Here is a 900,011-nt window from a genome sequence, read left to right on the forward strand (position 1 = left end):
GCCCTGCTGCTGCGCCCGCGCGTGCTGCAGCACTGAGCCGGTACGGCTGCGACAAAAGTCCGGGTTGAGTGCGGGCAAGGCGGCTGGCAGGATCGAAGCCAGTTTCTGCCGGAGTCTCCGCATGTCCGCTGCCTATGGCATCCACACCATCGACACCGCGTTCCAGCGCGATCACTTCGATGCGGCCTACCTGATCGTGCAGGATGGGCGCGGCGCGTTCGTCGATTGCGGCACCACACATTCCCTGCCGAATCTGCTGGCCTGCATTGCGCAGGCGGGGTTGACGCCTGCGGACATTGATTGGCTGATCGTCACCCATGTGCACCTGGATCATGCCGGCGGTGCCGGTGCGTTGATGCAGCAGTTGCCCAATGCAAAGCTGGTGGTACACCCGCGCGGCGCCCAGCACATGATCGATCCGACCCGGCTGATTGCCGGTGCAACGGCGGTGTACGGCGAAGCCGAGATCGCGCGCAGCTATGGCCGGATCGTGCCGGTGCCGGCCGAGCGTGTGGTGGTTGCCGAGGATGGGCATCGGGTGTCATTGGCAGGCCGTGAGCTGGTCTGCGTGGATACGCCGGGGCACGCCCGGCATCACTTCTGCGTGTGGGACGCAGCCAGCCGCAGCTGGTTCACCGGCGATACTTTCGGTCTGTCGTACCGCGAGCTGGACCATGCCGGTGGTGCGTTCATCATCCCCACCTCGTCGCCGGTGCAGTTCGAGCCGGAGGCGATGCATGCTTCGATCGAACGCTTGATGCGCGAATCACCCGAAGGGATGTACCTGACCCATTACGGCCGCGTCGAAGAAACCGCGCGATTGGCCAGGGACCTGCACGAACAGATCGACGCAATGGTGGCGATCGCACAACGCTGCAACGGCGAGCCGGAGCGGCATCGCCTGCTGGTGGACGCGCTGGGTGGGTTGTACGTAGCGCGGTTGAGGTTGCAGGGCAGCCCGCTGGACGCGGCAGTGGTGCTGCGCGTGCTGGCGATGGACATCGAACTCAACGCGCAAGGTCTGGCCTGCTGGCTGGACCGCGACAAAAACCGGTAGTGCCGAGCCATGCTCGGCAGGGGCCTTCCCGGTGGAGCGCCTGCCGAGCATGGCTCGGCACTACAGCGCTGTCGCGCCTACCAAGGCAATGGCGGTTAGAATCTGCCATTCATTCTGTCGTTGGTAGTTGCCGTGAACCCGATGCGCATCCTGCTGCTGTCCTCCTGCCTGTTCGTGGGCGGTATCGCCTCGGCGGCCAATGACCTGCCCGGCGGTGGCATCGATCCGGAAGCATTGTCGCGACATGTGCGCATCCTCGCCTCGGACGAGTTTGAAGGCCGCGCCCCGGCCTCGGCCGGTGAGCAGCGCACGGTGGACTATCTGGTCGACGAATTCCGCAAGGCCGGCCTGCAGCCGGGCGGCAAGGACGGCAGCTGGGTGCAGGAAGTGCCGCTGGTCCGCGCGACGGTGGATGGCCCGGTACAGGCCAGCCTGAGCTTGAACGGCAAGTCGGTGCCCCTGGTCAACGGTGAGGACATCACCCTGCAGAGCCTCAGCCCGTTCGGTGTGGTCGACCAGCAGGACACACCGCTGGTGTTCATCGGCTACGGCATCTCCGCGCCGGAACGGCATTGGGACGATTACAAGGGCCTGGACCTGAGCGGCAAGATCGCCGTCGTGCTGATCAATGACGCCGACTTCGAAACCGAAGCGCCGGGTGCGTTCGACGGCAAGGCGGTCACCTATTACGGCCGTTGGACCTACAAATTCGAGGAAGCCGCACGCCGCGGCGCCGAGGGCGTGCTGATCGTGCACGAGACCGCTCCGGCCGCCTATCCGTGGGCAACAGTGAAGGCGTCCGGCACTTCGCCGCTGTTCGATATCGAACGCAGCAACGACGAGGCCCAGGCCGCGCATACGCCGGTACGCGGCTGGATGCAGCGGGCGCTGGCTGAGCGCATCTTCAGCGCCGCTGGCCTCGATTTCGAGACCGAGAAGCGCAAGGCGATGAAGGCCGACTTCCGTCCTGTCGAGCTGGGCGACGCGAGCCTCACCACCAGCTTCTGGGTCAATCGTGAGCGCGTGGTCACCCGCAATGTGGTGGCCAAGCTTGAAGGCAGCAGCCATCCGCAGGAATCGGTGATCTTCTCGGCGCACTGGGATGCCTTCGGCGTCGGCCAGCCGGACGCAAGCGGCCAGACCGTGCGTCACGGCGCCATCGACAACGCCACCGGCGTGGCCTCGGTGCTGGAGTTGGGCCGCGTGTTCGCCGCCGGCCCGCGCCCGCAGCGCTCGCTGTACTTCATCGCGTTGACGGCCGAAGAGAAGGGCCTGCTTGGTGCCAGCTATTACGCCGCGCACCCGCTGGCACCGCTGGAAACCACCGCGGCGGTGTTGAACATCGAGATGTTCAGCCCGGACGGTGAAACTGCTGATATCGCGACCTGGGGCAATGGCCGGGTTTCGCTGGAAGACGATGTGCAACGCGTTGCACAGGCACGTGGCCGTCGCTGGTCACCGGATCCGAACCTGGAGGCTGGTTTCTTCTACCGCGCCGACCACTTCGCGTTTGCCCGCAAGGGTGTTCCGGCGATCACTGTCGGCGCTGGGCTGGACAAGCTGGACGGCGGCGTTGCCGCCGGCCGCGCGCTGCGTGATGCCTATTTCGCCAAGTGCTACCACCAGGCCTGCGATGCGTGGTCGCCGCAGTGGGATGCGCGTGGTCTGGCCGCCGATACCTTGCTGGTTTATGACATGGGTCTGGAGCTGGCCAACAGCCGGAAGTGGCCGACCTGGCAGAAGGGCGCGGAGTTCGAGGCTGCGCGTGAAGCGAGTGATTCCGCTCGGCGTTGAATGGCCTTGTTCTGCACTGAGTGATGAGAAGGCCGGCGGACTTGTTCCGCCGGCTTTTTTGCTCTCATCCAAGCCCCAAGCCACGTCGGCTCCATTGCTTGTACTGCCTTATCGGCGCGTACCATCCAACCAGTTCGGCCCCTTGTTCTCCAGAAAGAACACATAGACCACCAGCGACACCGCAATCACCGCCGTCACGTAGATCGCAAACGTATCCACATGCCCGGTCTTCAGCGCGCCCTGGTACAGCAACGGCGCAGTACCGCCGAACAGTGAATTAGCCATCGCGTAGCCAAAGCCCACACCCAAGGCACGCACATGTGTCGGGAACAGCTCGGCCTTCACCACTGCATTGATCGAGGTATAGCCGGTCAGGATGACGAAGCCGACTGCCAGCACCAGGAAGGCCATCAGTGGATCATGCTGCTGCGGAAGCTGGGTGATCATGTACCAGCTGTAGAGCACGCCGCCGACGCCGAAGAACACCAGCAGGCTCTTGCGGCCAACGATGTCCGACAGCCAGCCACCCACCGGTTGCAGCAGCATCAGGAAGGTGAGCACGCCGAGGTTGATCACGGTCCCGGTCATTACGTCGTTACCCGCAAACGCGCTCTGGATCATCTTCGGCCCGTTCACCGAGTAGGTGTAGAAGGCAACCGTGCCACCTGCGGTGATCAGGAAGCACAACAGCAACGGCCGCCACTGGTGCACGAACAGTTCGTACATCGAGCCGGATGCCTTGGCGCGGCCATCCTTCGCGGCTTCGATGGAATCGGAGGTCAGTGATTCGTCCATGCTCCGGCGCAACCAGAACACCACGATGGCGGCGATGCCGCCGATGCCGAAGGCGATGCGCCAACCCCAGGCGGAAATCTCGGGCTTGTCCCACAGCAGCAACATGCCGAGCAGGGTCAGCTGCGCCAGTACGTGGCCGCCAACCAGGGTGACGTAGTGGAACGAGGACAGGAAGCCGCGCCGGCCGGGGATCGCCGCTTCGGACATGTAGGTGGCGCTGGTGCCGTACTCGCCACCGGTGGCGAAACCCTGTGCCAGCCGCGCGAACAACAGGATCAGCGCCGCCGCGCCACCGATCTGCGCGGCGGTCGGGGTGATCGCGATCAGGAACGAGCAGGCCGCCATCACCGTCACTGAAACCGTCAGTGCGCGGCGGCGGCCATAGCGGTCGGCGAAACGGCCGAAGTACCAGGCGCCGATCGGCCGCATCAGGAAGGTGGCCGCGAAGATCGCCCACACGTAGATGGTGGAGTTCTTGTCGGCGGCCGAGAAGAACTGCGACTCGAAGTACACCGCGAACACCGAGTACACATAGACGTCGTACCACTCGACCAGATTGCCGGCCGAGCCCTTCAAGGTATTGGAGATGGAGCGGCGCAGGGCGGCGCGGTCGGAGGCTGCCGGTGCGCTGGCGGTGACGGTGTTCATGCAGGAGCTGTCCTCGCTTGATGGCCAAGGGCCGGACGACGCACGCCGTGGTGACGTTGTGCTTGCCTCCACGCTACCGCAGTGCGTGTATGGATGATGTAGGTAGCTTGCCAAACGAATACAGCATGCTGTTTTTCAGACTGATCTCGGCGCCGCTGTGCCCTAGAATTCACCTTCCCCCGAATGGTGGCACCGCCTCATGTCCTCCCCCGTATCCACGCCGGCTGCTCCTCCCAGGGGTGGCCTTGTCGTTTTGGCCTTGTTCCTGGTCTACGTGGTGTGGGGGTCGACCTATCTCGGCATTCATCTCGCGCTGGAAAGCGGGCTGCCGCCGCTGACGGTGATCTCCGGCACGCGCTTCCTGCTCGCCGGCAGCCTGCTCTATGCCTTCCTGCGCTGGCGTGGCGTCGCCGCGCCTACCCGCGCGCAGTGGAAGACCGTGGCGGTGATGGGGGTGTGCCTGCTGTTCCTCGGCAATGGCATGGTGGTGCTGGCCGAACGCGATGTGTCGTCCGGTCTGGCAGCGGTGGCGGTGGCCTCGGTGCCCTTGTGGATGGCGCTGTTCTCGGCCATCCGTGGCGAGAAGGCCACGCTTGGCGAGTGGCTGGGCATCGCCATTGGTTTCGTCGGCGTGGTCTGGCTCAACGCCGGCAGCAGCCTGACCGCGACGCCGACCGGGCTGATTTTGTTGCTGATCGCGCCGCTGGGCTGGGCCGGTGGCTCGATCTGGTCGCGCAGCCGCGACCTGCCATCGCCGTTCATGACGGCCGCCGGGCAGATGCTGTGTGGTGGCGTGGTGCTGATCAGTGTTGGCCTGCTGCGCGGTGAACGCATCAGCGCGCTACCCAACCTGCAGGGTCTGTTGTCGGTGAGCTACCTGACCGTATTCGGCTCGATCATCGCCTTTACCGCCTACGTGTGGCTGCTGCACAACGTGCGCCCGGTGCTGGCCAGCAGCTATGCCTACGTCAATCCGGTGATTGCCGTGGCGCTGGGCGCGTGGATCGCGCATGAGCGTTTCAGCATTTCCGATCTTGGCGCGATGGCGGTGATCCTGGCCGGCGTCGTGGTCATCACCCTTGCAAGGCTGCGTCGCGCATGAACAGCAACAGCGAAACCCGCAACGGCCTATGGGCCACCACCCTGGCCTTCGTCATCTGGGGCCTGTTCCCGCTGTACTGGCACCTGCTCAAGGAGGTGCCGTCGTTCCTGATCATTGCCCACCGCATTGTCTGGAGCGCGGTGCTGCTGGTCGGTGGGCTGGGCATCATGCGCGGCTGGGGCTGGTTGACCGAGGTATGGGCCACGCCGCGCCGGTTCTGGCTGCTGGGCCTGTCCAGCCTGCTGATCGCGCTGAACTGGAGCCTGTACATCTGGGCGGTGAACGCCGGCCACGTGGTCGAGACCAGCCTTGGCTACTTCATCAACCCGCTACTGAGCGTGCTGCTCGGGGTGATGGTGCTCGGTGAGCGGCTCGGCAAGCTGCAGTGGTTGGCGGTGGCGCTGGCAGCCCTGGGCGTGGCCTGGCTGACCTGGCAGAGCGGCCGTCCGCCGTGGATCGCGATTGGCCTGTCCATCACCTTTGGCCTGTATGGCCTGCTGCGCAAGCTGGTGGTTGTCGATGCGGTGAGCGGGCTGGGTGTGGAAAGCCTGTTCATGGTGGCACCGGCGCTGGCTTATGTGATCTGGGCCGAGGCCGGCCATGGCGGCGGTTTCATTTCCGGTTGGGGCGTTGGCAACGACGTGCTGCTGGTGCTGGCCGGCGCGGTCAGCGCGATCCCGCTGATTGCCTTCGCCTTCGGCGTGCGGCGGGTGCCGCTGACCGTGGTCGGCCTGCTGCAGTACATCGCGCCGACCCTGCAGTTCCTGGTCGGGGTGCTGGTGTTCCGTGAAGCCTTCAATGCCAGTCAGCTGGTCGGCTTCTGCCTGATCTGGGCTGGCCTGGTGGTGTTCGCGGTGGCGGGTGTGCGCAAGGCGCGCATGGCACGTGCGCAGGCACCGGCGGCATAAGCAGCACCCACGGTAGCCCGGGTAAGCGCTGCGCACCCGGGGCTGTTGGCGCATAGGGTGCTGACCGCCGTATCTCCTGCTCCCGGGTGCGCTGCGCTTGCCCGGGCTACGCCACTCAGCGGTTGATGACGGCTTCGATGCGGTGCCCGTCCGGGTCGATCAGAAACGCTGCGTAGTACAGCGGCCCATAGTCCGGGCGCAGGCCCGGCGCACCGTTGTCGCTGCCACCGATGGCCAGCGCGCTCGCATGGAAGCGATCAACCGCAGGACGATCCGGCGCGGCGAAGGCCAGATGAAAGCCTGCACTGGCTGCGCTGGCATCATCGCGCAGCTTCAGGCAGAACAGATCCTCATCGTCGACCAGCCCATAGCCGATGGCGGTGTCGTCCTCGAAAACGCGGCGGAAGCCCAGCGCGCCCAGCGCGGCATCGTAGAACGCGCCGCCCAGGACAAGGTCGCGTACCGGGAAGGAAACGTGGTGCAGCATTTCGAGCGACCTGCGGGTTGGCGGGGTAGTGCTGACGTTAGCGGCTCTGCATCAACGTGTCTGCTGCTGATTGGTGCGTAGCGCCTTACAGGTATCAACACAAACAAGAACGGCGCCCAAAGGCGCCGTTCTCTCGATCAGCAGCGGCTTACTTGGCCGTGTTGCTGTCCTTGTTCTTCATCATCGCGTCGCGGTTGGCCTTGAACGGGTTGCCTTCGTACCAGTTCGGCCAGGCGTCGCCGCCGGCCAGCTGCTGGCCAACGCCGTACAACAGTTCCAGGTCCTCGACGACGCCGTCGAGCTTCCAGGTGGCCGGATCGTACTCGTCCTTCGGGCCGTGGTAACGGTCCTTGCCATAGGCTTCGGCCGCACGCTTGCCAGCCTCGACGCCGCCGTCGATCAGGTCTTCGCCGCCATCGGCATACAGCGCCGGCACGCCGGCCTTGGCGAAGTTGAAATGATCGGAGCGGAAGTAGAAGCCGCTCTGCACCGAGCTTTCCGCGTGCAGGGTACGGCCCTGCTTGGCGGCCAGCGGCTTGAGCAGGTCTTCCAGCTCGGAGCTGCCAAAGCCCGTCACGGTGAGGTCACGTGCACGACCATTGACCGACATCGCATCGATGTTGATCACGCCGGCAATCTTGTCCAGCGGGAAGGTCGGGTGGTTCACGTAGTACTGCGAACCGAGCAGGCCCGATTCCTCCAGCGTCACCGCCAGGAACACCACCGAGCGTTCCGGCGGGGTCTGCTGATGGGCAAGCGCGTCGGCTACTTCAAGAATGCCGGCCACGCCGGTCGCGTTGTCGACCGCACCGTTGTAGATGTTGTCGCCTTCCTCGCCCTCGTGCTTGCCCAGATGGTCCCAGTGCGCCATGTACAGCACGGCTTCGTCGGCACGCTTGCTGCCCGGCAGTACACCGACCACGTTGCGTGACTTCTTCTGCGCGATGGTGCTCTTCAGGTCCAGCGACAGCTGCGCGTTCAACGGTGCCGGCTTGAAGCCACGCTTGCTGGCGTCCTTGTAGGCCTTGTCCAGGTCCAGCCCCGCATCTGCGAACAGCTTGCGTGCGGCCTCGGCGCTGAGCCAGCCCTGTGCCTGCAGGCGCGGCTGGCTGTCTTCCGCTGCAGGCAGGTCGTACTGCGCACCGCCCCAGGAGTTCTTCACCACGTCCCAGCCATACGAGGCACCAGCGCTGTCGTGCACGATCAGTGCGGCGGCGGCGCCCTTGCGCGCGGCTTCCTCGAACTTGTAGGTCCAGCGCCCGTAATAGGTCATGCGCTTGCCATCGAACAACTTGGCGTCGTCGGTGTGGAAGCCCGGGTCGTTGACGAACATCACCACCGTCTTGCCCTTCCAGTCCTGGCCGGTGTAGTCGTTCCAGTTCTGCTCGGGTGCATCCACGCCGTAACCAACGAAGACCAGATCGCTTTTGTCGATCTTGATTTCCGGCTGGCCGCTGCGGGTGCCGATCACCATGTCGGTGCCGAACGCCAGGTCACGGTTGGTACCGCCCTGCTCGATCTTCAGCACGGTGCCTGGATCTGCCGTGGTTTCGGTCATCGGCACTTCCTGGAACCAGCTGTCGCCGTTGCCCTGCTGCAGGCCGATGCGCTGCATCTGGTCGCGGATGTAGTTGACCGTCAGTTCTTCGCCATTGCTGCCCGGGGCGCGGCCTTCGAATTCATCCGAGGCCAGGGTCTTCACCAGCTCGCCGAAGTCGGCGGCATTGATGCCACCAGCAAAGGTATGGGCCGGCGGCGGTGCAGGGGCGGGCGCGGAGGCCGCCGGTACCGGTGCCTCCTGCTTGCAGGCGGCCAGGGCCGCGGTCGCGGCCAGGCACAACAACAGTTTGCGTTGCATGAGAACTCCGGATTGCAAGGTCGAACCCGGATTCTAGGCAGGAATGGCCTGCAATGCGCGTTCAGCGAGGCGCGGTTTCGCTGTCGAAACGCTGCGGCGTGGCACCGGTCACAGGACCGATCTTTGCCGAGTCGTGCACCAGCAGCACGACTTCGCGCTCGAACACCAGCTGGCCTTCAACCACCGCGTTCGGGCCGATCACGATCCGCGGCTTGCGCGGTGCCGTCAGCGAGATGCCGAACGAGGGGCGATTGACCTTGATGCCACCTTTGACAACTGAATCGATGCCAACGGTGATGTCGCCGTTGACGGTTTCGATGTCGCCTTCCACCTGGGTGGCGACCAGGCCGATGCTGCCGTTGACGGTTTCAACACCGCCGCCGATGCGGCCGCCGCGGTCCACGTAGATGCCACCGTTGACGGTGACCAGGCCACGGCTGATGACCAGGTTGCGGCCCGCGCGGATCGCACCATTGACGGTTTCGATGTTGCGCGCCTGCACGTTGTCTTCGGTGCGCACGCCGCCATTGACGGTTTCAACGCCGCGCGCCTGCACATTGCTGGCCAGCTGGATGCTGCCGTTGACCGTGTCCAGGTCGCCGTAGGTGGTGTTGCTCTGGGTCTGGATGCTGCCGTTGACCTTGCTGATGTCGTCGCTGGCCAGTGCCAGCGGGGCATTGGCGCTCAGCAGCAGGAGCAGAAATAGACGTTTCATGAGATCTCCACTGTGGAAATGCCGATGGACTGGGTGGCATGGCAACACGCTTGGGTACAATCCGCATCTGCCTGAAGTCACTGGAACCTCTTTGCGCCAGCCCAGTCACCAGCCCCGTCCCCATCGGCTTGCGGCCTTGCCGCAGTGGCGTGGCAGTTGCCTGCTGGTCCTGGCCTTGCTGGCCGGGCCGCTGCTGGCGCAGAACAATTCGCGTGATACCGAGAAGAAGCTGCAGCAGCTGCGCGGCGAACTCAAGAGCGTGTCGCAGGAGCGGCGCCAGCTGGAAGGGCAACGTGGCGAAGCCAACCAGCGCCTGCGTGAAGCCGACCAGAAGGTCGCCCGCAGCGGCCGAGCGGTGGCCGAGGCCGAAGCCGCCGTGCAGCGCGAACAGCAATCGCTGAACGCACTGCAGCAACAACGGGCCACGCTGGAAAGTGGCCTGGCCCAGCAGCGCCAGCAACTGGCAACCTTGCTGCGCGGCGCTTACCAGCTCGGCAACCACGCACCATTGAAGCTGCTGCTGTCGCAGGACACCGTCGCCGACGCCAATCGCGAGCTGGCCTATCACCGCTATCTGCAGCGCGAGCGGGCGCGTGCGATCACCAGCCTGACCACCGACCTGCAGGCGCTGACCACCACCGAGCAGCAGATCGTCGCGCGCAGCAAGGAGCTGGAGCAGGCCCGCGAACAGCAGCGTCAGCAGGCTGTTGCCCTGGCCCAGGACCGTCGCCAGCGCGCCAGCGTGCTGAGCGAACTGGACAGCCGCTATCAGGATCGCAGTGAGCGCGAGCAGGCGCTGGGCAAGGATGCACGCGCGCTGGAGCAGGTATTGGCCAGCCTGCGTGCCGCCGCTGCCCGTGCCGAGGCCGAGCGCCGAGCAGCCGCCCGTCGTGCCGCCGAGCAGGCGCGGCAGGCCGCAGCCGCCAACAGCGGCACCACGCGCAGCCCGGCCCGGGCTGCGCCGGGCAAGGTGCCGCCGCGGGTGGTCGCCAACGCGCCGGCGCCGCGGGTTGGTGGCCTGGGTTGGCCGCTGTCAGGCAACCTGTTGGCCCGTTATGGCGGGCGTCTACCCGACGGCCGCAACAGCGCGGGTGTGCTGATTGGCGCGCCGGCTGGCAGTACGGTGACCGCCGTGGCCGATGGCACGGTGGTGTTCTCCGACTGGATGACCGGCTACGGCATGATCCTGATCGTCGACCACGGCAACGGCTACATGAGCCTGTACGCACACAACGACACCTTGCTGAAGGATGCCGGAGCCACCATCAAGCGCGGCGACGCGGTAGCCAAGGTCGGCAACTCCGGTGGCCAGGGCGTGACCGCGCTGTATTTTGAACTGCGCCGCAACGGCCAGCCGGTGGATCCTGCGACCTGGCTGCAGCGGCAGTAACCCCCGCTGAGTGCCGGCGCAGCAGCCTGCGCTGGTTCAACAAGAATTTAGCCGGGCTTCGCGCATAATCGGGGCCTGCGTGTTTGCTGCGCACCCGTTTTCTCATGGAGTGGTTCATGCGTGTAGCCCGTCTTGCTGCTGCCCTGCTGTTGGCCCTGTCACCGGCTGTTGCATTGGCCCAGAGCGCCCCGGACAAGGTGTCCAAGGCGGACGATCCCGATGCCAAGGAATCGGTCACCTCACGCGTGCCGCTGGATGAGATCCGTCGTTTCGTCGGCGTCTACAACGCCGTGCGCGCGGCCTACGTGGATCCGGTGGATGACAAGAAGCTGATGCAGTCGGCCGTGCGCGGCCTGCTGCTGGAGCTGGACCCGCACAGCACCTACTTCGACAAGGAAGACGCCGAAGCCTTTGACGAGCAGACCAGCGGTGCCTACGAAGGCATCGGCGTGGAGGTGCTGCAGCAGGACAACACCTTGAAGGTGGTATCGCCGATCGACGACACCCCGGCCGCACGGGCCGGGCTGCAGGCTGGCGACCTGATCGTCGCCATCGACGGCACTCCGATCAATGCCATCGACGCCAGCGAACCTCTGCGTGGCAAGGCTGGCAGCGCTGTGGTGCTGACCATCGCCCGTGGCGATCAGAAGCCGTTCGATGTCACCGTGATGCGCGAGACCATCCGCGTCACCAGCGTGCGCAGCAAGATGCTGGAGCCGGGTTATGGCTATATCCGCATCAGCACCTTCCAGGCCGATACCGGCGCTGATTTCCAGAAGCAGTTGAACCAGCTGCAGGCGCAGGCCGGCGGCAAGTTGAAGGGCCTGGTGCTGGACCTGCGCAGCAATCCGGGCGGCCTGCTCACTGCCGCCGTGCAGGTGGCCGATGATCTGCTGGAGAAGGGCGGCATCGTCAGCACGCGTGGCCGCATCTCGATCAGCGACGCCAGGTTCGACGCCACCCCGGGCGACCTGCTCAAGGGCGCGCCGCTGGTGGTATTGGCCGACGCCGGCTCGGCCAGCGCCTCGGAAGTGCTGGCCGGCGCACTGCGTGACAACGGCCGCGCCCGCGTGGTCGGCAGTCGCAGCTTCGGCAAGGGCTCGGTGCAGACCGTGCTGCCGCTGGACAATGGCGACTCGGTCAAGCTGACCACCGCCCGTTACTACACGCCCAGCGGCCGCTCGATCCAGGCCACCGGCATCGTGCCGGACGTGGAGCTGACGCCGGATCCGGCCAACACCCCGAACGACCTGCCGGCCAGCCTGAGCGACTACAGCGAAGCCAAGCTGCCGGGTCACCTGCGTGGCGATGACGAAGCGGTAGGCAGCAAGGCCGGCGTGGTGCTGCCGGGCGACGCCCCGATCCAGTCGGCGCTGCAGGAACTCAAGCATCCGGGCTCGGTGGCGGCGGCGCAGGCTGCAGCGGCGGCAAAGGCGAAGCCTGCTGCAGAAGCGAAGCCAGCTGCACCGGCGGAAGCCGGGAAGCCAGAAACCAAAGAAAAGCCTGCAGCGGAAGAAAAGCCTCTGTAGTGCCGAGCCATGCTCGGCAGAGGCTTTCCCAGCGGTATTGCCGAGCCATGCTCGGCAGAGGCTTCACCGGTAAGGCCTCAGCCGAACATGGTTCGGCTCTACCTCAACACCCGCCCACCCGCGATCTGATGGATCGCGGGTTTCGCGGCTGACGCCGCTCCTACAAAAACCCTAAAACCCCTTGCGCTTGCGCAGACGCCGGGCGATCGCGGCACGCACATACAGCCCGTACGCCACGCCAAACAGAAAGCCGGCCACATGCGCCGACCAGGCCACCATGCCGAAGCTGGGGCCGATATAGGCGAACACCACCTGCAGGGCCGCCCACACGCCGATCAGCAGGAAGGCCGGCGCACGCACGAACTCCAGGAACAGGCCCAAGGGCAGCACCACGCCCAGCTTGGCGCGCGGGAACAAGGTCAGATACGTGCCCATCAAGGCCGACACCGCGCCACTGGCACCGATGATGGTGCGTTCGGGCGAACCGATCACATACAGCGCCGCCAGGTTGGCGATGGCGCCGCCGAACAGGAACAGCAACAACAAACGCCACGGCCCCAGCACCCGCTCGGCCGGCAGGCCGAAGATCAGCAGGAACACCAGGTTGCCCAGCAGGTGCGACCAGTCGGCATGCAGGAACAGCGCGGTGAACAACCTTAATACGCTGCCATCGCTCAGCGCCGCCCACCAGTCGCGGCCGCTGCCCAGGCCCGTGGCCAGTGCGCCCCAGTCCAGCCACAGCGAGCGTCGCGCCTCATCCGGGCGTGAGATCGACCAGAGGAAGGCGGCCAGCAAGGTCAGGCACAGCAAGGGCACTGCCCAGCGCAGGCCTGACTTATTTCTGGAAGGAATGGAGACGAACATGAGTCCGGAAGCCTAACCCGGGACCGCCCGTGAAGGGCTGGGAATATGTCTTTCGTCGTTATTGTTTAGTTAACCAGCGTGGGTGATACTGCATACGGCGTCGTATGTCGGGAGGGGACTCCGGCGCACTGTCAAGTAGCTGGCTACTTGGGAGTGCAGGCGCAAAAACGACCATTACCGTTTACGGAGAGAACTTCCAATATGACCGCTTCTGCTATCGCTCGCGTAACTGCCCTTGCTGTCGGTATTGCCGGCGCCCTGGCTTTCAGCCACGCCGATGCTGCTGCCTTCCAGCTGAAGGAAAACAGTGCCAAGGGCCTCGGCCGTGCTTTTGCTGGTTCCACCAGCGCATGGGGCGACGCTTCGGTCGTCGCCACCAACCCGGCCTCGATGCGCCTGCTCGACGGTCGCCAGTTCCAGGCTGACCTGAGCGCCATCAGCTTCTCCGCGGATTTCACCAAGGCCTCTGGCCGTAACTCCGGCCCGGGCGGCCCGGGTACCGGCACCGAGATCACCGGTGGCAACGGCGGCGACGCCGGCATGATCGCGCCGGTCCCGGCTGCGTATTTCCACCTGCCGTTCGGTGAGAACGACAACATGCATTTCGGCCTGTCGCTGACTGCACCGTTCGGCTTCAAGACCGACTACGACAAGAACTGGGTGGGCCGCTACAGCGGCGTGACCACCGACCTGAAGGCCATCGACCTGGGCGCGGCGTTCTCTTACGACGTCAACCCGTATGTGTCGTTCGGCGCCTCGGTGTTCGTTGAGCACCTGACCATCGAACTGTCCAACGCCCTGGACATGGGCGCTGTCGTCAACGGTGCCGCCCAGCAGCGTGCCGCCGCAGCTGCCGCTGCCGCTGGCCGCACCCCGGCGCAGATCGCTGCCGCCGCTGCCGCTGCTGGTCAGCAGGCTGCTCTCGGTGGTTTCTCGCCGGGCAGCGCTGATGGCTTCGTCACCATCGAAGGCGACAACAATGCCGTCGGTTACGTGCTCGGCACCACCTTGAGCCCGACCGAAGACACCAACATCGCCTTCAGCTACCGCTCCAAGGTCGAGCACAAGATCACCGGCGGCAAGGCCAACTTCACCGTTCCGCAGAACGTCTCGGTTGCCCTCGGCCAGCCGGGCAGCGGCCTGTTCGTGGACACCTCGGGCAAGGCCACGGTGACCCTGCCGGCCTCGCTGTCGATGAGCGTCACCCACCGCGTCAACGATCGTTGGACCGTGATGGGCGACGTGTCGCGCACCGCATGGAAGACCGCGTTCGATGAAGTCACCGTCGACTTCGCATCGAACCAGCCGGACTACACCCTGGGCTTCCACTACAACGACACCACCTTTGCCTCGCTCGGTACCGAGTACAAGCTGTCCGACACCATCACCCTGCGTGGCGGTGTGGCCTATGACGAGTCGCCGACCAGCATCGAGCACCGTGACGTGCGCGTGCCGGACGTGACCCGCAAGTGGCTGTCGGTCGGCCTCGGCTGGACCCCGTCGGAGAAGACCGAGTTCAACTTCGGTTACACCCACCTGTTCACCAATGAGCCGAGCATCAACTTCACCTCGGCCACTGGCAACGTGCTCAAGGGCAAGTACGACGTGGGCGGCGACATCCTCGCTGCTTCGATCAACTACAAGTTCTAAGTGAACCTGTAATTGATGCATGCAGAAAGCCCCGCGCAAGCGGGGCTTTTTGTTTGGGCTGCTTTATTTGTGGGAGCGGCGTCAGCCGCGAAGCTGGCGTCATCGAAACTAACGGCATATCTGCAATCTGACAGACCATCTGTTTCGCGGCTTACGCCGCTCCCACAGGAACCACACGGCTGTCGCACTACCGGGAAAGCCTCTGCCGAGCATGGCTCGGCACTACGCTCCCTCCCTTTCGCGCAGCGAAGGGGAGGGTTGGGGAGGGGTAGGCTTTTCGCAGGGCAAAGAAAAACCCCGCTTGCGCGGGGCTTTCCTCAATCACGTCACTGCTGGAATCAGTCGCCCAGGGTCAGCAGCGAGGCATTGCCGCCGGCGGCGGTGGTGTTCACCGTTACCGTCTTCTCGGTGGCGAAGCGCAGCAGGTAGTGCGGGCCGCCGGCCTTGGGGCCGGTGCCGGACAGGCCCTGGCCGCCGAACGGCTGCACGCCGACCACGGCGCCGATCTGGTTGCGGTTGACGTAGACGTTGCCGACGTTGACGCGCGAAGCGATGCGATCAACGGTTTCGTCGATGCGCGAATGCACACCCAGGGTCAGGCCGTAACCGGTGGCGTTGATCTGGTTGATCACCGCATCCAGCTGATCAGCCTTCCAGCGGATCACATGCAGCACCGGCCCGAAGATTTCCTTGTGCAGCTGGTTCAGGTCCTTCAGCTCATACGCACGCGGGGCGAAGAAGGTGCCATGCGCGGCGGCTTCGGACAGCGGTGCGGCGGCGATCAGGCGTGCCTCGGCGTCCATGCGCACGGCGTGGTCCTTGAGGATCTGCAGTGCATCGGCGTCGATGACCGGGCCGACGTCGGTGGACAGTTCGCCCGGGTCGGCAACCTTCAGTTCGGCCATCGCGCCGGACAGCATGCCCATCACCTTGTCGGCGATGTCGTCCTGCACGAACAGCACGCGCGCTGCCGAGCAACGCTGGCCGGCGGAGGTGAAGGCCGAACCGATGGCGTCCTTGACCAGCTGTTCCGGCAGCGCCGAGGAGTCGGCGATGAAGGCGTTCTGGCCACCGGTCTCGGCGATCAGCACGCCGATGGCGGCATCGCGTGCGGCCATCGCGCGGTTGATGGCGCGGGCGGTCTCGGTGGAGCCGGTGAAGGCCACGCCTGCCACGCGCGGGTCGGCGGTCAGCGCGGCGCCGACGGTGGCGCCATCGCCCGGCAGGAACTGCAGCACGCCTTCCGGCACGCCTGCGTCGAGCAGCAGCTTCACTGCGTAGTAGCCGATCAGGTTGGTCTGCTCGGCCGGCTTGGCGATGACGCTGTTGCCGGCGGCCAGGGCGGCGGCCACCTGGCCGAGGAAGATCGCCAGCGGGAAGTTCCACGGGCTGATGCAGACGAAGACGCCACGGCCGTGCAGCTGCAGCTCGTTGCTTTCGCCGGTCGGGCTCGGCAGCTTCTCGGCGGTGCCGAACTGCTCGCGTGCCTGCTTGGCGTAGTAACGCAGGAAGTCGACCGCCTCGCGCACTTCGGCGACGCCGTCGGGCAGGCTCTTGCCGGCTTCCTTCACGCACAGTGCCATGAACTCGGCGATGCGCGCTTCAAGCTGGTCGGCGGCGTGCTCGAGGATGGCGGCGCGGCTGGCGGCCGGGGTGCGGTTCCAGGCCGGCTGTGCGGCAACGGCATTGGCCAGCGCCTTCTGCACGGTGGCGGCATCGGCAGCCTGCCAGTGACCGACTACCTGGCGGTTGTCGGCCGGGTTGACCACCGGCTGCGACGGCGTGCCCGGGGCCACGCCCTGCACCAGCGGCGTCGCCTGCCAAGGCTTGATGGCGGCGTTGAGTTGCTCGGCCAGGGCGCGCAGTTCGTTGTCGTTGGCGAGGTTGATGCCCATGGAGTTGGTCCTGTCGTGGTTCTGGCTGCGCAGCAAATCAACCGGCAGCGGGATCTTGGGGTGCGCGATGTTGGATGGAGAGATGGAAGCGAACGAAGACACGGCTTCGACCGGATCGCGGATCAGGTCGTCGATGGACACGTCTTCATCGGTGATGCGGTTGACGAAGCTGGAGTTGGCGCCGTTTTCCAGCAGGCGACGTACCAGGTAGGGCAGCAGGTCTTCGTGCGAGCCGACCGGCGCGTATACGCGGCAGGGCACGTTCAAGCGGTCAGCCGGAATCACTTCGGCGTACAGGTCATCGCCCATGCCGTGCAGCTTCTGGTGCTCGTACACGCCGCCCTTGGCGATCTGCTTGATCGTGGCGATGGTGGCCGCGTTGTGGGTGGCGAACATCGGGTAGATCGCATCGGCATGGCCGAACAGGCGCTTGGCGCAGGCGATGTAGGAAACGTCGGTGTTCTGCTTGCGGGTGAACACCGGGTAGCCGGGCAGGCCTTCGATCTGCGCGCGCTTGATTTCCGCATCCCAGTACGCGCCCTTGACCAGGCGCACCTGCAGCTTGTGGCCGATGCGGCGGGCCAGGTCGGCGAGGTAGTCGATCGTGTACGGCGTGCGCTTCTGGTAGGACTGCACGACGATGCCGAAGCCCGCCCAGCCCTTCAGCGACGGATGGCTGACCACCTGCTCGATGATGTCCAGTGACAGTTCCAGGCGGTCGCTTTCCTCGGCGTCGACGGTGCAGCCGATGCCATAGGACTTGGCCAGCTGTGCCAGTTCCAGCACGCCCGGCACCAGGTCCTTGAGCACGCGCTCGCGCTTGGCATGTTCGTAGCGCGGGTACAGTGCCGACAGCTTGATCGAGATGCCGTGCGATTTGGTCACGTCACCATCGGCCTTGCCGCCGCGGGCGATGTTGTCGCTGCCGATCGCGTGGATGGCGCGACGGTAGTCTTCCAGGTAGCGCAGCGCGTCCTTCATGGTCAGCGCGCCTTCGCCGAGCATGTCGAAGGAGTAGCGGTAGTTGCTGTTGTCGCCCTTGTGCGAACGCGACAGCGCTTCGTCGATGGTGCGGCCCATGACGAACTGGTGGCCCATGATCTTCATCGCCTGACGCACGGCCAGGCGGATCACCGGCTCGCCAACGCGGCCGATCAAGCGCTTGAAGGCGCCATGCACGTCGCGCTTGGTGGCATCGGCCAGGTCAACCAGATGACCGGTCAGCATCAGGCCCCAGGTGGAGGCATTGACCAGCACCGAGTCGGACTGGCCCATGTGGCGCTTCCAGTCGGCTTCGCCCAGCTTGTCGCGGATCAGCTTGTCGGCGGTTTCCTGGTCCGGAATGCGCAGCAGGGCTTCGGCCACGCACATCAGCAGCACGCCTTCCTCGCTGCCGAGGTCGTACTGGCGCATGAAGGCTTCGATCGCGCCCTGGTTCTTGGAACGGGCGCGCACGCGGCGCACCAGGTCGGCGGCGGTGGCCTGTACCTGTGCCTGTTCGGCGGCCGGCAGGCGCGCCTGCTCCAGCAGTTCGAGGACGTGGCTGGTTTCGTCCTTGAGCCATGCATCGGTGATGGCCTGGCGCAGCGCGGGCGGCGCCGGCGGCAGCTCAGGCGTCAGCAGCGGCGGGGCCGGCGACGTTGGGGATGCGACATCAGGAGAAGGTGTTGCGTTCATGCGCTCGGCCACAGTTGGATTCGGCCATTTTAATCTTCGGTGGCGGATTTCCTAGTCCCCTGGGGGCATCTGTTTGCAGCGTGAAAGCACTGGCCTACGGGCGCTTTCGCAATAATTAACGGTTGAAGTTAAATTGTGCCGATTCCGGCAAATAAATCGACGTGCTTGGACGGTATGGACACAGTTTTGATGTGCACTGCAGCATTCTCGACGTTGATGAATGGAAGCTTGCCGGGCGTGCGTGGGCAGGGCTACCATCGAACTCGATTTCCGCGGAATGGACGCGGCTGTGATGATCCAGGTGCTTCGGCAAGATTCCGATGGCTCAGGGACGCAGCTGCTACTGCACCCCCCACGGGCACTCAGTGCTCGGCAGTTCGTCCAGTTGTTTGCAGCGTTGGCAGGATTGATGGTGTTCGCGGCCGGCCTGGCTTGGCTGTCCGGCAACCGCCTGGCCCCTGTCTTCGCGTTGTTGCATGGCTTTCTGGTGGCGGCTGCACTTCGCGCATGTTGGCGCAGCAGCAATCGCCGGGAAGAGATCCGGGTAGGACCGGACTGCGTGGAAGTGATTCCCGCGGCCGGAGTTTCGCCGGTATTCCACGCACACCCTTACTGGGTGCGGGTGGTGACCGGGAAGGAACGGGTCCTGCTGGTTTCCAGCGGCAAGTGGGTGGAAGTGGGGAGTTTCCTCGCGCCCGTGGAACGTCGGGAACTTGCGGTGACACTTGAAGGCTTGCTCGCAGCCAGCAATGGCAGCAACCGATGACGTCAAGGGTCTAGGCAATGAAGCAAAGCAGCGTGTGGGGCGCGAAGTTGAAACACGGTTTGGCAGCGGCAGCGATGATGCTGTCGGCGCAGGCAGCATGGGCGCAATCGGCCGATCCCAAGGAATGGCAACTCAACATGGGCAAGGGCGTCACCCATACCTCGCGTATGGCGTGGGACGCGCACATGGTGGCGTTGTGGGTGTGTACCGTCATCGGCGTGCTGGTGTTCGGGGCAATGGCCTACGCCATGTTCAAGTTCCGCAGGTCCAAGGGTGCGGTGGCCAAGCAGTTCAGCCACAACACCAAGGCGGAGATCATCTGGACCGTCATTCCCATCGTCATCCTGGTGGTGATGGCCTGGCCGGCCACGGCCAAGCTGATCGCCATGTACGACACCCGCGATTCCGAGATGACGGTGAAGATCACCGGCTATCAGTGGATGTGGAAGTACGAATACCTCGGTGAGGACGTGGTCTTCACCAGCCGCCTGGACCGCAAGTCCGACGAAGTGCGGCAGAGCGGCAGCGTGCCGACCATGGCCAGCGATCCGCATTACCTGCTCGACGTGGACAACCCACTGGTGCTGCCGGTGGATACCAAGGTGCGTTTCGTCATCACCTCCGACGACGTGATCCATGCGTGGTGGGTGCCAGCACTTGGTTGGAAACAGGACGCCGTGCCTGGCTTCATCAACGAGCGCTGGACCAACATCGAAACCGAAGGCGTGTACCGCGGCCAATGCGCGGAACTGTGCGGCAAGGACCATGGCTTCATGCCGATCGTGGTCAAGGCCGTGTCCAAGGACGAGTTCAAGGCCTGGCTGGCCTCGCGCAAGCCGGCGCCTGCCGCGCCTGCAGAAGCCGCGCCCGCGCCTGTCGCCGAACCGGCACCCGCCGCGGCGCCTGAAGCAACGCAACCGGAAGCAACCCCCGCCGCACCCGCGGCGGCCGCTGCCTGATACCACTGCGTGCCGGTGCCACCGGCGCGATGCCTGAAAACGCATAACGAGGTGTAGTTGCAATGGCGAATACCGCAGTGGACCACTCCGATCACCACGGCCACCAACAGGGCTTCTTCGAGCGCTGGTTCTTCTCCACCAACCACAAGGACATCGGCACGCTGTACCTGCTTTTCAGCTTCACGATGTTCATCATCGGTGCGGCGATGAGCGTGGTGATCCGCTTGGAGCTGGCGCAACCCGGCCTGCAGTTCGTCAAGCCCGAGTTCTTCAACCAGATGACCACAGTGCATGCACTGGTGATGATCTTCGGTGGCGTGATGCCGGCCTTCGTCGGCCTCGCCAACTGGATGATCCCGCTGCAGATCGGCGCGCCGGACATGGCGCTGCCGCGCATGAACAACTGGTCGTTCTGGTTGCTGCCGGTGGCCTTCGGCATGCTGCTGGTGACCTTGTTCCTGCCCGGTGGCGCGCCGGCCGGTGGCTGGACGCTGTATCCGCCGCTGTCGCTGCAGGGTGGCTACAACGTCGCCTTCAGCGTGTTCGCCATCCACGTGGCCGGTGTCAGCTCGATCATGGGCGCTATCAACATCATCGCCACCGTGCTCAACATGCGCGCACCGGGTATCGACCTGCTGAAGATGCCGATCTTCTGCTGGACCTGGCTGATCACCGCCTTTCTGCTGATCGCGGTGATGCCGGTGCTGGCTGGCGCGGTGACCATGCTGTTGACCGACAAGTTCTTCGGTACCAGCTTCTTCAATGCCGCCGGTGGCGGTGACCCGGTGATGTTCCAGCACATCTTCTGGTTCTTCGGGCACCCCGAGGTCTACATCATGATCCTGCCGGCGTTCGGCGTGGTCAGCGAGATCCTGCCGACCTTCAGCCGCAAGCCGCTGTTCGGTTACCAGGCGATGGTCTATGCGACTGCCGCCATCGCCTTCCTGTCGTTCATCGTGTGGGCCCACCACATGTTCACGGTGGGCATGCCGTTGGGTGGCGAGATCTACTTCATGTTCGCCACGATGCTGATCTCGATCCCGACCGGTGTGAAGGTGTTCAACTGGGTCAGCACGATGTGGGAGGGCTCGCTGACGTTTGAAACGCCGATGCTGTTCTCCATCGCCTTCGTCATCCTGTTCACCATCGGCGGTTTCTCCGGCCTGATGCTGGCCATCGTGCCGGCCGACTACCAGTACCACGACACCTATTTCGTGGTGGCGCACTTCCACTACGTGCTGGTGACCGGCGCGGTGTTGGCGCTGATTGCCGCGGTCTACTACTGGTGGCCGAAGTGGACCGGTCGCATGTACAACGAGTTCTGGGGCAAGTTCCATTTCTGGTGGACGATGGTGTTCGTCAACCTGCTGTTCTTCCCGCAGCATTTCCTCGGCCTGGCCGGCATGCCGCGACGCATCCCGGATTACAACCCGGTGTTCGCCGACTGGAACCTGATCAGCTCGATCGGTGCATTCGGCATGTTCGCCACGCCGTTCATGATGGCGGCGATCCTGCTGTCCTCGCTGCGCAACGGCAAGCGTGCCGAAGCGCGTGCCTGGGAAAGCGCCAAGGGCCTGGAGTGGACCATTCCGTCACCTGCGCCCGCGCACACCTTCACCGTGCCGCCTGTGATCAAGCCGGGCGACCTGGCGCATGACGACGTGACCCATTGAGGAGGCCGGCAATGAGCAGCAACGACCATTTCCAGGCTGAAGAGTTGGCCCTGCGCAGGCGCCGTTCGCGGCGCACCGCGCTGGTGGTCGGCCTGATCGCGGTGGCGGTCTACGTCGGCTTCATCCTGTCCGGGGTGCTGGCGAGTTGACCGCGCCGGCGCCCGCACCCAAGCCCAATGCCGGCCTTGGCCGGCTGATTGGCGTGGCGTTCGCGGTGTTCGTGCTGACCTTCTCGCTGGTGCCGCTGTACCGCATCGCCTGCGAAAAAGTATTCGGCGTGCGCCTGGAGCGTGGCGCGACCACGCACGAAGCCAATGCACATGCGACCACCGGCAAGCGCACCGTGCGGGTGGAGTTCGATGGCGGCGTCAATTCCAAGCTGCCGTGGGCCTTCCATCCGGAAAAGCTGACGATGGACGTGGTGCCGGGTGAGTTGAACGAAGCCCTGTATTACGCCCGCAACGACAGCGACCGCGCGTTGGTTGGCAGCGCGGTGCCGTCGGTGGCACCGGCCCGTGCCTCGGGCTACTTCAACAAGACCGAATGTTTCTGCTTCACCGCCCAGACCCTGCAGGCCGGTGAGAAGCGCGACATGCCGGTACGTTTCATCGTCGACCCGGACCTGCCGGCCGACGTCAACACGATCACCTTGTCCTACACCTTCTACAAGAATGATGCGCTGACCGAACAGCTGGCCCCGGCAACTGCCGCAGCCGCTGCGCATGCAGCTCCCTGATCACGGACCCGGAAGCAACGCCATGGCCCATAACACCCCTGATCCCAACGTCTACTTCGTGCCAAGCAGCAGCAAATGGCCGTTTGTAGGATCGATCGCGATGCTGGTGATGATGGTCGGGGTAGCCAGTTGGCTCAACGACGCCAGCTGGGGCCGCGCGGCCTTCTTCATCGGCGTGGCGATGATGGTGTTCACCCTGTTCCTGTGGTTCGGCGATGTCATCCGCGAATCGGAGGGGGGCAACTACAACCGGCAGGTGGATGGCTCGTTCCGGATGGGGATGATCTGGTTCATCTTCTCGGAGGTGATGTTCTTCGCTGCCTTCTTCGGCGCGCTGTTCTATACCCGCAACATGGGCCTGCCCTGGCTCGGCGGTGAAGGCCATGGCGTACTCACCAACGAATACCTGTGGGATGGCTACTCGGCGGCGTGGCCGACCAATGGCCCGGCCGATATCGGTGGCGCCTTCCAGACCATTCCGGCCTGGGGCCTGCCGCTGCTCAATACCTTGATCCTGCTGACCTCAGGCGTGACCCTGACCATTGCCCACCACGCACTGAAGGCCGGCAACCGCAAGCAGTTGCTGATCTGGCTGGGGGCAACAGTGCTGCTGGGCTGCGTGTTCCTGTTCTTCCAGGCCGAGGAGTACATCCACGCCTACAAGGAATTGAACCTGACGCTGGGTTCGGGCATCTACGGTTCCACCTTCTTCATGCTGACCGGCTTCCACGGTGCGCACGTGCTGCTGGGCACCATCATGCTGATCGTGATGTGGTTCCGTGCGGCCAAGGGCCACTTCACCCGCGACAACCACTTCGGCTTTGAAGCGGCCGCGTGGTACTGGCACTTCGTCGACGTGGTGTGGCTGATGCTGTTCCTGTTTGTGTATGTGCTTTGAAGGCGGGGATTGGTGATTCGGGATTGGGGATTGGAAGATCGCGCGGCGCTGCTTTGCTAATCCCCAATCCCCACATTCCTAATCCCTGCTCCATCAACCGCCAACACCATGCGGCTTGATCCAGCCCATGTAGATGCTCAGCGCAACCAGCAGGATCAGCACCACTGACAGCGCGATACGCCGTGTCAACGCATTGACCGTCCGTTTGGTCTGGCCGCGATCGATCATCAGGTAATAGAGGCCGGCACCAAGATTCCAGACGATGACGATCAAGAACGCGATTACCAGCAAGGTCTTCAACGAATCATTCATGCGTGGCTCGAAGGGTGGAAGGGCAGTGCTATATCACCCGCTTGGCGGCAGCTTGTCATGACGCGACAGCACACGGCCATCTTCGGCTGGGCGATGGCGGTGCTGGTGGCCGCGTTGTTCTGCGCGCTGGGTACCTGGCAGCTGCAGCGCATGCATCAGAAAGAGGCCCTGCTTGCGCAGTTGCCGCCGACCCGCGCGGCCGCCGTGTCGCTTTCCCAGGCCGCATCCACGCCGGACTCCCTGCATTGGGTGGACGACCAGCTGCAGTTCCTGCCCGGCAGCGTACTGCTGGACAACCAGCTGCGCGAAGGCCGCGCAGGCATCAAGGTCTACCAGCCTGCGCGCGCTGCCACCGGTGTGGTGGTGCTGGTCGACCTCGGCTGGCTGCCGTTGCCCGCCGACCGCAGCTTGCCGCTGATCCGCGCGGAACAGGGCACACAGGCGCTGCAGGGCCTGTGGGCACCCGCGCCGGCAACCGGCATTGCCTTGGGCCCGGCATTGACTGCGGCCAGGCAACCGCAGACCTGGTTGGCGACACGGATCGACCTGCCGGCGATTGCCGCGCAGCTCGGGTTGGGCGGCGCTGAGTTGGCGCCAAAGGTGTTGCGACTGGACCCGGCCTTGCCGCTGGGCTATGCGCGTGACCTGGACCTGCTGCCCAATACCTTGCCGCCTTCGCGGCATCTTGGGTATGCGGTGCAGTGGTTCGCGATGGCTTTGGCTGTGTTGTTGATTGCGTTGGTGTTGCAGTTCAAGAAGCGGCGGAAGTCGGGAGCTGGGAATGGGGGGTAGGTTGGAGCTGGTTCTAGGCCAAAGCCAAAGCCAAAGCCAAAGCCAAAGCCAAAGCCAAAGCCAAAGCCAAAGCCAAAGCCAAAGCCAAAGCACCCCTCCCCAACCCTCCCCTGCGCTGCGCGCAAGGGAGGGGGCAGATTGCAGCGCGGTCGCTCCAGCTTTTGCCGTTGAATTTCCCCCTCCCTTTCACCGAAGGTGAAGGGGAGGGCCGGGGAGGGGTGTTTTCAGCCTTTGCTCCTGCTCCAGCTCCAGCTTTCGCACCCAGCCACTCCCCATCGCCAGCTCGAAAAGACCCCAGCCATGAACGCACTCACCCCCGACCAGCTCGCCACCCGCAACCGCGGTCGCCGGGTCTTGCTGCTGATCTTCGCCATGTTCTTCGGTTCGATGGCGCTGGCTGGCATCCTGCGCTTCTCCGGTTGGACGCCGCAGATCAACCGCCACCACGGTGAATTGCTGCAGCCGGCATTGGACCTGCGCAGCGAGCAACTGCACCTGGCCAGCGGCCAGGCCTATGACTGGAACCCGAGCGAGCGCCACTGGCGCATCCTGCTGGCACCGCCGGCTGACTGCGCACCGGCCTGCGTCACTTTGTCGCAGCAATTGGACAAGGTGTGGCAGTTGTTCGGGCATAACGCGGATAATGTCGAGATATTGTGGCTGGGTACGCCGCCTGCGCAGGTGGCTGCGACGCCGGCACTGAAGGTGCTGCAGCCCCAGCCTGCGTTCCGGGGCAAGCTGCCGGGGGTTGATGACCCGGCCGGCACCCCGGTGTATGTGATTGATCCCAATGGCTTTGTGGTATTCCGCTATGCGCCGGGTTTTGAACCGGGTGGACTGCGGGCTGATCTATCCAAGCTGTTGAAACTGATGTGAGTTCCGTTCGATGAATGCCTCCGCGCGTCCGGCGCTGTACCGCAATTTCCACCGACTGGCGTGGTTCGCACTGATCATGACGGCGAGCACGATCATGTTCGGCTCGTTCGTGCGCCTGTCCGATGCCGGCCTGAGCTGCCCGGATTGGCCCACCTGCTATGGCCGAGTGACCTGGCCGCAGACGCAGATGGAAGCCGCCCAGCACGTTGCCAGCGAGATCCGTCCGCTGGAGACCCACAAGGCCTGGCGTGAGCAGGTGCACCGTTTCCTGGCTGGCCTGCTCGGCGTTGAAGTGCTGACCCTGGCATTGCTGGCGGCACGCCGGCGCAAGCGCGGCATCGCCCAGATCATCACCGCCTCGGCGCTGGTGGCCTTGGCCATTCCCTTGTACATGCGCGGCGAACACGTGGCTTCCAGCGTGCTCGCCATCGGTGGTGAAGCGATCCTGCTGCTGGCGGCGCTGCGCTGGTCCAACATCGATCTGGCGCGTGCTGCCGTGCTGACCTTGGCGGTTGTGGTGTTCCAGGCCCTGCTGGGCATGTGGACGGTCACCTGGCTGCTCAAGCCCATCGTGGTGATGGGCCACCTGCTCGGCGGCATGCTGATGTTCGGCATGCTGGTGTGGATGGCGTGGAAGGCGACGCATCTGCCGATTACCCTGGCCGAGGAGCCTCGCCTGCGCTGGTGGCTGCGCGGTGCGGTTGCCCTGGTCGTGCTGCAGATCGCGCTCGGCGGTTGGGTCAGTGCCAACTACGCGGCACTGGCCTGCGGTGGCGGTAGTGCCTCGCTGGACAACTTCCCGCGCTGTGTCAGCCAATGGTGGCCGCAGCAGAATTACAGCGAAGGCTTCACCCTGTGGCGTGGCATCGGCGTGGATTACGAAGGCGGCGTGCTCGATGGCGCCTCGCGTATCGCCATCCAGATGGCGCACCGGATGTTCGCGGTGCTGGTGGCGCTGTATCTGCTGGTGCTGTCGGTGCGCATGTTCCGCCTGCCGGGCATGCGCGGTTGGGCAAGCGCCGTGATCGTGCTGTTGTTGCTGCAGGTCACGCTGGGCGTGCTCAACGTCAAGCTGGCATTGCCGCTGGCCGTTGCAGTGATGCACAGCGGCGGTGCGGTTGCCCTGTTGTTTGTATTGGTCACGCTGCTGGCGCGGCTGCGCGCCCCGGAGTGAATGATGCGTACAACATGGCGTGATTATTGGGACCTGACCAAGCCGAAGGTGGTGGCACTGATTGTGTTCACCGCCCTGGTCGGCATGTGCCTGGCCATTCCGGGCCTGCCGACCACCGCGCAGGTAGTGACGGGGCTGCTCGGTTTCCTTGGCATCTGGCTCTCGGCCTCGGCCGCGGCGGCAATCAACCAGCTGCTGGACGCGCGCATAGACGCGCAGATGGCGCGTACCTCGTGGCGCCCGCTGGTGGTCGGCAAGGTCTCGCCGCGGCAGGTGCTGGTGTTTGCCGGCGCGCTGACCGCGCTGTCGATGACCATCCTGGTGCTGTGGGTGAACGTGATCACCGCGGTGCTGACCTTCGCTTCGCTGATTGGCTATGCGGTGATCTACACCGTCTACCTGAAGCGCGCGACCTCGCAGAACATCGTGATTGGTGGTTTGGCTGGCGCGACGCCGCCGCTGCTGGGCTGGGCGGCGATCACCGGCATGCAGGGCAGCTCGGATTGGGCCTACGCCTCGTTGCTGGTGCTGATCATCTTCATTTGGACTCCGCCGCACTTCTGGGCGCTGGCGATCTTCCGCCGCGTCGATTACGCCAAGGCCGAGATCCCGATGCTGCCGGTAACCCACGGCGTGCCACATACCCGCAAGCAGATCCTGGCGTACTCGGTGGTGCTGGCGGTGGTGACGCTGTTGCCAGTGGCCATCGACATGAGCGGCATGTTCTACCTGGGTGGCGCAACGGTATTGAACATCGTGTTCCTCTGGTACGCATGGAAGATGCAGAACCCGCCGGACGAGATGTTCAACATGAAGATGTTCGGCTATTCCATTGTGTATCTGATGGCGCTGTTCGCCTTCCTGCTGGTCGACCACTGGCTGTTGCCCTGGTTGTGATCGAGCAACGAAAAGGCCGGCATTAGCCGGCCTTTTTTGTAGGAGCGGCGTAAGCCGCGAAGCTGATGGTCGTTCCGGCTGCGGCAGGAACTGCAACCATGGAATGTTTGATTGCGGTGTGCATGCGCATCGAGTGCATTGGTGGCTTCGCGGCTCACGCCGCTCCTACAGCAACCGCAGGCCTGCATGATCACGGGCAACGCCCCTGCCGAGCATGGCTCGGCACTACCAACTTCGGTGTCGATTATTGCTGGGTTGATCCGGCATTCTGCTTCGCATACCGCTGCGCCACCATCGAGCAGACGATCAGCTGGATCTGGTGGTAGATCATGATCGGCAACACGATCGCGCCGAGGCTGCCGCCGGCAAACAACACCTTGGCGATCGGTACGCCGGTGGCCAGGCTCTTCTTGGAGCCGCAGAACATGATGGTGATCTGGTCAGCGCGGTTGAAGCCCAGTCGCCGTGCCAGCCAGGTGATGCCAGGCATGGCGATGGCCAGCAATACCACCGCAACCAAGGCCGCAGCCAGCAAGGACAACGGCGGGGTCTTGCTCCACAGGCCTTCGCTCACCGATTCGCCGAAGGCGGCGTAGACCACCAGCAGCACCGTGCCCTGGTCGGTGTAACGCAGCAGGCCGCGGCGCTTTTCGATCCAGCCACCAATCCACGGCCGCAGCAGGTGGCCAAGCACGAATGGCACCAGCAGCTGCAGCATGATCGCGCCGACCGCATGCAGCGGGTTGGCCATGCCGCCCTGCGAGCCGGCAAGCACGGTCATCAGCAACGGGGTCAGGAACACGCCGAGGATGCTCGACAGCGAGGCTGCACACACCGCTGCTGGCACGTTGCCGCCGGCAATCGAGGTGAAGGCAATCGAAGACTGCACGGTCGAGGGCAGGGCGCACAGGAACAGCACGCCGATGTAGAGTTCGGGCGTCAGTGCCCAGCCGGCCAACGGTTTCATCGCTAATCCCAATAGCGGGAACAGCACGAAGGTGCAGGCGAGGATGGTGATGTGCAGGCGCCAGTGCAGCAGGCCGGCGACGATGGACTCGCGTGGCAGGCGCGCGCCGTGCAGGAAGAACAGCGCGGCGATGGCGATATCGGTGAAGTGGTCGAAGCCCCTGGCGGCGGCGCCGGTAAGCGGCAGCACGCTGGCCAAGGCGACGGTGGCGAGCAGGGCGAGGGTGAAGTTGTCCGGTCGCAGTCGCGACCACCAGCGTGTCATGTCAGCAATGCCTCGATCAGGGGGTGGGGTTTTCCAATGCGGCGCGTGCGGCGGGCTCGAGTGAAGTCATGCCCGCATCGCGGCCGAACTTGAGTGCGTCCTCCACCGATGCGCCATTGATGCGTGCGTCGATCACCGACAGCAAGGCGCCAGCGCGATTGGAGGAGGCGCAATGCAGCAGGGTCTTGCCGCTGTCCTGCTTGAGCAGGCGGTCCAGCGTGCGCGCGTTGGCTTCGGTGATGTCGCTGGGGCCGGCGATGGGCAGGCGCACATAGCGCAGTCCGAGTTGTTCGGCCAAGGCGGCTTCGTCGTAGCCGCGATCTTCATCGGCGCGACGCAGATCAATGACGGTGGTGACGCCATTGGCAGCGGCGTCGCGCAACTGTTGTGCACTGGGCTGGCCGGCGGTGATCAGGTCCGGGCGCGGCTGGCGCAGGGGCAGTTCACTGGCAGATGCAAAGTTCGTCAAGAAAAATATCAAGAGACAGCATGTGCGAGTGAACATTCTCTATTGGTCCCTTCTTGCAGACTTGTGCGTTTCCCTGCGGGCTTTGAGAAGCTCGCGCAGTTCGTATTTGTCGGTGTCGTCGAGGCCCTGCTGGCGTTGCTTGGTCTGCAGCTCTTCCAGCCGTTGTTGTAGGAGCTGTTTTTCCAATTGTTCAATGGCGTCTTGAAGTTCCTTTGACCACAGCTCCTCATCACTTGGCAGGGCCATAGCTACGAGCTTCTGCAGAGCCGCTTGTTCCTCTCTTCCGTTGAAGTGCTCTAGAAGTGCCCCAGTACTAATATCTGGTCTCTGTTGAACAAGCGTGAGCATCTCCAATAGAAGGTCGATACCAGGTAATCGCAGGCCGTTGATCGCATGGTGTCCTTCCAGTTCAAGAGCCAAAGAAGGCTTTTGCAGAAGAATTGATATTGCTTCTCGCACCAGGCTGCGCTTCTGCGCCGGCACCGCGTTGTTGCGCATCGGCGGGCGTGCTGCCGGGGCTGCGGCTGTCGCGGTGCTGCCGATGCCGGTCAAGCGCGCCAGCTCCTGCTTCATCAGGTCGCCGAAAGCGCCATCGGGAATCTGCGCCAGCATCGGCTTCGCGCGTTCGGCCAGGCGTGCCTTGCCATCCAGTGTGCCGAGGTTGATCTCGCGGCTGAGCTCGTCGAAGAAGAACTGCGACAGCGGCGTGCCCTGCTTGAGCCGTGCATCGAAGGCGTCAGCGCCTTCCTTGCGCACGATGGTGTCCGGGTCCTCGCCATCGGGAAGGAACAGGAAGAAGGCCTGGCGGCCATCCTTCATGCGCGGCAGCACCGACTCCAGTGCGCGCCAGCCAGCGCGGCGACCGGCGGCATCACCGTCGAAGCAGAAGTACACATCGGGCGCATTGCGGAACAGCAGCTCGGCATGGTCCGGCGTGGTCGCCGTGCCCAGCGTTGCCACCGCCTGGGTGACGCCGAACTGGAACAGGCTGACCACGTCCATATAGCCTTCAACCACGATCAGGCGTTCGATCTTCTGGTTGGCCTGGCGCACCTGCCACAGGCCGTACAGTTCGCGGCCCTTGTGGAACAGCGCGGTTTCCGGCGAGTTGAGGTACTTGGGGCCGTCGTCCTTTTCCATGACGCGGCCGCCGAAGGCGATGACGCGGCCACGGCGGTCGAAGATCGGGAACATCACCCGGTCGCGGAACTTGTCGTAGACGTGGCCGCGGTCGTTCTTGGAGAACAGGCCGACGCGTTCGAGCAGCTTCATGCGCCGCTCGTCCTTGCCCAGTGCGTCCTTCAGCGCGCTATAGCCATCCGGCGCATAGCCGATGGAGAAGCGTGCGCGGGTATCGGCATCGACGCCACGGCCATCCAGATAGGCGCGGGCCTTGTCGTTGCCCTCCAGCTGCTTCTGGAAGAAGCGGGTAGCGGCATCCAGCGCTGAGTACTGGTCGCGGCTGTCGTCCTGCTGCTGGGGTGTGCGCGCGTTGGTCTCGCGCGGGATTTCCATGCCCACGCGCTTGGCCAGTTCATCCACCGCATCGAGGAACTCGAGGCGGTCGTAATTCATCAGGAAGCTGATCGCGGTGCCGTGCGCGCCGCAACCGAAGCAGTGATAGAACTGCTTGGTCGGCGAGACCGTGAACGAGGCCGAGCGCTCGTCGTGGAACGGGCAGCGTGACGCGTATTCCTTGCCCTGGCGCTTGAGCGGCACACGTGAGCCCACCACTTCGACGATGTCGGTGCGGGCCAGCAGGTCGTCAATGAACGCGTCGGGAAGTCGGGCCATGCAGCAAATCGATAGCGCCGCCGGTTGGCGGAGCGCGATGAAAGGGGGGAAGGGGAGTGTACTAGGCTGGGCTGGTGCTGGCTGGCTGTTGGGCTTGATGGTTTTCAGTCAACGGCTTGAAGCTACCCCTCCCCGGCCCGTCCGGCCCGAAGGCATGGCCTTCGGTCGTTCATCAGGTCGCGCGGCAGTGCCGCGCAAGCAGACCTTCTTCACCCCCTTGCCTTCGGCAAAGGGCGGGAGCGAAGCCGCCCCCTCCCTTTCGCGTAGCGAAGGGGAGGGCTGGGGAGGGGTGCTTTTTGCTCCTGCTCTTGCCGTCAGTCCAAAGCCCCAACATCAACCTCGGCCTCAGCCGCCACCTTCCGCCGCGCATACGCCCGCTCGTCGATCACCGCGGTAATCAGGGCGCCACCAAAGAACACCACGCTGGCGTAGTAGATCCACACCAGCATGATCACCAGCGTTCCCATCGAGCCGTAGGCGCTGCCCGGCGCGGCGTTGGCGATGTACAGGCCGATCGCATAGCGGCCCAGGGTGAACAGCACGGCGGTGATCACGCCGCCGAGGAAGGCCTGGCGCCAATCCACCGGCCGGTCCGGCAGGTAGTGGTAGAGGAAGGCAAAGCCCAGTGCGTACAGCAGCAGGGTGGTCACATAGCCAACCGCCGGCAGGGCGGAAGGCAGGTGCGAGAAGATCACCTGCAGGGCGGTGGTGGCGACCATCGACACGATCAGCAGGAAGCCCAGCGCCAGCACCACACCGGCCGAGAACACCCGCTTCTTCAACCAGCCGAAGATGCCTTCGAAGCGCTTGGAATCGGTACGGAAGATCAGGTTCAGTGCCGCCTGCAGCTGGGCGAATACCACCGTGGCGCCGATGAACAGCAGCACCAGGCTCCAGATGCCGGCGAACGAGCCCAGGTCCGGCTGCTCGCTGGCATTGGTGATCACCGTACGTGCCACCTCGGCCACGCTGGGGCCGGCCAGCGAGCCGATCTGGTCGATAAGTGTCTGTTGTGCTGGTGGGTACAGTGAGGCGGTGAGCCACAGCAGCAGGACCAGCAGGGGCGCAAGCGACAGCAAGGTGTAGAAGGCCAGCGACGCGGACTGGGTCATCACGTCGGTTTCGACGAAGCGGCGCACAAGGGCGGCCGGCAGGCTTTGCTGGAGCATCTCCAGCCGGGATTTGAGCGAATGCAGGGTGGGGTGGGGTGCAGGCATCAGATGGATCGCGTGAAGTCAGGGCTCTGTTCTAGCAAAGCCGGGCTTCGGGGCGGGTGAATGGGGCGGGCGCCGGCGGCCATTCGGCCCATACCCGTAGTGCCGAGCCATGCTCGGCAGGGGCCTTCCCGACAATGCCTGACGATGTGGGAGCGGCGTAAGCCGCGAAGCTAAATCCAGATCAGAAGCGGTGAAGCCAACCCCTCCCCAGCCCGTCCGGCCCGAAGGCACAGCCTTCGGTCGTTCATCAGGTCGCGCGGCAGTGCCGCGCAAGCAGACCTTCTTCACCCCCTTGGCCTGCGGCCAAAGGGAGGGGGCGGAGCAGGTAGTGCCGAGCCATGCTCGGCAGGGGCCTTCCCAACAATGCCTGACGATGTGGGGGCGGCGTAAGCCGCGAAGCCACAGATTCATCAGATTGCAGGCCGGCCGGTGATTCCAGCGCTGCCAGCTTCGCGGCTGACGCCGCTCCCACAAAGACAGAAAGGCAAAAAAACAAAGCCCGCACGTGGCGGGCCTTGTCGCGCAACCTTGGCAGCCAGGATCAGCCAGCCAAAGCCTGCTTGACCAGCTTGGACACCAGGCCCATGTCGGCCTGGCCAGCCAGCTTGGGCTTGAGCACGCCCATCAGCTTGCCGATGTCGGCAGCGCTGCTGGCGCCGGTTTCGGCCTTGGCGGCGGCGATGGCGGCCTGGATCTCGGCTTCGCCCATCTTGGCCGGCACGTAACGCTCGATGACCACGATCTCCTCGCGCTCGACCGAGGCCAGGTCTTCACGGTTGGCGGCTTCGTACTGGGTGACCGAGTCCTTGCGCTGCTTGACCATCTTGTCCAGCACGGCGATCACGTCGGTGTCGGTCAGCTCGATGCGCTCGTCCACTTCGCGCTGCTTGATGGCGGCATTGATCAGGCGGATCACGCCCAGCGAGTGCTTGTCGCCGCTCTTCATGGCGGCCTTCATGTCTTCGGTCAGCTGTTGCTTCAGGCTCATGGAGCACCTCTTTGGGTCGGGAATATGGGGAGGAGACGTCGGTATTACCGGCGCCTGGAACGCAAAAAGCCGGCTACGCTTGCGCGTGCCGGCTTTCACCCCAGTACGGAAGGCCGGAGCCCCCCGTTCAGGAGTTGCGTACGATCAGTACAGGCGCTGACGCTTGGTGACGTCGCGCGAGGAACGACGCAGCTGGCGCTTCACGGCTGCAGCAGCCTTGCGCTTGCGTTCCTGGGTCGGCTTTTCGTAAAACTCGCGCTTGCGGGTTTCGGCCAGCACACCGGCCTTTTCGCAAGTGCGCTTGAAGCGGCGAAGAGCAAACTCAAAGGGCTCGTTCTCGCGGACTTTAACGCTGGGCATGGAATCTCCGGGGACTCTGTAGAAAACCGGGACACACCCGGTGAGCCGCGCATTATAGTCCCTTTGCGCGGACGTGCAACCCCCGGGATTTGGCGGGGGCGTCAGAGAGGTCCACAATACGCCTTATGAAAGTTCTTGGCATTGAATCATCCTGCGATGAGACGGGCGTAGCCGTCTACGACACCTCGCTTTCCGGGGTCGCCGCGCTGCGTGCGCACGCCGTCTACAGCCAGATCGCGCTGCATGCCGAATACGGGGGCGTGGTGCCGGAACTGGCCAGCCGCGACCACGTGCGCAAGACCCTGCCGCTGATCCGGCAGACCCTGGACGAGGCCGGTATCGCCATCTCCGAGATCGAGGGCGTGGCCTATACCGCCGGCCCCGGCCTAGTCGGCGCGCTGCTGGTCGGCGCAGGTGTGGCCCGTTCGCTGGCCTGGGGCCTGGATGTGCCCGCCATCGGCGTACACCATATGGAAGGTCACCTGCTGGCCCCGCTGATGGAAGACGACCCGCCGGAAGCGCCCTTCGTGGCCTTGCTGGTCTCGGGCGGGCACACCCAGCTGATCGCGGTGGACGCCATCGGCAAGTACCGCCTGCTCGGTGAGACCCTCGACGATGCCGCCGGTGAGGCCTTCGACAAGACCGCCAAGATGATGGGCCTGCCGTATCCGGGCGGCCCGCAGCTGGCCAAGCTGGCCGAGATCGGTACCCCGGGGCGCTACAAGTTCACCCGGCCGATGACCGACCGGCCGGGGCTGGACTTCAGCTTCTCCGGCTTGAAGACCCAGGTGCTGATGGCCTGGCGCGACAGCGACCAGACCGAGCAGACCCGCGCCGACATCGCCCGCGGCTTTGAAGACGCGGTAGTCGACACGCTGGTGATCAAGTGCGGCCGCGCGCTGGATGCGGCCGGTTGCGACGTCTTGGTGGTGGCCGGCGGCGTCGGCGCCAACAAGCGCCTGCGCGCCAAGCTGCAGGATGACGCCCAGCGCCGCGGCGGCCGGGTCTGCTTCCCGCGCCCGGCACTGTGCACCGACAACGGCGCGATGATCGCCTTCGCCGGTGCCTTGCGCCTGCAGGCCGGCCAGCACGGGCCGGCCGAGATCAAGGTGACGCCGCGCTGGGATATGGCCCTGCTGCCGCCGTTGCAGGGCTGAAAATCAGGCCTGCCGTGCTCGTCCACGGCAGGCTCAGTCTGCTGCCGTTACCATGTCGTATTCATTCAATGCGACAGATGCAATGGACAAGGTATTCATCGAAGGGCTCGAGATCGACGCCCTGATCGGCATCTATGACTGGGAACGGCGCATCCGCCAGACCCTGGTGTTCGATCTGGAAATGGGCTTCGACAACCGCAAGCCCGCGGCCAGCGACGACATCGTCGACACGCTGAACTACAAGGCCGTCAGCAAGCGTCTGATGGAATTCGTGCGCGCTTCCGATTTTGGTCTGGTGGAAACGCTGGCCGAGCGCTGCGCGCAGATCGTGCTGGACGAGTTCAACGTGCAATGGCTGCGACTGAAGCTGAGCAAGCCCGGCGCAGTGCGTGGCGCGCGCGCGGTTGGCGTGATCATCGAACGCAGCCGCGCCGAGGCTTGAACCTGCTGCAATCAGGCTGCGCACCTTCGCGGTGGGCGGCCTGGGCTTTCTCCTGTCCGCTGGATTTCTGCAGCCGGGCAGGGCGTTTCTGCAACACAGTTGAAAGGAAGAATGCGCGATGGCGGTAATGGGAATTCGTTGGTTGGACCAGCTGGAGAACGTGCTGGCACCGTATCCGATGGCCTACCCGGCGGTGGTATTGGCGGGCCTGTTGTTGGTGGCATGGCTGGCCAACTTCGTCACCAAGCGCATTTTGCTGAGCGGCCTGCGTTCGATGATCGAACGCTTCTCCGGCCCCAATCACAACGCCAAGCAGCCGCTGCGGGTGATCGCGCGGCTGTCCAACATCGTGCCCTCGGTGGTGCTTGCTGCGGGCTTGAGCATCGTGCCGGAACTGCCGCCGGGCCTGGTGACGGGTTTGAAGGCGCTGTGTCATGCGTGGACGGTGCTGACCATCGCGATGGCGGTGTCGCACGCGCTGGATGCATTCAACGATTTCTATGAGCGCCGCGCCGACGCGCGCAACAAGCCGATCAAGGGCTACCTGCAGGTCGTCAAGATCGTGGTGTTCGTGTTTGCCGGCCTGTCGATCGTGGCGATCCTGGTCGGCGTGGAACTGCTGCATCTGGTCACCGGCCTGGGTGCGGCCACGGCAGTGTTCATGCTGATCTTCCAGGACACCATCCTGTCGCTGGTGGCCAGCGTGCAGATCAGCGGCGATGGCCGCGTGCGCATCGGCGACTGGATCGAGATGCCCAGCCAGAACGCCGATGGCGATGTGATCGACATCGCCCTGCACACCGTCACCGTGCAGAACTGGGACAAGACCGTCACCACCATTCCGACCAAGAAGCTGGTCACCGAGTCGTTCAAGAACTGGCGTGGCATGCAGGAATCGGGTGGTCGCCGGATCAAGCGTTCGATCTACCTGGACCAGCACAGCGTGCGCTTCCTCGATGCGGGCGGGTTGGAACGGTTGGGACAGATTGCGCTGCTGGATGACTACCTGGCGGGCAAACAGCAGGAACTGCAGCAGTGGAATGCGCAGGTGGCGCAGGCGCACCCGGAGCCGGTCAACTCACGTCGGCTGACCAACCTGGGTACCTTCCGCGCCTATGTGGAGCTCTACTTGCGGCACAACCCCGGCATCCACCAGGACATGACCCTGCTGGTGCGGCAGATGGCGCCGACCCCGCAGGGCCTGCCGCTGGAGATCTACTGCTTCACCTCCTCGACCGCCTGGGCCAAGTACGAAGCCATCCAGTCGGACATGTTCGACCACCTGCTGGCGATGCTGCCGGAGTTCGGCCTGCACGTATTCCAGGAATCCAGCGACGCCATGCTGATGACCGCCCGCGAGCAGCGCATCTGACGCACTGTAGTGCCGAGCCATGCTCGGCAAGGGCTTCACCAGCGAAATGCTGCCCTCACCCCAACCCCTCTCCCGCAAGCGGGAGAGGGGCTTTGAGCAAGAGCTCGGCACTACCGATGCAGCCGTGCGGCAGCCGCTTCACGCTCGTAGCGCTAGAATCACCCGCTTGAAATCGTTTACATGAAGGACTGCCGGTGGCCCCCGACCGCATTGAATCCCTGATCGCCCGCATGACCGTCGACGAGAAGGTCGGCCAGCTGAGCGTGTTTGCCGACATGGTTCGCCCGTTCGCCCCGGACGTGAATCCGGAGGCCAACGTGCGCAATGCCGAGCAGGTGCTGGAGCAGGTGCGCGCAGGCCGCGTTGGCTCCTTGTTCAATGGCGTCGGTGCCGAGCTGGGCCGGCGTATCCAGCAGGTGGCGTTGGAAGAAAGCCGTCTGGGAATCCCGGTGATCCTTGCCTCCGACGTGATCCACGGCATGCGCACCGTGTTCCCGATTCCGCTCGGCGAGGCCGCCAGCTTCGAGCCGGACCTGGCCCGCCGCACCGCCCGCGCCACCGCCATCGAAGCCACCGCTGCCGGCATCCACTGGACCTACGCACCAGCCGTGGATATCGCCCGTGACCAGCGCTGGGGCCGCGGTGCCGAAGGGGCAGGCGAGGACGTGGTGCTGGGCTGCGAATTCGCTGCCGCACGCGTGCGTGGTTTCCAGGGCGATGATCTGACAGCCGCCGATTCGCTGCTTGCCACGCCCAAGCACTTCGCTGCCTACGGTGCGGTCGCTGCAGGCATGGAGTACGCGCAGGTCGATATCTCGCCGCAGACCTTGCGCGATGTGCACCTGCCACCGTTCAAGGCGGCGTTGGATGCTGGTGCGCTGTCGCTGATGAGCGCCTTCAATGACATCAATGGCGTGCCGGCCAGTGCCAACCGCGCGCTGTTGACCGATCTGCTGCGCAAGGAATGGAAGTTCGAAGGCGTGGTGGTTTCCGACTACACCGCCGACATGGAACTGATCGCCCACGGCTATGCCGCCGATGAAGTGGATGCCACCCGCAAGGCCTTCCTCGCTGGGCTGGACCTGAGCATGCAGAGCGGTTTCTACGACCAGCACCTGGCCGGGCTGGTGCATGCAGGTGAAGTGCCGATGGCGGTGCTGGACGAATCGGTACGCCGCATCCTGCGTTTGAAGGACGCGATCGGCCTGTTCGACAACCCCTACCGTTCGCTGGACCCGGCGCGCGAAGCTGATCAATCGCATATCGCCGAACACGATGCATTGGCGCGCGATACCGCGCGCCGCTCGGTGGTGTTGCTGAAGAACGAAGGCGATCTGCTGCCGCTGAAGAAGCAGGGCCAGAAAATCGCATTGATAGGCCCCTTCGTACAGGATCGCGACAACATCGAAGGTTGCTGGACCTTGTTTGGCGACAAGTCGCGCTACGTCACGCTGGAAAGCGGCGTACGTGCTGCTCTTGGCGATGCTGCCGCGCTGGAAGTTGTGGCCGGTTGCGATATGGAGGCAGCACTGGAAGGTGGCATCGAAGCCGCGGTCGCCGCCGCACAGCGTGCCGACGTAGTGGTATTGGCTGTCGGTGAACCGCAGCGCTACAGCGGTGAAGCGCAATCGCGGGTGGAGATCACCTTGCCGCCCGCGCAGCAGGCGTTGGCCGAAGCCGTTGCTGCCACCGGCACGCCGCTGGTGGTATTGCTGCGCAATGGTCGTGCGTTGGCACTGCAGGGCGCGGTGCGAGACGCACAGGCCATTGCGGTTACCTGGTATCTGGGTACGCAGAATGGCCATGCCCTGGCCGACATCCTGTTTGGCGATTACAGCCCGTCGGCGCGTCTGCCGGTCAGTTTCCCGCAGGCATCAGGCCAGCAGCCGTATTTCTACAACCATCCGCGCAGCGGCCGCCCGGAGCTGCCGAGCATGTCGGAGTTCAAGTCACGCTGGCGCGAGTTCCCGAACACGGCGCTGTATGCATTCGGTCATGGCGTCGGCTATGCACGCTTCGAGTACGAAGCACCGCGTTTGAGTACGCCGCAGTTGGCTTGGGATGGTGAGCTGGTGATTCGCACCACGCTGCGCAATACCAGCGCGGTGGCGGGTGAGGAAGTTGTGCAGCTGTACGTGCACGACCGCGTCGCCAGCCGGGTACGCCCAGTGCGTGAGTTGAAGGCGTTCCGTAAGGTTGATGTAGCTGCCGGTGATTCGGTGGAGGTGGAGTTCCATCTGGACCGCCAGCAGCTTGCATTCACCGGTGTGGATGGTGATTACACCGCCGAGCCGGGACTGTTCGACGTCTGGGTATGCGCTTCGTCGGTGAGCGGTGAAGCGGTGAGTTTCGAGCTGCTGTCCCCCTGATCAGGGCGCAGTGCTCCTTCCCTTTGCCGCAGGCAAGGGAAGGGTTGTGGAGAGGTATGCTGTGCTGTGCTTCATGTAGTGCCGAGCCATGCTCGGCAGGGGCTTTAGCGGCAAGGCCTCTGCCGAGCATGGCTCGGCACTACGCTCCCTCCCTTGCGCCGCAGGCGTAGGGGAGGGTTGGGGAGGGGTTGGCTTTTGAAGCTTTGCCGATAAAGCCTCTGCCGAGCATGGCTCGGCACTACAGGCGCGGTTTTTGCGTTACGGATGTCTGGTTCATTGTCAGCTTCGCGGCTTACGCCGCTCCTACAACACGGGGACGCTTCATGCCTGCTGCATTGCCTGTCTACATGCCTTGGTTGATGACGGCCGGTTTCGGCTGGTTGTATTACCGGCGTATCCGCCGCCACTTCGGCTGGCAGCCATGGCGGCCCGTTCGCAATGGCATCCGTATCGGCATTCTGTCGCTGGTGAGTGCTGCGTTGGTGGCTGCAGCGATATATATCCCACATGTCGCGTTGGGCATTGCTGCAGGGGCGGTTGCCGGCATTGGCTTGGGCTTGTTCGCACTCAAACACACGTTGATCAGTCCGCGCGATGGGCGGCTTGGCTATACGCCGAATCCCTGGATCGGCGGTGCGCTGGCGGTGCTGTTGATCGGGCGCTTGGCCTGGCGCTGGTATGGCGGCGCTTTCAGCCAGGGCATGGGACCGGGCATGGGCAATGCCAGTCCCTTGACCTTGGGACTGGCGGCCGCGCTTGTCAGTTATGGCTTTGTGCAGGCGATAGGCTTGGCCGTACGCCTGCGCTGACGGCTGTAGTGCCGAGCCATGCTCGGCAAGGGGCTCTACTGGGAATGCCTCTGCCGAGCATGGCTCGGTACTACAGGTGGGGCTTTACTGGTAAAGCCCCTTGCCGAGCATGGCTCGGCACTACAGGGGCGGGAGCGTCAGCCTGCCTTCGGCGTCAGTTTCAACAGCTTTGCGTTGGCGCCATCTTCCAGCAGCCACAGTGCGCCGTCCGGGCCTTGCTCCACTTCGCGGATACGTTGGCCCATGTCGAAGCGTTCGGCTTCGCGGGCCTTGTCGCCGTCAAAGGCGACGCGCACCAGCGACTTGGACGACAGGCCGCCAATGAAGCCACTGCCCTGCCACTGCGGGAACTGCTTGCCGTTGTAGATGATGAAGCCGGCCGGCGAAATCACCTGGCGCCAGGTCACCACCGGGGCGATGAACTCCGGGCGGGTGTCGTGATCGGGGATCGGGCGGCCGTCGTAATGATCGCCATTGGAGACGATCGGGTAGCCGTAGTTGCCGCCGCGCTGGATCAGGTTCAGCTCGTCGCCGCCCTTCGGCCCCATCTCGTGTTCCCACAGCTTGCCGTTGCCGTCGAAGGCGATACCCAGCACGCTGCGGTGGCCAAGCGACCACACCTGGTCAGCCGGTGAACCCTGTGCCACGAATGGGTTGTCGGCCGGCACGCTGCCATCGTCGTTGAGGCGGATGATCTTGCCCAGGTTGGTTTTCATGTCCTGCGCCGGGTCGAACTTCTGCCGCTCGCTGGAGCTGATCCACAGCTTGCCATCCGGGCCGATGGCCAGGCGGTGGCCGTAATGGCCGCGACCGGTGACCTTGGGCGTCTGCCGCCAGATCACCTGCGCATCGCTCAAGGTGCCGCTGCCATCGGCATTCAGGACCAGCTTGGCGCGGGCGACGGCGGCACCACGGGTATCGTCTTGGCCGTCTTCGGCATAGCTGTAATAGACCAGCCCATTGCTGGCGAACTGCGGGTGGGCCAGTACGTCACCAAAGCCGCCCTGGCCGCCATAGGCCACGGTCGGGACGCCGCTGATGTCGCCGCGCTTGCCACTGGCCGGGTCGAAGTGGACCAGCTTGCCGGCCTTCTCGGTGACCAGCAGGCTGCCGTCGGGCAGGAAGGTCATCGCCCAGGGTTCATCAAAGCGAGCCGTCTCGGTGGCGGTGAACGGCCATTGCGCGGGCTTCACCGCGGCTTCGGCGGCCGGGTCGGGATCAGCGGCGCAGGCGCTGGTGAACAGGGCGGGGGCCAGGGCCAGGCTCATGCTGAGCAGGAGGGTACGGGGCATGGAGGTCTCCGGAAGCGGGATGCGATACCAGTGCAGGGTTGTACACCATGGCGGCCGATGCTGTCCGTTTGAGGGATGGGACTGGCGCACGGAATCGCTTACCGTAACGGCCGAGCGCCCGTGGAACTGGGCCCTTGCATCCACAAAAAAGGAGTTTTCATGTCGAAACAACAGATCTACCGCCCCTCCGCCGCGTTCATCGCGTCCGCATGGACGGCATTGTTGCTTGGGGCGGTGGCGTATCTGGTCGGCCTGTTCAATGCCGAGATGCTGCTCAACGAAAAGGGCTATTACCTGACCCTGCTGCTGTTCGGCCTGTTCTCGGCGGTGTCGCTGCAGAAGAGCGTGCGTGACCGCCTGGAGGGCATCCCGGTAAGCAGCCTGTATTACAGCCTGTGCTGGTTCGCGCTGCTGTGCGCGCTGTTGCTGCTGCTGGTCGGCCTGTGGAATGCGACCCTGCTGCTCAGCGAGAAAGGCTTCTATGGCATGTCGTTCGCACTGTCGCTGTTCGGTGCCGTCGCGGTGCAGAAGAACACCCGCGACGTGATGGCGGCCGACGCCGCTTACGGCACCCCGCCGCTGCCTCCGCAGGAATGATTGAACGCCACTCCCGCCGCTGGCGGGAGTGGCTGCAGGCAATCAGCTGTCGCTGGTCTGGTCCTGCTCCGGGTGCTGTGCCGTATGCCGGGCAACGATACCGGTGGCAGTGACGCCGCCAGTGGCATTGCCGATGGTGCAGAACACATCGGGAATGGTGTCCACCGCCAACAGTACGCCCAGCGGTTCCACCGGCAGCCCCAGGCTCTGGGTGATCGGCATGTTGTTGGTCATGAAGTTGGCCTGGCCGGGCAGGCCGGTTGAGCCCATGCTGATTGCTGCCGCCAGCAGCGCCGCGACCGCATATTGCGAGGCATGCACGTCGATGCCGTACAGCCAGGCGATGAAGCTGGCCACGGCGATGTACTGCGCCGGGCTGGTGATGCGGAACAGCGACACCGCCATCGGCAGCACCAGCGAGGTCAGTGCCGCCGGGTAGCCAAGGCGGTTGCGCGCGCTGTCGATCATTGCCGGCAGCGAGGCCAGTGAAGACTGCGTGCTGCCGGCAATCACCTGCACCGGTACCAGCGCACGGGCAAAGCGGCCGAACGGTTCGCCGGCAGCGAAGCGGGCAACCAGGTACAGCAGCAGGGTGATCAGGATGTAGATCACGCACATCAGCACGATGTAATAGCCCAGCACGCCGATGATGCTCATCCCAACTTCGGCGCAGACCACGAATACCAGCGCGAACACGCCCACCGGTGCCGCCCACAGCACCCAGCGGACGATGGTGATCATGGTGTCGGCGATGATGCGGATGATGTCCAGGATGCGATCGCGGCGCTCCGGTTCCTGCCGGCTCAGCGCAAAGCCGAAGAACATGGCGAAGGCCACCAACGGCAGCATGGCACTGGATGCGGCCGCTGCCAGTGCATTGCTGGGAATCAGCGAGCTGATCCACTGCGCAGCGCTCAGCGGTGTGGCGGCGGTGGTCGGGGAACGCAGTGCATCGCGGAAGGCCTGGATGTTGTCGGCGTCGCGCGGCAGCAGGTCCAGCAGGAACGGGGTGATGACCGCGGAGAACGCGGCCGAGCCGACCAGCAGGATCAGGAACACGATGATCGCGTTGCGCGCGGTACGCCCGGAGGCGGCGGCATTGCTGGCGGTATTGACGCCGACGATGACCAGTGCGGTCACCAAAGGCACCACGGTCATCTGCAAGGCATTGAGCCAGAGCCGGCCGATCGGCCGCAGTACGTCGGCGATCTTCAGCGCCAACGACTGGTCATAGGCGGTGAGCGACAGGCCGACAATGGCGGCCAGCACCAGCGCGATCAGCACCTTGACCGGTGCCGAGACCTTGGAAGATTTTGCGGTTGCGCTGTCGGTCATGAAGGGATGGCTTGGCTAAAGAGAAGGGAAGATGCCCGGAACCGGACAAATGCTCAACGAGCAGTTTCTGAAAGTGCGGGCAAATCCCAGCTCCGCTGCAGCCGCTGGTACTCGGCATCGGGAAGCAGCACGAACAACGGCTTGGCCTCGGGTGAAAGCCATTCCAGCAAGGCCGACATGCGCTCCGGCTCCATCGCGGTGCAGCCAGCGGTCGCTTCGCCGGGTTGGCGCCACAGGTGGGCGAAGATGCAGCTGCCCTGGCCGGGCACCGCAGCGGGGTTGTGCTCGATGACGAAGCCTTCGCGGTACCGACGGTCGCCGTTGTTGTGCAGATCCAGGCGCATGGCCTCGGTGGAACCCTTGACCGCGGCTTCGCCGACCTTGGCGGCATCGACGATCTGGTTGTACAGCGGCGAGGCAGGTACATCCATGCAATAGCTGCTGGCCAGCATCGGCTGGTAGGGCATGGCGCTGGTGACATGCTCGGCATAGCCGAACGCCGGACCGATATTGAAGATGCCGGCCGGGCTGCGACCATCACCTTCCTGCTTCTGGGGGCCATCCTTCTGCTGCGGATGGACGCCGATACCCCAGGCGCTGCCGCTGCGGCCGAGGCTGACATCGAAGCCGGCATCGCGTGCTTTCCAGCCGCTGTTGGTGCGTTCAAAGGCCTGGAGATGAGCGTTGGTCGCGTCCCACGTGGGCGCAGTGACCACGATCAGCTGGCGGGCTTCGCTCACTGGTGCGGCGAGCGGCGCAGCGATGCAGGCCGGTGCGATGACCATCAATACGCAGCCCAGCAGGTGTCGGAAGTTGCGTTGGAACAAGGTGAGCATGGCGGCGGTTCCTGCGGTCAGATGTCGATCAGGTGCTGGATGCGTTCCTGGTTCAATGCCAGCTGTCGTTGCCGATCAGGATTGGTCTGGCACAGCAGGACGAACACGAAATCCAGCAGGTATTGCAGCGAACTGCGGTAGAGCAGCTGCGCGATGGGCGGCTGCGGGTCATGCGCGCAGATGGCCAATGAGGCATCTGCGTGCGCGCGTAGCGGATTTGCGGTATGGCGGGTAATCGACACGACTTTGCCACCGACTTCCTGGAACTGCCGCGACAACTGCCACAACTGCGGCAACTTGCCGAACTCGGAGAACACCAGCAGCACGTCGCCGGTGCGGGCGGCGGAGAGGTTGGCGGTCATCAGGATGGGATCGGCCTGCTGCACGGTGAGGATGCCGAGCAGTGACAGGCGCATGGCGAATTCACGCGCGTACAGACCGTCGTCGCCGAGCCCATAGATGAAGACCTTTGGAGCGTTGTCGATCAATGCGATGACGGCCTCGACGTCGGCCTGCGGGTTGGCGGCCATGGTTTCTTCTTCGGCAGCGGCTTTGGCGCGGCGCAGGGTTTCGGCAACCAGCAGGTAGCCACCGGGTTGGTCCTCCGGCGGCCAGTTGGTGCTTTCGCCATTGCCGGCAGCGGCGACGGCGGCGCCTACCGAGTATTTCAAGTCTGGATAGCCTTTGAAGCCGAGTTTCTGGCTGAACTTGACGACGCTGGACTGGCTGATATCCAGGGCATTGGCGAGCTGCTGCGAGGAGTAGTCGCGCAGCAGGTGTGCGTTGTCGAGGATGAAGTCGGCGATGCGCCGTTCGATGGCCGACATCTGTTCGCGTTCGGAGCGGATTTTTACCAGAGGTGGCATGGGCGTATGGGTGTTTATCTGCTGAAGACTTTAAGGGATTGCGTTGAAAAGAGGAGCGTAGCTGCTGCTTTGGCTGTTGCTTTGGCTGTTGCTCCATAGCCCCTCTCCTGCGAAGCGGGAGAGGGGTTGGGGTGAGGGCGCTTTTGCTTTTGCTTGTGCTGTTGCTTCAGCTTTTGATCTACCGGGTCCCCTTCCGCAGCGACGGAGCTGGCAGACAAGACCCCGAACGGGGCGACGCACAAGGATGTGCGTCGTTTTTTGACGATACAGGGATGTATCGTCGAAAAATCCTGCCAGCGGAGTGAACCGGGAGCGCGCAGCGCGGAGGGCGCGTAGGCAGGGTGTGCTTGACCAGCCATTCGGCTGTTGAAAAAGCACTTCTTTTGGTTAGCTTTTCTTTGCACAAGCAAAGAAAAGTAACTCGCTCCCCGAAGGGGAGAGAAAGCCTTTGCTCTGGCTTTTGCTGTTTTCTGCAAGTTGGAGCGAAAGCTGAGGCCAAAGCCAAGGCAAGAGCTTTCGCTCCCCTTCGGGGCGCGAGCACACCTTTCTTTGCTTGTGCAAAGAAACGTGGCCCAAAGAAAGCACACCCTGCCTACGCGCCCACGACGCTGCGCGCCGCGGGTCCACTCCGCCGCCGGGATTTTTCGACGAGACGTCCCTGTCTCGTCGAAAAACGACGTGCATCCATGCACGCCGCCCCTGCGGGGTCTTGTCCGTCGGCTGCGTCGCTGCGGAAGGGGACCCGGTGGGGCAAAAGCTGGAGCAACAGCAACAGCAACAGCAACAGCCGAAGCCGAAGCCGAAGCTACCCCTCCCCAACCCTCCCCTGCGCTGCGCGCAAGGGAGGGGGCTGGAGCAGAAGCAGAAGCAAGAGCGATTCCCGCCTTCGCGGGAATGACTGTGTCCTGGTGCGTTGGATGGCTGGAAGACCATCTCCAAAACAAAACAGCACCGGACTTTGCCGGTGCTGTTGTTTGCGCATGCGCGAGCACGGCGGCGGCAACCGAGGAGAGACCGGTTGCCGCCTGCGTGATCACGGCTTGATCATCTCCAGCCCGCGTACCTCGATGATGCCCAGGCCTGGCGCATCGGTGATGCTGATTTCCGATTCGTTGAAGATCACGCCGCCCACCACCGGATTGAACTGGCTCAACGACGGGCCATCCAGATCCACCTTGCTGATCGCGCCGGACTTGGCCACGCCCAGATGCACCGCCGCCGCCACGCTGATGCTGGATTCCAGCATGCAGCCGATCATGCACGGCACGCCGTACAACGAGGCGATGTCGGCGATCTTGATCGCATTGGAAATGCCGCCGGTCTTCATCAGCTTGATGTTGATGATGTCGGCTGCACCCTGCTGGATCAGGTCGAATACCTGGTGCGGGCTGAACACGCTTTCGTCTGCCATCACCGGTGTGTTGACGCGCTCGGTGACGTACTTCATGCCGGCGATGTCGGCAGCTTTCACCGGCTGCTCCAACAGCTCCAGCACGACGCCAGCGTTCTCCAGCACGTTCATTGCATACACCGCCTGTTTGGCGGTCCAGCCCTGGTTGGCATCCAGGCGCAGCAGGGCGCGGCCTTCGACGGCGGCGTGGATGGCCTTTACCCGTTCGATGTCCAGGCCGATGTCCTTGCCTACCTTGATCTTCAGCGACTCGAAGCCGCGCTCCACCGCTGACAGCGAATCGGCCACCATCTTGTCAATGTAGTCGACGCTGATGGTGATGTCGGTGGTGATCACCGGGTCGCCGCCGCCGAGCATCTGGTACAGCGGTGCCTTGTGCAGCTGCGCCCACAGATCGTAGATGGCGATTTCCACCGCCGCCTTGGCGCTGGTATTGCGCTCCAGCGAGGTCTGGATCAGGCCGCAGATGCGGTTGAGGTTGCTGATGTCCTCACCGATCAAACGTGGCTTGATGAATGTGTTGATGGCCTCGATGATCGAGCCGTGCGTATCGCCGGTGATCACCGCAGTGGCCGGTGCCTCGCCGTAACCGGTATTGCCGGTGTCGGTGCGCACCATCACCACGATGTCTTCCACCGTTTCCACGGTACGCAGCGCGGTCTTGAACGGGGTTTTCAGCGGCACGCGGAGCATGCCAAGTTCGATGTCGGTGATCTTCATTTGGTGTCTTGCAGGCGGATGCGCTGGATGTTGGTCATGCGGTCGATGTAGCTGGCGGTGTCGCTGGCCATCATCGGCTGCAGCGGGGTCACCGATACGCCGTTGAGGCTGGCATGCACGCGTTTGCCGCTGGCATCGAACCAGCTGCCACCGGAGGTATCGTGGATCACCCAGGTCATGCCATTGGCTTCACCGAGCATCATCATCACGTGGCCGGGGATGTAGATCAGGTCACCGACCTGCAGCTTGGCGATTGCATCACTGCGCTTGGCCTTGCTGTCCTTGTCGGTGAAGGGCACGCGGTTCAAGGCCGGGCTGATTGCCTGCGCGCTGGTGTTGCGCGGCAGCAGCGCGCCGAAGCTGCGGTAGATCTCGGATACGAAACCACTGCAATCGCGGGTGTCGTAGGAGTGGCCCCAGCCATAGCGTTCGCCGAGGAACTTGAAGGCCTGGGTGATCAGGTTGGCCTGGGTCAGCGGCAGGTAGTCGCTGGACGAATCCTGCGTGCGTGGCAGCAGGGCCGGCACCAGCGCCAGGCTGCCGTCGTCATTGCGCACCGGCAGCTGGATCACATGGCCGCCATGCGCCTGCTGGCCGTTGACCGGAGTCATTACTGGCCAGTCGGCCAGCACCGGCACGCGCACGCCCATTTCCAGCTGCAGGTCGGAGACGCGCGGCTCTTCCGGGGTGTGTGCGGTGAAGGCCTTGCCAGCGGTGATCACCCGGTACGGGCCCTTGGCGCCGTAGCCGAAGACCTGTTCGGCGCTGCCGACGCCGACGAAGCGCTTCTCCATCCACGCCGCATAGCGCTCGCTGGCGACGAACACCCACTTGCCGTCGGCGCTTTCATGCAGCACCGCGACCGCGTCGCCGGGGAACAGCGCCGACTCCTGGAAGCGGTCGATATCGGTATCGCCCTGGCTGCTGAATACGCGCAGCTCGGTGGGGAAGGCGCGCAGCGCGGCACGGTGCACAACCAGGCCGTACTGGATCGGGCGGTTGGCCGGGATCGCATCCAGGCCCAGGTTGGCGGTCACCGCCTGCAACTGGGCCGGCGTGACCTGCTTGCCGTGCACGTCGTACAGAGTGCGGGTCGGGGCCTTGGAGATGCCGGCGATCTGCTCGCGGACCAATACTTGTGGCAGTAGCGCGGGCAGCTTGTGCAGGTCGATGATGGAGGCGTCGAGCTGGCGCATGCGCGCGTTCTGCGCCTCGATGGCGGCGCGGTCCAGGATCACGGCGTCGGCGTTTGGCAGCCTGCTGATCCAGGGCTGCGGCGTCAGCAGGGCTTCTTCCAGCCCGATGATGCCTGCGTAGCCCGGTGCGACCGTTGCAACCGGTGGCGGCGACAGCGCAAAAGCCGGCCCGGTGCACAGCGCCGTGGCAAGGATCAAAGCCCGCGCAAGCGGGGCAAAGCGTCGGCGCTGGTACAGCGGCGGCAAAGCAAGCATTGGGAAGCTCCCCTCGTTGATGCTCAGGAATATTTATTCCTTTCGCCGTCGAAAGCAAGAATAAATTATTGACCGGCTATCGGGTGCGTGTTACACAGCGTTAACCACCCTGCACGTGGAAGTGTTGCCGTGGCATCAAACGCCGATTCTGCCCGCTTTGCCCGCGTACCGTTCGCCCGCAAGGTCCTCGCCTCTGCCCTGTGCATGAGCGTGGCCTGGATCGCCTTTGCCGGTGAGGCACCGTCGACGGCGCTACCGGCCCTGGAGTCGCGTGTGGACCGCGGTGACTTTGCCGGTGCGCAGGCCGAGATCGACAAGGCACTGGCAGCACCCGGCACCGATGCCGACAGCCGCGCCGCCTACCTGTTCCAGCAGGAGCGCATGCGCCGCATCCGCCTGGATTTCACCCTGGACGAAGCGCAGGCCAAGGCCGCCGTGCGCAGGTCGGTGCCGGATCTTCGCGACGAAGAGTTCAAGGCCTGGGATGATGCCGGCCTGATCGAGCACCTGGACATCGACGGCCAGCGTCGCTGGTTCAAGCGCGCGCCGAACAACCTGTTCCTGTTCAGTGCCGAAGCCTCCAACCGGCGGCCGCCGGACAAGCGGGTTTCCCGCCCGGGTCCGTACGAGCGGCTTGGCTCGCACCATGTCGAGGTGATCAAGGCGTCGGAGCAGAGCGGCCAGACCAGCATCAGCCCGCGTCGGGTGCGTATCACCCAGTCTATCAAGGTCGATGCCGATGCGGTGCCGGCTGGAAAGACGGTGCGCGCCTGGCTGCCGTATCCGCGGTCCATACCCGGTCAGCAGGACAACATCCAATGGCTGGGCAGCGTGCCGCAGGGCGCGCAGATCGCACCCGAAGACACGCTGCAGCGCACCGCCTACCTCGAGCGCAAGGCCGTGGCCGGCACGCCCACCGAGTTCTCGGTGAGTTACGAGCTCACCATCTCCGCGCGTCGTTTCATCATCGACCCGGACAAGGTGCTGCCAACGCCGCGGGACCCGGCGCTTGCGCCATATCTGGCCGAGCGCGCACCGCATGTGGTGTTCACTCCGGCCATGCGTGAGTTCTCGCGCAAGGCGGTGGGCAATGAAACCAATCCCTACCGCGTCGCCAAGAAACTGTTCGATGCGGTCGATGCGATTCCGTGGGGCGGGGCCCGCGAGTATTCGACGATCAGCAATATCTCCGACTACGCCCTGCATGCAGGTCATGCAGACTGCGGCCAGCAGACCTTGCTGTTGATCTCGCTGCTGCGCATGAATGGAATCCCGGCGCGCTGGCAGTCGGGCATGGTGTATTCGGACAACGAGGTCGGCTACAACAACCTGCACGATTGGGGCGCGCTGTACCTAGCGCCCTACGGCTGGGTGCCGATGGATGTAAGTACGGGTGCACTGGACAGCGACCAGCCCGAGCAGCGCAATTTCTATTTCGGCGGGCTGGATGCCTACCGCATCGCGTTCAACGATGACTACTCACGTGCGTTCGTGCCTGCCAAGCAGCACTTCCGCTCGGAGACCGTTGATCTGCAACGAGGTGAGGTTGAGTGGGAAGGGGGGAACCTTTACTTCAACCAGTGGCAATACGACTTCCAGTCGCAGGTTCTGGCGCCGGAGTCCAAGTAATAGAACGTCGTAACCGTTGTCTTACTTACCGATCTACATCTGCAGGAGAGAGCAGGGGATGAACAGGAAAATGTTGAAAAGGGCGGCGCTGACCGTCGCATTGGGTGCCTGTCTGGGCGTGATGGCGCCGAGCGTGATGGCACAGAGTGCGAACGGTGCAATTGCCGGCCGTGCAAACTCCGGTGACCAGATCACCGTAGTAAACAAAGCGACGGGTTTGACCCGTACCGTAACCGTGGGCGCTGACGGCTCGTATCGCCTGAGCCAGCTGCCGGTGGGCGACTACAGCCTGCAGGTCAAGCGGGACGGGGAAGTCGACAAGGAGCCGGTGGCGGTCAACGTGTCGCTGGGTGGTACTACCAACGTCAACCTTGGTGGTGGCGCGGGTAACGCGGTGACCCTGGACTCGGTGCAGGTCACTGGCTCCAAGATCGTCAACCGGGTCGACGTCTATTCGACCGAATCCTCGTTCAACATCAAGCGCGAAGAACTCGCGCGCATGCCGGTCGACCAGAGTGTAGCCGCAGTCGCCTTGCTGGCCCCCGGCGTGGTGGACTCCGGCTCGAGCTTTGGCGGCTTGAGCTTCGGTGGCTCGTCCGTGGCCGAGAACGTGGCCTACATCAACGGCTTGAACGTTACCGATCCCTACCGTCGCCAGGGCTTCTCGACGGTTCCCTTCAATTTCTATGAAGAATTCCAGGTCAAGACCGGCGGTTACTCGGCCGAGTTCGGTCGCAGCACTGGTGGCGTCATCAACGCCATCACCCGTTCGGGTGGCAACGAGTTCAAGGGCGGCGTGCAGGTCACCATGGAGCCGTCGGCATGGGCTTCGGAAAAGAAGGATCATTTCCACCGCGATGGCACCATCGATGAGCGTGACCGCACCAGTCGCGATCGCGCCCCGCTGACGAAGACCAATGTGTGGGCGTCCGGCCCCATCCTGCAGGACAAGTTGTTCTTCTTCGCGATGTACGAGAACCGCGACAGCAAGTCGCAGGATATCGATACCTCCGAAGCCTTGAAGACCAAAAGCAATAACGACTTCTGGGGCACCAAGCTCGATTGGCGCATCAACGATAACCACTTGCTGGAGTTGCTCGCCTTCTCCGACAAGGCCGATTCGGTGACCACCAGCTATGACAATTACGATTGGGACACCAATGTTTTTGGCGAGTCGGGCGGCCAGAGTAGTGGCTCCTCCGGTGGTGACAACTGGTCGCTGACCTACACCGGGCACCTGACTGACAACTTCGTCGCCAAGGCGATGTACGGCATCAACAAGCGCAGTGCCGTCAGCGATAGTCCGATGGATGCTGAGTGCAGCATCATTACCGTTGCGTCCAGCTTCACCCAGAAGTACGGCCAGCAGAACAACGTGGGCTGCCACCCAACCAATACCGCCATCAGCAGCCGCGCCGACAAGCGCGAAGCCGCACGCCTGGACTTTGAGTGGACGCTTGGAGATCACCTGGTCCGCTTCGGTCTGGACCAGGAAGTAATGGATTCCGACAGCTCGACGGTCTATCCGGGCGATGGATTCATGTACCAGGTGCTGTCGGTGAGCGCGGGCAGCTCCGTCAATGGCGTGGTGCTGCCTGCAGGTGTCACCGATATCGTCGACGCACGCTACAAGGTCACCGGCTCGCCGGTCAGCACCAAGGCACAGGCGTTCTATCTGGAAGACAACTGGAACGTCACCCCGAACCTGCTGTTGAACCTCGGCGTGCGTTTCGACCAGTTCCACAACAAGCTGGCTTCCGGTGCGACGTTCGCCAAGACCAAGTTCAACGACATGATCTCGCCGCGCCTCGGCTTCAGCTGGGACGTGAGGGGCGATGGTTCGATGAAGGTGTTCGGTAACGCAGGCCGCTACTACACCCCGCTCACCAACAAGATCGCCGACTACTTCGGTGGTGGTACCACCGACGAGCACACCTACTACGCGTTCAATGGCTGGGCACAGAACCAGAGCTCAACCGGCGATACCTACAAGGAGCCTGTGTTGGGCCAGCAGATTGGCCCGGTGAACACCGATGGCAATGCGCCGGCTCCAACCGACGTGCGCACCGCGGTGGCGCGCGATCTGAAGCAGGTCTTCCAGGATGAATTCATCCTCGGCTTCCAGCAGGCGATCAACGAGGAGTGGTCCTACGGCGTCAATGCAACGTATCGTCGCATGACACGCGCGGTGGAAGACGCACGCATCAACCATGTGGACGGCTGCGACTGGTACTCGGGTGACTGGCCAATCATCAACCCGGGTGAAACCAACCAGCTGTGGTGCCCGGATACCAATAGCTGGGTGACGCTGGACTCGTCCAAGGATGGCTACAAGGCCCTGGGCAGCGGCAACATCATGGGTTACAAGCGTCCCAAGCGTACCTACAAGGCGCTGGAATTCCAGATCGACCGCGCATGGAATGACAAGTGGTCGTTCAACGCCAGCTACCTGCTGTCGAAGAGCGAAGGCAACATCGAAGGGCCGGTGAACTCCGATACCGGTTACAACGACACCAACCTGGTGCAGTACTACGATCACCCGGCGGTCAACGAGCGCTTTGGCGTGACCTTCAACGATGCCCGTCATCAGTTCAAGCTGCGCGGCACCTTCAAGCTCAACGAGCAGTGGTCGTTCGGCAGCACGCTGTCGGCACGTTCCGGTGGTCCGATCACCGCGTTTGGTGTGGTCTGGCCGAATGACAACCGCAACGCCGGTGGTCCAGGCGAGTTCAGTGGTGGTGGTTCGGGCTGGCTGTGCAAGGCAAACTGCTCGACGTGGGCGACCCGTGAGCTGGTGTACTCCGAGCGTGGCGCATTCGGTCGCATGCCGTGGGTGGTCGACCTCGGTGCGAGCGTGATGTGGACCTTGCCGGTGGAGGGCATCGACCTGACCGCACGACTGTCGGTCTACAACCTGCTCAATCGCCAGACGGTGGTCAATGTGCACTCCCGCTACGAGAGCACGCCGGGCACCAAGATGCCTTACTTCGGCGAAGGCACGCATTGGCAGGCTCCGCGTTACAGCAACCTGGTCGTAACCTGGAACTTCTGATGTAGTGTTTGAGAACGGCCCGCTTCGGCGGGCCGTTCGCTTTTGTGGAGAACGATGACGATGCGACTGAAACTGTTGTTCGCCGCTGTTGCCATGTTGCTGGCGAGCCCTCTGTTGGCGGCGGACGCCGATACTGCGCGGATGGATGCTCTGGTTGACCAGGCGATGCAGCGCTATCAGCTGCCCGGCATTGCGGTGGGCGTGATCGAGGATGGCAAGGTGGTGCGGCGTATCACCCGCGGCGAGCTGGCCGTGGGCGAGGGCGCAGCGATCAACGACGACAGCCTGTTCAAGATCGCCTCCAACACCAAGGCGATGACCGCTGCGGTACTTGCGCGCTTGGTACAGGCCGGCAAGCTGCATTGGGATGACCCCGTCACCAGGCATCTGCCGCAGTTCCGCATGCAGGACCCGTGGGTGACGCGCAACATGCAGGTGCGCGACCTGTTGATCCACAACAGCGGCCTCGGCCTGGGCGCTGGCGACCTGATGCTGTGGCCCGAACCGAACAACTTTGATCGTAGCGACATCATCGCCGGCTTGGCGCATCTGAAGCCGACCGGTAGTTTCCGTAGCGAGTACGCCTACGACAACCTGATGTATGTGGTGGCCGGTGAAGTCGCTGCTGCTGCAGGTGGAAAACCGTACTCGCAGCTGGTGCGCGAGGAAATCTTCCAGCCGCTGGGTATGCAGCGCTGTCAGGTAGGCGCGTGGTCGCCGACGGCAGTTGGCAATGTCGCCCGGCCGCATCGCCGTGACGGCAAGCGCAATATCGCTGCCGAACCCGATCCCGCGCAGGTCACCGATTTCCCATCGATGGCGGCGGGCGGCATCCGCTGCAGCCTCAACGACATGCTGCGCTGGATGGACGTATTGCTGGATCCTTCGCAGGCGCCGGGCTGGTTGGATGCGACCCAGCGCCGCGCTTTGTGGACCGCGCATATGCCGATGCCGGTCAGCCAACGCCTGCGCGACTGGGACAACACGCACTTCCATGCCTATGGCTATGGCTGGCGTCTGTCAGACATGGATGGGCAGTGGAAGGTCGCGCATACCGGAACCTTGTCCGGCATGTACTCCTCTCTGGCCTTGCTGCCGGACCGTAAAACCGGCGTGGTGATCCTGATCAACGGTGAAGCTGAGGACGCGCGTACCGCATTGATGCAGGCCATGCTCAAGCAGTACACCGAACCGACCGCGAACAATGACGTGCTGCATTACGCAGGCTTGATCGACGAGGCCGCCGCGCAGCGGCGCTCAGCTGGGCATGTGCGCCCGGGGTTGCCGAAGGCGCGTGCGGCCACACCAGCGGAATTCGGCGACAAGGCCGGCATCTGGCAAGACCCGTGGTTCGGCGAGGTGTCCTTGTGCCCGCGTGATGGCAAGCTGCAGTTCGCCTCGGTCAAGTCGCCGCGCATGACCGGGCAGGTGATGCGTGCCGGCGAGCGCTGGTATGTGTCCTGGCAGGGATTGGGCGAAGATGCCGATGCCTGGCTGGAATTTTCCGCCGACACGCAACAACCGCTGCTGCATCTACGTGCCATCGACCCGGATATCGACTTCAGCTATGACTACCCCGATCTGGAATTCCAACGCCGTGGCGATTGCCGCTAAGTCGCTGCCGTTGTTGCTGGCGCTGTTGCCGTTCACCGCGCTTGCCCAGCAGGTGCAGGTATCACCGGCAAAGACGCCGGCACAGGCCGGCATCGTAGATGTCACCACGCTGGCCCCGGACATCGCCCTGGATATCCGCTACGCCGGCACCGACAACTTTACCGGCCGCGTCGTCCCGGGCTATGAAGCGCCGCGTTGCTATCTATTGCAGCCGGTCGCGCAGGCCTTGGCACGGGTGCAGCGCGGGCTGCGCGCGCAGGGCTATCGACTGCAGGTGTTTGACTGTTACCGGCCGGTGCATTCGGTGACCTCGTTCGTCACCTGGGTACACGACGACAAGGATCAGATCGCCAAGCAGCGCTATTACCCCAACATCGACAAGAGCCGCCTGCTCGATGGCTATATCGCCGAGACCTCTGGCCATAGCCGCGCCGCCACGGTCGATCTGGGCGTGCTGGATTGCCGCAGTATGCCGTGCACCCCCTTGGACATGGGTACCGGCTTCGATCGCTTCGATCCGCTGGCGCATACCGCCAACCCGGATATCAGCGCGCCGCAGAAGCAGAACCGGCAGCTGCTGCTGGATGCGATGCAGGCGCAGGGTTTCGCCAATTACGCGATGGAATGGTGGCACTACACCTTCAAGCCCGAGCCCACCCCGACCACGGCCTACGACTTCCCGGTACGTTGAGCGGCGCAGGGGCGGGTAGACTGCGGTTCCCTGAATGGAGCGCAGCGCGCCGATGAATCTGGTTCTGCATTACGGCCTGCTCGGCTCGTTGGAAGCGGGGCTGATCGCCCTGGCGATTGGCTTCGTGGTGTTTGCGCTGTGGTGGCAGGTGTGCCGACGCACAGGCCTGCGCCACGGCCACGCCATCGCCTATGCCGCGTTGATCGCGGCGGCCATCGCAGCCGGTGTGGACAGCTGGAAGCTGTTTTCGCTGGGCATGGTCAACCTGCAGTCGCCGCTATACGCCAAATTGGCGCTGGCATCGATCCATGATCCGGACCAGCTCGGCACGCGCGTGCTGTTCGAGTTGATTGGTGTGGCGGTTGGCGTCGGCTTGGGTTGGTTGTTGTTCAGTTCGCGGCAGCCGCTGGCTGACGTCACGCATGATGCTTGAGGCGGCTGCATCGTGTTGATAAGCACGATGGGTGGAACGCTCTAATCATCGGCTTACGTTCGTTTCATGCACGGCTAACGTCGGCGGTAACCGCTGGATTGGCACAAGTGGTTAACAGGATGTTTGTCGTGGTTCTGCGGGGTGCAAGCGATTCAGTCGCCGCTTGTCAGGGTTGGGGTGTGCGGAATTTCCGCGCTTTTGCCAACACACGAGGAAGACCTGATGACCGTACGTAATCGCACCCCGCTGTTCGCCCTGGTTGCCATCGTTGGTTCCGCACTTGCACTGCCGGCCATGGCCCAGGACGCACAGGATCAGGCCGCCGCCGCGCAGGCACAGGCTGCAGAAGCACAGGATTCGGCCGCACAGGCGCAGAGCGCTGCAGCCAGCGCATCAAGCAGTGCAGCCAAGGCTTCGGCCGCGGCCGGTGGCGGCCAGAGCTGGGCCGATGTTGATGACGATGGTGATGGCACCATCAGCAAGACCGAGTCGCAGGCCAATGCCGGCCTTGCACAGGTATTTGATGAGGCCGACAGCGACAAGGATGGCAAGCTGACGCCGGAGGAATACCGGGCTTATGCGGCTGCGCATAAGAAGTAACTGGTAACCGGGTAAGGCTCGAAGAGCACCCCTCCCCAACCCTCCCCTGCGCTATGCGCAAGGGAGGGGGTAAAAGCGGCATTGCGCGATGAACCAGCAGTTCGCGCGGTCCGCTCCCTCCCTTGCACGCAGTGCAGGGGAGGGCTGGGGAGGGGGGCTCCTGCCGTTGCACTTTGCTCGAGCTGTCAAACGAGCCAGCAAACCGCGCCTTCCAGACGCAATCCCCTATTCACCGCAGGGCAGATTGCTATCCTGTGCGGCATGAACATGCAGACTTCCCCCTCCGCCATCGGCCTGGTCGGCTTCGACGGCGATGACACGCTCTGGAAGAGCGAAGACTATTACCAGAAGGCCGAGCACGAATTTGGCCTGATCCTCAGCAACTACATCGACCTGCACGATGCCGGCACCGCCCAGCATCTGCTCAAGGTGCAGCGGCGCAACCTGGCCGTGTTCGGCTACGGTGCCAAGGGCATGACCTTGTCGATGCTGGAAGCCGCCATCGAGCTCACCGATGAGAAGATCTCCGCGCACGACCTGCGCCAGATCGTCGAGATCGGCCGCCGCACGCTTGAACATCCGGTCGATGTCATCGATGGCGTCCGTGAAGCCGTGGCGGCCATCGCCGCCGAATACCCGGTAGTGCTGATCACCAAGGGCGATCTGTTCCATCAGGAGCAGAAGATCGAGCGTTCCGGCCTGCTGGACCTGTTCCCGCGCATCGAGATCATCTCGGAGAAGGACCAGTCGACCTACGCCAAGGTGTTGGCCGAGTTCAACATGCCGGCCGAGCGTTTCGTGATGGTCGGCAATTCGCTGCGCTCGGATATCGAGCCGGTGCTGGGGCTGGGCGGCTGGGGCATCCACACCCCGTACGCGATGACCTGGGCGCATGAGGCCGAGCACGGCGTCTCCGCGGAAGAACCGCGCCTGCACCACGCCGATACCGCCCACCAGTGGCCGGAAGCGGTGCGTGCCGTCGCCGCGCAGGCTGCAGCGGCACAAGGCAACTGAGGTGAGCGCGGCAGGCTCCTGGCAAGCCCCACGTCGCGCAGGCTTGCTGCTGCGGCTTGGATTGCTGGCAGCTACCGTGCTGCCACTGCCGTTGTTGGCCCAGCAGCCAGCAACGGCCGTAGTGGCCGAGGCCTACGCGCCGGCCACCGGTGATGCCTGGGTGGACAAGCAGCTGGCCGACATCAACGCCTATGCCGCGCGCTACCCGGAAGCCTTCGTCGATGAGCTGGCGCGTTATGCCAGCGCCCGCCCGGGCTATGTGCAGGCCTTGTTGCAGGACCATGGCTGGAAGCCCGGCGATGTCTATCTGGCCTGCTTCTGGGGCAAGCTCAATGGCAGCAACTGCCGCACCGCGGTGAAGGCCCGCGCGCAGCAGCCCGAGGCCAGCTGGAAGGACGTGCTGGCAGGCCTGCAGCCGCCACCGGACAACCTGCGCTGGCGCGCCCTGCGCCACGCCATCGTCGCCAGTTTCGACCACTGGGACAGGCCAATCACGCTGGACCCGCTGCTGCAGCGCCAGCTCGGCGACCGCGCCCAGCGCGAGGCAGCAGCGCGCAAGAGTGACGCGGAGTAAACGGCGGCAGTAATTGCTGCAGGGCGGATAGGCGCGGCGGTCGATTCCGGGCGAAAATGGCGTTCCTTCGATTTCGCGTCAAAGCGCTTTGTCATGACCGCCGACCGTTTCGTTTCGCCCGATCACATCCGCAGCCTGTTCTCGCAGGCGATGTCGCATATGTACCGCACCGAAGTGCCGTTGTACGGCACGTTGGTGGAACTGGTTGGCGCGATCAACGCCGACGTCCTGGCCGCGCAGCCGGAGCTGGCCGCGCAGATGCAGCGCAGCGGCGAGCGCGAGCGCCTGGACGTCGAGCGCCATGGCGCGATCCGTGTCGGCACCGCGCAGGAGCTGGCCACGCTTGGCCGCCTGTTCGCGGTGGTGGGTATGCAGCCGGTGGGTTATTACGATCTGTCGGTGGCCGGCGTGCCGGTGCATTCCACCGCGTTCCGGCCGGTGGATGGCGAGTCCTTGAACCGCAACCCGTTCCGCGTTTTCACCTCGCTGCTACGCCTGGAGTTGATCGAAGACGCCGCACTGCGCGAGCAGGCCGCCGAGATCCTGGCCCGCCGCAATATCTTCACCGCTGGCGCGCTGCAGCTGATCGAGCAGTGCGAGCGTGATGGCGGTTTGAGCGAAGACGATGCCTGGCGCTTCGTCGTTGAGTCACTGGAAACCTTCCGCTGGCACAACGAAGCCACCGTGTCGCTGGAGACCTATCACGCCCTGCACGGTGCGCACCGTCTGGTTGCCGACGTGGTCAGCTTCCGTGGCCCGCACATCAACCACCTCACCCCGCGCACGCTGGACATTGATGCCGCACAGGCGGCGATGCATGAACGTGGTCTGGCGGCAAAGGCCGTGATCGAAGGCCCGCCGCGTCGCAACTGCGCCATCCTGCTGCGCCAGACCAGCTTCAAGGCGCTGGAGGAGATGGTGCATTTTCCGTCGGGAGCCGACAACGAAGCTGGTACCCATACCGCGCGCTTCGGTGAGATCGAACAGCGCGGTCTTGCGCTGACGCCGAAGGGTCGTGACCTGTATGACGTCCTGCTTGCGCAGGCACGTGGCGGCGAAGGCAGTGCCGGTGGCGACTACATGCAGCGCCTGCAGAGTGCGTTTGCCGCGTTCCCGGATGACCATGCAACGCTGCGACGCGAAGGCCTTGGTTATTACCGTTACAGCCTGACCGATGCCGGTCTTGCCGCTGATGCGGAAACCCGTGCCTTGCCGGCGGAAGTACTGATCGAGCGCGGCCTGGCCAGCGCTGACCCGATCATCTATGAGGATTTCCTGCCGGTGAGTGCGGCGGGTATTTTCCAGTCCAACCTCGGCGGCGGTGAGCAGCGGGCCTATGCCGCGCGTGCCAACCGCGATGCCTTCGAGCAGGCCCTGGGCGCGACGGTCAGCGACGAGTTCGCAATCTACGAGCGCCTGCAGGCCGAGTCGTTGGCAGCACTGAAGGCTTGATGCATTGCTCCCTTCCTTGGGGAGGGGCAATGCCGTCTGTAGTGCCGAGCCATGCTCGGCAGGGGCTTCACCGGTAGAGCCCCAATGCCGAGCATGGCTCGGCATTACAGTTTGTGCGGCTTTACCGGTAAGGCCCCTGCCGAGCATGGCTCGGCACTACCAAAGGCAGAAGCCTGACTCAACTACCGTAACGCGTCTTCAACATCGCCCACGCCGAGCGCAATGCCAGCGCCTCACCACCGGCCGGGCGCCCCGGGCGTTCGCCGTCGTTCCAGGCGTAGACGTCCAGATGTGCCCACACCTGGCCTTCGTTGATGAAACGCTCCAGATACAGCGCTGCGGTCACCGAGCCAGCCATGCGCGAGCCGGCGTTGGCGAGATCGGCGATGCCGCTGTTGAGGTAGCGCAGGTAGGGACGCCACAAGGGCATGCGCCACACCGGGTCGCGGGTGCTGTCGCCAGCCTGCAGCCACTGGTTGGCCAGGGTGTCGTCATTGGCGAACAAGGCCGGCAGATCCGGGCCCAGCGCGATACGTGCAGCACCGGTGAGGGTGGCGAAATCGAGGATGGTGTCCGGGTTCTGCTCGCTGACGTAGGTGAGCGCGTCGCACAGCACCAGGCGGCCTTCGGCGTCGGTGTTGTCGATCTCCACGGTGAGGCCCTTGCGAGTGGTGATCACTTCGCCGGGACGGAAGGCATCCGGACCAACTGCGTTTTCGACTGCAGCCACCACCAGGGTCAGCTGCACCGGCAGCTGCTGCGCCATCACCAGGCCCGCCAGGGCGATGGCGTGGGCGGCACCGCCCATGTCCTTCTTCATGTTGCGCATGCCGTCAGCCGGCTTCAGATCCAGGCCGCCGGTGTCGAAGCACACGCCCTTGCCGACCAGTGCCAGATGCGGCGCACCCGCGTTGCCCCAGCGCAGCACGATCAGGCGCGGTGCGCGGTGCGAGGCGCGGCCAACGGCGTGGATGGTCGGGAAGTTCATTTCCAGCAGTTCGTCGCCGGCAATCACTTCCAGCTCGCCGCCATGGGCTTCGACCAGATCGCGCGCGGCGTCTTCCAGCTGCTGCGGGCCCATGTCTTCGGTCGGTGTGTTGACCCAATCGCGCACGCGCAGGCAGGCGGTCACCACGTCCAGCACTTCGGCGGCAGGCGTTGCCAGCAGTTGCGCGGCCGGGCGCGCCAGCTTGCGGTAGCGGTCGAAGCGGTAGCTGCCCAGGCCCCAGCCGATCTGCAGGTTGGCGCTGCTGCTGGCGTCCAGTTCGTTGGCAACCTGCCAGGTTGTGCCGGCCGGCAGTGCGAACGGTGCGTGCGCGTAGGCGTAGGCATCAGCATGATCGCCAACGCCGAGCACGGCGCCGGCAATGCCGTTGTCGCCGGGCAGCAGCAGCACGCTGGTCGGTGCGGCGTTGAACTGCTGCGCTGCGGCCCAGGCCTGCACGGCGGCCGGCTGCTGTGCCTTCCACGCGGCAAAGCCGTCGCGGTCCAGCACGTATAGCGGCAGGGCGTTGGTGGAATCGGTGGTGTAAGCGGTAATCGGGGTCATGGTGTTCTCTTGCGTCTGCTGGCGGCCGTGGGCTTAGCGCTGCGGGTTGGAGGCGTTGCCATCCAGCCAGTCGGCCAGTCCGGTCAGGGTGTCGAACTGCAGGTCGGGCTGCAGTTCGGTGTGGGTCCATGAATGTTCTTCGCGGTTGATCCAGCAACCACGCAGGCCGGCGCGCATCGCACCGGCTACGTCCATCTCGGCGTGGTCGCCGACGTGCAATACATGCGCGTGCTCAACGCCGAGGCGCTCGCAGGCGGCATGGAAGATGCCCGGGTCCGGCTTGGCCGCACCGAACTCGCGCGAGCCCAGCTGGAAGGCGAACAGCTCGCCGATGCCAATGCGCTGCAGGTCTGCATTGCCGTTGCTCACCGCAGCCACCGGCACGCGCGCGGCGATGCGGCGCAGTGCGGCCAATGCATCGGGGTAGAACTCGACCTGGTTACGCGCTGCATAGAAGGCTTCATAGGCCGGATCCAGCAGGTCCATGCTGGCGCCGCTCTTCTCCAGCGCCTCGGCCAGGGTCAGTCGGCGCAATGCGCTCAGGTCGTAGTGCAGGTGCGGGTTGTCGCGGAACGAGCGTTCACGCAGTTCACGCATGGCCGTGACCGGGTACATGCTGGCGGTGGCCGGGCTGTGCTCCAGCATCCAGTCATGCAGCACCTGATCGATGCGGGCGCCGATGGGAGCGAACGGCCACAGGGTGTCGTCCAGATCGAGGGTGATGGCGAGTACGGGGAAGTTCATCCGGGCATTTTACGCCAAGCCCATGAGCCGGGCCTGTAGGGGCCGTGGCTGCCCGATCTTGCTTGTGGGAGCGGCGTCAGCCGCGAAGCCGGCACATCATCAGCGGCGTAGCCCGGGTAAGCGCAGCGCACCCGGGAGGTGGGCGCGTGCTGATGTCTGGAGTTGTCTGCAAACGGCCCCGGGTGCGCTGCGCTTACCCGGGCTACGTTGCTGATTCCGGCAGCATCATCAGCTTCGCGGCTGACGCCGCTCCTACAAAAGCGGTGCTTACTCCAGCAGCTTTGCCCAGCCATGCATGCCGTCCACGCGGCTCAGCACCAGCTTCACGCAGACCAATAGCGGCACTGCCAGCAGCAGGCCGATCATGCCCCACAGCCAGCCGAACAACATCAGCGCCAGGATCAGCATCAGCGGCGAGATCGCCATGCGGCGGCCGAGCACGATGGGCGTGATCAATTGCCCCTCCAGCGTATGCAGGGCCAGGTAGGCCAGCGCCGGCAGCAGGGCGGTCAGTGGATCGCGGAATTCGACGAAGCCCATCAGCAGCATCAGCACGATGCCGATCAGCGGCCCCACGTACGGGGCGAAATTCAGCAGCGCGGCCACCGTGCCCCATAGCAGGGCCTCGGGCAGGGCGACGCCGAGCAGCATCAGCACGCCGGACAGGATCAGGCCCAGGCCGACATTGATGATGGTGATGGTCAGTACGTAGCGCGACAGCTCGCGCTCGATCGAGCGCAGGATCTCCGCGGTGAAGCGCTTTTGCTGGCGGTTGGGCAGCAGCGCAATCACGTGCCGCTGCAGGTTTTCGCCATAGATCATGAAGAACAGGGTCAGCAGCACCACTGCCAGCGCCGAGGCGGCCAGCTTGGGCGTGCGCACCAGTGCCTTGTAGGGATCGTCGAGCTGGGTGCGGATCACCTGCACCTTGCGGTTGCCTTCACCGCCAGCGGCGCGGGCGAAGCTCTCCGCTGCCAGGTTGGCCTGTTGCACCGGTTTGACGAAGTCCTGCACCTGCCGCGAGATCTGCCGCATCTGCTGCGGTGCTTCCTGCACCCATTCGGTGGCCGGGCCGGCCAGCTGCACGGTCAGCGCGGCGCTGCCGGCCAGGCCTGCCGCCAGCACCAGCAATGCGCCGAGGAAGCGTGGCAGGTGCAGTTTCTGCAGCAGACGGATGATGGGGTTGCCGATCAGCGCGAAGAACATCGCCAGTAGCACCGGCAGGATCACTTCCTGCGCGGCCCACAGCGTATAGCCCACCGCCAACGTCGCCAGCACCACCACGGCGACGGGTGCGCGCGGGCGCGGTGCAGGGGCTTCGGCAGGGCGGGGTGTGGCTTCGGGCAACGGGTCAGACATGCGGGCAGCGCTCCGTGAACGGAACGGCGCGCGCTGGCGCCGTGCTCAGGATTCTGACAGTTCTGTCGCCGCTTCGGCGGGACGGGGCGGTGTGCTGTTGTTGCGCGGGTTGGCGGAAGCCGATTGCGGCGGCGGGGCGTCGTCGTTGTCGCCTTCGTCGTCGGTGCCTTCATCGGTATCGGCTGCAGCCTGCCCGGCCATCACCCCGGCTGCTGCCGCAGCGGCGGCAAAGGAGGCGACCGAGGCCTGCGCGCTGCTGACCAGCCCGGACACCGAGCCGATCATCTGCAGCCAACGGCTGCCGCTGAAGGCACCGCCGGGTTCCAGCTTGCCAGCCAGGAAGCCGCCGGCCAGGCCGACCACCACGATGCGACCGGGCGTCCATGCACTGCGCCAGCTCTGGTTGAGCTGGTCCCAGTGCTGGGTGGCTTCCTCGCCACGCACCTGCACCACGGCTTCGGCGCGGCGCACTCGGCGTTGCAGGGCTTCGAAATTCACGGTGTGTTCTCCCCGGGGATCTTCACTTCGGCATCGGGGTCTTCGCCATTGGGCTCATCAAACAGGCCCAGCCGCGACAACTGCCGGCGGGTGGCATGCATGCCGGTGTGGTGGAAGAAGTACGACACCCGCCATACCGCATAGCCGGTGACGGCCAGGCTGGTCAGGGTGGGGATCAGCAGCGAGACGAACAGCGACAGGCCCATGTATTGCAGCATCGCCACTGCCGTGGCTGCCAACAGCAGCCAGGCCGAGGCACCGAATACGATGGCCACGCCGCTCCATGCCAAGGAACGACCAAACGCGCTGCGCGCCAGGGCCAGGTCGGCCGAAGCCAGCCGGCGCAGGGAGCGCAGCGTGTTGGAAGCCGAGTCCAGCGTCTGCCGGCCGGCTGCGCCAACCTGACGGATGCTTTCTTCCAGCCCGGGCGCCTGGCCCGGGGTGGAATCGTCGCCAGTGGGCGGTGTTGCGTTATCGCTCACGCCGATCAGTCGTTGCTGCGGGCGAGCTTGGCAATGATCCAGCCAGCGGCGAAGGCCACGCCGAACGAAGCCAGCGGACGCTCACGGATGAGGTCGGCGGCGCTGTCGATCAGGTCCTTGCCCTTGTCCATCAGTGCATCGACCTGTTCCTTGGCAGCGGCACCGCCAAGTTCAGCGGCGGCCAGGCCAGACAGCGCGCTGTCGGACAGTTCGGCCTTCATGTTGGCCTTGCCCAGACGCAGTTCGTCGCCGGCAGCACCGGCAGCGCCCTTGACGGCCGAGCCAGCGGCGGAAGCGGCGGACTTCAGGTGTGCGCCAGCCTCGCCCAGGTGTTCCTTCATGTTCTCGGTATTGGTGGGGCTCATCGTGATCTCCTGGTTTCAGCGGGTGCGCCGGATGGCGCGCGGTTGCAACAGAACTCAACAAATAGCAGTTGCCGGGTGTAAACAACGTTACGCCGGCACAACAAGTTGCTCACTTGAGCATCATCGCATCATCAATTGGCCACGCTGGCTGCCGCCGCGCAGGATGCTCAACACCAGCTGCGGCGGGCGTTGGCCGAAGCTGGCGCGCCAACCGGCGAGGTCGGTGAAGGCGCCGCTGCTGGCGGCGAGAATCACATCGCCACCGGCCAAGCCTGATTGCGCAGCGCGGCTGCCGCGCGCCACTTCGCTGACCAGCACGCCGTTGATGCCGGCCTGGCGCAGCGATTCGGGCAGGTCGGCAAAGGTGGCGCCGCTCAGGCGCGGATCGAGCGTGTCGCCGGCCACCGCGCGTGGTTGTTCCTTCAAGGTGGCCTTGAGCTGCAGCGGCTTGCCGTCGCGGCGCACTTCCAGGTCAACCGTGCGGCCGACCGTGGAGAGACCTTCAAAGTTGTGCAGGGCCTGCGCGCTGTCCACGCGCTGGCCGTTGATCGCGGTGACCACGTCGCCCGCCTTCACCCCGGCCGCTGCCGCACCGGAACCGGCCAGCACGCGCGTCACCAAGGCGCCGCGGGCTTCTTCCAGGCCCAGGCCCTGGGCGATCTGCGGCGTCAGGTTCTGCGTTTCCACGCCCAGCGTGCCACGCACCACCACGCCCTTGGTGATCAGCTGCTCGACCACGTCGCGGGCAAGATTGGACGGAATGGCCAGACCCAGGCCGATGTTGCCGGCCATGCTGCCCTGCGGGTTGTAGCTGGCGGTATTGATGCCGACCAACTGGCCGTTGAGGTTGACCAGTGCGCCGCCGGAGTTGCCGGGGTTGATCGAGGCATCGGTCTGGATGAAGTTCTGGTAGCCCAGCCCGCGGATGCCGCTGCGGCCCACCGCCGAGACGATGCCCGAGGTGACGGTCTGGCTGAAGCCGAAGGGGTTGCCGATCGCCACCACGAAGTCGCCGACGCGCAGCTGGTCGCTGTTGCCCAGCGGCAGCGCGGTGAGCTTTTCGGCGGGGATGCGGATCAGGGCGATGTCGGTGTCGCGGTCCGAACCAAGGAACTCGGCCTTGACCGTACGGCCATCGGCCAGGGTGACCTGCACGTCGTCGGCGTTCTCGACCACGTGGTGGTTGGTCAATACATAGCCGCGCGCTGCATCGATGATCACGCCCGAGCCCAGCGACTCGTTGATGCGCTCCTGTGGCACCTGCGGGAACAGGCGGCGGAAGAACGGGTCGTCGAAGTAAGGGTTGCGGACCCGCACCACCTGCTTGGTATTGACGCTGACCACGGCCGGCATCGCCTGATCCAGCATCGGTGCCAGCGACGGCACCGTCTGCCCAGCGACCGCGGCCGGCAGCGCGGCGGTGGTGGGCAGCACCGTGCCCAGCGTGGCGGCGTCGGCGCGGTTGTCCAGGTGGGCATTGATGGCGGTGGCGGTGAAGCCGCCAAAGGCGGCGGCCAGGGCCAGGGTCAACAGGGTCGGGATGGGTCGCATTGCCGGGGGTTCCATGCGTGGGCGCCTGTGGCGCACCGGTGTGGGGCGGGTTGCTGAACACGAGTGTGGCGGCGGCCACCTAAATCGGCAATGAAACCTCTGCGGCGCCGCAATCCCAAGAGGCCCAAGCCCTGCACGGAATGCAATAGTCGAACGGTAGATTTTTCGTTTGACATCACCCCGTGGGTGGGTAAGCTTGGTCTGGTCATCACCCACTAGATGTTGGGTTGATGTGAACAGCGTCCCCAAGCAGTAGGGTTTAGTGCTCGGGGTGCAAGCACCCCAACGGAAGGCGTGCAATGACCGCGACAGTGATGCAGAAAACCGGTAATTCCCGGAATCCCCTCATCCCGCCGACAGGCGCGTAAGTACGCGCCTGCGCGTCGTTGTCTTTGCTGCCCGGCCTGTTTGGGAAAAGAAAATCGCACCGCAAGGTGCCCCAGGAGAGTTTCCACAATCATGAGTACGGTGCGTCTGGAAGTGGTCAGCAATCAAACCAAGTCGGACATGATCCCTCTGCAACCTGCCTCGCAGGACATCTGGGAAAAGAAGTACCGCCTCACGACCAAGGCGGGCGAAGCGCTGGACGCCGATATCGACGGCACCTACCTGCGCGTGGCCCGCGCCCTGGCTGACGCCGAGGCGACCGACGACAAGCGTGCCTACTGGTATGAGCGTTTCGCCTGGGCCCTGCGCCGTGGCGCGATCCCGGCTGGCCGCATCACCTCCAATGCCGGCGCGCAGCAGCACAAGCCGGCCACCAGCACCATCAACTGCACCGTGTCGGGCACCATTACCGACTCGATGGACGGCATCCTGGAGAAGGTCCACGAAGCGGGCCTGACCCTGAAGGCCGGCTGCGGTATCGGCTACGAGTTCAGCACCCTGCGTCCGCGCGGTGCCTTCGTCGCCGGCGCCGGCGCCTACACCTCCGGGCCGATGTCCTTCATGGATATCTACGACAAGATGTGCTTCACCGTGTCCTCGGCCGGTGGCCGTCGTGGCGCGCAGATGGGCACCTTCGATGTGTCGCACCCGGACGTCAAGGACTTCATCCGCGCCAAGCGCGAAGACGGCCGCCTGCGGCAGTTCAATCTGTCGCTGCTGATCACCGATGGCTTCATGGAAGCCGTCAACACCGATGCCGACTGGCAGCTGGTGTTCCCGATCAACACCAAGGAACAGGCCGAGCTGGACCCGTCCAGCGGTGAGGAAGTGGTATGGCGCGAATGGCCGACCCACGAGAACTACATCGTCCGCGACGACGGCCTGGTGGCCTGCAAGGTGTACGGCCACATCCGTGCCCGTCACCTGTGGGACATGATCATGGTCTCCACCTATGACTATGCCGAGCCGGGTTTCATCCTGATCGACCGCGTCAACGAGATGAACAACAACTGGTGGTGCGAGAACATCCGCGCGACCAACCCCTGCGGCGAGCAGCCGCTGCCGCCGTACGGCGCCTGCCTGCTGGGCTCGGTGAACCTGACCAAGTTCGTGCGCGACCCGTTCACCGACAAGGCCTCGTTCGACTGGGACGAGTACAAGGAAGTGGTGCGCGTGTTCACCCGCATGCTCGACAACGTGGTCGAAGTGAACGGCCTGCCGCTGGAACAGCAGCGCAACGAGATCATGCGCAAGCGCCGCCACGGCATGGGCTTCCTCGGCCTGGGCAGCACCATGACCATGCTGAAGATGAAGTACGGCAGCACCGAGTCCTGCGAGTTCACCGAAGCCATCGCCCGCGACATGGCCGTGGCTGGCTGGGAAACCGGCCTGGAGCTGGCCCGTGAGAAGGGCGCCGCCCCGATCATGGAAGAGCAGTTCGACGTCACCGCCGCGATGCTGCGCCAGCGCCCGGAGATGAAGAAGGACGGCTGGAAGGTCGGCCAGAAGATCGCCGGCAAGGTGCTGCACGCCCGCTACAGCCGCTACATGCAGCGCGTGGCCACGGTGGCCCCGGAGCTGGTGGAAGAGCTGGCCACGGTCGGTTCGCGCTTCACCCACCACAGCTCCATCGCCCCGACCGGCACCATCAGCCTGTCGCTGGCCAACAACGCCTCCAACGGCATCGAGCCCTCGTTCGCGCACCACTACAGCCGCAACGTGATCCGCGAAGGCAAGAAGTCCAAGGAAAAGGTGGACGTGTTCTCGTTCGAGCTGCTGGCCTACCGCCAGCTGGTCAACGACAAGGCCATGCCGTTCTCCGACGAGGCTGACGCCCAGCTGCCAGAGTACTTCATCAGTGCCGACGACATCTCGCCCAAGGAACACGTGGACGTGCAGGCCGCCGCGCAGAAGTGGGTGGACAGCTCGATCTCCAAGACCGCCAACGTACCGACCGATTATCCGTACGAGCAGTTCAAGGACATCTACCGCTACGCCCACGAGCAGGGCCTGAAGGGCTGCACCACCTTCCGTTTCAACCCGGCCGCCTTCCAGGGCGTGCTGGTCAAGGAAGCGGATCTTGAGAACACCACCTACCGTTTCGAGCTGGAAGACGGCCAGGTGGTGGAGGTCAAGGGCAACGAACAGATCGAGTACGACGGCGAGATGCACACCGCCGCCAACCTGTTCGACGCCCTGAAAGAAGGCTATTACGGCAAGTTCTGAGTGCCTTCATCGCCCTCCCGGCCGCGCGCTGGGAGGGCATGACGGTGGCTTCGCCGCCACCTTCCTGTTGCGCGCTTGTTTCACGTTGCATCGGCTTCGATATAGCATCGCCACATTACAGACCCGATGCCCTTAGGAGGGCTTTATGAGCAATGGTAATGGTGTGACCGCGACCGTAACCCAGGTTGCCGAGGACGTGAAAGAAACCGTCAAGGAAACCGTCGCCCACGCGGGCGAGAGCATCGCTGCAACCGCCAGCGAGGCTGTGGTCGCAGTGAAGGCCAGCGCAAAGAAGGTTGAGGCCGGCGCCAAGAAGCAGGTTGCCAAGGTCAAGAAGGCTGTAAAGAAGGCCGAAAAGGCCGTCAAGAAGGCTGAGAAGGTCGTCGCCAAGAAGGCCAGCGCGGCCAAGAAGGAAGTAAAGAAGAAGGTCGCCTCGGTCCGCCAGAAGCTGGAAGCCGCCAAGGCCAACGCCAAGGCAGAAGCCACCGAGCTGAAGAAGAAGGGCGCCGGCAAGCGTGCGGCGACCAAGAAGGCCATCGCCAAGGTCGAGAAGAAGGCCGCCACCAAGGTCGCCTCGGCCAAGAAGACGGTGAAGGCTGCCGAGAAGAAGGTCGCCAAGGCCGTCGGCAAGAAGGCTGCTGCCGCCAAGAAGTCGGTGAAGGCCACCGAGAAGAAGATTGCCAAGGCTGTCGTCAAGAAGACCACCGCTGCCAAGAAGGCAGTGAAGAAGGTCGAAAAGAAGGCCGCCAAGAAGGTCGCCGCCGTCAAGAAGACGGTGAAGGCCACTGAAAAGAAGGTCGCCAAGAAAGTAGCCGTCAGCAAGAAGACGGTTGCCAAGAAGGTTGCCCTGACCAAGAAGAGCGTGGCCAAGAAGGCCGCTACCGCAAAGAAGACGGTTGCCAAGAAGGCCACCGCAGTGAAGAAGGCCGCCAAGAAGGCGACCCGCAAGTAAGCCGCACCGCGCACCCCGTCCCGCAGGGGCGGGGTTGCTGCCAAACCGTATAGCAACGCATAACCAGGATTCGTACCATGGCCGTCAAGATCGACAAGAAAATCAAGGGTTACTCCGTCGTCACTCCGGACGACAAAGCCCGTGAAGCAGCAGCGGCCAAAGCCCCGGTCACGGTGGCCCAGGACGAATCCCCGATCGACAACATCGTGCACATGCACGAGCGCATCGAGCGCCCGGAAGTGCTGATCGGCAGCACCTACAAGATCAAATCGCCGCTGGTGGAGCACGCCTTCTACGTGACCATCAACGACATCGTGCTCAACCAGGACACCGAGCACGAGCTGCGCCGTCCGTTCGAGATCTTCATCAACTCCAAGTCGATGGAGCATTTCCAGTGGATCGTGGCGCTGACCCGCATCATGTCCGCCGTATTCCGCAAGGGCGGCGACGTCACCTTCATCGTTGACGAAATGAAGGCCGTGTTCGACCCGAAGGGCGGTTACTTCAAGGCCGGCGGCGTGTACATGCCGTCGCTGGTGGCCGAGCTCGGCTCCATCGTCGAAGACCACATGAAGTCGATCGGCCTGCTGCACGACCCGGAAATGAGCGCCCACCAGCGCGCCCTGATCGCCGAGAAGCGCAAGCAGTTCGAAGAACGCTCAAAAAAAAACAGTGAAGTAAACGCAGCGCCGGCCACGCCGAGTGCAGCTGCAGCCCGCTCCCTTTCGCAAAGCGAAGGGGAGAGTCAGGGAGGGGTAGCTTCTGAGGTTTTCGTTCTCGAAGCCGACCCGGAAAGCGCCGACAACGGCAGCTTCCCCGCCGCCGCCACCATGTGCCACAAGTGCAGCACCAAGGCACTTGTGATCATGGACGGCTGCCAGACTTGCTTGAATTGTGGGTATAGCAAGTGCGGGTGACAGGTTTGGGATTGAGGTGAAAGATGGGCCCAGCATGGGGACCCATGCAGGGCATTGGCTGGGTCCACAGCAGGTTCCAGTGAATTGAAGTCGGAGCACAAAGGGCCGCCCTCTGGGGAGGCCCTTTGCCATATTTGTCGTGGTGATGCCGCTGGTTGCGCCATGGCGCTGGTAGGTCGGCAGTTGGGGGCATCGATCTCAGCGGGTAAGAGCGGCCCGTATCTGCGCTATGCCTTGGGCATTCGGCCACCCCTCGAATGTCTGCACGACATGGTCGCCTTGCATCAAATAGAACGTCGGAGTGTCGAGACGGGTGAGTTGCTGCCAATCATTCCATGTATACATCCGCTTCATCGACAGATCAGGGTGCGCATTGTTCCAGTCCAGGATTCCTCTTCCAGGTAGCGACGGGTCTGGGGGGACAAGCAGTAGCAGGCGTTCACGCAGCCAGCGCAGATCCTCGTTTGATCCGATATCGGTCAGAGCGCGAGTCGAGAAGGCACAGGCGGGATGGACAACGGCGATGACCTGCAGGCGCCCGGCCACGGGCGTCCAGGCACCGATGGTAGCTGTATGGTTCTCATCCAGTGACAGGTATCGCCATGGTCCGCTCGGTGTGAGGCTGGAGGCGGACGTGATGTGGGGCAGAAAGCCTGCGTGCCCACCTTCGACTTGTGCCAAAAGGCGGTTGGCATCGTCGAAGCGGGCGACTGTGACGAGAGCTCCCGCATAGGTGCGGGTATGCCAGTCGGTGGCTCTGCCGTCCGTCAACAGCTCCCGATACAGACAACCCAGAGTATCCACGTCGGCTTCCGCCAGGGAGTAGAACTCTGCGAAGGCGTTAGCCCTGAAAAAGTCGTCGGCAATTGCCGTGTCAGCTATAGGGTGAGAGCAGACCGAGCTGCCTGCGGCGAGCTCTCGATAGGTCGAAATGATGGCTGCCGAACGTCGTTCCCCACTTTTATCGCGTAATTGAACATTTAGCTCAATCAAGCGGCTGTATAGCGAGGTACTTTCTTTGGTTGGTGGATTTGCCATCAATCCGAAGACAGGAAACACCGCCATCCAGAAGATGGCGGTGCGAATTGGTGCATGAACCTGCATCAACAACCACTCATGCAAATGGAGCCGACATCTCTGGAGCAAGTAGCACGGCCGGAGCACCAATAGTTCTCGTGATCCGCCATGATTCTGGATGCTGTCTCACGACCAAATGCAGACATGATCTGCTTGTCTTCTTGCGTAGTTGCTCGAAGTTTTGGCATGACGGACAGCGTGCTTTGCAGCCCAAATATCGAAAGGAGCTCGTAAGCCTGGCTGCTGGAGAGCTCTGATTCTATATCGGCGTAATAGAAAGAAGTGACGCCGGCTTCGTTGAACCGCAGCGAGTCAACAAAGCGTGCTTTTGCTGCAGGGGATAGTGCATTGATAGGAGATTCTGTGCGTGTAGTTCTGGCAAGGAAGGCCGCCAACTGCACCGCGGAATGTACTGGGGCGTTTCTTCGTACTATCTGCTGCTGTTCAACATAGGAGCTGGCCAGTTGCATGGCAATCGTTTCATCTGCCCCGCGGTCTGGCTTGTCGTTTGCCGATGCGGTGCGATTCGATAGAAGCCCAAGTGTTGATATGACCAAGAGTGCGAGTAGATGTGATCTCATAGAAAATTCCTTTTAATGTGATGACATCAGGTTGCGCTGCTTACTTACGTGTGCGCGACAACGTTTTTAGTACGGTTGAAGTGGTACTGCAAATAAGGAAAAGCCGGGGTCAGAGTCGGGTTTCCGCTCTGGCCCCACTTCGTGAGATCGGTCCTGGGGCTTCCGGAGTCGGGATCGGCGTTGAGGGGAAGTGTTGGTCGGCCAGAAGAGCGAGATTGAACTATTCCCATGCAGCCGGCCCGAAAGCTGCCGCGCTGGCGAACGTTTACGGCGGCATGTTCCTATCAGGCGCAGGGCTGAGTGGCCATTGCATCGCCGCCCACAGCGTGGGCAATTGTGTGGAAATCTGGCTCGCATGCTCTGGTGCGAACGTTGAACTGAGGCGCAGCACCCAATCGCCGCGTATGGCGGTCCAGCGATAGTGCAGAAGGCCGGAATCGACTTGGGATGGCGTGCGCGTTATCTGCTTGGCTTGAATAACGCCGGGAAAGGGAAGCTCGGGCAGGTTCTCGCCGCCATCAACTGGATCGTCGTAGAGTGATACAAAGGACGCGGTGGCGCGTGCCCTGATGTTCTCTTCGTTCAATCCATGAAGGGCGCTGTCATGGCGGATGCCGATCTGCACGTCCGCTGCTACACCATCTGCTGCTACGTATACGTAGTGGTAGTAGGTATTCTGGCTCGCCTCCGGAGCAGGGTTGATTTTTATGAGTACCCACGCGCCGGCGGCAAATGGCACCCCAATCTGCGAAGTTCGATCTGATAAGTAATTCTGTTCGACGCCCCACTGCCACTGGGTAGGGAGAACACCGGCGTACTTCAACATCAAGCGCTGATAACGTTGCAGGGCCTCGTTGTCCTCAGCGAGCCTGGCGCTGATAAGCCCTTCCCGTATCAGTATCTCCATCTGATCCGCTACCGGCCCGCGGCTGGACGCAGTGACCTTGGCCAGGACCTGATCAATGGCCTGTATGGATGCAGCGTGTAAACGCTGGTGCCGCTGGGTCAGAAGCAGGAGATTGAGTGCGCCCATATGTTCGTACGCATTGGGTATTCGGAAGGATGTCTCCAGTAGATCCATCGCTTGAACGTTGGCTTGATACCACTGGCCGGAATTTATCGCCTCCGCAACGGTGCTGCGAAGGTGCAGATACTCAGCGTATTGCGTCTGAGTGAGAGGCTTGCTGTCTACTGCATTGGCCGATAACGATGCCGCCAGCAGGAGTGTTGCCCCGACTGCTTTCAGTGCCAGATAGAAGCCGATATGCCGTTCCATGTGCATTGCCCGGGTATTCGAAGCGGAAACTGGAGGATAGCTGATGCGTCGAGCACGCAAGTATCACGACGATGGTGGCGAAGCCCTGTGGGAGCGACGTGAGTCGCGAAGCCGCTGATGCTTCCAGTCAGACCAGGCCCTCTGCTGCGAGTGTTGCGGAAGCAATAGTCGGAGTGGGTCCGTCACTGCGATGAAGCTGGGTTACTCAGTAATTGGCTGTACATCAAGCATCACTTCAACTTACGCACCCGCGTATCCGCCGCCACCAACAGCGCCCCATCCGAACCCTGCATGGGAAACAGGGGGCAGAGTCGGGTTTCCGCTCTGGCCCTGGATCGTTGCCGGGTCTTGAGTCTCCAGGACCAATTGGCCCTGCCGCAGAAAGAGCGCGATATCGATAGAGAATCGTAAAGAAATGATCCGGTAGTGCTGCTGGAGTGTTGATTAATATGTATGTAGATCAGTATATTGCAGCGGGTTGAGCTATGAAGTATCGTTTTTGAATCGTAAAGAAACGAGCTCTGACCATGGCCCGTCCTCCCTCAGCTAGCGTCCTGCAACTGCTTGATCTGCTTCAAGGCGGCGATCCGGTGCCGGCCGGCGAGTTGGTCGAGAAGCTGGCCGTCTCCCGTCCCGTCCTGTCGCGGTTGGTCACGGAGGCCGGTGATCAGGTGCGCCGGGTTGGCAAGGCGCGCGCCACGGCTTACGTAGCCACTGCGCTGGTCCGGCCCAATATGTGGCCGCTTTACCGGATGGGCGCGGACGCGAACATGGAAGAGCTGGGCACCCTGCACGCGCTGCGTGGAGACAGCTTTCTTTTTGAACCCTCGGGTGATCGTCCGAACCTGATGCGCGCAGTAGATGGCCCGGCGGGCTACTTTCCGGGGCTGCCCTGGTTTCTGGATGATGTGCGTCCGCAAGGCTTCCTCGGTCGTTCCCTGGCGCATCGTTTGGGGCGGACATTGGGTGTGCCTGAAGACTTGAAGAGCTGGCAGTCGCGCGACAACCTGCTCGGCATCCTGCATGGCGGCACCAGTGTCGGCGATTTGTTGTTGGGACAGGCTGCCATCGACCGTGCGTTGCTGGATGTGGATGCGCCACTGGATCGCGTGGACGTAGCCAGCCGGCACGACGACTACGCTATACGCGCAAAGGAAGCCCTGGATGGCGAGGAAGTTGGTTCGTCTCCAGGTGGCGAGCAGCCCAAGTTCACCGCGACTGTTGTTACTACTACTGGTCGCTACGCTGCCTTGGTCAAGTTCGCGTTGCCGTCGTTGAACCCGTTGGGCGCGCGTTGGGCGGATCTGCTCGTATGCGAGCATCTGGCCTTATTCACGCTGCGCGAGGCCGGCTTTCCGGCTTCGTGCACGCAGCTGCTGCGCAGCGACGAACATGTATTCCTTGAAGTGGAGCGGTTTGATCGCACTGCGGACGTACTGGGTCGCCGCGGTTTCGTTTCGTTGTTGGCGCTGGATGCGGCCTTTATCGGTGAGGGACCACGTGACTGGGGTCTGGCCGGTGAACAGCTTGTTGACGAGCGATTGATCACTCACGACACCGCCGAGAACATGGCCCGGCTGCATTGGTTCGGCCGGCTGATCGGCAATACCGACATGCATCTTGGCAACATCGGTTTCCATCTGATCGACGATGGCCCGCTACCCTTGTGTCCTGCATACGACATTCTGCCGATGTATATGGCGCCATCCGCGCAAACCGGAAATATTCGCGCACTCGCACCGATAAACATCAATGCGCCCAGCAGAGCCGGGCAAGCACCATTCATTGCCTGGGCCGCACAGCTGGCCATGCGGTTCTGGCAGCGGGTAGCGGAATCGGAGGTTGCCCCGGAGATTCAGGCCGTAGCGCAGCAGAATATCGACGTAGTCAGCCGTTACGCCCAACGCTTCGGCAGCTGAAAGAAAACCGGGGTCAGGGTCGGGTTTTGGATGTTCTGCAGCACGTAGTTCAAAGCCACATCCACGGCATCACTTCAACTTGCGTACCCGCGTATCCGCCGCTGCCAACACCGACCCATCCGAACCCTGCAAGCGCATCAACGGAACCGGCTTGCCGGTGCGGTTGTCGAGCAGTTGCGAATGCCGCTCGCCGCGTTGGTACAAGTGCTGCTCGCCCCACTGTCGCAGGGCGACGAGGATGGGGAACAGGCTCTCACCCCTCGGGGTGAGTACGTACTCCTGATACGCCGTGCCGTCCGATGCGGCATGCAGCTGCAGGATGTCCGCATCCACGAGTTTGCGCAGGCGGTCGGTGAGGATGTTGCGGGCCACGCCCAGGCCGCGCTGGAAGTCTCCGAAGCGGCGGACGCCATCGAAGGCATCGCGCAGGATAAGCAGTGACCAGCGATCGCCGACGAGGTCGAGGCTGCGTGCTACCGGGCAGGGTGAGTCGGATTCGAGGCTGCGGCGGGACATGACGGCTCCTGTGGCTGCGGTCATTGTAGTTGCATTTTAAAACCACTGTCCGCTAGCATCTATCTGGTTGCGATTTGCAACCAGATTGGGTCCGGTAGTGAATCTGCCCTCGCAAAGCGCTCTGGAACAGCGCGAGACCATTGCGCCCTTGGCGGGCGATGCGTTGCCGGCGGGTCTGATATGGCTGTTCGCCATCGCCAGCGGGCTATGCGTGGCCAATGTCTACTACGCGCAGCCCTTGTTGGACCTGCTTGCCGCATCGTTGGGCATCAGCCTGGCGGCTGTCGGCGGCGTGGTGACCGCAACCCAGGTCGGCAGCGCCTTGGCCCTGCTGTTGCTGGTGCCTTTGGGCGACAGGTTGGAGCGGCGCCGCTTGATGCTGGCCCAGCTGCTGGCCTTGGTGGTCGCGTTGTTGTGGGTGGCCTCGGCACAATCGCCTTGGCTGTTGTTGCTGGGCATGCTGGCGGTTGGTCTGCTCGGCACGGCGATGACGCAGGGGCTGATTGCCTATGCCGCCAGTGCCGCTGGCGACAACGAACGTGGGCGGGTGGTCGGCGCCGCGCAGGCCGGTGTGTTCATTGGTCTGTTGATGGCGCGCGTGGTCGCTGGCGGCGTCGCCGACCTGGGCGGCTGGCGCAGCGTCTATGTCGTCTCCGCGCTGGCAATGCTGCTGCTGGCTGGTCTGCTTCATCGCAGACTTCCGCGCTTGCCTACGGCACCAGTGACGCTGGGTTACCTGCAGCTGGTCGGCTCCATGGCACGTCTGCTGCGAGAGGAGCGGGTGCTGCAGATCCGCGGAATGCTGGCACTGCTGATGTTCGCTGCGTTCAATATCTTCTGGAGCGCACTGGTGCTGCCGTTGAGCGCGCCACCTTATGGCTACTCACACACGGTGATCGGCGCATTCGGCTTGGTGGGTGTGGTCGGCGCATTGGGCGCTGCCGGTGCGGGTCGCTGGGTGGACAAGGGGCGCGGCCAGGCCGTTACCGCGATAGCGCTGTTGGTGCTGTTGCTGGCGTGGTGGCCCTTGTCCTTGATGTCGGTCTCCCTGTGGGCGCTGGCGTTCGGCATTGTGTTGCTGGACCTCGGTGGGCAGGCACTGCATGTGAGCAACCAGAGCATGATTCTTCGCTTGCGGCCTGAGGCGCATAGCCGGCTGGTTGGTTTGTACATGCTGTTCTATGCAGCAGGCAGCGGGATGGGGGCGATTGCCACCACGGCAATCCATGCGCGCGCAGGGTGGAGCGGCGTCTGTGTGTTGGGCGCTGCTACGTGTGGCGTTGCACTGCTGTTCTGGTTGGCTACCCGGCGGTTCATGCCAGTGCAGTTGCAATAGCGGAGCAGTGAAGCGTGCTGGTTTGAGAGTGCTTGCGATTGAGTGGGGGCGAAGCTGTTTTGTAGGAGCGGCGTAAGCCGCGAAGCTGGTGGAGTATCCGTGGGTAAGTGCATTTTGGCGGTTTCAGTTTCCCGGCTTCGCGGCTTACGCCGCTCCTACAACAGCCGGGTGTGGCGTTGTTGCTGGGGACAGAAGCTACAATCGGCAGATTCCCGCGGCATTGCCGGGAATGACATGGACGCAATGTGCTGATTACCTGGGGTGGTAAATGAAGTTACGGATTTTGTGGGTGGCCCTGGCGATGGGTTCACTGCTGGGTTGCAAGCAGGCTGCCGCGCCTGCGGCTGATGGCGCAGCCGCTGATGCCGTAGCGGTGCAGGAGCCGGCTGCATCCGCCAGTGGTGACACGAACAATGAGCCTGAAGACACCGCGTCCGCGCCGTATGAGGAGGGTGACAGCGATGTCCCCACGCCGGCAGGCTTCGATTACGAGCCGAGCTGCGAAGAGAACCCGCTGGCCACTTACTTCTTCACCCTGGTAGGCGGCAACAGCGTGGACAACTGTGGGCGCGCCGACGCCAAGGTGACCGCAGCATTCGACGAGTTGCTGAAGGAAGCTGCGCAGGGTGATATCACCGATCCGGATGTGCCTTCGCAGCGCGACCGTCTGCTCAGCGGCCCCAGCGCTCCGGGCGTCCCGAAGCTGCTGGGCCAGGAAACATGGTGGTATTACACGGCCTGTCAGGCGCACCAGTGCGGTACGCATCAGTTGGCGATGCTTTACCAGCCTGAGCAAGCCAGAATGGTTGGCCGCCTGGTCTCGCGCTGCCAGGTGTGGTGGTTGGGTGATCCCACGGCGGAGCAGCGTGCGCTCATCGATGCCACTTCGCCGGTCGATCCCGCGCTAACCAAGGATGAGGCCACATGTGAGGCGGAATCCTGAAATCGCTGGAATGCGTCGTTACTTTTCGTCGCGAAGGGGCGGCGTGCAACGGCAGCAGGGGCAACGAAGTTCGATAACAGGGTTGATTGACTGAGCCGAATGTTGAAGGCGCCCTGGACTGTTCGACAGTCCAGGGCCACATAGGGAGATGTGGAATGACCGGGATTCGTCTTCGCCACTTGTCTGGCATCTGTGCGGCGATTGCGCTTGCTGCAGTTGCATTGCCCGCACTGGGGATTGGGCAACAGTCAGCCTCAATGCCGGCTGCATTGGCACCGCCTCCAGCGCACCCCGACGAATCTGCGGCACGCCAGACCGCCCAGCGCTATCAACAGCTGCTTCCGCTTTACCGCTGGCGTTTGCTTGCTGCGGTGGACAAGGACGGAATGCCGCGAACCTGGTTCGGCGAGGGCGCGGATGCGCCGCAGCTGCAATTCGGTGTCGAGGATAAGAGCCCGTCAGCGGAACCGTCTCTGCTAGTGCATAGCGAGCTATGCAAGCGGCAGGTGGATGGCGAGGTGGTGCTGCGGCGCTATCAGGTGCAGGGCGCTGATTCGCAGCGCGAGGTGGCCTGGCAGCTGAACCTGCACAGACAGCCGCATGAGCGAGCGCCTGCATTGACCTGCCAGAAGCCGGCGTACACCGCTGAGCAGCGCCTGCTGCAGATGTTGTCCGGCGGGCACGCGCTACGCATGCGCGTTGATCAGGCGAAGAAGGACCGGCCACAACTGGAGCTTGGCGACGCATTTGGCGGGGTATTGCGTTTCGAAGGAATGCCGCTTGCGCAGGGCGCGCGCTACGGTCTGCAGGGAGCGGAACGACTGCTGCAGATCAAGGAGGCATCGGCTGCATGCGCGAACAGCTGGCTGCCCGGTAATCGCTGCCTGCTGTTCCGCGAGGTGGCGCTGGATGGTGGGGAGAATGCTGCATCCGATTGGAACGGTGACGTCCTGGCGGTAGACGGCTATAAACACAACGCCGGGACCGACGTGATGTTGCTGGCCCGGCACTATGGAAGCACGGGTGACGGCCACGCAGCGCCGATGAGCTATCGCGCGGAACGCCAGTTGTGGGCACGAGGCTATGCGGCAGGGCCGGGCATGATGGCGAGCGTAGCTGGCGTGCGTGCGGATGCGGTGCTTGAGCCCGAGCAGGCAACGTTCTACCCGAAGTTGCTGGCGCGATTCATTGGCCGTGATCGTGGTCTTGCAGGTACTGAGTTCGCCCATCTGTATTACGGCGCATGGTTGCAGCGCAAACTCGGGCCGAAACCCGCCGAAGGTATTTCGCCATTCACCGGCGCCGACGAGCTGATAGCGGCCGAGGCCTATCTCGAACTGCGCAGGCAACTTGCTGCGTTGGACGGGGCGGGCGACTCCGCTGGCGCGCGCCTGCAGCTTTACCAGGATTTTCTCGGGCGATATCCCCTGCATTTGAATGCGCTGGAGAGTCTCGCTGGCGATGATGAGGGCGTGCGCTTCGGGTTTGAAGGCTTGTTGCAGGCCATCATGGCGAGTGGCGATGGCAACAGTTGCCAATCGCCGTGGATCGTAACGGCGTCTGGGGATATCGGTGTGGTGTTCCGGCATCTGGCGCTGGATCGGGATTATGCGCTGGATCGGAAGGAGGACGATGGCTGCTTGCGGGTTGGCTCCGGGAAGGATGAGAGGTATTTCCTCGTGCTGGGCTCGCGGTAGCAAGGGTTTTTGTAGGAGCGGCGTGAGCCGCGAAGCAGATGATTCCAGACGGCTTATATCCGTCGTGCATGCAACTTGGATGGGTGGTCAGCTTCGCGGCTTACGCCGCTCCTACAAAGTGGGATCTGTCGCGCTCTCGGATCGAGATGGAATTATCAGATGGAAATATTCAGGCACAGGTAGACGAAGCAGTATGAAATTCTTCTTGATTCTTGCTCTGCTGCTGGGACAGAGCATCGGCACTTCCTTGGCCGCTCCTGTTGGTAATGCGCATGCAGCGCCGCTACAGATTGAAGCCGTATCGCCGTTGGTTGTGGCGGCTGTACACGCCGGTCCGTTCGTTGATGACAGGGAAAAAGGAAAGGACGCACTCTATGCGGTGGCGTTCTTCCTCGTGGTCTTCATCCTGATTGGTTGGCTGGCAACGCACCTGTCGCGCGAAAAGAGGTCTGCGAAAGTCGCGCCATTGCCGCGTGTGCCGGTGCGCATGCATTGGTATGACGGCACCCAACTGCCAATCGCGGACTGGGACCGTATCAGTGAGGACGCGCCGGCGGGATTGGATGCCGACGCCACGCATATCCACCGCACCTCGGCGGCCAAGGAGTGGCTGGAAGCACTCAACCAGCAGTTGGGGGAGCATTACCGTATTACCGAGTCCGCCGACTTCCTGCTGCTGTCGAACCTGATGGACAGGCCCGGCGAGGTATTCCTCGCGACCTGCCAGCGCCTGCTGTCGCGGATCAATCGCAGCCTTGGCGATCTTGCAGTCGCGCCTGGCCTTGGCAAGCATGTGGTGATGGTGTTTGCCGACCAGGAGGATTATTACGCCTACGTATCGCATTACTACCCGGATGGCGGCGAGTACGCGATGTCCTCGGGCATGTTCATCAAGGCGGGATACGGGCACTTCGTGATGCCGTTGGAGATCCTCGATTCGATGGAGCCGGTGATTGCCCATGAGCTCACGCACTGCCTGCTGCAACACCTGCCGATTCCGGCGTGGTTGAACGAGGGCCTGGCGGTCAACACCGAGCACACCTTGTATCCACATCTGGCGGCCCCTGGCGCACAGATGTACTTCCCGCACGAGATTGCCGCGCAACATGCGGCTTACTGGAACGAAGAGAGCATCCAGGCGTTCTGGTCGGGGAAGTCATTTCTGGCTGCGGACGATGGCAACCGGCTCTCCTACGATCTGGCGAAGAAGATCACCGCGCTTGCGGCCGGTGATGAGCGTGCATTCCGCAGGTTCGTGGTGGCAGCGCAGATGAATGATGGCGGTTTGGCCGCCGAGCAGCACCTAGGCTATCCCATCCAGAACCTGCTCGAGGCGGTATTGGGTGAAGGTGACTGGACGCCGCGGCCGGAGTCGTGGAAGCAGGGTGTGGAGCGGGGGCAGTTCTAGGTTGGCTCGGTAACGGGCCGAGCAATCGCACAAGGCGATGCACGCCTTGTAGGAGCGACGTGAGTCGCGAAGCTGGATATCGTTGCGCGCCCGCGTGCCATGCAATTGCATGGACTTGGCGGCTTTGGGATTGCCAGCGTCGCGGCTTACGCCGCTCCTACAAACAGCAGGATCAGGCTGCGGCGTTGTACGGCGGGTAGTCGATGTAGCCCTTGCTGGTGCCGCCGTAGAAGGTGCTTGGATCGGCCTTGGCCAGCGGGTGGCCGTGGCGCAGGCGCTCGACCAGATCCGGGTTGCTGATGAACGGTACGCCGAAGCCGGCCATGTCGATCAAACCATCTTCGATCAACGTCTCGGCTGATTCGCGGTCGAGTCCACCGGCCAGGATCAAGGTGGTTTCCGGCAGTTTGCTGCGGATGGTCTTGAGCAGGTTGTTGAAGCCGGCCTGGCTGGGCGCGCTGCTCGAGTAACCGGCCTGGTTCATCAGGTGCACGAAGCCCAGCTTGCGCTTGCCGATGGCGTCGGCGAGTGCGGTGTAGGTTTCATCGGTCTGCGGGTAGGCCGGCATGTCGAAGATGTTGCCGTAGGGCGAAAGGCGGATGCCGGTGCGATCCGCACCGATGCGCGCGACGATGGCGTCGATCACTTCCAGGGTGAAGCGGATGCGGTTCTCCAGCGTGGCCGCCGAGTACTGATCGCTGCGGTCGTTGACCAGCGGGTTGAGGAACTGCTCGTGCAGGTAGCCGTTGGCACCATGGATTTCCACACCGTCAAAGCCCGCATCAATCGCGTTCTGCGCGGCCTGTGCAAAGTCGTTGACCACGCGCGCGACTTCCTCGGTGCTCAGTTGGCGCGGCGCGGGTGCATCGACCATGCCCGGCTGGCCTTCTTCGTTGTAGCCGAAGGCCTTGGCGTTCGCAGGCTGCTTGCTGCTGGCGCTGACCGGCGTGCGGCCGTCATGCTGGATCGATGGATGCGACATGCGGCCGACGTGCCACAGCTGGGCGACGATCTTGCCGCCAAGCGCGTGCACGGAATTGGTGGTCAGGCGCCAGCCTTCGATCTGCTCGGGGGTGTAGATGCCGGGGTTGAACAGATAGCCCTGGCCTTCGCGCGAGATCGGCGTGCCTTCGCTGACGATCAGGCCGGCCGTGGCGCGCTGCGCGTAATAGAGTGCAACGCGCTCGTCGGCGATATCGTCCGGCGCGCGTGCGCGGGTCATTGGCGCCATGGCGATACGGTTGGAGAGCTTGGTGCCTGCGAGGTCGTAGGACTCGAATAGCTTGGTCATGTAAGTGTTCCAGGTGGATCTGAGCGGGGGAGGGCGGTGGTTCGCAGACCGCTGCAAGCAAGCAGCGGTCGCAGCATGTATGGCCAAAACATGGGCACCGGAGCGAACTGCCACAACCGGACACCGTGGGAAACAGAGTTGCGGTTTGTGCAACGTCTGCGGGTCTAAGCCGATGTTGTGGGAGCGACGTAAGTCGCGAAACTGGTGGTGGTTGACGGGCTCGCGGTGGCTGAGATCGCCTGTGCTGCGGCATTTTCGGCTTCGCGGCTTACGCCGCTCCTACAAGCTGGTGGCTCGCGCCTGCCGGGCCAGTTGGGAGGTATCCCCCATCGATCTTGCCTATTCAGGGCGCAGCCCATACGCTCCACGCACCATACACAGGGGATGTTGCATGGCTGTTCGTGGATTTCTGTTTTCCGCTTTCGTCGTCTTGGCCTTGTCATCCTGCGGTGCGATCGAGGCATCAGCGCCGGCGTTGCCCAATGCCAATGCGGGCCAATGCCAGAAGGACACCGATTGCAAGGGGGACCGGATCTGCGAGCAGGGCGCCTGTGCTGCACCGGCTACGACGGTAGCCGAACAGGCTGCAGCACCCACCCAGGCCAACCTTTCCGCAGCGCATATCTCAGCTGATGATGAGAAGGCCGCGCTCGCGCAGGCCGTCGCTGCTTACATCGCACAGAGCAAGGCCGAAGCCATCGAGACCTCGCTGATCGAGTCGGAAGAGTTCCGCAAACTGGTGCGTGGCGACATCAACGGTGATGGTTTGGCCGATCTGGTGGCGAGCACCTTGTTTGCGATCGAAGGCAGCAATTCGGACTTCCAGCAGCTGTTCGTCTTCGAGCAGCGCGATGGCAAGCTGGTGTTGGTCGACAGCAGCGCAGCGGAAGCGGGCAAGCTGGCCGACTTCGATATCGCAGGTGGCAAGCTGCAGGTCAGCTATCTGGATTACGCCGACGACGATTCGCGGTGCTGCCCGAGCATCGAGTACAAGAAGCAGTTCGTCATTGCCGCTGGCAAGCTCGCGCAGCGCGGTTGAGAACGAGGCCAGAGAGCGGCCGCTGACTTTTGTGGGAGCGGCGTAAGCCGCGAAGCCACTGATGCCTGGCGCAGCGGTGCGCCCATCCGAACTGTTGGATCATCAGCTTCGCGGCTTACGCCGCTCCCACAACAGCGTTGGTCAGTCACGTCTTTGCTGGAACAACCAGTCGCGCCACCAGTTGCCAGGGTGGATGTCGGCCGGCGGTGCGTGCGGCAGTGCTTCGTACTCCCTGAGCTGTATCTGCTCGCCACCGGCTGCAAGGACCGCCGCGACAAAGCGCTTGTCGGCGGTGATCGGGTTCTCTTCATCGGCATTGCCATGCATGGCCAGCACCGGCAGGTTCTTGAAGGCGGCGGCATGTTCGTCGGCAGGCGCGATGCCGGAGATCGGCACGATGGCGGCCAGCAGGTCAGGCTGCAAGGTGGGCAGCAGCCATGCCGCTGACCCGCCCATCGAGAATCCAAGCGCATAGATCCGCGTGCTATCGACGGGATTGTCGGAGGTGATTTCATTGGCCAGCTCGAGCGCGGCGCTGAGCACCGGTGATGCTTGCGCATGTTGATCCGCTGACGCAGGGCCGTAATTCGCGCTGCGCTCAGGGAACTGCGGTACCAGCACGTAGGCGGGGTAGTGCAGCCGGATTTCAGGCATCGCCCAGCTCTTGGCCAGACGGTCGAGCTGGCTGCTGTTGTCCCTGCCTATGCCGCCGGAGCCGTGGAGCTGGATGACCAATGGGTAGGTCGTGCCCGCTTGCAGTGCCGAAGGGCGCAGCAGTCGATAGGGAATGACCGTTCCGTTGCCCGAGGTGAAGTTGCCGGTCTCGAATTGGCGGGTATCGACCGACGCAACTACTTCCTTGCCCAGCGGTGCGACACCGACGACCAGCTCGGCAGCGGCGCTGCCGTGCGCGCTCGCAGCGAGCAGGCCGAAGGCGAGTGCCAGGTGACGGTTGCGCATGTTTGATCGTCCCGGTTCGAGTGCCGGTCATTGTAGGGCCGACATTTCGAGCGGCGCCGCGAGATTTACTCATGGCAGCCATGAATCGCGTGGGACGTTGTAGGAGCGACATAAGCCGCGAAGCTGGTGATCCAGACTCCAAGGCATGCCCGTGTACAGCGACGGCAGGATCACCATCTTCGCGGCTAATGCCGCTCCCACAGGCGTGGCATTGAGCTAGCATCTGCACCATCGGATGCCCAGGGACTGGAAAGCATGAGAAGTGCCGTGATGCGCGGGCTGCTGCTGGCCACGCTGCTACATCTGGGCTGTGCGCCTGCATTGGCTGCGCCCGGCAAGCTGCTGGAGGCGATTGCCACTGACGGTGCGCCTGCAGGCGCCAAGGCCTGGCGTATCCGTTACGAGACCACCGATGTCGATGGTGACCCCACGCAATCCACTGGCGTGCTGATTGCACCGGACGGGCCAAGCCCGGTGCAGGGGCGCGACATCGTTGCCTGGGCGCACGGGACGGTGGGCATCGATTCGGCCTGCACACCGATCCGCACCCTGGACCAGATCCCCGGGCTGGCCGATATGCTGGCGCGCGGCTGGGTCGTCGTGGCCAGTGACTACCCGGGGTTGGGTACGCGCGGGCCGCACGCCTATCTTGCTGGCGATGCTGCCGCTGCCGCGGTATTGGACTCGGTGCGCGCAGCGACCGGTCTCGTCGCCGCCGGTGCAAGCCGCAGCTTCGCGGTGTGGGGACATTCGCAGGGCGGGCATGCAGCATTGTTCAGCGCGCAGCGTGTGCGCAGCTATGCGCCGGATCTGCAGTTGCAGGGCGTTGTCGCGGTGTCGCCACCCACCGATCTGGCGGCCAATATGCAGCGCGCCGATGCGACGGTACGCGGGTTGTTGACTGCGTTTACCGCCAGGAGTTGGTCCAAGGTATACGGTGCCGATCTCTCCACCATCGCCAATAAAACCACCCGCGGGGTGATCGAGCGTGCCACCAGCGGCTGCGAGGGCGATCCGTTCTCGGCGGCGGCGCTGGTGCGCCTGCTGCGCTTGCGCGCGCGCCTTGGCAGTCTGGATCTGAGCGGTCGCGCACCTTGGGATGGTTTGATGGCACGCAATTCGATCACGGCGCTGGCCGCCGGTTCGGCACCGCTGTTGCTGGTGCAATCCGATGCAGACGGCCTGGTGGCGACGCCGGTCACTTGGAACTTCTTCGAGCAGACCTGCAAGCGCGGTGCTGCCGTGAACTACCTGCGACTGTCAGACACTGGCCATGCAACCACGGCGATTGCCTCGGCGGATCGTGCCATCGCCTGGATCGCCGAGCGCTTCAGCGGGCAACCGGCTGGCAGCGACTGTGGGCTGGCGATGAGCGCCGGCACCGCTGCCAGCGGATAATGCGGACTGCATGCGGTCAAGAGCTTGTCCTGGCAGCGCGGTATCCCGCTGCGATTCCAATCACGGAGACTTCGTCATGTCGCTGCTGCTCTACGGTCATCCGTTTTCCTCGTATACGCAGAAGGTGCTGATTGCGCTTTACGAGAACGCCATCGCCTTCGAGTTCCGCGAGCTCGGCCCCGACACGCCAGAGCACATCGGCCAATGGCTGCAGCATTGGCCGCTGGGAAAATTCCCGCTGCTGCTCGACGGCGAGCGCAGCATCGTCGAAACCAGCATCATCATCGAATACCTGCAGTTGAAGCATGCCGGGCCGGTGCGATTGCTGCCCGAGGATCCGATGCAGGCGCTGGATGTGCGCTTCCGTGACCGCTTCTTCGACCTGCATGTGATGAGCCCGGTGCAGCATGCAGTGAACGGCGCGCTCAGTGGCGACGATGGCAAGCGTGACGAGGCACGCGCCTTCAGCGTGCAGAAGCTGGAACTTGCCTACGCTTGGCTGGAAACCCAGCTGCCGGGCCGTCGATGGGCCTGTGGTGAGGCGTTCTCGATGGCCGACTGTGCCGCAGCGCCTTCGCTGTTCTACGCCGATTGGACGCACCGCATCAGCGATGACTACCCGCTACTGCTGGACTACCGCCAGCGCCTGCTGCAGCGACCGTCCTTCGCGCGCGCTGTGGATGAGGCTCGCAGCTACCGCCATTTGTTTCCCTTGGGGGCGCCTGATCGTGATTGATTCCCCGCGCCGAGCTTGGTACTCGCGTTACCCGTGGTCGGTTGTGATCCGCATTGCTGCTTTCATCACGCCCTTGCTGGCGCTGCTGCTGTACGCGCGCATGGCCGTCGCTTATGCGTCCACGCAACAACATCGCGGCGATACCGGCTTGGGCATCGCCTTGCTGTTGGGCGCTGTTGCACTGCTGATGCTGGTGGGATTCTTGGTGGACGTGGTGTTGCAGCTGGTGCGCCGACGGCACTGGAACTGGATCACCGATGCGCTGATCCTGGGCTTGCTGTTGATGCCCTTCGGCTGGGTGGCCTGCAACTGGTTCGGCGTGCATGAATCGCTTGCCTGTCGCGCGCCGATCAGCCTGTTTGGCGCCGTGCTGGAGCTGCTCTCGCTCTGAATCCGGGCAACCCGCATTGTCAGCCAGCTGGCGGAATCAAGCGCTACCGAGCTTGGCCCAGCGCCCACCTTCACGCAGCGACACCTCGAAGCGCGCCCACTGCCGCAGTTCCGCGGCAGTTGCGTGGCCGATATCGCCGATGCCGTCGCCGGCCACCACCGCAAACACCAGGCGGTCAGCGGAAGGGCCGGAGAGTGCTGGTGTTACCGAAACACGGCGCACGCTCCAGGCGCGCCCCAGGCGGCCATTGCTGTAGCAGCGGCCTGGCTCGATCAGTTCCGGGTGCAAGGCATCGCGTTCGGCGTGCTGTTTGGCCAACTCCAGCAGCTCGGTCAGGTTCTCGTCGGTGATGTCGACGAAGGAATTGAGCTGGCCGATGGCGGCGTGGAAGTCTTCCTGGGTCAGATCCACATGGCGTTGCGAGGACGGCATGGTCGCAGTCTGCTGGCGGCGCCGATGCAGGTGCACCGGATAGCGGCGCCATGCGAAACAGGCGTTGAACACAACCCCAGCCAGCAGGATGGCGGCGACATTGATCGCCACCGGCGTGAGCAGGTAGTGGTAGCCGAGTGCATGCACATCGGCGCCGCCAATCACAGCGGCAAGTGCGGTGGCACCGCCTGGTGGATGGATGCAGCGCAGGTAATGCATCGCACCGACCGCCAGGCCCACGGCCAACGCACCGGTCCAGGCCTGTTCGGGGAACATCAGCTGGCAGCTGACGCCGATGAAGGCCGATACCAGATGGCCGGCAATCACCGCCCAAGGCTGTGACAAGGCGCCATGCGGTACGGCGAACACCAGCACCGCGCTTGCTCCCATGGATGCCAACAGGATTGCGCCACCGGCATGGTTGAAGCCACCCGGGAAGAGCGAATGGGTGATCTGGTAGACCACGCTGATACCGATCAGCGCACCCAGTGCCGAGATCCATTTCTCTCCGTGACTGGTTTGGTTGCGCTCGATGCTCAACCAGCTACGGAGGGGATGCAGGGGCTTGCTGCTGGACGTCATGGCGGTGGAGGGGCTCAGGGGAGGCTATTTTGACGGGTTTCCTGCTTGTCGCATGAGTCCGGATGAGCTCTTTGGCCGTTGGCTGATGTGGATTTGTTTGGTCGTTATGCCTTGGTTGCAGGCGTCGGAGTGCTGAGGCGTTACGATGCCTTGCCTTCCTTCGCATGTTTGTACTGATGATCTTTGGACCGGTGATCTCGTGGCCATTCCTGCTGCTGGTGTTCGTGCTGCCGTTGGTAGGCGCCGCAGTCGCGATAAGCCTGCTGGTGCAGGCCTTTTTTTTCCATAGACACGGCGAAGGCGGCTGGGGCGCATTCTTCAGCTGGAAGGTGCGGATAAGTACTGGATTCGTCCTGCTGGTCGCGGCTTGGGTGGGTCTGCTCGGCTACAAAACGGCGCAGTTCAAACGGGAATTCGACATTGAGAGCTGGCAGCGGCAGAGCCGCGCACAGTTCGTGCTGGAGCGGGATTTCCAGTACGGCGAGTTCCTTGTCCCCAAGGGCAGCTTGGTCAATCGCTACGACCCATTCGACAACGGCGATCCGCAACGCACATTGGGCCTGCGTGGCTTGGACGCCCTGCAGTTCAAAGCTCCGGTGCTGTTGGCCGGACTCTGGGTCGAGGCATTGGAGATAGCGCCCGGGCGGATGCGGCTGGCCATCGATCAGCGCATCAGCCCGGTATATCGCACCGACCCGGACACTGGTGATTGGGTCATCGACCAAGCGCGTCCCTTCATTGACTGCAAGGCTGGTGAGAACGTCTGGTTCAATGCGCCGTTGATCGACTATGACATCCAGGCCGAGTTCCTCGTCGGCGAGCCAGACGGCGCGACGGCGCGCTTCAAACCCAGCCAATGGCAGTTCAAGCATTGTGAGAGCGATTGGCTGCCGATGGAGATCAAACCGGCGTTTGCCGAGCCGATGCCGGCGGGAGCGACGCGGCAGGTGTTCCGCGACGAGGATTGAGAGCTACGGTTTTACGTAGATTTGATGCTGCGGCCAGTCTGTCGCTATCGTCGGTTTATGCCCGGGGCGTGAACAATTCCGCATCGCCGCGCAGTTCGCGCGGCCGCATTCGGACAGTCCATGAAACGCTCACGCTCTTCGCTGTATTTCGTTGCATTTGTTGCCCTGACCGCCAGTGCGAATGCATTGGCCCTCGACACCAGCGGCAGCGCCGCCTTGACCAGCGACTATGTCTGGCGCGGTTCCACCCAGAGCCAGGGTGACGCCGCCGTGCAGGCCGGTTTCCGCGTTACCGGCGCTAGTGGTTTCTACGCTTCGGCCTGGGGCTCCAACGTGGAGTTCGCACCGGAAACACATGCCAGCAGCGAGCTGGACTTCGTCGTTGGCTGGAATGGGAAGCTGGCGGATGACTGGGCATTGGATGCCAATCTGCTGCATTACCGGTATCCGGCAACGACCGTCGATCTGAACTGGACCGAGCTGAACACCACGCTGACCTGGAAGGATAACTACTGGCTGTCGCTGGGCTGGTCGCCGGAGGCGCTGGGCACCAAGCAGGATGGTTTGTACACCCAGCTTGGCGCACGGATGCCGCTATCACCGCAGTTGCGCCTTGAGGCCGCCGTCGGTTGGTATCAGCTGCAGGATGCCGTGGGTAGTGGTTATGCGCACGGACAGGTCAATGCGATCTGGGCAGTGGCAGCGCCGATCGAACTGCGGCTGAGTGGGCACTTCACCGATCAGCACGCGCGTGATCTGTTCGGCGATCAGGCCGCGGGCACACGTTGGGAAGCAGCCGTGCAAGCGGCGTTCTAACAGCCCCAAGCTCTGTGAGCGCGCGCCGCTCTTGTAGGAGCGGCGTAAGCCGCGAAGCCGAGGGTCGTTGGCAGCCAGTTGCTCTGCGATCTGACGGTGTGTGAGCTTCGCGACTGACGTCGCTCCTACAAGAAGGCGGGGTGCCCTTGTAGGAGCGGCGTAAGCCGCGAAGCCGGGGATCGTTGGCAGCCAGTTGCCTTGCGATCTGACGGTGTGTGAGCTTCGCGACTGACGTCGCTCCCACAAAAGCAGGTTGGTTACGACGCTTGTGGAAGCGGCATCAATGAGCAGCCATACCAACTGCGATCTGTTGATCCATCAGCTTCGCGACTTACGTCGCTCCTACAAACGGCGTTGGTGCCGATCCGTCACCGGCTTTCGGCTGGTGCATGCGCTTTGATGCTGCTTCGACGGTGCTTCCTGCTACCGGCAAAGGTCAATGAGAGATGGACGCAGGCGATGAGCGCGATGACCATGGCAGCTTCGCCGCTGCTGGCCAGGAACGCCATAAGCAAACCAATGAATCCAAGAATGGAAAGCGCGTCGAATAGCAAGCGACTGAAACGCCATGCCGCGAGCAGGATCAGCAGATACATGGCCGCTGGTAGTGCTGGCGTCCGGGCCATGAAGTAGAGAATTTCCATCTCGGGAACGCATGCTTGTTGGACTGGTAGCGGCAAATTCTAGGTGCGCCGCATGTGCTGGATATGCGCCCAATGTGAAGCGAATTTGAAGTGGTGAAAGCCTGCTGTTGGCACCAAAAAAGTTCTGGAAAATCATCGCCAGCAGCTGTTAGCTTTCGCCATCCAGCACACACTGCCAAGGCGAACTTTGACTTCTTCCGAACGAACCAATTGGCCGCGTAAACTGCGCATCGTCCTGCTCTTGGCGGTGCTGGCTTTGGCCTGCAGCTGGCTTTGGCAGCAACCCTTCAGTGTGGTGGCCCGCGAAGGCTGGAAGCTTTCACGTCTGCCAGCACCAACTGCGATATCCGTACCGGTGCAGGGCATCAGGCCGCGGCAGATCGCCGATACCTTTGGTGCACCGCGTGGCCGTGACCGCAAGCACCATGGTGTGGATATCTTCGCCAAACGCGGTACACCGGTTGTCGCTGCCACCCAGGGCGTGGTGGCTGCGGTGCGCGATAGCGGCCTGGGTGGCCGCCAGGTGTGGGTGATCGGGCCGGCTGGGCAGCGGCACTACTACGCCCATCTTCAGGATTGGGCACCGGGGCTGGCCTATGGGCGCATCGTGAAGGCCGGTGATGTGCTGGGCTTCGTGGGTGACAGCGGCAATGCACGTGGTACGCCGCCGCATCTGCATTACGGCATCTACGGCGGTGACGGCCCCTTCGATCCGCTGCCGCTGATGCATGCAGGGCAGCCGCGCAAGCGGTAAGGTACGCCCCCTGCAAGCCGCCTTCCCGCGGCGTGGCCTGTGCTGAACGATGCTGATTGATCAATTCGACCGTGAACACCTGTGGCACCCCTATAGCGCCCTGGGCAGCCCGGTGCCGGTGCTCAAGGTTGCCCGCGCCGATGGCGTGCTGCTGCAGCTGGAAGATGGCACCCAGCTGATCGACGGCATGGCCTCGTGGTGGTGCGCCATCCATGGTTACAACCATCCGCAGCTGAACCAGGCGGTGGTTGAGCAGCTCGGCCGCATGTCGCATGTGATGTTCGGCGGGCTTACCCACGAGCCCGCCATCGCGCTGGGCAAGCAGCTGCTGCAGATCGTCCCCAAGGGACTGGATGCGATCTTCTACGCGGACTCCGGTTCGGTGTCGGTGGAGGTCGCGCTGAAGATGGCGATCCAGTACCAGGTGGCGCGCGGCAAGCCTGGCAAGTGCAATATCGCCACCACGCGTTCGGGCTATCACGGCGACACCTGGAACGCGATGTCGGTATGCGATCCGGTTACCGGCATGCATGGCCTGTTTGGCACTTCACTGCCGACACGCCGTTTCGTGCCTGCACCGCAGACGGGTTTCGGCGAGGAATGGGATCCGGCCGATATCGCAGCGCTTGAGCAGCTGTTCGCCGAGAGCGCGGATGAGCTGGCCGCCTTCATCATCGAGCCGGTGGTGCAGGGTGCAGGTGGCATGCGCTTCTACCATCCGCAGTACCTGCGCGAGCTGGCACGCTTGTGCCGCGAGCACGATGTACTACTGATCTGCGATGAGATCGCCACCGGCTTCGGCCGCAGCGGGCGATTGTTCGCCTGCGAGCATGCAGGTATCAGCCCGGACATCCTGTGCATCGGCAAGGCACTGACTGGCGGCTACATGACGCTGGCGGCCACGCTGTGCACGCGCGAGATTGCCGATGTGATCGCCAGCGCCGAGCCGGGCGTGTTCATGCACGGCCCGACCTTCATGGCCAATCCGCTGGCCTGCGCGGTCGCACTGGCCTCGGTGCAGCTGCTGCTGTCGCAGGACTGGCAGGGCAGGGTGGCGGCGATCGAACAAAGTCTTGAACGCAGCCTCGCGCCCGCGCGCAGCTTGCCACAGGTGGCCGATGTGCGCGTGCTTGGGGCCATCGGCGTGATCGAATTGAAGGCATCGCTGCGGCTGGAACGCATCCAGCAGCGGATGTTGGAGCATGGCATCTGGATCCGGCCATTCGGCCGACTGGTCTATGTGATGCCACCGTTTGTTATTGACGATGCACAGCTGCAGCAGCTGTGCGAAGCCATGGTCGCGCTGGTGGCCAGCCTGCAGGAAGAGGATATGCGCGCATGAGCGGCAAGGTGGTATTTGTCAGTGGCATCGATACCGAGATCGGCAAGACCGTAGTCACCGGTTGGCTGGCGCAGCAATGGGCGGCGCAGGGCGAGGACGTGATCACCCAGAAATTGGTGCAGACCGGTTGCGTGGCCGCTTCCGATGACATCCTGTTGCACCGGCGCATCATGGGCACTGGCTTGTTTGAAGAGGACCGTGACGGCACCACGATGCCGGCGCTGTTCGCCTATCCGGCATCGCCGCATCTGGCTGCGCGTCTGGAGCAGCGGGTACTGGATCTTTCTGCAATCGAAGCCGCTACGGCGCGTTTGTGCGAGCGCTACGGAACTGTATTGATCGAGGGTGCCGGTGGTTTGATGGTGCCGCTGACCGAGCAGCTGCTGACGATTGATTACGTTGCCGAAAAGGGCTGGCCGGTGCTGCTGGTGACCTCCGGGCGGCTGGGTTCGATCAACCACACGCTGTTGTCGTTGGAAGCGCTGGTTGCGCGCGGTATTGCCTTGCACGGTGTTGCCTGGAACAGCCGTGACGACAGCAGTGACGAAGTGATTGCGGCGGACAGTCGCGGTTTCATTCGCGACTGGGTGATGAAGAGGTTCCCGGATGCGGTCTGGTATGACGTGCCGCGGATTGATCTGGGCTGATTGGGGTCTTTGCGAAAGGCACCCCTCCCCAACCCTCCCCTTGCCTTCGGCAAAGGGAGGGAGCACGAGCAACAGTTTGAGCGCTGCGCCATCTGCCCCCTCCCTTGCGCAATGCGCAGGGGAGGGTTGGGGAGGGGTGCTTCTGCTCCTGCTCCTGCTTCACTCGCAGAAGCCTCTACTTCTTCAACTTGTACGCCAACACATAGTCGCCAGCCTTGGTACCGGTCGAACCATGACCGCCAGCCACCAGCAGCACCATCTGCTCGCCCTGGCTGTTGAGGTAGGTCATCGGCGTTGCCTGTCCGCCGGCCGGAATACGCACATCCCACAGCACCTTGCCGCTGGCCAGATCGTAGGCGCGGAAGTTGTCGTCGGTGGCCGCGCTCATGAAGGCCACGCCGGTCGCGGTCAACATCGGTCCACCAATGCCGGGCACGCCGATGCGGATTGGCAGTGGCACGGGTGAAAGGTCGCGGATGGTTCCGTTGCGGTGCTGGTAGGCGATCTTGCCGGTGCGCAGGTCAGCGGCGGCAATCGTGCCCCACGGCGGCACCTGGCAGGGAACACCAATCGGCGACATGAAAGGTGTCATTTCCACGGCGTAATCGGCGCCTTTGTTCTCGTTCAAGCCATGCTCACCCTTGTTCATTTCGCGGCCGCTGGTTTCATGCTTTGGCACCAGCTTCGACACAAAGGCCAGGTAGGTGGGCATGCCGAACATCACCTGCCGCTGCGGATCCACCGCCACGCTGCCCCAGTTGAAGGTGCCGAAGTTGCCCGGATAGATCAGGCTGCCCTGCAGTGTTGGCGGCGTGTAGCGGCCTTCGTAGCGCAGCTGGCGGAACTGGATGCGGCACAGCATCTGGTCGATGAGGCTGGCGCCCCACATATCGGCTTCACGCAGCGGCTTGGGCTCGAAGCTCAACGCTGACGCTGGTTGCGTGGGCGCGGCGAATTGGCCGGGTATGTCCACGTACTGCGGTGCGGTGCGTTGGCTGATCGGCAGCAAGGGCTTGCCGTCACGGCGGTCCAGCACATATACGTCGCCTTGCTTGGTCGGCTGCACCAGCGCTGGTACGCGGCCCTGCGGTAGATCCAGATCCAGCAGCACCGGTTGCGCCGGGGTGTCCATGTCCCACAGATCGTGGTGCACGAACTGCTGCACCCAACGGACCTGGCCACTGGCGATATCCAATGCCACTACCGATGAGGCGTAGGTTTCCTCGGCCGGGCTGCGGTACATGCCGAGTTGGTCGGGAGTGCGGTTGCCCATCGGGAAGTAGGCCAGCCCCAGTGCTTCGTCGGCGCTGGCCACCGACCAGCTGTTCGGCGAGCTCGGCGTATAGACCTGGTTGGGATTGTTCGGGTCCAGCGGCGCGGTCTGGGTGGGGTTGCCCGAATCCCAGTTCCACAGCAGCTGGCCGCTGTGCACGTCGTAGGCGCGGATCACCCCGGAGGGCGAGTTGATCGCATAGTCGTCGTTGACCGCGCCGGCGACGATCACCTTGCCACCTGCTATCAGCGGCGGCGAGGTGGAGTAGTAATAGCCGGCTTGCTTGAACGGCATGTTGTGCAGCAGGTCGAGCACGCCCTTGTTGCCGAAGTCCGGGCAGTGCTGGCCGGTCTGCGCATCCAGTGCATGCAGCTTGGCGTCGGCGCTGGGCAGGAACACGCGGCTGCTGCAGATGGCCACGCTTGTTGCTGCCGCAGCCGGGCTGGCAGCCGGCTCGGTGTAATACGACAGCCCGCGGCAGGTCTGGTGCTGGCGTTGCGGTTCCATGCCTGCGGCAGGATCAAACTTCCACAGCACCTTGCCGCTGTCCGCATCCAGTGCGAACGCCAGGCTGTGCGGGGTGCACAGATACAGCGTGTTGCCGATCTTCAACGGGGTGACTTCGTAGGTGGTCTCGCCCACGTCCTGCGGCAGGCGCACGTCACCGGTCTGCATCTGCCAGGCCAGCTGCAGCTGACCGACATTGGCCGGGGTGATCTGCGCCAGCGGCGAGTAGCGTTGGCCGTAGCCGCTGCGGCCGTAGGCCTGCCATTCGCCCTCCGGCTGCGGGGTGTCGCCCAGCGCCGGAGTGGCGTTGACGATGTCCATCGGCAGGCGGCCATCGGTCTCATGCAGGTGCCGCGGGATGCCGGCGAAGGCGACCGCCGCCACGCCCAGCGAGGCCAACAACACCGGCCAGCCGGCCGGGCCGGTGTAACCACGCGGGCTGGAGCGGCGCGAGCCCGGCAGGGCCATGAGCAGGCCGAGCAGGGCGGGCAGGCCGACGCGGGTGGCCAACGGCCACCAGTACAGGCCAGCCTCCCACAGCGACCAGCCCAGCAGCACCAGCAACCAGCCGGCGTACAGCCAGGTCGGCCAGCGCCGGTGTCGCCACAGGCCCCATGCCACGGCCAACAGCAGCAGGCCGCTGAGCAGGTAGAACGGGCTGCCGCGCAGGGCCAGCAACCAGCCGCCGCCTACCGCCAGGGCCAGGCCGAACAGGGCGGTCAACAACAGGGTCAGAACACGCATGGCGTCCCCGCAGCTCCAGAAGATGCGGCCATGCTGCGCCACGGCATGTCTGCATGGCGTCACGCGCGTTCTTAACATTCCCGCCGTAGAATCAGAGCCTTGTCGACTGGGGACTGAGCATGAGCATTCTGGATTTCATCAAGAAGGAACTGATCGAGATCATCGAGTGGACCGATGACTCGCGTGACACGCTGTCCTACCGTTGGCCGGACGAGGATCGCCAGATCAAGAATGGCGCGCAGCTGATCGTGCGCGAGTCGCAGACGGTGCAGTTCGTCGCGGCCGGCCAATACGCCGATCTGTTCGGCCCCGGCAAGCACACGCTGAGCACCCAGAACATCCCGGTGCTGTCGACCATCCTGGGCTGGAAGTACGGCTTTGAATCGCCGTTCAAGTGCGATGTCTATTACCTCAACACGCGCCTGTTCACCGGCAACAAGTGGGGCACGTCCAATCCGGTGATGATGCGCGACGCCGATTTCGGCGTGGTCCGCCTGCGTGCGTTTGGTACCTACGATTTCCGCATCGTCAACCCGCCGAAGTTCCTCAAGGAAGTGGCTGGTACCGACCAGAATTTCCGCCTGGATGAGTTCGCCGACACCATGCGTTCGCGCATCGTCAGTGTGTTCACCGAGGCCCTGGCAAAGGCAGGCGTGCCGGCTCTGGATGTGGCCTCGCGCTACTCCGAGCTGGGCGAAGCCCTGCTGCCGATCATCAACCCGGCGATGACCGACAAGTACGGCATCGAGATCACCAGCTTCATCCTGGAGAACGTGTCGGTGCCGCCGGAAGTGGAGCAGGCCATCGACAAGCGCTCCAGCATGGGCGTGATCGGCAACCTCAACGACTACGTGAAGTACCAGATGGGCCATGGCATGGGCGAGGGTGGCGAAGGTGCCGCTGCCGCTGCGGTGCCGGCTCAGATGGCGATGGGCTTCGGCATGGCGCAGGAAATGATGCGCAACATGCAGACCGGCGCCCCGGTGGTGCCCGGCGCGGCGGTACCACCGCCGTTGCCTGGTGCTGGTGATGCAGTGGCGCTGGACGTACTCACCCCCGAGCAGGCTGCACAGGCCTTGTCGGTATCGGTCGAGGACGTGATGGCGTCCATTGCTTCCGGTGACCTGAAGGCACGCAAGATCGGCAATGCCACGCGCATTGCCCGTTCGGCACTGGAAGAGTTCCTGCGCGGCTGATGAACAACGCAACAGTTGGCAAACATCCCTGCCCGGAATGCGGCGGGGATCTGCAATGGAATGCCGCCAAGCAAGCCTTGGCCTGTCCCTACTGCGGCACCATCGTGCCGCTGTCGGAGGCGGCCGCAGGCGTGGGCGATGGCAGTGGCGGCGTGGTCGAGCAGGATCTGCTGGCCGCCTTGAAGCGACTGCAGGACGAGGCGGCGCTGCCGCCGCCGTTGCCGCCGAAGCCGCAGGGCGGCGTGGTCGGCATGCTGCAGAGCATGGCCGCCACCCCGGCCGAGCAACGCGGCTACGGTGCGCAGCCGCGTGAGGTGCAATGCCAGAGCTGTCATGCGATCTCGGTGTTCGTCGACCGCAAGGTCGCTGATCGCTGCGAGTTCTGCGGTTCGCCATCGATCATCGACCACGAGTCGCTGGGCGATGCGATTACCCCGCAGAGCGTGCTGCCGTTCAAGATCAGCGACGGCCAGGTGCGTGACATCATCCGCAAGTGGTACGGCACACGCTGGTTTGCGCCGAGCAAGCTCAAGCGTGCGGCACTGACCGATACGCTCAAGGGCATGTATCTGCCGTACTGGACATTCGACGCGCATGTTGCCGCGCGTTGGACTGCCGAGGCCGGGCATTACTACTACGTCAGCGTCAGCTACCGCGACTCCAAGGGCAACACCCAGACCCGGCAGGAGCGGCGCATACGCTGGGAACCCGCATCCGGTTCGCTGCAGCACTTCTTCGATGACGAGCTGGTGCCGGGCACGGTTGGTGTGCATCCGGAGCTGCTGGGCAAGATCGGCCGCTTCCCGACCACCAGCGACCTGAAGCCGTATACCCCCGAGTTCGTGCGTGGCTGGACGGTGGAGCGTTACCAGGTGGATCTGCGCCAGGCTGCGCAGCAGGGCGAGCAGCAGATGCAGGAGCAGACCCGCTACCTGTGCTCGGAGCAGGTGCCCGGCGATACCCAGCGCAACCTGCAGGTGCAGGCCAATTACAGCAAGCGCACCTTCAAGCACATCCTGGTGCCGGTGTGGCTGGTCAGTTACACCTATGGCGCACGTAGTTTCCAGGTGCTGGCCAATGGCTATACCGGTGAACTGGCAGGTGAGCGACCTTACAGCGCGTGGAAGATCTTCTTTGCGGTGTTGGGTGGTGTGCTTGCGCTGCTGGTGCTGATGTACGTGTTGGGGATGGCGCAGTAAGCAGGCGCTTTTCGCTCAGGTAAACCTGCAACCTCGTAGCTCGGGTGTTCTGGCACCTGGCTTTTTGTGGGAGCGGTGTAAACCGCGAAGCAGGCACATCATCAGTTGGCATTGATGCCGATTGTTTGAAGACCATCAGCTTCGCGGCTTACGCCGCTCCCACAAACGGGTAGCGGTGCAGCCCGATCATCCCTGCACGTTTCTCATCTCCAGTGAGCTGCGCGCAGCGATTTACTCGCCCAGGTGCAGCACTGGCACGAAACCACCGTAGACCAGTCGCTTGCCGTCGAACGGCATCGGGTTGGTGGCCGGGTCCATGCGTGGGTCTTCCATCATTTTCTGCATGCCGGCATCGCGGGTTGCCTTGTCCGGCCACTCTATCCACGAGAACACCACCGCTTCATCGTCCTTGGCCTGCACCGCGCGGTAGAAGTCGGTCAGGGTTCCGTGTGGCACATCATCGGACCAGCATTCGGTGACGCGCAGCGCGCCGAACTCGATGAACAGGGCATCGGCGATATGTGCGTGCTCGATGAACCGGGCTTTGTTGGCCAGCGGTACGGCGGCCAGGAAACCATCGACGTAGGACATGGCGGACCTCGCGGGAGCGGCAGCCGTGGTGGCCACCTTCGGTGGAGACGGCGGATTTCTCAGAACCCGATTCAGCAGAGTTGGATTCTGCGCCCGGGAATGTTGCGGCCGTGCAAAATCCGCCGCTGCGCGCGTACCGGCCCGGCTGTTGGCTGCCGTTATGCGGGCTGGCGCACAGATAGTGGGTAACAACGCGCGTGTCCTGCAGGGAATGGAGGACGATTCCCGCCGGATTGACTTACATCAGGGTCGCGCCGCCGATGCTTGCCGACAATGGTGTTGTTCACAAAGGCGAGGGGCATGAACAGGCTCGTTGAAGCAGATCCGCAGGAAATCGTTACCGGCATTCCCGCGCGCCCGGGGGCTGCAGTGACGGCGGGAACGATGGTTCCTGCAGCCTCGGGACAGCTTGGTGTGGCTGAACCTGGGCGGATGAACGGCAGCCGTTCAATGATTGGCGATTGCCGCCGCTATCGGGGAGTGCCTAATCCAGCGCTGGTGGCGTTTACGCCGCACGGCTACCTGGGGGCTTCCTTGTTGAAACACGTCCTGACCAGGGCGCTGCCTGCCAGCGCTCGCGAATGGCGGACGGGCGTAGTTCCCCGCATGCACTACCCGGCTGTGTCGCCAGGGCCGATCATCGGCGCTACGACAGCGGCTTGCGGTGCAGGCGATTGACCGTGTACCGCCAGCTGAGGCTGGCATCAGGAGAGTTGTGATGCAGTGTGTTTCCCGTAATGCATTGGCCGCCGCGCTTGCCGCACTTTGCCTGCCAGCACTGGCTTGGGCACAGGACGCAGCGCCGGCCACCAAGGTGTCGGCGCAGATTTTCATCAATGCCAGCCAGCTCGATCGCGATGGCGTGACCACCGACGATGAAGGCCTGGCGATGGAGTTGAAGCGTACCTTCATCACCGTGGATCATCGTTTCAACCAGAACTGGACGGCGCAGGTGACCACCGATGTGCAGTGGCTGCGCAACAGCGACCCCACCGACGTGTGGTTGCGCCATGCTTACCTGCAGCGCAGCTTCGGCAAGGGCAACTGGCTGCGGCTGGGCAACGCGCCGCTGCCGTGGATCCAGCAGGAGTCGTCGCGTGATGGTTATCGCTATGTCGACGGTGCGTTGATCACCCGCAGCAAGATGGGCAACGCGGCCGATTACGGCGTGCACGGCCAGTACACCCGCGGTGATTTCACGTACGCCGCCTCGGTGGTTACCGGCGGCGGCTACCAGAAGCCGCGCCTGGGCGATCACCCGGATGTCGAAGTGCGGGTCGGCTGGGCAGCGGCCAAGGGCGTGGAGTTGGCGCTCGGCGGTTATCGCGGTACCCGTGCACTGGATTCCGGCGACATGCCGCGCGAGCACACCGCACAGCGCTGGAATGCGATGGCCAGCTGGGTTGGCGAGCGCGGCAGGATTGGTGCGCAGTATTTCTATGCCGAGGATTGGACCCGCGTGGTCAAGCCGGGCAGTGATGACCAGCGTGGTTGGTCGGTATGGGGCAGCTACCAGATGAGCCCGCAGTACGCCGTGTTCACCCGTCACGAAGAAACCCGGATGAGCCTGGATATCAATCCGCTCAACCGCGAGCGTTATCACATGGTCGGCGTGGAGTGGAAACCGAACAAGTACCTGCGCCTGGCAGCAGTAGGCAAGCAGGTGACGCAGGAAACGGCGACCAGCCGCAAGGAAAGCCACGAAGCTGGCCTGTGGGCGCAGCTGGCGTTCTGAGGGCATTGGAGCAACAGCTGCACGCTTGGTAGCAGCACGTAGGGTGGCTGCCTTGCTCCTCCCCTTTGGCGCAGCCAAGGGGGAGGTTGGGAGGGGGTTGGGTTTTGCTTGAGGTTTTGGGGTTGCTGCTAAAAGCACCCCTCCCCAGCCCTCCCCTTCGCTACGCGAAAGGGAGGGAGTAGGGCGGCGGCTACGCGCTTCGCTCCTCCTCTTTGGCGCAGCCAAGGGGGAGGTTGGGAGGGGGTTGGTTTTTGCTTGGGGCTTTGCGGTTGCTGCCAAGAGCACCCCTCCCCAGCCCTCCCCTTCGCTACGCGAAAGGGAGGGGGCAGGGCGCTTACTCGCCCTGGTATTGCTTCTCTTCAACCAAGGCCGAACCGGCTACGCGGTTGATCTCATTCTTGACCACGATGCGCTCGCCGTTGGTGCCGTATACACCGCGCGCCAAGGTGATGAAGTCGGCGCCGAAATCCTGCGCAGCTTCCTTCTCGCGCAGGCGGTCCTGGATTTCCCACATGCGCTCGTTGATCGCCTTGAGCTGGTCCTTGAGTGCGCTCAGTGACGGGCGTGCTTCCTGCTGCGTCAGCCACAGCGGCCACAGGCCCTGCAGCTCGGTGCGGACGTTGGCCAGCTTGGCGGTATCGGTGATGCGCTCGGCCTTGATTTCGAGGATGGTGATCTTGTCGATCAGTTCGCCAATCGATACCGGGGTGAGTAGGGTCTGCACGAGGTGGCCGCCGTTGATTGCTGTAATGCCGCAATGATAGCGCCCCGGAAAAGGTTGCCAATGAACTGGTAATGGCGCGGAGACGGCGGCAATGCGCACAATGCGGTCCCGTGCCGATCAGGAGTTGCCGATGCTGCTGCGTTCTTTCGCCACCGCTGTATTGATGCTGGGCGCTGCCAGCGCGCAGGGCGCCGATGGCCTGCAGGGTGCATGGCAGCTGCAGTCCGGGGAGTTCATCAATCCGGAAGGGGCCGTCGTGGATTACGCCAGCCAGAAGCTGGCCGGCACCAAGGTCCTGGCCGATGGCCGGTTTGCGTTCACCACCACCAGCGATGGCAAGTTCTGGGCTGGCGGTTCCGGCACCTACCGCAGCGGCGACGGACAGTACGTGGAGACGCCGTTGATGGCCTCGTATCCGCTGGAAAACGGCGGCAGCTACAGCTTCCGTTACACCCTGGAAGGCGATGTGTGGACCTTGGAGCGCTGGGACGGCGAGCGCCGGGTTGAGCGCGAAGTGTGGAAACGCGCGCGCTGAGGGAGTTCGAGGCTGATGGTTTTGTGGGAGCGGTGTAAACCGCGAAGCAGATGGTCCATGGCGATCCGGCAATTCCATGCGCCGGAGATCCATCAGCTTCGCGGCTTACGCCGCTCCCACAAGCCACAAAGCATGAATGCGGCGGTTACTTCGCCGGGAAGCCCACGTCTTCCAGCGCCTTGGTGAAGCTGTCCAGTGGCTGGCTGGATTCGATCTTCACGTTCCTGCCGGGCAGGTCGATCTCGACCGTGGCGGTCGGGTCCACGGCCTTGAGCGCGGCGGTGACGCTGCGAGCGCAGCCGCCGCAGCTCATGCTTTCGATATGCAGTTTCATCGGGTTTCTCCGTTGGGGAGGACACAGCGTGGACCTTCCCATGATGGCAAGGTCAAGCGCCTGATCCGCGCTTGACCCTCCCATCGTTGGAAGCTTTAAGGTGGCTCCATTCATTGAAGTGGAGACCTGCCGATGAGCAGCAGCGCCAGCCCGGCCAAGCACACGCCCGGCCCCAGCAGCGAAGACCTGACGATCGAAGGCATGACCTGCGCGTCCTGCGTGGGCCGCGTCGAGCGTGCGTTGAAGGCCATCCCCGGCGTCACCCAGGCCAGCGTCAACCTGGCCACTGAACGCGCCAGCGTTCATACCGACGGCAGCGTGCCGCGCGAGGCGTTGGTGCAGGCGATACACAAGGCCGGCTACGAGGTCAGCGCACCGGCCGCGCAGGAGCTGCTGATCGAAGGCATGACCTGCGCGTCCTGCGTAGGCCGCGTCGAGCGCGCGCTGAAGGCGGTGCCGGGCGTGCAGTCGGCCAGCGTCAACCTTGCCACCGAGCGCGCCAGCGTGCAGGGCACAGCCGATCCTGCCGCGTTGTTGGCGGCGATCGAGAAGGCCGGCTATGCGGCAAGCGTGGTCGGCAGCGCCGGCAGCAACGAGGACCAGCAGGCGCAGCGCCATGCCGATGAACTGCGCCTGCTCAAGCGCGACCTGTGGCTTGCGGCGGCCTTGACCCTGCCGGTCTTCCTGCTGGAAATGGGCGGGCACCTGGTGCCCGCCTTCCACCATTTCATCGCAGGCACGCTGGGCACGCAGAACAGCTGGCTGCTGCAGTTCGCGCTGACCACGCTGGTACTGGTGTTCCCGGGTCGCCGCTTCTACCAGAAGGGCATCCCGGCGCTGCTGCGCGCCGCACCGGACATGAACTCGCTGGTCGCGGTAGGCACCTTGGCCGCGTTTGGTTTCTCGCTGGTGGCGACCTTCCTGCCGCGCCTGCTGCCGGCCGGTACGGTGAATGTCTATTACGAAGCGGCGGCGGTGATCGTCACCCTGATCCTGCTCGGCCGCGTGCTGGAGGCCAAGGCCAAGGGCCGCACTTCAGAGGCGATCAAACGCCTGCTCAAGCTGCAGGCCAAGACCGCACGCGTGCACCGCGACGGTGGTGTGGTTGAACTGCCACTGGCGCAGATCGCCAGTGGCGATGTGATTGAAGTCCGCCCGGGCGAGCGCATCGCGGTGGATGGCGAGGTCATCGATGGCGACAGCTACGTCGACGAGTCGATGATCAGCGGCGAACCGGTACCGGTGCAGAAGGCGCCGGGCAGCAATGTCATCGGCGGCACCGTCAACCAGACCGGTGCGCTGGGTGTGCGTGCCACCGCCGTGGGCGGAGCGACCGTGTTGGCGCAGATCATCCGCCTGGTTGAGCAGGCGCAGAGTGCCAAGCTGCCGATCCAGACCCTGGTTGATCGCATCACCCTGGTGTTCGTGCCGATCGTGATGGGCCTGGCCGCACTGACCTTCGTGGTATGGCTGATCTTCGGGCCGGATCCGGCGCTGACCTTCGGCCTGGTCAATGCGGTGGCGGTGCTGATCATTGCCTGCCCGTGTGCGATGGGCCTGGCCACGCCAACCTCGATCATGGTCGGTACCGGCCGTGGTGCCGAGCTGGGCGTGCTGTTCCGCAAGGGCGAGGCGCTGCAGCTGTTGAAGGAGGCGCAGGTGGTGGCGGTGGACAAGACCGGCACGCTGACCGAAGGCCGCCCGCTGTTGACCGATCTGCAGTTGGCGGCAGGCTTCCAGCGCAGCGAGGTGCTGGCACGCGTGGCAGCAGTGGAAGACCGCTCCGAACACCCGATTGCCCGCGCCATCGTCACTGCCGCACAGCAGGAAAACCTGCCGTTGCCGGCCGTGGATGCCTTCGAATCGGTGACCGGCTACGGCGTGCGTGCAAATGTGGACGGCGTGCGGGTGGAAGTGGGTGCTGACCGCTTCATGCAGCAACTCGGCCTGGACGTGGCGGTGTTTGCGGCCGACGCACAGCGGCTGGGCGAAGAGGGCAAGAGCCCCTTGTACGCGGCGTTGGATGGCCGTCTGGCAGCCATCATCGCGGTCTCCGATCCGATCAAGCACGACACCCGTACCGCCATCGCCAGCCTGCACGCGCTGGGCCTGAAGGTGGCGATGATCACCGGCGACAACCGCCGCACCGCCGAGGCCATCGCGCGCCAGCTCGGCATCGATGAAGTGGTGGCCGAAGTGCTGCCGGAAGGCAAGGTAGATGCAGTGCGCCGGCTCAAGGCCAGCCACGGCCGCCTGGCCTATGTTGGTGATGGCATCAACGACGCGCCGGCGCTGGCCGAGGCCGATGTAGGCCTGGCAATCGGCACCGGTACCGATGTGGCGATCGAGGCGGCCGACGTGGTGCTGATGTCGGGCAGCCTGCAGGGCGTGCCCAATGCCATCGCGCTGAGCAAGGCGACGATGGGTAATATCCGCCAGAACCTGTTCTGGGCCTTCGTCTACAACACCGCCTTGATCCCGGTCGCGGCCGGTGTGTTGTATCCGGTCTGGGGCATCCTGCTGTCGCCGGTGTTCGCGGCCGGGGCGATGGCGCTGTCGTCGGTGTTCGTACTGGGCAACGCGCTGCGCCTGAAGCGCTTCCGTGCACCACAGAGCGAGGCTTGAGGAGCGATGATGATGGATGAAGGCATGAACATCGGCCAGGCCGCCAAGGCCAGCGGCATCTCGGCCAAGATGATCCGCTACTACGAAGAAACCGGCCTGGTCGGGCCGGTGGCACGCACCGATGCGGGCTATCGCGTGTATACGGCGCGGGACATCCACACGCTGGGTTTCATCAAGCGCTCGCGTGACATGGGCTTCAGCGTGGAGCGCATCGGCGAGCTGCTGGAACTGTGGCGCGACCGCTCGCGGCACAGCGCCGATGTGAAGCGGATGGCGCTGGAGCACGTACAGGTGCTCCAGCAACGCATCGCCGAGCTGCAGGACATGGTGCAGACGGTGCAGGCACTGGCCAGCTGCTGCGCAGGCGATGACCGCCCGGATTGCCCGATCCTGCGCGACATCGAGACCGGCGTACCGCTGCATGACACCGCATTGCCAACCACGTTTGGCGGCGTTGCGGCGGGCAAACGCACGCGCTGATTCTTGCGCGCATTTGCGTAAATGAACGGGATGCGAAGTGCGCGCGCGCCGCGCGTGCCAGGAAACGCCTGAATAAAAGCCAAAAATCGGCGTTTTATTGCAGGCGTGGTTTCAGGGTTTGTTGGGGCGACTAACGGAAAACTTACATCCGGACGCAGACAGCTGTTTGCTGTCGTGCCATCAAGCTCAGTAATGCAGAGGTAGTACCCATGAAGACTTCGTTGATTGCCCTGGCGCTGGTTGCCGCCCTCCCGTTCGCCGCTTCGGCCGCCGACGGCCTGTCCTACAACTATGCAGAAGCCGATTACGCCAAGACCTCGGCCGACGGCAAGGCAGAAGGTTGGGGCGTAAAGGGTTCCTACGGGTTCCTGCCGAACTTCCACGCTTTCGGCGAATACACCCGCCAGGAAATCTCGCACACCAACCTTGATATCGAGCAGTGGCGCGTTGGCGCCGGCTTCAACAAGGAAATCGCCCCGACCACCGACTTCGTCGCTCGCGCTGCTTACGAGAAGTACGACGAAAAGTTCGCCCAGGGCCTGGACTTCAACGGCTACAGCGCTGAAGCCGGTATCCGCACCGCATTCGGCAAGCACGCCGAAGTGTATGCAATGGCTGGCTACGAAGACTTCAGCAAGAAGCACGGCATCAGCCCGGAAGGCGACTTCTACGGCCGTCTCGGTGGCCAGGTGAAGTTGAACCAGAACTGGGGCATCAATGGCGACATCAAGATGTTCAACAACGGTGACAAGCAGTGGACCGTGGGTCCGCGCTTCAGCTGGTAATACGCGCTGACGCCTTGGCGTGATGCTGCGAAGGAAGGCCCGGCTATGCCGGGCCTTTTCTTTTGCCGAAGGTTTGGGGTTGAGATCTTGCGCTAGAAGCTTGCCCTCACCTCAACCCCTCTCCCGTAAACGGGAGAGGGGCTAGTGCACTAGCAGCCGACGCGATCCGAGCCCCTCTCCCGCCTGCGGGAGAGGGGTTGGGGTGAGGGGAAGCTTTTAGCAAGCAGCCCCCAAGTTTCCTGTAACACCACTGCAACCAAACTGCAGCAAAGTGCGCCTCAACCGGCATCGGCCGGAAGGACCTTGAGAATGAAGACCCGCCTGCTGCTCGCTGCAATGCTGTTGTCGACAACCCCGTTGGCCTGGAGCCAGCAGCGCGACTACCTGCCGCTGGAGCAGCGCCTGAGCGCCGAACAGCTGCAGCAGGTCGGCCTGAGCGCGCAGCAGCTGCAGCTGCTCAACCGCATGCTCAGCGAAACTGCGCCGGTCACAGCAGTTGCCGCCGCACCCACACCTGCGCCCATGCAGATCGGCCTGGAAGAAGGCCCTGTGCACAGCAGCGTGCAGGGAACGGTGGAAGGTTGGGAGCCGGGCACGGTGTTCGTGCTGGCGAATGGCCAGCAATGGAAGGTGCTGAAGGGCCAGATGCGCCTGCGCACTGCCTTGCAGTCGCCGGAAATCGAAGTGATCCCGGGCATCGCCGGGCGCTGGTTCCTGCAGGTGGACGAAGACCTGCCGAAGGCGCGGGTTTACCGGATTCTGTAAGCGCTGATCGCGCGGAGCGCATCTGGCTTTTGTAACCCTTGTGGGAGCGGCGTAAGCCGCGAAGCCACAGTTGTTTCCGAAGCAGCGGTCAACACCATACCGGCCGAGGAGAATCCCCGGCCGCGCATGCATTGTCAGCTTCGCGGCTTACGCCGCTCCCACAAGGGAGCTGTCGCTCCCACATCTCACAGTCGCCTTACGCCGGCCGTACGCGCTGGGTCAGGCCCTTGAGGAAGTTGCGCAGGGCCTGGTCGCCGCATTCGCGGTAGTTCTTGTGGTCCGGCTGGCGGAACAGTGCCGACAGCTCCGGCTTGGACATCGGGAAGCCAGCCGCCTCGAAGATCGCGTGCATGTCGACATCCTTCAGCTCGAAGGCCACGCGCAGCTTCTTCAACACGATGTTGTTGGTGATGCGCTTTTCCGGCGGACGCTGCGGCTGCGAATCGTCGCGGCCACGGTAGTGGTAGATCAGGCCGTCCAGGAAGCGCGACAGCACCGCGTCCGGGCAGGCTTCAAACAACGGCTCGTCGTCCTTGCGCAGGAAATCGTGCACCTGTGCCGCATCCACTTCAAAGCTGGAATCGGCCAAGTGAATGGTATCCACCACCATGCTGTCGCTGAGGTCGAGCATGTAGCGGATGCTGCGCAGTACGTCGTTGTTGATCATTGCCACTCCGGAACCACCGCGGCGGAACTGCCGGCGGGGGCATAGTGTAACGCCGCACCGGCGGGGCTCCGGCCTACAATCGGGGCTGGTTCAGCAAAGTCCGCGCGTATGCAGGTTCCCGCTGTTGTCCCCGTCAGGCCCGCCAGGGCTGGTTTTGCCGTGTTGCCGCTGGCGGCACGGCGATGAGTTCACGCGCGATCCTGCACCTGTGCCTGCATGTGGCGGTGCCTGCACTGCTGGCCTGGCTGTTCTGGCGGCCGCAGTTCGGCAAGGCCTGGCTGTTGCTGCTGCTGGGCTGGGTGATCGACCTGGATCACCTGTTGGCCGACCCGATCTATGCCCCCAACCGCTGCAGCATCGGCTTCCACCCGCTGCATACCGCGCCGGCCATCGTGCTGTACGCGGGTTTGACCCTGCCCAAGCGGACCCGCCTGTTCGGCATCGGCCTGCTGGTGCATATCGCGCTGGATGCGCTGGATTGCCTGTGGATGCACGCCGGCCGCTAGACGGCGTGGAATCGGCTGCGCAGCTGTTTGGAGAGGCTTGGCAGCCGCTCGGCAAGATCGGAGCGGCTTAGCAGCCGCTCAGCTGGATATGGGCGGCTTACCAGCCGCCCCAGGGGCCAGGGCCAAAACCCGGGCCCGGGCCGTAGCCATAGGGGCCGGGGCCGTCGCTCTTGCTCATATGGATGTTCAGGTTCACCCGACGGCTTTCGCCCTCGTCGGTGTTGTAGTTCTTGCCCAGGTTCAGGTCCACGGCCTGCCAATTGCTGTTGCCGTAGGCCTTGGAATAGCCGATACCGGCGCTGACCGTGCCATGCACCTGCAGCTTGTCGTCCATCACCTCGGCGCCTGGGCTGCTGTCCTTCTTGGCCAGGCCGCGGCCGCTGTGGTCGCCGTAATAGGTGCCCGGTGCGTCGCCCTTGTAGGTGTCGCCCAGATAGCGCACCGGTGCCTGCGGCACGCTCAGGTCCAGGCCGCCGGCAGCGCTGGCGGCATCATCGTGCGCCATGGCAACGGCGGGGGCCAACAACAGGACGGTGATCAGGGATGTGCGGATCATGTTGCAGGCGCTCCGGAACTGGGACCACGCCGTGCTGGCGGGCAACATGGACGCTAACAGAAAACCGTTGAACGATGGCTGTCGATCACCGTTGCTGCGGGGGAACTTTCAAGCCAGGCGCCGGAAGGAGAACAGTTCCGCCAAGCTGTGCCGGCGGCCTTCGATGGCAGCGCGGATCAGGCCGGCACCCAGCATCGAATAGGTGATGCCATTGCCGCCGTACGCCATGGCGAACTGCACGCGCGGCCCCCACTGCCGGTGCGCACCGAAGAACGGCAGGCCGTCTTCGGTCTCGGCAAAGGTGCCTGCCCAGGCGAAGCTCGGCGTAATCGCCAGTTGCGGGAACAGTTTGCCGACCTTCGCAGCCAGCCGCCGTGCCTTGCGATCCACCTGCGCATCGCGGCGCAGCGGCAGGTCGACCGCATCGTCCTCGCCACCGACCAGCAGGCGCTGGTCGGCGGTGGTGCGCAGGTAGAGGTAGGGGCGTGCGGTCTCCCACAGCAGGGTGTCGCGCAGCTGCGCCAGCGCATTTGCCGGCAACGGCTCGGTGACGAAGGCATAGCTGCTGCGGTTGCGCGCCACGCGTTGCCGCAGCCAATGCTGTGCCGCGTAGCCGGCGGCGACCACCAGATGCTTGCACTCGATGCGCAGGCCATCCGCGGTGCGTAGATGCACTCGTTGGGTGCTGGTTTCGACGGCGTTGATGTGGCAGCGGTCATGGATCTTCGCGCCCTGCGCCAGCAACCGCATCAATAGCCGGTAGCTCATCCGGTACGGGTCCATGCTCGCCGCCGGTGTGCTGAGGATCGCGCCGGGCGCGTTGAAACCGAATTCTGCTGCAACGCCCTCGGCGTCCAGCCAGTCCACCGCGAATCCGTGCTGGCTGCGCAGCTCGAACTCCTCCAGCAGCGGCCGCAGGTGACGGCGATGGCTGGCGTAATACAGGCTGCGCGCATTGCGGAAATCGACGTCATCCACCTGCCTGGCAAGCGCCTGCAGTTCATCGATGGCCTGCGCGCAGGCACGGTAGGCCAGCAATGCCGCATCCAGCCCATAACGCTTGGCGAGCTCGCGCAAGGGCGTGTCGATTTCGTATTGCAGCAACGCGGTGCTGGCAGCAGTGGAGCCCCAGCCGATATCACGCTGCTCGATGACCGCGACCTCATGGCCATGCTGTACCAACTCATCGGCGATCAGCGCGGCAGTGATGCCACCGCCGAGCACCACCACCTCGCAGCGCAGGTCCTGCTGCAGCGGCGGAAAGGCATGCATCAGGCCATTCTTGATGGCCCAGAACGGGTAGCCACTCTTCAGGTCCATGCGCGCCTCCGCTCGCCGCTGCAGCTGTCAGCCAGTCGGATGGCCGGTATGTGGCGTGTAGATCAAGGGCTTGGTGTCAAAGCCTTGCTGCTGTGCATAGGCGATGTAATGGTCACGGGTGGTGGCGTCCATCCGTGGCAGGCGTGCCAGCAGCCACAGGTATTTGCGGTCGGGGCTGCCGACCAGCGCAGTGGTATAGGCCGAGTCCAGCTGCATGATCCAGTAGTCGCCTTTGGTGAAGGGAATCCAGCGCAGGCCCTCCGGCAGGAAGCTGACTTCCAGCTTGCTGTTGCTGTCATCGACCGCGGTTGCCTGGCCGATCGATTCTTCCAGGTCGCCGTTGTGCAGGCAGCGGTTCTGCACGCGCACGCTGCCATCGTCGTTGAGCGAGTAGTGGGCACTGACGTCGGTGGCATCCTCGGGCTCATGGCGCATCGGCAGGCGCGCCACTTCGTACCAGGTGCCCAGATAGCGTTGCAGGTCCACGTGCGGAACGGTTGCCAGGGAGGAGTGTTGCGTCATGGTTGACCTCTTCGGCGGTGGCGCGGGCGCGCCGGGGCCACAGCTATAGGCCACTGCCGGTTAAGGGACTGTGCCTGCTGGGTTGATTTGCCATTCACTGAATCGCTGCCATCGGTGGCAACGCTTTTTCGCGCCGGACAAATCGGGCTGCGCTAGGCTGGCGGCATCCGAAAAACAGGAGTTCTCCATGTTTGTCGTGATCCTGCTCAAGGGGCAGAACCGCTATGCGCGCGAGCGCTGGGAGCAGCTGCCGGAGGTGGTCGAGTACGAGGGGCAGGGTTTCTGCCTGCGTGTAGGCCCACGCCAACCGCAGCCAACCACGCAGGTGTGGGAGCCGGTGGCGATCTACGCGCCGCACGAGTTGACCGAGGACGAGTTCATGGAGATCTATGAGCTCAACCGCCACCACATCGTCGAGCTGGCACTGGAATACTGAAGATCGGGCACGGTTTTGCAGGATGTGAACGCGCTCTGACATATAGTTCCCGGCAGGCGCGGTGGTCCGCGCGATCCGGTGCCCCGTCTTGCTTGCCCAACGTTTTTCGCATCCGCTGCGTGCACTGCTGTTTGTTCTCCTGGTTGGCCTGGCTACCAGCAGTGCGGCCTGGGCCGCGCCAGATGGAGCGGCGGCCGACATCAGTCCGCAGACCCGTATCGAACAGGCCTCGCGCACGGTTGCGGCGGTCAAGCGCGCAGTCAACGATGCCGACGCACCGGAAACACTGAAAACCCTGGCTGAGCGTGCCAGCCAGGCGCAGCGTGAGGCCGAGGCCAGCGTCGCCGCGCTGCAGCCGGAGCTGACCCAGCTCGACGCCCGCATCGAACAGCTGGGGCCGGCACCCGAAGGCGGCGAAGACGCCGGCATTGCCCGCCAGCGCAAGCTGCTGGACCAGCAGCGCAGCCAGGTCGATGCCGACATCAAGCGCGGCAAGCTGCTGGCCGAGGAGGCCAAGCAGGCCAACGAAGCCATCGAGAAGATGCGCGCCCAGCAGTTCGGCGAGCAGATGGGGCGCAAGGTGGCCTCGCCGTTGTCGCCGGCACTGTGGCGGGAATTCGGTGAGCATGTGCCGGATGATCTTGCGCGGTTCCAATCGCTGTACCGGCAGGCCCACGATGCCCTGCTGAAGGCGGCCGGCAAGCAGGGCTGGGGCATGCCGCTGCTGGGCGCCTCGCTGGCCTTGCTGATGCTGTTCCCGCTGCGCATCTGGCTGCGCCACCTTGGGCGCCGCTATGCCGCTTCCGAACGTGCCCCGGACGGACGCCTGCGTCGTACCGGTCTTGCGGTGTGGCTGCTGTTGGTCGGCACCTTGCTGCCCGGGCTGGCGGCGACGGTACTGGTGGCCAGCCTGCGGGCAATCGATGCCATCGCACCGCGGCTGGAATCGGTGGCCGACATGTTCGTTGTCGCCACCTTCGTGGCGGCCTTCATTGGTGCGGTGGCAGCCAGCCTGCTGGTGCCGTCGCGGCCCACCTGGCGCCTGCTGGACATCGATGATGTCGCTGCCGCCCGCCTGCGACGCTTTGCCTGGGGTGCGGCCAGCCTGACCTGGCTGACCATGCTGCTGCGCGACGTCAATCGCGCGGCGCGGACCTCGGCGGTGGGTACGGTGACCTTGGATGGCCTGATCGCACTGACCTACGTGGTGTTGATCATGAGCATGCTGGCGACCTTGGCTGGCCTGCATCGACGCCGTGCGGCAGCGGCCGCACAGGCCGAAGCGGAGAACACCAGCAGCGGCCGCTCGCCGCGGGCGCCACGCAGTGGCTGGCTGATCGTGGCGCGCCTGGGTGGCTACCTGAGCATCTTCGCCGCGCTGGTGGCGACCTTGCTGGGCTACCTCAACTTCGCCATGTTCACTGCCCAGCAGATGGTCTGGGGCACGGTGATCGTGCTGGCGACCACCTTGCTGACGCGTTTCGCCGATGATTTCGCGTTGTGGCTGCTGGCGCCGGAAAGTGCTGCCGGGCGCATGTTGCGGCTGTCGACGGGCTTGTCTGCCAGTCGCCTGGAACAGGCCGGTGTATTGCTGTCGGCCACCTCACGGCTTGCGCTGGTGATGCTGGGCATCACCGCCTTTGTTGCACCGTTCGGCAACGTCAGCGCCCTGTACGGCTGGCTGGAGCGTCTGTCGGCCGGCATCAAGATCGGCGGCAACCTGCTGACGCCGGGCTCGATCATCAGCGCGGTGCTGGTGCTGGTACTCGGCCTTGCGCTGATGCGGGTGGTGCAGCGTTGGCTGGTGGATACCTATCTGCCCAAGACCGAACTGGATATCGGCGCACGCAATTCCATCAGCACCGTTGCCCACTATCTGGGCATCGTGCTGGCTGCTTTGTGGGCCTTGGCAGCGTTGGGTATTGGCTTTGAAAAGGTGGCCTTGCTGGCCAGCGCGCTGTCGGTTGGTATCGGTTTTGGTCTGCAGGCGATCACCCAGAACTTCGTTTCCGGCCTGATCCTGCTGGCCGAGCGCCCGGTGAAAATTGGTGACTGGATCAAGATCGGCGACCAGGAAGGCGACATCCGCCGCATCTCGGTGCGTTCCACCGAGATCCAGGTGGGCGATCGTTCCACGCTGATCGTGCCGAACTCGGAACTGATCACCAAGACCATCCGCAACATGACCATGGCCAATGCGCTGGGGCGCATCCAGGTGCAGTTCTCGGTGCCGCTGGGCACCGACATGGGCAAGTTGCGGGCATTGCTGCTGGGGATCTATGCCGCCAACGAAACGGTGCTGATCGATCCGGCGCCGTCGTTCTTCATTGATTCGATCAGTGGCGGCCAGGTGGCGGTGAACAGCTTCGCCTATGTGTCCTCGTCGCGGAGCGTTTACGGCACCCGCAGCGAGGTATTGTTCGCCCTGTTGGAACAGACAGCCGCCGCTGGCATCGCCCTGTCCACCCCGACCGACATCCACCTGGTACGCGATCCCCCGCAAACCTAGGTAGTGCCGAGCCATGCTCGGCAGGGGGAGGTCCGCATGTAGTGCCGAGCCATGCTCGGCAGGGGCTTTCCCGGTGATTTGTAGGAGGGCGCAAGCAGCGAAGCTGATGGTCCGCCAGATTGCGGCTGCAATAGCGACTGCAGCATTGCCAGCTTCGCGGCTGACACCGTTCCTGCAAAAGCAGCAGCGTTACGACCTCGGATGCTCGCTGGTCGGCACCAGCGCATAGTCGTCCACGGCCAACTGCTCGGCATGATTCAACCAGGCGCGGATCTCCAGGTCGTCGATCTCCTGGTCCACGCCCAGCGGCATGCGGATGCGGCCATCGGCATCGGGCTGCACCCATTGCTGGGCCACCACCACGTTGCGCTTGGACGCCACTGCTTCCACCCAGAAGCCACGCTCGGGGCGCTGCGCCGCATACAGCTCCAGCACGTATTGGCCGGGACTGGTGTGGCGCGGTTGGCGGCTGATCATGCGTGACTGACGCACGCTTGGGCGCGGCCCGCTGAACGCCTGCAGCGGCGCATCCACGGCGATGCCTCGGCGCAGCTGCGCATCGCGGTACAGGCGCATGCCCTGGTCACTGTCCAGCAGCAGCGCGCACCACTGGCCGTCGGCCGAGCCATCTTCAAACGCAGTGCAGCGGTCGACATAGGCCAGGCGATGCTGCGGATCGGCTTCCTCGAACTTGCGCGAGGTATTTTCCAGGTACACCGATTTCAGGTCCCACTGCTGGTCGTATTCCAGCAGCACCGGCGGCTGCACCTTCTGCACGCCGACCAGCACCTGATCCTCGTCCAGTCTGAGCATGCGGGTCTGTTCGCCCAGCCACAGTGAACGTGCGAACGCGCTATAGCGTGCGTACGTCCTTGTATCACCGCTGGTAGCCGCGACGCTGGCACTGGCCGCAGGGGCAGGCTTCAACAGTGAGCGGCCAAAGCCGATTGCATCGATCGCCGGATCCAGCAGCTGCAGCGCGGTAGCGCCCGAGTCCAGCGTGGTGCCCGCCTGGGCAACAATCTGCTGCGGTTGCAGCTTGTTGCCCAGGAACAGCAGCAGGTTCTCGCGCTTCTGCTTTTCCAGCACATGGCTCAGGTCATTGGGCATGGCCAGGTGATCGGAGGCCACCACCACCAGCGTGTTGTCGGCGAACTCGCTGCTGCGGATGCGATCCACAAGGCGCGAGATCAGCCGATCACTGCATTTGAGTGCATTGAGCAGGCCGATATTGCCGTGCACGCTGCGATAGCGCGTGTTCTTGCAGGCCACCGGCAGATGCCCGGCCGGATGATGGGTGTCCATGGTCAAGGCGGTCAGCATGAACGGCTGGCCGCTCGCTGACAGCTCGAGGAAACGTTCGTAGGCGCGCTCCAGCAGCACGTCATCGTGCACGCCCCAATTGGAAAAATGGCGTTTGGCGATGTTCTGCTGCTGGAACCATTCCAGATCGCGCACGTCGTCAAAACCGTGCGAGTTGAGGAAGTCGGCCTTGGCCGCGAACTGCCCGTTGGCTCCGCCCATGTAGTGGTTGCTATAGCCCTGCTGCTTCAGGTAATCACCAAGGCAGAAGGCTTCAGGCAAGAAGCGGCCCATCCGCCCCATGCTGTTCTCATCGCCTTGCGCGGTGGTCAGCGGCACGCCGCACATCGACGACACCAGGCCGGCGATGGTCCAGCCACTGCCGTCGGCGGAGGCGATGTTGCGGAAATCCAGGCCTTCACCAGCAAGCCGGGTGAGGTTGGGCATAAGGCCGGGGAATACGCTCTGGTCAAAATACGTACGTTCCAGGCTCTCGCCGTAGATCCAGACGATGTTGGGCCGCTGCGCCAATGGCTTGGATGGCAGCTGGTACTCGCCAGCCACCGCGCTGTAGTCCACCGGCTGCATCTGCAGGTAGATGCGCTTGCCGTCGGCGTACAAGGGACTGAGCATCAGCGTGGACAGCAGCAGCGCCGCGAACCCTGCGAATACCGGCAGACCATGGCGTGGCAGTTGCAGGCGGCGCATGCGCAGCAGCAACAACGGTGTCAGCGATAGCAGGACCAGGCCGATGAAGCCGATGATGTAGGCGCTGAAGTCACCAACACCGGCGCCTTCCATGTCGCTGCGCAGGTGGTAGAGCGTGGCGGAATTGATGCCATCGCCGCTGAGTTTATCGATCAACCACCAACTGCTCAGTGCCAGCAACAGCAGCGATAACAGACCTGCCTTCAACCGGGCCAGGGTGGGTGACAACATCAACAATACGAACAGTGCTGCCAGAGACAGCCAGATGATCCAATGCATGCGGTCACGTGGGTAGCGGAGACAGGGTCAACGGCTGCGGCCGTCGGCGCTTTGCAGGCACGCTGTATGGGCGATGCGGCGAAGCATCTGGATCTTGCCTGCCGTAACCTGACTGAAATGTTTGGACAGCGCTGTCGTATTCATCATCAGCGGATTGCGGCGTTTTGCGCGTGAGACAGGGTGAGAGAGTGTGCTTTTCAGGCTGATTTATTGATGTTCGCGCCTACTGGCGTCAGTGCGTTGAAGCGACATCACGTAGCCCGGGTAAGCGCAGCGCACCCGGGATGGCAACGATAGAAGCAATGCAGCTTGCGCGTGGCTGTGCTGCTCCAGCTGTGCGCGCACCTGCAATGAGGCTTGCAAGGTTCGTCGGCGGTGCTGTCATCGCGTGGATGCACGCCACGCGTGGTCCCGGGTGCGCTGCGCTTACCCGGGCTACAGTTGTTGCGTTCTGGCTTAGCGGTGGCCGCGCTCTTCGCGTGCCCGCGCTCTGGTGCGGCGATCGAACAGTAGTGAGCTGACAATCAGGCCCAGGCCGATGAACACACCGAGCAGGAACAGCAGCATCGCGAAGGCCGGGTAACCAAGCAGCGTCCAGCGTGTTGGTACCCGCATCAGCAGGGTGGAGGACAGCAGCAATGCAGCGGTGATCAAGCCCGCCGCGATGCGGTTGGCGACTTTCTGGATGTTCTCCATCAAGCGCGATTCATCCAGGCCGGTCACCTTCATCTGCAGCCTGTTCTCGGCTACCAGACTGAGGATGTCGGACATGCGTCGTGGCCCGTTGCGCAGCAGCTGCTGCACTTCCATCGCCTCGCTGGCCAGGTTGGCGGCCGACAGCGACTTGCGGAAGTGCGCGCGCATCACATGCTGCAGCTGTTTCTCGACCACACGCCGGGTCTTCATCTCGGGGGCGAGGAAACGACAGACGCCTTCCAGATTGAGCAGGGCCTTGCCGAGCAGGCTCAGTTCCGGTGGCGTGCGCAGATTGCTGGCAGTGGCGATCCGCACGATCTCCAGCACCACGTGGCCTTCGGACAAGGTGCCGTTGGCGGCGTAGCGCGCAATCATCTGCCCGGTCTCACGCAGGTAGCGCTCTTCGTCGTAGTCCTCAAGCCGGGTGCTGATGCTGATGATTTCATCGGCCACTTCCTCGCCGCGTCCGTCCACTGCGGCAAACAGCACTTTCAGCAGGCGCTGGCGCAGCCGTGGCGGCACATGCGCGACCATGCCCAGGTCGAAGATCGCCAGCTGGCCCTCCGGCGTCACCCGCAGATTGCCCGGGTGCGGGTCGGCGTGAATCTCGCCATGTACGAAGATCTGGTCCAGGTAGCCACGCACAAGTGCGGCGGCCAACGGCACCATCGACTGCTCGGTGCGGCGGACCTGCGGGATGGCATCCACGCGCACGCCATGCACCAGTTCCATGGTCAATACCCGGCGGCCACATAGATCCCAGACCGGCTGTGGCACCCACAGCTCCGGGTACGGCGCCAGATGCTGGCCGAAGCGCGCCAGGTTGGCGGCCTCGGCTTCATAGTCCAGCTCCATGCGCAGGGTCTTGGCGAACTCGCCCAGCCAGTCGGAGAAGCGCACCTTGCGACCAACCCGGGTGAGGTGGTCGGCGGCGGTGGCGAAGCTGCGCAGCACGCCGATGTCCGAACGCAGCTGGGCAGCGATATCGGGTTTCTGCACCTTGATGGCGACCTGCCGCCCGTCATGCAGCTCGGCCTGGTGGACCTGGGCGATGGAGGCGCAACCCAGCGGTTCCGGGTCGAACCAGGCAAACAGCTTGCTGACCGGTACACCGAGGTCGTCCTCGATCACCGCGCGGATCTGCTCGACCGGGATCGGCGCAACCTGTTCCTGCATGCGCTCAAGCGCGGCCACGTATTCGGGCGGAATCATGTCCGGGCGGGTCGACAGCACCTGCCCGAGCTTGACGAAGGTGGTGCCCAGCGCCTCCAGGTCGGCGACGAACTGGGTGGGATTGCCGGCGGCCGGTGGCCGGCCCAGGCGCGGGATTTCGCCATCCAGCGAGATCCCGGAGAACACCCCCGAATTACGGTAGCGCAGCAGCAGCCGCACGATCTGCTGGCGTCGGCTGTTGCCGCCGACGGTGGTCGGGGCATCGCTGCTGGTCGGTTCCATCAAGCGGGTATCTCCGTGGTGGCACGGGTGCAGTGTGGCCGCAGCCGGGTTGCAGGTGGGTGAATGCGTGGGCGGATATCCCGATGACGCCACGAATGAGTGAGAATCCCTCTTCCCCCTGTCCCACGACCTGACGGTGACCCATGGCTGGAGCCAGCCTGTTTGCCCTGCTCGACGATATTGCTGCATTGCTGGATGACGTCTCCATCCTCACCAAGGTTGCCGCCAAGAAGACCGCTGGCGTGCTCGGCGACGATCTGGCGCTGAATGCCCAGCAGGTGACCGGCGTCAGCGCCAACCGGGAGTTGCCGGTGGTGTGGGCGGTGGCCAAGGGCTCACTGGTCAACAAGGCGATCCTGGTGCCGGCGGCGCTGGCGATCAGCGCATGGCTGCCGTGGGCGATCACCCCGCTGATGATGATCGGCGGTGCCTTCCTCTGCTACGAAGGGGTGGAGAAGCTGGCGCACAAGTTCCTGCATTCCAAGGATGAGGACGACGCGCACAAGGCCGAGCGCTTGAAGGCCATGGCTGATGAAAAGGTGGATCTGGTTGCGTTCGAGAAGGACAAGATCAAGGGCGCGGTGCGTACCGATTTCATCCTGTCGGCGGAGATCATCGTGCTGTCGCTGGGGGTGGTTTCGAACCAGCCGTTCGCACAGCAGGTGGCGACCCTGATCGTGATCGCGCTGGGCATGACGGTGTTCGTCTACGGACTGGTTGCCGGCATCGTCAAGCTCGACGATATCGGCGCCTGGTTGCTGGACAAGGGCCGCGCGCTGGCAGCGCTTGGCCGTGGCCTGCTGTATGCCACACCGTGGTTGATGCGCGGCCTGTCGATTGCCGGCACCGCGGCGATGTTCCTGGTGGGTGGCGGCATCCTGGTGCACGCGATCCCGGCCCTGCATCACTTCATCGTCGGCCTGGCGCCGGCCAATCTGGAATGGCTGGCCAATGCGGTGGGCAGCGTGGTGGTAGGCGTGATCATTGGTGCAGTGGTACTGACCGTGGTGACCTTGTTCCAGCGTATGCGTGGGGCGAAAGCCGCGCATTGAGTTGATTTTGTGGGAGCGGCGTAAGCCGCGAAGCCGATAGACCAACCGTTGTGGGAGCGGCGTGAGCCGCGAAGCAGATGATGTCACCGGCACCAATTGAGTGCTGGCATGACAGTAATCTGCTGGATTGCCAGCTTCGCGGCTGACGCCGCTCCTACAAAACAGCAACGCGGCTGCAGTTACTGCAGGCCTTGCTGCAACTCCTGCAGCTGCCGCTGGGCACGGGCCAGCGATTGCCCGGACAGGCTGTCCAGCAGTCGCTGCCATCGATGATTGGTTGGCACGCGCCGCATCGCCCAACGTGCCGCTGCGACGCTGACCAGCATCAGCACCACGCCGAATCCCAGGGTGCCGAGGAACCACGCCGGCGCCATCGCGTACAGGTCCAGTCCCAGCCACTGCACGCACAGGCATTGCAGCACCAGCAGCCATAGGCAGAACCACGGCAGGCCCAGGCCAAGTTCGCTGAGCGCGGTGAAGCGGCGCAGCTTCGCCAGGCGTTGCTGCTGGATCAACACCGGCGCCGAGGCCATGTCCACATGCACGGCAAGCAGGGCGCGGGTAACCGATACCCAGATCGCGGCGATGCCGTAGACATGCAGGGCCAGCCCGCTCAGCAGCAGCTGCGGCAGCTGACGGTGCTCGATCCAGAAGCCGGCGGCCAACACGGTGACCGCGATCCACACCAGCAACCAGCCCAGCTGCAGGCCGCTGAACCAGCGCAGGCGGCGGCGCACGCCGGCCTGGCGTGGCTGCTGCCATGCCTGCAGGGCCAGCACTTCCAGTTGGTCGATACGTTGCGCCTGCTGTGCCCAGGCGGCTTTTAGTTGGTCGAGTTCCATGCGGTCAGCCTCGTGTGTCGGTGGGGTCGAACTGGCTGCGCAGTTGCTGGCGCAGTCGGTGCAGGCGGGTGGCGGCATTGCTGGCGCTGATGCCCAGTACATCGCCGATCTCGCGGTGGCTGCAGTCGTCCATGTGCAGCAACAGCAGGGCACGGTCCAGCGCTGGCAGGCGGTGGATCAAGGCATTGAGCTGGGCCAGGCTGGCGGTGTCCTCGGCGTTGTCGGCAACACTGGCCAGGTCATCGTCCAGCGCGCTATCGCTGTGGTATTGCCGTCGCAGTTCGCGGCCACGCAGTTGCGAGATGGCGATGTTCAAGGCGATGCGGTACAGCCAGGTGCTGAAGCGCGCACGCTGCGGATCGAAGTCAGGGAAGGCACGCCAGGCCTGGGTGCTGATTTCCTGGATCAGGTCGCGGCGGTCTTCAAGGTGCGCGCAATAACCACGCGCAACCTTGAGCACGATGCCCTGGTGCTGGGCCAGCAGCAGGGCAAAGCGTTGTTGCAGATCGGCGATGGGGGCGGTCGCAGTGATGTCCATGCCAAGGTGATTCGCACCAGCGCAGGAAATATCACAGCCGCGGGCGGAATTCCGCTCGGGCGATGGCTCAGTTGGCCGGCAGGACCTGGTTGCGGCCTACCCGCTTGGCTGCATACAAGGCCTGGTCGGCCCGTTGCAGGAGAGCCTGCAGGGCTTCGCCGGGCTGGGCCTGGGCGACGCCGGCGCTGAAACGCACCTGCACGCGCTGGTCGCCATGCAGGAATGGCCGCTGCGCCATCTGCTGCTGCAGCTGTTGCAGGGTTTCCAGCGCGGCGGCGCGGTTGAGGCCGGGCAGCACCAGCACGAACTCGTCGCCACCGAGGCGGGCGATGCAGTCGCGCCCGCGCAGGCGTTGCTGGATCACCGCCACCAGATGGCGCAGGGCCTGGTCGCCGCCGGCATGGCCGTGCTGGGCATTGGTCTGGCCGAAGTGGTCCAGGTCGAGCATGGCCAGGCTGAGCGGCGTGCCGTGGTCGGCCAGCAACTCGCCCAGCTGCTGCTCGAGCCCGCGCCGGTTCAGGGCGCCGGTCAGCGGATCGGTACGCAGCTGGCTGCCGGCTTCTTCCAGCTCGCGTTCGAGTTGCTGCACGCGCTGCTCGGCGGCCTTGGCCTCGGCACGGGCATTGGCCAGATGGTCACGTGCACGTGCGGCCTGTTCCTGTACCCGTGCGGTGTCCTGCAGCACGTCCTGCAGCAGTTGGGTCAGGTCGGAGATGCTGCGGGTCTGGCGTACGGCAATGGCATAACTGGCAATGCGGTCGTGGTATTCGCCGGTTTCGGTGACCATACCGTCCACCTGCGTCACGAAGTCCACCATCAGGTCTTTCATCGCCTGCTTGGACTGGTCGATGCCATCACGCAGCAGGCCTTGGCGGTAGATCACCTCGCGCAGGTCGTTGCGGGTCTGCTCCAGCGAGTTCGCATCCAGCGGCCCGGCCAGCAACTGCCGGATCGAGCGGATCTGGCCCTGCAGCCAGCTGTCGCCATCGAGCAGTTCGGAGATGTTTTCCAGCAGCATGTCGAACAGGTTGAGCAGCAGGTCGCGCTGTTCCTGCAGGCTGCTGCTGCGCACGCCGACCTGGTGGCAGAGCTCACGCAGATGTATGGCCACCGGCTGCAGCGGCTGGCCGCTGCGCCAGCTGCGCAGTTCCTCACCCATGCGCTGGGCCTGCTGTTCCAGTTCCGGTGACTGCTGCATCAGGCTGGCCAGCACCGCGCCCAAGGTGTCGCGCAACATGTCGCGCAGCTGCTCGGCCTGGCTGTTGCTGGTGGTGGAGGCTTCCAGTTCAACCGTGCGGATGTATTTGTCGATCAACTGCCGCAGCAGGCGCCCGTAGCGCTCCCAGTCCTTCTCGGCGTGGGCGCTGTGCAGGCGCTGGCCCATGTCGCCAAGCTCGCCGGGCAGGGTGCACATGCCCTGGGCGAAGGCCGCCAACACCGGTTCCGGCGCGTTGGCACCGATGAACAGGCGCTGCAGCATGGCCATGCCGCCGCCCCCGCTGGCCACGACCTCGCCCGCCGCAGTCGCTTGCGGCGCGCTGCGCCGGGCGAGGATGCGGCCCAGGCCGCCCCTGCGGGAGGTAGAGGAGTCGTCGGGGCTGTCGGCCATTGCGCAGGGATCCGGGCGGGTTGTGGCTGCGCCTGTGCGCAACCGGAGGTGGTGTCCAAGCCCCATTATCGGCAAGGTAGCAGCCGGCTTGAATGGCAGCCGCTCACAGGAGGACATCATGCGGGTATTGCTGGCTGGCGCGACCGGGCTCGTCGGGGCGCAGGTACTGCAGCGGTTGCTGGCCGACCCGCGTTGCAGCGGGGTGATCGCACCCACCCGCCGCGCGCTGCCGCTGACCGACGCCAAACTGTTCAATCCGGTGCTGGATTTCGCCGCGCTGGCGACCGTGGCACAGGGCTGGCAGGTGGACGCGGTGATCTGCGCGTTGGGTTCGACGATGAAGCAGGCCGGCTCGCGCGAGGCCTTCCAGCAGATCGACCATGGCTATCCCCTGGCGATCGCGCAGGCGGCACGGGGCAACGGTTGCGAGGTATTCGCGTTGAATTCGGCGGCCGGCGCCAATCCGCGCTCGTTGGTGTTCTACAGCCGGGTCAAGGGCGCCTTGGAGCAGGATCTGCGCGCGCTGGGGTTTGCTTCGTTGACGCTGGTTCGCCCGGGATTGATCGGCGGCGAGCGCGCCGAACGTCGCACCGGCGAGCATCTGGCCAGCGTGGTGCTGGGCGCGCTGGCGCCGGTATTGCCGCGCGCGTGGCGGATCAATCCGGCCCCGCGGATTGCCGACGCCCTGGTGGAGGCGGCATTGAATCCACAGCCTGGCGTTCGGGTGGTTGGGGCGGCGGATTTGGTGTGAGCCTTGGTTGAGCTTGGTTGGGTTGTGGGAGCGGCGTAAGCCGCGAAGCTGGCGATCTGTAAGTGCACCGGCTTCGCGGCTTACGCCGCTCCTACAAACAGCGGCTCCCACAACGTTGTTACGCTGGCAACGACTGCCCGCCATCCACCGCCAGTACCTGGCCGGTGATCCAGCGCGCTGCAGGCGAGCACAGGAATACCGCGGTATTGGCCACATCCTCGACATTGCCGAAACCACCGAACGGGATCTTGTTGCGGATCTGCTCGTACAGCTCGGGTGCGTTGCTGCGCCGCTGCTCCCACAGCCCGCCGGGGAATTCGATCGAGCCCGGTGCCAGTGCGTTGACCCGGATGCGCTCGCGCGCCAGTTCGGTGGCCAGACTGGTGGTGTAGTAGTTCAACGCTGCCTTGGCGGCGGAATAGGCGGCCGCGCGCGGCGTCGGCACCGAGGCATTGATCGAGCTGATGTTGAGGATGGCCGGCAAGGTGCTCAGGCGCAGATGGGGCAGGGCGGCACGGTTGGCGCGCACCGCGGCCATCAGGTCGATATCGAAACCGGCCTGCCAGCTGGCATCGTCATTGCCGTTGCCATAGCCGGACGCATTGTTGACGAGGATATCGATACCGCCCAGCTCGGCGGCAGCAGCGTCGATCCAGGCCTGGATCTGCGCCGGATCGGCGAGATCGCATTGCTGTGTGTGCGCGGTAGCCGCGCCGTCGCGAAGCAGTACATCGGCAGCCTGCTGCAGCGTGGGCGCGCCACGTGCGCAGATGCTGAGCTTCGTGCCTTCGCGGGCAAAGCCCTGGGCGATGGCCAAGCCAATGCCCCGGCTGCCACCGGCAACCAGGACACGTGCCCCGTGTAGAGAAGCAGAGGATGGATTCATTGCTGCGGTTCCGGTGGGCGGAGACCGCGCATTATCGCTGCGTCTTGGCTTACGGGCGAAGAACGCGGTGTTCCGTCATCACGGCAGGCCAGGCACGTTCAAGGTCGCGAACAGGTTGTTCTGCGCCTTCTTGGCCATCGAACGCGGCAGTTTCGCGATGAAGGTATCGCCGGTGAGCGCCATGTCACCGCGGAGGATGAAGCCGTTGATCTGCGTATAGCTCTTGACGGTGTACTTGTTTCCATCCTTGGTGACTTCCATGTACATCGGTGAAGTCAGGATGTTGTTGCCCTTGCGATAGACGCGTGTGCCATCGATGTCGCGGACTAGGCGATAGCCATGTTCGTTTGCCCAGGCATCGACCTTGGCCAGCACGTCCTCATCGGAACTGAAGGTGGTGAGGTCATGCGGCGTACCGCTGTTCTTCGCAATCAGCGCCAGGATGTTGATGGCAGCCAAGCCACCCAGACCGCCCACGACCATTCCGGTGATCAAACCCATGCTGTTCACTCCTTGATTTGGACCGGCATTCCAACACATCGCAACGCAGGCTGTCGTGAAAAAAATGTATCAATCCCAGGTATTGGGCGTTGCGCCACGTTCTGGATGGTGCATCTGCACGATGCAGAAGCGATGGCCGGTGGGTGCTTCCATCACCCACCAGCGTTTGATCCTGGCAATGCGACGTGCGCCCAATGCTTCAAGCCGGTCGGCTTCTGCATCGATATCGTCGGACTCGATATCCAGATGCACGCGTGAAGCGTGATCGACGCGCTGCACTTCCACATGCAGGTCAGCGGGTGCACCCAATAGCTCGGCGTACTGCGCGCCATCGTTCTCGGTATGGCCGGGCTTGGCGGTCAAGCCCAGAGCGGGCGCCCAGAACGCGGCGGCGGCATCGCTGTCGGTGCCTTGGCAATCAATGATGAAACCTGCAAGACGGCTGCGGTGGCTCATGCGGATGCTCCGGTGGCAGAGGAGCGCAGCGTACACCCGCTATCCGTGGTTGCGTGTTATCGCGCTGTCGGCACAGCTGTTGAAATACTCAGTCGCCATGCAGTGATGCATAGCGCGCTGTATACACTCCATTCGGCCAGACGTTGCAGCAGCCCGCGCAAGGGTTGCAGTGGTTCCAGTCCCATCAATACGAACAGCAGCAACCAGAGCCCTGCCAGCGCGATCCACAACACGCGCGTAGCTGGGCGCAATGTCGGCGCGGTTGCCAACAACACCAGACCGAGTGCTGTGCCCAGATAGGTGAACACGCCGAGCAGGGTGTGCAGAGACTGCGACAGGCTGCCGCCGATCGGGCAGCCGAGATCGCAAGGTGCCAGCGCGGAACCTATCCACGCCAGCGGCTCGAACATCAGCAGCCAATAGCCGAAGTGACTGGCACCGCTTACTGGAGCTAACCGTGCGAACGCGAACAGCAGCAATGCGGCCAGTACGCCGACCGGAATGAAGCCGAACAGGCTGATCGCCTGCGCATGTGCGCTGCCGGTCGCGCCGAGTTCACTGATGTATTGCGACAGCGGCGAATAGCCAGGCTTGAGCGCGGCACCACCGAGCAGCATCAGCAGGTACATCGCCACGAACAGCAGGATCAGGCAGCGCTGGTAACGCATCGTTGGCCCTTCGATGCGTGCGCTGCTCAGCGTACGCGATTGGACAGGAACAGCTCGACCTTGCCGCAACCCGGGCAGGCGTGCAGATCGAACTCCTCGCGGTTGACGAACAGCTCACCGAGATCGCCGAGCAGGAAGGGCATTGCCTGCGAGCCTTCGTGGAAGCGCTTGCGGCCGATGAATTCCATGCGCATGCCGGGGCAGCGCGGGCAGTCGATCAGGCGCGGTGGTTGGGTCCAGTTGCGGCCGTCATCGGGCTGATAGTCGCGCGGCGGCGGTGCGCCATCGGCGTGGGTGCCGCATTTCCAGCATTGATCGAAGTTGTCTTCGTTTACTTCCTTGCAGTTGCTGCAGGTCCAGGTGCCCATGATGGTTTTGGTGGCGGTGTGGGATTGAGCAATCGTAGCGCTGGAATCGTGGGTTGGCGTTACAGGTGGGTGATGTTTTTTTGTGCGGTGAGGTTTGGTGAAAGATCAAAGGCAGGAGCTGCCCTCACCCCAACCCCTCTCCCGCACGCGGGAGAGGGGCTAGGATCGCGGCGGCTCGTAGTGCACTGAGCCCCTCTCCCGCCTGCGGGAGAGGGGTTGGGGTGAGGGGAAGCTTCTAACAAGCAGGCCCAAAGCAAAGTTCGAAGCAAAAAAGAGCCAAAAAAAGGCCCGCATCGCTGCGGGCCCCAAAATCACACAGCCAACAAATCTGTCAGTTGACCTTGGCCAGATCATCGATCAGCACGCGCAGGAAGCGCGCGGCTTCGCCGCCGGTGCAGGCGCGGTGATCGAAGGTGACCGACAAGGGAATGACCTTGTGGGTCTCAATGCCGCCCATCACCGGGGTGACCTGGAAGCGGGCACGGCCTGCGGCGACGATGGCCACGCACGGCGGCACCACCACCGGGGTGGCGTAACGGCCTGCGAACATGCCGAAGTTGGACAGGCTGATGGTGTAGCCGCTCAGCTCCGACGGGGCGATCGAGCGGTCTTCGACCTGCTGGCGCAGACGGTTGATGCCTTCGCGCACGCCGCGTGCATCCAGCATGTCGGCATTGCGCAGGGCCGGTACGAACAGGCCATCGTCGGTGTCCACGGCAATGCCGATGTCGACCTGGGCATGCAGGGTACGGGTGAGGTTGTCACCGTCGAACCAGGCATTCATTGCCGGCACGGCCTGGCAGGCGCTGACGATGGCGCGGACCAGACGCGAGGTCATGTCGTTGCCCGGCGCCCAGGCGTGGATGTCGGCGTCGTCGCTGAGCGTGGTCGGCACGACCTTGCTGTGCGCATCGGCCATCACCCGCGCCATGTTGCGACGCACGCCCTTCAGTGGTTCCGGCTGGCCCTTGGCGACCACGCCCGGAGGGGCGGTACGCATCGGCTTGCCGGCGGCGGACAGCGGGGTGCGGGCACTTGAGCCCCTCTCCCCCTGGGAGAGGGGTTGGGGTGAGGGTACGGCGGCTGCAGTAGCGATCGAACCCCCGGCCACTGTCCCGGTGGGAGAGGGGAGCAACGCTGACGGGTTTGCCGCCGCCTGCTTCACATCATTCATCGTCACCGCGCCTTCGGCGCCGGTGGCACGGACGCGGGCCAGGTCGACGCCGAGCTTGCGTGCCATCGCACGCACGGCCGGTACCGCCTTGACGCCACCGACGGCCACGGCCTGTTCGGTGTGCACGGCGTTGGAGCTGACCATCGCGCCAACCACGGTGCCTTCGTCTGCACGTTCGGCGGCAGCGGCAGCCACCGGTGCCGGTGCTGCAACAGGTGCGGGCGCGGCTTCGGCCGGGGCGCCGTGGTGATGGCCGGTGTCCTGGCCATCGGCACGCTGCGGCAGGTTCGGGTCGAGCTCGAAGCTGGCCAGTACGTGCCCGGTCACCACGATGTCACCGGCGGGGCCTGCCAGCTTCAGCACCTTGCCGGAGAACGGCGAGGGCACTTCGACCACGGCCTTGGCGGTTTCCATCGCCACCAGCGGTTCGTCGAGCTTGATCACGTCGCCTTCCTTGACGAACCACTCAACGATGGTGGCGTCCGGCAGGCCTTCGCCCAGGTCGGGCAGGTTGAAATTCTTGGTCTGGCTCATGTGAGTTTCTCTTCCAGCAATTCGAGTTCGCGTGCCGGCAGCCAGCCCTGCGCGCCATCGGCGCGCTCGGACCACCACCAGCCACCATGTTCGTGATGCAGCCGTACCTGCTCGCCGCGGTCCACGTCCAGCTCGCGTGCGCTGTAATCACGCAGCGCTTCGGCGCGGCCATCGTCGAGCACCTGCAACCAGGCCACCGGCGCCCAGCCGGCGCCACCTTCGCTGGTTTTCACCCAGGCGAAGGCCGGCCATTCTTCGTCGCGGACACCGAGCTCGACGATCTGCCCGGTACGGAACTGCAGGGGGTTACGGTATTGGCTGCGGTAGCTGCCAATCAAGCGTGCCAGCATGTCAGCCCACCGCCACCGCGCGCTTGGCGGCGGTCACGATCCGCTCCACGCTTGGCAGGTACTTCATCTCCAGGCGGAACAGCGGGATGTGGGTGTCATAGCCGGCGACGCGCTCGACCGGTGCCAGCAGGTCGTACATCGACTCCTCGGCCAGGCGTGCGGCGATCTCGGCACCGAAACCAGCGGTCTTCGGCGCTTCCTGCACGATCACGCAGCGGCCGGTCTTGGCCACCGACTCGGCGATGGTGGCGAAGTCCAGCGGGCGCAGCGTGGCCACGTCGATGACTTCGGCGCTGATGCCTTCGCCGGCCAGCTTGTCGGCTGCTTCCAGTGCTTCCTTGACCTGTGCACCCCAGGTGACCAGGGTCACGTCGGTGCCGTCACGCAGCACGAAGCACACGTCCAGCGGCAGTGCCTCGCCGTCGTTGACGACCACTTCCTTGTACTGGCGGTAGATGCGCTTGGGCTCCATGTAGATCACCGGATCCGGCTCGCGGATCGCGGCCAGCAGCAGGCCGTAGGCACGCTGCGGGCTGGACGGCAGCACCACGCGCATGCCCGGCACATTGGTGAAGATGGCTTCGTTGGCTTCGCTGTGGTGTTCCGGCGCGCGGATGCCACCGCCCCACGGCACGCGCAGCACCATCGGGCAATGCAGGCGGCCACGGGTACGGTTGCGCAGGCGTGCGGCGTGGCAGATCAGGTGATCGACCATCGGATAGACGAAGCCGTCGAACTGGGCTTCGGCCACCGGCTTCATGCCCTGTGCGGCCAGGCCGACGGTCAGGCCGGCAATGGTGGTTTCATCCAGCGGGGTATCGAGCACGCGCTCAGGGCCGAACTGCTGCTGCAGGCCGGCAGTGGCGCGGAACACGCCGCCGTTGACGCCCACGTCTTCGCCCAGCACCAGCACCGAGGGGTCGTGTTCCATTTCCCAGGCCAGCGCCTGGGTGACGGCTTCGATGAGGGTGATCGGGGTGGCTGTCATCGGGGTGTCTCCGCTGTTGCTCGCCGCGCTGTGCGCGACGCCGTGATCGTGGCTGGCCGAGGTGACGGCAGCATTGCGCTTGATGTCATCCATGGCGCTGCTCCAGGGCGATGGCGGCAGCTCGCTGCGCCAGCAGGTCCGGCGGCGGATCGGCATACAGATAGTCGAACATCGCCTCGACCGGCTGCACCGGGCAGTTGAGGTAGGCGTTGACCTCCTCGTCGACGCGGGTGCCGCATTCGGCGATCCAGTTCTTTTCTTCTTCTTCGCTCCACACACCCTGCGCGGTGAGGTACTTGCGCAGGCGGATCAGCGGCTCCTTCAACCAGGCCGACTTCACCTCGGCGTCGTCGCGGTAGCGGCGGGCGTCGTCGGCAGTGGTGTGGTCGGACAGGCGGTAGGTGAGCAGTTCCAGCACCGTGCCACCTTCGCCGGCCAGGGCGCGCTCGCGCGCCTGTTCCATCGCGGCCAACACGGCGATCAGGTCATTGCCGTCCACCTGCAGGCAGAACAGGCCGCCAGCCAGGCCCTTCTGGGCCAGGGTTTCGGCGCCGGTCTGGGCCGAGCGGGGCACCGAGATGGCCCAGCCGTTGTTCACCACGCACAGGATCAGCGGCAGCTTGTAGGCGCCGGCCGAGTTCACCGCGGCGTAGAAGTCGGTCTTGGAGCTGCCGCCGTCGCCGCAGACGCTGACCGCGACCTGCGGCATGTTGCGCAGCTTGAACGACAGCGCCGAACCGGCCGCGTGCAGGCACTGGGTCGAGATCGGCACGCAGATGGGGAAATCGCGGACCGCATCGCTTTGGCGGTCGTAGTCGCTGCCGCGCTCGTCGCCGCCCCAGTACATCAGGACGTCACGCGGGCGCACGCCGCGCATGAACATGGCGCCGTACTCGCGGTAGCTGGGGGCGAACACGTCACCGCTCTTCATGGCCGCGCCGATGCCGACATGGGCCGCTTCATGGCCCAGGCAGGAGGCAAAGGTGCCGAGCTTGCCGGTGCGCTGCAGCGCCACGGCCTTGGTGTCGAACACCCGCGTGGCCAGCATCTGCTTGAACATCGGCAGCAGCGAGCGTGGGTCACGCAGCGAGGCGGGGAGGTCGTCACGTACCAGGTTGCCGTCGGCATCCAGGTACTGCAGGTAATTGATTTGGAACTGGGCGGAAACCGTCATTGCAGCAACACCTTGGACAGATGGTTTCAAATGATAGGAATTACGCATGGTAAGGACTCAGTCCGAAAAAGCCGTCCTGCGCCGCAACAAGATTGACCGGACACAGGGCGATTTTGTTCCGCAGGGCGCGACTCGGGTGAGCAATTCCAACGTATTCAGTCTGAAGCAACAGGAACGGCACATTGTCGCGCCGCTGGGCTTTGCGCGTGTTTCGATTCCGTTTGCGCGGGAGCCAGAGCCAGCGCACCCCTCCACGCCCCCTCCCCTTGCCTGCGGCAAAGGGAGGGGTGTAGTGCCGACCCATGGTCGGCAGGGGCTCGACCAGGAACGGCCCATGTAGTGCCGACCCATGGTCGGCAGAGGCATTACCGGTAAACCCCTGCCGACCATGGGTCGGCACTACAGGAGGTGCAACCCTGCGTTACCCTTGCCGCCCCATCCGATGGCCAGGCCGATGACCGTAGAAAAGAACCAGCGTGAGCTCGAAGCCGGTATCCATACCGACCTGCAGGGCAGGCTCACCTACGGCGGCTACCTGCGCCTGGATCAGCTGTTGGCGGCCCAGCAGCCGCTGTCCAACCCGCCGCACCACGACGAAATGCTGTTCATCATCCAGCACCAGACCTCGGAGCTGTGGCTCAAGCTGCTGGCCCATGAACTGCGCGCGGCGCGCGGCCACATGCAGCGCGACGAGGTCTGGCAGTGCCGCAAGGTGCTGGCCCGGGCCAAGCAGGTGCTGCGCCTGCTGACCGAACAGTGGGCGGTGCTGGAGACCCTGACGCCCTCCGAGTACATGGGCTTCCGCGACGTGCTGGGCCCGTCCTCGGGCTTCCAGTCGCTGCAGTACCGCTATATCGAATTCCTGCTCGGCAACAAGAATGCCGACATGCTCAACGTGTTCGCCCACGACCCGGAAGGGCAGGCGCAGCTGCGTGAGGTGCTGGAAGCGCCCAGCCTGTACGAGGAATTCCTGGCCTACCTGGCGCGCTTCGGCCATGCCATCCCGGCGGCCTACGAAGGCCACGACTGGACCCAGTCGCATATCAGCGACCCGGCCTTGCGCCAGGTATTCGAGAACATCTACCAGGACACCGACCGCTACTGGCGTGAGTACTCGCTGTGCGAGGACCTGGTGGACCTGGAAACCCAGTTCCAGCTGTGGCGCTTCCGCCACATGCGCACGGTGATGCGGGTGATCGGCTTCAAGCGCGGCACGGGCGGTTCCAGCGGCGTGGGCTTCCTGCGGCAGGCACTGGAGCTGACCTTCTTCCCCGAGCTGTTCGAAGTGCGTACCACCATCCGCGGCGATGCCTGAGCCCTTGCTGTGGTTGAAAGTTCAACCTATTCAGAAACTTGCATTGCATCATGGGCCGGTCTCAAAGGGGCCGGCCCCGGCATGGCGCAGCGGTTGGTTGCAGCAGTATGTATTTGACGTGAAGCCGATGCTTCTGTGATCCTCGCCCGTCGCGCCGGTTCCGGCCGACTTGCTTGCATTACTTACCCAACGAATTATCAGGGGACACCGCATGAGCGCTGCCGCGCCGAATTCCGCACCAACCCCGGCGCCCGTGCCGGAGTTCAACAACCTGCTCGGTCACCCGCGTCCGCTGTGGATGCTGTTCATGACCGAGTTCTTCGAGCGATTTGCGTTCTACGGTATCCGCTGGGCGTTGACGCTGTACATCGTGGCCCAGTTCTCCGAGAGCCAGGCCGGTGCCAGCAAGCTCTACGGCGCCTATCTGGCGCTGGTGTATGCGGCGGCCCTGTTCGGCGGCTTCGTCGCCGACCGGATCATCGGTTACCAGCGTTCTATCCTGATCGGCGCGGCGGTGATGTCGCTGGGCCTGTTCCTGATCGCCATCCCCAACGATCAGGTGTTCCGTATCGGCCTGGCCACGGTGATCGCGGGCAACGGCTTGTTCAAGCCGAACATCTCCAGCATGGTCGGGCAGTTGTACGGCATCAACGACTCGCGGCGTGATTCGGGCTTCACCATCTTCTATATGGGCATCAATGCCGGTGCGCTGGTCGCCCCGGTGTTGACCGGCATCCTGGCCGAGAATGTGTTCGGCACCGAAGCCATGCCGGCCTACAAATACGTGTTCATCGCCTCGGGCGTCGGCATGCTGATCAGCCTGGTGTGGTTCTGGTTTGGCCGTCGCCAGCTCGGCGAAATCGGCAAGCCGCCGGCCGGTGGTGAAGGCATGGGTCGCACCATCGCTGTGCTGGTGGGTTCGCTGGTGGCGGTGCCGGTCGCCTATGCGCTGCTGTCCATCGATGCCGGCATCCTTGGCTGGATCCTGGGCGGCCTGTTCACCGCGCTGTGCGTGATGATCCTGGTCGAGGGCATCCGCGAGGGCAAGGTAGCGCGTGACCGTGCCATCGCCATGCTGATCATCTTCGTGTTCAACGTGCTGTTCTTCATGTTCTTCGAACAGGCGGGCAGCTCGTTCAACTTCCTGGCGCAGAACATCGTCAACCGTGACCTTGGGGGCTGGACCTTCCCGATTGGTTGGTTCCAGTCGGTCAATTCGGTCGCCATCTTGGCCCTTGGCCCGATCTTCGTCTGGCTGTGGACCGCGCTGGGCAAGGCCAACCCGTCCATCCCGCGCAAGTTCGGCCTGGGTCTGATCTTCAACGGCCTGGCCTTCCTGCTGCTGATGTACGCGCTGTCCTCGCTGGTCGACGGCGCTGGCAAGATCCCGTTCTGGACCCTGTTCATGGTCTATGTGATCCAGACCGTCGGTGAGTTGTGCCTGTCGCCGATCGGTCTGTCGATGACCACCAAGCTGGCCCCGCTCAAGGTGGTGGGCCTGGCGATGGGCGGCTGGTTCCTGTCCACCGCCATCGGCAACAACCTGTCGGGCATTTTCGCCGCGGTGGTCAGTGGCGAGAGCGGCATGACGGTGGAATCGGCCCTGAAGGGCTATACGTTCGGTTTCTGGTCGCTGCTGGGTGCAGGTGTGCTGCTGTTCCTGATCGCCCCACTGGTGCAGAAGCTCATGCACGGCGTGAAGTAAGGAGTCATGCGATGAAACTGCTGTTCGGAACGCTTCCCCTGTTGCTCACCGTGGCGCTGGCTGGCTGCAATCAACCGCCGCCTGCCAAGCCTGAAAAGGTGCAGCCACTGGACACGTCCGAACAGAAGGCACCGGTGGCTGATACCAGCCAGCCGGTAGCATCGGGCAATACCCCCACCGCAGCGGACATCGCTGCGGTGGCCGGGCTCAATGCGCAGTTCGACCCGGCCCGCGACCCGGTTGCGGATCTGGAAACGGCCAAGGTGGAAGCCCAGCGCGGCGGCAAGCGGATCATGTTGGATGTGGGCGGCGAGTGGTGCTCCTGGTGCCATCTGCTGGACGCGTTCATGGAAGGTGATTCGGAGCTGCGCCGCTTCCGCGACGCCAACTACGTGTGGATGAAGGTCAACTACAGCGAAGAGAACGAGAACGCGGCCTTCCTGTCGCGCTTCCCGGAGATCAAGGCCTACCCGCACCTGCTGGTGCTGGATGCCGAGGGCAAGTTGCTGCATTCGCAGTTCACTGGCGATCTGGAGAAGGGCAAGGGCTACGACCGCGCCAAGTTCGATGCCTTCCTGAAGGAATGGGCGCCGCCGGCGAAGTAAGCCTGCGATGTGCTTGAACGAAAACGGCGCCGAAAGGCGCCGTTTTCGTTGCCCCCTCCCTTGCGCGCAGCGCAGGGGAGGGCCGGGGAGGGGTGCCTTTGATTCTGATCTTTGCTGTCAGCTCTCGGCTGGAAGCAAAGCCAAAGTCAAAGCTAAAGCTAAAGCCAAAGCACCCCTCCCCAACCCTCCCCTGCGCTATGCGCAAGGGAGGGGGCAGAGCCACAGCCTTCATCTTCATTTTGTTCGCCTGCGGCCGCTAACGAATCAATCCCTCTGCATCCGGCGCCTTGCCCTCTCTCACCATGCAGCCAGCTGCCAGCCCCGATTCCAGCACCGCAACCGTCGAGCAGGACCTCGCCAGCACCAGCTTGCCCACGGTGGACGAACTGCTGGACGAGAGCGCGGCAGCAGAAGAATCCGCGCCGCCGCCGCGCTACCGGCTGCCGCAGGCTTCGGTTCCGCCCAACATCATGTTGCAGTCGGCCGTCACCCGGTTGGTCGAGCAGAAAGAACAGATCGATCAGCTGGCCCGCAACGGCTTGTTGGCCGGCCTGCTGCCGCCGGAGTGGAGTGCATCGCCCGGCAACGAGCTGCGCGCCTTCGTCGCCAGCGTGGTGCCGTTCGCCTCCGACAGCGTGCGCGGCGAGACCGTCGCTGCACGCGTACCGCTGAAATTCCTGCTTGGTCATTCGCAGCGCTGGGGCAAGCCCGATGTGGCCGAACCCAATTCCCTGTCGGCCTTCCTGGCCAGCGACGAGCGCGCCAACAGCGGTGCCAGCGATCACGCCGAAGTCATGCTGCTATCGCCGCTCGGCATCGGTTGGGCGCAATCCGGCCGCAGTCGTGTCGGCTTCCTGCGCGCGATGGGCATGGAATCGATGGCCGCGCGGGTCACGGCCCTGCCGTATCCGGCGCCGGAACAGCTGGCGCTCTACCAGGTCAGCCATGAAGGACAGACCCAGTTCTGGTGCGTAATGGACAAGCGCCGGCTGCGCGCGCTGCCGGTGCCGGCCTTGTCGCTGCCGTTGTTGACGGCTTATGGCGTAGAGGCGCCGCAGGCTTGGCCATCGAATTGGCCGGCACCCGCCGAAGTTGACGCGGCACTGGCCTTGGCACGCATGGGCAAGGGCGCTGCCGAAGTCGATCTGGTCAAGCTTGTGGACAAAATCGGACGTGACCAAGCCAACGATGCCTGGACCGGCGCCAGCCTGATGCAGCTGCACACCTGGGTGCCGCGCTGGCGGTTCTTCCTGACCTCGTTCATCGGTCTGCCGGCCGGCCTGCTGTTGCTTGCAGCATTGGCCTTGCCCGGCCGCATTGAGGCGGCAGCGGTGGCGGCGGCATTGGGTTTTGCAGGTGGTGCGATCGCGGCCCTTGCCGCGCCGTGGATCTATGCGCGGCGCAAGCACCTGAGTTGATCGTCGGCGACGATCAACCCTCGTTCATGCGCTGCAGGCCGGCATCGGCCAGGCGCGTGATCAGGCGTTCGAGCACCTGTTCCTCGTCCTCGGTGAGCGCCGACATCAGGCGCCGTTCCATCTCGATCACCATCGGCGCGATGGTCTCGTAGACCTCGAAGCCTGCGGCCGACAAGGCCAGCACCGAGCGGCGACGGTCATCGCCGTGGGTCTCGCGTTTGATGAAGCCGCGCTCCAGCAGGCGCGCAACGGCGCGGCTGACCGCCACCTTGTCCATCGCCGTGCGCTCGGACACTTCACTGGCCGAGGAGCCCGGGTACAGCGCCAGGATGGTGATCACCCGCCATTCGGGGATGGCCAGGCCGTAGCGCTCGCCGTACAGCCGGGCGATGTTGCCGCTGACCCGGTTGGACAGGACGCTGATGCGGTAGGGCAGGAACTGCTCAAGGTCCAGCAACACGTGAGAGGCGCGGATGCTGGTGGACTTGCTGTAATCGGAAGAGCTCATGCTGCAGTGCACCTTGATGGTGGTTTCATGTGAAACTATAACCTTCGGTCCAGACCCGCTTTTTGCGGCGGATCTCCCTGTTTTCATCGCCGGCACCCCGGCGTCCGCCAAGCTCCCGGAGGCAACCCATGAACACCCCTACTGCATCCAACGCGCCCAACCTGGGCATGCAGGTCACCACCTTTGAAAACCCGATGGGCATCGATGGTTTTGAGTTCGTCGAATTTGGCGCGCCGGCCGGGCAGGCTGCCCAGCTGCATGCTTACTTCAAGAACATGGGGTTCACGGCCGTCCTCCGCCACCGGCAGCGTGCTATTACCGTCTACCGTCAAGGCGGCGTCAACTTTCTTGTAAACGAGGAGCCAAACTCGTTTGCCGCCGACTTCGCCGCCAAGCATGGCCCGAGCGCCTGCGGCTTCGCCATCCGCTTCCAGAAGCCGGCTGCCGAGGTGCTGTCGGCGGCGCTGGGCAACGGTGCCGAGGAAGTCGAGCTGCTGGCTGAAACCCGCGCCGTGTCGGCGCCGGTGATCAAGGGTATCGGCGACTGCATGCTGTACCTGGTGGATCGTTACGGCGGTGCCGGAAGCATTTACGACACCGACTACGAGCCGATCGAAGGCGCCGACCAGAACCCGGGCGGCTTCGGCCTGACCTTCATCGATCACCTGACCCACAACCTGTACCTGGGCAACATGCAGCAGTGGTCGGATTACTACGAGCGCCTGTTCAACTTCCGCGAGATCCGCTACTTCGACATCAAGGGCGCAAAGACCGGCCTGGTGTCCAAGGCGATGACCGCGCCGGACGGCGTCGTGCGCATCCCGCTCAACGAGTCGTCCGACCCGAAGAGCCAGATCAACGAATACCTCGATGCCTACAAGGGCGAGGGCATCCAGCACATCGCCTGCTTCACCGACAACATCTACGACACCGTCGAAGCGATGCGTGCGCAGGGCATTGAGTTCCTGGACACGCCGGACACCTACTTCGACGTGGTCGACCTGCGCATCCCGAACAATGGCGAAGACGTGGAGCGCCTGCGCAAGAACAAGATCCTGATCGACGCCGACCCGGAAACCAAGCAGCGCAAGCTGCTGCAGATCTTCACCAAGAACTGCATCGGCCCGATCTTCTTCGAGATCATCCAGCGCAAGGGCAACGAAGGGTTCGGCGAAGGCAACTTCCAGGCCTTGTTTGAAAGCATCGAGCGCGACCAGATGGATCGTGGTGTGCTGTAACAAGCTTTGCTTGAGGCCTTTGCTTGAAGCCTTTGCTCAAAGCCCCTCTCCCGCCCGCGGGAGAGGAGTTGGGGTGAGGGCAGGCCCTTGCAGTTGCTGTTGATTTCCGCAGCCACCAACGCAGCCAATTGCCTTAGGATCAAGTCAAAAGCTTCCCCTCACCCCAACCCCTCTCCCGCAGGCGGGAGAGGGGCTCAATCGCAAAACATAGGCCGTCACCATGGTCAGCAACGCTTATCAATCCGGCTTCGGCAATGAGTTCGCCACCGAGGCTGTGCCCGGCACCTTGCCGGTGGGTCGCAATTCGCCGCAGCAGGTGGCGCACGGGCTGTATGCCGAGCAGCTGACCGGCACCGCATTCACCGCGCCGCGCGGCAGCAACCGCCGCAGCTGGCTGTACCGCATCCGCCCGGCGGCGATGCACGGTGAGTTCACCCCGTTCGAGCAGCCGCGCCTGCACAGCGATTTCAGCAAGTCGGCGGCCTCGCCGAACCAGCTGCGCTGGGACCCGTTGCCGCTGCCCACCGAACCCACCGACTTCATCGATGGCCTGTACACGATGGGCGGCAACGGCTCGGCCGAAGCCCACACCGGTGCCGGTATCCATCTTTACGCCGCCAATGCCGACATGCAGGGGCGCTACTTCTACAACGCCGATGGCGAGCTGCTGATCGTGCCGCAGCTGGGCCGGCTGCGCCTGCGCACCGAGCTGGGCGTGATCGAGATCGAACCGCAGCAGATCGCGGTGATCCCGCGCGGCGTGCGCTTCGCGGTCGAGTTGCCGGACGGGCAGGCACGCGGCTATGTCTGCGAGAACTTCGGCGCGCTGCTGAAGCTGCCCGATCTCGGCCCGATCGGCAGCAATGGCCTGGCCAACCCGCGTGACTTTGAAACGCCGGTTGCCGCCTATGAAAACCTCGACGGCCAATTCGAGCTGGTCGCCAAATTCCAGGGCCGCCTGTGGCGCGCCGATATCGGTCACTCGCCGCTCGACGTGGTCGGCTGGCACGGCAACTACGCGCCGTACCGCTACGACCTGCGCCACTTCAACACCATTGGCTCGATCAGTTACGACCATCCGGATCCGTCGATCTTCCTGGTGCTGCATTCGGCCAGCGATACCCCGGGCACCAGCAATCTGGATTTCGTGATTTTCCCGCCGCGTTGGCTGGTAGCGCAGAACACCTTCCGCCCGCCGTGGTTCCACCGCAACATCGCCAGCGAGTTCATGGGCCTGATCCACGGCGCCTACGACGCCAAGGCCGAAGGCTTCGTGCCGGGCGGTGCGTCCATGCACAACTGCATGACCGGCCATGGCCCGGATGCGGCCACCTTCGACAAGGCCTCGCATGCGGACCTGTCCAAGCCGGACGTGATCCGCGACACCATGGCCTTCATGTTCGAGACCCGCGGCGTCATCTGCCCGACCGAACAGGCGATGGATGCCGGGCACCGCCAGCGCGGCTACCAGGCCTGCTGGAGCGGGCTGCGCAACAACTTCACCGCACCCAAGGCCTGACTCAGGCCGGCAGCGGTGCTGCGTCCAGCACCGCTGCCAGATGCGTTTCGGGCAGCACTTCCTGCAGGCGTCCACGCACGCGCTGGGCATAGCCGTCCGAGGTCATTGCCGGCAGATGGCTGAGTGCCAGCTTCAGCGCCTGTACGGTATCGCCTTCCTCGCGCGCTGCCTGCACAAGCTTGTGCAGCTGTGCGGCAGTGGGATTGCGTTGCAGCGCGAGGATATCCAGCACATAGATGCGCGCGGCGACCATTGAGCGGCGCCGTTCGACGGGCGCCTGCTGCGGGACCGTTGCGGGCGCTGTATTGTGCGGCTGCTGCGCCGGTGCGGGATCGGCAGCCTGTGCTTTTGCGACCGGCGCCGTGGGCGCTTCCACCTGCAGGTAGCCATCGCGCTGCAGCTGTGCGATCAGCTCGGGCACGTCGTTGCCGAGCATGCCGCTGAGCTCGGCCAGGCTGCGCTTGCCGTCGCACAGGATCAGCGCCCGCCGCTGGCGCAGGTCCAGCGCGGCGCGGTGCGTCTGCAGCACGGTGTGGCCAAGTTCGGTCTTGTGCGGTTGCATGGGCGTTGGGCACGGGCGACGTAGGCGCCCAGCCTGTCGCCGGCAAGTGAAACCACGATGACAGCCCGGCCTTCGCGCCTGCCATGCAGGGATGCCGCTAGACTCGGCCGCGTACCCGCCTGGAGCTGCCGCATGAACCGTCTTGCCCTGCCTTTGTCACTGATTGCCGTGCTGTTGGTGGCCTGCCAGCGCACGCCGCCGGCCGAGCCCGCAACCGCTGAACCGGCTGCGGCACCAGCACCCGCTGCGGCGCCCGCCCCGGCACCGGCCGCCCCGGTTGCTGCCAGCGATGCCGACTGGCAGGGCTATGGCGCGGCACAGCTCGGTATCGACGCCGAGCAGCTGCGCACGGTATGGACGGGAGAACTGCAGGGCGATGCAGCGGCCGATGGCGGCTGCTACTACCTGTCCCCCGGGGCGCATACCGAGGGCGGGCCGTTCTTCATGCTCGAAGAGGGCAAGTTCGTACGCTATGACGTGCGTGGCGGCGATACCGCCGCGCCGGGTGGCGGCAAGATCGGCATGGACCTGGCCCAGCTGCAGGCGCTTTACCCGCAGGCCGAGCCGGTGCAGCCGCACAAGTACGTGGAGGGGGGAAAGGTACTGCGAGTACCGGCAACGGACGGCAGCCAGGGCGCGTTGGTGTTCGAGCTGGGTGCTGACGGCAAGGCCACGATGTGGCGCGTTGGCCTGCCGCCGCAGGTGGATTACGTGGAAGGCTGCGGCTGATACCCTGCTGCGGCTACAGGCGATAGTGCGGGTACACGTCCGGCTATCGTCGCCAACAATGTCGGGAGGGAGGCGCAATGTTCGAAGCGATCGCATGGTTTGTCCTTGGGCTGGTGTTGCTCGCCCTGGGCGGTGATTCCATCGTCAAGGCCGCCTCCGGCCTGGCCCAGCGCTTTGGCGCCTCGCCGTTCGTCGCTGGTTTGTTGCTGGTCGCCTTCGGCACCTCCTTGCCGGAGCTGGTGGTCAATGCCCGTGCCTTTGCAACCGGTGCGCAGGAACTGGCGCTGGGCAATGCGGTCGGCAGCAACATCGTCAATGTCGGCCTGACCCTGGGCTTGGCTGCGTTGGCTTTCCCGTTGATGGTGCGCACGCGCCTGTTGTCGCCGTTGCTGGTGCTGCTGGCGGTGGCGACGCTGGCCTTGATCGTGTTCGGGCTGGATGGCGCCATCAGCCGCATCGAAGGCATCGTGTTGCTGCTGGGCTTTGTCGGTGTGCTGGCCTTCCTGCTGAAGCGGGCACGGCATGAGCCGGCGGAGCTGCAGGAAAGCATCATCAATTACGCCACCACCCGCACCGTGCTCGGGCTCAACATCATCCGTGTCCTCATCGCCGCGGTGGTGCTGTATTACGGCGCGCGTTTCGTGGTGCAGGCTGCACCGGTGATCGGTGCTGGCTGGGACATGTCGCCGTTGCTGGCCGGTTTGTTGCCGGTGGCCATCGGCACCGCCTTGCCGGAAGTCGCCGCAGCCATTGCTGCCGCGCGACGCGGTCAGGGCGACATGGTGGTTGGCCACGTGATCGGCTCCAGCCTGTTCAACGTGCTGGTGGTGATCGGTGGCATGGCGGCACTGCGGCCGATGCCGCTGCCCGCCTCGTTCGTACGCCTGGAGTTGCCGGCGGCGATCGTGTTCGTGTTGATGCTGTACCCGATGCTGCGTGGCGACCTCAAGGTCAGCCGTGGCGAAGGCGCGGTGCTGTTCATCGCGTTCCTGGCGTGGGTAGGCCTGGAGCTCGCGCTGTTCGCCGTGTAGGAGCGGCGTAAGCCGCGAAGCTGGCACAGCTGAAAGCGCCGGGTTTTATGCAATTACATGCCATGTTGCCGCTGCTGTTGCAGTGGCTTCGCGGCTGACGCCGCTCCCACAGGTCAGCTGGCGCTGCTGCATATAGGGAGTCTGTCTCTTGCATTGATTGCCCGTGCTGGGCTTGAATCAACGGTTCCAAGTTGACAAGGAGTCGAGCATGCGTGGGTTTTTGTTGATGGCTGTGGCTTGCATGGGCTTGGCGGGATGTGCGCATGTCGGCCGTGGCAGCACATGGGTGGATCCATCCATGGCGGTGCAGCTGGCGGCTGCGGCTGGGCCGCAGCGCGGGGTAGATGGCGTGTTTGCGCTGACGGTGCGTGCCAGTGGCAATGCCGATGGCAGGTTGTACCTGAACTCCCAATCGGACTACCGCGATCCGCGCAATCTGAGCATCAGCATCGGGCCCGATGCGCTTCAGGAGATGGTGGCGCAATACGGGGCGGATCCCGGCGCAGCCTTGAAGGGACGCGCGATTCTGGTGCGGGGTACCGCACGGTTGGTGCGTATCGGGTTCGTTGCTGATGGCAGGCGCGTCAGCGACAAGTATTACTACCAGACGCATGTACGGGTCGATGACGCCACGCAGCTGCAGCTGCGCTGAAGCGTGCCTGTAGTGCCGAGCCATGCTCGGCAGGAGCTTTCCCGGTAAGGCTCCAGCCGAGCATGGCTCGGCACTACCGGTGGAGCTTGTGCCCGGCACTATTCCTTCGGCGGCTCGGGCCGGCTTTCCATCATCAGCGACAGTGCGGCCTTGGCCATCAGGTGGGCGCTGATCGGTGCGGTGATGAACAGGAACACGGTGATCAGCAGCTCACGCGGCTGCGGGTCCTGGCCGAGGAAGATGTGGTACGCCACCGAGCACACCAGTACGCAGCCCACGCCCAGCGTGCTGGCCTTGGTCGGTGCATGCAGGCGTTTGAAGAAATCGGAAAAACGCACCAGGCCCAGCGCGCCGACCAGGATGAAGAAGCAGCCAAAGGCCAACAGCGCCGACAGCGCGATCTGCAGAAACGTGATCATTCGACGATATCCCTGCGCAGCACGAACTTGCTCAGCACCACCGTGCTGCAGAAGCCGAGCATGGCGATGATCAAGGCAGCCTCGAAGTAGATGGCCGAGTCCAGGTACATGCCGAACAGCATCAGTTCGGCGATGGCGGTGACCGACAAGGTGTCCAGCGCGAGGATGCGGTCTGGCACGGTGGGCCCGCGCAGCAGCCGCCACAAACCCAGCAGCATGGCGATGCCGACCACGTGCATGCACACGATCAGCGTGGTTTCGAATATCTGGTAACCGTTCACGGGAAGATCTCCATCAGCGGCGCTTCGTAGCGGCTCTTGATCTCGTTGATCAGGGCATTGGCATCTTCAAGGTGCAGCACATGCACCAGCAGATGGCGGCGGTCTTCGGACAACGCCGCCGACACCGTGCCCGGGGTCAGGGTGATGAAACTGGTCAGCGCGGCGATGCCGTGGATGTTGGCGATATCCAGCGGCACCCAGATGAAGCCGGGCTTGAGCTTCTCTTCGCGGCCCAGCACCTGCGCGGCGACGCGCAGGTTGGACACCAGGATGTCCCACAGCACCACCGCCAGCAGCTTGGGCACCGGCCGCAAGGTGCCGAGGCGGGCGAACTCGCGGTCCAGGCGCGCAGCGAACAGCGGAATCACCACGCCCAGCAGCAGGCCGAGCACGAGTTGGCCCAGATCGAAGCTGGACGACATCACCATCCAGAACGCGACAACGGTGATCGACAGCGCAGGCGAGGGGAAGATGCGGCGCAGCAGGGGGCGACGGTCGCTCATGGCTGCCTCACCTGCGGCGCGGTGCCGCGTACGTCATGCAGGTATTGGTCCGGCGCCAGCAGCTGGGCGGCGATGGCATCGGTCTGGCGCATCAGTGGCGCGGCGAACACACTCATCAACACCACATAGCCCAGCAGCAGGCAGGTTGCGGCGGTCTCGAATGGCCGCGCTGGCGCATCCACCGGTTCGGGTTCGGGTATGGCGGCATCATCGTCGCCGGGCACGCGCCAGAACAGGCGGATGCCGGTGCGTGCCAGGCCCATGATCACCAGCAGGCTGCTGCCCAGCACGGCGCTCCAGACCACCGCGGTATGCGCATCCGGAACCGCCGACAGCAGTGCGGCCTTGGCGAGGAAACCGGCCAGCGGCGGCAGGCCGGCCACCGCCACAGCGCCAATCAGGAAAAGCAGACCTGGCACGGTACGGCTCGGCAGCACGGCGCTGAGCTCGTGTTCGCGGCGGCGGTCGGCCTGCACGCGGCGACGGCGCATCAGGTCGGCGATCAGGAACAGCGCGGCGGCGGCGAAGGTGCTGTGCGGCAGGTAGTACAGGCCGGCGGAAATGGTGCCAGCACTGCCCAACGCGAAGGCGATGAACAAAGTCGCGGCCGATACGACAACCAGATACGCCACCAGCACGCTCATGCGTGTTGCTGCCAGCGCACCCAGCGCGCCAACCACCAGTGTCGCGATGCCGGCCCATAGCAGCCAATCGCTGCCGTAGCCGCTCATTGCACCGGCGTCGGCATCGAACCACAGCGAGGTCACCCGCAGCACCGAATACAGGCCGACCTTGGTCATGATCACGAACAGCGCGGCAACTGCAGCCGGTGCGCGTGCATAGGACTCGGGCAGCCACAGGTACATCGGCAGCAGTGCGGCCTTGGAGCAGAACACCAGCAGCAGCAAGCCCAGGGCGGCCTTGGCCAGCTTCAGGTGCGAAGGCGGCAACTCGGCGACGCGCTGGCCGATCTCGGCCATGTTCAAGGAGCCGAGCGTGGCGTAGAGCATGCCCAGCGCGATCAGGAACAGCGTGGACGCAGTGACGTTGAACACCACGTAATGCAGGCCGATGCGCATGCGCAGGCCGCGCCCGCCGGACAGCAGCAGGCCGTAGGAGGCGATCAGCATCACCTCGAAGAAGACAAACAGATTGAAGATGTCGCCGGTCAGGAAGGCACCGTTGAGGCCAACCAGCTGGAACTGGAACAACGCATGGAAGTGCGGCGCGCGCCGGTCCCAGCCGGTGCAGGCATACAGCAGGCAGGCGATGGCCAGCAGCAGGGTGGTGACCAGCATCCAGCCGGCCAGGCCATCGGCAACCAAGGCGATGCCCAGGCGTGCCGGCCAGTCACCGAGCAGGTAGGCCGAGATCTGGCCCTGGCTGGTTTGTGCGAACAGCAGTGCCACCACTGCTGCCAACGCCGCCATGCTGGCCCAGGCCACCGTGCGTTGCACCTTGGGTCCGTAGCGGCGGTGCTCGATGAACAAGGACAGCGCTGCGCCGAGCAGGGGAATCAGGATCGGCAGGATCACCAGATGATTCATGCGCCGCCCCCCGACTTGGCCGCGTCATCAGCCGGCAGTTCAGGCTCGTGCGCGTCCACATGATCGCTGTGGTTGTCGCTGCGGCTGCGCATCGCCAGCACGATGGTGACCGCAGTCATCGCGAATGCAATCACGATGGCGGTCAATACCAGCGCCTGTGGTAGCGGGTCGGTGTAGTGGGCGAGGGTGGTTGCCACGCCATCCTTGAGCACCGGTGCCTTGCCGATCACCGGCCGCCCCGCGCTGAAGATCAGCAGGTTGGTGGCATAGGACAGGAAGGTCATGCCCAGGATCACATCGAAGCTGCGCGCGCGCAGCAGCAGGTAGATGCCGATGCCGGCCAGTACGCCGATGGCGCTTGCCAGTGCCAGTTCCATCAGTGCATCTCCCCGGTGCGTGCCGAACGGCGGTGGATATCGATTTCGCCGTTGCGGGCATTGCGGGTGCGCGAGGGCTTGATGGTGCCCATCATCGACAGGATCAGCATCACTCCGCCGAACACCACCAGGTAGACGCCGGTATCAAAGCCAATCGCACTGGCCAATGGCACCGTGCCGATCAGCGGCAGCTCAAGGTCCAGATGGCCGCTGGTCAGGAACGGCACGCTGAACAGCATCGAGGCCGCGCCACTGAGCAGGGCGATCAACAGGCCCAGGCCGATGCAGCGGATGTAGTCGAAGCCGAAGCGTGACTCCACCGAGACGGTGCCCTGGATGACGTACTGGATCAGCAACGGCACCGCCAGCACCAGGCCGGCGATGAAGCCGCCGCCTGGCGCGTTGTGGCCGCGCAGGAACAGGAAGATCGATACCGTCAGCGTCAGCGGAAACATGATCTGGGCCAGATCGGCCGGCACCGGCAGCTTGATCGGCGGGCCAGGCATGATCTGCTCCGGCGCCATCCGCGTGCGTCGCAGCATCGCGTGCACCACCAGCGCGGCGATGCCGAACACGGTGATCTCACCGAAGGTATCGAAGCCGCGGAAGTCGACCAGGATCACGTTGACCACGTTGTGGCCATAGGCCTCGGGCAGCGAGCGCAGCAGCATCTCGCCGGCCATGGTGTTGGGCGGCAGCGTCATCAGCGAGTAGGCCAGCGCGGCGATGCCACCGCCAGCAACGATGGCGAGCAGCGCATCGCGGCGCTTGCGCCAGCGCGAGTGTTCCGGCGGCGACTGCGTTGGCAGGTAGTTCATGCCCAGCAGCATCAGCGCCAGCGTCACCATCTCCACCATCAGCTGGGTCAGGGCCAGGTCGGGTGCGGACAGGAATACGAAGGTCAGCGCCACCATCAAGCCGGTGCCGCCCATCACGATCACCGCCAGCAGGCGCTGCTGGTACAGGAACAAACCGGCGAAGGCGCAGGCCAGCATCACCAGCCACAGCGTCCAGCCCAGCAAGGGCATGGACTGCGGGGCCGGCCACACCGGCATCACCGGGCTGGCGACATAGGGTGCAGCGGCAACGATCACCGCCACCAGCACCAGCGCGAACAGCATCCGCTGCAGGCTGCCGTTGGCCAGTGCGGTGGTGACGCGGTGGGCGAAGCCGAACAACACATCCAGGCCGCGGTGGAACAGGTGCTTGCCAGTCGGCCGATTGCTCGCGGCATACAGGTCGGTGAAACGGCGCAGGCCGAAATACAACAGCACACCGCCGACCACGCCAATCGCGCTCATCGCCAACGGCAGGTTGAAGCCGTGCCAGACCGACAGGCTGTATTCCGGCATCGCGGCGCCAAGGATCGACGCCGCAGCGGTCTGCAGTACCGGCGCGATGGTCAGCGCCGGGGCAATGCCGACGGCCAGGCAGATCACCACCAGTACCTCCACCGGCACCTTCATCCAGCGCGGCGGCTCATGCGGCACCACGTCGATATCGACTGGTCCCTTGCCGAAGAAGGTGTCGTGGACGAAGCGCAGGCTGTAGGCGACGCCAAGGATGCCGGCCAGCAGGGCGGCGGCACTCATTGCCGAGCGCATCCAGTCCGGGCCCTGCGTCGCCAGTGCTTCGGCGAACAGCATTTCCTTGGACAGGAAGCCGTTGAGCAGGGGGATACCGGCCATGGCCAGCGAGGCGACGATGGCCAGTGCGCTGGTGATCGGCATCAGCTTGCGCAGGCCGCCCAGCCTGCGCATGTCGCGGGTGTGGGTCTCGTGGTCGATGATGCCGGCGGCCATGAACAGCGAGGCCTTGAAGGTGGCATGGTTGAGGATGTGGAACACGCCGGCCACCACCGCCATCGGCGCGGACAGGCCGAACAGCAAGGTGATCAGGCCCAGGTGCGAGATCGTCGAATAGGCGAGCAGACCCTTGAGGTCATGCTGGAAGATCGCGTTCCAGGCACCGATCAGCAGGGTGAGCGCACCGATGCCACTGACCACGTAGAAGAACAATTCGGTGCCGGCCAGCGCCGGGTGCAGCCGTGCCAGCAGGAACACGCCGGCCTTCACCATCGTTGCCGAATGCAGGTAGGCCGACACCGGCGTTGGCGCAGCCATCGCCTGCGGCAGCCAGAAGTGGAACGGGAACTGCGCGCTCTTGGTGAAGATGCCGGCCAATACCAGCAGCAATGCCCAGGGGTACAGGGCGCTGGCGCGGATCAGATCGCCCGAGGCCAGCACCACGTCCAGGTCGAAGCTGCCGACGATGCGGCCGATCAGCAGCACACCGGCCAGCAGCGCCAGGCCGCCACCGCCGGTGACGATCAAGGCCATGCGCGCGCCCTCGCGGGCGTCCTTGCGGTGCGACCAGAAGCCGATCAGCAGGAACGAGCTGATGCTGGTCAGCTCCCAGAACACCATCAGCAGCAAGAGGTTGCCGGCCAGCACCATGCCGAGCATCGCGCCCATGAACAGCAGCAGGTAGCTGTAGAAGCGCCGCGCGCTGTCCTTGGCTGACAGGTAGTAGTGCGCATACAGCACCACCAGAGCGCCGATACCGAGCACCAGCCCGGTGAACATCCAGGCCAGTCCGTCCAGTCGCAGGCTGAAGTCCAGGCCTATCTGCGGCAGCCACTGCCAGCTGTTGCGGACGATCTCGCCATCGAGCACGGCCGGGCTGGCGCTGCCGAGCAGGGCCAGACCCAGAACAGGCGCCGCTGCTGCTGTCCATGCGGCTGCACTGCGCGACAAACGGCCATTGAGAGCGATGGCCGCTGCCAGCAGAAAAGGCAGCGCAAGCAGTAGCAACAGGACTGGCGTCATGTAGGGGCGCGGTTCAGAAAGGGGTTTTGCAGTCTAACAGGCGATTTTTTCGATCCGCGAGCTTTTATGAATGATCCGTTCGGATTAGATCGCCCGAGCCAGCGCTGCCAGTGGCTCAGCCCGGGAAACGCGGAAGTGCGGCGGACTTCCGGTCGGCGGCAGCAGGCCTGAAGCTTGTGGGAGCGGCGTGAGCCGCGAAGCTGACGAACGTTCTGCCGCGGCAACAGCGACGGCGCAAGTCCAAGGCACCCCTCCCCAAGCCGTCCGGCCCGAAGGCATAGCCTTCGGTCGTTCATCAGGTCGCGCGGCAGTGCCGCGCAAGCAGATCTTCTTCACCCCCTTGCCTACGGCAAAGGGAGGGGCAAATGCTGCAGGTTTGTAGGAGCGGCGTAAGCCGCGAAGCTGGCGCAGGATCAGATGGCAAAGCTTCCGAGGGCTTCAGCAACATCTGCTTCGCGGCTTACGCCGCTCCCACAACCGGCGCTCCCAGCGTCCCTACGGCGCGATGCTCAATCCCGCCAATGGCTGCGGAATCAGGCCTGCTTCGCCTATCCTTCCGCGCATGGAAAACGATATTCGCAGCGCAGCGGAGCAACGCCGCGCGCTGGTATTTGGTGGCAGTGGCCAGATCGGCAAGCGCCTGCTGGCGAATCTGGCGGCCGCAGGCTGGCAGGTGACCGCGGTGACCCGGCAGGCGCGTGAGCCCATGCCTGGCGTGGCTTGGCAGCTGGGCGATCTGTCCAGTACCAATCTGCCGGAGCAGGCCGTGGATGCGGTTTTCAGCTGTGGCCCGCTGGACCACTTCGCGCGCTGGTATGCGACATCGGCCAGCGCTGCGCCGCGCGTGGTCGCCTTCGGCTCCACCAGCGTCGATGTAAAGCAGGATTCGTCCGAGCCTGCCGAGCGCGATGTCGCACGACGTCTGCGCGAAGCCGAGCGTCTGTTGTTCGACAGTGCAGCGGCGCGGAACGTGGCCGCGACGGTGCTGCGGCCAACCCTGGTCTACGGCGCTGCCAGCGATAAAACCCTGACCAAGATCGCGGCACTGGCCACGCGCACTGGATTCTTCGTGTTGCCGGCCAATGCCAATGGCCGGCGCCAGCCTGTGCACGTGCAGGATCTTGCCGATGCGGCGATGCAGGTGCTGGCGCATCCGGCAACCGCTGGCCAAGCCTACGCACTGGGCGGTGGCGAGGTGCTGGCTTATGCGGAGATGGTGCGGCGGACGCTGGCTTGCCTGCCTGCGCGCCCGCGCCTGCTGCGGGTACCCGCACCGTTGTTCAAGCTGGCGTTGCGGCTGGCCCACGCTGGTGGTCGCCTGCAGGGCATGAATGCAGCGGCGTTGGCGCGGATGACCGAGCCGCTTGCGTTCGATATTGAACCGGCACGGCGTGATTTCGGCTACGCACCGCGCGCCTTCGTTGCCGAGGCGGCGATGTTCAGTGCGCCGCCGGGATCAGCACAGGCATAGCCTGTTCGCCGGGAGGTGTGTTCCTGCGTGCCGGCTCAGGTGGGCAGATGGTGCGGCGGATGTATCCGCCGCACTCAGTAGCGCCAGCCGAACTGCCGGAACAGCTTGGACAGCACCCAGATCGGTCCGATCAGCAGATAGGTCAGGTCGGTGAGGAAACTCGGCCGGCGGCCTTCGATCTTGTGGCCGATGAACTGTGCTATCCACGCCACCACGAATACGCCGATGGCGACATACAGCAGCATCTGTATGCCGAGCCGGTCTTCCAGCAGCCGGCAGATGCAACCGAACACGAAGAAGATGATCAGCATGCCGATGCCCAGCGGGCGTGACAGGCGGTTGTAATAGGCCCAGGTGCCGAACATGGCGAAGGCGGCCCAGATGCCGTGCTGGAACCACGGCACCAGTGGCGGGATGCACCACAGCAGGGCGATGACCGACCACAGGATCGCGGGCACCGCGATGACGTGGATGGCCTGGTTGGTGTGGTTGACGTGATCGCCGGAGTAGCTGGCGAAGTAACGATCCACCGGTCGCGCGATACTCATTCCAGCTACCCTCCCAGGTTGACCGGCAGAGCATAGCGCGGCTTCCCTACGGATGCGCACGGTGGCGTGCGCATCCGTGATCCAGCTTGCAGGATCAGTCGATGCGGATGCCGGCCAGCTTGTCCAGCGCTTCGGCGTACTTGGCGCGGGTGCGTTCGATCACCTCGGCCGGCAGCGCCGGGCCCGGGGCGGTCTTGTCCCAATCCAGCGTTTCCAGGTGGTCGCGCACGAACTGCTTGTCGTAGCTCGGCGGGCTGATGCCCACCTGGTACTCGTCGGCCGGCCAGTAACGCGAGGAATCCGGGGTCAGCATCTCGTCCATGATGTACAGGCGGCCGTCGGCGTCGGTACCGAACTCGAACTTGGTATCAGCCAGCAGGATGCCGCGCTCGGCCGCGTATTCGGCGGCGAACTTGTAGATGCGCAGGGTGGCATCGCGCACCTTCTCGGCCATGTCGGCGCCAACCGCCTTGACCATCGCGTCGAAGTCGATGTTCTCGTCGTGGTCGCCCACCGCCGCCTTGGTGGACGGGGTGAAGATGGCTTCGGGCAGCTTCTCGGCCTGCTGCAGGCCGTCGGGCAGGGCGATGCCGCTGATCTTGCCGGTGCGCTGGTAGTCCTTCCAGCCGCTGCCGATCACGTAGCCGCGGGCAATGGCCTCGACGGGTACCGGCTTGAGCTTCTTGGTCACCACAGCGCGCTTGGCGTACAGCGCCGCGTCGACGCCTTCGGGCAGCACGCTGGCCACGTCGATGCCGGTCAGGTGGTTGGGCATCAGGTGCGCGGTCTTGGCGAACCAGAAGTTGGACACCTGGCACAGCATCTCGCCCTTGCCCGGGATCGGGTCGGGCAGTACCACGTCGAACGCCGACAGGCGATCGGTGGCAACCATCAGCAGGTACTCGCCCGGGGGTGTTCCGGCTGGCAGACGTTCGCGCGGGATATCAAACACATCACGCACCTTGCCGCGATGGCGCAAGGGCAGGCCGGGAAGATCGGATTGCAACAGCGTGGTCGGCACGGGCACTCCTGGGACTTGGCAATGAATGCCGCCGGCTTGGAGGACCCGGGTCTGGAGGACCCGCAGGGCCCGCGGCTGGTCGGCGGGCGGCCTAGTGTACGGCCGGATTGGGCCGCTGTGGCATAAAATGCGCGTCTTGATTGTCCACAGGCCATTCACCCACCCATGCGCTGGTACGGAAAACTGTTCGGCTTCATCGCCGGGGCCCTGCTTTTCAGGCCCAACCCCTTGTTTGGCGGGATAATTGGCCTGTTGCTGGGGCATGCCTTCGACAACGACTGGTTCAAGCTGGGCAAGGACCTGCCGTACCGTGAACTGGGGGTTACCCGCGACGCCACCGATGCCGAGATCGACCTGGCCTACCGCCGCCTGATGTCCCAGTACCACCCCGACAAAGTGGCCGGCGCCGCGCCCGAACTGCGCGCCCAGGCCGAAAGGAAGTCGCGGCAGATCAACGCCGCCTACGACCGCATCAAATCCCTGCGTAAACGCTGAAAGGCTCTGTCATGTCCAACTGCATCATTGCCCCGTCCATTCTCTCGGCCAATTTCGCCAAGCTCGGCGAGGAGGTCGACAACGTGTTGGCCGCTGGCGCCGATTGGGTCCATTTCGACGTGATGGACAACCACTACGTGCCCAACCTGACCATCGGCCCGATGGTCTGCCAGGCCCTGCGCAAGCATGGCGTCACCGCGCCGATCGACGTGCACCTGATGGTCGAGCCGGTCGACCGCATCGTGCCGGACTTCGCCGAGGCCGGTGCCAGCATCATCAGCTTCCACCCGGAAGCCAGTCGCCACGTGCACCGAACCATCCAGCTGATCAAGTCGCACGGCTGCAAGGCCGGCCTGGTGCTGAACCCGGCAACCCCGGTCGAGGTGCTGGACTGGGTGCTGGAAGACCTGGACCTGGTGCTGCTGATGTCGGTCAACCCGGGTTTCGGCGGCCAGGCCTTCATCCCCTCGACCCTGGACAAGCTGCGTGCGGTGCGGGCGATGATCGACAAGCTCGGCAAGCCGGTGCTGCTGGAAGTGGACGGCGGCGTAAAGGCCGACAACATCGGTGAGATCGCTGCTGCCGGTGCCGATGCCTTCGTTGCCGGTTCGGCCATTTTCAATGCGCCCAACTATGCCGAGATGATCAGCAAGATGCGCGGCAATGTCGCCGCGGCGCGAGGCTGAGTGATGAGCGCGGCTGAAGTGCAGATTCGTCCGGCCATCGCCGATGACGCAGGCCTGATCCTGCACTTCATCCGCGAGCTGGCCATTTACGAGAAGGCCGAATCCTCGGTGCAGACCGACGAGGCCGGCATTCGCGCCAGCCTGTTTGCTGCTGATGCGAAGGCGCAGGCGCTGATCTGCGAACGCGACGGCAAGGCGATTGGTTATGCCGTGTTCTTCTACAACTACTCGACCTGGCTGGGCCGCAACGGCATCTACCTGGAAGACCTGTACGTCAGCCCGGAAGCGCGTGGTAGCGGTGCCGGCAAGGCCTTGCTGCAGCACATCGCCAGGTTGGCGGTGGAGCGGGGCTGCGGTCGTTTCGAATGGTCGGTGCTGGACTGGAATACGCCAGCGATCGACTTCTACAAGGCCGCCGGTGCAGTAGCGCAGGACGAATGGACGGTCTACCGCCTGCAAGGCGAAGCGCTGCACAAGTTCGCCAAAGGCGACTGAACTGTAGTGCCGAGCCATGCTCGGCAGAGGCTTCACCTGTGATCTTTGGAATTCCCCGGTAATGCCCCAGCCGAGCATGGCTCGGCTCTACAGGTGAAGCAAAAAAAAGCCGCGACGTTGCCGTCGCGGCCGGGGAATATGCCGGAGGCTGATCCTGCCTCCATCCGTCGTCCTTGCTATGGACTTCCATTCTCCGGATGCGCTGTGACAAGGCGGTGACATTCACCTGGATGCAGCAATCCACTTGCTAGGCTGCGCGCCTTCAATGGAGAACCGCATGCACCCAGCGCCCTGTTACCTGATCCTCAATGGCAAGTCCGCAGGCGACGATGCCGTGCGTGATGCGGTTGCGCAGTTGCGCGGGCAGGGCCAGGACCTCAAGGTGCGGGTGACCTGGGAAGCAGGTGACGCCGAGCGTTATGTGCGAGAAGCCATCGCTGCACAGGCGCAGTTGCTGATCGCTGGCGGCGGTGACGGCACCTTGAGCGAAGTTGCCGAGGCGCTGGCGCACACCGGTCAGGATGCATCCCGATTGCCGGCTATGGCCTTGCTGCCGCTCGGCACCGCCAATGACTTCGCCACCGCCGCCGGCATTCCCGTCGAACCGCTCGCGGCATTGCAGCTGCCAGCACATACGCAGGCACGCGCCATCGATTTGCTGCGCGTGGAAGGCGATGGCAAGGTGCACTGGTGCGCCAACCTGGCCAGCGGTGGCTTTGGCACCGAAGTGACGGTGGAAACCCATGAAGGCCTGAAGAAGATGCTCGGCGGCCTGGCCTACGTCATCACCGGGATCGGCAAGCTGGGGCGGATCGAGCCGATCCAGGCACGCATCCGTGGCGAGGATTTCGAGTGGCAGGGCGGTTTCATCGCACTTGGTATCGGCAATGGCCGCCAGGCCGGTGGCGGCCAGCAGCTATGCCCGGATGCATTGCTCGATGATGGCTTGCTGGACCTGAGCATCATCCCTGAGCTGTCCGGCGAGCTGATGGCCACCCTCGGGACCTTGTTCAGCGAGGGCAAGCACGCCGCACTGGAGCAGGTGGCTGAACGCGCCCGCCTGAGCGAGTTGTGGATCGAGGCCGAGCAACTGCTCACCCTGAACCTGGACGGTGAACCGCTGCAGGCCCGGCGCTTCCATCTCCAGTGCGTGGAAGGCCGGGTACGCATGCATCTTCCGGCGGAAACGCCACTGTTTGGCGGCTGAATCGTTGCCACTGCAAGCATCTGATCATGTTGCAGATGCACACCGGGCGCCGTTCTTGCGGTAGAGTTGCGCGGTGCCCATTCTGACGACCAAGCGTTCCCTTTCTTCCGCTCGCCGCTGGTGGCGATGGTGGCCCGTTGCCGTCGTCCGTACCGCCACCGTCGATTCCCGGAAGGAAAGCCGTCTTGATCACGCAAGAGCAGTTCCAGCAGCTGGCCGCTGAAGGCCACAGCGCACACCCGCATAATTTCGTACCCGTCGTCCGCGAAGTGCTGTCCGACCTGGACACGCCGCTCTCGGTCTACCTGAAGCTCGCCGACGGTCCGTACACCTACCTGTTTGAATCGGTCGAAGGTGGTGAGCGCTTCGGGCGCTACTCCATCATCGGCATGCCCGCGCGCCGCACGTACAGCTTCCGTGGCCACACGCTGGAAGTCAGCGAGCTGGGCGAAGTCGTCGAGCGCCGCGAGGTGGCTGATCCATTGGCCGAGGTCGAAGTGCTGCGCAAGCAGTACTCGGTACCGCAGCTGGAAGGCCTGCCGGGCTTCACTGGCGGCCTGGTCGGCTGGTTCGGCTTTGAGTGCATCCAGTACATCGAGCCGCACCTGGGCGCGGGCGAAAAGCCTGATGAACTCGGTACGCCCGACATCCTGCTGATGCTGTCCGAAGAGTTGGCGGTGTTCGACAACCTCAAGGGCCGCCTGTACCTGATCGTGCACGCTGATCCGGCGCAACCGCAGGCCTGGGCACGCGCGAACCGTCGCCTCGATGAGCTGGCGCACCGTCTGCGTCAGGGCGGTGCCGGTTACCCGCAGTCGCAGGTGTCCGACGCCATCGACGAGCAGGATTTCCAGTCCTCGTTCACCCGCGAGGAATACCATGCGGTGGTGCGCAAGGCGCAGGAATACGTGCGTGCCGGCGATATCTTCCAGGTGGTGCCGAGCCAGCGCCTGCGCGTGCCGTTCCGTGCGCGGCCGATCGATGTCTACCGCGCGCTGCGCGCGTTGAATCCGTCGCCGTACATGTATTTCATCGATGTTGGCGGCACCCAGGTGGTCGGCTCCTCGCCGGAGATCCTGGCGCGGCTGCGCGATGGCATCGTCACCGTGCGCCCGATCGCCGGCACCCGCCCGCGCGGCGCCACGCCGGAGCTGGACAAGGCACTGGAAGTCGAGCTGCTGGCCGATCCCAAGGAGCGCGCCGAGCACGTGATGTTGATCGACCTCGGTCGCAATGACGTGGGCCGCGTCGCTGAACCGGGCACGGTCAAGGTCGGCGAGCAGTTCGTGATCGAGCGCTACAGCCACGTCATGCACATCGTCAGCGAAGTCACCGGCACCTTGAGGGCCGGCCTGAGCTATAGCGATGTGATGCGTGCGACCTTCCCGGCCGGCACCGTCAGCGGCGCGCCGAAAATCCGCGCGCTGGAGATCATCCGCGAGCTGGAACCGGTCAAGCGCAATGTCTATTCCGGCGCGGTCGGCTACATCGGCTGGAACGGCGATGCCGATACCGCCATCGCCATCCGTACCGCGGTGATCCAGGACGGTTACCTGTACGTGCAGGCAGGCGGCGGCGTGGTCTACGACTCCGATCCGGATGCCGAATGGCAGGAAACCATGAACAAGGGCCGCGCGCTGTTCCGCGCGGTGGCGCAGGCGGCGAAGGGGCTGTGATGCACTTCGTGCCGGCTCCTGATTGCCGTGCCTTGCAGGTTCGAGACGATGTCTGACTTCACCAAGGAGATGGGTTGATGCGCCAGATACTGCCGCGTGCGTTGGTTCTGCTGTTGTCGCTGGTTCCATTGGCTGTGATGGCGCAGGCCAACAGCCTCCCGTCGCAACCGCATCTACTGGTGAAGGGTCAGGCGCAGCGTGAGGTTGTGCCTGACCAGTTCGCTATCAACGTGACGCTGCGTTCGGTCGACAAGGATCCGGCCCTTGCCCGCGAACGTGCACAGGCCAACGCGTCGCAGGTACTGGCCGCGTTCAAGGCGCAGCATGCGCTGAATGACAGCGTGCAGGCATCGGCATTGAGCATCAGCCCAGAGTACCGGTACGAGAACAATGCGCAGGTGTTTGCCGGCAGCAAGGTCGAGCGTTCGCTGTCTGCCCGGTTTGCGTCCCTGGAGGAAGTACGCCGCTTGCTCGGCAGCTTGAAGACCAGCGAAGAATTGCAGGTATCGGGCATCACCACCAGCTTCAAGGATGAGGCCGCAGTGCGGGCCGAGTTGAAGCGCCAAGCCGCGCAACAGACACGGGACACGGCGCAGAAGCTGGCTGATTCCTATGGAGTGCGCCTGGGCGGGCTGTACACCATTTCCGAAGTTGCACCGAATTTCGCTTACGGCATTCAGGCGGGGACGTGGCCGGGAGCGCGCGGTTCACAGGGCCTGCCAGCGCCACCAGTGCCTCCTGTCGACATACAGGCTAATGCTCGGTCGGCTGATGGCTTCTTCGCTGAATCGCTGGAAGCTGGCAGCATCACACTTTCCGAAAACGTCTACGCGATCTTCCTGATCGCCCAATGAGTTCCTGACCATGCTGTTGATGATCGACAACTACGACAGCTTCACCTTCAACCTCGTGCAATACCTGCAGATGCTGGGTGCCGAAGTGAAGGTGGTGCGCAATGACGCGATGAGCGTCGCTGAAATCGCCGCGCTCAAGCCTTCGCACATCGTGGTATCGCCCGGCCCGAAGACGCCGAACGAAGCCGGTGTGTCGCTGGAGGTGATCCGCCAGCTCGGCCCGAACATTCCGCTGTTCGGCGTGTGCCTGGGCCACCAGGCCATCGGCCAGATCTATGGCGGTGACGTGATCCGTGCCAGCAACATCATGCATGGCAAGGTGTCGCCGATCCGGCATGAAGGCAAGGGCGTGTTCGCCGGCCTGCCGGACCGCTACGAGGCCACCCGCTACCACTCGCTGGTGGTGGACAAGAACACGCTGCCGGCAGCGCTGGAAATCACCGCCTGGACCGAGAATCCGGACGGTTCGATGGAAGAGATCATGGGCCTGCGCCACCGCGAGTATCCGGTCGAAGGCGTGCAGTTCCATCCCGAATCCATCCTCACCCAGCACGGTCACGCGCTGATGAAGAACTTCCTGGACCGCACATGTTGATCGAACCGAGTCAGTTGCTGTTGTTCATGCTCGCGGGCTGGTTGTTGAACCTGACACCGGGCCCGGATGTGCTGTACATCATCAGCCGCTCGCTGCGTGGTGGTCGTCGCGCCGGTTTCGCTGCGATCGCCGGCATCAGTGCCGGTTGTCTGGTGCACGTCGCACTGGCCTCACTGGGCCTGGGCGTGCTGCTGGCGACCTCGGCCACCTTGTTCACCGTGATCAAGTGGATCGGCGCAGCCTATCTGCTGTGGGTGGGCGTGCGCCTGCTGCGCAATACCGGTGAGTCGACCCTGCAGGCCGATATCGCCGCCAGCGGTGGCAGCGCTGGTTCGTGGTGGCAGGTATTCGCCGGTGGCTTCCTGACCAATGTGCTGAACCCGAAGGTGGTGCTGTTCTTCCTGGCCTTCCTGCCGCAGTTCATCGCGCCGTCGGTGCAGAACAAGCCGTTGGCGTTTGCACTGTTGGGCCTGATCTTCATGGTCAACGCGCTGCCGATCAACGCGGCTTACGTGTTGGCGGCCGATCGTGTGCGCAGCAGCCGTTGGGCTGCGCGTGGCATGCAGTGGCTGGACAAGCTGGCCGGCGTGCTGTTCATCGGCTTCGGCCTGCGGTTGGCACTGACTGCGAGGCCGACGCCGTGAGCCTGGAAGATTTCCGTCTGTTCGTGGTGATGCTCGGCGGTCGCCATGCGCGCGCCAATACCGAGGTGCACGACGTGGTGTTCGCGGTTGGTCCCAGCATCGAGCACACCTATCCGCAGCTGCGCCAGCAATGGTTCGGCGAGGCTGCAGGCCTGCATCTCGATTCGTGGATGACGGTCGATGGTGTCGACGACTGGCAGGTACGCATTTCCGATGACGTGCCTGCGGCTGACGCGCCGACGCTGTTCTTCGTCAACCTCGGCGGTTACGTCGAAGGCGAGTTCGGCGAAGCACATCGCTACCTGCTGGTGGTTGCCGCCGATGCAGTCGAAGCCAAGCGCAAGGCGCTGGCGCAGGCCGAAGCGCAGTGGATCAAGCCGCACCGCGACGCCCTGCTGGAGGTGGACAACTGCCTGCCGGTCGGGCCGATCGGTGGCCTGCACGTGCAGTTGCTACGTGGCGCACACGCCGGCATCCACAGCCAAAGCGACTACATCGTTATTTCCTGATTCTGGAGTTGTCATGACCATCACCGCGCAGGAAGCCCTGCAACGCACCATCGAGCACCGCGAGATCTTCTTCGACGAGATGGTCGACCTGATGCGGCAGATCATGCGTGGCGAAATCTCGCCGACCATGACCGCCGCCATCCTCACCGGCCTTCGCGTGAAGAAGGAAACCGTTGGCGAAATCGCCGGTGCCGCCACGGTGATGCGCGAGTTCGCGCGCCCGGTGCAGGTTGCCGACAAGACCCATCTGGTCGACATCGTCGGCACCGGCGGCGATGGCTCGCATACCTTCAACATCTCCACCTGCTCCATGTTCGTGGTCGCTGCTGCTGGTGCCAAGGTCGCAAAGCATGGCAACCGAAGCGTGTCGTCGAAGTCCGGCAGTGCCGATGCGGTGGAAGCGCTGGGCGCGGTGATCGAGCTGCAGCCCGAGCAGGTGGCACAAGCCATCGAGCAGACCGGCATCGGTTTCATGTTCGCGCCCATGCACCACCCGGCAATGAAGGTGGTTGCGCCGGTACGCCGCGAGATGGGCGTGCGCACCATCTTCAACATCCTCGGCCCGCTGACCAATCCGGTTGGCGCCACCAATATCCTGATGGGCGTGTTCCATCCGGATCTGGTCGGCATCCAGGCACGCGTACTGCGCGAGCTGGGCGCTGAGCGTGCGCTGGTGGTGTGGGGCCGCGACAACATGGATGAGATCTCGCTGGGCGCTGGCACCCTGGTTGGCGAGCTGCGCGACGGCAAGGTGCGCGAGTATGAGATTCATCCGGAAGATTTCGGTATCGCCATGTCCGCCAGCCGCAACCTCAAGGTGGAGAATCCGGCGGAGTCCATCGCCATGCTGCGCGCGGTGCTGGATAACCAGTCGGGGCCGGCCAACGATATCGTCGCGCTCAATGCCGGTGCCGCGCTGTATGTGGCCGGTGTCGCCGACAGCATTGCCGATGGTCTGGCCCGCGCCCGCGCGGTGATCGCCGATGGCAGCGCACGCGCGCGCATGCAGCAGTACGTCGATGCCAGCCGCGTGCTGGCCGGCAATCCCTGATAATCCCCCAATCACCTGCGTCAGCAACGCCCGTCTTCCAGGAAGCAGATCCATGAGCGACATCCTCAACACCATCCTCGCCCGCAAAGTGCAGGAGGTAGCCGAGCGCAGCGCCCGCGTGCCGCTGGCCGAGTTGAAGGCGCGCCTGGCCGATGCCTCGCCGGTACGCGGCTTTGCCAATGCGCTGAACGCGGCGATTGCCAATGGCGACCCGGCGGTGATTGCCGAGGTCAAGAAGGCCAGCCCCTCCAAGGGCGTGATCCGCCCGGATTTCCACCCGGCAGATATCGCGGTGAGCTATGAGTTCGGCGGCGCCAGCTGCCTGTCGGTGCTGACCGATGTGGACTTCTTCCAGGGCGCGGATGCCTACCTGCAGCAGGCCCGCGAAGCCTGCACGCTGCCGGTGCTGCGCAAGGACTTCGTCATCGACCCCTACCAGGTGGTCGAAGCGCGTGTGCTGGGCGCTGACTGCATCCTGCTGATCGTGTCGGCGCTGGATGACCGCCAGCTGGCCGAGCTGTCCGACCTAGCGATGCAGCTGGGCATGGACGTGCTGGTCGAAGTGCATGACATCGACGAGCTGGAACGTGCCATCCAGGTGCCGGTGCCGCTGGTCGGCATCAACAACCGCAACCTGCGCACCTTCGAGGTGTCGCTGGAAAACACGCTGTCGATGAAGGATGCGGTGCCGCGCGACCGCCTGCTGGTCACCGAAAGCGGCATCATGGGTCCGGCTGACGTGGCCCTGATGCGCAGTGCCGGGGTCAATGCCTTCCTGGTAGGCGAGACCTTCATGCGCGTGGAAGAGCCGGGCGAGGGTCTGCGTCAGCTATTCTTCCCGGCATGACTGATCCCTACCCGAACCCGCGTGACGACGCGCAACTGGTCGTCTTCGACTTCGATCACACCCTGTACGACGGCGATTCCGGCAGCCACCTGTTCGCCTGGCTGATCAAGCGCAATCCGCTGCGCCTGCTGGTGGCCATCCTCGCCACGCCGCTGCTGGGGCCGCTGGTGGCGATGCTGCCGACGCGCCGCTTCGGCATCTCAGGCTACGTCTGGATCGCCACCTTCGGCCTGCACCAGGCACGTGAGTTCAACAAGGTGATCGACCAGTACGTGCTCAAGCACGAGGACGAGATCCGCCAGCACCTGTTGCCACACGCCCTGCAGGTATTCGCCGCGCACCGCCGTGCCGGCGACCGGGTGATCGTGGCCACCGGCGCACCGCCGGAGCTGGCCCGCGCCATCCTCGCCTTCGTGGCCGAGCAGGGCGTGCCGGTGATCGGCAGCGAGGTGGGTCCGCGACTGGGCGCGATGGGCGCCACCCGCCACTGCCACAACGAAGAAAAGATGCGCATGCTGCGCGAGCGCGGCTATGGCGACATCGCCATCGCCTACTCCGACAGCACCGCCGACCTGCCGCTGCTCAAGGCCGCCAAGGCGCCGGTGGTAGTGAACCCCAAGCATTCGCGCGTTGAATACTTCGGCAAGGTACTGCCGGCCGGCACCCCGATCCTCAACTGGGGCTGCCCGGGCCGCGGCGGCAAGCCGCTGCGGCAGTAATCTAGCCGGAGCCAGCATCCCTTCTCCCGCAAGCGGGAGAAGGTGCCCGGAGGGCGGATGAGGGGGCTTGTAGGGCTTTAAGGCAAAAGCCGCCCTCACCCCAACCCCTCTCCCGTAAACGGGAGAGGGGCTATTAAGAGCAACATCGCCTCACGCGGCTCAAGCCCCGCGCAGCTTCACCACCGCCATTCCAATCTGGAACAGGCTGATCGACAGCACCAGCACGCCGACGGCGATCAGTACCCAGCGTTCCTTGACCCGCTTGACCAGCAGTGCCGCTACCGGCGCGGCCATCATCCCGCCGACCAGCAGGCCGGCGACGATGGACAGGTGCTGCAGGCCCATCGACAGCAGGAAGGTTGCCGAGATCGACAGGGTGACCACGAACTCGGCCGCGTTTACCGAGCCGATCGTGGTGCGCGCCTGGCCGCCACGGGCCAGCAGGGTGGAGGTGGCCACCGGCCCCCAGCCACCGCCGCCGGTGGCGTCCAGCAGGCCGGCGAAGAAGCCCAGCACCGGCACCCGCTTCACTTCCTGCTTGGCCATGAACTTGCCGGCCGCCCGAGCCAGGATGAAGATCGCCAGTACCAGCAGGTAGAGGTAGATGAAGGGGCGCACCACGTCGCCGGGCAGCTGGGTCAGCACATAGGCGCCGATGGCACCGCCGACGGCACCGGGTATCGCCAGCCGAAAGAACAGGCGCTTGTCGACATTGCCGGCCGCCAGGTGCGAGACCCCGGAGGCGCCGGTGGTGAACACTTCGGCGGTATGGATGCTGGCGCTGACCGCCGCCGGTGGCAGTCCCATGCTCAGCAGCACCGAGGATGAAATCAGCCCGAACGCCATGCCCAGTGCGCCGTCCACCAGCTGCGCGCCGAGGCCGATCAGGATGAACCAATAAAATTCGTTGCCAAATTCCATCCGCCAAGCCTGCGGGCCGGGGCAGGGCAGGTCAAGGAAAGCTACATCGGAAAGTAATGGTTTAGGTTGAATCCTGACCAATATCAGCGCCGAACGGTCGCTAATTCGCCGTTATGTCGGCGATATGGTTGCTCGCGGGGGGGGGCGCGGAATGGCGATCTGGCCTGGCATCGAGCACGACGTGGACCAGGAATTCGCAATGGCGAATGAGATTTCTGGCCCCGACAGACATCACACTTCAACACCGTAGCCCGGGTAAGCGCAGCGCACCCGGGACGTCGATAAACATCACTCTGCTGGGGGCGCCTGAGGGCGTGGCCACCAACGCGCGAAAAGCCCCGGGTGCGCGCCGCTTACCCGGGCTACCAGATCGCAGGCAGCGGGCTTTCCCGAGGTAAATCAAGCCAGATAGCCCCCTTTGGTAAAGGGGGCGCGCCGACAGGCGCGGGGATTTGGGAGCTGATAAGCCGGGGCCCATGGTTTGCTCCGCAAACCATGGGGGTAACACCCGCTGAGCGGGTGCTACCGCGTCCCGTAAAGCACCACGGTCTTGCCGCGGGCATGCAGCAGGCCATCGGCCTGCAGCTTCTTCAGCACGCGGCCGGCCATTTCCCGCGAGCAGCCCACCAGTCGGGCGATTTCCTGGCGGGAAACGCGCAGCTGGGTGCCCTGCGGGTGGCTCATCGACTCCGGTTCCTTGGACAGATCGTGCAAGGTGCGGATGATGCGGTCGGTCACGTCCAGGAAGGCCAAGCGGCTGGCCTTGCGGCTGGTGTGCAGCAGGCGCCGGGAGATCTGCGAGCCGATGGCGTACAGCAGCTTGGGCGCATCCACTGACAGCGGGCCCAGGAACAGCTGGTGCAGGCGCTCGTAGCTGATCTCGGCCAGCTCGCAGGGGGTGCGGGTGCGGAGGATGACTTCGCGCTTGTCCGATTCGATGAATAGGCCCATTTCGCCGACAAACTCGCCTGCGCCGAAGTAGCCCAGCACCAGTTCCCGGTCGTCGTCTTCCTCGGCAATGATGCTGACCGAGCCGCTGATCACGTAATACATCGTCCCGGCAGGGTCGCCAGGGCGGAACACGTCGGTCCGCGCCGGGTACCGGCGGCGGTGGCTGTGGGCCAGGAATCGGTCGATGGTAGCGATATCCAGCGCCAGCGGGCTGGAGGCAAGACGCACGTTTGACACGGTGTTGGCGTTACCTGGGCTCATGATGGCGTTCACAGTTTGGATGAACTTGCTTAATGAGCAAGCTTAACGAGGCCGAGCATAAGGGGCAAACGGGCGTGACGGTGCAAGTATCACAGCGACCCACTTTGCCCCATACTTCCTCCTTTCCCACCATCTACAGGATCGACCGCCGTGGTCAAGCCGTTGCCTCGCCTGAGGTTGCAAGGATTCAACAACCTCACCAAGGCCTTGAGCTTCAACATTTATGACGTCTGCTATGCGCGTACCGAAGAGGAGCGCCAGCGTTATATCGAGTACATCGACGAGGAATACAACGCCGATCGACTCACGCAGATCCTCACCGATGTCGCAGAGATCATCGGTGCGAACATCCTGAACATTGCGCGTCAGGATTACGACCCCCAGGGTGCCTCGGTCACAATTCTCATTTCCGAGGAGCCGGTGATCGACAAGAAGCAGGCCGGCAAGGAGTTGATCTCCGACGCCGTGGTTGCGCATATGGACAAGTCGCACATCACCGTGCACACCTATCCGGAAACGCATCCGCAGGAAGGCATCGCTACCTTCCGCGCCGATATCGACGTGGCAACCTGCGGTGTGATCTCGCCGTTGAAGGCGCTGAACTACCTGATCGAGAGTCTGGAATCAGACATCGTGATCATGGATTACCGCGTGCGTGGCTTCACCCGTGACATCAAGGGCAAGAAGCACTACATCGACCACAAGATCAATTCGATCCAGAACTTCCTGGCCAAGAACATCAAGTCGCGTTACGAGATGTTCGACGTCAATGTCTATCAGGAAAACATCTTCCACACCAAGATGCACCTGAAGGACTTCGACCTGGACCAGTACCTGTTCGAAGAGAAGGCCAAGAACCTGTCGTTCAAGGAACGCATGAAGATCGAGGCGCTGCTGCGCCGCGAGATCGAAGAGCTGTTCCACGGCCGCAACCTGGCCGAGTAAGTAAAACCGCGCAGGTCGGCATGCCGATCTGCGCAAAAACAGGCGGGACGGCCCGCCCTGCAGCAATGCAGACGTTTGTCGACGGCGGCTCGGTGCGAAATCACCGGGCCGCTGTCTTTTTTGTTGAGGAAATTGCGATGCCCTGGATTTACCTGCTGCTTGCGGGCCTGTTCGAGATTGGATTCGCGCTGGGCCTGAAGTTCAGCGAAGGCTTTACCCGGCTCTGGCCGAGCGTGTTCACCGTGGTGTTTGCCGGCATCAGCCTGTGGCTGCTGACCCAGGCGCTGCGCACCATTCCGGTCGGTACCGGCTATGCGATCTGGACCGGAATCGGCGCCGTTGGCGTGGCGATTGCCGGGCTGGTCATGTTCGGCGACAGCGCCAGTTGGCCACGCCTGCTGTGCATCGGCCTGATCGTGACCGGCGTGATTGGCCTGAAGCTGGTCAGCTGAGGTAGCCAAGGTAGTGGCGAGCCATGCTCGGCAGGGGCTCTACCGGTAATGCCCCAGCCGAGCATGGCTCGGCTCTACAAGTGAAGCATTCCCTAGCCGAGCATGGCTCGGCACTACAGGTGAAGCGTTCCCCAGCCGAGCATGGCTCGGCACTACAGGTGAAGCGCGCCCCGGCCGAGCATGGCTCGGCTCTACGGAAGGGGTGTTACATCCGGTAGGCCACGGCCTTCATTGCCTTGGACGCGAGCGCCATTACCGATGGGATCGGGAACGGCAGCTTGCGCGCGCCAGCATGTTCGGCGTGCTCGGCGTGGCGTGCTTCGTCGAGCTTCATCACCTTGAGGATCTCGCGGCTGCGCTGGTCGGCGGGCGGCAAGGTCTCCAAGTGCTCATCCAGGTGTGCTTCCACCTGGCGCTCGGTCTCCACCACGAAGCCCAGGTTCCAGCCGTCACCGCGCAGGCCGGCCAGGGTGCCGATGGTGTAGCTGCCGGCGTACCAGAGCGGGTTGAACAGGCTGGGGCGGCTGTCCAGTTCGCGCAGGCGGTCCGCGCACCAGCTCAGGTGATCGGTCTCTTCCTGCGCGGCGTCGAGCAGGTGCGCGCGCGTGGCCGGGTCACGCGCGACCGCGGCCTGGCCGAAGTACAGGCCCTGCGCACAGACCTCGCCGACGTGGTTGATGCGCATCAGCCCGGCCGCGTGGCGGACTTCGGCTGGCTCCAGGACCACCTCGGGTGTGTCACCGGCCGGGTTGGGGCGGGCGGCCGGCGGATTGCCGAACACCGTATCCAGGGCGCGTTGGGCTTCGGTCAGCAGGTGGTCCAGCGGCGTATGTACGCGGGCGGTGATCATGGCGGGCAGTGCAGTGGGGTATGCCCGATTCTCGCCGCTGGCTGCGAAGCTGCCAAGGCCGGAGCAGGGTGCCCGTTCAGCCGTCGGGTTGCGCCGGGGCCGTACGGCCAGTACAATCCCGCCTCTTCTGTTTCACCTTCACAACGCGTGGCAAAGTTCCGGTGGTTCATCTCGCCGCAACCAGCCCGACCTACCTGAGTTCTTTATGAGCACTTTCACTGCAAAGAACGAGACCGTCCAGCGCGACTGGTACCTCGTTGACGCCGCCGGCAAGACGCTGGGTCGTCTTTCCACCGAGCTGGCTCGCCGCCTGCGTGGCAAGCACAAGCCGGTTTACACCCCGCATGTTGACACCGGTGATTACCTGGTCGTCATCAATGCCGACAAGATTGCTGTTACCGGCAAGAAGCTGAAGGACAAGAAGTACCATCGCTTCACCGGTTACATCGGTAACCTGAAGACCGAAACCCTGGAGCAGGCGCTTGAGCGTCACCCGGAGCGCGTCATTGAGACCGCCGTGAAGGGCATGCTGCCGAAGGGCCCGCTGGGTCGTCAGATGTACCGCAAGCTCAAGGTCTATGCAGGCACTGAGCATCCGCACGCAGCACAGCAGCCGCAGGTTCTGGATATCTAATCATGGCTATCACTCAAAACTACGGCACTGGCCGCCGCAAGTCCTCGACCGCCCGCGTGTTCCTGCGCAAGGGCACTGGCAAGATCACCGTCAATGGCCGTCCGCTGGACGAGTTCTTTGGCCGTGAGACCGCACGCATGATCGTGCGTCAGCCGCTGGAACTGACCCAGAACACCGAAAGCTTTGACATTCTTGTCACTGCTGCTGGTGGCGGCACCACCGGCCAGGCCGGTGCGATCCGTCTGGGCATCGCCCGTGCGCTGGTCGAATACGACGAAACCCTGAAGTCCGAGCTGCGCAAGGCTGGCTTCATGACCCGTGACGCCCGTGAAGTCGAGCGTAAGAAGGTCGGCCTGCACAAGGCACGTCGCGCCACCCAGTTCTCCAAGCGTTAATCGCTTCGGGGTGGGATTCTTCGGAATCCCACTGGGAAAGCAAAAGCCCGGCTCCGGCCGGGCTTTTGTCGTTTCTGGGGTTGGAGTTGGGGGTTGGTGATTCGGAATTGGTGATTCGCCAAAGCCAGGGTCAAAGCCAGGGCTACGGCCAAAGCCAGAGCCAAAGCCAAAGCCAAAGCCAAAGCCAAAGCCAAAGCCAAAGCCAAAGCCAAAGCCAAAGCCAAAGCCAAAGCCAAAGCACCCCTCCCCAACCCTCCCCTGCGCGGCGCGCAAGGGAGGGGGTGGATGGCTGCGCCCGATGCGCATCCGGCGCGGGAAGTGCGGCACTTGTCCCCTCCCTTGCGCGTAGCGCAGGGGAGGGTTGGGGGGGGGCTTTGGCTCTTGGGCCTTTGCTCTGCTCATCCCAGGCCCAAGCCCGGAATCCAGAATGCCAGACACAAAAAAGACCAGATCTTTCGATCTGGCCTTTTATAAATGGCAGCCCCGGAAGGATTCGAACCTCCGAATGTCTGAGTCAGAGTCAGATGCCTTACCGCTTGGCGACGGGGCTATGGTGCGTGAAGATTATCGCACATCCGGCCTATTGGTTGTCCTGGCTGTGGCGGGATGGAATAGAAAAAGGCCTGATCTTTCGATCAGGCCTTTTGTGTTTGGCAGCCCCGGAAGGATTCGAACCTCCGAATGTCTGAGTCAGAGTCAGATGCCTTACCGCTTGGCGACGGGGCTGTAGTGCAGGCAAAACCTGCGTCCCATGGTGGCTATGGGTGGACTCGAACCACCGACCCCAGCATTATGAGTGCTGTGCTCTAACCGGCTGAGCTACATAGCCTTGGGAGCCGGTAATTCTGGTGGTGTTGCGCCACATTGTCAACAGGTTTTTCTCTGCTTGTGGCATGACAGCAGCCATGGCAGAGTCCTCGACAGTAGAAATTTTAGGAGTCCGCATCGTGATCGATCCGGACGGCTATCGACCGAACGTCGGCATAGTGCTGATGCGGGAAGACGGGCAGGTGTTCTGGGCACGACGTGTGCGCCGGGATGGCTGGCAGTTCCCGCAAGGTGGCATGAACACCGACGAAACCCCGGTCGAGGCCATGTATCGCGAATTGCAGGAAGAAACCGGCCTGCTGCCTGAACACGTCGAAGTCCTGGGAGCGACCCCCGGTTGGCTTCGCTACCGCCTGCCCACGCGGGCCATCCGCCATACCGAGAAGCAGGTCTGCATCGGCCAGAAGCAGGTCTGGTTCCTGCTGCGGCTGACCGGCGACGAGGCGCATGTACGTCTGGATGAAACCGACACGCCGGAGTTCGATCACTGGCGCTGGGTGGATTTCTGGTACCCGGTGGAGCATGTGGTGATCTTCAAGCGCGGCGTTTACGCACGCGCCTTGCGGCATTTGGCGCCGTTGGCGCGGGGTATAGCTGGCCAGGGCGTGCAGGCGATGCCTGCGTCCGCACAGGAGGCGTGGATGCCTGGCAGCAGTGCTGGCCACGACCGCCCGCGCAAGCGTCCGCGGCGCCCGGGAACCTGGCGCGGGAAGAAGATTAATAATGATTAACGTCCGAAATTGACAACCATTCGCATTTGCGATTGAATGCTGACACGGCCGCTACGTGCCGGGTTCAGGGGCGTCAAGCCGTGTACGTTTGCATCTGCAATGGAGTTACCGATCACCAGATCCGTGAAGCCGCGCTTGCCGGATGTGACACGGTGTCCGAGCTGACCATGCGTACCGGCTGCGGCTCCAACTGCGGCTCCTGCCTGGACATGGCCGCCGGCCTGCTGGAGCAGGCCCGCGCTACCCGCGAGCTGCCGCTGCCCTTGCTACGGGCAGCCTGAGCAGGCCTTGCTGCCACCGCCAACGGCGGTGGCTAATGATCACGATTCGCGTTCCTTCATTGTCTGCCGGCAACCGGTAAAGTGCGCTCGTTCCCCTAGTCGGAGTCAGCGCCATGAAAGGCGACGCCAAGGTCATCGAATTTCTCAACAAGGTCCTCTACAACGAGCTGACCGCCATCAACCAGTACTTCCTGCACGCCAAGATGCTGAAGAACTGGGGCTTGAACGAGCTGGCCGAACACGAATACAAAGAGTCGATCGACGAGATGAAGCACGCGGACGTGCTTTCTGATCGCATCCTGTTCCTTGAAGGCCTGCCCAATTTCCAGGCGCTGGGCAAGCTGCGCATCGGCGAAAACCCCACCGAGATCCTCAAGTGCGATCTGGCGCTGGAGAGCGAAGCGGCGGCGGTGCTGCGCGATGCGGTTGCCTACGCCGAATCGATCAGCGATTACGTCAGCCGCGAGCTGTTCGTGAAGATCCTCGATTCCGAGGAAGAGCACATCGATTGGCTGGAAACCCAGCTTGATCTGATCGAGCGCATCGGCGAGCCGAACTACCTGCTCAGCAAGCTCGAAGACTGATCCGGCGCCAGCCGGATCAGTGAGGTGCCGGCGCCTGGCCGAGCTGATTGGCCAGGTAGTCGGTCAGCGCCACGCGCGCACGGCCGAACTCGGCCACGATCAGTGCCACCATCACCGTCGGCCGCTCCAGCGTGCCATTGCGCGCGCCGTGCTCAAGCCGGCGCGCGGCCTCGGACAGGGCCAGTACACCGACATTCGCGCTGGAAGATTTCAGGCTGTGCGCAAGTTGGCCCAGTCGCTGCAGATCGGGCATCACCGCTGCTTCCTGCAGATCCCGCACCAGCTGCGGGGTTTCTTCCAGGAACACGCTGATGATGGCGCTGATCTCCTCACCGGCGATCTCGAACAGTTCGTCCAATACGCTGCGCTCCAGTACCGAGGCGGTGATGCCGTCGGTGTGTGCGGTGGAGGCGGCAGCCAGTGCATTGGCGGAGAGGTCGGTGGTGGGCATGCTGTTAACCAGATCGGTAGTTGCGGCTGACGCGGGCTTGAAGGCCAGCAGGCAGCTCAGGAGTTGCGGGCGGGAGATGGGTTTGGACAGGTATTCGTCCATGCCGCTGTCCAGGCAGCGCTGGCGGTCGCCAGCCATGGCGTTGGCGGTGATGGCGATGATCGGCAGCCGGGTATCGGCGGCAGTGCTGGCTTCGTGTTCGCGCCAGCGGCCGGTGGCGGCAAAACCATCCAGTACCGGCATCTGGCAGTCCATCAACACCGCGTCGTAGCGCTTGGCGTGCATCTTGTCGATGGCGATGGCGCCGTTCACCGCGGTGTCGACCTCGCAGCCTAATATCTTGAGCAGCTTCTGCGCGACCATCAGGTTGACCGAGTTGTCCTCGACCAGCAGTACCTGCATGCCTGCCAGTTCCGCGCCGCTGGCCGGGCTGGCCGTTGTGCGTGCTGCTGCAGGTGCAACGGCAACAGCGGTGGCCACGGCAGTATCGGCAGTGTCGGCGAATGCGCCTGCCGGTGCGGTGCTGCGTGCAGGCGCGGCTGTTGTGACCGCAACCGGCGCATTTTCGCCCCACAGCGCCAGCGTCGGGTCTGGGCTCGGTGCTACCTGCACGGGCTCGGCCAGCGCATTGCGCAGCTGGGTGTCGGGCAGCTGCCGCGGCAGCAGGGTAGCGCCGTCGCGCAGCACGTCGGCGATCGGCGCGTCGCCGTACAGCCACAGCAGGCGCGGGCGCTTGTCATCCATGCGTTCAAGGGCGCGCTGCAGCGCCGGCGCACTGTTGCGCAGCGGTTCCAGGTCGCCGATCACCGCATGGAAGGCACCGGAGATGCTGGGTTGGCGCAGGCGTTCCAGCGCCTCCTGCAGGTTGTTGGCGACCACCGGCTGATAGCCCCAGTTCGGCAGCACCAACTGCAGCCGTTGGCGCAGGCGTGGCTCCGGGGTAACCAGCAACACCTGGCGGCTGCGCATGTGTTCGGATTGGCGCAGGTCGCCGATGACCTTCAGCAGCGGAATCTCGAACCAGAACACCGAGCCACGCAGCGGCTCGGACTGCACGCCGATGCTGCCCTGCATCAGGTCGATGATGCGCTTGCAGATGGCCAGGCCCAGACCGGTGCCGCCATACAGGCGGGTGGTGGACGCGTCGGCCTGGGTGAAGGCATTGAACAGGCGCTGCGCCTGGCCGGCATCCAGGCCGATGCCGGTGTCGCGAACTTCGAAACGCAGCAGGTGCTGTGCAGCGGTCTCGCCCAGGCGCTTGACGTGGATGTTGATCTCGCCGCGCTCGGTGAACTTGATCGCGTTGACCAGCAGGTTGCCCAGCACCTGGCGCAGCCGCACCGGATCACCGCGCACCGACAGGCGCACGGCCGGGTCGATCAGCAGGGACAGGCGCAGGCCTTTGTGTTCGGCCGCGCGCTGCATCAGCCGCATCATGCCGTCCAGGGTTTCGCGCAGGTTGAAGGTGGTGATTTCCAGCTCCAGCCGGTTCGCTTCCAGCTTGGAGTAGTCGAGGATGTCGTCGACGATGCGGAACAGCTGCCGCGAACTGTCGGTCGCAGTGTCCAGCATGTTGCGCTGTTCCAGGCTCAGCGGGCCCTGCGCGACCAGCTCCAGCATCGGCAGGATGCCGTTGAGCGGTGTGCGGATTTCATGGCTCATCGTGGCCAGGAACTCGCCCTTGGCGAGGGTGGCGGCTTCGGCGGCCTGCTTTGCCTGCAGCAAGGCCTGTTCCAGCGTCTTGTGGTCCTGTGCAGCAACCAGCAGGCGCTTGTTCTCCAGCACGCCTTCTTCGATCTGCAGCTGCATGGCGTGCGCCAGGCGCATCTGCCGGCCGGCACTGATCGCCGCCAGCAACGCGGCGATCGCGGCGGCGCCAGCGCTGGCGCTGGTGGCAATGGCGGGTACTGCCGGCACAAAGCTGCCTGCGCAGCTGGCTGCGGCGCAGCCTGCCGCAAGCAGCGCCCAACCGCGCGTAGCCGCCGATGCAGCCATGCTCACAGCACCGCGTTCTGGAAGTCGAAGTTGAGTTCGCTGCCCGCGCGCTGCACCACGTTGCCCTGGATGAAGTCGATGCCGCCCATCCACATGGCGGCGGCGGCCTGCGGATCCTCGATCTGCTGGCCGATGATCTGCAGGTTGGCGCGGTGGGCAAGATCAATCGCGCCGCGCAGTTCGTCGCGCAGCTTCTGGTTGGTATGGCTTTCGGCGTAGCGGGCGGCCATGCGCACGAAGCTCAGCGGCAATTGGGTCAGCAAGGCATTGGCCTCGGCGCCGGGCTCGAACTGGCTCAGGCAGAACTGCACGCCGGCCGGCATCAGCTGTGCGCAGAACTGCTGCAGGCTCACCGCATGCACCAGTGCATCGGACAGGCGCACGTCGATGACCAGGCCGTTGCCTGCCACCTCGCGTTCCCGCATTGCATTGAGCAGCCATTCCGCATAGGCACTGCGCGACAGCGTGCGCATTGATTGCGAGATGAAAAGGCGCATCGGCGGCTGCGCGAACTGGTACAGGTGCAGCAGCCCCAGCGCGTGTTCGACCACCTGCTGGTCAAGGTCGGCGATGCGCCCGGCCGCTTCGGCGGCGGGAATCACCTGGCCGGCTGACAGCAGTGCGCCATTGCTCTGGCGCAGCCGCAGCAGCAGCTGGTACTGCGCGGTATCGCCGCCGGCGACGGCGACGATGGGCTGGTAGGCCAGTTCGATCTGGCCATCGAGCAGGGCCAGGTGTTCGTTGTTGATGGCGACGTCGTCGCTCTCGTAGGCGGCAACGCCGGTGGTGCTCAGGCGCGCCTGCAGGGCGGTGCGCTCCACCGCTTCCAGTGCGGTATCGGCATCGTTGAGGTCCTGCGACAGGGTGGCGTAGCCGACCACGCAGCGCAGGAACACCGATTCGTCCTCGCGCGGCGCAAACGGCTGCGCGGACAGACCGTCACGCACCTGCTGCGCCAAGGCCGGCACGGCGGCTTCCTCGATGCCGCGGCTGAGCAGCAGGAAACTGTTGTCGTTGAGGCGTGCCAGCTGGTGCGGGCGCAGGTTTTCGGCCAGGCGCTGGCCGGCCTGCACCATCAGGCGCTCGTAGCTGGCGTAGCCGTAGCGTTCGCGCAGGCCCAGGGCGCTGGCGATCTCGATGAACATCAAACCAGCCGGCTGCCGCTCGACGATGGCGGTGCGCAGCTGCTGCAGCACGTTGTGGCGGGTCGGCAGGCCGGTCTCGGGGTTGTTCATCAACGGGCCGGCCTCGGCCTTGCCCGGGCCCTGCATGCGATTGCGACGGATGCGGTTGGCGACCGCCGCGACCAGGTGGCGCGGGCGGATCGGCTTGACCAGCACGTCATCGGCGCCGCAGTCGAGTACTTCGAACTGGCGGTCCGGGTCGGCTTCGCCGGTCAGGAACACGATCGGCAGCAGCTGCTGGTGCGGCTGCTGGCGGATCATCGCGGTCAGCCGCATGCCGTCGAGCCCCGGCATGTGCAGATCCATCAGGATCAGGTCGGGGCGGTGTTCGCTTATGGCCTGCTGCACGCCTTCCACTTCCATCTGCACGAAGGCCTGCATGCCTGCGCCGTGCAGCACGCTCTGGGCGAACAGGGCCTGCGAGCGGTTGTCCTCGACGATCAGCACCCGGTACGGCGTGTCATCGCCGACATCACTGGCCATGGCGGTCGCGCCGCTGTCGGCGTCGGCCTTGAGCTGTGCCTGCACCGCTTCGGTGGGCGGCGCATTGCGCACGCTCCAGCGCTGCCAGTAATCGGCCGGTGGGGTTTCCGCGCGTAGCGGGCGGGCAGGTGCGTTTGGAGTGTCGGTGCTGGCCATCAGTGAATTATGGTTCAGGGGGCGGGCGGCAGCGAGCGATCGCCGGGCGATGACGTTGCCGATGCTGGCGCGTTGATGTCGGTGCCGGTAGTGCCGAGCAGGCGTTTGAGCCCACGCCACAGCATGCGCCACACCAACCATACGGCGAGGGCGCCGATGATGCTGGCGCTGAGTACGAAGATAAGCGCCAGCCATGGATGCGCCAGTGCCAGCGCCAATGCGCCGATCACCACGCTGTCCTCGGCAAATGAGGCCACCCAGTTGCTGGCGGGTTCTGGTGAGGTGTTGAGCAGGGCGCGTGTGCCAGCCTTCAGGCCGTGACTGGTCAGCGCGATACCGGCGCCTGCAGCCAAGGCGCCAGTGCTCAATTCACCGCTCGGGGACAGCGCGGCGGCGGCGAGGAAGGCGCCAGCCGGGACCCGAGCCAGGGTCTGCAACAGATCCCAGATCGAATCCACGCCCGGGATCTTGTCGGCGAAGAACTCGGCTATGGCCAGGGCGCCGGAGGTGCCCAGCACCCACCAGGACTCGGTGGCCTGCAGCGCGGGGGGCAGGTCCACCCAGCCCATCAGCCCGGCCATGCCGACGCCGAACACGGTCAGGTAGACACGGATGCCGGCCAGCCAGGCCAGCAAGATGCCGATGACGAATACATGGGCTTCGGTCATGGGGGAGTCCGGCCGGGGTACTGTGAGCAGGATCGCAACTATCGAGCATGCCTGCAGTGAATGCCAGCTGCCAGCGTGCAAGCGCGTGTGCATTGCTGTCGTTTACACTGGACCGTCGTTTCAGACGGAGCACAGGTGTCGCCCTCCCGCGAACACTGGAGCCTGCCATGACCCACCGACCTTCTTCACGTTTCCAGATCACCCCGCGCGGCGGCGCGAGCACGCGCCCAGGCTGGGTGCCGATTGCCGTGCTGGCCGGCGCCTGGCTGCTGTCGCTGCTGCTGGTCGGCTGGCTGGCCTCGCGCTACGCCTCGCCCGATGCCGGTGGCCTGCGCGAGAAGCTGCGGCAGAGCGAGGCAGTGGTCAGCCAGCAGCGCGGCCAGCTGGAAGAGCTGCGCCAGCGCCAGGCCACGCTGGAGGCCTCGGACAAGATCAGCCGCGCCGCCAACAACGAAGTGCAGACCTCGCTGGGCGAGCGCGACGAAGAGATCGCTGGCCTGCGCGCCGACGTCGCCTTCTATGAACGGTTGGTCGGTTCCACCAGCCAGCGCAAGGGCCTGAACGCCCATTCGGTCGAATTCGCCCCGGAAGCGGCCGGCAGCTGGCATTACAGCGTGGTGCTGACCCAGAACCTCAATCGCGGTGCGATCAGCCAGGGCCAGATGCGGTTCTCGGTCGAGGGTGTGAAGGACGGAAAGCTGACGACCGTCAGCTGGGATGACCTACATCAGCGCAAAGGGGCGCCGGGGCAGGATTATTCCTTCCGTTATTTCCAACAACTGGACGGTAGCGTGATGCTGCCCCGGGATTTCACACCGCAACGTGTGCGAGTCTCCCTGTCCGGATCCGGGGGGGGCTCCAACCAGACATTCGATTGGAAACTCGCCGGCAACGGCAGAGGGGAATAAGCATGTTCAAAAGCAAGTCCAAGCACGATACCGACCTGTCGGTAGACGCCCTCATCGGTTCGCAGGTGGAAATCCGCGGCGACGTGGTATTCAGCGGCAGCCTGTACGTGGAGGGCCGCATCATCGGCAAGGTGATCGCCGAGGAAGGCGCCAAGGCGATGCTGACCCTGGCCGAGCACGGCCGCATCGAAGGCGAAGTACGCGCCGCCGTGGTGGTCCTCAGCGGCACCATGGAAGGCGACGTCCACGCCAGCGAGCGGATCGAGCTGACCCCCAGCGCCCGTGTCACCGGCAATGTGCATTACACCGTGGTGGAAATGAGCGCCGGTGCCCAGCTCAATGGTCGCCTGCTGCACACCGCCGCGATGGCTGCGTTGCCGGCGCCCGATGCCAAGGGCAACGAGAAATCCAAGAAAGCTGAAGCCGCTGCGGCTTGAAACAGGGGCTTCACGCCCCCATCCTGAGCGCCATGAGCACCCTAGTTTCCCTGCCCGGCGTTCAGCCGGCGCCTGATTACCAGTCCCTGGACCGTCCACTGAATTTCACCCCGGCGGCGGCCTCCAAGGTGCGTGAGCTGATCCAGGACGAGGGCAACGCTGCACTCGCCCTGCGTGTCTACATCCAGGGCGGCGGCTGTTCCGGCTTCCAGTACGGCTTCGAGTTCGATGAGAACCGTGCCGAGGACGACTTGGCTGTCATCACCGAGGGCGTCACCCTGCTGGTCGACCCGCTGAGCCTGCAGTACCTGATGGGCGCCGAGGTGGATTACAGCGAAAGCCTGACCGGCGCGCAGTTCGTGATCCGCAACCCCAATGCCCGCACCACCTGCGGCTGCGGTAGCAGCTTCTCGGTTTAAGACAGATCCGGCCGCATTGCGGCTGGCTGCGCTTGCGATGGCGGCGCTTTGTCGTCAGGCTCTGGCGGATGCTGAATCCTGAATCCCGTTTTGCCGGGCACGCTTTTGCTGGTGCGCCGCTGGACCGTTCCGATGCCTTGCGCGGCGATGCCGATGCACTGGCGGCCTTGTGGCCGACCGCGCAGGTCTTGGTGTTGGATGCCGATGGCACCGCGTTCGCCGATGATCAAGGGCGGCCTGCGCTGTTCAATGGTCTTGAGCTGGGCGGTGGCCCGGGCGTGGCGATCTTCCTTGGACTGCGCGAGGGCCGCGCCTGGTTTGCCGCCGAGGCGGCAACGCTGACCGTACAGGCACCGCAGCGCATGGATCTGCGGCAGGCAGCGGTGCACTGGCCGGCCGAGGTGGCCGACGTGTTCTGCTACGCGCGCGGCATGTCGTACTGGCATTCGCGCAACCGCTTCTGTGGCGTCTGCGGCTCGCCAGTGCGCTTTGGCCGTTTTGGTTTCATCGGCCATTGCGACCAATGCCGGACCGAGCACTATCCGCGTGTGGATCCGGCCGTCATCGTCGCCGTCGAGAACAATGGCCGGCTGCTGTTGGGCCGGCAGAGCAGCTGGATCGCGCGCCGCTATTCGGTGCTGGCCGGTTTCGTCGAGCCCGGCGAAACCTTTGAGCAGACCGTTGCCCGCGAGGTATTCGAGGAAGCGCGGGTGCGGGTGATCCAGGCCCAGTACCAGGGCACCCAGCCATGGCCGTTCCCGGGCGCCTTGATGGTGGGCTTCCGTGCCAGTGCACACGATGACGTGCCGACCGTGGATGGCGAGCTTGAGGACGCGCGCTGGTTCAGCGTCGATGAGGTCGGTGCGGCCCTGCAGCGCGATACCGACGATGACGGGCAGGGCATCCTGCTGCCGCAACGGCTGTCGATTGCACGCACGCTGATCGAGCAGTGGTACCAGAGCCAGCCTCGGTGAGCGCGATCTGCGCGCTGGCGGGTGCGGCCCGGCAGCGCCGGCAAGGCCTACAATTGCAGGCCGGAGGAGCCGCATGTTCACAACCTTGGTAGCGGTAATCGCAGCATTGGTGCTGGGCCATCTGGCGCCCGCGCTGATGGCTGCCCTGCGCGACTGGCGCTGGTTCGGAGGCTGCCTGGGCGGCTTGCGTGCGCAGCTGGGTGAATCGTCGGCACGCTACACGGTGCTGCTGGCGATCGTGCCCTGCGTGCTGTTGGTGGGCTTGCTGCAATGGGCGCTGGCTGGACGACTGTTCGGCCTGCCCTCGCTGTTGTTCGGGGTGGTGGTACTGGCATTGTGCTGGGGGCCGCGCGACCTGGACCGTGATGTCGAAGCGGTGATCGATGCCGATGACGGCGCTGCCGCCGAGCTTGCGGTGTCGAAGCTGCAGGCGGCCGGCGGCAGCCTGCGCGAGGATGCGCCGGGGCTGGTCGAAGCGACCACGCTCAATGCCCTGCGGCGCTGGTTTGCGCCGCTGTTCTGGTTCCTGTTGCTGGGGCCGCTGGGTGTGGTGTTGTACCGCCTGTTGGCGCAGACCGCGCAGGGACCGCAGGGCGTGCAGTTGTCCGACGAGGAGCGGCGATCCAGCGATTGGCTGCTGGCGGTGCTGGAGTGGCCGGTGGCGCAGCTGATGACGCTGTCGATGGCCTTGGTAGGCAATTTCGATACCGTGTTCACGGCCTGGCGCCGTGCGGCAGGCAATCGCTGGGCGCTGCAGCTCGGCTTCCTGACCGAGGCCGCACGTGCCAGCGTGGGTGCCGAGCTGGTTGAAGAGGCCGAAGAAGCGCGGCTGGCCGGACAGGTGCCGGTTGATGAGCGCTACCCGGAGCTGCGCGACGCGATGAGCCTGGTCTGGCGCACGCTATTGCTGTGGATGGCGCTGTTGGCGCTGCTGGTGATCGCCGGCTGGGTAGGCTGAGCCGGCCAGGCCTTTGTAGCCCGGGTAAGCGTGAGCGCACCCGGAGACCGGGAGTCCAGTGAGGTTTCAGGCTGTCTGCGGAGTGCCCCGGGTGCGTTGCGCTTAACCCGGGCTACCTGATTGCGTGGCGCATGAGGCGGCTTTTCAGCCCGGCGCGAGCAGGTTGAACGGATACCAGGGCAGGTTGCGCAGCAGCCAATAGGAGACGATCACCACCAGCCATGGGATCGGTCGCGCGAACAGGCGTACCGCCCATTGCAGTCGTGCTGGCCATAGTCCTGCCCCATGCAGGGCCATCACCAGCACCGGCACGATCGAGACGATCAGCAGGGGGTTCATTGCCATGGCCTGGGGCAGGTCCAGGTGGACCAGTGCGTGCAGGCAACGGGTGCTGCCGCAGCCGGGACACCACAGGCCGGTCAGCGCATAGAAGGGGCAGGTTGGCAGCGGATTGCCCGGCGTATTGGGGTCGATCCGGCTCAATACCGCCGCAGCGCCCACGCCGATACCGGCAATCGCGGCCAAGGGCATGTAACGCAGCAGGTGTTGCGGGAACTGCATGTCAGGACAACAACAGGCCGGCCGGATCCGGCCGGCCTGTCGGATTCATCAGTAGCTCGAAGCGCCGCTCATCGCGCCGCCGAGGCCGAGCACCATGACCAGCACGATGTACAGGATGGTGACGACGATGCCCGCACCAGCCGCATAGATGGCCCACTTCTTGGCCTTGTCGGCGGCATCACGTGCACCGGCGACATCGCCAGCGGCCAGCAGGCCGTTGACCTTGGCTGCGTGGACGATGGAGACGATGCCCAGCGGCAGGCAGCAGAACAGGGTGGACAGGATTGCCCAGACGAGGTTGTTGGATACGGCGGGACTGCTTGTATTCACGTAAAACTCCTTGTTGAAAAATCAGCGTGACTTGCAGGCATTCGCCGCAGTCAGCGGCGAGATGATCATTGTGGCGATCCAGCATAGGGGCCACGTGATGAAACCGATGAAGACAAAGCACAGCAGGAAGTTGACGAAGGCCACCGCCCAGTAGCCGAACATGATGATCAGCCCGGTGACGACGTTGCCCGCGTACAGATGACCAATGCCGAAAACCTGGAAAAACCCCGGCAGCACTTCCAGCAGCGCCGCTATCCCACCTGACTTCTGCGGGTGGTAGTAGTGGTGCACCTGCTGCGGCGCCGAGGGCGGCGCAGGCGGTGCGGCTGGCAATGATGGCGTGGCGTTGTCCATATATCCCCTTGCTCCTGAGCTGTGCTGCGGTCCCCAGCAGACACATAGGACGCTAGCCTAGCCACTTGTCCTATTTCTGGAAAGGGCTCTTTCCTACTCAGGCCTCATCGCCACGCAACTTGCGGACCAGAGTTTCCAGCTGGGCGGCGTCGGTCTGGGCGCCATCCACCGGTATCCCGGCAACCACCTCGATGTGCGCGCGGAAGCGGCGCGGCACCCGCATCTGCCCCAGCCGGCTGTCACGGCGGCTCCACATGCTGGACCACATGCCCTTCAGCGCCATCGGCACGACAGGCACGGGGCGCCGGGCCAGGATCTTCTCCACGCCGGACTTGAAGGCTGCAATCTCGCCGTCCTTGGTCAAGGCGCCTTCGGGGAAGATGCAGACCAGCTCGCCCTCGGCCAGCGCCGCATCCACCTCGTCGAAGGCGCGCTGCATCAGCGCAGCGTCCTCCTTGGGGCTGGCGATAGGGATGGCCTTGGCGGTCTTGAAGATCCAGCGCATCACCGGCACGTTGAAGATCCGGTAATACATGACGAAGCGCGCCGGACGCGGGATCACCGCCGACAGGATCAGCGCATCCATGTAGCTGACGTGGTTGCAGACGATCAGCGCTGCACCTTCGTCCGGAACATTGTCCTCCACGCCCTTGACCCGCAGCCGGTACAGGGTGCGCACCATCAGCCAGCTGAGGAAGCGCATCAGGAACTCGGGCACGATGCTGAAGATGTAGACCGCGACCACGATGTTGGCGATGGCCAGCGCCAGGAACAGCTGCGGGATGCTCCACTTGAGCACGCTCTGGGTGATCAGGCCGAGCACCGCCGCCAGTACGATGAAGCCGGAATTCTGGATGTTGAGCGCGGCGAACACCCGCGACATCTCCGATTTCGGAGTGCGGCTCTGGATCAACGCGAACAGCGGGACCACGAAGAAGCCGGTGAACAGGCCGATGCCGAGCAGGTCGATGATGATGCGCCAGCTGCCGGGCTGCTGGATGAAGCCGGCGACATCCAAGCCGGTGACGCTGACCACGCCGGTACGTGCGAAGTACAGGTCCAGCAGGAACGCGCTCATGCCGAACGCGCCCAGTGGCACCAGGCCGATCTCGACGATGCGCCCGGACAGCTTTTCGCATAGCAGCGAGCCGACGCCGGTGCCCAGCGAGAACAGCGCCAGCGCGAAGATGTACAGCACCTCGTCGCCGCCCAGGTTCACCACCGCATAGGTCGGCAGCTGCGAGGTGAGCACGGTGCCGAAGAACCAGAACCAGGACACGCCGAGGATGGCGTTGCGTACCGCCTTCTGCTTCTTGGCCAGGCGCAGCACCGCCAGCGATTCGCTGATCGGGTTCCAATTGATCTTCAGCTCAGGCGCACCGGCGTCCACGCGTGGAATCATGCGTGCGGTGATGTTGCCGATCAGCGCAAGCGCAATGATGGCAACCGCGGCGACGATGGGGCCGTACGCACCGGCCAGCGCGAAGATCATGCCGCCGGCGATCATGCCGGTGAGGATGGAAATGGAGGTGCCCATCTCCACCAGGCCATTGCCGCCGGTCAATTCCTCAGGCTTGAGGATGGACGGCAGCACCGAGTATTTGACCGGACCGAACAAGGTTGATTGCAGGCCGGTGCAGAACAGCGCTACCAGCAGCACCGGCATGTTCTGGGTAAGGAAGCCGACCGCGGCCAGCGACATCACCACGATTTCCATGGTGGTGGTGATGACGATGAGTTTCTGTTTTTCCAGTTTCTCGGCGATCTGCCCGGCAAGTGCCGAGAACAGGAAGTAGGGCAGGATGAACAGCGCCGGTGCCAGGTTGGTGTACAGCGTGCGTTCTTCGCTGCTGACACCGACATAGAACAGCAGGCCGATGATCGCCTGGCGATAGATGTTGTCGTTGAACGCGCCCAGCGCCTGGACGATGAAGAACGGGAGGAAGCGGCGCTGCTTGAGCAGGGCGAACTGGTTGTGGCCGGACATCGTGACTCCTCGGTGCTGCGCGGCACCTTAGCAGAACGGCATGATCGGTTTGGTCAAGCCGGGCGTGCAGTGCAGAGGTTTCTCAGCCCTCGCCTGCAGGCAAAAGGCTGAGCAATGCGCGCGCGGCCGGGGTTGGGTCGGCTCGCCACACCGCACAGGTACGGAAGCGGAACGGCTCGACCAGCGGACGCACCACGGTGCGCTGCATCCGTGCAGCCATGCTGTCCGGCACCACCGCTACCGCCAGCCCGGCGGCGACCAGCTGCTGTTGCAGTTCACTGTGGGTGACCTCGTATTGCAGCTGCGCCTGGATGCCGCGTTCGCGCAGGGCGTCATCCACCATCCGGCGCACACCGGCACCGGGTACGAGGGCAGCCAAGGGCAGACCTTGCAGTGCCTGCAACGGGATGGCGGTGTGACTGACCAGCGGATGATCGGTGGGCATGACCAGTGACAGGCCTTCCTCGTGCAGCAGGCGGTGCTGCGGCGGCAGGGTGATCTGCGGGCCCACGCCGACCAGCGCCACGTCCAGGCTGCCCTGCTCCAGTTCGGCCAGCAGCACATCGCTCATGCCCGCTTTGAGGTGGACCTCGACGGCCGGGTGCGCTGCCCGGAACGCAGCCAGCAAGGCCGGCACGTCGACCACATTGAGCGAGGTGATCTGGCCGATATTGATGCGGCCACGCACCGTGCCCAGCGTCAGTGCCATTTCCTCCTGCAGGCGCGCTGCCGCCTGCAGGGTCAGCCGGGCGTTGTGCAGGAACACCTCGCCGGCGGCGGTAGGCCGCACCCGGCGGTGGCTGCGCTCGAACAGGCGCGAGCCGAAGGCATCTTCCAGCCGGGCGATCTGGTGGCTCAACGCCGATTGAACGGTATGGCAGCGGGTGGCCGCGGCGGTGAAGCCGCCTTCCTCGGCCACGGCGACGGCGAATTCGAGCTGGCGCAGGGTGAACATGCCATCACTGAAACAGATGGATGGGATGAAAACAATACATTGGCGTCATTGATGGGGCAGGCCCAGACTTGCCCCTGTTCCCCCGTGGCCTCTCCCATGACAACCCCTGCATCCCCGTCCCACCACCGTCCCTTGAGTCAGCCGCAGGTCCTGCTGCTGGCCGCGGCTACTGGCCTGATCGTGGCCGGCAACTATTACGCGCAGCCCTTGTTGCAGATCCTGGCCGAGGCCTTCCGGATCGGTGCCGACGAGGCAGGCTGGGTGGTCACGGCGGCGCAGCTGGCCTATGCCGCCGGCTTGCTGCTGATCGTGCCGCTGGGTGACCGCGTGGAGCGCCGGCGCCTGATCGTCGCCCTGTTCGTGTTGGCGGCGGTGGGCCTGGCGATCAGTGCCACCGCGACGCACTTCGTGCAGTTGCTGGTGGGCACGGCGCTGTCCGGTCTCAGTGCGGTGGCGGCGCAGGTGATCGTGGCGCATGCGGCAGGCTTGGCCGAGCCGGAGCATCGCGGGCGGGTGGTCGGCACCATCATGGCCGGCCTGCTGCTGGGCATCCTGTTGGCGCGCACCGCCTCCGGCGTGCTGGCCGGCTTGGGTTCCTGGCATACGATCTATTGGGTCGCCTGCGTTGCCTTGCTTGTGCTTGCGGTGGTGCTGGCACGCCTGCTGCCGGCGCATCAACCCAGCGCGACGCTCTCCTATCCGCGTCTGATCGGTTCGGTGCTGGCTTTGCTGCGCGATGAGCCGCTGCTGCGCCAGCGCTCCGTGCTGGGCGGGCTGCTGTTTGCCGGCTTCAGTGTGTTCTGGACGCCACTGGCCTTCCTGTTGTCGGGCCCGGCTTATGGTTACTCGATTGCCACCATCGGTTTGTTTGGTTTGATTGGCGCGGCAGGTGCGTTGGCTGCCAGCAGCGCAGGCAGGCTGACCGATCGCGGCCATGGCCGCGCGGTGGCGCTGGGTGGCCTGCTGATGATGCTGCTGTCGTGGTTGTTGCTGGCGTTCGCGCCGGTGTCGCTGGCGGCACTGATCGTGGGCGTGCTGTTGCTGGATATCGCCGTGCAAGCAGTGCACATCAACAACCAGAGCGTGATCTACCAGTTGGATGAAAGCGCCCGCAGCCGCATCACCTCGGCCTACATGACCTGCTACTTCATCGGCGGTGCCAGCGGTTCGGTACTGAGCACGATGGCGTGGACGCGGCATGGCTGGAACGGCGTCTGCGCGCTGGGCGGCGTGTTCGCAGTGATCGGCCTGTTGGTGTATTTCATGCCAGCCCGCAAGCAAGCCGCAAAGAATGTGGGAGCGGCGTAAGCCGCCAAGCCGATGATGATTCCGCTGAAGGATTGCCGGCACCATCATGCACTTGTGGGAGCGGCGTAAGCCGCGAAACCGGCAATCGTTTCGCTGGCGGATCACCTGGGCACTGGGCTGTAGATGGGTGGTTGGGGCATGACGCCAAAGCCAAAGCCAAAGCCAAAGCCAAAGCGTCCCCCCATCCGCCCTTCGGGCACCTTCCCCCGCAGGCGGGAGAAGGGATAGCAACAGCCACAGCCACAGCCACAGCCACAGCTAGATCCGCAGCCAATCACTTGTAGGAGCGGCGTAAGCCGCGAAGCTGGCGATGGTGACGTTTTTGGATCGCCTGCGATCTGAGCGGCTGGGTTCTATGCCTTGTGGCAAAGGCAAAGCGCAAAATCAACGGCCCCCCTCCCCAACCCTCCCCTGCGCTCCGCGCAAGGGAGGGGGTAGAAGCAACGCCAACTGCCACAGCCACAGCAACTACGCCGGCAGCATCGCCTCTTCCGCTGCTGCCCTCAGCTTCGGCAACAGCCGCAGCATCAAGGCCAACTGGGTACGCACCAGTCGCGACTTTTCATCGATCTCATCCTGCATCTGCTCCAGCGCATCGGCCAGTGCGATCTCGTCTTCCTGCGGCTCCGCCGGCTGGCGCTTGGCCAAGGCTTCAGACAATGCAGCCAGGGACTGCTGCAGCTGCCGATGCCCATCTGCAACCTGGGCATCCTCATTGACTGCATCCGCCCGCGCGCGATGTGCGCCCAGCGCCGACAGATAGCCGAGCAAGGTATTGGACAGCCCAAGGAAACGAAAACCTGCATCCAGGTTGCCACGCGCGTAACCGGGCTCGCGCAGCATGTTGGCCAGCGCCACCGACAGCGCGACGTCGGCGTTGTGCATGTCGCGGCGGGCAATGCGGTAGGGCAGGTCGTCGCGCATGCCGCTGCGGTACTGGCCAAGCACCTCATCCAGATAGGCGGTGCTGGTCGCGATCACCTGCGCCATCACCTTATGCAGGCGCCGGCCTTCCCAGTCGGGCAGGATCAGCAGCGAGGCGATGGCGGCGATGATGCAGCCGATCAAGGTGTCGAGGAAACGCGGCCAGATCAGCACGAAGCCGTTGCCGATCAGGTTGAAGCACAGCAGTGCCATCACCGTGATTGCCGCTGTCGCCAGCAGGTAACGGTCGGTACGGGTAAAGAAGAACAGCAGCGCTGCCGCCAGCGCCAACAGCAGCTGCAGGCCGGTGCCGGGGAACAACTGCATCAAGGCCCAGGTCACGCCCAGGCCGAGCAGGGTGCCGGCGATGCGTTGCACCAACCGCAAACGGGTTGCGCCGAAGTTTGGCCGGCAGACGAAGACGATGGTCAGCAGGATCCAGTAGCCGTTGTCGGGGTGCACCAGTTTCAGCAGCGCGTAACCGGCGATCAGCGCCAAGGCGATGCGCACGCCATGGCGGAACAGCAGCGAGCCCGGTGTCAGCGCCTGGCGCAGGCGCGTGCCCATCTCGCGCAGGGTATGCGGTGAGGAATCACGCAGGCGGGTATCGATGCCTTCCAGCGGCGTATCCGCCAAGGCGGCTTCGGACAGCTGCCGCTCGATGCTGGTCAGGTTGGTGGCCAGCAGCTGCAGCGAGCCAAGCAGGCGTGTCCACTGCGGATTGCGTTGTTCGCGCAGGTATTGCAACGAAGACTGCAGGTCCTGGCCGGCGACGCGGGCGCGCTCGCCATAGTCGAAGGGCTGGCGCAGGCGGATGGCCTCTCCCAGCGACTGGCAGGCCTTGCCCTGCAACGACAGCAGGCGCCGGCAGCGGTACAGCACGTCGCTGTGGAAGAAGGCGTCGGCCAGGGCTTCATATGGATAGTGCGAGGAGCTGGCGCGCTCGTGGAAGTCCTGCGCCATGTAGTAAAGGCGGAAGTACAGGCCCGACTGCACGCCGGGGCGGCCTGAGCGACCGAAACGGCTGAGGATGGCGGTCTTGGCGATGTTCAGTGCCTGCACCACGCGCACGTTCTGTTCGGCCAGCGCCAGCCGCCGAGCTTCCAGATCGCCCTGACGCACCGGCTCGAACAGGTCGGCCTTGAGCTGCAGGTACTGGCCAAGTTCGAAGAACAGCCGTGCCAGGCGCTCGCGAACCGGGCGGTTGGCGAACATCGCCGTCCACAGTATCGACAGCAGCCCGTACCAGCTGGCGCCAACCAGCAGTGGAATCACCTCGCGCAGCGCCTGTTGCTGGCTGACGTTGTGGTGCTGGTCCATCGCGATCATCGCGTAGATCGCCAGCGTCACCGTGGCCTGGGCGATGGAGGCATAGCGCTCGCCGAGCGCGCCAAGCAGGGTCAAGCCGAAGGCGGTCAACGCCAGTGCGCTGATGAAGGGGATGGGGTGTGGAAACAGCACGATGACCGCCGCCGCGGCAGCGACGAAACACAGCAGCGACAGCAACACCGATTTGGTGCGGCCCCACCAGTTGTCATCGGTCTCGGCGATGGCGCTGGCAATGATGCCCAGGAACAGGCCGGGAATCGCTTCGATGTGGCCGTCGTACCAGCCATAGGCGATGGCCACGGTGAGTGCGATGAACACGCGCAGCCCGTAGCTGGCTTTTTCGTGGGCCCAGAGTTGGCCGAGGTGGCGGTCGAGACGGCGCATGCCGGAAGCGGGTACTCGCTGTGATCAGGCTGTCAGCTTGCGGTGCCGCTGCGATGCAGGCAAGCGCGATCCGTCTGCAAGTACGCCGGAATCAAGCTGCAGCGTTGGCCGCCCGCATGAAATCGAGGAACACGCGCAGCTTGGGTGCCAGCTGCTCGCGCGAGGGGTAATAAAGATGGAAGCCTGCATAAGGCGCTTGCCAGTCATCCAGCAGTCCTTGTACGCGACCAGCGTCGATGTCGGTGCGGGCGATGGCTTCGAATATCTGCAGCAGGCCTAGGCCTTCGCGCGCTGCCTGCAAGGCCAAGGTGCTGTCGTTGAGCAGCAGCGGCCCGCCGACATCGAGGGTGAAGTCGCGGCCCTCACGGCTGAACTCCCAGGGCATCACCCGGCCATTGCTGTTGCGGTGGCGGATGCAGGCATGGCCGATCAGCGCTTCAGGCGTTTGTGGTGTGCCGTGCCGTTGCAGATACTCCGGTGCGGCGACCACCGTCCAACGCATTGGCGGCCCCAGCGGCACCGCGATCATGCCGTCGGCCAGCGCTTCGCCCAGGCGGATGCCGGCATCGAAGCCCTCGCCGACCACATCGACCAGCGCTGCCTGCATCGACAATTCCACTTCCACCTGCGGGTAGGCGGCATGGAAGGCGGGCAGGTGTGGCAGCAACAGGTACTCGATGGCGAAACGCGGCGCGGTAATGCGCAGCTGGCCGGTGGCGACGTCGCGGTTGGCTTCCACTGCGTGCAGGGCCTCGCCGATGCGGGCCAATGCCGGTGCGGTGTCCTGCAGCAGGCGCTGGCCGGCCTCGGTCAGGCCAACCCGGCGCGTGGTCCGTTGCAGCAGGCGGGTGCCCAGCCGGCGCTCCAGGTTGCGGATGGTCTGCGACAAGGCCGATGGCGAGACCCCGAGTTCGATAGCGGCATGGCGGAAGCTGGCATGCCTTGTAACGCAGGCGAAAGCCGCCAGCGCGGGCAATAGGGAGGGCTCTACTGTGAAGTCTGGCTTCATGGTCAGTTCGGAGTATCCATCTTTATCGGCATAGTGGCGAGCGCCTACAGTTACTCCCGTCCTTAGCGAGCTGGAGTTGCCAATGAAAACCCGAGTGCTTGGCCGTAATGGCCCGGTTGTTTCCGCGTTGGGCCTGGGCTGCATGGGCATGAGTGCGTTCTATGGCGGCCGTGGTGATGACGCGGCCTCGATTGCGGTCATCCACCGCGCGCTGGAGCGTGGCGTGACCTTGCTGGATACCGCCGACATGTACGGCCCGCATACCAACGAGGTGCTGGTCGGCAAGGCGATTGCCGACCGCCGCGAGCAGGTATTCCTGGCCACCAAGTTCGGTGTGCGGTTGGATGCCAATGACCCGCAGGCGCGCGGCGTCGATGGTCGCCCGGAATATGTGCAGTCGGCCTGCGAGGCCAGCCTGCAGCGGCTGGGCGTGGATCATATTGATCTGTACTACCAGCACCGTGTTGATCCCTTGGTGCCGATCGAGGACACCGTGGGTGCGATGTCGCGTTTGGTGGAGCAGGGCAAGGTGCGTTACCTCGGCCTGTCCGAAGCGGCACCGGAGACCATTCGCCGCGCACATGCGGTGCATCCGATCACTGCACTGCAAACCGAATATTCGCTGTGGTCGCGCGAACCGGAGCAGAACGATGTACTGGCGACGGTGCGCGAGCTGGGCATTGGCTTCGTGCCGTACTCCCCGTTGGGCCGCGGCTTCCTGACTGGTGCGATCCGCAGCCCGGCGGATTTCGAGGACGGTGATTACCGGCGCAATTCACCGCGCTTCCAGGGTGAGAACTTCGATCGGAACCTGGCCTTGGTGGAGCAGGTCAATGCGATTGCCGCCGACAAGGGCGTGACGCCGGGGCAGTTGGCCTTGGCCTGGGTGCTGGCGCAGGGCGATGACCTGGTGCCGATTCCGGGCACCAAGCGCCTGCCGTATCTGGAAGAGAACCTGGGCGCGCTGGATGTGGTGCTCAGTGCCGAGGACCTGGCGCGGATCGACGCGGTGTTCCCGGTGGATGTGGCTGCGGGCATGCGTTACCCGGCGGCGAGCATTGGTAGCGTGCACCGGTAGAGCCGAGCTCCGCTTCAAATGTAGAGCCGAGCCATGCTCGGCTGAGGCCTGCAAATGTAGAGCCGAGCCATGCTCGGCTGAGGCCTGCAAATGTAGAGCCGAGCCATGCTCGGCTGAGGCTTTCCCTATAAGGCCCCTGCCGAGCATGGCTCGGCACTACGCTGGGCATGACCGGTAGAGCCTCTGCCGAGCATGGCTCGGCACTACCTTTTGCGTTCCGCTTATTGCTGTTCGCGTGCGATCGCGCGCCAGCCGATGTCGTTGCGGTGGAACTCGTTGGCCCAGTGGATCTTGGCGACACCTGCGTAGGCATGCTTCTGTGCATCGCCAACGCTGTCACCCAGCGCTGCAACACACAACACACGGCCGCCGGCGCTGACCACATTGCCGTCAGCATCAAGCGCCGTACCTGCATGGAATACCTTGGCACTGGCCGGCACATCACCCAAACCGCTGATCACATCACCGGTGATCGGCGTTTCCGGGTAAGGCTTGGCCGCCAACACCACACCCAGCGATGGACGCGGATCCCACTGCGCTTCCACACCTGCCAGGGCGCCATCAATGGCGGCCTCAACCAGATCGAGCAGATCCGACTGCAGGCGCAGCATCACCGGCTGGGTTTCCGGGTCGCCGAAGCGCACGTTGAATTCGATCACCTTCGGCGCGCCGCTGACATCGATCATCAAACCGGCATACAGAAAGCCGGTGAATGGAACGCCATCGGCGATCATGCCGGCCACGGTCGGTTCAACGACTTCACGCATCACCCGCGCATGCACGTCCGGCGTCACCACCGGTGCCGGCGAGTAAGCGCCCATGCCACCGGTGTTCGGGCCGGTATCTCCATCACCAACACGCTTGTGGTCCTGGCTGGTGGCCATCGGCAGCGCAATGCGGCCATCGACCATCGAGATGAAGCTGGCTTCCTCGCCTTCGAGGAATTCCTCGATCACCACGCGCGCACCGGCATCGCCGAAGGCATTGCCGCTGAGCATGTCGTGCACGGCAGCTTCGGCTTCTTCCATCGTCATCGCCACGATCACGCCCTTGCCGGCGGCAAGCCCGTCGGCCTTGATCACGATGGGCGCGCCCTTCTCATGCAGGTAGGCCAGCGCCGCATCCACTTCCGTATGCACGGCGTAGTACGCGGTGGGAATGCCATGACGGGCCAGGAAGTCCTTGGCGAAGGCCTTGCTGCCTTCCAGCTGCGCGGCAGCGGCAGTCGGGCCGAAGATGCGCAGGCCTGCCTCGCGGAAGCGATCTACCACGCCCAGCACCAGCGGTACTTCCGGGCCGACCACGGTCACGCCCACGGCCTCGTCCTGCGCCAGCTTCAGCAGGCCTTCGATGTCGGTGACCTTGATCGCGACATTGCGGCACTTGCCTTCAGTGGCAGTGCCTGCGTTACCCGGGGCAACGATCACTTCGCTCACGCGCGGCGATTGCGCCAGCTTCCATGCAAGTGCGTGTTCGCGGCCGCCAGAGCCGATGACGAGGATTTTCATGGGGTCAGTTCCTGTGGGGCATCAATGGGGAATGCAATCGGAGGCTTTCAGCGTGGCTTCGAAGAACACCGCGTCATTGGCATCCACGAAGCGCCGCGTAACGCCGCCGCCGGCGTCGTGGAGCGGACGCAATACCGGGTCCTGGCATAGCTCGGTGATCGCTTGGTGCTCGTCGAGGCGCAATGCCTCGAACACCTCGGGTTTGGCTTTGGCCATGGCAACGGTGGCGTCGGCGAAACGCACGACCAACACGATGTCATTTGCCTGCTTGTGCGCCGACTCGGTGATCAGGCCATCGCGGTAGGGGGTTGGCAGCTGTTTGCTGAGCTTGGCAAGGGCATCGGCCTGCACGTCGCCGAGCTTGTTGTTTCCGCAACTGGCAAGAAGTGCTGCACAAATGCAGGCGACCACTGCCGGTGTGACGTTGCGCATCAGTTGCAAGCCTCAATCTGCATGGTGGGAGGAATCAGATAGCGCGACTGCGCATCGTCATAGGCGATGTCATGGCGCTTGTTCACCGCACCGGCGCAGCCCCGGCCTTTTTCCTGCACGTGCAGCGGCCAATAGGCCAGCTGCGGCTGGCTGTTGTCAGGAGCTGCGTCGAAGTTCAGGTCCAGGCGGCCGTGCGAGCAGTTGCCCGACGCGTTGCAGTCGATGGCGTTGCGATCATCCAGGTGGCTGCGCAGCCAGCCTGCACTGGTCAGCTTCTTGTCGCCATCGAACACATACCAGGCGCGGTTGCGCATCGCTGCGCCAACCACCACCAGTTCGTCTTCGACCTGGAAGCCCCAGGCGTTTGCGCCCATCTGCAGCGTGCTGACCGTGCCCGGCTTGCCACCGGTGCCGCTGCCCTGGCCGAGCAGTTCGGCGGCGACGCTGACGCCGTCATCGGCGGCGCGCTGCAGGACGATGAAATCGGTGCTGCCCAGTTCGATCGGGCTGGCGTCGTCATAGCTGGTGCAGATTGCCAGCATGCGGTAGTTGCCGTTCTGCACCTTGATGCTCTGGTCGGCGCAGATATCGCGATGCACCGGACGTGCCTGACCCAGATCGGCATCACTCAGTTGCTGCGTCCATTGCCCCTGCAACTGCACGGTGCTGCCATAGCGTTCCTGCAGTACGGCCATCACCCCGGCCTCGTAGCTGAGTTTCGGCTTTGCTGCTGGAGCGTCGCCCTGTGCGGGCGTGCCCTGCTGGCACGAAGCCAGCAGGGCGACGGCGAGCAGGGAAATCAAACGCGGGAAAACCCTGGTCGCCATGTGCCAGCTCTCGGTAACGGAATCAGTGACGGAAGTGACGCACGCCGGTGAACACCATGGCGATGCCATGTTCGTCGGCAGCAGCGATCACTTCGTTGTCACGCATCGAGCCGCCCGGCTGGATCACTGCAGTGATGCCTGCTTCGGCAGCGGCGTCCAGGCCATCACGGAATGGGAAGAACGCATCCGATGCCATCACCGAGCCCGGCACGACCAGGCCTGCATCCGCCGCCTTGATGCCTGCGATGCGTGCCGAGTAGACACGGCTCATCTGGCCAGCGCCCACGCCAATCGTGCGCTCGTCCTTGGCGTAGACAATCGCGTTGGACTTGACGTATTTGGCCACGCGCCAGGCGAACAGCAGATCGCGCGTTTCAGCGGCGGTCGGCGCGCGCTGGGTGACGGTCTTCAGCTCGTCAGCGCTCATGCCGCGGTTGTCGGCGCTCTGGATCAGCAGGCCCGAACCGATGCGCTTGGTGTCGTAGTTGTTGCGTGCATCACCGGCCGGGATGCGCAGCACGCGCACATTGGCTTTCTTGGTGGCGTAATCCAGTGCAGCCGGCTCGTAATCCGGTGCGATCAGCACTTCGACGAACTGGCGGTCGAGGATGGTCTTGGCGGTGGCTGCGTCCAGCGTGCGGTTGAAGGCGAGGATGCCGCCGAAGGCGCTGGTCGGGTCGGTGTTGTAGGCCATCTCGTAGGCGGCGCCGACATCGGCAGCGACCGCGACGCCGCACGGGTTGGCGTGCTTGACGATGACGCAGGCCGGCACCTCGAACTGACGCACGCATTCCCATGCGGCATCGGCATCGGCCAGGTTGTTGTAGCTCAGTTCCTTGCCCTGCAGCTGCACGAAGGTCGCCAAGGTGCCCGGCACCGGATACAGGTCGCGGTAGAACACGCCACTCTGGTGCGGGTTCTCGCCGTAGCGCAGGTCCATGACCTTGATGAAAGAAGAATTCATCTGCGCCGGGTATTCATTGCGCACCGGCACCGAAGCGCTGGAGTCGGTCACGGCGGACAGGTAGTTGCTGATCGCGGCGTCGTACTGGGCAACGCGATTGAACGCGGCCACCGACAGTTCGAAGCGCTTGGCGGCGGACAGCTTGCCGTCGTTGCTGGCCAGTTCGGCCAGCAGTGCGTCGTACTGGTCCGGGCTGGTGGCGACGGCGACGCGGGCGAAGTTCTTGGCCGCGCTGCGAAGCATCGCCGGGCCGCCGATGTCGATGTTCTCCACTGCGTCGGCGAGCGTGCAGTCGGCCTTGGCGGTAACCGACTCGAACGGATACAGGTTCAGCACCAGCAGGTCGATCGCGGCGATGCCGTGTTCTGCCATTACCGCGTCATCGGTGCCGGCGCGGCCGAGCAGGCCGCCGTGCACCATCGGATGCAGGGTCTTGACCCGGCCGTCCATCATCTCCGGGAAGCTGGTGACATCGGACACGTCCTTGACCGGCAGGCCGGCCTCACGGATCGCCTTGGCGGTGCCGCCGGTGGACAACAGCTCGACGTTGCGGGCAGCCAGGGCACGGGCCAGATCGATCAGGCCGGTCTTGTCGGAAACGGACAGCAGAGCCCGGCGTACGGGCAGCAGATCAGAAGACATGGGGAGGCAGGGGGAAGCGGAAGCGGGCCCATATTGTAGCCGCGCGGTCACACAGAAGCAGGGTGTAGTGCCGAGCCATGCTCGGCAAAGGCCCTCCCAGGCAATGCAATGTAGTGCCGAGCCATGCTCGGTAGAGGCCTTCCAAGCAATGCAACCGTAGTGCCGAGCCATGCTCGGCAGGGGCCTTCCAAGCAATGCAATGTAATGCCGAGCCATGCTCGGCAAAGGGGCCTTCCCAGCAATGAACGACGGCGGGGATTGCCGGTAGCGCTTCTGCCGAGCATGGCTCGGCACTACAGACAGCGCGGGGCTTACGCCAGCCCGTATTCCTTCAGCTTCTTGCGCAGGGTGGCGCGGTGGATGCCCAGCAATGCCGCGGCGCGGCTCTGGTTGCCTTCGCAGTGATTCAACACTTCCACGAACAACGGGATTTCCATCTCGCGCAGCACGATCTCGTACACATCGTCGGCGTCACAGCCGTCCAGATCGCGCAGGTAGCGCCGCACGGACTGGGCAACGTGTTCGCGAAGCGGCGGCTTGGGAGCGCCACGACTGGTGTCAGGACGGGTGGGGGCAGCGTTCAAGGAGAGTTCCCGGATTCAGCAAAGTCGGGCGTGTTGGCCCGGCGTGGGGATGGGAGTCTAGCGCGTGGGCCGTCGGCCTGCCACGCCATTGTCCAGCGGTTACTGAAATTCGAAGCTGAAGGCGACGGTGGCGGCGGCTGGTTCGCGCAGTCGGAATGACACCTGCGCACTCTGCCCGGGCTCCAGTCGTGCCAACGGATCCGCGCCAGCGCCGAGGTATTCGGCCGGCTGCAGGGTACGGCGGCCGATCACCCGGCCATCGGCATCGGACAGCGACAGGCGCAGCGCGGGCCAGGCCTGGGCCCAGCGCGCATCGTTGCGGAAGCTGGTCTGCACCTGCAGCGCACCTGCCTGCCCGGGTACCGGACGGATGTCGCGGCTGAGCATGCTGTAGGCGCTGGGTTCGTGCCACGGCGGCAACGAGCAGCGCAGCACGCTGCACAGGCCGCTGACCAGCGGCCGGGTGCCGGCATCGGCGGCCAACTTGGCGCGGTCGGCCAGGATGATCTGCAGGCCAAGCAGCAGGGCCAGTGCCAGTACCAGTCCCCATTGCCAGCGAGGCGTGTCGGCCGGCGCTGCCGCATGCGCGCGGTTCGCGCGCGCGAAGCTGGGTGCGAGGACAGCGGACGATGCGCTGTCTTCCGTCGGTTCCGTGTCTTCGCTGCCGGCGTTGCCGCCGATGACGGCAGCTTGCGGCAGGACGAGCTCGGGTTGCGCCGCTTCCAGCTGCGGTACTTCCGCGTGCTCGGCTGCCACGTGCTCGGCTGCAGCCGGTTCAACTTCAGCCCGCTCTACCTCGACATGTTCGAGTTCGGCTTGTGTGACCCCAGCACGCTCGACATCAGCCTGCACCGGTTCGGCCTGATCCGCCTGCGACGGCAGATCAAGCGCCAGCGTCGCCTGCGTGTCATCGCTCGCCGCCGCAGCAGGCGCACCTTCCGGCGTGCCTTGCTTGGGCGTACTCGGCTTGGCCGGACCTTGCAGGAAGGTGGCCAGGGAAGGCTGGGTCGGCGCTGTTTCGTCAGTCATGGCTGGGCTGGCTGAGGCACTGGCCCCATTCAAGCACGGCGCACGCCGGTGATGCGCATCCAATCGCCATCCTGGGTGGCTTCAAGCTGGTCGAACCAGGCGGCGTAGCGTTCCAGCAGCTCGTCTTCCTGACCGTGCAGGATGCCGGACAGGGCAATCTGCCCGCCTGCGGCGACGCGCGCAGCCAGCAGTTCGGCCAGGGCGTCCAGCGCCGAGGCCAGGATGTTGGCGACCACCACCGGGTAGGTGGCAACCGGCTCGTCTTCCGGCAGGTAGGCGGCGATATGCACGCCGTTGCGTTCGCCATTGTCGTGGGTGGCGATCAGTGCCTGCGGGTCGTTGTCCACGCCCACGGCATTGGCGGCACCCAGCTTCAGCGCGGCCAGCGCGAGGATGCCCGAGCCGCAGCCGAAATCGAGCACGGTATTGCCGTCCAGCTTGCCCTCGGCCGAGAGCTGGTCCAGCCAGCGCAGGCACAGTGCGGTGGTCGGGTGGGTGCCCGAGCCGAAGGCCAGGCCCGGGTCCAGCCGCACGATGGCGGCATCGGCCGCCTGCGCGGCTTCCGGCAGCTCATGGTTCCACGGCACGATCCAGGTGCGCTGGCCGAACTGCATCGGCTGGAACTGGTCCAGCCAGGCGCGTTCCCAGTCTTCGTCCTGCACCGCGCGGAAGCTGGCGGTGGTCCATTCCAGACCCGGGTCGAAGGACTCCAGCGCGGCCAGCAAGGCCAGCGCATTGGTATCGGCGGGGAAGAGCGCGCTCAGGGTCAGCTCGTTCCACAGCGGGGTTTCACCCACGCCCGGCTCCAGGATCGCGCGCTCGTTGCTGGTGTCAGCGTCGGCGTCGAGCATGGTCACCGCCAGCGCGCCGACGTCGTCGAGGGCGTTCTCGTAACGGGGCTGGGTGGCTTCGGTGCAGCGCAGGGTCAGTTCAAGGAAGGGCATGGCGGCGTACGGCAACGGCGGGACAGGGCACGCATCCTAGACGAGGCGGGCGCCGATTGCGCGTTCAGCTGGCTGGTTCAGCCGAGCCGGCTCTGGGTCTTGATAGAATTCCCGACCTACAACCCTGTAACCGGCTGACGCCTTCCCATGCTCTCCTTGCTGGCCAGAAAACCCTGGTATCTGTTGGTGCTGCCTGCGGCAGTGCTGATGGCTGCGCTGGGCGCTCGTAGTGGCAACCTGCTGCATGGCGATACGGCGGAGGTGGCTGCGGCAAGCAATACCGGCCCTGCCGAGCTAGGTGCGCAGCTGCTGGCTGCCCCTGTGGTGGCAACGGAGCCCGTGCAATCCACCGCGGTTGCGGCGGGTTTGCCGCTGGACCTGCGCGCCGCCTTCGAGAACGGCACAGACCTGTTTGCCTATGCCCACCAGCTGCAGGCCGCCGCCGACGCAGGCAATGCCGAGGCCGGCTGGATGGCCAGTCGCATCTACGACTATTGCGGCGTATTCGCGATGGATCCATCCGGCTACGCGCTGGACAGCGCCGCATTGCAGCGCATGGACCTGGGTGCGATCTCGGCGATGCTCACCGCGCGCGGCAAGGTGCGCCAGGGCTGCGCCGGTTTCACTGCCGCCGATGGATTGGGCCGCGCGCGCCTGTTGCAGCAGCGCCTGGCTTCGGCCAAAGGTGGCAATCTGGCGGCCGAGGCAGCGCTTCTCTCGATGGGCGAGCCCCTGAGTGACACGCCCGAATACCGCCGCGGGCTGGTGGAGCGCGTGCAGTCCTCGCAGGACCCGGAAGCCTTCCTGGCGATCTCCGGCGCGATGGGTACCGCAGCGGCCGGTGACGACGCCTACCGGGGCATGGTTGCCGGCAGCCAGTTCAGCCAGTTGGCGTGGCAGGTTGCAGCGTGCCAGCTGGGCCTGGCATGCGGACCGGGCAGTGCATTGATGGTGGCGTATTGCGCCAATGGTGGGATCTGCTCGCGCGATCCCCAACAGGATTTTCAGTCTTTCGTTTACGACGCAGCGGTACCGCGCCAGGGTATGGAAAAAATGAACGAGATGGTCAACAGCTTGCGCGATGCGCGCCGAGGTGTGCGATGAATTACAAACGCTTCCTGCATGGGGCAAAGTTCTGGGTCTGGGTCGTGTTGTTTGTGGCCTATTCGGCGGGCGCGGTCGGCGTGGTGCTGATCGATACCTATGAAGATCGCTACCGGGCGCTGTCCAAGATCAAGCTGACCACTGTCAAATCCGACGAAGACCTGCGCCGTGCGGGTGCCACCCAGGCGGCAGCGGTGTACCGCGCGCAGAGTGGCATGCCGTTCAACACCTTGCAGCCGGGCAGCAGCTTCCAGATCGTCTGGCCGGATGGTTCGGTGGAAACGGTGACGGTGGTTGATCCGAGTTCGCCGCTGGGCACCGAGCCGCTCAAGGGCAGTGCGGTGGGCGCCGAGTAAATCGGCGTTTTCACCAGACACAAAAAAGGCGGGGATTCCCGCCTTTTTTGTGCGCGTTTGCTTCTGCAGTGCCGAGCCATGCTCGGTACTGCGAGCCCCTCTCCCGTGTACGGGAGAGGGGTTGGGGTGAGGGCTGGGGCTTTACCGGTAAAGCCTCTGCCGAGCATGGCTCGGCACTACCGGTGCCACCCTCAATCAGGTCAACGCGATCGAACGGGTCTTGCGCTCGGCCAGACGCTTTTCCAAGTAGTGGATGTTCTGCCCACCGGCCTGGAAGCCCTGGTCGCGCATGATGCGCTGCTGCAACGCGACGTTGGTCTTGATGCCGTCCACCACCATCTCGCTCAGCGCCACCCGCATGCGGGCAATGGCGGTCTCGCGGTCCGGGCCGTGCACGATCAGCTTGCCGATCATCGAGTCATAGTTCGGCGGCACCTTGTAGCCAGCGTAGATGTGCGTATCAACGCGCACACCCGGGCCACCCGGCGGATAGAAGCCGGTGATCAGGCCGGGGCTGGGAATGAAGGTTTCCGCGTCCTCGGCGTTGATGCGGCATTCGATCGCGTGGCCGTGCAGCACCACGTCGCTCTGCTTGATGCTCAGCTTCTGGCCGGAGGCGATGCGCAGCTGCTCGGCAACCAGGTCGATGCCGGTCACCATCTCGGTCACCGGATGTTCCACCTGCACGCGGGTGTTCATTTCGATGAAGTAGAACTTGCCGTCTTCGAACAGGAATTCGAAGGTGCCGGCGCCGCGGTAGCCGATGCGGATACAGGCTTCCACGCAGACCTTGCCGATCTGCTCACGCAGTTCGGCAGTGATGCCCGGTGCCGGTGCTTCTTCCACCACCTTCTGGTGGCGACGCTGCATCGAGCAGTCGCGCTCACCCAGGTGGATGGCGTTGCCCTGGCCATCGGCCAGCACCTGGATTTCCACGTGACGCGGATTTTCCAGGTACTTCTCCATGTAGACCTCACCGTTACCGAATGCCGCCTTGGCTTCGGACTTGGTGGTCTCGATGGAGGCCTTCAACGCGCCTTCGGCATGCACGACGCGCATGCCGCGGCCGCCACCGCCACCGGAGGCCTTGATGATGACCGGGTAGCCGATCTCACGGGCGATCTTGGTGTTGGTGACGATGTCTTCGCCCAGCGGGCCGCCCGAACCGGGCACGCACGGCACGCCGGCGGCCTTCATCGCGCGGATGGCTTCAACCTTGTCGCCCATCAGGCGAATGGTTTCCGCACGCGGACCGATGAAGATGAAACCGGACTGCTCAACGCGCTCGGCGAAGTCGGCGTTCTCGGAGAGGAAGCCGTAACCCGGGTGGATGGCTTGGGCGTCGGTGACCTCGGCCGCGGCGATCAGTGCCGGGATGTTGAGGTAGCTTTCCGACGAAGGTGCCGGGCCAATACAGACCGACTCGTCGGCCATGGCCACGTGCTTGAGATTGCGGTCAACGGTGGAATGCACCGCGACCGTGCGGATGCCGAGGGAGTGGCACGCGCGCAGGATGCGCAGCGCGATTTCACCTCGGTTGGCGATGACGACTTTATCCAGCATGGCCGGCGCCTCAGGCAATCACGAACAGCGGCTGATCGAATTCAACCGGGCTGCCGTTTTCGCCGAGGATGGCGACCACGGTGCCGGAGACTTCGGCTTCGATCGGGTTGAACATCTTCATCGCTTCGATGATGGCCAGGGTCTCGCCGGCCTTGACGGTCTGGCCAACGCTGACGAAGGCCGGCTTGTCCGGCGAGGACGAGGCGTAGAAGGTGCCGACCATCGGCGCGCGCTGCACGTGGCCTTCCGGCAGGGCATTGCCCGGCTTGGCGGTGCCGCCGGTGGAGGCTTCGGTCGGGCCGCTCATCGGCATGGCCGGGGCAGCGGCAGCAGCCGGAGCTGCGGCATACACCGGCGCCGGCGCAGCGACGAAACCGCCGACCGGGTTGCGCGACAGGCGCACGGACTCTTCGCCTTCCTTGATCTCGATTTCAGCCAGGTTCGACTCTTCCAGCAGGTCGATGAGCTTCTTGATTTTGCGCAGATCCATGAGGGCCTCTTTGGTTGCAGTAAGTCAGTAAGGAGAAGGCGCGGTGCGCCCGGGTCAAAGTTCGTAGAAATCGCGCAGCTGCCGGGTACGGTCCTGCGCGTGGGTGGTAAGACAGTGCATCTGCGCACCATTGCGCGATGTACCGTCGGCATTGAAGGCGTAGACCGCGTCGCAGTCCTTGTCGCGCAACTGGATCCAGGCGCGTTGCGCCTCAATCAATTGCTGCTCGGCAGCGCCGCAATGCGTGCAGCTGCCATCGGCGGCCTGCTGCTGTAGTTGGCGGCGGGCGAGCTTGTACGTGGTGTTCAAGACCGTATCAGCGTCGGTGGCGCGATCGGAGGCGCACAGGTCGCTCTCCATCGTGCTGGTGACGTTCGCACAGTCGATGCCTTCGGCAGCACGATCCAAGTTCTGCGCATGGGCAGCGGCCAGCGGCAGGCACGCCATGGCCATAGCCGACAGCAAGCGCGGTAGCGTGTTCACGCAGCCGCTCCCACGCGCGCCAGGGCAGCGTCCATCGCATAGCGGTAGCTGTCGGCGCCGAAGCCGCAGATCACGCCGATAGCTTTGTCGCTCAGGTAGCTGTGCTGGCGGAAGGGCTCGCGCGCATGCGGGTTGGACAGGTGGATCTCGATGAACGGAATTGCCACCCCGGCCAGCGCATCGCGCAGGGCCACCGAGGTATGAGTGAAGGCCGCGGGGTTGATCAGGATGAAAGCGGTTCCATCGGCACGCGCAGCCTGCACCCGGTCCACCAGCACATGCTCGGCGTTGGACTGCAGGTGTTCGCTCTGGTGCCCCTGCGCCTGTGCCTGTGCAGCGAGCGCAGCGTCGATCTGGGCCAAGGTGGTGTGGCCGTAGACGTCGGGCTCGCGTGTGCCCAGCAGGTTGAGGTTGGGGCCGTGAAGGACCAGCAGTTTTGCCATGTGCCAAGGGTCGGCGGGGAAGGGCGGCAGTGTGAGGGAAGCGGGGAATGCTGTCCAGTTCGGCGAAATTAGCAGTGTTTTAATCGTTTGTTTGAAATTTGGGGCTTTGCTGGGGCAGCCCGTGGTGCGGTGCTTCACGGCTGTCTTGGTAAATCTTGGAGACACCCGCAGCAGCCTGGCCAAGAGTAGTCCGCCTGCGCGATGCGCGGAACTTGCGGGGAAATGAGCGAAGTTGGGCCTTCCCCAAGACCCAAGACGACCAGAGCCCCTCTCCCGCCCGCGGGAGAGGGGTTGGGGTGAGGGCAGAGCGAAGCAGCAATCTTGGATTCCCAGGAAACCATCCGCAACTGGCTTTGAGCGATGAAGCCAAAGCTCCCCTCATCCGCCCCTTCGGGGCACCTCGCTCCGCGCCCCGGCCCCGCGTAGCACGCGGGGCGTACGAACAGTCACGTGCCTACGGCCCGTAAACGCCTGTTCTTAACCCCGTCAGCGGGAGAAGGGACGGCTGGCGTTCCCCGCCTCCCAGTAATCACCCATTAATAGACGACCGGTCTATTCGAAGTAAGCTCCACCCCATGAACCTCTCCCCAAAAGCCCAAGCCACCCGCCAGCACATCCTGGACACCGGCTACCGGCTCGTCCTGCAGAAGGGCTTTGCCGCCCTCGGCCTGCAGGAAATCCTCAAGGCCTGCGCCGTGCCCAAGGGCTCGTTCTATCACTACTTCGCGTCAAAGGAAGTGTTCGGCTGCGAGCTGCTGCAACAGTACGTAGACGGCTACGGGTGCAAGCTCGAGCAGCTGCTGGCCGAACCCGGCAACGGTCGCGAGCGGTTGATGCGCTACTGGGACGCCTGGGCGCGTGACCCGGCCGATCCGGCGCAGGGTTGGGCCGAAGAGTGCCTGGTGGTGAAGCTGGCCGCCGAGGTGTCCGACCTTTCCGAGGACATGCGTCGCGTGCTCGACAAGGGCGTGCAGCGTCTGCTGCAACGCATCGCCGCACTGGTCGAAGAAGGCCGCGCCGACGGCTCGCTGCCGAACGGCAAGCCCGCACTGGATGTCGCCCGCGTGCTGTACCAGATGTGGCTGGGTGCGGCCCTGCTGTCCAAGCTCAGCCAGGACCGTCTGCCGCTGCTGCAGGCCCGCGAAGCCACCGAACACCTGCTGTTGTGCGGCAACACCGTCGCACTTTCCACCCCCACCAATTGAAGGCAAAGCCATGAATGTTCTGTTCGTACTGACCTCGCACGACCAGCTCGGCGACACCGGGCACAAGACCGGCTTCTGGCTGGAGGAATTCGCCGCCCCGTACTACGTGTTCAAGGATGCCGGCGCCAACATCACCCTCGCATCGCCGGCTGGCGGACAACCGCCGCTGGACCCGCGCAGCGATGAGCCCGATGCACAGACTCCGGCCACCGACCGTTTCCGCAGCGACCGCGATGCACAGAAGCAGCTGGCCACCACGCTGCCGCTGAAGCAGATCGACGCCGCCCAGTTCGACGCGGTGTTCTACCCTGGCGGCCACGGTCCGCTGTGGGATCTGGCCCGCGATGCCGACTCCATTGCCCTGATCGAAACCTTTGATCGCGCCAACAAGCCGCTGGGGCTGGTCTGCCATGCCCCTGGCGCGCTGATCGCCGCACGCGCTGCCGACGGCAAGCCGCTGGTTGCCGGCCGCAAGGTCACCGGTTTTTCCAACAGCGAAGAAGACGCCATCGGCCTGAGCGCGGTGGTGCCCTTCCTGATCGAGGACGAGTTCACCCGCCTCGGCGGCAACTACAGCAAGGGCCCGGATTGGGCGCCTTACGTGCTCAACGACGGCCACCTCGTCACCGGCCAGAACCCGGCTAGCTCCGAAGCCGTGGCCAAAGCCTTGCTCGCACAACTGGCCTGAGCGCCATAACCCCGTAGCCCGGGTAAGCGAAGCGCACCCGGGAAACAAGCAGTCAACAAACGGTTCCACATCTGCTTTCAACCGACGTACCCAAAACACTCCCACAAGGAATCGGCAATGAAGATCTTCTACAAAACCCGCGCCACCGCCACCGGTGGTCGCGCCGGCCGTACCGCACTGGACGACGGCAGCCTCGCCCTCGATCTGGCCCTGCCGGGTTCCAACAAGGCAGGCGCAAACCCCGAGCAGCTGTTCGCCCTCGGCTACGCCGCCTGTTTCGACAACGCCCTGCCGGTCGCTGCCAAGCAGCTGCAGTTGCAGCCCGCCGGCACCGCCACCTCGGTGGAAGTGGGCATCGGCCAGACCGCCGAAGGCGGCTACGCACTGGATATCGACCTGCACGTTGAAGTGAAGGGCCTGGAACAAGCCGACGCCCAGCGTCTGGTCGAAGCCGCGCACAAGATCTGCCCGTACTCCAACGCCACGCGCGGCAATGTGGATGTGCGGCTGCATGTGACTGCGGCCTGATTCGAGATCAAAAGCCAAGTCAAAACCGGGGTCAGAGTGGAGTTTCGTTCCGAAACCCCACTCTGACCCCGGTTTTGACCCGCAACAGGAGACAACTATGCGCAGCGCCATCCACACCACCTTCGGTGAGCCAGCCGAAGTACTGGCCTTGGGCGACAGCCCCATCCCGCAGCCCGGCCCCGGCGAAGTCAGGATCAAAACCCTGCTCGCATCCATCCATAACCACGACCTGTGGACCGTGCGCGGCAAGTACGGCTACAAGCCCACCTTGCCAGCCATCGGCGGCAGCGAAGCAGTAGGCATCGTTGAGGCACTGGGCGAGGGTGTCGAAGGCATCACCATCGGCCAGCGCGTCATGGCCGCCTCGGTGCACGGCACCTGGGCCGAATACTTCATCGCACCCGCACGCATGGTCATCCCGGTACCGGACGGCATCGTCGATGAAGCCGCAGCACAGCTGATCGCCATGCCGCTGAGCGCGCTGATGCTGCTGGAATTCCTGCAGGCTGAGCCTGGCCAATGGATCGTGCAGAACACCGCCAACGGCGCCGTCGGCAAGACCCTGGCCATGCTGGCCGCCGCACGCGGCGTGCACGTGCTCGGGCTCGTACGTCGCGATGCGGGTGTCGACGAACTCAAGGCACTGGGCATCGACAACGTGCTGTCCACCACCCAGCCGGATTGGAAGGCGCGCGCACAGGCGTTGCTTGGCGACACACTGGCACACGCGGCAGTCGATTCCATCGGCGGTCAGGCCAGCGCGGATCTGGTGTCACTGCTAGGCGAAAACGGCACGCTGGTTTCGTTCGGCACCATGGCCGGCGAAGCCATGCAGATTCCCTCAGGCGACCTGATCTTCAAGCAGGCCACGGTGAAGGGTTTCTGGGGCAGCAAGGTCAGCCAGCAGATGTCGGTTGAGAACAAGCGTCGACTGGTAGGCGAGCTGCTGCAGCGCGTGCTGAGTGGCGAACTGGAACTGCCGGTGCAGGCGATCTACGGGTTGGGTGATGTTGCCGAAGCGGTGACGGCGAGCTTGTTGCCCGGACGCAAGGGCAAGGTGTTGTTGCGGCCCTGATGGTTGGTCAAAACCGGCAAAACCGGGGTCAGAGTGGGGTTTCGTTCCGAAACCCCACTCTGACCCCGGTTTTGCCCCGGTTCCCTGAAGGCCTCAGCGCTTCGAAGCAGCCGGAGTATACGGATCAGGCGTGCCCATTTTGATTGGGGGATATCTCTTGAGGCTGGCTTCCCAGTCGTACACCACCTTCATCATCGGCGTGGCGAGCCAGGACACCTTGACCCCGACATCGCGCTCTTCTTTAAGGTCGGTAAGCAGATTGATGATCTTGGGCTCCGCCAAGGTGACCGGTGGGTCATACATGTTTTCCTGCCAGATGAAATGCATCTTCCAGTCATGCCACTTCACTGCCGACAACCGGTCGGCGACATAGGCAGGAAAGCCCTCGCGGTTGGAATGCGGCTGCTTGCCCTCGAAGAACGCAAGCTGGTTGACGCCGTCAATGGCGCGATCGCTGGGTACTTTTGCGCCAGCTACTTCGGCCAGCGTGGGAAACACATCAACGATGTGCACGATATCGTTGCTGACCGTGCCGGCCGGAATCCTGCCCGGCCAGCGGATGATGAAAGGTGCACGCAGTGATGCTTCGGTTGCGGTGAAATAGGTGCCGCGCCACGGACCACTGTCGCCTTGCCATGGGTCGGTGGCCTCTGGGCCATTGTCGCTGGCGAAAACAACGATGGTGTTGTCCTCGATGCCTGCATCACGGATGGCATCGAGAATCTGGCCGGTGCGAGCATCCATCTCGGCCAGACAATCGGCCCAATCGCCATTACCGGTTTTGCCGACGAATTCCGGGTGGGGCAGTACCGGCATATGTACCATCGACGAGGAGACATAGGCGAAGAATGGCGTGCCTTCGCGCGCGTTCTTCTGGATGAAGGTCACGGCATGGTCGGTAATCTCGGCCTCCATTGTGCGCCGCGCCTGTAGATTCAAAATGCCAACCTGACGCGGCTTCTGACCCTTGCGGGCTTCGTAGATGGGTTCCGGGGCGACCACCTCGGAATTCCAGCCATGTCTGTTGCCAAACGAGGGCCACAAGCCGTCAGCTTCATTCTGCGCGGACCACATGGCTTCATCGTAGGTGCGCGGAATCCCATACCACTCATCGAAACCTTGCCCAGTCGGCAAGCGTGCTTCGGCGCTGCCGAGATGCCACTTGCCCCACATGCCGGTTTTATAGCCTTGCCCGGACAACAGCTCGGCAATGGTTATTTCCCACAGCGTCAAACCATCGGCTTGGCCGCCTACCGGCACCGCATAGGTGCCGGAGCGCATCGAGAAACGCCCGGTCATCAGCGCAGATCGGCTCGGTGAGCACTGTGCTTCAACGTTGAAGTTCAGCAGGCGCATGCCCTGGCCTGCCAGCGCATCGATCCTCGGCGTCGGCGCACCACGCAGAATGCCGCCGCCGTATACGCCAAGCTCGCCGTAGCCGAGGTTGTCGGCAAGAATGAAAACGATGTTGGGCTTGGCACTGTTGGCTGCCGGTGCCGTGCCCGCACACAGCGGCAGGGCGAGTGCGAGGCTGGAAACCAGCGCTCGGCGCATCACCGAGACCCTGTTCCAGTTTGATGGGTTCAAGCGCTGCGGCTCGGTCGCCATGGCTCACCTCGAAGTGAAATATGCGGCATGAGTCGCTGCGGGAGCTTTCAGCACGTCGCGACATTCAGTCTAGGAATTTCCAGTGCCGCGTATCTAAGTAATGAGACTTGCGTGCGAACAGTATTTCTACTGACGGAACTCGGAGCGAGGTTCAAAACCGGATCAAAACCGGCAAAACCGGGGTCAGAGTGGGGTTTCGTTCCGAAACCCCACTCTGACCCCGGTTTTGCCGGTTTTGATCCGGTTTTGCCGTTATCCCCGAAACCGCTCAAGAACCCCACCCGGATAATCCCGCTGAAACGGCAAATCCTTGCGGTGCGCATAACCGATATAGCAATCACAACGCTGGTTCGGGCAGCCGCGCGGACGCAGCTGGGCCGCAAAGCTGCCGTCATAAAGATTGCCCAGTGGCTCGGCGACGAAGTGGCAGCGTTTGACGTTGCCGTCGCCATCCACTGACACCACGTTCTCGCCGGTGAAGCAGGGCGCGCCGAGGCTTGCCGAGGGTTCGAGGTTGAACAGGAAGTGCGGGTCCACGCGTTGCAGCTGTTGAATCTCGGCATCGCTGTAGTAACCGGCAGGGCGCTCATCGTAGGCGTTGATCCACATCGGCACGTTGTCTGGCAGCTCCTCGCGCAGCAATTGGATCTCTTCCAGATGTTCACGCATCGCCACCATGCCAACCGTGTAACGCACGCCGCGCCGCGCCAGTTCATTGCAGCGGGCCAAGAAGGCGGCGCGGGTTACCTGTCCCGGGTGGTAGGTGCACCACAGCGCGAAGCTGTCGAGATTGACCTCATCCAGCCAGCGCGTGCCGATGCACAGGTTGGTCTGTATCACCACGCGACGGACATGCGGCATATGGCTCAGCTGCACCATCGCCTCGCGGTAGTGGCGGCGCACCAATCCCTCGCCCCACGGCGTGAACAGCACCGACAACTCCATCGTCTGCCGCTCCGCCCAGTCGACGAAGCGCGCAAGGTCCTCGGCGTCGCGGCGCAGGGCGGCGCGGGTGTCGTAGGTCTTGGCGAAGGGGCAGTACGGGCAGTCGTAGTTGCAACTGCTCAGCCGCCCGCGATAGAGGATGGAAAGATGCATGCGCGGCTCAATCCAATTGATAGTCGCGCATGCGCTCGGCCACGCCCGCGGAGATCAGCCAAGGGCCGATGGTGTCGGCGCGGGCAAGACCAGTGTCGTTCAAGGCAACCAGTGCATCCTCGCGCGTGGCCAGGCCCTGCTCGAACAGCTCATCCAGCTGCGGCAGGTCGTCGAAACACTCCGTGCCGAAGCGCTCACGGTATTGCGCAAGATCCAGGCCCGGCTGCGCCAGCAGTGACTGGATGACGAAGCGGCGACGGCGCTCGTCCTCATCCAACCGCACGCCGTAGTCGATGCGGGCGAAAGAGGCCTCATCGCGTTCCAGGTAATGCGCAAGAATATCCGCCACCGAGCGGCGGCTGACACCGTATTCGCTGGAGTAGTGCAGGCCGCTGGTATACGAGCGGGCGCCGCAGCCGATGCCAACCATGCCGTCGCTCTGGCAGCAGTACGCCGGCCCACCGGAATCCGGCGCGTTGGCCGCGCGGAACATGCGCATCGATACCTGCTCATAGCCCGCGGCCAGCAGACGCTCGCGGCCGGCGTCATATAGCGCCAGGCGGTTGTCCACCGATTCGGGATGAATGACGAACGAGCGCTTGCCGCCTTCCTTCGCACCGATGCGATCCAGCCCGGTATGCGGGCGCACGTATAGCGGATAGAGGTAAAGCTCTTCCGGCTGGAAGGCGAGGGCGCTGTCGATCGAGGTCAGGAAGCTGGCCACGGTCTGCCCGGCGATGCCGTAGATCAGGTCCAGGTTGAGCGTTGGAATGCCGGCTGCACGAATCTGCGCGATGGCTTCCTCGACCACCGCGCGTTGCTGCGGCCGCACCAGCGAGCGCACTTCCGCATCGCTGAAGCTCTGGATGCCCATGCTGACGCGGTCGATGCCGGCGTCGCGGCAGATTTTCATCTTCGCCGCGTCCACGGTTTCCGGCGATACCTCGATGCCTGCGGGAATCGAATGCAGGTCGATATTGGCGTGGCGCTGCACGAAGTCGAACAGCCGCTGCAGTTGCGGCGCATCCAGATAGGTAGGCGTGCCGCCGCCCAGCGCGAAGCGCACGAAGCGGTGTTCACCCAGAGCTTCGGCTGTCACCCGCAACTGCTTCTCCATCTGCGCCAGATAGGCTTCCACCTGTGCCGGCGCTGGCCGCGCCATTGCGAACAGATTGCAGAAGCCGCAGCGGTAGCTGCAGAACGGCACGTGCAGGTACAGGAACAACGCATCACGCGGTTCACTCGCCCAGGCATCGGCAAGCAGCGGCGGCTGGGTGATAGGCCGGTACGCGGACTTGTGCGGGTAGGAGTAGGAATAGGCCTGGTAGGGCTCGAGCCGCAGCAGCTCTGACAAACGATGGACGGTCATGGGCTCAACACAAAATGCGCATAGGGGACGTTCATCACCGTCTCGTGGGCGAGGCGGTGGCCGTGGAAGCCATCCTCACCGTAAGCGGTGCCATGGTCGGAACAGATGATCACGAAGGCCGGCCCACGCGCGCGCAAGGCCGCGAACAGCGCCGCCAACTCGCCATCAACGTAGCGCAGTGCGGCGCAGTGGCTGTCCAGTCCATCCGCGTCGCAGCCAGGCTGGTAATGCCGGTTCGGCTGGTGGATGGCCGAGACATTGATGAAGAGGAAGCAGCGCTGCTCGCCCGCTGCCTGCAGGCGCTCGCAGGCCAGTGCCACCTGGCGCTCGGTGGAGTCGATCGCGGTCACGCCGAGCTCGGGCTGCCAGTGGCTTTCCTCGAACAGGCCTGGCAGTTGCGAGCCCAGCGCATTGCGGCGGTTGAAGAAGCCAACGCCGCCAATGCAGATGGTGCGGTAACCCTGATCACGGAAGCCGCCGACGATATCGGCACGGCCGGAGAACACGAACGTCTCCGGCACGATGGTCTCGCTGCCTTCAAACTCCAGCGCGAACAGGCGCGGATGCGGCCCTGGCAGCGCAGGCGTGGGCAGGAAGCCGGCAAAGAACGCCGAGTGCGCCGCATAGGTGAAGCTGCCCGGCGTATGCCGCAGCTCCCAGCCATCGGCCGGCAGGTGCGGCGCAAGCACCGGCAGCTCGCCGCGCTCGAAGCAGCGCTGGGCCGCATCGAAGCGCAGCGCGTCCAGGGTGATCATCACCACGTCATGGCTGCCGACGATGCGGTGCATGTCGGGCAAGCGGGTCTCAAGCATGGGCGTACTCGTTGATGGCAGAACGCGCAGGCGCCAACAACGCCTGGTCTTCATAAGTGGTGCGCCCGGCATGGCGCAGGTCCAGCAGCAGGTCGCCGAAGCCATTGGCTTCCAGCACCCAGCTACGCGTGCCGCGCACGATCAGGTCGAAGCCGATCATGCGGCTGGCGGGGAATGCAGCCGCGGCCTTCACCGTGGCAGCTTGCAGATGGCGGATGGCGTCGGCATCCAGCAGTGCTTCCAGTTGCGTGCGCGCATTGCCCAGGTGCAGGTTGGTCAGCGCGCCCGCGCTCATCCGCGCCACCCGCTGCCGTGGCTGGCCATCGAGTGCGACCACGCGCACGTCATAGCGGCGGCCATCGCTACCCGGCACGGTGGGCTTGGGAATCCAGCGCTCGATGTAGGCGCCTTGCTCGGCAAGCAGGTCCACCAACCGTGCGATATCGCCGTGCCGGTCGTACCGACGCTGCCGCAGCGAATTGAAAACCCGCCAGCGGCCGTCCTGTTCCACGAGCTCCGCCGAACCATAGGCCACCTCGCGTCCATCGCGGTTGCGCGCGTAAGCCAGCACGCCAGCACCGGACGAACCGTAACGGGCCTTGATGAAGACACGCTCGCAGGCCGCATCGCGCAGCCGTGTGCACAGATCCTCGTAGCCGCTGATCGCCCCAAACAAAGGCGGTACTGCCACGCCTGCATCGGCCAGCAGGTGCTGGCAGCGGAGCTTGTCCGACATGCAGGCAAGATCGGCCGGTGCATTGAGGTAACGCGGCCCCGCCGGAAGCGACGCCAGCACATCGGCAAAGCCGGCATACCAGAACTGCTGATGCACCAGCTCACCATGCGCGGCAGGCAAGGGCGCATCGCCAGCAGCGCCGGACAGCTCCCAGCCACGCAGCACCAAGGCCTGATGCAGCGCAGGCGCTTCGCCGGGTGACTCCAGTTTGACGATGGCATCGGGCGCCTGCGCGAGTGCCTCAAGCAGGCGCGCAGGCTCGGCGAGCAGGGTTTCGTAATCGAACACATGCGCGGCAGGCGCACCCTGATCGTGCAGGGCACGCTGCAGCCACCCGATACGGCGGCTGCCGCGCGGGCCGATCAACAGCCAATTGGCCATCTTCGCCTTACTCGGACACCGCCACGTAGCGGTCGCCGTCGTCTTCTTCTTCCGGATCGTCCAGCACCACCGTGCACGGCAGCGCTTGCAGCTTCTGCTGCCAGGCCTCGGAAATGTAGTGGTGGCTCAGGTCGATGCGCTGCAGGCTGCCCAGGTTCGGGCTCTCGCACAGCGCCTGCGCGCCGACGTCGCCGATGGTGCCCAGCGACAGGTCCAGCGTCTGCAGCGTGCCCAGCCACGGCTCACCGGCCAGCCACACCGCCAGCTCGTCGCTGATCATGGCGTTGCGCAGGCCCAGGTAATGCAGGCGCTCCGGCCCGATCGCCAACAACAATCGCTGGTAGACCGCCACATCGCCATCGAAGCCATAACCATCATCGCCAAGCCACAGCTCAAGATGGCGCAGGGCCGGCAGCGTGGAGTTGGCGATGGCGATTACGATCTCGTTCGGCAGGCCACCGCTCTCGATCGCCAGTTCCTGCAGCGACGCATGCGTGAAGGGCTGCAGCTCAAGCTCGGAGGTGCCACGGATACGCAGCGACTCCAGGCCCGGGAAGGCTTCCAGCAGCGGGTTGTAGGAGATCTGGTTGATCCACGACATCTCGCAGTCTTCGTAGGTCATGTCGCCCACGAACAGCGCCTTCAGGTTGCCCAGCTCGGCACGGCGCGCAATCAGCCCATCGATCAGGCCCTGCGGGCCGTCACTGGAAGCCTCATCCCATGCGCCGATGACCAGCACTTCAATCGACTTCGGATCAACCTGCTCGAAGAAATTGGCCAGCAGTTCCTCCTGGCTCTCGTCGCTGTCGTATTCCTGCATCAAGCGGTAAGCGACATCGCCGGCTACGGCCGAGCCACCCATCTTGAAGTCAACGACTTTCTTGCCACGATAAACCTGCGTGTATTCGCCAATGGTCACGGTACGTCCTTGCCGGAATGGTGCCGTAGCATAACCGAGAGGATGCGAATGCTGGCAGCAATGCATCACGTTCGATGGAAGGCATACAGCCTTCGCCATTCCGTAACGATGCTGTGCTAACGCAGCAAGCAAGCGCAAACAAGTAAGCGGAAGAACCAAGCGAAGCCAGCTCAACCCCCTCCCTTGCGCGCAGCGCAGGGGAGGGCTGGGGAGGGATGCTCTTCGCAGCAAGCCAGCAGCGCAAACATTCCCAGCTTCGCGGCTCACGCCGCTCCTACAAAAGCGCGCCAGCCACGCAGCGGCGACAAGCGAAGCCAGCTTCAACCCCCTCCCTTGCGCAAAGCGCAGGGGAGGGCCGGGGAGGGGTGCTCTTCGCAACAAACCAACACCTCAAGCACCCCAGCTTCGCAGCTAACGCAGCTCCCACAAAACCAAACAACCAGCTTCAGACCTACATCGAACTACAAACAGCCACATAATTCCCCTGGCTGATATTCAAATACTTGACCCCGTTGTAGTACTTGTACCCAACCCCCATAACCCGATGCCCACTCTCGGTAGGGAACACCACAAACTCATACTCATCCCCAAACAGCGGATCAGCAGGCGTAAAGCTCAGATTGACCTTGTCGCCAAGATCATCGTGCTTCCGCTTCCAGGTCATCTTCCCCTGCAAGTCCTCGCCTAGCAGCTTCACCTGTGCCCGCTGCGTCTTGGTGTCCCAGGAGATCAATTCCGGGCCAATTGAATCACCCTCGATCTTGCAGATGGTCGTCTCGGCAAAAGCCGGCGCAGCAACGCCCAACAGAAGAAGGGCAGCCAGGCGAGATGGTTTGAATCGCATTGTGTAAGTCCAGTAGTTCGGGCCAGCGTTGCTCCGCAACGCCGTGCCGCGTTGTACCAGACCCACCCAGTTGAAAGCCATCGCCAAACCACCCCGGGCGATCACCCCGCCAGATACGCATCCGTAGCAAGCACCCGCCCATACCCGAACTCAAACGACGCCATCATCGCCGCATGCACCTGCGCAGCCGGCGCCACAACGCCGTTGAATTCCAGGTCACGCGTGGCGCAGGCGTCGTGCAGCACGGTGACCGCATAGCCCATGTCGGCGGACGCACGCACCACCGCGTCCACGCACATATGGCTCATCGCACCAACCACAACCACGTCCTCGATCCCACGCGCCTCAAGCTGCTGCTTCAGATCGGTATCGCGGAACGAATTGACGTGGTTCTTGACGATCACCGGCTCATCGCCAACGGGCGCGACAGCGGCCATGATCCGTACCCCGTCCGAGCCCCGCACGAAGATCGGTGCATCACTGCTGGCGGATTCATGGCGGACATGCAGCACCGGCACGCCCTTGGCCCGTGCATCGGCGATCACGCGCACCGCATTGGCGGTGGCGGCATCAATGCCTACCAAAGGCAGCTTGCCGGTGGCGAGGTATTCATTCTGAAGATCGACGACGATAATGGCGCGCTTGGTCATGTATGGCTCCGTGATGGGTGGTTGAATGGTGTGGGAGAAGTCTCCGCGACCGGCCTGCCACCACGAAGAGGCGCTACCGACATTCTTGAGGGCTATACCGACAGATGCGCACCGACGGTCACATCCAAGTGGGAATCCTGCTGTATCCCGGCGCCCAGCTGGCGGCGGTGCTCGGCCTGACCGACCTGTTCGCCCTGGCCTGCAGGCTCGCCAGCGAACGCGCAGCACCCGCCGCGCCCGAACTGCAGGTCACGCATTGGCGCATCGAAGCGCCCGGCCAAGCGCCGCAGGCCGTCTACAGCTCAAGCCAGCCGCCAAGCGGAACACCGCAGGTAATGATCCTGCCGCCCAGCATGCAGCCGCCGATTTCCACCGAAGCCGCCGCGCCCTACTTGGGCTGGCTGCGTGCACTGCACGACGACGGCACCACGCTCGCATCGGTCTGCGCCGGCGCATTCCTGCTAGCCGAAACCGGGCGCTTGGCCGGCCGCACCATCACCACCAACTGGCAGTACGCCGAACTGCTGGCCGCACGCTTTCCGGACGTAACGCTGGACGTGGACCAGATGCTCATCGACGGTGGCGACATCTTCAGCGCTGGCGGCGCCATGGCCTGGACCGACCTCGGCCTGCGGCTGGTGGACCGCTACCTCGGCGCCGCAGTGATGCTGGATGTCGCACGCACGCTGTTGATCGATCCACCCGGCCGCCAACAGCGCTACTACAGCAGCTTCTCGCCACGACTGACACACGGCGACGCCGCAGTGCTGGCCGTGCAGCAATGGCTGCACGACACCCATGCCAAACAGGTCGCATCCGCCGAACTCGCACAACGTGCAGGGCTTGAAGAACGCACCTTCCTGCGCCGCTTCCAGAAAGCCACCGGCATGACCGCCACCGAATACTGCCAACGCGTACGCGTGGCCCGTGCACGCGAGATGCTGCAGACCAGTAACGTGCCGCTGGAGCGGATTGCCTGGGACGTGGGTTACAGCGACCCGGGTTCGTTCCGGAAGGTCTTCAGTCGGGTTGTGGGGTTGTCGCCGGGGGAGTATCGGAGGCGGTTTGGTGGACGGTGAAATCATGATCGGCTAATAGCTCTCCTAGTCGATTCGTTTGGCGAGCTACTCGCTGATCAATGATTCCCCTGGTCTAAAAAGCGATGAAAACTTCGCGATAGAGATGCATACTCTCTTGAATCCTGAAGTTCGTTCTCAAAGTCTTTCTCGAGGATTATTCTCAAGTCCGAGGGAGCACCGGAAATTATTTTCCTCAGGGCTTGCAAGTTCTCGATTTTCTCTGTTCGTCGGCCGAGTAGTTCCGGTCGATTTAAATCGAGCCTTCTCAGTGTTAATTCGGCTTCATTGTCGCCAGCTTTTGGGATTGCGGCGGGTCCAAAAAAAAGTATTCGTTCCTCTGGTTCTGACATGTATGGATCGATAACGCTGTTCTCCGCCTTCTTCGTGTTGCAAACATCGCATGCGACAGTCAAGTTGTCCCATTCAAAGGTTGCCTCAGGGCTGGAAGCCTTGGCCGTCATGTGCTCTATATCGCCATAAGTGACATGTCTGAGTAGGCTTTCGCAGTACGCGCATTTTCCATTGGTTTCTTTTAATAGTGCGGTTTTTATGTCTGGATGACGGTATCTCGATTTTATAGAATTTGCTGTCTTTTTATGTGCGTCGCCGAGTCCAATTGCATGAATGAGATCTGCCGTCCATGCGGCGGCATTTGCACTAAGTATCTCGGGCTTTGGGCCCTTGGTGAGCTTAATCATGCTTCTTAACCAGTTGTGCCAACGCGCTGGGATACATGTCTTCATATCCAAGCTCGGCGAGGTCCTTGCGTAGGTAGGTCAGCGCTTCGTTGGTTAGCGGGGTATCCGCGTATCGTGCGGCGATTTTTTGGACATCAGTGACAACCCATTCCGGAATCGTAGCTTCGACACCTAGTACTTCCCTAAGTATCTGATTCGCGCTCGCGGCTCTGTTTACTGTGTCAAGTCTTTCGCTGATGACTCTGCTTTCTGTTGTCTCTGGTACGGCCTCACCATCATGTCTTTCGCCGGTGCTAGTGCGATATCGAAGGACATAGACGTTTGAATCCTTCACGGACGAAACGATAAATGGACTGTGGGTTGCAACTATGAATTGCGCAAGCGGAAATGCTTCAAGTAATCGATTGAGTAGAGATCGCTGCATGGACGGATGAAGATGGTTCTCTGGCTCGTCCATGGTCACAACAAAGGCCGGGTTTGTTAGACTGAACATGTACAGTCTCCACGCTATATCGAAAAGCGTAGATACTCCGCCCGATGCGGCGTCAAGCATAAAGGATCCGCTTCGAGTTTTGACAACGATTTCGTTGTGTCTAATCTCTAGGTCGATGAATCCGATGGAAGGGGGGAGGACTTTTCGTAGGATATCAATAAATCCGTTTAGCGCATCAACGAGTACAGGGTTCCCAGCTGCTCGCGATGTTTTCTCTCCAAACATTATCATCGATATAATCGACTCCTTCATTCTATAGATGGGGGAGCCGCCGCTATGGTAGCCGGAGTAAATGTTTCGAACTTCGTTGTTGTAGTGGTTGAGTATTTGTTCGGGCGTGGTCAAATGCGCAGGAACGGAGGATACAGGCTGGTATGTCAGAACCGCGTGGTGCGAATCAACGTGAAGTCCTGGGATTCCTGACATCTGGCTGAAATTGAGGTGATACTGTGCGCCGTTTGCACTGGGGACTGAAAGATCGGCATGTAAGCCGTCAGTATACTCAAGTCTTCCAATTCCAGGGTCGGTGTCTGCTCGTGAGAATAGGTTGCCTAGTTTTCCTAGCCAGCGAGCTAGCACTCCCTCTGAATAACTGAGGCGTCCTTCGACGAGTCTTGGGGTGGATAGATAGGGCTTGTCGAACCCGAAATGTCTAGAGAAAACTCTTAGTATAGAGCTCTTCCCGGAGCCGTTCGCGCCGGTAATTATAGTAAGCCGAGGGTGGAGTTCGATCTCGATATTATCGAATTGGCGCCAGCCTTCGAGTTTTAGGGACTTAAAATAATTACTGTACATAGTTTTATCCATTATTGGGGGGGGCTGGGCTGACTTCCCTGGGGGGCGCCGTCTATTTCGCTGTCGGAAATCGATCTTCCTTTGCGGGATCGTTGCCCTGCCTCCAAAAGCCTGTCTCTCCGCGTCCGATGCAATTGTCGGCTCTCCGTTCGTATTGTCCCAATAGCGCCTCCATGATCGCTCTTCCCGTCCGCATCCTTTGCTGGTGCCTTGTGTCAATAGTAGACCACGAATAGGGTTGGTGGTTATTAGCGAGCTATCTGAATCCCGTGGGATGAAGCGGCTTCGCGCATTGATGTTGGTTCTAGGAAAATTGTTCGCATAAAGATCTCTGTTCCCTTCGCGAAACGTGGATGCAGTGCGGACATCTTTGGCCAGTCGCCACTTTCAATAATTTCAGCACGCTGACAACCAAATAGAATAGTAGTCCGGAAAGCACTAAACTCTGCATTGGTGCTTATGTTATGTAATTGCCGGCGAGCTATCTGCCCTTGGTTCTCGCCAGATGCCGCTCCCTGAGCAACAAGAACAGTGGCAATGCTATTGATGGACCGACCACGATGCTGGACAGTGGCAACCACAAACGACGCATTCGGAGCCTGCGTCCCTCAGCACAAATGAGCGCAATAGTCGCAAGCGCGGAGATCAGTACATCCGCCCAAGCGAATGCTGCGATGTTGCTGGATGTCGCCTGCTGTAGCAGGAGCGGCACATTGAGGCCGTTGGCGGACAGCCATGGCACAAACTGGGCGAGGGGCAGGGCGGTGCCTGCGATGCAGAGAAGTAGGTAGACAAACCGCATGTTGCTCTCCGGCTGATTCGATTGGCTATCTCTGGCGTGGATTATCGCTTGAACCAAGGAATTCTGGGCCTTGTTGAGTGGCGAGCTCAGGAGTTTCAGTGCGATCGAGGAAGTCCAATCCACAATTATTTCCGAAGCCCGTAAGAGCTCAGCGGCACCAAGCAACACCGAGGCGCGCTCAGCCCGCTATCCCCCATTACCGATGGACATTCCCGCCACCCCAAGTCACTGGCATGCTGTCGCCTGCTCATCAGGGGATGAAAGTCGATGTTTCGATCTGTTGTTCTGGCGGCCGCACTATTTGCAGCACTTCCCGCGTGCGCGGAGCTGGCTTTCGAGGCGCCGGTGGCCTGCGCCGATGCGGATTCGTCTCGTGCGCTGAAAGGCAGCCTTTGTGTCAGCACCCATGTTCCGCTGCGGCATGAATCGCCGGCCGATGGTTCGCTGAAGCTGTTCGTGCGGTGGTTTCCCGCTGAGGCTGCAGAGCGGCGCGGGGAGGTTTGGCTGTTGGCCGGTGGGCCTGGTGAGTCCGGGGCGTCCTTGTATCCGGTGGTTGCGACGTTCCGGCGTGCGTTTCCCGGTTATGACCTTGTGATTCCGGACCATCGCGGCGTGGGCCGGTCGGAGCGCATCTGCCCGGTGCAGGAGGCGGCGGACAGTGCCGATGGTGTTGCACTGGCTGGGGACGAGTGGGGCGGCTGCATTGGTGCGATGTATGCGGATGCGGCGCGCACGCAGGCGTTCTCGGTGACCGAGGCGGCGCAGGATGTTGCGCTGCTGATGTCGCGCTATCGCGGCAGTGGGCCGACCTATCTGTATGGGGTGTCGTATGGCACGCAGTTGGCCCTTCGTGCGCTGCAGGTGGCGCCGATGCCGCTGGACGGTTTGATCCTGGATGGACTGGTGCCGCTGGAGACCACCGAGCAGTGGGACCTGAGCCGGCGCACGGCGCTGGTGGATGCGGTGGGGCGTGCGGTGCTGGGCGAGCAGAAGGTGGCGGTCTATCAGGGGGTGCTGACCGCTGCGCCGACGGCGCCGTGGAAGGACGAGGTGCCGGGTGGTGATCTGCGCCGGTTGCTGGGCTCGCTGCTGAACTTCCCGGCGCTGCGTGCGCGTATTCCCGACATTCTTGATGGGCTGGCGGTGGACGATACGTCCGCGCTGCTGGCGACGGTGGCGGAGTTGAAGACAGCGATGGCCGGGATGGGGCAGGGCGGTAACAACCAGCCTTCGTTGCCGCTGGTGATGTTGATCTCGGCGTCGGAGAACAATGCGCGGCCGGGGCTTACGCGCGAGTTGGTGGAGCAGGAGGCTGCTGGGGCCTTGTTTGTCAGTGCAATCCCGGGGTTTCTGGTGGGGGCGCCTGTGCCTGCTTATGCCAAGGATGCTTGGTTTGGGAAGTCGCCTGGGGTGCTACCGAGGACTTTGGTTGTGCATGGGACCTTGGATCCGAATACGGCGTATGCGGGGGCGGTGGAGCATGCGGCTGTGCTGGGGAAGGCTGGGAAGGTGAGTTTCAGTACGGTGGAGGGTGGGGCGCATTTGCTGTCTTACTTTGCGCCTGGGTGTTTTGTTGAGGCGGTTGGGGTGTTTGTTGGGGGTGGGGAGGTTGGTGGTAGGTGTGTTGAGCGGTGAGGTTGGTTGGGTTTTACGGCTGAGGTTGGTTGGGGTTTTGGAGGTTTGGGGTTTAGGGTTTTGTTCTGCCCTCACCCCAACCCCCGCTCCGCGCCCCGGCCCTTGCGCTGGCGCAAGGGCGTTCGAAGGGCTGCGAACCTTTGGTTCGCAAGCAGCCCTTCTCACCCCGCGGGCGGGAGAGGGGCTTTGGTCATGCGGGGCGGGGCTATCCGGTTGTGTCACAGATTGCTGGGTTGGGGCGTGTTGGCTCCAGCGTTAGTCGCTGCACATCTGAAAACAGCTGCTCTACTGGCATGCCGTAGGGCGCAAACAAACGCAGCCGTCCTTGGCGATCGAATACGTAGCCGCCTGCGGTGTGGCTCATTGAGTAGGCGCCGGGGTGCTTGCCTTCTTCGCGGTCGTAGAAGGCTTTGAACGATGCTGCCATTGCGGCCAGTTGCTGGTCGTTGCCAACCAGCGCTGTAGCGGTCGGGTCAAACGCTTTTACATAAGTCTCGGCAACAGCAGGTGTGTCGCGCGCCGGGTCGACGGTGACGAAGATCACCTGCAGTTTGTCGGCGTCCGAGCCCATCAGGTGCTTTACGCGGTTCAACTCCACCATGGTGGTGGGGCAGACGTCCGGGCAGCTGGTGAAGCCGAAGAAGAGATACGTCACTTTGCCGTTGAGGTCGGCCGGGCTGCGGCTTACGCCTGTGCTGTCTGGCATCGTCCATTGCTGGCCGAGTGCTTCGCAGGCGATGTCCTTGCCGTAGAAATCCACCTTGGGCTTTGCCGCGCAGGCTACCAGCAGCAGGGTGGCTGCGCTTATCGCGATGGTGGACAGGTGCAGTTTGCGGGCCAGTGCGGCGAGGCCGGTGGCGGGAGTGTTGGTGCGGGACATGGCTATGGTCGATGAAGGACGGACAGCCGAACTACATGCAGCGGGCCGGCAGTGTGTGCCGGCCCGTTGCGTGCGTCAGTTGACCATCATGTGGAAGTGCATGCTCCAGATGATCCAGATGGAGAGCGCTACCACGATGAAAAGAATGACCAGAGTGAAAACAAAACTGGCCAGGTTCCAGCCGCCCTCCGAGGAGCGGTTCATGTGCAGGAAGTACACCAGCTGCACGATGATCTGCACGACGGCAAAGCCGACCAGCAGGGCCATCGTCAGTGGCCGCGACAGCGTCGGGTTCATCACCAGCATGAAGGGGATGACGGTGAGCACGGCGCAGATCACGAAGCCGATCAGGTAGGACTTGGTGGAGCCATGTCCGCTGCCGGCGCGGGAGGTGTCGTTGTCGGACATGGTCAGAACACTCCAATCAGATAGACAAAGGTGAAGACGCAGATCCAGACCAGGTCCAGGAAGTGCCAGAACAGGCTCAGGCAGGAGATGCGGGTGACATTGGTCGGGGTGAGCCCGCGACGCTTCACCTGGTGCATCACCACCGCCATCCAGATCAGGCCGCTGGCCACGTGCAGGCCGTGCGTGCCAACCAGCGCGAAGAACGCGGACAGGTAGGCGCTGGTGGTGGGGCCGGCGCCAATGTGGATGAGGTGGTTGAACTCATACACTTCCATGCCGATGAAGCCGGCACCGAGTGCGAAGGTCACGCCCAGCCAGGTCAGTACCGCGCGCTTGTCCTGGCGGTGCATCGCCAGCACGGCCTGGCCGTAGGTGATGCTGGAGACCAGCAGCAGGAAGGTCTCCACCAGCACGAACGGCAGCGAGAACAGCTCGGCACCGGTCGGGCCGCCTGCGTACGCGTTGCTGAGCACCGCGTAGGAGGCGAACAGCGAGCCGAACAGCACCAGGTCGGACATGAGGTAAACCCACATGCCGAAGACCTTCATGCCGCCCTGGTCGTGGCCATGGTCGTCATGGCTGTGCTCGGCCGCCTGTGCGTTGTCTACGGCGACGTTGGACATGATGTTCATGCAATCACCCTGTGCTGCTTGAGCTTGTTCTGGTGTTGGTTCTCGATGGCGGCGACTTCTTCGGCGCTGACGTAGTAATCCACGTCCTCGTCGTAGGAGCGCACGATCAAGGTGACGATCATCGCCACGAAGCTCGCACCGGCCAGCCACCAGATGTGCCAGATCAAGGCGAAGCACAGCGCCAGGATCCAGATGTTGAGGATCAGCGGCACGCCGGTGTTACGCGGCATGTGGATCGGTGCGTAGTGCTTGGGCGGCTTGGGCAGGCCTTGTTTCTTGGCTTCGTGGAAGGCGTCCAGGGTGTCGGCCTTGGGCACCACGGCGAAGTTGTAGAACGGCGGCGGCGAAGGCGTCTGCCATTCCAGCGTGCGCGCATTCCACGGGTCGCCGGTGATGTCCTGGTTCTGCTTGCGGTCGCGGATGCTGACGTAGATCTGCACCAGCATCAGCACGATGCCTGCGAACACGAACAGTGCGCCGACGAAGGCGGCAATAAGGTAGGGCGTCCACGCCGGGTTGTCGTACTGGTTCATGCGCCGGGTCATGCCCATGAAGCCGAGCATGTAAAGCGGCATGAAGGCCAGGTAGAAACCGATGATCCAGCAGGCGAACGACCACTTGCCCAGGCGCTCGTTGAGGGTGAAGCCGAACACCTTCGGGAACCAGTAGACGAAGCCGGCCAGGTAGCCGAACAGCGCGCCACCGATGATGGTGTTGTGGAAGTGGGCCACCAGGAACAGGCTGTTGTGCAGCAGGAAGTCCGCACCCGGGATGGCCAGCAGCACGCCGGTCATGCCGCCGATGGTGAAGGTGACCAGGAAGGCGATGGTCCACAGCATCGGCACGCTGAACTCGACGCGGCCGCCGTACATGGTGAACAACCAGGTGAAGATTTTCACGCCGGTCGGGATCGCGATGATCATCGTCATGATGCCGAAGAAGGCATTGACGCTGGCACCGGAGCCCATGGTGAAGAAGTGGTGCAGCCACACCACGAACGACAGGATGCCGATCGCCAGCGTTGCACCCACCATCGACTTGTAGCCGAACAGCTTCTTGCGCGAGAACGTGGCGGTGATCTCGGAGAAGATGCCGAACGCCGGCAATACCAGGATGTACACCTCCGGGTGGCCCCAGGCCCACACCAGGTTGACGTACATCATCGGGTTGCCACCCAGGTCATTGGTGTAGAAGTTGAAGTCCAGGTAGCGGTCCAGGGTGAGCGCGCCGAGGGCGACGGTCAGGATCGGGAACGCGGCAATGATGATCACGCTGGTGACCAGCACGGTCCAGGTGAACACCGGCATCTTCATCAAGGTCATGCCCGGCGCACGCATGCGCAGGATGGTGATGAACAGGTTGACGCCGGTCAGCAATGTGCCGACACCGGAGGCCTGCAATGCCCATATGTAGTAATCAACACCCACCCCTGGACTGAACTCGATGCCGGACAACGGCGGATACGCCACCCAACCGGTCATCGCGAATTCGCCAAGGCCCAGCGAGATCATCATCAGCGCCGCGCCGACCACGAAGATCCAGAAGCTGAAGGCATTGAGGAAGGGGAAGGCCATGTCGCGCGCACCGATCTGCAGCGGCACCACGATGTTCATCAGGCCAACCACGAACGGTGTGGCCACGAAGAAGATCATGATCACGCCATGCGCGGTGAAGATCTGGTCGTAGTGCTCCGGTGGCAGGAAACCATCGCTGCCGGGGCCAGCCGCGGCCAGCTGCGCGCGCATCATCAGTGCGTCGGCAAAGCCACGAACCAGCATCACCAGCGCCACCACGATGTACATGATGCCGATCTTCTTGTGGTCCACGGTGGTGAACCAGTCGCGCCACAGCACGCCCCACAACTTGAAATAGGTGACGGCGGCGAGCAATGCGATGCCGCCAAGCACCATGCCCGCCAATGTCACCACGACGATCGGGTCGTGCAACGGCACGGCGTCCCACGTCAACTTACCGAACATGCTCATTACTCCTGGGAGGCCTTGGGTTCTGCGTTGTGGCCGGACGTGGCCGCGGTGTTCTCACCCACGCCGATGAACTGGTCGATGACCTTCTTGAACAGCAGCGGCTCGACGCTGGCGAAGTGGCGCACCGGTTCTTTACGCGTCGGCGCGGCCAGGCGCTTGAATTCGTCGAAGCTCAGTTGATCCGGCGACTGACGGACTTCTGCAACCCAGTCATCGAACTGCGGCTGGCTCATCGCGGTGGCGACGAACTTCATGTTGGAGAAGCCGTGGCCGCTGTAATTGCCCGACATGCCGTCGAACTTGCCTTGCTCGTTCGCCACCAGGTGCAGCTGCGTGCGCATGCCGGCCATCGCATAGATCTGCCCACCCAGCTGCGGGATGAAGAAGGTATTCATCGTCGAGTTGGAGGTGATGTCGAAGGCCAGCTGCTGCCCGGCCGGGAAGTTGAGCTGGTTGACCGTGGCGATGCCCAGGTCCGGGTAGACGAACACCCACTTCCAGTCGGTGGCGATCACTTCCACATGCAGCGGCTCGCCGGGGATATCCAGCGGCTTGTAAGGGTCAAGCTCGTGGGTGGATTTCCACACGATAACGGCGAGCACGGCGACGATGATCAGGGGCACGCCCCAGACCACGATTTCCACCTTGGTGGAGTGCGCCCAATCGGGCATGTACCTGGCCTTGGTATTGCCGGAGCGGTAGCGCCAGGCAAAGACGAAGGTCAGCACGATGGCCGGTAGCACCACGATCAGCATCAAGGCGATGCAGATGATGATCAGGTCGCGCTGGGCAATGCCCACGTCGCCCTTGGAGTCCAGTAGTACCCAGTTGCAGCCAGACAGGCCCACGCATGCCAAAGCGGCCAGCGCTGGGCGGATGCGTTTCCAGCAGATATTCATTGAAGGTCGACCCTGTTGAAGGAGCTCTTGAGCGGGGACCGCCGATGCCCGGCGCATAGGCCGGGAGCGGCTACACTGTCCGTACGGCGGTGCCTACAAAAGGATTGCCGATCCAGTCAAGTCCATACAAGATACATCATTGTATGGGTTGGTGCACGTACAAAGCAGGGAAGGTTCACCCGATGCAGCAGCCAGCCGCAGGCCGACGCCTGAAAAAGCCCAACCGGACCTGGGTCCGTCCCTTTGCCGAGGGCACCGGTCCGCTCTACCTGCAGATTGCCCAGCAGGTACGCGATGCCGTGGACGATGGCGTGCTGCAACCCGGCGACCGCCTGCCGCCGCAGCGCGACCTGGCCCAGCTGATGGGCGTGGACCTGACCACGGTTACCCGTGCCTACGCCGAGCTGCGCCAGTCCGATCTGCTCGACGCGCAGGGCGCCGGCGGCACCTTCATCGCCATGTCGGCCGGCAACAGCGCCACCTCGGTCGACCTGAGCATGAACATCCCGCCGCTGCTGGGCAGCAGCCCGTTCGCGCAGAGCATGGAGCGCGGCTTCCAGCAGCTCAGCCAGCAGCTGGGGCAGGGCGAGTTGATGAGTTACCACGTCGGCGCCGGCTCCCGCGATGACCGTGCCGCCGCCGTGCAGTGGCTGGCGCCTATCCTCGGCAACGTCTCCGCCGAGCGGGTGGTGATCTGCCCCGGCGCGCAGGCCGCGCTCTGCGCCATCGTGCTGGCCAAGACCCAGCCGGGTGACCTGATCGCCGCCGAACAGCTGACCTATCCGGGCCTGCTGGCCGCCGCGCGCGTGCTGCAGCGGGGCATCGTCCCTATCGCCATGGACGCTGAAGGCATGCTGCCGGACGCGCTGGAAGCGGCCTGCCAGCAGCGCAAGCTCAGCCTGATCTATCTGATCCCAACCATCCAGAACCCGACCACCGCGACCATGTCGCAGGCCCGCCGTGCCGCCATCCTGGCCATTGCCCGCCGCCATGGCATAGCCGTGGTGGAGGATGATCCCTACTGGCTGCTGGCCGCCGATGCGGCGCCGCCGCTGGCGGTGGATAGCCACCCGGATGCCCCGGTCTACTACGTTTCCACCCTGTCCAAGTGCCTGGCGCCGGGCCTGCGCACCGCCTATCTGGTGGTGCCGCCGGGCGAGCCGATGGAGCCGCTGCTGGACGCCCTGCGCTCGATCGCGCTGATGCCGACCCAGTCGATGGTTGCGGTGGCCTCGCACTGGATCCGCAGCGGCCAGGCCGATGAGATGGTGCGCCGCTTCCAGCAGGAGCTGCGCCAGCGCCAGCAGATCGCCGCGCGCATCCTGCCCAATCCCTATCAGGCGCAGCCGTCCGGCCTGCATGTGTGGTTGCCGCTGCCGCCGCGGCTGGACCAGTACCGGCTGATCCAGGCCGCGCAGGCACAAGGCCTGGGCATCGCCAGCTCGGAGGCCTTCAGCATCGAGGAGCAGGCCGGCAATGCCATCCGTCTGTCCCTGGGCGGGGCAGTCGACCAGCACAGCCTGGCGGCGGCATTGACCAAGCTGACCGAGGTTATCTCGGCAGCACCTGAGACGCGGACGCAAGCGATCGTTTGACCGCGCTCCGGCCATATCCATACAAAATTGATACATTGCATATCTTGTATGGATATGCGGGTAGCTGCTGTGCGTCGGGACAAGCTGAAGTTTCATCTGGTGATGCTGGGCTGCGCCGGTTTCGTGGTGCTGGCGCTGGCGTCGCTGGTCTATGTCTGCTCGCGGCCGCAGACCGCCGATGTGCAGGCCAGTGAGCGCGCGGCCATCGAGCAGTGCCTGCAGCGCAGCCGCGCGCCGGAGCGCACCGAAATCTACCGCCGCGCCCAGGCCGATTCCTGCGCCGAGATGCTGGAACAGTACGAGCACAAGTTCGGCGCGGACGCCGCCTCGTGAGCCCGCCCAACGGCGCATCACCGCGCCGGCGCGGGATGCGGTTGTGGATCGCAGCGGGCTGCGTGTTGATGGCCGGTATCGCGATAGCGCTATGGCAGTACTTCGGCCTCAGTGAGCAGGCCACGTTCGCCGAGCAGGCCATCGTCTTCGACGACACCCAACTCAAGCTGCCGCCGGAACTGGCCGGTGCGAATGGGCGCATACGCGTCGTGCATTTCTGGGACCCGGCCTGCAAGGTTTGCAACCGCGAAACCGGCGCGCATCTGAGCTACCTGATCAGCATGTACCGCCGCGCCAACATCGATTTCTATGCGGTGCGCCGCCCCGGCACGACAGGTGAGCTGCCCCAGTATCTGCGTGGTCGTTTGACGGAACTGCCGACGATTGAAGGCGCCGAACATATCCCGGCCAGCCCTGCGGTTGCGATCTGGGACAGGGCAGGGCATCTGGCCTACGCCGGCCCGTACAGCATCGGTATGGTGTGCAATTCGGCCAATAGTTTTGTCGAACCGATTCTCGACAAGCTGGTCGATGGCCAGACGGTGCGCCCACGCGGGTTGCTGGCGGTGGGCTGTTACTGCCCTTGGCAAAACAAATCTTGATCCGCTGCTGATGAATCTGCATGCGCGCCAGCGTGCGTGGACGTTCTGTCCGCGCACAAAAAACAGCGGGCACCCGCTCCAACCGACCGATGGTTGTGAGCAGGCACCCGCCGCTGATGTAAACAATACGTGGCTACATCGTCCATACATGGTGCGACAGGATGTCGCAGTTTTTGCGGGTAAACATGGGGTTTGGCGATGAACTGGATGGACAGCGCGCTGCGCAGCAACGGCCCGATCTACCTGCGCATCGTCAACAGCATCGAGCGCAGCATGAACACCGGCGAGCTGGTGCCCGGTCATCGCCTGCCATCGCAGCGAGCATTGGCCAAGCAGCTCGGCATCGACCTGACCACGGTGACGCGCGCGTTTGATGAAGCACGCCGACGCGGCCTGATCGAAGCGCGCGGACCGCAAGGCAGTTTCATCGCACCGCCGAAAGCCGCCTTCGGGCAACCGGTCGACCTGAGCATGAACGTGCCACCGGTACCGGATGCGTTGGCTTTGAACGATGCTTTGCGACGCGGTGCAGCCGCCGTGCTTGCACGCAGCAATGCGCCGAACCTGATGACGTATCACCTCGCTGGCGGCAGCCCGACCGACAGGCATGCGGCGACGAGCTGGCTGCAGCCGATGCTGGGCGATATTGCCGATGCAGGTCTGGTGGTTGCCGAAGGTGCACAGTCAGCGCTGGCCTCGATCCTGATCAGCCAGACCCAGGAAGGCGAGGTGATTCTTTGTGATCACCTGGTGTATCCGGGGCTTCTGCAGGTAGCCAAGTCGTTGGGGCGACGCTTGCTGCCGGTTGATGGCGATGCGGAGGGAATGCACCCGGATGCGCTGGAGCGTGCTTCTAGGCAGAGCGGTGCACGTGTGGTTTACCTCAATCCGACCTGCAACAACCCGACTGCACTGACGATTCCACCGCAACGTCGAATCGAGTTGGCGCGTGCGCTGCAGGGGCTGGATCTACTAGCCATCGAGGATGATCCGTATTGGCATCACGCTGCGAAAAAGCCAACGCCAATTGCGGCGCTGGCGCCGACGCATGTGTATTACGTATCAACCTTGTCGAAGGCGATCAGCCCAGGCCTGCGCACTGCATTCGTGCGCTGTCCATCGGAGCAGCATGCAGAAGCACTGGCGATTGCATTGCGCTCGATCTGCCTGATGGGGCATCCACTGGTGATGGCGCTGGTAAGCCAGCTGCTGTTGGATGGATCGGCGAACGCATTGTTGAATCAGGTGTTGGATGAAGCCCGCGAACGCACCGCACTGGCCGCTCATCTGCTGGTGCCTGCGTTGAAAGTGCAGGCAGCCGGATTGCATGCCTGGTGCACCCTGCCGGAGCAAAACCGGCAAAACCGGGGTCAGAGTGGGGTTTCGGAACGAAACCCCACTCTGACCCCGGTTTTGCCCTGGACCGACACCAGCTTCGCCCGCGCCGCTCAACTGCAAGGCCTGGCAATCACGCCCTCATCGGCATTCAAACCAGATGGCGCGCAACGCAGCCAGGGCTTCCGCCTCTCGCTGGGGCAAGCAGGCAATCGCCGTCAGCTGCAGAGCGCGTTGGGGCGAATCAACCAGCTGGTGGATGCGTGAGTCAAAACCGGTTCAAAACCGGGGTCAGAGTGCGGTTTCGAAACGAAACCGCACTCTGACCCCGGTTTTGACTCCGGTTTTGCTGGTCTTGACCTGCTGTGCTTCATCTTTTCAAAGCATACGCACCAAACGTGGCGCCGATGAATCCACCCGCGGTGTCGGTACTGAGCAGGCTCGCATCAAGCGCATCACCGATGCGTTGCCATTGCCCGGGTTGTGCTGAGAACCATGCCTGCGCACGTGCACCATCCAAGGTGAATCGCAGCCCCGTGCTATCGCCAGCGCCGGCTAAGTCCTTCTGCGCCAACAGTCTCCCCGTCTCCGGTGAATCCTTCCCGGCACGCAGATACAGAACTACCCGACGCGCACCGTTGCTGGCTTCAATGCCCAGGACATAGTGATAGCGCTCGTTCTGCAGCAAGGCCAATCCAGCCAGCTCACCATCTTCAACAGACGCTGCCGACAACTGCATGTCCAGAGTAGCGCGGTGATGCTGCAGACGATGGCCAAGATAATGGGCCTGTTCCTCCGCACCCTCGGCGCCCAGCGGTGTCGTGCCGGCTTGCAGCTTCAAACCACCAGCGCCCGTGCTGAACCAAGCGCTCTTTGGCGGATGCAAGGTTAGCCACTGCGGCGACAGCTTGTCGGCACTGAAGCTCTCCGTCCAGCTTGATACGGCGCTGTCGGTGACTGGCGCAGATGCATCCGCCAGCTGCGGGCGCGGCAGCTGCAGCGGCAACGTGGCGCCACGCGGCAGCACCTGCGGCCAACCTTGGTGCCATTGCACCGGCAGCAGGAAAGTTTCGCGGCCGAGGTTGTACTGGTTGCCACGGTACGGGCGGGTGGCGAGGAATACCGTCCACCAGCTGCCGTCAGCCAGTTGCACGAACTGCGCATGCCCAGCCGAGGTAACCGGGCTGGCACGCTTGGGGTCCAGGTCGCGCTGGGTAAGCACCGGATTGTTGGGGCCTGCGTGATACGGACCCGTCAGGCTGCGGCTGCGCCAGATCATCTGCGCATGCTGCTCGCCGGTGCCGCCTTCTGCGGCGGTCAGGTAATACCAGCCGTCGCGCTTGAAGATATGCGGACCTTCGATGTGTTCGGGCTTGCTGGCCGGGTCGGCGCCGCCATCCACCAGGAGACGGCGCTCGCCAATGGCCTTGCCGCTGGCCAGGTCAATCTGCTGCAGCCAGATCGCGCGGTGGCCGTCATAGCGCAGCTCGCCATCGGGTACATCGTTATGGACTACCCAGCTGCTGCCATCGGCGTCGAAGAACAGCGAAGGATCGATGCCGCGTACCTGCAGCCAGATCGGGTCGGACCATGGTCCGGCAGGGTTGTCTGCGTGGATCAGGAAGTTGCCGCCGTCGCAGTAGAAGCAGGTGTTGACGATGTAGAACCGGCCGTCCTTATGACTGATGGAGGCAGCGAACAGGCCGCGGGTCAGCTCATCCTTGCCGTAGTTGATCTGGCTAGGGCGGTCGATGGCATTTCCGATCTGCGTCCAGTTGACCAGATCGCGGCTGTGGTGGATCGGCAGGCCGGGGAAATAGCCGAAGGTGGAGTTGACCAGATAGAAGTCATCGCCGGCGCGCACGATCGATGGGTCCGGGTAGAAGCCGGGCAGGATCGGGTTGCGGTAGTTGCCGGGTGCCAGCGCTGTTTGCCGGTCGTTGCCTTGGTAACTGATCGAGTGCACCAGTACTTCCGCATTGCTGGCAGGGGCGGCCAGGCAGAGCAACATCCACAGCAGGCGATTACGCATCGGCGGGCATGTCCAAGCTCGGAGTGAGCTATGGAATCTAACAGCTAACGTGGCAAAACCGGGGTCAGGGGCAAAACCGGGGTCAGAGTGGGGTTTCGATACGAAACCCCACTCTGACCCCGGTTTTGCCCCTGACCCCGGCTTTGCTTGCCGCTTTCAGCTCTGCTTGAACAGCTTGCGCTTGCCGGTGAGTACCTTTTCCTTCGGGGTGAGCTTTGCCACGCCGGGGATCAGGAAGTCGGTGGCGGTCAGGCCGAAGCGGATCTTGGAGGCCAGCCAGAGTGGCATCTTGCCGCGGCCGGTCCAGGTGTTCCAACGGTTCTCGGGATCGCGGTACTTGGGTTTGACCTTGGGCCCCTTGCGCCGGGCAGGCTTGCTCTTGGCTGCGACGAGGTCCGCGCCAGCGCCGAAAAGCTCCTCGATCGTATAGCCGGTCTGCTTGGCCAATGCGGTGAGTTTGCGCCTGACCTTTTCCGCAGGTTGACGTTGGGTGAGCGCTTTGTGCCTGTCCTGTGCGGCGCGGATGAGAGTGTTGAGCTCTCGAAGATCAAGAGGGGTAAGGTCGATACTCATTGCGTAAGCGTCTGTTCTTGGCTCAGGGGTGTCAAGCCGCCGCTGTGGGTTATTGACGTTGGCAGGGCGCTAGTTGGTGCTTGGGGCACTGCCAGAAGGAGGGAGGGCGGGTTGGCCCGGCTGCCCCTTCGCCCGGGTAAGCACAGCGCCCCCGGGGCTGCTGGCGGCGAGGTTCCTGCATCACCAGTTGCCTGTTCACCGGGTGCGCTGCGCTTACCCGGGCCACCTCATCGGTGGCGACGCACACAAAAAACCCGATGGCCGAGGTCCGGCATCGGGTTTGAAGTTGCTCGAGCGCGGGCTTTACCGCGATCAGCGGTGATTGCGTGAAAGCACCATCGAGTACGCAAACCGGCCAGGCGGATGCAGGCTGGTCGCGACCAGCAGCAGGCGGCCGTTGGCATCGCGGTAGCGGCGCTGCACGCGCATTGCCGGCTCGCTCTTCTTGATATCCAGCAGCTTGGCGTCGGCTGCTTCGAACGAGGCGGCATCGAATACCTGCTCAACCCGCGACAGCTTGGCCGGGTCCAAGAACTTGGCCAGGGCGCGGGCGGCACCGGCTACTTCCAGCAGTTTGTCGGTAGGTACGCCGGTGCGCACCGGGATCAACATCTCGGTGACGGCGATCGGCTCGCGGCTCTGTTCTTCCAGTCGCAGGCAGTGCAGGCGCAGGTATTCCTTGCCTTCGTGGATGTCCAGGCGCTGCGCCATCGCATGGTCGGCCAGCTTGCGCTCGGCTTCCAGCACCTGCAGGCGGGTGCTGTTGCCGTATTGCATCAGCAGGTCGACGGTGTCGATCTCGTGTTCGTAGCGCATCGCCGAGTTCTGCGCGATCACCCGCGTGCCAGCGCCGGGCCGGCGCTGCACCAGGCCGGCGCTGATCAGCTGCGCCAGCGCCGCGCGTGCGGTATGGCGGCTGACGCTGAAGCGCTCGCACAGCTCCAGCTCGGTAGGTAGCAAGGTACCAACGGCGTACTCGCCCTTTTCGATTGCCGCCTGCAGTAGATCGCCCAGTTCGGCATAGCGGGGCTTGCTGCGTCGCGTACCAGTCATATGTACAGATCCTTGTTCAAAGTCTGAGCGAGAGTTCCTGCCAGCTGCGCTGCAGGGGTTCACGGTGTTCGGGTGCGGCGATGGAAATCAGGGCCTGGGCCCGTGCATGGACGTCGAGATGGCGTAGATCGGCTACGCCATGTTCGCTGACGATGCAGTCGGCATCTACGCGGGCAAGGCTTACGGGACCGGCGGGTAGCATCGGCATGATCCTGCTTTCGCCCTTCGGGGTACTGGCAGGGAGTGCAATGATGCCGCGACCAGCGGTCGATTGGCGAGCGCCTTGCAGGAAATCAGGCAGGCCACCCACCCCACTCAGTTGGCGTCCAGACAGGAACTCACCGTTCACCTGGCCCAGCAGATCCACCGATAACGCGCTGTTGATGGCGGTCAGGCGCGGAATTGCACCCAATACGTTGTGGTCATGGGTATGGCCGACTTCGCGGAAGCTGATGTTGCGCGGTGCAGCGTCATACAGCGCCTGTGTACCCAGCGCCACACCAGCCACCACCGCATCCGGTGCCGCTGATAGTGCGCCGGATTCGAGCAGGCCCAGCAGCCCGTCGGAGACCATGCCGCTGTGGATGCGCAGGTTGCGCCGCTCGCGCACCGCGCGCAGTACGGCTGATTGCAGGCGACCCAGCCCGAGTTGCAGGGTCGCGCCGTCTTCCACCAGAGTGGCCACCTGCGCCGCCACCGCGTCCATTGCGGCATCGGCAGGTGGATCGGGAATATCCAGCAGCGGTGCGTCCTGCTCGATGGCTGCGGTAATCCGCGACAGCGGGATCGACGGCCCGCGCGTGCGCGGCATGCGCGGGTTGATGTGCGCCAGCACCCGCGTTGCCCGTGGCCATGCCGCCGGGGTGAAGTCGCAGGCAATGCCCAGCGAGCAGTTGCCGTCCTCGTCCGGCGGCGCCACCTGCACCAGCACGGTGTCAAAGGCCACGCTTTCGCGCAGCCAGCGCCAGGTAGCGGTATAGCTCATCGGCAGGTAGTCGACGCGGCCATCCAGCCACGAACTGCGCAGATCGCCGCTCAGGAAAATCGTGCGCTGGCGGGCCTGCGGGTGCAGCCCGGCAAAGTCGAAGGTGTTGACGGTGGGGATGTGCACGCCAGTGAAGCGCAGCCCGGCGCAGCGCTCGGCACTGCTGCGTAGCCAGTGTTCGAACAGCAGTGAATGGCCGGCACAGCCGGGCGCGAAGATGTCGGGTCCCTGCGCGAGGTAGTCGAAGAAAGTGTCGGCATCCAGAATTCGGGGCATGGGGCTGATTGCGGCGTTCGGGAGTCGGATCATATGATATGTCCGGACAAAGTCGGTTATGCTCCTTTCACGCGGTTGCCGTTCCCACCACCCCAAACCCGCTGTTGCGGGCCTGCACCGAGACCTCATCGCGCGATGACCACGCCTGCTGCCAGCCTTACCGAACAGCTCGCCCAGCGCCTGCAACGGCCGGCGGATGCCGCCGCCCGTGAGCGTGCCGCATTGCTGCTGGTCGACTGGCTGGGCTGCGCCCTGGCTGCCTTGCGCTACCCGATTGCCAACCAGCTGCGCGCGGTGGTGCAGGCACAGGCCAGTGGCAATGTGGTCGCCCTGGGCGCTGGCCGGCGCAGCGCTGCCGACGCCTTGCTGCTCAATGCCGCGCTCGGCAATGTGCTGGAAATGGACGATGTGCACCGCGGTGCCATTCTGCATCCCGGCCCGGTGGTGATCCCGGTGGCGCTGGCTGCAGCACAGGCCGAGGGCGTGGATGCGACGGCGCTGCTCGATGCCATCGTGCGCGGCTACGAAGCCACCATCCGCATCGGTCGGGCGCTGGGCAAGGCGCATTACCGCTACTGGCATCCCACCTCGACCGCTGGCGCCTTTGGTGCGGCTGCTGCGGCGGCATCAGTACTGAACCTGCCTGCCGAATCGCTGGCCGATGCGCTGGGCAATGCCGGCAGCCGTACTGGCGGGCTGTGGCAGATGCGCCATGAACCGGTGCCGACCAAGTCATTGCATAACGCTGAAGCCGCACGCAGTGGCTGGCTGGCTGCACAATTGGCGCTGGCGGGCATGCGTGGGCCGCGCAGGATACTGGAAGGCGAGCAGGGCCTGTTTGCCGCCACCGCACCGGACGCCGTGCCGGAACTGGTGGTTGCCGATGAAGACGACTGGCTGATCCACAGCACCAGCCTGAAGCCGTGGCCGGCTTGCCGGCATGCGCATCCGGCGATCGATGCGATGCTGGAAGCGATGGCGCAGCTTGATGCCGCTGACGTCGCGCAGATTGAACGCATCGAAGTACGCACCTATGCGGAGGCCTTGCGCTTCTGCGATCGTGCGCAGCCTCAGACCGAGCTGGAGGCCAAGTTCAGCCTGCAGCACGCGCTGGCCTCGATCCTGGTCAACGGCCGGCCGCAACTTGAGCACTACACCACCGAAGCCTGCAGCGATGCCGAGCTGGCGCCGTGGCGGCAGCGTATCGCGCTGATCAAGGATGCGTCCTGCAGCCAGCGTTTCCCTACGCACTACGGCGCCAGCGTGCAGCTGTGGCTGGCCGATGGCCGCAGCGTGCAGGCCGAGCGCATCGATGCCTGGGGCGATCCCGAATGTCCGATGTCGGCCGACGATGTACTGGCCAAGGCGCTGGCCTTGGCGAAATGGGGTGGCGTATCGGCGGGCCTGGCGCAACCCCTCTTTGGGCAGGTGCAGGCGCTGGCCAATGGCGGCAGTCTGGACGCCTTGAACGCCATGTTGGCGCGGGTGGCCTGATGCGATTGACTGAAGCGCTGTTGCAGCATGCGCGCACGCTGCGCTTTGAAGACCTTTCCGCCGAGGCGGTCGCGGCTACCAAGGTGTTCGTGATGGATTCGGCGGCAGTGGGGCTTTCTGGCTCCGGCCCGCAGGTACCGCTGACCCAGACAGTGCGTGGCAGCGCCGCCAGCTATGGCAGCGGCAATGCCGCGCGTGTGTGGGTGACCGGTGAAGCCATGCCGGCGGCCAGCGCCGCGATGGTCAACGGCTACCAGATCCACAGCCAGGAATTTGATTGTGTACATATGCCGGCGGTGGTGCATCCACTGGCGGTGATTCAATCGGCCATGATTGCCGCTGCCGAGCAACGGGCAAACGTCGATGGTGTTCCGGTAGGTGGCAAAGCCCTGATCACCGCGCTCAATGTCGCCGTTGATGTAGCCACGCTGATCGGCATCAGTGGCCGCGCGCCGATGCGCTTCTTCCGGCCATCGATGTGCGGCGCGCTAGGTGCTGCAGCAGGCATCGCCCATCTGCATGGTGCTGACGAAGAACTGCTGCGTCGCGCGCTCGGCCTGACCTATAGCCACTTGTCCGGCACCATGCAGGCGCATGTGGAAGGCTCGCCGACGCTGGCCTTGCAGGTTGCTCTGAACTCGCGCGCTGCCTTGAGCTGCTGGGAACTGGCTCGCAATGGCTTCCCGGCGCCACGCGAGATGCTGGAAGGGCCCTTCGGCTACCTGCCGCTGATCGAGGGCGAATTCGACGTCGGACCATCGCTGCAGAAACTGGCGGCGCGCGAAGCGCAGATACCTTCCGTAAGTCACAAAGTGTTCCCGACCGGCGGCGCAGCGCATGCCGCACAGGACATGCTGATGGAGCTGCGCCAGCAGCACGGACTGAAGCTGGACAACGTCGCCAGCATCGAACTGCAGGCGCCGCCGCTGGTGCGCCGCTTGGTCGGCCGCAGCTATCAACCGGCGATGGAGACCAGTTACGCGCGGCTGTGCCTGCCGTTCCTGCTGGGCACCGTGCTGCTGGATGGCAAGGTCGGTTTGTCGGCCTATGCGCCGGACAAGCTCGCCGATGCGCGCCTTGCAGGCTTCGCCAACCAGGTCAGCCTGGTGCCGAACGACTGCGACGATCCCAATGCGCTGGTGCCGCAATCGATGACGGTCACCCTGCGTGACGGCCGCGTATTGCACAACCACCGCGATGCCGCGATCGGTTCACCGCAACGGCCGCTGTCGCGTGCCCAGCAACTGGAAAAGTTCCACCACTGCCTTGACCACGCCGCGCGTCCCTTCGATGCCGGCCACCGTGCTGCCCTGATCTCCCACTTCGACCATCTGCAAGACATCGACGATGTCAGGCTGCTGGTCGACCTGCTGATTGTCGAGACCCCATGACCTACGCCACTTATTTCGAATCCTTCGATGTCAAGGAGCTGCTCAAGCAGTTCCCGCTGGACCAGGCCTTCACCGACAAGTTCAAGACCATCAGCCGCGAGGAACTGCGCGCCGAGCAGAACGCGATGTTCCTGCGTTGCGTGGCCCGCGCCTGGCAGATTCCGTTCTATCAGCGCCTGTGGGGCAATGCAGGCATCAAGCCTGGAGATATCCAGAGCCTCGACGACATCACCAAGCTGCCAGTATTCGGCAAGCACGAAATCATGGCCTCGGTGGAAGCCAATCCGCCGCTGGGTGATTTCCACGGCTGGCAGGACGGCACCGATGCCGGCAACAAACCGCTGGTTTTCCACACCACCTCGGGTACCACCGGTCGCCCGCAGCCGCTGGTGTTCTCGCCGCATTCGCGCGAAGTGCAGAGCCTGCTGCTGGCCCGCCTGTACCGCTGGCAGGGCATGCAGCCCGGCGACGTGGTGCACTCGGTGTACGGTCACGGCATGATCAACGGCGGCCATTACGTGCGCGAAGCGGTGACGCATTACACGCAGGCGCTGTTCTGCTCGGCCGGTACCGGCATCGAGATGCGCTCTGCGCAGCAGGTGCAGTTGATGAAGAACATGGGCGCCAACGTGATTGTTGGTTTCGCCGACTACATCAAGAAGCTGGCCGACGTGGCCCGCGAGAACGGCCTAGTGCCGGGCAAGGACATCCCGGTGCGGATGATCTGCGGCCACCTCGGCCGTGAATCGCGCGAGTCGTTGTCGGCGGCCTGGGGCGGTGTCGAACTGTACGACTGGTATGGCGTGGGCGACACCGGCGCGATTGCCGGGCAGGGCCCGGATCAGGATGGTCTCTATCTGATGGAAGATGCGCAATACGTCGAAATCCTCGACGTGGACAGCGGTGAACTGGTGGCCGATGGAGACACCGGCGACATGGTGGTCACCTGTCTGTACAAGGACGACATCTACCCGATCATCCGCTTCAACACCCACGACGTGACCCGCGTGCTGACCACGCCCTCGCCGCTGGGCATGAACCTGCGCCGCATCGAGGGCTTCCTTGGCCGCAGCGACAACATGGTCAAGATCCGCGGCATCAATGTGTTCCCACAGGCGATGGCACCGGTGTTGGAAGAACATGCATCGTTCGCCGGTGAGTTCATCTGCGTCGCCAGCCGCGACGAAGGTGGTCGCGATGATCTGGCTGTGCACGTGGAAACCCGTGGCGCGCTGGATGACGCGCAGCTGGCCGCGGAGTTCGCTGCGTTGCTGCGCCAGCGCCTCGGTGTTGAAATGAGCATCGTGCTGGCCGCGCCCGGCGAACTGGCCGCATTGACCGGTATCGAAGTACGGCAGAAGCCGGTGCGTCTGATCGACAAACGTTTCGCTTGAGGAAAGCCGTGTGAGCAAGGCCGATGCGCAGTTGTTGAGCTTGGATCTGACTGCGCAGGCGGCCTTGCTGGCCGCCGGTGAAATCAGCTGTACCGAACTGATCGAGCAGCAGTTGGCAGCCATCGTCGCCAGCCAGGCGCAGGTCAACAGCTATATCCACATCGATGCGGAGGGCGCGCTGGCTGCGGCCGCGCAGTCCCAACAACGTCGCCAGCGCGGCTTCGCGCGGCCTTTGGAAGGCTTGCCAGTCGCGGTCAAGGACAATATCGACGTCGCCGGCATGGTCACCACCGCCGGTATGGAAACCCGCCGCCACAGCGCGCCGGCCAGTGCCGACAATCCGGCCGTGGCCGCATTGCGCGCAGCCGGTGCGGTGATTGTCGGCAAGCTCAACATGCACGAAGCGGCGATGGGCGCCGACAACGACAACCCGTTCTACGGCGCCTGCCACAACCCGCACCGGCACGGTTACACACCAGGCGGTTCCAGCGGTGGCAGTGGCGCAGCGGTAGCGGCGGGTTTGTGCGCAGCGGCGCTGGGCACCGACACCATGGGTTCGGTGCGCATCCCGGCCAGCTATTGCGGCGTGGTCGGGCTCAAGCCGAGCTGGGGTGCGATCAGCACGCGCGGCACGGTGGCCTTGTGCCGGCGGCTGGATCACATTGGCCCGCTGACGCGTTCGGCACGCGATCTGCGCCTGATGCTGCAGATCATGTCCGGCTTCGACCCGGATTGTGCGCAGTCGCGCCTCATCCATTTTGCTGCACCTGACATCGAAGGCCTGCGTATCGGCGTTGTCGATTTTGGTGATGCTGCCGACATTGCGCCCGATGTACAGGCGGCGTTCGAGGATGGCCTGCGCGTGCTGGTTGGCTTGGGTCACCGCATGCAACCGCTGCCCGCACCAGCCTTCGCTTCGGCGCGTGCGCGCCGCGCCGGATTGCTGATGAGCGAAGCCGAACTGCTGGTCGAACATGCCGATGCCTGGGCTGGCGACCGCAGCAAATTCTCGCCGTTGTTGACCAAAATGATGGCCTGGGCGGAAGGGCGCAGCGCCGCCGAGTTTGCCGCTGCCTCGCAGCTCGCCGATCGTGGCCAGGTGCAGCTGCAGCAGTGGCTGGCGCGTTGCGATGTGCTGGTGATGCCGACTGCGCCCCAGCGTGCATTCGCCTTCGGTACCCCGGCGCCGGCCAGCCAGGCCGATCTCACTGCCTACGCCAACCTGGCCGGCAACCCAGCCTTGGCGGTACCGCTGCCGGTAGCGGCGGGGGAGTTGCCAGCAGGCATGCAGCTGGTCGGCAATATCGGCGACGAGCTGAGCTTGATTGCGCTCGCTGAGGCCTTCCAGCACGCCATCGGCTGGCAGCCCGCGCTACCGCAGGCCTGCAGGACATGGTGGCCGAAATGAAGCTGCTCGAAGGCGTTCGTGTTCTCGACCTGTCGCGCATCCTTGCCGGACCGTGGGCGACGCAGGTGCTGGCCGACTTCGGTGCGGATGTCATCAAGGTCGAGCGCCCCGGCGCGGGTGACGACACCCGCAGTTGGGGCCCGCCCTACCTGCAGGACGCCGACGGCAATGACAGCAGCGAGTCGGCGTATTACCTGTGCGCCAACCGCGGCAAGCGCTCGGTCGCGATTGATTTCACCACCGGGGAAGGGCAGGCGCTGCTGCGCGAGCTGGTCGTGCACTGCGACGTGCTGGTGGAGAACTACAAGGTCGGCGGCCTGAAGAAGTACGGGCTGGATTTTGCCAGCCTGCAGGCCATCAATCCCAAGCTGGTGTACTGCTCGATCACTGGCTATGGCCAGGACGGGCCGTATGCGCAGCGTGCCGGCTACGATGCGGCGATCCAGGCCATCGGCGGACTGATGAGCGTCACCGGCGAGCCGGATGGCACGCCCGGTGCCGGCCCGCAGAAGGTAGGCGTAGCCGCTACCGATCTGATGACTGGCATGTATGCGGCGACGGCGATCCTGGCCGCGCTACGTCATGCCGAGCGCACCGGTGTTGGCCAGCAGATTGATCTGGCGTTGTTGGATACCCAGGTCGCATGGCTGGCCAACCAGGCCTCCAACTATCTGATCGGCGGCGTGGTGCCGACCCGGCAGGGCACGGCGCATCCGAACATCGTGCCGTACCAGGTGATGCCGGCCGCTGATGGCTATTTCATGCTGGCGGTTGGCAATGACGGTCAGTTCGCACGCCTTTGCGAGGTGATCGGCGAGCCTGAGCTGGCGCGTGATCCGCGTTATGTCACCAATAACGCCCGGGTAGCGAACCGGGAGCTGCTGGTGCCGTATCTGCAGCAGGTATTGCGCACGCGGCCGGCGGCCGAATGGTTGGCGGCGCTGGAGCAAGTGGTAGTGCCGGCCAATCCGGTCAACCGCATCGACCAGGTGTTTGCCGATCCGCAGGTGCAGGCGCGTGGTCTGCGGATCGAATTGCCGCATGCCGGTGGTGGCAGCGTGGCGATGGTGCGTAATCCGCTGAAGTTCTCGGCAACGCCGTTGCGCTATGAGCAGGCGGCGCCGGTATTGGGGCAGCACACCTCCGAGGTGTTGGGAGAGGTGCTTGCTGTTGATGGTGAGCGGCTGCGGGTATTGCGTGAGTTGGGGGTGGTTGGGTGAGGCTTGTTGGCGGTCGGAGTCGGTAGTGCCGAGCCATGCTCGGCAGGGGCGTTGCCGATGCAGCATCAAACCTGTGGGAGCGGCGTGAGCCGCGAAGCTGGCAGCACCGGAATCACCGGCATGCCAGCAATCGGACAGATTCATAGCTTCGCGGCTGACGCCGCTCCTACAAGAACCAAAGCACCAATCACGCGCCGCCAGGGAACCCCTGCTGCCGCCACGCCTCATACACCACCACGGCGACCGAGTTGGACAGGTTCAGGCTGCGGTTGTTGGGCTGCATCGGCAGGCGCAGGCGATGGCCGTCGGGCAGGGAATCAAGCAGATCCTGCGGCAGGCCACGGGTTTCCGGGCCGAACAGGAAGGCATCGCCATCGGCGAACTGCACGGTGTCATAGCGGACGCTGGAGCGGGTACTCAATGCAAACAAACGCTTCGGGGCGATGCGCGCCAAGGCGGTTTCCAGGTCCGGATGGACCTGCATCTGTGCGTACTCGTGATAGTCCAGGCCGGCGCGCTTTAGCTGCTTGTCACTGAGGTCGAAGCCCAAAGGCTCGATCAGGTGCAGCCGCGCGCCGGTGTTGGCGCAGAGCCGGATCACATTGCCGGTGTTCGGCGGGATCTCGGGCTGGTAAAGCACTACATCGAAAACAGGGGCAGAAGTCATCGGCGCAGTTTACGCCGGGTGGTGCGGCAAGGCTGGTTTAGTTCGAAACCAGGCCCTGCGCGACGACCTTGCCGATGGCTTCGGCAGCAGCTTCAGCAGCCATGGCCTGCACCTGCTCCACGTCCGGGCGGACGGTGATGGCCGGCAACGAGACCATCCACTGGCCGGCGCGGGTGCCGATGGCGACCGGGCTGGCGGAGGCCAGCTGGCTGGCGGTCTGTTCGGCCATCAGCTCGACGATCTGGCCGACGGTCGGGCGAACCTGCACGACAGCCAGGGTCGGGATGTTGCTGTTGGCCTCGTGCTGGGCCTGCGCCAGCTGGTCGGCGGAAGGACGGACCTGCACGGTGTCCAGGGTGACGATATCCGAAGCCTGTACCGAAGAAACAAAGCCGGTGCTGGCGACGAGGGCGATGGCAAGGGCGAGAGACTTGGCGTTCATGGCGGGACCTGTTTGGTGTGCGTGGGCAGTGGTGTGGTAGTAAGGTAGTACAGTGATTTTCGTAGTGCAAGAACTTTCTTTACTTTTTTTGATTTGTTCAGCAATCAGTCATTTATCGTCTGAAGTGATCTGGCTGCGAGTAATAGGCAGCAGGATGCGTGCCAATCACATCTGATTGATAAATAAGGGTTTGTTGCTTATGGAAAGTGTCCGCTGTCCGGACACTCGCCGCGTCTGCAGTGACCGGACGGACACCGGTGCAGCTGCTTCGTTACCCATGACGCATGGCGTATGCCGATGTGACGGCGCCCGGTTAGGATCTGCGTTCACCTTCATACCCAAACGGAAATGGAATGAACGCAGCTATGCCCCGCACCGCCTTGTTGACCCTGGCCCTGACTGCCGCCCTGGGCGGATTCGTTGGCGCCCCGCTGGTTGCGGAGGCCAAGCCGGCCGCCGCCGCTGCTGCGTCGGTCGATATCCCGTATGAAGAATTCACCCTGCCGAACGGCTTGCGCGTGGTGGTGCACACCGACCGCAAGGCACCGATCGTGGCGGTGAACATCTGGTACCACGTTGGTGCCAAGGACGAACCGGCCGGCCGTACCGGCTTCGCGCATCTGTTTGAGCACTTGATGTTCCAGCGCAGCGAAAACCACGACGGCGAGTTCTTCGAACCCTTCAAGCAGGTCGGCGCCACCGACCAGAACGGCACCACCAATACCGACCGCACCAACTATTTCCAGAACGTGCCGACCACCGCGTTGGACATGGCGCTGTGGATGGAATCGGACCGCATGGGTCACCTGGTCGGCGCCATCGACCAGGCTGCCCTGGATGAGCAGCGCGGCGTTGTGCAGAACGAAAAGCGCCAGGGCGAGAACCAGCCTTACGGCCAGGTCTGGGACAAGCTGACCCGCGCCATGTACCCGGCAGGTCACCCGTACCACCACGGCGTGATCGGCTCTATGAACGATCTCAACGCGGCCTCGCTGGACGACGTCAAAACCTGGTTCCACACCTGGTATGGCCCGAACAACGCGGTGCTGGTGCTGGCCGGTGACATCGACGTGGCCACCGCCAAGGAAAAGGCCGCCAAGTTCTTCGGCGACATCCCGGCTGGTCCGACCATGGCGCAGCCGGCGGTGAACGTTGCGCAGCGCGCTGCCACCACCCGCGAAGTGATGACCGACAAGGTGCCGCAGGCGCGCATCTACCGCGCCTGGAACGTGGCCCAGGTCGGCACCACCGATATCGATCAGCTCGACCTGTTCTCCTACGTGCTGGGCGGTGCCAAGTCCTCGCGCCTGGACCAGCGCCTGCTGCACAAGGACAAGCTGGTCGACAACATCAGCGCGATGACCGATGCCTCGCAGCTCGGCTCCAACTTCCTGATCATGGCCACGGTCAAGCAGGGCGTGGACCCGGCCAAGGTCGAGGCGGCCATCGACGAAGAACTGAAGCGTCTGATCGCCGAAGGCCCGACCGCCGATGAACTGGAACGCGCCAAGGTGCAGACGCGTGCCAGTTTCGTGCGCGGCATCGAGCGCATTGGTGGCTTCGGCGGCAAGGCTGACGCACTGGCTCAGTGCACCGTCTACGAAGGTAACCCGGGCTGCTTCCGCGCCTCGCTGGCCAATGTGGACGCTGCTACCGCTGCAGACGTCAAGGCAGCCGGTGCCAAGTGGCTGGGCGTGGGCGACCACACCCTGGTGGTCGAGCCGGGCGAGCGCGTTGCGCTGGCCGAGCTGCCCTCGGTCAAGCCGGCGCCGTTCAACGTGCCGGCCGTGGACAGCAAGTACACCACCCTGCCGAGCCAGGTTGATCGCAGCGCCGGCGTGCCCAAGACCACCAGCTTCCCGGAACTGAAGTTCCCGCAGCTGCAGCGCGCAACGCTGAAGAACGGCACCAAGGTGGTGCTGGCCGAGCGCCATGATGTTCCGGTGGTGCAGTTCAGCTATGAGTTCCCGGGTGGCTTCACCGCCGACCGCGGCCGCAAGCCGGGCACCGCCAACTTCACCATGGGCATGCTGGACGAAGGCGCTGGCCAGCTCGGTTCGCTGGCGTTCGCCGATGCGGTGGAAAGCCTGGGTGCAAGCGTCAATGCCGGTGCGTCGCTGGACGGTTCCAGCGTGTACCTGTCGGCACTGAAGGAAAACCTGGCACCGTCGCTGGCGCTGTACGCCGACGTGGTGCGTGCACCGCGTTTCGAGCAGAGCGAAATCGACCGCATCAAGGCCACCTGGATTGCTGGTATCCAGCAGGAGAAGGCGCAGCCGAACGCGGTGGCGATGCGCGTGCTGCCGCCGCTGCTGTACGGCGCCGGCCACCCGTATGCGATTCCGTTCACCGGCAGCGGCAATGAAGCGGCAATCCAGTCGCTGACCCGCGAAGACCTGACCTCCTTCCACAAGCAGTGGATTCGTCCGGAAGGCGCCACCCTGATCGTGGTCGGTGACACCACCTTGAAGGACCTCGTGCCGCTGCTGGAGCGTAGCTTCGGTGACTGGAAGGGTGAGGGTGCGCGGCCGAAGGTTGAGGCCCTGACCAATGTGGATCGCCCGCAGGCATCGCGCGTGTTCCTGATCGACCAGCCGGGCGCGGTGCAGGCCAACCTGTTCGCCGGTCAGGTCGCGCCGTCGACGATGGACGCGGGCACCACCCGCTTCGACATCGCCAATGGCGTGCTCGGTGGCGACTTCACCTCGCGCCTGAACATGAACCTGCGTGAGGACAAGCATTGGTCCTACGGCGCGCGTTCGACCGCTTCCAATGCACTGGGCCAGCGCCCGTGGATGGCGGTTGCACCGGTGCAGATCGACAAGACCGGTGAGGCGATGAAGGAAATGAACGCCGAGATCAGCCAGTTCGCCAGCGGCCAGCGTCCGCCGACCGATGCCGAGGTCAACCGCATCCGCAACATCCAGACGCTGAGCCTGCCCGGTGCCTACGAAACCGCATCGGCGGTGATGAGCACCATCGGCGGCATCGTGCGTTACGGCCGTCCGGACGACTACGTGTTCAAGCGCAAGGCCGAGATCGAAGCGATGACCCCGGCGCAGGTGGCCGAGGCAGCCAAGATCCTCGACCCGTCCAAGCTGACCTGGGTAGTGGTGGGCGACCTGAAGCAGACCGAGGCCCCGGTGCGCGCACTGAAGCTGGGCGAAGTGACGGTGATCGACGCCGACGGCAAGCCGGTGGAAAAGAAGTAAGCAGCAGGGCGTAGCCCACCGCTTGTGCTTAAAGCCCCTCTCCCGTTTACGGGAGAGGGGTTGGGGTGAGGGCAGCTTCTCGCTGGTAAAGCCCCTGCCGAGCATGGCTCGGCACTACGCTTCTGCCCCCTCCCTTTCGCGCAGCGAAGGGGAGGGCTGGGGAGGGGTAGGTTTTGCTTTTGCCGCGCACCAAATCACAGGGATCACCACCTGTTCATCCATTCCCGGCACAATCCCTGCTGATCTTCACAAGGAATAGTCCATGCGCGTCCTGCTTTTGTCCGCCCTGATCGCCAGCACCGCCGCCTGCACCTGGGTGCCGATTGAATCCAGCGGCAAGACCGTGCGCGTATTGCCAGCAGGTCCGGTTGCGCCGGGCTGCGTGACCAAGGGCGAGATCGTTGTCTCGGTAAAGAGCAAGGTCGGCTTCTATAACCGCAACCCGCTGCGCGTGCAGGAAGAACTGGAAACCCTGGCTCGTAACGAGGCCCCCAGCGCCGGTGCCAATGCCGTACAGGCCAGCGGCCAGCCTGCCGATGGCAGCCAGCGTTTCGCCGCCTTCCAGTGCCCGCCGCGCTGAGGCTCCAGGCCGACTGACGGCCCCGGCGGCTCCATACGCCGGGCCGCCGATTTGTAAAGATGCGGTAAAAATGCGCAGGCGCTAGAATGGCGACCCCTTCGCCTGAGTCTTGGCGCTTTCTGATGCCTTTTCAAAATGTCTCGATCGCGGGACTGGCGCACATTGATGCGCCGCATACGCTGACCTCAAAGGAAATCAACGAGCGGCTCCAGCCCACGCTGGAACGCCTGGGCATTCGTGCCGACGTGCTTGGCGATATCGCCGGCATCCATGCGCGCCGCCTTTGGGACCAGGGTACGCAGGCCTCGGACGCCGCCACCATGGCCGGCCGCAAGGCACTGGAAGACGCCGGCATCACCGCCGACAAGGTGGGCCTGCTGGTCAACACCTCCGTCAGCCGTGACTATCTGGAACCGTCCACCGCTTCGATCGTGTCCGGCAACCTGGGCATCGGCGAAGACTGCGTCACCTTCGACATCGCCAACGCCTGCCTTGCCTTCATCAATGGCATGGACGTGGCTGCGCGCATGCTGGAGCGTGGCGATATCGACTACGCGTTGATCGTCGACGGCGAAACCTCCAACCTGGTCTATGAAAAGACCCTGGAACGCATGATGTCCCCGGACATCACCGCCCAGCAGCTGCGCGACGAAGTCGCCGCGCTGACCACCGGTTCGGGTGCGGCAGCGATGGTGATGGCGCGTTCGGAGCTGGTGCCTGACGCCCCGCGCTACAAGGGCGGTGTGACCCGTGCGGCCAACCAGTGGAACAAGCTGTGCGTGGGCAACCTGGACCGAATGGTCACCGACACCCGCATGTTGCTGATCGAAGGCATCAAGCTGGCCACCAAGACCTTTGAAGCCACGCGCGTCGCGCTGGGCTGGGCGGTGGACGAGATCGACCAGTTCGTGATCCACCAGGTCAGCCAGCCGCATACCAATGCCTTCATCAAGGCCTTCGGCATCGACCCGAAGAAGGTGATGACCATCTTTGGCGAGCACGGCAACATCGGCCCGGCTTCGGTACCGATCGTGCTGAGCAAGCTGCGTCAGCTGGGCAAGCTCAAGAAGGGCGACCGCGTCGCGCTGATGGGCATTGGCTCGGGCTTGAACTGCACGATGGCCGAGGTGGTCTGGTAAGTTCCGGCCTCGCCGCGAACTTCAAGAACGCATGCTTTTCCTTCTCCCCTTGTGGGAGAAACAAAGGGCCTGCCCCCGCGAAGGCGGCAGTGCCCGAAGGGCGGAAGAGGGGAAGCGTGCGCAGCACGCATGCCCCCGGAGTTCGAGCAGCTGTTCAAGCTCCTCCACTCCGGCCAACCCTCTCCCCAACCTCTCTCCCGGCGGGAGAGGGGCTTAGCAGCCGCAGGTGCGACCCGATGAACAAACTCCCCGGTTACCCCAGCAAGACCCACCGCTTCGAAGTCCGCCCCGGCTTGTCGATGAACTACATCGATGAAGGCCCGCGCGATGGCGAGGTGGTGGTGATGCTGCACGGCAACCCGTCGTGGAGCTACCTGTGGCGTCACCTGGTCAACGGCCTCAGCGACAAGTACCGCTGCATCGTGCCGGACCATATCGGCATGGGCCTGTCCGACAAGCCCGATGACAGCCGCTACGAATACACCTTGCAGTCGCGTGTGGATGATCTGGACGCGCTGCTCAAGCACCTGGGCATCACCGGCCCGGTGACGCTGGCCGTGCACGACTGGGGCGGCATGATCGGCTTCGGCTGGGCGTTGTCGCACCACGAGCAGGTCAAGCGCCTGGTAATCACCAACACGGCCTCGTTCCCGCTGCCGCCGGAAAAGCCGATGCCGTGGCAGATCGCCATGGGCCGGCACTGGAAGCCGGGCGAATGGTTCATCCGCACCTTCAATGCATTTTCGTCCGGCGCCTCGTGGCTGGGCGTGAGCCGGCGCATGCCGGCCGATGTGCGCCGCGCCTATGTGTCGCCGTACAACACCTGGGCCAACCGCATTTCCACCATCCGTTTCATGCAGGACATCCCGCTGTCGCCGGCCGACAAGGCCTGGTCGCTGCTGGAGCGCGCGGCGGCGGCGTTGCCGTCGTTCGCCGATCGCCCGGCGTACATCGCCTGGGGCCTGCGCGACATCTGCTTCGACCATCACTTCCTGGCGGGCTTCCGCAAGGCGCTGCCGCAGGCGGAAGTGACCGAGTTCGAAGATGCCAACCACTATGTGCTGGAAGACAAGCACGAAGTGATCGTGCCGGCGGTAAGAGCCTTCCTGGAGCGCAACCCGCTGGGGTGAGCCGGGGCTTGTGGGAGCGCGGGCACTTGTAGGAGCGGCGTAAGCCGCGAAGCAAGGGATAAATCCGCTACGGCTACCTCTGCATCCTGCAAGCCGTTGCCTGGCGTTTCGCGTAAACCGCGCGCGATGCCTGCTTCTGCCCCCTCCCTTGCGCCAAAGGCGGAGGGGAGGGTTGGGGAGGGGTGGCTTTTGTGGCCGTTCTCTTTGCGCCAGCTTCGCGGCTTACGCCGCTCCTACAAAAAGCTGAGCGCGCGATGCCTGGTTCTGCTCCCTTCCTTGCGCCGAAGGCGGAGGGGAGGGTTGGGGAGGGGTAGCTTTTGCGGCCGTTCTCTTTGCGCCAGCTTCGCGGCTTACGCCGCTCCTACAAAAGCTGAGCGCGCGCGATGCCTGCTTCTGCTCCCTCCCTTGCGCCGAAGGCGGAGGGGAGGGTTGGGGAGGGGTAGCTTTTGCGGCCGTTCTCTTTGCACCGGCTTCGCGGCTTACGCCGCTCCTACAGAGGCGTGCAGGGGTGTGCGAAGCTCTGTGCTTCTTAGCACAGGGAGTGAAGGATGGATTTCGACAGCCTGGACCGTCAGCTGCGTGACAGCGCGCAGGACCTCAGCTTGAGCAATGAGGAGCGCTACGCACTGCGCGAGCTCGGTGCGGAGCTTGCGCCCGACCGCCTGCGCTTCCTGCGCAACCGCGCCTTCGACATCGCCCGTGAGCAGGTTGCAGCCAATCCGGCCGAAGCGTTGCAGATGCTGAAGTGGGTTGAACAGGTAGTGCGCACATTGGACGTCAATGCTGGCCCGGTCGAAACCCTGACCAGCACCTATTTCTCGCCGGGTGATGCCTGCATGCAGCGCCTGCGCGCGCTGTGCGCCAGTGCCAAACAGACGCTGGATATCTGCGTGTTCACCATCTCCGATGACCGCCTCAGCGGTGTCATCCTGGATGCGCACAAACGCGGCGTGACGGTGCGCATCATCAGCGACAACGACAAGGTCTACGACGACGGCAACGACATCCGCCGTTTGAATGAGAGCGGCATTCCAGTGCGCGTGGACCACAGCGAATACCACATGCACCACAAGTTCGCGTTGTTCGATGGCAAGCAGCTGGCCAACGGCAGCTTCAACTGGACGCGTACCGCTACCGAGCACAACGATGAGAATCTGGTGGTCAGTAATGACCGCAACCTGGTGCGCAGCTTCGCGCAGCAGTTCGAGGTGTTGTGGGGGCGTTACAAGGCGCTTTGAGGCTACGCAGTGGCGGTGTCGCCGAGGTCACTCCCGCCCTTGCAGGAGTGACCAGCCCACATCCTCAAGCTGCAATCGGCGTATTCGGTGGCGAGGACGGGCTGTTGCCGTTGTCGTCCGGATGATCATCGCCATCGTTGTCGGCATCGTCGCGCCAGCGCCAATCGGCCAGGGTCAATGCCGGCATGCCGTGGGCGATGCGCGCGCGGTCACACTGCGAGCTGGCCTTGCCGTATTCCCAGGAGGCGTCCACCTCGCGGCACACGCTGGGCCGGTTCGGGTGGATGGTGCAGCGGGAGTACACGCCGATCTCCGAGTCCAGGGCCACGCAGCGGATCGGGTCCGAGTAGGTGCCCTGCATGCACAGCCGGTGCGGGTCCAGGCGCTGGGTCAGCTGGTGGGGCACGCCGCCTTCGGTGACTTCGTCCGATTCCATCCAATGGAAGGCAACGCGGTATTGGGTGCAGCAGGCACCGCAGGTCAGGCAGGGATGGGGCATGGGAGGCCGGCCTTGGCGGCAGGAATAGGACAAAAGGAAGGTGCGGAATTTTCCACGGTGAGGGCCTGCGCGCAAGATTTTTCTGCATTGGCGACAATAGGAAGATGAACGAAACCTGCAATATCGCCGCGCGCCTGCCCGAGCTGGCGCGTGAACGGCCCAACCAGATCGCCATCCGCTGCCCCGGCAAGCCCGCCGCCAACGGCATGGCCGCCTACGACGTGACCCTGGATTACCGCACGCTGGATGCCCGCAGCGACGCCATTGCCGCCGGTTTGGCGGCCAACGGCATCGGCCGCGGGGTGCGCGCGGTGGTGATGGTGCGGCCGGGGCCGGAGTTCTTCCTGCTGATGTTCGCCCTGTTCAAGATCGGCGCGGTTCCGGTGCTGGTCGACCCGGGCATTGATAAGCGCGCGCTGAAGCAGTGCCTGGACGAAGCCCAGCCGCAGGCCTTCATCGGCATCCCCCTGGCGCAGTTTGCGCGGGTTCTGCTGGGCTGGGCCAAGGCGGCCAGGGTCAAGGTCACCGTCGGCCGGCGTTGGGGCTGGGGTGGCGTCACCCTGGCCAAGATCGAGGCTGATGGCGCTGGCGCGGGCAGCCAGTTGGCTGCGACCGCGCCGGACGACGTAGCCGCGATCCTGTTCACCAGCGGCTCCACCGGCGTGCCCAAGGGTGTGGTCTATCGCCACCGCCATTTCGTCGGCCAGGTGGAACTGCTGCGCAATGCCTTCGGCATGCAGCCCGGCGGCATCGACCTGCCGACCTTCCCGCCGTTCGCGCTGTTCGACCCGGCGCTGGGCCTGACCTCGGTGATTCCGGACATGGACCCGACCCGGCCGGGTAGCGCTGATCCGCGCAAGCTGCACGACGCGATCGCCCGTTTCGGCGTGACCCAGCTGTTTGGTTCGCCGGCCCTGATGCGGGTGCTGGCCGAACACGGCCAGCCGCTGCCAACGGTGACCCGCGCCACCTCGGCGGGCGCGCCAGTGCCGCCGGAGATCGTGTCCAAGATCCGTTCGCTGATGCCGAAGGACGGCCAGTTCTGGACGCCGTATGGCGCCACAGAATGCCTGCCGGTAGCGGTGATTGAAGGCCGCGAACTGGTGGATACGCGTGAGGCTACCGAGGCTGGCGCGGGCACCTGTGTGGGGCGTGTGGTCGCGCCGAATGTCGTGCGCATCATTGCCATCACCGACGAACCCATCGCTGACTGGAACGGCGTGCGTGAGCTGCCGGCCGGGGAGGTGGGTGAGATCACGGTGGTTGGTCCGACAACCACCGACAGCTATTTCAACCGACCACAGGCAACGGCCGCGGCCAAGATCCGCGAAGTGCTGGCCGATGGCGGCGAGCGCATCGTGCACCGCATGGGCGATGTGGGTTGGTTCGATGCCGAAGGGCGGCTGTGGTTCTGCGGGCGCAAGACGCATCGGGTCGAGACGGCGACAGGGCCGCTGTATACCGAGCAGGTGGAGCCGGTATTCAACACCGTAGCTGGTGTGCGGCGCACGGCCTTGGTGGGTGTTGGTGCCTTGGGCCAGCAGGTACCGGTGCTGTGTTACGAGCCGCTGCCGGATCAGCATTCCGGTGAGATCGAAAAGCAATTGAGGATCATGGCATTACGTCATCCGGGTTTTGCCGGCATTGAGTACTTCCTGCGCCATTCGAGCTTTCCCGTGGATATTCGCCACAACGCCAAGATCGGGCGCGAGAAGCTGGCGGTGTGGGCGCAGGCGCAGTTGGGGTGATGCAGCGGTGGCCGGGGTGAGGGATTGAAGCGGAAGGCTCGGGACAGAAGGGGCGCCTCTGCTTTTTGTCGGTAACGCCCCTGCCGAGCATGGCTCGGCACTACAGCCCTCCGGGGCAAACCAACTTGACTGCCACTGCTGCGATACTGACGGACAATTCTCAATGCTTCCGACGCGGCCAGTCGGTGCGGAAGCCCAGCAACAGAGCGATCAAACGAATGAAGATTCTGGTTACCGGTGGTGGTGGTTTTCTCGGTCAGGCCCTGTGCCGCGGCCTGGTCGAACGCGGCCATCAGGTGCTGAGCTTCAATCGCGGGCATTACCCGTCCCTGCAGGAGATTGGCGTTGGCCAGATCCGTGGCGACCTGGCCGATGCGAACGCTGTGCATCACGCCGCCGCCGGCGTCGATGCCATCTTCCACAACGCCGCGAAGGCTGGCGCTTGGGGCAGTTACGACAGCTACTTCCAGGCCAATGTGGTCGGCACCCGCAATGTGCTTGCCGCCTGCAAGGCGCATGACATCCGCCGCTTGGTCTACACCTCAACACCCAGCGTCACCCATCGCGCTACCCATCCGGTCGAAGGCCTGGGTGCGGATGAAGTGCCCTACGGTGAGGATTTCCAGGCGCCGTATGCCGCCACCAAGACCATCGCCGAGCAGGAAGTGCTGGCTGCCAATGGCGCCGATCTGGCAACCATTGCGTTGCGCCCGCGCTTGATCTGGGGCCCGGGCGACAATCAGCTGGTGCCGCGGCTGGCCGAACGCGCGCGCGCCGGTCGTCTGCGTTTTGTCGGCGATGGCACGAACAAGGTCGATACCACCTTCATCGACAACGCCGCGCAGGCGCACTTCGATGCCTTCGATCATCTGGTGGTTGGTGCGGCCTGCGCTGGCAAGGCCTACTTCATTTCCAACGGCGAGCCGCTGCCGATGCGCGAACTGCTCAACCGCCTGCTTGCAGCGGTGGGCGCGCCTGGCGTGGAGAAGTCGATCTCGTTCAAGACCGCGTACCGCATCGGCTCGGTCTGCGAAAAGCTGTGGCCGCTGCTGCGCTTGTCCGGCGAGCCGCCGATGACGCGCTTCCTTGCCGAGCAGCTGTGCACGCCGCATTGGTATTCGATGGAGCCAGCACGCCGCGATTTCGGTTACGAGCCCAAGGTTTCGATCGAGGAAGGCTTGCGCCGGTTGGCGGCGGCTTCCTGAATGGACAGCGCCGTCATCATCCGGCGCTAACGTTCCTGTCACCGTATCGCGACCGGCAATTGCCGAGTATGGACCCCTGATTCCAACCGAGGACCCAGCCCATGCTGCATTACGCCGTCGTTTTCTTCGTCATCGCCATCATTGCTGCCGTACTCGGCTTCAGTGGCATTGCCGGTGCGGCCAGCAATATCGCGTGGATCCTGTTTGTCGTCTTCCTGATCCTTGCGGTGGTGTCGATGTTCCGCAAGAAAGGCTGATCGTTCCTGACGCCAGAAACAGAACGGCCCGCATCCTAGGCTAGGGTGCGGGCCGCGTCGTTTCAGTAGTTTCGATCAGGCCGAAGTGCTGATCGAGCTGCGCAGGTTCTTGTCCGCAGCGTGACGCTCAAGCGCCAGCTCGATCAGGCGGGTGATCAGCGCGGTATAGCCCAGTCCGCTTGCGCCCCACAGCTTGGGATACATGCTGATCTTGGTGAAGCCGGGCAGGGTGTTCAGTTCGTTGATGACGACGTCGCCGGCCTCGGTGAGGAACACGTCCACGCGCGCCATGCCGATGCAGTCCAGCGCCTGGTAGGCGCGCACGGCGATCTCGCGGATGCGCTGCTGGGCATCGGCAGCGATATCGGCGGGGATCACCGTCTCCGCGCCGCTGGCGCTGATGTACTTGGTGTCATAGGCGTAGAAGTCGTCATGCACCACCACTTCGCCGCAGACGCTGGCTTCGGGCACGTCATTGCCCAGCACTGCGCATTCGATCTCGCGGCCGACAATCGCCGATTCCACCAGCACCTTGTGGTCGAACGACAGCGCCAATGCCATCGCGGTGGCGAACTCCTCGGCATTGCGCACCTTGCTCACGCCGACCGAGGAACCCTGGTTGGCCGGCTTGACGAACAGCGGCAGGCCAAGCTGCGCGACCAGCGCATCGTAGTCAGCGCGTGCAGCAGTGACATGGTTGAAACAGGCAAATGGCGCCACCGCCAGGCCGGCATCGCGCAGCAGGCGCTTGGCCATGTCCTTGTCCATTGCCGCGGCTGCGCCAAGCACGCCGGGGCCAGCGAAGGGCAGGTTCAAGGTGCGCAGCAGGCCCTGCAGGGTGCCGTCTTCGCCGAGGGTGCCGTGCACGATCGGGAATACCACGTCCAACTGCGGGACGGCGCGGCCATCGGCGGCCAGCAACTGGCCGCGCTCGGCGCCGGGCAGTACCGACAGCACCGGGCCGGAGGTATCCAGCGCGATGCGCTTGGGATCATCGGCATTGAGCAGGAAGCCGGCCGCATCGCACAGATGCCACAGGCCCTGCTTGTCCACGCCGATCAGGCTGACGTCGAAACGTTCCTTGTCCAGCGCATCGAAGATGTTCTTCGCCGATTGCAGCGAGACCTCGTGCTCGGCCGAACGACCGCCGAAGATGATGCCAACCCGGGTCTTGCCCATTGCCTGTGTGCTCCTGACGCTGTGTTTGGTGGTGTCTGCATAGCATGAACGCAAACGCCGCGATTCGGGAATAGGGAGTGGCGGCTGCTTTCAAGCTGGAACGGGCGGCTCGGGACGCGCGGTTCATTGAGCGCGGCGACCAGCTGGTGCGGCTTGCCGCCGAAAGCGCGGTTCCACGCACAAGGCGCCGCTACATGAACAAATCCTGTGCTGGCGAGGCATTCGCTCCCCGCCGCGATCCAGTCTCCAATCCCGCCCCTCCGGTAGAATGCCGGCATGCCTGCATCCCCCCTCAAAATGATCAAGCCGCTGGCCGGCCGTGCGCTGGAAGTGGCCTTGAACCGCGCGCTGGCGCTGGACCCGGATACCCGCACCGCGCTGGCCTCGCTGGATGGCCAACGCATCGCCCTGACCCTGGAATCGCCGTCGCTGGCGATGCAGATCGGGGTTGCCGGTGAACGCCTGACCGTGGGCCCGGTCGATCCGGCGCTGGAGCCGGACCTAGCCGTGCGCAGCACGCTGGGCGGGGTGCTGGCGCAGCTACCCTTCCTGGCCAATGCACGGCGCGGCAACAGCGCGCCTGCTGGTCGGGTCAAGGTCTCCGGCGATGCCGAGCGGGCGCGCCGCCTGCAGCAGCTGGCTACCCGTTTTGATCCGGATTGGCAGCAGCCTTTTGTCAAAGCCTTTGGCGAGATCCTCGGCGTGCAGATCGCGCAGACCCTGCGTGCAGCCCTGCTGCAGGCCAGGCGCAGCGCCAAGGACCTGGCCGAGACCGCCGCCGAATACGTTACCGAGGAGTCGCGTGATGTCGTTGCCCGTGCCGAGCTGGATGCCTTCCATGATGATGTGGACGTGATCCGCGATGACGTCGAACGCATGGCCGCGCGCATCGCGCGCCTGCGTCAGCGCGCCGGGGGTGCCGCATGAAGGCGACCCGCGCCATGTTCCGCGCCAGCCGTATCGGCCGGGTGATCCTGCGCTACCGGCTGGATGACCTGCTCGACGGCACCCCGGTTGAACGTTGGCTCGGCATCGCCAAGCCGTTCGTGCCGCGCGCCAGCGCCGATATCGCCTCGCAGTCGCGCGGTGCGCGCCTGCGCCTGGCGCTGCAGGAGCTGGGCCCGATCTTCGTCAAGTTCGGCCAGATCCTGTCCACCCGCCGCGATCTGGTGCCGCCGGATGTCGCCGCCGAGCTGACCCTGCTGCAGGACCGGGTCAAGCCCTTCGACGGCGAACGCGCGCTGCAGATCGTCGAGCAGGCGCTGGGCCTGCCGATCACCGAAGCCTTCGCCAGCTTCGACACCACGCCGCTGGCCTCGGCCTCGATCGCGCAGGTACACGCGGCAACGCTGGACGACGGCCGCCAGGTCGTGGTCAAGGTGTTGCGCCCGGATATCGAGAAGCAGATCGCCGGTGACATCGCCCTGCTCAAGTCGCTGGCCGCGTTGGTCGAACGCACCCATCCGCGTGCCGACAAGATCCGCCCGCGCGAAGTGGTAGCCGAGATCGAAACCACCTTGGCCGCCGAGTTGGACCTGCAGCGCGAAGGCGCCAACGCCAGCGTGCTGCGCCGCTTCTGGGAAAACTCGGACGACCTGTACGTTCCGGAAGTGATCTGGAGCCACACCGCCGAGCGCGCGCTGACGTTGGAGCGGGTCTGGGGCATTCCCTCCGACGACATCGTCGCGTTGGACAAGGCCGGCATCGACCGCAAGGCGCTGGCCGCCAAGGGCGTGCGCGTGTTCTACACGCAGGTGTTCCGCGACAACTTCTTCCATGCCGACGCGCACGCCGGCAACATCTGGGTCGATATCGATCCGGCGCGCCGCGACAACCCGCGCTTCATCGCGCTGGACTTCGGCATCATGGGCCAGCTGTCGGAAGAGGATCAGTTCTACCTCGCCGAAAACTTCATGGCCATCTTCAACCGTGATTACCGCCGCATCGCCGAGCTGCACCTGCAGGCGCAGTGGATGCCGAACACGGTGCGCATCGATGAGCTGGAAGCCGCCGTGCGCGCGGTCTGCGAGCCGTACTTCACCCGGCCGCTGTCGCAGATTTCGCTGGCCGAAGTGCTGATGAAGCTGTTCCGCACCGCCCAGCGTTACCAGCTGACCCTGCAGCCGCAGCTGATCCTGCTGCAGAAGACGCTGCTGAACATCGAAGGTGTGGGTCGCCAGCTCGACCCCAACCTGGACATCTGGGAAGTGGCCAAGCCGGTGCTGGAACGCATCCTGCGCGAGCGTTACAGCCCGCGCCGTGCGCTGAAGGAACTGCGCAAGCGCCTGCCAGAAATCATGACCCAGGCCCCGGACATGCCGGCCCTGCTGCACAGCTGGCTGCGCCAGCAGGTGGAAGGCAAGCATGAGCTGGCGATGCGCTCGCAGGACATCGTCAACCTCGAAGGCACCTTGCAGCGCATGCAGCGTCGTGTGGTTACTGCCGTTGCCGGTGTCGGTTTGATGGTGGTGTCGGCGCTGCTGTATGGCCTGCAAGCGGGCGGCCCGCAGTTCGCCTCGGTGCCGCTGTGGTCGTGGGTGACAGGCGCGGTCGGTGCGATTGCCGTGGCTTCGGCGTGGTTGCGTCGATGAGTGATGTTGTCGATGAAGCAGTAGAGGCGCCGGTTGTTTTTGAACCGCTGCCGCTGCTGTACGAAGACCAGTGGCTGGCGGTGGTCAACAAGCCTGCGGGTTTGATGGTCCACGACAGCAAGCTGGCGCGCGGCGAGGATGATTTCCTTGCTGACCGCCTGCGCGAGCAGCTGGGCAAGCCGATTTTCCTCGTGCACCGGCTTGATCGCGCAACCAGTGGCTGCCTGCTGCTGGCCTTTGATCGCGAAAGTGCCAGCACTCTGGGCAAGACGCTGATGGGCGGCGAGGTGGAGAAGGATTACCTGGCGGTGTGTCGCGGCTGGCCGGCCGAAGATGCCTTCACCGTCGATCACGACCTGGACGGCGGCCCCGGCAAGCCGGTAAAGAAGCAGGCCATCACCCATTTCCAGAAACTGCTGGAGGGCGAGTTGCCGATTCCGTCGACGGGCTTCCCGACCTCGCGTTACGCGCTGCTGCGTTGCCAGCCGCAGACTGGGCGTTTCCGGCAGATCCGCCGGCACCTCAAGCACATGTTCCACCACATGATCGGCGACACCAGCCACGGCGACGGACGGCACAACCGCACGTTCCGCATGCAGGGCGTACACCGCATGTTGCTGCACGCAGAACGCCTGGCCTTCCCGCACCCGCAGGACGGCCGCCGCATCGAAGTGCGCGCACCACTGGACCGCGAGTTCCAGAAAGCGATGGACCTGTTTGGTTGGAAGCTACCGGACTGAGGTAGTGCCGAGCCATGCTCGGCAGGGGCTTTCCCCGCAACCCATCAACGCTTGCGGGATGCTTGTGGGAGCGGCGTCAGCCGCGAAGCCCATGAATCATCAGATTGCAGAGATGTCGGTGATTCCGATATTGCCAGCTTCGCGGCTTACGCCGCTCCCACAAGAAAAGCTGGGGCGGCTTTGCCGGTAACGCCCCTTGCCGAGCATGGCTCGGCACTACAGTTGGGCGCTTATTTGACTTCGCTGTTGATCTTTTCCAGGTCCTTCTGCAGGTCGGCCATCAGCGGGGTCATCTTCTGCTGGATGGCGACCATCAGGTTCTGCATCAGCGCCGGGGTCTTGTCGAGCAGGCTCTGGCCGGCCGGGCTCTCGTAGAACTCGGCCATCGCCAGCACGTCTTCCTTCGAGAACGACTGCTTGTACAGGTCCACGTACATCGGCCGCATCTGCGACCACGCCAGCGCCTGCCGCAAGGTCTGCGAGGTGCGCTGCTGGATGCGTTGCAATCCCGCCTTCTGTTCGGGCGTCAGTGATTGCTTCTGGGCGATCTCGGCGAACTGCTGCGCCTGCATCGCTTCCATCTGCGGCAGCATCGCGTCGAGCATGTTCTGGGCGCGGGACGCCGCCAGCAGGCGGTTGACGTCGGCATCGGTGGCGGGCGCTGCCCAGGCCGGTGCGGTACTCGCCAGCAACAGGCTGGCAGCCAGCAACAGGCGGGTGCAACAGGAACGGAAGTAGTAGCGGCGCTGCATGGGTCGTCCTTGCGATGGGCAGGCCCTGAGCATAACCGGCGCGCTGCCAGCCCCGAAGTCAGCAGGCCGGGGCGGCGGCTCGATGATTCAGCATGGCCAGATCTCACTCGCTCGCACTGCAAGTCTTTGTTTTAATGAAATATTTACGTCTTACGACGGGTCGCTAACATAGTTAGATGAATAAAGCATTACAAGATGCGAATAAAATAGAGACACGCATCACGGTTTTGTCTATGCTTTGATCGGATGCTGTACTCAGGGGGGAGTACACGGATTCGCAATCCGTGTACCCGTAACAGTAGGAAATGCGATGGACAGTCTGACCGAGGGACCGACAGTTCTGGTCGTAGCCAGTGGGGTGGCGATTTTTACGTTGCTACTGGCCAGCGTGCTGTTGGCGATAATTGTGTTCCTGCGCATACGTGCGCAACGCCGTGATCGACGCGATAAGCAGGCCCGGCAATATTGGGTTGAGGTATTGCAGCGCGAGCTTGCCGGTGAAACCGTGCCGGTGAAGCAGCTGCAGCGCGACGAAGTCATCGGTTTCATCGAGGCCTGGAACGCGCTCTGCGAAACCCTGCCCGATGCTTCGGTACGACGATTGGCCTCGCTTGGTCATCGGGTCGGCCTGGCCGAGGCGTCGCAGCGGATGCTGCGCGGCAGCTATCACGACCGCGCCATGACCATCATCGCCCTCGGTCATCTGCGTGATCGTCATCTCTACGATCAACTGGTCAAATTCCTCAACGACCGCAGCCCCATCGTTTCGCTCTGCGCGGCGCGTGCATTGGCACAGGTGGATCCACCGCGTGCCATGTCGGCCTTCGTGCCGATGATCGCCCAACGCGAGGATTGGGTGCCGGGCAGCGTTGCGCGGATCCTGGCCGAGAACGTGGATGGCAGCGCCGCCCGCGAGATCAGCAATGCCTTGCTGCGCGCCAATGCCGACTCCACCGTCAAGCTGGTGCGGTTCCTGGCCGACATCGATCCGCAACGAGCGGCAGTGGTGGTGCGGCAATTGCTCGACGGCCACGTCGACGACCACATCATCTCGGTCTGCCTGCAGTTGATCAACGATAGCCAGGACCGTGAGCGCGTGATCGGCTTCCTCAGCGCCTCGCGCTGGCACGTGCGCATGCACGCTGCCGCAGCGCTTGGCCGCATCGGCAGCAACGGCGACAGGGCGCGTCTGGAAGCCTTGCTGTCCGACAGCGTCTGGTGGGTGCGCTACCGCACCGCACAGGCCTTGCTGGCGCTGCCGGGCATGGGCGTCGAGGCATTGCGCGAAGTCCAGACCCGCCACGCCGATACCTATGGCCGCGACATCATCGAACAGGTGCTGTCCGAGCATGCACTGAGGAGTGCGACATGAGCACCTATTGGCAGATGCTTGTGAGTTACGTGCAGCAGATCCCCTGGGTCCAGATTGCCGACTCGATGCAATGGTTCTTCATGATCTATTTCGTCGCGATCAACCTGGCCTATCTGTTCCTGAACTACGTCTCGGCCTACCAGATCGTGCGCTATATGCGCGAGTACCGGGCAAACTACCTGCCGGCCGGGCTGCGCGAGTACCAGCCGCCGGTAAGCATCATCCTGCCCGCTTACAACGAGGAAACCTCGGTGGTTTCTTCGGTGCGCTCGCTGCTGAAGACCAGCTATCCCGAGTTCGAGATCGTGGTGGTCAACGATGGTTCCAGCGACCGCACCCGCGATGCCTTGATCGAGGCGTTCGGCCTGGTCAAGGTACCCGAGGCCTATCGCACGCGCCTGCAGACCGAACCGGTGCACGGCGTCTACGCATCGGCGCGTTGCCCGCAGGTGCGCATGGTCGACAAGGCCAATGGCGGCAAGGCCGATGCGATCAACGCCGGCATCAACTGCGTGCGCTATCCGCTGTTCTGCGTGGTCGATGCCGACAGCATCCTGCAGCCGGAAAGCCTGTCGCGGGTGGTACGGCCGTTCCTGGAAGACAGCCGCGTGGTTGCCAGCGGCGGCGTGGTGCGTGTGCTCAATGGCTGCACCGTGCGCGAAGGCATGCTCGACAAGATCGGCCTGCCGAACAGCTGGTTGCCCAGCTTCCAGTTGGTCGAGTACCTGCGCGCCTTCCTGTTCGGGCGCATGGGCTGGTCGCCAATGAACGCGCTGCTGATCATTTCCGGCGCATTCGGCGTGTTCTACAAGGAGCGGGTGATCGCCATCGGCGGCTACCGCACCGACACCGTCGGCGAGGATATGGATCTGGTGATCCGCTTGCACCGCAATCTGCGCGAGGAGAAGCGCGACTACCGCATTGTGTTCGTGCCCGATCCGGTGTGCTGGACCGAGGCGCCGACCGATCTGAGTTCGCTGCGCAACCAGCGCATGCGCTGGCAGCGCGGCCTGGCCGAAAGCCTGTGGACCAATATCGGCATGCTGTTCAACCGCCGCAGTGGTGCTGCCGGCTGGGTCGCTTTCCCGTTCATGCTGTTCTTCGAGTTCCTCGGCCCGATCATCGAGGTGGTGGGCTATGTGTCGATGATCGTGCTGGCGCTGTGCGGGCTGGTGCAGCTGGACGTGTTCCTGATCTTCCTCGCCGCGGCGGTCGGCATGGGCATCCTGCTCTCGGTCAACGCAATGCTGCTGGAAGAGCTCTCCTTCGGCCTGTACTCGCGGCCAACGCAGCAGCTGCGGTTGTTCCTGGTCGCGATCCTGGAGAACTTCGGCTACCGGCAGTTGAACTCCATCTGGCGCTTCTCCGCCACGCTGCGCTGGATGTTCACCCGCCGCAAGCGGCATAGCTGGGGACGCATCAGCCGCGATGGCTCGTGGCAGCAGGGCCACAAGGAAGACGTGCCGATGGCGGTGGCAGTGTCGTCGGTTATCAGCGAATCGAGTATCAACAAATGATTTCCAGGAACCGCTCCATGACCCAGCACCTCTCCGCCCGCGCTACCCGTCACGTGCTGGCGCGCTGCCTGCTGTTGGCACTGTCCGCCACGCCGTTGCTGGCGCTTGCGCAGGAAGCACCCGATAGCCTGACCCTGCAGCTGCAGCAGATCCGCGAGCAATCCGACGCCAACAACCGCGCCGCCACCATCGCACGCTACACCGCGCTGCTGGGCGAGCATCCGGACAATGGCGACGTGCTGCTGGCACGTGGCCGCACCTATGCCTGGGACGGCCAGTACGCTGCCGCCGAGGCCGATCTGCAGCAGGTGGTGAAGAACAGCCCCACCTATGCTGATGCCTGGTCGGCGTTGGGCGATATGTACCGCTGGAGCGATCGCCCGCAGCAGGCCGCCGATGCCTATTCGCGCTGGATTGAACTGGCACCGCAGGACCCGGCGGCACGCATCGCGCGTGGCCGCGAGCTGCGTGCGCTTGGGCAGATTGCAGCGGCACGTGCGGACTTCGATGCTGCCGCCGGTCTTGGCGCCGATCCCAAGGAAATCGCCGAGCTGCGCCTGAGCCTGCTGCCGCGCATGGCCAACCCCGATGCGGTGGCCGCCGATGGCTATCGCTGGGGTGCGAGCGTGGGTTGGGACCACACCCGCTTCAGCGGTGACCGCGATAGCTGGAACGACAACGACCTGACCCTGCGCCGCTATTTCCCGCGCGGTTCACTAGGGCTGGAGCTGCTGCGCGCCGATCACTTCAATACCTCCGACACCGCCTGGGCGCTGGATGGCTACGTGCCGTTGTGGACGCGCGCCTACGCCAACCTGCGTTACCAGCACGGTCCGTCCAGTGGCGTGTTGCCCAACCAGGCTTGGCGCGTGGAAGTATTCCAGGGCGTGGGCAATGGCTGGGAACTGTCGGCCAGCGTCGATCATCTGCGCTTCTCCGATGACACCGAGTTCTACGGCGTTGGCGTCGGCCGCTACGTCGGCAACTGGTATGGCCGCTACAAGCTGCAGCATGTGCCGGGTGTCGGCTCGGGCAGCTGGAGCCACCGCGTGCTGCTGCGCAATTACTACAAGGGCGATGCCGACGACTATCTGGAAGTCAGCGTCAGCAGTGGCCGCAGCACCGACCTCGACCGCTTCGGCAGCGTGGTGCGCGACAACAATGCGGCCATCGGCGTCGCCTGGCGGCATCAGGTCAGCCCGCACTGGGGCTTCAAGCTGGGTGCCGGTTATGCCGACGACGATGCTGGCTTTGATGAGCAGCGCCTGTCCGGCTCGATCTATACGCGCTGGTAACGGAGCAGTTGACGATGATCTCCACGCATGACGGCGGCGCTTGGGCGCGCTTTTCTTCGGCTTTCCCGGTGTTGCTGCTTGCGCAGCTGGTGCTGGTCGCGATGGCGGTGAGCAACGGCATCGCAGGTGCAGGCGGTGGCATGCAGACCGGTGCGGTTGCCGGCATTGCCGTCGCGCAGGCGCTGCTGATGTTGCTGCGTGCGGTTCCGTTGCTGATCCTGTTGTCGCTGCCCTTGTTGATGATCAAGCGGGCGATGCCGCGCTTCATCGCGCTTGGTGTGCTGTGGTCGCTGTTCATCGTGGTGCAGGTCTTGCTGGACCAGTACTTCCAGGTAGCACATGTGCCGCTGGGTGCAGACCTGTTCGGCTACAGCGTGGCTGAGATCCGCACCACGCTGGCCGACGGTGCGCCGCTTGGACTGCGCGCCGTGCTGGCGATGGCCTTGCCCTTGCTGGTGTTGTGGGCTGGCCTGCTGTGGCTGGCACGACGCGATGCGCGCGGCTCCACGGTGTGGAGCACGGTATGGCTGGTGGCTGCCGGTATTGCCTGGATTTTGCCGTTGCCCAGCGGTGCGGCGGCGTTGAAGGATGTTGCCTCGCGCGACTTGGCCTGCAACAAGCTGGCCTGGTTCAGCGGTGATGTGTGGCGCTGGTTCAAGGGTGAGTCGGATGTGGCAGTGGTGCCGAGCGCGATTGCCAGTACCGAGGCACCGTTGGATGCCAACTTCCCATTCCTGCGCCAGGAGCAGACGCCGGACACATTGGGCCCGAACTTCGCGCCGACCAGTGATGGCCGACCGCCGAATGTCGTCTTGATCGTGGTCGAAGGCCTGGGTCGCTCGTTCTCCGGTCCGCAGGCACCGCTGGGCAGTTTCACCCCGTTCCTCGATGAGCTGGCCGGGCGCAGCCTTTACTTCGACAACTTCCTCGCCAACCAGGGCCGCACCTTCGGTGTGCTGCCGACCCTGATTGGTTCGGCGCCATTCGCCGACGAAGGCTTCACCGGTCTCGGCGATCGCATGCCGGCGCATCCTGGTTTGTTCAGCGTGCTGCGCCAGCAGGGCTATAACACCGCCTTCTACAACGGCACCGACACCAGCTTCGACAACGAGCGCGCCTACATGCAGGGCCAGCAGGTGCAGACGCTGGTCGACATGAACAATTTCGGTGAGGGTTATCAACGTAATCCCTTCAGTGCCTGGGGCTACCCGGACAAGGAACTGATCTCGCGGGTGCTGGCCGACAATGACAGCGTGCAGGCGCCCTTCCTGACCGCGATCCAGACGATCTCGATGCACACCAGCTACGAGTTCCCGGATCAGGACGTGTACCGCAAGCAGTTCGAGCAGCGCCTGCAGCAGTTGCAGGTGCCCGAAGCGCAGCGTGCCAGCTATCGCGCCAGTACCGATATCTACAGCACCATCCTGTACACCGACGAGCAGCTGCGTCGCTACTTCGCCTCGGTGGAAAAGACTCCGTGGTATGCCAATACCATCTTCGTCATCACCGGCGACCATCGCCTGCCGGAGATCCCGATGGGTGAACATGTGGACCGCTACCACGTGCCCTTGATCGTGTTCTCGCCGCTGCTCAAACAGCCAAAGCGCATCCGCGCGGTGTCCTCGCAGCTGGACGTGACGCCGTCGTTGATGGCCTTGCTGTCCAATACCTATGGCTTGAAGCGGCCGGCGCAGACGCCGTGGCTGGGCACCGGCCTGGACATGGCCGAGAGTTTCCGCAGCAACCAGCAATTTCCCTTGAAGCAGACCAAGACCAGCGCGCCGGAGTATCTGGCCGGGCGTTGGTGGCTGCATGACGGCAAGTTGTACGAATTGCAGGACGGCATGCACCTGGCCGAGACCGATGACGCCAGCGTGCGCGCCTGGGCCTTGCAGCGCCTGCAACGCTACACCCAGGCCAATACGATCTTCATGCAGAAGAACGCGCTGACGCCGGAGGGGGCGACGCCGAAGTTGGTTGCGTATATCGCACCGGCGGCCGCTGCCGAAGTGGCTGCAGCACCGGTGGCGCACGGCTTGTCGTTGGCCTCGGCCGACGTTGCGACCGTTGCCAGTGGGGTGCAGCTGACCGCGGTCTTCAGCAGTGGCGATCCCAGGCCAAGCCGCTTGTTCGTGCCGCTGGCCGTGTTGTCCAGCGAGGACGGCCGCGAGTTGCAGGAAGTGTATGGGCAGGCAATGCAGCTGCCGCCGGGCGGTAGCCAGCAGGTGCAGCTGCAGCTGCGCCTGCCGCAGGATTGCGGTGGCCGTTGCTACGTATCGGTGTTCCCGTCCGATCCCGACAACGGCAAAGCGATCGGGCAGGGCCGTTACCACCTGCCGGTGGATGCTGCGGCAGCCGTGGAGAAGTCGCAATGAGCCGGAGCTTGAGCCTCGGTTTGTTGGCCGCGCTGTGCTTGTTGCCGATGACGCAGGCGCTGGCAGCCAGTCGCGCGATCTGGACCTGGGAAGCCGAGTCGTACGCGATGATCGAGGATCCGGCGGTCGCCGATGAGGCGGTGGCGTATCTCAAGTCGCAGCGCATCGACACCGTGTATCTGTATGCCGACGCCTACAAGGACCGCAACCTCATCGTCGAGCAGCCGCAGCTGTACCGCGCCTTCATCGAGCGCCTGCATGGCAAGAACATGAAGGTCTATGCCTTGCTGGGCTCCTGGTACCTGAGCACGCAGAAGTACGTGTTGCCGGCTCACCGCAAGGAGGCCGAGGCGATGTTCCGCCGGGTGGTGGACTACAACGCCTCGGTGCCGGAAGCGGCGCGCTTTGATGGCGCGAATCTGGACATCGAACCGCATATCCTCGACGAGTGGGATGACGACACGCGTGCGGACCTGCTGATTGGTTTCCTCGACATGAGCGCGGCGGTGATGCGCATCAAGCAGGAGAGCGGCGCGACCTTGGCGGTTGGCCCGGCGATTCCGTTCTGGCTGGATGGCATCGAGGTGGACTGGAATGGCCGCCACCGCCCGGTCAGCGAGCACACCATCAACATCTACGACTACGTCGCCTTGATGGACTACCGCGACAAGGCCGAGGGCAGGGACAGCATCCTCTCGCACGCCGCCAGCGAGATCGCCTATGCCAATGAAGTGGGCAAGAAGGTGGTGATCGGGCTGGAGGTGTCGTCAAACGACATCGACAAGGTCACCTTCCATGAAGAAGGGCCGAAGGTGTTCGAGCAGGAAGTGCGCAAGGTGGAACGCGCGCTGCGCAACGAGCCTTCGTTTGATGGTTTCGCGATCCATCACTACCGCGCCTACCGGCGTTGGGCGGGGCAGTATTGGGAGTGATGAATGGAACCCTCCCTTTTGCGTAGAAAAGGGGAGGGCAGGGAGGGGGCAGATGGCTGCGTGCCCGTAGTCCTCACGCGAGTGCACGCTTCGCTCCCTCCCTTTTGCGTAGCAAAGGGGAGGGCTGGGGAGGGGTGCTTCTAAAGCCCCAGCCGCCCAGCAAAACCCAACGCCCTAGCCGCTGTACTCAGAACCAGCGCAGGCACTCAAAGTAAGCCGCGAAAAGCACCCCTCCCCAACCCTCCCCTGCGCTCCGCGCAAGGGAGGGGGCAACAGCCGCGCGCAAGGGGATAGACGATGGCTGCGCTGCGTCTTTCGCCAGAAGGCAGCTAAAACCGCAACAGCCCTTACAATGCGCCGATGGCGACGGAGCAGATTGAAATCTCGGAACGATTGGCGATACCGGAAACGGAGATCGTCGAGCGCTTCGTGCGCGCGTCCGGCGCGGGCGGGCAGAACGTCAACAAGGTCTCGACTGCGGTGGAACTGCGTTTCGACATCGCCGGTTCGCCGTCCCTGCCTGAGCCGCTGCGCGAGCGCCTGCTCGCCCGCCGCGACCGCCGGGTGACCAGCGAAGGCGTGCTGGTGATCGACGCGCAGCGCTTCCGCACCCAGGACCGTAACCGCCAGGATGCGCGCGAACGCCTTGCCAGCTTCATCCAGGCCAGCCTGAGCGTGCCCAAGCCACGGGTGGCGACCAAGCCCTCTTACGGCTCCAAGCTGCGCCGGCTGGATCAGAAAAAGGAACGCGCGCAGGTCAAGCGCGGCCGTTCAACACGTAATTGGGAGTAGTGCTTGAGCAACACGCCACCGACCGTTCCGGTTGTTCCCGCCGCCGTGCCGCAGCGCAAAGGCGCCGCCTTCAGCCGTTGGCTTGGCCGCAGCGTGCTGCGTCTGGGCGGCTGGCATATCCGCGGGCCGGTTCCGGACCTGGCCAAGGCGGTGGTGATCGCCGCGCCGCATTCGTCCAACTGGGATGGCCTGTGGGGGTTGGCGGCAAAGATGGCCTTGGGCCTTGAGGCGCGCATTCTTGGCAAGGACAAGCTGTTCTGGTGGCCGCTGAGCCTGGTGCTGCGGCGCATGGGCGTGGTGCCGCTGGACCGCAGTTCGCCTCAGGGCACCGTCGGCCAGGCGGTAGCGATGATCCGCGACAGCGAGCAGATCTGGTATGCGCTGGCGCCGGAAGGCACGCGCAAGCCGGTGACTGAATGGAAGGGTGGCTTCCTGAAAATCGCGCGCATGGCCGATGTGCCCATCATCCCGGCCTATTTCCATTACCCGGAAAAGGTCATCGGCTTCGGTCCGGTGTTCCATACGACCGGTGACGACGTGGCCGACATGGCTGCCGTTCGCCAGTGGTACCGGCAATGGATGGGCCGCAACCGCGGCACCGGCTGAGCCGCCGCGTCCGGCGCGGCTTGGCGCCACCATCGGCACATGCCGCTCACAGGGGAACGGAGTAGGGTGATGGGCTGTTCGAAGCCCGTTCCCAAGGAGCCGTTTCATGTCGCGTACCGTTGTTCTGGCCGCCGCCATCAGCCTTGCGCTGGCCGCCTGTTCTGGCAAGGAGTCCACTGCCCCCGTGACCGCCAATGCACCTGCGGAGGCCGCCAAGCCGGGCGATGCCTCCACCAACCCGTTCATGACTGTCAGCTCGCTGCCGTTCCAGGCGCCGGCCTTCGACAAGATCAAGGACAGTGACTACCTGCCGGCCTTCGAGGAAGGCATGCGCCAGCAGCTGGCGGAGATCAAGCAGATCACCGACAACACCCAGCCGGCCACCTTCGACAACACCTTGCTGCCGATGGAGAAGTCCGGCGCCATCCTGGACCGCGTCAGCCGCGTGTTCTTCAGCGTGGTGCAGGCCGATACCAACCCGGAGCGGCAGAAGATCCAGGAAGACGTGGTGCCCAAGCTGGCCGCGCATGGCGATGCCATCCACCTGGATGCCAAGCTGTTCGCGCGCATCAAGAGCATCTATGACGGCCGCGCCGAAGCCGGCCTGGACGCCGAGCAGCTGCGCGTGGTCGAGGAAACCTACAAGGGCTTCGTCAAGGCAGGTGCCGAGCTCAGCGATACCGACAAGGAAACGCTGAAGCAGTACAACGCCGAAGAAGCCACCCTGTCCAACGACTTCCACAACAAGCTGGTCGCGGCCACCGCCGCGGGTGCGGTGGTCATCGATGACAAGGCGCAGCTGGCCGGCCTGTCCGATGGCGACATCGCCGCTGCCGAAGACGCTGCCAAGGGCCGCAAGCTGGACGGCAAGTGGGTGCTGAGCCTGCAGAACACCACCCAGCAGCCGGCACTCGGCTCGCTGCAGGACCGCGACGTGCGCGCCAAGGTGCTGCAGGCCTCGGAAACCCGCACCGAGCACGGTGATGCCAACGACACCCGCGCCATCATCCAGCGACTGGCCCAGCTGCGTGCGGCCAAGGCCAAGCTGCTCGGCTTCCCGAACTACGCCGCCTACAACCTCACCGACCAGATGGCGCAGACGCCGGAGCATGCGCTCAAGCTGCTGACCGACACCGTGCCGGCGGCCACCGCCAAGGCACGCGGCGAGCTGGCCGAGATCCAGAAGGTGATCGACGCGCAGAAGGGCGGCTTCAAGGCCTCCGCATCGGATTGGGACTTCTACGCCGAGCAGGTGCGCAAGGCCAAGTACGACCTCGACGAGTCGCAGATCAAGCCCTACTTCGAGCTGGACAACGTGCTGCAGAACGGCGTCTTCTACGCCGCCAACCAGCTCTACGGCCTGACCTTCAAGGAGCGCAAGGACCTGCCGGTCTATCACCCGGACGTGCGCGTGTTTGAAGTCACCGATGCCAACGGCCAGCCGCTGGCGCTGTTCTACGCCGACTTCTTCAAGCGCGACAGCAAGTCCGGTGGCGCCTGGATGGACGTGTTCGTCGAGCAGGACGGCCTGACCGGCACCAAGCCGGTGGTCTACAACGTCAGCAACTTCACCAAGCCTGCCGCCGGCCAGCCCGCGCTGCTGAGCTGGGACGACGTGACCACCATGTTCCACGAGTTCGGCCACGCCCTGCATGGCATGTTCTCCAACACCAAGTACCCGAGCGTGGCCGGCACCGGCGTGCCGCGTGACTTCGTCGAGTTCCCATCGCAGTTCAACGAGCACTGGGCTTCAGACCCGAAGGTGTTCGCCAACTACGCCAAGCACTACCAGACCAAGGCAGCGATGCCGCAGGAGCTGGTCGACAAGATCGCCAAGGCCAAGACCTTCAACCAGGGCTACATGACCACCGAGTACCTGTCGGCGGCGCTGCTCGACCTGGCCTGGCATACGCAGGGCGCTGACGCACCGCTGCAGGACGTGGACAAGTTCGAAGCCGACGCGCTGAAGCGCTACAAGGTGGACCTGGCCCAGGTGCCGCCGCGTTACCGCAGTAGCTACTTCGACCACATCTGGGGCGGCGGTTATTCGGCCGGTTACTACGCCTACTTCTGGGCGGAGATGATCGACCACGATGCCTTCGAGTGGTTCAAGGAGAACGGTGGCCTGACCCGTGAGAACGGCCAGGTGTTCCGCGACAAGATCCTGTCGATCGGCAATACGCGTGACCTGGCAACGGCCTACCGCGATTTCCGCGGCAAGGACCCGAGCGTCGAGCCGCTGCTGCACAACCGCGGTTTGAAGTAAGCGGCCTTGGAACAAGCGCTCGCACTTGTGAGCGTGTGAAACGACGAACGGCAGGGGAAACCCTGCCGTTCGTGTTTGTGCGTGTGCCGTGCTGCGAGTTGCAGCGCGCTGGATTTACTCGCAACGCACTTTGGTGATGACGTTGTTGGCATCGGTGTAGACGCGCAGGCGGTCCTGGCGGATATCGCGGGAAACAATCGTGGTCGGGCTGATCGGATTGACCAGGCCGGCACCGCTCTCGGTCTTCAGGCGACGCACGGTGGCTTCGTCATTCACCGTGCCCACCGCCCATTGCAGGGAGGCATCGCTGCAGCGGCCGAAATCGGGATCGTCGCTAAGCGGCGGTGCGCTCAGGCAGCCGCTCAGGGCGATGCTCAGCAGGCCGCCGACCAGCAACGGGCGGAGGATGGCAGCGGTGTGATGTGGTGTGATTTGAGGCATGGGGCAGTTCCTCCGTTCGAATATGCGCTGAGCATAGCAGCGGCCAATTGTCTGGTTGCTGTTTTGCAGGACTGCCAACCAAGTCGCGATAGGACAATGAATGGCTGTTAGGATCATTCCGATTGCATCTCTGACCTGATCCAGCAAAGGAAGCTACCCCCATGAAATCAGCCAAGCGATCCATCATTGCCGCCTGTGCCACCGTACTTTTCGGTATGGCAGGCGTGCAGGCCGAGGCCGATGCCTGCACCCGTTTCGTCTACCACGGTGCAGGCAATGAAATCTTCACCGGCCGTTCGATGGACTACAAGATCGATACCGGCACCCATCTGTGGATGTTCCCGCGTGGCATGCAGCGCACCGGCGAGACCGGCCCGGACACGCTGAAGTGGACCTCGCGCTACGGCAGCGTCATTGCCAGCGCCTACGACATCTCCACCACCGACGGCATGAACGAAGCCGGCCTGGTCGCCAACCTGCTGTGGCTGGCCGAGTCCGAATATCCCGAGCGCAACAGCGGCAAGCCCGGCCTGGCCATCTCGGTGTGGACGCAGTACATGCTCGACAACTTCGCCACCGTCGAGGAAGCGGTGAAGGTGTTGAGCGCCGAGCCCTTCACCCTGGTCAGCGATGCAGCGCCCGGCGAGCAGCGCCTTGCCACCTTGCACCTGTCCATCTCCGATGCCAGTGGCGACAGCGCCATCATCGAATACATCAAGGGCAAGCAGGTCATCCATCACAGCCGCGACTACAAGGTGATGACCAACTCGCCGATCTTCGAAGAGCAGCTGGCACTGGAAACCTATTGGCGGCAGATCGGCGGCACGGTGATGTTGCCGGGCACCAACCGTGCCTCGGATCGCTTCGCGCGCGCTGCCTTCTATATCGACGCCATTCCCAAGTCGACCGACCCGGTGGAATCCACTGCCAGCGTGTTCGGCGTGATCCGCAATGTATCGGTGCCCTACGGCATCACCACCCCGGACCAGCCGAATATTTCCTCGACGCGCTGGCGCACGGTCTCCGACCAGTCGCGCCTGCGTTACTACTTCGAATCCGCGCTGGCCACCAATGTGTTCTGGGTGGACCTGAAGAAGATCGATTTCAGCGAGCGCGGCAAGGTGAAGCGTCTGGACCTGGGCAACCAGCAGCGCACCATCTACTCGGGTGAAGCCAACGCCCAGTTCAAGGACGCCAAACCCTTCCGCTTCCTGGGCGTATAAGGCGAGCAATCGGCGTGCCCGTGCAAGCGGGCACGCATCATCTGGAGCTTCAATGAAAACCCGATTCACCCGCAAATACCTGTGCCTGCTGTTGGCAATTGGCGGCATGCCGCTTGCGCACGCACAGAGCAACGACAACGACGACAGCTGGCGCTTTCAGGCCACGCCTTATGTGTGGATGAGCGGCATGGAAGGGCAGGTAAGGCCGTTCCGCGGCGCGCCGATGGCGGATGTGCACAAGTCGTTCTCCGAGCTGATGGACAGCCTGGATGCCGCCGCCTTCATCACCGGCACCGCGCGCCGCGACAACTTCGTGCTGCAGGCCGATTTCACCCACGCTTCTACCTCGGATTCGACGCCGCTGCCGATTGGCCTGGCAGCGAACGTGAAAGTGAAGCAGACCTCGGCAACCGTGACTGCAGGCTATGCCTGGTCGGCGAACGAGCGTACCGGCATCGACCTGTTGGCGGGCGCGCGTTATTGGGACATCAATGCAGCGGTGAACGTGCCCGGCCTGGTGTCGGCGCGTTCGGATTCCACCTTCGTCGACCCGATTGCCGGCGTGCGTTGGCGGCAGACGCTGAGCCCGCGCTGGAGCAGCATTGCCTATGTGGATGTAGGCGGCTTTGGTGTGGGTTCGGATTCGACCTGGCAGCTGTTGGCGCTGGCCAACTACCAGGCAACGGATAACTTGTTCGTATCGATGGGCTACCGCCACCAGAGCCTGGATTACCGCGACAAGGGCAAGCGCCTGGACGTATCCCTGTCCGGCCCGATGTTGGGCGTGACCTACCGCTTCGGTGCAGGGCAGTAGCACTTAGTCCCCTCCCTTTCGCGCAGCGAAGGGGAGGGCTGGGGAGGGGTAGCTTCTGACCGTGTAGAGCCGAGCCATGCTCGGCTGGAGCCTTACCGGGAAAGCCTCTGCCGAGCATGGCTCAGCACTACAGCTTCGCCCCCTCCCTTTCGCGCAGCGAAGGGGAGGGCTGGGGAGGGGTAGCTTTGGGCCGTGTAGAGCCGAGCCATGCTCGGCTGGAGCCTTACCGGTAAAGCCTCTGCCGAGCATGGCTCGGCACTACAGCTTCGCACCAACCCTCATCCGCCCTCCGGGCACCTTCTCCCGAGGGGAGAAGGGTCAGACCTCAAGCATCACTCCACCTCATTCGGATCCGCCTTCCAATACCCGGTCGCGCGAATCCATTCTTTCGGCACCTGCAGGTGCCCTTCCACAAACTTGCGCATCATCCGCGCACGCTTGGACTCGGTGGCAATCCAGTAATGCGTATCGCCATCAGGCTGCTCGAAATCCACCAGCGCGTCTTCCAGCAAGGTGCTGCTCGCCGCATCAAAGCCATTGCGCTCGAACCACGACACAGTCACCTGCGCCGCACTCTCCAACGGCTGCCGATCACCTTCCTCCGGGATCTCGATGAACACCTTGGCCACCGCACCTTCCGGCAGTTCTTCCAAACGCCGCGCAATCGCCGGCAACGCCGTCTCATCACCAATCAGCACATAGCAGTCGAAGTCATCGGCCACCACATGCGAACCACGCGGGCCGGCAACCACCAATGCGTCGCCAACCTTGGCGGTGGCTGCCCAACTCGTGGCCGGGCCATCACCATGCAGCACGAAGTCCAGCACCAGCTCACCAGCATCAGCATCGTAAAAACGCGGCGTGTAATCGCGCGCCGGTGAAGGCTGCTTGCCTTCCGGATAGCGCGGGCCCTGCTCGGTGAGTTCCGGCAATACAAACTCGCCTTCGGCATTGGCGAAAAACAGCTTCACATGGTCATCCGGTGAGCGGCTGTCAAAACCTTCCAGCGCATCGCCGCCTACAACAACGCGCTGCATGTTCGGGGTCAGGCGTTCCGTGTGCACTACCTGCAGCTGGCGGAAACGCGGGGTCATGCGGATCAATTGGGTTTCATGCTGTGACATGGGGGTACCTGGGGTCAGTGTCGGCAAGGCCGGGAGACCGTGGCTGGATCGCTCTGGCTGGGTCGTAATGAATAACGGTGGTGCGAATCAGTTTTCCTGCGACTGCTGCTGTACCAGCGCGGTCGCCTCTGCAATCAAACTGGCGATGCGCGCGACATCGGCGTCCTGCCAATCGCCCTTGCGCAACATCAACGAGTGGGTGAACTGGTGCATGGCATCGCGTAGCGGCGCCGGCAGGCTTTCCCTGGCGATGACGCGCGAGTTGTGGCGGGCACGCATGCGCGCGGTTTCCACGTCCTCGGCGCGCAGCTTGAGCTGGGCCTGGCCAAGATTGGTGATGTGGTAGCGCTTGCGCCCGCCGTCTTCCTCGGCGCTTACCCAGCGCTGCTTCTCGAAGTCGGCCAGCAGCGGATACACCGAGCCCGCGCTGGGCGTGTAGACGCGCACGAACATCTCGCTGATCTGCTGGATCAACTCGTAGCCGTGGCGCGGCTGCTCGCCGATCAGGGACAGCAGCAACAGGCGCAGATCGCCACGGCCCAAGGGGCGCGGGGTAGGTGGGCGGCCGGGTTCCGGGCTGGTCATCAGGGTTTTCGATATATCGAATTTGCGCAAAACGATATATCGAAAACTCTTCCGGCGCAAATGGCAGCGCCTCCCATGGGACGGTGCAGACCAGCAAGGTGGGCATTGCTGGTGGATGGCGGGGCCGTTCGCTGGCCCCGCCGTCATCGGGCTGACCCCGGCAGATGGCAATTTCGCCCCGTGTTTAGCGCCATTAAGGATGTTGGCAGGGGTGCGGAAGCTGTCTCCGGCTGTCCTCGTGGGCGCATGAGAACTGTCGCGAACTGTCTTGCAGACACTGGCTTTTGCCGCTCCATACGCATGCGTAGCCAGCTTGGCAAGGTACCGGGTGCGCTACACTTTACGGCTCAAAATAATGACAAGCGCGCGCGTGCGTGCAGTAACTGGGAGCGCTAATGAACTGGTTGAACGAGATGCTTGATAACGACACGAATCCCCTGGAAACCCAGGAGTGGATCGAGTCGTTGAAGGCCGTTATCGATGTCGAGGGCCCCGAGCGCGCACATCAGTTGCTGGAAGGCATGGTTGAACTGACCCGTCGCTCGGGCGCGTTCCTGCCGTTCTCCCCCACCACCGAATACGTCAACACCATCGAGCCGCAGCTGGAAGCCAAGAGCCCCGGCAATGCGGAACTGGAATGGCGCATCCGTTCCATCATCCGTTGGAACGCGATGGCCACCGTCGTGCGCGCCAACCGCAAGCCGGGCGACCTGGGCGGCCACATCGCCTCGTTCGCATCGGGCGCAACGCTCTATGACGTGGGCTTCAACCACTTCTGGCGCGCGCCCAGCGACAACCACCCGGGCGACCTGCTGTTCATCCAGGGCCACAGCGCCCCGGGCATCTATGCGCGTTCCTACCTGGAAGGCCGCATCAGCGAGCAGCAGCTGGACAAGTTCCGCATGGAAGTGGACGGCGGCGGTCTGTCGTCCTACCCGCACCCGTGGTTGATGCCGGATTACTGGCAGACCCCTACCGTGTCGATGGGCCTGGGCCCGCTGGCGGCTATCTACCAGGCGCAGTTCCTGCGTTACCTGGAAAACCGCGGCCTGATCGAGAAGAGCGACCGCAAGGTGTGGTGCTTCATCGGCGACGGCGAGTCGGACGAGCCGGAAACCCTGGGCGCGATCGCGCTGGCTGGCCGCGAAGGCCTGGACAACCTGATCTTCGTCGTCAACTGCAACCTGCAGCGCCTTGATGGCCCGGTGCGCGGCAACGGCAAGATCATCCAGGAACTGGAGGGCGTGTTCCGTGGCGGCGGCTGGAACGTGATCAAGCTGCTGTGGGGCGGTTACTGGGATGCCCTGCTGGCCAAGGACACCAATGGCGTCCTGAAGAAGCTGATGATGGAAACCGTCGACGGCGAATACCAGAACTGCAAGGCCTTCGGCGGCGCGTATACGCGCGAGCATTTCTTCGGCAAGTATCCGGAAACCGCAGCGATGGTTGCCGGCCTGTCCGACGACGACATCTGGCGCCTGAACCGTGGCGGCCACGACCCGCACAAGGTGTACGCCGCCTACCACCAGGCCGTGAATACCAAGGGCATGCCGACCGTGATCCTGGCCAAGACGGTCAAGGGCTACGGCATGGGCAGCGCTGGCGAAGCGCTCAACCCCACCCACCAGACCAAGAAGCTGGACGACGAATCGGTCCGCCATTTCCGCGACCGCTTCAACATCCCGGTCACCGACGAGCAGCTCAAGGACGGCCAGGTGCCGTTCTACCACCCGGGCCCGGATTCGCCGGAAGTGAAGTACCTGCAGGAGCGTCGCGCTGCGATGGGCGGCTACCTGCCGCAGCGTCGCCAGAAGGCCGACAAGTCCTTCATCGCACCGAAGCTGGAAACCTACGAGCGCCTGCTCAAGGAATCCGGCGAGCGCACCTATTCCACCACCATGGCCTTCGTGCAGACGCTGAACATCAGCCTGCGTGACAAGGAGCTGGGCCCGCGCCTGGTGCCGATCGTCGCCGACGAAGCGCGTACCTTCGGCATGGAAGGCCTGTTCCGCCAGATCGGCATCTACGCCCCGTACGGCCAGAAGTACAAGCCGGTCGACGCCGACCAGCTCATGTACTACCGCGAAGACCAGAGCGGCCAGGTGCTGCAGCAGGGCATCAGCGAGCCGGGTGCCATGTCCTCGTGGATGGCTGCCGGTACCAGCTACTCGGTCAGCAACGTGCCGATGCTGCCGTTCTACATCTACTACTCGATGTTCGGCTTCCAGCGCATTGGCGATATCGCCTGGCAGGCAGCGGACATGCGTACCCGCGGCTTCCTGCTCGGCGGCACCGCTGGCCGCACCACGCTGAACGGCGAAGGCCTGCAGCACGAAGATGGCTTCAGCCATATCGTTGCTGGCGGCATCCCGAACGTGCGCAGCTACGACCCGACCTTCGGTTTCGAAGTAACCGTCATCCTCCAGCACGGCACCAAGGCCATGATGGAAGACCAGATCGACGAGTACTACTACATCACCCTGATGAACGAGAACTACGCCCACCCGGCCATGCCGGAAGGCGCAGCCGAGGGCATCATCAAGGGCATGTACCTGCTCACCGACGCCGGCAAGCCGAAGAAGGGCGAGCTGCGCGTGCAGCTGCTGGGCAGCGGCACCATCCTGCGTGAAGCCATTGCAGCGGCCGAACTGCTGGACAAGGATTTCGGCGTCACCGCCGACATCTGGAGCTGCCCGAGCTTCAACGAACTGCGTCGTGATGGTTTCGACGCCGAGCGCTGGAACCGCCTGCACCCGGAAGCCGAACCGCGCAAGCCGTACGTCACCGAGCTGCTGGAAGGCCGCCAGGGCCCGGTCATCGCCGCAACCGACTACGTGCGCGCCTACACCGACCAGATCCGTGCTTTCGTGCCGGCTACCTACTCGGTACTGGGCACCGACGGCTTCGGTCGTTCGGACACGCGTGCGAACCTGCGTCGCTTCTTCGAGGTTGACCGTTACTACATCGCGCATGCGGCCATTGCGGCATTGGCGAAGGACGGGAAGATGACGGCGAAGGATGTTGCGCGGGCTATCAAACAGTATGGGATTGATCCGGAGAAGGCTAATCCTGTTGGGGTTTGATACGAGGTCTATTTGAATTTGTTAGGGCGGCCGGTTGAAGGGGCCGCCCTAGCTTGTTACTCATTATTATTCGCTGGTTCTCAGGGAGGCGCAGCTCCAGCTTTTCGGTCGACCGACTGGAGCCACTCCATCAGATCGGAGTGGTTTCTGATCCCGAAAGACCTTAGTGCGCAAACGATGTCATTGGCGGAAATAACGAGTATCGGGTGTCCGTCGTCGACGATCTCTTTGTATGCTTGGCTGTTCACGTGAGATGTCGTGACCATTACGCCGAATTGGCGATGGCGAAGTCGTGAAATTAATCGTGAGGTTTGTCGTACCCCCACTGAGTTATGCATTGAGTAACATTTCGCCTCCATAGCAAATTCGACCTCAACACGAGAGCCGAGCGGGCCGATTCGGTAGCGGCCCACTGCATCGCGTCCGCCATCTCGGGACGGTCGGGTTACATCAATGGATGATATGTTAGGAAGTAGCATGCGAGTAATCTCTGCTGCACACCATTCGAATCCCACTGGGTCTACTTCGTAGTGCTCAATCAGAGCATTGATTAGTTCCACGTCCTTCTGGCTAGAGGGAAATTGTTCTGCTTTTGAACGATAAGCTTGGCTCGAGCTCGCCCTAAGTGGTTCGTGTTGCCCATGCTCAATCCATGCGCTCCATGCAGAAGGGGCGTTTGGTGTATGGGCGGCGCCGCGTTGGATGTCTGATATCCATGCGCGATTGATACGTCCAGCGTCTAGAATCGTGAATGTAGCTCGATAGTTCTGAAATCTCCTTCCGTCAAGCTGGTGCCATGTGGCAACTAAGCTCTCCGCTGGGCGAACCCCAATTGCACCTGGTACCGCCAACCCCAAGAAGACGACATCTCTGTAGTTTCCAGTGTTGCGGAAAACAAATATGGGTGGAACGTGCCGTCTGTCTAGGTTGTTCGAGCCGCGTGCAAATGCGTCTCGGAGCATCTCATTACCCCATCGCCGTGTCTGGTGAAGCTCCTGGCCAGGCCGCCGGTTGTCCCCATAGTACGTCAATACTCCTGTCTCTAAATCGATGGAGTCAGGCCAGTGCAATTCATTCATTGTCGTAGTCAGTACGATCAATTTGGGCTGTTCACGACGGCCCAAATGTCTAAATCCTCCTTGATTGCTGACCCCTAGGATGTGTACCAGTGGGTCATCACCAGCATTTCCTCGTCGTCCTCCTGGGTAAATTTGATCAACGACTAAATCGGTAGAACGTAAAATTGCCTTGTTCTCTCCCGCCTCTGTGGCTGCAGTGTCCATACGCAAAATTGCCTCTTGAGTCATGGCAAGATTGTAGTCGCACTAGGTGAAAAGCAATGCAGGCCGCCATTGTTGAGTTGGGTCGACGACGCGATCATCCGTTTAATCAGTCATGGGTTCTTGTGGGAGGGGGGGCATTCGGGGAGGGTCGTGGCGGATGCGCGCGGTGCCGCGAGCATCGACGGTGAGGAGATGGACGGCTGATCGTGCCAGTGCCTTAGTGTGGTGGGTGCCCAGCGCTAAGTCGGTGGCTGTCGGGCCATTTGTCCACAGCTTAGTCTCGAAAGTGCTGAGCATGATGCTATTTGATGCGGCTTGTGGTGGAGCCCCAACCTCGTAACATAATTACTGACTTCGATTTTTTAGCCGTATTGAAGTCTGCATCTTCGCAAACGTTCAATAAGGCTCCAACCTGCGGCATCATGTGTGCGCGGCATGAAAGCGTCTGGCACTAGGTTGGCAGGCCCCCCAACCTGTGCCGAGATTCAGTGAAGGTGTGGGCAGGCTGTTTTTTCTCGCCAATTGTGCCCGCATGGGCGATTTTGACGTATGTTTCCAATGAGAGTATCGGATGTCAACCAAATCCATTTCGCGCAGAGTAGATTTCAGAGAGAAGCCCGAGAAGAGCTGCGCTCCTTTGGCATCCCAGCACAAGACTAAAACGTCAGCTGCTTTGGGCCAGGAAGAAAAGCTGATTCAAAGCAAGCTTGAACGCATTCGTTTGGGGGGGGACATCCGGTACATGGACATGTTTGCTGGATGTGGAGGTATCTCCCTGGGCTTTCTCACCGCGGGATTCAGGCCGGTGGCATCTATCGAAATGGATCCTTGGGCTGCGCGTTCCCATGGTGCAAATTTCGGGGCGCATTCGTTAGGTGGAGATAGGTCTGCTCATCACGCCCCCCGTGATGCGGTAACGGAAACCGCGGATAGCGTCTTTGCTGAACTTGGTCTGCGTGGGTCAACTGATGATCAGATCGACGTGCTAGTTGGTGGGCCTCCATGTCAAGCATTTGCTCGTGTCGGACGAGCAAAGCTTCGCGAGCAGGCAAGGCTCCGCGAGGAAGTAACTGCTGACCAAGCATTCCTTGTGGATGGACGAGTGAGTCTGTGGGAACGATACGTCGCGTTCATTCGCGCCACGAAGCCTGTGGCTCTCTTGATGGAAAATGTACCCGACATTCTCAATCATGGCGGTACAAATGTTGCAGAGCTCGTCTCAAAGAGTCTTGCTGAGGAGGGCTATGACGTTGCCTATACGCTGTTGAACTCTGCTTGGTATGGCGTACCTCAAATGCGGGAAAGGATGATCCTTATTGGCTTTCACCGGTCTACGGGTATCAAGCCACGGTTTCCGGTGCCTACGCATCATTTGGTTTTGCCTCCGGGCTACACCGGTTCCAAGAATGCTGCTCGTCGCGTGCTAAAGGCCGAAGGCTCTGAGTATCACCGCTGGATCCCGGACCCTGCTCCTGATTCGCCTATTGCCACTCCAACGTCGCATGCACTCGCGGATCTTCCTCCCTTGTACGCTCGGGAGATGTTGCAAAGCGGGGCAATTCGTCGTGGGGTGAAAGATCCATCGGAACCCGTCGAATACACCGCAAGGAAGCCGACGACGGCGTACTCGAGGCTGATGAGGGAATGGTACGGTTTCGCTACTCAATCAACCACGGGGCACGTCTTTCGATATTTGCCAAGGGATTACAAAATTTTTGCTGAGATTCAGCCCGGGTGGGAATATCCCCAAGTTCATGCGTATGTCGAGAAGAAGATATCGACTTGGCTGGCTGCTCGAGAGCGCAACGGACTGTCCATAAATCCTCGGAATGCAGATGTCCGGGATTTCATCGCCGCTTGGCACATCCCTTACGATCCTGCTAAGTTTCCAAATAAATGGTGGAAACTCCGGCCTGACACCCCCTCGCGCACCCTCATGGCACACCTCGGCAAGGACTCTTACTCTCATATCCACTTTGACTCTGAGCAGGCAAGGACCATCACCATTCGGGAGGCCGCACGGTTGCAGTCTTTCCCTGACGGATTTGTATTTAAGGGCTCAATGAATCCCGCCTTCAAGCAGATTGGTAATGCGGTGCCGCCGCTCTTCGCTTATGCCATCGCACGTGGAATTCGCAATTCACTGGGGGCGCCGGAAACGGTTGATATGCGCTTGGCGCTGCTTGGCCTGAAGCCGTCGCAGATTAAGACCACGGAGGGCAAGAAGTGAACTTCTTAGTTCTTCGTTTGCTAACCAAGTCCGAATTGGGCATGTTTCATGAGTACCGCCGACAGGGGAAGGAGCGAGCGAAGCAGCGTGCTATCAATTTCGATCGCGGCGTCGTCGATAGAATTTTTCCTTCGGCAAATGACTCTGCGATTATTGCAATTAGTTGTCGTAGGCTTGAGGACGAACGTGCTGTTGTTGACGTTGCTTCTCGGCTCAAGCGGCAGGGGAAGAACTGGAGATTGGAAGGTGACTGCCCGACGAGTTCGTACTACGGCTTTGTTCACCCAGGTGCTCTCTTTGCGATGAGTATTGATGCTTCGACGACCCCTGCGAAAGCATCGTGGGTCGTTATTGCAGCTGATCACCCCGCTCATGCCAAGATTCTAGGTCATGGGGAGAGCGCGCGATTGGGGCGGTCGGCAATGATTTCGCTGTACGGCGACGAAGGCGCTCATAGTCGAAGTGTACTAGTAACGAGCTTTCCGCAACTATTTGATGGGGATCTTGAAATGTCGAAAACCTCGGAGCTGACGCAGATCAACGGTGTCCAAGAGGAAGAAGTCGCACCTGACCCACTTGGTCTCTTCAACATTCTTGCCCGTGCGGGTCACGGGCTTCCTAGTGCGGTAGCTGATCTTGTGGACAATAGTCTTTCGCATGGTGCCCGCGAGATCATCATCACTTTCCCGAATCCGAATATGGATGGCAGATGGATGTGTGTTCGTGATGACGGTGTCGGAATGACTCCTTCGGGTTTGCGCGATGCAATGAAGATAGGGCATCAGCGTAACTATGACGATGGCGATCTAGGTAAGTTTGGTTACGGTTTGAAGGGTGCTGCATGGTCCCAGGCCGACAGCTTGACGGTGGTTTCAAAGGTAGCGAAAGGTGAGCTTGCGACACTCACTTGGGATAAGGATCATCTTGCGAGCACGCGGCGCTGGGCGTTGCTAAATGAAGCCGTATCTCCCGTGCATGCATCCTCTGTGCAGATTGGTGAGTCGGGTACGGCTGTTTTGCTCACAAAGATGCGTCCCACCTTAGTGCCAACAAAAGGCGGGGCTAGTTCGCCCTATGCACAGGAGCTCGCATCGATCAAATCTCACCTTGAGCTCGTCTTTCATCGGTTTCTTGAAGGCAAGGTCCCTGGGCGCGAGAAGGTTGTTATCAAGTTGAACGATGAAGTTCTGCGTGCGAATAATCCTATGGGGCATCCTTTGAGTACAGAGTACGATCAGCATCGGATCGTCCTTGATAGCGACGAGCAAGGTCGAGTTCCGGCGCTTTATGTGCGCGCATACGTTACCCCAAATGAGTCAGAGTTCGATGGGTACGTCAAAGACCTAGAGCCAACGCAGCAACGTGTCGAACGGGAACGCCACACTCTGAATGGTCGTGCCAACGACGCTCAGGGCTTGTACTTCTACCGTTTGCATCGCCTCATAAAATGGGGTGGCTGGGAGGACATTTTCGCTAAGGATGAGCACACGAAGCTAATTCGAGTCGCCATCGACTTCGATAGAATGGCAGATGAACTGTTGCAGGTCGATATTAGCAAGCAGCTTATACGTTTGCCCTTTGCCATCCGCAAACCTCTTGAAGATGTGATTAAGGCGCCTCGCGCGGCAGCGCGTGTCAGATATAACAAGAAGGAAAAGTCCGTTCCTTCGTCGTCGCCGGTGGACGCGCAAGGTTCGACCGCAGATAGACGTTCTTCTGTTGGGATTGGGGTGCAGCCTGCGCAGCCGGCTGCTAACGGAGGCAGGGGCGTCACTTCCTCAGCGGCGAATAACGTCAAGACTTCCGTGCGAGTTGTAAACAGTGGTGCGAGGGCATGGCAACGCAAAACCGGATTCAACGGCGAGGAGGTTGAGGTTACCCAGCTGATGCCGGAATTGGTTGAGCTTGTGCGGCACATCGATAGGAATTCCGAGGCCAAAACGGCGCTCTCGGAGTTTCTGCGTGTCTTGGAGAGTGTCGGCGTCCCTGAACTTTTGATTAGTAGAGATTGATGATGGTCAGGTCGCTGCAGCCGCTGGCCTTGAGGCCGAGACTTTCCCTGTGGACAGATGGAGTTGTCTGGACGAACTGGTCTAGGCACGAGGCATATTTGAGATCTCAGCCCAAGTGGAAGTCGCATCAGGTTGATTCTGTTGCAGAAGAATCTCTGCGAATTATCTCGAAAACTACGCCTATAAGTCGGCCGGAATTTCAGTGCAGGGGTCTAGTCGTTGGCTATGTTCAGTCTGGCAAGACGGCAAATTTCACTGCCGTGGCTGCGCGGGCGGCGGACGTGGGTTATCGCCTTATTATCGTTCTCTCGGGAATCCACGATTCGCTGCGTAACCAGACTCAGCGCCGATTGAATTTGGAGCTCGCCGGTACAGGTGTGGATTGGATCGTTCTGACGGATGAGGGTGGCGACTTCCGTGAGCCGCCAGTTGCGGATGGGTTTTCTTCAACAGGTACTGTCTTAGTTGTTGCAAAGAAAATTGCGCCAATTCTGAGGAGGCTTAATCAGTGGTTCCAAAAGCTCGAAGGTCGGTTAGTTGATGTTCCGGTTTTACTGATTGATGACGAAGCAGATCAAGCTTCTATCAATACGCGGGGCAATCGTCTAGATCCGAGTATCGAAAAAAAGGCAGTTTCGCTTGATGACGACACCGCGCCGTCAGTAACCAATGCGCTCATTCGCGAAATTCTTGGAAGAATACCTCGCGCAACATATATAGGTTATACGGCAACGCCATTTGCGAATATTCTTATCGATCCTGGCGCTAATGACAGTCAAGCTGGCGAAGATCTCTTTCCGAAGGATTTTGTAGTACAGCTCCCGAGGCCCGAGGGCTATACGGGGACGGAAGAACTTTTTGGTGTAAGTGCCCAAGGGAGGGATGTTATTCGTCCGGTAGGATCAGGTGACGTGGATGCGTTGAAGTCAAAGCCTCGCAGAAGAAGCGAAGCGATCGTCGCTAAGGGGGCGCTTGATCTGCCCAGGTCGCTGGCTGATGCTCTTCTGACATTCGCGCTCGTTGGCGCTATCAGGCTCTTGCGGGGGCAGTCCGACAAGCCACACACAATGCTGGTACATGTATCGCAGTTTCAGCAGGATCAGCTGCGTATCGGTACGGCGATTGAAGATCAAATTCGCGGCTGGTTTCATCATGAGGATGCTGAGCCCGGTGTGCTAGGGGATATTTTCCGTGCTGTACTCAGTTCGCTCGGGGCTGTCGAATTGCCGCGTACTGAGGAAGTAGTCATCGAGGCAGCAGTGACTAATCTGGCTCGCTTGAAGGTTGTTGTGTTGAACAGCACGACGGGTGGTGAGCTCGAATACGACACGCATCCAGGGCGGCAGCTCGTGGCAGTTGGGGGTAATCGCCTGTCGCGAGGTTTGACACTCGAAGGTCTAACTATCGCTTACTTTCTTCGAACTACGACGCTGGCCGATGCCCTGCTTCAGATGGCTCGTTGGTATGGTTTTCGTGCAGGGTATGAAGACCTGATTCGCATCTGGACCACCGAAGGAATTGCGCAATGGTTCGTAGAGCTCGCGCTGGTTGAGGAGTCCCTTAGGGATTCAATCACTGCCCTAAATAGGGCCGGGCGTCGACCTGATCAAATGGCGATTCGTATGCGCGCTCACTCGAAGCTTCTCCTCACCAGCAAAAGCAAAAGTAAGATGCTGACGGATGATGCGCGCTCATGGTCTGGAGAGAACCCGCAGACGATCTTGTATCCGTTGCGCAACAAGGAGCTGCTGCAGCGCAATGTCGATTTGGCCTCTCAGCTGTTGAGGCAGCACCCACCTACGCAGAATGCGTACGGAGGAGCTCTCGCGCACGACGTTCCTGCAAAGGATGTCGCGCATTTTCTGCGCCTCTATGAAGGGCATCCGGGTAGTGTTGCATTTCAGGGGGGCGAATTAGCTGACTGGATCCTGGAGCGGGCCGAGTCGGGCGAGCTGATGAACTGGACAGTGTTCGTTGCAGATCCGCAGCGAGAAGAGAACGTGATTATCGGTGGAAAAGCTTTTGGCCTAGTGAGGCGCTCTCTGCAATCTCAGGAGTCAATCGGAATTCTGATTGACCCGCGACATGAAGGTGTTGATCTGCGTGGAGGGCCTGAGAACTATCGGACGGTCTCCGGTTACAGTGCTAGGTCTATGCGCGAGGACCGCCCTGCTCAGCAAGGGTTACTTCTGCTCTACTTTCTTGATCCTGAGCCGCTGCGGGCGGCGGCGCAAGCCGTGCTGGGCGTGGCCCTCTCCTTGCCCCGAACTGTTGATGCCAATCAGCGGTTCGTCATGAATCGGGCATTCCTCCATGACTGAGATCACTCAAGAGCGCTGGGCATTGCTTCGGGAGCAACGGCCTCAGTACGAAGACATTTACGAGCAGGTGGTCGATGACTACATGGCTGCTTTAATCGGCATATCTAGTGATGGACGACTCCATTTGCTCATTGCGGTCGATGCTCCGCCACTAAGCTTACCTCCGGACCTGCAGAGCCTTCAGGTTCGCGTGGTGGAGGGGGATGAGGTCTGGATAGACGTCTCTGCTCGCAGCCATCATGAGGAACTACTAACGCTGGTTGCTAGTAGAATTTTGTATTCTGTTCGAACCGAAGGTCGCGGTCCGGCGATATCTGTCGAACGAGTTATCGACGAGATGCGTTCAGCTTTGCGCCCAGTTACACCTGATCTTAGCGTGGCGGAGCAGATAGGATTGTTTGGCGAGCTATGGGTGTTATCGAATGTGTTAATCCCATCAATCGGTACAAGGATATGTCACCTCTGGAGTGGTCCGGAGAGCGAGCGGCATGATTTTGTCGGAGAACGGATTCATATCGAAGTTAAAACAACGACGAAATCAGAGCCGAGACATGAGATTACCCGACTTGATCAGTTGAGAGCTCCCAATGGCAAGCGCCTTCTGTTTATTAGTGTCCTTCTTGAGAGAAGCTTAGGTGGCCAGGAAACGCTCGCGGATCGTGTCGATGAAATACGGGAAAAGCTAGGGTTTGATGGGCAAGCACTCGACGCTTTTGAGGCGCGTCTCGCCAAAATCGGTTGGCATGAGGGTCTTCGGCAAACGGGTGCCCTCTTGAGATTTACATTCCGCAATGTCCACGTCTTTGAGGTCGCCGGAACGTTTCCTCGGATGCCAGATGACTATATGCCGCCGCTAGGGGTCTGTGGTGTTAAATACAGCATAAATGTTGGTAGCTTGCCGTCTCTTGATGTGCGAGAAGTTAAGGAACTCCTTGATCTAGTTTGAAGCGGAAGTCACTTTTGCCAAATGGAATGCACATTTGTCGGTCCGCGATGAATCTCGATTGATGCGGGACAAAAATGGATGGCAGAGTTGGTTTGCACTTCTTGAGCGCCTTGCGGGAGGCATCCGACATGCTATCTCGGCCTAACGTAAGAGCCCCCGAAGTCGGCAAATTGCTAGTCCAGCTTCGCCCTGCAGCCCCGTAACCCCAGCCGAATTCGGTACGATACGCGCGGGGACAACGCGGTGCCGGGGGATCAGCGGCAGCGTTGCGAGTTCTTGTTTGGCATCCGTCGTTCCACATGGGGTGGACCAGCGCGCCTTCGCCTGCCTTTTTGTCGAACACCCAATGATCGCCACCCTCCTAGTCGGCATGCTCTGCGTTTACCTGCTGAGCTTCACCGTGATGTTCCTGCTCATCAGTCGTCGCTTGCAGGACGAGAAGATGGGCATGGACGTGTTCGGCGTGGGCAACCTGATGCTCGGTGGGGCCTATGTGCTGCAGCTGATGGAAGGTGCGCCGGGCTGGAGCTGGCTGAGCATGGTCAACCACACGCTCACGCTGTGCTCGCTGCTGGCGTATTGCGTGGGCGGGGCGCGGTTCTTTGGCCGCTCCACGCCGCTGGCGATGCCCTTGCTGTATCTGGCCGTGGGCTACAGCCTGCTGCAGATCCTGGTGAACTGGACGCTCGGCCCGGTGGCGCGCTACGTGCTGCTGGCCGGCACCTGTGCGGTGTCCTTTGTCGGCATGGTGGCGGTGCTGCTGTACGGCGTGCGCAGCTTCGCCAGGGACCTGCGCGGTGAGGTGCTGCTGTTTGCTGGCTTGATCAGCGGCATCTGCGTGCTGAACGTCATCAAGCTCAGCAAGTTGCTGTCCGGTGGTTTCGAGGCGCTGAGCATGGACGGCCAGTTCTCGATGATCTTCTACGTCTATATGTGCTCTCTGGCGACCATCCTGCCGCCATCGATCGTCTGGCTGGTGCTGCGCCGCCTGACCGACAGGTTGCGCGGCATTGCGGCCCACGATCCGCTTACCCAGCTGCTCAACCGCCGCGGCCTGGGCGCGGCGCTGGATGCCTGCTTCCGGCGGCCGGGTACCACTGCGCGCCTGCTGTTGATCGACGTCGACCATTTCAAGCGCATCAACGACAACTACGGCCATCAGACCGGCGACGCGGTGCTATGCGGCGTGGCCGAGGCCTTGCGTGCCTCGGTGCGCAAGGACGACCTGCTGTGCCGGCTGGGCGGCGAAGAGTTTGCCGCCATCTGCGTGGGCGCCAACGAAGCCTCGGCCCTGCGCGTTGCCGAGCGTGTACGCAGCAGCATCGAACAGGCGGTGATGCTGCAGGGCCCGCGCTACGAAGGCCTGCGCTGCACCGTCACCATCGGCGTCTCCGACAGCTTCTCCAGCGAAGCCGGCCTGGCCCACGCCATGCAACAAGCCGACGTAGCCCTTTACCGCGGCAAACACACCGGCCGCAACCGCGTAGAGCAAAACCGGGGTCAGAGTCGGATTAACGCGGCGCTGGATACGGTGCACTAGCCCTTTCCAGCTGGCTCGGGGCTGCGAGGCTTCTCTTCTTTGGCCCCGCAGTCGTCGTTGGGAGCTCCTGCTCGATTGAGTGGGGCTGAGTCCGCGGGCCCGTTGGCCACTCGTGTAGCCAATGGGAAAACGCGTACCAGATTGGTTACCCGCTTGTCATGCGAAGTGGCTGCGTAGGATCCATCGTGTGTGGGGGCTCCTGTGCAAATGGTCGAAACCAGGTTGGCATGTATCGCAACCCGGTTGATGGCACGTGGCAAGCAGATCTTCGCTGTGCTCAGTTGGGCCCGGCTGCGGCAGGGGTGATTGCAGGGCTATCGCTGGCCTTCTCTGGAGCGGCGAACCAACTTCTGACTTCGGTCGCGGGAATCGGTGCCGATTGGCCTCGCTTACCCACGGTCCACGTGGGAGAGGCGATGATGAAGTTGCTGCCCATGCGCGTCAAAATCTGGACGTCAGAGATCAACATCAGGGGCTCTCTTGAGTTAGTGAGATGCGTGCAGGTTTCGACGATGTTAGAGGCTTTGGCAATCTCGCATCCAACAGGGGTGACGACCATCTGCTGGTTGCGCAGCATTCCCATTTTGAATCTCGAGGCGGCCATGTCATTTGCGTCGAAAACAATACCAGTGGCTAGAATGGTGTATAGCGCGATGAAGAACCACAAGAAGTACTGGTCCTTTCGCTCGTGACGATAGATGCTGAAGATGAAGCAATGTATGGCAGGGAGGGTCAACAAAAACGAAATTTTGGCCAGATCGTCTCCATCGCGAAATGCTTGCACGAGAACGCTTGCCGTCAATCCAGCGATTGGAATGACAATTCCATACAACGCAACACATCGAACGTAGTACTTGACCCAGCGCCACCTGCGTCGTTTGCGGCGTTCTGAACCGGTTGCAGGGCGGCTAGCGATGAGGGACGCAAGGAGAGTTGCCGTGCACGCGATAAGGAACAGCCCAAGCGCATAGGTTGACCATTCTTCCGGCAATAAAGAAGTACCCCAGAGCAGTCCCAGTGCCGTCAAGAAGCCGAGAAAAGGGAAGAGAAGCGCAAAACCCATGGCGCGCTGCGTGGGATCTCCTGCTTTTGACCTTTTGTGGACAGGGTTGTTGCAGCAAGGACAAACCCTATTCCACCGTCTGACTGCACGGGCCCTTACGGCCGGCGTCGGAGGCCGGCAAATGGCTTGCTGATTCGACCAGGCTATCAGTGCAAGGCTTGGGGAAAATACGACGAATACGAAGAACAGAATGGCAAGCAGTGTGAAAGCAGCGATAGCTGCCGCCAGAAGGCCGATGTCCATAAAGGTCAGTTGCGGCAGGTGGCCTACGCGCCAGAAGTGGACAACCACTCCAAGAATTCCAAGGGCTCCCAGCTCCCATTTATGCGCTCTAAGGTAGCTGAATATTCGTCGTAACTCATTGACGTACTCAGATGCTGCGTCCAAATCCTTTTGCATCATTGATCCCTTTTTTTCTTTGCAGGTGAAAAAGTCAGCTTGCAGAACAAGGGGGATCGGCGGCCTGAAGGGATTCTTTAGTGCTGTGACTGGCAGCTGGTAGCAGTGCAGCTGATCCATAGAGGAGATACTGGGGCGGTAGTGATTCGTATTTTTCTTGCTCTCAACTGCTTCCACTGTTCGGTTGGTTCTTGCAATGGGCTGACTCAATGCCCGGTTTTGCTCTAACATGCCGCCACCAGCCAGCCATTCCGCATGATCTGCGGGCCCGCCGTTCGACAACGGCGCAGCGAGCCAGGACACCCTTCGTGCCCTATCAAGGAAGCTCGCAATGTCGAAATCCCCCCTGTTCCGTTCCGCTGCGCTCGCGCTGGCGGTCTCTCTTGCGGTAGTTGCGCCGGCTGCTTCGGCGACCTCGCCGGTTGCTGCAACCAGTAGCGCTACCACCAATGTGCAGCGCCAGGCCGTCGCCAAGGGCCTGTACGAACTGGCTTACAGCCCCTCGCAGAACGCCGTTTTCGTCGCCTCGTCGGGCGGCTTTGGCGATGCTGCCGGCCCGGCCCAGGTGCTGCGGCTGGATCCCACCACGCTTGCTGTGCAGCAGCGCATTCCGCTGGAGCGCAAGGGCTTCGGCGTGGTGCTGGATGACGCCAACAATCGCCTCTATGTTGGCAACACCGTCGACACCTCGGTGACGGTGGTCGATACCGCGCAGAACAAGGCCATCGGCACCGTGCAGCTGATGGAGAAGGTCACCGGCAAGGACGGCAAGTCCTATTACAGCCATGACCTGCGCGAGCTGGTGGTGGATGCACCCAATCATCGCCTGTATGTCACCGGCCACTCGCAGGAAGGCAGCGTGTTGTTCGTGGTCGATACGCAGTCGCTGCGTTTGATCGACACCATCGAAGGACTGGGCAAGGCCAAGGCGCCGGGTCTGGCGCTGGATGCCGCCGGCAAGCGCGTTTACACCAGCAATCTGCTCGGCGAAGTGGTCACCGTCGGCACCGACAGTGGCAAGGTCGAACAGCGTTACCAGGTCAGCGCCGAGCAGCCGATGAACATCGCGCTCGATCCTGCGGGCAAGCGCTTGTTCGTCACCGACCAAGGCCTGGAGATGATCCGCAAGTACCAGGGAAACAGCATCGAAGGCTTCGTCTCGCGTCATCCGGGCAAGCGTGTGCTGGTGCTGGACCGCAGCAGCGGTGCTGAGCTGGCCAGCATCCCGACCGACGCTGGCCCGCTCGGCATCCTGCTGGACGCACCACGCAAGCGCCTGTACGTGACCAACCGCGAAGCGGGCAGCGTCACCGCCTACGACAGCGACAGCTACCAGCAGGTGGCCAGCTGGTCGGTGCCCACCCACCCGAACAGCCTTGCGCTGGATGCGAAGAACAACGTGCTGTACGTCAGCATCAAGAACGGCGAAGGCGACCCGAAGGGCGCAGAAGAAGCCGTTGCACGCATCGACCTGGGCAGCTGAAGCAACGCTATTTGCAGCGTCCACTGCTGCGTGGGCCGAGGCCAGCATGCCTGCTGCCTCGGCCCTTCTTTTGTGTGGCAGCCAGCGGCGGATCGCAGCTCTTTCGCATGCGAAGCGCGAGCACGGCGCCTGTATTCCAGCTAGCGGCGTGCGGCATGGTCGGCCTGTATTCTGCCAAGAGCGCGGGACAGCGCAGATGCACGCATCATCACGATCAGGGTTCAGCGGGGCGGAGGCGCATTGCATCGCTCGGGACGCGAAGTGGCGCTGCTCGGGCCAAATTTTTGACGCGGTTGCGAGCGTGACTCGCTGTGCATGGCGTGTATACGTTGTGCAGCGCCGTCTATAGAATTCCTCTCGGGGAAACACCAGTCATCTTTGAGCATGACCGCCACGATGCGGCGCTGGATGCCTGTTCTTCAAAACATTCTTGTCGAAACGGAAGTCGAGTAAATGCAGATTCGTTTGTTGTCGCTGGCCCTGTTGGCGTTTGCCTGCGCGGATGCCCGTGCGGATGACGCTGCGGTTGAGAGCGCTGTCGCTCCTGAGCCCGCAGCCAAGGTAGAGCGCCCTGCGCGTATCCGTCTGTTCGGTCAGAACGGCGTGGGCCTCACCATGTATACCAACGCGGTGTGCAAGAAGGAGTACGACGAAGAGATCGAAGCGTCGGGCTCTCTCGGGAACTACTTCAAGGCGATGGTCCGCAAGAAGCCGGAGAACATCTCCATCGGAATGCCGGAAACCGACGACAGCCGCAACCTGGCCATGCGCGACAAGCTGTGGGCCAGCCCGTATTACGCCGAGCACGCTCTCGTGCCGGGTCAGCCGGTGTTGTTGCAGGCGAACATCGCCAATGGCTCGGGCTGGACCTGCAATCGCGGTCGCGGTATCGAGCTCGGCTTTGTGCCGGAGCCGGGCGTGGATTACGAAGGCGACATGATCCGCGATTTCGAAGGTGGCAGTTGCGGCATCGCCATCCGCCGGATAGCGGCGGACGGCACGACGACGCGCATGGTCGGTCAAATTCCGCCTTCCAAATGCGAGGCCCGGCCCACGCGCACGCCGTCGCAGATGGTCATGCTGATGGACGCGGATAACCTGAAGTATCGCCTTGCCGAAGAAGACGCGGGCATCGACGAGCTGGACAACGACGAAGACAGCCTCGAAGACCTGGAAGAGATGATCGCAGAAGCGCCAATCGCCGCCGCCACGCCGGTATGCATCGTCGCCAGTGCCGACAGCAGTACCAGCGAGTTCGCCAAGAAGCTGCCCGCGCTGCTGGAAAAGCGCGGCGTGCAGTCGCAGGTTGTGCGGGTTGATGCTAATGCACTGAGCTCGGAGTGGGGCCTGACCGAACAGCAGCCGCTGGGCTTTGCGTTGGCCGAGTATTACTGCGGTTCGATCAGCAGGTCGCGCTGATCCAGCATGCCGAAGGGCTAGGGTATGAGGCCGGCGTTCGTGCTCGTCGGGGTGGTTATCCTGCAGACGCGGATGCTGGCATCATCGGCCCATGACGCTCACCCTCGACTACCTGCGCCGCTACGCGGTCGCCCGCTCGCTGTTCAAGCCGACCACGCTGATGCGGGCGATTGCAAAGCTGGGCTTCGTACAGGCTGATCCGATCCGCGCGCCCGCCAGGGCGCAGGATCTGACCTTGCGGCACCGGGTTGTTGGGTATCGAGCTGGTGACCTGGAACGCCGCTATCCGCGCTTGCCGGTGGAGGAGGACTTCTTCGTCAACTATGGTTTCCTGCCACGCGGACACCATGCGTTGATGCATCCGCGCCAGGCGCGGATGGAATGGACGCCGGCACGCTGGAAACAGGCACAGGCAGTGCAGACATTCATCGCTGAACGCGGCGCTGTTCATCCGCGCGAAGTGGAGGCGCACTTTGCGCATGGCAAGACCACCAACTGGTTCGGCGGCTCGTCCAATGCCAGCACACAGTTGCTCGATGGCATGCACTATCGCGGCCTGCTGCGAGTGGCGCGACGCGATGGTGGTACTCGGGTCTATGCGGTTCGCGATGCGGCGCAGCCGGTTGGTGGCGCCGAGATCGATGCGCGCATGGATGCATTGATCGATCTGATTGTCGGCAAGTACGCGCCCTTGCCGGATGCCAGCCTGGGTCAGCTGGTGGCCTATCTTGGGAACGGTGTTCCGCAATGGAAGGATGCGCGAAAAGCCGCATTGATACGTGCGCGCCAGCGTTTGCAGCGGGCGAGGGTGGATGGCATCGATTGGCTTTGGCCTGCCGAGGAGCGCGCGGAAAGTCGGCGCTGGAAGCCCGACGCACAGGTGCGCTTGCTGACTCCATTCGACCCCGTGGTTTGGGATCGCCGCCGCTTCGAGTTGTTGTGGGGTTGGGCGTACCGTTTCGAAGCGTATACGCCGCCAGCGAAGCGCAAGTTGGGCTATTACGCGTTGCCGCTGCTGTGGGGTGACCGGGTTATTGGTTGGGGCAATCTTTCGGTGGCCGGTGGTGTGTTGAATGCGCAGCTGAATTACATCGAAGGACGGGCGCCGCGCGATGCTGGGTTTGTCGACGGGCTGGACGCGGAGATGAGTCGCGTGCGGGTGTTTCTTGGTTTGGCTGATTGAGGTCGACACTGCGGGAGGCATCAGTTTGGCGGAGCGAAGTTGATTGCCGGCTGTCGCATCCGTCATGCTGCAGATCCACACCATAACCAAGTAGACAGGACCCCTACGTGCCACCAACCACCGCTGCAACCGCCCGCAACAGCGCCGTGCATATGGTCGTGGCTTTCTTGGCGATGGGCAGCTGGGCCACGTTCGCAAATCTTGCGCACCCGATGCCGCGGCCGTTGATCGCCGGGGCGGTGCAGGGCACCTTGTCGGCGCTGATCACCCTGTTCCTGAAACGCATGATCGAGGCGCTGTCGGCTCGTTTGCCTGGAATCAGCGGCTATTGGGTGCCGCCAGTGGTTGCTGTTGCGGTTTCATTGACCCTGCTCAGCAGCATCCATTGGATTGCCGGAACACCTGAGATCCTGAAGACGATCGTGGTGCCGCTATCGGTAACCGCGATCTACGCAAGCAGCTACAATCTGGCGCTGCGCCGCATGCGGGCGTAGCAGCGACGTAAGCCGCGAAGCAGGAAACGTCTGCAACTCGGTAGTGCCGAGCCATGCTCGGCAGGGGCTTTCCCGGCAATGCCTCTGCCGAGCATGGCTCGGCACTACAGGTGGCACTTTGGCAGTTTGGCGAAGCTGATGTTGCTGCAGCAGGCGAAGAGCCAATCCCTCCCCAGCCCTCCCCTTCGCTACGCGAAAGGGAGGGGGTGTAGTGCCGAGCCATGCTCGGTAGGGGCCTTCCCGGTAAAGCCTCCACCGGGCACGGCTCGGCACTCTTGAAGGATGCGCGCCCGCGGCTCAACGACGTTGTTCCGTGTCGACGTCGCTTTGCCACCATTGTTTTGCAGCCAGCGCTTCGCCCACGCATCGCGCCCACGCATGTGCTCCGGCTTCGGCGCGCTGTGTATGTTTGTATCGTGCATTGGCCGTTGTGCTTACTGCGGCGGTTTGCCGCCGATGATCAGCCGGCTGTCGTCGACACTGATGACACCGTCCACCGTGCGCGCGATATTGACCATGCGGTCAGCATCTGCCTGGCTTGCCACCTGGCCACTCAGGGAGACCATGCCGCCGCGTGTTTCCACGTGGATTTCCATGCCCGGCATGTCTGCTGCGCTGGATAGTCTTTCCTTGACTTCGCGGGTGATCCACGCGTCGCTGCCAGGTTGATCGGCGGCGTCTTGGCCGAGCGCTGCTGCCGGTGGGCTTTCCTGTACGGCTGGCGCGCCGGCGGTGGCTACCGGCGTACAGGTGGGTAGCGTTACGGCAATCAACAGTACACTCCGTAGGTGCAAGTGTTTCATCACGATGCTCCTTTGGTTTGGAGAACAGAGCCAACATCGCACTGGCCCATCTCGACCCTAGCAAGCATGGAGTTAGCCTCGTGCGCCTTTGTTGTTAGCTGCACACGAACGCCCCGGTATTCAACTACGTCACTGCGAGCTGAAGCCGTGGATGAGTATGGGGATGCTTCACCAACATGCACGTGATGCTTACGCCTGCATGCCTAGCGTGGAGCTATCCCGCAGCGGAGCATGACGATGACTCAGGGTGACAAGAGCGCTTATACAGGCAAGCAGAAGCGACAGGCCGCGCATATCGAGGAAAGTGAGCGCAAGCAGGGGCGTTCGAAGGCGGACGCCGAGCGCATCGCCTGGGCGACAGTGAACAAGCAGGATGGCGGCGGAAAGAAATCGGGCTCGGGCCGTGCACAGCACAAGCATTAGCAGTTGCCAGATAGGCGAATTCTTGGTTGCGGGTAATGCCTGAAGCGTGCCTGCAGGAGCGGCGTAAGCCGCGAAGCCACCGGTCTGAAACGCCACCAGCTTCGCGGTTCACACCGCTCCCACAAGGTCTTCAAAGCAAAGTCGGAAGAAGCGGCTCAGGCCTCTTCTTCCTCCTCCTCTTCTTCGTCTTCTTCTTCCTCGTCCTCTTCGTCTTCATCCTCTTCTTCGAAAGCGTCGGCTTCTTCGACGCGGACGAAGTTGGGCAGGGTGTCGGCAAAGCCGATCTGCTTGCCGTTGGCCAGCATCGGGCGCACGGCGCGCTTGCCGGCTTCTTCCACTACCGCGAAGCACACCAGGCTCTGGGCGCTCTCGTCACCGGCTTCTTCGAACACGGCTACCCAGCCGTCGGCGGGGATGATCTGGATGATGTTGTCTTGCATGGCTGGACTGGTGGTTGAAGGAATGGCGAGCTTGCGTGAAGGCGGGCGCGCTTTGCAACCGGGTGGCAGTGGGATACTCCGGTGTCGCTTGCCCGCAGGAGACCCGGGATGGCCGAAGCACCGCTGCGCACACCTGACGGCCGCTATCTGGTGGTACGCGGTCGGCTATGGCGGGCCAGCAACCCGGGCTTGCCCGAGCAGATGCGCGCATCGCTGGTGAGCCAGCTGATGGCCGCACGGCGGGAGGTGGGTGCGGCGCGTCGTTCAGGTGACAGGGAACGGCTGGCCAAGGCCGGGACGGCGGTGGATGCGGCCAAACGTGGCTTGGGTGAGCGCGGACCGGTGTGGTGGCAGGACGGTGCACCGGACTTCAACCGTCACCTGGCCAAGAACACGCCGTATGCGAGCTGGTACGCCAAGCAGCAACGGCCCTGAGCCTTTACTCGGCGTGCCTCGCAGACGAGGATGAACGCTGGTCTCGACGCGGAATCACACCATGCTCCAATGCCGCACCCTCGCCACCGCTGCTGGCGGCACGGCGCCAACGTCGTTATGGGTGGATCTGTGCCAACCAACACCGGAGGAATTGGCGCAGGCTTCAGCGCAGGTGGGCTTCCTTATTCCCGATCGTGCCGGCATCAGCGAGATCGAATTCAGCAGCCGGGTACGCGTTGAAGGCGAAGCGCTGGTGCTGAATCTGCCGCGCTTCCAGTACGAGGTGGAGCATGTGGTCGGGCCGCTGGGTTTCGTGGTCGCACCCAATGCATTGGTGGTGCAGCGCGAGCACCGCATCGATGCACTTGAAGGCGTGGAGGCGGAGCTGGGCAAACGTCCCTGCCACGGCTCGGCGGACCTGTTCCTGCGCATGATCGAGCACATCGTTGATCGCCTGGCCGATCTGCTGGAATCGCTGGAAAGTACGATGAGCGAGTTCTCGCGCCAGGCATTCAACCACCCCAGGGGCAAGCGCGCTTCACGCCGGTTGGAGCAGATGCTGCACGAGGTCGGGATGATGGGCCGCCGCATCGGCGCGCTGCATAACACCTTGCACGGCATGCTGCGGATGATGAGTTACCTGGATGAAGCGACGCCTGACTGGTTTGGGGCGGATGCGCCGAAGCGGATCAAACTGGTGGTCAAGGACCTGACATCGCTGAGCGAGTTCGAGCAGCAACTGGGCGACCGCAACGAGTTCCTGCTGGACAGCGTGCTCGGCCTGATCAACATGGACCAGAACGAGGTGATGAAGGTGATGGCCGTGGCCTCGGTGGTCGGCATCCCGCCAACCGTGCTGGTCGGGGTGTGGGGCATGAACTTCGCCTCGATGCCGGAACTGCATTGGCATTACGGCTACGCCATCGCGCTGGCCGCGGTAGGCCTGAGCATCGTGGTGCCGCTGCTGTGGTTCAAACGGCGGGGCTGGATCTGATCGTGTGCGGATGCGACGCATTCTCGCCTACAATCCCGCTTCTCCCGCACCCCTGATGGAACCGATGTCTGCCAAACCAATGACCCCCGCCGGCAAGCTGTTCGCTGCTGCCGCACTGATTGAAGGCGTGACCTGGGCCGGCCTGCTGATCGGCATGCTGCTCAAGTACGGCACTGGCACCACCGAGTTGGGTGTGTGGCTGTTCGGCCGCCTGCACGGCTTGGCCTTCCTGTTCTACGTCGTGGTCACGCTGTACGCGTGGTTCAAGCTGCGCTGGCCGCTGTGGGCGGTGCTGCTGGCCTTGTTGGCGGCGTTGCCGCCGCTGGTGACGGTGCCGCTGGAGTTGTGGTTCCGTCGCATTGGCCTGCTGTCCGAGCGCAAGCTCTGATTCGTTGCTGATGTAATGGCGCGGCCGGCTTCCACACGGTCGCGCCATTGGAACTGCACAGTGTTGCCGGGTGTTACGGGGTCCGGTTATGTGCGTTGCGGAAGCAGTTCTTGCGGAGTGATGCGGTCGTCATGAATGTCGATGCTTTACCTCGTCTGCAGCCTTGCCCATTGCTTTCTGTGCTTTTCCTGCATTTTTCTCCATGTTGCCGGCCATCTGCTGGGCTCTATTGCCTGTCAACTTTCCAGCAGCTTCCTTGATGGCACCCTTGATTTCGTGTTTGGTGCCTTCAACACGGTTGCGGTCCACGAACGGTCTCCGGAAACGTCTGCGTCGCTGCAGACAGGTCCAGACTGCGCATTGCAGGGTTTGCGGCAGGTGAGCGCAATGTTGTGATCGCGTTGTGAGCAGGGCCGGATTTAGCCTGCGTTGTGCGTGCGCGTGTTTGCGCTCTGTTCACCGCAGCGCGCTGCAGCCGGATTCAGATGCCTGAGGCGAAGTCATTCCGGTTCTGGGGTCGTGCCATTGGCGGTTTGTTCGAGCTGCTTGGCCCGCCGTGAACTGCGCGCTGCCTCATGTGGCTCAGTGAAGATGCTTGTGTACCGCCATCGGCACGCCAGCTGGCGGTAGTGTGCCGGCACAGCCCAGCCTGCCGAACGCGTGGTTCTGCCAGCGCCTCCGCTTCAGGTCTGGCGGGAAAAGGGCGCTACTGCGGCTGTTTGATGCAGCCCTTGGCAAGCGTGGAGCCTGTGCTCCTGGGGCTGCGCGCAAGCCCCATCCGCGCACAGCGCCAGCGTCAAACTGACTGGCACAGGTGTACCTGTCGAATTGATGATGGATAATTCCCCGTCGCCGATGCCGTGAAGGGATTGCGGCGGTTGGGCCCGGAGCGGCCCGGCTGGGCGTGTTGGCGCCCGCAGCGAGGTGGTTCGAGGGGGCTCCCGCATCGCGACCGGCAGGCTTCGTTTGCCGCAGGTTTAAGTTGGTTCTTCTAGTTTTCCCGGCTGGTCGGCTTCTCCTTCAAGGATTTCAGGTGCAACACGCAAGCAAACAGCGTTACGGCAAGGTGTGTCACCAGCACGGGCTGCAGGTCACGCAGCGGGGTGGTCGATGAGCTCTACGGTCAGTACCGACAACGGGCTGGATGCCGGCATCGCCGTGCTCCCGGCCGAGCACCCCTTGGCAATGCCCGAGCAGTCGCTGCGCTCGGGCAAGCTGCATGTGTCGCGGCAGAAGACCGCCCCGGCCAATATCGGCCTGCGCCGGCTATACGTCTTCGGCAGCACCGCGCTGACCACGCTGCTCGCCACCTGGTTGATGGCGCGGGTGTTGTCCAATGGCGGCATCAACGTGCTCGAGGCCTGTCTGCTCGGCCTGTTCGTGCTGCTGTTCGCCTGGATTGCGATGTCATTCGTCAGCAGCCTGGCCGGCCTGCAGGCGCTGCTGCGTGGCCGCCGCAAGCTCGGCATCTTCCCGGATACGCCGCTGCCGCAGCTGCGCAGCCGTACCGCCTTGTTGATGCCCACCTATAACGAAGACCCGCGCCGGATGATGGCCGGCCTGCAGGCCATCTACGAATCGGTAGCCGCGACCGGGCAGCTGGATCACTTCGATTTCTACGTGCTCAGCGATACCACCCGCGATGCCATCGGCCGTGCCGAAGAGCAGGTGTTCGCGCGTCTGGTCGAGGCCACTGGCGGTGCCGAGCGGCTGTATTACCGCCGCCGCGCCAGCAATGTGGGCCGCAAGGCCGGCAATATCGCCGACTGGGTGCGCCGCTTCGGTGGCGCCTACCCGCACATGCTGATCCTCGACGCCGACAGCCTGATGACCGGCGATGTGATCGTGCGTCTGGTGTCGGCAATGGAAAACCACCCGACCGTCGGCCTGATCCAGTCGCTGCCGGCGGTGGTCGGTGGCCGCACCGCCTTCGCCCGCATGCAGCAGTTTGGTGGCCGCGTGTACGGGCCGGTGATGGCCTATGGCGTGGCCTGGTGGCACGGCGCTGAGAGCAATTACTGGGGCCATAACGCGGTGATCCGCACCCAGGCATTCGCCGAAGAAGCGGGTCTGCCGGAACTGCCGGGGCGCAAGCCGTTTGGTGGTCACGTGCTGAGCCACGACTTCGTCGAGGCCGCACTGATACGCCGTGGTGGCTGGGCCGCACACATGGTGCCCTACCTGCACGGCAGCTACGAAGAAGGCCCGCCGACCCTGACCGATCTGTTGATCCGTGACCGCCGCTGGTGCCAGGGCAACCTGCAGCACTCCAAGGTCGTGGCCACGCCGGGCCTGCATTGGGTCAACCGCGTGCATATGTTGATCGGCATCGGTCATTACTTCACCGCACCGATGTGGGCGATGCTGATGCTGATCGGTATTGCCATTCCGCTGATCCACGGCGGCATTGATCTGGCCGAGGAGTTCCACCTGCACCTGCAGATGGCACCGGCGAATTACTGGCGTGGACTGGATCAGGATGGCGTGTTCTGGGTATTCGTGGTGACCATGGTCGCGCTGCTGTCGCCCAAGCTCATGGGCTATGTGGCGATGCTGACCTCGCGCAAGGAGCGCATTGGTTGCGGCGGCTGGTTCCGCGCTTTGATCTCGATGCTGCTGGAAACCGTGCTGGCGGCATTGATGGCGCCGGTGGTGATGTATGTGCAGTCGCGCGGTGTGGCCGAAGTGCTGGCCGGCAAGGACTCGGGCTGGGACGCGCAGCAGCGCGATGACGGCAGTATTTCGGTGAGCGCCTTGTTGCGCAGTTATGGCGGCCTGAGCGTGTTCGGCGTGGTGATGGGTGTAGCCGCCTATCTGGTGTCGCCGCCGCTGGCGGCTTGGATGGCGCCGGTGGTGATCGGCATGGCGCTGGCAGTGCCGGTGGTGGCATGGACCTCCTCGCGCAAAGCCGGTGACTGGCTGCGCAGGCACGGCCTGCTGTGCATTCCGGAAGAGAACGCACCGCCGCCGGTATTGCTGCGTGCCGCCGAGCTGCGTGCGGCCGCGCTGAAGGAACCGCTGCAGGATTGAAGGCTTTGGCTTTTGTAGGAGCGGCGTAAGCCGCGAAGCCGATGGCAATGCCCCGCCACTTGGCCGGCGATCTACGTGCAGGTAGCCGGCCGGGCTTCAGCCGGTAACACCACCAGCTTCGCGGCTCACGCCGCTCCTACAAACTGCCGGCTGCACCGATCGTTGCGCCGGGCAGGCATAATTCCCGCCTGTCTTTGGGAGTTGTGCACATGCTGGAAACAGTGGAGCAGGAAACCGGCGCGTCGCCGGAATGGTCGGTGATCTGGCTGCATGGCCTGGGTGCCGATGGCCATGATTTCGCGCCTATCGTGCCCGAGCTGGTGCGCCCGCAGTGGCCGGCGATCCGCTTCGTGTTCCCGCATGCGCCCAAGCGCCCGGTCAGCATCAACAACGGCATGCCGATGCGCGCCTGGTACGACATCGTCAGCATGGATTTCCGCAGCCGCGCCGATGCCAAGGGTGTCGCCGAATCGGTAGCGCAGCTGGAAGAGCTGATCGCCCGTGAACAGGCTCGCGGCATTCCCGCCAAGCGCATCGTGCTGGCCGGCTTCTCGCAGGGCGGGGCAATCATTTTGTCCGCCGGCCTCAAGCGCAGCGAGCCGGTAGCGGGCTTGGCAGCCTTGTCGACCTATCTGCCGGAAGTGGATGCCGCCCCGTCGCAGTTGGTCGACGGCGCTATCGCGCAACCGGTGTTCATGGCCCATGGCAGCGCTGATCCAGTGATTCCGCTGCAGATCGCCGAGCACAGCGCGCAGGTGCTCAAGACGCTGGGCTTCGGCGTGGAATGGCACCGTTACCAGATGGCCCACCAGGTCTGCGGCGAAGAGATCCACGCGCTGGGCGACTGGCTGCAGGCCCGTTTCGCGCAGATCTGATCCCTTTGTGAGCTGTACCGCAGTTGCCGGATTGTTGACGGCGGCGTGCAGCGAACCCGGCTACCATGTCGCCACGACTGGGGAGCCGTGAGCGAGGTACGAGGTGTGAAGGTAGTAATCGCCGATGACGAGCCATTGGCACGCGAGCGTTTGCGCGCGCTGCTGGCCGAGCTTGCGGGGGTGGATGTGGTTGGCGAGGCTGCCAATGGCAACGACGCCTTGCAGGTCTGCGCGCAGACCCAGCCGGATCTGGTGTTGCTGGACATCGCCATGCCGGGCATCGACGGGCTGGAAGTTGCCCGTCACCTGGCGCGCTTCGAGCCGCGCCCGGCGGTGGTGTTCTGCACCGCCTACGACGCCCATGCCTTGTCGGCCTTCGAGGCGGCGGCAATCGATTACCTGATGAAGCCGGTGCGCGGCGAGCGCCTGGCCGCCGCGCTGGAACGTGCGCGCACCTTCATTGCCGGCCGCGCCAATGCCGCCCCGGCTGCGGCCACGCAACCGCGACGGATGCTGTGCGCGCGCCTGCGCGGCAGCCTGCGTCTGGTGCCGGTGGAAGACATCCTCTACCTGCAGGCCGAGGAAAAATACGTGGTGGTGCATCACCTGCGCGGCGAGGACCTGATCGAAGAGTCGCTGCGCTCGCTGGAGGACGAGTTCTCCGGGCGCTTCATCCGCATCCACCGCAACTGCCTGATCGCCCGCGACAGGCTGCAGGAAGTCCGCCGCACCCCGGCCGGGCAGGTGCAGGCGGTGCTGCGTGATGTGCCGCATCCGCTGGAAATCAGCCGCCGCTGTGTGGCCGGGCTGAAGACCGAGATGGAACGGCTGTGACCCAGGGGCTGGCAGCGGCGATAATGGCCGCATGAGCATCCTGCGTATCGCCACCCGAAAGAGCCCGCTTGCCCTGTGGCAGAGCGAACACGTCGCCGACCGCCTGCGCCAGGCCCATCCGGGGCTGCAGGTGGAGCTTGTGCCGATGAGCACGCGCGGCGATGAAATCCTCGACCGCTCGCTGGCGGCCATCGGCGGCAAGGGCCTGTTCCTGAAGGAGCTGGAGCTGGCGATGTTGCGCGGCGAAGCCGATTGCGCGGTGCATTCGCTCAAGGACGTACCGATGGAGCTGGAAGCGCCGTTCGTGCTGCCGGCCATCCTGACCCGCGCCGACTCGGCTGACGCTTTCGTCTCCAACACCTATGCGTCGCTGGATGCCTTGCCGCAGGGTGCCTGCGTCGGCACTTCTTCATTGCGCCGGCAGGCACAGCTGCGCGCATTGCGCCCGGACCTGCAGTCGCGCGACCTGCGCGGCAACGTCAACACCCGTCTGGCCAAGCTGGATGCCGGCGAATACGACGCCATCATCCTGGCCTGTGCTGGTCTGGAACGCCTGGAGTTGGGCGCACGCATCCGTGATCGCCTGGTCGCCCCGCAGTGGCTGCCGGCGCCCGCACAGGCGGCGGTGGCGATTGAGTGCCGACAGGACGATGCGGGCACGATCGCACTACTCAAGGCGCTGGACGATGCCGCCACCCGCACCTGCGTGGAAGCGGAGCGGGCGATGAACCGCGCGCTCGATGGCAGCTGCCATGTGCCGGTGGCTGGCTTGGCGCAGTGGCGTGGTGATGACCTGTGGTTGCAGGGCCTGGTCGGCGGTGTCGCCGATGGCCGCGCGGTACGTGCGCAGGCGCAAGGCCCGGCGAGCGACCCGGAAGCCCTGGGTCAGGAAGTCGCACGTCAGCTGCTGGCCGGCGGCGCGGGCGAGCTGTTGCGCTGAGCCAGCTGTTGTAGGAGCGGCGTAAGCCGCGAAGCCACAAATGTCCGAAAACAACATGAGCGCCGCTTTCAGCGGCGCGCAAGCATGGCCAGCTTCGCGGCTGACGCCGCTCCCACAAAATCAACAGAACCAATGCTGGTTCTGCAGGATTGGCTGGTAACGCCTCTTGCCGAGCATGGCTCGGCACTACAGTGAGGCGAATGCCGGGCATGGCCCGGTACCTGCTTACTTGAAGCTGTAAACCACGTTCATCGTGGTCAGGGTGTCGGTCTTGCGCTTGTCTTCGGCGACGTCGCTGTTGTGGCGGGCCTGCCAGCCGGCCTTCAGCGCGAAGTGCTTGTTCATGCTGACCGAGACGCCGAAGTCGTTCTGCGCGAAGGTGTTGTACGAGCCCGATTCCACCAGCAGCGAATTCACCAGTTCGGTGTTCTCGGTAAGCGCGTACTTCAGGTCGAACAGGCCGCGGCCAATCAGGCCGGTGCGGTCTTCGTCGGTATCGGCGTTGTGCGAACGACGCACACCCGGGCCGATCTGCGTGTCCAGGATCAGGCGCTCACCATCGATCAGGCGCGTGCCGTAACCCAGACCGAAGCTGGCCTGGCGGTCGTAGGTGGCGAAATCGTCGCTTTCGTAACGCACGGTGGCGGTGAGCTGGCGGTGCTCGCCCAGCTGCAATGCACTGCCGGCGCTGCCGGTGTAGCGATTGGCGGTGGTCTGGCGCTTGCGGCGGGTGCTGCCGTCGTCCGAGGTCTCGGTGTATTCGGCGCTGGAGCGCAGACCGAACAGATCCATGTTGTGGATCCAGTCGTCGTCGGTGTAGCGCAGCTTCAGGCGGCCGTTGAAGCTTTCGGTGGTGCTGTTGCCGTGGGCCGAGGCAAAGCCCAGCTCACCGCCGCTGCCGCTCCATGGGGAGGTCATGGCGGCAAGGTCGGAGGCGTCGTCGGCCCAGGCCAGCGGGGCGGCCAGCAGCAACGGCAGCATCAAGGAAACACGCAGGGACATCAGGGGGATCTCCATGGGAGAGACGGGAATGGTTGGCGATTGGATGATACCGGATGGTCCCTGACCCCCAGGCCGATGGCGGGCCGGGGCTTCATTCGCTGTTATGCGGGGGCCGGCCTGCTCCATTGGCGCCCGGAGTCGGACATAATCCGGGCATGGACCGCTATGAACGCATCAACGCGCTGCATCGTCTGCTCAAGTCCGCCCGCTATCCGGTAACGGTGATGCGGTTGCAGGAGGAGTTGAGCTGTTCCCGTGCCACGGTCTACCGCGACCTGGCCTTCCTGCGTGACGCGCTGATGGCGCCGGTGGAGGGCGATGGCGAGGCCGGGTTCCGCTACCTGAGTGGGGAGAGCGACCGTTTCGAGCTGCCAGGCTTGTGGCTGAGCTCGGAGGAGCTGCACGCCTTGCTGGCGTCGCAGCACTTGCTGTCGCGCACTGGCGGCGGGGTGTTGTCGTCGATGCTGGCGCCGCTGCAGCAGCGCATCGAGGGCTTGTTGGCCGCACAGGCTGGAGCCTCGCATTGGCCGGTGGAGCGGGTGCGGGTGATTCCGCACCGCGGCCGCAAGCTGGATGAAGCCAGTTTCCGTACGGTGGCCTCCGGTGTGCTGGAGCGCAAGCAGCTGTCCTTTGAATACCGCGCACGTTCCACCGATGAGGCAACCCGCCGCACGGTGTCACCGCAGCGGATTACCCATTACCGGGACAACTGGTACCTGGATGCCTGGGACCATAGTCGTGAGGCGGTACGCAGCTTCGCGGTGGATCGCATCCATCAGGCGCGGCTGCTGGACCAGCCGGCACGCGATGTCGCCGATGAGGAATTGAACGAGCAGTTGGCGGCCAGTTACGGCATTTTCTCGGGCGCACCGAAGGGCTGGGCGACCATCGTGTTCAGTGCCAAGGCCGCGCGCTGGGTGGCCGATGAGCATTGGCATTCCAAGCAGCAGGGCCGGTTCCTTGCTGATGGGCGCTATGAATTGAAGGTGCCGTACAGCGTGTCGCGCGAGCTGTTGATGGACGTGCTGCATTACGGCTCGGACGCGGAGATTGTGGAGCCGCAGTCCCTGCGTGAGCAGGCCAAGGCGTTGCTGTCGCTGGCGTTGAGTAATTACGACTGAGGAAGCTTTGCTTGGGTTTGGGTTTGGGTTTGGGTTTGGGCTTGGGCTCGGCTTAGGCTCCGCTTCCGCTTCCGCTTCCGCTTTCGCTTTCGCTCTGCTTTGGTTTGGCTTTGGCTTTGGGTTTGGCCTTGGCTTTGCCCAGCTTTGCTCTGCTCATGCTCTGCTTTCCCCTCTCCCGCCTGCGGGAGAGGGGTAGGGGTGAGGGCAGCTCCTGCTTGTTGCTGTTGCCATTGCTGTTGCCGTTGTTTTTCGGAGCAGTAGATCAACGGCTACAGCTGAAGCAAAAGCAAAGCAAAAGCAAAGCAAAAGCTTCCCCTCACCCCTACCCCTCTCCCGGAAACGGGAGAGGGGATAGCAAGATCTAGAGCAACAGCAACAGCAACAGCAACAGCAAAGCCAAAGCACAAAAAAACAGCCGCTTTCGCGGCTGTTTTCTTTCAGATCACTCCGCCATCAAACCCGGCCGAAGATCAGCGTTGCATTGGTGCCGCCAAAGCCGAAGCTGTTCGACATCACCGTGTCCAGCTTCGCATCCTGCGTCTTGCGCAGAATCGGGAAGCCTTCCACACGCTCGTCCAGGGTTTCGATGTTCGCCGAGCCAGCCATGAAGCCATCACGCATCATCAGCAGGCAGTAGATCGCCTCGTGCACGCTGGCAGCGCCCAGCGAGTGGCCCGACAGCGCCTTGGTCGACGACAGCGGCGGCACGGCGTCACCGAACACCTGGCGCACCGCACCGAGCTCGGTCACGTCGCCCAGCGGCGTCGAGGTGCCGTGGGTGTTCAGATAATCGATCGGACGGTCCAGGCCTTCCATCGCCATCTTCATGCAGCGCACCGCGCCTTCGCCGGACGGGGCAACCATGTCGGCACCGTCGGAAGTCACACCGTAACCAACCAGTTCGGCATAGATGCGTGCACCACGGGCCACGGCGTGGTCGTAGTCTTCCAGTACCAGCATGCCGGCGCCGCCAGCGATGACGAAGCCGTCGCGGTTGGCGTCGTACGGGCGCGACGCGGTGGCCGGCGTTTCGTTGAAGCTGGTGGACAGTGCGCCCATGGCGTCGAACATCACGCTCATCGACCAATGCAGGTCTTCACCGCCACCGGCAAACATCACGTCCTGGGCGCCATGGCGGATCAGGTCGGCGGCAGCGCCGATGCAATGTGCCGAGGTGGCGCAGGCGGCCGACAGCGAGTAGCTCAGGCCCTTGATGCTGAAGGCGGTGGCCAGGTTGGCCGACACGGTCGAGCACATCGTGCGCGGCACCATGTACGGGCCTACCTTGCGTACGCCACGGTTGCGCAGCAGATCGGCCGCTTCAACCTGCCATTCGCTGGAGCCGCCGCCGGAGCCGGCGATCAGGCCGGTACGCACGTTGCTGACCTGGCTTTCGTCCAGGCCGGCATCGGCGATGGCATCGCGCATGGAAATGTAGCTGTACGACGCGGCATCGCTCATGAAACGCTTGAGCTTGCGGTCTACCTGCGCGTCCAGGTCGATGTCGACCTTGCCGCCGATCTGGCTGCGCAGGCCGGCTTCGGCGTGGTCGGGCAGGGCGACGATGCCGGGGCGGCTGTCACGCAGGGCGCTGGAGACGGTATCCAGATCGTTGCCAAGGCAGGACGTGATGCCCATGCCGGTAATGACGACACGACGCATCAGAAGCTCTCGGTTGAGGTGAACAGACCTACGCGCAGGTCCTTGGCGGTATAGATCTCGCGGCCGTCGACCAGCATGCGGGCGTCGGTCTGTGCCATCACCAGCTTGCGGTTGATCACGCGCGAGACATCGATTTCGTACTGCACCAGCTTGGCGCTGGGCAGCACCTGGCCGGTGAACTTGACCTCGCCACAGCCCAGCGCACGGCCGCGGCCTTCTGCGCCGAACCAGGTGAGATAGAAGCCGGTCAGCTGCCACATGGCATCCAGGCCCAGGCAGCCGGGCATCACCGGGTCGCCGATGAAGTGGCAGCCGAAGAACCACAGGTCAGGACGGATATCCAGCTCGGCCCGGATCATGCCCTTGCCGTGTGCGCCACCGTCCTCGCGGATCTCGGTGATGCGGTCGAACATCAGCATCGGGTCATTGGGGAGACGGCCTTTGTTCGGGCCGAAAAGTTCGCCACGCGCGCTGGCCAGCAGCTGGTCGCGCGAGAAAGCATGCAGACGGGTCATCCGGGGTAATCCAAAGCCATTGCGAGCCCCGGAGCATGCTGCAGCATTTCCGTTCAATCAAATGTTTTAACTGGACGGTTGCGTATGTTAGCTGCAGATAAGCGCCGTTCGCGGGCTGTTACGGGAGGTATGAATAAGTACATTTGTGAGGACAAGTGTGCATTTAGCGACAACAGCTATCATGTTGGCGACCTTTTGAGACTGTTGCCTTGAGCCAACAACGCAAGATCATCCACGTCGACATGGACGCCTTCTATGCGTCCGTGGAGCAACGTGATGACCCCGGTTTGCGCGGGAGGCCGGTTGTGGTGGCCTGGCGCGGGGCGCGTTCGGTGGTCTGCGCGGCCTCTTACGAAGCCCGTAAATTCGGGGTGCGTTCGGCGATGCCGGCGCTGCGCGCCGAGCGCCTGTGCCCGGATGCGGTATTCGTGCCGCCGGACTTTGCCCGCTACAAGGCGGTGTCGCGGCAGATCCGCGAGATTTTCCTGCAGCACACCCCGCTGGTGGAGCCGCTGTCGCTGGATGAGGCCTTCCTCGACGTCACCGAATCGCCGAGCTGCGACGGTATCGCCACCGAGATCGCACGTACCATCCGCGCGCAGATCCGCGAGACCACCGGCTTGACCGCCTCGGCAGGCATCGCCCCGAACAAGTTCCTGGCCAAGGTGGCCTCGGACTGGCGCAAGCCCGATGGCCAGTTCGTGGTGCCGCCGTCGAAGGTGGAGCAGTTCCTGACGCCCTTGCCGGTCAAGCGGGTGCCGGGCGTGGGCAAGGTGATGGAAGGCAAGCTGTCGGCGCTGGGCATTGTCACCGTCGGTGATCTGCGCGCGCTGCCGCTTGAACAACTGCAGGCCTTGTTCGGCAGTTTTGGCGCGGGTTTGTACCGGCGCGCGCGTGGCATCGACGAGCGGCCGGTGGAACCGGACCAGCCGGTGCAGTCGATTTCTTCCGAGGATACCTTCGCCGAAGACCTGCACATGGGCGAGTTCGACGAAGCGATCACCCAGTTGGCCGAGCGCACCTGGCGTGCAACCGGGCGTACCGAGCGCATCGGTCACACCGTCGTGCTGAAGTTGAAGACCGCGCAGTTCCGCATTCTCACCCGCAGCTATACACCGGATACCCCGCCAAGCTCGGTTGAAGACCTGCGCGACATCGCCCTGGCCTTGTGCCAGCGCGTGCAGTTGCCGGCGGATACGCGCTATCGCCTGGTCGGCGTGGGCTTGTCGGGCTTCCGTGATCGCGAAGAGCTGGTGATCCAGGGTGATTTGTTTCGCGGCATCTCGCTGGATTGAGTACATCCTCTGCGCGACGCGGCGCCGCTACAATCGATGCTCATTTTCCGGGAGTGTGGATGCGTGGCGATTACGGCCTTGGTGTTCGATTTGGATGGCACGCTGGTGGACAGCGCAGGTGATATCGCCGAGGCAGTGAACCTCACATTGGAAGAGCTGGCGTTGCCGCGCGTCTCCGAGGCGACGGTACGCAGCTGGATAGGCGAGGGTGTACGCAATCTGGTGTCCACCGCATTGGCGAACGCAGGCAGTGCGTTGACGTTGGAAGAGGTGATGTCGGTTTTCATGGGCCATTACAAGGCCTGCCTGCTGCGCAGCCCGCGCCTCTACGACGGCGTTGGTGAGGCCTTGACCGCATTGCAGGCCCGCGGCCTGCCGATGGCGATCTGCACCAACAAGCCGGCGGCGATGGTTGCGCCCTTGTTGCAGCATCTGGGCATTGCTGGCTTCTTCGCGCACATCATTGGTGGCGATTCCTTGCCGCAGCGCAAGCCTGCAGCGGAGCCGCTGTTGCATGTGGCAGGCTTGCTGCAGCAGCCGGTGGTGGATTGCCTGATGGTTGGTGATTCGGGCACCGATCTGGGCGCGGCCAACAATGCCGGCATGCCGATCGTGCTGGTGCGCTATGGCTATTCGCGCGACCTGGATCTGGATGCGGCTGAAGCAGTGGCGGTGATCGACGATATGCGTGAGTTGGTGGCGATCGTCGCGTAGCCGGGCTTTTGTAGGAGCGGCATAAGCCGCGAAGCCGACAGCAATGAAGTCGCAGGGATTTCCGCAATCGGGCGGTCTATCAGCTTCGCGGCTTACGCCGCTCCTACAAATCAGAGGCCACAACCTCATTGCCCGTAGTTATCAATAATCATTCTCATTTAGTGTAGAATACGGGCAATCCGCAGCCTGTCTGGCGTTTGTTTCCGGCAGCTGCATTCGATATCCGTCGTTCCTCAAGCTGTTCGCCAGAGGGGCGCATCCCCACTGTCGAGAGGCTTTCCCCCATGTCCCGTCGTTCGTCGTCGCGGTTGTCCGCGCGTGCCTTGTTGTCCCGCCATCCCCTTTCCGCTGCGCTGGCATTGAGCGCCTTGCTCGCCGGTCCGGCACTGGCCGAAGGCGCGGCACCGGCGACCGACATCGACACCGTGCACGTCACCGCCGAACAGATCGCCAAGCAGGCACTGGGCAGCTCGGTGATCACCTCTGTCGATCTGGAACGCCTGCCGCCGGCCAACGATCTGTCTGAAGTGATCCGGCGCATGCCCGGCATCAACCTGACCGGCAATACCGCATCCGGCTCCTACGGCAATTTCCGTCAGATCGACATCCGCGGCATGGGCCCGGAAAACACCTTGATCCTGATCGATGGTCGCCCGGTCAGTTCGCGTGATTCGGTACGCATGGGCCGCAGCGGCGAGCGCAACAGCCGCGGCGACAGCAACTGGGTGCCGGCCGAAGCGGTCGAGCGCATCGAAGTGCTGCGTGGTCCGGCCGCTGCACGTTACGGCTCGGGTGCTTCCGGTGGTGTGGTCAACATCATCACCAAGAAGCCGACCGGCGACCTGACCGGCTCGCTGACCTTGTACGGCAGCCAGGCCGAGCACAGTGACGAAGGCGACAGCGAGCGCGTCGGCTTCCAGTTGTCCGGTCCGTTGAGCGAACAGCTGTCGTTCCGCCTGTTCGGCAACGTCAACAAGACCGAGCCGGATGCCTTGTCGCTCAATGAGAAGTTCGCCACCGGCGTGACGCCGCCAGCCGGCCGCGAAGGTGTGCGCAACCGCGATATCAGCGGCCTGCTGCGCTATGACATCAACGACAACCATGTGCTGGAACTGGATGCCAGCGTCAGCCGCCAGGGCAATATCTACTCCGGCGAGCGCGGCGTCAGCAGTGACGGCTTCGAGCGCTTGAATGCGCTGTATGGCGCGGAAACCAATGTGATGCTGCGCCGCTCGTTCGGCCTGACCCATCGCGGCAGCTACGACTGGGGCACCTCACGCATCACCGCGGCCTATGACGACACCGACAATACCCGCTTGAATGAGGGCCTGGCCGGCGGCCCGGAAGGTTCGATCACCGAAGGTGCGACCTTCTCCACCTCCGAGCTGACCTCCACCCGCGTCGACGGCGAGATCAATGTGCCGCTGAACTGGGGCGGCATCGAGCAGGTCGCAACGCTGGGCTTCGAGTACCGCGACATGGAACTCAACGATCCCTACTCGGTGACCCAGACCTCCAGTAGCGGTGGCGGCATCCCAGGTTACGACGGCGTGCGCACCGGCAAGAGCGACCAGCAGTTCGCGGCGGTATTCGTCGAGGACAACCTGTACATCGGCGAGCGCTGGACGCTGACCCCCGGGTTGCGCTTCGATCACCATTCGCAGTTCGGCAACAACCTCAGTCCCAGCCTCAATGTGCAGTTCAAGCTGGCCGAGGATTGGGCGATCAAGGGCGGCATCGCGCGTGCGTTCAAAGCGCCCAACCTCTATCAGGCCAACCCGGACTATCTCTATTACACGCGTGGCAATGGCTGCCCGGTGCTGAGCCCGAACCAAGGCTCTGGCTGCTACGTGATGGGTAATGCCAACCTCGATCCGGAAACCAGCATCAACAAGGAAATCGGCATCGAGTGGGCGCCGGACAACGGCTGGCATGCCTCGGTTACCTATTTCCACAACGACTACAAGGACAAGATCGTTGCCGGCCAGGACCGCATCGGCATCACCAATGACACCAAGGGTCAGGTGTTCCAGTGGACCAATGCGCCGGAGGCCATCATCCGTGGCGTCGAAGGCAACGTGAAGGTGCCGCTGATCGGCGGTGGCGATGTGCTGTCGTGGAATACCAATGTCACCTGGATGATCGAGAATGTCGACAAGACCACCGATCAGCCGCTGTCCATCATTCCCGAGTACACCGTAAACACCTTCCTGGATTGGCAGGTCAATGCGCAGTTGTCGTTCATGCTGACCGGCACCTTCTACGGCAAGCAGGAATCGGCGACGCAGGCCAGCACCACCGGTGCGGCATTGCCGCCGGATACGCGCGCTGCCTATGACTTGTGGAGCCTGGGTGGGCAGTACCGGATCACGCCGAAGGTGCGCGTCGGTGGTGGTATCAACAACCTGTTCGACAAGCGTCTGTTCCGCGAAGGCACCACCAGCACCAGCGCCACCGGTGCGGGTGCTGCCACTTACAACGAGCCCGGCCGCAGCTACTGGGTGAACCTGACCGTCGGCTTCTGATCCAGGCATAGCGATGACAACTCACATGCGTATCCGCTTTCACTCACTGCTCGCCCTGGCCTCGCTGGTGTTGCTCGGCGTAGTCGCGCCGATGGCAGTGGCCCAGCAACGCAACCCTGCGCAGCTGATGGGCCAGACCGTTGCCGACACCGGCTCGGCGCACTACCGCTTTGAACGCTTCGTGGTACGCAGTGATGATGGCCAGCGCACCTGGCGGGTCAACCTCGGCATCCCTGCCGGTAAGGCACCGACGGCGGGTTTCCCGGCGCTGTGGATGCTGGATGGCAATGGCGCGTTGATGGAATTCGACGCGCCGCTGCTGGAGGAACTGGCGCAGAAGCAGCCAACGGTGCTGGTGTTTGTCGGCTACGACAACCAGCAGCGCATCGATTCGCCCGCCCGTACCCGCGATTACACGCCGATTGCCGACCAGCCCGAAGACGGCGGCGCGGCGGTAGGCGGTGGCGCCGATGCGTTCCTGGAAGTGATCGAGCGGCGCATCCGTCCGCAGCTGGCACAGCACGTGGCAACCGATGCCAACAAGCAGGCACTGTGGGGCCATTCGCTGGGCGGGTTGTTCGTGCTGCACACGCTGTACACGCGCAGCGGCGCATTCCAGACCTATGTGCCGGCCAGCCCGTCGTTGTGGTGGCAGCAGGGCGCGATGCTGGGTGCTCCCGAGCGCCAGTTCATCGGTAACAACGCCGGTCATCCGGCACGGGTGCTGTTGATGCTTGGTGGCGGTGAGCGTGAGCGCGATACCAGCAACCGTGACATGAGCAATCCACGGGTGCTGGCACACTTGAAGCGCGTCTCCGGCGCACCGTCCGATGCCGCCGAGCAATTGTCTGCGCGCCTGCGGCAGGTGCCGGGACTGGATGTCGAGTACCACCAGTTCGATGGCCTCGGCCATGGCCCGATGTTCCGCGCCTCGTTGATGCGCGCGCTGCATGAAATCACCGGCGTGCGTGATCGCAGCGCGGAGCCGCGCTCCTGATATGACTTCCAAGTCCGGGCCGACGGCCCGGCACTCCATTACCCAGGCAGCGTCACCGCCCAGGCAGAAACCCACGATGCGCGCGACGTCGCGCAGCACCCAAGAGGTAATGCCCGATGGCAAACGTTCGTTCTATTACTGCTTCCACCACCGCCCGCGCGGCGCGTCCGCATCTGCTCGGGCTGGCGTTGTTGCTGGCCACCGGCGCTGCCGGCGCCCAGGTATTCGCCCAGCCGGATACCGCATTCAACGGCAGCGTGCGCGCTACCGCACCGGTGGTGTTGCCGGGCAGCGAAACCGGTATTGAAGGCAACGGTTTCACCCCGGGCCAGAAGGTGACCTTGCTGCGCGGTGAGACCGTGCTCAACGCACAGCCTTATGTCGCCAATGGCGAAGGCAAGTTCAGCGGCACGCTGGCTATCCCGGCCGATGCCGTCGCCGGCCCGCAGCCGATCGTGGTGCGTGCAGCTGCGCCGGACGCCGCAGCGGTGTTCTCGCTGAAGGTTTCGCGCGAAGTGCCGCTGTCCGGCCAGGAGCGCATCCAGGCCGCCAGCAACCGTCTGGTGCAGGGCTTGTACCAGGTCGCCTACAGCCCGGCCAGCAAGGCCGCATTCGTGACCAGCGCCGTCGGCCGCCCGCCGGTGAAGCAGTCCGAGCTGCTCAAGGTGGACCCGGAATCGCTGCAGATCATCGCCCGTGTATCGCCGCAGGCAGCACCAGGCAATGACGGCAACCTGTTCGCCGTGTACGGCGTGGGCGTGGACGACGCCAACGGCAATGTGTGGGTGACCAATACCCGCCAGGACACGGTGGCGGTCTACCGCCAGTCCGACCTGTCGCTGGTCAAGCAGTACCCGGTCGGCGCGGTGTCGCATGCGCGTGACGTGGTGGTCGATGCCCAGCGCAACCGCGCCTATGTCTCGGCCACCGGTGCCGACTACATCAGCGTGTTCGACACCCGCACGCTGCAGCAGCTGGACAACATCACCATCGCCTCCGGCAAGCGCGGCGAGACCTTCACTCCGGGCAGCCTGGACATCGATACGGCTACCGGCAAGGTCTATACCGTCAGTCTGGCCGCCGCCGAGGCGGCGATCATCGACGGTGCCAGCGGCAAGGTGGAGAAGGTGTTCCCGCTGGCCGGCGCGCGTGATGCGATCGGCGTTGCTTGGAACCCGGTGGCCAAGCGCCTGCTGGTGGTATCGCAGGGCAGCGACAACCTGCTGATCGTCGACCCGGCCACGGCCAAGGTCGAGCACGATGTCTACGTCGGCGCCGGTTCCTTGAACGTGTCCTACAGCCCGAGCACGCGCCTGGCCTATGTCAGCAACCGCGCTGCCGGCACCGTCACGGTGGTTGATGAAGGCGGCAAGATCGTTGCCAACCTCGACGGCGGCACCTACCCAAACCACGTCAGCAAGGGCCCGGATGCGGTGATGTTCGCGATCAACAAGTCCAAGGGCGCCGATGACGCCAAGGGCGATCGCATCACCCGCCTGCTGCCTGTGCAGCGCTGAGTGATCCGCCGCGCCCTGTGCGCGGCAAGGCGATAAACGCGCGGGAGATGCCGGCAACGGCATCTCCCGCACTGCCATCAAAATCTGGCTGGCACGCAGCTCCGATGCGTCGGCCAATCTGGTAACCGAGGAAATGTTGATGAAAGCCACCACCCTTGTTCCGACCAGCCTCGGCCTGCTGCTGGCCGTGCTGATTACCGGCTGTGATCGCAGCCCGGCACCACCGCCGGCCGCAGTCGAAGCCCCTGCAGTTGCAGCGCCTGCTACCGATGCCGCTGATGCGAGCGTATTGCCGGCGGGTTGGAAGCGCGTGGCCGGGCAGGACGTGCCGCAGGTGGCTGCAGCAGCGCCGCAGCTACCGGCCAAGCTGCGCTCGGACGATGGCGTGGAGGTCGAAGTGACCGACATCAGTCGCATCGTCGCAGGGGGCGATGATGTGATCGCGGTGATCGAAGCGCTGGGTCTGGGCGGCAAGGTCTATGCCGCGCCGGAGCGCTCGGCAACGGTCGCAGGCAAGGCGGCCCCCAAGCACTTCCTGTTCAACCGCACCACCGGTGTGGAAGGCGTGCTGAGCCTGGACGGAACCCTGTTCCTCGGCAACAGCCTGCGCCGCCATTCGGTGCTGGCCGAACGCCTGCGCGCGACCGGCCATGCCGCGGTGGTGATCGATGACCTGCAGCCGCCGGCGGACAAGGTGCGCAAGGTGGCTGCTGCGCTTGGTCTGTCTGCACAGGGCGAGGAGTTGGCTGGCAAGGTGCAGGCACAGCTCGATCAGGCCGCAGCCATTGCCAAGGACAATGCGAAGCGCCCGCGGGTGATCGCGTTGTCGGCGAGCGGCGCCGGTGGTCTGCCGACCGTGGCCGGTGCCGACAGCGCCGCCAACCAACTGATCACCATCGCTGGTGGCATCAACATCGGCGAAGAAGCGGGCGTGGCCAACTACTCCCAACTCAGCAACGAGGGCGTTGTTGCGGCAGCGCCAGACGTGATCCTGGTAACGGAGAACGACCTGCATCTGTTCGGCGGTGAAGCCGGCCTGTGGAAGGCCTATCCAACCCTGAAGCACACGCCGGCCGGTGCGTCCAACCGTGTCTGGGTGATGCCTGATGTCGAACTGAAATCCACCAGCGTGGGTTCTGGTGCCGGTGCACTGGCCTTGGCGCAGGCGCTGGCGGAGTTGTCGCGCGGATGATGTCGGCGCAGGTCCGGCGGCCGAACGGCGCGCTGTTGCTATGTCTGTTGCTGGCGGTGCTGCTGGGGGCGGTGCTGTTGTCGTTCGGCACCGGCCCGCTGAAGCTGCCTGCGGCCGACGTGCTGCGGGCGATGGCGGCGCAGTTCGGCTTGGCGGATCCGCAGTCGATCAGTGCCCGCGACATGGGCGTGGTCTGGCAGCTGCGCATTCCACGCGCGCTGTTGGGCGCATTGGTTGGTGCGTCGCTGGCGATGGCCGGCGTTGCACTGCAAGGTCTGTTTGGCAACCCGCTTGCTGATCCCGGCATCGTCGGCGTCAGCCAGGGCGCGGCGTTGGGGGCGGTGGCGGCCATCGTGCTCGGCGCGGGTGCATTCGCTGTGTGGTTGATTCCACTGGCGGCATTCGCGGGTGGTGCTGGCGCGACGACCTTGATCTATCTGCTGGCGCGGCCGGGGCGCGGTGAAGGCACCGCGACCCTGCTGCTGGTCGGTATCGCGATTGGTGCGGGCTGCTCGGCGGCGGTCGGCTTCCTGACCTACATCGCCAGCGAGAGTGAACTGCAGTCGCTGGTGTTCTGGCAGATGGGCTCCTTGGCGCAAGCCAGTTGGAGCGACGTGGCCGCGGTCACGCCGGTATTCGTGATCGGCCTGCTGGCACTGCTGCGGCTGGCCACGCCCTTGGACATGCTTGCGCTCGGTGAGCGCCAGGCACGCCATATCGGCCTGGATGTCGCGCGCACGCGACTGTTGCTGGTCGCTTTCAGTGCGTTGCTGGTTGGTGCAGCGGTGGCATTTGCGGGCAGCGTCAGTTTCGTCGGTCTGGTGGTGCCGCATCTGGTGCGGATGCTGGTTGGCCCCGGGCATCGTTGGCTGTTGCCTTTGTCGGGCGTGGTCGGTGCGTTGTTGATCGTGGTGGCCGATACCGCCGCACGCACATTGGATCCGCCTTCGGAAATACCGCTCGGCTTGTTCTCCGCTGCCTTGGGCGCGCCGTTCTTCCTGTGGCTGGTGCTGCGCAAGCGCGGGGGTAGGGCATGAGCGCGCCCTTGCTGGAATTGCGTGGGGTCAGCGTGCTGCGTGGCAGTCGCCAGGTGTTGGCGGGTGTTGATCTGGCGTTACAGGCGGGCACGCTGACCGCCCTGGTTGGTCCCAATGGTGCAGGCAAGTCGACCTTGTTGGCCCTGCTTGCCGGTGATGCCGAGCCGGATGCCGGGCAGGCATTGCTGCAAGGTCGTGCACTAGCCGACTGGCCGGTGCGTGAGCTTGCCCTGCAGCGGGCGGTGATGGCGCAGGATCATGCTGTGCACTTTGCCTTCAGCGTGCGCGAAGTGGTGGCGATGGGGCGCCTGCCGCATCCACCGCAACCACGGCAGGATGCGGAGATCGTAGAAGCTGCGTTACTTGAGGTGGATGTTGCCGGCCTCGCCGGTCGCGATGTGCAGACACTGTCCGGTGGTGAGGCAGCACGCACCTCGCTTGCCCGTGCCTTGGCGCAGCAGACGCCGGTGCTGCTGCTGGATGAGCCAACCGCCGCGCTCGATCTTCGCCATCAGGAGCGCACTCTGCGCAGTGCCCGCGAGCTCGCAGCGCAGGGCCGTTGCGTGGTGGTGGTATTGCACGACCTCAACCTGGCATCGGCCTATGCCGACCGCATCGTGATGCTGTGCGATGGACGCATTGCCGCTGATGGTTCACCGCGTGAGGTGCTGACCAGCGACACCATCGGCAAGGTCTACGGCCAGCCGGTGCAGGTGATCGAGCATCCCACGCGCTGCGTACCGCTGGTTGTTGCCTGCGACGACTGAGTATCCGGCGGTGCGTGGGCGAAGTCGTGCTGTTTGCACACATCGCTTTGCGTATTGGCGGAATGACTACTTCGGCGCTGCCGCCAGCGCCCGATAGTCGCGCGGCGTCATGCCCACGGTGTGCTTGAACTGTCGCGCAAATGCACTCTGGTCGGAGAATCCGCAGGCCTGGCCAACACTGGCGATGCTGGTGTCGGTGAACAGCATGCGGGTGGCGGCCTCGATGCGGAACTTGGTCAATAACTGCTGTGGCGTCAGCTGGAATACCTTCTTGAACAAGCGTTCCAGCTGCGCGACCGAGACGCCACTCTTGCCGGCGAGCGTGCGCACGCGCAGCGGCTCGTGGAAATGCGCTTGCATGTATTCCACTGCAGCGTGCAGACGCTGGAAGGAAGAGTCCTCGCGATCCGGTTGGCCGAGATCACGTGAGATGCCGATCAAACCGACGATGCGGTTGTCTTCCACCAGCGGCTGCTTGAGGGTGAGGCACCAGCCCGGGCTGCGGTTTGCATAGAGCTGCAGCTCAAGCATGTCTTCGATCACTTCACCGGTCAGCACGCGACGGTCCTGCAGGATGTAGCGCGCGGCCAGGTGTGCAGGATAAAGCTGCAATACGCTCCTGCCGACGATCTCCTCGCGGCTCTTCTTCGCCAGCCGCTGCATCAAGGTCTGGTTGACGTGTGTATACCGGCATTCGGTGTCCTTGATGAAGAACACCACGTCGGGAAGTGGATCAAACATGCGCACCAATACCTGCGGTGACAGGGTGACGGCCATGGCAGTGCTCTCCGTTGCAGAGCGCACACCCTGCCATTCCAGCGGCCGTCTCTCAAGCGCAATAAGTATGCTGAAATCCGCATCGTGCAGGCCAAGATACGCCTAGCGCGCGGCATCGGCTGCAGTGGAATATTGAGCTCGAAATGTACGGTCATGACGTGCTTTCGTTTCTGCAGATGCCTTTAAATCAGTTGGTTGCAGTTGTTACAGGTTGTTCTGTTTTTTTCGGCCTTGCACGTTGATCAGCGTGCGGGCATGCGCCGAGGCCGGTCAGGGGGCTGGTATTAGGCGGATCTCAAAACATATGCCGGTTGTGCCAAGGTAGCGCGCGGTCGCCAGAAGCGACGTGTGCGGTGGCTGGCCTGGTGTTGGCTTTCGTGTGCTTGTTCGCCTTTGGTGCGTGCTCGTTGGGCGCCGTCGGAATCGTGACTACTCCATCTGCTGTCGACCGTTGCGCTTGCCCGCGCCGAGGTCGGTCGGCGTGTGCGCGGGAGATTCCGGAGGTTTCGCGGCAGCAACGCCGCCGTTGCAGTGGTGCATGCCGGCAGCCATTGGCTGGGCGGTGCAGCAGCCACTTCGTGGTTGCTTGCTCAATTTTCGTTTCGCATTTCATATTCAAGGGGAAGTAGATGAAGACGAATCATCGCGCCGAGCGCATTCCATGTCGTCGCCGTGGCCAGCTGGCAGTCGCTGTTGCCGTTGCCTTGTGTGCGACAGCAACGGGGGCTGCATGGGCGCAGGATGCCGCGGCAGGCGCCACGCAGGAGAAGCCGGCAGCCGCTGCCTTGGACGCCAAGGATCTGGACACCGTGATCGTCACCGGCTCGCGCATCCGCCGTGAGCCGGGCTTCGAAGGTCCTGCGCCGGTTACCGCCATCAGTGCGGAAAAGATCCAGGCATCCGGCTATACCCAGATCGCCGATCTGGTGAACCAGTTGCCGAGCTTTGCGGCAACCCAGACCAGCCAGACTGCCAACCAGACGGGCAATGTCGGTGTCAGTGCGCTGGACCTGCGTGGCATGGGCGTGCAGCGCACCTTGACGCTGGTGGATGGGCGCCGCCAGGTTGCGTCGATCCCCGGCACCGCCGGTGTCGACGTAAGCGCACTGCCTGCAAGCATGATCGAGCGCGTGGACGTGGTCACCGGTGGCGCATCCGCGCTGTACGGTGCCGATGCCGTCAACGGCGTGGTCAACTTCGTGCTCAAGCGCGACTACGAAGGCCTGGAAGCCAGCGTGCGCTACGGTGATTCCTCGCGCGGCGACATGCCTACGTATACAGGCGATGTTCTGTTCGGCAAGAACTTTGCCGACAACCGCGGCAACTTCACCCTGTACGGGTTCTGGGAAGAGAACTCAGGCACCGTGCGCGGCCAGGATCGTCCCTGGACCGCCAACGGCTACCCGTATTACGCACGTGCCAAGAGCAGCGATCCGTATGTGATCCTGGACAACAGCCGCAACGGCTACAACTCGCCCAATGCGACCGTGTTGCTGGGCAACTGCACGGTGGCCAATGCCGCCAACTGCCTGTACACCTTCAATCCGGATGGTTCGCTGCGTCACTCGCAACTCGGCCCGGGCGGGCTGACCAACCTCAGCACCGGCTTCAACGTGCTGCAGCAGGGCACTACCGATGGCGGTGAGTTTGGTGGCCGTTACGATTCCTGGTACCTGGTGACGCCATCGGATCGCCAGACCGTGCGCTCGACGCTGGATTTCGACGTCAACGATGCGCTGCGCCTGGTGGGTACGATCAACTACTCGCAGAGCCAGTCCGAAGCGTCCTGGCGCTCGCTCAGCACCTATGGTTCGGGCGGCAGTGAAGTGGTGCCGTATTACAGCCCCTTCATCACCCAGGAAATGATCACCGCCAACGGTGGTGCGTTCACCAATGGCATCGCCTTCGGCCGCCACTTCGACGAAGAGCTGGGGCACATGCGCCAGCAGACCGACCGCAAGCTGTTGCAGGCCACCGTAGGCGCCGAAGGCTATTTCGATTTCCTCGGTCGCAGTTGGAACTACGAGGCTTACTACTCTTACGGCCGCAGCCGCCAGCGCACCCGTGATCTCAACGCTGGCTCCTATGACCGGCTGCTGTCGGGCCTGAATTCCTACGTGGATGGCGCTGGCAACCCGATCTGCTGGGATGGCCCGGCCGGCTGCGTGGCGATCAATCCGTTCAAGCGCCTGACCTCGGAGATGGTCGACTGGCTGACCTATGACACCGACTGGTCAACGACCACGCTGACCCAGAAGGTTGCATCGGCCTATGCCTCCGGCGGCCTGTTCGACCTGCCCGGCGGTGAAGCCAAGATCGTGGTGGGCGCGGAGTACCGCAAGGAGCGCAATGAGATCGGCACCATCGCCCAGTACGACCCGACCAATCCGGCCTATGACGCCAGCCTTGGCACTACCCAGAACGGTTTGAACGGCGAGTTCAGCGTCAAGGAGATCTTCAGCGAGCTGAGCCTGCCGCTGCTGTCAGGCGTGACCGGCGCCGAGCGTCTGTCACTGGAGCTTGCCGGGCGCGTCTCGGATTACAGCACTGCCGGTCGTACCACGACGACGAAGCTCGGTCTGGAGTGGGCGCCGATCGCCGATATCACCTTGCGCGGCACCTACGGCAAGGCGATCCGTGCACCCAATATCGGTGAGCTGTACACGGCGGGCAGCGTGTCGTCGGCGTGGATCTACGACCCCTGCAACGACTATGCGCTGGCCAACCGCACCAGTACCACCAGCTACACGGCGGGCAACTGCGCGGCCATCAGCCCCAGCGATACCAGTGTCGGCAATTACTGGCAGTGGAAGGACATCGTCTATTCGGGCAACGTCAACCTGAAGCCAGAGACCGCCAAGACCACCACCTTCGGCATGGTGCTGCGGCCGCGCTTCATCTCCAACCTGACGGTGTCCGCCGATTACTACAAGATCGACCTGCGCGGGGTGATCTCCACCCTGGACTACCAGACCATCCTCAACCGCTGCGTCGACCAGGCCAGCCTGGACAACGCCTTCTGTGATCTGGTCACCCGCGATTCGGCTGGCGATATCGTCGAGGTGGCAGTGCAGCAGTTGAACCTCTCGCAGAGCATCGCCCGCGGTGTCGATATCAATGCCAATTGGTTTTACGACCTGGGCGGGGCAGCGGGTTCCAATGCTGGTCGCATTCTGGTTGACCTGAGCTATGGCCGTACGCTGGAACGCAAGTTCGTCGCCGACCCGCAGAATCCTGACGATGCGTGGGACTACCTCACGCTCTGGGGCACGCCGAAGTGGAAGGGCACGGTGCGCACCGGCTGGTCGAATCCCAAGCTCAGCGTCTACTGGACCCTGCGGCATGTTTCGAAGATGCGTGGCAGCAATACTTCAACTGCCGCGTATGAGCGCGAGTGGGCAGGCAATACCTTCTACAGCGATTTCTACGCCAGCTATCAGTTCACGCCGAAATTCAGCGTGTTCGGCGGTCTCAACAACGCCTTCGATCGCGCGCCGCCGCGTGTGCCGGGCGCGGAGGCCGGCGGTGCCGGCTTCAACCAGAGCGGCTACCAGGCCGCGGTGTATGACGTGCTTGGCCGCACCTTCAACATCGGTCTGCGCATGAAGCTCTGACGATCTTCGCTGGGTGCAAAAGAACAGGGCCGACGGAATGACCGTCGGCCCTGTTTGTTTTCAGCCTGATGGAAACCGCAGCGACGCTGCGGTTTCGCCGACTCAGTTGGCCTTGCTGTTGTAACGCAGGGTCAGCTGGTACTCGCGGCCCGGCTGGTTGTACCAGGCGACGGTTTCGTACTCGCGGTCGAACACGTTGGCGGCCTTGGCCTGCAGGCTCCATGCATCGTTGATGGCGTACTCGACACGCACGTCAACGGTGCCGTAGCCAGCCAGACGCACGCTGTTGGCAGCGTTGTCGAAGCGGTGGCCGCTGCCTGCAGCGGTTACGCCCAGGCGCAGCGGGCCGAAGCTCTTGTCCACGTCCAGACGACCGCTGGTGCGCGCGCGGCGGGCCAGCAGGTTGTCATAGGTGGCAGCGCCGGAGGTGTGGTCGCGCGGGTCGGTGAAGCTGGCCTGGGCGTTGATGTCGAAGCCGGCCAGCGACAGGTAGCCGGTCAGCTCGGCGCCGCGGATGCGGGCTTCGGCAACGTTGACCAGGTCGAAGTTGCTGTCATAGCCGATCAGCTGGTCGACGCGGGTTTCATAGGCGTTGAAGGTCCAGTTCCAGTTGTCGGCGTACTGCGCGATGCCGAGGTTCAGGCTCTTGGATTCTTCCGGCTTCAGGTTCGGGTTGCTGAAGCCCGGGTAGTACAGGTCGTTGAAGGTCGGTGCCTTGAAGCCGGTGCCGGCGCTGGCGGTCAGGCGGAAGCCGTTACCGAAGGCAAAGCCGTAACCCAGGCTGCCGGTGGTGTGGTTGCCGAACTGCTCGTTGTCGTCATTGCGCACGCTGGCCTGCAGCGAGTGCGCGCCGAACTGGCCCTGGTACTCGGCAAACACGCCAAGGTTGTCGCGCTGGTCGATGTCGAAAGCGGTGGAGCTGGTGACCTTGTCGTTCTGCCAATCGGCACCGGCGGTGATCTGCTGGCCTTCGGCGATGGTGAAGTCGCCCTGCACGCTGGCGGTGTCGCGGCGGGTATCGAAGGCGCTGGCGAAGCTGCGGGTGCCGGTGCTGGCATCAGCGAAGTAGTTGTCGGCTTCGTCGCGGTTGCGGCCAACCTGCGCGCTCAGGTTGAAGCGCTCCGATGCAGCCCAGGCGAGCTTGGCGCCGAAGACCTGCTGGCGGTTGTCGGCTTCGTTGCCGCCGAAGATGCTGCCGTCGTATTCGTTGAAGCTGTCGGCGTTGAGCACATGGCCTTCCAGGCTCAGCGTGTCGGTCAGGGCGTAGCCACCGCGCACGTTGATGGAGGTGTTGCGGTAGCCATCGCGGTCCGGCTCATCGGCGAAGCAGCCAGCGCCCCAGCCAGCGGCGGTGCCGCGGCAGGCGTTGATGCCGTCGGTTTCCTGGTAGCCGCCCTGGGCCGAGATCCAGCCGCGCTCACCGCGGTTGCTGAAGCCGGCGCTGACCTGACGCAGGTTGTTGCTGCCGGCGGTGATCGCCAGGTTCTGCTGCAGGCCCTTGCCAGCGTTGCGGGTGAAGATCTGGATCACGCCGCCGATGGCCTCGGAGCCGTACAGGCTCGAACGCGGGCCACGCACGATCTCAACGCGCTCGATCTGGTCGACCGGCAGGTCCTGCAGTGCGGCCATGCCGCTGGTGGCGGAAGCAACGCGCACGCCGTCGACCAGCACCAGCACCTGGTTGGAGTTGCTGCCACGCAGGAACAGCGAGGTGATCTTGCCGTTGCCGCCCTGGTTGGCGAAGTCCAGGCCAGCGCGGCCGCGCAGCAGGTCCTGCAGCGAGTTGGCCTGGCTGTGGTCGATCTGCGCACGGTCGATGACCTGCACCGGCACTACGCTGTTCTCGATGGAGACCGGGGTACGGGTCGCGGTGACGGTGACGTCGTCCAGCTCGGTCGGTGCATTCTGCGCGGCGGCAACGCCCGGCAGTGCGAGGGCAAGGGCGAGCGAAAGAGAGTGGTAAGACAGTTTCATGGAAGCTCCTGGGCCTGCACGCTCCCGCGCAGGCGGATGGGGAAGGCTGCCAGAAGAGGGAGAAGACGGAGGCGGCGCACACGGCGCTACAGCCGCCGCCATGCCCTCCGCATCGCAACCAGTCGGCTTTCGGGCCGGTCTCCGGACTCGCAGGCGAGGCGGCATGTGCCGCTTCCGTCCAGGCGCCTTCCCGTGTCGAGCACAGTGGCGGTATGCCTGGTCTTGTCCTGCTTACCGTTGCGGGGGCAGCGCCGGAATGGCGACATGCTGGAGATCCAGCAATGCGCGGCACCGGCTTCCCGTTTCAACCGACCGGCAATGCCGGGCGGTCACCTGAAAGTGCGCGCATTCTAAGCCATTGCTGTCAGCGCTGCCGGAACGGGCGGCAACGGCCGGCATAGCGCAGTGTCTGCAAGCGCGGCTCAACCTAGCCCGGGCAAGCGTCAGCGCGCCCGGGGAGCTCATAACGCTGCAGGCCTGCACCGGTGTCGCAATCTCGTTCCCCGGGTGCGCTGTGCTTATCCGGGCTACGGTTGTGCGCTTGTTGCGGCTGACTGCTGGCTGGCGGCGCCGCCCTGCGCAGCGCTGTTGCTGAATGGCTAGAATGCGCGCTGCAAACGCAGTATCGGAAGTGTCGTGACAGAAACATGGTACGGGCAGGCCTGCGGCCAGCCTTCGCAGGAATACCGGCAGCGCGCCCTGCTGCGCCAGCGCCAGTTGACCAAGCCGGAAGGCGCCCTGGGCCGCCTGGAGGCGCTGGCGGTGGAACTGGCCGCGCTGCAGGGCGTGGATCAACCCGCGGCGCTACGTGTGCCGGTGATTGTGTTTGCTGGCGACCATGGCGTCACCGCGCAAGGCGTATCGGCTTACCCGGCCGAAGTGACGGTGCAGATGCTGCACAACTTCGCCGCTGGTGGCGCCGCCATTGCAGTGCTCGCACGCGAGCTTGGCTTGCCGCTGCATGTCTGGGATGTGGGCAGCCGCGCCACCGCCGCGATTGCCGGAGTGGTCAGCGCCAAAACGCTGCATGGCACGGCGGATTTCAGCACCGGTCCGGCGATGTCGGTCGAGGATCTGGAGGCTGCGTTCGATGCGGGTCGCCGCGCGGTGGAAGCTGCCTGTGCCGACGGCGCGGATCTGCTGGTGCTCGGCGAGATGGGCATCGGCAACACCACCGCTGCCAGCGCCGTGGCTGCCGCGCTTGGCGAGATGTCACTCGATCAGTTGGTTGGTGCTGGCACCGGGCTGGACGCGGTGCGCATGGTGCAGAAAAAGAACCTGATCGCACGTGCGTTGAGCCTGCATGGCGAAGCGATCAGCACCGCCGAATCTCCCGGCTGCGCGGCATTGCAGCGGGTCGGTGGCTTGGAGATCGCGGCGCTGGGCGCGGCGATGATCGCCGCCGCGCAGCGCCGTATTCCGGTGTTGGTGGATGGCTTCATCGTCTCTGCGGCGGCATTGGCGGCAGTGCGCATCAACCCGAGCCTGCGGCCGTGGCTGCTGTTCTCGCACCAGTCGGCTGAGCGCGGTCATATCCGCCTGCTGGAAACCCTGCAGGCGCAGCCGCTGCTGTCATTGGACCTGCGCCTGGGCGAAGGCTCCGGTGCCGCGCTGGCCTTGCCGCTGGTACGCATGGCCTGTGCCCTGCACAACAGCATGGCCACGTTCGCCGAAGCGGCCGTTGCCGATCGCGGTGGTGGCCGATGATTCTCGATCTCATGCGGCACGCCTCCACTGGACGTGCCGGTCATCTGGACGGACGCACCGATCCGCCCTTGATCGATGGCGCGATGGACACCTTGCACCGCTGCCATGCCGGCATTGGCTGGAGCCGGGTGATCACCTCGCCGCGTCGGCGCGCGCTGGATACCGCGCATGCATTGGTGGCCGGCAGCAACCAGTTCTGCGAGATCCACCCGGATTGGGCCGAGCTCGATTTCGGCGATTGGGACGGACTGCATTTCGATGAAGTTCCTGCCGAACAGCTTGCTGGCTTCTACAGCGAACCGCACGATGTGGTGCCGCCCAATGGCGAATCCTGGCAGCAGTTCCAGGCGCGTGTGGAAGCGCAGCTGCATCGTCTGGTGGACGAAGATGATGGTGATGGTCAACCGGTGCTGGTGGTCAGCCATGCCGGTGTATTGCGGCTGGTGGTGTCGCGGGTTTGTGGGATGAGCCTGTCCTCGCTGTGGGCGATGCGCATCGATTACGGCACCCGTGTACGCCTGCGCGTGGAGCGCGGCGAAGACGGCCAGTTGTGGGGTGAACTGCTGGAGTTGCGACAACCATGATTGGACGCCGCCTGATCCTTGCCATCCAGTTCCTGACCCGGTTGCCGACGCCACAGGTGCGCGACTTCCGCCAGGAAGATCTGAGCAGGTCAGCGGTGTACTACCCCTTGGTTGGCGCCATCATCGGCGTGCTGCTGGCACTGCCGCTGTATGGCCTGTCGGATCGGCCATGGCTGGCAGGTGCGCTGACCTTGTTGATGTGGGTATGGGTGACTGGCGCCTTGCATCTGGATGGCCTCGGCGATGTCGCCGATGCTTTCGGTGCGGCGCATCGCAATCCGCAGCGCTTCCTGGAAGTACTCAAGGACCCGCATATGGGCGTGTTCGGCGTGGTGACGCTGATCATGCAGCTGCTGCTGAAGTTCGTGCTGCTGACCGAGCTTGCGGTAGGCCCGTTGTGGTTCGGCATCGTGTTGGTGCCGGCATGGGCGCGCTGGGGCACCTTGTGGTGGAGCCAACGCATACCCTCGCTGCATGGCGATGGTATGGGTGAGCGTTTCTCCTGGCAGCTGCGACCGTCAGCGATGTGGTTGTGGGCGGCCTTGTTGGCTGCTATCAGCGTGTTGTTCGCGTGGCCGTTGTTGCTGGCACTGCTGCTGGTGCCGCTGGTTGCGCTGTGGTGGAAGCGCAAGCTTGGTGGCATCTCCGGCGATGGCCTGGGTGCAAGCGTCGAAGTGGTGGAGACGCTGCTGATGCTCGCCTTGGTGATCCTCGCACCGCTCGCCACCGGTTTCGTGGGAGCGGCTTGAGCCACTCCAACAAACGCGAGGCGCGGCTTCAATCCTCGAAGCGGATCTCGGTGGTCTCTTCTTCGTCGGCATCGGCCTGCATATGCGTTTCATGCACCGGCCCGGCCTGTTGGCCCGCGCGCGTGGTGGGCAGGGCGCCGGCGGCGACTTCGTACTCGGCGACCAGTTGCTGGCGACGCGCCTCGGGTATTTCCTGCCAATGGCAGCCGACCAAGGCGCCCTCCAGTGAATACAGCAGGTTGAGGCTGGGTTTGAAGCCAGCGCGGCGCACTTTCATGAACGCTGCAACCGGGCCAATCGCACTCAAATCCTGCTCGCTGCGCAAACCAACCTGACGCAGCCAGGCTGCACTCTTGGGGCCGATGTTGCGCAGCTTGGGTGCGCTCATTGCAGCGCCTCGACAAACACCTGGGCGATGGCTTCCAGCCCCAGCTGGTCGTCGGCATCGAAACGCGCGAGCACCGGGCTGTCGATATCGAATACGCCGATCAACGCACCGTTGTGGACCAAGGGTACGACCAGCTCCGAGCGTGAGGCTGAGTCGCAGGCGATGTGGCCTGGGAAAGCATCCACATCCTCGATGCGCTGGGTCTGGCGGCTACTGGCAGCGGCGCCACACACGCCCTTGGACAACGGAATGCGCACGCAGGCCGGCAAGCCCTGGAACGGGCCAACCACCAGTTCCTTGCCGTCGTAGAAGTAGAAGCCCACCCAGTTGAGCTGTGGCAGCGCGTGGTAAACCAGGGCCGACAGATTGGCGGCATTGGCAATGCGGTCAGCTTCGCCATGGACAAGGGCGCGGGCTTGGGCCAGCAGCTGGGCGTACTGTTCCGGCTTGCTGCCGGTGAGCGTGTCGGTGTTGAACATCTTGGGAGTCTAGCCGCTGCGTGACTCCCGATTTTGCCAGCCGTTGCTGCTGAGCGCAGCCATCGGCAATGGAATGCTGGATCGCAGGCAAAAAAAGACCCGGTAGCGGGAGGGAGCTACCGGGTCTGGGATTGCGCGGGGGAGGGACCGCGCAAATTCTGTTGTCTGGATATCAGCGCGTCTTGCGCTGGGGCTTGGCGGCGAAAGGCTGGCGGACCAATGCGCCCAAGGCCTCACCGGTCTTCAGGCTGAGCCCGAGCACTTCCTGGTTGGCGCTGGCCAGCCGTTCCATGTTGTCGCGCGCCAACTGCATGCCCTTGGGCAGCAGGGCCTGCAGATCCGCCTGCGCACCGGCCTGGGCCAGTTCGCCGAAGAAACCGGCGGCGGCAGTGGTATTGCGTTCGAAGGTACGCAGCTGCACGCCAAACACGCTTTCAGCGTTCTCCAGCGCCAGCCGGTTGGCACGATTGGCCACGGCAGCGAACTGCTGGGTATAGCTGCTGAAATCGTTGGGCTGAGCGGACATCGGTGCAATCCGGCGGGTCTTGTTGCGATGCAGCATAACGCGGTTTTGGCGCGGTGCAACATTAAATTCTGAACGATTAAGCATTCGTGCCGTCTGTAGAGCCGAGCCATGCTCGGCTGGAGCATTCCCGGGAAGGCGTCTGCCGAGCATGGCTCGGCACTACCGCTCCCTCCCTTTGCCGCGGGCAAGGGGAGGGCTGGGGAGGGGTTGGCTTTGAGGCTTCATGCACGGCCAGCTTCGCGGCTTACGCCGCTCCTACAAATGCCGCTGCATGGTCGGGAAGTCCATGTAGAGCCGAGCCATGCTCGGCTGGGACGTTCCTGGTAAAGCCCCTGCCGAGCATGGCTCGGCACTACAGGGGACTCCGGTAAAGCCTCTGCCGAGCATGGCTCGGCACTACCGCAGTCAGGCGGCCTTGTCGCCCTTGTAGCTGCAGCCGGAGGTGCAGGTTTCGTGCACGACTACTTCGCTGAGCAGCGGCAGTGCCGGCTTCAGCTTTTCCCAGATCCACATCGCCAGGCGCTCGCTGGTGGGGTTTTCCAGGCCGGGGATGTCGTTGAGGTAGTTGTGGTCGAGCTGGTCGTACAGCGGCTGGAAGGCGGCCTTCAGCTCGCTGAAGTCCATGATCCAGCCGGTCTCAGGGCCGGGTTCGCCGCTGACCCGCAATTCCACGCGGAACGAATGACCGTGCAGGCGCGAGCATTTGTGGCCGACCGGAACGTTGGGCAGCCGGTGGGCGGCCTCCAGGGTGAAAACCTTGAAAATATCCATGGGTGCAATTGTAGGGTGCTGCCGACGCCACGCGTACCAATGCGCGATGCCAGTCCATCTTTCATATCCATCCTGATGAAGCGATGTAACGAATCGTTATGTGCGAATGCAGCAAAGTGATTGGCCGGACATTTGCCGTTCATGAGGTACTGGCGCGGTTGTCATTCACCTCTCCCGGATTCCATGCCTACTCGTTCCTTGCTCGCCTTCGCGGTGGCCGCTGCCATCGCTGCACCCTCCCTCGCCCTGGCTGAAACCGCTGCCGACGGCAGCAAGACCCTCGATGCGGTCCGTGTCACCGGTTCCAACATCAAGCGCACCGATACTGAAAGCGCCAATCCGGTGCAGGTGATCGAACGCCAGCAACTGGAACAGACCGGCAAGGCCAGCGTCGCTGACCTGCTGCGCTCGATCTCCGCCAATACCGGCAACGCCAGCAATGAAACCAGCAATAGCGGCTGGGCCTCCGGCTCGGCCGGCATCGGCCTGCGCGGCCTGTCGCAGAAAAACACACTGGTGCTGCTCAATGGCCGCCGCCTGGCCAACTACGGCTTCCCGGCCGGCGGCCTGTCGGACACCTTCGTCGATTTGAACGCGCTGCCGCTGGTCGCTGTTGAGCGTATCGAAGTACTGAAGGACGGCGCCTCGGCGGTATACGGTTCCGATGCGGTGGCCGGCGTGGTCAACATCATCACCCGGCAGAATTTTGAAGGTGCGGAGGTCGGCGTCAGCGGCGGTACCTCCGACGCGGGCGGGCTGGATCAGCAGAACCTCAAGTTCATCGGTGGGCTCGGTGACCTGGACAGTGATGGCTACAACATCCTGTTCTCGCTGGAAGGTTATAACCGCGATCGCCTCGACCAGGACCAGCGCGACCTGACCCGCTCGGGCATCTATACCGACAAAGCCGGCGGACGCTGGAATGGCTGGTCGGCCAAGGGCGCGCGCTATCTGATCGGCGGCAAGTCGGTGCCGATGCTTGATGCCGCCGGCAACTGCCCGGAAGGCACGGTGCTCACCGCCAGTGCACCGATCGATGGCCTGGCCGGTGATACCTGCGCCTTCAACCAGGCGCCGTACACCACGCTGATCCCCTCAACCAAGCGCTGGCAGGCCTACATCAACGGCACGCTGCGCATCAATGATTCGGTGGAAGCCTTCGCTGATGTGATCTACAGCGACATCAAGGGTGTGTCGTGGTTTGGCTCCAGCCCGTTCTTCACTCTGGAAAGCGGCCGCTTCGCGCTCAACGCCGACACCGGTCTGGCCGAGCCGGTACGTTCGACGCTGCCGGCAGCCAATCCGTACAACCCGTACGGGGTGGATGTGCCGATCGAATACACCTTCTTCGACCTGGGTGGCACCATCAAGACCAACCGCTCGCGTTCCTATCGCGGCGTGCTCGGCCTGCGTGGTCAGACCGAGAAGTGGGATTGGGAACTGGGTGCGTTCCAGGCTGCCAGCAAGCAGCGCGAGACCGTCTCCGGTGGTTTTGCCAATCGTTGGACGCTGTACGACGCATTGGCCAGTGGCAGCTACAACCTGCTCAATCCTTCGGCAACCGATCCGGCGGTGCTTGCCGCGATCGGCCTGAGCACGCTGCGCCCGGCCGAGTCGGTGCTCAAGGGTGTCGATGCCAAGGTGTCCGGCACCCTGGGTGAAACCTGGGCCGGCCAGATCGGTTTTGCCGCCGGTGCCGAATGGCGGCAGGAAAAGCTCGACTCCGACAACCCCTGGCAGATCGATGCCGGCCTGCAGGTGCGCCCGGCAATCGCCGAAGTGCACGGCCAGCGCCAAGTCAGCGCCGCCTACGCGGAAGTCAGCGTACCGCTGCACAGCACACTGGAACTGCAGGCGGCCGCGCGTGCCGATCATTACAGTGACTTCGGCAATGCGTTCTCGCCCAAGCTCGGCCTGCGCTGGCAGCCGCTGGACTGGTTGCTGGTGCGTGCCGCTGCCTCGCGTGGTTTCCGTGCGCCGTCGCTGTCGGAGAACTCGGCATCGACCAGCATCGCGTATGGCTCGGTGGTGGATCCACATGATCCGGATGTCGCCGGTTCGCGCCAGAACCCGACCTTCTTCACCGTCGGCAACACCAACCTCGATCCGGAGCGCACGCGCAGCTTCAACGCCGGCTTCGTGCTGTCGCCGTGGCAGAACACCAACCTCAGCGTCGATTACTACCGCATCAAGCTGGACAACCTGATCGGCACCGGCAACACCACCACGCTGGTGGCGGACAACGATCCGGCCAATGTGCTGCGCGATTCGCGTGGCAAGCTGCTGGCGGTCTATAACCGTTACCAGAACCTGAGCCAGCTGGAGACCTCCGGCATCGACATCGAGCTGCGCCAGCGTTGGCAGACAGCAAGCGCAGGTGACTTCGGCCTGTCCTCGGCGTTGACCTATGTCATCGACTACAAGCGACCGCAGGTCGTTGGCGGTCCGCTGGTGGATTACGCCGGCTCCAACCTCGGCCCATCGCTGCCGGATACCAAGGCCACCACGACGCTGGACTGGGCGCTGGGTGATTGGCGTACCGCGCTGACCTGGTATTACACCAGCAGTTATGACCAGGAAGGCAGTGCCGCGGCGAAGGCCGTGCAGAAGGAGGTCGCCAGCTATAGCCAGTTCGATCTGTACCTGGGCTACACCGGCATCGACAAGCTGACCGTGTACGCAAAGGTGCAGAACATCGGTGACCGCCAGCCGCCGTACGACGCAACCTTCCCGGGTGTGCGCGCACCGTATGACTTCAGCCAGTACGACCTGCGTGGGCGCTATTACACGCTGGGTTTTGATTACCGTTTCTGACTGAAAGCCCGCGGTGCTTTAGCCCCTCTCCCGCTTGCGGGGTGAGAGGGGCAGATTGCGAACCACCGGTTCGCTGCCCGTCGAACGCCCTTGCGCCAGCGCAAGGGCCGGGGCGCGGAGCGGGGGGGTGAGGGCAGTTTTTGGAGCATTACCGGGAAAGCCTCTGCCGAGCATGGCTCGGCACTACGTGTTTCGCTTTTCAATTCGAAGTCCCGCAACAACGTTCATGCAATCGGGGAGTGCTACATCCATGTCGTTCCGCTTTTCACGTCTGCTGCCAGTGCTGTTGCTGGCAACACTTGTCAGCCTGTCACCGGCCCATGCCCAGAACAGCTACTACTTCCCTACCGCGCAGCAGTTCGATGCAAAGGTGCCATCGCCGCAACAGTTCCTCGGTTACGAGATCGGCAGCCACTACACCCGGCATGACCAGCTGGTGGCCTACTTCAACGAACTCGCGCGGGTCTCGGACAAGGTCAAGGTCGAGGTCATCGGTCAGAGTTACGAGCAGCGCCCGCTGCTGCTGGTCACCATCACCTCGGCACGCAATCACGCGCGCAGCGCCGAGATTGCCGCGCAACGGCAGGCGTTGATCGATCCTGCACAGCCGCTACCCGGTGCGGATGCTCCGGCGGTTGCGTGGCTGGGTTACAGCGTGCACGGCAACGAAACCTCCAGCGGCGAAGCCGCGATGCTCACTGCCTACTATCTGGCTGCCAACCAGGACGCGGAAACCGCGCGCTGGCTCGACCATGCGGTAGTTGTGATTGATCCGGCACAGAACCCGGATGGACGCGACCGTGCCGCCAACTGGCATAACGCATGGGGTTCGCGTCCGCCATCTGCGGATCCGGCCGACAAGGAACATGTCGAGCCGTTCCCCAGCGGCCGCGTCAATCACTACTTCACCGATCTCAACCGCGATTGGCTTGCCTTGGCACAGACCGACAGCTGGCCGAAGGTCGCACAGTTCCATCGCTGGTATCCGAACATCCAGATCGACTTCCACGAGATGGGCAAGGACAGCACCTATTACTTCGAGCCGTCGCCGAAGAGCATGGAAAGCCCGCTGTTGCCCAAGTCTTCATATGAGGCGAACAAGTGGCTGGCACGCTTCCATGCCAAGGCTTTGGATGATCTGGGTTCGCTGTACTACACCGGCGAGAACTTCGACAACTTCTCGCCGATCTATGGTTCCACCTATCCGGATTTCCACGGTGCGGTCGGTGTGACCGTGGAACAGGCCAGTTCGCGTGGTCTGGTACAGGAATCGGTGAATGGCCCGCTGCATTTCAACTTCACCGTCCGCAACCAGGTGGCGACGGGCCTGGCCAGCGTGCGTGGTGTGGTGGAAGACCGTGATCGTCTGTTTGCACTGCAGAAGGACTTCTTCCGCAGCGCGTTGAAGCAGGCTTCGGCCTATCCGGTGCATGACTGGGTGTTTGGTGATGCGGCCGATGCCACCTTGACCCGCAAGCTTCTTGCGGTGCTGTTGCAGCATCGCATCGAGGTGCATGCATTGGCGCGTGATGTGGAAGTGGATGGCAAACGCTTCCAGGCCGGGTCGGCTTACGTAGTGCCGGCGCGGCAGCCGCAGTTCCGCCTCGCGCATTCGATCTTCGAGTTCACCCCGGCGGTGAAGGGAGACGTGTTCTATAGCGGCACCTCGTATGCGGTGGCACCCGCCTATGGCCTGCGTTATGCCGGCAGCCGTGGTGCTGTGCCGAGCGGTGCGGTGGTGGACGCGGTGCCGGTGGCCCAGGGTGGCATCAGCGGCGGTCGTGCTGGCTTCGCCTACGTGGCCGATGCACGTGACTTCAGCAGCTTCCGTCTGCTGGGCGGACTGTTGCGCGACAACGTGCGTGTGCGCACCGCGCACCAGCCGTTCACTGCGGTTACCGCGAACGGTGATGTGGCGTTCGGTCATGGTGCAGTGGTGATTCCGGTCGCGGGCCAGACCGTGGACGCCGAATCGTTGCAGGCCAAGGTGCTGGCGCGTGCGCAGGAAGCCGGCGTCACGGTTTACGCCTTGGCCAGTGGCCGTGCTGCCAGTGGCATCGATCTGGGTAGCGACAATGTGCGTGTACTGCGCACGCCGAGCATCGCCTTGGTGATGGGCGAGGGTGTGTCCGCCACTGAGATTGGTTCGACCTGGTTCTCGCTGGATACCTCGCTGGGCTTGCCGTCCAGCAAGCTTGATCCTGCGCAGCTGGCGAGTGTTGATCTGGCGCGCTATACCTCGATCGTGCTGTCCGGCGGCACCTATGCCAACGTCAGTGATGCCGGTGTGGCTGCCTTGAAGCGTTGGATTGCAGCCGGTGGTTCGCTGGTGGTTTATGGCAGCGGCGCGCGCTGGGCGATCGACGAGGGTCTTGCCGAAGCCAAGCTGCGCGAAGGCGACAAGAAGGATGAGGCTGAGCGGTTGGATTTCGGTACGGTGCGTGATGTGTTCGCGCTGGGACGGGTCAGCGGCAATATCCTGAGCGCTGATATCGATCCGACCCATCCGCTGGGCTTTGGTGTGCAACAGCGTCGCATCTGGGTCAACAAGGAAGGCGGGCTGGTGTTCGAGCCGGTGAAGAATGCCTTTCTCAATGTGGTGAACATCGACCGCGAGCCGGTGGTGAATGGCTACCTGTCCGATGCCAATCGTGCGCGCGTAGCTGGTTCCAGTTACCTGCAGGTGGTGCCTACGGGCAGTGGCAATGTGGTGTTGTTTGCAGATGATCCGGCGCACCGCAAGTATTGGCATGGCACCGAGCGCTTGTTGCTCAATGCCTTGCTGCAGGCAAACCACCTGAGCACCCCGCGCCAGCGCGGGGAGTAACAAAGCCCCTGAGGCCTGAGCCCCTCTCCCGCATGCGGGAGAGGGGTTGGGGTGAGGGTGCGGTGCGCAGCACCGTGCAGTTCTGCTTTGTTTATGCATGCAGCGGGTATCGCAAAGGCAAAAGCCGCCCTCATCCGCCCCTGCGGGGCACCTTCTCCCGTAAACGGGAGAAGGGATTTGCCAAAGCCAAAGCCAAAGCTCAAATGTAATGACCCACTGATTTCCTGCTCAGGTGTTACTTTCCCCGAAGGAGACACCGATGAGCGAAGTGATGGGAGAAGAGATCAAGCGTTGGACGGCCCGTCGCAAGTCGGCACTGGTCCTTGAGATCATCCAGGGCAAGACCACCGTGGCTGCGGCCAGTCGCCAGTTCGACCTGACGCCGGCGGAGATCGAGAGCTGGGTGGACGATGGCAAGCGCGGCATGGAGAACGCGCTGCGGGCCAAGCCGGAGGACGTGCGCGAGCAGTATGAGCGCCAGCTCAAAGACCTGCAGGAAGCCTACGGCGAGGCCATGCTGGAGATCCGCGCCCGAAAAAAGCTGGCGTCCCTGTTGGGAAAGGACGAGAGCTGATGCTCTCGGTCCAGCAGGGGCTGAAGGACGAAGGTGTAGCGATACCGATGACCAAGCTGTGCCAGTGGTTCGGCGTGGCGCGGCGGACGACGTACTACAAGCCGACCCGTTCGCCTGCAAAGGTCAAAGCGGAGCTTGCCGAGCCGATCAGGGAGATGATCGAGGCGGAGCCGTCGTTCGGCTACCGCACGGTGGCTGCATTGCTGGGCATGAACAAGAACACCGTCCAGCGGATCTTCCAGCTCAAGGGCTGGCAGGTGCGCAAGCGCGCACTTGGGCAACGGCCCAGGATCCAGGCAAAGGTCTCTCGTGCCGAACGACCCGACCAGCGATGGGCCACGGACCTGTGCCGTGTATGGGGCGGCAAGGACGGCTGGCTGAGTCTGGCGCTGGTGATCGACTGCAGCACGCGGCAGCTGCTGGGCTGGCACCTGTCACGCACCGGCAAGGCGAGCACTGCCTCAGCCGCTCTGGAGCAGGCCTTGATCACCCGCTTTGGCACGCTGGGACGTGTGCCGGAGCCTTTCCTGCTGCGCTCGGATAACGGTCTGGTCTTCACCAGCCGTGACTACACGCGCCTGGTGCGCAGCTACGGCCTGAAACAGGAATTCATCACACCGCACTGCCCGCAGCAGAACGGGATGGTGGAGCGCGTAATCCGGACACTCAAGGAGCAGTGCGTGCATCGCCACCGCTTTGAGAGCCAAGTCCATGCCCTGCGGATCATTGGCGACTGGATTGGCTTCTACAACCAACAGCGCCCACATCAGGCGCTGAAGATGATGACCCCGGACGCGGCTTATGCCGCTACATTAACCGCATGACCTGAGCAGAAACCGGTGGGTCATTACACAAAGCTCAAAGCTCAAAGCCAAAAGCCAAAAGCCAAAAGCTAAAAGCTAAAAGCTAAAAGCTAAAAGCTAAAAGCTAAAAGCTAAAAGCTAAAGCAGCTTGGTTGCGGCCAGTTCGGGGCAAGCGCGATGCCAGGTTCTCGACGTGGCAATGACGGGCCTTCCCTTCTCCCGCATGCGGGAGAAGGTGCCCCGCAGGGGCGGATGAGGGGCGCTGTTGCTACTGGTTTTGCTGTTTTACAAAACAGAAAACAACACACAGAAACCAGAAAGGCCGACGCAATGCGTCGGCCTTTCTTTGCTTCTCATCCCAACAAAAAGTTGGAATCAGGCGCTGGTACGGCTCTGGCCACGGCCGCCACTGCCACGACGCTGACCACCACCCGGGTGCGCATCACGACGCTGCTGGCCATTGCCGGCATTGCGCTGGCCGCCCGGCTTCTGCGGCTGGCCGCCACGGCCGCCGCGCGGTGCATCGCCGGTCGGGCGACGTGCGGCATGGCCGCCGTTGCCGCGACGCGGTGCCTTGTGGCCGCCCGGATGCTCAGCCTTGCCCGGTGCGCTGTTGCCCCAGCGAATCGGGGTGTGCGGCTCAAAGCCGGGCACGTCACGGATGTCCATGTCGCGGTCGAGCAGACGCACGATCTGGCGCAGCAGCTTGGCTTCGTCCTGGGCAACCAGCGAGACCGCCTCACCGGTCGAACCGTTACGGCCAGTACGGCCGATACGGTGCACGTAGTCTTCCGGAACCATCGGCAGGTCGTAGTTGATGACCTTCGGCAGCTCGTTGATGTCGATGCCGCGGGCAGCGATATCGGTGGCCACCAGCACGGTCACGCGGCCGGCCTTGAAGTCAGCCAGTGCGCGCAGGCGCTGGCCCTGGCTCTTGTTGCCGTGGATTGCCGCGGTCTTGATGCCGGACTTCTCCAGGAAGTCGGCCAGCTTGTCGCAGCCATGCTTGGTGCGGCCAAACACCAACGTCTGCACGCGGGAGTCCTTGGCCAGCAGGTGCAACAGCAGCTCACGCTTGCGCGCGCCGTCCACCGGGTGCACGCGGTGGGTGATGGTCTCGGCAACGGTGTTCTTCGGCGTGACCTGGATCTGCTCCGGGTTATGCATGAACTCCAGCGCCAGCTGCTTGATGCTGTCTTCGAAGGTGGCCGAGAACAGCAGGGTCTGGCGGTTCTGGCGCGGCAGCTTGGCCAGGATGCGCTTGATCGAGGGCAGGAAGCCCATGTCGAGCATGCGGTCGGCTTCGTCCAGGACCAGGATCTCGACGCCGGACAGGTCGACGCTGCGACGCTCCAGGTGATCAATCAGGCGGCCCGGGCAGGCGACCAGCAGGTCGACGCCACGACGCAGGATGTCCAGCTGGTTGCCCATGCCCACGCCACCGTAGATGCAGGCGCTGGGGATACGCAGGTACTTGCTGTAGCCACGCAGGCTGTCATGCACCTGGGTGGCGAGTTCGCGGGTTGGTGCCAGCACCAGGGCGCGCGGACGGCGCGGGCCATTGCCCACGCTCTGCGGCGAGGTGGCCAGGTGCTGCAGCAGCGGCAGGCCGAACGCGGCGGTCTTGCCGGTACCGGTCTGGGCGCCGGCCAGCAGGTCGCGACCGTCCAGCGCAAGTGGAATGGCCTGCTCCTGGATCGGGGTCGGGTTTTCATAGCCCTGCTCGGCGAGCGCGCGCAGCAGGAAGGGCGCAAGGCCCAGGTTTTCAAACGACATGGAGTGCTCCGAAACTTGAATAACGCGCGCCCACAGGGCTTGCGTTGCTGATCATTGAAGATCAGCTGATCTCGGAGCGTTCCCGTAAACCGCGCTGCAAGATCTGGATGCAACCAACGCGGTGCGCTGGCTGGAATGCGTGACGATAGGCGTCGGAGTGGGGGCGGGCGGGCGGATGGGCCAGATGGCCGCTGATCCTGCACCGCCGGCGATCCCTGAGGGAAACGGACGGCCGCTGGCAGACCGCGCTAGTCTAAGGGATTGTTGCGCCTCGCACAAAAACGCCCGTTCAGCATTCGGCTGGAGAGGCTGGTGGTGTCGGGCATATTCATTACAATTGAAACTTATTTCTCCGCAGACTGGACACTCCCATGAAGCTTGGTTCCCTGAAGGAAGGCGGCCGCGACGGCACCCTGATCGTGGTTTCGCGTGACCTGACCCGTGCGGTACGGGCCGCTGGCATTGCCGCCACCCTGCAGCAGGCGCTGGAAGACTGGTCGAATCTGGCGCCGCGCCTGAACGCGCTGTCCGAGCAGCTCAATGCCGGTGCCGTGGAAGGCGAGTTCGCGGTGGACATGCAGGCGCTGGCAGCGCCGCTGCCGCGCGCCTACGAATTTGTCGATGGCAGCGCCTACCTGCCGCACGTGGCGCGGGTGCGCAAGGCGCGTGGCGCCGAAGTGCCGGAAAGCTTCTACACCGATCCGCTGATGTACCAGGCCACCAGCGCCGGCTTCTACGGCCCGCGCGATGCAGTGAAGGTGATCAGCGAGGATTACGGCATCGATCTGGAAGCCGAGATCGTGGTCATCACCGACGACGTGCCGATGGCGGTGACGCCGGAACAGGCGGCCGGCCACATCCAGCTGGTCGGTCTGGTCAATGACGTCAGTCTGCGCAACCTGATCCCGGGCGAACTGGCCAAGGGCTTCGGCTTCCTGCAGTCCAAGCCGCGTTCGGCGCTGAGCCCGGTGTTCGTGACCCCGGACGAGCTGGGCGCTGCCTGGCAGGACAGCAAGCTGCACCTGCCGCTGGTCACCCATATCAATGGCAAGTGGTTCGGCGCGCCGGAAGCTGGCGTCGACATGCAGTTCAACTTCGCCCAGCTGGTTGCGCACGCGGCCAAGACCCGCCCGCTGTCGGCTGGCGCCGTCGTCGGCTCGGGCACCATCGCCAATGAAGACACCGCATTGGGTGCGTCCTGCTTTGCCGAGCAGCGCACCGTGGAAACCCTACGCGACGGCAAGCCGTCCACGCCGTTCATGAGTTTTGGCGATGTGGTTCGCATCGAAATGCTGGACCGTGACGGCGTCAGCATTTTTGGCGCGATCGAACAGCAGATCGAACAGGCATCCCGTCCCTGAGAAGGCCGACAATACGTTTGCAGCGCGTTGGTGGTGAAGGCGTCCTCACCACCAGCGCGTATTGTTGTGTCGCATGGGAAGGGGGGAATCTGACATGGAAGCAGGGCTGACGCTCTACAGTTATTGGCGCTCGAGTGCCGCATACCGCGTGCGTATTGGCCTGAACCTGAAAGGCCTGGCGTATGCCGTCGTTCCGGTTCATCTGGTGCGCGATGGTGGGCAACAGCACGCAGCGGATTACGCCGCGCTCAATCCGCAAGAGCTGGTGCCGACGTTGCGCCATGGTGAGCGTGTACTGACGCAGTCGCTGGCCATTCTTGAATACCTGGAAGAGGTCTTCCCCGAGGCAGCGCTATTGCCGGATGACGCCGGCGGTCGCGCACGCGTACGCGCGCTGGCCCAGCAGGTGGCCTGCGACATCCACCCGTTGAACAACCTGCGGGTGATGCAGTTCTTCGATCGCGAATGGAACGTGCCGCAGCCCGAGCGTGATGAGTGGACGCTGCACTGGATGCGCGTTGGCTTCGCCTCGCTGGAAGCGATGCTGGCAGGCTCGTTCGACACCGGTCGCTATTGCCATGGTGCCGAGCCGGGATTGGCGGATTGCTGCCTGGTACCGCAGCTGTACAACGCCCGCCGTTTCCACCTGGATCTGACGCCGTACCCGACCTTGCGCCGGATCGAGGAAGCCTGCCTGGCCCTGCCGGCATTCGACGCGGCCCGCCCGGAAAACCAGATCGACGCGGTCTGAACCCACAAGGTTTTTGTGGGAGCGGTGTAAACCGCGAAACTGGCAATCCCTCAGAAACCTCGTGTAGGAGCGGCGTAAGCCGCGAAGCCGACAATCCCACCGAAACAGCGGATCAACATGTTCCGGACGAAGGCTGGGCGCTGGTTCACCGTTGGCTAATCTGCCTGCGCCGGTTCTGCAGCATGGTCGGTAATGCCCATTGCCGAGCATGGCTCGGCACTACAGTCCTCCGTTTTTCGCACAGCGAAGGTGAGGGTCGGGGATATCTGCTGACCGATGCAGCTGTGGCTTCGCGGCTTACGCCGCTCCTACAAAGGCCTAGGTCCGCTCGGCCCTGATACAGAAAGCCCCGCGATGCGGGGCTTTTTGTCATCGATATCACCAGCTCAGAAGCCGTGCGTGATCGCCGCCGGCGCCGATGCCGCGAAGTCCGCATACGGATCGTGCTCACCGGTGCCGCCTTCGGACAGGCGGAACTTCAAGGCCAGGCCGTCGCGCGAGTCGGCCGCGCGCAGCGCTTCCTCCTGCTCGATGATGCCGTCCTTGGCCATCCGGAACAGGCACTGGTCGAAGCTCTGCATGCCTTCTTCCAACGACTCTTCCATCGCCTGCTTGATTGCGTGCACTTCACCGCGGCGCAGCAGGTCGCGGATCATCGGCGTGTTGAGCAGAACTTCGGTTGCCGGGCGGCGACGGCCGTCCTTGCCCTTGACCAGACGCTGCGAGATCACCCCGCGCAGGTTCAAGGACAGGTTCATCAGCACGTTCTTGTGGGCGCTTTCCGGGAAGAAATTGAGGATGCGCTCGATCGCCTGGTCGGCATTGTTGGAGTGCAGCGTGGCCAGGCACAGGTGGCCGGTTTCGGCGAAGGCGATGGCCGCTTCCATGGTTTCGGCATCGAGGATCTCGCCGATCAGGATCACGTCCGGTGCTTCACGCATCGCGTTCTTCAGCGCGTTGTGGAAGGCGTGCGTGTCCAGGCCGACTTCGCGCTGGTTGACGATGGACTGCTTGTGCTTGTGCAGGAACTCGATCGGGTCCTCGATGGTGAGGATGTGGCCGGTCGAGGTGCTGTTGCGGTGGTCGATCATCGAGGCCAGCGAGGTCGACTTGCCCGAGCCGGTCGAGCCGACCACCAGTACCAGCCCGCGCGGGGTCATGATCACGTCCTTCAGCACCTGCGGGAGGTTGAGCTCCTCGATGCTGGGAATGCGGCTCTTGATCGCACGGATGACCATGCCCACTTCGCCGCGCTGCTTGAACACATTGACGCGGAAGCGCCCGGCGTCGGCCAGGGCGATGGCCATGTTGAGCTCCAGGTCGCGCTCGAACTGCGGCACCTGGCCCTCGTCCATCAGCGAATAGGCGATTTTCTTGACCATCCCCGGCGGCAGGCCGGTATTGCCCAGCGGGTACAGCTTGCCTTCAATCTTGATGTAAACCGGCGCTCCGGTGGTCAAAAACATGTCCGAAGCGTTCTTTTCGGTCATCAGCTTCAAGAAATAGCCGATATCCATGCGAAATTTTCCCCAACAAACGGCGGCGTGCCGTTGCAAGCACGCCTCTGGCTTGACCACAATGGCCGCGCTCAGTCACCCAAGCCACGGCTCCCCAATGAAATCTAGCTTCGCACAATTAAGACGATTCCTGTGTGCTACCGCCTGCACATTCGTGCTATGCGGCAGCGCGCTGGCGCAGGATCCGGGTGCAATGGAATTGCTTACCGCTCAACAGGCAGTGGAAAAGGCCGACCGCGCCGACGCCGATCAGTACGCGCCGGACACCATGGCCATGGCCCGCCAGCAGTTGGGCCAGGCCCAGCAGGCAGCCACCGATCGCCGCCTGCGCAAGCAGGTGCCGGTGCTGGCACTGCGTGCCGCCGCCGATGCCGATCTGGCCCGTGCGCAGAGCGAGGAAGCGGTCGCGCAGGCCCAGCTGGCCCAGCGCAAGGCCGAGGTTGCACAGCTGCAACGTCAGTTGGCGACAGGGGAGGGACGCTGATGCGGATCAGGAATCTGATGGTTGCAGGCCTGCTGGCCATGCCCTTGCTGGCAGTGGCGGCGGAAGATCCGGCAGTTGGTGCGCTCAGCCACCGGCTGATGCTGCTGCAGGCCGATATGGCCACGGCCGATGTGGCTTCGTTCGAGAAGCTGCAGGCGCAGCAGGCGATTGCGACCCTGGCCAAGGCCAAGCGCAAGGAGCTGGACGACGCCCGCTATCTGGCAGAGCGCCGCGTCGCCATTGCCGAGGCGGCCAGCCGCGCGGCGCTGGCACGGCGTGAGGTGGGCGAGCTGGAACGCACCCGCAGTGAATTGCTGATCGAGGCCAGTCGTCGCGACGCGGCCCGGGCCCGTCAGGAAGCCGAGCAGCTGCGGGTACAGACCCAGATCCAGGCCGAGGAGGCCGAGCGTCTGCGTCTGGCTGCCGAAGCCGAGACCTTGGCCCGCCAGGATGCGGAGACCGCGCTGACCAGCGTGGCCGGCCGCCAGCAGGCGCGGTTGAGCACGGCCCAGCAGAACGCGGCCAAGCTGGCCCGCGAAGAAGCTGAGCTGGTGTCCGGGCAGAAGCTGCCGGCGTCCAAGTTCGATGGCCGTGGCGAGATCTACACCTTCACCGGCGATGCCTTTGCGGCTGGCCAGGCGGCGCTTTCCGGCGCGGCCGGCAACCAGGCCAAGGCATTGGCCGAATACCTGAACATCGGCAAGAAGGGCAGGGTCACCATCGAAGCCTACGACAGCGCCAATGGCGTCGGTCAGCGGCGCGCGCAGGCGCTCAAGGACGCGCTGGTGGCAGCCGGTGTTGCCGCCAACCGGATCCAGGTGACGGGCAAGAAAGCGGCCTCCACCCGCGCCCGTTCAGCGGAAGTGATTATCGCGCCGTGACAAACCTAAATGGCTGAACTTGTTAGGTTTTTGTCATTCGTGTGAGACTGAATGCGGAGCGGTTTGAATATTCAGTAAACGTTTCCGCATAGCCCTTGCCGGAACCTTTTTGCAGGCGTAGGGTCAATTGTCCGGGCGGCACTTTCGTCGTCCGGACAACGGAGGGCCGAGCCGGTGCAAGCGTGGCGCGAACCAGTAACCGATAGCTCCTGGCAGGTTGGCCGGAGGGCGGTTGGTGGTGCCACGTTGAGCGGCTTGGCTTTCCAATCCAGCAACGCCCCGTGCCGCCAGGCCGGGGCGTTCTTGTTTCTGCATGAAGGAGGTAGTCATGTTCGAAGGGCAGCCGCAGAGTGAAATCGACGCATTGGCCAAGGCCAACCCGGAGTTCAAGCAGCTCTACCAACAGCATAAGAAGCTGAACAAGAAATGCATGGACGCGGAGCTGGGTGTGCTCCCGATTGATGGGGCAACCCTGGGACAGATGAAACGGGAAAAACTGCTGGCCAAGCAGAAGCTCCTGCGGATTTACGAAAACAGCATCAACTGAACCTTCCCCACGCTAGACCGTTTATGTCGCGGACGGTGGCGGCCTCCTCGTCGGCCGTCATTGTCCGCGTCACTTGGCAGCTCGGTAGTTACGCCTGAACGTGATTACCTGACTTTCGCGCACAACCATCGGATAATCATCGGTCCGGCCGCAGAGCGGCGCGATCTGAAGTAAACCGATGCCCATCCATTCCTCCATCCTCGAACTCATCGGCAATACGCCCATCATCAAGGCCCAGCGCCTGGATGTCGGCGTGTGCGAGCTGTACCTCAAGATGGAGAGCGCAAACCCGGGTGGGTCGATCAAGGACCGTATCGGCCTGTCGATGATCGAGGCGGCCGAGAAGCGCGGTGATCTCAAGCCCGGCGCGACGCTGGTGGAAGGCACCGCCGGCAATACCGGCCTGGGCCTGGCGCTGGTGGCGCAGCAGAAGGGCTACAAGCTGATCCTCGTGGTACCGGACAAGATGAGCCGGGAGAAGATCTTCAACCTGAAGGCCATGGGCGCCGAAGTGGTGCTGACCCGTTCGGACGTGGCCAAGGGTCACCCCGAGTACTACCAGGACCTGGCCAAGACCGTCGCCGACCGCACCCCGGGCGCGTACTTCATCAACCAGTTCGGCAACCCCGACAACCCGGCCGCGCACGAGTTCGGCACCGGCCCGGAGATCATCGAGCAGATGGGCGGCGATCTGGACGCCATCGTGTTCGGCTGCGGCAGCTCCGGCACCATGACCGGCCTGTCGCGCGCCTTCGCCAAGCTTTCGCCCAAGACCGAGCTGGTGCTGGCTGACCCGGTCGGCTCGATCCTGGCCGAGTACATCAACGAGGGCACGCTGAACGAGAAGTCGGGCAGCTGGCTGGTGGAAGGCATCGGCGAGGACTTCCTGCCGGATATCTCCGATTTCAGCCGGGTCAAGAAGGCCTATGCCATCACCGACGCCGAGAGCTTCCACACCGCGCGCGAGCTGTTGGGTAAGGAAGGCATTCTCGGTGGCTCCTCGACCGGCACCCTGCTGGCCGCCGCGCTGAAGTACTGCCGCGAGCAGACCACGCCGAAGAAGGTGCTGGTGCTGGTGCCGGATACCGGCAACAAGTACCTGTCCAAGATGTACAACGACTACTGGATGCTGGACAACGGCTTCCTCGAGCGCCCGCAGTTCGGCGACCTGCGCGACCTGATCCTGCGCCCGTACAGCCAGCGTGACACCGTGGTGGTGGGCCCGAAGGACCTGCTGACCACCGCCTACCAGCGCATGAAGCTGTACGACGTGTCGCAGCTGCCGGTGATGGAAGGCAGCCAGCTGGTCGGCATCATCGATGAAAGCGACGTGCTGCTGCATGTCTACGGCGATGAAGCCCGCTTCCGTGACCCGGTGTCGGTGGCCATGGTCAGCAAGCTGGACAGCCTGGACGTGAAGTCGCCGATCGAGGCATTGCTGCCGGTGTTCGACCGTGGCCAGGTGGCGATCATCACCGATGGCGACGCCTTCCTCGGTTTGATCACCCGCATCGACCTGTTGAACTACCTGCGTCGCCGCGTTCAGTAAACGCGGCGCGGCCGGCAGCACCTTAGGGGAGGTGCTGCCATGGCCGGTTCAGGCCACACTGATAGACTTTTCTCTTTTAGCTGGAAGCCCTTATGACGGATCAGCATTCACGCAGCCAGGACGGCGAGCGCGCCTTGTCGCTTGCCACTTTGGCCATCCACGGCGGGCAGTCGCCTGACCCCAGCACCGGCGCAGTCATGCCGCCGATCTACGCGACCTCGACCTATGCCCAGTCCAGCCCGGGCGAGCATCAGGGCTTTGAGTACTCGCGCACGCACAACCCGACCCGTTTCGCTTACGAGCGTTGCGTGGCGTCGCTGGAAGGCGGTACCCGTGGTTTCGCCTTTGCCTCGGGCATGGCCGCCAGCTCCACCGTGATCGAGCTGCTGGATGCCGGCAGCCACGTGGTGGCAATGGATGACATCTACGGCGGCAGCTTCCGCCTGTTCGAGCGCGTGCGTCGCCGCACCGCCGCACTGGATTTCAGCTTCGTCGACCTGACCGACCCGGCCGCGTTTGAAGCCGCGATCACGCCGAAGACCAAGATGGTGTGGATCGAGACCCCCACCAACCCGATGCTGAAGATCGTGGACATCGCCGCGGTGGCCACCATCGCCAAGCGTCATGGCCTGATCGTGGTGGTGGACAACACCTTCGCCTCGCCGATGCTGCAACGTCCGCTGGAGCTGGGTGCGGACCTGGTGCTGCATTCCGCCACCAAGTACCTCAACGGCCACTCCGATATGGTCGGCGGCATGGTGGTGGTTGGCGACAACGCCGAACTCGCCGAGCAGATGGCCTTCCTGCAGAACTCCATCGGTGGCGTGCAGGGGCCGTTCGACAGCTTCCTCGCCCTGCGCGGCCTGAAGACCCTGCCGCTGCGCATGAAGGCGCATTGCGCCAACGCGATGGAACTGGCCAAGTGGCTGGAAACCCACCCGGCGGTGGAAAAGGTGATCTACCCGGGCCTGGCCTCGCATCCGCAGCACGAACTGGCGGGCAAGCAGATGGCCGGCTACGGCGGCATCGTCTCGATCGTATTGAAGGGCGGCTTCGAAGCCGCCAAGCGCTTCTGCGAGCGCACCGAGCTGTTCACCCTGGCCGAGTCCCTCGGCGGCGTGGAAAGCCTGGTCAACCACCCGGCAGTGATGACGCACGCCTCGATTCCGGTCGCGCGCCGCGAACAGCTGGGCATCAGTGATGCGCTGGTGCGGTTGAGCGTGGGGGTTGAGGATGTTGAGGATCTGCGGGTGGATTTGCGCGACGCATTGAGAATAGAGGACGCAGCATAATGATCCTGGTTACCGGTGGAACAGGCTATATCGGATCGCATGCAAGCTTAGTACTTCACGAGGCTGGCCACGAAGTTGTTTTGCTGGATAACCTAAGTAATAGCAGCAGGTCGGTACTTGATCGTCTCGCTGCCCTTGCTGGTAAGTCTTTCAGGTTCGTCGAAGGAGATATTCGCGATGAGGCGCTTCTGACGCAGCTATTCAGTGAGTACAAGATTGACGGAGTCATGCACTTTGCCGGGTTGAAGTCCGTTGCTGAGTCCGTGGGGGACCCTCTCAAATACTTTGATAACAATGTTGCCGGTACCCGAACGCTTTTGGGGGCAATGTCGGTCGCTGGTGTGTACAACATGGTGTTTTCGTCCTCGGCGACGGTTTATGACGGCTCTCAGCGGCCACCATTTGCCGAAGATGCAGCGCTGGGTGCAAGCAACCCTTATGGAAACAGCAAGGCACAAGTCGAAACACTGTTGAATGACGTAGCTTCAGCAGATCCGAGCTGGAGCTTTGCCCTGCTCAGGTACTTCAACCCGGTTGGAGGGCACGAAAGTGGGCTGCTTGGAGAAAATCCCCGCGGAGTTCCCAATAATCTCATGCCTTATATCTGTCAGGTGGCTTCAGGTGTGCGCGACAGATTGACTGTTCATGGAGATGACTATCCCACCATCGATGGGACAGGAGTCCGGGACTTCATTCATGTGATGGATCTCGCGGATGGGCACGTAGCTGCTCTTGCCTATTGCTTGAAGAACAATGGTGTCCTTACTGCCAATCTGGGTACTGGAATGGGGACGTCAGTAATTCAGCTGATTGAAACTTTCGAAAGAGTCACCGGCAACAAGGTTCCGTTTCAGATCGGGCCAAGGCGAGCCGGAGATGTCGCAGAGTCTTGGGCGGACGCGGCAGTAGCGGAGCGGGTACTTGGTTGGCGGGCACGGCTCGGCCTCCCGGAGATGTGTCGTGACAGCTGGATGTGGCAAAGCACCTTGGCTCGGGGCGAAGCGTGAATAATTCGAAAGTAAGCGGCGCATCCCCATGGGCGATGCTCGAATCGCTGCGGACCAACTGTCATCTCATCAAGCAGCTCGCCAGGCGAGATATTGTTGGGCGATACAAAGGAGCGCTGATCGGTGTTGCCTGGTCATTCGTGACGCCCATTTTGATGCTGGCCGTATACACATTCGTTTTCTCTGTTGTGTTCAAAGCGCGATGGGGTGGGGCGGTCGGTGACAGTCGGGGGCAGTTCGCACTGATAATGTTTGTTGGCATGTTGGTGCACGGTTTGTTTGCAGAGATAATCAATCGTGCTCCAGGGCTTGTGCTTGCAAATCCAAATTACGTCAAGAAGATCGTCTTTCCGTTGGAGGTTCTTTCGCCAATGGTTGGGCTTTCGGCGTTATTCCATACTGCTATCGGTGTGGTGGTGTTTCTTCTTGCGTTCCTTGTGCTTGGTGGGAACGCAAGTTGGGTAATCGTTTTTCTGCCACTGGTTCTGTTGCCACTTCTGATTCTAGCTGTGGGCTTGGCCTGGTTTCTGGCTAGTCTCGGTGTTTATATTCGTGACGTAGGTCAGGTGACAGGCATCATTACCACAGTGATGCTTTTTCTTGCGCCGGTCTTCTATCCCTTGGAGAATCTCCCCCAGAATTTCCGTTGGGTTGTGCAGATGAATCCTCTGACTTTCATCATTCAACAAGCACGTGAGGTGCTGGTTTGGGGCCGGATTCCTGATTTTGCCGGGCTGCTGCTCTACCTGTTTGTCGCTTTGCTTGTTGCTTGCGCGGGGTTTGCGTGGTTCCAGAAAACTCGCAAGGGGTTTGCGGATGTCCTTTGATACCGATCAGCGTGGGGTTATGGAGCCGCTGCACGAAATTTCAATTAGTGTCAGAAATGTTGGCAAGGTTTATCATGGTTATGAGAGCCCAATTGACCGGCTGAAGCAGTTTGTTTTTCCACGGATGAACCGTTTGAGCGGGCGCCAGTCCAAGGATCATTTCAGGGTATTCAAGGCGCTACAGGACATCAATTTTGAAGTTGCGCGCGGTGAGGTGGTAGGAATAGTCGGGCGCAATGGCTCTGGCAAATCCACGCTGCTACAGATCATCTGCGGCACTCTTTCGGCAACCACCGGCGACGTGCGTACCCACGGCAGGATTTCAGCTCTGCTGGAGCTCGGCTCTGGATTCAATCCAGAGTTCACTGGGCGTGACAATATGTACTTGAACGCTGCATTGATCGGTATGCCTCGCGGTGAGCTGGAGGACAGGATCCCCGATATTCTTGAGTTTGCCGATATCGGCGATTTCATAGATCAGCCGGTAAAGACCTATTCCAGTGGTATGGCTGTTCGTCTTGCATTCGCCGTGGCGATCAATGTCAGCGCGGACATCCTCATCGTGGATGAGGCTTTGGCCGTGGGCGATGAGTTGTTTCAGCGCAAGTGTTTCTCGCGGATTGACCAGCTGCGTTCTGAGGGCGCAACGATCCTGTTCGTGTCGCATTCTGCGGGCACTATCGTGGATCTGTGTGACCGGGCGGTGTTGCTTGATGGCGGCGAGCTTATTGCAGATGGTCCACCCAAGGCGGTTGTTGGCCTGTACCAGAAGTTGCTGTATGCACCAGCGGCGGCGGCGGCTGCTCTGCGCCAGAACATCAAAGATCGTTCACTTGCAAATGCCGGTGATGCTGATCGAACGAAGGGGCTGGAAGCGACGGGCAATAAGAGCGACGAAATCACGGGCGATGATGAGGTGTACGATTCCTCGTTTGTGCCGATGGATACCATTGTTTATGAAAGTCACGGCGCACTGATCAGTGCGCCCGAGATTCGCACGTTGGCCGGTGCACGTGTAAATGGCCTGGTCCGCGGTAGAAAGTACGTGTTTCGTTACGTCGTGGATTTTGCCGCGAACATTGACAATGTTCGCTTCGGAATGGTGATCAAGGCGTTGAATGGTACTCATCTCGGCGGGAGCATGTCCGCGCCGACGTTCGCGGATGGTCGTAGATTCCAACAAGGGCAGAAGGTCGTAGTTGAGTACCAATTTGACTGCATGTTGAATCCGGGGGTGTTCTTTCTAAATGCTGGTGTATTCGGAAATGTCGGGGGGGCAGAGTCGGTGATACATCGATTGGCTGATGCGGCTGCATTTAGAGTGCTTCCAGTGTCCAATAATATTTCGCAGGAGTGGATAGATTTTTCCTGCAGGCCGATGGTTGAAGTTCATGGATAAAGTATTCGATAGTCTTCTGGTTGGTTCACCCAACGGCGGCGGGTTGCTGCACGTCCACGAAGGACGGGTCCACAAAATCGACCATCTGGATACAACCGGGCTTTACCTGCACGAGCGGAAGCTGCTGCGCGGCGTCCAACCGGCGCTCGTAATAGCTTATGGAGACCGGGTGGTTGAACTGAATCCCGCTGATGTAGCGTTTGGCGACATCCATGATGTGCTTATCGCAGATGATAAGTATTATTTGGTGGGAACCTGGGGGAACGAAGTCGTATGCGTCGATGCTGGCGGAGTCGAACTGGAACGATGGAAGTTTCCAGGTGAGTATGACTCCTGGCATATAAACTGCATCGCGAACTGGAGTGGACGGATCGTTTTCTCCGCGTTTGGCGAATTTACCGAGCATCGTGAGTACAAGGGAAGGTCTACAGAGACCGGATTTGTACGTGATCTTTTGACGGGTGAAACGTTGATCAGCGGCTTGACCCAGCCACATAGCCTGGTTCCTTTCAACGACGACTTACTGGTTGCCAATTCCGGGGCCCGCCAACTGTTGCAATATGCGCCCGACGGGTCAATTAGGCGCAAGCTCGACATCGATGGATACGTACGTGGATTGGCCATCGCCGGAGATGTGCTTTATCTCGGCTTGAGCAAGTCCCGTAATGCGCCGCTCGACGACGTCAGTGGCGGCGCTGTGCTGGCTTTGGATAAAAACAGTTGGAGCGAACTTGGTAAGCTGCCGCTTCCTGTAAATGAGGTCTATTCGATATTGCCGATGGCGGCCGAGGACTCTGGATTCATCGTCAGTATGATTGCAGCGCACAGCGCGAAGCTGCTATCCGAAATGCTGGCGAAGAAGACGCAGAGCTTGAGCGAGGCTGAAAGAGACCTCGCGCAGGTGGCGGTGGAGCGCGAGCAGGTATCAAAGCTTGTGGGTCAAGTGCAGGATCAGAGCCTCAGACTGAGCGCGGACGTAGCCCTGCAGAGATTCGAAGCACTGGATGCCGCCTTGGAAGTGCTTCTTTCAGACAGGCAGGAAGCAAAGGCTCGGCATGAAGAGTTGATTGGATCCATCCGTCAGTTCGAAGCACGGGTGATATCGGAGTTCGGCCATTCACGTGTTGGTCTGGCGGCACTCTCTTCTGCGTCGGATAGTGATGCTACGTCTCTGGAGGGCCTGTTCAATGGATTGCAGGGATTCCAATCCCAGATTGGTGTCCTCACGAACATGCTTGCGGAAGAGAAGGAGCGGCTACATGTGCTGGAACAGCGCGCTGACAGTGCCGAACGAGAGCTCAGGATTGTCGAGGGCTCGGCGTCCATGTGGATCACCTCGCCTCTTCGCAGGGTGGCTTCTATTGGCCGGAGCATGACCCGCGGTCTAAAGCAGATCGTGAAAGTTGGAGTTTTCTTCGCGCTGAATCCGCGCGAACTTGGCCGCTACTTACGAATTGCGCGGCGCATACAGCCTGCTCAAGTGGCGGGGTTGGTCGATGGGTTTGTCAAGCGGGGCGGGCCGCAGCCAGCCACCGCTGTGCCAGAGCCTGTTGTCTTTGATTTGAGAGGGCATCAAGGTCCCGTGGTTATTCTTACCACGCGTCATTGTGACTATATCGGGCAGCTGATGGCGAGCGCATTGAGCAGGGTTGGTATTTCCGCTGAGGTGATCTATGAGCGCCCACTGGCGGGATATTCGCATGTTCCGCACTTTGTGATCTGCCCGCAAATGTTCCCGGAACTGCCGGGCTTCTATGTAGCATTCCAGTTGGAGCAATCCGTGAGTTCGCGCTGGTTCACGGATGATTATATTTCGCGTCTGGAGAACTCGTTCGCTATATTTGACTATTCGCTGAAGAATATCTCCTACCTAAAGGAACGGGGGCTAAGTCTGAAGCAGATAAACTATGTTCCCATTCATTACATGCCAGAGCTGGCTGGCCAGTACTCGAATGTCAACAAGTCTGACGATTACGATGTTGTCTTTTATGGAGACGCCAACTGTGATCGTCGCAGGGATTTCCTTGATGCACTGAGTCGTGTCTGCCGCGTGCGCGTTGTCTCGGAAGTGTTCGGGGATGAACTGTATCGGATTTTGGCTTCGGCAAAAATCGTGGTCAATATCCACTATTATCCCGGCGCATTGTTGGAGACGACGAGAATCTGGGAGTGCCTGTCACTCGATTGCATGATTGTTTCCGAGCAGTCATCCGACATGGAGGAGCATGAGGAGCTGCAGGGGGTTGTCGATTTTGTGGGCGTTGGCGATGTGGATGGCATGGCTCAGCGCGTGCACTACTGGCTGGCAAACGCGGCTGCACGTGAAGCTGCGGTGGAGAGGAATAGGGCTGTTCTGAAAGATAGCCTCAATCGTTTTGATTATTTCTTCATGCGATTCCTGCTGGCCACCGACAACATCGGCTTTGACCAGTTCTGGGATGAGGTGGGCAGCCGTTACAAGCTGAAGGGTGATCGTATTTGCCTGAATCTTCCGGAGTTCGCCGAGCGTAGCAGTGGGTTTGTGGCCGACAACAAGTTCGGATTTGAGATGTTCCCCGGCCTTCGCCATTCCAAGGGTTGGGTGGGTTGTGCCCTCAGCTACAAGTACATGATCAAGCTTGCGGATCAGGCGGGCTTGGAGCGAGTGACCATCTGCGAAGACGATGTTGAGTTTCCGTCGGAGTTCGATAACGAATTGAAGCTGGTCAATGATTATATTGATAAACGGAATGACGGGTGGGACATTTTCTCCGGCTTGCTCGCTGATCTGAGTAATGAGGCGAAGGTGTCGGATGTCGAGATTCATGGCGGAAAATGCTTCGTCGTCATAGACCGACTGATCAGTACAGTTCTTAACGTATATAACCGTCCTGTATTCGATGCGATTATTGCCTGGGATGAGTCAAACCGGGATGTCGAGAGTAATACTATTGATCGATACTTGGAGAGGAAGAAGGCGTTAAAGATTGTGACGACGTCACCTTTCCTTGTTGGCCACAAGGAGGAACAGCATTCAACTATCTGGGGTTTCCAGAACACTCAGTATGCAGATATGATCTCCGCCAGTAATGTTCTTTTGAAAGAGAAGATCGCCAGATTTACGGCAAGAGGTTAGTGATGTGTTTTCAGTCTGGCAGGCTGCTATCCAATTACAAGTGAAGAGGTAATAAGTCATGCGTGTTTCAACTTATCGATTTTGTACTTTTTTTCTGGCAGTGGTTGGACTTTCTGGTTGCCAAAACGAAGCCAGTGCGCCCACGGCTGGACAGCACACGCCTGCAGGTCGGGATGCAGCATCTGTAACGCCGGCCGAGGTGACGGCTCCAAATCCTAAAGTGGATTTTTTTGTAACGCCGGACACGATTCGCGAGTGTGCCGGAGCAGCGCCAATTACTGCAGAGGTGAAGTGGGAAGTTCGTGATCCGGCGGTTGCCGAGGTTAAGATCGAAGTTGGCAATACGGATGGAGCTCCGCGTAAGCTGCTTTCGCAAGCTGGCCGTCAAGGGGGCGTGTCTACTGACGCTTGGGTCGTTGTGGGTACGAAGTTCTTTCTTTCAGAGTTCGCATCCGGGAAAGAATTGGCATCTGTTGTAATCAAGGGTGCTCCATGTAACTGAGGCCATGGCTCCCTAGATTAAAAAGGGAGCTGCAATTTAATTCTGCCAGGCCGGATTCTGGGTGCGCTGGGGCACTTCTGCACTTCACTTCTTGTCGCAGTTTAGCGATTTGCTAGAGGGACGAGTGAGAAGATACTTGTCCCGTTTCATTATTGACGTGGCGTGGCGTGGCGCCGCTAGTCGTAACTTGTCCGGGGTGGAGTTTGAGTAGCCTAATTGTAACTAAAAAAAGTGATCGCCTTCATCTGGCAGATATTATTGGGCTGATTGTATGCGCCTCGATTATCTCTGTTTATTTCTATCACCCTTTTTATTTCGGGGATGAATTAACGGCGTTCTTCCGCGATCCTGAGACGCGTACTTTTTCAAATGTTTTTTTTGACTTTAGTACTTATAAGCCGCGCCTGATCTTCAATGCTTTGTGGGCCGCGTATGGCGCCTGCGACGTCTCACGTATTGTTCCGATGCTTGCCAATCTGCTTTTCTTGTGGGGCGGTGCATGTGTGCTTTATGCCATTTGCAGGAATAAATTTTCAGCTTCGAGAGTGACTTCGCTTCTTTCGGCGATCGTTTATATAACGGGGCGATTTGGTTTGATGTTGCACTTCGACTATCTGTCGGGAAACATTGAGACCCTTAGTGCGCTTTTATTTTTTGTGTCCATTTACTTCTCTCTCGGTTTTGTCGGTGAAGATTCGGGGCGGCCGGCTCATTTGGTCGTTATAGTTCTTGCCGCAACTGCCATGGTGTTTGTTCACGAGAGATATATCGTTGCCGCATTGGTGCTGGGTTCAATGGTGGCATTGAGCGCACTCCGTGCCAAGCGGTATAAGTACCTGGTGTTCATTACGGGTATTTTCATAGCACTGTTCCCCGGTGGCGTTTTCTTTATTGCTGGAAAACTGCTCACTTCAATGGCGATATCTACCGGCACTGCGGGACAGCCGATTTCTGTCGGCATCGATACGTTTACGATATTCGCCCGCTATCTGTGCAATGTTTTGTTCGGAACAAATTTCGGGTTGCCTTGGTTTGTCGGCGGATTGAGCATCGATGAGGGCATTGGTCGGTATCTTATACCTGCGTTAGCCACGATCCTCATCTTTGCGTGGGTAAATGTAATCGCGTTCAGGCGGGACGTACGCTGGCTACGCGTGATGCTTTTGTTTGGATTGGTGCTTGCGTTGATTGCTGTGGCTGCGTTACCTGGTGCCGATAAGCAGGAGTCGCGTTGGATGTTCCCTGTGGCAGCGTTGCTTTGTCTGTTGGTAGTCTCGATTGGTCGGGCCAAGGGCGTTAATTTAATACTGTCGGTGTTTCTGTTTGCCAACGCAGTTTACTATTTCACGGGCTCATACAAGAGCATATTCAATGTGGAGTCGTCAATTGAGGCGAAGGCATTTGGCGAAGCCTTCTCTCAAGTTGACTGGGTGGGCAGTCCTGGCGTTTTACTTGATGCGCCAGAGCCGCAGGCGAGCTGGTGGTTGGGCGGCGATACTATCCTAGGGAATGATGGGAAAAGCGGTTTGGTTTTTTGCCGTGCAAATTTCGAGATCGAATCCGCGTGTATGTTTCCCCCATCCGCTGCAGTAGGGGGCGTTGAACGATTTTCTTTTGGTTTGAAATTTGAGCGACATGGATCGGACGCCGAAGATGGGCCAGTTTTTTCATTCATTGGTAAAGACGAGCTTATCGCTGATGAAAGACTCAATCAGGCAATAGTTGATGCTGTAAGCCGTAGCGAGTCTTCACCGTCAGCTGTGCTGGAGATCAACCCATCTTTGATAGATGCATGCAAGTCGGGTGGCTCTGCCGAGAACGTGGTGGTGAACTGGTCGGTAGCGGATGGTTCTGTAGGCGCGATTACCATTTGGTTGGTGCCGACAGGTGCGGACCCCGTATTGTTCTCTACTGGTGGATCAGTTGGCGTCGCAGAGACTGGTAGGTGGGTCGACTCAGAGATTTCCTTCGTCATGATGGACTCGGGGACGAAAAAAATGCTCGGCGCCAAGACAGTTAAGCGAAGAGAGTGTCCTTGACTTTTTTATCCCGTAATTGAAGCAATCCGCTTTGATTTTGATTGTCGGAAATGGTTTTTGATTTTTTCTGATTACATGTCGAGAGAAAAACAGATCGGGTCGATGACCATATTCCGGTTACTAATAAAAAGGGGTCCTTAGGGACCCCTTTTACATTACTCAATTTGCTGGAAGCACCTGAGCTTGCCACTGATCGTAGCCAATTCCCTGCCAAGGCATGCCTCGATCGAATGTGTAGCGCCAAGGGTAAACTGGTGTTCCATCGAACTTAGACTTGATGTCACGCACGTTCGCTACCTGTTTGCCTGGGTTGCCAACAATGACGGCTTCGGCCGGAACGTCGGAGCGTACCAGAGAGGACGCTCCGACCAATGCGTCCTTGCCAACGGTGACGCCCGGTAGAACCACCGACATGGTTGCGACTACGGCGAACTCCTCAATGGTGACTCCGACGAGCGTGTTTGATGGCGGGTGCGGGTCGTTGGTAAGGACGACGTAGGGAAAGATCCAGACATAGTCCTTGATTGTGCTCATGTGACCAACATGGACATTGCTGTGCAGGCGAACATAGTTGCCAATCTTGCAATGTCCTTGTATGTCGGACAGCGTGCCGATTCTGACGTGATGCCCGATGTCGGCCTGTTCTCGTATTGTTACGCGATGGCCGGTTTCAAAATGGTCGCCGAAGCTACTGCCGGCATAGATGATAGTTCCGGAGCGGATCAATGAATTCTTGCCGATTGACAGCTTCGGGTTGACATACGCATCGCGCTGGCTATGAATCGCTACGTTCGGCTCGCCAATGATGCAGTCTGGGCCGATGAACGTGCCATCACCGATCTCGACGTTGTCGTAGACAATCGTACGCGCACCAACCGTCACATTTTCCCCAAGCGTGACGTTGTCACCGATGATGGCAGTGGGGTGGATTCCAAAATAGTTCTTCATTTCTCTGTCCATGGGTGCTGGAGATGTTTCCGTGCGCTAGGGCACAGTGGCGTGGGGCGTTGTTTCTGACGCTTCTCGCATGCTTGCAGCGGCATTGCTGTGCTGCTCTATCTGCGATTGTTGTTACTGTCTCCTTGCTTTAAAACCAGTTTGGTCAGCAGGTAGGTAAGTGGAAGGGTTGCGCAGATAGAGATGAACGGTGCGAGTCTGCTATCAATTCCATAACGTGTTATCGACAGCTCCAGCAGCCATGCGCCGATTGTGTAAGTAATGAGGTAGACGACCGGGAATAGAATGATCTTGCGCAGACTGTGTTGGGTACGAAAGACGAACTTGGTGTTGATCAGGTAGCTCAACAGTATTCCCGCAAGGAAGCTTATTGCATACGCCAGGCGATATTCGACAATCAGCAATAGCAGCCAATACAGAACGAAGGTACTGCCTGTGTTGAGAGCACCACCAACCAAAAATCGAGTGATGGTTGGTAAGGATTCGCGCAGGTTCACGCCTTGGCCGCAGCGGTCAGTGCAATGAATTCATCATAGTGTCGTATGTATTCATCCGAGTCATATCCTTCGGACGCGAATACAAGAAGCACAGCGCCGGGGGAGTACTGATACTGAGTGCCCCAGATCATCGGAGGCAGGTGTAGGCCAACACTCGGAGAATCCAGCGAAAATTCTTCGCGACGCGTGCCGTCGTCTGCAAGAACCCGGACACTACCCTTTACACAGATCAGGAACTGGTGGCAGATGCGATGTGCATGCTCACCTCTTGTTTCTTGGCTGGGTACATCGAAGACCAGGAAGTAGCGTTTGGGCTGGAACGGTAGATCCTTGGAGAACTCGCCAACCGACAATGCGCCGCGAAGATCCTGATAACGCGGCATTTTATGCAGCATCACGCCTGATACGCTGCTGTGAATGGTTTCATCGCTGGAAACGGCGGTTGGTCGAGACAGGGTCTTGCCGTCGGTGACGTAGCCTACGATCCTGGCAGGGTTACCCACCACAATTGCATTGGGCGGCACGGAGCGCGTGATGACCGCGCCTGCGCCTACCATGGCGCCGCTGCCAATCCGCACGCCAGGCAGCAATGTGGAGTTTGCGCCGATGGATGCACCGGCTTCGACAATGGTTTCCGGGTAGGCATCCAAGTGCTGACCCGCGCGGGGAAAGCGATCATTTGTGAATGTCGCATTCGGGCCGACGAACACATCGTCAGCCAAGCGCACGCCGTCCCACAGCTGAACCCCAGACTTGATGGTGACGCGGTTGCCAATGACTACGTTACCTTCGACGAATACCCCGTCACAGATATTGCAGTTCTCTCCAATTACTGCGCCCGGAAGCACGTGGACGAAAGCCCATATCTTGGTTCCGCCACCGATGGCATCGGACTCGCAAAGGGCGTTGGGGTGGCAGTAGAAACTCATGAATGACGTTCCTGGAATGTCTCGTGCGATTGCAGAATGGAAAGTGGACGTGCTTTTGTGTTCTCGAAGGTCCGCCATGCATACGCGCCGACGACGCCGAGGCCGAGTGAGTTGAGAGCGCCAAAGAACAAGATGGTCACCATCGTGCCGGCGTAACCAGGCACGGAAACCAGGCCCGACAGTTTGGCTGCAAGGATGAGGATGGAGAGGCAAACCGCTGCGATCAGTGCCAGCATTCCGATGCCCATCAGCAGGCGTACCGGCAGGTCGGTGAATGCGAACACGCTGTCTGATAGGTAGCGCAGCTTTTTCTTCAGCGTCCAGGCGCTTTTGCCATGCTCGCGACGTAAGCGCTGGTAAGGGACGAATGCACGTCGCCCTCCCAGCCAGAACAGTTGTGCGAGCAGGCTGGTGTTGCTCTCTTTGAGCGTCAGCAGACGATCACGCATATCTGAGGTCAGCGCGAAGATGTCCACTCCACCTTTTGGAATATCGGGCATCACAAAGCGGCGATAGAGCGACCAGAATGTTCCTGAGGCCAGCTTCGACAGGCCTGGATCCTCTCGCGATTCACGCACGCCCATGGCTATATCTCTGTCGCCCGATGAGAGGGCGCGAAACAGGTCGATCACCAGCGCGGGTGGCTCCTGCAGGTCGGCGGCCATCACTGCGATGATCGAGCTCTTCGCATGTTCCAAACCAACGCGGATAGCTGAGAACGCGCCAAAATTTCGGGACAACGCGATCAGTTGTGCATCGAACCCAGCGGAAGGAAGCTGCTCGCGTAAGCGTGAATAGCTCAGGTCTGGGCTGCCATCAACGACGAATAGTGCCTCGAACGGGACTCCAACTTTTTCCTTGATCGAAGCAAGGGCGGCGATCAAGGGTGTGATTGAACCTTCGTTGCCGTAAACCGGGACAACGACCGTCAGCGAGGGACTCAAAAGCGGTTGCATGCGTCGATGACTCGATCGATTTCGGAATCCGTCAGTTCGGGAAAGCATGGCAGGGTGAGCACGACGCTGCAGTCCAACTCGGTCTGCGGTAATGCGATATGGTTGAAACGGCCCGAGTGGCAGGGCTGTTTGTGGTCCGCAATAGGGTAATGCACATCGGTTTGGATGCCGTTGTCGCTCAGATGTTGCTGCAGTGCTGAGCGTGCATCGGTGCGGATGACATACAGGTGGGCAACATACTCCTGCCCGCCACTGGTACTGGTTTGAATCCTCGGATTGGAGATGCCGGCTTTATAGCGTTCGGCGACGTTCCGGCGGTTCTGGTTCCACTGGTCCAGATGCGGAAGCATCAGTAGCAGCATGCTGGCCTGGATCTCATCCAGTCGGCTGTTACGTCCGCCCGCTATGCCATTGGTGTATTTTTGTGTCCAGCCGTACTGGCGTAGCATGCCTACGCGATCGGCAAGGTCAGCGCGGCCGGTGACCACTGCCCCCCCATCGCCCAGTGCTCCGAGGTTCTTGGTGGGGTAGAAGCTGAAACTGGCGATGTCGCCGAAGGAACCGGCCATGCCGTTGCCGTTGCGGGCACCATGCGCCTGCGCGCAGTCTTCCACCAAACTCACGCCATATGCCTTGCATAGAGCGGCGATGGTTTCGATGTCGGCCAACTGACCATAGAGATGGGTAACGATGACTGCCTTGATGCCACCGCTGGCCAGTGCCACTTCCAACTTGGCCGGGTCCATGGTCGCGTTATCGGCGGTGATGTCGATGAAAACCGGTTCCGCGCCGCAGGCCAATACAGCCGAGGTACCGTACATCGCCGCATTGGCTACAACCGCAACGCGGTCCTCGCTGCTGACGTGCAGTGCACGCAGCGAAAGCTCCAGTGCATCGGTGCCATTGGCGACGCTGATGCAATGCTCGACGCCACAATACGTGGCGAAGGCGGATTCGAAAGCGCGTACATTTGGGCCGAGCACGTAATAGCCGCTTCCGACTACTTCGGTGGCGGCCGCCCCCAGTGCATCCTTCAGCGGTTCGATGTGACGGGAAAGGGAATTGACAGGAATGGCTTCAAGCGTCATTGAATTGGTTTCTGCGGTGGCTGAAGCCATTGGAAGCTAGGTTCCAAGCATGCTTCTTGTGGAGGCAACGGCAGTAAGATACCGGCGCTGGCAAATGGACGGCCTGATTGTAACCATTCCTGATGTATTTGCTTCAGAGGCATTCAGACCGCCCCGGGCCTTCAGTATTGACCAGTTGGACTTGGGATGTTGGGTCGGAGTCGCGTGTTCGGCAGGGTCCAGATGCCGATTTTCCCTAGCCTAGCAAGCTGCGGTGGTGCGTTGGGTTGGCTGGTCGCTCCCAGTCCATATGGGCGCAATGTTCATTGGTACAGACGTACATCTGTTTAGGTCCGATGGACAGCACTTCGCCGGACAGCAGGATCACGGCGACTGAGACAGATCGGCTAGTGGCAGAGGGCGCGGGCATGCTTCTGGCTGGCGTTACCCGACCTAGTGCGGGAGGCAGCCACATGGGCATTCGTGGCAGTGGGTTTTAGCCAGTCAGTGAGCCGCCACCTCGCAGAGGTGGCGGCCTTTGCTGCTACAAAGCAGCTTCCAGCTCAGGCAACAAGGTGAACAGATCCCCGACCAAACCGATATCAGCGATCTCAAAGATCGGCGCATCGCCGTCCTTGTTGATGGCGACGATGGTGCCGGCGTCCTTGATGCCGGTCAGGTGCTGGATGGCGCCGGAGATGCCTACGGCGATATACAGCTCAGGGGCGATGATCTTGCCGGTCTGGCCGACCTGCATGTCGCTGGGCACATAGCCTGCGTCCACCGCGGCGCGCGAGGCGCCAACGCCCGCACCGAGCTTGTCGGCCAGCGCGTAGATCACCTTGAAGTTCTCTTCCGAACCGACGCCACGGCCACCGGAGACCACGCGCTTGGCGCTCTGCAGGTCCGGGCGGTCGCTCTTGCCAGCGGCAAGGCCGATGAAGCGGGTGTGGCCCGGCAGGGCGGCATCGACGCTCAGAGCCTCGACCGGGGCGTTGTTGCCCTTGGCCGCCTCCTGCCAGGAGGCGGCGCGTACGGTGGCGACGACGACCTGGTCGGCGGGCACCTCGACGGTGATGATCGCGTTGCCTGCGTAGATCGGGCGCTTGAAGGTATGTGCGCCTTCGACCGACATCAGGTCGGAGACCTGGTTGACGCCGAGCAGGGCGGCCACGGCCGGCATTACATCCTTGCCGGTGGTGGTCGACGGGCCGAATACATGGCTGTAACCGGCAGCGGCCTTGGCGATCTGCGGTGCCTGTACCTGTGCCAGGGCGTGTTCATTGGCCGGGTTGGCGATGGTAAGCACCTTGCTGACGCCGGCAATCTGCGCAGCTTCGGCTGCGACGGCGGCCGGGTCGGCGGCCAGTACCAGCACGTGGATGTCGCCGCCCACTGCGGTTGCTGCCGACACCGTCTTGGCGACGGCGCTGTTGAGCTTGCCGTCCAGGTGTTCGGCGATGACGAGAATCTTGGCCATTACAGCAACCCCTTCTGCTTAAGTGCGGCTACCAGTTCGGCAGCATCCTTCACCATCACGCCCTTGCTGCGCTTGGACGGCGCGGCGTACTGGGTGGTCTTGAACGTGTCGGCGGCTTCAACACCGAGGTCGGCCAGCTGCAGGGTTTCCAGCGGCTTGGCCTTGGCCTTCATGATGTCCGGCAGCTTGATGAAGCGCGGCTCGTTCAGGCGCAGATCGGTGGTGATTACCGCCGGCAGGTCGACTTCCAGCGTTTCCAGGCCGGCGTCGACTTCACGGGTGACCGTGGCCTTGCCGTCGGCGATCTCGACCTTGGAGGCAAAGGTGGCCTGCGGACGTGCCCACAGCGTGGCCAACATCTGGCCGGTCTGGTTGGCATCGTCATCGATGGCCTGCTTGCCGAGGATGACCAGGTCGGGCTGTTCCTTCTCGACCAGCTTGAGCAGGGTGCGGGCGGCGGTCAGTGGCTGGATGGCCTGGTCGGTGACCACGTGGATGGCACGGTTGGCGCCCATGGCCAGGCCGTTGCGCAGGTGCGCCTGGGCATCGGCCGGGGCGATCGTGGCGACCACCACTTCCGTGGCGATACCCTTGTCGCGCAGGCGCAGGGCTTCTTCCAGGGCGATCTCATCGAACGGGTTGGGCGAGAGCTTGACGCCATCGGTGACCACGCCGGAACCATCCGGCTTGACTTGAATGCGGACGTTGTAGTCCACCACGCGCTTGTACGCGACGAGGATTTTCATGTGCTGCGGGGTCCTTCGGTTGCTGATGGTGGGGCGGCGTAGGCCGGGGGACAAATTTTCTCGATTCTAGCTGGGTTGATGGGTCCGTGCGAACGCGTATGGTGGGTCATTGCTTGTCGATATGTCCGGACAAATTGCGGCTATGCGGCTTTAGTTGTCAATGGTGCAGCCCATTAATCGTTGGCGTTATATCCTTGCGGCTATTGTTCGCTGCTCAGGCAGCCGTAAATCGGAGAATCAACGCGTGACCACATGGCTTGTGACCGGCGGCGCCGGCTTTATAGGCGGCAATTTCGTATTGGAAGCGGTAGCGAAGGGCATCCGCATCATCAATCTGGATGCGCTGACCTACGCTGGCAACCTGAAGACGCTGGACAGCCTGGAAGGCAATGCGAGCCACGTATTCGCTCACGGTGACATCGGCGACCGCGAGCTGGTGGCAGGCCTGTTGGCGGAGCATCGCCCTGATGCAGTCCTGAACTTTGCCGCCGAGAGCCATGTGGATCGCTCGATCGACGGCCCGGGTGCGTTCATCCAGACCAACGTGGTCGGAACCCTCGGCTTGCTGGAAGCTGTGCGCGACTACTGGAAGGCGTTGCCGGCGGACAGGGCCGATGCTTTCCGCTTCCTGCATGTGTCCACCGACGAGGTCTACGGCACGCTGGGCGAGACCGGTAAGTTCACCGAAACCACGCCATATGCGCCGAACTCCCCGTACTCGGCCTCCAAGGCAGCCTCCGACCATCTGGTACGTGCTTTCCATCACACCTACGGTCTACCGGTGCTGACCACCAACTGTTCCAACAACTACGGTCCGTATCACTTCCCGGAAAAATTGATTCCCCTGGTCATCGCCAAGGCATTGGCGGGCGAAGCGCTGCCGGTGTACGGCGACGGTAAGCAGGTCCGCGATTGGTTGTTTGTCGCCGATCATTGCGAGGCGATCCGCACCGTACTGGCGAAGGGCCGGGTCGGTGAGACCTACAACGTTGGCGGTAACTCCGAAAAGCAGAACATCGAGGTGGTGCAGGCCATCTGCGCGCTGCTGGATGCGCGCCGTCCGCGAGCCGATGGCAAGCCGCGCACCGAGCAGATCACCTATGTGACCGATCGCCCCGGCCATGATCGCCGCTATGCAATCGATGCTTCCAAGCTCAAGGACGAACTGGGTTGGGAGCCGAAGCACACCTTCGAGCAGGGCATCGCCTTCACCGTGGACTGGTACCTGGACAACCAGCAATGGGTGAATGGCGTGCTGGATGGCAGCTATCGCCTGCAGCGCATCGGTACCGACGCCTGATCTCGACGATCTCGTGCCCGCGCGGATGCGTGGGCCAACAAGGAAACTACCATGACGCAACGTAAGGGCATCATTCTGGCTGGTGGCTCGGGTACGCGCCTGTATCCGATCACCAAGGGCGTCAGCAAGCAGTTGCTGCCGGTCTACGACAAGCCCATGATCTATTACCCGTTGAGCGTGCTGATGCTGGCGGGTATCCGTGAAGTACTGATCATCAACACGCCGCACGAACAAGCGTTGTTCCAGCAGTTGCTGGGCGATGGTTCGCAGTGGGGGATGGATATCCAGTACGCCGTGCAGCCCAGTCCGGATGGTTTGGCGCAGGCGTATCTGATCGGCCGTGATTTTGTTGGAGGCAAACCCAGCTGCCTGGTACTGGGTGACAACATTTTCCACGGCACAGGACTGCGTGAGGTCCTCAAGCGTGCTGATGCGCGCGATAAGGGTGCGACGGTGTTCGGCTATTGGGTCAATGATCCTGAGCGCTATGGCGTGGCCGAGTTCAACAAAGATGGCAAGGTTATCGGTCTGGTTGAAAAGCCGGCCGAACCACGCTCCAACTACGCAGTGACCGGGCTGTATTTCTACGATGGCAATGCCAGTGACTATGCCGCAGCTTTGAAGCCCTCGCCACGCGGAGAGCTGGAGATCACCGATCTCAATCAGCGGTACCTGGACGAAGGCACGTTGCAACTCGAGCCGCTCGGCCGTGGCTATGCATGGTTGGATACGGGTACGCACCAGTCATTGCTGGAAGCCTCCAATTTCATCGAAACCATCCAGACCCGTCAGGGCTTGCAGGTCTGCTGCCCCGAAGAAATTGCTTATGGCCAAGGCTGGATTACTGCAGAGCAGCTCGAGGCACTGGCAGCACCGTTGTCAAAGAACGGCTATGGACAGTACCTGCAAAAGTTGATTCAGCGAGGCATCGTTCCGTGAAAGTGATTGAAACGGCCATGCCGGGCTGTGCGGTCATCGAGCCAGCGGTGTTTGGTGACGATCGTGGTTTTTTCTTCGAGACTTGGAACGCAGAGCGTTTCGAGGTGCTGGGTCTGCCCGGAAAGTTTGTTCAGAGCAATATTTCCGCTTCGAGCGGCGGAGTGCTGCGTGGTTTGCACTATCAATGGCCGCGTCCGCAGGGCAAGCTGGTCAGCGTGCTGGAAGGTGAGGTGTATGACGTGGCGGTGGATATACGCCGTGGATCACCGACGTTCGGTCAGTGGGAGGCCGTGATCCTGAGCGCGGAGAACAAGCGTCAGTTCTGGATACCTGAGGGGTTTGCGCACGGTTTTGCAGTGCTCTCGGAGCGAGCTCTGTTCAGCTACTTGTGCACAGACGTCTACGTGAAGGAAGCAGATGCAGGCATCCGCTGGAACGATGCCGACATCGGCGTGGACTGGCCGATCAGCGGACCGACCTTGTCCGCCAAGGATGAGAGCGCGCCGTTCTTGAAGGACATTGCTGAAGATCGCCTGCCGGTTTACGTCCCATGACGCTGCTGGTTTTTGGCGGAAATGGACAGGTAGGGCAGGAGCTGTTGCGTGCGCTTGCGCCACTTGGACCCGTTGTAGCAACCACCCGCAGCGGCAAACTTGCCGACGGTAGCAACTGTGAGGTCGCAGATTTCGATGCCCCTGAAAGCCTGCTCGGGTTGTTGGATCGTCTGCGACCATCGGTAGTGATCAATGCCGCCGCCTACACCGCGGTGGACAAGGCAGAGCAGGAGTCTGAGGCCGCGTTCCGAGCCAATGCTCTTGCGCCCGGCGTGATCGCGCAGTGGTGTGCGGCCCACGGCGTGCCGATGGTGCATTACTCCACTGATTATGTTTTCAATGGGCAGGGCACGGCTCCCTACATTGAAAACGAGGCAACGGCACCGCTGGGCGTCTATGGCAGCAGCAAGCGCGATGGTGAAGATGCGGTGCGTGCCGCTGGTGGCCGCCATCTGATTTTCCGCACCGCGTGGGTGTATGCATCGCACGGCGGCAACTTCCTGCGAACGATGTTGCGCGTAGGCGCCGAGCGCGATGAGTTGCGTGTGGTTGCCGACCAGGTCGGTACGCCGACACCTGCAGCCCTGATTGCAGATGTTACTGCGCAGGCGTTGCAGCATTCCGGGCAGTTGTCCGGGACCTGGCACCTGACGGCATCAGGGCAGACCAGCTGGCATGGCTTTGCTGAGGCAATTTTTGCCGAAGCAGTGGCGATGGGCGTGCTGGCCAAGGCGCCTAGCGTACAGCCGATCTCCAGTGCGGAGTATCCGACACCGGCAAAGCGTCCTGCCTGGTCGGTACTGGATAACAGCAAGCTGCAGCATGACTTCGGAATAGAGCTGCCGGCTTGGCAAGCGGGTTTGCATCAGGTGATGAGCGAAATCGCAAACGGTTGATTTGATCCTGCCATCCTTCGATAGCGTTGAACCAATGCAGCTGAAAAGAAAACCCCGGGTTTCCCCGGGGTTTTTGTTTACAGCCTGTTGGCGATCTCACGCGCGTCCGTAAGTGTCCTCGAAGCGCACGATATCGTCCTCGCCGAGATAGCTGCCCGACTGCACTTCGATGAGTTCAAGCGGCAGCTTGCCGGGGTTGCGCAGACGATGGGTGACGCCGAGCGGGATGTAGGTGCTCTGGTTTTCCGCCAGCAGCAGCACTTCATTGCCGCGGGTGACTTCGGCTGTGCCGCTGACCACGATCCAGTGTTCGGCGCGGTGATGATGCATCTGCAGGCTCAAGGTGCCACCCGGCTTGACGGTGATGCGCTTCACCTGGAAGCGTTCGCCGTTGTCGATGGAGTCGTAGGCGCCCCATGGGCGATAGACCTTGCGGTGCCAAGTGGCCTCGCTGCGGCCATCGGCCTTCAGGCGCGCCACGACATCCTTTACTTCCTGCATGCGGTCGGATTTGCCGACAAGTACCGCATCATCGGTCTCCACCACGATCACATCGTCCAGACCAACCATCGCGATCAGGCGCTCGCCATACGCAAACGTGTCGTGGCAATCGATGGCAATCACGTCGCCGCGATGCGCGTTGCCGTTCGCATCCTGCTCGGAGACATCGCGCAGCGCGGTCCACGAACCGACATCGCTCCAACCGGCATCCAGCGGAACCACGGCAGCATCGATGGTCTTCTCCATCACTGCGTAATCGATGGAATCCGATGGACTGGCCTTGAATGCATCGGCATCGAGACGGATGAAATCACTCTCGCGACGTGCTTTTTCCCAGGAGGCCCGGCAGGCAGCGAGAATCTGCGGTTGCAGGCGCTCGAGTTCCTGCAGGTAGCGTGAGGCGCGGAACAGGAACATGCCGCTGTTCCAGTAATACTCGCCGGAGGCGACATAGTCCTGTGCGGTTGCCAGGTCGGGCTTCTCGACGAAACGTTCGATGGCACGCGCACCTTCGCCGCTGACCGCCTTGATATAGCCGTAGCCGGTTTCCGGTGCGGTTGGCTGGATGCCGAAGGTGACCAGCTTGCCCTGCTCGGCGATATCGGTGGCTTCCAGGATGGCGCGATGGAAATGCGCTACATCACGGATCAGGTGGTCCGAAGGCAGTACCAGCAGCAGCGGATCGGCGCCTTCGCGGCAAGCCTCCAATGCAGCAGCGGCGATGGCCGGTGCGGTATTACGGCCGATCGGTTCCAGCAGGATTGCCGACGGTGTGGTTCCAACCTGCTGCAGCTGCTCGGCAGCGACGAAGCGATGTGCTTCGTTTGCCACCACGATCGGAGCCTGCGTGGCGACATCGGCCACCCGCAGCCACGTGGCTTGCAGCATGCTGTGCTCACCGGCCAATTGCAGGAACTGCTTCGGATAGGCTTCGCGCGATAGCGGCCACAGGCGCGTGCCGGAACCGCCGGAAAGGATGACGGGTAGGATCTGGCTCATGAAGATTCTCAGGCGGTGATCAAGGTGGAAATTTCGGCGGTGCGCTCAGCGAGCAATGCTGCGTCGCCACGGGTTTCAACATTCAATCGCAGCAGTGGCTCGGTGTTCGAGCTGCGCAGATTGAAGCGCCAGTTGCCGAAGTCGGCGCTGATGCCATCGGTGTGATCCAATGCCGGTGAAAGCGCTGCGAAGTACGCCATCACACGGGCGACGGCGGCCTTGGCGTCGGCAACCTTGAAGTTGATTTCACCGCTGCAGGGGAAGCGCGTCATCCGGTCTTCGACCAGTTCAGCCAGTGACAAGCCGCTGCTGGATACCTGCGCTGCAATCAGCAGCCACGGAATCATTCCCGAGTCGGCGTAGGCGAATTCACGGAAGTAGTGATGGGCGCTCATTTCGCCACCGTAGACGGCGTTCTCAGCGCGCATCTTTTCCTTGATGAAGGCATGGCCGCTCTTGCACAACACCGGCGTGCCGCCTGCGGCTTCAACCATCTCGACCGTATTCCAGGTCAGGCGCGGGTCGTGGATGATCTTGCCGCCCGGGTTGCGGGCGAGGATGGCCTGGGCCAGCAGACCGACCAGGTAATAGCCTTCAATGAAGCGGCCGTTGTGGTCGAAGAAGAAGCAGCGGTCGAAGTCGCCGTCCCACGCGATACCGAAGTCAGCACCGTGCTCACGCACCGCCTTGGCGGTGGCTTCGCGGTTCTCCGGCAAGAGTGGATTGGGGATACCGTTGGGGAAGCTGCCATCGGGCTCGTGGCAGATACGCACGAACTCCAGCGGCAGATGCGGCGCCAGCAGGTCGACGATGGCACCAGCGCCGCCGTTGCCGGCATTGACCACCAGCTTCAAGGGCTTGAGCTGGCTGGCATCGATATAGCTGAGCAGGTGCTGGACGTAGGCGCTCTTGTCGTACTGTTCGGATTGGCTGGCGCGCGCAGCCTGCGGCTGTGAATGATCCGCAGCGACTGCATCGGAAATGGCGAACAGGCCTGTGTCCGAGCTGATCGGACGCGCTTGTTCGCGCACCAGCTTCATGCCGTTGTAGTCCATCGGGTTGTGGCTGGCGGTAACCATCACGCCGCCGGCCGCCTGCAGGTGGCCGGTCTGGAAGTAGACCTCTTCGGTGCCGCACAAGCCGATGTCGATGACGTCACGGCCTTCCCCGCGCAAGCCAGCGGCCAGCGCGTCCTGCAGCGCCGGGCTGGTCAGGCGTACGTCATGGCCGAGCACCACCGGCCCCGCGCCGAGTTCGGCAGCCAAGGCCTTGCCGATCTTGCGGGCCATGTCTTCGTTGAGCTCTTCAGGCACGCGGCCGCGGATGTCGTAGGCCTTGAACGCGGGGAGGGGCATGCATGCATCCTGCTGGGTGAAAGATTCCCTAGTTTAGTCCGGTACGCGTTCATTGGCTGTCTGTACGCTGGCTGGCTGTTTCCCCGGAACGCTTGCTGGCCGAAGGTCCAAGGGGGTTGCCCCTGCGGTATGGCTAGAATATGGGCATCTTCAGCACTGTGAGCGTGATGCGATGAGCGATCTCTCCCCGACCCGGCAGCGCGGCAAGGTTTTTGCCAGCGCCGCCGACGCCCTGGCCGGCATCGTGGCCGATGGGCAAACCCTTGCCGTAGGTGGCTTTGGCCTGTGTGGCATCCCCGAGGCACTGATTGCCGCGCTGCGCGACAGCGGAGTCAAGGGTCTGACCGCGATCTCCAACAATGCCGGCGTCGATGGTTTCGGCCTGGGCCAGCTGCTGGAAACCCGCCAGATCAGGAAGATGATTTCCTCTTACGTTGGCGAGAACAAGGAGTTCGAACGCCAGTACCTGGCCGGTGAGCTGGAGCTGGAATTCAACCCGCAGGGCACCCTGGCCGAGCGCCTGCGCGCCGGCGGTGCTGGGATCCCGGCGTTCTTCACCGCTACCGGCTACGGCACCATCGTTGCCGAAGGCAAGGAGACCCGCGAGATCGACGGCAAGCACTACGTGCTGGAAACCGCGCTGAAGGCCGACGTGTCGCTGGTCAAGGCGTGGAAGGCCGACGAGGCCGGCAACCTGCTGTTCCGGAAGACCGCGCGCAACTTCAACCCAGCCTGCGCGATGGCCGGCAAGGTCTGCGTGGTGGAAGTGGAAGAGATCGTGCCGGTGGGCGCCATCGATCCGGACCAGGTGCACCTGCCGGGCATCTACGTCGATCGCATCGTATTGAACGCAACGCCGGAGAAGCGCATCGAACAGCGCACCGTGCGTCAGGAGGGGAACTGAGATGGCCTGGACCCGTGACGAAATGGCACAGCGCGCCGCGCTCGAGCTGACCGATGGTGCCTATGTGAACCTGGGCATCGGCTTGCCGACGCTGGTTGCCAACCACATCCCCGAAGGTGTGGATGTATGGCTGCAGTCCGAAAACGGCCTGCTCGGCATCGGCCCTTTCCCGACTGAAGCGGAAGTGGATGCTGACCTGATCAACGCCGGCAAGCAGACCGTCACCGCGCGCGCTGGTGCCAGCTACTTCGGCAGCCACGACTCGTTCGCGATGATCCGTGGTGGCCACATCAACCTGGCCATCCTCGGCGCGATGCAGGTCACCGACAAGGGTGATCTGGCCAACTGGATGGTGCCGGGCAAGATGGTCAAGGGCATGGGCGGCGCGATGGACCTGGTTGCAGGCGTGCAGCGCGTGGTGGTGCTGATGGAGCACACCGCCAAGAACGGCGAGCACAAGATCCTGGCGGACTGCACGTTGCCGCTGACCGGCGTTGCCGTGGTCGATCGCGTCATCACCGACTTGGCAATCTTCGATGTGACCGCAGATGGACTGGTGCTGGTGGAAGCCGCGCCGGGTGTCAGCGATGAAGAGCTGAAGGAAAAGACCGGCGTGCCGTTCCGGCGTGCCTGAGTGGAAGGGCGGGGCGGTGTGATCGCCCCGCATCCTCATGATGCTGTTTCCTGACTCGTCGGTGCTGGCCGATGTCCAGCACCTGGCGGCCTGGTTGCCATCGGCCCAGGCCGATGCCGTGATGCATGCCTTGCTCACGCAGGTGCCCTGGGAAACCCACCGCATCCGCATGTTTGGCCGCTGGCTGGATTCGCCGCGCCTGAGCTGCTGGATGGGCGATGCCGAGGCCCACTACCGTTACTCGGGCGCGGACTTCGCTCCACATCCTTGGGCGCCTGCAGTGCGGGAGTTACGCGAGCAGCTGCAACTGGGCTGCGATGGCAGCTTCAACAGCGTGCTGCTCAACTGCTACCGAGATGGCCGCGACAGCATGGGCTGGCATAGCGATGACGAGCCGGAACTTGGGCCGACGCCGTTGATCGCCTCGTTGAGCCTGGGTGTTTCGAGACGCTTTCTACTGCGCCGTCGCGATGATCCCGCGCAGAAGGCCGAGTACCTGCTCGGCCATGGTGATCTGCTGCTGATGCGCGGGCATTGCCAGCGCGACTACCAGCATGCGCTGCCCAAGACCGCGCGGGTGTCGGGCGAACGCATCAACCTTACTTTCCGCCAGATCGCAGCTGTGCCGCGTCGCGCTGGCCGCTGAGCAGGGTCCAGCCGATCAGTTCGCTGCTGGTCTTGTGCAACGCGGTTTCGAAGGCGGCAGCGACGCTGCTGATCTCGGCGCTGGTAGCCGGTTCGGCAACGACGAAGGTGCGTGCGGCAACCACGCGCTGGTCCAGGCTGTGGATGAGCTTTGCATTGAGTTCGATGGTGGCGGCCGGCACGTCGCCGCCGCGGTAATCCGATTCGAAGCGGCGCAGGTCGGTGGTCAGCTTGTAGTCCGAGCGGATGCCGGTGGCGATGCGCGCAACCGCGTCGATCTTTCCCGAATCCTCAAAGCCGCGCAGCAATGTGTCTTCCAGGATATCGGTGGCCGGCTGCGACCAGGTCGCGCCACGATAGACCTCCAGTTCGCCCGGCGTTGGCCGCACGTTGATGCGCGGGCTGTCGATTAGGCGGGCGGCGCTGGGCTTGGCGATGGCCAGTTGCCAGCTCACTTGCGGCCACGCCGGATCGGCCTGTACCCGCACCTGTGGCGCGTAGATGGTGGTGGACTGGCGGTCACCGCCGGCCAGTACCGAGCAGCCAGCCAGGGCCAGCAGGCAGGCCGGTGCGAGCAGCTTGATCAGGGGAATGCGCTTCATTTGGGTTCGAACTCCTTCGGGGCGTCGCGACCGAGCAGGTAGCGCGCCGGGTTGTTCTCCAGCCGGTCACTGACCCGGCGCAGGTCGCGGATCAGGCCGCGCAGTTCGGTCAGGGTCGGGCCGAGCTGGGCCAGGCCGTCGTTGGCAAAACTGTTGATGGCCGCGCGGTTCTCGCCAAGGATGGCGTCGGCATTGCCGGCCGCCGAATCGAGCTTGGCCAGGCTGGCATCAAGCTTGTCCATTGTCGCCGGCAGTTCACGCAGCACGTTCTCGTCCAGATTCTTGATGGCGCCGTTGGCCGAACCAAGGGTGACGTTGAGGTTGCGTGCTGCATCGCGGGCTTCCACCAGCAAGGCCTGGGTGCCTTCATCGCGGTCGGCCAGGCCGCCGCTGATGGTTTCCAGATTGGCGAGGGTGGCGGTGATCTTGCGCACGTTCTCATCGCTGAGCAGTTCGTCCATGCGCTCGACCACGCGGTTGGCGACGTCGGTGATGTTCTGCAGGGCCGAGGGCGCGGCGGCGATGGTTGGCACTGGCTCCTTGCTGACGGCGGTGAGCGCGGCAGCCTGCGGCGTGCCGCCGCTGAGCTGGATGATCGACGGACCAGTCAGGCTGGTGATGGCCAGCTTGGCGCGGGTATCGGTCTTCACCGGGGTGGTGGAGTTGAGCCGCAGCTTGGCTACCACCTTGCGCGGGTCATCCGGGGCCAGGGTCAGCTCGGTGATCGAGCCGACCGCGATGCCGTTGTATTGCACCGGGCTGCCGACCGTCAAACCGGTCACCGCTTCGGTGAACACCACCCGGTATTCCTGCCAGGTGCGGTCGGAGGAGTACTTGGCCGCCCATAGTCCAAAGGCGAGCAGGGCAACGCCGATGAGCAGGGTAAAGGCACCGATCAGGACGTAGTTGGCTTTGGTTTCCATATCAAGCGTGCTCGTGCTGGAGGCCGCGCGCGGCGCGGGCGCGGGGGCCGTGGAAGTATTCGCGTATCCACGGATGGTCGAGTTGTTCAATCTCGGGTAACGGGGCGTTGGCGATGACCTTGTTGTCGGCCAGCACCGCGACGCGGTCGCAGATGGCGTAGAGCGTGTCCAGATCGTGGGTGATCAGGAACACGGTCAGGCCCAGCGCTTCCTGCAGGGTCTTGATCAGACGATCGAATGCGGCCGCGCCGATCGGGTCGAGGCCGGCGGTGGGTTCGTCCAGGAATAGCAGGGGCGGGTCCAGCGCCAGCGCACGGGCAAGGCCGGCGCGCTTGCGCATGCCGCCGGAGAGCTGCGAGGGCAGTTTGTTGATGGCGTCGGCGGGCAGGCCGGCCAGCTTCACCTTCAGCAAGGCCAGCTCGTAGTGCCAGCGCTCGCTGAGTTCGGGATGATGCTCCTTCAGCGGCACCTGCACGTTCTCGCCAACCGTCAGCGAGGAGAACAGCGCGCCGTCCTGGAACAGCACGCCGGTATTGCGCTCGATGCGCAGGCGGTCGGCCGGGTTGCCCGAGCGCGCATCCACGCCCAGCACTTCAATCTGCCCGGCGTCGGGCGTGCGCAGGCCAAGGATCGACCGCATCAACACCGATTTGCCGGTGCCCGAGCCGCCGACCACGCCGAGGATCTCGCCACGCCGCACGTCCAGATCCAGGCCATCGTGCACGGTCTGGCTGCCAAAACGATTGAGCAGCCCGCGCACGCGGATGGCCAGATCGTTGCTGTCAGTGGTGGCATCTTCCATCGCGCTCATCGCCTCACCACCCCATGTGCATGAACCACAACGCGGCCAGCGCGTCGAGGATGATGACCAGCGAGATCGTCTGCACCACGCTGGATGTCGTGCGTTCGCCAACCGACTGCGCCGTGCCTTCCACCTTCAGGCCTTCCAGGCAGCCGATCAGCGCGATGATCAGCGCGAACACCGGCGCCTTGGACAGGCCGACCAGCATGTGCCGCACCTCGATGGTGTCGTGCATGCGCGCCAGGTACATCTGCGGCGGGATATCCAGGTCGAACGCGCCCACGGTAACGCCACCTGCCAGGCCGGCGATCATCGCCACGAAGGTCAGCAGCGGCAGCATGATCAGCAGTGCGACCACGCGCGGCAGCACCAGCAGGTCGATCGGGTCCAGGCCCAGGGTCTGGATGGCGTCGATTTCCTCGCGCGCCTTCATCGCACCAATCTGCGCGGTGAAGGCGCTGGCGGTGCGGCCGGCCAGCACGATGGCGGTGAGCAGCACCGCGAATTCGCGCAGGAAGGCGATGGAGACCAGCTCCACCACGTAAATCTCCGCACCGAAGTCGCGCAGGATGGTGGAGCCGAGGAAGGCGATCACCGCGCCCACCAGATACGACAACAGGGCCACCAGCGGCACCGCGTTCAGGCCAACCTCTTCCATCTGGTTGACCGCGGCGGTGAGCCGGAAACGACGGGGCTGGCGGAACAGCCGCGCCAGCTTGGCCAGGTTCTCACCGAGGAAATTGACCAGCACCACGATGTTGCCGGCAATGGCATGTACCGAACGGCCCAGGCGATCCAGGGCCGCCGCCACACCGAAGTCGCGCTGCGGCTTGGGCCGCTCGTCGGCGACTTCCTCGATGGTGCAGACCAGCGCCTGGTGGTCCGCGCGGAACTGCAGCGCATCATCCGCCAGGCCCAGTTTGTGCGCGTAGCGCAGCAACAGCAGTACCCCGGCCGAATCCAGCCGGTCGATGGCGCGTGCATCAATGCCGGTTACAGCGCCGGTCTGGGCATGCAGCACCTCGCTCGAGCGCAGTGCGGTCGCCAAGGTCCAATTGCCGGAAAGCCTGAGCAGGCCATCCGCATCGGGGGGCAGAGTGCAATCGGGCGGTGGAATGTCTTTCATGGTCACCATTGGTTACGGAGAATACCCTGTCCGCCCTTCAAGCCAGATGAGTATTTCATCCGCTTCAGGTGATACTAGCGGCCATGTCTGCCGAAACCCTTGCCGCCGCCCCGGCCACTGCTTCCAATCGCGCTACCTATGCGCAACGTGTGGCCTTCGTTTCGGAGATGGCTGGGCGTCTGCACAGTTATGGCACCACCGCCCAGCGACTGGAGGCGGCAGTGGTGGCGTTGGCGCAGCAGCTGGATCTGGATTGCGAGCCGTGGTCCAACCCCACCGGTTTGATCCTGAGTTTCAGCGACCCGACCCGGGCGATTGGTTCCAGTGATATCACCCGCGTGATCCGTCTGGGCCCTGGCGATACCAATCTGCACAAACTGGCGATGGCCGACCAGATTGCCGATGCCGTTTCTGCCGGGCAGATGTCGATCGCGCAGGGGCATACCGCACTGCGCCAGCTCGACAAGGATGGCGGCCTGCGCAGCAAGATCCAGTTGCTGGCGTCCTTCACCCTGGGCTCGGCCGGCGTGGCCGGTTTATGGCGGCTACCGTGGCTGGACATCGCCACCGCAGGTATTACCGGCTTGCTGATCGGCCTGATGCTGTTCTATACCGACCGCCGTGTCGCCACCCGTGAGGCCGGCGAAGCATTGGCTGCCCTGCTGGCGGGCTTCGTGGCGGTGCTGGTGGCCAGTTTCATCGGGCCACTGAACATGAACTCGACCATCATCGCCTCGCTGGTGGTGCTGCTGCCCGGTATGGCGCTGACCAACTCGGTCAATGAGCTGGCCAGCGGGCATTGGGTATCGGGTACCGCGCGCTTTGCCGGCGCGCTGACCACCATCATGAAACTCACGGTGGGCGCGATGATCGCGGTCACCATCGCCAATTCGATTGGCCTGGAGCCAGTAATCCGCGCCTCGCGGCCGCAATCCAACTGGGTGGAATGGGGCTCGGTGCTGGTCGCCTCGTTTGCCTTTGCCATGCTGTTCCGCGCCAGCAGGCGCGATTACCCCTGGGTAATGGCGGCTTCGGTGGCCGGCTATGCGATCTCCCGTTATGGCGGGCAGTTGTGGGGCGCGCCGGCGGGCATCTTCCTGGCGGCGATGACGGTGACCGCCGCGGGCAATCTGTTTGGCCGCATCGTGCAGCGCCCCGGCGCCATCGTGCGTTTGCCGGGCATCATCATGCTGGTGCCCGGTAGCACCAGCCTGCGCGGGGTTTTGAGCTTGATCCAGCAGCAGAATGTGAGTGCCGGCGAATCGGCGCTGCTGACCGTGGTCAATGTGGTGATGGCGCTGGTGGCAGGCCTGCTGTTCGGTAACCTGCTGGTGCCGGCGCGGAAGAATCTGTAACTGCTGCAGGCGCTGCCGGGATTATTCGAGTCGCGCTGCCAGTTGCATTGGCGCAGGGGACTTCAGCCTGTGTAGCCCGGGTAAGGCAGTGCACCCGGGGCCGTTGGCGGATGGTTCGCAAGCGCAGAACCGGGTTCCGCGGATGCGCGGCACTTATTCGGACTGCTTTGTTGTTGGCTTGGCCAGTGAATGCCGACAATAAACAATTTGTAACTACTGGGAATGCAGGAATGCAATAAGAAAACGCCGGCAAACTGCCGGCGTTTTGTAATGCCCATTCCAGATTTATTATTTCTGGATCAGGAAATCTTCAACCTTGCGGCCGGCCTTGGTGTATTCGGCCAGCCAACGCGGCTGCTTGCCACGACCGGTCCAGGTCTCAGCGGCATTGGCCGGGTTGCGGTACTTCGGCTCAACCTTCGGCAGCTTGCGGCCGGTCTTGGCAGTGCCCTTGCTGGCCTTGGCGCCACGCGGGGCCTTCACTGCAACGGCAGCGCCGGTGCCGAACAATTCTTCGACGGTATAACCAGCCTTCTTTGCCGCGGCTGCAACCAGGGCGCGGGCCTTGGCGATGGGCTGGCGCTTGGCTACAACGGTCTTGCGCTTCTGTGCGTCGCGGATCAGAACGGCCAGTTCTTTGGCCGACAGCTGGGACAGATCGATACTCATCGAATAACTACTCCGGATAATGGGTTTGGGGTGAATGCCATTCCGTGGCAGCGCAGCAAAGCATACCGGGCTGGTAACGGGAATGACAAATAAATAGCGTTTTTTATGTTATCCGGAAATGAAAACGCCGGGACATTGTCCCGGCGTTATAAGCACAAAGCCTTAGCCGACGATCTTGCTGATCACCGTGGCCTGGTCCAGGTTCTCTGCTTCGGCGGCATTGCGTGCGCGGTATTCAACCGTGCCAGCGGCAAGCCCACGCTCCGACACCACGATGCGGTGCGGGATGCCGATCAGTTCCATGTCGGCGAACATCTGGCCCGGGCGCAGGCCGCGGTCATCCAATGCGGCATCCACGCCAGCGGCCTGCAGTTCGGCCAGCAGTGCTTCGGCGGCTGCAGTTACCGTCGGATCCTGCTTCGGGTTGATCATGCACACCACCGCTTGCCACGGCGCCATGCTGACCGGCCAGATAATGCCGGCGTCGTCGTGGTTCTGCTCGATGGCGGCAGCGACAATGCGAGACACGCCAATGCCATAGCAACCCATCGCCATTACCGCAGCCTTGCCGTTCTGGTCGAGCACGGTGGCCTTCAGTGCCTGCGCATATTGGCGGCCCAGCTGGAACACATGGCCCACTTCGATGCCACGGGTAATCTTCAATTCACCGCCGTCGCAGGCACGGTCGCCGGCCTTGACGTTGCGGATATCGGCAACGTCGGGCTCGGCCAGGTCGCGGCCCCAGTTGACGCCGGCAATATGCAGACCTTTCTCATTGGCGCCGACCACAAAATCAGCCATTGCCGCGACTTCGCGGTCCGCCACCACGCGGATCGCCTTGCGCGGATTCAAGGGGCCGAGGAAACCCGGCTCGCTGCCAAGATAATCGGCAATCTCGGCCTCGCTGGCCATGCGGTAATCAGCCAGGCCAGCCACCTTGGCCAGTTTGATTTCGTTGACGTCATGGTCGCCACGGACCAGTGCCAGCACGAATTCATTTTCGGTGGTCATTACCGCAATCGACTTTACCGTGCGGAGCAAGGCAATACCCATCAGCGCGGCGACTTCTTCGCAGGTCTTCTGGGTGGGGGTGTCGATCTTGCGCAGTTCTTCGCTGGCGGCGCCGCGCGCTGCCGGATCGGCGGCAATGGCGGCCTCCACATTGGCGGCGTAATCCGAGCCGGTGGAGAACACCAGTGCGTCTTCGCCGGAATCGGCGATCACGTGGAACTCCTGCGAGGCGTCACCGCCAATCGCGCCGGAATCAGCCTGCACAGCACGGAACTCCAGGCCCAGACGGGTGAAGATACGGGTGTAGGCGGCCTTCATGTTTTCGTATTCGGCGACCAGGCTGGCGTCATCCAGATGGAAGGAATAGGCATCCTTCATCAGGAACTCGCGCGAGCGCATCACGCCGAAACGCGGGCGGATTTCGTCACGGAACTTGGTCTGCACCTGGTAGAAATTGACCGGCAACTGCTTGTAGCTGGACAGCTCCTGGCGCGCGAAGTCGGTAATGGCTTCTTCGGCGGTGGGGCTGTAGCAGTATTCCTGCTCCTTGCGGTCCTTGATTTTCAGCAGCTGGCCGCCGAACTTCTCCCAGCGACCGGTTTCTTCCCACAGTTCCTTGGGCTGGATGGTCGGCAGCTGCAGTTCCACCGCACCGGCGCGGTTCATTTCCTCGCGGACGATGGCTTCCACCTTGCGCAGAACCCGCAGGCCCAGCGGCGACCAGGTGTACAGGCCCGATGCCAGCTTGCGGATCATGCCCGCGCGCAGCATCAGCCGGTGGCTGACCAGCTCGGCGTCGGCGGGGGTTTCCTTGGTGGTATGCAGGTGGAAGCGGGAAAGACGCATGGCAGGGGGCTTCGCAAAACGGACGATCCGCTATTTTGCCAGCGTTGCGGCTTGCTCGCATTGCCACACGCAAAACCGGGGTCAGAGTCGGGTTTTGCAGAGCAAAACCCGACTCTGACCCCGGTTTTGCCTCTGACCCCGGGTTTGCTCAATTCTTCGACTCAGCCTTGCAATACGCAGCAGCCGCCGCTTCAGCCAGGCGCTTCTGCGCGGTGCGCTGGGTGTCATCCAGGGCTGCGTCCGGTTTACCGTCGCCGTCGTTGTCCTGCATGACCGGGCCGCTGCCGTTCAGCAGCTCAAGGTTGCGGCGCGCGGCAACACATTGCGGCGATTCGGCAGCCTCCGCCGGTGCGACGGTTTCGGCCACGGAGGCGCCGCTGTCGGTGATGCGGCGGGTCTCGTACTGCTTGCCGGCTGGCGGCCGCTCCGAGTACTGGGTCACGCCATTGGCGTCTTTCCACTTGTACAGATTGCCGGCAGAGGCGCTGGCAGCGGCGGTGAGCAGGAGCAGGCAGCAGAGGCGGGGCAGGGTGAGCATGGCAACTCCAGACACCGGAACGGGGCAGGAAGCGATTGCAGCACCCGGTGACGTGGCTGGCAAGTCGATTAAACTCCCCGGTATGGACGAATTGAGACCACCACCGCGTTCGCGCAGCATCTACCTGCTCCCGAACCTGTTTACCACCGCCGGGCTGTTTGCCGGGTTCTACGCGATCATCGCCGCCTCCAACGGGCAGTTCGTCAACGCCAGCGTCGCCGTGTTCGTGGCGGCGGTCATGGACGGGCTGGACGGCCGGGTTGCGCGCCTGACCGGCACCAGCAGCGAATTCGGCGTGCAATACGATTCCCTGGCTGACCTGGTCAGCTTCGGCATGGCGCCGGCGCTGGTCATGTACCACTGGGCGCTGTCCTCATTGAAGTTCGATGGCGACGTGCTGGGTCGGGTCGGCTGGTCGGCGGCCTTCCTGTATGCGGCCTGCGCCGCACTGCGCCTAGCCCGCTTCAATACCCAGGTCGGCACGGTCGACAAGCGCTGGTTTGTCGGCCTGGCCAGCCCGGCGGCGGCCGGTTTGATGATGTCCTTCGTCTGGGCCTTCGCCGATGGCGACCTGGGCTGGACTGGCGAGGAGCTGCGCTATGTGGCCCTGGGCGTGACCATCGTGGCTGGCTTGCTGATGGTCAGCCGGATCCGCTTTTGGAGTTTCAAGGGCAGCAATGAAAAGGGACCGCGCTCGGAGCGCGTGCCGTTCGTGGTGCTGGCCTTGGTACCCATCATCATTTCGATCGTGGTGCTGGATCCGGCACGGACCTTGCTGGTGGTCGGCGTGATCTATGCGCTGTCCGGCCCGGTGATGTGGCTGTTGCAGCGCTGGCGGCAGCCGGCCGGCAAGGTGCAGTGATCGGTTTCTCGCCCGCGCCGGTGTGGACCCCCGAGCAGCAGGCTTGGCTGCAGGCGATGGGCTACACCGTTTATCTGGAAGGTGGCGCCCTGGATGCGCCGCCAGCCGTCGCCGCGCCGCCAGCCTTCGAGAGCGCTCCGGCGGAGATGGAGCAGGCCCCGCCGCAGCAAGCGGCGGTGTCCAAGCAGGCTGCGCCTGTAGCGCCGCGCGAATCCGCGGCAAAGGCACCGCAGGCACCGAGTACCGCGCCCGCACCGGTATTCACCGCGGGCGCGACCGGCAGCGCAAGGCGTAGCGGTGGATTGCGCATGCCTGACCGCCTGCAGATCGCCTTGTTGCGCGCATCCGGCTGCAATCCCAACGACCCGCAGACGCGGGCGATGATGGACAGCTGGCCTTTGGCTGAACTGCGTGCCAATCCCGCCGCCAAGCGCGCCTTGTGGCCGCAGCTACGAGCATTGCGGCGGAAGTCGCGGCAATGACCAAGCCGGGCACGGTCCTGCGTCCCATGCACGAAGGGGACCTGGATGCGGTGATGGAAGTGGAACTGCGCGGCTATCCGTTCCCATGGACGCGCGGCATCTTCCAGGATTGCCTGCGTGCGGACTATCCGAGCCGGGTATTGGTGGAAGACGATGGCATCGTCGGCTACGCCGTACTCAGCCTCGCCGCCGATGAAGCGCATGTGCTCAATGTCTGTGTGGACCCGCTGTGCCAGTCGCGCGGCCATGGCCGGCGCCTGCTGCGCGAGTTGGTACGCGTAGCGCGGCAACGCGGCGCGCTGCGTGTGTTCCTGGAAGTGCGGCCATCCAATACCTCGGCCATCGCGCTGTACCACAGTGAAGGCTTCAACGAGATCGGTCGCCGCCCGCGCTATTACCCGACTGCCAACGGGCGCGAGGATGCATTGGTGATGGCGATGGAGCTGGTGGATGACGACATCAGCGTGATGCCGCCGCTCTGAATTTTGCTTGTGCTATGCCAGCCGTAGCAGCACTACGCCTGCAATGATCAGCGCAGCCGCGAGCAGGCGTTTGCGGCTTATGTGTTCTTTCAGCAGCAGCGCCGAAATCAGCAGGGCGAACAGGATCGAGGTCTCGCGCAGTGCAGCGATCACCGCAACCGGCGCGATGGTCATCGCCCACAGTGCGATTGCATACGATGCGGTGGTGCCGATACCGCCGACCAGTCCGCGCTGCCAGTTGCCGCGCAGATAACTGCTTAATTGTTGGCGGCGGGCGAACAAGGCCCATACCGGCAGCGGCAGTCCGGACAACAGGAACAGCCATAGCGTGTAGCTCAATGCGTTGCCGGACAGGCGCGCGCCTTGTGCGTCGACCAGCGTATAGGTGGCGATGACCAACGCGATGCACAGCGGCAGGCGGATCTTGCGTGCATTGCTGCTGCCGGCCATGCACAGGATGCCGCCGCTGATCAGCGCGATACCGCTCCAGGCGCTGGTAGACAGGTGCTCGTTGAACAGCCAGGTGCCGGCGATGGCGACCAGCAAGGGCGCACAGCCACGCATCAGCGGGTAGGACAGGCTCATGTCGGTGCTGTGATAGGCGCGGGCGACCAGCACGTAGTAGCCGGTTTGCAGGATGGCTGATGCGGCGAGCCAGGGCAGGCTGGCTGCGGCGGGGGCTGGCAGCCAGGGCAGGGCGATGGCGGACAGGATCGCGGCCCAGCCGGTGACCAGGATCGTGGTCAGCAGCTTGTCGCCGCCGAGTTTGACGATGGCATTCCAGCTGGCGTGCAGCAGGGCGGCGAACAGGACGGCGCTGAAGATGCCGAGGGACATTGGATTCTGTTGTTGGGGTGCTTCGAAAGGGTAGCTGGGATTTGGGGGTGCTGGTGCTGCGGGGAGGTGAAGTCCGAGGCCAAAAGCCAAAAGCCAAAAGCCAAAAGCCAAAAGCCCCCTCATCCGCCCTGTCGGGCACCTTCTCCCGCTCGCGGGAGAAGGGACTGCAGCGATTCTTGCGGCGCCGTTAACTGGGCGTGCGATCAAGCTCAAGCACATGAAGCAGATTGCACAGGGATGCCGCAGAACTGCATGGCGCATTGCATTCCCTTCTCCCGCACGCGGGAGAAGGTGCCCGGCAGGGCGGATGAGGGGGCTCTTCGCTCCTTGCCCTTCGATCGTCAACGCACAAAAGAAAACGCCGCCCAAGGGCGGCGTTTTCCACAACAGCAATCAGCAAGACTCAAAGCTTCGCGCGCTGTTCCTGCAGGCCAGCCAACTGGCTGTTCCAATCGACCAGACGCACACGCTCCTGCTCGACCACCGCCGCCGGCACCTTGTCGGTGAACTTGGACAGCTTGACCTCGCTCTTCTCTTTCTCCGAAGAAACGCGGGCAATCTCCTTGTCCAGACGCGCACGCTCGGCATCCAGATCAACCAGACCTTCCAGCGGCACCAGCAGCTTCAGCTCGCCAACAATGGCGGCCGCAGCGGGCGGCGTCACTGCATCAGCAGCCAACCAGTCGATGCTCTCCAGCTTGAGCAGGAAGCGCAGCTGCGAGGCGAAGCGTTCAACACGAGCGCGGTCGGCCTCCTGCCCGCCTTGCAGCAGCAGACGCACCTGCTTGGACGGCGGCACGTTCAACTCGCTGCGCACGCGGCGCAGGGCGCTGACCATGGTCTTGAACCATTCCACGTCGACTTCGGCCTGCGCGTAATCGCCGGCAAACTCTTCCGCAGTCGGATAGGCCTGCAACGACAACGACTCGGCGTTGATGCCAAGACGCGGCGCCACCTGCTGCCACAGCTGCTCGGTGACGAACGGGATCAGCGGGTGCAGCAGGCGCAGCACCGCTTCCAGCACGTACAGCAGCGTATGACGCGTGCTGGCCGCATCTTCGGCGTTGTCGCCATTGAGGGCCGGCTTGGTCAGTTCCAGGAACCAATCGCAGAACTCGTTCCAGACGAACTCGTACAGCGCCTGCGACAACAGGTCGAAACGGTAGTCGGCGTAATGCTGCTTGGCTTCGGCCGAAACCTTGGCCAGACGCGCTAGGATCCAGCGTTCGGCATCGGTGCGCGGCTGCGGTACGCCGGTGAAGCTCGCACCCTCGGTGTTCATCAGGGTGAAGCGGCTGGCGTTCCACAGCTTGTTGCAGAAGTTCTTGTAGCCCTCGGCGCGGCTCATGTCGAACTTGATGTCGCGGCCATGGGTGGCCAGCGCGGCGATGGTGAAGCGCAGCGCGTCGGCACCGTGGGCGATGATGCCGTCCGGGAATTCCTTGCGCGTGGCCTTCTCGATCTTCTCGGCCATCTTCGGCTGCATCAGGCCGTGGGTGCGCTTGGCAACCAGGTCGTCGATGCTGATGCCGTCGATGATGTCCAGCGGATCCAGCACATTGCCCTTGGACTTGGACATCTTCTGGCCCTGACCGTCGCGGATCAGGCCAGTGATGTAGACGTCCTTGAACGGGATCTGGCCGGTGAAGCTGTCGGTGGCCATGATCATGCGCGCCACCCAGAAGAAGATGATGTCGAAGCCGGTGATCAGCACGTTCGACGGCAGGTAGCGCTCAAAGCCGCGCTCGGCCATCGCCGCTTCGTTCGGCCAGCCCAGGGTCGAGAACGGCCACAGCTGCGAGGAGAACCAGGTCTCCAGCACGTCGCTGTCCTGAGTCAGCACCACCTCGTCGCCCAGCCCGGCCTTGGCGCGGGCCTCGGCTTCGTTGCGGCCGACATAGCAGTTGCCCGCTTCGTCGAACCACGCCGGGATGCGGTGGCCCCACCACAGCTGGCGGCTGATGCACCAATCCTGGATGTTCTCCATCCAATGGCGATAGGTATTGATCCAGTTGCCCGGCACGAACTTGATGGAGCCGTTCTCGACGAGTTCGAGACCGCGCTTGGCCAGCCCGTCCATCTTCACGAACCACTGATCGGTCAGATAGGGCTCGATCACCTGGCCGGTACGGTCGCCACGCGGCACCTGCAGCTTGTGCGCCTTGGTCTCGACCAAGATGCCCAGGTCTTCCAGCTCGGCCAGGATCACCTTGCGCGCTGCATAACGGTCCAGCCCTTGGTACTGCTGCGGGGCGTTTTCGTTGAGCGTGGCGGTGGTGGTGAACAGGTTGATCATCGGCAGGCTGTGACGCACGCCGACCTGGTAATCGTTGAAGTCGTGCGCCGGGGTGACCTTGACCACGCCGGTGCCGAAGGCCTTGTCGACGTAGTCGTCGCCGATCACCGGCACGCTGCGGCCGGTCAGCGGCAGGGTGACGGTTTTGCCGATCAGGTGCGCGTAGCGGTTGTCCTCCGGATGCACCATCACCGCTGTGTCGCCCAGCAGGGTCTCCGGACGGGTGGTGGCCACGACCAGGTAATTGCGGGTTTCGCGCAGGGTCTCGTTGCCGTCGGCGTCCACTTCGACGTGCTCATAGCTGGCACCGTCGTTGAGCGCGTAGGCGATCGACCACATGAAACCCTCTTCTTCCACGCTCTCCACTTCCAGGTCGGAAATGGCGGTCTTCAGCACCGGGTCCCAGTTGACCAGGCGCTGGCCACGGTAGATCAGGCCCTGCTCGTGCCAACGCAGGAAGGACTCGATCACCGCCTCGCTCGGGCCCGGGTCCATGGTGAAGGTGCTGCGCGACCAGTCGGCCGAAGTGCCGAGGCGGCGCATCTGGCCTTCGATCACGTTGCCCGAATGCGCCTTCCACTCCCACACCTTGTCGATGAAGCCATCGCGGCCCAGCGAGTCGCGGGTTTCACCCTTGCCTTCCAGTGCCAGGTTGCGGCTGACCACCATTTCGGTGGCGATGCCGGCATGGTCGGTACCCACCTGCCACAGCGTGTCGTAGCCACGCATGCGGTGGTAACGGATCAGCGCATCCATCAGGGTCTGCTGGAAGGCATGGCCCATGTGCAGGGTGCCGGTCACGTTCGGCGGCGGCAGCAGGATGGTGTAGGGCTCGCCCTTGCCGGACGGCTTGAACAGGCCGGCCTTCTCCCACGACTCATAGAGCGCGGTTTCAAAGGATTTGGGATCGTAGCTGGAGGCGAGTTGGGTCATGGGGCAGGAACCAGTAATTAGGATCTAGAAACAAGGGCGAAACCGGGGTCAGAGTCGGGTTTTGCCGGGCAAAACCCGACTCTGACCCCGGTTTCGCCTTACATGTCGTACTTGTTGAGCGTGTAGTCGGCGGCCTTGTACTGGCGCCAACGCTCACGCAGTGGTTCACGCGCGGCCGGGTCGGCGGGTACCACTTCCAGCACGCGATCACAGGCACCCAGGTAGGGTTCGTCGCGCAGGTTGATCACCAGCGGGCGTTCCGGTGCGTCGGCGCCCGGTGTGGCGATCAGCACGATGGCCTCTTCCTCGTCCACGTCCTCACCGATGATCTGGTGCGGGATGTAGGCGTCCGGGTCGAACGACCACAGCAGCTCGTCCAGCTCCTCGGCCTGGGCTTCGTCGCGGGCCAGTACCAAGGTGTACAGGCCGCCATCGTTGGCCTTGCGCGCGAGCTCGCACACCAGCTTCAGTGGCTCGGTGAGAAAGCGCGGCTTGGCGATCAGGTAGAAGTCGGCACGCATCAGGTCACTTGGAATTTGGAAGGGGAGTGGAAGCGGGAAAGCCAAGGTCAAAACCGGGGTCAGAGTCGGGTTTTGCCGGGCAAAACCCGACTCTGACCCCGGTTTTAACCCCGCTTCCGACCCCGGAGTTATTTAGGCAACGCGGTCCAGCAGCCACTGGGTCAGCAGGCCGACCGGGCGACCGGTGGCCATGCCGCGCTTGCCTTCATCGCTGGCCACGCCGGCGATGTCCAGGTGCGCCCAGCGCTGGCCTTCGGTGAAGCGCGACAGGAAGCAGCCAGCGGTGATGGCACCGGCCCAGCGGCCGCCGATGTTGTAGACGTCGGCGAAGCTGGAATCCAGCATGCCCTGGTACTCGTCCCACAACGGCAGGCGCCAGGCGCGGTCGAATACGTTTTCGCCAGCGGCGGTCAGTTCGTTGGCCAGGTCGTCGTGCTTGCTCATCAGGCCGGCGGTCTGGTGGCCCAGGGCCACCATGCAGGCGCCGGTCAGCGTTGCAACGTCGATCAATGCGGCCGGCTCGAAGCGCTGCGCATAGGTCAGCGCGTCGCACAGGATCAGGCGGCCTTCGGCGTCGGTGTTGCCCACTTCGATGGTCTTGCCGGACATCGAGGTGATCACGTCGGACGGACGGTAGGCATTGCCGTCGATGGCGTTTTCCACCGCCGGCACGACCACCACCAGGTTCAACGGCAGCTTGGCCTTGACCGTGGCGACGAAGGTGCCGATGACGTTGGCGCCACCGCACATGTCGTACTTCATTTCCTCGATGCCGCCCTGGGTCTTCAGGTTGACGCCGCCGGTGTCGAAGGTGATGCCCTTGCCGACCAGCACGTAGGGCTTGGCGTCGCCGCCGTTGCTCCACTTCAGCACGACCAGCTTCGGGCGGTTGGCCGAACCACGGGCCACTGCCAGCAGCGAGCCCATGCCCAGTGCTTCCATCTGTGCGTCGTCGAGGATCTCGGCTTCGGCACCTTCGTGCTCGGCGGCGAACTTGACCGAGGATTCAGCCAGGTAGGCCGGGGTGCAGTAGTTCGGCGGCAGGTTGCCCAGCTCGCGGGCATATTCCACGCCGGCGGCGATGGCCTGGCCCTGCAGCAGCGCGGTCTCGTCAGTGCTGGCGATGGCCAGCGACTCCAGACCCGGGGCCTCCGGCTTCTTCTTGCCCAGGGTGGCGGTGTAGCGGTAGCTGGCGTGGTTGGCGGTGATCACCGCCTGACGGACGTTCCAGGCGGCGTCGCGGCCGCCGACTTCCAGTTCGTTCAGGGTGAACAGCGCGCTGCGGGTGTTGCCGGCCTTCAGGGCGCGGGCGGCGTCGCCGGCGGCCTTCAGGTACTGCACCACGCCGAACTTGGCCGGGTCGCCGAGGCCGACCACCAGCACGCGGGCGGCGCTGACGCCAGCCAGGTCGTGCAGCAGGGTGGTGCTGCCGGTCTTGCCGCCGACGTCGCCGCGCTCGATCAGAGCAGTCAGACGACCGCCAGAGGCCGTATCCACGGCCTTTGCGGCCGGGGTCAGCGACTTGTCAGAGAAGGCGCCAACAATGACGCAATCCACCTCGGCGGAGGTGGGGGCGGCGTGGTTCAGGGTGAATTCCAGAGACATTGATCAGATTCCGTTGCCAAATCCGTACAATCGCAGGCTGTATACGCGGGGCCATCGAGGCCGGGCGTTCTGCGGACTAAACCGAGAGTTTAAACCACCGACCCTATGGCGAAGCTTGACCGCTACCTTCTGAGTGACTTCCTCCAGAGCTTTCTGGCCACTTTGACCGTACTTCTGGTAGTCAGCATGGGCGGTGTGCTGGTCGATATCCTCGGCCGCATCGCCGATGGACGCATCCCCGCCGGGCTGATGTTGTCCCAGCTGGGTCTGCAATTCATCGTTTACCTGCCCATCATCCTGCCCTTGGCGCTGATGCTGGGCTTGGCACTGTCGATCGCGCGCCTTTACCGCGACTCGGAAATGGCAGTGCTGACCGGCGTTGGCGTCGGCCCCAAGCGCCTGCTCAAGCCGATCCTGCTGCTGACCGTGCCGATCGTGGCGCTGGTCGCGGCCTGCTCGCTGTGGCTGGGCCCCTGGGCCGACCGCAGCGCCGAGCGGATGCTGCAGGACGCCAGCCGCAGCATGGTGGTGGCCGGCCTGGAGCCGGGCCAGTTCACCCCGCTGGCCGGTGGTGGCGTGGTCTATCTGTCGTCGTTGGCTGGCGACGGCACCAAGATGGGCAAGGTGTTCATGCAGCGGCAGAAAGAAGGTCGTATCGACGTGGTCTCCGCCAATAGCGGCGCGATGTTCTTTGAAGGCGAGCGCCAGCGCTACCTGCGCCTGGAAGACGGTTACCGGGTCGAAGGCCCGGAAAGCGGCACCCTGGATTACCGGCTGATGCGCTATGCCCGCAACGAAGTGGCGTTGCCGGACCGCGACGAAGTGCGCGATCAGAATGACCCGGAAATGATGCCCACCACGCAGTTGCTGGGCGATGCCCGGCCCGAGGCCAAGGCCCAGCTGCATTGGCGTATCACCCCGCCGCTGCTGGCACTGGCGTTTGCCCTGTTGACCCTGCCGCTTGCCCGCAGCGCACCGCGCCAGCAGCGCTACGGCCGCATCATGCTGGCCTTCCTCGCCTACACGCTGGGCGTGAGCCTGAGCATTCTTGGCCGCCAATGGCTGGCGGCAGGCAAACTGCCGGTGGATGCCGGCATGTGGTGGCTGACCTTGCCCCTGCTGTTGCTGGCGGTGTGGCTGTACTTCCGTGATGGGCGCTTGAGTCGCCGCCGTGTGGGGGCAAAGGCATGAGGTTCCTGCCGCGGATCCATGACGTCTATGTAGGCCGTACCGTGCTGTTCACGGTGCTGGTGGTGTGGATGGTGTTGCTGGGCCTGGACGCCATCATGGCCTTGTCCGGCGAGGCCGGGAAAATCGGCCAAGGCCACTACAGTTTCGGTCACGCCTTGGCGTGGGTGGCGTATACCTTGCCGCGTCGGGCTTACACCGTGTTCCCGATGGCCGCTGTCATCGGTGCGTTGATGGGCCTGGGCCAGTTGGCCGCAACTTCGGAACTGACCGCCTTGCGTGCGATCGGCTTGTCGCGGCGCAGGATCGCGGTGTCGGTGGCGATCTCGCTGTCCTTGTTGACCGTGTTGATGGTGGTCAATGGCGAAACCCTGTCGCCGTGGGCGCAGGGCCGCGCCGATGCGCTGAAGACCAGTGCCCGCTACAACACCGACATCGCCACCGCGCGCTATTCGGGCCTGTGGGCGCGTGAAGGCGATACTTTCCTCAATGCACAGACCGGTGAGGAGCAGGTAAGTGCTGACGGTCAATCGACCCTGCTGCTGCACGATGTGCGCCTGTATCAGCTGGGCGAGGACGGGCGTCTGCTGACCCTGACCTATGCCAAGAATGCGCGCCACGATACGCAGGGTTGGGTGTTGGAAGAGGTGCGTCGAGATACCTTCGGCGAACGTTCCGTCGCCCGCCAGGAACTGGCCAGCGAGAAATGGGCTTCCAAGTTGGACGCGGCTGCCTTGGCCTCGGGCCTGGCCAAGCCGCGCAACCTCAACGCCGCCGAGCTCAAGACCAGCATTGATTATCGCAAGCGCAATGGCCTGGACGCGCGCGAGTACGAAGACACGTATTGGAGCCGCTGGTTCTATCCATTGAACGTGCTGGCGCTGTGTCTGGCTGCGGTGCCGTTCGCGTTCGGTTCGTTGCGCAGCGGCGGCATGGGCAAGCGCCTGTTCCTGGGCATGCTGTTCGCGCTGGGCTTCCTGCTGCTGCAGATGTTCTTCGGCCGCATGGCCGGCGCGTTGAAGTTTGACTACCGCATTGCCTATGCCTTGCCACCGATCATGATGCTGGGCATATCGGCCTGGCTGTCACGACGACGGGTAGGCTGACCGACGGCGGGGTAGTGCCGAGCCATGCTCGGCACAGGCTTCCCTGGTAGAGCTTCTGCCGAGCATGGCTCGGCACTACAGGTGGGTTTAGCGGTAGAGCCTCTGCCGAGCATGGCTCGGCACTACAGTTTTGTCAGTTTTGTGCCGCTGAGGCGGTCGTGCAGGGTCAGGCGATCGCGGTCGAACAGCGCCCAGATGAAGCCGATGCCTGCCAGCAGCAGCGATAGCGTGGCCAGTGCGTAGCGCTTCCACAGCTGTGACCGGCTCGGCACGTTTCCGTCCATGGTCTGCAGGCGCAGTCGCCACGGGCGCATGCCCAGGGTTTGTCCGCCGCGCTTCCAGCTCTCGGTGGCGTAGAGGCCGGCAATCAGCCAGCAGCCCAGCCATAGCAGCCATTGCAGGGCGCTGAAGGGGTGGATGTTGTCGCGGCTGGCGTGGCCGGCCAGGGTGTAGCCGACGGTGAACAGTGCCGAGACCAGCATCCACAGTGCCAGCACCGGCCACAGGTCGTAGAACAGCGCGGCCAGGCGGCGCAGCAACAGCGCGGAAGGGCGGGGCGTTTCTGCAAGGGCGGGTGTGCTCATGGGCCGAGCATACGATTTGTGGCTGCGTGCGTGCATGGGCAGGCACTCGTGCAGGGCTTATCCTTGCGCCGATGTCCGCGTCCCTGACTCCCGCCGAACGCCGCCAACTGGTACAGCAACTGCCGCCGTTGCGTGATGCCGATGACCGTGTGATCCAGCGTTTTCTGGATGCCATCTGGGCCGAGAACGGCTTGGCGCGGGCTTCGCTGGAGAGCTATCGGCGTGATCTGGAGGGCTTGTCGCGCTGGCGCGACGGCGCCAGCAACGGCTTGGCCGGGATTGATCGTGCCGGTTTGTTCGATTACCTGGCCTGGCGCACGCGTCACGGTTGGACTGCACGCAGCAATGCGCGCCTGCTGTCGGTGCTGCGCGCCTTCTTCGCTCAAGCGCTGAAGCGTGGCGAGCGCAGTGAAGATCCAGCGTCGCTGCTGGAATCGCCAAAGCTGCCGCGTTCGCTGCCCAAAGCCTTGGCCGAAAGCCAGATCGAGGCGTTGCTGGCGGCACCAGATGTGGACAGCCCGGTCGGCCTGCGTGATCGCGCGATGTTGGAGCTGATGTACGCGGCCGGCCTGCGTGTCAGTGAGCTGGTCAACCTGCCAGCCAATGCGGTCAACCTGCGCCAGGGCGTGCTGCGGGTGACCGGCAAGGGCAGCAAGGAGCGCTTGGTACCGCTGGGCGAAGAGTCGCAGTACTGGCTGGAGCGCTATCTGGCGAGCTCGCGGCCGCTGCTTACGGGCGGCAAGGCCGTTGCGCCTACGGTGGCGGGGCAGGTGCCGCTGTTCGTCGATGTGGACCGTACACCGCTGAGCCGGCAGCAGTTCTGGGCCTTGGTGAAAGCCAGCGCGGCGGTGGCCGGTATCGACCCGGGCAAGATCAGCCCGCACGGACTGCGGCACAGCTTCGCCACCCATCTGCTCAACCACGGCGCGGACCTGCGCGCGCTGCAGATGCTGCTCGGCCACAGCTCCCTGTCCACTACCCAGATCTATACCCTGGTCGCCCGCGAACACGTGCAGAAACTGCACCGCAAGCATCACCCGCGGGGGTGAAGCGGCGGGGTGATGCTCGCGCGGAAGCGGGCAGCGAAGAGCCAACTCCTCCCCAACCCTCCCCCTACGCCTTCGGCGCAAGGGAGGGGGCAGAGGCATGGCCCTGCGCTTTTTGGTGCAAGGGAGGGGGCAAAGGCGTACCCCTGCGTCAGGGGGCAAAGGCGTAGTGCCGAGCCATGCTCGGCATGGGCTTTCCCAGCGAAGCCCGTAGGAGCGGCGTTAGCCGCGAAGCAGAGGGGGTGTCAGGTTGCCGTTGATGCCTGTGCTCAGGGATGGGGCGCTTCGCGGCTTACGCCGCTCCTACAAGCCGGGGCCGTTCCCACGCCGATTCGGGCGGTGTGCGAGAATCCGGCTGTTCTCTTTCGATGGGTCGTCATGTTCCGATTTGCCATTGCCGCGCTATTCGGCGCGCTCAGCCTTACTGCCTGCGCGCAACAGCCCGCAGCTCCCAAAGCCGCTGCCAGTGCCGCTGCCTCCCCGGCTGATGCCGCAGTCGAGAAGCAGGTGCGCGATGCCCTCAAGGAGCTGGATCCCAACCTGAAGCCGGAATACATCGGCGCGGCGCCGTTTGCAGGGTTCCGTGAGGTACTGGTGTCCGGGCAGGTGCTGTACGTGACCGATGACGGCCGCTACCTGCTGCAGGGCACGCCCTACGACATCGAGAAGAAGGCCCAGGCCACCAGCGCCGGCTTGCTGGCTTATCGCCGCAACCTGCTGCAGACGCTGCCGCATGCCGACCGCATCGTGTTTGCGCCGCCGAATGCCAAGCACACCATCAGCGTGTTCACGGATATCGAGTGCGGTTACTGCCGCAAGCTGCATCAGGACATCGCCGAGCTGAACCGGAATGGTATTGCCGTGGAATACCTGGCGTTCCCGCGCATGGGTCTGGCCAGCAAGGACGCCACCGACATGATTTCGGTCTGGTGCGCCAGCGACCGCAAGGCCGCGCTGACCGCTGCCAAGTCCGGCCAACCGGTGCAGTCCAGGAACTGCACCAATCCGGTGGCCATGCAGTACAACCTCGGCCAGCAGCTGGGCATCAACGGTACCCCGGCAATCTTTGCCGCTGATGGCACCCAGTTGGGTGGCTACCTGCCGCCGGCCCAGCTCAAGGCCACCCTGGACCGCATGGAAGGCGGCGGCAGCCGCTGATCGCAGCACGCTCCCAAGCTTGAACAGGCAACGCCCCTCCCGGTAACGCGAGGGGCGTTGTCGTTCTGGTGGCGGCAGTCTTACCGCAGTCCGTTGCTGACACTGTTGACCAGCGTGCCCTGGGCGTCGTCACCGCTGAATTCCCAGAAGAACGCGCCGCCCAAGCCCTGGGCTTTGACGTAGGCCATCTTGCGGCCAAGCATTTCCGGCGTGTCCACGCTCCAGAAGGTGTTGCCGTCGTACAGCCAGGTGGCCTGCGCGACCGGGTCGGTGTAGACCGGCCAGCCGAGGTTCTTCAGTACCTTCCAGTCCTCGATGCCGGCTTCGAACCTGCCGCTTGCCGGCCGTCCGCTTTGATAGAGACCGTTGTTGGTGCGGCCCACGCCAGTCCAGCCGCGGCCGTAGAAACCGACGCCGAGGTTCAATTTGGCGGCAGGCACGCCGCGCTGCAGGTAGGCCTCGATGGCGTCGTTGCTGTTGTACAACGCGGCATCACCGCTGGACGGGTCGGCCGGGGAATGGAACAGGGCGGTGTGGTGGTTGGTGGTGCCGGCCCAGGCGCCATGGAAGTCGTAGGTCATCACGTTGATGAAATCCAGGTGGCGGTGATACGCGGCCGGATCGGTTGGGCGGATCTTGTCGATGCCGGCGCCGACCGCCACGGTCAGCAGCAGGCCAGGACGCACGGCGTCCAATTGGCGGCGGAACTCAGCCAGCAGGGCGGTGAAGTTGTCACGGTCGGCCGGGGTGCCGCAGCTCAGACCGCAGGCGGCCGGGTATTCCCAATCGATGTCGATGCCATCGAACACGCCTGCAGCAACACGCGGGCCGCCGGCATTGTCGGTGAACGGCAGGTTGCCCTTGATATAGGCATCAATGCAGGAGGCGACGAAGGCCTGGCGGTTCTCCGGGCGCGCTGCACTGGAGAAACCGCGTGACCAGGTCCAGCCGCCCAGCGAAATCAGCGTCTTCAACTGCGGGTGCTTGGCTTTGAGCTGCTTGAGCTGGTTCCAGTTACCGCGCAGCGGTTGGTTCCACTGGTCGGCGACACCGCTGACGCTTTCGCCAGCGCCGAAACTGCGGGTGTAATCGGCATAGGCATCGCCGCCGGCACCGGTGGACGAATTGGCGGCCTGGGTGACGCCCACTTCGCAGCGGTTGTTGCGGACGTTGCCGAAGGCGTAATTGATGTGGGTCAGGCGCGCTGCCGAGCCACTGATGTCGATGTTCTTTACCCGGTAGTTGCGATCATAGATGCCCCACTGCGTGAAGTAGCCGATCACCCGCTTGCCGCTGTCGCTCGGGCTGCCCGGTCCGCCTGAAGTGCCGGGATTGGCTGGATCCCCGCCGCTGTCATCGGCCAGCGTGCTGATGCTGATCGCGGGGCTGAGCGCCGAGGTATTGCCTGCCTTGTCGCGGGCACGTACCGCGTAGTGGTAGCTGGTCGCCGGCCGTAGCGCGGCGTCGCTGTGGCTTGTGTCGGCGAGCGAGGCGATCTGCTGCCCGTCGCGGTACAGCGCATAGCCAGCGATGCCGCTGCCACCGGGGTTGTCGTTGGCGGCATTCCAATGCAGCGTGATGCTGGTCGGGGTGCGTGCCTGCGCGCTGAGCCCGCTCGGGATCGACGGTGCGGTGGTGTCCTTGTCCGTCGCGCTGACGGTAATGCTGACCGGGGCCGAGGTGGTGCTGGCATTGCGGTCATCGGTGGCGATGGCGGTTAGCAGGTGGTTGCCGGCTGCGGCGCTATGCCAGGTCAGGCGGTAGGGGGCGCCGCTAACGCTGCCGAGCAGCTGGCCGTTACGAAAAAACTCGACCTTGCGGACGCTGCCGTCGTTGTCGGAGGCGTCTGCGCTCAAGCTGATGCTGCTGTCGACTTTGAACGTGCTGCCAGCAGCGGGCGAGGTGATACGGACCTGCGGCGGTTGGTTGGCTACCGGCGCGCCGCCGTCGCAGCGGCCGAGGTTGTCGTAGTAGCGGAGGCCGGCGGGATGGTCCGGCGGGGCATTCCAGATGGTTTGCCGGACCCGGTAGAGCACGCCATCCTTCTGCAGGGTATGGCCGGGCTGGTAAATGGTGGTTCCCAGCCATGGTTTGACGCCGGTGCAGTCAGCGGCCTGGGCTGCAGGGATGGCACAGGCGGGCACCACCAGCAGCGCCAAGGCCCAGCGCAACCGTCCTCGGCGTAGCGTGAACGGGGGCCGGTAACGGCCTGCGGAATGGTCCTTCATGGGGTTCTCCTTGTGGGTGGGGAGTGTCTGGGCATGCCTTCGGCATGACGGGCGCGCTTGCGCCCGGTCCTGGACCGTCGGGGAAGTGTTTGTGGGGCCCGTGATGGGCCGCCGCACCGGCGTCTTCAGCTGGCTGATCGAGGATAACGTCGCCCAAAACGCTGGCGCGGTTTACCCGTCTCACGGAGCTGTCGGTGTGAACCGCGTCATCCCTGAAGACTTCCGGTAGCCCAGGGGCCGAGGCTTGGGGCGGCCGAGTCCGGTACAATCGCGGGCCGCTTCCCACCATGGTCTCCCGGACATGATCGTCCTCGAGGGCGCAGCTGCCCTTTCGCCGTTCCGCCGCGAACGTCTTGAATCCCGCCTGCAGTCCATTGCCGCCGATCTGCGCATCACCGGTGCCTGGCACGTCTATTTCACCCAAGCTGCCGATGCCGGCGCGGTCGACCAGACCACGTTGGGCCGCATCCTGCAGGGCCAGCCACAGGCCGCTGAGCGCGTCGAAGGCGCGATCTCGCGCTATGTGGTGCCGCGCCTGGGCACGCTGTCGCCGTGGTCGAGCAAGGCCACCGAGCTGGTGCGCGGTGCCGGCCTGCCGATCCAGCGCGTCGAGCGCGGTACCCGCATCGACCTGAGCGACTGGCCGACTGATCCGGCCCAGCAGGCCGCGCTGGCCAAGCTGCTGCACGATCCGATGACCCAGTCCTTGCTGGAAGACATCGGCCAGGCCCAGGCGTTGTTCAACAACGTCGGCCGCGGCAGCCTGGAGCGCATTGCCCTGGACGACCTGGAAGGCGCCAACAAGCGCCTCGGCCTGGCCTTGGCCGATGACGAGATCGACTACCTGCGCCAGCGTTACAGCGAACTCGGCCGTGATCCGTCCGACGTCGAACTGATGATGTTCGCGCAGGCCAATTCCGAGCATTGCCGGCACAAGATCTTCAATGCCAGCTGGACCATCGATGGCAACGAGCAGGACCGCTCGCTGTTCAAGATGATCAAGAACACTCACCAGCAGACCCCGCAGCACACGCTCAGCGCGTACAGCGACAATGCCGCGGTGATCGAAGGCGAACCGGCCGCGCGTTACCGCCCGGACCCGGCCACCGGCAAGTACCGCAGCGAAGCGGTGGTGCCCAGCGCCTTCCAGATCAAGGTGGAAACGCATAACCACCCAACCGCGATCGCGCCGTTCCCGGGTGCCGCGACCGGCGCCGGTGGCGAGATCCGCGACGAAGGCGCGACCGGCCGTGGCGGCAAGCCCAAGGCTGGCCTGACCGGTTTCTCGGTCTCGCACCTGCGCATCCCGACCCTGCCGCAGCCGTGGGAAGCGCCGCGCGCGCTGAATCCGCGCATGGCACCGGCCCTGGACATCATGCTCGACGGCCCACTCGGCGGCGCCGCGTTCAACAACGAATTTGGCCGCCCGAACCTGCTCGGTTATTTCCGCAGCTTCGAGCTGCCGGAAGACGGTATCACCCGTGCCTACGATAAGCCGATCATGTTGGCTGGCGGCCTGGGTGCGATTGATCGCGTGCAGGTTGAGAAGCTGCAGCTGCAGGCCGGCGACGCGGTGATCGTGCTCGGCGGCCCGGCCATGTTGATTGGTCTGGGCGGCGGTGCGGCCTCGTCGGTGGCCTCGGGCGAAAGCGCCGAAGACCTCGATTTTGCCAGCGTGCAGCGCGACAACCCGGAAATGGAACGCCGCTGCCAGGAAGTGATCGACCGTTGCGTGGCCATGGGCACCAACAACCCGATCAAGTTCTTCCATGACGTCGGCGCCGGTGGCCTGTCCAACGCCATTCCGGAACTGCTGCACGACTCCAATGTCGGTGGCGTGATCGACCTGGGCAAGGTGCCCACGGACGATCCCTCGCTGTCGCCGCTGGAACTGTGGTGCAACGAGTCGCAGGAACGTTATGTCCTTGGCGTGGCGCAGGAGCGTTTGGCCGAGTTCGCCGCCATCTGTGCACGCGAGCGTTGCCCGTTCGCGGCCGTCGGCGTGGCAACTGCGGAGGAACACCTGGTCGTTGCCTATGGCGCGACCCCGGGCAATACCCCGGCCGATGCACCTATCGACCTGCCGATGGACGTGCTGTTCGGCAAGGCGCCGAAGATGCACCGCGACACCGTGCATCCGCCGGCACCGCGCTGGCCGTCGCTGAAGACCGCCGGCATCGATCTGCACGACGCCGGCCTGCGTGTGCTCGCACACCCGACCGTCGCCTCGAAGAGCTTCCTGGTCACCATCGGTGACCGCAGCGTGGGTGGCCTGACCGCGCGCGAGCAGATGATCGGCCCGTGGCAGCTGCCGATGGCCGACGTTGCGATCACCCTGGCTGGGTTTGATACCTATGCCGGTGAAGCGATGTCGCTGGGCGAACGCACGCCGCTGGCACTGTTGAACGCCGCTGCATCGGCACGCATGGCGGTGGGTGAAGCCATCACCAACCTGTGCGCCGCACCGGTGACCGCGCTGGATACGGTCAAGCTGTCGGCGAACTGGATGGCTGCCTGCGGCCACAACGGCGAAGACGCGCTGCTGTACGACGCGGTCAAGGCCGTCGGCATGGAGCTGTGCCCGCAGCTGGATATCAGCATCCCGGTGGGCAAGGACTCGCTGTCGATGCAGGCGCAGTGGCAGGCCGATGGCCAGGCCGAGAAGTCGGTGTCGCCGGTATCGCTGGTGATCACCGCGTTCGCGCCGGTCAGCGATGCCCGCCAGCAGCTGACCCCGCTGCTCGACCGCGAAACCGAAAGCGAGTTGTGGTTGATTGGCCTGGGCGCTGGCAAGCAGCGTCTGGGCGGTTCGATCCTGGCGCAGACCCAGGCCGATCACAGTGCATTGCCGGCATTCGCCGGTGACGTGCCGGATCTGGACGACCCGCAGCGCCTGCGCGCGTTCTTTGAATTGATCTGCGATGCACGTGAGTCCGGGCTGTTGCTGGCCTACCACGACCGCAGCGACGGCGGCGCGTTCGCCGCACTGTGCGAGATGGCGTTCGCCTCGCGCATGGGCCTGGACATCGTGCTCGATGCCTGGGGCGATGATCCGTTCCGCAGCCTGTTCAACGAAGAACTGGGCGCCGTGGTGCAGATTGCCAAGGAAGACCGCGCTGCGTTTGCCGACCTGGTCGAACGCCATGCACTGACCGAATGCGCGCAGCGCATTGCCCGCCCGACCACCGCACCGGTGGTGCGCGTGCAGCTGGCCGGCGACAGCGTGGTGGAATGGCGCTGGGAAGAATTGTTCGATGCCTGGTGGTCGGTCACCCACGCCATGCAGAAGCTGCGTGACAACCCGGATGCGGCGGACCAGGAGCGTGCGATTGCACGTAACTTCAACGCGCCGGGTCTGAAGCCGAAGTTGGCGTTCGATCCGTCCGACGACGTCGCCGCACCGTTCATTGCCAGCGGCGCACGGCCGAAGGTTGCGATCCTGCGCGAGCAGGGCGTCAACGGCCAGATCGAAATGGCCAATATCTTCGAGCGCGTTGGTTTCGACGCCTATGACGTGCACATGAGCGACCTGATCGAAGGCCGCGTGCAGCTGGGCGACTTCCGCGGCATCGCTGCCTGCGGTGGTTTCAGCTACGGCGACGTGCTGGGTGCAGGCCGCGGTTGGGCAACCTCCATCCTCGAACGTCCGGCGTTGCGTGAGGCCTTCGCGGCCTTCTTCGCCCGCCCGGATACCTTCGCGCTGGGCGTGTGCAACGGTTGCCAGATGATGAGCCAGCTCAAGGACATCATCCCCGGTGCCGAGCATTGGCCGAAGTTCCTGCGCAATGCCGGCGAGCAGTTCGAGGCACGCACCGCATTGTTGGAAGTCGTCGAGTCGCCGTCGATCCTGCTGCGCGGCATGGCCGGTTCGCGCCTGCCGGTTGCAGTCGCACATGGCGAAGGCCGTGCCGAGTTCGACAGTGCGGTGGACCAGGCAGCAGCCAGCATCTCGCTGCGTTACGTCGACGGTGATGGCCGTGTGGCCACGCAGTACCCGTTGAACCCGAACGGCTCGCCCGACGGCATCACCGGCCTGACCACCAGTGATGGTCGCGTCACCATCCTGATGCCGCACCCGGAACGCACCCCGCGCACGGTCAACCTGAGCTGGGCACCGAGCAGCTGGGGCGAAGATTCGCCGTGGCTGCGGATGTTCCGCAACGCAAGAGTATGGTGCGGCTGAACAGGCGGAAGCGCCGAAAGATAGTTTCAGCACATATGAAAACGAAGAAGCCCGCAGGCCAACGCTTGCGGGCTTTTTCCGTTCTGGAATAGCGGTTTTTGCCAAGTTGGACAGCTGTGCCCGAAGGCAAGCAGACAGAGTTGTTTATCAAAAATTTCCGCGCCGGAAATGTCACCAACTACCGATTTTGAGCGCTGTATCCCGCTGTTTTTCGTGCCAGTCAGAAACTTGACGCACTAAAACCACGCCTCCAAGACTCGCGCCGTTCAAAAGCCCACGTGCCGCATTGCGCTGCGTGGAGCTGACGACATGCGTGCAGCTGCTTGCAGCAGTCGCCGCGGGGAACTGGCAACACACATTGGAAAAACCGCATGCCTGCCTCGCCGGCTGGTGCAGCTGCGGCGCACGCGAAAACTCAGTCCACTTCAGGAGCAGTCTCGATGAATCGGATCTATCGCAAGGTGTGGAACAAGGCGTTGGGACAGTTGGTGGTTGCCTCGGAGCTGGCCAGCTCCAAGGGCTTGGCAGGTGTGGTCGATGCGCGCAGCACGGACTCGCAGCGCGTGCAGGTACTGGTACTGGCGATTGCCATGGGGCTTGGGTTGGGGGTGCCTGCCGCGACGGTGCAGGCACAGTCGGTAGCCGTGGGCGGCAACGCCAAGTGCATCGTGCTCGGCAGTGCCAACCTGGCTGACTGCGCCCTGCAGGGCGATGCCAACGCGTCAGGAAACAATGCGGTTGCGATAGGTGCACAAAGCCTGGCTTCGGCCGAAGGCAGTGTAGCGCTGGGCAATGCTGCCACCGCCAGCGGCAGCAACAGCGTGGCGCTGGGGGCCAACTCGGTGGCTGCACGCGATAACGTGGTCTCGGTTGGCGATGCCGGCAGTGAGCGGCAGATCAGCAATGTCGCCGCCGGTACTGAAGACACTGACGCAGTCAATTTGGCCCAGCTCAACGCCGTTGCCGATGAAGCGACGCAGACCAGTCGGTACTTCACCGCCAACGGTGCCAATGATGGCAGCGATGACGCGTTGGCCAGCGGTGCGGGCGCAACCGCCGCAGGCGTCGGCGCGGTTGCAAGCGGCGCGGAGAGCGTTGCGGTGGGCAGCTACAGCAGCGCCAGCGGCGACTACGCGAGTGCGCTTGGCTATGTGAACACCGCAACAGGTGTGAACAGTTCGGCGGTCGGTAACTTCAACCAGGTTGATGGCGACAACAGCAGTGCGTTTGGCTTCGCCAATTTCGTTGAGGGCGAGAATGCGATCGCCATAGGTAGCAATTCGGTTGCTATCGGCAAGAGCAGTATGGCAGTTGGAGATGCTGCGCTTGCTTCGGCAACGCAGTCGCTGGCCCTAGGGTCAGGTGCGCGGGCTACGGCGGAGAATAGTTTGGCGTTGGGAGCAGAAGCATCGGCTGGAGCAGAAGGATCTTTCGCCTTTGGTTCAGGAGCGACGGCCGGTGGACAGAATAGTGGGGCCTTGGGCTGGCGGGCCAAGGCTTCGGCCGCTGATTCGCTGGCATTAGGAAGCTTCGCACTAGCGAAGGGTGAAGAGGCTCTCGCGATTGGATCAAGGTCAGTAGGTTCAGGTAAAGGCTCAGTCGCAATAGGCGGCACTTACTTCTTTTTTGAACCAGGTCTACTGGCGAAACTTCCCACGGTTGCGGCCGGCTCATACAGCGTGGCATTGGGGGCAGGGGCATCTGCCGGAGGGGAAAATTCGATTGCGATCGGCGTGATGTCGGACGGTAGGGGGAGGGACACCGTCGTTCTTGGACAGAATGCCGTTGCGCTATCAAGCCGGTCCATTGCACTTGGAATCAAGGCCAGGGCACTGCATGAAGACAGCGTCGCAATAGGATCTGGGGCCCGGACGGATCGCGAGCTGAGCGTCTCGGTTGGGACGGCGGGAATGCAGCGACAGATCACCAATCTCGCGGCAGGAACCGAAGCCACGGATGCGGTCAACAAGGCACAGCTGGATGAAGTCGCCTCTATTGCGGAGGGCACGGCCAAGTACTTTGCCGCCACCGGCAGTACGGAAAGCGATGCCGGTGCCTACGCCGAGGGCAATGCCGCAACGGCTTCAGGCGAGGCATCCAACGCAGTAGGCGACGGCGCCTCTGCCTATGGTGCCGGTGCCTCTGCGTTTGCGCAGGACGCGACTGCCATCGGCGTAGATGCAACTGCCAGCAACATTGATGCACTGGCAGTTGGTCACGCCAGTGTTGCCAGCGGCAACAGCGCAGCGGCCATTGGCTGGTCCGCAACCGCAAGTGGCGACTATGACGTGGCATTGGGCGCGCTGGCGTCCGCGACGGGTGGGCAGTCAGTTGCGGCAGGTGCGGCAGCGACGGCCAGCGGCATTGCTGCGGTTGCCATGGGCACTTATGCGGAAGCAACTGCTGACCACACCATTGCCCTCGGCAGCCAGGCACTGGCGAGCGGTGAACAAGCAGCCGCGGTGGGTGGCTTGGCATTGGATAAGTTTGCTACCGAAGCCTCGGGTTTCGGCTCGGCCGCATTCGGCAATGGCGCGTGGGCGCTGGCGGATCTCAGTACCGCAGTTGGATTCAACAGTTGGGCGGATGCTGAGAGCGCTACAGCACTGGGTCAGAGAGCGTATGCGATGGCAACAAACAGCGTCGCGCTTGGTGCCAATTCCGTTGCCGAGCGCGTCGACAGTGTCTCCGTTGGTGATGCAGGGGCAGAGCGGCAGATAACGAATGTGGCCGCAGGTACTGAAGATACTGATGCGGTCAACAAGTCGCAACTCGATGAGGTTGCAGCGACTGCAGCAACTACCGACAAGTACTTCAAAGCAAGCGGAATGATCGATAGCGATGTTGGCGCGAGCGTAACTGCTGCAGGCGCGCTTGCAGCGGGTGAAGCGGCGTCGGCTACAGCGGCTTACGCTACCGCGGTTGGCGCGGAAGCATCGGCAACCGGCCAGGGCAGCGTTGCAGTTGGTGGCGCCGCAGCGCTGTCGGCAGATCCTGCTGACCGTGCCGCCACCAGCGCTAGTGGCGATGCTGCCACCGCTGTGGGTTCAGGCGCTGATGCTGCGGGTCACTTCTCGCTGGCAGCGGGAGCGCTGAGCGAAGCCCTGGGCGCTGAAGCTACCGCGATTGGCTATCAGGCTCGTGCATCACGCCTTGATGCTACCGCGATAGGCGCCTCAAGTTGGGCTGCGGGCGTCGATAGCACAGCACTCGGGCACGGGAGCGTCAGTCGCGGGCAAGCTGCCACGGCTTTGGGTAGCAATGCCGATGCGATCGCCGCCAACAGCATAGCCTTGGGTTCAGACTCGTTGGCCGATCGTGCCAATACTGTATCTGTTGGGGCCGACGGCGAGGAGCGGCAGATCACCAATGTTGCCGCGGGCACAGAGGGCACCGATGCAGTCAATCTGGATCAGTTGACGGATGTTGCTACGGTCGCCGAAAGCACCAGCAAGTACTTCACCGCGGTTGGTAGTGACAAGAGCGATGCAGGTGCTTATGCCGAAGAAGAAGGTGCAGTGGCTGCGGGTGAGGCGGCTAACGCCCTCGGCAGAGGCACAGTTGCGATTGGTTATGGAGCTGCCGCGACGCTTACAGGGGCGATAGCACTGGGCGAGAATTCCACTTCAATGGCGGCCGGTGGGGTTGCTGTTGGCCGCAATACCCTCGTCACTGGGACCAATGGAATTGCGACAGGTAGTGGTGCAATTGCTGCAGGACAGGCTGCGGTAGCGATTGGCGGTAGCCCATTGGGTGAGGATGGTAGGTCTCTGCTGTTTGAATTTGTAGATGGAATGATGGTGCAGGTTGATCGCGGTGCCCAGGCTGGCGAGGGCGCGGTCGCGATAGGTGCAAGCGCATTTGCAGATGATGAGGCGGTTGCAATGGGTCTTGGGGCAACAGCCTTGAGTCGCAATACCATGGCGATCGGCGCGTTGAGCAGGGCATCTGGCGAATGGGCAATGGCGATTGGCGGAGAAGCCGCAGCCGAGGGCATTGGTGCGACAGCCGTAGGGGTTGGGGCGAGTGCGCGCGGCGGGAATTCACTCGCGGTTGGTACAGCGATGGCGGACGGTGACAGCGCCGTCTCCGTTGGCGGTGCGGCTATAGGTGAGCTGGCGTCTGTGTTCGGCGTTGCGTCGACTGCCAATAAGGATAACAGTACGGCGCTTGGATCGCGGAGTGCTGCAACTGGTGTTGGAGCGACGGCGGTTGGCCATAGCGCGCTGGCCAGGGCGGACGGGAATGTCGCTGTCGGTAGCTGGGCGCAGGCAGTTGGCGCAGGAACGATCGCCATTGGTGACCAGGCAAGCACCTTGCGCCCTGAGATAGATTCGGCTGCTGCAAACAACTTTGTTGTTGATGCAATCACCATCGGTGCACGCAGCAAGGCTCAGGCTGACGGTGCGACAACGCTAGGTACCGGCGCGTTGGTGACGGGCAAGAACAGCAGTGCTGTTGGCATCGGCGCGAGTGCGGCGTCCATCAATAGCGTGGCGTTGGGTGCCCATGCAGTTGCTGACCGTGACGACAGTATCTCGGTTGGAAGTGCAGGGCTGAAGCGGCAGATAACGAACGTTGCTGTAGGTACCGAAGATACCGATGCGGTCAACAAGTCACAGCTGGACGATGTCGCTGATGCACTTGATGCGGCAACCGAGGACGCAGCGAAGACTACTCGCTACTTCAAGGCCGATGGTGCCCATGATGGCAGTGATGATGCACAGGCTGGCGGCGTGGCTTCTGTCGCTATGGGCGCAGCTTCCAGGGCAACCGCTGCATCCTACACCGCCGTGGGCAGTTCGGCAGTGGCTTCGGCACAGAACAGTGTGGCTTTGGGTGCGGGCTCGCTGGCTGATCGTGACAACGCAGTATCTGTTGGTAATGCCGGTTCCGAACGCCAGATCACCAATGTTGCAGCAGGTACCGCAGGTACCGATGCGGTCAACATGGATCAGCTCAGTGCTGTAGCCGACGCAGCGAAGGACATTGGTCGTTACTTCGCCGCCAATGGTGCAGAGGACGGAAGTGATGATGCGCAGGCCTCTGGAGCCGGGGCCACTGCCGCTGGTGTCGGGTCGAACGCCAGTGGTATCGAGAGCACGGCGGTTGGAAGCTACAACGTTGCGGCAGGCGATTACAGCAGCGCGCTGGGCTATGTGAACACGGCGAATGGCACCAACAGCACGGCGGTAGGCAACTTCAACCAGGTAGATGGTGAAGACGGCAATGCCTTCGGCTTCGCCAATTTCGTCGAGGGCAATGGTGCCACCGCGATTGGCAGCAACAGTTTCGCTGGCGGTGATGGAAGTTTTGCGGGTGGCCTTGGTGCCATTGCCGGTGGCATCGCCACGGTCTCGCTGGGCAGTGCCAGTGCAGCGTCTGGCGAGCGGGCAATCGCGATTGGTGCCGGTGCCGGCGCGCAGGGCGAGAATGCGTTGGCCTTGGGTGCGCAGAGTTTCGCAGTCGGAAACATGGCCATCGCACTCGGCAGTGGCGCCAGTGCAGGCGCTGATGCAGCCACGGCGGTTGGTGCCACGGCCAAGGCCAGCGCGATCCACAGTACCGCCCTGGGTAGCGCGGCGGTGGCGTCCGAGGCAAACAGCGTGGCACTGGGGGCAGGTACGGTCGCGGACCGCGCCAACAGCGTATCGGTGGGCAGCGCTGGTGCGGAACGGCAGGTCACCAACGTTGCTGCCGGTACCGAAAGCACTGATGCGGTGAACAAGTCGCAGTTGGATGCGGTTGCCAGTGTCGCAGGTGAAGCCAGCAAGAGCAGCCAGTACTTCCAGGGCAGTGGTACCGGGGTGGCAAGTGCGACCGGTACCAATGCCATAGCCGCCGGTTCGGCTGCCGTTGCCAGTGCCGAGCGCGCCACGGCGGTTGGCACGGCCAGCAGCGCCGCGGCGATTGGTGCAACTGCCGTGGGTGCCGACGCGGCGGCGCGGGCCAACAATAGTTCGGTGCTGGGCCGGCAGGCCTCTGCTACCGCGGTTGGGGGCGTCGCAATCGGCTACACGGCGTTTGCCAGCAACGGCGTCAATGGTGTGGCCATCGGCGCGGCGGCTGGCGTATCCGGGGCCAACTCCGTTGCCTTGGGCGCAGGCTCGCGTGCCACTGAGGCCAACGTGGTGTCCGTCGGTGGTGGCAACGGGACCAATGGGCCGGCGACACGGCGGATCATCAATGTTGCGGCGGGGCGCATCGTCGAAGGCGGCACCGATGCAGTCAACGGCGGACAGCTGTACAGCACCAACCAACGCGTGGGCGCAGTGGAAACGCGGGTAAACGACATCGATGATCGGATTGGTGACGTGGAGACCATCACCGCCAATGTCGTGTCGTATGACGATGGTGACCGCAGCAAGGTAACGTTTGCAGGCTTGGACGGCACCATCGTGGACAACGTGGCGGCAGGGAACATCGCTCTTGACAGCATGCAGGCAATCAACGGCGGGCAGCTCTACCAGTCGCTCAGTTCCATCGCCGGCATTCTGGGCGGCGGTGCCGCATTGGGCATGCAGGGTGTATTCATTGCTCCGACCTATGTCGTGCAAGGTGCCAATTTCAGCAGTGTTGGTGATGCACTGTCGGCGCTGGATACACAGATCACCGCGATCAATACGCAATTGTCAGGGATTGATGTCGGCGGTGGTGGAACGGAGGGCGGCGGTCCAGATGATGGCGCGGGTACGACGGGCGGCGTGGTGCTCGGCGACGATGCGAAGGCGCCGGACCAGGCCGGTACCGGCATCGGTCATGGCGCGCATGCAGCAGGGGTGAATGACACCGCGTTGGGTAGCAACTCGAGTGTCCTGGCCGATGGCAGTACGGCGGTTGGTGCCAACGCCTCGGTGACCGCTGCAGCGACCAATGCGGTGGCGATGGGCGAAGGTGCCAGTGTTGCCGCGGCGTCCGGCACCGCGGTTGGCCAGGGGGCCGTTGTCAGTGCCAGTGCGGGTACTGCAATTGGACAAGGCGCAAGCGTCCGTGCCGAAGGGTCGGTGGCGATCGGCCAGGGATCCGTCGCTGATCGCGCCAATACCGTGTCCGTTGGTAGCGCCGGCAATGAGCGGCAAATAACCCATATCGCCGAGGGCACGCAGGCAACTGATGCAGTCAACAAGGCACAGCTGGACCGGAGCTCAGCGGCAGCCAACGCCTATACAGATGGCAAGTTCGGCGCGATGGCCGACAGCTTCGAGGTGTTGCGCAGCGATATGGGCAAGCGCCTGCAGCACATGGACAAGCGCATCGACCGGCAAGGCGCGATGAGTGCGGCGATGTTGAACATGGCCACCAGTGCTGCCGGTGTACGGACCGAGAACCGGGTAGGCGTTGGCGTCGGCTTCCAGGGTGGAGAGTCGGCGTTGTCGGTCGGTTACCAGCGTGCGTTCGGTGATCGCGCGACTGTGACCCTGGGGGGTGCCTTCAGCAGCGACGACAGCTCGGTGGGCTTTGGCGCCGGATTTGGTTGGTGAGCACAGCGGCGGGCCCGGCATTTCGATCCGGGTCTGCTGACCTTGGCCCTGCTGGCTATCAAGTCGAAAGACTCCTGACTGGATCCGGCTCGGCAGGCCTTCTTCCCTTCAACTAGAAGAGATATTCGATATGAAGAAACTCAGGAAAATGGGTATCGCGGTTGCTGGTGCAGCACTGGTGGGATGCATCGGGATTCCTGCACTTTCCGCAGCTGAGCGGACCGCCAGCTCGCAGGCTCTGTTGTCGAAGGAGCTGGCGCCGCTGAGCGGTGGTCAACGCTTCCTGGTCAAGTACCGTGCTGGAGCCAGCGAGTTGAACAGCACGACAGTGCTCAATCAGGGCTTGTCGACTGCATTGTCGCGCGCGGCACTCGATCGTCCTACGGCGGCCAACGCGCGTTCCGTCGCACGTGCAGCGGTGAAGGCTGGGCTGTTGCGGCGCACCGCGCTGCCCGGTTGGCGCCTTGTCTCCACAACGCGGATGTTGGATGCGCAGGAGGCAGAGAGTTTCCTGCGCGAACTGCGAGCCAACCCGGCAGTGGAGGTGGCTCGGGTTGAGCAGATCTACCATCACATGGCTGTGGCACGGCGCGCGATGACGCCGCAGGACCCTGACTACGGCAGGCTGCAATGGAACTTTTCCAACGCCGTATCCGGCGTCAGGGCAACGCAGGCGTGGGACATCTCCCAGGGGGAAGGTGTAGTAGTTGCTGTAGTCGACACCGGCATCATCGAAGGCACTCCGGATCTGCAGGGCAATGTGATTCCAGGCTATGACATGATCACCGACAAGCGTGTATCGCGACGGGACACCGATGACCGCGTTCCGGGAGGATGGGATACAGGTAACTGGGTGAGTGAGAACTATTGCCTGGGTTGGGCAGCATCCCGTCCCCATCCTGCAGAGGGCACTACTTGGCACGGTACCCATGTGGCCGGTACGGTCGCTCAGGAAACCAACAACAGCATTGGTGTGGCGGGGTTGGCGCACAAGGCCAAGGTGATGCCCATTCGGGTATTGGGTTCTTGCGGTGGCTGGGATGGTGATATAGCCGATGTCGTGGTGTGGGCTGCGGGCGGCGACGTTCCGGGATTGCCGATCAATCCGAATCCAGCGGAGATCATCAACCTGAGTTTGGGGAGCAGTGAAGAAAGCGAATGCTCGCCAATGCTGCAGGAGGCCTTTGACATGGCAAACAGCAAAGGCAGCATCATTGTGGTGGCCGCGGGCAACGACAGCGCAGATGCAGGCCTTTACACAATGTCATCCTGCAAGAACGTGATCAGCGTTGGCGCAACCGGCGTCAATGGAGGGAGGGCGACGCGGTACTCCAATTACGGCAGTCGGATAGATGTATCCGCTCCAGGCGGAAATGCAGAGAACAATGTTCAAGGCTGGATCTGGCAGATGTACAACGGTGGCGCGGAAGGGCCGACCTCGGAGTGGTTTGTAGAGGGAATGGTCGGGACCTCGATGGCATCACCTCATGTTGCCGCTGCCGCCGCGATGGTTCAGAGCGTTGTCGAAACGCCGTTGAACTGGATGCAGATGCGCGATCTACTGATGGAGACGGCCACGCCATTTCCCGTCGCTGTTCCCACTACGACGCCGATGGGGGCAGGCATCCTGAACGTTGAAGCGGCATTGCTGAAGGCTACTACGCCTCCCTGTGATCCCAGCCAGCAGCAATGCGGAATAGACGCAACGCCGCTTGTAAACAAGGTCACTCGGGCAGGACTGAGCGGGCAGAAAGGCAGTGTCCAGATCTTCAGCTTCGAAGCACAGGCGGGTCAGGTGCTTAGCTTCATCACCTTTGGTGGCACGGGCGATCTTTCTTTGTATGCGAGCTATGACAAGGAACCGCAGCCTGGCCAGGCGGACGCGTTCTCGGTTCGGGCGGGCAACAACGAGACCGTGCGCTTTACCGCCCCAAGGCGCGGTACCTATTACCTCAAGGTGGTTGCGGAGAGTGCCTTCACCGGAGTTGGTTTGACCGCGCGTCAGTGACAGCTTCAAATTTTCGAGTGGCAAGACAGAAGCCCTGGCATTGCCAGGGCTTCTGCCTCTTGAAGGCTCATCTGAATCCGCAAACGCCTGTTGAACTTGCCATGTAAGACGATGGATCCGCATGTAGTTGGAAGCGGCGGGTGGTCTGACATCATCGCGGCCTGCGTAGTGGCGGGCAGGCAGAAAAAGAACTGCTGCATGGAGTCTGGTCGCTGGATTGCGATGGCATGAACGCAGGTGCCTCGATCACCTCCTCGTGTCCCGTTCCCCGCGATGAAGATCTTCAATCCCATCCTTGCCTGAGCGGCACTCCGACTGCGTTATCAGGAGGGGTGTCATTTGTTTGACTATCATCGTGGGGGGATTCGCTCCGGTCCTGTCCCGGATGCTGCTTGATGGCGCAACCAGGGTTGCTGCGATGCAACTGTTCCCTGGTTTTGGGAGGGCAGGCGTCAGTTGCTTCAGATGTCTTGTGGAAATCTTCAAGAAGCCCGCAGCCCAAGGCTCGCGGGCTTTTTCATGGGCGCTTGTCCGGAGGCCGCTCAGAGCGATGTCTCTCCCGAAACCCGGGACTAGGCAATTGTTTCAGAAGCAAATTTTTGAAAATCTCACCTAATTGAGAGAATTGGGAGCTTCCTCTCAAAAAACGAGATTCGAGCCAAAAGTTTGACGAATCATGAATCGTCGATTAAGACTCCATCCATCCCGTAGTCGCCCGACAGGTATGGAACCAGGGGGGTAGACCGCGACAGGCGTGAGCCTCACGTGCCCAGCTGTACCGGGACCGGGACCACAACACCACAGGGGGATCGTTGGGCACGTAGAGCCCGGCGATGGCGCGTTTATGCAAGGAAAAAAACCGTCCACTTGAGGAGCAGCAGCGATGAACCGGATCTACCGCAAGGTATGGAACAAGGCATTGGGGCAGTTGGTGGTGGCGTCGGAGTTGGCATCGTCCAGCTCGGCCGGTGTGGTCATGGATGAGCGGCATAGCGCCGGAATACGCCTGCAAGCCTTGTCGGTTGCCGTTGCGTTGGGTCTAGGAGCAAGTGCCTGGGTAACAACGGCGCAGGCACAGTCGGTGGAAGTGGGCGGTAACGCGCAGTGCATGGTGCTTGGCAGTGCAACGCTGGTGGATTGCGCCATCGCCAACAGCGCCGATGCATCGGGTGCGAACGCGGTAGCCATTGGTGCTGGCACGGTGGCTTCGGCTGCAGGCAGCGTGGCATTGGGCACAGGCTCGATTGCTGATCGGGCCAACACGGTGTCGGTGGGCTCGGCCGGTAACGAGCGTCAGATCAGCAATGTCGCCGCCGGTACTGCGGGCACCGATGCGGTAAACCTCGATCAACTCAATGCGGCTGCCGACGGTGCGCTGTTGGCTGGCCGCTATTTCAAAGCGAATGGCGCTGCCGACGGCAGCGATGACGCCGTTGCCAGCGGCGAAGGCGCGATGGCTGCAGGTGTCGGCTCGCTGGCAAGCGGTGTGGAAAGCACCGCGGTAGGCAGCTACAACGTTGCCGCCGGTGACTATTCCAGTGCGGTGGGTTACGTGAACACCGCCAATGGCGAAAGCAGTTCGGCTGTCGGCAATTTCAACCAGGTGGATGGTGCCAACAGCAGCGCATTTGGTTCCGGCAACCTGGTGGATGGTGCCAACGCAATCGCGCTGGGCAGCAACAGCGTCGCCAGTGGTGATGGCAGCGTGGTGATCGGCGATGGGGCCTACGCGGCTGCCGATGATTCCACTGCGGTCGGCTCCGGCAGTCTTGCCAGCGAGCTGGGCAGCACCGCTGTTGGTAGCGGTGCAGAAGCGACCGGTGCCTATGCAAGTGCGCAGGGCAGCCAGGCGCTTGCGTCCGGGCAGCAGGCAACGGCCAACGGCTTCCGTGCCGATGCCAGTGGTCGTGGCACCACCGCGCTTGGTGCCTATAGCTCAGCCTCCGGCGACCTTGCGTCGGCCGTGGGTTATGGCGCCGATGCCAGTGGCGACTACGGCGTTGCGATGGGCCTGGGTGCTTCCGCCTCGGCGACCAGCACCACGGCTGTGGGCGAATCGGCCATCGCATCGGGTGAAGAATCCACCGCGGTCGGCGGCACCACTTTCGGTGGCTTCATCAGCACCGAAGCGTCGGGTACCGGCGCGTCGGCGTTCGGCAATGGCGCGTGGGCGATAGGTGAGTACGCCACCGCGATTGGCTTCAACAGCTGGGCTGATGCAGACGATTCCACCGCGCTCGGTCAAAGCGCCACCGCAGCGGCAGCCAACAGCGTCGCCATCGGTGCGAACTCCTGGGCCGACCGCGAGAGCACGGTTTCGGTCGGTGACGTGGGCAGTGAACGCCAGATCACCAATGTCGCCGCCGGTACGGAAGACACCGATGCGGTAAACAAGTCGCAGCTCGACGAAGTGGCAGCGGTTGCCGAAAACACCAGCAAGTACTTCAAGGCGACCGGCAGCGCAGACAGCGATGCTGGCGCTTATGCGGAGGGCGACAGCGCCACTGCCGCCGGCGAGGCTGCCAATGCCATCGGCAACGGTGCATCGGCTTACGGCACCGGCGCCAATGCCTTGGCTGACAACAGCGTTGCGGTTGGCACCAATGCATTGGCAACCGGCACCGGCAGCATTGCGCTGGGCCAGAATGCAAATGCAGAGAACGGCGACAGCATCGCCATTGGTACTGATGCATCGGCCAGCGAAGGTGCCTTCATGGCCATCGGTGCTGGCGCCAGTGCGCAGGGCTTGTTTTCGGCTGCCATCGGTACCGATGCGCAGGCTGCAGGCTTCGCTGCCACTGCAATCGGCACATCGGCCTGGGCGACTGGTCGCCAGGCCACCGCGCTGGGCTTTGGTGCCTACGCCGATGCGTGGCAGGCGGTGGCTGTTGGCAGCGGCGCCTATGCAACGTTCTTCGGAACCGCGATCGGTACGTTCGCAGAAGCGGCTGACGTGGCGACTGCGGTAGGCCAGAACGCGATTGCAGACATCGCAGGTGCTGCGTTCGGCGTGCAGGCACGTGCAGGCCTGACCGGCGTTGCCGTCGGCAACAACGCTGCCACCGGTGAGCTCGGTGTTGCAGTCGGTTTCAACTCGCTGGCCGGCCAGGATTTCTACAGCGTCACCGAAGGCAAGCACACCACCGCGTTGGGCGCGGAGGCGTGGGCGACAGAGGACGGCGCCACCGTCGTTGGTTACAACAGCTATGCACAGGCGCAGAACGCGGTTGTGCTGGGCTCCAATGCCTGGACCAGCAAGGACGCAGAGAACAGCGTAGCGCTGGGTGCCGGCTCGTTCGCTGACCGCGCCAACACGGTGTCGGTCGGCGCGGCGCAGGAGTGGACCGATTCGGCTGGCGTCGTCCATGCAGCCGTTGATCGCCAGATCGCCAATGTCGCAGCCGGTACCGAAGGCACCGATGCGGTCAATGTTGATCAGCTCAATGCCGTTGCCGAAGGCGCGGAACTGACCGCGCGCTACTTCAAGGCCAACGGCGCTGCCGATGGCAGTGACGACGCGGTTGCCAGCGGCGATGGCGCGACAGCGGCCGGTGTCGGCTCGCTGGCCAGCGGTGCGCAGAGCACGGCGGTCGGTAGCTACAACGTTGCTGCCGGCGACTACTCCAGCGCTGTTGGTTACGTGAACACCGCCAATGGCACCAACAGCTCGGCGGTGGGCAACTTCAACCAGGTGGATGGCGAGAACAGCAGTGCATTCGGCACGGCCAATCTGGTCGATGGTGCCAATGCGATTGCCTTGGGCAGCAACAGCGTCGCCAGCGGTGATGGCAGCGTGGTGATCGGCGACGGCGCATTGGCCGATGCCGACGATGCGATTGCCATTGGCACAGGTAGCGTTGCCAGCGGCGACAGCAGCAGTGCCTTCGGCGAAGGTGCGGAAGCCTCAGGCGTGTTTGCCACGGCGCAGGGTGCGCAGTCGGTGGCCTCTGGCCAGCAGGCCTTGGCAAACGGCTTCCGTGCCGAGGCCAGCGGTCGCGGCACCACGGCAGTCGGCAGCTATGCGGTTGCCTCCGGTGACCTCGCTTCGGCAGTTGGCTACGGTGCCGAGGCCAGCGGCGACTACGGCGTCGCGATGGGCCTGGGCGCAGCGGCTTCGGGCGTCAGCACCACCGCCGTGGGTGAATCGGCGATTGCCTCGGGTGAGGAATCGACCGCGGTTGGCGGCACCACCTTCGGCGGTTTCATCAGCACCAAGGCCTCCGGCACCGGCACTGCAGCCTTCGGCAACGGTGCCTGGGCAGTGGGCGAATATGCCACCGCCATTGGCTTCAACAGCTGGGCCGATGCGGATGATTCCACCGCACTGGGCCAGAGCGCGGTGGCCGAAGCGGCCAACAGCGTCGCAATCGGTGCCAATTCCTGGGCCGATCGCGAGAGCACCGTCTCGGTAGGTGACGTCGGCAGCGAGCGGCAGATCACCAATGTCGCCGCCGGCACCGAAGGCACCGATGCGGTCAACAAGAACCAGTTGGATGAAGTGGCTGCGGTAGCTGAGAACACCAGCAAGTACTTCAGCGCCACCGGCAGCGCCGACAGTGATGCCGGTGCCTATGCGGAAGGCGATAGCGCCACCGCTGCAGGCGAAGCCGCCAATGCCATCGGCAACGGCGCATCGGCTTACGGCACGGGTGCCAATGCGGTGGCCAACGGTGCAACCGCAGTCGGCATGAACGCCTTGGCTGCAGGCCAGAACAGTGCCGCATTTGGCCAGAACGCCGAGGCTACCGGCCCGGCAGCGGTGGCGGTCGGCGGCAATGCGGTGGATGCCAACGGCAATCCATTGATCACGTTTGGCGGGCAGCCGGTGACGACCGGTGCGACCAGCGCCGGCCTCGGTGGTACCGCGCTTGGTGCCAGTGCCAGTGCGGAGGGCTTCGCCGCCACCGCCACCGGTCTGGGCGCGTTCGCTCAGGGAGCGCAGTCCTCCGCATTTGGTGCGGTGGCCAATGCAACCGGTGACTACAGCACGTCGGTAGGTAGCCAGAGTGCTGCATCGGGCACCAGCAGTGTTGCGGTAGGTGGTCCGATCGACCTCATCCCGGGGCTGGGTTTCTTCGTTGATACCCAGGCCAGTGGTGAAGCTGCCACGGCATTGGGCGCTGGCGCCATTGCTTCGGGTGATTACGCGTTGGCTTCGGGTGCATTGAGCGAAGCAGCAGGCGCTGAATCCACTGCTGTCGGCTACTTCGCCTATGCAGCGGGCGACAACGCCAGTGCGCTGGGCGCGGAGAGCTGGGCCAGCGGCATCAACAGCACGGCAGTTGGTTTCTACAGCACCAGCCTTGGCGCAGACAGCACCGCCTTGGGTGCGAACGCCACCGCCAGCGCTGCCAACAGTGTTGCCCTGGGCGCGAACTCGTTGGCAGATCGTGCCGATAGCGTATCGGTTGGAGTTGCAGGCGCCGAACGCCAGATCACCAACGTCGCCGCCGGTACCGAAGGCACCGATGCGGTCAACCTGGACCAGCTCAACAGCGCCGCCGAAGGTGCCTTGCTGGCCGGTCGCTACTTCAAGGCCAATGGTGCGGCGGATGGCAGCGATGATGCAGTCGCCAGCGGTGATGGTGCAACCGCTGCAGGCGTGGGCTCGGAAGCTTCCGGTGCACAGAGCACGGCAGTGGGCAGCTACAACGTCGCCGCCGGTGATTACTCCAGCGCCGTCGGCTACGTGAATACCGCCAACGGCAGCAATAGCTCGGCATTCGGCAACTTCAACCAGGTCGATGGCGAGAACAGCAGCGCGTTCGGCTTTGCCAACCTGGTGGATGGCGACAACGCAATCGCACTTGGCAGCAACAGCGTGGCCAGCGGTGACAGCGCGATCGTGATCGGCAATGGCGCCAGCGCCCTGGCTAGTGGCGCAGCCGCAATCGGCTTGAACGCAGTTGCCAGCGGCCAGAACGCCGCAGCCTTCGGCCAGAACGCACAGGCCACCGGCCCGGGCGCAGTGGCGGTAGGCGGCAACGCAGTGGATGCCAATGGCGATCCGCTGATCACCTCCAACGGTGAGCCGGTGCAGGCCGGCGCGACCAGTGCGGGTGTCGGTGGTACTGCACTCGGTGCCAGTGCCAATGCCCAGGGTTTCGCCGCCACCGCAACCGGTGTCGGCGCATGGGCGCAGGGTGATCAGTCCACCGCCAGCGGTGCGGTCGCCAATGCGGTTGGCGACTTCAGTACCGCCAGCGGTTCGCAGTCCTACGCCGAAGGAGCAGGCACCACGGCAGTGGGTTACAACGCCGCCGCCTATGAAGACGGCAACGTTGCGGTCGGCCGCAATGCCTCGGCATTGGGCGAGGGCAGCCTGGCAATCGGTGATGGTGCCGAGACCGGCTTTGGCGCGTTCGGCATCGGTGCAATCAATGCCGTCGCCATCGGCAGCGGCAGCTGGGCATTCGGTGATGATGCAACTGCAGTAGGTGCCAACGCCTGGGCCTTCGGCCAGCAGAGCACCGCGATTGGTACCGACGCCCAAGCCGGTGCCACCAACTCGGTGGCGTTGGGTGCAGGCTCGATTGCTGGCCGCGCCAACAGCGTGTCGGTGGGTGATGTGGGTGCCGAACGGCAGATCACCAATGTTGCCGCCGGCACCGAAGGCACCGATGCGGTCAACAAGGACCAGCTCGATGAAGTGGCTGCGGTAGCTGCGGAAGGGCAGACCACGGCGAAGTACTTCAAGGCCACCGGCAGTGCCGACAGCGATGCCGGTGCCTATGCCGAAGGTGACAACGCCACGGCCTCCGGTGAGGCGACCAATGCGATTGGCAACGGCGCATCGGCGTTCGGCAGTGGTGCCAATGCAGTGGCTGACGGCGCAACCGCAGTCGGCATGAACGCCTTGGCCAGTGGCCAGAACGCAGCCGCCTTCGGCCAGAACGCACAGGCGATGGGCCCGGGTGCAGTGGCTGTGGGTGGCAATGCGGTGGATGCCAACGGTGATCCGCTGATCAACGTTGGCGGTGAGCCGGTGCAGACCGGTGCTACCAGTGCTGGCGTCGGCGGCACCGCGCTGGGTGCCAGTGCCAACGCCGAAGGCTTCGCCGCCACCGCAGCCGGTGTTGGCGCGTACGCCAAGGGCGATCAGTCCACCGCCAGTGGCGCGGTAGCCAACGCACTTGGCAACTACAGCACCGCGACCGGCTCGCAGAGCTACGCCGAAGGCGTCGGCACTACCGCGGTTGGCTACAACGCGGCAGCCTACGAAGACGGCAACGTCGCTGTCGGCCGCAATGCGTCGGCCTTGGGCGAGGGCAGCCTTGCGATTGGTGATGGCGCCGAAACCGGCTTTGGCTTCTTCGGCATCGGCGCGACCAATGCCGTCGCCATCGGCAGCGGCAGCTGGGCCTTTGGTGATGACGCGACCGCGGTGGGTGCCAATGCCTGGGCCTTCGGCCAGCAGAGCACCGCAGTTGGTACTGGTGCCGAAGCCGGTGCCACCAATTCGGTGGCGCTGGGTGCAGGCTCCATTGCCGACCGCGCCAACAGCGTGTCAGTGGGTGATGCAGGCGCCGAACGGCAGATCACCAATGTCGCCGCCGGTACCGAGGCAACCGATGCGGTCAACAAGTCGCAGCTGGATGCGGTGGCCGAGGTCGCAGGAGAGACCAACAAGTACTTCCAGGCCTCCGGTGATGGCGTGGCAACTGCCAGCGGTACCAACGCGGTTGCATCGGGCTCCGGTGCGGTTGCCAGTGCCGAGCGCAGCACCGCCTTGGGTGCTGCCAGCACCGCCAATGCCAATGGCGCGACTGCGGTAGGTGCCGATGCATCGGCGCGTGCCAGCAACAGCACCGCGCTGGGCCGGCAGACCTCGATCACCGCCACCAACGGTGTGGCGATTGGCTACGGCGCGTTCGCCAGCAACGGTGCCAACAGCGTGGCCATCGGTGCGGGTGCAGGTGTCTCCGGTGCAAATTCGGTGGCGCTGGGCGCGGGTTCGCGTGCGGTCGAAGCCAACGTGGTATCGGTCGGTGGCGGCAACGGCACCAATGGCCCGGTGACGCGTCGCATCGTCAATGTCGGTGCAGGGCGCATTGCCGAAGGCAGCACCGATGCGGTCACTGGTGGTCAGCTGCATGTCACCAACCAGCGTGTTGGCGCGGTGGAAACCCGCGTCACCGACATCGATGGCCGGATCGGCAGCATCGAGGGCGTCACCGCCAATGCGGTGACCTACGACGATGCCAGCCGCGACAAGCTGACCCTGGCGGGCGTGCAGGGCACCACGTTGGATAACGTGGCTGCAGGTGCGATTGCTGCTGGCAGCATGCAGGCCATCAACGGCGGGCAGTTGTTCCAGTCGCTGGGCAACATGGCCAGCTTCCTCGGTGGCGGTGCCGGCGTCGGCATGCAGGGCATGTTCGTCGCCCCGACCTATGTCATCCAGGGTGCCAGCTATAACAATGTTGGGGCTGCGTTGAGCGCACTTGATGGCCAGGTCACGGCCCTCAACAACCGTGTTGCCAGCAATGGCAACGGAAACGGAAATGGCAACGGCAATGGCAATGGCAATGGCAATGGCAATGGCAACGGCAATGGTCCGCGCACCGAGACCGCTGCACCTGCTGCAAACACGGGTGTAGCACTGGGCGAGCAGGCCAAGGCCAACAACGTCGCCGGTAGTGCGGTTGGCAACAACAGCTATGCGCACGGCCCGAACGACACCGCGATCGGCAGCAACTCACGCGTCAACGCCGACGGCAGTACCGCAGTGGGTGCCAACACCAGCATCGCCGCCGCAGCCACCAACGCCGTGGCGATGGGCGAAGGTGCCACCGTCAGCGTTGCCTCGGGCACGGCGATTGGCCAGGGCTCCAGCGTCACTGCATCCGGTGCGGTTGCCTTGGGCCAAGGATCGGTTGCGGACCGTGCCAGCACGGTGTCGGTCGGTAGCAGCGGCTATGAGCGCCAGATCACCAGCGTTGCCGCAGGCACGCAGGCGACCGATGCGGTCAATAAAGCGCAATTGGACAGCGGCATCACCGCCGCCAACACCTATACCGACACCAAGTTCAGCAGCATGGCGGACAGCTTCGACGTCTTCCGTGGCGATATCGACAAGCGTCTACGTCATGTCGACCGTCGCCTGGATCGCCAAGGTGCAATGAGCGCTGCCATGTTGAACATGGCCACCAGTGCTGCGGGCGTACGCACGCAGAACCGGGTTGGCGTCGGTGTTGGCTACCAGGGCGGCGAATCGGCGCTCTCGTTGGGCTACCAGCGTGCCATCAGCGACCGCGCCACCGTCACCTTGGGTGGTGCCTTCACCAGCGACGACAGCTCGGTGGGCGTGGGCGCCGGCTTCGGCTGGTAAGCGGTTTGGTTTCGCCCCCGCCTGCTGCGGCGGGGGCTTCCAGGTTCATCGGTAGTGGCCGTGCTGCCCCCGCAGTACGGCTGTTGCGAGCCAGGACGGCAAAACGATGCAGCGTTGAGGTTCCATCCCTGTTCCATAAAGACGAGAGATCCGACATGAAGAAGAAGACCCAGCTTGGTTTGGCGATTGCCGGTGTCGTACTGATGGCTTCGATCGGCGCGCCTGCCGCATTTGCTGCAGAAGTTGGACCGGCAAAGGTAGTCGGCCTGAGTACGTCGCCGGTGGATACCAGTGGCGGCTATCGGTTCGTGGTCAAGTACCGCGCCGGCAGCAGTGAGCTGCGTGATACGGCGGCCCTCAATCGAGGCCTTGGCGCAGCGACGTCGCGCGCCGGCCTGGACCGCGCGGTGGCAAAGACCTCGCGTGCAGCGGCCCAACCCGCGGTGCAGGCCGCACTGCTGCGGCGCATGGGCGCGCCTGGTTGGAGCGTGGTCAAGACCTCGCGTGCGCTCAACGCACAGGAAGCGGCTGACTTCGTCCGCGAGCTCAAGGCCAACCCGGCGGTGGAGCGTGCCGATATCGATCGCATGTACCAGCGCATGGTCGATGTTGCCCCGGCAATGGTGCCGACCGACCCGAACTACGCGCAGTACCAATGGAATTTCTTCAATCCAACGACGGGCGTACGCGCACCGCAGGCCTGGGATCTCTCGCAGGGCGAGGGCGTGGTGGTGGCGGTGATTGATACCGGCATCACCCAGGGCAACCCGGACCTGCAGAACAACGTCATTCCCGGCTACGACATGATCAGTGACAAGCGCGTATCACGCCGCGACAGCGACGGCCGCGCACCGGGTGGTTGGGACATCGGTGATTGGATCGAAGCCAACTACTGCACCGGCTGGGCGACTGGTGGCTCGCATGCTGCCGACGTCAGTTCCTGGCACGGCAGCCACGTGTCCGGCACCATCGCCCAGGAAACCAACAACGGCAGGGGCCTGGCAGGCCTGGCCTACAAGGCCAAGGTGATGCCGATCCGCGTGCTCGGTTCCTGCGGTGGCTTTGGCAGCGATATTGCCGACGGCATTGTCTGGGCCGCAGGTGGCGAGGTGCCGGGGCTGCCGCTCAACACCAATCCCGCCGAAGTGATCAACATGAGCCTGGGCAGCGTGTCGCCCTCGACCTGTCCGACCGAGTACCAGGAAGCCATCGACCTGGCCAACAGCAAGGGGGCCATCGTGGTGGTCGCGGCGGGCAATGACAACGCCAATGCCGCCAGCTACACCATGTCTTCGTGCAACAACGTGATCAGCGTCGGCGCCACCGGCGTCACCGGTGCACGTGCGTACTACTCCAATTACGGTGCACGCGTGGACCTGTCGGCACCGGGCGGCGGTGGCTCGGTGGACGGTAACCCGAACGGCTATATCTGGCAGGTGATGAACGGCGGCGAGAAGGGGCCGGAGCCGAGCAACTGGATCCTCGGTGGCATGGGGGGCACCTCGATGGCATCGCCGCATGTGGCTGCTGCCGTGGCGATGGTGCAGAGCGTGGTCGACACGCCGCTGACCCTCAACCAGATGCGTGATCTGTTGAAGTCGACCGCCACGCCGTTCCCGGTGGCGATCCCGGCCTCTACCCCGATCGGCGCCGGCATCCTCAACATCAATGCCGCATTGATCAAGGCAACCACGCCACCGTGCGATCCCAATGTCGAGCAGTGCGGCCCGGACGCCACGCCGCTGGTCAACAAGGTTGCGCTGACCGGGGTTTCCGGCAGCGGTGGCAGCGAGACGGTCTACAGCTTCCAGGCCGAGGCCGGCAAGGTGCTGACCTTCATGACCTACGGCGGCACCGGCGATGTGTCGGTCTACGTCCGCTACGAGGCGGTGCCGAGCAGCACTGCGTTTGATGCCAAGTCCACCCGCGCTGGCAACAGCGAAACCGTGCGTTTCAACACGCCGCAGGCAGGCACTTACTACGTCACCCTGGTCGGAGCGAGCTCCTATAGCGGCGTGAGTCTGGTTGCCCGCCAGTAATCCTGACCACTGCACGACCTTGGAACCCCGGCAATGCCGGGGTTCTTTTGGCCTGTAATGCCGGTTCATGTGCACGACCCGGGGGTACGAACTGCTAAAGTTCGGCCAACACAGGAGGATTGCGTGAACGCGGTAGCCCACGACGCCCAACTTGCGCCATCACCTGCCGATCGCATCGTCACCGAGCTGTTGGCGCAGGGCCGGCTGAAAGACGCCGACCTTCAACGCGCACGCCAGTTGCAGCGCGAATCGGGCGGCGAGCTGTTGGTGTTGCTGGCCCGGCTGGGCCTGGTTTCCGAGCGTGACCACGCCGAGGCCTGTGCCAAGGTGCTGGGGCTGCGGCTGCTGGCCGCCCGCGAGCTACCCGAACATCCGCCGGAACTGGTGGAAGGCGTCGAGCCGGTGCCGTTGCGCTTCCTCAAACAATTCCTGGTACTGCCGCTGGGCGAGCAGCGTGGTCGCATCCTGTTGTGGATGGCCGATCCGCAGGATGGCTACGCGATCGATGCAATCCGCCTGGCGACCGGCTGCGAGGTGGCGCCGCTGGTTGGCGTGCGCAGCGAAGTGGATGAGCTGATCGAGCGCTGGTACGGGCAGGGTCGGACCGCGATGGGCACCATCCTGGAAACCACCGATGGCGAGCTCGCACCGCTCGACGATATCGAGCACCTGCGCGACCTTGCCTCCGAAGCACCGGTCATCCGCTTGGTCAACCTGCTGATCCAGCGTGCGGTGGAACTGCGCGCATCGGATATCCACGTCGAGCCGTTCGAGAACCGTCTGAAGGTGCGTTACCGCGTCGATGGCGTCTTGGTTGATGGCGAAAGCCCGCCGGTCAACCTGACCGCGGCGGTGATCAGCCGCATCAAGATCATGGCCAAGCTCAACATCGCCGAGCGCCGCCTGCCGCAGGACGGCCGCATCATGTTGCGCGTACAGGGCAAGGAACTGGACCTGCGCGTCAGCACCATGCCCACCGCACACGGCGAAAGCGTGGTGATGCGCCTGCTTGACCGCGAAGCGGTGGTGTTTGATTTCCAGCGATTGGGTTTCAGCGAGGATTTCCTCCCACAGTTCCGCAAGGTGCTGGAGCAGCCGCACGGCATCCTGCTGGTCACCGGTCCCACCGGCTCGGGCAAGACCACCACGCTGTACACCGCGTTGAACCAGCTCAACACCGACAAGGTCAAGATCATCACCGTCGAAGACCCGGTGGAATACCAGTTGGAAGGCATCAACCAGATCCAGGCCAAGCCGCAGATCGGGCTGGATTTCGCCAACGCCCTGCGCAGCATCGTGCGCCAGGACCCGGACATCATCATGATCGGCGAAATGCGCGATCTGGAAACCGCGCGCATCGCGATCCAGTCCGCGCTCACCGGCCACCTGGTGTTGTCCACCCTGCATACCAACAACGCCGCCGGCGGCATTACCCGTCTGCTGGACATGGGCGTGGAAGACTATCTGCTCACCTCCACCATCAATGGCATCCTCGCCCAGCGCCTGGTGCGCAGGTTGGAGCCTACCCACGCGCTGCGCTACCGCGCGTCGGACGAAGAAATCGAACGCTTCGGCCTGCGCCGCTTCCAGCCGCAGGGCGATATCCATCTGTACCGCGCGCAGCCCTCGGCGCTGGCGCCAACCGGCTATCTCGGCCGCACCACCATCGTCGAGTTTTTGGTGATGGACGATGCGCTGCGTAACGCGGTGATGCGCAAGGCCGGCATGGGCGAGATCGAACAGATCGCGCGCAAGGCCGGCATGCGCACCATGTACGAAGACGGCATCGGCAAGGCACTGCGTGGCGAAACCACGCTGGAAGAAGTGCTGCGGGTGACGGAGGACGCATGAGCCATCGCGTACACCCGGAGCGGTGCTGCTGATGCCGCGTTACCGTTACAAGGCACTGGATGCGCGTGGCGATCTGCTTGAAGGGCAGATGGATGCGGCCAGCGAAGGCGAGGTGATCGCGCGCCTGCAGGAACAAGGCCATCTGCCGATGGAAGCCAAGCCGGCGACTGGCTCGGCGTTCGAGGGTGGCAGTTGGAAGCAATGGCGGCAGCGCCCGTTCGCCGGTGCCACGCTGGTGCAGTTCACCCAGCAGCTGGCGACCTTGTTGAGCGCTGGGCAGCCCTTGGACCGGGCCTTGTCGATCCTGATGGAAACGCCGGAAGACCAGCGCTCGCAACGGGTGATTGCCGATATCCGCGACAGCGTGCGTGGCGGCACGCCGCTGTCGCAGGCGCTTGAACGCCAGCATGGCCTGTTTTCGCGGCTGTACGTCAACATGGTGCGTGCCGGCGAAGCCGGCGGCAGCCTGCATGAAACCCTGCAGCGCCTGGCCGATTACCTGGAGCGCAGCCAGGAGTTGAAGGGCAGGGTGATCAACGCCTTGATCTATCCGGCGATCCTGCTGGTGGTGGTTGGCCTGGCGCTGCTGTTCCTGCTGGGCTACGTGGTGCCGCAGTTCTCGCTGATGTATCAAAGCCTCGATGTGACCTTGCCGTGGTTTACCCGGATGGTGCTGGAGGTCGGCCTGCTGGTCCGCCAGGGCTGGTTGGTTTTCATCGTGGTGCCAGCGCTGTTCCTGCTTTGGGTTGAGCGCAAGCGGCGCGACCCGGTGTTCCGCCTGGGCTTTGATACCTGGTTGTTGAAGCGGCCGATGATCGGCGGACTGGTTGCCAAGCTGGAGAGCGCGCGGCTTGCGCGCACCCTCGGCACCTTGCTGCGCAATGGCGTGCCGCTGCTGGCCGGGCTGGGCATTGCCCGCAACGTGCTCGGCAACCGTGCGCTGGTCGCGGACGTCAGTGAAGCCGCCGAGGCGGTGAAGAATGGTGCTGGGCTGGCTTCGTCGCTGGGTCGCAATGGCCGCTTCCCGCGGCTGGCCCTGCAGATGATCCAGGTCGGCGAAGAGTCGGGCACGCTGGAAAGCATGCTGCTCAAGACCGCCGACACCTTTGAACAGGAAAGTGCCCGCGCCATCGACCGCATGTTGGCGGCGCTGGTGCCGGTGATCACCTTGTTGTTGGCGTCGGTGGTGGGCGTGGTCATCATCGCGGTGCTGGTGCCGCTGTATGACCTCACCAATGCCATCGGCTAAACCCTGGTTTTCGGAAAGGAAGAAGAAATGAGGCGAACCCTGAAACAACCGCTGTCACGCGCACGCCAGGCCGGCATGAGCCTGTTGGAGATCATCATCGTCATCGTGCTGATCGGTGCGGTGCTGACCCTGGTGGGCAGTCGCGTGCTTGGCGGTGCCGACCGCGGCAAGGCCAACCTCGGCAAGACCCAGATCCAGACCCTGGCCAGCAAGGTGGAGAACTACAAGCTCGACACCGGCCGTCTGCCGAGCAAGCTGGAAGATCTGTCCACCCAGCCTGCAGGCGTCGCGGGTTGGCTGGGCCCGTATTCCAAGCCGGCCGAGTTCAATGATCCCTGGGGCAATCCGGTGCAGTACCGGGTGCCGGGCGAAGGGCGTCCGTTCGATCTGATCAGCCTGGGCGCAGACGGCCAGCCCGGTGGCGAAAGCTATAACGCCGACATCCGCTACGAATAAGCCTTGATGGTCGCGCCGCGTTTTCCGCTTTCGCTTGCCGCCACGCGTGCCGTATCCGTGCGGCGCCGCATGCGCGGCATGTCCTTGCTGGAGATGGTGCTGGTGTTGGCGTTGATCGCTGCACTGGCGATGATGGCTGCGATGGCGATGAGCGGCGGCATGGACGGCATGCAGCTGCGTTCGGCTGGCAAGACACTGGCGGCCGAACTGCGTTATGCGCGTACCCGCGCGATCAGTACCGGCGTTGCGCAGCAGCTGCAGATCAATCCGGGCAGCCGCCGTTGGCAGGGCGCGGACGGTCATCATGGCGAACTGCCGCAGGCGCTGACGGTCAGTTTCACCGGTGCCGGCCAATTGCAGGCGCGCAGGGACGAAGGCGTCGTACGCTTCTTCGAGGATGGCGCTTCCAGTGGTGGCCGCATTGAACTGCGTGCCGGCAAGGCGGTGTGGCGGATCGACGTCGCGTGGATAACAGGCGAGGTAAAAGCCGGGCCGTTGCGCGAGGGTGCCGGATGAGGCACCAACGCGGTTATTCGCTGATTGAAGTGATCGTCGCCTTCGGTTTGCTGGCCTTGGCGATGACCTTGTTGCTGGGCAGCCTGTCCGGTGCCGCACGCCAGGTCAGCATGGCCGACGGCTACGGCCGTGCCGCCCTGCATGCGCAATCGCTGCTGGCGGTTGCCGGGGTTGAAGCGCCCTTGCAGGCCGGTCGCCAGCAGGGTGAGTGGGAGCAGGGTCGCTATCAGTGGAATCTGCAGGTTTCGCCCTACGTCGAGCCACGCCAGCAACAGGCGAGGCTGTGGTTGCTGGACCTGCAGGTGCGCTGGGGCGACAGCGCGCAGGAACAACTGCGCTGGCGCACCCTGCGCCTGCGCGGCAACGCACCGCTGGAGGCGTTGCCATGAGACCTTTATTGCCTTCATCGCGACCGCTGCATGCGCGCGGCTTCACCCTGATCGAGGTCTTGCTGGCCACCGTGCTGCTGGCGGCAGGCATGGCGCTGGCATTCGCCGCGGTGCGCTCGACGCTGGCCATCAGCAGCCGCGGCGAGGCGATTGCCAGCGGCAATGAGCGCATGCGCGCGGTGGAGGGCTTTCTGCGTCGACGCCTGGTCTCGGCCATGCCCCTGGCGCTGGAACGCGATGCCCTCAATGGCAACGCCGCGGTGTTTACCGGCAGCCCCAAGCAGCTGCGCTTTGTTGCCAATGTGCCTGACTACCTGGGCCGTGGCGGCCCCTACCTGCATACGCTGGAGGTCAGCGGCAGCGGTGAGGCGCAGGAGCTGCGTCTGGGCTTGACCCTGTTGCAATCCGGTCAGCTGCTGGAGGAAAACCCGCCCCGCGGCAGCGAGTTGCTGGCAGACCGACTGAAGCAGGTAAAGCTGCGCTATCGCGGCATCGAACCGGGCACGACGGCGATGGGACGCTGGCAGGACAGCTGGGATGTCCCCGGGCGCATGCCGATGCTGGTCTCGATTGAAGTCACGCCCGCGCAGGGCGCTGCCTGGCCGCCGCTGGTGGTGGCCTTGCCGCAGTCTTCGGTCGCCGGGAGCTGGCGATGAGGGCGCGCGGTGCAGCGCTCGTGCTGGTGCTATGGGTGGTGGCCTTGTTGGCCACCACCATTGCGGCGTTCGCCTTGACTGCGCGGGTCGAGCACCTGCAGGGCCGGGTCACCGGCGATCTGGCTGGGGGCGAACAGATTGCCCATGCCGGCATCGACTATGCGCTGTCGCGGATGCGCGCTACCCCGACCCAGCCCAGCTGGCGCGCCGATGGCCGCCCCTATCGCTGGCAGTTCGATGGCCACGCGGTGGAGCTGCGCATCGTGGACGAGACCGGCAAGGTCGACTTGAACCAGGCCGACCTGAACCTGCTGCAGGCCTTGTTGCGCGGCCTCGAACTGGCACCGGACAAGGCCGCGCGGCTGGCCGGTGCGATCGTTGATTGGCGCGATCCGGATTCGCTGCTGCAGCTAGCCGGAGGCGCGGAGACTGCCGACTATCAGGCGGCCGGGCTGCCGTATGGCGCCAAGAACGCGCCTTTTGACAGCGTCAGCGAGCTGCAGCGTGTACTCGGCATGGAGCCGGCACTTTATGCACAGCTTGTGCCGCTGGTGACGGTGTACGGTGGCGGCCGGCCCAATCCACGTTTTGCACCCGGGCCGGTGCTGACCGCGATGGGGATGGATGCGGCGCTGATCCTGGCCCAGCGCGAACGTGAAGACGGCAATCCCGGAATGGGCGAAACTTCAGCCGGTGGAGGTGACACCGGTACTTATAGTGTCGCCAGCAAAGTGCAATTGGTGGCCGAGCGGCAGGCAGTCATCCGCGCGGTGGTGCGTCTGAATCCCGGTGGTGTGGCCGGTGCGCCGTATACGGTGCTGCAGTGGGAACAGGGAGCGATGTCTAGATGACGGGGTTGCGTGAACGGCTGGGGCAGGTAAGTGCACGCATTGCGCCGGGCGCTGGTGGCTTCTGGGCGTGGTGGAGCCAGGCATTGCTGTCGTGGTTGCCGCAACGCTGGCAGGCCTTGCTGGGAGTGTCCGATGCGCGCCTGCTGCTGGAAGCAGGCGCGGCGCAGTTGCAGCTGTCGCTGCAGCAGCACGGCCAGCTGCAGCCGCTGCAGGCCCTGCCTGCCGGCGCCGCACCCGGTGCGGTTGATGCCGCCGTGTCGCCGCGCGTGGCCAGCCTGCCGCGCCACGGCCTGTTGCCGGCCAGCGCGGTGTTGCGCAAGCCTTTGCGCATGCCGGCTGCTGCCGAGGCACGCCTGCGCGAGGTCCTGGGTTTCGAGATAGACCGGCAGACGCCCTTCAGCGCCGCGCAGGTGTATTACGACGTGCGGCTGTTGCAGCGTCGCGATGATGGCCAATTGGATACCGAGCTGGTGGTCGCGCCGCGGCCGCTGGTCGATGCGCTGCTGGGCGCGGATGAGGCATGGCGGCAGCAACTGGATGGCGTGGACGCAGTCGATGCGCAAGGTCAGCCCTTGGGCGTGAACCTGCTGCCGCTGGCGCTGCGCCGGCAGCGCCACGATCCCATGCGTCGGCTCAACCGGCTGTTGCTGGTCGCAGGCGTTGTGATGCTGGTGCTTGCCGCGTGGCAATTGCTGGACAACCGACGCGCCGCTGCCACGCAGCTCTCGGCGCAGGTGGAGGCGGCAGCGGTGCGCGCGCGTGCAGTGGCTGCGCAGCGGCAGCAGCTGCAGGACCTGGTCGATGGCCAGCAGTTCTTCACCGCGCAGCGCGCCGAGCAGGCGTCCGCAACGGAGATCATCAACGAACTCAGCCAGCGCCTGGGCGATGACACCTCGCTGGAGAAACTCTCGATCGAAGGCGGCCGCATGCAGCTGATCGGCATGAGCAGCAGCGCGTCATCGCTGGTCGCCAAGCTCGAAGGCTCCAAGCTGTGGAAGACGCCGTCATTGACCGGTGTGCTGCAGGCCGGCCAAGGTGCCGCACGTGAGCGCTTCACCTTGACCGCGGAACTGCGCGGCCCCAACCAGGAGGCTGCCGATGGCAACGCCCCCCGCGCGCCGTGACCGCTGGTTGGCCCTTGGCCTGCTGCTGGCCGTACTGGGCGTGATCTATCTATTGCTGGTGCAGCCCTTGTGGACCCGGCCGATGCTGGCGGTGGAGATGGAAATCCAGGCCTTGCAGGAGCGCCAGCAGCGTATCGGCATGCAGTTGCGGCAGGCCCCGCAGGTCGCGCAGCGGCTGCAGCAGGCGCAACAGACGCTGGCCGATCAACCGGGCTTCATGGCTGAAAGCTCGGCCGAGCTGGCTACCTCCAAGCTGGTGCAACGACTGGAGGAGGCCGCGCGCCTGGCCAGCCCGGACCAGCGCAGCTGTGCCATCAGTGATCGCTCGCCATTGCCGGCTGACAGCACTGGCCGCTTTCCGCGGGTTGCAGTGCAGGCGCGGCTGCGTTGCGGCATGAACGAATGGATGCGCGTGTTGCAGACGCTGGAAACCGGCACGCCGCAATTGCGCGTGGACCGGCTCGACATTCTCTCTGCCGGCTTGGGCGAAGGCGGTGGCGGCCTGGATGTGAGTTTCGAGCTCAGTGGCTACCTGCGCCCAGGCGTGGTTGCCCCGGCCGCGGAGGTCGCCAATGCGCAATGACGTAGCAGGCCTGCGCACTTGGTTGCTCGGCGTGTTTGCGGGCTGGGCGCTGTTGGTATGGGCAGCCTGCCTGTTCGGCCTGGGCAGCAGGATTGGCAGCAGCAACGCGGCCTTGGACGTGCCAGCCTTGCCGGCAGTGCCGCAGGCAACCGAGCTGGTGGTTGCCGACAACGCCGAGGCCTTGAATCGGCCGCTGTTTGCCAGCGATCGGCGCCCGCATCCGTTCTTCATCGGCGAAGCCGGTGAACCTGCACCGACAGGTGTGCGTTTGACCGGCGTATTGATGACGCCGGGGCTGGACATGGCCACGCTGACTACCGAGCAGGGCAAGTCGCTGCGCCTGCGGTTGGGCGGCGAGGTGCAGGAGGGTTGGCAGCTGCTGTCGCTGCAGCCGCGCAGCGCGGTGGTGAGCGGCCCGGCCGGTACGCTCAACCTGGAACTGCAGGTATTCAGTGGCGGGCCAAAGCAGACGCCTGAAGGCGGCGCGCCCATGCCAGGCAACGCGCAGGCAACGCCACCCACCATCACCGTGCCGGCACCACCGCCGGCGACTGATCCGGTCACGCCATCGGCAGACCAGATCAAGGCGATCCGTGATCGCATCCAGGCCCGCCGTCGGCAGGCACAACAGAATCAGAACGGCGGCTCCGGCCGCCAGAACCCGTAGAGTGAGCGCATGACATCACGCATAGTTGCAGTCAGTCTGCTGATCGGTGCCCTGAGCGGCTGCGCTACCACGCCGGCACCGGACATCCGGCGCACGGCTGCGCCGGATACGAGTACGCCTGCTCCAGGCGAGGCAGCACGCACCAATCCGCTGGGCGCCGAAGAGGCTCCCAAGGCCGATGACAACCAGGGCCGGGCGGTGATCCGGCGAGGCAATGGCACGGTGATCAACCGCGCCGCCGCTTCGGCGCCAGCACCGGCCTTGACCACAGCTGGCAACGGCACGGCGGTGTTCAACTTCGAGGGCGAATCGGTACAGGCGGTGACCAAGGCCATCCTCGGCGACATGCTGGGGCAGAACTACGTCATCGCACCGACCGTGCAGGGCACGGTGACCCTGGCCACGCCCAAGCCGGTATCGCCAGCGCAGGCGCTGAACCTGCTGGAGATGGTACTGGGCTGGAACAACGCCCGCCTGATCTACAGCGGCGGCCGCTACAACGTGGTGCCTGCCGACCAGTCGCTGGCGGGCACGGTGGCGCCGAGCACCGCACCGGCCTCGGCCGCGCGCGGCTATGAAGTACGGGTGGTACCGCTGCAGTACATCTCGGCCAGCGAGATGAAGAAGGTGCTGGAGCCGTATGCCCGCCCGAACGCGATTGTCGGCGTGGATGGCTCGCGCAATGTGATCACCCTGGGCGGCACCCGCACCGAGCTGGAGAATTACCTGCGCACGGTCGAGATCTTCGACGTGGATTGGCTGTCGGGCATGTCGGTGGGTGTGTTCCCGATCCAGTCGGGGCGCGCCTCGCAGGTGGCCAGTGATCTGGAGAAGGTATTCGGCGAAGCCAGCAAGACGCCAAGTGCCGGCATGTTCCGTTTCATGCCGCTGGACAACGCCAACGCGGTGCTGGTGATCACTCCGCAGGCGCGTTACCTGGATCAGATCCAGCAGTGGCTGGACCGCATCGACAGTGCCGGCGGCAGTGCACGTCTGTTCTCGTATGAGCTGAAGTACATCAAGGCCAAGGATCTGGCGGAGCGCTTGGCCGAAGTGTTTGGCAGTGGCGGATCGCGTAGCCAGGGTGACAGCGGTACTTCGCTGGCGCCGGGTGCCAGCCCGGTATCGCTGGGCGGGCGCGGTCAGGACGGTGGTTTTGGCCAGAACGACGGCTTGAAAACCAACGATATCGGTTCGAGCAGCGGCAACAGCGGTTCCGGCATGTCCGGCGGCAGCAGCGGTGGTGTCGGTGAGACCATGCAGTTGCCGCAGCAGACTTCGGGCAATGGCAGCGTCACCCTGGAAGTGGAAGGCGATCGCGTCGGTGTGTCGGCGGTGGAGGAAACCAATACCTTGCTGGTGCGTTCCAGCCCACAGGCCTGGCGCTCTATCCAGGAAGTGGTGGAAAAGCTCGACGTGATGCCGCTGCAGGTGCATATCGAGGCGCAGGTGGCCGAGGTCGCATTGAATGGCAAGCTCAGTTACGGCGTGAACTGGTTCTTCGAGCAGGCGGTCAATGCCCCCGCTGGTGACAGCAACGGCACGATCGGCATGCCCGGCGCCGGCCTGCCCAGCGCGCTGGGCCGTGGCATCTGGGGCGACATTGCCGGCAAAGTCACAGGCAATGGCATGGCCTGGACCTTCCTCGGCAAGAATGCCGCCGCCATCATCACCGCGTTGGATGAGGTGACCAACGTGCGCCTGCTGCAGACGCCCTCGTTGTTCGTGCGCAACAACGCCGTGGCCACACTCAATGTGGGCAGCCGCATTCCGGTCAATTCCACCTCGATCTCGACCATCGGCGAGAACTCGTATTCGACCGTGCAGTACATGGAAACCGGCAACATCCTCAAGGTGCGGCCGCGTGTGACGCGTGATGGCATGGTGTTCCTGGACATCGTGCAGGAGATCAGCGCGCCCGAAGGTGATCCGGACAAGAACGGCAATTTCCGCATCAATACCCGGCGCATGCAGACCGAGGCGGCGGTGAGTGCCGGTGACACGGTGATGCTCGCCGGTCTGATCGATGACAGCAGTACCGATGGCTCGTCCGGCCTGCCGTTCCTGAGCCGCTTGCCGGTGGTGGGCGGCCTGTTCGGCACCAAGACCCAGAACCATCGGCGCAACGAAGTGATCGTCTTGATCACGCCGACCATCGTCCGCAATCCGCAGGAAGCACGCAATCTGACCGACGAATACGGCAGCCGCTTCCGCGCGCTGGATCCAATCAACGCACCGAAGGGCCGCTGAGCATGGCGCTGCCGGTCATCCTGCTACCAGTGGGCGTGGATGACGTAGCGCTTGATGCCTGCCTTGCGGCATTGGAAAAGCACACACCGGCAGGTACGCCGGTGTGGCTGGCAGATGATGGCCAGAGTGGCCCGCGTGGACAGGTGGTGATCGAACACTGGTTTGCCAGCACCCGACTGCAGGCCGAGTACACGCGGCGCCCGCGTCCGATCGGCGAGGCCGCGCATCTGGACGAGATGTTGAAGGCCTGTGGCGATGCCGACGTCGCCGTGCTCGCGCCGGATGGGTTGCCGACAGCAGGCTGGTTGCAGCAGCTCAGTGACTGCCTGGCACGCGATGCCTCCATCGCCACCGCCACGCCATGGAGCAATGCCGGCGAAGCGGTGTCGTGGCCGCGTGCCGGTGAACTCAATCCCGTGCCGGCCGATCCGGCGCGATTGGCGCAGGCCTTGGCGGCGATGCCGCTGCTGCAGCCCGAGCTGCCCTCGGCGGTGACCCATGCGGTGCTGATACGCGGCAGTGCGCGTCGTCGTGCCGGTGGCCTGGATATCCACAGTTACGGATCGTGGTACGCCGCATTGGTCGATCTGAGCCTGCGCATGAGCGGGCTGGGCTGGCGCAACGTGTTGTGCGACAACGCCTTCGTTGGTCGCCAGAGCGAGGGCAGGCCGGCTGAAGGCGACATGGAAGTGCTGGCCAATCGCTGGCCGGTGTGGACCGCACGGCTGGCCGCGTTCCTGATGAACGACCCGCTTCATGCGCATCGCCAGCAACTGCAGCAGCTCTGCGAGCAGGCGATAATGCCGCAAGCCCAGCCCGATCTGTTCGATGCCTGTGGTTCCCTTCCAGGCGCGGAGCCGGTGTGAGCGATTCAATTGCGGTGGTGGTGGTCAGTTATCAGAGCGCGAGCACCTTGGATGAGTGCCTGCAGCGCCTGCGTGCCGCCGCCGATGTCGCCGAGATCCGCGTGGTCGACAACGAATCGCGCGATGGTTCGCTGGCGATCGCGCAGCGGCATGCGCTGGCCGACAGCCGCGTGCGTTTCATCGCCAATCCTGACAACCCCGGCTTTGCCACCGCCTGCAATCAGGGCGCTGATGAATGCCATTCGCCGTGGCTGGCCTTCGTCAACCCGGATTTGATGGTCGAGCCGCAGACCTTGGCGCAGTTGCGCGACCTCGGCCGGTCACTTGGCGATTGCCTGCTGGGCGTGGAGCAGGTGGACGAGGATGGCGTTGCCGATCCGGCGGTACGCCGCCGTGACCCGGATTTCGCCGCGATGCTGCGCAACCCCGGTGCGGGCTCGCGGCTGGCGGTGCAGGTGGATCATTCGGCAGCGTTGCAGCAGGTGCAGGCCTTGTCGGGTGCGCTGTTGCTGATGCCGCGTGGCTTGTTCGACCGCCTGCAGGGCTGGGATGCGGGCTACCGGCTGCATGCCGAGGACCTGGATCTATGCCGCCGCGCGCGCCAGGCCGGTGCGGTGGTGGCCATCGCCAATGACTTGAAGGTGCTGCATGTGCGCGGTGTATCCAGCCGCTCGCGGCCGTTCTTCGTGGAGTGGCACAAGCATCGCGGGCTGTGGCGCTACTTCAGCAAGTTTGAAGCCAGCCAGCGCAGCCTGCCGGTGAGGGCAGGGGTGTGGTGCGCGATCTGGGCGCATGCGGCGTTGCAGGTGCCGCGGTTGTTGCTGAAGTAAGTTTGGATCTGGGGTGTTGCGGTATTCAAAGCACCCCTCCCCAGCCCTCCCTTTGGCTCAGCCAAGGGGAGGGCTGGGGAGGGGTGCTCTTCGAGCAATCACCATCAGCCCTACCCCCAGCGCCCGCCACAGAGCATGAACAAGCCCCAGCGGCTGGCTGAACCGGAGCCGCCGGCCAGCGCATAATGCAGGGCATGATCATCCAATCCCTGCTCGACACCGACCTCTACAAGTTCACGATGATGCAGGCGGTACTGCACCAGTACCCGGGCGCCATCGTCCAGTACCGGTTCAAGTGCCGCACGCCGGGGATTGATCTGGCCGCGCACATGGACGAGATCAACAGCGAGATCGACCATCTCTGCAGCCTGCGCTTCACCGCCGACGAGCTGGAGTACATGCGTCGGCTGCGCTTCGTGAAGCCGGATTTCGCCGATTTCCTCGGTCTGTTCCACCTGGACCGCAAGTACATCAGCCTGCGTGCGTCGGAGACCGTGCCGGGTGAGATCGAGCTGGACATCACCGGCCCGTGGCTGCACACCATCATGTTTGAAGTGCCGCTGCTGGCGATCATCAACGAAGTCTGGTTCCGCAATACCAGCACCTCTGATTTCAGCGAAGGCGAGCGCCGCCTGCAGGCCAAGACCGCGCTGCTGCGCGATACGCCGGGGTTCGAGAACTGCCGCATTGCCGATTACGGCTCGCGCCGCCGCTACTCGCGCGAGTGGCACGGCACCATGCTGCCGATGCTGCGTGACGCCCTGGGCCCGCAGTTCGTAGGCACCAGCAACGTGTATTTCGCACGCATGTACGGCATGACCCCACACGGCACGATGGCGCATGAGTACCTGCAGGCATTCCAGGCGTTGGGTCCGCGTCTGCGCGATTCGCAGGTAGCTGCACTGGATTCGTGGGCGCGCGAGTACCGTGGCGACCTGGGTATCGCGCTGTCGGACGTGGTTGGGCTGGACGCCTTCCTGCGCGACTTCGACATGTATTTCTGCAAGCTGTTTGATGGTGTGCGCCACGACTCCGGCGACCCGTTCAGCTGGGGCGACCGCATGCTGGCGCATTTCAAGGCCAACCGCGTCGACCCGATCAACAAGGTACTGGTCTTCAGCGATGGCCTGAACATCGAGAAGGTGATGCAGCTGTACGACTACTTCCGTGGCCGCTGCCAGGTCGCTTTCGGCGTAGGCACCCACCTCACCAATGACCTTGGCCCGACGCCGCTGAACATCGTCATCAAGATGGTCCGCTGCAATGGCCAGCCGGTGGCCAAGCTCAGCGACTCGCCCGGTAAGAGCATGTGTGATGATCCGGGCTATCTGTCCTATCTGCGGCAGGTATTCGAACTGCAGTAAGCGTCAAATCCCTGTCACCTTGCCTTGACAACTGCGATTGCTTCCTTAACGCAGCCTATTGCTGTGGCTGCACCCCTGTAAACGTGAGGCACATCACGTTATTGTATCTACCAAGGAACAGATGATCAGGTACGCCGTGCTCGTCGTTTGATGCGGCTGGACGGTCGTCTGTATGGGGGGCAGGGGTCTCACAGGATCAAGCCGGCGGCATCGCGATGTCTGCGATCACGCCAGCTCGGGAGGGTGTGCGCCTGCTTTGTTCGCATCAGCACAGGTGTCTGACGTCGTAATGCGCTTACCGTTTTCAGATGCATTGTTCGCAAATACACGTCCGATAGTGATGCGCTGGTCGCGTCTGATGGCACGTATTTTCCACTTCTGCGCGGCGGTTTCGCCCGCGGCGCTGGTGCTGTTGTTGATGGGGGTCCACGACAGCACGCTCATACGCACTTACGGCGTACTGGCCTTGCTGGCCGGCCTGCTGACCATCCTGGTGTTCACCGCATTCGGCATGTACGGGCGGGAGATGTTCAGCAATCGCGTGCTGATCCGCTCCACCATCGTGGCCTGGTCGGCCAGCTTCGGCCTGGTGCTGATGCTGCATACCGTGTTCCGGGTGATCGCCTACCTGCCGATCAAGATGGCGCTGCTCTGGTACCTGACCACCTTGTTGCTGCTGGTGCTTGGACGGCTGTTGATGCTGGCTTTCTTCCAGCGCCGCATCCGCGACGGCCACTTCGTTGGTCGCTCGGTGATCCTGGGGGCGACCGAGAACGGCAGCCGGCTCGCACAGCACATGCAGCAGAACGTGGACATCGCCAGCGGCCTGCTGGGCTTCATCGATGACCGTAGTCCGGACCGCATCGCCTCCAACCTGCGCCCGCAGCTGATCGGCAACTTCGCCCTGCTCGAGCAGCTGATCCGCAGCAACGAAGTGGATCAGGTGTTGATGGCACTGCCAGCGGCAGCTGAAGGGCGCAATCATCACTACGTGGAGCTGCTCAGGAAGATGCCGGTGCAGGTGTTCCTGGTGCCGGAGATGCAGGCCTTCAATTTCGCTCTGCCGCGTGTTGCGGACATCTCCGACGTGCCGATGCTGGTGGTCTCGGAGCCGCCCCTGAAAGGCTGGGCGCCTGCCTACAAGCGGGCGGAGGATGTGGTGCTGGCAAGCCTGGCCTTGTTGCTGTTGTCGCCGTTGATGCTGCTGGTTGCCGTCGCGATCAAGCTGGACTCGCGTGGCCCGGTGCTGTTCCGGCAGCGCCGCTATGGCTACAACCACCAGCTGATCGAGGTCTACAAGTTCCGCTCGATGTTCCACGATCTGCGCGACATGGATGCGCAGACGCAGACGCGCGCGGGCGATCCACGGGTGACGCGGATCGGGCGTTTCATCCGTAAGAGCAGCATCGATGAGTTGCCGCAGCTGTTCAACGTGCTGGCCGGCAGCATGTCGATGGTCGGGCCGCGCCCGCATGCCACCGCCACCAAGGCGGCCGACATCCTGTTCGAGGAGGCCGTCGCCAACTATGTGGCGCGGCACAAAGTGAAGCCTGGCATCACCGGTCTGGCGCAGGTGCATGGCTATCGTGGCGAGACCGATACCGTCGAGAAGCTGCAGAAGCGCGTTGAGTACGACCTGGCCTATATCGAGAACTGGTCGCTTGGCCTGGATGCCTTCATCCTGCTGCGCACCTTGCCGGCGGTGCTGTCGATGAAGGCGGCGTACTGATGGCCAAGCCGCGTGTTGCCCTGATCATCCCGGTACGCAACGGTGAAGCGCATATGGCGCGGATGCTGCCGGCGCTGCGTGCGCAGTCGCTGCAGCCGGACGAACTACTGATCATCGACAGCGCCTCCACCGATGGCGGTGTCGCGCGCTGGCGCGAGTTCGGTGCGCGGGTGGTGGAGATTGATCCAGCTACGTTCAATCATGGCGGCACGCGTCGCCTTGCCGCCAGCCTGGTCAACGCCGATGTGTTGATCTACATGACCCAGGACGCGATACCGGTGCCGCCGGATGCGCTGCAGGCGCTGGTGGATGGCGTGTATGCCGCCGATGATGTGGCGGTGGCCTATGGGCGGCAGATTCCGCATCCGGAAGCCGGCATCCTGGCGCGGCATGCGCGTGCCTTCAACTATCCGCCGCAGGGCCGCATCAAGCGCAGTGGCGACGCCGCCGAGCTCGGCATCAAGACCTGCTTCAGTTCCGACGCGTTCTGCGCCTACCGTGCCGATGTGCTGGCCGAGGTGGGCGGGTTTCCGGAGGATGTGATCGGCACCGAGGACACCCACGTCGCCGCGCGCGCGCTGCTGGCGGGTTGGGCGGTCAACTATGTGGCCGCTGCCGAGGCCTGGCATTCGCACGACTACAGCATCCTGGAAGAGCTGCGCCGCTACTTCGACATCGGCGTGTTCTATTCGCGCGAGCGTTGGATACGCGAGAGGTTTGGTGGTGCTGGCGGTGAAGGTGGTCGCTTCGTGCGCTCCGAGCTGCGCGCGCTGCGCCAGGCCGGCGCGGTCACTGCAATACCCGGTGCGTTGTTGCGCACCGCTGCAAAGTTCATTGGTTACCGTCTGGGGCACATGGAACGGCATCTGCCGCTGCGCCTGAAACGACGTATTGGAATGTTTACCGGCTATTGGAGGCAATCATGAAGTCCCTGCGATTGGCGCTGCCGGCGCTGCTTATCCTGTTGTTCACCGCCTGCGCGATGTCCAACGTTGTCCAGCTGCCCACCGGCAAGGTGGTGCGTGAGCGCCAGATCAGCAATTTCAGCCCGGACCAGCTGCCCAAGCCGGTGCTCAAGGTACATACCGGCGACGTGCTGCGGATCGTGCGCGATGCGCAGACGCCCGCAGAGAAGGATGAGGCGACGCTGTACCGGGTCAGGCCAGACGGCAACATCGCCTATCCGTTCATCGGCATCGTCAAGGCTGGCGGGCGCACTCCGGAAGCAATCGGTGAAGAGCTGACCGAGCGACTGGATGCGATCTACCGCGAGCCGCGGGTGACCATCAATATCGCCGAAGCGCCCGGTAGCCGCGTCTATGTTGGTGGTGCCGTGCGCAACCCGGGCACCTTCGACCTGATGTCGGCGGTGACCGTGCCACAGGCCATCACCGCCACCGGTGGCGTGCTGCCAACCGCCGACAGCCATCATGTGGCGCTGGTGCGGCAGGATGATGAAGGCGTGCAGCAGGTCTATTTCTTCGACTACGCGGCCTTGCTCGGTCCTGCCACCAACGGCCAGCCGGGCGTGCAGCTGCAGCGCGGTGACCTGGTGTTCGTGCCCAGCTCGCGGATCGGCAATGCGATCCAGCGCGTGGACATGTACGTCGGCCAGCTGCTGATGTTCCGTGGTTTCGGCGCATCGGCCAATTACCAGATAAACGAGCCGTCCTACCGGATCAATACGCCAGAGGTAACCGTGCCGTGATCGAAGTCCGTAGCCTTCGCGACGCGCTGCGTCTGCTGTTCATTTTCGCCCGCGAGTTTCGCCTGACCTTGATGGTCACGATCGCGGTGGTGGTGGCCGGTGCCTTCCTGCTGCCCAATCGCTTCGTCTCCGATGCGCGCCTGCTGGTCAAGCCAACGCAGAGCGCCAGCGTGCAGTTGCCGGTGCAGCCGGGCCCGGAATCGGGTTTCGTGCAGCAGAGCCCGCAGCGCGATCCGCTGCTGGATGAGGAGAAGATGGCGACCAGCGCGCCGGTCATGCTGAAGGTCGCCAAGGCCTATCTGGCGATGTCATCGGTGCCGCCACAGGGCGGCTGGGCACGCTTCAAGTTCCATATGGGCAAGGCCGCGGCCTGGTGCAAGGAAGTCGTCCGCGATGTCTTCGTCGGCGTGGGCCTGATGGACAAGGCGCCGCCGGAAGACCGGCTTGCCGCGCGCTTGGCCAAGCGCCTGACGGTCAGCCACGATCCGGGCTCGAACGTGATGGAGATGCGTGTGACCTGGAGCGACCCGCATGTCGCGCAGGGCATTTCGCAGGCCTGGGTGGACGCATATTTCGACGAGCGCGCCAATGCCGCTGGCGGCGATGCGCTGTTTGATTTCTACCAGCAGCAGAACACCGAGCTCAACGACACCATCATCAAGCTGAAACAGCAGCTGCGTGATCGCCTGCGTGTCATCGATGCCACCAGCGTCGAGCAGCGCATCGAGGATGTGACCGACCAGCTGCAGAAGCTGTATCGGCACCGCCGCGAACTGCAGGCCGAGCGTGAAGCGTTGCTCGGTATTCTCGGTGCCGCTGGCCGGCAGCTGCCTGCCGTCGCCGGCGAGGTGGTGACCGAACGCGAGATCAGCCTGAATCCTGCGCGCGAAGACCTCAAGCTGAAGTTGAACGGGATGAAGCAGCAGCGTCTGGATCTGCTGCGCAACTTCAAGGAAGGCGCACCGCCGGTGCGTGCGTTGGATGAGAGCATCGCCGGGCTGGAAGCGGAGATCGCCGCCGTCAATGACAATGTGGTGCGTTCGCGCAATGTCGCCCCCAATGCCCTGGGTACCCGTCTGCGCCAGGACATGCAGGATGCGCGTATCAATGTCGCCAAGATCGATGCAAACATCGCCGAGATCGATGAGCAGCTCAAGCAGCTGCAGGCCTCGCGCGAAGAAGTGATGGCGGCCGAGCCCTCGTTGTCGCGCCTGAGCCTGGAGCTTGGCTCGGCGGAAAAAACCTTCGCCCAGTATTCGGACTATCTGCTGCGCGCGCGCGTGATCCGTGACTTGAACCGCAACCGCCTCAGCAACGTTGCGCTGGTCGGTGAATCGAGCTTCACCCCGTCGCGCGTATTCCCGAAAAGCATGTTGATGCTGTTGCTCACCATCCCGGTCGCGCTGGCCGTCGCATTGGTGGTGGTGTTCCTGCTGTACCTGATGGACCAGCGCATCCACGACGGCGGTCGCATCGAGAAAACCTTCAACGTGCCCCTGCTGGCCACGGTGCCGGAGATCGAACGTGACCAGGACGCCTCGCAGCCGCTGCGTGCAGCCTTGTACCGCATCTATTGCCGCCTGCCGTTGGAGCAGATCGCCGAGCAAGGACTGTCGGTCGGCTTGACCTCGAGTCGTTCCGGCGAAGGCGTCAGTTTCATCGCCTCGCGTCTGGCCATCGTGCTCCGGCAGCAGGGCTATACCGTGCGTGACGGTGAACTGCCGGCGCGGCCGGGCGAGATGGTGATCGTGCAGGCGCCGCCCTTGAGTGACGAACACGCGCTGATTGCCTTGCGTGGTTGCGATCGCATCGTCCTGGTGGTGCAGGCTCGCAGCACCACCGTGCCGGCCGTGGAGAGCGCCCTGGCGCTGCTGCGCGATGCCTTGGGGCGCGTGGATGGCGTCGTGCTCAATCGTCGCGTTTTCGAGATACCGGCCAAGTTCTGGAAGCCGATCAGTCGTTGGCTCGGAGCGTACTGAGTGAAGCTAGCGTTGCTCGCGCCGCTGCCGCCGTTGCAGAACGGCATTGCCGACTACGCGCAGGCGTGGATGGAGGCGCTGCGCGGCGCAGGCGTCGATGTGCGGGTACCGCCGCAGCATGCAGACGGTGCTTGGGACACAAACGACGCGGCGTTCTGGCAGGACGTGGATATCGTCCATGCGCAGCTGGGCGGTGGACGCAGCCCCGAGTTCCTTGCGCTGGAACAGTTGCTGGCGCGCTGGCCACGATTGGCGACCAGCGCGACCGTGCACGATCCGGAGCGGCTGGTTTGGCGCTCGCCGGATCCTGCCCAGGGACTGGCCCGCCGCGTAGCGACCTGGCCGCGCCCCTTGCCGCAGCTGCTGGCGCTGGCACAGGACCGACGCACGTTGGCGCGCGAGCGCAGCTTGGCTGCCGGTCTGGATGCAATGGTGGCGTTGACCCGTACCGGTGGCAGCTGTCTGGTCGAGCGCATGCAGGTTGCGCCAGGCAAGGTGCATTTCATCGCGCACGGCAACCCGGTGTTTGCCGCCGCCGCATTGCCGGAAGGCGAGGTCGTGAAGCTGCTGTATTTCGGTTTCATCTATCCGGGCAAGGGAATCGAGGATCTGTTCGATGCCTTGGCTGCGGTTTTCAGCCAACGGCCACAGGCGCGCCTGGCAGTGACGATGGCCGGAGGATCGGCGCCTGAGCTGGCGTTTGGCAGCCGCGGCAACTACCTGTCGCAGCTGCGAGGACGCGCTGCCGAATTGGGCATCGCGGAGCGGATCGAGTGGCAGCTCGACCTGCCCGCCAGCGGCATCCTGGACTGCGTGCAGGCCCATCACGCGATGGTGTTGCCGTATCGCGATTCAAAGAAGCTGGCCTTGCTCGGCCGCATGCGCGGCACCAGCGGCGCGCTGTCGTGGGCCAACGCCAGCGGGCGCGGGGTGATTGCCTCGGATGCGCGTGCGTTTGCCGAAGAGGTTTCCTATGGCAATGGCGTGGTCTTTGCCCAAGGGCAGAGCCAGGCCTTGGCCGAACGCATTGTCAGCCTGCTGGATGAGCCGTCCCTGGCGAGCAGCTGGGCGGCAGCGGCGTCCGCGCTGGGCGCGCAACGCCAGTGGGCGACAATTGCCAGCGAATTTGCGGCACTGTTCAGATCGGTTGTGGAGCGTAAGCGATGAAAGGACCAGGCATGTTCAAGGCGCGGCTGCTGCGGGTACTTGCGTCAGCAGTGCTGGTCGGTTCGCTGCTATGGGGTGTCACTGCCTGTGCCAAGGGCGAACGCGCGGCCCTGGAACTGGTGCCGCCGCGGCCGCTGGTGTGGGCCGACTATCTTGGTGTGAACGCACACTTCCTGTGGTTTGAGCCCAGCCAGTACCGCAAGCAGATGGACCAGCTGCAGGCCTTGGGCCTGCAGTGGGTGCGGGTGGATCTGCATTGGGACACCATCGAGCCGCGCGAAGGCCAGTTCCGCTGGGACGTGCTGGACCCCCTGATGGCGGAAATGGAACGCCGCGGTTTGAAGGCCGAGGTGTATCTGGTCGGGTCGGCGCCGCATGCCACCTCCGCGCCAGCCGGCAGTCCGAACCCGGACCAATACCCGCCGAAGGATCCCAAGCTCTACGCGCGCGCCTTGGTGCAGCTGGCGCAGCGCTATCCCAAGGTCGTCGCCTGGCAGGTGTGGAACGAGCCCAACCTGCCGGCGTTCTGGCGCCCGCGCGAAGATCCCGCCGCCTACGGCCAGCTGCTGCTGACCAGCGTGGAGGCGATGCGCCGCGAGGCGCCAGGTCGCAAGATCGTGTTGGGTGGCATGGGCTACTTCAGCCAGATGCCGACCCGCGGCGGCGCGCTGATGGTTGAAGCACTGGCCAAGGGCGGTTTGTTCTCGCTGGATGTGATTACCGCCTATCACCCGTATTCCCTGTATCCGGAAGGCGACGATGCACATGCGATGGACTTCGTGCAGCGTGCCCGCCAAGGCAATGCGTCGCTGCGCGCTGCCGGTGCGCGTGACATCTGGGCCGACGAATGGGGCTGGTCAAGCTATGCGGGCCCCAAGGAAGAGCAGCCCATCATCGGTGCGCAGGGGCAGGCCGACTTCGTGACGCGTCGTTTGGCGCTGATGAGTGCGCTGGATTACGACAAGATTTTCCTGTTCGCCCTGAGTGACCTGGACCAGCGCGCAGGTGCGCGAGATCGCCGATACGGGCTGCTGGATGAAGCCGCTGCAGCCAAGCCGGTGTACAGCGCGGTGCAGCGCCTGTTGCAGATCACCGGGCCGCGTCTGGTGCCTGGCAAGGCACCGGTGTTCACCGGTAACACGCCGGGCATGATCAGCATTGGTTGGCAGCGCCCGGACGGCCGTCGCCTTTGGTTGTTCTGGGGCGCGCAACCCGGGCAGGTACAGGTCAATGGCCTCAAGCAGGCGGTGCTGCACGATGTGCTGAGCGGCGCGCACAAGGAGATCGGCAGCGGCGATGCAGTCAATGTGCCGGTATCGACGTCGCTGTCGGTATTGGAGTGGTGATGCGACCGTTGCGGATTCTGTGGATCCTGCCTTACCTGCCGTGGCCGACCACCAGCGGCGGCAAGCTGCGCCAATATCATCTGCTGCGTTGCCTGGCCGCGCGCGGCCATCGCATCACCTTGCTGGTGCAAAGCAAAGTTCCGCTGGATGTTGCCACCCAGGCGCAGCTGGAGCCATTGCTGGAAGACCTGATCGTGCTGCAGCGACGGCCGCTGCGCTCGCCCAGGACGATGCTCGCTGGACTGCTGTCGCCGGCACCGCTGCTGGCGTCGGTCAACGGCCACGCACCTGCCTTCAGCAGTGCCTTGCAGCAGTTGTTGCAGCAATCCTGGGATGTCGTGCAGCTGGAGCATTCCTATATGTACGAACCGTGCCGGGGGCCGCTGCAGCAGCACGCGCGCGGCTTCCTGCTCAGTGAGCACAATGTCGAGTCCACGCTTGCCGAGGTGACTTACAGCCGTCTGCCTGCGGTGTTCAGGCCATTGGCGCGGCTGGACCGTTGGCGCTACCAGCGTTGGGAACGTCAGGTCGTAGGCGCTGCACGCAAGGTAGTGGTCTTGACCGAGGACGATGCCAAGGTGCTGGCCGCCTACAGCCAGCAGCCCATCGCCGTGGTCGTCAATGGCACCGATACCGAGGCATTCGCCGAGGTGCTGGCCGATCCTGCCTCAGGACGGATCCTGTTTGTCGGCAACTTCGAGTACGCGCCCAACATCGACGCGGTGGAATGGCTGCTGGACGAGATCATGCCGGCGATCTGGGCGGCTGCACCGCAGACCCGGCTATGCCTGTGCGGTTACGCCTTGCCGACGCAGTGGGCCGAGCGCTGGCCGGATACGCGCATCGAGTGGCGCGGTTTCGTTCCCAGCCTGCAACCGGTGCAGGCCAAGAGCAGTCTGTTCCTGGCCGCGCTGCGTGACGGTGGCGGTTCCAAGCTGAAGGTGTTGGAAGCAATGGCGGCGGGCTTGCCGGTGGTCGCCACGCAGCAGGCGGTGTCCGGGCTGGATGTCCAGCGTGGCACGCACTATCTAGGCGGGAGCGATACTGCCGCATTGGTTGCTGCGGCATTGCAGCTATTGGCTGATCCGCAGTTGGCGCGTGCGACCGGTGAGGCTGGCCGTGACTACGTGCGCGCGCAACATGATTGGCAGCGTTCCGCAGACCAGCTGGAGGCGGTGTACGCCGAGCTGACATGCGCATAGGCATCGATTATCGGCCGGTCACCGCCGCTCCGCACTCGGGCATCGCCCGTCAGGTGCTGGCGCTTGAGCAGGCGCTGCTGTCCGAGGGCTGTGAACTGGTGCGCTTCAGCATGGCACCGGACGGCCACCCGCACCGGCAGCTGGCGGTTTGTCCGCCCGCGTCGGTGGCAAGCAACGGCCTGCACCGTCCACGCACCCGGCTGGCATTCGAGTTGGGCTTTTTGCCGGGCGCGCTGCGCCAGCAGCGCATAGACCTGTACATCGCCACCGCCAACAGCGGTTTGCCGCTGCGCCGTCCGCCAACGCTGCGCAGGCAGGTGCTGTTGCTGCACGATGTTTTCCAGTTGACCTTGCCCGGCCGCCACGCCAGTTGGTTGCACGGGCGCGTCTATGGCGCAATGGACCGCTTCATGATCGGGCACGCGGTACGTGCCGCCGATGCGATCTGGACGCCGTCGCAGTTCAGCGCCAACGAGCTTGCACGGTTGTACCCGCGTACGCGCACGCGGACCTCGGTGTTGCCCAACGCCGTGTTGCCGCTGGCAGCGCCCAGTGCCGAGACCGACCCAGCTTTGCCCGCGCGTTATTGGCTGGTGGTTGGCACCCGTGAGCTGCGCAAGAACATTCCGTTCCTGCTGCAGCAGTGGCAGGCGTTGCGCGAGGAAGGTAATGCGCTGCCGGATCTCGTTCTGATAGGTGATCGCGCCGATGTAGGTGCAGAACTGGCTGGGTTGGAAGGCCTGCATTGGCGCAGTGGCTTGAGTGATGCGCAGCTGTCGCGGCTCTATCACGATGCTGATCGCCTGCTGCACCCTGCGACAGCGGAAGGATTTGGGCTGCCGGTGATCGAAGCATTGGGGTGTGGCACGCCGGTTGCGGTTGCCACCGGCAGCGCGCTGGATGAGATCACTCCGGCGCAGTCGCTGCGCTTCGATCCTCGCGATGCCGCTTCGTTGCGTGATGCGCTGCTCGCAGCGGCATCCGGGCGCGGCGCGCAGGAAACACGCGATGCCTTGATCACCGCAGCACAGCGCTATGGTGCTGGACCGTATCGGCAGCGGGTGGCGCAACTGCTGCAGGAGGCCTCGCGATGAGGCTCGGCACTACCATCGCGGTGCTGTGCGGCCTGTTCTTCGGCAGCCTGCTGCTGTTCCTGCCGCCATCCAAATTCTTTGTGGTGCTGGCCGGCCTGCCGGCGGCGTTGGTGGTCTTGCGCTGGCCGGTGGTCGGGCTGTCGCTGTTTGCGTTGTCGGCGACCTTCATGCCGTTCAGTACATTGCAGGTGGGTTTCCGCTTCACCGTTGCCGAGGCCATGCTCGGGCTGACCTGGGCCGGGGTGGCATTGCAGTTGTTCTTCCAGCGCCTGGAGCGGCCGCAGTGGGGTGGTGTCGAGCGCGGGATGCTGTTGTTGATGGTGTTCAGTGCGCTGCCATTCGTGGTGGGTCAGGTCACGATCGTGGCCGACGGCAACGGGCCGGTGAACTGGGTGCGCTGGTTGGCCAACCTGTCATTGCTATTGCTGGCCCCGCTGATGCTGTCGCAGGAAAAACAGCGCGAGCAGCTGGTGGTGATGCTGCTGCTGGGCAATCTGGCGATGCTGTTGCTGTCGCTGGGAATATTTGTCAAATCGCGCAGCGCGCTGGACATGATCCCGGTGCTGGAGAAGATGCGCTACGCGCATCCGGAAGCCTTGCTGGATATCTTCAGTGCCGAGAACGCACGTCTCGGTTCGCCGTGGGTGCATCCCAACCTCACCGGCGGTGCGATGGCGATGTTCGTGCCACTCGCCGCGTTCTACGGGCTCTATCAACACGGTTGGCGGCGCGTGCTTGGCGCATCGGTGGCCGTGCTCGGTGCCGCGGCCCTGCTGCTGAGCAGTTCGCGTGGCGCCATCCTTGCCATCGGCGTGGTGCTGCTGTGGCTGTCCTGGCTGCGGGTGCCGTATGCGCGGGCAATGGTGATGGCCGGTATCATCCTCGGCGGCGTATTGACCGTGACCTATGCGCCGCTGCAGGACCGTCTGGCGACGATGTTCTCGTCGGACAATGCCAGTACCGAGGTGCGCGTGGATGAGTACAAGCGTTTCCCCGAGGCGGTGGCGCGCTATCCCTTGGGCATAGGCTTCCGTACCGAGCCACCGGTGCCGGGCAGCGGATTGCTGGGTATCTCCAACCTGTGGCTGTACTACATGTACAAGCTGGGCGTGCTCGGCATGCTGCTGTACTGCGTGGTGACCTGGCGCTGGTGGCGACAGGTGCGGCCGCAGGGCAAGGTGCTCACGGTCGACCGCCGCAACGGCTTGTGGATGGGCTGCACAACCGCGCTGGTCGCGGCCTTGCTGACGGGCCTGATCGATCACTACTACAGTTTCACCATGGTGCTGGTGGCCTTGTTCTGGCTGGTGATGGGCCTGGGTCTGCAGAGCGCGGCCGCCGTTCCAGCCGGTGCGGATGGCCGACCCTTATCGAGTTCGAGGAAGCAGCAATGAGGCATCGTATTTTCCATTCCATCGACCTGCGTTCGCGGCTGGGTGATTATGCTGCGCGCATGGGCGTGGAGCCGGCGGCGTTGACCGAGGCCTATGAGTGGCTGTTGGCCAACGAGGGCGCCTTCGAGGAGACCAGTGGCGATCAGGTGCGGGTATCGATCTGCTCGGTGGATATCGAGTGGCGCCTCGAGGATCCACTCGGAAAGCGGCTTTACCATGAGTTGAAAACAGAGCTGCCGACCAAGCTGGTGCCGCGTTATGGCATCAACTGGATTACGTTCAAGGATCGCAGCCTGCGCCTGTGGGAGCAGATCTACAATATCGCCATCAACAAGGTGCCGTTCCATTGGGTGCGGCTGACCTGGCTGCGTATCGGCGGTGCAAAGATTGGTGAGGGCTCCACCATCTGGCGCAATACCGAGGTACTGGGCATGGACAGCCTGGTGATCGGCAAGGACAGCGTGATTGCCTGGCATTGCCAGATCGATGCGCGTGCCGGCCTGCGTATTGGCGACCATGTCGCGATCGCATCACATGTGCTGATCATCGCTGGAACACATGACCTCACCGCGCCGGAGTTCTGGTCGGTGTCGGCCCCCATCGTGATTGAGGACTATGTGTGGATCGCCAGCCGTGCGCTGGTCGCGCACGGTGCGCACCTGGGACGTGGCTGTGTGATCACTGCCAACACCGTGGTGGCCAAGGAAGTTCCGCCTTACAAGATCATCGGCGGCACTGGCGCCAAGCCAATGGGCGAACGCCCGCACAACCTGTCCTATCGGGTGGGCGGCAAGAACATCCTGACCCTGCTGCACTGATCCATGTTCCGCGCCACGCTCTGGTTGACGCTGGTGACGGTAGCCGGGCTCGCGCTCGGCTTCGGCCGCGAATGGCTGTTGGTTGATGCCTGGGGTGCAGGTGCACGCACCGACGGCTTCCTGGTGGCGTTGTTCCTGCCTGAAGCCATCCGCATGACGCTGGCTGCAGGCCTGCTGTCCTCCGCCGCGCTGCCGCTGTACCAGCAGTTGGATGCCTCGCGACGCAGCGGATGGGTGTCCACGCAGCTGGTGGGTTTGCTGCTGATCGGCGCATTGATCGGCGCGGTGTTGGCGGCTGGGGCTGGAATATGGGTCCGGTTGATCGGGCCTGGCTTGATGACGGAAGTGCAGCAGACCGCTGCATCCTCGCTGCTGATCCTGGCGGGCGTTATACCGATGTTGCTGATACACGCCTTGGCCGCAGCGGTTGGGCAGGCGCAGCAGCGTTTTCTCGTGGCCGGGCTCGGCTCGTTCCTCTACAACCTGCCTCCGGTACTGCTGTTGCAGATCCAGCGTGGTGCTACCGATGAGCGCAGCCTTTCCTGGGCGTTCGTTGCCGGCGGGGTGTTGATGCTGCTGTCGATATTGCCGTTGCTGTGGTGCGGCGGCTGGCGGCCGTGGCGCTGGCATTGGCAGGGGCGTGACGTAGCGGAACTATATCGCCGTCTTGGCCCCTTGCTGGCCAGTGCCGGAGCCAGCCAGGGTCTGGTACTGCTGGAGCGGATTGTTGCTTCCTTCCTTGGCGACGGTGCGATCACCTTGGTCAATCTGGCACGCAAGCTGGTGAACCTGCCGCTGGTAGCCTTGATGAGCCTGAATCAAGTGGTGCTGGCGCGGATGGCTCAACTGGGTGAAGACCCCGTGGCACGTCGCGCGGCGCTTCGATTTGGCTTGCTGGTAACGGCTGCGATGACGATTCCCGCCGCTGCCGGGATGATTGCCAGCGCGCCGTCGCTGGTGAAGCTTCTGCTGCCAACCGGGATGGATCAAGGACCATTGCCAATGCTGTTGGCATGGTTTGCATGCGTGATCGTGTTCGGTGCCTGGAACGCGCTGCTGGCACGCTATGCCTATGCCATCGGTAACACCGTGCTGCCCATGCGATACGAGTTGGCAGGTAGCGGCTTGAACGCACTTTGCTTGATGCTGGTTCCCATGATGACGGGTGTTGCAGGCATTGCCTGGGCCGCTTTGGCAGGATGTCTACTAACCGCATTCCTATTCCTGCGGCGCTACGCGTTGCTTGCTGACTCGTTGATGCTGCGTCTGCCACTGCTTGCCGTCATCGTGTTGGGCGGTGCTGTACCTTTGTACCGATACGTAACAGGTCCATGGATGCAGATAGCGGTGGCTGCGCTGTATGCATTGCTGGTACTGGTGCCACTGATCCAGTGGAGCCTGCGGGTAGCCAAGGCAGGCGTCGTGGATGCTCCGTCAGTCAATTGACTGCAGAGAAGCTGGTCTCGTAAGCGGGCGGTTACAGAAGACGAACAATGCCGTGGAGCAATGTGGCGCGCATGCAGGTATCCCGGCGGAGCCGAGGGCTCGGGATCTGCCGGGTACCGTAAAGCCTTGTCATGGATAGTTGACTACCACCAGATAGCGGCTTCCCGCTGCGTGATGCTGGAGCATGTCGAGTTGATAGCGCTGCGAGAATATCCGTGCACTGGGTTCCGGCGCGCTAGCGTGCAAGGCGTATTTGACAAGTACGCCATTGCCCGCGGATGCAGCGCCGGTACTCTTCGATGTCACACTTATCTCCGCTCCCTGAGCTGCAAGTGGGCATGCCTCGATGCGTAGCAGATGCTGGCTTTCAATAAGGCTTGCATTGCAGCTGGGATCAACGATACGACCGCTGAAACGGATGGTTCCGGTACTGGCGTGTGCTGCGGTGCTTAGCGAAATCAATGCCACGCCCAGCAGGAAATATCGGGTCATGGCGGTTCTCCGCGTTGGGGACTTCAGTAAGCACCAATCGAGAGCCGTCGATAAGTGGCAAAAACCGCTTCTGCGAGAACACATCACGCGCTGATCGTGATCGACATCAATCTTGATGTTGCAGTGGCATGAACGATGTAAAGGCCCTTGGAAAAATAGATTGAAGCGCAAGCAGGAAGCGCGATCGCGCGCTGGCGAGGTGTACCTTTTTCTGTGCAACACATACAGACACTGAACGAGTTTCGCGATCGCTTTTCTGATAGCTGCAAATCACAAAATTTGTGAAGAACATCACGCTCTTCGCCGGTAACTTGCGCCCGAAGTCAACGGATCGCTTTTGGCTTTCGACACGGATGCAACGCAGGGATGGGTTTGAGTCCGCAACACTCCTTGCTTCCTCCGCCGCTTTCTACTTCTTCAGGGCTGGGTATAGGCAATGCGCAATTTCAAAATTTTCTCCGCACTCATCTTGGTGGCTGCACCGTTCACCGCCAATGCCGTGGATGGCACCATTACCTTCAATGGTGAGGTGACAGACAAGACCTGCACCATCGCGACGCCACAGGGCATTGATTTCACCGTGACCTTGCCGACTGTCTCGACCAGCACGCTTGCTGCGGCGGGGCAGGTGGCCGGTCGCACGCCGTTTTCGATCAATCTCTCCGATTGCAATCCGGGTGATGTGGCCACTTACTTCGAGCCAGGCGCGACGGTGGATCTGGGTACAGGCCGCTTGAACAATGTAGCGGCCACCGCTGCAGCGACGCAGGTACAGTTGCAGTTGCTGGGCGCAAACAACCAGTTCCTGCCGGTGGTGAGTGCGGGTGCCGGTAGCGCCCAGGCCAATTCGCAATGGGTGACGGTGAACGCCGGTGGTTCGGCTGACCTGAATTACTTCGTGGAGTACTACGCCACCGGCGCATCCACTGCAGGTGAAGTCACCAGCAGCGTGAAGTACACCATCATCTACAACTGATTCCCGTCGTCCGCAGCACCGGCCGACGGCATGCTCGGCCGGTGCCGCCTTTTACCGGTTTGCTATCCGTGATGAACTTTCTATCCAGAGTGCTGCTGCCACTTGGGTTGATGCTGGTAGCGGCGCCGCTTGCGATGGCTGGGGTGGTAGTGAATGGCACGCGCGTTGTCTATCCGGCGCAGGCACGGGAAGTGACTGTGCAGGTCGACAACGTGGGTGATTCCCCGTCGTTGGTGCAGGCCTGGGTCGATAGCGGCGACCAGGCGCAGACCGCGGAAAACAGCGATGCGCCCTTCGTGTTGACGCCACCGATCAGTCGCGTGGAGCCGGGGCGCAGCCAAGCGCTGCGGCTTGTCTTCACCGGCGGTGATCTTCCTGCAGATCGTGAATCGGTGTTCTGGCTCAACGTCCTGGATGTGCCGCCTTCGCCGCAGTCTGGTGCCGAGGAACAAAACTATCTGCAGGTGGCGTTTCGCTCGCGGATAAAGCTGTTCTATCGACCGCAGGGACTGGCGGGTAGCGCCAATGATGCACCGCGTGCCCTGCGATGGCGGTTTGCAGGCGGGGTGCTGCGTGTCAGTAACGCCAGCGGCTACAACGTAACGCTGGCCGAGGTGCATGCGATCAATGCAGGTGTCGAGCGCAGCTTGGAACGGCAGGGAAAGATGATCGGTCCGCAGCAGGACCTGCAGTTCAAGGTTGATGGCAGTGTCGAGCAGGTGCGATTCATCAGCATCAATGATTACGGCGGGCGGGCCGAACATACCGCCAGCGTCGACACCGGCGGCTGAGCCGGAGCGCGAGTGCCAAGGTGGCCACGCATCAGTTGTCGCGCAATCGTCCTGAAGGAACGTCAGTGTGATTGAGAGCAGATCAGCAGCATTGAGTAATCATGTGTCGGCGCGTAGCCAGTTGGGGCTGCTGCCGTGCACGTGCGTACTGATGACCGCATTGCATTCCGCGGCGCTGCTTGCGGCGCCGGCAGCGGGGACGAGCATCAGCACGGGTGAGCAGCTGCCGCTGGCAGGCGCTGCGCTGGCACCAGCAAACGTGGCATTTGATTCGGACTTCCTTTCCGGGCAGGGCCAGAAGGTGGATCTGTCTGCCTTCAGCAACGGCAATCCGATGGTGGCCGGGAGCTATCGCGTTGACATCTACGTCAATGGGCGTTGGCAGGGGCGTCGTGACCTGCAGTTCAAGGCAGGTGTCGATGGTGTGGTCGGTGCCTGCATGGGCCTGCCGATGCTGGAAGAACTGGGTGTGGATACCACCACGTTGCAGCCTGGCGCCCCAACGCTGGGAAAGCAGGATGTTCCCGCGGACCAAGCCTGCGTGCCGGTGCAGCAGCGGATGCAAGATGCATCTGCCAGCTACGACGGCGCGAACCTGCGATATGACCTGAGCATTCCGCAGGCTTTCCTGCGGCATGAAGCGCGAGGTTATGTGAACCCGACGCTATGGGACCGTGGGATTACCGCTGCCTTCATTGGTTACAGCTTCAATGCGATGGAAAGCGATATCCGTGTGCCAGGTGGACAGCGCGACCGCTTGGCTTGAACATGGGCCTGAACCTGGCCGGTTGGCAGTTCCGGCAGGACGCCAATCTGACCTGGAGCCAAGGCGAAGGTCGGCACTGGCAGCGTATTGCGACGTATGCCCAGCGTGGTTTTCCACGCATACGCGGCTTGCTCACCATCGGCGAGGCCTATAGCAACGGCGAGTTGTTTGATTCGATCGGCTATCGCGGTATCAGTGTTGCCAGTGATGATCGAATGCTGCCCGATTCACTGCGTGGCTATGCGCCGGTGGTACGCGGCATCGCCGAGACCAATGCACGGGTCGAGATCCGCCAGAACCAGCAGTTGATCTATTCAACGACGGTGGCGCCGGGCAGCTTCGCCATCGAGGACTTGTATCCCACCGGTTATGGCGGTGATCTGGATGTCGCGGTGATCGAGGCTGATGGGCGCCAGCGGACGTTCAAGGTGCCATTCGGTTCGGTGCCGCAGATGCTGCGTCCCGGCGTGTCGCGTTATGCGCTGACCGCGGGGCAGGTGCGCAACGAGCGCTTGCTGGATGAACCATGGTTGCTGCAGGGCACTTACCAGCGTGGCATCGGCAACCAGCTGACGGTGTATGCAGGAAGTACCTTGAGCGAGGGCTACAGTTCGGCGCTGTACGGCGTGGGCGTGGCGACCGGCTTTGGGGCATTTTCCGCCGACATCACCCACGCCAGGACCCGCTTGCAGACGGCCGGGTCGCGGCAGGGGGCGAGTGTACGCTTGAGTTACAGCACCTTGTTTGGTGACGCAGGTACCAACCTGACCCTGGCCGCGTATCGCTACTCCACGCGAGGCTTCTACAGCTTGCATGATGCACTGTATGCGCGGGACGCCATTGATCGCGGCTCCAGGTTTCTGCCGGTTGGGCGCCAGCGCAGCCAGTTCCAACTGACCTTGAACCAGCCCTTGGGGCAGCGTTGGGGGGCGGTCTACCTGACAGGCGCGGTGCGTGATTTCTACGACGTTCCAGGCACCAGCACGCAGTACCAGTTCGGCTACAACACTGCCTGGCGTTCACTGAATCTTGGTTTCTCGGCGCTGCGCACCGAGGACGGTCAATTCGGTAACAAGGACACCGAGTACCTGCTCAGCGTGAGCATGCCGCTTGGTCGCAGCGACCATCCATTGTCGGTCAGTGCAGACCTTGGCATGCGCGGGCACGGCGGCTATGACAGCAGCCGCATCGGTGTCACCGGTAGTGTCGGCTCGCATGACAAGCTCAGCTATGGCGTCGCCCTGTCTGATAGCCGTGATGGCGGCACCAGCGGTATTGCCACAGCCAATTACCAAGGCCGATACGCAACGCTCAATGGCTCATATGGCCATGCCCGTGACTTCCGCCAGGTCTCGATGGGCGCTACCGGTAGCCTGGTCGCGCATGCTGGCGGCGTGACGCTCACACCGCAGCGCGGTGACACGATGGTCGTGGTCCAGGCTGAAGGTGCACGCGATGCACGTTTGACCAATGCAGCGGGTGTGCGGGTGGATGGCAGGGGATATGCCGTGGTGCCTTACGCGGCGCCATACCGGCTCACCACCGTCACCCTCGACCCGCAGGACATGTCGCGTGGGGTTGAGCTGGAAAGCAGTAGCCAATCGGTGGCGCCTTATGCTGGTGCAATCAGCTTCCTCCGCTTCGAGACCCGCAAGGGGCGCGCACTGCTGATACAGGTTCGGGACGTCGATGGCCAGCTGCTGCCGTTTGGTGCCCAGGCCAAGGATGAGCACGGGCAGCCCGTTGGCATGGTGGGGCAGTCCGGTCGGCTGTACCTGCGCAGCGAACGCGATGTGGCCCGGCTGCAGCTGGCATGGGGCGATGGAGAGGATCAGCAATGTGCCGTCGATTATCAGCTGCCCGCTGCGGGCGACGCGGAGCCGGTGGGTTTCATCAAGATGGAGGCAACATGTCGTTGATCACTGGCGGTTGGCGTATGGGTTCTCTGTTTGCATGCATCTCTGTTGGCGCATTGCTTGCGACAGATGCCCAAGCCAGGTGCACGCTGAATGCCACGACATTCGTGGCCCAGGACGTGCAGATGGACATGGGCCAGGTGACGATCCTGCCGACCCTTCCGGTTGGCGGCTTGATCAAGGAGCTGGTGGTGGTATCAACGAACGTGCCAATGCGGCGCGATGCAACGGCGCTGGTAGCGCCATCGGTATCTTCAACAATGCGGCGCAACGTATTGCAGTCCCTGGCTTCAGCAACGTTTATGCCACCGACGTTGCGGGTGTTGGCATCCGGGTCTACCGTGACTCCGGCGATATCAAGGCGTTCTACCCCCATACCCTGTTGTTGCCGGACTCCGATAATGTGCGGCTTGCTGCGGGGACGTTCCGGGTCGAGCTGATCAAGACGGCTGCGGTTACCGGCTCCGGGTTGATCGCTCCCGCTGGCAGGTTCACGACGTATTACTTCGATGGCGATGGCGCTACCAAGCCGGTGCTTGTTTCCACTTTCCGCGGCAGTGGCACCACCGTGGTCAATCCCACCTGCTCGGTGCAGGCAGGCAGCCGCAATATCGTGGTGGACTTTGGTTCGGTACCGGCCAGCACCTTCACAGGTGTTGGCAGCCGTGCGATGGATCGTGATTTTGATATCCGCCTGGACTGCCAGGGCAGCAACGTCGCACAGTTCCAGAGCAGGATCGGCATCCGTCTGGACGCCGCCCAGGACAGTTCCAACCTGCCGGGGGTATTGCCGCTGACCGTTGCCGCCAATGCGGCGAGTGGTATCGGCATCGAACTGGTGCAGCGCAACGGCAGCGCCGAACAACAGATACGTTTCGCGCAGAACATCGACCTGGGCGTGAGTGTTGCCGGGTCAAGCACGCTTAGCTTGCCGCTGCGGGCGCGCTACGTGCAGACCCGCGCAGGCAGGGTAACGCCCGGCAAGGCCAATGGTGCTGCGACGTTCACCATCCAGTACAACTGAAGGGCCAGGCCGTCGTACGCCACACAGGCGCGGCTTTCGTTGTTGGGAGGCTGTGGTGTCCCCGGGGGCAGCATGGCCGGCGCAAGGCCGTGGCGGGGAGTAATGCCCCCGTTCTAGAATGCCTGCTCATCATCAAGGGGGCAGTGCATGGGGATGCATGTCGACATCAACTGCATCAACTGTGATCGCGCCGTCAGCGGCGCGGATCAGAAGTTCTGCCCGGGCTGCGGCCAGCCGACCCCGGCGCATCGCATCGACTGGCATTTCCTGGGCCATGAGCTCGAGCACAGCGTGCTGCACATGGACCGGGGCATCCTGTTTTCGATCAAGCAATTGATGGGCAGGCCAGGCCCCTTGCTGCGGGATTACATCAACGGCAAGCGTGGCAACCAGGTCAAGCCGTTGCTGCTGATCACGATGATGTCAGCGGTGGTACTGCTGCTGAATCGCCTGCTCATCGGTACCAGCATCGTTGATGGCGGTGCGTCCGAAGCCATGCTCGCAGGCCAGGCGTTGCCGCCTGAGATGCTGCGGTTCATGACCGCTTCGCGTGCCGTTGGCGCGTGGATAGAGTCCCACTTCGCGGCGTTCACGCTGATCTTGCTGCCGGTCGAAGCGTTGGCGTTCCGGCTGGTATTCAGCCGTTACAGCAAGCTGAATTATCCCGAGTGGCTGGTGATAACGACGTTGCTTACCGTGCAGACCTTTGTCATCTGGTCCGTGCTGGTGGTGCTGCACCGTTGGTTGCCGCAAACCCAGGCGCTGGCCGGCATGCTTGGGATGATCTACATCGTGTTCTCGCTGGTGCAGTTCTTCCAGCCGCGACCGATATGGTCGACCGTGTGGCGCAGCGCGTTGGCGCTGGGATTGTTCTCGGTGGTCAGCGGAATACTCGTGTTCGCGGGAACCATCGTCGTCATGGCGCTTGGCTGACCTGCCAGCGTTGGCTGCGCAGGTTCACCGCAGTCACTCCAGCGCATACCGCAGCACGAACAGCCCGGCCACCAGCCACACTGCAGGGTGGACCTCGCGCCAGCGCCCGGTACCAGCCTTCAACGCCGCGTAGGCGATGAATCCGAAGGCCAGGCCGTTGGCGATGGAGTAGGTGAAGGGCATCGCCAGCGCGCACAACGCGGCGGGCACCGATTCGGTCAGGTCATCCCACTTCACTTCCACCAGCTCGCGCAGCATCAGCCCGGCGACGAACAGCAGTGCCGGCGCGGTGGCATAGGACGGCACCATCGCCGCCAGCGGTGAGAACAACAGCGCGGCCAGGAACAGCGCGGCAACCACCAGCGCGGTCAGCCCGGTACGGCCGCCCACCTGCACGCCGGAGGCGCTTTCGGCAAAGGCGGTGGTGGAGCTGGTGCCCAGCAGCGAGCCCGCGACAATCGCGCTGCTGTCGGCCAAAAGGGCGCGGCTGAAGCGCTTCTTGCTATCTTCCAGCTTCAACAGCCCGGCGCGTCCCAGCACGCCGTACAAGGTGCCGGTGGCATCGAATACTTCCACCAGCACGAACACCAGCACCACCTGCAGAAGCACCGCCAGCGGCGCGCCGCCGTCATGGTGCAGCAGGCCCGGTAGATCCAGTTGCAGGAAGGTCGGGGCCAGGCTTGGCGGCAGGGAAACGATGCCCTGGTACTGCACCGAGCCAATCGCCCAGCCAATGGCGGTGACCGCGAGGATGCCGATCAGGATGGCGCCACGCACCTTGCGTGCTTCGAGGATGGCGATCAGCAGGAAGCCGGCCAGGGCCAGCAGCGGCGGCGCGGTATTGAGTGGACCGAGCGTGAGCATGGTGTCTTCGTTGGCAACGATCACGTTCGACTTCTGCAACGCGATGATGGCCAGGAACAGACCGATGCCGGCGACGATCGCCGAGCGCAACGAGGCGGGAATACCGGCCACCAACCAGGCGCGGATGCCAGTGAGCGACAACACCCAGAACACGATGCCGGAGATGAACACCGCCGCCAGCGCCTGTTGCCAGGGCAGGCCTGCAGCGCCAACCACGGTGAAGGCAAAGAATGCGTTCAAGCCCATGCCAGGTGCCATGCCGACCGGATAGTTGGCGGCCAGCGCCATCACCGCCGAGCCAATCGCCGCCACCAGGCAGGTCGCCACGAACACTGCGCCCGGGTCCATGCCGGTGGTGCCGAGGATTTCCGGATTGACGAAGACGATGTAGGACATCGTCAGGAAGGTGGTGATACCGGCCAGTACCTCTGTACGGACGCTGGTGCCGTGCTGTTGCAGTTTGAAGATTCGGTCGAGCAGGGACATGGGGAATTCCGACGGACAGGCGGCTTGCTGTCCCTTCTCCCGCCTGCGGGAGAAGGTGCCCCGAAGGGGCGGATGAGGGGTGCTTCACCCGCTCTTCAAGCCTTTTTGGCTAATGCAAGCGCTGTCGGTTTCCGCGCAGAGCTTGCCCTCACCCCAACCCCTCTCCCGCAGGCGGGAGAGGGGCTCAAGCAGCGGTTGCGCGATCTGCGGGCACCGCCAAAAGCAGACGGCCGCACTGGGCGGCCGTCTGTCGGGTATTACTTCAGCGCCTTGAAACGCAGACGCTTGGGACCGGCATCGTCGCCGAGGCGACGCTTCTTGTCCTCTTCGTACTCGCGGTAATTGCCCTGGAAGAACTCGACGTGCGAGTCGCCTTCGAAGGCAATGATGTGCGTGGCGATGCGGTCCAGGAACCAGCGGTCATGCGAAATGACGAAGGTGTTGCCCGGGAACTCCAGCAACGCATCTTCCAGCGCACGCAGGGTTTCGATGTCCAGGTCGTTGGACGGTTCGTCGAGCAGCAGCACGTTGCCACCCTGCAGCAGGGTCTTGGCCATGTGCAGGCGGCCACGCTCACCACCGGACAGCGAGCCGACCATCTTCTGCTGGTCCTGGCCCTTGAAGTTGAAGCGGCCGATATAGGCACGCGACTGGATCTCGACACCGTTGATGTTGAGGATGTCCAGGCCGCCAGCGATTTCCTGGAACACGTTGTGGTTGCCGGTCAGCGCGTCGCGGCTCTGGTCGACGTAGGACAGCTTGACGGTCGGGCCGACCACGATCTCGCCCGAATCCGGCTTTTCCTGGCCGGTGATCATCTTGAACAGGGTCGACTTACCGGCACCGTTCGGGCCGATGATGCCGACGATGGCACCCGGAGGGATGATCATCGACAGGTTGTCGATCAGCAGGCGCTCGCCGAACTTCTTGGAGACGTTCTTGAACTCCATCACCGAGTTGCCCAGGCGCTCGCCCGGCGGGATGAAGATTTCATTGGTCTCGTTGCGCTTCTGGTAGTCAACGCTCTGCAGCTCTTCCAGGCGGGCCAGACGGGCCTTGCCCTTGGTGCGACCACCCTTGGCGTTCTGGCGCGACCACTCCAGTTCCTTCTGGATCGCCTTCTGGCGAGCCTTTTCCTGGTTGTCTTCCTGCTTCAGGCGCTCGTCCTTCTGCTCCAGCCACTGGGTGTAGTTGCCCTTCCACGGAATGCCGCGGCCGCGGTCGAGTTCCAGGATCCACTCAGCGGCGTTGTCCAGGAAGTAGCGATCATGGGTGACGGCCACCACGGTGCCGGTGTAGCGCGCCAGGAACTGCTCCAGCCATTCCACCGACTCGGCGTCCAGGTGGTTGGTCGGTTCGTCGAGCAGCAGCATGTCCGGCTTCTGCAGCAGCAGGCGGCACAGTGCCACGCGGCGCTTTTCACCACCGGACAGGTTGCCGATCACCGCGTCCCACGGCGGCAGGCGCAGGGCGTCGGCGGCCACGTCCAGCTGGTTCTCCAGCGTGTGCGCATCGCCAGCGGCCAGGATGGCTTCAAGCCGTTCCTGTTCCTTTGCCAGTGCGTCGAAGTCGGCGCCTTCCTCGGCATAGGCGTCGTAGATCTTGTCCAGCGCGGCCTGGGCCTGCAGCACTTCGCCCACGCCTTCCTCGACCGCCTGACGCACGGTCTGGGCAGGGTCCAGACGCGGTTCCTGCTCCAGGTAGCCGACCTTGATGCCAGCCTGCGGGCGGGCCTCGCCCTCGAAATCGGTGTCCACGCCGGCCATGATCTTCAGCACGGTGGACTTGCCGGCGCCGTTCAGGCCCAGCAGGCCGATCTTGGCACCGGGGAAGAACGACAGCGAGATGTCCTTGATGATCTGCCGCTTGGGCGGGACCACCTTGCTGACGCGGTTCATGGTGTAGATGTATTGCGAGGACATGACGTCTCCGTAGCGCACGCCTGCGCCCGGTCCGGATGAGGACTAGGCCCAAGGCAAAAGGGAATCCCCGATTATAACCGCAACCCCGGTAGGGCCGGCGGTGGCGTCAGGGCGCTTGCTGATTTATGAATGGGAAAGTCCGTAACCGTTTCCAGCCGGAAACCGTTCAGATCGAGTGAGCATTATGGAAACCGTCCACCAACCCAGTGAGGGCCACCCATGAAGATGAACCGCTTTGTTGTCGCTGCGATGACCACCGTAATGGCGTTAGGTGCCACCGCCCCGGCCTTTGCGGCGGGTGACCGGGACGACCACGACCGTGGCCGCCACGGCTGGGATGACCGCGGCAGGGGTCATGATCGCGGCCGTGGCCATGACCGCCATGAGCGCCGGGACGACCGTCGCCACTACGCCAATGGCTACCGTGAGGGTTACCGCGACGCCCGCTACAACGACCGCCGCTACTACGCTCCGCCGCCGCGCGTGGTGTACCGCCCGTACGGCTTCGAGCGTGGCCACCGCTATAGCAACTACTACGGCGGCCCGGTCTATGTGGTCAACGACTACAACCGTTACCACGTGCGTCGCCCGCCATACGGCCACCGCTGGATCCGCGATGACCGCGGCAACATGCTGATGGTGGCCATTGCCACCGGCATCATCGCCGACATCGTGTTCAACCACTGATCGGCAGCTGGCTGGCAGGAAAGGGCGCATCCATTGGATGCGCCTTTTTTCATTGCGCAGGGGGCATCACTCGGGCTGCATGCCCAGGCAACTGCCCCGTTGCGCACCGGTGCAGGCCGCAGGTTGGTTTACCCCGCCATCACTGACCGAGATCGACGGGCTCGGGCTTGGGACTGCTGGTAGCGGAGCAGGGGCCTGCGGCAGATTTGTGGCAACCAGCTGTGCTGCCAGAGTCGCGGTCTGGTTGGATGTTCCGCCCACCTCCAGCTGACCACTTTGGTAGCGGATGTCGTAGTTGCCAAGGCCAGTGCCGATGGCGTCGCTGGCAAGGATGTCGTACCGGCCCGGTCGTGCGGAAGCACTGCTGCCCGCGCTGAACAGATGCAGGCCGTCGACCGTATCCTGATTTTTCAGTCCTTCCACGGAATAGTCGTGCAAGCTCAGGTTCTGCCCGATCCGCTTCCAACTGTCGACAGCGGTGATGGTCAATCCGGCCTTGCCAATGTTCATGGAGCCATCGACATAGGTGATGGCGTAGTTGGAAAGTCCAGTGCCGTCGGCATTGCTGGCGGTGATGGTGTAGTCGCCGACATTGGCGGTGGCAGCGGAGCCATTGCTGTGCAGGTCGACTGAGGACACGCTGTCACCGTTGACCAGGCCATTGCTGGTGAAGCCGGCGAAGCCACCGCTCTGCCCATAGGTCTTGCCACCGTTGTTGGCAGTGATGGTCAATGCCTTGGGATCAACCCATAGCTCGCCTTGCACGAAGGAAAGGGCATATCCGCTCGCCCCTGTGTCAAGTGTTCCCGCAGAGACATCAACGGCATACGGTGTCGTCGCTACCCCCGCATTGGCTGACGCGCCCGCAGAGGTCAGCAGTGGGTTGCCGGTTATCAGGTCGGCGACGTTGTCGGCCAGGTAGGCGCCGGAGACACCTGCCATGGCGCCAGTGATGGAAAAGGCATTGCCAGGATCGATGCTGTCGCCATAGACCTTGCGCAGCGTGTTTGCCGTGACCATCAGTGTCGGCTGCAAGGCAAACAGGTACCTGTTGTCGGAGCCCGCTCCCCGTGCGAAGGCAACGGTGTTCCACAATGCGGTATTGCCGCTGTCAAGGCCACCAAATAAATGGTTCTGGAACGGAGATGCCAGGTAGACCTGCCAGCGTCCCGGCCCGCTCAACGCAATCGCGTTGCTGCCGGCACGATTGTCGAAAATGCCGGTGGTGGCCAGGTCCACATTCGCGGCACGTATCTGGCCGTCCAGGCGCAGCCCTGCATCCGCACTCACCTGCAGATCGCCGGTGGTGGTGATGTTGCCAAGCTGCATGCTGTCGGTGCTGGCGAGGCGTGCCGAGGCGGCATTGATATCGACGCGCCCCCCAAAGCGGTTGCCTGCTTGCCCAAGCCGGATGGCACCGCCGGCATCCAATTGGCTGGAGCCGGCAACCTGCAGGGGAGAGCTTTGTTCAATGTCGCCTGTGGATGTTGCCGTCAGGTTGCCGCCGATCCGGCTGTCGCCAAAATCCAGCTGCTGTCCACTGACAGTTGCGTCGGCGCTGACGATCGTGTTTTCCATCGATAGCCCCGACGCGCTACCGGCGTCCAGTGTGGCGGCAATGACTCCATCCAGTGCCAGGTTCGGCCGCGCACGGATGCGCACCTGGTTGCCGGTCAGCGCAACCTTGCCCGCGAAGCTGTTGGTGCTTGTATCCAGCACCAGGTTGCCACTGCTGCCGGCACTGAAGCTGGCGTCGCCACCGACGGTGAGCGTACCGCCCTGGGTGAACCCGGTGCTGCTGCTGACGTCAAGCCGGCCACTGGTGCGGATCGCCTGCGCGATCACGCTTGCCCCCTTGAGTTCGAGATTGGCCAGCCCCGCGCCGGGCGTGGTACCCGCACCGGACTGCAGTTCAAGCGTGCCGTGCGCGTTGAGCGCCAGGCTGCTGCGGCCATCACTGCTGCCGTCGATACGACCCGCCAGCAGGTTGCCGTTGTTGCTGCGGACGCTGAACAACCGGGGGGTGTTCGAAACCAGGTTGACGTTGCCCAGCCGGATCGCGCCATCGGCCATGATGTTGCCGCCGAGCTGGAGCGGGCCCGCATCACTGATGTCGAGACTGGCGAGCGCCTGATTGCCGCCGACGTCATCGGCAAACACCACGTTGAGCCCGCGTGCGAGCGTCAGTGCGTACCCACCATCGATCCGCCCCCGGAAGTTGATCTGGCCAAGCTGGCTGCTGAGCACGCTGTCGCGGGTCAGCACCACATCGCCCTGGAAGTACTGCAGGCCGACGCTCCTGCCACTGGCGGGAAGCTGTACGACAGCAGCCGTCGCCATCAGGCTGTCAACATCGAAATCGGAGAACGCCAGCGTGCCCGCAGCGGAGATGTAGGCGCCGCGACCCTTCAGTGACACCTCACCGCCAAACCGGTTGGCCGGCTGGCCCAAACCATTCGCCCTGTCGAGGTTGATGGGGCCGCCGGCGTTGATGCGGGTGGTACCACCGATGTCCAGCACGCTGCCGCTGGCCTGCTGCAGTCCACCAGCCAGATTCAGCCCGAGGCTGCCCTGCAGCGAAGTACTACCCAGCAGCAGATTGCCTGCGCGAAGTTCGGCGTTCCCGCCCTGCAGCGTGACTTCACCGTCGAAGCGATTGGCAGCATCGGTCAGCATGATGTCTCCCAGGCTGCTGAACCGGGACAGGCCATCGACCTGGTAACTGCCGGTCTGGAGCAGATTGAGCTGGGAGTCGATGCCGAGGTTGCCCTTGCTGACGATGCCACGACCGCTGAAGAGCAGTCCGCTGATGCCGACATCAGCGGCACTGATGTTGCCGTTGACCTGGATCCGGTTGCTGGTATTGATTGTCAGGTTGTAGCCACTGCCGATGTTGCTGGAAATGCCATCGGTGGTGATGACGCCATCATTGGTGCTGATCAACTGCGTGTTGCCGTCCAGCCGGATGTCACCCTGCAGCAGAATCTCGCGTTTGCTGGCAATGCGACTACCCAGGGTGATGGTATCGGCACTGGCGTACAGGCGATCCACCGCCCCGGTGGCACCCACCGAGCCGCCGAGCGTGAGCTGGCGCGCGCTCAGGCTCAGATCGCCACCGTCACCGTCGACCGCTCCGCCCAGCGTCATGTTTCCGCCCAGCGAAGTCAGGCGGCGCGATCCGTATACCTGCAACGGACCGGTGAACGCGAGCATGCCAAGGGTGGTGACGTCGCCGGACAAGCGCGCACCGCTGCCGGTGGCGACACTCAATCCCTGCAATGCAGTGCTGCCGCCAATGGCGCCCAGGAAGGTGGTCACTCCGCTGGCGGCGACACCCAGGTAGTAGCTGCCATCAACCGTGGCATCGAACCGGATCGTTCCGCCCTGCAGCGTCGAGTTGCCCTGGAGTGTCACTGCGGACCGATAGGCCTGGTCACTGGACGTGGTGATCGTACCGCTCAGGCCAAGGCTGCCGCCCTGCGCATCCAGGCTGCGCGCATCGATATCGCCCAGGTTCAGTGCACCGATGCCGACCAGACTGACATCGGCCCCTTTCGCGCTGACCCGGTTGCCGAAACTGTTGCCGGCATGGGTCAGGGTGATGTTGCCCGTAGCTGCGTCGAGCGCGGTACTGCCACCTACCGACAGCACCCCGCTGTTCGCCAGGCTGGTCGAGGTGGCCAGGGTCAGGTCGGTACCGACATGGCCGCCAACGCGGCTGATGGCATTGCTCGCCTGTTCCAGGGTCACTCGGCCCTGCGTGTCCAGTTGCAGCGCGCCCTCCAGCGAACCCGCGGTCTGGCTGATGTTGTTCGCGTCGATTCCGATCGAGTCTGCCTTGATCGAGCCTGACAGCACCACGTCGCCGTTGATGCCGCCATTCAAGTCCACAGTCGTGGCGTCGATGCTGCCGCCGGCCATCTGGATGGCAACCGGCCCGCCCATGACAGCCGATCCCACCACGGACATCGTCTTGGCCGTGATGATGGCATCGTTGATCGCCACCGGAGCGGAACTGCGAATGGTGAGGCTGCCGTCGGTGCCATCGATCGCATTGGCGATGATCGTGCCACCGGCGTTGATGCCGGTAGAGGTGAGACCTGGTCCCATCAGCGCCGTCATGCTGATGTTGCGTGCACTGAGGGTGCCGACGTTGCTGATACCGGTACCTGCCATGCCACTCGCTGCGGTGGTGGCGAAGGCAAGGCTCGGCATTCCGGTCGATGACACGCCGGTCACCGCGGTGACCGCGCCGGCCGCCACCAGGTCGATATTGCCAAGCGGTGCCGCGATGTAGCCGTTGTTGAACACCGAGCCGCCGACCAGACTGATGCCTCCGGCCGTGGCTGTCAGCGTGCCTCCCAGGTTGCTGACCGCGGCATTGGTCCCTGTGCCGCCCAATTCGAAACTGGGCGGCAACCCGCCACCATCCAGCGGAATCCCCTGTGCGCCGGGCATCAAGGTGCTGGCCAGCAAGCCACCCACGTTGACGCTGGCAGTGCCGGTGAACGTAATGCCCGCCGGATTGAGCAGGAATACCTGTCCGTTGGACAGCAGCTGGCCGCTGATGATGCTGGCGGACGGGCCGGTAACCAGGTTGATCGCCGTCGACCTCGAGCCCGCCGCCTGATCGAACCTGACCGTGTTGCTGGAGCCGATGCTGAAGCTGCTCCACTGGAATAACGCAGCCTGGCTCTGCTGGGTGACCGTCATGGTGTTGCCATTGACGTTGATCGTTCCCGAGCCCGCCGTGATGGTGCCGTTCTGTGGCAGGGTCTGCGCGCCAGCCAGGGAGGCGATGGATAGCAGCAACGCGCCGGTCAGCGCACCCACCAACGGAGGCAACCGGTGACTGTCGCGGCGATGGTGGTTGCGGCGCGCAGGTGTGCCGTGCTCCGGGGCCACCTGCACCAGTCCGAGGGCTGTGTTGTAGACAAGGCGGTAGATGCGGTTCATGTCGGTGTCCTCAGAACGTGCTGCTGATGCGCGCCCAGTACTGGGTGCTGCGGTGTTCGCTGCCGATGTAGCTGCCGGTGGGTTTGGGTGCGCTCATGTCCAGGCGCAGCTCGGGTTTCCACGGCAGGCGCAGGCCTATGCCCAGGCCTGCACCTTCCAAGGTGACGGGAAGCGCACCCAGGCGCCGGTTGGCTGCGGCAGGTGAACTGCGTCCCCAGTCATAGAACAGAGATACATCGACCAGATCACCCCAGCGTCGCCCATCGAACGGCGAAGGCGCATCGGCGAAACCCGGGGCACTGAGCTGGTACTCGAAGGTGGCCTGCACACCGCGATCATCCAGCGCGCTGGACAGCGAATAGGCACGCACGCTGGTCGGGCCGCCGATGCTGAACTGTTCGAGTGGGGTGAGTGCATCGTCGGTGAACTGCGCGCTGCCGCGCAGCAGCAGCCGCTGGTTGCCTGGCAGCGCCTGCAGGCGGGCAAGCTGGGCGCGAATGATCCAGAAATAGGCGGTGTGTGACGGATACAGCCAGTTCAACTCGGGTGATTCATCGTTGATCGACTTGCGAACCGACACCTGCGCCAGGTTGATGCCGCGCCAGCGCTGGTCGGTATGGCGCAGGCTCAGCCCGGCATCGATGACATCGAACGTATGCCGCGACAACTGCATGCCCAAGGCATCCAGCGTCGACTGCTCATGCACCCAACGTGCCGAGGCCTGTACCTGCAGGTTGCTGCGCTGGATGAACTTCCAGTCACTGCCGGCGTAGAACAGGGTGGTTGGGCCGGTCAGGCGCATGGCCGCGAATGGACCGCTGTTGACTTCCATCTCGCTGCGGCTGACGCCGGCGGTGGCGCTGAGGCCATCGACCTTGGACGAGGGGATGCTCAGCGACAGGGCGGCTTGCCAGCTGTCGGCCGGGTCCAGTCCGTAACCCAGGCTGGCGGCCAGCACATCGCCCGCGCCCAATGCGTTGAAGGCGCTGACGCCCAGTTCGGCGCGGTACTTGCCGGTGCTGTCGGTGCCGTGGTTGCTCAGCCCGGCGGTGATCTCGTAGGGATGGGCGCTGTCCTCGGCGACCAGGATGATGTCGGTGTCGCCGGGTTCAAGGCCAGGTTGCAGCACCGAGCTGACCGATACGCCGGGCAGGTCACGGGCATACAGAAGGGCGCGTTCCAGTTCCGGCCTGCGCAGGGGGCGGCCGATCAGCCCCAGGCTGCTGGCGCTGAGCTGGTCGTCACGGTAACGGCGGCTGCCCTGTACCAGCACCCGGCCAACCCGGCCTTCGATGACCTTCAAGGTCAGGATCTGGCTGTCGCCGATCTGCTGTGGCGGGATGTAGGCGACCGAGACCAGGAAGCCCGCATCCCGGTAGGTCTGGGTAATGCGCGCGGTGATCTGCTCGATCTGCGGAAAGCTCAATGCGGCCGGCAGGGTCGGGCTGATCTCGCGCAGGGCTTGGTTGGCGACGGCCTCCACCGAGGCCGCGCTGATGCCGTTGGCAGGGTGTTCGCCAACCCCTTCCACGCTGACCCTGGCGACCTGCACGGTGGCAGCAGCTGTCGTGGCGGGATCTGCGGCCTCGGCGGAAGCTGGCTGGCCGAGGGCCAAGGCCAGCGCGGTGGCAAGCAAGGCCGCGTTGGCGCGCAGCGGGCGAGGGGATGGATGGCAGGTGGTGCGGCCGGGAACGGGCATCAGCGGGGTATTCCTTGCGATTCAACAGATTGGCCGGCGACCGGAAAAGTCCTGGCCCTACTCTGTTAACCGTAAGAACCTCTCCGGGACGATCACCGAAATCAGGTAATCCCGTTGATTTGTGACGAACATCACCCTTCGAAATCCGGCGGCAAGCACGGCATTTACCGAATGAACAGGCGGCCCAACGGCAGGAACGGGCTACAATCGACAGCTCCCTCGCCCCCGTACCAGGAGCTGTGATGTTCCCGCGTGAAGCCCGTATCGAGTCCTACGATCCCGAGTTGGCCAAGGCCATTGCCGATGAGTGCCAGCGTCAGGAAGACCATGTCGAGCTGATTGCCAGCGAGAACTACGCCAGCCCGATGGTGATGGAAGCGCAGGGCAGCCAGCTGACCAACAAGTACGCCGAGGGTTACCCGGGCAAGCGCTACTACGGTGGCTGCGAGTACGTGGACATCGCCGAGAAGCTGGCCATCGACCGCCTGAAGCAGCTGTTCGGCGCCGATTACGCCAATGTGCAGCCGCACAGCGGCTCGCAAGCCAACCAGGCCGTGTACTTCGCGCTGCTGCAGCCGGGCGACACCATCCTGGGCATGAGTCTGGCCCACGGCGGCCACCTGACCCACGGTGCCAAGGTCAATGCCTCGGGCAAGATCTTCAACGCGGTCCAGTACGGCGTGAACGAAGCCGGCCTGATCGACTATGACGAAGTCGAGCGCCTGGCCCTGGAGCACAAGCCGAAGATGGTGGTGGCTGGTTTCTCCGCCTATTCGCAGGTCATTGACTGGGCGCGCTTCCGCGCCATCGCCGACAAGGTCGGTGCCTACCTGTTCGTGGACATGGCGCACGTTGCCGGTCTGGTGGCTGCCGGTGTCTACCCGAACCCGATCGAACACGCACACGTGGTCACCTCGACCACCCACAAGACCCTGCGTGGTCCGCGTGGCGGCATCATCATTGCCAAGGGCGCAGGCGAAGAGATCGAGAAGAAGCTGCAGTCGATCGTGTTCCCGGGCATCCAGGGCGGTCCGCTGATGCACGTCATCGCCGCCAAGGCAGTGGCCTTCAAGGAAGCGCTGGAGCCGGAATTCAAGGCCTACCAGCAGCAGGTGGTGAAGAACGCGCAGGCGATGGCCACCACGCTGATTGCGCGCGGTTACAAGATCGTCTCCGGCGGCACCCAGAACCACCTGATGCTGGTCGACATGATCGGCAAGGACGTGTCCGGCAAGGATGCGGAGGCTGCATTGGGCAAGGCGCACATCACCGTCAACAAGAACTCGGTGCCGAACGACCCGCGTTCGCCGTTCGTGACCTCGGGCCTGCGCCTGGGCACCCCGGCCATCACCACCCGCGGTTACCAGGAAGCCGATTGCGTTGCGCTGGCCAACTGGATTGCCGACGTACTGGACGCACCGGCCGATGAAGCCGTCATTGCCCGCGTGCGTGATGCGGTCAGCGAACAGTGCCGCAAGTACCCGGTTTACGGCTGATCGTGGCGGGTGCCAGCGTTGGGTGGTGCCCGTTCGCCCTGAGTTGACCGCATTACCCCGGGTTGGGCGCTTGCCCCGGCCCGGGGTTTGTTGTATCTGCGTTACAGGTTTTCCACGTCGCATGCGCGGCGCCTGATGTCCAAGGCTTGAAACATGTACTGCCCGTTCTGCCAGCACACTGACACCCGCGTGATCGACTCACGCGTTTCCGAAGATGGCGCTACCATCCGTCGCCGCCGTGGTTGCGAAGCCTGTGGCGAACGTTTCAGCACGCTGGAAACCATCGAGCTCAAGCTGCCGGTGATCGTCAAGAGTGACGGCGGCCGCGAAGCCTTTGATGCGCGCAAGCTGCGGGTGGGCTTCGACCGCGCGCTGCAGAAGCGGCCGGTCTCGGAAGAGCGCATCGAGGCGGCAGTACGCGCGGTGGTGCACCAGCTGCGCATGTGCGGCGAACGCGAAGTGCCGTCGATCAAGGTCGGTGGCTTCGTGATGGACGAGCTGCGCAAGCTTGATCACGTGGGCTATGTGCGCTTCGCCTCGGTCTACCGCAGCTTCGAGGACGTGGCCGATTTCCGCGACGAGATCGAGAAGCTGGAACGTGATCACTCCAGTGATGAGGATCAGCTGCCGTTGTTGGCGCAAGCGCGGGCGGAAGCAGCGCGTGCGGGCAGGAGCGGTAAGCGCTGAGCGATGGACGGCGGGAAAGGAGGCCTGCAATGGTGATGCAATCAGTGGGGAAGGGTTTCCTGCGACACGGGCTTGCCACCGGGCTGTTGTGGCTGGGCTTGGTTGCATTGGCACAGGCGCAGTCCGCTGCCGAAGATGCGGCACGACGGGCCCGGTTGGCGGCCGAGGAAGCAGTCGAGGCGCTCGCGCTGACGGAATCGGGTCGAGCCCCGGCCTTGAACCAACCGGACGCCAGCGTTGCCCGGCACGCACTGGTCGCCAGCTATCGTATCGACGAAGGCGGATTTGCAGGCTCCGTCCTGCAGCTTGGCGACGATGGTGACTATTCGCTTCAGCTGAGCATGGCGCCACTGCATCGCGTCTTGAAGGGAAAGTGGGAGCTGCAGGACAGCGCATTGCTGCTGCATCCGCACGGTGATCCGGCCGGTGCCGTGCAGTTGGTGCCACATGAAGCCAGGTTGGCGGAGCGAGCACGGTTGCAGCAGCTTTTGGCCGACCTGCAGCAGGCGCATTCGGACCCTGCGGATCGCAGCGGCCAAAGCGAGCGTGAGGAGCTGCAGGCGCAATTGGCGGCAACGCATGAAACGGGCAGGCCCTTGTACGTGACGCTGGACGATCCAATGAGCGGCGTTGCCAGTGAAGGGGTGGAGGTAATGCTGGAGCTGGGTCAGGGGCAGGGCGAACTGGCCGCCGAAGGCAAACTGCCGGGGGAAAACACCTATCGCTTCCCGTCACCGGGACCAGGGCAGGTAGTGCTTGCGCTGCGGTTGCAGTTCCCAGGCATGGATGCGCCACAGCGGCTGCCGCTGTCACCGCCACTGCGGCCCAGCTACCAGGTGCTGTTCGATGCTTGTGCGGTTGGCATGTGCGAATCGGCCTCGATGATCCTGTTGCTGGAGCAGGGCGATGATGGTGCGCGCCTGCATGCCCTGGATGTGGGCGTGTTCCATCGCGTTAACGACTAGAGTCCTGAGTACGTCGCCTGCCCAACGTGGTTGCTTGAGTTGAATCCGATGAAGATCGTCAATCTGCAGGACCGGCGCGAACTGTTGCCGGCAATCGCGCTTGCCCATGTGCAGGCCTTTGGCACGTTGCTGCCGGACTGGACCGTAGCGCAGGCCGAGGCTGAGCTGGCCGCGCAGCAACGCGATGGCATCCCCTGCAGTTGGCTGGCCGAAGATGCTGATGGCTGGTTGGGATCGGTCAGCCTGCTGCACGACGATCACGAGCAGATCCGTGGTTGGTCGCCATGGCTGGCATCGCTGTATGTGAGCCCCGCGGCGCGCGGCAAGGGTGTGGGGGCTGCCTTGGTAGCGCATTGCGTCGCGCAGGCGGCGGCGTTAGCGGTGCCGGTGTTGTACCTGTATTGCGAGGCGCCCATGGTGGCTTGGTACCGCAGCCTGGGGTGGCGGGTGCACACCGAGCTGCAGCTGGGACCGCTGGCAGTCACTGTGATGGCGATGGATACCGGGCACGCTTGGGTTGCGCCGGGGCAGCGATCCTGACTTCGCTGCGCATACACTTGTCTGCAATCGCTTCCGCAATGGTGGCGGCTGTATTCGCAATGAGGTTCCAGCCATGAGTCAATTCACCGCCACCGATCACCTGCTGATGGCCCGCGCGCTGCGCCTGGCCGAGCGTGCTGCCTGGACCACGCGGCCCAACCCGATGGTGGGCTGCGTGATCGCGCATGGTGATGAGGTGGTGGGCGAGGGCTGGCACCAGCGCGCTGGTGGGCCGCATGCCGAGGTGTTCGCGCTGCGTCAGGCAGGTGAGCGAGCCCGCGGCGCGACTGCCTACGTCACCCTGGAGCCCTGCGCGCATTACGGGCGCACGCCGCCGTGCGCTTTGGCCTTGATCGATGCCGGCGTTGGCCGGGTAGTCGCGGCGATGGCCGATCCCTTTCCTGATGTCGATGGCGGCGGCTTTGCGCTGCTGCGGCAGGCTGGCATCACCGTCGAAGTGGGCTTGATGGCAGCGCAGGCGCGCGAGCTCAACCGCGGTTTCCTGTCGCGTATCGAGCGGGGCAGGCCGTTCGTACGGGTGAAGCTGGCCGGTAGCCTGGACGGGCGCACGGCAATGGCCAACGGCGAATCAAAGTGGATCACCGGTGAGGCTGCGCGCGCCGATGTGCAGCAGTGGCGCGCGCGTGCTGCGGCGATTCTGACCGGTGCGGCCACGGTGCTGGCGGATGATCCGTTGTTGACCGCGCGGCCGGATGCGGGCGAATTCCTGCCGCCGTTGCGGGTGGTATTGGATGCACGCTTGCGCACATTGGAATGCAAACGCGTGCGCGAAGGCGATGCGCCTACCTTGTATCTGCATGATCCTGCGCTGACCGCACCCAGCTTGGAAGGTGCCGAGTTCGGCCCCGTGCGCGTGCAGGATGATGGCCGGCTTGATCTGGGCGAAGTGATGTCGCTGCTGGCTGCGCGCAGCATCAACGAGGTGCATGTCGAAGCCGGGCCAACTTTGTGTGGTGCCTTGCTCAAGGCCGGATTGGTGGACGAACTGCTGCTGTACATGGCACCGCTGCTGATGGGCGACGGCGCAAGGCCGCTGCTGGCAGGCCTGGGCATCGATGCGATGGCGCAGGTGCGGCGCTTGCAGTTGGTGGACACCCGCATGCTGGGACAGGATCTACGCCTGCTGCTGCGGCCGGAATAAAACCAGTCTGCAGTTGTAGGAGCGGCGTAAGCCGCGAAGCACGTACATCACCAGATCGCGCCAGCAACACGATGTTTCATTGATGCCAGCTTCGCGGCTTACGCCGCTCCTACAAGGCAGGGTCTGGCAGGGCTTGCGTCTGTGTGATTGCCCTGGTCCAGGTTCCTGTTCAGCTCGACTTGGCCAAATGCAACCGTTTGCGGATGTGGGAGCGGCGTAAGCCGCGAAGCTGGTGCATCATCAGATCGCACAACTGCCCGGTGCTTCCATACGGCCAGCTTCGCGGCTTACGCCGCTCCCACAAGGCAGTGCAGGTGTTGATGCCGGTGTCTGGTTGCGCAAAGCGCGCAAAAAAAACGGGGGCCTTTCGGCCCCCGCTGCATTAATCCCGGTAGTGCCGGATCAGAAGCTGGCGCGCACGCCGACCGAGTACTGGGCGTAATCGCCCTGCCACTGGCCTTCAGCAACCACGCCCCAGGTCTTGTTGAACTTGACCTGGCCGCCCAGCACGCCGACGAACTCGGTGTCCATGTCGCTGCCATCGATGGCGCCGCCCTTGATCCAGGCTTCGGTACGTGCCGACGGCTTACCGCGCAGGCCCAGGGTCGCGCGACCGGCGTTGGTGTGGTCCTTGTAGGTGCCGTTGAACTGACCGGCACCGCTGACCTTTTCTTCAAGGTTCAGGCGCAGCCATGCGATGTCGGCGGTGAAATCGACGCGGTCGCTCATGTTCATGTGGTAACCGACGCCAAACTCCGGCTGGCCCAGACGGAACTTCGAGCGCACGCCATTGCCCCAGCCGACGGACTTGGTGACCTGCGAATAGCTCGCGAACAAGTTGACCTTGTCAGCGATATCGTAAGAACCGCGCAGGTAGGCGCCGTCCAGGCTCGGATCGTTCAGATCGTTGTCGTTGATCTGGACCTGGGTCCAGCCTGCCTCGGCGTAGGTGTAGCTCAGCTCGTCGGCGGACGCGACAACAGGTGCGGCAGCCAGCATGGCGGCCAGAATCAGGGTCTTGCGCATGGAATCCTCTTAGACGTGATGTCCGTGTCGACCAGCCCATTGCGGACCGGGACCGCAACGTCATGTCGCGGCGGGCTGGATTCTAACGATGTTTTTACATATGACAAGCGGCGCTTGCTCGCAGCCGTTGGATGCATTCAGCGGTTTCGCAGGATCTCGTTCGTCTTCGAGAGCTGTTGTTGCAAGCGCTCTGGCCGAGAAATCATGTAATGCCGAAGGCTTTGCAGTTCTCTCGGTTGCGGTTTTAGCCGGGAACTTCCAGAACAATCCTATTACCAGGTGCTTCGATTCCACCTACTTTGAGCGCGCTCAAGGATGAGCAACAGGGCTCTGAGGTAGTAATCGTCTTGAAGGTCGAAAGTGCATTGTTCCTCTGTGTTGCGCTGCTCTGGTTTGTGGCTGCCGCCCAGTCGGCCAGGCCGGAGCCAACGATGATTGGCTTGGGCAGCATGTTCGCGCTGGTAAGTGTCGGCAGCTTTTTCAGGCCCAGGCGCTAGCGGGGTGTGCGACGGCCGATGAGGTGGTGGCTTGAGCTGCGGCAGGGCACTTCCATCGAGCCCAGAGGCCGCTGGCTCCGGCCTGTTCCATCGGTGGGAAGCACTTGTTCAGCTGGGTCAGGGGCTTCATGCGACCGGCGCTGATACAATCACCGCGCCGGTTCGCCGGCACATACAAACGTCTTCAGGGCGGGGTGCAACTCCCCACCGGCGGTAGGTGTACTGCTCCCGAAAGGAGCGCTGCACAAGCCCGCGAGCGCTCCAGCCAAGGCCACGCAAACGTGTGGCTGCCCGGCAGGAGGTCAGCAGATCCGGTCAGATGCCGGAGCCGACGGTCATAGTCCGGATGAAAGAAGACGGTGTTTCGGGCCCCTTGCGGGGTCCGTGCGCCTGTTTGCCTTGCGGCGTTTTTCGCTCACATATCGCGGAGAACGTTAGTGTTTACTGGAATCATCGAAGGCGTCGGCCGTCTGGCCGCACGCGAATCCATCGGCGGCGATGTCCGCTTCACCTTCGCCGTCGGCAGCCTGCCGTTCGAGCAGGTGCAGATGGGCGAAAGCATCGCCGTCAACGGCGTCTGCCTGACCGTCATCGACTTCGACGGCAGCAGCTTCAAGGCCGATGCCTCAACCGAAACCCTGGACCTGACCACGCTTGGTGGCTTGGCCGAAGGTGCCGTGATCAATCTCGAACGTGCCATGCGCCCGACCGATCGCCTCGGTGGCCATCTGGTCAGCGGCCATGTCGATGGCCTCGGCAAGGTGCTGTCCATCCACGAGGATGCACGCGCGCTGCGCTGGCGCTTCGCCGCACCCAAGGCGCTGCTCAAGTACATCGCCAAGAAGGGCTCGATCTGCGTGGATGGCGTCAGCCTCACCGTCAACGAAGCCGATGACGAAGGCTTTGAAGTGGCACTGATCCCGCACACCGTCGCCAATACCGCGTTCTCCGCCACCGGCGTCGGCAGCGCGGTGAACCTGGAAATCGATCTGGTCGCCCGCTATGTCGAGCGCCTGCTGGGCCAAGGAGCCGCACAATGAATTTCGCCCCCGTTCCCGAACTGCTGGAAGAGATCCGCGCCGGTCGCATGGTGGTCATCGTCGATGACGAGGACCGCGAGAACGAAGGCGACCTGATCATGGCCGCCGAGCTGGTCAAGCCGTCGGATATCAACTTCATGGTCACCCACGGCCGTGGCCTGGTCTGCCTGCCGCTGACCCGTACCCGCGCAGCCGATCTGGGCCTGGCGCCGATGGTGCAGGCCAATACCGCGCAGTTCCAGACCAACTTCACGGTCAGCATCGAAGCCGCCGAAGGCGTCACCACCGGCATCTCCGCGCATGACCGCGCCCACACCATCCGCACCGCGGTGAAGCCCAACGCCAAGCCCTCGGACCTGCACCAGCCGGGTCATATCTTCCCGCTGATCGCCCAGCCGGGCGGCGTCTTGACCCGCGCCGGCCATACCGAAGCCGGCGTCGATCTGGCCATGCTGGCTGGGCTGGAGCCGGCCGGCGTGCTGGTGGAAATCCTCAACCCGGATGGCAGCATGGCGCGCCGCCCGGAGCTGGAAGTGTTCGCCCGCGAGCATGGCCTGAAAATGGGTTCCATCGCCGATCTGATCGCCTACCGACTGGCCACCGAGCACACTGTCGAGCGCGTGGACGAGCGCGATATCGACACCGAATTCGGCGCCTTCAAGCTGGTCACCTACCGTGACCGCATCGCCAACGACCTGCATTTCGCCCTGGTCCGCGGCACCCCGGACAAGGACACGCCCACCCTGGTGCGCGTGCAGGTGGAGAACCCGCTGGCTGACCTGCTGCATTGGCGCCGTGACGACTTCGGCGTGGCCAATACCGATGCACTGCGCGCGATCGACGCCGCCGGAACCGGCGTGATGGTGGTGCTGTCGGCCCCGCGCGACACCAATTCGCTGCTGGCCCGCCTGCGCCAGCAGCCGGCGCCGGTGACGCCGGGCAAGGACAAGGATGTGGGCCAATGGCGCCGCAACGGTGCCGGCGCGCAGATCCTGTCGGACCTGGGCCTGGGCAAGCTGCGCGTGCTCGGCACCCCGCGCCGGCAGATCGGCCTGGCCGGTTACGGGCTGGAAATCGTCGAAACCGTGCAGCCCTGAGCCCTCAGCCTGACCTGGAAGCCCGGCTGGACCGGGCTTCCAGCAGCTCTTCGCGTCGCGGGTTAAGCCCCCGCACGTTAGACTTACCCACCTTTTGGAACCCCACGCCCCCATGAGCCACTACGAAGGCGACCTCCGCCCGGCCGGTTCGGCCCGTTTTGCCATCATTGCCAGCCGCTGGAACGCCCGCATCACCGACGCACTGGTGACCGGCGCGCGGCAGAGCCTGGCCGGTAATGGCATTGGCGAAGACGCCATCGACGTGGTTCGTGTGCCCGGTGCCTGGGAAATTCCGCTGGTTGCAGCGCGCCTGGCTGCGGCCGGGCACCACGCTGCAATCATCACCCTTGGCTGCGTGATCCGTGGCGATACCCGCCATTACGAGCACGTTGCCGACCGTTGTGCCGAAGGCCTGATGCGCGCCCAGCTCGATTTCGGCGTGCCGGTGCTCAATGGCGTGCTGGCGGTGGAGCGGGTGGAAGATGCCGAGGCCCGCGCAGGCGGCAGCCACGGCAACAAGGGTGAGGAAGCCGCATTGTCGGCATTGGAAATGGTCAATCTTCTGGAACAGCTGCCATGAACAACAAGAACAACGGCAAGCCTGCCGGAAAGCCGGTCCGTCGCGATGGTGTCGACCCGGTGCTGCGCTCGCGCGCGCGTCGTCGTGCCCTGCAGGCCATCTACGCCTGGCAGATCTCCGGCGGCAACGCCGAGTCGCTGCTGGCCCAGTTCGCCCACGAACAGGCCCACGAAATCGCCGACCTGGTGTATTTCGAAAGCCTGCTGCGCGGCGTGCTGGACAACCGCCGTGACCTGGATGAGGCGCTGGCGCCGTTCGTCGACCGTGCGGTTGAAGAGGTGGACGCCATCGAACGTGCGGTGCTGCGCGTGGCGGCTTACGAGCTGCGCTACCGCCAGGATGTGCCGTACCGCGTGGTGATCAACGAAGCCATCGAAACCGCCAAGCGTTTCGGTTCCGAGCATGGCCACACCTACGTGAACGGTGTGCTCGACCGCGCCGCGCTGGAATGGCGCAAGACGGAATCCTCCAACCACTGATCGATGGCGGCAGCATTGCCACCAGCGGGATTTGTAGCAGCGCCGGGCCGGCATCATCGGCGCCGGCGTTGTCGTTTTTGAGGGAGCGCAGTGATGAGCCTTGACGAGTTTGGCCTGATCGAACGCATCCGCCGCCGCACCGCTGCGCGCGCGGACATCGTGTTGGGGATAGGCGACGATGCCGCCCTGCTGCAGCCGCAAGCCGGCCAGCAACTGGTGGTGACCACCGATACGCTCAACGTGGGCGTGCATTTCCCGCAGGAGACGCCTGCCGCCGACATCGGCTGGAAAGCGCTGGCGGTGAATCTATCGGATCTGGCGGCAATGGGCGCGCAGCCGGCCTGGTGCAGTTTGTCCCTGTCGCTGCCCGACGCCAGCGCGGATTGGGTGGACCAGTTCGCTCAAGGTTTCTTCGCGCTGGCCGATCAACATGGCATTGCCTTGATTGGCGGCGACACCACGCGTGGTCCTTTGTCGATTTCGATAACAGCCATGGGCCAGGTTGCAGCGGGGCAGGCATTGCGCCGTGATGGCGCAATGCCCGGCGATGACATCTGGGTCAGTGGCGTGCCTGGCGAAGCCGGTCTGGCCTTGGCGCTGTGGCAGCAGCAGGAACTGGATGTAAGCCGAGTTGCTGACGATCCGGCGCGTGAACATCTGCGCCAACGGCTGGCGCGGCCCACGCCGCGGGTTGAACTGGGCCGTGCATTGCAGGGCCTGGCGAGCGCGGCGGTGGATGTTTCCGATGGTCTGCTGGCCGACCTGGGGCATATCTGTGCGCGCAGTGGTGTTGCTGCCGAGGTGCTGGAAAGCGCATTGCCGGCGTCGGCTGCGGCGCAGCAGTGCGGGCTGTCAGCAACGTTCAATGCGCTGCGTGCAGGTGCAGGCGACGACTATGAGTTGTGCTTCACCGCCCCGGCGGGACAGCGGCAGATGGTGCTCGAAACCATGGCTTCCGTAGCAGTTCCGCTTACCCGGATTGGCTATATTCGAGCCGGAACCGGGCTGCAGGTGATCAACCAAGGGGGCGATGTGGTGGCGGTATCGAGACAGGGCTTCAACCACTTTGCGGGCAACGGGGAATAGGGGAACCCCGCCATCGGATGTCAGTTTGTTGCGTTCACGTAATGTCCACGTATTCATATTTACTATCGCGGCTGTGATGTAGGTCGCGTTTTTGATGCAGCGGAGATGTTGCATCCAGCGGCCGTAAACAGGGGATGGAGTAGTGGAAACAGCAACACTGGAAAAGCTGAGGGCGAAGATGAGTGATGTGGCAACGCCCTCGTCCACCATTGATGGCGCTGCGCTGGAAGCAGAGCTTGATAACGTCATCAATCGCAACGGCGGTATTTCCATGTTGCTGGTCTCCACGGCCGATGGCCGTGCGATCGCTCACCGTTCGTTGAACAAGCTGGATCCACGCCGCTTGTCAGCGATGAGCAATTCGTTCCTGACACTCGGGGAAACCTTGTCGCGCGAGCTCGGCCTGAGCACGGCCGACTACGTGACCATGTCCACCTCGCAGGGCAGCATGGTGCTGGTTCGCGTTGCTGCGGATCGGCCCTATACGCTGGCCGCGCTTGGCCATGCCGATACGTCCCTTGCCATTCTGTTGTACGCCGCCCGCGATGCTGCAGGGCGGATCAAGCAGTTGCTGTAACTCCCTGCGTGCGGATCATCCGTGCTGCCGGCCTTCCGGCACGCCGGGGATCCAGTGCGGTCAGGGGGATTCGGGTACGACAAATCAAGGTATTGCCTGAGCTATGCAGCGTCATGGCCGCGCAACATCATCAGACAACATTCGATCAGGAACGGAGAACACCATGGCTGGGAACGTCAAGCTGGACAAGTTGAATGAAATTGCTGGTTTCGTTGGTGCTGCGCTGGTCGACAGTGACAGCGGCATGGCGCTGGGCATGCTCGGCGGTGGTCCGATCAACCTGGAAGTTGCTGCTGCCGGCAACACCGAAGTGGTGCGCGCCAAGCGTCGCGTCGCTGCCTCGCTCGGCATCACCGATGCGATTGAAGACATCCTGATCACCCTGACCAAGCAGTACCACCTGATCCGTCCGCTGGAAAGCAATGCGGACCTGTTCCTGTATGTCGTGCTTGACCGCTCGCGCGCCAACCTGGCGCTGGCTCGCCACGAGTTGAAGTCGTTCGAACAGACGCTCGACTTCAAGTGATGCAGGAAAGCACCGCTGCCCCTTGATGGAGCAGCGGTGCGACTGCTGAGTTTCGACTCCCGGAACCGATCCACACGATGAGTGCACCCGCTCGTAAAATCTCTGCCGCAGTGATCGGCTGCCAGGGGTTGGATGTCCTGCACATGATGCGGCTCAAGGTTGCCAGCTCCTTGCTGATGGCCGAGTACATCCAGGCGGATGTGCAGCAGTGGGACCATCAACCGGTGGATCTGCTGGTCGCCAGCATCGATGACAGCCATGGCCAGCAAGTGCTGCGTGAGGCCAGCGAGCAGGGCCTGCCAGTATTGGCGGTAACCCGCAGGATGTTGTCCGGGCTGTCGACGCCGGGCGTGGCCTATGGCGCCAGCGTCCGCGATATTTTCCAGCAGCTGCGCTTGTTGTTGCTGGAGTCTGACCGAAGCGGCGAGCGCTTCAAGCCGCGCACGCTGTTCCGTAGCCTCGGTGAGGCCAAGGGCAAGCCCAGTGTGCTGCACATGGGCCTGGTCAAAGTGGTGATCGATGCGGCGCAGACGCGGGTCACCGTGCTGCGCGATCTGCCTTATGACAACTGCTTGAAAGCGGCTGCCGAACCAGGCTGGACCTTGTCACTGTTGGCCAACGACCAGGCGGTGGAAGAGGTATTGGCCGATGCGGTCAGCAGCCACGCATTGGAGGATTTCTGCTGGCGTGCTGCGGCGCTTTCACCTGAGCCCCTGCTGCCACGTGAGACCGCCAATCCGTGCCGGCTGCGTGGGTGGCCCGAGGTCGAGACCGGCAAATTGCCGCTGCAATGGCTGCTGCCGATGGCGGCGATGATGATCCGGCCGTGGCAGCCTGGCGAGTTGGCACAGGCAACCGGCACGTCGCTGGACGATATTGCCCGTATCATGGCCGCAGCGGCCTGTACCGGGTTGCTCGATGGCAGTAGCGCCGACGTTGCACCGGCGCAGGGCTCCGGCAACAAGGTGTCCGGCTTCTTCACACGTATCGCCAAGCGATTCGGGCTCAATTTTTCCAAGGGGCTTCAGGTCTGACGGCTATGGCAACCAAGTTGGTTTTTGTCGGTGAAATGGGTGCGGGTAAAACGACTGCGATACGGTCGATCTCGGACATGGAACCGATCAGCACTGAAATGCCGATCAGCGACGAAGCGGCGCTGGAGGCATTCGAAGACAAGTCGCATACGACGGTGGCGCTGGATTACAGCTCCATTGAACTGGGCGATGGTGAACTGCTGCATGTCTACGGCGTGCCCGGCCAGGCCTACCTAGATTTCATGTGGCCGATCGTGGCTGAAGGTGCCATCGGCGTGATCGTACTTGTGAGCGCACTCAATACGCGCGCGCTGCCAAGTACGTTGACCCTGCTGGAGCAGTTCCGCGGATTGGCGCCGGACGCGTGTTTCGCAGTGGGCGTGACCTGCCAGGACCGCGAGCCTGATTTCAGCTTCAGCGAATTCCGCAATGCATTGGCCGCACAAGGACACCGCCTGCCGGTGATGTGGGTGGATGCGCGCGAAACCAGCCAGGTCGATTTCCTGATCAAGGCCTTGCTGTCCTGCCGTTACGCCGAAGCGATTGCCTGAGTCAGCGATGGTGTTGGTTGTGGGAGCGGCGTAAGCCGCGAAGCCAGTGAATCTTCCGACGTTGCGCTTGTAAGACCCCTGCCGAGCATGGCTCGGCACTACAGCCAGCCCAGCGCTACGCCTCCGGCAACACCTTGCCAGGATTGAGAATCCCGTCCGGGTCCAGCGCCTGCTTGATCGCGCGCATCGTCGCCAGCGTTCCTGCTGAAAACGCCTGCGCCATGAAATCGCGCTTGGCCAGGCCGATGCCGTGTTCGCCCGACAAGGTGCCGCCCAGCTGCAGGGCCAATGCAAATACCTTGGGCAAAGCCGCATGCGCACGTGCGTTCTCGTCGGCGTCGTCCGGGTGATAGAGGATGTTGACGTGCAGGTTGCCGTTGCCGGCATGGCCAAAGGTGACGATCGGAAGCTGCGCCTGCTCGGACAACTGCTGCACGCCTTCCACCAGTGCCGGGATCTGCGACACCGGCACCACCACGTCTTCGTTGATCTTGCCCGGTGCGATGGTTTTAAGCGCCGGAGACAAGGCGCGACGTGCCGCCCACAGTTTGTCGCGTGCGCTGCCATCGGTGGCTACATCCAAGGCCAGCATGCCGTCACCTTCGGCGGCCTCGGCCAATGCATTCAACAGATAGGGCAGGGTGTCATCGTCGCCATCGGCGTCGATCAACAGCATCGCGCCGGCCTCGGGCACCTGCGCACCGTTGTGACGCAGCAGCTGCAGGCTGCGTGCATCCATGAATTCCAGCGTGGTTGGCGTCACCGGCTGCGCCATCACCCGTGATACCGCTGCAGCTGCAGCCTCCGCATCGCGGTACAGCACGCGCAGGCCGGCCTGGCTGCGCGGGCGCGGTGTCAGCTTGAGCGTGGCTTCAACAATGAGCGCCAGCGTGCCTTCGCTGCCGACCAGCAGATGGGTGAGGTCGTAGCCGGTCGAGTCCTTGGTGTAAGGCCCGCCACATTGAATCAGTTCGCCGGTTCCGGTGACCGCCACCAGCCCCAGCACGTTGTCGCGGGTTGTGCCGTACTTCACTGCGCGTGGGCCGCCGGCATTGCAGGCCAGGTTGCCGCCGATGCTGCAGATGTCGGCGCTGGAAGGATCCGGCGGCCAGAACAGGCCGTGCGGCATCAAGGCATGTTGCAGGTCGCCATTGAGCACGCCGGGTTCGACCACCGCGCAGCGGTCGCCGGGCCGTAGTGCAACGATGCGGTTCATGCGCGCGAATGACAGCACGATGCCGCCTGCAGTTGGCACTGCAGCACCGGTGGTGCCGGTGCCGGTGCCGCGTCCAACCAATGGCACGCCGTGTTCGCGGCATGCACGGACGATGGCCTGCACCTGCTCGCGTGTACTGGGCAGGGCGACGCCCTGCGGCAAGGCGTGGCGCCAGGAGTTGTCCTGCGCATGGGCGGCGAGCGCGCTGGCGTCGGTGCGCCAGTCATCGCCCAGCAGCTGGGACAGGGTGTGCTTGAATGCGTCGGAAAGGGTCGTGATCACCCGCCTATTCTAGGCCGTGTCATCCGCCGCCGTCGGTGTTGGCGTTCTGCGACGGCCGCATGCGTACATGTTCGGGCAACAGCGCCAGCACCTGTTCCAGGATCCCCGGCAAAGACTCTTCTGAATAGCCCTGGTGGACGGTGTTGATGCGGCCTTCCTGGTCCAGCACGAACATCAAGGGAATCGCCTTCACGCCATAGGCCGTGGCAGCCTTGCCCTTGCTGTCGAGCACGTATTCCAGGTCCAGCTTCCTGTTGCGGCGTGCAAAGTCCACCACCTGCGCGCGCGGCTCGTCCCAGTTCACCGCGATGACCTCCAGCGCGTCCTTGCCAACCACTCTCTGCATATGCGCCAGTACCGGCAGCTCGCGCATGCAGGGGCCACACCAGCTGGCCCAGAAGGTCATGATGACGACCTTGCCACGTCGCTGCTGCAGGTCGACAACTTCGCCCGGCAGGGTCCTGCCGAGTGCAACCGGGGGCGGGAACTCGCCAGCAGCGGGGATGGCAGCGGCGAATGACGGCATCGACAGCAACAACAGGCAGCAGGACAACAGCAGTCTGGAAGACTGCAGCAGGCGATGACGCATGGTTTCCCCCGGGTGGCTCAGTTGTCGACGCGGCGGCGCCAACCATGCGGCGATTGAATCATCTTCCAGCCGATCACGGCCACCAGCAGCGGCAGCCATACCCAGCGCAGTTCCGACAGCACGGTCTGCAGGCCGCGCGCGCTGAAGAAGTTGTTGGCGAAGGGCGATACGCGTATTGGTCGCCACGGTGCGAACAGGCGCTGGTCGCTCCATGGCCACCACAGCGCCACGCCCAACCCGCCGGAGGTCAGTGCATCGAGCAGCGGATGCGACAACGCGCTGATGAAGACGAACGCAAACGCCTGCAGGCGGCTGGCACGCAGTGCGTTTGCAAAGGGAATGGCCAAGGCCGCCAGCAGCGTGGCGAACATCAGGGAGTGACTGGCGCCGCGGTGGCCAAAACTGTCGGCATAGGGAATGTGCAGGGCGAAGGCCAGCACATCGGCGTCGGGCAGCATCGCTGCAGCAACGCCGGCACCGAGCAGGCGCGGGGAGATGCGACCGCGCTCGCTGGCGCACCACAGTGCGAGTGGAATTGCAGCATGGGTAAATACGCTAGGCATCAGCAGTCGTCGGCGCGGAAGGCGTCACGGATCCAGTTCAGGCGCGGCGGCTCGCCACTGGCTTCGACCACGTCGAAACGGCAGGGGCTGTTGGCCAGTGCGGGGTGTTGGTTGAGGTAGAGCTGGGCGGCACGGACCAGCTTGCGGCGCTTGCTGATATCGATGGATGCCGCGCCGCCGCCGAACATGGATGAGCGTCGATAGCGCACTTCGACAAAGACCAGGCTGGCCGCGATGCGGTCGTACATCACCAGGTCCAGTTCACCGCCGCGAAACCTGACATTGCTCGCCCGCCATTGCAGGCCGGCGTTCTGCAGCAGGACACGGGCAGCGGCTTCCACCGCTGCACCGCGTTGGCTCTGCTCAGCGACCATCACCGATGGCGACCGGGCGGCCTGCGCTGAAGGTGGACCAGGCCGGCGTGCGCAGCACATTGCCGAAGCCGTCCAGGTGCAGCGTGCCGGTGGCGCCGCTGAGGCCGCCGCTGGTGCTGTTGGCCAGCTTCTCCATGTAGGCGGTGATCTTCCACGCGTCGTAGCCGAAGGCGAACAGACGACCGGCGCCGCCGCGTGCGGTCGGCAGGGTGGTGGCGACGGCTGCGGCAGCAGGCAGGCCGGCGACACCACGGCTGCTCCAGGTCTCGCTGGGGAAGGCGATGCCATCCAGTGCGGCATCGTCTTCGGCCTTGCCGGTGCCTGCGGTCAACTGCGAGGTGCCGACGCGGCTGGCGGCACTCAGGCCGGCCAAGGCCAGCTGCGGTGCCAGGGCGCGTGCCTGGCTGCCTTTGACCGCCAGCAGGATCGCGTCGACGCTGCCGGCCTGGCGCAGCTGCGCGCCAATGTCGCCGGGCGCATCACCGACATTGATGGTGGCGGCGACCTTGCCGCCGCGCTCGCTGAAGCGCTCCTTGAAGGCGCCGCTGGAGCGACGGCCTGCGTCGTCATTGCTGGCGATCACCAGCACATTGCGACGCTCACGGCCGAGCAGGTATTCGGCGGCCATCAGGCCATCGTCTTCCGGCGCCAGCGAGAAGCCGGCGCTGCCGGCTGGCGGTGCGTCCTTGCCGCGGTTCAGGGCGAGCAGGGGAACCGGCAGGTCGCTGCGCTGGAACAGCGCATCCACTTCGTCGCGGCCCAGCGGGCCGACAATGAAGTCGACGCCGTTGGCGACTGCCTTGTCATAGGCCGCACCGGCGCCGCTGGCGGTGCCCTTGGTGTCGATGAAATCGATCGGCGGGCGACGGCGGCTTTCGCCGTAGTAGCCGGCCAGCAGGCCGTCGCGTACCGAGGCACCGGCGGCGGCCAGGTTGCCGCTGAGCGGCAGCAGCACCGCCATCTTCACCGGCGGGCGATAGCCGTCGGCATCGGCCGCCGGACGCTTGCTGGTATCCAGCTGCGAGGCGGTATCACGGTCGAAGGGCCGCGGCAGCGGCAAACCGCGGCCAATCATGGCGCGGCCAGCGTGGTTGTAGAGCGGGTCGCCAACCGGCAGCGCCGCGGCGCGGCTGCTGAGGGTGGCGTCATTCACGCCGGCCAGCAGGCGGGTGATGGCGCGCTGGTTGTCATTGCGCGCGGTGCCGCTGAGCAGGCCGCCGGCACGGGCGCGCTCGGCAGCGGCGGCAAAGGCATCGCCAGCGGCTTCCAGTGCCTGCGCGCGGGCCAGGTACCAGCGCGCCTGCAGCGGCGCCGGCAGCGAGGTCGGGCTTTCGGTCAGCACCTGCAGCACCGTGGCAGGCTGCTTGTCGCCCAGTGCCAGCTCGGCCTGCAGCAGGTTGAAACGCTGGCGGGTTGCACCAGACAGCTGGCGCGGCTGCACCTGCGCCATCAGCATGCGGGCGCGGGCGCTGTCGCCCGCTTCCTGCCAGGCAAAGGCGGCATCGGCCAGCAACAAGGTCTTGCTGGCGCCACGCGCAAGCGCGGCCTGGGCTTCAAGCTGCTGCGCGGCATCGCGCGGTTTGCCCTGTTCAAGCAGGGCGATGGCCGCCTGCTGGGCGGGTGAGCTGGTCGGCGCAACGCTGGTGGTTGCGCAGCCGACGAACAGCAGCATCGACAATGACAGGGCGGAAATCCGTGCGACTGGCTTGTTCATTTAAGGTCCGTTCGACAGGGCGCGGCAGTGCCGGGCGGGGGAAACGGTACGATTCTACCCTTGGCCCACGGAAATACCGATGATGAGTACTGCTGCTGCCACTTTGTATGTCGTTGCCACGCCGATCGGCAACCTCGCCGACCTGAGTCCGCGTGCGCAGGAGGTGCTGCGTTCGGTGGCCGCCATCTGCGCAGAAGACACCCGTCATACCGGTCAGTTGCTATCGCATTTCGGCATCAGCAAACCCCTGGTTGCCCTGCATGACCACAACGAGGAAGCGATGGCCGAGCGCGTCGTGGCGCGTTTGCTGGGCGGCGAGTCGCTGGCGGTGGTCAGTGATGCTGGCACGCCGCTGGTCAGCGACCCGGGCTTTCGCCTGGTGCGCGCTGCGCGCGCAGCGGGGGTCAAAGTCAGTCCAATCCCAGGCGCCTGCGCGGCAATTGCCGCCCTTAGCGTGGCCGGTCTGCCCAGCGATCGCTTCGTGTTTGAAGGCTTCCTGCCGGCCAAGGGGGCGGCCCGGCGCGAGCGTTTGAACAGGTTGGCCGCCGAGACCGGCACCCTGGTGTTCTATGAATCCTCACACCGGATTGCCGAGTCGCTGGCCGACATGGCCGGCGCGTTTGGTGGAGAGCGCCCGGCAGTGCTGGCGCGCGAACTGACCAAGCTGTTCGAGACCGTGCTCGATGGCAATCTGGATCAGCTGCTGGCCAAGGTGCTGGCCGACGATAACCAGCGCAAGGGCGAGTTCGTGGTGATGGTGCAGGGTGCAGGCGATGATGAAGAGGCGAAGATCGCCGAAGGCCGCCGCTTGTACGCCAAATTGAACGAACACCTGCCGCCTTCCACTGCCGCCAAGCTGGCGGCCGAACTGAGCGGCGCGCCGCGCAAGGCTTTGTATGGACAGGGCAGCAACGACTGAGGCGATGTGGGCGGCGGCTGATGCCGCCAGCCTGCGCCAGCAACTCGACCTGCGCGAGCATCCGTTGGCGGGCGGCACAGGGGCCGAGATCAAGACCCAGCGCGAGCGCTGGATGATGGTGCGCTGGTTGACCGCCTGGGCGTCGGAGCTGGTCTATCCGCTGCGGGTGAGCAAGCGTGAAAGCCCGGATTTCATGCTGGACACCGGCAATGCACGGGTCGGCGTGGAATGCATGGAAGTGGTGCCGGAGGTCTTCAAGCAGGTACAGGCCAAGTTGAACGGCATCAACTCCGGTTGGGTGCGACCCGTGGCGCAGCACCGCGCGGAAGAAGCGCGCGCCGAATGGGATAGCCCACTGCTGCGCCAGTTATTGGCTGACACGTATGAGGGTAGCCCGTGGTCTGGCGATGAGCCGGAACGGCTATGGGTTGAAGTAATGCGCTGGGCGGTGGAGAAGAAACGCCAGGTGCTGCACAAGCCGGGCTACGCCCGCCAGTCGCGCAATGTGTTGTTGCTGTACGACAACTGGCCGTTGCCGGCGGTGGCTTTCGTCGAAGACGCCGATCCGGCGGTGCTGCGCAGCTGGGCGTTGGCGGCGCTGGATGAATTGTCGCGGCAATTGCTGGACAGCGGCGCACATGCGGACTTCCAGCAGATCGACATCCTGCATGAAGGCTGGTTGTTGTCGTTCACGGAAGACGGCGTGCGACCGCTGCGTTACCAGCTGCTTGCAGCTGAATGAAATGATCGGCCGGTGTGGTGCTGGACGTGCGACAATACGCGCGGCGGAGTCGGCCAGACAGTCGCGTCATTCCTTCGGGAATGCCGAGGAAAGTCCGGGCTCCACAGGGCAAGGTGCCAGGTAACGCCTGGGCGGCGCAAGCCGACGGAAAGTGCAACAGAAAGATACCGCCGAACGGCCCTGTTACCCCTTTGCCGCCGCTGGCCGAAGCGACGGTGTTTCGGATTGCCAGCGAAGCTGGCCAAGTGCTTCCGGAGACGGCAAAGGGGTAGCAGGGCGCGTGGTAAGGGTGAAATGGTGCGGTAAGAGCGCACCGCGAGTCTGGTAACAGACCGGCACGGCAAACCCCACCTGGAGCAAGACCAAATAGGGACCTAATGGCGTGGCCCGCGTCGGGTCCGGGTAGGTTGCTTGAGCGTTACGGTGACGTAGCGCCTAGAGGAATGACTGTCCACGACAAAACCCGGCTTATCGGCCGGCTCCGCCGCTTTTTCTGCCCGGCGGGCAGAAAAAGCCCCAAAGTTTTGCGTGGCAAAACTTTGGGCCCCAGGCCTTTAGCCTTCCAATTCCCCGCGCCTGTCGGCGCGCCCCCTTTACTAAAGGGGGCTGTTGCTCTTCGGATTTAGTGCTTGGCTCGCTGCGCATCGTGGCGGGGAGAAGTGCGGCTGTAGTTTTTTTGGTTTTGGCTTTTACTTTGGCTTTTGCTTTGTTTTCGGCCCCAGCTCTGGCCCTGATTGTGGCCGTGGCTGTGGCTTTTGCTCTTGCTCTGGCTTTTGCTGCGGCTCTTGCTCTTGCTCTTGCTCTTGCTGAGGCTTTGGCTCTGGCTCTTGCTCTGGCTCTGGCTGTTGCCGTGGCTTCGGCTTTGGCTTTGGCTGTTGCTCCTGCTCCTGCTCCTGCTCCTGCCTTGCTGTGTTCTTTCCCTTCTCCCGCCTGCGGGGGAAGGTGCCCGGAGGGCGGATGGGGGGGCTTTTGATCCTGCTTTGGCTGTGGGGCAAAGCCAAAGCCAAAGCCAAAGCCAAAGCACCCCTCCCTAACCCTCCCCTTCGCCTGCGGCGAAAGGGAGGGAACTAGGAATCAAAGCCTTCTTTCCCAATCTCCACGCGCGTTTCCCCCAGATACACACCCTCTGCCCCGAATCTGCGTTCGTGGATGAAACCTCCTCCATCCCTGTCGATCGCCACGATGGTGCTGGCGCGGGTGCCGTAGTCGGTTCCACGTATGAAAGCACTCGACAGCAATCGCTCCAGCTCCAGCGGAACGCCGGTAGATGGCAACTGCGCGTCCGGCGCCCGCTGCTCATCAGCCAGCGCTGCCCACAGCGGCTCCAGACCGTCATTGCCCGCAACGAGCCAGGCCTCGAGCACGTCCATCAGGCGGCCGGTCTTGGGCCAGGGCGCATCCAATGCGCCGTTCGACATGCCATGCACGCCCGGCGACAGATCCAGCCGGGCCTGCGGGTGGTTGCCCAGATAACTGCAGCTCTCAGCGTCGGCGACCAATAGATTGAAGGGCGCGAACTCCGGGCCCCGCCTTGCCAGGTCGTCGGCATAGTCCGTGGCCGCCTGTTCGCCAGCCAGGTAACTGGCGATCAGTTCGCCACGCGAAGGCCCGCCGGTGGCCGCTGACGGGTCGCGCACATTGGTGACCACGGCCGCTTGGCCGCCCAGGTTTGTTCCCATCCAGCTACCGCCAGAACGCAGATCGCGGCCGGCAATCACGTTGTCGTAGGGCGATGACCAGCGCTGCAAGGGCGCGGTGGGGCGGGCATGGAACTCGTCACGGTTGCCAGCCATGAGCAGGCGCCAATGTGGGTGGGCTTTCCAGGCGAGGGCGACTAGGCACATGCACGGAGTGTGCCGTTTTGCGCGGGGGTGAGCCATACGGGCCTGAATGGCGGCTGGGCTGCAGCCCCGTTTTCACGCGGCCTCTACACCACTGAATTACATACAAATCTCAAAATTTGAGATGAAACAGTAACTTGTGGATAAACCTTGAACAACTCTCTAAACATTGGTGCAAGCCATTGATGCGGCACGTGATTTTGTGTGCGGAAAGTTGTTGACAACCCTAGGCTCGCTGCTAAGGTGGGCATCAGAGGGAAAACCGGGTTTTTTGTGGTTTTTCGTGGTTCAATGACTTCCCAAGCAAAACGAACGAACGGGTGCCGCAGGCGTGTTCCAGGGTGAGACTGCCATCACGGTTGACGATAAAGGACGCATGGCGGTTCCAACCGCTTATCGCGACCTGGTTGCGCGCGCCAGTGGCAATCGCCTTGTGCTGACCTACAACCCGTTCGAGGCCGGTTGCCTGTGGTTGTACTCAGAGCAGGAGTGGGAGCGGGTGCGGGACGACGTAATGGCAAAGCCCAATACCCAGCGCGTAGTGCGCACCCTGCAGCAGAAGCTTGTCGGCTCGGCCGCCCATCTGGAACTGGATGGCAATGGCCGTATCAGCCTCCCTTCCAGTCATCGCAGTGCGGTGGGCATCGAGAAGAAAGCAGTGCTGATGGGCATGGGGGACAAGTTCGAATTGTGGAGCGAGCAAGCGCATCGCGCACTGATCCAGCAGACTTTGTCTGACGAGGATCTGGGCGATGGGCTTCTCGATCTCAAGTTGTGAGCCGGGGTGCCCGGGTGCGCGGTGAAGCGCAGGCCGGTCACCCAACGGTGTCGCAGCCGCCGGCAGCTCACCTGCCGGTGCTGTACACCCAGGTCCTTGACGGCCTGAGGGTGATCGAAAACGGTACTTATCTGGATGGCACGTTCGGTCGTGGCGGTCACGCTGGCGGCGTGCTGCGCCAGCTCGGCCCGGATGGGCGCTTGCTGGTGATGGACAAGGACCCCGAAGCCATTGCCGTGGCCGAGCGCGACTTCGCGCCGGACGGCCGTGTCTCGATCTATCGCGGCAGCTTTGCCGATCTGCTGGACTGGAGCGAAACCGCTGCCGGTCTGGATGGCGTTCTGTTCGACCTTGGCGTGTCTTCGCCGCAGCTCGATGTGGCCGAGCGTGGTTTCAGCTTCGGCAAGGACGGTCCGCTGGACATGCGCATGGACCCGGATTCGGGTGAGAGCGCTGCATCCTGGTTGAACCGCGCTGAAGACCGCGAAATCGCCGATGTGCTGTTCACCTACGGTGACGAGCGGCAGAGCCGTCGCATCGCCCGCGCCATCGTTGCCCGTCGCGAGAAGCAGCCGTTCACGCGTACCGCTGAACTGGCCGAGCTGATCGCCTCGGTGATGCCGCGTGGCAAGGACAAGATCCATCCGGCCACGCGCAGCTTCCAGGCCATCCGCATCCACATCAACCGCGAACTGGCCGACCTTGAAGCCGGTCTGGACGCGGCGATGGCGCGGCTCAAGCCAGGCGGCCGCTTGGCGGTGATCAGCTTCCACTCGCTGGAAGACCGCATCGTCAAGCAGTTCATGAACCGCCATGCCAAGGCGCCGCCGACCAATCGCCGGCTGCCGGAGTTGCAGGCCTTCGTGCCGACGCTGGAGCTGATCGGCGGTGCCATCAAGGCCAATGACGACGAGCTGGCGATGAACCCGCGCTCGCGCAGCGCCGTGCTGCGTGTAGCACAGAAGTGCGAGGTGGCCGGATGAGCCGCCTGCTGTTGATCGTCCTGCTGGCGTGCACGATTGCCTCGGCGATCGGCGTGGTGTTCATGCGCCATCGTCATCGCCAGCTGTTTGTCGAGCTGTCCAAGCTCGAGCACGCGCGCGACGAGATCAACATCGAGTTCGGCCGTCTGCAGCTGGAACAGGCAACCCTGGCCCAGGCCACGCGCGTGGACCAGGAAGCCCGTGGCCGCCTCGGCATGAAGTTCCCCGAGGCCGCTGACATCGTGGTGATCCGGCCATGAACAAGCCCAGCCGCAACCGTACCCGCACGCAGTTCAACCTGCGCAACCGCATGCTGATGGTCGGCGTGGGGCTGGGTCTGTGTGCGGTGACGCTGGTTGGTCGTGCCGCGTACGTGCAGCTGATCAACAACGATTTCTACCAGCGCGAAGGCGAAGCCCGCTTCCTGCGCGATGTGCCGATCCCGACCTCGCGCGGCATGATCACCGACCGCAATGGCGAGCCGGTGGCAGTGTCCACGCCGGTGGCTTCGATCTGGGTCAATCCGCAGGAGTTGCTGCGCACGCCGGAGCGGATTCCGGAGCTGGCGCGTGCGCTGTCGCTGCCGGTGGATGAGCTGACCACCAAGCTGACCCAGAAGGCCGACAAGGAATTCATGTACCTGCGCCGCCGGATCAATCCGGACGTTGCCGAGCAAGTGGTCGCGCTGAAGATCCCGGGTGTGTTCTCGCAACGCGAGTTCCGTCGCTACTACCCGCAAGGTGAGGCGATGGCGCATGTGCTGGGCTTCACCAATATCGATGATCTCGGCCAGGAAGGGCTGGAGTTGGCCTTCGACGAATGGCTGCGCGGCAAGCCCGGCGCCAAGCGCGTCATCCGCGACCGCAAGGGCGCGATCGTCGAGAGCATCGACCTGGTGCGTCCTGCCGAGCCGGGCAAGGATCTGACCCTGAGCATCGACCGCCGCATCCAGTTCCTGGCGATGCGCGAGCTGCGCAATGCGGTCACCACCAACAAGGCGGCTGGCGGTTCCATCGTGATCATGGATGTGGCCACCGGCGAAGTGATGGCCATGGCCAACCTGCCGACCTACAACCCGAATTCGATCAGTGGCGCGACCCCGGACACGCGCCGCAACCGTGCCGTCACCGATCTGGTCGAACCCGGTTCGACGATGAAGCCGCTGACCATCGCCACCGCGCTGCAGAATCACGTGGTCACCCCGGACACGATCATCGACACCAATCCGGGCTACATGTCGCTGGGCCGTTACACCATCCGCGATGTGCCGCGTAACAACGGTGTGCTGAATGTCACCGGCGTGATTACCCGCAGCTCGAACATCGGCGCGGCCAAGATCGTGGCGCGCATTCCCGACCAGACCTTCTATGACTCGGTGCGTGGCTTCGGCTACGGCGTTGCACCGAACAGCGGCTTCCCCGGCGAATCTGCCGGCGTTGTCGCGCGCCCGGGCAGCCCGAGCTGGTATGGCACCACCAAGACCACCATGTCCTATGGCTACGGCCTGTCGGTGACGCCGCTGCAGATCGCGCAGGCGTACTCGGCGCTGGCCAATGGTGGGCAGGTGATCCAGCCGACCTTCATCAAGGGACAGCGCAACGAAGCACGCCAGGTCATCGACCCGGAAGTGGCGCGTGAAGTCGTGCGCATGATGGAAACCGTGGTTACCAACGGTGGTGCCAAGCAGGCAGCCATCCTTGGTTACCACGTCGCCGGCAAGACCGGTACCGCGCGCAAGAACGGCCCCAATGGTTACGAGCGCGGCCACTACAACCTGCTGTTCGCGGGTGTGGTGCCGGCAACCAACCCGCGCTACGCCGCGGTGATCGTGGTCAACGACCCGCAGGGCTCGCTGCAATACGGCGGCCTTGTCTCCGCTCCGGTCTTCCATCACGTGATGGAAGGCACGCTGCGCCTGATGGACGTGCCGCCGGACGACATCCAGTCGTGGCTGGCCGCGCAGGCCGCAGGCAAGGTGGGTGGCAAGCCGGGCAGCAGCGCTGCGCCGCTGCCGATTCCGCAGGACCCGGACGAGGCGCCCAACGCCACGGCCGAATTTGATGCCGCACTGCCGACGGCCGTCGCACCGACGCCTGCCGCCACGGAGGTGCGCCAGTGAGCCACACAATGAAGTTGTCACAGCTGCTGCCGGATCTGGTCCTGTCACAGGACCCGCAGATCGGCGGCCTGGTCCTGGATTCACGGCATGTACGGGCCGGTGATGCGTTCGTCGCAATCGCCGGTTTTGGCGCGCATGGGCTTGGCTTTGTCGAGCAGGCCAAGGCCGCCGGCGCTGCCGCAATCCTGTTCGACCCGCCGGCACCGGCCGAACTTCCGTCACCGGCCGATGCCATCGCCGTACCCGGCCTGCGTGCGCGCATGGGCGCGATGGCCGACCAGTTCCACGGCCAGCCGTCGCGCGCGATGAGCATGGTCGGCGTTACCGGCACCAATGGCAAAACCTCGACCGTGCAGCTGCTCGGCCAGGCCTGGCATCTGCTGGGCACGCTCAGCGGCTCGATCGGTACCTTGGGTGTTGGCCTGTATGGCGATGTGGTGCCGACCGGTTTCACCACGCCGCTGGTGCTGCAGATGCATGAAGTGCTGGCACAGCTGCGCGATGGCGGTGCCAAGGCAGTGGCGATGGAAGTCAGCTCGCATGCCCTGGACCAGGGCCGCGTCGATGCCGTGCATTACGACGTGGCGGTGTTCACCAACCTCACCCGCGACCATCTCGATTACCACGGCGACATGGAAGCCTACGGCGCGGCCAAGGCCAAGCTGTTCCATCGTCCGGGTTTGAAGGCAGCGGCGATCAATCTGGACGACGCCTTCGGCCGTGAACTGATCACCACACTGGCAGCCGACGTGCAGGCCATCGGCCTGAGCTCGACCGGTCAGGCTGGCGCCACCATCCGCGCCGAGAAGCTGGTGCTGGACGGGCAGGGGCTGGGCTTCGATCTGGTCATCGGCGACGAGCGCCATGCGCTGCGCTCGCCGCTGCTGGGCCGCTTCAACGTCGACAACCTGCTGGCCGTGGCCGGTGCGCTGCATGGCCTGGGCGAAACCAGCGCCAACATCGCCAAGGTGCTGGGCCAGCTGCAGCCGATCCGTGGCCGCATGAACCGCCTTGGCGGTCAGGGCGAGCCGACCGTGGTCATCGATTACGCCCACACGCCCGACGCGCTGGAACAGGCGCTGCGCAGCCTGCATGGCCATCTTGATGGCCGCCTGCTGTGCGTGTTCGGTTGCGGTGGCGAGCGCGACACTGGCAAACGCCCGCAGATGGCTGCGATTGCCGAAGCATTGGCCGACGTGGTGTTCGTCACTGACGACAATCCACGCGGCGAGAATGGTGACGTGATCGTCGCCGACATCATGGCTGGCTTTGTGACGCCTGCGCAGGTGAACGTGGTGCGCGATCGCGCCCGCGCCATCGACGCCGCGGTCGCACAGGCAGGGGCCGGCGACATCGTGTTGATCGCCGGCAAGGGCCATGAGCCCTACCAGGAGATTGCAGGTATCAAACATCCTTTCGATGACACCGACGTGGCATCGCGCGCGCTGCAGGCACGCAAGACCAATGGCGAGGTGCACGCATGAAGCGCACGCCTCTGTCGCTGATCGCACATTGGGCCGGTGGTGAAATCCACGGCGACGACGCCAGCATCGACGCGGTCAGCAATGACACGCGCACGCTGGCAGCGGGCAGCCTGTACGTCGCCCTGCGCGGTGAGCGTTTCGACGGCCACGACTTTGCCGCCAAGGCGGTAGAGCAGGGTGCCAGCGCCTTGCTGGTCGATCGCCTGTTGCCGCTGGAAGTACCGCAGATAGTCGTTGCGAACACCGAACTGGCGCTGGCGAAGATTGCTGCAGCGATGCAGCAGCAGCGCGCTACCCGCGTGTTCGCCATCACCGGCAGCAACGGCAAGACCAGCGTGAAGAACCTGCTGTTGGCCGTGATGCAGCACGCTGCTGCGGTGCTGGGCCAGCATGTGTACGCCACGCCGGGCAACCGCAACAACGAGATCGGCCTGCCGCTGGCGGTGATCGATGCGCCGGAAGATGCCGACTTCGCCATCTACGAGATGGGTACCGGCAAGCCGGGCGATATCGCCTACCTGACCGCCATCGCCGCACCGGACGTGTCCATCGTCAACAATGTCGCCCCGGCACACCTAGAGCGCATGGGCAGCCTGCTGGAGATCGCCAACACCAAGGCAGCCGTCTACGACGACCTGCGCGATGGCGGTGTTGCGGTGGTCAACGCCGACGATGCGTTCTCGCCGTATTTCGCCTCGCGTGCTGGTGACCATCAGGTGATCCGCTTCGGCCTGGAAGTCAGCGCCGACGTCACTGCCATCAACATCGTGCTCGACGAGGCTGGTTCGCGCTTCCAGCTGCGCACGCCGCAAGGTGATGCCGAGGTCGCGCTGCAGTTGCCGGGTCGCCATAACGTGCTGAACGCATTGGCTGCCGCCTCGATGGCACTGGCCGCCGGTATTGCGCTGCCGCTGGTTGTCGAAGGCCTGGCGCAGGCGCGCCCGGTTGCTGGCCGTCAAGTGGCGCATGTGCTGGACAACGGCGCGGTGCTGATCGACGACAGTTACAACGCCAACCCGGGTTCACTGGCAGCGGCGATCACCGCGCTGGCGGCTGGCAAGGGTGAAGGCTGGCTGGTGCTGGGTGATATGCGTGAGCTGGGCCCGGACGCGCAGGCGCTGCACGCGCAGGCCGGCCAGCGTGCCCGCGAAGCCGGGCTGAAGCGCCTGTACACGTTGGGCCCGCTGAGCGCAGCGGCATCGGCGGCATTCGGCGAAGGCGGGCGTCATTTCGACTCCCACGCCGCGCTGGCTGCCGCGCTGGAAACCGAACTTCATGCTGGTGTGCGTTGCCTGGTCAAGGGCTCGCGCGGCAGCGCCATGGACAAGATCGTGACTGCGCTGTTGAAGCGCGGCGAGGACACTACACATGTTGCTTGAATTGGCCCGTTGGCTGCAGCAGTTGGACGGCCTGTTCCGGTTGTTCAACTACATCACGTTCCGCGGCATCCTCGCCGCGCTGACCGCCTTGTCGCTGTCGTTGTGGTTGGGCCCGATGGCGATCCGCCGCCTGGCCCAGCTCAAGGGTGGCCAGCCGATCCGCAAGGACGGCCCGCAGTCGCATTTCTCCAAGGCCGGTACGCCGACCATGGGCGGCGGCTTGATCCTGACCACGGTGCTGGTGTCGGTGCTGCTGTGGGGCGACCTGCGCAATCGTTATGTGTGGTTGGTGCTGGTGGTGATGCTGTGCTTCGGTGCGATCGGCTGGTACGACGACTGGTTGAAGATCGCCAAGCGCGACCCGAACGGTTTGAAGTCGCGTTGGAAGTACGCGCTGCAGTCGATCTTTGGCCTGGCGGCCGGTCTGTTCCTCTACAAGACCGCGGTGGTGCCGGCTGAGCTCACCTTCTACATCCCGATGTTCAAGTCGATTGCGCTGCCGCTGGCAGGTATCAGCTTCGTCGCAATTGCCTACTTCTGGATCGTCGGCTTCTCCAACGCGGTCAACCTGACCGATGGCCTGGATGGTCTGGCGATCATGCCGACGGTGCTGGTGGCCTGTGCGCTGGGCGTGTTCGCCTATGCCTCGGGCAACGCGGTGTTCTCAAGCTACCTGCAGATCCCGCAGATTCCCGGTGCCGGTGAACTGGTGATCATCTGCGCGGCGATTGCCGGCGCGGGTCTTGGCTTCCTCTGGTTCAACACCTATCCGGCGATGGTGTTCATGGGCGACGTCGGCGCGCTGGCGCTGGGCGCGGTGCTCGGCACCATCGCGGTGATCGTGCGCCAGGAACTGGTGCTGGTGATCATGGGCGGTGTGTTCGTGATCGAAACCCTGTCGGTGATGATCCAGGTGGCTTCGTTCAAGCTCACCGGCAAGCGCGTGTTCCGCATGGCGCCGATCCATCACCACTTCGAGCTGAAGGGCTGGCCGGAGCCGCGCGTGATCGTGCGCTTCTGGATCATCTCGGTGGTGCTGGTATTGATCGGCCTGGCAACCCTCAAGGTGCGCTGATGGACGACTACTCGCGTCAGGCAACCCGACTTGAAGCCATTGGTGGCAGCTACGACAAGTGGCTGCTCGGCGCCGCCGTGGCGCTGGCTTCGCTCGGGATCGTGATGGTGGCTTCCAGCTCCATCGCGCTGACGCAGAGTCCGTTCTATTACCTCACCCGCCACCTGGTCTTCATCGCCATCGGCGTGGTCCTGGCCGCGGTGACGATGCGGGTGGAGTTGAAGGAAATCGAGAAGTACAACCAGCTGCTGCTGCTGGGCTGCTTCGCACTGCTGGTGGTGGTGTTCATCCCCGGCCTTGGCAGCAGCGTCAACGGCGCGCAGCGCTGGATCAACCTGGGCTTTTCCAAGTTCCAGACCGTGGAAGCGGTCAAGGTGCTGTACATCGTCTGGTTGTCCAGCTACCTGGTGCGCTTCCGCGACGAGGTCAACGCCACCTGGCAGGCCATGCTCAAGCCGGTCGGTGTGGTCGGTGTGCTGGTCGTGCTGCTGCTGATGCAGCCCGACTTTGGTTCGTCGATGCTGTTGCTGGGCATCACCACCTGCATGCTGGTGCTGGGCGGCGCGCAGATCAAGCGCATCATCCTGCCGGTGCTGCTGCTGTTGCCGGGCCTGATCGCGCTGGTGATCTTCGAGCCCTACCGCATGCGCCGCGTTACCTCGTTCATGGATCCGTGGCAGGACCAGCTGGGTTCGGGCTACCAGTTGTCCAACGCGCTGATGGCGATCGGCCGTGGCGAGTGGACCGGCGTGGGCCTGGGTGCGTCGATCCAGAAGCTCAACTACCTGCCCGAATCGCATACCGATTTCATCTTCTCGGTGATCGCCGAGGAGCTGGGCTTCCTCGGCGTGTGCGGCATCATCAGCCTGTACGTGCTGCTGGTCGGCCGTGCCTTCTGGCTGGGCCTGCGCTGTATTGAAATGCGCCGCCACTTCGCCGGTTACATCGCCTTCGGCATCGCCTTGTGGATCAGCCTGCAGACCTTCGTCTCGATCGGCGTGAACCTGGGCATGCTGCCGACCAAGGGCCTGACCCTGCCGCTGATTTCTTCCGGCGGCTCCAGCGTGATGATGACCTGCGTGGCGATGGGCCTGCTGCTGCGCGTGTCCTACGAATACAACCGCGCGGTGCGCCGCCAGGAAGTCCGCGAGGACCTCGAGGGTGCCGAGCCGGATGTTGCCGAGGCGCATGACGGCGCACCGGCTGAGCCGCGTACGGAAACCGCCAGTGCGGTTGCCGCGGCGATGCAGAGCAGTGCCGCACGTGGCACCAGCCGCATGCAGCAGCGCGTCGAGCCTACCTTCGGGAGGATCGCGTGATGGCAGCTGTGAACAAGAATCTGGATCAGCGTCCGGTGATGATCATGGCCGGCGGTACCGGTGGTCATATCTTCCCGGGTCTGGCCGTGGCCAAGGTGCTGCGCGAGCGCGGCATCCCGGTGACCTGGCTGGGTGCCGACGGCGCGATGGAAACCCGTCTGGTGCCGCAGCACGACATCCATGTCGACACGCTGGCCATCTCCGGCCTGCGCGGCAAGGGCAAGCTGGCCTTGCTTGGTGCGCCGATCCGGGTGATGCGTGCGATCCGCAGCGCGGGCTACGTGCTGCGTGATCGCAAGCCGCGTGCGGTGGTTGCCTTTGGTGGCTTTGCGTCGGGCCCGGGCGGCATTGCCGCGCGCCTGCATGGCCTGCCGCTGCTGGTACACGAACAGAACCGTGCGCCGGGCATGACCAACCGCATCCTGTCGCGTTTTGCGCGTCGCGTGCTGTCCGGCTTCCCGGGCAGCTTTGCTGGCGGCAAGGAAGAAGTGGTTGGCAATCCGGTGCGTGCCGAGATCGCCGCGTTGCCGGCACCCGAGCAGCGTCTGGCCGGTCGTAGCGGCCCGATGCGGGTGTTGGTGCTGGGCGGTAGCCAGGGCGCTCGCGCTTTGAACAACGCCATGCCCAAGGCCTTGGCCGCGCTGGGTGACAGCGTCGCCATCGAGGTCTGGCACCAGTGCGGCGAGAAGCTGCACGAAGAAGCGCTGCAGGCCTACCGCGCTGCTGGTGTGGAAGGCCGCGTCGACATGTTCATCAAGGACATGGCAGCCGCTTACAGCTGGGCCGATCTGGTGGTGTGCCGTTCCGGCGCATCGACCCTGGCCGAGTTGTGCGCCGTCGGTATCGGCAGCGTGCTGGTGCCGTTCGCCGCAGCGGTCGACGACCACCAGACCCGTAATGCCGAGTATCTGGTCGAACGCGGCGCCGCCGAACTGCTCAAGCAGGACGACGCGCTGGCGACCAACCTGGAAGGCGTGCTGCGCACGCTGGCAAACACTCCCGGCCACCGCATGCAGATGGCGCAAGCCGCGCGTGGGTTGGCCAAGGTCGATGCGGCCGAACGCATCGCAGACATCATTCTTGAGGAAGCAGCATGAACACGGCATCGCGCACCCGCGCCAGCCACACCGGAGGCCAGGCATGATCCGCCGCCTCAACGACACCTCCGACCTGGTCCGCGCCTTCCCGCGCGTGCACTTCGTTGGCATCGGCGGCACCGGCATGAGCGGCATCGCCGAAGTGATGCTGACCCTGGGCTATGAAGTCTCCGGTTCCGACAACGCCGACAACGCAGCCACCCGCCGTCTGGCGCGGTTGGGCGCGCGCGTGATGCGTGGTCACTCCGCTGCCAACGTGCTGGGCACCGACTGCATCGTGGTTTCCAGCGCTATCCGCGAAGACAACCCCGAGCTGATGGAAGCGCGCAGCCAGCGCATTCCGATCATGCCGCGCGCGGCGATGCTGGCCGAGCTGATGCGTTTCCGTCGCGGCATCGCTGTCGCCGGTACCCATGGCAAGACCACCACCACCTCGCTGACCGCCGCGATCCTGAGCGAAGGCAAGCTGGACCCGACCTTCGTGATCGGCGGCCAGTTGTTGGCGGCCGGTGCCAACGCCAAGCTTGGCGGTGGCGAATGGCTGGTAGCCGAGGCCGATGAAAGTGATGGCAGCTTCCTGCGCCTGAATCCGCTGGTTGCGGTGATCACCAACATCGACGCCGACCATCTTGAGAACTACGGCAACGACTTCGCCCGCGTGCAGGCAGCGTTCGCCGAGTTCCTGCAGCGCCTGCCGTTCTACGGCTTGGCGGTGCTGTGCATCGATGACCCCGAAGTGGCCGCACTTGCCGCCAAGACCCCGCGTCACGTGATGAGCTACGGACTGAGCAGCAATGCCGACGTACGTGCCGAAGACGTGGTGCAGGATGGCCCGCGCATGCGCTTCACCCTGCGCCTGCCGGAAGGCACCAGCGTGCCGGTCACGCTGGCGCTGCCGGGCAAGCACAACGTGCTCAATGCGCTGGCCGCCGCTGCGGTGGCCTGGCAGTTGGGCGTGGCGCCGCAAGACATCGCCGCCGCGCTGGAGAAGTTCGAAGGCGTTGGCCGTCGTTTCAATGACCTCGGCGAAGTCACCACCCACAAGGGCGCCAAGGTGCGCGTGATCGACGATTACGGTCACCACCCGCGTGAGCTGGAAGCGGTGTTTGCCGCTGCCCGTGGCGGTTGGCCGGACAAGCGTCTGGTGGTGGCGTTCCAGCCGCACCGTTACAGCCGTACCCGCGATCAGTTCGATGCCTTCGCAGCGGTGCTGTCGGAAGTGGACGCACTGGTGCTGAGCGAGGTTTATCCGGCCGGCGAAGCGCCGATTCCCGGTGCCGATTCCAAGTCGTTGGCACGCGCGATCCGCGCGCGCGGCCGCAGCGAGCCGGTGGTGGTGAGCCACTCCGCCGACCTGGCTTCGGTGCTGCCGGATGTGCTGCAGGACGGCGATCTGCTGTTGATGATGGGCGCCGGCGACATCGGTGCCGTTGTCCAGCAGGTGGTCACCGAAGGCTTCAAGGAGGCCAAGGGCGAATGATGCTTGTCGCGCTGCCGCTGCGCCGTACCCACGCAACCGCACTGCGGGCTGCGGCGGTCGCGCGCGGCCGCGCCGCAGGGGAGGGCGCACGATGAATGCCGTCCTGCGCATGCTCGCCTGGTTGCTGGCCATCGCCCTGGTGGTATTGCCGGTGGTTGCGGTGGTCAACGGCTGGGTCGGTGCCGAGCGCTGGCCGCTGGCCAAGCTGCGCGTGCACGGCGAGTTCAAGCGCGTGCCGCCCGAGGATCTGCAGAAGGCCTTGCTGCCATATGCACGCTCGGGCTTCTTCGCGGTGAAGTTGCAGGACGCGCAGGCGGCAGTGGAAAAGCTGCCGTGGGTGGAGAGCGCGCAGGTCCGCAAGCAGTGGCCGGATGTGCTGGAAGTGAGCATCGTCGAGCACCGTCCGTTTGCACGTTGGGGCAAGGATCGGCTGCTGTCCGAGCAGGGCCGCTTGTTCGCGGTACCGCACGGTCTGGAGCACGCGCCGCTGCCCGAACTCGATGGCCCCGATGGCATGACCACCGAAGTGGTCGAGCTGTACAACGATTCCCGCGCACTGTTCGCACCGGCCGGTGTGGACGTACGCAAAGTGGTGATGGATGCGCGTGGCAGCTGGTCGCTGGGGCTGGATAACGGCACCGAAGTGGTCATCGGTCGCAACGATGCACGCTCGCGTCTGAGCCGCTTCGTGCGCGTACTGCCGCAGCTGACCCGCACCCAGGTGCCGATCGTTCGCGCCGACCTACGCTACACCAATGGATTCACGCTGAGCTGGGGAACCCCACCGCCGGCAACAAAGCAGACGCAGGAAAGGACATGAACCGCAAGGGAGACAAATCACTGATCGTTGGCCTGGATATCGGCACCTCCAAGGTGGTGGCGTTGGTCGGCGAGTACTCGCCGGGCAGCCCGATCGAGGTCATCGGCATCGGCTCGCATGAGTCGCGCGGTCTCAAGCGCGGCGTGGTGGTGGATATCGAATCCACCGTACAGTCGATCCAGCGCGCCATCGAAGAAGCCGAGCTGATGGCCGGCTGCGAGATCCGTTCGGTGTACGCCTCGATCTCCGGCAACCACGTGCAGTGCCGCAACTCGCAGGGCATCACTCCGATCCGCGAAGGCGAAGTGAGCTGGGGCGATCTGGATCGCGTGCTGGAAGCGGCCAAGGCCGTGGCCATCCCCGCTGACCAGAAGATCCTGCATGCGATCCCGCGCGAGTACGTGCTCGACGATTCGCAGGAGGGCATCCGCAACCCGGTCGGCATGACCGGCGTGCGCCTGGAAGTGCATGCCCACCTGGTGGTGTGCGCACAGTCAGCCGCCGCCAACGTCAGCAAGTGCGTGCAGCGATGCGGCCTGCAGGTGGACGATCTGGTGCTGTCCTCGCTGGCCTCCAGCGTTGCCGTGCTGACCGCCGACGAGCGCGAGCTCGGCGTGGTGATGGTCGACATCGGCGCCGGCACCACCGACATCGCGGTATTCATCCAGGGCGCGATCTGCCACACCGCATCGCTGCCGATTGCCGGTGACCACGTCACCAACGACATCGCCCACATGCTGCGCACGCCAACGCCGGAAGCGGAGCAGATCAAGGTGCGTTACGCCTGTGCGCTGGCGCAGATGGCAACGGCCGAGGAAAGCATCCAGGTGCCGTCGGTCGGCGATCGCCCGCCGCGTCGCATGCCGCGTCATTCACTGGCGCAGGCAGTGCAGGGCCGTTACGAGGAAATCTTCGAGATGGTGCAGGCCGAACTGCGCCGCTCGGGCTTCGAGGAAATGGTGCGCGCTGGCTTGGTGCTCAGCGGCGGCGCCTCGAAGATGGAAGGCGTGGTCGAGTTGGCCGAGGAGATGCTGCAGATGCCGGTACGCGTGGGCATCCCGCAGCACGTCACCGGGCTGGGCGAAGTGGTTGGCAATCCAGTGCACGCCACCGGCGTCGGCCTGCTGCTGATGGGCAGCCAGATCGAACACCCGCGTCGCCCGTCGCTGCCCACTGGGCGCGCCGGCAGCATGTTCAACAAATTGAAGAATTGGTTCCGCGGCGAGTTCTGATCGCGGTACTGGTGGTAGAGCAGTGAGGCAGTCAGAAGGGCAAGCAGTAAGGCAAGACGAAGTGCTGTAACGCAGTCATTGAAGCAAGCAACAACCACCGTGCAGGGGCAACCCGAAGCGGTATACCTAAAACAACTCGCCGGTGCGGGCGGGCGCAGAAGGAGAAGGATTCTTCCCGGATGCCCGAACCAATCACGGCAATAGAGAGGACATGGACATGGCGCATTTCGAACTGATTGAAAAGATGGCACCGAACGCGGTGATCAAGGTCGTTGGCGTGGGCGGCGGCGGCGGCAACGCCGTGGCGCACATGGTCAACAGCAGCGTGGATGGCGTGGAATTCATCACCGCCAACACCGACTCGCAGGCCATCAAGAATTGTGGCGCCAAGCTGCAGCTGCAGCTGGGTACCAACGTAACCAAGGGTCTGGGCGCAGGCGCAAACCCGGAAGTCGGCCGCCAGGCCGCACTGGAAGACCGTGAGCGCATCATGGACGCCCTGCAGGGCGCGGACATGGTGTTCATCACCGCCGGCATGGGCGGCGGCACCGGCACCGGTGCTGCACCGGTGGTGGCACAGCTGGCCAAGGAAATGGGCATCCTGACCGTGGCCGTGGTCACCAAGCCGTTCCCGTTCGAAGGCCGTCGCCGCATGCAGGTGGCGCTGAAGGGCATCGAGGAGCTGAGCCAGCACGTCGATTCGCTGATCACCATCCCGAACGAAAAGCTGATCACCGTGCTCGGCCGCAACGCCACCATGGTGCAGGCTTTCCGTGCTGCCAATGACGTGCTGCAGGGCGCCGTGCAGGGCATCGCCGACCTGATCGTGCGTCCGGGCCTGATCAACGTCGACTTCGCCGACGTGCGCACCGTGATGTCGGAAATGGGCCTGGCAATGATGGGCACCGGCACTGCACGTGGCGATGACCGCGCCCAGGCCGCTGCCGAAGCCGCGATCCAGAATCCGTTGCTGGACGACGTGAACCTGGCCGGCGCCAATGGCGTGCTGGTCAACATCAGCGCCGGCACCGACATCACCATGAGCGAGTTCGACGAAATCGGTCGCACCGTGCATGCCTTCGCTTCGGAAGACGCCACTGTTGTGATCGGCACCGTGATCGATCCGGATCTGGGTGACGAGATCAAGGTGACCGTGGTTGCCACCGGCCTGAACCGTGCCGTTGCCAAGAACGCACAGCGTCCGGGCGAGCGCGGCCCGATCAAGCTGGTGCGTAACGCCACCACCGGCCAGGCCGAGTTCGACGAGTACGAGAGCCCGGCCGATGCCGTGGCCAAGGCTGTGGGTCACACCATGGGCATGGGCCTGCGTCGTCCGAGTTCGGACACCGTTTCTGCTTCCAGCTCGTCGGCGTCGTCGGCTGCTGCAGAGCTGCCGAATGACTACCTGGACATCCCGGCGTTCCTGCGCCGCCAGGCTGACTGATGCGGTAGCGGGGGCCATCCAGGCCCGATCATCGCGTGCGCCGGCAACGGCGCCGTGGGTCGGACTGGTCGGCGCCTGGAAACAGAGCTGATACGTCGGGGCTGTCCACCCCGGCGGGAATACCATGTCCTTTATCGCCGGGCCAAGGCCGGCCCGGCGATATTTTCGGTACTGGACGGAAGCTGACGGCCGAATCTGGCGCTGCGAAGGGCGCGTGTTAACGCGTGTTATTCTTGTTTGTCCCCCTGGCTGCGCCTGCGCGGCCCCTCCGGCCTTACATACACATGATCCAGCAACGCACTCTCAAGAACACGATCCGCGCTACCGGCGTCGGCCTGCACAGCGGTGACAAGGTCTATATGACCCTGCGCCCGGCACCGGTCGACCATGGCATCGTGTTCCGTCGAGTGGACCTGGACCCGGTGGTGGAAGTCCCGGCACGTGCCGATCTGGTCACCGAAGTCACCCTGTGTACCGGTTTGACCTGTGAAGGCGCGAAGATCCAGACCGTTGAGCACCTGATGTCGGCCCTGGCCGGCCTCGGCGTGGACAACGTCATCGTCGAGCTGTCCTCGGCCGAGCTGCCGATCATGGACGGCTCCTCTGGCCCGTTCGTGTTCCTGCTGCAGTCGGCGGGCATCGTCGAGCAGGGCGCGGCCAAGCGTTTCCTGCGTATCCTCAAGACGGTGGAAGTACGTGACGGCGACAAGATCGCCCGTTTCGAACCGTACGAAGGCTACAAGCTGGGTTTCACCATCCAGTTCGATCACCCGATGATCCCGGCCAAGCAGTCGCGGGTGGAGATCGAGTTCTCCTCCGCCGCCTACATCAAGGAAATCTCGCGCGCCCGTACCTTCGGCTTCATGCGTGACCTTGAGTACATGCGTGAGCGCAACCTGGGCCTGGGCGGCTCGATGGACAACGCCATCGTGCTGGACGAGTTCCGCGTGCTGAACGATGACGGCCTGCGTTACACCGACGAATTCGTCCGCCACAAGATCCTGGACGCCATCGGCGACCTGTATCTGGCCGGTGGGCAGGTGCTGGGCGCCTACGAGGGCTTCAAGTCCGGGCATGCGCTCAACAACAAGCTGGTGCGTGCCCTTCTGGCCGACCAGACAGCCTGGGAATGGGCCAGCTACGACTCGCCGGCCGCCGCCGAGCCGGTGCTGTACGGCATCCCGGCCTACGCCTAAGTTAAATAGCGGTTAGGACCTAGGAGACGTGGCCTTCACAGGTTACGACTAGTCCTAATTGTCATCATTGTGTGAACCCGATCCGGGTTTCAGTCTGAATTTAACTATTAATTAACAAAAGACTAACTCCTTCGCTGCATTCCGCGGCTAGGATTCCTGCTGGCTTCAATCCGGTCCGTAGAGACGACCGGGTGGAGACCGGGGCCAAACAGGCCTCCGGTGACCCTTCAGGACTTTGTTGATTTCACATCCTGCAGGGCAGCCAAGGCGTCGCGCAGTCCTTTGTGCGTGGTTTCGCTTACTGCTGTGCTGCGTTGATCGTTTCGCACTGGGGAGTGCGCAGACGCAGTCGCAGTCTTGACGGTCACCCGGGTGGCCGTCAGCCCGATGGATCGGGCCGCGTCGAGCAGCTGGTCTTCGGCAAGCCTTACTTTGGCGTGCCACACCGGCGATTCGACGAGAAAAACGAGGTGTTCGCCGTCCACATTGGCCAACCGGCAACGGTTTGCCAGCGCCGGCGGCAAATGGGGGCGCAATTGCCGGTCCATCGCATCGAGCCACAGGGCTCGGCGCAGCGGATTACCTGCTTTGTCCGCCATCGCCGCTTCCAGCGCCTGTTTGGGCGCGGAACGGGAACGAACACTGGATTTCGGCTCTGACATAAGAATTTTTCAATGACATTTAAAAAGATCGTAATCAAAACGCGTGAACAGAAGGCCAAGACGCCGCTTTCACGCGTTCAGATGTTCTTCGAGGATCGTCCTCAAGCCCTGTTGGGTAGCGTACTTGGCCTTGGCTGCCTGATGGGCGTGGCCCTGAGCTTCGCCATCGGCATGGCCGGCGACGCGGCGCTGCAGTCCAAGGTTGACCACCAGGAGCAGGAGCTGGCCAAGGTTCGCGCCGATGCGCAGACCCAGGTCAACGCACTGGCCGCCCGCCTCGGCGAGCTGCAGGCGCAGGCGACCCGGCTCAATGCGCTGGGTGAGCGCCTGACCCAGATGGGCAAGCTGGAAGACGGCGAGTTCGACTTCCAGGAAACCCCGGGTATGGGTGAAGGCGAGCCCGGCCCGACCCAGGATATCCCGGTCAGCGCGGTAAACAGTGACTTACAGGTGCTGGAGCAGCGTTTCGCTGCTTCAGGCAAGCAGTTGTCGGTGATGGAATCGCTGCTGTTCGACCACCAGCTCGAGCAGAACGCCGTGCCCTCGCGCATGCCGATCCGCAACACCTACGTCACCTCCAGCTTCGGTGGCCGTGCTGACCCGTTCGGCCGCGGTGTGGGCAATCACAAGGGCATGGACTTCCACGCCCGCGTTGGCGACCCGGTATTGGCCGTTGCCGATGGCGTGGTCAGCTTCTCCGGGGTCAAGGGCGGTTACGGCAATGTGGTCGAGATTGACCACGGCAATGGATACAAGACCCTGTACGCACACAATTCGCGCTTGACCGTGCGTGAAGGTGGCCTGGTCCGTGCCGGTCAGGAAGTGGCCAAGGCCGGCTCCACTGGCCGTTCCACCGGTGCCCACGTCCATTTCGAGGTCTGGCAGAACGGCGTGGTGATGAATCCGCGCAAATTCCTCGGCGAGGGTGGCAATACGCCGGTTGGCCGGGTCAGCCGCGGCTGATGGGTGGCAAGTCAGCTCCGGCTGACTTGTTTCGGGGTGCTTGAAACCCAAGCGTTCGCCCCAAGCTACAATAGGCGTTGCCATCGACAGGGCGCATTGCGCCCTGTTTCGTTTGTGACCGGTGAACCCAGGGGGTGAGCCAGGTCGCACGGCATTTCATTCAAACCGGTTCCTTCAATGATCAACAGCCTGCTTACCCGCGTTTTTGGCAGCCGTAACGAGCGCCAGCTTCGCCAGCTCAACCGTATCGTCGCCAAGATCAATGCCTTGGAGCCGGAGACCCAGAAGCTCTCCGACGACCAGCTCAAAGCCAAAACCACCGAGTTCCGTGAGCGCATCGCCGCCGGCGAAGCCCTGGACAAGGTGCTGCCGGAAGCCTTTGCGGTCTGCCGCGAGGCCTCCCTGCGCGTGCTGGGCATGCGTCATTACGACGTCCAGCTGATCGGCGGCATGGTCCTGCACCTGGGCAAGATCGCGGAAATGCGCACCGGTGAAGGCAAGACCCTGGTGGCAACGCTGCCGGTCTACCTCAACGCGCTGGAAGGCAAGGGCGTGCACGTGGTCACGGTCAATGACTACCTGGCCCGCCGCGACTCGGCGCAGATGGGCAAGCTGTACAACTGGCTGGGCCTGAGCGTTGGCGTGGTCTACCCGGGCATGCCGCATGGTGACAAGCGTGCTGCCTATGACGCCGACATCACCTACGGCACCAACAACGAATTCGGCTTCGACTACCTGCGCGACAACATGGCGCTGACCCGCGCCGACCGTTTCCAGCGCGGCCTGCATTACGCCATCGTCGACGAAGTCGACTCCATTCTGATCGATGAGGCGCGTACCCCGCTGATCATCTCCGGTCCGGCCGACGATTCCCCCGAGCTGTACATCCGCGTCAACCGCGTGGTGCCGGGCCTGATCAAGCAGGAAACCGAAGAAGGCGAGGGCGATTACTGGGTCGACGAGAAGGGCAAGCAGGTATTCCTGTCCGAAGCCGGCATGGAACACGCTGAAGAGCTGCTGCGCGAAGCCGGCATCATCGGTGCCGACAATGACAACGGCCTGTACGCCGCGCAGAACCTGACCGTCGTCCACCACCTCAACGCCGCCCTGCGCGCGCACGCCATCTACCAGCGCGATGTGGACTACATCGTGCGCGATGGCGAAGTGGTCATCGTCGATGAATTCACCGGCCGTACGCTGGCTGGCCGTCGCTGGTCCGACGGCCTGCACCAGGCGGTGGAAGCGAAGGAAGGCGTGCCGGTACAGCGTGAGAACCAGACGCTGGCCAGCATCACCTTCCAGAACCTGTTCCGCATGTACAAGAAGCTGTCCGGCATGACCGGTACGGCCGATACCGAAGCGTTCGAGTTCCAGAGCATCTATGGCCTGGAAGTGCTGGTCATCCCGACCAACAAGCCGACCGTGCGCAAGGACTACCCGGACCAGGTGTTCCTCAACCGCAAGGGCAAGTTCAACGCGGTGCTGGCGGACATTGAAGAATGCGCCAAGCGCGGCCAGCCGGTGCTGGTGGGTACGACCTCGATCGAAACCTCGGAAATGCTGTCCGAGCACCTGCGCAAGGCCGGCGTGCAGCACGAAGTGCTCAACGCCAAGCAGCATGACCGCGAAGCGACCATCGTCGCCAACGCCGGTCGTCCGGGCTCGGTCACCATCGCCACCAACATGGCCGGTCGTGGTACCGACATCGTGCTCGGCGGCTCGCTGGAGACCGAACTGCACGAGCTGGGCGAAGAGATCAGCGACGAGCAGAAGGCCGCAGTGAAGGCTGCATGGCAGGAGCGTCACGAAGCGGTCAAGACCGCTGGCGGCCTGCACATCGTCGGCACCGAGCGCCACGAATCGCGTCGTATCGACAACCAGCTGCGTGGCCGTTCGGGCCGTCAGGGTGACCCGGGTTCGTCCCGTTTCTACCTGTCGCTGGAAGACAACCTGATGCGCATCTTCGCCTCTGACTGGGTGCAGAAGGCGATGCGCATGATGGGCATGAAGGAAGACGACGTCATCGAAGACCGCATGGTCAGCCGGCAGATCGAGAAGGCACAGCGCAAGGTTGAAGCGCACAACTTCGACATCCGCAAGAACCTGCTCGACTTCGACGACGTCAACAATGATCAGCGCAAGGTGATCTACGGCCAGCGCGACGAGCTGCTGGACGCAGAGTCGGTGAAGGAAAACATCGACGGCATCCGCGGCGACGTGATCTATGACCTGGTGACCCGCTTCGTGCCGCCGAACTCGGTGGACGAACAGTGGGACCTGCAGGGCCTGCAGGCCACGCTGGAAGGCGAGCTGGGCGTGCAGATGGACGTGATCGGCCTGGTCAAGGCGCACGAAGAACTCGATGCCGAGGCGATCGCGCAGAAGGTCATCGACTTCATGGACGCGCACTTCGAGCAGAAGGAAGCAGCGGTTGGTGCCGAGACCATGCGCGCACTGGAGAAGCACGTGATGTTGACCGTGCTCGACCAGAGCTGGAAGGAGCACCTGGCGCGCATGGATTATCTGCGCCAGGGCATCTACCTGCGTGGTTACGCGCAGAAGCAGCCCAAGCAGGAGTACAAGAAGGAGGCCTTCGAGCTGTTCTCGGAAATGCTGGAGAACGTCAAGCGCGAAGTGATCACCATGCTGTCGCGCGTGCGCGTGCGCAGCGAGGAAGAAGTGGCGGCAATGGAACAGCTGGAGCGCCAGCAGGCCGAAGCACGCCTGCAGATGTCGCAGTTCCAGCACCAGGACAACGGCGGCTACAGCGCCGACGAAGAGGCGGCGGAAGTGCTCGACGAGGCCAACGCGCCCAAGGTCGGCCGCAACGACCCCTGTCCCTGCGGAAGTGGCAAGAAGTACAAGCACTGCCACGGTCAACTGAACTAAGAAGAAGCCCCGCCAAGTGCGGGGCTTTTTTTTGAGCGCCGCCCTGTAGTGCCGAGCCATGCTCGGCAGGGCTTCACCGGTAATGCCCCTGCCGAGCATGGCTCGGCACTACAGGTGATCACCATGTGGGAGCGGCGTCAGCCGCGAAGCTGGGCATCCTGCCGGGCGAGCCATCTCTACACTCTGATGGTGCATCTGCTTCGCGGCAGACGCCGCTCCTACAAAATGGCGCCGTTCCGGTATGGATGCAGCGCAGCGAACGATTGCACCAACAGCCCTGTTTTCGGCATGCTCAAGGCATGACATCCCCTTCACGCTCGATCCACGTCGTGGCCGCCGTCATCACCGACGCGCGTGGCCGCATCCTGCTCAACCGGCGTACCGGCGATAGCGACATGGCCGGTCTCTGGGAGTTCCCCGGCGGCAAGCGCGAGCCGGGCGAGACCTCGGAGCAGGCGCTGGCACGTGAACTGCGCGAGGAGCTTGGCATCGAGGCTGAGATCGGCGAGTGGGTGATGGACGTGCCGCAGATCTACCCGGACAAGCGCCTGCGCCTGGAAGTACGCACTGTGCGCCAGTGGAAAGGCACGGCGCGTGGGCGCGAAGGCCAGGCCATCACCTGGGTTACCCCGGACAAGCTGTCGCGCTATTCGATGCCGCCGGCCGATCTGCCGGTGGTGGCGGCCTTGCGCCAACCCTGCCACTACCTGGTCACGCCTGAGCCGACCGAGGGCGATGAGGCTTGGCTGGCGTCGATCGAGGCCGCCATTGCCGGTGGCATCCGCCGCATCCAGCTGCGCACCCCTCTGGCGCCGAACCGCGAGGCCTTGGCCAGAACCGTGGTCGAGCGCTTCGGCAAGCAGGTGGAAGTACTGATCAACCGCGACATCGCCCTGGCCAAGGCGCTGGGCGTTGGCGTGCACCTGGGCAGCGAGCAGGTGGTGCAACTGCAGGCGCGGCCGTTGCCGGAGACATCGCTGGTAGCCGCGTCCTGCCACGACCTTGCACAGCTGCAGGCGGCACAACAGCTGGGCTGTGATTTCGCAGTGCTGGGGCCAGTGCGGGCAACCGCTACCCATCCAGAGGCCGCGGGTCTTGGCTGGGGCGCATTCGTTGAACTGCGCGAGCGGGTATCGCTGCCGATCTATGCAATCGGCGGGATGGCGGCTGCTGATGTCGAGACCGCACGCAGGCATGGTGCTCTGGGCGTGGCCGCGATTCGCTCGCTGTGGCCGCGGGCCTGAGCAGCTGCAGGCGTAGCGCGCTTACAGCGTGATCCAGAAGCAGTTGTATTGGCGGCGCAGGTGCAGGATGGTCCGCGTTGGCGTGGCGCTGCGTGGCAAGGTCTGCTCCAGTCGCAACGCGATGGGGCGCCGTGGGCCAGTTGGAGCATTGCTGATGACGTGCACGTCGGGATACGTAGTGCTTGCCTGCGTGTGATCGATCGGTGTTCCGTCGGTATAGGTGAACGGTTCGGTCGGCGCGGGAACGTAAGCCGGCTCTTCGGGAAATACCGGCGCGATGTCGATCAGCGGACGCTGCACGATTTCATCCAGCCTATCCATGACCCGGGTAGCGGCGGCGCTGGAAAGCCCGTTCCACAGATAGATGCCGGAGAGTCGATTGGGATCGCGCGCATCGGCCGCCGATTGGATCTGCGCGACCAGTTCGCTGAGCCGTCGTGCGCAGCTGTCGCGGTACAAACCACTGCCGCCGACCGCACGCGGATTGGGCAGCAGTCGCGCGCGTGCGCCCATCACTTCGCAGGGCTTGTCACCGTAGACGGTTTGCCCCTGCGCATTGGTGCAACGGTTGATCTGTTGCGCACGCGCGTCGAACACCGCCAGGGCGGGAAAGGTCAGCAACAGGAGTAACAGCAGGCGCATCGGCCAAGGGTAGCGGTTGGCCATGCGCGCAGGAAGTGATGACCGCTCAGCTTCGGCCAATGCGCTCCAGCACGGCATTGGTCGGCTTGGCCAGATTCAGCGTGTAGAAGTGCAGCGACGGTGCGCCACCTGCGATCAGTCGCTCGCACAACCCGGCGACGACATCGGCACCGAATTCACGGACAGCTTCAGCGTCGTCGCCGTAGGCCTGCATGCGCTTGCTGACCCAGCGCGGAATCTCGGCGCCACACTGTTCGGAGAAACGGCGCAGCTGGCTGAAGTTGGAGATCGGCATGATGCCGGGAATGATCGGCACCTCCACGCCCAGCTTGCGTGCCGCATCGAGGAAGTGGAAGTAGGCGTCGGCGTTGTAGAAGTACTGGGTGATGGCGGCATCGGCACCGGCATCGATCTTGGTCTTGAAATGGCGTAGATCGGTGAGTGCGTCGCTGGCCTGCGGGTGGGTTTCCGGATAGGCGCCTACTTCGATGCGGAAGGCGTCGCCATGCTCGGCGCGGATGAAGGCGATGAGCTCGGACGCATAGCGCAGGTCGCCCGGGAAACCCATGCCCGAGGGCAGGTCGCCACGCAGGGCGACGATGCGCTTTACGCCAATGGCACGGTAGAGCTTGAGCAGCTCACGGATTTCCTCGCGGGTGCCACCGACGCAGGACAGGTGTGGCGCCGCCTGCAGGCCGTGGTGCTGGTTGAGGTGGCGCACGGTCTCGGAGGTATAGCTCAGGGTCGAGCCGCCGGCCCCAAAGGTGCACGACACGTATTCCGGCGCATGGCTCTTGAGCTTGGCGGCGGTACGGTCCAGCTGGGCGCGCTGGTCATCGGTCTTGGGCGGGTAGAACTCGAAACTGAGCGCGGTCATTGGAAGCGGCCGGGTCTGACGGGATGCGGGTGATTATATCTCTCCATCAAGATGGATGTGCAATTGTTTCAGCCGAGACTTGGGGAAGCGGGCAGCTTGTGCCCCCTCCCTTTGCCGTAGGCAAGGGGAGGGCTGGGGAGGGGTGCTTTTGCTGTTGCTGTTGCTCCTGGCTCTTGACCTCCAGCACTTCGCTCGAACCCAGAATCAGAAGCAGCAAGCCAGGGCTGCTTGAAGCTGGAGCCACCCGCGCAGAGCACCCCTCCCCAACCCTCCCCTGCGCCTTTGGCGCAAGGGAGGGGGCGGATCGCTGCGTCGCGCAGAGGAGGGGGGGCGCTGTAGCGTAAAGAAGGGTCGGATCGTGGAAGGTCGGGCTTTGCCGCTTTGGGCATGTCATCGAACTACAGCAATCCGTTGGCTGTGCCATTTCTGGCAGCAACACCTCGCCACCGCAAACGACGCTCGGCTTAACGTCTGGTTTGCGATGATCGGTCGCCAACGCCGCCCCGGCGTCGCCCCAATCGGAAACCACCATGACCGCATCCAGCGCCATCCGCCGCGACGTCGGCCCCATAGCCCTGATGCTTACCGGCCTGGGTTCCATCATCGGCTCAGGCTGGCTGTTCGGTGCCTGGCGCGCCGCTGGCCTGGCGGGGCCCGGCGCGATCTGGGCCTGGGTGCTGGGCGCGGCCATCATCCTCACCATCGCACTTACCTATGCCGAGCTCGGCGCGATGTTCCCCGAATCTGGTGGCATGGTCCGCTACAGCCATTACTCGCACGGTTCGCTGGTCGGCTTCATCGCCGCCTGGGCCAACTGGATCGCCATCGTCTCGGTGATCCCGGTCGAGGCGGAAGCGTCTGTGCAGTACATGGCATCGTGGCCATGGCAGTGGGCGCAGGACATGTACGTGCAGCAGCCGGGCGGAATGGGCGAACTCAGTCATGCCGGCCTGCTGATCGCAGCGGTGCTGGTGGTCGTCTACTTCCTGATCAACTTCTGGAGCGTGAAGCTGTTCGCGCACTCCAACAGTGCCATCACCATCTTCAAGCTGGTCGTGCCGGCGCTTACCGGCGTGGCCTTGATCGCCAGTGGTTTCCATGGCGAGAATTTCTCGGTCGGTTTGAAAGGGCCGGGCACGCCGATCCTGGATTTCTCCGCGATCCTTACTGCCATTGCTACCGCCGGCATTGTTTTCAGCTTCAACGGTTTCCAGAGCCCGGTGAATCTTGCGGGTGAAGCGCGCAATCCCGGCCGCAGCATTCCCTTCGCTGTGGTCGGTTCCATCGTGCTCGCAGCGGTGATCTACGTGTTGCTGCAGGTTGCCTACATCGGCGCGGTGCCGAGCCAGATGCTGGCCGAGCACGGTTGGCATGGCATCGATTTCCGTTCGCCCTTTGCCCAGTTGGCCTTGATCCTCAACCTGCATTGGCTGGCGATGCTGTTGTACGTGGATGCCTTCGTCAGCCCCAGCGGCACCGGCATGACCTATACCGCAACCACCGCGCGCATGATCTACGGCATGCAGCAGAACGGCACCGCGCCCAAGGTACTGGGCAACATCCATCCGCGCTGGGGCGTGCCGCGGCCGGCGATGTGGTTGAACCTGGCGGTGTCCTTCCTGTTCCTGTTCTTCTTCCGTGGCTGGGGCACGCTGGCGGCGGTGATTTCGGTGGCTACCGTCATCTCCTATATGACGGGGCCGATCAGCGTGATGTCGCTGCGCCGCACTGCGCCGAACCTGCATCGCCCATTGCGGGTAGTAGCGCTGCCGATACTGGCAGGTGTGGCCTTCGTGATGGCCACCGAGCTGCTGTATTGGGCGCGCTGGCCGCTGACCGGCGAAATCATCCTGCTGATGGTTGTCGCCTTGCCGGTGTACATCTACTACCAGCGCAAGATTGGTTGGCATGATTTCTCGCGCCAGCTGAAAGGTGCGATGTGGTTGATCTGCTATCTGCCACTGTTGGCATTGGTGTCGTGGGCGGGCAGTACTGCCTTCGGCGGCGCTGGCTACCTGAGCTATGGCTGGGATCTGCTGCTGGTGGCTGCAATTGGTGTCGTGTTCTATCTATGGGGCGTGAACTCCGGTTGGCGCACGCCATCGATGGATGTGGCCGAACACGAGGCACAGGCGCAGGCCTGAGCCGGATGACGGATACCCACTGCTGGCAGTGGGCATGAATGCCGCGGTTCCGGTCTTCGCACCGATCGCCGACAATGTCGCCATCCTTTGTTGGAAGCGATGATGTCCATCTACTTGACGCCGTTTGCACGTACCCGCCTGTTCCCGCGCACGCCGCGCGCCAATACCATCCAGGACTGCAGCGCCGAGGAATTCGAGCAGTACTTGAACGCGCATGCCGCTGACAAGGTGCTCGATGGCTATGCACCGTTCTGCAAGTTGCATGTCTACAAAAACTGGACCAGCACCCGCTGCCTGACGGTGCCGGTCACCGAGCAGAACCGGCACTTGCTGCGTTCGGGTTACGAGGCGCGCAGCCGCGAGGAGCTGCCGGTACTGGTGCGCTGGTTTGAAGGCGTTGAGCCGGCCGTGGCCGAGTACCTGGTGGTCATCCTCTACAGTCGCGAACAGCTGCAGAAAGAGGGTTCACCCATCGATGCCGATTGGGGCGTGGTGGGCTGCCTGTACACCGCCACTGCCGAAGAAATTCCGATGGCGCCCATTACCATGATGCGCAATGCCTTGGGTGTTGAAGAAGGCGGCTCGGGCGTGCCGATTGACCGTGCGGCTTATGCGCGTGCCGTGGAGTTCTGGGGTGCCAATGCAAACTGGCGCTGATGCTGTGCCGCTCGCCGCGAAGCGAGGCGGTCTGTTCGCAATCAGTGGCTGGCATGTGCTGCTGGCGCTTCTGGTGTTCGTCGTTGAGGTGATCATCGCTACACGCCTGCCGCATGTGTCGTGGATACGTGCCTACCTTGGTGATGTGCTGGTGGTGATCCTGCTTTACGCAATGATCCGCAGCGTACTGCGCATCAATGATCATCTGGTTCTGCTGTTTGTGTTCGTGTTCGCTTGCGGCATCGAGTTTGCACAGTATTTCCATGTCGCTGAGCGGCTTGGCTACGTGCGTGGTGATGTCATGTACACGGTGATAGGCAATACGTTCTCGTGGGGCGACATCATTTGTTACGCAGTTGGCTGTGCGGCAACAGGGCTTATCGTGCTGCTAACGCGCATGTTTGGCCGTATTCATCGCTGAAGCACGCTGTATTGCGCGTCTGCACGAGAAACGCTGTAGACGCGCCTTTAACACGCCTTAACAGCTGTTCGCGTAGAATGCTCGGGCTCAGCATCATTCAGCGATTACGCACAGGCACCCTGCCTGTTGATGCTTGGACAGCCGGCACTACGCCTTTACCGGGATGATCCCGGTTTTTTCTGTCCCTGACCGTTCCCGTGGCCTTGCCGCGGGGCATTCCTTCGTGCGCATTACGGCCTGCGCGAACTCATGCAAGCCAAGGCCAAGCACGCAATCAACTCAGTAACGGGAGGACTGGTCCTGTCATGTCTACAGGTGAATCCACTATCCGCAATGAGCCGCTGCAAATCGAAGACATCACCGTCATCGATAAGGCAAAAGTAAAAAAAGCAGTCACCGCCGCCGCGTTGGGTAATGCGATGGAGTGGTTCGACTTTGGTGTGTATGGCTTTGTCGCCTATGCCTTGGGCAAGGTGTTTTTCCCGGAAGCGTCGCCCAGCGTGCAGACCATCGCCGCGCTTGCAACGTTCTCGGTGCCGTTCCTGGTGCGTCCGCTGGGCGGCGTGTTCTTTGGGGTCATGGGGGACAAATTCGGCCGGCAGAAAGTGCTGTCGGCAACCATCATCCTGATGGCAGTCAGTACCTTCTGCATCGGCTTGATTCCATCGTATGAAAGCATCGGCATACTCGCACCGATCCTGTTGCTGCTGTGCAAGTTGGCGCAGGGTTTCTCCGTTGGTGGTGAGTACACCGGTGCTGCAGTATTCGTTGCCGAGTTCGCACCTGACCGGCGCCGTGGTTTCCTCAGCAGCTGGTTGGATTTCGGCTCGATCATTGGCTTTGTCTCCGGTGCCGGCGTGGTGGTATTGCTGAGCAGCATCGTTGGCGAAGCGCAGTTCCTGGAGTGGGGCTGGCGCATTCCGTTCTTCCTCGCCGCGCCGCTGGGTTTGATTGGCCTGTACCTGCGCCACGCAGCGGAGGAGACACCGGCCTTCACCGAGCAGCTCGAACGCATGGAGAAAGAGGACCAAGACGCCGTCGGCAGCGCGCCGCGGATCTCCTTCAAGGAGATCGTGACCAAGTATTGGCGCTCGTTGCTGGTCTGTGTGGGTATCGTGCTGGTCACCAACGTCACCTACTACATGTTGCTGACGTACATGCCAACCTACCTGTCGCATAACCTGCATTACTCCGAGGACCATGGTGTGCTGATCATCATCGTGGTGATGGTGGGCATGCTGTTCGTGCAGCCGTTTGTCGGCATGGCCAGTGACCGCATTGGCCGCCGGCCGTTCATCGCCGCAGGTAGTATTGGTTTGCTGATTGCCGCGATCCCGGCGTTCCACCTGATCACCAGCGGCAATACCGGTTGGATCTTCGTTGGCCTGTTGTTGCTGGCGGTATTGTTGAACTGCCTGATCGGCGTGATGGCCTCAACCTTGCCGGCGATGTTCCCGACACGTGTGCGCTACAGCGCGCTGGCCAGTGCATTCAATATCTCGGTGATCATTGCCGGTGTCACCCCGACGTTAGCCGCCTGGTTGGTTGAGACCACCGGTGATTTGATGATGCCGGCGTACTACCTGATGGTGGTGGCGCTGATTGGCCTGGTAACTGCGTACTTCATGCACGAAACCGCCAGCAAGCCAATGCGCGGCGATACGCCGAATGCTTCCAGCCGCCGCGAAGCGCGCGAGCTGCTGCAGGAACAGTACGACCATATCGAAGCCAGCGTTGATGGCATCGATGCTGAGATCAACGACATGCAGGACAAGCTCGCCGACCTGGAGCGGCGCAAGCAGGCCTTGATTGATCGTCATCCAGACCTGGTCTGACAAGCTCCCTCCCTTGCACCGAAGGTGCAGGGGAGGGCGTTTGACTGTGTAGAGCCGAGCCATGCTCGGCTGGGGCTCTACCAGGAAAGCCTCTGCTGAGCCATGCTCGGCTGGGGTTCTACCAGGAAAGCCTCTGCCGAGCATGGCTCGGCACTACCGCTTCGCCCCTCCCTTTCGCGCAGCGAAGGGGAGGGTTGGGGAGGAGTGTTCTTCGCAAGAAACTCAACGCGCAGGCATCTCTGGTTTGCAGTCGTAGCCCGGACAAGTACAGCGTGCCCGGGGGCTTTTGGCGATCTGAAAGACCACGAAATCCTTGTTCCCCGGTGCGCTGCGCTTACCCGGGCTACGTCATTTCCGCTATCAATTCTTCGCGTTGATCAGGAACGCAGATCAAACATTGCACCGAAAACGCAGCGCATTGAGCTGCGGGAAGCGCGCGATGATGGCGATGGCGTCCTTCCAGTGCGTTTCAAAGGCCTCGTCCGGCACCGGCAGAAATGCAGGGTCCACGCCGTTGAAGCGGAACTCAATTCCCCGATCAGGTAATAGCTGACGGGTGATCGCAGTCGGCGTGCGGCCGTTGCGCAGGTGCCAGACAAGTTCTTCAATCACGGTATTCCAGGCTTCCACTTCAAGATCATCAATCCACTGCATGTGGCGGGTCCTTGGCTCGGTGGTAGTGCAGGGCAACGCGGGTAGGTGAAGTGCTGGGTACGGCTGAATCCGGATAAACGGTGACCGATCATCGCTCAAATGGGCTGGCACTGCGTTATCTGCGCTGTAGCGCTGTCCAAGCTCCTGGCCTACCTGCAAATCCATTGCATGTTCGGACATTCAAGAAGAATCTCAATTATCAATAGCTTCAAGGCCGGAAAACGCGGCTGTTGAATCAGCTTTCTGGCAGCGCAACGCAAGCAGTAACCGCTGAAACAAGACAGTTTTCGCGTATGAAAGGTGACAGTTGCTGCGCGCGGCGGCATGCGCTTTGTTCAAAGTGCAATGCCTGGGTTGTGAAAACCCATTGCGACGACTTCTGGTAAATTCCGCGAAAGGAATCCGATTGGTGTCTGCAGATTGCAGACGGTCATCACATCTGGAATAGGCATGGATAAGCTGAATAACCTTCTGGCACAGGTCGCTGTGCTGGGTAATGCGCAGCGTCAGTACCAAGTGCAGTGCGCCGAACTTGGCAGCAATGTGGTCGAGCGCTGGTGGGGGCGTGATGCCTTGTCCGCACACGCATCGACCGAAGTGGACGTACTTTCCACTAATCAGCACATCGATCTGGATGCATTGCTCGCCAAGCAGGCAGCGTTGCTGATCCGCACCGCGGATGGTGGTGAACAGCGACGCAGCGGTTTGATTGCTTCGGCGCAGCGAATGGGCAGTGATGGCGGATTGGTGCGCTACCGCCTGTCACTGCACTCCTGGACTTGGTGGTTGCAGCACGCGCGGCATAGCCGGGTTTTCCAGGACAGCAATGTGCGGCAGATTGTGGACGCTGTGCTGCAGGATTATCCGGATCTGGCCAACTGGCGCTGGGCTGAAGGCTGCGATGAGTTCATTGGCACGCGCGTGCGTAGCTATTGCGTGCAGTACCGCGAAAGTGACCTCGATTTTCTGCAACGGCTGCTGGCCGAGGAAGGCTTGGGTTGGCGGCTGTGTCAGGAGGAGCAAGCACCGTGCGGCAACAGCATGGAGATCTTCGCCGACAGCCAGACGCTGCCCGAGGATGCGGCCAGCGCCAAGGTTGGCGTGCGCTTCCATCGCAGTGATGCCACCGAGTCGAGCGACAGCATCCAGGCACTGGGCAGAAGCCGTGCCTTGGGCAGTACCCGCATCAGCCTGCTCAGCGACGATTACCGCTCCGTGCGTGGCATCACCGCGCAATTGCCGATGGATGGCGGCGGTGAGCAATCGCAGCGCGAGAGCTACGACCCGGTCGGCGCCTACGCTTTCAGCAACGCCGCCGCGGCAGCGTGGTACGCCAGGCTGCAAGCACAGTCGCATGAAGTGCACGGCCGCACCTGGCTTGGCCAGGGCACTGTGCGTGGTTTCCAATCCGGTACCTGGTTGCAGGTACTGCAGGCCCCGTTCTCCGCAGCACCAGAGTTGTTGCTGACCGAAGTGGAACACGCCGGCATCAACAACCTGCCCACCGATGTTCGCCACGCAATGAACGACGCGCTGGGCAAAGCGCCCATCGGCACAGCGGACGCAGCGCTATGGCAACAGGCCGAGAAAGTGGGCTATGCCAGCCGTTTCAAGGCTACCGAGCATGTAATGCCATGGCGGCCTGCGTTGGTGGATGGCACCGGCCAGCGCTTGAACCCGCGCCCGACCGCGCCCGGCTACCAGACCGCACGTGTGGTTGCCGCGCATGGCGGCAAGGGCCAGGACGTCCACGCAGATAGCATGGGCCGCATCCGCGTCTGCTTCCATTTCCAGAATGGAGAAGCCGACACCACCTGGCTGCGTGTCGCACAGCGTTACGCTGGCCCCGGCGTTGGCGCACAGTTCCTACCGCGTGTAGGCCAGGAAGTGTTGGTCGGCTTCCTCGATGGCGATATCGATCGGCCCATCGTCCTGGGCGCGCTTTATAACGGCCGCGGCGAAGCCGGCATCGCACCCACACCAGCCGGCGCCAGCGCCAGTGACGACCGCAGCGCCTACGCACAGGCCCGCGATGGCGCGACCAGCGCACAAGCCAACCTGAGTGGCGGCCACGCCCCGGCGTGGCACGCAGCGGGCGCAGGCGACGAAGCACATCGCAATCCCGGCGCAGTTTGGGGCATCCGCTCACGCGAATGGGAAGGTGGCCAAGGCAGTAATCACCTGCTGTTCGACGACAGCGACCAACAACTACGCGTGCAGCTGGCCAGCAGCCAACAGACCTCGCAGCTGAGCCTCGGTCATCTGCGTCACCAGGCCGACAACTTCCTCGGCAGCCTGCGTGGCACAGGGTTTGAACTGCGCAGCGACGCCTGGGGCGCAGTACGGGCAAGCTCCGGTGCCTGGTTCAGCGCCTATGCGCATCGCAACAGCAGCCCCGCCGGCGAAGCGGTGCAAGCAGCGGCCTTGCTCAATCAGCTGCAAAGCCTGAGCACACGCTTCAGCCAAGCCGCACGCACCCACCTGACCAGCACGTTGGTAATGAAGGACGGAGCACGCAGCAAGGACAGCTCCAGCCTCGTGCCGGATCAGGCACCGCTGGCTGCAATGCTGGCCAGCGCCAAGACCACGGTCGCAGGCGCTGATTTCGATGCTGCAAGCGGCGAAGCTGGGCAGCGCAAGGTAACAGCGGGGAATGACCGCGTCCCCCACAGCGGCGACCCGCTGCTGGGCTTTGCCGCACCGGCAGGCATCGTGCACGTCGCAGGGCAGGCATTGCACTGGTCGGTAGGAGAAGGGCTGCTGCTGGCCAGTGGCGGCGACAGCGACACAGCCGTGATGGGCAATGCGCGTCTGCATGCCGGACAAGCCATTGGCATGCTGGCGTGTGCGGTTGAGGGCGGCGCAGGCGATGGCAACGCATTGAGCGTGGTTGCCGGTACAGGTGGGCTGAATGTCCAGGCCCAGCACGACGAAGTTCGCCTGCAATCAAAGCAGGCGCTACGCGCTGCCAGCGCACAGGGTGTGGTGGAGCTTGCTGCAGGCAAGACGATTCACATCGCTACGAGCGGTGGCGCCAGCGTGACCATCGAGGGCGGGAACATCACGTTCAACTGCCCGGGCACGATTACTGTGCATGCGAGCAAGAAGTCGTTTGTGGGGCCTACATTTCTCTCCAGAGAAATGAACGAGTGGCCTCAATCGTCGTTCAATGAGAGTTTTTATGCGGAGTTTCAGGATGGGACTGCCGCCGCAGACTATCGTTATGAAATCTTGCGCGCGGATGGTGGGATTATACGAGGCGTGACGGATGCGCTAGGCCGTGTCCCTTTGCAGCGCGGTATCGGTCTTGAGTCGATGGAAATTAAATTACTGGGGCCAGATAGGAAGGACGGTGAAGCATGACTGCTTCAGTGGATCCGAAGCGCGAAGCGCACGGGAAAACAAGTAGGGATGGGGAAACCACCTTTGGGTGGAACTTGACATCAACAGCACTACAGGATGCGGTAAGGCTTGTTGTCCCACAAAAAAATGTTCTGCCAGTAATTTTTGTCCCTGGAATTATGGGGTCAAATTTGAAGGAAAGAATAAATGGGGGGAAAGGGAGGCCTGTTTGGAGGCTGGACAAGGGCCTCGGAGAAAAGCCGATATCAGTTGTTACACAATGGATGAGGAAATCTGCCGGAATACGTCAAAGCGTCCTGCATCCGCAACGTGTCGAAGTGGATCGTGGGGGTGCGATTCCGAGAAGATTAGCTGGCGATATAGGAAGTTTCGAACAGTACAGGGAGCGTGGCTGGGGGGAGGTTGGTCAGGCTAGCTATGAAGAATTTCTGGTGTGGCTGGAAGACAAGCTGAACAGAGAGCAGGCGATGACGGCGGCTGTCTATTGGAGGGATTTCAAAATTCCCGGTGCGATCGAGGCAGCTCCAACCGCGCCTGTTCTGATGGGATACAAAGCGCCTCAATTGCCAAGTGGGGTTGCGATGGAAATGCCCAGCTTGCCCCGTGGTGCGGAGAAGGGGGTGGTGGTCCCGATAACAACTGATGATCTTCTGCGACGCTCAAAATTCAGGATGCCCGTTTATGCATTTGGCTACAATTGGCTCGAAACTAATGAAATGGCGGCCAGGGAATTACGACGACGAATCGATAGTGTAATTGCTGAAAACAACGCTGGTGGCGCAGTTTGCAAACAGGTTGTGCTAATTACACATTCGATGGGTGGTTTGGTGGCGCGTGCGTGTCAGAGCCTCCCAGGAATGGAAAGAAAGGTGGCAGGAATTGTTCACGGGGTCATGCCTGCGTTAGGAGCGGCGGTAGCTTATCGGCGCTGTAAAGTTGGGATGAGGGATGAAGACGTTGGGGCCGGTTTTGCGATCGGAAACGACGGGAAGAAAGTTACTGCGGTTTTTTCGCAGGCGCCTGGGGCACTACAATTACTGCCGAATTCGAGCTACAGGCGTCAATGGTTGAGCGTGGAAGAGCCTGGCGGGAGAGTGTTGAATGTTCAACCCGTAAATAATCCTTACGATGATATCTATCTTCGCCGCGATCGGTGGTGGGGTTTGGTCCGAGAGGAATGGCTTCGTCCTGAGGGAGGGGTTCCGCTTAGTTGGGAACAATACGCTACAAATATTGGGGCGGCGAAGTTATTCCATCAGCGGCTAATTAACTCCTATCATAGGAATACTTACGTTTATTATGGCGGTGGTTCTGATAAGCCGAGTTTCGAAGCGGTGAAATGGGTAGTTAGGGATGATACCAATGCATATTTGGATCCAAGCAAGGATCGTCCGGATACGACGACAGTTGGGCGCCTTGGTTTTGGCGACGTGTCTGACCAAGGTGTTGGCCCCGTTTACATAAGGGAGGTGTTGACTGCTGAGCAACGTCAGGGGGCGTACCCGCGACAACCGTTGAGTTACTGGAGAATTGAATGTGCAATGCAGGATGGGGCAGGCGATGGTACGGTTCCGCTTTCCTCTGGCCGGGCTCCAATGGAATTGGGAGCGGATTGCATTCGTCAGCAGTTTAGATTGAGCGGATTCGCGCACGAAGAATCTTACCGTAATCGCGATGCGCAATACGTAACTCTATATGCACTTATGAAAATAGCTGGAGAGGCGGAGGTGCTCTAGTGAAAGAGTCAATTATCGCGCTTTCGATGTTGTTATTGGGTTTCACTTTATCTGGATGTGGCGAGCCTGGTGCTAAGGAGAAGGAAGTGATAGATGAGTTTACTCGGGATATGAGGGAAGACTGTCTCGGGCGGATGGTCATAGCTGTTCCTCGCCGATTTCAGTGGTCCCCATTCGCGATGGTTACCCTTTACTATGGGAAGGGTAGTGATTTTCGAACCGTAGAGGTTTCAGTTGTTGATCAGAATGTTGATCTGGGTGTTTTCGACCATCGTGTGGGCGAGCGAGTTGGCTCAATAAAGTCCGATATTAGCTTGGAGTCTGGTGCGTCGATTTTTAGGGGTGAGAGCAAAATCAGAGAGGGCGTTCGATTGGTTGAGCGGTATCAAAGTATAGAAACCACTCGTGCAGTTACCTATGAGGCGCACGTTTTGATCGACGGCGTGCAAGTGTTCATAAAGGGAGACTCCTATCCGGGCGATGGTGACACAGTATCCAGTCGCGTGGAGAAGTTAGTGGATCAGATAGAAGTGGCGAAAGCAGACAGCGGTGCTAAAGAAGGTGCCTTTTGCCTAGGACCGCTGCTGATTAGTTCGACCCAAGATTTCGAAGTGGCAAACTTTCAGACATCGCCGGGGCGTGGCCAAGAGGGGGTGTTGTTTGAGTTCTATACCAGCAGCATGGAGAAGTCGGGGTCGGGCGAGACATTGGTAAGTCGAGTCGAAGAGGCATCTGAATTTTTGGGGGGAGGAATGACTGTTCTCAGAAAGGGAGCTGTCTCTGTTGGTGGCGAAGAGGCGGAGCAAGCGCTTGTGCGAGTCGAGGAACTTGAAGGACGTCATTCTTTGTCCTTCGGGTTGTGGTCAATGCGAGCGACTCCAAGCTTGTCCACGCCTTCCTTCGTACTATCGATGAGTACGGTGACTGAAATTTCGAGCGAAGATATGAGTTTTGAGAATACTAACCCTATAGCATATGAAACTCCTCGCGGTCTGCCATCAGGTGATTCCCCAGTCAAGTTTGATTCGAAGTTGACTGACAACGAGGCTATGGGTTTGTGGGATGCAGTAGTTGCCAGCATTCGCCCGCGATAATGATTTGCTCCCGTTTGGGCGTAGTGAATTTCTCTGTCCGGAGATAACTGATTCAGGTGGGAATATTTTTGTTTTTTAGCGCGAGCCGCAGCACCTCGGTTGCTCGGACTATGTTGGATTTGACTGAGCTTCGAAGCCTTGGAAGAGAGAGGTGTCGAGCCAGTCGATCTGTTCACAGCTAGTTTCTCAAGCTTGGGGTGTTGACGGAGGATAAGGTGCAGCAATTCCAAGTGCGCGCGGACAAAGCTGAGAAAAGTGCCTTGATCCGGAAGTTGCATGAGCAGTTGAAAACTGACCGCAACGGGCATATCAGCAGAGCAGAGATGCCGGAGGCCAGTCGACAGCCGATGCTGTTTCAAGCCCTGAGTCGACTGATCTTGCGTTACGAAAGCGGGGGGGGACGGCCTCCCAACCTCCCCCTGTTTCGCAAGAGGAAGAACTGAAGCACGGCGCGGCTCAAGCGATAACAAGGACGTCACTGGAACATCGTTCCAATCAAGAGAGATCATGAAGATCTGCAAAGCAATATTGATCACCTCCATAACGCTGCTCGGGCCAGTCGCCTGCGATGGGTCAACGCCGCCGTCGGCGCCGCTCCCCGGGCCTGTGATTGAAGAGCGTCTGCAGCGGCATATGCCGCGCTTGCAGACAACACGTGATTTCCGGCCGACCTGGACGTCAGGCTCTACCCGCGAATGTCTGGGGCGATTGGTATTCGAGGTGGATGGCCCGATCGAGTGGGCGCTGGATCCGCTGAGAAAAGTGGAGGACAACGAACCACCCTTGTTCCCGGACGGCGTACCTGGCGATCATCGCCAACGCATGGGCTACGGGGTCATGCGGGTGATGGTGTCTCAACCGGCCACGGAAGATGTGATGGAGATGCATCGCGACCGCTACCAGGCTGCGGATCGCGGTACGAGTGTTGCCGCGTGGACAAGGGGGGTTCAGAGGCGCGAGGCTGCAGTTGAGGAAGCCCGAGTAAGAGGGGCGGATGAGGCAATAATCAGGGGGCGAGAAGCAACAGTTGAGGAGGCCAAGCAAGAACTCAAAATTGCCCGTAACCGACGCATCCACAGCTTTGGCTTCCCCGGTGAGCTTGCAACAGAAAGCGGCACCGGCCGATTGGCAGTACGCACCCTACTGGGTGGCAACGTCATTTCGTTGGTGGCCTATGTGAACTCCGAGGAGGGCAATCCACTCCGAGAGGAAGCCATGGCCAAGATCCGCCGCGACATCAAGCGCATGCGGCTGCGCGCGCCCGGCGAAGTACCGGACGAGCCCGGTGTTTGTTTCCCCGGCCTGTTCTTCGCCGACGACGGCACCACCGATTATCACGCGCACGCCTCGTTCCGTTACGTGGACCGCCCCAATGTCGCCTACAGCATCGACACCGGCTATCGACCGGCACCAGAGGAAGGCGAAGGCATCGCCAAGCAACCCATCTCTAACTGGAGGCAGGTCCTGGCCTATCCAGGTGTGTTGCTGACAATGCCGGCAGATGACGTGCAGCGACGCGATGTTGTCAAACCGGGCGGAATTCTAGCCGGCGGGTTGAGCTTCGATAAAACCGGTATTGCCATCACCCGCGAGGGCGATACCAAGCGCGATCCCAGTGTGCGCACTTACCAGCTGTATGCGGGCATGCCAGGAATTGAAGGCGTTCAAGCGATGCCGTTCGTTTCGATGACGATGCAGGGTTGGTCGCAACAAACCTATCCGCAGTTGAAGCAGCAGCCGCCGCCGCTGGAGGAAAGTGAAAAGCGTTTCGACGCCATCCTGCACAACCTGCACCTGCGGCACACCACGCCGGAGATGCCGGATTACGAGCGCCTATTGGGCAAGCAGACTGCTTCGCCAGAGTAGGCGAGGCAGCAGCTCTGCTCCCTCCCTTTCGCGCAGCGAAGGGGAGGGCTGGGGAGGGGGGCTTTTGAGGCTGTGCACGCCTGCAGCAACCCACTCCCAGCCTCCCCCTGCTTTGCAAGGGGAGAGGCCGAAGCACGGTGCTGCTCAGGCGATAACAAGGATGTCACTGGAACATCGTTCCAACCTGGTGAAATCATGAAGAGCGCTAGGGCGATGTGCATGAGCCGGCAATGAGCAGATCGCAGAAGTGTTTTGAGGTGCGCCCGGCGAAATCGAAGAACCGTGACACCAGTCTCTCTACGCGCGATCCGCTGAAGGTCTACACATTTGTGAATAGGCCTGGTGTCTTCACGCAAGCATTCGCAAAGCCCGCAATTTGAGCCAATTTCCAAGCTGTTTCCACCAATCCGACCCCTCCAACCCGTAACGCTGGCTATAGGAAAGTTCTGATAGATTCGGCTTGGGGGATCCTACCGCGTCTGCTGAATGGCAGACGGGAAACGCATTGGGTTGGCATGGATAAGCTGAATAGCCTGATGGCGCAGGTGGCTGCGCCGAGTGATGCACAGCGTCAGTATCAATGGCGATGCTCGGGATTTGGCGGGGGCATGGTCGAACGCTGGTGGGGCCGCGATGGCCTGTCTGCGCATGCGCAGACGGATGTGGATGTGCTGTCCACCGATCAAGGCGTTGCGTTGGATGCGCTGCTTGGCACCCAGGCGGTGCTGGTGATGCGCATGGCCGATGGTGGCGAGCAGCAACGCAGTGGTCTGGTTGCGCACGCACAGCGCATGGGCAGTGATGGCGGACTGGTGCGCTACCGCGTGTCGCTGCGATCGTGGACCTGGTGGCTGCAGCATGCGCGGCACAGCCGTGTGTTCCAGGACAAGAGCGTGCGCGAGATAGTCGACGCCGTGCTTGCCGACTATCCGGACCTGGCCAATTGGCGCTGGGCCGAAGGCTGCGATGAATTCATTGGTACGCGCGTGCGCAGCTATTGCGTGCAGTACCGCGAGAGCGATCTGGATTTCCTGCAGCGGCTGTTGGCCGAGGAAGGGCTGGGTTGGCGCCTGTACGCCGAAGAACAATCAACTTGCGGCAACGGCATGGAGATCTTCGCCGATAGCCTGGGCCTGCCGCAGGACGCCAGCAGCGCCGCAGGCGGCGTGCGCTTCCATCGCAGTGATGCCACCGAATCCACGGACAGCATCCAGACGCTGGGCCGACGCCGCGTCCTGGGCAGCACCAGCCTGAGCCTGCTCAGCGATGATTACCGTCAGGTGCGCAGCATCAGCACGCAGCTGCCCTTGGACGGCGGCGGTGAGGCCTCCAAGCGCGAAAGCTATGACGCCGTTGGCGCATATGCCTTCAGCAATGCGGGTGCGGCAGATTGGTATGCGCGCTTGCAGGCGCAGGCACATGAAGTCCATGGCCGCAGCTGGCAGGGCCAAGGCACGGTGCGTGGTTTCCAGTCCGGTACCTGGCTTGAGGTGCAACAGGCGCCGTTTGCGACCGCGCCCGAGTTGTTGCTGGTGGAGGTGGAGCACGCGGGTATCAACAACCTGCCGACTGATGTACGCAAGGCGATGGACGATGCCTTGGGTAGCACGCCGATGGCAGGGACCGATGCCGGGCTGTGGCAGCAGGCCGAGAAGGTGGGCTATGCCAATCGCTTCAAGGCGACCGAGCGGAACTTGCCATGGCGGCCGGCGCTGGAAGATGGCAACGGTCATCGCCTGAATCCACGGCCGACCGTGCCGGGCTATCAGACCGCGGTGGTCGTCGCGGGGCAGGGCGGCAACAGCAAGGACGTGCATGCCGATAGCCTTGGCCGGATTCGGGTGCGCTTCCACTTCCAGGATGAGCAGGGCGACACCACCTGGCTGCGGGTAGCCCAGCGCTACGCGGGCCCCGGTGTTGGCGCGCAGTTCCTGCCGCGTATCGGCCAGGAAGTGCTGGTCGGTTTCCTTGAGGGTGATATCGATCGGCCCATCGTGTTGGGCGCGCTGTACAACGGTCGTGGTGAAGCGGGCGTTGCGCCCACGCCTGCTGGTGCCAGTGCCGACGCCGATCACAGCGCCTATGCGCAGGCGCGCGATGGCGCCGCCAGCGCGCAGGGCAATCTCAGTGGCGGCCATGCACCGGCCTGGCATGCAGCAGGCGCCGGCGACGATGCGCACCGCAACGCGGGCGCGGTATGGGGCATACGTTCCCGAGAGTGGGACGGTGGCGAAGGCAGCAATCACCTGCTGTTTGATGACACCGACCAGCAGCTGCGCGTGCAGCTGGCCAGCAGCCAGCAGACCTCGCAGTTGAGTCTTGGCCATCTGCGCCATCAGGCCGACAACTTCCTTGGCAGTCTGCGCGGCACCGGCTTCGAGCTGCGCAGTGATGCCTGGGGCGCGGTACGTACAACGTCGGGCGGCTGGTTCAGTGCCTATGCGCACCGCAGCAACAGTCCGGCGGGCGAAGCCGTGCAACCGGCGGCCCTGCTCAATCAGTTGCAGGCCTTGAGTACACGCTTCAATCAATCGGCGCGCACGCATCTGACCACTGCGTTGGCGATGAAGGAAGGCGCACGCGGCAAGGACCGCTCCAGCATCGTGCCAGACAAGGCGCCGCTGGCAGCGATGCTGGCCAGCGCCAAAACCACGGTTGCCGGTACGGAGTACCAAGCTGCCAGCAGCGAAGCCGAGCAGCGTCAGGCAAGCGCCGGTGAGGGCCGGGTACCGCATAGCGGCGATCCGCTGCTGGGGTTCGCGGCGCCGGCTGGCGTTGTCCATGTCGCCGGGCAGGCACTGCACTGGTCGGTAGGCGAAGGCCTGCTATTGGCCAGCGGCGGCGACAGCGATACCGCGGTGATGGGCGACGCGCGTCTGCACGCAGGCCAGGCCATCGGCATGTTGGCCACTGCCGTGGAAGGCGGTGGCGACGGCGGCAATGCATTGAGCGTGGTAGCCGGCACCGATGAACTGAACGTGCAGGCGCAACACGACGAAGTGCGCATGCAATCAAAGCAGGCCCTGCGCGCAGCCAGCGCCCAGGGCGTGGTGGAACTGACTGCCGGCAAGACCTTGCACATCGCCACCACCGGTGGCGCCAGCGTCACCATCGAAGGCGGCAACATCAGCTTCAACTGCCCGGGCAAGATCACCGTGCATGCGAGCAAGAAGAGCTTCCTTGGCGGCACCCATCTGTCCACCGAAATGAACAGCTGGCCAGACCCGCAGTTCGATGATGTCTACGTGGTGCGGCACCGGGCCACGGGCGAGCCGATGCCCAATACGCGGGTGCAGCTCACCCGCGGTGATGGTGGCCGCAGCGAGCTGGTCACCGATGCACAGGGGCGCCTGCCGCGGCAGAGCGGGCAGGGTATCGATGAGGTGCTCATCAAGATTCTGGGGAAGGTCTAGCGCATGGAAGAGAAACAGGATGTTGTGCTGCCCAGCGGAGACTGGGACGAGGATGGGCGGCCGGTCGCACGTGCGCGGCTTACCCAGGTCAAGGACAAACGCGACAAGGTGGTCGAGGCCGATACCGATGCGGTGATTCCGGTGATCTTCCTGCCCGGCATCATGGGCACCAACCTGAAGTCGACGGTCACTGGCGATCCGGTATGGCGGCCACCGAACACGGATGGTGTCGGCGCGGTGCTGGGGGCGATCGGACAGATGTTCGTGTTCCTGTTCCGTGGCGCTGCCACGCGGCAACGCTTGTTGAATCCATTGACATCGGAAGTGGACGACCGCGGTCCGCTTGATGCGGAGAAGACCATTCCCGAGACGCTGGCGCGCGAACGTGGTTGGGGCCAGTTGATGCGCTCGGCCTACAACCCGGTGATGGCGGAGATGCAGCGCAAGCTCAATGACCTGATGTCGGCGGGCAAGCTGCAGCCGTGGTGGGCAGAAGATGGCGCACGCGCGCCGGCCGAGTATGGCGAGATGGTCGGCGGCAATGCCGCGCTTACCCTGGAGCAGGCCAAGCACGCCGCGCACTACCGCTTCGAGGTCTGGTCCGGTGGTTACAACTGGCTGCAGAGCAATCGTCTCTCGGCGCAGGACATTGTCGCGCGCATCGACAACGTGATCCTGCCGTATTACGCCACGCGCGGCATCAACGCGCAGAAGGTATTGCTGGTTACCCACTCCATGGGCGGCCTGGTGGCACGCGCGGTGTCGCAGGTGTCGAACTACGGCAAGTTGCTGGGCGTCTCGCATGGGGTGATGCCGGCAACGGGCGCAGCAGCTACGTATCACCATTGCCGTGCAGGCTATACCGGTGTTTCGAGCATCATCCTGGGCCGCGATGCCGGCGAAGTGGTGGCGATCCTCGCCAAATCACCCGGTGGCCTGGAGCTGCTGCCCGCTGCGGATTACAACGAAGGCAAGGCCTGGCTGGAGCTGGGCGACAAGGGCCCGCGTCTGCCGGTTGGCGCAGATCCGTACAACGAGATCTACCTCAACACCAAATGGTATGGGCTGGTTCCCGAAGCCAATACCGGTCTGCTCGATCCGAGCGCACCGGCGCCGGCGGCGGCTTCGGCACGCGAAGAAGAAGATGGCCCGGCGCTGACGCCACGTACCGGCTTCCAGATCAATATCGAAGGTGTGCGGGACTTCCACAAGGACATCGAGCGCAAGTACCACAAGCCGACATTCGCGCATTACGGTGATGACGCCAAGCAGCTTGCCTGGGGTGACCTGGGCTGGAGCGGCGGCAGCATGACCGGCGTGGATTCGGTGACGCCAGTATCGGACAACCACAACGGCAAGATCAAACTGCAGGACGCGGTTGGTGTGATCAAGCTGGAGATTGCCGATCCCGCTGATCCCGGTGATGGCACAGTCCCGGCGTGTTCAGGTGCGGCCCCCAAAGCTGAGGTCACGGGATGTTTCCGCCAAGGCAGTTTCGGCACCGGGCAGTACGCGCTGAAAGGAAAAAAAGGCTATGACCATCAAGGCAGCTACAACGACGAGCGCACCCGCTGGGCAACCCTTTACGCCGCAGTGCGGTTTGCGCAAAGCGCGGACTGGGCGTGAGGCGTTGCATGCGATGACGCGGCGACCGCTGTTGCATGGCGTGCTGGCTGCAGTACTACTGACCTTTGCCTCGGGCGGCGTTGCCGGCGCGGCACCGAAACGACAGGGAAGCGAAATGAAGACTTTGTGCGTTGGCCGATTCCTGCTGGATGTGCCTGCTGCGACCTCGATCCAGCCCGGTTACGTGTATGCACGCAAGAAGGTGGAGACGACTACCGGTGTATCGGCCGAAGCGTTCCGTCAGCGCGTGGCTGCGCGCATCGCAGCGCTGAAGGCAGCGCGGCATCGTGCGGGTGAGTCCATGTCGGTCAGTGAAACGCGTATCGACGATGATGCGGTGCTGGTGACGTCGTGGCTCAGCGAGAGCAGCCGCGCCGGTCATCGCCAGGAGCTTTACGTGCTGGACCCAACGCACAACGTGCAATACCTGGTCAGTGGCGAGACCGAGGCCGCGAAGTTGCCGGCCGCGATCGAAAACTATCGCGCCTTGCGACCGAGGATCAGCTACCGCGATCCCAACACCATTCCGACCACCGCGGGCTTCTGCGTCGACTCGGGTTTCATAGCGGGCAATCGGATCAACAGCGAGGAGATGACCATCGGCCTGCGTCCGCGTGCGCATCCGGGCGCGCGCATGACCTTGATGTCGTATGTCACCGGCCAGCCTGATCAGCCATTGCTGCAGCGTGCCTCCGATCTGCCGCCGGAGTATGCAGCCGCCGCAGCGCGGATGCGCAATCTGCGTCGTGGTGAACGCAACGTAGGGCCGATCCAGGGGCAGGAGATTCTTGCCCATGCAGAAGCTGACGGGGGCAAGATGTATGCCTTCCTGTGGGAATCACAAGGGCGTGCGGAGTCCTTGCAGTTCCCGTTCCTGTCGCTGCAGCTGCTGACCGAAGAGAAGGCCGATGCACCGGCATTCCGCGATGACGCACAGGCGCTGGGGCTGTGGGACCAGGTGCTGGGCAGCCTGCGCCTGCGCCCGGGGGCGATCTGAGTTTTGCTCGATTGTGGGAACGGCGTAAGCCGTGAAGCAGATGGTGCTGGAGCTTTCAGGCATTCGTGCCATCTGCGGCTGTGCCGGCTTCGCGGCTTAAGCCGCTCCCACAACAGCAGTCTTGGTTTTTTTCGGCAGCTCAGGCTGAGCTCTCGGTCACGCACAATCTGCATCTCTGTAGGAGCGGCGTAAGCCGCGAAGCTGATGGTGCTGAAACCCCCGACATTGGCGCCATCTGATGATGCACCGGCTTCGCGGCTTACGCCGCTCCTACAACAGCCCCGGTAAGCGTGCTCCAGCGCCTGGCGAACCTTCAAAGCTCCTGCCCAAACATGATCCTGTGGCCGTCGATCGTGCGCACTCCAAACTCGCGCATGCCCCACGGCTTGTCAGCGAGCGGCTGGGTGAATTCCGCGCCCGCCGCTTGGTACTCATCAAACAGACTGCTGGCGTCTGCCACGGTTATGTAGCCATACCAGGAGTGATCACCAAGCGCATGCGGCGGCGTAGCGTCGATGCATTCGCCCAGCATCACCCGGAAGCTGCCGCGCGACATGAAACTCCAGCCGGGCGCGGTGAAATCCATCTGCAGGCCAAGCACTGAAGCGTAGTAGTCGGTGGACTTGGCCAGATCCTGCACGGCGAGGGTAAAGCGCACATCGGTGAAGTCGCTCATCTCATCTCCTGCGGTGTGATATCAGCCATCGCGCGTTGACTCCGGTTGCAGCTGTTGGACCTCGGCTTTGGTGTCCGAATCTGGCGGGCAATGCCGCCTTCATGGATGCAGCATGCAGCTCCCTTGTCGATTGGAGCTTACATGAAGCAGCTACATGGAAAGGTTGCGATCATCACCGGTGCCAGTTCCGGTATCGGTCGTGCTGCAGCAGTGTTGTTTGCCGCAGAAGGCGCGGCCCTTGTGCTGGGAGCGCGGCGCACGACCGAGTTGGAACAGCTTGTCACGGAGATTGCCGACAGTGGCGGCAGTGCGGTCTGTCTGGCGGGCGATGTCTGCGAAGAGGCCTATGCAAAGGCCTTGGTCGATTTGGCGTTGGACCGGTTCGGCCGACTGGACGTGGCCTTCAACAATGCCGGCACGATGGGGCCATTGGGGCCGACACCCGGGCTGGCGCTGGCCGATTGGCAGCGCACGTTGGATACCAATCTCACCGCGATGTTCCTGGCCGCCAAGCATCAGGTCCCGGCGATGCTGCGCGGCGGCGCTGGCAGCCTGATATTCACTTCAACTTTTGTCGGGCATACGGTGGGTTTCGCCGGTGCTGCGGCTTATGCGGCCAGCAAGTCCGGCATCATCGGGCTGACCCAAGCATTGGCGTCGGAGGTCGGACCGCAGGGACTTCGGGTCAATGCCTTGTTGCCTGGCGGTACCGATACACCGATGGCGCATGAAATGAATGGCTCGCCGGAAGCGATGGCGCAGGTGGCGCAGTTGCATGCACTGAAGCGTATTGCCGATCCACGCGAGTTGGCGGCGGCGGCGATGTTCCTGGCCTCGGACCAGTCTTCATTCATGACCGGCGCGGCGATGCTGGTGGATGGTGGGGTGTCCATCCATCGCGGTTGATGCGGGGGCGCATGCGAAACGGGCGCCGAGAGGCGCCTGTTCGCTCTGCTTGGCCGGAGTGCATGGAGCTGCTGAAACTCCCGCACTCCCAGAACAGGAGTCGGCGAGCAAGCTGCCTGGCTTGCCGATCAATGGATCGGGATATGCAGTTCCATCTGCGATTCTGGATCGAACGGGTCGTCAAAGCGTGCGTCGTAGCGCTCCAGGTCAATGCCGTCTTTTGCCTGTAGGCCGTGCTCGGCCAGCAGGTGATCGTAGATTTCCTGGAACGTTGCGCTGATCTGCGGCGCAGTGCCAGTGTGGGTATAAACGGCATAGCGTTGCGCGGGAACCTGGACGCGGACCATGCCTTCCGGGATGACCGCTTCCTCGCTCACCTCGAAACCGGTGATGTAGCGCAGCGTGCCGTCGGCCTGCGGTATGCAGACGCCGTAGCTGACGACGGGATCGATCTTGCCGGCGACTTCATTCTCGCGCGGGATGAAGCGTTGCCAGAGTTCGGCATAGCCATCTTCGCCTTCGCGGAAGATTGCTTCCATGCCGATGACGTTGAAGGCCGGGCGCTCGATGAGGGTGGGTTGCATGTTGGGAATTCTTGTCCGGGAGGTACTGGTGTGTTGCTGTCGCGTGGGGAGCTTGGTGCGCCCCTGTCAGCTTCCGCTCTGCGCCCGCTGGTAAGCGACCAGTGCGTTGGCATGGCCGTGGCCGATGTTGTGTTGTTCTTTCAGGAAGGCCACCTGTTCCATGTGCTTCTTGTCCTTGACCGTCTCCAACTGCTGCAGCCAGTGCTTTATCGGTTTGCCGTAAGTCTTCTCGATGGACGGGAAATACGATGCCGGACCTTGGACTTTTTCGCTGCTGGTCATCTGCGTTTCCTGGAAGGAGAGAGGCAGGGCAATGATGCGGCAAAGATTGGGTGTTGGCGATCCGGTTGGTGCTTGAGTGCGGGATGCTAGTTGTGTGCTTTGAAGGCGTGAAGGACGCGCAGAAAGCAGAACGGGCGCCTTGCGGCGCCCGTTCTTTGCAAAGCTTGCCCTCACCCCAACCCCTCTCCCGCGGGCGGGAGAGGGGCTCAATCTGTAGTGCCGAGCCATGCTCGGCAGGAGCTTTACCAGCTAAAGCCGCCCTCACCCCAACCCCTCTTCCGCGGGCGGGAGAGGGGCTCAGACTGTAGTGCCGAGCCATGCTCGGCAGGGGCTTTACCGGCTAAAGCTGCCCTCACCCCAACCCCTCTCCCGCGGGCGGGAGAGGGGCTAAAGCAAAGGCAAAGGCTTTGCCGATCAGTAGCGGTAGTGGTCCGGCTTGAACGGGCCGTCGACCGGCACGCCGATGTAGTCGGCCTGGTCCTGGCTCAGGGTGGTCAGCTTCACGCCGATCTTTTCCAGGTGCAGACGGGCAACTTCTTCGTCCAGCTTCTTCGGCAGCAGGTACACCTTGTTCTCGTAGCTGTCCTTGTTCGCCCACAGGTCGATCTGTGCGAGCGTCTGGTTGGCGAACGAGTTGGACATTACGAAGCTCGGGTGGCCGGTGGCGCAGCCGAGGTTGACCAGGCGGCCTTCGGCCAGCAGGAAGATCGCGTTGCCGTTCGGGAAGATGTACTTGTCCACCTGCGGCTTGATGTTGACGTGCTGCACGCCCTTGTAGCCCACCAGCGCATCAACCTGGATTTCATTGTCGAAGTGACCAATGTTGCAGACGATGGCCTGGTCCTTCATCGCGCTCAGGTGCTCGATGCGGATGATGTCCTTGTTGCCGGTGGTGGTGACGTACAGGTCAGCACGGCCCAGGGTGGATTCGATGGTGTTGACCTCGTAGCCTTCCATCGCGGCCTGCAGGGCGCAGATCGGGTCGATCTCGGTGACCACCACGCGCGCGCCGTAGGCACGCAGCGAAGCGGCGCAACCCTTGCCGACGTCGCCGTAGCCGCAGACCACGGCAACCTTGCCGGCCAGCATCACGTCCATCGCGCGCTTCAGGCCATCGGCCAGCGACTCGCGGCAGCCGTACAGGTTGTCGAACTTGCTCTTGGTGACCGAGTCGTTGACGTTGATCGCCGGGATCAGCAGGGTGCCGGCCTGGGCCAGCTGGTACAGGCGGTGCACGCCGGTGGTGGTCTCTTCGGAGACGCCCTTCCAATCCTTGACCACGCGGCCCCAGTAACCCGGGCGCTCGGTTGCAACGCGCTTGAGCAGGTTCTTGATGACCTGTTCTTCGTGCGAGGAAGCCGGCTCATTGACCCAGTTGCTGCCGTTCTCGAGCTCGTAGCCCTTGTGGATCAGCAGGGTGACGTCGCCGCCGTCGTCGACCACCAGCTCCGGACCGGTCAGGGTGCCGTCGGCCAGGGTGAAGGTCAGCGCGTCCAGGGTGCAGTCCCAGTATTCTTCCAGCGACTCGCCCTTCCATGCGAACACCGGCGTGCCGGTGGCGGCAATCGCGGCGGCAGCGTGGTCCTGGGTCGAGAAGATGTTGCACGAGGCCCAACGCACTTCGGCGCCGATGTCCTTCAGGGTTTCGATCAGTACCGCGGTCTGGATGGTCATGTGCAGCGAGCCGGTCACGCGCACGCCCTTCAGCGGCAGCTCGGCCTGGTACTTGCGGCGGATCGACATCAGGCCCGGCATTTCGTGCTCGGCGATGTCCAGTTCCTTGCGGCCCCAATCGGACAGCGAGATATCGCGGATCTTGTAATCACCTTCCTGCGAGAAGGTAGCGGCAACAGCGTTCATTTAGAGCTCCGGTGTGGTGCGAGCAGGCTCGCGTTCGCCGGGCGCCGTTGTTGCGTGAAAGCCGTCCGAGCCTGGCCGTATTGGAAGCCCATGCAGGAACACGGGCTGCCACCCAACGGTCGCAGCGCCCCTCGGAACGGGCCGCTCAGTATATCGCGGCGAGATGCCAGCGCCGCGGGCCCAACCAACGGCAGGGGCCATGGGCGGGGGGGATTGTTAAGTTGGAGGATTGTTTCCGTCCAATAGGAATGCGCCATGAACCTGTCTCCCCACCGCCGTCGCCGCGCTTCAGCCGCGCTGGTGCTGTGTGCCGGCCTGCTGCTGGCTGTACCCCCGGTCATGGCGCTGACCCCGCCTGTGGCGCAGAAGGGCGCCCAGCAGGGTGAAGGCTACCGGCTGCCGTCGGCTGCGCTGCAGGCCGTGGTGGATGCCCCGCGTGCGCCCACCCTGTACCTGTCGCCCAGGCGCGACCTGACTGCGCTGCTGCAGACCCCGGCGCTGCCGTCGATCGCCCAGGTCGCGGCCCCGGAGCTGAAGCTGGCTGGCCTGCGCATCAACCCCAAGACCGTGTCAGACAGTCGCTTCTCGTTCGGCAGCAAGCTGTGGTTGGCGTCCACAAGTGACGGCAAGGAGCGCCAGATCAGCGGCCTGCCGCAGCCGCTGGCGGTGGCCTCGTTGGCGTGGTCGGCGGACCAGAAGTATCTGGCCTTCAATCAGGTGAACCCGGCGACAGGTAGCAATGAGCTGTGGTTGGTGGATGTGGAGACCGCGAGTGCGCGACGCGTGGCCGAGCGCCTGAACAGCATCGTTGGCAATGGCTACGCCTGGTTGCCGGGCGGCGACGCACTGTTGGTGATGCAGCGCCCCGCCGGGCAGGGGGAGCCGCCGCATGGCGACGGTGTGCCGACCGGGCCGGCGGTTCAGCAGACCGAGGCCGGCAAGGGCGTGCGGTCGGTACGTACCTACCAGGACCTGTTGAAGAACGAGGACGACGCGCGACTGTTCGAGTACTACATGCAGGCGCAGCCGGTGCGGGTGGCAATCAACGGCGACACCACACCCGTGGGCGCTGTTGGCATCTATCTGGGTCTGTCGGCCTCGCCGGATGGCAGGTATCTGTTGAGCCAGCGCGTGCAGCGGCCGTTCTCTTATGCGGTGCCGGTCAGCAGCTTCCCGCGCAACATCGAAGTGCTGGATGCGCAGGGCAAGCTGGTGCACACGGTGGCGCGCCTGCCTCTGGTGGATGGCCTGCCGACCGGCAACGATGCAGTCCCCACCGGCGTACGTTCGATCAGCTGGCGTGCCGATGCACCGGCCTCGCTGGTATGGGCTGAGGCACAGGACGGTGGCGACCCGTCGCGCGAGGCCAAGGTACGTGATGCGGTGCTGCTGCAGGCGGCGCCGTTCGACAAGCCGCCGGTGACGCTGGCACAGCTTGGTTCGCGCTACGCAGGTGTTACCTGGGCCAATGGCGAGCTGGCGCTGCTGGATGAGTATTGGTGGAAGAACCGTCAGGTGAAGCAGTGGAAGATCGCCCCGGATCATCTCGATCAGGCGGCAACCTTGCTGGTCCAGCGTTCGGAAGACGACCGCTACAGCGACCCGGGTGAGCCGGTGTTGCACACCGATGCTGCTGGCCGTTCGCGGCTGCAGCTGAGCGCCGATGGCAACAGTTTCTACCGTATCGGCGAGGGCGCGTCGGCCGAAGGTGATCGTCCGTTCTTGGACCGCGTTGAGCTTGCCAGCGGCAAGAGCGAGCGCGTGTTCCAGTCGCAGGCGCCGTACTACGAAATGCCCTTGAGCATCAGCGAAGGCGAGGGTGGCCGCATCCTCACCTACCGTGAATCCAACGACGTACCGGCCAACCTGATCGCCCGTACCTTGGCGGCAGATGCGCAGCCGGTTGAACTCACTCACTTTGCCCATCCGTTGCCGGCATTGCGTGGTGTGAAGAAGGAGCAGATCCGCTACAAGCGTGCCGACGGTGTCGAACTCACCGCCGACCTGCTGCTGCCGCCGGGCTATGACGCCAAGAAGGACGGTCCGCGTCCGGTGCTGATGTGGGCCTACCCGGCCGAGTTCAAATCCGCCGCCGATGCCAGCCAGGTCAGTGGCTCGCAGTACCGCTTCAACGCCATCAGTTACTGGGGCCCGCAGGCCTTCCTCGCCAAAGGCTACGTGGTGCTGAACAACCCGACCATGCCGATCGTTGGCGAAGGCGACACCGAACCGAATGACACCTATGTGCAGCAGCTGGTTGCCAGTGCACAGGCGGCGGTCGATGAAGTGGTGAAGCGCGGTGTTGGTGATCGTGAGCGCATCGCAGTGGGTGGCCATTCCTACGGCGCCTTCATGACCGCGAACCTGCTGGCGCATACGCGACTGTTCAAGGCAGGCATCGCGCGTTCCGGCGCGTACAACCGCACGCTGACGCCGTTCGGCTTCCAGGCCGAAGAGCGCAACTACTGGCAGGCGCAGGATGTGTACCAGAAGATGTCGCCGTTCAATTACGCCGACAAGATCAAGGACCCGATCCTGTTCATCCACGGCGTTGACGATAACAACTCCGGTACCTTCCCGATCCAGAGCGAGCGCATGTTCGCCGCGGTGAAGGGCTTGGGTGGCACCTCGCGGCTGGTGATGCTGCCGAACGAATCGCATGGCTACCGCGCACGCGAATCGATCATGACCATGCTGGCTGAAAGCGAAGACTGGCTGGACCGCTGGTTGGGTGCTGAAGCCGGCAAGAAGCGCTGACGTGTGGTTGCTGCCCCCGCGCCTTCGGCGCAGGGGCAGCAATGTAGTGCCGAGCCATGCTCGGCAGGGGCTTTACCGGTCAAAGCAAAAAGCCGCCCTCACCCCAACCCCTCTCCCGCAAGCGGGCGAGGGGCTTTGAGCAAGAGCGAAGCAACGTAGTGCCGAGCATGGCTCGGCACTACAGGCGAAGCACTGCGCCGTCATGTCCTCGAACTGACTGATTCGCCATGCATTCCTGTCCAAACGGACAGTTGCCAGACAACATACAAATGCAACTGTTTCAGGTTTGGTGCACTGCAAAACTGTGCTGATTTTTGCGGTAGGCTTGACGGGTTTCCGCTCTCCAGGCTCTACGTCTTCGATGAACGAGTACCGCAGCAGCGTTGTCTTCGCCACCCCTGATCTGCCCCTGCGCGACGATGTGCGCCGCCTTGGCGCAATGGTTGGCGATCTGATTTCCGAACAGGTATCGCCCGGCTTCCTCGACGAAGTGGAAGACGTGCGTACAGCCGCCATCGCGCGCCGCGAAAGCCAGGCACCGCTGCTCTCGCTGAGCACCCAGCTGGCTGGCCGCTCGCCGCGCGATGCCGAAGCGCTGGTGCGTGCGTTCAGCACCTATTTCCAGGTGGTCAACATCGCCGAGCGCGTGCATCGCATCCGCCGTCGCCGTGACTACCAGCGCGCAGGCACCAAGCGTCCGCAGCCCGAAGGCCTGCATGACGCGCTGCTCGCGCTGAAGGCGCAGGGCGTGACGCCGGAAGAACTGGCGCAGTGGCTGCCGCAGATCGATATCGAGCCGGTGTTCACCGCGCATCCGACCGAAGCCGTGCGCCGTGCCCTGCTGGAAAAAGAACAGCTGATGGTCGCCGCGCTGGTCGACAACCTCGATGGCCAGCGTACGCCCGGCGAGCAGGCCGCCGATGCAGCGCGTTTCCGCATGGCCTTGACCGCGTCATGGCAGACCGCCGATTCCTCGCCGGTACGGCCAACGGTTGATGACGAGCGTGAGCACGTCGGTTTCTACCTGACCCGCGTGTTGTACCGGGTGATCCCGGTGTTCTACGAATCGCTGGAACAGGCCGTGCGCGATACCTGGGGCAGGACCTTGCCGTTGCCGCGTCTGCTGCGCTTCGGTACCTGGGTCGGTGGTGATATGGACGGCAATCCGAATGTGGATGCCGGCACCATCACCAATACCTTGAACGCACAGCGCAGCGCCGTATTGGGCCTGTACTTGAAGGACATGCTGGCGCTGGCCAGCCTGCTCAGCCAATCGATCGAACTGGTTGGCGTCAGCGATGAAGTGCTGGCGCGCGTGCAGGAATACCAGCAGCTGCTGCCGCAGGTGAAGTCGCGTCCGCGCCACGCTGATATGCCGTATCGCCTGCTCAACGACCGAATGCGTGCGCGTCTGCAGGCGACATTGGAAGATGCGCCTGGTGCTTATGCATCGCCGGAAGAATTCATCCACGACATCCAGCTGATCCTCGACAGCCTCGACGCCAACAAGGGCAAACACGCTGGCTGGTTCTCGGTACGCCGCCTGTTGTGGCGGGTGCGCACGTTTGGCTTCCATCTGGCACGCCTGGATGTGCGTCAGGAATCCAGCGTGCACTCGCGCGCCCTGGCCGAAGTGCTGGGCGGGCAGGATGCATTCGATGCGCTGGACGATGTCGCCCGCGCGCAGCTGCTGGCGCCGTATGCCGCTGGTACGGAGGTCCTGGTACGTGGCGACGATGAAGCCGGTCAGCGCCTGGATAAGGTGTTTGCTGCACTGGCCGATGCGCGCCGCCGACATGGTGCCGATGCGCTGGGCAGCTACATCATCTCGATGGCGCATGATCGCGGCGACGTGCTCGCAGTGCTGGCCTTGGCGCGGCGTGGTGGTTTGCTGGACGCGGACAACGCAGTGCCGCTGGATATCGCGCCGCTGTTTGAGACCGTCGATGACCTGCAGCGCGGTACCGCCACCTTGCGTGACCTTCTTGCCGATCCGGTCTACCGCGCGCATCTGGCCGCTCGCGACGATGTGCAGATGGTGATGCTGGGTTATTCGGACAGCGGCAAGGACGGCGGTATCGCCGCTTCGCGCTGGGGCCTTCAGCATGCGCAGGTGGAGCTGCTGGAAACGGCCGCGGAATTCGGCGTCAAGCTGACCTTCTTCCACGGCCGCGGCGGCTCGATCAGCCGTGGTGGCACCAAGACCACGCACGCAGTGAACGCCTCCCCGCGCGGCAGCATCGGTGGACGCCTGCGCGTCACCGAGCAGGGCGAGGTGATCCATCGCAAGTACGGTATCCGTGCGCTGGCGCTGCGCTCGTTGGAGCAGTCTGCCGGTGCGGTACTGCGCGCAAGCCTGCGGCCGCGCGCCGCCGAGCCGCGCGAGGAACAGTGGAAGCCGGTGATGGCGCAGGTTGCCGAGCAGAGTTCGGCCGCCTATCGCGCGTTTGTCGGCGATGCGCAGTTCATGAATTATTTCCGCCAGGCCACGCCGATCGATGTGATCGAACGGATGACGCTGGGGTCACGGCCGTCGCGACGCCTGGGCCAGGATGCGGCGCTGACCAATCTGCGCGCAATTCCGTGGGTATTCGCATGGAGCCAGGCGCGTTCGGTGATTCCGGGGTGGTTCGGCGTTGGCAGTGGCCTGCAGGCCGCCGTGGATGCGGGCCATGAGGCAACGCTGCGCGAGATGGCGCATGACTGGCCGTTCTTCGAAACCTTCCTCGACGATATGTCGATGGTGTTGAGCAAGGGCGATATCCACATCGCAGAGCAGTTCTCCAAGCTGGCCGGGCCGCTGCACGAACAATTCTTCCCACGGATACGCGAGGAGCTGGCGCTGACCGCGCATTGGGTAAAGCGTCTGAGTGGCCAGCAGGAACTACTGGAACAGGACCCGCGGCTGGCGTTGTCGATCCGCCTGCGCAATCCCTACATCGACCCGATCAGCATCCTGCAGGTAGACCTGCTGCAGCGCTGGCGCGCAAGCGACCGCGAGGACGAGGGCCTGCTGCGTGCACTTGTAGCCTGCGTAAACGGCGTATCGCAAGGCGTACAGAACACCGGCTGACGCCGTTCTGTAGTGCCGAGCCATGCTCGGCAAGGGCTTTACCAGGAATCCCAAACCTGTAGTGCCGAGCCATGCTCGGCAGGGGCTCTACTAGTGAAGCCCCTGCCGAGCATGGCTCGGCACTACCGGGCTCGGCCAGCTTCGCGGCTTACGCCGCTCCTACAATCTGGGCACCGACAAATCGGCTTCACCGGACGGATTGCTCTGCAGCAGCTCCAGATGCCGCTGCTCCATCTCCTGGCGCAGCTGGCGGCGGATCTGCGCGGCGGCGAAGCGGCGCTTCTCGTCGCTGTTCTCCGGCTGCAGCGTCGGCACCGGGGTCGGCCGGCCATCCTCGTCAACCGCCACCATGGTGAAGAAGCAGCTGTTGGCATGACGCACCGCGCCCTTGCGGATGTCCTCGGCGACCACCTTGATGCCGACTTCCATCGAGGAGTTGCCGGTGTAGTTGACCGAAGCCAGGAAGGTGACCAGCTCGCCGACCGCAATCGGCTGGCGGAAGGTCACCTGGTCCACGGACAGTGTCACCACGTAGTTGCCTGCATAGCGGCTGGCACAGGCATAGGCGACCTGGTCGAGCAGGCGCAGGATGGCGCCGCCGTGGACCTTGCCGGAGAAGTTGGCCATCTCCGGTGACATCAGGACGGTCATCGACAGCTGGTGGGCTTTGTGTTCGCTCATGGCGGTTACTGCAATTGCGGGAAGAGCAGGCTACACCGTAGTGCCGGGCCATGCTCGGCAGGAGCCTCACCTGTAGTGCCGAGCCATGCTCGGCAAGGGGCGTTCCCGGTAGAGCCTCTGCCGAGCATGGCTCGGCACTACGGTGGCGTTACTGGAAGTTGTAGCGCACCACATGGAAGAACACCGGCGCCGAGAACACCACCGAATCCAGCCGGTCCAGGATGCCGCCGTGGCCTTCGATCATCTCGCCCCAGTCCTTGGCGCCGAGGCTGCGCTTCACCGCCGACAGGGCCAGCCCGCCTAGGAATCCGCAGATCACGATCAGCAGCGACAGTGCCGCCGACTGCAGGGGCGAGAACGGGGTGATCCACCACAGCGCCGCGCCCACACCGGTCGCCGCCAGCCCGCCACCGACCAGGCCTTCAACTGTCTTCGACGGGCTCACCAGGGGCGCAAGCAGGTGCTTGCCGAACAGCTTGCCGAAAACGTACTGCAGCACGTCGCTGAGCTGTACCACCAGCAGCAGGTAGAACAGCAACATCAGGTTCTGGCCTTCGTAGCCGGGGATGCGAAGCAGCATCAGTGCCGGCGCGTGGCTGAGGCAGAACACAGTGAGCATCACGCCCCACTGGATCTTGGTGTTGCGTTCCAGGAAGTTCTCGGTGTCACCCGACAATGCCGATACCGCCGGCAGCGCGAGGAAACCGTATACCGGGATGCACATGACGAACAGGCCGTACCAGTCGATGCCGATGAGCCAGTACTGCAGCGGGATGGCGATGTAGAAGCACAGGCATAGCGCAAGGTGATCGCCACGGCGCGTCGGTGTCAACGAGATGAATTCACGCAGTGCGAAGAACGACAGCAGGCCAAAGAACACCAGCGTGGCGATCTTGCCCAGCACGAAGCAGAACAGCAGCACGCCGGCCATCACCCACCACGCACGGATGCGCGCGTTGAGGTTGTCGACCACCGAGCCGGGTTTGATCCGGCCAAGGATGAAGCCGATCGCGCTGGCGAGGATAAGCACGGCAAACACGCCGCCGATCATCCACCAGAAGCTCGGCGGTGCGCGGTCGATGGCCTGCTGCAGGAAGCTGCCCAGCGGCAATTGCAGGAATACATTGTTCATGCCAGCTCCACCACCGCGTTGCGCGCGCGTTCCAGGAACTGCGCCTTGTCTTCACCGGGAATGCGGCTGAGCGGCGCGCCGAAGCGCGCCGTGCACACCAGCGGCACCGGCACCATGCTGCCCTTGGGCAGCGCGCGGCGCGCGTTGTCCAGATAGACCGGAACCAGTTCCACGTGCGGGTACTGCTGCGCCAGATGGAACAGGCCAGCCTTGAACGGCTGCGGCAAGGGCTCGTGGTTGCGGGTGCCTTCCGGGAACAGGATCAGCGAATCACCCGCATCCAGCGCGTCATGCAAGGGCTGCAGTGGATCGCCTTCGCACTTGCTGCGGTCACGTTCGATCAGCACCGCGTTGAAGCCCTTGTCGGCGATGATCTTGCGCACGCCCTTGCTCCAGTAGTCGCGTGCGGCGACCGGGCGGGTGTGTTCGCGCAGCGCGGGTGGCAGCGCCGACCACAACGCCACCGTATCCAGGTGGCTGGCGTGGTTGGCGAAGTAAATGCGTTGAGTGTCGTTGGGGCGGCTGCCAACCCAGCGCGGGTAGGCACCAATGAAGATCTTTACGGCGGCGACCAGCAGGCTCGAGAGCATCAGCTACCTGCCTTGAGTTGCGCGGCGATGGCGCGGGTGCGGGTGACGCAGGTCAGCAGCGAGCCGGCGGCAATGATGATGGCGGCGGCTGGGAGTGCGTAATGCGTGTGCGTGCTCAGCTGCTCGATGACGGCCAGCACGCAGGCTGCGGTGAGCACGAACATGCGGTGTTGTTTGGCCATCGGGCCACGGAAGTCCTGGGCCAGGCCGAGGCTGGCGCCTGACAGGCGCACATAGGCGGTAAGCGCGGCAAGCAAGGCACCAAGCCAGCCCAACCAGGGCATGCCGGCGGCATAGCCGAGCGCGACGATCAGCAGCGAGTCGGCGATGCGGTCCGGGTATTCGTTGTAGAGCGCACCGGTGGGTGTCTGCTTGCCGCCTTCCATCGCCACCATGCCGTCGAGCAGGTTGCAGATCAGGCGCAGCTGGATACCGACGGCGCAGGCGATCAGCCCGGGTATGCCTGGCCAGTACAGCAGCGCAGCGGCGCCACCTGCGGCGAAGAAGATGCTGAGTACCGAAATCTGGTTCGGTGTGATTGAGGAGCGTGCCAACGCGGCGCTGAGGGCACGAGCCCAGCCGGCGGAACGGGCGGCAATTGGTCTACGGTCTTCCTTTCCCATGGGCCGATGGTAGTGCATTGGTCGTTATGGGGAACAGGGAGGAGGGGGCGGGGTTGCTGGGGTGGGGGCTGTCGGAGGGCTTTGAGAGCAGCCCTGGGCTCGGCTTCTGTTTTGGCTTTTGGCTTTTGGCTTTGGCTCTGGCTCTGGCTGTGGCTTTGGCTTTGGCTTTGGCTTTGGCTGTGGCTTTGGCTTTTGCGGTCGCTTTGGCAGTTGCTGTTTGCTGTCCCTTCTCCCGCCTGCGGGAGAAGGTGCCCGGAGGGCGGATGAGGGGGCTTTTGGGGTTTTAGCTTCTTGTCTTTGCTGGATAGAGAGCCAAAAGGAAAATCGGAGCCAAAGCCAAAGCCAAAGCTGCCTTCATCCCAACCCTTCTCCCGCAGGCGGGAGAAGGGCTAAAGCAAAAGCAAAAGCAAAGGCAGCAGCCAAAGCCAAAGCCAAAGCCAAAAAAAGCTGCCCTCGCAGGCAGCCTTCTTTGCTCAAACGCTGTCAGCGCCGGAAACCAGCTTAGATCGCCTGCAGTCGCGCGCGCGTCTCTGCATCGGGGAAACCAAGCGTGAGGTAACGCGGTGGGTGGATGTGCCGGGTGTCTTCACGCAGCAGGTGGCCGAGGATCGGTTGCGCCTGCTCCCAATCAACCATCAGGGTCTCGGCTTCTCCGCCATCCACAGGCATCACCAGAACCAATCGGTCGGTGCGTGGAAGTGAGCTCGCCACCCCATCAGTCCAGGCGCACAGCGAAACCCGGTCTTCGTTGTGGACCATGAAACTGGCGACAAATACGTCTTCTTCATGCTTCTGGTGCACGCGCTCCAGCAGCTGCTTCTGCAGCGCATAGGCGTCGGCGTTGAGTTCAATCCTCAGTTGCCGCTGCCGCTCGCGCAGGCCGGCATCCGCCAGTACGTGGGCATGCAGCTGGCCGTCGTCGTAACGCAGCACCTCCCAGGAAATCACGCGGCCATCGGCAAACGCATTGGCGGCCAGCTCCAGCATGTGGGCCTGTCCCTGCACATCGCCTTCACCGGTGACCAGCAAGACGTCACGCGTAGCCAGCATGAATACCGGAAGCCCAGCGACCGGCACCCGATGCAGCAGGTCGGGCAGCAGCGCACGGCTGCTGTCATAGGCATCGCCCCAAGCGGCCTGGTAGACGCCGGGCATTACCTCGACGAACGGTTCGTCGGGGCTCTGTCGCAGATTGGCGCGGGCGATGGCCAGGGCCTGGTCGAAGTCGACGCCCCAGGCCGCTTCCGGGCCGCGGGTGAGAGTGGCGGTGTGGTCGGGATGGTCTACCGCCAGCAGCTCCACGCACTCCTCGCTAAGGCGCCGGTACTGCAACTGCATCGGCGGTGCGTCCCAGCCATCCTGCTCGGCATGGTGCAGGCTGATTTCCTCAAGCTGGGTGATGCTGCGGATCAAGGGGCGCAGCATGGGCCGGGTCTGCTCCCAGCTCATCGCGGCATCGTTGTCATGGATGCCAAGCAAGCTGCTGAAGGACTGCAATGCCTTGCGCTGTTGTCCGCGCGGGGCGCCCATGTAGGCGTGGTAGGCGTTGTGCAGGTTGAAGTAGGAGCCGTTGGCATGGCGGATGCGGAAGGTGTCCGCTTCGTATTCCAGTTCATGCGGGTAGCCATTGCTGCGCACTGCATCCATGAACTTGCGGGCAAACCGGTCCTGGTCGGGTTTGTCCTTGAACAGATTGCCTAAAAGTGCTGAAAACATGCCAACCCTCCCTGTGTATGCGGCGCTTATCGTGGGCGGACGCGTCGGTACTTGGCAAGCGCTGTTGTGCGAAAAGCAGACGGGCCGCTTGCGCGGCCCGTCCGGGTAGAGCTTTTACCTGCCGCTGGACTTACTTCAGCTTGGCAGCCTTGCGCAGGGCTTCGGCACGGTCGGTGTTTTCCCAGGAGAACGCAGTCGCGTTCTGGGTCTTGCCGTCGCCGTCGACGTACGAGAATTCCTTCGGCTTGCGGCCGAAGTGGCCGTAGGCAGCGGTCTGCTGGTACATCGGGTGGATCAGGTCCAGCATCTTGATGATGCCGTACGGACGCAGGTCGAAGTGGGCGCGGATCAGCTTCTCGATCTGTGCGTCCGGAATCTTGCCGGTGCCGAAGGTGGTGACCGAGATCGAGGTCGGCTCGGCCACGCCGATGGCGTAGGAGACCTGCACTTCGCACTTGTCGGCCAGGCCAGCAGCGACCACGTTCTTGGCGACGTAACGGGCAGCGTAAGCGGCCGAACGGTCAACCTTGGACGGGTCCTTGCCGGAGAACGCGCCACCACCGTGACGGGCCATGCCGCCGTAGGTGTCGACGATGATCTTGCGACCGGTCAGGCCGCAATCGCCCACCGGGCCGCCGATCACGAAGATACCGGTCGGGTTGATGTGCACCTTGTTCTTCGGCAGCTTGTCCAGCCATGCCTTCGGCAGCACCGGCTTGAGGATGTGCTCGCGCACGGCCTCGACCAGATCCTTCTGCTTCACGCTCGGATCGTGCTGGGTCGACAGCACCACGGCGTCAAGACCCTCGATCTTGCCGTCCTGGCCGTAACGCAGGGTCACCTGGCTCTTGGCGTCCGGGCGCAGCCACGGCAACGGCGAGTTCTTCTTCTTGCGGATCTTGGCCTGCTGCTCGACCAGACGGTGCGAGTAGTAGATCGGCGCCGGCATGTATTCCGGGGCTTCGTTGCAGGCATAGCCGAACATCAGGCCCTGGTCACCAGCGCCTTGCTCTTCCGGCTTCTTGGCCTTCTTGTTGGTGCCGTCAACGCCGGCAGCAATGTCAGGCGACTGCTTGCCCAGCATGTTGATGATGGCGCAGGTGTGGCCGTCGAAGCCGACATCGGAGTTGTTGTAGCCGATCTCGTTGATGACGTTGCGGGTCAGTTCTTCGATATCGACCCACGCCGAGGTGGTCACTTCGCCGGCGACAATCGCCGCACCGGTCTTGACCAGGGTCTCGCAGGCCACGCGGGCGCGCTTGTCCTGGGCAAGGATCGCGTCCAGCACCGCATCGGAGATCTGGTCGGCAATCTTGTCCGGATGGCCTTCGGAGACCGATTCGGAGGTGAACAGGTAGCTGGACATCGGGCTATATATCCCTTGATTCGGATGGAAAGATGGGCGCGCATCATACACGGTAGGCACCTTGACGGAATAGTGCCGAAGTGTCTGTTGCCATCCGGTTAAGCCACGGTCACCGGATTGCCGCAAAACCGCAACCGGCCTGCCTTGTAGCGGGCGCAGGCTCCCGGCCAATGGGCCGACAGGGAGACCTTGCCATGCAACAGATCGCGCAGCGCCTGCAGCAACGCTACCCCGATTGGTTCCACGGCCCGCGCCGCCATCTGGCCCGGCCGCTGCTGCGCACAGTGGGGCGCTGGTCACGTTTCGACCAGATGGATGCCTTCCTGCAGCGCAGTGCCGGGCTGCAGGGCTTCGCCTTCGTCAGCGCCGCGCTGGGCTTCCTGGACGCGGGTTATGCGGTGGATGCGGCCGCATTGGCCCGGATTCCGGCCAGCGGTCGGCTGCTGATCGTCGCCAACCACCCGTCCGGGGCGCTGGACGCGTTGGCACTGCTGGACGCAGTGGGCAGGGTCCGCAGCGACGTGCGCATCATCGCCAATGACATGCTGCTGGAGCTGGAGCCGCTGCACGAACTGCTGCTGCCGGTGCGCATCCTCGGTGGCCGCGCCCAGCGGGCCAGCCTGCAGGCGGTGGAGCAGGCGTTGCAGGCCGAGCAGTGCGTGATCGTATTCCCGGCCGGGGAGGTCTCGCGGCTGTCGCTGCAGGGCATCCGTGACGGCCGCTGGAACCGCGGTTTCGTCCGCTTCGCCCGCGCCTGCGACACGCCAGTGTTGCCGGTACGGGTGCAGGCAAGAAATTCAGCGCTGTTCTACGGCGCCTCGGCGCTGTTCAAGCCCGCAGGCACCGCCTTGCTGGCGCGGGAGATGTTCGCCCGCCGCAAGCGCCCGCTGCGCCTGCAGATAGGCCAGCTGATGCGGCTGGATGCGCAACAGGACCCGGCACGGCAGCTGCAGGCGGTGCGGGACGCGCTGAACGCACTGGGCAAGGAGCAGCAGGGCGCCGAGTTGCGGGAGACCGGTCCGCAGCCCTTGGCCGAACCGGTTGCCGCTGCCACTGTCGCCGCCGCCATCGAGGCGACGGAGCTGCTCGGCCAGACCAGTGACGGCAAGCAGATCCGCCTGGCCCAATGCGCGGCCAACTCACCCTTGCTGCTCGAGCTGGGTCGGCTGCGTGAGCTGACCTTCCGCGAAGTGGGCGAGGGCACCGGCCGCAGCCGCGATCTGGATGATTTCGACCCGCTCTACCAGCACATCGTGGTCTGGGATGCCCCGGCCCAGCGCATCGCCGGCGCCTACCGGGTCATGCGCGGCGCACCGGCCTTGGCACGCAGTGGCCTGCAGGGCCTGTATACCGCCAGCCTGTTCCGCTACTCGGACGATGCCATCCCGCGCATCGCCGAAGGCATGGAGCTGGGCCGCAGCTTCGTGGTGCCGGACTACTGGGGTAGCCGCAGCCTGGATTACCTGTGGCAGGGCATCGGCGCCTACCTCGCCAGCCAGCCGGGCGTGCGCTACCTGTTTGGCGCGGTGTCGATCAGCGCCGCGCTGCCACGCGAGGCGCGCGAGCAGCTGGTGGCGTACTACCAGCAGTACTACGGTGCCGGCCGCAGCCTGGCCGAGTCGAATCGGCCCTTCCAGTACTTCGCCGCGCCGCCAAGTTTCGGTGAACTGGATACGCAGGCCGCGTTCGACGTGCTCAAGGCCAACCTGGCGACGCTGGGCACCAGCGTGCCTACCTTGTACCGGCAGTACACCGATCTGTGCGAACCAGGCGGCGCACGCTTCCTCGCGTTCGGTGTTGATCCGGATTTCAGCGACTCCATCGATGGCCTGATCGAGGTGGACCTGCAGGCCATCCGCCCACACAAGCGCAAACGCTATCTGCGTGATGCCGGAGCAGTGGCATGAGCGCGGTGCCGGTGCTGCCGCCGCACCGGCGCGCGGTGTTCATCTCCGACACGCATCTGGGTGCACGCCATTGCCATGCGGCCGAGCTGGCACGCTTCCTCGGCAGCCTGCGGTGCGAACGCCTGTATCTGGTCGGTGACATCGTCGATCTGTGGTGGCTTTCCCATAAGCGTGCGACCTGGCACCAAGCGCACAACGAGGTGATCGAAGCGCTGCATGCGTTGCGTCGCGCCGGCACCGAGATCATCTATATCCCCGGCAATCACGATGCACCGCTGCGTCGCACCTGTGGCCTGATGCTGCCGGCCATGCAGGTCCGACGGCGGGCCATCCACACCACCGCCGATGGCCGGCGCCTATTGGTCGTACATGGCGATGACTACGACGGCGCCACCCACTTCGGTGGGTTGCAGGAGCGCTTCGGTGACTGGCTGTACTACCGCATCCTCACCGGTAACCGCCTGTTCAACGCCGCGCGGCGCCGGCTTGGCCTGCGCTACTGGTCGCTGTCGGAATTCCTCAAGCGCCAAAGCGGTGCGGCCGAGCGCTATATCGAGCGCTTCGTGCAGGCCGGGCTGGCCGACGTACGTCGGCGTGGACTGGACGGCATCATCTGCGGCCACATCCATCGCGCGGCGCTGGTCGAGCGTGATGGCCTGGTCTACGCCAATGACGGCGACTGGGTGGAAAGCCTGACTGCATTGGCCGAGGACCCGGATGGCAGCCTGCGCCTGCTCGATCATTCAGGCCACAGCATTGCCTGCCTGCCGGGAAGCCTGCGGTTGGCACAGGCGGCCTGATTGCCCGCCTGACTTCTTCCTCACCCCTTGGGCGGCTATGCTGGGTCCAGCCGACGAGCAGGGAGTATCGGGGTGGCAGGCAAGCAGCCAACATCGGTAGCGACAGGGTTGTGCGTGCTGTGGATGTTGTTGGCGCCAGCGGCCGTGGCGGCAGAGACAGTGCCTGCATTGAGCTACGAGCAGGCGCGGCAGCGGCTGGAGCAGGTATCCGATGCGTTGGCTGCCGCCGATGCCGGGGTACGCAACAAGCTGGATCTGCAGGATGCCAGCCGCTACCTGCGCTTGCCGGAAATCACCGCCGACGTGCGCCGCATGCAGTTCCAGAAGACCTTGAACCTGCCATTGGGTTCGTTGGCGCCGGTGGCCGAGGCCTTTGGCATCGAGTCGCCCTTGGAGTTCGGCGAGCGTGACTGGCGCACCCGTCCAATTGTCACTGCCAGCGTGCCGCTGTACAGCGGTGGCTTGATCCCGGCCGCGCAGGGGGCGGCCCAGGCCGCCAGCGAATTGGCCCAGGCCGATCGTGAGTTGCAGCGGCAGTCGTTGTCGCTGCAACTGGTGCAGGCCTACTTCGGCCAGCAGTTGGCCGAGCAGGCAGTGCAGGTGCGCCGCGATGTGCGTGACGGCCTGCAGCGGCATCTTGAGGACGCGCAGAAGCTCGAGCGTGAGGGCTTCGCCACCAAGGCGCAGCGCTTGCAGGCCAATGTCGCCCGCGACAAGGCCGAGCGTGAATACCAGAAGGCAGTGAACGACCTGTCCACGCTGCAGCAGGCCTTGGCCACCTTGCTTCGTAGCGGCGGCACGGTTGCGACTACCTCGCCGCTGTTCGTGATCAATGGCCCGGTCGGTGCGCGTGAGGAATTCGAACGCAGTGCCCAGCAGCGGCATCCGCAGGTTGGTCGCTTGCGCGCGCTGGCCGCGCAGGCCGAACAAGGTGTGCGTGCACAGCAGGCCAAGCTCAAGCCGCAGATCTATCTGTTCGGCCAGTACGACATGCGCCGCCGCGATGCGTTGCTGACCGATGCCGACTGGGCGTTCGGCATTGGCCTGCGTTACACCTTCCTGTCGCCAACGGCGCGGCCGTTGCAGGTCAGCGCGGCGCGCGCGCAGCTGGAGCAGGCGCAGTCGGGGCTGAGCGAAGTGGAGAACCAGTTGCAGCTCGGCGTCGGCAAGGCCTGGAACGAGCTGGAGACCGCCCGCCTGCAGTTCCAGCTGCTGGACAGCAGCATCGTCCAGGCGCAGGAAAACCTGCGCCTGCAGGAGCTGTCGTTCCGTGAAGGCCAGTCCACCTCGCTGGATGTGATCGATGCGCGGCTCGGCCTGGGCGGTGCGCAGGTGGAACGTGCACAGGCCGCCTATCAATTCGACGTGGCGCTGGCGCAGCTGCTGGAAGTGAGCGGACAGCTGCAACGTTTTGACGACTACCGCCAACGTGCGGACAAGGTGCTGGAATGAGCGATTCGCTGCAGGTGGAGACCAGTCCGCGGCAACGCCGCGTGTTCCTGATTGCCGGCGTGGTGCTGCTGGTGCTGGTGGCGGTCGGCCTATGGCTGGGCCTGCGCAGCCCGCCGGACCAGGTGCAGGGCATGGCTGACGCCGACAACGTCAACGTCGCCGCCAAGGTCACCGCCCGATTGCAGCAACTGCACGTGCGTGAAGGCGACCGGGTCAAGGCCGGGCAGGTGTTGTTCGATCTCGACAGCCCGGAGGTCGCCGCCAAGGAACGCCAGGCTGACGCGGTGGTGGCTGCGGCTGCGGCGATGGCATCCAAGGCCGAGGAGGGCGCACGCAGCGAGGACATTCGCGCCGCCGAGGCCAACTGGAAGCGCGCACAGGCCGGTGCCGAACTGGCGACCAGTACCTTCCGCAGGCTCGACAATCTTTACGCCGAGGGCGTGGTAAGCCGGCAGAAGCGCGACGAGGCGCAAGCGCAGGCGCGTAGCTCCAATGAACTGACCCGCGCGGCGCGCGCGCAGTACGACCTTGCCCTGGCTGGTGCCCGCGTGCAGGACAAGGACGCGGCGTTGGCGCAGGTTCGGCAGGCCGAGGGGGCCAAGGCCGAGGTCGATGCAGCCCGCCAGGAAACCCAGGGGCGGGCGCCGCTGGCCGCCGAGGTTGGCAAGCGCATGGCCGATATCGGCGAGCTGGTGCCGGCCGGCTATCCGGTCTTCACCCTAGTCGACATCGATCACATGTGGGTGGCATTGAACCTGCGCGAGGACCAGATGAACGGACTCAAGCCAGGCGCCCGCCTGCAGGGCACGATCCCTGCGTTGCAAGGGCGTAGCGCCACGTTCGAGGTCTACTTCATCAGCCCGGCCGGCGACTACGCCACCTGGCGCAGCACGCGTCAGTCGTCCGGCTATGACGTGCGCAGCTTCGAAGTGCGGGCACGGCCGCCGCAGCCGATCGAAGGATTCCGGCCCGGCATGAGCGTGCTGTTTGCATGGCCGCAGGGCTGACAGCAGGCAAGGCTTTCGCCGCGTCGCTGCGGCGTGAGCTGCAGCACTGGCGCAGCGACCGCTGGGAGCTGGCGCTGGTGACGGTGCTGCCGCTGCTGTTGATGGGCGCGATGATGTGGCTGTTCTCGGGCTCGGTGCTGCGGGAGGTGCCGATTGCCGTCGTTGACCTGGACCACAGCCCGACCAGTCGTGGTCTGGCCCGTGCATTGGATGACAGTGCCGGCGTACGGGTAGCGAGCGCGCCGACGACCCTGCAGGAAGCGCAGGCGCAGCTGCGCGCGCTGGAGGTATTCGCCATCGTGCTGTTGCCACGCGATATGAGCCGGCGCGCGCTGCGCGGCGAAGCGGCACCGCTATATGCTTTCTACAACGCCACTTACATGGCCACCGGGCAATCGGCAGGGCGCGATATCGCCGATGCGGTGAGTGCCTATAACGCGCGCATGCTGAAGGAGCAGATGGCGCTGCAGGTCGGCCCAGCGAAGCTGCGTGGTGCACCGGTGACGGTGCAGGCGACCGTGCTGTACAACCCTGCGCGCAGCTATGAGCTGTTCCTGCTGCCGCTGATCTTCCCGGCCATGCTGTCGCTGCTGGCCGCGCTTGCGGCCGGGGCCGCGTTTGGTCGCGAACAGCGCGATGGGCTGCTGGCCAGCTGGCTGCGACAACGGCCGTGGGCGGCGATGGCCGGGAAATTGTTCCCGTATGTCGCGCTGTTCTCGCTGTATGGCGCGCTGGGTGTGATGTACGTGGCTTACGTGCGCGGCGATGGCGTGGCCGGCAGCGTCGGGCTGATGCTGCTGGCGCAGCCCTTGTTCTATCTGGCCAGCTGCAGCTTCGCACTGCTGTTCATCGCGTTGACCCGCGACATGTGTACCGGCTTGTCGGCGGTGGGTTTGACGATTGGTACCGCGCTGGCATTTTCCGGTGCGACCTTCCCGGTAATCCAGGCGCCCTTGTTCACCCGCATCTGGAACGCGCTGCTGCCGCTCACTGCCTATGTGCAGGTGCAGATGCAGCAGTTGTTCATGGGCGCGCCGTGGCAGGTATCGCTACGCCCGTTGGCGGTGCTGTTGTTGATGACGCTGCTGGCCGGCGGGCTTGGCGCAGGCCTGCTGCTGCGTGCGGCGCGCCAGCAGGTGCGCGCATGAGCGGTTTCGTGGCCAGCTTCCGCCGTACCTTGCAGGCGATGTTCGCCGACCCGGCGGCGCGCGCGGTGATGATAGGTGCTGTGCTGTTGTACTCGTTCTTCTACCCGGCGGCGTATCGCCACCAGGTGGCCAGTGAGTTGCCGATCGCGGTGGTGGATGAAGACCATAGTGCGACCAGTCGCGACCTGATCCGCCACGTGGATGCACTGCGCGCGGTGCGGGTGGTGAGCCAACCGGCGGATCTTGGCCAGGCCAAACAGCAGCTGCTGCATGGCGAGGTGGATGGCATCGTGCTGATCCCGCCGCGGCTGGAGCGCGACATCCTGCGCGGCGGCAGCGGCCAGCTGGTGCTATTGGGCAATGGCGCTTACCTGAGTCGGGCCAGCGCCATCCTCAATGGGCTGGCCGAAGGCATCACCGGTTTTGGTGGCCGGCAGGCAGTGCGGCAAGCGGCGTTCATGGGCGCACCGCAGCCACCGCCACTGCAACTGGTGCAGCGGCCGCTGCACAACACTCGCGAAGGTTATGGCAGCAGCGTGGTGCCAGGGGTGTCGGAGTTGATCGTGCACCAGACCCTGCTGCTCGGCATCGGCGTGCTGTTGGGCAGTCGTCGCGCGCAGCTGGGCCGCCGCCTGCAGTTCGATCTGCCAACCTTGTCCGGCATGGCATTGGCCTTCGGTCTGGTGGCGGTTTGCGGACTGTTGTACTACGTCGGCTTCACTGCCTGGGCGCAGGACTATCCGCGTGCGGGCAACATCCCCGGCCTGCTGTTGTCGGTGGTGCTGTTCGCGCTGGCGACGGTGCCGTTCGGGATGTTCATCGCCAGTTTCTTCGATACCCGCGAGCGCGCCTTCCAGTACGTCACTGCGGTGTCGATCCCGCTGTTCTTCCTGTCCAACCTGTCGTGGCCGGCCATCGCCTCACCGCCGGTTCTGGTAGCGCTGGCCAAGCTGTTGCCGACCACCGCCGGCATCAATGCCGTGGTCCGCACCCAACAGCTGGGCGCGCAGTTGCCGGAGATTGGCTGGGAGCTGTTCAACCTGCTGGTGCTGGCCGTGCTGTACAGCGGCCTGATGCTGTGGCGGCTGCTTGGCAGGCGGCAAGGCTGAGCACGGCGCGGGCTGCTAGCATCGGCGCATGGATTCCATCAGTCAGATCGTTCTCGGCGGCGCCATCGCTGCCGCCATCACCCCCTCCGCGCATCGCCGCGCAGCCGTGCTTGCCGGTGCCGCCCTGGCCACGCTGCCGGATCTGGACGGCTTGGCGATCATGGCATTCACCGACAACCCGGTAAGCCTGATGACGGTGCACCGCAGCTTCAGTCATTCGCTGTTCGTGCTGCCCTTGCTGGGTACGCTGATCTGGTGGTTGTACAAGCGCTTTGGGCACGGCCGGGTTGCAGCTGCGCCAGCGCGCTGGTGGTGGGCGATGGTGCTGGCGCTGGTCACGCATCCGCTGCTCGATGCCTTCACCGTTTACGGCACGCAGTTGTGGTGGCCGCTGACGCCGCCACCGACGATGTGGTCCAGTGTCTTCATCATCGACCCGCTGTATACGATCTGGTTGCTGATCGCCTGCGCCATTGCCTGGTTCGCGCGCGCGCGGCCTTTGGCGCAACGCGCGCTGGTGGCCGGATTGGTGCTGAGCACCGGTTACCTGGGCTGGTCCTTGATCGCCAAGGCACAGGTGGACCGTGTTGCCGCGCAGTCGTTGGCGGGCATGGGCCTGGCCGATGCGCCGCGCTTCTCGGTGCCGATGCCGTTCAATACCTTGCTGTGGCGGGTGGTGGCGATGACGCCGCAGGGCTATGTGGTCGGCGACCGTTCGCTATGGGCCGATCATGGGCCGATGCAGTTCGATGGCTATCCGTCGAATGTGCAGGCGATGCGCCAAACCGCTGCGGTGCCCGCGGTGCAACGCCTGAACTGGTTCAACCACGGCTTCATGCGTGCACAGGTGGTTGATGGCGAACTGGTGCTCAGCGATCTGCGCATGGGCCTGGAGCCGGAGTACAACTTCAACTTCGCCGTTGCCAACGAGCGCGATGGCCAATGGCAGGCGATGCCGCCACGGCAGGTACAGCCTGCGTATCGGCAGGCTGGCAACCGTGGCGTGCTGAAACAACGTTTGGCGCAGATGTGGCAACGCATCTGGCGGGCGCCGGTGGCAACCGGCGCCGACACGACTCAGTAAACCGTGGCGCGGGCCTGCACGAAGGAATAGAAGAACACCGCATTGGGGTCGTTCTGCACCTGGGTGAACTCGGCGCGCATGCCATCGACCGTGGCCTGGTCGACCTTGCTGGCTTCCAGCAGCTGCTCGGCCGCTGATAGCAGCAGTTCTTCCCACAGCGCGAACATCACCTTGCGCCGCGCTGGTTCGCGATTGTCCAGGTGCACGGTCTTGGTCTGCGTCTGCACATCGCGGAAGCCGCCGGCCAGCAGCAGGTTGCCAAGCTTGGCGCCGACGAACGGGTCGCCGCCGCTGTCGATCTGGAAATCGTTGAACGCCATCCAATACCGCCAGAGATTGGGCGAGTAGGGATCGAGCAGGAACGAGGCATTCATCACCTCGGTGACGAATACCGGCGAGCCCGGGCTCAGCACCCGCCGTACCTCGGCCAGCGCACGCGCAGGCGAGGGCACATGTTCCAGCACCCAGCACAGGAAGGCGCCGTCAAAGCTGCGTGGCTCGAACGGCAGATCGGTGGCATTGGCGCGCTGGAACTCGACGCGCTCCTGCAGCCACGGCATCTGCGCCAGATGCGCGTTGGCGGCAGCCAGCTGGCGTTCGTTGAGGTCGATGCCGGTGACGCGCAGCTCGGGGAAGCGGCGCAGCAGGATTTCGCTCTGCGCGCCGACGCCGCTGCCTACTTCGAGGATGTGGCGGGAATTGCAGAAATCGATGTCATGGAAGATCGCCGGCTCGAACAGGCGGGCCTGCTTGCGCAGCCGCTCCTGCTCGTTTGCCGAGAAACCATGTAGGTAGGGGAAGTCGTTGAGAGTCATGAAAACAGCGTCGTGCAGTGATCCCGTCAGTATCACCAGCCGGTGTTACCGCGGCGCATGCGCGAAGGGAACCCAGCATTGCGGCGCCAGCAGCAATGTCGGCAGGGCGCGGGTTTGCGGGCGCGGGCTGCTTATAGCTGTTGGTTCTGAGAAATGACCGATATGGAATGAGGCTTTGGTGAGAGCTTGGCCTGGCTGGAACGGGGCCTGTGGAGCCGGTCCGGCATTTGTTCTGAAATTGAAACGAATCATTGGAAATTAAGTAATTGTTCCGAATTTGGTGGCAAATACAATGGGCGCCATCAAGCAAAGACCGGCGGTGTTGCCGGGCTGCTTCCCCCTGAAGGAAACGATCATGAACAGCCAAGCCATCTCCCTGTACAAGAAGCGCCGCTCCCAGTACGCCCTCGGCAAGCAGCTGCCGATCAGCCAGGACGACACCATCGAGTTGATCAAGCAGGCAGTGCGCGAAGCGCCGTCTTCGTTCAACTCGCAGTCCACCCGCGCGCTGATCCTGTTCGGCGACCACAGCCAGAAGTTCTGGGACCTGACCAAGGAAGAGCTGCGCAAGATCGTACCGGCAGACGCGTTTGCGGCCACCGAAGGCAAGATCAACAGCTTTGCAGCTGGTGCGGGCACGGTGCTGTATTTCACCGACACCGACGTGGTGAAGGGCTTGCAGGAGCAGTTCGCCCTGTACGCCGACAATTTCCCGGTATGGGCCGAGCAGTCCAACGGCATGGCCCAGTTTGCGGTGTGGACTGCGCTGGCCGAGGTCGGTATCGGCGCCAGCCTGCAGCATTACAACCCGCTGGTGGACGAAGCCGTGCGCAGGCAGTGGGGCATCCATGGCAACTGGCAGCTGCGTGCGCAGATGCCGTTCGGTTCGAATGAAGCCCCGTTCGGCGAAAAGACCTTCATGGAAGACGAAGCACGCTTCAAGGTATTTGCCTGATCAAGGATTTCGACTGATTCCCAGCGACGCGGTTCTCTCCCCCGCGCGGCGCTGACAGTCGAACCGGCCCACCAGCAAATGCTGGTGGGTTTTTTTCTGTAGTGCCGAGCCATGCTCGGCAATGGCCTCATGCAAAATCCGCCAGATCACCGGTAACGCCCCTGCCGAGCATGGCTCGGCACTACAGGGCTCCCACAATCTGACAGATCGCCGGTAACGCCCCCAGCCGAGCATGGCTCGGCTCTACAGTGCGTACGCCGTTTCGCCGGCTACCAGCGCATCGAAATAATCGCGGGTCAGTTGGATCTGCGCATCGGCAGTCTCGGCAGCGTTGACCACTGCGCGGAAGGCGCCATTCTCCGGACGGTCCTTCGCGTACCAGCCCAGGTGCTTGCGGGCGATACGCACGCCCTGCGGCTCGCCATAGAACGTGTGCAGGTCGCTGAGATGGCCGAGCAGGATGTCGCGCACCTCTTCCACCGACGGCGGCGGCAGTTCCTCGCCGGTGGCCAGGTAATGGGCGATTTCGCGGAAGATCCACGGCCGGCCCTGCGCGGCGCGGCCCACCATCACCGCATCGGCGCCGGTCAGCTTGAGCACCTGCTCGGCCTTGCGCGGCGAATCCACGTCGCCATTGGCCAGCACCGGGATCTTCAACATCGCCTTGATGGCGGCGATGGTCTCGTACTCGGCCACGCCAGTGTAATGCTGGTCGCGTGTGCGGCCATGGATGGCCAGCGCGGCGATGCCGCTGTCTTCGGCGATACGGGCGATGGTTGGCGCGTTGCGTACCTCGGCGCACCAGCCTGTGCGGATTTTCAGTGTCACCGGCACATCGACGGCATTGACCACGGACTCAAGAATCCGCGCCACCAGCGCCTCGTCACGCATCAGTGCCGAGCCGGCCCAGGCGTTGCAGACCTTCTTGGCCGGGCAGCCCATGTTGATGTCGATGATCTGCGCGCCGTGGTCGACGTTGTAGCGCGCCGCCTCGGCCAGCTGCTGCGGCTCGGTGCCGGCGATCTGCACGCTGATCGGTGCCGGCTCGCCAGCATGGTCCATGCGATGGATGGACTTGCGGGTGGTCCAGAAGCGGGGGTCGCTGATGGTCATTTCCGAGGCAGCCAGACCCGCACCAAGCCGTTTGCACAGCTGGCGGAATGGCTTATCGGTAACGCCGGCCATGGGCGCGAGCACCACGTTGGGTGCAATGGTGTAGGGGCCGATCTGCATGGGGCTAGTGTAAGGCGGCGGGTCGTAACCCGCGCTGTGTCGAGATGTGGGAGTGGCGTCAGCCGCGAAGCTGGCAATACGCAAAAGGCCCGAGAGCCTACCCCTCCCCAGCCCTCCCCTGCTGCGCAAGGGAGGGGGCACAGCTATGGGCTCAGGCGTCGGCCGGGGTCATCCGCGGCATCGACAGGGCGGCGCCTTCGCTCTCGGTGGAGCGGGCGGCGTACTGGTTGGCGAAGCGCACGTGCTTGATGAACGCTGCTTCCGGGGCCTGGGCCAGCGAGGCGGCGAGGGCACCGTTGAAGGCATCGCCGGCACCAGTGGTATCCACCACCTGCACCGACTCGGCGGCTACGCGGTAGTAGGGCTGGCTGTCGCTGCGCAGCTTGTCTTCGTCGTGCGAGACAAATACGCCAACCGCACCCAGCGTCACCACCACGGTGTTGCCCGACAGCTTGCGGCACAGGGCATGCAGGCTGGCGCCGTCGAGGGTTGCCACGTCATCGGCCTCGATGCGTTCACCGACATGGCGGCCGAGCAGGGCGGCGAACTCGGTTTCGTTCGGGGTCAGCACATCGGCCAGCTTGAGCAGGCTGATGGTGGACGGGGCATTAGCCGGGGCGGCGTTGAGCATGGTCAGCACGCCGGCTTCGCGGGCCACGCTGAGCGCGGCTTCGATGGATTCCACCGGCGACTCGAGCTGGGCCAGCAGCACCTTGGCGCTGCTGATCAGGGCGGCATTGGCGGCCATGAAGTCGGTGCTCAGCGAGGCATTGGCACCGGCACCGATCACGATCGAGTTGCGGCCGCGGCCGTCGACGTAGATGCCAGCCGTGCCAGTGGGCTCAGCGGTGGCTTCGGCCACCAGCGCGATGCCGTCGGCGCTGGCCAACTGGCGGGCCAGGTCACCGCCAGCATCGGCACCGAGCGCGCAGACGAAACTGGTTTCGGCACCGGCGCGACGCGCGGCGACGGCCTGGTTGAAGCCCTTGCCGCCGGGGCCCGTGCTGTAACGGCCAGCGATGGTCGCTCCCGGCGCGGGCAGGGTATCGCAGCGCCAGACATGGTCGACATTGAAGGAACCGGCAACGACTACAGAACTCATGGAATCTACGTCTCTAAGGTGGCGATGAAACAGCAGCTGCGATGGCTTGGCCATCTGACTCGGCCGCTTTGCAGCGGCCGAGCCGTGCCAGCTGGATTGAATCAACTGAAGTGGGTCAGCACGCCGGCAATGGTGGCGGTCATCAAGGTGGCAATGGTGCCGCCCAGAACTGCACGCAGGCCGAACTTTGCAAGATCCTGGCGACGGTCCGGGGCCAGCCCGCCGATGCCGCCGATCTGGATGGCGATCGAGCTGAAGTTGGCGAAGCCGCACAGGGCATAGGTCGCGATCAGGCGGCCTTCTTCACTCAGGGTGGTGCCCGGCACGTTGCCCTGGATGATCTGCGACAGGTCCATGTAGGCGACAAATTCGTTGATCACGACCTTCTGGCCAATCAGCGAACCCACAGTGGTGGCGTCAGCCCACGGCGTGCCGATCACCCAGGCGATCGGGGCCAGCACGTAACCGAAGATGGTGGCGAGGTTGGTCGGCTTGCCGATAGCGGCGGCCAGGCCGGTGACGTCACCGATCCAGGTCAGCGGTGCATTGAGCAGGGCGATCAGGGCGATGAAGGCCAGCAGCATGGCGCCGATGTTCAGGGCAAGGCGCAGGCCATCACCCGCGCCGGCAGCGGCGGCGTCGATGATGTTGGAGGAGGTCTTTTCCACTTCCATCTTGACCGTGCCGCGGGTCAGCGGGGTACCGGTTTCCGGCACCAGCAGCTTGGCGACCACCAGCGTGGCCGGCGCGGCCATGATCGAGGCGGCCAGCAGATGCTTGGCGTAGAAGGCCTGCGAGGCCGGATCGCCGCCGCCGAGCATGCCGACGTAGGCCGCCAGCACGCCGCCGGCGATGTGGGCCATGCCGCCGATCATCATGGTGATCAGCTCGGACTGGGTCATCTTGGAGATGTACGGGCGCACGGTCAGCGGCGCCTCGGTCTGGCCGATGAAAACGCTGGCGCAGACGCTGGTGGTTTCCGCGCCGGAGACACGCATCACCTTGGTGATGGCAGCAGCCATGACCCGCACGATGGCCTGCATCACGCCCAGGTGGTACATCACGCCCATCAGCGCCGAGAAGAAGATGATGGTCGGCAGCACCTGGAAGGCGAAGATGAAGCCGTACTTGGGCACATCCATCAGGCTGCCGAAGATGAAGTTCGAGCCTTCGTTGACGAAGCTCAGGATCTTGACGAAGCCCTTGCCCAGCCAATCGAACACGTCACGGCCGCCCGGAACCAGCAGCACCAGCGCCGCGAACGCGATCTGCAGGGTGATGCCGGTGGCAACCAGTTTCCAATCAACGGCTTTCTTGTTGTTGGAGAAAAGCCAGGTGATGCCCAAAAGCACCGCCAGGCCGAACAGGCCGAAGCCGATTCTGCCCAAACCTTCGAACATGAGTAATCCCCGGGCGTGCCCGCAAAAGACGCAAGCCTAGAGCAGCGGCTGATGCCGGGCAAGAATATCTCCGGCATAAGCTGGTATTTGCTGGGATTGCGCCGGTATCGGCAAGGTCCGCGGGGCGGTCCGGTGCGCAGCCGGGGTTACACTTGCGGCCTGTCTGCGCGGATTCCGCGCACCGTCCCCTAGTTGGAGCCAGCCATGCAATACCGTCGTCTCGGGTCGTCCGGCCTGCAGCTGTCCGCCCTGTCATTTGGTGCCTGGGTGACCTTTGGCAGCCAGATCGGGCGCGACGAATCGCGCAACCTGATTGCCTGCGCCTGGGATAACGGGGTCAATTTCTTCGACAACGCCGAGGTCTATGCCAAGGGCCGCGCCGAGGAGGTGATGGGCGATGTGATCGCCGACCTGCGCCTGCCGCGCGATGGCTTCTGCGTGTCGTCCAAGGTGTTCTTCGGCGCGGTCGACGAGCCGGCACCGACCCAGCGCGGGCTCTCGCGCAAGCACGTCACCGATGCCTGCCACGCCGCGCTCAAGCGCCTGCGGGTGGACTATCTGGACCTGTATTACTGCCACCGCCCGGACGCGGAGACGCCGATCAGCGAAACGGTGCTGGCAATGGACACCCTGATCCGCCAGGGCAAGGTGCTGTACTGGGGCACCTCGGAGTGGTCGGGGGCGCAGATTGCCGAGGCCGTGGCCTTTGCCCGCGCCAACCATCTATATGCGCCGACCATGGAGCAGCCGCAGTACAACCTGTTGCACCGCGCCCGCGTGGAGCAGGAGTACGCGCCGTTGTATGCCGATGCCGGTTTGGGCACCACCATCTGGTCGCCGCTGGCCTCGGGCCTGCTGACCGGCAAGTACAACGATGGGATTGCCGAGGATTCGCGGCTGGGGCAGTCCACGCTGGGCTGGCTGCAGGCCTCGGTGCTGGGCGAGCCGGCCGATGACCGTCTGGGCAAGGTGCGCCGTTTCACCGCCTTGGCGGGGCAGCTGGGCGAATCGCCGGCGCAGCTGGCTATCGCCTGGTGCCTGCGCAACCCGCAGGTGTCCAGCGTGATCCTGGGCGCGAGCCGGGTATCGCAGCTGGAAGAGAACCTGCGCGCGCTGGACGTGCTGGCGCGGGTGGAAGAGGGCGCCTGGCAGCAGATCGAGGCGATCTTCGCCTGATCGCGAAGCGGTAGTGCCGAGCCATGCTCGGCAGTGCCTTGCCAGGGATTCGAGCAATCTTTGTGGGAGCGGCGTAAGTCGCGAAGCTACGGATCAGTCAGGTTGCAGGCGGTTGGCGACTTCAGGGTTGCCAGCTTCGCGGCTTACGCCGCTCCTACAGGCGGAATGGATGCCGGTAAGCCCTCTGCCGAGCATGGCTCGGCACTACAGGGGCCAGGCTTTTGTAGGAGCGGCGTTAGCCGCGAAGCCACAGATTTGTCAGGTTGCGGGCAGGTTGGTGATCTTGGCAGTGCCAGCTTCGCGGCTTACGCCGCTCCCACAAGGGAATGGGTGCGGTAAGGCCCCTGCCGAGCATGGCTCGGCACTACGGGTGGAACGATGGGCCTGTTTGGCAGGGTTCGGTGCCTGTTTGCGGATTTGTTGTAAATAGTTCTTGCATCGTTATTGAGAATCATTATCATCAACTCCGTCCCCAGCACGGAATCACGATGATGTCGGCCCAGCCCGTTATGCTTCGCCCCCGCACCCTCCACCTGCCGCAGCGCCCGGTCCAGATGTTGCCGGTCGATGGCGTTGTCGATAGCGGCGCCCTGCTCAAGGGCCAACGCGAGATCGTGATCCAGCACGGCGATAAGTTCTATCGCCTGCGGCACACCAGCAACGACAAGCTGATCCTCACCAAGTAAGTCGCTGCACGGCCGCGTTCGCCGCAGCCAGCGTTGCCGCGCTTGGCTTCCAGGAACGCACAGCTCTCTCCCCCCTTGGCTACAGTCTGGTTGCTCCGGCAACCGGGCTGCCTGCCAGGGGTTTTGTTCACTCCATGATTCCAGGCCTCCATGATCCGTCCAACTGTCTTGAGTGCTGCCCTGTGGGCGGTACTGTCTCCGGCGCGTGCTGAAAACGTCGCTGCACCCGTTGTGCATGAATTCGACCGCGTCCAGGTCACCGCTACCCGTACCGAGCGTGCGGTCAGTGACGTCGCCGCCACGGTCGATGTGATTGATCGCGAGCAGTTGGACAAGCAGTTGGCCAACGATATTTCCGACCTGGTGCGTTACGAGCCGGGCGTTTCGGTCACCCGCAGCGCTACCCGTTTCGGCCTGGGTGGCTTCCGCATCCGCGGCCTGGACGCCAACCGCGTGCTGATCCAGACCGACGGCATCGCCATGCCGAAGAGCTTCAACATCGGCAGCTTCGCCAACAGCAACCGCAACTTCACCGATCTGGAAACGCTCAAGCGCGTGGAAATCGTGCGCGGCCCGGCCAGCTCCTTGTATGGCTCGGACGCATTGGGCGGCGTGGTGGCCTTCGTCACCAAGGACCCGGCCGACTACCTGAAGGATGGCAAGGACAGCTATGTCGGCTTGAAGTTCGGCTATGACGGCGAGTGGAAGGGCCTGCTGGCCGGTGCAACCGCAGCGTGGGGCGGTGAACGCTGGAGCGGCATGGTCAACGTCAACCACCACCAGGGCCAGGAAACGGTCAACAAGGGTGATGTGCGCAGCAAGGACTACACCCGCACCGCGCCGAACCCGCAGGATCGCGATGGCCGCAGCGTGCTGGCCAAGCTGGTATATGCGCCGGACGAAAGCCAGCGCTTCCGCCTGACCGTGGAAGGCAATGAGGACACCACCGATACCGACGTGTTCTCCTCGGTCAACGACAAGCACCCGGTTGCCGCCTCGCGCACCACCACCAGCATGAAGGCGCACGACACGCAGAGCCGCACGCGGCTGTCCTTCGCCCATGAAATGGATGCGCTGGATGCTGCGTTCGCCGATAGCCTGAACTGGCAGATCTACAGCCAGAACAGCGAAACCAAACAGGTCACCGACGAAGGCCGGACCAATGGCAGCCGCCGTCATCGCGCCTTCCATTTCGACCAGCGCGTCTACGGTGCGCAGCTGCAGTTCAACAAGGCCTTGGAGACCGGCTCGGTCACGCATGCGTTGACCTGGGGCTTCGATGGCGCGGTCACCGACATCCGCCAGAAGCGCGATGGTTACCAGGTGCTGGCCAACGGCACCGTCAGTTCCAACATCTCGCCGGACAACTTCCCGGTGCGCGATTTCCCGATCAGCAAGACCACCGAACTCGGTCTCTACGTGCAGGATGAAATGCGCCTGGCCGACGGTCGCCTGTCGGTGGTGCCCGGCCTACGCGTGGACCATTACCGGCTGAAGCCCGAATTGGACACGATCTTCAGGGAAGACAACCCGGACATGGCGGTGGCCTCGCTGACCAAGACCAGTGTGTCGCCAAAGCTGGGCGTGGTCTGGCGCTTCGACGACCAGTGGTCGTTGTTCGCCGGCTACGCGCACGGTTTCCGCTCGCCGCCGTACAACGACGTCAACCTCGGTTTCACCAACCTGATGTTCGGCTACACCGCCATCCCCAACCCGGACCTGAAGCCGGAAACCAGCAATGGCGTGGAGCTGGGCGTGCGCTATGTCAGCCCGGTCGCCTACATGAGTGTGAGCGGCTATTGGAACGACTACCGCGACTTCATCGAATCGCAGCGCTATGTCGGCAACAATGCGCAGGGCCTGATGGTGTTCCAGTCGCAGAACATCGCCGACGCACGCATCTATGGCGCCGAACTGAAGGCCGGCGTGGATTTCGGCCAGGTCAGCGATGCGCTGAAGGGCTGGGGCCTGCGCGGTGCGGTTGCATGGGCGCATGGGCAGAACCGTACCGAAGACGTCCCGCTGGATTCGGTGGATCCGTTGCGCGGCACCGTCGGCCTGATGTACGACCGCGATGATTGGGGCGTGGAACTGGCCGGCACCTTCGCCCGCCGCAAGGACCGCGTTGCAGTGGCCACGGCGTATCGTCCGGCCGGTTACGGCGTGATGGACCTGATGGCGCACTGGGAGTTCGCACCGGGTGCCAAGTTCAATGTCGGCGTGTTCAACCTCACCGATCGCAACTACATCGACTGGTCCAGCATCACCTCGACGCTGGCCGGCAGCAGCACCGTGATCGATCGCTTCAGCAACCCGGGTCGCACCGTATCGGCCAGCGTCTCGGTGTCCTGGTAAGCAACAACGTTAGCGGTTCCTCCAGGAGCCGGCGAAGGAGCGCATCGTGGCCATGGACGGCCATCCCTTTCATCCACACAAGGAACATCCATGAAGCTGCTTTCCGCCAGCCTGCCGCTGCTGATTCTTGCCAGCACCGCCGCCAGCGCCGCTCCTGCCGATATCGCCCGTGACCACGACAGCATCCTGAAAATGCAGGGTGAGTACACGGTGGACTTTGCCTTCGATGAGACCGTGCTGCTCAAGCCCGGCTACGAACGCGCGTCGGCGATGCGCAGTGGTGGTGATGAAGTGGTGATCGTGGTTGAAGACACCCCGCAGCGCATCGTGCTGCAGCACCTGCTGGTCGATACCAAGAGCGGCCACGTCACCAAGCATTGGCGCCAGGATTGGGTCTACGAAGCAGCGCAGCGTTTCGAGTTCACTGCCGAGCAGACCTGGGCCGTACGCGCGATTCCGGCCGCGTTGAACCAGGGGGCATGGACGCAGTGCGTCTACGAAGTGAGCGATGCGCCGCGCTACTGCGGTACCGGCCGCTGGAGCTACAACAACAATGTGCCGACCTGGACCAGCGACCTGAGCTGGCGCCCGTTGCCGCGCCGCGAGTACACCAAGCGCAGCGACTACAACGCGCTGGCAGTGGTGAACCAGCACACGCTGACCCCGAACGGCTGGACCCACGAGCAGTTCAACACCAAGGTGCAGCGCAATGCGGACGGCAGCCAGGTGGAGATCGCGCGCGAATTCGGCTTCAACGATTACATCAAGACCACCGAAGTGGACTTCAAGCCAGCACGCGATTACTGGGCCGCCACCGCGCCGTTCTGGGCGCAGGTACGCCAGCGTTGGGACGGCTTCCTCGGCAAGGCACCGGGCGTGCACCTGAAGACCAAGCTTGATGGCATGGCGATGATCATGCCGCTGTTCCAGCAGGCCGAGGAGATCCAGGGCGGCGCGGCGGTGGATACCGGCAAGATCGATGCGGTGTTTGCGAAGTACGTGGAAGCGGCCAGGTAAGTTGGCTTTGTTCGGCCTTTTTTGATCTTGTGGTAGCGGCGTAAGCCGAGAAGCTGCTGCAACATCAAGGGCCAGGAGCTGACCCCTCCCCAACCCTCCCCTTGGCTTCGCCAAGGGGAGGGAGCAGAGCAGGGCCGCTCCTTTGCCTTCTTCGCAAGAGCAGCTGTACGGTTGTAGGAGCGGCGTCAGCCGCGAAGCTGATGGTCCATCAGGTCACAGGCATGACCTTGATTGGATTGGCGCCAGCTTCGCGGCTGACGCCGCTCTCACATCCATCAGGCCCACACGCTCTGGGCTTATTCCTTGAACATCAGCAGCGCAGCCAGCAGGATCAAGGCGAACGCCGCCCAGTGGTTCCACTTCAGCGGCTGCCCCAGGTAGGTGGCGGAAAACACCGCGAACACCACCAGGGTAATCACTTCCTGCATGCCCTTGAGCTGTGGCGCCGAGTACACCGCGCTGCCCATGCGGTTGCCCGGAACCTGCAGGCAGTACTCGAAAAAGGCGATGCCCCAGCTGACCAGGATCACCGTCATCAGCGGCGCGGTCTTGAATTTCAGGTGGCCATACCAGGCCACCGTCATGAATACGTTGCTGGCAACCAGCAGCAGTACCGGGTACAGATAGGCAGTAAAGGAAGGGGCGGCCATGTCCAGTTTCATCGATGCGGGTCGATAGCATAGGCCGCGAACGCGCAAACACTTGCCCCGTAAAACAAGTTTCAGATGTGACGAATTGAGGCGCGACGCGTCTTCACACGACATCCACCAGGAGTGCGGCATCTTTCACAAAGCTGAAGACTAAGGAGGCTCCATGCGACAGACAAAGGAATCGTCCGGGTTGGTACTGGTCGTCGAGGACAACCGCAACATCTCCGAGATGATTGGCGAATATCTGGAAGGCAAGGGTTTCGAGGTGGACTACGCAGCCGATGGCCTGGACGGCTACCGGTTGGCTGCCGAGAACAGTTACGACGTTGTGGTGCTGGACTTGATGCTGCCGCGATTGGATGGCATCGAAGTGTGCAGACGCCTGCGTAACGAGGCGCGCAAGTCGACGCCGGTGTTGATGCTGACCGCACGCGACACGCTGGACGACAAGCTCACCGGGCTTGGCTACGGTGCCGATGATTACCTGACCAAGCCGTTCGCCATCCAGGAACTGGAAGCGCGCCTGCGTGCACTGATCCGCCGCGAACGTCGCCAGGTGGGTGCCGAGGTCCTGAAGGTGGCCGATCTGGTGCTGGACCCGGTCAGCATGCGTGCTACCCGCGCAGGCAGCGAGTTGCAGCTGTCGCCGATTGGCCTGCGCCTGCTCACCATCCTGATGCGCGAATCACCACGTGTGGTGACCCGCCAGGAAATCGAGCGTGAGATCTGGGGCAATGGCCTGCCCGATTCGGATACCTTGCGCAGCCATCTGTACAACCTCCGCAAGATCATCGACAAACCGTTCGATCGGCCGCTGCTGCACACCGTGCAGAGCGCGGGTTACCGGATTGCCGACATCGGGCAATCGATGGGCTGACCTGCAGCCGCTTGCTTGGCGCCTGTCCTTTAAGACCGCCGTGGACCATTAAAGTCGCGGCGGTTTTTTTCTGTCGGGTATTCCTGCGGTTACGCGGCTTCAGTCCCTATAATCACGCGGGCTTCGAGGGGGGCGCATGCCGTACGGTTTACCGCGCAAGATCAGAAAGGCATTCATCGTGCAGGCGCTGCTGGCAAGTCTGGCGGTGTTGCTTGGTGGCTACCTGATGGCCTTGGTGGTCAAGTACGGTCTGGTCAACACGGTGCTGCAGAACGAAGCACAGTACTACTGGCAGCAGAGTGCACAGGCGCCGGATCTGGCACCGCCCAATACCCTCAACATCCGCGGTTACCTGCAGCCTGCCGGGCAGGCTGATGCGACGATACCCGCGCCGCTGCGCGCACTGTCGCCGGGTTTCCATGAGCTGGAGTCGTCCGATCAACTGGTACTGGTAGACCAGCAGGCGGAAGGGCGGTTGTACCTGGTGTTCCAGCGCTCGCCAGCGCACCGTGCGGCCATCTGGGCCGGGGTGTTGCTGGTGCTGTTGGCAATCCACGCGGTGTCGTGGCTGACCTATCGCGCCTCGTCGCGGCTGGTGTCGCCGGTGAGCTGGCTGGCGCGGCGGGTCTCGTTGTGGGACCCGCGCCATCTCGATGCCCGGGAGCTGGCGCCAGAGCGGCTGCCGCCCGAGGTTCAGGGCGAGACCCGTCAACTGGCGCTGGCTTTACACGACATGGCCGGCAAGGTCGGTGATCACGTCGCCCGCGAACGCAATTTCACCCGCGATGCCAGCCATGAGCTGCGCACGCCGCTGACCGTCATCCGCATGGCCAGCGACATGGCGCTGGCCGACTCCGGCCTGACCCCGCGCCTGCAGCGCAGCCTGCAGCGCATCCAGCGTGCCGGCCGGGACATGGAGGCGGTGATCGATGCCTTCCTGCTGCTGGCCCGCGAGGCGGATGTGGAGCCGCAGTCGGAGCTGTTCGATGTCGGTGAGGTGGTGCGTTACGAGGCTGCCAACGTCGAGGAGTTGCTGCAGGGCAAGCCGGTGCAGCTGCGGGTGCTGGTGGAGGGCCAGCCGATGCTGATGGCGCCGCCACGGGTGATGCACGTGGTGGTGGCCAACCTGCTGCGCAACGCCTGCCTGTATACCGATGTCGGCGAGGTGGAAGTGACGGTGACAGCCGACCAGGTGGTGGTCTGCGATACCGGCATCGGCATGGGCAGCGAGGCCTTGGCGCGGATCTTCGAGCCCTTCTATCGTCCTGAGGGCGGTCGCCAGCAGGGTGTGGGCCTGGGCCTGCCGATCGTGCGGCGGCTGTGTGAACGCTGCGGCTGGCGGATCGAGCTGGCCAGCCAGGAAGGGCAGGGCACCACCGCAACCGTGCACTACCGCTGAGCCCAACCGCCCGCTGGCCTCGGTAAGCAATGGCCAGATGTGGCAAAATTGGGGGCTAATCTCACGCTACCGGTGTCATCTCCATGGGCGGTTGTTCAGGCTCCAGGCTTTTGTTCGGCCGCGCTGCGGCAAACAACAAGGTGTCGCATGGCTGACCAGATCGGGCATATGCCACGCGGTCCCGCGCGCATCCTGAAGGCAGCGCAGTGGTCGTGGCAGGGGCTGAAAGCCGCCTGGCTGCACGAGTCCTCGTTCCGTCTGGAGGTCTGCCTGTTCGTGGTGCTGGCACCGCTGGCCTTGTGGCTGGGCCAGAGCCCGGTCGAGCAGGTGCTGATGATCGGCTCGATGCTGCTGGTGATGGCCATGGAACTGGCCAACTCGGCCATCGAGGCGGTGATCGAGCGCTACGGCCCGGAGTACCACGTGCTGGCTGGCCGCGCCAAGGACATGGGCTCGGCGGCGGTATTCGTGCTGATGATGAATGTGCTGCTGTGTTGGGGGCTGATCCTGCTGCCGCGCGTTTTCTGACAAGTCAGCTGCCGGGTGGCGCTGATGCAATGGTTTTATTGAAGGATTGATCGCATGTCTCTTGAGTTTCTTGCCGACCCGAACGTATGGGTCACCCTGTTCATGCTCAGCGCACTGGAAATCGTGCTCGGTATCGACAACCTGGTCTTCATCTCCATCGCGGTCGGGCGCCTGCCCGAAGAGAAGCGCCCGCTGGCGCGTCGCGTCGGTATCGCGGTGGCCTGCATCACCCGCATCCTGCTGCTGATCTCGCTGGCTTACCTGGCACACATGGAGCAGAACCTGTTCAACGTGGCCGGCATGGGCATCTCCATCCGTGACCTGGTGCTGATCGTGGGCGGCCTGTTCCTGCTCTACAAGGGCATCAAGGAGGTCCGCGAACTGGTTACCGGCGGCGAAGATGAAGACCCGACCACCACCAAGGTGGCGTCGTCGTTCGGCATGGTGATCGCGCAGATCGCGGTGATCGACATCGTGTTCTCGCTGGACTCGGTGATCACTGCCGTCGGCATTGCCTCGCATGTCCCGGTGATGGTCTGTGCGGTGCTGTTGTCGGTGGCGGTGATGCTGCTGGCGGCCAACCCGCTGGGTCGTTTCATCGACGCCAACCCGACCGTGAAGCTGCTGGCGCTGGCCTTCATCCTGCTGGTCGGTGCGGTGCTGGTGCTGGACGGCCTGGACGTGCACGTGCCCAAGCCCTACATCTACGCGGCGATGGGCTTCTCGGTGCTGGTGGAGTGGCTGAACCTGTTGATGCGCCGCAACGCCAAGGCCCACCACGTGCCCGGCTCGGACAACTGGTAAGCGCCTGATTGGCCGGCATCCCCGGCCGAAGACAGGACCCGAAGGGCCGGCTCTGCCGGCCCTTTGTCTTTTTTGTAGGAGCGGCGTCAGCCGCGAAGCCGGCCATTGCCCAGATTGCGGGCATGCTCATGACTCGAGCCGTGCCAGCTTCGCGGCTGACGCCGCTCCTACAGCTGGTAGCCTGGTACGCCGTCGGACGCTGGCCTTTGCAAACCTTGAACAGGCAACGTGGCATGCTCGGCACTCCCGCCACCCAGGGTCAGACCCATGCGCCAGTACCTTCGCCTGATGTTGCTTGTCATCGCGGTGATTTCCATTTCCGGCTGTGGCTATAACGCCATCCAGCAGAAGGACGAGGCGGTCAAGGCCGGCTGGTCCGAGGTGGTCAACCAGTACAAGCGCCGTGCCGACCTGATCCCCAACCTGGTCAATACCGTGCAGGGCTATGCCCAGCAGGAGCGGCAGGTGCTGACCGAGGTCACCAATGCCCGTTCCAAGGTCGGGCAGATCCAGGTCAATGCCGACGATGCCGATTCGCTCAAGCAGTTCCAGCAGGCCCAGGGCGAACTGGGCAGCGCGCTGTCGCGGCTGCTGGTGGTCAGCGAGAACTACCCGACGCTGAAGTCGGACCAGAACTTCCGTGACCTGCAGGCGCAGCTGGAAGGCACCGAGAACCGCATCACCGTCGCTCGCGGCCGCTATATCCAACTGGTGCAGGACTACAACACCTACATCCGCTCGTTCCCGCAGGTGATCACCGCCAAGATGTTCGGCTATGCGGCCAAGCCCAATTTCACCGTCGACAACGAGGCGCAGATCGCACAGCCGCCGACCGTGAGCTTCGGCAGCCAGCCGGCAGCGCCGCAGCAGACGCCGCCGCAGCCCGCTCCGGCACAGTGAGTCGCGCGCGATGAGCGCAGTGCTGCAGCGCTTCAGCCTGCTGCTGTGCCTGTTCGGCCTCGGCTGGGCAGGCCCGGCGCTGGCCCAGCAACTGGCGCCGATCCCGCCGCTGGATTCGCCGGTGGTCGATACCACCGGCACCCTTGATGCGGCGCAGAAGCAGGCGCTGGAGCAGCAGGCCCTTGCCCTGCAGCAGCGCAAGGGCGCACAGCTGCAGGTACTGATCGTGCCGAGCACCCAGCCCGAGGACATCGCCCAGTACAGCACCCGTGTGTTCGACCAGTGGGCGATTGGCCGCAAGGGCGTGGATGACGGCGTGCTGCTGCTGGTGGCAAAGGATGACCGGCGGGTGCGGATCGAGCCGGGCTATGGCCTGGAAGGTGCCATCCCCGATGCCATCGCCAACCGGGTGATCCAGGAATACCTGGTGCCGCATTTCCGCCAGAACGATTACGCCGGTGGCATCACCGCCGCCAGCGGCGTGCTGGTCAAGATCATTGATGGTGAGGAATTGCCAGCCTCGGTCAGCAGCAACCGCGATGGTGGCGGGGGCAGCGGCGACGGCGATTCGATCTTCATGTTCGCGATCATGATTGGTGTGGTTGCTGCCACCTTCATGCGCGTGTTGCTGGCCAAGCTGCCACGGCCGATTCGTGGTGTGGTTGCAGGGTTGGTGGCCGGAGCTGGCGGTTGGTTGCTGTTGTCGGTGTTTGGTGGCGGCCTGGCTGCGCTGGTGGCGTTCGTGCTGTCGTTCGGCAGGGGCTCCAGCGGTGGTTTTGCCAGCGGCGGCGGCTGGGGCGGCGGCGGTGGCTTCGGTGGTGGTGGTTTTGGCGGAGGCGGTGGAGGCTTCGGCGGAGGCGGCGGAGGCGGCGGAGGCGGCGGAGGCGGCGGTTGGGGCGGTGGCGGTGGACGTTCGGGAGGCGGTGGCGCCTCGGGGAGCTGGTGATGCGCTGGTTACGACATTTCTTCGCTCCCTCCGCGCATGCCGCATTCCCGGAAGCCAGCCTGGACCGGATCGCCCACGCCATTGCCGACGGCGAGCGCCTGCATAGCGGCCAGGTGATGTTCGCGGTGGAGTCCGACCTGCCGCTGGGCTTGCTGTGGAAGAACACCAGCCCCCGCGCCCGTGCCGAGCATGCCTTCGCGCTGCTGCGTACCTGGGACACCGAGGCCAACAATGGTGTGCTGATCTATCTGTTGCTGGCCGACCATGCCATCGAGATCGTGGCCGACCGGGGACTGCGGGCGCGGGTGGATGCGGCGCAGTGGCAGCTGATCTGCGATCACCTGCGCGAGCAGCTGGGCGGGAGTACGCGCGAGGACGCCGTGCTGGCGGCGGTGGCCGAAGTCTCGCAGCTGCTATCGGCACACTTCCCACCGGATCCTGCAGGGCGCTCGCGCAATGAGCTACCTGACCGTCCGCAGGTGTTCGGCTGAAGCATGGGTTGAGTGGCAAGGGCCGCTACCCCGAGAATAGGGGCTGGTTTGCCTGACAGTGCCCGCATGCTCTTTCTTCATGACATAGATCCCATCGCTTTCTCGCTGGGGCCGATCGATGTGCACTGGTACGGCGTCATGTACCTGCTTGGCTTCGCCGCCGCCTGGTGGCTGGGCCGCTCCCGCATCCTTGCCGGGCGCTTGCCGGGCGTGGACATGAACGGCTTCTCCGACCTGCTGTTCTACGCGATGCTGGGCGTGGTGCTGGGCGGGCGCATCGGCTACATGCTGTTCTACGCAACCGCCGATTTCCTCGCCAATCCGCTGATCCTGCTGCGGGTCTGGGAAGGCGGCATGAGTTTCCACGGCGGCTTGCTTGGCGTGTTGATCGCCGGCTGGTGGTGGACGCGCAAGCACAAACTGCATTTCTTCGACACCATCGACTTCGTTGCGCCACTGGTGCCGCTGGGCCTGGGCTTTGGCCGTTTGGGCAACTTCATTGGTGGCGAGCTGTACGGCAAGTTCACCAATGCCGGCTGGGGCGTGGTGTTCCCGCATTCGCCGCTGAAGGACATTCCGGCGGGTTTGCCGGCGATGGAGCAACTGCTGTCGGCCGTGCAGATCCAGCAGGACTATGCTGCCGGCCTGCTTACCCAGTACGCACGTCATCCATCGCAGCTGTACGAAGCGCTGCTGGAAGGCCTGGTGATGTTCCTGGTGCTGTGGTTCTACTCGATGAAGCCGCGCCCGCGTTACGCGGTGTCCGGCCTGTTCGCGCTGATGTATGGCTGCTTCCGTTTCCTGGTCGAGTTCGTGCGCATGCCGGACAACGGCGTGTATGTAGCGTTTGATTGGTTGACCCGTGGCCAGATCCTGAGCCTGCCGTTGATCGTGCTGGGCTTGGTGTTGCTGGCAATGTCGCGCCGCGCGCCGGTGTTGCAGCCGGTGCTCCCACTGGAAGAGAAGAAGGCATGAAGCAATATCTGGATCTGCTGCAGCATGTGATGGAGCACGGCACCGAGAAGTCCGACCGCACCGGCACCGGCACGCGCAGCGTGTTCGGCTGGCAGATGCGCTTCGACCTCAACCAGGGCTTCCCGCTGGTCACCACCAAGAAACTGCACCTGCGCTCGATCATCCATGAGCTGCTGTGGTTCCTGAAGGGCGATACCAATATCGGTTACCTGAAGGACAACAAGGTCAACATTTGGGATGAGTGGGCCGATGCCAACGGCGATCTCGGCCCGGTCTACGGCAAGCAGTGGCGCAGCTGGGCCACCGCCGATGGCCGCGAGATCGACCAGATGCAATGGCTGGTGGACGAGATCAAGCGCAATCCGGATTCGCGCCGGCTGGTGGTCAGTGCCTGGAACGTGGGCGAGCTGTCGCAGATGGCGCTGATGCCCTGCCACAACCTGTTCCAGTTCTACGTGGTAGACGGCAAGCTCAGCTGCCAGCTCTACCAGCGCAGTGGCGATATCTTCCTCGGCGTGCCGTTCAATATCGCCAGCTATGCGTTGCTGACGCATATGGTGGCGCAGGCGACCGGACTGGGTGTGGGCGATTTCGTGCACACGCTGGGCGATGCGCACATCTATTCCAACCATTACGAGCAGGCACGCGAGCAGCTGTCACGTGAACCGCGCGCGCTGCCCAAGCTGTGGTTGAACCCGGACGTGACCGATCTGTTCGGCTTCCAGTTCGATGACATCCGGATTGATGGCTACGACCCGCATCCGGCAATCAAGGCGCCGGTGGCGGTGTGATTGATCATTCGATTGTTTCTCAGTTGGTGAGATTGGATTCTGGAAGAATCAACCTCACTTGAATTGAGGGATGACCATGGCTGGGCACACCAAAAAGTCTAGGGAAAAGCTCGCTGATACGCTGATGACCATGTCTGGGGCCCTTGGGGTTGCGGTTACCGCTGCCACCATTGTTTCGCCCATTGGATTGATCGTCGCCAAGATCGTAGGTGGTGAAAGGTTTGATTTTGTTGGAGCCTTGGCTCGGGTTGATCCTTGGCTTTGGGGCTTGTTGATCGTGTTTTTCTTTGGAGCAGTTTCCTTGGTGATGCTGGGGCGACGATCTGCATTCAAGATTTATGACGAGATTTATCCTGACCAATGAAGCTATCACTCGTTGCAGCGCTGGACCGAAATCGTGGCATTGGCCATGACAACGCGATGCCGTGGCATCTGCCGGATGACTTCAAGCACTTCAAGGCGCTGACCCTTGGCAAGCCGATCCTGATGGGCCGCAAGACTGCCGAGTCGCTGGGTCGCGCGCTGCCGGGACGGACCAATCTGGTGTTGACCCGTAGCGGCCAGGTGCCGTTTGCCGGCATGCGTGCGGTTGCTTCGTTGGATGAGGCGCGGGCGATCGCTGCGGGCGAGGGCGCCGATGAGTTGTGCGTGATTGGTGGCGGCGAAATCTATCGGCTGCTATTGGATCAGGCCACCGATCTGCACTTGACCTGGGTGGATACCGAGGTGAACGCCGATACGCATTTCCCGGAAGTGGATCCGGCGCTGTGGCGGGAAGTGGATAGCCAAGCGCGTGCAGCAGATGAGCGGCATGCGTTTGCGTTCCGGTTTGTGCATTACGTTCGGCGCTGAGTTGTTCTGAAGCTAAAAGCTACCCCTCCCCAACCCTCCCCTTGGCTACGCCAAAGGGAGGGAGCTGATCTCGTCGGCTTCACCATCTTTCGTAGCCAAGGCTGTTACCCCCTCCCTTTGGCGTAGCCAAGGGGAGGGTTGGGGAGGGGTAGCTCCTTGTATTTGGCTTTCAGGGCCCCGTACGGCGCCCAATCACCCCGGCATCCGGTAATGCCCAATGATCGTGTGCCGGAACAATAGATCCTGCTCCTGCGTGCCTTGCGCGATGTTGTGCAGCACCAGCGGGGTGCCGTCGTCCAGGCGTTGATCGGAAACGATGCCTACATGCAGCAGGCCGTTGCCATTGAGCTTCCACGCCACAATGTCGCCGGCGGCGTAGTCATCGGCGACGGTACTTATCGGTAACTCCCAGCCTTGCCGCTGGAACCAGCGCATCTGGTTGGGCACGCGGCGGTGGTCGATGTTCCGGTCCGGTCGCGACAATCCCCATAGCTGCGGATAGGCGGTGAAGTTCCCGCGCATGTCGTCGTTGATGCGCTGCTGCAGGTCAATACCTTGCGTGCGCAGTGCGCGGATCACCACGTCGGTGCAGACGCCACGATCAAGCGGCGGATCGCCGTTGGGATAGGTCAGTGAGAAGTAGGCCGGGTCGTAGCGGGTGGTTACCCCGATCTGTGCCCGTGCGGCCGCAACCAGTGGAGGTGATACGACCTGCGGCGCGGGCTCGCTGGCTGCTTGCGGCGGTGGTGGGTTTGTTTCCGTGCCGTCGGGCTGCGGACGGCAGCCTGCAAGCAATGCAATGACCATCAGCATCAGTGCCGATGGCCAGGGCCTCATGCAGCCGGTCCGTTGTTGTCCGGCGTGGGCGTGCTGTTGTTGCCGTTGTTGCTGCCATTGCCGTTGCGCCCACGCGGACGATGGCGGCGCGGGCGTCGGCGTTGTTCGCCGCTGCGCTCGCTGCGCGGCGCTTCGCCGCGGGGTTCGGCTTTGGCCTCGGCCTTTGCTTCTGGCTTGGCCTCGGCGCGCGGCTTGCGCGGCGGGTGCTGGCCCGGCACCGGTGCGGGTACGTCGCGGCCCGGGACCTGCACGACGCGCAGGTCTTCGCTGTCCAGCTGCAGCGCAGTGAGCTTGCCGCCCCAGACCGCGCCGGTATCGATGACATGCACGCCCTGGGTGATGGTCAGGCCCAGCGCCGACCAATGGCCGCAGACCATCTTCAACTCACGCTCGGCCCGCCCAGGCACTTCAAACCAGGGATACATGCCCTGCGGCTGCGTGCCCGGGGTGCCCTTGTCTTCCATGCCGATACGCCCGCTGGGCGTGCAGTAACGCATGCGGGTGAAGATATTGATGATGGCGCGCGAACGGTCGTAGCCACTCAGGCCGGGCGACCATGCCGGCTTGTCGCCGTACATGTTACGGAACAGCTTGCGATAGCCATTGCCATGCAACTGCTGCTCGACTTCGCGGGCGTGCTTCTCGGCCAATGCAACCGTCCACTTCGGCGCCAGCCCGGCATGGAACATCATCCAGCCCAGCTCGCGGTCGACGTGTACCAGCTTCTGCATGCGCAGCCATTCCAGCAGCACGTCGCGGTCCTCGGCCAGCACGATGCGCTGCAGGTCCGGGTTGACCTTGCGCTGCTCCTCTTCGCTGCGGGCGCCAATGGCCAGCAGGGAAAGGTCATGATTACCAAGCACGGTGACGCTGTGTTCGCGCAGCGAATGTACCAGCCGCAGCGTCTCCAGCGACTGACCGCCGCGGTTGACCAGATCGCCGGCGAACCACAGCTTGTCACTGGCAGGATCGAAGTTGATCTTCTCCAGCAGTCGCTGGGTGACGTCGTAGCAGCCCTGCAGGTCGCCGATTGCCCAGGTCGCCATCAGTGCAGCGTCCTGGGGATGGCCAGCACGAACGGTGCGATGGTGGCGGCAAATTCGGTGCCGTCGTCGGCCAGCATGTCGTAGTGACCCTGCATGGTGCCGCGCTCGGTGCCGAGCATCACCCCGGAGGTGTAGCGGAACTCTTCGCCGGGGCGCAGCCGCGGCTGTTCACCGACCACGCCCTCGCCGTCGACATGCTCAACCCGGCCTTCGCCGTCGGTGATGCGCCAATGGCGGCTGATCAGCCGCGCCGGCATGGTGCCGCGGTTGTGGATGCGGATCGTGTAGGCGAACGCAAAGCGCCCGTCTTCAGGGGCCGACTGGTCGTCGATGAAACGAGGCGAGACCTCGATCTCGATCGCGTAGTGGCGGGTGTCTTCCATGGGGAGAGTGTAAGCAAAAGCAGGTGATCGGTTTGCGTGTATGCCGCGCTTATTCCTGCGGCAGGTTGGCAAGCCTGATGAAATCGGCAACTTCCAGCTGTTCAGCGCGTGCATCGCTGCGCACACCGGCGGCTTCGAACTGGGCCTGATCGATGACGCCGTTGAGGGCGTTGCGCAGGGTCTTGCGGCGTTGGCCGAAGGCGGCGCGGACCACGTCGGCAAAGCGTTTGCGGTCGTTGATGCCAACCGTGGCCGGATCACGCGGAATCAGCCGGACCACGGCCGAATCCACCTTCGGCGGCGGCCGGAACGCGCCCGGCGGCACCACGAACAGTGCCTTTACCTCGCAGAACGCCTGCAGCATCACGCTCAGGCGGCCGTAAACCTTGCTGCCGGGGCCGGCGGCCATGCGGTCGACCACTTCCTTCTGCAGCATGAAGGTCATGTCCGAGATCGCGGCGGCATGGTCCAGTGCATGGAACAGGATCGGCGAGGAGATGTTGTAGGGCAGGTTGCCGACCAGACGGATGGTGGAGCCTGCGGCGAGCTCGGTGAAGTTCACCCGCAGCACGTCGCTGTGGACGATGGTCAGCTCGCCCAGCGGCGCGGCAGCCTCGGTCAGCGGCACGATCAGGTCGCGGTCGAACTCGATGACGGTCAGCCTGGGATGACGGCGCAGCAGCGGGAAGGTGATGGCGCCCTGGCCCGGGCCGATCTCGACCAGGCGGTCGTCGCCCTTCGGGTCGACTGCCAGGACGATCTTCTCGACGTAGTACTTGTCCGCCAGGAAGTGCTGGCCCAGCTGTTTCTTGGCCGGGGCAGTAAAGCCCGTGCGCGGGGAATGATCAGAATTCATAGGCTGATTTTACGTTGTGCAGCCAGCTGCGCGCACAGCGCCGTCGCCGCATACAGGCTGGAAGGGTCGGCCACGCCCTTGCCGGCGAGGTCCAGGGCGGTGCCGTGGTCCACCGCGACGCGCGGGTAGGGCAGGCCCAGGGTGATGTTGGTGGCCTGCTCGAAGCCGCTGTACTTGAGCACCGGCAGGCCCTGGTCGTGGTACATCGCCAGCACCGCGTCGAAACCGGCCAGCTTTGCCGGCAGGAAGGCGGTGTCGGCGGGCAACGGGCCGATCAGGTTCAGGCCTTCGCCACGCATCTGCTCCAGCAGCGGGATGATCAGGTCCAGCTCTTCGCGGCCGAGATGGCCGTCTTCGCCGGCGTGCGGGTTGAGCCCGAGCACGGCAATGCGCGGCTTCGCCAGGCCGAAATCACGCCGCAAGGCCTTATCGGTGGTGCTGATGACCTTGCGCAGGCTGTCAGTGGTGATGGCATCGGCGACTTCGCGCAGCGGCAGGTGGGTGGTGGCCAGGGCCACACGCACGATGTCATTGGCGAGCATCATCACCACTTCGACGCCAGCCTGGTTGGCCAGTAACTCGGTGGTGCCGCTATAGGCGATGCCGCCCTGGTTGATCACCGCCTTGTGCACCGGCCCGGTGACCACGCCATCGAGGCTGCCGTCCAGACAGGCCTGGCCGGCGCCGAGCAGGGCATCGATCACCGCCCGCGCATTGCGCGGATCGGCATGGCCAAACCGGGAGGGGGCAGCGTTGCGGACTTCACGCAGGCGCAGGTCGCCGGGGCGGCTGGCATCAGCGTGCTCGGGCAGCAGTTGCAGCGGCAGGTTCAGCGCGCTGGCGGCGCCCTGCAAGGTATCCGGGTCCGCAAACGCCAACAGCCGGCAGTCACTGCGCGGCTGTTGGGCAAGACGTATGCAAAGTTCCGGGCCGATCCCGGAGGGCTCGCCCGGAACCAGAGCGAGCTGGGCAGTCATGGATCAGGGCTTGGCCGGTTCTGCCGGGGTGGTTGCCGTGTCGGCATTGCCCTCGGCGCGGTCACCGCTGCGGAAGCTGACGTAGGCTTCACCACGCAGTTCCTGCAGGAAGCGGTTGTACTCGTCGTCCAGCTTGCGACGGCCGATCTGTTCACGGATCTGCGCACGCTTGTTGTTGTCGCCGACGTCGGTCTGACGCGAGGCAACGCGCTGCACGATGTGCCAGCCGGCATCGGTACGGAACGGGGTGCCGACGCCATTGTCGCTCAGGCTTTCAACCTGCTTGCCGAAGTCCGGGCCGAAGGCATCGGCCGGGAACCAGCCCAGGTCGCCGCCCTGGCCACGGCTGTTGGTGTCGTCGGAGGACTCCTTGGCCACGGCCTGGAAGTCGGCACCGCCGACGATGCGCGCACGCAGGGTTTCGATCTTGGCCTTGGCAGCCGCTTCGTCGACCTGGTCGGTGACGCGGATCAGGATGTGGCGGGCGTGGTACTCGGTAACCTTCTGGCCGCCGTCGGCAGCGCTGCCGGCATCACGGGTTTCCACCAGCTTGAGCAGCTGGAAGCCGCTCGGGCCGCGGATCGGGCCAAGCACGTCGCCGGCCTTCATGGTCTTGATCTGGTTGGCGAACGCGTTGGGGATTTCATCCGCACTACGCCAGCCCAGGTCGCCGCCTTCCAGCGCGTTGGGGCTGTCCGAATAACGCACGGCGGCGGCGGAGAAGTCCAGCTCGCCCTTGTCCAGCAGGTTCTTGACGCCGTCGACCTTGCTCTGGCCGGTGGCGATCTGCTCGGCAGTCGCGCCCTCGGGCAGGGCGATCAGGATGTGCGCCAGATGGAACTGGGCACCGCCGGCGTTCTGCTGTGCCAGTGCGGCATCCACTTCACCTTCGCTGACGCTGATACGGCTCTGCGCGAAACTCTGGCGCAGGCGCTGGGTGATGATTTCCTCGCGCACCGAATTGCTGAAATCGGAGAAACCAATACCGTCCTGGGCCAGGCGCTGGCGCAGGCCATCGACCGTGGTGCCATTCTGCTGGGCAATGCTGCCGATGGCGTGGTTCAGTTCTTCGTCGCTGACGCGGATGCCGCTGCCTTCGGCGCGCGCCACCTGCAGCTTGACCAGTACCAGGCGCTCCAGCACCTGCCGTTCCAGCACGGCTTCAGGCGGCAGCTGGGCTTCGCGGCCAGCGTACTGGCCCTTGATGTTGGCGACCGCACGCTGCAGTTCGCTCTGCAGGATCACGCCTTCGTCGACGACGGCGGCGATGCGATCCAGCGGTTGCGTCTGCTGTGCAACAGCCGGGGCGGCAACGCCGGAGAACGCCAGCAAGGTGGCGAGGACTGCAGGAAGGGTCTTGGTCATGGAATCTGGTTGGGATCGTAGTCGTCGTCGTTCGCCTCGATGTTGCTTGGCGGAACGAGGTAGAGGTCGTCTCGGTTGTAGCCGAGAATAGCACGGCGCAAGGTGCGGTCCGTGTTCTGTCCAACCGAGCTCAGGCCCTTGAGCACGAACTCGATCTGGAACGAATTATTGAGGTCACCTTCGCGGTTGCGGACGTAACGGCGGGCCAGCGCACGCACTGCCAGGCAGCAGCTGTCCCACTGCACGCCGCCGATGATTTCCAGCGGCTTGCTGTCCAGCATCGAGTAGTAATAGCGGCCGACGATGCTCCAGCGCGGGTTGATCGGGTACAGGAAGGAGAAGTCCGCCTGCTTGAGCTGTTCCTGGCCGGTGGTCGGGTTGCCGCGGTAGCGGTAGCTCAGGTTGATCACGCCGTCGTCGGGCAGCAGGTAGCGCGCACGCACGCTGGCCAGGTCTTCCTTGCGGAACTTGGGATTCCACTGGTAGGTGCTGCCCAGGGTCCAGCGGTCGGTCAGCGCCCAGTTGACGTCGGCCACCCAGGCGGACTTGCTTTCGCTCACTACCGGGTCGCCGGGGTTGACGGTGACCTGGGAGTCTTCGAAATAGGTGATCTGGCCAATACTGGCCGACAGCTTCTCGCGGCCGTCTTCCTGGCGGATCAGGCGCGTGGTCAGTGCGGTGGTCAGCTGGTTGGCATCGTTCTGGCGGTCGGCGCCGGTGAAGCGGGAGTCGCGGAACAGCTGGCCCCAGCTGAAGGTGAAGGCACGGGTGTCGAACAGTGGCAGGTCCGACTGGTCACGGTAGGGCGTGTTCAGGTAGAACAGCCGCGGCTCCAGCGTATTCAGGTAGGACTTGCCGCCCAGCGTGGTCTCGCGGTCGAAGAACAGCCCCATGTCGAGGCTGGCGATCGGCATGCTGCGGCTGGGCGAAGTATTGCCGCGCAGCTGCGCAGGGGGGGCGGTGGCCGGGTCGATGCCGGCGGCGCGCAGCTGCTGGGCACGGATGTCGTCGGCGAGGCCGCGTTCCAGGTCGTAGGCGGTGTAACGCCAGGCCAGGGTCGGGGTGATGTACCAGGCAGCGCCGCCCAGCGGCATCGAGACATAGGGCTTGATGTCGAGGCGGGAGCCGCCGTACACGCGGGTGACATCGCCGGTGCGGATGTATTCGCCATCGGCATCGAGCGTCTTGTGGCGGATGTCATCGTGGGTGAAACGCACGGCTTCGGCATAGATGCCGGCTTCGAACCAGTGGCCGAAGGATTCCTCCCAGGTGCCAAACAGGCGCGGCTGGCGGCTGTAGGGCAGGGACTGCTCGGTCAGCGTGTAGTCGGTCAGCTGCCACTCGTCGGCCATGATGCCGGCGGTCCAGGTGCGGCCGGTGCCATACAGGCCAGCAGCGCTCTGCATGTTGGAGGCGGTGATGCCGTTCAGGCGATTGGCGAAGTCCTCGACATAGCGCTCGTCGCTGACCCAGGCCAGGTTGGCGCGCGCCTGCCAGTTCTTGTCGACGTTGTGGTAGCCGTTGAACGACAACGCGCCACGATCGCGATCGCGCAGTGAGTCGTTCGGCATGTACGAGGTATCGAGCTGGCCACGGCCGCCGGAGTACAGGTAGCGGAACTCGTTCTCCAGCAGCAGACCACGCTTGCTCATGTAGCGCGGGGTCAGGGTGTCGTCGTAGTTCGGCGCCAGGTTGAAGTAGATCGGCTGCGCGTAGTCGAAACCGTTGCGCCCGGACATGCTCAGCTTCGGGTAGAGCAGGCCGGTCATGCGGCGGTCGTCGATCGGGAACTTGAAGTAGGGCATGTACAGCACGGGCAGCTTGCCCACGCGCAGCACGGCGTTGCGGGCCGTGCCGAAGCCTTCTTCGTTGTCGACGTCGATCTGCGGCGCCACCAACTTCCACACCGGTTGCGAGGGATCGCAGGTGGTGTAGCTGGAATGGTGCATCTGCCCGGTCGAGCCCTGCAGGTCGACCGAATCCGCCGAGCCGTTGCCGCGGCGGGAAACCAGCTGGTAACGGATGTCGCTGATCTTGTGCGAATCCGTTTCCTGATTGCCTTCCGCGCGCTCGGCCACCATGCGGATCGACGAATCCGAGTAACGGACATTGCCCTCGGCGATGTAATTGCCGGACTCGGTGTCCATGCGCAACGTATCGGCGCCCATGAACTGGTCGCCACGCTTGAGCAGCACATTGCCCTGGTATTGCGGCATGGTGCTGGTGCCGGAGAGCTCGTTGCCTTCGATATCGGTGGGCAACTGCTCGCGGTTGGCGGCAGCGGCGGGGTCGACCGGCGGGGCCTCGTCGAACGCAGGCAAGGTGTCGGTGGCCGGGCATAGGCCCCAGTTCACCGGCTTCTCGTCGGCCCAGGCGGGCAGGCAGATGGCAATGCCCAAGGGCAGGGGAAGCAGGCGGAGAGCTCGGCGCACGCGGTTCGCATTCGGGGGAAAACGGCCGCTAGCTTGCCGCATCGCCTGCATGGGGGCAATGAAGGGCTGCCCGATGGGCCGGGCGGGGTTCATCCATCAACGGGTTGCGAGCAGTTCCTGGACGTGCGCCACGCTGCATTCGCGCAGCGCCTGCAGGTCGTAGCCGCCTTCCAGCATGGACACCACGCGGCCGCTGCCATGGCGGGCGGCGAGCGTGACCAGCTCGGCGGTCAGCCAGCCGAAATCCTCGGTCTCGACCATCAGGTCGGCCTGCGGGTCGCGCATATGCGCATCGAAACCGGCCGAGATGAACAGTAATTGAGGTTGGAACGCCTCGATCTGCGGCAGCATCTCGTCGGCCCAGGTATTGCGGAAGCGGAAGCCGCCACTGCCCGGCGGCAGCAGGATGTTGCAGATATTGCCCACCCCGCGTTCGCGCATGTTGCCCGAGAACGGGAACAGGCCGGACTGGTGGGTGCTGTAGTAGGCGACCTTCGGGTCGGTCTCGAAGATGGCCTGGGTGCCATTGCCGTGGTGCACGTCGAAATCGACGATGGCGATCCGTTCCAGGCCGTACTTGTCGCGGGCATAGGCGGCAGCCACGGCGATGTTGTTGAACAGGCAGAAGCCCATCGCGGTATCGGCGGTGGCGTGGTGGCCGGGTGGGCGTACCGCGCAGAACACGTGCTTGTTGTCCTCGCCGAGCATCACCGCGTCCACCGCAGCGACGCCGGCACCGGCCGCGTGCAGAGCCGCGCTGGCCGAACCGGGCGAGCTGAAGGTGTCCAGGTCGATGCGCCGCAGCGGCGCGGTCTGCACCTGCAGGACCGAGTCGATCAACTCGCGGGTGTGCACACGGGCCAGTTCGCCGAGCTTGGCAGGCGGCGCATTGCGCCACTCCAGCTGGTCCGGGAATTCGGCCCGTAGGGCGGAAATAACGGCGTGTAGACGCTCCGGCGACTCAGGGTGGTCGATGCCGGGGTCGTGTTCAAGGCAGGCAGGGTGGGTGAATACCAGCATGGCCGCACTGTAACCGTCGACGCCGCGCGTTGCGCGGCGTTGTATGGGGGGAGGAGGATCAGCCGCGACGACGTTCGTGGTTCCACAGCACTTCACCCTGGCCATCGGCCCTGGCAAGCACGCGGGACAGCACGAACAACAGGTCGGACAGGCGGTTCAGGTAGCGCACCGCTTCGCCACGGATATCCTCGACGCGAGCCAGCGCAACGGTTTCGCGCTCGGCACGACGGACGATGGTGCGCGCCAGGTGGCAACGCGCCGCGCCTTCGCCGCCGGCTGGCAGGATGAAGTCCTTCAGCGGCGGCAGGTCGTCGTTGTAGCGGTCCAGGTGCTGTTCCAGCGCGTCGATGTCGGCGGCGTGGATGGCGGCATGGCCGGGGATGCACAGCTCGCCACCCAGGTCGAACATCTGGTGCTGGATGGTGGTGAGCAGGTTGCGGATGTCGTCGGGCAGGCTCACCGCCAGCAGCACGCCAATGGCCGAATTGGCCTCATCGACGGTGCCGTAAGCGTTGACCCGCAGCGAATCCTTGCCGGTACGGCTGCCATCACCCAGGCCGGTGCTGCCATCGTCACCGGTGCGGGTGTAGATCTTGGAAAGACGGTTACCCATTGCCCGGCGTGCCCTTAGTGGGCAACGCGGCCAGCGGCCGACTGCTTGCTGGTGGCTTCAACGGCGAGCTGCACCAGTGCGGCGGCGCCGATGTACATGGCGGCGCTCTGCATGTACGGCAGCAGCCAGTCGCTGTAGTTCTTGGCCCAGCCAGCGAAGGTCGGCTCGGCAACCGAGGCGCTGATCCAGTAGAAGCTGCCCTGGGCGATCAGGTGGCACAGCGCGACCGAGCCGATCACGGTGACGGCCAGCAGGCCCAGCGACTTGAGGTTGGCGCTGCGGTAGTAGCGACGCAGCAGCATGCCGCCGGCCCACATCGCGAAGTAGGCCGGAATCAGCATCCAGTAGGCCGCCGAAACGCAGTAGTGCTGCCAGAAGCTCATGCCCTGGTTGGAGATCACCACCCAGTCAACCACCACTGCCAGCGCCATCAGCAGCGGGAACGCCCAGCGGGTCCAGTTGCGCAGGTAGAAGCCGCCAATGAAGAACACCGCCCACGACGCATCCGGGATCGGCGCGAAATGGTTGATGCGAGTGCCGGCCATCAGCAGCAGGAGCACGGACAGGATGAAGGCGCGTTGGACGTTGGCAGTCATGGTGGCGATTTCCGTTAATCAGACCGCCATTCTAGCCGTAGTGGGGGTGAACCGGCGGTTGCACTGCGGCATGGGGCGGCGACCGGGCGGGTGAACCCCCGTTATCATGGTGGGATGAGCAAGAACCATGACGTAGTGATCGTCGGTGGCGGGCTGGTAGGTGCCAGCCTGGCCATCGCCCTGGACCGGCTTGGGCTGGACGTAGGCCTGGTCGAGGCAACCCCGGGCGGCGCGCTGCCGGCGGTGTTCGACCAGCGCAACCTCAGCTTTGCCGCGGCAACGATCAATGCGCTGACCGCGCTGGGGGTGATGCAGAAGCTCGCCAACCCCGGCGGGCCGATCCGCCGCATCCATGTCAGCCGTGCCGGTGACTTCGGGCGGGTAGTGATGCAGGCCAGCGATTACGGTCGCGACGCTTTTGGCCAGGTGGTGGTGGCACGCGACTTTGGCGAGGCGCTGGAAGCCCGCTTGGGCGAACTGCAGCAGCTGACCCGCTACCGCCCGGCGAAGTTCGTCGGTCTGGGCGCGAGCAGCGAGGGCCGCCGCGAGGTGGTCATTGCCGATGAGGCCGGCGAACAGCGCCTGCAGGCGCGGCTGGTGGTGGGCGCCGATGGCACCCGCAGCGCGGTTCGGCAGGCGCTGGGCATCGATGTCAGCGAACACGACTATCAGCAGACCCTGTTCGTAGCGCGCCTGAGAGCGGCCAAGGCGCCGGATGGCTGCGCCTACGAACGCTTCACCGATACCGGCCCGACCGCGCTGCTGCCGCGTGGCGACCGCCATTACGGCGTGGTCCACGGCGTCGCCCGCGAAGAGGCTGACGCGGTGATGGCACTGGACGATGCGGCGTGGCTGGCACGACTGCAGGACGCCGTGGGCTGGCGCGCAGGGCGGCTGCTGGAAAGCGGCCCGCGCAGCGCCTACCCGCTGATCCAGGTGCTGGCGCAGAAGCTGGTCGGCGAGCGCGCGCTGCTGCTGGGCAATGCCGCGCAGACCATCCACCCGCTGGGTGCACAAGGCTTCAACCTCGGTCTGCGCGATGCGCTGACCCTGGCCGAACTGATTGGCGACGCCGTCCAGGACCCGGGCAGCGAAGCGCTGCTGCAGGCCTATGTGGAGCGACGCGGACCCGACCGCGAGCAGACCCTGGCGTTCTCCGATGGGCTTGCCCGTTTGACCAGCAATGCCACGCCGCTGATCCGGCCGCTGCGCAGCCTGGGTTTTGTTGCCGCGGCGCAGGCCCCTGCGGTGCAGTCCTTCCTGGTTGGCGGCGCGATGGGCTTCCGCGGGCAGGTGCCTGAGTTGTGCAGGAGTGAGGGGCGATGAGCCGGCGCGGACAGTGGGATGCGGTGATCGTCGGCGGTGGCGTGGTTGGTGCGGCCTGCGCATTGGCGCTGGCCGGAGAAGGTCTGCAGGTGGCGATGGTGGAAGGCCGTGAGCCGTCGCCGTGGTCGCCACAGAAGCCGGACCTGCGTGTCTTCGCGTTTGCTGCCGACAATGCCGCGTTGCTGGAATCACTGGGCGTGTGGAAGCAGGTGGATCAGGCCCGCGCCCGTGCCTATCGACGCATGCGGGTATGGGATGCCGCTGGTGGTGGCGACCTGACCTTCGACGCCGACACGCTGGGCCGCCGCGAGCTGGGTTGGATCGTCGAGAACGGCCTGTTGGTTGATCGGCTGTGGGCGGCGCTGCCGGCTGCGGGCGTGCAGCTGTATTGCCCGGCGCGGGTGGAGGCGATGGAGCAGGACGCGCAGGGCGTGCGCCTGCGTCTGGATGACGGTCGCCGCGTCGAAGCCTCGATTGCGATTGCCGCCGATGGCGCCGAATCCACTCTGCGCAGCCTGGCAGGGTTGGATGTCAGCCGACATGACTACGGCCAGCGTGGCGTGGTCGCCTATGTCGACAGCACGCTGCCGAACGAAGACACCGCCTGGCAGCGTTTCCTTGATACCGGCCCGCTGGCGGTGCTGCCATTCGACCGCAACCGCAGCTCCATCGTCTGGACCCTGCCCGATGCCGAGGCCGAGCGCGTGCTGGCCCTGGATGAGGACAGCTTCAACCGCGAGTTGACCAATGCGTTTGCCGGGCGTCTGGGCGAGATGAAACTGGTGTCCGCGCGCGCTGCATTCCCGCTGCGTCGACAGTTGGCAACGGCGTATGTCGCCGGGCGCGTGCTGACCCTGGGAGATGCCGCACACGTGGTGCACCCGCTGGCTGGGCAGGGTGTGAACTTGGGTCTGCGCGATGTGGCCGGTCTGCGTGATCTTGTGCGCGAAGCGAAGCAGCGTCGGCAGGATTGGAGTTCTCCGCACCGCCTGCAACGCTGGGCGCGGACGCGTCGCAGCGAGAACACCGTGGCTGCTTACAGTTTCGATGCGATCAACAAGGTGTTCTCCAATGACGAGATGCACCTGACCTTGGCGCGTGGCGCGCTATTGGGTCTGGCGGGCAGGATGCCGCCACTGATGTCGATGTTCTGGAAGCGCGCCTCAGGCCTTTAGGGCAATGTAGTGCCGAGCCATGCTCGGCAAGAGGCTTTACCAGCAATGCCAGTGTAGTGCCGAGCCATGCTCGGCAAGGGTTTTACCGGTAACGCCCCATGCCGAGCATGGCTCGGCACTACAGGTGATGCCTTAGCGCAACCAGCCTGCCAACTGCTCACGCGACAGTTTGCCGCGGCGGGCTGTATCCAGCGCATTGAACTCATCGGCCAAGGCGGGATTGGCCTGCGCTTCCTCGCGGCTGATGAAGCCGTCGCCATCCACATCCATCGCATCGAAGTCGATGCGGTAATTGCCGATCACGCTGTCTGGCTGGATCGAACGCACGGTGACCTGGGCCTGATCGGTGGGCATCAGGATCTGCGTCGAGTGGGTGACCTTGCCAGTCGCCAACGACTGCTCGCGCACATGCACCGGCGCATCGTTCAACGGCATGCTGACCGCGGGCTCAGGGCGCGGTACCGTCTGCGCGTTGGCGGCGACGGGCAACAGGATGGCAAACGCCAGCGGCAGGGCAGTACGAAGCGCAGACATGGCACGACTCATCGTTGGTGGAAACAGGGCCCGCCACGCGGGTGGCGGCAGTTGTGATGGTAGTGCGCAGCAGCTGAACGGGCGAGCCAATCAGCCCGGAATGAACGGGAAGACCAGTTTCAGCAGGCCTTTCAAGCCACCTTCGGCGGTAGAACTGATCGCCTTCGCGCCCAGGCTGTTGAGCGCGCGCCGCAGATCGACCCAGCGCAGTTGGCTGACGTCCTTCTTCAGCAGGTCGGCGACCTCTTCAGAGGTCGGAGCCAGCTTCTTCAATGCATCCAGGGCGGCCTGCGGATCAGGCTGCAGGTAGTTCCAGCGTTCGGCGATGTTGAGCAGGGTGTCGAAGCGCACCGCAACCACTTCGCGGTTGCGCTCATAGACCGGGATCGCACCGACATCGAGGATGGCCTGCTCGAAACGCTGGGCATCGTCGGGATGCTCGATGCGGATGGCGAGGAAGCCTTCCTTGCGGCTGCGCTCGCTGACGTGTTTTGCCCCGGAGCGCAGGTTGGCCTCGGTCAGCACAGCAGCGACGATGCGCTGCAGGGCGCTGTCGCCTTCTTCGGGTACCAAGGCCCGCCAGCGTGCATAGCCATCGCGACGCAGGCCTTTGACCTTGGCGGGGGTGACCCGCAGTTGCAGCGCGACCGCAGCATTGGAATCGCTGCGATTGATCGCCCCATCGCGTTCGATCAACACGAATATCAGCAGTTCCAGGTCGCGCTTGGTCAACGACTGGAAGCCCTGCATCAGGGTCAGCCGCAGAAACTCATTGCCGAAGCCGGCCGGGTCCTTCAATTCGATGCTGTGCATTGCGGTTCCTCCCATGACATACAGCATGCCTGATATGGATTGCAGCAGCTGAGACTAGCGGCCTCAGGGTTTGGCTGTTACTTGCAAGCCGTATTCACGGCCAGGGCGGTCGGCCTGGAAGGTCTCCACCGCGCCCCGGTCCTGCAGGGTGACGAAAACCTGGCGGCCATCGCTGCCACCGAAGGCAAGATTGCTGGGCTTGCGGCCCTTGAGCGGCACCTCGCGCAGCAATTTGCCTTCAGGCGAGATCACGGCAACCACACCGGCGTCGTAACGGGCGATATAGAGATTGCCATCGGCGTCGCAGCGCATGCCGTCCATGCCGTGCTCGTCGAAGCGGATCAGCAGGCGCTTGTTGCTGATGCTGCCGTCAGTGGCGCGGTCGTAGACCCAGACATTGCGTTGCACGCTTTCATTGACGTACAGGCGCTTACCGTCAGGGCTGACCTCGACGCCATTGGTGGTACCCATGCCGGATTCAAGCAGATGCACGCTGCCGTCTCGGTCGATGCGCCACAGCTGGCCGTCATCGGCCTTGGACCAGTTGGGATCGCTGGCGTAGAGCGTGCCGTCCGGGGCGAGGGCGATGTCGTTGGGCTGGTGGGCATCGGGCAGGTGCGCGAACACGCCGACGTTGGTGGAGCCTGGGGCGACGCGCAGGATGTTGTGGCGCGCGTAGTCGGCGATATACATCGCACCGTCGCGGCCGAAGCGGATGCCGTTGCCGACGCTGCCTTCGGGCAGAGTGAGGAACAGCGTTGCCTTGCCGGTTTCATCAACCCGGCCAATGGTGCCGTCCTTGCCGATGTTGACCACGTACAGCGCGCCATCCGGGCCGGTCGCCGGGCCTTCGATGCCGGTGGTGAAGGTGCCATCGCTGACGTGGTCGCGGGCGATGAAGTTGTCGGCGGCCAGTGCAGTGCTGCTCAGGCTGATGAGCGCGAAGGCGGCGATGCGGGCGCGGGTGATCTGGTGGGCGATGGCGGCGACTTCCGTGTTGGTGGAAGCGCGAGTGTGCCAGAGGCACGGGTTGGAGCGGGATGTGGAACGGCCAAGGTAGTACCGAGCCATGCTCGGCAGAGGCTTTACCAGCGCAACCAAATGTAGTGCCGAGCCATGCTCGGCATAGGCTTTACCGGTAATGCCCATGCCGAGCATGGCTCGGCACTACAGGGGCGCGCAAGCTGCCCTCACCCCAACCCCTCTCCCGTGGACGGGACAGGGCTCTGATCAAAAGCCCTTGGCCCTTGGGGTCACGAATACCGTGATTTCCTCGCGGTCGTGATACAGCTGCTTGGCGCGGATGGTCAGCGGTTTGCCGGCCTTCTCCGCGAACAGATCCAGGCACAGGCGCGTTTCATCCCAGCGCTTCTTCATCGGCAGCTTGAGGTTGAAGATGGTGTGCTTGCACCAGCCTTCGCGCAACCAGGTAGCCATGCGCTCGGCAACGCGGCGCGGCTGCTCGACCATGTCGCAGACCATCCAGTCCAGGCCGATCTCCGGCTGCCAATGGAAGCCATCGGCGCGCAGGTGTTCGACCAGGCCGGTATCCAGTACATGCTGGCGCAGCGGGCCATTGTCGATGCTGCTGACATGCAGGTGCTGGCGGGTCAGTACCCAGGTCCAGCCGCCGGGTGCCGCGCCCAGATCGGCCGCACGCATGCCGGGCACAACCAGGGCTTCGCGTTCTTCCGGCGTAAGCAGGGTCATGAACGCTTCTTCCAGCTTCAAGGCCGAACGCGAGGGTGCATCCGGCAGCAGCTTCAAGCGCGGGATACCCAGCAGCCACGGCGCGCTGTCGCGGGTATCGGAGACGCAGACGAAGGCATGCGTGCCATCAACGAACACCACGTGCAGGCGCGGCAGCTTGCCGTTGGGCTTGTCGGTGAGCAGGCCGCCTTTGCGCAGCGCCGGGCGCAGCGCATTGCCGAAGGCGCGGGCCAGGCCGGCCAGCGGTTTGCCGGCGTCCGAATCGGGGTGCTCGACCCACAGATCACCAAACCGCTGCTGGCCTTCCAGCGCGGCAATGATCGGGGTGATGCGATCGCTTGCATCAAGCTGCGGCAGTTCGGCGAGAATCCGCAGCTTCTGGCGGGCGAAGATCAGCTCGCGCCAGGGCAGGCGCTGGTCCAGCGCTTCGGCCTCGTCGGTGACGAACACCACGTAGCCATGGTTGCGCTGGGTGCGGGCGTAACCGGCAACGCCGGCATGGCCTGCACGGTCGTTCAGTTCGCCGGCCAGTTCCGGTTCAAAGCCTTGGCGGCAGTAGCAGAGCAGGCCGGTCATGGAAATCCTTGGTGTGGAGCGGTTGGGGCTGTCCTTCTCCCACTGGGAGAAGGTGCCCCGCAGGGGCGGATGGGGGTAGGTCGCGGTTCGCTGGCAGACTGCATGAGAACTGCCGGACCCTCACCCCAACCCCTCTCCCGCAGGCGGGAGAGGGGCTTTGAGTATCAGTAGCGTGCGCCGTCGTTCTTGCCGTAGCTGTGCAGTACGGCGCGGGCGTCGTCGCGGTTGATGCCTTGCACGACTTCGATGCCGCGCTTGTTCAGCTCGCCGGCCCAATCTGCAGGCAGCGGGCCTTCATCGAACGGGGTCAGTTCTTCCACGTCGGCAGCGCAGGCGCCGATCAGCAGGCGGTCGATGCCGGCCCAGACGGTGGCGCCATAGCACTGGCAGCAGGGCTGTGAGGACGTAGCCATGGTGATCGGCGACAGCAGCGCGTTCAGGCGCGGGGTGTTGAGCTTCTGCTGGGCCAGCATGTACGCCATGTTTTCGGCATGTGCCAACGAGGTGGCATGCGGCACCACGCGGTTCACCGCGGCGGCGATCACCTTGTGGTCCGGGCCGAACACCACCGCGCCAAACGGGCCGCCACTGGCGTGTTCAACATTCAGCCGCGACAGCTCGATGGCCAGCGCCACCTTGTCCGCATCGCTGGTATAGGCGCGGTCGCAGTCGACGGCGTCGTGGATCCAGACGGGGAGGGTGAGGTGAACCTGGGCGTGCAGCATGATGATGACCGGTGTTGTGGCAAAAAACGGCGGTCAGTTTAGCGGACTGGGGCGGTCGGGCGGGTTTGGGCTCCGGGGCTGTTCAGGTGTTTGGGTTGGCGGAGCATGCTGACGTTGAGCGGAGCCGTGCTCAGCCCCTCCCCTTTGGCGAAGCCAAGGGGGAGGTTGGGAGGGGGTTGGCTTTTGCTTGTGGGTTTTGGGATGACGCAAAAAGCACCCCTCCCCAACCCTCCCCTTGGCCTTCGGCCAAAGGGAGGGGGCCGAAAGGCTTAGAACTCCGCGCCGACCGTCATGAAGATCTGCCGCGGGGCGCTGGCGTGGATGGCGTAGCGGGTGCCGTTGGGGTCGGTCGGGGCGAACGAGCTGAGCTGACCGGCGTAGCGCTTGTTGGTCAGGTTGGTGACGTTCAAGGACACCTTGACGTTCTGCAGGCCCAGGCCGGGGCCGAAGCTGTAACCACCGCCGGCATCGAAGGTGGTCACGCCCGGCACCGACTGGTCGTTGGTATAGGTGTAGTAGCGCTTGCCGGTGTACTTGCCGCGCAGGCTGGCGAACCAGCCATCATGGTTCCAGCTCAGCTCGCTGGATGCCATGCGCTGCGGTGTATCGACGGTGATCTTGCCGGCCACCGGCACGATCGCACCGCCGGAGACGTAATCGTCCTCATAGGTGGTCTTGTTCCAGGACAGCGCGTTGTACCACTGCAGGCCCTGCGTCGGCTTGAGGATGAAGGTCAGCTCCGCGCCCTGGCTCTTCACCGAGCCGACGTTGATGAAGCGGGTGATGCACTCCGGACGTGTGCCGACTTCGATGCTGGTGCAGGGGTTGAGCGAGAGCAGGCGGTTGTCGAACATCACGTGATACGCCGCCAGCGATGCCTGGTACCTGGCACCGAAGCTGCGGAAGCCGGCTTCAAAGGTCTTGGATTTCTCCGGTTCCAATCCTGCGCTGGCGGCAAAGGATTCAGGCGACACCTGCAGCGGGCCGCCGCTGCCACCTCCGACAAAGGCGGCGATGTTCTCTGCATACGAGGCAAACAGCTCGTTGTTGGCATTGAGCTTGAAGCCGAGGCCCAACTGCGGCAGCAGCGATTCCTTGGCGGTCAGCGTGCCGGAGGCGAATTTCTGTTCGGTGCCGGGCTGTGCAGTGGCGCGCATGCGCGTGTTCGGACTCTTGATGCCGACATCCACGGTCAGGCGTTCATCGAGGAAAAGCATGCGGTCCTGCACATAGAACTGGCGGGTGCGGATATCGAAATCCTGGTCGAACAGGCGACGGTCCGGATTCTTGAGGTAGGTGTCGTCTAGGAACGGGCCGTCGATGTAGTAAAAGTTGCGCTCGACGTTGTGGTCGTTCTGCTCGAACCACAGGCCGGCTTCCAGCTCATGGATGCCGACCGTCCACGACAGCGCAGCGGTCAGTCCCTGGCGGTCGATGGTGTAGTTGGTGCTGCGGATCGAGATCGGCAGCATCTTGTCGGTGCCGGGATTGGAAGGCTGGCCCGGCGCCCACCAATGGCCCTGGCCACGGTTGTCGTGATGGTAGGCCAGCAGCTTGAGGTTGAGTCCGTCACCGAGATGCAGGTTGGCATCGAGTGAGTAGAGGTTGTCATCGCGCAAGGCGCGGCTCTGGTAATAGGCATCGTCGATGCTGTTGACGCCGCCGGAGAACGCGCAGCGGTCTGCATCGAAGGTTCCCGGTGCGCAGTACGCGGCAGCGACGGCGCGGTCCCAATCCGGTGCATAGATGTTCCAGTCATAGCCCAGGCCACGCTGCAGCATGCTCTTGGACAGGTAGGCGTAGTTGGCCTGGCTGGCCCGCGAAGTGGCAACGAAGGCGCCGAAACGATGATCGCCCACGTTCCACACTGCCTTGGCGTTGAACTGGCGCGTGGTCTGGTTCTGGTGTGGCGCGGCCCACATGTCGGCGTCCTGGTGCACGCCGGAGACATAGGCGGAGAAGCCATTCAGGTCGCCGGTATCCACGCGCAGATAACCGCGGCGCTGGTTGTCATCGCCGACGGTGACGCTGGCACGGCCGCCGAACACCGTGGATGGATCCTGCGAGAAGTACTGGATTGCCCCGCCCAGGTTGCTGGTCGAAGCCACGCCCAGCGAGCCGATGCCCTGTGACAACTCTGCGCCGCCCAGGTTCTCGGCGATGATGGCGCGGGCGATGCTCAGGCCGTTGTAGTTGCCATAGCTGTTGTCGCCGAGCGGGATGCCATCAAGCGTATAGCCCAAGCGGGTCTTGTCGAAACCGCGCAGGCTGATGGTCTGCGATTCTTCGTTGGCACCGAAGGCATCATTGGACTGCACGGATACACCAGGCAGGCGATCAAGAATCTTCTGGCCGCTGCTGCCCGGCGGCAACACCTGCTTGTCGACTTCGCCGATACGCTGCACCTGGCGGGTCTGGCCTTGGCCGATCACCGAGATGGTATGCAGTGTCTGCGCAGAGGCACCGCTGTCTGCAGCGGCTTCGGCGAAGGCGTGGTTTGTGCACAGGGCGAGGGTGATGGCGAAGCTGAGGCGTTGGAGATTCATTGTCTACCGGGTCCATGGAAAGGCCGGCGTGTACGCCGGTCCAAGGAGCCTGTCGGACGATTGTTAAAGCTCGTTTACGCAGATGCGAAACATTGCTGTTCCACGGTGTTTTGCGCACAGATGCGAGCAGAAGTGCGACGCAGTCGATATGAAATACCAGACGCTCGACAGCAACGGTGCGCAGGCCTCCCAAAAGAAAACGCCGCGACAAAGCGCGGCGTCTGGTGTTGAATCCATCAATCGCAACATCAACCCATGTACAGACCACCGTTGACCGGATAGTCAGCACCGGTGACATAGGCCGCATCATCACTGGCCAGCCACGCGCACAGCGCAGCTACCTCTTCGGGCTTGCCGAGGCGGCGGATCGGTACCGAGGCCGCAAGCCGGTCCAATACATCCGGCGGGAAGCTGCTGATCGCCTGGCTGGCGATGTAGCCCGGTGAAATGGTGTTGACGGTGACACCGCGCGCAGCGACCTCGGCAGCAAGCGCGCGGCTGAAGCCGTGCATCGCAGCCTTGGCCGTTGCGTAGTTGACCTGGCCGATCTGGCCCTTCTGCGCACTGACCGAGCCGATGTTGATGATGCGGCCCCAGTTCTGGTTGGTCATGCCATCGACCACCTGTTTGCTCAGGTTGAACAAGGTGTTGAGGTTGGAGGCGATCACCGCATTCCAATCCTCGGTGCTCATCTGCCGGAACAGCATGTCGCGGCTGCCGCCGGAATTGTTGACCAGCACATCCACTTCGCCCACTTCCGCACGCACCTTGGCGAACGCAGCGGTGGTGGAATCCCAGTCGGCGGCATTGCCTTCGGACACGATGAAGTCGAAGCCGAGTTCGCGCTGCTCGCGGATCCAGTTGGCCTTGCGCGGTGAATCCGGCGCGCAGCCTGCCACCACCGTGTGGCCGGCGCGGGCCAGGGATTGGCAGATGGCAGTGCCTACACTGCCCATGCCACTGGTGACGTAAGCGATACGTAGCGTCATGGTGCTCTCCAATGCGTCAGGTAGGTGCCGCTCAGGCGGCCAGTGGATACAGGGCGAACAGCAGGCTGCCGGCCATCAGGATCATGGAGATCAGCACAGCCCACTTCAGGGTGAACTTCTGGTGGTCAGCGAAGTCGACCTTGGCCAAGCCAACCAAGAGATAGGTCGATGGCACCAGCGGGCTCAACAGATGTACCGGCTGTCCGGCCAGCGAGGCGCGCGCCATTTCCACCGGGGTGATGCCGTAGTGACCCGCCGCTTCGGACAGGATCGGCAGCACGCCGAAATAGAAGGCGTCATTGGACATGAAGAAAGTGAAGGGCATCGATGCCACGGCGGTGATCACCGCCAGGTACGGCCCCCAGGCTTCCGGAATCACCGACAGGAAGCCGCGTGACATCGCCTCGACCATGCCGGTGTTGGACAGGATGCCGGTGAAGATGCCCGCGGCGAAGATCAGCGACACCACCGACAGCACATTGCCTGCATGGTTGACCACGCGGCGGCGCTGCTCGGCCAGGTTCGGGTAGTTGATCACCAGCGCGATGGCGAAGCCCACCATGAACAGCACCGGCATCGGCAGCAGGCCGATCACCAGCGCGGCCATCAGTGCCAGGGTCAGCGCGAAGTTGACCCACAGCAGCTTGGGCCGCTTGGTGTCTTCGGCATCTTCCACCGTCGGCAGTGCATCGCTGTCATCGGAGACGCTGGCGTCCATCCACGAGCCACCCTGCGGCAGGGCAACCACACCGAGGCGACGGCGTTCCTTCATGCCCAGGTACCAGGCCAGTGCAAGAATGCCGGCGCAGGCCAGCACCATCGCCGGAATCAGTGGCACGAACACATCGGCCGGATCCACATGCAGTGCTGTGGCAGCACGCGCGGTCGGGCCGCCCCATGGGGTGAGGTTCATCACGCCACCGGCGAGGATGGTCACGCAGGTCATGCTCAGCGCGTTCATGCCCAGCCGGCGGTACAGCGGCAGCATCGCCGACACGGTGATCATGTAGGTGGTGGAGCCATCGCCATCGAGCGAGATCAGCATCGCCAGCACGGCGGTGCCCATCACGATCTTCAGCGGGTCACCCTTGACGATGCGCAGGATGATGCGCACCAGCGGGTCGAACAGGCCGGCGTCGATCATCACCCCGAAGTAGAGAATGGCGAACATCAGCATCACGCCGGTCGGCGCAATCTTCTTGATGCCGTCGAGCATCATGTCATCGAGGCCGGCACCGAAGCCGCCGATCAGGGCGAACACGATGGGTACGGTAATCAGGGCGACCAGCGGCGACAGTCGTTTGCTCATGATGAGATACATGAACGTCAGGACCATGCCGAAGCCGAGGATGGTCAGCATCATCTGCAGACTCCTTGAAGGGACAGGACGGGGAAGAGGTGTTTAGAAATCGAACTGCAGGCGACCGGTGACCGCGCGGGTGTGGTCCACGGTGGTATCGGTCAGGCGGTTGCGGTTGCGGCTTTCAATCAGGTTGAGCATGAAGCGCAGGTTGTCGCGCAGGTACCAGTTACCGGCCAGGGTCCAGGCTTCAGTGCTGCCGTTGCGCAGGTCGGGTTGGCCATCAAGGTGCTGGTTGCCGCGCATCTGGTCGTAGCGCAGGGCGACTTCAAACGCGCCTGGCTTGTGGCGGATATCCTTGATGCGGGCGAAGCGACCGGTCTTGCGGTCGTAGCTGCGCGACTCGCCGGTGACGAACCAGCTGAGCATGCCGTAGGCCGCCATCACCTCGCCGCGCTGCGCGCCATCGTCGAAGGTGGCGCCGCTGAACTCGCCCTGCCATGACAGCGGGCCGCGCACCTGCGCGTATTCCAGCGACCACTTGTTGACGTCGGTATCGCGACCGGCCGAGAAGTCGACCAGGGTCAGTCGGCTTTCATCGGACAGATGGCCGGCCGGGCGCGGGCGGATGCGCAAGGCAGGAACGCCATTCACGCCGGGGTTGTCATAGGCCTCGCGGGCCAGCGACAGGCCCAGGTGCAGCACGTCGCCAGCGGCCGGGCTCGGCGCCCAGGTGACGCGGCCACCCGCAGCGCGGCCCTTTACCTGCCAGGCATCGATGCTTTCCAGGCTGTAGACGCTTGCCGCCCAGGTCATGTCGCCCGGGTTGGCCTGCCATGAGGCGCCGAGGCGATACAGCGGGGCCAGGCTGGTGCCGGCGTTGCCGCGTTCCAGGAAGCTGCCGTAGTTGGAGCCGGTGCGGTCGTCCAGCGAGTAGTACTGCTTGAACTGGCCCACGGTCAGGCGCCCGGCATCGCCGAAGCTGCGGCTGACGTAGACGTCCTTGGCTTCGGGGCGGTCGCCGGAGAAGTCAGCTTCCAGCTTGTAGTCGACGACGAAGAACTTGCCGGACACATCCAGCCAGGCGCGACGGATCTCGGTGTCGTCCTTGTTCGGGGTACCACGGTGGTCATTGTCGAAGCTGGCGAAATCCAGATGCAGGCGGCCGCCGATGGTGGCTGTGACCGGACCTTCGTCTTCTGCGGCCAGCGCCGGAGCGCCAAGGCATAGCAGGACAGCGGCAGCGAGGCTGCGCTTTTGGAAAACACTCAGTTCCACAAACCCTCCCAGGTGCGCGCCAGGCGCGCGGCAAACATGGGCACCTGCTGGTGCGTGGGCGCAGTCTGGAGGGGACTAGCTGTCATCCGCCTGTCAGGGGTTTGTGCGGCGCAACAATGCGGGGCCGGCACTGCGTCTTTGCGGCTTCCGCGTTAGCATTCGCGCCTTCCCGATACTTTCCACCGCGATGCGCCTGCTGCTGGTTGAAGACAATGCGGATCTGGCCGACGCCATCATTCGTCGCATGCGCCGTAACGGCCACGCGGTGGATTGGCAGGCCGACGGCATGGGCGCGGCCAGCGTGCTGCGCTACCAGAGCTTCGATCTGGTGGTGCTGGATATCGGCCTGCCCAAGCTCGATGGCCTGCGCGTGCTGGCGGGCATGCGCGAGCGCGGCGACAGCACACCGGTGCTGATGCTGACCGCCCGCGATGGCATCGAGGATCGCGTGCAGGCGCTGGATGTTGGCGCAGACGACTATCTGGGCAAGCCCTTCGATTTCCGCGAATTCGAAGCCCGTTGCCGGGTGTTGCTGCGTCGCGGCCGTGGCCAGGCCAGCGAAGTGGTGCAGATCGGCAGCTTCCAGTTCGACAATGCCGCGCACCGGGTCAGCCTGGATGGCGAGGTGATCGAACTGCCGAACCGCGAGTTCCGCCTGCTGGAGATCCTGGTCGGCCGGCTCGGGCAGGTCGTCGGCAAGGATGAGATCGGCAAGGGATTGTTCGGTTTCGACGACGAAGCTGGACCCAATGCCATCGAGCTGTATATCGGGCGGCTGCGCAAGAAACTGGTGGCCGCACCAGTGCGCATCACCACCGTGCGTGGCGTGGGCTACATGCTGGAAGCCAGCGACGGCGGTACCGATGGCGACGGCTGAGGTCCGTACTTCCGGTTCATTGCGGCGCACCTTGATGCTGTACCTGGGCGCGTTGCTGGCGGTATTCGCGGTGGCCTTGCTGTTCGCCGCGCGCGACTACGGGCAGCGTGCGGCGAATCGCTCCTACGACCATCTGCTGGTGTCTTCGGCGCTGTCCATCGCCGATTCGGTGGCATTGGTGGATGGGCAATGGCAGGTGGATCTGCCATATGCGGCCCTGGACCTGCTGTCGATGGCGGAAGAAGACCGCGTGTTCTACCGCGTGGCCGATAGTCGTGGTCGCACCATCACCGGCTACGAGGATCTTCCCCAGGCACCGCGCAGGAGTGGCAGCCAGCCGCAGCTGTTCGATGCCGAGTACAGCGGTGAGAAGGTGCGCTTCGTGGTGGTCAAGCGCAGCTTCGCCGCCGCTTCTGCGCAGGGTGAAGTGCAGGTGCAGGTGGGGCAGACCCGTCGCGCCCGCGCCGAGCTGGCGCAGGAGATGGTCAACCGCGCGCTGATCGCGATCGGCGTGTTGTCGGCCTTGTTGCTGGCGCTGGTCGCCTTCGGTGTGCACCGCGCATTCCGCCCGCTGGTGCGCCTGGAGCGCGAGCTGTCGCGGCGTGAACCCTCCGACCTGAAACCGCTGGATTCGCATGTGCCGCGCGAGATGAACCAGATGGTTGCTGCCTTGAACCGCTTCATGGAGCGCCTGTCCAGCAGCAACGAAACCCTGCGTGCGTTCATGGCCGAAGCCGCGCACCAGATGCGTACGCCGCTGGCGGCATTGCGCGCGCAGGCACAGTTGGCACTGGATGAAGAAGAGCCCGAGGACATGCAGCGCAGCCTGCGTGCGATCGAGCGCAACGCCACCCATATGAGCCGCCTGCTGAACCAGCTGCTCAGCGATGCCAGCGTCATCCATCGCTCCAACCTGCAGCGCTTCGCGCCGCTGGATCTTGTTGAAACCGTGCATCAGGCTTTGCATGAAGCACTACCGCAGGCAGGCCCGGCACCACGTGTGCAGCTGGCGATCACCACCGGTGCGGTGCAGGTCAATGGCGACGCCTTGCTGCTGCGCGAGGCGATCAAGAACCTGATCGACAACGCGATGAAATACGGTGGCGATGGCCCGCTGCAGATCGCGCTGACCGTGCAGGACACGCAGGCGGTATTGACCATTGCCGACCACGGCCCCGGGATCAGTGCCGCTGATGCCGAACGCGTGTTCGAGCGCTTCGGGCGCGGTGAGAACGCGCCTGCCGGTGGCGCCGGCCTGGGCTTGGCCATCGTCAAGCGCGTGGTTGAAAGCCATGGCGGCAGCATCGACCTGAGCAATCGGCCCGAAGGCGGTCTGGTCGCCACCATCCATCTGCCAAGGCATGCCGCATGAGCCGCTTGTTGATCCTGTTGTTTGGGCTGCTGTTGGCGCCATCTCTGATCGCCGCACCAGGCGATGTTCAGCGCTTCCCTGCGCAGGGCGTTGCGACCGAACAGCTGCGCATCCATGGCACCACGGATATCGAAGTGTTCGCGGTGGTGATCGCCGACTACCAGCGCCTGCATCCGGGCACCGAAGTCGTTTATGAAGACATCATCACCCAGGACCTGTACGCGCGTTTCCTGCGTGATCGCAACACGGCGAACGCACCGGATCTGCTGATTTCCAGCGGCATGGACCTGCAGACCAAGCTGGTCAACGATGGCCACGCATTGCCGCACCGTTCGCCGCAGACCGAAGCCGTGCCTTCCTGGGCGAAGTGGCGCAATGAAGCCTTCGGCATCAGCTACGAACCGGTGGCGATGGTCTACAACACGCGTGCTTTGCCAGCGGCGAAAGTACCGCACACGCGTCGCCAACTGCTGGATCTGCTGCGTGCCGAAGGTGCACCGCTGCGCGGCAAGGTCGGCACCTACGATATCGAGCGCAGCAGTGTCGGCTATCTGCTGGCGACGCAGGATGCACAGCGCGGCAGCATCGCCGGTGCCTTGCTCGGCGCATTGGGCGACAACGGTGTGGTACGTGAAGAACGCACCGGCGTGCTGTTGGACCAGGTCAGCAGCGGCAAGCTGTCGCTGGTCTACAACGTATTGGGCTCCTACGCGCAGGCGCGCATCGATGCTGGTGCGCCCCTGGGCATCGTCGAGCCGGAGGACTACACCCTGGTGGTGTTGCGCACGGCGGTGATTCCGCGCAACAGCCCGCACCCGGCCGAGGGCAAACGCTTCCTCGACTACCTGTTGTCGGCGCGCGGCCAGCAGGTGTTGTCGCGCGAGGCGCGCTTGATGCCGATCATCCGCAACGGCGGTGGTGACAGCGATCCAGGCCAGAACCGGCGGCCGATCCAGCTTGGGCCGGGGCTGCTGGTTTACCTGGATGCGCTAAAGCGCCGCCAGTTCCTCGATGCCTGGCGCAGCAGCGTGGAGCCCAAGCCGCGCTGAGCGCGACTCAGCGTGCCGGTGCGGGATTCTCTGTCATTGGTTGGCGCAGCGGATTGCTGCTGTCGGTCGAGGCGCACTGGCCTTTGACGCAACTACAGCCCTGGATCTCGGTGAAACCACAGACACTCATCATGCCCTTGGCCTGGCAGCTGGCTTGTACGCCGGCCGGGTCGGTGGGGCTGTTGACGTTGACGCAGGCCGGGTACTGACCGCAGCAGTTGCCGACGTTCTTCACCGTGCAATCGGCATCGACCTTGCAGCTGCTGTCGACCACGACGGGCGTGGCGGCAGGTTTGGCGGGTGTTGATGGTTCGCTGGCAGCGACTGGCGCGGGCGCTTGCGAGGTGACCGGCGCAGTGGCGGCCGGTGAGCTGCAGGCGGTGATCGCAAGCAGCAGGCAGAGCAGCAGTGACAGACGGAACATGGGCGAATCCTGTTCTGGGCACGCGGCCATGGTAGCCGCGTCCCATGTGAGCAGGGGGTTACCGGGCTGTCAGCCGGCAACCCCACCCATCCCGATCAGGCCGACCAGGTATCACGCAGGGTCACGCTGCGGTTGAACACCGGCTTGGCCGGCGTGTGGTCGCGGCGATCGGCGACGAAGTAGCCGGTGCGCTCGAACTGGTAGCTCTGTTCCGGTGCGGCCAGGGCTGCGGCCGGTTCGACGTAGCCGGTGACGACCTTGCGTGATTCCGGGTTCAGGTAATCGCGGTAGGTCTTGCCGTCGGATTCATCGTCCGGGTTGGCCACCGAGAACAGGCGGTCGTACAGGCGCACTTCGGCTTCCACCGCGTGCTGGGCGCTGACCCAATGGATGGTGCCCTTGATCTTGCGGTTGGCGCCTTCCATGCCAGGACGCGATTCCGGGTCCAGCCAGCCGCGCAGCTCGACGATCTCGCCGGCGTCGTTCTTGATCACTTCATCGACGCGGGCGATGCCAGCACCACGCAGGCGCACTTCGCCGCCTGGTACCAGGCGCTTCCAACCCTTCGGCGGCACTTCGGCGAAGTCTTCGCGCTCGATCCACAGCTCACGCGAGAACGGCACGGCGCGGCTGCCAAAGCTTTCGTCCTTCGGGTGGTTGCTGAAGCTGAGCGATTCCTCGTGGCCTTCCGGCAGATTGGTCAGCACCAGCTTGAGCGGATCGATCACCGCCATGCGGCGTGCGGCGGCGCTGTCCAGATCTTCGCGCAGGGCGCCTTCCAGCACGCTGAAATCGATCAGCGAGTTCTGCTTGGAAATACCCACGCGCTCGGCGAACAGGCGCATCGCCGCCGGGGTGTAACCACGACGACGCAGGCCCTGCAGGGTCGGCATGCGCGGGTCTTCCCAGCCATCGACCAGGTTTTCGGTGACCAGCGCCATCAGCTTGCGCTTGCTCATCACCGTGTAGTTGATGTTCAGGCGCGAGAACTCGATCTGGCGCGGCTTGGCGGCTTCACGCGGCAGGCCCTTGTCGACCAGCGGCTGGGTCAGCGCGTTGTCGTGGGCGTAGTCGACGTTGTCCACGCACCAGTCGTACAGCGGACGGTGGTCTTCGAATTCCAGCGTGCACAGCGAGTGGGTGATGCCTTCCAGCGAATCGCCCAGCGCATGCGCGAAGTCATACATCGGGTAGATCGGCCAGGCATTGCCGGTGTTCTGGTGCTCGACGTGCTTGATGCGGTAGATCGCCGGGTCGCGCAGGTTGATGTTGCCGCTGGCCATGTCGATCTTGGCGCGCACGGTGCGGGCGCCATCGGCGAACTCACCGGCACGCATGCGCGCGAACAGGTCCAGGTTTTCCTCGACGCTGCGCTCGCGGTACGGTGAGGGGCGGCCCGGCTCGGTCAGCGAGCCGCGGTAGGCGCGCACTTCGTCGGCCGACAGGTCGCAGACATAGGCCTTGCCGTCGCGGATCAGCTTCTGTGCGGCCAGGTAATAGGCGTCGAAGTAGTCCGAGGCGTGGCGCAGCTCGTTCCATTCGAAGCCCAGCCAGCGCACGTCGTCCTGGATGGCCTGCACGTATTCCGGGTCTTCCTTGGCCGGGTTGGTGTCATCGAAGCGCAGGTTGCAGACGCCGCCGAACTCGCCGGCGATGCCGAAGTTCAGGCAGATCGACTTGGCATGGCCGATGTGCAGGTAGCCATTGGGCTCGGGCGGGAAGCGGGTCTTGATGGCCGTGTGCTTGCCGCTGGACAGGTCCTCACGGACGATCTGACGGATGAAATCGCGCTTTTCGGGAGCGTTTTCCGGCGTGGCGGCGACAGCAGGCGTGTTCTCGGACATGGGGGACGCAGTGTATTGAAGTAAACCGCAAGTTTAGCCGAGCCGGGCGCAGGTTGCCGGGACGGGGCTATGCTGGGGCCTCCCGCCCCGTGGATTGGCACTGATGGACCGCCCCGTTCTGGTGATAGGCAACAAGAACTACTCGTCCTGGTCGCTACGCCCATGGCTGCTGCTGCGCCATTTCGGGGTGGATTTCGACGAAGTACGGTTGGCCCTGGATACACCGGGCTTTGCCAGCGAAGTGCTGCAGCATTCGCCCACCGGCAAGGTGCCGGCGCTGCGTGATGGCGCGCTGCAGGTCTGGGATTCGCTGGCCATCTGCGAGTACGCCAACGAGCGCTGGCTGGGCGGACGCGGCTGGCCGGCAGACCTGGCGCAACGCGCGGTGGCGCGGGCTGCCGCGGCGGAAATGCATTCAGGTTTCACTGCGCTGCGCAGCCAGCTGCCGATGAACAGCCGCCGCCAGCCCGATGGCTACCGCTGGGACGCCGCCGCCCAGGCCGACATCAATCGCATCCGCGCGCTGTGGAGCGAGCTGCGCCGGCAGTACGGCGCGGACGGCGAGTTCCTGTTTGGCCAGTTCGGCATCGTCGATGCGATGTTCGCGCCGGTAGCGGTACGCTTCGACGGCTATGGCGTGGCTGCGGAAGGCGTTGCCGGCGAGTACCTGCAGGCGCTGTTGGCACTGCCTGCGCTGCACGAGTGGCGCCAGGCCGGTGCAGCGGAAATCGAGCATGTCGCGGCCACTGATGACCTGCGCCAGCCGGTTTGAACGGAGAATCAAATGCAGCTGATCTACCAGAGCAACAACCTGTTCGACGCGCATCTGGTCAAGCATGCGCTGGAGGACGCGGGCATCCCGGCCTTCGTGTTCGGCGAGTCCTTGCTGGGCGCGGGCGGCGAGCTGCCCTTGTTTGGCGTGCTGCGGGTCTGCGTGCCGGATTCGGCCAAGCCCGAGGCCGAGGACATCGTCGCTGCGCTGGGCTTGGACGATGGCCCAGCCGACCCCATCTTGGATGACGATGAAGCGCCGGGATTCCTCCCGGCCTGAGGAGCTGACATGTTGGGAATCGGCCAGGGAATACTGGGTATCGGCGCGTTCAAGCAGCGCCTGCCGCGCCCGGAAGAAGCACTGCCGGGGCGGGACACGCCACTGCCGCTGCACAACCAGCATTTCGTCAACGGCCAGCCCTTGCAGGCTGATTTCGACGGATTGCAGGTGCTGGACGTGGGCCTGGGCTGTTTCTGGGGCGCCGAGCGCAAGTTCTGGCAGCTGCCGGGCGTGGTGACCACGGCGGTGGGCTACCAGGGCGGTGTCACCCCGAACCCGACCTATGAAGAAGCCTGTTCCGGCCTTACCGGCCACACCGAGGTGGTGCGGGTGGTGTTTGATCCGGCGCAGGTGACGCTGGAAACCGTGCTGCGCACCTTCTGGGAGAACCACGATCCTACCCAGGGCATGCGCCAGGGCAACGACACCGGCACCCAGTACCGTTCGGCGATCTACTGCCATACGCAGGAACAGTACGACGCAGCGCTTGCCAGCCGTGCGGCCTACCAGCAGCAGCTGACTGCCTCTGGTTTCGGTGAGATCACCACCGAGATCCTGTTCCCGGCACCGCCGTTCTATTACGCCGAGGACTACCACCAGCAGTATCTGGCGAAGAATCCGAACGGATACTGCGGCATTGGCGGAACCGGCGTGAGCTGCCCGATTGGTCTGGATGTCTGAGCCGTGAGTGCCACACCGCGCCGTCTGCTGGTGGTGTGGCACAGCTTTACCGGCGCTACTGCGGCGATGGTGGAAGCATTGCTGCAGGGTGCACGCGAGAGTACCGGTGATGCGGTGCAGGTGATTGCCTTGCGCGCTGCGGATGCCGGTGCGGACGATGTGCTTGCCGCCGATGCGGTGGTGTTCGCCACGCCGGAGACATTGGCCTCGATGAGCGGGGCGATGAAGGATTTATTTGATCGCAGTTATTACCCGCTGTTGGGGCGCTGTGAGGGCAAGCCGTATGCACTGCTGGTATGTGCAGGCTCGGATGGTCAGCCGACGATTGCACAGTTGCGCAGGGTGGCTTTGGGGCTGCGCTTGAAAGAAGTGGCCGAGCCGGTGCTGGTGTGTACGCAGGCACAGACGGCGGAGGCGATTGTTGCTGGGAAGAAATTGCCTGAGCTGCAGTTGGCGCGAGGCCGAGAGCTGGGCGCGCTGCTCGCAGCAGGGCTGGAGCTCGGCGTTTTTTGATTTTGATTAAGCCCCTCTCCCGCATGCGGGAGAGGGGTTGGGGTGAGGGCGCTCTTAAAGCACGTGGAGCAAAAGCTTTTAAAGCTCGAAAAGCTTCCCCTCATCCGCCCCTTCGGGGCACCTCGCTCCGCGCCCCGGCCCCGCGTAGCACGCGGGGCGTACGAACAGTCACGAGCCTTTGGCTCGTAAGCGCCTGTTCTTAACCCCGCAAGCGGGAGAAGGGAGATATCAAGCACTACGTTTGTCGGCCCCAGCTCCGCTCAGCCGCCCAACTCATCCGCAATCCGCTGACGCAAGGTCTGCAGATCCTTCGCAAACGCATCAATACCAGTAGCCAGCTTCTCCGTAGCCATCGGATCAGCCGCCATATCCGCATCAAACTTCGCTTCATCAATCGCAGCGATGTTCACCGCTTCAGCAGCACCGGCCACCAGCTTGCGCGGCAGCTCGCCGAAGTCAGCATCCAGCTTCTCCAGCAGATCCGGCGAGATGGTCAGGCGATCACAACCGGCCAGCGCTTCAATCTGCGCGGTCGAGCGGAACGAGGCGCCCATGACAACGGTGTTGGAACCGCGACGCTTGAACTCGGCAAACACGCCGCGCACGAACACCACGCCCGGGTCTTCGTCGATGCTGGCCGGGGTCTGGCCGTTGGCCACGTACCAATCCAGGATGCGGCCGACGAACGGCGAGATCAGGAAGGAACCGGCTTCCGAGCAGGCCAGGGCCTGGGTCGGGTTGAAGATCAGGGTCAGGTTGCAGTCGATGCCCTCGGCCTGCAGCACGCGGGCGGCTTCGACGCCGGCCCAGGTCGCGGCGATCTTGATCAGCACCTTGCTGCGCGGCACGCCGGCCGCTTCGTACATGGCGATGAACTCGCGCGCCTTGGCGACGGTAGCCTCGGTGTTGTGGGCCTGGTCGGCATCCACTTCGGTGGAGACACGGCCCGGCACCAGCTCGGCCAGCATGGTGCCGACGCCGACGGTCAGGCGATCGACCACGGCATTGGCGATGGCCTGCTTGTCACCGGATTGGGCACGGCCCCACTGCAGCTCGCGCTCGATCAGGCCGGCATAGACCGGCAGGTCGAGGGCTTTCTTCACCAGCGTCGGGTTGGTGGTGCAGTCGACCGGGCGCAGGCGCTTGATGGCGTCGTAATCGCCGGTATCGGCGACGACGACGGACAGTTCACGCAGCTGGGCGAGCTTGGAGGGGGCCTGGGACATCATGGTTTCCTGTTGCAGGTGCGGCGCGGAACGCGCTCAGCGGTGGAAATCACCAGCCGCTTCGGGCTGATAGTGAACGGCGGTGACGCGCAGGCGCAGCTGGCGGCCGCCGGGTGCGGTCCAGTCGATGGTCTGGCCAACCGACAAGCCCAGCAGGGCACTGCCAACCGGCGCCAGCACGGACACACGGCCCTTGTCGAAATCCGCTTCGTGCGGATAGACCAGGGTCAGGGAATGTTTTTCGTCGTGCAGTTCGTCTTCGCAGTCCACACGGGAGTGCATGGTGACGATGCCTTCGGGGATTTCTTCCGGCGGCAGCACCTGCGCGCGCTCAAGTTCCTGCGCAAGGGCAACAGCGGCCGGGTGCCGGCTCAGCGCCGGGGAGTCCAGCAGGGCCTCAAGGCGGGCCATGTCACGGGTGGAAACAATGATGGATGGTGGCAGACCGCTTTTGCTGGTCATGGGAATTCCTTATCTGATTGAAGAGCAAGCAAAAGGCGACGCTTTGTCGGCGCCGCCCGGATTTCTATTGTGCTGGTGAAACGGGCCGCAGGCGACCCTGTGAAGATCATGGGGCCGGTCAGCCCCGGATGCAATGTGGGGGAGGGGGATGTTCAGGTTTTGGGGTGCTGCGAAGCGCACCCCTCCCCAGCCCTCCCCTCCGCCTGCGGCGCAAGGGAGCCAAGCCTTGCCCCTCCCTTGCGCGCAGCGTAGGGGGAGGGCTGGGGAAGGGGCAGCTTTTAAGCCTGAACCCGAGCAGCCTCCGCCGGCGCCTCCAACAACCCTGCCGGCAGCTGTTTGAACAGCAGCGAAAACTGTTCCAGGAACGCGCCCATCGCCGAGCTGCGACGCCAGAGCATGCCGATCCTGCGGTTCGGCTGCGGGTTTCCGGTGAACGGGATCAGCCGCACGTTGGCCGGGCGCGCCACCGGCGGCTTCACCGCCAGCATCGGCAGCAGGGTGACACCGACATTGGCTGCGACCATCTGTCGCAGGGTTTCCAGGCTGGTGGCCTGGAACTCGGATTTCTCCAGTGCACCGGCCATATGGCAGACATCCAGCGCCTGATCACGCAGGCAATGCCCATCCTGCAACAGCAGCAGGCGCTGGTCGGACAGATCATCCAGTGTCAGCGAGCTATGCGAGGTCAGCGGGTGGCCTTCCGGCGCGGCCAGCACGAAGGGTTCCTCGAACAGGAACTCGGTGTGCAGCTGTTCGTCGGCGACTGGCAGGGCGAGCAGCGCAGCATCGAGCTGGCCATTGCGCAGCTGTGCCAGCAGCACATCGCTTTTCTCTTCGACCAACAACATCTCCAGCTGCGGGAAGCGCTGGCGAATCGCTGGCACCACGTGCGGCAGCAGGTAGGGGCCGAGGGTCGGGAAGATTCCCAAACGCACGGTGCCGGCTTCCGGGTCACGTGCGCGGCGGGCGGCTTCCTTCATCTGCTCTACTTCGGCCACGATGCTGCGCGCACGCGCAGCGGCCTCGCGGCCGGCCGGGGTCAGCATCACCTTGCGCGGCGCACGCTCCACCAGTGGCACACCCAGTTCTTCTTCCAGCTTCTTGATCTGGGTGGACAGGGTGGGCTGGCTGACGAAACTGGCCGCAGCGGCACGGCCGAAGTGCTTGTGCTCGGCCAGCGCCACCAGGTATTTCAGGTCACGAAGGTTCATGTCGGGCTCCCGGGTGTTTCCTTCTCCTGCGGGAGAAGGTGCCCCGAAGGGGCGGATGAGGGTTGGGCCAAGCCCATTTTTTCCATGGATGCGGGTGGTGTCACCCGGACCCTCACCCCAACCCCTCTCCCGCAGGAGAGGGGCTTTGAGCATCAGGCGGTTGCTGTCTCTACCGCTGCAGGCTGCAGCACCGGTGTACGGATCAGATGATCGAAGGCACTGAGTGCGGCGGTCGAGCCGGCGCCCATCGCGATGATGATCTGCTTGTACGGCACCGTGGTGCAGTCGCCGGCCGCAAACACGCCCGGCACATTGGTCTGGCCGCGATCATCGATGATGATCTCGCCGCGACCGCTGAGCTCCACCGTGCCACGCAGCCACTCGGTGTTCGGCAGCAGGCCGATCTGCACGAAGATGCCTTCCAGCTCGACCCGGTGCGAATCGCCACCGACGCGGTCGGTATAGACCAGGCCGTTGACCTTCTGGCCGTCGCCCAGCACTTCGGTGGTCTGTGCGTTGAGCACCACCTTCACGTTGGGCAGGCTGTTGAGCTTGGCCTGCAGCACCTGGTCGGCTCGCAGCTTGCTGTCGAACTCGAACACGGTGACGTGGCTGACGATGCCGGCCAGATCGATAGCCGCTTCCACGCCGGAGTTGCCACCGCCGATCACCGCCACGCGCTTGCCCTTGAACAACGGACCGTCACAGTGCGGGCAGTAGGCCACGCCCTTGTTGCGGTACTCGTCCTCGCCCGGCACGTTCATCTGTCGCCAGCGGGCGCCGGTGGACAGGATCACCGTCTTGGACTTCAGCGAAGCACCATTCTCCAGCTGCACTTCGACCAGCCCATCGGCACCGGCCGGCACCAGCTTGGCCGCACGCTGCAGGTTCATGATGTCCACCTCGTACTCACGTACGTGGGACTCAAGCGCGGCAGCCAGCTTCGGGCCTTCGGTGTGCTGCACCGAGATGAAGTTCTCGATCGCCATGGTGTCCAGCACCTGGCCACCGAAGCGCTCGGCGGCAACACCGGTGCGGATGCCCTTGCGTGCGGCATAGATCGCCGCCGCCGCACCGGCCGGGCCACCGCCCACCACCAGCACGTCGAATGCATCCTTGGCCTTGATCTTCTCGGCCTCGCGGGCAACGGCGCCGGTGTCGAGCTTGGCGACGATCTGCTCCAGGCTCATGCGGCCGGAGTCGAACATCTCGCCACCCTGGAACACCATCGGCACCGCCATCACCTGGCGCTGTTCAACTTCCCGCTGGAACGTGCCGCCCTCGATTACCGTGGTGCTGATCTTCGGGTTCAGGATCGCCATCAGCGCCAGCGCCTGCACCACGTCCGGGCAGTTGTGGCAGGTCAGCGACATATAGACGTCGAAGCTGTACTCGCCGTCGATCGCGGTGATGCTGTCGATGACTTCCTGGGCAACCTTCGGCGGATGGCCGCCGGTCCACAGCAGGGCCAGCACCAGCGATTCGAATTCGTGGCCCAGCGGCAGGCCGGCGAACCGCACGCCGTGGTCCTGGCCTTCGCGGGCGATCACGAACGAGGGCTTGCGCGCATCGTCGCCGGAGCTGTCCAGCGAGATCTTGCCGCCGCCGGCCGCGACGATATCGTCAAGCAGGCCGCGCATGTCCTGGCTGGCGCTGCTGTCGTCGAGCGAGGCGATCAGGCGCAGTGGCTGGCGCAGCAGGCCCATGTACTGCTGCAGCTGGGTCTTGAGGCTGTCGTCGAGCACGGTCAACTCCTTCGTTGAGGCAAAGCGGGGGAGTGACGCCCCTGCGTCAAGCGGGGCGCCAGTAAAGAGTAGGGGTGAACCGCAGCGAGCTGCGTGGCGTGCGGGCGTGGTGCTGGCTGGCATCAACACGCTGCGGTTCACCCCCACGCCCGCCGCGAGGGCGGGGTGGGAGCGGGTACGACTTGTTAGATCTTGCCGACCAGGTCCAGCGACGGGGTCAGGGTCTTCTCGCCTTCCTTCCACTTGGCCGGGCACACTTCATTCGGGTGTGCGGCGGTGAACTGGGCAGCCTTCAGCTTGCGCAGGGTTTCGGACACGTCACGTGCGATCTCGTTGGAGTGGATCTCCGAGGTCTTGATCACGCCTTCCGGGTTGATCACGAAGGTGCCACGCAGGGCCAGGCCTTCTTCCGCAATGTGCACGCCGAAGGCGTTGGTCAGCTGGTGGGTCGGGTCGCCGACCAGCGGGAACTTGGCCTTGCCCACGGCCGGCGAGGTTTCGTGCCACACCTTGTGCGAGAAGTGGGTATCGGTGGTCACGATGTAGACCTCGGCACCGGCTTTCTGGAACTCGGCATAGTTGTCAGCGGCGTCTTCGATCTCGGTCGGGCAGTTGAAGGTGAATGCTGCCGGCATGAAGATCAGGACCGACCACTTGCCCTTCAGCGACGCATCGGTGACTTCAATGAACTTGCCGTTGTGGAAAGCATTGACCTTGAACGGCTGGACCTGGGTGTTGATAAGGGACATGAAGTTTCCTCTTGGGTGTAGGGCGGGGTGAATCGTTGGAGCAAGACTAATAGGCAGGATCTAATAAAACAAATGAATTGGATGCATCGTATCAATAGATAAAGCCTATCAATCGGTGCTTCAGAACTGCCTCAAGGCCTGATATCGGGTGCTTTGCGGGCTTTCCAAGCCATCCCGGGCCAAGCTGAACGGCGCGGCATAGACGGGATTAATCCCAAGGCCAGAATCATGGCGGTAGGCAGCGGCGGGCGCGCTGACTATCCTCGCCCTCCTGAAAGAACCCGCGAAGAGGTAATGCAGTGTCCACGTTGAAGGTTGCCGAGCTGTTGCGGGAGGCCGCTGCACGCCTGCCGGGTGAAGATGCCCGCCATGAGGCCGAGCAGTTGCTGATCCATGTGCTGGGCGTGGAGCGGGCCTGGTTGTTCTCGCATGCCACCGACGAGGTGGATGCTGAAGCGGTGGAACGCTTCGAGGTGCTGCTGGCGCGTCGTGCCGAGGGGCATCCGCTGGCCTATCTGACCGGCCGTCGCGGCTTCTGGACCCTGGACCTGCAGGTCAACACGGCTACCCTCATTCCGCGTCCCGAAACCGAGCTGCTGGTCGAACAGGCGCTGGCACGGCTGCCGGCCGATGACATGGTGCGGGTGGCCGACATGGGCACCGGCAGTGGCGCGATTGCCTTGTCGATCGCCAGCGAGCGGCCATTGGCCACGGTGATGGCGACCGATGTGCTCGGCCCGACCTTGGCGGTAGCGGTGAAGAACGCGCAGGCACATGGGCTCGAGAACGTGTGGTTCCGGCGCGGGCATTGGTATACCGCGCTGGGTGCGGATCGCTTCGACATGATTGTCAGCAACCCGCCGTACATCGCTGCGGGTGATCCGCATCTGGTTGAAGGTGACCTGCGTTTCGAGCCGCCGCCGGCCTTGGCCTCGGGTGCTGATGGCCTGGATGCGATCCGCGAGATCGTTGCTGGCGCGCACGAGCATCTGGTGCCCGGTGGTTGGCTGTTGATGGAGCACGGCTGGGATCAGGGTGATGCGATCCGCGCACTGCTGGAGCAGGCGGGATTTGTGGAAGTACAGACAGTGCAGGATCTGGAGCAGCGCGATCGGGTGACCTTGGGCCGTTGGCCTGGTTGAGGTAGTTGCTGTTGATGTTGCGGTGGACCCTTGCGGTTGTTTCAGCCCGTCATTCCCGCGCAGGCGGGAATGACGGCATTGAAGCCAATGCCAAACCCTTCGACTCGCCGTGTCCTACAAACAAGACCCAAACACCGCTGCGCTAGACTAGCCGTCCTGTTCCCCGCGAGGCTGTCATGCGCACGCTCTACCCCGCCATCGAGCCCTACGATACCGGCACGCTCAAGGTCGACGACCGCCATACGCTGTACTTCGAACAATGCGGCAATCCCAACGGCAAGCCGGTGGTGATGTTGCATGGCGGCCCCGGTGGCGGCTGCAGCGACAAGATGCGTCAGTTCCACGACCCGTCCAAGTACCGCATCATCCTGTTCGATCAGCGTGGTTCGGGCCGTTCCACCCCGCATGCGGATCTGGTCGACAACACCACCTGGGATCTGGTTGCCGACATCGAGAAGCTGCGCGAGAAGCTCGTCGTCGACAGCTGGCAGGTATTCGGTGGCAGCTGGGGTTCGACGCTGGCGTTGGCCTATGCCGAAACCCACCCGCAGCGCGTGACCGAGCTGGTACTGCGCGGCATCTTCATGCTGCGCCGCTGGGAGCTGGAATGGTTCTACCAGGAAGGCGCCAACCGCCTGTTCCCGGATGCCTGGGAGCACTACCTCAAGCCGATCCCGGCCGTCGAACGCCATGACCTGATCTCGGCCTTCCATCGCCGCCTGACCAGCGACGACGAGGCCACGCGCCTGGCCGCCGCCAAGGCCTGGAGCGTGTGGGAAGGTGCCACCAGCTTCCTGCATGTGGACGATGATTTCGTCAACAGCCACGAAGACCCGCAGTTCGCACTGGCCTTCGCCCGCATCGAGAACCACTACTTCGTCAACGGCGGTTTCTTCGAAGTCGAAGACCAGCTGCTGCGCGACGCGCACAAGATTGCCCACATCCCTGGCGTGATCGTGCACGGCCGTTACGACGTGGTCTGCCCGCTGGCCAATGCCTGGGAACTGCACAAGGCCTGGCCGAAGGCGCAGTTGCATATCAGCCCGGCATCCGGCCATTCGGCATTCGAAGCCGAGAACGTCGACGCACTGGTGCGCGCCACCGACAGCTTCGCCGGCTGATAAGCGAGCTGTAGTGCCGAGCCATGCTCGGCATGAGCGTTACCGATAAACCGGTTTGTAGGAGCGGCATCAGCCGCGAAGCTCGTAGATGACCCGATGGCAGAAATGCCCAACGGATCACTACCGTCAGCTTCGCGGCTGACGCCGCTCCTACAGTTTTGGGTTGCTGGTAAGGCCCTTGCCGAGCATGGCTCGGCATTACCGCTTCGCTCCCTCCCTTTCGCGTAGCGAAGGGGAGGGCTGGGGGGGGGTGCTTTGGCTGGTGCTCTCAGAGCTTCGCGGCTGATGCTGTTCCTGGATTTGTCGGGTTGCCGGTAAAGCCCCTGCCGAGCATGGCTCGGCACTACAAATGAGGTCTGGCTAAAAATTCACCAGTGGTTGCCAGGGCTTGGTACACAAGCGCTGCAGGCTCTTATCCACAGCTTGTGTATATGCCGGGACACAGCCTGTGTGGACAACGCGAGACCAAACCGGCGCGATCGGGCTTCACCATTCGCCTGCCAACAGGGCCTCTGCCAGAACCTTCAACTTGGGCGATACCTGCCGCGATGGCGGATAGACCAGCGACAGTGCACGGGTTCGTCCTTCATGGGCCTGCAACACGCGCTGCAAGCGCCCATCGGCCAGGGCGTCGGCGACGGCGAAGTCCATCACCTGGACGATGCCCACTCCGGCCAAAGCTGCTTCCACCAACGGGTCACCGCTGTCGAATACCATCCGCGTCGGCGGGGTGAAATCGTGCATCTGTCCGTCCAGCGCCCGGAACTGCCAGTCCACCAGGCGGCCACTGCGCAGATTGCGCACTGCAAGGCAGGTATGGTCGTGCAATGCCTCAACCGTGCCCGGCTCTCCGTGGCGAACAAGGTAGGCGGGCGCGGCAACCGTCACCCAACGCAAAGGCCGCAACGGCCTTGCCACCATTCGTACATCGCTGATCGTGCCGGTACGCAGGGCTGCGTCAAAACCTTCTTCGGCGAGGTCGACCAGGCGGTCATTGAGCACCAGCTCGAATTGCAGCTGTGGATGCGCGGCGATCAGTTTTCCGGCCAATGGCACCAGCACCTTGCGCCCGAACATCGAGGGCGCGGTCAGCTTCAACACGCCAGATGGAACACAAGGGCGATCACCCAACTGGCGCTGTGCATCCTCCAGTCCGCTGAGCAGTGGCTGGCAGTGTTCGACGAACTGGCGCCCATCCGGCGTCAGGCTGACGTTGCGGGTGTTGCGGTGGAGCAGGCGCACGCCCAATGAATGCTCCAGTCTGCTGATCGCCCGCGACAGGCCGGATTGGCTCAGCCCGAGCTGTCCTGCGGCAACGGTGAAGCTGCGGGCATCGGCAACCTGCACCAGCATGCGTACGGCGTTGAGGTCCATGGCGTCCATTGATGCAAATCCGCATTACACATATGTGTGTATCCTGATTTATCTGCGCAACGTCATCAATAAGACTGTGCGCCCCGCGCTTCTGGATTCACGCAATGCAGGTTTCACCCTCTCCACTTTCCACCACGCCGCGGCTGGCGCTTGCGCTGCTGGCCACGGCGCAACTGATCATCGCCCTGGATGCGACCATCATCTTCGTCGCCCTGCATGACATGGGGCGCGCGCTGCAGATCAATGCGCAGCAGCTGCAATGGGTGGTCAGCGCTTACACCGTCGCTTTCGGCGGCTGCCTGTTGCTGGGTGGCCGCGCGGCGGATCTGCTTGGCAAGCGGCGTTTCTATCGGCTGGGCATGGCTTTGTTCGCGTTGGCTTCGCTGGTCGGCGGCTTCAGCAGCAGCGCTTGGCTGTTGGTGGCGGCACGCGCGGTGCAGGGCATCGGTGCGGCCTTGCTGTTCCCGGCCACCCTGGCCTTGATCAATACGCTGTACGCCGAAGGCGCGCCGCGCAATCGCGCGCTGGCGATCTGGAGCATGGCCAGTGCCGGTGGTCTTGCGTTGGGGACGCTGCTAGGAGGCGTGCTCACCCAGCAGTTCGGCTGGGCATCGGTGCTGCTGGTGATCGTGCCGATTGCCGGGGCGTGTGCAGTGTTGGGTGGCTATTGGTTGCCGTTGGACGGCCCGCGCGCGCGCGGCCGTTCATTCGATCTCGCCGGCTGTTTCACGGTGACTGTCGGCGGCAGCCTGCTGGTCACCACCTTGGTGCAGGGGCCGGAATGGGGTTGGGCAGCGCCGATAACGCTGGCTTGCCTGCTGCTGTCATTGTTGTTGCTGGCAGCATTCGTGCTGATTGAACGGCGCAGTGTCGATCCGCTGATGCACTTCGCCTTGCTGCGGGTACCCGGGCTGCGTGCTGCGATGTGGCTGACCATGTTGTTCATGAGCAGCTTCGGTGTGCAGTACTACTTCCTGGCGCTGTACTACCAGGATGGCTACGGCTGGAGCCCGTTGCAGGCTGGCATGGCCTTCCTGCCGCCGACCCTGGTCTGCACCGTCGGCATCCGTATCGCCGAGCGCATGCTGGCGGCGCGTTCGCCGCGGCAGGTGCTGGCATGGGGATTGGCGGCGGGTGCAGTGGGTATCGCGGGCGTTGCGGCCGCCTTGCCGCACGGCGCGGCTTACTGGCCACTGCTGCCAGGCATCGTGCTGCTCAGCCTGGGCCAGGGCATGACCTGGACGGCGATGTGGATCGTGGCCGGGCAGGGTGTTCCGGCTGCGCAGCAAGGCGTGGCGTCCGGCATGGCCGCGACCGCGCAGCAGATCGGCGGCGCGTTGGGTCTGGCAGTGCTGGTGATGCTGGCCAATGCGGCACGCGCAACAGCACCGGCTGACAGCGCGCAGGCGCTGCAGGGCCTGGTCCATGCGCAGTATGGTGCTGCGCTGTTCGCCGTACTTGGCGTGGTGGTTGCATTGCGCCTGCGGCCGGCGCCGCTAGACTGCAGCTCCGACGACTGCCTGCCAAGCGACGCATGATTGAACTGTTGGATCTCCGCCAGACCCTGGACAGCTTCGCCAGCTGCAACGACGACGATGAGGTGTGGGCGCGCTACGGCTGGGTCCACGCCAGTGATGGCGGTGCGCTTGGTGCTTCGTTCTGGCTGCCGGCCAGCGAAGCGGAGGCGTTCGACGATGATGAGTTGCCGACGGCGGCGCGTGCCTTGGGTCTTTCGAGTTTCCTGGAACCGGCGACCTTTGCCGATGTGCTCGATGTGCAGAAGCGCCAGCGTCCGCTATCGACGCTGGACGATTACGCGGCGGCGCTGGACTACTACGCCGAGTACGACGCGTTCCTGCAGGTGCCCGGTATCGATGAAGCCCTCGGCGAGGCTTCCGATGCGGAGCAGGCAGCAGCGCTGGCAATTGGTGTCGGGCTTGGCATCTACCCCAGTTTCGATGTGGTGCTGGCGCAATGTCCCGCGCAATCAGTGAAGGAAGCAGCGCGGCAGGTGGCGGTGTTGTTGGCGGTATCGATTGGCGAGGCTTTGGCTGCTTGCCGCGATCTGCCGGTGTGTCTGGGCGAACAGCTGGACCGGAAGCGTTGCGCCGGAATTGTCGCGGCCTTCGATGCCTTGGGCGTGCCGTTGCAGGTGCGAGGCTACAAACCCTTCCCGTGGTCAGACGTTCCAACACCAGCAGGTGTTGTGCGAACTGTGGGAGCGGCGTAAGCCGCTCCCACAAGAGCAACAGCGCTGTAGTGCCGAGCCATGCTCGGCAGGGGCCTTGCCGGTGTTCCGTCCGACAGTTCTCCAGCTTCGCGGCTTACGCCGCTCCTAAAGCGCGGCGCTGCGCGGTTCCTGCATGGCGAGCAACATCGGCTGCAGATTGCGGAATATCCGCTCCAGTCGCTCTGCCCAGGCTTGCTGCCCCGCCACATCTGCAATCAGGTCCTGGCGGATCTCCAGCTCCACATGCACCAGTCCGCGGCCTTCGCCATGCACCGGCACCGCATAGTCGCTGCTGCTGTTCACCGAATACGGCTGGTTGTCGCCCACCACCAGGTCGCCTTCCTCGCGCAAGGCCTGCAGCAGCGCATGCGCGAAACGGGTGTCCTGGTGGTAGAGCACGCCTGCGTGCCACGGACGTTCCACGCCGGCCATCGCCGGGGTGAAGCTGTGCATCATCACCAGCAGGGTCGGCACGCCTGCATCGCGCCGGCGGTCCAGCTCGGCGTCGATGCGCGCATGGTAGGGCGCATGGATCGCGTCGATGCGCTGTTGGCGTTGTTGCGGATCAAGACCGAGATTGGCGGGAACAACGGTGCCATCGCTGACTTCAGGGATCAGCGTCGGCGACACCAATGGCCGGTTGCAGTCGATCAGCAACCGCGAATAGGTCTGCTCGATGGCCCAGGCGTCCAGGCGCTCGGCGAGGGCGCGGGTGGTGGCGGCGATGCCGATATCCCAGCCGATATGCCGGTCCAGTTCGGCCTGCGGCAAACCCAGGTCCTGCAGTGCCAGCGGCACGCGCTGGCCGGCATGATCGGCCAGCAGCAGGAAAGGTGAAGCGCCGTGCGGGTTGTGCACGCTGAAGACCGCCGGATCATCGGTGCCGAGCAGCGGTGCAGCGCTGTGCAAGCCAGAATCAGCCACGTGGGCGCCCATCCAGATGGTGTTCGATCATCCACAGGCCGGCCCACAGTTTCGCGTCCAGCTCATAGCCTTCGCCCATCTTCTCCACCAGCCAGGCCGCAGCGCGTTGGCGCGGGATGCTGTGCACGGTGATGTCTTCGCTGGCGTCGCCGCCACCGTCGCCAACCTTGCGCAGGCCGGTGGCGCGCACGAAGGCGATCTTCTCGCTGCTGGCGCCGGAGGAGGTGGGGCCGATCATCAGCACTTCGGCGTGGTCGGCGGTCCAGCCGGTTTCTTCTTCCAGCTCGCGCACGGCCGAAACCTCGATGGATTCACCGGCATCGATATCGCCGACCAGCCCGGCCGGCATCTCGATGGTGCGCGCCTGCAGCGGCACGCGGAACTGCTCCACGAACAGTACTTCATCGTCCGGGGTGACCGCGATGATGATCGCGGCCAGTCCGCCCGCATGGGTGCGCTCGCTGTATTCCCAGGTGCCGCGCACCAGCATGCGCTGGTATTTGCCTTCGTAGACGACGCGGGGTTCGGCGGTGTTCTGGCTCATGCGAACTCGTTGGCTGGAGTGGAAGGGGATTGCAGGCCGGCAGCAGTCATCAGCCGACGCCGGGTCATCGGGCCAAACCGAAGCGCCTCGCACAGCCCGCCGAGCATGTCGCCGTCGCCATTGGCGCGCGCGAAGCCACCGGCGGCGTTGTGCAGCGGTGCGTTCAAGGCGACCGTGGTCAGCTGGCGGAACAGCAGCGCCTGTTCGCGCTGTTCACGTAGCCGTACCGCCATGGTGGCGGCGCCGCGCAGGCGCAGGAACGGCACTTCGTCGATGCGTTCGAGCAGGGCGTCCATCGTGCCGAAATGGGCCAGCAGCACCGCCGCCGATTTGGCGCCGATGCCGGAGACGCCGGGAATGTTGTCGACCGCATCGCCGCTCAAGGCCAGGTAGTCGGCGACCTGGTGGGCGTGCACGCCTTGCCGTGCCTTCACCCCGTCCGCGCCCCAGCGCTGGTTGCGGGCGTAGTCCCATTGCTCGTCGTGCTCCAGCAGCAGCTGCGACAAATCCTTGTCGGCCGAGATGATGACACCGCGCAGGCGGCCGCGGCTGGCGTGCAGGGCACTGCCGATCAGGTCGTCTGCCTCGAATTCGCGGTCGGCCAGCACTTGCAGGCCCAGTGCAGCGCACAGCGCCTTGCAATGGGCGAACTGGCGGCGCAGTTCCTCCGGGGCCGGATCACGGTTGGCCTTGTAAGCCGGATACAACGCATGGCGGAAGCAGCTGTCCAGTGCTTCATCGAAGGCCACCGCGATGTGCTGCGGGCGCTCGCGCTCCAGCAGGTCGAGCAGGAAGCGGGCAAAACCGTGAACTGCGTTTACCGGCCATCCCTGCGCATCCTGGAACTCATTGGGGATGGAGTGCCAGGCGCGGAACACATACAGACTGGCATCAACCAGGTAGAGCGGCTGCAGCGGGGCGTTGGCAGGGCTCACGGCTGCCAGTCCTGCAGCAGCTTTGCCGGATCGGGGCGTTCGCGGTCGGGCACGGCGATCTTCGGCGTGCCGATATGGATGAAACCGACGATCTGCTCATTGCTGGCCAGGCCCAGATGGCGGGCGACTTCGGGGTCGCTGCTCATCCACGCGGTCAGCCACTGCGCGCCGAAGCCAAGGCCCTGCGCGGCCTGCAGCAGTGCGAAGCAGACGCAGCCGGCGGTGAGCAGCTGCTCCTGCATGGGCACTTTGGGGTTGTCCTGCAGGCGGGCGATCACGGTGATGATCAGCGGCGCATGCGAGAAGCGCTGGCGGTCCTTCTCGACCGCGGAGTCGGACGCATTGGGGTCACGCTGGCGGCTGCGCTGGGCCAGGAACTCGCCCAGGGCATGGCGGGCCTCGCCCTGCAGGCGCAGGAAACGGAACGGCACCATCTTGCCGTGATCCGGCACGCGTACCGCCGATTGCAGCATGCGCAGCACGGTGGCGGAGTCCGGCGCAGGCTCGCCCAGTTGCAGGGAGGGCACTGAATGGCGCTGATCCAGCGCTTGCAGGAAGCAGTTGTCGGACATGGTTCACAGGGGCTGAGGCGGCTGCTGAGTATAGACGCCGCCCATGTACCGGCCGTTCAGCGCAGATCGGGGTCGGTTTTGTGCGCTGTGTCGTGTGCCCTGAACAAGCTACGGGTCGCTAATAATCGCCGACACGCTTAGCATTGCTGGTAATGCGAGGAAGGGATCATGAGGTAGGAAGTGCGTACTGCATCACTGACCCTGTTCATCTTCTCCGCCTACCATGCGCGTGCGGATTCAGGGGCCGCGTCTGCATTTCCTCAATCGTTTAACAGAAGACCAGCGCCTGGAAGGGTGTGGAGCCTTTGCGCATGATGTCCAGTCCGCATCCCGCCGGTCAGCCCGGTCGTAACCAGAACCTGCTTGGCGTGGCCCGCGAGGCCACCTTGCCTGTGTTGTCACAGGCCTTTGCCAAGGTGCTGGCGGGGTTTGACGATGCCTTGTTCGACCGCGCCGAGACGGCCGGTCCCTCGCAGCTGGCTTTCCTGGACGGCATGCGCGAGCTGCGTCGCCGCCGCGACGAGATCTCCCGCCGCTTCGATTCGCACCTTCAGCAGGCTTGGGCCGCGCTGGATGCGGGCACCCCGCAGTCGGCGGAAACCGTGCTGGCTGGGCAGAGTGACGGCGGTCTGAGCCTGGTGCCAGAACACATCCTCGAGTCGCGGCTGGCGGTGCGTAATTTCGCAACCGTGCTGCTGCGCGACTGGAAGCAGGTATTGCAGCGCATCGATCACCGCCTGGCCTGGGTGGCCGGGGTGGTGGCGCTGGATGCCGACACCAACCCGATCGGCCCCGAGCACATTGGCGTTGCCGTGCACGAGGCTTTCTATACCTGTGACCTGACCGCGGAAGTGCGGCTGGTGTTGTTCAAGCTGTGCGAGCGTGAGTTCGCTGCCGGTATCGGCAAGCTGTACGAGGCCGTGGACGAGCGTCTGGCCCAGGCCGGTGCCGCACCGGAGATCGCCGCGCCGCGCCGCGCAAGCCCGCAGCGGACCGTGGCCGAGCAGCTGGCGCAGGCAGTGCAGGAAGAAGAGGAAGGCTTCGACCCGGGCCACGCGCCGATGTGGGCGCGGCGCTTCTCCGAGCGCTGGAGCCAGCGCCGCGGCAGCATGGCTGGCCAGGCTGCCGCACAGGCAGCGGCCGGCTTCGAAGCCGAGCAGGCTTATGGCAATCCACAGAACATGGTGCTGGAGGCGCTGCACGAGTTGCTGGCGCAGAGCCGGCAGACCCGTGAAGGTGCGTCAGCGCCTTCAGCCGATGCAGGCCAGGCCGGTGGTGGTCACCAGCGCTCCTTGAACCAGCGCGAGATGATGTCGGTGCTGTCGCTGTTGCAGGCCACCCCCAGCGCCACCCTGCGTGCGGCGGTGGGCGAGGACGGCGAATCGCTGGCGCAGCGGCTCAAGAGCGAAGTGCTGTCTGGTGCGACACGCCTCGGCGTCGATCCGCAGCAGGCTCACCTGGACCCGCAGGACGAGGATGCGATCGACCTGGTTGGCATGCTGTTCGACGTCATGTTGGACGAGCGTGACCTGGAAGGCCGCTCGCGCGAGCTGATCGGCCGGCTGGTGGTGCCCTTCGTCAAGGTCGCCATGCTCGACCGCCGCATGTTCGTGCAGAAGACCCATCCGGCGCGCAAGCTGCTCAACTCCCTGGCCGAGGCCTGCGAAGGCAATGCCGGTGAGAGCCAGGCCGAGCGCGCGCTGATGGGCAAGGTCGAAGAAATCATTGAACGGTTGACCGCCGAGTTCAACGAGAACCTGGCGATCTTCCTTACTCTGGAAGAAGAGTTCCGCGACTTCCTGGCCCAGCATCGTCGTCGTATTGAAATCACTGAGCGGCGTGCCGCTGAAACCCAGCGTGGCCAGGAGAAGCTCGAGGTCGCACGTAACCGTGCCAGCGCCGAGTTGGACAAGCGTGTTGCCGACACCAGCCTGCCCAAGGCCATCGAAGATTTCCTGCGCCAGCCCTGGAACCACCACCTCACCCTCACCCTGCTGCGCGAAGGCGAAGAAGGCGAGGGTGTGAGCGAAGCGCTGAAGCTGGCCGACGACGTGCTGGAGGAAGTCGCCGAGGCGCGTCGCCATATCGTCGGCAAGCCGTGGTTGCAGTCCAGCCAGCCGGGCCTGCGCAAGGTGTTTGCCAGCGTTGGCCTGCACGGCGACGGCGGTACCACCGCCATCGATGCCCTGCACGACACCTTGCAGTCGGTCGCCGAGCTGCGTCCGGAACTGGAGCGTGCATTGCCGGAGTTGCCGCAGGTCGCGCTGCCAACGCCGCCGGCACCGGAAACCCCGGCCATCGAGTTCGGTACTGCCACCAAGGCCGAGGACTTCGACGACAGCGACGCCGAGCGCTTCCGTCGGATGGAAATCGGTACCTGGCTGGACTTCATCGACAAGGACGGCAAGATGCAGGCCGGCAAGCTGTCGTGGGTGAGCCCGATCTCCTCGCGCCTGTTGTTCGTCAACCGTCGCGGCATCCGCTTCTGTGTGGCATCGCCGGAAGAGTTGGCGGTGATGGTGCGGCTGGAACGGCTGCGCCCGCACGTGGATGACGGCGCCTTCGACAGCGCCATGCAAGGCGTCATCGATCGCCTCGAGCCGCAGGGAGTCCACAACTGAGTCCGGTCGGGCAGGCGAAGGTCTGCCCCAGCGCACCACCCTTTCGCATGATCTCGCTGCCAGCGCCGGCGGGGACGGTTTGGCTGTGTCCGCAGATCGATGGCTGTGCTCTCCATGGTGGTGCGGGTCGTTGTCGATCGGCTGGAGCTGCACTGCGTGCCTGATTGATCGCAGGCCAGCAGCCAAGGGTCTGCCGCACAGGGCCGCGGCTTTGCTACGATCCGGCGGTTGATCCGCTGCGCATCGAGGACTGGAATGGCCGTAGATGTCTGGGTATTGAAGGAAACCGCTGAAGGTGAGCGGCGCGTTGCTGCCACGCCGGAAACGGTGAAGAAGCTTGTCTCAGCCGGCGCGCAGGTACATCTGCAGGCCGGCGCAGGTACGGCCGCGGGCTTCCCCGATCAGGCCTATGTGGATGCCGGCGCACAGCTGGGTGATGCGCTGGAAGGCGCGGATCTTGTGTTGTGCGTGCAGGCGCCGTCCTTGCCCACCATTGCCCGCCTCAAGACTGGCGCGGTGTTGGTTGGTGGCGTGCAGCCTGAGGCTGACGCGGCGCGTGCGGCTGCACTGCAGGCACGGCAGTTACAAACGTTTCCGCTGGAACGCTTGCCACGCACCACCCGTGCGCAGGCGATGGACGTGCTCAGTTCGCAGGCCGGCATGGCGGGCTACAAGGCGACCTTGATTGCCGCGCAGCTGGCACCACGCTTTTTCCCGATGCTGACCACCGCCGCAGGCACCATCCGCCCATCCAAGGTGTTGATCGTTGGCGCCGGTGTAGCTGGGCTGCAGGCGGTTGCCACGGCCAAGCGCCTGGGTGCAGCGGTCGAGGGCTTTGATGTGCGCCCGGAAACCCGCGAGCAGATCGAGTCGTTGGGCGGCAAGTTCCTGGACCTCGGCGTCAGCGCGGCAGGTGAAGGCGGTTACGCCCGGCAACTGACCGACGATGAGCGGGCCGAACAGCAACGCCGTCTGGCCGAGCATCTGAAGGGTGTGGATGTGGTGGTCTGCACGGCGGCCGTGCCGGGTCGCCCGGCGCCGAAGATTGTCACCGCTGCGATGGTGGCCGGGATGCGGCCGGGTAGCGTGATCGTTGATCTAGCCGCTGAAACCGGCGGCAATTGCGAGGCAACGCAGCCGGGGCAAACCATCGAGGTCGGCGGCGTGACTGTTGCTGGTCCGCTCAACCTGGCCAGCATGGGTGCGGTGCACGCCAGCGAAATGTTCGCGCGCAACGTCTACAACTTCGTGGCCTTGTTCCTGAAAGACGGCAAGCTGTCGTTCGACTGGAACGATGAACTGCTGGCCAAGACCGTCTGGCCGCAACGCCCAGCCGGCGGTGAAATCCCGCCGGTGTGACCGACGCTGATCGGTACAACCGGGCTGGCGTTGCACTTGCTTTAGCCCCTCTCCCGCCTGCGGGAGAGGGGTTGGGGTGAGGGCGGCTTTTGCTTGGAACGCCCCTGCCGAGCATGGCTCGGCACTACAGGCTGGCGGCGCGCGCGCTTTAGCCCCTCTCCCGTTCACGGGAGAGGGGTTGGGGTGAGGGCAGCTTTTCGCCCGGGAAAGCCCCTGCCGAGCATGGCTCGGCACTACACGTTGAGTCAGCGCTGGGGGCGGGTTGCTGGTGGGTTGGCTTCCACCCATTGGCGTCGCTGCTCGGGGCTCATCTTGTTCCACTGCTCACGCAGCTGCTGGCGCTGGTCCTTGTCCATGCCGCGCATCTTGTCGAACAGTGCCTGTGCGTCGCGACGTTGGCCTGGCGACATGTTCTCGAAGCGGTGCATGCCGCGACGGGCCTGCTCGCGCTGCTCCGGTGTCATCTGCTGCCAGCCACGCGCGTGCTCGTAGTTGCGTTGGCGACGCTCGGGTGACGACGAATTCCAGCGATCGCGCACCGGTGCGATCAAGGTCTCGCGCTGGGCCGGGGTCAACTGGTCCCACTCGGGCAGCGGTTGCGGATCGGCGGCCACGGCGCTGGCGCAGACCAGCAGCAGGGGCAGCAGGAGAAAGGGCAACAAGGTCTTCATCATCGTCATTCCATCGCCAGATTGTCGGAGCCCAGCCACAGGTAGAGCTCGGGGCTTTCGTCGAACAGCAAGGTGTCTTCGCCGTCATCGGTCTCGCCAGCGATCACCGGCGCTGTGGGCGGAGCGGTGCTGTTGAACTGCATCGCCACCGGCACGGCCAGCAGCACCGAGCAGGCCGTAGCCAACCACCAGCGGTGGCGGCGCCATACGGAAGGAGTGCTCGCCATGCTGGCCTGCTGGCGTGCTTGCCGCAGCCGCGCCAAGGTGGCCGGCGACAGCGAGGCGTCGGCCTGCTGCTGCAGCTGGCGGGCGTGGTGGTCGAAGTGTTGGTCGGGGTTGGGCAGGCGGTTCACCGCGTGGCCTCCAGTTGTTTCTGCAATGCGTCGCGTGCGCGCGACAGGTGGGTTTTTACCGAGCCTTCCGAACAGCCCATGGCCTTGGCGGTGGTGGCCACGTCCAGTTCCTGCAGCACGCGCAGGCTGAAGGCTTCGCGCTGGCGGGCTGGCAGTTGCCGCAGGGCCTGCACCAGCTGCGCGTACTCGCGCTGCTGTTCATGCGTCTGCGCCGGGCCGGGGGCTTCATCGGCCCAGTCGATGGCGCTGTCCTGGTCGTGGTCTTCCTGGGTGGTCCAGAACTTCAAACGGAAGCTGCGACGGCGCTGCAGGTCGATGATGCGCCGGCGCAGGATGCTCCAGAACAGCGGGGTCCATTCCTCCGCCGGCCGTTGCTGGTAGCCTAGCATGCGCTCCATGGCGTCCTGCACGGCGTCCAGGGCGTCATCACGCTGGCGCAGGCCGGCCTCGGCGAAACGGAACGCGCGCGGCCCGATGCCCGCCAGGAACGCGTCCAGCGAGGCGGGTACAGCATTAAGCGGCATCAAGGGTGGGCTGGTCACCAGCACAGGGTAGCGTCCCGGTCGTGGTCTCTGGGAGTAATAACGCGCGGGAACGGAATCGGTTGACAACGCAACGGTCGCGCCGGCTTCGGCCAGATGGTTATGATGCCGGACAGGCGCTTCCAGCCTCGGAGAGACCAAGCAATGAGCGACGGGTTCGTAGCGTTGTACATCTTCATGCTGGCAGCGATTGCCGGCCACGTGATCATCTCGCGGGTGCCGGTGATCCTGCACACACCGTTGATGTCCGGTTCCAACTTCATCCACGGCATCGTGTTGATCGGTGCGATGGTGGTGCTCGGCCATGCCGATACCACGCTGGAGAAGGTCATCGGCTTCATCGCCGTGGCCCTGGGCGCAGGCAATGCGGCCGGCGGTTATGTGGTGACCGAGCGCATGCTGGATATGTTCAAGAGCTCGAAGAAGCCGGAAGGGAAGGACAAGTGAGTTCTTCCACTGGTATTGCGGGCGGTTCCTCCATCGGCGCGCGGCAGGTTTTCCAGTGGCTCAGCTACCTGCAGTATCCGGCGTTGCTGGTCGCTTTCGCCTATGCGGCACGGCCGCTGTTCAATGGCATGGAGGGCGCGCTTGATGCCTACAACAGCGCACTGCTGTATGCGGGTGTGGGCGTGGGCATGTCCTCGCTGCAGGACCCGTCCAAGACCCAGAACAACATGTCGAAGAAAGTCTGGCAGGACCCGCGCAAGGGCGGCTTGATGCTGTGGCTGCTCAGCGCGCAGGCACTGCTGCCGATCGTGCTGGGATTGCTGGGCGCCGCGCTTGCGCCGACCACTGCCTTGTCACAGCTCGCGCTGGGCATGGTGGCGTTCGGGTTGGGCATGATCGGTCTTTTGAAAACCGCCATTGAAATGCGCGAGCACCATCGCCTCGACAAGCAGGCTCCTCGCCACTCCGACACGGCTCTGGAGGCCGATGCATGAGCATATCGATCCTGGTCAATACGAGTTACCTGGTTGCCGCCACGCTGTTCCTGCTTGGCCTGCAGCGCATGGCCTCGCCGAAGACCGCGCGCAGTGGCATCCAGTGGGCCGGCGCGGGCATGTTGATCGCGACCGCAGCGACGTTCTTCCTGCCGGGCCTGCACAACCTCGCGCTGATCGCGGTCGCCCTGGTGCTGGGCACCGGCTTGGCGTGGGTGTCGGCGAAAAAGGTTGCCATCACCGACATGCCGCAGATGGTCGCGCTGTACAACGGCATGGGCGGTGGCTCGGCGGCAGCGATTGGTGCGGTGGAACTGCTGCGCTTCTCCGACCTGGCCAACCGCGATACCAGTCACTGGAGCGCGCAGGCCATCGCCGACCTGGCGGCAAGGCTGCCGTCCAACACCGTGCTGGCCTTGGCGGTGATTGGCTCGGCTATCGGTGCGGTGTCGCTGTCGGGCTCGATCATTGCCTGGGCAAAGCTCGATGGGCGGCTGGACAAGCGTGTCACCTTCCCCGGCCAGCAGGTTTTCAACCTGCTGGTCGCCGTCGCGATGGTGGTGCTTGGTGCGTGGGCGGCGATCAGCCTGCAGCCAGTGGCGATCATCAGCTTCTTCGTGGTGGCCTTGGCGCTGGGCGTGCTGATGACGCTGCCGATTGGTGGCGCCGACATGCCGGTGGTGATCTCGCTGTACAACGCGTTCACCGGACTTGCGGTGGCGTTTGAGGGTTATGTGTTGGGCAACGAGGCCTTGATCATCGCCGGCATGATGGTCGGTGCGGCTGGCATCCTGCTGACCCGCTTGATGGCCAAGGCGATGAACCGGCCGATCAGCGGTGTACTGTTCTCCAACTTCGGTGGCGGCGGGCAGGGCGCGGAAATCAGCGGTACGCAGGAGCCCATCGAGGCGGCCGATGTCGCGGCGATGATGGCGTTCGCCGAGCGCGTGGTGATCGTGCCTGGTTACGGCATGGCGGTAGCGCAGGCCCAGCACAAGATCTGGGAGCTGGCACAGCGCTTGATCGAACGCGGAGTCAAGGTGAAATTCGCAATCCATCCGGTGGCCGGGCGCATGCCCGGGCATATGAACGTGCTGCTGGCCGAAGCCGGTGTGCCTTACGACCTGATCGCCGACATGGATGACATCAACCCGGAGTTCGCCAATACCGATGTGTCATTGGTGATCGGCGCCAACGACGTGGTCAACCCGGTCGCCAAGACCGACCCGACCAGCCCGATCTACGGCATGCCGATCCTGGACGTGGTCAATTCAAAGAACACCATCGTCATCAAGCGTGGCAAGGGTACTGGGTTTGCCGGGATCGAGAATGCGCTGTTCTACGCCGACAACACCCGCATGCTGTACGGCGACGGTGCCGAAGCGGCCAGTGCCCTGGTCAGCGAACTCAAGGCGCTGGACGGCGGGCACTGAGGCAATGCGGCGGTGGTCAGGAGGCCACCGCCCACTCCAACATTGGCGTTTCAACGGCGATGTTGCTGGGAGCCTTGAGTCTCGGTGCGGCCAACACGCTGTCCTGTACCTGTTGGCCGCGACGTGCGGCGGTGGTGGTGCAACCGAAGGCATGCTTGAACGCGCGGCAGAACGCGCTTTCACTTTCGAAACCCAGTGATTCGGCTATCTCGCACACCGACAGATTGGTGTTGCAGACCAGATCCAGCGCACGCTTGTTGCGCAGGCGTGCCGCGTACTCGCTTGGCGTTTCGCCAAAGACATCGCGATAGATGCGGATCAGATGCGTTGGCGAGTAGTTGGCCACCGCTGCCAGGCTGACCAGGTCCAGGCGTGTCTCGATGGTGCAGCGGATCAGGTGTTGCACGCGCAGCAGCCGCAGCAAGGTCTGATGGCGGCGCAGTACGGTGCGGCCACTGCAACGTTCCAGCTGCATGTGCATGGGTTGCTGGCGTTCGATCAGCGCGTCACGCAGCAGGCCCAGCTGGTAGGCAGCGTCGCTTGAGTCGACGCTATGCCTGAACCAGCGGGCGCGGCACATATGCACCACCGCACGTGCGAGTTTGCTGTCGCAGCTCAGCTCGCGCGGGATCAGACAGTTGATGATGGATGCCGTGCTCTTGGGTGGTTTCTGCCAGAGCCCGGCGGGTGCGGCCACGCACAGCCACCAACCGTGATCGCGACTGCCGTGACGGAGGCTCCCATCCACCCAGAGCTGCAGCTGGCGAGTACCAAGCCGCCATGGCAGGTCACCGTTGCCGAGCTCCAGCGTGCCCTCCAATACCAACGTGATACTGATCCAACCGGCAGGGATGCTCAGTCGCCCGCCTTTGCCACGGCCGGTGATGGCATGGATACAGTCTGGTCGCTGGGTGGAGAGGTCCAATGATTGCGAACCTTGAATCGAATGATGCCTGATGCCCACTGTGTCTTCCCCCGAAAGTGTCTGCGTGAACGGACGACGGGCGCGCTGTCATGAAGCGAGACCAGCTGCGCTGTAACCGGCTTTTCTTTCGGTCGTCGCGTGAGCTTTTGTGAAGCTCTACTCAGTTCAGACGTGGGGGATGCCGACTACCTCACCTGTACATGCGGAAAACATGTCCAGACGAGCTCAGAAATTGCTGAATTGGGGGTATGAAGGCGGAGTTGGCGCAACCTGCTGCGGTTTACTGCAAGCGCCGCCGCGCGTCGAAGAGGTACGTCATGGGCGCGCGGGTTGGGAAGCGATTCCGCACAGCGCGCTGTCGAGGCTGTACCCGGGGGCCCTCGCTGCGACATGCGGGAATACGTGTTGGATCAAATCGACAAGAGCGTCGGCGCGGCGCGGATCACGTTGGTGAATGCGACAGCTGGTTGAAGCGCATGGGATGGGTATCCACCACGGGCACGGCTGCAACGGGGCTGCTTGTGGATGCGATGGCGGACTGGTTTACGGCGTCAGCCCGCGCGCAGTTCAAGCATGGGCTGTTGCTGGCTGTCGATATTCTTCGGGAAGGCAGCGTTGTGCCGACGTGCCTGGCTGGCGGTGCAGCGGAAGGTGTGCTTGAAGGATCGGCAGAATGCGCTCTCGGTTTCAAAGCCCAATGAATCGGAGATGTCACAGATGGAAAGATCGGTGTTGCATACCAGGTCCCAGGCACGCCGCAGGCGTATGCGGGTGGCGTACTCGAATGGCGTTTCGTCGAAGACCTCCCGGTAGACGCGGATCAGGTGCGGCGGCGAGTAGTTGGCAATTGCTGCCAGCCGATTCAGGTCGAGCCTTGCATCCATGTTGCAGCGGATGAGGTGCTGTACCCGCAGCAACCGCAGCATTGTCTGGTGCCGCCGCAACGCGGTACGTCCGCTGCAACGACTGAGCTGCCCCTGCAAGGACTGCTGCCGTTCCAGCAACATGTCGCGCATTATCGCCATTCCGTCGCTGACCGCAGTGGTATCGCGATCGTTGTTGAAGCAGCGTGGTCGTGCCATGTGCAATACCGCGCGGCCCAGTTCACGATCACAGCGGATCTCGCGGGGAATAAGGTGACAGGCGATGGTTGGCGGACTTGGCAGGCTTTCCCAGAGTGCTGCCGGCGCGGCTATGCATATCCACCACGCGTAGCTGCGGCTGGTGTAGCGGAGATCACCCTCGAGCCACAGTTGGATGTGATGGGCGGAAAGCTGCCAGGGCGCATCGACGTTGTTGATCTCAAGCATCCCGGTCAGGACCAGGGTGAGGCTGATCCAGCCGGTGGGGACCAGCAAGCGGGTACCACGGCCATGGCAGACTACCGAGTGCACACTATCCTCGGGCTGCCTGGACAGGTCCAGAACCTGGGGGCCATGAAGGCTGTGGTGTTTGATCTTCACTTCGCTTCCGTTTCCCGAGCAGGTCGAAACACTTGGAGGTTTGAAACGCCAAACAGGCCCGCTGTAACCCTGATTTGCGGGAAAAACATCGCACAGCGTTTGGCTTCAAGCAACGAGAACGGAAATTTCAGAATTGACGGCATCGATGTTTTTCGCAAAAAAAACCGGCATTTGCCGGGTAGGTTCGGAGCCGACCAGCTTGCCCGCTGATTTGGGGCTCAGTAAGGTCTGACGTGTGCAGAGAGAGTAGAGAGTGTTTCCAAGTCTCCGAACGGTTCCATGCTGTTGGGATGTCCCCCCCCCCCGCCGATCTGCCGAGGTTTGCAGTTGGATTGTCAAAAATTAAGATTTCACGGCGTTTCGATTTGAATCAGATGTAACTATCGGGGGGGCGATGCAGGACGAACTGGAACTGGCGCTGGAGCAGCTTGAGCAGGGGGAGCACCGGCTGGCGGAGGCGAGGATGCGTCGGCTGCTTGCCCACACGCCTGAACTCGCACCGGCCATGCAGGTGCTTGCGATGGCCTTGGCATCGCAGGGGCAGCTCAGCGAAGCGCGGGAGCTGTTCGTGCAAGCCGCCGAACTGCAGCCAGCTTCGGTTGGTGCCTGGATGAACCTGGGCAATGTCTGCCTTGAGGTTGGCGACCACGTAGCTGCCGAAGCTGCCTTCGCGCGTGCACATGCACTGGGCTCTGATGATGTGGCGTGGCTGCTGGGTCATGGTTTGTCCTTGCTGGGGCTGGCGCGGTTCGCCGAGGCAAACCGAGTGCTGCGGGCAGCGTTGGCCAGGGAGCCCGAGGCTGCCGACGTGCGCTTGGCTTATGCGCAGAGCCTTGCGGAAATGGAGCGGTTTGAAGAACTGGCTCAGTGCCTGCGCGAAGTGAATGCGGTCTCACTCGACCCTGCGCAGCGGCGGGCGTTCGCCTGGTTGCTGGCGCAGGCAGGCGACGACCTCACTGCGCAGGAGGTATACCGGCAGATCCTGCTGGAAACACCAGATGCGACGGAGTCACGCGTGCAGTTTTCGCTGCTGCTGGAGCGACTGAATCGTGTGGACGAGGCGGACAATGTACTGAAGGCTGTCTCAGCCATCAGTACAACCGCGAACTCCGGAATGTATGTGCTCGCTGCTGCCCGCATTCTGCGGCGGCAACAGAAATGGGATGCGGCAATCACCTTGCTCGCATCAGGCCTGCAGCGAAAGCTCGAGCCAGCGATGCAGGCTCAGCTGGGGTTTGAACTCGCGCGTAACCACGAGCGGCTTGGGCAGGTTGAGCTGACAATGCAGGCGCTGTCTGCAGCACACACGGCGGCGGAAGCCGCGTTCCGCCAGCGTTCTTCCGGGGAGCAAGCGCCGGGCGTGCTGGATTGGCTGCAGCAACGGTTGCAGCGATCAGCGCCGGCATCCTGGCAGCAAGGCCACGCAGATGCGCTGCCGGAAGACCCGGTGTTTCTGGTGGGCTTCCCGCGTTCGGGAACGACCTTGCTGGAGCGCATGCTGGACGCGCATTCGCAGTTGGACGTGTTGGATGAACGCCCTGCGTTGGAAGTGGTGATCGAGCAGTTGCGCGCTGCGGAAGGCTGGCCCGGCGATGACCTGGACACGGGGCTGGATGCGCTTTCCTCAAATTCAATCGACGCGCTGCGGCGGCGCTACTGGGCCGAGGTGCAGCATCATCTGCAGCCGCAGGGGCGGCTGGTGGACAAGTATCCATTGACCCTGACGCGCTTGCCGTATGTGGCGCGCCTGTTTCCAAAGGCTGACTGGATTCTGTTGATCCGCCACCCATGCGACTGCGTGCTGAGCTGTTACATGCAGGCCTTTGGCAGCAACGGCGGCGCCTTGGCATTCGCGAGCCTGGAGTCAACGGCGCGGACCTACGTCGCGATAATGGAGTGGTGGCATGCGCAGCGCGCATTGAGCCCGGCTCGCGTGCACACCCTGCGCTATGAAGACCTGGTTGGTGATGTCAGCGGCGAACTGGGCAGGCTGATGGACTTCCTTTCGTTGCCCGTGGAGCAACAACAGTTCTCCTTCGACAATCTTGCCGCCACGCGCAGCCGACGCATAAACACGCCCAGCTATTCACAGGTGGTGCAACCGCTCAATGCAGGCGCGGTAGGCAGATGGCGCCCCTATCGCGCGCATTTCAGTGATGAAGTGCTTGCCGCGCTTGCGCCATGGGTGCATCGCTACGGCTACACGCTGGACTGAGCCTGCGGAAATCTCAGGTAGGTGGACAGGATGTACTTGTCCTGTTCGGGTGCGGGTCGTCCTTGGTGGGCATACAGCCAGTACGGCGGGAACATCAGCAGCCTACCGGCGCGCGGAACCACACCGGTCTGCAACCCGGGAAACCAGGTCTCCCCGCCGGTTTCGACGTCATTGAGGTACCAGAGGAAAACCAGGTAGCGGTCGCAGACCTCGTTGATCGAATCAAAGTGGGTCTGGAATTTTTCCTCGCTGCCGGCGCGGTAGCGCTTGAGGATCAGCGGGCTGAGCAGGGGGCTGTCAGGTATCGCGATTGGCAGGCCGACATCGGCGTTGTACTGGCGCAGCGCGTTGCTGACCAGTTGCCGGAAATAGCTGAGGAATCCCGCGTCGGACAGGCGGCTAACGTCCAGCTCGGTCCAGGCGCTGTCATCAAGACCGGGACGTACCCCACGGCCGTTGCGTTGCTGGAAACGGGAGAGCGCGTTGAAGGACTCGATCAGCTTGCCGCACATCTCCGCAGGCAGGCTGTGCTCGTAGGTGCGGATGTAGTGCCGCAGATCGCTGCCATGAACATCCGCTGCGGCAGGAGCCGCAGCGGATGCCGGTGTTGCTGGTCCGGACTCAGAAACGGGCAGTCCAGCGCATCCAGTAGAAACGGCCGATTGCATCGTAGGTCCGCATGTCCGTCGAGGCGTTGAAGCCAGAATAGATCAATGGCGGCTGGCGGTCAGTAAGATTGCGCACGCCGATCTGGATGGAGCTGTTCTTCAGGTCCTCGAAGCGATAGCCGATCTGGAAATCGGTCTGGGTGAAGGACGGCACCCGGCGCCTGGCCACATAGCCTGGCTCGGTGACATCGGCCACGTCAGGTGCTTCATATACATGGTGCACGTAGCGGGTGGTCAGGCTGGCGCTGAGGTTGCCAAGCGACCACGTCAGGTCGTTCAGCGCGCGCCAGCGGGCCATGTTGCCGAAGCCCGACGAGGCGTTGTCAACGAAGGTGCCGGCAAGGCCGACACTGCCTGGAATGCCCGGGAACGCGCCGACATCACTGGTTGGGTCGCCGGAAACCAGCTGTACTTCGTATTCTGCCAGGTAGGTGGTGTCCAGATTCCAGACCAACTTACCCCATGCGCCTTCCGGCAGCTGATAGCGGAAGCCAAGGTCCATGCCCGACGTCTTCATGGAGCCGAAGTTGCCGATCTTGTTGGTCATCTGTGCGACGTCGCCATTGGCATCGCGGATGAACGTGTCGCAGAACCGGCCGAAATTGAAGCACTGGTTGAGCAGCATGTTCTCCGGCAGGTTGACGATGAACTGATCCAGCTTCACCCGCCAATAGTCGGCGGTGACGCTGAATCCTTCCAGCCAGCTCGGGCTATAGACGAAACCATACGTCAGCACGTCGCCTTCTTCGGGCTGCAGGTTGGGGTCGGAGACCTGGAACGAAGTGACCTGGTTGTTGCTTTGGCGGAACGTACCATCGGTTGGCACACCGGCACATGCGGCGGGGTTGCCTCCCTCGTAACCATTGCAGGGGTCTGAATAGGTGTTGGCACTTGGGACTGTCGGCGAGTACAGATCGCCGATGGTCGGGGCGCGGAAGACGTCGGCATAGGTGGCACGGACCAGCAGGTCGGCGAAGGGCTTCCATTCCACGCCGATCTTGGAGTTGGTGGTGCCGCCGAAGTTGGAGTAGTCCGAATAGCGGGTGCCGAGTGAGACGTTGAGTTTCTCGGCGAATGGGGCGTCCGCAAGCAACGGGATCAGCGCTTCTGCGTAGATTTCATTTACGTCGAATTCGCCGTTGATGTCGCCACCGGTACAGGCTTCCTGGGTGATGCGGCAGACCGTCTTGCCTGGCGGGATGATGGTCAGGAAGTCGCTGCTGGAGGACGCTGACTCGATACGGCGCTCGGCACCAACCGCGAGCGAGACGGCACCAGCCGGGAGGCTGAACAGATCGCCGGTGACGTTGGCATTGAAGACCTTCAGGTCGTTCTCGCTGGTGCTGTGAATGGTCGGATTGATCAGCTCCAGAGCTGCAAGCTGGGCCTGGCCGGTTGCGGTGCTGGGGTCAGGAGCCGGGCCCATGAAATTGACGGGGATACAGTCATTGATGGCGGTTGCGGCATTGCCGGCGGTGCGCACGCAGATGGGGTTGCCAGTGACCGGGTCGATCATCGACGGCCCCAAAGCATCGGTGAGGCCCTGGCCGATCAGGTAGCCTCGCACGGTCGATGACTGCGGCGTGCGGCCGTAACCATAAGAAGCATCCCAACTCCAGGTGCTGTCGCCGAATACGCCGCGCAGGCCGCCGGTGATCTGGTAGGTCTCCGTTTCGAAGCGAGTCGTGCGGGTTGGGATGAAATCACGCAGGCGCAGACGCGCGTCGGTGATGTCTACGCCGAACGGGTTGTAGAGGCTGTCCTTGCTGATTGGCACATTGTCGACATCGGCGCGGCCATCGAAGGGCAGCGGCGCGATGAAGAACGAGGACTCGGTTCGCAACCATGAGCCCAGCACGAAGGCCTCGATGTTGTCGGTGAGCTGGTAATTGCCGCTCATGAACAACGAGGTGCGCTCCTGCGGTGTCAGGTTGAGGTTGCCGTCGGATTGGAAGTTGTAGGTGTCGGTGTTGCCATTGAAGCAGCGGAAGTCCGACCCTGCTGTACCAGCCCGTCCGTCGATGCGGGTCAGTACGACGTTGGGGTTGGGATTTGTGCCGCTGGGTTGGGCGCAGTTCGCATCCAACGTAGTGCCACGGGCTATCGCGACATCGCGCGGCACCACATAACGGCCAGTCAGGATACGGCTGGTGCCGCCGATACCCTTTTCACCGGCATATAGCTGGTAGGGCTGGCTCGAGTAGGTGCGATCTGCGGCGCTGACCGAGTCTTCCTTGTCATAGCTCGCACCCAACATCATGCGGCCTTTTTCTCCGGCCAGGCCGAAGGTGGCATCGAAGCGTTGGGTATCGGCGTCACCGCGCGAGGATATGCCGTAGAAAGCGCTCGCCTCCACGCCTTCAAAGTCCTTGCGCAGAATGAAATTGACCACGCCGCCGATGGCGTCGGAACCGTAGATCGCCGAGGCGCCATCCTTCAGTACTTCGACACGTTCGATGAGGCCCATCGGGATGGAGTTCACGTCCACCGCGCCATTGGCGTTGGAGATGGTGCCGATCCAGCGCTTGCCGTCGACCAGCACCAGCGACCGGTTGACGCCCAGGCCGCGCAGGTCGACCGTGGCCGCGCCCGCGCCGCCGCCGTTGTTGACCTGTGGATTGGTGGCCGCGCCAGCGATGGCCGGGGTGCGCTGCAGGAATTCACCGACGGTGGCAGCGCCTGAGCTCTCGATGTTCTGCCGGTCGATGGTGAAGACGGGGCTGGAGGTCTCCAGGTCGGCGCGCTTGATGCGCGAGCCGGTGACCTGAATGCGGTCCAGGTTGGTAGCTTCTTCTTTGGGTGCGGTGTCCTGTGCGAGGACGCTGCCCGTTGCTCCCAGAGCAAGGGCGGCAGTCGAAATTGGTAACAGTGCGAGGCGAACAGCTTGGCTCAGTGGCTGAATACTCACGTATGACTCTCCGCAAAGTGGTGCGAGGGAGTCACGAAATTACGAATTTTTAACTGCAGCGATTGTGCGGATCAGGTCCGTGGCAATGTGCAAAAACTGACATTTTGTGTGAGTTGTCCATTCAGCCTCTTACCGAGACCGTGATCAACCGGGATTCAGCGTGCCACGCGCCAGGCTACCAGCAGTGCGATACCCAGCCAGATCAGCTCGCCCAGGCCATTGGCCAGCGACAGCAGCGTCCAGGCGAAATGCGGGCCCATCCGCAGTGCAGATTCCCATGGCGTCAGCCCCATCGGGCTACCCACATAGGCCGCGGCGATGAGCCAGTTGGCGGCCACGGCGATCAGCAGGGTGGCGAGGACGGCAACGGCGATGCGTGCCGGGCCTGCGCGGAAGGTCCCCAAGCGCAGCATCCATGCCGCTTCCAGCGCGGCCAATATCGCCATCCAGCCGGCCTGGGTGCCGGTGGCCAAGGCGGCCAGCATCCAGGCGAGAGTGAGGGTGAGGCTTCCGAGCAGCAACAAAACAGGCCAGAGCCAGTGGCGGGTACGGCTGGCCGAGGTGGAAACAGGCGACATGGGCATTCCCGAACAGATTCCGCAGCATAGCGTTTCAGCGGCGAGTGCGCCCAGTCGGATAAAATGGGGCCATTGCGGGTAGCCACCGCGTCCCCATATCCATCTCCATGTATTCGCGTAGCAGTGAACCAGTCCATTTTGAGCGTGATTGCCCGGCCGTGATGGTGCCGCAGGGCGATAGCGTGACCTTGCCGGCCGGCAGTTATGGCTACATCACCCAGGCACTGGGTGGCAGCTATACGGTGTTTGTCGAAGGCAATCTCTTCCGTATCGCCGGCAAGGACGGCGACGCCATCGGCAAGGAGCCGCCGCCGGGGCTGGAACTGCCCGATGACGCTGGCGACGAGGAGGTCGAGAAGCTGGTGTGGCAACAGCTGCGGACCTGCTTCGACCCGGAAATTCCGTTCAACATCGTCGATCTGGGGCTTATCTACGAAGTGGATATCAAGCATCTGGACGACGGCCAGCGCGAGGTCGACGTCAAGATGACCTTGACCGCACCGGGCTGCGGCATGGGCGAGATCCTGGTCGACGACGTGCGCAGCAAGCTGGAGATGATTCCGACGGTGGCCCAGGCCGACGTCGACCTGGTGTTCGACCCGCCGTGGGGCCGCCACATGATGTCCGAGGCGGCGCGCCTGGAAACTGGCATGCTGTAAGGCCGCGCCGGCGGCTGCCGGTGACGGTTTGTGCTGCACCCCCGTCGCCGCTGTGGCGCCGGGGCTGTCCCATCCCGCAATCTGGAAGGAATTATCCGGTGTCCCAGTCTTCGTTGAGCTTCGATGTCACCCGTTCGGACCATCCGCGTAGCGCCGAGGAGCGCGCCAAAATCCTGGAAAAGCCGGGCTTTGGTCTGCACTTCACCGACCACATGGTGGCCGTACGCTGGGACAAGGACACCGGCTGGCACAACGCGGCGGTAACGCCGTACGGCCCGATTTCGCTGGACCCGGCCGCTGCCGTGCTGCATTACGGCCAGGAAATCTTCGAAGGCATCAAGGCCTACCGTCACGCGGACGGTTCGGTGTGGACCTTCCGTCCGCAAGCCAATGCCGCACGCCTGCAGCGCTCCGCGCGCCGTCTGGTGCTGCCGGAGCTGCCGGCTGACATCTTTGTCGAATCGCTCAAGCAGCTGGTCGCGCTGGACAAGGACTGGGTGTCCGATGCCGATGAAGCCAGCCTGTACTTCCGCCCGTTCATGATCGGCGACGAAGCCTTCCTCGGCGTGCGCGGTGCGCACAAGGCGACGTATTACGTGATCGCCAGCCCGGCCGGCCCGTACTTCGCCAAGGGCGTTGCACCGGTCGCTATCTGGTTGTCCACCGATTACGCGCGCGCTGCCAAGGGTGGCACCGGTGCGGCCAAGTGCGGTGGCAACTACGCCGCTTCGCTGCTGCCGCAGCAGCAGGCGCAGGCGCAGGGTTGCTCGCAGGTGCTGTTCCTCGACCCGGTCGAGGGCAAGTACCTGGAAGAACTGGGCGGCATGAACGTGTTCCTGGTCTACGGCAAGGAAAACAAGCTGGTCACCCCGGCACTGTCGGGCAGCATCCTGGAAGGCATCACCCGCGAATCGCTGCTGCAGCTGGCCCGCGACCGCGGCATGAACGTGGAAGAGCGCCAGGTCACCATCGACGAGTGGAAGCAGGGCGTCAGCTCGGGCGAAATCACCGAGGTGTTTGCCTGCGGTACCGCTGCGGTGATCACCCCGATCGGCCAGCTCAAGGGCGAGGACTTCTCGGTCGGCGACCTCAATGCGCCGGCCGGCGAAGTGACCATGTCGCTGCGCAAGGAACTGACCGATATCCAGTACGGCCGTCAGCCGGACCGTCACGGTTGGTTGGTGCGCCTGGACGCCTGAGCGACCTGTTCGGGCAGGTAGAGAACCCGCTGCGGCCTGTCCGCAGCGGGTTTTTCTTTGTCCGTACACCCACCCGCGCAGCCCAGCTGTATCAAGGAATAAGTAAATAATCTTTACGAATCACTCACTTACGTAAACGTGACGGAGCAACAGTTTCTGTTGTAACGCTCTTGTCATTGATTCAGTCGCCATTTACTGTCCGCCCACGGATCGGTAACAGGGGACTGGTTCGGGTAGTTCTACCCGGGCAGCAGCAACCTCTTCGAATCTGGCAGGGCCCCGGGTAGGACGCATGCCGCGCAAGCGGTTTCCTCTCACTGTGGAAGGGCTCATCAATGTCATCCAAATCGCGCCGTACGCTCGTTCGTGGGTTGGTGGTTGTTGGCACTGCTTCGTTGTCGTCCCTGCTTCTGTGTGCGCCGGCCTGGGCCGGTGATGTGCATCTGGCCGGCCTGGATTCCGCGCCGACGCATCAGCGCTTCATCGTCAAATACCGTCAGGACAGCCGTCAGGCTGCAGGCGATGCCGCCCTGCAGAAAAGCCTGGTGTCCGCCGCCCGCGCACTGCCGGCGCGCGCTGGTAAAAGCATCGGCGTGCAGCATCTGCGGCGCCTGGCGGTAGGTTCGGACGTGGTCCGCGCCGATACCAAGCTGGATCGCGCCGACGCCGAAACCCTGATGCGCAAGCTGGCTGCCGATCCGAACGTCGAGTACGTCGAAGTCGATCGTCTCAACACCATCCGCCTGACCCCGAACGACACCCGCTATGGCGAGCAGTGGGGCTATTCGGGTACTTACGGCATCAAGGCCAACCAGGCCTGGGATGTCACCAATGGCGCTGGCTCGGTGGTTGCGGTGCTGGATACCGGCATCACCGCCCACAGCGACCTGGCCGCCAATCTGCTGCCGGGCTACGACTTCATCAACGACACCACGGTGTCCAACGATGGCAACGGCCGTGACAACGATCCCAGCGATCCGGGTGATTGGGTAAGCGCCAACCAGTGTGGCGGCACCCATGCCGCGCAGAGTTCCAGCTGGCATGGCACGCACGTGGCCGGCACGATTGCCGCTGTCACCAACAATGCCAAGGGCGTTGCCGGCGTGGCGTATGGCGCCAAGATCGTGCCGGTGCGTGTGCTCGGCACCTGCGGTGGCTACGACTCGGATATCGCCGACGCCATCATCTGGGCCTCCGGTGGCACGGTGTCCGGCGTGCCTGCCAATGCCAATCCGGCCGAGGTGATCAATCTCAGCTTGGGTGGCTCCGGTGCCTGCGGCAGCACCACGCAGGCGGCGATCAATGGCGCGGTCAGCCGCGGCACCACCTTGGTGATTGCAGCAGGCAACGACAACACCAATGTCTCCAACGCCTCGCCGGCCAACTGCAACAACGTGATCGCAGTGGCATCGACGACCAGCACCGGCGCACGCTCGAGCTTCTCCAATTACGGTGCGTTGATCGACATCGCCGCGCCGGGTTCCAACATCCTGTCCACGCTCAATAGCGGTACCACCACGCCGGGCGCGGAAAGCTATGCGTCCTACAACGGCACTTCGATGGCGACCCCGCATGTGGCTGGTGTTGTCGCATTGCTGCAGGCGGTTTCAACCACGCCGAAGACGCCGGCGCAGGTGGAAGCGCTGATCAAGGCCAATGTCACCCCGTTCCCGTCCACGCCGTCGCAGAGCATCGGCCCCGGCATCCTCAATGCCAAGGCAGTGGTGGATGCAGCCAACGGCGGTGGCAATCCGAACCCGGGTGGCACGGTGTTGAACAACGGCGTGCCGATTACCGGGCTCTCCGGTGCGGCCAGCAGCACCCAGTTCTTCACTGTGGTGGTGCCTGCAGGTGCGAGCAACCTGGTGATCGCCAGCTCCGGCGGCAGCGGTGATGCCGACATGTATGTGCGTGCCGGCAGCCAGCCGACCACCGCCACCTACGATTGCCGCCCGTACAAGACCGGCAATGCGGAGAGCTGCACTTTCGCAACTCCGGTAGCGGGTACGTATCACGTGATGCTGTCCGCCTACTCGGCATTCTCGGGTGTAAGCCTGCAGGCCAGCTGGAGTACCGGTGGCGGCAGCGGTGGCGTGCAGACCTACAGCAACGCAACTGCGGTCAACATCGTCGACAACGCCACCGTGGAAAGCGCTATCGCCGTCTCGGGGCGCAGCGGTAATGCACCGGCATCGACGCCGGTGACGGTGGACATCAGCCACACCTGGAAAGGGGATCTGAAGGTGGATCTGGTGGCGCCGGACGGCAGCGTGTATGTGCTGAGCAACTATGCCGGTGGCAGCGCGGATGACATCAAGCAGACCTTCAACGTGAACCTGTCCAGCGAAGCACTCAATGGCAGCTGGAAGCTGCGTGTCAACGACAAGGCCAGCGGTGATACCGGTCGTATCAACAGCTGGTCGATCAGGTTCTGAGTTGATCAGGTTGCAGGTGCATCTGGTGGTTGATTGAAGGCACCATGATGTTGTTGTGATGTGATCAGGCCCCGGCGTTCTCGCCGGGGCTTTTGTTTGGCTGCTGATGGCTTTTGACACGCGGTGCTGGCCGGCATGTTTGCCGTGGATGGATCGTTCGATCCTAATTGTGCAAAGGGCGTTGGAAGCCGGCGTTGGCGCAGACGCTGATGCGCTATGCGGCGTGCTCTTTCCCTACCGATGCAGTGGCAGTTCAAGACTGCGTCCGGGACAGCGCTTTCAGTAGTACTCCGATGGGAGCGCTCTGGCGCAATGCCTACTGTCGGCAAACGGATCGGCAACAGGCTGATCCGGGTGGTTCTGCCCCGGTGGTGACTGCACCGCACTGGGATGCCTGGCAGAACGGGCGCCGCATCAGCGGCATCTCTCCATGCAGAAGGATTCAAAGATGTCGTCCATATCGCGCCATAGGCTTTGCCATGGGTTGCTGGCTGTTGGAACCGCTTCGCTGTCTTCGTTGCTGTGCATGCCCGCGCTGGCCGGTGAAGTGCGGCTTGCGGGTCTGGAGGCCGAGCCAGTGCATCAACGCTTCATCGTCAAATTCCGCGAAGGAAGCGCCACCGCAGAGGCTGGAATCGTAGGTGGGAAGACACTGGCTGCAGCGTCACGTGGGTTGCCGGTACGCGCCGGCAAGGCGAGCGCCCTGCAGCACTTGCGCCGGTTGGCGGTAGGTGCGGATCTGTTGCAGGTGGACACTCCGCTGGATCGCATCGAGGCCGCAGCGCTGATGCACCGTTTGGCGGCAGATCGCGATGTCGAGTACGTCGAGATTGATCGGCGGCATACCATTCACGCCATACCTGATGACCCACGTTTCAGCGAGCAGTGGGGCTTGTCCGGCACCTATGGCATCAAGGCTGGACAGGCGTGGGACAACGCGACCGGGGAGGGTGTGGTGGTGGCAGTGCTGGATACCGGTATCGCCCGCCACAGCGACCTGAGCGCAAACGTCCTGCCGGGTTATGACTTCATCAGCGACACTGCCATGGCCAATGACGGGGATGGCCGTGATGGCGACGCCAGTGATCCGGGCGATTGGGTGACAGCCAATCAATGCGGTGGAAGTCATGGCCCGCAGAACTCCAGTTGGCATGGTACGCACGTGGCAGGAACGGTGGCGGCGGTGACCAACAACGGCAAGGGGGTTGCAGGCGTTGCGCCAGGAGCGAGGATTCTGCCGGTGCGCGTGCTGGGTCGTTGTGGCGGCTACACCTCGGATATCGCCGATGCCATCGTCTGGGCGGCGGGCGGAGACGTGACAGGCGTGCCGCAGAATGGCAACCCGGCCGAGGTCATCAACCTCAGCCTTGGCGGCGATGGTGCCTGCGGCAGCACAATGCAGGACGCGATCAATCGCGCGGTAGGCAGGGGCACTACGCTGGTGATCGCGGCTGGCAACAGCAACGTCAATGTGACCAATGCCTCCCCGGCCAATTGCGACAACGTCATTGCCGTTGGTGCCAGCGACAGTGCCGGCAAACGTTCGATCTGGAGCAGTACCCAGCAGTCGAACTACGGCCCGCTGGTGGATGTGGCGGCACCGGGTAGCAACATACTTTCCACGCTAAATACCGGCAGTAAGCGGCCCGCGGGCGAGAGCTACGCTTTCCACGGTGGAACCTCGATGGCGACGCCACATGTGGCTGGCGTTGTGGCGCTGGTGCAACAGGTATCCAGTCCAGCGCGAACTCCCGCGCAGATCGAGGCCTTGATCAAGGCGACGGCAACGCCATTTCCAATGACACCAGATCGGGATATAGGCATCGGTATCGTCAACGCGCAGGCAGCTGTGGCAATGGCGATGGGCGGCACATTGCCGCCGGATCCCGAGCCCGAGCCGGTGGTTGAGCTGTTCAACGGGGTGCCGCTGACCGATCTGGCTGCCAGCAAGGGCAGCAATCGCTATTACCAGGTGCAGCTGCCGGCAGCGGCGTCGAACCTGTTGATCAGCATTGCCGGCGGCAGCGGTGATGCGGATCTGTATGTGCGTGCGGCAAGTCGCCCAACCGCCTCCCGTTATGATTGCCGCCCATTCCGCGGCGGAAATGGAGAAAGCTGCAGCATCCCTACACCTGTTGCAGGCACCTACCATGTCATGTTGACCGGTTACACGGCTTACTCGGGCGTTAGCCTGAGGGCCAGCTGGGGTCTGGTGCCGGCGCAGACCTATCGCAGCAGCGAGGGGCTGGACATCCTCGACAACACCACGGTGGAGAGCACGATCAGCGTAACCGGGCGCACTGCCAATGCGCCAGCAGCGACTCCGGTGATAGTGGATATCAGCCATAGCTGGCGTGGTGATCTGAAGGTGGAGTTGCTCGCGCCCGGTGGCCGTGCCTATCTGCTGAGCAACTACGAAGGTGGTAGTGCCGATGACATCAAACAGACCTTCGAGGTTGATCTGTCCAGCGAGGCCTTGAATGGCATCTGGAAGCTAAGGGTCAACGACAAGGCTACTGGCGATACCGGGCGTCTCAATGGCTGGTCGATCACGTTCTAGCCCAAGGCAACGCTTGCCACCGTGGATGAGTCCGACATCGTCGGACTCATGCCGGTGAGGGCACTCAGTCTTCGCAGATATCGGCGCAACTGGCGTGCAGGACCTGCATCGCATCAGCGGGAGCGATATCCAGCAGCAGGCCGCGTTGGCCGGCGTTGATGTACAGCGTGTCGTGCTGCGAAGCGCTGGCGGCGAATACCACCTTGGCCGGTCGCTGCTGTGCGAAAGGACTGATACCACCAACCTTGTAGCCGCTGCGCTTCTCGGCCTCGGGTACTTCCATCATCTGCGCGTGCTTGCCGCCGCAATGGGCGGCAAGCTTCTTCAGGGACAGGCGCTGATCGGAGGGAATGACTGCGATCAGCGCTTGCTTGTCCACCCACGCCATCAGCGTCTTGAACATCTGCGCGGGCGCGATGCCCAGCGCCTGCGCTGCCGCCAGCCCTTTGCTGTCGACATCTGCCGAGTAGTCATAGGCATGCACGCCGTGGGCGATGCCGGCCTTGTCCAGTGCGGCGGTTGCGCGGGTGCTCCTTGCCACTTACAGCGATTCGAAGCGATTGGCGTCGACGTTCTTGCGGACCTTCTCCGGATTCCAGATGCGGCCGTTCATGGCGATGTAGACGCCTTCGGGCAGCGATTGCACCGCACCGATCGCGCAGCCGATGTTGAACTCGGCATCGGAGCCGCGGAAGCGCGCCGGGCTGAGTGCACCGGTCATCACGATGGTCTTGCCGGGGATGGTGGCCAGCACCTTGCCAGTGGCGACCATCGAGTCGGTACCGTGGGTGACCAGCACGTGGCGGGTCGGCTGCGCGGCGATGGTGGCGCGGATCAGTTCGCGGTCGTCGTCGCTGATGTGCAGCGAGTCCTTGCGCAGGATCGGAATCACGTTGAAACGGAAGGTCACGCCCAGCTCGCGCAGGATCATGCCGATCTGCGGATCACCAATCTGGTAATCGGACTTGTCGTCGAAGTAGATCTTGTCGATCGTGCCGCCGGTGGTGACGATCAGGAGTTCTTCCATCATTGCGGTAAATCCTTGCGGTGACTGCCAGCGGCACAGGCCGCGATGCCACAAATGATAATGCCGTAAGCGACGCCGGGCCACGTCAGGTCACGCAGGTAGAGCCGAGCCATGCCCGGCTGGGGCTTGCCCTGGGAATCATCGGCACCTTGTAGGAGCGGCGTCAGCCGCGAAACCGGCGGCCCGCCAGATCACCAGCTTGCCCGCAGTTTCAGGAATGCCAGCTTCGCGGCTGACGCCGCTCCCACAAACTGGATTGTCGGTAACGCCCAAGCCGAGCATGGCTCGGCTCTACCGGGAGGGATTGCCGGCAACGCCCCCGCCGGGCTGGCTGGGGCTAACGGGCCTTCTTGGCGGCAAAACGGGCGCGCATGCCGGGGATGCTGACCAGGGCCACGATCAGCAGCGCCAGGACGATCTCGATCCAGGCATAGAGGGCGGTATCGCGATGGCTCCAGGCGCTCATTACGCCGTGGCTGAACCAGAACAGCGCAAGAACGCCTGCCCAGAAGCGCGCGACCGCGCGCTGTGCCAATACACCCAGCAGCAACAGTACCGGCGGCGCCACGAACACCAAGGCCACCGCCAGCAGATGACGGTCGGTGCGGAACCACCACGCATACAGCCCGGCCAACAGCGCCAGCGCCAATGCCAGGATCAGGTCGCGGCTGCGGCTGCTCATTGCGTCAGGCGCCGGGCGATATCGGCCACCCGTCGGCCCAATGCCCGTGCCAGCACGGCCTCATCGTCGGTGGGTTGCGGATCATCCTGGCTGCCGGCCACATGGCTGGCGCCATACGGCGTGCCACCGCTGCTGGTGTGGCTCAGCGCCGGCTCGGTGAAGGGGATGCCAACAATCAGGCAGCCGTGGTGCAGCAGCGGCAGGTGCATCGACAACAGGGTCGACTCCTGGCCGCCGTGCATCGAGGCGGTGGAGGTGAATACCGCGGCCGGCTTGCCGGCCAGGGTGCCGTTGACCCATTCCGCGCCCAGTCCGTCGAGGAAATGCTTTACCGGCGCGGCCATGTTGCCGAAACGGGTAGGGCTGCCCAGCACGATGCCATCGCATTCGGCCAGATCGGCGATCTCCACATAGGGCGCGCCGTCATCTGGCACAGGCGGGGCGCTGGTCTGGGTGACGGCGGCGACCGGTGGCACCGTGCGCAGGCGGGCGCTCATGCCCGGCACCTCGCCGATACCGCGGGCGATCTGCCGCGCCAGCCGGGCCACCGAACCGCCGCGGCTGTAGTAAAGCACCAGAATCTCCGCCATCGCACCGTTCACTCACTCTTGTAGGAACCGGCAGTATCAACGATGCGGCCCGCGCTTTGCATCGGGTACCCTTGCCGAATGGAACCTCTGGATTCACTCAACCTATGGATGGAGCGCCTGCGAGACCGGGCGCGCAACGTCAGCTTCGGCCGTTTCCTGTGGAAGCGCTTCCTCGATGACCGCCTGTTCCAGGCCGCTGGCTCGCTGGCCTACACCACGGTGTTCGCGCTGGTGCCGTTGGCCATCGTGGTGTTCGGTGTGCTGTCGGCGTTCCCGATGTTCGATCGCTGGAGCGAGGCGCTCAGCGACTATGTGTTCTCCAACTTCGTACCTTCGGCGGCGCGTGCAGCCGAGGGTTACCTGAAGCAGTTCTCGGCCAGCGCCGGGCAGCTCACCGCCGCCGGCTTCCTGGCCCTGGTGGTGTCGCTGCTGATCACCCTCAACAGCGTCGAACAGACCTTCAACCGGATCTGGCGGGTGGCCTCGGCGCGGCCGCAGCTGACCCGCTTCCTGGTCTATTGGACGGTGTTGACCCTGGGTGCCTTGCTGGCCGCCGCCTCGTTGGCGATCTCGGCCAAAGTGCTGTCGCTGCCCTTGTTCGGCACCACCGAGGGCCGCTGGCTGGCCGATCTTGGCCTGCGCCTGGCGCCGGTGCTGATCGAATTCGTCTGCGTGGTGCTGATCTACCGGGTGGTGCCGCACCACACGGTGAAGTGGCGGCACGCCATTCCCGGTGCGCTGCTGGCGGTGTTGATGCTGGAGCTGGTGAAGTGGGGCATGGGCCTGTATCTGGGCAGCTTCCAGTCTTACCAGAAGCTTTACGGCACGGTGGCCTTCGTACCGATCCTGTTGCTGTGGATCTACCTGAGCTGGGTGTCGGTATTGCTGGGCGCGTCGCTGGCCTCTTCGATCGCCGCCTTCCGCTATCAACCAGCGGCAATGCGGTTGCCACAGGGCTGCGAGCTTTATGGCTTGCTGCGTCTGTTGGGGCGCTTCCGCGAGGCGCGGCAGCAAGGGCGGGGCTTGGATGAAGACCAGCTGTTGCTGCTGGAGCCCATGCTCACCGATTCACTGCTGCAGCAGTTGCTGGAACAGATGGAAGTTATTGGTGTGCTGCGCCGTGACGAGCGCGATGAATGGCTGTTGGCCCGCGACCTGGACAGCATCAGCCTGCATGAACTGTATGAAAGCGCGCAGCTGCGTATTCCGGCTGCAGAGGAATACCTGCCGATGCGCGAGGACAGCCTCGGGCAAGCGGCCTGCGATGCCCTGGATCAACTACGTCTGCCGTTGCGCGAATTGCTCAAGCGCCGTGTGGATGACATCTATGTAGAGCGCGGAGAGAGTCGATGATCAAGAAGTTTGTTCCCGTCGCGCTGCTGGCGCTGAGCTTGGCTGCGTGCAAGCCTGGGCAGGCACCGGTCGCAGCACCGGCACCGGCACCCGCGCCAGACGCAGCACCGGCTGCCGCAGAAGCGACGCAGCCCGGCGTGGTCCAGCAGACCGTCGAGGTACCGCAGCTGCAGGTGCCGACCGTCGACGGCAAGACCTATGATCTGGCCAGTCACCGTGGGCAGTGGGTAGTGGTGAATTTCTGGGCCACCTGGTGTGCGCCCTGCCTGCAGGAAATGCCGGAGTTGTCGGCGCTGCATGCGATGCGCAGCAATGTGGAAGTGGTAGGGCTGGCTTATGAAGACATCGAATTGGATGAGATGCAGGCGTTCCTGAAGGAGCATCCTGTGGCCTATCCGATCGCCATCATCGATACCTTCAGTCCGCCCAAGGATTTCGCCACGCCGCGTGGCTTGCCGATGACTTACCTGATCGCGCCCGATGGCAAGGTCGCCAGGCAGTTCCTGGGGCCGGTAAATGCGCAGGAGATCGAGCAGGCGATTGTGGCGGCTGGGGGCAAGGCGGTTTGAGGAGCGCGGGATCGAAATTTCGAGGCTGAAGCGAAAAGCTTTGAAGCCAAGAGCGCTCTCCCCAACCCTTCCCTTCGCTGCGCGAAAGGGAGGGGGCGGTTCTCGGCAATCTGCCAGATGGTCGCGGCGCCGCTCCTGCTCCCTCCCTTTCGCGCAGCGAAGGGGAGGGTTTGGGAGGGGTAGCTTTTCAGCTCTCCACGCAATGTCAGCATCGCGATTTACGTCGTTTCTGCAGCGTGATCGGTTATGCCCCTGCCGAGCATGGCTCGGCACTACGGTGCTGCGAGGCATGCACTCCCTCCCTTTCGCGTAGCGAAGGGGAGGGTTGGGGAGGGGGAGCTTTTCAGCTCTCCACGCAATGCCAGCGTCGCGATTTACGTCGTTTCTGCAGCGTGATCGGTAATGCCCCTGCCGAGCATGGCTCGGCACTACAGTGGGACGGGCGTGCGCTATGGTTTGGCTGCTTCTTCGTCCACTGCAAACGCTGGGATGGGCTTCACCACACCGTACTTTTCTTTCTTCGGCTTGCCTGGCAGCGGTGGCAGTTCGACCACCGGTTCGTCGATGTGGGTATCCGGTAGGCGATCCAGCAGGTCGCGGATCAGGGTCAGGCGGCCGTGCTTCTGGTCGTTGAAATCCACCAGCGTCCACGGTGCATGCGTGGTGTGCGTTGCTTCCAGCATGGCTTCGCGGGCCTGCGTATAGGCGTTGTATTCCTGCCGCGATTTCAGATCGATCGGTGACAGCTTCCAGCCCTTGAGTGGATCGTCACGGCGCTCGGCAAAGCGCTTTTCCTGCTGCTCCTGGTCGACGCACAGCCAGTACTTGAACAGCAGGATGCCATCGTCGACCAATAGTTTCTCGAACGCGGGAGCCTGCTTGAGGAAGTTTTTGTACTGCGCATCGGTGCAGTAGTCCATCACCTTTTCCACGCCAGCACGGTTGTACCAGCTGCGGTCCATCAGCACGATCTCGCCGGCGGCCGGCAGGTGCGCGATATGGCGCTGGAAATACCACTGGCTGTCTTCGCGTTCGCTGGGCTTGGGCAAGGCCACCACCCGGCACTGGCGCGGATTGACGTGCTTGGCGATGTCCTGGATCACGCCGCCCTTGCCGGCCGTGTCGCGGCCCTCGAACAACACCAGCACGCGTTGCCCGCAGTGCTGGGCCCAGCGCGCCATGTTGGCCAGTTCCAGCTGCATCGGTTCCAGCAACGCTTCGTACTGTTTGCGCTTGAGCTTGCCCATGATCACTCCTTGTGGAATGCCGAGCCTAACCCAATCGCATGTCAGCCAATGTCTGCGCCGCGCCAGCCGTGCCTGCCGGCCAGCTGTTGCAGGAGCTGGGCCAGGTCGCTGGCAAAGCCGGCCATGTCGAACAGGCTGCTGCGCTCGCGGCCCTCGGCCAGCCGCTGGCGGGTGGCCTGCAGGGCGGCTGCGTCGTTGCCCAGCGCAATTGCGGACGCGACGTACGCCTGGTCATCGGCGACATTCATTTCGTCCATGCCGAGGTGATGGTTGAGGCTGCCCGCCACCCGTGCGGCAAAGCTGGTGCCGGGCGCGGTCAATACGGGGCAGCCGGCCCACAAGGCGTCGGATGCCGTGGTGTGCGCGTTATACGGATGTGTATCCAGGAATAGATCGGCATGCTGGTAACGCGCGAGGTACTGCGGATGCGGCAGCTTGCGCATGAATACCAGTCGCGCCGGGTCCAGGCCGCGCAGACGGGCAACGTCCTGCAGCCGCTGATCCGCCTTGCCCGGCCCGGACAACAACCACAGCACGCTGCCGGGTACGCCAAGCAACACCTGCAGCAGACGCTCCACGCTGCGCGGATTGAGCTTGTAGCTGTTGTTGAAGCAGCAGAATACCACGCCGGTTTCGGGTAGCCCGCAGTCGCTGCGCGAGGGTGGGGCCTGGATCTGGCGGGTATTGTCCGAGGGCTGGAAGGCGCGCGGCAGGCGCAGCACCTTTTCGCTGAAGCCTGATTCCGCATCCTGCGGCAGCACGAAGTCATCGGCCACGATGTAGTCGATCCACGGCGCGCCGGATGTTCCAGGATAGGCCAGCCAGTTCAGTTGCAGCGGGGCAGGGCGCATGGCCAGGACTTCTGGCGTGCCGCCGCCGCCCCAGCCACGCAGATCGAACAAGAGGTCGATGCCGGCGTTGCGGATGTGTTGTGCGATAGCTGCATGTGGCTGGCCGCTGACTTCATGCAGCTGATCTGCAGCGGCACGCAGGCGCTGGCGAATGCCGCTGCCGTCATCGCGGTTGAGTGCAAACAGGTGTACCTGCAGTTGTGGATGTGCGCGCAGCTGCTCGAACAGCGCCACTGTCAGCAGGCCGGTCGGATGCGCACCGAAGCCATTGGAAAGGAAGCCCACGCGCAGCGCGCCCTGTGTACGCACCTGTGCTGCTGGCAGACGAGGAATCGCATCGGCCAGCACGCTGGCGCGTTGCCGTGCGCAGGCCAGTTGTTCTGCGGTGCTGGCGTCTTCGCTGAGAAAGGCGAAGGGCTCGACGGCAGGATTGCCCTGCGCGACGGCACGGCGCACCTGCTGTGAAAGCGCATCCAGATCGCGCCAGTCGCAGAGCCGGCGCTGCCAGTTCAGGCGCTGCGCGGCCATATAGGCCTCATCCGGTGCCAAGGCATGCGCGCGTCGATAGGCTTCGGCGGCAGCTTCGGGTTGGTTGGCATCTTCCAATACGTGACCCAGCCACAAGGCCATGCCCGGGTGCTGCGGGGCGAGCTGGCAGGCGCGCTGCAGCAGTGCCGCTGCGTCGTCGTGTTTGCCCTGCATCCAGCGGGCGCGGCCGAGGCGGGCGAGCGCCTCGGGGTGCTCAGGGCGAAGTTGCAGCGCCCTTGATGCCGCCGCTTCGCCTGCACGTATATCGCCTGCGCCAAGTTCCGCGTCGGCCAGCATCACCCAGGCGATGAAGTCACCGGGTTGGCGGCTGACGGCATGGCGGAGCTGGTCGCGTTCGTTGAGGGCGTTGGTCATAGTGCTTGCTTTGCCCCCTCCCTTGCGCGCAGCGCAGGGGAGGGTTGGGGAGGGGGAGCTGTTGATTTTGCTCTGGGCTGGCGACCAAGGCCAAATCCAGAGGCAGCAGCCAAAGCCAAAGCCAAAGCCAAAGCCAAAGCTACCCCTCCCCAGCCCTCCCCTATGCTTCGCATAAGGGAGGGAGCAAAGCCTGTGCTGCATAAGGGAGAGGGCGTATTACGTCCCTTCCGCCAAACGCGCCAGCTCATCCACCTGGTGCTCGTGCTGCAGGCGTGCGATCAGGTCGTCCAGGCCGCCTTCGATGATGTTGGGCAGGTCGTACAGGGTCAGGCCTTCGACGCGGTGGTCGGTGATGCGGCCCTGCGGGAAGCTGTAGGTTCGGATGCGCTGGCTGCGGTCGCCACTGCCTACCTGCAGGCGGCGCGACTCGGCCTGCGCTGCGGCCTGCTTGCTGCGTTCGGCATCCAGCAACTGCGCTTTCAGGCGTTTCATCGCCTTGTCGCGGTTGGCGTGCTGGCTGCGCTCGGTCTGGCATTCCACCACCACGCCGCTGGGAATGTGGGTGATGCGGATCGCCGACTCGGTCTTGTTGACATGCTGGCCACCGGCGCCGGAGGAGCGGAACGTGTCCACCTTCAGGTCTGCCGGATTGATCACCACGTCTTCGACATCATCCGCTTCGGGAATGATCGCCACCGTCGCTGCCGAAGTGTGGATGCGGCCCTGCGATTCGGTGGCCGGCACGCGCTGCACACGGTGGGTGCCGGATTCGAACTTCAGCCTGGAATAGGCACCGCGGCCAACCACGCGTGCCACGATTTCCTTGTAGCCGCCGTGTTCGCCGGGGCTGTCGGATTCGATTTCCACCTTCCAGCCCTGGCGCTCGGCATAGCGGGCGTACATGCGGAACAGATCGCCGGCGAAGATCGCCGCCTCGTCGCCGCCGGTGCCGGCGCGCACTTCCAGGAACAGGTTGCCTTCGTCGCGCGGGTCACGTGGCACCAGCAGCAGCGCCAGTTCTTCGTCCAGCGCCTGCAAGCGGGCCTGGGCGGCGCTGATTTCTTCCTCGGCCAGCTCGCGCAGTTCAGGATCGGCGCGCATGGCTTCGGCCGAGGCCAGGTCCTCGAGTGCGCGGGCCTCGTTGGCCAGCGCGGTGGCGATGGGTTCCAGTTGCGAGAACTCACGGGAAAAATTGCGGAAGCGCTCGTTGTCGGCGACCACGTCGGGGTCGGAAAGCAGGCGTTCCAGTTCTTCTCGGCGCTCGGCCAGTGCCAGCAGCTTACGGCGCAGGGTCGGCGTCATCATTCCTCGCAACAGGGTGGTGATACCCGGGCGTTGCCGGGAACAGGCGCTCGGCGGCGCGGGTGAGGTCGGTGTCGCCATCTTGCGCGGCTTGGCGCAGGGCGGCAGTGGGTGGGTGCAGCAGGCGGTTGGTCAGGCCGTGCGCCAGCTGCTCCAGTACTTCGTCGGGCAGTTTGCCATGCGCCAGCTGCTGCCGGGCCTTGGCCAGCAGCTCGGCGCGGGTTGCCTCGCCAAACGCACGCAGCTGCCGGATCGGTGCCTGCAGGCGGGTGGCGCGCAGGTTGTCCAGGTAACGGGTGACCTGCAGGTCGATGATGGATTCGGCTTCGGCGGCGGCCTCGCGGCGGCCACGGCGGTTTTCTTCCACCGCCCGCTCCAGGTCATCCACGGTGTACAGATAGGCATCGGCCAGTTTGCCAACCTCGGCTTCGATATCGCGCGGCACGGCCAGGTCGAACAGCAGCATCGGCTTGTGCCGGCGCAGGCGCAGTGCGTTGGCGACCTGGCGGTGCAGGATCACCGGTTCGCGCGCGGCGGTGGCTGAGAACACCACGTCGGCTTCGCCCAGGTGACGCTCCAGTTCGGCCAGTGGCAGCGCCACGCCGCCGTGACGGCTGGCCAGGTCCTGCGCATTGGCGACGGTACGATTGGCGATCAGCAGTCGCTTCACCTTGGCGTCGCTCAGGTGCTTGGCGACCAGCTCCATGGTTTCGCCGGCGCCCACCAGCAGCACGGTGGATTCATCCATGCGCGCGAACGAGTCCTGCGCCAGCCGCACCGCGGTGGAGGCCACCGAGATTGGATTGGCGCCGACGCGGGTGTCGGTGCGGGCACGCTTGGCCACGGAGAAGGTCTGCTGGAACAACCGATCCAATTGTTGCCCAATTGCGCCGCTGTCGTGGGCCAGCGCCCAGGCGTCCTTGACCTGCCCCAGGATCTGCGGCTCGCCCAGCACCATTGAATCCAGCCCGGTGGCGACCCGGAACAGGTGGCGTACGGCTTCACCGTCGCTGTGCTGGTACAGATAGCCTTGCAGGCTGCCGGCATGGTGTTCCAGCCAGTGGCTCAAGGCCTTGCTGTCCTCGGCAACGGCGTACAGCTCGGTGCGGTTGCAGGTGGAGAGCAGGACCGCCTCGGCCAGCTGCGGGGTCTGCCGCAGTGAATCCATCGCGCGCGGCAAGGCGTCTCCGCCAAAGGCAGCCCGTTCGCGCAGTTCTACCGGCGCAGTCTGGTGATTCAGTCCGAGCACCCACAGGGTCATCTGTTCAGTTGCTTGCGATAAGCTGCTGGCTGTTGAAGGCCGCCATTTTACGGCCCGGTTGCGTCAGATGCCCGTATTCAATCGCATATGCACCGTTCTGTTGCTTTCCCTGCCGGTTTTTCCGGTGCTGGCGGCCCCGGCTGCGCCGGTTCAGGCGCCATTGGCCGCCGAAGGCCTGCCGCTGACCCCGGTGCTGGCCGGCGAGTTCTCGCTGCAGGCTGGCAAGCTGCCCGATGCCGCCCGCTGGTACCTGCAGGCGGCCCAGGAGGCCAAGGGCGACGTAGGCCTGGCCGAGCGTGCCACCCGCATCGCCATGCTGGCCGATGACGCCGACCGCGCCGAGCAGGCGCTGGCCCTGTGGGCACAGCGCGACCCCGGTTCGGTAGCGGTGCGCGGTACCCGCGGTGCGCTGGCCATGCGCAATGGCGACACCAAGCTGGCCCGCAAGGAATTGCTGGCGGTGCTGCGCTCACCTGAACCGCGCGCCTGGCGCTATGCGCTGCTGGCCCTGGCCACCGGTGGGCGAGACCCGGCGGTGCCGGCGCAGGTGCTGGGCATGCTGGTGGATGCCAATGCGATTCCCAACGATCTGGAGGCCTGGCAGGAATTTGGCCGGCTGGCCCTGCGCATGGAACGGCCAGAGCTGTCACGGCGGATGGTGGGCGAGGTGGTCCGGCGCTTCCCGGATGAGCCTCGGGTGGCGCTGCTGCATGCTTCCCAGCTCAACCAGGCCGGCAAGAAGGACGAGGCGCTGACCCTGCTCAAGGGCATCGAGCCCAAGGCAGAAAAGGACGACGAGCTGCGCGGCGCGCTGGCCATCGCCTATGACACGCTGGGCGAAACCGCTGCTGCCGAGCATGTGCTGTCCGTCGGTGAGCAGAACCTGCAGAGCTGGGGCATGCGTGCCTCATTGCTGGCCAAGCAGAAGGACGATGCCGGGTTGCTGGCGCTGTACCAGGACATCGCGGCCAAGGCCAGCAAGCCCGATCCGGACCAGCGCCTGCTGCTGGGCAAGATCGCCGAATACCTGAAACGCTACCAGGAGGCCGTGGACTGGTACCACGGCGTGCCCGGTGGCGAACACCGCGGTGAGGCGCAGCTGCGCGCGGTCAATGCGCTGTACTTGATGGGCGACAAGGCGCGGGCGTCCAAGGACGTGCAGGCGGTGCAGGCCGATACCTCGTTGGATGACGACGTGCGCCGCGATGCCTATCTGCTCGAATCCGAGCTGCAGCTGCGCGACGGTCAGACCCAGGCCGAATTGGATGTATTGGCTCGCGGCCTGGCTGCATTCCCTGACGACAGTGCCTTGCTCTACGCCCGCGCGCTGGCCTGGGAGCGCAACGACAATGTGCCGCGCGCGGAGGCCGATCTGCGCAAGGTGCTGGTTGCCGAGCCCGAGAACGTGGCTGCGTTGAACGCGCTGGGCTATACCCTGGCCGACCGCACCCAGCGTTATCAGGAAGCATTGGAGTTGATTGACCGTGCGCGCGTCGCCGAGCCGGACAATGCGGCCATCGTCGACAGCTATGGTTGGGTGCTGTATCGGCTGGGCCGTAACGACGAGGCGCTGGTGCATCTGCGCCGCGCCTGGACCTTGAACAAGGACCCGGAAATCGCCGCACACGTTGGCGAGGTGCTGTGGGTGCTGGGGCAGAAGGACGAAGCCAAGCGCTTCTTCGATGAGGCCCGCAAGCTGGATCCGGATAACCGCGCGCTGCAGCGTGCGATCGAAAAGTTGGGTGCATGAACGTAATGATGTGGCGGGCGCCGTTGGCGCTTCTGATGGTAGGAACGCTGGCGGCCTGTGGTTCGGTGCCCAAGCGCCAGGCGGCACCGGTCGCGGCTGAAGTTGCGCAGGTGTCGGCGCAGGCGCAGGCGGCGGAGCAGCAACGGCAAGCTGCCTTGCAGGCGCAGCCGAACTGGTCTTTCCAGGGCCGGGTGGCGATCAGCAAGGGGCGTAACGGCGGCAATGGCCGGATTGACTGGTTGCAACAGGGGGCGGCCTATCAGGTCAGCTTGGCCGCGCCGGTTACCCGCCAGAGCTGGCAGCTCAGCGGTGGTGCGCCTGGGCAGGTGGTACGCCTGGAAGGGCTGGAAGGCGGCACGCGCACGGCCGATGACGCCGGCGAGCTGCTGTTGCAGGCCACAGGTTGGGAGATTCCGGTCGCCCAGCTGGCCGAGTGGGTGCGTGGTCTGCCAAGTGCAGGCGTACGCCCGGAGCACCTTGGCTTTGACGCCGAAGGCCGGCCACGGGTGCTGCGCCAGCAGGGCTGGCAGGTGGATTACCTGGATTGGTATCCGGCCGAGGCGGGGCGTCCGTCGTTGCCGCGCCGGATTGAGGCGGTCAATGGCGATGCCAAGGTTCGTCTGATTGTTGATGAATGGGGTACGGACGCAGCATGAGCGCGGTTAACGATGCTGCGGGCTGGTCGTACTGGCCGGCCCCGGCCAAGCTGAATCTGTTCCTGCATATCACCGGCCGTCGCGCTGATGGTTACCACGTGCTGCAGACCGTATTCCGGTTGCTGGATTGGGGTGATCGTATTGGCCTGCGCCTGCGTGAAGACGGCCAGGTGCGTCGCGACGGCCCGTCCGTGGCTGGCGTTGCCGAGGCCGATGACCTGGTGGTTCGTGCGGCTATCGCGCTGAAAAATGCGGCCAATTGCGATCAAGGTGTCGATATCCGGGTCCAAAAGCGGATTCCTGCCGGTGGCGGCTTTGGTGGCGGCTCCTCCGATGCGGCCACCGTGCTGGTGGCGCTGAACGCCCTGTGGGGCACCGGCCTGGATGAGGATGCGTTGGCGGCGCTTGGTGTGCGTCTGGGCGCCGATGTCCCGGTATTCGTGCGCGGGCGCAGCGCCTGGGCCGAAGGCGTGGGCGAATTGCTGACGCCGATGGAGTTGCCGGAAGCATGGTATTTGCTGGTGGATCCGGGCGTTCATGTGCCCACGGCTGAACTTTTCCGTTCGCAGCATTTGACGCGGGATGCCAAGCCCGTGAAAATAGCGGACTTCGCTTCCGGGACCGTCCTCGGAAATGCGTTCGAGCCGGTACTACGGCGCCAGGAACCTGCCATCGAGGCGACGTTCCAGGCCTTGTCAGGTATTGGTCGGGCACGACTCACGGGGTCGGGAAGCGGTTGTTTCGTCGAGTTCGCCACACGCGCTGCTGCAGAGCAGGCTTTGGCGGAGTTGCCGCCGCAACTGCGAGCATGGGTAGCTGCGGGCGTTGATCGCTCGCCACTGCTGGATGCGCTGGATACGACGGGAATTGTTTGATGCAGGGGCGTCGCCAAGAGGCCCAAGGCACCAGGTTTTGATCCTGGCATTCGTAGGTTCGAATCCTACCGCCCCTGCCACTCACTCCCAACGCTGTAAGCGCAATGGATGTGCGCCAGTCACACCTGCGCCATCACTGCAGTACTCACGTTTCCATTTGCTACTCGCCCCCGCCCGAGAGAGCTGTCATGCAAGATTCCCCGAACCTGCTGGTCTTTTCCGGCAATGCCAACAAACCTCTTGCACAGAGCATCTGCAAGGAACTCGGGGTAAGGCCGGGCAAGGCGCTGGTTTCCAAGTTCTCCGACGGTGAAGTGCAGGTCGAGATCCAGGAAAACGTGCGCAAGCAGGACGTTTTCGTCGTTCAGCCGACCGGTGCTCCCAGCGCCGAGAACCTGATGGAACTGCTGGTGATCATCGACGCGCTCAAGCGCGCGAGCGCCGCATCCGTCACCGCGGTGGTGCCGTACTTCGGTTACGCCCGCCAGGATCGCCGCATGCGCTCCTCGCGCGTGCCGATCACCGCGAAGGTTGCTGCAAAGATGTTCTCGGCCGTGCATACCGACCAGATCCTCACGGTCGACCTGCACGCCGATCAGATCCAGGGTTTCTTCGACATGCCGGTCGATAACGTCTATGCGTCGCCGCTGCTGCTGGCCGACATCTGGCGTGTCTACGGCACCGACAACCTGATCGTGGTCAGCCCGGACGTAGGCGGCGTGGTACGCGCCCGCGCCGTGGCAAAGCGCCTGGATGATGCCGACCTGGCCATCATCGACAAGCGCCGTCCGCGTGCCAACGTCGCCACCGTGATGAACATCATTGGTGACGTCGAGGGCAAGACCTGCGTGATGGTCGACGACATCGTCGACACCGCCGGCACCCTGTGTGCTGCTGCTGCCGCCCTCAAGGCGCGCGGTGCACTCAAGGTTGCCGCGTACTGCACCCACGCCGTGCTCTCGGGCCCGGCGGTGGACAATCTGAACAACTCCCAGCTCGATGAGCTGGTGGTGACCGACACGATTCCGCTTTCCGAAGTGGCCCGCGTCTGTCCCAAGATCCGCCAGATCAGCGTGGCCGAAATGCTGGCCGAGACGATGCGCCGCATCGCCTTCGGTGAGTCGGTCAGCTCGATGTACGTGGATTGATGCATCCGGTCCCCGGCTTGCCGGGGATCATCACGGGCTCTTCTGGTCGCGGAAGAGTCTTTACGCAACGCCGCGAGGCGATGCAACAACCTAGAGTAGTCAACAATGGCAAATTCCCACGAAATCAAAGTCGCCCGTCGTGACGTGCAAGGTCAGGGTGCGAGCCGCCGCCTGCGTCACGAAGGCGTGGTCCCGGGTATCGTTTACGGTGGTGACAAGGAGCCGGTGAAGGTCCAGTTCAACCACAACGAAATCTGGCTGGCCCAGTTCAACGATTGGTTCTACTCGTCGATCATCGACCTGAACCTCGACGGCACCATCCACAAGGTGCTGCTGCGTGACATGCAGCGTCACCCGTACAAGCAGCTGGTCATGCACCTGGATTTCCAGCGCGTGAACGAAAATGAAGTGCTGCACGCTTCGGTGCCGCTGACCTTCATCAACGAAGACACCTCGCCGGCTGGCAAGGCTGCCGACGTGCTGGTCACCCACGAACTGAAGGAAGTGTCGATCGCTTGCTTGCCGAAGGACCTGCCGGAGTCGATCGAAGTCGACCTGGGCGAGCTGAAGGCTGGCGACATCATCTACCTGTCGGGCCTGAAGCTGCCGGCTGGCGTGGAAATTCCGGCTCTGAAGCTGGGCAAGGGCCATGACGACGCCGTTGTCATCGCCAAGACCGCCGCTGCAGAAGAAGCAGCAGCCGAGTAATCGGCTATGTTGCGCCCGCTCTTCGGAGTGGGCGCAGCAGGTGTATCTGACAGATGACTGGCTTGCGATTGATCGTTGGTCTGGGCAACCCCGGACCCGAACACGCCCGGACCCGGCATAATGCCGGGTTTCATTTCGTTGAGGCCCTGGCAGAGCGGCAGGGCGCGCGCTGGGCGCTGGAAAGCAAATTGTTTGGCGAAGTCGCCAAGGTCGAGATTGCCGGGCAGCCGGTATGGCTGTTGAAGCCGGCGACCTACATGAACCTCTCTGGCAAATCGGTCACCGCCGCACAGCGGTTCTGGAAGATCGAGCCGGAAGAAACCCTGCTTGCCCACGACGAACTGGACATGCCGCCCGGCGTGGCCCGGCTCAAGTTTGACGGCGGTCATGGCGGCCAGAACGGCCTGCGTGACACCATCCGCCTGCTCGGTCATGGCAAGTTCCACCGTCTGCGTCTTGGCATCGGCCATCCCGGTCACAAGGATCGCGTGGTGGGTTGGGTACTGGGCCGTCCGTCGCCGGACGACACCGTGCTGATGGCACAGGCCATCGATGCGGCCATCGACGTGATGCCGTTGGCGGTAGCCGGCGACTACAGCGAAGCAATGAAGCGTCTGCACACCACCAAGTGAGCAGGAAATGGGGAATGCGGAATGGAATGGCAGCAAGCCTTTCCGGTTCCTCATTCCCGATTTTCCATTCACGGGAGTTCAAGCATGGGTATCAAATGCGGCATCGTCGGTCTGCCCAATGTCGGCAAGTCGACCCTGTTCAATGCGCTGACCAAGGCGGGTATCGCTGCGGCCAACTTCCCGTTCTGCACGATCGAGCCGAACACCGGCGTGGTGCCGGTGCCGGATCCGCGCCTTGATGCGCTGGCAGCCATCGTCAAGCCGGAGCGGGTGATCCCGACCACGATGGAGTTCGTCGACATCGCCGGCCTGGTCGCCGGTGCGTCCAAGGGTGAAGGCCTGGGCAACAAGTTCCTGGCCCACATCCGCGAGACCGACGCCATCGCCCACGTCGTGCGCTGCTTCGAAGACGGCAACGTCATCCACGTGGCCAACAAGGTCGACCCGATCGCCGACATCGAAACCATCGATACCGAGCTGGCGCTGGCCGACCTGGAATCCGTGTTGAAGGCACTGGATCGCGCTACCCGCGCGGCCAAGGCCAACGACAAGGAAGCGCTGGCCCGCAAGCCGGTGCTCGAGAAGCTGGCTTCGGCGCTGGATCAGGGCAAGTCGGCGCGTGCCGCCGGCCTGGATGCCGATGAGAAGGCGCTGATCCGTGACATGTTCCTGATCACGCTGAAGCCGCTGATGTACATCGCCAACGTCGCTGAAGACGGCTTCGAGAACAATCCGCTGCTGGATGTGGTGCGTGCCCGTGCCGCGGCCGAAGGTGCCGAAGTGGTGCCGGTGTGTGCGGCCATCGAAGAAGAAATGGCGCAGCTGGACGACGCCGACCGCGACGAGTTCCTCAAGGACCTGGGTCTGGAAGAGCCGGGCTTGAACCGCGTGATCCGTGCCGGCTACAAGCTGCTCGGCCTGCAGACCTACTTCACCGCAGGTGTGAAGGAAGTCCGCGCATGGCAGCTGCGCGCCGGTTCCACCGCGCCGCAGGCGGCAGGCGTGATCCATACCGACTTCGAGCGTGGCTTCATCCGTGCCGAAACCATCAGCTACGAGGACTTCATCAACCTCAAGGGTGAGCAGGGCGCCAAGGAAGCCGGTCGTCTGCGCCTGGAAGGCAAGGACTATATCGTCAAGGAAGGCGACGTGCTGCATTTCCGCTTCAACGTCTGATTCCGGCGACGTTGCTGCAGCCACAAGGCCCCGCATTGCGGGGCCTTGTTGTATGTAGGGTTTGGTATGTGGTCAATAATTCGCCACGTTTTCGAAACCGTTGCGGCGCAAGGCCTGCGCAGGGTTGTCCACAGCCTTCTCCATTCATTGCACACAGCGGTTGTGGAGAAACACCAATGCCCGGCGCTTGCTTGTGGGGGCGGCATAAGCCGCGAGGCTGGTATGGCTGAAGCATCGAGCAACTACGCAACCTGATGATGTACGAGCTTCGCGGCTGACGCCGCTCCCACAAGACGGGCGTGGCAGCTGCTTTTGTAGGAGCGGCGTAAGCCGCGAAGCTGGCATAGCTGAAGCTCTGGGCATCTACGCAACCTGCCGATGCATCTGCTTCGCGACTGACGTCTCTCCCACAAGAGCGGCGTGGCAGCTGCTTTTGTAGGAGCGGCGTAAGCCGCGAAGCTGGCATGGCTGAAGCTCAGGGCATCTACGCAACCTGATGGTGCATGTGCTTCGCGGCTTACGCCGCTCCTACAAAGAAGCCGCAGGCCTTCGTTGCAGTGCATTGGCCAAAAATTCACCGCCATTCTGAAAGCATTGCAGCGCAAGGCCTGCACGCAGTTGTCCACAGTCTTCTCCATCCATTGCACACAGTGGCTGTGGAGAAGAGCCCATTGTGTAGCCTCCGGAATGCCGGTCAGCGGTAGCACCAGAACCTACACAAACAACAAGGCCCGCCAATGGCGGGCCTTGTTGCGAAACGGAGCAGCAGTGCGTGACTTACAGCGCGGCACCACCGAACTTGTGCGTGTACTGCAGGTTGATCTGCCGGCCAACGCTATCGAACCAGGAGATGTCGTAATACGGATACGACGAGTAGGTCGGATCCTTGGGCGGCATCTTGTTGAACAGGTTCACCACCGACAGGGTCAGACGCGAGTGGTCGTCGAAACGGTACTGCAGCGATGCGTTGTAACGATAGGTGGCGCGGATGTATGGACCCGGATCGCCGTCTTCCCACACCTGGTCATAGGACCAGCTGTTGGGCAGCTTGCCCAGGCGCTGGCCGTAAACCGTGGCAGCCCAGGCATCTTTCTCCCAGCTGACGCTGGCACTGGTCTTGGTGCGGGGGATGTCGAAGCCGCTGTTGACCGCGAACTGATCCTTGATCTCATCGCCAGCATACTGCTGGAAGTCGTGCTTCTTCACCCAGGTGTGTGCGCCGCTGAAGGTGAACTGGCCTATGCCGGTCTGCAGGCGATAGCGCACGCCGACGTCGACGCCCTCGGTGGATTCCTTGGCGACGTTGATTGGATTGACGTAGATGCCGTAGAGAGAGCCGTTGGAGTTGCGGGTAACGCGGGAGACGGCATCCACGCAGGTGGGTGAACTCATGTCCTTGTCACCGAGCCGGCATGCCGCCTCGTCGCGGAGGATCTGGTCCACGCTCATGTCCTGGACCTGATCGCGCATGTCGATGTTGAACCAGTCGGCAGAGATATCCAGGCCACTGATGGGTGACCAGACAAAACCGGCGGTCCACGATGTGCTGGTTTCCGGGTCGAGGTTGCGATTGCCTTCGCGGGTGCGGATCAGGCCCTCGCTGTAGTCTTCCGGATCGTCGCCGTTTTCCAGAGCATAGTTGTACCAGTCGACGCCGCTGGTCTCGTCATTGCCGATGCCGGAATACACGTAGTGCAGATCAGGGGCGCGGAAAGCGGTGCCGTAGGAGCCGCGGACGAGCAGCGAGTCGATCGGGCGCCACTCAAGGCCCGTGCTCCAGGTGGCCTTGCCGATGCTGTTGCCGGAATAACGGTACTGGTCATAGCGACCGGCCACGCTCCAGTTCAGGCTCTCGTGCAGTGGCATGCGCAGTTCCGCGGCACCTGCCCAGCGATTGCGGCTGCCCTTGCCGTCCGAATCTTTCCAGCTGTAGTAGTAGTATTGGGTGGCCAGCGGATCGGGGTTCAGCGAGTAGGACTGGCGCCCCAACTCGACCGTGCCGGCAAAACCAGCGTCACCACCGGGCAGGCTGAACAGCTCGCCCTTGCTGACCGTCAGCGAGAGGGTGCCGGTCTCGGATTTGGGCTTGTACACCGAACGTGCGGCAATGGAGTCGTACTCGCTGCGGCTGAGCGGGCGATACAGGCGCTCCGGATCGGCGTTGTAGATCGGGAAGCCATCGTCATCCTCACCCAGCTGCGGGCCGAGGAACAGTGCATTTGCCTTGGCGGCGACGATCTGTGGCCAGCTTATCTTTGCGCGGTACTGCGAGTAGCTCAGTGCTGCTTCGTAATCCCAGCTGTCTGCCCAGGTGCCCTTGAAACCGGTGGTCACGCCAAAGGTCTTCTGCGTGGTTTCAATCATATTGCGTCTCAGTCCGCCCATTTCTTCCGGGGTGAACTGACGCTGCCAGAATTCCACCTGATCAGTGGCCTGGTTGTAGAAATAACCTTCCTCGTTGCCGTCGGCGGCCATGTGGCTCCACGAGGTGACGTCCCGGAACATCGAGACGTCGTGGTAACCCATCTGCACATCGGCAAACCATTCGCTACCGTTGTCAAAGGCATAGCTCATCGACGCATAGCCGTTTACACCGCGGCGCTTGCTGATGATGGTGCCGTAGCCGATGGCCTCGTCGCTGCCGCAGTAGTTGCCGTAATTGGGGCGGTAGCCATAGTAGGTGGTACCACCGTTCTGGCTGGCCAGTGCGTCACAGGTTGCCTGGCCCGGATCGATGTAGTCGTCGTACCAGTCGGTGCGCAGGAAGCCTCGACGCGGTGCCCGTGAGGCGGCCGTCGGGCCATCCTTGGTGGAATCCTGGATGTCGCGTTCATAGGCCCACAGCGGCGTTTGCGATTGCATTTCCAGGCTGTAGATACCGCTGAAGCGCCCTTTTTCGAAACCGCTCACCAAGCTGATGTCGAACGACTCACCACCGCCTTCGCTGGTGATGCCCATGCGTGCATCGACGGTGGTGCCATCGGCATGCTTCTTGAGGATGAAGTTGACCACGCCGGAGATCGCGTCCGAGCCGTAAATAGCCGAAGCGCTGCCTGTCAGTACTTCGATGCGTTCAATCATGCCCAAAGGAATATTGGAGATGTCCGTGAAGTTGCTGCGGCCCTTGAACGGCATCGGGAAGTCGGCGATGCGGCGACCGTTGACCAGGACCAGGGTGTGGTTGGGGCCTAGCCCGCGCAGGTCAACCTGCTGTGCGCCCGGCGAGAAGTCCGCGCCGCTCGAAGACTGCTGGCTCTGCGTCTCGCCGCCGTTCTGGGTCATCGCGCGGAGTACGTCCGGCACGCTGGTGAAGCCAGCGGCCTTGATCTCTTCGGCCGTCACCACGGTGACCGGCGCCGGGCCTTCCACCTGGGCGCGCGGGATGCGCGAGCCGGTGACCTGCACCGTATCGAGTTGTTGCGGTTGGCCCTGGGTGGCGGTCTGCGCCAGGGCGGGGGCGGCCATCGACAGCAGGGCCAGTTGGATTGAACACACCATTGCGTGCTTACGCATGAATCAGCTCTCTGATGAAAAGTGTCCGAATTTGTCCTGTCGGCATGTCGGGAAATGCCGGCCAACCCTGTCTGTAATGTGAATGGGGTCACCGCATCTAACACCTTTTTTACACGCTTGACCACTGCCAGAAAGTCTGGCATTACAGCTGTAAGCGGTTACATACATCGGGTAGAGGGCGCTATGAAACGTAAGAGTTCCTGGCTGGGGCGAGTGGTCCTGGCTTTCGCAGCGATTGCTGCGGCGGGCGTGGTCCACGCCGAGGATTCGCGCGGCATCAGCGCTGCTGGCTACCGCTACTACGAAGTGGGCGACCTGGATGCGCCACGCCCGGGCAAGACCGAGGCGGCCATGATGTTGATGGGCGGCGGCGACTGGGTGCCGGAAGCCTTCCACTGGTGGGTGGAGCGGGCAGGGCACGGCCGCGTGGTGATCCTGCGCGCCTCCGGCGACGACAACATGCAGAAGGAGTTGTACTACGACATCGGCGGCGTCACTGCGGTGCAGACGCTGGTGTTCGACAGCCGCAAGGCAGCCGACGATCCGGCCGTGCTGCGGGTAGTGCGTGGCGCCGATGCCATTTTCATCGCTGGCGGCGACCAGTCGCGCTATATCCGCTTCTGGAAGGGCACCCAGCTCAATACGCTGCTCAACGAGCATGTCCGCGCTGGCAAGCCGATTGGCGGCACCAGTGCCGGCCTGGCCATCCTTGGCGGCTATGCCTACGGCGCATTGGACGGCGGCAGCGTCAACTCGCCGGCCGCCCTGAGCGATCCGATGGGCAGCGAGGTGACCATGGACAAGGATTTCCTGACCATGCCCTACCTGTCGAACGTTGTGACCGACACCCATTTCGCCAAGCGCGACCGCCTCGGTCGACTGATTGTCTTCGTCGCCCGTGCCGCGCAGGACAAGGGCCAGGACGACATCGTCGGCATCGGCGTGGATGAGGACACCGCGCTGTGCGTCGAGGCTGATGGGCGCGGCCGGGTGTATTCGCTGATTGACGGCTATGCGTGGCTGGTGATGCCGCGCCGCACGGCCGACCGCCTGAGCAATGGCGAACCATTGGAATTCAGCTCGATTCCGGTGACCGGCGTAGGTGCAGGCAGTCGCCTGCACCTGGATGGGTTCAAGGTCGACAACGCGGCATTCACCGCGGTGGCCAGTGTCGTGGACGGTGAGTTGCAGCTCCACCCCAACTGAGTGCTGCTGATCAGTAAGGAAGAGGGGCTTCGGCCCCTTTTTTGATGCGCGCAGGTGGCGCAGCAACCCGGTCGGGCCGGCTGCCAATACCTGGTGTGTGTCGGAAAAGCCGCAGCCGATGCTGCGGTGACTGTTCAGACTGGCTGGCACCTGCCTAGAATCGGGCTTCCATTCGGGAGCAAAGAAAGATGAAGCTGACTTCTGCGGTACTGCTGGGCCTGGCGTCGCTGTCCTCGGGGGCTGCAGCTGCAGCGGAGGTCTCTCCCTTGCTGGTCATCCATGGTGGCGCGGGTGTGGAGCGCAAGGATTTCAGTGCCGCCGAAGAGCGTGCGGCGCGCGCTGCGCTGACCGAAGCGCTGCGCCAAGGGCATCAGGCCCTGGCCGCCGGCAAACCTGCGCTGGATGCGGTGACTGCCGCGATCACCGTGCTGGAAAACGATCCGACCTTCAACGCAGGCCGTGGCGCGGTGTTCACCCATGACGGCAAGAATGAGTTGGATGCCTCGTTGATGGATGGCGCCACGCTGCGCGCCGGTGCCGTCGCAGGCGTGCATACCGTCAAGAACCCGATCCTGCTGTCGCGCGCGGTGATGGAGCATTCGCCGCACGTGATGATGGTGGGGCAGGGCGCGGAGATGTTTGCCGCCGAGCAGAAGATCGAGCTGGTGGATCCGTCCTACTTCCGCACCGAGAAGCGCTGGGAGCAGCTGCAGCGTGCATTGAAGGAAGAAGCGGCAGGGCAGGCTCATGTCGACCTGGAAACCGCCAAGCATTTCGGCACCGTTGGTGCGGTTGCGCTGGACAACCAGGGCAAGCTCGCCGCGGGAACCTCCACGGGTGGCATGACCAACAAGCGCTATGGGCGTGTTGGTGATTCGCCGATCATCGGTGCCGGTACCTATGCCAATGATCAGTGCGCGGTTTCGGGCACGGGCTGGGGCGAGTACTACATCCGCCTGTCGGTGGCGCATGAGATCTGTGCACGCATGAAGTACTTGAAGGAAACACCGGTGCAGGCTGGCGATGAAGTCATCGTCAAGCGCATTCCCGAGCTCGGTGGTGATGGTGGCGGCATCGTTCTGTCCGCTGATGGCAAGGCTGCAATGCCGTTCAATACCGAAGGCATGTATCGCGGTTGGATTGGTGCCGATGGCGTGCCGCATGTGGCGATTTTTGCCGACGAAAAGATTAAGATGCCCGGCGAGTGATCGGCACCGCCGGTGCAGAAAAAGAAATTTCACCGAATGTGAAGATTTCTGTTGACAGCATCGGCGCTGATCACCAAAATAGCGAGCTCACCCACCCCTGACCGGCAAGGCCGCGGTCCTCGACAAGGGAGTGGAATGGAGGGATACCCAAGCGGCCAACGGGGGCAGACTGTAAATCTGCTGGCTTACGCCTTCGGTGGTTCGAATCCACCTCCCTCCACCAGTTTTATGTTGTGACGTGTTTTCCCGGTGCGGGAGTAGTTCAACGGTAGAACCTTAGCCTTCCAAGCTAATGGTGCGGGTTCGATTCCCGTCTCCCGCTCCATTGAACGAAATGAAAAAACACGGCATAATAGACAACTCGCTCACGTAGCTCAGTCGGTAGAGCACCTCCTTGGTAAGGAGGAGGTCGAAGGTTCGATTCCTTTCGTGAGCACCATCTTGCCGATAGTGCACAACCAATTCGTTACCGAGAAGAAGCAGCCATGTCAAAGGGTAAGTTCGAGCGTACCAAGCCGCACGTCAACGTCGGCACCATCGGCCACGTCGATCATGGCAAGACCACGCTGACCGCCGCACTGACCAAGATCGGTGCTGAGCGCTTCGGTGGCGAGTTCAAGGATTACTCCTCGATCGACGCCGCGCCGGAAGAAAAGGCACGTGGCATCACGATCTCGACCGCGCACGTTGAGTACGAATCCGCGACCCGTCACTACGCCCACGTGGATTGCCCGGGCCATGCTGACTACGTCAAGAACATGATCACCGGTGCTGCCCAGATGGACGGCGCGATCCTGGTCTGCTCGGCTGCTGACGGCCCGATGCCGCAGACCCGCGAGCACATCCTGCTGTCGCGTCAGGTCGGCGTGCCGTACATCGTCGTGTTCCTGAACAAGGCCGACATGGTTGACGATGCCGAGCTGCTGGAACTGGTCGAAATGGAAGTCCGCGAGCTGCTGAGCAAGTACGACTTCCCGGGCGACGACACCCCGATCGTGCACGGTTCGGCTCGTATGGCGCTGGAAGGCGACCAGAGCGACATCGGCGTGCCGGCCATCCTGAAGCTGGTCGATGCACTGGACAGCTGGATCCCGACCCCGGAGCGCGACGTCGACAAGCCGTTCCTGATGCCGGTGGAAGACGTGTTCTCGATCTCGGGCCGCGGCACCGTGGTGACCGGTCGTATCGAGCGCGGCGTGATCAAGGTCGGCGAAGAAATCGAAATCGTCGGTATCCGTCCGGTCCAGAAGACCACCGTCACCGGTGTGGAAATGTTCCGCAAGCTGCTCGACCAGGGGCAGGCAGGCGACAACGCCGGTCTGCTGCTGCGCGGCACCAAGCGTGACGACGTTGAGCGTGGCCAGGTTCTGGCCAAGCCGGGCTCGATCAAGCCGCACACCCAGTTCGAAGCTGAGGTGTACGTGCTGTCGAAGGATGAGGGCGGCCGTCACACCCCGTTCTTCAAGGGCTACCGTCCGCAGTTCTACTTCCGTACCACCGACATCACCGGTGCGGTTGAGCTGCCGGAAGGTGTCGAGATGGTGATGCCGGGCGACAACGTGAAGATGGTTGTCACCCTGATCAACCCGGTGGCAATGGACGAAGGCCTGCGCTTCGCAATCCGCGAAGGTGGCCGTACCGTCGGCGCCGGCGTGGTCGCCAAGATCATCGCGTAATAGCCTGTAGGCCAGCAGTAACTGCTGTTGGTTGCGCGGATGGCGGGCCGGGTAACTCGGTCCGCCTTCGCCGTCTAAGGTGTTGTGTAACAGTCAAGTCATACGCCAGTAGCTCAATTGGCAGAGCAGCGGTCTCCAAAACCGCAGGTTGGGGGTTCGAGTCCCTCCTGGCGTGCCACTTGCAACTCTCTATCCAGTGACCTTGGTCGCACCTGCAACAAGAGTCGGATGAACAGCAAGATCGAACATTCCAAGTCCGCTGCCTCTGGTGGCGATATCGTCAAGTACGTCGGCGCTGCGCTGTTGGTGCTGGCGGGTCTGTTTGTCTGGTTCTGGTTTGCCGATCAGCCACGAGCTGCCCAGTTGGGCGCATGGGCCGGTCAGTGGCGCGCGCTGGCGGTGGTTGTGGGTCTGGTGGCTGGTGGTGCAGTGTTCATGCTGACCACGAAGGGTCGTCAGACAATCGAATTCCTTTCTGAATCCCGTTTCGAGCTGCGCAAGGTTGTGTGGCCGACCCGCCAGGAAGCTATCCGCATGACGTGGGTGGTGGTTGTGGTGGTGATCGTGTTGAGCCTGTTGTTGGGTGGCTTTGACTTCGTGATCCAGAAGCTGACCCAGTGGTTCCTGGGTCGTTAAGGAGATATCTGTGAAGCGTTGGTACGTCGTTCACGCCTATTCAGGTTTTGAGAAGTCGGTTGCGCAGGCGTTGCGTGATCGCATTGCGCGTGACGAGATGCAGGAGCTTTTCGGTGACGTGCTGGTCCCCACGGAAGAAGTGGTGGAAATGCGCGCTGGCCAGAAGCGCCGCTCCGAGCGCAAGTTCTTCCCGGGTTACGTGCTGGTACAGATCGAGACCCACGAAGAAGCCGGTATCCCGCGTATCGACAACGAAAGCTGGCACCTGGTCAAGGAAACCCCGAAGGTCATGGGTTTCATCGGTGGCACTGCCGACCGTCCTCTGCCGATCCAGGACAGCGAAGCCGCTGCGATCCTGAATCGCGTTCAGGAAGGTGTCGAGAAGCCGCGTCCGAAGGTGCTGTTCGAGCCGGGCCAGATGGTCCGTGTCACCGAAGGCCCGTTCAACGATTTCAACGGCGTCGTCGAAGAAGTCAATTACGAAAAGAGCCGCCTGCGCGTCTCGGTGCTGATCTTCGGTCGCGCCACCCCGGTCGAGCTTGAGTTCGGCCAGGTCGAGAAGGCGATCTGATCCCTGCGTGCCACCTGTTCAGGTGGTGTCGCAAAAAGCTGCTACAATTTTCGGCTCCCCAGAGAGGGAGCAAATCAAGGGCTGCCGAGAGGTGGCCTTTGGTGCGATTTCACAACGCGATGCCGGGACGCGTGATTCCCGGTCCGATGGGGAGCCTGTTGTCGCAAGGCGCTAGCACCCGGAGAGCACTCTAATGGCAAAGAAAGTTGTCGGTTATATCAAGCTGCAGGTAAAGGCCGGTCAGGCCAATCCCTCGCCGCCGGTCGGTCCTGCGCTGGGTCAGCGTGGCCTGAACATCATGGAATTCTGCAAGGCGTTCAACGCCGCTACGCAGAAGCTGGAACCGGGTCTGCCGGTGCCGGTGATCATCACGGCCTATTCGGACCGTACGTTCACCTTCATCACCAAGAGCACCCCGGCGACCACGCTGCTGAAGAAGGCCGCTGGCATTTCTTCGGGCTCGAAGAAGCCGAACACCGACAAGGTGGGCAAGGTTACTCGCGCGCAGCTGGAAGAAATCTGCAAGGCAAAGGAGCCGGATCTGACGGCTGCCAGCCTTGACGCCGCCGTGCGTACGATCGCGGGTTCTGCCCGTTCCATGGGCCTGGTGGTAGAGGGTTAATCTGATGGCACAGACCAAGCGTGAGAAGGCCATCAAGGCCGCTATCGTCCCGGGCAAGGCATACGCCTTCGAGGACGCAATCAACATCCTGAAGACCGCCACCAAGGCCAAGTTCGTCGAGTCGATCGACGTGGCCGTGCGTCTGGGCGTGGATGCCAAGAAGTCCGACCAGCAGGTTCGCGGTTCCACCGTGCTGCCCGCCGGTACCGGCAAGTCGGTCCGCGTTGCCGTGTTCGCTCCGGCCGGTGCCAAGGCTGACGAAGCCCTGGCTGCTGGCGCCGAAGCCGTCGGCATGGACGACCTGGCTGAAAAGATGCAGGCCGGCGATCTGAACTATGACGTCGTCATTGCTACCCCGGACGCGATGCGCGTTGTCGGTAAGCTGGGCACCCTGCTGGGCCCGCGTGGCTTGATGCCGAACCCGAAGGTCGGCACCGTTTCGGCCAACCCGGGCGAAGCCGTCAAGAATGCCAAGTCGGGTCAGGTGCGTTACCGCACCGACAAGGCCGGCATCATCCACTGCACCATCGGCAAGGCCAGCTTCGAAAACGGCGCGCTGCAGTCGAACCTGCAGGCACTGCTGGTTGACCTGATCAAGGCCAAGCCGGCCACCTCGAAGGGCCTGTACCTGCAGAAGGTGTCGGTCAGCTCGACGATGGGCCCGGGCGTGACTGTTGACCAGTCCTCGCTGACCCTGAAGTAATTGTTTCAAGCGGCCTCGGTACCTTTGGTGCCGAGGCCGTCATTTTGAAGGCGTCGCGCAGGGTGACCTGCGTGGAGCCGTCAAAGACCGCAGGCGCGGTCAGCGCATACCGGCGACGGGCATGGAAGCTCGATTTGGCAAGGAGTCGCCGCCGGCACAGCGAGATCGCTTAATCGATTCGTCCTCGAATCACCCTGCGTAGATGGTGCCGCCCTTCTGGATTTTTCTGGTTCACGTACGTCCGGGTTCACCCGGGTTTGCACTCCAGCTCTAGAACGGCCACCACCGGAGCATCACCCGATGTTCCCGGCGTCCAGGACGGATGCCGCCCAGGACCGCACACGGCTAGGAGCCGTAAGCGGAATATGTTTGAAGCAGGGTGTTGAGGTTCGGCCAGGGAGGCCTGCAGCAGTGGCAATGCCACTCTTGCCAGTCCCCGATCCCGAATCACCAATCCCAGCTTAAACGGAGGAGTGCAATGGCTCTCAATCTGTCCCAGAAGCAAGAAGTAGTCGCCGAGCTGGCAGACGTCGCCGCCAAGGCCCACTCCTTGATCGCAGCCGAATACGCTGGCACCACGGTCGCTCAGATGACCGCGATGCGTAAGCAGGCTCGTGAAACCGGTGTTTTCTTGAAGGTTGTCAAGAACACGCTGGCCTCGCGCGCCGTTGAAGGCACCGATTTCGCAGTCGCAAAAGACCAGATGGTTGGTCCGCTGCTGTATGCGTTCTCGCTTGAGGAGCCCGGCGCAGCCGGTCGCCTGATCAAGGAAGCCGCCAAGGGTAACGACAAGCTGAAGGCGAAGGTCGTGGCAATCGGTGGGGAAATCTTCCCGGCCAGCCACGTCGACGTGCTGGCATCGTTGCCGACCCGTGATCAGGCACTGGCCATGTTGGCCCGCGTCCTGACCGAGCCGGTCACCATGTTCGCCCGCGCCGTCAAGGCTATCGGTGAGAAGCAGGAAGGTGGCGCAGCGGAAGCTGCAGCGCCGGCCGCTGAAGCTGAAGCCGTCTAAGTTCGACGTCCACGTGGTTCCTCACGGAACCTCAATCCAGAATATTTTCAAAAGGTAATCAAAATGTCCCTTACCAACGATCAGATCGTCGACGCAATCGCCGAAAAGTCCCTGATGGAAGTGATGGAGCTGGTCAAGGCCATCGAAGAGAAGTTCGGCGTGTCGGCTGCTGCCCCGGTTGCAGTTGCTGCTGCTGGCCCGGCTGCTGTTGTTGAAGAGCAGACCGAATTCAACGTCATCCTGAAGGATGCCGGCGCGAAGAAGGTCGAAGTGATTAAGGCTGTCCGCGCCATCACCGGCCTGGGCCTGAAGGAAGCGAAGGACCTGGCTGAAGCCGGCGGCGTCGTGAAGGAAGGCGCTTCGAAGGAAGACGCCGACAAGTTCAAGAAGGAACTGGAAGCCGCCGGCGCGACCGTCGAGCTGAAGTAATCAGTTCTTGCATCGTCATCGATTCGAGGCGATGCAGCCAAGGCTGGGGGCGTAAAGCCCCCGGCCTTTGGTCGTTTCAAACCGTTGTAATGCCGGGCATGCCCGGTTGCAACGGGGCAGGGCCCAGCTCGGTGCAGTGCCGGGCCATGCTCGGCAAGCAGCAACTGGCGGGCTCGGCCCGGCAGGCAAGAGAAAGACCAACGTGGCAAGTGTCAGGCGCTGCGCTCCAGACGATGGAGTGAACCGCAGCCGATGCAAGCGAGTTGGCAGTTGGAAGTAGCAATAGAAGGCGTGCTGGTGCCGGCAATACCAGCGACTTCCAACTGACAATTTCAAGTTTCCCTACGGGTCGTGGACGCACGGCTCGCACAACAAGGTGGAAGACCTCATGACGTCCTATTCGTACACCGAAAAAAAGCGCATCCGCAAAGATTTCGGCAAGCAGCGCTCGATCCTCGAAGTGCCGTTCCTGCTCGCCATCCAGGTTGATTCGTACCGCGAATTCCTGCAGGAGAACATCGATCCGGCCAAGCGCTCCGACCACGGCCTGCATGCTGCGCTGAAGTCGGTGTTCCCGATTTCCAGCTACAGCGGCAATGCTGCCCTGGAATACGTCGGCTACAAGCTCGGCGACCCGGTGTTTGACGAGCGCGAGTGCCGCCAGCGTGGCATGAGCTACGGCGCGCCGCTGCGCGTCACCGTGCGCCTGGTCATCTACGATCGCGAATCGTCCACCAAGGCGATCAAGTACGTGAAGGAGCAGGAGGTCTATCTGGGCGAAATCCCGCTGATGACCGACAACGGCACCTTCATCGTCAACGGTACCGAGCGCGTCATCGTGTCGCAGCTGCACCGTTCGCCGGGCGTGTTCTTCGACCACGACCGTGGCAAGACCCACAGCTCGGGCAAGCTGCTGTACAGCGCCCGCATCATTCCGTACCGCGGTTCCTGGCTGGACTTCGAGTTCGACCCGAAGGACGCACTGTTCACCCGTATCGACCGTCGCCGCAAGTTGCCGGTGTCGGTGCTGCTGCGTGCGCTGGGCTACAACAACGAAGAGATGCTGGCCGAGTTCTTCGAGGTCAACACCTTCCACATCAACCCGGACGAAGGCGTGCAGCTGGAGCTGGTGCCGGAGCGTCTGCGTGGCGAAACGCTGGGCTTCGACCTAGCCGATGGCGACAAGGTCATCGTGGAAGCCGGCAAGCGCATCACCGCGCGCCACATCAAGCAGCTGCAGGCGTCTGGCATCGCAGCGCTGGCCGTGCCGGACGACTACCTGGTCGGCCGCATCCTGTCGCACGACGTGGTTGATTCCAACACCGGTGAGCTGCTGGCCCAGGCCAACGACGAAATCAGCGACGAGCAGCTGCAGAACTTCCGCAAGGCGGGTGTGGATGCAGTGGGCACGCTGTGGGTGAACGATCTGGATCGTGGCCCGTACCTGTCCAACACCCTGCGCATCGATGGCACCAAGACCCAGCTCGAAGCGCTGGTCGAAATCTATCGCATGATGCGTCCGGGCGAGCCGCCGACCAAGGACGCCGCGCAGAACCTGTTCCACAACCTGTTCTTCACCTTCGAGCGCTACGACCTGTCCACGGTCGGCCGCATGAAGTTCAACCGTCGTGTCGGCCGCAAGGAAGTCACCGGTGAGTCGGTGCTGTATGACCGCAAGTACTTCGGCGAGCGCAACGACGAGGAATCCAAGCGCCTGGTCGCCGCACACGGCGAAGGCTCCGACATCCTGGACGTGATCAAGGTGCTGACCGAGATCCGCAACGGTCGCGGCGTGGTCGATGACATCGATCACCTGGGCAACCGTCGCGTGCGTTCGGTCGGCGAAATGGCCGAGAACGTGTTCCGCGTGGGCCTGGTCCGCGTCGAGCGCGCGGTCAAGGAGCGCCTGTCGATGGCCGAGTCGGAAGGCTTGACCCCGCAGGAACTGATCAATGCCAAGCCGGTGGCTGCCGCGATCAAGGAATTCTTCGGCTCCTCGCAGCTGTCGCAGTTCATGGATCAGAACAACCCGCTGTCGGAAGTGACGCACAAGCGTCGCGTCTCGGCCCTGGGCCCGGGCGGCCTGACCCGCGAACGCGCTGGCTTCGAAGTGCGCGACGTGCACCCGACCCATTACGGCCGCGTCTGCACCATCGAAACGCCGGAAGGCCCGAACATCGGCCTGATCAACTCGCTGGCCGTGTTCGCACGCACCAACAAGTACGGCTTCCTGGAAACCCCGTACCGCAAGGTGCATGACGGCAAGGTCTCCGACGAGGTCGAGTTCCTGTCGGCCATCGAAGAGAACGAGTACGTGATCGCCCAGGCCAATGCGCTGGTCGATTCCAAGAACCTGCTCACCGAGCAGTTCGTACCGTGCCGCTTCCAGGGTGAGTCGCTGCTCAAGCCGCCGGCAGAAGTCCACTTCATGGACGTCTCGCCGATGCAGACCGTGTCGGTCGCTGCCGCGCTGGTTCCGTTCCTGGAGCACGATGACGCAAACCGTGCACTGATGGGCGCCAACATGCAGCGCCAGGCCGTGCCGACCCTGCGTGCGCAGAAGCCGCTGGTGGGTACCGGTATCGAACGCGCCGTTGCGCGTGACTCGGGTGTGACCGTGAACGCCCTGCGTGGTGGCCAGATCGTGCAGATCGACGCCGGCCGCATCGTGGTCAAGGCCAACGAGAACGAGATCACCGATCCGGCAGATGCCGGCGTGGATATCTACAACCTGATCAAGTACACCCGTTCGAACCAGAACACCTGTATCAACCAGCGTCCGCTGGTGAACGTGGGTGACGTGATCGCGCGCGGCGACGTGCTGGCCGATGGCCCGTCCACCGACATCGGTGAACTGGCGCTGGGTCAGAACATGCTGATCGCCTTCATGCCGTGGAACGGCTACAACTTCGAAGACTCCATCCTGCTGTCCGAGCGTGTGGTCGAGGAAGATCGTTACACCACGATCCACATCGAAGAACTGACCTGCGTTGCACGTGACACCAAGCTGGGGCCGGAGGAAATTTCCGCCGATATCCCGAACGTGTCCGAGCAGGCGCTGAACCGTCTGGACGAGTCCGGCGTGGTGTACATCGGTGCGGAAGTGCGCGCCGGCGACATCATGGTTGGCAAGGTCACGCCGAAGGGCGAGAGCCAGCTGACCCCGGAAGAGAAGCTGCTGCGCGCGATCTTCGGCGAGAAGGCTTCCGACGTTAAGGACAGCTCGCTGCGCGTTCCGCCGGGCATGGATGGCACCGTCATCGACGTGCAGGTCTTCACCCGCGACGGCATCGAGAAGGACAAGCGCGCACGCCAGATCGAGGAAAACGAGATCAAGCGCGTCAAGAAGGACTTCGACGACCAGTTCCGCATCCTGGAAGGCGCCATCTACGCACGTCTGCGTTCGCAGCTCGTGGGCAAGGTTGCCAACGGCGGCGCCAGCCTGAAGAAGGGTGACGTGATCACCGATGCGTTCCTGGACGGCCTGAAGAAGTCCGACTGGTTCACCCTGCGCATGAAGGACGAGGACGCCTCCGAAGCCATCGAGCGCGCCCAGATGCAGATCCAGGCGCACGAGAAGGAATTCGAGCGTCGCTTCGCCGACAAGCGCGGCAAGATCACCCAGGGCGACGATCTGGCACCGGGCGTGCTGAAGATGGTCAAGGTGTTCCTGGCCGTGAAGCGTCGCATCCAGCCGGGTGACAAGATGGCAGGCCGCCACGGTAACAAGGGTGTGGTCTCCAACGTGGTGCCGGTCGAAGACATGCCGTACATGGCTGACGGCAACACCGTGGACATCTGCTTGAACCCGCTGGGCGTGCCGTCGCGTATGAACATCGGCCAGATTCTGGAAGTGCACCTGGGCTGGGCCGCAAAGGGTCTGGGCAAGCGCATCCAGGGCATGCTGGAACAGCAGCGTGCGGTCAGCGAACTGCGTGAGTTCCTGGGCAAGATCTACAACCATGACTCGGCCGTTGCCGAGCAGCGCGTGGACCTGTCGCAGTTCAGCGACGAAGAGCTGATCAGCCTGGCCAAGAACCTGACCGACGGCGTGCCGATGGCAACCCCGGTGTTCGACGGTGCGGCGGAAGAAGAAATCCGTGAAATGCTGAATCTGGCCTACCCGGATGAAGCACCGGAAACCGCTCGCCTGGGCTTCAACGCGAGCAAGACGCAGATGCAGCTGTATGACGGCCGCACCGGCGAAGCCTTCGACCGCAAGACCACGGTCGGCTACATGCATTACCTGAAGTTGAACCACTTGGTCGACGACAAGATGCATGCCCGTTCGACCGGTCCGTACTCGCTCGTCACCCAGCAGCCGCTGGGCGGCAAGGCGCAGTTCGGTGGTCAGCGCTTCGGTGAAATGGAAGTCTGGGCACTGGAAGCCTACGGCGCGGCCTACACCCTGCAGGAAATGCTGACGGTGAAGTCCGATGACGTACAGGGCCGTAACCAGATGTACAAGAACATCGTCGACGGTGAGCACGAGATGGTTGCGGGCATGCCGGAATCCTTCAACGTTTTGGTGAAGGAAATCCGCTCGCTGGCCATCAACATGGAACTGGAAGGCGGTTGATTGCGCAGGCGCTGCTGCAGTGATGCAGCAGCGCCGCCAGCACTAACTGACAGCCCATCGACACAGATTTCCTCCTTTCGGAGAACACCATGAAAGACCTGCTCAACCTCTTCAACCAGCAGCGCCAGACGCTGGACTTCGACGCGATCAAGATCGCGCTGGCCTCGCCGGACCTGATCCGTTCGTGGTCCTTCGGCGAAGTGAAGAAGCCGGAAACCATCAACTACCGTACCTTCAAGCCGGAGCGTGACGGCCTGTTCTGCGCCGCCATCTTCGGACCGGTCAAGGACTACGAGTGCCTGTGCGGCAAGTACAAGCGCATGAAGCACCGCGGCGTCGTCTGCGAAAAGTGCGGCACCGAAGTCACCCTGGCCAAGGTGCGTCGCGAGCGCATGGGCCACATCGACCTGGCATCGCCGGTCGCGCACATCTGGTTCCTCAAGTCGCTGCCGTCGCGCATCGGCCTGATGCTGGACATGACCCTGCGTGACATCGAGCGCGTGCTGTATTTCGAAGCCTACGTGGTGACCGAGCCGGGCCTGACCGCCCTGGAGCGCCGCCAGCTGCTGACCGAAGAACAGTACCTGCAGGCACGCCAGGAACACGGCGATGACTTCGACGCCGCCATGGGCGCCGAGGCCGTCTACGAACTGCTGCGCACCATCGACCTGCAGGCCGAAATGGTCCGCCTGCGCGAAGAAATCGCCGCAACCGGTTCGGAAACCAAGCTCAAGCGTCTGACCAAGCGCATCAAGCTGGTCGAAGCCTTCCTCGAGTCGGGCAACCGCCCGGAGTGGATGGTGATGACCGTGCTGCCGGTGCTGCCGCCGGATCTGCGCCCGCTGGTTCCGCTGGACGGTGGCCGCTTCGCGACCTCGGATCTGAACGATCTGTACCGCCGCGTCATCAACCGTAACAACCGCCTGCGTCGCCTGCTGGAGCTCAACGCTCCGGACATCATCGTGCGCAACGAAAAGCGCATGCTGCAGGAGTCGGTTGACGCCCTGTTGGACAACGGCCGTCGCGGCCGTGCCATCACCGGCACCAACAAGCGCCCGCTCAAGTCGCTGGCCGACATGATCAAGGGCAAGCAGGGTCGTTTCCGTCAGAACCTGCTGGGCAAGCGCGTCGATTACTCGGGCCGTTCGGTGATCACCGTGGGTCCGTACCTGAAGCTGCACCAGTGCGGCCTGCCGAAGAAGATGGCGCTCGAGCTGTTCAAGCCGTTCGTGTTCGCCAAGCTGCAGCGTCGTGGCCTGGCCACCACCATCAAGGCCGCCAAGAAGCTGGTCGAGCGCGAAGAAGGCGAAGTCTGGGACGTCCTGGAAGAAGTCATCCGCGAGCATCCGGTGCTGCTGAACCGTGCGCCGACCCTGCACCGTCTGGGCATCCAGGCGTTCGAACCGCTGTTGATCGAAGGCAAGGCCATCCAGCTGCATCCGCTGGTCTGTACCGCATTCAACGCCGACTTCGACGGTGACCAGATGGCCGTCCACGTGCCGCTCTCGCTGGAAGCCCAGCTGGAAGCGCGTGCGCTGATGATGTCCACCAACAACATCCTGTCGCCGGCCAACGGCGAGCCGATCATCGTGCCGTCGCAGGACGTCGTGTTGGGCCTGTACTACATGGCGCGCTCGCTGGTGAACAAGCAGGGCGAGGGCATGGTGTTCGCGAACACCGACGAAGTGAAGCGTGCCTACGACAACCGTCTGGTTGAACTGCACGCCCGCGTCAAGGTGCGCATCGTGCAGGTCGAGCGTGACGAAGACGGCAACAAGGTCAAGAAGACCTCGATCGTCGACACCACCGTCGGCCGTGCGCTGCTGAGCGAGATCATGCCGGAAGGCCTGCCGTTCGAGCTGTGCAACACCGAGATGACCAAGAAGAACATCTCGCGCCTGATCAACCAGAGCTACCGTCTGCTGGGTCTGAAGGACACCGTGGTGTTCGCCGACAAGCTGATGTACACCGGCTATGCCTACGCAACCCGCGCTGGCGTGTCGATCGGCATCGACGACATGCTGATCCCGGACGAGAAGAAGGGCATCCTCGGCGAGGCAGAAGCCGAAGTGCTGGAAATCCAGGAGCAGTACCAGTCGGGTCTGGTCACCGCCGGCGAGCGCTACAACAAGGTGGTCGACATCTGGTCGCGCACCAATGAGCGCATCGCCAAGGCGATGATGGAAACCATCGGTACCGAGAAGGTCGTGGGTAGCGACGGTGAGCTGGTCGACCAGAAGTCGATGAACTCGCTGTACATCATGGCCGACTCCGGTGCGCGTGGTAGCCAGGCGCAGATCCGTCAGCTGGCCGGTATGCGCGGCCTGATGGCGCGTCCGGACGGCTCGATCATCGAAACGCCCATCAAGGCGAACTTCCGTGAAGGCCTGAACGTGCAGGAGTACTTCAACTCCACCCACGGTGCCCGTAAGGGTCTGGCCGATACCGCGTTGAAGACGGCGAACTCGGGTTACCTGACCCGTCGTCTGGTCGACGTGGCGCAGGACGTGGTGATCACCGAGGTCGATTGCGGTACCTCCGAAGGCCTGACCATGACCCCGATCGTGGAAGGCGGCGACGTGGTTGAGCCGTTGAAGGACCGCGTGCTGGGTCGTGTCGTGGCCGAGGACGTGTTCCTGCCGGGCAACGACGAAGATCCGATCGTGACCCGCAACACCGTGCTCGACGAGCAGTGGGTGAACAAGCTGGAAGAAGCCGGCGTGCAGACCATCAAGGTCCGCTCGACGATCACCTGCGCCTCGTCCTTCGGTGTCTGCAGCCTGTGCTACGGCCGCGATCTGGCCCGTGGCCACATCGTCAACATCGGTGAAGCGGTCGGCGTCATCGCCGCACAGTCGATCGGTGAGCCGGGTACCCAGCTGACCATGCGTACGTTCCACATCGGTGGTGCGGCATCGCGTGCGGCTGCGGTCGACAACATCACCGTCAAGACCACCGGTTCGGTGAAGTTCTCCAACCTGAAGCACGTCGAGCAGACCAGCGGTTCGCTGGTTGCGGTCTCGCGTTCGGGTGAAATCTCCGTGCTCGACCCGCATGGTCGTGAGCGTGAGCGTTACAAGCTGCCGTACGGTGCCAGCATTGGCGTCAAGGACGGTGCGGAAATCAAGGCTGGCCAGACCGTGGCCAACTGGGATCCGCATAACCACCCGATCGTGTCGGAAGTGGCTGGTTTCGTGCGCTTCATCGACTTCATCGATGGCGTGACCGTGATCGAGAAGACCGACGAATTGACCGGTCTGGCTTCGCGCGAAATCACCGATCCGAAGCGTCGTGGCTCGCAGGCCAAGGATCTGCGTCCGCTGGTCCGCATCGTCGATGGCAAGGGCAATGACCTGACCATCCCGGGCACCGACCTGCCGGCACAGTACCTGCTGCCGCCGCGCTCGATCGTCAACCTGCAGGATGGCGCGCCGGTAGGCGTGGGCGACGTGGTTGCCAAGATCCCGCAGGAAGCCTCGAAGACCCGCGACATCACCGGTGGTCTGCCGCGCGTTGCCGACTTGTTCGAAGCCCGCAAGCCGAAGGATCCGGCGATCCTGGCCGAACGTTCGGGTATCATCAGCTTCGGCAAGGACACCAAGGGCAAGCAGCGCCTGATCATCAAGGACACTGATGGTTCGGAGCACGAAGAGCTGATCCCGAAGTACCGTCAGATCATCGTGTTCGAAGGTGAACACGTGACCCGCGGTGAAACCGTGGTGGACGGCGAGCCGAGCCCGCAGGACATCCTGCGCCTGAAGGGCGTGGAAGAACTGGCCCGTTACCTGGTCAAGGAAATCCAGGACGTTTACCGCCTGCAGGGCGTGAAGATCAACGACAAGCACATTGAAGTGATCTCGCGTCAGATGCTGCGCAAGGTGGAAATCGTCGACCAGGGCAGCAGCAAGTTCCTCAATGGCGAGCAGGCCGAGCGCCAGCGCGTGATCGAGGAGAATGCCAAGCTGATCGCCCGTAACGAGCTGCCGGCCCGTTTCGAGCCGGTGCTGCTGGGTATCACCAAGGCATCGCTGGCCACCGAATCGTTCATTTCGGCGGCTTCCTTCCAGGAAACCACCCGCGTGCTGACCGAGGCTGCCGTGCGCGGTACCTCCGATGGCCTGCGCGGCCTGAAGGAAAACGTGATCGTCGGTCGCCTGATTCCGGCCGGTACCGGTCTTGCGTATCATGCGCAGCGCCGCCGTAACGCGTCGGGCCTGACCGATTCGGAAATCGCAACCCTGGCCGGTCCGGTCGCGGTCGCGGAACCCGAAGTTGTTGCACCGGAAGCTGAACAGGCTGCTGGTGAAGAGTAAGTAGTTTGATCAGCCGACCCGTTCGCGGGTCGGCAGTTCGACCTGAACGGGGTATATGGAGATCCCCCTGTAACAGCTCTGGATCAGGGCTGGCTTGGAAGGGGCTCGTTTGACTGGGCTCTTGACAAGTTGCTACAATCGTCTGTCTCAGCAGGCCAAAATTTTGGCCTGCTTTACAATTTCCGCATCCTGGCCGTTTTTTGCGGCCCCAATCAGAAGAACCTACTGATGGCGACGATCAACCAGCTGGTACGCAAGCCGCGTCAAGCTACCACCTACAAGAGTGCCTCGCCGGCACTCGACAAGTGCCCGCAGCGCCGTGGCGTCTGCACGCGCGTTTACACCACCACTCCGAAGAAGCCGAACTCGGCTCTGCGCAAGGTTGCAAAGGTTCGCCTGACCAACCAGGAAGAAGTGATTTCCTACATCGGTGGTGAAGGCCACAACCTGCAGGAGCACTCCGTGGTCCTGATCCGTGGCGGTCGCGTCAAGGATCTGCCGGGTGTGCGTTACCACACCGTCCGTGGCTCGCTCGATGCCGCCGGCGTCGCCAAGCGTCGTCAGGCGCGTTCCAAGTACGGCGCAAAGCGTCCGAAGGCCTGAGGAATAAGACATGTCACGTAAAGGTAATACTCCCCAGCGTTCGGTCCTGCCGGATCCGAAGCACAAGAGCGAAACCATTGCCCGCTTCATCAACATGGTCATGTTGAGCGGCAAGAAGTCCGTTGCTGAAAAGATCGTCTATGGCGCCATGGACGTGATCGGCGAAAAGAACCCGAACGCAATCGAGCTGGTGCAGAAGGCACTGGACAACGTTGCTCCGGGCGTCGAAGTGAAGTCGCGTCGCGTCGGTGGTGCCACCTACCAGGTGCCGGTCGAAGTGCGTGCATCGCGCAAGATGGCCCTGGCCATGCGTTGGCTGATCGACTCGGCACGTAAGCGTGGCGAGAACACCATGCCGCGCAAGCTGGCCGCTGAACTGCTGGACGCCTCGGAAAACCGTGGCGGCGCCATCAAGAAGCGTGAAGAGACCCACCGTATGGCGGAAGCGAACAAGGCCTTCGCTCACTACCGCTGGTGAGTTGTTGGGGCCTTGGAAACAGGGCCCCTGGCACCCACATAGGTGCTGCTTGTAGCGCTTTGAGCGCTGCTTAAATCCGAAGGCCGCCGCAAGGCGGCGTTCGGCCATCCGAATTCCAAGAAATTGAGAGGCTCCCGTGGCCCGCACCACTCCTATCGAGCGTTACCGTAACTTCGGCATCATGGCTCACATCGATGCCGGCAAGACCACCACGTCCGAGCGCATCCTGTTCTACACCGGCAAGAGCCACAAGCTCGGTGAAGTGCATGACGGCGCCGCCACCATGGACTGGATGGAGCAGGAGCAGGAGCGTGGCATCACGATCCAGTCCGCTGCTACCACCGCGTTCTGGAAGGGCATGGACAAGTCCCTGCCGGAGCACCGTTTCAACATCATCGACACCCCTGGGCACGTTGACTTCACCATCGAAGTCGAGCGCTCCCTGCGCGTGCTCGACGGCGCGGTGTTCGTGCTGTGCGCCGTTGGTGGCGTGCAGCCGCAGTCCGAGACCGTGTGGCGCCAGGCCAACAAGTACCAGGTTCCGCGCATCGCGTTCGTCAACAAGATGGACCGTACCGGTGCCAACTTCCTGAAGGTCCGTGACCAGCTGAAGGCCAAGCTCGGCGCCGTTGCCGTGCCGATGCAGCTGCCGATCGGTGCCGAGGAAGGCTTCAAGGGCGTGGTCGACCTGCTCAAGATGAAGGCCATCCATTGGGATGACGCGTCGCAGGGCATGAAGTTCGAGTACGGCGACATCCCGGCTGACATGCAGGCGGCGGCTGAAGAAGCCCGCACCTTCATGATCGAAACCGCGGCTGAAGCCAGCGAAGAGCTGATGGAAAAGTACCTGGGCGGCGAAGAGCTGGACGAGGCCGAGATCATCCAGGCGCTGCGTACCCGTACGCTGGCCGTGGAAATCGTGCCGATGTTCTGTGGTTCGGCGTTCAAGAACAAGGGCGTGCAGGCCATGCTCGACGGCGTGATCCAGTTGCTGCCGTCGCCGGTTGACGTGCCTGACGTGAAGGGCACCGACGTCGACAACGACACCATCGAGATGACCCGCAAGTCGGACGACAAGGCTCCGTTCTCGTCGCTGGCGTTCAAGATCATCACCGATCCGTTCGTTGGCGCGCTGACCTTCTTCCGTGTCTACTCGGGTACCCTGAACGGTGGCGACACCGTGCTGAACTCGGTGAAGAACAAGAAGGAGCGCATCGGCCGCATCCTGCAGATGCACTCGAACAACCGCGAGGAAATCAAGGAAGTTCTGGCTGGTGACATCGCGGCTGCCGTGGGCCTGAAGGACACCACCACCGGTGACACGCTGTGCTCGATCGATGCACCGATCGTGCTTGAGCGCATGACGTTCCCGGAGCCGGTGATCTCGATGGCCGTCGAGCCGAAGACCAAGTCGGACCAGGAAAAGATGGGTCTGGCACTGGGCCGTCTGGCACAGGAAGATCCGTCGTTCCGCGTCAAGACCGACGAAGAATCCGGCCAGACCATCATCTCCGGCATGGGCGAGCTGCACCTGGACATCATCGTTGACCGCCTCAAGCGCGAATTCAACGTTGAAGCCAACGTCGGCAAGCCGCAGGTTGCGTACCGCGAAACCATCCATCTGGCTGACGTCAAGTCGGATTACAAGCACGCCAAGCAGTCCGGTGGTAAGGGTCAGTACGGTCACGTCGTGATCGAACTGTCGCCGATCACCGCTGAAGATCGTGCCGATCCGAAGCTGGCTGGTTCCATCAAGGACGATTTCCTGTTCATCAACGACATCACCGGCGGCGTGATCCCGAAGGAATTCATTCCTTCCGTGGAAAAGGGCCTGCGCGAAACCATCACCAGCGGTCCGCTGGCTGGCTTCCCGGTGGTTGACGTCAAGGTCAAGCTGGTGTTCGGCTCGTACCATGACGTTGACTCCTCGGAAATGGCGTTCAAGCTCGCCTCGTCGATGGCCTTCAAGCAGGGCTTCGCCAAGGCCAAGCCGGTGCTGCTGGAGCCGATCATGAAGGTCGAGATCGTGACCCCGGAAGACTACCAGGGTGACGTGATGGGCGACGTAAGCCGCCGTCGTGGCGTTCTGCAGGGCTCGGGCACCACCGGTGACGGTTCGGCCAGCATCATCAATGCGATGATCCCGCTGGGCGAAATGTTCGGTTACGCCACCGCGCTGCGTTCGCAGACCCAGGGTCGCGCAACCTTCACGATGGAATTCGACCACTACGAGCCGGCGCCGAACAACATCGCCGAAACCGTTATCAAGAAGGGCTGAGTCTCAGACTCAGCCTCTCCCTCCAAGTTTTAGCTAATCAAGGAATTACATATGTCCAAGGGTAAGTTCGAACGTACCAAGCCGCACGTCAACGTCGGCACCATCGGCCACGTCGATCATGGCAAGACCACGCTGACCGCCGCACTGACCAAGATCGGTGCTGAGCGCTTCGGTGGCGAGTTCAAGGATTACTCCTCGATCGACGCCGCGCCGGAAGAAAAGGCACGTGGCATCACGATCTCGACCGCGCACGTTGAGTACGAATCCGCGACCCGTCACTACGCCCACGTGGATTGCCCGGGCCATGCTGACTACGTCAAGAACATGATCACCGGTGCTGCCCAGATGGACGGCGCGATCCTGGTCTGCTCGGCTGCTGACGGCCCGATGCCGCAGACCCGCGAGCACATCCTGCTGTCGCGTCAGGTCGGCGTGCCGTACATCGTCGTGTTCCTGAACAAGGCCGACATGGTTGACGATGCCGAGCTGCTGGAACTGGTCGAAATGGAAGTCCGCGAGCTGCTGAGCAAGTACGACTTCCCGGGCGACGACACCCCGATCGTGCACGGTTCGGCTCGTATGGCGCTGGAAGGCGACCAGAGCGACATCGGCGTGCCGGCCATCCTGAAGCTGGTCGATGCACTGGACAGCTGGATCCCGACCCCGGAGCGCGACGTCGACAAGCCGTTCCTGATGCCGGTGGAAGACGTGTTCTCGATCTCGGGCCGCGGCACCGTGGTGACCGGTCGTATCGAGCGTGGCGTGATCAAGGTCGGCGAAGAAATCGAAATCGTCGGTATCCGTCCGGTCCAGAAGACCACCGTCACCGGTGTGGAAATGTTCCGCAAGCTGCTCGACCAGGGTCAGGCAGGCGACAACGCCGGTTTGCTGCTGCGCGGCACCAAGCGTGACGACGTTGAGCGTGGCCAGGTTCTGGCCAAGCCGGGCTCGATCAAGCCGCACACCCAGTTCGAAGCTGAGGTGTACGTGCTGTCGAAGGATGAGGGCGGCCGTCACACCCCGTTCTTCAAGGGCTACCGTCCGCAGTTCTACTTCCGTACCACCGACATCACCGGTGCGGTTGAGCTGCCGGAAGGCGTCGAGATGGTGATGCCGGGCGACAACGTGAAGATGGTTGTCACCCTGATCAACCCGGTGGCAATGGACGAAGGTCTGCGCTTCGCAATCCGCGAAGGTGGCCGTACCGTCGGCGCCGGCGTGGTTGCAAAGATCATCGCCTAATAGCGCTGCGCTTCCTCGCGAAGCAAGGTGTTGAAGAAGGGCGGCCTCCGGGCCGCCCTTTTTTATTGTTTGTTTTGTGGGTGGGGTGAGGCCGGGGTTTCGTGTGGTGTGCGTGTTTGACGCTTGTGGCTTGAAGAGCCTGGTGCTTGAGGGGCTGGGAGGTTTCGGCGCCAAAAGCTTCAAGTGTCATGAGCTTTGAGGGCTCAAGGCTTCAATTGGCTGAAGAAGCCAGAAGCTGGGAGTCAAAGGCCAAAAAGCTAAAAGTCAAAGGTCAAAAGCTTTCCCTCACCCCAACCCCTCTCCCGTAAACGGGAGAGGGGCCAGTACTCCGCCAGCCCGCAGTCCCCTAGCGACCCACGCATTCCGAGCCCCTCTCCCGTTTACGGGAGAGGGGTTGGGGTGAGGGCAGCTTTTCGCGGAAAGTTTGAAAAACCTGAATAGGCTGCAGGCTGCAGGCTGCAGCCGGGATGGATTTGTACTTCGGCTTCGCCGGCGTGGATAATGCCGCTCCCGGCGGAAGTGGCGGGGTCGAGGTATTCACATTCAGGCCTGTTCAGGGTTTGCCTGGCTGCGGCCGGCACAATTGCTGCGTCTGGATAGGGTGGGGTGCTCGACGCAGTGCCGTCATGCGGGTCTCCCGGCCTTTTCGCTACCGCATCTGCCATCTGTCCATTCATCCCCCAGTTAGCCGGGATACCCGCATCCGCGCAGATCATCTACGCAGTTGCCAAGGCCAAAACCCGCATATGCGCGGGAAACCCCGTAAATCCGGCTGTTAGCTGAAGGACCCCATACCTCGGCAGAGGGGTGAGTTGCAATAGGAAAAGAATACTGACAGAATGCACGACCACTCGCGGAAGTGCTCGTTTACGGGAATTCCGCAACCAGCGAAAAGAGGAGCAGGACGCGCCTCGTATTCGCCAGACAAGGACAGGTCGCATGGGAGGCACTCCGTTCAACGGGGTGTTTTTCGTGCGTTTGAACAAGTCTGGGGCGGGCCGGGAAACCGGGCCGCCCTGCTGTTATGAAAGGATTCGCGCGACGGGCAGTGCTTCGGCGCTAAACGTCGTTTTCATGGGGTTCGGCACACATAGGGGCCGAACCTGTCGCTCTTTAGACCCATAGGAATACCGTCATGGCGGACCAAAAGATCCGAATTCGGTTGAAGGCGTTTGATCATCGTTTGATCGACCGTTCGGCCAGCGAGATCGTTGAAACGGCAAAGCGGACCGGCGCGCAAGTGCGTGGCCCGATCCCTCTGCCCACCAAGATCGAGCGTTACACCATCCTCGTCTCCCCGCACGTCGACAAAGACGCGCGTGACCAGTACGAGACCCGCACGCATAAGCGCGTGCTCGATATCGTCGACCCCAACGACAAGACCGTGGACGCGCTGATGAAGCTCGAACTGGCTGCCGGCGTCGACGTTCAGATCAAGCTGACCTGAGGACTACGACCATGACGAAGAAATATTCGTTGGGCTTCGTGGGCCGCAAGGCTGGCATGAGCCGCGTTTTCACCGAAGATGGCCAGTCCATCCCGGTGACCCTGATTGAAGCCACCCCGAACCGCATCGCGCAGATCAAGACCGTTGAAACCGACGGCTACAGCGCAGTGCAGGTGACTGTCGGCGCGCGTCGCGCTGCACTGGTCAACAAGCCGGAAGCTGGTCACCTCGCCAAGGCGAAGGTTGAAGCTGGCCGCGGCCTGTGGGAATTCCGCGTTGAAGACGCACAGATCGGCGATTTCGCCGTCGGTGGCGAAATCAAGGCAGACATCTTTGAAGTCGGCCAGACGGTTGACGTCCAGGGCGTCACCAAGGGTAAGGGCTTCCAGGGCACCATCAAGCGCTACAACTTCCGTATGGGCGATGCAACCCACGGTAACTCGCTGTCGCATCGCGCGCCGGGTTCCTTGGGCCAGCGCCAGACCCCGGGTCGCGTTTTCCCGGGCAAGAAGATGTCCGGCCACATGGGTTCGGTGCAGCAGAGCACCCAGAACCTGGAAGTGGTCAAGGTCGATGTCGAGCGTGGTCTGATTGCCATCCGCGGCGCCGTGCCTGGCGCAGCCGGTGGTGACGTGATCGTGCGTCCGGCTAGCAAGGCATAAGGAGAGATGACGATGGAACTCGTTATCACGGGTAGCAACAACAAGGTCTCGGTCTCCGAAGCCGTGTTCGGTCGCGATTTCAGCGAAGATCTGGTTCACCAGGTCGTCGTTGCCTACCGCAACGCCGCACGTTCGGGCACCAAGGCACAGAAGACGCGTTCTGAAGTGGCTGGTACCACCAAGAAGTCGAAGAAGCAGAAGGGTGGTGGCGCTCGTCACGGTGCCCTGACCGCTCCGATCTTCGTCGGCGGTGGTGTCACCTTCGCGGCCAAGCCGCGTAGCTTCGAACAGAAGGTCAATCGCAAGCAGTATCGCGCCGCCATGTGCGCCATCCTGTCCGAGCTGAACCGCCAGGGTCGCCTGACCATCGTTGAGTCGTTCGATGTCGAAGCGACCAGCACCAAGGCCCTGACCACCAAGCTGGCTGGCCTGGAAGTGGGCAAGCGTCCGCTGATCGTCACCGAAGAAGCTTCCGAGCACCTGTACCTGTCCGCTCGCAACCTGCCGTATGTGCAGGTGCGTGACGTGCAGGGGCTGGACCCGGTTTCGCTGGTCGGTGCCGACACGGTCGTCATCACCGCTGACGCGGTCAAGAAGGTCGAGGAGTGGCTGGCATGAGCGCCAACGAAAAAATCTTCAGCGTGCTGCGTGCACCGCGAGTCTCTGAAAAGACCGCGCGCCTGCAGGAAATCTCCAACCAATACGTCTTCGAAGTTTCGAACGAAGCCACCAAGGCCGATGTAAAGGCCGCGGTTGAGCAGCTGTTCGACGTCAAGGTCGAGTCGGTCAACGTGCTGAACGTGAAGGGCAAGAACAAGTCCTTCCGTAATCGCGCAGGCCGCCGCGGCGATTGGCGCAAGGCGTATGTGCGTCTCGCCGATGGCCAGTCCATCGATGTAACGGCCAAGGCCTGAGGTACATCCCATGCCATTGATGAAATTCAAACCCACTTCTCCCGGCCGTCGTTCGGCCGTGCGCGTGGTCACTCCTGATCTGCACAAAGGCGCGCCGCATGCTGCGTTGCTGGAGCCGCAGAGCAAGTCCGGCGGTCGTAACCACCACGGTCGCATCACCACCCGTCACGTTGGTGGTGGTCACAAGCAGCACTACCGTCTGATCGACTTCAAGCGCAACAAGGAAGGCATTCCGGCACGCGTGGAACGTATCGAATACGATCCGAACCGCACTGCCCATATCGCCCTGCTGTGCTACGTCGACGGCGAGCGTCGCTACATCATCGCCCCGAAGGGCCTGAAGGCTGGTGACCAGGTCATCTCGGGCGCTCACGCCCCGATCAAGACCGGTAACACCCTGCCGCTGCGCAACATCCCGGTCGGTACCACCGTCCACGGGATCGAGCTGAAGCCGGGCAAGGGCGCTCAGATCGCTCGTGCCGCTGGTGCAGGCGTGCAGCTGGTCGCTCGTGAAGGTATCTACGCCACCCTGCGTCTGCGCTCGGGTGAAATGCGTAAGGTGCCGATCGAATGCCGCGCCACCATTGGTGAAGTCGGTAACGACGAGCACAACCTGGAGAAGCTGGGCAAGGCTGGTGCCAAGCGCTGGCGCGGCGTCAAGCCGACCGTCCGCGGTGCCGCCATGAACCCGGTGGATCACCCGCACGGTGGTGGTGAAGCCAAGGCCGGCCAGGGTAATCCGCATCCGGTCACCCCGTGGGGCGTTCCGACCAAGGGTTACAAGACGCGCCATAACAAGCGCACTCAGCAGTTCATCGTCCGCGATCGTAGGGGCTAATCGACCATGGCACGTTCACTCAAGAAGGGCCCGTTCGTCGATCACCACCTCGTCAAGAAGGTGGAGGCCGCTGCGGGCAGCAAGAAGCCGATCAAAACCTGGTCGCGCCGTTCGATGATCCTGCCGGAAATGGTAGGCGTCACCATCGCCGTTCATAACGGCAAGAACCACGTTCCAGTGCTCGTCAACGAGAACATGGTCGGCCACAAGCTCGGCGAATTTGCCGTCACCCGGACCTTCAAGGGTCACGGTGGCGACAAGAAGTCGGGCAAGTAAGGAGAGATGACAATGGAAGCGAAAGCAATCCTGCGCTCCGCGCGCATCTCTGCGCAGAAAGCCCGTCTGGTCGCTGACCAGGTGCGCGGTCTGCCGGCCGAGCGTGCGGTCAACCTGCTGAAGTTTTCGGATAAGAAGGCTGCCCACCTGATCAAGAAGGTGGTGGAGTCGGCTATCGCAAATGCCGAAAACAACCAGGGCGCTGACATCGACGAGCTGAAGGTCCAGACCATCATGGTTGATGAAGGTCCGACCCTGAAGCGTTTCATGGCGCGGGCGAAAGGCCGCGGTACCCGCATCCTCAAGCGCACCAGCCACATCACTGTGGTTGTGGGCGCCGGCAAGTAAGCGGAAAGGATAAAGACCATGGGTCATAAAGTTCATCCGGTTGGTATCCGCCTCGGTATTTCCAAGGACTGGAACTCCAAGTGGTACGCCAACAAGGCCGAGTTTGCTGGTTACCTGGCAGCCGACCTGAAAGTTCGCGAGATGCTGCGCAAGAAGCTTGCTCAGGCTGGCATCTCCAAGATCCTCATCGAGCGTCCGGCAAAGACGGCTCGCGTGACGATCCACACCGCTCGTCCGGGCGTGGTGATCGGCAAGCGTGGTGAGGACATCGAAAAGCTGCGTAAGGAAGTGAGCGAAATGATGGGCGTCCCGGCGCACATCAACGTCACCGAAGTGCGCAAGCCGGAGTTGGACGCACAGCTGGTTGCCGAGTCGATCGCGCAGCAGCTGGAGCGCCGCATCATGTTCCGCCGCGCAATGAAGCGCTCGGTCGGCAACGCGATGCGCCTGGGTGCCCTGGGCATCAAGGTCAACGTCGGCGGCCGCTTGAACGGCGCTGAAATTGCCCGTTCGGAGTGGTACCGCGAAGGCCGCGTGCCGTTGCACACCCTGCGTGCGGATATCGACTACGGTTTCGCTGAAGCCAGCACCACCTACGGCATCATCGGCATCAAGGTCTGGATCTACAAGGGTGAAGTCTTTGATTTCTCCCAGGTTGGCCAGGAAAAGCAGGACGACAGCCCGCGCAACGATCGTAACGATCGCGGCGACCGCGGTGACCGTCCGTCGCGCCCGGCTCGTGAAGCGAGGTAACGGCAATGTTGCAACCCAAGCGAACCAAATACCGCAAGATGTTCAAGGGCCGCAATGACGGCCTGAGCTGGAGCGCCAATGCCGTCAGCTTCGGCGAGTTCGGCCTGAAGGCTACTGCCCACGGTCAGCTGACCGCGCGTCAGATCGAAGCGGCTCGCCGCTCGATCAGCCGCTACGTCAAGCGCGGTGGCAAGATGTGGATCCGTGTGTTCCCCGACAAGCCGATCACCAAGAAGCCCATCGAAGTCCGAATGGGTGCTGGTAAGGGTGGCGTGGAATACTGGGTCGCCCAGATCCAGCCGGGCCGCATGATTTATGAAGTCGAGGGTGTGACCGAGGAAGTGGCACGCGAGGCGTTCCGCCTGGCCGCTGCCAAGCTCTCGGTGACCACCACTTTCGTAACCCGGACGGTGCGCTGATGGACATCAAACAACTCCGCGAGAAGTCGGCTGACGAACTCAAGGCCCACCTGACCGACCTGCGTAAGGAGCAGTTCTCGCTCCGTATGCAGCAGGTCACCGGCCAGCTGCCGAAGACCCACGAAACCCGCCGGGTGCGTCGCGAGATTGCTCGCGTCAAGCACCTGATCGGCAGCACGAAGTAAGGATGGCTGCGATGAGCGAAAATACTGAAAAGAAGACGCTGCGCACGGTCGAAGGCCGTGTCGTCAGCAACAAGATGGACAAGACGGTCACCGTGTTGGTGGAGCGCCAGGTCAAGCACCCGTTGTACGGCAAGTACATCAAGCGCTCGACCAAGCTGCACGCACACGACGCCGACAACGCCTGCAATGAAGGCGATGTCGTGCGCGTGACCGAGATTGCTCCGATGTCCAAGACCAAGAACTGGCGCGTGGTGGAAGTCATCACGCGTGCGGCTGAATAAGGAGATCTGACTCATGATCCAGATGCAGAGCTACCTTGATGCTGCGGACAATTCCGGTGCCAAGGAACTGATGTGCATCAAGGTGCTTGGTGGTTCCAAGCGCCGTTATGCCCACATCGGCGACATCATCAAGGTCACCGTGAAGGACGCAATCCCGCGCGGCAAAGTCAAGAAGGGTGAAGTGTATGACGCCGTCGTGGTGCGTACCCGCAAGGGTGTGCGTCGCGCCGATGGCTCGCTGATCCGTTTCGACGGCAACGCTGCGGTCCTGCTCAACAACAAGCAAGAGCCGATCGGCACCCGCATCTTCGGACCGGTGACCCGTGAACTTCGTTCCGAGAAGTTCATGAAGATCGTCTCGCTCGCTCCCGAAGTTCTGTGAGCGCCAGGAGATAGTCATGGCTAACCGTATCAAGAAGGGCGACCAGGTTGTCGTCAACACCGGCAAGGACAAGGGCAAGCAGGGCGAAGTCGTCCGCGTAGACGGCGACCGCGTGGTCGTCGCCAACGTGAACATCGTCAAGCGCCACACCAAGCCGAACCCGCAGGCAGGCGTTGCCGGCGGCGTGGTCGAGCGTGAAGCGTCGATCCATATCTCCAACGTGAATGTGCTGAACCCGGCTTCGGGCAAGGGCGAACGCGTTGGCTTCAAGGTGCTGGAGGATGGACGCAAACTGCGTGTGTTCCGCTCCAGCGGTGAGGCGCTGGACGCCTAAGGACTGACCGATGAATTCACGTCTCGAAAAGTTTTACAAGGAAGAAGTGGTACCGGCGCTGACCAAGCAGTTCGGTTACACCAATCCGATGGAAGTGCCGCGCCTGGTCAAGGTCACCCTGAACATGGGTGTGGGCGAAGCTGCGACCAACAAGAAGGTTCTTGAGAACGCCGTTGCCGACATGACCAAGATCACCGGCCAGAAGCCGGTGGTCACCAAGTCGCGCGTCTCGGTGGCTTCGTTCAAGATCCGTGATGGTTGGCCGATCGGCTGCAAGGTCACGCTGCGTCGTGACACCATGTTTGAGTTCCTGGATCGCCTGATCAACATCTCGCTGCCGCGCGTGCGTGACTTCCGCGGCGTGTCGGGTCGTTCGTTCGACGGTCGTGGCAACTACAACATGGGTGTGAAGGAACAGATCATCTTCCCGGAAATCGACTTCGACGCCGTCGACGCGATCCGCGGTATGGATATCGCCATCACCACCACCGCCAAGACCGACGCGGAAGCGAAGGCGCTGCTCGCAGCGTTCAAGTTCCCGTTCCGTAACTGATTCGTCGAGGATACAGAAATGGCAAAGACCTCAATGGTCAACCGCGACATCAAGCGGAAGAAGCTGGCTCTGAAGTACGCCGACAAGCGTGCAGCTCTGAAGAAGATCGTGTCCTCGGTGGACGCGAGCTACGAAGAGAAGGCTGAAGCCGTGATCAAGTTGTCGAAGCTGCCGCGCGATTCGTCGCCGAGCCGCCACCGCAACCGTTGCGAGCTGTCGGGTCGTCCGCGTGGCGTGTACAGCAAGTTCGGCCTTGGCCGCAACAAGCTGCGCGAAGCCACCATGCGCGGTGACGTGCCGGGCCTGCGCAAGGCAAGCTGGTAAGCAATAACCCGACCGGGCCGCAAGGCCCGGTCAGGTCGCCGGAAGGGCAACCTGAAGGCAAAGCAAATAGTCCGACGCAAGTCGGACTTTTTGTTGTACAATCCCGCTTCTTGCCTGCCCGAAAAGGGTGGCAGGTGCGTAAAGGGCCCTGGCCCATCCCAGGAAAACACAAGATTTTCGCGAAAGCGGATATCGGTGCACTCAAAGGTATCTACATGAGCATGACTGATCCCATCGCCGACCTGCTGGTCCGCATCAAGAATGCGGCCGCGGTTGGCAAGCAGACGGTGAAAGCCCCGTCGTCCAAGGTCAAGGTGGCTATTGCCCAGGTCCTGAAGGACGAGGGTTACATCACTGACCTGCGCGTCAACAACATCGAAAACAACAAGGCCGAGCTTGAAATCGTCCTGAAGTATTTCGAAGGCAAGCCGGTCATCGCGACCCTGAAGCGCTTCTCGCGTTCGGGCCTGCGTCAGTACCGTGGCAAGTCCGATCTGCCGAAGGTCCTGAACGGCCTGGGCGTCGCCATCATTTCCACCTCCAAGGGCATCATGACTGATGCGCAGGCGCGCCAGTTGGGCGTCGGCGGCGAAGTCCTGTGCTTCGTGGCCTAAGGGAAGGAGTCCACTATGTCCCGCGTAGCCAAGAAGCCGATCAACCTGCCCAAGGGCGTTGAACTGACCATCCAGCCGGAAGTTGTGAGCGTGAAGGGCCCGAAGGGCACCCTGTCGCTGAACAAGGCCGCTGGCGTTGAAATCACTCTCGACAACGGCGTTGCCACGCTGAGCCCGAAGGATATTTCCTTCGATGCGCTGACCGGCACCGTGCGTGCGATCCTGGCCAACATGGTGCAGGGCGTGTCCGAAGGCTTCGAGCGCAAGCTGGAGCTGGTCGGCGTGGGTTACCGCGCTGCCATGCAGGGCAAGGACCTGAATCTGTCGCTGGGCTTCTCCCACCCTGTCGTGTTCGTGGCGCCGGAAGGCATCACCCTGTCGACCCCGACGCAGACGGAAATCGTCGTGCAGGGCGCAGACAAGCAGGTTGTCGGTGAAGTTGCCGCCAAGATCCGTGGTTTCCGTCCGCCGGAGCCCTATAAGGGCAAGGGTGTGAAGTACGCCGGTGAAGTCATCATTCGCAAGGAAGCCAAGAAGGCCTAATTCCTAGGTTTTCAGCTTTCGAGGATAAAGAACATGAACAAGAACATCGCCCGTCTGCGTCGCGCCAAGTCGACCCGTTCGCACATCCGTACCCTGGGCGTTGCGCGCTTGTCGGTCCTGCGCACCGGTCAGCACCTGTACGCACAGATCTTCACTGCCGACGGCTCCCTGGTGCTGGCTGCTGCCAACACCGCACAGGCCGACGTCAAGGAAGGCCTGAAGAGCGGCAAGAACATGGAAGCCGCCACCAAGGTTGGCAAGCTGATTGCAGAGCGCGCCAAGGCTGCTGGTATCGAGAAGGTCGCTTTCGACCGCTCGGGCTACCGCTACCACGGTCGCATCAAGGCTCTTGCTGATGCTGCCCGCGAAGGCGGCCTGCAGTTCTAAGCAATACAGGAAAGGGGCCTTTGGCCCCTTTCCGCCTGCCTGCCGGTACGGGTTTGTACCGGGCGCCCTTCGTTCTTATGCAGCGACCGGCGAAACATCGCTTCAACTCACAACCATAAGCGGCATCGAGCCGTACATACCCAATCAATCAAGGAATCGAAATGGCAGAAGAGCGTCAGCAGCGGGGTCGCGATCGCGACCGTAACCGCGAAGAGAAAATCGACGACGGCATGATCGAGAAGCTGGTCGCGGTCAACCGCGTCAGCAAGACCGTCAAGGGTGGCCGCCAGTTCACCTTCACCGCACTGACCGTGGTCGGTGATGGCGAAGGCAAGGTCGGCTTCGGTTATGGCAAGGCGCGTGAAGTGCCGGTCGCCATCCAGAAGTCGATGGAGCAGGCCCGCAAGAACCAGGTCAGCGTTGATCTGAACAACGGCACGTTGTGGCACACCATCAAGGATGGTCACGGCGCAGCTCGCGTGTTCATGCAGCCGGCTTCGGAAGGTACTGGCGTCATCGCCGGTGGTGCCATGCGCGCCGTGCTGGAAGCCGTTGGCGTGAAGAACGTCCTGGCCAAGGCAACCGGTTCGCGTAACCCGATCAACCTGGTCCGTGCCACCCTGAAGGGTCTGGCCGGTGCACAGTCCCCGGCCCGTATTGCTGCCAAGCGCGGCAAGAAGTTGGAGGATCTGAACCATGGCTAATGAAATCGTCAAGACCGTCAAGGTGCGCCTGGTGCGCGGCCTGCGTGGCACCCAGTCGCGTCACCGCCTGTCGGTGCGTGCCCTGGGCCTGAACAAGCTCAATGATGTGCGTGAACTGAAGGACAGCCCGCAGGTTCGCGGTCTGATCAACAAGGTTCAGTACCTCGTCCAGGTTGAGGAGTAATCGACCATGACTATGCGTCTCAATGAACTGAGCCCGGCACCGGGCGCCCGCACCGAGCGCACCCGCGTCGGCCGCGGTATCGGCTCCGGCCTGGGCAAGACCTGCGGCCGCGGCCACAAGGGTTCGTTCGCTCGCAAGGGCGGCGGCAAGATCAAGGCTGGCTTCGAAGGCGGCCAGACCCCGATGCAACGTCGTCTGCCGAAGATCGGCTTCTTCTCGCACAAGGCCAAGGACACTGCAGAAGTGCTGTCCTACCACCTTGATCGCCTGGAAGCTGGTGAGATCGACGTGGCAGCACTGCGTGCCGCCAAGCTGATCCCGACGGCTGCAAAGAAGGTCAAGATCGTCCTGAAGGGCGAGCTGAGCAAGGCGTTCACCCTGAAGGGTGTTTCCGCCACTGCTGGCGCCAAGGCCGCGATTGAAGCTGCCGGCGGCAGCGTACAGGAGTAACTGGAACATGGCGCAAGCTGGCATCGGTAAACTCGCGGCAGGGGCGGGCAAGTTCACGGAACTTCGCCAACGCCTCCTGTTCGTACTTGGGGCATTGCTCGTCTATCGCATCGGCTGTTATGTGCCGGTGCCGGGCGTCAATCCCGATGCCATGCTTGCGCTGATGCAGGCGCAGGGCGGCGGTATCGTGGACATGTTCAACATGTTCTCGGGCGGCGCCCTGCACCGTTTCAGTATCTTCGCGTTGAATGTGATGCCGTATATCTCGGCATCCATCGTGATGCAGCTGGCGGTCCACATCTTCCCGGCCCTGAAGGCCATGCAGAAGGAAGGTGAGTCTGGTCGTCGCAAGATCACGCAGTATTCGCGCATCGGCGCGGTGCTCCTGGCGGTGGTGCAGGGCGGCAGTATTGCGCTGGCACTGCAGAACCAGGTGTCGCCGGGCGGTGCACCGGTGGTTTACGCGCCGGGCATGGGCTTCGTGTTGACCGCGATCATCGCGCTCACCGCAGGCACCATCTTCCTGATGTGGGTGGGTGAGCAGGTGACGGAGCGGGGCATCGGCAACGGTGTATCGCTGATCATCTTCGCCGGCATCGTGGCTGGCCTGCCGGCTGCCGTGATCCACACCGTTGAAGCCTATCGTGACGGCAACATGAGCTTCATCTCGTTGCTGATCATCGTGCTGGTGGTGCTGGCTTTCACCTACTTCGTGGTGTTCGTCGAGCGCGGTCAGCGCCGCATCACCGTCAATTACGCCCGCCGTCAGGGTGGCCGTAATGCCTATATGAACCAGACCTCGTTCCTGCCGTTGAAGCTCAACATGGCAGGCGTGATCCCGGCCATCTTCGCTTCCAGCATCCTTGCCTTCCCGGCAACGCTGGCAATGTGGTCCGGCCAGGCCAGCTCGGCCACATGGCTGCAGAAAGTTGCCAACGCGCTGGGTCCGGGCGAGCCGCTGCACATGATCGTGTTTGCTGGCCTGATCACCGGTTTTGCGTTCTTCTACACCGCGCTGGTGTTCAATTCGCAGGAAACCGCTGACAACCTGAAGAAGTCGGGCGCGCTGATTCCGGGCATCCGTCCGGGCAAGGCCACCGCAGATTACATCGATGCCGTGCTGACTCGTCTGACGGCTGCCGGTTCGCTGTACCTGGTGATCGTCTGCCTGCTGCCGGAAATCATGCGTACCCAGCTCAATGCCTCGTTCTACTTCGGCGGCACCTCGCTGCTGATCGTGGTGGTGGTGGTGATGGACTTCATCGCGCAGGTCCAGGCGCATCTGATGTCGCACCAGTACGAGAGCCTGTTGAAGAAGGCCAACCTGAAGGGCGGCAACCGCGGCGGCTTTGCACGCGGCTGATTCACCAGTTATACTTGTTGCTTAATTACGCGAAACCCGCCCTGGTCAACCGGGCGGGTTTCCAAACAGAAGGGCGGCCCCTGCAGCGGTTTCGGGTGGGGGTGTGATGTGGTTGTTCCGCGCGGGAGTAGCGCGGGCGGCTGGGAGATGACTCTCCTTGCCAGGCACATCCGGCGCCGGAGCATGGGCACACTCCCCACGCCGGGTCTGTGGAACGTTATGTTCCACGACTTCCAAGCAAACCGAAGCCTTGTTAGTATCGCTAGTTCACTTTTTTGATCCATCCTGCCGGATTGGCGCGCCCCGTGGTGCGCAGTCGGCCATCACTCAGCTGGAGAACCGCGTCATGGCGCGTATTGCAGGCGTCAACCTGCCAGCCCAGAAGCACGTCTGGGTCGGGTTGCAAAGCATTTACGGCATCGGCCGTACCCGTTCGAAGAAGGTCTGCGAAGTCGCGGGCGTTGCTTCGACCACCAAAATCCGCGATCTGTCGGAGCCGGAAATCGATCGTCTGCGCCTGGAAGTGGGCAAGTACATCGTTGAAGGCGATCTGCGTCGCGAAATCGGCATTGCCATCAAGCGCCTGATGGACCTGGGTTGCTACCGCGGCCTGCGTCACCGTCGTGGTCTCCCGCTGCGTGGTCAGCGCACCAAGACCAATGCACGTACCCGTAAGGGTCCGCGCAAGGCTCTGAAGAAGTAAGGGACCTAGATAATGGCTAAGCCCGCTGCTGCAAAAACCAAGAAGAAGATCAAGCGCGTCATCACTGATGGCGTTGCCCACGTCCACGCTTCGTTCAACAACACCATCGTGACCATCACCGACCGTCAGGGCAATGCACTGTCCTGGGCGACCTCCGGTGGCGCTGGCTTCCGTGGTTCGCGTAAGTCGACTCCGTTCGCCGCTCAGGTTGCCGCCGAAAAGGCTGGCAAGGCTGCGCTGGATTACGGCCTGAAGTCGCTGGAAGTCCGCATCAAGGGTCCGGGTCCGGGCCGTGAGTCGGCCGTACGTTCGTTGAACAACGTCGGCTACAAGATCACCAACATCATCGACGTGACGCCAATCCCGCACAACGGGTGCCGTCCGCCGAAGAAGCGTCGCGTCTAAAGGAGCGATAAGAAATGGCTCGTTATATCGGTCCTACCTGTAAGCTCGCCCGCCGCGAAGGCGCCGACCTCTCCCTGAAGAGCCCGGCCCGCGCGTTGGATTCCAAGTGCAAGCTGGAGCAGAAGCCCGGCCAGCACGGCGCCACTGCCCGTAAGGGCAAGCTGTCCGACTACGCTACCCAGCTGCGTGAAAAGCAGAAGGTCAAGCGTATCTACGGTCTGCTGGAGCGTCAGTTCCGCAACTACTACAAGAAGGCCTCGACCAAGAAGGGCAACACCGGCGAGAACCTGCTGCAGTTGTTGGAAACCCGTCTGGACAACGTCGTCTACCGCATGGGCTTCGCAGTGACCCGTCCGGCTGCTCGTCAGCTGGTCTCGCACCGCGGCGTCACGGTCAATGGCAAGTCGGTCAACCTGGCTTCGTACCAGATCAAGGCCGGCGACGCGATTGCGCTGTCTGAAAAGGCTGCCAAGCAGCTGCGCGTCCAGGAAGCCCTGGTCGTTGCCGAGCAGCACGACCTCAGCCCGTCGTGGGTCGAAGTCGATTCGAAGAAGTTCAGCGGCGTCTTCAAGGCCGTTCCGGATCGTGCGGACCTGCCTGCGGATATCAACGAAGCGCTGATCGTCGAGTTGTATTCGAAGTAATTCACAATGGAGAACCTCCGGGTTGCACCGGAGGTTCGCAGGAGAACCCGCAACATGACGGTTACCGCAAACCAGGTTCTGCGTCCTCGCGGTCCGCAGATCGAACGCCTTACCGAGACCCGCGCCAAGGTCGTGATCGAACCCTTGGAGCGTGGTTACGGGCATACGCTGGGCAACGCCCTGCGTCGCGTGCTGCTGTCGTCCATCCCGGGCTTCGCCATTACCGAAGTCGAGATCGACGGCGTGCTGCACGAGTACACCACTCTGGAAGGCCTGCAGGAAGACGTGCTTGACGTCCTGCTGAACCTGAAGGACGTGGCGATCCGTATGCACACCGGCGACAGCGCCACTGTTTCCCTGTCCAAGCAGGGTCCGGGCGTCGTCACCGCTGCCGACATCAAGGTTGACCACAACGTCGAAGTGATCAACGGCGACCATGTGATCTGCAACCTGACCAAGGACACTGCGATCAACATGCGTCTGAAGGTCGAGCGTGGCTTCGGCTACCAGCCGGCTGCCGCACGTCGTCGTCCGGACGAAGAATCGCGTGCGATTGGTCGTCTGGTGCTGGACGCTTCGTTCTCGCCGGTCCGCCGCGTCGCTTATGCGGTGGAAGCCGCTCGCGTCGAACAGCGTACCGACCTGGACAAGCTGGTCATTGATATCGAAACCAACGGCACGATCGATGCCGAGGAAGCTGTCCGCACCGCGGCCGACATCCTCAGCGATCAGCTGTCGGTGTTCGGTGATTTCACCCACCGCGATCGCGGTGCGGCCAAGCCGGCCAACAACGGCGTGGATCCGGTGCTGCTGCGCCCGATCGACGACCTGGAACTGACCGTGCGTTCGGCCAACTGCCTCAAGGCTGAGAGCATCTACTACATCGGCGATCTGATCCAGAAGACCGAAGTCGAACTGCTCAAGACCCCGAACCTCGGCAAGAAGTCGCTGACCGAGATCAAGGAAGTGCTGGCCCAGCGCGGTCTGTCGCTTGGCATGAAGCTGGAGAACTGGCCGCCGGCCGGTGTCGCCGCTCACGGCATGCTCGGCTGATAAGCAATACCTGTTCCCCCGCATGGGCGACCATGCGGGGGAATATTGTTTCAGCAGTACCCGCATTGACGGTTAAACAACGCCGCAATGCCGGTCGTCCAGGACGGGCGACCAGGACCATCCGCAGTCCACTTTCAACGCCAGGACGGCGACAACGAAGTCCAACGTCTCACCATTAACCAAGGAATAAACCCATGCGTCACATGAAGTCGGGCCGCAAGTTCAACCGTACCAGCGCCCACCGCGAAGCAATGTTCAAGAACATGGCTGCGTCGCTGTTCAAGCACCAGCTGATCAAGACCACCCTGCCGAAGGCCAAGGAACTGCGCCGCGTTGCCGAGCCGCTGATCACCCTGGCCAAGGTTGATTCGGTTGCCAACCGTCGTCTGGCGTTCGCCCGCCTGCGTGACAAGGAAGCCGTAGGCGTCCTGTTCACCATCCTGGGCCCGCGCTACGCCAACCGTCCGGGCGGCTACCTGCGCCTGCTGAAGTGCGGTTTCCGCGCTGGCGACAACGCTCCGATGGCTTACGTTGAACTGGTTGACCGTCCGGTCGCCGTTGCGGAAGAAGTCGGCGAGTAATCGCACGCTTCCGTCAATCGACGGATGCAGAAGAAGCCCGGCCTAGGCCGGGCTTTTTTGTTCATGTGGTTACGGTTGCCATCACTGCTGATCGCGTGCGGATGGCCTGTTACTCTTGTTGCATTGTTCAATCCGGAAAGTTGCGATGAACCCTTTGCGTTGGAGTTTCCGCGCGCAGTGCCTGCTGGGCTTGCTGACCTGTGCTGGCCTGCTCGCATTTGCGATCTACATGCAGATCCAGATGGGGCTGGAGCCATGCCCGCTGTGCATCTACCAGCGCATCGCGTTCGCCGCCGTCGGCGTGTTGTTCCTGCTCGGGGCATTGCACGGGCCGAGCAGTCGCGGTGGTCGTGCCGGCTATGGCGTGTTGACCTTCCTGGCAGCCGTGGTGGGCATCGGCATCGCCGGGCGCCACGTCTACGTGCAGTTGTTGCCGAAGGACCTGGGCAGCAGCTGTGGCCCGCCGCTGAGCTTCCTGGCTGAAACCATGGGGCCGTTCGAGGTGTTCCGCACCGTGCTGACCGGCACTGGTGACTGCGGCAACATCGACTGGACCTTCCTCGGCCTGAGCATGCCGATGTGGAGCCTGGTGTGGTTTGTACTGCTTGCGGGTTGGGCGCTGTATGCCGGTCTGCGCGCACGCAAAAAACGTTTGATCTGACTTTTTCACTTCTTTGATTGGTATCTGCATGAACGCTACTTCCTCCCCGTCATCCGCCGCCACCGCCAGCAGCTGGGCGCCGGATAGCTGGCGTGGCAAGCCCGCGCTGCAGATGCCGACCTATCCCGATGCGCAGGCGCTGGAAGAGGCGCTCAGCGAATTGCGGCAGCTGCCGCCGCTGGTGACCTCGTGGGAGATCTTCGCGCTCAAGCAGCAGCTGGCCGATGCGCAGGAAGGCAAGCGCTTCCTGTTGCAGGGCGGTGACTGCGCGGAGAACTTCGTCGACTGCGAATCGGGCACGATCTCCAACCGGCTCAAGGTGCTGCTGCAGATGAGCCTGGTGCTCGTGCACGGCCTGCGCACGCCGGTGATCCGCGTGGGTCGCTTCGCCGGCCAGTACGCCAAGCCGCGCTCGGCCGATACCGAAACCCGTGATGGCGTGACCTTGCGCAGCTATCGTGGCGACGTGATCAATGCGCCTGCGTTCACCGAGGCCGCGCGCCTGCCGGATCCGCAGCGGATGATCACCGCGCACTCGCGCTCGGCGCTGACCATGAACTTCGTGCGTGCGCTGATCGATGGTGGTTTCGCCGACCTGCACCATCCCGAATACTGGAACCTTGCGTGGATGCGTTGCTCGCCGTTGGCCGAGGAGTACCAGGAGATGGTGGCCTCGATCGGTGACGCCGTGCGCTTCATGGAGACCTTGTCGGGCTCGCAGGTGCACAACCTCAATCGGGTGGATTTCTACACCTCGCACGAGGCTTTGCTGTTGCCCTACGAGCAGGCACTGACCCGGCAGGTGCCGCGCCAGAACGGCTGGTTCAACCTGAGCACGCACTATCCGTGGATCGGCATGCGCACGGCGGCGCTGGATGGCGCGCATGTGGAGTACCTGCGCGGTGTGCGTAATCCTATTGCGATCAAGGTGGGGCCGTCGGTGCAACCGGATCAGCTGCTGCGCCTGATCGATGTGCTGAACCCGGAAGACGAGCCGGGCCGTCTGAGCTTCATCCATCGCATGGGTGCGGCGCAGATTGCTGACAAGCTGCCGCCGCTGCTGGACGCGATCAAGCGCGATGGCCGTCGCGTGCTATGGGTCTGCGACGCCATGCATGGCAATACCGAGAGCACCAGCAACGGCTATAAGACGCGTCGCTTCGACAACATCCGCAGCGAGGTCGAGATGTCCTTCGACCTGCACGCAGCGGCCGGTACGCGCCTGGGGGGCGTGCACCTGGAGTTGACCGGCGAGGATGTCACCGAATGCACCGGTGGCGCACGTGAGCTCACCGAGCGCGATCTGGAGCGTGCCTACCGCTCCAGCGTCGATCCGCGCCTGAACTACGAGCAGTCGCTGGAAATCGCCATGGCCATCGTCCGCAAGCAGGGCTGAAGGCACTGTAGTGCCGAGCCATGCTCGGCAGGGGCGTTACCGGCAAAGCCCTATGCCGAGCATGGCTCGGCACTACAGGTGTTGCCGTGAATCACTGACGGACCTTGTTGATCGCTGGCCTCAGGCTGCAGCAATGTCCAGTCCAAAATTGCACGTAGGGCGTTTCTCGCTGCCCAACAACATCTACTCAATCACTACGGTAACCGCTGGGCGTGTGTCGCTGTTTGCGAATCGCAAGAACGCCGAGCAGGTGATTGAAGCACTCCGTCATTGCGAGCTCGCGGGCATCTGCCACAGCCTTGCCTGGGTGGTAATGCCGGATCACCTGCATTGGCTGCTACAGCTTCAATCCGGATCGCTGGGCGGTTGCCTGCAGCGGCTGAAATCGCGATCAGCAAGAGCTATTAATAGTGCCGGATCAATCTGGCAGGCCGGCTATCACGACCATGCAATCAGGCGCGATGAATCGCTGCGTGGCGTAGCCAACTATCTGCTGCACAACCCGGTGCGGGCTGGCCTATGCGAACGGGCGCAGGACTATCCATATGCGTGGTGCAGATGGGACTGGCAGCTCTGATGTTCTGATGTAGTGCCGAGCCATGCTCGGCAAGAGGCGTTACCGGTAATGCCCCTGCCGAGCATGGCTCGGCACTACAGGTGAAGCGTTCGGGATTGCTGGGCGCAGCCCAATGCCGAGCATGGCTCGGCACTACAGGTGAAGCGTCAGCGCTTGCGGTGGCGCTTGCCGAGGTCGCGGGCCAGCACCCAGACGACCAGCAGGTTGACCGCCAACAGCAGCCAGGAGGCCCAGCCGGGGTGTTTGACGATGGCGTAGAAGTCCAGTGGCAGGTACAGCGCGGCGGAGATGCAGCCCAGCCATGATGCCCAGGCCTTGGCGCGCCACAGGCCCCAGGCTTCAAGCACGCGCAGCAGCCCATAGCCGACCAGTACAGCGGCGCCGAGGTGAACGGTATCAGGGGTGATCATGCCCAGCAGCGACGAGAACGCGCCGTTCTCGGGGTCACCACCTGCGCGGTGGATCAGGGCATTGATGATGGTGCGGAGTGGGGCAGGCCCGGAGATCTCCAGGCCTGCCGCGGCGAGAAAGGCCAGTACGGCCTTTCCCGCTTCCAGCAGCGCGATGGCTGCCAGTCCCGGATGCGCATGCGGATCCGGGTTGTAGGGCGTTTTGTCAGTCAAGACAATCAGCCGCCGCGCGACGCCTTCTTGCGGTCGCTTTCGGTCAGGAACTTCTTGCGCAGACGAATTTCCTTCGGGGTGATTTCCACCAGCTCGTCGTCGTCGATGAAGTCCAGGGCCTGTTCCAGCGAGAACTTGATCGCCGGGGTCAGCTGGATCGCATCGTCCTTGCCCGAAGCGCGCATATTGGTCAGCGGCTTGGTCTTGATCGCGTTGACGGTCAGGTCGTTGTCCTTGGAGTGGATACCGATCAGCTGGCCTTCGTACACGTTGTCGCCTTCAGCAGCGAACAGCTTGCCGCGTTCCTGCAGCGGGCCCAGCGAGTAAGCCGGGGTTGCGCCCGGGGCATTGGCGATCATCACGCCATTCAGGCGCTTGGCGATGGCGCCCTGTTCCTTCGGGCCGTAATGGTCGAACACGTGGAACAGCAGGCCAGAACCCTGGGTCAGGGTCTTGAACTCGTTCTGGAAACCGATCAGGCCACGCGCCGGGATCTTGAAATCAAGGCGAACACGGCCCTTGCCGTCGGACTCCATGTTCTCAAGCAGGCCCTTGCGGGTGCCCAGCTTTTCCATCACGCCGCCCTGGTGCTGCTCTTCGATATCGACGACCAGTTGCTCGATCGGCTCCATCATCTGACCATCGATTTCCTTGATGATCACTTCCGGGCGCGATACGGCCAGCTCGTAGCCTTCACGGCGCATGGTTTCGATCAGCACCGACAGGTGCAGCTCGCCGCGGCCGGAGACCAGGAACTTGTCGGCGTCTTCGAGCTGCTCGACCTTCAGTGCCACGTTGTGCACGGTCTCGCGCTCCAGGCGCTCCTTCAGCTGGCGGCTGGTCAGGAACTTGCCGCCGGACAGGTCCTTGTTGCCTGCGAACGGCGAGTTGTTGACCTGGAAGGTCATCGAGATGGTCGGCTCGTCGACGGTCAGTGCCGGCAGCGCTTCCGGGGTGTCCAGGGCGCAGACGGTGTCGGAGATGGTCAGTTCCTGGATGCCGGAGATGGCGATGATGTCGCCAGCCTGTGCTTCCTCGACTTCGATGCGCTCCAGGCCCATGAAGCCCAGTACCTGCAGGACCTTGCCCTGGCGCTTCTTCCCTTCACGGTCGATGACCGCGACGGACTGGTTCTTCTTGACCTTGCCGCGCTGGATGCGGCCAATGCCGATCACGCCAACGAAGTTGTTGTAGTCCAGCTGGCTGATGCGCATCTGGAACGGGCCGTCGGCCTCGACTTCCGGCACCGGCACGTACTTCATGATCGCTTCGTACAGCGGGGTCATGTCGCCGTCGCGGACGGTGTCTTCCAGGCCGGCGTAGCCGTTCAGGCCCGAGGCGTAGACGATCGGGAAGTCGAGCTGCTCATTGGTGGCGCCGAGCTTGTCGAACAGGTCGAACACCTGGTCGATGACCCATTCCGGACGGGCGCCCGGGCGGTCTACCTTGTTGACCACGACGATCGGCTTGAAGCCCATCGCGAAGGCCTTCTGGGTGACGAAACGGGTCTGCGGCATCGGGCCGTCCATCGCGTCAACCAGGATCAGCACCGAGTCGACCATCGACAGCACGCGCTCCACTTCGCCGCCGAAGTCGGCGTGTCCGGGGGTGTCGACGATGTTGATGCGGTTGCCATTCCACTTGATGGCCGTGTTCTTGGCCAGGATGGTGATGCCGCGTTCCTTTTCCTGGTCGTTGCTGTCCATTACGCGCTCGGCAAGTACCGTACGCTCGGACAGGGTGCCGGACTGCTTGAGCAGCTGGTCGACGAGGGTGGTCTTGCCATGATCGACGTGGGCGACGATGGCGATGTTGCGAAGATTTTCGATGGACATGCGAAAGACGGCCAGCCGGTGCCGTGAAATGGGGAAAATGAGTCCAGCATTATAGCGCTATGTGGCCGCTATGCGAAAACCAACGTTCAGACTCGTCTGATTGCCCATTCAGGCTTCGGCGGCGCAAGCTGCTGCGGAGGGCAGCAGCACGGGCGGAGCCGGGTGTAAACTAGCTGGCTATTGAGAGTCGTCTTCTTTACTAAGGATTTCCATGTCGCTGATCGCCAATTTCGACACCTCCCGCGGCCTGATCAAGGTTGAGCTGCATGCCGACAAGGCACCGCTGACCGTGGCCAACTTCGTCAACCTGGTGAAGCACGGCTTCTATGACGGCCTCGCTTTCCACCGTGTCATCGCCGACTTCATGATCCAGGGCGGCTGCCCGGAAGGCTCCGGCCGCGGCGGCCCGGGCTACCGTTTCGAGGACGAGACCAAGAACGGCGTGCGCCACGAGCGCGGCGTGCTGTCCATGGCCAATGCCGGCCCGAATACCAATGGCAGCCAGTTCTTCATCACCCACATCAAGACCGATTGGCTTGATGGCAAGCACACCGTGTTTGGCAAGGTGCTCGAAGGCCTGGACGTGGTTGACGCGATCCAGCAGGGCGATGCGATCAACAAGATCACCCTGGAAGGCGATACCGACGCCGTGCTGGCCGCCAAGGCCGACCGCGTCGCCGAGTGGAACAAGATCCTCGCCGCCTGATTGATACCGACGGCCACCTGTACAAGGTGGCCGTTTCTGATTCCAGCCCGGCCAGCGCGTGCGCGCATGCCCGGCTTTACCCCCACAACCGCTTCTTAGCAGAGGAAACCCCCATGAAAGCACCCGTTCGTGTTGCCGTAACCGGCGCTGCCGGCAATATCGGTTATGCACTGCTGTTCCGCATCGCATCTGGCGAAATGCTGGGCAAGGACCAGCCGGTCATCCTGCAGCTGCTCGAAATCGACAACGAAAAGGCCCAGGCCGCCCTGCAGGGTGTGGTCATGGAACTGGAAGACTGCGCGTTCCCGCTGCTGGCCGGCGTGGTGACCACCGCTGACCCGCTGGTTGCCTTCAAGGACGTCGACGTGGCCCTGCTGGTCGGCGCGCGTCCGCGCGGCCCGGGCATGGAGCGCAAGGACCTGCTGCTCGAGAACGCCAAGATCTTCACCGTGCAGGGCAAGGCCCTGAACGCCGTCGCCAAGCGTGACGTGAAGGTGCTGGTGGTCGGCAACCCGGCCAACACCAACGCCTACATCGCAATGAAGTCGGCTCCGGACCTGAACCCGAAGAACTTCACCGCCATGCTGCGCCTGGACCACAACCGCGCCCTGAGCCAGCTGGCTGCCAAGACCGGCAAGACCGTGGAGAGCTTCGAGCAGTTCACCGTGTGGGGCAACCACAGCCCGACCATGTACCCGGACTACCGCTTCGCCACCACCGGCGGCGCCAAGGTTGCCGAGCTGATCAACGATCAGGAATGGAACGCCAACACCTTCATCCCGACCGTCGGCAAGCGCGGCGCAGCGATCATCGCCGCCCGTGGCCTGTCCTCGGCCGCCTCGGCTGCCAACGCCGCCATCGACCACATCCATGACTGGGTGCTGGGCAGCAACGGCAAGTGGGTGACCATGGGCGTGCCGTCCGACGGTTCCTACGGCATTCCGGAAGGCGTTGTGTTCGGCTTCCCGGTGACCACCGAGAACGGCGAGTACACCATCATCAAGGACCTGCCGATCGACGACTTCTCCAAGAAGTACATCGACATCACCCTGGGTGAGCTGGAAGAAGAGCGCGCTGGCGTTGCCGACCTGCTGTAACAGCTGGCGGTCGATGTGATGCAATGAACGGGGAAGCTTCGGCTTCCCCGTTTTTTTTTGTTGTTCGTTGTAGTGCCGAGCCATGCTCGGCAGAGGTCTTACGAGTGAAGCCTCATGCCGAGCATGGCTCGGCACTACGCTCCCTCCTTTTCGCGTAGCGAAGGGGAGGGCTGGGGAGGGGTAGCTTTTTTTGCCGGATAGGCGGTTTATCGCCAAGGCCTCTGCCGAGCGTGGCTCGGCACTACATTTAGTTTTTTTATGACTGACAAGATTGCTTTGCACTACATCGACGAGGCGCTGCTGGTGGCTGAAAAGCCGGCCGGTCTGCTGTCTGTTCCTGGGCGTCTGCCGGAGAACCAGGACTGCGTTGTAGCGCGTCTGCAGCAGCAGTATCCGGATGCGTTGACCGTGCATCGGCTGGATCAGGTGACATCTGGATTGATGTTGTATGCACGTGGCAAGGCAATGCAGGTCGCGCTGTCCAAACAGTTCGAGCAGCGACAGGTCAGCAAGCGCTATGAAGCGCTGGTGCAGGGATTGGTTGAGGGCGAATCCGGCGAAATCGATCTGCCATTGATCTGCGATTGGCCGAACCGGCCGAAGCAGATGGTGAGTTTTGAACTGGGCAAGCCGTCCTTGACGCGTTGGCGGGTATTGGCGCGGGATGTGGTTGCGCAGACCACACGGGTTGAACTGGAACCGGTGACCGGACGCAGCCATCAGCTGCGCTTGCACCTGGCAAGCATTGGGCATCCGATCGTGGGCGATGTGATGTATGACGCGCAGCCTGCACTGCGGGTTTGCCTGCATGCGCGGCGCCTGGGGTTTGTGCACCCGCTGACTGGGGTGGCGCTGGAGTTTGTTTCTGAGTGTCCTTTCTAGGAGCAAGAGCTTGCCCTCACCCCAACCCCTCTCCCGTAAACGGGAGAGGGGCTAGCAATGCGTCGGCTGCCAGTGCATTAGCCCCTCTCCCGCAAGCGGGAGAGGGGTTGGGGTGAGGGGAGGCTTTTAGCCCAAAGCCCAAAGCCCAAAGCCCAAAGCCCAACGCCCAACGCCCAACGCCCAACGCCCAACGCCCTCAACCCCTGCCCCTGCCCTTGGTCCTCAATTTCCCGCCGCCGAGCCTTTGGTCTTAAGACCATCGTCGCAAGGAGTGCGTCGCAGCCCCGGACTATGCTCGGCACACAGCCAGGCAGTTACCGGAGGGTGCCGTGCAGTACGAGCAGATCTACCGCCGTTCCATTGAAGAGCCGGAAGCTTTCTGGGCCGAGGAAGCCAAGGCGATCCACTGGCATCGCCCGCCGCAACAGATCCTGGATTACTCCAATCCGCCGTTCCGGCGCTGGTTCGTCGGTGGTGAAACCAATCTCTGTTACAACGCGGTTGACCGCCATCTGGCCGAGCGCGGCGAGCAGCTCGCACTGGTCGCCATCTCCACCGAAACCAATGTCACCCGCGAGCTCACCTACCGCGATCTCCATCGTGAAGTGAATGCATTCGCCGCGGTGCTGCTCAAGCTAGATGTCGGTCGCGGTGATCGGGTGGTCATCTACATGCCGAACATGGCCGAGGCGGTGTTCGCGATGCTCGCCTGCGCGCGCATCGGTGCGGTGCACTCCGTCGTGTTTGGTGGTTTCGCTGCGCACAATCTTGCACTACGTATCGATGATGCAAAGCCCAAGCTGCTGATCGCCGCCGATGCAGGCATGCGCGGTGGCAAGGTAATTCCGTACAAGGCGATGGTCGATGCAGCCTGCGCCGAAGCCATTACGCCGCCGCCGAAGGTATTGATCGTTTCGCGCGGGCTGGATGCCGCGGAGCCGCGCATCGCTGGTCGCGACGAAGACTATGCGCAGCTGCGTGCTCAGGTCGGCGACGTTGAGGTGCCGGTGCAATGGTTGGAGTCCAACGAACCGAGCTATCTGTTGTACACCTCCGGTACCACCGGCAAGCCCAAGGGCGTGCAGCGCGACGTTGGTGGCTATGCAGTGGCAATGGTGCAGTCGATGCGCACGGTGTTTGACTGCGCGCCGGGGCAGGTGATGTTCTCCACCTCCGATGTCGGCTGGGCGGTTGGCCATTCCTATAACGTCTATGGCCCCTTGATCGGCGGCTGTACTTCGTTGCTGTACGAAGGCCTGCCGATCAATCCGGATGCAGGCATATGGTGGGCGCTGTGCGAGCAGTACGGCGTGCGCACGATGTTCTCTTCGCCGACCGCGATCCGTGTGTTGAAAAAGCACGATGTGGATTTCATCGATCGGCACGATCTGTCCGAACTGCAGTATCTGTTCCTCGCCGGCGAACCCCTGGATGAGCCTACCGCGCAATGGATCAGCGGCGCGTTGCACAAGCCGGTCATCGACAACTACTGGCAAACTGAAACCGGTTGGCCGGCACTGACCTTGTTGCCGGGGCTGGAAATGAAGCCGGTCAAGTTCGGCTCGCCGGGCTTCCCGAACCTCGGCTACAAGATGAAAGTCATCGACGAGCAGAGCGGCGTGGAAGTCGCGCCCGGGCAGAAGGGTGTGCTGGTGATCCAACCGCCTTTACCGCCCGGTTGCATGAGCACGGTCTGGAACGATGACGAACGCTTCCTCAAAAGCTATTTCAGTCACTTCAAGGAGCTGCTGTACAGCTCGCTGGACTGGGCCATCCGCGATGAGGACGGTTACACCTTCATCCTTGGCCGCACCGATGATGTGATCAACGTGGCGGGCCATCGGCTGGGCACGCGCGAGATCGAGGAAGCCATCTCCGCCCACCCGCGCGTTGCCGAAGCCGCGGTGATCGGCGTGCACGACGAGCTGAAGGGCCAGGTGCCGCTGGTGTTTGTCACCTTGAAACAGGCCCTGCCGGACGATGATGCCGGGCAACTCGGGGCGGAAATGGTGAGCCAGGTCACCCATTCGCTGGGCGCGGTTGCCCGGCCCGCCCATGTCCATATCGTCAATGCACTTCCCAAGACCCGTTCGGGTAAGCTGCTGAGGCGTTCATTGCAGGCATTGGCGGAGCAGCGTGATCCGGGCGATCTGTCGACACTCGACGACCCGGGCGCACTGGAGGAAATCCGCCGCGCGCTGGGGAAATAGCGCGTAGCCGGGCCGCAGGGCTGCTGTGCGGCGGTGATCGCAAGGGGGCGGGACGTGTGGATTTGATTGCACATTCCGGGGCGGGGGCTCCGGAAAAGTGCGCGCGTACCGTATTGCGATGCACAAAAGAGGGGGAAGGGAATGGCATTCATCTATGCCAAGACGGCTGCTGGCCGCCTGGAGATCGAGAGTCGCGGTTTGAAGCTGGCACCGGCGCTGCGCTCGGTGCTGCTGTTGGTGGACGGACAGCGCGATGAGCGCGAGCTGCAGACGATGGCGCAGGGCCTGCGTGCACCTGACGACGTACTGGCACAGCTGAGCGCATTGCAGCTGATCGACGCGGTTGCCGGCAGTGCCGACAAGGCGCCGGTGCTGCCGGTGACCACCCAGCTCGGCGATGACCCGCTGCGCTACCAGCAGCTGCGCGACTGGATGGCCGAATCGGTGCGCAAGCACCTGGGCCTGAAGGGCTATCTGATTCAGCTCAAGATCGATCGCAGCAAGACCGCGGTCAGCCTGGAACAGTTGTGGCCGGAACTGGCCACCGCCTTGGGCAAGGCCAAGAGCCCCGCATTCGCCAGCCGCTGGCTGGAAGAGACGCGCGCACTGGTGGTTGGCTGAGCGAACCATTGCGCAAAGGCGTGGTTGGCAGGCGTGCTGTCGTCGCCATGCACCGGCATTATCATGGTGGCTTGTTCATCATGGGAGTGCCTGCATGGCGCAGGAAAACAGCGGCGAAATCAGCACCGCAGGCTGGGACGCGATCAACGCGGCAATGGTGGCGCTGTATCCGGGACAGGAGCCGCGCCATTTCGGCACGCTGCTTTCGCATACGCTGGGCGGCAACGATCCCTTGGACGGCATCAGTGTCTATTGGAGCGCGTCTCCGCGTCCGCATTGGCATTACGTCAGCTACGGCTTTTCCGAGCTGTACGACAAGCAGAGTGATGATCCGCAGGAAAGCGGTTTCGGTTTCGAGCTTACCTTTCGTCTGGCTGCACAGGCAGGTGATGACAAGCGCGGCGAGCCCCCGGCGTGGCCGATGAACCTGATGCAGAACCTTGCGCGCTATGTGTTCAGCAGCGGCAATGTGTTCGAGGCCGGTCACCATCTGGATGCAAATGGTCCGATCGCATTGGATACCGAAACCCGATTGCGACATCTGGCCTTTGTTGCCGACCCACAGTTGCCTGCGATCGACACCGCCAATGGTCGCCTGCATTTCCTGCAGCTGGTGGGTTTGAGCGATGAGGAGATGGCAGCGGTAAAACGCTGGTCAACACAGGGTGTGCTGGCGACATTGGAGCCGGCGATGCCGTTGTGGATCACCGAGCTGGAGCGCGATTCGCTGTTGGCCGATCCCAGCATCGCCGCGCAGCTTGAAGCGGGCAGCCAGCGCGAGGGTTCCAGCACCGGCATGTTGTTCGTCGAGACCTTGGAATGGTCGGCCGACGGCGCTACCACCACACTGGTGCTGGGCGCAGGGCAGGTTGCCAGCGTGCTCGAACTGTTGCCATTGCGCCTGCATCATGACAAACCGCTGGTGATACTCGGCAAGGATCGCCAATGGCGCTTCGAGCCCGGCCTGAGCGACGACGTACAGAGCGATGACGACAGCGCGCGCTGCGTGTTGTCCGATGCCAGCCTGAAGGCGATGCTGGCCAGCGTGCGTGCCGAGCGAGGCCTGTATCCGATGCCCGGCGGCAAGCTGCAGATCGAAGTGCGCCCAAGCTTGCTGCGCGACGGGCAGGGCAAAGTGATCCGCGAGATCGGCTGATCCCGCGGCGTTATCGCGGGCGTGCCGCAGGCAAGGAGAACACGAAGCTTGCGCCTTCATTGCTGTCGAGCAGGTGGATCTGCCGATGGTGCAGCTGCAGGATGCGGTGCACGATCAGCAAGCCCAGGCCGCCGCTGTCCGGACGCTGGCTGCCCAGCGCCGGCAGCGTGCTGAACAACTGTTCGCGGCGTGCCAGCGGAATGCCGGGGCCGGTATCGGACACGCTGACCTGCACGTCGCCATCAACTGCATGCAAGGTAACCGTGATGCGCCCGCCTGGCGGGGTATGCCGGATCGCGTTGTCTAGCAGGTTGGTCAGCACCCTTTCGATCAGGCCGAGGTCGGCTTCCACCGGCGGCAGACCGGCGGGAATCACCGCGTCGAGCTGCTGCTGCCGCGACTGTGCAGCCAGTTCGAATTTCTGGAAGACGTCCTGGATCAGATCCGGCAGCGAGAACGCCTGTAGTTCCAGTACAACGCCGCCATGTTCCAGTCGCGCCAGTTCGAACAGCGCCTGTGCAAGCCGGCCAACCTTGTGGCTCTGCGACAGCGCGATACCCAGGTAGCGCTGGCGTTCCTCGGCACTGAGGCTGGCGTCCTTCAGTGCAAGCGTCTCCAGGTAGCCATGCAGGGACGACAGCGGCGTGCGCAGGTCGTGCGAGAGATTGGCGACCAGCTCGCGCCGTTGCAGGTCCTGCTGCCGCAGCTGTTGCCATTGCTCGCCGACGCGTTGGCTGAGATGGGAGAAGCTGTGCTGCAGGATGCTCAGTTCATCGCGTTCACCGGCACGCAGCGGCGTGGGTGGCAACGGCAGGTGCGGATCGGCGCTGTCGACATCGAAGGATTGGATGCGACGGGTCAGCTGGCGCAATGGTCGTGTCACCCACCGGAATGCGATCAACCCGGCCAGCAAGCCGAACACCGCCACGATCGCCAGTGACCACAACGTGGTTCGCAGGTTGGCGTTGGCGGCGATATCCGCAGCCAGGGCTTCGCGCTGCTCGCCCACCAGCACGACGTAGATGTAGCCGACCTGACGGCCCTGCACCCACAGCGGTGCGGCGTTGAATACCTTGCGGCCACTGCTGCTGCGCGGGTCGTCACCGAAGATAGGCAGCTTGCCGCCAGTAAGTAGTGATTGCACCGGTGCCAGATCAACCCGATCACGCTTGAGATGGCCTTCCGGTGCGTCATGGCCGAGGATGCGGCCTTCCTCGTCAAGCAGGTAGACCTCGACGCTGGGATTGACCGACATCAGCTTGCCGAACAGCGCGCGCACTTCACCATCGCGCAGACCGCGTGCATCCATCAGTTCGCCACTGCGTGCGATGTGCTCGGCCAGACCACGCGACAGGCGCTGCACGGTTTCCTGCTCGTGCATGCGGCTGCTGCGCATCTGTATCCACGCCAGCGCGCCGCAGCAGACCAGCAGCAGTGCGCAGAACACCAGCGACAGGCGTTGCGAGAGCGTCAGCCGGATCATGCGGCGCTCCCGCCATCGGTCGCGAGCTTGTAGCCGCGGCCCCATACAGTGAGGATGCGCTTCGGTAGCGCCGGGTCGTGTTCGATCTTGTTCCGCAGCCGGTTGATGTGGGTATTGACGGTGTGCTCGTAGCCATCGTGTTGATGGCCCCAGACCTGGTTGAGCAGTTCCATGCGCGAGTACACCTGGTCGGGGTGGCGGGCGAAGAAATACAGCAGGTCGAATTCGCGTGGGGTCAGTTCCAGCGGGCGTGCATCCACCTGCGCGGTGCGCGCGACCGGGTCGATGCGCAGGCCAGCGACTTCAGTCGCGCCGGCATCGATGCGCGCGTTCTGCGCCATCGCCTCGACTCGTCGCAGCAAGGCTTTCACCCGTGCGACCAGTTCCAGCATCGAGAAGGGTTTGGCCAGATAGTCGTCGGCGCCCAGCTCCAAGCCGAGGATGCGGTGCAGCTCGCTGGCCCGCGCGCTGGTGATGATGATCGGCGTGTAGCGGGTCATCGCGCGGGCGCGGCGGCAGATCTCCAGCCCATCCACGCCCGGCAGCATCAGGTCCAGCACCAAGGCATCCCATTGCCCGGCCTCGAGCAGCTGCAGCCCTTCATCGCCAGTCGTCGCATGGGTGACGTCATAGCCTTCGTCACGCAGGTGCATGCGCAGCAGGTTGGCGATGTGGACATCGTCTTCGACGATCAGGATGCGTTTGTTGCTGCTCATCGACGCCTGCGGCCGCTGGAGGGATGGCTGGCATTGTGCGTGGACAGGCGCGCGGATGTGTCACGAAGAATTTAACTCTGCGTGAGGATTCGTTGACCTGCCCGGGCGCAGCATGGCCGCATCGACCGCTGGCTGGAGATCGCCCATGTCCCTCACCCGTCGCAAGCTGCTTGGAATTGGCGGTATGGCTGCCGCCGCCGGCGTGCTCGGCTTGACCGCCTGCAACGGCCCGGCACCGGCCGCACCCGCGCGCGCAGCGGTGTTTGAAGTGATGCGCAGCGAGGCGCAGTGGCGGCAGCTGCTCAGCCCCGCGCAATACGCGGTGCTGCGCCAGCAGAGCACCGAGCGGGCGTTCAGCAGCCCACTCAATGCCGAGCACCGGCGCGGCACCTTCAACTGCGCGGGCTGCGCGCTGCCGCTGTTCTCCTCGGCGACCAAATTCGACAGCGGAACTGGCTGGCCAAGCTTCTGGGCACCGCTGCACGGCGCGGTCGGCGAGGACCGGGACACGAGCTACGGCATGACCCGGGTCGGCGTGCATTGCCGGCGCTGTGGCGGCCATCTGGGCCATGTCTTCGAGGACGGCCCACGCCCGACCGGTCTGCGTTACTGCATGAACGGCGTGGCCCTGCAATTCGTCGCGGCCTGAGCGCCGCGCCCCCCTACTCAAGAAGGATGCTTCCATGTTCCTGTTGGTACTGGCCTATCTCGGCGGCGTACTCACCCTGCTCAGCCCCTGCATCCTGCCGGTGCTGCCCTTCGTGTTCGCGCGCGCTGACCGGCCGTTCCTGCGCAGTGGCTTGCCGCTGCTGGTGGGCATGGCCTTGATGTTCGCGGTGGTCGCCAGCCTGGCCGCGGTGGGTAGCCAATGGGTGGCGCAGGCCAATCAGATCGGGCGCTGGATCGCGCTGGTGGTGATGGCGCTGTTCGCGCTCGCGCTGTTGTGGCCGGCGCTGGCGGAGCGCCTGCTGGCGCCGCTGCAGCGTCTGGGCGTACGCCTGGGCGCAGCTGCAGATGCAGGGCAGGGCGGCGTGCTCAGCTCGCTGCTGATCGGCGTGGCCACCGGCCTGCTGTGGGCGCCGTGCGCAGGCCCGATCCTGGGGCTGATCCTGACCGGCGCCGCCCTGCAGGGCGCCAACGTTGGCACCAGCGGTCTGCTGCTGGCCTATGCGCTGGGCGCGGCCACCTCGCTGGCCTTGGCGGTGTGGATAGGCGGGCGCGTGTTTACGGCATTGAAGCAGCGGCTGGGTGTGGGCGAATGGATTCGTCGTGGGCTGGGTATTGCCGCACTGCTGGCGGTGCTGGCGATCGCGATGGGCTGGGATACCGGCTTGCTGACGCGGCTGTCCACGGTCAGCACGGCGAGGTTGGAGCAGCAGTTGCTGGATGCATTGCCTGCCCAGCAACCCCCGGCAGGTCCGGCAATGATGATGATGGCGGGCGCCGCCAAGGGCGATGCGAGTCTGCCGGTGGAAGGTGAGCTGCCATCGCTGGCCGGCGCTACCGGCTGGCTCAACAGCCCGCCGCTGGATGCACAGCAGCTGCGCGGCAAGGTGGTGCTGGTGGATTTCTGGACTTACTCCTGTATCAACTGCCTGCGTGCCATGCCGCATGTGCGCGACTGGGCCGAGCGTTACAAGGAGCATGGGCTGGTGGTGATCGGCGTGCATGCGCCGGAGTTCGCCTTTGAACGTGACCTGCGCAACGTGCAGCGCGCGGTGACGGACCTGAAGGTCACTTACCCGGTCGCCATCGACAATGATTTCGCGATCTGGCGTGGCTTCAACAACCAGTACTGGCCGGCGCATTACTTCATCGATGCGCAGGGACGCATCCGTGCCCATCATTTCGGTGAAGGCAACTACGCGCAGTCCGAGCAGATCATCCGCCAGCTGCTGCGCGAGGCTGGCAACAGTCTGCCCGGCGATGCGGTGCCAGCAATGCGCATGGCCGGCAGCGGTATCGAACGTGAGGCCGATATGGCCAGCCTGAAGTCGCCGGAGACCTATATCGGCCACGGCCGCGCCGAGCACTTCGCCTCGCCCGGTGGCATGCAGCTTGGTCAGCTGCACGACTACAGCCTGCCGACCGCGTTGCAACTCAATCAATGGGCGCTGGCCGGGCAGTGGCGTGTTGGCGAAGAAGACGCGCAGCTGGAACAGGCCGGCGGCCGTATCGCATTCCGCTTCCATGCCCGCGACCTGCACCTGGTGCTGGCACCGCAGGACCCGGCGCGGCCGGTGCGTTTCCGCGTGCGTATCGATGGCCAGCCGCCACAGGCCGCGGCCGGCAGCGACGTATCAGCCCAGGGCGAGGGAACGGTGGACCAGAACCGGCTTTATCAGTTGATCCGACAGGACGGCGAGATACGCGAGCGCACGTTCGAGATCGAGTTCCTGGATCCCGGCGTGCGCGCCTATGCCTTCACGTTCGGTTGATTGGAGGAAACAGGTGATGAAGATCGCAACGGACAAACTTGTCGCAGGCAGTATTGCAGTGGCAGTCGCAGGCCTGTTGATGCTCGCGGTGTTCAGCATGGACCGGCCAGCGATGGCTGCGCAGGCAGCGATCCGTGTGCCGGCGCCGACGGGCGCAGCTGATCTGCACCAGGCTGGCGTCAAGCAGGCGCGGGTGGTGTTCGCCGGTGGCTGCTTCTGGGGCGTGCAGGGCGTGTTCCAGCACATCAAGGGCGTGGACAACGCGGTATCCGGTTACATCGGCGGCAGTGCGGCTGATGCCACCTATGCGCGGGTCAGCAGTGGCGGCAGCGGCCATGCCGAAGCAGTGCAGGTCAGCTACGACCCGTCGCAGGTCAGCTATGGCCAGTTGCTGCAGGTGTTCTTCTCGGTGGTGCATGATCCGACCCAGCTCAACCGGCAGGGACCGGACCACGGCAGCCAGTACCGTTCGGCGATCTATGCCGATGATGCCGCGCAGCGTGACGCCGCACGTGCCTATGTCGCGCAGCTGCGGCGCAGTGCGGTATTCACCGCGCCCGTGGTGACGCGGATCGAAGGCGGCAAGGTCTTCCATGCGGCCGAGGGCTATCACCAGAACTACCTGACCCTGAATCCGGAGTCGGCTTACATCCGCATCAACGACCTGCCCAAGGTCGCTGCGCTGAAGCAGCAGTATCCAACGCTGTATCGCGAGCGGCCGCGCCTGGTGATGAGCTTGTCGGCGCGATAACCGGCGCGAGCGCAGCAAATGAAACGGGCCGCCAGTCAGATGACAGGCGGCCCGTTGCGTTCAAGCGTGAAGCGGTGGATCAGCTCAGGCCTTCAGCCTTGAGCGCGGCCTGCACCGCCGGATCGGCCTGCATGCGCTGCTCGAAGCGGTCCAGTGCGTCCATGCCGGCCAGGTCGATCTTCAGTCCACGCGCCCAGCGCAGGGTCACGTAGGTGTAGGCATCGGCGATGCTGGCGCGCGGCGTGCCCCCCAGCCAGTCGACGTCGGCCAGGCGATCATTGATGCGCTGGTACAGGCCGCTGAGCTTGGCGCGGGCGTTGTCCTGGGTGCGGGTGATCACCGCTTCGTCTTCCAGGTACTTGGTCGCGCCGAAGATCGGGTAATAGGTCGGATGCACGTCGGCATTGACGAAGGACAGCCAGCGATTGACCTCGGCGCGGGTGCGCGGGTCGCTGCCGCCTTCAAGACCTGCAGCCGGTGCCTTGTCGCAGATGTAGTGCAGGATGGCCGCGTTCTGGGTCAGCACCCAGCCACCGTCTTCCAGCACCGGCACGGCGCCGGCCGGGTTCATCTTCAGGTATTCGGGCGACTTCATCGTGGCGTAGTCCACGATCTGCAGCTCGAACGGCAGGCCCGACCAGATCAACGCGATATGGTCGGCCAGCGAACAGGCGCCGGGCTTGGTATAGAGCTTCATCAGGGCTACCTCGGGAGTGAAAAGACCCGGGCATTATGGCCATATGCGCGTTAAGCGGCGTGGCCATGGATGGCACAGACAGTGCGCCACATGTTCAGCTTGCTCAGGAGGCGCGCGGCTTCAGCGACTGCACCTTATAGAAGGTGTGCCCGCCGATGGTTGCCACCTGGTAGGCATTGCGCCAGCTCGGGCTTGCAATCGCATGCGCGGCGAAGTGGCTGGCACCTGGGACGATTTCCTTGCGCTGGCCATTGGGCAGGGCCCAATTGCGCTCGGCGGCAAAGGCCACGTCGACGGCTTCGGCCCAAGCATCGTTGTTGCGCAGCTGGGTGCCGGGAGCGACCAGGGTCGGGGCGAACTGCTTGCGTGCGGTCACCACCTGGCACATCGAGTCACCCCACAGACCGCTGTCCAGCCGCCGCAGGGCGACTTCGGCCACGGCCTGCTGGCCGCGAAGGGTCTGGTCGCGTGCTTCCAGGTACACCGTCGTGCTCAGGCACAACGAATCGGCTGCTGGCTGCGGCAACATCTGCGACAACCAAAGAATCCAAGCCAGTTTCATAAATCTCCTTGCTCCGTGTGGGCCGCGGCCTGCCTGTTCCCACTCGGGAACCAGGCAACGTACGACTTGGCGTTATGGGGAGGCGGCCGTGGCATCGGGGCCGCCCCGTGGGCAGCCCTCAATGCGATTGGGGAGAGCTGCGCCTGCTCACCGGAACTGGTGGGTGAGCGGAAGTTGGCGCAAGGTAGGGGGCGAACACCAAACCCATCCTGAACGCTCTTTGTTGACATTCAGGTTTATTGCAAGAGCTGTTTTGGTGCCGGGTACGCGTATTCAGATTTTTTCGGGCACACCGGAGGCGTGATTCGAGGTCACGCCGATGCGCTGCTCAAAGCCGAAATAAGTGGGATTTGCATCGCATTTTTAAGGCGATTTGCAGCCATTTCCGATAGCCCGGGTAAGGGAAGCGCACCCGGGATTCGCTGTGTTGATGTCTCTGCTGTTGTCTGGTGAATCTTCCCGGGTGCGCTGCGCTTACCCGGGCTACGACTGTGTTGTCCAAAAGAGCTGGGCTTTTGTCTCAAAGTGCTGCGGCGATGCGGCTGCCTTGATCGATTGCCCGTTTGGCATCGAGTTCGGCAGCGACATCCGCGCCACCGATGATGTGCACGCTGCGGCCGGCCGCCTGCAGTGCATCGGCCAGCTCACGGCGTGGTTCCTGGCCCGCACAGATCACCACGGTGCCGACGTCGAGCAACTGCTCCTGGCCGTCCACGCGGATGCGCAGGCCGGCATCGTCCACGCCGAGGTACTCCACGCCGCCAAGCATCTTCACGCCTTTGGCCTTGAGGGTGGCACGGTGGATCCAGCCGGTGGTCTTGCCGAGCTTGGCACCCGGTTTGCCGGGGCTGCGCTGCAGCAGCCAGACCTTGCGTGCGGGTGGCTCGGGCTGTGGTTTGGCCAGCGCGCCGCGGCTCTCGAAGCTGGCGTCCACGCCCCATTCGGCCATCCAGCGGGTCGGGTCCAGCGCAGGCGAGGGGCCTTCATGCACCAGGAACTCGCCGACGTCGAAGCCGATGCCGCCAGCGCCGATGATGGCCACCTTGTCGGCCGCCTTGACCCGGCCGAGCAGGACATCCAGATAGCTGACCACCATCGGATGATCGGCGCCGGGGAAGGCAACCTTGCGCGGGCTGATGCCGGTGGCGATCACCACCTCGTCGAAGCCGTTCAAGGCCTCGGCATCGGCGTGGGTGTTCAAGCGCACATCGACCCCGGTTTCCACCAAGTGGTGGCGGAAATAACGCAGGGTCTCGTGGAATTCCTCCTTGCCGGGGATGCGTTTGGCCACGTTGAACTGGCCTCCGATCTCAGCGGCTGAATCAAACAGGCTCACCTTGTGGCCGCGGCTGGCGGCGACGGTGGCGCAGGCCAGGCCTGCTGGGCCGGCACCGACCACCGCTACACGCTTGGCGGTTCTGGTCGGCTGGTAGACCAGTTCAGTCTCGTGCGCGGCACGCGGATTGACCAGGCAGCTGGCGCGCTTCTGCTGGAATACGTGGTCCAGGCAGGCCTGGTTGCAGGCGATGCAGGTATTGATCGCTTCGGGCTTGCCGGCCTTGGCCTTGGCCGGCCACTGCGGATCGGCCAGCAACGGCCGCGCCAGCGACACCATGTCGGCGCCACCACTGGTGAGGATGCCCTCGGCCACGTCCGGCATGTTGATGCGGTTGGTGGCGATCAGTGGAATGCCGACATGCGGCTTGAGCTTGGCGGTTACCCCGGCAAACGCCGCGCGCGGTACCGAGGTGGCGATGGTCGGGATGCGCGCCTCGTGCCAGCCGATGCCGGAGTTGAGCAGGGTCGCACCGGCTGCCTCGATGGCCTTGGCCTGCTGCACGATCTCCTCCCAGTTGCTGCCGTCCTCGACCAGATCCACCAGTGACAGCCGGTAGATGATGATGAAGTCAGGACCGCAGGCTTCGCGGATGCGGCGCACGATCTCCACTGCAAAGCGCATGCGCTTGGCCGCGTCACCGCCCCAGGCGTCGTTACGGCCGTTGGTGCGCGGGGCGATGAACTCGTTGATCAGATAGCCTTCCGAGCCCATCACCTCGACGCCGTCGTAACCGGCATCACGTGCGTACTTGGCGGCGCGGGCGTAGTCGGCGATATGCCGCTCGACGCCGCCGGCAGACAGCGCGCGTGGGGTGAACGGGTTGATCGGCGCCTTGCGCTTGGACGGGGCCACCTGCAAGGGGTGATAGCCGTAGCGGCCTGCGTGCAGCAGTTGCAGGCAGATCTTCGCGCCATGGCCGTGGACTGCGGCAGTCACCTGGCGATGGCGGCTGACTTCCCAGGGCCAGGACAACTTGCTGCCGAAGGGCGTCAGCCAACCAACGACATTGGGGGCGAAGCCGCCGGTGACCAGCAGCGCCGCGCCACCGGCCGCGCGCTCACCGAAGTAGGCAGCCAACTTCGGGAAGTCGCGGGCGTGGTCCTCCAGCCCGGTATGCATCGAGCCCATCAGGATGCGATTGCGCAGCTGGGTGAAGCCCAGGTCCAGCGGGGCAAACAGGTGCGGATAGGCGGTGTCGTTGGCTGGCGTCATGCTGGATACGCTTGCGTATGGAATGGCCCATTCTGACTGGCAATCGGTCCGGCCTCAATCCTTCCTCCTGCTGTCGGGGCTGCACCTATCCCAAAAGGATTACGCCGTCATTACAATGCGCGGCCCCCGCCCAGCAACGGACTGACTGTCGTGGAAGCTCCATGCCTGTAATGCCTTCTTCTGTTATTCCCACAAAACGCGTTACGCGCCTGTTTCCCCAACTGTGGATGCTGGTCGCTGGCATGGTTGTGCTCGGCGGGCTGGCCCGCCTGTTCATGTGGTGGGATTACGCAGGCAGCGAACGCGGCCTGACATTGCTATGGACGGCCATGTGGCAGGGAATGCGCTATGACATGGTGGCCGGCGCAGTCGCTGCCGGTCTGATCGGCTTGTTGACGGTCCCGGTGTGGCTGACGGGACGGCGTGAAACCGCGGTGCGGCTGGCGCAGCGTCTGTTGCTGGCATTGTTGCTGCTGTTCGTCCTGCTTTCGCTGTGCGAACACTTCTATTACGCGTTCTATAAGACGCGCTTTGATCCCATCGTGTTCGGTATGTTCGAAGACGACACCGGGGCGATCCTGGACACCGTCTGGGATGACTATCCGGTGATCCGCGGTGTTGTGGGTCTGCTGCTGGCTGGTGGCGTGTTGCACTGGTGCATTCCGCGCGCTGGTGACTGGCTCGCCCAGCGTTGGCCGCGCGCTTCGGGCGCATGGGCGCGCACGCTGTTGCTTGTGCTGCAATGTGTGCTGCTCGTTCTGCTGGCGCGCGGCAGCGTAGGCAGCTTTCCGTTGATCAGGCGTGATGTGACCGTCTCGACGGACCCCTTCGTCAATGCCTTGGTGCTGAATGCGCCGCTGACGCTTTACCGCGCAGCACGAACACGCGCCAAGGAAACCGACTTCGGGGATGACCCCCTGGTTGGCGTGCGCAGTAATGGATTCACCGATCTGGCAGAAGCCGCCAAGCTCGCTGGGCTGCCTTCCGCGGATCCACAGCTGCTGCAGGCGGCGCTGTTCCCGATCGCACCCGGCCAACCACGCAGCTTGGCGCAGTCACCACATGTGGTGCTGGGCTTGATGGAATCGTTTGGGCAGGACCTGCTGTACACCGATGACCCGCACAACGACATGCTCGGCCGCCTGCGCGCCGAGCTGCCCACCGGCCACCGCTTCGAAAACTTCATCGCTGGGCAGAACGGCACCCATCCGACGCTGGAGAACCTGATCCTGGGCACGCCGATAACCCCGCTCGCTCTGGGTCGCAACGCGCGGCTGGCGTTTGATACCTCGGCGGCCCTGCCATTCAAGCGCGCCGGCTATCGCACCGTGTTCATTTACGGTGGTGGCAGCGATTGGCGCGAGATTGGCACGGCGCTTCCAAATCAGGGCTTTGACAAGGTGTACGACGCGCGCGATATCAAACAGCGTTTTGCGCAGGCCACTGGCACCGAGTGGGGCCTGTATGACAGCTGGTTGTTCCGCTTCGCGCAGACCGTGTTGAGCGAGGCCGATGCCCGTGGCGAGCGCGTGTTCATGGTGTTGCTGACCACCAGCAATCATCCACCGCATGCCTTGGATACGCCGCGTCGCCAATACCCCTTGGATCCGGCAGCCCTCGGTCCGCGCGCTCTGGCTGATACAGCCGAGCTACGGCGGATGCTGGCGACCTATCAATACCAGGCTGACGAGCTGGGCGGTTTCCTGCAGCAGCTGCGCGAGCAGCCGCTGGGCGAGCGGACCCTGGTGGCGATGGCCGGCGACCACAACCTGCGTTCGCATTACCGCTATGACCTGCCCGCAGAGCAGGTCGACGTGGACCGCGTGTTTGCCTGGCTGCGGATTCCGCCGGCATTCGCACCGGCCGACAGCGCGCCGGATACCCGCGCATTTGCCGGCCATGGCGACCTGCTGCCGACCTTGGTGGAGCTGGCCTTGCCTGGCCAGCGCTACTTCGCCACCGGCCGTAATCTCTGGCAGCCTGCACCCAACGGCGGGGAGGCCTTGGCGCAGTTCGACCGCATGTATACCCCAGCCGGTTTGTTGCTGCCTTTGGAAGCACCGCGGCTGCATCGCTGGGTTGATTCGCGCCATGTGCAGATGCAGGGAGAGGCGCCGGATGCGATCAGCGCGGCGCGGGCACGGCAGGCTGCGGCGTGGGTGGCCTTGCGTGATTGGCACATCCGCCAGCAGGTTGCGCGCAGTCGTCGCTGACTGCGCAACTGCCCGGATCAAGCGGCGGGTGAGGGCGCCGCTGGTCGCGGTTGGCGATCAAACAAGGGCAGGGTGAGGCCGCACAGCGGCCCGATCAGCAGGGCGAACGCCAGCGTGCCCCAACCGACATTGCCACCCAGCCACCAACCCACCGCCAGTGCGCTGGCTTCAATCAGGGTGCGGACCTTCCAGATCGCCCAGCCGGTACGCGCATGCAGGCCGGTCATCAGGCCGTCGCGTGGGCCTGGCCCGAAGCGGGCACCAATATAGAGGCCGGTGGCCACCGCCAGCAGGAGCAGCCCTGCGGCGAACAGCAGCACTTGCCACAGCAGGCCCTCAGCGGCCGGCAGCAGATTCAGGCCCAATTGTGCGCTGGGGCCGATCAACAGCACATTGAGCACCGTCCCCAGCCCGGGTTTCTGCCGTATCGGCAGCCACATCAGCAGCACGCAGACGCCGACCAGATTGGTGACCAGGCCGAAGCCCAGGCCACTGCGCAGGGAAATGCCCTGGCTCAGGACATCCCAAGGGGCGATGCCGATGCCGGCACGGATCATCAGGGAAGAGGCGATACCAAACAGGAACAGGCCCAGCAGCAACTGCAGCAGGCGCGATACGAACGTCAGGGAAGGCATGGTCGGGGGATCAGCAGGCTGCGTATTGGGCAAGCAGATGTGAAAAGGCGTTGCGCCACGCTGGCGTGGCGCAACGTACTGCCGGCGGGGTACTCAGTCCCAGCCTTCCAGCGCCAGTTTGCCGATGGTGCTGCCGGCCTCCAGCTGACGGTGGGCCTGGCGCAGGTTGCCGGCATTGATGCTGCCCAGCCGCTGGCTCAAGGTGGTACGCAGCTCGCCGGCGTCGATCAGGCTGGCCGCACGGGTCAGGATGCGGTGCTGCTCGATCATGTCGGCGGTACGGAAGCGAGCGCGGGCAAACATGAATTCCCAATGGATGCCGATGCACTTGGCTTTGTAAGGGTCACCAATCCGAAGTTCGGTGGCCGGCTCGACGATCAGCCCGACGTGCCCCTGCGGCGCCAGCAGTTCACCCAGCTGCTGCCAGTACAGATCGGTATTGGCGAGATTGAGTGCTGCATCCACCGTAGTGATGCCCAGGGCCTGCAGCTGGGGCGCCAGCGGTTGCCGATGGTCGATGACGTGGGCTGCACCCATCTGCTGGCACCACTGCACGCTCTCCGGACGCGAGGCGGTGGCGATCACGGTGAAACCGGCATGTTGTCCAAGCTGGATGGCCATCGAGCCAACGCCACCGGCGCCGCCAATCACCAGCAAGGTCTTGCCGACATGGCGGCGGCCATCCAGTTGATAGGGCATGCGCTGGAATAGCAGTTCCCAGGCCGTGAGCGTGGTCAGCGGCAGCGCGGCGGCTTCAGCGAAGTCCAGGGTGGTCGGTTTGCGGCCGACCAGGCGTTCATCCACCAGCTGCAGCTGCGCGTTGCAGCCAGGGCGGGTCACGTCGCCTGCGTAATAGACCTCGTCACCTACTTCAAAGGCGGTTACCTCCGGGCCAACCGCGACCACGGTGCCGGCGGCGTCAAATCCCAGGACACGGGGGGGATTTTCTTCGCCAAGTTTGGGGCCGCGCAGTTTGGCGTCCACTGGATTGACGGAAACCGCCTGAACCTGAATCAACAGGTCCTGGCCCTGCGGAGCAGCGGGTACGGGCAGGGTCAAATCCAACAGTGCGTCGGGGTCATCGATGGCAAGGTAACGGGTCAGGCCGATTGCTTTCATGCGGAAAAGTTCCGTGGCGGGGGAGCAAAATCATCATACCGAGCAAACGGTTCAGCTGGCGGTAACTGGCGGTGCAAGCCCTGTTTATTAAGGGTTTGTCATATAAAACCAGCTGCGCTGCAGCATTCTCCCCGGAAGCCTTGCGATAGCTGACTCTTGCGTCCTTTGACCAAGCTGTATACGTTGCGCCAAGCCGGACACGTAGAGGTCTGGCGGTCGCCTCATTTGTTACGAGGCTGTTAACATCGCCTTCACGGCCAAGCGCATAATGTGCACCGCGATGGCGTGAGGAAACGGCCGTCTCTGAACGCGACGAAGAATATCGCTGTGCTGGACCATGCCTCTACCGGTTTCATACCCCCGAAACAAGGAGCTGTATTTCATGAACAAGAAGATCCTTACTGCCGCGCTGCTCGGTGGTCTGGCTTTCGCCCAGGCCGCTTCGGCACAGGAATTTGACGACCGCTGGTACCTGACCGGTTCGGCCGGCTTCAACTTCCAGGACGGCGATCGTGGCACCAACGACGCTCCGTTCGCCACGCTGGGTCTGGGCAAGTTCATCAGCCCGAACTGGTCGCTGGACGGTGAACTGAACTATCAGAACCCGAACTTCGAGAGCAACCAGGACCAGAACTGGTCGCAGTACGGCGTTTCGCTGGACCTGCGTCGCCACTTCATCCAGGAAGGCCGTGGCTGGAACCCGTACCTGCTCGCAGGCCTGGGTTACCAGAAGTCGGAAGAAGAATACCTGTCCGGCGCTGAGCTGAAGGATCGCAAGGACGGCAACCTGGCTGCCAAGGTCGGCGTTGGTCTGCAGACCACGTTCGAAAAGCGCGTCGCCGTGCGTGCTGAACTGGCTTACCGCGCTGACTTCGACGACCAGAGCATTGCTCCGCGCGCCGATGGCGGCAAGGAACAGGATTGGTTCGGCGACGTGCTGGCTTCGGTCGGCGTCGTGATCCCGCTGGGCCCGGCTCCGGTCGCTGCTGTTGCTCCGGCACCGGCTCCGGTTGCTCCGAGCTGCGCAGACCTGGATGACGACGGTGACGGCGTCAACAACTGCGACGACAAGTGCCCGACCTCGCAGCCTGGCCAGACCATTGGTCCGGACGGTTGCCCGGTGCCGGTCTCGATCGATCTGAAGGGCGTCAACTTCGATTTCGACAAGGCCACCCTGCGTCCGGACGCCGTGTCGATCCTGAGCGAAGCCTCCGAGATCCTGAAGCGTTACCCGGATCTGCGCGTTGAAGTTGCCGGTCACACCGACTCGAAGGGTACCGACGCTTACAACCAGAAGCTGTCCGAGCGTCGCGCCAAGGCTGTGTACGACTACCTGACCACCAATGGTGTGTCGGCGTCGCGCCTGCAGGGCCCGATCGGCTACGGCGAGAGCCGTCCGATTGCTCCGAACACCAATGCTGATGGTTCGGACAACCCGGAAGGTCGCGCAAAGAACCGTCGTACCGAGCTGAACGTCCAGAACTAATCGGACGCTTCGGTTTCAGTACTTCGGTATGAGAGCAAGGCCCGGCATCTGCCGGGCCTTGTTTTTTTTTTAATGCCTGTGGCGTTTTCAACGCGTGATTTGTGTGACGCCGGCAGGTAATCGCGGCTTGTGCGCATTTAACGGTTGAAAGCACTGCGGGTGCTGCCTACACTCGCCGCGTTATCTTGCCGAATGGAAATCCGATGCTGCGTATCGCTCTGGCTGGTCTTGTCGCCTTGGCATTTGTGCCTGCCGCCCATGCAGCCGTGGACTGTTCGGCCAGTGCCGTGACGCCGGCACCGCTGGCTACGTCGCTGATCGCCCCGGTTGCCTCGGAACTGTATGTGCGTCCGGGTCAGCTGGGCATGCCGTCGGGCGTGTTGAGCTCGGGTGGCGGTGATGAGCAGTCGCTCGATCGCGTGCTGATGCGTCTGCGTGTTGAGAGCTGCAACAACGTGGCCAATGCCATCCCGGCGCGCCCGGCGATCAATGCCAACGATCCGGCCGCCTACAAGCCGCAGACCGAGTTCGACAATACGCCGTGGCGTTTTGACATGAGCCAGAACGGCAAGCGCATGACCGCCGAAGAATTCGATGCCTGGATGAAGGCGCGCGGCGTACGCGTGGTCAAGGCACGTCCGGCCGCAACCGATCCGGCCGCAGCACCGGCTGCCGCGCAGCCTGCTGCCGAGGTCAAGTAAGGCGGCAACCGCCGCTTGCAGACCTGATGGCGTCGTCCAAGCCTCCGCATCATCCGCACGCCCGCCGCGCAACGCCCGGCGGGCGTTTGCTTTCGCGTGCGCCCAACGGCACCACGCGTGCTGCCAAGGCCGCTCCGGCAGGTATCCGCCATGGTCTGGCGCGGGTGTTGTCCAAGGCTGGTGTGTGTTCGCGTACCGAAGCCGCACGGCGGGTGCTTGATGGCCGCGTCAGCGTCGATGGCAAGGTGGTGCGGGACCCGGAGTTCCCGGTCGTCGCTGGGCGTCAGCAGGTATTGCTGGACGAACAACCGCTGACAGCTGCAAAGCGCCTGTATCTGGCCCTGAACAAGCCGCGCGGCCTGGTGACCACGGTGCAGGACGAACAGGGCCGTGACACGGTTTACCAGTGCTTTGAAGACGCAGGCCTGCCGTGGATGGCGCCGGTTGGGCGCTTGGACAAGGCCAGCGAAGGTCTGTTGTTCTTCAGCAATGATCCGGAATGGGCGGCGCGCCTCACCGAGCCCAGCACAGGCCCATTGAAAACCTATCGGGTACAGGTGGATGCTGTGCCCGACGCAGCGGTGCTTGAGCGCATGCAAGCCGGTATCGAGGACGAAGGTGAGCACCTGGCGGCGCATTCGGTACAGCTGCTGCGCCATGGCGAACGCACTGCATGGCTGGAGGTGGTGCTGGACGAGGGCCGTAATCGCCATATCCGGCGCCTGCTCAAGGCCTTGGGTCTGGACGTGCTGCGTTTGATGCGGGTTGCGATCGGGCCGGTACAGCTGGGCGAGCTGGGCAAGGGGCAATGGCGCGAGCTGAGCGTGGCGGAGCTGAATGCGCTGCAGGCTGCCAGCAAATCACTGCACGCCAGCGTGAATGACTAATTTCAATAAATTCATATAAATAGCTGCACTTGCTCAGATGCTGGATTAGACTGCGACTCTAATTACCTGAGGTTATTGCCATGCAAGCTCTTTCCCGCCTCTCTGGCATCGTTCTCGTGGCGACTTCGGTTGCGGTGTTGGCTGGTTGTGCGTCCTCGGGCAAGAAGACCGCGAAGAGTGAGGACAAGCCGATCGAAGTGCGGGTGGAAGCACCGCTGGCCGAGAAAGATTCGTTGGGCAATTACCGTTTCATGATGCAGCAGGGCGAGCAGAAGATGAGCGCCGATCAGTTCGATGCCTGGATGAAGGCCAATGGCATCCGCGTTGCCAAGGGTGCAGGCGCGCCGGCGGCGGCAGCCGCACCGGCCAAGAAGAACTGAGAGCAGCAGCTGTAGTGCCGAGCCATGCTCGGCAAGGGGCTTCACCGGTAAGGCCTCTGCCGAGCATGGCTCGGCACTACAAAATGCAAACAGGCGCCTTTCGGCGCCTGTTTTGTTTTCAAGCCAAGGGCAACAACACTCAGCCCTTGATCACGCCCAGCTCAAGACCAATCCGGGTGAAGGCATCGATTGCGCGGTCCAGGTGGGCGCGGCTGTGCGCGGCGCTGATCTGGGTGCGGATGCGGGCCTGCCCCTTCGGCACCACCGGGAAGAAGAAGCCGATCGCATAGATGCCTTCTTCCAGCAGACGCTGGGCGAACTTCTGCGCCAGCGGTGCGTCGTACAGCATCACCGGGCTGATCGGATGCACGCCGGGCTTCACGTCGAAACCGGCGGCGGTCATCTTCTCGCGGAAGTAAGCGGTGTTCTCGCGCAGCGTTTCACGCAGGTCATCGGCGGCAGCCAACATCTCGAACGCCTTGATGCCGGCGGCAACCACATGCGGCGGCAGCGAGTTGGAGAACAGGTAGGGGCGCGAGCGCTGGCGCAGCAGTTCGATGACCTCGGCGCTGGCGCAGGTGAAACCGCCCAGTGCGCCGCCCATGGCCTTGCCCAGGGTGCCGGTGATGATGTCGATCTTGTCGAGCACACCCTTCACTTCGGCCGAGCCGCGGCCGGTGGCGCCGAGGAAGCCGGTGGCATGGCATTCGTCGATATGCACCAGCGCGTTGTACTTCTTCGCCAGCGCGGTGATTTCATCGAGTGGGGCGATGAAGCCGTCCATCGAGAACACGCCGTCGGTGGTGATCAGCTTGGTCTTGCAGCCAGCGGCATCAGCGGCCTGCAGCTGCGCTTCCAGATCGGCCATGTCGCAGTTGGCGTAGCGGAAACGCTTGGCCTTGCACAGGCGCACGCCATCGATGATGGAGGCGTGGTTCAGTGCGTCGGAGATGATCGCGTCGTTCTCGCCGAGCAGCGGCTCGAACAGGCCGCCGTTGGCGTCGAAGCAGGCGGCGTAGAGGATGGTGTCGTCCTTGCCGAAGAACCCGGCAATCTGCTTTTCCAGCTGCTTGTGCAGGTCCTGGGTGCCGCAGATGAAGCGCACCGAGGCCATGCCGAAGCCGTGCGTGTCCAGTGCGTCCTTGGCCGCCTGGATCAGGTCCGGGTGGTCGGCCAGGCCCAGGTAGTTGTTGGCACAGAAATTCAGCACCGTGCGGCCGTCGTCGAGGGTGATCTCGGCCGACTGCGGGCTGGTGATGATGCGTTCGGACTTGAACAGCCCCTGCGCGCGGATGGCGTCCAGTTCCTCGGCGTAGTGCCGGGTCAGCGGGGAGATGTTCGCGGTTTCGGTCATGGCAGGGTCTTGCGGTCAAGTGGAACGCCAATTTTAGCCTTCCCGGTGTCCCGGCGCTGTCGTCATGCGCAAAGGCTATAAGCGCGGCGGCCTAAGTCATTTCTCGCTGGCCGGTGTGCGCCCGCAGCATCGTCATCACACCCACCCAACAGGAGACGCCGATGACCGCCATACGCCCCCCATTCACCCTGCCGACCAGGAAGCTGTTGTCTCTAAGCCTGGCCCTGGCGGCGTGTGGGGCGGGGTCATCGGCGCAGGCGCAGCAACTCACCGTCGAGCAGTTGCAGGAGCGCCTGCAGCGATTGGAGCGGCTGGCCGGGGTCAGTGATGGCGGAAACGAAGGGATAGGCCTGGCTGATCTGGACCAGCGCCTGCGCATCCTTGAGCGTCGCCTTGAGCTTGGGGAAGAAGAGCGCGTTGCCGCCGCCAAGGCCGCGCCGAAGATAAGCGTCGACCAGAAGGGGGCTTCGTTCAAATCCGGCGACGGCGCTTACGAGTTGAAGCTGCGCGGCCTGCTGCAGGGCGATGCCCGCGTCTTCCTGGGCGGCGATGCCAACCAGAACGACACCTTCCTGCTGCGCACCGCTCGGCCGACCCTGGAAGGCTCGCTGGGCAAGCTGGTCGCCTACCGCTTCACGCCGGAGTTCGCCGGTGACAGCGCCAGCATCGTCGATGCCTATGCCGATCTGCGTTTCGATCCTGCGTATACGGTGCGGGTTGGCAAGTTCACCTCGCCGGTTGGCCTGGAGCGTCTGCAGTCATCGTCGGCACTGGTTGATGTCGAGCGCGCGCTGGCCAGCGAGTTGGCACCGAATCGCGACCTGGGCGTGCAGTTGCAGGGCGAAGTGGCCAAGGGCAAGTTCAGCTACGCGCTGGGCGTGTTCAACGGCACCGTCGATGGCCGCGATGCGGTTACCAGCAATCCGGATGACGACTTCGAATACGCAGGCCGCGTGTTCTTCGAACCGCTCAAGGGCAGTGACAGCGCATGGGCGGGATTGGGCTTCGGCCTGGGTGCGAGCACCGGTGAAAAGCATGGCAGCGGCAATAACTACCTGCCGCGTTATCGCACGCCCGGTCAGGCCACGTTCTTTGCTTACCGCAGCGCTGTGGTGGCTGATGGCGAGCACCGCCGCTGGTCGCCGCAGGGCTGGTTCTACCGCAACGGCTTGGGCCTGCAGGCCGAGTACATCGCTTCGGAACAGGAGGTCGCGCGCAATGGCATCCGCAAGCAGTTGGACAACCGCGCCTGGCAGGCAACCGCCAGCTATGTGCTGACCGGTGAGGATGCGAGCTACCGCGGGGTGACGCCTTCGCGTCCGTTCGGTGCAAACGGTGGGCACGGTGCGGTGGAGCTGACCGCACGCTACGGCGAGCTGCAGATCGATGATGCCGCCTTCCCGCTCTATGCCGATCCGACGGTATCGGCCTCGCAGGTCCGCTCGTGGACGGTAGGTGCCAACTGGTACCTGACCGCCAATCTGAAGTTGGCGACCAATTACCTGCACAGCAGTTTTGATGCGGCTTCCGCTGGCGCGAAGTTGCCTGATGAAAAAGCTGTTTTCTCGCGCCTGCAAGTTTCCTTCTGACGGAGAGCCCCGATGACGCATTCCCATGTTTCACGCCTTGCAACCGCAGCATTGGCGTTCGCCTTGACCTTGAGTGCCGGCGCCACGTTTGCGCGTGATGTCCAACTGCTCAATGTTTCCTATGACCCGACCCGCGAGTTGTACCGCGACTTCAACGCCGCCTTCGCCAAACACTGGAAGGAAACCAAGGGCGACAACGTCACCATCGAGACCTCGCACGGCGGCTCCGGCAAGCAGGCGCGCACGGTGATCGATGGCATTGAAGCCGACGTCGTCACCTTGGCCCTGGCCTATGACGTGGATGCCATCGCCGACAAGGCCAAGCTGCTGCCCGCCAACTGGGAAACCCGCCTGCCGGAAAACAGTGCGCCCTACACCTCGACCATTGTGTTCCTGGTGCGCAAGGGTAACCCCAAGGCCATCCGCGATTGGCCCGACCTGCTGCGCAGCGGCGTGTCGGTGGTGACGCCGAATCCGAAGACCTCCGGTGGCGCACGCTGGAACTATCTCGCAGCCTGGGCGTATGCCGACCACATCTTCAAGGGTGACCGCGACAAGATCCTGAACTACATGCGCGCGCTGTTCCGCAATGTGCCGGTGCTTGATACCGGTGCGCGCGGCGCCACCACTACCTTCGTCCAGCGCGGTATCGGCGATGTGTTGCTGGCCTGGGAGAACGAGGCCTTCCTCGCCCAGGAAGAGCTGGGCCCGGACAAGTTCGAGATCGTGGTGCCGAAGTTGTCGATCCTGGCCGAACCGTCGGTAGCGCTGCTGGATCGCAACGTCGACCGCCACGGCACCCGCGATGTCGCCCAGGCCTACCTGCAATACCTGTACTCGCCGGAAGGCCAGCGCATCGCCGCGCGTCACTACTACCGTCCGCGCTCACCGCAATACGCCGCACCGGCTGACGTTGCCCGCTTCCCGCAGGTGCAGCTGGTCACCATCCGCAGCGCCTTCGGTTCGTGGGGCAGGGCGCAGGCCGAGCACTTCGCAGATGGCGGCGTCTTCGATCAGATCCAGGCGAGCAAGTAGGCCGTGTCAGCAACAGCACAAACACTGCAAACACGTGTGCGAAGCCAACGCCGGGTACTCCCCGGCTTTGGTCTTGGTATGGGCATCACCTTGCTCTGGTTGGGGCTGATCGTCCTGATCCCATTGCTTGGCGTGTTCCTGAAAGCCGCAGGGCTGGGCCTGGGCGGCATCTGGCAGATATGGACCGAACCGCGCGTGCTGGCCGCGCTGCGGCTGAGCTTCGGCACCGCGTTCGCGGCGGCCGCGTTCAACACGGTGATGGGGACGTGGGTAGCGTGGGTATTCGTGCGCTATAACTTCCCCGGCCGACGCCTGTTCGACGCGATGATCGATCTGCCGTTCGCCTTGCCCACCGCGGTGGCTGGCATCGCCTTGACCGCGCTGTATGGCGGCCAGGGCTGGATCGGGCAGTGGCTGGAGCCGTTGGGCATCAAGGTCGCCTACACGCCGCTGGGCATCGTGGTGGCCTTGGTGTTTGTTGGCCTGCCGTTCGTGGTGCGCATCGTGCAACCGGTATTGGCCGAAGCCGAGCGTGAGTTCGAGGAAGCGTCGGCCACGCTCGGCGCCACGCGTTTTCAGACCATCGTGCGGGTAGTGCTGCCCAGCCTGTGGCCGGCCATGCTGACCGGCTTTGCGTTGGCGTTCGCGCGTGGCGTGGGTGAGTACGGCTCGGTGATCTTCATTGCCGGCAACATGCCCAGCGTCACCGAGATCGCGCCGTTGCTGATCACCATCCGTCTGGAGGAGTTTGATTACGCTGGTGCCACGGCGATTGCAGCTGCGATGTTGTTGCTGTCATTCGTGCTGTTGTTGCTGGTCAACACGCTGCAGGCGCGTCTGCAGGGCAGGGGCGCACGATGAACGAGTTGTTGTCGGAGTTGCCGGTGAGCCTGGAGCGCAGCGAACGAGTAGCCAAGCCGCAGCAGGTAACCAGCGAACCGCGCTGGGTACAGGTATTGCTGATTCTTGGCGCATTGGGGTTTCTGCTGTCGTTCCTGTTGCTACCGCTGGTGCTGGTGTTCGTCGAAGCACTGCGTGGCGGTGTGCTGGCGTTCTGGAATGCGATCAGCGATCCGGACGCTTTGTCGGCGATACGCCTCACTCTCTTGGTGACGGCAATAGTCGTGCCCTTGAACCTGGTGTTCGGCGTCGCTGCGGCGTGGGTGGTGAGCAAGCATAGCTTCCCGGGCAAGCGCTGGTTGGTGACGCTGATCGACCTGCCGTTCTCGGTATCGCCGGTGGTGGCGGGTCTGGTCTTCATCCTGTTGTTCGGCCGCGATGGTTGGTTCTGGCCGTTGATCGAGGATGGGCTGCGCCTGCACCTGCCGGTGCTCGGCGAAACCCTGTTGCAGCTGCCGCGCATCGTGTTTGCGATCCCCGGCATCGTGCTGGCAACGGTGTTCGTCACCTTTCCCTTCATCGCGCGCGAACTGATGCCCTTGATGGAGCAGCAGGGCAGTGACGAAGAACTGGCGGCACTGACCCTGGGTGCAAATGCCTGGCAGATGTTCTGGAAGGTGACCTTGCCGAACATCCGTTGGGGCCTGCTGTACGGCGTGCTGTTGTGCAGTGCGCGGGCGATGGGCGAGTTCGGCGCGGTGTCGGTGGTATCCGGGCATATCCGCGGCCGCACCAATACGCTGCCGCTGCACGTGGAGATTCTCTACAACGAATACGCCTACAGCGCCGCCTTTGCCTGCGCCTCGCTGCTGGCTGCCACTGCCTTGCTGACGCTGGTGGTGAAATCTTTCCTGGAGTGGCGCCACGGTCAGTCGTTGGCCGCCGCCCACCGTCATTGAGGTCACGATGAACATCCGCATACACAACCTGGGCAAGCAGTTCGGTACGTTCCCTGCGCTGGATGGCGTGAGCCTGGATATCCGCAGTGGCGAGTTGCTGGCCTTGCTGGGGCCTTCCGGCTCGGGCAAGACCACCTTGTTGCGCGCATTGGCCGGACTGGAGCATCCCGAACGTGGCGAGATCCTGTTCGATGGTGAGGACGCTACGGGTTTGAGCGTGCAGGCGCGCCGCGCTGGTTTCGTGTTCCAGCACTACGCCTTGTTCAAGCATCTGGACGTGCGCCGCAATATCGCCTTCGGGCTGGAAGTGCGGCGCGGTGCAGAGCGCTGGCCGAAGGCGCGCATCGATGCGAAGGTTGATGAGTTGCTGGCGCTGGTGCAGCTCGATGGGCTGGGCGGGCGCTACCCGGCGCAGCTGTCCGGCGGCCAACGGCAGCGCGTGGCGCTGGCCCGCGCGCTGGCCATCGAGCCGCGCGTGCTGTTGCTGGACGAGCCCTTCGGCGCGCTGGATGCACAGGTACGCCGTGACCTGCGCCGTTGGCTGCGTGAGCTGCACGACCGCACCGGGCTGACCACGGTCTTCGTCACCCACGATCAGGAAGAGGCGCTGGAGCTGGCAGATCGGGTTGCCATCCTCAACCGTGGCCGCATCGAGCAGGTGGGCACGCCGGGCGAGGTCTATGACCAACCGGCATCGCCGTTCGTCTATGGCTTCGTCGGTGAGGCCAACCGGCTGCCGGCCCGCGCGCAGGGGCAGACGCTGGAAGTGGCCGGGGCGCTGTGGCCACGCACGGCCTCGGTGCCGGAAGGCGAGGCGCTGGAGGTGTTCGTCAGGCCTGAAGACCTGGTGGTCGAAGCCGATGGCCATTGGCAGGCGACGGTCGGGCTGGTGCAGCGCAGTGGCCCGCGGCAACGCCTGCGCGCGCGCCTGGCTGGCGCAACTACCGATCTGGAAGTGGAGTTGCCGGCCGATGCGCCGGCCTATGCGGCAGGACAGTCGATCCGGCTCGGAGCCCGTCGTTACGGGGTCTTTCCGGCAGCCGCGGGCTGAATAGGGCAGGGCTGGGTGGCTGGGGTGAAATAGATGTTGCATCGCAATATAATTGCGGTTAAATATTTGTGAATCGGGATGCGGTCGATCCCGGTGCCCCCACTTCCTGGAGAGATCTGCATGATGCACAACAAGCGTCTTGTCGCCGTGGCCTGCGCCGCCCTGTTGTCCGTTCCGTTTGCCGTCAGCGCCCAGGAGAGTGAGGAGTCTTCCTCTCCGTTCAGCGCCACCTTCGGCGTGACCACCGATTACGTGTTCCGTGGTGTCTCGCAGACCGACAACGAGCCGGCTTTCCAGGCGGGCGCCACCTACACCGCACCGTTCGGCCTGTATGCCACCGTGTGGGGTTCCAACGTCGATTTCGGCGAAGGCGGCCCGAACTTCGAAGTCGACTACAACATCGGCTGGAGCAAGGACCTGTCCGACAGCTGGAACCTGGATCTGGGCGTCAACCGCTACACCTACACCAGCGCTTCCAGCGGCTACGGTGACATCGACTACAACGAATACCTGGCCAAGGTGACCTGGACCGGTCCGGTGGTCGTCAGCGGCCTGCTGGGCTACGCCGACGATTACAGCAACAGCGGCGCCGAGCAGATCTATGCCGGCCTGGACGCGAGCTACGAGATCGGCAACGGTTTCTCGGTCGGTGCATCGGCGGGTTACACCACGATCAAGGCCGACAGCAACGAATGGCCGCGTCGTTCGGATTACTTCGATGGCTCGGTGTCGGTGTCCAAGGGCTTCGGCCCGGCAACCGCAACCCTGGGTTACTACGACACCTTCGGTTCGGATGCTTCCGACCTGCGCCGCGGTTCGGATACCTACAAGCCGGGCGTGGTGTTCAGCGTCTCGGTCGACGTGCCCTGATCCAAGCGTGATGCAAAAAGAAAAAGGCGCCGAAAGGCGCCTTTTTCCGTAGTGCCGACCCACGGTCGGCAATGGGCATTACCGGTGACGTCAATGCCGACCATGGGTCGGCACTACCGATTCCGCCTGAGCTCAATTCCAGCTCAGCACAACCTTGCCGGCCTTGCCCTGTTCCATCAGGTCAAAACCTTCCTGGAAGCGATCCACCGGCAGCTGGTGGGTCATCACCTTGCCCAGCGGGAAGCCGCCCAGTACCAGCTGGGTCATCTTGTACCAGGTCTCGTACATCTTGCGGCCGTAGATGCCCTGCACGGTAAGGCCCTTGAAAATGATCTTGTCCCAATCGCAACCAGCGCCCTTGGGCATGATGCCGAGCATGGCGATCTTGCCGCCGTGGTACATGCAGTCGAGCATGTCGTTGAAGGCGCGCGGGTTGCCGCTCATTTCCAGGCCCACGTCGAAGCCCTCCATGTGCAGCTCGGCCATCACGTCCTTCAGCGACTGGTTGGCGACGTTGACCACGCGGGTGGCGCCCATGTCAGCTGCCAGCTTCAGGCGGAAATCATTGACGTCGGTGACCACCACGTTGCGTGCACCGATGTGCTTGCAGATGCCGGCGGCGATGATGCCGATCGGGCCGGCACCGGTGATCAGCACGTCTTCGCCGATCACGTCGAACTCCAGCGCGCAATGCGCGGCATTGCCGTAGGGATCGAAGAACGCGGCCAGCTCGGACGGGATCTGGTCCGGGATCGGCCACAGGTTGGTGGCCGGCATCACCATGTACTCGGCGAAGGCGCCGTTGACGTTGACGCCGATACCGACGGTGTTCGGGCACAGGTGCTGGCGGCCGCCACGGCAGTTGCGGCAATGGCCGCAGACGATGTGGCCTTCGGCCGAGACGCGCTGGCCGATTTCATAGCCGGTCACGCCCGGGCCGATCTCGGCGATGCGGCCGACAAACTCGTGGCCGATGGTCAGGCCCGGCTTGATGGTGCGCTGGCTCCACTCGTCCCACAGGTAGATGTGCAGGTCGGTGCCACAGATGGCGGTCTTCTCAAGCTTGATCAGCACCTGGTTCGGGCCCGGCGTAGGCACCGGCACCTCTTCCATCCAGATGCCCTTGGTCGCTTCGCGCTTCACCAGCGCCTTCATCGTCTGTGCCATTGCAGGAGACCGCAGTGTGAGGAAAGAAGGCGATTATAAGCTTTCAGGCGTAACCGCCCTGTACTGACCGATGGCAGGGGAGGATGACAGTTGCAACGGCTACAATCGGCCCTTCCAAACTTTCGGAATAGCGTAATGCGCGTGAATTTTCTTGCGTTTTCCATCCTTGCTGGCCTGGGCCTGGCGCAGACCGCGCACGCCGCTGAAGGCATGTGGGTGCCGCAGCAGCTGCCGGAGATTGCCGGCCCGCTGAAGCAGGCCGGCTTGAAGCTGGACCCGCAGCAGCTGGCCAACCTGACCGGCGACCCGATGGGCGCGGTGGTTGCGCTGGGCGGCTGCACCGCCAGCTTCGTTTCGCCGCAGGGCCTGGTGGTGACCAATCACCATTGCGCCTACGGCTCGATCCAGCTGAACTCCACCGCCGAGAAGAACCTGATCAAGGACGGCTTCAACGCGCCGACCCTGAAGGACGAGCTGAGCGCTGGCCCGAACGCGCGCATCTACGTGCTGGACGACATCACCGACGTTACCGCACAGGCCAAGGCCGCCATCGCTGGCGCCGGCAATGATCCGCTCAAGCGCACCCAAGCGCTGGAAGCCTTCGAGAAGCAGGCCATCGCCGCTTGCGAAACCGACGACGCCTACAGCTGCACCCTCTATAGCTTCTCCGGCGGCAACACCTACCGCCTGTTCAAGAACATGGAAATCAAGGACGTGCGCCTGGCCTATGCGCCCCCGGGCAGCGTCGGCAAGTTCGGCGGTGACGTCGACAACTGGATGTGGCCGCGCCACACCGGCGATTTCTCGTTCTACCGCGCCTATGTCGGCAAGGACGGCAAGCCGGCCGCCTTCGCCGCCGACAATGTGCCGTACCAGCCCAAGCATTGGCTGAAGCTGGCCAACCAGCCGCTGGGCGAGGGTGATTTCGTGATGGTGGCCGGCTACCCGGGCCGCACCGACCGTTATGCGCTGGTCAGCGAGTTCGAGAACACCTCCACCTGGACCTACCCGTCGATCGCCAAGGCCTACAAGGACCAGATCGCGATGGTCGAAGCGGCCAGCAAGGACAACCCGGACATCGCGGTGAAGTACGCGTCCAACATGGCCAGCTGGAACAACACCAGCAAGAACTACGACGGTCAGCTGGACGGCTTCAAGCGCAACAACGTGCTCGGCCAGAAGCAGGCGGCGGAAACCGCAGTGCTGGAATGGCTGCGTGGCCAGGGCGCTGCCGGCAAGCCGGCGCTGGATGCGTTCGCACAGCTGCAGACGCTGGGCCAGCAGTCGCGTGCCAATCAGGCGCGTGACCTGAACCTGGCGATGCTCAACCGTACCGGCACCCTGGGCACCGCCGTGCGCCTGTACCGCCTGGCCATTGAAAAGGCCAAGCCGGACGCGCAGCGCGAAGAGGGTTACCAGGAACGCGATCTGCCGACCATCGAAGGCGGCCTGAAGCAGATGGACCGCCGCTACGTGCCAGCCATGGACCGTCAGTTCCAGCAGTACTGGCTGCAGCAGTACGTGCAGCTGCCGGCCGGCCAGCACCTGTCGGCCTTCGACAAGTGGATTGGCGGCGTCGACGCCAAGGCGGTTGATGCAACCGTCGCGCGTCTGGACGGCTCCAAGCTGGGCAGCCTGGACGAGCGCTTGAAGTGGTTCGGCGCCGACAAGGCCGCGTTCGAAGCGAGCAATGATCCGGCCATCCAGTACGCCGTGGCAGTGATGCCGGCGCTGCTGGAGCTGGAGCACCAGCGCAAGCTGCGCATGGGCGAGGAACTGGTGGCACGTCCGCTGTTCCTGCAGGCCATTGCCGACTACAAGAAGACCAAGGGTGAGTTCGTTTACCCGGACGCCAACCTGTCGCTGCGCATCACCTTCGGCAACGTGAAGGGTTACACCGGCCTGGACGGCAAGGTGCAGGAAGCCTTCACCGACCTGGAAGGCATCGTCGCCAAGGAAACCGGCAAGGACCCGTTCGATTCGCCGCAGGCGCTGATCGATGCGGTCAAGGCCAAGCGTTACGGCGGCTTCGAGGACAAGCGTATCGGCAGCGTGCCGGTGAACTTCCTGTCCGATCTGGACATCACTGGCGGCAACTCCGGCTCGCCGGTGCTGGACGCGCACGGTCGCCTGGTCGGCCTGGCGTTTGACGGCATCTGGGAATCGGTCGCCAGCAACTGGGTGTTCGACCCGGTGATGACCCGCATGATCTCGGTCGACGAGCGTTACATGCGCTGGATCATGCAGGAAGTGGCGCCGGCGCCGCAGCTGCTGAAGGAAATGGACGCCGCCTCGAAGTAAGTTCGAGTTGCGTGGTTCAAGCAGAAGCCCGGACGGGAAACCGTCCGGGTTTTTCTTTTGCCCCCTCCCTTTCGCGCAGCGAAGGGGAGGGCTGCGGAGGGGTAAGCTTTTGGCTGGCCGATGCAGCCGATGCCTGGCGACTGTAGTGCCGAGCCATGCTCGGCAAGGGCTCTACCGGTGAAGCCTCTGCCGAGCATGGCTCGGCACTACAGTTCAGCGGTACGGGCCGGGCCCGCGCCACAGCAGTTCGCCGTAGCGGTAGACATACATCACGATCACGAACTGGCGCGCATCGCCGATGTCCTGCAGCTCGGGCGAGCCGGCCTGCAGCATCCGGCACTTGCTGGAGCCGCGGCGCAATGCAACCTCGGCCGGGCAGACCATCAGATAGGTCGTGCCGGGCAGCGGAATCGAGAGTTCCTTCTTGCCATTCACTTCCTTGGCCCCGTCCATCCAGGCGCGCAGTTTTTCCTCGCTGAGCAGGTCATAAATGATCTGGTAACCGCCCACTTCCATGGCCGGTGCGCCGGCACTCCTGTCCACGCTCCTGCCGCTGTCATTGCCCTGGCCGGCGGAGCGACCGTAATCGTCCTGCGCGGTGGTCCTGTCCAACGAGCCGGGCGGGCGTCCGGTCCAGGTCTGCGGACGTCGCGGCACGGATTCCGACGGGCTGGCCGCCGCCGCTGGCGTGGCCGGAGTCTGGGCGACTTCCTGGGTCTTGGTTTCTTCCTGCTCCGGTTCGCTCGGTGGCTCGATGTAACGGGCTTCCGGTACCGGCTTGCGCTCCTCGCTGCGCCGCTGCGTGGTCGGCTTGGTTTGCGAGCGGGTGGTCTTGTTGGGTTTGTCCTTTGGCGGCACCTTGCTCTGCTCGGTGGACGGCGGTGCCTCGCCAACAAAATCGACCTTGGTCCGGCCGCCGCCAGAGGAGCCCTGCGGCGAGGAAACCACCGGCGGATTGGAGTAAAGCAGGAGCAGCAACATCAGCAGATGCAGCAGCACGGTGACCAGCACCGCGAACCAAGGGTCGCGGCGTTCATGCCAGAGCTTGAGATTGAACGGCTTTGGAGAAGTGGGGGTGCTGGTCATGCCGCGTTTGGGGCCTGGAGGTTGCTGCCCTTGTGCGGAAGTCACACCGTGCCACCGATAGGGAACCGGCATGGTAACGCCTGCGCCCGAATTGCAACCGTGCCGTTGGTGCTTTTACTGGTCGGGCGTGGCAGGCCAAGGAACAGTCTGACCATGCCGGAGGTTGGCGGCGGATCCGTATCGAAGGTAACCGTGGGCGGTATCGGCGCACGGCCGGGCTATGATGCCCCTCCCGCCACGTACAGCTGGCGGGGACCCCCATCAAAATGGAAACAGCTGCATGCGCATCCTGCTTGCCCGTCACGGCGAAACGCCGTGGAACGCCGAAGGCCGCTACCAGGGCCAGATCGACATTCCCCTCTCACCGGTGGGGGAGGCCCAGGCCAAGGCCTTGGGCGAGCGGCTGGCCGATGTGCAGATCACCCGCGCCGTGGCCTCGCCGCTGAGCCGCGCGCAGGCCACCGCCAAGGCTGCATTGGGCAGCGCACGTGAATCCATGTTGCTGACCGAGCCGGACCTGCAGGAAATCGCCCACGGTGAGTGGGAAGGCCTGCTCGCCAGCGAGATCGATGAAAAAGACCCGGCGCGCTTGCGCGCCTGGCGCGAGGAACCCGACACCGTGCTGATGCCCGGCGGCGAATCACTGCGGCAGGTGCTGGACCGCAGCTGGCGCGGCCTGACCGCCGCCGCCGAAGGCCTGGGCGAAGACGACACCTTGCTGGTGGTCGCTCATGACGCGGTCAATCGAGTGATTCTGTGCCGGATCCTCGGCCTGCCGATTTCCAAGCTGTGGAGCTTCCGCCAGGCCCCGACCACGTTGAACCTGCTGGAAGGCCCGGATGTCGAGCATCTGGAAGTGGTGCGCCTGAACGACTGCGCCCACCACACCCCGTTCTTCGGCGAAGCCAAGCACCGCGCGCTGTAATCGGACTACGTAAACCGCCTTTGGTAGTGCCGAGCCATGCTCGGCTGAGGCTCTACCGGTGAAGCCCTGCCGAGCATGGCTCGGCACTACGCTCCCTCGCTTTGCCGCAGTTGCACCCTCCCTTTCGCGTAGCGAAGGGGAGGGCTGGGGAGGGGTTGGCTCTACCGCTTCTGATCTTGCTGTGGCTTCGCGGCTTACGCCGCTCCTACAACCCTCCGGGCTGAGGCTCTACCGGTGAAGCCCCTGCCGAGCATGGCTCGGCACTACAGACAGCCCCGGCCTGACATGCCGGGAAGCTTGGCGGCCGGTTTCGTCCGCCGCTGTATCATGGGTGCCATTCCCGCGCGCAACGCGCAGCCGGCTTTCAGTGCCGGCCCATGATCCTGAGAGTCCTTCGCATGTCTTCCGCCCGTCCCGCCACGCTTGAACAGTGGCTCGCCCATATCGAACAGCAGCACCCGCAAGCCATCGCAATGGGCTTGGAGCGCGTGCGCGAGGTTGCCCAGCGCATGCAGTTGGGGCGGCCGGCCGAGCACTGCATCGTGGTTGGTGGCACCAATGGCAAGGGTTCGACCGTGGCCTTCATCGAGGCCATTGCCCGTGCAGCGGAGTGGAAGGTGGGTGCCTATACCTCGCCGCACCTCCTGCGCTACAACGAGCGCGTGCGCATCGATGGCAAGGATGTGGATGACGCCAGCCTGGTCGCCGGCTTCAACGCGGTCGAAGACGCCCGTGGCGACACCGCGCTGACCTATTTCGAATACGGCACGCTATGTGCGCTGTGGCTGTTCCAGCAGGCCGGTCTGGATCTGGCGGTGCTGGAAGTCGGCCTCGGTGGACGCCTGGATGCGGTGAATATCATCGACGCCGACGTGGCGGTGATCACCACCGTCGATATTGACCACGCCGATTGGCTGGGCAACGACCGCGAAGCCATCGGCCAGGAGAAGGCCGGCATCATCCGTGGCTGGAAGCCGCTGATCCTTGGCGAGATCGATCCGCCCTCCAGCGTGCTGCGTCGCGCCTATGTGCTCGGTGCCAATGCGATCCGCTTCGGCAGCGATTTCTTCGCCGAGGACATTGATGCCGAGCTCTGGCGCTGGCGTGATGTCTCGTTCCGCCTGGAGCTGCCGCAGCCGGCATTGTGGGCGCCTATCCAGCGCAACAACGCCGCCACTGCAGTTGCTGCCCTGCGCGCCCTGGACAAGCCGGTGCCGCGCGATGCGTGGGCGCAGGGAATTGCCGCTGCGCAGATCGTTGGACGCCTGCAGCGCTTCGAGCGCGCTGGCGTGGACGTGCTGGTGGATGTTGGTCACAACCCGCAGGCAGCCACTGCCTTGGCGGCCGCGCTCAAGGCGCAGCCAGCGCAGGGTCGCACCCTGGCGGTGTATGCCGCGTTGGCCGACAAGGACGCAGCGGGCGTGGTCGATGCCCTGCAGCCGCAGGTCGATGGCTGGTTCCTGGCTGGGCTGGAGGGCGCGCGTGGGCAGACCGCAGCGCAGCTGCGCGAGCGTCTGGCGCAGACCGCTGCCACCGACGCCAACCTGTCTGACGACGTAGGCAAGGCGCTGGACGCCGCGCTGGCCCAGGCCCGGCCAGGCGACCGGGTGCTGGTGTTCGGCTCCTTCCATACGGTGGCCGAAGCGCTGCCGGTACTCCGTTCAGCTGACTAGGACGCTGCCGCGCGTGCCCCGCATATAATCACCGGGGCACTCCGCCGCGCCGCGCATACGCCAATTGTGGAAACTCCTCTGAAACAGCGACTGATTGGTGCCATCGTTCTGGTGGCGCTTGCCGTGATTTTCCTGCCGATGCTGGTCAAAGGACCTGCGCCGGACAGTGGCGTACAAGACGTGCCGCTCAGCGCGCCTGCAGCGCCCGCCGAAGGCCAGTTCGAGACCCGTGAACTGCCGCTGGTCGCGCCTGGCGCACCGGCCGGTGGTGCCTTGGGCATGCCCGCCGCACAGCCGGAAACCGGCGTCGCCGCTGCCGTCGAGCAGCCGGCTAATGGCTTGCCGCCGTCGGCCGCCGCCGGCAACTACGCAGTCAATTTTGGTGCCTATGGCAGCGAGGCCGATGCCGACGCGGTTATTGCGCACCTGAAGAAATCCAATCTGCCGGGCTTCCGCCAGGCCGACACCATCAACGGCCGCCCGGCTTGGCGTGTGCGTATCGGCCCGTATGCCGATCGTGCCCAGGCTGAACTGGTGCGACTGGAAGCGGGCAAGGTCCGCAACGACGTGAATGCGCAGGTTGTGGTGCTCAACGCCACTGCCGAAAACGCCGTCGCTGCACCGACCGCTACCGCCGCTCCCGCTGCCAGCAGCACCGCTACCGCTGCAGTGACCACTGCACCGGTGCGCACCGAGGCCTTGCCGCCGGAGCCGGCCAAGCCGGTCGTGGCTGCGCCCAAGCCTGCGGCTCCAAAGCCGGAAGCGCCCAAGCCTGAGCCGGCCCGCCCCGAACCTGCCAAGCCGGTTGCGGCAACCCCGGCCAAGCCGGCAGTCACCACCCCGGCCGCTCCGGCTGCCAGTGGTGTTGGTTTTGCCGTGCAGCTGGGTGCCTTCGGCCAGGCCGCCGATGCCAATGCGCTGCGTGACCGTGCACGCGCTGCCGGCTTCAGTGCTTTCGTCGAACAGGTACGCACCGATAACGGCGTGCTCAACCGCGTCCGTGTCGGGCCGGTTGCCAGTCGCGAGCAGGCTGAGCAGCTGAAGGCGCAGGTCGCGGCCAAGGTCGGCATTGCCGGCATGGTCCGCCCGCATCCTTGATGCGGCACCACGTCCTGCTGAGCAAGCGCGCAACCCCATGCTGCACCTGCGAGGCGCGCGGTGATTGACCTGCTGCTGTTGGCGCTGATCGGCGTCTCAGCCCTGTTCGGGCTGATGCGCGGCTTGCTGGCGACCGTGCTCGGTGTACTCAACTGGCTGCTGGCCGGCGTTGCCGCCTTTTACTACGGCGAACGCGCGGCCTTGATGCTGGCCGACCAGGGCCAGCCCAGCGCTGGCGACTATGCCGGCGGCTATCTGCTGGTGTTCATTGGCGTGCTGCTGGCCGCGACCCTGGTCGGGCGCCTGCTGCGCGGTGTGGTGGATGCCACCGTGTTGCTGAAGTTGCCGGATCGCTTGCTGGGCCTGGCCCTGGGCATTGTGCGCGGCGTGCTGTTCGCGGTGCTGGCGGTACTGCTGCTGGGCTTCACCTCGATGCCCCAGGAGCCGGGCTGGCGCCAGTCCAGCGTGGTGCCGTGGCTGCAGCCGGCCGCCGATTGGCTGCGGGAAAAGCTGCCGCATCCACCTGAATCGCCGGCAATGGCGCTGATGGACTTGGGTAAGTCGGTGCTGGCAGGCGATAATGGCGGACCGAACGAAGCAGATGCGGGCAGTGGCTTGCTACCGGCGCCGTTGGAAGGGACGCGTTTTGATCCCCGCCAACGCAGCGCAGAAGAAAGCCGAGCTGACCCGGCGGGGGCGTTGCCCTCCAACATCGATCCGGCGCAGGTGCGCCCGGGTCAACTCAAGCCGATACGGGTTGAGCCTCAGGGCCAGGCACGGCCACCTTCACGTTAACGGGCATCGCCCAGCGGAGATCGCGCAACATGTGTGGCATCGTCGGAATCGTCGGCAACCAGAACGTCGCCGGGCAGCTTTATGACGGCCTGACCGTCCTCCAACACCGTGGCCAGGATGCGGCCGGTATCGCTACCGCAGACGGCACCCGCCTGCGCGTGGAAAAGGCCAACGGCCTGGTCCGTGATGTATTTGACGAGCGCCGCATGGCGCTGCTGCAAGGGCGCATCGGCATTGCCCATGTGCGTTACCCGACTGCAGGTTCGGAAGGCACCGACGAGGCGCAGCCGTTCTACGTCAACTCGCCGTACGGCATCGCGCTGGCGCACAACGGCAACCTGATCAATACCGAGGCGCTGCGTCGCCAGGTGTTCGAGGCAGACCGCCGCAACATCAATACCGATTCGGACAGCGAAGTGCTGTTGAACGTGTTCGCCTATGAGCTGGACGCACAGCGCATGCTGACCCCGGAAGCGGCGATCCGCGCCGTGGCTGGCGTGCACCGCCGCTGCAAAGGCGGCTATGCAGTGGTCAGCGTGGTGCTGGGCCTGGGCCTGGTTGCCTTCCGCGACCCGCACGGCATCCGCCCGCTGGTGCTGGGCAAGCGCGAGCATGCCGAAGGCGTCGAATACGCGGTGGCTTCCGAGTCGGTGGCGCTGGACGTGCTCGGCTTCGAGCGCATGCGCGACGTGGCGCCGGGCGAAGCCGTTGTCATCACCGAGCGCGGCGAGCTGTTCACCGAGATCTGCGCGACCAACACCCAGCAGACCCCGTGCATCTTCGAGTACGTGTACTTCGCACGTCCCGACTCGATGATGGACAACGTGTCGGTGCACAAGGCGCGCATGCGCATGGGCCAGAAGCTTGGCGAGAAGATCCTGCGCCTGCGTCCGGACCACGACATCGACACCATCATCCCGATCCCGGACACCTCGCGCGACGCCGCGCTGGAGATGTCCAACGTGCTCGGCGTGAAGTACCGCGAAGGCTTCGTCAAGAACCGCTACGTCGGCCGCACCTTCATCATGCCGGGCCAGGGTGAGCGGGTTAAGTCCGTGCGCCGCAAGCTCAATCCGATCCATCTGGAGTTCCGTAACCGCGTGGTGCTGCTGGTGGATGACTCCATCGTGCGCGGCACCACCAGCCAGCAGATCGTGCAGATGGCGCGCGATGCCGGCGCGCGCAAGGTCTACCTGGCCAGCGCCGCGCCGCCGGTGCGCTATCCGAACATCTACGGCATCGACATGCCGGCCGCCGAAGAACTGGTCGCGCACAACCGCAGCGTCGAGGAAATCGAGAAGCACCTGGGCTGCGATTGGCTGGTCTACCAGGACCTGGAAGACCTGGAAGTCGCGGTGCGTGAAGGCAACCCGGAGCTGAAGGAATTCGACTCGTCCTGCTTCAACGGCGAATACGTCACCGGCATCGAGCCGGGTTACTTCGAGCGCATCCAACAACTGCGCTCGGACGAAGCCAAGACCCAGCGCCGCGCCTGATCTGAAAGCCCCTCTCCCTGCGGGAGAGGGGTTGGGGTGAGGGCAGAACGAAGCAGTAATGTGCGAGCACCCATGAACCGGCAACAAGCACAGCCTGTAGCTGCGGACACAAGCTACCTCCCACCACCCGAGGCAGCAGACTTCTCCCTGCTCGACGCCGCCTGCATCTGCATGGCCGCCGCCGACCCGCTTGAGAAAGTCGCGCTCACCCAGCACTACGCCGCGCGCTACCGCGCTGGCACATTGAAGCTGCCGGCGGAAGCGCCGGAACCCGAACCGATCCGCGCGCCGGGCCGCCCGCCGCAACTGGTGCTGGTACACCCGCGCGACCTGCCTCGTCGTGGTCTGGGTTCCGTGGACGGCCGCGCCGCCTTCATCCACGCCATCGCCCATATCGAACTCAATGCCATCGACCTGGCCTGGGATGCGGTGTATCGCTTCCGCGGCCTGCCGGGTAGCTTCTACGCCGATTGGGTGAGCTGCGCCGATGACGAGTCACGCCATTTCGTGTTGCTGCGTGATCGGCTGTTGGCGCATGGTCAGGACTACGCCGATTTCCCCGCCCATAACGGCCTCTGGGAAATGTGCGAGAAGACCGCGCACGACGGCTTGGCACGCATGGCGTTGGTACCGCGGGTACTGGAAGCACGTGGGCTGGATGTGACGCCGGCGATGATCAGCAAGCTGCGTTCGCTGGGTGATGCCATGACCGCCGACGTACTGGAGGTGATCCTGCGCGAAGAGGTGGCCCACGTTGCCGCCGGCACGCGCTGGTACCACTGGTATTGCGCGCGCGTTGGTGTCGAGCCGCGCAAACGTTTCAAAGAGCTGCTGGGTGAGTATGCCGGTGGCTATCTGCGCGGGCCGTTCAACCTGGAAGCGCGCCTGTTGGCCGGTTTCGATGAAGACGAACTGGACTATCTGGTTGAACAGGCCGGTTGAGCAATGCCCGCAGTGAAGCTCGCTGGCGGCGCACTGGTGATGGCTCCCTGTGCTGGCATTGAACAAATCAACGATGAACGATTCCTGCAACTCGGGTCGAGTCTGATTGACGGCCGGCTCGCCAGCATTCCACCATCGGCTCGGTAGATGTGGCGTGCCGTATCCCGTGTATTTCACGGATTGATGCAAAGGCATGCACCATCATCAGGTCGAGTCGCATGTCCGTGTGTTCTCGATCGGCAACGATGCAGTCAAGGAGACAACAATGAAGCAGATTCTTACGCTGGCCGCGCTGGTGGTGGCTTTGTCGGCATGTAACGGGCCCAAGCCCGCGGCTGATTCCACTGCTGCTGCGCCGGCCCCGGTTGCGCCTGCCGCAGCGGCTGACGCAGCCGCTGCCAAGGATGATTTCCCGGTCATCGTGCAGGCCTCGGGTACCGAGCCGTTCTGGGGTGTGCGCGTGGATGGTGCCAAGCTCGACTACAGCACGCCGGAAACCCAGGCCAGCCCGCTGCATCTGGAAGGCAGCCGCGAGCTGCAGGATGGCTTGCTGGTAGTGCAGGGCGGGGAAGGCAAGGAGGCATTCCGGCTGACCTTGCAGCGTGCCGAGTGCTCGGACGGCATGTCCGACCTGAAGCATCCATTCACCGCCGAATTCGTGCTGGGCAAGGACACCTTCAAGGGCTGCGCCCGCGACCCGTCGGTGCCGGTGGAAGCCCCCTGACCAATGCTGGTTGTAGGAGCGGCGTAAGCCGCGAAACCACAAATGCAAAAACCGCCAAACAGGTCTGCAATCGCAGCCATGCTAGGCGGTTTTTTTGTACCAGCTTCGCGGCTCACCCCGCTCCTGCAAAATGTCTGGCCGCACCTTGTAGGAGCGGCATAAGCCGCGAAGCCACAAATGCAAAAACCGCCAAACAGGTCTGCGATCGCAGCCATATCTGGCGGTTCTTTTTGTGGCAGCTTCGCGGCTGACGCCGCTCCTACAAGTAGCGTCAGCCTAGCGCTTCCAGTCGGAACCCATCCGCATCCACGCGCAACACCGAGCCCTGCTCGTACCAGTCACCGAGCACGATGCGGGTGAAGCTGTGCTCGCCGGCGTTCACGGTGTGGATCGCCGGGCGGTGGGTGTGGCCGTGGATCATCGTGTGCACGCCATAACGCTGGAACGTGGCAACAACCTCGGCAGGCGCGACGTCAGTGACGGTCTCAAACGTTGCCTTGTCGTCCTGCTTCATTTCCGATTGATGGGCCTGGCTGGCGGCACGGGCTTTCTGTGCGAAGGCCACGCGTGCTTCCAGCGACTGCGACAGGAACTGGGCGATGAAGGCCGGGTTGCGGGTCTGTGCACGGAAGGCCTGATAGGCGACATCATCGGTGCACAACAGGTCGCCGTGCTGCAACAGCACCGGCTTGCCGTACAGCGTGATCACCGAAGGATCCGGCAGGATGCGCATGCCGGCACGGGCGGCGTAGTCGTTGCCGAGCAGGAAGTCGCGGTTGCCACGGATGAAGTACACCGGCACACCGGCATCGCTGACTTCACGCAAGGCCAGCGCGACCGCATCGGCAGCGCTGGAGGGCGTGTCATCGCCGATCCATGCTTCGAACAGGTCGCCCAGGATGTACAGCGCCTCGGCCTGCCGCGCTTCGCCGCGCAGGAAGTCGAGGAACAGTTCAGTGATGGCTGGACGGCTGGGGTCCAGGTGCAGGTCGGAGATGAACAGCGTTGTCATGCCCGCATTGTAGAGCCTGATCAGCCTGCGAGCAGCGGCAACAACTGCAGCGAGCCCGTGCCCAGCAGCACGCCGATGGCGGTAGCGGCCAGCACATCGCTGGGGTAATGCAGCCCCAGCACCACCCGCGACAGTGCTACGCCGAGGGTGAAGGGCAGCAGCAGCGGGGCCAGCCAGGGGTAATAGGCCAGCGCCACCACGGTGAACGACACCGCATGCAGCGTGTGGCCCGAAGGGAAGCTGTATTCATCCAGCGGCGCCACCCAGGCGCGGATGCGCAGGTCGGCGGCGAACGGGCGCGGCCGCCGGGTCCAGCGCTTGAGCAGCTTGTACAGGGTCAGTGCCAGCACGCCGGTGGCGGCCATGTGCGCGGACGCCTGCAGGCCGTCCAGGCCATCGGCCAGCACCAGCGCGCCCATCAGCATGTACCAGAACACGCCGTCACCGAGCCGGCTCAGCACCGAGAACAGGCGGCGGATGCCGCGGCGGCGGCCGTAGCGGTTTGCCCGCCGGCACCAGCGTGCCTCGCGCGCGGCGATTCCTTCAGGCGGCAGCAATCGCATGGCAGCGTCTCCGCGAGGCCAGTTCGCTGAGCAGGGTTTCGAACTCGGCGACTACCTGCTCTGGATGCAGGCGCTGCATCGCGCGGCTGGCATTAGCGCCGAGGGTGCTGCGCATTTCGTCATCGTTGGCCAGCTGTACGGCGGCGGCGATGAAGTTCTCATCGTTGTCCACTGCCACGCCGCTGTGGCCGCTACGCAGATGCTCGCGCGCCGCGCCGTAGTTGAAGGCCACCGTCGCCACGCCGCTGGCCATGGCCTCGAGGGTGACATTGCCGAAGGTCTCGCTGCGGCTGGCGAACAGGAACAGATCACCGCTGGCGAAATGCCGTGCCAGCGCCTCGCCGCGCTGCACGCCGCAGAAGATGAAGTCGGGGTTCTGCTCGGCCAGCTTCTCGCGCATCGGGCCGTCGCCGACCCACACGAAACGCGCCTTCGGGCGCTGCTGCTGGATGCGGCGGAAGGCCTTGATAGCCAGCCCCAGGTTCTTTTCCGCAGCGATGCGGCCAACATGGATCACCGCAAAGCCTTCGCCTTCGATGCCCCAGTCCGCTCGCAAGGCATCGTCGCGCTTGTTGGGGTCGAACTGGCTGCCATCCACCGCACGCGCCAGCAGCCGCGCCTTTGAAAAGCCATTGTGCTGGAGGAACTGCTGCAACTCGCGGGTGGGGACCAAGGTGGCTTCTGCTTGATTGTGGAAACGGCGCATCCAGCGCAGTGCGGTGGCCTGCAGCCATGCAGCGCCGTAGTCGGGCAGGTATTCATCAAAACGGGTATGCAGGCCGGAGGCGACCGGAATGCCCAGGCGCCGCGCGGTGCGCATTGCCGACCATCCCAACGGGCCTTCCGTGGCCACGTAGATTGCATCCGGGCGTTGTTGTTGCCACTGCCGCGCGAGCTGCAATGGGGCCGGGAGGCCAAAGCGCAGGCCGGGATAACGCGGCAGGCCGGCACCGCGTACCAGCAGTTCGTGGCTGGCGCCGCTGCTGTCCTGCTGCTGGCGTGGGCGCACGACATCGACGTCGTGGCCGCGTTTGCGCAGGCCGTGTTCCAGTCCCTGCACGGTCAAGGCAACGCCATTGACCTCCGGCGGATAGGTCTCGGTGACGATCGCAAAGCGCATGGCTGGCTCCCGGTTTTTGGCGAGGATGCGCGTAGCCGATGAAGCACCTGTTACGGTGATCTGACTGCTTTATGACGGCCCTGAATGACGAAAACCACGGCCTGCGAAGGGCCGTGGTTTTGGTTTGTCCAGCGTGGGCGCGAGCGCCAGTAAGGGTATGGCAGGGGCCGCTCAGGCCACGAACGGCCGGAAGCTGATGCCCAGGCCGGTCATGCCTTCAGCCTCGCCGACCAGATCCGCACGCAGCAGCGGACGGGCGTCGATGTAGTCCTTGGACAGGATCAGCGACAGGGCATTGCCGTCGACGGACAGTTCCAGGGTCGGGATCGGGTCCGATTCGTGCGCGCGGTGCAGCAGCACTGCCAGTCGCAGAATTGCCGCCGTGCGCTTGGCCGGCAGCAACAGACGCTCGGGCAGGGCTTCGAAAGCGCTCTTGGGAATGCCGCGACGATGGGTGCGGATCAGTGCCGCCAGCATCTGCTGTTCCTGGCGTGAGAAGCCGGCGATATCCGAATGCTCGATCACGTAGCTGCCGTGGGTGTGATACCCGCTGTGCGCGATCATCAAGCCCAGCTCGTGCAGGCGTGCGGCCCAGCCGAGCATGCGGGCATCGTCGACATCCAGCTTCCAGGCGTCGGACACCTGTTCGAACAGACGCTGCGCGGTGGCTTCCACGCGCTGTGCCTGGTTCTCATCGATGGCGTAGCGCTGGGTGAGCGCGGCCACCGACTCGTCGCGTGGATCGTTGTCGTTGGCGCGGCCCATGATGTCGTAGAGGATGCCCTCGCGCATCGCCGCCTTGCTGACCAGCAGCTTCTGCAGGCCCAGCGCCTGGAAGGCGGCTTCCAGCACCAGCACGCCGCCTGCGATGATCGGGCGGCGCTCGTTGGACAGCGTCGGCAGTTCGATCTCGTTGATGTTCTTGGCGCGCAGCAGTTCTTCGCGCAGCTGCGGAAGCGCTTCAGCGGTGATCGCGCCCTTGCTCAGCTTCATCGCCGCGCAGATCTCGCTGATCGCCTTGTGGGTGCCGGACGAGCCCAGTGCTTCCTGCCAGCCCAGTGCCTTGTACTTGTTGGCGAAGGGCTGGAACTCGGCGCCGATCTCGGTGAGTGCGTCCTTCCAGCGCTTCTTGCTCAGCTTGCCGCCGGGAAAGAAGCGCCGAGTGCTGGCGATGCAGCCGGCCTGCAGGCTTTCGCGTTCCAGCGTCTGCATGCCCTGGCCGATGATGAATTCGGTGGAGCCGCCGCCGATGTCGATCACCAGCCGGTGCTGGTTGGGCTTGGGCGGCTGTGCATGGGCAACACCAAGGTAGATCAGGCGCGCTTCCTCGCGGCCGCTGACCACTTCGATGGCGTGGCCGAGCGCGGTTTCGGCCGGCATCAGGAATGACAGCGGCGAGCGCAGCTGGCGCACGGTATTGGTGGCCAGCGCACGCACGCGGTAGGGCGGGATGTTGCGGATGCGCTGGCCGAAGCGGGCCAGGCATTCCAGCGCGCGCTGGCGGGCTTCGGGCGACAGGCCACCCTTGCCATCCAGGCCGTCGGCCATGCGCACGGTTTCGCGCAGGCGGTCCACCACCCGTAGCTGCCCGAGCAGGTAGCGCGCGATGACCATGTGGAAACTGTTGGAACCCAGGTCGATGGCGGCCAGCAGGTCGCCGTCCTGCAGGGGCGGTGGGGTCAGGGAAGACTGGGGCATGACGGAATGGTAGCGGATGAAGTAACCAGGGACATAGATGTGGGATCCGGGAACCAGTGGCGACGCGGTCTGCGACAGGTGGCCCAGACGCTAACGGTCGCCCACGTAGGAACCAGTGAAAGCGGGCGGTGCCCGCTGTTGCACTGGCTCTTCCATCTGTTCCCGGTGGCTGTTGCCTACAGCCCTTCCATCAATGCCTGTTGCGCCGAATGTGGCGGCTGGCCGGGTGCGGGCTCGCACTTGATGTAGCGGCCGTCTTCCTGCAGGTCCCAGGCATTGAGGTTGTCGTCCAGGTAGTTCTGCAGTACTTCGCGGTAGATGCGCCGGGACAGATCGGTGTCCAGGATCGGGAAGCAGGTCTCCACGCGACGCAGCAGGTTGCGCTCCAGCCAGTCGGCGCTGGCGCAGTACAGCTCGGGCGCGCCATTGTTGCCGAACCAGTAGACGCGGCTGTGTTCGAGGAAGCGACCGACGATCGAGCGCACGCGGATGTTGTCCGATACGCCTTCCACGCCGGGGCGCAGGGTACAGGCGCCGCGCACGATCAGGTCGATCTGCACGCCGGCCTGCGAAGCGGCGTAGAGGGCGCGGATCACCTGTGCCTCGTTGAGGGCGTTCATCTTGGCGATGATGCGCGCTGGTTTGCCTTCCAGCGCCAACCTGGTCTCGCGCTCGATGCGCTTGATCAGGCCCGCGTGCAGGGTGAATGGTGATTGCAGCAGGCACTTGAGCTTCATCTTCGGGGCCAGCCCGGAGAGCTGCTGGAACAGCAGGTGCACATCGTTGCCGATGTCCGGATCGGCGGTGATCAGGCTCAGGTCGGTGTACGCGCGGGCGGTACCGCTGTGGTAATTGCCTGTGCCCAGGTGCACGTAGCGGCGCAGCTTGCGGCCTTCGCGGCGCACGATCAGCAGCATCTTGGCGTGGGTCTTGTAGCCGACCACACCGTAGACGACCTGCACGCCGGCATCCTGCAGGCGATCGGCCAGGCCGAGGTTGGCCTCTTCATCGAAACGCGCGCGCAGCTCGACCACGACGGTGACGTCCTTGCCGTTGCGTGCAGCCAGGATCAGCGCCTCGACAATCCCCGAGTCCTTGCCGGTGCGGTACAGGGTCTGCTTGATCGCCAGCACATTGGGATCGACCGCGGCTTCGCGGATCAACTCCAGCACGGTGCTGAAGGAATCAAACGGATGGTGCAGCAGCACGTCGCCCTGCGCGGCGGTCTCGAAGATGCCTTCCGGCGACTTGAACACGCGCGGGGTCATCGGCGGGTACTTCAGGTCCGCGCGCTGCAGCAGGTCATACACCTGGATCACGCGGTTGAGGTTGACCGGGCCATCGATGCGGTAGGCCGCGTTTTCGGACAGGCCGAAATTCTGCAGCAGGGTCTGCATGATGGGCTTGGGGCAGTCATGGGCGATCTCCAGCCGCACCGCAGGGCGATAGCCGCGGTCGACCAGCTCATCGCGCAGCGCCAGCGCCAGGTTCTCCACTTCTTCCTCGTCCACCACCAACTCGGAGTTGCGGGTGACGCGGAACTGGTAGGCACCCTGCACATCCATGCCCGGGAACAGCTCGTCGACGAAGGCCGACAACACTGCAGACAACAGCACGAAGTTCTGCGGGCCGCCCAGCGACTCCGGCAGCTGGATGATGCGCGGCAGCGAACGTGGTGCACGCACCAGCGCCAGATGGCCGGCGCGGCCGAAGGCGTCGGTGCCCTTGAGCACGACCACGATGTTCAGCGACTTGTTGAGGATCTTCGGGAACGGGTGCGACGGGTCCAGGCCGAGCGGCGACAGCACCGGCATGATCTCGTTGCGGAAATAGGCGCGCAGCCAGCGGCGCTGGCGCGGCGTCCAGGTCTTGTTGGCGAGGATGCCGACACCAGCTTCGCCCAGGGCCGGGCGCAGTACCTGGTTCCAGCAGCGGTACTGCTGGTCCACCAGTTCGGCGGCGCGGTCATGGATGGCATTGAGGATGGCCTGCGGGCTCATCCCATCCGGTGCCGGCGGCAGGCCGAATTCCTGTGCATGGCGGACCGCGGCGGCGCGGATCTCGAAGAACTCATCCAGGTTGGTGCAGGAGATGCACAGGAAGCGCAGCCGCTCCAACAATGGCACCTGCTCATCCATCGCCTGTGCCAGCACGCGGAAATTGAAATCCAGCTGTGACAGTTCCCGGTTGATGTACAACGCCGGATCACGCAGGGGATCGGGGCCGACGACGGGAGTGGCGAGGGGCGGAGGAGGGGTCATGCCGGAAAGTCTTCCATGGACAGGGGCGAGGGGGATGCATTGCGCGGGCGTACATGCTCGGCGTCGAAGTGGCAGGCAAAGGTGCTGCCCTGGCCGACTTCGCTGCGGATCTCCAGGCGTGCCTGGTGCAGGCCCAAAATGTGTTTGACGATGGACAGGCCCAAGCCGGTGCCGCCGCTTTCGCGCGAACGGCTGCTGGAAACCCGGTAGAAGCGTTCGGTCAATCGCGGCAGGTGATTGGCCGGAATGCCATAGCCGGTGTCGGTGACCGCCAGCACCGCGCCGTTGCCCTCGCGGCTGAAGGTCAGGCTGATGCGGCCACCGGCTGGTGTGTAACGCACGGCATTGGTCAGCAGGTTGGAGAAGGCACTGTGCAGCTCCTTGTTGGAGCCTGCCAGGTCCACCCCGGCCTGGTCTTCAACCGTGATCGTATGGCGGCCCTGGCTGTGTGCTTCGGCCTCACGCCGCAACGAGGCCAGCATCGAGGTCATGCTCACCGTTTCCAACTCGGCGTGCTGCTGCGATTCCAGCCGCGACAGGGTCAGCAGGTCTTCGACCAGCTGTGCCATGCGCTGCGATTGCTTGCGCATCTCCGACAGCATCGGACCGGTATCGGGGAAGTCTTCCGGGTCCATCATGTCGAGGTAGCCATGCACCACGGTCAACGGCGTGCGCAGCTCGTGCGAGACGTTGGCAACAAAGTCGCGGCGTACCTGTTCCAGATGCAGCAGCTTGGTCACATCACGCGCGACCAGCAGCCAATGGTGATCCGAGTACGGGATCAAGCGCATATGCAGGCGGATGGCGGGATCGACCGGCGAGTTGGCATCCAGGATCGGTTCGGCATTGCGCCCACCGGCCAGCCAATGCGCAAGCGGCAGCGGCTGCAGGCGCGGCACCAGCGCAGCTTCCATGTCGGCGGGGTGCTGCAGGCCAAGCAGGGCGGTGGCGGCTTCATTGAACCACTGCACGCGCTGGGTGTTGCGGTCGACCACCACTACCGCATCAGGCAGCGCGGCGGCGGCGGCGCGGTAGCTGCGCAGCATCTCGACCAGGCGGCGCTTGCGCGCGCGCATTTCCTGCTGGTTGCGTGAAAGCAGGCGGTCCAGTTCGTTCCAGACACCAACGCCTTGCGGCGTGTCCCAGCGCTGGCGAGCGGTCAACCGCAGCAACAGCTGGCGCAGGCGCCAGTAGTGCCAGGTCAGGATGGCCATGGCGGTGATCGCCACGGTCAGCGCGGGATGGCCCAACAACGCACCCAGCCCCCATGCCAGCAACAGCAGCGCGGCCACGGTGGCCAGCGTCTTCAACCAGGCAGATCGGAATTGGCGGGGCATTGCACTCTCGGTGTTGCTGGATGGATCCGTCGGGGCTACGGAGGGGTGTTGCGGTTATGGCATTGCCTGCGGCCATGCGGCCGCAGTGATTCAGGTGGCTGCGGAGAAGCGGTAACCGGCGCCGCGCACGGTCTGCACCATGTTCTCGGCGCCGAACGGCTCCAGCGTCTTGCGCAGTCGACGGATGTGCACGTCGATGGTGCGTTCCTCGACATAGACGCTGCCACCCCAGACATGATCCAGCAACTGCGAGCGGGTATAGACGCGCTCCGGGTGGGTCATGAAGAAGTGCAGCAGGCGGTATTCGGTGGGGCCGATCGGCACCGGCACGTCACCGGCAAATACGCGGTGCGCAGCGCCATCGATGCGGATGTTGCCAACGCCGACGCTGCCATCCTCGTCATCGTCGCGGGTGCGGCGCATCACCGCACGGATGCGTGCCAACAGCTCGCGCGCCGAGAACGGCTTGACCACATAGTCGTCGACGCCGGCTTCCAGGCCGCCGACGCGATCATTTTCTTCACCGCGTGCGGTGAGCATGATGATCGGCACATCGCGGGTCAGGACTTCCTTGCGCCAGCGGCGGGCCAGCTCCAGGCCGCTGGTGCCGGGCAGCATCCAGTCCAGCAGGATCATGTCCGGTACCCGGTCGGCAATGGCGGTCTGCGCTTCGAGTGCGTCGCCGGCATGGACCGGGTCGTACTCACCCTTGCGCAGGGCGAAGGCGACCATGTCACGGATCGCGGGTTCGTCATCGACAATCAGGATACGTTTCTGCACGTGGCGCCTACCGGAATGCCCATCAATAAGGGATGTGCTCAGTAGACTACGGTTTGATGACGGGTTTGTGACATGGGCGAGCGCCAAACCCGTCAATTTGTCGCGGGCAGGTTCACTTTCGTGACATTTCCGGGTCGTGCACGCCGAGCCGGCGCATTTCCAGCACGGTCGGCATGATTGATTCGATACGCGCATCCACCCTCGAGCGGCTCACGTAATCCAGTCCGGGCTGCTTGAGCAGGGCCTGGAACTGGATCAAGGCCTGCTCGGGACGGCCATTCAGATAGGCGGCTTCGGCATAGGCCTCGCTGGCGCGGGTACTGTCGCCGGCCAGTTCGCTGGCGCGGGCGAAGGTGGCCTGGAACACCGGGTCGTCACTCGAACGGGCCAGCAGCGGCCGCAGCATGGCCTGCGCGCGCTGGCCGGCAGCGACGCCGCCCTGTTCATTGAGGATGCGCGCGTAGGTCAATGCCACCGGCCGGCTCTGCGGCAGGCGCTTGAGCAGGGTGTCGAAGCGCGTGTTGGCATCTTCATGGCGACCGCTACGCGATTCGGCCTCGCCCAGGGCCAAGTTCACCCACAGGTTGTCCGGGTATTCCTGCAGCAACTGCTGCAGTTCCGGAAGGGCCTGGGTTACGCCACTGGCGCCGCCATCACGCAGGCGGGCGATGGCCACGCCGTAGCGCTGCGGGTCGGTCAGGCCGTTCTTCTGGCTGCGCTTGAGGCCTTCGTACTCGCGCACCAGCTCCGACGGGGTGGTCGCGCTGAGCACGCGCAGGCGCTCGCGGGCCCAATCGAACTGGCCGGTCGGGCCACGCGGCAGGCTGTTGCCGGGCAGCGAGAGCTGCAGGCCGGCCGGCAGCAGCGGGTTGCCGCCGCTCAGCGGGCTGCTGCTGGTATCGGGTGCGGAAGGATCGACGCGCTCCTGCAGGACCCCGGTCGGGGTCTGCGTGGTCAGCAGCACCGTGTCCTTCTTCATCTGCTCGGCGCGGGCCTTGGCTTCGCTGATGCGGGTGATGTTGACCGGGTGGGTGCGCAGGAAGTCCGGCGTGGAGTAGCCGCCCTCGTTGCCCCGCATCGCCGCCGACATGCGCTCGAAGAAGCCGGCCATCGCGTCCACGTCATAGCCGCTGCGGGCCAGGGTGCGGATGCCGAGGCGGTCGGCCTCGGATTCGTTGGAACGGGTGAAGTTGATCTGGCGCTGCTGCATCAGCCCCATGCCCGAGGTGATCGCAGCCATGGTGGCGTCGCCGGAGGAGTTGCCGCCGGCCTGCTGGGCGGCGACCACCGCTGCCAGCATGCCAAGCAGGATCGGGATCTGGTCACGCTGCGCGCGCTCCACCCCGCGCAGCACGTGCTGCTGGGTGACGTGCGAGATTTCGTGCGACAGCACCGCCGCCACCTCGTCCTCGCGCTCGGCGGTGAGGACCAGGCCGGCATTCATGCCGATGTAGCCGCCCAATGTGGCAAACGCATTGATCTGGCGGTCCTTCATCATGAAGAACGTGTACTTCTGCTGCGGTTGCGCGCTGTTGGAGCCGAGTCGGGTGCCCATGGTGCTGAGCCAGTCATTGACCAGCGGGTCATCCAGCAGGTAGCCATAGTTGCGCAGCTCGCGCAGCATCATGCCGCCGTACTCCGCCTGCCGCGCCGGGGTCAGCAGCTCGCCGGCCGACGAACCGATGTCGGGCAGCTTGCTGTCGTCGGCACGGGACAGCGGGGTGGCCAGGGCCAGGGTTATGGCGGTGGCAAGCAGCAGGTTGCGCAAGCGGTGACTCCGGGTAGTGACAGGGCGGAGGATGACGGGGAAGCGGGGCGCCGGTGTGAAGCGCAGGTTAACCCGCTGTGTTCTGCCGGTGGCATCGAAAATCCGCACGGCCGGTACCATATACAGACAATGTTTCCACTCAGGAGTTTCGTTGTGACAACTTCAACCAGCGCCGGTGCACCGGAGATCACCATCTACTCCACCGCCGTCTGCCCGTATTGCGTAGCGGCCAAGAATTTCCTGAAGAGCAAGAACCAGTCCTGGACCGAGGTCCGGATCGACCTGGATTCGGCCGAGCGCGAGAAAATGATGGCGTTGACCAAGCGCACCAGCGTGCCGCAGATCTTCGTCGGCGACGTTCATGTGGGCGGCTACGACGACATGATGGCGCTGCACCGCGCGGGCAAGCTGGAGCCGTTGCTGGCCGGGCAGGGCGCATGAGCGCCGGGACCGAGAAGGACCGCCTGGCCGAATTCACCGAATTCCGCCAGCGCATGAACCAGCGCATCCTCGCCGAGCCGAACCAGGTGGTGCGGCGCTTCTTCGCGCTCGACACCCAGACTTACCAGGCCGGCGCGCTGGACGTGAAGACCAAGGAGCTGCTGGGCCTGGTCGCCTCGATGGTGCTGCGCTGCGATGACTGCATCAGCTACCACGTGGCCCAGTGCAAGGAGGCCGGGGTCAGCCGCGAGGAGTTCTTCGAGACCTTCTCCGTAGGCCTGGTGGTGGGCGGCTCGATCGTCATCCCGCACCTGCGGCGGGCGGTGGATTTCCTCGACCAGCTCGAGAACGGCGCCGCCGAGGCACCGGCCGGACACGAGCACAGCTGAACCCCAGACCTTTGTCCAGTTGGGGCTGGCGCGGCTGATCAGGCATAATTGACAGTTGAAACCTTTTCAATCGCGCCGGGTTCCGGGCAGCCGGATGGCGCATTCCTCCTCCCTGTTCGGAATACCTAGAAATGACGCAGACAATCACCGTCATCCGTGGCGATGGCATCGGCCCGGAAATCATGGACGCCACCCTGTTCGTGCTGGACAAGCTGGGCGCTGGCCTGAGCTATGAGTTCGCCGACGCTGGCCTGGCCGCGCTGGAAAAGCACGGTGAGCTGATCCCGGCTTCCACCCTGGAATCGATCAAGAAGAACAAGGTCGCCCTGAAGAGCCCGCTGACTACGCCGGTCGGTGGCGGTTTCAGCTCGATCAACGTTGCCCTGCGTCGCCAGTTCGACCTGTACGCCAACGTGCGCCCGGCCATCTCGTTCCCGAACACCAAGTCGCGCTACGAGAACATCAACATGATCACGGTGCGTGAGAACACCGAAGGCGCCTACCTGGCCGAAGGCCAGGAAGTGTCGGCCGACGGCGAGACCGCGTTCTCCGGCACCCGCATCACCCGCAAGGGCTCCGAGCGCATCGTGCGTTACGCCTTCGAGCTGGCCAAGAGCACCGGCCGCAAGAAGGTCACCGCCGTGCACAAGGCCAATATCATCAAGTCGACCTCGGGCCTGTTCCTGGACGTGGCGCGCGAAGTCGCCGCCAAGTATCCGGAAATCGAGTTCCAGGAAATGATCGTCGACAACGCCTGCATGCAGCTGGTGATGCGTCCGGAGCAGTTCGACATCATCGTCACCACCAACCTGTTCGGCGACATCATCTCCGACCTGTGTGCTGGTCTGGTCGGCGGCCTGGGTCTGGCCCCGGGTGCCAACATCGGCGTTGACGCAGCCATCTTCGAAGCCGTGCACGGCACCGCGCCGGACATCGCTGGCCAGGGCAAGGCCAACCCGGTCGCCCTGCTGCTGGGTGCTGCACAGATGCTGGACCACGTCGGCCAGCCGGAAAACGCCGAGCGCCTGCGCAAGGCCATCGTTGCCACGATGGAAGCCAAGGATTCGCTGACCGGCGACCTGGGCGGCACCGGCACCACCATGGGCTTCGCCCAGGCCATCGCCAGCCGTCTCTGAGTGCGGCTGCGGTAGTTGCTGGTACAGAAAACGGAGCGCGCAAGCGCTCCGTTTTTGTTGATGTAGTGCCGAGCCATGCTCGGCAGGGGCCTTATCGGTAATGCCATTGCCGAGCATGGCTCGGCACTACAAAACAGCAAGGGCGCCCAATGGGCGCCCTTGCTGCGCAGCTTGCAACAGCCTCAGTTGCGCGACTGCAGCTTCGACAGCAGGCGCAGGAACTCGATGTACAACCACACCAGGGTGACCATCAGGCCGAACGCGCCGTACCACTCCATGTACTTCGGTGCGCCGGCTTCCACGCCGCTCTCGATGAAGTCGAAATCCAGCACCAGGTTCAGTGCGGCGATCACCACCACGAACAGGCTGAAGCCGATACCGATCAGGCCGGACTCGTGGATGAAGGGGATATTGATGTTGAACAGGCCCAGCACGATGGTTGCCAGGTACACCAGGGCGATGCCGCCGGTGGCTGCGACCACGCCCAGCTTGAAGTTCTCGGTGGCCTTGATCAGGCCACTGCGGTAGGCGAACAGCAGCGCGAACAGCGTGCCGAACGTGAGGATCACCGCCTGGAACACGATGCCGTTGAAGCGCGCTTCGTAGATGGCCGAGATCGAGCCCAGGAACAGGCCCTCCGCCAGTGCATACAGCGGGGCGCTGACCGGTGCCCAGGTCTTCTTGAAAATGGTCACCAGCGACAGGATGAAGCCGACGATCAGGCCGCCCCACATGTAGAGCTTGGCTGCCGGCAGCAGCTCGCCGCTGTCGCTGATGGTGCCGTTCCAGGCAAACGCCGCGGTCAGCGCGGCCAGCAGCAACAGGATGCCGGTCTTGTTGACGGTGCCGTTGATGCTCATCGCATCGGCGCCGCGTGACACCACGCTGCCGCTGCCAAGGTCGAGGAAGGTGGATTCGGAAAGGGCAGGGTTGCCGCTGCGCATGCAATGCTCCGTTGCTATGAAGTGGGCGGGAATCGACCACCAGCATACCCAATTCAAACAAAGTGAAATTTACCGTTGACAGATAGGCGCGTTCTTCCCACAATAGCCGACCTTTCCGGGGCATCGGAAGGATTCACCGCCGGGGTATAGCGCAGTCTGGTAGCGCGCCTGCTTTGGGAGCAGGATGTCGGGGGTTCGAATCCCTCTACCCCGACCATCCAACGCACCAAGCGCGTGTTGGAGTGCGACAATCCGGTCAGAGCGCCCGTAGCTCAACTGGATAGAGCACCGGCCTTCTAAGCCGGCGGTTACAGGTTCGATTCCTGTCGGGCGCACCATCGGGTGCAAGCGGTAGGTAGCAAGGTTTCAGTGGTGGCTGTAGCTCAGTTGGTTAGAGTACCGGATTGTGATTCCGGTGGTCGGGGGTTCGAATCCCCTCAGCCACCCCACTGTTTCGAGGCTTCGGAGTAGAATCCGGGCTTGCAAAAAAAACCAGGTTGCGGCATTATTCGCCTCCTGATTTTCAGGGCTGTTAGCTCAGTTGGTAGAGCAGTTGACTCTTAATCAATAGGTCCAAGGTTCGAATCCTTGACAGCCCACCAAATCAAGAAAGCCGTTGGAGCAATCCAGCGGCTTTCTCTTTTTATGTAAGCCCGGTGTTTTGGGCGGGTGCGGAAAACACTCTTGTAGTGTAAGATTCACCTCGAAGTTTCAGGGCTGTTAGCTCAGTTGGTAGAGCAGTTGACTCTTAATCAATAGGTCCAAGGTTCGAATCCTTGACAGCCCACCAAATTTGAAAGCCGCTGGAGAAATCTGGCGGCTTTTTTCTTAGCCAGGGCGGCATGCCGCCAGGTCATTGTTCAGGTGTTGATGGTTGGACCAGCGCGCAGACGCGCTTGGCTTCCGCTTTGTCGGCGCTCCTGCAACAATGCCGTGCTGAGTCAGTATTGCGAAAGTGGCGGAATTGGTAGACGCCCTGGATTTAGGTTCCAGTGCCGCAAGGCGTGGGGGTTCGAGTCCCCCCTTTCGCACCAGTGAGTGGTGTTCTTTGCCCACTCCGGGTCCCTTCAGACAACCTGCAGACAACCTGTATGGGTCTGCCCGCTGGCGGCCACGGGCGATATCGGCCAAACTAAAGGGCTGCGGTGCATAACCGCGCCCTACAACCGTTTCATCCATCACATCGAACCGGGGCGGTTGCCGCCGGTGGCAGGAGTCAACATGCAAGCTTCGATCGAATCCACCGGCAATCTGGAACGCCGCCTGAGCTTCTCGCTGCCGGAAGAGCGTCTGCAGGGGCATATCAGCGGCCGTCTGGGCGAAATCGCGCGTACCGCGCGCATCAAGGGTTTCCGCCCGGGCAAGGTGCCGGCCAAGGTGATCGAGCAGCGTTTTGGCCCGCAGGTGCGCGCCGAGGCGCTGGACGGCCTGCTGCGCGAGACCTTTGATGCCGCCCTGCGCCAGCACGAGCTGCGCATTGCCGGTAACCCGCGCATCGACAAGGCTGGCGAAGGCGAGTTCGACTTCGTTGCCACCGTTGAGCTGATCCCGGACTTCGGCGACGTCGACGTCACCAAGCTGACCGTCGTGCGCCACAGTGCCGAAATCAGCGATGCCGACATCGACCAGATGATCGAGAACCTGCGCGCCCAGCGCCGCACCTGGAAGCCGGTTGCACGCGGCGCCCAGGAAGGCGACCTGGTCGGCCTGGAAACCTGGTCGCAGGCTGGCGACGAGCGTCTGCCGGCCGAGGGTGTCGAGAAGGGCACCATCATCATCGGCCAGGGCATGATGTTCGAGCAGATCGAAAAGGGCCTGGTCGGCCTGGCCAAGGGTGAAGAAAAGACCCTGGACGTCGAATTCCCGGCCGACTGGCGCGTGCCGGCCCTGGCTGGCAAGACCGTGCAGGTCACCGTCAAGGCGGTTGAAGTGTCCGAGCAGGACATGCCGGAAGTCGATGCCGCCTTCATCAAGAGCTTCGGCGTGAAGAACGGCGACGTGGAGCAGTTCCGCGCCGACATCCGTTCCAACCTGGAGCGCGAGCTCAAGGGCGCACTGATGAACCGCCTGCGCCGCGAAGTGGGTGAGCAGCTGATCGCCGCCTATTCCTCGGTCGAGCTGCCGCCGCGTCTGGTCGAGGGCGAAGCCCGCTCGATGCTGGCCCAGCAGATCGATGCCATCCGTCGCCAGGGCGGCAACCCGGGCGAAGTGCCGGCCGATGCCCATGAAGGCTTCAAGGACGCCGCTTCCAAGCGCGTGCTGGTTGGCCTGCTGGTCGGCGAAGTGGCCCGCAAGAACGAGCTGCGCCTGGACCCGAAGCGCCTGAACGAAACCATGCGCCTGATCGCTTCGACCTACGAAGAGCCGGAGCAGGTCATTGAGATGTACCGCAATGATCCCCAGCTTATGGCTGGCCTGCAGAACCGCGTGATGGAAGAGCAGGTCATCGACTGGATCGCCGAGCGTGCCCAGCACACCGAGCAGGCCTTGACGTTCCAGGAAGCCATCCGCCAGTAAGCTGGCGGTGTTTCATCCCCGCGCTGCGGCGCGGGGAGTTCCCTCCCAAAATAGGTGCCTCACGTAATGGACAACCGAACCAAAGCTCTGAACATGGTTCCGATGGTGGTCGAACAGACCAGCCGCGGCGAGCGCGCCTACGATATCTATTCGCGCCTGCTCAAAGAGCGCCTGATTTTCCTGGTCGGTCCGATCGACGACCACATGGCGAACGTTGTGGTGGCGCAGCTGCTGTTCCTTGAGTCGGAGAACCCCGAGAAGGAAATTAGCATCTACATCAACTCGCCGGGCGGCGTGGTCACTGCCGGCATGGCGATCTACGACACCATGCAGTACATCAAGCCGGACGTGAGCACCACCTGCATTGGCCAGGCCGCCTCGATGGGCGCGCTGTTGCTGGCTGCCGGTGCGCCGGGCAAGCGTTTCGCGCTGCCGAACTCGCGCGTGATGATCCACCAGCCGCTCGGCGGCTACCAGGGCCAGGCCACGGACATCGACATCCACGCCCGTGAAATCCTCACCCTGCGTTCGCGCCTGAACGAAGTGCTGGCAAAGCACACCGGCCAGGACCTGGAGACCATCGCCCGCGATACCGAGCGTGACAACTTCAAGAGCGCGGCCGAGGCTGCGGCTTACGGCCTGGTGGACCAGGTGCTGGAGCGCCGTCCGGAAGAGAGCATCCAGGCCTCCTGATACGTTGAACGGCCAGAAAAATCGGCCTGATTTGCAGGGTCGGAACCGGACTGGTGTCCTTCCGGCCCTGTGCTATTCTCGAATTTGAACCCCCTGTTCAGAGGGGGAAGCAACTGGGTAAGCGAAGCATGAGCGAAGACCGGCAAGGTCGTACCGGGGACAGCAGCGGCAAGATTCTGTACTGCTCGTTCTGCGGCAAGAGTCAGCACGAAGTCCGTAAGCTGATCGCAGGCCCGAGCGTGTTCATCTGTGATGAATGCGTGGAGCTGTGCAACGACATCATCCGTGAGGAACTTGAGGAAAAGGCGCAGTCGGCGCGCAGTTCGCTGCCCAAGCCGCGCGAGATCCTCGAGGTGCTCGACCAGTACGTGATTGGCCAGAACCGCGCCAAGCGCACGCTGGCGGTTGCGGTGTACAACCATTACAAGCGCATCGAGAGCCGTCAGAAGAGCGACGACGTCGAGCTGTCCAAGTCCAACATCCTGCTGGTCGGCCCGACCGGTTCGGGCAAGACGTTGCTGGCCGAAACGCTGGCGCGCCTGCTCAACGTGCCGTTCACCATGGCCGATGCGACCACCCTGACCGAAGCCGGTTACGTGGGCGAGGATGTGGAAAACATCATCCAGAAGCTGCTGCAGAAGTGCGACTACGACGTCGAGAAGGCGCAGCAGGGCATCGTCTACATCGATGAAATCGACAAGATCTCGCGCAAGAGCGAGAACCCGTCGATCACCCGCGATGTGTCCGGCGAAGGCGTACAGCAGGCCCTGCTGAAGCTGATCGAAGGCACCGTGGCCAGCGTTCCGCCGCAGGGCGGCCGCAAGCACCCGCAGCAGGAATTCCTGCAGGTCGACACCAAGAACATCCTGTTCATCTGCGGCGGCGCGTTTGCCGGCCTCGACAAGGTGATCCAGGCCCGTTCCACCGATACCAGCAGCATCGGTTTCGGTGCCAAGGTGAAGAGCGCCGAGCGCAAGCAGGAAGTGGGTAAGGTGCTGGCTGAAGTCGAGCCGGAAGACCTGATCAAGTTCGGCCTGATCCCGGAATTCGTTGGCCGCCTGCCGGTGGTCGCGACCCTGGAAGAGCTGGACGAAGCGGCCCTGATCCAGATCTTGACCGAGCCCAAGAACGCCATCACCAAGCAGTTCAAGAAGCTGTTCGAGATGGAGAACGTGGAGCTGGAGTTCCGTCCCGATGCGCTGTCGGCCATCGCCAAGAAGGCGCTCAAGCGCAAGACCGGCGCCCGTGGCCTGCGCACCATCGTCGAGTCGGTGCTGCTGGACACCATGTACGAGCTGCCCTCGCAGGAAAACGTCAGCAAGGTGGTCGTGGACGAGTCGGTGATCGAGAACAAATCCGAGCCCTATATCGTCTACCAGACCCAGCCGGAACCGGTCAAAACCGCCTCTGGCGAGTGAACCCCGGTGAACTGAGGTGAATAGGCGGTTGCGCCGATCACGTTCAGCTTTCAACAGCTCTTGCAACACCTCGCCGATGGCCCCATAACGGGGCCATCGGCTTTTTTATTTAGCCTCCACCGAATCTCGGAGCCCCCATGGCCCAGTCCCAACTCGAAGTCCTCGACCTGCCGGTCCTGCCGCTACGCGACGTGGTGGTGTTCCCGCACATGGTCATCCCGCTGTTCGTGGGCCGCGACAAGTCCATGCAGGCGCTGGAGCGCGCGATGGAGTCGGACAAGCGCATCCTGCTGCTTGCGCAGAAGTCGGCCGAAACCGATGACCCGGCGGCCGCTGACCTGTACACGGTCGGCACCCTGGCGCAGGTGCTGCAGTTGCTGAAGCTGCCCGACGGCACCATCAAGGTGCTGGTCGAAGGCCTGTCGCGCGTGGCCGTGGACAAGGTCCATGAGCAGGACGGCTCGCTGCAGGGCCACGGTGTGGAAATCGAATCGGACGAATCGCGCGAGCCGCGTGAGATCGAGGCGATTGCCCGTTCGCTGATGTCGCTGTTCGAGCAGTACGTCAAAACCAACCGCAAGCTGCCGCCGGAGCTGTTGCAGACCCTGGCCGGCATCGAAGAACCGACGCGCCTGGCCGATACCATCGCCGCGCACATCGGTGTGCGCCTGGCCGACAAGCAGAAGCTGCTGGAAACCCTGCAGGTCGGCGATCGACTGGAAATGCTGGTCGGTCTGGTCGACGGCGAGATCGACGTGCAGCAGCTGGAAAAGCGCATCCGCGGCCGCGTCAAATCGCAGATGGAGAAGAGCCAGCGCGAGTACTACCTCAACGAGCAGATGAAGGCCATCCAGAAAGAGCTGGGTGACCTGGATGAAGCGCCGGGTGAGATGGAAGAACTGGCGCGCAAGATCGCCGAAGCCGGGATGCCCAAGCCGGTCGAGACCAAGGCCAAGAACGAACTCAACAAGCTCAAGCAGATGTCACCGATGTCGGCCGAAGCCGCGGTGGTGCGCAACTATCTTGAGTGGCTGCTGGGCGTGCCGTGGAAGAAGCGCACCAAGGTCCGCAAGGACCTCAAGGTCGCGCAGGACACGCTGGATGCTGACCATTACGGCCTGGACAAGGTCAAGGATCGCATCCTTGAATACCTTGCTGTGCAGTCGCGGGTGAAGCAGATGAAGGGCCCGATCCTGTGCCTGGTCGGCCCGCCCGGCGTGGGCAAGACCTCGCTGGGTCAGTCCATCGCCAAGGCCACCAACCGCAAGTTCGTGCGCATGAGCCTGGGTGGTGTGCGCGACGAAGCCGAGATCCGTGGCCATCGCCGGACCTACGTCGGTTCGATGCCGGGCCGCATCGTGCAGAACCTCAACAAGGTTGGCAGCAAGAACCCGCTGTTCGTGCTCGATGAGATCGACAAGATGTCGATGGACTTCCGTGGTGATCCGTCCTCGGCGCTGCTTGAAGTGCTGGATCCGGAACAGAACAACGCCTTCAACGATCACTACCTCGAGGTCGATCTGGACCTGAGCGAAGTGATGTTCGTGGCTACCTCCAATTCGCTGAATATTCCGGGTCCGCTGCTGGACCGCATGGAAGTGATCCGCATCCCTGGTTACACCGAAGACGAGAAGCTCAACATCGCCACCCGCTACCTGCTGGGCAAGCAGCTCAAGGCCAATGGCTTGAAGGCGGAAGAGCTGGCGATCGAGGAAGATGCAATCCGCGGCATCGTGCGTTACTACACGCGCGAATCCGGCGTGCGTAACCTTGAGCGCGAAATCGCCAAGATCTGCCGCAAGGTGGTGAAGGAAATTGCCCTCGCAGGTCCGCAGCCGGTGAAGAAGGCCGCCGCCAAGAAGTCGGCCAAGAAGCCGAAGGCCCTGGTGGTGGTGGATTCGAAGAACCTGGACAAGTATCTGGGCGTGCAGCGCTTCGACTTCGGCCGTGCCGAGGAAGAGAACGAGATCGGCCTGGTCACCGGCCTGGCCTGGACCGAAGTCGGTGGCGACCTGCTGCAGATCGAATCCACCCTGATTCCGGGCAAGGGTTCGGTGACCTTGACCGGGCAGCTTGGCAACGTGATGAAGGAATCCGCCACGGCGGCCTTGTCGGTAGTGCGTGCGCGCGCCGAATCGTTGGGCATCGACGTCGATTTCCTGCAGAAGCACGACGTTCACCTGCACGTGCCCGATGGTGCCACACCGAAGGACGGCCCCAGCGCAGGCATCGCGATGGTGACCTCGTTGGTGTCGACGCTGACCAAGGTGCCGGTCAAGGCCGAAGTGGCGATGACCGGTGAGATCACCCTGCGCGGTCGCGTCACCGCCATCGGCGGCCTCAAGGAGAAGTTGCTGGCCGCGCTGCGCGGCGGCATCCGCACCGTGATCATCCCTGACGAGAACCGCAAGGACCTGGCTGATATCCCGGCCAACGTCACCCGCGACCTGACCATCGTGCCGGTGAAGTGGATCGACGAAGTGCTGGATATCGCGCTGGCAACCCCGCTGGCGCCGAAGAAAGCAGGTAAAAGTGCGCAGCGTGTCGCAGTTCGCGGCAAGGCGAAGGCAGCTCCGACGGCCCGCGTCAAGCACTGAAGTGTGAACGTAAAACCCCTCGAAACCCGCGTCAATAAAGGCTTTTCAGCTTGCGCGGGTAGGGGGGCGCTGGTATAAAAGTGCGACTCACGCAGCAGCAGCTTGTTGCTGGCGTGTTTGCAGGTTCTTCGGCGGTCGTGGGTCTTGGGGACGCACGGCTGCCACTCAAAATAATTCCGCGGATTACCCGCAAAGGGAGTTTTACAGAATGAACAAGACCGAATTGATCGATGGCGTTGCCGGTGCTGCTGACCTGTCCAAGGCTGAAGCTGGCCGTGCGGTTGATGCCGTCATCGCCGAGATCACCAAGGCCCTGAAGAAGGGTGAGGCCGTGACTCTGGTGGGCTTCGGTACGTTCCAGGTTCGCGAGCGCGCTGCGCGCACCGGCCGTAACCCGAAGACCGGCGAAGAGATCAAAATCGCTGCTGCAAAAAATCCTGCCTTCAAGGCTGGTAAAGCTCTGAAAGACGCTGTAAACTAAGCGGCTCAGCTGGGGTGCTTAGCTCAGCGGTAGAGCGTCTCCCTTACACGGAGAGGGTCGGGGGTTCGAAACCCTCAGCACCCACCAAGTTAAGCATTGCAGTAACAGTTTGAAAGTGTGGAGCGGTAGTTCAGTTGGTTAGAATGCTGGCCTGTCACGCCGGAGGTCGCGGGTTCGAGTCCCGTCCGCTCCGCCAGTTTCAAATTGGCCCCTGACAAAATCGGGGGCCTTGTTTTCTCAAACCCCACAAGAGGGAGGGAAAACTAAAAAATTAAATGTGGAGCGGTAGTTCAGTTGGTTAGAATGCTGGCCTGTCACGCCGGAGGTCGCGGGTTCGAGTCCCGTCCGCTCCGCCATTTAATCAAGTCGCTTTTAGGAGCGCGCGCCCTGGGAAACCAGCGGTGGTCGAGTCAAATGTGGAGCGGTAGTTCAGTTGGTTAGAATGCTGGCCTGTCACGCCGGAGGTCGCGGGTTCGAGTCCCGTCCGCTCCGCCAGTTGTCTCAAAGCCCTCGGCGCAAGCCGGGGGCTTTTTTTTGGCCAGCTATTGATGGCAGCCGAGTTGGGCGCAGGGCAGGAAGCGGGTTAAACTGCCCGGCTCGCCACTCAGGCCTCGATTTGCCCATGCTGCAGAAACTTCGCGACAAGACCTCAGGCTGGATCGTTACGGTGATCATGGGCCTGTTGATGATCCCGTTCCTGTTTGTGATCGACAACAGCTACCTCGGTGGCGTCGGCGCACAGAACGTTGCCAAGGTGTCGGCTCCGCCGTCGTGGTGGACTTCGGCCCCGTCGTGGTGGCCGATGTCGTTCCTGTGGAAGCACCACGAAGTCAGCGTCGAGGACTTCCGCACCCGCTTCGAGCAGGCACGCATGCAGGCGCGCGAGCAGCAGGGCGACAACTTCGACCCGCGCGAATTCGAGACCACCGAAAACAAGCGCCTCGTGCTTGATCAGCTGATCGACGAACAGGTCGTGCGCCTGGCTGCCGAAGACGCGCATATCGTCATTGGCGACAATGCCGTGCGTGATTACATCGCAGCGATCCCTGGTTTCCAGAAGGACGGCAAGTTCGATCCTGACCAGTACCGTCTGGCGCTGGCGCAGAGCATGCCGCCGCGTACGCCGGCGATGTTCGAGCAGCTGGTGCGCACCAGCCTGCAGCAGTCGATCATTCCTTCTGCGCTGGCCGAGTCCGGCTTCACCACCAAGGGTGAGAGCGAGCGTCTGTTGAAGCTGCTCGGTGAAACCCGTGACGTCGAATTCGCGTTGTTGCCGGCTGTTGCCGCTGACACCGCCGCCGTCACCGATGCCGAGATCGACCAGTGGTACAAGGCGCACCCGAAGGATTTCCGCCAGCCGGAAAGCGTCACCATCGAATATGTCGAGATCAATGCAGCCAGCATGCCGGCAGTGACTGCCGCTGACGAAGCCACGCTGCGCCAGCGCTACGAAGACGAGAAGATGCGTTTTGTCAGCGCCGACCAGCGCTTGGCCTCGCACATCCTGATCGCCACCGGCAGCGACGAAAAGGCTGCCGAGGCAAAGGCTGCGAAACTTGCCGCCGAAGCCAAGCAGCCGGGCGCGGACTTCGCGGCGCTGGCCAAGGCCAACTCGGAAGACCCGGGTTCCAAGGACGCCGGTGGCGACCTGGGCTGGGTTGAGAAGGGTGTGATGGACAAGTCCTTCGAGGACGCGCTGTTCGCGATGAAGGCTGGCGATGTGGTTGGCCCGGTCAAGAGTGCGTTCGGTTACCACGTGCTGCAGCTGCGCGAGATCAAGGGTGGCGAAGGCCGTCCGTTCGAGGAAGTGCGTGACCAGCTTGCCGCCGAGCAGCTGCAGGCCGATACCGAGAAGGCGTTCAACGAGCTGAGCGGTCGCTTGGTCGATCTGGTTTACAAGAACCCGACCGAACTGGGCGGCGCAGCCAAGGAAGTTGGCCTGCCGGTGCAGACCCTGGGCCCGTTCAACCGTGCCACCGCCAGCGGCATCGCTGCCAATCCGGCAGTGCTGAAGGCCGTGTTCTCCGACGCGTTGAAGGAAGACGGCACGGTCAGCGATCCGATCGAGCTTGGCCCGAACCACAACGTGATGGTCCGCGTGACCGAGCACACCCCGGAGCAGGCCATCCCGCTGGCGCAGGCGCGCGAGCAGGTGATTGCTGCTGTGCGTGCGCACCGCACCGAGGAGGCTTCGAAGAAGGCTGCTGACGCCTTGCTGGCCAAGTTGAACGGTGGCCAGACCCTGCAGGCATTGGCCGGCCCCGAGCAGCTGCAGTTGCTGCCGATGCCGGGCCTGCCGCGCACCGCGCCGATGCCGACGGCTGAAGCCAACCGTGCTGCGTTCACTGCCGCAGCTCCGGTCGGCGACAAGCCCAGCTATGGCAAGGTCGAGATGGAGCCGGGTCGCTATGCCGTGTTCGCGGTCACCAAGGTGACCCCGGGCAACCCGGCCGAAGTGCCGGAAGCACAGCAGGCCATGCTCAAGGGCCAGCTGAGCCAGATCGACGGCGCCGCTGCAGCCAAGGCCTATGTCGACGGCATGCGCAAGCGCTACAAGGTGCAGGTGCAGGAATCCCAGCTCTGATCAACTGATCACCTGAGCAGCAACAAACAAAAAGCCCGGCGTAAGCCGGGCTTTTTGTACATGTAGTGCCGAGCCATGCTCGGCAGGGGCGTTACCGCTGACATGCGGTTGTAGGAGCGGCGTAAGCCGCGAAGCTGGTGATCGGTCAGATTGCGCAGATGCCGGTGATTTCTTTGCCACCGGCTTCGCGGCTTACGCCGCTCCTACAAACGCTGGGGATTGCTGGTAAAGCCCTTGCCGAGCATGGCTCGGCACTACATCGATGCGGAAACGCAGAAGCCCGGCTGTTGGCCGGGCTTCTGGTTCGGCTTTCATGCTGGAGCCTGCTTCAGCGCACTTCGTCGTAGCGCAGCACCATGCCCGGCTTCAGCACTGCGCTGGCGTCCAGGTTGTTGGAGGTCAGCAGGGTCTTCACCGAAATGCCGTAGCGGCGGGCGATGGTCCAGGCTGACTCACCGCTGCGCACCGTGTGGCGGCTGCCGCTGCTGGCCGAGGCCACCGCACGGGAAGGAGCTGCCGGGCGGTTGCTGGCAACGGACTGGGTTGCAGCAGGCGGCGCATCGCGGGTCGCGACCAGCACGCTCTCGCTGTTGTCGCTCTCGACGCTGCCCATGGCCGCAGCCGGCGCCAGCACCCGGGTGCCGGAGCGTGAGCTGGTCAAGGCGGGGTTGAGGCGGGCGATGCGGGCCGGGTCCAGCGCGTTCTGCGCTGACCAGGCTGCCAGGGTGGTGTTGGCCGGCAGCGTGTGGCCCTTCAGGATCGGCACCTGACGGTCCAGCGCGGCCATCAGGTCGGGTTCGTTCTCGGACTGTTCCAGCACGCAGGCCAAGGCATGCAGCTTTTCGACGTACGCGTAGGTGATCGGTGACAGGCCTGGCAGCTCGGAAGCGGTGGCGTTCTGTGCGTTCATGCCGCCACGACGCAGCGATTGCAGGATGCGGTACTCACCGGCGTTGTACGCCATCACCGCCAGCTGCCAGTCACCGGCAAACATGCCGTGCAGGGTCTTCAGGTAGCGCACCGCGGCGCGGGTGGAATCCACGGCCGACAGGCGGCCGTCATAGCCCTTCTCCATCGGCACGCGGTGGTTGCGCGCGGTGGTGGCGATGAACTGCCACAGCCCGGCCGGGCCGCTGGCGTTGCGGGCACCGGGGCGGTAGCCGCTTTCAACGAAGGGGATCAGCGCGAATTCGGTCGGCAGGCCGGCACTGCGCAGCTCATCGACGACGTAGCCGAACAGCGGCAGCGCGTCATCCTCGACATTGCCCAGTCGCGACGGGGCGTGCGAGAACTGCTTGCGCCAGCGTGGGCTGGTGGCTTCGGCGTCGCACTGTGGTGCGGCCAGGCCCTCACGGAAGTTGGCGAAGATCTCGCGTCCGTTACGGGTAGTCGGAGCCGGCAGGGAGGCCGGGTCCAGCGGTAAAGCGGTCAGTGCGGCGACGTTCTGGGTCATGCCGGCGCTGACCGGGAGGGTCTGGGCGGCCAGCGTGCCGCTGCCCGTGCCCAACAACAACCCCAGCGCCAACGGCAGACAAAGCCGCCTCATGCGCGAAAACCGTCTTTCCACCGCCGCAATTCGGCGAAGACTTCCACCTCGTCGGTGGGCGCGCGGCCAAGCCGCGCAGCGATCGCTGCAACGATCGCGGTATCGGCAGTCCGCAGAAACGGATTGCATTCCAGTTCACTGGCCAGGACGGCGGGAACGGTAGGACGGGAACTGCTGCGCATGTCCGAGGCTTCCTGTTGGCGGCGCTGCAATGCCGCGTTGGTGGGGTCGACATGCCGCGCAAACACGGCATTGGCCAGCGTGTATTCGTGCCCGCAGCAGACCAGTGTCTGTGGGGGCAGGGCGGCCATTCGCCGGAGCGAGGCCAACATCTGGGCCGGCGTACCTTCGAACATGCGTCCACAGCCCAAGCTGAACAACATGTCGCCACTGAACAAATGATCGTGGCCGTAGTAGGCAATATGGCTTCGGGTGTGACCGGGAACTTCCATCACGCTGAAGTCGAAGCCCGACAATTCTACCCGGTTGCCTTCGCTGACTCGTTCACATTCCAATGGGATGCGTTCATCTACCGGAGCGATGACGCGCAACCGCGGCCAACGCTGGCGCAGCTCCGCCACCCCGCCGATGTGATCGTCGTGGTGGTGGGTGAGCAGGACACCTGCAGGCTGCATGCCTTGTGCAGCGGCTTCGAAAACCGGGCCGGCCTGGCCGGGGTCGACGAAAATCGTGCGGTCATCAGGCGTTTGCAGCGCCCAGATGTAGTTGTCCTGAAATGCGGGCAGGGCGATCAGTCGCATAGAATTGGAAAATGCCTGCCGCCAAGTCCCCCCGTCAAGCTGCAGTCTCGCCCTGGTTTGAGAAAGCCGGGGCGCAGGCGATGCGGGAATGGGAGCAGCGGCTGCTGTCTGAACAAATGCGCGGATTTCCCTCGCCACCGTGGCTGTGGATGGCGCCAAACGCCTTCTGGCGGCCGGACCCCTCCCCGCAGGGCCGTGGCCTGCACCTGCACCGCGACCCGCAAGTGCCTGGCTGGGCAGGGGACCTGCGCTGCAGCCTGCCCTTGCCGCTGCCCAGCGAGTCGATCAAGGCCATCGTCATCGAGCACCCGGCGGCCGAGGAGCTGGAACCCTTGTTGTCCGAATGCGCGCGGGTGCTGATGCCCGGTGGTCGGGTCTGGGTGACCCTGCTCAACCGCTGCAGTCCCTACCGCGCGCATTGGCAGTGGCAGGGCGCGCGGCCACCCTCGGTGACACGTTGCAGGACACTATTGCAGCGGCAAGGCATACGATGTCGCTCGCTGCGGCACTATGGCCCGCTGTGGACGCAGTCGGGCAACACCCCGGGCACGGCTCTGCCGGCCCTGCGCGCCTTGTGCGTGCTGGAAGCTGAAAAACGCACCGTGGCCTTGATCGGCCCGATCAAGGCCAGTCGCGTCGGTTGGCGCGACCCGGTGGCGACCTGAATTCAACGGAACACTATGAAGTCAATTGAAGTACATACCGACGGCGCCTGCCTCGGCAATCCCGGCCCTGGCGGATGGGGCGCGTTGTTGCGTTACAAGGGCCATGAGCGCGAGCTGGCCGGTGGCGAAGCCCACACCACCAACAACCGGATGGAGTTGATGGCCGCGATCATGGGCCTGGAAACGCTCAGCGAGCCCTGCAACATCACCTTGTTCACCGATTCGCAGTACGTACGCCAGGGCATCACCGAATGGATGCCGGGCTGGGTGCGGCGCAACTGGAAGACCGCTGGCGGTGACCCGGTCAAGAACCGTGACCTGTGGGAGCGCCTGCACGAGGCCACGCAACGCCATCAGATCGACTGGCGCTGGGTGAAGGGCCATTCCGGTGACCCGGACAACGAACGCGTGGACCAGTTGGCCCGCGATGCTGCAATCCGCGTGCGCGCTGGCGCCGCGAGCAACTGAGGTAGCTGATGCGCCAGATCGTCCTTGATACAGAAACCACCGGCCTGGAATGGAAGAAGGGCAACCGCGTGGTCGAAATCGGCTGCGTGGAGCTGCTTGAGCGGCGCCCCAGCGGCAACAACTTCCACCGTTACCTGAAACCGGATTGCGACTTTGAATCCGGCGCCGCAGAAGTCACCGGCCTGAGCCTGGACTTCCTCGCCGACAAGCCGCGCTTCGAAGAAGTGGTGGATGAGTTCCTCGCCTACGTGGATGGCGCCGAGCTGATCATCCACAACGCCTCGTTCGACATGGGCTTCCTCGAGAACGAGATGAGCCTGGCCGGCAAGGGGCGCCTGGCCAACCGGGTGACGGTGACCGATACCCTGGCGATGGCGCGCGAGCGCTTTCCCGGCCAGCGCAACTCGCTGGATGCGTTGTGTCGCCGTCTGGGCGTGGACAACGCCCACCGCACGCTGCACGGCGGCCTGCTCGATGCGCAGATCCTGGCCGACGTCTATATCGCGCTGACCTCGGGCCAGGAAGAGATCGGCTTTGGTCAGCCGGAAGCGGAGGCTGGCAATGCCGGCGGTGCGGCGCAGGCCTTCGATACCTCCGTGCTGCTGCCGCGGCCGCGCGTGCTGGTCACCGCCTCGGAGCAGGAGGCGCACGAAGCGCGCCTGGCCAAGCTGCGCAAGAAGGCCGGTCATGCCTGGTGGGATGGCGAGCCGGCACCGGCGCCGGCCGAGTCAGCCTGAGCCGCGCCCGGCCGTGATTGGCCGTGATTGGCCGGCCGGCGCTTGTCGGCGTATCGAAGTAAAACAAAGTCCGCTGCCTTAGTGGCAGCGGACCAGGACGACGGTGACGTTGTCCGAGCCGCCGCCATCCAGCGCGGCGGCGACCAGTGCGTCCACGCATTCCTGCGCGCTGCAGTCGCCGTGGGCCAGTGCCTGGGTGAGGCCGGCGTCGTCCACTTCCTCGGTGAGCCCATCACTGCACAGCAGCAGCTGCATGCCCGGACGTAATTCACCGGTCATGGTGGCGACGTTGAGGTGGGCCGGATCGGTCACTCCAAGCGCCTGGGTGACCACATTGCGGTGTGGATGGGCGCGGGCCTGCTCCGCGGTGAGCGTGCCCTGCGCGATCAGCTCCTGCACGTAGCTATGGTCCTGGCTGAGCTGGGCCAGCTTGGCATCGCGCCACAGGTAGGCACGGCTGTCGCCGACCCACGCCACTTCGAAGCGATTGCCCTGCACGCGTGCGGCCACCACGGTGGTGCCCATCGGCAGACTGTCATTGCGGCGGCGCGAGGTGCGGATGATTTCCTCGTCGGCGGTGCGAATGGCCTGCACCAGCGAGGCACCATTGCGCACTTCACGCACGATGGTCTCGCGCGCCAGCGCGCTGGCTACCTCGCCGCAGGCGTGGCCGCCCATGCCGTCGGCAACCAGCCACAAACCCAGCTCGCCGTCACCGTAGTAGGTGTCTTCATTGAGCTGGCGGCGCAGGCCGACATGGCTGAGGTGTCCGAATTCGATCATGAGTGCCCGAACGGGCTGTATATCAACGTTGAAGGTCACTGCATCATCGCGTTCATGGAGGTGTACGGCAAGCGCCTGCACACACTCGTTTGGCTGGCGGAATGCAGCGCCTGCATGGCCAATCGATCCTTTTCGTTAAAAACCGCTTGTCCGCGCGGCCAATGCCCCTTATTATTCGCAGCCCGGTTCGCCGGGGACCATCTGGAGAGGTGGCAGAGCGGTTGAATGTACCTGACTCGAAATCAGGCAGGCGTTTATAGCGCCTCGGGGGTTCGAATCCCCCCCTCTCCGCCAGATACTTGAAAAAGCCACCTTCGGGTGGCTTTTTCTTTTTCCGCCCGGTGTTGGCTTGGCTGCGTGGCAGCCTGCGGGGTATCAGCGGCTACACTGTGCGCCTGATCCAATCGGTAAGCCCCATGTCAGAAATTCTCGTTCCCGTGTCCTTCGGTGAGCTGTTGGACAAGATCTCCATCCTGCAGATCAAGTCCGAGCGCATGAGCGATGCGGCAAAGCTGGTCAATGTGCGCAATGAACTGAACGCGCTGGACAGCACCTGGGCCGCGCACCCTGCCGCCGCGCAGGACATCACGGCGCTGCGTACCGAGCTGAAGGCAGTCAACGAGCGCCTGTGGGACATCGAGGACGACATCCGCCTGAAAGAGAAGGCGCAGGCCTTCGACGATTCCTTCGTGCAGCTGGCGCGCAGCGTGTACATCCAGAACGACGAGCGCGCGCGCATCAAGAAGGACATCAACCTGGCCCTGGGTTCCAGCTACGTGGAAGAGAAGTCCTACCAGGACTACCGCGCGGGCTGAGCCGGCCTTGTAGGAGCGGCGTAACCCGCGAAGCTCGTGGATCAGCAGATGGCAGGAATGCCCGGCGCTGCAGGATGGCCAGCTTCGCAGCTGACGCAGCTCCCACAAACAAAGCCTAAATCCGCGTTGTGGGAGCGGCATAAGCCGCGAAGCTCGTAGATCATCAGATGGCAGGAATGCCGGGCGGGTCGGCACTGCCAGCTTCGCAGCTGACGCAGCTCCCACAAACAAAGCCTAAGCCCGCTTTGTGGGAGCGGCATAAGCCGCGAAGCTCGTGGCTCATCAGATGGCAGGAATGTCTGGCGCGTCAGCACTGCCAGCTTCGCGGCTTACGCCGCTCCTACAGAATCACGGCGGCCCTATATGAAGCGGTTCCTGCAGCTGCTCAGCTTTGATGATCCGCGCGATAACGCTCGAACGCGGCAATCGCATCGTCCACCGTGATCAACGACATCACATCGTCGAACTCGATCTTGGTGCCCCATTTCAGCTCGCTGGCGGGCTTGTTGAGGTAACGACGGGCGGCATCGTCATAGCGGTCCACGCAATAGCGGCGGTCGGAGTAGGGGCCGCTGCGCGCCGGGTTGCTGGCTGCATGCAGGCCCAGCACCTTGGTGCCGACCGCATTGGCGATATGCATCGGGCCGGAGTCGGGAGTGACCAGCAGCGAGGCGCGGGCCAGCAGCGCGGGCAGCTGCTTGAGCGTGTCCTTGCCGACCAGATCCAACGCCGGGTGCTTCATCGCGGCGAGGATGGCGTCGCTGGTGCTGCGCTCCAGCTCGCTGCGGCCACCACACAGCACCACCCGCCAACCCTGGTCTACGGCATGGTCGGCCAGCGCAGCGTGGCGCTCGGCGTACCAGTTGCGGCGCTGGTGGCTGGAGCAGGGCGAGATCATCAGCACCGGGCGGCCATCCTCATCCCATTGCGCGCGCGCCCACTCATGGGCCTCCGGCGGCGTGGCCAGGTCCCAGCTGACCTCGGTCTGCTTCAGGCCCAGCGGCTCGCAGAAGCTGCCGATGGCATCGAGCACATGGATGCCAGGGCGGTCGGGGATGCGCTCGTTGATGAAAAGACCGTGCAGGTCCTTGGAGCGCGACTTGTCGTAACCGATACGGCGCTTGGCCGGAATGAAGGCCGACAACAGATTGGCACGTGCAGCGACCTGCATCTGCAGCAGCGCCTCGAAACGACCGGCTGGAAATTCGCGACGCAGCGCACGCATTCCAGCCAAGCCGCTGTTCTTGTCGTAGACGTGGAAGCTGACCCCCGGCAAGCCATCAAGCAGCTTGTGGCCGGCCTTGTCGATCACCCAGTGCAGCGGCGTGCCCGGAAAACCCTGCTGCAGGGTGCGTACCAGCGGAACCACATGGGTGACATCGCCCAATGCCGAGAGGCGCAAAAGACACAACGGGGAGGACGATGCAGGCATGTGTTGTTAGACTCGTAAAGATGGTCGCATTTGACGCCACTGAAGCGCTGACGCCCTGCCGCGATGGTCGCGGCTATGGCGCCATTCTGTTCGACCGCGAACGCCTGCGGCAAGCCGATCCCGGCTTGTTCGCGCCTGCGCAATGGGGCAGCAAGGCCCAGCCGGTAGGTGAGGGCGGGCGAGGCGGCGCATGGTTCATCGACGCGCCGTTCGGCCGCAGCGTGCTGCGCCAGTACCTGCGCGGTGGTGTTGCCGCCAAGCTCAGCCACAGCAGCTACTTGTGGCGCGGTGCCAACCGCACTCGAAGCTTTGCCGAATTCCGCCTCATGCGCGAGCTGATCGTGCGCAAGTTGCCGGTGCCGCGCCCCTATGCCGCGTTCTACATGCGCGAAGGCCTGCGCTACAAGGCGGCACTGCTGATGGAACGGCTGGAAGACGTGCGTTCGCTGGCCGACCACGCGCAGATCACCGGCCGCGGTGCGCCGTGGGAAGAGGCCGGGCGGATGATCGCGCGCTTCCACCGTGCAGGCCTGGACCACGCTGATCTGAACGCCCACAACATCCTGTTCGATGACGCTGGCCGCGGCTGGCTGATCGATTTCGACCGCGGCGTGCTGCGCATTCCCGCCACCCGCTGGCGCGAGCGCAACCTCAAGCGCCTGCTGCGTTCCCTGCTCAAGCTGCGCGGTGCGCGCAGCCGCGAGGACGTGGAGCAGGACTATGCGCGGCTGCGTCGTGCCTATGATCTGGCCTGGAACCGGGGCGTGTGACATGAGTTGGGCGTTGCGTTTCCTTGGCGTCGGCAATGCGTCGGCGGTGGAGCTGGGTTCGCCGATGTCGGTGATCGAGCACGACGGCCTGCCATGGCTGACCATCGATTGCGGCGGCGAAGGGCTGACCGCTTACCGCAACCATTACGGCGCCATGCCGGATGCGCTGTTCGTCACCCATATCCACCTGGACCATGTGGCCGGCTTCGAGCGCCTGTTCGTCGATGCCTTCTTCAACCCGCAACGGCGCGGCAAGGTGCGGCTATACGTGCCGGCGCCGCTGGTACCGTTGCTGCACAAGCGGGTAGGTGACTACCCGAACGTGCTGGCCGAAGGCGGTGCCAATTTCTGGGATGCCTTCCAGCTGATCGTGGTCGGCGATGCGTTCTGGCATGACAGCCTGCGACTGGAAGTATTCCCGGTGCGCCACCACTGGCCGGAAACCGCCTACGGCCTGCGCCTGCAAGGCGCATTGGTGTGGAGCGGTGACACCCGTCCGATCCCGGAAATGCTGGCGCGTTTTGCCGATGACAACGAACTGATCGCCCACGACTGCGGCCTGCACGGCAATCCGTCGCATACCGGCGTGGATGACTTGGAGCGCGAATACGACGCCGCCACCCAGGCGCGGATGATGCTCTACCACTACGCCAGCGCCGCCGACGGCGAAGCACTGCGCGCCCGCGGCCACCGCGTGGCGATGCCGGGTGAGTGCGTTGTACTGGCCGAGCCGACGGCACCGCGTGCGGAGCGGTTTGAGGGTTGAGCGTCGGGCTGCGGCTCCACGGAGCTTAGGCGCACGTAGAGCCCAAATTGTCGGCAGCAATGATCACTGAGCCCCTCTCCCGCCTGCGGGAGAGGGGTTGGGGTGAGGGCAAGGCCGGAGCCGGTCCAGATCAGCCTCACCCGAACCCTCCGAAGCAACGTAGCCCGGCTAGGCGCAGCGCACCCGGGACGCATGTCGGGTAGCTCTTAACGAATAAGAGCCCGATTCGTGGCCGGCAACCCAGTCGATCGCCCGGCAGAAGTCCTGCACGGCCAAAGCCCCGGGTGCGCTTACCCGGGCTACAACACGCACAAGCAAAAGCCGCCGCTTCATCAGCGGCGGAACTTTCCAAGGCCCAAAAAGGTGGCGACCCCGCCGGCTGACCTCGGCGCCCGCGTCGATCGATACCGTTGCTGCCTTCCGGCCCTGGCGGGATTTTCGACCTAGCGTCGCGAGGGGCCGACGGGGCCACCATAGAGACGGTTTGGCCGCGCTAGGCGCGGCCATTCACGATACGAGAGGCTGGGGCGATGCGATCATCAGCCGCCGATGCTTCATGGACCGGACACAAACTGGAGCAGGTCCTGATCGTGTGCGGCGATTGTAACGTATGCATGCACCAGCCGACCAGCGTTCCGGCTTGAACCCCGTGTAACCCGCAGCCGCCGGTTAGCGGCCCCAGACGCCCGGCTTGGATAGAATGCCCACCCAACGGAGGACGACCTCCGCCCATCACGGGACTTCACCCAGGACGGCCTGGCTTCTCTAGGAGGCTGTATGGCTTGGATCTATCTCGTGATCGCCGGTGTGCTGGAAATCGTCTGGGCGCTGGCAATGAAGCAATCCCACGGTTTCACCAAGCTGGTTCCCAGCATCGTCACCATCATCGGCATGATCGCCAGCTTCTGGTTGCTGGCCTTGGCCATGCGTACCTTGCCGCTGGGCACGGCCTATACGATCTGGACCGGCATCGGCGCGGTGGGTGCGTTCATTATCGGCATCATCTTCCTCGGCGAGCAGATCAGCGCGATGCGTATTGGCGCCGCGGTACTGATCGTCAGCGGCCTGGTGCTGATGAAGCTGTCCAGCAGCTGATAACCGCTTCAGTCCGCGCGCAGCACCAACACCATCTCTACGGCATCCAGCCCCGGGCCGTGGCCATCCGCCACGACCCGGGTCACGCTGAAGCCGAGCTGGGCGTAGAAGTCCTGCGTGTGCTGGCTGGTGCTGAGCTCCACGCGCTTCGCGTTCGGGCTCTGTCGGGCCTGTTGTAAACGCGCAAGGCTCAATTGCCTGCCGAACCCCTGCCGATGCAGGCTGCGTTCGACCATGCCCCAGCAGAAAACGGCGACGCCATCGTCCCGTATCGCCAAGCCGCCGCAGGCGACAACCCGGTCATCGTGCTCGATCAGCTGATAGTCGCAACCCTGCGTATCGCGCTGCAGAAACTGCGCGAAGTCAGTGCGTTCGGCTGGCGTGAAGTACTCGGGCACATTGCTGTCGAACAGCGACAGGCAGGCGTCGGCATCAGCAGGTTGATAGGGGCGGATCGGCATGCGCTGCAATCTAGCAGCTTCTGCCCTTTCTCTTTGTGGAAGGGGGAGCGGGCAGGGGAATCCTGTTTTGGTTTTGGTTTTGGTTTTGGTTTTGGCTTCAGCTTTAGCCCCTCTCCCCTTGCGGGAGAGGGGTTGGGGAGAGGGGAGCGCGAAGCGTGCTCCTTCCAACAGGTCATCGCCCAGCAACAGCCCCATCCCAATCCCAATCAACGCGACATCGAATAAGGCAACGTCGCCGCATCCGCAGCCCAGGACTTGTTCGGCTCAGCCTGCATCGTAAACCGCAGCTCGCCACCAGCAACAATCTCCTGGTGCGTCACATACGCCCGATCCAACGGCTTGCCATTGAGGCTCACTGAACCAACATACGTATGCGCAGCATCCAGCCCGGTAGCAACGATGTTGAAACGCTTCCCATCCGGCAGATTCAAGGTCGCCTGCGGCAGGAACGGCCGACCGATGATGTACTGGTTGCTACCCGGCGTAACCGGATAGAAACCCAGCGCAGTAAACACATACCAGGCCGACATCTGCCCGAGATCATCATTGCCGGCCAAGCCGTCCGGACGCGCCGCGTACTGCGTGTCCATGATCTGCTTCAAGCGTGCCTGCGTTCGCCACGGCTGCCCGGCATGTGCATACAGATAGGCAACATGGTGGCTTGGCTCGTTGCCATGTGCGTACCAGCCAATCAGTCCGGTGATGTCTTCCATGTGCGCGAAGATCGACGGGTCGACTTTGGCTTCAAATACATCGTCCAGACGCTGCAGGAGCTTGTCGCTGCCACCATGCGCCGCAGCCAAGCCGGCGACATCCTGTGGCACGTACCACGAGTACTGCCAGGCATTGCCTTCAGTGAAATCCGTGCCGTAACCGCTGGCGCTGGGATCGAACGGCTCGCGGAAACTGCCATCGCGCTTGCGCGCACGCATGAAGCCGGTGCCCGGGTCGAAGGCATGCTTCCAGTTCGCCGCACGCTTGTTGAACTCGCTCGCCACTTCGGTCTTGCCCATGTCCTTGGCCACCTGCGCGATGGTCCAGTCGTCATAGGCATATTCCAGCGTCTTGCTGGCTGCTTCGCCTTCCTCATCGATCGGCACATAGCCGAGCTCGCGGTACTGCGCGATGCCGTCATACGGACCGTAGTTGGCACTGGCGACCATCGCTTGCAGTGCTTCCTCGGTGTCGTAGCCACGGATGCCCTTCATATAGGCATCGGCGATCACCGGCACCGCGTGGTAGCCGATCATGCACCAGGTCTCCAGACCGTGGAACGACCACACAGGCAGCACGCCGTAAGGACTTTCGCGGCGTGATGCCAGCAGCGAGTTGACGAAGTCGTTGGTGCGTTGCGCTGGCTGCACCAACGTGGCCAAAGGGTGCAGGGCGCGATAGGTGTCCCACAGCGAGAAGGTCGAGTAGTTCGTCCAGCCCTTGGCCTGATGCACCGCGTTGTCCGGCCCGCGATAGCGACCATCGCTGTCCATGAACAAGGTTGGCCCGAGCAGCGTGTGATACAGCGCGGTGTAGAAGCGGGTGCGTTCGTCCGCGCTGCCCTGCGCTTCGACTGCACCCAGCGCCTCGCTCCATTGCTGCTTGGCGGCAGCGCGCATGCCATCGAAATCCCAGCCCGGCGCCTCCGCATCGAGGTTGGCAATCGCGCCTTCCTCGCTGACCGGCGAGATCGCCACCTTCACCAGCAAGGGCTTGCCGCCCTCCGGCACCACATCAAAGGCCGCAACCAACTGCCGGCCTTCGATCTGCGCGCGCTGCGACGGGTCCTTCTCGCCCGGCGGCGGGAAGCCCTTGTAGACAACATCCTGCTCGGTGTCGTGCAGTTGATGGCCGCTGAGCGGCTGCGAGAAACGCATCGCGAAATACAGCTGCCGGCCAGGCGCCCAGCCACGCGTCTCGCGGAAGCCGGTAACCGTGCCATCGGTCCGCACCCGCAGGCGCGACCACAGGATCTTGCCCGGGTAGTCATACATGCTGGTGCGCAGATCCAGCACCACATGCGCCGGCTTACCAGCCGGGAAGCTGTAGCGGTGCATGCCGACGCGCGCGCTGGCAGTGAGTTCGGCGCGTACCTTGTAATCGTCCAGCGTCACCGCGTAATAACCAGGCTGCGCGGTTTCGCTGGCATGACTGAAGCGAGAGGTATAGCCGCTCAAGGGCTGATCGGGATCGCCGCGCTCCAGCTTCAACTCACCGGTAGTCGGCATCAGCAGCAGATCACCCAGATCCGAATGGCCGGTGCCGGAGAAGTGCGTATGCGAGAAACCGACGATGGTGCTGTCGTCATAGCGATAGCCCGCCGCCCAGCCATAACCGTTCTTGCGCGACTGGATCCGGGTATCGGGCGACAGCTGGACCATGCCGTAAGGGACGGTAGCACCCGGATAGGTGTGGCCCTCGCCACCGGTACCGATGAAGGGGTTCACGGCGGCATAGGCGGCTCCATTGGCGGCGGGCGAGGCCGCCTGCGCTGAAGGCGCTGCCAACGAGGAGGTTGCCACGGTTGCTGCAAGCACTAACAGGGTCGCGCCAAACTGCTTCATCCCGCACCTTTTAGATCGGTCTAAAATTGGAAGTTAGCACGCCACCAGAAGGGGCGGGGAAGGTCATAGAGTGCGTCAAGCTGTACAAGGCAGCTTTGTTGATCCCTGCAGGGGCTTCGCCTGTGGCTGCGTGGGAGCTCAGTTTGGACTGGCTGTGGCTGTAGCGCCTTAGATCAGCCGAATTGCGGCAGTTTGCTGAGGCGTAAGTATCCATGCAGCCACGTGGTTTGAGCCGTGCTCACTCAACAGCTTTGTCAGACGGTGATAGCCATCAAGTAGCCGAACCTCGCCAGTTGCGTAGCTCCCCAATAACAATGGTCGCGTTGCATCTTCCCAAGAAAGTAACGCGGCATATTCCGCGTTCACACCTCCGCTAGCCGCTACTCCTTCGAGTTGCGGTACCAGATGTGCCAATGGGACAGGCAGGCACTGGTAGGCGTCCGGGTTGGCGTTTATCTGCTCGACCGCAAGCGCTACGTCATATATTTCCTGTCCGTTGTTGAAGTCAAAACGTGCATTCGGCTGCGTCTTGATAGGGGCAAACTGCTTCCATAGAGGTTCGTGATTGCTATTCATCTGTTGGTTCGTGGGTTGTGGGAGGGTATAAGGCGGGGCTCGATACAAACTGAGTCCACAAAGAAAAACCGGCGTATCCGATTCTATGGTGATAAGGCGCTGATTCGGGCTGTGCGCTCAAGCATTGAGGTATCTGGCGGGCAGTGGGATTGACTCAGCGCTCTGCACCTCACCCTTCGAGCGGCTGCGCTGTCCCACTGGCTACGACGGTAGTCGAACCCGTTGGGGTTCTCGTCCCTCAGGCTTTCCGCCAGATAAAAAGAAAAGGCCACCCGATGGGCGGCCTTTTCTTTTTTTATCTGGCGGAGAGAGGGGGACACTCCGGAACCTGTCCCAACCCCTTGAATCCTCGCAAGTTACACAAACCTAGGTATGCCCTTGATTGTGTCCTGTCAGTTTAACTCTTGTTGCCAAGAGCATCTAGTCTTCGAGTGAAGTGGTGCGCTCTCGTTTCAACGCTTGGGCATATCCGAGTCTGAATGCGTCGTCGGCATCCCTCTGCACGCCAATTTCGATAAATTGGTCGATTTCCACGCCCGTTGCTATGTAGTAGCCGAGGGCGGAACCTGCGGACGCATCTGCCAACGATTTGGCCGTGTTGATGAGGCTCGCCATATGAGCCCGTTCTTCTGGCGTGGCTTGTGGCCTAATGAGTTTCAGGCCCTCCCACACTGCATTGCGAAAGGCTGCCTGATACGCGTTGTCAGATGAGGCTTGATCGTGCGTTCCAGTCTGCAGAGCAGAAGTCGTCGCTTCGCTTTGCCTGACGGCGGCATGATACAAATTTAATGCCTCACCTACAGGAAGGTCGTGGTTGCTAGTCGCAGCATTGGCAGAAAGAGAGATGCATAACGCAATAAATAGGCCAGTCAGTCTGAAACGGTAAATTGCAGATTTCATAGTCAACTAAGACCTTTTGCTAGGGAAGGGGGCTACCAAGGGTTGGGGGCATTTTAGCTCGGAATGGATATGACTAAGTGCGTGGAGGCTTCGGCTTCGGCTGGGGCGCAAAGCGCATACCCATAGAATTAGCTTTTGCTTTGATACGGGCTTCGGCTTTGGCTTCATATGACACAGGTAAGACTCTCACATCGTTCAAAGCCCTAGCCTCAATCGCCCTGCCGCTTCGAGAACGGCTGCGGCTTCCGTAATAGGAGAGGGACAAAGTGGATCGGTGGCCCATTACCTCTGCTGCCTTTTCTGGTGTGGATTTTCCGCTCGCTATGGCCTCTTTTAAATCACTTCCAATCGTATGTCGAAACGAGTAGCAACTCAGGCCGCTGGCTTGCAATGCACGGTTGAGGCTCCTGCAATCGGCAGGCGTGGTGGTGAGGGTGTAGCGTCCGCCACGCTCGGCGCACAACTGCGCCAACGCCTGCACCGCGCTCCCAGCACCTGCAACGGGGAAGCCCAGACAACGCACAGCGTGCCCACGTTGCTCGTTCACCTTTGCGCCCTTGATTTCCAACACGATCGCTTGTTTTCCTTTGCTGTCGTGCCATAAGCGAATCACTACGCCGGCTTGCAGTTCGGCGGGGCGGCAACCCGTTAGCGCAAGCACCGCCAGCCGCTCGCTGTGCCGTTCTGCCAGCCGCGTGTCCCGCTGATGTCTGGTTAGTAGGGCGCAGGATGCAATATCGGCCGCAGGCGCACAGGTGCGCCTCTTGGACTTGTCTACGGGCTTCTGGCCGCTCGCTTTCATTGCCCTCGCTTTGTCTGTCCAAGTTGGATGACCTGCGGCTAAAAATTGTTCGTCCAGTGCAACGGCCAAACGCCACGCTTCCGCCGTGCACTCTTGGGCGCGGGCAATGTCTCCGGCTTTTCGCGCTTGCTCGGACAGCACACGCCACGCACGCGCATCCTCCGCCATCATCCAACGGCAGGCGGTTCGCAGTTTGTTCCAGTGCTGGGCGCTGTTTGCTTTCTCCCACGCGGTAACACCTTCGCTGACCAAGCGGGCATAGACCCGCCGATATTCGCCCGCTGTTCTTGTGTTGAGTTCGCGTGCTGGGTAGTCGGCGAGAACGTTCCGCGTGTACTTGTCGGCTTCAAGTGTCCACGTCTTACCCGACGCAATGCCCTGCCTCTCGTGATATTTTTTATCGCGCTCTAGTTTTTTTTCGTGCTTACTCGTCCACGCCTCACACAGGGGTGAGGGGTGAACATCGTGCGCAGTTGCGGCGGTTTGTATGTCACAAACCGCCGTGGGGGCTGTGCCCCCGTGTTGCCTTATGGGGTTACGCTCTCGCTCCACCCCGTCAACACTCCCCCCATTCTCGGACGGTATAACCGTCCGAGAATGGTCAGCGCTGTTGTCGGTGTGTGGACGTTTTTGTTTCATCACTTCATCTAATCAGATTCGCGAAGTTGCGCAAGTGGTCGCACTGCGCTGAATCGACGTGATGAATTTTTGTACAAATTTTCAGCGCAATGATATCGTTGCGAGCGGTCACTACTTGTGACGTACTGTTAGCACTGAAAAATTTTCAGCGCAAATTTTTGCGAGGTCGTGTAAGTGATTAAACACGCGACCCTGTGAAAATTTGGAATACGCTGGAAAGTGTTGCGCCGCAACGGATTGAGAGCATTTCTGGCCAACAATCGTATTCCAGAGCGTATTACGCTGAAAGCGTTGCACTCCAATGCTTTCCAGAAGAAAAGCACTCAAACGTACATACGTGCACAAAAACCGCAGGTGCGACATGTGCATATCTTCAATTCAACATTTCCCGACAACCACTCAAACCCATCCCCCCGGCTGTTGCTGTTGCTCTTGTCCGGTTTTCGTTCGCGCTTGCTTCTGTTCTTTGCTATTGCTCCACCCCACTGCTCCACCACCCAACTTTTTCCACCTGCGCTTTTTCGTCGTTGCCGCCGCCCTTCATCAACCCAACCTCAACGGATTTCACCAGTTCTCAACACTCAAACTTTTCTGTTGCTGTTGCTTCTGTCGTTGCTGTCGTTGGTTCTTCTGTCGTTGTTGTGCTTTTGCTCTTTCACTCTCTCTGTTGTTGCTTTTGTCTTCTTGTTGTTGTCGTTGCATCAAGGTGACAACGACAACCAAAAACACGGCACCACTCAATGATGGTTTTCATCAATGCGCCGACACAAAGGTCATTGCGATGTAACGATTTCAGCGTAAAAACAACCGTTTTTGCCGGCGGGGTGCGCCGACACTCGGAACCCAGTCGCATCAATGGTTTCGATGGATTTCGATGCAATGACAGCCGACACCCGAGGTGCGATTGCTGTATCAGTACTTATTTGCTTTGTGCTTCAATCCATCAGATTGCACACCAACGCTGAACGCGACAACATCAACACACCAGACACACGACACTGAAGAGCCATAACGCACAAAAAGCAAAACCGCTCTTGACATAGAGCGGTTTTGTTTTACTTTGAAGATATGGCCACGAGGTGTAACGAACCAAGTGGCGAGTACGGCAAAGAAAGATTTTGCGATACCCAAGCAGTGATTGCTCCTGACTTCAACGTAACAAGCAATCGAAAAAAATCAAGCCCAACTCGCTACAACGTCCGAAAATCGTAATGGTCTGTGCGGTGTCGAACATACGTCCCTCTCTGTGTAAGTGGTGAAAAACCCACGTGAAGAATCGCAGAGTCGTTCTCGGTCATAGACACTAGCAGTTCAATCTGCGAGCACGCGCTAGACGATGCTGTAGCGCTGTCAGAGAGATGGGCACAACGACTGTAGTTGTGTGGGGTGACCTGAGGCACGCTGCTGTAATGCGGTGAACACCCCAAGGCGGAATGAATTACATCATCCGCTAGAGCGCTGTAAGTCCAGCGTGATCATACCTCCGCACGGAAAACTATTTGTTTTTCCCTAGGGGCACTATTGCCCGCTTACTACGAGCAAAGCGAACGAGTTGCAGGGGCCGAAGGCAACCGAGGCAACGAGGAAGACGCGAAAGGGCGCCAGCCCGCAACGCGTCGGCGGTTGGGGAGCATCGCAAGATGCGGGGAAGGGGAACGCTCCCCTTCCCCAACATTGGCGCAAGCAATCCCAATGGGTTGGCATCTAGGCAAAACGTGCAATGCGTTCAAGGTCGTAGACCACAATGCTGTTCACCGTTGAACCCTACGCGGAAAAGCGAAACACCCCCTTCCGATAACGCCCCCTCAAAGGGGGCTATCGGGGCTGGGTGGAGATAACAGCATCAGCGGGGATGTGACCCCGCCGTTAACACCATCGCGATTTTTTAGGGATGCGTCAGTAGTGCCCGCAATTCTTTGGTTTTCAGCCCGTAGGTCACAGCCTTCATTCCTGCGGAATTGAAGTCTTCGGATTTCACTCCTGACATTTTTTCGCTTGGGGTGAAGTCGCGGGAATAGGTGTCGTGGTGTTCGTCGTCCAGTTCGTGCCCAACGATTTGCGCACGCAGTTCAGATGCTACGCCAACGCCCTGCATCTCTTGGATGAACGTTTTGCGCAGGGAGTGGAACCCGCGTTTGGATTTATCCCAGCCCTTTGTCTGGTCTTGCAGATAGCGCCCAAATGCTTTTGTAATCCAGTTGCCTGCGCCGTTCTTTACGCCGTCTTTCGCATTGGGAAAAACTCGCTTCGAGCCTTGCGCTTTCACTGTTTTGATGTAGTCGGCGAAGCCGAGCGCAAGTAGGTCGGGATGGACGGGGACGGCGCGAATTGATACATCGGTTTTCAGATGCTGGTGCTCGCCGTCATCGGTGAGGTTGAAGCACAGCACGCCGTTCACTTCTGCCACGTCTTTCAAATGCAGTTGCCCTACCTCGCTTACGCGCGCCCCCGTGTACAGGCCAATCACTACCGCCCAGCGGCTGGAAAGGGGCAAGGTCGCAAAATTGGCAGGGTCAAACAGTTGTTGCACCTGTTCGGCCGTGAATTCTTTGAAGCGAAATTTTCGGCGTTGGCGCTTCTCGCGTTTCTTGTAACTGACTTGTCCGACCGTTGGGCTCGTGCCCTCTGGGTAGTAGCCAGACGCCGAACACCACTCAAAAAAGTGTTTGAGGTAGGAGGACTTGTTGACGATGGTGGGCGTTGAAATATTGCCGTTGCGCAGATGCTGGAAGAAGTTAGCCACGTCGGGCCGGGCAATCTCCGGCAGTTTCGTGTCTGCGCCAACGTATGCGGTGAATTGCGTAATCGCCGTGCGTTTAATCGTATGCGTCTTAGGGATGGTTGCCGGCTCGATGGCGGTTAGCCAGAGTTCTTTTGCTTGGCCCAGTGTCAGCACCTTGGCAACGGTCGCCTTCGGAGGGATAGGGGCAACGGAAACGGGTGGAGCGTTGGACGTGGACAAATGGCCCACGGCCTCCAACGCTTCCATAAAGCGCCTGTGGTCTTCGGGGCCATCGGCCTGCATCTTGATGATGTTGCCGAACGGGTCGCGTTCCAGCGCCCAATCCGTGCGTTTGGCGCGCTGTGCACTTGCCAGCAATTCCTCCAACGTCTTGCTCATCCCTTGCCCTCCAAACAGTCGTCGGCATTGACTGTACAGAGAGAGCGCAGAGGTTTGCGCGGTCATCAGGTCGTTGGTGTGCAGACTGCGCTTGATGACCTTTCGGCCTAGCGTGTCTCGTAGGTGACGAGGCACCAGCAAGCGGAAGGTGTAGGCACCAGAGGGCGAGCGTGTCAGATAGTGAGGAATGCGCATCGGAAGTGTGTCCCGATTTGTGTCCCTGCGGATTTCTCTCTGCCAACAAAAAACCCCTGACGAATCAGGGGTTTATGTAATCTGGCGGAGAGAGGGGGATTCGAACCCCCGAAGCGCGGTTTAGACGCTTACACACTTTCCAGGCGTGCTCCTTCAACCACTCGGACACCTCTCCGGATCCTGCCGCGCTAATGCCTCGGCAGGGGCGTGGATTCTATAGGGACTGGCGGCCGTTCACAAGCACCCCCTGGGCGGGTGCTGGGGAATGGGTCGGCCATGGCACAATGGGGCTTCAGATGAAGACGGTTGCCTGATGTCCTATCTCGTCCTTGCCCGCAAGTGGCGTCCGAAGCGTTTTGCCGAGTTGGTGGGCCAGGAACACGTGGTCCGCGCGCTCAGCAATGCGCTCGACAGTGGCCGCGTCCACCACGCCTTTCTGTTCACCGGCACCCGGGGTGTCGGCAAGACCACCATTGCCCGCATCTTCGCCAAATCGCTGAACTGCGAGAACGGCACCAGTGCCGACCCCTGCGGTCAGTGCCGGGCCTGCCTGGACATTGATGCCGGCCGCTACATCGACCTGCTGGAAATCGATGCCGCGTCCAATACCGGCGTCGACGACGTCCGTGAGGTGATCGAGAACGCCCAGTACATGCCCTCGCGTGGGCAGTACAAGGTCTACCTGATCGACGAAGTGCACATGCTCTCCAAGGCGGCGTTCAATGCGCTGCTGAAGACGCTGGAAGAGCCGCCCGAGCACGTGAAGTTCCTGCTGGCCACCACTGATCCGCAGAAGCTGCCGGTCACGGTGCTCAGCCGCTGCCTGCAGTTCAACCTCAAGCGTCTGGATGAGGAGCAGATCCGTGGGCAGATGACCCGGATCATGACCGCCGAGCAGATCGAGTTCGACGACAGCGCGATCGTGCAGCTGGCACGCGCGGCCGATGGCTCGCTGCGTGACGGCTTGTCGCTGCTGGACCAATCCATCGCCTATGCCGGCGGCGCGCTGCGCGACGACGTGGTGCGCACCATGCTGGGCACGGTCGATCGCACTCAAGTCAGCGCCATGCTCGATGCCCTGGCCGATGGCGAAGGTGCACGCTTGCTGCAGGTGGTTGCCGGGCTGGCGGAGTTTTCGCCGGACTGGAGCGGGGTGCTGGATGCCCTGGCCGAAGGCCTGCACCGCATCCAGGTGCAGCAGCTGGTGCCGGGCACTGTTGTGCCGGGCGAGGGCGTTGACGCGATTGCGTTTGCCCAGCGTCTGCGCCCGGAAGTGGTGCAGCTCTGGTATCAGATGGCCCTTGGCGGCCGTCGCGACCTGCATCTGGCACCCAGCCCGCGTGCGGGCTTTGAAATGACTGTGCTGCGCATGCTGGCGTTCCGCCCTGCAGGCGCAGTACCGGCGACGCCAGAAGGCACCGCCTCCGGGACTGGCGCAGGTGTTGGCGGCAACACGCAAGCCGCACCAGCTGCTGCCGCAGCGTCGGCGCAAGCCGCCAAGCCGGTTGCAGCGCAGGCTGCACCAGTTGCAGTCGCGCCAGCGCCGGAATCCAAGCCCGAGCCTGTGCCCGAACCGGCAGCAATCGTGCCGCAGCAAGCCGCGCCTGCGCCGGTACCCGCAGCGCCCGCGCCTGAGCCCGTGCAAGCTCCGGTTGCAGCTACGGCCCCGGTTCAAGCCGCCAAGCCCGCAGCCGCCGACGAAGATCTCCCACCATGGGCGGTTGAGGCGGCTGAAGCGAATGCGCGCGATGAGGCAATGGCGGCCGAAATGGCCATGGGGGAAGCGCCCGAAGCCATTGAGATGCCCGTTGCAACACCGGTTGAGGCGCCGAAGCCGGTGCCTGTCGCTGCGCCGCAGCCGGTTCAGCAGGCCGAGCCAGTGCGTCCGACCGGCATCGCCATCGAGCCTGCAGCACCCGCTGAACCAGTTGCCCCGCCACCGTCGCAGGGCGGGCGCAGCTTGAACGACGCAGAACAATGGCTGGACCTGATCGACGACAGCGGCCTGAGTGGTCCGTCGCGCGAGCTGGCCGCCAATGCCGCCTTCGTCAGCTTCCAGCACGGTGTGCTGCGGCTGGCCTTGTTGCCGGGCTTTGAATACCTGCAGTCTGAGCGCGCCTTGAATGCCTTGGCGCAGGCGCTGTCACAGGCCTTGGGTAGCACGCCCAAGATCCTCATTGAGACTGGCAACGCCGAGGCTGAGACCTTGCACCAGCGCGCAGATCGTCAGCGCGGTGAACAGCAATCCGCGGCCGAAGCCGTGTTCATGGCCGACCCCCAGGTGCAGCAGCTGATACAGCAGGGTGCACGGGTCGTGGCCGATTCCATCCGTCCTTTCACAGAGTAAAAAACCATGCGCGGCAATATCGCCCAAATGATGCAGCAGGCCCAGAAGATGCAGGAAAACCTGCAGAAGGCCCAGGAAGAAATCGCCAAGTTGGAAGTCACCGGCAGCGCCGGCGGCGGCATGGTCAGCGTGACCCTGAGTGGCACCAAGGAGTGCCGCAAGGTGCGCATCGATCCGTCGGTGCTGAGCGATCCGGAAATGGCTGAAGACCTGATCGCAGCCGCGTTCAACGACGCCGCCAACAAGATCGACGCCGAATCGCAGAGCCGCATGGGCTCGGCCACCGCGGGCATGAAGCTGCCGCCGGGCATGAAGCTGCCGTTCTGATGTGGCCCGCGCCGGCTGGTCCGGCGCATGCACGTCCCCGCGCCGCGAAGCCTCCGGGCTTCGCGCGCTTGTTTTAGCGATACGCCTGCTGTGATGAGACCGTTGCGATGAGCCTGCCGCTGCTGGAACAACTGATCGAAGCCTTCCGCGTGCTGCCCGGCGTTGGCCAGAAGACGGCCCAGCGCATGGCCTACCACGTGCTTGAGCGTGCCCGTGACGGCGGCCAGCGTTTGTCGGAAGTGCTGGCCGAGGCCATCGAGAAAATCGGCCACTGCAAGCAATGCCGCGATTTCAGCGAAACCGAGCTGTGCCCGGTCTGTGCCAGCAGCAGCCGTGAGCGGCAGATGCTATGCGTGATCGAATCACCTGCTGATCGGCTGGCGATCGAGCATGCAACCAGCTACCGCGGTGTGTATTACGTGCTGCAGGGGCGCTTGTCACCGCTGGATGGCATCGGCCCGCGCGAGCTGGGCCTGGATCAGCTGGAGACGCGCTTGGCACAGGGCGAGGTCACCGAGTTGATCATCGCCACCAACTCCACTGTTGAAGGTGAGGCCACCGCGCATTACCTGGCGCAGCTGGCTCGTCGCAACAAGGTGCGTCCCAGCCGCCTGGCGCAGGGCCTGCCTCTGGGGGGCGAGCTGGAATACGTGGATCGCGGCACCTTGTCGCACGCCTTCGGCAGCCGCAGCGAAGTCGGCGAATAAGCCGCGCCGGGGTTGTAAGCTGTAGGTCGTTTACTGCAGCGAGCTCCCACATGACCGACACCATTTTCGGCAAGATCATCCGCCGCGAAATTCCCGCCGCCATCGTCTACGAAGACGATGAAGTGCTGGGCTTCAAGGACATCGCCCCGCAGGCGCCGGTGCATGTGCTTTTCATCCCGAAGAACGAGGTCATCCCGACCCTGGATGACCTGCAGCCGACGCAGGCGCATCTGATCGGCAAGCTGGCCTTGGCGGCTGCGGCGTACGCACGTCAGGAAGGCTTCGCCGAGAACGGCTACCGGATCGTGATGAACTGCCGGGAAGATGCCGGTCAGACCGTGTTCCACATCCACCTGCATTTGTTGGCAGGTGCGCCGTTGGGGCATTTCGGCGCGTGAGAAAGCTGCTTTTGTAGGAGCGGCGTTAGCCGCGAAGTCGGTAGCAACCAAGCAACTGCGAAGCCTGTTCGCGCGATCCAGCAGTTTCCGATTGCGCCATGTCGCTTGCGGCGGAGGGATCTGTGGCTTCGCGGCTTACGCCGCTCCTACAAAAAACACTCAAAAGAAAACGCCGCCCCTTGGGCGGCGTTTTCAGTTTGTTACCACCAACCGCGGTAACCCCAGCCCCAGCCGGGACCCCAACCCGGGCCCCACGGGCCGTACGGGTAGGCGGGCACTACTTCCACTTCGCGCTGTACCGGCCACAGGTAGACCACGTCGGCGGAAAGCTTGGGCAGCGGGTAATCGTATTCGCCGATCTTGGTGCTCTGGTAGCCATCGATGCGGCCGATGAAGGTCACGTCGCGGCCCGGCTCGAATACCGCCGGATCATAGAAGCCGCTGCGGCAGGCCAGGAAGCGGCCATCGCTGGCATCGCTGGATGTGGTGCTCGGGCGGCCACTGGCGTTGAGCGGGCGGGCCAGCATCTGGAAGCAGGTTTCGCCCTGGCCAGGGATGGTTTCGATGATGCGGCCGCCCCAGCGTACCGGCGCGCCGGTCTGCTTCTGCGCCACCGCGTCACGAGGCGAAACGGGGGTGAACTGTCCCTGTAGCGGCTTGGGCGCCGTGGCACAGGCAGCCAGCACCAGGCTGGCGGCGGCAACGAGGAGGATGCGGGTGTTCATGTTCGTACTCCGGGTTTCGGGCGGTGCCTGTGCAGGTCCGCCAATAATGAAACGACATCCGATCGGACGCCAGCGTAGCGCGCCTGAGTGAAACGCTGGCTGAGCGCCAGCAGGTCGCTGCCAGGTCGGGCCCGGTCGACGCGAATGGCCCAGTCGCTGGCGGTCTCGAAGGGCTCGCGGCCCAGCCCCAGCCGTTGATAACGACGGTCAAGGCGGTGCCAGGCGCGCAACAGCGGGTCGCGCTGGCGCTCGCCGCGGGCCAGCAGCCAGGCCATCAGGCCGATGGTGAGGACAGCAAAGCCGGCAAACAGGGCAACCAGCTGCGAGGGGCTCAGTTGCTTGATGCCGATGCCGCTGAGCAGACGCTGCTGGCGTTCTGCGTCGAAGGACAGCACGGCGGTGTTCCAGCCGCGGCGCAGGTAGTCGCTGTACTGCAGCAGGCTGCTCCAACGGCCGGACAGGTTGAGTCCGGCGCCGCCGTCGTTGTCACCGATGCGGTCTTCCAAGGTGTCGTAGATGCGTTCCGGGGCGACCGCCGCAGTGGGATCAACCCGCACCCAGCCGCGCTGCGGCAACCAGACTTCGGCCCAGGCATGCGCATCAAGCCGGCGCACCACCCAGTAGTTGCCGAAGCGGTTGCGCACGCCGCCGGCATAACCGGTGACAACACGTGCTGGAACGCCTGCGCCACGCATCAGCACCACGAAGGCGGCGCTGAAGTGCTCGCAGTAACCGGCCTTCTGGTCGAACAGGAATTCGTCGACGGAATGGCGGCCGGCCAGCGGCGTGTTCAAGGTGTAGGCGAATTCGCGGTGGATCCAGTCCAGGCTGCGCTGCACCAGCGCGGCGTCATCATTGCCGGCCTCGCTGCGCCATTGTCTGGACAGTGCCAGCGTACGCGGATTGAAGCCGTCCGGCAGCTGCAGGGTTTGCCGGCGCAGGCGGGCGGGCAGCTCGGACTGGAATGCAGCGGCAGGACTGGATTGCATGCGCCAGCGGGTCAGCGCGGTGAGGGGTTGCGGCGTGATCAGGCTGTAGTCGGCATCCAGCTGGCTGCCTGCTGGGGCTTGCAAGGGCAGGTCGAGTGCAACCAGCTCACGTCGATCGGTGGGCTCGTATTCGATCTGGTAATCCCAGCGCTGCGCGCTGTTGGTCACGCTGGGCATGCGCTCGGTGCGCTGGCTCTGCACGCGTGACCAGCGGCGGCCATCAAAGCGGGTGAGCACGGGGCCGCGCCAATAGCGTTGGTCCTGCGCAGGCACCGGGCCGAAGAACTCGACCCGCAAGGCCGGGCTGTCATCGGCCATCATCTCGCTCAAGCCGCCCGGCTGCATGGTGTCGGACAGACCGGGGCGCCCGACCGAGCGCTCCGGCGTGCCCCACATCGGCGTTGGCAGGCGCGGCACCAGCCAGAAGGCCGACAGCGCCAAGGGCAGCGCCAGCAGCATCAATCCACCGACCGTGCGCAGCTGCGCACGCGGTGGCAGATGGGTGATGCCCACGTCCTCATCGGCAACACGCTGCAAGGCGAGCAGCGCCGCAACCACGGCAGCGGCCGACATCAGCAAGGTGGTGGGGCCCTGATCGAGCAGGAAGGCGGCGAACGGGGCGAACAGGCCGAAGCCAATCAGGCTGCGCGCATCGCGCAAGGTGCGCAGTTCACTGGACTTGATCGCCAGCATTGCCGCCAACAGCGCGCAGCCACTGTCGCGGCCGGGATTGGCGCCCATCTGCCAGTAGATGCAGCCCAGCATCAAACCGATCCATAGCAGGCGCAGCAATAGCGGCATGCTGCGTCGCCATGACCACAGCGCCACCAGCAAGGTGGTGATGCCGAACAGCACCGCCAGCACGCCGGGCAGCTGCAGCAGCAAGGGCAGTAGCGACAGTGCAGTGACCAGGTTGATCCAGAGGCGGCTGCCGGCGCTCAGTGCGGGTGAGGGTGTCTTCATGCGTCTGGCATCAGCGCCAAGGCGCGCAGGCAGAGGTGGCGATGGCTATCGCCACTGGCTGGCCCCAGCGGTGGTTGCCCGGGCAGGCGCAGCTGGTAGCTGCGGCCTTCGCGTTCGGCATCATCCACCCAACGCGCAAGCCGTGAGATGCGGCGTTCGTGGGGCAGGGCATGCAGCTGCTGCCAGTCCAATACCAGCTCGGCACCGTAGGGGCGTTCGTACTCGCGCACCAGTAATTCGTCGCGCCGCGCCGAGTGCTTCCAGGCGATGCTGCGACGTGAGTCGCCGGTGCGGTAGGGGCGCATCTGCTGCAGTTCCTCGCCCTGCGGATGCACGCGCGTGCGGGTGGAAGCGCTGCCTGCATCCGGCAACGGCGGTGCATTGGCTTCCGGCGCGGGATAGACCAGCAGGGTCGAATCCGGCCAGAACCATGCCCAGGCGCGGACCAGGCCGAGCGGCTGGGTGGTCGCAACGCGGATGCGCCCTATATCCAGCCAACCGCGCCGAAGCGTTGGCAGCCACAGATCGGCTTCGGCCTGGCTGTCCTGTTCCAGATTGAGGTGGGTCCTGGATTGCTTGTAGTCCAGTTGCAGGGCGCGGCGCGGGCGGCGGTCGCCACGCGCCAGCGCCAGGCGCAGGCGGATGGGATTGCCCGCAGCTACCGGGTCGGCCGAAATGGCTTCCAGGCGCAGGCCGGATAGCTGCAGATGCGCCTGCACGGTGCTCGCCAGCGCGGTTGCGGCCAATACCAGCGCCAACAACAGCGCCGGATTGTTGTTGTAGTTCAAGGCGCCCAGCACCATCACCGCGAGCAGCGCGGCCAGGAACAGGCCGAAGCCGGTTGGCAGCACGTAGATGCGGCGCCGGTCCAGCTGCATCGGCAGTTGTTCCGGCTGCCGTGGGCGGGCCAGAAACTGCAGTGATTGCAGGCGCTGCCGCAACGCTGCCAGCACTTCAGTCCACCTGCACGCTGTGCAGGATGGTGCGGGCAAGCGTTGGACCGGAGGAGGCCTCCGCTTCGGCGACCAGGCGATGCCCGGCGACTGCGATGAACAAAGCTTGCACGTCTTCCGGAATCACATGGCGGCGACCCAGCAGCAGCGCATGTGCCTTGGCAGCGCGCAGCAAGGCGATACCGGCGCGCGGCGACAGGCCGACGCGCACGCCCGGATGCTGGCGGCTGCGGGTAAGCAGCGCCTGTACGTAATCGACCAATGCATCGCTGGCATGCACCTGGCTGACCGCGTCGCGCAGCATGCGGATGTCCTGCTCGGAAAGGCAGGGCGTAACCCGTGCGATGAGCTCGCGGCGGTCTTCCCCTGCCAGCAGGGCGCGCTCGGCCTCGGCATTGGGATAGCCCAGGGTCAGGCGCAGCAGGAAGCGATCCAGCTGTGAATCGGGCAGCGGGAAGGTGCCCGACATGTCGACCGGATTCTGGGTGGCGATCACAAAAAACGGATCCGGCAGCCGGTGAGTCACGCCATCCAACGTCACCTGCTGCTCGGCCATCGCCTCGAGCAGGGCGCTCTGCGTGCGCGGCGGCGCGCGATTGATTTCATCGGCCAGCAGCAGGTTGCAGAACACCGGGCCGGGATGGAACTGGAAGCTGCGGCTATGCGCTTCGTAGACCGAGATGCCGAGCACATCGGCAGGCAGCAGATCGGAGGTGAACTGCACGCGCTGGAACTGCAGGCCGAGGCTGGATGCCATCGCATGGGCCAGGGTGGTCTTGCCGAGGCCGGGCAGGTCTTCGATCAGCAGATGCCCGCCGGACAGCAGCGCGACAAAGGCCATGCGTACTTCCTGGGCCTTGCCCAGCAGTAGGGAATTGACCTGCTGTTGCGCTGCCGATAGGGACTGTAGTGTTACTTCGGTTAGCATTCCGGGCGGCGCCACTGTCATGGTCGTCTCGATTTTTGGTCTGAAGGAAGTGTACGTGGCAATCAGGGGTGAGCAACGCGCATACCTAACGTTCCTCGTGTTGTGGGTGCTGGTCACCACGACGAAAGTGCTGTTGGCTTCGCAATTGCCCCTTTTTGTGGACGAAGCGTTCTACTGGCAGGAAGGTCAGCATCTGGCCGCCGCCTATTCGGACCTGCCCGGCTTGACCGCATGGTTGACGCGGCTGGGTGTTGAAGTTGCTGGTAATCATCGTTTGGGTGTGCGCCTGCCGTTCCTGATCATGGGCGCGGCATTGCCGTGGATGGTTGCGGGTATCTGCAAGCGCTGGTTCGGCGTGCGCATGGGCTGGCGCGCGGGTTCGCTGGCCTTGTTGATGCCGTTGTCGGCGACGCTGGGCATCCTGGCGGTGCCGGATGTGCCGATGGCGATTGCCGCGCTGCTTTGCCTGGACGCTGGGGCGCGCCTGCTGCGTGGCGTGGGTGCTGGCGGTGCGCTGTTGCTGGCCGGCGGCTTGTTGATCGGCGCGCTGAGTCACTACCGTTTCATTGGCGTGATCGGCGTTGGTTTCATCGCGATGATGCTGTTGCCGGAAGGGCGCAGGGTGCTGCGCGATCCGCGTGTGTGGATTGCCTTGTCGGTAGGTGTTGCTGCGTGGCTGCCACTATTGGCCTGGAACCTGGACAACCAGGACGCTGGGCTCAAGTTCCAGGTAATCGAGCGCCATCCCTGGGCATTCCATTCGGAAGGCTTGCTGTTCCTGGTGATCCAGCCGCTGCTGGTGACTCCGCTGTTGTTCGCGGCGATGGTGGTGGTTGCGGGCAAGGGCCTGCGCAGCGTGCGGGGCGGATTCCATCACCTGCAATGGCGTTACTTCGCACTGGTCGGTGCGACTTCAACCTTGCTGATCTTCTTGCTTGGCTTCTTCACCGATGTGGAGCGGGTCAGCTTCCATTGGCCGCTGCCTGGCTACCTGGCGTTGCTGGTCTGCGTACCTGCACTGCTCAATCATTGGTCACGCGCCTGGCGGCGTGCCTTGTGGGTGCTGGCCTCGCTGGGGCTGGTGCTGGCCATGACTTACTACCTGTTCGCGGCCTCGCCCGCACTGCGTGAGCATTTGGCGGGCAGCAAGTACTACCCGCGCAACTTCGCCGGCTGGCAGCAGCTGGCAGAAGGCGTACGCGAAGAGCTCTCGGAGATGCCAGCCGATACCCAGTTGTTGGCGGGGAGCTTCAAGGTCGGCGCGGAGCTCGGTTTCCGTCTCGACAACCCTTCAATCAAGGTGCTGCCGCATGCGCTCAATGACCGCCATGGACGCACCGCGCAGCTGGCCTTGTGGAAGCTGATCAGCGACGGCAGCCGCTCCACGCCGGTGCTGCTGGTGCTGGCGCCGGGTGACCAGCGTTACCGCGATCTGCTTGATCGCTACCACAAGGTCTGCGAGCTGGTAGGGCCGTTGCCGCCGCCGAAAGTGATCTCGCTCGATCATGGTTTCCAGCGCTTCCTGTTGTTCCGCCTGCCGGCTGAAAAGCAGCAGGGGGCGTGCGTGACGCCGGCGATGGCGTGGGTGGAAACCCCGCTGGCTGGTCAGCTCGTGGATGGCACGCTGGACGTCACTGGCTGGGCGTTCAAGGACGGCGTTGGCCTGTCGCGTGTAGAGATGCTGCTCGATGGCCGCAGCGTGGGCGATGCCGTTTACGGGCGCGAATACGATGTGCGTCCGTCCTGGAAGATTTCCAACGATCCGCAGCATCCACGCACCGGCTTTGACGCACGCCTGGATACCTCGGGGCTGAAGCCTGGCACGCATTGGCTGGGCCTGCGCCTGCACGGCAACGACGGCAGCGTCGAAACCTGGGCCGAGCAGCCGTTCAAGACCAAATAGCACCGCTTACCGCTGGCGGCAGCTCGACAAGCCATGGCCCGGGTAAGCCCAGCGCACCCTGGGCTGTTGGCGGAGAACCTGAGTTACCGGTAGATCACTGGTTCCCGGGTGTACTGGGCTTACCCGGGCGATGGTGAAGCCACAGGCTAGGGCAGCTGATACCCGGCTTGTCGCAGCAGTTGGGAGGTCTTTATCAGCGGCAGGCCGATCAGGGCGGTGGGGTCGCTGTTGTCGATGGCCTCGAACAAGCTGATGCCCAGGCCTTCGCATTTGAAGCTGCCGGCGCAGTCCAGAGGCTGCTCGGCATCGATGTAGCGCTCGATCTCCGCCATCTGCAGGCTCCTGAAGCGCACGCGGGTGAGATCGGTGGCTTGCAGCTGCGCATCACCATCACTGAGGCACACGGCGGTATGGAACAGCACTTCATGGCCGGACATCGCCGCCAGCTGGGCGCAGGCCGCTTCACGGGTGCCGGGTTTGCCCAGCGGCTGCCCATTCAGCTCGGCCACCTGATCCGAGCCGATGGCCCAACTGCCGGGATGCTGACGGGCCACGGCAGCAGCTTTGGCGGCGGCAAGGCGGTGCGCCAGCGCAGCGGGCGGCTCGCCCGGAAGAGGGGTTTCGTCCACATCCGGAGCGGCTGAGCTGAACGAAATCCTGAGCCGGTTAAGCAACTCGGCGCGATATCGTGACGTGGAGGCGAGAATCAGGGGCTTCATGTGTAAAAATACGCAGCTCGGGACGGCCAGTCTGCTGCGCCACCCCCGGTCTGACAATGTTTCCGTCGCTTGGATTTGACAGCGGCGTGGCTACTCCTTAACATTCTGCAGCTTATGTCCGCGAACGTACCCGAATTGCTGGATGCTTGGCGGATGGTCATGGCGCGCAGGCGCTTTGATGGCCAGGTGCCTTTGTCCGAATTGACCCGCTTGCAGGGTCTGGTTGCCGATACTGAAGGCCAGTGCACGTATTCACTGGAGTTCGATCGAGACAGCATCTTGCAGGTGTCCTACGTCGATCTGACCATCGAGACCGAGCTGCCCTTGATCTGTCAGCGCACCATGCAGCGTTTCCTGCTGCCGGTGTCGATCAAGCAGCGCTTGGGCTTGATCAAGGACGAGGAAGAAGAATCTGCGCTTCCAGAGGAATACGAAGCGATGCTGGTGCCCGAAGACGGCAGCCTGCGTCCGCTGGACCTGGTGGAAGACGAGTTGGTGTTGGCGGTGCCGGTGGTAGCACTGGCACCTGGAAGCGAGGCAGTCGAACGTGACTTCACCGCGACCGAAGAAGAATTGAGCAAGGCCAATCCCTTTGCGGCATTGGCGGCGCTGAAGAAATAATTGTGGCCGGTAATCGTCGGCGGCTGCGGCGAAAGCGAGTAGTGCTGGACGCTGGCGTCCTGTGCAATTAAACGACGAAGCAAACGAAACCGAGTTTGGAGCAATCCCATGGCTGTGCAGAAATCCCGTGTTACCCCGTCCCGCCGCGGCATGCGTCGTGCCCACGACGCCCTGAGCGCAAAGCAGCTGTCCACCGATCCGACCACCGGTGAAGTGCACCTGCGTCACCACATCACTGCTGACGGTTTCTACCGCGGCAAGAAGGTGATCACGACCAAGTCGACCCTGGTCGTCGAAGAAGATTGATTTGTGACGGCTGCCGCCACCAGAGTGTGGCGGTTGTTGCACCGATTCTTCCGGGGCCGCCTACGGGCGGCTTCGCGCAATAGGAAACAGCATGAGCAAGCGGATCTACTCGAGGATCGCGGGCACTGGTAGTTATTTGCCCGAGAAAGTGTTGACCAACGATGATCTGACCAAGATCGTCGAGACGACCAACGAGTGGATCGAGTCGCGCACGGGTATCCGTGAGCGGCACATCGCTGCCGAAGACGAGACCACCAGTGACCTGGGCTACCACGCCGCCGTGCGCGCGCTGGAAGCAGCAGGCATCGAGGCCTCGCAGCTGGACATGATCATCGTGGGTACGACCACGCCGGATCTGATCTTCCCGTCTACCGCTTGCTTGATCCAGGCCCGCCTTGGCGCGACCGGCTCGGCGGCGTTTGACGTCAATGCAGCATGTTCGGGCTTCATCTTCGCCCTGAGCGTGGCTGACAAATTCATTCGCAGCGGTGATGCCAAGCACGTCCTGGTCATCGGTGCGGAAACCCTGACCCGTATCGTTGACTGGACCGACCGCACCACCTGCGTGTTGTTCGGCGATGGCGCGGGGGCCGTCGTGCTCAAGGCCGACGAAGACACCGGCATTCTCAGCACCCATCTGCATGCCGACGGCAGCAAGAAGGAGTTGCTGTGGGATCCGGTTGGCGTCTCGGTCGGCTTCGACAAGCCGGGCAAGATCAACATGAAGGGCAACGACGTGTTCAAGTACGCCGTCAAGGCGCTGGACTCGGTTGTTGATGAGACCCTGCAGGCCAACGGCCTGGACAAGTCCGACCTGGATTGGCTGATCCCGCACCAGGCCAACCTGCGCATCATCGAAGCCACGGCCAAGCGCCTGGAAATGCCGATGGATCGCGTGGTGGTCACCGTCGACAAGCACGGCAACACCTCGTCGGGCTCGGTGCCGCTGGCATTGGACGCCGCGATCCGTTCGGGTCGTGTCGAGCGTGGCCAGTTGCTGCTGCTGGAAGCCTTCGGTGGCGGTTTCACCTGGGGCTCGGCGCTGCTGCGCTACTAAGCGTCTCCTGCAATACGTACACCGCACGGGCAGCCAATGGCTGCCCGTTGTCGTTGGTGCCACCTGTATGCCGAGCATGGCTCGGCATTGCGCTCCCTCCCTTTGCCGCAGGCAAGAGGAGGGTTGGGGAGGGGGCTTTGCGCTTCGCGGCTTACGCCGCTCCTACAGCGCAAAACCAGCCCGTAGTGCCGAGCCATGCTCGGCAGAGGCTTTACCGATAACGCCCCTGCCGAGCATGGCTCGGCACTACAGGTATACCTGCATCTGCGCGAGCACGTGCATGGCTCCCTACCTTTGCCGCAGGCAAGGGGAGGGTTGGGGAGGGTTGGGGAGGGGTGCTTTGCCGCCGTTGACGTCGCAGTGGCTTCGCGGCTTACGCCGCTCCTACAAAGAAAAGCCCGCATGCGCGCTAAGGGTTTACTGGTAACGCCCCTGCCGAGCATGGCTCGGCACTACAGGGCGGTGCTGCTGCATACGCGCCAGTACAGACGGGCGGGCGCTTTCGCGCTTATTATTCCGGCCTTCGATTGAAGCAGCAGAAGACCGCGTGACTGACTCCCGACTCGCTTTCGTATTCCCCGGCCAGGGCTCGCAATCCATTGGGATGTTGGCCGAACTGGCTGAATTGCATCCGCAGATCCGTGAAACCTTTGCCGAGGCCTCCGAAGGCGCGGGCGTCGATCTGTGGGCCTTGTCGCAGGGCGGCCCGGAAGAGCAGCTCAATCGCACCGAATTCACCCAGCCGGCGCTGCTGGCCGCCAGCATCGCCGTATGGCGCCTGTGGAATGCACAGGGCGGCGCACAGCCGGCGGTTCTGGCTGGTCACAGCCTTGGCGAGTACACCGCGCTGGTCGCTGCCGGCGCGCTGACGCTGCACGACGGCGCACATCTGGTGCGCCTGCGTGGCCAGCTGATGCAGGACGCCGCCCCGACCGGCGTTGGCGCAATGGCCGCCGTGCTCGGCGCCGAAGACGCGCTGGTGCTGGACGTCTGCGCCGAGGCTGCTGGCAGCCAGGTCGTCGTCCCAGCCAATTTCAATTCGCCCGGTCAGATCGTGATCGGCGGCGACGCTGCCGCGGTCGACCGCGCCCTCGCGCTGTTGGCCGAGAAGGGCGTGCGCAAGGCGGTGAAGCTGGCCGTCAGCGTGCCGTCGCACACGCCGCTGATGCGCGAAGCCGCCAATCGCCTGGAAGCCGTGATGAACGGCCTGGCGTGGCAGCAGCCGGCCTTGCCGGTGGTGCAGAACGTGGATGCACAGGTGCATGACGGCGTGGACGCCATCCGTCAGGCGCTGGTGCAGCAGCTGTACCAGCCGGTGCAGTGGACCGGTTGCGTGCAGGCGCTGGCCGCACGTGGTGTCAGCCGCGTCGCCGAATGCGGCCCGGGCAAGGTGCTGACCGGTCTGGTCAAGCGCATCGACAAGAACATCGAAGGCCGTTCGCTCGCCACCCCGGCAGACTTTGCCGGTGCGCTGGAAGAGTGGGCCAACTGAGCAAGCGATCGCCGCGCGGGCGTAGCCTGCGCATGGTCATGATGGGCGCTGCGCGTGCGCGGTGCCATGCATACAAGGAACAGATATGAGCAAGCCATTGCAGGGTGAAATCGCGCTGGTAACCGGCGCAAGCCGCGGTATCGGTGCTGCCATTGCCGACGAACTGGCCGCGCTCGGCGCGACCGTCATCGGCACCGCCACCACCGACAACGGCGCCGCCGCCATCGGTACGCGTCTGGCCGCAGTTGGCGGCCACGGCCGCGCACTGAACGTGACCGAGCCGGGCGCGGTGGATGCGCTGATCGACGCGGTGAGCAAGGAATTCGGTGCCATCAGCATCCTGGTCAACAACGCCGGCATCACCCGCGACAACCTGCTGATGCGTATGAAGGACGAGGACTGGCAGGCCATCCTCGACACCAACCTGACCAGCGTTTACCGCACCTCCAAGGCGGTGATGCGCGGCATGATGAAGGCGCGCAAGGGCCGCATCATCAACATCGCTTCCGTCATCGGTGTCACCGGCAATGCCGGCCAGGCCAACTATGCGGCCGCCAAGGCTGGCATCATTGCGTTCTCCAAGTCGCTGGCCAAGGAAATCGGCAGCCGCGGCGTGACCGTCAACGTGGTCGCACCGGGCTTCATCGACACGGACATGACCAAGGATCTGCCCGAGGACGCCAAGTCGGCGATGCTCGGCCAGGTCGCGCTGGGCCGCCTCGGCGAGCCCGCAGACATCGCCAAGGCGGTGGCGTTCCTGGCCGGTCCGTCGGCCAGTTACATCACCGGCGAAACCCTTCACGTGAACGGCGGTTTGTACATGCCGTAAGCGTGGCGTGCAGGGAATGCACCCAAGTGGTTGATTGTCGCGGCTTTTTTGTTCAGAAACACCGCCGCTACGGTTTCCACTACACTATCCCACGGCCAGCCCTGGGGGCTGGCGTCTTTTGAACCACTACTCCATCTGGAGCGATATCCTAATGAGCACCATCGAAGAACGCGTCAAGAAGATTGTTGTTGAGCAGCTTGGCGTCAAGGAAGAAGAAGTCACCACCAGCGCATCGTTCGTCGATGACCTGGGCGCAGACTCGCTGGACACCGTCGAGCTGGTGATGGCGCTGGAAGAAGAGTTCGAGTGCGAAATCCCGGACGAAGAAGCTGAGAAGATCGGCACCGTCCAGGCTGCCATCGACTACGTCAAGGCACACGTCAAGGCCTGATCCAGGTCTGACAAGGCGCGGTCGGCAAGCCTGTCTGCCGCGTTGCAAACCCATGGGGCCGCTGATGCGGCCCCGTGCTTTTAAGCTTGAATCTCCCCGCGTGCGGGGCCAGGAGAATCCGCAATGAGTCGTCGCGTAGTTGTTACCGGCATGGGCATGGTGTCGCCGCTGGGCAATGATCTGGCCAGCAGCTGGGAAGGCATCATCAACGGCCGTTCGGGCATCGGCCCGCTGACGAATGTTGCAGATAACTATCTGGAACGTTTCACCACCAAAATTGCAGGTGAGGTCAGGGATTTCGACATCACCGCCGACAACCCCTTGTTCGGCAAGTATCGGGTCAGTGGCAAGGATGCCAAGAAGATGGACCCGTTCATCCATTACGGCCTGGGTGCCGCCTTCATGGCGCTGCACGACTCCGGCCTGGAAATCACCGACGCCAACGCTGAGCGCATTGGCGCCATCGTCGGTGCCGGCATCGGCGGCCTGCTCGGCATCGAAGAGCAGACCATCGAGTTCCACGAAGGCAAGAAGATCTCGCCGTTCTACGTGCCCAAGACCATCATCAACATGTTGCCGGGCCAGCTGAGCATCATCGCCGGGCTGAAGGGTCCGTCGTTCTCGGCAGTGTCGGCCTGCGCCACGTCCAACCATTCCATCGGAACGGCGATGCGCATGATCCAGTACGGCGACGCCGACGTGATGGTCGCCGGTGGCGCCGAGCGTGGCTCCTCGCCGACCGCACTGGGCGGCTTCTGCGCGATGAAGGCCATGTCCACCCGCAACGACGACCCGACCAAGGCCTCGCGTCCGTGGGACCAGGGCCGTGACGGCTTCGTACTGGGCGACGGTGCCGGCATCCTGATCCTGGAAGAGTACGAGCACGCCAAGGCGCGCGGCGCCAAGATCTACTGCGAGCTGGCTGGCTTCGGCGCAAGCTCCGACGCGTACCACATGACCGCCCCGAGCGAGAACGGCGAAGGCGCCGCCCGCTGCATGGTTGCGGCGATGAAGGACGCAGGCGTCACCCCGGAGCAGGTGGGCTACCTAAACGCACACGGCACCTCGACGCCGCTGGGCGACCTGGGCGAGACCATGGCGATGAAGACCGCCTTCGGCGAGCACGCCTACAAGATGCTGGTCAGCTCGACCAAGTCGATGACCGGCCACCTGCTGGGTGCAGCGGGCGGCGTGGAAGCGATCTTCTCGGTGATGGCGCTGAACACTGGCATCATCCCGCCGACGATCAACCTGGAAAACCCGAGCGAAGGCTGCGACCTGGACTACGTGCCGAACGTGGCCCGCAAGGCCGACGTGGACGTGGTGATGTCGAACGGCTTCGGCTTCGGCGGCACCAACGGCACGCTGGTGTTCAAGCGGATTTAAAGCGGCGTTTCGGCTTTGCTTGAGGCTTGCGCTTCCAGCATTGCTTGTAGCTCCCGCTCGTCGCTTTGCTTGAAGCTCCCGCTCGTCGCTTTGCTTGAAGCTTTTGGCTGTTGCTTTGCTCAAGGCTTTGCTCAAAGCCCCTCTCCCGCAAGCGGGAGAGGGGTTGGGGTGAGGGCAGCTTTAACGCTCCAAAAGCTTTAATAGCTTTAAAAGCTCCCCTCATCCGCCCTTCGGGCACCTTCTCCCGCAGGCGGGAGAAGGGAACAGCCTGCATTTCTGACATTTCGGGCCCACGATGCACATCCTCCCCCTGCACGCCGACACCGACCTGCTGGCGCTGCATCGGCTCGCACCGCATCGCTATCCGGTCCTGCTTGAATCCACCGCCGCCGGCAAGCTCGGCCAGTGGGACATGCTGCTGATCGCCAACGGCAGCCAACTCCTGCTCAACCCCGACGGCAGCTTGCAACGCGAAGACGGCAGCCCAGCCGAAGGCGACTTCCTCTCCGCACTCGATCGCGACTGGCAATCCCTGCGCCAAGCCCGCAACCCGATGGAAGCGGACATCCCGTTCCGTGGCGGCTGGGCCCTGCTGCTCGATTACGAACTGGCCCAGCAGATCGAACCCATCCTGCAGCTGCCACAACGCAGTGACGGCCTGCCAACCGCGATCGCACTACGCTGCCCAGCAGCGGTACTGCGCGAGCGCGACAGCGGCCGCTGCATCGCCATCGCCGAAGACGACGCAGCAGACCTGCTCAGCCAGCTCCAGCACGATCAAAGCGAAGCCGCACAGCTGCCAGCCTTGCCGCAGTGGAACGGCCCCAGCGCCATCAACGAAGACGCAGGCGAGCGCTTCACCGATGGCGTGCACAAGGTCATCGACTACCTGCATGCAGGCGACGTCTTCCAGGTAAACCTGTCGCGCCGCTGGCAGGCGCAGTTCGACGCGCCGCTCGCACCCGAAGCGCTGTACGCGCGCCTGCGCACCGCAAACCCCGCACCCTTCGCTGGCCTGTTCACGGCCGCCGGCCGCGCCGTGGTCAGCTCCTCGCCGGAGCGTCTGGTCTCGGTCAGCGGCGATGTGGTGCAGACCCGCCCGATTGCTGGCACCCGCCCGCGCTTTGCAGGCGACGACGATGCCGCCCGAATCCAGGAACTGGTCGGCCATCCCAAGGAGCGCGCCGAGCACGTGATGCTGATCGACCTGGAGCGCAACGACCTCGGCCGCATCGCCGCACCCGGCAGCGTCGAGGTCGATGAACTGATGATCGTGGAGAGCTACGCCCACGTGCATCACATCGTCAGCAACGTGCGCGCACGCCTGCGCCCGGAAGTCACCCCGGGCGAAGTGATCGCGGCCACGTTCCCTGGCGGCACCATCACCGGCTGCCCCAAGGTGCGCTGTATGGAGATCATCGCCGAGCTGGAACAGACCGCCCGTGGTGCCTATACCGGCGCCTTCGGCTGGCTGAACCGCGATGGCGACATGGACCTGAACATCCTGATCCGCACCGCGGAAGTGCAGGGCAGCACCGCCAGCTTCCGTACCGGTGCCGGCATCGTGGTGGATTCGGTGGCTGATAAGGAATTGGACGAAACCCGGGCCAAGGCGCGCGGGCTATTGCGTGCGCTCGATCCACAATGATGAACGCCGTTTTGGCTGGCGTTGCCGCCAGCGCGGTATCCTGCGCATCCACTATTTGAAGACGGGGTGACCATGGCGGGTGCCAAGCGCGGATGTCTGTTGGTGCTGGCGGTGTTGTTGCTGCTGGTCGCCTTGGCAGGCGCAGGTGCGGCCTGGTTGTGGCAGCGGCAGGGCAGCTTTGCCGATGCGCCGCTGACCCCGTCCGAGCAGAGCGTCAGCATCGCCTCCGGTGATTCGCTCAACAGCGTGCTGCGCAAGCTGCGCGCGGCCGGCGTCGACGAAGGTGACGACCTGCAATGGCAGCTGCTGGCCCGCCAGCTCGACGCCGCCGGCAAGCTGAAGATCGGCGAATACGCACTCGACCCGGCACTCACGCCGCGCCAGCTGCTGTTGAACATGCGCCAGGGCAAGGTGCTGCAATACCGCGTCACCATCGTCGAAGGCTGGAACATCCGCCAGCTGCGTGCTGCCCTGGCGCGTGCGCAGCCGCTGCAGCACGAAACGACCGACCTGTCCGACACCGAGCTGATGGCCAAGATCGGCTTTGCCGACCAGCACCCGGAAGGCCGCTTCCTGCCGGAAACCTACATCTACCAGCGCGGCGACAGCGACGTGGACGTGCTCGAGCGCGCCCATGCTGCGATGGAGAAGGAACTGGATGCCGCCTGGGCCGAGCGCAGCGACGATCTGCCGCTGAAGTCGCCTTACGAGCTGCTGATCCTCGCCTCGATCATCGAGAAGGAAACCGGCCTGGCCAGTGAGCGCCCGCAGATTGCCGGTGTGTTCGCGCGGCGCCTGAAGATGGGCATGCGCCTGCAGACCGACCCGACCGTGATCTACGGCATCGGCAGCGCCTACGACGGCAATATCCGCAAGGTGCACCTGACCACCGACACGCCGTACAACACCTATACCCGCGCCGGCCTCACGCCGACGCCGATCGCCATGCCAGGCCGCGACGCGCTGCATGCCGCCGCCAAGCCGGCACCGGGCGATGCGCTGTACTTCGTCGCCGTCGGCGATGGCAGCGGCGCGCATGTGTTCTCCGCGTCCTATACCGATCACAACAGCGCCGTCGCCGAGTATTTGAAGCGGCTGCGTGCGAAGCGCAGCGAGGCGGCGGCGCAATGAGCGGCATGACTCGAATGATCTACAGGACGTCCCGATGAGCGAAGCACTGGCCCCTTGGCAGCAGCGCGTCTATGACCAGACCGTGGCTGCACTGGACGTGGGCCGGCTCGGCCATGGCTTGCTGCTGTGCGGCCCGGCCGGCATGGGCAAGCGTGCGGTGGCGATGCGGCTGGCCGCGCATGTGCTCAACCACGGCGAGGACGCGGCGGCACGCCAGCGCAACGCGCAGTTGATCGCCGCCGGCACCCACCCGGACCTGCAGTTCACCAGCTTCATCCCCAACAAGACCGGCGACAAGCTCCGCACCGAGATCGTCATCGAACAGGTGCGCGAGATCTCGCAGAAGCTGGCGTTGACCCCGCATTACGGCGTGGCCCAGGTGGTCATCGTCGATCCGGCCGACGCCATCAACCGCGCCGCCTGCAATGCGTTGTTGAAGACGCTGGAAGAGCCATCGCCGGGCCGCTACCTGTGGCTGCTCAGTGCCGACCCGGCGCGCCTGCCGCAGACCATCCGCAGCCGCTGCCAGCGCCTCGAGTTCCGCATGCCGCCGCGTGAGGAAGCCATGGCCTGGCTGCAGTCGCGTGGCTATACCGAAGGCGTAGCGCGTGAAGCACTGGACGCCACCCGCGGCCACCCGGCATTGGCCGACCAGTGGCTGCAGGGTGAGGGCATGGCCCTGCGCCGGCAGGTGGCCAGCGAGCTGGAGCAGCTGCTGGCCGGCAAGCTGGGCAGCGTCGAGCTGGCCCAGCGCTGGACCGGCGACGACAACGCCGACCTGCGCCTGCGCCATGCCGCCGACCTGGCACTGAAGAAAGCGGCCGACGGCTTGACCGATCCGGCCCGATTGAACAAGCTGGCTGCCTGGTTTGACGCCGCCAATCGCACCCGCGACCTGCTGCGCACCACCATCCGCGCCGACCTGGCCGTGGTGGAGCTGCTGCTGGCATGGGGCGCGGCCAACCAAGTGCAATCCAAGGGGACTATTCGATGAGTGCGACGAACGCCCGCCAGGGCATCCTTTCGCTGGCGGTAAAGGACAAGGCAGCGCTGTACGGCGCCTACATGCCGTTCGTGAAGAACGGTGGCGTCTTCGTGCCCACGCCCAAGCGCTACTTCCTCGGCGACGAGGTGTTCCTGCTGCTGACCCTGCCGGACTCCAGCGAGCGCCTTCCGGTCGCCGGCAAGGTGGTCTGGGTCACCCCGCTGGGCGCACAGGGCAACCGCCAGGCCGGCATCGGCGTGCAGCTGGCTGACGGCGTCGACGGCGAGGCCATCCGCAACAAGATCGAGACCCTGCTGGCTGGCACATCCAGCTCGGACAAGCCCACGCAGACGATGTGAAATCGTGTGAAGAAAGATGTTGACGTGTTCGCTCAGCCCCCTATAATGAGCGGCCCGCAACACGGGCGGTTAGCTCAGCGGTAGAGCATTGCCTTCACACGGCAAGGGTCACAGGTTCGATCCCTGTACCGCCCACCATCAAAATTTGAGTGTTGCAGACAAAACCGGCGAAAGCCGGTTTTTTCGTAAGCGCAGTACGCAATTCCTTGCTGGTGCCTGAGGAAACATGCGCGGGTTGCCAGATTTGTCGGACATAACTTCGCAAGAAGTCCGATGATCCGACGTGGTTTCCTTGGAATGCTCGGTGGGATAGTCCTGCGTCGCAGGACTTGGTTGGTTGCGCCGGGACTTATCGCCCTGCTGGCGGGCAGCGGAGGATGGCCGGGTTGCGGGAGGCGGCCGGGACGAATCGAAGGGTGGAAGCATGATTCAGCACCTACGAGTAGTCGCCGACATGACCGGTGAACATGATGTCGATCTTGTCCAAACACTGGCTGGAAGCCGTTTGTGCTGCCATCAGGCGCTCATAGAACTTCCTGTAGGATCTGACTCGAGCGTGGTCGGCCTCGGTTTCTGCTAGTTCCCTAGCCCGATAGATGTTGAAGACCACGGCGCTGGCCTTCTCTCTTGCATCGCCAAGCGATCTAAGGCTGCCGGAAAGGATGTCTACCGATTTGTGGTTGATCAACTGCTGCGCGAGCGGGCCAATCGGCCCAGACTCGCCACCGAAACTCACTGGCGATTCTTCCCTGAGTATTGTGGCAATCAATCGACCGATGTCTTGCACATGGGGGAGCATCTGGGCAGCGGCTGCGACGCTATTGGCATGATCGTCAGCCGTCTTTTGCTTTTTTGTTGATCGCGACTGAAGCGCTGGGACAAGCAGCGCGACAACAATGGCGACGACGGAAGCAACGGCTTGAAACCAAGCAGCCTGCACTTCGGGTTTGAGTGCGCACCAACCAACAAGTTCACAGTCCATGTAGTTCCCCCTATTCAGTGGGGCAAGCATGAAGCGCGGAAACTAAATCAGCAATGCTGTGTAAGCCGCCGACGGCCATGTATGCGTTGTGCTAACCGGGCCAAGCTACGGGATCAGGTTGGCTTTTGTTGGTGTCGCTTCTTATCGTGTTGGCGCTGAAGTTGGGGGCGTATCAGTGAATGCCCCTTTTGCTGCTCCCGGGCACAGTCTGATTTCTTCCGCACCTATCTCAGTAAGTGTGGGCAGCTAGTCGGATTCGGCCTTCCTTAAGCATCTATGCTGGGATGCCTGAATGATCAGGCCAACAAGGAAAGTGGCATGAAGAAGTGGATCAAGCGCGTTGTTGCGTGTGGCTTCCTTTCGATGGCTGCCTTTGGTGGTACGGCCTCGGCCTCATGGTGTGGAACGCCGTGTGTGACGTCGTACAACGCCTGCATTGCGCGCGGTACTGCGCCTGAGAAGTGCGAGGCGATTCTTGAAGCATGTCTGGAAGGGTTGTGCCCCAATGGCTGAGCATTCCCTGCATCATTGAGGTGAGGGGACAGGCTCGGCATGACGCCGAGTCTTGTCCTCAGATAAACGAAAGCCGGCCTAGCGTCGGCTTTTTCCCATTTCACTCCGCTTTCCGCGCCCGGCAGGCTATCTTTGCCGCGGGTCGCTGGCGACCCATTCATTTCGCGGTGGTTCCGGCCTGGCGCGGTGCGCTTCCGGGACTGTTGGGTCTTTCAGGAGAGTGAAGTGGCAAATGTAGGGAAGCGGCGTCTGGGCAGTGTTGTGCGTGGCGTCGGTCGGGTCCTGTTGGCGTTCCTGTGTCTGTGCATCGGTATCTGGGGCGGGTTTGCGCTGTGGTACCAGTTCCCCGGCAATGTGGTGGCCAAGGTCGTGGCGATCCTGGTGTGGTGCGTGCCCAGCATCTGGGCGATCCGCGCGGGTTTCGGGCCGCTGCGGCGCTGGCATTCGCTGGCGGTGTTCGGGGCGCTGTTTGCGGTGATGCTGATCTGGTGGGCGACCATCGACCCGCAACAGGACCGGGCCTGGGCCGATGACGTGGCGCAGCCGCTGCATGCGCGCATCGAGGGGGACCGCCTGATCATCGACAACGTGCGCAACTTCCGTTGGCGGACCGAGACCGACTATGACGTGCGCTGGGAAGCGCGCGAGTACGATCTGTCGCAGGTGCAGTCGGTGGACATGATCCTGTCCTATTGGATGGGCCCGGCGATTGCGCACACGCTGGTGTCGTTCGGTTTTGCCGATGGCCGCCAGCTGGTGTTCTCGCTGGAGATCCGCAAGGAGCGGGGCGAATCGTTCTCGGCGCTGGGTGGCTTCTTCCGCAAGTTCGAGGCGGTGTTGGTGGCCTCGGATGAGCGCGACATCGTGCTGACGCGCAGCAATGTGCGCGGCGAGGATGTCTATCTGTACCGGCTGCATGGGCTGAGCCTGGATAAGATGCGCGATCTGCTGCGCTTCTACGTGGACCGCGCGCAGCAGCTGGAACAGGCACCGCGCTTCTACAACACGCTGACCAGCAACTGCACCACGGTGGTGTTCGAGCTGATGCGCCGCATCCAGCCCAATCTGCCGCTGGATTACCGCCTGCTGGCCTCCGGCTATCTGGCCGAATACGCCGCCGACGTCGGTGGGCTGACCCCGGGCGTGCCGCTGGCGACTCTGCAACAATCGGGGCGTATAACGCTGCGTGCACGCGAAGCGGGCGATGTGGCTGATTTCTCTTCCCGGATACGCGCAGGCGTACCCGGCATTCCAGCACCAGGAACCAACCCATGACCCACACCCCGCAGACATGGATACGCCGGTTGTTGCCGGTGGTCGCGGTAATGGCGCTGCTGCTGTCCAGCGGCTGCGCCATGGTGAAGATGAAAGCGGTGAGTAACACCGATTACGTGATGCTCAAGCGTGGCGACATCCTCAGCACCGGCAAGCTCAGTGCCTTGTCGCAGGAGTCGCTGTCGGTCATCGGCTTGACCGAAAGTGACTGCAGCAAGGACCTGCCGACCTGCCGGCAGACGGTGGCCACCAACGACGGCCTGCAGTCCGAGCAGCGCCTGTCCACGCTGGCCGAGCTGTGGATGCAGCAGGCCTTGGCGCTCACTCCCAAAGCCAAGGGCAACGAGCCCATCGAGCTGCCGCCGGCGGCGCTGGATGCCTGGCTGGAAACCGCACGCTATTCCTATCTCTACCTGTTCTTCAGTGGCCGCAGCCCGGCGCAGCGCGCCCTGGAAGACCGGCTTACCCAGGTGCGGGATTACTACAACTACGCCACCGAGCAGGCGGCCTCGGTGGTGTTCCAGCGTACGCGTGCGCGCGCGCTGGAAGGGCAGGACATTACCCTGCCGGTGCAGGTGGACAACTGGACCATCAGCACGAAGTTCGATGAGCTCAAGTTCGAGGGTGTGCCCAGGCAACTGGTAGCTGCATCCTCGGTGAGTTTTGCCGGGCTGCGCAGTTCCTACCGTCGCGATGGCTTCGGTGCCGAGCTGGTGGCGATGATGGAAGCGCCAGCGCTGGCGCAGGCGATTGAAGTTGAAGAACGCAAGCAAAACCTCCCGGTTTACAGCGAGATGCCCGCGGTCAACGTGACCGCTGTGCTGAACTTCAGCGGCAATACGCTGGAAGAAATACTGGCAACCCGGCAGGTGCAGTTGGAGGCTTATTCGCCCGACCTCAGCAGCATCCAGATGCGCGGCCAGGAAGTGCCGCTGGCGGCCAACTTCACTGCCGCCTACGGCCTGTGGCTTGCCCAATCCGGCTTCGCCACAGAATCACTGCGCACCTTGTTCGGCCGTGGCGAAGGCATCCGTGAGCCGCATATCTACCTGATGCAGCCCTACGATCCGAACAAGCGCATCATCTTCATGTTGCATGGCCTGGCCAGCAGCCCGGAGGCCTGGGTGAACCTGGCCAACGAGATCATGGGCGACGAGGAAATGCGCGAGCATTACCAGGTGTGGTCGGTGTATTACCCGACCAATGCGCCGATCGCCTTGAACCGGTACACCATCAGCAAGGCCTTCAACAGCACGCTGCATCACTTCGATCCCAAGGGCACGGCGCCGGCATCGCACGACATGGTGTTCATTGGCCACAGCATGGGCGGGGTGATCGCGCGGCTGATGCTCAGTGACTCGGGCGATGTGCTGTGGGAAAACACCCGCCAGCGCTACAACCTGCAGGGCGAGCGCTTGGCGCGGGTCGAAGCCAAGCTCGGGCCGGTGCTGCATTTTACTCCGCAGCCGAATGTGGAGCGGGCGATTTTCCTGGCCTCACCGCACAAGGGCACGGATGCGGCCGGCAACCGGCTCGGCCGTTTGATCGGCAGGCTGGTGCGCTTGCCGCTGACGATTCTTGGTGCCTTTGGCGACGCCTTCATGGCGCTGCAGGACCCGGGCGAAGCTGATGGCAAGAAGCCCAAGGAACCGGTGATCACCAACAGCATCGAGAACCTGAAGGCCAGTGATCCCTTCATCGAGGCGTCCTCGGCGCTGCCCATCCAACCGGGCCTGAAGTACCACTCGATCATCGCCAAGCGCAAAGCCGAGGTGCCGACTGCGCAGTCCGACGATGGGCTGGTGCCGTACTGGAGCGCGCATCTGGATGGTGCGCTGTCGGAGAAGGTGATCGTGTCCGGCCACAGCGTGCAGGAAACGCCGGAAGCGGTGCTGGAAGTGCGCCGCATCCTGCGCCAGGACCTGCTGGAAGTGGAAGGCGTGGACGCTGCGCACTGAGCCTGTGGCGGGCTGCGTGCAGCCCGGGCAATGGATCAGGCCGGAGAGCGTCGCGCTGAGCTGCGACGCAGGAGATAGCTGAGCTGCGTGATCGAGCGCTGCTCAGCCGATGCGGCGACCAACCACGGTTGCCAATCCGGCCAACAGCAGGGTCACCACGAAGCACAGCAGATAGCCGGTGGTTTCATTGCCGCCGACCGTTGTGGCAAACAGCGAGCCGGAGATCGCCAGCGTCGATGCCACCGCGATGCCTTCGCTCAGCTGCAAGGCCGAGCTGTTTGCACCTTGCTCGTGCGGCGCCGACAGTGACAAGGTCAGCACCGACAGGCTGGGGTAGATCAGGCCCATGCCCAGCCCGGTCAGCGCCCAGCCGGCAAGCGCCAGCATCAAGGGCACGCCCGGATACAGCGTGAGCACGGAAATCAGCAGGCCTGCCAGCATCAGCCAGGTGCCGGCCTGCAGCATGTGAGTGCGGCGCCAACCGAAGTGCTGGTGGCCTTGCATCCATGAGCCGGAGAACCAGCCCAGCGCACCCAGGCTGAGCGCTGCGCCGGCCCACAGCGGTGACAGGTCGCGCTCGCGCTGCAGCAGCAATGGCAGGAAGGCTTCGGCGCCAAAGAAGGCCGACGCGGCAATGCCACGCAAGGCGATCACGCTGGGCAGGCCGCGGCGCAGCAGCAAGCTGCCGCTGGGCAGCAGATGACGCGCGCAGAAAATCAAAGCGATCACTGCCACCGTCATCACCGCCAGCGCCTGCATGCCCTGCAGCTGTCCGCCGACATACAGCAACAGCGCGGCCAGCGCCGTGCCTATCGCCCAGCGCACCACTGGCCGCTGCTCGACATCGCGACGGATGCTGGTTTGGGTACTGCGCAAGGCCGGCAACAGCAGCCAGGCCGCCGGCAAGGCCAACACCGGCACGATGAGGAAGACCCAGCGCCAGCTCAGGTGCTGCACGATCAGTCCGCTCAGGCTTGGGCCGATCAGCGAGGGCACCACCCAGCCAGCGGAGAAGGCTGCGAATACCTTGGGGCGCAGCGCTTCCGGATAGGTGCGCGCAACCAGCACATACAGCGACACCGAGATCGCGCCGATGCCGACGCCCTGTAGCAGGCGGCCGACGATCAATACATCCATGCGCGGCGCCAAACCGGCCAGCAGCAGGCCAATCAGGAAGCTGCCCAGGCCCAGCCACAACGGTCGTGCCGGACCTTGCTGGTCGCACATGCGGCCGGCCAGGGTCATGCCGATCACGCTGGTGGCCAGTGCACCGCCGAAGGCCAGCGCGTACAGGCGTAGTCCGTCCAAGGCCTCGGCCACGCTCGGCATTGCGGCGGCCACGGCCAGCGCCTCGAAGGCGATCAGCGAGATCAGCGCAACCATTCCGAAGGTGGTAGCACGGTACTGCGGGGCGAGGATGGAGGTGCTTGCCGGCGGGGCCGAGGCGATGCTTTGGGAACTCATGATGCGACGCTGCTGCTTGAGTTGCGGCTGGGGGGCGTGCAGCATCACACCTCAACCATGGTTGAGGTCAAGTGATGTCCACGCGGGAACTGAGTGTAGGTGAAGTGGCCAAGCGCAGCGGTGTTGCGGTATCGGCCTTGCACTTCTATGAGCGCAAGGGACTGATCCGGAGCCAGCGCACCGCCGGTAACCAGCGGCGATTCCAGAGTGATGTGCTGCGTCGGCTGGCGTTGATCCAGGCCGCACAGCGGGTGGGCATGCCGCTGCAGGCGGTGGCCGAGCGCCTGGCGGAACTGCCGGAAGGGCGCGCGCCCACAAAGGCTGACTGGGCGAAGATGTCCGCGCGCTGGCGCAAGGAGCTGGATGAGCGCATCGCGACATTGCAGTTCATGCGCGACCAGCTCAGCGATTGCATTGGCTGCGGTTGCCTGTCGTTGAAGCGCTGCGGCCTGCTGAATCCGCAGGACGTGCTGGGGCAGCGAGGCGAAGGCCCGCAACGCGTGGGCTAGCGTTGCGAGACGGGATAGGCAAGCTGCCGGGTATCGGACGACACGCCAGCAGTGCATGCTGCCCGGGCCACGGTGCGTGGCCCGGATGCATCAGATTTCCGCTTCGATCGCCGGCATCGCCAGACGCGAGCGGGTCAGTACCATGCCGAGGTTGGCGGTGCGGCGGCAGACGAACACCATCACGTAGTCCGGGTAGCGCTTGCCGCGCATGAAGACGTGGATCAGGTTTTCGCTGTTGACGATGATTTCCTGGAAGTAATGTGCGCCTTCCTGGTCTTCCAGGCCGCGTGCGCGGCGGAACATCTGCTCGATGCTGCGGATGTTCGGGCCCTGGTACAGATCGGCGGTAGCCGCGGCGACCAGATCCAGCACTTCGCGCGGATGCGAATCCACGGTGCGTACCGACAGCAGCATGCCGGAGCTGATATCGACGTAGCCGGCGGCCACGCATTCGGGGATGGAGGCAACGGATTGCTGCAGGGTGGTGTCGAGCGACATGGGGGAATCCTTGCGGAAGGGGGGAGAAAAGGAATAGCGATGCCCGCAGGCCGCAGTGCGACCCGGCATCACTCAGGGGTTGATCAATCGCAGGCGCGTATCAGCAGGTTTTCTTCCAGTGCATGCAGCAGGTCTTCCTGCTCCTGCGACTGCACGAAACCCGGGTCCAAGGTGCGCAGGCGGCGCAGCGCTTCATCGGCGGTGAGCCCTTCGCGGATCAGCCACGCGGCCAACACCATGCCGGTGCGGCCAAGGCCGGCCAGGCAGTGCACGGCGACGACTTCGCCTTCGCGCAACATCACCTCGATCTTGGCCAGCAGCAGCTTGGCCCACAGCAAGGGCGGTGCGCCGCGGTCAACGATGCCCAGGTGGTAGCTGCGCAGACCGAAAGCTGCCAAGCGTTCAGCCGACATCTCGCGTTCGGTGAGGTTGACCAGCATGGTCACGCCCATGCCACGCAGCAAGGCCAGATCGTGATCTATGGCGAATACCACGCCGGGCATCGGGCAGCCGGCGAGCTTGCCCGGCACCAGCCAGTGGAAGCCATTGGGGCCGCGCCGTGAGGGCGTGGCGGAAAGACGGACTGGTGCAGGTGTAGATGCTGGCAACGGACGAGCAATGGAAGTCTCGGCTGCGGCGCCGACAGCTCGGCCTGGTGATTTCTCAGCGATGACAACTGGTGCAGGCGCGGCCACACCATCGGCCAGTTCCTCGGGACGTGCATCCGGTGCCGGTACATGGCAGCTGCCGGTGCGCAGGAACTGCGCCAGCACAGCGTGCTGCCCGCGATTGGCAAAGAAGGCCTCCACGGGTGCATCAACCTGTATCTGGCCGCCGGCCAGCAGAATCACCCGCGAAGCGATACGTCGGGCCTGGCCTTGATGGTGCAGGCTGACCAGGCAGCAGTGCGTGGCGGACAGGCGCTCTATCAGTGTGAGCACGGCTTCGGCGTCGGTCGACTCCAGTTCGCTGGTCGGCTCGTCGATCAATAGCAGCGGACTGCCGCTGAAGGCGGCGCGCAGGATGGCGACCTGGCGGGCGAGTCCGCGCGGCAGGTCGATCACCCGCTGCTGCAGATGCGCGGCTACAGCGGTGGCGCCCAGGGCCTGCAGGCGCGCGTCGATCTGTTCGCGCAATGCCTGTGGCTTGTTGCCTGATTGCGGGCGCAGCGCGGCGCTGAGGTTCTCCAGTACGCTGAAGCCAAGTTCGCGTGCGTGTTGTTGGACCAAAACCGGCGGTTGGGTCGTGTTGGCCAGCGGCTTGCCCTGGAACAGCAACGTGCCCCAGCGCTCGCCATGTGCATTGCTTTGCCCGGACAGCGCCTGCAGCAACGAGGACTTGCCGGTGCCGCCCGGGCCCATCAACACCACGATGCCGGTACCGCTGATGCTCAGATCAATAGATGCCAACACAGTGCGTTGGCCACGGCGCATGCCCCAGCCTTGCAGCTGCAGCAACGGAGTAGGGGAGTTGTGGACTGGCAAGTACGTCACTCTGCCCGTCGCAAACCCGTTTCTGGGGCCTGCGCGGAATTGGAAAGGCGGTCAGTATGGTTTGTGTTAATTCCATGTCAATTTGACTTTGTGATGTGCGCGCGCAGGCTGCATCAGACGCGCAGGCAGCGACCTGTTCGCAGCTGCGCGGTCATATCAAATTGATTGGGAAAGGAAATGCGTGCATTTCCGGCAGCGTTGCAAACGCCATTTCCAACGACGAATACGGCGTTGGAGCGCTGAACAAGACGATGCTTATTGTTTCAGCGGGATTCAGAAATTCCGCTCGAAACCCACGTTTCCTGCGCCTGCATCTGCAGTGATCTGCAGGTCGATGCGCAGTTGATCGCGCGGATGTGCATCGAGTACGCCGATCAGATCTGTGTACTCGCCGGTACGCACGGCACGCAATTCAATCTGCTGACGTTTGCCGGAGAGATCGGTGGCGACGGCCTGCACCTTGCCGTCTGTTGGCAGTTCTTCGCCTTGCGCGAGTTGCCGCAGGGCGACCACCAGCAGTGCGCGGTCGGCTTCGCGCTGCACCTGATAGCTGCGTGCCACGGCATCGTTCATCGCCAGCGTTGGCAGCAGGTTGTAGTGCACGCGCAGCTTGCCGAGGTCGGTGTGGCTGGGTTGCGCTTGTTGGATGACGGCTGCGCGCGGGGAGGGCTCTGCGGAACAGGCGGCGAGGGTAAGCAGCAGGGTGGAGGACAGCGTTAGGGCGAACCGGGGCATGGTGTTGGTGTCCTTGGGCTGTGGTGTTGGATTGGGCTTTTTTGATTGCTTGAAAGCTACAAGGCTTCGCCTTGCCCCTCTCCCGAACCCCCGCTCCGCGCCCCGGCCCTTGCGCCAGCGCAAGGGCGTTCGATGGGCAGCGAACCGGCGGTTCGCAAGCTGCCCCTCTCACCCCACAAGGGGAGAAGGGCTTGGTATTGCGTGCAACTTGCAGCGTTCTTGCTGCTCAATCGTTCGCTGCAGACAGTTCCTTGCCGCGTTTCGCCGCAGCATCAATGGCGCGCGCTGTCAGTGCTTCAAAGCCGCCGGCCTGGAAGGTTTCTATCGCTGCCTGGGTTGTGCCGCCCGGCGAGGTGACGCGGCGACGTAGTTCGGCCGGGGCTTCGCCGGCTTCGGTCAGCATCCGTGCGGCGCCGAGGACGGTTTCGAGTACCAGTGTGCGTGCCGCGTCCGCCGGCAGGCCTTGTTCCAGTGCAGCGGCTTCCATCGCTTCGGCCAGCAGGAAAATATAGGCCGGGCCGCTGCCGGAGACGGCGGTCACTGCGTCCATCTGTGCTTCGTCATCGATCCAGACGGTGCGGCCGGCGCTGGCAAGCAGCTGTTCGGTCTGCGAGCGCTGGGCAGCGGACACGCGCGGATTGGCGAACAGGCCGGTGACGCCTGCGCCCAATAGGGCGGGAGTGTTGGGCATGGCACGGACGACGGCCTGGTTGCCGCCGAGCCAGCGCTCCAACTGTGCGGCGGTGATGCCGGCGGCGATCGATGCGACTACCGGTTGCTGGCTGGCGGCAACCGGACTCAGTGCTTCGCAGACCGAGCGCATCACCTGCGGCTTGACCGCCATCAGCCATAGTCCGGCATGCGCCGCGGCGGCTTCAGCGGCGTTGTAGGTATGCACGCCGAAGTCCTGCGCCAGCGCCTCGCGCAGGGCGGCGACCGGTTCGGCGACATGGATGCGGCTGGCGGCCATGCCGCGACGCAGCAAACCAGCGATCAGGCTGCGCGCCATGTTGCCGCCGCCGATGAAGGCGACATCTGTGTCGGGGAGGTCTGGGTGCATGTTGCTGGTCATCAATCCGATCTCACTGCGATCAAGGGGTGGGGCGCTGGCCGAACAAGGCGGTGCCGACCCGGACCATGGTCGAGCCGGCGGCGATGGCTTCGGCAAAGTCACTGCTCATGCCCATCGAAAGTGTATCGACCCGCGGGTGGTGCGCGGCCAGATCGGTAAACAAGGCCTGCATCCGCGCGAACGCGGCCTGCCGCTTGGCCGCTTCCGGGAACGGTGCCGGGATCGCCATCAGGCCGCGCAGGCAGAGCCGCGGTTCGCCAGCGATGGCTTCGGCCAAGGCGTTTACCTGCTCCGGGGCGCAGCCGTGCTTGCTGTCCTCGTCGTCGATGTTGACCTGGATCAGCACGTTGAGGGGGGGCAAAGCGGACGGGCGGGCCTTGGCCAAAGCGGTGACCAGCTTGCCCCGGTCAACGGTCTGCACCCAGTCGAAGACCTGTGCGGCCAGCTCGGCCTTGTTGGACTGCAGGTGGCCGATCAGGTGCCACTCCAGGCCCAGCCCGGCCAGCTCGGTGATCTTGGCGGCAGCCTCCTGCACATAGTTTTCACCAAAGGCGCGCTGTCCTTGGGCGGCCAGGCCGGCCACCGCCGCTGCCGGCTGCAGCTTGGAAACGGCCAGCAGGCGGACCGCCCGGGAGGGGCTGGAAGCAGCGTCGATCTGCTGGCGGAGGGTGGCTAAAGGTACCGTTTGCAAAACATCAACCTCTTACGTGGGAAGGCTATACTGCCCGCCAGGGGAAACACCTTACATATACTCGCAACGCAGGGGACAGAGCGCGTATGGATATCGCTGAACTTTTGGCGTTCTCGGTCAAGAACAAGGCCTCGGACCTCCACCTCTCCGCTGGCCTGCCGCCGATGATCCGCGTGGACGGTGACGTCCGTCGCATCAACATCCCGGCCCTGGACCACAAACAAGTGCACGCGCTGGTGTACGACATCATGTCGGACAAGCAGCGTCGTGATTACGAAGAATTCCTCGAGGTCGACTTCTCGTTCGAGATTCCCTCGCTGGCGCGCTTCCGTGTCAACGCGTTCAACCAGAACCGCGGTGCCGGTGCGGTGTTCCGTACCATTCCCTCGGAAGTGCTGACGCTGGAAGACCTGGCCTGCCCGCCGATCTTCCGTGAGTTGATCGAACAGCCGCAGGGTCTGATCCTGGTCACCGGCCCGACCGGTTCGGGCAAGTCGACCACGCTGGCGGCGATGATCGACCACATCAACAAGAACGAATACGGTCACATCCTCACCGTCGAGGATCCGATCGAATTCGTGCACACCTCGCAGAAGTGCCTGATCAACCAGCGCGAAGTGCACCGCGATACGCACGGCTTCAACGAAGCACTGCGTTCGGCCTTGCGTGAAGACCCGGACATCATCCTGGTCGGCGAATTGCGTGACCTTGAGACCATCCGCCTGGCACTGACCGCGGCAGAAACCGGTCACCTGGTGTTCGGCACCCTGCATACCAGCTCGGCGGCCAAGACCATCGACCGTATCATCGACGTGTTCCCGGCCGGCGAAAAGCCGATGGTGCGCTCGATGCTGTCCGAGTCGCTGCGTGCGGTCATCTCGCAGGCACTGCTCAAGCGCGTTGGTGGTGGCCGTGTGGCCTCGCACGAAATCATGGTGGCAACACCGGCTATCCGTAACCTGATCCGCGAAGACAAGGTGGCGCAGATGTACTCGTCCATCCAGACCGGCCAGCAGGTGGGCATGCAGACGCTGGACCAGAACCTGCAGGATCTGGTCAAGCGCAGTCTGGTCACGCGCAACCAGGCCAAGGAATACGCCAAGGACAAGCGTCTGTTCGAGTAATTCCAGGTTTCGGGATTAGAGATTCGGAATTCGGGATTCGCAAAAGCCGGAATCGACGGGGCGCCGTGGAGTCATCCCACGCCCTGTCCCGGCTCTCCATCGGGAGCCAGACATGAGCACTATTGATTTCACCTCGTTCCTCAAGCTGATGGCGCACCAGAAGGCGTCGGACCTTTTCATCACCGCCGGCATGCCGCCGTCGATGAAGGTCAACGGCAAGCTGTCACCGATCACCCAGACACCGCTGACGGCGCAGCAAAGCCGCGACATGGTGCTCAACGTGATGACGCCGTCGCAGCGCGAGGAATTCGAGAAAACCCACGAATGCAACTTCGCCATCGGCGTCTCCGGCGTGGGTCGCTTCCGTGTGAGCTGCTTCTACCAGCGCAACCAGGTGGGCATGGTGCTGCGTCGCATCGAGACGCGCATTCCCACCGTGGAAGAGCTGAACCTGCCGCCGGTGATCAAGACGCTGGCGATGACCAAGCGCGGCATCATCCTGTTCGTCGGCGCCACCGGTACCGGCAAGTCGACCTCGCTGGCAGCGATGATCGGCTACCGCAACCAGAACTCGACCGGCCACATCATCACCATCGAAGACCCGATCGAATTCGTGCACAAGCATGAAGGCTGCATCGTGACCCAGCGCGAAGTCGGCATCGATACCGACAGCTGGGAAGCGGCGTTGAAGAACACGCTGCGGCAGGCGCCGGACGTGATCATGATCGGCGAAATCCGTACCCGCGAGGGCATGGATCACGCGGTTGCGTTCGCTGAAACCGGTCACCTGGTGCTGGCCACGCTGCATGCCAACAACGCCAACCAGGCGATGGATCGCATCATCAACTTCTTCCCGGAAGATCGCCGCAATCAGCTGTTGATGGATCTGTCGCTGAACCTGAAGGGTGTGGTCGCGCAGCAGCTGGTGCCGACCCCGGACGGCAAGAGCCGCCGCGTGGCGATGGAAATCCTGCTGGGCACGCCGCTGGTGCAGGACTACATCCGCGATGGCGAAGTGCACAAGCTGAAGGAAGTGATGAAGGATTCCGTGCAGTTGGGCATGAAGACCTTCGACCAGAGCCTGTTCGAGCTGTACCAGGCCGGCGAGATCAGCTACGACGACGCCTTGCGTTACGCCGACTCGCAGAACGAGGTGCGCCTGCGCATCAAGCTGTCGCAGGGCGGTGATGCCAAGACCTTGTCGCAGGGTCTGGACGGCGTGGAGATTGCCGAGGTTCGCTGAGTCTGGCGGGTTTGGTGGTTTGAAAAGCCGCTCCTTTTTGGGGCGGCTTTTTTGTTTTGGGGGCAAGAGCAAGATCAACAGCAAGATCAAGAGCACCCCTCCCGAACCCTCCCCTTCGCTGCGCGAAAGGGAGGGGCCAGAGCCAGAGCCAAAGCGAAAGGGAAAGCGAAAGCAGAAGCCGAAATCCAGGCTGAGGCCGCTCTTCCCCCTCCCTTTCGCGTAGCGAAGGGGAGGGCCGGGGAGGGGTGCTCTTGCTCTTGCTCTCGCTTTTGCTATTGCTCCCAGCTCCCGCTCAACTCAATAGCATCCTGGCAATTTACCGCCCCATCCAAGCCGGCCCAATCGCCGCAATCTTCACCATCACCGGGCAATCCTCCCGGTGCGCCCCGGGCAGGTAGCCCAGGCTCATCAAAAATTCACCGGTGATCTCGCCACCGGTGAACCGGAACGTCTTCTTGAACAGCTTCACCCACTCCGGCTTGGTCAGCGGGTGGTGCGCATCCAGCCACTGCGCAAAGCCGCCATGGGACGCACGCAGCCCCTGGATCACCTGCGCGTTATGGATCGCCGCCAGCACCTTGAGCCGGTTGCGGATGATGCTGGCGTCGGCCATCAACCGGGCGATATCCGCTTCCCCATAGGCCGCCACCGCGTCCACATCGAAGCCGCTGTAGGCACTGCGGAAGCCTTCACGCTTGCGCAGGATGGTTTCCCAGCTCAAACCGGCCTGGTTGATCTCCAGCAGCAGGCGTTCGAAGAGCTCGCGTTCATCGCGCTGCGGAAAGCCGTACTCGTTCTCGTGGTACGGCCCGTGCACGGGGTGGCCCGGGGCGAAATCACAGTAGTAGGTCATCGGCGTCTCCGCGTTAAGGAAGCCCGGATTATCGCCGCTACGAGGCGGCGGACGGCCGCAGCCGGTAGAATGCAGACATGTCTGCGCTGTCACCACCTCTATCCAACCATCTGCTGGTGGCACTGCCATCGCTTGTCGATCCACTGTTCGCCCGCAGCGTGGCCCTGATCTGCCAGCACGATGACAACGGCGCCATGGGCGTCGTGGTCAACCAACCCTCCGATTTCACCCTGGGCGATGTGTTCGCGCAGATGGAGATCGATACCGACGACGGCGACCTGCGCGCCGTACCTGTGCTCAATGGCGGCCCGGTGCACACCGAGCGCGGTTTCGTCATCCATGACGATGCCCGCGCATGGGATTCCAGCCTGAAAGTGGCCGATGGTCTTTATCTGACCACCTCCCGCGACATCCTCGAGGCGATGGCCCGTGGCGAAGGCCCGCGCAATGCGCTGGTCACGCTTGGCTGTGCCGGCTGGAGCGAAGGGCAGTTGGAGCAGGAGCTGGCCGACAACAGCTGGCTGACCGTGCCTGCCGATGCCACCGTATTGTTCGAAACGCCGCTGGACGAGCGCTGGCAGCTTGCCGGCTCGCGGATCGGTGTGGATCTGTTCCTGGTCACCGGGTACAGCGGCCGTGCCTGAGTCCAGCGCACTTTCCACCAGCAGCACGGTCCTGGGTTTCGATGTCGGCTCGCGCCGCATCGGCGTTGCCATCGGCAGCTCGCTGGGCGTGGGCGCGCGCGCCCTCGCGGTGATCGATGTACATGGCAATGGCCCGGACTGGAACGCGCTGGACAAGCTGCAAAAGGAATGGCGGCCGCAGGGCATGATCGTCGGCGATCCGCTCACCCTGGAAGGCGAGGACCAGCCCAACCGCAAGCGCGCGCACGCCTTTGCCAGGCAGTTGCAGCAGCGCTACAAGGTGCCGGTGTTGCTGGTGGACGAACGTTCCAGCTCGGTCGAGGCCGCGCAGCGCTTTGCCGTGGAGCGCGCCGAAGGCCGCAAGCGCCGCCGCGATGCCGCCAACCTCGACGCCGTTGCCGCCGCTGTCATCATCGAGCGCTGGTTGTCGGCGCCGCACGAAGCCACCCCTATTTCCTGACTGTCGAAGACCCTGCCATGACCGCTTCGCAACTTGATGCCCAAGGACGCCTGCGCCACCTGCTGACCCTGGATGGTTTGCCGCGGGAAACCCTGCTGCAGCTGCTCGACCGTGCCGGCCAGATCCGCGATGCTGCGGTCGGCCGTATCAACAACAAGCGCGCGGTGCTGGCTGGCACTGGTGTTTGCACGCTGTTCTTCGAACCTTCCACCCGCACCCGCAGCTCATTCCAGCTGGCGGCGCAGCGGCTGGGCGCGGACGTGTTGAATTTCGACGCATCCACCTCCTCGACCCGCAAGGGCGAAACCGCCTGTGACACGCTGAAGAACCTGGAAGCGATGGGCGTGCGCGGTTTCATCGTGCGCCACCCGGATGATGGTGCGGTGGCTGAACTGGCGGGTGCTGCAGGTGAAGGCACTGCCCTGATCAACGCCGGCGATGGCCGCAGCTCGCATCCGACCCAGGGCCTGCTCGACATGCTGACCCTGCGTCAGGCCAAGGGCAGTGATTTCTCCAAGCTGAAAGTGGTGATCGTCGGCGACGTGAAGCATTCGCGCGTGGCCCGTACCGACCTGTTGGCGATGCGTACGCTGGGCGTCGGCGAGATCCGCGTCTGCGGCCCGCAATCGCTGTTGCCGGAGGATGGAATCCTGGATGGCTGCGTGGTTGGGCAGGATTTCGACGCGATGCTGGAAGGCGTTGATGCGCTGATGATGCTGCGTCTGCAGCGCGAGCGCATGGAAGAAGGCCTGGTGCCGTCGCTGGAGCAGTACCACGCCGAATACGGCCTCAACAACGAGCGCCTGAAGCGCGCGGCCAAGGACGCAGCAGTGCTGCACCCGGGCCCGATCAACCGCGGCGTGGAGGTCACCGACGAAGTGGCCGACGGCCCGCAGTCCTGGGTGTTGCGCCAGGTTGCCAATGGTGTTGCCGTGCGCATGGCGGTGCTGGAAACCCTGTTGGGTTGATCGCTGCCGGCTAGGCCGCTGCTTGTCCCCCTCCCTTGCGCCGAAGGCGGAGGGGAGGGCTGGGGAGGGGTTGGCTTTTGAGGCTTTCAAACATTGCCAGCTTCGCGGCTTACGCCGCTCCTACAACAGCAGGTTGGGATTGCGTGATGCCCCAGTGTAGAGCCGAGCCACGCTCGGCTGGGGCTCTACCGGGAATGCCCCTGCCGAGCATGGCTCGGCACTACGCAGCTGCGCTGGGGCATTACCGGTAAAGCCTCTGCCGAGCATGGCTCGGCACTACCTGGGTGGCTAAGGCTTTCCTGCCTGGCGCTTGCGTTGCTGCTGGATGTAGGTCATTTCGTTCTCGGCGACCTTGTTGCCGGGTTCCAGTGCCAATGACTCTTCGTATGCTGTCTGGGCTGCGTCCAGGTCACCCAGCTCGATCAAGGCATAGCCGGTTCCGCGTAGTGCCAGCGCCTCGGCGTACGCTGCTTCAGGATGGCTGCGGGTCAATGCCAGCGCCTGCTGGTAACTGCTCAGCGCTGCCGACCAGTCCTTGCTCATGTTCAGCGCCGCACCGCGTTCGGTCAGCGCTTCCGGTTCATAGGGCGCGGTTGCATGGGCCTTGTCCAGCCATCGTATTGCCTGCGCCGCATCGCGCAGTTCCACGGCGATGTAGCCCAGCTGGATGTAGACGTTGGCACAGGCGCTGTCCAGCCAGTCGATGGGCTCGCCGTCGCCGTGATCGCGCAGGTAAAGCTCGTATTGCCGCTGGGTGCGGAAGCTCAGCGAACGCCGTCCTGGCGCTGCACGGTAAGCGTCACATTGGCGCGCGGCGTCGAGTAGCACGGCTTTGGCCTGGGCATGCTCGCCTTTCACATTCAGGGTGCCGGCCTCCTGTACGGAAGCACGCAACTCCTTGCCCAGCGCTGGCTCACCTGGCTGCGAGTAGATCTGTGTGGTGCTGAGCGTGACCGGATCGACGGGGTCGTCAGCAAGTGCGTTGGCGCAGGCCAACGTCAGGGCAATACAAAGCAGATAACGCATACGTCCCCCGCGCAGCGATGTGGAGGCCAGCGTAGCCGGAGCCGCGGCGAATCGGTAGGGGGCTCCGGTGCAGGCGCTTAGCTGCGCGGTGCCATTGCCAGGATTGCCAGCTGCTGCTGGGCTTCTTCATTGCCAGCTGCGGCAGCGGCCTGCACCTGGGCCAGGTCCGGGTGTTGCACTACCAGCAGCGGGTATTCGCATTCGGGGCAGGCGTATTCGGTCTGCTCGTCGTGCAGCTCCATTTCCATCTGCCGTGAGCTGCCCTTCCATTCGCAGGCAGGGCAGTTGTGCAGCTCTTCGCGCCAGCCGGTCTGGTAGTAGTCGTTTACGGTGATGGTCATGGGCAGGGCCTGGAACAAGAGCGGTAAATGTAGCCCGGGTAAGCGGAAGCGCACCCGGGAGTTCTTCGCGGAAAGCCCCGGGTGCGCTGGCGCTTACCCGGGCTACGGCTCTGTGACTAATGCAGCAGCACCAGCGTGGCCAGGCCGAGGAAGGTGAAGAAGCCCATCGAGTCGGTGACTGCGGTCAGGAAGATGCCGCTGGCCAACGCCGGGTCGAACCCCAGACGTTTCAACGTCAACGGCACCAGCACGCCGGCCGATGCGGCGAACAATAGATTGAAGGTCAGCGCGATCGCGATAACCAGCGACAGTCCCGGCATATGGAACCACGCCAATACGATCAGGCCGAGCACGGTGCCCAGCACCACGCCATTGAGCAAGGCCACGCGCAGCTCTTTCCACAGCAGGGTGCGTGCATTGGAAGCGCCAACCTGGCCCAACGCCAGACCGCGGATCATCAGCGCAAGCACCTGGGTGCCGGCGTTGCCGCCAAGGCCGGCGACGATCGGCATCAGCACCGCCAGCGCCACCAGCTTGTCGATGGTGCCTTCGAAATGGCCAACCACGCTGGAGGCGAGGAAGGCGGTGCACAGGTTCACCGAGAGCCACATCAGGCGGCGGCGCATGGCGCGCCAGACCGGGCTGAACAGATCTTCGTCCTCGTCCAGACCGGCCGCGCCCAAGGCCTGGTGATCGGCCTGGCCACGGATGATGTCGACCACGTCATCGATGGTGATGCGGCCGATCAGGATGTTGTTGTCATCCACCACCGGTGCCGAGACCCAGTCATGATCGGAGAACTGGCGGGCCACTTCGTCGGCGCTTTCGCCCACGTCGATGGCTGGCTGTTCGTCGTCGATCAGGCGGTTGATCGGGGTGGTGTCTTCGTGGGTGACCAGCGAGGCCAGCGACAGCCTGCCCAGGTACTGGTGGCGACGGCTGACCACGAACAGGTGATCGGTGTGGTCCGGCAGTTCGCCGCGCAGGCGCAGGTAGCGCAGCACCACATCGACGTTGACGTCGGCGCGCACGGTGACCACGTCCGGGTTCATCAAGCGGCCGGCGGTATCTTCCGGATAGGACAGCACCTGCTCGAGCCGCTCGCGGTTCTCGCGATCCATCGACTTGAGCACTTCGTCGATGACGGTGTCGGGCAGGTCTTCGACCAGATCGGCAAGATCGTCGATGTCCAGGTCTTCGACCGCGGCGATGATCTCGTCCGCGTCCATGTCCGCCAGCAGGCTTTCGCGCACGTCTTCACCGACATGCACCAGCACCTCACCATCGTCCTCGGCATCGACCAGGCCCCACACCACTTCGCGCTTGCCTGGCGGCAGCGATTCGAGCAGGTTGCCGATTTCGGCCGGCGACAAGGTGTTGACCAGGCGCCGCACCGGGCCAAGACGGCCGCTGTCCAACGCATCGGAAAGCAGGCGCAGCTGGCGTGCGGTCTTGTCGTGGCGTACGGCTTCGGCCATGCGCAGCTCCCGGTGTGGTGATGGCCGCAGTCCGTGGCGACCTGGCGCCAACGGCGGTGTTTAGCCCGCCATTATCACGTGCGACGCGCGCGCTTGCATACAACCGGTATTGCCGGAATCAGTTTCCGGCGGACCCGGTGATCCAGCGTTCAATGCCGCGGCGGTCGCGTGCAGCCAACAACTGCGGGGCCTGCAGGCGCAGCTCGGCCAGGTTCACCTCACGGATGGCACGTCGTACCTCCAGCAAGGTGGCCGGGTGCAGGCTGAACTCGGTCAGCCCCAAGGCTAGCAGCAGGGCTGTCATGCGCGCGTCACCTGCCATTTCACCGCAGACCGCCACTGGCGTGTCATGCCGCTGGGCGGTATCGATCACCTGGTACAGCAGTCGCAGTACCGCCGGATGCAGGGGTGAGTACAGCTCGGCCACGGCGTCGTTGTTGCGGTCGGCAGCGAGCAGGTACTGGACCAGATCGTTGGTGCCGATCGACAGGAAGTCGACCTGGTCGATGAAGGTCTCCAGTGCGATCGCCGCCGCCGGCACCTCGATCATCGCCCCGACCGGGATGTTCTCCGCGACTTCATGGCCATCATTGCGCAGGATCGCGGCCAGCCGCGACAACCGCCGGCGCACCGCCATGATTTCCTCGCGGGTGGTCAGCATCGGCACCAGGATGCGCAGCGGGCCGTAGCCGGAGGCACGCAGGATCGCCCGCAGCTGGGTGTCGGAGACTTTGGGGCGGGCCAGTGACAGGCGTACGCCACGCAGGCCCAGGGCAGGGTTTTCTTCGCTGCTGAGTACCAGACCGGTGCGGTCGGCCTTGTCGGCACCCAGGTCCAGGGTGCGGATGGTGACCGGACGGCCGCTCATGCCCAGCACGGTGTCGCGGTAAACGCGGAACTGTTCTTCTTCGTCAGGCAGCTGGTTGCGCTGCATGAACAGGAATTCGGTGCGGTACAGGCCGAGGCCACGGGCACCCAGCGCATGCGCCTGGGCCACGTCATCATGCGACTCGGCATTGGCCAGCAGGGTGATCTCCGCGCCATCGAGGGTGCGGGTGGGCTTTGCCCGCAAACGGCCGAGCTCGCGTTGCTCGCGGGCCAGTTCGCGTTGGCGCAGGCGGTATTGGCGCAGGTCGTCCGGGGCCGGATCGACCACGATCTCGCCGCTGACGCCGTCCAGGATCAATACATCGCCGTCGCTGACTTTCTGCAGCACCGAGGTTGCAGCCACCACCAGCGGCATATGCAGGCTGCGCGCAAGGATGGCGCTGTGCGAGAGCACGCTGCCGGCACTGCTGACGATGCCGACCACGCCCTGCGCCTGCAGCTGCGCCAGTTCCGACGGAGCAACGTTCTCGCAGACCAGGATCTCGCCGGCCAGCCCCTTCATGGTGGTGGTGCGTTTATGCAGGAAGGACTGGATGCGACCGATCACATGGTCCAGGTCGTCCATCCGGCTCTTCAGGTAGGCATCTTCCATGCCCTCGAACACCTTGGCCAGGCGGTCACGCTGGATGCGCAGGGCATGACTGGCGCTGTAGCGCTTGCTGCGCACCAGTTCGTCCAGCGCGGTCAGCAGTTCGGGGTCGTCCAGCAGCATGGCGTGCAGGTCGAGGAACTCGCCTACTTCCGCGGGCAGTGCGCCCTGCAGGCGGGTGCGCAGCTCGCGCATTTCCTGGCGCGCTGCATCGGTGGCACGGTGCAGCCGTTCCAGCTCGTGTTCCACCGCAGCCGCGGCGACGCGCTTTTCACCAATATCCTGCACGTGCGGCAGGCGTACGCGGGCACGGCCGAGCGCGCTGCCACGGGAAGCGGGCAGGCCCGATAAACGGGTCATTGCTGCCGGCTCCACACGATGGCTGCAGCTGCGCGCGCGGCCTGTGGCATCAGTTGTCCTCGTCGAAACGACGCTCGAACAGCGCAGCAACTGCCTCCAGTGCGGCCGCTTCGTCTTCGCCGTCCACGCGCACCGTTACCGGCGTGCCTTGGGCGGCGGCCAGCAACATCACGCCCATGATGCTCTTGGCGTTGACCTCGCGGCCCTTGGCCACAAGCGTGGCGTTGGAGCGGAAGGCAGACAGCACCTGCACCAGTTTGGCGGTGGCCCGGGCATGCAGCCCCAGCCGGTTGGAAACCATGAGTTCTTGTTCAAGCATCGTCGGTGATGACTCCATTGCGAGCGCCCGCCGCCGCAGTGGCGGGCAGTTGGTCCAATCCCTGTTCCGGATAGTTCATTACCCGCAGCAACATCGCCAGACTCAATCCCGATACGCGCTTGGTAGGCGTGCCCAGGCGTGCCAGTTTGCCGGCAAGATTGCTCGGGCTGGCGCCATACAGATCGGTCAGTATCAACACGCCGCCTTCGCCTTCCACCCGCCGCATCGCCGCGGAAGCGGCAGGCAGCAGGGCATCCAGGTCGGCGTCGAAAGGCACTTCGAACGCTTCTGTCTTCAGCGGCAATTGCCGCAACAAGGCGGTCGTCACTTCCAGCAGGGAAGTGCCGACACCGGTATGAGTTACTAGGAGAATGCCGCAGGTCATCCCTGAACGTTAACAGGTCAGGCCAAGTCCGCGATAGCGCTTAAATCTGTCTTCTGTGTGCCATTCAGTGCCTGCGTGGTGATTGCGCAGGCAGGTGTTCAATCCTGTTCGCGATGGAAGGTGGCCACGTCCTGCCAGCCCTGCTCGCGTGCATGCCGGGCCAGCCGCTCGGCCAGGTAGACCGAACGGTGTTTGCCGCCGGTGCAGCCGAAGGCGACGGTGACATAACTGCGGGTCTCGCTGCCCAGCTTCGGCAGCCAGGTGTCGAGCAGATCCTGCAGCTGGGTGACGTAGCGCACCACCTCGGGCTGGGCATCCAGGTATTCGCGGACTTCGCGGTCACGCCCGGTCAGCGAGCGCAGTTCCGGGTCCCAATGCGGATTGGGCAGCACCCTTGCGTCGAAGACGAAATCGGCCTCGGCCGGCACGCCGCGCTTGTAGGCGAAGGACTCGAACAGCAGCGACAGCTTGCTCTCGTGGCTGAGGGCAAACTCGGTGATCACCCGACGGCGCAGCTGGTGCACGTTGAGGCGGGTGGTGTCGATGATGGCATCGGCTTCGCGGCGCAGCGGGGCGGTCAGCTCGCGCTCGCGGGTGATGGCTTCCGGCAGCGACAGGCCGAGATGGCTCAGCGGATGGCGGCGACGGGTGTCCGCATAGCGGGCCAGCAAGGTGTCGTCGTCGGCTTCGAAGAACAGCAGGCGCGCCTCGATGCCGTATTCCTGTGCGGTCTTGCGCCAAACAGCCAGCTGGCTGAGGTCGCTGCGGCCACGCACGTCGATGCCGACCACCAGCCGCTGCGGCCGGGTTTCCTCGCGTTCGCCCAAGACGCCGCGCACGAACTCCGGCAGCAGGTTTACCGGGATGTTGTCCGAGCAGTAGTAATCCAGGTCTTCAAAGGTCTTCAAGGCCACCGACTTGCCCGAACCGGACAGGCCGCTGACGATGATCAGTACCGATGCAGGGTGCGCACTCATGAACTGCGTTGCTCCAGCAGGTTGCTATGGCGGGCGATGAACATCGCCGCCGGGTCGATGCCCTTGGTGCGCAGGATGTGCAGGCGGGTGGCGGCCTCGGTCAGCACCGCCAGGTTGCGCCCGGGCATCACCGGCAGGGTGATCAGCGGCACGTCCAGGTCGAGCACGTGGCGCTTGCCGGAATCGCCGGTCAGGCGTTCATAGCCATAGCTGCTGGGTTCGGTCATCGGCTTGGTCAGGTGGACGATGAGGCGAAGGTACTTGTTCTTCTTTACAGACGTGTCACCGAACATCTGACGGACATTCAGTACGCCCAGCCCGCGCACTTCCAGCAGGTCCTGCAGCAGCTCAGGGCAGGTGCCGTCGAGCACGTCCGGGGCGATCTGGGTGAATTCGGGGGCGTCATCGGCGACCAGCCGGTGGCCGCGGGACAGCAGCTCCAACGCCAGCTCGCTCTTGCCCGAGCCAGCCTCACCGGTGATCAGCACGCCGATGGAGTAGATCTCCATGAATACGCCATGCAGGATCACCCGCGGCGCCAGCGTGCGGGCCAGGTGGTAGCTGAGGTGGTTGAGCAGCTCATGGCCACGGCGCGGCGACACCCACAGCGGCGTCTGCGATTCATCGGCGGCCGAGCGCAGGTCTTCCGGGCAGCCGTGGCTCTTGGTGATGACCAGCGCCAGCGGCCGGGCCTGGATGATGCGCTCGATCACTTCCCAGCGCTGGCGGGCATCCAGTGAGTCCAGCCAGGTCAGTTCCTCGGTACCGAGGATCTGCACTTTGTTCGGGTAGATGGTGTTGAGGTAGCCGGCCAGCGAGGGCCGCCGCGAGACCGTGTTGCCGGCCTCCAGCTCCCGTTGCGCGCCGGCATGGCCGGCGACCCAGCGCAGGTCGAGCTTCTCGCGCTGCTGGTCGAAGAGTTCCTGGGCGGTGATGCTGGTATTCATCCGCTACGCGCCTGCTGCGGGTTGATGATGATGTCTTTGAGGGTCTGCGCATCGGGGGCAACGCGCAGTGCCTGACGGATGTCGGCGTCGGAGAAGATCTCCGCCAGCTCGGACAGCAGCATCAGGTGTTGGTGGGTGTAATGCGCCGGCACGGCCATCGCGAAGACCAGGTCGACCGGTTCGTCGCCGCCAAAATCAACGGGTTCCTGCAGTCGCAGCAGGGCGCCGCGTGGTTCCTGCAAGGTGTCCGAGCGCCCGTGGGGAATGGCGATGCCGTGGCCAATGGCGGTGCTGCCGACGTTTTCACGCTCGCGCAGGCTTAAAAACAGGCTGTCCGCGCCGGCCTCTCGACAGGCGAGCAGGCGGGAAGCGGCAATAAGGGTGCTGTCTCGATCAGCGACCGCGAGTACCTGGGTACTCACGGCCGCCATCAGGTCGGTCAACGGCATGCTGGCTTACGGCTGGGTATAAAGATCAGCCATTGTCGCGCAGAGCATGCGATGCGTGGGGAAGATGCTTTTCCTTGTGCTTTATGACCAGTCGGTCGAGCTTGTCGGCCAGTACGTCGATGGCTGCGTACATGGTGGGTTCGGCAGCATCGGCGTGCAGGGTGCGCCCGGGTAAATTCACCGTGGCGACGACGAGGTAGTCAGGCTTGCGGGTGGACAACTGGACTCGTACTTCGCAGTGCTGGTCGAAATGTCGACCCAGCCGCTCCAGCTTTGTTTCCACGTACTCCTTCAGGGCAGGCGTGACTTCAACTTGCTGGCCATACGTCTCGATACGCATCGGATTCCTCCTGTGGTTCGGGGTTGCCTAATGAACCCTGCGCTGCTCAACGAATGCTTCAGGCGATGCGGACGCGTTCGTGGGAGGCACAGATGTTCATGGCCTCACGATACTTCGCAACGGTGCGGCGCGCTACCGGTATGCCACTTGTTTTGAGCATTTCAGCCAGCTTGGCGTCAGAAAGCGGTTTGCGCGGGTTTTCCGCATCGATCAGGTTGCGGATCATCGACTGGATGGCGGTGCTGGAAGCCTCGCCACCGCCTTCGGTATCGATGCCGGAGGCAAAGAAGGCGCGCAGCGGCAGGGTGCCGCGCGGGGTGCGCACGTACTTGCGGGCGATGGCTCGCGAAATGGTGGATTCGTGCAGTTCCAGCTCACCGGCGATTTCACGCAGCGTTAGCGGACGCAGCGCCTGTTCGCCGAATTCCAGGAAGCCGGCCTGGTGATGCAGCAGGCTGTTGACCACCCGCAGCAGGGTTTCGCCACGGGCCTGCAGGCTCTTCAACAGCCATCGTGCCTCCTGCAGCTGTGCGCGCAGATAGCTGGCGTCGGCATCGCCGCAGCGGCGGATCAGTTGTTCGTAGCTTTGATTGATGACCACCCTGGGGCCAGCGTGCCCGGCCAGCGCACAGCGCCAGATGCCGCGCTGGCGCCAGACCACGCAATCGGGCACGACGTAGGTGTCAGAAGTTATCTGCCCCAGTTGCTTGCCCGGACGCGGGTCGAGTGAGCGCAGCAGCTGCACGGCTTCTTCGACGTCGGCAACAGGCTGTTTCAGTTCCTGCGCGATGCCGCTGATGCCGGCGCGCGGCAAGCGCTCCAGTGGGCCATCGGCGATACGTCGGGCCAGGGCAAGAGCAGGGGTTTGGCAGGGCAGTACGTCCAGCTGCAGGCCCAGGCACTCGCCGAGCGTGCGCGCACCAACGCCAGCCGGGTCGAAGCGCTGGATCTGGCGTAGCACCGCCACGATCTCGTCTTCGTCGGCATGGATTTCGGGCAGCAGCGTCTGCGCGATTGCCGACAAGGGCTCGCGCAGATAGCCGTCTTCATCCAATGCATCAATCAAGGCCACGCCGATGGCGCGATCACACGGACCCAGGTGGGTCAGGTGCAGCTGCCACAGCAGGTGGTCGGCGAGGGTGTCGCCGTCTTCAGCCTGTTCGCGTTCGTCGTCTTCGTCGCCATCGAAGGAACCGGAGCGAGCACTGCTCCAGTCTTCATCGCCGCCGTCCCAATCTTCGCCGTCGGCGTTGATCTCGCCTTGCGCGGGATCGATCGGTGCATCGTCGTTGGCGCTGCTTGCGGGCGCGTCGTCGCCGTCACTGCCTTCGGCATTCTCGGCCCATTCCAGCAGTGGATTGGTTTCCACTGCCTCGGTGAGTTCAAGCTCGAGCTCGGTGCTGGACATCTGCAGCAGCCGTATGGCCTGACGCAACTGCGGCGTCATCACCAGGCTCTGTCCCATCGATGTCTGCAGCCGAGCTTTCATGCCTGTTCCGTTCGGGTAGGGGCCCGACGTGGCGCTGCGACTCAGAGGGTGAAAGCGTCCCCCAGGTAAACACGGCGTACGTCAGTATTGGCAAGCAGATCTTCCGGTGCCCCCTGCGCCAGTACGCTGCCTTCAGCGAGGATATACGCCCGGTCGCAGATTCCCAAGGTTTCGCGCACATTGTGGTCGGTGATCAACACACCAATGCCGCGTTGCTTGAGGTGGGTCACGATGCGCTGGATCTCGCCGACCGAGATCGGGTCGACGCCGGCGAACGGTTCGTCAAGCAGGATCATGCGTGGCTTGGCAGCCAGCGCGCGGGCGATTTCGCAGCGACGGCGTTCACCGCCGGACAGGCTGGCGCCGGTCTGGTCGGCGACATGGCTGATCTGCAGTTCTTCCAGCAGCGAGGACAGCTCGCGCTCGCGGCCGGCGTTGTCCAGGTCGGTGCGCAGTTCCAGCACCAGGCGGATGTTGTCGGCCACGCTGAGCTTGCGGAACACCGACGGCTCCTGCGGCAGATAACCCACACCGAGCTTTGCGCGCTCGTACATCGGCTCGGAGGTGATGTCCTTGCCGTCGAGCACGATGCTGCCAGCATCGGCGGCGACCAGGCCGACGATCATGTAGAAGCAGGTGGTCTTGCCGGCACCATTGGGGCCGAGCACGCCGACCACTTCGCCGGCATCCAGGGTCAGCCCGAAGTCCTTGACGACTTCGCGGTTCTTGTAGCGCTTGCGCAGGCCTTGGGCGACGAGCATTACTTGGCCTCTCCCGCCGCTGCCGGCGCCTTGTTCTTGGGCTGGATCACGGTGCGCACGCGGGTGCCGTCGCCGCCGCTCTGCATCGCACCGCTGCGGGTGTTGTAGACCATGCGCTGGCCAGCGTTGGTGCCGCGCTCGGATTCAACCTTGTAGTTGCCGGTGAGCACGATGACTTCGGTGGCGACGTTGTAATCCAGGTTGTCGGCGCGGGCATTCATCCAGGTGTTGTCGTCCATCTGCTGCTTCAACGTGGCCTGCTTGCCAACCAGCACGACGCGCTCGGTTTCGCCGTTTTTCTGGATGACGTCGGCGGTGTCGGCGTGGATTTCCAAGGTGCCTTGGGTGATCACCACATTGCCGCTGAAACGGCATTTGCCGTTGTCACCGACCATGTTGCAGTCACTGTTGGTCGAGTCGATGGTCATCGCCTGGTTGCGATCTGAGGACTTGGCCGACGCCATGCCGGGCACGAGCAGGGCGGCGAGCAGGGTGATCGACGCGAGCTTAGCGGGCAGCACTGGGTTCATAGCGGGTCTTGACCTGGGAAAGGAGTGAATACTGCTGGGATTTGAGGTTGGCACGGAAGCCGACACCGGTCTGTGACAGGCCCGGGCGGGTCAGCGTGACCAGGCCCTCGGTGCGCGCCAGATCCTGCTCGGTCAGCACATCCAGGGCATCGGTGCGGAAGGTGGTTGGCGGGGTCTTGCCGTCCTTGGGGCTGTCGCCGGCGACGTTGCCGCGCAGGCGCAGTTCTTCGCCCTTGGGGCTGACCCAGCCGGTGTCTGCGCGCAGTTCCCAGTGCTGGCCGGCGGCGTCGGGCAACAGGAACAGCGGCTTGCTGATGGTCGAGGTCTGGTCGGCGCGGCTGCGTGCCATCGATGGCGCGCGCAGGGTCACCGACTCGTGGCCTTCCTTGTCCAGGGTGACGATCTCGAAGTCGGTCAGGGTGAAATCGGTGCTGCCTTGCTCGATGGCCGAGGGCGCGGTGCTGGCGCGGTTACGCCATGCCGACCAGCCGCTGAGCAGCGCCGCCAGCAGCAGACCAATGCCAAGAACCGAACGCCAGTTCATCAGGAGAACCTCGCCAGGACTGCGTCCAGTTTGCCCTGCGCGGCGAGCAGCACGTCACACAGCTCGCGCGCTGCGCCACGGCCACCTTCGGCACGGGTCTGCCAGTGCACGCGTTCGGCGATCCACGGATGCGCATCGGCCGGTGCCACCGCCAGGCCGACCGCGCACAGCGGCGCCAGATCGGGAAGGTCATCGCCCATGAAGGCGACCTGGTCCAGGCCGATCCCGTGCTGTTCGCACAGGGCACGCACGCTGGCCAGCTTGTCACCGACCGCGATCTGGGTGTCGATGCCCAGATCGGCGCCGCGGCGCTGCGCCGACAGGCTGTTGCGGGCGGTGATCAGCACCGGGTGGATGCCGTGCTGCTGCAGCAGCTTCAGGCCCAGCCCGTCCTGCACGTAATAGGCCTTGCTCTCGTTGCCCGCGTGGTCATAGAACAGCCGGCCGTCGGTCAGGGTGCCGTCCACGTCAAAGCAGGCCAGGCGGATGGCGCTGGCGGTGGCATGCAGATTGGCGGGGAAAAGATCGAGCGGCGAGTAGGGCATGGGCAGGCAGTATCCGTTGCGGCAGGTCGGGTGTTTGGCCCGAGGTCGTTGATTGTGCGGGGTTTAGACCACTTTTGCCCGCAACAGGTCATGAATGTTCAGGGCGCCGACGGGGTGATTGTCGCCGTCGACCACGATCAAGCCATTGATCTTGTGGGTTTCCAGCAGCCGCGCGGCCTCGGCGGCGAGCTGGTCGGCGCCGATGGTGCGCGGGTTGCGGGTCATCACCTGGGCGATGCTGGCGGTGCGCACGTCCAGATCGGTATCCAGGGCGCGGCGCAGGTCGCCGTCGGTGAACAGACCGACCAGCTTGCCCTGGGCGTCGACCACGGCGGTCATGCCCAGCCGCTTGCGGCTCATTTCCATCAGTGCCTGGCTGAGGCTGGCATCGTCGCTGACGCTGGGCAGGTCGTCACCGCCGTGCATCACATCGGTGATGTGCAGCAGCAGACGCCGGCCGAGGCTGCCGGCCGGGTGTGAACGGGCGAAGTCGTCGGCGGTAAAGCCGCGCGCATCCAGCAAGGCCACGGCCAGCGCATCGCCCATCGCCAACGAGGCGGTGGTGCTGGAGGTCGGGGCCAGGGCCAGCGGGCAGGCCTCGTGGTCCACGTTCACGTCCAGATGCACGTCGGCAGCCAATGCCAGGCTCGATTGCGGCTTGCCGGTCATGGAAATCAGTGGATTGCCCTGGCGCTTGAATACCGGCAGCAGGGTCAGTACTTCATCCGATTCACCCGAATAGGACAGCGCCAAAACCACGTCATCTTCGGTGATCATGCCCAGATCGCCGTGACCGGCCTCACCAGGGTGCACATAGAACGACGGCGTGCCGGTGGAGGCCAGGGTCGCGGCGATCTTGCGCGCGATATGCCCGGATTTGCCCATGCCGGTGGTGACCACGCGGCCGCGGGAAGCCAGTACCAGGCGGCAGGCGGCGGCGAATTCGGCGCCGATGCGACCGCCGACCCGGTCCAGCTCGTCGCGCTCGATCTCGAACACTCGGTGACCACTGGCCACCAGATCGGCGTCGCGCAATGTATCCAGGGAAAGCGGGGAAGCAGCCATACGGATGCCACTCGGATAGTAGAATGGGGGTTCATTTTATTAGGAAAGCGCTTTGGACGCCGAGACCATCCGAAATCTGATCGAAGCCGGCCTGCCGGGCGCCCGCGCCGACGTGCACGGCGACGACGGGGTGCACTTCGAGGCCACGGTGATCTGCGAGGCATTCGCCGGCAAGATGCCGTTGGCGCGCCACCGCATGGTGTATGCGACGCTGGGCGACCTGATGGGCGGCGCAATCCACGCGCTCGCGCTGAAAACCGTCACTCCGGGTGAAGCCGGCTGAGCCGGCGCACTCTCTTCTCCTTATATCGGCCTTAAATCCATGGCAAAAATCGTAGTCACCGGCGGCAATGCGCTGAACGGTGAGGTTCATATCTCCGGCGCCAAGAACGCCGTCCTGCCGATCCTGTGCGCCACCTTGCTGGCCGATGCGCCGGTGGAGATCACCAACGTGCCGCATCTGCACGACGTGATCACCACCGTGAAGCTGCTCGGTGAGCTGGGCGCCAAGGTCACCATCGACCAGGGCACGCTGTCGCGCGGCAGCGCGGTGGTGGTCGACCCGCGTACCGTCGATCAGCACGTGGCGCCGTATGAGCTGGTCAAGACCATGCGCGCTTCGATCCTGGTGCTGGGTCCGTTGCTGGCCAAGTTCGGCAAGGCAGAAGTGTCGTTGCCGGGCGGTTGCGCCATCGGCTCGCGTCCGGTTGACCAGCACATCAAGGGCCTGCAGGCGCTGGGTGCGGAAATCAGCGTTGAGAACGGCTTCATCAAGGCCCACGTCGACGGGCGCCTGAAGGGCGGCCGTTACACCTTCGACATGGTCAGCGTCACCGGCACCGAGAACGTGCTGATGGCGGCCGTACTGGCCGAAGGCACCTCGGTGCTGGAAAACGCCGCGATGGAGCCGGAAGTGGCCGATCTGGCGCATTGCCTGATCGCACTGGGCGCGAAGATCGAAGGCATCGGTACCGCGCGCCTGGTCGTGGAAGGCGTCGAGCGCCTGCATGGCGGCCGCCATGCGGTGCTGCCGGATCGCATCGAAACCGGCACCTTCCTGGTGGCTGCGGCGATGAGCGGTGGTCGCGTCACGGTGCGCAATGCGCGACCGGACACCATGGACGCGGTGCTGCACAAGCTGACCGAGGCTGGTGCCGAGATCAGCACCACCGAAGACACAATCACCTTGGACATGCATGGCAAGCGGCCGAAGTCGGTGAACATCACCACCGCGCCGCACCCGGCATTCCCCACCGATATGCAGGCCCAGTTCATGGCGATGAACTGCGTGGCCGATGGCGTCGGCGTGATCACCGAGACCATTTTTGAAAACCGCTTCATGCACGTCAACGAGCTGCTGCGCCTGGGCGCGGACATCCAGATCGAAGGCCATACCGCGATCGTGCGTGGCGTCGAGAAGCTCAGTGGTGCACCGGTGATGGCGACCGATCTGCGTGCATCGGCCTGCCTGATCCTGGCTGGCCTGGTGGCTGCTGATGAAACCAGCATCGACCGCATCTACCACCTTGATCGTGGCTACGAAAACATTGAGGAAAAGCTCAGTGGGCTCGGCGCCAACGTGCGGCGCATCGCATGATCCTCAAGGGCCGCTTCAGTCCGCGTCGCAGGGCCTTGTTGGCCCTGGTGCTGCTGGCCCTGGCCTGGTTGGGCTGGGGCTGGTACAGCGGCGTGGCCATCACCCAGGGCGTTGAGAAGGAACAGATGGACTGGAATGGCGACGGCCAGGTCAGCAGCGACGAGTTCATGCAGGCCTTCTACGCGGTGCAGGTGAAAGACAGCGAAGAAGGCGAGCGCCAGTGCCGCAGTTTCATCTGGCGTAGCAGCGGCGAAGAGTTCCGCCGCGATTGCCGCACGGTGTTCAAGAAGCCGGCAGCGGAGTAACAGCAGCCTGTAGCGCCGAGCCATGCTCGGCAGAAGCACTACCGAGGCGCCCTAAAACGGGCGCCTCTTTTTTTTGTAGGAGCGGCGTAAGCCGCGAAGCTGACGATTCATCAGATCGTAGATTGGTGCTGTCTTGATAGTGCAGGCTTCGCGGCTTACGCCGCTCCCACAAAAAAGAGCGTGGGCCGACGGTTATCGGCAAGGCCCCTGCCGAGCATGGCTCGGCACTACCTGTTCCCTCCCTTTCGCGTAGCGAAGGGGAGGGTGGCGTACCTGGGGCTTACTGGATCGACTTGATGGTCAGGTCCAGTGCGTCCTGGCCATTCTCACGCTGCAGCAGGCGCGCCGGTACCGGCATGCCGGGGACGATCCAGGCGATCTGTTCCTTGTTGCCGTCCACGCGCGACACCTTGGTGGCTTCCTGCTGCTTGCCGCCGATGGTCATGTTTTCCTTGCCGATCACCCGATAGGTCATCGGCTTGATGCGGCCATCGTCGACCATGCGGTAGTTCAGCGGCTTGCCGTCGGCGACATCGCGGGCGATGGCCAGGTTGATCAGCAGTGCGTCCATGTCGCCGTTCTGCAGGCGGATCGGGCCGCTGCGATCGGGCTTCACGTCACCAGTCCAGGTGGCCTGGTTGCTGTTCCAGTCATAGCGCGCATCTACCTGCTTGCGCTTGATCAACACCACCGAACGGTCGTGGCTGCTGAGCGGACGCAGCTTGCCGCCGTGCTCGTCGAACACGGTGGCCTGGCTCAGGTCGGCCATTGGATTCTTGATCTGCAGGCTGTAACGCCATTGGTTGTTACCGGCCGCGGCAACCGTCATCACACCGTTGGCCTGCATGCCCATGTAGCTGGCCTGGTAATTGGCGGTGAATGGCTCGATGGCCAATGCCGGCAAGCTGGCCGCGGCCAAGGTGGCGACGACGAGGAAACGCAGGGGGCTACGGGAAAGCTTCATGCTCAGGCTCCTTGGTATTCGATCAGGCGCAGGTCGATCTCATCCTGGCCATCTTTGCGTTGCAGGATGCGCACCGGCGTGGGTACGCCGTTGGCAATCCAGAGGATGGTTTCATCATTGCCGCCATTGGTGCGGTACACCCGCAAGGCGTCATAGCTGAGATCACCCACCTGCACGTTTTCGGTGGTGTCGGCGGCCCGGTACTCGTATTGACGGACCCGGCCGACATCGACATAGCGGTACTGCAATGCCTGGCCAGGGCGCGCATCGCGCATCAGCGACAGGTTCAACACCAGCGCACTCTGGTCGCCGCGCTGCAGTGGAATGGGGCGCTGTCGGTCTTCCTTCAGGTCACCCTGCCACTGCGCGGTACCGGCCTGCCAGTTATAGACGCCGGTGACTTTCTTGCTCATGAACAGGGCTTTCTTGACCGTGCTCTGGCTCAACGGCGTGTAAACGGCGCCCTCGTTGTTGAAGACATTGCTCTGCTCGATGTTCAGGCCGAGCACGCTGGCAAAGCCGCGCTTGCCGCGCACCGCCAAGTCCACCCGCCACTGGCTGTCGCTGTTGTGGACCACGCGCATGGTGGCATCGCCGGCCTCCTTGCCCTTGTAGAAGGCCTGGTAAGTAGCGACGAAAGGCTCCAAGGCCGGCGGGGTCCATTCCAGTGCCGGCAATGCCGGTGCAACCGGGGCCTGCGCAGGCGCGGGTGCCGGCGTTTCCTGGGCGTGGCTGACGGCCGATACCAGCAAAGCGGTCAAAACCATTGGTTTGAAAAGCGCTATGGCCATGCGAGGAAGAGGGCAGGAGAGAGGGAGATCATGCCAAACCACACATCAGCAGCATGTGCGGATCAGCGGCGGAGGGTTCCGGCGGAATCTAGGCGCAATGGACTAAACAGGGACTGACCGTCGCATTGAACCACGCCGTCCTGTTCAGCCACGCGGCCGGCGACCAATAGCTGAACGCTGGCCAGCAGCAGCGGGTGCTCCACCGCCAGCACGCGTTTGGCCAGGGTTTCGGCGCTGTCGTTGGCCAGTACGGGCACCCGTGCCTGCGCGATCACCGCGCCAGCATCCAGTTCCGGCACCACGAAATGCACGCTGGCACCGTGCTCGGTGTGGCCGCCGGCAATGGCCTGGGCATGGGTATGCAGCCCTTTGTGCAGTGGCAGCAGTGAGGGGTGGATGTTGATCAGGCGGCCACTGAAGCGCTGCACGAAGTTGGCGCCCAGGATGCGCATGTAGCCGGCGCAGATGATCCAGTCCGGCTGGCTTGCAGCCAGCGCATCAGCCAATGCACTGTCGAAAGCCTCGCGGTCGGCGAAATCCTTGGGGGAGCGTGCCCAGCGCTGCGCGGGCGGCACTTTTGCCAGCGCGACAGCTTCTGGCTTGTCGGAGAACACGCCGACAATCTGCGCATCCAGCTGGCCTGCGGCAATTGCATCAAGCAGGCACTGCAGGTTGCTACCACGCCCGGAGGCAAGCACGGCTAGGCGTGGCGAGGCACTCATGCGCGGGATTTCCGCAGCAGCGGCCACAGCGCAAGACTGCCCAGCGTGGCCAGCAGCATGTCGGCATGTGCGTCCCAGATGTCGCCCTGCTGGCCGTTGTAGGCCTCGGCAGCTTCCGGTGACAGCGCAAGCGCGATGCCCCATTCCAACCATTCGTAGGCCAGGCTGGTGCACATGATGGTCATCACCGCCAAGGTGAAGGCCTGGCCAACGCGTAGCGCCGGCCAGGTGCGGCGGGCCAATTGGGTCAGCGCCGGGGTGAAGCAGATGCCGTACAGCAGGTGGATCAGCCGATCGAAATGATTGCGCTCCCAGCCGAACGCGGCATTCGGCGACCAGCCGAACAATGCCTGCGCCCATTGGTCATATGGGATGTTGGAGTACAGCCAACGGGCGCCAATGCAGTGCAGGATGATGAAGCCGCAGATGGCCGCGAACGCGCCGCTACCCAAGGGCCAGCGGCGGTCCACCCACCACAGCGCGAGCAGGCCGAGCACGGTCAGCGAGCTGTGCAGGGCCTGTTCGACAGGCCATAGCGGTTTGATCCAGGTGAGCGCGAATACAACAAGCACGCCGATGAAGGCGGCCTTCTTGGCGGCTGTCATGTAGGCGTTGGCTCAGCCGATGTGGACGCGTTCAGCGCCGTTTTCAGCCACCACTTCACCAATCTGCCAATGCGCCAGCTCCAGGGTGTCCAGCGTGGCATTGATGGCGGCAACCTGGTCGGCCGGCACCAGCAGCACGAAGCCGATACCGCAGTTGAAGGTGCGCCACATTTCGCTGTCAGCCACATTGCCTTCGCGCTGCAGCCACTGGAATACCGGCGGCAGGGTCCAGCTGCTGGCGTCGATGTTCAGGCCCAGGCCTTCCGGCACCACGCGGATGATGTTCTCGGTCAGGCCGCCGCCGGTGACGTGGGCCATGCCGTGCACGGCTGCGCCATGGGTCTTGAGCAGCGACAGGATCGGCTTGACGTACAGGCGGGTCGGCGCCATCAGCGCATCGACCAGCTTGACGCCGTCTTCCAGCACCAGCTCGGCCGGGCTGCCGGCGCGCTCATAGATGCGGCGGACCAGCGAGTAGCCGTTGGAGTGGGGACCGGAGGAGGCAATGCCGATCAGCACGTCGCCGAGGGCAACGGCCGAGCCGTCCTTGAGTTCGCTCTTCTCGACGCCGGCGACGGTGAAGCCGGCCAGGTCGTACTCGCCCGGGGCGTACATGTCGGGCATTTCGGCGGTTTCGCCGCCGATCAGCGCGCAACCGGCCTCGGTGCAGCCATTGGCGATGCCGCCGACCACGGCCGCGGCGGTGTCGATGTCGAGCTTGCCGGTGGCGAAATAATCCAGGAAGAACAGCGGTTCAGCACCCTGCACGAGCACGTCGTTGACGCACATGGCGACCAGATCGATGCCGATGGTGTCGTGGCGGCCGAGCTGTTGTGCCAGCTTCAGCTTGGTGCCGACGCCGTCGGTACCGGAGACCAATACCGGCTCGCGGTACTTGTTGGAGAGGTCGAACAGGGCGCCAAAGCCACCCAGTCCGCCCATCACCTCCGGGCGGAAGCTGCGCTTTACCAGCGGCTTGATGCGCTCGACCAGTTCGTTGCCCGCGTCGATGTCGACACCGGCGTCACGGTAGGTCAGGGGGGAGTTGGCAGAGGTCGAGGGGCTGGTCACTGGCGGCTGCACTGGCGGGGTGAACGGTCGATTTTAACAGGCCACGTTGGCGTGAAGGCCCCATTCGGGCAACAATTCCCTCCGGAATCGTCGAGCAATGGAAATTTCAATGCGCCGCAGCCTGGTCACAATCCTGTTTCTGGCGCTCTGCCTGCCAATTTCGTTGGTGCAGGCACAGTCGTCCGGCATGCGTACCGAAGGGGACGTAGCCGGCGCCCGCAGTGCCTATGAGGCCGAGGTGCCGGTCAACAGCCAAAGCGAGGCCGATCGCAACGGCGGGCTGGCGCGTGCGCTGGGCGCGGTGCTGGCCAAGCTGTCCGGCGACCGCAGCGCGCTGGCGCGGCCGGGCGTGGCGCAGGCGCTGCGCAGCGCAAAAGACATGGTCGAGGGCTACGACTACCGCCAGGACCAGAGCGTGAGCGCCAGTGGCGCGCCGAGCTTCCGCACCATGTTGGTGGCGCGCTTCCGCCAGGATGATGTCGACGGGCTGGTCGCCGCGCTGGGCTTGCCGGTGTGGCCGCAGCCGCGCCCGAAGCCGGTGGTCTGGCTGGCCATCGATGATGGCAGTGGCCCGCGCCTGGTCGGTGTGCCGCAGTCCAATGCGGCGCGGCCGCTGCTGGACCGCGCGGTCGAGCGCGGCTTCAAGCTCGGGCTGCCTGCAGGTGGCGCGGCTGAACAAGCCCTGGTGGGCGCGATCTGGCGCCAGGACACCGCCGCGGTTGCGCGGGCCTCGGCACGTTATTCGCCGCCGATGCAGCTGGTGGGCAAGCTGTACCGCGGCAAGGGCGGTGGTTGGGTCGCAGATTGGGTGTTCGTCGACAACGGCCGTGAGCTGTCCAAATGGACGACGACCGACGGCGATGCGCGGCGGGCGATGATTGGTGGTGCCGATGGTGCCGCCGATGCGCTGGTACGTCGCTATGCCAAGGCCCCGGTGGGCGGCGCGGCAGGTGTTTACCGGATCGTGGTCAGTGGCATCCGCAGTGCGGACGACTACCTGCGCCTTGCGGCCACCTTGCAGCGAGTGGCGGTGGTCAAGTCGATCGTGCCGATCCAGGCCTCGGGCGACCGCCTGGAGCTGGATGTCGAGCTGATGAGCGGCCTGCCGGGCTTCAACCGCATGCTGGGCAGCGACGCTGCGCTGCAGCCGGTGGGTGCGGTAGCTGACGATGATGCCGATGCCGGTACCGAACAGAACACCAGTCGCCGCGCGGAGTACCGCATTCGATGAGTACCGACACAGCGGAAATGGAAATCGCGCTGTTCCTGCGCCGTGTCAAATGGGTGGTTTTGACTGCTTTTGGACTGTGGGTGATGTGGTTGTTGGCACCGGTGCTGACCCCGTTCGTGGTCGCGCTGATGCTGGCCTGGCTGGGCGATCCGCTGGTGGACCGGCTGGAGGCCCGTGGTCGTTCGCGCAACACCGCGGTGGTGCTGGTGTTCGTGTTGATGATCCTGTTGCTGGCCTTGGCGCTGCTGATCCTGGTGCCCTTGATCCAGCGCCAGATCATCACCTTGATCGCTGCCTTGCCGCAGGGGCAGGACTGGCTGATGAGCACGGCGATCCCGTGGCTGGAGCAGAAAACCGGGTTGGAAATCATGGCCTGGCTGGATCCGGGGCGTTTGTTCGAGTGGGTGCGCAGCCATTGGCAGCAGGCCGGTGGCGTCGCCACCACCTTCTTCGGCTACGTGTCGCGCTCGGGCTTTGCGATGGTGGCCTGGGTGATCAACCTGGCCTTGCTGCCGATCCTGGCCTATTACTTCCTGCGCGACTGGGACAAGCTGGTCGAGCGGGTTGCATCGATGATCCCGCGCAACCATATCGAGGTGGTGTCGCGTCTGGCGCGTGAATCCAACGACGTGCTGGGTGCCTTCATCCGCGGCCAGATCGTGGTGATGATTGCGCTTGGCATCGTCTACGCAGCGGGCCTCAGCCTGGTTGGCCTGAATCTGGGGCTGTTGATCGGCCTGGTCGCTGGCTTGATCAGCTTCATTCCTTACCTGGGGGCAACCACCGGCGTGGTGATGGCGGTGCTGGCCGCACTGGTGCAATCGCAGGGCTTTGACCTGCAGTTGCTGGTGTTGGTTGGTGTGGTCTTCACCGTTGGCCAGCTGCTGGAAAGCTATGTGCTGACGCCGCGCATCGTCGGTGACAAAATTGGCCTGCATCCGGTTGCGGTGATTTTCGCGGTTATGGCAGGTGGCCAGTTGTTTGGCTTCCTGGGAATGCTGCTGGCCCTGCCAGCGGCGGCGGTGATCAACGTCCTGTTGCGTTATGCGCACCAGCGTTATCGCCAAAGTGAGTTGTATGCCGGCCACGGGCCGACGATTGTGTTGGATCCGCGCAGCCTTGATGTGTCGGCGGACCTGAGCATCGTGTCGAAGGATGTAGAACCTAAGTGAGTGTGCCGCAGTTACCGCTGGCCTTGCGTTACCCGCCAGACCAGCGCTTTGAAACCTTCATCGGTGCGCCCGACGGCGCGCTGGCGCAGTTGCGCGCCGTCGCCAATGGTGACAGCCAGGATTGGATCTATCTGGTTGGCGCTGGTGCTACCGGCAAGACGCATCTGGCCCTGGCAACCTGCGCCGCTGCACTGCAGGCCGGGCGCCGCCCTGCATACCTGCCACTGCAGGCAGCGGGGACGCGCCTGCAGGATGCATTGGAAGCGCTGGAAGGGCACGACGTGCTGGCGCTGGACGGGCTGGAATATGTTGCTGGCCGACGCGAGCAGGAGGTGACCCTGTTCGAGTTCCACAACCGCGCGCGCGCTGCCGACGTGACCGTGATCTATACCTCGCGCCTGCCGCCCGATGGCTTGGGACTGGTACTGCCAGATCTGCGCTCACGGCTGTCGCAGTGCAGCCGCATCACCCTGGAGCCGTTGGATGCCGAAGGCCGTGGCGCGGTGCTGCGTGAGCGTTCGGTGCGGCGCGGATTGGTGATGGACGAAGCAACGCTGGACTGGTTGCTGACCCGCACCGGGCGCGACCTGAGCGGGCTGGTGAGCTTGTTGGAACGGCTGGACCGCGAATCGCTTGCAGCAAAGAAGCGGATCACCATGCCGTTCCTGAAGCGGGTGCTGGAGAATGGGCCGGGTTGAGGGCTGTTTTGTAGGAGTGGCATCAGCCGCGAAGCAGATGTCATATCCGCAAGAAAGATGCCTGCGATTGCAGGCATTTTTGTATCCGAGCTGTCAGCGGCTTCGCGGTTTACACCGCTCCCACAAACGAATGGTGGACGCGGCTTTTGTAGGAGCGGCGTCAGCCGCGAAGCTGGTACTGCATCCGTAAACAAAAAAGACGTGCAATTGCAAGCATCTCTGGGTCGGAACCTTCGCTAGTTTCGCGGCTTACGCCGCTCCTACAAGAGCTCCGGTGTGCCGCTTCAGCTTTTGTGGGAGCGGCATCAGCCGTGAAGCTGGATTTGCGTCCGTAAGCGAAGATGCCTGCGGTTGCAGGCATCTTTGGGTCTGAAACTTCAGTGGCTTCGCGGCTTACGCCGCTCCTACAACAAAAGCTGGGATTCCAGTTGCTGCAGGCGCTCGGGGGTGCCTACGTCGGTCCAACGGCCTTGGTGATGCTGGCCGCTGATGCCGTCGCTGGCCATCGCTGCGCGCAGCAAGGGAGCGAGCTTGAAGCGCGGTGGTGTTTCCGCGCTGCCATCGGCATTGCCAATCACTGCCTGCCAGCCCTGCAGCAGCTGCGGTCGATATATGCCGATGCCGGCAAAGGTCAACCGCGCTTGTTCGCCGTTGTCGTGCAATCGGCCATCGGTATCCAGAATGAAATCACCACGCGGGTGCTGCACGGGATTGTCGACCATGACCAGGTGCGCATTGCCCCTCGGTTCGCGCGGAAGATCGGCGAAATCAAAGTCGCTCCAGATATCGCCATTGACCGCCAGGAACGGCGCCTCGCCGAGCAGTGGCAGTGCATTGTGCATGCCACCGCCGGTTTCCAGCGGCACCGGTCCTTCGTAGAGATAGTGCAGGCGCAGGTTCCAGCGACTGCCGTCGCCCAGTTTTTCCGGGAATTGCGTCGCCAACCAACTGGTGTTGACCACCACATCGCTGACGCCCAGCGCAGCCAGACGTTGCAGATGCCATTCAATCAAGGGCACGCCTGCGACAGCGAGCAGCGGCTTGGGCGTGTGATCGGTAAGTGGGCGCATGCGCTCGCCCAGCCCGGCAGCGAAGATCAGTGCCTTCATGCGGAAGCCTTGGCGGCCATCGCCGGTTTGAAGCGGCGTTCGAACAGATCCTGCAACGGCGCCAGTTCCGGATAGCGTGGCAGCACTTCATCCAGATAATTGATGAAGCGCGGTGCGTCTTCGAAGTAATGGCCCTTGCCATCGCGATCACGCAGGCGCACGAAGATGCCGAGGATTTTCAGGTGGCGCTGCACGCCCATCCAGTCGGCATCACGCAGGAACTGCGGCCACGGCCGGATCGGCAGGCCGGCGGCGGAAGCGCGGGCGTGATAGCGGGCCAGCCACGCATCCACTTTTTCCAGCGGCCAGCTCAGGAATGCATCCTTGAACAAGCTGGCCGGATCGTAGGCGATCGGGCCGCTGACCAGGTCCTGGAAATCCAGCACCGCCGGGCCGCCTTCGACTGGCATCAGGTTGCGCGGCATGAAGTCGCGGTGGGTCAGTACCTGTGGCTGGTTCAGGGCGTTATCCATCAAACGCCGCTGCACCAGTTGCAACTGCTCGCTCTCACCGCAGTCCAGGGTCAGGCCGAGGTGGCGCTGCACGAACCATTCTTCAAACAGGCCGGCATCGCGTTGCAGCAGTGCCTCGCCGAACGCACCCATGCCTTCCGGTACCGGAATCTGCTGCAGGCGGATCAGCTGCGCGAAGCTGGCATCGAACCATGCATCGGCCGTGTCGTCGGTGATGAAGCGTGCCAGGGTGGGCCCGCCGAGGTCTTCCAGCAGCAGGAAGCCATTGTCGAGGTCGCGTGCCAGTACCTGCGGCACGCGCACGCCACGCGGCTCCAGCAGATCGTGCATGCGCAGCCACGGTCGCACATCTTCCAGCCCCGGCGGCGAGTCCATCACGATGTGGCTGCCGCGCATGCTGTTGCTGCGCCAATAACTGCGGAAACCGGCATCGACCGATGCGCGCTCCAGTGTGGTTGCGGGGTCGCCAAGTGCGGTGGCGGCCCACTGCAGGCGTTGTTCGGTGCGCAGTGGATCGGAAGCGGGATCGTTCATGGACACTACAAAGTTGCGGCGCCCGCAGGCGCCGTTGGAGAAGGAATCAGCGCTTCTTGCCGCCGCTGATCAGGCGCAGCAGCGCCAGCAACACGATTGCACCGAGGACGGCGCCAACGAAGCCGGCCGGCTGGCCTGCCGAATACCAGCCCATCTCACGGCCGAACCAGCCGGCGAATACCGCGCCGGCGACGCCGAGCACGATGGTCAGCAGGCATCCCATGCGGTTGTTGCCGGGCATGAAGAAGCGCCCCAGCAAGCCGACGAAGAAGCCGATCAGGATGATGTACAGCCAGCTGTCGCTGCCAAACAGTCCGCTCATGTTCTTGTCCGTACCTGAGAAAAACGCAGCCTAGCAAGGCCAGGCTGCGTTCGTCATCAAACCATCAGGCGCTGGCCGATCAGCAGCAGCCGTGGCCACCGTGGCGGGTGCCACTGTCGGCGGCCACCGGCGAACCGCTGGTCTCGCCACGCAGGCTGGCGGCGTGGTGGTCGAACAGCACCTTGGACACGCAGGAGGTGACGCGCTTGCCCATCGGGATGTGCAGGAACTCGTTCGGGCCGTGTGCATTGGAATGCGGGCCGAGCACGCCGGTGATCATGAACTGCGCACCCGGGAACTTCTCACCCAGCATGCCCATGAACGGAATCGAGCCGCCTTCGCCCATGTACATCGCCGGCTTGCCGAAGAAAGCCTGGCTGGCGTCGTCGATGGACTGTTCCAGCCACGGTGCCATTGCCGGTGCGTTCCAGCCGGTGGAAGCCTTTTCCAGATCCAGGCTGACGTGGGCGCCGTTCGGCGGATCACGCAGCAGGGCTTCCTTCAGCAGTTCGCCGCAGGCCTTGCCATTGGCGGTCGGCGGCAGGCGCAGCGACAGCTTCACCGAGGTTTCCGGGCGCAGCACGTTGCCGGCCGATTCCAGCGGCGGCATGCCGCCAATGCCGGTCACCGACAGGGCAGGGCGCCAGGTACGGTTGAGCACCAGTTCGGTCAGCTCCTCGCTCATCGGCTTGAGGCCATCGACCAGCGGGAACTTGTCGAAGATGGCGGTATCGACCACGTCGGCAGCGCGCTTGGCCTGTTCCAGACGCTCGGCCGGGACTTCAACGTGCAGGCCATCGAGCAGGATGCGGCCGGTCTTTTCGTCCTCGATGCGCGACAGCAGCTGGCGCAGCAGGCGGAAGCTGGACGGCACCACGCCGGAGGCGTCACCGGAGTGCACGCCTTCGTTGAGCACCTTGACGGTGAAGTTGCCGCCGGTCAGGCCGCGCAGCGAGGTGGTGCACCACAGCTGGTCGTAGTTGGCGCAGCCCGAATCCAGGCACACCACCAACGACGGCTGGCCGATGCGATCGGCCAGGTGGTCGACATAGGCCGGCAGATCGTAGGAGCCGGATTCTTCGCAGGCTTCGATCAGGATCACGCAGCGGGCGTGCGGCAGGCCTTGTTCCTGCAGCGCCAGCACTGCGGCCAGCGAGCCGAAGATGGCGTAGCCGTCATCAGCGCCGCCGCGGCCGTACAGCTTGTCGCCGCGCAGCACCGGAATCCACGGGCCGAGGTCGTCGTCCCAGCCGGTCATTTCTGGCTGCTTGTCCAGGTGGCCGTAGAGCAGGACGGTGTCGTCGCCGGTTTCCGGGCCGGTGGCCGGGATTTCCAGGAACAGCAACGGGGTACGCCCTTCCAGGCGAACCACCTCGACCTGCAGGCCGGGGATGGTCTGCGCCTTGGCCCAGTTCTCCATCAGGGTGACGGCCTGTTCCATATAGCCGTTGGCGACCCAATTGGCGTCGAACATCGGCGATTTATTGGGGATACGGATGTAATCGACCAGTTGCGGAACGATGTCGCTGTCCCACTTGTCGCTGAGAAATTGGCCGATCTTGGCGCTGTCCATCTGGATCTCCGGTAGCAATGTCAGGTGCAACCATTCTACGCCGCTCCCTTGTTTGGCGGGTCTGCGGTGGTTTCATCGATGAGTTCTTGTAGGACTTTTCCTACAGAGGCCCGGGCTGTTGGCTGGCTGTTTGCCAAACCCGCTGCGGATATTCTGGATTCATGTGGCGCGGGACACTGATTCGGCCGGCGGGAGAGCCAGCCAATCAGCCACCAAGTCACAAGGAGTACAGCGATGAAGCTTTTTACCGTAACGCTGCAGTCTCTGATTCTCGCATTGGTATTGACCCTTACGGCACACGCCACGGACAAGGTCGATATCAATACCGCCTCCGCGGCGGAGCTGAATCAGGTGTTGGTGAACGTCGGCCCTTCCAAGGCGCAGGCGATCATTGAACACAGACAGGCCAACGGGCCATTCAAAAGTGTCGAGGAACTGGCACTGGTGAAAGGAATCGGATTGAAGACGGTCGAACGGAATCGTGACCTGATCGAAGCAAGGGCCGGAGCTGCTCCTGCCAAGAGTGCTACCGGGACGGTAGCTGCGCAGCCGGTTGAGAGGCGCTGAGCGGAAGGAATCGAATAGTGAACCGTCAGGATGACGGATCACCAGGAACCCGAAAAGGGCAGGACGCTGGGGGCTGGAAGGATGCCAACAAGGATGTGAGGTCGTCCGGTGTTGCACAGTGACGTGCAGCCGGGCGATTTTTCTGTCTGTGCTCTTTGGAAACGGCAAGGCCCGGGGAAACCCGGGCCTTGCTGGCTTTTGGGCGCTGGGCCGAAATCTGGATCTGATATTCCGGATCCGTAACAGCTGGAATCCGAGCCTTTCGGCTCCGCTGCCCGGCTGTTGCCGCGGCTGCGGTTGTTTGTGGGAGCGGCGTCAGCCGCGAAGCTGGTGGTGGTTGTGGCGATTGTCAGTTGGCGATCTGATTTTGTATCAGCTTCGCGGCTGACGCCGCTCCTACAAAAAGCTGGTCCGTGCGTGGTCTATTTGGCCTGGTTGATTCGGCTACGAAATCTTGTCGCGGTTGAATGCCCCGGTTTTGGGCCAGGGCGAGCCGAGGCTTAAACCAAGCCGGTCGCGTAATACACGCCGATGATCGCGAACACCGCCAGGGTCTTGATGATGGTGATGGCGAAGATGTCCTTGTAGGACTGGCGGTGGGTGAGGCCGGTGACGGCAAGCACGGTGATCACCGCGCCGTTATGCGGCAGCGTGTCCATGCCGCCGGAGGCCATCGACGCCACACGATGCAGCACTTCCATCGGAATGCCTGCAGCCTGCGCATTGGCGATGAAGCTGTCGGCCATTGCTGCCAGCGCGATGCTCATGCCACCCGAAGCCGAGCCGGTGATGCCGGCCATGGCGGTAACCGAAACCGCTTCGTTGACCAGCGGATTCGGGATCGAGCCCAGTGCGTTGGCGACAACCAGGAAGCCGGGCAGGGCGGCAATCACCGCGCCAAAACCATATTCGGAGGCGGTGTTCATCGAGGCCAGCATGGCGCCGCCGATGGCCGATTTGGTGCCTTCGGCAAACGAGGCCACCACCGGCTTCCAGGCGAAAGCAATGACGCTGAGGATGCCCAGCAACAACGCCCCTTGCACGGCCCAGATGGCGCCCAGCTTGGAGACTTCCTGCACCACCGGTGCCGGGTTGCCGATCACGGCTGGAATGAAGGACTGGGTTTCACCGTAGAAGCCGGGAATCCAGCGGGTCAGCAGGAAGTTGGCCACGCCGACCAGGATCAACGGGGTGATGGCGATCAGTGGGTGCGCGAGATTCTGGCCTTGGAAGGGCTCTGGCTCGTTGCGCAGTTCCTCGTTGGCGCCTGCATAGCCCTCGCCATTGCGTACCGCTACACGGCGGCGCCATTCCAGGTAGCTCATGCCCAGGATCAGGATCACCACGGTGCCGATCACGCCCAGCCACGGCGCGGCCCAGCTGTTGGTGCCGAAGAACGCAGAGGGAATGATGTTCTGGATCTGCGGCGTGCCCGGCAGCGCATCCATGGTGAAGGTGAAAGCACCCAGTGCGATGGTGCCGGGAATCAGTCGCTTGGGGATGTTGCTCTGGCGGAACAGCTCGGCGGCAAACGGGTAGACCGCGAACACAACCACGAACAGCGATACACCGCCGTAGGTGAGCAGCGCACAGACCAGCACGATCGACAGCATTGCGCGCTTGGCGCCAACCAGCTTGATGGTGGCGCTGACGATGGACTTGGAGAAACCCGAGACCTCGATCAGCTTGCCGAACACCGCGCCCAGCACGAACACCGGGAAGTACAGCTTGAGGAAGCCGACCATCTTGTCCATGAACAAGCCGGTGAACATCGGCTGCACCAGCGTGGGATCGGTCAGCAGCACTGCGCCCAGCGCCGCCACCGGCGCGAACAGGATCACGCTGTAGCCGCGGTAGGCGACGAACATCAGGAAGCACAGGGCCGCCAATACGATCAGAAACGACATTCACAGCTCCCCGGCCAATACATTGCCGGCGAGTATCAGGACGAAGTGCGGCCCGGCCCACTGTACGAAGGGACTATACGCGGCCGGCTAACGCTCCATTAACGTGCGCTCCATGGCGACATTCGTGTGTCGCAACGTCATACCCGGGAGGAGGGAGACCAATGAAGCGCAAGTATCTGAGTATCGCCATCGGTGGCATTCTGTTGGCACCGGCCGCATTCGTGCAGGCACAGGAACAGCAGGCGGTGCCGGCTGGCACGCAGGCCACGCAGCTGGATGAAGTGACCGTGACCGCGCGTCGTCGCACGGAGTCCATCCAGGACGTACCGGTTGCGGTCAGCGCCTTCGGCGAGGAGCAGATCAAGGATCTGCAGGCCTCGACCGTGGAAGGCCTGCAGGGCGCCGTGCCCAACATGAACATCGCCCAGGGCCGTGGCTCGGCAAACAGCGTCAACGTCTTCATCCGCGGCATCGGCCAGCCCGACGCGCTGCAGACCTTCGACCCGGGCGTTGGCATGTACGTGGACGACGTCTACTACTCGCGCATCAACGGTGCCTTGTTCTCGCTGTTCGACATCCAGCAGCTGGAAGTGCTGCGCGGCCCGCAGGGCACGCTGTACGGCAAGAACTCCACCGGCGGCGCGATCAAGCTGACCACCAAGAATCCCTTCGACAATGAAGGCGGTGCAGTGGAAGTAACCGCTGGTGACTACGGTCGTCTGGAAGGTCGCTTCTATGTCTCTGGCAAGCTGAGCGATACGCTGGCTGGCAGCATCGCGGGCGCCAAGATCACCAATGACGGTTACGTCAAGGATGCGGTCACCGGCAAGCGCTACAACGACGACGATACCGAGGCGTTCCGCGCCAAGCTGGCGTACAAGCCGACCGACAATTTCAGCGCGGTGCTGTCGCTGGATACCACCAAGCAGGATGCCGCGCTGACCCTGGGCCGGCCAATGGCGGATCTGCGCCAGAGCAGCCTCGCTCCGGTCGGTGTGATCGTGCTGCAGCCGGGCGAAACCGGTGAGTGGAATCGTCGCGCACAGACCTCGTTCCAGAATGGCGAAGGCCAGTACCTGAAGCATTCCGGCGCCTCGCTGGCGATGGACTGGGATATCAACGAACAGTTCACGCTGAAGAGCATCACGTCCTACCGCAAGCTCAAGACCGAGTCGTATATCGACATCGACGCCTCCGAGTACGAGCTGGGCGACGTACTGGTGGCGCTGGACCAGAACCAGAAGAGCCAGGAATTCCAGCTGCATTACGACAACGGCTCCAATGTGCACGCGACCTTTGGCGCGTACTACATGAAAGAGAACGTGCCGTCGTACCAGGAGGCTTACGCTGACGATCTGTTCTCGTTCCTGGGTGCCAAGGTGCCGTTCCTGCGCACCATCGATGATGACCTGACCACCACGTCCACCGCTGCATTCGCGCACGTGAACTGGGAATTCGTGCCGACCTGGACCGTCGCTGCTGGCGTGCGCTGGACCAAGGACAAGAAAGACTACGATCGTTCCACCAGCACCTTCTGGGGCGCCCCGTTTGCCAGCTTGAACGGCACCGTGGCATTCGACGCCAAGGCCTCGTGGACGGCGGTGACCCCGTCGATCAGCCTGCAGAAGGAATTCAGCGACAACCTGATGGGCTATGTGTCGGCCAACCGCGGCTTCAAGTCGGGTGGCTTCAACGGCCGCGCCAACACCGTGTATGACACCCAACACGCCAAGTTCGATCCGGAATACGTGTGGACCTACGAGCTGGGCCTGAAGGGCAGCAGCGCCGATCACCGCCTGCGCGGTACCGCGACGGCGTTCTACAGCAACTACAGCGACTTCCAGGCCCGTGTGTCGCAGGACGTTGGTACTTTCCCGGTGTTGAATGCGGCCAAGCTCAACATCAAGGGCATCGAGCTGGAAGGCAGCGCGTTGCTGGGCGAGGCGACCACGCTGAGCGCGCAGCTGGGCTGGATGGATGCCAAGTACGACAGCTTCGAGGACTTCCGCCTCGATCCGTCGTACGCCGGCTACGACCCGACCGTGAACCACGACCACGTGCCGTTCTCGCCGGATTGGACCGCACGCGTCGCCCTGCAGCATGTGTTCTCGCTGGGTGACAGCGGCAGTCTGACCTTTGGCGGTGACGTCTCCTATCGCGGCGACACCTGGTTGTCGGTGGATAACCGTGACGTGCTGAGCCAGGACGCTTACACCCTGGTGGGCGCCTACGGCGTATGGGATTCGTCGCAGCTGACCTGGCAGATCCGTGCCGGCGTGCGCAACCTGACCGACAAGCAGTACAAGACCGAAGGTCAGGAGTTCGCCAGCGTCGGCAACATCCAGACCGCGTATTACGGTCTGCCACGCAACTGGTATGTGTCGGTGCGTTACAACTTCTGATGAGGGAGCCGGTGACGGCTCGCTGACCGGAACGCAAGGCAGCCCTTTCCCGCATGGCGGGGAAGGGCTTTTGCTGTTGCTGTTGCTTGAAGCCCCTCTCCCGCCTGCGGGAGAGGGGCTGGGGTGAGGGCAGCTTTTGCTGTTGGCTTTGAAGCTCTGACTTGTGATGCAAAAGCTAGAAAGCAAATTGCTGGCGAACCGCACCCTCACCCCAACCCCCGCCCCGCGCCCCGGCCCCCGCGCCAGCGCGAGGGCGCTCGACGAAGGGCGAACCTATGGTTCGCAAACGCATCTTCTCGCCCCGAAGGGAGAGGGGCTTTGAGCAAGACCTTCAGGCTTTTCAACGCTTCATCCTCTGCGCTTAACTCCGTATCCTGCCAAGCAGCTTCCGGGAAACGCTTTCCATGTTGAGTCTGGTAACAGTGGCCTTGGCGGGCCTGGCCTGGCTGGCCCTGATGTTCGGCGTGGCGCTGTACGGCGAACGCCGGCCGACGGCATTCGCGCGCCATTGGCGGCACATCTACACCTTGTCGCTGGCAGTGCACTGCACCTCCTGGACCTTCTACGGCACGGTCACCCAGGCCGCACGCCACGGCTGGCCGCTGCCGCCGACCTTCGTCGGCGCCATCCTGTTCTATGCGCTGGCGATCGGCGTGATGATGCGCCTGGTGCGACTGGCGCGCGAAACCAATGCCACCTCGCTGGCCGACCTGATCGCTGCGCGACTGGGCCGCGATGCCTGGCTGGCGGCGACGGTGACGCTGGTGACCGTGCTGGGCTTGATTCCCTATATCGCCCTGCAGCTCAAGGCGGTGGCGATGAGCTTCGGCATGATCACCTCGCGCGCGGTCGAGGCCGGGCAGGGCGGTTCGATCTGGCAGGACAGCGCCTTGTACGTGGCGCTGGCCATGGCCTTGTTCGCGATGCTGTTCGGTGCGCGCCGTGCCGATGCCTCCGAGCACAATCGCGGATTGGTGCTGGCGATGGCGGCCGAGTCGGTGTTCAAACTTGGTGCGATGCTCGCACTGGGCGTGTTCGTGTGGTTAGGGCTCAAGGGTATTCCCAGTGCACCACCGGTGCCGGTCAGCGCGCAGGAAGGTGGCTTCATTCCGCTGGTGATACTCGGTGGCCTGGCGATGTTCCTGCTGCCGCATCAGTTCCATGTCGGTGTGGTCGAATGCCGCGATCCGGCCGATGTGCGTACCGCGCGCTGGTTGTTCCCCTTGTACCTGCTGTTGATCGCCTTGCCGATCCTGCCTTTGGCGCGCGCAGGCACGGTACTGCTCGGCAACAGCGTGCCTACCGATATGTATACGCTGGCCTTGCCGTTCGCCGCTGGTCACGAAGGCGTGGCGCTGTTCGCTTTCCTCGGCGGCTTGAGCGCGGCTACCGGCATGGTGGTGGTGAGCACGCTGACCTTGAGCCTGATGATCGGCAACCACTGGTTCGCACCGGGCCTGGTGCGCAGTGCCTGGGCGCGTGCTGGTGGTGGTGATCACCGGCGCGAACTGGTCTGGCTGCGGCGCGCCGGCATCTGCGTGATCATGCTGGCGGCTTGGGGTTATAGCCGGCTGATTGGGGGCGGCAATGTGCTGGCCGATATCGGCGGCGTGTCGTTCTCGGCGATGGCAACCCTGGTGCCGGTGCTGGCGTTCGCCATCTGGCGGCCACAGACACCGCCGCGCGCTGCAATTGCCGGTGTGTTGGCCGGCTTTGCAACCTGGGCGTGGGTGCTGTTGCTGCCCTCCTTGCTGGAAAGCGGCGGGCGCACGCCGGCGTGGTTGCTGCAGGGACCGTTTGGCTGGCAATGGTTGTCGCCACAGGGCTTGTTCGGCTTGACCGGCTGGACGCCGCTGGGGCGCGCGGTTGGCGCCAGCCTGTTTGTTGGCACCGCGGCGACCTTGCTGTCGATGGCGTGGCGGCGCGACACGCCTGACCGCATCAGCCGCAACCTGGATGCGGACACTCTGCGCAATGCCGGGCGCCGCTTTCTGCCGGATGAGCGCGTGCAACAGTTGTTGGCGGATGCGCCACGCAATGGAGCGGTGCCACCAGCAATCGAGGCCAGCGTCGAGCGCGAGTTGTCGGCAGTGCTGGGTGCAGCGTCGGCGCGCCTGCTGCTGGATGCCGCGCGCCGCGAGGGCAATGAACTGGCGACAGTGGCGGCCATCGTCAGCGAGGCTTCGCAGGACCTGCGTTTCAGCCAGCAGGTGCTGCAGGCTGCCTTGCAGAACATGAGCCAGGGCATCAGCGTGATCGACCGCGAACAGCGGCTGGTGGCGTGGAACCGGCCATATGCACGCATGTTCGGTTTCCCGGATGAGTTGCTGCAGGTCGGGCGGCCGATCATGGACTTGACCCGCTGGGCGTTGCAGGCAATGCCGGCGCGCGGTGGCGATGAGCGTGCGGTGGATCGGCGCCTGGCATTCATGCGCGCCGGCACGCCGCACCTGACTGAACGCGTTTTCCCGGATGGCAGCATCGTCGAGATCCGTGGCAACCCGATGCCCGGCGGTGGCTTCGTTGCCACCTTTACCGATGTCACCGAATTCCGCCGTAGTGAACGTGAGCTCAAACGCAGCAACGAGACGCTGGAGCAGCGCGTCGGCGAGCGCACTGCCTTGCTGGAATCGGCCAAGCGCGAAGCCGAGCGGGCCAACGATGCCAAGAGCCGCTTTCTTGCGGCGGTCGGGCACGACCTGCTGCAGCCACTGCATGCCGCGCATCTGTTCACCGATACGCTGGCGCAGCAGGTGGAATCCAGCCAGCAGCAACAGGCGGTGGTGCAGATCCGTGGCGCCCTGGATTCCACCACCGATCTGTTGACCGGCTTGTTCGACATGTCGCGGCTGGAAGCCGGTGGGCTGGTACCGCAGCCGCGCGATCTGCCACTGGCCGAGGTGTTGGATCCGCTGGTATCGGAGTTCCGCGCGCTGGCTACCGCGCGCGGGCTGGGCTTCCACTATGTGCCGACCGGCGCATGGGTGAACAGCGATCCGCAGCTGCTACGGCGTGTGCTGCAGAACTTCCTGGCCAATGCGGTGCGTTACACCAGCCACGGCGGCATCCTGCTCGGTGTACGTCGCGAAGACGGCCGTGTGCGCGTTGAAGTGCATGACACCGGTCCCGGTATCGCCAAGGAAGAGCAGCAGCGCATTTTCGAGGAGTTCCGGCGCGGCGAGGACAGTAGCGGGCAGGGACTGGGGCTGGGTCTGGCGATCGCTGATCGTATTGCCGGCCTGCTGCATGCGCCCCTGCGGCTGCGCAGTGAGAAAGGACTGGGGACGGTGTTCTCGGTGTCATTGCAGCGGGCGGCATCACCGCAGGTTGCAAGCGCGCCGCGTCCGCGCAACGCAGCGACCTCGGGTGGCGTGCCGGTGCTGGTGGTCGACAACGATCCCGCAGCGCTGCAGGGTTTGGCGGGCTTGTTGCGTGGTTGGGGCTACAACGTAGCCGAGGCTTCCGGCGAGGCGCAGGCGGTGGCGGCATTGCAGGCAACATCCGCCAGCTTGTGGCTGTTCGACTACAACCTGGACGACGGTGATACCGGCACCGCGCTGCAACTGCGGCTGGGCGAACGTTTTGGCGCACGGCCCACCTTGATCCTCAGTGCCGATGACAGCCTGGCAACGCGGCGCGAAGTGTTGGAGCAGGGGCTGACGCTATTGCACAAACCGGTGCGGCCGTTGGCGCTGAAGTCCATCCTTGATCGTCTGTTGGCGGCCGATGCGTTGCGGCCGGGCATGGGGAACAGGGAATAGGGCAAGTGTGGCCGGTTGGGGTTTGTAGCCCGGGTTAGCGCAGCGCACCCGGGGCATTCCTCATAGAGCCCCGGGTGCGCTGCGCTTACCCGGGCTAGGGAATTCGGCGAGTTGGGACGTCAGGAACTCCGGATCTCGGTATTTCCGCAATACGCCGCATGCAATGCCTGCATCACGCCCAATGCTGGGCTGTCCGCCAAGGCGTAATAGATCGTCTGTGCTTCGCGGCGGGTGCTGACCAACGCCGCTTCACGCATCACCGCCAGGTGCTGCGACAGCGCAGACATCGACAGACCAACCTGCGCCTGCAGTTCACCCACCGAGGCTTCCCCTTCCACCAGGCGGCAAAGCACACGCAGGCGGGCCGGATGGGCCAGCGACTTCAGCAGTTGCGCGGCCTGCTCGGCGTGCGCCTGCATCTGCTCCATATCCGTGTCTGAAGCGCGCATCATTGGGGCTGAGGTTCGGGCTTGTGCTTTGGAAGGTACTAGCCTAATTTAGAAAAAGCTAAATTAAAAGCGAGGCACCCCATGAGCCAGCCGCAGCCTTCATCCACCTTGGTCGAACCGTTCTACGACAAGGACACCGGCACCTTCAGTTACGTGGCCTATGACCAGATCGGTGGCATGGCCGTGATCATCGATCCGGTGCTGGATTACGAGCCTGCCGGCGCGCGAACCAGCACGGCATCGGCCGATGCACTGCTGGAGTTCGTGCGTGCCAAGCTGCTGACGGTGGCGTGGATACTGGAGACCCATGCACACGCTGATCATCTCAGTGCTGCCGGCTATCTTGCCGATCAATTGCAGGCGCCGATCGCCATTGGTCGGGGCATCGTGCAGGTGCAGCAGCACTTCAAGGCGGTGTTTGGCTTGGGCGAGGAGTTCACTGCTGACGGCAGCCAGTTCGACCGGCTGTTCGATGATGGCGATACCTTCAACGTTGGCGCCTTGAGCGCGCGGGTGATCGCCACGCCGGGGCATACCGATGACAGCCTCACCTACGTGATTGGCGACGCTGCTTTCGTCGGAGACACCATGTTTGCGAGCGATACCGGCACCGCGCGCTGCGATTTCCCCGGAGGCGATGCACATCGCCTCTACGCATCCATCCAGCGCATTCTGTCGCTGCCCGCCGATACGCGCATCTGCTTGTGCCACGACTACCCGGGTAACCGACGCGAAGCGCAGGCACAGACCACGATCCACGAGCAGCGACAGAACAACGTGCATCTGAAGGGCGGCACCGACGAGGCGGCATTCGTACAGATGCGCGAGCAACGGGATGCGACCTTGCCGGTGCCGAAACTGATCCTGCCCGCCTTGCAGGTGAATATCCGCGGCGGCCGTCTGCCGGAAGCCGATGCCAACGGTGTGCGCTATCTGCGCCTGCCGCTGGATCAGATCGGCAAGCCGCAATGAGCAGCTGGATGCTGGCTCTGGCGGGTGGCGTACTGATTGGTATCGCTGCCACATTGCTGCTGTGGTTGACCGGTCGCATCGCTGGTATCAGCGGTATTCTTGGCGGCGTGGTGATGCCGCGCAGTGGTGAGGTGGCTTGGCGAGCCGCTTTTCTGATCGGCTTGGTGGGTGCCGGTGCCGCGTATCTGTGGCTGGTGCCGGGCGCGTACATGCCACGTCAGGGCTTCCCGCCGTTGTTGTTGGTGATTGCAGGCCTGCTGGTGGGCTTTGGCACGCGCATGGGCAATGGCTGTACCAGCGGCCATGGTGTCTGTGGCCTGGGGCGCTTGTCGATGCGTTCCTTGGCTGCTGTGCTGACCTTCATGGCGACCGCGGTAGTGACCACCTACATCGTCAGGCATGTGGCATGAGCAGTCCACGGATCACCTTGGCAGCACTGGTCTCCGGCGCGCTGTTCGGGTTGGGGCTTGCGATGTCGGGCATGACCGACCCGCAACGCATCCTCGGCTTTCTTGATGTGTTCGGTGACTTCAATCCCGCACTGCTGTTTGTGCTGGGCGGCGCGGTGACTACGACGATGCTGCTGTTTCGATTCGTGTTGCGGCGGCCGGCGCCGGTGTTCGCGCAGCGTTTCCAGCTATCGAATCTGCGCAGCATTGATCGGTCGTTGCTGATTGGCGCGGCTTTGTTCGGTATCGGCTGGGGCTTGGCAGGTTACTGCCCGGGGCCGGCGCTGGTTGGTCTGGGTGTGCTGTCACCAGAGGCGCTGTGGTTTGTGCCGGCGATGGTGGCGGGCATGGTGCTGCACAAGCTGATCAGCAGGCGCAATGTGGGAGCGGCGTGAGCCGCGAGGCTGGTATCGGTTCCGGTGCCGAAATAAATGCAATCAGGAATGCCTGGGATTGGTTTGGCTGACGCTGGGAGGTCCATCAGCTTCGCGGCTTACGCCGCTCCCACAAGAATCCACAAGAATCAGAAGCGTCGGCTACAGCGCCTGGCGCGCCGGATCGCTCAATTCCAGCTCACGCAATACCACGCTGGCCTGGGTGCGGTTGCGCACGCCAAGCCGCTCGAAGATGGCGGACAGATGCGCCTTGACCGTGCGTTCCTGCACATCCAGACGGTCTGCGATCTGCTTGTTGAGCAGGCCTTCGGCGACCAGCGCCAGTACGCGGAACTGCTGCGGCGACAGGCTCGCCAGGCGCGCTGCCAACTCGCTGTCGTGGCTGGAAGACTGTGCACGCGAGACAGAAGCGCGCAGCGAGGCCGGCAGCCATTGCTCGCAGGCCATCACGCTGCGGATCGCTTCGCGCAGCTCGTTCAAACCCGAACTCTTGGGCAGGTAACCGGCGGCGCCGTGATCGAGGGCACGACGCACTACGCGCGGGTCATCATTGGCCGAAACCACGATCACCGCTACGCCAGGATGCTGGGCGCGGATCGCCGCCAGACCTGCCAAACCGTGATTGCCCGGCATATGCAGGTCCAGCAGGATCAGGTCGGTATCCGGGGCGGCATCCAGTGCGGCCAGCACGCCCTCCAGTGACTCGGCTTCGCGCACCGATAGATCGCTGACGGCCTCGCTGGCAGCCTGCCGCAGGGCGGCACGGAACAGGGGGTGGTCATCGGCAATCAACAGGCTGGGCATGGCGGTGCTAACTGGCTGGAAGGAAGCGGGTGCCGGCTGCTCGGCAGCGTGCACCCGGGGCAGTATGCCGTGGATTTCAGCCATTGCCCGCTTCCTCCTGTATTTCCAGACTTACTGCGCGGTCCAGCCGCCGTCCATCGGCATCGCCGCACCGGTCAGGTTGTGTGACTCGCGGCGGCACAGCCACACCACCATCGCGCCGATGTCTTCCGGCAGCGACATGCGCAGGCTGGGCTGCTTTTCTTCCAGCAGGGCGCGCACGCCGTCGTCGCGGCTGCCGCCGTTGCGGTGTGCCTGGATCTGCGGCTCGATCAGCGGGGTTTCTACCCAGCCCGGGCACACGCAGTTGACGGTGACGCCACCGCTGTCACGGCTGCCGGCAGCGGCATATTCCAACGCGGCGACCTTGCTCAGGCCGACGATGCCGAACTTGCTGGCCACATAAGGAGCCTTGTTTTTGGAGGCGACCAGACCGTGTACCGAGGCGATGTTGACCACGCGGCCGTAGCCACGCTCGGCCATGCCCGGCAACGCCTGCTGCATGGTGTGGAAGGCCGCGCTGAGGTTGATGGCGATGATGTCGTCCCACTTCTGCGGCGGCTGTTCGGCCAGCGGTGCGGCGTGCTGGATGCCGGCGCAGTTCACCAGGATGTCGATGTTGCCCCAAGCCTGCACGGCTTCGAGCATGTGCGCGATCTGGTCTGGCTTGCGCAGGTCGGCATCGAAGTGCTGCGACTCGCTGCCTGCGTCGGTGACGCTCTTCAGCGCCGCCTCGATCTGCTCGGGGCTGCCGAGGCCATTGATGGCCACGCGCGCACCGGCGCTGGCCAGCGCCTGGGCGATGGCCAGGCCGATGCCGGAGGTACTGCCGGTCACCAGTGCGGTGCGGCCTTGCAGGAAGCGGTCCATGGGGAACTCCGATCTGTTGCTTTGGGGGATGGTGGAAACCTAGCAGCCGTGGCGCTAAAAGCGTGTGGTACTTAAGTACGATGAGCCGGGCGGCGGTGCTCTGTTAGGGTGCGTCCATGAGCCAATCCCTACTGCGCGCCGCCTGCGGCCTATTCGTCGGACTGAGCCTGGCCTCCTGTGCCAGCGGCCCAGCATCCAAGTCCGTGGAGCCTTCCATGTTCAGCAACGAACTCCGCAGCGAACACCGCGGCAGTGACGACCTGCTTACCGCCGGACTCGGCCTGGCCGGCCTGCGCAGCATGGCGCCGCCGGCATTCGCCGACGCCAGTGCACCGACCGTCGATGAGCTGCGCCGCCGGGCGCTGTGGGGCAGCTGGCGTGGTATCGCCGATCTTGCACCGGGCGGTGGCTACGGCGAACTGTTCGGCAGCCTGCAGAGCGTGCCTGGCCGGGAGTATTCGGCGTTCGCGCGCCTGCCTGGCGCCAAGCAACCGCATCGCGTGCTGGCACAGGTGCCGGACAACTTCGATACCGGCAAGCGCTGCGTGCTGGTGGCACCAGCGTCTGGTTCGCGTGGCATCTATGGCGCCGTGTCGGTCGCCGCTGCCTGGGGTCTGCCCAAGGGCTGTGCCGTGGTCTATACCGACAAGGGCGCGGGTAGCGATTATTACGATCTGAACGCGCAGGCTGGCGTGCGTGCCAACGGCACGGTCGGTGCACTGGGCGAGGTCAGTGATCTTGCCTTCGTACCGGATGCGCCGATCAATGCGTCGGGTGTTGCATTCAAGCATGCGCACTCCAAGGACAACCCGGAGGCCGATTGGGGCCGCCACGTAAAGCAGGCCGCCGAGTTCGCGCTGCTGGCGTTGGCAGAAGCCTATCCGCAGGCTGCGCCTTTCACGTTTGAAAACACCCGCATCATCGCCGTCGGCATCTCCAACGGTGGCGGCGCTGTGCTGCGTGCGGCCGAGTTGGAAGGGGATTGGCTGGACGCCGTGGTGGCGGGTGAACCCAGCGTCTATTCCAGCGGCCCGGGGTCACGTGCGCTGTATGACTACACAACCGAAGCGGCGCTGTTGATGCCGTGCGCGCAGCTGCACATGAGCAACCTGCCGCAGCCGCCGCTGACGGCTGCGCTGCAGGCCGGTGCCGCAGTGCGCTGCGCGACGTTGACGGCCGAAGGCGTGATCAGCGGTGCAACGCCAGCTGCACAGGCGAAGTCGGCTTACGACCTGATGTTGAGCAAGGGCTGGACGGACGCATCGCTGCGCGCTGGCGCGCTGTCGACCGGCTTCGACCTGTGGCGTGCGATTGCCGCGACCTATGCCTCGGCTTACGGCCGTTATGGCGTGGGCGAGCATCCCTGCGGTTTCAACTTTTCCGCGCAGAATGCTGACTTCTCGCCCCGCGCCGCGACGTCGATCGAGCGGGCCGCATGGATCTCCGATGGCAGCGGCATACCGCCGGGCGCCGGGGTCGGTCTGCTCGACAGCAAGGTCGCCTTGCCGGACCTGACCTACGCCGGCCTGAAGTGCCTGCGCGGCCTGTGGGACGGCCAGGGCGAAGACGCCAAGCGCGTGCAGACGGGCATCCAGGCCACGCATGCAGGCTTGCCGCGCAAGGGCCTGCCGGTGATGGTGGTGCACGGTGCTGACGATGGCCTGATTCCGCCGGCTTTCAGCAGCGCGCCGTATGCGGCTGCGGCCAAGGCTGCCGGACGTGAAGTGAGCTATTGGAAGGTGCAGAACGTGCAGCACTTCGATGGTTTCCTCGGCCTGCCGGATTACGGTTCGCGTTACCTGCCGCTGTTGCCGTATGTATACGAGGCGCTGGATCGCGTGCAGGCCCGTCTGGACAAGGGCACGGCGTTGCCGGCCGATGCGGTGATTGCGACCACGCCGCGTGCGGGCAAGCCGCTGACGGCTGAGAACCTGGCGATGCCGAAGTAAGCAAGGCTTCTGCCCCCTCCCTTTTGCGCAGCAAAGGGGAGGGTTTGGGGGGGGTGTTGTTGCTCTGCGCTGTTGGATCTGTGGCTTCGCGGCTCACGCCGCTCCTACAAAAGAGACAGCCACCCTCGCGCTGATGGCATCATTGCCCGATGCACACACTGAACTCACCTTCCCGCGTCATCCCTTCCGCTCTCTATCAGCGCGAGCGCTGGCGTAATGGTCTGGGCTGGACGCGCGAAATCCTGCGTCTGCCGGAGCAGGGTGACTGGCAGCTACGCCTTTCCATCGCCGAGATCGAACAGGACGCGGCGTTCTCCGCATTCCCCGGTGTCGAACGTGAGCTGGTGCTGCTGCAGGGCGAAGGCCTGCGCTTGCGCTTCGCCGATGGCCGCTGCGAGGCCCTGCTACCGCCATATCAGCGCCTGCGCTTCGCTGGCGAGGCGGAGCTGGTGGGTGAGCTGATTGATGGTGTGACCCAGGACTTCAACCTGATGTGGCGGCGTGAGGCGCTGCAGGCCGAACTGCTGCATCGGCCCTTGGTCGGCAACATGCTGTTTTTCACCGAGCCGCAGGCGGCGTGGGCGATCCATTTGCTGGCAGGGCAGGCCGAGTTCGAAGGTGGCGTGTTGCCGGCAATGTCCGCGGGCGATACCGCATGGTTGGCGGCGGGCGAGCGGCAGCGCTACACGCTCAGCGGTGGCGGTGAGTTGCTGGCGATAAAGGTGGCCCCGACGGTGCCAATGTAGTGCCGAGCCATGCTCGGCATGGGCATTACCGGGAAAGCCCCTGCCGAGCACGGCTCGGCACTACGTTTGGGATTGCTTGTAATGCTTCTGCCGAGCATGGCTCGGCACTACAGGTGGGTTTCCGGTCAGTACACGTCGCGGCGATAACGCCCGGCTATGCGCAATGCTTGATGCGCTTCGGCACCAATCGCATCGACGATGACCTTGTCCACCGCCGGGGCCATGCCTTGCAGGCTGCCGCAGACCAGGATGGTTGCGCCATCATCCAGCCATTGCCGTAGCACATCGCTGTGCGCGGCCAGTGCGTCCTGCACGTAGTGGAACTGGCCATTGTCGCGGCTGAAAACCGTGTCCAGCCGCTCGATCGCACCTTCGCGCTGCCACTGCTGCAACTCTGCACCGAAATGGAAATCGTGGGCGGCGTTGCGTTCACCGAACAACAACCAGTTGCGTCGTGCACCCACATCGATACGTGCTCGCAGATGCGCACGCAGGCCGGCGATGCCGGTGCCGTTGCCGATCAGGATCAGCGGTGCGGCATTGCCCGGTGGATGGAAGTTGCTGTTGCTGCGCAGGCGCAGATCAATGCTGTCGCCGATAGCGGTGTAATCGCAGAGCCAGCCGCTGGCGAGGCCGGGTGTGCCGTCCGGGCGCAGTTGCCGGCGCAGCATCAGCTGCAGGTTGCCTTCGCCCGGCATCGAGGCAATCGAGTACTCGCGGTGCGGCAGCGGCTTGAGGTTGGCGGCGAGTGCGTTGACATCGTGCTTGTCGACGCTGTCGGGCAGATGGGATTGGGCGAGGGCATCGCGCAGTGAACGTCCATCGGCAAGCACGGTTGCAGCGTCGAAACTGTTTGCCTGCAGCCACTGCGTCACCGCATCAGCGGATTGGCGTGGGCCGATTTCGGCGATATCGCCAGCCTGCCAGGTCGGCAGCTTTCCGTCCGCGGGCTGCAGTTGCAGGTTGAATACCTTGCCGCCCACGCTGCCGGGATTAAGCACGTTGCGCTGGCGCAGCAGCCACGATTGATAGGCCGGTGCACTCCAGTCGGTTGCGTTGGCGGCTTCGCCACCCAGCTGGCCAAGCAGCTGCTGCCAATGGCGCAGCGCGTCGGCATCGGCGTTGTCCACTTCCACCGTATCGAACAGTGGCTGTGCACCATGCGTGCGCAGCCACTCATCGAGTTGATGGCCGAATGCGCAGTACTGCTCGTAGGTCTTGTCGCCCAAGGCCAGCACGGCGTACTGCAGCTGCGGCAGTTTCAATGGCTGCGGCATCACCCGGCTGAGGAAGGCGAGTGCGTGGTCCGGCGGATCCCCTTCGCCGGTGGTTGCGGCGATGAACAAGGCCTGGCGGCTGCCGGCGAGCAGGGATGCATCGACCTGGTCGATGCCGCGCAATCTGGTCTTGTGGCCGGCGCCGCGCAGGTGCGCGGCGGTGCGCTGTGCCAGCTGCTGGGCGAAGCCGGTCTGGCTGGCCCACACCACCAGGATCGGTGGTTCCTTGCTGTCGCCGCTGTCGTCGTCGCGCTGGCGGGTGCACCACCACAGCGCGAAGCAGGCCGCCGCGTAGATGGCCAAGGCTGCCAGTGCCATCCACCATTGCGATGCCAGTGGAGCAGCCGGCCACCAGCGCTCGCCCAGATGCAGCCGCAGCAGCAACAGGGCGATCAGCAGCAGGCCCAGGCCAACGGCGAGATTGCCGAGCAGTGCGCGCGTGGAGCGGTTGGGGTTCATTGCGTGCTGGCGTCCAGGTAACGCTGGAAGGCGGGGGTCATGGTTTCCACAAGCCCAGTATCGGCGCGGGTGATGAAACGTGCAGCCAGATCATGTTGGTTGGCGAAGGCCAGGCCTTCATCGGCGCCCATCACGGTGAGTGCGGTTGCCCAGGCATCGGCGTGCATGGCGTCACGCGCGATCACCGTGACCGCTGCAGCGGCACGGCTGACCGGTGCATGGCTGCGTGGATCCAGCGTGTGGCTATAGGACACGCCATCGCGTTCGAACTGGTGCCAGCGGTCGCCGGAAGTGGCTACCGCCAGATCATCGAGCGCCAGCACACGCGGCGGGTACTCTGCACCCGCATCTTCTTCAGGTGCGGATTCGACCAGCACGCGCCAGGGCTGGCCGTCGGGTTTCAAACCGTAGCCATGCAGTTCGCCACCGACTTCGACCAGCGCGGCGGTGATGCCGATACGGCGTAGCCAGGCACTGACCAGATCCACGCCGTAGCCCTTGGCGATGGCGGACAGGTCCAGTTGCAGTCCGCCGGGTTGCAGCGCGCTTTGTGTCTGTGGATCCAACTGCAGTTTGTTCCAGCCGCAGCGAGCGGCGACCTCGGCCAGATGCGCGGGATCAGGTACAACCTGTGCGCCCGCATCGGCGCCAAAGCCCCACAGCGCGACCAGGGGACCGATGCTGGGATCGAAGGCGCCAGCGCTGCGCTCGGCGATATCGTGCGCGCTGCTGAGCACGTTCCAGAAATCATCCGGCAGCGCGTGCCAGCTGTCTGCGCCGGCGCGGTTGTAGCGGCTGATGTCCGAGTCGGCTTCCCAGGTGCTCATCTGCGCGACCACGCGATCCAGTTCGGCCTGGATGCCGGCATGCAACGGGTGCAGGTCACGGCTGCGTGCAGCCACCAGCTTGACGCTCCAGCTGGTGCCCATGGTGTGGCCGCCAAGGGCGGCGATGTCGGAGTTGGAGGACATCGAAAATGATCGGCTAGACGTTGTCCCTTCTCCCGCGAGCGGGAGAAGGTGCCCCGAAGGGGCGGATGAGGGGAGCTTTTGCCTCTCTCGGCCAACTGCGAACTTCAAGAGTTCGACTCCGGCCTTGCCCTCACCCCAACCCCTCTCCCGCGGGCGGGAGAGGGGCTTTGAGCAACAGCCTTACTGCGGCAGCACTTCCAGCGTGCCTACGTAGCTCAGGCGGCGGACGGCGGCCTGCGGGATCGAGGTCTTGTTGTCCTCGGTGCCGGTTTCCAGCCAGTACATGCCAGCCTGCGGCCAGGTCACCGAGAACTCGCCGTTGGCGTCGGTGGTGACCTTGATCTCTTCCTGGGCGTTGCGGTAACGGGTGCCGCCACGGGTGATCTCGACTTCCAGGCCAGCGTGCGGCTTGCCATCGACCAGCAGCTTGAACTTGGCCTGCTCGCCGGCGAACAGGTCGTTCGGGTGGCCCAAGGCAACCAGTTCCATGCCCTTGCCGGTCGGCTGCAACGCGGTGTCGTTCGGCTTGCCGTTGGTGACGAAGGTTTCAATGCGGCCGGCGGTCTCGGAGACCTTCAGGTCCTTGGCGTCCTTCGGTACTTCGGTGGCGAAGGTGGCAGCGTTACCGCGCCAGCGCTTGGGCTTGCCGTCTTCCTGCCAGTTGGCCGACAGGCCGGCATTGACGGTGGCCAGGCGGTAGGTGCCCTGCTGGGTCAGTTCGACGTCGAAGACGCTGCGGTACTTGCCGGTGGCGGCATTCTGCGGCTGCACGGTGCTGCCGTCCGGTGCGGTGATCACCAGGTTGTCCAGGCGCAGCGGCACATGGTTGAAGTAGAACAGGTCGTTGGACACGGCGGCGTCCACGGTGATCCACGGGTTGGTACCGGCAATCACGGTCTGCGACGGCTGCAGCCAGGCCTTGTGGGCGGCGGCGGAGAAGGGCAGCACGGCGGCGATGGTGGCAGCAAGCAGGAGGGAACGCTTCATCGGTTGGCTCCGTTGGTAATGGGGATCAGGGCTTGACGGCAAGGGTGACGGCGCCGAGTTCGGAGGTGCCTTGGGCACTGCCGTTCTGCGCGGCACGGGCCGGCCAGGTGAAGGGAATCTTGACCAGTTCGCGGCCACCGACTTCGCGCGCGGCTTCCACCACCAGCGAGTACTGGCCGGCGGGCAGGGCGCGCAGCTGCGGCTGGCGGTCGCTGAAGCTGAGCTGGTGCTTGCCGACCGGACGGGTCGGGCCAGTGACGCCATCGACCGGCACCTGCAGGGTGCGGCCGCTCTTGCGCCACCACTGGCGCAGGTCCGGCAGCCACTTGGTGCCGTGGCCTTCGGCGGTGTCGCGGAGCTGGTACCAGACCGACAGGTTGGCGGCGACCTGCTGGTCGGCACCTTCGATCCACACCGCGACATAGGGGCGGTGGTATTCGGCCACGTTGAGCTTGGGCACTTCGACGTTGACGTCGAGGCTGGCGGCGTAGGCGGCAGGAGCGGTGGCAATCAAACCGCTCAGGGCGATGGTCAGGGTGACGCGCATGGTGCGACTCCGGGAAGGATGACGGTCAATGGATGAGAAGCAGGGCGATCAACAGCGGGATCAGCAGGCCCAGGCCGACCAGCGGCCAGGTCATGCGCCGCTGCCGCGCATGCAGATGCAACAGGAATAGACCGGTGATGCAGAACACCAGGCAGGCCACCGCGAACACGTCGAGGAACCAGCCCCAGCCCGGGCCGGCATTGCGGCCCTTGTGCAGGTCATTGAAATAGGAAACCCAGCCGCGGCGAGTCTTCTCGAACTCCACCGCGCCGGTTTCGCGGTCGATGCTCAGCCAGGCATCACTGCCGGGGCCGGGCATGGACAGATAGATTTCTTCCGGCGACCACTCGGCCTCGCGGCTGCCGATGGACACTTCCAGACGATTGGACAACCAGTCGGCGACGCGCGCTGGCAGCGGCGCATTGCCATCTTCGCGATCACCCAGGGCCTTGAGCACCGGGGCAGGGAGTTCGAGTTGCTGGTTCTGCACCTGTGGCTTGGCTTCGATCTTGGACGCGTGGTTCAAGGTGATGCCGGTCAGGGAGAACAACAGCATGCCGATCAGGCAGACCGCCGAGCTGATCCAGTGCCACTGATGCAAGGTGCGCAACCAGAAACCACGGCTGGCCTGTTGTTGCACGGTGGTGGCGGTGCTGCGGTCTGCGGACACGGGAATCGGGATTATGAAAGGACGACGATTAGAGCACTAATGAGAATGATTCGCAATTTGTGAAGATGCGTCGCCCCCTCCCTTTGCCGTGGGCAAGGGGAGGGGGCGGTTCTGCTTGTGCTGGTAACGCTTGAGGATGTGCGGCGTTGACACGGGGAACCCCTCCCCTGTGCTGCGCACAAGGGAGGGAGCGCCGTGCTTAGAAGCTCAGGTTCACGCTCAGCCAGAAGCTGCGTGCCTTGTCCTTGTTGTTGTAATCGTCCTCGAACAGCACTTCGTTGGTGGCGTCGCCGTAGATGCCGCTGCCGTCCAGATCGTTGAACACGGTCTGGTAGGTGGTGAAGTCGCGGTCCAGCAGGTTGTTGATGCGGGCGTTGATCTTCATCCACTGGGTGGCCTGGAACGAGGCACCGAGATGGAACACGGTGTAGTCCTTGTAGTACAGCTCCTGGCCGGTGATCGCACTGACGCCGCGGTAGCGCTTGGAGCGTGCTTCGCTGGTCACGAACAGGTTGAAGCGGTCGCTTACCTGCCAGTCGAAGGTGGCATTGGCCATGTGCTTGGCGCTCAGGCCCAGCGGACGGCCCTTGTCGGCACCGCTCTTCTGCTCGCTGTCGGTATAGGTGTAGTTGGCACGCAGGCCGAAGCGGTCGCTGATCTCCCAGCGGCCGGCAACTTCCGCACCCTGGATCACCACTTCATCGATGTTCACCGTCTTGGTGCTGGTCGCATAGCCCAGATCGGCGTACTCGCCGGTGCTGGTGCAGACCAACGACAGGCCAGTGCCGCAGGGCTGGGTGGAGATCTTGTCGTCGAACTTGTTGTGGAACAGGGTGGCGTTGAAGTTGTGGCCATCCGGATGCTGCCAGTACACCGCCAGCTCGGTGCTGGTGCTGGTTTCCGGCTTCAGGTTCGGGTTGCCGAACATCGGCGAGGTGCCCTGGCCGCCAAAACCGGTGACGCCGTCATACAGCTGGGTGGTCTTGGGGGTCTTGAAGCCGGTGCTGACACCGCCCTTGACCGTCCACTGCGGGTTGACGGTGTACACGCCGTACAGGCGCGGGCTCAGGTGGTCGCCGAACACTTCATGGTCGTCGAAGCGCAGGCCGTAGGTGATGGCCAGCGGCTCGATCACGGTCCAGGTGTCTTCGGCGAACAGCGAGTACATGTTGTGCTCCTGCTTGCGGCCCGGGTCACCCACTTCGGTGCCGAACACGCCGTCGGTCAGCTCGCCGCGGATGATCTGGGTGCCGAACACGGCGATGTGCTCACCGGCTGCCTGGAACGGCATGTCGACCTTGGCATCGAAGGTGTACTGCGCACTTTCCAGTACACGCTTGGGGCGCGGCAGGAAGGTGGAAGCGGCCCGTGCGCGGCGGTCGGCCAAGCTCATGCCGGCATAAGGGCCGGTGCCGTCGATCATCTGCAGCAGGTGCTCACGCTCGGCCACGGTGAACGGCATGGTGCGGCCTTCGTTGTTGGTGGCCACATGCGCCAGCGAGACGAAGCTGTTGCCAAAGCCCCACTTGCCTTCGTGGGTCAGTGCCCAGGCGTCGCGGGTGAATTCCTGGGTGGGGCCGTAACCGGCGCGCGGGTTGGCGCGGCGCGACCAGGTGCCGCCGTTGTTGCGGCATGCGTTTGCGTTGGCGCCGGCGGCGCCCAGGCAGAAGTTGCCGGCGGTGAAGATGCTGCTGATGCTGTCGACGGTGCCGACCGGGTATTCCTCTTCGCCGGCATCGTTGATCTTGATCGAGTTGTCGTATTCCTGGCGCGAGGTGTCGTAGTCCAGGGTGATGATCTGCGCCTCGGTCGGGGTCCACGCCAGAGTGATGCCGCCGGCCTTGTTGGTGTTGTCCACGGTCTTGCCGCCGGCACCAAAGCCCAGTGCACGGTTGTGCTGGTTGCCGGCCGGATCGGTCACCGACGAATAAACCGGGTTGGAGGCATCGCGGTCATACCAGCTGGCGCGCGCGCTGAGGTTGAGCTTGCCCGGCAGCAGCGGGCCGGTGACGAACAGGTCGGCGGTACGGTCGTCGCCGAACTGGTCATCGGTCTCGAAGCTGCGGGCCAGGGTGGCCGAGCCGTGCCAGCTGTCCAGGGTGCGCTTGGTGATGACGTTGATCACGCCGCCCATCGCATCGGCGCCGTACAGGGTGGAGGCGGGGCCGCGGATCACTTCGATGCGCTCGATCGCATCCAGCGGCGGGATGTGGTTGAACTGGTTGCCGCCGAAGTTGTTCGGGTAGATGTCGCCGTGGTTGTTCTGGCGACGGCCGTTGATCAGGATCAGGGTGTAGTCCGAGCCCATGCCGCGCATCGAGATGCTGCCCTGGCCGGTCTTGTCGCGGGTCTCGCCCACGTCCACGCCTTCCAGGTCACGCACTGCATCAAGCAGGGTGATGTACGGGCGCTTGGCCAGTTCTTCCTGGGTGATGACCGAGATGCTGGCCGGTGCATCGGTGATCTTCTGTTCGAAGCCGCTGGCGGTGACGACGACCTTGTCCAGCGTGGTCGGCGCATCGTTGGCATGGGCGCTGGCGCTGATGGCGCCGAGCACGGCGAGGCTGAGCAGGTGGCGGGAAACGGACACACGGTGACGCTGGCGCAGGGCCATGGGAATACCTCGGTCAAGGAAATACGGGTTGCAGCCGTCAACACCGCAGGCGCGCACGCGTGCAGGGACGAGCTGGGAAAAAGAGAGGGGTGAAGCGGAAACGACTACGCGCGGAGCTTCAGCTCAGCGGTGGCGCCTGCCCACGCTGTTGGCGCGGGCTGGCCAGCGCATGGGCAATGACCGGCTCGGAGGCCGGAATGACCGTGCGGATGGGGCTGAAGGCGTCCGCTGCGGACAGCAGCTGCTCGACGCTTGGCAGGGGCAGGGCGGCGCGCGGTGCGCGCAGCTGCGCTACCCGGCGCAGCTTGGCCGGGCTTTCTTCTTCCAGGTGGCGTTCGCCGCCCTGACGTTCTTCCGCCGGCGCCGACGCGTGGCCGTTCTGGGCCAGGCCGAGCCGGGAAAACTGGATGCCGTTCTGGCACAAGCCAGCCAGCAGCGACAACAGCAACAGCAAGCACAAAGCCAGCGGACGCAGGCTGACAGCGCCGGAAACGGCGTTGTTCTGTGCGTGCTGGCGCTGTGATTGCTGCATTCGTATCCCCGGATTGCGGACGCGGCGACAGGGGCCGGCGTTCGCGGTGCGGCATTGTAGATACGATTCGTTAACTTTTGCAAATGAGAATTGCTATCAACATGACGAATGTCAATCGCCGTACGACAAGCGCTTCCATAGGCGTGGTTCCGTAGCCCGGGTAAGCGCAGCGCACCCGGGAGCACGGATTCTCCGGTCTTTCAGGCTTCCGCCAAGCGCCCCGGGTGCGCTGTGCTTACCCGGGCTACGGCCTTGCTACCGCTGCGCGTTCAGATCGGGGCTAGGTCGCTCAGGTCTCAGCCCATTGCCGCAGCAGGTTGTGATAGATCCCGGTCAGGCTGACCAAGGACGGGTGCTGCGGGCAATCCATGGTCAGCTGCTGGATGGAGGTATCCATTTCCCACAGCAGGCGCCGGTGCGCATCGTCGCGGACCATGCTCTGCACCCAGACGAACGAGGCCAAGCGCGCGCCGCGCGTTACCGGCTGCACCTTGTGCAGGCTGCTGGACGGATATACCACCAGGTCACCGGCCGGCAGCTTCACTTCGTGTTCGCCGTAGGTGTCGCTGATGATCAGCTCGCCACCGTCGTAATCCTCGGGCTCGCACAGGAACAAGGTGCAGGAGATGTCCGAACGGATATGCGTGCGTTGTGCGCCGTGGCCGACGCTCATTACCGAGCCATCGACGTGGAAGCCGTACTCGCCACCGCCGGTGTAACGATTGAAGCGTGGCGGCAGGATCCGCAGCGGCAGTGCCGCGGCGAAGAACAGGGGATTGCGTTCCAGCGCGGCCAGAACATGCTGGCCCAGCTCGGCCTTCAGCGGTGAGGCATCGGGCAGCTGTAGGTTGCGTTTTACCTGCGCACCTTGATGGCCAACGGTCTCGCGGCCATCAGCCCAGTCGGCCGTTTCCAGTGCACGGCGGAAACCGGCCACTTCCTCGGCGCTGAGTACATTGGGTATGTGCAGCAACATGGCGGTCTTTCCGAAAAGGGCGCAGGGGAGTTTAAGCCCCTGCGCCCATCTGATCAGAAGCGGAAGTCCGCGCTGAACATGAAGGTACGCGGGGTACCCGGGGTGTAGCGGTAACCGCTCTTGTTGATCGCGGCGACGTACTGCTTGTCGAACAGGTTGTAGGCGTTCAAGCGCAGCACCAGGTTGTCGTTGACTGCATAGGACGCCACGGCGTCATACACGGTGTAGGACTTGACGAAGGCCGGCGTGCCCTTGGCACCGTCGGTACCGCGATGCATTTCGCCGGAGTAACGCACGCCGCCGCCGATGGTCAGGCCGAACGGGAACACGTAGCTGGTCCAACCGGTGAAGGCATCGTCCGGGGTGTAGGTCAGGTTGTTGCTGCCATCGGCGGTCACCAGGCTGCCGGTATCGACCTGGGTGTTCATGTGGGTATAACCGGCAGAGACCGACCAGTTGTCGGTGATCTTGCCGACGGTGGACACTTCAATGCCTTCCACGGTCTTCTGGCCGTTCTGGAAGTAACCATCGGCAGCGCTGCCGGTGATCTCGTTGGTCACTTCGGTACGGAACAGGGCAACGTTCAGTGCCAGTGCGTCATCCAGGAACGCCCACTTGGTGCCCACTTCGATGGTGCGGGCTTCCTGCGGATCCATGTTGATGTTGTTGACGTTGCCAGCGGTTTCGTTGAGCTGGAAGTTGTTGCCGCCCGGAGGCTGCTGCGAAATGGCGTAGTTCGCGTAGACGCTGACGGCGTCGTTGGGCTTGTACAGCGCACCGACCTTCCAGTTGATCAAGGTGTCCGAATCATCGAAGGACGGCAGCGCGATCAGGGTGCCGACCGGACGACCGGCGCAGTTGGCGGCGGTGCACAGCGCCGAGCTGCTGTACTCGGTCTTGTAGTGATCGGCACGCAGGCCAGCGGTCAGCATGAAGCTCTCGCTGAACTTCAGGGTGTCGAACACGTACAGCGAGGACGTGGTGGTCTTGCCGTCGGTGTGGACGCCGGTGCGGCGGGTGGTCAGGCCGGTTGCATTCCAGTCCGGGTTGTACAGGTTTGCCGGGCCCCAGCCAGCGCCAACGGTGCCGGCCTTGCCCCAGGACTTCTGCTCTTCCTGGGTGAACTCCACGCCAGTGCTGACGTTGTGCTGGACGCGGCCGGTGACGAAGTCGATGCGCAGGTTCAACTGGTCGGTCAGGATCGTGTTTTCCTGATCCTTGTAGGTCAGGTTGCTGCGATTCATCGTGTAGGTGGACAGGTCATTGATGTCTGTCCACTTGATGTTGCCGGCCTGCTGGTTGGCGGTGGTACCGCCGGTGGACATGAATGCCGTCAGCAGATAGTCCTGCTCGGTCTTGCCCCAACGCGCGGTGTTGGTCAGCTTGAACGTGTCGGAGAAATCATGTTCGAAGCGGAAGGTCGCCTGCTGCGAGGTCACGTCATCGTGGTCGTAGCGGGTGCCGTAGAAGTTTTCCGGGTTCACCGGGTGGCCGGCCAGCTGCTCCAGGCCCGGCTGCGGGGTCCAGCCCGGCAGGCCGATGGTCGGCACGAAGCCGTCGGGGATGTTGTCCTGCTTCAGGTACTGCAGGTTGAGGAAGTAGCGGGTGTCGGTACCCAGGCCGAAACCGAACGACGGCGCAAAGCCCCAGCGCTTGTTGTTGACGTGGTCACGGCCGGCGACGTCGCTGTCCTGCCACATGGCGTTCAGGCGCAGCGCAGCGGTGGCGCCCAGGGTCTGGTTCCAGTCTGCGGTAGCGCGCTGCTGGCCATCGGTGCCGGCGGTGAGGCTGCCTGCGATCGCATCGCGCAGGTTGGCCTGCTTGCTGATCATGTTGATCGCGCCGGTGGGCGCGGTGCGGCCGATATCGGTACCGGCCGGGCCCTTCAGCACTTCGACCTGCTCGGTGTTGAACACGTCGCGCGAGATCGAGCCCAGGTCGCGGATGCCGTCGACCAGGATGCTGCTGGAGCTGTCGAAGCCGCGCATGTAGATGGTGTCACCGGTGCTGGTGTTGCCGTTCTCACCTGCATAGAAGGTGCCCACGCCGGCGCTGTTGCGCAGTGCTTCGGTCAGGGTGGTGGCGCCCTGCTGGTTGAACAGATCGCTGGTGATCACCTGGATGGTCTGCGGGGTGTTCTGCAGCGTCTGGGTGTACTTGTTGGAGGCGGACTTCTCGGCCTTGAAGCCGTTCATCGCATGCACCTCGACCTGGTCCAGGGTCTTGGCATCCTGGGCGCTGGCCAGGCCTGGCAGGGTTGCCAGGCTCAGACCGGTGATCAGGCTGGCGGTGGTCGATGCCAGGACGCTGATGCGCGGCGCGGTGCTGCTGTGCTTGCGGCTTTTGATATGGGTCATGGTGATGATCGGTAGTGAAAAGGGAGAAGTAAGACGACCGCCGCAGCCGGGTGGCGCGGAGGCAGGGGAACGGATCGGTGGGGCGAGCCATGCGGCACGGCGCAGGCGTAGAACGATGAGCAACAGAACGACGGATCGCAGAGTGCGTCCGTGTCAGCTGGTCAGGCGCGCGGCGGGGCGTGGCCGGGATTGAGCAGCAGGTAGGGCGCCAACGGATAGCGTTGGGCGCGTTCAACCGCGTGCTGCAGCAGCGTGTCGCTGGCGGCAGTCACGAAGATGCGGCTGGGGGTAAACAGAGCGAGCGGAACCGGGCTGGACAGCATCGCTGCCGGCCGCGGCCGGGTCAGACGGGAGGATTCGCCGCCGGTTTCGCTGATGGCGGCCATCTCCAGCGGATGCTGCGGATGACCGGGTTCAGGTGAAGCCAGAACCTGGTCGAACGCTTCCACTGCCAGCGGGGCCGTGACCACCGCCTTGGCCTGGAACGCCACGGCCCAGACCAGCAACATGCCAAACACCAGCATCAGCCAAGGCAGGCGCTGCCGCACGGCGGCGACAGTCAGCGATTGAGCCTTGGTGGATGGGGAGGACATTGGAAAAGCGCAGACCGTTAATTTCGCGTTATCGCGACAGATGCGCATCTTATTGAGAATTGTTTGCGTTTTCAATTCTGAGGTACTGGGTATACCTCAGCTATCTTCCGGGTACGGTTCGGCCGCGAAGGATGAATTGGCTGTCCACGGCAGCGGCCCGGTATCCGCCAGATCGGATCACGCCATGCGGGATGGGACTGTCCTGGAGCGGGGGCCAGATACCGTGCTCTGTCCCGGCCGCTGGGACAGGGTTCCCCCATTGATGACCAGCTCAGTCGCGGTCGTCGCGCGACCAGATGCCGCCGTGTTCGCGCTTGACCGGGAACTTGGGCACCGCCGTATAGGCCGGGGCGCAGAGGGCGCGGCCATCGCGGATGTCGAAGCGGGCGCCGTGCAGGATGCACTCGATGCTGCCTTCATCCGGGTCCAATGTGCCGGAGGACAGCTCGAACTCCTCGTGCGTGCACTGGTCTTCCAGCGCATACAGCTCACCGTCCAGGTTGAACACCACAATCGGCGAGCCGGTGACTTCGTCGAAGCCGGTCTTCATTTCGCCCGGCAGCAGTTCCTCGCTGGCACAGATGAAGGTCCAGGTCTCGCTCATGCGGCAACACCCAGCGGCTTCTCAAGGATCTCGAACTGCAGGTCGTCACGCTTGGGGATGCCGAAGCGCTCATCGCCATACGGGAACGGCTTCTTGATGCCGGTACGCACGTAGCCGCGGCGTTCGTAGAAGGCGATCAGTTCATCGCGGCAATCGATCACCGTCATCTGCATGGTCGGCAGCTGCCACTGCTCGGCGGCGTGCTGTTCGGCGCGCTGCATCAACTGCTTGCCGATGCCGCCGCCCTGGGCGTTGGGGCTGACCGAGAACATGCCGAAGTAACCGTGGCCGTTTTCATCGGCGACATGGCAGCAGGCCTGGAGTTGACCGTCCTGCTCGGCGAGCAGGATCACGCTGCGCGGGCGGTCCAGATCGCCCTGGATGCCGGCGGCGTCGATGCGCTGGCCGTCGAGGAGGTCGGCTTCGGTGGTCCAGCCAACGCGGGAAGCATCGCCACGGTAGGCGGAGGTGACCAGGTCGATCAGGGCCGGGATATCGGCGGCGGTAGCAGGGCGGAAAGTCAGCGTGTTCATGGGCTGCATTCTAGCGCCGCGAGCCGGAACGGACGATGGGAGGAGTCCTGGGCTGTGCTCCCTCCCTTTGCCGCAGGCAAGGGGAGGGCTGGGGAGGGGGAGCTCTTGGCAGCGTGATGCAGCAGTGGCGTCGCGGCTGTAGAGCCGAGCCATGCTCGGCTGGGGCGTTACCGGTGAAGCCCTTGCCGAGCATGGCTCGGCACTACAGGTGAAGCCCTTGCCGAGCATGGCTCGGCACTACAGGTGAAGCCCTTGCCGAGCATGGCTCGGCACTACAGGTGAAGCCCTTGCCGAGCATGGCTCGGCACTACAGGTGAAGCCCTTGCCGAGCATGGCTCGGCACTACAGGTGAAGCCCTTGCCGAGCATGGCTCGGCACTACAGGTGAAGCCCTTGCCGAGCATGGCTCGGCACTACAGGTGAAGCGTTTGCCTTGCGCTCAACGCATGAAGAACTCGACCGGGAATGACAGCTCCAGCGGTGCTTTGCGTGCTTCCGGCACCGCCGGCAATGGCGCCGCGCGGCGGAAGGTATCCAGTGCGGCCTGGTCGAGCATCGCCGAGCCGGAGGATTGCTCCAGTGCCAACGACAGCACCGAGCCATCGCGTGCAAGGCTGACGCGGACGTGGGCGACGCCTTGTTCACGGCGCGCGCGGGCGGCATTCGGATAGCGGCGATGGCGCTCCAGCTTGGCCATGACCCGGCCTTCCCAGCTGTCCTTGCCGGGGTTTGCCGCGCTTGGCCCGGGCGGCAGCGGTGGGGTCAGCGGTGCTGCGGCGATCGAAGCTTCCTGTTGTTGCGGGGCCAGCGCCTGCTGCACCGGTTGCGGCGGCGCGGGCGGTGGAACCACCCAGTTGGCGTCGGCGCGCAGTGGCGACGGCGGCAGCGGGCGCGGCGGTTCCGGTTTTTGCTTCTCCGCCGAGGCAGCAGCGGAAGGTGTTGGGGCAACGATCTCTTCCAGCGGCTGCTCCGGTGCGCGCGGTGGCAGCATCACCAGTTGCGTGCGTTCGGCGGGCTCCTCCAGCGGTGGATCCATGCTTGGCGCGCGGCTCCACAGCAACAGCGCGAACATTCCAATGTGCAGCAACACGGTCACGGTTGCGGCGACGGAGCGGATGCCGCGTTCTTCCGATTGCGGGGACGGCACCGCGGCTACGCCGCGCGGCAGCGGCCGGGTCAGCAGATACAGTGCGCAGCCGCCCATGCCGATCGCAACCGCCAGCCACAGCAGCAGCGACGGATGCGCGAAGTACCAGAACATCGCAAAACCCAGCGTCATGCCGCCGCAGGCAAATGCTTTGGCACGCTTGGACATCGCGCCCTGCTCGCGCCACAGCCGCAACGGTGGGCCGAATTGCGGGTGCTGCAGCAGCCAGCGTTCGAAGCGCGGCGAGGAACGGCCAAAACAGGCGGCGGCCAGAATCATGAAAATGGTGGTGGGCATCACCGGCAGCAGTGCGCCGATGATGCCCAGGGCCACCATCACCATGCCCAGCAACAGATAGCCCACGCGCACGGCGCGATTGCGCCGTGGCATGGTTGGTACGGTGCTCAGCGTTGCCTCCATCTCAGTCGGCAAAACCCTGCTCGACGTAGCCATGCACGCGTTGGAACGCGGCAGTGGCACCAGCCACCAGACGTTGTTCCTGCTCGGCATCCAGCGCGTTGCCGTCCAGCGCCTCGGTGAAACGCCGCAAATGACGCGCGCGCCCGTCAGGGTGACCGGCCAGGTGGCGCGCGCCATGATTGGCATCCAGGCCGATCTTCGCCGCCAGCTTGAACAGGATGGCAGCGCCGAGGTTGGAGCCTTCGACCACGTACAGCCAACCCAGTGCGGTGGCCGGGTCGATGTCGCTGCTCAAGGCTGCATTGTCATCGGCGGGCAGTGTTTCACCCAGGTCGAGCAGGTCCTGCTGCAGTTCCTGCAGGCGCTGGCGTTCGGCCAGGTCCGGTAACAAGCCCTGCAGTGCCGGCAGCGAATACAACACCGCCAGGTCACGGTGGAAGCGGTACTGCACGCGCAGGAAGCGCCGGTAGTTCTCAAGCGATGCGAAGGGTTCGCCGCGCATGATGCGTTGGTCCAGCCGCTCGTGGGTACCGTGGGTGGCGGCCTTCAAGCGTTGGCTGCGGCTGAGTTCCAGCAGCATTGGGGAAGCGGACATATGCGGTTCCTCAGAAGTTGACGGTGAAGCCCATGCGCACGGTGCGACCCGGCGAGGCCATCAGGCCCAGCGTCATCGCGTCCATGTAGTAACGGTCGGTGAGGTTGTCCACGCTCAGGTCGAGCGCGACGTGCTCGTTGATGCGGTAGTTGGCGAACAGGTCGACCAGTACGTAGGAACCCCAATCGACCACCGGGATGATGCTGCTGGCGCGTGGCAGGGTCGGGCGGTTGCCGGTGTAGCTGACCCGGCCACCGGCGGTCAGCCGCTGGTCCAGCTGATGGGTGCCCAGCGTCAGCGCACCGGAGGCGCGCGGCGGGACGTGGTTGCTGGCATAGCTGTCGGTGACGCCGCCCGGATGGCAGGGTTCTGACTTGGTCGGATAGGCGCGGTCGCTGTGGCAGAAGTTGGTGTAGGTGTAATAGCTGCCGGACAGCTCACTGAAGAAGCGCGGCGTGCGGTATTCGGCGGTGATCTCGTAGCCCTTGAAGTCGGCGTTGTCGATATTCTCGATCACCGGCGACGACACCCAGCCGTCCAGCTGCACGGTGGTGCGGGTCAGGTAATCCTTTACGTGGTTGTCGAAGTAGGCCAGCTTCAGGCGTGCCTGGTCGCCTTCGGCGAACAGACCATCACGCAGCAGGTTGATGCCGTACTCGCGGTTCTTGGCGCGCTCCGGACGCAGGTCCATTGCAAACGTGCTGGGGACCGGGCCGGAGCTGGTCTCGAACAGGCCGGGCATGCGCAGCGCTTCGGCATAGCGGGCATAGACCTGCACGCCCTCGAACGGGGTGAAGGTGATCGCCGCGATCGGTGCATTGCCGCTGGCCTTGTTCTGCAGGTGGACGTCGGTATAGGTGATGGGCCGGCTCTGCGATGGCACGCGGGTGATCTCGCGGTCATAGCTCTTGTAGCGGGTGTGGCGGATGGCGGCGTCGAACTTCAGCCAATCGGTGGGCACCCACTCGGCGCTGGCGAACAGGCTGCTTTCCTCACGCTTGGCGTTGTTGCTGCTGAAGCTCTGCGAGGCGCTGATCGGATGCACGTCTTCCTTGCCGTGGGTGAAACCGTACTGCAGGGCGACGTCGCCCCAGGCGGTGATGAAGCGCGAGGTGTTGGTGGCGTCGATACCCCAGCGCTCGGCCTGGCGGTAGGTGGTCTCGATATAGGTGTACTCCGGCGGCAGCGCCGGGAACGAGTAGACGTTGCGGATGGTGTTGTCCAGCGCGGTACGCCAGGCGTTGGCCTTGAAGTCGATCAGCTCGTTGGCCGGCTGCCAGCGGTAACGCGCGGTCCAGGTGTCGGCATCGACATCGCTGAGCGCCGATTGCAATGCGCCTTCACCGCGCAGGATGGCCGACGGCATCAGCTCGCCGTAGCGGCTCTGGTATTTCATGCGGCCCAGTTCCAGCGCCTGGTCGGGGCTGGGCTTCCAGGTGCCCTTGAGCAGCCAGGACTGGTTGTCGACCGAGGTATTGAGCACTTCTTCGCCGGCACGGAAGCGGTTGAGGCCCTCGAAGCTGACGGTGGTGTACTCGACCCAACGACCACGGCTGTCGGTGGTACGCGAGATGGCATAGTGCGGCTCAGGCGCGCCCGGGCCGTTCTCGCCGGCGAAATAGTTGCCGGTCTTGCGTCGCGCGAAGGCGCCCAGCACTTCGAACTCGCCCCAGCGCTTGGCCGCAGCGATGCTGCCGCTGCCGCCGGTCGGGGTGCCGGTGGAAGGGCGATCCATGCCGGTCTCATCGGCAAACTCGCTTGGCAGCTGCTGCACGGTGCAGGTGCGGCCGCCACCACAGGCGGTGAGGAAACGGCCGCCATTGCGCAGGCCGCCAGTGGTGAAGGCCGCCGGCGGCGAAGACGAATTGTCGCTGAAGCTGCCTTTCAGGCGGATGCCCCAGTCCTTGTCGCCGCTGATGATGTCCTCGGCGTTCAGGGTGCGCATGCTGACCACGCCGCCGATCGCGCCGACGCCTTCCGCACCGCCGGTCGGGCCCTTCTGGATGTCGATGCCGCCAATCATGTCCGGGTCGATGTAGCTGCGCCCGGCCACGCCGGCATAGCCGCGGTAGACGGTGACCTGCTGCTGGCTGCCGTCGATCAGCACCGGCACGCGGTTGAAGCCCTGCATGCCGCGGATGTTCAGGTCGAGCGCACCGGAGTTGCGGTTGTCGCCGTTGATGACACCGGCCACGCTCTTGAAGATGTCACCGGCCTGGGTGCCGCGCGAACGCTCGATCTGCTGCAGCGACAGGTGCGCGCCGGACTGCGCGGAGGTGTAAGGCGTGTCGGCCGAATTGCGGCTGTCATCGCCCAGCTGGGTTCGGTTTCCCTGGTCACCCTGCACCCGCAGCGTGCCGATGCGTTCCACGCCGTTGGCCGGCGCGCGCTGGACGGTCAGCGCGCCGCTGGCGGTGGTGACCAGTTGCAGGCCGCTGCCCTGCAGCGCCTGTGCGGCGGCCTGTTCGACCGAGTACTGGCCATTCACGGCCTTGGCCTGCTTGCCCTGCAGCAGGGCCGGGTCCACCGACAAGGTGCGGCCGGCGCTGGCGGCGATGCGGTTGAGGCTGGCGCCTAGCGGGCCGGCGGCGATCTGGTAGTCGAGCACTGCCGCATCAGCGGCTGCGGTTTGCGCGTGGGCCAGCGGAACGGCGCAGGCCAGCGACAAGGCCAGGGCAAGGCAGGAAGGGCGAAGCAGGGGGGAGGCGGACATCGATACGGCTTCCGAAAGAGGGTTTCGGATAGGGATGTGTATCGAGGGCGAAAAACCGGACACGCTCACGCTATTTTTTTTCGATCAGGGTGACCGGGCCGTAGGAGCGGATCAGCAAGGGCAGGGTTTCGGCCAGCGCGGCCAAGGTGCGGTCACTGTCATCCAGCCCGAATACGCCCTGCACGCGCAGCGCGGCGGCCTCCGGCGAAACCCGCAGGAAGCCACTGCGGTAGGCGCGCAGACGCTCCACCAGATCCAGCAGCGGCACGTTGTCGAGGCTGACCCGGCCGTGCAGCCAGTCGGTCAGTTGCAGCGGATTGCTGCCGAGTGCGGTGATGCCGCTGGCATCGATGCGTGCGCTTTCCCCGGCGAGCAGGCGCTGGCTATGGCCGTGCTGGTCTTCGATCAAGACGTGATCGCTGAGAACGGCAACCTGGGTGGATGCCTCGTAGCGTTCGACCATCAATTTGCCGCGCAGCAGGCTGAGCTTGGTGTGCAGGCTGTGCAGCAGCAGGGGGCGAGGATCAGCGGCGATATCGAGCAAGGCGCGCCCGCGCCGCAGCCACAGTTGGCGCTGGTTGGCACCGAAATCCAGGTCGATCGCGCTGCGCGCGTCGAGGGTGAGCGTGCTGCCGTCTTCCAGTGCGAAACGGCTACGTTGCCCGGTGGCGGTGCGCAGGTCGGCGCTGAGCTCGCGCAGTGGGAATTTGCGGTCGGCCAGCAGCGCCGCGCCGCCAGCGGTGAGGGCGAAGGCCGCAAAGGAACGCAGGGCGACGCGCCGTGACGGCCGCAGCAGCAGTTCGCGTGTCTGTTGGTCCTGGCCGGGATGACGCTGGGCAACCTCGCGCAGGCGCTGGAAGCGGCCCTGGATTTCCTGCAGCTGCTGCCAAGCCTGACGATTCTCGGCCGAGGCGTCCAGCCAGCGCTGCAGCTGCTGTTCGCTGTCCGCACCGGCACTGCCGGATTGCAGCAGCACCATCCAGTCGATGGCGGCTTCCATCGCCGCTTGCTCGCTCATGGGGCCAGATCCGTGTGCTGCAGGTCCTGCAGGCAGCAGCTCCAGGCCTGGCGCAGGTAGCGACCGACCGTGCGTACCGATACGCCAAGCTGTTGCGCGATCTGCTCGTGGCCCATGTCGTCGAGCTGGCTGTAGAGGAAGGCGGCGCGGGCGGGTGCTGGCAGCGATTGCATGCTGCGGTCGACCAGCAGCACGGTTTCCAGCAGCAGCGCCCGCTCTTCAGGGGAAGGCGAGAATGCTTCTGGACTATGCCGCAGTTGTTCCAACCAGGCCTGTTCCAGATCACGGCGCCGGCGCAGATGGAACAGCAGGCGCTTGGCGATGGTGGTCAGGAACGCGCGCGGCTCATCGATGCTGGTCAGCGGCGTGCGCGAAGCTGCGACCTGGCTGAAGGTCTCGGCGGTGAGGTCTTCTGCGTCCCAGCGGCACCGAACCTGCCTGCACAGCCGTGCCAGCAACCAGCGGTGATGGTCGCGGAACAAGGTGGCAAGGAGGGAGGATGACGCGGGGCTCATCGTTTGTGCAAATGCGAATTGTTCGCATTATGACATGTGTGAGCAGCGCTGTGCGCGGTGATCTTCTGCTGGGTTGTGGGAGCGGCATAAGCCGCGAGGCTGACAAATTGTCAGATTGCGGTATCAACGAGCGCTGCAGCCACGCCTGCTTCGCGGCTTACGCCGCTCCCACAATCATTCCGCTACTCAGTGCTGCGTCGTAGCCCCTCTCCCGTTTACGGGAGAGGGGTTGGGGTGAGGGCGCTTTCGCTGTTTGAATCTCGAGCTGTAGTGCTATCGGCTTCGCGGCTCACGCCGCTCCCACAAAACCAGCGCGGCTCAACCCAGCAAGGTGCGCACTTTCTTCAACGCCGCCATGAAGGACTCGATCTCTTCATGCGTGTTGTAGAACGCCAGCGAGGCGCGGCAGGTTGCAGCTACGCCGTAGTACTGCAGCAGCGGGTGCGCGCAGTGCTGGCCGGAGCGCACGGCGACGCCTTGCAGGTCGAGCAGGGTCGCCAGGTCGTGCGCATGTGCGCCTTCGATCTGGAACGACACCACCGCCGCCTTGTTCGGCGCAGTGCCGAAGATACGCAGGCCTTCAACGCGCTGCAGTTCTTCGGTGAAATGGGCCAGCAGCTCCTGCTCGCGGGCTTCGATGTGTTCGCGACCCAACGCTTCCAGGTAATCCACTGCCACGCCAAGGCCGATGAAACCGGCGATGTTCGGCGTGCCGGCTTCGAACTTGTGCGGGGCATCGTTGAATACGGTGCCTTCGAAGCTGACTTCCTTGATCATCTCGCCGCCACCAAGGAAGGGCGGCATATCTTGCAGGTGCTCACGGCGTGCCCACAGCGCGCCGGTGCCGGTCGGGCCGCACATCTTGTGGCCGGTCACCACGTAGAAATCGCAGCCGATGGCGGCAACGTCCACGCTCAGGTGCGGTGCGGCCTGCGAGCCGTCGATCACGGTGACGATGCCGCGCTTGCGGGCCTCGCGGCAGATCTCGCGCACCGGATTGATGGTGCCCAGCACGTTGGAGACGTGGGTGAGCGCCAGCAGCTTCACTTCCGGCGTCATCGCTGCATGCAGCGCGTCCAGGTCGAGGCTGCCATCGGGGCTGATCTCGGCCACGCGGATGGTCGCGCCGGTGCGCTCGGCGACCAGCTGCCACGGCACGATGTTGGCGTGGTGCTCCATGCGCGACACCAGGATCACATCGCCAGCCTTCAAACGCGGCAATGCCCACGAGTACGCGACCAGATTGATCGCAAAGGTGGTGCCGCTGCACAACACCAGCTCATCGCTGCGCACGTTGAGAAAGCGCGCCAGCTTGGTGCGTGCGCCTTCGTAGGCGTCGGTGGCCTCGGTGCCGAGCGCATGCACCGCACGGCTGACATTGGCGTTGTAACGGCGATAGAACTCGTCCACCGCGCCGATCACCGACAGTGGCTTCTGCGCGGTGTTGGCATTGTCGAAATACACCAGCGGCTTGCCGTTGACTTCGCGCATCAGCAGCGGGAAATCGGCGCGCACGCGCTCCCAATCGGGGGCGGTCACTGAAGTGTGGATCGGACGCGGGGAACTGAGATTCATGCCATGCCTGCCTGTTGCAGTGCCTGGTCCAGGTGGCGGGCCAGCTTTTCGGTAAGAACGCCTTCCACCGCGGACAGCGGCTCGTGGCAGAACGCGGCGCTGAGCATGGCGCGCGCCTGTTCGGCAGGCAGGCCACGCGAGCGCAGGTAGAACAGCGCGTTGGCGTCGAGCTGGCCGACAGTAGCGCCGTGAGCCGCCTTGACCTCTTCGGCGTCGATCACCAGCGTCGGCTGAGTATCGATCTCGGCATCGGCCGACAGCAGCAGGTTCTTGTTGGACAGGTTGGCATCGGTGCCATCGGCGCCTTCGCGGATGCCGATGCCGCCATGGAACACCACGCGGCTGCGGTTGGCCGCCACGCCGCGCCAGACCAGCTCGGCGCTGGTGTCCTTGGCGATGTGCTCGATGCCCAGGCGGGTATCGATATGACGGCGGCCGGTGCCGAGCAGCACGCCATTGGCGGTCAGCTTGGCGTTGTCGCCTTCCAGGCGCACGTTGAGCTCATGACGGCTCAGCGCAGCACCCAGTTCCAGGTCGATGCGGCGGTACTCTGCATCGCGTGCCAACACCGCGTCGGTGCGCAGCAGCGAGGTGACACGCGCGCTGTCGGCCTGGACGCGGGCGTGCGACAGTACGGCGTTCTGGGCGATGTGGACGTGGACCAGGGTGTTGTCCAGGTGCGCGCTGTCGCCGGCCTGCAGGTGATGTTCGACCAGGCCGAACACGGCGCCACGGCGCAGTTCGATCAGGTGACGGTGATGCCAGGCGTGGTCGCTGGAATCCGCCGTGCTGACAAATACCAGATGCAGCGGGGTTTCGCTGACGATGCCGTCGGCGACCTGCACCAGCACGCCCTCATCGGCGAGTGCGGCATTGAGCTGGGCGAACACTTCCTCGGCGCGCTCGAAGCGACGGCCAAGGAAACGCAGTGCCTCGGGCTCTTCGGCCTGCACGGCGGACAGGGTGCGCACCTGCACACCGGCATCCAGCGACGACAGATCGCTCAACGCAGCGCTGTGGCGGCCGTTGACGAAGACCAGGCGCGGCGACGGGATGTCGGCCAGCAGCGCGGCATCGATGTCCGGGGCCTGCAGCGGCGCGGCAGTGAAACTGCGGCGCTCCAGTTGACGCAGTGAGGTGTATTTCCAGGCCTCGTTGCGGGCGGCGGGTAGGCCGGTTTTCAGTGCGGCTTCAAGCAGCTCGGCGCGCTCCTTGCTGCCGCAGAAGGTGCCGGCCAGTGAATCGAGCAGGGCATTCATTACTTGGCGGCCTCGCGGACCACGCGGTCCTTCAGGAAGTCATAACCGTGGGCTTCCAGCTCCAGCGCCAGTTCCGGGCCACCGGTCTTGACGATGCGACCGTCGGCCAACACGTGCACCACGTCCGGCTTGATGTAGTCGAGCAGGCGCTGGTAGTGGGTGATGACCAGGAACGAACGCTCCGGCGAACGCAATGCGTTGACGCCATCGGCCACGCTCTTCAGCGCATCGATGTCCAGGCCGGAGTCGGTTTCGTCGAGGATCGCCAGCTTCGGTTCGAGCACGGCCAGCTGGAAGATCTCGTTGCGCTTCTTCTCGCCACCGGAGAAGCCTTCGTTGACGCCACGGTGCAGCAGCTCGTCCTTCAGGTGCAGCACGGCCAGCTTCTGCCGGACCAGCTTGAGGAACTGCATCGAGTCCAGTTCCTCTTCGCCACGTGCCTTGCGCTGCGCGTTGAGCGCGGCACGCAGGAAGTAGGTGTTGTTGACGCCGGGGATTTCCACCGGGTACTGGAAGGCCAGGAACAGGCCGGCGGCGGCGCGTGCTTCCGGTTCCAGCTCCAGCAGGTCGCCATCTTCGAACTGCACGCTGCCGGCGGTGACGTCGTAGCCGTCGCGGCCGGACAGGACATTGCCAAGGGTGGACTTGCCGGCGCCGTTCGGGCCCATGATGGCGTGCACTTCGCCCGGCTTCACTTCCAGCGACAGACCCTTGAGGATTTCCTTGTCGCCGATGCTTGCGTGGAGGTTTTCGATCTTCAGCATGAGGGTGCGTTCTTCAATATGTAGTGTGCGGGGCGATCAGAGCTCGCCTTCGGCGCGATCGAGGAAGGTGGCGCGCAGCCACTGGGTGCGTTTGCGGGTCAGCTCGGCCTTGTTGGCCGAATACAGCATCGGATACATCGAGCCGTACAGGACGCGCGGATTTTCGTCCTTGCCCACCGGGTAGCGCGCTTCGATGTCGGCGTCGCGCAGCGGGATCCACAGGCGCTGGGCAGCGCGCAGCTTGTCGATGGCGACCGGCTGGCCCTGCAGTTTCTGCATCACCTGCCGGTACACGGCGTTTAGCTCGGTGTCGGCGGCGGTGGCTTCGGCCGCCGCGCACTCGTTGAGCTCGAACTGGGTGCGGGCGTCATCACAGGCCTTGCCCGGCGACGCAGCGGAGGCCGCGAACGGCAGCACGGCCAGCAGTAGCAGCGGCAGGCGGCTCATCCGACCGATCCTTCCAGCGAGACTTCCAGCAGCTTCTTGGCTTCCACCGCGAACTCCATCGGCAGTTCCTTGAAGACCTGCTTGCAGAAGCCGTCGACGATCATCGACACCGCGTTTTCCTGGTCGATGCCGCGGGCGCGGCAATAGAACAGCTGGTCGTCGGAGATCTTGGAGGTGGTGGCCTCATGCTCGACGGTGGCGCTGGGGTTCTTCACCTCGATGTAGGGGAAGGTGTGGGCGCCACACTTCTTGCCGATCAGCAACGAGTCGCACTGGGTGTAGTTGCGCGCGCCTTCTGCACCACGGTCAACACGCACCAGGCCGCGGTAGGTGTTCTGGCCACGGCCGGCGCTGATGCCCTTGGAGATGATCTTGCTCTTGGTGCGCTTGCCGACGTGGATCATCTTGGTGCCGGTATCGGCCTGCTGGCGATGGTGGGTCAGCGCGACCGAGTGGAATTCGCCCACCGAGTCGTCGCCCAGCAGCACGCAGGACGGGTACTTCCAGGTGATGGCCGAGCCGGTTTCCACCTGGGTCCAGGTCACCTTGGAGCGCGCGCCACGGCATTCGGCACGCTTGGTGACGAAGTTGTAAATGCCGCCGACGCCGTTCTCGTCGCCCGGGTACCAGTTCTGCACGGTCGAATACTTGATCTCGGCATCTTCCAGCGCCACCAGCTCGACCACCGCGGCGTGCAGCTGGTTTTCATCGCGCATCGGCGCGGTGCAGCCTTCCAGGTAGGAGACGTAGGCCTTGTCCTCGCAGATGATCAAGGTGCGCTCGAACTGCCCGGTATTGCTGGCGTTGATGCGGAAATAGGTGCTCAGCTCCATCGGGCAGCGCACGCCGGCCGGGATGAAGACAAAGCTGCCGTCGGAGAACACTGCCGAGTTCAACGCGGCGAAATAGTTGTCGCCCACCGGTACCACCGAGCCCAGGTACTTGCGCACCAGCTCCGGGTATTCGCGGATGGCTTCGGAGATGGAGCAGAACACCACGCCCTTCTCGGCCAGCTCCTTGCGGAAGGTGGTGCCGACCGAAACCGAGTCGAACACCGCATCCACCGCCACGCCAGCCAGCTTTGCGCGCTCATGCAGCGGCACGCCGAGCTTCTCGTAAGTGTCCAGCAGTTCCTTGGGCACTTCGTCCAGCGACTGGTACTTCGGGCCCTTGGGTGCGGAGAAATAGCTCAGTGCCTGCAGGTCGATCGGGCCGATCTGCAGCTTGGCCCAGTCCGGCTGGCGCATGGTCAGGAAGTGGCGGTAGGCGTCCAGGCGCCACTGCGTCATCCATTCGGGCTCTTCCTTCTTGGCCGAGAGCGCGCGGATGACGTCCTCGTCCAGGCCCGGCGGGAACGACTCGGATTCAATCAGGGTGATGAAGCCGGCGTCGTACTTGCGCCCCAGCTGTTCGTGGATTTCACGGTTCGGACTGTCGACGGTGTCGACCTTTTCGATGATCTCGGTGGCCATCAGGGCTGCCTACGGTTGTTCAGGAGACGACGTCGGCGCTGATGCGTCGACGGTCGGCAAGCGGTAAGGGGTGCAGCATCTGCGCGAGGGTGACGCCACGCAGGGCATCGGAAACGACGTCATTGATAAGCCGCCAGTTGGAGCGCACACCGCACTGCCCGGCAAGGCCGCACTGGCTCTGCTCCTGGCTGCACTCGGTGATGGCCAAGGGGCCTTCCATTGCTTCCAGGATCTCGATCAGGGTGATCTCGGAAGCTGGACGGGTAAGCCGGTAACCGCCGCGCACGCCACGCAGGCCCTCAACCAGCCCGGCCTGGGCCAGTGGCTTGAGCAGCTTGCTGACGGTCGGCGGCTCCAGCCCAGCGGCTTCGGCCAGATCGGTCGCGCTCAGCACTTCGGCCGGCCGTGCGGCAAGCACGGTCAGGACGACGGTGGCGTAATCGGTGAGCTTGGTGACGCGGAGCATTGCGGGAGCGGGGGTATCAATGTGGACCAAAATTGTACGCTTTCTCGTCCGGGCGGCCAAGTTTTGCTGTTCAGCTGGCGGAAATCCCCAGCCAATCAGGGGGCTGCAGCGGTTTCCTCTCCCGCTGCAGGAGAGGATGCCGAAGGCAGGAGAGGATGCCGAAGGCAGGAGAGGGCGCGGCACAGCCGCGGGCTCGGATAGCCTTGGATTGCATTGGGTTTGGTCCGCAGCTGTTATCGGCTTCGCGGCTGACGCCGCTCCTACAGGAAAAGGAGGCCCGCGGTGGCGTCCACTAAAGTGTCCGGCTTTTGCCGCACACCAATCCCCGCTTGGGTTGTCTTGCCCGATGGGCGAGAATCACCGCCTCACTCAAGTCCCGGCCATGTACATGCCCAAGAAGATCCAGGCGCGCAAATCCTCCATCCACGGCAACGGCGTATTCGCCGTGGCAGCGATCAAGAAGGGCGAGCGCGTCATCGAATACAAGGGCAAGCGCCGTACCCATGCCGAAGTGGACGCGGATGACGCAGGCGATGTGGAAACCGGCCACACCTTCCTGTTTACCTTGAACGACGATTACGTCATCGATGCCAACTACAAGGGCAACGATGCGCGCTGGATCAACCACAGCTGCGATCCGAGCTGCGAAGCGATGATCGAAGAGGCCGAAGGCGACGACCGTACCGCCGACAAGGTGTTCATCGAAGCCATCCGCGACATCAAGGCTGGCGAAGAGCTGACCTACAACTACGGCATCACCCTGGCCGAGCGCCACACCCCGCGCCTGAAGAAGATCTGGGAATGCCGTTGCGGCTCGCCCAAGTGCACCGGCACGATGCTGCAGCCCAAGCGCTGAGTCTCTGGGGCGCTGCATGGATCGGCGTGGTTTTGTTGGAGCGGCGTAAGCCGCGAAGCCACTGCCAGCTCAGGTGCTGCTAATGGATCATGGCGCAGCTCCGCGGGGAAGACCCTGCTCAGTGGCTGACACCTCACGAGCTTCGCGGCTTACGCCGCTCCTACAAACAAAGCAAAGAGGCCGCAATCGCGGCCTCTTTCGTTTCCACAGCTGTCCGGCTCAGTTCCCCAGCAAGCCCTGCGGCACGAAGCTGCCAAGGTTCTGGTTGAACTCCACCGCGATGCGTCCGTTCTGGATGCCTACGGACTTCACCTGCAGCACGCCCATCATCTTGGCGATGGCCGGGTCGATCTTGTAGATCGGCTCGCGGCGGGCGTAGTCGGCCAGCCAGCTGTTGAGCAGGCTGCGGGTGCTTGAATCCAGTTCACCACCACCAGCGCTGGGGCGGAAGCCATCAACCGTGGGTTGGTCCAGATGGAAGCCCTGGGTCTGCGCGTCGTAGCGCAGGCCGCTGCTGATCTGCACATCGCCTACCGGCATCGACGAACCACCCGCAGCCATGGCCAGGTTGAAGCCCAGGTCCAGGCGGCTGCCCTGCGGCAGGGTCAGGCGTGGCTGGCTGACGGTCAGTGCGAGCAGCCCGCCCAGTGCTTTCTGCGTGCGTGGGAAACTGCCATCCAGGTATTGCTGCACGTCGGCCGCGTCAACGGTCAACTGCTTGCCGTTGACCTGTGGAGCGGCATGGGCGCTGCCGGCGAGCGCGATCAAGGCAATGCTGGGGAGGAGCAGGGAACGCAGATTCATCGGGCGCACTCGGTAATGGCGGCAGGTTGGACTAGCAAGATAACCAGATCGGGTGAACGGCTTATTAGCAGCATCGATTCAAGCCAGGCCGAGGTGATGCCACGGCGACTTCAGGCCAACACCTTCGATGCGCGATGCAGGCATGGCTGGCAATTGCAGCGCGGGTTTCCAAGCGCGCCTGGCAGCCGCTGATGCAGCGGTCGGTTCGATCTGCACTCGGCAACTCCCGATCCAGCGCGACTGCGCAGAGCCACGCAAACCGTCGCCAGTCCCGCCAGCAGCTTAGTCCAGCGGGGCCTGCAGGCGCTTGAGCTTGTGCAGCAGCTGGTCCAGTTCCGGCTGCAGCGCGGCCAACAGGCTGTCGGGCTTGCCAGCCGATTCGGCCAGTGTCTCCAGCAGGCCGGTGACAACCACGATGCCGGCGTCTTCATTGCAGGACAGGCGGCGCTGGCCTTGCGCGGATTCCAGCTGGCGCATCCAGTTGTATTGGCTGCGCTGTTCGAACTCGATCGAGCAACGGCCGCTGCACTGCTGGCCGTCAGTCTCGATCGGAGTGACGGAGATTCGGTAGCGATGCTTGCTGATGGACATGGTGGACTACGTGGGGAAGCGGGGGAGTGGCCACCATAGGCCGGCGCTGGCGCAGGTACGAGGGTTCGGACCATGACGCTGTGTTCCAGCGTTTTTCCCATGCCACAGGCGGAACGCTGCGGCCCATGGGAACGTTTTCCTGCGCCCGTTCGGCCAAAAAAAACGGGACGGCAGGGCCGTCCCGTTTCTTCGCCAAGGGGCGCGCTGATTACAGCGCGGCGTCCTTGAGCTTCTTGAGCGGACGCACCTTGAGCTTGGTGGTGGCCGGCTTGGCGGCAAACCACTGCTCTTCCTTGGTGAACGGGTTGATGCCCTTGCGCTTCGGCTTGGCAGCAACGCTCACGGTGGAGATCTTCAGCAGGCCCGGCAGGGTGAAGGAGCCAGCGCCCTTCTTGTTGACCGAGGCGGCAACGGCGCCTTCCAGGGCGGCGAACACAGCGCGCACGTCCTTGGCAGCGACGGAGGTGGCTTCGGCGATGTGGGCGACCAGACCGGACTTGGTCAGTGCTTCCTTGATCGGCTTCGGTGCGGCCGGCTTGGCGGCAGCCTTGGTTGCAGCCTTCGTGGCTACTTTCTTCACTGCCTTCTTCGGGGCAGCCTTTTTAGCGGTCTTTGCCATGATTTCCTGTTCCGTGAACGGTTGGTTGTTGGTCGTGCCGACCCCGTCGGCAAGCGAAATGTAGGGCATGTATTGCGTGACGCCAATAGGTAATCGAAGAAAAAGCCCATAAATATTGCTTCCGGGCGTATTTCGACAACAAATCGGTGCCGGAAGTCATGCTCAAACCGCGTCGCGCACCGATCATCGGCGCTGTAGCTGGCCGCTGCCGGGCACGCCGCAGGGGATCATGCGGTGCCGCACAAGCAGCTAACGCGGATTGGTTTAGGCTGGCCACGTCATCCACCACGAGGAGTTCGACCATGGGTATTTCGCGTCACGCCACCGCACGCTGGGAAGGTGATCTGAAGACTGGGCAGGGCCGCTTGAACACGCCACAGAGCGGCTTGCTGGAGAACACCCGCTATGCCTTCAACAGCCGCTTCGGCGACGAGAAGGGCACCAACCCCGAGGAACTGATCGCTGCCGCGCACGCCGGCTGTTTCACCATGGCGCTGTCGGCCAAGCTCAGCGAGGCGGGCTTCCCGCCGACCTCATTGGATACCCGCGCCGATGTCGACCTGTCGATGGAAGGCGGCCCGCAGCTGTCGCAGATCCGGCTCAAGGTAAAGGCGGTGGTCCCCGGCCTGGACGAGACAAAGTTCCGCGCAATTGCCGATGACGCCAAGCAGAACTGCCCGGTTTCCAAGGCCTTGAGTGCGGTGCCGATCAGCCTGGATACCGAGTTTTCGGCCTGATTGGCGCTTGATTGATGGCCGGCCCGGTTGGCGTGCAACGCTGGCCGGGCCGGTTCAGGATCGTTTCACCCGTCGCACCTGAGCATCGCTCATCCCTTGTCCTCATGCCCGCCGGAGTGGTTGCTGCCATGTGTCGATCGCTAGCTGTTGCCGCAGTACTGATTGCTGGTGGCCTGGTCGCCTTCAATGCCTCCGCGCAGCGTTACGACGACGGCCAATACCGTCCCAACGGCTCTTACGATGACGGCCAGTACCGGCCGGACCCGCGCTACGACGATGGCCAGTACCGCGACCGCGGCAATACCGGCAACGGCGCGGTGTACGACTACGCACGGGTGGTACGGGTGGATCCGGTGATCGTCAACGGCGCGCGGGGCAGCAACCATCGCTGCTATGAGCGCAACGATGGCGGTTATGTGGACAACAACAATGGTTATCAGGCCGACGGCTATGGCAACAACAGCTATCGCAACGACGGCGGCTACGACAATGGCCAGTACCGGCAGGGCAACGAGAGCGGCCGCCAGTGGGCGACGGTGATCGGTGGCCTGGCTGGTGCGGTGATCGGCAGCCGCATCGGTGGCGGTGACGGCCGCTACCTGGGCACTGCGGTCGGCACCATTGCCGGCGGTGCCGCCGGCCGCGCCATCTACGAAGCCAGCAACCGGCCGAACTACCAGCGCGGCGACGTGCGTGTGTGTGAGCCAAGCGGCTATGGCAGCGAGAGCGAGCGGGTGGACGGCTACGACGTCACCTACGAATACGCGGGCCGCCAGTACCGCACCCATCGTGACTACCACCCCGGCGAGCAGATCCGTGTCCGCGTGGATGTAAGCGCCGACTGAGCGCAGCGGGCGTTTCTGCCTGGCTGAGAGGCCGGGCACGGTTTGTCAGGCCCGGTCGATGACGGCATAGTCCACGCATTCCGTTCTGGAGGGTGCGTGATGCGTCGTATTGCCTGTGTTGCCCTGTTACTCCCTTGCCTGCATGCGTTGCCGGCCCAGGCCGAGGTCAAGCTGCTGGTGGCCAATACCATCCGCACCGGTGACCCGGCCCAGCCCGTGGTCGGTGCCATTGCCTGGGAAAGTGACAGCGGCAAGGTTCTCGACGTGGGCAGTGCCGACGCTTTGCTGCAGTTGTACCCGCAGGCGCCGCGCATCGATGTGGGCGACGCGACCGTGGTGCCAGGGCTGATCGATGCCCACGCGCACATCATCGGCTTGGGCAATACCTTGATGCAGGCCGACCTGACCGGCGCGCGCACCCGTGGCGAAGTGCTGGAGCGGTTGCAGGCCTTCGAGAAGACGCTGGCGCCCGGCGAGTGGCTGCTGGGTCGTGGCTGGGACCAGAACCGTTGGGACAACACCGATTTCCCCACCGCCGCCGATCTGGATGCGGCGTTCCCGCAGCGTCCGGTCTATCTGGAGCGCATCGACGGCCATGCCGGCTGGGTCAACAGCGCCGCCATCGGTATTGCCGAGAGGGCGGGCAAGTCGCTATCCGGCGACTGGCAGCCGGAGGGCGGGCGCATTCTCCGCGATGCCGCTGGCAAGCCCAGCGGCGTATTGGTCGATGGTGCGGCGTCGCTGGTCTATTCGCAGATTCCGGCACTGGATGACGCTTCGCGCGAAAAGCGGCTGCAGGCTGCGCTGCAGGCGGCAGTCAGCAATGGTCTGACCGGTGTGCATGACATGGGCGTGTCGCGCGAGGACCTGACGCTGATGAAGCGTCTGGCCGACCAGGGCAAGCTGCCGCTGCGCATCGACGCCTATGCCGATGGCAACAACGAAGCGCTGGAGGACCTGTGCAAGACCGGCCTGTACGCCCATCCCGGCGGCCGCCTGCAGATGCGCGGGGTCAAGCTGTACATGGACGGCGCGTTGGGCAGCCGTGGTGCGGCCCTGCTCAGCGCTTACAGCGACGACCCGCATAACCACGGCCTGCTGATGACCTCGCCGGAGGAATTCGAAGTTGCGGTGCGCAAGGCCGATGGCTGCAAGGTGCAAGTCGCCACCCATGCGATCGGTGATCGCGGCAACCGCATCGTGCTGGATACCTACGAGAAGGTGCTGGGCTCGCACAAGGGCGCGGATCACCGCTGGCGCATCGAACACTCGCAGGTGGTGTCGCTGCAGGATATCCCGCGCTTCGCCAAGCTCGGCGTGATCGCCTCGATGCAGCCGACCCATGCCACCTCGGACATGGGCTGGGCCGAGCAGCGGGTTGGGCCGGAGCGCATCCTCGGCGCCTACGCCTGGCAGCGTTTCCTGCACAGCGGTGCGCGCTTGGCCCTGGGGTCGGACTTCCCGGTGGAGCAGGTCGATCCGCGGCTGGGCCTGTATGCAGCGGTTACCCGTCAAGACCGCGATGGCCAGCCGCCGGGTGGTTGGCAGCCGGAGCAGCGCCTGAGCGCCGCTGAGGCGCTACGTGGCTTCACCAGTGACGCGGCCTGGGCTGGCCATGACGAAGCACAGGTCGGCAAGCTGCAGCGTGGCCTGCGCGCCGACTTCGTGGTGCTGGATCGCGACCCGTTGAAAGTCGCTGCCGACCAGCTTGATGACCTGAAGGTGCTGTCGACCTGGGTGGATGGCGAGCCGGTTTACAAGGCGGCTCGAAACGACTGAGGCCTTCCACCGGGGAGCAAAGGCTTCAAAAGAGAGCGGCGGCCATGCAACGTCATGGCCGCCGCGGTAAAGGGAGTCGGTGGATGCTTGCGGACCAAGAGGGCGGGGGCTACCAGATCTTGCTGTAGCTGATCTGCAGGTTCGTGGCACTTGGGGTATGGCTTTCCTTGATGGCTGTCCGCGTAACCCCTGCGCTGATCGCATCAGTAGGCGAGAAGTTCATGCTGCCGCTGACACCCAACCGTAGTGTCTTCTGCTCATTGTCCTGGTGGGCACCATCAACTCTTACCTCTCCCCCATGGCTGTAGATGGCATCAATGGCGACCCAGGCTGCCTGGCTCAGGTTCTTGCTGTAGTGCATGTCGACAACAAACAGCTCATCCTGCTTCTGCGTGCGCTCACGGAAGTAGGAATCGTTCTTCCCATAGAACTCGACGGCGCCGTTGATCGATAGCCATTCTCCTGGCCTGGTCGGCTTTCCCCAAGCCAACTGCGGCTTGAATGCCCAGCGGTTCTTGCCGGGGTTGATCAGGCGATCAGAGTGGTAGCTGCCGGTGGGGGCGGTGACGCCGATCGCGGCAGTGAGGTAGCTCTCGGGCGTCCACGCCGCGAACTCCTGTGGCGTCAAGGCAGGTGCACCATGGATATTGCCGAGAAAAATGGCAGTTATGTCACTGGCACCATTGATTGATCGCGACAGCTTGGTGCCCGCCAGCTCGGCGTCGATGAAAGCATATGGAACGACGAACTGGATCCCGCCCACACGCCCACCCATGTCAAAGGTGCGGGCGTAGCGAAGGATGGGGACGTGGGCGCTCACCTCCGCACCGTCGACGGGCAGGTTTGAGTTGATGGAAGTCTCGCTGTTGGAGTAGGTGTAGTACGCGTACAGGAAGTTCATGTCGATCGGCGCGTTCAGCCAATCGCGGGCACCGTCTGCTTTGGCCAGCATTGGAGCCATCGCGATCAACACCGCAGCAACTTTCAACGTGCGATGTCCATTCACAGGCTTCTCCCGTCATCCGGATATCCCTGGGTTCCATCCATACGAAGCATCATGAGTCTTCCTCAGGGAGTGACCACGTTGAAGTCGGGACTGAACGTGCTGAACATTCCGAACAGGTCTGTCAGCGCCTTGTGGTCGCCTTGGGCTTGGACCCGGCCGTTGGCAATGGCATCCTTGATCGACAGCGTGCCGAGATTGATCTCATCCAGCGTCGCTTTCGATAGCCTTACTTTGGCATCAGCGTTGCTGGCCAGCTTGCGGCTATGGTTGAGTACCGAGTTCTCGAGTGAGAGTGTGTAGGCCTCGGGGATGTCGGTGAATTCGAAATTGACGTTGATCACCTTGCCAAGTGCTTTCTCTGCATCCAGGCGCACGGCCAGGTAGTCGAAGAACATTTCCACGGTCATCGCACGAACGACATCAGGGCTGGCACTGCTGGCGGTAATGCGCGGGGTGCCATTGCGCAGTTCGTAGGCGCCCTGCAGATACACCGAGCGCCACGGCCCGGACTCTGCCTGGTAGCCCATCTGCTCGTATGCGGCGGCGAGCAGGGCCTTGCCTTCGGAACTGTCTGGATTGGCGAAAGCCACGTGACGCAGCACCATCGCTGCAAAGCGGTACTGGCCTTTGTCGATGTCGGCCTTGGCACGCTTCAAGATTGCAGCCTCTCCCCCCATGTACTCCACATATTTGGAGGCGGCTTCGGCGTTGGGAAGAACGTCCAGATCCGACGGATTGCCGGTGTACCACCCCATGTAACGTTGGTAGATAGCGCGCGCGTTGTGCTTGAGTGTGCCGTAGTAGCCGCGCCCCGACCACAGTGCATCCAGGCTCGGCGGCAGCTTGACCAGTTCTGCGATCTCGTCGCCGGTGTAGCCTTGATTGATCAGGTGCACGGAGCGGTCATGTAGGTATTTGTAGATGTCGCGTTGCTTCTTGAAATAGTCCTGGACCTGCGCCTGCCCCCATTCGGGGTGATGATGCGATTGGAACTTTACATCCGTCTTGTCGCCGTACAGGTCGATGGTTTCCTGGATGTACCTGGACCAGCCCAATGCATCACGGACCTGTGCGCCGCGCAGCGTCAGGATGTTGTGGAGGGTCGCCGTCGTGTTCTCGGCCATCCACAATGCGCGTTGTGCCGGGAAATAGGTATTCATTTCCGCCGGTGCTTCCGTACCCGGGGTCAGCTGGAACTCCATCTCAACACCATCGACAACCAGCTTCTGGCCGGTCTTGGAGATGTATTCGTTGGGTTCGATCAGGGTGGTGACGCCGCGCGGGTTCGTCAGCCCGAGGCCGGCACCGACGCTTCCTTGCGGTCCGCGCGGGAGCAGGGCGCCGTACATGAGCACCGAGCGGCGACTCATTGCGTTGCCAGTGGTGACGTTCTCGCTTACCGCATGCTCCATGAAGCCTTCTGGAGCGATCAGGCGCACCTTGCCGGAACGGACATCCTGTTCATTGATCAGGCCTTTGACGCCGCCGTAGTGATCCAGATGTGGATGGCTGTAAACGACTGCCACGATGGGATGTGAACCGAACTGCTCGGTAAGCAGCTGGTAGGAGGCGGTAGCGGTCTCAGGAGTGCTGCCGACATCGAACACGATCCAGCCGGTCTTGCCACGGACGAAGGTGATGTTTGCCAGATCGTAGCCCCTGACCTGGTAGATGCCATCGGTTACTTCAAAGAGTCCGTAATTCAGCAGCAACTGCGAGTTCCGCCACAGGCTTGGATTCACGGAGTCCGGTGCTGGTGACTCCGCGGTGATGAAAGATTTGTACGACTCCAGGTCCCATACAGGGCGACCGTCTTGGCCGGTGATCGTGAGCGTGTCTGGCTTGCGCAGCAGTCCGCGGGCTGCGTTTTCGAAATCGCGACGGTCGTTGAATGGAAGTGTCGTAAGCACATGTTGGTTGGCCTGCCTGGTTGCTGCACTGGCCGGGAGGCTGGGGGCGATCTGCTGGGCGGATACGTGGCCAGCTATCAAGGTCGCAAGAACGGTAGTGATGCCAAAGAACGAGATACCCGAAGAACTCATAGCCTGCCTCCTGTGAGAATTTTGGTATGTATCCTTGAAGCACTGCTGTAGTTGTTCCTGATGGGCTGCCGGAGTTCCCTCGACTCCTTCGCGGGCAGCGTTCGCGGACACCTGGGAGAACAGACGTTCCGGTGGAATGTCTGGTCCGAAGTGCAATGGTTCGGGGGTGACCCTATGAAATTCTTTCCCCACCCAAGATAAACACAAGTTGTTCCGGGTGTGTGTGAAGGCAGCTGTGGCAAAAGCAGTTGTTGTCTTGGCGTCTCGGTTCGCATGTACTGCTTGCGCTGCAAGAGCCAGGTGACTTGTAGCCCGTACTGATGTGTATTGAGCTCAGGCGTGTTTCACTCGGTCACCAACAGTATCGGTGGATTCCAGCCCAGTGTTGCTTTGCGCACAGGCGAATCATGCCCGTACAGCATCGCTGGTGGCCGAGCGAAATGCTACGGCTTACGGTCGTAAGAAGCGCCGTTCCAACAGGTCATCAATGCCCTGATCGAAGTTGGTCGCGCAAGGGTGATATCGAGATCACCCAAGGATAGCGGCTGCGCTCCATGGATCAGTTGCCCGGGGCATCATGCAGGCTGCGTAGTTTTTTCTTGTTGATCTTGCCGACGCTGGTGCGTTCTATCGCGTCGACGAAGCTGACGCGGTCGGGTATCGCGTAGCGGGAGATGTCGCCTGCTCGGCTGCGTGCGGCGACCAGCTCGATGATCTCTGCTTCGCTGACTTCGCCGCCTGCGCGCTTGACCACCAAGGGCAGCGGCCGTTCGCCCCACTTGGCATCGGCAATGCCGATCACCGCGACTTCGTTGACCGCCGGGTGCATGGCGATGATGTCCTCCAGCGCGAGTGAGGAGATCCATTCGCCACCGGTCTTGATCACGTCCTTGATGCGGTCGGTGACGCGCAGGTAGCCGCCGCTGTCGATGTTGCCGATGTCGCCGGTATGCAGGTAGCCACCAGCCCACAAGGTTTCCGAAGCCTCTGGATTGTGCAGATAGCCTTGGGTAAGCCATGGCGCGCGCACCACCACTTCGCCGGTGGCAATGCCGTCGCGGGCGACCTCGCTCATCTCTTCATCGACGATGCGCAGATCGACCAGCGGTACCGGTATGCCGGCCTTGGTGCGAAGCGACAGTTCTTCATCCGTGCCGGCCAGTGCGTCCACATCGATCTGGGCGAGGGTTAGCAGCGGGCAGGTTTCGGACATGCCATAGCCGCCGAAGATGTCGATGCCGCGCGCCAAGGCCTGTTGTGCCAAGGCACGTGGAAGTGCGGCACCGCCGATGATGACTTTCCAGTTGTGCAGATCGGTGTCTGCTGCGGCAGGATCGCCCAGCAGCATGTGCAGGATGGTCGGCACGCAATGCGAGAACGTCACCTTCTCGCGCGCGATCAGTTCCAGCAGTTTGCCAGGCAGGTAGCGGCCGGGATAAACCTGCTTGATGCCCATAAGTGTGGCCACATACGGCATGCCCCAGGCGTGCACATGGAACATCGGGGTGATCGGCATGTAGACATCTTCGCGGTGCAGCCGTCCCTGCTTGGGCGCACTGCCCAGTGCCGCCATCGCCGCCAGCGAATGCAGGACAAGCTGGCGATGGCTGAAGAACACGCCCTTGGGCAGACCGGTGGTGCCGGTCGTATAGAACATGGTGGCGCGGGTGTTCTCGTCGAAGTCCGGGAAGTTGCGGACCGGCTCGGCGCCGCGCAGACCGGCTTCGTACTCGGTGGTGAAACCGGCGGGCAGCGGGCCTGCTTCATCGTCCAGCAGCACCCGTGTGCGCAGGTCCGGCAGCTGTTCGTCGATGCTCTCCAGCACCGGCAGGAACTCGCGGTTGGCCAGGATGACGCGCGCGCCGCTGTGGTTCAGGGTGTAGGCGATCTGTTCCGGGGCCAGGCGGATGTTCACCGTCATCAGCACCGCGCCGATCATCGGCACCGCGAAATAGCTTTCAAGGTAGCGGTTGCTGTCCCAGTCCATCACCGCCACGGTGTCGCCGGGTTTGACTC

At 63.6% G+C, this 900,011-nt stretch carries 805 protein-coding genes, 21 tRNA genes, 2 other RNA genes, 8 pseudogenes and 3 riboswitches (2 of these 839 cut by a window edge); of the genes and pseudogenes, 493 read left to right on the forward strand and 343 right to left on the reverse strand.

Features of this window, described 5'->3' with window-relative positions:
- The 3 genes from Q5Z11_RS02230 to Q5Z11_RS02240 all read left to right on the forward strand — a co-directional run.
- Positions 1-36 carry the 3' end of a hypothetical protein gene (locus Q5Z11_RS02230; protein WP_303748523.1) on the forward strand. The gene continues 258 nt to the left of window position 1, outside the view, so only the last 36 of its 294 coding nucleotides appear in the window; its start codon lies off the left edge, out of view; it ends in the stop codon at positions 34-36.
- A gap of 85 nt (positions 37-121) precedes the next feature.
- Positions 122-1,057: an MBL fold metallo-hydrolase gene (locus Q5Z11_RS02235; RefSeq protein ID WP_303748524.1), complete on the forward strand. Its 936-nt coding sequence runs from the start codon at positions 122-124 to the stop codon at positions 1,055-1,057.
- 141 nt (positions 1,058-1,198) lie between these two features.
- Entirely contained in the window at positions 1,199-2,851 is a 1,653-nt protein-coding gene (locus tag Q5Z11_RS02240; protein ID WP_303748525.1) for a M28 family metallopeptidase, read from the forward strand.
- Positions 2,852-2,959: 108 nt separating this feature from the next.
- Here the strand turns inward: Q5Z11_RS02240 and Q5Z11_RS02245 are convergent, their stop codons facing one another.
- The gene (locus tag Q5Z11_RS02245; RefSeq protein ID WP_303748526.1) at positions 2,960-4,294 is read right to left on the reverse strand and encodes an MFS transporter; all 1,335 of its coding nucleotides are present in this window, start codon (positions 4,292-4,294) and stop codon (positions 2,960-2,962) included.
- Between the two features lie 199 nt (positions 4,295-4,493).
- On the opposite strand from Q5Z11_RS02245, the gene yedA reads away from it, so the two are divergent.
- Positions 4,494-5,396 (forward strand): drug/metabolite exporter YedA, encoded by a 903-nt coding sequence (yedA, locus tag Q5Z11_RS02250; RefSeq protein ID WP_303748527.1) that lies wholly within the window; start codon positions 4,494-4,496, stop codon positions 5,394-5,396.
- Complete coding sequence (gene rarD / locus Q5Z11_RS02255; protein WP_303748528.1) at positions 5,393-6,304, forward strand: EamA family transporter RarD; 912 nt, start codon at positions 5,393-5,395, stop codon at positions 6,302-6,304. The genes yedA and rarD overlap by 4 nt, the downstream gene beginning before the upstream one ends.
- Before the next feature lie 115 nt (positions 6,305-6,419).
- Here rarD and Q5Z11_RS02260 read toward each other — a convergent pair whose 3' ends face one another.
- From Q5Z11_RS02260 to Q5Z11_RS02270, 3 genes are all read right to left on the reverse strand, one after another.
- On the reverse strand, positions 6,420-6,791 hold the full coding sequence (locus Q5Z11_RS02260; protein WP_303748529.1) for a VOC family protein: 372 nt from the start codon (positions 6,789-6,791) through the stop codon (positions 6,420-6,422).
- 148 nt (positions 6,792-6,939) lie between these two features.
- The gene (locus tag Q5Z11_RS02265; RefSeq protein WP_303748530.1) at positions 6,940-8,649 is read right to left on the reverse strand and encodes a M28 family metallopeptidase; all 1,710 of its coding nucleotides are present in this window, start codon (positions 8,647-8,649) and stop codon (positions 6,940-6,942) included.
- Positions 8,650-8,710: 61 nt separating this feature from the next.
- A complete protein-coding gene (locus Q5Z11_RS02270) occupies positions 8,711-9,364 on the reverse strand; it encodes a DUF4097 family beta strand repeat-containing protein (protein ID WP_303748531.1) in 654 nt (217 codons plus the stop codon).
- A 91-nt stretch (positions 9,365-9,455) separates the two neighbouring features.
- On the opposite strand from Q5Z11_RS02270, the gene Q5Z11_RS02275 reads away from it, so the two are divergent.
- Both Q5Z11_RS02275 and Q5Z11_RS02280 read left to right on the forward strand, forming a co-directional pair.
- On the forward strand, positions 9,456-10,754 hold the full coding sequence (locus tag Q5Z11_RS02275) for a murein hydrolase activator EnvC family protein (protein ID WP_405051646.1): 1,299 nt from the start codon (positions 9,456-9,458) through the stop codon (positions 10,752-10,754).
- Between the two features lie 116 nt (positions 10,755-10,870).
- Positions 10,871-12,283, forward strand: coding sequence for a S41 family peptidase (locus tag Q5Z11_RS02280; RefSeq protein ID WP_303748533.1), 1,413 nt, complete (start codon positions 10,871-10,873; stop codon positions 12,281-12,283).
- A 171-nt stretch (positions 12,284-12,454) separates the two neighbouring features.
- Here Q5Z11_RS02280 and Q5Z11_RS02285 read toward each other — a convergent pair whose 3' ends face one another.
- On the reverse strand, positions 12,455-13,147 hold the full coding sequence (locus tag Q5Z11_RS02285; RefSeq protein WP_303748534.1) for a rhomboid family intramembrane serine protease: 693 nt from the start codon (positions 13,145-13,147) through the stop codon (positions 12,455-12,457).
- A gap of 201 nt (positions 13,148-13,348) precedes the next feature.
- Between Q5Z11_RS02285 and Q5Z11_RS02290 the strand changes: the two genes are divergently transcribed.
- Positions 13,349-14,797, forward strand: a complete 1,449-nt coding sequence (locus tag Q5Z11_RS02290) for an outer membrane protein transport protein (protein ID WP_303748535.1) — start codon at positions 13,349-13,351, stop codon at positions 14,795-14,797.
- Positions 14,798-15,135: 338 nt separating this feature from the next.
- On the opposite strand, the gene putA is transcribed toward Q5Z11_RS02290, so the two are convergent.
- A complete protein-coding gene (putA, locus tag Q5Z11_RS02295; RefSeq protein WP_303748536.1) occupies positions 15,136-18,369 on the reverse strand; it encodes a bifunctional proline dehydrogenase/L-glutamate gamma-semialdehyde dehydrogenase PutA in 3,234 nt (1,077 codons plus the stop codon).
- 292 nt (positions 18,370-18,661) lie between these two features.
- Here putA and Q5Z11_RS02300 point away from each other — a divergent pair, with 292 nt between their 5' ends.
- The 6 genes from Q5Z11_RS02300 to Q5Z11_RS02325 all read left to right on the forward strand — a co-directional run bounded on the left by Q5Z11_RS02300 (position 18,662) and on the right by Q5Z11_RS02325 (position 23,401).
- Entirely contained in the window at positions 18,662-19,135 is a 474-nt protein-coding gene (locus tag Q5Z11_RS02300; RefSeq protein ID WP_282268136.1) for a DUF2244 domain-containing protein, read from the forward strand.
- A gap of 17 nt (positions 19,136-19,152) precedes the next feature.
- Entirely contained in the window at positions 19,153-20,094 is a 942-nt protein-coding gene (coxB, locus tag Q5Z11_RS02305; RefSeq protein ID WP_303748537.1) for a cytochrome c oxidase subunit II, read from the forward strand.
- Positions 20,095-20,156: 62 nt separating this feature from the next.
- Positions 20,157-21,767 (forward strand): cytochrome c oxidase subunit I, encoded by a 1,611-nt coding sequence (ctaD, locus tag Q5Z11_RS02310; RefSeq protein WP_282268140.1) that lies wholly within the window; start codon positions 20,157-20,159, stop codon positions 21,765-21,767.
- An 11-nt stretch (positions 21,768-21,778) separates the two neighbouring features.
- The gene (locus Q5Z11_RS02315; RefSeq protein ID WP_282268142.1) at positions 21,779-21,916 is read left to right on the forward strand and encodes a hypothetical protein; all 138 of its coding nucleotides are present in this window, start codon (positions 21,779-21,781) and stop codon (positions 21,914-21,916) included.
- Positions 21,913-22,503, forward strand: coding sequence for a cytochrome c oxidase assembly protein (locus Q5Z11_RS02320; RefSeq protein ID WP_303748538.1), 591 nt, complete (start codon positions 21,913-21,915; stop codon positions 22,501-22,503). The genes Q5Z11_RS02315 and Q5Z11_RS02320 overlap by 4 nt, the downstream gene beginning before the upstream one ends.
- A 22-nt stretch (positions 22,504-22,525) precedes the next feature.
- On the forward strand, positions 22,526-23,401 hold the full coding sequence (locus tag Q5Z11_RS02325; RefSeq protein ID WP_282268145.1) for a cytochrome c oxidase subunit 3: 876 nt from the start codon (positions 22,526-22,528) through the stop codon (positions 23,399-23,401).
- A 93-nt stretch (positions 23,402-23,494) separates the two neighbouring features.
- Here Q5Z11_RS02325 and Q5Z11_RS02330 read toward each other — a convergent pair whose 3' ends face one another.
- Positions 23,495-23,713 carry a twin transmembrane helix small protein gene (locus Q5Z11_RS02330; RefSeq protein ID WP_282268147.1) on the reverse strand — a complete coding sequence of 73 codons (219 nt, stop codon included), beginning with the start codon at positions 23,711-23,713 and terminating at the stop codon, positions 23,495-23,497.
- A 57-nt stretch (positions 23,714-23,770) separates the two neighbouring features.
- Between Q5Z11_RS02330 and Q5Z11_RS02335 the strand changes: the two genes are divergently transcribed.
- From Q5Z11_RS02335 to cyoE, 4 genes are all read left to right on the forward strand, one after another.
- Positions 23,771-24,505, forward strand: a complete 735-nt coding sequence (locus Q5Z11_RS02335) for an SURF1 family protein (protein ID WP_303748539.1) — start codon at positions 23,771-23,773, stop codon at positions 24,503-24,505.
- 300 nt (positions 24,506-24,805) lie between these two features.
- Complete coding sequence (locus Q5Z11_RS02340; RefSeq protein WP_303748540.1) at positions 24,806-25,381, forward strand: hypothetical protein; 576 nt, start codon at positions 24,806-24,808, stop codon at positions 25,379-25,381.
- A gap of 10 nt (positions 25,382-25,391) precedes the next feature.
- A complete protein-coding gene (locus tag Q5Z11_RS02345; protein WP_303748541.1) occupies positions 25,392-26,555 on the forward strand; it encodes a COX15/CtaA family protein in 1,164 nt (387 codons plus the stop codon).
- Positions 26,556-26,558: 3 nt separating this feature from the next.
- On the forward strand, positions 26,559-27,452 hold the full coding sequence (gene cyoE, locus Q5Z11_RS02350; RefSeq protein ID WP_296253347.1) for a heme o synthase: 894 nt from the start codon (positions 26,559-26,561) through the stop codon (positions 27,450-27,452).
- A 244-nt stretch (positions 27,453-27,696) separates the two neighbouring features.
- Here the strand turns inward: cyoE and Q5Z11_RS02355 are convergent, their stop codons facing one another.
- The 6 genes from Q5Z11_RS02355 to rpsU all read right to left on the reverse strand — a co-directional run bounded on the left by Q5Z11_RS02355 (position 27,697) and on the right by rpsU (position 33,511).
- Positions 27,697-28,683, reverse strand: coding sequence for a bile acid:sodium symporter family protein (locus tag Q5Z11_RS02355; protein ID WP_303748542.1), 987 nt, complete (start codon positions 28,681-28,683; stop codon positions 27,697-27,699).
- A 16-nt stretch (positions 28,684-28,699) separates the two neighbouring features.
- Positions 28,700-29,152: a fused DSP-PTPase phosphatase/NAD kinase-like protein gene (locus Q5Z11_RS02360; RefSeq protein ID WP_303748543.1), complete on the reverse strand. Its 453-nt coding sequence runs from the start codon at positions 29,150-29,152 to the stop codon at positions 28,700-28,702.
- 39 nt (positions 29,153-29,191) lie between these two features.
- Complete coding sequence (gene dnaG / locus Q5Z11_RS02365) at positions 29,192-30,946, reverse strand: DNA primase (RefSeq protein WP_303748544.1); 1,755 nt, start codon at positions 30,944-30,946, stop codon at positions 29,192-29,194.
- Positions 30,947-31,260: 314 nt separating this feature from the next.
- On the reverse strand, positions 31,261-32,163 hold the full coding sequence (locus Q5Z11_RS02370) for a YihY/virulence factor BrkB family protein (protein ID WP_450097591.1): 903 nt from the start codon (positions 32,161-32,163) through the stop codon (positions 31,261-31,263).
- A 541-nt stretch (positions 32,164-32,704) separates the two neighbouring features.
- Entirely contained in the window at positions 32,705-33,151 is a 447-nt protein-coding gene (locus Q5Z11_RS02375; RefSeq protein WP_303748545.1) for a GatB/YqeY domain-containing protein, read from the reverse strand.
- 144 nt (positions 33,152-33,295) lie between these two features.
- Positions 33,296-33,511, reverse strand: a complete 216-nt coding sequence (rpsU, locus tag Q5Z11_RS02380; RefSeq protein WP_002808376.1) for a 30S ribosomal protein S21 — start codon at positions 33,509-33,511, stop codon at positions 33,296-33,298.
- A gap of 125 nt (positions 33,512-33,636) precedes the next feature.
- Between rpsU and tsaD the strand changes: the two genes are divergently transcribed.
- From tsaD to Q5Z11_RS02405, 5 genes are all read left to right on the forward strand, one after another.
- Positions 33,637-34,668 (forward strand): tRNA (adenosine(37)-N6)-threonylcarbamoyltransferase complex transferase subunit TsaD, encoded by a 1,032-nt coding sequence (gene tsaD, locus Q5Z11_RS02385; RefSeq protein WP_303748546.1) that lies wholly within the window; start codon positions 33,637-33,639, stop codon positions 34,666-34,668.
- Positions 34,669-34,750: 82 nt separating this feature from the next.
- Positions 34,751-35,110 carry a dihydroneopterin aldolase gene (gene folB / locus Q5Z11_RS02390; RefSeq protein WP_303749954.1) on the forward strand — a complete coding sequence of 120 codons (360 nt, stop codon included), beginning with the start codon at positions 34,751-34,753 and terminating at the stop codon, positions 35,108-35,110.
- Positions 35,111-35,228: 118 nt separating this feature from the next.
- Positions 35,229-36,482 carry a mechanosensitive ion channel family protein gene (locus Q5Z11_RS02395; RefSeq protein WP_303748547.1) on the forward strand — a complete coding sequence of 418 codons (1,254 nt, stop codon included), beginning with the start codon at positions 35,229-35,231 and terminating at the stop codon, positions 36,480-36,482.
- A 194-nt stretch (positions 36,483-36,676) separates the two neighbouring features.
- On the forward strand, positions 36,677-38,851 hold the full coding sequence (locus tag Q5Z11_RS02400) for a glycoside hydrolase family 3 N-terminal domain-containing protein (RefSeq protein ID WP_303748548.1): 2,175 nt from the start codon (positions 36,677-36,679) through the stop codon (positions 38,849-38,851).
- A 323-nt stretch (positions 38,852-39,174) separates the two neighbouring features.
- Complete coding sequence (locus Q5Z11_RS02405) at positions 39,175-39,660, forward strand: hypothetical protein (protein ID WP_303748549.1); 486 nt, start codon at positions 39,175-39,177, stop codon at positions 39,658-39,660.
- A gap of 137 nt (positions 39,661-39,797) precedes the next feature.
- On the opposite strand, the gene Q5Z11_RS02410 is transcribed toward Q5Z11_RS02405, so the two are convergent.
- Positions 39,798-40,952, reverse strand: a complete 1,155-nt coding sequence (locus Q5Z11_RS02410; RefSeq protein ID WP_303748550.1) for a PQQ-dependent sugar dehydrogenase — start codon at positions 40,950-40,952, stop codon at positions 39,798-39,800.
- 159 nt (positions 40,953-41,111) lie between these two features.
- On the opposite strand from Q5Z11_RS02410, the gene yiaA reads away from it, so the two are divergent.
- Positions 41,112-41,549 carry an inner membrane protein YiaA gene (gene yiaA, locus Q5Z11_RS02415; protein WP_303748551.1) on the forward strand — a complete coding sequence of 146 codons (438 nt, stop codon included), beginning with the start codon at positions 41,112-41,114 and terminating at the stop codon, positions 41,547-41,549.
- A gap of 42 nt (positions 41,550-41,591) precedes the next feature.
- On the opposite strand, the gene Q5Z11_RS02420 is transcribed toward yiaA, so the two are convergent.
- The 5 genes from Q5Z11_RS02420 to Q5Z11_RS02440 all read right to left on the reverse strand — a co-directional run bounded on the left by Q5Z11_RS02420 (position 41,592) and on the right by Q5Z11_RS02440 (position 48,168).
- A complete protein-coding gene (locus Q5Z11_RS02420) occupies positions 41,592-42,884 on the reverse strand; it encodes a dicarboxylate/amino acid:cation symporter (RefSeq protein WP_303748552.1) in 1,293 nt (430 codons plus the stop codon).
- Between the two features lie 53 nt (positions 42,885-42,937).
- Positions 42,938-43,669: a L,D-transpeptidase family protein gene (locus Q5Z11_RS02425; RefSeq protein ID WP_303749955.1), complete on the reverse strand. Its 732-nt coding sequence runs from the start codon at positions 43,667-43,669 to the stop codon at positions 42,938-42,940.
- Positions 43,670-43,737: 68 nt separating this feature from the next.
- Positions 43,738-44,586, reverse strand: coding sequence for a MurR/RpiR family transcriptional regulator (locus Q5Z11_RS02430; RefSeq protein ID WP_303748553.1), 849 nt, complete (start codon positions 44,584-44,586; stop codon positions 43,738-43,740).
- Positions 44,587-45,619: 1,033 nt separating this feature from the next.
- Positions 45,620-46,717, reverse strand: a complete 1,098-nt coding sequence (locus Q5Z11_RS02435; RefSeq protein ID WP_282270746.1) for a dipeptide epimerase — start codon at positions 46,715-46,717, stop codon at positions 45,620-45,622.
- Positions 46,714-48,168, reverse strand: a complete 1,455-nt coding sequence (locus tag Q5Z11_RS02440) for a C40 family peptidase (protein WP_303748554.1) — start codon at positions 48,166-48,168, stop codon at positions 46,714-46,716. Before Q5Z11_RS02440 ends, Q5Z11_RS02435 begins: the two co-directional genes overlap by 4 nt.
- A gap of 204 nt (positions 48,169-48,372) precedes the next feature.
- Here Q5Z11_RS02440 and Q5Z11_RS02445 point away from each other — a divergent pair, with 204 nt between their 5' ends.
- From Q5Z11_RS02445 to hglS, 9 genes are all read left to right on the forward strand, one after another.
- The gene (locus tag Q5Z11_RS02445; protein ID WP_405051675.1) at positions 48,373-49,797 is read left to right on the forward strand and encodes a transglutaminase-like domain-containing protein; all 1,425 of its coding nucleotides are present in this window, start codon (positions 48,373-48,375) and stop codon (positions 49,795-49,797) included.
- 58 nt (positions 49,798-49,855) lie between these two features.
- A complete protein-coding gene (locus Q5Z11_RS02450) occupies positions 49,856-52,849 on the forward strand; it encodes a TonB-dependent receptor (protein WP_303748556.1) in 2,994 nt (997 codons plus the stop codon).
- Between the two features lie 54 nt (positions 52,850-52,903).
- Complete coding sequence (locus tag Q5Z11_RS02455; RefSeq protein WP_405051647.1) at positions 52,904-54,463, forward strand: serine hydrolase domain-containing protein; 1,560 nt, start codon at positions 52,904-52,906, stop codon at positions 54,461-54,463.
- Positions 54,417-55,154: a M15 family metallopeptidase gene (locus Q5Z11_RS02460; RefSeq protein ID WP_345783901.1), complete on the forward strand. Its 738-nt coding sequence runs from the start codon at positions 54,417-54,419 to the stop codon at positions 55,152-55,154. The genes Q5Z11_RS02455 and Q5Z11_RS02460 overlap by 47 nt, the downstream gene beginning before the upstream one ends.
- 52 nt (positions 55,155-55,206) lie before the next feature.
- Complete coding sequence (locus tag Q5Z11_RS02465) at positions 55,207-55,587, forward strand: hypothetical protein (RefSeq protein ID WP_303748558.1); 381 nt, start codon at positions 55,207-55,209, stop codon at positions 55,585-55,587.
- Positions 55,588-55,809: 222 nt separating this feature from the next.
- Positions 55,810-56,187: an EF-hand domain-containing protein gene (locus tag Q5Z11_RS02470; protein ID WP_303748559.1), complete on the forward strand. Its 378-nt coding sequence runs from the start codon at positions 55,810-55,812 to the stop codon at positions 56,185-56,187.
- 261 nt (positions 56,188-56,448) lie between these two features.
- On the forward strand, positions 56,449-57,201 hold the full coding sequence (locus tag Q5Z11_RS02475) for an HAD family hydrolase (RefSeq protein WP_303748560.1): 753 nt from the start codon (positions 56,449-56,451) through the stop codon (positions 57,199-57,201).
- Between the two features lies 1 nt (position 57,202).
- Positions 57,203-57,775, forward strand: a complete 573-nt coding sequence (locus Q5Z11_RS02480; RefSeq protein WP_303748561.1) for a hypothetical protein — start codon at positions 57,203-57,205, stop codon at positions 57,773-57,775.
- A 93-nt stretch (positions 57,776-57,868) separates the two neighbouring features.
- Complete coding sequence (gene hglS, locus Q5Z11_RS02485) at positions 57,869-59,227, forward strand: 2-oxoadipate dioxygenase/decarboxylase HglS (RefSeq protein WP_303748562.1); 1,359 nt, start codon at positions 57,869-57,871, stop codon at positions 59,225-59,227.
- 178 nt (positions 59,228-59,405) lie between these two features.
- Here the strand turns inward: hglS and Q5Z11_RS02490 are convergent, their stop codons facing one another.
- The 7 genes from Q5Z11_RS02490 to Q5Z11_RS02520 form a co-directional block, all read right to left on the reverse strand.
- A complete protein-coding gene (locus tag Q5Z11_RS02490; RefSeq protein ID WP_303748563.1) occupies positions 59,406-60,776 on the reverse strand; it encodes a leucyl aminopeptidase family protein in 1,371 nt (456 codons plus the stop codon).
- Positions 60,777-60,809: 33 nt separating this feature from the next.
- On the reverse strand, positions 60,810-61,520 hold the full coding sequence (locus Q5Z11_RS02495) for an HAD family hydrolase (RefSeq protein ID WP_303748564.1): 711 nt from the start codon (positions 61,518-61,520) through the stop codon (positions 60,810-60,812).
- A 267-nt stretch (positions 61,521-61,787) separates the two neighbouring features.
- Entirely contained in the window at positions 61,788-62,879 is a 1,092-nt protein-coding gene (locus Q5Z11_RS02500) for an AI-2E family transporter (RefSeq protein ID WP_303748565.1), read from the reverse strand.
- A gap of 45 nt (positions 62,880-62,924) precedes the next feature.
- Positions 62,925-63,377 (reverse strand): protein sip-5, encoded by a 453-nt coding sequence (locus Q5Z11_RS02505; protein WP_303748566.1) that lies wholly within the window; start codon positions 63,375-63,377, stop codon positions 62,925-62,927.
- Positions 63,374-63,859, reverse strand: coding sequence for a phage holin family protein (locus Q5Z11_RS02510; protein ID WP_303748567.1), 486 nt, complete (start codon positions 63,857-63,859; stop codon positions 63,374-63,376). Before Q5Z11_RS02510 ends, Q5Z11_RS02505 begins: the two co-directional genes overlap by 4 nt.
- A 5-nt stretch (positions 63,860-63,864) precedes the next feature.
- Positions 63,865-64,224 (reverse strand): hypothetical protein, encoded by a 360-nt coding sequence (locus Q5Z11_RS02515; RefSeq protein WP_296246876.1) that lies wholly within the window; start codon positions 64,222-64,224, stop codon positions 63,865-63,867.
- 120 nt (positions 64,225-64,344) lie between these two features.
- On the reverse strand, positions 64,345-65,775 hold the full coding sequence (locus Q5Z11_RS02520; protein WP_303748568.1) for a Do family serine endopeptidase: 1,431 nt from the start codon (positions 65,773-65,775) through the stop codon (positions 64,345-64,347).
- Positions 65,776-66,234: 459 nt separating this feature from the next.
- Between Q5Z11_RS02520 and Q5Z11_RS02525 the strand changes: the two genes are divergently transcribed.
- From Q5Z11_RS02525 to Q5Z11_RS02535, 3 genes are all read left to right on the forward strand, one after another.
- On the forward strand, positions 66,235-68,388 hold the full coding sequence (locus Q5Z11_RS02525) for an adenosylcobalamin-dependent ribonucleoside-diphosphate reductase (RefSeq protein ID WP_303748569.1): 2,154 nt from the start codon (positions 66,235-66,237) through the stop codon (positions 68,386-68,388).
- A gap of 145 nt (positions 68,389-68,533) precedes the next feature.
- Positions 68,534-69,340: a histone gene (locus Q5Z11_RS02530; protein ID WP_303748570.1), complete on the forward strand. Its 807-nt coding sequence runs from the start codon at positions 68,534-68,536 to the stop codon at positions 69,338-69,340.
- A 77-nt stretch (positions 69,341-69,417) separates the two neighbouring features.
- Complete coding sequence (locus Q5Z11_RS02535) at positions 69,418-70,257, forward strand: TSCPD domain-containing protein (RefSeq protein WP_303748571.1); 840 nt, start codon at positions 69,418-69,420, stop codon at positions 70,255-70,257.
- A gap of 198 nt (positions 70,258-70,455) precedes the next feature.
- Here the strand turns inward: Q5Z11_RS02535 and Q5Z11_RS02540 are convergent, their stop codons facing one another.
- The 3 genes from Q5Z11_RS02540 to Q5Z11_RS02550 form a co-directional block, all read right to left on the reverse strand.
- On the reverse strand, positions 70,456-71,364 hold the full coding sequence (locus Q5Z11_RS02540; protein WP_303748572.1) for a hypothetical protein: 909 nt from the start codon (positions 71,362-71,364) through the stop codon (positions 70,456-70,458).
- Positions 71,361-71,804 carry a hypothetical protein gene (locus Q5Z11_RS02545; RefSeq protein ID WP_303748573.1) on the reverse strand — a complete coding sequence of 148 codons (444 nt, stop codon included), beginning with the start codon at positions 71,802-71,804 and terminating at the stop codon, positions 71,361-71,363. The genes Q5Z11_RS02540 and Q5Z11_RS02545 overlap by 4 nt, the downstream gene beginning before the upstream one ends.
- 376 nt (positions 71,805-72,180) lie before the next feature.
- Positions 72,181-73,191, reverse strand: coding sequence for a hypothetical protein (locus Q5Z11_RS02550; RefSeq protein WP_303748574.1), 1,011 nt, complete (start codon positions 73,189-73,191; stop codon positions 72,181-72,183).
- 527 nt (positions 73,192-73,718) lie between these two features.
- Here Q5Z11_RS02550 and yjjJ point away from each other — a divergent pair.
- Positions 73,719-75,110 (forward strand): type II toxin-antitoxin system HipA family toxin YjjJ, encoded by a 1,392-nt coding sequence (gene yjjJ, locus Q5Z11_RS02555; protein WP_303748575.1) that lies wholly within the window; start codon positions 73,719-73,721, stop codon positions 75,108-75,110.
- Positions 75,111-75,179: 69 nt separating this feature from the next.
- Here yjjJ and Q5Z11_RS02560 read toward each other — a convergent pair whose 3' ends face one another.
- Positions 75,180-75,626: a winged helix-turn-helix transcriptional regulator gene (locus Q5Z11_RS02560; protein WP_303748576.1), complete on the reverse strand. Its 447-nt coding sequence runs from the start codon at positions 75,624-75,626 to the stop codon at positions 75,180-75,182.
- 97 nt (positions 75,627-75,723) lie between these two features.
- Between Q5Z11_RS02560 and Q5Z11_RS02565 the strand changes: the two genes are divergently transcribed.
- The 4 genes from Q5Z11_RS02565 to Q5Z11_RS02580 all read left to right on the forward strand — a co-directional run bounded on the left by Q5Z11_RS02565 (position 75,724) and on the right by Q5Z11_RS02580 (position 81,010).
- A complete protein-coding gene (locus Q5Z11_RS02565; protein ID WP_345783902.1) occupies positions 75,724-76,962 on the forward strand; it encodes an MFS transporter in 1,239 nt (412 codons plus the stop codon).
- Between the two features lie 268 nt (positions 76,963-77,230).
- On the forward strand, positions 77,231-77,905 hold the full coding sequence (locus tag Q5Z11_RS02570) for a hypothetical protein (protein ID WP_303748577.1): 675 nt from the start codon (positions 77,231-77,233) through the stop codon (positions 77,903-77,905).
- 371 nt (positions 77,906-78,276) lie between these two features.
- Entirely contained in the window at positions 78,277-79,602 is a 1,326-nt protein-coding gene (locus Q5Z11_RS02575; protein WP_303748578.1) for a hypothetical protein, read from the forward strand.
- Between the two features lie 193 nt (positions 79,603-79,795).
- A complete protein-coding gene (locus Q5Z11_RS02580) occupies positions 79,796-81,010 on the forward strand; it encodes a hypothetical protein (protein ID WP_303748579.1) in 1,215 nt (404 codons plus the stop codon).
- Positions 81,011-81,182: 172 nt separating this feature from the next.
- Here the strand turns inward: Q5Z11_RS02580 and Q5Z11_RS02585 are convergent, their stop codons facing one another.
- The gene (locus Q5Z11_RS02585) at positions 81,183-82,301 is read right to left on the reverse strand and encodes an alkene reductase (protein ID WP_303748580.1); all 1,119 of its coding nucleotides are present in this window, start codon (positions 82,299-82,301) and stop codon (positions 81,183-81,185) included.
- A 391-nt stretch (positions 82,302-82,692) separates the two neighbouring features.
- Between Q5Z11_RS02585 and Q5Z11_RS02590 the strand changes: the two genes are divergently transcribed.
- Positions 82,693-83,340: a hypothetical protein gene (locus Q5Z11_RS02590; protein WP_303748581.1), complete on the forward strand. Its 648-nt coding sequence runs from the start codon at positions 82,693-82,695 to the stop codon at positions 83,338-83,340.
- A 141-nt stretch (positions 83,341-83,481) separates the two neighbouring features.
- On the opposite strand, the gene Q5Z11_RS02595 is transcribed toward Q5Z11_RS02590, so the two are convergent.
- On the reverse strand, positions 83,482-84,300 hold the full coding sequence (locus Q5Z11_RS02595) for a carboxylesterase family protein (protein ID WP_303748582.1): 819 nt from the start codon (positions 84,298-84,300) through the stop codon (positions 83,482-83,484).
- Between the two features lie 270 nt (positions 84,301-84,570).
- Here Q5Z11_RS02595 and Q5Z11_RS02600 point away from each other — a divergent pair, with 270 nt between their 5' ends.
- The 3 genes from Q5Z11_RS02600 to Q5Z11_RS02610 all read left to right on the forward strand — a co-directional run bounded on the left by Q5Z11_RS02600 (position 84,571) and on the right by Q5Z11_RS02610 (position 86,825).
- Positions 84,571-85,698 carry an alpha/beta fold hydrolase gene (locus Q5Z11_RS02600; RefSeq protein WP_303748583.1) on the forward strand — a complete coding sequence of 376 codons (1,128 nt, stop codon included), beginning with the start codon at positions 84,571-84,573 and terminating at the stop codon, positions 85,696-85,698.
- Between the two features lie 76 nt (positions 85,699-85,774).
- The gene (locus Q5Z11_RS02605) at positions 85,775-86,434 is read left to right on the forward strand and encodes a glutathione S-transferase family protein (RefSeq protein ID WP_303748584.1); all 660 of its coding nucleotides are present in this window, start codon (positions 85,775-85,777) and stop codon (positions 86,432-86,434) included.
- Complete coding sequence (locus tag Q5Z11_RS02610) at positions 86,427-86,825, forward strand: hypothetical protein (protein WP_303748585.1); 399 nt, start codon at positions 86,427-86,429, stop codon at positions 86,823-86,825. The genes Q5Z11_RS02605 and Q5Z11_RS02610 overlap by 8 nt, the downstream gene beginning before the upstream one ends.
- Before the next feature lie 36 nt (positions 86,826-86,861).
- Here the strand turns inward: Q5Z11_RS02610 and Q5Z11_RS02615 are convergent, their stop codons facing one another.
- Positions 86,862-87,839: an HPP family protein gene (locus Q5Z11_RS02615; RefSeq protein ID WP_303748586.1), complete on the reverse strand. Its 978-nt coding sequence runs from the start codon at positions 87,837-87,839 to the stop codon at positions 86,862-86,864.
- Between the two features lie 176 nt (positions 87,840-88,015).
- Between Q5Z11_RS02615 and Q5Z11_RS02620 the strand changes: the two genes are divergently transcribed.
- Both Q5Z11_RS02620 and Q5Z11_RS02625 read left to right on the forward strand, forming a co-directional pair.
- Entirely contained in the window at positions 88,016-88,807 is a 792-nt protein-coding gene (locus Q5Z11_RS02620; RefSeq protein ID WP_303748587.1) for a hypothetical protein, read from the forward strand.
- Positions 88,808-88,927: 120 nt separating this feature from the next.
- Positions 88,928-89,623: a TorF family putative porin gene (locus tag Q5Z11_RS02625; protein WP_303748588.1), complete on the forward strand. Its 696-nt coding sequence runs from the start codon at positions 88,928-88,930 to the stop codon at positions 89,621-89,623.
- 368 nt (positions 89,624-89,991) lie between these two features.
- Here the strand turns inward: Q5Z11_RS02625 and Q5Z11_RS02630 are convergent, their stop codons facing one another.
- Positions 89,992-90,267, reverse strand: coding sequence for a hypothetical protein (locus Q5Z11_RS02630; RefSeq protein WP_303748589.1), 276 nt, complete (start codon positions 90,265-90,267; stop codon positions 89,992-89,994).
- Positions 90,268-90,427: 160 nt separating this feature from the next.
- On the opposite strand from Q5Z11_RS02630, the gene Q5Z11_RS02635 reads away from it, so the two are divergent.
- Genes Q5Z11_RS02635 through bioD form a run of 3 tightly spaced genes read left to right on the forward strand, consistent with a single transcriptional unit; the run spans position 90,428 to position 93,010 of the window.
- On the forward strand, positions 90,428-91,021 hold the full coding sequence (locus Q5Z11_RS02635) for a M23 family metallopeptidase (protein WP_405051676.1): 594 nt from the start codon (positions 90,428-90,430) through the stop codon (positions 91,019-91,021).
- A gap of 49 nt (positions 91,022-91,070) precedes the next feature.
- The gene (bioA, locus tag Q5Z11_RS02640; RefSeq protein WP_303748591.1) at positions 91,071-92,363 is read left to right on the forward strand and encodes an adenosylmethionine--8-amino-7-oxononanoate transaminase; all 1,293 of its coding nucleotides are present in this window, start codon (positions 91,071-91,073) and stop codon (positions 92,361-92,363) included.
- Complete coding sequence (gene bioD, locus Q5Z11_RS02645) at positions 92,360-93,010, forward strand: dethiobiotin synthase (RefSeq protein ID WP_303748592.1); 651 nt, start codon at positions 92,360-92,362, stop codon at positions 93,008-93,010. Before bioA ends, bioD begins: the two co-directional genes overlap by 4 nt.
- A 175-nt stretch (positions 93,011-93,185) precedes the next feature.
- Here bioD and Q5Z11_RS02650 read toward each other — a convergent pair whose 3' ends face one another.
- Positions 93,186-95,534 carry a membrane-bound PQQ-dependent dehydrogenase, glucose/quinate/shikimate family gene (locus Q5Z11_RS02650; RefSeq protein ID WP_303748593.1) on the reverse strand — a complete coding sequence of 783 codons (2,349 nt, stop codon included), beginning with the start codon at positions 95,532-95,534 and terminating at the stop codon, positions 93,186-93,188.
- 119 nt (positions 95,535-95,653) lie between these two features.
- On the opposite strand from Q5Z11_RS02650, the gene Q5Z11_RS02655 reads away from it, so the two are divergent.
- Together Q5Z11_RS02655 and Q5Z11_RS02660 are read left to right on the forward strand one after the other, a co-directional pair.
- A complete protein-coding gene (locus Q5Z11_RS02655) occupies positions 95,654-96,730 on the forward strand; it encodes an SPFH and helix-turn-helix domain-containing protein (RefSeq protein WP_303748594.1) in 1,077 nt (358 codons plus the stop codon).
- The gene (locus tag Q5Z11_RS02660; protein ID WP_303748595.1) at positions 96,730-97,929 is read left to right on the forward strand and encodes a hypothetical protein; all 1,200 of its coding nucleotides are present in this window, start codon (positions 96,730-96,732) and stop codon (positions 97,927-97,929) included. The genes Q5Z11_RS02655 and Q5Z11_RS02660 overlap by 1 nt, the downstream gene beginning before the upstream one ends.
- A 231-nt stretch (positions 97,930-98,160) precedes the next feature.
- On the opposite strand, the gene Q5Z11_RS02665 is transcribed toward Q5Z11_RS02660, so the two are convergent.
- A complete protein-coding gene (locus Q5Z11_RS02665; RefSeq protein WP_303748596.1) occupies positions 98,161-98,520 on the reverse strand; it encodes a DUF1428 domain-containing protein in 360 nt (119 codons plus the stop codon).
- Between the two features lie 718 nt (positions 98,521-99,238).
- Here Q5Z11_RS02665 and Q5Z11_RS02670 point away from each other — a divergent pair.
- The gene (locus Q5Z11_RS02670) at positions 99,239-100,255 is read left to right on the forward strand and encodes a hypothetical protein (RefSeq protein WP_303748597.1); all 1,017 of its coding nucleotides are present in this window, start codon (positions 99,239-99,241) and stop codon (positions 100,253-100,255) included.
- A gap of 334 nt (positions 100,256-100,589) precedes the next feature.
- On the opposite strand, the gene Q5Z11_RS02675 is transcribed toward Q5Z11_RS02670, so the two are convergent.
- Positions 100,590-100,979 carry a DUF6165 family protein gene (locus Q5Z11_RS02675; RefSeq protein ID WP_303748598.1) on the reverse strand — a complete coding sequence of 130 codons (390 nt, stop codon included), beginning with the start codon at positions 100,977-100,979 and terminating at the stop codon, positions 100,590-100,592.
- 130 nt (positions 100,980-101,109) lie between these two features.
- Here Q5Z11_RS02675 and Q5Z11_RS02680 point away from each other — a divergent pair, with 130 nt between their 5' ends.
- Positions 101,110-101,514, forward strand: a complete 405-nt coding sequence (locus Q5Z11_RS02680) for a hypothetical protein (protein ID WP_303748599.1) — start codon at positions 101,110-101,112, stop codon at positions 101,512-101,514.
- Between the two features lie 145 nt (positions 101,515-101,659).
- Here Q5Z11_RS02680 and Q5Z11_RS02685 read toward each other — a convergent pair whose 3' ends face one another.
- Positions 101,660-101,848, reverse strand: a complete 189-nt coding sequence (locus tag Q5Z11_RS02685) for a heavy-metal-associated domain-containing protein (protein ID WP_303748600.1) — start codon at positions 101,846-101,848, stop codon at positions 101,660-101,662.
- A 132-nt stretch (positions 101,849-101,980) separates the two neighbouring features.
- Here Q5Z11_RS02685 and Q5Z11_RS02690 point away from each other — a divergent pair, with 132 nt between their 5' ends.
- From Q5Z11_RS02690 to Q5Z11_RS02705, 4 genes are all read left to right on the forward strand, one after another.
- Positions 101,981-104,473 carry a heavy metal translocating P-type ATPase gene (locus tag Q5Z11_RS02690; RefSeq protein WP_303748601.1) on the forward strand — a complete coding sequence of 831 codons (2,493 nt, stop codon included), beginning with the start codon at positions 101,981-101,983 and terminating at the stop codon, positions 104,471-104,473.
- A gap of 24 nt (positions 104,474-104,497) precedes the next feature.
- A complete protein-coding gene (gene cueR / locus Q5Z11_RS02695; protein WP_303749958.1) occupies positions 104,498-104,953 on the forward strand; it encodes a Cu(I)-responsive transcriptional regulator in 456 nt (151 codons plus the stop codon).
- 209 nt (positions 104,954-105,162) lie between these two features.
- Positions 105,163-105,738 carry an OmpO family porin gene (locus tag Q5Z11_RS02700; RefSeq protein ID WP_303748602.1) on the forward strand — a complete coding sequence of 192 codons (576 nt, stop codon included), beginning with the start codon at positions 105,163-105,165 and terminating at the stop codon, positions 105,736-105,738.
- A gap of 309 nt (positions 105,739-106,047) precedes the next feature.
- A complete protein-coding gene (locus Q5Z11_RS02705) occupies positions 106,048-106,503 on the forward strand; it encodes a hypothetical protein (RefSeq protein ID WP_303748603.1) in 456 nt (151 codons plus the stop codon).
- 196 nt (positions 106,504-106,699) lie between these two features.
- On the opposite strand, the gene Q5Z11_RS02710 is transcribed toward Q5Z11_RS02705, so the two are convergent.
- Entirely contained in the window at positions 106,700-107,170 is a 471-nt protein-coding gene (locus tag Q5Z11_RS02710; RefSeq protein ID WP_303748604.1) for a YehS family protein, read from the reverse strand.
- Between the two features lie 182 nt (positions 107,171-107,352).
- On the opposite strand from Q5Z11_RS02710, the gene Q5Z11_RS02715 reads away from it, so the two are divergent.
- Entirely contained in the window at positions 107,353-107,676 is a 324-nt protein-coding gene (locus Q5Z11_RS02715) for a DUF6122 family protein (RefSeq protein ID WP_282271453.1), read from the forward strand.
- Between the two features lie 97 nt (positions 107,677-107,773).
- On the opposite strand, the gene Q5Z11_RS02720 is transcribed toward Q5Z11_RS02715, so the two are convergent.
- From Q5Z11_RS02720 to Q5Z11_RS02730, 3 genes are all read right to left on the reverse strand, one after another.
- A complete protein-coding gene (locus Q5Z11_RS02720; protein ID WP_303748605.1) occupies positions 107,774-108,232 on the reverse strand; it encodes a hypothetical protein in 459 nt (152 codons plus the stop codon).
- 108 nt (positions 108,233-108,340) lie between these two features.
- The gene (locus Q5Z11_RS02725) at positions 108,341-109,552 is read right to left on the reverse strand and encodes an NAD(P)/FAD-dependent oxidoreductase (protein WP_303748606.1); all 1,212 of its coding nucleotides are present in this window, start codon (positions 109,550-109,552) and stop codon (positions 108,341-108,343) included.
- A 27-nt stretch (positions 109,553-109,579) separates the two neighbouring features.
- Positions 109,580-110,074 carry a lipocalin family protein gene (locus Q5Z11_RS02730; RefSeq protein ID WP_303748607.1) on the reverse strand — a complete coding sequence of 165 codons (495 nt, stop codon included), beginning with the start codon at positions 110,072-110,074 and terminating at the stop codon, positions 109,580-109,582.
- 187 nt (positions 110,075-110,261) lie between these two features.
- On the opposite strand from Q5Z11_RS02730, the gene Q5Z11_RS02735 reads away from it, so the two are divergent.
- Positions 110,262-110,510: a hypothetical protein gene (locus Q5Z11_RS02735; RefSeq protein WP_303748608.1), complete on the forward strand. Its 249-nt coding sequence runs from the start codon at positions 110,262-110,264 to the stop codon at positions 110,508-110,510.
- Between the two features lie 88 nt (positions 110,511-110,598).
- A complete protein-coding gene (locus tag Q5Z11_RS02740) occupies positions 110,599-113,019 on the forward strand; it encodes a DUF3772 domain-containing protein (RefSeq protein ID WP_303748609.1) in 2,421 nt (806 codons plus the stop codon).
- A 189-nt stretch (positions 113,020-113,208) separates the two neighbouring features.
- Here the strand turns inward: Q5Z11_RS02740 and Q5Z11_RS02745 are convergent, their stop codons facing one another.
- Together Q5Z11_RS02745 and Q5Z11_RS02750 are read right to left on the reverse strand one after the other, a co-directional pair.
- Entirely contained in the window at positions 113,209-115,308 is a 2,100-nt protein-coding gene (locus Q5Z11_RS02745) for a phosphoglycerol transferase I (protein WP_303748610.1), read from the reverse strand.
- Between the two features lie 456 nt (positions 115,309-115,764).
- Positions 115,765-117,459, reverse strand: a complete 1,695-nt coding sequence (locus Q5Z11_RS02750; protein WP_303748611.1) for an ABC1 kinase family protein — start codon at positions 117,457-117,459, stop codon at positions 115,765-115,767.
- Positions 117,460-117,602: 143 nt separating this feature from the next.
- Between Q5Z11_RS02750 and Q5Z11_RS02755 the strand changes: the two genes are divergently transcribed.
- Positions 117,603-118,511 (forward strand): DUF808 domain-containing protein, encoded by a 909-nt coding sequence (locus tag Q5Z11_RS02755; protein WP_303748612.1) that lies wholly within the window; start codon positions 117,603-117,605, stop codon positions 118,509-118,511.
- Positions 118,512-118,690: 179 nt separating this feature from the next.
- Here Q5Z11_RS02755 and Q5Z11_RS02760 read toward each other — a convergent pair whose 3' ends face one another.
- The 3 genes from Q5Z11_RS02760 to Q5Z11_RS02770 all read right to left on the reverse strand — a co-directional run bounded on the left by Q5Z11_RS02760 (position 118,691) and on the right by Q5Z11_RS02770 (position 121,500).
- Entirely contained in the window at positions 118,691-119,353 is a 663-nt protein-coding gene (locus Q5Z11_RS02760) for a hypothetical protein (RefSeq protein WP_303748613.1), read from the reverse strand.
- A gap of 4 nt (positions 119,354-119,357) precedes the next feature.
- The gene (locus Q5Z11_RS02765) at positions 119,358-119,891 is read right to left on the reverse strand and encodes an RNA polymerase sigma factor (RefSeq protein ID WP_303748614.1); all 534 of its coding nucleotides are present in this window, start codon (positions 119,889-119,891) and stop codon (positions 119,358-119,360) included.
- 67 nt (positions 119,892-119,958) lie between these two features.
- A complete protein-coding gene (locus tag Q5Z11_RS02770; RefSeq protein WP_303748615.1) occupies positions 119,959-121,500 on the reverse strand; it encodes a GGDEF domain-containing protein in 1,542 nt (513 codons plus the stop codon).
- A 118-nt stretch (positions 121,501-121,618) separates the two neighbouring features.
- Between Q5Z11_RS02770 and Q5Z11_RS02775 the strand changes: the two genes are divergently transcribed.
- Positions 121,619-122,251, forward strand: a complete 633-nt coding sequence (locus Q5Z11_RS02775; RefSeq protein ID WP_303748616.1) for an NAD-dependent epimerase/dehydratase family protein — start codon at positions 121,619-121,621, stop codon at positions 122,249-122,251.
- 118 nt (positions 122,252-122,369) lie between these two features.
- Here Q5Z11_RS02775 and Q5Z11_RS02780 read toward each other — a convergent pair whose 3' ends face one another.
- The 9 genes from Q5Z11_RS02780 to pdhA form a co-directional block, all read right to left on the reverse strand.
- On the reverse strand, positions 122,370-123,137 hold the full coding sequence (locus Q5Z11_RS02780; RefSeq protein ID WP_303748617.1) for an SDR family NAD(P)-dependent oxidoreductase: 768 nt from the start codon (positions 123,135-123,137) through the stop codon (positions 122,370-122,372).
- Positions 123,138-123,215: 78 nt separating this feature from the next.
- Positions 123,216-123,638 carry a hypothetical protein gene (locus Q5Z11_RS02785; protein ID WP_303748618.1) on the reverse strand — a complete coding sequence of 141 codons (423 nt, stop codon included), beginning with the start codon at positions 123,636-123,638 and terminating at the stop codon, positions 123,216-123,218.
- Positions 123,639-123,707: 69 nt separating this feature from the next.
- Positions 123,708-124,094, reverse strand: a complete 387-nt coding sequence (locus Q5Z11_RS02790) for a VOC family protein (RefSeq protein WP_303748619.1) — start codon at positions 124,092-124,094, stop codon at positions 123,708-123,710.
- Positions 124,095-124,150: 56 nt separating this feature from the next.
- Complete coding sequence (locus tag Q5Z11_RS02795) at positions 124,151-124,762, reverse strand: DUF998 domain-containing protein (RefSeq protein WP_303748620.1); 612 nt, start codon at positions 124,760-124,762, stop codon at positions 124,151-124,153.
- A gap of 26 nt (positions 124,763-124,788) precedes the next feature.
- A complete protein-coding gene (locus Q5Z11_RS02800; RefSeq protein ID WP_303748621.1) occupies positions 124,789-125,130 on the reverse strand; it encodes a hypothetical protein in 342 nt (113 codons plus the stop codon).
- 331 nt (positions 125,131-125,461) lie between these two features.
- Positions 125,462-126,838 (reverse strand): dihydrolipoamide acetyltransferase family protein, encoded by a 1,377-nt coding sequence (locus Q5Z11_RS02805; protein ID WP_303748622.1) that lies wholly within the window; start codon positions 126,836-126,838, stop codon positions 125,462-125,464.
- Complete coding sequence (locus tag Q5Z11_RS02810; RefSeq protein WP_303748623.1) at positions 126,835-127,188, reverse strand: SH3 domain-containing protein; 354 nt, start codon at positions 127,186-127,188, stop codon at positions 126,835-126,837. The genes Q5Z11_RS02805 and Q5Z11_RS02810 overlap by 4 nt, the downstream gene beginning before the upstream one ends.
- Position 127,189: 1 nt before the next feature.
- On the reverse strand, positions 127,190-128,269 hold the full coding sequence (locus tag Q5Z11_RS02815) for an alpha-ketoacid dehydrogenase subunit beta (RefSeq protein WP_303748624.1): 1,080 nt from the start codon (positions 128,267-128,269) through the stop codon (positions 127,190-127,192).
- A complete protein-coding gene (gene pdhA / locus Q5Z11_RS02820; RefSeq protein WP_303748625.1) occupies positions 128,262-129,350 on the reverse strand; it encodes a pyruvate dehydrogenase (acetyl-transferring) E1 component subunit alpha in 1,089 nt (362 codons plus the stop codon). The genes Q5Z11_RS02815 and pdhA overlap by 8 nt, the downstream gene beginning before the upstream one ends.
- 454 nt (positions 129,351-129,804) lie before the next feature.
- On the opposite strand from pdhA, the gene Q5Z11_RS02825 reads away from it, so the two are divergent.
- From Q5Z11_RS02825 to Q5Z11_RS02840, 4 genes are all read left to right on the forward strand, one after another.
- On the forward strand, positions 129,805-130,665 hold the full coding sequence (locus Q5Z11_RS02825; RefSeq protein ID WP_303748626.1) for a tryptophan 2,3-dioxygenase: 861 nt from the start codon (positions 129,805-129,807) through the stop codon (positions 130,663-130,665).
- A 211-nt stretch (positions 130,666-130,876) separates the two neighbouring features.
- Positions 130,877-132,370, forward strand: coding sequence for a peptide MFS transporter (locus tag Q5Z11_RS02830; RefSeq protein ID WP_303748627.1), 1,494 nt, complete (start codon positions 130,877-130,879; stop codon positions 132,368-132,370).
- A gap of 11 nt (positions 132,371-132,381) precedes the next feature.
- Entirely contained in the window at positions 132,382-132,975 is a 594-nt protein-coding gene (locus Q5Z11_RS02835) for a thioredoxin family protein (protein WP_303748628.1), read from the forward strand.
- Between the two features lie 287 nt (positions 132,976-133,262).
- Positions 133,263-134,393, forward strand: a complete 1,131-nt coding sequence (locus Q5Z11_RS02840) for a hypothetical protein (RefSeq protein WP_303748629.1) — start codon at positions 133,263-133,265, stop codon at positions 134,391-134,393.
- Between the two features lie 13 nt (positions 134,394-134,406).
- On the opposite strand, the gene Q5Z11_RS02845 is transcribed toward Q5Z11_RS02840, so the two are convergent.
- Entirely contained in the window at positions 134,407-134,901 is a 495-nt protein-coding gene (locus tag Q5Z11_RS02845; protein WP_282271784.1) for a MarR family winged helix-turn-helix transcriptional regulator, read from the reverse strand.
- Between the two features lie 128 nt (positions 134,902-135,029).
- On the opposite strand from Q5Z11_RS02845, the gene hppD reads away from it, so the two are divergent.
- Together hppD and hmgA are read left to right on the forward strand one after the other, a co-directional pair.
- Positions 135,030-136,139: a 4-hydroxyphenylpyruvate dioxygenase gene (gene hppD, locus Q5Z11_RS02850; RefSeq protein ID WP_303748630.1), complete on the forward strand. Its 1,110-nt coding sequence runs from the start codon at positions 135,030-135,032 to the stop codon at positions 136,137-136,139.
- Positions 136,140-136,359: 220 nt separating this feature from the next.
- Positions 136,360-137,658: a homogentisate 1,2-dioxygenase gene (gene hmgA / locus Q5Z11_RS02855; protein ID WP_303748631.1), complete on the forward strand. Its 1,299-nt coding sequence runs from the start codon at positions 136,360-136,362 to the stop codon at positions 137,656-137,658.
- 1 nt (position 137,659) lies between these two features.
- On the opposite strand, the gene Q5Z11_RS02860 is transcribed toward hmgA, so the two are convergent.
- Positions 137,660-138,220 carry a hypothetical protein gene (locus Q5Z11_RS02860; RefSeq protein ID WP_303748632.1) on the reverse strand — a complete coding sequence of 187 codons (561 nt, stop codon included), beginning with the start codon at positions 138,218-138,220 and terminating at the stop codon, positions 137,660-137,662.
- 153 nt (positions 138,221-138,373) lie between these two features.
- Between Q5Z11_RS02860 and Q5Z11_RS02865 the strand changes: the two genes are divergently transcribed.
- The 3 genes from Q5Z11_RS02865 to Q5Z11_RS02875 all read left to right on the forward strand — a co-directional run bounded on the left by Q5Z11_RS02865 (position 138,374) and on the right by Q5Z11_RS02875 (position 140,632).
- Positions 138,374-138,949 carry a lectin gene (locus Q5Z11_RS02865; protein WP_405051677.1) on the forward strand — a complete coding sequence of 192 codons (576 nt, stop codon included), beginning with the start codon at positions 138,374-138,376 and terminating at the stop codon, positions 138,947-138,949.
- 77 nt (positions 138,950-139,026) lie between these two features.
- On the forward strand, positions 139,027-139,980 hold the full coding sequence (locus Q5Z11_RS02870; RefSeq protein WP_303748634.1) for a calcium/sodium antiporter: 954 nt from the start codon (positions 139,027-139,029) through the stop codon (positions 139,978-139,980).
- A 208-nt stretch (positions 139,981-140,188) separates the two neighbouring features.
- Positions 140,189-140,632 carry a hypothetical protein gene (locus Q5Z11_RS02875; protein ID WP_303748635.1) on the forward strand — a complete coding sequence of 148 codons (444 nt, stop codon included), beginning with the start codon at positions 140,189-140,191 and terminating at the stop codon, positions 140,630-140,632.
- 98 nt (positions 140,633-140,730) lie between these two features.
- Here Q5Z11_RS02875 and Q5Z11_RS02880 read toward each other — a convergent pair whose 3' ends face one another.
- The 6 genes from Q5Z11_RS02880 to Q5Z11_RS02905 are packed head-to-tail and all read right to left on the reverse strand — an operon-like array spanning position 140,731 to position 146,587.
- On the reverse strand, positions 140,731-141,051 hold the full coding sequence (locus Q5Z11_RS02880; RefSeq protein WP_405051648.1) for a Na+/H+ antiporter subunit G: 321 nt from the start codon (positions 141,049-141,051) through the stop codon (positions 140,731-140,733).
- Positions 141,048-141,290 (reverse strand): K+/H+ antiporter subunit F, encoded by a 243-nt coding sequence (locus Q5Z11_RS02885; protein ID WP_231732514.1) that lies wholly within the window; start codon positions 141,288-141,290, stop codon positions 141,048-141,050. The genes Q5Z11_RS02880 and Q5Z11_RS02885 overlap by 4 nt, the downstream gene beginning before the upstream one ends.
- Positions 141,291-141,328: 38 nt before the next feature.
- Positions 141,329-141,835 carry a Na+/H+ antiporter subunit E gene (locus Q5Z11_RS02890; RefSeq protein ID WP_303748636.1) on the reverse strand — a complete coding sequence of 169 codons (507 nt, stop codon included), beginning with the start codon at positions 141,833-141,835 and terminating at the stop codon, positions 141,329-141,331.
- Entirely contained in the window at positions 141,832-143,382 is a 1,551-nt protein-coding gene (locus Q5Z11_RS02895; RefSeq protein WP_303748637.1) for a monovalent cation/H+ antiporter subunit D, read from the reverse strand. The genes Q5Z11_RS02890 and Q5Z11_RS02895 overlap by 4 nt, the downstream gene beginning before the upstream one ends.
- Positions 143,379-143,759: a Na+/H+ antiporter subunit C gene (locus tag Q5Z11_RS02900; protein WP_303748638.1), complete on the reverse strand. Its 381-nt coding sequence runs from the start codon at positions 143,757-143,759 to the stop codon at positions 143,379-143,381. Before Q5Z11_RS02900 ends, Q5Z11_RS02895 begins: the two co-directional genes overlap by 4 nt.
- Entirely contained in the window at positions 143,759-146,587 is a 2,829-nt protein-coding gene (locus Q5Z11_RS02905) for a monovalent cation/H+ antiporter subunit A (protein WP_303748639.1), read from the reverse strand. Before Q5Z11_RS02905 ends, Q5Z11_RS02900 begins: the two co-directional genes overlap by 1 nt.
- 562 nt (positions 146,588-147,149) lie before the next feature.
- On the opposite strand from Q5Z11_RS02905, the gene Q5Z11_RS02910 reads away from it, so the two are divergent.
- Entirely contained in the window at positions 147,150-148,058 is a 909-nt protein-coding gene (locus tag Q5Z11_RS02910; RefSeq protein WP_303748640.1) for an NAD-dependent epimerase/dehydratase family protein, read from the forward strand.
- Positions 148,059-148,132: 74 nt separating this feature from the next.
- Here the strand turns inward: Q5Z11_RS02910 and Q5Z11_RS02915 are convergent, their stop codons facing one another.
- On the reverse strand, positions 148,133-148,606 hold the full coding sequence (locus Q5Z11_RS02915) for an Mpo1 family 2-hydroxy fatty acid dioxygenase (protein ID WP_303748641.1): 474 nt from the start codon (positions 148,604-148,606) through the stop codon (positions 148,133-148,135).
- 94 nt (positions 148,607-148,700) lie between these two features.
- Entirely contained in the window at positions 148,701-149,627 is a 927-nt protein-coding gene (locus Q5Z11_RS02920; protein WP_303748642.1) for a phosphoribosylaminoimidazolesuccinocarboxamide synthase, read from the reverse strand.
- Between the two features lie 165 nt (positions 149,628-149,792).
- Here Q5Z11_RS02920 and Q5Z11_RS02925 point away from each other — a divergent pair, with 165 nt between their 5' ends.
- The 12 genes from Q5Z11_RS02925 to Q5Z11_RS02980 all read left to right on the forward strand — a co-directional run bounded on the left by Q5Z11_RS02925 (position 149,793) and on the right by Q5Z11_RS02980 (position 159,405).
- Complete coding sequence (locus Q5Z11_RS02925) at positions 149,793-150,122, forward strand: J domain-containing protein (protein WP_303748643.1); 330 nt, start codon at positions 149,793-149,795, stop codon at positions 150,120-150,122.
- Between the two features lie 11 nt (positions 150,123-150,133).
- Entirely contained in the window at positions 150,134-150,808 is a 675-nt protein-coding gene (gene rpe, locus Q5Z11_RS02930; RefSeq protein ID WP_303748644.1) for a ribulose-phosphate 3-epimerase, read from the forward strand.
- A gap of 3 nt (positions 150,809-150,811) precedes the next feature.
- On the forward strand, positions 150,812-151,303 hold the full coding sequence (locus tag Q5Z11_RS02935; RefSeq protein WP_303748645.1) for a GNAT family N-acetyltransferase: 492 nt from the start codon (positions 150,812-150,814) through the stop codon (positions 151,301-151,303).
- A 277-nt stretch (positions 151,304-151,580) separates the two neighbouring features.
- On the forward strand, positions 151,581-152,510 hold the full coding sequence (gene yegS, locus Q5Z11_RS02940; RefSeq protein ID WP_303748646.1) for a lipid kinase YegS: 930 nt from the start codon (positions 151,581-151,583) through the stop codon (positions 152,508-152,510).
- Positions 152,511-152,695: 185 nt separating this feature from the next.
- Complete coding sequence (gene trpE / locus Q5Z11_RS02945; protein ID WP_303748647.1) at positions 152,696-154,186, forward strand: anthranilate synthase component I; 1,491 nt, start codon at positions 152,696-152,698, stop codon at positions 154,184-154,186.
- A gap of 77 nt (positions 154,187-154,263) precedes the next feature.
- Positions 154,264-155,040 carry an SIMPL domain-containing protein gene (locus Q5Z11_RS02950; protein WP_303748648.1) on the forward strand — a complete coding sequence of 259 codons (777 nt, stop codon included), beginning with the start codon at positions 154,264-154,266 and terminating at the stop codon, positions 155,038-155,040.
- Between the two features lie 10 nt (positions 155,041-155,050).
- A complete protein-coding gene (locus tag Q5Z11_RS02955) occupies positions 155,051-155,635 on the forward strand; it encodes an anthranilate synthase component II (RefSeq protein WP_296249788.1) in 585 nt (194 codons plus the stop codon).
- The gene (locus Q5Z11_RS02960; protein ID WP_303748649.1) at positions 155,629-156,279 is read left to right on the forward strand and encodes a LysE family translocator; all 651 of its coding nucleotides are present in this window, start codon (positions 155,629-155,631) and stop codon (positions 156,277-156,279) included. The genes Q5Z11_RS02955 and Q5Z11_RS02960 overlap by 7 nt, the downstream gene beginning before the upstream one ends.
- The gene (locus tag Q5Z11_RS02965) at positions 156,276-156,788 is read left to right on the forward strand and encodes a DUF1543 domain-containing protein (RefSeq protein WP_303748650.1); all 513 of its coding nucleotides are present in this window, start codon (positions 156,276-156,278) and stop codon (positions 156,786-156,788) included. The genes Q5Z11_RS02960 and Q5Z11_RS02965 overlap by 4 nt, the downstream gene beginning before the upstream one ends.
- 13 nt (positions 156,789-156,801) lie before the next feature.
- Positions 156,802-157,839, forward strand: coding sequence for an anthranilate phosphoribosyltransferase (gene trpD, locus Q5Z11_RS02970; RefSeq protein WP_303748651.1), 1,038 nt, complete (start codon positions 156,802-156,804; stop codon positions 157,837-157,839).
- A 52-nt stretch (positions 157,840-157,891) separates the two neighbouring features.
- Entirely contained in the window at positions 157,892-158,686 is a 795-nt protein-coding gene (gene trpC / locus Q5Z11_RS02975) for an indole-3-glycerol phosphate synthase TrpC (protein WP_303748652.1), read from the forward strand.
- A complete protein-coding gene (locus Q5Z11_RS02980) occupies positions 158,683-159,405 on the forward strand; it encodes a haloacid dehalogenase-like hydrolase (RefSeq protein ID WP_303748653.1) in 723 nt (240 codons plus the stop codon). Before trpC ends, Q5Z11_RS02980 begins: the two co-directional genes overlap by 4 nt.
- 159 nt (positions 159,406-159,564) lie before the next feature.
- On the opposite strand, the gene Q5Z11_RS02985 is transcribed toward Q5Z11_RS02980, so the two are convergent.
- Positions 159,565-160,326 carry a sulfite exporter TauE/SafE family protein gene (locus Q5Z11_RS02985; RefSeq protein ID WP_303748654.1) on the reverse strand — a complete coding sequence of 254 codons (762 nt, stop codon included), beginning with the start codon at positions 160,324-160,326 and terminating at the stop codon, positions 159,565-159,567.
- Between the two features lie 522 nt (positions 160,327-160,848).
- Positions 160,849-161,538 (reverse strand): cAMP-activated global transcriptional regulator CRP, encoded by a 690-nt coding sequence (gene crp / locus Q5Z11_RS02990; protein ID WP_303748655.1) that lies wholly within the window; start codon positions 161,536-161,538, stop codon positions 160,849-160,851.
- A gap of 150 nt (positions 161,539-161,688) precedes the next feature.
- Here crp and speD point away from each other — a divergent pair, with 150 nt between their 5' ends.
- Positions 161,689-162,483 carry an adenosylmethionine decarboxylase gene (gene speD / locus Q5Z11_RS02995; RefSeq protein ID WP_282271635.1) on the forward strand — a complete coding sequence of 265 codons (795 nt, stop codon included), beginning with the start codon at positions 161,689-161,691 and terminating at the stop codon, positions 162,481-162,483.
- Positions 162,484-162,620: 137 nt separating this feature from the next.
- Complete coding sequence (locus Q5Z11_RS03000; RefSeq protein ID WP_303748656.1) at positions 162,621-162,935, forward strand: DMT family transporter; 315 nt, start codon at positions 162,621-162,623, stop codon at positions 162,933-162,935.
- A gap of 205 nt (positions 162,936-163,140) precedes the next feature.
- Here the strand turns inward: Q5Z11_RS03000 and coq7 are convergent, their stop codons facing one another.
- The gene (gene coq7 / locus Q5Z11_RS03005) at positions 163,141-163,785 is read right to left on the reverse strand and encodes a 2-polyprenyl-3-methyl-6-methoxy-1,4-benzoquinone monooxygenase (RefSeq protein ID WP_303748657.1); all 645 of its coding nucleotides are present in this window, start codon (positions 163,783-163,785) and stop codon (positions 163,141-163,143) included.
- A 205-nt stretch (positions 163,786-163,990) separates the two neighbouring features.
- Between coq7 and rplM the strand changes: the two genes are divergently transcribed.
- Both rplM and rpsI read left to right on the forward strand, forming a co-directional pair.
- Positions 163,991-164,419, forward strand: a complete 429-nt coding sequence (gene rplM / locus Q5Z11_RS03010) for a 50S ribosomal protein L13 (protein ID WP_282273385.1) — start codon at positions 163,991-163,993, stop codon at positions 164,417-164,419.
- A gap of 2 nt (positions 164,420-164,421) precedes the next feature.
- The gene (gene rpsI, locus Q5Z11_RS03015; RefSeq protein ID WP_303748658.1) at positions 164,422-164,814 is read left to right on the forward strand and encodes a 30S ribosomal protein S9; all 393 of its coding nucleotides are present in this window, start codon (positions 164,422-164,424) and stop codon (positions 164,812-164,814) included.
- Positions 164,815-165,289: 475 nt separating this feature from the next.
- Here rpsI and Q5Z11_RS03020 read toward each other — a convergent pair.
- The 3 genes from Q5Z11_RS03020 to Q5Z11_RS03030 all read right to left on the reverse strand — a co-directional run bounded on the left by Q5Z11_RS03020 (position 165,290) and on the right by Q5Z11_RS03030 (position 165,643).
- Positions 165,290-165,364 (reverse strand) — tRNA-Gln (locus tag Q5Z11_RS03020).
- A gap of 101 nt (positions 165,365-165,465) precedes the next feature.
- Positions 165,466-165,540 (reverse strand) — tRNA-Gln (locus Q5Z11_RS03025).
- Between the two features lie 26 nt (positions 165,541-165,566).
- Positions 165,567-165,643, reverse strand: a tRNA-Met gene (locus tag Q5Z11_RS03030).
- A 118-nt stretch (positions 165,644-165,761) separates the two neighbouring features.
- Between Q5Z11_RS03030 and Q5Z11_RS03035 the strand changes: the two genes are divergently transcribed.
- The 3 genes from Q5Z11_RS03035 (at position 165,762) to bfr (ending at position 167,238) form a co-directional block, all read left to right on the forward strand.
- On the forward strand, positions 165,762-166,373 hold the full coding sequence (locus Q5Z11_RS03035; RefSeq protein ID WP_303748659.1) for an RNA pyrophosphohydrolase: 612 nt from the start codon (positions 165,762-165,764) through the stop codon (positions 166,371-166,373).
- Positions 166,374-166,453: 80 nt separating this feature from the next.
- Positions 166,454-166,654: a (2Fe-2S)-binding protein gene (locus Q5Z11_RS03040; protein ID WP_296249808.1), complete on the forward strand. Its 201-nt coding sequence runs from the start codon at positions 166,454-166,456 to the stop codon at positions 166,652-166,654.
- Positions 166,655-166,767: 113 nt separating this feature from the next.
- Entirely contained in the window at positions 166,768-167,238 is a 471-nt protein-coding gene (gene bfr, locus Q5Z11_RS03045; RefSeq protein WP_303748660.1) for a bacterioferritin, read from the forward strand.
- Between the two features lie 16 nt (positions 167,239-167,254).
- On the opposite strand, the gene Q5Z11_RS03050 is transcribed toward bfr, so the two are convergent.
- The 3 genes from Q5Z11_RS03050 to Q5Z11_RS03060 are packed head-to-tail and all read right to left on the reverse strand — an operon-like array spanning position 167,255 to position 172,175.
- Positions 167,255-169,684, reverse strand: a complete 2,430-nt coding sequence (locus Q5Z11_RS03050) for an ATP-binding protein (protein ID WP_303748661.1) — start codon at positions 169,682-169,684, stop codon at positions 167,255-167,257.
- Positions 169,685-169,686: 2 nt separating this feature from the next.
- Complete coding sequence (locus tag Q5Z11_RS03055) at positions 169,687-171,507, reverse strand: EAL domain-containing protein (RefSeq protein WP_303748662.1); 1,821 nt, start codon at positions 171,505-171,507, stop codon at positions 169,687-169,689.
- Positions 171,508-171,521: 14 nt separating this feature from the next.
- Positions 171,522-172,175, reverse strand: coding sequence for a DUF4126 domain-containing protein (locus Q5Z11_RS03060; RefSeq protein WP_303748663.1), 654 nt, complete (start codon positions 172,173-172,175; stop codon positions 171,522-171,524).
- Positions 172,176-172,342: 167 nt separating this feature from the next.
- On the opposite strand from Q5Z11_RS03060, the gene Q5Z11_RS03065 reads away from it, so the two are divergent.
- The 5 genes from Q5Z11_RS03065 (at position 172,343) to ampE (ending at position 175,871) form a co-directional block, all read left to right on the forward strand.
- Positions 172,343-173,083 (forward strand): DUF6776 family protein, encoded by a 741-nt coding sequence (locus Q5Z11_RS03065; RefSeq protein ID WP_303748664.1) that lies wholly within the window; start codon positions 172,343-172,345, stop codon positions 173,081-173,083.
- A gap of 2 nt (positions 173,084-173,085) precedes the next feature.
- A complete protein-coding gene (locus Q5Z11_RS03070; RefSeq protein ID WP_303748665.1) occupies positions 173,086-173,520 on the forward strand; it encodes a bactofilin family protein in 435 nt (144 codons plus the stop codon).
- Positions 173,521-173,552: 32 nt separating this feature from the next.
- On the forward strand, positions 173,553-173,939 hold the full coding sequence (erpA, locus tag Q5Z11_RS03075; protein ID WP_303748666.1) for an iron-sulfur cluster insertion protein ErpA: 387 nt from the start codon (positions 173,553-173,555) through the stop codon (positions 173,937-173,939).
- A 68-nt stretch (positions 173,940-174,007) separates the two neighbouring features.
- Positions 174,008-174,913 (forward strand): NAD(+) diphosphatase, encoded by a 906-nt coding sequence (gene nudC, locus Q5Z11_RS03080; protein WP_303748667.1) that lies wholly within the window; start codon positions 174,008-174,010, stop codon positions 174,911-174,913.
- A gap of 73 nt (positions 174,914-174,986) precedes the next feature.
- Positions 174,987-175,871, forward strand: a complete 885-nt coding sequence (gene ampE, locus Q5Z11_RS03085) for a regulatory signaling modulator protein AmpE (protein WP_303748668.1) — start codon at positions 174,987-174,989, stop codon at positions 175,869-175,871.
- A 144-nt stretch (positions 175,872-176,015) separates the two neighbouring features.
- On the opposite strand, the gene Q5Z11_RS03090 is transcribed toward ampE, so the two are convergent.
- From Q5Z11_RS03090 to Q5Z11_RS03110, 5 genes are all read right to left on the reverse strand, one after another.
- Positions 176,016-176,432 (reverse strand): DUF2752 domain-containing protein, encoded by a 417-nt coding sequence (locus Q5Z11_RS03090; RefSeq protein ID WP_303748669.1) that lies wholly within the window; start codon positions 176,430-176,432, stop codon positions 176,016-176,018.
- 48 nt (positions 176,433-176,480) lie between these two features.
- Entirely contained in the window at positions 176,481-176,762 is a 282-nt protein-coding gene (locus tag Q5Z11_RS03095; RefSeq protein WP_303748670.1) for a CD225/dispanin family protein, read from the reverse strand.
- A 21-nt stretch (positions 176,763-176,783) separates the two neighbouring features.
- Positions 176,784-177,116 (reverse strand): hypothetical protein, encoded by a 333-nt coding sequence (locus Q5Z11_RS03100; protein ID WP_303748671.1) that lies wholly within the window; start codon positions 177,114-177,116, stop codon positions 176,784-176,786.
- Between the two features lie 97 nt (positions 177,117-177,213).
- Positions 177,214-179,103 carry an MFS transporter gene (locus Q5Z11_RS03105; RefSeq protein WP_303748672.1) on the reverse strand — a complete coding sequence of 630 codons (1,890 nt, stop codon included), beginning with the start codon at positions 179,101-179,103 and terminating at the stop codon, positions 177,214-177,216.
- Positions 179,104-179,185: 82 nt separating this feature from the next.
- A complete protein-coding gene (locus tag Q5Z11_RS03110; RefSeq protein ID WP_303748673.1) occupies positions 179,186-180,058 on the reverse strand; it encodes a LysR family transcriptional regulator in 873 nt (290 codons plus the stop codon).
- Between the two features lie 96 nt (positions 180,059-180,154).
- Here Q5Z11_RS03110 and Q5Z11_RS03115 point away from each other — a divergent pair, with 96 nt between their 5' ends.
- Positions 180,155-181,366, forward strand: a complete 1,212-nt coding sequence (locus Q5Z11_RS03115; protein WP_303748674.1) for an MFS transporter — start codon at positions 180,155-180,157, stop codon at positions 181,364-181,366.
- A gap of 468 nt (positions 181,367-181,834) precedes the next feature.
- Here the strand turns inward: Q5Z11_RS03115 and yccS are convergent, their stop codons facing one another.
- Positions 181,835-184,003: a YccS family putative transporter gene (gene yccS / locus Q5Z11_RS03120; RefSeq protein WP_303748675.1), complete on the reverse strand. Its 2,169-nt coding sequence runs from the start codon at positions 184,001-184,003 to the stop codon at positions 181,835-181,837.
- A gap of 91 nt (positions 184,004-184,094) precedes the next feature.
- Positions 184,095-185,012 (reverse strand): LysR family transcriptional regulator, encoded by a 918-nt coding sequence (locus Q5Z11_RS03125; RefSeq protein ID WP_303748676.1) that lies wholly within the window; start codon positions 185,010-185,012, stop codon positions 184,095-184,097.
- Between the two features lie 82 nt (positions 185,013-185,094).
- Here Q5Z11_RS03125 and Q5Z11_RS03130 point away from each other — a divergent pair, with 82 nt between their 5' ends.
- A complete protein-coding gene (locus tag Q5Z11_RS03130; RefSeq protein WP_303748677.1) occupies positions 185,095-186,090 on the forward strand; it encodes an aldo/keto reductase in 996 nt (331 codons plus the stop codon).
- Positions 186,091-186,311: 221 nt separating this feature from the next.
- On the opposite strand, the gene purD is transcribed toward Q5Z11_RS03130, so the two are convergent.
- The 7 genes from purD to prmA form a co-directional block, all read right to left on the reverse strand.
- Entirely contained in the window at positions 186,312-187,598 is a 1,287-nt protein-coding gene (gene purD, locus Q5Z11_RS03135) for a phosphoribosylamine--glycine ligase (RefSeq protein ID WP_303748678.1), read from the reverse strand.
- A gap of 21 nt (positions 187,599-187,619) precedes the next feature.
- The gene (locus Q5Z11_RS03140; protein ID WP_303748679.1) at positions 187,620-188,030 is read right to left on the reverse strand and encodes a hypothetical protein; all 411 of its coding nucleotides are present in this window, start codon (positions 188,028-188,030) and stop codon (positions 187,620-187,622) included.
- Entirely contained in the window at positions 188,030-188,857 is an 828-nt protein-coding gene (locus Q5Z11_RS03145) for a hypothetical protein (RefSeq protein ID WP_303748680.1), read from the reverse strand. The genes Q5Z11_RS03140 and Q5Z11_RS03145 overlap by 1 nt, the downstream gene beginning before the upstream one ends.
- Before the next feature lie 22 nt (positions 188,858-188,879).
- Positions 188,880-190,463: a bifunctional phosphoribosylaminoimidazolecarboxamide formyltransferase/IMP cyclohydrolase gene (gene purH / locus Q5Z11_RS03150; protein WP_303748681.1), complete on the reverse strand. Its 1,584-nt coding sequence runs from the start codon at positions 190,461-190,463 to the stop codon at positions 188,880-188,882.
- A gap of 311 nt (positions 190,464-190,774) precedes the next feature.
- Positions 190,775-191,047, reverse strand: a complete 273-nt coding sequence (gene fis / locus Q5Z11_RS03155; protein ID WP_057626401.1) for a DNA-binding transcriptional regulator Fis — start codon at positions 191,045-191,047, stop codon at positions 190,775-190,777.
- Between the two features lie 99 nt (positions 191,048-191,146).
- A complete protein-coding gene (locus tag Q5Z11_RS20685) occupies positions 191,147-192,076 on the reverse strand; it encodes a DUF3426 domain-containing protein (RefSeq protein ID WP_345783903.1) in 930 nt (309 codons plus the stop codon).
- Positions 192,077-192,105: 29 nt separating this feature from the next.
- Positions 192,106-193,020, reverse strand: coding sequence for a 50S ribosomal protein L11 methyltransferase (gene prmA, locus Q5Z11_RS03165; RefSeq protein ID WP_303748682.1), 915 nt, complete (start codon positions 193,018-193,020; stop codon positions 192,106-192,108).
- Between the two features lie 147 nt (positions 193,021-193,167).
- On the opposite strand from prmA, the gene Q5Z11_RS03170 reads away from it, so the two are divergent.
- Both Q5Z11_RS03170 and Q5Z11_RS03175 read left to right on the forward strand, forming a co-directional pair.
- A complete protein-coding gene (locus Q5Z11_RS03170) occupies positions 193,168-194,124 on the forward strand; it encodes a hypothetical protein (protein WP_303748683.1) in 957 nt (318 codons plus the stop codon).
- Entirely contained in the window at positions 194,121-194,480 is a 360-nt protein-coding gene (locus tag Q5Z11_RS03175) for a hypothetical protein (protein WP_303748684.1), read from the forward strand. Before Q5Z11_RS03170 ends, Q5Z11_RS03175 begins: the two co-directional genes overlap by 4 nt.
- A 195-nt stretch (positions 194,481-194,675) precedes the next feature.
- On the opposite strand, the gene accC is transcribed toward Q5Z11_RS03175, so the two are convergent.
- Genes accC through aroQ form a run of 4 tightly spaced genes read right to left on the reverse strand, consistent with a single transcriptional unit; the run spans position 194,676 to position 197,459 of the window.
- Positions 194,676-196,043 (reverse strand): acetyl-CoA carboxylase biotin carboxylase subunit, encoded by a 1,368-nt coding sequence (gene accC / locus Q5Z11_RS03180; protein ID WP_303748685.1) that lies wholly within the window; start codon positions 196,041-196,043, stop codon positions 194,676-194,678.
- Between the two features lie 10 nt (positions 196,044-196,053).
- Positions 196,054-196,533 (reverse strand): acetyl-CoA carboxylase biotin carboxyl carrier protein, encoded by a 480-nt coding sequence (accB, locus tag Q5Z11_RS03185; protein WP_303748686.1) that lies wholly within the window; start codon positions 196,531-196,533, stop codon positions 196,054-196,056.
- A gap of 54 nt (positions 196,534-196,587) precedes the next feature.
- Positions 196,588-197,016, reverse strand: coding sequence for a lysozyme inhibitor LprI family protein (locus tag Q5Z11_RS03190; RefSeq protein WP_303748687.1), 429 nt, complete (start codon positions 197,014-197,016; stop codon positions 196,588-196,590).
- Positions 197,013-197,459, reverse strand: a complete 447-nt coding sequence (gene aroQ / locus Q5Z11_RS03195) for a type II 3-dehydroquinate dehydratase (protein WP_303748688.1) — start codon at positions 197,457-197,459, stop codon at positions 197,013-197,015. The genes Q5Z11_RS03190 and aroQ overlap by 4 nt, the downstream gene beginning before the upstream one ends.
- A gap of 575 nt (positions 197,460-198,034) precedes the next feature.
- Here aroQ and Q5Z11_RS03200 point away from each other — a divergent pair.
- The 4 genes from Q5Z11_RS03200 to Q5Z11_RS03215 all read left to right on the forward strand — a co-directional run bounded on the left by Q5Z11_RS03200 (position 198,035) and on the right by Q5Z11_RS03215 (position 200,955).
- Positions 198,035-198,664 carry a TetR/AcrR family transcriptional regulator gene (locus tag Q5Z11_RS03200; RefSeq protein ID WP_303748689.1) on the forward strand — a complete coding sequence of 210 codons (630 nt, stop codon included), beginning with the start codon at positions 198,035-198,037 and terminating at the stop codon, positions 198,662-198,664.
- A 10-nt stretch (positions 198,665-198,674) separates the two neighbouring features.
- The gene (locus Q5Z11_RS03205) at positions 198,675-199,352 is read left to right on the forward strand and encodes a type 1 glutamine amidotransferase domain-containing protein (protein ID WP_303748690.1); all 678 of its coding nucleotides are present in this window, start codon (positions 198,675-198,677) and stop codon (positions 199,350-199,352) included.
- 117 nt (positions 199,353-199,469) lie between these two features.
- Complete coding sequence (locus tag Q5Z11_RS03210; protein WP_282272824.1) at positions 199,470-199,880, forward strand: organic hydroperoxide resistance protein; 411 nt, start codon at positions 199,470-199,472, stop codon at positions 199,878-199,880.
- A 97-nt stretch (positions 199,881-199,977) separates the two neighbouring features.
- On the forward strand, positions 199,978-200,955 hold the full coding sequence (locus tag Q5Z11_RS03215) for a zinc-binding dehydrogenase (RefSeq protein ID WP_303748691.1): 978 nt from the start codon (positions 199,978-199,980) through the stop codon (positions 200,953-200,955).
- Between the two features lie 93 nt (positions 200,956-201,048).
- Here the strand turns inward: Q5Z11_RS03215 and Q5Z11_RS03220 are convergent, their stop codons facing one another.
- The 8 genes from Q5Z11_RS03220 to Q5Z11_RS03255 all read right to left on the reverse strand — a co-directional run bounded on the left by Q5Z11_RS03220 (position 201,049) and on the right by Q5Z11_RS03255 (position 209,372).
- Positions 201,049-202,509 (reverse strand): arylsulfatase, encoded by a 1,461-nt coding sequence (locus Q5Z11_RS03220; RefSeq protein WP_303748692.1) that lies wholly within the window; start codon positions 202,507-202,509, stop codon positions 201,049-201,051.
- Between the two features lie 306 nt (positions 202,510-202,815).
- Positions 202,816-203,661, reverse strand: coding sequence for an STM4011 family radical SAM protein (locus Q5Z11_RS03225; protein ID WP_303748693.1), 846 nt, complete (start codon positions 203,659-203,661; stop codon positions 202,816-202,818).
- A gap of 7 nt (positions 203,662-203,668) precedes the next feature.
- Entirely contained in the window at positions 203,669-205,030 is a 1,362-nt protein-coding gene (locus Q5Z11_RS03230; protein WP_303748694.1) for an STM4012 family radical SAM protein, read from the reverse strand.
- Positions 205,027-205,842, reverse strand: a complete 816-nt coding sequence (locus tag Q5Z11_RS03235; protein ID WP_303748695.1) for an STM4013/SEN3800 family hydrolase — start codon at positions 205,840-205,842, stop codon at positions 205,027-205,029. The genes Q5Z11_RS03230 and Q5Z11_RS03235 overlap by 4 nt, the downstream gene beginning before the upstream one ends.
- On the reverse strand, positions 205,835-206,944 hold the full coding sequence (locus Q5Z11_RS03240) for an STM4014 family protein (protein WP_345783911.1): 1,110 nt from the start codon (positions 206,942-206,944) through the stop codon (positions 205,835-205,837). Before Q5Z11_RS03240 ends, Q5Z11_RS03235 begins: the two co-directional genes overlap by 8 nt.
- A 22-nt stretch (positions 206,945-206,966) precedes the next feature.
- The gene (locus tag Q5Z11_RS03245; protein WP_303748697.1) at positions 206,967-207,878 is read right to left on the reverse strand and encodes an STM4015 family protein; all 912 of its coding nucleotides are present in this window, start codon (positions 207,876-207,878) and stop codon (positions 206,967-206,969) included.
- 451 nt (positions 207,879-208,329) lie between these two features.
- Complete coding sequence (locus tag Q5Z11_RS03250; RefSeq protein WP_303748698.1) at positions 208,330-208,803, reverse strand: hypothetical protein; 474 nt, start codon at positions 208,801-208,803, stop codon at positions 208,330-208,332.
- 20 nt (positions 208,804-208,823) lie between these two features.
- Positions 208,824-209,372, reverse strand: coding sequence for a cysteine hydrolase family protein (locus Q5Z11_RS03255; RefSeq protein WP_303748699.1), 549 nt, complete (start codon positions 209,370-209,372; stop codon positions 208,824-208,826).
- Positions 209,373-209,476: 104 nt separating this feature from the next.
- Here Q5Z11_RS03255 and Q5Z11_RS03260 point away from each other — a divergent pair, with 104 nt between their 5' ends.
- Positions 209,477-210,451, forward strand: coding sequence for a GlxA family transcriptional regulator (locus Q5Z11_RS03260; protein WP_303748700.1), 975 nt, complete (start codon positions 209,477-209,479; stop codon positions 210,449-210,451).
- Positions 210,452-210,507: 56 nt separating this feature from the next.
- On the opposite strand, the gene Q5Z11_RS03265 is transcribed toward Q5Z11_RS03260, so the two are convergent.
- The 3 genes from Q5Z11_RS03265 to Q5Z11_RS03275 form a co-directional block, all read right to left on the reverse strand.
- Positions 210,508-211,149 carry an HNH endonuclease gene (locus Q5Z11_RS03265; protein ID WP_303748701.1) on the reverse strand — a complete coding sequence of 214 codons (642 nt, stop codon included), beginning with the start codon at positions 211,147-211,149 and terminating at the stop codon, positions 210,508-210,510.
- Positions 211,142-212,437, reverse strand: coding sequence for an AAA family ATPase (locus Q5Z11_RS03270; protein WP_303748702.1), 1,296 nt, complete (start codon positions 212,435-212,437; stop codon positions 211,142-211,144). Before Q5Z11_RS03270 ends, Q5Z11_RS03265 begins: the two co-directional genes overlap by 8 nt.
- 481 nt (positions 212,438-212,918) lie before the next feature.
- Entirely contained in the window at positions 212,919-213,362 is a 444-nt protein-coding gene (locus Q5Z11_RS03275) for a DUF2834 domain-containing protein (protein WP_303748703.1), read from the reverse strand.
- Between the two features lie 144 nt (positions 213,363-213,506).
- Between Q5Z11_RS03275 and Q5Z11_RS03280 the strand changes: the two genes are divergently transcribed.
- Positions 213,507-214,874 (forward strand): alpha/beta hydrolase, encoded by a 1,368-nt coding sequence (locus Q5Z11_RS03280; protein WP_303748704.1) that lies wholly within the window; start codon positions 213,507-213,509, stop codon positions 214,872-214,874.
- Between the two features lie 205 nt (positions 214,875-215,079).
- On the opposite strand, the gene Q5Z11_RS03285 is transcribed toward Q5Z11_RS03280, so the two are convergent.
- The 5 genes from Q5Z11_RS03285 to cyoA all read right to left on the reverse strand — a co-directional run bounded on the left by Q5Z11_RS03285 (position 215,080) and on the right by cyoA (position 219,678).
- The gene (locus Q5Z11_RS03285) at positions 215,080-215,754 is read right to left on the reverse strand and encodes an SCO family protein (RefSeq protein WP_303748705.1); all 675 of its coding nucleotides are present in this window, start codon (positions 215,752-215,754) and stop codon (positions 215,080-215,082) included.
- A 75-nt stretch (positions 215,755-215,829) separates the two neighbouring features.
- Complete coding sequence (gene cyoD / locus Q5Z11_RS03290) at positions 215,830-216,162, reverse strand: cytochrome o ubiquinol oxidase subunit IV (RefSeq protein ID WP_057627619.1); 333 nt, start codon at positions 216,160-216,162, stop codon at positions 215,830-215,832.
- A 2-nt stretch (positions 216,163-216,164) separates the two neighbouring features.
- Positions 216,165-216,794 (reverse strand): cytochrome o ubiquinol oxidase subunit III, encoded by a 630-nt coding sequence (cyoC, locus tag Q5Z11_RS03295; protein ID WP_282271767.1) that lies wholly within the window; start codon positions 216,792-216,794, stop codon positions 216,165-216,167.
- The gene (gene cyoB / locus Q5Z11_RS03300) at positions 216,791-218,773 is read right to left on the reverse strand and encodes a cytochrome o ubiquinol oxidase subunit I (RefSeq protein WP_303748706.1); all 1,983 of its coding nucleotides are present in this window, start codon (positions 218,771-218,773) and stop codon (positions 216,791-216,793) included. The genes cyoC and cyoB overlap by 4 nt, the downstream gene beginning before the upstream one ends.
- Before the next feature lie 5 nt (positions 218,774-218,778).
- Positions 218,779-219,678, reverse strand: coding sequence for a ubiquinol oxidase subunit II (gene cyoA, locus Q5Z11_RS03305; protein WP_303748707.1), 900 nt, complete (start codon positions 219,676-219,678; stop codon positions 218,779-218,781).
- A gap of 182 nt (positions 219,679-219,860) precedes the next feature.
- Here cyoA and Q5Z11_RS03310 point away from each other — a divergent pair, with 182 nt between their 5' ends.
- The 4 genes from Q5Z11_RS03310 to Q5Z11_RS03325 all read left to right on the forward strand — a co-directional run bounded on the left by Q5Z11_RS03310 (position 219,861) and on the right by Q5Z11_RS03325 (position 223,810).
- Positions 219,861-221,273: an aminotransferase-like domain-containing protein gene (locus Q5Z11_RS03310; RefSeq protein ID WP_303748708.1), complete on the forward strand. Its 1,413-nt coding sequence runs from the start codon at positions 219,861-219,863 to the stop codon at positions 221,271-221,273.
- A gap of 48 nt (positions 221,274-221,321) precedes the next feature.
- Positions 221,322-221,606 carry a hypothetical protein gene (locus tag Q5Z11_RS03315; protein ID WP_057627610.1) on the forward strand — a complete coding sequence of 95 codons (285 nt, stop codon included), beginning with the start codon at positions 221,322-221,324 and terminating at the stop codon, positions 221,604-221,606.
- Entirely contained in the window at positions 221,603-222,208 is a 606-nt protein-coding gene (locus Q5Z11_RS03320) for a DUF6436 domain-containing protein (protein WP_303748709.1), read from the forward strand. Before Q5Z11_RS03315 ends, Q5Z11_RS03320 begins: the two co-directional genes overlap by 4 nt.
- A 198-nt stretch (positions 222,209-222,406) precedes the next feature.
- Positions 222,407-223,810 (forward strand): aminotransferase-like domain-containing protein, encoded by a 1,404-nt coding sequence (locus Q5Z11_RS03325; protein WP_303748710.1) that lies wholly within the window; start codon positions 222,407-222,409, stop codon positions 223,808-223,810.
- A gap of 103 nt (positions 223,811-223,913) precedes the next feature.
- Here the strand turns inward: Q5Z11_RS03325 and Q5Z11_RS03330 are convergent, their stop codons facing one another.
- From Q5Z11_RS03330 to Q5Z11_RS03345, 4 genes are all read right to left on the reverse strand, one after another.
- Positions 223,914-225,575, reverse strand: coding sequence for a glycoside hydrolase family 43 protein (locus tag Q5Z11_RS03330; protein WP_303748711.1), 1,662 nt, complete (start codon positions 225,573-225,575; stop codon positions 223,914-223,916).
- Positions 225,576-225,731: 156 nt separating this feature from the next.
- Positions 225,732-226,148 carry an H-NS histone family protein gene (locus Q5Z11_RS03335; RefSeq protein WP_303748712.1) on the reverse strand — a complete coding sequence of 139 codons (417 nt, stop codon included), beginning with the start codon at positions 226,146-226,148 and terminating at the stop codon, positions 225,732-225,734.
- Positions 226,149-226,460: 312 nt separating this feature from the next.
- Positions 226,461-227,201 carry a GntR family transcriptional regulator gene (locus Q5Z11_RS03340; RefSeq protein WP_303748713.1) on the reverse strand — a complete coding sequence of 247 codons (741 nt, stop codon included), beginning with the start codon at positions 227,199-227,201 and terminating at the stop codon, positions 226,461-226,463.
- Between the two features lie 16 nt (positions 227,202-227,217).
- A complete protein-coding gene (locus Q5Z11_RS03345) occupies positions 227,218-228,462 on the reverse strand; it encodes an acetyl-CoA hydrolase/transferase family protein (RefSeq protein WP_303748714.1) in 1,245 nt (414 codons plus the stop codon).
- 135 nt (positions 228,463-228,597) lie between these two features.
- Between Q5Z11_RS03345 and Q5Z11_RS03350 the strand changes: the two genes are divergently transcribed.
- From Q5Z11_RS03350 to Q5Z11_RS03370, 5 genes are read left to right on the forward strand one after another with little or no spacing between them, the layout of a single operon-like run.
- Positions 228,598-229,956: an MmgE/PrpD family protein gene (locus Q5Z11_RS03350; protein WP_303748715.1), complete on the forward strand. Its 1,359-nt coding sequence runs from the start codon at positions 228,598-228,600 to the stop codon at positions 229,954-229,956.
- A complete protein-coding gene (locus Q5Z11_RS03355; protein WP_303748716.1) occupies positions 229,956-231,347 on the forward strand; it encodes an MmgE/PrpD family protein in 1,392 nt (463 codons plus the stop codon). Before Q5Z11_RS03350 ends, Q5Z11_RS03355 begins: the two co-directional genes overlap by 1 nt.
- Positions 231,344-232,741, forward strand: a complete 1,398-nt coding sequence (locus Q5Z11_RS03360) for a phenylacetate--CoA ligase family protein (protein ID WP_303748717.1) — start codon at positions 231,344-231,346, stop codon at positions 232,739-232,741. The genes Q5Z11_RS03355 and Q5Z11_RS03360 overlap by 4 nt, the downstream gene beginning before the upstream one ends.
- Positions 232,742-232,751: 10 nt before the next feature.
- Entirely contained in the window at positions 232,752-234,149 is a 1,398-nt protein-coding gene (locus Q5Z11_RS03365; RefSeq protein WP_303748718.1) for an amidase, read from the forward strand.
- Positions 234,146-235,369 (forward strand): CaiB/BaiF CoA transferase family protein, encoded by a 1,224-nt coding sequence (locus tag Q5Z11_RS03370; RefSeq protein ID WP_303748719.1) that lies wholly within the window; start codon positions 234,146-234,148, stop codon positions 235,367-235,369. Before Q5Z11_RS03365 ends, Q5Z11_RS03370 begins: the two co-directional genes overlap by 4 nt.
- Before the next feature lie 187 nt (positions 235,370-235,556).
- On the opposite strand, the gene trmL is transcribed toward Q5Z11_RS03370, so the two are convergent.
- Both trmL and Q5Z11_RS03380 read right to left on the reverse strand, forming a co-directional pair.
- A complete protein-coding gene (gene trmL, locus Q5Z11_RS03375; protein ID WP_057627589.1) occupies positions 235,557-236,036 on the reverse strand; it encodes a tRNA (uridine(34)/cytosine(34)/5-carboxymethylaminomethyluridine(34)-2'-O)-methyltransferase TrmL in 480 nt (159 codons plus the stop codon).
- Positions 236,037-236,073: 37 nt separating this feature from the next.
- Positions 236,074-236,478 (reverse strand): hypothetical protein, encoded by a 405-nt coding sequence (locus tag Q5Z11_RS03380; protein WP_303748720.1) that lies wholly within the window; start codon positions 236,476-236,478, stop codon positions 236,074-236,076.
- Between the two features lie 353 nt (positions 236,479-236,831).
- On the opposite strand from Q5Z11_RS03380, the gene Q5Z11_RS03385 reads away from it, so the two are divergent.
- From Q5Z11_RS03385 to Q5Z11_RS03405, 5 genes are all read left to right on the forward strand, one after another.
- Positions 236,832-239,690 carry a M16 family metallopeptidase gene (locus Q5Z11_RS03385; protein WP_303748721.1) on the forward strand — a complete coding sequence of 953 codons (2,859 nt, stop codon included), beginning with the start codon at positions 236,832-236,834 and terminating at the stop codon, positions 239,688-239,690.
- 262 nt (positions 239,691-239,952) lie between these two features.
- Positions 239,953-240,270 carry a DUF4156 domain-containing protein gene (locus Q5Z11_RS03390; RefSeq protein WP_303748722.1) on the forward strand — a complete coding sequence of 106 codons (318 nt, stop codon included), beginning with the start codon at positions 239,953-239,955 and terminating at the stop codon, positions 240,268-240,270.
- A gap of 122 nt (positions 240,271-240,392) precedes the next feature.
- Positions 240,393-241,409: a 3-oxoacyl-ACP synthase III gene (locus Q5Z11_RS03395; RefSeq protein ID WP_303748723.1), complete on the forward strand. Its 1,017-nt coding sequence runs from the start codon at positions 240,393-240,395 to the stop codon at positions 241,407-241,409.
- 236 nt (positions 241,410-241,645) lie between these two features.
- A complete protein-coding gene (locus Q5Z11_RS03400; RefSeq protein ID WP_303748724.1) occupies positions 241,646-242,539 on the forward strand; it encodes an alpha/beta fold hydrolase in 894 nt (297 codons plus the stop codon).
- A gap of 548 nt (positions 242,540-243,087) precedes the next feature.
- On the forward strand, positions 243,088-243,777 hold the full coding sequence (locus Q5Z11_RS03405) for a phospholipase D-like domain-containing protein (RefSeq protein WP_303748725.1): 690 nt from the start codon (positions 243,088-243,090) through the stop codon (positions 243,775-243,777).
- 64 nt (positions 243,778-243,841) lie between these two features.
- On the opposite strand, the gene Q5Z11_RS03410 is transcribed toward Q5Z11_RS03405, so the two are convergent.
- On the reverse strand, positions 243,842-244,276 hold the full coding sequence (locus tag Q5Z11_RS03410; RefSeq protein WP_282269389.1) for a YkgJ family cysteine cluster protein: 435 nt from the start codon (positions 244,274-244,276) through the stop codon (positions 243,842-243,844).
- Between the two features lie 104 nt (positions 244,277-244,380).
- On the opposite strand from Q5Z11_RS03410, the gene oleC reads away from it, so the two are divergent.
- The 3 genes from oleC to Q5Z11_RS03425 all read left to right on the forward strand — a co-directional run bounded on the left by oleC (position 244,381) and on the right by Q5Z11_RS03425 (position 247,486).
- Positions 244,381-246,024 (forward strand): olefin beta-lactone synthetase, encoded by a 1,644-nt coding sequence (gene oleC / locus Q5Z11_RS03415; RefSeq protein WP_303748726.1) that lies wholly within the window; start codon positions 244,381-244,383, stop codon positions 246,022-246,024.
- Positions 246,025-246,242: 218 nt separating this feature from the next.
- Entirely contained in the window at positions 246,243-247,229 is a 987-nt protein-coding gene (gene oleD / locus Q5Z11_RS03420; RefSeq protein WP_303748727.1) for a 2-alkyl-3-oxoalkanoate reductase, read from the forward strand.
- A 101-nt stretch (positions 247,230-247,330) separates the two neighbouring features.
- On the forward strand, positions 247,331-247,486 hold the full coding sequence (locus Q5Z11_RS03425) for a DUF1328 domain-containing protein (protein ID WP_282269396.1): 156 nt from the start codon (positions 247,331-247,333) through the stop codon (positions 247,484-247,486).
- 75 nt (positions 247,487-247,561) lie between these two features.
- On the opposite strand, the gene ddlA is transcribed toward Q5Z11_RS03425, so the two are convergent.
- Positions 247,562-248,665: a D-alanine--D-alanine ligase gene (ddlA, locus tag Q5Z11_RS03430; RefSeq protein WP_303748728.1), complete on the reverse strand. Its 1,104-nt coding sequence runs from the start codon at positions 248,663-248,665 to the stop codon at positions 247,562-247,564.
- A gap of 276 nt (positions 248,666-248,941) precedes the next feature.
- Between ddlA and Q5Z11_RS03435 the strand changes: the two genes are divergently transcribed.
- From Q5Z11_RS03435 to Q5Z11_RS03445, 3 genes are read left to right on the forward strand one after another with little or no spacing between them, the layout of a single operon-like run.
- Entirely contained in the window at positions 248,942-249,592 is a 651-nt protein-coding gene (locus tag Q5Z11_RS03435; protein ID WP_303748729.1) for a ubiquinone biosynthesis accessory factor UbiJ, read from the forward strand.
- Positions 249,589-251,256, forward strand: a complete 1,668-nt coding sequence (gene ubiB / locus Q5Z11_RS03440) for a ubiquinone biosynthesis regulatory protein kinase UbiB (protein ID WP_303748730.1) — start codon at positions 249,589-249,591, stop codon at positions 251,254-251,256. The genes Q5Z11_RS03435 and ubiB overlap by 4 nt, the downstream gene beginning before the upstream one ends.
- Positions 251,253-251,996, forward strand: coding sequence for a pseudouridine synthase (locus tag Q5Z11_RS03445; protein ID WP_303748731.1), 744 nt, complete (start codon positions 251,253-251,255; stop codon positions 251,994-251,996). The genes ubiB and Q5Z11_RS03445 overlap by 4 nt, the downstream gene beginning before the upstream one ends.
- Positions 251,997-252,226: 230 nt before the next feature.
- Here Q5Z11_RS03445 and Q5Z11_RS03450 read toward each other — a convergent pair whose 3' ends face one another.
- Positions 252,227-252,748: a DUF2059 domain-containing protein gene (locus tag Q5Z11_RS03450; RefSeq protein WP_303748732.1), complete on the reverse strand. Its 522-nt coding sequence runs from the start codon at positions 252,746-252,748 to the stop codon at positions 252,227-252,229.
- Positions 252,749-253,058: 310 nt separating this feature from the next.
- Here Q5Z11_RS03450 and Q5Z11_RS03455 point away from each other — a divergent pair, with 310 nt between their 5' ends.
- The 8 genes from Q5Z11_RS03455 (at position 253,059) to dcp (ending at position 263,903) form a co-directional block, all read left to right on the forward strand.
- Positions 253,059-254,120: a HEAT repeat domain-containing protein gene (locus Q5Z11_RS03455; protein ID WP_303748733.1), complete on the forward strand. Its 1,062-nt coding sequence runs from the start codon at positions 253,059-253,061 to the stop codon at positions 254,118-254,120.
- Positions 254,117-255,637 carry a glycosyltransferase family 2 protein gene (locus Q5Z11_RS03460; RefSeq protein ID WP_303748734.1) on the forward strand — a complete coding sequence of 507 codons (1,521 nt, stop codon included), beginning with the start codon at positions 254,117-254,119 and terminating at the stop codon, positions 255,635-255,637. The genes Q5Z11_RS03455 and Q5Z11_RS03460 overlap by 4 nt, the downstream gene beginning before the upstream one ends.
- A 17-nt stretch (positions 255,638-255,654) precedes the next feature.
- Complete coding sequence (locus Q5Z11_RS03465; RefSeq protein ID WP_303748735.1) at positions 255,655-256,932, forward strand: YaiO family outer membrane beta-barrel protein; 1,278 nt, start codon at positions 255,655-255,657, stop codon at positions 256,930-256,932.
- A gap of 14 nt (positions 256,933-256,946) precedes the next feature.
- Positions 256,947-259,307, forward strand: a complete 2,361-nt coding sequence (locus Q5Z11_RS03470; RefSeq protein ID WP_303748736.1) for an LTA synthase family protein — start codon at positions 256,947-256,949, stop codon at positions 259,305-259,307.
- Positions 259,304-260,239 carry a hypothetical protein gene (locus Q5Z11_RS03475; protein WP_303748737.1) on the forward strand — a complete coding sequence of 312 codons (936 nt, stop codon included), beginning with the start codon at positions 259,304-259,306 and terminating at the stop codon, positions 260,237-260,239. The genes Q5Z11_RS03470 and Q5Z11_RS03475 overlap by 4 nt, the downstream gene beginning before the upstream one ends.
- 360 nt (positions 260,240-260,599) lie before the next feature.
- The gene (gene arfB / locus Q5Z11_RS03480) at positions 260,600-261,031 is read left to right on the forward strand and encodes an alternative ribosome rescue aminoacyl-tRNA hydrolase ArfB (protein ID WP_057630429.1); all 432 of its coding nucleotides are present in this window, start codon (positions 260,600-260,602) and stop codon (positions 261,029-261,031) included.
- 3 nt (positions 261,032-261,034) lie between these two features.
- Positions 261,035-261,637 carry a lysophospholipid acyltransferase family protein gene (locus Q5Z11_RS03485; protein WP_303748738.1) on the forward strand — a complete coding sequence of 201 codons (603 nt, stop codon included), beginning with the start codon at positions 261,035-261,037 and terminating at the stop codon, positions 261,635-261,637.
- 106 nt (positions 261,638-261,743) lie between these two features.
- Positions 261,744-263,903: a peptidyl-dipeptidase Dcp gene (gene dcp / locus Q5Z11_RS03490; RefSeq protein ID WP_303748739.1), complete on the forward strand. Its 2,160-nt coding sequence runs from the start codon at positions 261,744-261,746 to the stop codon at positions 263,901-263,903.
- Between the two features lie 114 nt (positions 263,904-264,017).
- Here dcp and Q5Z11_RS03495 read toward each other — a convergent pair whose 3' ends face one another.
- Positions 264,018-264,344, reverse strand: coding sequence for a hypothetical protein (locus tag Q5Z11_RS03495; RefSeq protein WP_303748740.1), 327 nt, complete (start codon positions 264,342-264,344; stop codon positions 264,018-264,020).
- 161 nt (positions 264,345-264,505) lie between these two features.
- Between Q5Z11_RS03495 and Q5Z11_RS03500 the strand changes: the two genes are divergently transcribed.
- Positions 264,506-265,567 (forward strand): linear amide C-N hydrolase, encoded by a 1,062-nt coding sequence (locus Q5Z11_RS03500; RefSeq protein WP_303748741.1) that lies wholly within the window; start codon positions 264,506-264,508, stop codon positions 265,565-265,567.
- A 52-nt stretch (positions 265,568-265,619) separates the two neighbouring features.
- On the forward strand, positions 265,620-266,381 hold the full coding sequence (locus Q5Z11_RS03505; protein WP_303748742.1) for a porin family protein: 762 nt from the start codon (positions 265,620-265,622) through the stop codon (positions 266,379-266,381).
- 332 nt (positions 266,382-266,713) lie between these two features.
- Here the strand turns inward: Q5Z11_RS03505 and Q5Z11_RS03510 are convergent, their stop codons facing one another.
- Positions 266,714-267,505, reverse strand: coding sequence for a siderophore-interacting protein (locus Q5Z11_RS03510; protein WP_303748743.1), 792 nt, complete (start codon positions 267,503-267,505; stop codon positions 266,714-266,716).
- An 87-nt stretch (positions 267,506-267,592) separates the two neighbouring features.
- Positions 267,593-268,090 carry a PadR family transcriptional regulator gene (locus tag Q5Z11_RS03515; RefSeq protein ID WP_303748744.1) on the reverse strand — a complete coding sequence of 166 codons (498 nt, stop codon included), beginning with the start codon at positions 268,088-268,090 and terminating at the stop codon, positions 267,593-267,595.
- Positions 268,091-268,485: 395 nt separating this feature from the next.
- Between Q5Z11_RS03515 and aceE the strand changes: the two genes are divergently transcribed.
- Positions 268,486-271,173, forward strand: coding sequence for a pyruvate dehydrogenase (acetyl-transferring), homodimeric type (aceE, locus tag Q5Z11_RS03520; RefSeq protein ID WP_303748745.1), 2,688 nt, complete (start codon positions 268,486-268,488; stop codon positions 271,171-271,173).
- Between the two features lie 80 nt (positions 271,174-271,253).
- On the opposite strand, the gene Q5Z11_RS20715 is transcribed toward aceE, so the two are convergent.
- Entirely contained in the window at positions 271,254-272,480 is a 1,227-nt protein-coding gene (locus Q5Z11_RS20715) for a restriction endonuclease (RefSeq protein ID WP_405051649.1), read from the reverse strand.
- Positions 272,481-273,027: 547 nt separating this feature from the next.
- On the opposite strand from Q5Z11_RS20715, the gene Q5Z11_RS03525 reads away from it, so the two are divergent.
- The 5 genes from Q5Z11_RS03525 to Q5Z11_RS03545 all read left to right on the forward strand — a co-directional run bounded on the left by Q5Z11_RS03525 (position 273,028) and on the right by Q5Z11_RS03545 (position 281,505).
- Positions 273,028-274,686 carry a DNA cytosine methyltransferase gene (locus tag Q5Z11_RS03525; protein ID WP_303748746.1) on the forward strand — a complete coding sequence of 553 codons (1,659 nt, stop codon included), beginning with the start codon at positions 273,028-273,030 and terminating at the stop codon, positions 274,684-274,686.
- The gene (locus tag Q5Z11_RS03530) at positions 274,683-276,698 is read left to right on the forward strand and encodes an ATP-binding protein (RefSeq protein WP_303748747.1); all 2,016 of its coding nucleotides are present in this window, start codon (positions 274,683-274,685) and stop codon (positions 276,696-276,698) included. Before Q5Z11_RS03525 ends, Q5Z11_RS03530 begins: the two co-directional genes overlap by 4 nt.
- Before the next feature lie 281 nt (positions 276,699-276,979).
- Complete coding sequence (locus Q5Z11_RS03535) at positions 276,980-279,019, forward strand: Z1 domain-containing protein (protein ID WP_303748748.1); 2,040 nt, start codon at positions 276,980-276,982, stop codon at positions 279,017-279,019.
- A complete protein-coding gene (locus Q5Z11_RS03540) occupies positions 279,012-279,965 on the forward strand; it encodes a PD-(D/E)XK motif protein (RefSeq protein ID WP_303748749.1) in 954 nt (317 codons plus the stop codon). The genes Q5Z11_RS03535 and Q5Z11_RS03540 overlap by 8 nt, the downstream gene beginning before the upstream one ends.
- A 346-nt stretch (positions 279,966-280,311) precedes the next feature.
- Complete coding sequence (locus tag Q5Z11_RS03545; RefSeq protein ID WP_303748750.1) at positions 280,312-281,505, forward strand: GGDEF domain-containing protein; 1,194 nt, start codon at positions 280,312-280,314, stop codon at positions 281,503-281,505.
- Between the two features lie 277 nt (positions 281,506-281,782).
- Here the strand turns inward: Q5Z11_RS03545 and Q5Z11_RS03550 are convergent, their stop codons facing one another.
- Positions 281,783-283,270, reverse strand: a complete 1,488-nt coding sequence (locus Q5Z11_RS03550; RefSeq protein ID WP_303748751.1) for a hypothetical protein — start codon at positions 283,268-283,270, stop codon at positions 281,783-281,785.
- A gap of 28 nt (positions 283,271-283,298) precedes the next feature.
- Here Q5Z11_RS03550 and Q5Z11_RS03555 point away from each other — a divergent pair, with 28 nt between their 5' ends.
- From Q5Z11_RS03555 to Q5Z11_RS03570, 4 genes are all read left to right on the forward strand, one after another.
- The gene (locus Q5Z11_RS03555; RefSeq protein ID WP_303748752.1) at positions 283,299-284,450 is read left to right on the forward strand and encodes a YncE family protein; all 1,152 of its coding nucleotides are present in this window, start codon (positions 283,299-283,301) and stop codon (positions 284,448-284,450) included.
- Positions 284,451-284,903: 453 nt separating this feature from the next.
- Positions 284,904-285,869 (forward strand): hypothetical protein, encoded by a 966-nt coding sequence (locus tag Q5Z11_RS03560; RefSeq protein WP_303748753.1) that lies wholly within the window; start codon positions 284,904-284,906, stop codon positions 285,867-285,869.
- A 91-nt stretch (positions 285,870-285,960) separates the two neighbouring features.
- Positions 285,961-287,052, forward strand: a complete 1,092-nt coding sequence (locus Q5Z11_RS03565; RefSeq protein ID WP_303748754.1) for a DNA glycosylase AlkZ-like family protein — start codon at positions 285,961-285,963, stop codon at positions 287,050-287,052.
- Between the two features lie 107 nt (positions 287,053-287,159).
- Positions 287,160-287,546: a hypothetical protein gene (locus Q5Z11_RS03570; protein ID WP_303748755.1), complete on the forward strand. Its 387-nt coding sequence runs from the start codon at positions 287,160-287,162 to the stop codon at positions 287,544-287,546.
- Between the two features lie 434 nt (positions 287,547-287,980).
- Here Q5Z11_RS03570 and Q5Z11_RS03575 read toward each other — a convergent pair whose 3' ends face one another.
- Positions 287,981-288,349 (reverse strand): BON domain-containing protein, encoded by a 369-nt coding sequence (locus tag Q5Z11_RS03575; RefSeq protein WP_303748756.1) that lies wholly within the window; start codon positions 288,347-288,349, stop codon positions 287,981-287,983.
- Between the two features lie 231 nt (positions 288,350-288,580).
- On the opposite strand from Q5Z11_RS03575, the gene Q5Z11_RS03580 reads away from it, so the two are divergent.
- Positions 288,581-288,772 carry a hypothetical protein gene (locus Q5Z11_RS03580; protein WP_296251210.1) on the forward strand — a complete coding sequence of 64 codons (192 nt, stop codon included), beginning with the start codon at positions 288,581-288,583 and terminating at the stop codon, positions 288,770-288,772.
- Positions 288,773-288,927: 155 nt separating this feature from the next.
- On the opposite strand, the gene Q5Z11_RS03585 is transcribed toward Q5Z11_RS03580, so the two are convergent.
- On the reverse strand, positions 288,928-289,212 hold the full coding sequence (locus tag Q5Z11_RS03585) for a hypothetical protein (protein WP_303748757.1): 285 nt from the start codon (positions 289,210-289,212) through the stop codon (positions 288,928-288,930).
- A gap of 108 nt (positions 289,213-289,320) precedes the next feature.
- On the opposite strand from Q5Z11_RS03585, the gene Q5Z11_RS03590 reads away from it, so the two are divergent.
- From Q5Z11_RS03590 to Q5Z11_RS03600, 3 genes are all read left to right on the forward strand, one after another.
- Positions 289,321-289,647, forward strand: coding sequence for a hypothetical protein (locus tag Q5Z11_RS03590; RefSeq protein WP_303748758.1), 327 nt, complete (start codon positions 289,321-289,323; stop codon positions 289,645-289,647).
- 61 nt (positions 289,648-289,708) lie between these two features.
- The gene (locus Q5Z11_RS03595) at positions 289,709-290,641 is read left to right on the forward strand and encodes a CorA family divalent cation transporter (RefSeq protein WP_303748759.1); all 933 of its coding nucleotides are present in this window, start codon (positions 289,709-289,711) and stop codon (positions 290,639-290,641) included.
- Positions 290,642-290,720: 79 nt separating this feature from the next.
- Positions 290,721-291,029, forward strand: a complete 309-nt coding sequence (locus Q5Z11_RS03600; RefSeq protein ID WP_303749960.1) for a DUF3817 domain-containing protein — start codon at positions 290,721-290,723, stop codon at positions 291,027-291,029.
- Positions 291,030-291,158: 129 nt separating this feature from the next.
- On the opposite strand, the gene Q5Z11_RS03605 is transcribed toward Q5Z11_RS03600, so the two are convergent.
- Positions 291,159-291,338: a CsbD family protein gene (locus tag Q5Z11_RS03605; protein WP_303748760.1), complete on the reverse strand. Its 180-nt coding sequence runs from the start codon at positions 291,336-291,338 to the stop codon at positions 291,159-291,161.
- 801 nt (positions 291,339-292,139) lie between these two features.
- On the opposite strand from Q5Z11_RS03605, the gene mdoH reads away from it, so the two are divergent.
- From mdoH to hemC, 4 genes are all read left to right on the forward strand, one after another.
- Positions 292,140-294,059 carry a glucans biosynthesis glucosyltransferase MdoH gene (gene mdoH / locus Q5Z11_RS03610; protein ID WP_303748761.1) on the forward strand — a complete coding sequence of 640 codons (1,920 nt, stop codon included), beginning with the start codon at positions 292,140-292,142 and terminating at the stop codon, positions 294,057-294,059.
- A 209-nt stretch (positions 294,060-294,268) separates the two neighbouring features.
- On the forward strand, positions 294,269-294,934 hold the full coding sequence (locus Q5Z11_RS03615; RefSeq protein ID WP_303748762.1) for an alpha/beta hydrolase: 666 nt from the start codon (positions 294,269-294,271) through the stop codon (positions 294,932-294,934).
- A 105-nt stretch (positions 294,935-295,039) separates the two neighbouring features.
- Positions 295,040-295,768 (forward strand): LytR/AlgR family response regulator transcription factor, encoded by a 729-nt coding sequence (locus tag Q5Z11_RS03620; protein ID WP_303748763.1) that lies wholly within the window; start codon positions 295,040-295,042, stop codon positions 295,766-295,768.
- Between the two features lie 31 nt (positions 295,769-295,799).
- Entirely contained in the window at positions 295,800-296,708 is a 909-nt protein-coding gene (gene hemC, locus Q5Z11_RS03625) for a hydroxymethylbilane synthase (protein ID WP_303748764.1), read from the forward strand.
- A gap of 225 nt (positions 296,709-296,933) precedes the next feature.
- Here hemC and Q5Z11_RS03630 read toward each other — a convergent pair whose 3' ends face one another.
- Positions 296,934-297,710 (reverse strand): DUF481 domain-containing protein, encoded by a 777-nt coding sequence (locus Q5Z11_RS03630; protein ID WP_303748765.1) that lies wholly within the window; start codon positions 297,708-297,710, stop codon positions 296,934-296,936.
- A gap of 155 nt (positions 297,711-297,865) precedes the next feature.
- Between Q5Z11_RS03630 and Q5Z11_RS03635 the strand changes: the two genes are divergently transcribed.
- The gene (locus Q5Z11_RS03635; RefSeq protein WP_282273353.1) at positions 297,866-298,831 is read left to right on the forward strand and encodes a helix-turn-helix transcriptional regulator; all 966 of its coding nucleotides are present in this window, start codon (positions 297,866-297,868) and stop codon (positions 298,829-298,831) included.
- Between the two features lie 453 nt (positions 298,832-299,284).
- Here Q5Z11_RS03635 and fabB read toward each other — a convergent pair whose 3' ends face one another.
- Together fabB and fabA are read right to left on the reverse strand one after the other, a co-directional pair.
- Positions 299,285-300,493, reverse strand: coding sequence for a beta-ketoacyl-ACP synthase I (gene fabB, locus Q5Z11_RS03640; protein ID WP_303748766.1), 1,209 nt, complete (start codon positions 300,491-300,493; stop codon positions 299,285-299,287).
- On the reverse strand, positions 300,493-301,008 hold the full coding sequence (gene fabA, locus Q5Z11_RS03645) for a 3-hydroxyacyl-[acyl-carrier-protein] dehydratase FabA (RefSeq protein WP_303748767.1): 516 nt from the start codon (positions 301,006-301,008) through the stop codon (positions 300,493-300,495). The genes fabB and fabA overlap by 1 nt, the downstream gene beginning before the upstream one ends.
- A gap of 209 nt (positions 301,009-301,217) precedes the next feature.
- On the opposite strand from fabA, the gene dinB reads away from it, so the two are divergent.
- The 8 genes from dinB to Q5Z11_RS03685 all read left to right on the forward strand — a co-directional run bounded on the left by dinB (position 301,218) and on the right by Q5Z11_RS03685 (position 311,052).
- Positions 301,218-302,303, forward strand: coding sequence for a DNA polymerase IV (gene dinB, locus Q5Z11_RS03650; protein WP_303748768.1), 1,086 nt, complete (start codon positions 301,218-301,220; stop codon positions 302,301-302,303).
- Between the two features lie 63 nt (positions 302,304-302,366).
- Positions 302,367-303,017, forward strand: a complete 651-nt coding sequence (gph, locus tag Q5Z11_RS03655; protein ID WP_303748769.1) for a phosphoglycolate phosphatase — start codon at positions 302,367-302,369, stop codon at positions 303,015-303,017.
- Between the two features lie 284 nt (positions 303,018-303,301).
- Positions 303,302-305,542: a TonB-dependent siderophore receptor gene (locus Q5Z11_RS03660; RefSeq protein WP_303748770.1), complete on the forward strand. Its 2,241-nt coding sequence runs from the start codon at positions 303,302-303,304 to the stop codon at positions 305,540-305,542.
- Between the two features lie 25 nt (positions 305,543-305,567).
- On the forward strand, positions 305,568-306,539 hold the full coding sequence (locus tag Q5Z11_RS03665) for an alpha/beta hydrolase (protein WP_303748771.1): 972 nt from the start codon (positions 305,568-305,570) through the stop codon (positions 306,537-306,539).
- A gap of 116 nt (positions 306,540-306,655) precedes the next feature.
- On the forward strand, positions 306,656-308,056 hold the full coding sequence (locus Q5Z11_RS03670; RefSeq protein WP_303748772.1) for a YncE family protein: 1,401 nt from the start codon (positions 306,656-306,658) through the stop codon (positions 308,054-308,056).
- 139 nt (positions 308,057-308,195) lie between these two features.
- Positions 308,196-309,248, forward strand: a complete 1,053-nt coding sequence (locus Q5Z11_RS03675) for a heme/hemin ABC transporter substrate-binding protein (protein WP_303748773.1) — start codon at positions 308,196-308,198, stop codon at positions 309,246-309,248.
- Entirely contained in the window at positions 309,245-310,285 is a 1,041-nt protein-coding gene (locus tag Q5Z11_RS03680; RefSeq protein ID WP_303748774.1) for a FecCD family ABC transporter permease, read from the forward strand. Before Q5Z11_RS03675 ends, Q5Z11_RS03680 begins: the two co-directional genes overlap by 4 nt.
- The gene (locus Q5Z11_RS03685; protein ID WP_303748775.1) at positions 310,282-311,052 is read left to right on the forward strand and encodes a heme ABC transporter ATP-binding protein; all 771 of its coding nucleotides are present in this window, start codon (positions 310,282-310,284) and stop codon (positions 311,050-311,052) included. Before Q5Z11_RS03680 ends, Q5Z11_RS03685 begins: the two co-directional genes overlap by 4 nt.
- A gap of 66 nt (positions 311,053-311,118) precedes the next feature.
- On the opposite strand, the gene Q5Z11_RS03690 is transcribed toward Q5Z11_RS03685, so the two are convergent.
- Entirely contained in the window at positions 311,119-311,829 is a 711-nt protein-coding gene (locus tag Q5Z11_RS03690) for an AraC family transcriptional regulator (protein WP_303748776.1), read from the reverse strand.
- A 629-nt stretch (positions 311,830-312,458) separates the two neighbouring features.
- Between Q5Z11_RS03690 and Q5Z11_RS03695 the strand changes: the two genes are divergently transcribed.
- Positions 312,459-315,443, forward strand: a complete 2,985-nt coding sequence (locus Q5Z11_RS03695; protein ID WP_303748777.1) for a TonB-dependent receptor domain-containing protein — start codon at positions 312,459-312,461, stop codon at positions 315,441-315,443.
- Positions 315,444-315,545: 102 nt separating this feature from the next.
- On the opposite strand, the gene btuB is transcribed toward Q5Z11_RS03695, so the two are convergent.
- Positions 315,546-317,417 carry a TonB-dependent vitamin B12 receptor gene (btuB, locus tag Q5Z11_RS03700; RefSeq protein ID WP_303748778.1) on the reverse strand — a complete coding sequence of 624 codons (1,872 nt, stop codon included), beginning with the start codon at positions 317,415-317,417 and terminating at the stop codon, positions 315,546-315,548.
- 115 nt (positions 317,418-317,532) lie between these two features.
- Positions 317,533-317,769, reverse strand: a riboswitch (cobalamin riboswitch).
- Positions 317,770-318,053: 284 nt separating this feature from the next.
- Here btuB and cobT point away from each other — a divergent pair.
- From cobT to cobS, 3 genes are read left to right on the forward strand one after another with little or no spacing between them, the layout of a single operon-like run.
- Positions 318,054-319,124, forward strand: coding sequence for a nicotinate-nucleotide--dimethylbenzimidazole phosphoribosyltransferase (gene cobT, locus Q5Z11_RS03705; RefSeq protein ID WP_303748779.1), 1,071 nt, complete (start codon positions 318,054-318,056; stop codon positions 319,122-319,124).
- Positions 319,121-319,708, forward strand: coding sequence for a histidine phosphatase family protein (locus Q5Z11_RS03710; protein WP_303748780.1), 588 nt, complete (start codon positions 319,121-319,123; stop codon positions 319,706-319,708). Before cobT ends, Q5Z11_RS03710 begins: the two co-directional genes overlap by 4 nt.
- Positions 319,705-320,457, forward strand: coding sequence for an adenosylcobinamide-GDP ribazoletransferase (gene cobS, locus Q5Z11_RS03715; protein ID WP_303748781.1), 753 nt, complete (start codon positions 319,705-319,707; stop codon positions 320,455-320,457). The genes Q5Z11_RS03710 and cobS overlap by 4 nt, the downstream gene beginning before the upstream one ends.
- A 28-nt stretch (positions 320,458-320,485) precedes the next feature.
- Here the strand turns inward: cobS and Q5Z11_RS03720 are convergent, their stop codons facing one another.
- The 4 genes from Q5Z11_RS03720 to queD form a co-directional block, all read right to left on the reverse strand.
- Complete coding sequence (locus Q5Z11_RS03720; RefSeq protein ID WP_303748782.1) at positions 320,486-320,845, reverse strand: TfoX/Sxy family protein; 360 nt, start codon at positions 320,843-320,845, stop codon at positions 320,486-320,488.
- A complete protein-coding gene (locus Q5Z11_RS03725; protein ID WP_303748783.1) occupies positions 320,842-321,324 on the reverse strand; it encodes a GAF domain-containing protein in 483 nt (160 codons plus the stop codon). The genes Q5Z11_RS03720 and Q5Z11_RS03725 overlap by 4 nt, the downstream gene beginning before the upstream one ends.
- 172 nt (positions 321,325-321,496) lie before the next feature.
- Positions 321,497-321,850: a phasin family protein gene (locus Q5Z11_RS03730; RefSeq protein ID WP_303748784.1), complete on the reverse strand. Its 354-nt coding sequence runs from the start codon at positions 321,848-321,850 to the stop codon at positions 321,497-321,499.
- A 405-nt stretch (positions 321,851-322,255) separates the two neighbouring features.
- Complete coding sequence (gene queD, locus Q5Z11_RS03735) at positions 322,256-322,621, reverse strand: 6-carboxytetrahydropterin synthase QueD (protein ID WP_057627955.1); 366 nt, start codon at positions 322,619-322,621, stop codon at positions 322,256-322,258.
- Between the two features lie 183 nt (positions 322,622-322,804).
- Here queD and Q5Z11_RS03740 point away from each other — a divergent pair, with 183 nt between their 5' ends.
- The 4 genes from Q5Z11_RS03740 (at position 322,805) to Q5Z11_RS03755 (ending at position 329,660) form a co-directional block, all read left to right on the forward strand.
- Positions 322,805-325,435, forward strand: coding sequence for a TonB-dependent receptor (locus Q5Z11_RS03740; protein ID WP_303748785.1), 2,631 nt, complete (start codon positions 322,805-322,807; stop codon positions 325,433-325,435).
- A gap of 250 nt (positions 325,436-325,685) precedes the next feature.
- A complete protein-coding gene (locus Q5Z11_RS03745; protein WP_303748786.1) occupies positions 325,686-328,262 on the forward strand; it encodes a M14 family zinc carboxypeptidase in 2,577 nt (858 codons plus the stop codon).
- Positions 328,263-328,521: 259 nt separating this feature from the next.
- Positions 328,522-328,836 (forward strand): DUF1153 domain-containing protein, encoded by a 315-nt coding sequence (locus tag Q5Z11_RS03750; protein ID WP_303747725.1) that lies wholly within the window; start codon positions 328,522-328,524, stop codon positions 328,834-328,836.
- Positions 328,836-329,660: an IS3 family transposase gene (locus tag Q5Z11_RS03755; RefSeq protein WP_303747726.1), complete on the forward strand. Its 825-nt coding sequence runs from the start codon at positions 328,836-328,838 to the stop codon at positions 329,658-329,660. Before Q5Z11_RS03750 ends, Q5Z11_RS03755 begins: the two co-directional genes overlap by 1 nt.
- A gap of 354 nt (positions 329,661-330,014) precedes the next feature.
- Here the strand turns inward: Q5Z11_RS03755 and Q5Z11_RS03760 are convergent, their stop codons facing one another.
- Positions 330,015-331,415: a DEAD/DEAH box helicase gene (locus Q5Z11_RS03760; protein ID WP_303748787.1), complete on the reverse strand. Its 1,401-nt coding sequence runs from the start codon at positions 331,413-331,415 to the stop codon at positions 330,015-330,017.
- 371 nt (positions 331,416-331,786) lie between these two features.
- Between Q5Z11_RS03760 and Q5Z11_RS03765 the strand changes: the two genes are divergently transcribed.
- Both Q5Z11_RS03765 and maiA read left to right on the forward strand, forming a co-directional pair.
- The gene (locus Q5Z11_RS03765; protein ID WP_303748788.1) at positions 331,787-332,776 is read left to right on the forward strand and encodes a fumarylacetoacetate hydrolase family protein; all 990 of its coding nucleotides are present in this window, start codon (positions 331,787-331,789) and stop codon (positions 332,774-332,776) included.
- A 94-nt stretch (positions 332,777-332,870) separates the two neighbouring features.
- Positions 332,871-333,527 (forward strand): maleylacetoacetate isomerase, encoded by a 657-nt coding sequence (gene maiA / locus Q5Z11_RS03770; protein ID WP_303748789.1) that lies wholly within the window; start codon positions 332,871-332,873, stop codon positions 333,525-333,527.
- Between the two features lie 386 nt (positions 333,528-333,913).
- On the opposite strand, the gene Q5Z11_RS03775 is transcribed toward maiA, so the two are convergent.
- A complete protein-coding gene (locus Q5Z11_RS03775) occupies positions 333,914-335,044 on the reverse strand; it encodes a PilT/PilU family type 4a pilus ATPase (RefSeq protein WP_303748790.1) in 1,131 nt (376 codons plus the stop codon).
- Between the two features lie 97 nt (positions 335,045-335,141).
- Here Q5Z11_RS03775 and Q5Z11_RS03780 point away from each other — a divergent pair, with 97 nt between their 5' ends.
- The 11 genes from Q5Z11_RS03780 (at position 335,142) to Q5Z11_RS03830 (ending at position 348,686) form a co-directional block, all read left to right on the forward strand.
- Positions 335,142-335,528 (forward strand): DUF4398 domain-containing protein, encoded by a 387-nt coding sequence (locus Q5Z11_RS03780; RefSeq protein ID WP_303748791.1) that lies wholly within the window; start codon positions 335,142-335,144, stop codon positions 335,526-335,528.
- A complete protein-coding gene (locus Q5Z11_RS03785) occupies positions 335,528-336,409 on the forward strand; it encodes a hypothetical protein (protein WP_303748792.1) in 882 nt (293 codons plus the stop codon). The genes Q5Z11_RS03780 and Q5Z11_RS03785 overlap by 1 nt, the downstream gene beginning before the upstream one ends.
- A 328-nt stretch (positions 336,410-336,737) precedes the next feature.
- Complete coding sequence (locus Q5Z11_RS03790) at positions 336,738-336,956, forward strand: YdcH family protein (protein WP_282266820.1); 219 nt, start codon at positions 336,738-336,740, stop codon at positions 336,954-336,956.
- Positions 336,957-337,134: 178 nt separating this feature from the next.
- Positions 337,135-338,505, forward strand: coding sequence for a pyridoxal-phosphate dependent enzyme (locus Q5Z11_RS03795; RefSeq protein WP_303748793.1), 1,371 nt, complete (start codon positions 337,135-337,137; stop codon positions 338,503-338,505).
- 92 nt (positions 338,506-338,597) lie between these two features.
- Complete coding sequence (locus tag Q5Z11_RS03800; protein ID WP_303748794.1) at positions 338,598-339,797, forward strand: cystathionine gamma-synthase; 1,200 nt, start codon at positions 338,598-338,600, stop codon at positions 339,795-339,797.
- Positions 339,797-340,804, forward strand: a complete 1,008-nt coding sequence (galE, locus tag Q5Z11_RS03805; RefSeq protein ID WP_303748795.1) for a UDP-glucose 4-epimerase GalE — start codon at positions 339,797-339,799, stop codon at positions 340,802-340,804. The genes Q5Z11_RS03800 and galE overlap by 1 nt, the downstream gene beginning before the upstream one ends.
- Positions 340,801-341,631, forward strand: a complete 831-nt coding sequence (locus Q5Z11_RS03810; protein WP_303748796.1) for an ABC transporter permease — start codon at positions 340,801-340,803, stop codon at positions 341,629-341,631. The genes galE and Q5Z11_RS03810 overlap by 4 nt, the downstream gene beginning before the upstream one ends.
- Positions 341,621-343,030: an ABC transporter ATP-binding protein gene (locus Q5Z11_RS03815; protein ID WP_303748797.1), complete on the forward strand. Its 1,410-nt coding sequence runs from the start codon at positions 341,621-341,623 to the stop codon at positions 343,028-343,030. Before Q5Z11_RS03810 ends, Q5Z11_RS03815 begins: the two co-directional genes overlap by 11 nt.
- On the forward strand, positions 343,023-346,145 hold the full coding sequence (locus tag Q5Z11_RS03820) for a DUF4915 domain-containing protein (RefSeq protein ID WP_303748798.1): 3,123 nt from the start codon (positions 343,023-343,025) through the stop codon (positions 346,143-346,145). The genes Q5Z11_RS03815 and Q5Z11_RS03820 overlap by 8 nt, the downstream gene beginning before the upstream one ends.
- A 58-nt stretch (positions 346,146-346,203) precedes the next feature.
- On the forward strand, positions 346,204-346,647 hold the full coding sequence (locus Q5Z11_RS03825) for a hypothetical protein (RefSeq protein WP_303748799.1): 444 nt from the start codon (positions 346,204-346,206) through the stop codon (positions 346,645-346,647).
- Between the two features lie 203 nt (positions 346,648-346,850).
- Positions 346,851-348,686 (forward strand): hypothetical protein, encoded by a 1,836-nt coding sequence (locus Q5Z11_RS03830; protein WP_303748800.1) that lies wholly within the window; start codon positions 346,851-346,853, stop codon positions 348,684-348,686.
- Positions 348,687-348,845: 159 nt separating this feature from the next.
- On the opposite strand, the gene Q5Z11_RS03835 is transcribed toward Q5Z11_RS03830, so the two are convergent.
- The 7 genes from Q5Z11_RS03835 to Q5Z11_RS03865 all read right to left on the reverse strand — a co-directional run bounded on the left by Q5Z11_RS03835 (position 348,846) and on the right by Q5Z11_RS03865 (position 355,318).
- Positions 348,846-349,634: an acyltransferase gene (locus tag Q5Z11_RS03835; protein ID WP_303748801.1), complete on the reverse strand. Its 789-nt coding sequence runs from the start codon at positions 349,632-349,634 to the stop codon at positions 348,846-348,848.
- 107 nt (positions 349,635-349,741) lie between these two features.
- The gene (locus Q5Z11_RS03840; RefSeq protein ID WP_303748802.1) at positions 349,742-350,140 is read right to left on the reverse strand and encodes a GtrA family protein; all 399 of its coding nucleotides are present in this window, start codon (positions 350,138-350,140) and stop codon (positions 349,742-349,744) included.
- A complete protein-coding gene (locus Q5Z11_RS03845; RefSeq protein ID WP_303748803.1) occupies positions 350,137-351,069 on the reverse strand; it encodes a WxcM-like domain-containing protein in 933 nt (310 codons plus the stop codon). The genes Q5Z11_RS03840 and Q5Z11_RS03845 overlap by 4 nt, the downstream gene beginning before the upstream one ends.
- Positions 351,066-352,025 (reverse strand): glycosyltransferase family 2 protein, encoded by a 960-nt coding sequence (locus Q5Z11_RS03850; RefSeq protein WP_303748804.1) that lies wholly within the window; start codon positions 352,023-352,025, stop codon positions 351,066-351,068. The genes Q5Z11_RS03845 and Q5Z11_RS03850 overlap by 4 nt, the downstream gene beginning before the upstream one ends.
- Positions 352,010-353,113 carry a DegT/DnrJ/EryC1/StrS family aminotransferase gene (locus Q5Z11_RS03855; RefSeq protein ID WP_303748805.1) on the reverse strand — a complete coding sequence of 368 codons (1,104 nt, stop codon included), beginning with the start codon at positions 353,111-353,113 and terminating at the stop codon, positions 352,010-352,012. The genes Q5Z11_RS03850 and Q5Z11_RS03855 overlap by 16 nt, the downstream gene beginning before the upstream one ends.
- A gap of 523 nt (positions 353,114-353,636) precedes the next feature.
- Entirely contained in the window at positions 353,637-354,572 is a 936-nt protein-coding gene (locus Q5Z11_RS03860) for an electron transfer flavoprotein subunit alpha/FixB family protein (RefSeq protein WP_303748806.1), read from the reverse strand.
- On the reverse strand, positions 354,572-355,318 hold the full coding sequence (locus Q5Z11_RS03865) for an electron transfer flavoprotein subunit beta/FixA family protein (protein WP_296250165.1): 747 nt from the start codon (positions 355,316-355,318) through the stop codon (positions 354,572-354,574). Before Q5Z11_RS03865 ends, Q5Z11_RS03860 begins: the two co-directional genes overlap by 1 nt.
- Before the next feature lie 244 nt (positions 355,319-355,562).
- Here Q5Z11_RS03865 and rfbB point away from each other — a divergent pair, with 244 nt between their 5' ends.
- From rfbB to rfbD, 4 genes are read left to right on the forward strand one after another with little or no spacing between them, the layout of a single operon-like run.
- A complete protein-coding gene (rfbB, locus tag Q5Z11_RS03870) occupies positions 355,563-356,618 on the forward strand; it encodes a dTDP-glucose 4,6-dehydratase (protein ID WP_303748807.1) in 1,056 nt (351 codons plus the stop codon).
- Between the two features lie 51 nt (positions 356,619-356,669).
- A complete protein-coding gene (rfbA, locus tag Q5Z11_RS03875; protein ID WP_303748808.1) occupies positions 356,670-357,557 on the forward strand; it encodes a glucose-1-phosphate thymidylyltransferase RfbA in 888 nt (295 codons plus the stop codon).
- Complete coding sequence (gene rfbC, locus Q5Z11_RS03880) at positions 357,554-358,111, forward strand: dTDP-4-dehydrorhamnose 3,5-epimerase (protein ID WP_303748809.1); 558 nt, start codon at positions 357,554-357,556, stop codon at positions 358,109-358,111. The genes rfbA and rfbC overlap by 4 nt, the downstream gene beginning before the upstream one ends.
- Positions 358,108-359,007: a dTDP-4-dehydrorhamnose reductase gene (gene rfbD / locus Q5Z11_RS03885; RefSeq protein ID WP_303748810.1), complete on the forward strand. Its 900-nt coding sequence runs from the start codon at positions 358,108-358,110 to the stop codon at positions 359,005-359,007. The genes rfbC and rfbD overlap by 4 nt, the downstream gene beginning before the upstream one ends.
- Positions 359,008-359,103: 96 nt before the next feature.
- Here the strand turns inward: rfbD and Q5Z11_RS03890 are convergent, their stop codons facing one another.
- Both Q5Z11_RS03890 and Q5Z11_RS03895 read right to left on the reverse strand, forming a co-directional pair.
- Positions 359,104-360,507 (reverse strand): mannose-1-phosphate guanylyltransferase/mannose-6-phosphate isomerase, encoded by a 1,404-nt coding sequence (locus Q5Z11_RS03890; protein WP_303748811.1) that lies wholly within the window; start codon positions 360,505-360,507, stop codon positions 359,104-359,106.
- Positions 360,508-360,515: 8 nt separating this feature from the next.
- Complete coding sequence (locus tag Q5Z11_RS03895) at positions 360,516-361,862, reverse strand: phosphohexomutase domain-containing protein (RefSeq protein ID WP_303748812.1); 1,347 nt, start codon at positions 361,860-361,862, stop codon at positions 360,516-360,518.
- Between the two features lie 172 nt (positions 361,863-362,034).
- Here Q5Z11_RS03895 and Q5Z11_RS03900 point away from each other — a divergent pair, with 172 nt between their 5' ends.
- The 3 genes from Q5Z11_RS03900 to Q5Z11_RS03910 are packed head-to-tail and all read left to right on the forward strand — an operon-like array spanning position 362,035 to position 364,046.
- Positions 362,035-362,766 (forward strand): CoA transferase subunit A, encoded by a 732-nt coding sequence (locus Q5Z11_RS03900; protein ID WP_303748813.1) that lies wholly within the window; start codon positions 362,035-362,037, stop codon positions 362,764-362,766.
- A 1-nt stretch (position 362,767) separates the two neighbouring features.
- Positions 362,768-363,400 carry a CoA transferase subunit B gene (locus Q5Z11_RS03905; RefSeq protein ID WP_303748814.1) on the forward strand — a complete coding sequence of 211 codons (633 nt, stop codon included), beginning with the start codon at positions 362,768-362,770 and terminating at the stop codon, positions 363,398-363,400.
- Between the two features lie 40 nt (positions 363,401-363,440).
- Complete coding sequence (locus Q5Z11_RS03910; RefSeq protein WP_303749961.1) at positions 363,441-364,046, forward strand: alpha-ketoglutarate-dependent dioxygenase AlkB family protein; 606 nt, start codon at positions 363,441-363,443, stop codon at positions 364,044-364,046.
- On the opposite strand, the gene Q5Z11_RS03915 is transcribed toward Q5Z11_RS03910, so the two are convergent.
- From Q5Z11_RS03915 to Q5Z11_RS03930, 4 genes are read right to left on the reverse strand one after another with little or no spacing between them, the layout of a single operon-like run.
- Positions 364,000-364,647 carry an ABC-type transport auxiliary lipoprotein family protein gene (locus Q5Z11_RS03915; protein WP_303748815.1) on the reverse strand — a complete coding sequence of 216 codons (648 nt, stop codon included), beginning with the start codon at positions 364,645-364,647 and terminating at the stop codon, positions 364,000-364,002. The genes Q5Z11_RS03910 and Q5Z11_RS03915 overlap by 47 nt on opposite strands.
- A complete protein-coding gene (locus Q5Z11_RS03920) occupies positions 364,644-365,570 on the reverse strand; it encodes an MlaD family protein (RefSeq protein WP_303748816.1) in 927 nt (308 codons plus the stop codon). Before Q5Z11_RS03920 ends, Q5Z11_RS03915 begins: the two co-directional genes overlap by 4 nt.
- A 1-nt stretch (position 365,571) precedes the next feature.
- Complete coding sequence (locus Q5Z11_RS03925) at positions 365,572-366,381, reverse strand: ABC transporter ATP-binding protein (RefSeq protein ID WP_303748817.1); 810 nt, start codon at positions 366,379-366,381, stop codon at positions 365,572-365,574.
- 4 nt (positions 366,382-366,385) lie between these two features.
- A complete protein-coding gene (locus Q5Z11_RS03930) occupies positions 366,386-367,498 on the reverse strand; it encodes an ABC transporter permease (protein WP_303748818.1) in 1,113 nt (370 codons plus the stop codon).
- 83 nt (positions 367,499-367,581) lie between these two features.
- Between Q5Z11_RS03930 and Q5Z11_RS03935 the strand changes: the two genes are divergently transcribed.
- Positions 367,582-368,853 (forward strand): threonine/serine exporter family protein, encoded by a 1,272-nt coding sequence (locus tag Q5Z11_RS03935; protein ID WP_303748819.1) that lies wholly within the window; start codon positions 367,582-367,584, stop codon positions 368,851-368,853.
- Between the two features lie 291 nt (positions 368,854-369,144).
- On the opposite strand, the pseudogene Q5Z11_RS03940 reads toward Q5Z11_RS03935, so the two are convergent.
- From Q5Z11_RS03940 to Q5Z11_RS03950, 3 genes and pseudogenes are all read right to left on the reverse strand, one after another.
- Positions 369,145-369,522, reverse strand: a pseudogene (locus Q5Z11_RS03940) (H-NS histone family protein); the annotation flags it as partial.
- A gap of 162 nt (positions 369,523-369,684) precedes the next feature.
- On the reverse strand, positions 369,685-371,379 hold the full coding sequence (locus Q5Z11_RS03945) for a proline--tRNA ligase (RefSeq protein ID WP_303748820.1): 1,695 nt from the start codon (positions 371,377-371,379) through the stop codon (positions 369,685-369,687).
- 148 nt (positions 371,380-371,527) lie between these two features.
- A complete protein-coding gene (locus Q5Z11_RS03950) occupies positions 371,528-371,917 on the reverse strand; it encodes a DUF4124 domain-containing protein (RefSeq protein WP_303748821.1) in 390 nt (129 codons plus the stop codon).
- Between the two features lie 82 nt (positions 371,918-371,999).
- On the opposite strand from Q5Z11_RS03950, the gene pssA reads away from it, so the two are divergent.
- The 3 genes from pssA to rimI are packed head-to-tail and all read left to right on the forward strand — an operon-like array spanning position 372,000 to position 373,743.
- Positions 372,000-372,779, forward strand: coding sequence for a CDP-diacylglycerol--serine O-phosphatidyltransferase (gene pssA / locus Q5Z11_RS03955; RefSeq protein ID WP_303749962.1), 780 nt, complete (start codon positions 372,000-372,002; stop codon positions 372,777-372,779).
- A 56-nt stretch (positions 372,780-372,835) separates the two neighbouring features.
- Positions 372,836-373,261: a dihydrolipoyllysine-residue succinyltransferase component of 2-oxoglutarate dehydrogenase complex gene (locus Q5Z11_RS03960; protein WP_303749963.1), complete on the forward strand. Its 426-nt coding sequence runs from the start codon at positions 372,836-372,838 to the stop codon at positions 373,259-373,261.
- Positions 373,258-373,743: a ribosomal protein S18-alanine N-acetyltransferase gene (gene rimI, locus Q5Z11_RS03965; protein ID WP_303748822.1), complete on the forward strand. Its 486-nt coding sequence runs from the start codon at positions 373,258-373,260 to the stop codon at positions 373,741-373,743. The genes Q5Z11_RS03960 and rimI overlap by 4 nt, the downstream gene beginning before the upstream one ends.
- Positions 373,744-373,755: 12 nt before the next feature.
- Here the strand turns inward: rimI and Q5Z11_RS03970 are convergent, their stop codons facing one another.
- The 4 genes from Q5Z11_RS03970 to Q5Z11_RS03985 form a co-directional block, all read right to left on the reverse strand.
- Positions 373,756-374,580 (reverse strand): EamA family transporter, encoded by an 825-nt coding sequence (locus Q5Z11_RS03970; RefSeq protein WP_303748823.1) that lies wholly within the window; start codon positions 374,578-374,580, stop codon positions 373,756-373,758.
- Between the two features lie 403 nt (positions 374,581-374,983).
- Positions 374,984-377,809, reverse strand: coding sequence for a valine--tRNA ligase (locus tag Q5Z11_RS03975; RefSeq protein WP_303748824.1), 2,826 nt, complete (start codon positions 377,807-377,809; stop codon positions 374,984-374,986).
- 98 nt (positions 377,810-377,907) lie between these two features.
- Positions 377,908-378,333: a DNA polymerase III subunit chi gene (locus tag Q5Z11_RS03980; protein WP_303749964.1), complete on the reverse strand. Its 426-nt coding sequence runs from the start codon at positions 378,331-378,333 to the stop codon at positions 377,908-377,910.
- 129 nt (positions 378,334-378,462) lie between these two features.
- Positions 378,463-379,935, reverse strand: a complete 1,473-nt coding sequence (locus tag Q5Z11_RS03985) for a leucyl aminopeptidase (RefSeq protein ID WP_303748825.1) — start codon at positions 379,933-379,935, stop codon at positions 378,463-378,465.
- Between the two features lie 105 nt (positions 379,936-380,040).
- On the opposite strand from Q5Z11_RS03985, the gene lptF reads away from it, so the two are divergent.
- The gene (gene lptF, locus Q5Z11_RS03990; protein ID WP_303748826.1) at positions 380,041-381,126 is read left to right on the forward strand and encodes an LPS export ABC transporter permease LptF; all 1,086 of its coding nucleotides are present in this window, start codon (positions 380,041-380,043) and stop codon (positions 381,124-381,126) included.
- Positions 381,123-382,229: an LPS export ABC transporter permease LptG gene (gene lptG, locus Q5Z11_RS03995; RefSeq protein ID WP_303748827.1), complete on the forward strand. Its 1,107-nt coding sequence runs from the start codon at positions 381,123-381,125 to the stop codon at positions 382,227-382,229. Before lptF ends, lptG begins: the two co-directional genes overlap by 4 nt.
- 122 nt (positions 382,230-382,351) lie before the next feature.
- On the opposite strand, the gene Q5Z11_RS04000 is transcribed toward lptG, so the two are convergent.
- Entirely contained in the window at positions 382,352-382,813 is a 462-nt protein-coding gene (locus tag Q5Z11_RS04000) for an RDD family protein (protein ID WP_303748828.1), read from the reverse strand.
- Positions 382,814-382,884: 71 nt separating this feature from the next.
- Between Q5Z11_RS04000 and xerD the strand changes: the two genes are divergently transcribed.
- On the forward strand, positions 382,885-383,862 hold the full coding sequence (gene xerD / locus Q5Z11_RS04005) for a site-specific tyrosine recombinase XerD (RefSeq protein ID WP_303748829.1): 978 nt from the start codon (positions 382,885-382,887) through the stop codon (positions 383,860-383,862).
- A gap of 375 nt (positions 383,863-384,237) precedes the next feature.
- Complete coding sequence (locus tag Q5Z11_RS04010) at positions 384,238-385,017, forward strand: DsbC family protein (RefSeq protein ID WP_303748830.1); 780 nt, start codon at positions 384,238-384,240, stop codon at positions 385,015-385,017.
- A gap of 80 nt (positions 385,018-385,097) precedes the next feature.
- Here Q5Z11_RS04010 and Q5Z11_RS20690 read toward each other — a convergent pair whose 3' ends face one another.
- Positions 385,098-387,245 carry a glycosyl hydrolase family 18 protein gene (locus Q5Z11_RS20690; protein ID WP_345783904.1) on the reverse strand — a complete coding sequence of 716 codons (2,148 nt, stop codon included), beginning with the start codon at positions 387,243-387,245 and terminating at the stop codon, positions 385,098-385,100.
- A gap of 301 nt (positions 387,246-387,546) precedes the next feature.
- Here Q5Z11_RS20690 and purL point away from each other — a divergent pair, with 301 nt between their 5' ends.
- The 30 genes from purL (at position 387,547) to Q5Z11_RS04170 (ending at position 439,822) form a co-directional block, all read left to right on the forward strand.
- Entirely contained in the window at positions 387,547-391,428 is a 3,882-nt protein-coding gene (gene purL / locus Q5Z11_RS04025; protein WP_303748831.1) for a phosphoribosylformylglycinamidine synthase, read from the forward strand.
- A 440-nt stretch (positions 391,429-391,868) separates the two neighbouring features.
- On the forward strand, positions 391,869-398,909 hold the full coding sequence (locus Q5Z11_RS04030) for an ESPR-type extended signal peptide-containing protein (RefSeq protein ID WP_303748832.1): 7,041 nt from the start codon (positions 391,869-391,871) through the stop codon (positions 398,907-398,909).
- A gap of 130 nt (positions 398,910-399,039) precedes the next feature.
- Complete coding sequence (locus Q5Z11_RS04035; RefSeq protein ID WP_303748833.1) at positions 399,040-400,917, forward strand: S8 family serine peptidase; 1,878 nt, start codon at positions 399,040-399,042, stop codon at positions 400,915-400,917.
- Positions 400,918-401,800: 883 nt separating this feature from the next.
- Positions 401,801-410,248, forward strand: coding sequence for an ESPR-type extended signal peptide-containing protein (locus tag Q5Z11_RS04040; RefSeq protein ID WP_303748834.1), 8,448 nt, complete (start codon positions 401,801-401,803; stop codon positions 410,246-410,248).
- A 155-nt stretch (positions 410,249-410,403) separates the two neighbouring features.
- Complete coding sequence (locus tag Q5Z11_RS04045; RefSeq protein WP_303748835.1) at positions 410,404-412,287, forward strand: S8 family serine peptidase; 1,884 nt, start codon at positions 410,404-410,406, stop codon at positions 412,285-412,287.
- A 123-nt stretch (positions 412,288-412,410) separates the two neighbouring features.
- Positions 412,411-414,138, forward strand: a complete 1,728-nt coding sequence (gspE, locus tag Q5Z11_RS04050; RefSeq protein WP_303748836.1) for a type II secretion system ATPase GspE — start codon at positions 412,411-412,413, stop codon at positions 414,136-414,138.
- Positions 414,139-414,169: 31 nt separating this feature from the next.
- Positions 414,170-415,387 (forward strand): type II secretion system protein XpsF, encoded by a 1,218-nt coding sequence (xpsF, locus tag Q5Z11_RS04055; protein ID WP_303748837.1) that lies wholly within the window; start codon positions 414,170-414,172, stop codon positions 415,385-415,387.
- Positions 415,388-415,414: 27 nt separating this feature from the next.
- A complete protein-coding gene (gene gspG / locus Q5Z11_RS04060) occupies positions 415,415-415,843 on the forward strand; it encodes a type II secretion system major pseudopilin GspG (RefSeq protein WP_303748838.1) in 429 nt (142 codons plus the stop codon).
- A gap of 6 nt (positions 415,844-415,849) precedes the next feature.
- Positions 415,850-416,359 (forward strand): type II secretion system protein XpsH, encoded by a 510-nt coding sequence (xpsH, locus tag Q5Z11_RS04065; protein WP_303748839.1) that lies wholly within the window; start codon positions 415,850-415,852, stop codon positions 416,357-416,359.
- Positions 416,356-416,748 (forward strand): type II secretion system protein XpsI, encoded by a 393-nt coding sequence (gene xpsI / locus Q5Z11_RS04070; protein WP_303748840.1) that lies wholly within the window; start codon positions 416,356-416,358, stop codon positions 416,746-416,748. The genes xpsH and xpsI overlap by 4 nt, the downstream gene beginning before the upstream one ends.
- Positions 416,745-417,404: a prepilin-type N-terminal cleavage/methylation domain-containing protein gene (locus Q5Z11_RS04075; RefSeq protein ID WP_303748841.1), complete on the forward strand. Its 660-nt coding sequence runs from the start codon at positions 416,745-416,747 to the stop codon at positions 417,402-417,404. The genes xpsI and Q5Z11_RS04075 overlap by 4 nt, the downstream gene beginning before the upstream one ends.
- Positions 417,401-418,255, forward strand: coding sequence for a type II secretion system minor pseudopilin (locus Q5Z11_RS04080; protein ID WP_303748842.1), 855 nt, complete (start codon positions 417,401-417,403; stop codon positions 418,253-418,255). Before Q5Z11_RS04075 ends, Q5Z11_RS04080 begins: the two co-directional genes overlap by 4 nt.
- The gene (locus tag Q5Z11_RS04085; protein ID WP_303748843.1) at positions 418,252-419,379 is read left to right on the forward strand and encodes a PilN domain-containing protein; all 1,128 of its coding nucleotides are present in this window, start codon (positions 418,252-418,254) and stop codon (positions 419,377-419,379) included. Before Q5Z11_RS04080 ends, Q5Z11_RS04085 begins: the two co-directional genes overlap by 4 nt.
- The gene (gene gspM / locus Q5Z11_RS04090) at positions 419,354-419,962 is read left to right on the forward strand and encodes a type II secretion system protein GspM (RefSeq protein ID WP_303748844.1); all 609 of its coding nucleotides are present in this window, start codon (positions 419,354-419,356) and stop codon (positions 419,960-419,962) included. The genes Q5Z11_RS04085 and gspM overlap by 26 nt, the downstream gene beginning before the upstream one ends.
- The gene (locus Q5Z11_RS04095) at positions 419,952-420,629 is read left to right on the forward strand and encodes a general secretion pathway protein GspN (RefSeq protein ID WP_303748845.1); all 678 of its coding nucleotides are present in this window, start codon (positions 419,952-419,954) and stop codon (positions 420,627-420,629) included. The genes gspM and Q5Z11_RS04095 overlap by 11 nt, the downstream gene beginning before the upstream one ends.
- A 9-nt stretch (positions 420,630-420,638) precedes the next feature.
- Positions 420,639-422,879, forward strand: a complete 2,241-nt coding sequence (gspD, locus tag Q5Z11_RS04100; RefSeq protein ID WP_303748846.1) for a type II secretion system secretin GspD — start codon at positions 420,639-420,641, stop codon at positions 422,877-422,879.
- Positions 422,876-423,745, forward strand: a complete 870-nt coding sequence (locus Q5Z11_RS04105) for a glycosyltransferase family 2 protein (RefSeq protein WP_303749965.1) — start codon at positions 422,876-422,878, stop codon at positions 423,743-423,745. Before gspD ends, Q5Z11_RS04105 begins: the two co-directional genes overlap by 4 nt.
- Positions 423,742-424,575, forward strand: coding sequence for a glycosyltransferase family 2 protein (locus Q5Z11_RS04110; protein WP_303748847.1), 834 nt, complete (start codon positions 423,742-423,744; stop codon positions 424,573-424,575). The genes Q5Z11_RS04105 and Q5Z11_RS04110 overlap by 4 nt, the downstream gene beginning before the upstream one ends.
- A 194-nt stretch (positions 424,576-424,769) precedes the next feature.
- Positions 424,770-425,939, forward strand: a complete 1,170-nt coding sequence (gene pncB, locus Q5Z11_RS04115; RefSeq protein ID WP_303748848.1) for a nicotinate phosphoribosyltransferase — start codon at positions 424,770-424,772, stop codon at positions 425,937-425,939.
- 358 nt (positions 425,940-426,297) lie between these two features.
- Entirely contained in the window at positions 426,298-427,668 is a 1,371-nt protein-coding gene (locus Q5Z11_RS04120; RefSeq protein WP_303748849.1) for an undecaprenyl-phosphate glucose phosphotransferase, read from the forward strand.
- Positions 427,668-428,594 (forward strand): glycosyltransferase family 2 protein, encoded by a 927-nt coding sequence (locus Q5Z11_RS04125; protein WP_303748850.1) that lies wholly within the window; start codon positions 427,668-427,670, stop codon positions 428,592-428,594. Before Q5Z11_RS04120 ends, Q5Z11_RS04125 begins: the two co-directional genes overlap by 1 nt.
- The gene (locus tag Q5Z11_RS04130) at positions 428,591-429,376 is read left to right on the forward strand and encodes a polysaccharide biosynthesis/export family protein (protein ID WP_303748851.1); all 786 of its coding nucleotides are present in this window, start codon (positions 428,591-428,593) and stop codon (positions 429,374-429,376) included. Before Q5Z11_RS04125 ends, Q5Z11_RS04130 begins: the two co-directional genes overlap by 4 nt.
- Positions 429,373-431,355, forward strand: coding sequence for a GumC family protein (locus Q5Z11_RS04135; protein ID WP_303748852.1), 1,983 nt, complete (start codon positions 429,373-429,375; stop codon positions 431,353-431,355). The genes Q5Z11_RS04130 and Q5Z11_RS04135 overlap by 4 nt, the downstream gene beginning before the upstream one ends.
- Positions 431,356-432,522 (forward strand): glycosyltransferase, encoded by a 1,167-nt coding sequence (locus Q5Z11_RS04140; protein ID WP_303748853.1) that lies wholly within the window; start codon positions 431,356-431,358, stop codon positions 432,520-432,522.
- On the forward strand, positions 432,519-433,868 hold the full coding sequence (locus Q5Z11_RS04145) for a beta-galactosidase (RefSeq protein ID WP_303748854.1): 1,350 nt from the start codon (positions 432,519-432,521) through the stop codon (positions 433,866-433,868). The genes Q5Z11_RS04140 and Q5Z11_RS04145 overlap by 4 nt, the downstream gene beginning before the upstream one ends.
- Positions 433,868-435,070 carry a glycosyltransferase family 4 protein gene (locus tag Q5Z11_RS04150; protein WP_303748855.1) on the forward strand — a complete coding sequence of 401 codons (1,203 nt, stop codon included), beginning with the start codon at positions 433,868-433,870 and terminating at the stop codon, positions 435,068-435,070. Before Q5Z11_RS04145 ends, Q5Z11_RS04150 begins: the two co-directional genes overlap by 1 nt.
- The gene (locus Q5Z11_RS04155; RefSeq protein ID WP_303748856.1) at positions 435,061-436,164 is read left to right on the forward strand and encodes a glycosyltransferase family 4 protein; all 1,104 of its coding nucleotides are present in this window, start codon (positions 435,061-435,063) and stop codon (positions 436,162-436,164) included. The genes Q5Z11_RS04150 and Q5Z11_RS04155 overlap by 10 nt, the downstream gene beginning before the upstream one ends.
- Complete coding sequence (locus Q5Z11_RS04160; protein ID WP_303748857.1) at positions 436,161-437,558, forward strand: O-antigen ligase family protein; 1,398 nt, start codon at positions 436,161-436,163, stop codon at positions 437,556-437,558. Before Q5Z11_RS04155 ends, Q5Z11_RS04160 begins: the two co-directional genes overlap by 4 nt.
- Positions 437,555-438,376 (forward strand): acyltransferase, encoded by an 822-nt coding sequence (locus tag Q5Z11_RS04165; RefSeq protein WP_303748858.1) that lies wholly within the window; start codon positions 437,555-437,557, stop codon positions 438,374-438,376. Before Q5Z11_RS04160 ends, Q5Z11_RS04165 begins: the two co-directional genes overlap by 4 nt.
- 3 nt (positions 438,377-438,379) lie before the next feature.
- Positions 438,380-439,822: a lipid II flippase MurJ gene (locus tag Q5Z11_RS04170; protein ID WP_303748859.1), complete on the forward strand. Its 1,443-nt coding sequence runs from the start codon at positions 438,380-438,382 to the stop codon at positions 439,820-439,822.
- A 129-nt stretch (positions 439,823-439,951) separates the two neighbouring features.
- On the opposite strand, the gene Q5Z11_RS04175 is transcribed toward Q5Z11_RS04170, so the two are convergent.
- Positions 439,952-440,314, reverse strand: a complete 363-nt coding sequence (locus Q5Z11_RS04175; RefSeq protein WP_303748860.1) for a hypothetical protein — start codon at positions 440,312-440,314, stop codon at positions 439,952-439,954.
- A gap of 436 nt (positions 440,315-440,750) precedes the next feature.
- On the opposite strand from Q5Z11_RS04175, the gene Q5Z11_RS04180 reads away from it, so the two are divergent.
- The 6 genes from Q5Z11_RS04180 to Q5Z11_RS04205 all read left to right on the forward strand — a co-directional run bounded on the left by Q5Z11_RS04180 (position 440,751) and on the right by Q5Z11_RS04205 (position 446,720).
- Complete coding sequence (locus Q5Z11_RS04180; RefSeq protein WP_303748861.1) at positions 440,751-441,290, forward strand: fimbrial protein; 540 nt, start codon at positions 440,751-440,753, stop codon at positions 441,288-441,290.
- 71 nt (positions 441,291-441,361) lie between these two features.
- Positions 441,362-442,081: a fimbrial biogenesis chaperone gene (locus tag Q5Z11_RS04185; protein ID WP_303748862.1), complete on the forward strand. Its 720-nt coding sequence runs from the start codon at positions 441,362-441,364 to the stop codon at positions 442,079-442,081.
- Between the two features lie 151 nt (positions 442,082-442,232).
- Positions 442,233-442,847: a FimD/PapC N-terminal domain-containing protein gene (locus Q5Z11_RS04190; protein ID WP_303748863.1), complete on the forward strand. Its 615-nt coding sequence runs from the start codon at positions 442,233-442,235 to the stop codon at positions 442,845-442,847.
- A gap of 2 nt (positions 442,848-442,849) precedes the next feature.
- On the forward strand, positions 442,850-444,766 hold the full coding sequence (locus Q5Z11_RS04195; protein WP_303748864.1) for a fimbria/pilus outer membrane usher protein: 1,917 nt from the start codon (positions 442,850-442,852) through the stop codon (positions 444,764-444,766).
- Between the two features lie 79 nt (positions 444,767-444,845).
- Positions 444,846-445,787, forward strand: coding sequence for a fimbrial protein (locus Q5Z11_RS04200; protein ID WP_303748865.1), 942 nt, complete (start codon positions 444,846-444,848; stop codon positions 445,785-445,787).
- Positions 445,788-445,934: 147 nt separating this feature from the next.
- On the forward strand, positions 445,935-446,720 hold the full coding sequence (locus Q5Z11_RS04205; RefSeq protein WP_303748866.1) for a DUF3667 domain-containing protein: 786 nt from the start codon (positions 445,935-445,937) through the stop codon (positions 446,718-446,720).
- A gap of 33 nt (positions 446,721-446,753) precedes the next feature.
- On the opposite strand, the gene Q5Z11_RS04210 is transcribed toward Q5Z11_RS04205, so the two are convergent.
- Together Q5Z11_RS04210 and ettA are read right to left on the reverse strand one after the other, a co-directional pair.
- Positions 446,754-448,070 (reverse strand): NCS2 family permease, encoded by a 1,317-nt coding sequence (locus tag Q5Z11_RS04210; protein ID WP_303748867.1) that lies wholly within the window; start codon positions 448,068-448,070, stop codon positions 446,754-446,756.
- 257 nt (positions 448,071-448,327) lie between these two features.
- A complete protein-coding gene (gene ettA, locus Q5Z11_RS04215) occupies positions 448,328-449,992 on the reverse strand; it encodes an energy-dependent translational throttle protein EttA (protein WP_303748868.1) in 1,665 nt (554 codons plus the stop codon).
- Between the two features lie 219 nt (positions 449,993-450,211).
- Between ettA and Q5Z11_RS04220 the strand changes: the two genes are divergently transcribed.
- Complete coding sequence (locus tag Q5Z11_RS04220; RefSeq protein ID WP_303748869.1) at positions 450,212-450,679, forward strand: RcnB family protein; 468 nt, start codon at positions 450,212-450,214, stop codon at positions 450,677-450,679.
- A gap of 66 nt (positions 450,680-450,745) precedes the next feature.
- On the opposite strand, the gene Q5Z11_RS04225 is transcribed toward Q5Z11_RS04220, so the two are convergent.
- A complete protein-coding gene (locus tag Q5Z11_RS04225; protein ID WP_303748870.1) occupies positions 450,746-455,635 on the reverse strand; it encodes an MBG domain-containing protein in 4,890 nt (1,629 codons plus the stop codon).
- Between the two features lie 10 nt (positions 455,636-455,645).
- Positions 455,646-457,334: a ShlB/FhaC/HecB family hemolysin secretion/activation protein gene (locus Q5Z11_RS04230; RefSeq protein WP_303748871.1), complete on the reverse strand. Its 1,689-nt coding sequence runs from the start codon at positions 457,332-457,334 to the stop codon at positions 455,646-455,648.
- Positions 457,335-457,576: 242 nt separating this feature from the next.
- Here Q5Z11_RS04230 and glyA point away from each other — a divergent pair, with 242 nt between their 5' ends.
- From glyA to ribD, 5 genes are all read left to right on the forward strand, one after another.
- On the forward strand, positions 457,577-458,830 hold the full coding sequence (glyA, locus tag Q5Z11_RS04235; RefSeq protein ID WP_303748872.1) for a serine hydroxymethyltransferase: 1,254 nt from the start codon (positions 457,577-457,579) through the stop codon (positions 458,828-458,830).
- Between the two features lie 153 nt (positions 458,831-458,983).
- Positions 458,984-459,517: a transcriptional regulator NrdR gene (gene nrdR / locus Q5Z11_RS04240; protein ID WP_303748873.1), complete on the forward strand. Its 534-nt coding sequence runs from the start codon at positions 458,984-458,986 to the stop codon at positions 459,515-459,517.
- A gap of 29 nt (positions 459,518-459,546) precedes the next feature.
- Positions 459,547-460,482, forward strand: coding sequence for a hypothetical protein (locus Q5Z11_RS04245; protein WP_303748874.1), 936 nt, complete (start codon positions 459,547-459,549; stop codon positions 460,480-460,482).
- Between the two features lie 48 nt (positions 460,483-460,530).
- A complete protein-coding gene (locus tag Q5Z11_RS04250; protein ID WP_303748875.1) occupies positions 460,531-461,022 on the forward strand; it encodes a GNAT family N-acetyltransferase in 492 nt (163 codons plus the stop codon).
- 73 nt (positions 461,023-461,095) lie between these two features.
- On the forward strand, positions 461,096-462,184 hold the full coding sequence (gene ribD, locus Q5Z11_RS04255) for a bifunctional diaminohydroxyphosphoribosylaminopyrimidine deaminase/5-amino-6-(5-phosphoribosylamino)uracil reductase RibD (protein ID WP_303748876.1): 1,089 nt from the start codon (positions 461,096-461,098) through the stop codon (positions 462,182-462,184).
- A 402-nt stretch (positions 462,185-462,586) separates the two neighbouring features.
- Here the strand turns inward: ribD and Q5Z11_RS04260 are convergent, their stop codons facing one another.
- Positions 462,587-463,210: a hypothetical protein gene (locus Q5Z11_RS04260; RefSeq protein ID WP_303748877.1), complete on the reverse strand. Its 624-nt coding sequence runs from the start codon at positions 463,208-463,210 to the stop codon at positions 462,587-462,589.
- 673 nt (positions 463,211-463,883) lie between these two features.
- A riboswitch (FMN riboswitch) is annotated at positions 463,884-464,069 on the forward strand.
- Positions 464,070-464,144: 75 nt separating this feature from the next.
- Here Q5Z11_RS04260 and Q5Z11_RS04265 point away from each other — a divergent pair.
- The 9 genes from Q5Z11_RS04265 to Q5Z11_RS04305 all read left to right on the forward strand — a co-directional run bounded on the left by Q5Z11_RS04265 (position 464,145) and on the right by Q5Z11_RS04305 (position 470,677).
- Positions 464,145-464,747 (forward strand): riboflavin synthase, encoded by a 603-nt coding sequence (locus Q5Z11_RS04265; RefSeq protein WP_303748878.1) that lies wholly within the window; start codon positions 464,145-464,147, stop codon positions 464,745-464,747.
- Positions 464,744-465,844: a 3,4-dihydroxy-2-butanone-4-phosphate synthase gene (gene ribB / locus Q5Z11_RS04270; protein WP_303748879.1), complete on the forward strand. Its 1,101-nt coding sequence runs from the start codon at positions 464,744-464,746 to the stop codon at positions 465,842-465,844. The genes Q5Z11_RS04265 and ribB overlap by 4 nt, the downstream gene beginning before the upstream one ends.
- A 112-nt stretch (positions 465,845-465,956) precedes the next feature.
- Positions 465,957-466,424, forward strand: a complete 468-nt coding sequence (gene ribH, locus Q5Z11_RS04275; protein ID WP_303748880.1) for a 6,7-dimethyl-8-ribityllumazine synthase — start codon at positions 465,957-465,959, stop codon at positions 466,422-466,424.
- Positions 466,421-466,903 (forward strand): transcription antitermination factor NusB, encoded by a 483-nt coding sequence (nusB, locus tag Q5Z11_RS04280; protein ID WP_303748881.1) that lies wholly within the window; start codon positions 466,421-466,423, stop codon positions 466,901-466,903. The genes ribH and nusB overlap by 4 nt, the downstream gene beginning before the upstream one ends.
- Before the next feature lie 93 nt (positions 466,904-466,996).
- Positions 466,997-467,989, forward strand: coding sequence for a thiamine-phosphate kinase (gene thiL, locus Q5Z11_RS04285; RefSeq protein ID WP_303748882.1), 993 nt, complete (start codon positions 466,997-466,999; stop codon positions 467,987-467,989).
- Between the two features lie 178 nt (positions 467,990-468,167).
- Complete coding sequence (locus Q5Z11_RS04290) at positions 468,168-468,566, forward strand: roadblock/LC7 domain-containing protein (RefSeq protein WP_303748883.1); 399 nt, start codon at positions 468,168-468,170, stop codon at positions 468,564-468,566.
- 163 nt (positions 468,567-468,729) lie between these two features.
- The gene (locus tag Q5Z11_RS04295; protein ID WP_057627433.1) at positions 468,730-469,092 is read left to right on the forward strand and encodes a roadblock/LC7 domain-containing protein; all 363 of its coding nucleotides are present in this window, start codon (positions 468,730-468,732) and stop codon (positions 469,090-469,092) included.
- 143 nt (positions 469,093-469,235) lie between these two features.
- Positions 469,236-470,126: a hypothetical protein gene (locus Q5Z11_RS04300; protein WP_303748884.1), complete on the forward strand. Its 891-nt coding sequence runs from the start codon at positions 469,236-469,238 to the stop codon at positions 470,124-470,126.
- Entirely contained in the window at positions 470,123-470,677 is a 555-nt protein-coding gene (locus Q5Z11_RS04305) for a GTP-binding protein (protein ID WP_345783914.1), read from the forward strand. The genes Q5Z11_RS04300 and Q5Z11_RS04305 overlap by 4 nt, the downstream gene beginning before the upstream one ends.
- A gap of 115 nt (positions 470,678-470,792) precedes the next feature.
- Here Q5Z11_RS04305 and Q5Z11_RS04310 read toward each other — a convergent pair whose 3' ends face one another.
- From Q5Z11_RS04310 to Q5Z11_RS04330, 5 genes are read right to left on the reverse strand one after another with little or no spacing between them, the layout of a single operon-like run.
- Positions 470,793-472,175 carry an FAD-binding oxidoreductase gene (locus Q5Z11_RS04310; RefSeq protein ID WP_303748886.1) on the reverse strand — a complete coding sequence of 461 codons (1,383 nt, stop codon included), beginning with the start codon at positions 472,173-472,175 and terminating at the stop codon, positions 470,793-470,795.
- A 19-nt stretch (positions 472,176-472,194) separates the two neighbouring features.
- Positions 472,195-472,863 (reverse strand): TlpA disulfide reductase family protein, encoded by a 669-nt coding sequence (locus Q5Z11_RS04315; RefSeq protein WP_303748887.1) that lies wholly within the window; start codon positions 472,861-472,863, stop codon positions 472,195-472,197.
- Positions 472,782-473,327: a metal-dependent hydrolase gene (locus tag Q5Z11_RS04320; protein WP_303748888.1), complete on the reverse strand. Its 546-nt coding sequence runs from the start codon at positions 473,325-473,327 to the stop codon at positions 472,782-472,784. Before Q5Z11_RS04320 ends, Q5Z11_RS04315 begins: the two co-directional genes overlap by 82 nt.
- Positions 473,327-473,701, reverse strand: a complete 375-nt coding sequence (locus Q5Z11_RS04325; RefSeq protein ID WP_303748889.1) for a YraN family protein — start codon at positions 473,699-473,701, stop codon at positions 473,327-473,329. Before Q5Z11_RS04325 ends, Q5Z11_RS04320 begins: the two co-directional genes overlap by 1 nt.
- Positions 473,691-475,415 carry a penicillin-binding protein activator gene (locus Q5Z11_RS04330; RefSeq protein WP_303748890.1) on the reverse strand — a complete coding sequence of 575 codons (1,725 nt, stop codon included), beginning with the start codon at positions 475,413-475,415 and terminating at the stop codon, positions 473,691-473,693. The genes Q5Z11_RS04325 and Q5Z11_RS04330 overlap by 11 nt, the downstream gene beginning before the upstream one ends.
- 82 nt (positions 475,416-475,497) lie before the next feature.
- Here Q5Z11_RS04330 and rsmI point away from each other — a divergent pair, with 82 nt between their 5' ends.
- The 3 genes from rsmI (at position 475,498) to rnpB (ending at position 477,563) form a co-directional block, all read left to right on the forward strand.
- Positions 475,498-476,334 (forward strand): 16S rRNA (cytidine(1402)-2'-O)-methyltransferase, encoded by an 837-nt coding sequence (rsmI, locus tag Q5Z11_RS04335; RefSeq protein ID WP_303749966.1) that lies wholly within the window; start codon positions 475,498-475,500, stop codon positions 476,332-476,334.
- A complete protein-coding gene (locus Q5Z11_RS04340) occupies positions 476,312-477,076 on the forward strand; it encodes a hypothetical protein (protein ID WP_303748891.1) in 765 nt (254 codons plus the stop codon). Before rsmI ends, Q5Z11_RS04340 begins: the two co-directional genes overlap by 23 nt.
- A 45-nt stretch (positions 477,077-477,121) precedes the next feature.
- An RNA gene (rnpB, locus tag Q5Z11_RS04345) (RNase P RNA component class A) lies at positions 477,122-477,563 on the forward strand.
- A 580-nt stretch (positions 477,564-478,143) separates the two neighbouring features.
- Here rnpB and Q5Z11_RS04350 read toward each other — a convergent pair.
- A complete protein-coding gene (locus Q5Z11_RS04350; RefSeq protein WP_303748892.1) occupies positions 478,144-478,920 on the reverse strand; it encodes an NRDE family protein in 777 nt (258 codons plus the stop codon).
- A gap of 328 nt (positions 478,921-479,248) precedes the next feature.
- Between Q5Z11_RS04350 and mraZ the strand changes: the two genes are divergently transcribed.
- The 14 genes from mraZ to lpxC all read left to right on the forward strand — a co-directional run bounded on the left by mraZ (position 479,249) and on the right by lpxC (position 495,323).
- Positions 479,249-479,695: a division/cell wall cluster transcriptional repressor MraZ gene (gene mraZ, locus Q5Z11_RS04355; RefSeq protein WP_282266355.1), complete on the forward strand. Its 447-nt coding sequence runs from the start codon at positions 479,249-479,251 to the stop codon at positions 479,693-479,695.
- Between the two features lie 14 nt (positions 479,696-479,709).
- Positions 479,710-480,678: a 16S rRNA (cytosine(1402)-N(4))-methyltransferase RsmH gene (rsmH, locus tag Q5Z11_RS04360; RefSeq protein WP_303749967.1), complete on the forward strand. Its 969-nt coding sequence runs from the start codon at positions 479,710-479,712 to the stop codon at positions 480,676-480,678.
- Positions 480,675-480,938 (forward strand): cell division protein FtsL, encoded by a 264-nt coding sequence (gene ftsL, locus Q5Z11_RS04365; RefSeq protein ID WP_282266357.1) that lies wholly within the window; start codon positions 480,675-480,677, stop codon positions 480,936-480,938. The genes rsmH and ftsL overlap by 4 nt, the downstream gene beginning before the upstream one ends.
- Complete coding sequence (locus tag Q5Z11_RS04370; protein ID WP_282266359.1) at positions 480,935-482,797, forward strand: peptidoglycan D,D-transpeptidase FtsI family protein; 1,863 nt, start codon at positions 480,935-480,937, stop codon at positions 482,795-482,797. The genes ftsL and Q5Z11_RS04370 overlap by 4 nt, the downstream gene beginning before the upstream one ends.
- A gap of 8 nt (positions 482,798-482,805) precedes the next feature.
- The gene (locus Q5Z11_RS04375) at positions 482,806-484,281 is read left to right on the forward strand and encodes a UDP-N-acetylmuramoyl-L-alanyl-D-glutamate--2,6-diaminopimelate ligase (protein WP_303748893.1); all 1,476 of its coding nucleotides are present in this window, start codon (positions 482,806-482,808) and stop codon (positions 484,279-484,281) included.
- Positions 484,278-485,660, forward strand: a complete 1,383-nt coding sequence (locus Q5Z11_RS04380; protein WP_303748894.1) for a UDP-N-acetylmuramoyl-tripeptide--D-alanyl-D-alanine ligase — start codon at positions 484,278-484,280, stop codon at positions 485,658-485,660. The genes Q5Z11_RS04375 and Q5Z11_RS04380 overlap by 4 nt, the downstream gene beginning before the upstream one ends.
- On the forward strand, positions 485,650-486,735 hold the full coding sequence (gene mraY, locus Q5Z11_RS04385) for a phospho-N-acetylmuramoyl-pentapeptide-transferase (RefSeq protein WP_303748895.1): 1,086 nt from the start codon (positions 485,650-485,652) through the stop codon (positions 486,733-486,735). Before Q5Z11_RS04380 ends, mraY begins: the two co-directional genes overlap by 11 nt.
- Positions 486,735-488,054: a putative lipid II flippase FtsW gene (ftsW, locus tag Q5Z11_RS04390; RefSeq protein WP_303748896.1), complete on the forward strand. Its 1,320-nt coding sequence runs from the start codon at positions 486,735-486,737 to the stop codon at positions 488,052-488,054. The genes mraY and ftsW overlap by 1 nt, the downstream gene beginning before the upstream one ends.
- Complete coding sequence (murG, locus tag Q5Z11_RS04395) at positions 488,054-489,151, forward strand: undecaprenyldiphospho-muramoylpentapeptide beta-N-acetylglucosaminyltransferase (protein ID WP_303748897.1); 1,098 nt, start codon at positions 488,054-488,056, stop codon at positions 489,149-489,151. The genes ftsW and murG overlap by 1 nt, the downstream gene beginning before the upstream one ends.
- 43 nt (positions 489,152-489,194) lie before the next feature.
- On the forward strand, positions 489,195-490,631 hold the full coding sequence (gene murC / locus Q5Z11_RS04400) for a UDP-N-acetylmuramate--L-alanine ligase (protein ID WP_303748898.1): 1,437 nt from the start codon (positions 489,195-489,197) through the stop codon (positions 490,629-490,631).
- Between the two features lie 91 nt (positions 490,632-490,722).
- On the forward strand, positions 490,723-491,451 hold the full coding sequence (locus Q5Z11_RS04405; protein WP_303748899.1) for a cell division protein FtsQ/DivIB: 729 nt from the start codon (positions 490,723-490,725) through the stop codon (positions 491,449-491,451).
- A complete protein-coding gene (gene ftsA / locus Q5Z11_RS04410) occupies positions 491,448-492,683 on the forward strand; it encodes a cell division protein FtsA (protein WP_303748900.1) in 1,236 nt (411 codons plus the stop codon). The genes Q5Z11_RS04405 and ftsA overlap by 4 nt, the downstream gene beginning before the upstream one ends.
- Before the next feature lie 217 nt (positions 492,684-492,900).
- On the forward strand, positions 492,901-494,127 hold the full coding sequence (gene ftsZ, locus Q5Z11_RS04415) for a cell division protein FtsZ (protein WP_303748901.1): 1,227 nt from the start codon (positions 492,901-492,903) through the stop codon (positions 494,125-494,127).
- A 284-nt stretch (positions 494,128-494,411) separates the two neighbouring features.
- Positions 494,412-495,323 carry a UDP-3-O-acyl-N-acetylglucosamine deacetylase gene (gene lpxC / locus Q5Z11_RS04420; RefSeq protein ID WP_303748902.1) on the forward strand — a complete coding sequence of 304 codons (912 nt, stop codon included), beginning with the start codon at positions 494,412-494,414 and terminating at the stop codon, positions 495,321-495,323.
- 227 nt (positions 495,324-495,550) lie between these two features.
- On the opposite strand, the gene Q5Z11_RS04425 is transcribed toward lpxC, so the two are convergent.
- Complete coding sequence (locus Q5Z11_RS04425) at positions 495,551-495,985, reverse strand: DciA family protein (protein ID WP_303748903.1); 435 nt, start codon at positions 495,983-495,985, stop codon at positions 495,551-495,553.
- A gap of 12 nt (positions 495,986-495,997) precedes the next feature.
- Between Q5Z11_RS04425 and Q5Z11_RS04430 the strand changes: the two genes are divergently transcribed.
- The 3 genes from Q5Z11_RS04430 to Q5Z11_RS04440 all read left to right on the forward strand — a co-directional run bounded on the left by Q5Z11_RS04430 (position 495,998) and on the right by Q5Z11_RS04440 (position 501,081).
- On the forward strand, positions 495,998-496,948 hold the full coding sequence (locus tag Q5Z11_RS04430) for a M23 family metallopeptidase (protein ID WP_303748904.1): 951 nt from the start codon (positions 495,998-496,000) through the stop codon (positions 496,946-496,948).
- A gap of 177 nt (positions 496,949-497,125) precedes the next feature.
- Complete coding sequence (gene secA, locus Q5Z11_RS04435; RefSeq protein ID WP_303748905.1) at positions 497,126-499,837, forward strand: preprotein translocase subunit SecA; 2,712 nt, start codon at positions 497,126-497,128, stop codon at positions 499,835-499,837.
- 299 nt (positions 499,838-500,136) lie between these two features.
- Entirely contained in the window at positions 500,137-501,081 is a 945-nt protein-coding gene (locus Q5Z11_RS04440; protein ID WP_303748906.1) for a Nudix family hydrolase, read from the forward strand.
- Positions 501,082-501,102: 21 nt separating this feature from the next.
- Here Q5Z11_RS04440 and Q5Z11_RS04445 read toward each other — a convergent pair whose 3' ends face one another.
- Both Q5Z11_RS04445 and metF read right to left on the reverse strand, forming a co-directional pair.
- Positions 501,103-501,747 carry a DUF4124 domain-containing protein gene (locus tag Q5Z11_RS04445; protein WP_303748907.1) on the reverse strand — a complete coding sequence of 215 codons (645 nt, stop codon included), beginning with the start codon at positions 501,745-501,747 and terminating at the stop codon, positions 501,103-501,105.
- A 22-nt stretch (positions 501,748-501,769) separates the two neighbouring features.
- Positions 501,770-502,600 (reverse strand): methylenetetrahydrofolate reductase [NAD(P)H], encoded by an 831-nt coding sequence (gene metF, locus Q5Z11_RS04450; protein ID WP_303748908.1) that lies wholly within the window; start codon positions 502,598-502,600, stop codon positions 501,770-501,772.
- 530 nt (positions 502,601-503,130) lie between these two features.
- Here metF and Q5Z11_RS04455 point away from each other — a divergent pair.
- The 4 genes from Q5Z11_RS04455 to proP all read left to right on the forward strand — a co-directional run bounded on the left by Q5Z11_RS04455 (position 503,131) and on the right by proP (position 507,657).
- Positions 503,131-504,744, forward strand: coding sequence for an APC family permease (locus Q5Z11_RS04455; protein WP_303748909.1), 1,614 nt, complete (start codon positions 503,131-503,133; stop codon positions 504,742-504,744).
- A 102-nt stretch (positions 504,745-504,846) separates the two neighbouring features.
- Positions 504,847-505,401, forward strand: a complete 555-nt coding sequence (locus Q5Z11_RS04460) for a DUF3228 family protein (RefSeq protein WP_303748910.1) — start codon at positions 504,847-504,849, stop codon at positions 505,399-505,401.
- Entirely contained in the window at positions 505,385-505,822 is a 438-nt protein-coding gene (locus Q5Z11_RS04465; RefSeq protein ID WP_303748911.1) for a ribosomal maturation YjgA family protein, read from the forward strand. Before Q5Z11_RS04460 ends, Q5Z11_RS04465 begins: the two co-directional genes overlap by 17 nt.
- A gap of 305 nt (positions 505,823-506,127) precedes the next feature.
- Positions 506,128-507,657, forward strand: a complete 1,530-nt coding sequence (gene proP / locus Q5Z11_RS04470) for a glycine betaine/L-proline transporter ProP (protein ID WP_303748912.1) — start codon at positions 506,128-506,130, stop codon at positions 507,655-507,657.
- A gap of 390 nt (positions 507,658-508,047) precedes the next feature.
- Here the strand turns inward: proP and Q5Z11_RS04475 are convergent, their stop codons facing one another.
- A complete protein-coding gene (locus tag Q5Z11_RS04475) occupies positions 508,048-508,491 on the reverse strand; it encodes a hypothetical protein (protein WP_303748913.1) in 444 nt (147 codons plus the stop codon).
- 270 nt (positions 508,492-508,761) lie between these two features.
- Here Q5Z11_RS04475 and Q5Z11_RS04480 point away from each other — a divergent pair, with 270 nt between their 5' ends.
- From Q5Z11_RS04480 to Q5Z11_RS04510, 7 genes are all read left to right on the forward strand, one after another.
- Positions 508,762-511,674 (forward strand): type VI secretion system Vgr family protein, encoded by a 2,913-nt coding sequence (locus Q5Z11_RS04480; RefSeq protein WP_303748914.1) that lies wholly within the window; start codon positions 508,762-508,764, stop codon positions 511,672-511,674.
- Positions 511,671-513,410 (forward strand): esterase/lipase family protein, encoded by a 1,740-nt coding sequence (locus Q5Z11_RS04485; protein ID WP_303748915.1) that lies wholly within the window; start codon positions 511,671-511,673, stop codon positions 513,408-513,410. The genes Q5Z11_RS04480 and Q5Z11_RS04485 overlap by 4 nt, the downstream gene beginning before the upstream one ends.
- On the forward strand, positions 513,410-514,504 hold the full coding sequence (locus Q5Z11_RS04490; protein WP_303748916.1) for a T6SS immunity protein Tli4 family protein: 1,095 nt from the start codon (positions 513,410-513,412) through the stop codon (positions 514,502-514,504). The genes Q5Z11_RS04485 and Q5Z11_RS04490 overlap by 1 nt, the downstream gene beginning before the upstream one ends.
- A gap of 507 nt (positions 514,505-515,011) precedes the next feature.
- Entirely contained in the window at positions 515,012-516,370 is a 1,359-nt protein-coding gene (locus tag Q5Z11_RS04495; RefSeq protein WP_303748917.1) for a T6SS immunity protein Tli4 family protein, read from the forward strand.
- A 515-nt stretch (positions 516,371-516,885) separates the two neighbouring features.
- A complete protein-coding gene (locus Q5Z11_RS04500; RefSeq protein ID WP_303748918.1) occupies positions 516,886-519,783 on the forward strand; it encodes a type VI secretion system Vgr family protein in 2,898 nt (965 codons plus the stop codon).
- A gap of 3 nt (positions 519,784-519,786) precedes the next feature.
- The gene (locus Q5Z11_RS04505; protein WP_303748919.1) at positions 519,787-521,409 is read left to right on the forward strand and encodes an esterase/lipase family protein; all 1,623 of its coding nucleotides are present in this window, start codon (positions 519,787-519,789) and stop codon (positions 521,407-521,409) included.
- Between the two features lie 13 nt (positions 521,410-521,422).
- A complete protein-coding gene (locus tag Q5Z11_RS04510) occupies positions 521,423-522,406 on the forward strand; it encodes a T6SS immunity protein Tli4 family protein (RefSeq protein WP_303748920.1) in 984 nt (327 codons plus the stop codon).
- Between the two features lie 313 nt (positions 522,407-522,719).
- On the opposite strand, the gene Q5Z11_RS04515 is transcribed toward Q5Z11_RS04510, so the two are convergent.
- On the reverse strand, positions 522,720-523,082 hold the full coding sequence (locus tag Q5Z11_RS04515; protein WP_303748921.1) for a VOC family protein: 363 nt from the start codon (positions 523,080-523,082) through the stop codon (positions 522,720-522,722).
- Between the two features lie 141 nt (positions 523,083-523,223).
- Here Q5Z11_RS04515 and Q5Z11_RS04520 point away from each other — a divergent pair, with 141 nt between their 5' ends.
- Positions 523,224-523,988 (forward strand): SDR family oxidoreductase, encoded by a 765-nt coding sequence (locus Q5Z11_RS04520; protein ID WP_303748922.1) that lies wholly within the window; start codon positions 523,224-523,226, stop codon positions 523,986-523,988.
- A 128-nt stretch (positions 523,989-524,116) separates the two neighbouring features.
- Here Q5Z11_RS04520 and Q5Z11_RS04525 read toward each other — a convergent pair whose 3' ends face one another.
- From Q5Z11_RS04525 to ahcY, 3 genes are all read right to left on the reverse strand, one after another.
- Complete coding sequence (locus tag Q5Z11_RS04525) at positions 524,117-524,572, reverse strand: GyrI-like domain-containing protein (protein ID WP_303748923.1); 456 nt, start codon at positions 524,570-524,572, stop codon at positions 524,117-524,119.
- Positions 524,573-524,638: 66 nt separating this feature from the next.
- The gene (locus Q5Z11_RS04530; protein ID WP_303748924.1) at positions 524,639-524,854 is read right to left on the reverse strand and encodes a DUF4287 domain-containing protein; all 216 of its coding nucleotides are present in this window, start codon (positions 524,852-524,854) and stop codon (positions 524,639-524,641) included.
- 414 nt (positions 524,855-525,268) lie between these two features.
- The gene (ahcY, locus tag Q5Z11_RS04535) at positions 525,269-526,714 is read right to left on the reverse strand and encodes an adenosylhomocysteinase (protein ID WP_303748925.1); all 1,446 of its coding nucleotides are present in this window, start codon (positions 526,712-526,714) and stop codon (positions 525,269-525,271) included.
- Between the two features lie 32 nt (positions 526,715-526,746).
- Positions 526,747-526,853: riboswitch (S-adenosyl-L-homocysteine riboswitch) on the reverse strand.
- Positions 526,854-526,969: 116 nt separating this feature from the next.
- Between ahcY and Q5Z11_RS04540 the strand changes: the two genes are divergently transcribed.
- Both Q5Z11_RS04540 and ppc read left to right on the forward strand, forming a co-directional pair.
- A complete protein-coding gene (locus Q5Z11_RS04540) occupies positions 526,970-529,471 on the forward strand; it encodes a S9 family peptidase (protein ID WP_405051650.1) in 2,502 nt (833 codons plus the stop codon).
- A gap of 361 nt (positions 529,472-529,832) precedes the next feature.
- On the forward strand, positions 529,833-532,544 hold the full coding sequence (gene ppc, locus Q5Z11_RS04545; protein WP_303748926.1) for a phosphoenolpyruvate carboxylase: 2,712 nt from the start codon (positions 529,833-529,835) through the stop codon (positions 532,542-532,544).
- Positions 532,545-532,703: 159 nt separating this feature from the next.
- On the opposite strand, the gene Q5Z11_RS04550 is transcribed toward ppc, so the two are convergent.
- From Q5Z11_RS04550 to metK, 6 genes are all read right to left on the reverse strand, one after another.
- Positions 532,704-533,225, reverse strand: coding sequence for an acyl-CoA thioesterase (locus tag Q5Z11_RS04550; protein ID WP_303748927.1), 522 nt, complete (start codon positions 533,223-533,225; stop codon positions 532,704-532,706).
- A 148-nt stretch (positions 533,226-533,373) separates the two neighbouring features.
- On the reverse strand, positions 533,374-534,276 hold the full coding sequence (locus tag Q5Z11_RS04555; protein WP_303749969.1) for a phosphatidate cytidylyltransferase: 903 nt from the start codon (positions 534,274-534,276) through the stop codon (positions 533,374-533,376).
- 77 nt (positions 534,277-534,353) lie between these two features.
- Positions 534,354-534,947, reverse strand: a complete 594-nt coding sequence (locus tag Q5Z11_RS04560) for a lysophospholipid acyltransferase family protein (RefSeq protein ID WP_303748928.1) — start codon at positions 534,945-534,947, stop codon at positions 534,354-534,356.
- Positions 534,947-535,501: a CDP-alcohol phosphatidyltransferase family protein gene (locus Q5Z11_RS04565; RefSeq protein WP_303748929.1), complete on the reverse strand. Its 555-nt coding sequence runs from the start codon at positions 535,499-535,501 to the stop codon at positions 534,947-534,949. Before Q5Z11_RS04565 ends, Q5Z11_RS04560 begins: the two co-directional genes overlap by 1 nt.
- Positions 535,502-536,071: 570 nt before the next feature.
- The gene (locus Q5Z11_RS04570; protein ID WP_303748930.1) at positions 536,072-537,286 is read right to left on the reverse strand and encodes a hypothetical protein; all 1,215 of its coding nucleotides are present in this window, start codon (positions 537,284-537,286) and stop codon (positions 536,072-536,074) included.
- A gap of 130 nt (positions 537,287-537,416) precedes the next feature.
- Positions 537,417-538,652 carry a methionine adenosyltransferase gene (metK, locus tag Q5Z11_RS04575; RefSeq protein WP_303748931.1) on the reverse strand — a complete coding sequence of 412 codons (1,236 nt, stop codon included), beginning with the start codon at positions 538,650-538,652 and terminating at the stop codon, positions 537,417-537,419.
- Positions 538,653-538,846: 194 nt separating this feature from the next.
- On the opposite strand from metK, the gene Q5Z11_RS04580 reads away from it, so the two are divergent.
- The 7 genes from Q5Z11_RS04580 (at position 538,847) to Q5Z11_RS04610 (ending at position 547,159) form a co-directional block, all read left to right on the forward strand.
- A complete protein-coding gene (locus Q5Z11_RS04580) occupies positions 538,847-540,559 on the forward strand; it encodes a lysophospholipid acyltransferase family protein (protein WP_303748932.1) in 1,713 nt (570 codons plus the stop codon).
- Entirely contained in the window at positions 540,556-541,359 is an 804-nt protein-coding gene (locus Q5Z11_RS04585; protein ID WP_303748933.1) for a UDP-2,3-diacylglucosamine diphosphatase, read from the forward strand. Before Q5Z11_RS04580 ends, Q5Z11_RS04585 begins: the two co-directional genes overlap by 4 nt.
- 123 nt (positions 541,360-541,482) lie before the next feature.
- Positions 541,483-542,811: a TolC family protein gene (locus Q5Z11_RS04590; protein WP_303749970.1), complete on the forward strand. Its 1,329-nt coding sequence runs from the start codon at positions 541,483-541,485 to the stop codon at positions 542,809-542,811.
- Positions 542,808-543,818, forward strand: a complete 1,011-nt coding sequence (locus tag Q5Z11_RS04595; protein WP_303748934.1) for an HlyD family secretion protein — start codon at positions 542,808-542,810, stop codon at positions 543,816-543,818. Before Q5Z11_RS04590 ends, Q5Z11_RS04595 begins: the two co-directional genes overlap by 4 nt.
- Entirely contained in the window at positions 543,803-544,966 is a 1,164-nt protein-coding gene (locus Q5Z11_RS04600; protein ID WP_303748935.1) for an ABC transporter permease, read from the forward strand. Before Q5Z11_RS04595 ends, Q5Z11_RS04600 begins: the two co-directional genes overlap by 16 nt.
- Positions 544,963-546,075 (forward strand): ABC transporter permease, encoded by a 1,113-nt coding sequence (locus Q5Z11_RS04605; protein ID WP_303748936.1) that lies wholly within the window; start codon positions 544,963-544,965, stop codon positions 546,073-546,075. Before Q5Z11_RS04600 ends, Q5Z11_RS04605 begins: the two co-directional genes overlap by 4 nt.
- A 28-nt stretch (positions 546,076-546,103) precedes the next feature.
- Complete coding sequence (locus Q5Z11_RS04610) at positions 546,104-547,159, forward strand: metal-dependent hydrolase (protein ID WP_303748937.1); 1,056 nt, start codon at positions 546,104-546,106, stop codon at positions 547,157-547,159.
- Here Q5Z11_RS04610 and Q5Z11_RS04615 read toward each other — a convergent pair.
- Positions 547,153-547,974, reverse strand: coding sequence for a methyltransferase domain-containing protein (locus tag Q5Z11_RS04615; RefSeq protein ID WP_303748938.1), 822 nt, complete (start codon positions 547,972-547,974; stop codon positions 547,153-547,155). The two genes, Q5Z11_RS04610 and Q5Z11_RS04615, sit on opposite strands and share 7 nt — an antisense overlap.
- Positions 547,975-548,329: 355 nt before the next feature.
- Here Q5Z11_RS04615 and Q5Z11_RS04620 point away from each other — a divergent pair, with 355 nt between their 5' ends.
- Positions 548,330-548,929 carry a nitroreductase family protein gene (locus tag Q5Z11_RS04620; RefSeq protein ID WP_303748939.1) on the forward strand — a complete coding sequence of 200 codons (600 nt, stop codon included), beginning with the start codon at positions 548,330-548,332 and terminating at the stop codon, positions 548,927-548,929.
- Between the two features lie 243 nt (positions 548,930-549,172).
- Here Q5Z11_RS04620 and dusB read toward each other — a convergent pair whose 3' ends face one another.
- The 3 genes from dusB to Q5Z11_RS04635 all read right to left on the reverse strand — a co-directional run bounded on the left by dusB (position 549,173) and on the right by Q5Z11_RS04635 (position 552,664).
- A complete protein-coding gene (dusB, locus tag Q5Z11_RS04625; protein ID WP_303748940.1) occupies positions 549,173-550,162 on the reverse strand; it encodes a tRNA dihydrouridine synthase DusB in 990 nt (329 codons plus the stop codon).
- Positions 550,163-550,313: 151 nt separating this feature from the next.
- Positions 550,314-551,264, reverse strand: coding sequence for a ribokinase (locus Q5Z11_RS04630; protein WP_303748941.1), 951 nt, complete (start codon positions 551,262-551,264; stop codon positions 550,314-550,316).
- A gap of 101 nt (positions 551,265-551,365) precedes the next feature.
- On the reverse strand, positions 551,366-552,664 hold the full coding sequence (locus Q5Z11_RS04635) for a NupC/NupG family nucleoside CNT transporter (RefSeq protein WP_282269936.1): 1,299 nt from the start codon (positions 552,662-552,664) through the stop codon (positions 551,366-551,368).
- Between the two features lie 204 nt (positions 552,665-552,868).
- On the opposite strand from Q5Z11_RS04635, the gene Q5Z11_RS04640 reads away from it, so the two are divergent.
- The 4 genes from Q5Z11_RS04640 (at position 552,869) to Q5Z11_RS04655 (ending at position 557,898) form a co-directional block, all read left to right on the forward strand.
- Entirely contained in the window at positions 552,869-553,840 is a 972-nt protein-coding gene (locus tag Q5Z11_RS04640; protein ID WP_303748942.1) for a potassium channel beta subunit family protein, read from the forward strand.
- Between the two features lie 491 nt (positions 553,841-554,331).
- Positions 554,332-554,526 carry a hemin uptake protein HemP gene (gene hemP, locus Q5Z11_RS04645; RefSeq protein ID WP_303749971.1) on the forward strand — a complete coding sequence of 65 codons (195 nt, stop codon included), beginning with the start codon at positions 554,332-554,334 and terminating at the stop codon, positions 554,524-554,526.
- Between the two features lie 150 nt (positions 554,527-554,676).
- On the forward strand, positions 554,677-556,881 hold the full coding sequence (locus tag Q5Z11_RS04650) for a TonB-dependent hemoglobin/transferrin/lactoferrin family receptor (protein ID WP_303748943.1): 2,205 nt from the start codon (positions 554,677-554,679) through the stop codon (positions 556,879-556,881).
- A gap of 90 nt (positions 556,882-556,971) precedes the next feature.
- Complete coding sequence (locus Q5Z11_RS04655) at positions 556,972-557,898, forward strand: DUF6607 family protein (protein ID WP_303748944.1); 927 nt, start codon at positions 556,972-556,974, stop codon at positions 557,896-557,898.
- Between the two features lie 296 nt (positions 557,899-558,194).
- Here the strand turns inward: Q5Z11_RS04655 and Q5Z11_RS04660 are convergent, their stop codons facing one another.
- Positions 558,195-558,548: a DMT family protein gene (locus tag Q5Z11_RS04660; RefSeq protein ID WP_303748945.1), complete on the reverse strand. Its 354-nt coding sequence runs from the start codon at positions 558,546-558,548 to the stop codon at positions 558,195-558,197.
- 163 nt (positions 558,549-558,711) lie between these two features.
- Between Q5Z11_RS04660 and Q5Z11_RS04665 the strand changes: the two genes are divergently transcribed.
- From Q5Z11_RS04665 to Q5Z11_RS04715, 11 genes are all read left to right on the forward strand, one after another.
- Positions 558,712-559,425 (forward strand): response regulator transcription factor, encoded by a 714-nt coding sequence (locus Q5Z11_RS04665; protein WP_057630720.1) that lies wholly within the window; start codon positions 558,712-558,714, stop codon positions 559,423-559,425.
- Positions 559,426-559,561: 136 nt separating this feature from the next.
- Positions 559,562-560,824 (forward strand): sensor histidine kinase, encoded by a 1,263-nt coding sequence (locus Q5Z11_RS04670; RefSeq protein ID WP_303748946.1) that lies wholly within the window; start codon positions 559,562-559,564, stop codon positions 560,822-560,824.
- Between the two features lie 147 nt (positions 560,825-560,971).
- Positions 560,972-561,352, forward strand: coding sequence for a diacylglycerol kinase (locus Q5Z11_RS04675; protein WP_303748947.1), 381 nt, complete (start codon positions 560,972-560,974; stop codon positions 561,350-561,352).
- A gap of 54 nt (positions 561,353-561,406) precedes the next feature.
- Positions 561,407-562,156, forward strand: a complete 750-nt coding sequence (locus Q5Z11_RS04680) for a TerC family protein (RefSeq protein ID WP_303748948.1) — start codon at positions 561,407-561,409, stop codon at positions 562,154-562,156.
- A gap of 267 nt (positions 562,157-562,423) precedes the next feature.
- A complete protein-coding gene (locus Q5Z11_RS04685; protein ID WP_303748949.1) occupies positions 562,424-563,056 on the forward strand; it encodes a LemA family protein in 633 nt (210 codons plus the stop codon).
- Positions 563,057-563,066: 10 nt separating this feature from the next.
- The gene (locus Q5Z11_RS04690; RefSeq protein ID WP_303748950.1) at positions 563,067-564,002 is read left to right on the forward strand and encodes a TPM domain-containing protein; all 936 of its coding nucleotides are present in this window, start codon (positions 563,067-563,069) and stop codon (positions 564,000-564,002) included.
- Positions 564,002-564,493, forward strand: coding sequence for a TPM domain-containing protein (locus Q5Z11_RS04695; RefSeq protein ID WP_303748951.1), 492 nt, complete (start codon positions 564,002-564,004; stop codon positions 564,491-564,493). Before Q5Z11_RS04690 ends, Q5Z11_RS04695 begins: the two co-directional genes overlap by 1 nt.
- A gap of 66 nt (positions 564,494-564,559) precedes the next feature.
- Complete coding sequence (gene lgt / locus Q5Z11_RS04700) at positions 564,560-565,468, forward strand: prolipoprotein diacylglyceryl transferase (protein WP_303748952.1); 909 nt, start codon at positions 564,560-564,562, stop codon at positions 565,466-565,468.
- A complete protein-coding gene (locus Q5Z11_RS04705) occupies positions 565,465-566,259 on the forward strand; it encodes a thymidylate synthase (RefSeq protein WP_293715272.1) in 795 nt (264 codons plus the stop codon). The genes lgt and Q5Z11_RS04705 overlap by 4 nt, the downstream gene beginning before the upstream one ends.
- Before the next feature lie 76 nt (positions 566,260-566,335).
- Positions 566,336-566,623, forward strand: coding sequence for a hypothetical protein (locus Q5Z11_RS04710; protein WP_303748953.1), 288 nt, complete (start codon positions 566,336-566,338; stop codon positions 566,621-566,623).
- A complete protein-coding gene (locus tag Q5Z11_RS04715) occupies positions 566,620-567,111 on the forward strand; it encodes a dihydrofolate reductase (RefSeq protein WP_303748954.1) in 492 nt (163 codons plus the stop codon). Before Q5Z11_RS04710 ends, Q5Z11_RS04715 begins: the two co-directional genes overlap by 4 nt.
- Before the next feature lie 192 nt (positions 567,112-567,303).
- Here the strand turns inward: Q5Z11_RS04715 and Q5Z11_RS04720 are convergent, their stop codons facing one another.
- The 10 genes from Q5Z11_RS04720 to Q5Z11_RS04765 all read right to left on the reverse strand — a co-directional run bounded on the left by Q5Z11_RS04720 (position 567,304) and on the right by Q5Z11_RS04765 (position 577,236).
- Positions 567,304-567,948: a DUF1287 domain-containing protein gene (locus Q5Z11_RS04720; protein ID WP_303748955.1), complete on the reverse strand. Its 645-nt coding sequence runs from the start codon at positions 567,946-567,948 to the stop codon at positions 567,304-567,306.
- Entirely contained in the window at positions 567,945-568,994 is a 1,050-nt protein-coding gene (locus tag Q5Z11_RS04725; RefSeq protein WP_303748956.1) for a symmetrical bis(5'-nucleosyl)-tetraphosphatase, read from the reverse strand. The genes Q5Z11_RS04720 and Q5Z11_RS04725 overlap by 4 nt, the downstream gene beginning before the upstream one ends.
- A complete protein-coding gene (gene apaG / locus Q5Z11_RS04730; protein ID WP_303748957.1) occupies positions 568,994-569,377 on the reverse strand; it encodes a Co2+/Mg2+ efflux protein ApaG in 384 nt (127 codons plus the stop codon). The genes Q5Z11_RS04725 and apaG overlap by 1 nt, the downstream gene beginning before the upstream one ends.
- Before the next feature lie 49 nt (positions 569,378-569,426).
- Positions 569,427-570,233, reverse strand: a complete 807-nt coding sequence (gene rsmA, locus Q5Z11_RS04735) for a 16S rRNA (adenine(1518)-N(6)/adenine(1519)-N(6))-dimethyltransferase RsmA (RefSeq protein WP_303748958.1) — start codon at positions 570,231-570,233, stop codon at positions 569,427-569,429.
- On the reverse strand, positions 570,230-571,210 hold the full coding sequence (gene pdxA / locus Q5Z11_RS04740) for a 4-hydroxythreonine-4-phosphate dehydrogenase PdxA (protein ID WP_303748959.1): 981 nt from the start codon (positions 571,208-571,210) through the stop codon (positions 570,230-570,232). Before pdxA ends, rsmA begins: the two co-directional genes overlap by 4 nt.
- 3 nt (positions 571,211-571,213) lie before the next feature.
- Positions 571,214-572,575, reverse strand: coding sequence for a peptidylprolyl isomerase (locus Q5Z11_RS04745; protein ID WP_303748960.1), 1,362 nt, complete (start codon positions 572,573-572,575; stop codon positions 571,214-571,216).
- Positions 572,572-575,007: an LPS-assembly protein LptD gene (gene lptD, locus Q5Z11_RS04750; RefSeq protein ID WP_303748961.1), complete on the reverse strand. Its 2,436-nt coding sequence runs from the start codon at positions 575,005-575,007 to the stop codon at positions 572,572-572,574. Before lptD ends, Q5Z11_RS04745 begins: the two co-directional genes overlap by 4 nt.
- 96 nt (positions 575,008-575,103) lie before the next feature.
- Complete coding sequence (locus Q5Z11_RS04755; RefSeq protein WP_303748962.1) at positions 575,104-576,027, reverse strand: histone deacetylase family protein; 924 nt, start codon at positions 576,025-576,027, stop codon at positions 575,104-575,106.
- A 58-nt stretch (positions 576,028-576,085) separates the two neighbouring features.
- Complete coding sequence (locus Q5Z11_RS04760) at positions 576,086-576,640, reverse strand: cob(I)yrinic acid a,c-diamide adenosyltransferase (RefSeq protein WP_303748963.1); 555 nt, start codon at positions 576,638-576,640, stop codon at positions 576,086-576,088.
- A 14-nt stretch (positions 576,641-576,654) separates the two neighbouring features.
- On the reverse strand, positions 576,655-577,236 hold the full coding sequence (locus Q5Z11_RS04765) for a hypothetical protein (RefSeq protein WP_303748964.1): 582 nt from the start codon (positions 577,234-577,236) through the stop codon (positions 576,655-576,657).
- Positions 577,237-577,350: 114 nt separating this feature from the next.
- Between Q5Z11_RS04765 and ubiH the strand changes: the two genes are divergently transcribed.
- Positions 577,351-578,562 carry a 2-octaprenyl-6-methoxyphenyl hydroxylase gene (gene ubiH / locus Q5Z11_RS04770; protein WP_303748965.1) on the forward strand — a complete coding sequence of 404 codons (1,212 nt, stop codon included), beginning with the start codon at positions 577,351-577,353 and terminating at the stop codon, positions 578,560-578,562.
- On the forward strand, positions 578,559-579,737 hold the full coding sequence (locus Q5Z11_RS04775) for a UbiH/UbiF family hydroxylase (RefSeq protein WP_303748966.1): 1,179 nt from the start codon (positions 578,559-578,561) through the stop codon (positions 579,735-579,737). Before ubiH ends, Q5Z11_RS04775 begins: the two co-directional genes overlap by 4 nt.
- Positions 579,738-579,869: 132 nt before the next feature.
- On the opposite strand, the gene Q5Z11_RS04780 is transcribed toward Q5Z11_RS04775, so the two are convergent.
- From Q5Z11_RS04780 to Q5Z11_RS04820, 9 genes are all read right to left on the reverse strand, one after another.
- Positions 579,870-580,271 (reverse strand): EF-hand domain-containing protein, encoded by a 402-nt coding sequence (locus tag Q5Z11_RS04780; RefSeq protein WP_303748967.1) that lies wholly within the window; start codon positions 580,269-580,271, stop codon positions 579,870-579,872.
- Between the two features lie 90 nt (positions 580,272-580,361).
- The gene (locus Q5Z11_RS04785) at positions 580,362-581,084 is read right to left on the reverse strand and encodes a hypothetical protein (RefSeq protein ID WP_303748968.1); all 723 of its coding nucleotides are present in this window, start codon (positions 581,082-581,084) and stop codon (positions 580,362-580,364) included.
- Between the two features lie 63 nt (positions 581,085-581,147).
- Positions 581,148-582,155, reverse strand: a complete 1,008-nt coding sequence (locus Q5Z11_RS04790) for an SMP-30/gluconolactonase/LRE family protein (protein ID WP_303748969.1) — start codon at positions 582,153-582,155, stop codon at positions 581,148-581,150.
- A gap of 159 nt (positions 582,156-582,314) precedes the next feature.
- Positions 582,315-583,370: a 23S rRNA (cytidine(2498)-2'-O)-methyltransferase RlmM gene (gene rlmM / locus Q5Z11_RS04795; protein ID WP_303748970.1), complete on the reverse strand. Its 1,056-nt coding sequence runs from the start codon at positions 583,368-583,370 to the stop codon at positions 582,315-582,317.
- Positions 583,371-583,534: 164 nt separating this feature from the next.
- A complete protein-coding gene (locus Q5Z11_RS04800; protein ID WP_303748971.1) occupies positions 583,535-584,095 on the reverse strand; it encodes a nucleoside deaminase in 561 nt (186 codons plus the stop codon).
- A gap of 269 nt (positions 584,096-584,364) precedes the next feature.
- A complete protein-coding gene (locus tag Q5Z11_RS04805; protein ID WP_303748972.1) occupies positions 584,365-586,641 on the reverse strand; it encodes a TonB-dependent receptor in 2,277 nt (758 codons plus the stop codon).
- 248 nt (positions 586,642-586,889) lie between these two features.
- Positions 586,890-587,630, reverse strand: coding sequence for an acetoacetyl-CoA reductase (phbB, locus tag Q5Z11_RS04810; protein ID WP_282271691.1), 741 nt, complete (start codon positions 587,628-587,630; stop codon positions 586,890-586,892).
- A 31-nt stretch (positions 587,631-587,661) separates the two neighbouring features.
- Complete coding sequence (locus Q5Z11_RS04815) at positions 587,662-588,990, reverse strand: CitMHS family transporter (protein ID WP_303749972.1); 1,329 nt, start codon at positions 588,988-588,990, stop codon at positions 587,662-587,664.
- 42 nt (positions 588,991-589,032) lie between these two features.
- Positions 589,033-590,208, reverse strand: coding sequence for an OprO/OprP family phosphate-selective porin (locus Q5Z11_RS04820; protein ID WP_303748973.1), 1,176 nt, complete (start codon positions 590,206-590,208; stop codon positions 589,033-589,035).
- 187 nt (positions 590,209-590,395) lie between these two features.
- On the opposite strand from Q5Z11_RS04820, the gene Q5Z11_RS04825 reads away from it, so the two are divergent.
- From Q5Z11_RS04825 to Q5Z11_RS04835, 3 genes are read left to right on the forward strand one after another with little or no spacing between them, the layout of a single operon-like run.
- A complete protein-coding gene (locus Q5Z11_RS04825) occupies positions 590,396-591,085 on the forward strand; it encodes a response regulator transcription factor (RefSeq protein WP_303748974.1) in 690 nt (229 codons plus the stop codon).
- Complete coding sequence (locus Q5Z11_RS04830) at positions 591,072-592,457, forward strand: sensor histidine kinase (protein WP_303748975.1); 1,386 nt, start codon at positions 591,072-591,074, stop codon at positions 592,455-592,457. The genes Q5Z11_RS04825 and Q5Z11_RS04830 overlap by 14 nt, the downstream gene beginning before the upstream one ends.
- A complete protein-coding gene (locus Q5Z11_RS04835; RefSeq protein ID WP_303748976.1) occupies positions 592,454-593,506 on the forward strand; it encodes an ABC transporter substrate-binding protein in 1,053 nt (350 codons plus the stop codon). The genes Q5Z11_RS04830 and Q5Z11_RS04835 overlap by 4 nt, the downstream gene beginning before the upstream one ends.
- A 7-nt stretch (positions 593,507-593,513) precedes the next feature.
- On the opposite strand, the gene Q5Z11_RS04840 is transcribed toward Q5Z11_RS04835, so the two are convergent.
- Positions 593,514-593,930, reverse strand: a complete 417-nt coding sequence (locus Q5Z11_RS04840; protein ID WP_303748977.1) for a hypothetical protein — start codon at positions 593,928-593,930, stop codon at positions 593,514-593,516.
- Positions 593,931-594,025: 95 nt separating this feature from the next.
- The gene (locus tag Q5Z11_RS04845; protein WP_303748978.1) at positions 594,026-595,774 is read right to left on the reverse strand and encodes a glutamine--tRNA ligase/YqeY domain fusion protein; all 1,749 of its coding nucleotides are present in this window, start codon (positions 595,772-595,774) and stop codon (positions 594,026-594,028) included.
- Positions 595,775-595,877: 103 nt separating this feature from the next.
- Here Q5Z11_RS04845 and Q5Z11_RS04850 point away from each other — a divergent pair, with 103 nt between their 5' ends.
- The 4 genes from Q5Z11_RS04850 to Q5Z11_RS04865 are packed head-to-tail and all read left to right on the forward strand — an operon-like array spanning position 595,878 to position 598,019.
- Positions 595,878-596,546: a glutathione S-transferase family protein gene (locus Q5Z11_RS04850; protein ID WP_303748979.1), complete on the forward strand. Its 669-nt coding sequence runs from the start codon at positions 595,878-595,880 to the stop codon at positions 596,544-596,546.
- A gap of 12 nt (positions 596,547-596,558) precedes the next feature.
- Positions 596,559-596,825 (forward strand): putative signal transducing protein, encoded by a 267-nt coding sequence (locus Q5Z11_RS04855; RefSeq protein ID WP_303748980.1) that lies wholly within the window; start codon positions 596,559-596,561, stop codon positions 596,823-596,825.
- A 30-nt stretch (positions 596,826-596,855) separates the two neighbouring features.
- Positions 596,856-597,506, forward strand: a complete 651-nt coding sequence (msrA, locus tag Q5Z11_RS04860; protein WP_296247251.1) for a peptide-methionine (S)-S-oxide reductase MsrA — start codon at positions 596,856-596,858, stop codon at positions 597,504-597,506.
- Positions 597,507-597,509: 3 nt separating this feature from the next.
- Positions 597,510-598,019 (forward strand): flavodoxin family protein, encoded by a 510-nt coding sequence (locus Q5Z11_RS04865; protein ID WP_303748981.1) that lies wholly within the window; start codon positions 597,510-597,512, stop codon positions 598,017-598,019.
- A 260-nt stretch (positions 598,020-598,279) separates the two neighbouring features.
- On the opposite strand, the gene Q5Z11_RS04870 is transcribed toward Q5Z11_RS04865, so the two are convergent.
- From Q5Z11_RS04870 to ahpC, 5 genes are all read right to left on the reverse strand, one after another.
- Positions 598,280-599,248: a transaldolase gene (locus Q5Z11_RS04870; protein ID WP_303748982.1), complete on the reverse strand. Its 969-nt coding sequence runs from the start codon at positions 599,246-599,248 to the stop codon at positions 598,280-598,282.
- Positions 599,249-599,281: 33 nt separating this feature from the next.
- Complete coding sequence (gene rnk, locus Q5Z11_RS04875; RefSeq protein WP_303748983.1) at positions 599,282-599,707, reverse strand: nucleoside diphosphate kinase regulator; 426 nt, start codon at positions 599,705-599,707, stop codon at positions 599,282-599,284.
- A gap of 278 nt (positions 599,708-599,985) precedes the next feature.
- A complete protein-coding gene (locus Q5Z11_RS04880; protein ID WP_303748984.1) occupies positions 599,986-600,918 on the reverse strand; it encodes a LysR substrate-binding domain-containing protein in 933 nt (310 codons plus the stop codon).
- Between the two features lie 152 nt (positions 600,919-601,070).
- Complete coding sequence (gene ahpF / locus Q5Z11_RS04885; RefSeq protein ID WP_303748985.1) at positions 601,071-602,663, reverse strand: alkyl hydroperoxide reductase subunit F; 1,593 nt, start codon at positions 602,661-602,663, stop codon at positions 601,071-601,073.
- A gap of 185 nt (positions 602,664-602,848) precedes the next feature.
- The gene (gene ahpC / locus Q5Z11_RS04890) at positions 602,849-603,412 is read right to left on the reverse strand and encodes an alkyl hydroperoxide reductase subunit C (RefSeq protein WP_057633045.1); all 564 of its coding nucleotides are present in this window, start codon (positions 603,410-603,412) and stop codon (positions 602,849-602,851) included.
- Between the two features lie 299 nt (positions 603,413-603,711).
- On the opposite strand from ahpC, the gene prmC reads away from it, so the two are divergent.
- Positions 603,712-604,554, forward strand: a complete 843-nt coding sequence (prmC, locus tag Q5Z11_RS04895) for a peptide chain release factor N(5)-glutamine methyltransferase (protein WP_303748986.1) — start codon at positions 603,712-603,714, stop codon at positions 604,552-604,554.
- 176 nt (positions 604,555-604,730) lie between these two features.
- Entirely contained in the window at positions 604,731-605,675 is a 945-nt protein-coding gene (gene pip, locus Q5Z11_RS04900) for a prolyl aminopeptidase (protein ID WP_303748987.1), read from the forward strand.
- A 486-nt stretch (positions 605,676-606,161) separates the two neighbouring features.
- Here the strand turns inward: pip and Q5Z11_RS04905 are convergent, their stop codons facing one another.
- Complete coding sequence (locus tag Q5Z11_RS04905) at positions 606,162-607,049, reverse strand: LysR family transcriptional regulator (RefSeq protein ID WP_303749973.1); 888 nt, start codon at positions 607,047-607,049, stop codon at positions 606,162-606,164.
- A gap of 104 nt (positions 607,050-607,153) precedes the next feature.
- Between Q5Z11_RS04905 and Q5Z11_RS04910 the strand changes: the two genes are divergently transcribed.
- Both Q5Z11_RS04910 and Q5Z11_RS04915 read left to right on the forward strand, forming a co-directional pair.
- Positions 607,154-608,587, forward strand: a complete 1,434-nt coding sequence (locus Q5Z11_RS04910; RefSeq protein ID WP_303748988.1) for an MFS transporter — start codon at positions 607,154-607,156, stop codon at positions 608,585-608,587.
- Positions 608,584-609,279, forward strand: coding sequence for a DUF7716 domain-containing protein (locus tag Q5Z11_RS04915; protein WP_303748989.1), 696 nt, complete (start codon positions 608,584-608,586; stop codon positions 609,277-609,279). Before Q5Z11_RS04910 ends, Q5Z11_RS04915 begins: the two co-directional genes overlap by 4 nt.
- A 105-nt stretch (positions 609,280-609,384) precedes the next feature.
- Here the strand turns inward: Q5Z11_RS04915 and Q5Z11_RS04920 are convergent, their stop codons facing one another.
- From Q5Z11_RS04920 to Q5Z11_RS04935, 4 genes are read right to left on the reverse strand one after another with little or no spacing between them, the layout of a single operon-like run.
- Positions 609,385-610,203, reverse strand: coding sequence for an N-formylglutamate amidohydrolase (locus tag Q5Z11_RS04920; protein WP_303748990.1), 819 nt, complete (start codon positions 610,201-610,203; stop codon positions 609,385-609,387).
- Complete coding sequence (locus tag Q5Z11_RS04925; RefSeq protein ID WP_303748991.1) at positions 610,196-610,747, reverse strand: NUDIX hydrolase; 552 nt, start codon at positions 610,745-610,747, stop codon at positions 610,196-610,198. Before Q5Z11_RS04925 ends, Q5Z11_RS04920 begins: the two co-directional genes overlap by 8 nt.
- Complete coding sequence (locus Q5Z11_RS04930) at positions 610,744-611,691, reverse strand: 5'-3' exonuclease (RefSeq protein WP_303749974.1); 948 nt, start codon at positions 611,689-611,691, stop codon at positions 610,744-610,746. Before Q5Z11_RS04930 ends, Q5Z11_RS04925 begins: the two co-directional genes overlap by 4 nt.
- Positions 611,679-612,254: a nitroreductase family protein gene (locus Q5Z11_RS04935; protein ID WP_303748992.1), complete on the reverse strand. Its 576-nt coding sequence runs from the start codon at positions 612,252-612,254 to the stop codon at positions 611,679-611,681. Before Q5Z11_RS04935 ends, Q5Z11_RS04930 begins: the two co-directional genes overlap by 13 nt.
- Positions 612,255-612,565: 311 nt before the next feature.
- Here Q5Z11_RS04935 and Q5Z11_RS04940 point away from each other — a divergent pair, with 311 nt between their 5' ends.
- Together Q5Z11_RS04940 and Q5Z11_RS04945 are read left to right on the forward strand one after the other, a co-directional pair.
- Complete coding sequence (locus Q5Z11_RS04940; protein WP_303748993.1) at positions 612,566-614,875, forward strand: DUF1631 domain-containing protein; 2,310 nt, start codon at positions 612,566-612,568, stop codon at positions 614,873-614,875.
- Between the two features lie 255 nt (positions 614,876-615,130).
- The gene (locus Q5Z11_RS04945; protein ID WP_303748994.1) at positions 615,131-616,234 is read left to right on the forward strand and encodes an NAD(P) transhydrogenase subunit alpha; all 1,104 of its coding nucleotides are present in this window, start codon (positions 615,131-615,133) and stop codon (positions 616,232-616,234) included.
- Positions 616,235-616,479: 245 nt separating this feature from the next.
- Here the strand turns inward: Q5Z11_RS04945 and Q5Z11_RS04950 are convergent, their stop codons facing one another.
- From Q5Z11_RS04950 to Q5Z11_RS04960, 3 genes are read right to left on the reverse strand one after another with little or no spacing between them, the layout of a single operon-like run.
- Positions 616,480-616,908, reverse strand: a complete 429-nt coding sequence (locus Q5Z11_RS04950) for a DUF3106 domain-containing protein (protein WP_405051651.1) — start codon at positions 616,906-616,908, stop codon at positions 616,480-616,482.
- Positions 616,909-616,910: 2 nt separating this feature from the next.
- The gene (locus Q5Z11_RS04955) at positions 616,911-617,258 is read right to left on the reverse strand and encodes a hypothetical protein (RefSeq protein WP_405051652.1); all 348 of its coding nucleotides are present in this window, start codon (positions 617,256-617,258) and stop codon (positions 616,911-616,913) included.
- Entirely contained in the window at positions 617,255-617,782 is a 528-nt protein-coding gene (locus Q5Z11_RS04960; RefSeq protein WP_303748996.1) for an RNA polymerase sigma factor, read from the reverse strand. The genes Q5Z11_RS04955 and Q5Z11_RS04960 overlap by 4 nt, the downstream gene beginning before the upstream one ends.
- A 162-nt stretch (positions 617,783-617,944) precedes the next feature.
- On the opposite strand from Q5Z11_RS04960, the gene Q5Z11_RS04965 reads away from it, so the two are divergent.
- The 3 genes from Q5Z11_RS04965 to Q5Z11_RS04975 are packed head-to-tail and all read left to right on the forward strand — an operon-like array spanning position 617,945 to position 620,174.
- Positions 617,945-618,247: an NAD(P) transhydrogenase subunit alpha gene (locus tag Q5Z11_RS04965; RefSeq protein ID WP_282267096.1), complete on the forward strand. Its 303-nt coding sequence runs from the start codon at positions 617,945-617,947 to the stop codon at positions 618,245-618,247.
- A complete protein-coding gene (locus Q5Z11_RS04970) occupies positions 618,244-618,741 on the forward strand; it encodes a hypothetical protein (RefSeq protein ID WP_303748997.1) in 498 nt (165 codons plus the stop codon). The genes Q5Z11_RS04965 and Q5Z11_RS04970 overlap by 4 nt, the downstream gene beginning before the upstream one ends.
- The gene (locus Q5Z11_RS04975; RefSeq protein ID WP_303748998.1) at positions 618,738-620,174 is read left to right on the forward strand and encodes an NAD(P)(+) transhydrogenase (Re/Si-specific) subunit beta; all 1,437 of its coding nucleotides are present in this window, start codon (positions 618,738-618,740) and stop codon (positions 620,172-620,174) included. The genes Q5Z11_RS04970 and Q5Z11_RS04975 overlap by 4 nt, the downstream gene beginning before the upstream one ends.
- Positions 620,175-620,190: 16 nt before the next feature.
- Here the strand turns inward: Q5Z11_RS04975 and Q5Z11_RS04980 are convergent, their stop codons facing one another.
- Both Q5Z11_RS04980 and Q5Z11_RS04985 read right to left on the reverse strand, forming a co-directional pair.
- Positions 620,191-621,099: a helix-turn-helix domain-containing protein gene (locus Q5Z11_RS04980; protein ID WP_303748999.1), complete on the reverse strand. Its 909-nt coding sequence runs from the start codon at positions 621,097-621,099 to the stop codon at positions 620,191-620,193.
- A 551-nt stretch (positions 621,100-621,650) separates the two neighbouring features.
- Complete coding sequence (locus tag Q5Z11_RS04985; RefSeq protein WP_303749000.1) at positions 621,651-622,493, reverse strand: helix-turn-helix domain-containing protein; 843 nt, start codon at positions 622,491-622,493, stop codon at positions 621,651-621,653.
- Between the two features lie 463 nt (positions 622,494-622,956).
- Between Q5Z11_RS04985 and Q5Z11_RS04990 the strand changes: the two genes are divergently transcribed.
- Entirely contained in the window at positions 622,957-624,777 is a 1,821-nt protein-coding gene (locus Q5Z11_RS04990) for a tetratricopeptide repeat-containing sulfotransferase family protein (protein WP_303749001.1), read from the forward strand.
- Here the strand turns inward: Q5Z11_RS04990 and Q5Z11_RS04995 are convergent.
- From Q5Z11_RS04995 to Q5Z11_RS05005, 3 genes are all read right to left on the reverse strand, one after another.
- Positions 624,762-625,289, reverse strand: a complete 528-nt coding sequence (locus Q5Z11_RS04995) for a 2OG-Fe(II) oxygenase (RefSeq protein ID WP_303749002.1) — start codon at positions 625,287-625,289, stop codon at positions 624,762-624,764. The genes Q5Z11_RS04990 and Q5Z11_RS04995 overlap by 16 nt on opposite strands.
- Positions 625,290-625,398: 109 nt before the next feature.
- Positions 625,399-628,353 carry a TonB-dependent receptor plug domain-containing protein gene (locus Q5Z11_RS05000; protein ID WP_303749003.1) on the reverse strand — a complete coding sequence of 985 codons (2,955 nt, stop codon included), beginning with the start codon at positions 628,351-628,353 and terminating at the stop codon, positions 625,399-625,401.
- 155 nt (positions 628,354-628,508) lie between these two features.
- Entirely contained in the window at positions 628,509-628,931 is a 423-nt protein-coding gene (locus tag Q5Z11_RS05005) for a hypothetical protein (protein ID WP_303749004.1), read from the reverse strand.
- Positions 628,932-629,038: 107 nt separating this feature from the next.
- On the opposite strand from Q5Z11_RS05005, the gene sufT reads away from it, so the two are divergent.
- From sufT to Q5Z11_RS05035, 6 genes and pseudogenes are all read left to right on the forward strand, one after another.
- Positions 629,039-629,590: a putative Fe-S cluster assembly protein SufT gene (gene sufT / locus Q5Z11_RS05010; RefSeq protein ID WP_282267108.1), complete on the forward strand. Its 552-nt coding sequence runs from the start codon at positions 629,039-629,041 to the stop codon at positions 629,588-629,590.
- A gap of 98 nt (positions 629,591-629,688) precedes the next feature.
- The gene (locus tag Q5Z11_RS05015) at positions 629,689-630,789 is read left to right on the forward strand and encodes a branched-chain amino acid aminotransferase (RefSeq protein ID WP_303749005.1); all 1,101 of its coding nucleotides are present in this window, start codon (positions 629,689-629,691) and stop codon (positions 630,787-630,789) included.
- A gap of 335 nt (positions 630,790-631,124) precedes the next feature.
- Positions 631,125-632,858: pseudogene (locus tag Q5Z11_RS05020) on the forward strand (S8 family peptidase); the annotation flags it as partial.
- Between the two features lie 144 nt (positions 632,859-633,002).
- A pseudogene (locus tag Q5Z11_RS05025) lies at positions 633,003-633,224 on the forward strand (proprotein convertase P-domain-containing protein); the annotation flags it as partial.
- A gap of 448 nt (positions 633,225-633,672) precedes the next feature.
- Positions 633,673-635,430, forward strand: a pseudogene (locus Q5Z11_RS05030) (S8 family peptidase); the annotation flags it as partial.
- A gap of 132 nt (positions 635,431-635,562) precedes the next feature.
- A pseudogene (locus Q5Z11_RS05035) lies at positions 635,563-635,784 on the forward strand (proprotein convertase P-domain-containing protein); the annotation flags it as partial.
- Positions 635,785-635,848: 64 nt separating this feature from the next.
- Here the strand turns inward: Q5Z11_RS05035 and ybaK are convergent.
- The 4 genes from ybaK to wrbA all read right to left on the reverse strand — a co-directional run bounded on the left by ybaK (position 635,849) and on the right by wrbA (position 638,083).
- Complete coding sequence (gene ybaK / locus Q5Z11_RS05040; RefSeq protein WP_303749006.1) at positions 635,849-636,325, reverse strand: Cys-tRNA(Pro) deacylase; 477 nt, start codon at positions 636,323-636,325, stop codon at positions 635,849-635,851.
- Positions 636,326-636,811: an asparaginase domain-containing protein gene (locus Q5Z11_RS05045; RefSeq protein WP_282267147.1), complete on the reverse strand. Its 486-nt coding sequence runs from the start codon at positions 636,809-636,811 to the stop codon at positions 636,326-636,328. It lies immediately after the preceding gene.
- Positions 636,812-637,148: 337 nt separating this feature from the next.
- Positions 637,149-637,493 carry a DUF2069 domain-containing protein gene (locus tag Q5Z11_RS05050; RefSeq protein WP_303749007.1) on the reverse strand — a complete coding sequence of 115 codons (345 nt, stop codon included), beginning with the start codon at positions 637,491-637,493 and terminating at the stop codon, positions 637,149-637,151.
- Complete coding sequence (gene wrbA / locus Q5Z11_RS05055) at positions 637,490-638,083, reverse strand: NAD(P)H:quinone oxidoreductase (protein WP_303749008.1); 594 nt, start codon at positions 638,081-638,083, stop codon at positions 637,490-637,492. The genes Q5Z11_RS05050 and wrbA overlap by 4 nt, the downstream gene beginning before the upstream one ends.
- 78 nt (positions 638,084-638,161) lie before the next feature.
- Between wrbA and Q5Z11_RS05060 the strand changes: the two genes are divergently transcribed.
- Both Q5Z11_RS05060 and Q5Z11_RS05065 read left to right on the forward strand, forming a co-directional pair.
- Complete coding sequence (locus Q5Z11_RS05060; RefSeq protein ID WP_303749009.1) at positions 638,162-639,436, forward strand: YihY family inner membrane protein; 1,275 nt, start codon at positions 638,162-638,164, stop codon at positions 639,434-639,436.
- Entirely contained in the window at positions 639,433-640,005 is a 573-nt protein-coding gene (locus Q5Z11_RS05065) for a TlpA family protein disulfide reductase (protein ID WP_303749010.1), read from the forward strand. The genes Q5Z11_RS05060 and Q5Z11_RS05065 overlap by 4 nt, the downstream gene beginning before the upstream one ends.
- Before the next feature lie 449 nt (positions 640,006-640,454).
- On the opposite strand, the gene ppk2 is transcribed toward Q5Z11_RS05065, so the two are convergent.
- The 4 genes from ppk2 to hemA all read right to left on the reverse strand — a co-directional run bounded on the left by ppk2 (position 640,455) and on the right by hemA (position 645,569).
- Complete coding sequence (gene ppk2, locus Q5Z11_RS05070; RefSeq protein WP_303749011.1) at positions 640,455-641,252, reverse strand: polyphosphate kinase 2; 798 nt, start codon at positions 641,250-641,252, stop codon at positions 640,455-640,457.
- A 41-nt stretch (positions 641,253-641,293) separates the two neighbouring features.
- Positions 641,294-643,006 carry an O-linked N-acetylglucosamine transferase, SPINDLY family protein gene (locus Q5Z11_RS05075; protein ID WP_303749012.1) on the reverse strand — a complete coding sequence of 571 codons (1,713 nt, stop codon included), beginning with the start codon at positions 643,004-643,006 and terminating at the stop codon, positions 641,294-641,296.
- Between the two features lie 216 nt (positions 643,007-643,222).
- Complete coding sequence (gene prfA / locus Q5Z11_RS05080) at positions 643,223-644,308, reverse strand: peptide chain release factor 1 (RefSeq protein WP_303749978.1); 1,086 nt, start codon at positions 644,306-644,308, stop codon at positions 643,223-643,225.
- Complete coding sequence (hemA, locus tag Q5Z11_RS05085; RefSeq protein WP_303749013.1) at positions 644,286-645,569, reverse strand: glutamyl-tRNA reductase; 1,284 nt, start codon at positions 645,567-645,569, stop codon at positions 644,286-644,288. The genes prfA and hemA overlap by 23 nt, the downstream gene beginning before the upstream one ends.
- A gap of 67 nt (positions 645,570-645,636) precedes the next feature.
- On the opposite strand from hemA, the gene Q5Z11_RS05090 reads away from it, so the two are divergent.
- From Q5Z11_RS05090 to ychF, 8 genes are all read left to right on the forward strand, one after another.
- The gene (locus tag Q5Z11_RS05090) at positions 645,637-647,319 is read left to right on the forward strand and encodes a tetratricopeptide repeat protein (protein ID WP_303749014.1); all 1,683 of its coding nucleotides are present in this window, start codon (positions 645,637-645,639) and stop codon (positions 647,317-647,319) included.
- Positions 647,316-647,975, forward strand: a complete 660-nt coding sequence (lolB, locus tag Q5Z11_RS05095; RefSeq protein ID WP_303749015.1) for a lipoprotein insertase outer membrane protein LolB — start codon at positions 647,316-647,318, stop codon at positions 647,973-647,975. The genes Q5Z11_RS05090 and lolB overlap by 4 nt, the downstream gene beginning before the upstream one ends.
- Positions 647,972-648,850 (forward strand): 4-(cytidine 5'-diphospho)-2-C-methyl-D-erythritol kinase, encoded by an 879-nt coding sequence (gene ispE / locus Q5Z11_RS05100; protein ID WP_303749016.1) that lies wholly within the window; start codon positions 647,972-647,974, stop codon positions 648,848-648,850. The genes lolB and ispE overlap by 4 nt, the downstream gene beginning before the upstream one ends.
- A 3-nt stretch (positions 648,851-648,853) precedes the next feature.
- A tRNA-Gln gene (locus Q5Z11_RS05105) sits at positions 648,854-648,930 on the forward strand.
- A 108-nt stretch (positions 648,931-649,038) separates the two neighbouring features.
- The gene (locus tag Q5Z11_RS05110) at positions 649,039-649,998 is read left to right on the forward strand and encodes a ribose-phosphate diphosphokinase (protein ID WP_282267136.1); all 960 of its coding nucleotides are present in this window, start codon (positions 649,039-649,041) and stop codon (positions 649,996-649,998) included.
- 105 nt (positions 649,999-650,103) lie between these two features.
- On the forward strand, positions 650,104-650,706 hold the full coding sequence (locus tag Q5Z11_RS05115) for a 50S ribosomal protein L25/general stress protein Ctc (protein WP_282267139.1): 603 nt from the start codon (positions 650,104-650,106) through the stop codon (positions 650,704-650,706).
- A 53-nt stretch (positions 650,707-650,759) separates the two neighbouring features.
- A complete protein-coding gene (gene pth / locus Q5Z11_RS05120; RefSeq protein WP_303749017.1) occupies positions 650,760-651,338 on the forward strand; it encodes an aminoacyl-tRNA hydrolase in 579 nt (192 codons plus the stop codon).
- A gap of 84 nt (positions 651,339-651,422) precedes the next feature.
- Positions 651,423-652,514 carry a redox-regulated ATPase YchF gene (gene ychF / locus Q5Z11_RS05125; protein WP_296252459.1) on the forward strand — a complete coding sequence of 364 codons (1,092 nt, stop codon included), beginning with the start codon at positions 651,423-651,425 and terminating at the stop codon, positions 652,512-652,514.
- A 777-nt stretch (positions 652,515-653,291) separates the two neighbouring features.
- On the opposite strand, the gene Q5Z11_RS05130 is transcribed toward ychF, so the two are convergent.
- Positions 653,292-656,027: a TonB-dependent receptor plug domain-containing protein gene (locus tag Q5Z11_RS05130; RefSeq protein ID WP_303749018.1), complete on the reverse strand. Its 2,736-nt coding sequence runs from the start codon at positions 656,025-656,027 to the stop codon at positions 653,292-653,294.
- 162 nt (positions 656,028-656,189) lie between these two features.
- Between Q5Z11_RS05130 and Q5Z11_RS05135 the strand changes: the two genes are divergently transcribed.
- The 49 genes from Q5Z11_RS05135 (at position 656,190) to Q5Z11_RS05375 (ending at position 695,567) form a co-directional block, all read left to right on the forward strand.
- Positions 656,190-657,233, forward strand: a complete 1,044-nt coding sequence (locus Q5Z11_RS05135; protein ID WP_405051678.1) for a cyanophycinase — start codon at positions 656,190-656,192, stop codon at positions 657,231-657,233.
- A 188-nt stretch (positions 657,234-657,421) separates the two neighbouring features.
- Positions 657,422-658,441, forward strand: coding sequence for an isoaspartyl peptidase/L-asparaginase family protein (locus Q5Z11_RS05140; protein WP_303749020.1), 1,020 nt, complete (start codon positions 657,422-657,424; stop codon positions 658,439-658,441).
- Between the two features lie 137 nt (positions 658,442-658,578).
- Positions 658,579-658,664 (forward strand) — tRNA-Tyr (locus Q5Z11_RS05145).
- Positions 658,665-658,692: 28 nt separating this feature from the next.
- Positions 658,693-658,766, forward strand: a tRNA-Gly gene (locus Q5Z11_RS05150).
- Between the two features lie 38 nt (positions 658,767-658,804).
- Positions 658,805-658,880: transfer RNA gene (locus Q5Z11_RS05155), tRNA-Thr, on the forward strand.
- Positions 658,881-658,926: 46 nt separating this feature from the next.
- The gene (gene tuf, locus Q5Z11_RS05160; RefSeq protein WP_303749021.1) at positions 658,927-660,117 is read left to right on the forward strand and encodes an elongation factor Tu; all 1,191 of its coding nucleotides are present in this window, start codon (positions 658,927-658,929) and stop codon (positions 660,115-660,117) included.
- A 102-nt stretch (positions 660,118-660,219) separates the two neighbouring features.
- Positions 660,220-660,295 (forward strand) — tRNA-Trp (locus tag Q5Z11_RS05165).
- Between the two features lie 50 nt (positions 660,296-660,345).
- Positions 660,346-660,753, forward strand: coding sequence for a preprotein translocase subunit SecE (gene secE / locus Q5Z11_RS05170; RefSeq protein ID WP_303749022.1), 408 nt, complete (start codon positions 660,346-660,348; stop codon positions 660,751-660,753).
- A gap of 10 nt (positions 660,754-660,763) precedes the next feature.
- A complete protein-coding gene (gene nusG, locus Q5Z11_RS05175; protein WP_057630031.1) occupies positions 660,764-661,324 on the forward strand; it encodes a transcription termination/antitermination protein NusG in 561 nt (186 codons plus the stop codon).
- Between the two features lie 193 nt (positions 661,325-661,517).
- Positions 661,518-661,946 (forward strand): 50S ribosomal protein L11, encoded by a 429-nt coding sequence (gene rplK, locus Q5Z11_RS05180; protein ID WP_057630030.1) that lies wholly within the window; start codon positions 661,518-661,520, stop codon positions 661,944-661,946.
- A 4-nt stretch (positions 661,947-661,950) separates the two neighbouring features.
- A complete protein-coding gene (gene rplA / locus Q5Z11_RS05185; RefSeq protein WP_303749023.1) occupies positions 661,951-662,649 on the forward strand; it encodes a 50S ribosomal protein L1 in 699 nt (232 codons plus the stop codon).
- A gap of 478 nt (positions 662,650-663,127) precedes the next feature.
- Complete coding sequence (gene rplJ / locus Q5Z11_RS05190) at positions 663,128-663,664, forward strand: 50S ribosomal protein L10 (protein WP_303749024.1); 537 nt, start codon at positions 663,128-663,130, stop codon at positions 663,662-663,664.
- Positions 663,665-663,727: 63 nt separating this feature from the next.
- Positions 663,728-664,093 carry a 50S ribosomal protein L7/L12 gene (gene rplL / locus Q5Z11_RS05195; protein WP_303749025.1) on the forward strand — a complete coding sequence of 122 codons (366 nt, stop codon included), beginning with the start codon at positions 663,728-663,730 and terminating at the stop codon, positions 664,091-664,093.
- Positions 664,094-664,481: 388 nt separating this feature from the next.
- Positions 664,482-668,672, forward strand: a complete 4,191-nt coding sequence (gene rpoB / locus Q5Z11_RS05200; protein ID WP_303749026.1) for a DNA-directed RNA polymerase subunit beta — start codon at positions 664,482-664,484, stop codon at positions 668,670-668,672.
- 89 nt (positions 668,673-668,761) lie between these two features.
- Complete coding sequence (rpoC, locus tag Q5Z11_RS05205) at positions 668,762-672,985, forward strand: DNA-directed RNA polymerase subunit beta' (protein WP_303749027.1); 4,224 nt, start codon at positions 668,762-668,764, stop codon at positions 672,983-672,985.
- Positions 672,986-673,213: 228 nt separating this feature from the next.
- Positions 673,214-673,588, forward strand: coding sequence for a 30S ribosomal protein S12 (rpsL, locus tag Q5Z11_RS05210; RefSeq protein ID WP_004145320.1), 375 nt, complete (start codon positions 673,214-673,216; stop codon positions 673,586-673,588).
- Positions 673,589-673,598: 10 nt separating this feature from the next.
- A complete protein-coding gene (gene rpsG, locus Q5Z11_RS05215) occupies positions 673,599-674,066 on the forward strand; it encodes a 30S ribosomal protein S7 (protein ID WP_303749028.1) in 468 nt (155 codons plus the stop codon).
- 136 nt (positions 674,067-674,202) lie between these two features.
- Positions 674,203-676,344 (forward strand): elongation factor G, encoded by a 2,142-nt coding sequence (gene fusA, locus Q5Z11_RS05220; protein ID WP_303749029.1) that lies wholly within the window; start codon positions 674,203-674,205, stop codon positions 676,342-676,344.
- Positions 676,345-676,395: 51 nt separating this feature from the next.
- Positions 676,396-677,586, forward strand: a complete 1,191-nt coding sequence (gene tuf, locus Q5Z11_RS05225) for an elongation factor Tu (protein ID WP_303749021.1) — start codon at positions 676,396-676,398, stop codon at positions 677,584-677,586.
- A gap of 1,135 nt (positions 677,587-678,721) precedes the next feature.
- Positions 678,722-679,033 carry a 30S ribosomal protein S10 gene (gene rpsJ, locus Q5Z11_RS05230; protein WP_010341589.1) on the forward strand — a complete coding sequence of 104 codons (312 nt, stop codon included), beginning with the start codon at positions 678,722-678,724 and terminating at the stop codon, positions 679,031-679,033.
- An 11-nt stretch (positions 679,034-679,044) separates the two neighbouring features.
- Positions 679,045-679,695: a 50S ribosomal protein L3 gene (gene rplC / locus Q5Z11_RS05235; protein ID WP_057629588.1), complete on the forward strand. Its 651-nt coding sequence runs from the start codon at positions 679,045-679,047 to the stop codon at positions 679,693-679,695.
- Between the two features lie 12 nt (positions 679,696-679,707).
- Entirely contained in the window at positions 679,708-680,313 is a 606-nt protein-coding gene (gene rplD, locus Q5Z11_RS05240) for a 50S ribosomal protein L4 (protein ID WP_282270283.1), read from the forward strand.
- A complete protein-coding gene (gene rplW / locus Q5Z11_RS05245; RefSeq protein ID WP_057629589.1) occupies positions 680,310-680,609 on the forward strand; it encodes a 50S ribosomal protein L23 in 300 nt (99 codons plus the stop codon). Before rplD ends, rplW begins: the two co-directional genes overlap by 4 nt.
- A gap of 10 nt (positions 680,610-680,619) precedes the next feature.
- Positions 680,620-681,447: a 50S ribosomal protein L2 gene (gene rplB / locus Q5Z11_RS05250; protein WP_303749030.1), complete on the forward strand. Its 828-nt coding sequence runs from the start codon at positions 680,620-680,622 to the stop codon at positions 681,445-681,447.
- 6 nt (positions 681,448-681,453) lie between these two features.
- Positions 681,454-681,723, forward strand: a complete 270-nt coding sequence (gene rpsS, locus Q5Z11_RS05255; protein WP_057629591.1) for a 30S ribosomal protein S19 — start codon at positions 681,454-681,456, stop codon at positions 681,721-681,723.
- 12 nt (positions 681,724-681,735) lie between these two features.
- Entirely contained in the window at positions 681,736-682,071 is a 336-nt protein-coding gene (gene rplV / locus Q5Z11_RS05260; protein WP_303749031.1) for a 50S ribosomal protein L22, read from the forward strand.
- 18 nt (positions 682,072-682,089) lie between these two features.
- Positions 682,090-682,824, forward strand: a complete 735-nt coding sequence (gene rpsC / locus Q5Z11_RS05265) for a 30S ribosomal protein S3 (RefSeq protein ID WP_057629592.1) — start codon at positions 682,090-682,092, stop codon at positions 682,822-682,824.
- A 5-nt stretch (positions 682,825-682,829) separates the two neighbouring features.
- A complete protein-coding gene (gene rplP, locus Q5Z11_RS05270) occupies positions 682,830-683,243 on the forward strand; it encodes a 50S ribosomal protein L16 (RefSeq protein ID WP_282270271.1) in 414 nt (137 codons plus the stop codon).
- Complete coding sequence (rpmC, locus tag Q5Z11_RS05275) at positions 683,243-683,428, forward strand: 50S ribosomal protein L29 (RefSeq protein WP_054657204.1); 186 nt, start codon at positions 683,243-683,245, stop codon at positions 683,426-683,428. Before rplP ends, rpmC begins: the two co-directional genes overlap by 1 nt.
- A gap of 11 nt (positions 683,429-683,439) precedes the next feature.
- The gene (gene rpsQ, locus Q5Z11_RS05280) at positions 683,440-683,709 is read left to right on the forward strand and encodes a 30S ribosomal protein S17 (RefSeq protein ID WP_303749032.1); all 270 of its coding nucleotides are present in this window, start codon (positions 683,440-683,442) and stop codon (positions 683,707-683,709) included.
- Positions 683,710-683,722: 13 nt separating this feature from the next.
- Complete coding sequence (gene rplN, locus Q5Z11_RS05285) at positions 683,723-684,091, forward strand: 50S ribosomal protein L14 (RefSeq protein ID WP_019186153.1); 369 nt, start codon at positions 683,723-683,725, stop codon at positions 684,089-684,091.
- 16 nt (positions 684,092-684,107) lie between these two features.
- Positions 684,108-684,425: a 50S ribosomal protein L24 gene (rplX, locus tag Q5Z11_RS05290; RefSeq protein ID WP_053519745.1), complete on the forward strand. Its 318-nt coding sequence runs from the start codon at positions 684,108-684,110 to the stop codon at positions 684,423-684,425.
- Positions 684,426-684,435: 10 nt separating this feature from the next.
- Positions 684,436-684,978, forward strand: coding sequence for a 50S ribosomal protein L5 (gene rplE / locus Q5Z11_RS05295; RefSeq protein WP_062169033.1), 543 nt, complete (start codon positions 684,436-684,438; stop codon positions 684,976-684,978).
- An 18-nt stretch (positions 684,979-684,996) separates the two neighbouring features.
- A complete protein-coding gene (gene rpsN, locus Q5Z11_RS05300) occupies positions 684,997-685,302 on the forward strand; it encodes a 30S ribosomal protein S14 (protein ID WP_062169030.1) in 306 nt (101 codons plus the stop codon).
- Positions 685,303-685,517: 215 nt separating this feature from the next.
- Positions 685,518-685,916 (forward strand): 30S ribosomal protein S8, encoded by a 399-nt coding sequence (gene rpsH / locus Q5Z11_RS05305; RefSeq protein WP_303749033.1) that lies wholly within the window; start codon positions 685,518-685,520, stop codon positions 685,914-685,916.
- Positions 685,917-685,931: 15 nt separating this feature from the next.
- Positions 685,932-686,459, forward strand: coding sequence for a 50S ribosomal protein L6 (rplF, locus tag Q5Z11_RS05310; protein WP_303749034.1), 528 nt, complete (start codon positions 685,932-685,934; stop codon positions 686,457-686,459).
- Between the two features lie 33 nt (positions 686,460-686,492).
- A complete protein-coding gene (gene rplR, locus Q5Z11_RS05315; protein ID WP_303749035.1) occupies positions 686,493-686,846 on the forward strand; it encodes a 50S ribosomal protein L18 in 354 nt (117 codons plus the stop codon).
- A 161-nt stretch (positions 686,847-687,007) separates the two neighbouring features.
- Positions 687,008-687,550, forward strand: a complete 543-nt coding sequence (gene rpsE, locus Q5Z11_RS05320; RefSeq protein ID WP_282270259.1) for a 30S ribosomal protein S5 — start codon at positions 687,008-687,010, stop codon at positions 687,548-687,550.
- Positions 687,543-687,734, forward strand: coding sequence for a 50S ribosomal protein L30 (gene rpmD, locus Q5Z11_RS05325; RefSeq protein ID WP_303749036.1), 192 nt, complete (start codon positions 687,543-687,545; stop codon positions 687,732-687,734). Before rpsE ends, rpmD begins: the two co-directional genes overlap by 8 nt.
- Before the next feature lie 6 nt (positions 687,735-687,740).
- Positions 687,741-688,184 carry a 50S ribosomal protein L15 gene (gene rplO, locus Q5Z11_RS05330; RefSeq protein WP_303749037.1) on the forward strand — a complete coding sequence of 148 codons (444 nt, stop codon included), beginning with the start codon at positions 687,741-687,743 and terminating at the stop codon, positions 688,182-688,184.
- Positions 688,185-688,191: 7 nt separating this feature from the next.
- Positions 688,192-689,547 carry a preprotein translocase subunit SecY gene (gene secY / locus Q5Z11_RS05335; protein WP_303749038.1) on the forward strand — a complete coding sequence of 452 codons (1,356 nt, stop codon included), beginning with the start codon at positions 688,192-688,194 and terminating at the stop codon, positions 689,545-689,547.
- Positions 689,548-689,893: 346 nt separating this feature from the next.
- A complete protein-coding gene (gene rpsM / locus Q5Z11_RS05340) occupies positions 689,894-690,250 on the forward strand; it encodes a 30S ribosomal protein S13 (RefSeq protein WP_057629605.1) in 357 nt (118 codons plus the stop codon).
- Positions 690,251-690,262: 12 nt separating this feature from the next.
- Entirely contained in the window at positions 690,263-690,655 is a 393-nt protein-coding gene (rpsK, locus tag Q5Z11_RS05345) for a 30S ribosomal protein S11 (protein ID WP_057629606.1), read from the forward strand.
- Positions 690,656-690,669: 14 nt separating this feature from the next.
- Positions 690,670-691,299 carry a 30S ribosomal protein S4 gene (rpsD, locus tag Q5Z11_RS05350; protein WP_057629607.1) on the forward strand — a complete coding sequence of 210 codons (630 nt, stop codon included), beginning with the start codon at positions 690,670-690,672 and terminating at the stop codon, positions 691,297-691,299.
- Between the two features lie 54 nt (positions 691,300-691,353).
- Positions 691,354-692,352 (forward strand): DNA-directed RNA polymerase subunit alpha, encoded by a 999-nt coding sequence (locus Q5Z11_RS05355; RefSeq protein WP_062169013.1) that lies wholly within the window; start codon positions 691,354-691,356, stop codon positions 692,350-692,352.
- Positions 692,353-692,546: 194 nt separating this feature from the next.
- Positions 692,547-692,933, forward strand: a complete 387-nt coding sequence (gene rplQ, locus Q5Z11_RS05360) for a 50S ribosomal protein L17 (RefSeq protein WP_303749039.1) — start codon at positions 692,547-692,549, stop codon at positions 692,931-692,933.
- 145 nt (positions 692,934-693,078) lie between these two features.
- A complete protein-coding gene (locus Q5Z11_RS05365) occupies positions 693,079-693,594 on the forward strand; it encodes a disulfide bond formation protein B (RefSeq protein WP_303749040.1) in 516 nt (171 codons plus the stop codon).
- 28 nt (positions 693,595-693,622) lie between these two features.
- Positions 693,623-694,990, forward strand: a complete 1,368-nt coding sequence (locus tag Q5Z11_RS05370) for a class II 3-deoxy-7-phosphoheptulonate synthase (RefSeq protein WP_303749041.1) — start codon at positions 693,623-693,625, stop codon at positions 694,988-694,990.
- 133 nt (positions 694,991-695,123) lie between these two features.
- Positions 695,124-695,567, forward strand: coding sequence for an REP-associated tyrosine transposase (locus tag Q5Z11_RS05375; RefSeq protein WP_303749042.1), 444 nt, complete (start codon positions 695,124-695,126; stop codon positions 695,565-695,567).
- Positions 695,568-695,713: 146 nt separating this feature from the next.
- On the opposite strand, the gene Q5Z11_RS05380 is transcribed toward Q5Z11_RS05375, so the two are convergent.
- Positions 695,714-696,190, reverse strand: a complete 477-nt coding sequence (locus tag Q5Z11_RS05380) for a DUF2127 domain-containing protein (RefSeq protein WP_303749043.1) — start codon at positions 696,188-696,190, stop codon at positions 695,714-695,716.
- A 5-nt stretch (positions 696,191-696,195) separates the two neighbouring features.
- Positions 696,196-698,025, reverse strand: coding sequence for a translational GTPase TypA (gene typA, locus Q5Z11_RS05385; RefSeq protein ID WP_303749044.1), 1,830 nt, complete (start codon positions 698,023-698,025; stop codon positions 696,196-696,198).
- Between the two features lie 211 nt (positions 698,026-698,236).
- Between typA and Q5Z11_RS05390 the strand changes: the two genes are divergently transcribed.
- The 6 genes and pseudogenes from Q5Z11_RS05390 to Q5Z11_RS05415 all read left to right on the forward strand — a co-directional run bounded on the left by Q5Z11_RS05390 (position 698,237) and on the right by Q5Z11_RS05415 (position 704,697).
- Entirely contained in the window at positions 698,237-698,731 is a 495-nt protein-coding gene (locus tag Q5Z11_RS05390) for a peptidylprolyl isomerase (RefSeq protein ID WP_303749045.1), read from the forward strand.
- Positions 698,732-698,844: 113 nt separating this feature from the next.
- Positions 698,845-699,828, forward strand: coding sequence for a malate dehydrogenase (locus Q5Z11_RS05395; RefSeq protein WP_303749046.1), 984 nt, complete (start codon positions 698,845-698,847; stop codon positions 699,826-699,828).
- Between the two features lie 258 nt (positions 699,829-700,086).
- Positions 700,087-700,710, forward strand: coding sequence for an RluA family pseudouridine synthase (locus Q5Z11_RS05400; RefSeq protein WP_303749047.1), 624 nt, complete (start codon positions 700,087-700,089; stop codon positions 700,708-700,710).
- A 323-nt stretch (positions 700,711-701,033) separates the two neighbouring features.
- Positions 701,034-702,920: pseudogene (prpE, locus tag Q5Z11_RS05405) on the forward strand (propionate--CoA ligase); the annotation flags it as partial.
- Between the two features lie 141 nt (positions 702,921-703,061).
- The gene (locus Q5Z11_RS05410; RefSeq protein ID WP_303749048.1) at positions 703,062-703,541 is read left to right on the forward strand and encodes a hypothetical protein; all 480 of its coding nucleotides are present in this window, start codon (positions 703,062-703,064) and stop codon (positions 703,539-703,541) included.
- Positions 703,542-703,635: 94 nt separating this feature from the next.
- On the forward strand, positions 703,636-704,697 hold the full coding sequence (locus Q5Z11_RS05415; protein ID WP_282268633.1) for a suppressor of fused domain protein: 1,062 nt from the start codon (positions 703,636-703,638) through the stop codon (positions 704,695-704,697).
- Between the two features lie 10 nt (positions 704,698-704,707).
- Here Q5Z11_RS05415 and Q5Z11_RS05420 read toward each other — a convergent pair whose 3' ends face one another.
- Entirely contained in the window at positions 704,708-706,180 is a 1,473-nt protein-coding gene (locus Q5Z11_RS05420; RefSeq protein ID WP_303749049.1) for a sensor histidine kinase, read from the reverse strand.
- The gene (locus Q5Z11_RS05425) at positions 706,177-706,896 is read right to left on the reverse strand and encodes a response regulator transcription factor (protein WP_303749050.1); all 720 of its coding nucleotides are present in this window, start codon (positions 706,894-706,896) and stop codon (positions 706,177-706,179) included. Before Q5Z11_RS05425 ends, Q5Z11_RS05420 begins: the two co-directional genes overlap by 4 nt.
- 145 nt (positions 706,897-707,041) lie before the next feature.
- Between Q5Z11_RS05425 and msrB the strand changes: the two genes are divergently transcribed.
- The 3 genes from msrB to msrA (Q5Z11_RS05440) are packed head-to-tail and all read left to right on the forward strand — an operon-like array spanning position 707,042 to position 710,085.
- Positions 707,042-707,545 (forward strand): peptide-methionine (R)-S-oxide reductase MsrB, encoded by a 504-nt coding sequence (msrB, locus tag Q5Z11_RS05430; RefSeq protein ID WP_303749051.1) that lies wholly within the window; start codon positions 707,042-707,044, stop codon positions 707,543-707,545.
- 34 nt (positions 707,546-707,579) lie between these two features.
- Positions 707,580-709,334 (forward strand): cytochrome c biogenesis protein DipZ, encoded by a 1,755-nt coding sequence (locus Q5Z11_RS05435; RefSeq protein ID WP_303749052.1) that lies wholly within the window; start codon positions 707,580-707,582, stop codon positions 709,332-709,334.
- Between the two features lie 16 nt (positions 709,335-709,350).
- On the forward strand, positions 709,351-710,085 hold the full coding sequence (msrA, locus tag Q5Z11_RS05440; protein ID WP_303749053.1) for a peptide-methionine (S)-S-oxide reductase MsrA: 735 nt from the start codon (positions 709,351-709,353) through the stop codon (positions 710,083-710,085).
- A gap of 79 nt (positions 710,086-710,164) precedes the next feature.
- Here the strand turns inward: msrA (Q5Z11_RS05440) and Q5Z11_RS05445 are convergent, their stop codons facing one another.
- From Q5Z11_RS05445 to Q5Z11_RS05455, 3 genes are all read right to left on the reverse strand, one after another.
- Positions 710,165-710,782 (reverse strand): glutathione S-transferase family protein, encoded by a 618-nt coding sequence (locus Q5Z11_RS05445; RefSeq protein ID WP_303749054.1) that lies wholly within the window; start codon positions 710,780-710,782, stop codon positions 710,165-710,167.
- Positions 710,783-710,885: 103 nt separating this feature from the next.
- Positions 710,886-711,344, reverse strand: a complete 459-nt coding sequence (locus tag Q5Z11_RS05450) for a cell wall hydrolase (RefSeq protein ID WP_057629626.1) — start codon at positions 711,342-711,344, stop codon at positions 710,886-710,888.
- Between the two features lie 520 nt (positions 711,345-711,864).
- The gene (locus Q5Z11_RS05455) at positions 711,865-713,895 is read right to left on the reverse strand and encodes an NADPH-dependent 2,4-dienoyl-CoA reductase (RefSeq protein WP_303749055.1); all 2,031 of its coding nucleotides are present in this window, start codon (positions 713,893-713,895) and stop codon (positions 711,865-711,867) included.
- Positions 713,896-714,065: 170 nt separating this feature from the next.
- On the opposite strand from Q5Z11_RS05455, the gene Q5Z11_RS05460 reads away from it, so the two are divergent.
- Entirely contained in the window at positions 714,066-716,108 is a 2,043-nt protein-coding gene (locus Q5Z11_RS05460; RefSeq protein ID WP_303749056.1) for an LTA synthase family protein, read from the forward strand.
- 17 nt (positions 716,109-716,125) lie between these two features.
- Here the strand turns inward: Q5Z11_RS05460 and yczE are convergent, their stop codons facing one another.
- Together yczE and Q5Z11_RS05470 are read right to left on the reverse strand one after the other, a co-directional pair.
- A complete protein-coding gene (gene yczE, locus Q5Z11_RS05465) occupies positions 716,126-716,743 on the reverse strand; it encodes a membrane protein YczE (protein WP_303749057.1) in 618 nt (205 codons plus the stop codon).
- A gap of 93 nt (positions 716,744-716,836) precedes the next feature.
- On the reverse strand, positions 716,837-717,862 hold the full coding sequence (locus Q5Z11_RS05470) for a zinc-binding alcohol dehydrogenase family protein (protein WP_303749058.1): 1,026 nt from the start codon (positions 717,860-717,862) through the stop codon (positions 716,837-716,839).
- 382 nt (positions 717,863-718,244) lie between these two features.
- On the opposite strand from Q5Z11_RS05470, the gene Q5Z11_RS05475 reads away from it, so the two are divergent.
- The 4 genes from Q5Z11_RS05475 (at position 718,245) to Q5Z11_RS05490 (ending at position 721,316) form a co-directional block, all read left to right on the forward strand.
- Entirely contained in the window at positions 718,245-719,348 is a 1,104-nt protein-coding gene (locus tag Q5Z11_RS05475) for an OmpA family protein (RefSeq protein ID WP_303749059.1), read from the forward strand.
- A gap of 203 nt (positions 719,349-719,551) precedes the next feature.
- Positions 719,552-720,049: a hypothetical protein gene (locus Q5Z11_RS05480; RefSeq protein WP_303749060.1), complete on the forward strand. Its 498-nt coding sequence runs from the start codon at positions 719,552-719,554 to the stop codon at positions 720,047-720,049.
- A 26-nt stretch (positions 720,050-720,075) separates the two neighbouring features.
- A complete protein-coding gene (locus Q5Z11_RS05485) occupies positions 720,076-720,936 on the forward strand; it encodes a pseudouridine synthase (RefSeq protein ID WP_303749061.1) in 861 nt (286 codons plus the stop codon).
- 80 nt (positions 720,937-721,016) lie between these two features.
- Positions 721,017-721,316, forward strand: coding sequence for a hypothetical protein (locus tag Q5Z11_RS05490; RefSeq protein ID WP_303749062.1), 300 nt, complete (start codon positions 721,017-721,019; stop codon positions 721,314-721,316).
- Positions 721,317-721,455: 139 nt separating this feature from the next.
- Here Q5Z11_RS05490 and kbl read toward each other — a convergent pair whose 3' ends face one another.
- Positions 721,456-722,670 carry a glycine C-acetyltransferase gene (gene kbl, locus Q5Z11_RS05495; RefSeq protein WP_303749063.1) on the reverse strand — a complete coding sequence of 405 codons (1,215 nt, stop codon included), beginning with the start codon at positions 722,668-722,670 and terminating at the stop codon, positions 721,456-721,458.
- A gap of 161 nt (positions 722,671-722,831) precedes the next feature.
- Here kbl and Q5Z11_RS05500 point away from each other — a divergent pair, with 161 nt between their 5' ends.
- From Q5Z11_RS05500 to Q5Z11_RS05525, 6 genes are all read left to right on the forward strand, one after another.
- Positions 722,832-724,259, forward strand: a complete 1,428-nt coding sequence (locus Q5Z11_RS05500; RefSeq protein ID WP_303749064.1) for an OprO/OprP family phosphate-selective porin — start codon at positions 722,832-722,834, stop codon at positions 724,257-724,259.
- A 12-nt stretch (positions 724,260-724,271) separates the two neighbouring features.
- The gene (locus Q5Z11_RS05505; RefSeq protein WP_303749065.1) at positions 724,272-725,294 is read left to right on the forward strand and encodes a sulfate ABC transporter substrate-binding protein; all 1,023 of its coding nucleotides are present in this window, start codon (positions 724,272-724,274) and stop codon (positions 725,292-725,294) included.
- Positions 725,295-725,318: 24 nt separating this feature from the next.
- A complete protein-coding gene (gene cysT / locus Q5Z11_RS05510; RefSeq protein ID WP_303749979.1) occupies positions 725,319-726,155 on the forward strand; it encodes a sulfate ABC transporter permease subunit CysT in 837 nt (278 codons plus the stop codon).
- Positions 726,152-727,093 (forward strand): sulfate ABC transporter permease subunit CysW, encoded by a 942-nt coding sequence (cysW, locus tag Q5Z11_RS05515; RefSeq protein ID WP_303749066.1) that lies wholly within the window; start codon positions 726,152-726,154, stop codon positions 727,091-727,093. Before cysT ends, cysW begins: the two co-directional genes overlap by 4 nt.
- Positions 727,094-727,100: 7 nt before the next feature.
- Positions 727,101-728,144: a sulfate/molybdate ABC transporter ATP-binding protein gene (locus Q5Z11_RS05520; RefSeq protein ID WP_303749067.1), complete on the forward strand. Its 1,044-nt coding sequence runs from the start codon at positions 727,101-727,103 to the stop codon at positions 728,142-728,144.
- Between the two features lie 120 nt (positions 728,145-728,264).
- Complete coding sequence (locus tag Q5Z11_RS05525) at positions 728,265-729,014, forward strand: TorF family putative porin (protein WP_303749068.1); 750 nt, start codon at positions 728,265-728,267, stop codon at positions 729,012-729,014.
- Between the two features lie 132 nt (positions 729,015-729,146).
- Here the strand turns inward: Q5Z11_RS05525 and tdh are convergent, their stop codons facing one another.
- Complete coding sequence (gene tdh / locus Q5Z11_RS05530) at positions 729,147-730,181, reverse strand: L-threonine 3-dehydrogenase (RefSeq protein WP_303749069.1); 1,035 nt, start codon at positions 730,179-730,181, stop codon at positions 729,147-729,149.
- Positions 730,182-730,316: 135 nt separating this feature from the next.
- Between tdh and Q5Z11_RS05535 the strand changes: the two genes are divergently transcribed.
- The gene (locus Q5Z11_RS05535) at positions 730,317-732,482 is read left to right on the forward strand and encodes a S46 family peptidase (protein WP_303749070.1); all 2,166 of its coding nucleotides are present in this window, start codon (positions 730,317-730,319) and stop codon (positions 732,480-732,482) included.
- A 213-nt stretch (positions 732,483-732,695) separates the two neighbouring features.
- On the opposite strand, the gene Q5Z11_RS05540 is transcribed toward Q5Z11_RS05535, so the two are convergent.
- Positions 732,696-733,568 carry a type II toxin-antitoxin system RelE/ParE family toxin gene (locus Q5Z11_RS05540; protein WP_303749071.1) on the reverse strand — a complete coding sequence of 291 codons (873 nt, stop codon included), beginning with the start codon at positions 733,566-733,568 and terminating at the stop codon, positions 732,696-732,698.
- A 280-nt stretch (positions 733,569-733,848) separates the two neighbouring features.
- On the opposite strand from Q5Z11_RS05540, the gene Q5Z11_RS05545 reads away from it, so the two are divergent.
- The 8 genes and pseudogenes from Q5Z11_RS05545 (at position 733,849) to Q5Z11_RS05575 (ending at position 741,221) form a co-directional block, all read left to right on the forward strand.
- Entirely contained in the window at positions 733,849-734,493 is a 645-nt protein-coding gene (locus Q5Z11_RS05545) for a histidine phosphatase family protein (RefSeq protein ID WP_303749072.1), read from the forward strand.
- 398 nt (positions 734,494-734,891) lie between these two features.
- Entirely contained in the window at positions 734,892-736,166 is a 1,275-nt protein-coding gene (gene folC, locus Q5Z11_RS05550; RefSeq protein WP_303749073.1) for a bifunctional tetrahydrofolate synthase/dihydrofolate synthase, read from the forward strand.
- Positions 736,167-736,232: 66 nt separating this feature from the next.
- Positions 736,233-736,455: pseudogene (locus Q5Z11_RS20720) on the forward strand (SPOR domain-containing protein); the annotation flags it as partial.
- A gap of 56 nt (positions 736,456-736,511) precedes the next feature.
- Positions 736,512-737,264 (forward strand): annotated as a pseudogene (locus Q5Z11_RS05555) (SPOR domain-containing protein); the annotation flags it as partial.
- A gap of 60 nt (positions 737,265-737,324) precedes the next feature.
- Positions 737,325-738,059, forward strand: a complete 735-nt coding sequence (locus tag Q5Z11_RS05560) for a CvpA family protein (protein WP_303749075.1) — start codon at positions 737,325-737,327, stop codon at positions 738,057-738,059.
- Positions 738,060-738,088: 29 nt separating this feature from the next.
- Entirely contained in the window at positions 738,089-739,555 is a 1,467-nt protein-coding gene (gene purF, locus Q5Z11_RS05565; protein ID WP_303749076.1) for an amidophosphoribosyltransferase, read from the forward strand.
- Positions 739,556-739,726: 171 nt separating this feature from the next.
- The gene (locus Q5Z11_RS05570) at positions 739,727-740,497 is read left to right on the forward strand and encodes a ferritin-like domain-containing protein (protein ID WP_303749980.1); all 771 of its coding nucleotides are present in this window, start codon (positions 739,727-739,729) and stop codon (positions 740,495-740,497) included.
- A gap of 265 nt (positions 740,498-740,762) precedes the next feature.
- A complete protein-coding gene (locus tag Q5Z11_RS05575) occupies positions 740,763-741,221 on the forward strand; it encodes a COG3650 family protein (RefSeq protein ID WP_303749077.1) in 459 nt (152 codons plus the stop codon).
- A 271-nt stretch (positions 741,222-741,492) separates the two neighbouring features.
- Here Q5Z11_RS05575 and lpxH read toward each other — a convergent pair whose 3' ends face one another.
- The 8 genes from lpxH to Q5Z11_RS05615 form a co-directional block, all read right to left on the reverse strand.
- On the reverse strand, positions 741,493-742,233 hold the full coding sequence (gene lpxH / locus Q5Z11_RS05580; protein ID WP_303749078.1) for a UDP-2,3-diacylglucosamine diphosphatase: 741 nt from the start codon (positions 742,231-742,233) through the stop codon (positions 741,493-741,495).
- 20 nt (positions 742,234-742,253) lie between these two features.
- Entirely contained in the window at positions 742,254-742,796 is a 543-nt protein-coding gene (locus tag Q5Z11_RS05585) for a phosphatase PAP2 family protein (RefSeq protein WP_303749079.1), read from the reverse strand.
- The gene (locus Q5Z11_RS05590; RefSeq protein ID WP_303749080.1) at positions 742,777-743,916 is read right to left on the reverse strand and encodes a glycosyltransferase family 4 protein; all 1,140 of its coding nucleotides are present in this window, start codon (positions 743,914-743,916) and stop codon (positions 742,777-742,779) included. Before Q5Z11_RS05590 ends, Q5Z11_RS05585 begins: the two co-directional genes overlap by 20 nt.
- A 171-nt stretch (positions 743,917-744,087) precedes the next feature.
- Positions 744,088-745,614 (reverse strand): exopolyphosphatase, encoded by a 1,527-nt coding sequence (gene ppx, locus Q5Z11_RS05595; RefSeq protein WP_303749081.1) that lies wholly within the window; start codon positions 745,612-745,614, stop codon positions 744,088-744,090.
- A 176-nt stretch (positions 745,615-745,790) separates the two neighbouring features.
- Positions 745,791-747,875, reverse strand: a complete 2,085-nt coding sequence (ppk1, locus tag Q5Z11_RS05600; protein WP_303749082.1) for a polyphosphate kinase 1 — start codon at positions 747,873-747,875, stop codon at positions 745,791-745,793.
- Positions 747,872-749,212 carry a phosphate regulon sensor histidine kinase PhoR gene (gene phoR, locus Q5Z11_RS05605; protein ID WP_303749083.1) on the reverse strand — a complete coding sequence of 447 codons (1,341 nt, stop codon included), beginning with the start codon at positions 749,210-749,212 and terminating at the stop codon, positions 747,872-747,874. The genes ppk1 and phoR overlap by 4 nt, the downstream gene beginning before the upstream one ends.
- Before the next feature lie 90 nt (positions 749,213-749,302).
- A complete protein-coding gene (gene phoB / locus Q5Z11_RS05610; RefSeq protein ID WP_282269705.1) occupies positions 749,303-749,992 on the reverse strand; it encodes a phosphate regulon transcriptional regulator PhoB in 690 nt (229 codons plus the stop codon).
- A 112-nt stretch (positions 749,993-750,104) separates the two neighbouring features.
- Positions 750,105-751,760, reverse strand: a complete 1,656-nt coding sequence (locus Q5Z11_RS05615) for a M48 family metalloprotease (protein ID WP_303749084.1) — start codon at positions 751,758-751,760, stop codon at positions 750,105-750,107.
- A 129-nt stretch (positions 751,761-751,889) separates the two neighbouring features.
- On the opposite strand from Q5Z11_RS05615, the gene grxC reads away from it, so the two are divergent.
- The 3 genes from grxC to Q5Z11_RS05630 all read left to right on the forward strand — a co-directional run bounded on the left by grxC (position 751,890) and on the right by Q5Z11_RS05630 (position 753,726).
- Entirely contained in the window at positions 751,890-752,201 is a 312-nt protein-coding gene (grxC, locus tag Q5Z11_RS05620) for a glutaredoxin 3 (RefSeq protein ID WP_405051653.1), read from the forward strand.
- The gene (locus tag Q5Z11_RS05625) at positions 752,198-752,590 is read left to right on the forward strand and encodes a carboxymuconolactone decarboxylase family protein (RefSeq protein WP_303749086.1); all 393 of its coding nucleotides are present in this window, start codon (positions 752,198-752,200) and stop codon (positions 752,588-752,590) included. Before grxC ends, Q5Z11_RS05625 begins: the two co-directional genes overlap by 4 nt.
- A 131-nt stretch (positions 752,591-752,721) precedes the next feature.
- Positions 752,722-753,726: an isocitrate dehydrogenase gene (locus Q5Z11_RS05630; RefSeq protein ID WP_303749087.1), complete on the forward strand. Its 1,005-nt coding sequence runs from the start codon at positions 752,722-752,724 to the stop codon at positions 753,724-753,726.
- A gap of 182 nt (positions 753,727-753,908) precedes the next feature.
- Here Q5Z11_RS05630 and Q5Z11_RS05635 read toward each other — a convergent pair whose 3' ends face one another.
- A complete protein-coding gene (locus tag Q5Z11_RS05635; protein ID WP_303749088.1) occupies positions 753,909-754,670 on the reverse strand; it encodes a Bax inhibitor-1/YccA family protein in 762 nt (253 codons plus the stop codon).
- A gap of 140 nt (positions 754,671-754,810) precedes the next feature.
- On the opposite strand from Q5Z11_RS05635, the gene Q5Z11_RS05640 reads away from it, so the two are divergent.
- The 16 genes from Q5Z11_RS05640 to Q5Z11_RS05715 all read left to right on the forward strand — a co-directional run bounded on the left by Q5Z11_RS05640 (position 754,811) and on the right by Q5Z11_RS05715 (position 764,960).
- Positions 754,811-754,887: transfer RNA gene (locus tag Q5Z11_RS05640), tRNA-Pro, on the forward strand.
- Positions 754,888-754,931: 44 nt separating this feature from the next.
- Positions 754,932-755,008 (forward strand) — tRNA-Arg (locus tag Q5Z11_RS05645).
- Positions 755,009-755,042: 34 nt separating this feature from the next.
- Positions 755,043-755,119: transfer RNA gene (locus tag Q5Z11_RS05650), tRNA-His, on the forward strand.
- A 77-nt stretch (positions 755,120-755,196) separates the two neighbouring features.
- Positions 755,197-755,272 (forward strand) — tRNA-Lys (locus tag Q5Z11_RS05655).
- 112 nt (positions 755,273-755,384) lie between these two features.
- Positions 755,385-755,460 (forward strand) — tRNA-Lys (locus tag Q5Z11_RS05660).
- Between the two features lie 159 nt (positions 755,461-755,619).
- Positions 755,620-755,704 (forward strand) — tRNA-Leu (locus tag Q5Z11_RS05665).
- Between the two features lie 187 nt (positions 755,705-755,891).
- Positions 755,892-757,187 (forward strand): trigger factor, encoded by a 1,296-nt coding sequence (tig, locus tag Q5Z11_RS05670; RefSeq protein ID WP_303749089.1) that lies wholly within the window; start codon positions 755,892-755,894, stop codon positions 757,185-757,187.
- Positions 757,188-757,253: 66 nt separating this feature from the next.
- Positions 757,254-757,880 carry an ATP-dependent Clp endopeptidase proteolytic subunit ClpP gene (gene clpP, locus Q5Z11_RS05675; protein WP_057629317.1) on the forward strand — a complete coding sequence of 209 codons (627 nt, stop codon included), beginning with the start codon at positions 757,254-757,256 and terminating at the stop codon, positions 757,878-757,880.
- A 128-nt stretch (positions 757,881-758,008) separates the two neighbouring features.
- Entirely contained in the window at positions 758,009-759,298 is a 1,290-nt protein-coding gene (gene clpX / locus Q5Z11_RS05680; RefSeq protein ID WP_303749090.1) for an ATP-dependent Clp protease ATP-binding subunit ClpX, read from the forward strand.
- A gap of 137 nt (positions 759,299-759,435) precedes the next feature.
- Positions 759,436-761,895, forward strand: coding sequence for an endopeptidase La (gene lon / locus Q5Z11_RS05685; protein WP_303749091.1), 2,460 nt, complete (start codon positions 759,436-759,438; stop codon positions 761,893-761,895).
- A gap of 208 nt (positions 761,896-762,103) precedes the next feature.
- Positions 762,104-762,376, forward strand: a complete 273-nt coding sequence (locus tag Q5Z11_RS05690; RefSeq protein ID WP_057629314.1) for an HU family DNA-binding protein — start codon at positions 762,104-762,106, stop codon at positions 762,374-762,376.
- 12 nt (positions 762,377-762,388) lie between these two features.
- A tRNA-Val gene (locus Q5Z11_RS05695) sits at positions 762,389-762,463 on the forward strand.
- 32 nt (positions 762,464-762,495) lie between these two features.
- Positions 762,496-762,572 (forward strand) — tRNA-Asp (locus Q5Z11_RS05700).
- An 83-nt stretch (positions 762,573-762,655) separates the two neighbouring features.
- Positions 762,656-762,732: transfer RNA gene (locus Q5Z11_RS05705), tRNA-Asp, on the forward strand.
- 62 nt (positions 762,733-762,794) lie between these two features.
- Positions 762,795-762,871, forward strand: a tRNA-Asp gene (locus Q5Z11_RS05710).
- Between the two features lie 127 nt (positions 762,872-762,998).
- Positions 762,999-764,960 carry a peptidyl-prolyl cis-trans isomerase gene (locus Q5Z11_RS05715; RefSeq protein WP_303749092.1) on the forward strand — a complete coding sequence of 654 codons (1,962 nt, stop codon included), beginning with the start codon at positions 762,999-763,001 and terminating at the stop codon, positions 764,958-764,960.
- A 328-nt stretch (positions 764,961-765,288) separates the two neighbouring features.
- Here the strand turns inward: Q5Z11_RS05715 and Q5Z11_RS05720 are convergent, their stop codons facing one another.
- Together Q5Z11_RS05720 and gloB are read right to left on the reverse strand one after the other, a co-directional pair.
- A complete protein-coding gene (locus tag Q5Z11_RS05720) occupies positions 765,289-766,506 on the reverse strand; it encodes a lytic transglycosylase domain-containing protein (protein ID WP_303749093.1) in 1,218 nt (405 codons plus the stop codon).
- Positions 766,503-767,267: a hydroxyacylglutathione hydrolase gene (gene gloB / locus Q5Z11_RS05725; RefSeq protein WP_303749094.1), complete on the reverse strand. Its 765-nt coding sequence runs from the start codon at positions 767,265-767,267 to the stop codon at positions 766,503-766,505. The genes Q5Z11_RS05720 and gloB overlap by 4 nt, the downstream gene beginning before the upstream one ends.
- A gap of 116 nt (positions 767,268-767,383) precedes the next feature.
- Between gloB and Q5Z11_RS05730 the strand changes: the two genes are divergently transcribed.
- Genes Q5Z11_RS05730 through dnaQ form a run of 3 tightly spaced genes read left to right on the forward strand, consistent with a single transcriptional unit; the run spans position 767,384 to position 769,137 of the window.
- Complete coding sequence (locus Q5Z11_RS05730) at positions 767,384-767,932, forward strand: class I SAM-dependent methyltransferase (RefSeq protein WP_303749095.1); 549 nt, start codon at positions 767,384-767,386, stop codon at positions 767,930-767,932.
- 15 nt (positions 767,933-767,947) lie between these two features.
- Positions 767,948-768,400, forward strand: a complete 453-nt coding sequence (gene rnhA / locus Q5Z11_RS05735) for a ribonuclease HI (protein ID WP_282270937.1) — start codon at positions 767,948-767,950, stop codon at positions 768,398-768,400.
- Positions 768,401-768,408: 8 nt separating this feature from the next.
- Entirely contained in the window at positions 768,409-769,137 is a 729-nt protein-coding gene (gene dnaQ, locus Q5Z11_RS05740) for a DNA polymerase III subunit epsilon (RefSeq protein WP_303749096.1), read from the forward strand.
- Between the two features lie 78 nt (positions 769,138-769,215).
- On the opposite strand, the gene Q5Z11_RS05745 is transcribed toward dnaQ, so the two are convergent.
- Positions 769,216-769,920: a PP2C family protein-serine/threonine phosphatase gene (locus Q5Z11_RS05745; protein ID WP_303749097.1), complete on the reverse strand. Its 705-nt coding sequence runs from the start codon at positions 769,918-769,920 to the stop codon at positions 769,216-769,218.
- A 203-nt stretch (positions 769,921-770,123) separates the two neighbouring features.
- Here Q5Z11_RS05745 and Q5Z11_RS05750 point away from each other — a divergent pair.
- Positions 770,124-770,214, forward strand: a tRNA-Ser gene (locus tag Q5Z11_RS05750).
- Positions 770,215-770,336: 122 nt separating this feature from the next.
- Positions 770,337-770,735, forward strand: a complete 399-nt coding sequence (locus tag Q5Z11_RS05755) for a DUF6165 family protein (protein ID WP_303749098.1) — start codon at positions 770,337-770,339, stop codon at positions 770,733-770,735.
- A gap of 385 nt (positions 770,736-771,120) precedes the next feature.
- Here the strand turns inward: Q5Z11_RS05755 and Q5Z11_RS05760 are convergent, their stop codons facing one another.
- Positions 771,121-772,167, reverse strand: a complete 1,047-nt coding sequence (locus Q5Z11_RS05760) for a glycosyltransferase family 9 protein (RefSeq protein WP_303749099.1) — start codon at positions 772,165-772,167, stop codon at positions 771,121-771,123.
- A 20-nt stretch (positions 772,168-772,187) separates the two neighbouring features.
- Between Q5Z11_RS05760 and Q5Z11_RS05765 the strand changes: the two genes are divergently transcribed.
- Complete coding sequence (locus Q5Z11_RS05765) at positions 772,188-772,937, forward strand: 3-deoxy-D-manno-octulosonic acid kinase (protein WP_303749100.1); 750 nt, start codon at positions 772,188-772,190, stop codon at positions 772,935-772,937.
- A 1-nt stretch (position 772,938) separates the two neighbouring features.
- On the forward strand, positions 772,939-773,703 hold the full coding sequence (locus Q5Z11_RS05770; RefSeq protein ID WP_303749101.1) for an MBL fold metallo-hydrolase: 765 nt from the start codon (positions 772,939-772,941) through the stop codon (positions 773,701-773,703).
- 369 nt (positions 773,704-774,072) lie between these two features.
- Here Q5Z11_RS05770 and ffs read toward each other — a convergent pair.
- An RNA gene (ffs, locus tag Q5Z11_RS05775) (signal recognition particle sRNA small type) lies at positions 774,073-774,169 on the reverse strand.
- A gap of 311 nt (positions 774,170-774,480) precedes the next feature.
- Here ffs and Q5Z11_RS05780 point away from each other — a divergent pair.
- On the forward strand, positions 774,481-774,798 hold the full coding sequence (locus Q5Z11_RS05780; RefSeq protein ID WP_303749102.1) for a DMT family transporter: 318 nt from the start codon (positions 774,481-774,483) through the stop codon (positions 774,796-774,798).
- A gap of 8 nt (positions 774,799-774,806) precedes the next feature.
- Here the strand turns inward: Q5Z11_RS05780 and Q5Z11_RS05785 are convergent, their stop codons facing one another.
- From Q5Z11_RS05785 to Q5Z11_RS05805, 5 genes are all read right to left on the reverse strand, one after another.
- Positions 774,807-775,259 (reverse strand): GNAT family N-acetyltransferase, encoded by a 453-nt coding sequence (locus Q5Z11_RS05785; protein WP_303749103.1) that lies wholly within the window; start codon positions 775,257-775,259, stop codon positions 774,807-774,809.
- A gap of 206 nt (positions 775,260-775,465) precedes the next feature.
- The gene (locus Q5Z11_RS05790) at positions 775,466-777,817 is read right to left on the reverse strand and encodes a GH92 family glycosyl hydrolase (RefSeq protein ID WP_405051654.1); all 2,352 of its coding nucleotides are present in this window, start codon (positions 777,815-777,817) and stop codon (positions 775,466-775,468) included.
- 168 nt (positions 777,818-777,985) lie between these two features.
- Positions 777,986-778,393, reverse strand: coding sequence for a hypothetical protein (locus Q5Z11_RS05795; RefSeq protein WP_303749104.1), 408 nt, complete (start codon positions 778,391-778,393; stop codon positions 777,986-777,988).
- Positions 778,394-778,813: 420 nt separating this feature from the next.
- Positions 778,814-779,293, reverse strand: coding sequence for a hypothetical protein (locus Q5Z11_RS05800; protein WP_303749105.1), 480 nt, complete (start codon positions 779,291-779,293; stop codon positions 778,814-778,816).
- Between the two features lie 73 nt (positions 779,294-779,366).
- Positions 779,367-780,734, reverse strand: coding sequence for a site-specific integrase (locus Q5Z11_RS05805; RefSeq protein ID WP_303749106.1), 1,368 nt, complete (start codon positions 780,732-780,734; stop codon positions 779,367-779,369).
- Between the two features lie 219 nt (positions 780,735-780,953).
- Here Q5Z11_RS05805 and Q5Z11_RS05810 point away from each other — a divergent pair, with 219 nt between their 5' ends.
- Positions 780,954-781,478: a hypothetical protein gene (locus Q5Z11_RS05810; protein WP_303749107.1), complete on the forward strand. Its 525-nt coding sequence runs from the start codon at positions 780,954-780,956 to the stop codon at positions 781,476-781,478.
- A 1,141-nt stretch (positions 781,479-782,619) separates the two neighbouring features.
- Here Q5Z11_RS05810 and Q5Z11_RS05815 read toward each other — a convergent pair.
- The gene (locus Q5Z11_RS05815; protein WP_345783905.1) at positions 782,620-784,050 is read right to left on the reverse strand and encodes a site-specific integrase; all 1,431 of its coding nucleotides are present in this window, start codon (positions 784,048-784,050) and stop codon (positions 782,620-782,622) included.
- Positions 784,051-784,132: 82 nt separating this feature from the next.
- Positions 784,133-784,225 (reverse strand) — tRNA-Ser (locus Q5Z11_RS05820).
- A gap of 138 nt (positions 784,226-784,363) precedes the next feature.
- On the opposite strand from Q5Z11_RS05820, the gene dnaX reads away from it, so the two are divergent.
- The 4 genes from dnaX (at position 784,364) to Q5Z11_RS05840 (ending at position 787,829) form a co-directional block, all read left to right on the forward strand.
- On the forward strand, positions 784,364-786,397 hold the full coding sequence (gene dnaX / locus Q5Z11_RS05825; RefSeq protein WP_303749109.1) for a DNA polymerase III subunit gamma/tau: 2,034 nt from the start codon (positions 784,364-784,366) through the stop codon (positions 786,395-786,397).
- A 6-nt stretch (positions 786,398-786,403) separates the two neighbouring features.
- Positions 786,404-786,724: a YbaB/EbfC family nucleoid-associated protein gene (locus Q5Z11_RS05830; protein WP_057629296.1), complete on the forward strand. Its 321-nt coding sequence runs from the start codon at positions 786,404-786,406 to the stop codon at positions 786,722-786,724.
- 107 nt (positions 786,725-786,831) lie between these two features.
- Positions 786,832-787,431 carry a recombination mediator RecR gene (gene recR, locus Q5Z11_RS05835; RefSeq protein ID WP_282270729.1) on the forward strand — a complete coding sequence of 200 codons (600 nt, stop codon included), beginning with the start codon at positions 786,832-786,834 and terminating at the stop codon, positions 787,429-787,431.
- Between the two features lie 50 nt (positions 787,432-787,481).
- Positions 787,482-787,829 (forward strand): histidine triad nucleotide-binding protein, encoded by a 348-nt coding sequence (locus tag Q5Z11_RS05840; protein ID WP_296252765.1) that lies wholly within the window; start codon positions 787,482-787,484, stop codon positions 787,827-787,829.
- Positions 787,830-788,029: 200 nt separating this feature from the next.
- Here the strand turns inward: Q5Z11_RS05840 and Q5Z11_RS05845 are convergent, their stop codons facing one another.
- The 4 genes from Q5Z11_RS05845 to Q5Z11_RS05860 are packed head-to-tail and all read right to left on the reverse strand — an operon-like array spanning position 788,030 to position 792,387.
- On the reverse strand, positions 788,030-788,554 hold the full coding sequence (locus tag Q5Z11_RS05845; protein ID WP_303749110.1) for a Slp family lipoprotein: 525 nt from the start codon (positions 788,552-788,554) through the stop codon (positions 788,030-788,032).
- Positions 788,551-790,506, reverse strand: a complete 1,956-nt coding sequence (locus tag Q5Z11_RS05850) for a transglutaminase TgpA family protein (RefSeq protein ID WP_303749111.1) — start codon at positions 790,504-790,506, stop codon at positions 788,551-788,553. Before Q5Z11_RS05850 ends, Q5Z11_RS05845 begins: the two co-directional genes overlap by 4 nt.
- Entirely contained in the window at positions 790,503-791,459 is a 957-nt protein-coding gene (locus Q5Z11_RS05855) for a DUF58 domain-containing protein (RefSeq protein ID WP_303749112.1), read from the reverse strand. The genes Q5Z11_RS05850 and Q5Z11_RS05855 overlap by 4 nt, the downstream gene beginning before the upstream one ends.
- A gap of 1 nt (position 791,460) precedes the next feature.
- Entirely contained in the window at positions 791,461-792,387 is a 927-nt protein-coding gene (locus Q5Z11_RS05860; protein WP_303749113.1) for an AAA family ATPase, read from the reverse strand.
- Between the two features lie 61 nt (positions 792,388-792,448).
- Here Q5Z11_RS05860 and Q5Z11_RS05865 point away from each other — a divergent pair, with 61 nt between their 5' ends.
- Positions 792,449-794,290, forward strand: a complete 1,842-nt coding sequence (locus Q5Z11_RS05865) for an ArnT family glycosyltransferase (protein ID WP_303749982.1) — start codon at positions 792,449-792,451, stop codon at positions 794,288-794,290.
- A gap of 146 nt (positions 794,291-794,436) precedes the next feature.
- On the opposite strand, the gene Q5Z11_RS05870 is transcribed toward Q5Z11_RS05865, so the two are convergent.
- Entirely contained in the window at positions 794,437-795,009 is a 573-nt protein-coding gene (locus Q5Z11_RS05870; RefSeq protein ID WP_303749114.1) for a Maf family protein, read from the reverse strand.
- Between the two features lie 114 nt (positions 795,010-795,123).
- Here Q5Z11_RS05870 and Q5Z11_RS05875 point away from each other — a divergent pair, with 114 nt between their 5' ends.
- From Q5Z11_RS05875 to Q5Z11_RS05930, 12 genes are all read left to right on the forward strand, one after another.
- The gene (locus Q5Z11_RS05875) at positions 795,124-795,630 is read left to right on the forward strand and encodes a YceD family protein (protein WP_303749115.1); all 507 of its coding nucleotides are present in this window, start codon (positions 795,124-795,126) and stop codon (positions 795,628-795,630) included.
- Between the two features lie 108 nt (positions 795,631-795,738).
- Complete coding sequence (gene rpmF / locus Q5Z11_RS05880; RefSeq protein ID WP_282270713.1) at positions 795,739-795,936, forward strand: 50S ribosomal protein L32; 198 nt, start codon at positions 795,739-795,741, stop codon at positions 795,934-795,936.
- A 91-nt stretch (positions 795,937-796,027) separates the two neighbouring features.
- Positions 796,028-796,993, forward strand: coding sequence for a beta-ketoacyl-ACP synthase III (locus Q5Z11_RS05885; RefSeq protein ID WP_303749116.1), 966 nt, complete (start codon positions 796,028-796,030; stop codon positions 796,991-796,993).
- Positions 796,994-797,540: 547 nt separating this feature from the next.
- Positions 797,541-798,485 carry an ACP S-malonyltransferase gene (fabD, locus tag Q5Z11_RS05890; protein ID WP_303749117.1) on the forward strand — a complete coding sequence of 315 codons (945 nt, stop codon included), beginning with the start codon at positions 797,541-797,543 and terminating at the stop codon, positions 798,483-798,485.
- An 85-nt stretch (positions 798,486-798,570) separates the two neighbouring features.
- Positions 798,571-799,314, forward strand: a complete 744-nt coding sequence (gene fabG, locus Q5Z11_RS05895; RefSeq protein WP_303749118.1) for a 3-oxoacyl-ACP reductase FabG — start codon at positions 798,571-798,573, stop codon at positions 799,312-799,314.
- Between the two features lie 151 nt (positions 799,315-799,465).
- On the forward strand, positions 799,466-799,705 hold the full coding sequence (acpP, locus tag Q5Z11_RS05900) for an acyl carrier protein (RefSeq protein ID WP_054659808.1): 240 nt from the start codon (positions 799,466-799,468) through the stop codon (positions 799,703-799,705).
- 123 nt (positions 799,706-799,828) lie between these two features.
- Positions 799,829-801,091 (forward strand): beta-ketoacyl-ACP synthase II, encoded by a 1,263-nt coding sequence (fabF, locus tag Q5Z11_RS05905; RefSeq protein WP_303749119.1) that lies wholly within the window; start codon positions 799,829-799,831, stop codon positions 801,089-801,091.
- 295 nt (positions 801,092-801,386) lie between these two features.
- Positions 801,387-802,739, forward strand: coding sequence for an aminodeoxychorismate synthase component I (locus Q5Z11_RS05910; RefSeq protein ID WP_303749120.1), 1,353 nt, complete (start codon positions 801,387-801,389; stop codon positions 802,737-802,739).
- 72 nt (positions 802,740-802,811) lie between these two features.
- On the forward strand, positions 802,812-803,870 hold the full coding sequence (gene mltG / locus Q5Z11_RS05915) for an endolytic transglycosylase MltG (RefSeq protein WP_303749121.1): 1,059 nt from the start codon (positions 802,812-802,814) through the stop codon (positions 803,868-803,870).
- A 34-nt stretch (positions 803,871-803,904) separates the two neighbouring features.
- A complete protein-coding gene (locus tag Q5Z11_RS05920) occupies positions 803,905-804,864 on the forward strand; it encodes a DNA polymerase III subunit delta' (protein WP_303749122.1) in 960 nt (319 codons plus the stop codon).
- Positions 804,861-805,214 carry a PilZ domain-containing protein gene (locus Q5Z11_RS05925; protein ID WP_303749123.1) on the forward strand — a complete coding sequence of 118 codons (354 nt, stop codon included), beginning with the start codon at positions 804,861-804,863 and terminating at the stop codon, positions 805,212-805,214. The genes Q5Z11_RS05920 and Q5Z11_RS05925 overlap by 4 nt, the downstream gene beginning before the upstream one ends.
- Before the next feature lie 63 nt (positions 805,215-805,277).
- Positions 805,278-805,352: transfer RNA gene (locus Q5Z11_RS05930), tRNA-Val, on the forward strand.
- Positions 805,353-805,650: 298 nt separating this feature from the next.
- Here the strand turns inward: Q5Z11_RS05930 and Q5Z11_RS05935 are convergent.
- Positions 805,651-806,196 carry a hypothetical protein gene (locus tag Q5Z11_RS05935; protein ID WP_303749124.1) on the reverse strand — a complete coding sequence of 182 codons (546 nt, stop codon included), beginning with the start codon at positions 806,194-806,196 and terminating at the stop codon, positions 805,651-805,653.
- Positions 806,197-806,514: 318 nt separating this feature from the next.
- Between Q5Z11_RS05935 and Q5Z11_RS05940 the strand changes: the two genes are divergently transcribed.
- The 3 genes from Q5Z11_RS05940 (at position 806,515) to Q5Z11_RS05950 (ending at position 809,942) form a co-directional block, all read left to right on the forward strand.
- Entirely contained in the window at positions 806,515-806,709 is a 195-nt protein-coding gene (locus tag Q5Z11_RS05940; RefSeq protein WP_303749125.1) for a hypothetical protein, read from the forward strand.
- A gap of 261 nt (positions 806,710-806,970) precedes the next feature.
- Positions 806,971-807,984: an Lnb N-terminal periplasmic domain-containing protein gene (locus Q5Z11_RS05945; RefSeq protein WP_405051679.1), complete on the forward strand. Its 1,014-nt coding sequence runs from the start codon at positions 806,971-806,973 to the stop codon at positions 807,982-807,984.
- On the forward strand, positions 807,981-809,942 hold the full coding sequence (locus Q5Z11_RS05950; RefSeq protein WP_303749126.1) for an esterase/lipase family protein: 1,962 nt from the start codon (positions 807,981-807,983) through the stop codon (positions 809,940-809,942). The genes Q5Z11_RS05945 and Q5Z11_RS05950 overlap by 4 nt, the downstream gene beginning before the upstream one ends.
- A gap of 102 nt (positions 809,943-810,044) precedes the next feature.
- On the opposite strand, the gene Q5Z11_RS05955 is transcribed toward Q5Z11_RS05950, so the two are convergent.
- Positions 810,045-811,406, reverse strand: coding sequence for an MFS transporter (locus Q5Z11_RS05955; RefSeq protein WP_303749127.1), 1,362 nt, complete (start codon positions 811,404-811,406; stop codon positions 810,045-810,047).
- A gap of 74 nt (positions 811,407-811,480) precedes the next feature.
- On the opposite strand from Q5Z11_RS05955, the gene soxR reads away from it, so the two are divergent.
- Positions 811,481-811,915 carry a redox-sensitive transcriptional activator SoxR gene (soxR, locus tag Q5Z11_RS05960; RefSeq protein WP_303749128.1) on the forward strand — a complete coding sequence of 145 codons (435 nt, stop codon included), beginning with the start codon at positions 811,481-811,483 and terminating at the stop codon, positions 811,913-811,915.
- 90 nt (positions 811,916-812,005) lie between these two features.
- Here the strand turns inward: soxR and Q5Z11_RS05965 are convergent, their stop codons facing one another.
- The 5 genes from Q5Z11_RS05965 to Q5Z11_RS05985 form a co-directional block, all read right to left on the reverse strand.
- On the reverse strand, positions 812,006-812,413 hold the full coding sequence (locus tag Q5Z11_RS05965; protein WP_303749129.1) for a hypothetical protein: 408 nt from the start codon (positions 812,411-812,413) through the stop codon (positions 812,006-812,008).
- 83 nt (positions 812,414-812,496) lie between these two features.
- Positions 812,497-813,897, reverse strand: a complete 1,401-nt coding sequence (locus Q5Z11_RS05970) for a phosphatase domain-containing putative toxin (protein WP_303749130.1) — start codon at positions 813,895-813,897, stop codon at positions 812,497-812,499.
- Positions 813,898-814,179: 282 nt separating this feature from the next.
- Positions 814,180-814,641, reverse strand: a complete 462-nt coding sequence (locus Q5Z11_RS05975) for a DUF4426 domain-containing protein (protein ID WP_303749131.1) — start codon at positions 814,639-814,641, stop codon at positions 814,180-814,182.
- A 226-nt stretch (positions 814,642-814,867) separates the two neighbouring features.
- On the reverse strand, positions 814,868-815,701 hold the full coding sequence (gene proC / locus Q5Z11_RS05980; protein ID WP_303749132.1) for a pyrroline-5-carboxylate reductase: 834 nt from the start codon (positions 815,699-815,701) through the stop codon (positions 814,868-814,870).
- 31 nt (positions 815,702-815,732) lie between these two features.
- On the reverse strand, positions 815,733-816,404 hold the full coding sequence (locus Q5Z11_RS05985; RefSeq protein ID WP_303749133.1) for a YggS family pyridoxal phosphate-dependent enzyme: 672 nt from the start codon (positions 816,402-816,404) through the stop codon (positions 815,733-815,735).
- An 86-nt stretch (positions 816,405-816,490) separates the two neighbouring features.
- Between Q5Z11_RS05985 and Q5Z11_RS05990 the strand changes: the two genes are divergently transcribed.
- Positions 816,491-817,528, forward strand: a complete 1,038-nt coding sequence (locus Q5Z11_RS05990) for a type IV pilus twitching motility protein PilT (protein ID WP_296251652.1) — start codon at positions 816,491-816,493, stop codon at positions 817,526-817,528.
- A 112-nt stretch (positions 817,529-817,640) separates the two neighbouring features.
- Positions 817,641-818,771 (forward strand): PilT/PilU family type 4a pilus ATPase, encoded by a 1,131-nt coding sequence (locus Q5Z11_RS05995; protein WP_303749134.1) that lies wholly within the window; start codon positions 817,641-817,643, stop codon positions 818,769-818,771.
- A gap of 316 nt (positions 818,772-819,087) precedes the next feature.
- Here the strand turns inward: Q5Z11_RS05995 and Q5Z11_RS06000 are convergent, their stop codons facing one another.
- The gene (locus Q5Z11_RS06000) at positions 819,088-819,624 is read right to left on the reverse strand and encodes a DNA-3-methyladenine glycosylase I (RefSeq protein WP_303749135.1); all 537 of its coding nucleotides are present in this window, start codon (positions 819,622-819,624) and stop codon (positions 819,088-819,090) included.
- 77 nt (positions 819,625-819,701) lie between these two features.
- On the opposite strand from Q5Z11_RS06000, the gene Q5Z11_RS06005 reads away from it, so the two are divergent.
- The 3 genes from Q5Z11_RS06005 to Q5Z11_RS06015 are packed head-to-tail and all read left to right on the forward strand — an operon-like array spanning position 819,702 to position 821,696.
- Entirely contained in the window at positions 819,702-820,268 is a 567-nt protein-coding gene (locus tag Q5Z11_RS06005) for a YqgE/AlgH family protein (protein ID WP_303749136.1), read from the forward strand.
- A complete protein-coding gene (gene ruvX / locus Q5Z11_RS06010) occupies positions 820,261-820,728 on the forward strand; it encodes a Holliday junction resolvase RuvX (protein ID WP_303749137.1) in 468 nt (155 codons plus the stop codon). Before Q5Z11_RS06005 ends, ruvX begins: the two co-directional genes overlap by 8 nt.
- Before the next feature lie 17 nt (positions 820,729-820,745).
- Complete coding sequence (locus Q5Z11_RS06015) at positions 820,746-821,696, forward strand: aspartate carbamoyltransferase catalytic subunit (protein ID WP_303749138.1); 951 nt, start codon at positions 820,746-820,748, stop codon at positions 821,694-821,696.
- Between the two features lie 288 nt (positions 821,697-821,984).
- On the opposite strand, the gene Q5Z11_RS06020 is transcribed toward Q5Z11_RS06015, so the two are convergent.
- From Q5Z11_RS06020 to Q5Z11_RS06095, 16 genes are all read right to left on the reverse strand, one after another.
- Complete coding sequence (locus Q5Z11_RS06020) at positions 821,985-822,722, reverse strand: tetratricopeptide repeat protein (RefSeq protein WP_303749139.1); 738 nt, start codon at positions 822,720-822,722, stop codon at positions 821,985-821,987.
- A gap of 77 nt (positions 822,723-822,799) precedes the next feature.
- Positions 822,800-823,063 (reverse strand): hypothetical protein, encoded by a 264-nt coding sequence (locus Q5Z11_RS06025; RefSeq protein ID WP_303749140.1) that lies wholly within the window; start codon positions 823,061-823,063, stop codon positions 822,800-822,802.
- Between the two features lie 116 nt (positions 823,064-823,179).
- Positions 823,180-824,541, reverse strand: a complete 1,362-nt coding sequence (mgtE, locus tag Q5Z11_RS06030) for a magnesium transporter (protein ID WP_303749141.1) — start codon at positions 824,539-824,541, stop codon at positions 823,180-823,182.
- A 118-nt stretch (positions 824,542-824,659) separates the two neighbouring features.
- A complete protein-coding gene (gene ptsP / locus Q5Z11_RS06035) occupies positions 824,660-826,378 on the reverse strand; it encodes a phosphoenolpyruvate--protein phosphotransferase (RefSeq protein WP_303749142.1) in 1,719 nt (572 codons plus the stop codon).
- 49 nt (positions 826,379-826,427) lie between these two features.
- Positions 826,428-826,697 (reverse strand): HPr family phosphocarrier protein, encoded by a 270-nt coding sequence (locus Q5Z11_RS06040; protein WP_303749143.1) that lies wholly within the window; start codon positions 826,695-826,697, stop codon positions 826,428-826,430.
- On the reverse strand, positions 826,690-827,082 hold the full coding sequence (locus Q5Z11_RS06045) for a PTS sugar transporter subunit IIA (RefSeq protein WP_282267870.1): 393 nt from the start codon (positions 827,080-827,082) through the stop codon (positions 826,690-826,692). Before Q5Z11_RS06045 ends, Q5Z11_RS06040 begins: the two co-directional genes overlap by 8 nt.
- Positions 827,083-827,180: 98 nt before the next feature.
- Positions 827,181-828,059 carry an RNase adapter RapZ gene (gene rapZ / locus Q5Z11_RS06050; protein WP_303749144.1) on the reverse strand — a complete coding sequence of 293 codons (879 nt, stop codon included), beginning with the start codon at positions 828,057-828,059 and terminating at the stop codon, positions 827,181-827,183.
- Positions 828,056-829,006, reverse strand: coding sequence for an HPr(Ser) kinase/phosphatase (gene hprK, locus Q5Z11_RS06055; RefSeq protein ID WP_303749145.1), 951 nt, complete (start codon positions 829,004-829,006; stop codon positions 828,056-828,058). Before hprK ends, rapZ begins: the two co-directional genes overlap by 4 nt.
- The gene (locus Q5Z11_RS06060) at positions 829,003-829,455 is read right to left on the reverse strand and encodes a PTS sugar transporter subunit IIA (protein WP_303749146.1); all 453 of its coding nucleotides are present in this window, start codon (positions 829,453-829,455) and stop codon (positions 829,003-829,005) included. The genes hprK and Q5Z11_RS06060 overlap by 4 nt, the downstream gene beginning before the upstream one ends.
- Before the next feature lie 25 nt (positions 829,456-829,480).
- Positions 829,481-829,795 (reverse strand): ribosome hibernation-promoting factor, HPF/YfiA family, encoded by a 315-nt coding sequence (gene hpf, locus Q5Z11_RS06065; RefSeq protein WP_282267862.1) that lies wholly within the window; start codon positions 829,793-829,795, stop codon positions 829,481-829,483.
- Positions 829,796-829,853: 58 nt separating this feature from the next.
- Positions 829,854-831,284 carry an RNA polymerase factor sigma-54 gene (locus Q5Z11_RS06070; protein WP_303749147.1) on the reverse strand — a complete coding sequence of 477 codons (1,431 nt, stop codon included), beginning with the start codon at positions 831,282-831,284 and terminating at the stop codon, positions 829,854-829,856.
- A 41-nt stretch (positions 831,285-831,325) separates the two neighbouring features.
- The gene (gene lptB, locus Q5Z11_RS06075) at positions 831,326-832,045 is read right to left on the reverse strand and encodes an LPS export ABC transporter ATP-binding protein (protein WP_303749148.1); all 720 of its coding nucleotides are present in this window, start codon (positions 832,043-832,045) and stop codon (positions 831,326-831,328) included.
- Positions 832,045-832,566, reverse strand: coding sequence for a lipopolysaccharide transport periplasmic protein LptA (gene lptA, locus Q5Z11_RS06080; protein WP_405051680.1), 522 nt, complete (start codon positions 832,564-832,566; stop codon positions 832,045-832,047). The genes lptB and lptA overlap by 1 nt, the downstream gene beginning before the upstream one ends.
- Complete coding sequence (gene lptC / locus Q5Z11_RS06085; protein WP_303749150.1) at positions 832,553-833,119, reverse strand: LPS export ABC transporter periplasmic protein LptC; 567 nt, start codon at positions 833,117-833,119, stop codon at positions 832,553-832,555. The genes lptA and lptC overlap by 14 nt, the downstream gene beginning before the upstream one ends.
- The gene (locus Q5Z11_RS06090) at positions 833,119-833,664 is read right to left on the reverse strand and encodes a KdsC family phosphatase (RefSeq protein ID WP_303749151.1); all 546 of its coding nucleotides are present in this window, start codon (positions 833,662-833,664) and stop codon (positions 833,119-833,121) included. Before Q5Z11_RS06090 ends, lptC begins: the two co-directional genes overlap by 1 nt.
- A gap of 63 nt (positions 833,665-833,727) precedes the next feature.
- Positions 833,728-834,729 (reverse strand): KpsF/GutQ family sugar-phosphate isomerase, encoded by a 1,002-nt coding sequence (locus Q5Z11_RS06095; protein ID WP_303749152.1) that lies wholly within the window; start codon positions 834,727-834,729, stop codon positions 833,728-833,730.
- Between the two features lie 52 nt (positions 834,730-834,781).
- Here Q5Z11_RS06095 and Q5Z11_RS06100 point away from each other — a divergent pair, with 52 nt between their 5' ends.
- Genes Q5Z11_RS06100 through Q5Z11_RS06110 form a run of 3 tightly spaced genes read left to right on the forward strand, consistent with a single transcriptional unit; the run spans position 834,782 to position 836,631 of the window.
- Complete coding sequence (locus tag Q5Z11_RS06100) at positions 834,782-835,012, forward strand: BolA family protein (protein ID WP_303749153.1); 231 nt, start codon at positions 834,782-834,784, stop codon at positions 835,010-835,012.
- Positions 835,013-835,051: 39 nt separating this feature from the next.
- Complete coding sequence (gene murA / locus Q5Z11_RS06105) at positions 835,052-836,326, forward strand: UDP-N-acetylglucosamine 1-carboxyvinyltransferase (protein ID WP_303749154.1); 1,275 nt, start codon at positions 835,052-835,054, stop codon at positions 836,324-836,326.
- On the forward strand, positions 836,323-836,631 hold the full coding sequence (locus tag Q5Z11_RS06110; RefSeq protein WP_303749155.1) for an EF-hand domain-containing protein: 309 nt from the start codon (positions 836,323-836,325) through the stop codon (positions 836,629-836,631). The genes murA and Q5Z11_RS06110 overlap by 4 nt, the downstream gene beginning before the upstream one ends.
- A 280-nt stretch (positions 836,632-836,911) precedes the next feature.
- On the opposite strand, the gene Q5Z11_RS06115 is transcribed toward Q5Z11_RS06110, so the two are convergent.
- The 5 genes from Q5Z11_RS06115 to purM form a co-directional block, all read right to left on the reverse strand.
- Entirely contained in the window at positions 836,912-837,595 is a 684-nt protein-coding gene (locus Q5Z11_RS06115) for a DUF3108 domain-containing protein (RefSeq protein WP_303749156.1), read from the reverse strand.
- 2 nt (positions 837,596-837,597) lie between these two features.
- Positions 837,598-838,362, reverse strand: a complete 765-nt coding sequence (locus tag Q5Z11_RS06120; RefSeq protein ID WP_303749157.1) for a DUF3108 domain-containing protein — start codon at positions 838,360-838,362, stop codon at positions 837,598-837,600.
- 86 nt (positions 838,363-838,448) lie between these two features.
- Positions 838,449-839,108: a phosphoribosylglycinamide formyltransferase gene (gene purN, locus Q5Z11_RS06125; RefSeq protein WP_303749158.1), complete on the reverse strand. Its 660-nt coding sequence runs from the start codon at positions 839,106-839,108 to the stop codon at positions 838,449-838,451.
- Positions 839,105-839,713, reverse strand: coding sequence for a DUF2238 domain-containing protein (locus Q5Z11_RS06130; protein ID WP_303749159.1), 609 nt, complete (start codon positions 839,711-839,713; stop codon positions 839,105-839,107). The genes purN and Q5Z11_RS06130 overlap by 4 nt, the downstream gene beginning before the upstream one ends.
- Positions 839,714-839,725: 12 nt before the next feature.
- Positions 839,726-840,784 (reverse strand): phosphoribosylformylglycinamidine cyclo-ligase, encoded by a 1,059-nt coding sequence (purM, locus tag Q5Z11_RS06135; protein WP_303749160.1) that lies wholly within the window; start codon positions 840,782-840,784, stop codon positions 839,726-839,728.
- Positions 840,785-840,893: 109 nt separating this feature from the next.
- Between purM and Q5Z11_RS06140 the strand changes: the two genes are divergently transcribed.
- Genes Q5Z11_RS06140 through hda form a run of 3 tightly spaced genes read left to right on the forward strand, consistent with a single transcriptional unit; the run spans position 840,894 to position 843,885 of the window.
- Positions 840,894-842,015 carry a DUF2066 domain-containing protein gene (locus tag Q5Z11_RS06140; RefSeq protein ID WP_303749161.1) on the forward strand — a complete coding sequence of 374 codons (1,122 nt, stop codon included), beginning with the start codon at positions 840,894-840,896 and terminating at the stop codon, positions 842,013-842,015.
- Positions 842,012-843,187, forward strand: a complete 1,176-nt coding sequence (locus tag Q5Z11_RS06145) for an AI-2E family transporter (RefSeq protein ID WP_303749162.1) — start codon at positions 842,012-842,014, stop codon at positions 843,185-843,187. The genes Q5Z11_RS06140 and Q5Z11_RS06145 overlap by 4 nt, the downstream gene beginning before the upstream one ends.
- Positions 843,184-843,885, forward strand: coding sequence for a DnaA regulatory inactivator Hda (hda, locus tag Q5Z11_RS06150; RefSeq protein ID WP_303749163.1), 702 nt, complete (start codon positions 843,184-843,186; stop codon positions 843,883-843,885). Before Q5Z11_RS06145 ends, hda begins: the two co-directional genes overlap by 4 nt.
- Positions 843,886-844,289: 404 nt before the next feature.
- On the opposite strand, the gene murU is transcribed toward hda, so the two are convergent.
- From murU to Q5Z11_RS06170, 4 genes are all read right to left on the reverse strand, one after another.
- Positions 844,290-844,994, reverse strand: a complete 705-nt coding sequence (murU, locus tag Q5Z11_RS06155) for an N-acetylmuramate alpha-1-phosphate uridylyltransferase MurU (RefSeq protein WP_303749164.1) — start codon at positions 844,992-844,994, stop codon at positions 844,290-844,292.
- The gene (locus Q5Z11_RS06160; RefSeq protein WP_303749165.1) at positions 844,991-846,001 is read right to left on the reverse strand and encodes an aminoglycoside phosphotransferase family protein; all 1,011 of its coding nucleotides are present in this window, start codon (positions 845,999-846,001) and stop codon (positions 844,991-844,993) included. Before Q5Z11_RS06160 ends, murU begins: the two co-directional genes overlap by 4 nt.
- A 46-nt stretch (positions 846,002-846,047) precedes the next feature.
- Entirely contained in the window at positions 846,048-846,323 is a 276-nt protein-coding gene (locus tag Q5Z11_RS06165) for a GlsB/YeaQ/YmgE family stress response membrane protein (RefSeq protein WP_303749166.1), read from the reverse strand.
- A 79-nt stretch (positions 846,324-846,402) separates the two neighbouring features.
- Entirely contained in the window at positions 846,403-847,896 is a 1,494-nt protein-coding gene (locus Q5Z11_RS06170; protein WP_303749167.1) for a M20 family metallopeptidase, read from the reverse strand.
- A 234-nt stretch (positions 847,897-848,130) separates the two neighbouring features.
- Between Q5Z11_RS06170 and Q5Z11_RS06175 the strand changes: the two genes are divergently transcribed.
- Positions 848,131-848,463: a ComEA family DNA-binding protein gene (locus Q5Z11_RS06175; protein ID WP_303749168.1), complete on the forward strand. Its 333-nt coding sequence runs from the start codon at positions 848,131-848,133 to the stop codon at positions 848,461-848,463.
- Between the two features lie 500 nt (positions 848,464-848,963).
- On the opposite strand, the gene Q5Z11_RS06180 is transcribed toward Q5Z11_RS06175, so the two are convergent.
- The gene (locus tag Q5Z11_RS06180; RefSeq protein WP_303749169.1) at positions 848,964-850,370 is read right to left on the reverse strand and encodes a GntP family permease; all 1,407 of its coding nucleotides are present in this window, start codon (positions 850,368-850,370) and stop codon (positions 848,964-848,966) included.
- 161 nt (positions 850,371-850,531) lie between these two features.
- Here Q5Z11_RS06180 and Q5Z11_RS06185 point away from each other — a divergent pair, with 161 nt between their 5' ends.
- Positions 850,532-852,772, forward strand: a complete 2,241-nt coding sequence (locus Q5Z11_RS06185; RefSeq protein WP_303749170.1) for a TonB-dependent receptor — start codon at positions 850,532-850,534, stop codon at positions 852,770-852,772.
- A gap of 404 nt (positions 852,773-853,176) precedes the next feature.
- Complete coding sequence (locus tag Q5Z11_RS06190; protein ID WP_303749171.1) at positions 853,177-856,533, forward strand: hybrid sensor histidine kinase/response regulator; 3,357 nt, start codon at positions 853,177-853,179, stop codon at positions 856,531-856,533.
- 119 nt (positions 856,534-856,652) lie between these two features.
- Here the strand turns inward: Q5Z11_RS06190 and Q5Z11_RS06195 are convergent, their stop codons facing one another.
- Positions 856,653-856,982, reverse strand: a complete 330-nt coding sequence (locus tag Q5Z11_RS06195; protein WP_303749984.1) for an ArsR/SmtB family transcription factor — start codon at positions 856,980-856,982, stop codon at positions 856,653-856,655.
- 81 nt (positions 856,983-857,063) lie between these two features.
- Here Q5Z11_RS06195 and Q5Z11_RS06200 point away from each other — a divergent pair, with 81 nt between their 5' ends.
- From Q5Z11_RS06200 to Q5Z11_RS06210, 3 genes are read left to right on the forward strand one after another with little or no spacing between them, the layout of a single operon-like run.
- Complete coding sequence (locus tag Q5Z11_RS06200) at positions 857,064-857,954, forward strand: MBL fold metallo-hydrolase (protein ID WP_303749172.1); 891 nt, start codon at positions 857,064-857,066, stop codon at positions 857,952-857,954.
- Complete coding sequence (locus Q5Z11_RS06205) at positions 857,951-858,364, forward strand: YeeE/YedE family protein (protein ID WP_303749173.1); 414 nt, start codon at positions 857,951-857,953, stop codon at positions 858,362-858,364. Before Q5Z11_RS06200 ends, Q5Z11_RS06205 begins: the two co-directional genes overlap by 4 nt.
- A complete protein-coding gene (locus Q5Z11_RS06210; RefSeq protein WP_303749174.1) occupies positions 858,361-858,798 on the forward strand; it encodes a DUF6691 family protein in 438 nt (145 codons plus the stop codon). Before Q5Z11_RS06205 ends, Q5Z11_RS06210 begins: the two co-directional genes overlap by 4 nt.
- Before the next feature lie 141 nt (positions 858,799-858,939).
- Here the strand turns inward: Q5Z11_RS06210 and Q5Z11_RS06215 are convergent, their stop codons facing one another.
- Together Q5Z11_RS06215 and Q5Z11_RS06220 are read right to left on the reverse strand one after the other, a co-directional pair.
- The gene (locus Q5Z11_RS06215; RefSeq protein WP_303749985.1) at positions 858,940-859,602 is read right to left on the reverse strand and encodes a response regulator transcription factor; all 663 of its coding nucleotides are present in this window, start codon (positions 859,600-859,602) and stop codon (positions 858,940-858,942) included.
- 111 nt (positions 859,603-859,713) lie between these two features.
- On the reverse strand, positions 859,714-860,511 hold the full coding sequence (locus tag Q5Z11_RS06220; protein ID WP_303749175.1) for a 3-hydroxybutyrate dehydrogenase: 798 nt from the start codon (positions 860,509-860,511) through the stop codon (positions 859,714-859,716).
- A gap of 116 nt (positions 860,512-860,627) precedes the next feature.
- Here Q5Z11_RS06220 and Q5Z11_RS06225 point away from each other — a divergent pair, with 116 nt between their 5' ends.
- Together Q5Z11_RS06225 and Q5Z11_RS06230 are read left to right on the forward strand one after the other, a co-directional pair.
- Positions 860,628-862,460 (forward strand): 3-hydroxybutyrate oligomer hydrolase family protein, encoded by a 1,833-nt coding sequence (locus tag Q5Z11_RS06225; RefSeq protein WP_303749176.1) that lies wholly within the window; start codon positions 860,628-860,630, stop codon positions 862,458-862,460.
- Between the two features lie 149 nt (positions 862,461-862,609).
- Positions 862,610-863,206: a HutD/Ves family protein gene (locus Q5Z11_RS06230; RefSeq protein ID WP_303749177.1), complete on the forward strand. Its 597-nt coding sequence runs from the start codon at positions 862,610-862,612 to the stop codon at positions 863,204-863,206.
- Between the two features lie 125 nt (positions 863,207-863,331).
- On the opposite strand, the gene Q5Z11_RS06235 is transcribed toward Q5Z11_RS06230, so the two are convergent.
- The 23 genes from Q5Z11_RS06235 to Q5Z11_RS06345 all read right to left on the reverse strand — a co-directional run bounded on the left by Q5Z11_RS06235 (position 863,332) and on the right by Q5Z11_RS06345 (position 888,716).
- On the reverse strand, positions 863,332-864,942 hold the full coding sequence (locus tag Q5Z11_RS06235) for a sulfite reductase subunit alpha (RefSeq protein ID WP_303749178.1): 1,611 nt from the start codon (positions 864,940-864,942) through the stop codon (positions 863,332-863,334).
- Positions 864,939-865,913 carry an FAD:protein FMN transferase gene (locus Q5Z11_RS06240; RefSeq protein WP_303749179.1) on the reverse strand — a complete coding sequence of 325 codons (975 nt, stop codon included), beginning with the start codon at positions 865,911-865,913 and terminating at the stop codon, positions 864,939-864,941. The genes Q5Z11_RS06235 and Q5Z11_RS06240 overlap by 4 nt, the downstream gene beginning before the upstream one ends.
- Before the next feature lie 180 nt (positions 865,914-866,093).
- The gene (locus Q5Z11_RS06245) at positions 866,094-866,900 is read right to left on the reverse strand and encodes a DUF4198 domain-containing protein (RefSeq protein ID WP_282272914.1); all 807 of its coding nucleotides are present in this window, start codon (positions 866,898-866,900) and stop codon (positions 866,094-866,096) included.
- A gap of 25 nt (positions 866,901-866,925) precedes the next feature.
- Positions 866,926-867,447 (reverse strand): DUF2271 domain-containing protein, encoded by a 522-nt coding sequence (locus Q5Z11_RS06250; RefSeq protein WP_282272916.1) that lies wholly within the window; start codon positions 867,445-867,447, stop codon positions 866,926-866,928.
- A gap of 25 nt (positions 867,448-867,472) precedes the next feature.
- Positions 867,473-868,117: a PepSY-associated TM helix domain-containing protein gene (locus Q5Z11_RS06255; protein ID WP_282272918.1), complete on the reverse strand. Its 645-nt coding sequence runs from the start codon at positions 868,115-868,117 to the stop codon at positions 867,473-867,475.
- 199 nt (positions 868,118-868,316) lie between these two features.
- The gene (locus Q5Z11_RS06260) at positions 868,317-870,731 is read right to left on the reverse strand and encodes a TonB-dependent receptor domain-containing protein (protein WP_303749180.1); all 2,415 of its coding nucleotides are present in this window, start codon (positions 870,729-870,731) and stop codon (positions 868,317-868,319) included.
- Between the two features lie 118 nt (positions 870,732-870,849).
- Positions 870,850-871,263, reverse strand: a complete 414-nt coding sequence (locus Q5Z11_RS06265; RefSeq protein ID WP_303749181.1) for a hypothetical protein — start codon at positions 871,261-871,263, stop codon at positions 870,850-870,852.
- A 289-nt stretch (positions 871,264-871,552) separates the two neighbouring features.
- Positions 871,553-872,239: a Fe2+-dependent dioxygenase gene (locus Q5Z11_RS06270; protein WP_303749182.1), complete on the reverse strand. Its 687-nt coding sequence runs from the start codon at positions 872,237-872,239 to the stop codon at positions 871,553-871,555.
- 53 nt (positions 872,240-872,292) lie between these two features.
- Positions 872,293-874,596 carry a catecholate siderophore receptor Fiu gene (locus Q5Z11_RS06275; RefSeq protein WP_303749183.1) on the reverse strand — a complete coding sequence of 768 codons (2,304 nt, stop codon included), beginning with the start codon at positions 874,594-874,596 and terminating at the stop codon, positions 872,293-872,295.
- 161 nt (positions 874,597-874,757) lie between these two features.
- A complete protein-coding gene (locus Q5Z11_RS06280) occupies positions 874,758-875,189 on the reverse strand; it encodes a hypothetical protein (RefSeq protein ID WP_303749184.1) in 432 nt (143 codons plus the stop codon).
- A 271-nt stretch (positions 875,190-875,460) separates the two neighbouring features.
- Positions 875,461-875,793, reverse strand: coding sequence for a non-heme iron oxygenase ferredoxin subunit (locus tag Q5Z11_RS06285; RefSeq protein ID WP_303749185.1), 333 nt, complete (start codon positions 875,791-875,793; stop codon positions 875,461-875,463).
- Entirely contained in the window at positions 875,790-876,326 is a 537-nt protein-coding gene (locus Q5Z11_RS06290; protein ID WP_303749186.1) for a GNAT family N-acetyltransferase, read from the reverse strand. Before Q5Z11_RS06290 ends, Q5Z11_RS06285 begins: the two co-directional genes overlap by 4 nt.
- Before the next feature lie 438 nt (positions 876,327-876,764).
- Positions 876,765-877,862, reverse strand: a complete 1,098-nt coding sequence (locus tag Q5Z11_RS06295; protein WP_303749187.1) for a TonB family protein — start codon at positions 877,860-877,862, stop codon at positions 876,765-876,767.
- A gap of 31 nt (positions 877,863-877,893) precedes the next feature.
- Entirely contained in the window at positions 877,894-878,487 is a 594-nt protein-coding gene (locus tag Q5Z11_RS06300) for a biliverdin-producing heme oxygenase (RefSeq protein WP_303749188.1), read from the reverse strand.
- A 10-nt stretch (positions 878,488-878,497) separates the two neighbouring features.
- Entirely contained in the window at positions 878,498-881,200 is a 2,703-nt protein-coding gene (locus Q5Z11_RS06305) for a TonB-dependent receptor (RefSeq protein ID WP_303749189.1), read from the reverse strand.
- Positions 881,201-881,270: 70 nt separating this feature from the next.
- Entirely contained in the window at positions 881,271-882,218 is a 948-nt protein-coding gene (locus Q5Z11_RS06310) for a FecR family protein (protein WP_303749190.1), read from the reverse strand.
- Positions 882,215-882,733: a sigma-70 family RNA polymerase sigma factor gene (locus Q5Z11_RS06315; RefSeq protein WP_303749191.1), complete on the reverse strand. Its 519-nt coding sequence runs from the start codon at positions 882,731-882,733 to the stop codon at positions 882,215-882,217. The genes Q5Z11_RS06310 and Q5Z11_RS06315 overlap by 4 nt, the downstream gene beginning before the upstream one ends.
- A gap of 318 nt (positions 882,734-883,051) precedes the next feature.
- Positions 883,052-884,308 (reverse strand): cysteine desulfurase, encoded by a 1,257-nt coding sequence (locus Q5Z11_RS06320; protein WP_303749192.1) that lies wholly within the window; start codon positions 884,306-884,308, stop codon positions 883,052-883,054.
- Positions 884,305-885,567 (reverse strand): Fe-S cluster assembly protein SufD, encoded by a 1,263-nt coding sequence (gene sufD, locus Q5Z11_RS06325; protein WP_303749193.1) that lies wholly within the window; start codon positions 885,565-885,567, stop codon positions 884,305-884,307. The genes Q5Z11_RS06320 and sufD overlap by 4 nt, the downstream gene beginning before the upstream one ends.
- The gene (sufC, locus tag Q5Z11_RS06330; RefSeq protein WP_282271346.1) at positions 885,567-886,331 is read right to left on the reverse strand and encodes a Fe-S cluster assembly ATPase SufC; all 765 of its coding nucleotides are present in this window, start codon (positions 886,329-886,331) and stop codon (positions 885,567-885,569) included. Before sufC ends, sufD begins: the two co-directional genes overlap by 1 nt.
- 36 nt (positions 886,332-886,367) lie before the next feature.
- The gene (locus tag Q5Z11_RS06335) at positions 886,368-886,778 is read right to left on the reverse strand and encodes a lysozyme inhibitor LprI family protein (RefSeq protein WP_303749194.1); all 411 of its coding nucleotides are present in this window, start codon (positions 886,776-886,778) and stop codon (positions 886,368-886,370) included.
- Positions 886,775-888,250, reverse strand: coding sequence for a Fe-S cluster assembly protein SufB (sufB, locus tag Q5Z11_RS06340; protein ID WP_303749195.1), 1,476 nt, complete (start codon positions 888,248-888,250; stop codon positions 886,775-886,777). Before sufB ends, Q5Z11_RS06335 begins: the two co-directional genes overlap by 4 nt.
- A 19-nt stretch (positions 888,251-888,269) precedes the next feature.
- On the reverse strand, positions 888,270-888,716 hold the full coding sequence (locus Q5Z11_RS06345) for an SUF system Fe-S cluster assembly regulator (RefSeq protein ID WP_293706143.1): 447 nt from the start codon (positions 888,714-888,716) through the stop codon (positions 888,270-888,272).
- A 388-nt stretch (positions 888,717-889,104) separates the two neighbouring features.
- Between Q5Z11_RS06345 and Q5Z11_RS06350 the strand changes: the two genes are divergently transcribed.
- Complete coding sequence (locus tag Q5Z11_RS06350; RefSeq protein ID WP_303749196.1) at positions 889,105-889,572, forward strand: SET domain-containing protein; 468 nt, start codon at positions 889,105-889,107, stop codon at positions 889,570-889,572.
- A gap of 219 nt (positions 889,573-889,791) precedes the next feature.
- On the opposite strand, the gene Q5Z11_RS06355 is transcribed toward Q5Z11_RS06350, so the two are convergent.
- The 4 genes from Q5Z11_RS06355 to Q5Z11_RS06370 all read right to left on the reverse strand — a co-directional run bounded on the left by Q5Z11_RS06355 (position 889,792) and on the right by Q5Z11_RS06370 (position 891,586).
- The gene (locus Q5Z11_RS06355) at positions 889,792-890,376 is read right to left on the reverse strand and encodes a DUF1439 domain-containing protein (protein ID WP_303749197.1); all 585 of its coding nucleotides are present in this window, start codon (positions 890,374-890,376) and stop codon (positions 889,792-889,794) included.
- 78 nt (positions 890,377-890,454) lie between these two features.
- Positions 890,455-890,592, reverse strand: coding sequence for a hypothetical protein (locus Q5Z11_RS06360; RefSeq protein ID WP_303749198.1), 138 nt, complete (start codon positions 890,590-890,592; stop codon positions 890,455-890,457).
- Positions 890,593-890,658: 66 nt separating this feature from the next.
- Complete coding sequence (locus Q5Z11_RS06365; RefSeq protein WP_303749199.1) at positions 890,659-890,967, reverse strand: DUF3861 family protein; 309 nt, start codon at positions 890,965-890,967, stop codon at positions 890,659-890,661.
- Between the two features lie 208 nt (positions 890,968-891,175).
- Positions 891,176-891,586: an HU family DNA-binding protein gene (locus Q5Z11_RS06370; RefSeq protein ID WP_282272710.1), complete on the reverse strand. Its 411-nt coding sequence runs from the start codon at positions 891,584-891,586 to the stop codon at positions 891,176-891,178.
- A gap of 302 nt (positions 891,587-891,888) precedes the next feature.
- On the opposite strand from Q5Z11_RS06370, the gene Q5Z11_RS06375 reads away from it, so the two are divergent.
- From Q5Z11_RS06375 to Q5Z11_RS06385, 3 genes are all read left to right on the forward strand, one after another.
- The gene (locus Q5Z11_RS06375) at positions 891,889-892,323 is read left to right on the forward strand and encodes an OsmC family protein (RefSeq protein ID WP_303749200.1); all 435 of its coding nucleotides are present in this window, start codon (positions 891,889-891,891) and stop codon (positions 892,321-892,323) included.
- A gap of 128 nt (positions 892,324-892,451) precedes the next feature.
- On the forward strand, positions 892,452-893,168 hold the full coding sequence (locus Q5Z11_RS06380; protein WP_303749201.1) for a glycine zipper 2TM domain-containing protein: 717 nt from the start codon (positions 892,452-892,454) through the stop codon (positions 893,166-893,168).
- A 99-nt stretch (positions 893,169-893,267) separates the two neighbouring features.
- Entirely contained in the window at positions 893,268-894,947 is a 1,680-nt protein-coding gene (locus tag Q5Z11_RS06385) for an amidohydrolase (protein ID WP_303749986.1), read from the forward strand.
- Between the two features lie 109 nt (positions 894,948-895,056).
- Here Q5Z11_RS06385 and Q5Z11_RS06390 read toward each other — a convergent pair whose 3' ends face one another.
- The 3 genes from Q5Z11_RS06390 to Q5Z11_RS06400 form a co-directional block, all read right to left on the reverse strand.
- Complete coding sequence (locus Q5Z11_RS06390; protein ID WP_303749202.1) at positions 895,057-895,953, reverse strand: transporter; 897 nt, start codon at positions 895,951-895,953, stop codon at positions 895,057-895,059.
- Between the two features lie 62 nt (positions 895,954-896,015).
- On the reverse strand, positions 896,016-897,995 hold the full coding sequence (locus Q5Z11_RS06395; RefSeq protein WP_303749203.1) for an alkyl/aryl-sulfatase: 1,980 nt from the start codon (positions 897,993-897,995) through the stop codon (positions 896,016-896,018).
- A 559-nt stretch (positions 897,996-898,554) separates the two neighbouring features.
- Positions 898,555-900,011 carry the 3' portion of a fatty acid--CoA ligase gene (locus tag Q5Z11_RS06400; protein ID WP_303749204.1) on the reverse strand. Its footprint extends 193 nt past the window's final position, so only the last 1,457 of its 1,650 coding nucleotides appear in the window; its start codon lies beyond the right edge, outside the window — the gene reads right to left on this strand; the stop codon is at positions 898,555-898,557.

It is taken from the genome of Stenotrophomonas sp. 610A2 (assembly GCF_030549615.1).
GTDB lineage: Bacteria > Pseudomonadota > Gammaproteobacteria > Xanthomonadales > Xanthomonadaceae > Stenotrophomonas > Stenotrophomonas pigmentata.

Excerpts from the sequence above, each read along its gene's own strand:
- Q5Z11_RS02235 (WP_303748524.1), top strand. The coding sequence starts at position 122 with ATGTCCGCTGCCTATGGCATCCACACCATCGACACCGCGTTCCAGCGC.
- Q5Z11_RS02240 (WP_303748525.1), top strand. The coding sequence starts at position 1,199 with ATGCGCATCCTGCTGCTGTCCTCCTGCCTGTTCGTGGGCGGTATCGCC.
- Q5Z11_RS02245 (WP_303748526.1), bottom strand. The coding sequence starts at position 4,294 with ATGAACACCGTCACCGCCAGCGCACCGGCAGCCTCCGACCGCGCCGCC.
- yedA (WP_303748527.1), top strand. The coding sequence starts at position 4,494 with ATGTCCTCCCCCGTATCCACGCCGGCTGCTCCTCCCAGGGGTGGCCTT.
- rarD (WP_303748528.1), top strand. The coding sequence starts at position 5,393 with ATGAACAGCAACAGCGAAACCCGCAACGGCCTATGGGCCACCACCCTG.
- Q5Z11_RS02260 (WP_303748529.1), bottom strand. The coding sequence starts at position 6,791 with ATGCTGCACCACGTTTCCTTCCCGGTACGCGACCTTGTCCTGGGCGGC.
- Q5Z11_RS02265 (WP_303748530.1), bottom strand. The coding sequence starts at position 8,649 with ATGCAACGCAAACTGTTGTTGTGCCTGGCCGCGACCGCGGCCCTGGCC.
- Q5Z11_RS02270 (WP_303748531.1), bottom strand. The coding sequence starts at position 9,364 with ATGAAACGTCTATTTCTGCTCCTGCTGCTGAGCGCCAATGCCCCGCTG.
- Q5Z11_RS02280 (WP_303748533.1), top strand. The coding sequence starts at position 10,871 with ATGCGTGTAGCCCGTCTTGCTGCTGCCCTGCTGTTGGCCCTGTCACCG.
- Q5Z11_RS02285 (WP_303748534.1), bottom strand. The coding sequence starts at position 13,147 with ATGTTCGTCTCCATTCCTTCCAGAAATAAGTCAGGCCTGCGCTGGGCA.
- Q5Z11_RS02290 (WP_303748535.1), top strand. The coding sequence starts at position 13,349 with ATGACCGCTTCTGCTATCGCTCGCGTAACTGCCCTTGCTGTCGGTATT.
- putA (WP_303748536.1), bottom strand. The coding sequence starts at position 18,369 with ATGAACGCAACACCTTCTCCTGATGTCGCATCCCCAACGTCGCCGGCC.
- Q5Z11_RS02300 (WP_282268136.1), top strand. The coding sequence starts at position 18,662 with ATGATCCAGGTGCTTCGGCAAGATTCCGATGGCTCAGGGACGCAGCTG.
- coxB (WP_303748537.1), top strand. The coding sequence starts at position 19,153 with ATGAAGCAAAGCAGCGTGTGGGGCGCGAAGTTGAAACACGGTTTGGCA.
- ctaD (WP_282268140.1), top strand. The coding sequence starts at position 20,157 with ATGGCGAATACCGCAGTGGACCACTCCGATCACCACGGCCACCAACAG.
- Q5Z11_RS02315 (WP_282268142.1), top strand. The coding sequence starts at position 21,779 with ATGAGCAGCAACGACCATTTCCAGGCTGAAGAGTTGGCCCTGCGCAGG.
- Q5Z11_RS02325 (WP_282268145.1), top strand. The coding sequence starts at position 22,526 with ATGGCCCATAACACCCCTGATCCCAACGTCTACTTCGTGCCAAGCAGC.
- Q5Z11_RS02330 (WP_282268147.1), bottom strand. The coding sequence starts at position 23,713 with ATGAATGATTCGTTGAAGACCTTGCTGGTAATCGCGTTCTTGATCGTC.
- Q5Z11_RS02335 (WP_303748539.1), top strand. The coding sequence starts at position 23,771 with ATGACGCGACAGCACACGGCCATCTTCGGCTGGGCGATGGCGGTGCTG.
- Q5Z11_RS02340 (WP_303748540.1), top strand. The coding sequence starts at position 24,806 with ATGAACGCACTCACCCCCGACCAGCTCGCCACCCGCAACCGCGGTCGC.
- Q5Z11_RS02345 (WP_303748541.1), top strand. The coding sequence starts at position 25,392 with ATGAATGCCTCCGCGCGTCCGGCGCTGTACCGCAATTTCCACCGACTG.
- cyoE (WP_296253347.1), top strand. The coding sequence starts at position 26,559 with ATGCGTACAACATGGCGTGATTATTGGGACCTGACCAAGCCGAAGGTG.
- Q5Z11_RS02355 (WP_303748542.1), bottom strand. The coding sequence starts at position 28,683 with ATGACACGCTGGTGGTCGCGACTGCGACCGGACAACTTCACCCTCGCC.
- dnaG (WP_303748544.1), bottom strand. The coding sequence starts at position 30,946 with ATGGCCCGACTTCCCGACGCGTTCATTGACGACCTGCTGGCCCGCACC.
- Q5Z11_RS02370 (WP_450097591.1), bottom strand. The coding sequence starts at position 32,163 with ATGCCTGCACCCCACCCCACCCTGCATTCGCTCAAATCCCGGCTGGAG.
- Q5Z11_RS02375 (WP_303748545.1), bottom strand. The coding sequence starts at position 33,151 with ATGAGCCTGAAGCAACAGCTGACCGAAGACATGAAGGCCGCCATGAAG.
- rpsU (WP_002808376.1), bottom strand. The coding sequence starts at position 33,511 with ATGCCCAGCGTTAAAGTCCGCGAGAACGAGCCCTTTGAGTTTGCTCTT.
- tsaD (WP_303748546.1), top strand. The coding sequence starts at position 33,637 with ATGAAAGTTCTTGGCATTGAATCATCCTGCGATGAGACGGGCGTAGCC.
- folB (WP_303749954.1), top strand. The coding sequence starts at position 34,751 with ATGGACAAGGTATTCATCGAAGGGCTCGAGATCGACGCCCTGATCGGC.
- Q5Z11_RS02395 (WP_303748547.1), top strand. The coding sequence starts at position 35,229 with ATGGCGGTAATGGGAATTCGTTGGTTGGACCAGCTGGAGAACGTGCTG.
- Q5Z11_RS02405 (WP_303748549.1), top strand. The coding sequence starts at position 39,175 with ATGCCTGCTGCATTGCCTGTCTACATGCCTTGGTTGATGACGGCCGGT.
- Q5Z11_RS02410 (WP_303748550.1), bottom strand. The coding sequence starts at position 40,952 with ATGCCCCGTACCCTCCTGCTCAGCATGAGCCTGGCCCTGGCCCCCGCC.
- yiaA (WP_303748551.1), top strand. The coding sequence starts at position 41,112 with ATGTCGAAACAACAGATCTACCGCCCCTCCGCCGCGTTCATCGCGTCC.
- Q5Z11_RS02420 (WP_303748552.1), bottom strand. The coding sequence starts at position 42,884 with ATGACCGACAGCGCAACCGCAAAATCTTCCAAGGTCTCGGCACCGGTC.
- Q5Z11_RS02425 (WP_303749955.1), bottom strand. The coding sequence starts at position 43,669 with ATGGTCATCGCACCGGCCTGCATCGCTGCGCCGCTCGCCGCACCAGTG.
- Q5Z11_RS02430 (WP_303748553.1), bottom strand. The coding sequence starts at position 44,586 with ATGCCACCTCTGGTAAAAATCCGCTCCGAACGCGAACAGATGTCGGCC.
- Q5Z11_RS02435 (WP_282270746.1), bottom strand. The coding sequence starts at position 46,717 with ATGAAGATCACCGACATCGAACTTGGCATGCTCCGCGTGCCGCTGAAA.
- Q5Z11_RS02440 (WP_303748554.1), bottom strand. The coding sequence starts at position 48,168 with ATGCTTGCTTTGCCGCCGCTGTACCAGCGCCGACGCTTTGCCCCGCTT.
- Q5Z11_RS02445 (WP_405051675.1), top strand. The coding sequence starts at position 48,373 with ATGAGCGTGGCCTGGATCGCCTTTGCCGGTGAGGCACCGTCGACGGCG.
- Q5Z11_RS02450 (WP_303748556.1), top strand. The coding sequence starts at position 49,856 with ATGAACAGGAAAATGTTGAAAAGGGCGGCGCTGACCGTCGCATTGGGT.
- Q5Z11_RS02455 (WP_405051647.1), top strand. The coding sequence starts at position 52,904 with ATGACGATGCGACTGAAACTGTTGTTCGCCGCTGTTGCCATGTTGCTG.
- Q5Z11_RS02460 (WP_345783901.1), top strand. The coding sequence starts at position 54,417 with ATGACTACCCCGATCTGGAATTCCAACGCCGTGGCGATTGCCGCTAAG.
- Q5Z11_RS02465 (WP_303748558.1), top strand. The coding sequence starts at position 55,207 with ATGAATCTGGTTCTGCATTACGGCCTGCTCGGCTCGTTGGAAGCGGGG.
- Q5Z11_RS02470 (WP_303748559.1), top strand. The coding sequence starts at position 55,810 with ATGACCGTACGTAATCGCACCCCGCTGTTCGCCCTGGTTGCCATCGTT.
- Q5Z11_RS02475 (WP_303748560.1), top strand. The coding sequence starts at position 56,449 with ATGAACATGCAGACTTCCCCCTCCGCCATCGGCCTGGTCGGCTTCGAC.
- hglS (WP_303748562.1), top strand. The coding sequence starts at position 57,869 with ATGACCGCCGACCGTTTCGTTTCGCCCGATCACATCCGCAGCCTGTTC.
- Q5Z11_RS02490 (WP_303748563.1), bottom strand. The coding sequence starts at position 60,776 with ATGACCCCGATTACCGCTTACACCACCGATTCCACCAACGCCCTGCCG.
- Q5Z11_RS02495 (WP_303748564.1), bottom strand. The coding sequence starts at position 61,520 with ATGAACTTCCCCGTACTCGCCATCACCCTCGATCTGGACGACACCCTG.
- Q5Z11_RS02500 (WP_303748565.1), bottom strand. The coding sequence starts at position 62,879 with ATGTCTGACCCGTTGCCCGAAGCCACACCCCGCCCTGCCGAAGCCCCT.
- Q5Z11_RS02515 (WP_296246876.1), bottom strand. The coding sequence starts at position 64,224 with ATGAGCCCCACCAATACCGAGAACATGAAGGAACACCTGGGCGAGGCT.
- Q5Z11_RS02520 (WP_303748568.1), bottom strand. The coding sequence starts at position 65,775 with ATGCGACCCATCCCGACCCTGTTGACCCTGGCCCTGGCCGCCGCCTTT.
- Q5Z11_RS02525 (WP_303748569.1), top strand. The coding sequence starts at position 66,235 with ATGAGTACGGTGCGTCTGGAAGTGGTCAGCAATCAAACCAAGTCGGAC.
- Q5Z11_RS02530 (WP_303748570.1), top strand. The coding sequence starts at position 68,534 with ATGAGCAATGGTAATGGTGTGACCGCGACCGTAACCCAGGTTGCCGAG.
- Q5Z11_RS02535 (WP_303748571.1), top strand. The coding sequence starts at position 69,418 with ATGGCCGTCAAGATCGACAAGAAAATCAAGGGTTACTCCGTCGTCACT.
- Q5Z11_RS02545 (WP_303748573.1), bottom strand. The coding sequence starts at position 71,804 with ATGCAACTGGCCAGCTCCTATGTTGAACAGCAGCAGATAGTACGAAGA.
- Q5Z11_RS02550 (WP_303748574.1), bottom strand. The coding sequence starts at position 73,191 with ATGGAACGGCATATCGGCTTCTATCTGGCACTGAAAGCAGTCGGGGCA.
- yjjJ (WP_303748575.1), top strand. The coding sequence starts at position 73,719 with ATGGCCCGTCCTCCCTCAGCTAGCGTCCTGCAACTGCTTGATCTGCTT.
- Q5Z11_RS02560 (WP_303748576.1), bottom strand. The coding sequence starts at position 75,626 with ATGTCCCGCCGCAGCCTCGAATCCGACTCACCCTGCCCGGTAGCACGC.
- Q5Z11_RS02570 (WP_303748577.1), top strand. The coding sequence starts at position 77,231 with ATGAAGTTACGGATTTTGTGGGTGGCCCTGGCGATGGGTTCACTGCTG.
- Q5Z11_RS02580 (WP_303748579.1), top strand. The coding sequence starts at position 79,796 with ATGAAATTCTTCTTGATTCTTGCTCTGCTGCTGGGACAGAGCATCGGC.
- Q5Z11_RS02585 (WP_303748580.1), bottom strand. The coding sequence starts at position 82,301 with ATGACCAAGCTATTCGAGTCCTACGACCTCGCAGGCACCAAGCTCTCC.
- Q5Z11_RS02590 (WP_303748581.1), top strand. The coding sequence starts at position 82,693 with ATGGCTGTTCGTGGATTTCTGTTTTCCGCTTTCGTCGTCTTGGCCTTG.
- Q5Z11_RS02595 (WP_303748582.1), bottom strand. The coding sequence starts at position 84,300 with ATGCGCAACCGTCACCTGGCACTCGCCTTCGGCCTGCTCGCTGCGAGC.
- Q5Z11_RS02600 (WP_303748583.1), top strand. The coding sequence starts at position 84,571 with ATGCGCGGGCTGCTGCTGGCCACGCTGCTACATCTGGGCTGTGCGCCT.
- Q5Z11_RS02605 (WP_303748584.1), top strand. The coding sequence starts at position 85,775 with ATGTCGCTGCTGCTCTACGGTCATCCGTTTTCCTCGTATACGCAGAAG.
- Q5Z11_RS02615 (WP_303748586.1), bottom strand. The coding sequence starts at position 87,839 with ATGACGTCCAGCAGCAAGCCCCTGCATCCCCTCCGTAGCTGGTTGAGC.
- Q5Z11_RS02620 (WP_303748587.1), top strand. The coding sequence starts at position 88,016 with ATGATCTTTGGACCGGTGATCTCGTGGCCATTCCTGCTGCTGGTGTTC.
- Q5Z11_RS02625 (WP_303748588.1), top strand. The coding sequence starts at position 88,928 with ATGAAACGCTCACGCTCTTCGCTGTATTTCGTTGCATTTGTTGCCCTG.
- Q5Z11_RS02630 (WP_303748589.1), bottom strand. The coding sequence starts at position 90,267 with ATGGAAATTCTCTACTTCATGGCCCGGACGCCAGCACTACCAGCGGCC.
- bioA (WP_303748591.1), top strand. The coding sequence starts at position 91,071 with ATGCTGATTGATCAATTCGACCGTGAACACCTGTGGCACCCCTATAGC.
- bioD (WP_303748592.1), top strand. The coding sequence starts at position 92,360 with ATGAGCGGCAAGGTGGTATTTGTCAGTGGCATCGATACCGAGATCGGC.
- Q5Z11_RS02650 (WP_303748593.1), bottom strand. The coding sequence starts at position 95,534 with ATGCGTGTTCTGACCCTGTTGTTGACCGCCCTGTTCGGCCTGGCCCTG.
- Q5Z11_RS02655 (WP_303748594.1), top strand. The coding sequence starts at position 95,654 with ATGAGCATTCTGGATTTCATCAAGAAGGAACTGATCGAGATCATCGAG.
- Q5Z11_RS02660 (WP_303748595.1), top strand. The coding sequence starts at position 96,730 with ATGAACAACGCAACAGTTGGCAAACATCCCTGCCCGGAATGCGGCGGG.
- Q5Z11_RS02665 (WP_303748596.1), bottom strand. The coding sequence starts at position 98,520 with ATGTCCTACGTCGATGGTTTCCTGGCCGCCGTACCGCTGGCCAACAAA.
- Q5Z11_RS02670 (WP_303748597.1), top strand. The coding sequence starts at position 99,239 with ATGCAGTGTGTTTCCCGTAATGCATTGGCCGCCGCGCTTGCCGCACTT.
- Q5Z11_RS02680 (WP_303748599.1), top strand. The coding sequence starts at position 101,110 with ATGCTGCTGCGTTCTTTCGCCACCGCTGTATTGATGCTGGGCGCTGCC.
- Q5Z11_RS02685 (WP_303748600.1), bottom strand. The coding sequence starts at position 101,848 with ATGAAACTGCATATCGAAAGCATGAGCTGCGGCGGCTGCGCTCGCAGC.
- Q5Z11_RS02690 (WP_303748601.1), top strand. The coding sequence starts at position 101,981 with ATGAGCAGCAGCGCCAGCCCGGCCAAGCACACGCCCGGCCCCAGCAGC.
- cueR (WP_303749958.1), top strand. The coding sequence starts at position 104,498 with ATGAACATCGGCCAGGCCGCCAAGGCCAGCGGCATCTCGGCCAAGATG.
- Q5Z11_RS02700 (WP_303748602.1), top strand. The coding sequence starts at position 105,163 with ATGAAGACTTCGTTGATTGCCCTGGCGCTGGTTGCCGCCCTCCCGTTC.
- Q5Z11_RS02705 (WP_303748603.1), top strand. The coding sequence starts at position 106,048 with ATGAAGACCCGCCTGCTGCTCGCTGCAATGCTGTTGTCGACAACCCCG.
- Q5Z11_RS02710 (WP_303748604.1), bottom strand. The coding sequence starts at position 107,170 with ATGATCAACAACGACGTACTGCGCAGCATCCGCTACATGCTCGACCTC.
- Q5Z11_RS02715 (WP_282271453.1), top strand. The coding sequence starts at position 107,353 with ATGAGTTCACGCGCGATCCTGCACCTGTGCCTGCATGTGGCGGTGCCT.
- Q5Z11_RS02720 (WP_303748605.1), bottom strand. The coding sequence starts at position 108,232 with ATGATCCGCACATCCCTGATCACCGTCCTGTTGTTGGCCCCCGCCGTT.
- Q5Z11_RS02725 (WP_303748606.1), bottom strand. The coding sequence starts at position 109,552 with ATGGACCTGAAGAGTGGCTACCCGTTCTGGGCCATCAAGAATGGCCTG.
- Q5Z11_RS02730 (WP_303748607.1), bottom strand. The coding sequence starts at position 110,074 with ATGACGCAACACTCCTCCCTGGCAACCGTTCCGCACGTGGACCTGCAA.
- Q5Z11_RS02735 (WP_303748608.1), top strand. The coding sequence starts at position 110,262 with ATGTTTGTCGTGATCCTGCTCAAGGGGCAGAACCGCTATGCGCGCGAG.
- Q5Z11_RS02745 (WP_303748610.1), bottom strand. The coding sequence starts at position 115,308 with ATGCATTGGATCATCTGGCTGTCTCTGGCAGCACTGTTCGTATTGTTG.
- Q5Z11_RS02750 (WP_303748611.1), bottom strand. The coding sequence starts at position 117,459 with ATGGAACCGACCAGCAGCGATGCCCCGACCACCGTCGGCGGCAACAGC.
- Q5Z11_RS02755 (WP_303748612.1), top strand. The coding sequence starts at position 117,603 with ATGGCTGGAGCCAGCCTGTTTGCCCTGCTCGACGATATTGCTGCATTG.
- Q5Z11_RS02760 (WP_303748613.1), bottom strand. The coding sequence starts at position 119,353 with ATGGAACTCGACCAACTAAAAGCCGCCTGGGCACAGCAGGCGCAACGT.
- Q5Z11_RS02765 (WP_303748614.1), bottom strand. The coding sequence starts at position 119,891 with ATGGACATCACTGCGACCGCCCCCATCGCCGATCTGCAACAACGCTTT.
- Q5Z11_RS02770 (WP_303748615.1), bottom strand. The coding sequence starts at position 121,500 with ATGGCCGACAGCCCCGACGACTCCTCTACCTCCCGCAGGGGCGGCCTG.
- Q5Z11_RS02775 (WP_303748616.1), top strand. The coding sequence starts at position 121,619 with ATGCGGGTATTGCTGGCTGGCGCGACCGGGCTCGTCGGGGCGCAGGTA.
- Q5Z11_RS02780 (WP_303748617.1), bottom strand. The coding sequence starts at position 123,137 with ATGAATCCATCCTCTGCTTCTCTACACGGGGCACGTGTCCTGGTTGCC.
- Q5Z11_RS02785 (WP_303748618.1), bottom strand. The coding sequence starts at position 123,638 with ATGGGTTTGATCACCGGAATGGTCGTGGGCGGTCTGGGTGGCTTGGCT.
- Q5Z11_RS02790 (WP_303748619.1), bottom strand. The coding sequence starts at position 124,094 with ATGAGCCACCGCAGCCGTCTTGCAGGTTTCATCATTGATTGCCAAGGC.
- Q5Z11_RS02795 (WP_303748620.1), bottom strand. The coding sequence starts at position 124,762 with ATGCGTTACCAGCGCTGCCTGATCCTGCTGTTCGTGGCGATGTACCTG.
- Q5Z11_RS02800 (WP_303748621.1), bottom strand. The coding sequence starts at position 125,130 with ATGGGCACCTGGACCTGCAGCAACTGCAAGGAAGTAAACGAAGACAAC.
- Q5Z11_RS02805 (WP_303748622.1), bottom strand. The coding sequence starts at position 126,838 with ATGAGCCAGACCAAGAATTTCAACCTGCCCGACCTGGGCGAAGGCCTG.
- Q5Z11_RS02810 (WP_303748623.1), bottom strand. The coding sequence starts at position 127,188 with ATGCTGGCACGCTTGATTGGCAGCTACCGCAGCCAATACCGTAACCCC.
- Q5Z11_RS02815 (WP_303748624.1), bottom strand. The coding sequence starts at position 128,269 with ATGGATGACATCAAGCGCAATGCTGCCGTCACCTCGGCCAGCCACGAT.
- pdhA (WP_303748625.1), bottom strand. The coding sequence starts at position 129,350 with ATGACGGTTTCCGCCCAGTTCCAAATCAATTACCTGCAGTACCTGGAT.
- Q5Z11_RS02825 (WP_303748626.1), top strand. The coding sequence starts at position 129,805 with ATGACCGTAGAAAAGAACCAGCGTGAGCTCGAAGCCGGTATCCATACC.
- Q5Z11_RS02830 (WP_303748627.1), top strand. The coding sequence starts at position 130,877 with ATGAGCGCTGCCGCGCCGAATTCCGCACCAACCCCGGCGCCCGTGCCG.
- Q5Z11_RS02835 (WP_303748628.1), top strand. The coding sequence starts at position 132,382 with ATGAAACTGCTGTTCGGAACGCTTCCCCTGTTGCTCACCGTGGCGCTG.
- Q5Z11_RS02845 (WP_282271784.1), bottom strand. The coding sequence starts at position 134,901 with ATGAGCTCTTCCGATTACAGCAAGTCCACCAGCATCCGCGCCTCTCAC.
- hppD (WP_303748630.1), top strand. The coding sequence starts at position 135,030 with ATGAACACCCCTACTGCATCCAACGCGCCCAACCTGGGCATGCAGGTC.
- hmgA (WP_303748631.1), top strand. The coding sequence starts at position 136,360 with ATGGTCAGCAACGCTTATCAATCCGGCTTCGGCAATGAGTTCGCCACC.
- Q5Z11_RS02860 (WP_303748632.1), bottom strand. The coding sequence starts at position 138,220 with ATGCAACCGCACAAGACCGAACTTGGCCACACCGTGCTGCAGACGCAC.
- Q5Z11_RS02870 (WP_303748634.1), top strand. The coding sequence starts at position 139,027 with ATGTTCGAAGCGATCGCATGGTTTGTCCTTGGGCTGGTGTTGCTCGCC.
- Q5Z11_RS02875 (WP_303748635.1), top strand. The coding sequence starts at position 140,189 with ATGCGTGGGTTTTTGTTGATGGCTGTGGCTTGCATGGGCTTGGCGGGA.
- Q5Z11_RS02880 (WP_405051648.1), bottom strand. The coding sequence starts at position 141,051 with ATGATCACGTTTCTGCAGATCGCGCTGTCGGCGCTGTTGGCCTTTGGC.
- Q5Z11_RS02885 (WP_231732514.1), bottom strand. The coding sequence starts at position 141,290 with ATGCACGTGGTCGGCATCGCCATGCTGCTGGGTTTGTGGCGGCTGCTG.
- Q5Z11_RS02890 (WP_303748636.1), bottom strand. The coding sequence starts at position 141,835 with ATGAGCGACCGTCGCCCCCTGCTGCGCCGCATCTTCCCCTCGCCTGCG.
- Q5Z11_RS02895 (WP_303748637.1), bottom strand. The coding sequence starts at position 143,382 with ATGAATCATCTGGTGATCCTGCCGATCCTGATTCCCCTGCTCGGCGCA.
- Q5Z11_RS02900 (WP_303748638.1), bottom strand. The coding sequence starts at position 143,759 with ATGGAACTGGCACTGGCAAGCGCCATCGGCGTACTGGCCGGCATCGGC.
- Q5Z11_RS02905 (WP_303748639.1), bottom strand. The coding sequence starts at position 146,587 with ATGACGCCAGTCCTGTTGCTACTGCTTGCGCTGCCTTTTCTGCTGGCA.
- Q5Z11_RS02910 (WP_303748640.1), top strand. The coding sequence starts at position 147,150 with ATGGAAAACGATATTCGCAGCGCAGCGGAGCAACGCCGCGCGCTGGTA.
- Q5Z11_RS02915 (WP_303748641.1), bottom strand. The coding sequence starts at position 148,606 with ATGAGTATCGCGCGACCGGTGGATCGTTACTTCGCCAGCTACTCCGGC.
- Q5Z11_RS02925 (WP_303748643.1), top strand. The coding sequence starts at position 149,793 with ATGCGCTGGTACGGAAAACTGTTCGGCTTCATCGCCGGGGCCCTGCTT.
- rpe (WP_303748644.1), top strand. The coding sequence starts at position 150,134 with ATGTCCAACTGCATCATTGCCCCGTCCATTCTCTCGGCCAATTTCGCC.
- Q5Z11_RS02935 (WP_303748645.1), top strand. The coding sequence starts at position 150,812 with ATGAGCGCGGCTGAAGTGCAGATTCGTCCGGCCATCGCCGATGACGCA.
- yegS (WP_303748646.1), top strand. The coding sequence starts at position 151,581 with ATGCACCCAGCGCCCTGTTACCTGATCCTCAATGGCAAGTCCGCAGGC.
- Q5Z11_RS02950 (WP_303748648.1), top strand. The coding sequence starts at position 154,264 with ATGCGCCAGATACTGCCGCGTGCGTTGGTTCTGCTGTTGTCGCTGGTT.
- Q5Z11_RS02955 (WP_296249788.1), top strand. The coding sequence starts at position 155,051 with ATGCTGTTGATGATCGACAACTACGACAGCTTCACCTTCAACCTCGTG.
- Q5Z11_RS02960 (WP_303748649.1), top strand. The coding sequence starts at position 155,629 with ATGTTGATCGAACCGAGTCAGTTGCTGTTGTTCATGCTCGCGGGCTGG.
- trpD (WP_303748651.1), top strand. The coding sequence starts at position 156,802 with ATGACCATCACCGCGCAGGAAGCCCTGCAACGCACCATCGAGCACCGC.
- trpC (WP_303748652.1), top strand. The coding sequence starts at position 157,892 with ATGAGCGACATCCTCAACACCATCCTCGCCCGCAAAGTGCAGGAGGTA.
- Q5Z11_RS02980 (WP_303748653.1), top strand. The coding sequence starts at position 158,683 with ATGACTGATCCCTACCCGAACCCGCGTGACGACGCGCAACTGGTCGTC.
- Q5Z11_RS02985 (WP_303748654.1), bottom strand. The coding sequence starts at position 160,326 with ATGGAATTTGGCAACGAATTTTATTGGTTCATCCTGATCGGCCTCGGC.
- crp (WP_303748655.1), bottom strand. The coding sequence starts at position 161,538 with ATGAGCCCAGGTAACGCCAACACCGTGTCAAACGTGCGTCTTGCCTCC.
- Q5Z11_RS03000 (WP_303748656.1), top strand. The coding sequence starts at position 162,621 with ATGCCCTGGATTTACCTGCTGCTTGCGGGCCTGTTCGAGATTGGATTC.
- coq7 (WP_303748657.1), bottom strand. The coding sequence starts at position 163,785 with ATGATCACCGCCCGCGTACATACGCCGCTGGACCACCTGCTGACCGAA.
- rplM (WP_282273385.1), top strand. The coding sequence starts at position 163,991 with ATGAGCACTTTCACTGCAAAGAACGAGACCGTCCAGCGCGACTGGTAC.
- rpsI (WP_303748658.1), top strand. The coding sequence starts at position 164,422 with ATGGCTATCACTCAAAACTACGGCACTGGCCGCCGCAAGTCCTCGACC.
- bfr (WP_303748660.1), top strand. The coding sequence starts at position 166,768 with ATGAAAGGCGACGCCAAGGTCATCGAATTTCTCAACAAGGTCCTCTAC.
- Q5Z11_RS03050 (WP_303748661.1), bottom strand. The coding sequence starts at position 169,684 with ATGGCTGCATCGGCGGCTACGCGCGGTTGGGCGCTGCTTGCGGCAGGC.
- Q5Z11_RS03055 (WP_303748662.1), bottom strand. The coding sequence starts at position 171,507 with ATGGCCAGCACCGACACTCCAAACGCACCTGCCCGCCCGCTACGCGCG.
- Q5Z11_RS03060 (WP_303748663.1), bottom strand. The coding sequence starts at position 172,175 with ATGACCGAAGCCCATGTATTCGTCATCGGCATCTTGCTGGCCTGGCTG.
- Q5Z11_RS03065 (WP_303748664.1), top strand. The coding sequence starts at position 172,343 with ATGACCCACCGACCTTCTTCACGTTTCCAGATCACCCCGCGCGGCGGC.
- Q5Z11_RS03070 (WP_303748665.1), top strand. The coding sequence starts at position 173,086 with ATGTTCAAAAGCAAGTCCAAGCACGATACCGACCTGTCGGTAGACGCC.
- erpA (WP_303748666.1), top strand. The coding sequence starts at position 173,553 with ATGAGCACCCTAGTTTCCCTGCCCGGCGTTCAGCCGGCGCCTGATTAC.
- nudC (WP_303748667.1), top strand. The coding sequence starts at position 174,008 with ATGCTGAATCCTGAATCCCGTTTTGCCGGGCACGCTTTTGCTGGTGCG.
- ampE (WP_303748668.1), top strand. The coding sequence starts at position 174,987 with ATGTTCACAACCTTGGTAGCGGTAATCGCAGCATTGGTGCTGGGCCAT.
- Q5Z11_RS03090 (WP_303748669.1), bottom strand. The coding sequence starts at position 176,432 with ATGCAGTTCCCGCAACACCTGCTGCGTTACATGCCCTTGGCCGCGATT.
- Q5Z11_RS03100 (WP_303748671.1), bottom strand. The coding sequence starts at position 177,116 with ATGGACAACGCCACGCCATCATTGCCAGCCGCACCGCCTGCGCCGCCC.
- Q5Z11_RS03105 (WP_303748672.1), bottom strand. The coding sequence starts at position 179,103 with ATGTCCGGCCACAACCAGTTCGCCCTGCTCAAGCAGCGCCGCTTCCTC.
- Q5Z11_RS03110 (WP_303748673.1), bottom strand. The coding sequence starts at position 180,058 with ATGTTCACCCTGCGCCAGCTCGAATTCGCCGTCGCCGTGGCCGAGGAA.
- Q5Z11_RS03115 (WP_303748674.1), top strand. The coding sequence starts at position 180,155 with ATGACAACCCCTGCATCCCCGTCCCACCACCGTCCCTTGAGTCAGCCG.
- yccS (WP_303748675.1), bottom strand. The coding sequence starts at position 184,003 with ATGCGCCGTCTCGACCGCCACCTCGGCCAACTCTGGGCCCACGAAAAA.
- Q5Z11_RS03125 (WP_303748676.1), bottom strand. The coding sequence starts at position 185,012 with ATGAAGCCAGACTTCACAGTAGAGCCCTCCCTATTGCCCGCGCTGGCG.
- Q5Z11_RS03130 (WP_303748677.1), top strand. The coding sequence starts at position 185,095 with ATGAAAACCCGAGTGCTTGGCCGTAATGGCCCGGTTGTTTCCGCGTTG.
- purD (WP_303748678.1), bottom strand. The coding sequence starts at position 187,598 with ATGAAAATCCTCGTCATCGGCTCTGGCGGCCGCGAACACGCACTTGCA.
- Q5Z11_RS03140 (WP_303748679.1), bottom strand. The coding sequence starts at position 188,030 with ATGCGCAACGTCACACCGGCAGTGGTCGCCTGCATTTGTGCAGCACTT.
- Q5Z11_RS03145 (WP_303748680.1), bottom strand. The coding sequence starts at position 188,857 with ATGGCGACCAGGGTTTTCCCGCGTTTGATTTCCCTGCTCGCCGTCGCC.
- purH (WP_303748681.1), bottom strand. The coding sequence starts at position 190,463 with ATGTCTTCTGATCTGCTGCCCGTACGCCGGGCTCTGCTGTCCGTTTCC.
- Q5Z11_RS20685 (WP_345783903.1), bottom strand. The coding sequence starts at position 192,076 with ATGACTGACGAAACAGCGCCGACCCAGCCTTCCCTGGCCACCTTCCTG.
- prmA (WP_303748682.1), bottom strand. The coding sequence starts at position 193,020 with ATGCCCTTCCTTGAACTGACCCTGCGCTGCACCGAAGCCACCCAGCCC.
- Q5Z11_RS03170 (WP_303748683.1), top strand. The coding sequence starts at position 193,168 with ATGCTCTCCTTGCTGGCCAGAAAACCCTGGTATCTGTTGGTGCTGCCT.
- Q5Z11_RS03175 (WP_303748684.1), top strand. The coding sequence starts at position 194,121 with ATGAATTACAAACGCTTCCTGCATGGGGCAAAGTTCTGGGTCTGGGTC.
- accC (WP_303748685.1), bottom strand. The coding sequence starts at position 196,043 with ATGCTGGATAAAGTCGTCATCGCCAACCGAGGTGAAATCGCGCTGCGC.
- accB (WP_303748686.1), bottom strand. The coding sequence starts at position 196,533 with ATGGATCTGCGCAAAATCAAGAAGCTCATCGACCTGCTGGAAGAGTCG.
- aroQ (WP_303748688.1), bottom strand. The coding sequence starts at position 197,459 with ATGGCAAAACTGCTGGTCCTTCACGGCCCCAACCTCAACCTGCTGGGC.
- Q5Z11_RS03200 (WP_303748689.1), top strand. The coding sequence starts at position 198,035 with ATGAACCTCTCCCCAAAAGCCCAAGCCACCCGCCAGCACATCCTGGAC.
- Q5Z11_RS03205 (WP_303748690.1), top strand. The coding sequence starts at position 198,675 with ATGAATGTTCTGTTCGTACTGACCTCGCACGACCAGCTCGGCGACACC.
- Q5Z11_RS03210 (WP_282272824.1), top strand. The coding sequence starts at position 199,470 with ATGAAGATCTTCTACAAAACCCGCGCCACCGCCACCGGTGGTCGCGCC.
- Q5Z11_RS03215 (WP_303748691.1), top strand. The coding sequence starts at position 199,978 with ATGCGCAGCGCCATCCACACCACCTTCGGTGAGCCAGCCGAAGTACTG.
- Q5Z11_RS03220 (WP_303748692.1), bottom strand. The coding sequence starts at position 202,509 with ATGCGCCGAGCGCTGGTTTCCAGCCTCGCACTCGCCCTGCCGCTGTGT.
- Q5Z11_RS03225 (WP_303748693.1), bottom strand. The coding sequence starts at position 203,661 with ATGCATCTTTCCATCCTCTATCGCGGGCGGCTGAGCAGTTGCAACTAC.
- Q5Z11_RS03230 (WP_303748694.1), bottom strand. The coding sequence starts at position 205,030 with ATGACCGTCCATCGTTTGTCAGAGCTGCTGCGGCTCGAGCCCTACCAG.
- Q5Z11_RS03235 (WP_303748695.1), bottom strand. The coding sequence starts at position 205,842 with ATGCTTGAGACCCGCTTGCCCGACATGCACCGCATCGTCGGCAGCCAT.
- Q5Z11_RS03250 (WP_303748698.1), bottom strand. The coding sequence starts at position 208,803 with ATGGCTTTCAACTGGGTGGGTCTGGTACAACGCGGCACGGCGTTGCGG.
- Q5Z11_RS03255 (WP_303748699.1), bottom strand. The coding sequence starts at position 209,372 with ATGACCAAGCGCGCCATTATCGTCGTCGATCTTCAGAATGAATACCTC.
- Q5Z11_RS03260 (WP_303748700.1), top strand. The coding sequence starts at position 209,477 with ATGCGCACCGACGGTCACATCCAAGTGGGAATCCTGCTGTATCCCGGC.
- Q5Z11_RS03265 (WP_303748701.1), bottom strand. The coding sequence starts at position 211,149 with ATGATTAAGCTCACCAAGGGCCCAAAGCCCGAGATACTTAGTGCAAAT.
- Q5Z11_RS03270 (WP_303748702.1), bottom strand. The coding sequence starts at position 212,437 with ATGTACAGTAATTATTTTAAGTCCCTAAAACTCGAAGGCTGGCGCCAA.
- Q5Z11_RS03280 (WP_303748704.1), top strand. The coding sequence starts at position 213,507 with ATGTTTCGATCTGTTGTTCTGGCGGCCGCACTATTTGCAGCACTTCCC.
- Q5Z11_RS03285 (WP_303748705.1), bottom strand. The coding sequence starts at position 215,754 with ATGTCCCGCACCAACACTCCCGCCACCGGCCTCGCCGCACTGGCCCGC.
- cyoD (WP_057627619.1), bottom strand. The coding sequence starts at position 216,162 with ATGTCCGACAACGACACCTCCCGCGCCGGCAGCGGACATGGCTCCACC.
- cyoC (WP_282271767.1), bottom strand. The coding sequence starts at position 216,794 with ATGAACATCATGTCCAACGTCGCCGTAGACAACGCACAGGCGGCCGAG.
- cyoB (WP_303748706.1), bottom strand. The coding sequence starts at position 218,773 with ATGTTCGGTAAGTTGACGTGGGACGCCGTGCCGTTGCACGACCCGATC.
- cyoA (WP_303748707.1), bottom strand. The coding sequence starts at position 219,678 with ATGAATATCTGCTGGAAACGCATCCGCCCAGCGCTGGCCGCTTTGGCA.
- Q5Z11_RS03310 (WP_303748708.1), top strand. The coding sequence starts at position 219,861 with ATGCAGCAGCCAGCCGCAGGCCGACGCCTGAAAAAGCCCAACCGGACC.
- Q5Z11_RS03315 (WP_057627610.1), top strand. The coding sequence starts at position 221,322 with ATGGATATGCGGGTAGCTGCTGTGCGTCGGGACAAGCTGAAGTTTCAT.
- Q5Z11_RS03325 (WP_303748710.1), top strand. The coding sequence starts at position 222,407 with ATGAACTGGATGGACAGCGCGCTGCGCAGCAACGGCCCGATCTACCTG.
- Q5Z11_RS03330 (WP_303748711.1), bottom strand. The coding sequence starts at position 225,575 with ATGCGTAATCGCCTGCTGTGGATGTTGCTCTGCCTGGCCGCCCCTGCC.
- Q5Z11_RS03335 (WP_303748712.1), bottom strand. The coding sequence starts at position 226,148 with ATGAGTATCGACCTTACCCCTCTTGATCTTCGAGAGCTCAACACTCTC.
- Q5Z11_RS03340 (WP_303748713.1), bottom strand. The coding sequence starts at position 227,201 with ATGACTGGTACGCGACGCAGCAAGCCCCGCTATGCCGAACTGGGCGAT.
- Q5Z11_RS03345 (WP_303748714.1), bottom strand. The coding sequence starts at position 228,462 with ATGCCCCGAATTCTGGATGCCGACACTTTCTTCGACTACCTCGCGCAG.
- Q5Z11_RS03350 (WP_303748715.1), top strand. The coding sequence starts at position 228,598 with ATGACCACGCCTGCTGCCAGCCTTACCGAACAGCTCGCCCAGCGCCTG.
- Q5Z11_RS03355 (WP_303748716.1), top strand. The coding sequence starts at position 229,956 with ATGCGATTGACTGAAGCGCTGTTGCAGCATGCGCGCACGCTGCGCTTT.
- Q5Z11_RS03360 (WP_303748717.1), top strand. The coding sequence starts at position 231,344 with ATGACCTACGCCACTTATTTCGAATCCTTCGATGTCAAGGAGCTGCTC.
- Q5Z11_RS03370 (WP_303748719.1), top strand. The coding sequence starts at position 234,146 with ATGAAGCTGCTCGAAGGCGTTCGTGTTCTCGACCTGTCGCGCATCCTT.
- trmL (WP_057627589.1), bottom strand. The coding sequence starts at position 236,036 with ATGACTTCTGCCCCTGTTTTCGATGTAGTGCTTTACCAGCCCGAGATC.
- Q5Z11_RS03380 (WP_303748720.1), bottom strand. The coding sequence starts at position 236,478 with ATGAACGCCAAGTCTCTCGCCCTTGCCATCGCCCTCGTCGCCAGCACC.
- Q5Z11_RS03385 (WP_303748721.1), top strand. The coding sequence starts at position 236,832 with ATGAACGCAGCTATGCCCCGCACCGCCTTGTTGACCCTGGCCCTGACT.
- Q5Z11_RS03390 (WP_303748722.1), top strand. The coding sequence starts at position 239,953 with ATGCGCGTCCTGCTTTTGTCCGCCCTGATCGCCAGCACCGCCGCCTGC.
- Q5Z11_RS03395 (WP_303748723.1), top strand. The coding sequence starts at position 240,393 with ATGCCTTTTCAAAATGTCTCGATCGCGGGACTGGCGCACATTGATGCG.
- Q5Z11_RS03400 (WP_303748724.1), top strand. The coding sequence starts at position 241,646 with ATGAACAAACTCCCCGGTTACCCCAGCAAGACCCACCGCTTCGAAGTC.
- Q5Z11_RS03405 (WP_303748725.1), top strand. The coding sequence starts at position 243,088 with ATGGATTTCGACAGCCTGGACCGTCAGCTGCGTGACAGCGCGCAGGAC.
- Q5Z11_RS03410 (WP_282269389.1), bottom strand. The coding sequence starts at position 244,276 with ATGCCCCATCCCTGCCTGACCTGCGGTGCCTGCTGCACCCAATACCGC.
- oleC (WP_303748726.1), top strand. The coding sequence starts at position 244,381 with ATGAACGAAACCTGCAATATCGCCGCGCGCCTGCCCGAGCTGGCGCGT.
- oleD (WP_303748727.1), top strand. The coding sequence starts at position 246,243 with ATGAAGATTCTGGTTACCGGTGGTGGTGGTTTTCTCGGTCAGGCCCTG.
- Q5Z11_RS03425 (WP_282269396.1), top strand. The coding sequence starts at position 247,331 with ATGCTGCATTACGCCGTCGTTTTCTTCGTCATCGCCATCATTGCTGCC.
- ddlA (WP_303748728.1), bottom strand. The coding sequence starts at position 248,665 with ATGGGCAAGACCCGGGTTGGCATCATCTTCGGCGGTCGTTCGGCCGAG.
- Q5Z11_RS03435 (WP_303748729.1), top strand. The coding sequence starts at position 248,942 with ATGCCTGCATCCCCCCTCAAAATGATCAAGCCGCTGGCCGGCCGTGCG.
- ubiB (WP_303748730.1), top strand. The coding sequence starts at position 249,589 with ATGAAGGCGACCCGCGCCATGTTCCGCGCCAGCCGTATCGGCCGGGTG.
- Q5Z11_RS03445 (WP_303748731.1), top strand. The coding sequence starts at position 251,253 with ATGAGTGATGTTGTCGATGAAGCAGTAGAGGCGCCGGTTGTTTTTGAA.
- Q5Z11_RS03450 (WP_303748732.1), bottom strand. The coding sequence starts at position 252,748 with ATGCAGCGCCGCTACTACTTCCGTTCCTGTTGCACCCGCCTGTTGCTG.
- Q5Z11_RS03455 (WP_303748733.1), top strand. The coding sequence starts at position 253,059 with ATGGACAGTCTGACCGAGGGACCGACAGTTCTGGTCGTAGCCAGTGGG.
- Q5Z11_RS03460 (WP_303748734.1), top strand. The coding sequence starts at position 254,117 with ATGAGCACCTATTGGCAGATGCTTGTGAGTTACGTGCAGCAGATCCCC.
- Q5Z11_RS03465 (WP_303748735.1), top strand. The coding sequence starts at position 255,655 with ATGACCCAGCACCTCTCCGCCCGCGCTACCCGTCACGTGCTGGCGCGC.
- Q5Z11_RS03470 (WP_303748736.1), top strand. The coding sequence starts at position 256,947 with ATGATCTCCACGCATGACGGCGGCGCTTGGGCGCGCTTTTCTTCGGCT.
- Q5Z11_RS03475 (WP_303748737.1), top strand. The coding sequence starts at position 259,304 with ATGAGCCGGAGCTTGAGCCTCGGTTTGTTGGCCGCGCTGTGCTTGTTG.
- arfB (WP_057630429.1), top strand. The coding sequence starts at position 260,600 with ATGGCGACGGAGCAGATTGAAATCTCGGAACGATTGGCGATACCGGAA.
- dcp (WP_303748739.1), top strand. The coding sequence starts at position 261,744 with ATGTCGCGTACCGTTGTTCTGGCCGCCGCCATCAGCCTTGCGCTGGCC.
- Q5Z11_RS03495 (WP_303748740.1), bottom strand. The coding sequence starts at position 264,344 with ATGCCTCAAATCACACCACATCACACCGCTGCCATCCTCCGCCCGTTG.
- Q5Z11_RS03500 (WP_303748741.1), top strand. The coding sequence starts at position 264,506 with ATGAAATCAGCCAAGCGATCCATCATTGCCGCCTGTGCCACCGTACTT.
- Q5Z11_RS03505 (WP_303748742.1), top strand. The coding sequence starts at position 265,620 with ATGAAAACCCGATTCACCCGCAAATACCTGTGCCTGCTGTTGGCAATT.
- Q5Z11_RS03510 (WP_303748743.1), bottom strand. The coding sequence starts at position 267,505 with ATGTCACAGCATGAAACCCAATTGATCCGCATGACCCCGCGTTTCCGC.
- Q5Z11_RS03515 (WP_303748744.1), bottom strand. The coding sequence starts at position 268,090 with ATGACCAGCCCGGAACCCGGCCGCCCACCTACCCCGCGCCCCTTGGGC.
- aceE (WP_303748745.1), top strand. The coding sequence starts at position 268,486 with ATGAACTGGTTGAACGAGATGCTTGATAACGACACGAATCCCCTGGAA.
- Q5Z11_RS20715 (WP_405051649.1), bottom strand. The coding sequence starts at position 272,480 with ATGACTCAAGAGGCAATTTTGCGTATGGACACTGCAGCCACAGAGGCG.
- Q5Z11_RS03525 (WP_303748746.1), top strand. The coding sequence starts at position 273,028 with ATGTCAACCAAATCCATTTCGCGCAGAGTAGATTTCAGAGAGAAGCCC.
- Q5Z11_RS03540 (WP_303748749.1), top strand. The coding sequence starts at position 279,012 with ATGACTGAGATCACTCAAGAGCGCTGGGCATTGCTTCGGGAGCAACGG.
- Q5Z11_RS03545 (WP_303748750.1), top strand. The coding sequence starts at position 280,312 with ATGATCGCCACCCTCCTAGTCGGCATGCTCTGCGTTTACCTGCTGAGC.
- Q5Z11_RS03555 (WP_303748752.1), top strand. The coding sequence starts at position 283,299 with ATGTCGAAATCCCCCCTGTTCCGTTCCGCTGCGCTCGCGCTGGCGGTC.
- Q5Z11_RS03560 (WP_303748753.1), top strand. The coding sequence starts at position 284,904 with ATGCAGATTCGTTTGTTGTCGCTGGCCCTGTTGGCGTTTGCCTGCGCG.
- Q5Z11_RS03565 (WP_303748754.1), top strand. The coding sequence starts at position 285,961 with ATGACGCTCACCCTCGACTACCTGCGCCGCTACGCGGTCGCCCGCTCG.
- Q5Z11_RS03575 (WP_303748756.1), bottom strand. The coding sequence starts at position 288,349 with ATGAAACACTTGCACCTACGGAGTGTACTGTTGATTGCCGTAACGCTA.
- Q5Z11_RS03580 (WP_296251210.1), top strand. The coding sequence starts at position 288,581 with ATGACGATGACTCAGGGTGACAAGAGCGCTTATACAGGCAAGCAGAAG.
- Q5Z11_RS03585 (WP_303748757.1), bottom strand. The coding sequence starts at position 289,212 with ATGCAAGACAACATCATCCAGATCATCCCCGCCGACGGCTGGGTAGCC.
- Q5Z11_RS03590 (WP_303748758.1), top strand. The coding sequence starts at position 289,321 with ATGGCCGAAGCACCGCTGCGCACACCTGACGGCCGCTATCTGGTGGTA.
- Q5Z11_RS03595 (WP_303748759.1), top strand. The coding sequence starts at position 289,709 with ATGCTCCAATGCCGCACCCTCGCCACCGCTGCTGGCGGCACGGCGCCA.
- Q5Z11_RS03600 (WP_303749960.1), top strand. The coding sequence starts at position 290,721 with ATGACCCCCGCCGGCAAGCTGTTCGCTGCTGCCGCACTGATTGAAGGC.
- mdoH (WP_303748761.1), top strand. The coding sequence starts at position 292,140 with ATGAGCTCTACGGTCAGTACCGACAACGGGCTGGATGCCGGCATCGCC.
- Q5Z11_RS03615 (WP_303748762.1), top strand. The coding sequence starts at position 294,269 with ATGCTGGAAACAGTGGAGCAGGAAACCGGCGCGTCGCCGGAATGGTCG.
- hemC (WP_303748764.1), top strand. The coding sequence starts at position 295,800 with ATGAGCATCCTGCGTATCGCCACCCGAAAGAGCCCGCTTGCCCTGTGG.
- Q5Z11_RS03630 (WP_303748765.1), bottom strand. The coding sequence starts at position 297,710 with ATGTCCCTGCGTGTTTCCTTGATGCTGCCGTTGCTGCTGGCCGCCCCG.
- Q5Z11_RS03635 (WP_282273353.1), top strand. The coding sequence starts at position 297,866 with ATGGACCGCTATGAACGCATCAACGCGCTGCATCGTCTGCTCAAGTCC.
- fabB (WP_303748766.1), bottom strand. The coding sequence starts at position 300,493 with ATGCGTCGTGTCGTCATTACCGGCATGGGCATCACGTCCTGCCTTGGC.
- fabA (WP_303748767.1), bottom strand. The coding sequence starts at position 301,008 with ATGACCCGTCTGCATGCTTTCTCGCGCGACCAGCTGCTGGCCAGCGCG.
- Q5Z11_RS03660 (WP_303748770.1), top strand. The coding sequence starts at position 303,302 with ATGTCCCGTCGTTCGTCGTCGCGGTTGTCCGCGCGTGCCTTGTTGTCC.
- Q5Z11_RS03665 (WP_303748771.1), top strand. The coding sequence starts at position 305,568 with ATGCGTATCCGCTTTCACTCACTGCTCGCCCTGGCCTCGCTGGTGTTG.
- Q5Z11_RS03670 (WP_303748772.1), top strand. The coding sequence starts at position 306,656 with ATGGCAAACGTTCGTTCTATTACTGCTTCCACCACCGCCCGCGCGGCG.
- Q5Z11_RS03675 (WP_303748773.1), top strand. The coding sequence starts at position 308,196 with ATGAAAGCCACCACCCTTGTTCCGACCAGCCTCGGCCTGCTGCTGGCC.
- Q5Z11_RS03680 (WP_303748774.1), top strand. The coding sequence starts at position 309,245 with ATGATGTCGGCGCAGGTCCGGCGGCCGAACGGCGCGCTGTTGCTATGT.
- Q5Z11_RS03685 (WP_303748775.1), top strand. The coding sequence starts at position 310,282 with ATGAGCGCGCCCTTGCTGGAATTGCGTGGGGTCAGCGTGCTGCGTGGC.
- Q5Z11_RS03690 (WP_303748776.1), bottom strand. The coding sequence starts at position 311,829 with ATGGCCGTCACCCTGTCACCGCAGGTATTGGTGCGCATGTTTGATCCA.
- Q5Z11_RS03695 (WP_303748777.1), top strand. The coding sequence starts at position 312,459 with ATGAAGACGAATCATCGCGCCGAGCGCATTCCATGTCGTCGCCGTGGC.
- btuB (WP_303748778.1), bottom strand. The coding sequence starts at position 317,417 with ATGAAACTGTCTTACCACTCTCTTTCGCTCGCCCTTGCCCTCGCACTG.
- Q5Z11_RS03710 (WP_303748780.1), top strand. The coding sequence starts at position 319,121 with ATGATTCTCGATCTCATGCGGCACGCCTCCACTGGACGTGCCGGTCAT.
- cobS (WP_303748781.1), top strand. The coding sequence starts at position 319,705 with ATGATTGGACGCCGCCTGATCCTTGCCATCCAGTTCCTGACCCGGTTG.
- Q5Z11_RS03720 (WP_303748782.1), bottom strand. The coding sequence starts at position 320,845 with ATGAGCGCACCCAAGCTGCGCAACATCGGCCCCAAGAGTGCAGCCTGG.
- Q5Z11_RS03725 (WP_303748783.1), bottom strand. The coding sequence starts at position 321,324 with ATGTTCAACACCGACACGCTCACCGGCAGCAAGCCGGAACAGTACGCC.
- Q5Z11_RS03730 (WP_303748784.1), bottom strand. The coding sequence starts at position 321,850 with ATGTCCGCTCAGCCCAACGATTTCAGCAGCTATACCCAGCAGTTCGCT.
- queD (WP_057627955.1), bottom strand. The coding sequence starts at position 322,621 with ATGGATATTTTCAAGGTTTTCACCCTGGAGGCCGCCCACCGGCTGCCC.
- Q5Z11_RS03740 (WP_303748785.1), top strand. The coding sequence starts at position 322,805 with ATGCCTACTCGTTCCTTGCTCGCCTTCGCGGTGGCCGCTGCCATCGCT.
- Q5Z11_RS03745 (WP_303748786.1), top strand. The coding sequence starts at position 325,686 with ATGTCGTTCCGCTTTTCACGTCTGCTGCCAGTGCTGTTGCTGGCAACA.
- Q5Z11_RS03750 (WP_303747725.1), top strand. The coding sequence starts at position 328,522 with ATGAGCGAAGTGATGGGAGAAGAGATCAAGCGTTGGACGGCCCGTCGC.
- Q5Z11_RS03755 (WP_303747726.1), top strand. The coding sequence starts at position 328,836 with ATGCTCTCGGTCCAGCAGGGGCTGAAGGACGAAGGTGTAGCGATACCG.
- Q5Z11_RS03760 (WP_303748787.1), bottom strand. The coding sequence starts at position 331,415 with ATGTCGTTTGAAAACCTGGGCCTTGCGCCCTTCCTGCTGCGCGCGCTC.
- Q5Z11_RS03765 (WP_303748788.1), top strand. The coding sequence starts at position 331,787 with ATGAAGCTTGGTTCCCTGAAGGAAGGCGGCCGCGACGGCACCCTGATC.
- maiA (WP_303748789.1), top strand. The coding sequence starts at position 332,871 with ATGGAAGCAGGGCTGACGCTCTACAGTTATTGGCGCTCGAGTGCCGCA.
- Q5Z11_RS03775 (WP_303748790.1), bottom strand. The coding sequence starts at position 335,044 with ATGGATATCGGCTATTTCTTGAAGCTGATGACCGAAAAGAACGCTTCG.
- Q5Z11_RS03780 (WP_303748791.1), top strand. The coding sequence starts at position 335,142 with ATGAAATCTAGCTTCGCACAATTAAGACGATTCCTGTGTGCTACCGCC.
- Q5Z11_RS03785 (WP_303748792.1), top strand. The coding sequence starts at position 335,528 with ATGCGGATCAGGAATCTGATGGTTGCAGGCCTGCTGGCCATGCCCTTG.
- Q5Z11_RS03790 (WP_282266820.1), top strand. The coding sequence starts at position 336,738 with ATGTTCGAAGGGCAGCCGCAGAGTGAAATCGACGCATTGGCCAAGGCC.
- Q5Z11_RS03795 (WP_303748793.1), top strand. The coding sequence starts at position 337,135 with ATGCCCATCCATTCCTCCATCCTCGAACTCATCGGCAATACGCCCATC.
- Q5Z11_RS03800 (WP_303748794.1), top strand. The coding sequence starts at position 338,598 with ATGACGGATCAGCATTCACGCAGCCAGGACGGCGAGCGCGCCTTGTCG.
- galE (WP_303748795.1), top strand. The coding sequence starts at position 339,797 with ATGATCCTGGTTACCGGTGGAACAGGCTATATCGGATCGCATGCAAGC.
- Q5Z11_RS03815 (WP_303748797.1), top strand. The coding sequence starts at position 341,621 with ATGTCCTTTGATACCGATCAGCGTGGGGTTATGGAGCCGCTGCACGAA.
- Q5Z11_RS03820 (WP_303748798.1), top strand. The coding sequence starts at position 343,023 with ATGGATAAAGTATTCGATAGTCTTCTGGTTGGTTCACCCAACGGCGGC.
- Q5Z11_RS03825 (WP_303748799.1), top strand. The coding sequence starts at position 346,204 with ATGCGTGTTTCAACTTATCGATTTTGTACTTTTTTTCTGGCAGTGGTT.
- Q5Z11_RS03835 (WP_303748801.1), bottom strand. The coding sequence starts at position 349,634 with ATGAAGAACTATTTTGGAATCCACCCCACTGCCATCATCGGTGACAAC.
- Q5Z11_RS03845 (WP_303748803.1), bottom strand. The coding sequence starts at position 351,069 with ATGAGTTTCTACTGCCACCCCAACGCCCTTTGCGAGTCCGATGCCATC.
- Q5Z11_RS03850 (WP_303748804.1), bottom strand. The coding sequence starts at position 352,025 with ATGCAACCGCTTTTGAGTCCCTCGCTGACGGTCGTTGTCCCGGTTTAC.
- Q5Z11_RS03855 (WP_303748805.1), bottom strand. The coding sequence starts at position 353,113 with ATGACGCTTGAAGCCATTCCTGTCAATTCCCTTTCCCGTCACATCGAA.
- Q5Z11_RS03860 (WP_303748806.1), bottom strand. The coding sequence starts at position 354,572 with ATGGCCAAGATTCTCGTCATCGCCGAACACCTGGACGGCAAGCTCAAC.
- Q5Z11_RS03865 (WP_296250165.1), bottom strand. The coding sequence starts at position 355,318 with ATGAAAATCCTCGTCGCGTACAAGCGCGTGGTGGACTACAACGTCCGC.
- rfbA (WP_303748808.1), top strand. The coding sequence starts at position 356,670 with ATGACGCAACGTAAGGGCATCATTCTGGCTGGTGGCTCGGGTACGCGC.
- rfbD (WP_303748810.1), top strand. The coding sequence starts at position 358,108 with ATGACGCTGCTGGTTTTTGGCGGAAATGGACAGGTAGGGCAGGAGCTG.
- Q5Z11_RS03890 (WP_303748811.1), bottom strand. The coding sequence starts at position 360,507 with ATGAGCCAGATCCTACCCGTCATCCTTTCCGGCGGTTCCGGCACGCGC.
- Q5Z11_RS03895 (WP_303748812.1), bottom strand. The coding sequence starts at position 361,862 with ATGCCCCTCCCCGCGTTCAAGGCCTACGACATCCGCGGCCGCGTGCCT.
- Q5Z11_RS03900 (WP_303748813.1), top strand. The coding sequence starts at position 362,035 with ATGAGCGATCTCTCCCCGACCCGGCAGCGCGGCAAGGTTTTTGCCAGC.
- Q5Z11_RS03905 (WP_303748814.1), top strand. The coding sequence starts at position 362,768 with ATGGCCTGGACCCGTGACGAAATGGCACAGCGCGCCGCGCTCGAGCTG.
- Q5Z11_RS03910 (WP_303749961.1), top strand. The coding sequence starts at position 363,441 with ATGCTGTTTCCTGACTCGTCGGTGCTGGCCGATGTCCAGCACCTGGCG.
- Q5Z11_RS03915 (WP_303748815.1), bottom strand. The coding sequence starts at position 364,647 with ATGAAGCGCATTCCCCTGATCAAGCTGCTCGCACCGGCCTGCCTGCTG.
- Q5Z11_RS03920 (WP_303748816.1), bottom strand. The coding sequence starts at position 365,570 with ATGGAAACCAAAGCCAACTACGTCCTGATCGGTGCCTTTACCCTGCTC.
- Q5Z11_RS03925 (WP_303748817.1), bottom strand. The coding sequence starts at position 366,381 with ATGAGCGCGATGGAAGATGCCACCACTGACAGCAACGATCTGGCCATC.
- Q5Z11_RS03930 (WP_303748818.1), bottom strand. The coding sequence starts at position 367,498 with ATGAAAGACATTCCACCGCCCGATTGCACTCTGCCCCCCGATGCGGAT.
- Q5Z11_RS03935 (WP_303748819.1), top strand. The coding sequence starts at position 367,582 with ATGTCTGCCGAAACCCTTGCCGCCGCCCCGGCCACTGCTTCCAATCGC.
- Q5Z11_RS03945 (WP_303748820.1), bottom strand. The coding sequence starts at position 371,379 with ATGCGTCTTTCCCGCTTCCACCTGCATACCACCAAGGAAACCCCCGCC.
- Q5Z11_RS03950 (WP_303748821.1), bottom strand. The coding sequence starts at position 371,917 with ATGCTCACCCTGCCCCGCCTCTGCTGCCTGCTCCTGCTCACCGCCGCT.
- pssA (WP_303749962.1), top strand. The coding sequence starts at position 372,000 with ATGGACGAATTGAGACCACCACCGCGTTCGCGCAGCATCTACCTGCTC.
- Q5Z11_RS03960 (WP_303749963.1), top strand. The coding sequence starts at position 372,836 with ATGGGCTACACCGTTTATCTGGAAGGTGGCGCCCTGGATGCGCCGCCA.
- rimI (WP_303748822.1), top strand. The coding sequence starts at position 373,258 with ATGACCAAGCCGGGCACGGTCCTGCGTCCCATGCACGAAGGGGACCTG.
- Q5Z11_RS03970 (WP_303748823.1), bottom strand. The coding sequence starts at position 374,580 with ATGTCCCTCGGCATCTTCAGCGCCGTCCTGTTCGCCGCCCTGCTGCAC.
- Q5Z11_RS03975 (WP_303748824.1), bottom strand. The coding sequence starts at position 377,809 with ATGACCCAACTCGCCTCCAGCTACGATCCCAAATCCTTTGAAACCGCG.
- Q5Z11_RS03985 (WP_303748825.1), bottom strand. The coding sequence starts at position 379,935 with ATGTCTCTGGAATTCACCCTGAACCACGCCGCCCCCACCTCCGCCGAG.
- lptF (WP_303748826.1), top strand. The coding sequence starts at position 380,041 with ATGGCGAAGCTTGACCGCTACCTTCTGAGTGACTTCCTCCAGAGCTTT.
- lptG (WP_303748827.1), top strand. The coding sequence starts at position 381,123 with ATGAGGTTCCTGCCGCGGATCCATGACGTCTATGTAGGCCGTACCGTG.
- Q5Z11_RS04000 (WP_303748828.1), bottom strand. The coding sequence starts at position 382,813 with ATGAGCACACCCGCCCTTGCAGAAACGCCCCGCCCTTCCGCGCTGTTG.
- xerD (WP_303748829.1), top strand. The coding sequence starts at position 382,885 with ATGTCCGCGTCCCTGACTCCCGCCGAACGCCGCCAACTGGTACAGCAA.
- Q5Z11_RS04010 (WP_303748830.1), top strand. The coding sequence starts at position 384,238 with ATGTTCCGATTTGCCATTGCCGCGCTATTCGGCGCGCTCAGCCTTACT.
- Q5Z11_RS20690 (WP_345783904.1), bottom strand. The coding sequence starts at position 387,245 with ATGAAGGACCATTCCGCAGGCCGTTACCGGCCCCCGTTCACGCTACGC.
- purL (WP_303748831.1), top strand. The coding sequence starts at position 387,547 with ATGATCGTCCTCGAGGGCGCAGCTGCCCTTTCGCCGTTCCGCCGCGAA.
- Q5Z11_RS04030 (WP_303748832.1), top strand. The coding sequence starts at position 391,869 with ATGAATCGGATCTATCGCAAGGTGTGGAACAAGGCGTTGGGACAGTTG.
- Q5Z11_RS04035 (WP_303748833.1), top strand. The coding sequence starts at position 399,040 with ATGAAGAAACTCAGGAAAATGGGTATCGCGGTTGCTGGTGCAGCACTG.
- Q5Z11_RS04040 (WP_303748834.1), top strand. The coding sequence starts at position 401,801 with ATGAACCGGATCTACCGCAAGGTATGGAACAAGGCATTGGGGCAGTTG.
- Q5Z11_RS04045 (WP_303748835.1), top strand. The coding sequence starts at position 410,404 with ATGAAGAAGAAGACCCAGCTTGGTTTGGCGATTGCCGGTGTCGTACTG.
- xpsF (WP_303748837.1), top strand. The coding sequence starts at position 414,170 with ATGCCGCGTTACCGTTACAAGGCACTGGATGCGCGTGGCGATCTGCTT.
- gspG (WP_303748838.1), top strand. The coding sequence starts at position 415,415 with ATGAGGCGAACCCTGAAACAACCGCTGTCACGCGCACGCCAGGCCGGC.
- xpsH (WP_303748839.1), top strand. The coding sequence starts at position 415,850 with ATGGTCGCGCCGCGTTTTCCGCTTTCGCTTGCCGCCACGCGTGCCGTA.
- xpsI (WP_303748840.1), top strand. The coding sequence starts at position 416,356 with ATGAGGCACCAACGCGGTTATTCGCTGATTGAAGTGATCGTCGCCTTC.
- Q5Z11_RS04075 (WP_303748841.1), top strand. The coding sequence starts at position 416,745 with ATGAGACCTTTATTGCCTTCATCGCGACCGCTGCATGCGCGCGGCTTC.
- Q5Z11_RS04080 (WP_303748842.1), top strand. The coding sequence starts at position 417,401 with ATGAGGGCGCGCGGTGCAGCGCTCGTGCTGGTGCTATGGGTGGTGGCC.
- Q5Z11_RS04085 (WP_303748843.1), top strand. The coding sequence starts at position 418,252 with ATGACGGGGTTGCGTGAACGGCTGGGGCAGGTAAGTGCACGCATTGCG.
- gspM (WP_303748844.1), top strand. The coding sequence starts at position 419,354 with ATGGCAACGCCCCCCGCGCGCCGTGACCGCTGGTTGGCCCTTGGCCTG.
- Q5Z11_RS04095 (WP_303748845.1), top strand. The coding sequence starts at position 419,952 with ATGCGCAATGACGTAGCAGGCCTGCGCACTTGGTTGCTCGGCGTGTTT.
- gspD (WP_303748846.1), top strand. The coding sequence starts at position 420,639 with ATGACATCACGCATAGTTGCAGTCAGTCTGCTGATCGGTGCCCTGAGC.
- pncB (WP_303748848.1), top strand. The coding sequence starts at position 424,770 with ATGATCATCCAATCCCTGCTCGACACCGACCTCTACAAGTTCACGATG.
- Q5Z11_RS04120 (WP_303748849.1), top strand. The coding sequence starts at position 426,298 with ATGGCACGTATTTTCCACTTCTGCGCGGCGGTTTCGCCCGCGGCGCTG.
- Q5Z11_RS04125 (WP_303748850.1), top strand. The coding sequence starts at position 427,668 with ATGGCCAAGCCGCGTGTTGCCCTGATCATCCCGGTACGCAACGGTGAA.
- Q5Z11_RS04130 (WP_303748851.1), top strand. The coding sequence starts at position 428,591 with ATGAAGTCCCTGCGATTGGCGCTGCCGGCGCTGCTTATCCTGTTGTTC.
- Q5Z11_RS04145 (WP_303748854.1), top strand. The coding sequence starts at position 432,519 with ATGAAAGGACCAGGCATGTTCAAGGCGCGGCTGCTGCGGGTACTTGCG.
- Q5Z11_RS04150 (WP_303748855.1), top strand. The coding sequence starts at position 433,868 with ATGCGACCGTTGCGGATTCTGTGGATCCTGCCTTACCTGCCGTGGCCG.
- Q5Z11_RS04155 (WP_303748856.1), top strand. The coding sequence starts at position 435,061 with ATGCGCATAGGCATCGATTATCGGCCGGTCACCGCCGCTCCGCACTCG.
- Q5Z11_RS04160 (WP_303748857.1), top strand. The coding sequence starts at position 436,161 with ATGAGGCTCGGCACTACCATCGCGGTGCTGTGCGGCCTGTTCTTCGGC.
- Q5Z11_RS04165 (WP_303748858.1), top strand. The coding sequence starts at position 437,555 with ATGAGGCATCGTATTTTCCATTCCATCGACCTGCGTTCGCGGCTGGGT.
- Q5Z11_RS04170 (WP_303748859.1), top strand. The coding sequence starts at position 438,380 with ATGTTCCGCGCCACGCTCTGGTTGACGCTGGTGACGGTAGCCGGGCTC.
- Q5Z11_RS04175 (WP_303748860.1), bottom strand. The coding sequence starts at position 440,314 with ATGACCCGATATTTCCTGCTGGGCGTGGCATTGATTTCGCTAAGCACC.
- Q5Z11_RS04180 (WP_303748861.1), top strand. The coding sequence starts at position 440,751 with ATGCGCAATTTCAAAATTTTCTCCGCACTCATCTTGGTGGCTGCACCG.
- Q5Z11_RS04185 (WP_303748862.1), top strand. The coding sequence starts at position 441,362 with ATGAACTTTCTATCCAGAGTGCTGCTGCCACTTGGGTTGATGCTGGTA.
- Q5Z11_RS04190 (WP_303748863.1), top strand. The coding sequence starts at position 442,233 with ATGACCGCATTGCATTCCGCGGCGCTGCTTGCGGCGCCGGCAGCGGGG.
- Q5Z11_RS04195 (WP_303748864.1), top strand. The coding sequence starts at position 442,850 with ATGGGCCTGAACCTGGCCGGTTGGCAGTTCCGGCAGGACGCCAATCTG.
- Q5Z11_RS04205 (WP_303748866.1), top strand. The coding sequence starts at position 445,935 with ATGGGGATGCATGTCGACATCAACTGCATCAACTGTGATCGCGCCGTC.
- Q5Z11_RS04210 (WP_303748867.1), bottom strand. The coding sequence starts at position 448,070 with ATGTCCCTGCTCGACCGAATCTTCAAACTGCAACAGCACGGCACCAGC.
- ettA (WP_303748868.1), bottom strand. The coding sequence starts at position 449,992 with ATGTCCTCGCAATACATCTACACCATGAACCGCGTCAGCAAGGTGGTC.
- Q5Z11_RS04220 (WP_303748869.1), top strand. The coding sequence starts at position 450,212 with ATGAAGATGAACCGCTTTGTTGTCGCTGCGATGACCACCGTAATGGCG.
- Q5Z11_RS04225 (WP_303748870.1), bottom strand. The coding sequence starts at position 455,635 with ATGAACCGCATCTACCGCCTTGTCTACAACACAGCCCTCGGACTGGTG.
- Q5Z11_RS04230 (WP_303748871.1), bottom strand. The coding sequence starts at position 457,334 with ATGCCCGTTCCCGGCCGCACCACCTGCCATCCATCCCCTCGCCCGCTG.
- glyA (WP_303748872.1), top strand. The coding sequence starts at position 457,577 with ATGTTCCCGCGTGAAGCCCGTATCGAGTCCTACGATCCCGAGTTGGCC.
- nrdR (WP_303748873.1), top strand. The coding sequence starts at position 458,984 with ATGTACTGCCCGTTCTGCCAGCACACTGACACCCGCGTGATCGACTCA.
- Q5Z11_RS04245 (WP_303748874.1), top strand. The coding sequence starts at position 459,547 with ATGGTGATGCAATCAGTGGGGAAGGGTTTCCTGCGACACGGGCTTGCC.
- Q5Z11_RS04250 (WP_303748875.1), top strand. The coding sequence starts at position 460,531 with ATGAAGATCGTCAATCTGCAGGACCGGCGCGAACTGTTGCCGGCAATC.
- ribD (WP_303748876.1), top strand. The coding sequence starts at position 461,096 with ATGAGTCAATTCACCGCCACCGATCACCTGCTGATGGCCCGCGCGCTG.
- Q5Z11_RS04260 (WP_303748877.1), bottom strand. The coding sequence starts at position 463,210 with ATGCGCAAGACCCTGATTCTGGCCGCCATGCTGGCTGCCGCACCTGTT.
- ribB (WP_303748879.1), top strand. The coding sequence starts at position 464,744 with ATGAATTTCGCCCCCGTTCCCGAACTGCTGGAAGAGATCCGCGCCGGT.
- ribH (WP_303748880.1), top strand. The coding sequence starts at position 465,957 with ATGAGCCACTACGAAGGCGACCTCCGCCCGGCCGGTTCGGCCCGTTTT.
- nusB (WP_303748881.1), top strand. The coding sequence starts at position 466,421 with ATGAACAACAAGAACAACGGCAAGCCTGCCGGAAAGCCGGTCCGTCGC.
- thiL (WP_303748882.1), top strand. The coding sequence starts at position 466,997 with ATGAGCCTTGACGAGTTTGGCCTGATCGAACGCATCCGCCGCCGCACC.
- Q5Z11_RS04290 (WP_303748883.1), top strand. The coding sequence starts at position 468,168 with ATGAGTGATGTGGCAACGCCCTCGTCCACCATTGATGGCGCTGCGCTG.
- Q5Z11_RS04295 (WP_057627433.1), top strand. The coding sequence starts at position 468,730 with ATGGCTGGGAACGTCAAGCTGGACAAGTTGAATGAAATTGCTGGTTTC.
- Q5Z11_RS04300 (WP_303748884.1), top strand. The coding sequence starts at position 469,236 with ATGATGCGGCTCAAGGTTGCCAGCTCCTTGCTGATGGCCGAGTACATC.
- Q5Z11_RS04315 (WP_303748887.1), bottom strand. The coding sequence starts at position 472,863 with ATGGCTGCCGCTGCTGGTGGCCGTGATCGGCTGGAAGATGATTCAATC.
- Q5Z11_RS04320 (WP_303748888.1), bottom strand. The coding sequence starts at position 473,327 with ATGCCTAGCGTATTTACCCATGCTGCAATTCCACTCGCACTGTGGTGC.
- Q5Z11_RS04325 (WP_303748889.1), bottom strand. The coding sequence starts at position 473,701 with ATGGTCGCTGAGCAGAGCCAACGCGGTGCAGCGGTGGAAGCCGCTGCC.
- Q5Z11_RS04330 (WP_303748890.1), bottom strand. The coding sequence starts at position 475,415 with ATGAACAAGCCAGTCGCACGGATTTCCGCCCTGTCATTGTCGATGCTG.
- rsmI (WP_303749966.1), top strand. The coding sequence starts at position 475,498 with ATGAGTACTGCTGCTGCCACTTTGTATGTCGTTGCCACGCCGATCGGC.
- Q5Z11_RS04340 (WP_303748891.1), top strand. The coding sequence starts at position 476,312 with ATGGACAGGGCAGCAACGACTGAGGCGATGTGGGCGGCGGCTGATGCC.
- Q5Z11_RS04350 (WP_303748892.1), bottom strand. The coding sequence starts at position 478,920 with ATGTGCCTAGTCGCCCTCGCCTGGAAAGCCCACCCACATTGGCGCCTG.
- ftsL (WP_282266357.1), top strand. The coding sequence starts at position 480,675 with ATGAGCCGCCTGCTGTTGATCGTCCTGCTGGCGTGCACGATTGCCTCG.
- Q5Z11_RS04370 (WP_282266359.1), top strand. The coding sequence starts at position 480,935 with ATGAACAAGCCCAGCCGCAACCGTACCCGCACGCAGTTCAACCTGCGC.
- Q5Z11_RS04375 (WP_303748893.1), top strand. The coding sequence starts at position 482,806 with ATGAAGTTGTCACAGCTGCTGCCGGATCTGGTCCTGTCACAGGACCCG.
- Q5Z11_RS04380 (WP_303748894.1), top strand. The coding sequence starts at position 484,278 with ATGAAGCGCACGCCTCTGTCGCTGATCGCACATTGGGCCGGTGGTGAA.
- mraY (WP_303748895.1), top strand. The coding sequence starts at position 485,650 with ATGTTGCTTGAATTGGCCCGTTGGCTGCAGCAGTTGGACGGCCTGTTC.
- ftsW (WP_303748896.1), top strand. The coding sequence starts at position 486,735 with ATGGACGACTACTCGCGTCAGGCAACCCGACTTGAAGCCATTGGTGGC.
- murG (WP_303748897.1), top strand. The coding sequence starts at position 488,054 with ATGGCAGCTGTGAACAAGAATCTGGATCAGCGTCCGGTGATGATCATG.
- murC (WP_303748898.1), top strand. The coding sequence starts at position 489,195 with ATGATCCGCCGCCTCAACGACACCTCCGACCTGGTCCGCGCCTTCCCG.
- Q5Z11_RS04405 (WP_303748899.1), top strand. The coding sequence starts at position 490,723 with ATGAATGCCGTCCTGCGCATGCTCGCCTGGTTGCTGGCCATCGCCCTG.
- ftsA (WP_303748900.1), top strand. The coding sequence starts at position 491,448 with ATGAACCGCAAGGGAGACAAATCACTGATCGTTGGCCTGGATATCGGC.
- ftsZ (WP_303748901.1), top strand. The coding sequence starts at position 492,901 with ATGGCGCATTTCGAACTGATTGAAAAGATGGCACCGAACGCGGTGATC.
- lpxC (WP_303748902.1), top strand. The coding sequence starts at position 494,412 with ATGATCCAGCAACGCACTCTCAAGAACACGATCCGCGCTACCGGCGTC.
- Q5Z11_RS04425 (WP_303748903.1), bottom strand. The coding sequence starts at position 495,985 with ATGTCAGAGCCGAAATCCAGTGTTCGTTCCCGTTCCGCGCCCAAACAG.
- Q5Z11_RS04430 (WP_303748904.1), top strand. The coding sequence starts at position 495,998 with ATGACATTTAAAAAGATCGTAATCAAAACGCGTGAACAGAAGGCCAAG.
- secA (WP_303748905.1), top strand. The coding sequence starts at position 497,126 with ATGATCAACAGCCTGCTTACCCGCGTTTTTGGCAGCCGTAACGAGCGC.
- Q5Z11_RS04440 (WP_303748906.1), top strand. The coding sequence starts at position 500,137 with ATGACATCCCCTTCACGCTCGATCCACGTCGTGGCCGCCGTCATCACC.
- Q5Z11_RS04445 (WP_303748907.1), bottom strand. The coding sequence starts at position 501,747 with ATGGCCAACCGCTACCCTTGGCCGATGCGCCTGCTGTTACTCCTGTTG.
- metF (WP_303748908.1), bottom strand. The coding sequence starts at position 502,600 with ATGACCGCGCTCAGTTTCGAGTTCTACCCGCCCAAGACCGATGACCAG.
- Q5Z11_RS04455 (WP_303748909.1), top strand. The coding sequence starts at position 503,131 with ATGACCGCATCCAGCGCCATCCGCCGCGACGTCGGCCCCATAGCCCTG.
- Q5Z11_RS04460 (WP_303748910.1), top strand. The coding sequence starts at position 504,847 with ATGTCCATCTACTTGACGCCGTTTGCACGTACCCGCCTGTTCCCGCGC.
- Q5Z11_RS04465 (WP_303748911.1), top strand. The coding sequence starts at position 505,385 with ATGCAAACTGGCGCTGATGCTGTGCCGCTCGCCGCGAAGCGAGGCGGT.
- proP (WP_303748912.1), top strand. The coding sequence starts at position 506,128 with ATGTCTACAGGTGAATCCACTATCCGCAATGAGCCGCTGCAAATCGAA.
- Q5Z11_RS04475 (WP_303748913.1), bottom strand. The coding sequence starts at position 508,491 with ATGTCCGAACATGCAATGGATTTGCAGGTAGGCCAGGAGCTTGGACAG.
- Q5Z11_RS04480 (WP_303748914.1), top strand. The coding sequence starts at position 508,762 with ATGGATAAGCTGAATAACCTTCTGGCACAGGTCGCTGTGCTGGGTAAT.
- Q5Z11_RS04485 (WP_303748915.1), top strand. The coding sequence starts at position 511,671 with ATGACTGCTTCAGTGGATCCGAAGCGCGAAGCGCACGGGAAAACAAGT.
- Q5Z11_RS04495 (WP_303748917.1), top strand. The coding sequence starts at position 515,012 with ATGAAGATCTGCAAAGCAATATTGATCACCTCCATAACGCTGCTCGGG.
- Q5Z11_RS04500 (WP_303748918.1), top strand. The coding sequence starts at position 516,886 with ATGGATAAGCTGAATAGCCTGATGGCGCAGGTGGCTGCGCCGAGTGAT.
- Q5Z11_RS04505 (WP_303748919.1), top strand. The coding sequence starts at position 519,787 with ATGGAAGAGAAACAGGATGTTGTGCTGCCCAGCGGAGACTGGGACGAG.
- Q5Z11_RS04510 (WP_303748920.1), top strand. The coding sequence starts at position 521,423 with ATGACGCGGCGACCGCTGTTGCATGGCGTGCTGGCTGCAGTACTACTG.
- Q5Z11_RS04515 (WP_303748921.1), bottom strand. The coding sequence starts at position 523,082 with ATGAGCGACTTCACCGATGTGCGCTTTACCCTCGCCGTGCAGGATCTG.
- Q5Z11_RS04520 (WP_303748922.1), top strand. The coding sequence starts at position 523,224 with ATGAAGCAGCTACATGGAAAGGTTGCGATCATCACCGGTGCCAGTTCC.
- Q5Z11_RS04525 (WP_303748923.1), bottom strand. The coding sequence starts at position 524,572 with ATGCAACCCACCCTCATCGAGCGCCCGGCCTTCAACGTCATCGGCATG.
- Q5Z11_RS04530 (WP_303748924.1), bottom strand. The coding sequence starts at position 524,854 with ATGACCAGCAGCGAAAAAGTCCAAGGTCCGGCATCGTATTTCCCGTCC.
- ahcY (WP_303748925.1), bottom strand. The coding sequence starts at position 526,714 with ATGAACGCTGTTGCCGCTACCTTCTCGCAGGAAGGTGATTACAAGATC.
- Q5Z11_RS04540 (WP_405051650.1), top strand. The coding sequence starts at position 526,970 with ATGAACCTGTCTCCCCACCGCCGTCGCCGCGCTTCAGCCGCGCTGGTG.
- ppc (WP_303748926.1), top strand. The coding sequence starts at position 529,833 with ATGAACGAGTACCGCAGCAGCGTTGTCTTCGCCACCCCTGATCTGCCC.
- Q5Z11_RS04550 (WP_303748927.1), bottom strand. The coding sequence starts at position 533,225 with ATGAGCGAACACAAAGCCCACCAGCTGTCGATGACCGTCCTGATGTCA.
- Q5Z11_RS04555 (WP_303749969.1), bottom strand. The coding sequence starts at position 534,276 with ATGATCGGCGGCGTGTTTGCCGTGCTTATCCTCGCCAGCGCGATCGGC.
- Q5Z11_RS04560 (WP_303748928.1), bottom strand. The coding sequence starts at position 534,947 with ATGCTCTCGAGCCTGCTGGTCGCCGCCGTAAAGATCTTCATTGGTGCC.
- Q5Z11_RS04570 (WP_303748930.1), bottom strand. The coding sequence starts at position 537,286 with ATGTTTTCAGCACTTTTAGGCAATCTGTTCAAGGACAAACCCGACCAG.
- metK (WP_303748931.1), bottom strand. The coding sequence starts at position 538,652 with ATGTCCAGCTACCTGTTCACCTCCGAATCGGTCTCCGAAGGCCATCCG.
- Q5Z11_RS04580 (WP_303748932.1), top strand. The coding sequence starts at position 538,847 with ATGCAACAGATCGCGCAGCGCCTGCAGCAACGCTACCCCGATTGGTTC.
- Q5Z11_RS04585 (WP_303748933.1), top strand. The coding sequence starts at position 540,556 with ATGAGCGCGGTGCCGGTGCTGCCGCCGCACCGGCGCGCGGTGTTCATC.
- Q5Z11_RS04590 (WP_303749970.1), top strand. The coding sequence starts at position 541,483 with ATGTTGTTGGCGCCAGCGGCCGTGGCGGCAGAGACAGTGCCTGCATTG.
- Q5Z11_RS04595 (WP_303748934.1), top strand. The coding sequence starts at position 542,808 with ATGAGCGATTCGCTGCAGGTGGAGACCAGTCCGCGGCAACGCCGCGTG.
- Q5Z11_RS04600 (WP_303748935.1), top strand. The coding sequence starts at position 543,803 with ATGGCCGCAGGGCTGACAGCAGGCAAGGCTTTCGCCGCGTCGCTGCGG.
- Q5Z11_RS04605 (WP_303748936.1), top strand. The coding sequence starts at position 544,963 with ATGAGCGGTTTCGTGGCCAGCTTCCGCCGTACCTTGCAGGCGATGTTC.
- Q5Z11_RS04610 (WP_303748937.1), top strand. The coding sequence starts at position 546,104 with ATGGATTCCATCAGTCAGATCGTTCTCGGCGGCGCCATCGCTGCCGCC.
- Q5Z11_RS04615 (WP_303748938.1), bottom strand. The coding sequence starts at position 547,974 with ATGACTCTCAACGACTTCCCCTACCTACATGGTTTCTCGGCAAACGAG.
- Q5Z11_RS04620 (WP_303748939.1), top strand. The coding sequence starts at position 548,330 with ATGAACAGCCAAGCCATCTCCCTGTACAAGAAGCGCCGCTCCCAGTAC.
- dusB (WP_303748940.1), bottom strand. The coding sequence starts at position 550,162 with ATGCAGATCGGCCCCTACACCATTGCACCCAACGTGGTGCTCGCGCCC.
- Q5Z11_RS04630 (WP_303748941.1), bottom strand. The coding sequence starts at position 551,264 with ATGAGTTCTGTAGTCGTTGCCGGTTCCTTCAATGTCGACCATGTCTGG.
- Q5Z11_RS04635 (WP_282269936.1), bottom strand. The coding sequence starts at position 552,664 with ATGTTCGAAGGTTTGGGCAGAATCGGCTTCGGCCTGTTCGGCCTGGCG.
- Q5Z11_RS04640 (WP_303748942.1), top strand. The coding sequence starts at position 552,869 with ATGCAATACCGTCGTCTCGGGTCGTCCGGCCTGCAGCTGTCCGCCCTG.
- hemP (WP_303749971.1), top strand. The coding sequence starts at position 554,332 with ATGTCGGCCCAGCCCGTTATGCTTCGCCCCCGCACCCTCCACCTGCCG.
- Q5Z11_RS04650 (WP_303748943.1), top strand. The coding sequence starts at position 554,677 with ATGATCCGTCCAACTGTCTTGAGTGCTGCCCTGTGGGCGGTACTGTCT.
- Q5Z11_RS04655 (WP_303748944.1), top strand. The coding sequence starts at position 556,972 with ATGAAGCTGCTTTCCGCCAGCCTGCCGCTGCTGATTCTTGCCAGCACC.
- Q5Z11_RS04660 (WP_303748945.1), bottom strand. The coding sequence starts at position 558,548 with ATGGCCGCCCCTTCCTTTACTGCCTATCTGTACCCGGTACTGCTGCTG.
- Q5Z11_RS04665 (WP_057630720.1), top strand. The coding sequence starts at position 558,712 with ATGCGACAGACAAAGGAATCGTCCGGGTTGGTACTGGTCGTCGAGGAC.
- Q5Z11_RS04670 (WP_303748946.1), top strand. The coding sequence starts at position 559,562 with ATGCCGTACGGTTTACCGCGCAAGATCAGAAAGGCATTCATCGTGCAG.
- Q5Z11_RS04675 (WP_303748947.1), top strand. The coding sequence starts at position 560,972 with ATGGCTGACCAGATCGGGCATATGCCACGCGGTCCCGCGCGCATCCTG.
- Q5Z11_RS04680 (WP_303748948.1), top strand. The coding sequence starts at position 561,407 with ATGTCTCTTGAGTTTCTTGCCGACCCGAACGTATGGGTCACCCTGTTC.
- Q5Z11_RS04685 (WP_303748949.1), top strand. The coding sequence starts at position 562,424 with ATGCGCCAGTACCTTCGCCTGATGTTGCTTGTCATCGCGGTGATTTCC.
- Q5Z11_RS04690 (WP_303748950.1), top strand. The coding sequence starts at position 563,067 with ATGAGCGCAGTGCTGCAGCGCTTCAGCCTGCTGCTGTGCCTGTTCGGC.
- Q5Z11_RS04695 (WP_303748951.1), top strand. The coding sequence starts at position 564,002 with ATGCGCTGGTTACGACATTTCTTCGCTCCCTCCGCGCATGCCGCATTC.
- lgt (WP_303748952.1), top strand. The coding sequence starts at position 564,560 with ATGCTCTTTCTTCATGACATAGATCCCATCGCTTTCTCGCTGGGGCCG.
- Q5Z11_RS04705 (WP_293715272.1), top strand. The coding sequence starts at position 565,465 with ATGAAGCAATATCTGGATCTGCTGCAGCATGTGATGGAGCACGGCACC.
- Q5Z11_RS04710 (WP_303748953.1), top strand. The coding sequence starts at position 566,336 with ATGGCTGGGCACACCAAAAAGTCTAGGGAAAAGCTCGCTGATACGCTG.
- Q5Z11_RS04715 (WP_303748954.1), top strand. The coding sequence starts at position 566,620 with ATGAAGCTATCACTCGTTGCAGCGCTGGACCGAAATCGTGGCATTGGC.
- Q5Z11_RS04720 (WP_303748955.1), bottom strand. The coding sequence starts at position 567,948 with ATGAGGCCCTGGCCATCGGCACTGATGCTGATGGTCATTGCATTGCTT.
- Q5Z11_RS04725 (WP_303748956.1), bottom strand. The coding sequence starts at position 568,994 with ATGGCGACCTGGGCAATCGGCGACCTGCAGGGCTGCTACGACGTCACC.
- apaG (WP_303748957.1), bottom strand. The coding sequence starts at position 569,377 with ATGGAAGACACCCGCCACTACGCGATCGAGATCGAGGTCTCGCCTCGT.
- rsmA (WP_303748958.1), bottom strand. The coding sequence starts at position 570,233 with ATGAATTCTGATCATTCCCCGCGCACGGGCTTTACTGCCCCGGCCAAG.
- pdxA (WP_303748959.1), bottom strand. The coding sequence starts at position 571,210 with ATGACTGCCCAGCTCGCTCTGGTTCCGGGCGAGCCCTCCGGGATCGGC.
- Q5Z11_RS04745 (WP_303748960.1), bottom strand. The coding sequence starts at position 572,575 with ATGACCAAGACCCTTCCTGCAGTCCTCGCCACCTTGCTGGCGTTCTCC.
- Q5Z11_RS04755 (WP_303748962.1), bottom strand. The coding sequence starts at position 576,027 with ATGCTGGTATTCACCCACCCTGCCTGCCTTGAACACGACCCCGGCATC.
- Q5Z11_RS04760 (WP_303748963.1), bottom strand. The coding sequence starts at position 576,640 with ATGGGTAACCGTCTTTCCAAGATCTACACCCGCACCGGTGACGATGGC.
- Q5Z11_RS04765 (WP_303748964.1), bottom strand. The coding sequence starts at position 577,236 with ATGACTGCCAACGTCCAACGCGCCTTCATCCTGTCCGTGCTCCTGCTG.
- ubiH (WP_303748965.1), top strand. The coding sequence starts at position 577,351 with ATGAGCAAGAACCATGACGTAGTGATCGTCGGTGGCGGGCTGGTAGGT.
- Q5Z11_RS04775 (WP_303748966.1), top strand. The coding sequence starts at position 578,559 with ATGAGCCGGCGCGGACAGTGGGATGCGGTGATCGTCGGCGGTGGCGTG.
- Q5Z11_RS04780 (WP_303748967.1), bottom strand. The coding sequence starts at position 580,271 with ATGTCTGCGCTTCGTACTGCCCTGCCGCTGGCGTTTGCCATCCTGTTG.
- Q5Z11_RS04785 (WP_303748968.1), bottom strand. The coding sequence starts at position 581,084 with ATGCACAGCATCGAATTGAAGGACCCGGCCGGCTTCGGCAATGAGTTT.
- Q5Z11_RS04790 (WP_303748969.1), bottom strand. The coding sequence starts at position 582,155 with ATGGCTCGGTACTACCTTGGCCGTTCCACATCCCGCTCCAACCCGTGC.
- rlmM (WP_303748970.1), bottom strand. The coding sequence starts at position 583,370 with ATGACCGGCCTGCTCTGCTACTGCCGCCAAGGCTTTGAACCGGAACTG.
- Q5Z11_RS04800 (WP_303748971.1), bottom strand. The coding sequence starts at position 584,095 with ATGCTGCACGCCCAGGTTCACCTCACCCTCCCCGTCTGGATCCACGAC.
- Q5Z11_RS04805 (WP_303748972.1), bottom strand. The coding sequence starts at position 586,641 with ATGAATCTCCAACGCCTCAGCTTCGCCATCACCCTCGCCCTGTGCACA.
- phbB (WP_282271691.1), bottom strand. The coding sequence starts at position 587,630 with ATGACGCTACGTATCGCTTACGTCACCAGTGGCATGGGCAGTGTAGGC.
- Q5Z11_RS04815 (WP_303749972.1), bottom strand. The coding sequence starts at position 588,990 with ATGCTGACCATCCTCGGCTTCGGCATGGTCCTGACGTTCATGTATCTC.
- Q5Z11_RS04825 (WP_303748974.1), top strand. The coding sequence starts at position 590,396 with ATGCGCCTGCTGCTGGTTGAAGACAATGCGGATCTGGCCGACGCCATC.
- Q5Z11_RS04830 (WP_303748975.1), top strand. The coding sequence starts at position 591,072 with ATGGCGACGGCTGAGGTCCGTACTTCCGGTTCATTGCGGCGCACCTTG.
- Q5Z11_RS04835 (WP_303748976.1), top strand. The coding sequence starts at position 592,454 with ATGAGCCGCTTGTTGATCCTGTTGTTTGGGCTGCTGTTGGCGCCATCT.
- Q5Z11_RS04840 (WP_303748977.1), bottom strand. The coding sequence starts at position 593,930 with ATGTTCCGTCTGTCACTGCTGCTCTGCCTGCTGCTTGCGATCACCGCC.
- Q5Z11_RS04845 (WP_303748978.1), bottom strand. The coding sequence starts at position 595,774 with ATGTCCGAGAACACGCCTGCTGTCGCCGCCACGCCGGAAAACGCTCCC.
- Q5Z11_RS04850 (WP_303748979.1), top strand. The coding sequence starts at position 595,878 with ATGGACCGCCCCGTTCTGGTGATAGGCAACAAGAACTACTCGTCCTGG.
- Q5Z11_RS04855 (WP_303748980.1), top strand. The coding sequence starts at position 596,559 with ATGCAGCTGATCTACCAGAGCAACAACCTGTTCGACGCGCATCTGGTC.
- Q5Z11_RS04870 (WP_303748982.1), bottom strand. The coding sequence starts at position 599,248 with ATGATGTCCCAGGCCCCCTCCAAGCTCGCCCAGCTGCGTGAACTGTCC.
- rnk (WP_303748983.1), bottom strand. The coding sequence starts at position 599,707 with ATGACCAGCAAAAGCGGTCTGCCACCATCCATCATTGTTTCCACCCGT.
- Q5Z11_RS04880 (WP_303748984.1), bottom strand. The coding sequence starts at position 600,918 with ATGAACCTTCGTGACCTGAAATACCTGGTGGCGCTGGCCGAGCACAAG.
- ahpC (WP_057633045.1), bottom strand. The coding sequence starts at position 603,412 with ATGTCCCTTATCAACACCCAGGTCCAGCCGTTCAAGGTCAATGCTTTC.
- pip (WP_303748987.1), top strand. The coding sequence starts at position 604,731 with ATGCGCACGCTCTACCCCGCCATCGAGCCCTACGATACCGGCACGCTC.
- Q5Z11_RS04905 (WP_303749973.1), bottom strand. The coding sequence starts at position 607,049 with ATGGACCTCAACGCCGTACGCATGCTGGTGCAGGTTGCCGATGCCCGC.
- Q5Z11_RS04910 (WP_303748988.1), top strand. The coding sequence starts at position 607,154 with ATGCAGGTTTCACCCTCTCCACTTTCCACCACGCCGCGGCTGGCGCTT.
- Q5Z11_RS04915 (WP_303748989.1), top strand. The coding sequence starts at position 608,584 with ATGATTGAACTGTTGGATCTCCGCCAGACCCTGGACAGCTTCGCCAGC.
- Q5Z11_RS04925 (WP_303748991.1), bottom strand. The coding sequence starts at position 610,747 with ATGAGCCAGAACACCGCCGAACCCCGCGTCGTCTACGAAGGCAAATAC.
- Q5Z11_RS04935 (WP_303748992.1), bottom strand. The coding sequence starts at position 612,254 with ATGTCCGACAACTGCTTCCTGCAAGCGCTGGATCAGCGCCATTCAGTG.
- Q5Z11_RS04940 (WP_303748993.1), top strand. The coding sequence starts at position 612,566 with ATGATGTCCAGTCCGCATCCCGCCGGTCAGCCCGGTCGTAACCAGAAC.
- Q5Z11_RS04945 (WP_303748994.1), top strand. The coding sequence starts at position 615,131 with ATGGCCGTAGATGTCTGGGTATTGAAGGAAACCGCTGAAGGTGAGCGG.
- Q5Z11_RS04950 (WP_405051651.1), bottom strand. The coding sequence starts at position 616,908 with ATGATGAAGACCTTGTTGCCCTTTCTCCTGCTGCCCCTGCTGCTGGTC.
- Q5Z11_RS04960 (WP_303748996.1), bottom strand. The coding sequence starts at position 617,782 with ATGCCGCTTAATGCTGTACCCGCCTCGCTGGACGCGTTCCTGGCGGGC.
- Q5Z11_RS04965 (WP_282267096.1), top strand. The coding sequence starts at position 617,945 with ATGAGCGACGGGTTCGTAGCGTTGTACATCTTCATGCTGGCAGCGATT.
- Q5Z11_RS04975 (WP_303748998.1), top strand. The coding sequence starts at position 618,738 with ATGAGCATATCGATCCTGGTCAATACGAGTTACCTGGTTGCCGCCACG.
- Q5Z11_RS04990 (WP_303749001.1), top strand. The coding sequence starts at position 622,957 with ATGCAGGACGAACTGGAACTGGCGCTGGAGCAGCTTGAGCAGGGGGAG.
- Q5Z11_RS04995 (WP_303749002.1), bottom strand. The coding sequence starts at position 625,289 with ATGTGCGGCAAGCTGATCGAGTCCTTCAACGCGCTCTCCCGTTTCCAG.
- Q5Z11_RS05005 (WP_303749004.1), bottom strand. The coding sequence starts at position 628,931 with ATGTCGCCTGTTTCCACCTCGGCCAGCCGTACCCGCCACTGGCTCTGG.
- sufT (WP_282267108.1), top strand. The coding sequence starts at position 629,039 with ATGTATTCGCGTAGCAGTGAACCAGTCCATTTTGAGCGTGATTGCCCG.
- Q5Z11_RS05045 (WP_282267147.1), bottom strand. The coding sequence starts at position 636,811 with ATGGAAGAACTCCTGATCGTCACCACCGGCGGCACGATCGACAAGATC.
- Q5Z11_RS05050 (WP_303749007.1), bottom strand. The coding sequence starts at position 637,493 with ATGAGCAGCCGCAGCCGCGACCTGATCCTGGCATTGGCGCTGGCGCTG.
- wrbA (WP_303749008.1), bottom strand. The coding sequence starts at position 638,083 with ATGGCGGAGATTCTGGTGCTTTACTACAGCCGCGGCGGTTCGGTGGCC.
- Q5Z11_RS05060 (WP_303749009.1), top strand. The coding sequence starts at position 638,162 with ATGGAACCTCTGGATTCACTCAACCTATGGATGGAGCGCCTGCGAGAC.
- Q5Z11_RS05065 (WP_303749010.1), top strand. The coding sequence starts at position 639,433 with ATGATCAAGAAGTTTGTTCCCGTCGCGCTGCTGGCGCTGAGCTTGGCT.
- ppk2 (WP_303749011.1), bottom strand. The coding sequence starts at position 641,252 with ATGGGCAAGCTCAAGCGCAAACAGTACGAAGCGTTGCTGGAACCGATG.
- Q5Z11_RS05075 (WP_303749012.1), bottom strand. The coding sequence starts at position 643,006 with ATGACCAACGCCCTCAACGAACGCGACCAGCTCCGCCATGCCGTCAGC.
- prfA (WP_303749978.1), bottom strand. The coding sequence starts at position 644,308 with ATGACGCCGACCCTGCGCCGTAAGCTGCTGGCACTGGCCGAGCGCCGA.
- hemA (WP_303749013.1), bottom strand. The coding sequence starts at position 645,569 with ATGACCCTGTGGGTGCTCGGACTGAATCACCAGACTGCGCCGGTAGAA.
- Q5Z11_RS05090 (WP_303749014.1), top strand. The coding sequence starts at position 645,637 with ATGCCCGTATTCAATCGCATATGCACCGTTCTGTTGCTTTCCCTGCCG.
- lolB (WP_303749015.1), top strand. The coding sequence starts at position 647,316 with ATGAACGTAATGATGTGGCGGGCGCCGTTGGCGCTTCTGATGGTAGGA.
- ispE (WP_303749016.1), top strand. The coding sequence starts at position 647,972 with ATGAGCGCGGTTAACGATGCTGCGGGCTGGTCGTACTGGCCGGCCCCG.
- Q5Z11_RS05110 (WP_282267136.1), top strand. The coding sequence starts at position 649,039 with ATGCAAGATTCCCCGAACCTGCTGGTCTTTTCCGGCAATGCCAACAAA.
- Q5Z11_RS05115 (WP_282267139.1), top strand. The coding sequence starts at position 650,104 with ATGGCAAATTCCCACGAAATCAAAGTCGCCCGTCGTGACGTGCAAGGT.
- pth (WP_303749017.1), top strand. The coding sequence starts at position 650,760 with ATGACTGGCTTGCGATTGATCGTTGGTCTGGGCAACCCCGGACCCGAA.
- ychF (WP_296252459.1), top strand. The coding sequence starts at position 651,423 with ATGGGTATCAAATGCGGCATCGTCGGTCTGCCCAATGTCGGCAAGTCG.
- Q5Z11_RS05130 (WP_303749018.1), bottom strand. The coding sequence starts at position 656,027 with ATGCGTAAGCACGCAATGGTGTGTTCAATCCAACTGGCCCTGCTGTCG.
- Q5Z11_RS05140 (WP_303749020.1), top strand. The coding sequence starts at position 657,422 with ATGAAGCTGACTTCTGCGGTACTGCTGGGCCTGGCGTCGCTGTCCTCG.
- tuf (WP_303749021.1), top strand. The coding sequence starts at position 658,927 with ATGTCAAAGGGTAAGTTCGAGCGTACCAAGCCGCACGTCAACGTCGGC.
- secE (WP_303749022.1), top strand. The coding sequence starts at position 660,346 with ATGAACAGCAAGATCGAACATTCCAAGTCCGCTGCCTCTGGTGGCGAT.
- rplK (WP_057630030.1), top strand. The coding sequence starts at position 661,518 with ATGGCAAAGAAAGTTGTCGGTTATATCAAGCTGCAGGTAAAGGCCGGT.
- rplA (WP_303749023.1), top strand. The coding sequence starts at position 661,951 with ATGGCACAGACCAAGCGTGAGAAGGCCATCAAGGCCGCTATCGTCCCG.
- rplJ (WP_303749024.1), top strand. The coding sequence starts at position 663,128 with ATGGCTCTCAATCTGTCCCAGAAGCAAGAAGTAGTCGCCGAGCTGGCA.
- rplL (WP_303749025.1), top strand. The coding sequence starts at position 663,728 with ATGTCCCTTACCAACGATCAGATCGTCGACGCAATCGCCGAAAAGTCC.
- rpoB (WP_303749026.1), top strand. The coding sequence starts at position 664,482 with ATGACGTCCTATTCGTACACCGAAAAAAAGCGCATCCGCAAAGATTTC.
- rpoC (WP_303749027.1), top strand. The coding sequence starts at position 668,762 with ATGAAAGACCTGCTCAACCTCTTCAACCAGCAGCGCCAGACGCTGGAC.
- rpsL (WP_004145320.1), top strand. The coding sequence starts at position 673,214 with ATGGCGACGATCAACCAGCTGGTACGCAAGCCGCGTCAAGCTACCACC.
- rpsG (WP_303749028.1), top strand. The coding sequence starts at position 673,599 with ATGTCACGTAAAGGTAATACTCCCCAGCGTTCGGTCCTGCCGGATCCG.
- tuf (WP_303749021.1), top strand. The coding sequence starts at position 676,396 with ATGTCCAAGGGTAAGTTCGAACGTACCAAGCCGCACGTCAACGTCGGC.
- rpsJ (WP_010341589.1), top strand. The coding sequence starts at position 678,722 with ATGGCGGACCAAAAGATCCGAATTCGGTTGAAGGCGTTTGATCATCGT.
- rplC (WP_057629588.1), top strand. The coding sequence starts at position 679,045 with ATGACGAAGAAATATTCGTTGGGCTTCGTGGGCCGCAAGGCTGGCATG.
- rplD (WP_282270283.1), top strand. The coding sequence starts at position 679,708 with ATGGAACTCGTTATCACGGGTAGCAACAACAAGGTCTCGGTCTCCGAA.
- rplW (WP_057629589.1), top strand. The coding sequence starts at position 680,310 with ATGAGCGCCAACGAAAAAATCTTCAGCGTGCTGCGTGCACCGCGAGTC.
- rplB (WP_303749030.1), top strand. The coding sequence starts at position 680,620 with ATGCCATTGATGAAATTCAAACCCACTTCTCCCGGCCGTCGTTCGGCC.
- rpsS (WP_057629591.1), top strand. The coding sequence starts at position 681,454 with ATGGCACGTTCACTCAAGAAGGGCCCGTTCGTCGATCACCACCTCGTC.
- rplV (WP_303749031.1), top strand. The coding sequence starts at position 681,736 with ATGGAAGCGAAAGCAATCCTGCGCTCCGCGCGCATCTCTGCGCAGAAA.
- rpsC (WP_057629592.1), top strand. The coding sequence starts at position 682,090 with ATGGGTCATAAAGTTCATCCGGTTGGTATCCGCCTCGGTATTTCCAAG.
- rplP (WP_282270271.1), top strand. The coding sequence starts at position 682,830 with ATGTTGCAACCCAAGCGAACCAAATACCGCAAGATGTTCAAGGGCCGC.
- rpmC (WP_054657204.1), top strand. The coding sequence starts at position 683,243 with ATGGACATCAAACAACTCCGCGAGAAGTCGGCTGACGAACTCAAGGCC.
- rpsQ (WP_303749032.1), top strand. The coding sequence starts at position 683,440 with ATGAGCGAAAATACTGAAAAGAAGACGCTGCGCACGGTCGAAGGCCGT.
- rplN (WP_019186153.1), top strand. The coding sequence starts at position 683,723 with ATGATCCAGATGCAGAGCTACCTTGATGCTGCGGACAATTCCGGTGCC.
- rplX (WP_053519745.1), top strand. The coding sequence starts at position 684,108 with ATGGCTAACCGTATCAAGAAGGGCGACCAGGTTGTCGTCAACACCGGC.
- rplE (WP_062169033.1), top strand. The coding sequence starts at position 684,436 with ATGAATTCACGTCTCGAAAAGTTTTACAAGGAAGAAGTGGTACCGGCG.
- rpsN (WP_062169030.1), top strand. The coding sequence starts at position 684,997 with ATGGCAAAGACCTCAATGGTCAACCGCGACATCAAGCGGAAGAAGCTG.
- rpsH (WP_303749033.1), top strand. The coding sequence starts at position 685,518 with ATGAGCATGACTGATCCCATCGCCGACCTGCTGGTCCGCATCAAGAAT.
- rplF (WP_303749034.1), top strand. The coding sequence starts at position 685,932 with ATGTCCCGCGTAGCCAAGAAGCCGATCAACCTGCCCAAGGGCGTTGAA.
- rplR (WP_303749035.1), top strand. The coding sequence starts at position 686,493 with ATGAACAAGAACATCGCCCGTCTGCGTCGCGCCAAGTCGACCCGTTCG.
- rpsE (WP_282270259.1), top strand. The coding sequence starts at position 687,008 with ATGGCAGAAGAGCGTCAGCAGCGGGGTCGCGATCGCGACCGTAACCGC.
- rpmD (WP_303749036.1), top strand. The coding sequence starts at position 687,543 with ATGGCTAATGAAATCGTCAAGACCGTCAAGGTGCGCCTGGTGCGCGGC.
- rplO (WP_303749037.1), top strand. The coding sequence starts at position 687,741 with ATGACTATGCGTCTCAATGAACTGAGCCCGGCACCGGGCGCCCGCACC.
- secY (WP_303749038.1), top strand. The coding sequence starts at position 688,192 with ATGGCGCAAGCTGGCATCGGTAAACTCGCGGCAGGGGCGGGCAAGTTC.
- rpsM (WP_057629605.1), top strand. The coding sequence starts at position 689,894 with ATGGCGCGTATTGCAGGCGTCAACCTGCCAGCCCAGAAGCACGTCTGG.
- rpsK (WP_057629606.1), top strand. The coding sequence starts at position 690,263 with ATGGCTAAGCCCGCTGCTGCAAAAACCAAGAAGAAGATCAAGCGCGTC.
- rpsD (WP_057629607.1), top strand. The coding sequence starts at position 690,670 with ATGGCTCGTTATATCGGTCCTACCTGTAAGCTCGCCCGCCGCGAAGGC.
- Q5Z11_RS05355 (WP_062169013.1), top strand. The coding sequence starts at position 691,354 with ATGACGGTTACCGCAAACCAGGTTCTGCGTCCTCGCGGTCCGCAGATC.
- rplQ (WP_303749039.1), top strand. The coding sequence starts at position 692,547 with ATGCGTCACATGAAGTCGGGCCGCAAGTTCAACCGTACCAGCGCCCAC.
- Q5Z11_RS05365 (WP_303749040.1), top strand. The coding sequence starts at position 693,079 with ATGAACCCTTTGCGTTGGAGTTTCCGCGCGCAGTGCCTGCTGGGCTTG.
- Q5Z11_RS05370 (WP_303749041.1), top strand. The coding sequence starts at position 693,623 with ATGAACGCTACTTCCTCCCCGTCATCCGCCGCCACCGCCAGCAGCTGG.
- Q5Z11_RS05375 (WP_303749042.1), top strand. The coding sequence starts at position 695,124 with ATGTCCAGTCCAAAATTGCACGTAGGGCGTTTCTCGCTGCCCAACAAC.
- typA (WP_303749044.1), bottom strand. The coding sequence starts at position 698,025 with ATGTCCATCGAAAATCTTCGCAACATCGCCATCGTCGCCCACGTCGAT.
- Q5Z11_RS05390 (WP_303749045.1), top strand. The coding sequence starts at position 698,237 with ATGTCGCTGATCGCCAATTTCGACACCTCCCGCGGCCTGATCAAGGTT.
- Q5Z11_RS05395 (WP_303749046.1), top strand. The coding sequence starts at position 698,845 with ATGAAAGCACCCGTTCGTGTTGCCGTAACCGGCGCTGCCGGCAATATC.
- Q5Z11_RS05400 (WP_303749047.1), top strand. The coding sequence starts at position 700,087 with ATGACTGACAAGATTGCTTTGCACTACATCGACGAGGCGCTGCTGGTG.
- Q5Z11_RS05410 (WP_303749048.1), top strand. The coding sequence starts at position 703,062 with ATGGCATTCATCTATGCCAAGACGGCTGCTGGCCGCCTGGAGATCGAG.
- Q5Z11_RS05415 (WP_282268633.1), top strand. The coding sequence starts at position 703,636 with ATGGCGCAGGAAAACAGCGGCGAAATCAGCACCGCAGGCTGGGACGCG.
- Q5Z11_RS05420 (WP_303749049.1), bottom strand. The coding sequence starts at position 706,180 with ATGATCCGGCTGACGCTCTCGCAACGCCTGTCGCTGGTGTTCTGCGCA.
- Q5Z11_RS05425 (WP_303749050.1), bottom strand. The coding sequence starts at position 706,896 with ATGAGCAGCAACAAACGCATCCTGATCGTCGAAGACGATGTCCACATC.
- msrB (WP_303749051.1), top strand. The coding sequence starts at position 707,042 with ATGTCCCTCACCCGTCGCAAGCTGCTTGGAATTGGCGGTATGGCTGCC.
- Q5Z11_RS05435 (WP_303749052.1), top strand. The coding sequence starts at position 707,580 with ATGTTCCTGTTGGTACTGGCCTATCTCGGCGGCGTACTCACCCTGCTC.
- msrA (WP_303749053.1), top strand. The coding sequence starts at position 709,351 with ATGAAGATCGCAACGGACAAACTTGTCGCAGGCAGTATTGCAGTGGCA.
- Q5Z11_RS05445 (WP_303749054.1), bottom strand. The coding sequence starts at position 710,782 with ATGAAGCTCTATACCAAGCCCGGCGCCTGTTCGCTGGCCGACCATATC.
- Q5Z11_RS05450 (WP_057629626.1), bottom strand. The coding sequence starts at position 711,344 with ATGAAACTGGCTTGGATTCTTTGGTTGTCGCAGATGTTGCCGCAGCCA.
- Q5Z11_RS05455 (WP_303749055.1), bottom strand. The coding sequence starts at position 713,895 with ATGACGCCAGCCAACGACACCGCCTATCCGCACCTGTTTGCCCCGCTG.
- Q5Z11_RS05460 (WP_303749056.1), top strand. The coding sequence starts at position 714,066 with ATGCCTTCTTCTGTTATTCCCACAAAACGCGTTACGCGCCTGTTTCCC.
- yczE (WP_303749057.1), bottom strand. The coding sequence starts at position 716,743 with ATGCCTTCCCTGACGTTCGTATCGCGCCTGCTGCAGTTGCTGCTGGGC.
- Q5Z11_RS05470 (WP_303749058.1), bottom strand. The coding sequence starts at position 717,862 with ATGAAAGCAATCGGCCTGACCCGTTACCTTGCCATCGATGACCCCGAC.
- Q5Z11_RS05475 (WP_303749059.1), top strand. The coding sequence starts at position 718,245 with ATGAACAAGAAGATCCTTACTGCCGCGCTGCTCGGTGGTCTGGCTTTC.
- Q5Z11_RS05480 (WP_303749060.1), top strand. The coding sequence starts at position 719,552 with ATGCTGCGTATCGCTCTGGCTGGTCTTGTCGCCTTGGCATTTGTGCCT.
- Q5Z11_RS05485 (WP_303749061.1), top strand. The coding sequence starts at position 720,076 with ATGGCGTCGTCCAAGCCTCCGCATCATCCGCACGCCCGCCGCGCAACG.
- Q5Z11_RS05490 (WP_303749062.1), top strand. The coding sequence starts at position 721,017 with ATGCAAGCTCTTTCCCGCCTCTCTGGCATCGTTCTCGTGGCGACTTCG.
- kbl (WP_303749063.1), bottom strand. The coding sequence starts at position 722,670 with ATGACCGAAACCGCGAACATCTCCCCGCTGACCCGGCACTACGCCGAG.
- Q5Z11_RS05500 (WP_303749064.1), top strand. The coding sequence starts at position 722,832 with ATGACCGCCATACGCCCCCCATTCACCCTGCCGACCAGGAAGCTGTTG.
- Q5Z11_RS05505 (WP_303749065.1), top strand. The coding sequence starts at position 724,272 with ATGACGCATTCCCATGTTTCACGCCTTGCAACCGCAGCATTGGCGTTC.
- cysW (WP_303749066.1), top strand. The coding sequence starts at position 726,152 with ATGAACGAGTTGTTGTCGGAGTTGCCGGTGAGCCTGGAGCGCAGCGAA.
- Q5Z11_RS05520 (WP_303749067.1), top strand. The coding sequence starts at position 727,101 with ATGAACATCCGCATACACAACCTGGGCAAGCAGTTCGGTACGTTCCCT.
- Q5Z11_RS05525 (WP_303749068.1), top strand. The coding sequence starts at position 728,265 with ATGATGCACAACAAGCGTCTTGTCGCCGTGGCCTGCGCCGCCCTGTTG.
- tdh (WP_303749069.1), bottom strand. The coding sequence starts at position 730,181 with ATGGCACAGACGATGAAGGCGCTGGTGAAGCGCGAAGCGACCAAGGGC.
- Q5Z11_RS05535 (WP_303749070.1), top strand. The coding sequence starts at position 730,317 with ATGCGCGTGAATTTTCTTGCGTTTTCCATCCTTGCTGGCCTGGGCCTG.
- Q5Z11_RS05540 (WP_303749071.1), bottom strand. The coding sequence starts at position 733,568 with ATGACCAGCACCCCCACTTCTCCAAAGCCGTTCAATCTCAAGCTCTGG.
- Q5Z11_RS05545 (WP_303749072.1), top strand. The coding sequence starts at position 733,849 with ATGCGCATCCTGCTTGCCCGTCACGGCGAAACGCCGTGGAACGCCGAA.
- folC (WP_303749073.1), top strand. The coding sequence starts at position 734,892 with ATGTCTTCCGCCCGTCCCGCCACGCTTGAACAGTGGCTCGCCCATATC.
- purF (WP_303749076.1), top strand. The coding sequence starts at position 738,089 with ATGTGTGGCATCGTCGGAATCGTCGGCAACCAGAACGTCGCCGGGCAG.
- Q5Z11_RS05570 (WP_303749980.1), top strand. The coding sequence starts at position 739,727 with ATGGCCGCCGCCGACCCGCTTGAGAAAGTCGCGCTCACCCAGCACTAC.
- Q5Z11_RS05575 (WP_303749077.1), top strand. The coding sequence starts at position 740,763 with ATGAAGCAGATTCTTACGCTGGCCGCGCTGGTGGTGGCTTTGTCGGCA.
- lpxH (WP_303749078.1), bottom strand. The coding sequence starts at position 742,233 with ATGACAACGCTGTTCATCTCCGACCTGCACCTGGACCCCAGCCGTCCA.
- Q5Z11_RS05585 (WP_303749079.1), bottom strand. The coding sequence starts at position 742,796 with ATGCGATTGCTGCCGCCTGAAGGAATCGCCGCGCGCGAGGCACGCTGG.
- Q5Z11_RS05590 (WP_303749080.1), bottom strand. The coding sequence starts at position 743,916 with ATGCGCTTTGCGATCGTCACCGAGACCTATCCGCCGGAGGTCAATGGC.
- ppx (WP_303749081.1), bottom strand. The coding sequence starts at position 745,614 with ATGCCCCAGTCTTCCCTGACCCCACCGCCCCTGCAGGACGGCGACCTG.
- ppk1 (WP_303749082.1), bottom strand. The coding sequence starts at position 747,875 with ATGACCCCTCCTCCGCCCCTCGCCACTCCCGTCGTCGGCCCCGATCCC.
- phoR (WP_303749083.1), bottom strand. The coding sequence starts at position 749,212 with ATGCCCCGCCAATTCCGATCTGCCTGGTTGAAGACGCTGGCCACCGTG.
- grxC (WP_405051653.1), top strand. The coding sequence starts at position 751,890 with ATGTTTCCACTCAGGAGTTTCGTTGTGACAACTTCAACCAGCGCCGGT.
- Q5Z11_RS05625 (WP_303749086.1), top strand. The coding sequence starts at position 752,198 with ATGAGCGCCGGGACCGAGAAGGACCGCCTGGCCGAATTCACCGAATTC.
- Q5Z11_RS05630 (WP_303749087.1), top strand. The coding sequence starts at position 752,722 with ATGACGCAGACAATCACCGTCATCCGTGGCGATGGCATCGGCCCGGAA.
- Q5Z11_RS05635 (WP_303749088.1), bottom strand. The coding sequence starts at position 754,670 with ATGCGCAGCGGCAACCCTGCCCTTTCCGAATCCACCTTCCTCGACCTT.
- tig (WP_303749089.1), top strand. The coding sequence starts at position 755,892 with ATGCAAGCTTCGATCGAATCCACCGGCAATCTGGAACGCCGCCTGAGC.
- clpP (WP_057629317.1), top strand. The coding sequence starts at position 757,254 with ATGGACAACCGAACCAAAGCTCTGAACATGGTTCCGATGGTGGTCGAA.
- clpX (WP_303749090.1), top strand. The coding sequence starts at position 758,009 with ATGAGCGAAGACCGGCAAGGTCGTACCGGGGACAGCAGCGGCAAGATT.
- lon (WP_303749091.1), top strand. The coding sequence starts at position 759,436 with ATGGCCCAGTCCCAACTCGAAGTCCTCGACCTGCCGGTCCTGCCGCTA.
- Q5Z11_RS05690 (WP_057629314.1), top strand. The coding sequence starts at position 762,104 with ATGAACAAGACCGAATTGATCGATGGCGTTGCCGGTGCTGCTGACCTG.
- Q5Z11_RS05715 (WP_303749092.1), top strand. The coding sequence starts at position 762,999 with ATGCTGCAGAAACTTCGCGACAAGACCTCAGGCTGGATCGTTACGGTG.
- Q5Z11_RS05720 (WP_303749093.1), bottom strand. The coding sequence starts at position 766,506 with ATGAGGCGGCTTTGTCTGCCGTTGGCGCTGGGGTTGTTGTTGGGCACG.
- gloB (WP_303749094.1), bottom strand. The coding sequence starts at position 767,267 with ATGCGACTGATCGCCCTGCCCGCATTTCAGGACAACTACATCTGGGCG.
- Q5Z11_RS05730 (WP_303749095.1), top strand. The coding sequence starts at position 767,384 with ATGCGCGGATTTCCCTCGCCACCGTGGCTGTGGATGGCGCCAAACGCC.
- rnhA (WP_282270937.1), top strand. The coding sequence starts at position 767,948 with ATGAAGTCAATTGAAGTACATACCGACGGCGCCTGCCTCGGCAATCCC.
- dnaQ (WP_303749096.1), top strand. The coding sequence starts at position 768,409 with ATGCGCCAGATCGTCCTTGATACAGAAACCACCGGCCTGGAATGGAAG.
- Q5Z11_RS05745 (WP_303749097.1), bottom strand. The coding sequence starts at position 769,920 with ATGATCGAATTCGGACACCTCAGCCATGTCGGCCTGCGCCGCCAGCTC.
- Q5Z11_RS05755 (WP_303749098.1), top strand. The coding sequence starts at position 770,337 with ATGTCAGAAATTCTCGTTCCCGTGTCCTTCGGTGAGCTGTTGGACAAG.
- Q5Z11_RS05760 (WP_303749099.1), bottom strand. The coding sequence starts at position 772,167 with ATGCCTGCATCGTCCTCCCCGTTGTGTCTTTTGCGCCTCTCGGCATTG.
- Q5Z11_RS05765 (WP_303749100.1), top strand. The coding sequence starts at position 772,188 with ATGGTCGCATTTGACGCCACTGAAGCGCTGACGCCCTGCCGCGATGGT.
- Q5Z11_RS05770 (WP_303749101.1), top strand. The coding sequence starts at position 772,939 with ATGAGTTGGGCGTTGCGTTTCCTTGGCGTCGGCAATGCGTCGGCGGTG.
- Q5Z11_RS05780 (WP_303749102.1), top strand. The coding sequence starts at position 774,481 with ATGGCTTGGATCTATCTCGTGATCGCCGGTGTGCTGGAAATCGTCTGG.
- Q5Z11_RS05785 (WP_303749103.1), bottom strand. The coding sequence starts at position 775,259 with ATGCCGATCCGCCCCTATCAACCTGCTGATGCCGACGCCTGCCTGTCG.
- Q5Z11_RS05790 (WP_405051654.1), bottom strand. The coding sequence starts at position 777,817 with ATGAAGCAGTTTGGCGCGACCCTGTTAGTGCTTGCAGCAACCGTGGCA.
- Q5Z11_RS05795 (WP_303749104.1), bottom strand. The coding sequence starts at position 778,393 with ATGAATAGCAATCACGAACCTCTATGGAAGCAGTTTGCCCCTATCAAG.
- Q5Z11_RS05800 (WP_303749105.1), bottom strand. The coding sequence starts at position 779,293 with ATGAAATCTGCAATTTACCGTTTCAGACTGACTGGCCTATTTATTGCG.
- Q5Z11_RS05805 (WP_303749106.1), bottom strand. The coding sequence starts at position 780,734 with ATGAAACAAAAACGTCCACACACCGACAACAGCGCTGACCATTCTCGG.
- Q5Z11_RS05815 (WP_345783905.1), bottom strand. The coding sequence starts at position 784,050 with ATGCGCATTCCTCACTATCTGACACGCTCGCCCTCTGGTGCCTACACC.
- dnaX (WP_303749109.1), top strand. The coding sequence starts at position 784,364 with ATGTCCTATCTCGTCCTTGCCCGCAAGTGGCGTCCGAAGCGTTTTGCC.
- Q5Z11_RS05830 (WP_057629296.1), top strand. The coding sequence starts at position 786,404 with ATGCGCGGCAATATCGCCCAAATGATGCAGCAGGCCCAGAAGATGCAG.
- recR (WP_282270729.1), top strand. The coding sequence starts at position 786,832 with ATGAGCCTGCCGCTGCTGGAACAACTGATCGAAGCCTTCCGCGTGCTG.
- Q5Z11_RS05840 (WP_296252765.1), top strand. The coding sequence starts at position 787,482 with ATGACCGACACCATTTTCGGCAAGATCATCCGCCGCGAAATTCCCGCC.
- Q5Z11_RS05845 (WP_303749110.1), bottom strand. The coding sequence starts at position 788,554 with ATGAACACCCGCATCCTCCTCGTTGCCGCCGCCAGCCTGGTGCTGGCT.
- Q5Z11_RS05850 (WP_303749111.1), bottom strand. The coding sequence starts at position 790,506 with ATGAAGACACCCTCACCCGCACTGAGCGCCGGCAGCCGCCTCTGGATC.
- Q5Z11_RS05860 (WP_303749113.1), bottom strand. The coding sequence starts at position 792,387 with ATGCTAACCGAAGTAACACTACAGTCCCTATCGGCAGCGCAACAGCAG.
- Q5Z11_RS05870 (WP_303749114.1), bottom strand. The coding sequence starts at position 795,009 with ATGAAGCCCCTGATTCTCGCCTCCACGTCACGATATCGCGCCGAGTTG.
- Q5Z11_RS05875 (WP_303749115.1), top strand. The coding sequence starts at position 795,124 with ATGTCCGCGAACGTACCCGAATTGCTGGATGCTTGGCGGATGGTCATG.
- rpmF (WP_282270713.1), top strand. The coding sequence starts at position 795,739 with ATGGCTGTGCAGAAATCCCGTGTTACCCCGTCCCGCCGCGGCATGCGT.
- Q5Z11_RS05885 (WP_303749116.1), top strand. The coding sequence starts at position 796,028 with ATGAGCAAGCGGATCTACTCGAGGATCGCGGGCACTGGTAGTTATTTG.
- fabG (WP_303749118.1), top strand. The coding sequence starts at position 798,571 with ATGAGCAAGCCATTGCAGGGTGAAATCGCGCTGGTAACCGGCGCAAGC.
- acpP (WP_054659808.1), top strand. The coding sequence starts at position 799,466 with ATGAGCACCATCGAAGAACGCGTCAAGAAGATTGTTGTTGAGCAGCTT.
- fabF (WP_303749119.1), top strand. The coding sequence starts at position 799,829 with ATGAGTCGTCGCGTAGTTGTTACCGGCATGGGCATGGTGTCGCCGCTG.
- Q5Z11_RS05910 (WP_303749120.1), top strand. The coding sequence starts at position 801,387 with ATGCACATCCTCCCCCTGCACGCCGACACCGACCTGCTGGCGCTGCAT.
- mltG (WP_303749121.1), top strand. The coding sequence starts at position 802,812 with ATGGCGGGTGCCAAGCGCGGATGTCTGTTGGTGCTGGCGGTGTTGTTG.
- Q5Z11_RS05920 (WP_303749122.1), top strand. The coding sequence starts at position 803,905 with ATGAGCGAAGCACTGGCCCCTTGGCAGCAGCGCGTCTATGACCAGACC.
- Q5Z11_RS05925 (WP_303749123.1), top strand. The coding sequence starts at position 804,861 with ATGAGTGCGACGAACGCCCGCCAGGGCATCCTTTCGCTGGCGGTAAAG.
- Q5Z11_RS05935 (WP_303749124.1), bottom strand. The coding sequence starts at position 806,196 with ATGGACTGTGAACTTGTTGGTTGGTGCGCACTCAAACCCGAAGTGCAG.
- Q5Z11_RS05940 (WP_303749125.1), top strand. The coding sequence starts at position 806,515 with ATGAAGAAGTGGATCAAGCGCGTTGTTGCGTGTGGCTTCCTTTCGATG.
- Q5Z11_RS05950 (WP_303749126.1), top strand. The coding sequence starts at position 807,981 with ATGACCCACACCCCGCAGACATGGATACGCCGGTTGTTGCCGGTGGTC.
- Q5Z11_RS05955 (WP_303749127.1), bottom strand. The coding sequence starts at position 811,406 with ATGAGTTCCCAAAGCATCGCCTCGGCCCCGCCGGCAAGCACCTCCATC.
- soxR (WP_303749128.1), top strand. The coding sequence starts at position 811,481 with ATGTCCACGCGGGAACTGAGTGTAGGTGAAGTGGCCAAGCGCAGCGGT.
- Q5Z11_RS05965 (WP_303749129.1), bottom strand. The coding sequence starts at position 812,413 with ATGTCGCTCGACACCACCCTGCAGCAATCCGTTGCCTCCATCCCCGAA.
- Q5Z11_RS05975 (WP_303749131.1), bottom strand. The coding sequence starts at position 814,641 with ATGCCCCGGTTCGCCCTAACGCTGTCCTCCACCCTGCTGCTTACCCTC.
- proC (WP_303749132.1), bottom strand. The coding sequence starts at position 815,701 with ATGCACCCAGACCTCCCCGACACAGATGTCGCCTTCATCGGCGGCGGC.
- Q5Z11_RS05990 (WP_296251652.1), top strand. The coding sequence starts at position 816,491 with ATGGATATCGCTGAACTTTTGGCGTTCTCGGTCAAGAACAAGGCCTCG.
- Q5Z11_RS05995 (WP_303749134.1), top strand. The coding sequence starts at position 817,641 with ATGAGCACTATTGATTTCACCTCGTTCCTCAAGCTGATGGCGCACCAG.
- Q5Z11_RS06000 (WP_303749135.1), bottom strand. The coding sequence starts at position 819,624 with ATGACCTACTACTGTGATTTCGCCCCGGGCCACCCCGTGCACGGGCCG.
- Q5Z11_RS06005 (WP_303749136.1), top strand. The coding sequence starts at position 819,702 with ATGTCTGCGCTGTCACCACCTCTATCCAACCATCTGCTGGTGGCACTG.
- Q5Z11_RS06015 (WP_303749138.1), top strand. The coding sequence starts at position 820,746 with ATGACCGCTTCGCAACTTGATGCCCAAGGACGCCTGCGCCACCTGCTG.
- Q5Z11_RS06020 (WP_303749139.1), bottom strand. The coding sequence starts at position 822,722 with ATGCGTTATCTGCTTTGTATTGCCCTGACGTTGGCCTGCGCCAACGCA.
- Q5Z11_RS06025 (WP_303749140.1), bottom strand. The coding sequence starts at position 823,063 with ATGACCATCACCGTAAACGACTACTACCAGACCGGCTGGCGCGAAGAG.
- mgtE (WP_303749141.1), bottom strand. The coding sequence starts at position 824,541 with ATGGCCGAAGCCGTACGCCACGACAAGACCGCACGCCAGCTGCGCCTG.
- ptsP (WP_303749142.1), bottom strand. The coding sequence starts at position 826,378 with ATGACCCGTTTATCGGGCCTGCCCGCTTCCCGTGGCAGCGCGCTCGGC.
- Q5Z11_RS06040 (WP_303749143.1), bottom strand. The coding sequence starts at position 826,697 with ATGCTTGAACAAGAACTCATGGTTTCCAACCGGCTGGGGCTGCATGCC.
- Q5Z11_RS06045 (WP_282267870.1), bottom strand. The coding sequence starts at position 827,082 with ATGACCTGCGGCATTCTCCTAGTAACTCATACCGGTGTCGGCACTTCC.
- rapZ (WP_303749144.1), bottom strand. The coding sequence starts at position 828,059 with ATGAGTGCGCACCCTGCATCGGTACTGATCATCGTCAGCGGCCTGTCC.
- hprK (WP_303749145.1), bottom strand. The coding sequence starts at position 829,006 with ATGAATACCAGCATCACCGCCCAGGAACTCTTCGACCAGCAGCGCGAG.
- Q5Z11_RS06060 (WP_303749146.1), bottom strand. The coding sequence starts at position 829,455 with ATGCCGTTGACCGACCTGATGGCGGCCGTGAGTACCCAGGTACTCGCG.
- hpf (WP_282267862.1), bottom strand. The coding sequence starts at position 829,795 with ATGCGTATCGAGACGTATGGCCAGCAAGTTGAAGTCACGCCTGCCCTG.
- Q5Z11_RS06070 (WP_303749147.1), bottom strand. The coding sequence starts at position 831,284 with ATGAAAGCTCGGCTGCAGACATCGATGGGACAGAGCCTGGTGATGACG.
- lptB (WP_303749148.1), bottom strand. The coding sequence starts at position 832,045 with ATGCTCGTCGCCCAAGGCCTGCGCAAGCGCTACAAGAACCGCGAAGTC.
- lptC (WP_303749150.1), bottom strand. The coding sequence starts at position 833,119 with ATGAACTGGCGTTCGGTTCTTGGCATTGGTCTGCTGCTGGCGGCGCTG.
- Q5Z11_RS06090 (WP_303749151.1), bottom strand. The coding sequence starts at position 833,664 with ATGCCCTACTCGCCGCTCGATCTTTTCCCCGCCAATCTGCATGCCACC.
- Q5Z11_RS06095 (WP_303749152.1), bottom strand. The coding sequence starts at position 834,729 with ATGGCTGCTTCCCCGCTTTCCCTGGATACATTGCGCGACGCCGATCTG.
- murA (WP_303749154.1), top strand. The coding sequence starts at position 835,052 with ATGGCAAAAATCGTAGTCACCGGCGGCAATGCGCTGAACGGTGAGGTT.
- Q5Z11_RS06110 (WP_303749155.1), top strand. The coding sequence starts at position 836,323 with ATGATCCTCAAGGGCCGCTTCAGTCCGCGTCGCAGGGCCTTGTTGGCC.
- Q5Z11_RS06115 (WP_303749156.1), bottom strand. The coding sequence starts at position 837,595 with ATGAAGCTTTCCCGTAGCCCCCTGCGTTTCCTCGTCGTCGCCACCTTG.
- Q5Z11_RS06120 (WP_303749157.1), bottom strand. The coding sequence starts at position 838,362 with ATGGTTTTGACCGCTTTGCTGGTATCGGCCGTCAGCCACGCCCAGGAA.
- purN (WP_303749158.1), bottom strand. The coding sequence starts at position 839,108 with ATGAGTGCCTCGCCACGCCTAGCCGTGCTTGCCTCCGGGCGTGGTAGC.
- Q5Z11_RS06130 (WP_303749159.1), bottom strand. The coding sequence starts at position 839,713 with ATGACAGCCGCCAAGAAGGCCGCCTTCATCGGCGTGCTTGTTGTATTC.
- Q5Z11_RS06140 (WP_303749161.1), top strand. The coding sequence starts at position 840,894 with ATGCGCCGCAGCCTGGTCACAATCCTGTTTCTGGCGCTCTGCCTGCCA.
- Q5Z11_RS06145 (WP_303749162.1), top strand. The coding sequence starts at position 842,012 with ATGAGTACCGACACAGCGGAAATGGAAATCGCGCTGTTCCTGCGCCGT.
- murU (WP_303749164.1), bottom strand. The coding sequence starts at position 844,994 with ATGAAGGCACTGATCTTCGCTGCCGGGCTGGGCGAGCGCATGCGCCCA.
- Q5Z11_RS06160 (WP_303749165.1), bottom strand. The coding sequence starts at position 846,001 with ATGAACGATCCCGCTTCCGATCCACTGCGCACCGAACAACGCCTGCAG.
- Q5Z11_RS06165 (WP_303749166.1), bottom strand. The coding sequence starts at position 846,323 with ATGAGCGGACTGTTTGGCAGCGACAGCTGGCTGTACATCATCCTGATC.
- Q5Z11_RS06170 (WP_303749167.1), bottom strand. The coding sequence starts at position 847,896 with ATGGACAGCGCCAAGATCGGCCAATTTCTCAGCGACAAGTGGGACAGC.
- Q5Z11_RS06175 (WP_303749168.1), top strand. The coding sequence starts at position 848,131 with ATGAAGCTTTTTACCGTAACGCTGCAGTCTCTGATTCTCGCATTGGTA.
- Q5Z11_RS06180 (WP_303749169.1), bottom strand. The coding sequence starts at position 850,370 with ATGTCGTTTCTGATCGTATTGGCGGCCCTGTGCTTCCTGATGTTCGTC.
- Q5Z11_RS06185 (WP_303749170.1), top strand. The coding sequence starts at position 850,532 with ATGAAGCGCAAGTATCTGAGTATCGCCATCGGTGGCATTCTGTTGGCA.
- Q5Z11_RS06190 (WP_303749171.1), top strand. The coding sequence starts at position 853,177 with ATGTTGAGTCTGGTAACAGTGGCCTTGGCGGGCCTGGCCTGGCTGGCC.
- Q5Z11_RS06195 (WP_303749984.1), bottom strand. The coding sequence starts at position 856,982 with ATGCGCGCTTCAGACACGGATATGGAGCAGATGCAGGCGCACGCCGAG.
- Q5Z11_RS06200 (WP_303749172.1), top strand. The coding sequence starts at position 857,064 with ATGAGCCAGCCGCAGCCTTCATCCACCTTGGTCGAACCGTTCTACGAC.
- Q5Z11_RS06205 (WP_303749173.1), top strand. The coding sequence starts at position 857,951 with ATGAGCAGCTGGATGCTGGCTCTGGCGGGTGGCGTACTGATTGGTATC.
- Q5Z11_RS06210 (WP_303749174.1), top strand. The coding sequence starts at position 858,361 with ATGAGCAGTCCACGGATCACCTTGGCAGCACTGGTCTCCGGCGCGCTG.
- Q5Z11_RS06215 (WP_303749985.1), bottom strand. The coding sequence starts at position 859,602 with ATGCCCAGCCTGTTGATTGCCGATGACCACCCCCTGTTCCGTGCCGCC.
- Q5Z11_RS06220 (WP_303749175.1), bottom strand. The coding sequence starts at position 860,511 with ATGGACCGCTTCCTGCAAGGCCGCACCGCACTGGTGACCGGCAGTACC.
- Q5Z11_RS06225 (WP_303749176.1), top strand. The coding sequence starts at position 860,628 with ATGAGCCAATCCCTACTGCGCGCCGCCTGCGGCCTATTCGTCGGACTG.
- Q5Z11_RS06230 (WP_303749177.1), top strand. The coding sequence starts at position 862,610 with ATGCACACACTGAACTCACCTTCCCGCGTCATCCCTTCCGCTCTCTAT.
- Q5Z11_RS06235 (WP_303749178.1), bottom strand. The coding sequence starts at position 864,942 with ATGAACCCCAACCGCTCCACGCGCGCACTGCTCGGCAATCTCGCCGTT.
- Q5Z11_RS06240 (WP_303749179.1), bottom strand. The coding sequence starts at position 865,913 with ATGTCCTCCAACTCCGACATCGCCGCCCTTGGCGGCCACACCATGGGC.
- Q5Z11_RS06245 (WP_282272914.1), bottom strand. The coding sequence starts at position 866,900 with ATGAAGCGTTCCCTCCTGCTTGCTGCCACCATCGCCGCCGTGCTGCCC.
- Q5Z11_RS06250 (WP_282272916.1), bottom strand. The coding sequence starts at position 867,447 with ATGCGCGTCACCCTGACCATCGCCCTGAGCGGTTTGATTGCCACCGCT.
- Q5Z11_RS06260 (WP_303749180.1), bottom strand. The coding sequence starts at position 870,731 with ATGGCCCTGCGCCAGCGTCACCGTGTGTCCGTTTCCCGCCACCTGCTC.
- Q5Z11_RS06265 (WP_303749181.1), bottom strand. The coding sequence starts at position 871,263 with ATGCAGCAATCACAGCGCCAGCACGCACAGAACAACGCCGTTTCCGGC.
- Q5Z11_RS06270 (WP_303749182.1), bottom strand. The coding sequence starts at position 872,239 with ATGTTGCTGCACATACCCAATGTACTCAGCGCCGAGGAAGTGGCCGGT.
- Q5Z11_RS06275 (WP_303749183.1), bottom strand. The coding sequence starts at position 874,596 with ATGACCCATATCAAAAGCCGCAAGCACAGCAGCACCGCGCCGCGCATC.
- Q5Z11_RS06280 (WP_303749184.1), bottom strand. The coding sequence starts at position 875,189 with ATGTCCTCCCCATCCACCAAGGCTCAATCGCTGACTGTCGCCGCCGTG.
- Q5Z11_RS06285 (WP_303749185.1), bottom strand. The coding sequence starts at position 875,793 with ATGAGCGAGACCTGGACCTTCATCTGTGCCAGCGAGGAACTGCTGCCG.
- Q5Z11_RS06290 (WP_303749186.1), bottom strand. The coding sequence starts at position 876,326 with ATGAACACGCTGACTTTCCGCCCTGCTACCGCCGCCGATATCCCGGCC.
- Q5Z11_RS06295 (WP_303749187.1), bottom strand. The coding sequence starts at position 877,862 with ATGCCACGGCGCAATCGCGCCGTGCGCGTGGGCTATCTGTTGCTGGGC.
- Q5Z11_RS06300 (WP_303749188.1), bottom strand. The coding sequence starts at position 878,487 with ATGTCCGCTTCCCCAATGCTGCTGGAACTCAGCCGCAGCCAACGCTTG.
- Q5Z11_RS06305 (WP_303749189.1), bottom strand. The coding sequence starts at position 881,200 with ATGTCCGCCTCCCCCCTGCTTCGCCCTTCCTGCCTTGCCCTGGCCTTG.
- Q5Z11_RS06310 (WP_303749190.1), bottom strand. The coding sequence starts at position 882,218 with ATGAGCGAGCAAGCGGCGATGGAAGCCGCCATCGACTGGATGGTGCTG.
- Q5Z11_RS06315 (WP_303749191.1), bottom strand. The coding sequence starts at position 882,733 with ATGAGCCCCGCGTCATCCTCCCTCCTTGCCACCTTGTTCCGCGACCAT.
- Q5Z11_RS06320 (WP_303749192.1), bottom strand. The coding sequence starts at position 884,308 with ATGAATCTCAGTTCCCCGCGTCCGATCCACACTTCAGTGACCGCCCCC.
- sufD (WP_303749193.1), bottom strand. The coding sequence starts at position 885,567 with ATGAATGCCCTGCTCGATTCACTGGCCGGCACCTTCTGCGGCAGCAAG.
- sufC (WP_282271346.1), bottom strand. The coding sequence starts at position 886,331 with ATGCTGAAGATCGAAAACCTCCACGCAAGCATCGGCGACAAGGAAATC.
- Q5Z11_RS06335 (WP_303749194.1), bottom strand. The coding sequence starts at position 886,778 with ATGAGCCGCCTGCCGCTGCTACTGCTGGCCGTGCTGCCGTTCGCGGCC.
- sufB (WP_303749195.1), bottom strand. The coding sequence starts at position 888,250 with ATGGCCACCGAGATCATCGAAAAGGTCGACACCGTCGACAGTCCGAAC.
- Q5Z11_RS06345 (WP_293706143.1), bottom strand. The coding sequence starts at position 888,716 with ATGCTCCGCGTCACCAAGCTCACCGATTACGCCACCGTCGTCCTGACC.
- Q5Z11_RS06350 (WP_303749196.1), top strand. The coding sequence starts at position 889,105 with ATGCCCAAGAAGATCCAGGCGCGCAAATCCTCCATCCACGGCAACGGC.
- Q5Z11_RS06355 (WP_303749197.1), bottom strand. The coding sequence starts at position 890,376 with ATGAATCTGCGTTCCCTGCTCCTCCCCAGCATTGCCTTGATCGCGCTC.
- Q5Z11_RS06365 (WP_303749199.1), bottom strand. The coding sequence starts at position 890,967 with ATGTCCATCAGCAAGCATCGCTACCGAATCTCCGTCACTCCGATCGAG.
- Q5Z11_RS06370 (WP_282272710.1), bottom strand. The coding sequence starts at position 891,586 with ATGGCAAAGACCGCTAAAAAGGCTGCCCCGAAGAAGGCAGTGAAGAAA.
- Q5Z11_RS06375 (WP_303749200.1), top strand. The coding sequence starts at position 891,889 with ATGGGTATTTCGCGTCACGCCACCGCACGCTGGGAAGGTGATCTGAAG.
- Q5Z11_RS06380 (WP_303749201.1), top strand. The coding sequence starts at position 892,452 with ATGTGTCGATCGCTAGCTGTTGCCGCAGTACTGATTGCTGGTGGCCTG.
- Q5Z11_RS06385 (WP_303749986.1), top strand. The coding sequence starts at position 893,268 with ATGCGTCGTATTGCCTGTGTTGCCCTGTTACTCCCTTGCCTGCATGCG.
- Q5Z11_RS06395 (WP_303749203.1), bottom strand. The coding sequence starts at position 897,995 with ATGAGTTCTTCGGGTATCTCGTTCTTTGGCATCACTACCGTTCTTGCG.